Consider the following 849,812-nt stretch of genomic DNA (forward strand, 5'->3'; position numbering starts at 1 on the left):
CTACATCTGTAGAAATGACAACCCTGCATTTGCCAATTTTTTGTATGATTCTGCCACAATTTTTGTTCAGCCGGGTGATATTTTGGTTACCACAACTGATTCTTTACTGTACGCCAATGTTAGCGGTACAAAATTAAATCAGGATAACTCCGAACTCGAATCAGCACTAAGTGAATTATCAAAACAGCAAAGAATCAGTGCAAATAAATTTGATGAATTAACGCCGGAGCAGCAGGCCGATAATAAATTTACAGGCGCCCTGTTAGAAGAAGATAACAGGATATACCATGCGATGGAGCCTATCAAATTTGCCTTTATAAATGCCCATCCCAATTCGTACGTTAGTTTATTAACCTTAGAACGTATGGTGAACCGTTCGCCCCTTAAGTTAGTTGCAGGTGCTTTTGAAAATCTTTCGGCTGAAAATAAAACGAGCCCGTTAGGCAAAGCCATTGGCACTGCAATTAAGGCAGCAAAACGGTCACAAATAGGTGTTACCGCCCCGGCTTTTACGTTGTTAAGCGCTACGGGCAAGCAAGTGAGTTTGTCTGATTTTAAAGGGAAATACGTATTAGTAGATTTTTGGGCATCCTGGTGCGGCCCATGCAGAGATGAAAACCCTAACGTAGTTGCTGCTTATGAAAAGTACAACGCTCAAAACTTTACGGTATTAAGTATTTCTATTGATAATAAAAATGCGAAGGATGCCTGGTTACAGGCTATTAAACAAGATAAATTACCTTGGGCACAGGTAACAGATAACTACAAGCCCGCGGCAATGGTAAAAGATTTGTATGGGATAACCACCATCCCCGCAAACGTATTGATAGGCCCATCCGGAAAAATAGTTGCCAAAAACATCAAGGGTAACGAATTACACACTACCCTGAAAAGGATATTAGATAAATAAATCCCCCCATTTACCGTGCAAATATATCTGCCTGTTTATGCTGGCTGATAATAACTTCCCGGTACTTATTTAACAAGGCCGATTTGGAAATAAAACCTATAAATACACCATCTTTTACAACAGGTAACTGCCATACATCCAAGCCGTCAAACAACTCCATAACGCTGCTTACCGGCTGAGTATAATCAATTACAGCAGGTGGGGCAACCATAATATCAGCAACCGTATCTTCCTTACTTATTGTTTCGAACATATGCTTACGGATCTCATCCATCCAAACCACACCTTCCAGGGCTCCCTGGCTTGTAAGCACCGCAAAAATATTGGCCTGGCTGTTTGCTAATATGCTGTAAAAATCGCTTACAGGCATTTCCTTGCTTATCACCTTAAATTGATGGTTAATAATACTATCTAAAGTTATCTGGTTAAGCATGCCATAATCCTGGCCGGGGTGTATATTTTTTTCGTGGATCAATTCGTGCCAGTACATATTATGCTTGCTAAACATGCGCGATATGATGTATGACATGGCAGATACGATCATCAGCGGGATAAACAGCACATACCCGCCAGTTATCTCGGCTATTAAAAATATAGAAGTTAAAGGCGCGTGCAATACACCGCTTAATGCCCCCGCCATGCCTACCGCTATAAAGTTACTTGTACTTAAATGCACCAGCCCGGTTTGGTTTACCGCAAAGGCTACAAACAGGCCCAAAAACGCCCCTGTAAACATAGTTGGCGCAAAGGTACCACCATTCCCGCCCGAGCCTATGGTGATGCCTGCCGCAATTATCTTCATTAATATTAAGGCAGCAATAAATAGCAGCATAAGCCATGGGTTAGATAACCACTGGCTAAAAATGGTTTCTTCTTTAAGTACTTCCATATTTCCGTTCAGTATTTCCTGCAGGTAATGGTAGCCCTCGCCAAAAAGCGCAGGGAAAATCATCAGGATCAGCCCGAGGATCAAACCACCGCCAACAGCCCTTACATAACGGTTTTGCTTTAAAAATATCCCTTTCTCTAACTTTCCTGCTACTTTGGTAATGTAAACGGCGGTCCAGCCGCATAATACACCTAAAATAACATAAAACGGCAAAGCCGTCATTACCCATCCATCGGTAACCAGGTGAAACAGCTGGCGCGAGTATAAAACCTTAGCAACCACCACACCCGTTGCAGATGCTATAAGCAATGGAATAAAGGTTGGTATCGTTATCTCGCCTATCAATATTTCTAAAGCAAACAACACCCCGGCAATGGGGCTGTTAAATACGGCTGCAATACCTGCCGAAGCCCCTGCGGCTATCAATACCGTTTTTTCGTATGGGCTTAAATTAAAAAGCCTGCCAACATTTGAACCGATGGCTGCCCCCGTACAAACAATAGGTGCTTCCAGCCCCGATGAACCACCAAAACCAACAGTGAGCGAACTGGTTACCAAATGCGAATAAATATTATTAGAGCGGATGTTGGAGCGGTTCTTCTTAATATTGATCAGTATGTTGCCTATCCCCTTTTGTATCTTATCCCGGTTGATAAGATGCTGCCAGGCAACCGTTAACAAAATACCGAATGCGGGTAAAAACACGTAGATAATATGAAATGGCAAATGAGATGATATATTACGGCTCAGATCCTCCATTAAATGCACCAAAAACTTTAACGCTACCGCTGCAAGGCCGCCAATTAAGCCCACAAAAACGCTGCAATAGATCAGGAAATTACGCTGTGTATTTTTTTTTAAGCGCCAGCGCGTAATTTTATAACTGATAGAATTTAACATAGGAAAGAATGAAAAGTGGCAATGTAATAATTTTAACGCTTAAAATATTTGTAAGCAGTATATTTGCCCATGACTTCTCCGCAAAGATATGATCAACGGGGCGTATCTGCATCAAAAGATGATGTACATAATGCCATTAAAAACATTGATAAAGGGATCTTCCCAAAAGCATTCTGTAAAATAGTACCTGATATTTTAACAAACGACCCGGCATATTGCAATATTATGCATGCCGACGGCGCCGGTACAAAATCATCCCTGGCCTACACCTACTGGAAAGAAACCGGAGACATATCGGTATGGCGCGGTATTGCACAGGATGCTATTATCATGAACCTTGACGATCTGCTTTGCGTAGGCGCAACCGATAATATTCTGCTATCATCAACCATTGGCCGGAATAAAAACCTGATACCCGGCGAGGTGATAGCCGCTATTATCAACGGCACAGAAGAAATACTGGCCGAATTACGTGACGCTGGCATTGGCATCTACTCTACAGGTGGCGAAACTGCCGATGTGGGCGACCTGGTGCGCACCATTATTGTAGATTCGACCGTTACCTGCCGCATGAAGCGTGAAGATGTAATATCAAACGACCGCATTAAACCAGGCGATGTGATAGTAGGTTTAGCCTCATACGGCCAGGCCACTTACGAAAAGGAATACAACGGCGGTATGGGCTCAAACGGGCTTACATCTGCCCGCCACGATGTGTTCAATAAAACTATCGCCAATAAATACACCGAAAGCTTTGACCCTGCCGTTCCGCAGGACCTGATTTTTAGCGGCAGTAAAAACCTTACCGATAAAATTGACATTGGCAAAGGCGAAACAATTACCGCAGGCAAACTGGTGTTATCAGCAACACGTACTTATGCCCCTATTATTAAAGCTATATTAGATAAATATCGCAGCCAGATAAACGGCATGGTACATTGCAGCGGCGGTGCACAAACCAAGGTATTGCACTTTGTAGAAGATCTGCATATCATTAAGGATAACCTCTTCCCTATCCCGCCTTTGTTTAAGTTGATTCAGGAAGAATCTAACACCAGCTGGCAGGAAATGTACAAGGTATTCAATATGGGCCATCGTATGGAACTTTATGTAGCGCAGGATATAGCGGAAGATATTATTACCATATCAAAAAGCTTTAATGTAGATGCACAGATCATAGGCCGTGTAGAAGCTGCCGATAAAAAGCAGGTGACGGTAAAATCACCTTACGGCGAATTTGTCTATAATTAAAAAAAATATATTCAATAAAAAGAGGCTGTACGAATAAAATCATACAGCCTCTTCTTATGATACAGTATATACAAAAATGGGGGTGTTTCGAAATCGAAACACCCCCATTTTAATTTATAGTTACTTACTATTAGTTAAAGATATAACGTACACCTATCTGCGCCTGGAAGCGTGAGGCAATATTAATATCATTTCTGTATGATGACTGTAAAGGGACAGCGTTTGTAGCATCCAGGTAAGGGAATGCATAAGTTGGCCTGTTATCCGCATTTACACCCATGTAACGTAAAACCGGTGCAGCACCGTTGTTGAAACCGGTAAATGAAGTTTGGTATGTACCCCAGTTCCTGTTCAGCATGTTGGTGAAGTTAATTACGTCAAAAGTAAGCTGTAGGGTGTTTTTAGTTTTGCCTGCGCTAACATAAAAATCTTGTGCAATGTGCAGATCAAGCCTTTTATAAGTAGGTAAAATAGCACCGTTTCTTTCAGCGTATTTGCCTCTGTTAGCATTCAGATATTTATCCTGGCTAATAAAGTTATTTAACTGATTCCATAACTGGCCTGCAGTACGGGTATCGGTTGATCCGTTAGGAACAAGAACGATATCTGCCTGTGTTTTTGGAATGTACATTAAATCGTTATTAGCACCATCATTATTTAAATCACCGATAGCAGCATTGCTGTTACTTGCAACTGTATAAGATACAGCACCATTATTAGATGCTTCGAATACAAGGCCTATAGTAGTAGCTGCGTTTTTGAAGTATTGTTTACGGTAAGATAAGGTAGCAATAATACGGTTTGGCTGTACGTATGAGCTGTTAGACAAGTTATCGCCGTTAGGGTTACCGGCAACATACCTGGTGCTCCAGATGGTAGCCGCAGTTGATCCGCCGTCATTAACATCTTTTGATTTGGTATAAGTATAAGCTGCACTTGCCGCGAAACCATTTGTAAAGCTTTTTTGTAACTGGCCGGTAATAAAATAAGAGAAGCCTTTGCTGGTATTCCTCATATAGTACAAACCTGTAATATTAGGGTTTGCAGCTGTGGTAGGGTTTGTAGCAGTTGGGGCTGTTGTATTTTTTGAATTATAACGGATCTGACCTTCAGGGCCTGCAAGAGTGGTAAAACCATCAGAAACCACCAGGTTTTGATGATATATCGCCTGCAGATCTTTTGTGTAAGCACCTTCAATAGTACCAATAACACCACCAGGTAATTTTTGGTCGATAGCAAGGTTGGTCCTCCAGATCTTTGGATACCTTAAGTTAGGGTCTGCAACGTTCAATTCATAAGAATTATTAGCTGCGCCTGCTGTTGGGCGGTTTGCGTTAACATCCGGTTTAAATATTAACTGATCATTTTGTGCTGCAGTATTGGTAGCTGCGCCTTTAACAATGGTGTATGATCCAAACAGCAAGCCATTGTTGGATGCCTGGTTAGAGATCCATACAAAAGGAACCTGGCCGGTAAACAAACCGGTACCACCACGTATCTGAGTGGTTTGATCACCTTTAACATCCCAGTTAAACCCTAAACGCGGAGAGATCTGCACACGGTTTTTAGGTAATTTTGATACATCAACCTGTGTACCGCCCTGGAAAGTTAAAGCAGCTGCATTAGCATTTGGTGCCAATGAACTTGGGAATGCCGAATAATCAGCCCTTACACCATAAGTTAATTTAAAGTTATCAGTTACATTATATTTATCCTGTACATAAACGCTGTATAATGATGCCTTAATTTTTGCATAAGGGAAATCGTTACCCACTGCAGAATAGCGCAGTGTGTAAGCAGCAGCAGGCAAATCGTTCAGGAAATCTGAAGCTGAATTATAAGTGTACAAACCGTTATAGTTAGGCGCAAAACCGTTAACATAGCTTTGGATCTGGTTGCTTGTACCTATAGTAATTTCGTGCCTGCCTTTGTATATGGTAAAATCATCAGCAAATTGCCAGATGTTTGTGTTTAACAAGTTACCTGCGGTAAACAACTCCGAGCCGAAGCTGGTAGCCGTTGCTGTAGCACCTGTAGTAACCGCACCTGTTGCAGTAGTAACACCGTTACCAATATCAACCATAGGCACAGAACCATTACCCAAAAAGTTACGGAAATCTCTTAAAGCAGAGTATCCAACTGTTAACTTGTTAGACATGGTATTGCTGATACGGGTGTTTAACTCAACTATACCAATATTAAAGTTATTGTTGATAGTATAACCCGAACCAAGGAATGGCAATGTATTGATGCCCGGCGCACGAGTGGTACCAAAACCAACACCTGCGTTAGTAATACCTGAATTACTTGCCGGCTGGTCTCTGAATGATTTTAAATAAAAGTATTTAGCGCTTAAAGTATTGTTCTTATCAATATTCCAGTCTAATTTTACAGTTACTTTATCACTTGAGGTACGGTATTGATAACCTTCGTAAGCACCCGGGTCATAACCAAGGCCGATAAGTTTATTTTTGATAGCATCAAGCGTAGTAGCCTGCACATTTGAAACGTTAGCACCGCTTACACCTGTTTTGCCGGCAACCCATACAGAACTTGGTGGTTGTGTAACGCGTTCCTGCTCGCCAGATACAAATAAAAACAATTTGTTTTTGATGATCGGGCCGCCTACTGCAACACCGTTAGTATGGTAATTAACCGGGGTTGGGTTTAAGTTGGTTGGGCCAACATGGTAACCTTGTAATTTTGCACCACGTGCAAAATAATAAGCAGTACCCTTTACAGTATTTGTACCTGATTTTACTACAGTGTTAACACCTGCACCTGTAAAGTTACCCTGGCGCACATCATAAGGTGCAATATCAACCTGTATCTGGTCAATCGCATCTAATGATATTGGCTGTGAGTTGGTTTGGCCACCTAATGTACCTGATAAACCGAAAGAGTTGTTAAACAAAGCACCATCAACCGTAATATTGTTGTAAGTGCTGGCGCGGCCGCCAAAAGCCAAACCATTGGCAGACGGCGTTAGCTTTGTAAAATCCTGCAATGAGCGGCTAACTGTAGGTAAATTCTCAATTTGTGAACGGGTGATGGTTTCACGCGCACCAGTGCGCGATGAATTGATAACCTTGCCTTGTGTGCCTGTAACGGTAACCTCGCCTAAACTTGTGGTGTTGTCCAATAGTTTAGTCGAAATACGCTGATCCTGGCCAATAGATAAGGTAATGCCTTCCTGAATGTAATCTTTAAATCCAATAAAGCTTACTTTAAAAATGTACGGGCCACCAACCCTTAAGTTAGGGATGTTGTAACGGCCATCTGTACGTGTAACGGTTGAATACACCGTACCTGTTGGCTGGTGTGTAATCGTTACGGTTGCTCCTGGTATCCCGCCCTGGTTATCGGTAATCACACCGTTAACAGAAGCCGTAGTTACCCCCTGAGCGTTTACATTCCCTGCAAAAAAGAGTGTAAATCCGGTCAGTAATAATAAGAGTAAAAAGTTCCTCATACTTTGTTTTTTTAATTTAACTGTTAAATGATTTATCATTAAGTGAATTATGCAGCAAAGATAAGTAATAGTGTCAATCAGTATATTAAGTTAATGTTAATAATAATTATATACTTTTCAACACTTTACACCTTATTTAAACAATAATGAAATTTTGATGAATTTTGAGTGTAATATTCATATTACAAACTATGTTTTTATGAATAAACAGTGCTTTAACAACCTATGATGATTAGCATTTAAGTTCAATTACTAAATCATTCCGTGGTTTTTCTTTTCCAGTGCTTTTTAATTAGCTTTGGCATTCCAAAATCATAAAAGATACATACTATATGGATTACGATTTAATTGTTATTGGTTCGGGCCCGGGCGGCTATGTTGCCGCTATCCGCGCGTCGCAATTGGGTTTAAAAACCGCCATTGTTGAAAAAGAATCGCTTGGGGGCATTTGCCTTAACTGGGGTTGTATCCCTACAAAAGCCTTATTAAAAAGCGCCCAGGTGTTTGAATATTTAAACCACGCTGCCGATTACGGTATCAAAACCAGCGGCGGCGAAGTTGATTTTGAAGCTGTAATAAAAAGAAGCCGCGGCGTAGCCGATGGCATGAGCAAAGGCGTACAGTTCCTGATGAAGAAGAACAAGATCGAGGTAATTATGGGTTATGGTTCTTTAAAATCAAAAGGGACCGTATCTGTAAAAATCAGCGACGGCTCTACTAAAGATTTTACAGCAAAAAACATCATCCTGGCAACAGGAGGCCGCTCGCGCGAGTTACCGAATCTTAAACAGGATGGCAAGAAAGTTATAGGCTACCGCCAGGCTATGATCCTTCCCCAACAGCCAAAATCAATGGTTGTGGTAGGCTCAGGTGCCATCGGTATAGAGTTTGCTTATTTTTACAATGCTATTGGTACAAAAGTTACCGTAGTTGAGTTTTTAGATAATATTGTGCCATTAGAGGATGAGGAAGTATCAAAGGGTTTACTCCGCATCCTTAAAAAACAAGGTATCAACATCATGACGGGCTCAACCGTTGAATCGGTAGATACTAATGGCGAGGGCTGCCGTGTAAATGTTAAAACAGCATCAGGCAACCAGGTACTGGAAGCCGACGTTGTATTATCTGCTATAGGTATCTCTACCAATATTGAAGGCCTTGGATTAGAAGAGAACGGCGTAAAAACCGATAAAGGCAAAGTATTGGTAGATGATTTTTATAAAACCAATGTTGATGGCGTTTATGCCATCGGTGATATTGTTAAAGGCCAGGCATTGGCACACGTTGCATCTGCCGAAGGTATTATCTGCGTTGAAAAAATTGCAGGCCACCATCCCGAGCCGTTAAACTACAATAACATACCGGGCTGTACGTACTGCTCGCCAGAGGTGGCATCAGTTGGTTATACAGAAAAAGCGGCTAAGGAAGCCGGATACGAGCTTAAAATAGGCAAATTCCCATTCTCGGCATCAGGCAAGGCAAGTGCCGCAGGCGCTAAAGATGGTTTTGTAAAACTGATCTTCGATGCCAAATACGGCGAATTGCTTGGCGCACATATGCTGGGCTTTAACGTTACCGAGATGATAGCCGAAATAGTTACAGCACGTAAGCTGGAAACAACCGGCCACGAGATCATTAAATCGGTACACCCGCACCCTACCATGAGCGAGGCTGTTATGGAAGCTGCTGCCGATGCATACGGAGAAGTTATTCACTTGTAACACAATCCCATTAATAAAAAGAAAACCGCTCTGGATGATTCCAAAGCGGTTTTCTTTTTATAGCTAATTTTAATCAGGTGTTATTTCAGATATTGCTGATCTAAAAATACATACCTGCCCCTTAGCTGAGGGCTTTCCTTTTCAAGCACTGTTTTAACGTTTATATTAATAAAGCTTACAGGGCCGCCCTTCATATTAGCATCCCATTTTGGCAAGGCAGGGCCGTTGGGATTGCCTGTTTTTACAAAGTTGGCAAAATAGCTTTCCATAATGGCAGATACCTTGTAATCTTCGGGCGTCCAAGCATAAACGGTATTTGTTGCCAGGTTGCCCATGGCATATTCAATTTCTGATGCATGTGCTGCACCTGCATAGGGCTGAGGCTGTTTATTAGCTTCGGGTTTAGCATCAGCGTCGCCTTTAATAACACCACCAGCCAAACCTGCTTTGGCGTTACCCATTGCCGCTGTCATGGCCGGGCGTGGTTTAGAGAATAGGTATCTATACACAGGCTTGCCGCCGGTTAAAGCATGTGCATCGGCCCATTTCCACGTACTGTAGGATATAAACCTGTCGCTGGCCAGTTCTGTGGCAGATTTGATCACTTCTACCTCGCTATTACCCGGGTACAATTTTAAAACCTCGTCAGCTTTTTCGCCGTAAAGCATTTTAACCTGGCTTATATAATTTTCCGGGGTTGGCGTTTTACCGTACATCACGGCTTGGTAGGGTATCTCTGCCGAATTCCAACCAACTAAAAGTGGTACTTTAGCCTGTTCGCCGGCTAAAAAAGACGCTACCGGCTTTTTAGTCAAAAAGTAACCATCAATCGTTGCTACCTGCATAGTTGGTGTTCCGGGCTTGGCAGCTTCGTCCAACAACTTATCTGCAGATAGCATTCGTAAATCGGCCAATGTTGCGGCCCCTGCCCTTTCGGCAAACTTCAATCCGTTCTGCTCTCCGTCAACTAATGGTATTGCGGCTAAAGTAGGTTTTATCATAGCCCCGCTCTCGCCTATGGCCCCTGCAATAAGATTTTTTGATAATGGCGATACCATCTGTGCAGACACCGCAATCGACCCTGCCGATTCGCCGGCGATGGTAACCCGCTTCGGGTCGCCGCCAAATGCTGCTATATTTTTTTGCACCCAGCGCAGGGCGGCATTCTGATCCAGCAGCCCATAATTGCCAGAGGAATGGTGTGCCGATTCTTTAGTCAATTCCGGATGGGCCATGAACCCAAAAGCTCCTAAACGGTAATTAACCGTAATAGAAATTATTCCGCGCCTGGCCATGCTTTCCCCGTCATAACGCGGCTCCGATCCATCACCGGCAACAAAGCCGCCGCCATAAAAATAAACCAGCACAGGCAGCCTGGTTTTTGACGGCTTTGCAGGCAGCCAAACATTCAGGTACAGGCAATCTTCGCTCATACCCGGCGAACGAAAATTCATATCGCCAAAAACTTTTTTTTGCATAGGGTTATAGCCAAAAGCATTACACTTGCGTACACCCTTCCAGTTATTAACCGGCTGTGGTTCTTTCCAGCGCAGGGGCCCAATGGGTGGCTGGGCAAAAGGAATGCCTTTAAAACTGTTAACACCCGATTTTTCGGTAACGCTTTCTACCACGCCATTCTCAATTTTAACTTGCTTGCCGTTTTGCGCAAATACTGTTATAAAGGCAAAATTTGCCAACAGTATAAAAAATGTTATTCTTTTCATGAAATATGTTTTATAATTGGTTGATGTTTGGATAACGGAAATTACTAAAAAATATCTGTCAAACAAGTTATTGTGTCAATTAGACATAACAGGCATCTTTACATATCTGCATATAATGAAACCAGCCATCACCATAGAATATTGCCCTAAATGCAACTGGATGCTTAGGGCTGCCTACATGGCGCAAGAACTGTTAAGCACTTTTAACAACGATATTTATGGTGTTACCCTGCAGCCCAGCGAGACCCCGGGCAAGTATAATATCAGGATAAATGATGTGGTGTTGTTTGACCGTAAAGAACAGGGCCGGTTTCCGGAAATAAAGGAACTGAAACAACTGGTAAGGGATGTAGTAAACCCTGATAAAAGCCTGGGCCACGCTGACACGAATGTTACATAAATACTATGCCTGCATATTATGTAGTACAAATTTGTTTGTGTAATTTTGTGTACTATATTTATAGATGCTATCCAAAAAAACTAAATACGCAATAAAGGCGCTGGTTGTCATGGGCAAAAACATGGACAAGCCGCCCATGCAGATCTCCAAGATCGCCGAGCTTGAAAAAATACCCAAAAAATTTTTAGAACAGATCCTGCTCGATCTTAGGAACGCCGGCTATCTGTACAGCAAAAAAGGCGCGGGTGGTGGCTACAGCCTTAATAAGGACCCAAAAGAGATTTTTTTGGTTAGTATTATGCGCATTACCGATGGCCCCATCGCTATGGTGCCCTGCGCCAGTCTTAACTTTTATCACCGGTGCGATGAGTGCCATCAGGAGCATACATGCGGTATCCGCGATGTATTTATTGAGGTGCGGGATGCTTCTTTAAAGATCTTATCAGAAACAAGCATCCATGATATTATAACCCGCGAAACTACCCTTATCAGCAGCGATTAAGGCTGTACAGACCGGGCTGTTTAAGCTAACTCATCTTCTTCATTTAACTTTTCGGATATATTTCTGATAGATTTATCAAGCAATGATGCCGATTTATGCAAATACGGCTCTATCTGTTCGTAATCCTCCATTTTGCTTTCGCTATTTTTTAAAATATCCATTATGCCTAAAATATTGGTAAGGTATTTTCTAACCTCGTGCGAATTGATAAATGCCAATTCCTCCTTTTTAGCTAAATATAAAAGCCTTTCGTAATGCCTCTTTTGTTTTACAGCCCTATATATCAATGTAATGGTTATAATAACAAGGGCTGCTGTAATTACCAGCAGTATCAGCCACAGGCGTTCGCGCTTATAAGCTTCGGCCCGTTGCAGGTAAGAATTTTCGGTTTCATCTATTTTCATCTGCGATGAAATGTTACCTACCTTACTTATCCTTAAATTATTTTCTTTTAATTCCTGTAACGCAAGTTTATAATTAGCAGATGCCAGGCGCACATCACCTTGTTTTTCTGCTATCTGGGCAAGCATATCATACAAATGAAAACGAATTTCGGGGTGGTTATCGCCGTTACTGCTTTTTAATAATTTAGCAACCACAACCTTGGCCGAATCTAACTGCTTGTTCATAAAATAAGCATAGGCAAGTTGCTGGTCATCCAACTCGCTCGGTACATACTTTTTGTCTCTTTTTAAAGCCATTATCTGGCCTATAGCAGTTACATAATCCTGCTTAAGCAGTTTTAAATAATATGCCGTACGCAGCCTGTAGGTTTGTATTTTGTACGATTTATTACCTGCATCCAGTAGCCGCTGATGATATGCAAGTAACGAATCGTAATTTTTCATCCGGAAGTAATTCTCAGATTTATTGTAAAGTATTGTTGTAGATAGCGATGCACGGCTGGCAGCCGACTCGGCAGTTAATAACGATTGGGCCTGATTAAGGTAATTAATAGATTGATTGTAAAAACCTGATTTATAATACAAATCGGAGATATTAACATCCAGCAGCGTTTGCAGATGATTGTCATTTAACTGTAATGCCTCTTTTTGGGCCAGGCGGTAACTGTAAACAGCCCCCGTAAAATCACCTGCATCTGTTTGTATAAAACCAAGATGGCTTAAAAACTGATACAACAGGTAGCTACTGTTATTTTTACGTGCAATCTCTACAGCCTGCAACATGTGCAGTTCTGCATTTTTAAGATCCCGATTTTTATGCAGGCAAATACCTAAAATAAAATGCTGTAAAGCACCCTTATCAGGTAAGTTGTAAGCGGCTAACATCTTTATAAGCGTATCCGCAGTTTCCCTGCCTTTTCCCGGCCTTATATTTTGAACATACTTCTTTACAAATCTTATTAATCTTTTTTGCTGCTCGGGTCTGCCTTTTTGCTCAATAATACTGATAAGCGTATCGCGGTTAATACGAGATGGCTGCGCATGCAAAGCACAGGTTATTAAGATGAGAAAAGCTGTTGCGAAACAAAGCTTTTTGCGCATGCAGATGTTTTTCCTATAAATTTACACCTGGCAAGCGTAAAAACAAACAATTTTTAATAATAATTACATTTTAAACACCTGTTTATGAGCGCTTAACTGTGTAATTAACTATCAAATTTATCCAGCAATTTTAATAATGTTTCAAAGTCTTTAGGGTATGGTGCATGGATGGTCACGTCTTCGCCCGATGGTAGTTTGAAGCTTACCTCATAGGCATGTAAAGCAAAACGTTTCATGATGGGTAACTCTTCCTGATCTTTACCTAAGATATATTTGCGCTTAAGCTTTGATAAAAATACCGGTTGGCCTTTATACATTTCATCACCTGCTATAGAAGCCCGCTGAGTAGCCAGGTGTATGCGGATCTGGTGCATACGGCCGGTTACCGGGCGGCATTCTACCAGCGTATAATGCTTAAAATACTTTAACGACTGAAACCACGTTTCGGCACGTTTACCTTCCTGCCGGCTAATGGTTACGTTACCTTTACCTACATTAAGTATCGGCAGGTCTATCAGCAGGTTGTCAAAAACATGGGTGCCATCAATAACGGCATGATACACCTTTTTAACCCTCCGTTTCTCAAACTGTATAGATACGGTGCGATAAGCTTCGGGATTTTTGGCTATGATAAGCGCCCCCGAAGTTTCTTTATCCAGCCGGTGACAAATCTGCGCATCATCTGTATATTGTTTGGCCAGGCGCAACATATTTACTTCGCCACCTTCACGCTCATCCAGCGAACTGATAAACGGCGGTTTATTCACCACTATTACATCGTCGTCTTCAAATAATATCAGGTCGGCAAACTTAGGGAACTTCATAGCCGGCAAAAATACGGTTAATTATTTAATTGCAATATCGCCTTGTTTAAATCAACTTTTACAGGGATACACTTTAAAAAAGCAGCCCGCTTAGTGCTGTTTTATATAGCTTTTTTTGCATTAAAACAAAATACTATTTACCAATGTTGAATAGCTAATAATAACCAGATACTTAAATAAATACAACTATGAGCACCAAAAAAACACAGCCTGAAGAAAAGGGGTTCTTTGAAAAAATTAAAGAAACCATAGAAGAATTTTGGGATGGCACCAAAGAGACTGCCGAAGACCTGAAAGACAAAGCAGAAGATAAAATTGAAGATATTAAAGAAAATGCAGCGGCTAAAAAGGCTACAGCATCTAAAAAAATAACTACGGCTAAAAAATCAGCGGTTAAAAAGGTTGATACAACCAAAAATGCAGTTGCCAAAAAGATTGCCGATACCACCGATAAGGCAAAAAAAGAAGCGGCTGATGTAAAGGTCAAAGCAACCACAAAAGCAAAGGAAGTAACTGAAAAAGCAAAAGATACTACAGCCGAAGCTAAAAAAACTGCGGCAAATGTAAAGGCCAAAGCAACCACAAAAGCAAAGGAAGTAACTGATGATGCTAAAACTAAAGTAGCCGCAGTTAAAAAAGCTGCTGCGCCAAAAGTTGCTGCTGCTAAAACAACAGCGGCCAAAACAGCTGCTACAGCAAAAAGAAAAGTTACTGCAGCAAAATAAACCAAAAAAATCCCCCGTTAATTAAATACGGGGGATTTTTATAAAAAGGTATAGGATGGTAATACTAAACTTTAGCAGTTTTAACGGTTTTAATAATAACCGCGGCTACTTTGTACGGATCGGCAGCCGAGTTAGGGCGACGATCTTCTAAATAACCACTCCAGTTATGATCTACTGCGTATAAAGGAATACGGATTGAAGCACCACGATCAGATACACCGTAGCTAAAATCGGTAATTGAAGCAGTTTCGTGCTTACCGGTTAAGCGTTGATCGTTATCAGCACCATATACAGCAATACACTCAGCAACTGCCGGGCGGAATGCCTCACAAACTGCTTTAAATTTCTCTTCGCTGTTTGCAGTACGCAATAAAGTGTTAGAGAAGTTGGCGTGCATACCAGAACCATTCCAATCTAACTGGCCTAATGGTTTGCAATGCCAGTTAATGGCAACACCATAGCTTTCACCAATTCTTTCTAATAAATAACGTGCAACCCAAATCTGGTCACCGGCTTCTTTAGCGCCTTTGGCAAAGATCTGAAATTCCCACTGGCCTGCTGCTACCTCTGCGTTGATACCTTCAACATTTAAGCCTGCTTCTAAACAAGCATCCAGGTGCTCTTCAACAATATCGCGGCCATAAGCGTTTTTAGCGCCTACCGAGCAATAATACGGGCCTTGTGGTGCCGGGTAACCACCTTTAGGGAAGCCAAGCGGTTTATCAGTTTCAGGGTCCCAAAGGAAATACTCCTGCTCAAAGCCAAACCAAAAATCATTATCATCATCCTGGATAAGTGCACGGCCATTAGATTCATGTGGCTGGCCTTTAGAATCTAATACTTCGCACATAACAAGGTGTGCATCTTTACGCTGTGGATCCGGGCAAGTAAATACCGGCTTTAAAATACAATCTGATGAACCACCCGGTGCTTGCTCGGTTGATGAACCATCAAAGCTCCAGTTATCCAAATCTTCAACTTTACCGCTAAAAGATTTAACAATTTTTGTTTTACTACGCAGGCTTTGGGTTGGTTTGTAGCCATCAAGCCAGATGTACTCAAGTTTAGTTGCCATTTTAATGATTAATTTGTAATTTTTTAAGTTTAAATATCAGTTATTTATAAGATCAGTACTTAGTTTGCAGTGCGAATTTAAATTATTTTTATAAATTTCATAGTATTGTTAATAAATTTTATAAAAATTAACAATAAACCTCTTAAAAAATTTATAAATCCGTTAATTAAGCCGCACTTTACACAACATTACTATGCTTACATAATAATTTGCTTAAATCATAAATAATGGCATTAATTAAATGGGAACGACATGCTTTTATAGTGAAATTTAAGAAGATTATACACAGTAAATCATGTATGCTTTATTAAATACCACTAAATCTACTTTAAGGAAGCATCGCGGCATGCTAAAGCAGCAGAGCATCAGCATGTTAATTAAATTACAAGCTATAATCAATATATTTTATATAAATTTTACTAAAATTGCCTTCGGTATAATAGTATAAGCGGGCACCTGCAATGTTATTTTACATTGTAATTAGTGTAAACTTTATATCATTTAATTAGTTTAAGGCATATATATCCATCAAATAATTTATTTGAATGTATCTTTAGCATTCAATAATATCATGAATAACGGCAGTAATAGTTCAAACACAACAGTTGATGTAGTTTTAGTTGGCGCAGGCATTATGAGCGCTACACTTGGGGTAATGCTTAAACAGCTGCAGCCCGACCTGACCATAGAAATTTTTGAACGACTGGATACCGTTGCGGCAGAAAGTTCTGATGCCATGAACAATGCCGGTACAGGCCATTCTGCCTTTTGCGAATTAAATTATACCCCGCAACTTAAAGACGGCTCTATAGAAATTACCAAAGCCATTAAAATTGCCGAGCAGTTTGAAATTTCTAAAGAATTTTGGGCCTTTTTAGTTGAAGCAGGATATATAGATACGCCGCAAAGTTTCATCAGCAGAATACCGCATATGAGTTTTGTTTGGGGGGATGATAATGTAGATTACCTTAAAAAACGCCGCGATGCTTTAGTGCAGCACCATTTTTTTAAAGGTATGGAGTATTCTGAAGACCATGCCCAGCTAAAAAAATGGGTACCACTGGTAATGGATGGGCGTGATGAAGGGCATCATGTAGCTGCCACTTACATGGGTATTGGTACAGATGTTAACTTTGGTTCTTTAACGCGTAGCTTAATTAATAAGCTGCAGCAAAAACCGGGTGTTACCTTAAGCCTTAATCATGACGTTAACGATATCAAGCGCAACAAAGATAATACCTGGCAGGTTAAAGTAAGCGACAGGATAAGCGGCAACAAACGCAAATTAAATGCAAAATTCATATTTGTTGGTGCCGGCGGCGGCGCTTTGCCCCTGCTGCAAAAATCGGGCATACCAGAGAGCAAGGGCTTTGGCGGTTTCCCGGTAAGCGGGCAATGGCTGGTTTGTACCAACCCGGATGTGATTAAAAAACACGATGCCAAAGTGTATGGTAAAGCATCTGTTGGCTCGCCGCCAATGTCTGTACCGCATTTGGATACCCGAATGATCGATGGTAAAAGATCATTACTTTTTGGCCCCTATGCAGGTTTTTCAACCCGTTTCCTAAAAAAAGGCTCTTTGCTTGACTTATTTACTTCTATAAAATTCAATAATATACTGCCACTGCTGGCCGTTGGCCGCGATAACATGGCTTTAACTAAATACCTCATCAGCCAGGTATTACAATCACCCGCCGATAGGCTTAAGGCCTTGCAGGAGTATTTCCCGGCAGCTAAAGACCAGGACTGGACGCTGGATGTTGCAGGCCAGCGCGTGCAGATCATCAAAAAAGATGCTCAACGCACCGGCGTTTTAGAATTTGGCACCGAGGTAGTAACCAGTGCCGATGGCAGCATCTCTGCCCTTTTAGGTGCATCACCGGGGGCTTCAACGTCAGTACCTATCATGATCGATCTGATCAGCCGCTGCTTTAAAAACAAAGCCAAATCTCCGGAATGGCAGGCTGTTTTTACAAAGATGATCCCCTCTTACGGGCAATCGCTTGTAAAGGATGAGGCTTTGGCTGATGCTACAAGGGAGAGGACAAGTAAGGTTTTGGGATTAGATTGAAAAAACTTAGTTTAATATTTAGGCCGTAACAAATTGTTGCGGCTTTTTTATTAACATCATTTCTGGTTTAAAGATTGGACTGCAACCCTTCTCTAATTTTTTATATTTTTGCAACAAAGGCGGGCGGCTGATTTGGGCAGCCCAGGCATCTACCCTATTAAATGGATATATCAGTAGTAGTACCACTTTACGACGAGGTTGAATCGTTACCGGAGCTTACCTCGTGGATAAGCCGCGTTATGGCCGATAATAATTACACCTATGAGATTGTTTTGGTTGACGACGGCAGCAAAGATGGCTCCTGGGATATGATCGTTAAATTAAAAGAGAACAATCCTTTTATAAAAGGCTTTAAATTCAGGCGCAATTACGGTAAATCGGCTGCGCTCAATATTGGTTTTGAGGCTGCGAAAGGCGATGTGATCATAACCATGGATGCCGACCTGCAGGACAGCCCGGATGAGATACCCGGCCTATACCGCCGCATAACAGAAGATAAATACGACCTGGTATCGGGCTGGAAAGCAAAACGTTATGACCCCCTAACCAAAACTATACCTACAAAGTTTTTTAATGCGGCAACCCGCAAAATGAGCGGCATCAACAATTTGCATGATTTTAACTGCGGGCTTAAAGCCTATCGCAAAACCGTAGTAAAAAATATTGAGGTTTACGGCGAAATGCACCGCTATATCCCCGTAATAGCCAAATGGGCAGGCTTTACCAATATTGGCGAGCAGGTGGTAGAGCATCGCGCCCGTAAATACGGCAAAACCAAATTCGGGTGGACGCGTTTTATAAATGGCTTTTTAGATTTGCTGTCGATATTTTTTGTGGGGAAATTTGGCAAACGCCCCATGCATTTTTTTGGCGCTATGGGTACGCTTAGTTTTTTTGCAGGTATAGTTATTGCCATTTATCTTATTGCCGAAAAATTATATGATCTGGCACATCACGTTGTGCCAAGGCAACCTACAGATAATCCGTTGTTTTACTTTGCATTAGTAGCCATTTTGCTGGGATCGCAATTGTTTTTAACCGGCTTTGTTGCCGAACTGGTTTCGCGCAACTCGCACGACAGGAATAATTATCAAATAGAAGACACGATTTAGATGTACGGATGAGAAGATTTGCGAATTTGCAGATTCGTGCTCATTTTAACACATTGTATTATTACACTTAACAACTAAACAATTCATCTGCACATCTGCATACCCGCACATCTGCACATTTGAAAATATGTTTTTTTCCATCATCATACCTCTGTATAACCGCCCCCAGGAAATTGCCGAACTGCTGGCTACCTTAACCCTGCAAACCTACAAGCAGTTTGAAGTTTTGGTTATTGAGGATGGCTCTGTAGAACGTGCCGAAGATATTGTAAAGGGCTATGCAGATAAACTCAACATACGCTACTTTGAAAAAGCCAATGAAGGCCAGGGCTTTACGCGCAACTTCGGCTTTGAACGTGCCAAAGGCGATTATTTTGTGATATTTGATTCGGACTGCCTGATCCCTGCAGATTACCTGCAGATCGTACATGATTCGCTCGGTAAGAACTGGCTGGATGCCTATGGCGGGCCAGACGGCGCACATGAATCATTCACCCCTATCCAAAAAGCCATCAGCTACGCCATGACCTCGCCTTTCACTACAGGCGGCATCCGCGGAAATAAAAAAGGTATCGGTCAGTTTCATCCCCGCAGCTTTAATATGGGGGTATCCCGGGCTGTTTGGGAAAAGGCAGGGGGCTTTATCATCACTCGTTTAGGCGAGGATATTGAGTATAGCATCCGCATCCATTCACTGGGTTATAAAATAGGTTTGATACCAGAAGCCATTGTTTACCATAAACGCCGTACAGATTTTGTTAAGTTTTATAAACAGCTTCATTTTTTTGGTCGTGCACGCATCAACATTTACAAATTCTTCCCCTCGCAATTAAAGCTGGTGCATTTTTTCCCGGCATTTGCCACGCTGGGTATAGCATTTACTTTGGTTGCCAATGTTGCCCGGTTGCCTATAGCCATGCTATGTAACATTTTGTTAGGTGTTTACATTTTGTTAATATTTTTTCACGCGCTTATTAAGAATAAATCAGCAAAAATTGCATTTTTGAGCATTATAGCTGCCATAACGCAACTTACTGCCTACGGGTTGGGATTTATGCAGGATTTTTGGAAGCGTGTTGTGTTAAAAAGATCTTAAAAACGTAGTATGTATCACCCGTTCTCTGTTGCAGAAACCGTAAAGGCTGCATGGGATATTTTCAGAAAGAACTTTGTAACGATTATAGTTTACTCTGTTATTTCCTTTTTTTTACTGGGGGTACTTGGTCTTATCATCGGCTTTATTTATTCGCCCGAAGATTTTTGGGGGTCAATGATTGTAACCTTTATTTTGATCTGGTTGCAGGCATATACTACGCTTGGCCTTTATAAACTGATTTTTACTGTAATTGATAGCGAATACTACGACTTTGAATTTATACAGGTGATACCTAAAGCCAAAATGGTTTGGAGTTATCTGGCGGTAGTTTTCATATTTGCTTTTATAGTAACAAACTTAGGCATACTGGTAGATTATTTAGAAGAAAGCCCCAATATACAGTTTGCTATTGAATTGGTTGCCGGTATAGCCGGCCTGTTTCTTGCACTGCGTATTATGTTTTTCAATACTTTTATAGTAGATGACGCATCAGGCCCAATCGAATCATTAAAACAAAGCTTTGAGTTAACCCGCGGCTATCTTTTAAAGGTAGTTTTAATATTAGGTATCATCATATTGCTAATTGCATTACCTGCAAAACTATCACAAAACTATCCGGCGGTATCATTAACCATACTATTTACTTATCCCTTTGTAAATATCATCCTGGCGGTAACCTATCGTAAGCTTATTTACAGTCATCAGGATGTGGATGATGATTTTGCTGAAACTAATTAATTATGGGGTTAAAGGCAGCTTTAAGCAAGGTATTTGCATGGTATGTAAATAAACAGTTAGATACTATCAGGCAAAATGCTGTGGCGCTTCAGCAAAAAGTTTTTACCGATCTGATATTTGATGCCAAAAATACAGCTTTTGGTCTCGACCATAATTTTGCCAAAATAACATCCTACGAAGACTTTAAGAAACAGGTACCCATACGGGATTACGAACAGCTGCGCCCTTATATTGATCGCGTTGTAAACGGCGAGGCCAACGTAATGTGGCCGGGAAAACCTGCCTATCTGGCTAAAACATCCGGTACAACATCTGGTGTAAAATACATCCCCATCTCAAACGAGAGCATGCCCGAGCATATCAAAGCAGCCCGCAATGCCTTATTAAGCTACATTCATGAAACGGGCAAAGCCGATTTTGTAGATGGCAAGATGATATTTTTACAGGGCAGCCCAATTCTAAACGAAAAAAACGGTGTGCAAACCGGTCGCTTATCAGGTATCGTAGCGCATCATGTGCCGGGCTACTTGCAAAAAAACAGGCTTCCATCCTACCCGACTAACTGCATCGAAGACTGGGAAGAAAAGGTTGATGCCATTGTACAGGAAACCGCTCAAGAAGACCTACGCTTAATATCGGGCATACCGCCCTGGTGCCAGATGTATTTCGACAGGCTTTCGGCCGTATCCGGCGGTAAAAAAATTAAAGATATCTTCCCTAACTTCAAATTATACGTACACGGTGGCGTAAATTACGAGCCATACCGCGCCCGGATGGAAGAAAGTATTGGTTTTAAGATAGATAGTATTGAAACTTACCCGGCATCCGAAGGCTTTATTGCTTTTCAGGATTCGCAGAAGGAAAAAGGCTTGTTGCTGATGGTGGATGCCGGGATCTTCTATGAGTTCATCCCGTCAGACGAGTACTTTAATGACAACCCCACCCGCATCAATTTAAAAGATGTGGAACTGGATAAAAACTACGCGCTTATTATGAATACCAGCGCCGGTTTATGGGGATATAGTTTAGGTGACACGATTAAATTTGTATCTAAAAACCCCTATAAAATTATTGTTAGCGGCCGCGTTAAACATTACATCTCTGCCTTCGGCGAACATGTTATTGGCGAAGAAGTTGAGCAGGCATTAATGGGCGTAGCTGCCGAAGAGGGTGTTGAGGTAACAGAGTTTACCGTAGCCCCGCAGGTTGCCCCTGCTGCAGGCGAATTACCCTACCACGAGTGGTTTATAGAATTTGCAAAAGAGCCCAAAAACCTGGCAGCGTTTGCCTTAAAGGTAGATAAAGCACTACAGCAAAAAAATATTTACTATTTTGACTTGATTGAGGGTAACATATTGCAGCCTTTGATCGTCAGAAGTTTAAAAAAGGATACTTTTATAAACTATATGCGCAGCCAGGGTAAACTTGGCGGCCAAAACAAAGTGCCCCGTTTATCTAACGACAGAAAAATAGCGGATGAACTTGTAAATTATATTAATAAATAAACTCAAACGTAATTGCGGGGCACGAAGAAATCTCCGGTAGAAGAACAGGCGATACCAAGGTTTGCTACGCTCGCAATAACGTGTTATTACACATAATTGGATAATATTAAAAACATAGCCATTCTTGGCTCTACAGGCAGCATTGGCACACAAACGCTTGAGGTTATCAGAGATAACAAGCAGTTGTTTAAGGCTTTTTTGCTTACGGCGCACTCAAATGCCTACCTGCTTATAGAGCAGTGCCTGGAATTTGTACCGGCCTACGCCATAATTTGCGACGAAAGCAAACACCAGCAAGTTCAAGAATCGCTTGCCCATTTACCTGTAAAAGTTTTGGCCGGGCATGAAGCCATTAAGGAGATGGTTACCCATACCGATATTGATATTGTACTGACCGCCATGGTTGGTTTTGCCGGCCTGGAGCCTACTATCAATGCCATCAAAGCGGGTAAAGACATCGCGTTAGCCAATAAAGAAACTTTGGTTGTAGCCGGCGAGATCATAACCAGCCTTGCCAAAGCACATAACGTTAAGATATTACCTGTAGATAGCGAGCATTCGGCTATTTTCCAGTGCCTTACGGGCGAGCAGGATAATACTGTAGAAAAAATTATCCTTACAGCATCCGGCGGGCCGTTCCGTGGCAAAGACGCTGCTTACCTGGCCAATGTAACCCGCGAGCATGCCCTTAAGCATCCCAACTGGGTAATGGGTGCTAAGATCACCATTGATTCGGCTTCGCTGATGAATAAGGGCTTAGAAGTTATAGAGGCGAAATGGTTGTTTGATCTGCAGGCCGATCAGATAGATGTGATCGTTCATCCACAGTCTATTATACATTCGCTGGTACAGTTTCAGGATGGGTCGATAAAAGCACAAATGGGTTTGCCGGATATGAAGCTGCCTATACAATATGCGCTTACTTACCCCAACCGGGTTAAAACAAACTTTAAGCGCTTTAATTTTTTAGATTACCCTAACCTGACGTTTGAACAGCCGGATATGGATACCTTCAGGAACCTGAAACTGGCTTTTGAGGCATTGGAGCGTGGCGGTAATATGCCTTGTATAATCAATGCAGCCAACGAAGTAGCTGTAGCGGCGTTTCTAAAAAACGAGACAGGCTTTTTAGAAATGAGTGACGTAATTGAAACCTGCATGCAGAAAATTAGCTACATACCGGCCCCATCATTAAACGACTATTTGAATACTGATAAAGAAACACGCATATTTGCGCAAAATTTAATACAAAAAATGCCGTTAAAGGCAATACGATCTTAATACATAAATATAACGGATGAGCGTTTTGATAATGGCCGGCCAACTGATACTTGGTCTTTCAATTTTGGTGATACTACACGAGTTCGGGCATTTTATAGCCGCCCGCGCTTTCGGAATAAAGGTTGAGAAATTTTACTTGTTTTTTGATGCCTGGGGCGTAAGCCTTTTTAAATTTAACTATAAAGGTGTTGAATACGGTATTGGCTGGTTACCGCTTGGCGGCTATGTTAAAATTGCCGGGATGATAGACGAATCTATGGATACCGACCAGCTGGCAGGCCCTCCTCAGCCCTGGGAATTCAGGGCAAAACCGGCCTGGCAGCGCCTGATTGTGATGCTTGGCGGTATTATCGTAAACATTATAGTTGGTATATTTATATTTTGGGTGCTTACCATCCGCTATGGCGAAACTTACACGCCCAACGCCAATATACAATATGGTATAGTACCGGGTATCATCGGGCAAAAAATGGGGTTAAGGGCCGGCGATAAGATCAATGCGGTAAATGGCAGGCACATAGTACGTTACGAAGACCTGATCAGCTCAAAGGTATTGCTGGATAAAACCGTTTTAAACGTACAGCGCGACAACCAGAACCTGGATATTAAGGTACCTGCTACCATTCTTAATGACCTGTCTGACTATGGTATAGAAGAGTTTATAACCCCCAGGGTAAAATTCGCCATAGATACGGTGGCTGCTAAAAGCGGCGCCCAAAATGCAGGCTTAAAAAAAGGTGACAGTATTATTGCGGTAAACGGTGTTGTTACGCCCTACTTTGACCAGATGCAGGCCCAACTGCGCCAAAACAAAAACAAACAGGTAGAGCTTACGGTTAAGCATGACACTGCTGTACAGTTAGTTAAGGCACAAATTAACAAAGAAGGCGTGCTGGGCTTTAAGCCAAAAGTGGTGCTTCCAAAGCGGGAAACTATCAAATACAGCTTTTTTGCCTCTTTGCCGGTTGGCGCTACAAAGGCCTGGGGCATGTTTACGGATAATGCGAAGGGCATTGGCAAGATCTTTACAGGGCAGGTTAAGGCCCGTAAAGCCATATCAAGCCCTATAGGCATCGCTGTGATGTTTGGCAGCCATGTAGACTGGATCCGCTTTTGGAGCCTTGTGGGCTTCCTTTCGATGGTTTTAGCACTAACTAACCTGTTGCCCATCCCGGGGCTGGATGGTGGCCATACGGTATTTCTGCTTATAGAGATGATAAAGGGCAAACCATTAAGCGATAAGTTTTTAGAACGCGCCCAGATAGTAGGCTTTGTATTACTGATATCATTGATGGTATTTGCCTTTGGCAACGACATTGTAAAACAGGTGATGAAAAAATAATTTCGGAGGCAAGAACAGAAAATAAAAATAAAAAATCAACGGGCCGCTCCAGTTTTGGGGCGACTTTTTCACGACCAAATTTCACTTTTTTTCGCCCTTTTTTCGCCCTCCATTCGCCCTTTACTGGTTATTGTTTCACCCCGTTGCAATGGTGTCAGTATCACGCCACCATTTATCCCATATTTTTACTTTGCAATTTTTGTTTGGATAATTTCAGCCGACAAAAAATCAGGCCAAAAAAAGCCCGGCTGGTAAACAGACGGGCTTGAACTTTTTTATTTTATGAGCAATTAAACCGTTGGATCCGGATAGTCTTCGGCAGCCGCGGAATTTCTTCTTTCGATGTCCTGTAATGTAGGTTCTTTTTTAAGAATGGCAGCACCGATCAGGGCTACGATACAACCAAATATCAGCGTGCTGATGGCCGTAGCTATGGCACCGAAAATGGCACCGTACTTTGTACCCATTTCTAAAGTTTTATCAATCTGGTCCTGAGACATTCCTTTATCTTCCATAGCGGTTTGCTGGGCCTCCATTGCTTTGGTAAGCATTTCGGGGCTTAAAATACCCAGGTATATGTATATAAAGATGGCCAGCAGCAATCCACCAAACAGTGAATATCTAAAACCAGGGTTAAAGGCTTGCCCAAAAGTTATAAAACCACCCAATTGATCTTTATACTCTTTTTGTGCTAAAAAACAAAAGGCAATAAACGGGAGATAACCCACATACTTTGCAGGCGAATTCTGATCGATATTAAGCAACTGGAATGCATACGTTATCACGATAGATACGACTACATAGATCAATGCCCACTTTGTTGCAATGGCTGTAGGGTTTGGTGCTGTTTTTTCCATGATTGACGGGGATAGGTTTGAATTGATTTTATTTAAAGCTAAACAATATTTCTAAAACAGCCATATCAAAGGGCTTATTAATGGCGCTGTCGGCAACGGTGCTTTTTTCAGTATCGCCGGCTTCGGGGTTCTGGAAAAAGCAGATCATCGGGTAAAACAGCTCTTTTACCTCAGAGTCTTCGGGGATGGTTTTGGCCACTTTGGCTACCTCGCTTACCGGGCTTTCTACCAGCACCTGATGCGCTATAACCGGCTCGTAAATACGGTACTCATCCTGAAACTCATCCTCATCTACCAACAAAAATTCTTTCAGGTAATCTTCCAGTTCAGGGTCAATATCTTCGTCCTCGCATTCATTCAGGTATAAAAGCAGGTTCAGCAGTTCGGTACCGCGGTCAAGCGTTTGCTCCTCTATATCCTCCCATTCGGGGGTTTCCAGGTAATCGTCTTCCAGTTTCTTCACATCTTCGCTAAAAAAATTGATCATCAGCAGGTCAAAGAATACCTCGCGCAATTCTTCCAGTTGCGGGTGCTCGTCAAAAGCGGCATCAAGCAGGTCTACCTTGGTTAAAAAGTCACCGTCAGATGCGAATACGGTGTTGAATTGTCCGTTTAATGCAGCAGCATCAAAACTGCCATATTTAGTAAATGCCGTTAAAGCACCTGTAACGGCTAAACTTACTTTTAGGTCGGTCATGTGTATAATTTTTAGTTTTTAAAAATTTGGTTATTGTTACAGGTTAACAATACTTTGCCTTTTAAGTTCTGCCCGATAAACGGCGAGTTGTAACTTTTTGACCTGTTTACGGCCCTGCCATATTCCCAGCCGGCATCCATACCAAATACTACCAGGTTAGCCGGGGCGCCCTCGGCCAAAACAGCGGCATCCACTTTTAAAATTTTGCGCGGGTTTACCGATAGCTTTTCTACAATAAGGGCAGCAGGCAAGCCTAAGCCAACCAGCAAAGATAAAGCAGTTTGCAAGCCGATGATACCGTATTCGGCAACTTCAAACTCTACATCCTTAAACTCTATCTCGTGCGGGGTGTGTTGTGTTACAACGGCATCAATGGTACCATCCTGCAGCCCGGCCAAAAGCGCATCCACATCCTTTTGGGTGCGCAGCGGCGGTTTCACCTTGTAAAGGCTGTCGAAACCCATTAAGGCATCATCGGTAAGTACCAGGTTGTGCACGGCAACATCGCAGGTTACCTTGATGCCCTTGCGTTTAGCATCGCGTATCAGCTCTACCGCGTGTTGGGTAGATATGGTTGTAAAATGAATTTCAGAACCGGTGTCTTCGGCCAGGTAAAGGTCTCGGGCTATCATCAGCTCTTCGGCCAGCGCGGGGATGCCTTTCATGCCCAGCATGGTACTTACAATGCCTTCGTTAACCTTTGCCTTGCCGGCTATAGAGGTATCCTCGGGGTATGATATCACCTTTGCGCCAAAATTTTGCACATAAAGCATGGCGCGCTCCATCAGGCCGGCATCCTGCACCGGGTGGTTACCATCCGTAAAGGCTTTGGCGCCGCTTTTAAACATATCAAACATCTCGGCCATATCCTTACCCTCGCGGTTAGCAGAGATAGCGCCAAGCGGATAAATATCTACCAGGTTGCCTTTAGCGCGGTTAAGCAGGTACTCTACCTCGGCTTTGGAGTGTACCGGCGGCTGGGTGTTGGGCATTAATGCAATGCCCGTATAACCGCCTGCTGCCGCTGCCGCCGTACCGGTTTGCAGGTCCTCCTTAACTTCCAGGCCCAGTTCGCCAATGTTGCAGTTCAGGTCAAAAAAACCGGGGGCAACATACTGGCCGCCGGCATCTACAGATTTTACATCTGCATCTATGGCCTTTGCTATTTTGGTGATGATGCCTTTTTCAATTAAAATATCGGCAACCTTGTTATTAAAGGGCGAAGCGGGGTCTACAACAGTGGCGGATTTGATTAGCAAATTCATTAGCGCTGTTTTATGGTGCGGTTAGCTGATATCTGCCGGTTGCGAAACGCTTTTTTGATGTGTTTTATAAAACCTGATCAGCAGCGTTTCTACAGCCAGAAATATCAGGGCCAAAATTATACAAAGTTTCCATAATTGAAGCCCCGAATTTGCAGGGCCGGTAATACTTTCTGCATTTAATTTATCGCCGTTTAACAAGGTACTGTTTTTAGGGAACAGTTTTTCCAGCTGCGAAGCGGTTAAATAGCTCAGGTCGCTTTCGCTGCGGTTATCATTAAACGCCAGCACGGCTGCGGTGCTATCCTGCTTTTTCAGCTCGTAAATGCCCGTTTCTGCCAGCTGGCGGGGCAGGTAAAGCATGGTGCTCCCCTCCTGCTGCTTTACATCCGGTATAATGGTTTGGTTGCCTTTAACCAGTTTTACCAGCTGCTTTTCTGTAGCCTGCATCGGTACGGTCTCTATGGGCTGGTTATTGCCTGCAGTATAAAACAGCGGCTGGTCGTGCCCGCTCAACATGGCTATCCTTAACATCACGGGCACAAACAAAGCGTGTACCGGCAGGTTGCTAAAATCCTCGTTAAGCGGTACGGCGCAGGTATATACCTTGCCCCGGCCTGCGGTAGTGCCCTGCCATAAGGCATTGCCGTTTTGCAGTTTCATGAGGTATTCGCCGCTGCGCGTGCCGGCAGTAAGGTTATAATATTTTTTAATTACGGGCAGGTCCGGGTTTTGGGGGGATGCCTCAAATATGCTTTTAAAAACCTGGCTTTGCAGGTTAATGGCCGATACCTTGGCTGCTTCGGCTACCAGGCCCTGCGGGTAAGGTGCGCCAAGTGGCTGTAAAAAGGCCCGGTAACTGCTTATATCGGCCTCTGCCGGTAAAAACACCATTACCGTGCCGCCTTTGCCCGCATAGGTTTTTAAGGCCTGCGCCAAACCTGCCGACAGGCTTTTTATATCACTAAGCACCATAATAGGATAAGCGTTTAAACCGGCATAATCTACATTACCATCGGGCACCTGCTTTGGCGCAAAAAAAGCATCTGCGGCAAAAACCGCGCTTAAATATTTATTGGGTGTACCGCCATTGATCAATAACACCGGCAGCTGCCCGGTTACCTTAAAGGTAAAGTAAAACTGGTTATCAAAGGTTACGGGGTTATCCTGCAGCTGGATAACCGCCCGCTGCCAGCCGCCCTGCAGGCCCGAAAAGGATAGCGTATCCGTTTGTGCCGACCGGGCCTTTACCGTAAAGCTGCCTATGGCCTTTTGCCCGCCGTTGATAAGCAATTTTAGCGGCACCTTCTCTGCCGCCTTATCTGCATAGTTACGCAGCCGTACCACCATTCTTTCGTTCTCGCCGGGGCGATGAGTGGCGTTCAGCATCCATACAGAATCTACCGCCACATTGGGCAGCGTACCGGCCTTTAGCTGCACCAGGTTAACCGGGATGCCGGCATCCGGATTGCCCGGCCCGCCCTGTAGGTTCTGCTGAAAATCCGACAGGATATAAATGGCCTTTGATGCGCCCTGCTGCATGTTCAGCAGGCTTTGCTGCCTGGCCAGTATCTGTTTCAGCTCCCTGCTTTGTGCACTTATCTTCACGGCATCAACCGCATCGTTAAATTCGGTACGGTTAAGCAGGCGCTGATGCCTGCCCTCAAAATCCTGCGTAAGCAGCTGGAAACGATCGTTAATATTATAGGCGGCGGCAATTTGTTTGGCTTTTTGTTTGGCCTGGTCAAGCAGGCTGCCCTCGCGGTTTAGGGTTTGCATGGAGTAAGAGTTATCTACAAAAACACTTACCACCTGCTGCCTGCCTGCATTTACCTGGTTTTTACCGGGGATGTAGGGCCTTGCAAAAGCCAGCACCAAAAATAACAGGGCCAGCAGGCGCGCGGCCAGTATCAGCCGTTCTTTTAAATTACGGCGGCTGGCCTGCTGCTCCTGCACTTCTTTCAAAAACTGCACATTGCTGAAATATACCTTTTTATACCGCCTGAAATTAAACAGGTGGATAACCACAGGTATAGCCAGCGTTAATAGTGCAAATAAAAAAGCGGGATACAGAAAGTGCATTAGGCAAATGTGCAAATTATTGGGCAGATGCAACAGGTTTTAACAACACAATTTGCGCTTGTAATAACATTAATGTAGCTTTAGATAAACTTAACTGTAACCACAAAAACAATGAAACATCTTTCTTTAAAACTGGCTTTTGCTGCAGGGATGCTTACCTGTACCGGGGCGCTGGCACAAGATACGGCAGTATTTAACCGCATCCGCCGGGCCGAAATGAGCAGTTCGCAGATCCCGCAGATCGCGCATTACATCACCGATGTAGCCGGCGCAAGGCTTACGGCATCGCCGGGTTATAAGCGTGCTGCCACCTGGGCGGTAGAAACCATGACCAAGTGGGGCCTGGTAAACGCCAGGCTTGAACCTTGGGGAGATTTTGGTAAACAATGGGACCTGCAGGATTTTAGCATCATCATGAAAGCCCCTTACGTGCAAACCGTAATGGCCTACCCCAACCCCTGGAGTGCAAGCACCAACGGTTTACAGCAAGGGCAGGTTACTTTATTAACCCCTGCACAAACCATGGATACGGCCTATATTGCACAGCACCTGGCCGATTTTAAGGGGAAATTTATTTTAGTTGCGGGTGGCGGGGTTAGTAAAGATGTAAACTTTAAAGCACCGGCCAAACGCCTTACCGACGAAGAACTGGCCAATATGAAAGATACTTATATGGTTACGCATCAGCAAATAGAATCGTACGCGGGGTATTTTAAAATATTTGCTAAAGTAGATGCGCTGATCAAACAATCGGGTGCGCTGGCGGTCATCAACGGGTCGACATCTAACAATAACGGGACTGTTTTTGTGCAGGATATGGGCACACATAAACTCACCGCACCATCAGCTGTGCCTAAAATATCTATGGCTTACGAGGATGGGCAAAAGATAAAACGCCTTGTACAAGGCGGCCAGCCCGTTGAACTGGCCATTAACATTAACGCTAAAAGTTATACCGACGATATTAAAGGCTATAACGTGGTGGCCGAAATACCGGGTACCGACCCTAAACTAAAATCGCAGCTGGTAATGCTTGGCGGCCACCTGGATTCGTGGACGGCAGCTACCGGTGCTACTGATAATGGCGCAGGTTGTATTGTGATGCTGGAAGCTGTGCGCCTGCTGGATTCACTGGGCCTTAAACCAAAGCGCACCATTCGTATTGCCTTGTGGGGCGGCGAAGAACAAGGCGTTTACGGCTCTTACAATTATGCCAAAAACCATTTTATGGGCACCGATTATAAACTAAAGCCCGAGCAGGCAAAGGTATCTGCCTATTATAACCTGGATAACGGCACGGGCAAGATCCGCGGGATATTCACCCAAAGCAATACCGCCATTAAACCGATATTTGAAAAATGGTTTGCACCGTTTAATGATCTGGGGGCTAAAACCGTTACCCTGAGCAATACCGGTTCTACAGATCACCTTTCATTCGACTGGGCGGGAATCCCGGGCTTTCAGTTCATTCAGGACCCGATAGATTACGAAACCAAAACACACCACAGCAACCAGGATAATTACGACCACCTGCAGATAGATGACCTGAAACAGGCCGCTATCATTGTAGCATCCTTTGTGTATCAAACCAGCATCGAAAAAGAAATGATGCCGCGCAAACCCCTGGTTAAAGAGATTTTTGCTTTTGACGGATTATAATCTGCCAAAGCCTGAAAATATTAAAACGGCCTTTGCATATTTGCAGGGCCGTTTTAATTGATATGGATACGCCCATGCAAACCGAAATAAAAATACAATCCGAACCGCTTAACATACAAAACTGTATAGACCGGGTAATGGCACCCGACTGCGGAGGGATTGACATTTTTATTGGTACCGTACGCAATGCAACCAAAGGGCGGCCTGTATTAAAACTTGAGTTTGAGGCATACAAACCAATGGCTGTTAGTGAGATAAATAAGATAACCGATCGGGTTTTTGAGCGATGGCCGGTACAAAAGGTACTGGTGCACCACCGTACCGGGATATTGCAGGTGGGCGAAATACCGGTTATTATAGCCGTGGCTGCCGCCCACCGGGATGCCGCTTTCGAGGCCTGCCGCTACATCATCGATACGCTTAAGCAAACCGTACCTATCTGGAAAAAAGAGTTTTTTGAGGATGGTGAAGTTTGGGTGGCGGCGCATCCTTAATGCTGGTTAAGGCCCCACCGGCCCAGGCCGCCTTCTAAAGAGCAGGCCTTTACACCCGGCAATTTTTGCTGTAGCAGCTTCACAGCTTCCGCACTCCTTTTACCCGATGAACAATAAAATACGTACGTTTTATCCGGCTCAAATTCATCCAGGTTATCTGCCACTTCGTCCAGTTCAAAATGCATTCCGCCAATATGATATTCATCCCGCTCCTGGTCGGTGCGTACATCCACCAGGGTTAGGGTATTATTGGCCAGGCCGTTTTTGGTTTCGGCGGCGGTAATGGTAAGGACGGGGGCGGTTTGCTGCAGCGCGGTGATATGGGTTTTGGTTAACCCGCCAATTTTAATAACCCGGCTTTGCATATTTTGGGCATCAAACAACAGCAGCTTACCGGCAAGCAATTCGCCCGTGCCTGTAATATACTTTATTACCTCATTAGCCTGCATACAGCCAATTATCCCGGCCAGGGTGGGTATTACCCCGCCTATAACACAATCAGGCACCTGCGCGGCATCTGCATGCGGGTAAACGTCGCGGTAATTAGGCGATCTGCTGCCGTCATCATGCTTCATATTCCAAACGGCAACCTGGCCTTCATACTGGTAAATGGCGCCATAAATAACCGGCTTGCCTGCTAATACGGCTGCATCATTCAGCAAATAACGGGTTTCAAAATTATCTGTAGCATCAACTATAACATCATAATTATCAATAATTTGCATTACGTTGGCTGAAGTTATTTTAACAATATGCGGCACCGGTTTTATGCCGGGGTTTTGCTGCTGCAAACGCGCACAAGCCACCTCGGCCTTTAGCTTGCCGGCATCATCGCTGTGGTATAAGATCTGCCGGTGCAGGTTGCTGATAGATACGGTATCAAAATCGGCTATGCCCAGCGTGCCTATACCGCTTGCTGCCAGGTACTGGGCAGCGGGGCAGCCCAGCCCGCCTGCACCTGCAATCAGCACCCTGGCATGCTGCAATAGTTTTTGTGCCGCCTCGCCAAAACCGGGCAAGGCCATCTGGCAGCTGTATCGTAGTAGGTCAGGGTGCATGGGTACCGGCTATTTTTTGGTGAAGGATGCGTTTGATCCTGTCCAATTCTTCGGGGGTATTTACGTTGGCCAGGGCATCGGGGTTTGGTGCCTGCAACAGGGCCACATCGCTATTGATAAGCACCTTGCGCGGGCAGGAATACCCCTGAGCCAGATATTGAAGTAACACCGGATAAGCTTTTGGTTCATAAATAGTTATCAAAGGTTCTGGGAAGCCTTGGTCGGTACCCCGGTAAGCCGTGGCCATAGCCGCCGTGTTACGATTATCTGCCAGGTGCTGCAGTACACCGGCATCTGCCAAGGGCAGGTCGCAGGCAATAACCAGCCACGCCGCATCGGGCTGTTCGCGAAACGCCGAAAGGATGGCACCGTAAGGACCAAGCCCGGTAAAAGTATCGTGCAGGCTGCTATAACCGGCATCTACCTCGTTTTGCTGCGCGGCATCCCGGCAGGAAATGTACACCCCGGCGCAATGCTTGTTCAGCAGATCGGCCAGATGATAGCGCTGCTGCTTACCGTACCAGTTTACTGCGGCCTTATCATAACCCATGCGGGTGCTTTTACCACCGGCCAATACCAGCCCGTTCAAAACAGGCCGGGCTTGCTGTAACTGTGCCCGGAAGAAGCTGATGATGCCTGCAGTATCATCGTTTAGTTTTAATATGGGGATCTGCTGCCAGTTGGGCAGGGCTTGCTGTATAAAATCGGGCAAGCCGTCTGCATTGTCAGCTAACAAAAAAAGCTGCACATGGGTTAACTGTGCTACCCTTTTTTGCAGCGACGCCCGTTTATTGGTATCGATGATCACCACCTGCGCCTTTGCCTGCTGATGGTTGCCGTTAACCAGCACCAGATCCATCCCGGCAAAAAGTTCGCGCTGTGTAAACGGGGTAAGGGCCGCCTTAAAATTCAGCTGGGCGTGATTGATCTGATCGGTATATTCTAACGCGGCACCGCCGGCCAGCTTACCCGGCAGGCCTACCATATCGTCGTTATGCGAAGTATCGGCATAGGCACAGCGGTATTGTGCCGACAGGGCGGTAATCACCTGGTCTGCCAGGAATTTGATCACCGTACAGGGCCCGCCTAAAATAGCCCACTCGTTACGGGCAAAGTAGCCCATTGCCGGGCGCGTAATGGCCGGATGCTTTTTATGATCGTTTAAAGTCACGTTTACCTCCTGTTTTTGAGATGAGCCTGGTTTGTTTTATCACAATATCGTGGCTCATGGCCTTGCACATATCGTACACGGTAAGCGCCGCTATTGATGCCCCCACAAGGGCCTCCATTTCGATACCTGTTTTAGCGGTGACACTTGCCGTACATTCAATTACTACTTCATTCTGTGCCGATAAGGCAATGGTTACCTTGCAATTATCCATCCCCAGCGGGTGGCAAAGCGGTATCAGGTCGCCTGTTTTTTTAGCCGCCATAATGCCGGCAACAATAGCCGTTTGAAAAACCGAACCCTTTTTACTTTGCAGTTCGCCGCCTGCCAGGTGCTGCAAAACGGCATCGGGCAAAACCACAATGCTTTGGGCTGTGGCGGTGCGGTAAGTAACCTGCTTTTGAGCTACATCAACCATACCCGGGTTATTGTCCTTATCTAAATGAGTGAGTTGTTCCATCGTTGATCTTACTGCTTTAATATCATTTTACACCGGTTTAAACAGGTGTACCTTAAATACCTCGCCTTGTTTAAACTCATTTTTTGCTAAGGGCAGCTCCATAAAAGCATCGGTATCAGCTAAATTGGCAAAATCACCTGATCCGTTGCCCTCCACAGGCCGGGCCGATAATACGCCCTGGTCTGTAAAGGTAAGCTTAACCTGTAAAAAGTACTGTAACTGCGGCGTAAAGGTAAAGTTACCGGCCAGCTGCGCATATACCGGTGGTTGCGGCGGCAAGCCAAGCGTGGCATTCAGCCACGGCAAAAAATAGCGGTGCAGGCACATAAACGTAGCTACCGGGTTACCGGGGAAGGCAAACACCAGCACGCCATTTTGATGCCTGCCGAACCAAAAGGGCTTGCCCGGCCTTTGCTGCACTTTATGGAACAGCTTTTTCACCTCCAGATCTTCTAATGCCTGGGGGATATAATCAAACTTACCCATGCTGATGCCGCCGCTTAACAGGATCACATCATAATTTTGCAGGCAATGCCCGATCTGTTTTTTGGTAACCGCAGGGTCATCGGGGATATGCAGCATATCTGCAGGTAAGCCATGCCCGGTTAAAACAGCTTTGATAGTATAATTATTAGAGCGGCGGATCTGGTAGCCCGAAGGTTCGTCCGTAACATCCACCAGTTCATCGCCCGATGAGATGATCATCACCCGGGGATGCTTTTTAACCGGCAGCGCGGCTTCGCCAACAGATGCAGCTAAACTTATGATAGCCGGTGTTACTAACTGATCTTTAGCTGCTACGGTATCGCCCTGTTTTTTGTCTTTCCCCTTTGAATGAATATTCTGCCCCTGTTTCACATCAGCTACCAGCAGTTTAGCCACACCATTGTTGATATCAAGATCTTCATACCGGATGATCGTATCGAGCGTTGCAGACAGCGCCGCCCCCGTCATGATCTCGATACATTCACCGGTTGCGCCTATGTTTACAGGCTCCTCTCCCGCTGCCTGGGTTGCCTTTATGTGGTATGATGTAACACCCTGCTGTATTGCCTGGTATGTGATGGCAATACCATCCATGGTAACCCGGTTAAAGGGCGGCAAATCGCGGTCGGCCTTAATATCTGCAGCTAAAACACGGCCCAGGGCCTGTTCAAAAGGCAGGGTTTCGGTGCCGTAATCCTGTAGCCGGGCAAGTATAATCTGTTCGGCTTCTTCTACCGTTGTCATCTTTTTTATTGTTTTAACCACCTATAGTGGCCATAGATTCGTGTACGTTTGGATGCTGCATCCGGTTGCTTTCGGCCTGCCAGCCATCTTTTTGGCGGGTGTTGAAGGCAAGGCGCAGGGTTTGTTCCAGCCCGGTTGCCTGCATGCCCGAACGCATCAGATCTTTAATGTTTAACACGCCGTTATCATACAGGCAATTTTTTAAGGTGCCCTGCGGGGTAATGCGGATGCGGTTACATGTACCGCAAAACGTACGGGAATAGGCCGCAATAATGCCTACACCACCCTGATGACCCGGTATTTGATAATTGTAGGATGTGGAGTACTGCGCATCGGCTATTTTTTGTATTTGAGGGAACGCCTGCCTTATCTCGTCCAAAATCCTTACATAATCCCAAACCATGCCGCTGTAGTTGTGCCCGTCGCCATTAAAGGGCATCTCTTCTATAAAACGCACACTTACCGGTAGCTCCTTTGTCAATTCTACCAGCGGGATAATATCCTGTATGTTTTTGCCTGCCATTACCACGGTGTTTATCTTCACCTCCATATCGTGCTTTAAAAGCTGCTGCATGGTGGCCATTACTGCGGCAAATTCATCGCGGCGGGTAATGGCAAAAAACCGGTTGGCATCTAAAGTATCCAGGCTAAGGTTAACCGACCGTACCCCTATCCGCTTTAATTCGGCTACGTGGGGGGCGGTTAAAATGCCGTTGGTGGTAAGGGTAAGTTCTTTTAAACCATCCAGTTTTGACAGCGCCCTCAGCAGCTTCATCAGATCTTTACGCACAAAGGGCTCGCCGCCGGTTATCCTGATCTTTTCTATCCCCATTTTAACCAGCAGGGCGCAGCATTGCAGCATCTCTTCGTAGGTCATCAGCTCGGTGCGTGCCAGCCAGTTTAAACCCTCTTCGGGCATGCAGTAAAAGCAGCGCAGGTTGCAGCGGTCTGTTACGGCCAGGCGCAGGTAATTGATCTTTCTTCCGTGATTATCTAAAAGCAAAAGCGTTTGGGTTATGTTTAATAACAATGGCCGCTGGCCAAAGTTTGGTAAAGTTAATGATTGTAAAGTTTTAAATTGTAGTTTCACTGTATTAATGAACCGGGTGGACAGGCTTATTTTACGGTAAGCAAGGCCCGGAAATTTTTGGGGCAGCGCCCCGCCCGTAGTACCATCATGAAAAATTCAACAACAGCCATTGTGATACTTGCCGCAGGTGCATCGGCCAGGTTTGGTTCGCCTAAACAAAATTTGATGCATAACGGGCAAACACTTTTACAGCATGCCATAAAAAATGCTTTATGCCTAAGCGATAGTGTTATTGTTGTTTTAGGCGCCAACTACGATGCTATTGCACACACCGTATTAAACCAGCCGGTAACTATATTGCATAACCAAAACTGGCCTTTGGGGATGGCCTCGTCCATCAGCATGGCGGTGAAAGAGGCAGGGGCAGCTTACCCCGGCATTACCGCTATTTTATTTTTACTGTGCGACCAGCCTTTTGCCGATGCCGAATTGCTGGGCCAGCTAACCGATACGGCAAAAAATTCAGATAAAGGCATTGTTGCCTCGGCCTATAATCATACGCTGGGTGTGCCTGCTTTATTTAAACAGGCTTACTTTGCCCATCTGTTACGTTTAAAGGGCGAAGAGGGCGCTAAAAAGCTATTGATGCAACATGCGGATGATGTGGCCCGGGTGGCGTTCCCGCAGGGAAGCACCGATATTGATACCCGCATTGATTGGGAGAAATTCAATCAAAAATAAACATGTTGCTGCCACAAATGCCAGGCATCGCGGCAGCAACGTTTTATTGTGCGACTGTAAATTTATAGATAGACTGTGTTTTATATGTTTCGCCGGGCTTTAATACTGTCGACGGGAATGTAGGCTGGTTGGGTGAATCGGGATAGTGCTGCGTTTCCATGGCGAATGAAGTGCGGAAATCATCTTTTTTGCCGCCTTTCATCACATTTTGCGACTGCATGAAGTTACCGCTGTAAAACTGCATGGCAGGCTCTTCGGTAAATACCTGCATCCTGATACCGCTTTTATCGCCGGTAACCGTAGCAACCGGCGTGGTGATATCATGCTTGCTTAACACATAGTTATGATCATAGCCGTTGCCATCCTTTAACTGTACATTGTCGGCATTGACGCGCTCGCCAATAGTGGCGGGCTTGGTAAAATCAAACGGTGTACCCGCCACTGCTTCTACCTTGCCCGTTGGTATCAGGGTAGCATCTACCGGCGTGTAGTTATCGGCGGCTATCTGCACCAGGTGGTTAAGGATAGTACCGCTGCCTTCGCCATTCAGGTTAAAAAAGGCATGGTTGGTTAGGTTAATAACCGTAGTTTTATCGGTAGTGGCGGTGTAGCTTACCTTCATGGCGTTATCATCCGTTAGCCGGTAGGTTACCTTAACATCCAGGTTACCCGGAAAGCCGCCCTCCAGATCTTTAGCCAGGTAGCTTAATTCTAAGGTAGCGCTATCTGTTTGTTTGGCATCCCAAACTACATCCTCAAACGCCGGGCGGCCACCATGCAGCGTATTAGGCCCGTTATTGGTAACCAGGGTGTACTCCCTGCCATCCAGCGTAAATTTGCCCTTGGCAATGCGGTTGGCAAAACGGCCTATGGTTGCCCCGTAATAACGCTCTTTAGAGTTGATGAAACCATCCACATCATCAAAACCTAAAACAACATCTGTCAGCCTGCCGTTTTTATCCGGCACAAACAAGCTTACAATACGGCCGCCATAGTTGGTTACAGCCGCCTGCACGCCATTTTTATTCTTTAAAATATAAAGGTGCGTTTGCTTGCCGTTAATTGTTTTTTCAAAAGCTGCTGCTTTAGGCAGCTGCGGTGTTTGGGTGGTACTATCTGTCATGGTGGGGATTGTTTTTTTATCGGGCTGGTTACAGGCAGCAACAAATATGCCCGCCGCCAGCATAATCGCCAAATTTGGTTTTTTTAATGTATTTAGCATAATATTTTTGTAATTGGTTTTTTGCGATGCTACGGGCCACAGGCTTACAAAGCCAGGGCATCCGGGCCCAGCACAGCGCTATCACAAATATAGGTAGGCACAATGCCGGTGGCCTCTACACGGTTCTGATAATCTGTTGCCTGGGTATTGCCGGTTAATACCAAAACGGTATCCAGGCCAAATTTATTACCACCCATAATATCTGTTTGCAGGGTATCGCCTACCATCACGATCTGCTTTTTGCTGATGCTGCGATACTCGCGGATAAGATCATAAGCAAACATAAACATCTGCGAATCGGGCTTACCAAAACGGATAAATTTTTTACCCACAATGGTTTCTATCATCTGCGCCAAACCGCCAATAGCTATGCCTACATCGCTTTTTGATACCGGGTAGGCATAATCTGTATTGGCCACTATAGCCGGTATGGTGCGTTTGCGCAGCAGGTTTACGGTTTTGTTCAGGTCCTCAAACCAGTCAAACCCCTCATCGTCCATAAATATCAGGGCGTTCACCTTATCAATGTTATGGCTGTTTACCTCCCGTACAGGCAGCGTTTTAAGGCCGGCACTTTCTATGTAATGGGCAGATTCCTGTGTGCCTAAGTAGGCTACATAACCATCATCCACCTTAAGCTCCAGGTATTCTTTGGTTAGCTGGCCCGATGAGATGATCCTATCGGCCGTAACTGCATACAGCCCCTTATCATGATAGGATTGCGCCAGCTGTACGGGGCTGCGCGATGCATCGTTGGTAACAATATAATACTCTTTATTACAGGCTTTAAGGTACTCAAACGTACGCTCGATACCCGGCACCAGGCCGCTATGGGTTTTAAGTACGCCAAACGCATCAAAAAAAATAATTTCGTAACGGTCTATTATCGATTTAAAATCTTCAATACGTTTCATTGTTGGGTTATGGGGTTAGGTCAGATTAATTGGTTTAACGGCAAATTAATCAACCGCTTATTCTAAATTCAGTGCTTTAATAATTACTTCGGCATCAAAGTCGCGGTCTACCGATGGCAGGTAGATCTCCATCGCTTCGGCCTGCAGCTTTTTGGCATATTGTTCGCTAAAAAAGTACTTGCCATCCTTTATCACGTAATTAAGAATAAAGAAACGGTAAGCCTCTTTCAAAAACCTGATCTCGTCGGCCGTAACGGGGTTCACCTTGTGGTACTCTTTCAGGAAGGTGATAAACCTGTCTTCCATCATCGGCCCTATTACATAACTGAATACGGTGCGGTCGCCGGCATCAGATACCACGCGGCTAAAAAAGTAAAAATCAAGCAGGCGGTAGCTCATCCGGAACCAGTCGTAATCCCAGCGCGAATACAGGTCCAGATCGGGCGTTACCGAAAAGTTACCGATATTCCAGTCGATAAAAACGGGGATGATCTCGAACGAGCTCATGTTATAGCGCGACCGGTTCTTTAAAAACTGCTCGCAATGATACTTCAGCAGATCTACCTGCATGCGCGAGCCAAACTTGCGCTCGTCTTTTTCCAGCTGGCGCTGCAGGTCGTAAATATCGGTGCGCAGGGTTTTGGATGATTTGGGCAGCACATTTTTAATGCGCGAGCATGCTTTATGAAACTTGCCCAGCTGCGAGCCCAGCTTACGGATCATATCATCATCCAGCCGGCGCGGCAGCCTTTCCATCATCCTGGTGGGGTTGTAAAACACCACCCAGGCGTCGTTTTTTCCCTGCTTATACCGGTACACGTAAACCCGGTTATTTTTTAACAATGATTTTGACAGCAGGTTTTCGAACGGGTAAAGCAGGTTGTTAGACAGGGATTGAATAATGCGGTGATCCTCTTTAAAATGCTCGAACTTGCCAAAAAAAGAAAGTTTGGCAATAATGATGTCTTCGTCATCAAATGTAATGCGGTACACGTGATTGGTAGAAACCATCGCGCTGATATCCTCGATATCCCGGATGGTTTTAGATTTATCGTAATCTGCCCAGGCAGATCTTATAATGAGGTGAAAGTCCATGATTTTGTCTGGAACCGGGATTAGTTTATAATTGCATAGTTAACAAATCTTAATGTTTATTTAACCACAGAGCGAGCAGAGTTTTTTCACAGAGCTTACAGAGAATTATCGGTTGGCTAATTGCATAGTTACAAATCGTAATATTTATTTTAACCACAGAGTTAACAGAGTTTTTTCACAGAGCTCACAGAGAATTATCGGTTGGCTGTAATGAGCCGTTAATTATCCGTTTCACTCCATCTTTTACTCTAACAACATTAAAATTTATTAGCAGGCCTAATTTGTAGTTACCAAGTTTTAAATAGGTAAGCGTTTGCGCCATATGAATATCGTTGAGCGCTTCTACGCTTTTAATCTCGACAACAACTTTATTTTCTACCAATAAGTCAATCCTGTAACCGCACTCTAATTTTACTTCTTCAAAAATTAACGGCATTGGTTTTTCCTTTACTACAATCAAACCGTTCTTGATCAATTTATAATACAAACATTCTTTGTAAGCGCTTTCTAATAAACCCGGCCCAAGCGTTTTGTGCACTTCAATAGCAGCCCCAATAATTTGACTTGTTATTTCATTTTCAAACATTCATTCCCGGTGTTTCTCTGTGATTTTTTCTCTAAAAACTCTGTGGTTAAATCCCAAAAAACTATATGCTTTCAAAATAGCGCTTCAGTTCCCAGTCGCTTACGCTTTTGGCGTATTGACGGTGCTCCCACAGGCGGGTTTGGGTAAAGTGCTGCACAAAGCCTTCGCCAAACAACTCTTTGGCTATGGCAGAGTTTTGCATGGCTGTGGCGGCATCATACAGGTTGGCATGCAGGCTACCATTGGCTTTGTTCTGATAGCCATTGCCAACAGTTGGGGCTACATCCAGCTTCATTTTGTTTTTGATACCGTAAAGGCCCGATGCCAAAGCTGCCGCAATAGCCAGATATGGATTGGTATCCGAGCCGGGGATGCGGGTTTCTAACCGGGTATATGCTTTTGATGTATTAATAACACGCAATGCAGTGGTACGGTTATCTACACCCCAGGTAATGGTGGTGGGCGCCCAGGCGCCTTCTACCAGGCGTTTGTAACTGTTAATGGTTGGGGCATACATGGGCAGCAAATGCGGCATACAATAAAGCTGGCCGGCCAGGTACTGCTTATGCAGTTCGCTCATTTTGCTGGCATCGTTGCTATCATAAAACAGGTTATCGGTTTGGTCGCTGGTCCATAGGCTTTGGTGGATATGGCCGCTGCAGCCGGGCAGGTTTTGGTTCCACTTGGCCATAAAGGTGGCGGTTAGCCCATGTTGATAAGCAATCTCTTTAACGGCGGTTTTAAACAGCACGGCCTTATCGGCAGCATCCAGCGTTTCGGAATGGGTGATGGCGGCTTCGTACACACCGGGGCCCGTTTCGGTATGAATGCCCTCTACCGGGATATTAAACTGCGTAAGCAAATTAAACAGATCATAATAAAAGGCGCTGTTTTGCGAGGTGCGCAAGGTAGAATACCCAAACATCCCCGGCGACAAGGGCTCCATGTTGGCGAAGCCCTTTTGCTGTAAACTCTGCGGCGTCTCCTTAAAATTAAACCACTCAAACTCTTGCGCAAATTCGGCATGGTAGCCCATTGCGCTGCATTGTTTAACAATTTGTTTGAGCAGGCTGCGCGGGCATGCCGGCAAAGCATCGCCGTTAGGCCCGGTATAATCTGCTAAAAAAAACGGGATGTTATTTTCCCAGGGCACATTGCGCATGGTGGCCACATCAATATAGCATTGCTTATCCGGATAGCCGCTGTGCCAGCCGGTAAGTTCTACATGGTCATACGTAACATCGTTGCTGTCCCACCCAAAAACAACATCGCAAAACCCGTAACCATCCTGCAAGCCATCAATAAACTTTTTTGTGCTGATGACTTTGCCCCGCAATATGCCGTCGATATCGGCAAATGCGAATTTTACCTTTTGGATGTTATTCTCTTTAATATAGCTGATAACCTGTTCCGTATTCATTGCTGTGGATATAAAAAGCCAATTTAAGCAAGATAAATTATATGTAGCGGATAATATTTACCCTCCCCTGCCTGCATATAAACATACCCGCCAAATTACAGGCTTAATAATATTCGCTACCTTTAAATAATGACGGCTTTGTTATTTATTTACGGCACCCTTTTACAACCCGGCAACCCCTTTGCCAATTATTTAAACAGCAATTGCAGCTACGTATGTGCGGGTAAAATAAAGGGCCTGCTGTATGATATAGGCGAATACCCCGGGCTAATTATTAATACCCATGCGGAGGGCTTTGTGCTTGGCAGCGTGGTGAAGCTTCATCAGCCGGCAGAGGGCCTTAAAGTGATTGACGATTACGAGGGCGTTGGGCCGGAGCAGGACCAGCCGAATTTGTATCTACGCACCATACAAACTATTATAACAGCAAAAGGGCCGGCAGATGCCTGGGTTTATATTTACAACCTGCCTGTAGCCGGCTTGCCTGTTATTGCAAGCGGCAATTATCAAGAATTTGCTGCTCACAAAACAGCCCCCTGATTTTTTGCAGGGGGCTGTTTTTATTTTATGCTTCGAATTTATAACCTACCCCTTTTACGGTAGATACACAATCATCCCCCAGTTTTTCGCGCAGTTTACGCACGTGTACATCAATGGTACGGTTGGTAACTACTACCGAGTCTTCCCAGATGTTTTTCAGGATCACCTCGCGGGTGTAAACCTTGCCGGGCTTTGATGCCAGCAGGTAAAGTAATTCAAATTCTTTTTTGGCTAATACAACCTTAACACCTTTTTTATAAACCAGGTAAGCTTCGCGGTCTATCACCAAATCGCCAATTTCCAGTTTGTTATCGGTAACCTCTTCGGGCGGTGCGTTGCGGCGAAGGATGGCGTTGATACGGCTAACCAGTGCACGGGGCTTAATGGGTTTAGCTATGTAATCATCAGCGCCAACATTAAAGCCGGCAATTTCAGAATACTCTTCGCTGCGGGCGGTAAGGAATACCATAAAGGTATTTTTAAACTCGGGCATGGTACGCATAATGCGGCAGGCCTCTATGCCATCCATTTTTGGCATCATAATATCTAAAACGATCAGATCGGGCTGGGTTCTTTTAGCTTCTGCAACTGCTTCCTGGCCGTTGCGGGCCGAATATACCTGGTAACCTTCTTTCTTCAGATTATACTCTATCAGCTCTAAAATATCAGGTTCGTCGTCAACAATTAGTATCTTTTGTTTGCTGGTGCTCATGTATATTTAATTTTGCATAAATGTATAAGCTTAATTAAAGCTAATAGTTAACGCAATATTAACAAATTGTTAAATAACACCGTAAGTTAACCTATAATTGAGGTTATTTAAATGTTTTCTTTAAAAATTCTTCAAGATCGGCGCCGGTTACGTTTTTGGCAACAATATTTCCCTGCGGATCGATGATAAAATTAGACGGGATAGCCTCTATGTGGTAAAGGCGCTCGGTTGGCCCCTCAAAGCGCTGCAGGTCAGACGCATGCGCCCACGTTAAGCGGTCTTTCTTCACCGCTTCATCCCAATCTTTCTTCTCGGTATCCAACGAAATACCCAGGATGTTAAAGCCCTTATCCTTGTAAAGCGCATACTGTTTAACCACGTTAGGGTTTTCCTGCCGGCAAGGGCCGCACCATGATGCCCAAAAATCAAGCATTACGTATTTGCCTTTATAATCGGCCAGGTTTATCTGTTTACCGTTTATACTGTTAATGGTAAAACCGGGCGCTTTATGCCCAACAGAGATGGGCTTGATAACTGCCATTTGCTTTAAAAAGGTTTGCACGGCAGGATTATCCTTAAACTCATCTTTGATCTCATCGGCATACGCAACCATCTGCTGCTCGTATTTATATTGATCTAAAGATGTGGCGGCATAAAAACCGGCCAGCGATTTTTTATTTTCGTTTACAAATTTTAAAACTTCGGCGCTGTAATCGGCTATATTTTTCTGAAACTGCGGCATGTACACCTTCAGCAGCGAATCAGATTCTTTACCCAGCGCTGCAGACTTTGCAGTGTACTCGTCAGATAACTTACTATTCTTGCCGCCGTAAAGGTTACTTATCTTGTTAAATTCTTTAATCTTTTCGGATGTTTCCGAGCCGCTTACCTCATAATCATGGTTAGTGTTGGCAACATCGGTTTTAAAGGTGATCTCATCGCCGTTTTTGGCTACCAGATCATATATATTACCGGCAATACGTAACTTGTAGAGATTGGCATAAGGCGCCGGGTGTTTAAAGGTAAATTCGTTACTGCCGTTTATTTCGGTAGAATCTACAACGTTTACCTGCGAGCTGTCTGCAACCAGCAGATACACTTTTTTAAGGCTGCCGGGGTTTTCCAGCTTGCCCGATACGGTGAAAGTGGTAGCCTGCTTGCACGATGCAATCATCAAAACTGCCAAAAATGCCAGGCAGGTAACAATACGGTTCTTCATATATCTTATTTAGATTCTAATTCTTTTATTAAAAGCTTATTGGTTTTCTGCGGGTCTATTTTGCCTTTAGATAGCTTCATCACCTCGCCCATAAACAAGCCTAAAACGCCTTTCTTACCTTTTTGGTATTCTGTTACCTTATCGGGATACTTGGCCAGGGCCGCACGGATAAACCCATCCAGTTCGCTGCTATCGTCGCTTATCAGTAAGTTTAAGTCTTTAACCAATTGGTCGGCGGTTTTGCTATTTCCTTTCAACATTTCCGGAAATAATTTTTGCGCCGCCACAGAGTTGTTCACTTTACCCTCATCAACCAGTTTGATTAACCCGGCTAAATTTTGTGGCGATAATGCAAAATCAGTAATGCTGATGCCGTTATCATTAATATACGACCTAACAGCCCCCATCACCCAATTAGCAGCAGATTTATAGTTATCTGTATATTGTATTAACCCTTCAAAATAGTTAGCAAATTCTTTATCAGCTATAATTACACCCGCGTCATAATCAGACAGGCCAAGTTGGGTGGTATATTTTTCGAATAGCTGGTTGGGCAAGGCAGGCATATTACTGCGGATGTGCGCCAGCATCGCTTCTGTGATCTGCACAGGCAACAGGTCGGGCTCGGGGAAATAGCGGTAATCGTTCGCCATTTCTTTGGAGCGCAGCACAGATGTTTCGCCGGTATCGGCATTAAAATTAAGTGTGTTCTGGTCGATATGGCCGCCTGCTTCAATAACTTTTACCTGGCGGGCAAACTCATGCTCGATGGCGCGCTGCACATTGCGGATAGAATTCAGGTTTTTTACCTCGCAGCGGTTGCCGTACTTAGGCGCCCCTTTCAGGCGTACAGAGATATTGGCATCGCAGCGCATACTGCCCTCTTCCATATTACCATCGCAAATATCCAGGTAACGCAGCAACCGGCGAATCTCGGTGAGGAACTGGCCGGCCTCTTCGGCGCTACGCAGGTCGGGCTCGGATACGATCTCTATCAGTGGCACCCCTGCCCTGTTCAGGTCTATCAGCGAATAATGGTCGTGCTGGTCGTGCGAGCTTTTACCGGCATCATCCTCCATATGGATATGGTGAATGGCAATGGTTTTTGATGTACCATCGGCCAGTTTCACAGTTACACCGCCGCCCAGACATATGGGCTGCTGATCCTGCGTGGTTTGAAAACCCTTCGGCAGATCGGCATAAAAGTAGTTTTTACGGGCAAAGGTGTTGTTAAGATTGATCGTGCAATTACAGGCAAGGCCCATTTTAACCGCATACTCTATCATCCTTTTATTGATGCGCGGCAAAGTACCCGGGTGCCCCAATGAAACGGGGCTGACATGGTGATTAGGTGCGGCGCCAAATGCAGCCGAATCTGAAGAGAAAGCCTTACTTAATGTAGATAATTGCGCGTGTACCTCTAATCCAACAACCAACTCGTACTTATCGCCCACGCTGCTTTGTGAAACTGCCATAGATATATTCAGCTGTAATTCAGCATTGATGAAACCTGCCAAATATAGTATTATTAGTTATTTTATAGCACCCGATAACATCATTTTTAAAGCTTTGTTAACCTTTAAGCTTTAAGCTTTGGCAACTCTTTAAGCTTTGTCAACTTTTTAAAAGTTGACAAAGCAGACAAAGCTATTTATTATCGTCTATCATCATCGTGATGCCTGGTTTACCGTTAATTTCGGTAGCCGGTACAATTTTAAAGCTTCTGGAACTCTTTAAGCTTTGTCAACTTTTTAAAAGTTGACAAAGCATGACAAAGCTATTTATTATTATGGTATAAAGGTTTTGGCCTTTGCCAGTGCATTATCTATCCCGCTTAAATCGCTGCCGCCGGCGGTTGCAAAAAATGGCTGACCACCGCCACCGCCTTTAACCTCTTTAGCCAGTTCTTTAACGATGTTGCCTGCATGCAAACCTTTCTCTTTTACCAGGGCCTCATCTATCATCACTGTGATGCTTGGCTTGCCATTAATATCTGCAGCCAATACCAGGAATAAATTCGGCACAATATCTTTTAAATTGTAGGCCAGGTTTTTAATGGCATCAGCATTAGGTAACGCTACCTTTTGGGCGATGAAATTGATGCCGTTAATATTTTCGGCCGTTTTAGCCAATTCATCTTTTAAGCCTGATGATTTTTCCAATACCGATTTCTCGATCTCTTTTTTCAGGCGGTTATTTTCCTCTAATAAAGCCTCAATGCTTTTGGCCACATCTTTAGGGTTTTTAAGCAGATCTTTTACCTGTTGTACCAGTTTGGTTTGTTCGGTAATAAAATCTTCGGCAGCTGTACCGGTTATGGCCTCTATACGGCGCACACCTGCAGCTACTGCACTTTCTGCTATAATTTTAAAGTAACCGATTTGCCCAGTTGCCTTAACGTGCGTACCACCGCAAAGCTCTTTACTAAAGGAATCATCAAAGGTTATTACGCGTACATAGTCGCCATACTTTTCACCAAACAGGGCTGTAACGCCGCTTGAGATAGCTTCCTGGTAGGCAACCATCCGTTCTTCCTTTAGTTGGATATTCTCGCGGATCTTGCCGTTAACAATGGTTTCTATCTGCGCTATTTCTTCCTCGGTAACTTTTGCAAAATGCGAAAAATCGAACCTCAGGTAACCGGCATTCACCAATGATCCTTTTTGGTTTACGTGTGTGCCTAAAACCTGCTTCATGGCGGCATGCAGCAAGTGCGTAGCACTATGGTTGTTTTCTATACTGTTGCGTTTGGTTGCATCAACAATAGCGGTTAAAGCATCATCCGGCGTTGATGGTATCTTATCTGTAAAATGAACGATCAATCCATTCTCTTTTTTAGTATCGGTTACCTCTATGATCTCGCCATTAGGGAAAACCAATTCGCCGGTATCACCCACCTGGCCGCCACTTTCGGCATAAAAAGGTGTTTTATCCAGTACTATTTGGTATTGCTCTTTACCCTTAGCCGTTACCTTACGGTATTTAATGATATGAGCGATGCTTTCCGTTTCATCGTACCCGGTAAACTCTACGTTATCGTCATCTTTTAAAACTACCCAGTCGCCGGTATCAATAGCAGTAGCTGCACGTGAACGGGTCTTTTGTTCTTGGAGTGCTTTTTCAAAACCTTCCATATCGACGTCCCAACCCCGCTCTCTTGCCATCAATTCAGTTAAATCTATTGGAAATCCATATGTATCAGATAAAACAAAAGCAAACCCGCCTGGAATTGTCTTAGCCTTAGTATTTTCAACATGATCATGAACAACGTAAGCCATTGATTTCTCAGGATTTTCTAAATAGTCTTCAAATAAATAAATTCCATTACCTAAAGTTTTTAAAAAACTAACTTCCTCTTCTCTAATCACCTTCTGCACAAAATCCTTTTGATTGTATAATTCATCAAACACACCTTTAAATTGCTCGGCCAGTAAAGGCACCAACTCATTAAAAAATGGTTCTTTAAAATGTAAGGTTTGGTAGCTGTAACGTACCGCGCGGCGCAGTATCCTGCGGATAACGTAACCTGCTTTGTTGCTTGCCGGCAATTGTCCGTCGGCAATGGCAAAACTGATGGCACGGATATGATCTGACAGTACGCGCATGGCTACGGCATCAGCCCAATCGGCATCACCGGGTTTGGCAGCGCTGTTATACTTTTTACCGCTTTTCTCCGCAATAAATTGGATCATCGGCTGGAATACGTCGCTATCGTAGTTAGAACTTTTGCCTTGCAGTACACGCACCAAACGCTCAAAACCCATCCCGGTATCTACGTGCTTGGCAGGCAATGAGTGCAGCGAACCATCTTTGATACGGTTAAACTGCATGAATACGTTGTTCCAGATCTCGATCACCTGGTGGTGGTCGGCGTTGACCCAATCAGCGCCACTTTTTTCGGCACGCTCGTTATCCGGGCGGCTGTCAAAGTGGATCTCCGAACACGGTCCGCAGGGGCCGGTTTCGCCCATTTCCCAAAAGTTATCCTTTTTATTGCCGGGCAATATGTGTGCTTCATCTACATATTGTTTCCACAGATCGTAAGTTTCGGTATCTTTTTCCAAACCTTCCTTTTCGTCACCTTCAAAATAGGTTACGTAAAGGCGGTCCTTGTCCAACTTATACACTTCGGTCAGCAATTCCCAGCTCCAGGCAATGGCGTCTTTTTTAAAGTAGTCGCCAAAGCTCCAGTTACCCAGCATCTCAAACATGGTATGGTGATAGGTATCTATACCCACCTCCTCCAGATCGTTATGTTTACCGCTCACACGCAGACAACGCTGGGTATCGGCCACGCGTGGCGCTTTTGCGGGTGCTTCGCCCAAAAACACATCTTTAAACTGGTTCATCCCGGCGTTGGTAAACATCAGGGTTGGGTCGTTTTTTACAACAATAGGTGCGCTTGGCACAATAATGTGGCCTTTAGCAGCAAAAAAATCAAGAAAAGCCTGGCGTATTTCTTTAGCGGTCATAGTGTGCAAAGGTAAAAAATTGTATGAACCTGAATTAACAGAATTTAGGAATTAACAGAATAGGTTGCTAACAGTACAGGACCTTAAAAAAGGCCCTGTGCTGTTAGAATTATAAGATTGTTAAATCTGATCAATCCCGGTTATTTCTCTAACAATATTTTTTGATTGTTAAAGGCAAAGCCTGCATCTATCAATTCGCTAACCAAGGGCCAGTCGGCAGCTTTTTCAAAATTATTGTTGTAAACGCGGTTAACCGTAATATTTAATACGCTGCCATTTACGGTTGCGGCAGAACTAAACAAACCTGTTTTATTGGCTTTTTTAGTGTTCAACTCTTCTACTCCTTTTACTTTATAGCCCTGCGGAATGGTGATATTTAAGGTATATTTAAAACTACGCGCAGCAGGCATGTAAACGTCAATCGTGCGTTTACGGTCTTTTTCATCAAGCTGCATGAAGCTTCCGGTAAGCTTACCTGCGTCAATAATATAATTGTTGCCTGCTTTTTTAACCAAATTATTTAATACCACTGTTGAGGTATATTCAAACACCGGCTTATTGTTTTCGATAGCCGGATTCAGCACCTTGTAATCGCTGATCTGCAAAGGCTCCTGGTCAAACTGGCCCTTTGCTTCTTCCATAAAGCTTTTGCGAAGCTCTACCGGCGATTTGCCCATACCGCCCAAAAATGCATCGGCAGATTTTTTGGTATCCGGGTTTCTCGATAAGCGTTTGGCCAGTGGGTGGCCGTTCACCAGTTCCATTAAACCGTTATCGATATCCATTGCGCTTAACAGGTTTTTTTGATCGGCGTGGCGCATATACCCGGTTTGTTTAACCAGCCTTTGCACCTTTATCTTCTGCATATCGGCCAGTAATGAAACATTCAGCTGCTCGGTAATATTATTTTTATCGGCGCTTATTACAGGTATGGTTGTATCCATTTCATCAAATATATACTTGGTGCTGCTTTTACGTTTTGGCACCATGCTGATCGCTTTTTCGCCCTGAAACTTGGCCGGTATTTCATTAAAGTGCGTAAGGGCATCATCAAAGCACATATAAAGCGGTTTGCTGCCGTTACTAATGCGTATTAATGCGTCGAGATCAGAAAAATTGTAAACGTTATTTAAAGCACTGTTATCGCGCGAGCTAACCAGCAGCACCTCATGCGCAATATCCATATCCGTTAATATGCGGCTGATGTTAATGGTAGCTATTGTACCCTTTGCCTTGCGGTAATTCAGCATGCTCAGGTCCTCCAGGTCATCTTTACCATAATTGCCAAAAACGTGCAGTTTCCAGGCATCGTACAGTATCTTCATCGAACTATCGAGCGGCGCTGCCTTTAAATTCTTTTTGCTGTCAAAATAGTCTTTCATTCTTTCCTTGGGCGTGTCATCAATGGGATTATCCACCTCACTAAAAAATTTCTGAAAAAGCTCTTTGTTGGCTGTTAGGCCACCGGCCCTTGCTGCCGGGTTGTTATAAGTCATCATTTTTGATTTTGCCGCGCTGCTTATTTCGATATAAGGATACTGGCGGTACACCGAAACCCATTTTTGGCTTTGATACTTCGGCAGGTCCCTGGCACTCATTTTAAACACATGGTCGTTATTTGGCAGGGTGCTTTCTTCCAGCTGCGGGGCGCCGTTGGCAGCGATATAATAAACCGATGTTTTATCATTAAACTGAAAATACAGCGAATAATTAATTATCGGGTATTCGTCGGCCAGGGTATAGATCTGGTCGTTCTTTTTATAAGAATCTTCCATCGAATTTTCAGACAGATCGTTGTTACAGATATAGTAATCCAGGATATCGCCAACCTGCAGCCCCGAAACAGCTAATTTGCCTTTCTGATCTTTACCGGTATTTTTTAACAGCACTTCCTCGCTTGTATTAACGGTAGATTCCTGCCCGTTCGGCTTTATGATCTTAGCGCCGATATAGGTATTGTGCACATCGTTCATCTTCGCTATTAAAAACGACTGGCTTTTATCCAGCTTTTTTTGATACTCCAGGGTTGAGTAACGCTCTAATGCCGATTTATCGTTGATCTTCACTCGCTCGTGTAGGGTCGAGACCTTGGTTACCCTGTTAGCTACACCAGCTGTTATGATCATAAACTTAACCTTAAGGTTTGACGTACGCTGAAAAGTGTATGACTGCGCCAGTATCACCGCGCTTTCGTTAGCATATTTTGCCGGCACATCTTTAATACTAAATTCGGGCCCGGCGGCGCCCCAAACCAGTTTTTGTATCTCGGCGGCTTTTTCGTTGTACGTTTGGGCCCGTAATACGGTAATGGCTGTAATTAAAAAGAATAATAAGAGTAAAGGTTTTTTCATTCGGATATCGGTTTAATGGTAAGGGCGTCGTTATATGTTTTTATCAATTGCTCCATATCTGTATTCCATTGGGCAAATGCGTTTTTTGGCAAATGCGTATTTTTTATCAGGATGCTTTTTTTGTAAGTAACCTTGCCTGCTGCGGTACTGTACTGGATATGGAATTCATAGCCGGCATTTACAATATTTAAGGCTGCGGGCAACGATGCCGCCTTATAGCCCTGCGGCAGGGTAAGCTCAACCGAACGGCTAAGGTTTAAGCGATGGTCAAACCAATAATCGTGCTTCCTTTCGTCTGTTTTTATAACACCATCCATATACTCTTTAGTGTTATCCAGATCGATGTAATACGTTTTGCCGAAAGACGATATGCCGTTTTTGGTTTTAACGTTGTATGATACCGTCAGGTCCTTATCCGGGTTGCTTGTACCGGATAGTACCAGGTTGCTGATGCTGTAATCATTATTATCGCCGGCAAGGTATTTTATCATGGCGTCTTCTGTTCTTTCGCGCTTAATGCTGTTGATGCCTGTTAATATCTCCTCTTTATCTTCCCCTTTCCAGGTGTAGTTTACCGTGCCTGTTATAGCGCCATCTGCAATAGCCAGGTGTGCTGTTTGTATATTGGCATTTTGCCCGGCAAGTGCAACCGGCACCCTGGCCAGGCGGTATTTTTCGCCATCTTCTATCAATACCTGCCGGCCCTGTATGCGTTCGGCGTATTCGTCAAAACCCAGGTAACTTTCGGTAGCATCTAAAAAATAGGTTTTGGCTTTATAATTAAGCGCACAAATCATATGGTTATCTACAGCCAGCGATGGTGTTTGATAATCATAAGCAATATGTTTTGTGCCCAGCCAGCAAAGCCTTGCATCAAAACCTGCTGCGGTTAGCAATGCCTTGGTTAAATTAGCCATCCCTTTACAATCACCGTATTTTTTGCGTAAAACCTCATCAGCATTCTCGGGCCTGAAACCGGCCATACCATCTTCAAAAGCAATGTACCTGATGTTATCCTGCACGTAATAAAATATCGCTTTTACCTTATCAATATCGTTTGTAAGCCCGGCAGTAAGTTCATGTGCTTTTGTGGTAATAGCAGCCTGGTCGGCAACGGTATTTTTAATAAGGCTGTGATACCATTTGTACTGATCATCGAGCGTGTTAAAATAAGTAGCTGTAGTGCCCCCAACCGTGGCCGATTTGCAAAGCACCATCAAATGCGGATACAGATAAGTTGGGCCGGGGCTGTTCCCCTCATGCCTGGTAGCCGGCAGGTTTTTAATGGTGTAGGTAATTATATCGGCATCGTCGGCGCTAACGTATTGGGTATTTTTGGTGATATTAAAGCCGTTAAAATTATACTCTTTAAATTCCACCTTCATCCAGCGGGGCACCTTCAGTATAATTTGCTTTTGATTTACAGCATAAGGTTCAGAGAAGCCAATGCTGGTAAAGTAACGCGGGTCGTCAACCGTTTCATCAAATGAAACCACTGCAAGGCCGCCTTTTTTAGGGATGGTTACCGGGAAATAACAGATCTTTTGATCGGAGTAAAAAATATCATTGCTGCCATAGTAGTTATAAACCGGCTTAAAATCTGCGGGGGTGCGGCCATCTACCTTACACTCCACCTTATTTATGGCAATGTGGTTGTTATAACTTTCGGCAACGGGCACGTTTGCCATAAAATTATTAGCAATGTAAGTAGTGGTAAGCCTTTGCTTAATTTCTATAGCGGCAGTTTTTGCATTTTGTGCAAACTGGTAAGTTTCTACTGCGGAATTGATAGTTACTGCCGAATCGGCTGTATTACTAAAAGCTGTGTGAACACATAGTATGCCTATGGCAAACGTGAAAAGAGGTTTAGTCATCATTAATCAGGACACTAAAATAATATTATTTTTACGCTATCGAAATACAATTTTAAATTCGGATACGGCTTTAAAGTATCCTGATAAAAACTATCTACTAATTTTACATTTTAGACTGCTGCACTTGCACACTTAACCCCTAAAACTTTACATTTGCATATGCCTTACAAAGAACGAGAGATCAGCAAGATGTACTACACCATGGGGGAGGTTACGGCTATGTTTGGTGTTAACCATTCGCTGATACGTTTTTACGAGAAAGAATTTGATGTACTGCAGCCAAAAAAAAATAAAAAGGGCAACAGGTACTTCACCCCCGAAGACCTGGAGAATTTTAAGATCATTTTTCACCTGATAAATGACAAGGGCTACACTCTGCAGGGCGCTAAAGACCACCTGAAGAACAACATGGGCGACACCCGCGATAACCAGCGCGTGATCGACTCTTTAGAAAACCTGAAAAAATTCCTGCTGGAAGTTCGCGACGAGTTGTAATTATTCTATTTTTATTCCGTGGATAACCTTATCACCGGCGCGGATAAACATGATAGCTAAACACAAGGGCGAAATACCCGTTGTTGTGCTCTTACTCCCCTTTTTGGCCGGCATAAGCGGTGCGCTATACTTTTTAAATACTTCAAACAGCTTTGTTTTAGCTGCGCTGCTTATCCTAAGTTTATCATTTATCACCTTTAACCTGGCTTATACGCCCCTGCGCATCTATAAGGTGCGCTGGCTGGGCGGCTTGCTGATCTATCCTACACTCTGCCTGCTGGGATGGTTTATCACCACAGAGCATAACGAATTGAACAACACGGCACACTTTGCTAAACTGCCTGCCCGGCAATTAATAGCTGTGATTAGCTCAGAACCTGTTGTGAAGAACGATATGGTGCGCTTTACGGCCAATATTAAACAAAGTATCAATAACAAACAGATTCAAAACACCAATGGTACCCTGCTTATCACCATTAAGGACGAACTGGCTAAAAACCTGTTTTACGGCGAACAATTGCTGATCCCTGCCAGCTATACGCCTGCAAACCCACCCTTTAACCCCGGTGAATTTAATTATAAACAATACCTGGCCAATAAAAATGTGTATTACCAGGCATCCCTGTATCCTAACCAATACCGGGTAATAGCCGCCTGCAAGGGCAGCCCGGTAATTACTTATGCATTAAAACTAAGGCAAAACCTGGTAGAAAAACTCAAACGCAACCTGCACGATACCACGGCAATTGCCGTTGCATCTACCCTGATACTGGGCTACAAAGCCGACCTGAGCAACGATGTTTTGCAGGCTTATTCCAAAACAGGCACTATCCATATCCTGTCGGTATCGGGCGGGCATGTGGCTATTATTTATCTGCTGCTGGGCTGGGCGCTTACCTTTCTGAATACCTCGCATCGCGGCAGAATAATCAAGGCTGTTGTTATCATCACCCTGATATGGGCTTATGCTTTGCTTACCGGTTTTTCGCCCGCGGTTTGCCGTGCCGCGGTAATGATAAGCCTGCTTATCAGCGGTAAAACGTACAGCAGGTACATCAGCACCCTGAATTTACTGGCCACATCGGCATTTGCCTTGCTTTTATATAACCCGCTGTTACTGGCTGATGTGGGTTTCCAGCTTTCGTACCTTGCAGTTAGCGGCCTGGTTGTTTTCCAGCCGATAATTTATAGATGGTTTAACTTTAAAAATAAACTTGCTGATAAGATCTGGCTGGCCTGCTCGGTATCTGTTGCCGCCCAAGCCATCACTTTTCCGTTAAGCGCTTACTATTTTCACCAGTTCCCGGTTTATTTTTTGGTGAGCAACCTGCTGATAGCCATACCGGTTTTTATTATTATGTATAGCGGGTTATTGTTGCTGTTGCTGCCGCAGATGCCCTGGGTTTCGGCAGCGCTGGGGTACGTTCTGGAAAATACCATCCTGCTGATGAATAAGGCGCTTGGCTTGATAGAGCATTCGCCGTACGCCGCTATAAACAAGATCTGGTTAAGCAAGCCCGAATATTTGCTGCTGTGCGCGCTTATCATGTTGCTATTTTATTTTTTGCACACGCCAAAAAAATGGCTGGTAAAAGCCATGCTGATGTGCCTGCTGTTCTTCGGCATCAGTATCGGCCTTAAAAAGATCCGTGCCGATAACACCTCTTCCGTCACTTTTTTAAACCTGCGGAAACATACCGGCATTGTTTTTAAAAATGGCAGCCACGGCGTGGTATTAACCAACCTGCCCCAAACGGATAAGAATTTCCAATACTCGGTACAGCCCTGTTTGGATAGCAGCCGCATTACCGGTTACCAGGTTTATAATTTAGATAAGGATATTGATTTGCCGTGGTTTAAAAAGGTAAATAACCTGGTGCAATTTCAAAATAAAAAGCTGCTGCTGTTATACGATAAGGCGAAATTCAAGTCGATACCCCGGCAGGCAGGTATTGATTATGTGCTGATTAGTAATAACACCGGTTATGATAAAACGATGCTGCAAGGCAAAACCATTATTATAAATGCGGATAATACGGATAACTACATTCAGGACTTTTTAGCCGAAAACAAAAATGCAGCAGGAAATTATAAGATCTTAAAACGTAACAAATCTATCTGCATCGTATCTAACTGACGTAACTAACTTAAAAAATATATAAATAACTTGCACAAGAGTTAATTACACACTAAATTGTATCCATCAAATTAAAACTATGAAAATTAAATTATTTACTGTTGCCACGGGTTTAGCCCTAACGGCAACAGCTATCAGCGCCAGCGCACAAAAAGCTTATAAAGAAGGTGTTGCTGTGATCTCCATGAACGCAATGGGCCAGACTATCGAAGCAAAAAATTATTTCAGGACAGATTCGTCTGCTATCTCATTTAACTCGGGGCCTGCAGTAATAAAGGTTTTATCAGACACAAAAGGCACTTATATGGCCGTGTTGATTGATGTTGCTGTTGCTTCTATGAAAAAAGCGGCTATTGCCACACCTGCCGAAGTAGAAGAAGAGATGGGCAAGTTACCGGCGCTTACCTTTGCCCCCGGTACAGAAACCAAGGTTATTAATGGCTTTAACTGTAAAAAAGTAGTAGCTACCGACCCTAAAACAAGTAAAACTTATGATATCTGGGTAACTAACGATGTTTCTTTACCGCCAAATGCGGCTTCTAAAGTTTATGCTAAGGCAGGCGGCTTACCAATTCAGTATGTTACCTTCCAAAACGGGCAACCGTCTCAGGTTACCATAAAAAGTATAGCAGAGCAAAAAGTACCTGCAGGCACATTCGCTATCCCGGCTGATTTTGATAAGATCACGATGGATGACCTTAAATCTATGAGCGGCGGCGGTAACTAAGCCAAAGCTGTTATCATTATCTGAACTCCGAATTTTTAGAATTCAAGGAATTAACAGAATGCTGTGATCCTTGAATTCTAAAAATTCTTTGATCCGCTAAATTCGGGTTAAACTACTTCTGAAGACAGGTTGCTTACCCAATTCTTAAACAACCTTGTTTCCATGTCAACCGCTTTTTGGGCATGGCTTTCCCACTCCGGCGAAAATTTTTGCAGCTGATTGATCATCTCTTCCAAATGCCCCTCTTCTTCTAAAATGATAGATTTTACATTCACTTTGCTTTTGGCAGCATCCAGCGCATCCTGGTAAACAGGGTAAAGTTCATCGGCCCTTACTTCTATGGCATAAGTTACCAGCAGGTAAGCTGCAAAACGCAGGCCGGCACCGGTTAGGTTTAACTCCTTTTTAAGGTAGCGGCAAACATCAATATCCAGCTGGTTTAAATAATACTTGCTGTATGCGGGCGCTATTAGGTATTGTGCAGCATAGGTAGGTAACTCGCTGCCTGTTTTTTCTATTTGTTTTTTCAGATAAAAAGCATGGCGGTGTTCTTCGGCGGCATGCTTTAAAATAATGTAGGTAACGGTTGCCGGATCTTCACTTGCCGAGATCTTACGGGCGCCGGTATTCTCCATTAAAGATAGTGTGTTTAACCAGCGTGCATGTAAATGGTTATCGGCAATTATTTGGGGCAGTATAGTATGTAATTCCATGTGTTATAGTTCGTCAAGGGCTTGCCCTATGGTGGCGTAAATGTAGTCGAGTTCGGTATCAGTAATGCAATACGGGGGTAAAATGTAAATAATATTACCCAATGGCCTTAATATAACGCCTTTATCTAAAAAGTAATTATACAGCTTATCGCGCAGGCCGCTAAAATAGGAGGTGTTGTTACCTGTTTCCCATTCCAGCGCCAGGATAGTACCCGTTTGGCGGGTGGACCTTAAAGACCGGTGGCCTTTTACCTTATCGGCAAAGGTGGTATGCCGGGTAGCGATCCTGTTGATGTTTTGTTGGGTTGATGGCTCCAAAAACAGATCAAGGCTGGCCAGCGCGGCGGCACAGGCTACAGGGTTGGCCGTATAAGAATGTCCGTGAAAAAGCGTCTTCATCTTATCGTCGGACAGGAAGGCATCATAGATCTGCTGCGTACAGGTAGTTAACCCGAATGCCATGGTCCCCCCGGTAAGGCCTTTAGAAAAGCACATGATATCGGGCTGCGTTTGCACATGGTTACAGGCAAAGGCCTTGCCTGTGCGCCCGAACCCGGTAAAAACTTCGTCATCTATCAGCAATACGCCTTCAGCACGGCAATGGGCCATCAATTCATCCAGGTATCGGGCCTCATACATGATCATCCCTGCGGAACCCTGCACCAAAGGTTCGAAAATAAAAGAAGAGATTTGAGATTTGAGATTTGAGATCTGAGATTTTAAGGACTCAATATTGTCCGCATTCGGCAGATCAATAAATTCTACCTCAAACAGCAAACTATCAAATGCAGCCGTAAAAGCGCTGCGGCCACTTACCGACATGGCGCCGAAAGTATCGCCATGATATGCGTTTTTAAATGCAATGATCTTAGTACGCTGCTCGCCTTTGTTATGCCAGTACTGCAGGCACATTTTTATGGCCACCTCAATAGCGGTAGATCCGTTATCTGAATAAAAGGCTTTGGCCTGGTTTGCAGGTAAAATGGCCAAAAGCCGTTCGGCCAGTTCAACCGCGCCGGAGTGGGTAAAGCCTGCAAATATTGCGTGCTCTAACTGCAGTAGCTGTTCGGCCACTTTTTTGGCTATGTATGGATGCGCATGCCCGTGAATATTAACCCACCAGGATGATATGGCATCTATATATTTTGTACCATCTTCGGCATAAAGGCAGGCGCCCTCTCCCCTCACAATGGGTATGGGCGGCTGTGCCGTTTTCATCTGGGTATAAGGGTGCCAGATAACCTGCAGATCACGTTCTACTAAATTCATATACTTTTAATTAACAGGTCGGCAACGTACTGGTCTGTCGGGAAGGTAAATTCATCAACCGTCAGGTTGCTCAGTTTAACCCAGCGGAACGATTGTAAAACATCCCCCTCGCCGTCAAAATCAAACAAAACAGTTTTGGTGGTAAACCGCAGATCAGACACGGCCTTTACCAGGTAATAAACACTGATGATCTGCGAATCGTTAAAAGCCGACTTTACAAAAAAATCTGTGGTGTAAAAATGGCTTATTACTTCTACTTCCGTATTGCACTCTTCCACAAATTCGCGTTTAAGGCCCTCAATCAGCCCCTCGCCATACTCCAGCCCCCCGCCGGGGAACTTGGTAAAGCGAAAGCCATACTCCTGCTCGTCGCTTATCAATACCTCGTTACGGGCATTTATCAGCAGGCCATAAACACGTACATTAAAAAACTTTTTACTCATAGTGCTTTTTATTGCGCATTACTTTTTCCAGGGTCCACGGTATATCTTCGGTTTTACCTTCGCTGCGAATGGGGCAATTAGGCATACTGCAATAGTGGCAGCAATCGGGCAGGCATGGGTCTGTATGAATAAAAAACTCGGTTAAGATCCCGGCATTTTTATTCACCAGTTTCTCTACCAGTTTTACCTCTTCGTGCACGCGGTTAAGGTCAAAATAGTTGGGCAGGGTTAAATGGCAATCAATATGCAACTCGTTACCATACTTTTGGGCGCGCAGGTTATGAATATCTATCCACTCTTCGTGGCGATGCTCGCCTAAAACCTTTACTACATCGCTTACAATGCTAAAGTCGGTTTCGTCCATCAAACCCGCAACCGACCGGCGGATAAGCTTATAACCGGTAAATAATATATAACACCCAACTATAACAGACAGGGCGCTATCCAACCACAAGATCCTGGTGAAATAGATGAGCAGCAAGCCAACAACCAGTCCGCAGCTGGTAACGGTATCGGTAAGCAGGTGCCTGCCATCAGCTTCGATGGTGATAGAGGGCAGCGACTTGCCTTTTTTGATCATATAATAACCCAGCAAACCGTTAACCAGGCCGGTAGTACCAATAATAGCGGCACCCACCAACAGATCATGAATCACCTCCGGGTAAAATATACTGTAGGTTGATTTAACAACGATGATCATTCCGGCTATGGCAATAAGCGCCCCTTCTATAAAAACCGAAAAGTACTCCACCTTGCCATGGCCGTAAGGGTGGTTCTCGTCTCGCGGCTGCGATGCCAGGTAGATGCTGAAAAAAGCGAAAGAACTGGCCACCACATTTACAATGCTTTCGGCAGCATCAGTTAACACAAAGTTGGAATTGGTTAAAAAGTAGGCACCGAACTTCATTACCATCAGCGCTATGCCGGTAATAAGCGAGACCAGAATTATCCTTTTTTGTTCCTTCAAAACATCTGTTTTTAGCGAGGCCAAACTTACGGAATTTTAACTTTGCCGTTTAGTTAAAACTGTAACATGTTTGGTTTACAAAGGTTATGCAACACCGTAAAAACCTGTTTAGGCTGACCTGAACGCCTATTATCCGTTTATTGCAACTTTTATACCTTGTTTAATTAGCCATCGGTATAATCACCAGTAAACTAATTTTCTATATTTGCCGCAATAATAAAAACAACAATATGAGCGCATTAAGTAACAGGATAAACAACCTGTCAGAATCCCAAACCATTAAAATGGCAAAAATGGGCCGCGAATTGGCTGCTAAAGGTGTAGATGTAATAAGCCTTAGCTTTGGCGAGCCGGATTTTCATACGCCCGAACATATTAAGGAGGCTGCCAAAACAGCTATGGATAAGAATTTTACTTACTATACCCCTGTTGCCGGTTATCCTGATCTGCGCAAAGCTGTTGTAAAAAAACTGAAGGACGAAAACAACCTTGATTTTACGGATACGCAGATCGTAGTTTCTACAGGCGCCAAACAGGCCCTTGCCAACGCGGTGCTTTGCCTGGTTAACCCCGGCGAAGAGGTAATTATCCCCACCCCTTACTGGGTTTCGTATTCGGAGATTGTTAAACTGGCCGAGGGTGTGAGTGTTTTTATTGATACCACCGTTGAAACCAATTTTAAGATTACTGCCGCGCAGTTAGAGGCAGCCATTACCCCTAAAAGCAAATTATTTATGTTCTCGTCGCCATGTAACCCTACGGGCAGCGTTTACAGCCGGGAGGAACTGGCAAGCCTGGTAAAAGTATTTGAAAAATACCCGGACATTTATATCCTGAGCGATGAGATCTACGAACATATCAACTTTATTGGCGGGCACGAATCTATCGCGCAGTTTGAAAGTGTTAAAGACCGCGTGATCATCGTTAACGGATGGTCTAAAGCCTTTGCGATGACCGGCTGGAGAATTGGCTACACGGCATCAAACAGCGAAATTGCGGCTGCCTGCGATAAGATACAGGGGCAAATTACCTCCGCTACGTGCTCTATCACCCAAAAAGCGGGCGTTGCAGCCTATACAGGCGGTTTAGAATCGGTGCATCAGATGCGCGAGCAGTTCCAGAAACGCCGCGACCTGGTTTATGGCCTGCTGAAAGAAATTCCGGGTGTTACCGTGAACCTGCCCGATGGCGCATTTTACTTTTTCCCTAACGTAACTTCATTCTTTGGTAAAAGCTTTAATGGCAAAACCATTAATGATGCCGATGAATTAAGTATTTATTTGCTTGAAGAAGCACATGTGGCCACGGTTGGCGGCGATTCATTCGGTGATAAAAAATCTATCCGAATTTCTTACGCAGCTGCCGAAGATAAACTGGTAGAAGCCGTAAGCCGGATAAAAACGGCGCTGGCCAAGTTGGTATAGTTGTCTGAACCCGAATTTATTGAATTGATAGAAATAACAGAATAATTAATAAAAATTCCATTAACTCCTTAATTCCACAAATTCGGGTTCAGACTCAATAAAAAATCCCCTTGCCAAATTGGCAAGGGGATTTTTTTATTAAATAGATTCCTGGTAACAATTACAAACCGAAACCGTAGGCTAAACGTAAGCCAACTGCACCAAAGTTATTGCTCTGGCCAGAGTAGTTTTCGTAACGTACGCCAACATCCCAGGATTTGTTAGCCCAGCCAATACCCGGCGATGCTAATAACTTGGTGTTGGTATCAACATCAGGGCCGCCTTTAACTTCGCCAAAACCAGATGTTTCAAATGCAGCACCCACTTCACCGCTTAGATAAATATTTTGGCTTACAAACGCTTTAATACCAGCTTTAACCGGGATCATTCCGTAAGATTTGGTTTTGATGCCAGTGTTATCATACTCCTTACCAAAATAATTTAAGTAACCTGATGTTAAGGTAAGACCGATGTTATCGGCAACGCCAAATTGTAAGCGTGGCGTAATGCCAACACCAACATTAGATATATCATGCAAATTACCTGTAGGCAACAAACCTTCCACACCTATACCAAACCTAACGCCTTTACCGCTTGTAATAGTTTGTGCATTTACGTTGGTCCCGATAAATAAAGCTGCCGCAGTACAAGCAGCAGCTATAATTTTTGTCATTTTTTTCATTGTCGTTATATTTAATAATAAATACTAATTGTGATACAACGGGCTATAATCAAATACTTTGCCAATTGGCCGTTGTATGGTATTCGTCTGTTATCAACCCATGCCTTCATCTGCCGTTAAACCATTTTCAAATATCCTATCCGGCTGATAATCAAAACAATCCTGACTTTAAATACCGAATAGTCAATTTTTAATATTTTATTAATATTTAACATTTGTTAATAAAGGCATCCATTTTAATTATAGCTGTAAAGTGTACTGTTTATTATCATTTTGTAGCCTAATGGAATATTAAGCCATAAAAAAAGCCCCTTTTCAGGGGCTGTATAATGCTATGTTTCGGGGTCTACCTCCGGGTCGGGTTTATAATTCTTCTCCATTTCTGCGAGTTTGGCATCGCCATACGCAAATTTAGTGATGATATAATATAACACCGGCACTATAAATATAGCCAGCGATGTTGCTGCAAGCATCCCGCCAAACACCGTCCAGCCGATGGTTTGCCTTGCCTGGGCACCCGCGCCGGATGCGATCACCAGCGGCAATACGCCTAATATAAATGCCATCGAGGTCATTACGATAGGCCTTAAACGCAGCCTTACGGCCTCTAAGGTGGCTTTTTCCAGGTTCATGCCCCTATCCACACGCTCTTTGGCAAACTCTACGATCAGGATGGCGTTTTTGGCGGCCAAACCAATCAGGGTGATCAAACCAATCTGCGCATAAACGTTATTAGTTAAGCCGGGTTTAAACCACAGAAACAAAATAGCCCCAAAAGCGCCCAAAGGCACCGCCAATAACACCGAGAACGGCACCGACCAGCTCTCGTATAAGGCAGCCAGGAACAAAAACACAAAGCCGATAGACAAGGCAAATATGTAAATGGTTTTTGAGCCCGATAACAACTCCTCGCGGCTTAAGCCCGAAAACTCGTACCCGTATCCTTGCGGCAGCGTTTGCGCGGCCACCTCTTTTAAAGCTGTAATAGCGTCGCCGCTACTATAACCCGGTTTGGTACCTCCATTGATCTCTGCCGAACGGAACAGGTTATAATGCGATATTAATGGTGCATTCTCGATAACCTTGTAACTGGTTAGCGTACTTAGCGGCACCATGGCGCCTGCATCATTACGCACAAAGTACTGCCCAATGTTTTGGATGTTGGTGCGGTAATTGGTATCGGCCTGTGCCACCACCCTAAAATTACGGCCATAAACGGTAAAATCGTTTACGTAGGCACTACCCATATAGGTTTGCAGGGCGTTGTTCACGTCGGATATCTTTACGCCCAGCTTTTTGGCTTTCTCCCTGTCTATAGTTAACTGGTAGGCCGGTGTATGCGCACCAAAAAAGGTAAATGCCTTGGCAATTTCGGGGCGTTTATTAACAGCGGCCACAAAGGTATTTAACACCTTTTCAAAATTCTTGATATCGCCGCCGGCTTCTTTCTCCTGCAGAATGAACGAGAAACCACCCGTATTACCCAAACCCGGAATGGCCGGCGGAGAGATAACCACCACGCTGGCTTCTTTAAAGCGGGCCAGTTTGCCCTGCAGGGTTGCAATAACACCGTTTAGCTGGTCTTGTTTATCCTCGCGTTCATCCCAGGGTTTTAGCTGTACAAATATGGTGGCGCTATTACTTTTTGTAGCAAAGTTAACTGCGTTCAGTCCGCCTAATGCGGCATAGTGGTTAATAGCGGGTACGCTATCCAATACGGTCATCATTTCGTGCAATACCGCTACGGTACGTTCTGTTGAGGAGCCTTCCGGCAGATCGTAGGTAACATAGATACGGCCCTCATCCTCTAAAGGTAAGAAACCCGATGGCTTGGCCCTGAACAGCAGTACCGTACCTAAAATGATACAAACCAGTATAACGATAACGAATTTTGAATGCTTGATGCCTTTATCCACCGCGTTGCGGTAACGGCCGGTCACCCTGTCAAACCATTGGTTAAATTTGTAAAACAGCTTATTTAAACCGGTTGATTTTTCATCGATCTTGTGCGGGCGTAACAATATGGTACACAATGCCGGTGTAAGCGACAGGGCCACAAAAGCTGAGATCAGTACCGAAATAGCGATGGTAATGGCAAACTGCTGGTATAAACGCCCAACAATACCCGGCACAAAGCCTACCGGCACAAACACCGCCGCCAGGATAAGCGCGATGGCAATAACCGGTGCAGAGATATCGCGCATGGCATGCTCGGTAGCCTCCTTGGGCGACATGCCCTTCTCGTCCATATAATGCTGCACGGCCTCTACCACCACAATGGCGTCATCTACCACAATACCGATGGCCAGTACAAAACCAAACAGCGTAAGCGTATTAATAGTAAACCCTAAGGGGATAAAGAAAATAAATGTGCCCACAATAGATACCGGGATAGCCAGCACCGGGATAAGCGTAGTACGCCAGTTTTGCAGGAATAAGAATACCACCACAATTACCAGGAACAAAGCGATAACCAGGGTTTCGATCACCTCGTGCAGGGATACCTTTACCACCGTAACTGATTCAAACGGAACCACAAAATCAATATCCTTGGGGAATGATCTTTTAAGCTCGTTCATGGTGGCAACCACATTGTCGGCAGTTTCGATAGCATTACTGCCCGGCGCCTGGTATATCAGCAGGTAGGATGCCCTTTTACCATCAACAAAAGAGTTACCCGAGTAGTTGAACTTACCAAGTTCTACCCGTGCAATATCTTTTAAATGCACCACGGCACCTGTTTGCGGCATCGTTTTAACCACAATGTTCTCAAACTCCGATTTATCTGTTAAACGGCCTTTTACCAGTACCGAATACTCAAAGGTTTGCCCCTTCATTTGCGGGGTTGCACCAACCGTACCGGCGGCTACCTGCGCATTTTGTTCGGTTAAGGCTGCGGTAACATCCGCCGATGTCATGTTCAGGGCAGCCAGTTTATCGGGTTTCAGCCAAATACGCATACTAAAATCGTCGGCGCGTGTAAATACGTCGCCCACACCTTTGGTACGCAGTAAGGCATCCTTTATAAATACGTTGGTGTAGTTATCGGTAAAGGTAACATCGTGCGTGCCTTTGGGCGAATACATGGCCACCAGCATTAATATGCTTGGGTTACGTTTACGTACGATCATCCCTAAACGCTGCACCTCCTGCGGCAGGGTTGGCAGGGCAATGCCTACCCGGTTTTGAACATCAAGCGCGGCGTTGTTAATATCTGTACCCACTTCAAAGTTTACGGTCATGCTCATGGCGCCGTTACCTGTACTGTTACTTTGCAGGTAGGTCATGCCGGGGGTACCGTTCACCTGCACCTCTACGGGCGTGGCCACGGTTTGCTCAACCGTCAAGGCATCTGCACCGGTGTAGGTACCGGTTACCTGTACGGTAGGCGGTGTAATTTCGGGATATTGCCCAATCGGGAGGCTGGAGATAGCCAGCATCCCAACAATCAGTATAACCAGCGATATTACTATTGCGGTTACCGGGCGTTTTATGAAAGTATCTGCGATCATTATTGATATATCTTTTTGCTTAAATAAATCTGAGGCAAGCCTCATTTATAGCTGTAATAAAACCGGTATTATTTTGCCGGGGCAGCAGCACCACCCTTAGCATCCGGCGAACCTGCACCGGCCGGCGGGCCAAGCGTAATTTTACCGCCATCGCGCAAGCGCTGAAAACCTTCTGTAATCACTTTTTCGCCGGGTTTAATACCTTCCATTATCACCACGTTGCTTTGTATGCGCGGGCCTAATTTTACTTTACGCTGCTGTGCGGTGGTATCTTGCGATACGAATACAAAAAACTCGCCCATTTGCTCGGTTACGGCTTTGTACGGAATCTGCACACGGTCGCCCGAGTCATCGTTCAGCACCTGCAATACACAGCTCATGCCATCCTTCAATTCATCTTTACTGTTAGGGAACTGGATCCTTACCCGGATGGTACCGGTCTGGTCGTTCACGCCGCGGTCAATAGCAAACACCTTTCCGGGTTTGTTATAAGTTGTGCCATCGGCAGTTTGCAGTAAAAAGGTAGTATCGGTGCTTGCTTTCTGCAGCTTATAAAAACGGTTAATATCCTGCTCGTTAATAACCACATCAACGCCAATTGGGTTACCGCTTGATATGGTGTTTAGCAAAGTAGTACCGGGCGATACCTGTGCGCCCAGCTTAACCTGCGAAATACCAATGCGGCCCGTAAACGGCGCCCTGATGGTGGCATAAGAAAGATCTGTAGCGGCAGATGTAACACCTGCCTGTGCAACAGCAACCTGGCTGCGGCTGGTTTCAAAGGCTGCGGTGGCCTGGTCAACCGTTTGGCGGGCAACCGCATCATTTTTCAACAGCATGTTGTAACGGTCGATATCCTTTTGCGCCTTGCTTAAATTTGCCCTGGCACTTAGCAGGTTTGCTTTGGCCTGCTCATAAGCTGCCACATATTTGCGCCTGTCTATCTCATATAAGGGAGTACCTTTGGTAACCACATCCCCTTCCTTAAAAAATATCCCGGTAATAAAGCCGGCCACCTGGCTGCGCAGTTCCACCGAATTTAAAGCAGTAACCGTTCCCTGGTATTTATCATAATACAAAGCATCAGATTTTTTTGCCTCTACAACATTTACAGGGGTTGCCGGCGGGGCTGCATCTTGCTTTTTATCTTTGTTACCGCATGACGTTATGATGAGTAGGGCCATGGCAGCAATGCAGTAGGTATATCTATTTTTCATTATTATAAGTTGTCGTGTTTGTTGTTGCTATATTTTATCGGCTGTTATACTAAGGTTATTCGGGTTGCAGTGTACCTAATGATCTTTGCAGATCTATTTTGCTGGATAACAGCTGAAACAAGGCATTGTAATAGTTCAGTTCGGCGGTACGCAGGTCGGCTTGTGCTACAATTACATCCAGGTAGGTTTTAATCCCCTCGCGGTACTGCAGATCAACCACCTTATATACATCCTTTGCCAGCTGCACATTCTCGTTAAGCGTTTGCCAGTTATAGTAATTGCTTTTATAATTGGCAAGCGCCTGGCTGTATTCGGTATTAATAGCGTTGCGGCTGTTCACCAGGTCAAGGTCATTCCGCTGCACCTGCAAACGCGCCTTGGCCAGGTTTTGCAAACGCTTGCCCCCCGTAAATATCGGGATGGATAAAGACAAGCCCGCAAATGATGTTGGGTAAGAATTATCATACAGCTTAGAAAAATTATCGTTAAAATAAGCCAGGCTGTAACCGCCCACTGCCGATACCGATGGCAAAAAGCTCCATTTATAATAAGATACATTTACATTCAGCAGGTTTTTCTGCGTTTCCAGCAACCGGTATTCAATGCGGTTGGTATAGTTAAGCATCTGGTTGGTATCTATCAGCGCCTCGGTTTGTAAACGGGCAGAATCATATGCCAGCTGTATCCCTTTAGCCGGGTTTAAGCCCATTACCTGTTTTAGATAGGCCGATTTGCTTTTAATGGCTTCCTGCGTTTGCTTTTGCGATGCCAGTGAATTATTGAGGGCGATGGTAGCTTGTTTGTAATCGGTTTTATCAACCACACCTGCCTGGTAACGCGAGTAGGCATCCTTTAAACTGCGGCGCAGCCTTACAATATCCTCCTTTATAATATCCAGCTGGCGTTGCGATAACAATACATCATAAAAAGCTTTGCTTACATCGGTCACCACATCTATCTTGCTGCTTTCGGTATTTTGCCTGTAATATTGCCTTGAATACCTGGAAGCGCGCGATGCCTGCAAAACCTCATTATTATATAAAACCTGGCTTGCCTGCGCACCAATGGTTGATACATTATGCGCAATAGCTAAGTTTTGCTGTGTTGTACCGGTACCGGTGCCTGTACCCGTACCGGTGCCTGTGCCGCCTGTACCGGCAGCAATTTGGGCAGGCCTTTGAAAATAGTGCTGATACTGGCCGGTGGTACCAATTTGCGGCAACCAGGCCGACAGGCTGATCTTGATATCACGCTCGTTGATCTGCTCATCAATATTGGCCTGCCTTAAAAGCGGCTGATTGCGTAAAGCAAAATCAATACTTTGTTTTAAGGTAACTACAACAGCGGCTGTATCCGGGGTGGTTTGGGCAAATAGTACAAGCGGAGAAAAAAAGAGTATATTAGATACAAATAAATAGCGTAATTTTTTCATAAAAGCTGAGATGCGAACTTTAAAAACCAAAATCTGCCAGAAAAGTTCTGTAAATTTTGGGTATAATTAACAGGGAATGCGAATATGAGGGTAATTGATTTTATTAAAAATAAGACAACAGGAATTTTACCTAATTAGGAGATTTAGATGATAAATGGCACACTTTTTCAACATTTTATAACAAAATGTAAAATAGTGATAGCAATTAAATAAAAAATTTAATTAATTTGCCTGATGGAAGTATATTAACATACTATTAATGCGGTGTGTAAAAAAATTACATTCACCATGCAAGTTATAAGCTTATTCATGGTATTTTTACAAAAAATTTAAGCAGTGTTTATAAATGGTTAAAAAGTTACACGAGAAGATTGCTCAGTTCCAGGATGCAAATATGATCAGGGCACAGGGACTGTATCCTTTTTTCAGGCCAATAGAGTCTGGTCAGGATACTGAAGTTATCATAAATGGCAAGCGTGTTTTAATGTTTGGTTCAAACTCTTATTTAGGGCTTACAAACCATCCAAGAATAAAAGAAGCTACAAAAAAGGCGATCGACAAATACGGATCAGGCTGCGCCGGGTCGCGTTTCCTGAACGGCACGCTCGATATTCATATCGAGCTGGAAAACCGTTTGGCACAATATGTTGGTAAAGAGGCTGCTGTACTTTTCAGCACAGGTTTCCAGGTAAACCTGGGCGTTTTATCATGCATTACCGGCCGTAATGACTATTTGATACTGGACGAGTATGACCATGCCTCTATTATAGATGGCACGCGTTTATCTTTTTCTAAAGTTATTAAATATGCCCACAACGATATGGCAGACCTGGAGCGTAAACTGGCCATGCTGCCGGAAGAAGCCGTAAAGGTTATTGTTGTTGACGGGATCTTCAGCATGGAAGGTGACATTGTTAAATTACCTGAAATTGTTGAGCTTGCCGATAAATACGGCGTTAACATCATGGTTGATGATGCACACAGTTTAGGTGTTATCGGCCACAACGGTTCGGGCACTGCATCGCATTTTGGTTTAACCGGCAAGGTTGACCTGATCATGAGTACCTTTAGTAAATCACTGGCATCATTGGGCGGTTTTATTGCCAGCGATGCAGATACGATAGATTATATTAAACACCGCGCACGTTCATTAATGTTTAGCGCCAGTATGACACCGGGCTCTGTTGCCAGCGTAATTGCAGCCCTTGATATTATTGAGGAAGAGCCGGAACGCATCCAAAAACTTTGGGATAATACCAACTATGCTGTTAAATTACTAACAGACGAAGGCTTTGACCTGGGCTCTACAGAAAGCCCTATCCTGCCAATTTACATTCGCGATAACGCAAAAACATTCCAGGTTACCAACTATCTGCAAAATGCGGGTGTGTTTGTAAACCCGGTTGTATCCCCTGCCGTACCATCTGATTCATCTTTGCTTAGGTTCTCTTTAATGGCAACCCATACTTTTGAGCAAATTGACGAAGCTGTTGAAAAACTGATACAGGCCTTTAAGGTTGTTGGTGTAACTACCAATACAACCATTAAAGAAAACATATAAGCCCATAAAAATATAGCGGTACCACACCTGCATGGTACCGCTATTAACCTACCCCCCACAAATGAAAAAAATTTTACCGGTACAGTCAAAAAAAGAACTTGCATCTTTTATCGATTTCCCGCACGACCTGTATAAAAACGACCCCAACTACGTACCCGAATTATTTATTGCACAAAAGGACCTGTTAACTACACACCCTTTTCATAAACATTCGTCGCTGCAAACGTTTTTAGCTTACGACGGCGATAAAATTGTTGGCCGTATTGCTGCCATTTATAATACCAATCACAATACATTCAATAATGCCAATGATGGCTTTTTTGGTTTTTTTGATGTTATAAACGATCAGGAAACGGCTAATCTGCTTATTGATACTGCCACTAAATGGGTTAAGGAAAAAGGCGCAAAAAACATTATCGGCCCGGTAAATCCGTCAACCAATGAAACCTGCGGGCTGCTTGTAAAGGGTTTTGACAAGCCGCCTGTGGTAATGATGACCTACAACCCCGAGTACTACGTTACCCTGCTGGAGACTGCCGGCTTTAAAAAACAAACCGACCTGCTGGCCTGGTACTGGGATGGCGCAAACTATAACGACAAATCTCTTAAAATGCTGGATATGCTGCAGGAGCGTTTAAAACGCAACAGTAATGTAGTTATCCGTAAAATAAACCTGAAGAACTTTAAGCAGGAAGCCGATGCGCTGCGCGATGTATATAACAAGGCCTGGGATAAAAACCTGGGGTTCTTCCCGATGACCAACGAGGAATTTGACTATACCGCCAAAGACCTTAAAATGATACTCGACCCCGATTTTGCCCTGGTAGCAGAGCAGGATGGTAAGATTGTTGGCTTTGGTGTTGCCATACCGGATATTAACCAGATTCTTAAAACTATTAAAAAAGGCCGTTTACTGCCTACAGGCATCTTTAAATTATTACTCAACAAAAAGAAGATCACCGGTATCCGCATTATGCTTTTAGGTGTAATAGACGGCTATCGCAAATTGGGTATCGAGGCATCTTTATATGGCAGTATTATTAAGGAGTACAGGCGCAAAGGCTTAAAATACGCCGAAGCATCATGGACACTGGAAAATAACGACATGGTGAACCGTGCCATCGAAGCCATTGGCGGCGATCAGTATAAAACCTACAGGATCTACGAGAAGGCCATATAAAATCAGCCAATCTTCATTTACCTGTAATCTTTACAGAATTATAAATTTCCAACCAAAAATTTATATTCTTTTGCCACGCCGTTAAAGTATCCCCTATTGCTTTAATGGCACTGTAATATTAGTACACGTGAGCGATCACTACCCTATAAAAAGCAACAATAAACCAATACTATCACTAACCATTATGCGTTGTGGTAGCTGCATTATCCTTAAAAACTACAACTAAATGAAAATTAACATTAAACCTGCAGAAGGTAAATTAGGTATTTTAATACCCGGTTTAGGCGCAGTGGCTACTACACTTATTGCCGGTGTTGAAGCTGTAAAAAAAGGCATCTCTCAGCCTATAGGCTCATTAACACAAATGGGCAGCATCCGTTTAGGTAAACGCACGGAAGCCCGCCACCCCAAAATTAAAGATTTTGTACCCCTGGCCAATCTTAACGATGTTGTTTTTGGCGGCTGGGATGTGTATGAAGATAACGTTTACCAGGCAGCTGTAAATGCAAAAGTGCTGGAGCGCGACCTGTTAGATGCTGTTAAAGATGGTTTGGAAGCAATTGTACCGATGAAGGCAGCATTTGATAAAAACTATGCCAAAAACCTGGATGGTACCCACGTTAAAACCGGCACCCGTTTTGAACTTGCACAGCAGGTGATGGAAGATATTCAAAACTTCCAGAAAGATAACGGGCTCGACCGCGTTGTTTTAGTATGGTGCGGTTCTACCGAGGTTTACTTCGAGGGCTCAGAGATTCACCAAACACTTGCTGCTTTTGAGCAGGCCCTTAAAGATGATGATAAACGTATAGCGCCAAGCATGATCTATGCTTACGCTGCTTTAAAACTGGGCGTGCCATTCGCTAACGGCGCCCCTAACCTAACGGTTGATATCCCGGCCATGATAGAATTGGCTAAGATCACCAAAACCCCAATTGCAGGTAAAGATTTTAAAACAGGGCAAACTTTAATGAAAACCGTACTGGCACCAGGCCTTGCAGCCCGCTCGTTAGGTGTACACGGCTGGTTCTCTACTAATATTTTGGGTAACCGCGATGGCTTGGTATTAGATGATCCGGATAACTTTAAAACTAAAGAAGTTTCAAAACTGGGTGTATTAGAAGATATTTTACGCCCTGAAGATAACCCGGAACTTTATGGTGAGATCTTCCACAAGATCCGCATCAACTATTACCCTCCGCATGGCGATAATAAGGAAAGCTGGGACAACATCGACATTTTTGGCTGGTTAGGCTATAAAATGCAGATCAAGATCAACTTTCTTTGCCGCGACTCTATCCTGGCAGCACCTATCGCCTTAGATTTAGCTTTATTTTGCGATATGGCTAAACGCGCCAACATGAGCGGCATCCAGGAGTGGTTGTCCTTCTACCTTAAATCGCCGCAAACCGCGCCGGGTTTACATGCCGAGAATGACATCTTTAAACAGCTGATCAAACTTGAAAACACCCTACGCTACCTGATGGGCGAAGACCTGATCACCCACCTGGGCCTTGATTATTACGACGATATGTTTGCAGGTAACTAATAACATAAATAATAACTGATAAACCGGTTATTGCCTTATGGCGGTAACCGGTTTATTTATTATAAGGAAATTAGCTTTAAAATAACGATATTCGCGACCAAAACAAAAAGCCCTTCCCCGGGGGTTTATTTTTGTTTTAGTTGAATACTTAGCCGGTATTTTTTACGTAGATAGTAACAAATAATTTTTTATACCGTCTACTTAAAGGTTAAAATATGGCGGTATAAACCCGATCTTACGGCTGGATCAGGAACATTTTAAGCCGGACAAATATTAAAAAACATGAATGGCAACATTTGTTAAGGCGCAGGCATCTTCATTCATAGCATCCTTATTTGACTTTTTGACCACAATAGTCTGTAAGGAATTTTTTTATCTTTGGTACGTTACAGCAAGCTTAATCGGTACCATTGTTGGCGGCCTTACTAACTTTGCATTAGGCAGGGTTTGGGTATTTAAAAAGCGTAAAGAAAAAACCATCCCGGTGCAGGCCATCAAATATATGCTGGTTTGGGGAGGTAATTTGGCGCTAAATACAGGCGGTGTTTTTGTAGTTACCCACTTTTTAAAGCTGGATTACAAAATCTCGAAGGTACTGGTATCATTTATAGTGGGGATCACTTACAATTATTTCCTGCAAAAAAAGTTTGTTTTTGCATAATATCATCAGGTTAATGAATTTTAGATACACGTATAAGTTTTTATTTCTTATACTTTTTTTATTGATAAAGGTTGCTGTATCGGCACAAACCACTGTTGTAAGCGGCAAGGTTACCGATGGTGGTAATAAAAACGGCCTTCCCTTTGTTTCGGTATCTTTTGTGGGCAGTACCATTGGCGCCAGCACCGATAACCAGGGCAATTATACCATTCGCACCACACAGCCTTATAACAAGATCAAGGTAAGCTACCTGGGCTTTAAAGATGCTACTTATAATGTGTTGCCCGGCAAACAGCAGGTAATCAATATCCGGATGATACCCACCGCTACCTCCCTTAACGAGGTGAGCATCAAAACCACAAAAAAAACAAAGTATGTAAACGATAACCCCGCAGTGGCCCTGATACGCAAGGTTATCGAAAACCGGGACAAGAACCGCCCCGAGGCCTACAATTATGTGGAATATAAGGAGTACGATAAGATGCAGTTCTCGCTCAGTAATATATCTGATAAAGTGAAAGAGCGGAGGCTTTTCCGGAAGTACAAATTTATTTTCGAGAATAAGGACAGTACAACCTATGCAGGTAAAACTTTACTGCCCATCTATCTTAAAGAAAAACTTTCGCAGGTTTATTACCGTAAAGATCCGGAAGTTACCCGCAACGTCACCCTCGGAGAAAAATCGGTTGATTTTGGGCCGGGTTTTGATACCGAAGGTGTGGGCGAATATTTCAAACACCTGTATGCCAAAGTTGATATTTATGATAACAGCATATTGCTTTTGGGCCGCCAGTTTTTAAGCCCGATATCCAACAGCGCCCCAACCTTTTATAAATATTTTATTACAGACACCGTTACGCTTGATAACGGCAAAAAACTGGTGCAGTTAAGCTTTACGCCGCGCAATACCAACGATGTACTTTTTGAAGGCGAGATCTTTATCACGCTGGATGGTAACTACGCCGTGCAAAAAGATGCGCTCGATATCAACAAAAACATCAACGTAAACTTTGTGCGCAGCATGCACGTAGATCAGGATTTTGAACTAAACCCTGATGGCCGCTATCATTTAAGCCGCAGCAATACCTTTGCCGATTTTGGGATAACCGCTAAACGCAAAAGCGGCTTGTTTGGCAACAGGACGCTTATACGGCGTAACTATATGGTTAACCAGCCCCACCAGGATACCCTGTACAAAACCAGGCCCGAACTGGAGGATGAAGAGCTGCGCAACCGCCCGGATAGCTTTTGGGCCCAGAACCGCCCGGATACGCTTACCACAGCCGAATCTAAAGTTTATAAAAATATTGACAGCCTGGTACACATGCCATCCTTCAGGCGTACGGCAGATATTATCAATCTGCTTTTTGCCGGTTTTAAAAACTTCGGCAAGTTTGAGATAGGCCCTGCAAGTACCTTTTACAGTTTTAACCCGGTTGAGGGTTTAAGGCTGCGCGTGGGTGGCCGCACCACGGCCGACTTTAGTAAACGCATCTTCTTTGAATCTTATGGCGCATACGGTTTTAAAGACGAGCGCTGGAAGTATTTTTTTGCTACAACCTACTCCTTTAACAATAAAAGTATTTATAGGTTTCCGCAGCATTATATCCGTGCAAGCTTTCAGCGCGATACCAAAATACCCGGGCAGGAACTGGCCTTTATTCAGGAAGATAACTTTTTGTTATCCTTTAAACGTGGCAGAAACGATAAATATCTGTACAACGACTCGTACCGGATAGATTACGTAAGCGAATTTGAAAACCACTTTTCGTATAAACTGGGGCTAAAAAAGTTAACCCAAACGCCGGCCGGCAGCTTGTACCCGTTCATCAATACCGATAACAGCAACATATTTCAGCACTTAACCACTACCGAGGCCAGCGCAGGTGTACGTTACGCACCAAACGAACAGTATTACCAGGGTAAACTGTTCCGCACGCCCATCATCAACCAGTATCCTATCGTATCGTTAGATTTTACGATGGGCATCAAAAATGCACTGGGGGGCGAGTACGGTTATCAAAAACTTGATTTTCGGGGCGATAAACGCTTTTACATCGCGCCGTTCGGTTTCTCTGATGTGGTTATCGAGGCATCAAAAACATTTGGCCAGGTGCCCTATCCTTTATTGAACATACACCGCGCCAACCAAACCTTTGCCTACGTAATAGATTCTTATAACCTGATGAACTTTTTGGAGTTTGTGAGCGATCACTCCGTAAGTATCAATATCGATCAGCACTTCGGCGGTTTCTTTTTCAACAAGATCCCGTTGTTTAAAAAATTAAAATGGCGCGAAACCGCCTCCTTTAAGATGCTTTACGGCGGCTTAAGCGAGCGCAACACGCCATCTATTCACCCCAACCTGTATCAGTTCCCGGTTGATGAGAATGGCGCACCCATTACTTATGCCCTGGGCAAAACACCGTATATGGAAGGAAGTGTGGGTATCGAAAACATTTTTAAATTCATCAGGGTTGATGCGGTTAAAAGGTTTACATATCTGGACCATCCCGGCATTGCCGATTGGGGCATACGTGTAAAGATTAAGTTTGATTTTTAATATTTTTTTTAATTATTTTTATAATAAAATGGAACCACAAACATCAGTACGCACAAGCTTGCAGCTGGGGATATATAAAATTATCGACCCATTTGTTAAACTTCTGATCAAGGTGGGCTTAACGCCTAATGCCGTAACCTCCATCGGCTTCATCTTAAATGTTGGCGTAGCTGCTATATTCATTATTGGCGCAGAAGACGGTAACCGGGGCGACTTTACCTACATAGGCTGGGCGGGCGGATTAATATTGTTTGCCGGCCTGTTTGATATGCTTGACGGGCAGGTGGCCCGCCTGGGTAACATGAAATCTGTTTTTGGCGCCCTGTACGATTCTGTTTTAGACCGTTACAGCGAGCTGATCATGTTTCTGGGCATTTGCTACTACCTGGTTGCGCATCACTACTTTTTAAGTTCGATATTTGCTTTTATAGCCCTTATCGGCTCCATGATGGTAAGTTATGTACGCGCACGTGCCGAAGGCCTTGGCGTAGAGATTAAAGGCGGCCTGATGCAGCGCCCCGAACGTGTGATAACCATTGGCGTATTTGCCATTGCCTGCGGTATAGGCTCATCTTACCTGGGTGGCGATTACAAGCTGTTTATTCCAGGCTTCAGGTTCCATGTGTTCGAAACCATGTCTATCTTCACCTTCCCTATCGCCATACTGGCCGTGTTAACAAACTTAACAGCAGCAAAAAGGCTGATGGATGCCAAAAAAGCATTAGCCGAGAACGAAGAATGATCAAAACCCCGGTAAAGCTGATACTTGTATGTATGGTAATGTGTACCGGCCTTTGGTTTAACGCAGGAGCGCATCATTTAAAAAAGGCAAATACCGATACTACTAAAACACGCACTGATGCAAACGGAAAGATTTACCCCACACCGCCGCCAAATGCCATGCGTTTGTTTTACTTACAGCGGTCGCCCAATGTGAATGCGCTGGTGTATGATATTAATATTGATAAAGATACCGGCAAACCTGATGAAGATACGCCGGTACATGTTTATTGGCTAAGATATGCCGAAGGGCACGGCGAGCCCTCAGAGCTGACTTATATACAGCGCAAGTTTGCCTACGGGGTAAGCTCGGATGCGCTGGGGAATGACAGGTATGATATCAGAATTATGTCATACAAAAAATTTCCGCTTACTTTAATGAAGGCTGCCGACGGAAAATATCATATCTTCGCAACTATATCCAAAAAGCAGATGATCCTTCAGAATATATTTATTCAGATTGAAGGCGGCTCTTTATGGGCACCAAATATTATTTTTGTAGAAATGAAAGGTACAGACACCGTTACAGGTAAAGTAGTTACCGAACGTTTTAAACCTTAAGTGTTATGGCGAAAAATTTTGTTTCCAATTCACAGGAATCTGTGAGAATGTTTAAGAGCAGTTTCTTAGAGAGTTTATCAAAAGTGCACTACTTTGTGCCTATTATAATTTTTGTACCGGTTATTTTAGTTAGCAGTTACTTTGCTTACGAAAGGCAAATTGGCATAGTTAACTATATATGGCTTTTTTTGGCAGGCCTTTTTGTTTGGACGCTTACCGAATATATTATGCACCGCTTTGTATTCCACTTTGTGCCCAAAGCAAAATGGGCACTGCGCCTGCACTTTATCTTCCACGGTGTGCATCATGATTACCCCAGCGATGCCAAACGTTTGGTAATGCCGCCATCGGCAAGCATACCGCTGGCTACCGGCTTTTACTTTTTATTTAATGCCCTGCTGCCTGCAAACTACATTTTCGGCTTTTTCCCGGGCTTTATTTTAGGTTACCTGGTGTATGATATATCGCATTATGCCATCCATCACTTTAATTTTAAAGGCAATTTTTGGAAAAGGATCAAACAACACCATATGCTGCACCACTACCAGGACCCTACCAAAGGGTATGGTGTAAGTTCGCCGCTGTGGGACAAGATATTTAATTCAGATTTCATCAAGAAACAGAATGGCTAATGCTACCGGCGGCCAGGTGCAGGTAAATGTAAAAACAATAAGCATTGTTACTGCCGTATCTGTTGCATACCTCCTTATTTCTTTGTTACTGGTTGGCTTTAAAACAGATCAGCTGGTTTTACTGGGCATATTTAACATCCTGTTTTATGCTTCGGTAATTACGCGCAAATTCATTTTGGGCTTTTCTATCTTTATTATCTACTGGGTTATTTTTGATTATATGAAGGCATTCCCTAATTATAATTATAATGATGTAGCCGTTGGCAGCCTGTACAACGCCGAAAAAAGCCTTTTTGGGATAAATTTTAAAGGCAGCCTGCTTACCCCAAATGAGTACTTGCTGTTGCACAGCACCAACTGGCTGGATGCCATGGCCGGCTTATTTTATCTTTGCTGGATCCCTGTGCCCCTTGCCTTTGCCGCGTATTTATTCTTTAAAAATAAAAGGCAGTTCTTATATTTTTCGTTAACTTTTGTGCTGGTAAATATGCTGGGCTTTATTGTTTACTACGCCTACCCTGCCGCACCACCCTGGTACATTCAGTTCCACGGCTTTAACTTTCATCCTTTAACGCAGGGCAACACTGCGGGTTTGGCACGTTTTGATAAACTGTTTAATATTAACCTGTTCAAATCCATATACGCTAAAGGCTCTAATGTATTTGCGGCAATGCCTTCGCTGCATTCCTCTTACCCTGTTATTGTTTTGTATTATGGCATTAAAAACCGCCTGGGCATTATCAACTGGTTTTTTGGGATTGTAATGCTGGGGATTTGGTTTACAGCTGTTTATGCAAGCCATCATTATATTTTGGATGTACTGGCCGGTATTACCTGCGCATCACTGGGAATATTTTTCTTTAACCGGGTAAAAGCGGCATCAGCCGGGTTTAACCGGTTCATGAACAGTTACGAAAGCGTGATCAATTAAGCGCTGTTGAAGAATCCTTTTAGGGGCTCCCTTACCTTTTACCCGGCAATGAATAGTTAAGATATCTGCAAACGAACCCCATCATTTTAAAACATAACATAAGTGTTATAATGGGGCCATTCTGTATATTATTATATACTATTTTTGGTAGGTTGTAAACGTGGCATCCGTATTATTTTACAACTTAAGTAGTTATAAATCATTCGTTTTACGGTAATAACAATTGATTATTGTATCTTGCCCTCCCCAGGCATTAAAAATAAAAATAACGGGCATCAATTTTGAATAGTTTAACGTATAAATATTCAAGATTTGCAAGCAGATGAAAAAACTTATTATACTCTTCACATTTATATTAGCCGCCACAACATTTGCCGCTCATGCAGATGATATTGACAGGAGTAACATCGATAGCCTGAAACAAAAACTACAGCTTACCACCAACGATACGCTCAAAGGTATTATATACACCCAGATTGCAAGCGAGTACCTTAAATTTGATAGACAGCCCAACCGTAACCTAAAAGCATATTACCAAACAGAAGCTATACATTATACTTTACTGGCCCTGCACAACTACAGTTACTATGAAGATACCACAGGTATCCGGTCGAGTTTTGATGATTTATCGAGGGTTTACATTGCCCAAAGAAAATTCAGCGAAGCTAAATGGTTTACGCTGCAATCAAACAAAATATCCCGCCAGGTAAAGGATGTGCCTAACATCATTAGTTCATTAGTGAAGCTTGCTACCATTAAAATGGAGCTGAAAGACAACAAGTTAGCCATGCGCGATCTGAACGAGGCATTAAAGCTTGCTGTAGATAACCACATGCCTGCATTAGAAGCTATTGTACAGCAAAACTACGCTTATCTTTATAACCGGCTAAAAGATTACGTTAAGGGTGATATAGCCGAGAAAAGAGCCACAGAAATAAACGAAGGTATAGAACGCGACATAGATAAACCGGTGGTTATCACCTTTGATAACAGCACCGTAACACCCAAAAAAGTTACAGCGCCAAAAAAGCCAAAACTATTGGTTGCCGATAAAAAAATAATGAAAATAAGTTCTGCCAAAAAGCTGGCTTCATTATAAAATAATCATATACAGCATAATATAACGCCCTTTTAAGGGCGTTTTTTGTTATTAGATCTTTTGCCGATGCAATTGGGGTAATGGCATCAACATGGTTTAATAAACTATTAAATTTATGGGCTTGTTGATACCGTTTTAAACCATACTACGTTAAGAATGTCATACCTGGCGATATGAAAAAATACATTTTTGGCGGCCTGTTTTACCTTACAATAATCGCATTCAGCTCTTTTGCCTGGCTTAAGCAGGGAGATGATGCATCCTTTAATCAGGAATTTTTAGACCTGATAAACCAAACGCGTACCAAAGGCTGCAAATGCGGCGGTACCTGGTACCCGCCTGCGCCGCCCATTGTTTGGAACAACGACCTGGAAGAGGCAGCCAAAGACCACGCCAAGGATATGGCCCGCAAAAGCTATTTTAGCCACGAGAGTAAAGACGGCCGCACCATGAACACCCGCATTGTTACCGCCGGCTACCAGTTTAAAGGCTGGAAAAGCTTTATGATAGGCGAAAATATTGCCTTTGGGCAAACCAGCATCCCCGAAGTAATGGCCGGCTGGTTTAAAAGCGAAGGACACTGCCGCAACCTGATGAACCCTGGTTTTAAGGAAGTGGGCGTTGCCGAATATAACAAATATTGGGTGCAGGATTTTGGCGGACGTGTGCCGTTTACCGAAGAACAGCAAAAACTGATAAAAAGCGGCAAATACCGCCTGATACAAAAAGACCCCGGATCTTAATTATTCGGGGTTTTCTGTTTTTGGCTTTTCTACTTTGGGGCCGCGCAGGTGCAATACCAGTCCGTTCAAAAAGTTACGCAGCAATTGGTCTTTACAAGGCTGAAAGTTGGGGTGGTCTTCGCTCCGGAAGATGGCACTCAGTTCTGTTTTGGTAGTCCTGAAGTTGGCCAGTTTCAGTATCTCGATGATCTGGTCGTCGCGCAGCTGCAAAGCCACGCGAAGCTTTTTCATGATATCATTATTGCTCATACTGCAAATATAAATATAGTTTATTACTTATCCGCCCAGCCCATTAATTGCATTACGCGTGTAAACTCGTTATGCAAAGGCGCATGTATAACTATTTCTGCGCCCGTAACCGGATGCTTGAACCTCAGTTGCGAGGCATGCAGCAACATGGTTTCCATTTCCCAGGTTTCTTTAAAAAACTTGTTCTGCTTATTGCAGCCATGTGTCCGGTCGCCAATAATCGGGTGAAAAATGTGCGCAAAATGCTTGCGCAACTGGTGCATCCGGCCGGTTTCCGGTGCAGCCTCTACCAAAGAATATCTTGATGTAGGGTGCTGGCCAAAAGGTATATCCAGTTCGGCCCTTTGCAAAGTAACATAGCGGGTTAAAGCATCCTGCAAGGTGCCATTCTCTTTGCGCAAGGGATAATCTATCTCTTCGGCATCGGGCGTGTAGCCACGCAATATGGCCAAATATTTCTTCTTCACACGGTTTTCCATAAAGGCCTGCTGCATGGCAATCTCGGTGGGCTTATCAAAGGCAAAAAGCAACACACCACCTGTTTTACGGTCTATACGATGTGTGGGGTTAACTTTTTTATCTATCTGATCGCGCAGCATTTGTAAAGCAAATTCCGAAGCGTCAGCTGCTATGGATGAGCGGTGCACCAGCAGCCCATGAGGCTTGTTAATGGCAATAAGGTTTTCGTCCTGGTAAAGAATTTCGAGCATGGATAAGAGCTATATCTGATGTTCACACTAAGAATAATATGAACAAAGTTTATTTTTTTGTTAAGCGCTGTAAATCAGTTAATTGATTGATTAAAGTTGCTTATCACATTAAATAATTAAAAAAAACTAAAATTTTAACTAATTGATTATTAAGATGTTCATGGTGTTCACAGCGTTCATGCGGTAAACGTGAACACCTGCATAACCTTAGCTAATGGCAAACTGAAACTGCCCTGTAATTTGATTGCATACATGGCTATCGCCGAGTGCCAAAGGCAATGGGTCTATCACAAAAACGGGGCTTTCTTCATACCGCGAAGCCACACAAATGTGTGTATCGCCGGCGTGTTCGGCAAACATCTTTAGCGCCAGGTCCGGGCAGTTATTATCTTTTGATAAATGCGCCAACAAAACATGGCTCATGTAGTTTGGCTTATGCGCAATAAACATATCAAGTGCCTGTTTATTTGATAAGTGGCCTTTACCACCCCGGATACGCCTTTTTAGAAAATAGGGGTACCTGCCCTGTTCCATCATCTCCTCATCGTAATTTGCTTCCAAAAAAACAGCGTGGCATTGCGCAAAATGGCGGATCAGGTGCTCGCAGGGGGCGCCAATATCTGTAAAAACACCTATACGGGTATCACCGTTGCTTATCATAAAGCTATGCGGCTCTACGGCATCGTGGTGTTTGGGGAAAGGCATCACTTCCAGGCCGCCTATGCTAACCGCTTCGTAAGATCTTAAACTGATGCACAGTTCTTTCGGCACATCACCGCAATGGTGCGCTGTGCCATCGGTAATATAAACCGGCAGGTGATATTTCCTGGCCAGTACGCCCAGGCCGCGAATATGGTCTGAATGTTCATGCGATATAAAAATAGCTTTAACCTTTTGCATAGAAAGCCCCAGGCGGGCCATCCGCTTTTCGGTTTCGCGGCAGGATATGCCGGCATCTACCAAAATAGCTTCGCGCTCGTTACCAATGTAATAACAATTGCCGTTACTCCCCGAATTTAATGACGCTATAAACACCGGCATAAATGCAAAGTAAACCATTTTAACTAAATACTAAAAGATTTAGCGTGGCAATTTTAAAAGATTTGTTTGTTACAAAGCGTAATTACTTACCATACATTAAAATAATGCCCGCAGATATTCCCTATTATTGTATAGAAAAAACTTTTGTACAGATGCTGTCTGAACCCACCTACTTACCGGCCCGTATGGTTGCGCCCGAAATTGAGGCCCATTTTAAAAAGCACCAGTTAGCCGCGCAAAGCATCCCGGATAATAACGTAGCTACCGCGCCCGATAACCATATTATAGAAGCTGTTATCGATATCGCATTCTGGGCAAGCATGCGGCGAGAGGAAGGGCGCTCGCCAAATATTTCACTGGCATTGCTGCAGCCTTCGCAATCAGACAAGCCCCTTATCTTTGGCGAAAAATTACGCTTAACCACTCAAAACCTCATCAAACTGGCACCCGCGGTAGAGCAGCCTGGCATCCATTTGGGCGTTTGGCCTTACGGCGACGATTTGTTTATATGGGGAACCACCCACAGCGTACCCGCTATTTGTTTTGTTTTAGAGGTAGTAGAACCGGGCTTACTGGTTATTAAGCACCGCCGGGTAGATGGCTTTGGTAAGTTTGTTAACGTTGCCGTTTTACAGGGCGACCAGATCAAAGTACTGGACGAGGCTACCATGGGTGTATCAGACTGCCCGCAATTGCTCAGATCGCTTGCCAACATGCCGCTGCCATCTTACATGGGCGAATCTTTTAACGTGCTGGTGCAGCTGGCATCCTCTATACGCTTGCATAAGCGCGGCGGGCTGGTGTTTATTGTGCCTGCGGGTACCGAAAGCTGGCGAAGATCTATCGTACAGCCCATAAAATACCCGGTAGAGCCTGCCTATAACGCCATTGCCGAACTATTAAAACTTACCGATAAAGAGCGCAAAAAGCTGGAGTGGCAGGGATCCCTGTTAGAGGCTATTGACCTGATTGGCGGGTTTACCGCTGTAGACGGGGCCACCGTTATTACAGATAATTATGATTTGCTGGCTTTTGGCGCCAAGGCTGCCCGGGCAGAAAACAGCGGACCTGTTGGCCAGATCATCCTGACGGAGCCCGTGGCAGGCGGTAAAGCAACCAGAATGCACCCGGCCCAAAGCGGTGGAAGCAGGCACCTGGCAGCCGCCCAGTTTGTAAGCGATCAGCACGATGCCGTTGCCCTGGTAGCATCACAGGATGGGCAGTTTACGGTTTTTGCCTGGTCGGTAGACCTGAACATGGTACATGCCCACCGGATAGATGTGCTGCTGCTTTAAAAGATAATAAACAGCGAGCTGCGTTCTTTTGGCTGCAGGTTACTGCTGCGGTGGCCTTTGCCTATAGTATCTTCCATCAGCAAAACCTCTCCGGGTGCAAAAGTACGCTTATCTCCTGTTGAGGTTTCAATTTCTACGCCGCCATCCAGTAAAACAACATACTGGCGTGCAGGTGCATTATGCAGATCGTTATAGCCAGCAGGTACCTTTCTGAAAAGAATTTCCTTTACCTGTACTTTTTCTGACAAGTGTCCTATTGGCCCGCCGTTAGTTAACGGATAATGCAATTCATCAAAGCGGCTCTCCCCCTGCTCGTCGGCATATACCCGGGTTACTTTAAACGTTTCCATTCAAGGCTAAAATTCGTTCCCATTCGGGATGTAGTTTTAAATACCGTTGAACATAAGTGCATAATGGAACCAGTTTTAGCCCTTTTTGCTCGATATAAGCAAATGCCTTTTCAACCATTTCTGCAGCAACACCTTTGCCCTCCAATTCCTGTGGCACTTCGGTGTGCACCAGATATATCTTGTTATCTTTAAGCTTATAATCTATAAACGACCGGTGCCCATCAACCACAAATTCAAAGTTGTGGATGGCTTCATTGTTTACCAGTTCAATGTCTTCGTATTTCATGCTAATAAATTAAAGCCGGCACTTTACGCACCGGCAATAAATAATTTTAAACAAACACATGCTGGTTGGCCAGCACTATCTCGTTATGTGTAATCGTGTGCGGGCGACCTTTGTAAACTTTTAAAGTAACGTCAGCATTCATGCCTTGTAATATTGCCACACTTTCTTCTACCCTGCTTACCGGCACATGCGGGTCCGGGTCGCCGGTAGTTATCAGTACAGGCGTACCTGCAAAGTCACCTTTGTAATTACCCAGGTTTATTTCTTCACCAATCAGCCCGCCTGTAAAAGCTACTGCACCGCCATATTGTTTTGCATTGCGGGTGATATACTCTAAAGTTAAACATGCCCCCTGCGAAAATCCTGCAAAATAGATCTTATCAGCCGTAAAATCGTCTGCCAAAGCTTTTGCTACCACTTCATCAATTAATGCAATGGCAGAGCTTAAGGCCGGCTCATTCTCTTGTACAGGGGCTAAAAAACTATAAGGATACCAACTGCTATTTGTGGCCTGCGGCGCATAAATAGTCATCTCTTTTGTATTAAGCTGGCCGGCAAGCTGCATCATATCTGAAGCCGAAGCACCCCTGCCGTGCAGCATGATCAGGGCACCTTTTGCATTGGCGGCCGGTGCGCCGCCAATGCTGATCTGTTGATGATGTGTGTACATGCTTAATCTAATTTTGGTAATGATTTTTCTAATGCGCTGCGAAACCTTTCGTGCTGTGCAGGCAGCTTTAAATGCGTACCTAATTCTTCTACCGGTTCGTCAACACTAAAGCCAGGGTTATCTGTAGCTATTTCAAACAATACACCACCTGGTTCGCGAAAGTATAAGGAGTAAAAGTAATTACGATCTATCTTATCCGTAATATTTAAACCCAGGGCAGCTATCTTATCACGATATTCCATTAACACCTCTTCATTTTTAACCCTAAAAGCAACGTGGTGAACAGAACCACCGGCTACATGCCCGGCAACTTCGCCCTGTACTTCTACCAGATCTACAATATTAGCGTTATCAACAGCATCGGTTACAAAGCGGTAGCGGTTAACATGCTGTTCCAGTAAACGGTAACCAAATACATTAGTGAGCACATCGGCAGTTGGCTGCATTTTATTGGTTGTGATGGTTACGTTATGGAAACCCTTTGTAGCGTTATCTGCCTTAATGTCTTCCGTTTCCCATGGTAAACGGGTATCCGTAGTTTTTGAAGCTATCAACTCCAGTTTTAAACCGTCGGGGTCTAAAAAGGTAAGGTATTGCTCACCAAACTTTTCGGCTACTTTATTATAGGTAACGTTATGTTTCTCAAAACGGTTCAACCAAAAATCAAAGCTCCCTTCCGGTACCGAGTAGCCAATTTCTGTTGCCTGCCTTGCACCTCTCCTGCCCGTTTGGATGCCCTCCCAGGGGAAAAAGGTAAGGATGGTGCCCGGCGTACCCTGCTTATCACCATAATATAAATGATAAGTTTCCGGGTCGTCAAAATTCACGGTTTTTTTAACCATGCGCTGGCCTAATACTTTTGTATAAAAATCATAATTACGTTTGGCGTTGCCTGCAATTGCTGTAATGTGGTGTATGCCGTTAATTGTATTTTCCATGATATGTATGTTTTTATAGGTTATTATTTTATTCTATTAAAATTTAAGTGTGCCGAATAAACCTTTCTTATAATCTGCTATAGCCTCGTCGGTTTCCTGGGCGGTGTTCATTACAAAATTATCTTTAGCAGCAACCGGCTCATCAATAGGCTCCGCGCTCAGAAACAATATCTGGGCATCTTCATCCGCAGTCAGTACTATCTCTTCGTTATCTTTTTCAAAAACAATAAGGTTATACCTATCTACCGTTTCCTGGTTTACGGTAACGCTGCCTTTGGCAATGTAAAGCAAGGTCCAGTAGCCGGGGGTGGCTGTAAATTGTATCTGCCTGCATTTTTCAACTTCGCCTATAATGCTTATTACCGGAGTAATACTTTTTAAAGGCCCTGTTTGGCCATCATAAGTACCACTTGCTAACCTTAGGTTTACACCATCCTGCTGCATTACATTTGGCTGCTGCACCCGGGTAGCTGATTGATAAGCTGGCTCGTCCCATTTATTTGCTTTGGGTACATTGATCCATAGCTGTATCAACTCTTGCATGCCGCTGCTTTTTAACAATGCGGCAGTTGGGCCTTCGCTGTGTAAAATGCCTTTGCCTGCAAACATCCACTGTACATCACCAGCTTTAATGGTGCCGCTATGGCCTGCGCTGTCTTTATGATAACCCTCGCCCTGCAACTGAAAAGTAACCGGTGAAAAACCACGGTGGGGATGCGGGTGGATCCTTAACTCCTGCCCCGGCGTTATTTCTTTTGGCCCCATGTGGTGCAGCACAATAAAGGGGTTGGCGAATCTGAAATCCATATGTGGCAGGGGCTGCCTTACACTTTCGTGTTTGGTTATTTGCTTTTCGCGCCCTGCAAGTATGTGTTGGATCTTCTTTTTCATATCTCCCTGATTTGATATAACAAAGATAGCCCGTACACAAGCGCGGCCCAATAACATAGGTTAAGAGCAATACTTATGGCAGGTTAAGTAAAAAACTTAATGTAGATTAAGAGAAAGGCGTAAGCGACTGACTATGTAGCTATTAAATAGATGAATCGTTACTTAACGATCTGCGTATTCAGCATCTTACTTAAAAATTCGGGCGTAACACCTATATAAGATGCCACCTGTTTTTGCGGCAGGGTTTTAATAAGGGACGGATACAGCTGGCAGAAATTTGCATACCGCTCCATGGCAGAAAATATGGCATTATCTATTTGCCGGTGCTGAAATGTAGCGATAGCATTTTGCCCTATAATACGGTTAAAACGTTCAAAACCGGGTATTGTAAGGTTTAATTCCTCAAAGTCGGGCTTATTAAAAAACAGGTACTCGCTGTCTTCAATAGCATCAATATTAAGCCGGGCAGGCTCTGCTGTTACGTAGCTGCGCATATCAACTATCCACCAGCCTGCGGGCGCAAACTGCAGTACATGCTCGGTACCGTTTTTATCAACCGCATAACTGCGCAGGCAGCCAGAGGTCACAAAAACTATTCTCGAGCTGATGTCTCCCTCCTCTAATATAAACTGCTTGCGTTTAGCTTTTTTATGTTGTACAACAGATAACAGGTGCGCTTGCTCACTCTCGTCAAGCGTTACGTATTTAGCAATACTGTTAAGCAAAAGGCTGTTATCCATCGGTAACTTAAAATACAAATATGTTATAAAATGCAGTGCAATTATACCCTTTTAAACAGCGCTATACCGTTATGGCCGCCAAAGCCAAAGGTGTTACTTAAAGCCACATCCACTTTTTTGTAGATGGCTTCCTTAATAACAATATGCAAATTGGCAGGCACTTCCGGGTCAATAGTGTGTGTGTTGATAGTAGGCGGAATAATGCCATCTGTGATAGCTTTTACAGCGATGATAGATTCAATAGCGCCTGCTGCACCCAACAAATGCCCTGTCATTGATTTGGTAGCGCTGATGGATAGGTTTTGGTTATTACCAAACACCGCATTAATGGCTTTTGATTCGCTTAGGTCGCCAACCGGGGTTGAAGTAGCATGTGCATTCACATAATTTACATCTTCGGCATTCAGGCCGGCATCATGCAGGGCAAATTTCATCCCTTGTATAGCGCCTTTTCCTTCGGGATGGGTAGCCGTAATATGATAGGCATCAGATGTCATGGCGGCGCCGGCAACTTCGGCATATATTTTTGCGCCGCGGGCCACGGCATGTTCATACTCTTCTAAAACCAAAACACCGGCACCTTCACCCATTACAAAGCCATCACGCTCTACATCAAACGGGCGCGAAGCCTCATGCGGGGCGTGGTTACGGGTTGATAATGCCTTTAAAGCGTTGTAACCGCCTATAGACCCTTCGCTTATCGGCGCATCAGAGCCGCCGGTAATAATAATTTTGGCTTTACCCCAGCGGATATAATTAAGGGCATCCATTAAGGCCGTATTTGCAGATGCACAGGCAGATACCGCCGAAAAATTGATCCCCATAAAACCATATTTGATAGAAACCAGGCCCGATGCCATGTTCACCAGCGTTTTGGGGATAAAGAAGGGATTAAAATGAGGCACAAAGGAATTGGCAGCATAATCCCTTACCTGCTGCTCAAAGGTTTCGAAACCGCCCTGGGCAGATCCTAAGATCACGCCTACATCAAAAGGCGACATTTTATCCAGCTCGAAGCCGGAATCTTCTATAGCTTCTTTAGCAGCAACCATGGCGTACTGGCTATACAGGTCGCTGCGTTTTATTTCATTCCGATCCAGGTGATCGGCCATTTTAAAATCCTTCACCTCGGCGGCAAAATGTGTTTTAAAATGCTCGGCGTTAAAACGGGTTATATTGGCGGCGTTGCTGCGGCCGTTTACAATATTTGTCCAAAAACTTTTCAGATCGTTCCCGGCAGGCGATACAACCCCCATGCCTGTTATAACAACTCTTTTCATGCTTAATATCACTGCTAAAAACCGGCCAATTTTTTAACCATCAGGCGGGTGCAATTGTGGGCGCAAATGTAACTGAATATGGCATTAAAAACGCAATTGATGCGTAAACTTTTGCTTGTATTTAATGCTATGCCTATAAAATTGATAAATTTGCCCTCAATTTATAACAAAACTTAAAATGCAAGACCCATTTGACGTATTGGTGAATGGAATATTTTATTCTGTTTTCCCCGAAGAAGATAACGTTTATACCATATTTAAGGCAGGTAACGAATTTGGCAAGATAGAAAAAGACACCGATAATGTTTGGCTTAAACTAAACCCCGAAACCGAAATACCCATGTTTGATCACGATGCCGAAGTGGATGCCATTGGACAGGCTATTACCAACTATGTACCTGATGAAGAGGATGAGGAAGACGAAGAATTTGAATAGGATAACATCATAATTTATATATTAGCCTACCAATTTAACTATAATGAAAAGACGCTCATTTGTAAAAGGATCATTAATAGGCAGTGTTGCTGCCGCTGCCACCCCTATTGTTACGATGGCAAAGCCCCGTACAGCAAATACCGAATACTATGAATTAAGGGTTTACATCTTTAAGAATGAACAGCAACAAAAAACAACCGAAGATTTTTTTAGGGATATTTTTATACCAACTGTTAAAAAGCAGCTAAACGAACCCGTGGGCGTGTTTAAAGAACTTGCACCTAACGGCCAAACTAAGTTATACGTGCTTCTTCCTTACAGTGCATACGAGCGTTACGCCGGTTTAGCTGATTATTTAGAAAGTGATAAAGAATATTGGGCCAAAGGTGCCGCATTCCTTAACGCACCTGCTAACAACCCTGCATTTGAGCAATTGAACACTTCATTATTGCGCGCCTTTAAGCACATGCCGGTTAAAGCGCTGCCTGCAAAAGAAAAACGCGTGTTTGAATTACGCCAATATAAAAGCGCTACCGAAGCCGCCGGGAAAAAGAAAATTGAAATGTTTAATGATAAAGGAGAGGTAGATATATTTAAACGCCTTGGCTTTAAACCCGTATTTTTTGCCGAAACGATTTTTGGCGACGACAGGCCGAACTTAACCTACATGGTTACCTTTAAGGATATGGACGATAAAGCTGCGCATTGGAAAGCCTTTGGCAGCGACCCGGAATGGAAAAAGATAAGCGCCGTACCAGAGTATGCCGATGCCTTGCTGGTATCTAAAATAACATCAACCATGCTGGTGCCCACCGCTTATTCGGCTATATAATATTGATTTTTATTTAGGGATATTGCATACGTAACCCAGCATTTGCTGATGATTTTTAAAGCCTGCGCGCTCGTACACGCGTATGGCCGAATGGTTGTCTGCAAGCACATGCAGGAATGGGATGTTACCGTCATTCATAATGCGTCTTATCTGTTCGTTCAACAGCGCGGCGGCATAGCCTTTGCCCAGATGATCGGGATGGGTGCACACGGCGCTGATCTCGATATAAGGCGAAGGCTGCATACGCTGCCCTGCCATCGCTACCAGTTTATCATCTGTAAAGATGCCGGTATAATTACCAAACTCGATAGTACGATCTAAAAACGGCCCTGGAACGGTAAGTTGTGTTAACGCAAGCATTTCGGGCACGTGGCTATCATCCAGATCAATAATTTGCTGCCGGGTATCATTTGCCGGTACGGGGCCTTCATATATCATCTGTTTCATCTCAAAGCTCCTAAGAATCTGCCAGGATTGCGGAAACTTAATCTTTTGCGGGCTAAAAAGCACATATACGCCGCTTTCTGCTATCAGCTGTTCAAGCACAGCAAAATCTGCTTCGTCCAAATTTTTCAACCCGGCAAAAGGTGCCACATCCCGGCGGAAATGACTTACGCTGCCCTGCGCTACCGAAAGTTTCTGGCTGCCCGATATAAGGGCGTTATATATAGGGTTATCAAGTACGTGTGGCATATAGATGAATAGCCTGCAAACTTAAAATATAGCCGCAAATTAGCGGCATTTAAAGGTAAATTTTGCCGGATAATATTTGATTTTGCTGTTTTAATTAATCCTATCTTTAGCTAAATTAATTCCTGTCTTCTTTTGTATTTCTGCTGCAGTTACTGTAGTCATAATTTCAATACCGATCTGATCTTAATTAAGCTGATATAATGACTAACATACCACCGCCAGTAGGAAACATCATACAAACTGATACTTTAAAACCGGCAGATGATATTAACGGTAATGCCACAGCATTGAATAACCGGCACCTGCTAAAAATAGCAGAACTTGAAGCAGAACTGGCAAAAACACAAGCAGATCTTAACGCACTATCTGACGAGCAGGAAGCTATTTACCAGGAACTGCAAAGCGCCAACCTGGAACTTTTAGCCAGTAACGATGAAAAGCAGATCATCAACGAGGAACTGGAAACTTCTAAAGAAGAACTGCAAAGCATCAATGAGGAGATCATGTCTATCAACGAGGCTTTAAGTGACCGTAATGACGAATTAACTTACGCCAGAACATTTACCGACGGCATCATCAACACCATTGGCGACCCGCTGATCATCCTTGACGAAAACCTGCGCGTAAAACAGGCTACCAGCGGCTTCTATAAAAAATTTAAAGTTAATGAGGCCGAAACAGAAGGCCGCTATATTTATGACCTGGGTAACCAGCAATGGGATATACCGGCACTGCGTACCATGCTGGAGAGCATACTGCCCCAGCAAAAGGTGGTGCTTAACTACGAAGTAACCCATGTTTTCCCAACCATTGGCCGGAAGATAATGAACCTGAACGCCCGCCAGCTGGAAAAGATGAACGGCGAGCTGCTTATTCTTTTAGCCGTGATTGACATTACCGACAAACGCAAGATTGAAGAAGGGCTGGCAGAAGTAGAGAAGCTTTTTGCAGAAAGTAAGGAGCGTTTAAAACTTGCCGTTGTTGCCGCCGGGTTAGGCACCTGGGATTATAATACACTCACCGGCGAACTGATTTGTGACCTCCGCTGTAAAGAAATGTTTAGCCTTTCGGCAGCGGATAGCATTACCTATACCCAGTTTATTAACCTGATACATGTTGAGGACAGGCAAAAGGTTGACAGAGCGCTTAAACGCGCTTTAAGTGGTTTAGATAAAGGCGAATACGATCAGGAATTTCGTACCGCAGAAACGCAGAGCAAAAAAGTTAAATGGCTTAAATTTAAGGGCAAGGCTTATTTTGATGATTTGGGTGAGGCGTATCGTTTTGTGGGCACATCGCTGGATATTACTGTTCAAAAAATGCTGGATGATGCAACTATAGAACTGCTGAAGCAAAAAGACGATTTTATGAGTATTGCCAGCCATGAATTAAAAACACCCATTACAAGCCTTAACGCTTCGCTACAACTGCTGGATAAGATGAAGGCCGACCATGGCACACCCATGGTGACCAAACTTGTTGCCATGGCCAATAAAAGCATGCAAAGAGTAAGCACACTGATTGAGGACCTGCTGAACGTTAGTAAACTAAACCAAGGGCAATTACATCTCGAAAAAACAATTTTTTCTATCGATGAACTGATCAGCGGATGCTGTAACCATGTACGTGTGCAGGGAAATTATGAAATTAAAACAAGCGGACTCAAAAATCTGCAGGTTTATGCCGATGAAGGCCGGATAGATCAGATACTGGTTAACCTGGTTAATAACGCAGTTAAGTATGCACCGCTCTCTAAACAGATCATCATCCATGTTGAAAAAGCAGATGCAATGGTTAAAATATCGGTTATTGATAAAGGGCCTGGTATTGCGCCGGAGATGATCCCCCATTTGTTTGACAGGTATTACCGGGTTGATAAAAGCGGCACACAGTACTCCGGCCTGGGTTTAGGGCTATACATCTGTGCCGAGATCATCAAAAAACTGGGCGGCCAAATTGGGGTAGACAGCGAATTGGGTAAAGGTAGCAGCTTTTGGTTTACCTTACCATCGGCCAAATAAGCTCGTTACTTAAACAACATCTATTACAGCACGCCGCATCACTGTGTATCATTTTCACCCAATTGTATTTTGGTATTATATGGTTTGATAGCCGCCATCTGCCAATAGTATTTATAAAGCTGTTTTAAGGCTATTAATGCATTAATAAAGGGTAAAAATAGCTTATTGGCCATGTTTAATTACTTGTAATTTAGTAGGGTAAAAACCTAAACCTTATTACAATGCTAAAAGACAATTCAACTAACTTACCTAAGGGCTTTGTACGCTTAGGCGGTTCGGAAACAGAAATAGCCAGCAAACTTGGCCCGCTTGCCGGCCTTGCAGGTACCTGGCGCGGTAACCTGGGCTGGAACATGATAGCCGTACCATCAAACACCGGTACCGTTAAAGGCTTTAAACTGCTGATTCAAAATTATTCTGAAACCATCACCTTTACCCCTATCAGCGCACCTGTGCCAAACCGTGGCGGCGAGCAAATGCAATCTATCACCGGTTTAATGTATGACCTTACCATAACCGATAATGCTACCGAAGGTATTTTACACCTGGAGAATGGCATGTGGTTATATATGGCTGATGTGCAGAAACAACCTGATAAAGGCCAGGACCCTTTTAAGGCGGCAGCCGCCGCACCCGATCATTTTTACACCATTGTACGCCAGGCAAGCATCCCGCACGGCGATGTGGTTGTTGCCCTGGGCGATGCGGCAACATCTAACGGCATGCCGGCAATACCTCCGGTTCAGGGCCATCCGATAGATTTTGGCACCCCGCCTAATCTTGGTTATCTGGACCAATATACACATACCGGCTTCCCTTTAAATCAGTTTAACACGCAAGACCCCAACGCCTCTTTACGCAATGCTATTGCAGGCCAAAACATTGGCAACGTAACGGTAATATCTGTTGATACCCAGGTTACAGGCGGTGCTATCGTAAATATCCCTTTTGTACAGCAAACGGTAGACCCTACAAGGTTTGTATCTACTTACTGGATAGAAGATGTTACCCTGGCCGATGGTACGCAATTTAAACAGCTGCAATACTCGCAGCAGGCCGATCTGAATTTTATACCCAAGTTTCCGCCCCAAAAGTCAGGTACCATCATGTGGCCGCACATTAACGTAAATACCTTAAGGAAGCAATAATAAAGCTTGTAAAAACCAAAAGGGGATGCGTTACGCATCCCCTTTTGGTTTTTAATTCATGGCATCAAGCTGCATTACCACACTGGTGTGGTACGCGCTGATCTGGGGGTTGATGCCTACGTTCATCAAAAAATCGCCCGTGTAAACCAGGTTGTTATCCACCACCGGTTTGCTGCCGGGATAAAGATTGATCTCTTTAACCGAATACTTTTTCTGCGCATCGAGCCCCTTGAAGCGGATGGGAACTTTGGTACCCGCCCCATAACGGTTGTTAACCAAATAATTAAACACCACCGCTTTTGACCGGGCATCATTAACATACATCAGCGATGCTGCATCGTTAGTCCACGGGTTTTGCAGCCGGTACTGGTCGCCATGCCAGATCACATCTTTAACGCCGTCATAATTTGTTAAGGCCTGCCGGCAAAAGGCCAGTTCTTTTTCGCTCAGTTTGCTCACCACAATATCAAACCCTATTTTACCCATCATGGCAACATCCACCCTGAATTTTATAGGCTGCCTGCCCCAGTCTGTAACATGGTTTGAACTTGCAATAGCCGGGAAAAAGTAAGAGTACTCCCACTGTATAAAGATTCTTTCCAGCGGGTCGGTGTTATCGCTCGGCCAGTACTCTGTAAAATACTTCAGCGCGCCATAATCTACCCGGCCCCCACCGCCAGAGCATAGCATCAGCGGCACTTTTGGATATTTGGCACGTACACGATCTAAAACCTTATATAAGCCACGCACATAATCGGTGTACAGGTGCGATTGATCTTTTTTAAGATACTGCGAATGCGCATTATAAATAACGGCGTTACAATCCCATTTTATATAAGCCAGATCCGGGTTTTTAGTGAACAGGTTATCAACCACGCCAAACACAAAATCCTGCACTTTGGGGTTGGTAAGATCAAGCACCAGCTGATTACGGAAATATTTTTCGGGGCGGCCGCTTTCTTTAATTATCCAATCCGGGTGTGTTTTGTACAGATCGCTGGCCGGGTTAACCATCTCGGGTTCTATCCAGATCCCAAACTTAACCCCGTTGGCCTGTGCCTCTTTCACCAACCAACCGATGCCGTTAGGCAGTTTCAGTTTATTCTCCTGCCAGTCGCCCAGGCCTGCGTTATCGGCATTGCGTGGATGGCTGTTGCCAAACCAGCCGTCGTCCAGCAAAAACAAATCTGTACCCAGCTTTTTAGTATCCTTTAGCAGCTGCGCCAGTTTGGTTTCATTAAAATCAAAATAGGTAGCCTCCCAGTTGTTGAGCAGGGTTAACCTTTGCCCTTCGCCGTCAACAAGTTTATACTTACGCGCCCAGCGGTGCATATTGCGGCTGGCATCGCCGGTACCCCGGCTGCTGTAAGTATAAACTAAAGCAGGCGTTACAAACTCCTGCCCCGGCTTTAAATGATACTCGGCAGCCGCATTGTTGATGCCGGCGATAAGCCTGAGGTAGTTTGAAGGCTCGGGGCTCAATTCAAAATCTTCCCTAAAATTACCCGACCATTCCATTGCGCCCAGCAGCACTTTACCCTCGTCCTCGGTAGCAGGTTTATCCATCGATACCGTAAACATAGATGGCTGGTACAGGTTGGCACGCGTACCCAGTTTGCTATCGATAGTTTTAATGCCGTGGGTAAGCTTACTTTCTTCGGGCCGCATTTCTAAAGCCCAGTTGCCATGGTATTGCTTCAGCCAAAAACCATCTGCCTTAAGATTAAGGTTGGCAGATGCGAACTTGTTTAACGTTACCACCCCTTTCTCGTTATGGATAATTACCGACCATTGTTCGGTAACATCTTCCTTAAAAAAGGTTTTGTAGCAAAGTTTTACCTCAAACGGATAAGCGGGATCTTTTAAGATCACGGTAAGCAGGGAAACGTTATCATCAATCTTACTAACGTTGTGGCTGATGTAATGCAGATCGAGCGATTTACTGCCATCGGCATGGGTAACTGTAATGGCGGGCTCGGCCAGGTTAGCGCTGCCCGATGGTGTGTAAGCGTCATCCAGCACCCCCGAATCATCGTTCGGGTTATACATTTTTGCTATCTGTGCATATTCTTGGGCATCATTCAGTTTGGCGCCAAAGTACACCATCTTTAAATTTTTTTGCGCATCTGTTTGCAGCACCAGTGCATTGTGCTGTGTTTCTACCGGGATGGTCACGATCTGTGCCTTAACAAACAGGCCGGCCGCTACCAGGCAAATGGTTAGCAACCTGGTGAGGTATGTTTTTTTCAATTTAGTAGGCTTAAAGGATTATCAGGCTAAACCGCAAGGCGTTTAGTAAATTATTTGCAAAGTAATTATTTCTGTTCAGCATCTGCAACTGTGTTTTATCAATCTGTATACAGAAGCAATTTAATAATACGATATTATATTAATTATTAAATTTTAGAATATTATTGTATTATTTAGATGTCTAACCTATCTTTGAAAACCTTACCTATGATTGACAACCCTTTAACAAAACAGTTTTGAAAGAAAGTGTAATGCTGGTTAATACCGGCGGACAAATAACCGGCACTATGGATAAAATGGCCGTGCATCGCACCGGGGCGCTGCATCTGGCTTTTTCAATTTTTATATTTAATAGCAAAGGGCAACTGCTGCTGCAGCAACGTGCATTTAATAAATATCACTCTGGCGGCTTGTGGACCAACACCTGCTGTAGCCACCCTAAGTTAGGAGAAAACACTACCGCCGCCGCCCATCGCAGGCTGCAGGAAGAAATGGGCATGGCCTGCCAGCTTAAGGAAGTATTTAACTTTACCTATCGCCATGAATTTGAGAACGGCCTTATCGAACATGAATTTGACCGGGTGTTTATGGGTTACAGCGATGAGCAACCTGTGCCCAACCCACAGGAAGTTGCCGCCTGCAGGTATATAGACACGGCTACCCTGGCAAATGATATTGCAGCACAGCCGGAAATTTATACCCCCTGGCTAAGGATCTGCATTGGCAGGGTGCTGGAGCAGTATCAAAAAGAGCGCAAAACATTACAGGAACTATAACAAAGATGATAAAGTTTAACAGCGAAGACATCAGCGCGATGGAAAAATTCTATCGTATCAACGTTATCAATAGCCTGGCAGGTTACAAGGCATTACACTTGGCAGGCACGGCTAACCGGCAGGGTGTATCCAACCTGTGCCTGGTAAGTTCCGTATTCCACCTGGGGGCCAATCCGCCCCTTATAGGCATGGTAATGCGGCCGCAAAGAGCGCATAACGATACACTGCGCAACATTCAGTCTACCGGGCATTATACCCTTAACAATGTTTTGCCGGAATGGTATATGCAGGCACACCAAACCAGTGCAAGCTATGCCGCAGGCGAATCTGAATTTGACCTGTGCGGCTTTGAAAGATCATACACCGACGGCTTTAACGCGCCATTTGTAGCACAATCAACCATCAGGATAGGGCTTGAACTGCAGCAGGCCATCGATATAGAGATAAACGGTACAACCATAGTAATAGGGAAAATTGTTTACATACTGGCCGATGAGGATTTAATTGCCCCGGATGGCTTTGTAGACCCCGTAAAAGCTCAAACGATGACGGTAGCAGGGCTGGACAGTTATTACCTGCCGCAGCCTGTTGGCAGGCTGGCTTACGCAAAACCAGGCGTACCATCCGCGGAATTAACTGTTTAAAATAAATATTGATTGCCCGGCAAATGCTTATTAACAGCCTTAACAGCAAACAAGGTATAATCCGGTAAAAGTATTTAATTTTGAAGAACAGCGGCACAAGCATTAAGCCTTACAGATCATGAAATCATACCAGCTCATCCATCAGTTAATAAGCCTTGTTGAAAAACTTGAGGAAGAGAAAAATGAGAATGAACTATCGCTGAACGATTTTGCCGGTTACCTGCTTACACAGATAACCCAAACCACAGATGCCAACGCTGCAAACGACACCCGCTTCGGCGGGCAGGAAACCCCTTCGCATGATATTGCCTATCAGTTGGATAACAGTATAGGCAGGCTGTTTATTTACATGAGTCGTTACGCCAAATCATACATCAAAAAAGCATTGGAAGGTACCCCGCTGCAAACTGCCGAAGACTTTACCGGCCTTGCTATTTTGCTTACGCATGATAATTTATCAAAAAGCGAACTGATCAATTATAATCTGCAGGAAAAAACATCGGGTACAGAGGTGATCAGGCGTTTGATCGCTGCCGGCCTGGTAAAACAATGGGATAACCAAAAAGATAAGCGCGGCAAACAGATTGCGATTACAGATACAGGCAGGGAATTACTCTACAACGTTTTTACAGATATGAGCCATGTAGGTAAAATGATAACCGGTAATTTAACTGCATCCGAAAAATTTATGCTGCACTACCTGCTTCAAAAGCTGGAAGATTTTCATTATGACGTGCACCGCAATAAAACCATAGAGACCAAGGCCGACCTGCAGGCATTCCATAAAGAACCACAATGATAGCTTACCGCGGCATTTTGATTTGCCCCCCTGCAAACAAATGATTTGTTTAAACCGTTGCCACTACAACCAAACCTGGTGGTAATGAATAAAAATATCCTGCTGCTACCTTTTTTCCTGATCCTTTTATGGCCGGCGCAATTTTGTTTAGCGCAAAAAAACTACACTTTAAGCCAGATACCCGATCCTAAAATAAACGGCAACGGCTATGTAAGCAACCCCGATGAGGTTTTAAGCCTTACAGATGTTGAACTGCTTAACCAAACCATTGCACAGTTGGATGATACAACCAAAGTGCAGATAGCCGTTGTAGTGGTACGCAATTTTGACGAGCATGCCGAAGTGTTTGATTTTGCCCTGCAGCTATTTCGCAAATGGGGTATAGGCAAGGCCAACGCCAATAATGGTTTACTGCTTTTTGTAGCGACCGACCGGCGCGAGTACCGCTTTATAACCGGCTATGGCTTAGAGGGTTTGCTGCCGGATGTTACCTTGCAAAAAATAGGCGACAAGTTTTTGCTGCCTGCATTTAAACAAGCTGCTTACGGCGAAGGCATAACCAATGCGCTAAATACCATTGCCGAATATTTAGCACAAAAAAGCAACAAAAAAGAGCTTAACCAATTGCTGGATAAACGGGCACCCAGTTCAGAATCGGGCGCGGAAATTATCGGGATCTGTGCGCTTATTATTTTTGCCGGCGCAGCTGTGTTTCAAACCAGCAAAAAATACATGAAGCCCAAAGGCGCCAAAAAAACAAAAGTAAAAGCTAATAGCTATGATAAAGTAACCACTGTTGGATGCGTCGCTATTTTTATTATCCTGTTTGGCCTCGCATTTATCATCATTTTTATTGCAGGGCTTGATTGGGTTAAAACAATTTCCGCAGGTGCTATACCCTATATATTGTATAGTATAGTTGCAATACTTGTGCTTTTTAGATATTACAGCGTATTAAGTGATATCCGGGGGTTTTATAAAGATGATGAGAACCTGAGTGACGCCGTACAAAGGTTTAACCGGGTTGCCTGGTTATACACCATCGTATCGCCTTTAATGCTGATAGCGGTACTGATAGAAGTTATCCGCCGAAAAAGCATCATGAAGCGTTTTAAACCACTAACTGATACTAAAGGGCAACCCATGGCCAGGATAAACCGTGATGAAAACAGGGAAGGGAAGCCCTATATTTCTGCAGGGCAGCTTGCCGAAGAAAATGCAGGTGCCTATATGTATGATATCTGGGTGAGCGCCGACGGTAAAGAAACCAAGTTGATAACCAACGAAGGGAGCGCATTTGGCAGTTTTGATGAATGCCCGCGCTGCAAATTCAAAACCTTTTGCAAACCTAAAACAATTACAATATCTGCAGCCACTTATACCAAAGAAGGATCGGGTAAGGAAATACGCCGGTGCGAAAATTGCCAGTACGAAGAACTTATAAAAATGGTAGTATTGCCTATGCGTACCAAAAGTGCAGGATCATCAACCTCCGGCGGTAGCAGCAGTTCTTCTTCCGGTAGCAGTAGCTGGGGAGGCGGCAGCAGCGGTGGCGGCGGCGCCGGCGGCAAATGGTAATTGCCGGTCATCTTGTAAACCATTTTACCTGCCGTGCTTCGTCCAGATGAGCTTATTGGTGTTGTAACCGATAGACCGGGCTTTTGCCAGGTAGGCGCGTTTAATATTATCGGGGATACTTGTTGTTCTGGAAAGGATCCACAGATAATCGAGGTTGTTACCTGCCACCAATGCATACTGGTAATCCCGATCGATAGCAACCACATTATAACCCGCATAGAATGGCCCAAAGAAAGATACCTTTAGCCTGCCGGTGGTATCATCTTTTACAAATTTTGCTTTGCCAACGCTTTCCTTCCATTTGCCGCTTTTGTAATCGCGCCCGCGGTTAACCACCTCTATGGTACCGTCTTGTTTAGCAAAATAGCTGGCGGTAACGTTATCCAGCCCTTTTTCAAATTTAAAATCAAAGCGGGCAAGCTCGTACCACTTTCCCAAATACCGGGTTTTATCAAAAGGGCTTACGGCATTTGCACCTTTTGGGATAGATACGCATGAATTTAAGGCGATAGCAGTAATTGCTACACCCGCACCAACTGCCAGAGCCAATTGCAGGCGGGATAGTTTATAATGGTTATTCATACTTTATCAACAGCAATTACAGCCGCATGGTTTGCCGTTACAGGCTTTTACAAAGCTTTTTTAAGCGTCGGCATCACTTTGGTGCCTATCAATTCTATAGAACTCATTAGCTGAGTGTGCGTTAAGCCGGCATTATCCATCTGGAAGGTAAACCGGTCTACCCCACCTAATGCTTCGCTATGCCTTAACAGCTTTTCGGCAACCTGCTGCGGCCCGCCAACTACCAGTACGCCCTTCGGGGCAATCAGCGAATCGAACTGTGGCCTGGTTACCGGTGGCCAGCCCCGCTCCCGCCCCAGTTTTGTCCATAGTTCGGCATAACCGGGGTAATAATCTGCCACAGCCTGTTCATCAGTTGCAGCTACATAACCGGGCGAATGTAAACCTACTTTTAACTCTTCGGGTGCAAAACCGGCCCTTTTGCCTGCCTCGCGGTAAAGATCTATCAACGGGCGAAAACGATGCGTTTCGCCGCCTATAATGGCAACCATCAATGGTAAACCTAAAGCACCTGCCCTGGCGAACGACTCGGGCGTGCCGCCTACGCCCAACCAAACCGGTAATTTTTTTTGCAACGAACGCGGGTAAACCGGCTGGTTAGATAAAGGCGCCCTGAATTTACCACTCCAGGTTACAAATTCATTATCCCTGATGGTTAGCAGCAGATCGAGCTTCTCTTTAAACAGCGCATCGTAATCATTTAAATCAAACCCAAACAGCGGGTAAGCTTCAATAGACGAGCCGCGGCCCACCACCATCTCTGCCCGGCCTTTAGAAACCAGATCAAGCGTGGCAAAGTTTTGGTATGCCCTAACCGGGTCGGCAGCGCTTAAAACGGTAACTGCACTGGTTAAACGGATGCGGGTAGTTTTAGCAGCGGCAGCGGCCAGGATAACATGCGGCGCCGAATCTAAAAACTCTTTTTTATGATGCTCGCCTATCCCGAATACATCCAGCCCTGCCTTGTCGGCAAATTCAATCCTATCCAGCAATTGTGCCATAGCATCCACGCTGCTCAGGGCATTATTGGTACCATACATTGCCGAAGCAAAGCTGTCTACGCCTATTTCCATTATTAATTTTCCGTTTGGTGTTAACCAAAGTTCTGCATTTTAACCGATTTATCTATCTTAAAACAAAAAAGATGTTTAAACATTTACTTTTGGCAGACAAGATTGTCTTACCAGTAAACTTGTCGTAACCTATTAAAGGCAAAGCTATTTTTTTAATGTATTTAGATAGATGGTTAAGCCGTAGGGTGCAGATTTCCACTTCTTATCCAGTTCGGGCGGTACGGCTTCGGGGCTTTGCGTAAAATTACCGGCTATTATATCCATATCACCATCGCCGTCTATATCTGCTTTTTCAAGGGTCAGGCTTTTTAGCGGGATACCGCCTTTAAGGTTAAAAGGCTTAAAAGTATATTGAGCACTATTGGTGTTTTCTAAATAAACGAAAGACTCGTCTACCAGTGCACCCATATCCGGAAAAAAGGAACTTGCCGCCAGGTCGATGTCCCCGTCCTGGTCAAAGTCTTCGGCCAACACCCTTGTTACACCATATATGGGATAGAAAAATTTTTGAACGTAAGTACCGTTTCCCTGGTTTATATTTAACCTTATGCCGTGGTAGGGTTTTAAAATATCAGAGTAGTCTGCATTATCGCCATGCACGGTTATTATATCGGTCAGCCCATCGTGGTTATAATCGGTCAGTACCATATCTGTAGTACCATAGTTAGGCGGAAAACGTAAAACCTGTTTGCCTTTAAACTTTAGGTTTTCTGTTTGATAAAATATGTAAACACTCTCATCCCCCTGCGAAAACATGGCAATGATGTCTTTTTTACCATCGCCGTTCATATCCTGCACATAACACTTAATGGCCCCTGCCTGCCGAAGCAGCACATCCTTTTTGTATTTTAAGCCAGTTGCTTTTTTAAAGAGCGATAAGGCCCCTGTCTTATTACCAAATTCGCATACCACCATCTCGGGCACGCCATCGTTATTCAAATCATCTATAACGGTGTTTACTGGCCTGTGCAGAGATGCAACAACATTTGCAGCATCGCTTTTTGTTATCGCGCCTGTGCTTAGTTCTGTTGGGTACAACTTTCCTATTTGGGTAAAGTAAGTTTCATTCTTATAAAAACTAAAATTAACAACAGGGCTTTTGGTTGGTATAACATCAATAACGCCAATATGCGGCTGCCAGGTTAAAACCCTGTTATTGTAGTTTCCTATCCATAATTTTTTTGAACGGCTATCGTACTTTAAACCTGTTATTAATGATGGTAACTGTTCATCAACCTGCACATCCATCCTTTCAAACTGGGTTAGTTTACCATTCCTGGTTAAGCGTTTAGTATCTGTTGCAACAGAATCCGGCGCATTTTTTATGATATAGTTTTGTAACAGGTTCCATTGTTTATCTGATAGCAAAGGCTGATCAGGGATGATACCATTGCGTTTAACTATTTCACGCTCATCAGCTGATAAACCTGCTAAAGGGTCGTAATTAGGAAATATGATGCCCATTCTGCTTGCCATTACCGGCAATACATGCATTTTCCAGATGGTTTTTGTTAAGCTTCCCGGGTTAGGCAGCATATGGCAAATGGCACAGTAAGTTGTAAAAAGCGCCTTTCCGTCGTCTTTGATCTTAATACTTTTTTGAACAGTAAAAGAATTAAAGCCAATTAAGGCAACAACTATAAATAGGGATGCAAGTGTTAATTTTTTCAATTTGATCTTCACTTGCATCCCGATGCTTAATTAATTGACAGATTTTGGCCTGCTTGCTACCGATGTACCAAATGCAGTTGGCTTGCCGGCCATGGTAATTACCATTTCGCCGCCGGCGGCTACGCTGCTATGAGGCAAATAATTTAATATATAAGGTTTACCGTTTAAGGTGATACCTGCAATGTATTTATGAGCGCTGCTGTTGTTTTTAACCACTATATGGAATTTTTTGCCTGCGGGTAAGTTAATAGTGGCCTCGTTTATATGCGGGCTACCAAAAACATACATACCGTTTGCCGGGTTTACCGGGTAAAAGCCAAGTGAAGATAGCACATACCAGGCCGACATCTGGCCCACATCTTCGTTACCAATGATACCATCGGGCCTGGTAGTATAAAAGTTATCCATTATAAAACGCACCTTGTCGGCGGTTTTCCACGGCTGGCCTACGTAAGCGTACAGATAAGCGATGTGATGGCTCGGTTCGTTACCATGCGCATACTGGCCTATCAAGCCGGAGATATCCGGTGAATGTTCCTTACCCAGATCGCCCTGAACCACAAATAACGAATCGAGCTTTTTAGTAAAGGGTTGCTCGCCGCCCTGCAGGGCAATTAAGCCCTCTACATCATGCGGCACCAGCCAGGTGTACTGCCAGGCATTGCCCTCGGTAAAGTCATCCTGCTCGTGGCGCGATTCGAACGGGTTAAAAGGTGTCCGCCATTCTGTAGCCGATACCTTACCGCGCATAAAGTGGGTTTGCTTATCAAAATAATTCTGATAATTTTTAGCACGCTTGCTAAAATATTGGTAGTCTGCCGTTTTACCCATTTTTTTAGCCATCTGTGCCACACACCAGTCGTTAATGGAATACTCCAGGCCCATTGCTACGTTCTCCCGTGTGCTATCCGCAGGTATATAGCCCAGTTGTTTTACAAACTTAAGGCCGCGCACATCCTGCATCTGGGTGGTTTTAACCGCCTCGTAAGCCAGGTTGGCATCAAAACCCTTAAAACCCTTTAGGTAAGCATCTGCCACCACGGCAACAGCGCTGTTACCCACCATAGTGTTGGTTTCGTTTGCCATTAAGTGCCATACGGGCAATTTGCCCTGCTCTTTATAAATAGCCAACATGGTGTTGATCATATCCGGCACACGCCCGGGCTGCATAATGGTATATAAGGGGTTAGCCGAGCGGTAGGTATCCCACAAAGAAAAGGTGGTTAAATTATTGAATGCCGCTTTTTTGTGCACCTGCTTATCTGCACCCATATAATCGCCGTTTACATCATTAAAAATAGATGGCGCTATCATGGTATGATACATAGCCGTATAAAACTTTTTTAACTGCGCGGTAGAATCTGCTTTAATGGTAAGCTTATGCAATTCTCGGTTCCACTCGTTGTGTGCGTTAGCTGCAACTTTATCAAAATCCCAGCCGGGGATCTCGGCATTGATATTTAATAAGGCATTTGTAGTGCTCACCGGCGAAATGCCCACTTTTACCAATACCTTTTCGCCGGGTTTGCTGGCGAAGGATAGCACACCTTTTACCTTTTGGCCGGTAAGCGATACCCCTTTTTGCAGGGCGGTACTATCGTAAACCGCAAATTTGCTGATGGGTTTAGAAAATACAGCCGTAAAATAGATCTTTTGATCGCGGGCCCATCCTCTGGAATAACGGTACCCTTCGATAGTGGTGCTGTTAACCTGTTTAATATAGGTTTTAACCGGGATATCTGCTATGCCCTCGGCCAGGTCTATCATAATATTAGCCTGTTGAGCCTGGGGGAAGGTGTACTGGTGAAAGCCCACCCTTTTAGATGCCGTTAGCTGCACCTTGATGTTATACTTTTTTAGTTTTACGCTGTAATAGCCGGGTTTTATCACCTCGTCCTGCCGGCTAAAAAGCGAAAAGTAACCGGCCTGCGGGTTTTTAATATCACCTTTATTTACATTAATGGCACCGGTGGTAGGCATAAACGATACATCACCCAGATCGCCAATGCCGGTACCGCTTAAATGCGTATGCTGAAAGCCGATAATGGTAGAATCGGAAATATGATAGCCCGAGCACCAGTCCCAGCCCTTTGACAGCTGGGTTGGCCCCATTTGTACCGCACCAAAGGGCACATTAGCCCCCACAAACACATGCCCGTGGAAACCGGTGCCTATCAGCTGGTCTACATACTGGGTAAGATCTGTACTGCCTGCCTGCGCTTTTTTTGCCTTTTGTGCAAAAGCCGCCGAGGCTATTAAAACGAATGGTATAAGTAACCTGAATTTTTGCTTCATGGAATATAATTTGGTATCGTATTAACGAATATTTATCATTTTATAATTGTAAAAACTTTTCATATTACATCTTTTGAGGTACAGCTCATCATTAAACAGAATTAGGATAAAGTACCGGGCTGTGCGATTTCCTCCCTGCGGGAGGGTGCAGGGAGGGGTTTAGGCGACTAAGCTCACCTGTAAACCCCTCCCTGCTACTACACAGACCAACGCGCCCCTCCCCAAAGAGGGATTTAAACTGTCAATAGTTTCCTCATACAATAATAGGCTATCCTACTCAAAAGAGAAACCAAGGCGTAAGGGCCTGATGTCATATTATTTTACTTGTGCCCCAACCTCTGCCGCGCTGATGCCAGTACCGCTAATTAGCTTTATAGCCGTTAGCTTAAAATATTTTGCCTTAACGGCAGTTTTAAGCGGTATCAATTGCTCTACCGGGTTTGATCTGATATTAGAAAATTCGCCTTCGGCAACAGTTTGCCAGGTAGTGCCGTCATTGCTTACCGCCCAGCTGTAGCCGCTTATCAGTCCATTGGTTTGTTTATCCTGCCGGGGCAGATAGGTAAACGCTTTAATGGTTTGCGTAGTACCCAGGTCCACCACAAATTCTGACGAGTTTGTTTTATAGGCAAAGGTGCCGGCATCGTCATCTATTGCCTTTTTGGCATCATCGCCGGTTTGGCTGATGATGCTCCATTTACTTTTAACCAGGCCAAAGCTTTGTGTACTTACCTCGCTTGCCTTGTTGCTTCCGTCCAGGCTTATTGCTTTTACTTCGCCGCCATCTGCCAGCATAAATGGGTTGGTGTAGGCCGGTGAAGCAGATGTTGGCTGTGTACCATCCGTAGTATAACGGATGCTGCCAACCGGTGCTTCGGTGGTTAGTTCCACCTCTCCTGCCTTATTCCTTTTAATTACCGGCGCCACCAAATGTACCGGTTCTTTAAATAAGCCAAAATCGCTTATGGCAACTGCCACCGGCGATTTGGTAATTCTTACCCTTACTTTGCTTGTGGTGATATTATAAGGCAAACGCACTAACCTGTTTGCGCCAACGCTTGGCACTTCGGCAACCTCTTTCCAGGCACCATCTATCCAGGCATCAAAGGCGGCGCCTTCTAAACGCTGGCCCAGCTTAATATTTTCGCGCAGGCGGATCACGTTGAATGTTTTGGCCGAATGCAGGTCGGCCTCTAAAGTAGGTTTGGTTACGGCATCATTGGTAGCCCAGTAAGTATAGCGGCTGTTATCTGTTAAAAATGCGGTGCCGTACCTGGCGCTGTTATTGCCACGGATGTTAGATGCTTTGAACGTTGCACCTTTTGCCAGGTTAACGGCAAAGGTTTGTTTTAAGATGCCGCCAAACTGTTTCAGAATGTTTACATCCTCTGTGGTTATTAAACCATCTTTATCTGGCGACAGGCCCAGGTCTAAACAAGCGCCGCGGCCTACGCTTTTATAATAAAGATCTACGAGGTTATAGGCTGATCTTGTTTGCCCATCCTGCGACTGATGGTAGAACCACCCTCTTCTTAACGGCACATCGCATTCGGCAGGCATCCAGAATTTGCCGTTACGGGTACCTTCGGTGCCTTCATAATCTTTTACAAAACCATTGGCAGGCATTTTGCCTTCTTCGGGTGCGTGTGGTGTATAGGTTGCCCAGTAGGTTTCGCCTGCGTGGCCTTCTTCGTTACCTACCCAGCGCACATCAGGGCCAACATCGCCAAATATAGCTGCGCCCGGCTGCATTTTGCGGGTAATGGCCCAGGTAACAGGCCAGCCGTAATAGGTAGACCGGTCAATCTTGCGCACTTCGCGTGTGCCGCCATAGTAACCATCACCACCGTTGGCGCCGTCATGCCAGGACATAAACACCGGCCCGTAGTTGCTGTACAATTCTTTCAGCTGCTGGCGGTAAACTTTTGTAACATACTCCGGCTTACCGTAAAGGGCGTTGTTCCTGTCCCAGGGCGAGCAGTAAACCGCCATTTTCATGCCCAGTTTCTGGCAGGCCAGCTGGTATTCTTTCACAATATCCCCCTTCCCCTTTTTATAAGGACTTTTGCTGATATTATGACCGGTAGTTTTGGTTGGCCAAAGGCAAAACCCATCGTGGTGCTTGGCCACTACCACAATTCCTTTAAAGCCGCCGGCCTTAGCAGCTGCCACAATTTGCATAGCGCTAAAGCTTTTAGGGTTAAATATATCCGGGTTTTCATCTCCAAAGCCCCACTCTTTATCGGTATAAGTAGCCATGCTGAAATGCACAATACAGTACATATCGGTTTCCTGCCAGTTTAGCTGGCGCTGGCTGGGCAGCACGCCATAAGGCTTAAGTGCTGTTTGTGCCATCCCATTCAAAGCGGCGGCGGCAAAGGCAATTGCTATAAAATACTTTCTCATCATCTGTTAATGTTTAAACCAGGCTGCAGGCACCTCTGCCGGTTCACTGCCATTAATGCTGTACCTAAGCTTTAATGTATAACCGCCGCCGCCTTCAATAAAATCAAGCGCGAAGGGCTGCAGTCCTTTGCTTAAAGCTACCTGCCCGTTCTTTTCTATCGGGGCGTGGTTACCATCATTATCAACCACCATGCGGTCGGCTATTTTTACTATTCCGCCGTCATCGCAGTTCAGGTAAAAAGTATAGATGCCGGTAGCCGGTACATCAATATATCCGCGGTAAGTAATGGCAAAAGATGGTGCATTTACAGATGCAGGCACTGCGATGGCACTGGTTGTAAATATGCTATCGGCCTTTGCCTTGCTTATCAGGCTGCTTTGTTTAAAAAACGCTTTGTAATATACAGCAGCTAAACCGGGGGCAGCATTAGCTACTTTTAATGCCGGTGCGTACGCTTGTTTTTTGTAGTTAAGCGTGTAAATATCGCCGCGGGAGCCGATTGGTGTAAAAGCCGCCACTTTGATAGTTTGCGGTTTGGTGATGACCAGCCCCTGGCCCAATGGTTTGGATGTGGCCATCGGCAAGCTGCCATCCGTGGTGTAACGAATCTGCATTTCGGCCATCGGTTTTTTAATGCTTAGGGTATCCCGATCGATAAAAACACTTTCGGTTACCATATTCGGCAGATCGGGCAGGCGGTAACGAATTTTTAACTTATCAAGGCGTTTGTAGTGCGAATTAAGGCGTTTTAGGTACGAATTATAGTCGTCGGGGTTGCTTGTCCATAACCTTTCTGCCAGGGCGGTCATCCTGGGCATAAACATGTAATCAGCCCGGTTCTCTGACGGGATCATCTCCGACCAGATGTTTGCCTGCGCACCAATAATGGCTTTGGCTTCCTGCGCGTTCAGCTTGGCGGGTATTGGGTTAAAGTGATAAACTTTATCTATAGCGTACTGGTCTGGCTGGTAATCAAAATACAGCGGGTTGCCGGGCGTCATGATAACCGTATTGCCGTTCTTAGCTGCCTTAACCGGTGCATCGGGCACCCAGCCGCGCCAGTACATGATAATAGCGGTAGGGCTTATCCCGCCTTCTATCACCTCATCCCATCCTATCAGTTTACGGCCCTTTGAATTAAAGAATTTCTCCATCCGGTTGATGAAATAGCTGTGTAAGGCGGCCATATCCTTAATTTCATGCTGTTTCATAAAGTCTTTCACCGCGGCAGATCTCTCCCAGTCCGTACGGTCAACTTCATCGCCGCCAATGTGGATGTATTTTGAAGGGAAGATGTCCATAACCTCTGTAAATACATTTTCGGCAAACTCGTAGGTGCTTTCGTTAGCCGGGCATATAGGTTTAGAAAATAATTCACCAAACTTATTTTCGCCGTTGCAGGTAAGAAATGGGTACGAATTGATGGCCGCCATCATGTGGCCGGGCATATCAATCTCGGGGATAATATCTATATATTTTGTAGCGGCATAGGCCACCAGGTCTTTCAACTGCTGCTGCGTGTAAAAGCCGCCATACATGGTTTTACCGTTCCTTTTTACAATATGCTTCGGATCGATGATAAAATCGGGGTTGTCCTTAGCCTTTTTCATACAGGCCGAATCCTGGTTATTAAACGTACGCCAGGCACCTTCTGAAGTTAATTTAGGGTACTTTTTGATCTCTATACGCCAGCCCTGGTCATCAGTTAAATGCAGGTGAAATTTATTCATCTTGTAAAGCGCCATCACATCAATAAACTTGCGCAGGTAGCTGATAGAGAAGAAGTGGCGTGATACATCCAAATGCATCCCCCGCCAGGCATAAGCCGGCTGGTCGTTAATAGTTACTGCAGGCAGGGTTAACTGTTTTAACCGCGTACCGTTTCCCTCTATACCTGCAGGCAATAACTGCCTGATGGTTTCTACCGCGCGATAGGCCCCTGTTGGTGTTTTGGCAGCAATTATTAATTGTTTTGGTGTAATAGTTAGTTTATAACCCTCTTCGGCTGCGATGGATGCATCGTATTTTAACGCTATTACAGCAGACGTATTCCCCTGTTTTAATGCTACGCCCAGGCCCTGTTTAATCAGCTGGTTTAACTGTAATGCCTCGTTCGTAAACTTTCCGCTTGCATCGGCTATGCGTGTGGCCGCGGTAATTTTAAATGATCCGGCAGCAGGCGTAAGCGATGTTGGGTACGGGATGATCGGGTACCGTACATCCTGTGCGCCTGCGTTTTGCAGCCCGAAGAGACAGGCAGCCGATAGTACAAATAGCCTTTTTAAATGAGATAAACGCATCGTTAGTTTTTGATCTTTAATAGCTGTGAGTTACTTTTTGCTGTATTCCATCCGTCGATATCTACAGCCAGGTTTTTAAGGCCGGCTGCAGGGTATTCTATGATCACCTTTTTCTGCTCGCCGGGTAGCACAGATATATAATTGTTATCGTAAAATGCAGGTAAGATCCTTTCCTTAGTGCCGGCATCCACTAAGGATATCCTGTTAAAGAATGATACAACACTGTTGGGTTTATTGGTTAAAGTAACCTCGATTTTTCCGGGCTTGATGTACCGGGCTTGAGCAGTCAGGGCATCATCCTTCATTTTTTCTAAGCCCGAGTACTCGCCTTTGCTATCTGCTATCCAGTACAAATTGTCAGACAGTACCTTTTTATCGGTATCTAACAGCTGTAACGACAGAAAAGCGCCCTCTTTGGCAGCCATCTCATCCATCACATTTTTAACCGACAAGATCTTTTTAGTTGACGTGGGTACGATATCGCAAAACACCTGGGTTATCAGCTTTTCTTTACCGGCCATATCATAGGCCTTTATCACCAGCATCATGCTGCGGCTTGGCTTAAAGGTGTTGTTGGCGAGCGATACCATCCCGTTAATTGGGTTATACATTACGTGCAGGGCCTCGCCCCCGTTATGCAGGCCATAAAGGCAGGCGTTAGGGTCCAGGTAATAATCATACATCTGGCCGCGCATGGCGGTCCATGGGTTTTGGGTTTTCCAGATGATGAAACCGGTGTACCAATCCCACATGTGCGATGTAAAACCTTCGGCCAGGCCGCGGTATTGGTCGTAATTAACCAGTTGGGCCTTTCTGGCAAAATCTTCGGCGCCTTTTATCTTGCCATATTTGGCAACGCTGGTATCATACCCAATGTATTTATGATAATCCCAAACGCTGTCGACTTTGCTTTTGCGGGTATTTTCATCATAGTCGGGCGCCACCATGTTTTTTGCAGGGATAAACCTTTTTAAAGATTCATAATCGCTTACACCAACCGAACCTACTTCTGAATTGAACGGGTAAGTTTTAAAGTTCCAGAAAACAGATAGCGGCTGAATACCGTAAGGGCCGTCGCCGTTACCACCCAAAACATTGTTAGACATTTCTTCGGAGTTAGAGTAATCTACAAACCAGCGGGTATTATCCAGCCTCGGGAAGATATCTTCTTTTAATGCGATGAGGATATCCTCGGGCGGTGTGATCTCGTTACCTCCGCACCAGATAGCCAGCGATGCATGGTTACGTACCATTTTTATCTGATCTTCGGCCGAGCGCAGAAACAAGCCATGGTCATCCGGATATTTGCGGCGGGTCCACTGGTCGTCCAATTTCATTGGGTCTACCCAACGGCCGTTACAATCACCGGATCCCCACAGGTCCTGAAAAACCAGCATCCCGTACCTGTCGCAGGCATCATAAAATTCCGGGCGTTCTACCATCGCACCACCCCAGATCCTGATCAGGTTAAGGTTCATATCCCTATGAAAACGCACCTCGGCATCATAACGCAGGTCAGAAAGGCGCAGCATCGCGTCAGACAGGATCCAGTTACCACCTTTTATAAATATCTTTTGGCCGTTTACCGCAATTTGCCTGCTGCCGGTATGCTCGTTCCAACTGCTCTGTATTTCGCGCACGCCCACTTTTAATACTTTATGGTCTGACAGCTGCTTGCCGGCAATGGTAAACTTAACTTTTACATCGTATAAATTTTGCGGGCCATAGCCGTTTGGCCACCACAACTTCGGGTTTTGCAGCGCATGATCAGCCAGTTTTACCGTGGTTGTAGCATATGGCTTTAAGGTAACACTTTTAGATACCGTTGCACCCGCAATATCATAACTTACCACACCGGTTACACTTGCTGCGGTAGGGTTGTTCACTTCGGTTTCCATTTGGATGATGGCAGGCTTTTGCGGCCCTTCGGGCAACCTGGTACCGGGCACTACAGTAATTACATGCGTATCTGTTATACGTACCGCCCCTGTTTTTTGAATGGTAACCTTATCCCAGATCCCGGTATTACGGTCGCGTACGGGCTGGATCCAGTCCCAGCCTGCGGTATATTGCAGCCCTACATTGCGGGCAATAGTACCATCGCCGCCCTGGCCACCGTTGGCATTACCCAAAACATCCGGAGGATATACGATCACCGCCAGTTTATTATTACCTGTTTTGTTGAGGTAAGAAGTGATGTTGTAAGAAAACCTTAAAAACATGCCTTTTTGTGCAGATTTATTTAATTTATGGCCATTCAGGAATACATCACAGCTATAATTAACCCCCCTAAAATTCAGGTAAACCTGGCCGCCGTTTGCAGCCGGTGCCTCCTTAAAATCTTTAACAAACCAGTAGGTATAGTGCTTGGCCCCTGTTTTATAAATATCGGCGATCTTCTCGTTGTTCATCCCATAAAATGGATCGGGCACCTTTTTATTGTTTAACAATGTGGTTAGTACCGTACCGGGCACTGTTGCCGGCATCCATGCAGTACTATTATAGGATGCATCAGAAAGTTTTAAGCCGTCTTCCTTTACATCGGCTATTGCCGCGCATTTCCATCCTGTATTTAATTCGTAACTGCTTTGGGCTTTAGCTTTATTATTAAAGCTGTTTAAAGCCAGTAATACGGCAAGTGCAAATACTATTTTAGGCTTTACTGATGTGTACAAAAATTGCTGGGGCATTTTAATAATATAATAGTATGAAAAAATTAGTATTGAACTTTAAAAACAGCGGCCTGCGTTAAACCACTACCGGTTTGCAGGGCGGCAGGTATGGTGATGTTAACAGTGCCTTTATCAGCTTTCCATTTTACTTTTTTGCCAGAGCCTAATAAAACTACATTTTTTACCTTATTAATATCCTGCAGGTGCAAAGTGATACTTGCAGGCAGGGTTACCTGGTCTTTAGCCGAAGTTACAAACGCATAAATAGTATTGCCCTTATCTGCTTTTGTATAATAGATGTTATCTTCTGAGTAAGGGGCTACAGATGTAGAGTTGTAGATGCCTTCGCCGTTCACTTTTATCCAGCTGCCAATTTGCTGCAGGCGGCTGTAAGCTACCGGGTCCCAGTCGCCATCAGGACCGGGGCCGATATTCATGAGCAGGTTACCCCCACGCGATACGATCTTAATTAATAAGGTTACAATCTCATTTGCCGATTTGTACTTATCGCCCGGCACATAACTCCAGGAATTACCCATGGTGATACAGCTTTCCCAGGGATGATCTAACGGTTTATCAGGCACCTGCTGCTCGGGCGTGGTATAGTTTTCATACGGGCCGGCAACGGTGCGGTCTACCATAATTAAACCGGGTTGCTTTTTGCGGGCCATTTCGGCAATACGCGGCATATCTATATCCTGGTTAAAGGTAATGGCCTTTTGCCAGTCTACCGTAGTATCGATAGTGCTTTTAGGGCGTACCCAGCCACCATCCATCCATAATATATCTACCTTGCCATAATCGGTCATTAACTCCCCTATCTGGTTATAGGTAAAATCTTTAAACTTCTGCCATTGGTCGGGGTGTTTGGCAGGGTCGTAATTTACATTCCTGTCTTTCGGCGGGAAATACGGCCACCAGTAATTTTTAGAGTGCCAATCCGGTTTAGAGAAATAAGCCCCTATCATAAAATTCTCTTTAGAAAAAGCCTTAAAAATCTCTTTGGTAACGTTGGCCTTAGGGTTTGATGAGAATGGCGTTTTGGGGTCGGTAATTTTATAATCTGTTTGCTTGGTATCAAACATGCTAAACCCATCATGATGCTTGGTAGTAAATACCACATATTTCATTCCCGCATCTTTTGCAGCCTTTACCCACTTATCCGGGTCGAACTTTACGGGGTTAAAAGTAGTTTGCAAATTTTCATACGCTTTTACATAAGTATTGTAATCTGCACCGTAGGGGCCTTTGCGCTGTGTCCAGCCTTCATCCTCGGGGCAAATGCTCCAGCTTTCTACCACGCCCCACTCGCTATAAGTTCCCCAGTGCATAAACAGGCCAAATTTTAATTTTTGCCAGTTTTGAAGCTTCGTTTTTACTAATTCATCTGTAGGGGCTACATAATTTGCAGACATATTGTGTTCTTGCGCATAACAAGCCGCTACACACAATAAATTCAGGGTAAGGATGTACAGTTTTTTCATGTATCTATAATATAGTTTAAAAATAGGCCGTTTTAAGCTTAGTTGCTTTAAATAATGTATATTAATTCATTCAACAGGAACAGTTAAAGTGCAATAGCTTCTGTTAAAACATAGGAAAAGCAATTTTAATGCTTTTTACCAATAACTATTTAAAATATTTTAAAATCTTTTTATTTTCAAACATTTATTTTTAAAAGTTAATACAATTTTTTATTTTTATTAACATTATTATTACATTGCGATATAATTGGCCGCCAAACATTTAAATCTTGTTAAATTCAACAAGGAAGCCTTAAAGCCTGATTTAAATTATTTGCCAAACAAGAGATTTTATACAAACCAATTACTGCTTAAGTAATATAATTAATGAAACTACTATTTATTAAACCTTTAATTGATTAGAATGCCTATGGATTAAAAAAGCTTTACACTCCCATTTAAGAACAATACCAAATTAGTTCTTCTCAAAAAAACAAACTATTCTAAATTATACCCTATTCCTTAACAGGAAATTGGTATTTAATTAACGTATCTTAATTAACTCACTTAATTAATAACAGTATGGAAGATTTTAAACATCCTATGGGTGTAAGAGACAGATACAGATTTCCAAAGTCTGGATTGACAGTAAAATTGTCTCTTGTTTTATCATTAGCGGTAGGCATACAATCAGTAGCCGCAGCATATCCGCATAATAACGTATCAATCAATAAAAATAAATTAACTAACCAGGCGGTAATTACCGGTAAAGTAGTTGATGAAACAGGCGCACCGCTTCCCGGCGTTTCTGTTAGTATAAAAGGCACTAATACAGGTACAGTAACCAGCCCTAACGGTACATTTACCGTTAACGCGCCGGATAATGCCGTTTTGGTATTCTCGTTTATCGGTTACGAAAGGCAAGAAGTTGCCGTTGCCGGTAAAACCAGCATTACCGTTAGAATGACCCCATCAAGCAAAGGCTTAAACGAGGTTGTTGTAACTGCCTTGGGTATTAAAAAAGATGAAAAGAAATTAGGCTACTCGGTTACAACTGTAAAAGGCGATGCTTTAAACACTGCCAAAGAAACCAACGTAGCTTACTCATTACAAGGCCGCGTGGCTGGCTTAAGTGTTAGCGGTACCAATGGTGGCCCTGGTTCATCAGCACGTATCTTATTACGTGGTGTTACCAGTACAAGCACTACACAAGGCCCGTTATTTGTTATCAACGGCGTACCAATGGATAACACCCAAAGAGGCCAATCAGGCGAATGGGGTGGTGCTGATTACGGTGATGGTATCAGTAACATTAACCCGGATGATATCGAAACAATGACTGTACTTAAAGGCCAGTCTGCATCGGCGCTTTACGGTACACGTGCAGTTGGCGGTGTTATTTTGATCACAACTAAATCAGGTAAGAAAAACTCGGGCTTTGGTGTTGAATACAATACCAACTACCAGGCAGATCAGGTTATGGATAATACCAATTTCCAAAGCACTTACGGCCAGGGTATAAATGGTAACAAACCAACAACTGTTACAGATGCTTTAAATTCAGGAAATTTAGCATGGGGTGCAAAATTGGATGGTTCGCAGGTTATACAATTTGACGGCAAAAGCTACGCCTACTCAAAAACCAGCGATGATTACACCAAGTTTTACAAAACAGGTAACACTTTCACCAACACCGTTTCATTAACAGGTGGTAATGAAACAGGTTCGTTCCGTTTATCGTTATCAGATCTGAACAACCATGCCGTTACACCAAACAGCGGGTTAAACAGAAAAACCTTTAACTTTAACGGTACACAAACTGTTATCAAAAACCTGGATATCAACCTTACGGCTAACTACGTTTTAGATAACGCTAAAAACCGTTCAGGCTTAAGTGATGGCCCGGGCAACCCTAACAACGTACAATTCCTGGCGCCTAACGAAGCTCAAAGCATCTTAGCACCTGGTACTAAAGCAGATGGCAGCGGTAAAGAGCAAAGCTTTACTAATGACATTTATGTAACCAACCCATATTTTGCCGCCTATAATTTCATGACAAACACTTCAAGAGAGCGTTTGATCTCTTCGATCTCGGCAAAATACAGCATTACGCCATGGGCTTACGCACAAGGCCGTATTGGATATGACAAGATCCATGATAACCGTTTTATAGTAGAACCAACGGGTACAGCATACTATCCGGTTGGAAGTAATGGTAAAGTGGTTACCCAAACTACCCAAATTGGTGAGTTTAACGCAGATGTTTTATTAGGTGCTAAACATGATATTGTTAAAGACTTCTTAAATCTTGATCTGTCTGTCGGCGGTAACATCCGTAAAAGTACTTTCAGCGGTACACAAATCGAAGCAAATAATTTGATCGCACCATACTTTTACGATATTTCTAACGGTTTAACCAGAAACGCTACTAACGTACAACCAGCTAATTTACAGGTAAATTCAGCTTATTATACCGCTGATTTTGCGATTAAAAACTTCCTGGTTTTAAACACCAGCGGCCGTTATGATACTTACAGCAGTATCTCACAGGCTGTCGGCCGCGGTATCTTTACGCCGTCAGTATCTGCCAGCTTTATATTCTCTGACCTTGCACCTATCAGCGGTTTAGATTTTGGAAAACTGCGTGTATCTTATGCAGGTACCAGCAATGGCGCTGCACCATTTAACAACCAGGTTACCTATACTGTAAACAACTCTATAAACGGAGTAAGTGCTGCCGGTTTTGGCGGGCAATTAGCCAACGTATTGTTGAAACCATATACCCTGCGTGAATTAGAGGTAGGTACAACCATGAAGTTTTTCAATGATCGCTTCGGGTTTGACGTTGCTTACTTCCAAAGAAAATCTAAGGATGAGATCATCAACAGCTCTATCGATATCTCCAGCGGATTTACCAATGCGTACGTAGCAACAGCCTCTGTACAAAACAAAGGTATCGAGGTTGAACTACATGGTTCGCCGGTAAGAACAGGTGCATTTAACTGGACTTCATCTTTCAACTTCACATATGTTAATAACAAGGTATTAGCTACAGATGCGGTTAGTGGTAACATAGGTTTAGGTACTTACCGCCCAATGAATGCAACAACTGCATTCGTAATTGGCATGGCAGGCCCACAAATCATGGCAAACGATTACTTGCGTAACGCTCAGGGTCAAATTATTTATGATGCACAAGGTAATGCAAAAGCAGGCCCTCGTGTAGCATCAGGTAGTGTTATTCCTAAGTATTATGGTGGTTTTAATAATGATGTTACTTACAAGAATTTCAACTTTAGCTTCCTCATCGATTATCGCTACGGTAACAAAGTATTGTCAGCAACTAATTACTACAGTATCTTCCGTGGTTTAAACCAAATGACGCTTGCTGGTCGTGAAACTGGGGTTGTTGGTGCCGGTGTTAACGAAGCGGGCCAGCCTAATACTATAAATGTACCTGCACAAAACTACTACCAGAGTTTAGCTCGTAACATCTCTTCACTTAACGTATTAGATGGTAGCTTTATTAAATTGCGCCAAGTTACATTAGGTTACAGCATTCCAAAATCATATTTCACCAATTCACCAATCAATTCAATCACTGTTTCTTTAGTAGCACGTAACTTATGGACTATTATGAAACGCAGCGACAATATTGACCCTGAATCAAACTTTGCGCCGGGAATCAATTACGCAGGTATTGAAGGTACAAGCGTACCAGCCGTGCGTACTTATGGATTAAACGTGAACTTTAAATTTAAAAAATAACAAAGATGAAAAAACAACTCTTATATAGTTGCCTTATTGCAGGTGCTACCTTTATAGCAGGTTGTACTAAAAACTTTGATGCAATCAATACCGACCCTACCAAAGTTAGCGCGGGTGGCCTTAACCCTAATTTTTTAATGGCCCAGGCCCAGATAAAGTTCTCAAACTCTGGTTACGATCAGTTACTTTTTCAAAGTATGTGGCCGCAATCATTAGCCTCTACCTACGATTATTATGGTAACGGTGATAAATACGTTTATGCAGGTAGTGGCCGCGGTTATTTTGAGCGCACCTGGAATACCAGCTACGGCTCATCTACCTTAATTGATGAAATGAAAAGCCTGATAAAAGGTAACGCCAGCTATACTAACCTGGATAACTGCGGCACCATCTTACGCGTGTTAATTATACAGCGTATAACAGATGCTTACGGCGATGTTCCTTATTCGCAGGCAGGCCAGGCGAAAGCAGGGATCTTAAATCCTGTTTTCGATCCGCAGCAAAGCATTTATTCGGCTATGCTTAATGATCTTGACGTGGCAACAGCTGCTTTAGATGTATCTAAAGACAAACCGTCATCTGATCTTTTTTACAGTGGTGATATCAGCCAGTGGAAAAAATTAGGATATAGCCTGATGCTGAAAGTAGCGATGCGTTTAACAAAGGCTGACCCCGCAATGGCTCAAAAATATGCCGAAAAAGCTTTTGCAGCCGGTACCATGGCAAGCATTGCCGACAACGTAAAGGTAAAAGCCGATAACGCTAACGGTAATGGTAACAGTGATGTTGCTGCCTTATTAGTAAAAGACGATTTCAGGGAAGTAAGATGGTCAAATGTTTTGATCAGCTATATGCAATCAAGTGCTGATCCGCGTATCCCTGCCGTTGCCGAGATCTCTGCAGGAACCGGTAAAGCTGCTAATGAAAACCCTGTGGCAGGCATTAACACTGCCAGCTTGCAAATTGGTATGCCAAACGGTTATGACCAGTTAGGCGGTGCTACTGACATTTCAAAGGCACCTAACTACCCGGGCACTTCACCGGCAGATCCTGCTGTAACAGCCGATGCTGCTGCACCGGATGGCAAATACTCACGCCCGCGTGTTACAGTTTATGACGATCGTAGCCGCATTAACATGCTGTACACTTATGGCGAGTGCGAACTTTTGTTAGCTGAAGCCGCTGCAAGAGGCTGGAACACTGGTTCTGCTGCAACGCATTATGCTAATGCACTTGCTGCCGATATGCAGTCTCTTACACAATTTAGTACAGATGCTGCCATTCCGCAATCAAGCGTTACAGCATATGTAGCTGCACATCCTTTGTCTGCAACAACCGCAACTGCATTACAGCAGATCAATATGGAGTACTTTGTGGTAACATCAACAACATTTAACTTTAATGAATCATGGGCTAACTGGAGAAGATCTGGCTACCCTGTTTTAACACCTGTTAAATACATTGGTCAGTTTATAAATGGTTCTATCCCAAGAAGGATCCCATACCCACTTGGCTTACCATCAACCAACGCTGCTAATTATGCCGCTGCCGTATCACGCCAGGGTGCAGATGATTTTGCTACCCGTGTATGGTGGGATAAATAATATCACCTACTCAATAAAAAAGGAGGCTTCGGTCTCCTTTTTTATTGTTGTTTTATGCTAATACATTATCTTTATACTCCTCCTGATTATTTATTCGTAAGTATCAAAAAAACTTATGCAACTATTTGATAGATACTTTTTAAAAACAGCCTGCAAAGCTGTAGCTATATGCATTGCCGAAGCTTTTTTTGCCCCGGCCCTATCTATCGCACAACAACCCCTGTTTAAATTGCTGCCGGCTGCCCAAACCGATATAAAATTCAGTAATGATATTGTAGAGAAGGAATCGCTCAACGTGTTATCTTACGAATATTTTTACAATGGCGGCGGCGTTGCCACCGGCGACATTAATAACGACGGCCTGCCCGACCTGATGTTCACCGCGAACATGAAACCCAACAAGCTTTACCTTAACCTGGGTGGCTTAAAATTTAAAGACATTACAAAAGAGGCCTCCCCATTGATGGAAGGACGCCCCGATAGCTGGAAAACCGGCGTTACCATGGCCGATGTAAACGGCGACGGCCTGCTTGATATCTACGTATGCTACTCGGGCAAAACGGATAACGAAACACGCAGCAACCAGCTGTTCATAAATAAAGGGAATAATAAATTTACCGAAGAAGCAAAAGCTTACGGCCTTGCCGACCCCGGTTACAGCACACAAGCCGCCTTTTTTGATTATGATAATGATGGCGACCTGGATATGTTCCTGCTAAACCATAACATCAAAAAAATTGACAATATGGAACTGGCCCGCTACAAAAGCGAAACCGACCAGCTGGCCAGCAATAAATTATACCGCAACGATAACGGCCACTTTACCGATGTATCTGCCGAAGCGGGCATCATCCAAAACCCCTTAACTTTTGGGCTGGGTATTGCCGTTGCAGATATTAACCAGGATGGATGGCCCGATATATATGTTACCAACGATTATAACGAACCCGATTATATATACATAAATACCCATAACGGCAAATTTGCCGAGCGTTCTAAAGAAATGCTCAGGCATATGTCGCAATTTTCGATGGGTACGGATATCGCCGATTTTAATAATGACGGCCTGCCCGATATCCTGACGCTGGATATGATGCCCGAGGATAACCACAGGCAAAAATCGTTACAGCTGCAGGAAAACTACGAATCGTTTGCGCTGATGCAAAGCCAGGGCCTGTATAACCAGTATATGCGCAATATGCTGCAACTGAATAACGGCGACGGTACCTTTAGCGAGATAGCACAGCTGGCCGGTTTAGCTGATACCGACTGGAGCTGGTGCCCCCTTATTGCCGACCTGGACAACGACGGCTACAAAGACATTTTTATAAGCAACGGTTACCTGCGCGATTATACCAATAAAGATTTTTTACGCTACTGGGGCGATTATAAAATAAAAAAAGCCATGGCCGGCGAACCTTTCCTGCTGATGGATTTGATTGCAGCCATGCCATCAACTGCTTTGCCCAATTATGCCTTTAGCAATAACCACAATTTAACCTTTACCCAAAAACAGGCGGAATGGGGTTTAGATCAGCAAAGTATTTCCAACAGTGCAGTTTATGCGGATCTGGATAATGATGGCGACCTAGACCTGGTGGTGAACAATATTAATCAACCGGCATTTATTTACCAAAATACCGGCCGTGATAATAAGCGCGCATCATACCTTGCCCTAAAACTAAACGGGGCCGGTAAAAACACCAATGCCGTTGGTGCCAAAGTGTATGTTTATACCGCAGCTAATAAGCAATATCAGGAAGTTAACCCTAACCGCGGGTACCTTTCATGCGCGCCGCTCACCTTAAATTTTGGTTTGGGCGATGCCAGGGAAGTTGATTCTGTACGTGTGATCTGGCCCGATCAATCGGCCCAGCTCCTTACCAACATTAAAGCCAACCAACTGCTCAATATAAAATATAAGCCACAGCAAAAACTGTTTAGTTTGGCGGCAAAGCCGGTAAACCCGGTTTTTGAAAGTGCTGAACCTTTTATAGACCATAAAACGGAAGAAATTACGGTTAACGATTTTAAGCGCCAGCTGTTAATGCTGTTGATGTACTCGCGCACGGCGCCGGTAATTACCAAAGCCGATGTTAACGGGGATGGCCTGGAAGACCTTTTTGTAAGCGACGATAAAGATAGCCCGGGCAAAATATATCTGCAGCAGCAGGGCGGCAAGTATCAAACACAAAACATCATCCGTGGTAAAACAGAAAATGCCGGTACAGTTGCTGCCGCAGTATTTTTTGATGCCAACGGCGATGGTAAGCCCGATCTGTACATTGCAAAAGGCGGCTATGCAGATTATGAGCCTAATACGGCCGTGCTGCAGGATGAACTTTACCTGAATGAGGGTAACGGTCGTTTTGTGCTCTCTCCCGCTAATTTGCCGGTGCTGAACGCCAACAGCAAAGCATGCATAAAGCCATGCGACTTTGATGGCGATGGCGACCTGGACCTGTTTGTAGGCGGCAGGGTGATACCGGGCAGATACCCCGTTACGCCGGAAAGCTACCTGCTGGTAAATAATGGCAAAGGCGTGTTCAGCATTGCGCCGGTACCTTTCGGCAAGGCGGGGATGGTTACCGATGCCCAATGGATAGACCTGAACAATGATGGCCGTAAAGACCTGGTGCTGTGCGGTGAATTTATGCCAATAACCGTATGGATAAATACCAAAGAAGGCTTTACTGATAAAACCGCCGATTACTTTAGCACCCAGCCAAAGGGTTTTTGGTTTAAAATAGCTTTTGCAGATGTGAATGGCGATGGCAAACCCGACCTGATAGCGGGTAACCTGGGCCAGAATACCCAACTGCGTGCATCTGAAAAAGAACCGGCAGAAATGTATTTTGCCGATTTTGATAACAATGGCTCTATCGACCCCTTTTTTAATTTTTACACCCAGGGTAAAAACTACCCATTTGTAAGCCGAGATGAACTGAATGAACAGATCTATCCGATGCGCCGCAGGTTTTCATCGTACAAAGCTTATGCCGATGCTTCCATTACAGAAGTTTTTACGCCGCAGGAACTGGCTACAGCCACTAAACTGAGTGTAAACGAAACCCGCACAACACTTTTTATTAACCAAAACGGAAAGTTCACAGCATCTATACTCCCTGTAGAGGCACAGTTTGCCCCGGTTAGCCAGATATTGACGAATGATTTTGACCATGATGGTAAAACAGACCTGCTGCTATTAGGTAACCATGCAGATAACCGCCTTAAAATTGGCAGCATGGATGCCAATTACGGCTGCCTGCTAAAAGGCGACGGCAAAGGTGGTTTTACCTACGTAGATCAATCCGCATCCGGCTTATCTGTTACGGGTGATGTAAAATCTGCTTTAGAGGTACAAATAAACAAGGCAACTTATTTACTGATAGGCACAGCCACCGGGCCTTTAAAATTTTACAAAGAATGAGCATCCCGAAAAAACTGCTGATCATATTTTTGGTGATCGCTTGCCGTTATGGCATGGCACAAACACCCAAAAAGGCCTCGTACCCCGATTATCTGCAGCCCGACCATGCGGTTAATGCCGTAACTATGGTGATGGTGCACGATGTGGTAAGCCCGCCTGTGGCCGCCCGCTATTATGCCTACTGCATGCTTGGCGCATATGATGTAGTTGCAGCAAATAATAAAAAAGTGCCTGCCTTAAACAGCTTTATTAAAAGTTATAAGCCCGGTACAATTGCGGCGGCTAAAACCAAATACGACTATAAAATAGCGGCCTATTACAGCATCCTGGAAACGGCCAAACTGTTGCTGCCATCAGGCTTTATGCTAAAGGATGATGAGGACGCTTTCATCCAGTTATTACAAAAAACGGGGGTAGATCAAAATGTTATCAATAGCTCGGTAAAAGTTGCAGAAGATGCATCGGCAGCCATCGTTTTGTTTTCAAAGCAGGATCATTATAGCCAGTTAAGTGCGCTTAGGCGGTACACACCGCTAAAAGATGAGGGTAAATGGTACCCTACCCCGCCCATGTACATGGAAGCGGTAGAACCTAACTGGAAAACCATCCGCACGCTGGTGATAGATTCGGCCACGCAATATAAGCCGGGCACGCTGATACCTTTTAGTAAGGATACCACATCGGCATTTTATAAGCAGGTAAAAGATGTTTACCAGGCTTCAAAAAAATTAACGCCCGAGCAGATCAACCAGGCGCTTTTTTGGGATTGCAACCCTTTTGCAGTCACTACGTCCGGCCATATGGCTATCGGTTATAAAAAGATCAGTCCGGGTGGCCATTGGATGCACATTGCGGGCCTGGTTGCCAAACAGGCTAACCTTGGTTTTGATGAAACGGTTACAGTAATTACTTTAGAGGGCGTTACCCTGATGGATGCCTTTATCAGCTGCTGGGAAGAAAAATTCACCAGTAACCGCATCCGGCCCGAAACTTTCATCAACAAATACATAGATATAAAATGGCAGCCTATACTACAAACCCCGCCATTCCCGGAATATACCAGCGGCCACGCCGTTGTATCCAACGCATCTGCCGAATTGCTAACCTACCTTTTGGGTGATCATTTTGCTTATACAGACAATACCGAGATCCCCTTCGGCAGCAGCCAGCGCGATTTTAAATCTTTCAGGGAAGCCGCGGCAGAAGCATCCATGTCGCGTTTTTACGGTGGCATCCACTACATGCAAAGCATCGAAAATGGAAACATACAGGGCAAACAGGTTGCCGCCGGCATATTAAAAAAAATAAAAAAGGCAGGCATTGCCCCACTCTATAAAAAATAAACACCCCTTATATATTAAAACCAAGTTCTATTACACAAGCATGAAATACCTCTTCAAGAAAAAAGCATCCCTCCTATTTATCTTAAGTTTGTTATTAAGCAGCGCGGTTATGGCACAGCAAAGCTATAAAAACGAATCGCTGCCGATAGATACGCGCGTTAAAGATTTATTATCGAAGTTAACCCTTGCAGAAAAAGTATCCCTGTTAGGATATCGCAGCCAGGCTGTACCCAGGCTGGGCATACCGGCCTATAACTGGTGGAACGAGGGCTTGCACGGCGTAGCGCGCGCCGGCGAAGCAACCGTTTTTCCGCAGGCGATTGCTTTGGCTGCTACTTTTAACCAGGATTTGATCCGCTCGGTTTCTGATGTAATATCCACAGAGGCAAGGGCAAAATACAACCTGTCTACCGCTAAAGACCGCCATTTGCAATATATGGGCCTCACCTTCTGGACGCCTAACATCAACATCTTTCGCGACCCGAGATGGGGGCGCGGGCAGGAAACTTATGGCGAAGACCCCTACCTTACATCGCAGATAGGCACCGCATTTGTACATGGCCTGCAAGGCAGCGACCCTTTGCACATGAAAACGGCATCGGCAGCCAAACACTTTGTGGCACACAGCGGCCCCGAGGCAACCCGCGATTATTTTGACGCGATTGTAGATGAGAAAGACCTGCGCGAAACCTACATGTATGCTTTTCATAAACTGGTTGACGGTGGTGTGGAATCTATCATGACGGCCTATAACCGGGTAAACGGCATACCAAACTCGGTAAATAAACACCTGATACAGGATGTTTTAAGAAAAGAATGGGGCTTTAAAGGTCACGTAGTAACCGATTGCGGCGCTTTAGATGATGTTTTTTTAACCCATAAAACCATCCCTAATGCCACAGAAACCGCCGCCGCCGCTATAAAGGCAGGTATCGACCTGGATTGCTCATCTGTTTTGCAACGCGATGTGATCAACGCCATTCAGCAAAAACTGCTGACCGAAAAAGAAGTGGATATTGCTCTTGGTCGTTTATTAAAAACACAATTTAAGCTTGGCTTTTTTGATGACATCACCAAAAGCCCGTATTACACCTACCGGGCAGATAGCCTGCATACCCCGCAACACATTGCACTGGCCCGCAAGGCATCACAGCAAAGCATGGTATTGCTCAAAAACAGCAATAACCTTTTACCTTTAAAAGAAGAGAATTACCCGGCTATAATGGTGCTGGGGCCAAATGCTGCAAATTTAGATGCCATGCTGGGCAGCTACCACGGCGTAAGCAGCAAAGTAGTGAATTTTGTAGAAGGCATAACCGGCGCGGTAGACCCTGCTACAAGGGTTGAATACGATATGGGCTGCGATTATCGCGACACCACACACTTCGGCGGGATTTGGGGAGCAGGCAATGCCGACCTAACCATAGCGGTTTTAGGATTATCACCGGTACTGGAAGGTGAAGCGGGTGACGCATTCCTGGCAGAAAATGGCGGCGATAAAAAGAACCTGAGCCTGCCCGCCAGCGAAATTGCCTTTATGAAGGCCTTACGTAAAGGTGTAAAAAAACCTATTATAGCTGTCATCACTGCAGGCAGCGATGTTGATGTATCTGCCATAGCAGATTATGCGGATGCCATTATATATGCCTGGTACCCCGGCGAACAAGGGGGTAATGCCCTGGCCGATATTGTATTTGGCAAGGTAAACCCGTCCGGCCGTTTACCGCTTACTTTTTATAATTCGGTGAATGATTTGCCGCCTTACCAAAGCTACAGCATGAATAACCGCACCTACCGCTACTTTAAAGGGAAGGTGCAATATCCATTCGGTTTTGGCCTTAGCTACACCACCTTTGGTTACGAAGCTGTTACACTGCCACAAAAACAGTATGGCGCTAAAGATACCATTACCATTACCGCAGCTGTTAAAAATATAGGCATAATGGATGGCGACGAAATTGTACAGGCATACATCAAATACCCTACTGTAGACCGCATGCCGCTTAAAGAGCTAAAGGCATTTAAACGGGTATCGGTAGCCAAAGGCGGCTCTGAAACCATTACGCTGAAAGTACCTGTTACCGAGCTGCAAAAATGGGATCTGAAAAATAACCAATGGAAACTTTATCCGGGCACTTATCAATTGGTGCTGGGCAGTTCATCGGCTGATGAAAAAATTACCGCAAGGTTTCAGGTTAAATAAAACAGGTGTATAAATTGATTTTACAGGAAGGGTTTTGCTTGATTGCAAAGCCTTTTCCTGTTTATAATACTTAAGTTTGATAAGCACGCCTCAATTTTATATCAAATTTTACAAACCATAGTTAATATTAGCTGTACCATATAAAAACAATTATACATGAAACCAGTAAAAGCTTACGCAGCCCAGGCTGCCGATAAACCCCTTGCCCCTTTTTCTATAGAACGCCGCGAACCCGGCGCCGATGACGTAGAAATAAAGATATTATTTTGCGGTGTTTGCCACTCTGATATCCATACCGCGCGCGGCGAATGGGGCGGCACCATTTACCCGGTTGTGCCCGGCCACGAAATTGTAGGTAAAGTTACCCGCGTTGGCCAAAATGTAACCAAATTTAAAGAAGGCGACACCGTAGGTGTTGGTTGCTTTGTAGACTCGTGCATGCATTGCGCCAACTGCGAAAACGACCTGGAACAATATTGTAAGAACGGCAATACGCAAACTTATAATTCACAAAGCCAGGATAAGCAAACCATAACCCAGGGCGGTTATTCAAGCCATATTGTGGTAACCCAGCATTTTGTTTTGTCGGTATCTGATAAATTGCCGTTAGAAAAAGTGGCACCGCTGCTTTGTGCCGGTATCACCACCTATTCGCCGCTGCGCCACTGGGGTGTAAAGGCAGGCGATAAAGTGGCCGTTGTTGGTTTAGGCGGACTTGGGCACATGGCAGTTAAACTGGCCGCCTCTATGGGTGCCGAGGTGACCATGTTAAGCCGGTCTAAAAGTAAGGAAAAGGATGCCAGTGAACTGGGTGCGCATCATTTTAGGCTCACCACCGAAAAAGACACCATGACCGAACTGGCCGACAGCTTTAACTTTATCATCGATACGGTTTCTGCCCCGCATGATTATAATGAATACATGAACCTGTTAACTACCGATGGTGTAATGGTTTTACTGGGCGCCCCGCCCGAGCCTACATCTGTTGCAGCGTTTCCATTTATTTTCAATCGCCGCAGTTTGGTAGGGTCGTTAGTGGGCGGCATTAAAGAAACCCAGGAGATGCTGGATTACTGTGCCGAGCATAACATTACATCAGATGTGGAAGTGATCGGTATAGATAAGATCAACGAAGCCTATGAGCGCACGCTTGCCGGTGATGTGCACTACCGCTTTGTAATAGATATGGCTACGCTGTAAGATCCGGGCATCAGGTGGTAACAAAGTCGCGGTACGTATAGCACGTGCTGCGACTTTGTTTGTTTAGAACGGATTATCCGTGTTACCTTTGCACGATGGATTATTTCAAAAGGCTGCAGGATCTGCTTAAAACAGAACTGAATGAAGACCGCAGCCAGTACTTAAAACTAACCGAATCAAGTTCGGCGGCTGATCGCCGTACAAATGGCATTACCTGGTACCCGGTAGCCATCCGTGGTACCGAACTTGGCCGGGGCGATTATCTGACCGTAGAGTTGGAGCGCACCACGCATCAGGATCTTGGCCACCAATTCAGGTTCGGCTCCTCGGCTGCTATCTTCTCCAATCACGATCCAAAGAACGACCGCCTGGAAGGAACCGTAGCTTACCAGGGCGGCAACAAATTAAAATTAAGCCTATTAACAGATGAGTTGCCAGACTGGTGCCGCGACGGCAAATTAGGCGTAGACCTGCTATTTGATAATAACAGCTACGATGAAATGCAGAACGCGCTTAAACAGGCTGTGAGCATACAGGATACGCGTTTGGTACAGATACTCACGGGCGATACCGCTCCCGGTTTTGCTACTGAAGAAGTGCATTTGAATTTGCCGGGGTTGAACCTGTCACAGCAAAATGCGGTAAAGCAAATTGTTGCTGCGCAGGATCTGGCCATTGTGCATGGCCCGCCGGGCACGGGCAAAACCACCACGCTGGTGCAGGCTATTAAAGCCCTCATCCGCAATGGCGAAAAAAAGGTGCTGGTGGTGGCCCCAAGCAATACCGCTGTTGACCTGTTGAGCGAAAAACTGGCAGGCGAAGGTTTAAATGTGCTGCGCATAGGCAACCCGGCAAGGGTATCTGATAAACTGATGGCTTTAACGCTGGATAGTAAAATGGCTGATCATAGCCAAACCAAGGAGATAAAACGCCTCAAAAAAATGGCCTCGGAATTTAAGAACATGGCCCACAAGTATAAGCGCAATTTCGGCAAAGCCGAACGCGACCAGCGCAAGGCCCTGTTTGACGAGGCCCACAAAATAATGAAGGATGTTGACAAAACAGAGCAATTTATTATTGATGATGTGGTGGCCAAGGCGCAGGTAATCTCGGCCACGCTGGTTGGCGCCAATCACTACACCATCCGTAACCTTAAATTTAACACGGTAGTGATAGACGAGGCCGGGCAAGCGCTTGAACCTGCCTGCTGGATCCCGATACTGAAAGCGCAAAAAGTAGTTTTAGCCGGCGACCACTGCCAGCTATCGCCCACCATCAAATCTGCCGAGGCAGCGCGTAACGGCTTAAACACTACCCTGCTCGAAAAATGCATTAAACTGCATCCAGAAGCAGTAACCCTGCTTGATGTGCAGTACCGGATGAATGAGGCCATTATGGGCTATTCATCCAAAGTTTTTTATGATGATAAGTTGCGAGCGGATGCATCGGTAGCAGAGCAGGTTTTGTTTGAAGGTGCTGCGCCCTTTACATTTGTGGATACGGCAGGCTGCGCATTTGATGAAAAACCGGTTGGCACCAGTGTGGCCAACCCCGAGGAAGCCGCATTTTTATTTAAGCATTTAACCAGGCTTGCAGCCGAACTTAACAGCACTTTTACGGCCGGCGCATTCCCGTCTGTAGCGGTTATTTCGCCCTACCAGGAGCAGATCCGTTTATTGCGCGAGCAATTGGACAGCACGCCCCAACTACAGCCCTATGCCGGCAAAATAGCCGTAAATACGATCGATAGTTTTCAGGGGCAGGAGCGCGATGTGGTATATATCAGTATGGTGCGCAGTAACAGCGATGGCGGGATAGGTTTTTTGGCAGACATCCGCCGGATGAACGTAGCCATGACACGTGCGCGTAAAAAGCTGGTCATTATCGGCGATAGTTCTACACTGGCCATATTGCCTTTTTACACCGGCCTGATAAGTTACGCCGAAAAAATAAACGGTTACCAAAGCGCCTGGGAATTAATGGGAAATTAAGTAATGTAGTACTTTGTAATATGGGCGTTATCTAATAGGTTAGTAAGCACAAACCGTACATGCACCTTTATCAAAGGCCTGGCGCCCTTTGTAAAACCTTAAGTATTCTGTAACATTAATTGTGTATAATTTTAAGTATTCGGGATAAGATAATCCCAGCCCTTTAGTAATCCAAAGTATCGGAACAGGATGCTTGATTGTACCGTAATTTTTATTATTTAACTCTTCTTTATTTACCATGCAGGTTAACGCATTTTCTTTTTGATAGTTCAAAAGATTTTGCATCGAGTTGTTATAGCTTTCTATTACAAAATACTTTTTATACCCGGCTGAATAAAATACAGCAAAATCTTTGTACCTGTTTTTACGGAAATTAAGATAATATCGTAAGCGATGAGAGAATTTTGCTTCATCTCCCTTAACTAAATTTTCTGCCCACATTCCACCCTTTAAATAAATCCATTTATCAATAGTTAATGTAATTTCTTTACTATTTCTAACATAGGATTTGATACTATTTTGAGAAGGCGTGCCAGGTGCGAATATGATTAATAAAACAAAAATTATAAACGGAGCTACAAACAAGCCTAAACCAAAAAAATACGGACTTTGCTTTGACATGTTTAAACTTTTGAAGTTGTGCACAGGTAACCATCGCCATACTACCTGGCTACAAGATCAGTTATAAAATTATTGTATCTTTTATATCGTTAGGATTGATGCAATAATCTTAAATTTTTAGCGGCGTCTTCATCTCCCATACTTGCTGCTTCTTTCCAATATTTTTCGGCATCAGCTAACTTTTGTTGGTTTGCGCAACATATACCTAAATTAACAAGCGTATTAATATAAATATCTTTTTCAACCTGATCTTTATATTTTATAACCTCTAAAAAATGATTTTCGGCTCCTGAAAAGTCCTTTTCTTTCATTTTTTGGGTGCCTAAATTGTAATCATACCGGCCAGATTGCAAATCACTTTTAATATCCTGTACATTAGTTGTACTATTTTTATCAAACAACATAAAATAAAACAATCTACCAATAACAATAAGTACTATAACACTGGCAAATATTAAAATTATCCTTTTCATACAAATAGCAGTATTAACGTGATATATAATAAAGTTTTTTGGACATTTTCTAATCCTTTTGAGTTATCTGCTTCTGCAATTTCGCCGTTAACATCCTTTCCCTTTTTCAGGTAACTATATATTGTACTATTAAAAGCCCATAATAAAAAGAAGCCTACATGTATAAAAAGATACTTATTGATAAGGTATGCTAATATGTCAATATATAATCTAATGGTTGTAGCAGGCTCACTATCTGATGTAGCTGCAAAATGCACCCTTTGATCATTTCTTTGTAAAGCATAAAATGTAACTTTTTTATAACTGTTAATATCGCTTTTAGGCACTAACAATCTTGCAAGCGAAAGCCCTGAATATACCCTATCGGTAACTTGATCATTTTTTGTTTTATGCGGCGAATTCTGGTAAGGCTCTATATAATAATGCCTTATTAAACCAAATGCCCCCGCTGCACGCATAGTAATGTTGGTTTCTGTAAAAACTTTTAAATTGTTAGATACACTAATTGTGCTGACGATCAAAAACAAAAAATAAACAAGCCACATTATCACAAAACAGCTCAAAAATGTTTTAAAACTCATACTTGATCTTCGATAACTGTTATACTTTTTCTCGCTTCTCTTTAGATGTTTTTAATTCCTCAAGATAATCTTCCACATCTTTAGAAACTATAAAACGTGTTATGCCTTTGTAAGCATCAACAATAATATCCATTACCAAGCCACCCTTTTCGACTCCCTTTAGCGAAAATTCAGGTTTTGAAAAATAGTCTTTAACGTAGCCGGTTGTAGCCCCCCTTACCATACTCCTATGCTCTGTACTACTCATTGGTCTAAATTCCCGGCCCGTTTTACGGGTCACATTTTCTTCATTCATGTAAGTACCTGAATGATCTGAATAAAAATCGTTGGTATTTGTTGTGGTGATATTCGTGTTTCGTTCCGGAATTGCGCCCGGAGTAGCGTTGGATGTTCTATCAGATCTATACTCTTCTATTCCGCCTGTAGAACTATTTAAAACAGTACGTGATTGACGATCAGTAGTTTCAAATTGCCCCGTTCTGTCTCCAACTGCGTTCACTCCGGATCCTGTAGCTTCACCGGCACGCTTCGAGTTGTCATAGATCGATGAATTATCCGCCTCTTTTGATTGCTCGGTCTCTTTAAGGCGCTCTAAGTCAGTATCTTCACCTTCAACATACTTCTTTACCCCGGCCATTTCATACACTTGGTCCTTACCTTTATCTTTTACATAATCTAATGAAAAGTTAGTAGCAAACCCTATTTAAAATCAACAGCATTAGTAATTGGACATATCGCGTATTTCCATAATAACATTGCGTATGATTACTTAAATCTTGCCTTAAAATCACCTTTAGACATTACATAAGTTAAATACATAAAAGCATTGTATTGATATTGTTCGGGAGGCGTGTCGATATTTACATTACTGCCACCAGGGTTATCATTTGTAGCACGGAGCTCGGTAAGTGGCTTATCTGCGCCGCGCACACTAAATGCTAAAATAGGCTTATCCTTAGTACCATATTTGCTATTCGCAAGGTCATCCTTGTTTACTTTTAAATAAACCACATTATTGTCAATAGCACCAAAAAAGCCATTCGTAAGATCAAACATTGTTATTTGGAAGTATTTTTTGGTGTTACTATCCAATACCAACCTGTAGTATATTCTTGTTTTCTTACTTCCATCCCTGCCCATGTTTTTAGCTTGCATAGAAGTTGTGTAAGATTTTGTTACATAGATATCATCATTGGGCAAACTGCTTTTATCATATGCCGGCACCTGCACTATAACCTCGGTTGAATTTTTTAGGTAACCGTCAATGTATTTCGAAACATTATTCTTGTTTATAAAAAAATAATTATAACCGATTAATAACAAAGGCAATATTACTAAAGCACCAATTATATATCCGATAAATCCCCCCATATTTTTTAACCAGCTCATTGTCTTAGGTTCTTTGTGCTAGAAAATATTCCTTGTACAGTTGCATTGCTTTCTCCGGATTTGGATTTTGTTTGGATGGTAAAAGTAAAGCGATTGTTAAATCACTTAACACAGCATTCCAACTGTTATAATTCTAAATCTTTAAGAGTTTTCAATGCATGTTACAATTGAAAAGAACAATCATTTGTTTAACAGTATTTACCTATCGCTTAAAGTTAACTTATAGCCGCCATCTTTAATCAGTTTTTCAAATTCCTTTAGCTGCAAAAAAAAGCATTTAATTAATTTCCCCCTTTACTGTACATCTTGTGGAAATCAGCTTTACTTTTAACATAAGATAAGTAGTGCCACGCATTATAATGTAGCATGTACTTTTTAAACTCGGCCTCGCTACCATGAAAGGCTGCTTTATCTGTAGCATCACCAGCAACCATGCTGTAAAAGCTATTTGATACAGCAGGTGCATCAAAATAAATTATAGGGATAGGTTTGGCAGCAGTACCATATGAGGCATCTGCTAACTCTTTTTTATTTACAGTTGCAATAATATTTTCACCATCCGTATTTAAATTCCCATCTGCAAAAACTCCATATGCCTGATCGAAATACGGCTTGTTAAAAAAGTAATATATCGTAAAAAATTTTTGGCGCACTTCATCTTTAAAAAAAATAGTAGCCTGATGTATGAATGCAACATTGCCATCCATGAAGTAATTGGTTTTGGCTTTAACTTCAAAATATTTACTCGCGTATTTGAATTTTTTCAGCACTAAGTGAAGCGTATCACTATTTTGAATATAAGAATCTGCAACTTCCTGGCCTCTATTGATACTGGTATCGGGGTTATCCGTTTTATTCATTATCCAACGCCCCAAAAATCGCCCTCCAACTAATCCAACGGCAATTAAACTTACTGCAGATATTAATATCACTTTTTTCATTTTTAAGTTATTTTTGGCTGGCTGATACGCCTAAGCCCGTTTGCCGGTCTTGTTCACGTAATGTTTTCAAAGAGGCGTTAACTTCGTCTATAAGTTTTTTCTTATTTTCTTTAAAGCTTTTGTTAATGTAGTGGTTGGCAACGGAACCCGCCAGGCCAAAACCCAGCCCTACACCTAAGCCAATACCCATATTTTTAAACTCGCCTTTAAACGTGCTTTCCCCAAAAGCCGTAAACCTATCAGCTTGTTCATATGTAGCACCCTGATCCATAAGTTCTCTTATAATGGTGCGGTTTTGCTGTGTCATTGTTTCCACTACGTCTAAAGAACCCTTTCCGGCCCCGGCAACAGTGCCAACCGCATTATCCCTAGATGTATTTTTTACATCAGTTTTATAATCATCCTCTTCACTTCCACTTTCATTAGCTAAGGTTTCTGTATCGTTACCTTCAAAATATTCATAAGTACTAAATCCTACACCTATTGATGTACCCAACGGATCGGCAAGGCCGGTAAAACCACTTATGAACCCGGTTATTCCCTGTTGTTTATAATGTTCTATCAACTCATCGTTATTATTTGCTGCAAATTTTGTTGCAGCCAACTGTGCAATAGCCGAGTTTAAGAATGGCTGTATTAAACCGCCATTAGTGCATTTCAAATATGATTTTTGTACAATGGCTTTATTTTGATCAAAATTTACCTTATTATGCATATTAATCCATTTAGATCCTTTATCTAAAGAGCAATCACATGCATGGCTTTGTTTATACACACCTATCAGGGCAGCAACCGGCGCAGCAATAGCAAGCCCGGCTACTATAACACCTGTTGCAGTGCTTGTAGCCGCTGCTGCCATACCTGCCAATATTACACCAGCAGCGCCACCTGTACCTACTACCGCTGCAACTACTACTACTGCCGCTGCAACTACTAATATACCTATAGCTACGCCCATTAACATGCTGCCAAGGCCACTCCAAAATTTAGCCGGTGATTTACAAACAAAACTTACGCTGATTTTTTTATCGTCGATATTTAGCCAGATCGAAGTCTTTTTTCCGTGTACGGTTTTTAGGGACCGAGACAAACCTAAATTTTGCGGTTTTGAAACCGTCATTAATGTGCAGTTGATCTGTACGCCTGATGGAAGATAAGAACTACTCATAACTCAACCCTCCTTACTTTATAATCCACAATAAGCTCAATGTTATTTTTCACCTCTTCTACGATAGTCATTGTGGCTTCGTCGAGCAAATTTTCATCAAACCTGTAACTAACCCATGTGTTATGGTTATACGAGTAATTAGAAAACTTGTACCCTATCCTTGGTTTGTATCTAAGGTCATACACGCGCTCAAAATCTGCCAGATGTATATTATTTGCGTTTAAACTTGCGGCTTTGTTCACCTGTAATAAAACCGGCGATTCCTCGGTTATCATTTGTTTAACATCAAATTCAACCGGTAAATGATCAAACAATTGCGAATAATAAAGCTTACTGTAATCGTTATAAGAGAGTTGCTCGCTAACTAAATAGCGGTCAAAAAACAGATCAAAAAATGGGCGTACCTTAAAATCCTGTAAGATACTTTCTTCAGTCATTTGCGCCTCTGCATTGCTAATAAAAGTATCTATGTTAGCTTTCATCTCTGGCGACTTTATAAAACTGGTATTAGCATAAACATCTTTTTTAAAAGCAAGCCAATTTGCTTTTATTTCATCAATATTTACAATACTTTTTATCTTACCACTATGATTATCAATTAAAACAAGCGCATTGCTTTTGATGACATCAATCATACTCATTAATTTAAGGCTCTCCTGCAAATATTGTGGTTGTATAGTATTGATCTGATCTTTTAATTCAACCTGAACCAGTAATTGACCGTTGCTGATGATTTTTTTGACGTGATACTCCAGTTTTGTTTCGATGTGACTTTCAATTATACCATCTATCTTAATTACAACCAACTGTTCGCTTCTATACCTGGCTTCGTTTTCTTTAAAAACATTTTGTTCATTTAAGCTACTGGTTTTTTGCACGGTAAAATCATTCTGAGGCGCTTCTGCAACCTGTTTGTCAGAGCTTAGATCACCTTCAAAAAACTTAAATCTGTTCATATAAAATCAGTTATTAATGGTTAGGTAGATTAATTCACATCAACCTGTGGGCTGGTAATCGTTATTTTACTCGGTTCTAACTTAATTGTGCTATTACCGCACTGTAGGGTAATAGATTGCTTGGCAGTAATTAAGATCGACCCGCTATCGTTTTCTATCTCTATACCGTTACCGCCCGTTTCATGTACAATCTTTTTTAAAGCAGTTAAACCAATAAGGCCCTCATCGTTTTGCATTACCACGGCATTATCCCCTGTTTGGTGAACGATAGTTTTGGCAGCGGTTGATTGAATAGAGCCTTGTTTTTCGTGCACGTAAACGGTGTTTGCTGCAGAAGTAGCAAGTGTTAAGGCATGTGCACCATCATCAAAAGTTAAATTGCTCCCCCTGCGCGAATGCATGCCTTTGATATTACTGTTGGTAAAACCGCCGCTGTCTACATTATTGCTGTGATACACACTGCCTAATATTACGGGGCGGGCAATGTTGCCTTCTTCAAAATCTACAATTACCTGGTCGCCTTTTTCGGGCACTACCAAAAAGCCGCGGTTTTTACCCGTGTCGCCGTGGCCTGCATTCGGGCTCATCACCCGCAGCCACTCGGTTGGGTCGTTAGCGGTGCACTGCCATTTAAACTGCACCTTAACACGCCCCTGCTTTTTAGGGTCGTCATTATCAATAACCGTGGCCAGCTGCATATCGGCCATCGGCTTTTGTGCATTCTTTACCAGCAGCTTCTCGCTATCGGCAGATACGCCTTCAAAAGTGTTTTGATAATGGCCTACCCCATCTAACTGGTGGTAAACGGCGGTTACCAAAAACTTGCCAAAATCCTGCACCTCAAAACCTATCTGCCCGCGCATGCTGGTGCTGATGTTGACCACCTTGCCCAGGCTAACTTGCGGGTTATCGCCGTTGCCCATGATGCTCAACAATTCGGATACGATGGCCTTGTGTTCATCGTTCACAAACGTATCTATATCTTTTTGCGAGTTTACCCGCACATCAAGCGGCTCGTTATATTGCTTGCTGTACACCTGTTTAGAGGCCGATATGGCGTGCGACAGATCTGCCGAGCCATTACTGGCGCCTGATGGTTTTGCGCTCAGGAGCTGATCCTGCACCGAATTGTAGGAGAATTTTTGATAGGTAAGCGGCGAGATCTGCATGCCATACTGGATGCTGTGCAGATCGCGGCCGTAGATGAGGGTTATCTCTTCCAGCTTTGCCGGCTTGCCAAAATTCAGTTTGGTACCATCGTAATAAAACCATTCGTGATACTCTGCCGACAGGCGGTTGATAAATTCAAAATCACTTTCGCGGTATTGGATCAGGTAGTCGATCGGCGATGTATATGCCGGGGCTATGTTAAAGCTCAGATCATTTTGCGGGGCATCGGCCGTTGCCTGCTGCAAAATGGTTTTCAGGTCCTTATTCAGGTACGAGCCCAGGTCTGCCCCCCTGTCTATCAGGATACTCGGGCTAAAGCCGCTTATCACTATATCACCCTGAAAACCGTGGCTCTGGGCTATCTCTACCCTGGTGATCTTGCCGGTGAACTGATGATCGGCATCTTCTGTACGGCCAAACTGCACCGTAAGGTTTTTACCTATAAATTCTTTTGATTTCTCCAGTGTCACCTTGTTGGTGTTCTCTATCTGGTCGTGGTTAAAGCGCAGCTGAAAAGTATGGTGTTCGTTAAAACGCTGTTCCAGTGTAAAAGAAGAGAAATGCGCAATCGGCGTACCCTCTATGCTAATATCTACTTTTATCTTGCTATCCATATTGTTGTGGGCTTAGTTGTATTATTTTAACGGCCATGGCCTGTAGTAGCTTATCACTTTATAAGCACCTTTAACCTTGCCAAACACAAAACCGAAAGAAGTTTCTTTACCGTTATCTTCGGTATATTGCTTCTCCAGTTCATATAATATACTGCCTTTATCGGTAACATGCTTTAAGGTTATATAGTAATTTTCGGCAGTGGTTTTGTCAATTTCAGAAAGATCATCCTCGGTACTTGCAGGTATTAACCTTACGGCATCCTTGGTAAAAATATCATTATAATACCCGGTAAACTCGCTCTGGCTAATCAGGCCGCTATTGGCATCAACCGGTGCGCTTTTTAGTTCGTCGTTTGTCCATTGCGGTAATGTTTGCAACGGGAAACTGAACATTTGCGTAAGCTGTGCCTTATTATTAGCTTTTACAGCTGCTTTAAATTTGGCAAAAAACAGCCTGAACTGCTGCTCGTTATTCACTGTATCTGCTGCAACCGGGCTGGCGCTATCATTTGCAGGTTTAGCAGCAGCAGCCGTATCTGCTTTATTAGCACTTGTGGTATTGCCGTTACAGCCATATACTGCCGGCAGCAATAAGGCAATCAGTATCAACCAAATATGTTTTTTTAACTGCTTCATACATTAATTTCTGGGGATACTGATCAGAGCACGCTGCTCCATCCTTTTCAATATAACAGCCGCACCCAACTGGGTTGATACGGCATTCGCATCATACACCCCATCCTTTACGTATTTGCCTTTGGTGTAATGGTTAGAGTAGCTCCACAAGTAAGGCGTATGGATGCCTTTACGGTTATAACCAAAACCGTTATAGCCTTCCAGTTTTAATAATATGTATGACAGGCTCCAGTTGGTCACCTGGTCATACTTCATCAGCTTAAGGGCGTCTACCGCGCTCTCTTCAAAGGTGAACGGCGGCGCATGGCCAACTTTAGGGCGGTTGGCAGGCACATGTACGGTGTAACCGGTTAAAGGGTCGCCGTTATGTAAATGCCGTTTAAAACTAAAACTGCATTCCATATAATGTACGCAGGCAATAAAATACCATGGAATTGCCGAGCCGCCAAAAAAATTGGTCCCGGCAAAAATATCCCGGTTCAATCCAAACGGATCGTTGTTGGCAATATACTTTCCGGTTAACAGATCGTACTTTTGTATCCCATTTATCCCCAACGAAGGTTTGGGTAAACTAAAGGGCGTTAAAGGGGCGTTTAAAGAGCGAAAATCGGTGATTTCTGGCGCTCCGGATCCGGCAGAAGTTGTGTCGGCAGCAGTTCTTACCGTATCGGCAAGTGCAGGGAACCGGTTATAAAATGGTGTATAAGACGATTGAAATAATGGTTGGTTATTTAAAAGCAACGGACTGATGCCCCCCCCTTTAACCAGGTTAGATACCCCCTCATATCTGGACCGGTTCACAACAATTTTTTCGTCAATTACTTTATCTATCTCGGCTAATTTTTCTTTTTTAATCTCGCAGGTGTTAAAAAGCAATATGTATTCCATAGCTGTAGGGGCTACAGACTTAACTTTTTTACGAATGGTGGGTGAACCGTGCTTAACTATTCTTTTCTTTTTTTTCATGGGTAGATTAAAAAAGAAGCTGATCTGACTAAAAAAAACGGAGAAGATACTGTTCTATCTCCTCCGTATCTGATATTGCATTGCCTGGTTTATTTCGGCCAGTCGTTCTCATGCTCGGCGTTGCCGATCTTAAGCTTACGTGCCGATAGCACAAAGCTCAGGGTCATCGGTGCATTACCTACGATAGAGATACCCTCGTTGTATTGGATGATGTAACCGTCTTCAAAAGAAAGCTCCTTCATTTTAGCATCCTCTTCAGATTTTTTGAAGGTAACTGTTCCGCTTAACGGCTTGTATTGGTTATTTACCATTGATTCGATCACCGAGGTGTCTTCTGTTGATTCTACCTCAACCTGGATGGTACCACCGTATACACCTGATGACGGGCGCCCTTTAGCGTCAACATCCCTGCTCAAGGCATAACTGCACTGCAGCACATCAAACTCCTTAGAGCCTATGTTAATTCTTGCTTTAAAAGCCATATTCGTAAATTTTTTAGTGTAACAATCAAAGCTACCTTTTAGCCGTTAAAGCCAAACGCAACCCTGTTAATTAAAATAAGATAAACTTAGTTGGCGCGTCCCGGCCAGTCGTTAACATGTTCTGCGTTACCCAATTTAAGCTTCCGTGCAGATATGGTAAACTTGTAGGTCATTGGTGTATCACCAACAATGTTTAAACCTTCAGAATACTTTACAATGTAACCGTCCTCAAAAGACAGTTCTTTCATTTTAGCATCTTCTTCAGATTTTTTGACCAATAACGTACCTGTAACAGGCTTGTATTGATTGTTAACCATTGATTCAATAATTGATGTGTCTTCGGTTGATTCTATCTCTACATCGATAGTACCACCGTAAACACCTGATGACGGGCGTCCTTTTGAATCAACATCTCTGTTTAAGGCATACGAGCAATTAAGTACATCGTACTCTTTGCCCGAAAAATTTAATCTTGCTTTGAAAGCCATAACGATAAATTTTAAGGTTATTAATTAATAAAACCGACCATCGGTTTCTATTATTTAACTACAGATGAGCTCAAATATTGTTTCGAGAAATAATAAATAACTTATAATTATTTCATATCAGCTTGATACCAAAGCTATAAAGTTTCTTCATCCACTTCTGAGCGTACTGATTATCAAGGGAATATATGTGGCCGATAGCACTGGTGTGCACCGGCTTAATATTACATTTTTCTAATACCGACCTTTTAATAGATAAATAGGTAGCGCGCTGCGTTTGCTGCCAGTCGGCCCATGCTGCCTCGTCCAAAATAGATACGATACGGGCCGAGCGGCCACGAAAATCATTGCTGAACTTAGGCTGATTGGTCACAAAGATCTGATCGGGCATAAAGATCCGGTCAAAAAAACCTTTGATCTTAAAATTGATAGACTCTTTAAAAACAGGGCAAAAAACCACTATATGGCTTGCCCAGGTTAATTTAACTATTGCCGCGGCCAAATCGGGCTCAAGGCCTGTATTATTCCCGGGCAATTGCCTGTTGGGGTTAAATTTAAGATTGGCAATCACGATATCCTTTATAACCGCTTGCCCACCCTCTGCACCATGCCTATAAGCATTTATCAGCGCGTTTGTAGTTTCGCCTTTATTGATATCTGCATTAATAATTACAACCTGCTTCATTTTGCTAATGCAAAAGTAAGCAGTTATTACATTATATTAACAGCATGTGTTAAATTTGTGGTAACATTAAATTAAAAATGCCCCGTTTCACAACTACGGGGCATTTAATGCTATCAGTTATTACTGCTGTTTATATTCTGTATTCCAGGTTGCGCTGGCATCTTCGCCCTTGTGGCCATCTAACTTAACCACAAAGCTTTTTGCCGGGAAGTATGGCGTAATGTTGATATCCAGGTGGATCCTATCCTTCTGTACCTCATCACGCTCAAATTTGATGATCTTGAAACGCTCTATCAAACGATCAGGGCCCTGGATGTTATCCAAAAACTTAACTATTTGCGATCTCAGGTCCTGCTCTGTTTTAGAATTCCAGTTCTCAAATGCACGGCGGTTCAAAAAGTCGAACAATACCTTAGTGATATAGTCAAACACACGCACAACCGAATAGGTTTGTAAACCGATATTATCGCCATTGAAAAGCGTTTTGGCAGAGAATGCCATCACTTTACCATATTCGTTCACCATCGGCACCAGGCCAATGCGTTCCAGATGCGAGATCTCGCTTTTCTTCAGATCAAAACGCACACCGTCAACCTCGTTTACCGCACCATGTTTTTTACCGGCCGTAACCTGCGACATTAAGGTGTAGTACATTTTACCTGCCAATGCTGCCGAACCAGGTACATACAAGTTATCCTCTTCGCCAACCTCGGCAACTTTACCACGGCCAACCATCCAGTTACACGTCATGATAGTGTTTGATTTGAATGCATCACCACCGGTAAGGTTGGCAGATGTAAACAAGTCGATAACATCATCAGGCTGCTCTAAATCGGCAAAATCCGTAACCAGCATCACTTTGTTCTCAAAGGCAATTTTCGACCATTTTTCAATCACTTTGTTTGAACCCAGATAGCCCGGTACAACCAAAATAGAGTAATTCTTGCGCAGGTCTAACCTATCGTAATTCTGTTTAAGTTCGCTACCTACATAATCAATAAAGCGCGGGTTATCCAGTTCCTTTAACTGGTCAAGGCTCGCGTTCATGATCACCACGTTCTTCACCTTGTCAGATTCGGTGTTTTTATAAAAAAGCTGTAACGAGCGGTAGGCCTGCTCCAGCTCACGTGTGCTTTCTAAAGCATCGTGAATATTGGTGTTCAGGTTTTCTTCGGCCAATTGCAGCTTTTCGGTGCTTTTATCAACCATCTCGCTTACAGAGCCTCCTGTTTCCAGGGCTTCTATCCATTGGGTAAGCTTTTGCTTCAGTTCCTCGCGCTCCAGTTTCTTTTCATCATCCGATAAAAAGATCTGTTTACGTGCTTTACGCTCAGGGTTTAAATTCTGTAAGCCGTCTATTGTAGTTTCTAATAGATCAAACCCGCCAACCCTTGATAATTTCTCCAGGCTTTGGCTTAAATTAAGATCTTGCCCGGCGGCTTTTTCTGCTGGTTTAAAACCCTGCGCCGATGACGCTTCGTTGCCGGCTTGCTGGTTTGTTGTTGCCATAATATTTTATAACTGTTAAGTTGGTATCTTCAATTATTGTTCAAGCTCTTTCACAAAGTTTTTAAGTGCGCTGATAAATGCGGCCCTTGTTTCTTCGTTATCAAGTGTTGTTTTTAATGTTTTGTTGGTTTTAAGCTGCTTGATAATGTTCAGGTGCATTTCGCGCTCAATATTCAGCTTGCGCAGGTAATTACTTTGCTGTACAATTTTTTTAACGCTAAAATCGCCCAGGTTCTGAAACTTCAGGTTTTCTGTTAAGGTTGAACCATCCTGCTTCGCCAGCGATATACTTACATTTGGCTTATAATGCTCAAAAACCTCTTCAACCGTTTTTAAGCCTTCTACCTTCTCTGGCCGCAACGGCTCGTTATCAGTTAGCTTTTGAATAAATAATGTTTTATTGGGAGAGATCTCACCAAACGCTTCTGAGGTGTCGACTTTTGTCTCGTTTCCTCCTATTTCGTAATTAAACATAGGTATGGGGATAAGTGTAGATGCTTTAATTTAATACTATAATGTTGTTTTATAACAAATTGTTTTATTAAACAAGTTGTTATTTAATACTTTAACAATTAATTAATTGTCCAATCCAATTCGTCTGTGTCGCCTTTTTTATTGATGCTGATGGTTTGCCCCTTTTTTAATTCTCCGGATATAATATACCGTGATATAGGCCTTCTTAACCTGTTGCGGATAACCCCGGATAACTGCCTTGCACCATATTTGGGTGTAAAACCGCCTTTGGCCAGCATACTTTTTGCCTCATCGCTGATCATAAAGCTGATACCCATTTTTTCTAATGGTTCTATCAGGCTTTTAAGCTGAATATCAAAGATCCGTACCACGTCATCTTCGGATATCGGCTTAAACGGTACGATCTCTGACAAGCGGGCTAAAAATTCGGGCCGGAAATGTTTACCCATCACCTCCATTAATTCATTTGATGTTGGCAGATGGCCCTTGCCCAATTGCTCCTGCAGCCATTCGCTGCCGATATTTGAAGTGAACAGCACCAGCGAGTTAGAAAAATCTCCCTCTTTGCCCAGCCTGTCGTGCAGGTGCCCTTCATCCAGTATCTGTAAAAATATATCAAATACGGATGGGTGTGCTTTTTCTATCTCATCAAACAACAATACCGAATAGGGCTGCTGCCTTATTTTATTCACCAGCAAACCGCCTTCTTCATAACCCACATATCCGGGAGGGGCGCCGTAAAGTAATGCGGCAGAATGCTCTTCTTTAAACTCCGACATATCAAACCTTATCATAGCCTTTTCGTCGTTAAATAAAAAATCGGCTATGGATTTGGCCAGTTCTGTTTTACCGGTACCCGTAGGCCCCAGCAAAAAGAACGAACCAATGGGCTGCCCTTTTTTATTCAATCCGCTGCGAGATTCCAGTATGGCGTCAGAAACAGCTTTCAGCGCCTGGTTTTGGCCTATTACACGTTTGTTTAAAAAGCCTTCCATATTCAAAAGCCTCTCTTTTTCCTGCGCCTGTATCTTGCCCATCGGGATACCCGTTTTGTAAGATATAATGGCGGCAATATCCTGCTTGCTTACTTCACTGGTTTTATCTTTTGCCAAAGTTTCCAGCAACGGAAGGTTATGGTTAAAGTATGTTATGTACTCCTCCGCAGTTTCAAAGGCACTTACCTGTGTTTCATCTTCCAGCTTGCCTAAAAGCACAGCGCTGGTTTTATTTTGCATCAGGCTGTAAAGCCATTTGTACTCACCAACAGTTGTTTCGTCATCTGCTGCTTTTTGCAAATCGTTAAAATTTTCATTAAGCTCCGTAAGCGTCATGTCTGATGTATCGTTCATCAGCCTGATAGCGGCCATAGTGCGGTCCATCAAATCAAAGGCAGAATCGGGCAGTCGGCGGTCTTTCATATAGCGTTTGGCCAGCCTCACACAATCCTTTACGGCGTCGCTGCTTATTTTTAAACCGTGGTGCTCTTCATAATAAGGCACCAGTTTTTCCAGCATTTTTATTGCGGTATCTACATCCGGCTCATTTACCTGCAACACTTCAAACCGGCGGCTGAATGCCTGCTCGGGTTCGATTATTTTGCGGTATTCATCTATTGTTGTAGCGCCGATAACGGTTATTTCCCCTCGGGCCAGTTCAGGCTTCAGCAGGTTACCCACACCGCCGCCTATGGGGCCTTTATTATCTAACAGCGTATGAATTTCATCTATAAATAAAATAGCCTTATCAAACTGTTTAATTTCTTTCAGGATGTTTTTCAGGCGGTCTTCTATCTCGCCCTTGTAAGATGCCCCGGCAATAAGCGAACCAAGGTCAAGCTCAAACAAACTAACATTCAGCAAGGATTGCGGCACCTGGTTATTTACAATATCCAGGGCAAAGCCGTCTATCAGCGCGGTTTTACCTACACCCGCATCACCCGTAATAATTACATTGGGCTTGGTGCGGCGGCTTAATATCTCCATAATCATCCGCGTTTCTTTATCGCGGCCAATAATGGGGTCAATCTTTCCCTGACGGGCCAGATCCGTACGGTCTACACAATATTTAAACAATGCACCGGTAGACTTGCTTCCGCCTCCGTTATCGGCGCTGCCTGCTACGGGCGGGGCAATAGCATTCTGCATCCCCTCATCCTGTATATAAACATCCAGCAGCTCTTTCTCTTTTACCGGGAATGATTTTAGCTGGCCGGCATCAAAACCAACATTAGGTTTTGTTAGTGCAATCAGCACACATATAGGCGTAATGGCATCTAAACCAAGTTTAACGCGCACATTATCGGCCTCCTCAAAGGTTAGCTTAACGGCATCATTGCCCAGCATCTCGTCGGGCACGGTGATAGATTGCGGGTACTCTTCCATCCGCACGTCGGCCCAATCGCTGATGTAAGCCGCATCCTTATCAATAGAAGTAAGAAAATTCCTTAAACCCACCTCCTGGTGCATTAGCCCCTTTAACAGGTGTGCCGGGCCAAATTCTTTGTGATGGTACTCTTTGGCTAAAGACTGTGCAACCCTTACCCCTGTTTTTACCGAATCGCTTAAACTTATTACACTCATGTTGTTGTGTTGATTAGTTATTCCAGTTTGCCTGGGTTACGTAGTAATAAATTTGCCCGTTTGATACAAAATGCTGTTGCAGCAAGGCCTGCTGTTTGATTGTGTTACGGCATTTTATAAGATAATTGATGTATGCCTCAAACTGTGCCTGCGGCATTTTACCATCATCCTTAATATCTTTTACCCTAAACCTGCCTAAGTTTTTATTAGCTGGCACAATAAGGCCTATTGTTTTGGTGATGTAATCGCTTATCAGCATCTCACCGATGGTTGATTTAGGGAGATCTTTTAGCCCCATGTAGCTGCGCACGATATTGATGTAGTTTGAATATAACTTACTGCGGTAGTTACCCGCGTCCTGCTGCAGGTTTTCGCCTATCATCATCGATAAAATATCCTGCATCTGTTTGTACTCGGCATCATTCAGTATCACTAAATATTGCAGCTGATTTGGGTTTTGTGCTACATAATTTGCAGGTAAATTTGCCTGTAAAAAGTATTTGAACGCGTTGTGCGGCATGTCATCGCCCAGGCTATCGGGCACGGGGGCGGTAAACTGCGATGTTACCACCGGCTGCACATAGCGGTGTTCGCGGCCGGTAAGCCTAAAAACACTGTCTAAAGAATGTGTTTGGGTTTTAATATCTAATTGCGTTTCTGCCATCAGGCGCTTTACTGCCGCATCCATTGCCTGGTTGGTTTTTACCACACCTTTTGGCGGGAAGATCACGGCGCCTTGTATGATACTGTTTTTTGGATAATCGAGGTAAAAAGAAACCGTATCTGACAGCGATACATTAAACTGCTGCGTACTGGTAAGGCCTTCGCCAATTACCATCCGTTTCTTTTTATTATCGGCAAGCAACGTGGCCGATTGCGACACCAGCTTACGCGCCTGGATCACAAAATCGTTGTAAATTGGGTTATAATCGCTGTATAACTGTATGGCCAGCAAGCGTGCATCAGAGGCGGCCATCTGGTACGACAGATCTGTAAGATCATCTGCAGATGCATTGCCGGTACTGCCTATCAGCACAATCAGGTTAGTTTCGTTCTTATGATTTTTAAACATGTTTAATGCACTGCGCATACCATCAAACACGGGCTGGCTGTTTGGTGCAGGCGAGCAGGCAGAGGTAACGGAGGCTTGCTTATCCAGGAATTTAACTACCCGGCGGTAATCGGCATTAAAAACTTCGCGCTCTACACCGCCCGTGGTGCAATTGGTTTGGCCGCGGTAAACAACAGCAGCATAACTTAACTGGTTGCCTTTATCATACATATTGAATGTGTTTTCAAACGATTGTATAGTATTGGTTAAACCCGAGAAATAGTTGCGCATCGAGCTGCCGCCGTCTACAACAAAAACGATATTTATTTTATGCGTGTTTCTGCGGATGTTGAGGTAATCCTGATAAGAAAGGTGGCCGCCTTTAATATTGATAATGCTGTTGTGCGATTTGTCATAAACATCGGTTGCAACGCCAACCTGTAATTTACCGCTTTGGCTGTTAGTGCCCAATACCGGCAAGCTACGCAATAAAGGCTGATCCTGATCTATCAGCGGGTCAAAAACAAATGGGGTAGCCACGCCATTATAAGTTATGGCATTGTTGATAACGTTGGCGACAGAATCATCCGACTCGAAATTGCCATTAACTTTTGCCGAACCGATATACAGCCTGTTACCCCAGTTGTGCACGGCATCGGCAGGTAACCAGCCATAAATGCTGTGGGCGGCGCTGTCTGCAATCAGCTGCGCATCAGAACCAACTAAAACGGTTTTACCATCTGCAGATTTTTTATAAATATACAACAGCTGGTGCAGGGCCACCTTGGTTTTTTTATGCTCCAGTTCGGGCGAGTTATATACATACAGTGAATCTGATTTATCAAAATAAATACGCGGCATGGTTAGCGGCCCCTTGCCTGATGCTATGGCGATTGATTTTTCGGCATAACCGGTAGCAGGGCTTACGTAAGCCGATTGCCAGAGCAGCATTTTATCTACACTTATCCAGCCGTAACTCAGGGCGGCTTTTTTATTCGTAAGTTTACGCCCCTGCACTATGCCGGGCTGATATTTGATAAGTTTGATGTAACCGTTTTTTACTTCGCTAACATAAAAAGGCTCCATAAAGGCTATCTTTTTCATCACCAATGAGCCACCCGGTGCGGTGTAGGTATAGTTTTCTGCACGGTCGGAAAACACGATCCAGGGCAGGGATGATTTCTGGCCGTCATCGTGTATATTGGTTTTACTGTTTGGTTTTTCAAACGCTACCGGAAGGGTTTGGACTTTTTTGCCAAATGATACCGGCGACTGTGCACTGGCTGCCAGCGTTGTAAATATGGTTAAAACGTATAGGATGTTTTTCATGATCATAAGGGATAGACGGATTATTTAGTACGTTTAATAGCTGCGCCCGATGTTGAAGAATGCTGTTTAACGGTTAACAGGCTGGAGCAGGTAGATTTTGGCTTAAGCGTAACCTGGGCCTCATCAATACTTATACCGCCGCCAAAAGTAAGGCGCATGCAATACGAGTAAAAATCGGTTTGTTTTCTGTCTCCGTTCGTATCCAGGTTTACGGTTACCTTTTCATCGCCGCAAAAGTATTTATTAACCAGGTAGTAGTAATGGGTGTTAAAATCTGCCCCGTTGGCTATTGCCTGTAAATGCGCCCTGATATCATCTATCACCTTACGCTCCCCTTCGCCGGGGGCTACAATGGCGTTAACAGTAGAATCCGGATTAGTGATCCGGATCTTGTGATAAACCGGGTGGCTGCCATTATCTGCACTTAGCCTTACAAAATAAGTGCCCGGGTTATGATACGTATAAAGCGCGGTAGGGCCTTTAATATCCACCCGCCCCGTTTCGCCGAAAGACCATTCGTAGATGCGGGCATTTCCCTGTGCTTCAAGCCTTACCTCCTCGTTAACAATACCCTGTGTTGGGCCGTTAACGGTAAGCAGGGTATCTTTTAACAACTGTGCTATGGTATCTTTAACGTTAATAGGGAATTGCTGCTGCAGCTTGCCATCTACGGTTAGCCTTACAATGTAGGCCCCTGTTTTTTTGAAACGGTAAGCACCATTCTGCTTATCAGAACGGTCGCCGTTACCAAATTCCCAAAGCCAGCTTTTAGCATTGTCGGTATTGTCTGAATAAACCAGGTCTTCGTTAATGGCAATTTCATCCTTTAGTATCCTGGCGTTTACATTGCGCTTATCAAAAAGCGAGCTTTTGAATAAAAAAATAAGGCCGGCTAATAGCAGGATGCTTACCACTATATAAAGGAAAATATAGTTTTGCCTGTTTGTGTTAACCGGTCGGCCGCTGTTATAATCTTCTTGCATTGGTTTAAGGTGCTTGTTTAACGGATGGAATTTATTTTATCGGCCTGCAGCGCTCATGTTTTGCTGCAGTTGCCTGGTAGAAAGTTTACAATCATCTAAAAGTTTATTAATGCGGCTGATATCGCCGTAGTTCCCCCTAAGTTCGCGTTTATCATAAAACAGGCTTTCGGGCACTTTTGAGGCATATATAAAGCATTTGTAGCGGGTATCATAAGGCCTGCTGTTGTAGTAAGACCGTATGGCCGTAATAGAATTTTTTATATCATTCTCTAAAAACAGCGCCTGCACATCGGGGTTAAACTTTACTATGCGCGCATAGGTGGTATCAATTGCGGGCATTGCCTCGGCAACCATACCTTCAAAACGGTCTTCTTCTGCTATGCGCCTGGCAAACTCCGCCTTAGATATATTGCTGTTATTTTGATAATTATAAAACAGCGCGGTACATAACACCCCTGCCGTGAACAGGAATAATGCCATAAAGAATAAAAATTTTTCTCGTTTTTCTTTTATACTAAATTTCATCATAGCGGTTACCTCCCAAATCGTCCTTTAATTTTATTAACTGCCGAAGTGTTGGTTCTGTTACAGGATGCCAGCTGCGAGCGCAGGCTTTCGATCTGGAAACGGGTTGTGAACAACGAATCTTTAACATTTGCAGCAACAGATATATTATCACTAAGCTTTTTGTACAGTTCAAAGCTTTTTAAACCGGTTGAATTTTCTTGCAGCTTCCCCTGGATCTTAAGGTTTGCTTCCTGGATATCGTTTAACAGCAGGCTTTGATTGTTAAGTTCCTCCGAATTCATTTTTGTGAACTGCGATAACTGCTGCATTCGCTGTAAAATAATATCGAAGTTATTGTTGATATCGTTGCGGATGGCGATCATCCTGTCCGACTCTTTTACCCGCTGGTTAAGCAATACCACCTCGCGGTTAGTTGTTATAAAGAAAAAAAATACGATAAGTATGCTGAAAGCTACAACGAGTATAAAGTAGATAATAAAATTGATATAGGATCGGCGTAGATCGGTATTGTTAACTGGCTTCATTAATATGAATTAATAACGGTTTAGTAATAAATTCAACCCTCCAGCACATAAGGTGTTATTGAGGAAAACAACACCTTAACAGTTATTAATTCTTTGCACAACCAATAACTTTCAACCCACACGAATGTTTATACAACTATTTAAGAAAACTTTTGTTTACAATTAGGTTAAAATAAACTTACAGTTATAAATCATCCTTTAATATGCCGAGCCCGCTCTATAAAAAACCTTTCCGCCTTAACCAGATATTTCAGGGTCAAGATCTTGAAAAACAGGATGTTGGGGCATCAATTTCTCAATATATAGAATTGATCATATTTACCCGTTATGGCGAGCACCGATACAAACCCGACTTTGGCTGCGAGATATGGGACCTTGATTTTGAGCTGATCATCAGCGAAAGTATGTGGGAAGAAAAACTGCGGCAGTCGCTTTTAAGCTCTATTAAACAGCACGAACAGCGTATTTATGATGTACAGCTTGATGTGCGCATTAAAGAAGTTAACAAATTTTATCCGTTAAGAAACGTAAGCGAAATAAAAAAGAGGGTTGAAATTGTTGTGAGCGGCAAAATGCAGCAAACCGGCGAAAACTATACCTTCTCCACATCGTTATACCTAAGCCCTTTATCAGCCTGAGCATTATATGAGCAACATTTTTTTTAACACCAAAGAGGATATCCGTACGCGTATGCTGCGTAACGCAATGGATTATTGGGGTACTACCAATATCAACGATATCGACCCGATGGTGAAGCTGTTGATAGAAGCCCTAAGCACCGAGTTATTTAACGTATCAAACGATGTAAAAAATCTGGAGAACCGGGTTCTCAGCAAAATATCGCGCATATTGGCTTCAGATTATTTAACCTCGGCATTACCGGCACATGCCATATTAAAGGCGCAGCCCATAGAGGCAAAAGAGGTGATTAACCCAAACAATCATTTTATTTACAAAAGGCCAGCAACCAAAGAAAACACCAAAGCCGAAGAATTGCAGGTGTTTTTTTCGCCGGCGGGCGAACTCGAACTTTTCAACACAGCTATTCGCTATACCGCCAGCGGGCGCACTATTTACGAAACGGATGATGCAATGCACAAAAACACCTTGCTAACTGCACCGGCCAACCTTAACACCCAGGCAAACGTGCTTTGGCTGGGTTTAGATTGCGCGCCATCCCTGAATAATTTACAAAACCTCGCCCTGTTTTTTGAATGGCCGGAGTATTCTGCCAACAGCGACCTTTATAATTTATTATCTGTAGTAAAGTGCCACATGGGCAACAACGAGTTGCAAACGCAACCCGGCCTTGTTTATAAAGAAGACGCCGAAGCGGCTAACCGCCCTGTTTTTTACGAGCAAAATGTAATTAACCTGATAACCCGCGATGTTAAAAGTTATTATACCAACCGGTTTATATCCTTAACAGATACCGCATTGCAGGATATAAGCAGCCAAAAACAGCCTTACCCCGATGAATTTGCCGAGCAGTTTAGCAATAATGAGCTATCTGTGCTTAGGCCGTGCCTGTGGCTAAAGCTTACCTTCCCGGCGGCCATATCTGCCGCCGTGATAGATGAGCTGCAGGTATCGGTAAACTGTGTGCCGGTAATAAACAGAAGGCGGCACGAACAAAAATACAGGCTACGGGAGGTAAACAACATCATACCGATAAAGGTAGCGGCAAATGATCATTTTTTATCTGTAAAAGAACTGTTTGATGACCGCAGTATCTATTACAGCGAGATCCCATACACACAGGCAACCCAAAGTTTTGAGGGCAGCTATACCATACGCAACGGCGGGGCCGAACGTTTTGACCCGCGCAACGCACAGCAAATTATAGAATATTTATTTGAGTTGCTGCGCGATGAAAAGGCTGCCTTTGCCAGTTATGGCAGCGATTTTTTGAATAACATACTTAAAACGCTTGAGCAAAACCTGGCGCTTATCGAAAAAAAATCAAAGCTGGCAGAAAATAGCAGTGAACTGAATAATTATCTGATTGTAAAACCGGGTGCAAAGGCAAGCATGCTTTACCTGCAATACTGGACAACCCTTGCTGATAATGCCAACCACATCCGCCGCGGATCGCGCCTGCAACAGTTTGAGGCTATGAAGATAAAGGCAGAAAGTTTACGCCTGATGACCGGCAGCATTGGCGGCCGCAACAGTTTGGGCGCAACAGAACGCATACAAGCCTATAAATATGGCCTTACGACAAAAGACAGGATAGTTACCCAGGCCGACCTGGTGAGCTATTGCTTTTATGAGCTTGGCAATAAAATAACCAATGTAAAAATTGGCAAAGGCCTGATGGTATCTGCCAACCCAAAAGAAGGGTTTACCAAAACAGTGGATATTTTTTTAGAACCGGCCCCCAACCTGCAATTAGCCACCGATGACTGGGATACGTTGCTCACTTTACTAAAATCTAAAATTACAAGCCGTAGCGTTATCAATGCAAATTACAGGCTGTTTATAGGCGCTAATTAAACGCCAAGGTAGGTTGTAAAGCCCAGGCAGGCATTCTCGGCATCAAATCCCAATACCATTTTCTGGTCGTCGGGGCCAACAAGGTAGCTGGTATTAACCGTTGTAGATAAAGGTATAAAGTATGATAACAGCACATCAAGCGCCTCTGCAGAACGCGTGCCCGGTAAAAACGACAGCATTTGGGCGGCGGTAAGCGGCCCTATATTAATAATAAGCTCTTGTTCCTGCTCGTAAACCTGCCCTGCTATAAAGTTTACGCCTAATACGCCGGTACCCAGTTTGGTCTCTAAGGCCTTCATTTCCTGAGGTGGTGCTGTATTTGTGCATAACTGGTATTGCATATCAACATTAACTTTAAACATAATGCTGAGTATATTACTGATGAAAGGCAGATTATTGCGCTGCTCGTGTATCACCGGCAATACATGCATTAATATCAGCATCTGCCCGTTATCAAAGCACTTAAACTCCTGCCACTCTTTTAAAAATATGTTAACCAGCTCGTGATAGGTACTTTTTTTATCCAGCCGGCTTTCATACAGTTCAATAATGGTACGTGTGTGGTAAAGTTCGGCCTCTAAGGGTGCAAAAAAAGCGCGGGCCTGTTTTTCTTCTTCCCGGCGTATGGCAATATCCTTGATCATTGCCTGCTCGGTTATCATAACGCTTGATGCCGGGGGCTGGTGAAACAATCCCTCGGGCAGCATATCATACAAGCCTTCCCTGTTAACGTGTATAGCCAGCATTTGCCGGTTGCGGTATTCGGATGTATAATTACTTACCTCGCTTATATCTTTGGCGTAGGCGCGTTGCTGGGGGCCGGCAGGCAAAATAATAACATCGTCGGCACTTATAAGTCCCTGCTCAATCAATTCGGCGGCAAGTGTTACTGCTTTATAATCGGTATCAAGTTGATTAGGTTGTTTAAGTATCATTTTAGCTTTTTTACGATGCTTTATAAAACAATAACCCCAATTATTGGTAATTGATTAGACAAAGTTCAATTTTATTTTAAGAACTGTTTTTTGATACCGAACCTATAACTTTTATGGACGTTAAATCCTTTTTTATCCGCTACCTCCTCTTCCCGGTAATTTTTATGATTGCAACCGCAGTTATGACAATTATTAATAAGAAGAATAAGCTGCTAAACAACAAAAAACTTATCGTAATAATGCTGCTTACAGCCATTGTACTGGGCATACCCGGCTTACTGGGTTTTTTAGATATGCAGTTTATGCCATGGGGATATATTATTTGCCAGCTGTATTATTTAACAGCGGGTATAGTGTTTGTTTGGATGGCTGGCATTTATTACGAAACAGAATTGCTTGAGCGAAGAGGTTTCTTTTTTGTTTGCACCTTTATTTCGTGCCTACTGGGCATTTTTCTTTTTAAACTTGGGTTCGATTGGCTAAACAATCTGCATTACGGTTTATGGGCATCAACATCGGTATTTGTATTTTTATTGCCTATACTATTCTGGTGGGCTTACATCGCGTTTCTGAATATCCCGCTTGAGATTTATAAGGTGTGGCAATACCCCATGGTACCTGCAGATATCAGCATGGAACACCTTGATTTTAACCGGTTATTGGTATTAGAGGTTAACCTGTACAAAAACACAGAAGATGCCGAGCCTTTAAAGGTAAAGGCCAAAGCCCCGCGCAACATGAATTTTGGCCTTTGGTTCCAAAAATTTATTGATGATTATAATCTTAAATTTCCTGATAGCCCTATCCGGTACCAGCAGGGAAGCAGCCATACTTATAAATGGATCTTTTATATCAAGCCTTCGTTTTTTAAACAAAGGCAATTTATTGACCCCGACCTGGATATCGAACAAAACAATATTACAGAAACCTACGCCATATTTGCAAAACGCGTATCTGAAGTTGTGGCCGAACCCGACCGTATGGGTGATAAAGCAGTTTACTTATAACATCAAACAGGCAATACCATGTATATACCATTAAAATACAGATCTGTTAACTGGGTTGACGGGATGAAAATTTCCAGCGGCCATTTTGTACAAACAGATAATTTTATTCAGGATGTAATACGCGATAGTAATTCTATTATGCTTAACAGCAATAATTTTGGATTACTTGCACCATTCAACGGTGAAAAAAGCTCGCTTGATATACAAATAACCGAACGGGCTTCAAACCATATCCAGGTTAAAATAAGGCAATGCAATGCCATCACATCCGAAGGGTACCGCATCCGGATCTCGCCCGAAATGCTTGGGCAGGAACTGGAGTTTAACCATTATTTTAGCCAGGAACCGCTTACAGACGCTGTAGAAACCTTTTTTATTATTTTAACCGTTAACCCGCACGAGCGTATAGCCGTTGGCAGGCCCGATGCAGATGAAACCCCGGCAAGGTACCCGGAAGTAGATAGCTTTTATGGCATTACTATTTTACCGGCGGCACAAATAAGTGCTAAAAACAACCACTACCTTGAGGTGGGCAAACTAAACCGCAGTTCGGCAGGCATACAGCTGATAACAGATTATATCCCCCCCTGCGCCGCTATTTTGAGTCACCCGGACCTGATACGCTTTTATGAAACATTCAGCAATAATTTAAATGAATTTCAACTGCTGTCGTTCCGCATTATTGATAAGATTACCTCTAAGGACACCATATCGCCAATAGGCCGCAACGTAAAATTACTGTGTGATAAAATGCTTGATTATATAGCCCGCATCTATTTTTCGTACCGTAATGTTGCTTTTCAGCAACAGCCGCTGGTGCTGGTGGGCTATTTTTCTGAAATGGCACATATATTTTTCAGCACGGTTAAAAGCATAGCCGGCGCCGAACGCGAAGAATTATTAAAATACTTTTATGAATGGAAAGATGTAACCCCGGGTAATTTTGAAGAATTACTTGCCCGGCTGATAGAAGTGGTTTATAATCACCACGATATCCGGTCTGCCATGGTTACGGTCGACGAGTTTTTGAGAGTTATTATTGCTTTGTGGAATAAGTTAAGCACATTAGAATACATTGGCCAGCGTAAAGAGAACATTGTAGTGGCCGAGCAGCAAATTGTACAAACCGTGCAGGCCAAACGTACCTGGACCCTGTTGGATTAAGGTAATTTGTTGAATAGGCTCAACATTAATTGCATTAATACCAGCAGATAATTTTTAGCTACAAATTGCCTTATAGCTTTAAGTGATTGTGTAATATGGCTGTTAATGGTGGCTACAGACAGCCCGAAATTGCGGCTTGCTTCTTCATAGCTTTTACCTTCAAGCTTGCAGTAGGTAAAAATAAGCTTGCGCTGCGGCGACAACTGATTAATGGCATTTGTTAAAACCTGCCTGGCTTCTTTAGATTCCAGCAATTCATCTGAATGGAGATAGTACTCTGTAGCATTAATAATTAATTTCGCTGCTAAACGGGAATCTTTAGCAACTTTTCTAAAAAAATCGAACACCATATTATTGGTTATCTTATATAAAAATGCCGTAAAAGAATAATCCGGGTTTAACTCCTCCCGTTTTTGCCACACTTTTAAAAAAAGTTCCTGTATCAGTTCATCGGCAATGGCCTCATCTTTAACCATAGAGAACACTTTGCCATACAGGGGTTTAAAATAAGTATGATACAGGGTATTAAAAGCGCGTTCATCGCCATTGCGCAGCCTGTTTACCAGGGAATATAATTCTGCATCATCAATCAATAACATTAGTTTAAATCTGGAACCTATAAATTTATAAAATAACTCTATAACTGCCATTACTATTTCAAATTAGTAGCTGTTATGTTATAAATTTTCAGATTTCTTTAAAAAATGTATCTTTTTTAAAAAATCAATTCATTGTTTATTGGCTTTACTGCGTATTAGGTATATATAGTAGCTATTATGCCCAGTCAGCAAGAACTTTTTAAGCGTTTTATAGCCGGTAAATGCACCCCTGCAGAAATTCGCCTATTATTAGCGCAATTTTCGGAAGCAGAGAATGAATTGGTTTTAAAACAGATCATATTAAAATATTTAGAAGACACGGCTACAGGCGAGGCATTTGATTCAATTGATCTTGACCATAAGAAAGATGAATTGCTGAAACTCATAAAAGCACAAATAAAAAAACATCAAAAGCCCGTTTTATGGCCACGGATAGCCATTGCCGCTTCTATACTGCTATTCCTCTCTATCGGTACATACACCTTGTTTATGCGCCCGTTTACGGTACAACAGGCCGCACAAAACCAGTTAAATGATATACAGGCCGGCGGCAATAAAGCCCTGCTTACTTTGGCCAACGGGCAAAAAGTTGTTTTAACCGATGCCAGGAACGGCTTACTAAGCAATCAGAATGATGTAAGTATCATTAAAACAGCCGATGGCAGGGTGATGTACAAAAAAGACACGGTTACAGATAACCGGGTTGCCGCCTATAATACCATCACCACGCCAAGGGGCGGCCAATACCAGTTAACCCTTGCAGATGGCACAAAGGTTTGGTTAAATTCAGGGTCATCACTTAAATATCCGGCATATTTCACAGGCAGGGAGCGCTCGGTTGAACTTACAGGCGAAGCTTACTTTGAAGTTGCTCATAACCGGGCCATGCCATTCCGCGTAGCATCGGGTGTGCAAACCGTGCAGGTGCTGGGCACACATTTTAATATTAATGCCTATACAGATGAGCCTGCCTTAAAAACAACTTTATTAGAAGGCAGCGTAAGCATAACCAGTAACCACAGGCAAACCCTTTTAAAGCCCGGCCAGCAGGCAACGCTTGCTCATCAGAAATTTATAGTGAACGAAACAGATATCGATGACGCCGTTGCCTGGAAAAACGGGATGTTTCAGTTTAGTGATGAAAGCCTGGAAAGCATCATGCGCAAAATAGCGCGCTGGTATGATGTTGACATCGAATACACCAACGATGCCATAAAATCATTACCCTTAACCGGCGTAATTACGCATTATAGTAATATTACGAAGGTTTTGGGAATGCTGAAACGCACTAAACAGGTTGATTTTAAAATTGATGGCAGAAAAATAATCGTATCTAAATAACCCTGATAACTATTGATTAACCCCAAATAACAAACTGCTTATGGAAAAATAAAGACTTATCCCCTACTACGGTATCAGGCCAAAAAAATACCGGGGGCGTTTGCTGCACCCCCGGTTAGTTTACCTGTTTTCCTCACAGAAACCGTAATCAAATAGCGCTTTCAACATTATTTTCTTACTAAAACAGATTATCAAATGTATAAAAATTTTACACGATTTTTTTGTACGCCGCCGGGCTGCATCCATAAATTCCTGTTGATCATGAAACTTACAACCGTTTTACTTATTGCAGCCATATTACAGGTAAGCGCAGCAGGATTTGCACAAAAAATAACATTCGTTAAAAGTAACAGCACCCTAAAACAGTTATTTACCCAAATAAACAAGCAAACAGGCTACAGTGTGCTTTTATCGGGCACGGGTGTTAAAGGCAACCAAAATATTAACGCCAATTTTAAAAACACCCCGCTGGAAACAGTGCTAAAAACGGTAATTGGCAATCGGCCGGTAGAATATATTATCGAAGAACAAACTATCGTAATCAGGGATAAAGAACATAATATTGTTGCCGCGCCTGCGCCACGCAAGGCAAAAGATACCGCAATAGTTATTACAGGCCAGGTTTTAAGTACCGGTAATACGGGGCTGGCCGGCGCTACCATTAATGTAACAACAACCAATAAGGTAGCGTTTATTTTAACTACAAGTGCCGATGGTACCTTTAAGTTTTTGGCGGATAAGGGTAGCATATTAAACATTAGCTATATTGGTTTTGAAACTTATACCACCCGCATCAGCACCGGCAAGCTGGGCGGCATCATCCTCGTACCCAAATCAAATGAGTTAAAAGAAGTTAAAATTCAAATAGGTTATGGTACTACCACAAAGGCACTTAATACAGGCAGTGTGGCGGTAGTGAACAGCGTGGATATCGAGAAGCAACCTGTGGCCAATGTACTGCAGGCTTTACAGGGAATGGTGCCGGGCTTAACCGTTAGCCAAACAAGCGGCTTTGCCAGCGCCTCTTTTAATATAAAGCTGCGCGGGCAAAACTCTTTAACTACAAATAGTTATGGTGTAAATAATCTGAGCGAACCACTATACATTCTTGATGGTGTGCCAATTATATCGGCGGGCAACTCTTCAGATCTGAATGTGGGTATTAATAAAAATGGCTTTACCGGCCCTACGGAAGGCCAAAGCCCGCTATATGGCCTTAACCCGACTGATATTGAAAGCATTACCGTACTTAAAGATGCAGATGCCACAGCTATTTACGGCGCCAGGGGCGCAAACGGTGTTATTTTAATAACAACCAAAAAAGGCAAAGCCGGCCCTGCAACCGTTACGGCCAACGTTTACTCGGGTGTTAGTTTACAAACAAAAAAGCTAAAACTGATGAACACCCAACAATACCTTGAAATGCGCAAAAGGGCATTGGCAAATGATAATATCACCCCTGATGACTTTAATGCCTATGATCTTAGGGTATGGGATCAAAACAAATATACCGACTGGCAAAAAGAATTACTGGGTAACGCCAATACAACCGATGCCCAGTTAAGCCTGTCTGGAGGCGATATCCAAACCACTTACCGTGTAAGCGGCGGTTACAACCGCACCACACCACCTTTTAAGGGCGACTACCAGGAGCAACGTGCATCGGGCTCACTGGCACTTAACAACGTATCTTTTAATAACAAATTAACCACAACGGCCACACTTAACTTTTCATCTACCAATAGCAACCTACCGCAGGTAGATCTTACCAAGCTGATCTTTCTGGCGCCGAACGCGCCATCGTTAACAGATAGCCAGGGCAATTTAAACTTTACAGATTACAGCCTTGGCGGTTTACCTTATGAAGCTATAGGCTTAAAAAGGCCATATAGTGCCAGCACTAAAAACTTTATCGGCAACTTATCTTTAAAATACCAGATAATGGCCGGCCTGGCATTTAATACGTCGTTAGGTTACAATTTAAGCAAACAAAATCAGCTGCAAACCGCCCCTGCAGGGTCTTATGATCCGCGTTACAACCAGTTCTCGTTTTCCACATTTGGTAATAACGATAGCCAATCGTGGATCATCGAACCTAACTTAACCTACAATAAAAGCATCGGCAGGCATAACGTTACCGCCCTGCTGGGTTCAACCTTTCAGGATACGCGGATAGAAGGGAACCGCATTGATGCTACCGGTTATACCGATGATACCTTTTTAGAATCACTTGCCGGGGCATCCAACTACCGGGTTGTCACAAATTATACCGATACCCGCTTCCAGTCGGTTTTTGCCAGGATCAATTATAATTTCGACGAGAAGTACATCATTAACCTGAATGGCCGGCGCGACGGCTCTTCGCGATTTGGCAACAACCGTAAATTCGGAAATTTCGGCTCTGTTGGCGCTGCATGGATCTTCTCGAAAGAAGATTTTATGCAAGGCACATCGGGTTTTCTTTCATTCGGTAAAATAAGGGGATCTTACGGTTTGGTTGGCGGCGATAATTTAACCGATTACCAATACCTGTCGAGCTTTGTAAACGGCTCTTATCCTTATCAGGGCACCCCTGCTTATCAGTTAAGCAGGCTGGGCAACGACCTGTTTAGCTGGACCACAAACAAAAAGCTGGAGGCTGCCATCGCATTAGGCTTTTTAAACGGGCGCATCAATACCGAATTTTCGTGGTACCGCAACCGCTCCGGCAATCAACTGGTAAGTTACCCCTTATCATCAGTAACCGGGTTTACCGCCGTTATAGCCAACTTGCCGGCGCTGGTGCAAAACCAGGGATGGGAACTTACGCTGCAAAGCCAGAATTTCCGTACAAAAGATTTTAGCTGGGCTACCAGTTTCAACATTTCGCATAACCGCAATAAACTACTGGCGTTTCCGGGGCTTGCAACATCAAGCTATGCAGGCAAATATGCCATCGGGCGTTCAATCAACAGCGTGGGGATCTCAAAATACACCGGCGTAGATGCGGCCACCGGGCTATACACATTTGCAGATATCAACGGCGATGGATCTGTGGATCTGTATGGCGATACGGACCATGTTTTTGAGGATACCACCCCTGCTTTTTTTGGCGGAATAAACAACACCATCGGTTATCAAGATTTTCAGTTGAGTTTCTTATTTAACTTTACCAAACAAAAAAGCATTTTAAGGCTAAGTAATGTAGCAGCAGGCGGCATAAATGCCGGCCTTGGCAATCAGCTGATCCTGTCTGAACAACTAACGGGCAAGCCTGCTTTAGAAAATCTTACCACCAATATTTACCGTGCAGATCTTTTTGCCTATAATAACTCTGATGCTGTTTTTGTTGATGCATCTTACATCCGCCTGCAAAACTTATCATTTGCCTACAACCTGCCGCAGGGTGTAACTAAAAGGGCCGGGATAAAAAACATGAAGTTATATCTTCAGGGGCAAAATTTATTAACTGTTACCGGTTTTAAGGGTACAGATCCCGAATCGCCCCAGTCGTTTTCGCTCCCCCCAAGAAAAATAATCACCGCCGGTATCCAATTAACTTTTTAACATGAAAAAGATAACATTAATCATAACCGTATTGATGGTGGCAGCAACCATTTTTACCGGGTGCAAAAAATTTGTTGATATTGATACACCCAAAACAGAACTGCTTACCTCTGATGCATTTACCAAAGATAACTCGGCAACATCGGCAGTTTTGGGGATCTACGCCAACATGCTTAACGATCGTAGTTTTGTAAACAGCGGCATTACCATTTATGGCGGCCTTTCTGCCGATGAGCTGCTGCCGCAATCACAGGACCCACTACTAATGCAATTTCAGCAAAACCAATTGTTACCTGCAAACAGTAATGTAAACAGCATGTGGGCCGGCGCCTATCAAAACATGACGCAGATAAACACCTGCATTATCGGCCTGGAAGCCAGCACCAAACTTACGGCATCTATAAAAACACAACTACTGGGCGAGGCAAAATTTGCCCGGGCATTTACTAATTTTTACCTGGTGAATTTTTGGGGGAATGTGCCATTGGTAACCACAACCAGTTACACTAAAAATACCACCATTACCCAAAGCAAACCGGCTGATGTGTATGCTGCCATCATAGCCGATTTAAAGGAAGCACAATCTTTACTGAATGAAACATACCCTACAGATGGCCATGCAAGGCCAAACAAATGGGCTGCTACCGCATTGCTGGCAAGGGTTTATCTTTACACAAATGATTATGCTAATGCCGAAAAAGAAGCATCAGCAGTGATCGCATCCGGCACCTACGGCCCGCTGCCATCTCTAAACGATGCCTTTCTTAAAGATAGTAAAGAAGCTATCTGGCAGCTTTTACAAAATAATAATTATTCGGCTACTAATGAGGGGTACACATTCCAATCATCCGTGCCTTATGGTTATGTTGATTATTCGCTTACCAAAAACCTGATAAATAGCTTTGAAACCGGCGATAACCGTAAAACGGCCTGGATAAACAGCATCAGTTATAACAGCGAAACTTTTTATTACCCCTTTAAGTATAAGGACAGGGGCGATTATGATGCACCCGTTAAAGAAACCTATATTATGCTGCGTTTGGCCGAGCAGTACCTGATACGGGCAGAAGCCAGGGCGCAGTTAGATAAAACAGCTGATGCGCAGGCCGACCTTAACATCATTCGTGAACGTGCAGGCCTTTCAAACTTTACAGGCACCGGCAAAACTATATTACTGGCAGCTATAGCTACCGAGAACAGGCATGAATTTATGACAGAATGGGGGCACCGGTGGCTCGATCTGAAAAGGACCGGACAGGCGGATGCCGTACTTTCTGCCCAAAAAACAACCATGAAACCCTCTTCGGTATTGTACCCGATACCCCAAACAGAGATCAACTTAAATAATAAACTAATCCAGAACCCCGGTTACTAATCAATTACAAAATAATAAACCCACACGCAGTTTTAGGGCTGTGCGCGGGTTTGCTATTGCTAAATTTTTATACTGATGACCCCCATTTTAAAAATAGATAACCTATCGCACAGGTATAGTAAGGCCTGGGCAATCACCAATATCCAGCTGGAAATTAACCAAACAGGCATTTTGGGCTTGCTTGGCTCTAACGGGGCAGGCAAATCCACCACCATGAATATTATGTGCGGGGTATTGAACCAAACCGAAGGACGGGTTTTAATAGAGGGTGTAGATATGCGCACAAACCCCGAAGAAGCCAAAAAAAAGATCGGCTTTTTGCCACAGAACGCGCCACTGTATATGGACCTTACCGTTGATGAATATTTAAACCACTGCGCCTGGCTCAGGCTGATGGATAAAAACACCATCCCATCGGCATTGCAGGAAGTAAAAGAAAGATGCGGTATAAGCCATTTTAGCAACAGGCTTATCGGTAATTTATCGGGCGGTTACCGCCAGCGGGTAGGCATTGCCCAGGCTATTATTCACCGGCCACAGCTGGTAGTACTGGATGAACCGACCAACGGGCTCGATCCGAACCAAATAATTGAGGTTAGGGCGCTGATAAAAGAAATAGCGGTTGACAGGGCCGTTATATTTTCATCGCATATTTTATCAGAAGTGCAGGTGCTATGTAAGGATATTGTGATGATTGAGGGAGGCAAAATTGTTTTTACCGATACCATGGATGCCTTTAACAATTACATAAAACCCCACAGCGCATTGGTAACGATGGAAAACCCGCCTACAACGGCTGATCTGTTAAACATACCGGGCATTACCCAGGCAAACTTTTTAACAGATAACCAGGCCAGGGTATTCTTTAACGATCAGCAGCAGATCACCGAAAAGATCATTGAAATAAGCGTGCAAAAAGGTTGGCGACTCACCGAAATAACCCTCGATAAAACCTCCATCGACGAAATTTTTGCACAGCTTTCAAACAAAATACCCAAACAAAACTAAATGAAAACTACTATAAAAATTGCTAAGTTAGAGCTTAGTTTGCTGTTCTACTCCCCCATTGCCTGGTTTTTATCTGTGGTATTTATATTTCAGTGTGGGTTGCTTTACACCTCGCAGATAGAAACATTCCTTACCTATCAAAACATTGGGGGCGATATGCTCCACAATCTCAGTTTTTTAACCTCAAATGTTTTCGGCATGCGATCCGGCCTTTACGGCGATGTGCTTAACAAGGTTTACCTGTACCTGCCTTTATTAACCATGGGCCTCATCAGCCGTGAAATAAGCAGCGGCACTATCAAACTGCTGTATTCATCCCCGGTTAAGATCAGGCAGATCGTATTAGGCAAGTTTGCATCCTTAATGGTTTATAATTTATTGCTTGTTGCAGTGCTGGCAATATTTGTGCTTACAGCAACTTTCAACATAAAGCATGCAGATACCGGCTTGTTGCTGGCCGGGCTGCTGGCCATATATCTGTTGCTTTGCGCCTATGCCGCCATTGGTTTGTTTATGTCATGCCTCACATCTTACCAGATAGTTGCGGCTATAAGTACGCTGGTTGTTTTTGCTATTTTAGCTTACATCGGTAATGTTGGGCAAAACATGGCAGCATTCCGTAGCCTCAGCTATTTCCTGTCTATGAATGGCCGGGCCGAAAAGATCATTTACGGCTTAATAAATACCAAGGATGTTGCTTACTTTATCATAATAATTTGCTTGTTCCTGGCTTTTAGCATCATTAAACTGCATGCCGCACGCGAAACAAAAGCAGCAAACCGCATTATCGCCGGGCGTTACCTATTAGTTTTATTTTTAGGTATTGTAGCAGGTTATCTAACCTCTTTACCCGGTTTTATAGGTTATTATGACCCTACTGCCCATCAGTCGCAAACACTTACTCCAAGTACGCAAAAGGTTTTAAAAGACATTGGCGACGCCCCGCTGCAGATCACTTCCTACATTAACCTGCTCGATCAGCGGTTTGGAATGGGCGCCCCCTCCTTTCGTAATTACGAAAAAGAGCGCTGGGAGCCATATTTAAGGTTTAAACCCAATATTACTTTTAAATATGTGTATTACTACGATGAGCCAAGCGCCGACCAGCAGCTGCACCGCAATTACCCCGGTAAAACGCTAAAACAAATTGCCGAACAAAGCGCAAAGTCCTGGAAACTTGATATTAACGATTTTAAGTCGCCTCAGGAGATCCGTAAAATAATTGATCTGAAGCCCGAGCTTAACCGCTACGTCATGCAGCTTACTTATAAGGGCCGCAGCACCTTCCTGCGCCTGTTTGACGATCAGCTGCAATTCCCCTCAGAAACCGAAACCAGCGCTGCCTTAAAACGCCTTACCGTAAAACTGCCAAAAGTATTATTTGCACAAGGCGATTTTGAGCGCAGCATAAACAAACTCAGCGACAAGGACTATGGATCCTTTGTAAGCCAGATAGTTAACCGCAACGCTATGGTAAACCAGGGCTTCGATACCGATAGTATCAACCTGTCCAGACAAACCATTCCGCAGGATATTTCGGCCCTGGTAATTGCCGATCCAAAGATTGCCTTTAAACCTGCTGTATTAGCTAAGATCCATCAGTATATCAATAACGGGGGCAATTTACTGGTAGCTACAGAACCGGGTAAACAGGCCATTATCAACCCGCTTATCAATCCATTGGGAATCAGCCTGATGAATGGCATTATCATACAAAAAAGCAAGGATCTTGGCCCTGATGTGGTGATGGCTGCTTTAACCCCCAAGGCAGCAGGGTTATCGCAGTCGCTAAAATATGATTTGGATAAACAGGTAAAAATAAGCATGCCCGGTGCGGCAGGTTTAACCTATAGCAAAAATAGCTTATATAATATTGATAATCTGTTTGTTACGAATGAAAAAACATCGTGGGTGAGGGCAGATAAACTGATTCCCGACTCTGCCGAAATTGTTTTTGATGCCAAAAATGGCGATAAAAGAATACCGGTACCTACGGCGCTGGCGCTGACCAGGCAGATCAATGGTAAACAACAGCGCATTATGGTTGCAGGGGATGCAGACTTCCTGAGTTCGGCACAGATAAGTGGCTGGGAATCAGCTAACCGCGATTTTTATATGCCTTTAATGGGCTGGTTTACCTATGGCCAATTCCCCATTAACACGAACAGGCCGGCCTCTGAAGACAACCGCTTAAACATAACCGACAACGGCCTTATGTTACTGAAAATCATTTATTTAGGTATTTTACCCGGCCTGATTATACTATGCGGGGCAGGCTTTTTGATCAGCCGGAAAAGAAAATAAATTGAAAATCTTCTTCGTTCTTTATATCAGTTAATAGTTAAGCGCCTGCGTAGAAGACAGGTGCTTTTTTTATTAAAAATCAATTTAGGCAGGCTTTTTCAGCACAAAATGACGACCAAAAATCACCAAAAAACGCCCCTGAATCACCCTCGAAGTAACCATAAATTACCTTTCCGGAGCCCCCGGTCGCCGGCCTTAATTTTCGTTTTGTTTTAAACGGTTTATGATCATGTTTGCCACGGCCTGCACCGTTTGATGGATGATGTCTTCGCATGATCCCCCAAACACTTTCCGGAATTTTAGCTGCTCGCTTAAATAGTAAGCATGCACAAACATGGTGCCCACCGGCTTCTGTTCCGTTTCACTGCCGCCGGGGGTGGTAAGGCCGGTAACGGCCACATAAATATCCGCATCGATAATGCTCGGGAGCCGGCGGGCCATCTCGCGGGTCACCTCTTCAGATTCGGGGGTGAACTGTTCGATCAGGCTTTGCGGTACGCCTAATATGCTTTGCTTTAGCGTTGCATCGTAACAAACAATACTGCCCTTGAGGATCTTGCCCGACTCTGGCGCCAGGGCAAATTCAGAACAGAGCCAGCCTGCCGTGGCGCTTTCTGCAAAGGCGATGGTAAGCCCTTGTTTTGCAAGTAGTTTACTGCATTCCAATATACTTTTTTCTGCCATATATGGTTTACTTTCCGGTTTCTGAATGTGGTGCATCTACCGGTTTTGATTCCGGCGAGCCTTTTTGCCGCAGATAAATGGTTAACACAACGATAGACAGCACCGATAAAAACTCACTTTGCCAGTTCTGGAAGGTTTCGAACCAAAACCTTGGCTCTGCCAGATAGGCGCCAAGCCCCTCTGCCGGTTTCCCTTTGATCAGCTGCTCGCTGTTATGATCCAGCCAACTGCCGTAAAGGTGCATCCACCAGCTAAAAAAGAACAAGGCAAAAAATACGATAGCAAGCGAATTGCTGTAAAGCTTAAGCCACAGCCCGCCTTTACGCACCGGCCAGGGGGCATCTTTGGCTGCCCGGGGTTCGCGGTCTACCTCTTCTGCCTCATCCAGGCTTTTGGATTCTGCCGACCCTTGCTGGCGAAGCCCTACCGTAAGCACCACATATAAAGCCATTTGTAAAAATTCGCTCTGAAAGTTCTCGAACGTTGCCGATACAAAATGCCCCGTATGCAGATAGGCCCCAAACCCAATCTGCGGCGTATGCTCGTCTTTCAATTCCGTATTATACTCCTTCCAGCCGGTAAATGCCTGCGCGCAAAGCGCCAGTATAAATAATAGGATAAACACTATGCTTAACCCGTTGCGATAAAAGATGCCTTTCTTCATGATACGATAGCTGCCATGGCAATAACAGCTTGTTATACCTTGGCCAGGTTTTTAGTGGCCGGGCCTGTTAATACGCAGCCATCAATATTGTAACGGGCGCCATGGCAGGGGCAATCCCAGCTTTTTTCTTCGCTGTTCCAGTTTACAATACAGCCGGCGTGGGTGCATACCGGGTTAAGCGCATGCAGGGTGCCGGCATCATCGCGGTAGGCCGCAACCTTTTTGCCATTAACCTCTACCAGTTTACCGGTGCCCTTTGCCAAACTTTTCAGCGAATCGGTTTCCTCGATACCAAACCTGTCGGCCACAAAACGATAGGCCACATCAGCGTTTTCTTTTACAAATTCGGTAAAGCTGTCTACAGGTTTAACCCGGCCGGGACTAAACAATTTTTGGTATTTGCTCCCTTTGCCGCTTATCAGGCCGGCCAGTATCTGCCCGGCAACACTGCCCAGCATCATCCCGTTACCGTTGTAGCCTGTAGCGCAGTAAATGCCATCTGCCGCCAGCGGCATCTGCCCTATATATGGCAAGCCGTCTGCCGGTACATAGTACTGGCTTGACCACCGGTACGCTACTTCGGCCACCTCATAATACTTGCGGGTGTACTCCTCCAGGCCGGCAAAAGCCTTTTCGGCATCCTCATGTCCGGTTTTATGATCCAGGCCGCCAACCAGTAAAAGTTGTTCCCCTGCTATGCGGTGTGTCCTTACATAATGGTAGGGTTCCTGGCTATCGTAGATCAGTGCATCCGGGTAATTAGCATCCTTCAGCTTTACGGCCAGTACATAACTGCGGTAGGGCGCACACTCAAAATTTAAAACGTTAATGTTGGGCGGCAGGTGCGTAGCATAGGCCACGGCCTTCGCTTTGATCTTAATCTCCCCGCTTTCGGCCGTATGCGTATCGCCTGCTGTTGTGATACCGGTAATCAGCGTATCCTGCAAAATCACACCGCCTAAAGCAATAAAAGCCTTTTGTAAACCCTGCAGATAATTTAATGGCTGAAACTGCGCCTGCCCCTCCCAAAGCAGGGCCTTTTTAAACGGCACTGGTGTAGGCACCTCTGCTGTATAAGCAACCGGCACGCCCACCTTGGCGGCGCCCTGGAAAATATCATTCAGCATTTTGGCTTCTTCTTCGGTTTCGGCATACAGGTAACCGTTCTTCACCTCGTAATCGCAATCTATCTTCAGCTCCTCAATGTTTGTTTTGATCAGGTCAAAGCCATCCTGTATGGCTGCTGCAAACAATTGGGCACCTGCTTCGCCAAAGGCGCTTTCCGCCTCGCTGTAAGTGGTATCGGCAAAGGTGTTAATGTGGGCGCTGGTGCCGCCTGTAGTACCAAAACCAGGCGTATGTGCCTCTGCTATCAGGGTTTTCTTCCCTGCTTTTTGTAAAAGCAGCGCAGCGGTAAGGCCGGTTATTCCGCCGCCAACAATTAAAGCATCATAAACCGCGCCGGGGTCAAAAACACCCGCCTCATCCATTAATGTTAAGCCTGTTTGCCATGGGCTGTGCTGCGCACCATCCCTTAATACAGCTTGCTTTTTTGTGTTTGCCATATGTTAATTACAAAATCAGACCCTGATGTGTTTGATAAATTTTAATATTATTAAACAATATATTTTCCTACAAGTTAATATAACATACTAATAATAAAAATAAAGCATGAAAGCAGCCGTATTTCACAAACCAGGCGACATCCGTTATGATACCGTAGCAGACCCGCGCATCGAACAGGATACCGATGTTATTTTAAAAGTTACCTCTACCGCCATTTGCGGTTCAGACCTGCACATCCTTAGCGGCGGCGTGCCGCAAACCCACCCCATGGTAATGGGCCACGAGTTTATGGGGATTGTAGAAGAAGTGGGCAAAGGCGTAAGCAAATTAAAAAAGGGCGACCGCGTGGTGGTACCCTTCCCGATAGCCTGCGGGCATTGCTTTTTTTGCACCCACGGCTCGTCCCCGGCCTGCGAAAACTCCAACTATAAGCATTATGGCCCCAATGGCGATATGGCCGACCAGAAAGGCGCTGCCCTGTTTGGCTATACCGACCTGTATGGCGGTTACTCGGGCGGGCAGGCAGAGTATGTGCGGGTGCCTTATGCAGATATCAGCCCGCGCATCGTGCCCGATAATATGAGCGATGAACAGGTATTGTTCCTAACGGATATCTTCCCCACGGGCTGGTCGGCTATTGATTGGGCGCAGCTTAAGGGCGGCGAGGTGGTTGCCATATTCGGCTCGGGCCCGGTAGGGCTCATGGCGCAAAAAGCCGCCTGGTTAAACGGCGCGGGCCGGGTTATCGCTATCGACCCACTAAACTATCGCCTGGAAAAAGCAAGGGCGGTTAACAAAGTAGAAACACTTAACCCCGACGAAGTAGATGTGGTGGAAGCGATACGATCGATGACGGGCGGGCGGGGTGCCGATGTTTGTGTGGATGCCGTAGGCTTTGAGCCCGAACGCAACCTGGTGGATAAAGCCAAAGCACTGTTTAATTTTGAGGTGGGCAGTATGAAGATACTGGATATGGCCTTTAAGACGGTGCGCCGTATGGGTACCGTATCTATTATGGGTGTATATGGCTCTACCTATGATAATTTCCCGCTGCACCGCCTGTTTGATAAAGGCATTACGCTGAAAATGGGCCAGGCGCCCGTGCTGAATTATATAGACCACCTGATAGGCCTGGTTAAGGAAGAAAAAGTAGTGCTGGATGATATTATTACCCACACCCTGCCACTAAGCGAGGTAACGCACGGATACGACATTTTTGATAAAAAAGAAGAAGACTGCGTAAAGGTGGTGCTTAAGCCCTGGGAACAAACCAAGCCGACCGACAACACCAAACCGGTTGAAATTGAAAACTAAAACAAACTATACGATGGAAAATCAAAGAAAAACAGCACTGATAACAGGCGCCACTAATGGTATTGGCTATGAACTGGCCAGGCTTTTTGCTAAAGATAAGTATAACCTGATAATTGTTGCCCGCACGCAGGCCGAACTGGACAGCAAGGCGGCAGAGTTTAGGCAGATGGGTGTAGAAGTAACCGCCATTGCCAAAGATCTTTCTAAAATGGAAGAGGCACAAGCGCTTTGCAGCGAGGTTGCCCAGCAGGTTGATGTTTTGGTGAACGATGCCGGGCAGGGTGTTTACGGCCTATTTAAAGATACCGACCTGCAGCGCGAACTGGACATTATCCATTTAAATATCTGCGCCACCGTTATTTTAACCAAGCACTTTGTAAAACAAATGGCTGCCCGCGGCGAAGGTAAAATACTCAATTTAGGGTCGATTGCCGGCAAACTGCCCGGCCCTTGGCAGGCGGTGTACCATGCTACCAAAGCCTTTGTACTCTCTTTCACCACCGCAATCCGCGAAGAAATGAAGGATAGCGGTATTACCTTTACCGCCCTGGTACCCGGTGTTACAGATACCGACTTTTTTAACAAGGCCGGGATGAACGACAGCAAAATTGTACAGGATAAGGATGCCATGGCAAACCCTGCCGATGTGGCGCAGGACGGTTACGAGGCATTAATGGCCGGTGATGACCGGGTGATATCGGGCTTTAAGAACAAGGTACAGGTAAGCGCCGCCAACCTGATGCCCGACAGCGCCGTTGCCCATACCATGAATATGCAGCAGCAACCGGTAGATGAGCAGCCGAACAATTAAAGATCAACCCTAAAATAATAGCCGCCACAGCCTTGCGGCGCTTGCAGGCCGGCAACCGTACCGGCCTGCTTTAACAAACAGGCCGCTTATCTTATCCTATGCAGCAAGAAGATCTAAACCGCTTTGTGGAAGCACAAAAGGGCGATTACGAAACAGCCCTGGCAGAAATTAAGGCGGGTAAAAAACGCAGCCACTGGATGTGGTATATCTTTCCGCAGATGGCGGGGCTGGGATTTTCTGCCCTGTCCAAAAAATACGGTATCCGCGATCTGGGCGAGGCAAGGGCTTACCTGGCGCATCCCCTTCTGGGCCCCAGGCTGGTTGCCGTCAGCAGGCAGTTACTGCAGCTACCGGGTAATAACGCTACACAGATCTTCGGCTCGCCCGATGATCTTAAACTCCGCTCGTGCTTAACCTTATTTGCTTTGGCCTCCCCCGCCCATGAGGTTTTTAACCTGGTTTTAAGCAAATTCTTCGATGGTAAGAAAGACCCACACACGCTTGCGTTTTTAAAAGAGGCGGATAAATCCTAAAACCTTACTGCGGAGCAAATATTTAATCAAATAAATAAATTTTTACCTCAAACTATAATTTAACAAGCTTGTTTAGTTGAAGTTGCATCTATCATACACACGCACTTTAAGATCCAAGCAGACCCGCCGCAACATTTTATTAATTGCATTATTGATTACTAAATTCATAACGGATGTACACATTAGGTATCAACGCGGCCTTTCATGATTCGGCCGCCTGTATCGTCAAAAACGGCATTTTGCTTGCCGCCACAGAAGAAGAACGCTTTACACATTTTAAACACGGTAAACGGCCGGTACCCTTCTCTACCTGGGAGCTGCCCTTCCACGCTATTGATTACTGCCTAAAAGTTGCCGGCATCCATATTAACGAGGTAGACCATATTGCTTACTCGTTTGACCCCTACCTGCTTATTGGCGAGCAATATCGGGGTAAAGAAACTATCGAGATCCCCTTTGAGGAAGGCCGCTCGCACCTGAACGATGAATTTGCCAATCCCTGGGAGCCGCTGTTTTTATCATCCATTATAAACGCCCCCGGGCAGTTAAGGGATGGCTGGCCGCACCATTTGCAGCAGCGTTTTGCGGGCTGCAATATCGGCAGGGAAAAATGGCATTTTGTAGAGCACCACGTGGCACACGCGGCAAGCGCATTCAACTGCTCGCCCCATAAAAACGCCGCCGTGATGACGGTAGACGGGCGCGGCGAACTGGCCACTACCACCTACAGCATAGGCCAGGGCCAGCAGCTGCACCGGATAGGCCAGGTAAACATGCCGCATTCCTTAGGTTTATTGTATGAAGAAGTTACCACCCATCTTGGCTTTCTGCATTCCTCAGATGAATATAAGGTGATGGCGCTGGCATCCTACGGCAAACCCGAATTTGTAAATGATTTTAGGGAGATCATACACATTGGCAACAACGGCCAGTACACCATCAACAATCAAAACCTAACCGGGCGCTTTGGCCCCAAACGCCTGCGCCACGAGGAATTTACCAGCCATCATTTTAACATCGCCCACTCCCTGCAGCTGGTACTGGAAGAGGCCTTGCTGGAACTTACCGGCTGGCTGTACCAGGAAACCGGCGAACAAAACCTTTGCCTTGCCGGCGGCGTGGCGCTTAACTGCGTAGCGAATGCCCGCATCCGCGATAAGGGCTTTTTTAAAAACATTTGGGTGCAGCCGGCATCCGGTGATGACGGTACCGCCCTGGGCGCGGCGCTTTGGGTGGATGCGCAGCAACGTAAAAACGATGAAAAAGCCTTTGTGATGGACCATTGCTACTGGGGCCCGCAGTTTAGCGATGCCGAAATAGAGAAACAGCTGAAGCTTTGGAAAGTGCCCTACCGCAAGGCACACAACATTGCCGAAGAAACTGCCGACATACTGGCACAAGATAAGATCATAGGCTGGTACCAGGGCCGTATGGAGTTTGGGCCCCGCGCGCTGGGCAGCCGGTCTATCCTGGCATCGCCCATCAACCCGGCCATGCAGGCCCGCCTGAATGAAGTGAAGGACCGGGAGGACTTTAGGCCGGTTGCGCCCGTGGTGCTGCAGGAGAAAGCGCACGAGTGGTTTAACCAGGCCGAATACTCGCCCTTTATGCTTTTTATTTACGACGTGAAGGAGGATAAGGCCGATCAGATCCCCGCAGTAAGGCATACGGATGGTACCGCGCGCATCCAAACCATTAATGAGCAGCAGCATAAGGATTATTACGATCTGCTAAAGGCCTTTGAACGCAAAACGGGCGTACCTGTGCTGGTAAACACCTCTTTTAATACGCTGGGCAAACCCATAGTTTGTACCCCCAGGGATGCGGTGGAATGCTTTTGGTCATCGCCTTTTGATGCGCTGGTCATCGGTTCGTTTATTATTGAAAAAGAGATACAGAATGATAATCATATCTATAGTAGTGCCAACCTATCGGCGGCCCAAATTGTTAACGAATTGCCTTAACGCGCTGCTGCAACAAAAATTCGACAAATACAGCTATGAGATAATTGTGGTAAGCGATGGCCCCGATGCCGAAACCGAACAGCTGTTAAACAACTGGAAATGCTACGATCATCCGCAGATGCGTTACCTGCCGCTGCCTCAAAAAAAGGGGCCGGCAGCCGCGCGCAACTATGGCTGGCTGAATGCCAAAGGGCCCATAATTGCCTTTACAGATGATGATTGCCTGCCCGATGCGCACTGGCTGCAGCAACTGGTGGTCAATTGCAATATTAACGATGATGTTGCGCTTACCGGCCGGGTAATTGTGCCTATTGCCAAGCGCCCCACCGATTATGAGCAAAACACGGCGCACCTGCAAACGGCGGATTTTATTACCGCTAACTGTGCCTGCACCAAAAATGCCCTGATCAAGGCAGGGGGGTTTGATGAGCAGTTCAGTATGGCCTGGCGCGAAGACAGCGACCTGGAGTTTAAACTGCTGAATAATAATATCCCCATTAAAAAAGTAGCTACTGCTGTGGTTGTGCACCCCGTACGCGCAGCAGCATGGGGGGTAAGCATTAAAGAGCAAAAAAAAACGATGTTTAATGCATTGCTTTACAAAAAGTACCCGCGGCTTTACCGTAAAAAGATAAGCCATACCACACCGGTGCTTTACTATGGCATTATTGCCGGCTTTATAATACTGCTGGCCGGGCTGATTACCGGGCAGCCTGTTTTAAAAATAACCGGCGCTGCAGCCTGGCTGGGCTTAACCGGCTACTTTGTTGTTAAAAGGCTGTACACCACCAGGCTTTCGGTAAACCACGTTTGCGAAATGGTGGTTACTTCTTTTATTATCCCATTCCTGTCGGTGTTTTGGCAATGGTATGGTGCCGTAAAATACCGTGTATTATTTATATGAAGCTACAATGAAATTACCCGCACACCAGATCAAAAAGATAGCCGTATTCCGCGCCTTGCAGTTAGGCGATATGCTTTGCGCCGTACCGGCTTTTAAGGCTTTGCGCCACGCCTGCCCAAACGCACAGATAACCCTGATAGGGCTGCCCTGGGCCAAAACATTTACCGACAGATTCAGCGCTTATTTTGACGGCTTCGTAAGCTTCCCCGGGTACCCCGGGCTGCCCGAGCAGGAATTAGACCCGGCCGCATTCACGGCTTTTTTGGGCAATGTGCAGGCGATGCAGTTTGATCTGGCTATCCAGATGCAGGGTAATGGATCTGTAGTTAACCCGATGGTGGAACTATTTGGTGCCAAATTTACAGCCGGGTATGCTACCGAGGGCCATTATGCACCGGATAACGGGTTATTTATGCCCTACCCCGACTACGGGCACGAGATTGATCGCCATCTGGCCCTGATGGAGTTTCTGGGCATGCCATCACAGGGGAGCGACCTGGAGTATCCCTTAACCACGGCAGATTATGATGCGCTGGATGCCTTAAACCTGGGTATAGCGCCCCAAAGGTATATTTGCATCCACCCCGGATCCAGGGGCGGGTGGCGGCAATGGCCGGTTAAATACTTTGCCGCCCTTGCCGATTACTGTGTGGAGCAGGGGTACAAAGCCGTGCTTACCGGCACCCAGAATGAAGCCGGTATCATTGATGCGGTTATCGGGCATATGCGTTATGAGTGCATCAACGCGGCGGGTAAAACATCTATGGGCGCCGTGGGCGCGCTGATCAAAAATGCCGCCATGCTCATCTCTAACTGTACCGGCGTATCGCATATTGCCTCGGCGTTTAAAACACCCAGCATCGTGATCAGTATGGATGGCGAGCCGCAGCGCTGGGGGCCGCTCGATAAACGGGTGCACCGCACCATCAACTGGCTTCAATCGCCAGATTTTCATTCTGTTTTCCGGGAAACGGTAGAGCTGGTAAGCCTGGCGAGTTAAGCAGTTCATCAACCGCCCTAATAATATCATCGGCTGCAGGCATCAAAGCGGGCACGTTATAATGTGTTTTATTAACATAGGCAATCACCTCATTCTTGCTGCGCAGCTGCACGGGCACCGCAAATTCCAACACCCGGCATGGCACGCCCCAGGGGGTATGCTGGGGGTTGGTTTGGGCATACAAAACAACTACCGGCGTACCAACCGCAGCAGCAATATGTATGCTGCCGGTATTTACCGATAGCATTACCGGCGTATGTTTTACCAGGCAAATGTATTCGTGCAGGCTAAACATGCCGCCCAGTGATACGCTGCCGGCACCTGTTAAACCGGCAAGTTCATCTGTAAGTTGCCGCTCTGCCGGTGACCCGGTTATCAGGATCTGGAAACCCTTTTCTGTGATCAGTTTGCGGGCTGCTTCCGCCCATTGGGTTGTGGGGTAGGCGCGCTTTTTTTCGCTTACGCCGGGGTGCAATATCAACCACGGCCTGGTAACATCTATGCCGGCAGCAGTTAGCTTTTGGGCTACGGGCTGCCATGCGGTATCGCTAACCTGCAGCTGCAAGGCAGGGTTAGTTGTAAAAGCGCCCACTGCTGCAACCAGGTCCAGGTCGCGGCGCACCTGGTGCTTTATAAAACTGTACGGTTCCTGGTCGGGCAGCCAATCGGTTAATAAATGGTAGGGATTTTCGCGGCAATAAGCCAGTATTTTGGGGATGCCTGCCAGGTAGGCCAGCATAGCGGTTGGTAAAGGGTTTTGGCTGTACACGGTAAATATAACCGCGGCATCAAACTGCTTTTTTTTCAGGGCAGCCACCACTTCGTTAAACCCTTCGGCATCAGGCAGGGCGGCAGTTTTAACCCAGGGAAGATCATAAATAATGGCATCGTCAATTTCGGGCATGTGCCGGATAATGCCCTTTGCCATAGATGAGGTTAATACCGTTATCCTGGCGCCAAAGGTAGTTTTAAGCGCACGTATGGCCGGGCCGGTCATGATCAGGTCGCCCATGTTATCCGGCCGGATGCACAGTATGTTTTTACACCCCTGCCAGCTCATGTTTGTTGGTTAACAATAAACCTTCGGCGGCTTCGTCAATGGTTTTACATACCAGTGCTGGCCGGCGGTAAGGCCCGCTAACCCATTCGGTTTCGTTGCCATTATCAATTAATACCGTTTTGCAGCCGGCCCGGTTGCCCGCTTCGGCATCGTTCAGGATGTCGCCTATCATCCACGAATCTTTCAGGCTGATGGCATGGTCGGCGGCGGCCCTTAACAACATGCCCGGCAAGGGCTTGCGGCAATTGCAGGCAATATTATATCGGGGGATGATCCCTTCCGGGTGATGCGGGCAATAATAAAAGCCGTTTAATGTTAAACCGTTCCTCGTAAATAACTCTTCTATCCTGGCTGCAACTGCAAACAGTTCATGCTCGGGGAAATACCCCCTGGCAACACCCGACTGGTTGGAAATAATGATCAGCTTAAAACCTTCATCCTGCAGTTTTTTAAGGCCGGTAACGGTGTTGTTTTCCAGGGTTATTTTTGCGGGGTCGGTATTGTAGGGGATATCGGGTATCAGTGTACCATCCTTATCTAAAAATATTGCCTTGTTCATGATCAGGCTGCTTGCGAGCGGTTAGGGGTTATTTTGGCAACCGGCTGCATCATTTTATAAACCCTATTGATCTGTTGGGCCACCCTGGCCCAGGTAAAGTGCCGGTTAACGCGTTCAATTGCCTGCTTGCCCATTTCGTATAATCTATCGGGCGCATTAAGCAGATCGCTCACTGCATCTGCCAGTTGTGCCGGGTTATGCGGGTTAACCAGCACCCCTGTTTCGCCATCTTTAACGCTGTATTTAATTCCCCCCACGTTTGAGCCTATAACCGGTGTACCACATGCCATAGCTTCCAGCGGGGTAATGCCAAAAGGCTCGTACCAGGGCGTGGTAATAAATATATCTGATGCCGAATAGTAAAATTTTAGCCGGTTACGATCTTTGCGGCCGGCAAAAATTATTTTTTCGGCCACGCCGTGTTTGCGGGCAATATCCATTAAACGCGCATATTCGGGGCATTTATCCTCTTCCAGGTCTTCGCATTCGCCGCCAACAATCACCAGCCTTACCGGCTTGCTTTTTACATTTATTTGGGCCAGGGCCGCTATTACGTTATCAACCCCTTTGCGCGGCACCATGCGGCCAAGCTGCAGTATAATATGCTCATCCTGCGGCAGCCCCAGTACCCGCCTTGCAGCCTCTTTATCTACAGGGCTAAATTCACTGGCGCTAAAACCGCAGGGCACAATGGCTATTTTATCTTCGGGGGCATTGTAATATTCCATCAGGTCCTGCTTATCCTGCGGGCACTCGGCAATAATCATGCTGGCCTGGCGCACGGCAGCTTCCTCAATAGCCAAACGCGCCACCGGGAATTTATCGGCCCCGGCCTGGTGTATGCGCCTTACATGGCCCAACGCATGAAAAGTAACCGCAAACGGCACACCCAATTCCTTTTTAATACCCATAGCTACCAGGGCCGACATAAAGAAGTTGGCATGTACCAGCGTATAATTAATGCTATGCTTACGTATAAATTTAACCATATTATCCTTAAACTCATCCATATATTGCAGCAGGTCTTCTTTAACCACTGCTGCCTGCGGGCCGGCGTTAATATGAATAACCCTTACACCGCTAACCCAGTTTACCATACCGGCCAAAGCGGCGCTATCCCTGCGTGTAAATACATCTACCAGGTAACCCATAGTGGCCAGATGTTTAGCCAGCTGTGCCACATATACATTTTGCCCCCCGGTATCCACCCCGCCCAGGTTTGCCAGTGGCGAGGCATGTTCGCTTATTAACGCTATTTTTTTTGTTTGATATTTCATAATTATATAGTTTAAGCAGCGGCGGCCCTGGTTTTTGCGGTTACCTCATTCAGCAGGTTTTCCCAATCGCGGGTAAAACGTTGTATGCTAAAGCGCTGTAAAGCCACCTCCCTGCCCTTGCTGCCAATTTGCTGTGCCAACTGCGCGTTGCTGATCAAAAGCTTCATCTTATCTATCAGGTAGTCTACATCCGTATGGATAAAACCCGATACCCCGTTTTCAATCACCGCCGAAAGCTCGGTAGTGGCCAGGCCTACCACGGGGATGCCCATCATCATTGCTTCGCAAACGGCCAGGCCAAGGCTGGTATATCTTATCGGGTTAAAAAAGAAACGGTAACGGCTTTGAAATTGCGGCAATTGCGGGTGCAGCACCTCGCCCAGCCCCAGGCTGCCTGTGCCCATGCCTACCAGGTCAAGCGGTACGTGTTTGCGGGCGTACATAAAAATATCGTGGCCCAGCAAACGCCCGCGGGCCGGCAAATTATTGATCACCACAATGCCACGGTCCAGATCGCCGCGGTAATGCACTCCCGCATCCGTAACGCCATGCTCAATAACACGGGTTGGCGTTTGGTTGCTATCCCACATCAGGCGGTTAAAGTGGGTAACATGCACCAGTACTACGTTCTCATCAGCTACCACATGGCGGGTATCTGTAGGATGCTGCCGCGGCGGGTCGTGCTCTATATAAATGCGGGGTAATTCCCGTTGTTCGGCTGTCAGTATCTCATACTGATCGACCAGGTAATTGGTATTGGTTTGAAATATGATGCAATCAAACTCCTGGTATTTTACCTCGCCGGCGGGTATTTCAATCACATTATCACCAAAAGGGAAGGTTTCGCCCCGGCCGTAATAGCCTTCTGTTTTTTCGGGTTTGGTGGGTATATAAATATCGTAATTGCCCTGTGCTAAATAAAAAAGATAACTGCCATGGATATGCCAGGTAAACACCTTAAGTTTTTTTTGCATGTGATGTTGTTGGATTGATACTCTCTTTTTAACCAACAACAAAGCCAAACAACTATTAACTTATAAATAATATAATATCTTTATAAGATTTATAATTTCTTAGCGTTATTTACTGTCTTTTTTAAAAAATTCATAATAATTCCATGAAGTGGCACGGGTTAAACCGTTCGCTTATCACGACAACGGTGTCCACTTCTACTTACACCAATTCAACATAAATTATCCTATTTATTAATTTAATTCGTAATTAGCAAATAAATCAGAAGTAATTTTAACTGATAATATACCTATCCAACAAGCAAGGAGATGGTTATGCTCACCATATTATCCACTCATTCGGACCATACCACATTAATTATTAATTAATTTATTGCAAATCAATACTTTATATCCCGATGGAATTCACCCGGCCTGATCTAAGGCAATTAATGTGCATCAGCCATTTAGGGGCAGGGAGAACCAAAACTCGGCGCCTTTACCGGCATCGCTCTCCACCCCCATTTTACCATGATGTTTTTTAACAATATCCATAGCAATATATAAACCCAGTCCTAAGCCCTGATAGGTGTTTTTGGGCAGGGATTCTGAACGGTAAAAGCGGTCGAAGATCTTTTTCTGCTGTTCTTTCGGGATCCCTATACCATGGTCTTTTACTTTTATTACCACATCGGGGCCTTCGGTTGTTACCTTAACCGCAATATCGGGCCCATCCGGGGCATACTTAATGGCGTTACCGATAAGGTTGGTTAACACCTGGCTAATGCGGTCTTTATCGCCGTTAACAGGCGGTATAGGCTGGGTAACTAAACTGATATGATGCGTGGTGGCTGTTGCCTTAAAGGCATCTACTACATCCCTCACGGTTTCGTTAAGATCAAACAAACCAAAATGATAAAGCAGTTCGCCGGCCCTTATCCTGGTTACATTCAACATTTCGTCTATCAGGTTAAGCAGCCGGTCTGTTTGCTTGTTCATCCTGTCGAGCATTTCGTTATCCTTATCCCTGCCCTCTTTAAGGTGATAGAGCTGCATTAACTGCAAATATCCGCGAAGCGCCGTAATGGGTGTTTTAAGTTCATGCGCGGCCATGTGCACAAAATCCTCCTGCTGCTTGGTTTGGTTTATCCTTTCGGTAACATTGCGGTAGTTAAAAACAATGTGCCTGATGTTGGGATTTTTCAGCATGTTGTTTACACAGCCTTCTATCCACTGCCACTCGCCCTGTTTGTTTTTAAGGCGCTGCAAAAACGACATAGATTGCCCATCTTTTAACAGTATTTTTAAAAACCTGATGTTAAACGCCTTGATCTCATCGGGATGGATAAGGGCTGTAATGGGTGTACCCAGCAGTTCATGCGGCTGGTAACCTAATATTTGCTGCACCGATAAGCATACATAACTCATTACACCATCCTGGTTAGCCATTAAAAAGCCTTCGGCGCTTTTTTCTACTATCCCCCTAAAGGTTTCTTCGCTGGTGCGCGATTGCTTTTGTACCACTTCTATAACAGCGAACAGGGCTGTTATCATTAAAGCCTGGATGAGGAAAAAAACAATTAACAGGCTGAAAATACCACCCCCGTGCAACTGATGTTTGTGCCGGATAAATACCACTACGCACACGGCGGATACAATACTGGCCACTAAGGCCGAGCGGCTGCCGCCATAACACGCACTAAAAAAAATAACCCCGAAGTAGGCCAGGAACGGCGCATACATACTGAAGAAATTAAGCGGCACCATCACCACCCAGGTAGTGATAAGCGCTGCGGCTACCGGGATCACATACCTTAATAAAACGGGGCGCTTGCTTATTTTTTCTCTGTTCCAGGCATAGCGGAGTGCATAGCCCTTCAGCGTATCAAAAAGTAAGAGTTTAGCCATAAGCTACTACATTACGTTTAAAACCGGTGCCGGTGCCTTAGCCATTATATTGTACTTATGCGCTATAATTGCGGTATCATAACGTTTTATTCCTTTATGATCTATACTTGGGCGTGTGGTTATCTTCCCCTCCAGGTAAAGTTCGGTACCATCCTGCAAGCTCGCGGCGTTATCAACAACGCTTTCGGCGATCTGGATGAAATGATTTTCGGCATGCTTGCAAACAGCGCCCTGCCGGTTAATATTTTCTATCGTTATTAATTTAAGGCACAGGCATTTGTTACCGGCTATGGTTTTCCATTCGGGCCTGCCCTCTACCTGGCCTACCAGAATTACTTTGTTAACTCCCTGGTTTTGAAACATGGTATAATAAATAAGTGGATGTTTAAAAATTTTGTTCTGTTAGGGCCGCGCAGGAACCGGCATGCAGTATGGATTTGATGCTGCCTACAAGATCACTCAGATCAAAAGGTTTGGGTATGAATTTATCACAGCCATATTGCCCTAATGATAACAGCACCCTGGGATAAGCCGATAAAATAATTACGGGAAGCTGCCTGGTATCCGGGTTCTTTTTTACCTGGTGGCATATCTCGCCGCCGTTAACCCCTTTCAGGATATAATCTATCAGTAAAATATCGGGCACATAGGTTTGGATCATGCTATCCACCCCATCTGCCGCATCGGCCGTTTTCACTTCAAAACCTTCGTAAATAAGGGCTTCTTCCATTACATTAAGTACCGCCTCGTCATCATCAATCACTAAAACCCTTTTTTTGTCACTCATAGCTGTTAAAGGTTTTTAAGGTCGAAAAATATGCGTGTACGGTCTACCCCGTTGGCCATCTGAAAAGGCTCTTTAAAAATATTAAAGAAGGTATCATAAGCTTTGGGTAACCTTTTGATGCGCGGCGGCATTTTTACCGGTGTAAGCGTTATGCATACGTCGGCGTCGGGAGCATCGATACAGGTTGTTTTGGAATAGCAGTATCTAAATCCTTTTGAAATTACAAATTTCAAAAGGTCGGGCGTAACGGGAATTTTCATAGCTGTACTTATTTATAACAAAAGTACCTGCTATGTTTTTTTACAGTTGCGTATTTGTACAACCGCCCGGAATGTTTAAATACGTTATTTTTAATTATAAGATAATTATGCAGATTTATTGTAATATAACAAGCAACAATTAATTAACAATGCCATTGCTCATGGCAAAACGTACCAGCGCAGCGGTATTGCGCGAGCCTGTTTTATCGATAAGGGTCTGCCGCTGGCTTTCGATGGTCCTTTTACTGGTAAACAGTTTATCGGCAATTTCCTGGTTGGTATAGCCTTCGCTGATGAGGCCCAGCACTTCTACCTCTTTGGCAGAAAATTCGATATCCATGATCTGCTGCAGCGCGGCAGGATCAGGAATGGTTAGCAGGCGTTTTAAAAACTTGGTGGTAAGTTCTGAGCAGATGTAAAGGTTGTTGTGCAACACGTGCTTAACGGCAAAAACAAGTTCGTCGGCGCCTACGCTTTTAAGCAGATAGCCGCTTGCCCCGGCCTGAAACGCCTTGATCACATATTTTTCGTGATCGAGGGCGCTTAGAATAATGATCTTGCAATCCGGGTACTTCTCTTTAATCTGGTCGGTAAGGTCGAGCCCGCCCATTAAGGGCATATTCATATCGGCCAGTATCACATCGGCATGGGTGCCGCTTTCCAGCAGGGTTAAAACCTCGCATCCGTTTATTGCCGCACCTGCCACATTGATGCCGGCCTCTTTTTCTAACAGCGAAATGATACCGTTACGTACGATGTTATGATCTTCTGCCAATACAATATCTATCATGATATTAATTTTTTATTTAAAGTGAAAATCGTATCGGCTATTGATGTTTTTGCAGGAGTTAATGTTATTTTATAAATACCCTTCATCTTCGGGCCCTGTTTTACTGATCGAAATTAATAATTTCTTCAACCTGTCTACATGTACGGCCAGTTCTTCGGCCCTGCGCTGATAATCGCTTACCAGGGCGCTGCCTGCAACACCTTTATCGTTAAACGACATGTTGAGCAAAAGGTTACGGCGCTCTTCCAGCATCCTTACAGAGATCCAGATAGACTCCTCCATCTCTTCGCCCTGTTTTTCGAGCAAACTAAGCGCGGTATAAACGTGGCCGGTGTGGCACCGGTACCTTTTATGCACATCCTTTTCTATCTCCCACAGCCCGCCGCCACAATCCGGGCAGGTAAAGTTACTGTGGGTGCCCAGTTTCTGCATATCTTCTATATTGCTTACCAGGCGTTCGGTAATATCCGCTTCTATCTTTACATCCTCGGGGATATGCAAAGCATGATGCGGCTTGGAAAGCACATCTGCAATAATATACCCCATATCCTGTATCAGCACGCGATGATCTACATCTACATTATGAATAACGTTTAAAGGCATGTCATCGTATTCGGCTTCTGATGGTTCCTGCACAATGCATACGCCGCCGCTGCGCTTAATGGCCGACATGCCCGACGTGCCGTCGTCCAGCAGCCCGCTCAGAACAACCCCCGTTACCCTGGAATCATACGCCGCCGCCGCCGAACGGAAAAGCACATCGATAGACGGCCGCCAGCGGTTTTCATGCGGGCCGTGCAGCAAACGTACTTTGCCGGGTTTTAAAAACAGGTGCTGATCTGCCGGGGCCAGGTAAATGTGGCCGGCCTTTATCGTTTCGTTATTTTCTGCAACCTTGCAGGTATTGGCTGTTAATTTTTGCAGGTGCTGAACTATAACAGCAGCCTGCGAATGTTTTGACATATGTATCACAATAAAAACAGCCGCGGGTAAATCTGCCGGTAAATTACTTACCAGCTGGTTAACAGCCTTCAGGCCCCCTGCGGATGCCCCTATTACAACAATATTTTTCACCTCCATGTTTAACAAACAGTATTTTTATATTTCTTGTTTATGATTGAGCACTATTTTAACCAGGGTGCCTTTGCCCGGCGCCGAATCAACCGATAATTCGCCATTGTATAAACTGATGCGGTTTTTGATGCTGCGCAGCCCAGAGCCGCTTGCAGATTGTTCCTGCTGGGTATAATTAAAGCCATTGCCGTTATCCTGCACGCATATTTCTATGCGTTTACCGCCTTTTACGGTTATCCTTACCAGGCTTGCACCGGCATGTTTCATGCAATTGTTGATCAACTCCTGTATTACGCGGTACATGGTGGTTTCCAGCAGCATGTTTTCGCGGGCGTTAAAGCCTGTAACCTTTGCCTGGATGCGCATCCCCGGCGATGATAACCTTTTAACCAGTTCATCAAGGGTGGCGGGCAGGCCAAAATCAAGCAGGATGGATGGCGCCAGCTCAAAAGATATGTTACGGGTTTCTTCTATCGCCTGGTCTATCAGCGTGTTGATATCCAGATGCGCCTTGCCGTGGCCCAGGTCAAGCGCACTAAGCTTCATCTTGATGCCATACAATAACTGGCTAACGCTATCATGCAGGGCATCGCTGATGCGCCTGCGTTCGTTCTCTTCTGCATTTAATGTGGCCAGGGTTATGGCCCTTTGCTGATCCTGCTTTAAAAGCACCGTTTCTTCTTCTATCCGCTTTTTTTCGGTGATATCTATCATAATACCAACCAGCCGCCTGGTTTGCCCCGGCTCGCCTATTACGTGGCCCCTGATACTGGCATAGTGCAGCTGGCCGTCAGAATTGATCAAACGGCAAACAAAATCTATTTCTTTTTCGGAATTGATAGACTTACGGAAATGCTCGTCAACCATTTCGCGGTCATCAGGATGGATCAGGTTGAGAAAGGTACGGTAGCTGCCGTCAAACCCACCTTTGGGGATGGCGCAGATATCATAGTTAAACTCATCCAGATAAAATTTCATACTATCCAGGTCCAGCTCCCAGGTGCCTGCAGAAGAAGCTTCCAGAGAGAGTTCGAGCCTTTCTTTGGTTTCGGCCAAGTTTTTCTCGGCTGCTATACGTTCGGTAATATCCACAATGGCTATGTAGTATTTGGGCGGTGCGCCGCTAAACGAGTTAATGGCGGTACCCTCTACCTGGGTGTATAATTCGGCCCCGGCCTGTGATGTTATCTTAAGCTGGCAGCTTTGTTTGGCATGCGTGGCCTGCATATCCTTAAAAAAACGGTAAAAAACATCTGTAAACTCCGGGGCTATAAACTGGATCATCCGCTTGCCCAGTAAGCCAGCCTTGCCGCCTTCTATCAAATATGCGCCCGCGTTATTTACCTCTTCGATGATGCCGTAGCTGTTTAATATAAAGTACCCGATGGGTGCAAGGTTATAAATGCTTGCAAACTTAAGCTGCTGCAGTTCCAGTTCCTCATTGGCAACCTTCAGCTCATCATTTTGCATTTCCAGCTCTATCTGGTACACCTGCAATTCCTGAAAAAGAGCCTGCATATCCTGGTCGCCAAACACTTTCTTACGCTGGCCGATATCGGCAAGCATTTTTTCGGCCTTGCTCCTCAGGTCGTCTCCCAGGGCATCGTTTATATTATCCGTATTATTTTTCAAGGCCTTTCGTTTTCATAGCGAGTGTAACCAGTAATACGCTGCCGGCTTCATCATTTTTTAAAGGTATAGCGCTTATTGTACAATGGCCGGGGCTGCTGCCCGCCAAAACAAAGTCGGCACTTTTAACACCTGCCCCGCTCTTTGCTTTATTTAACAGTTTTAAAACGGGTTCTGTTTTAATGAATTGCTCCAGGTAAGGTATAAAGGGCTTACCCTGCAAATCCTCTTCAATTTTTAAAATTTCGCGAAACGTTTCATTAGCCCATAAAATATTATTATTTGCATCAATATGCGCCAGGGCATCCGGATAAAGCCGCGAGATGCTATCAAACTTCTGCTGTAAACCTTCTATCTTGTACTCCAGTTGCTTGTACCCGGTTATGAGTGTAAACGTAAGCACCGCGCCCGAAATAAAGTTATCAAGCGTACGGTAGGGCATTATCCTTACCTTGTACCATTCATCGGTTTTGGTTTTTACCTCTATCTCCTTATTGGCCAGGGTATCTATCACCTTACGTATCTCATTCTCGATGCCCGAGTTATCAAAATTAGAAACCACATGGTTAATAGGGCGCCCAACATCCGTAGGTATCAGGTTAAAAAGTTTGCGCACCTGCGGGGTATAGCGCAAAATATCAAGCTTATTATCTAAAAATATGGTGCCTATCTCGGTAGAATCGAGCAGGTTTTTCATATCGTTGTTGATCCGGGTGAGTTCTTCGGCTTTAGACTGGTACTGCATGTTTATGGTCATCAACTCCTCGTTAAGCGATTGCATCTCTTCTTTGGTCGTTAACGATTCTTCGTTGGTGCTTTGCAGTTCCTCGTTGGTGCTTTGCAATTCCTCGTTGGTAGATTTTAATTCTTCCAGTGATGTTTCCATCTGTTCGATAGTGCTGTTGAGCTGCTGCTTGGTGTAAACCAGTTCCTTCTCCAGTTCTTCAACAGCCACATTCGTTTTATCATCCCCGGCTTTTAGCTTGCCGCCTGCTTTTTTAAAGTACCCCTTATCTTCAAAAATAACAAGCACCAGGCCCTGCAGCCCGGTTTCTTCTAACAATATGGCCTTCAGATCAACTAACCTTATGGCATCCGCATCCTTCAGTTTAATATCGCTGATGGCAACCTCGCCCTTTTGGAGCCGCGCCTGATGGATGATATTACCTACAACATACCGCAGCTCCTCGCGCGCCATTTTATAAATATTCATCACCGCTTCGCCGTTTGGCAGCTCTAAAAACTTGCCGGTTTTGCCATTGCTGTAAAGGATATCCCCTTTTTCGTTCACCAATACGGATGAGGGCGTAAAGTTTTCCAGCAGTATGCGGTTAAACGTATCCGCTACCGATCGCTTGCTGATCTGTTTTTCCATATCATCTATCTTCATGGTGTTTAAAGGGTATTGCTTGGCTACATGAAAAGGAAAATCTATCATCCTGCCCACCTGCGCACTCCCCTCCTTGCGCTCGTAGATCTTCCACTTAGGGTCAACAGATATAAACATTTCTGTAAAACCGCCAATCGTTTCTGCAGGCCCCATAAACATAATACCGCCGGCATTAAGGGAGTAATGAAAAATAGGGATGATCTTTTTTTGCAGCTCGGTGGTCAGGTATATCATCACGTTACGGCAGCAAAGCAGGTCCAGCCGTGTAAAGGGCGCATCCTTGATCAGGTTATGCTGGGCAAAAACAATCATCTCGCGCAACTCCTTTTTAACCTGAAAGGTGTTATCCTTTTTAATAAAAAACTTATCTATACGGGCGGCGGATACATCTGCTACGATATTATCAAAATAAACACCGTTACGGGCATGCTCTATGGCCTCGGCATCCAGGTCGGTAGCAAACAGCTGCAGTTTGGGCCACTCGCCTTTATCCATATCTTCCAGGCACTCTATCAGCAGCATAGCGACAGAATAGGCTTCCTCGCCGGTAGAACAGCCCGCTATCCACACCCGGAATGGCTCGTTACCTGCCTTATTAACCATCAACGCGCAAAGCTTTGGCTTTAATGATTCAAAAGCGGGGGCATCCCTAAAAAATTTGGTTACGCCGATAAGCAATTCATTAAAAAGCACCTCTATCTCCAGCGGGTTCTCCCTTAAAAAATTTACATAGGCGGCATAATCGGGTACCTGATGATAAGCAATGCGCCGGTCTATACGGCGGGTGATGGTGCTTTTTTTATAAAGTGAAAAATCATGCCCGGTTTGCGAGCGCAGCAGCATCAGTATCTTTTGTATGGAATTGGTATTTTGTATGGCTATACGCACCTGCTCAGATGCTTCTTCGGCAAGTACCGGGTGGTTAAGATACTGGATAAGCTTTAGGGGCATTTCTTCGGGCGATAGTACATAATCAACCAGGTTGGTACTAATAGCAGCCATGGGCATGCTGTTATACTGCGCGCTATCCGGATCCTGCGCCATAGCCATACCCAGCTTTTCTTTGATCATCCTGATACCGGTTTCCCCGTCAGATCCCATCCCCGAAAGGATAACGCCCACTGCCTTGTTCCACTGGTCGTCTGCCAGGCTTTGTAAAAAGTAATCTATAGGCTGCCGGTAACCATTCGGCTTTGCCGGGGTAAGCAGCAGAAGCTTGCGGTTATGGATGCCCATATCCTTATTTGGCGGGATGATGTACACATGGTCCGGCTCAACCGGCATGCCATCCTGTGCTTCCATAACCGGCATAGGCGTGTAATTTTGAAACAGCTCGGCTACCTGCCCCTTATGATGCGGATCCAGGTGAAGGATGATGATAAAGGCCATCCCGCTATCTGCGGGCAAATGGTTAAAAAACTTCTCGAACGATGGAAATGAACCCGCCGACCCGCCGATGCCCACAATAGGAAAACCCTTTATCTTACTCTCCCTTGATGTACTTATCTCGTTTTTTTTATTTATATTTTTTAATTCCTTTTTAGGTTTTGACGGTCTTTCTGACATGATTTTTGTTTGCAAAGAAATATAAATGTAGAAAATACTTTCCGCCCAAACGCAAAAAAGCCTCCGGTTAATGTTAACCAAAGGCTCGTTTATTGTTTATCACCCTATAAATACACACATTTGCGGCCAAAAAACATTTTGTAACACAAACAGTTTAAACCTGTTAAAAAAACAGTATCAACATGTTACGCCGCCATAGCCTTATACAATACCGATAATTTTTCTACCACGTAATCTATCTCGTGGGCCGTGTTGAATTTACTGAACGAAAAGCGGATATTGTTACGGGAGGTATCTGCCCCGATGGCCTCTAAAACATGCGATGCCGAACCTGTTGAGCAGGCGCTGCCACCGGATACCGAAATGTGATGCTGATCCAGATAATTAAGCAGGTTGCCTGATGCATAGCTAAAAGGCAGGCTTACATTTAATACCGTATAAAGGCTTTTACCGGCAATGGCCGAATTACCGTTGAAACGCACATCGGCTATTTGCTGCTGTAGTTTGGCGATCATCCTGTTTTTTAAGTTTTGGATGTGTGCCCGGTGCGCATCCAGATCCTGATAAGCAACTTCCAGCGCCCTGGCCAGGCCAATAATGCCGTGGATGTTTTCGGTACCGGCGCGCAGCTTGCGCTCTTGCGAGCCGCCGTGCAGTAAGGGCGTTAATTGCACACCATCCCGGCAGTATATAAAGCCAACACCTTTTGGCCCGTGAAACTTATGTGCCGATGCTGCTATAAAATCTACATTTAGTTTTGCCAGATCGTGCCTGTAGTGGCCCATGGTTTGTACCGTATCTGAATGGAAAAGTGCGCCCCTGCTTTTACAGAGATCCCCAATCAGCTCAATATTGTTAAGATTACCTATCTCGTTATTGGCATGCATCACCGATACTAACGAGGGGCCGTTTTGCCGCAGCAATTCCTCCAGATGGCCGGTATCCAGGTTGCCACGGCTATCGGTATTTATAAAACTCAGCTTTATTTCGCCATTGTTTTGTAATGCCTTTAGCGTATGCAATACGGCATGATGCTCAAACGGTGTGGTGATAACATGCTTAATGTGATGAGCGTAAACGGCAGACAGGATGGCCATGTTATCTGCCTCGGTACCGCCGCTGGTAAAAACAATTTCGTTTGGCGATGCATGCAGCAAACCGGCAATGGTAGCACGCGCGCCCTCTACAGCGTTTTTAACCTCGCGGCCATGCTGGTGATGAGATGACGGGTTGCCATAAAAATCAAGCAGGTAAGGGGTAATGGCTTTAAAAACTTCGTTGTCTAATTGGGTGGTGGCGGCGTTGTCCAGGTAAATCCTCATGATGTCTTAATTTTTAATGTTACAGGTTGTTTTAGTAACTTATCTCAAAAAAAAGAAGACATAAGAGCAAAGCTGTTTCAGCTTTCTGTTTTATAATCATCTTATCTTTCTCCATTTAATCTGGAGCAGGAATTAGCACCTTTTACAAGCTAAAAGCCGGTACAGGTTGCTAAGACGTCGTAGGGCCTTTCCCTCTGTCTTTCTGGATAAGTTATTAAAAGAACTATTTGATGCAAATATATCATAAAATCTATTAATCCCATAGATTTTATATTTTTTATTTGATCTGTGTTCTTTCCGATCATAAAGGCATTGCCGGGCACCAACATTCACACCTGCTGGTGCCCGGTTTTATTTATTTTAACGACCTGATCCAAGTAGCTATTTTGCGGGCATCCTGCACGGGTACCTGCGGCATAGGCGGCATGGGGGTAGCGTAATCCGGCCAATGCTCGGGCTTAGGATTTTTTATCAGTTGCATAATTTCGTTGATGCTGTATTTGCGTTTGGCAATATCCTTAAACGCCGGGCCAACCTGTTTAATATTAGGATTGTGGCAGGCCGAACAAGTGTTTTTTAGCAGTAAGGGCTTAACATCGTCATAAGTTGGCACTTTGGTTAGCAGCGCATTAGCCGCCTTTGCAGCTGCAGCGGGCTTTAAGGCTTTAACGGCTGTTTTTGAATTTTTGATGCTCAGGTCCTTTAAAGCCAGCTTTTTCCCTTCGGGGATATTATTTAAGGTGTAATAGGCTGTTGGGTGCACCAGGTTAAAATAGTTTTCCTGGTCGCGCACACCGTCGAGCGTTATGGTATGAATAAAGTGTTTGCGCAGGTTGCTCACAACTATACGTGCCTTTAAGCCATCATCAGATACCTTTACCCCGGTAACATTACACTTAAGGCTGCCTACCGGCGGGCTGCCGTAAACGCCGTGGTACTTATACGTAAAGCTTTCTACCGAGTAAGATGCCAGATCTTCGGCTACCTTTTTATCAACCGGTTTGGTAAACTCGATCTCGAAGCCATCCGGCATAGCCCGTATAGCCCGCATCTCAAAAGGGATATGGTTATTCCAGATCAAACGCTGCAGGCCCATGGTAGCCTCGCCTGCCGAACCCCAGCCCCGGTTGGTTTCGCCTGCCGCCAGCGAGCCATCCGGCAGCCAGGCCAAACGCACAATACCGGATTGAAAACCGCTTCTGAACGCCCATGCGGCGCCCTGGTACTCGCCGTTGATCTTTTCCAGAAAAATACGGTCGACCATGCTTTGCCCCTGGTCGCAAACCAGCAGCTGCCCGGCAAAGGGCCCAAAAACACCTTCCGGTATCTTCACGATCTCGGAGTTAGAGATACCCAGGATACCATGCGGCAGCCAAACGGCAGGCAGCTGCAATTCGGGGATCTCTTTTTTAGCATCCACTTCTGTACGGTACTTTTCGTTAACTATGTTTTGCGGTTTAAACGGCTGCCCGTCCTTATCAAACTCTATACGCGGGTTGTTGGTGGCAAAAAACTTTTCGGGTGTAAGCTTTAACGGGGAGTTGGGCAGGTTAGTCCAAACCAAGCTGGCCGGGTGGCCCATAAAACCGCCTTTTTTAACAGGCATAATACTGCCAGAGCCTACCCAGTCGCCCTGGTTATCACTGTACCAAAGCTCGCCATCTATCATACTGATGCCGCAGGGCGAACGGAAACCGGCCGCCCAGGGGGTTACTACGCCTTTGTCGGTAATGTTAAGCGCCCAGCCGCGGTAAGGCACAAAGCTTTTTGGGTGCCACCAATCCGGCGGGAAACCTAGATTAAGCGTTACAAAAAACGAACCGTCGGGCGCTATTTTGGGCCCAAAGCTGTACTCGTGGTAATTACCTGATAAAGGCCAGGCATATACGGTTTCAAAAACATCGGCTTTGCCATCCATATTGGTATCAACCAGTTTGGTCAGTTCGCCGCGCTGCACCACGTATAAAGCACCATCCTTGTAGGCAGCGCCCAATACTTCGTGCAGCCCCGATGCAAACTTGCGGAAGAATGGCCGCTGGCTGGTAGGGTTCTCTACCATAAAAATATCGCCACGGCGGGTAGTAACAGCAAGCGTACCGTTAGGAAGTGTACACAAGCCCCCTACTTCCAGAATGGTACCTTCGGGCGCGGGCACCTTCATTATCTTAAAAAAATCGTCTTCCTTAGGCGATTCGGCCTGGGCAAACACCTGGTGGCCTGCACCTATTATTAAAAATATAACGCTTACAAAAAGCAAGGTCCTTTTCATTATCTGTGTATCTAAAATATCCATAACCGCATCTTAAAAAATAATAGAATAGGTTAATTTTTGTTTAACGGGAACAATCAGCTCCTGCATGCCGCCAATACTGCGTATCATCGGTTTGGCTTCAACGCTATCATCCATGCTGATGTAATATTGATCATCTACCAGGTATAACCCGGCTTTCAGCATTTGGATGGTATTGCCCTGTGCCAAGCGTAAAAACAACCCGGTAACGGGCGTTTGCAGGGTTACCTGGCGCTGCAGGCCTTTACCGCCCGGCAGCACGGTGCTTGCATCATTTACCGGTGCACCATACAACAAATACTTAAACGCCGGGCGCCCCTCGCTATCCAGTACATAGCCTTTAGGCTTGTAACCTGTGCCGGTGGTATCTGCAGGCCAGGCGGCGTTATTATCCGGCAGTTTATACAGGGCAGGCGCCGGTTTGCCAAAGTACTGTACAGACCCGGCCGGCCGCGAGGAGCCGTCGCCCCTGTCATGCCACATCGGGGTAGCATCCAGAAAACCGCCGCGCCATAACTGTACGATCATCCCTTGATCCAGATCATAGGTGTAATGCAGCTGCTCGGGGCTGCCAACCCCAACACCATGCGTAACGCGGATACCGCCCGGCAGATCAGTAAAGCTGCGCAGAATGGTATTTTCTGATGCATTGATCAGAATGGGGTCAACCGCGTCGTTTGAGCTTACGTTGGCATCGGTCAGTAAATATTCGCGCACACCGGGCCCGGTAACGGTTAACCCTAAGGCTGTTTTGGCCCAGTCGACATTTTTGGTATAAAAGATCTCGAACGGCAGGTTGCCGGCAGGTAATGTAACCGTACCTGTGCCTGCAAAGCCCTGGGTATTAACCGCCGTTAAGCCGTTTACCTTTAGCGCACCCTTACCACCCGGAACGCTTAATTTAAAAGTGTATTCACCCGGCTGGCCAATATTGATCATCCCGGTGTACCGCAGTGCAAACTCATTATCAAGCTTAACCTCGTTTGATGTTAATATTGGCGGCGTGCCCTGTGCAACTGGTTTTAACTTTGCATAATCAGGTTCGGATGAAAAATTGCCTTTGTAAACCGTATATTTTAGTTGTGATACGGTTGGGTGCGGCTTATCAAAACTGGTATAAAAGATGTTTTTAAAAGCCACGGCACCGTGGTCGCCCTGTAAACGGAGCGGGCCAAGTGCGCTTTCTTTACTATCATAAGCACCGCGCGTAGGGCCGGATAGCTCTGCATTTTCCTGTATCAGGATACCATTCAGCCATAGGTAAAGTATTTTGGCATTGGCCGTTTTAAGGCCTTTATCATCAAACCGGGGCGCCTGAAAAGATATTTTGATGTGCTGCCATAAGCCCGGGGCCCGGCTTACATTTTGGCGGGGCGCCTTGCCTTCATAACCTTTTTGCCCTTCGGGCCTGGTTTCGTCCCAGCGTTCGTAAATGCCGCCGTTATCGCTTGCCCTGGGGTTTACGGTGCCCCAGCTATCCAGCAGCTGCACCTCGTAACGGCCCTGCAGATAAATGCCCGAGTTAGCCCCCTTTGCCATCATATAATCCATCTCTATATCAATATCCCCATGCTGCAGGTTAAAGAACAGATCGCGGCCGGGATTTTTTTCATCGAAACGGTTAAGCAGGATACCGCTGCCCTTAACTGCGGTAAGGCTGTTCACCTTATCCAGATCGGCTTGCGGGTTACCCGTAACTTCCCAGTTTTTGGGTGGCGCTGCAAAAGCCGACAGATCATTTAAAGCAATTTGGCTTTTGAGAGCCTGCGCTTGCAAATCATTTAGGCTTAATACACCTGCAAGGGATAGGGCAAGATAAAGCTTGTTATAAAAAGTATTATTCATCGCTATTAGTTATACAGAAAAAAGCCCCTCCGTTACGGAGAGGGCTTTTGGTAAATATACCTGATAATATTTAGTAACCAGGGTTTTGTGTTAAATTTGGATTCAGCCCTCTTTCGTACTGAGGGATAGGGTACAATTCATGCCCGGTAGGGATATCAATATTGTAAACATCCTTAATAAATGCTGTGGCAACACCTGCCCGGCGCAGATCGTAAAAAGTAGAATACTCGCCGCTAAGTTCGTGCCTGTATTCATGATAGATCATTTGCAAAGGGTCTGTTATCACTTTGCCTTCGCTCATGTACACCGCCGGTGCGCTGCCGCCAAAACCACGGTCTCTAACCGTTTTTAAGGTAGCTAAAGCACCTGCAACATCGCCTGTTCTGGCCTGGCATTCTGCCTTGCTCAACAAAATTTCGCCATAACGCAGCAGGATCTGGTTTTGCGCACCAAAAATGGTAGAGTTACCCGAGTTACCGTTAAGCGTTGGGTCGCGCCACATTTTTTCGCAGTAATAGCCGCTTCTGGGTATCGTGTTGTCAGATCCTACCCAGGGGCGCGCTACCGTGCCGCAGGTATTAATGATCTTACCGTCGGTACCGGTGTATTTAGCCTTAACAGCAGCATCTGTGCTGGCAAAACCTGCAATTACCAGCGGGTACGACTGGATGCCCCCCCTATCAATAATGGCAGGACTTGGATTGATATCGCCGGGGCCGATAATGGTTGCCACCTTGCGAAGATCGCCTGACTGGAAACCATCATACAGGCCTTTATTGCCATAATCATATCCAAAGTTAGATACTTCTTCGGGCATGCCGAAAGATCCTATCCAGGCTACTTCGTTACCTGCACCCCAGCTTTGGGTACCGGCCACAATAAACTGAACCTCGAAAACAGATTCGGCGTTATTCTCGTTGTTATACTCGTGTATATCAATAAATTTTGGCAACAAGCTGTATTTACCGTTAAGCTGGTTAAAGCTTGCTAATGCATCGGCATACTTTTTCTGCCACATTTGTGCAGCACCTAAATAGCCCAGCGCCGCTCCTTTTGAAGCACGGCCAACCTCTTTTGCTTCGTACTCCTCTTTCCACGGTAATAAGTTTACCGCAGTTTTAAGGTCAGATTCTACCTGGGCAAAAACTTCGTCCTGTGTGTTTCTCGGCTTTAAACCGTCATTAGCGCCGTTTGATAATTCTAACGGTACGCCACCAAAGCTGGCGCCCAGATAGTAGTAGGTCATTCCGCGTAAAAAGTACACTTCGCCTGTAAGGCGGTTGGCCAAGGCCTCGTCTAACACGCCCTTTTCGCGCATAGTTTTCAAGATCTCGATAGCAGAGTTTGCACGTGCTATACCAATATAAGCGCGCTGCCAAAACACCTGGATACCGCCAAAAGTGGTTGGGATGGCATAGGTGTTGTAAAACCTGTCGTTACCCCAATTAAAAAAATCATGCGATTGAAAGTTGGCATAATACCAAAGCGATTTTTTTAACAGATCGGCATTTTGATAGGTATCATATATGGCATTTACGATGGCAATACCATCGGCCGGTTTATTAAATAAGGCCTGTGCAGTAGGGTTAGATGAATCTGTTTGATCCAGGAAACCCTTTTTGCAACTGAAAGGAATCAATACTATCAGTCCTACTGTTAGTATGTATAAATATATTTTCTTTTTCATTATTCGTTTCTGTTACTGTAATATCATCTAAAATGTCACATTTAAACCCACTGTGTAAAATCTTGATGACGGATAAGTACCAACATCAACACCTGATGCCGTAGGGCCGCTTCTTTGAACACTGCTGTTGTTAGGATCTGTACCTGTAGGCTGGCCAATTTCCGGATCAAGCCCGGTGTATTTGGTAATCGTGAACAGGTTTTGTGCAGACAGATAAAGCCTTACCCTGCTTAAAGTAAGTTTTTTTGCCATAACGGATGGCAGCGTATAACCCAATGTAACGTTACGCAAACGCAGGTAGCTGCCGTTTTCTACATAGATGCTTGATGCCACGTTATTAGCGCTTACATCATCATTATAGTTAACCCTTGCATAGCGGTTAGACGGGTTTGTTGGCGACCAGTGGTTTTGATAATAATCTACACTTACATTTTGTATCCCTACAAAGCCCGGTGCCTGGAAACTCTCTAAGTTACGCGCCTGATAATTAAATATTTTATTACCGTAGCTGCCGTAAAAGAAAGCATTAAAATCAAATGCCTTGTAAGCCAGATCGAGGTTAATACCGCCGTAGAATTTAGGGATAGGGCTGCCTAAGCTTGTGCGGTCATCGGCAGTTATCTGCCCGTCGCCGGTTATATCCTTAAACTTACGGTCGCCGGGCTGTGTTGGCTGGGCGGCATTACCCTGGTAATGCCCATCCGGTGCTTTAGCATCCAATGCGTTTATCTCGGCTTGTGTTTGGAATATCCCTACACTTTGGTAGCCGTAAAATTCGCCAACCGGCTGGCCTATGTTTGTACGGCTAAACTCCTGCCAGCCATTTGCCGGGGTAGTTAAATTAGCCAGGTTGCTTATAAAATTGGTGTTTTTTGTAATGCTTAAAAGCTTATTATTAACTGTGGTTAAGTTTAAACCCAAGCCATAAGTAAAGCCGTTTGAAGTATGCCTGTAGTTTAGCGCTATTTCTATACCCTGGTTTCTGATGCTACCTGCATTCTGAGCAGACCTTTGCACACCTGATTGTGAAGCTGTTGGAACCTCTAATAAAAAGTCTTTTGAATCTTTCCTGTAATAATCAAGCGTTAGGGTTAAATCGCCATTTAAAAATGCCGCGTCTAAACCAATATCTGTTTGCCTTGAGGTTTCCCAGGTTAGGCCCCGGTTATCCAGGTTAAGATAGGCTAAACCACCCTGATACACCCCACCAAACGGGTAACCCACATTTGTACCTGAAGTAGCCGGGCCGCCAGAACTGTACCTGGCAAGGTATTGAAACGCAGGGATACCCGCCTGGTTACCAACCTCGCCGTAGCCTGCACGGAATTTCAGATCGGAAAGGAAGCTAACATCCTTTAAAAACGGCTCCTGCTTGGCCCGCCAGGCAATTGAACCCGAAGGGAACACCCCATATTGCTTGCCTTCATAAAATTTAGACGAGCCATCGCGCCTTACGGTAGCGGTTAACAGATACTTATCCTTAAATTTATAGTTTAACCGGCCAAATTGCGATGCAAGCGTTGTGATTACCTGCCCGCCATAGGCAACCAGGTTTTTAACCGCACTTAGATCTCTGATCACATCGCTTGGTAAATCATTACCGTTGCCACCTATATTACGAAATGTTGTGCTTTGCTGCGAAACACCGCCAACAAAATCTATGGCGTGATCGCCAAAGGTTTTTGAATACGACAGGGTGTTTTCCCAAAGCCATTCGTACGTATTATTGGCGCTTTGCGAATAGGTATTTAAAATATTGGGGCTTGCCACGCCGTACTGATCTAATGAGCGGGTATCAGATGGTGTAAAGAAATAGCCCGAATAGTCGCTGGCGTTGATACCCAGGTTTGTTTTGATCTTTAAGCCGGCAAGCAAGGTTGCTTCTAAAGATGTGGTGCCTAAAAAGTAGTTTGATAAATTTTTAGCGTCCTGTGTTTCTATGGTATAAAGCGGATTGCCCCAGCTTCTGGTATAAGTATTTACCGGATCATAAAAACCATAATTGCCATTTTCATCCTTGGCTTTATTGGTAAGCTTATTACCGCCAATGGTTGGTATCAGTTCGCTTAAGGTAGCCAGTGCACCTGTACCAAAAGGGTTGTTGCTGTTTTGCCTTGAATATTTGGCGCTTGATGATGACCTAAGCCATTTGGTGGGGTTGTAATCTATATTCATCCCCAGGTTGATCCTTTTGAAATAAGAACCCAGTACAACGCCTTTCTGATCAAAATAGCCTGCAGAAAATGCCGACTGTACTTTTTCGCTTCCGCCGCGGATAGCCAGGTTATAATTTTGCCTTAAACCGGTGCGGTACACCTCGTCCTGCCAGTTTACGTTTTGCAGGGACGATGGGTTTGCCCACTCGGGCAACCTGTCAAATCCGGGGGTTTGGTTTGCAAGCGTGGCCCATTGCTCGGCATTTAATACCTTGTATTTTTTAGGCTCGGTTTGCACAGATGCATAGGCATCAAGCGATACCTCTACGCCATCTTTTCTGCCTTTTTTGGTGGTAATGATAACCACACCATTTGCTGCACGCACACCATATATTGCCGTGGCAGAAGCATCTTTTAAGATATCCATCGATGCAATATCATTTGGGTTGATATTGTTAAGGCCGCCGGTTATAGGGTAACCATCCACCACATACAAAGGGTCGTTATTGCTTAAGCTACCAACGCCACGTATCAATACGGTAACGCCGCTGCCGGGGGCACCGTCATTATTAGTAACCTGCACGCCCGATGAACGGCCCTGCAAGGCCTGATCTAACGCGGTAACAGGTACTTTAGCAACCTGGTCTGCAGTTACAGAACTTACGGCGCCCGTAAGATCTTTACGTTTGGAGGTACCGTAACCTACTACTACAACTTCGTTTAAATTACTTACGTTGGCGGTTAGCTTAATGTTGTAAACACTGCCGGCGCCTACTTCAACCTCCTGGCTGTTGTAGCCTATTATACTTACAACAAGGGTAGCGTTTTGCGGTACTGCTAATTTAAAAGCACCCTTTACATCGGTCATCACACCAATGGTGGTACCTTTTACGGCAACAGTAGCGCCCGGCACAACCCCTTCTGCAGAGGTAACCGTCCCCATGATCTGCCTTGTTTGGGCATAACCGGACAAGCTTATCAAAAGGGATAAGCTCAACCCAATCAGCACCACAAAATGTTTAATTTGTAGTTTTCTCATCATACTTTATATTTAGTTTAATTGGTTTTTGAGTCAATCAGGCTTATGCATTCAGGATCTGCTGATTTATTCGAAATAAAAGTATGTTACTGTAATTATATAGAGTACCACAAATGTTAATGTTTATACCACAAATGTTAACCTATATTAATTAATTGATTATCAATTAATTAACTAATAATTGCGCAGACCAGATAAAAATATTTAGTACCCTGACACAGCAGGCACCGGTAAAAGCGGGTATAATAACCACTGCAAGCTGTTTAGATAAAACAAAAAAGGGGGTGATTTATACGGCAGAACTCAACTGTTCCTTTTTACTTTCGCGGGATTTGTTAACATATTCTGATGGCAGCATACCGTACTCTTCCTTAAAAACCTTCGAAAAATAGGTAGGGTTGTTAAAGCCTACCTCGTAAGCAACGCTGGCAATGCTTAACTGGCTTTTTTGAAGTAATTGCGCAGCCCTTTTTAAACGCACGGTACGGATACAATCTACAGGGGTTTTGCCGGTAAGCGTAAGCAATTTTTTGTATAACGATACCCGGCTCAGGTTAAGCTGCCTGCTCAATTCTTCTACAGAAAAATTTACTTTAGTGATGTTTAATTCTATACATTCAAAAGCATTTTTTAAAAACTTTTCGTCTTCCGATACCACATGAATATCCTCTGCCTTTACCTCTATTTGTTTTTGATAGGTGGTTTTAAGGGTTTGCTGCATTCGCAACGAGTTGTGGATCTTAGAGAGCAGTATCTCGAAATTAAATGGTTTTAAGATATAATCGTTTGCGCCGCTATCTATGCCGGCCAGCTGGTCTTGCTCGGTGGTAAGGGCCGTTAATAAAATAACCGGGATATGAGCGGTGCGCGCATCATTCTTTATTTTTTTACAAAGCTCGATGCCGTTCATTTCGGGCATACTGATATCACTTACAATCAGCCTTGGGTGCATAGACAGCGCCTTTTGCCAGCCGTCCTTCCCGTTAACAGCCTCGATGATATGGAAACTGTTTTTTAGGTTATCCTTTAAATAAAACCGCAGATCGTCATTATCTTCAATCAGCAAAATAGTGGTCTTTTTTTCTGCGCCCGGCAGGCTTTGCAATATATTCTGCGCAACAGGGGCGGGTGCATCAGGCGCTGTACCGGTTACCGGCTCAGGCGCTTGCACCGCGCACTGTAGCTCAACCGGCAGGGTAACTGTAAAACAACTGCCATAATTGGGCTCGCTTTCCAGTTCAATAGCACCGCCCTGCATCTTCACAAATTCCTTGGTGATAGAAAGGCCAATACCGCTACCCTGATTTAAAAGGCTTTCGGGCATGTCATCCTGAAAAAAGCGGTCGAACACCTTACCCTGGTTCTCTACGGCGATACCAATCCCCGTATCTATTACTTTTATAATAAGGCTGTTTACATCCGCATGGTTATGGCTTTGCAATAAACTCAGCATTACACTTATCTGCCCGCCGGATGGTGTAAACTTAAAAGCGTTAGAGAGCAGGTTAAACAAAATCCGCTCAACCTTATCCTGATCGAAATTGGTAACATACGATTGTACATCGCTTTCTATTAAAAACTCTATTTGCTTTTGATGGGCAACATCCATAAACGAGGCCGAAACTTCTTTTATAAACTTAACAATATCCCCTTGTTTTAAACTAAGCTTCAATTCGTTGTACTCCATTTTTCTGAAATCCAGCAACTGGTTCACCAGGTTAAGCAGCCTTTTACCATTCCTTTTAATGGTAACCAGCTGGCTGTGCTGGTCGGGCTTATCAACGGTTTTAATTAAGTTATCAATGGGCGATAAGATCAATGAAAGCGGCGTACGAAACTCGTGGCTTACATTGGTAAAAAACTTGATCTTCATCAAATCAAGCTGGTGCATCCGCTGGGCTTCTTCGCGCTCCCTTGCTATTTTACGCTCAACCTCTGTAGCGGCCTGGGTGGTTTCAAACTCGCGCTTTAATTTTTGAATGCCGCGGTGGCGCATGTAAAACAGCCCGCCAATCAGCAAAACAAAATAGCTGATGTAAGCAAAAGTTGATTTAAAGAAAGGCGGCAACACCGTTATATTTAATGAAATTTGCCCTTCGTTTAGCTCGCCTGCGCCCTGCAAGCGTACCTTAAAGGTGTAATTGCCGCCATCCAAATTAGTATAAGTAGCCTTGCGGTCATTCCCGGCAGTTATCCATCCTTTGTCAAACCCTTCAAGCTTATATTCAAGTTTTGTTTTATCGGGGTTAAAATAGTCGCAGGCTGCAAATTCAATATCAAAAACGTTTTGGTTATGCTGTAAAGTAATATCCTTTGTTTCTGAAAGGGCCCTGGTTAAAATAACCCTGCCGTTTACAGTATCGCCTGCGGTAACGCTTTTATTAAACAATTTAAGATCGGTAAATAACAGGTTGGGCCTGGGTTTGGAGTTGTTTAAAGTTTGAGGATCAAAGATATTGAAGCCATTTATTCCGCCAAATACCAATTCGCCGCTTTTTAAGCGCATTGCGGCATACAAATTAAATGCCCTGCCCTGCAGCCCGTCCAGTTCATTATAGTTATTAACTTCTAATTTGTATTTGCCGCCAGCTTCGGTAAGCTTGATGCTTGCCAGGCCATTGGTTGTGCTTACCCACATCAGCCCGGCATTATCCTCAATAATGTTAGATACATTGTTGGCATGTAAATTCACACCCTCTTCCAGGTTCAGGAATTTATTGGTTTTGGTATTTAATATGCTCAACCCGTCTTTAGTACCTATCCATATCAGCCCTCTCCTGTCTTGCGTAATGGTATTTACATCGTTGCCTACCAGGCTGTTCAGGTTTTTAGGTTCTGATAGATAATTCTTTATTTTTCCCGATGATTTCAGGATAACATCCACCCCCCTGTCTCTGCCTATCCATTTGTTTTGCTGCCTGTCCTCGTAAATAACGGCGGTATAATCAGAAACTCCCGGATTTTTAGGGTGCCGGAAGCTATTTGTTTTGGGGTTAAAAACGTTTAAGCCGCCCGCAAAGGTACCTACCCAAAGCTCGCCGGCGGCATCCTCTATCATGGTGTAAACCCGGTCGTCCGTTAAGCTGCCGGGGTCGTTATTATTATGGCGGTAATGTTTAAATGTTTTGCCGTCGTAGCAATCCAGGCCGCCAAAGTAAGTACCTATCCAAAGCTTTTTTTGTTTATCAATGTACAACCGGATGATGATATCGTTCGACAGGCTATTTGGATCTTTGGGGTTGTGCTTAAACTGCGTGTAGGTATTTGCCGCCCTGTTAAAATACACCAGCCCGCTGCCGTTGGTGCCTATCCATAAATTTTGCTTATCATCCTCCTCAAAACTGTTTATATCGCCGTAAGGCAGGCTTTTAGGATCGTTGGTAAGATGCTTATAAAGCGGGAACTGCATAATATCCCGGTGATAATAGTTTACGCCCTGCTTAAAGGTACCGGCCCAGATGATCCCGGTGTTATCTTTATACAGATACAGGCTGTTACCGCTTAAAGATTTAGCGTCATCGGCACGGCTTAATATGTAATGCACCTGGTTGGTAACCGGGTCAATTACGTTGATGCCGCCATGGTCTGACCCTACCCAGATCTTATCATCATCTGTTTGAATGATGCTGGTGATCATGTTTGAATTAAGCCTGCCCGCCGGCGTATCCTTGCTGTAATGGATAAGCTTACCGGTTTGTGTTTTATAGCAGTAAACGCCGATAGGCCCCGCATCAGAACACACCCACAGGTTTTGCTTGTTATCCATTATCATCACAAAATTCCGGGGTTTGTTGTCAAGCGCGCGGGCAAGGCCGTCAAACCGGGTTAATATTTTGTTGGTTTTGGTATCTAACTGCTCAATAATACCATCGCTGTAAATAAGCCATAAGCAATTAGCCTGCGAAGCTACAACATGGATAATATGGTTTGCATGTAAAACAGCCGGCGACTTTGCCGATGTATTATAAAAAGATGTTTGCTGCTTTTTGGGATCGTAGCGGTAAAGGCCTTTTTTGCTGGTTACAAACCAAAATTCGCCCTGCCTGTCTTTTTCTACCCGGGTAACAGGCCCTGCCGGAATTTTATACTGCGATAGTGCTGCGGCAATGTTATTAGAGAATTGCTCGGTAGATGGATCATAGATACTGATATTGCTGTGTGTAAAGATCCATAATTTTTTACCGGGCCCTTCGGCAATACGCATAACGTGGTTCTCGGCAAGCGAATTAGGGTCCTTAACATCGCGTTTAAATACTTTGATCTTGTTGCCATCGTAACGGTTGAGGCCGGATGTGGTACCAAACCACATAAAGCCTTTATCGTCTTTATAAATACAGTTCACCTGATTATCAGACAGGCCGCCGGTGATATCTAAATGAGAAAACTGGTAACTGTTATTTTGCGCATATAAATATGCCGGCATGGCAAAAAGCCATATACATAAAACATATATTTTAAAACGCATTGCTATAATTGGTGAACAGAAAATTATGAAAAAAAAATTAACTGTTCATTAAAGATAATAATAAATGCCACCAATACCTCAACTGCTCGCAAAATAAACAGAGCGCCCCCTTTGCAGAAAGCGCTATATTTAAGCCGCCAACAACACCTAACAATTTGTTTTAAAGCAATTTAAACCGCGTTAACCTTTACAGCTGCTGCCTGCTTGATTTTTTTTGACCGCATATAGAAATTAAGCCCGGTAAAACCGATGATCAAAATTATGGGGATGACCAGCGTAAGCCGAAGCACTTCGGGCCCGGCCAAACTTTTAGCGGTATTAATAGCCTCGGCTGAAGCCAGTTTACCCGCAGGCAAATGTTTTAGTACCAGGCCATCATAATATTTGCCCATAAAAATACTGTAAACAGATACCGCAAACATCCCGGCGCCGCCCATCAGGTTTAAACCCAGCGCGCCCGACCGTGGAATGTACTCGGCTACAAAGCCTATCATGGTAGGCCAAAAATAGCATACCCCCACACCAAATATAAATGCCGCAAAAAATATGGAATTACCCGTTAAGGTACTTAACAGATACAAGCCCACTGCTGCAACAATGGCAGACATCAGCAGAACGCCCTGCGGCGAAAACCGGTGCACAATTGGCCCTGCAAAACCGCGCCCTATTACCATAACACCGGTTGTAAGGGTAAGTATCAGGATGGGGTTGCCCGTTACGTTCTTTAAAAGCACATCTATCCATTGCCCGGTAAACAGCTCTGTAACGGCTGTACCAAACATGCAGATGAACATAAAAATAAATAATGGGGATAACGTTGCTTTGTACATATCGGCAGTTGAGTAACCCGATGCAACACGTTCTGTAACCGGGAAATCAAGCGTGTAGAACAGGTAACCGTATATCAGTGTTGGTATTATCATTACGGCAACCTGTACCTGCCAGCCTATGTTAATATAATTTAAAGCCAGCACCAGCAAGGTACCAATTACAATACCGCCCGGAAACCACAGGTGAAAGTGGTTAAGTTTGGTTGTTTTATTACCTGTAAATAAGGATGCCACCAGCGGGTTGCAGGCGGCCTCTACGGTGCCGTTTGCAATACCGATAAGCAGGGTAGAGATAAACAGCGTCCAGTAACCGGTTGCAAAAACGGTTAGGCAGATCCCCGCTAAATGAAATACGAATGCCATTACCAGCAGCTTTTTCATGCCGATAATATCTACCACAAAACCACCTATCACAATTGCCAGCGGGAACCCCCAAAATGCGGCGGCCGTAATAACACTCAGTTGCTCGGTTGTTAAACTAAAATCTGTGCCCAGTTTATTCATTATCCCGGCACGTATGCCAAATGATAGTGCAGTTACCAGCAACGCCAGGCAGCTTGCCCAAAAAAGTTTGTTGCGCTCAATCGTGATCATCGTTAATCAGGTTTAAAATGGTTTATAATACGGCAGGCAGCGGCCCGCCCAAATTGGTTGCCTAAAATAGTGTTTATCCTGTAATTTATTGGCTATCAATAACTAATTTATCATCAATTATACCTTATTGCTTTTTATCGCCCAGGTTGATGGTTTCGGGCCTTGTATAAATTTCTTTAACCAGGCTGCGCGGGTTATGTGTCCATAACCATTCGCTCCAAACCATAAACCATACCCATTGCGGCTGGTACTTTAGTATAATGGGCTTGGGCAGCTCCCCAACTTCGGTTAGTGCAATAGGTTTACCCTTGGCCAAGGCCAGCAATTCGTTATAATCCTTTTGCTCATAATCTGCATTATAGATATCCGTACCCAAAATATCCACATACCGGGCGCCGGGATAAAAATATTTATAGGCATAAGCCTCATCCTCGGGCAAGTCGCGCGGGCCGTTTGCTCCCCATACCCATATCAGATTATTCAGTTTATGGTAATTGGTATAACGGTCATACATCATACGCCACAATTTCGAGATACCGTTCTCGCCCCTTTTATTTCCCCACCAAAACCAAACACCGTTCATTTCATGATATGGCCGCCACAACACAGGCACCTTAGCATCCTGCAGCTGCTTTAGCCATACGGCCACCTGGTCTATCTGTTTAAGCCACCTTTTATTCAATTCGGTATGAGGTGTTACCAGCTCATTCCATTGCTCATCGGTAAGCTTGGCCTGCACGCTTTCTTTCCAGCCATAGGGCGGGTTATCTGTAGGCCTGCCCTGGTGCCACATCAGGCAAATTATGCTGCCTTCTTTATACCTTTTTATGGCTTCGTTCACAATTTCCTGGCCTCTGTCGCGGGTGCCGCTCCAAATAAAGTCGCTCCCGAAGAGGGCGGGCTGTTTGCCTGTAATGGCCTTTACGCTATCTAAATGCCTGTTAGGATAATGAGGATAAGTGTGCTGGCCAGATATGATCTGTTTGCCCTTAATACTGTAAATATAAGATAACAGCTGCCTTACTTCGGGCGAGGCATTAGGGTTAACCGGTGCAAACTGCTGCTGTGCATAGCCGCATATACTTAATAATATTAAAATCGGCAGGATGAAATTTTTCATGCTTTTTACTAATTATTTGATTGCTTTTTTATTTAACACATGATCCGCAGCCATCACCAAAAAAAGGTAATCTGTAGTGCCGCCGCCCAGCACATACTCGCCCTGCTGCCATAGATACGGCCAGTTTAACAGCTCCGGAAAATCGGGCCGGATCAACGCTGTGCCCGAAGTGATACCACCGGGGATGTAAGAAAGATCGGCACGGTTAAAGCCGTAGGCGGTAGTCATTGATTTTGCCCCTACACCCGATGCAAAGGATGAAGTATTAGCACCCGGATGGCAGCCCAATATAAAATTGATGGCATGCAGCATATATTCATCCGTAAAAATACCGGGGAAACTGGCATATAAAAAATATTGCCTGTAGCCAAAGTTTTGTATGCCCCAGCCAGCCCCCCAGATGCTTGGCTCATAAGGCACACCATAAGGTGTTTTGCTGCCCTGCTGCTGTATTTTTGCATAAAGCTTTTTAACCGCACCGGTAATCGTATCGCGGTAAGCGGGGTTGTTTACCAGGCCCATGGTACGGCTAACCAGCCAGCCGGTATGCTCTATATTGCTTGCAATACCCGGTGCATTGGCAAGCAAAAAAGCTGCATATATGCTATCTTTTGTGGTGATGAGTAACTCGGTAGCCAGTGCAACTTTTTGCATGGGGTTTACGCCTGCGTTATTTTGCCATATCTGTTTGGCAATTTGCAGGCATTGTACCGAAAGGGTATCGTTATAACCTATCATCACCCGGCTGGCAGCTGCCAATGCGGCTGCGGTTTGTAAGCTGCGCGATGGATTATCCTCGGTAAACACCCAGCGGTCATCTGCCGGGGCTGGCTGGTTTAATACCGGGGTGGTATTAATGGCTCCGGTAATGTATGGTTTGTTATCGGTAATATTTGCGGCATCGCCCAACAGCACGTACTGCCTGATGGAAGGCTCGATAATACCGCGGTAAAACCTGCCCATGGCCTGGTAACCCCCGGTTATAGATAACAAGCCGTGCTCTATCTGCTGCAAGATATCAGGCTTTCCGTCCGGCTGCTGTATCTCTACTACATGATTATTCTGATCGATGGTGGTATTATCGTACCTGATGCCGAAAGCTTCATAAGCCAGCGTAAGGCCGTGCACCGTCTCTGCCTGCGATTCTACCCTCAGATCAAAATCACCGGCATCGTGCCAAGCCCCACGGTTAAGAAAAGGCACGTTATCGCCGGGTTTAAATTTGGTGAGGGTGCTATGGCCAGAGATATACCCGTCGAAATGGTTAGAATCAACCGGCGCCATACGGGCATCATCCATGTGGCATAAGCCATGCCATACCCGGTATTTATCGTTAATGCGCATATGGCACATCTGGGCAGGCATAAAATAAGCTAATGTTGGCTGCCAAACGTCGTTTTTAAAAACAGCCGTACTTATCTGGAACGGCGCTGTTTGGTATGCGCCGTATTTGACCACATACATTCCCGGGCTGGTAATGCGGCTAAAATCAAACTGCAGGTAGTGATACCTTAAAAAATCGCCCCATTCTGCAGGCGCCGCAGTTAATACCGCTTGCATCCCCCCGTTTTCGGCTACACGCATTAAAGATACCGCCGGCCGTTTTTTATCTTTACGGTCAAGTTCTATCACGGCTATTTTTTGCTGGGCCGGGTGGTACCCTACCTGTGATACCTGCACCACCGGGGCAGATTGCCAGCCATCTACAGCGTGCGGTGTTACCAGCCACTCTATGGCATTTTTTGCAGCCCCTTTCGCAATTAAAGAGCGTACCACAAACCAGCCGTTATTATGCTTTGCCCGCCCATCCAGCAGTTGCAGGTTACTGTCCTTTAAATTTTCGATGATCATCCGCTGGTCATCACTTTCCGGCGCAACGGTTAGCTTTTTGCCGGTGGCTAAAGGCATTACTTCGTTTTCGCCATAAGGGCTTTTGTACATCTGCCCGTTAGCCTGCGGCGTAAAAATACCAAACTGCTTATCCATGTAATAGGATCTGCCGTACAGGATACCCGGAAAAAGTTCTATATTAAAGCCTACCCTGCCTACCCACTCATCAGGCAGGGGCTTATCCAGATCAATAATTATTTTAAAGGATTTACCTGCCGGCAACACCCGGATGTGGTATGCAAATTTAAGATCGGGATATATGATGGGGTTAAACCCCTTCCGGTCAATCTCGGGATTCGGATATTCCATCCGCACGCTTACTTCGCCCCTGGCCTTATCTATCACCCGCTTGCCTACCTTAGGGATGGGCGACCACTGCCCCGGCGTCGGCTCCAGCCGCAGATCGCCGTTGGTGGCCACACGCTGCCCGTTCTGGATAATGCCTACCCCTCCCTGATGCCCCTCGGGGTAAAAATCATGCGCAAGCATAACGTTTACACCCTGGTACTCCAGGTATTCCAGCTTATTTAAAACCATTTGCCCGGCAGCCTTTTTACCCTGTGCCTTTACCTGTGTTATCTGCGCAGCCATTACCGCCAAAAAAATAAGGGCGTTGGCCAACAGCTTTTTATTATAAAAATTCATCATAGTTTGTGTTTAAATTTACTACCTGTTAAACCGTACCCTTGCCGACCGGTTACCCTGCAGATCTATGGCTTGCAAGTATAAACCGGCACCCGGTTTAAAGCCCCGGATAGTAATTGCAGTTTTGGTTAGCGGCGTAAAAGCGACCCGTTTATTACCGCTGTAAATATCATAGCCCATCAACGCATTATCATCGGCTGCTTTGTTCCAGCTCAATACAGCCACGCCATTTTTGATGCTTTTTTTAAGCCTTGACGGAGCAGCAGGCGGGGTGCTATCCGGATGAAGCCGGGCCACGCAATTTATTAATGCACGCAGGTTATGATAGGTCCCTTTCCATATCTGCCCTTTTAATGCTGTTTTATACTGCGGCTGTTTATCAATCCCGCCCTGGTACCAGTCGCCATGCTCCTGGTCTATCAGGTAAGTTTTAACATAGGCCCACAATTGTAAAAACTTGCTGTAATACTGATGCCCGTCCTTAGGGTAATAATGGCTCATGATCAGTAGTGTGTTTAAACCCTCTGCCTGCGCCCACCAGTTTTTGGTATCGGCCAAAATGCTGATACCCGGTTTATCCTTAAAGTAAAAGCCCTCGTCATAAAAACCGCCAACCTGGTTATCCCATCCGTTATCCAAAGCATGGTCTACCATTCTTTTACCCAGCTGTAAAATAGCCGCGTTGTTTTTTATCCCCAATACATGCGATGCCTCCAGCATCAGGTAGGCGGTCTCTACATCATGCCCGAAAGAAACATGATCGATACTTTTGTACCTGGCAATGGCCGTTGCTGAAGAATCTTTTAATGATACGGGCGTCCAATTCGGCTGAAAAAAAAGTTGCAGATAGCCTTTGGGGTTAATAATAGTTTGCGTTAGCAGGGTTAGCATCTCCTGCAATCGCGCCCGCAATAATTCATCCGGCCAAACCTGGTACAGCTCGGTAAATGCTTCTAACAAATGGATGGATGTATTTTGGTCTTTATATCCCAGTTCTGCATTGGGGCTGATACCTGCCGGCCTGTTTACAGGCGTACCATCGCGCTCCATATGTTGAAAGTAGCCCTTATGGATAGGGTCGTGACTATGCTGTTCTAACCAGATAAACTCCCGTTTAGCCAGGTTTAAAGCGCTTGTATCGCCAGATTGCTGGTAGTAAGCGGCCAGGGCATACAAGGCAAATGCATTACCATAAGCCTCTTTTTGGGCAAAGTTACTTTGCTTTACCTTACCCTGCCTGTCGGTATAGGTATAAAAACCGCCGTATTGCTTATCCCACAAAACATCGCGCAGAAAAAAATAGCCGTGTTTTGCCCCATAAGCATAATATTTTACATCCGGAAAAAGCTGCGCCGCCTTGGCGTTGCTCCAGATATGCCGGGCCTGGGTAACAATCATTTTGTCCTGATTGCCTACCGGTTTAAAATTATAACTGAACGTGCTTAAAAATCCACCATCCATTGTATCAATAGCGCGAGGGTACCATTGCTTTAAAAGCTTATTCACCATAGAGGCGCGCATTTCTGCAGCAAGTGCATTACGCCCCTGCCCGTAAGCCGTATTAAGGCCGCATAACATTACACTAAAAAGGCTGAAGATGCTTAACCGGCGGCACAACCCAGCGGCACAAAAATAATAACGCCATTTTAGCCGGCCTGTAAAAAAAATATAAGAGTTCGTCATAGGTTAATACCGGCACATTTAAAAATGGGCCTGAAATTTAAAATCAAAAAAGAAATGATCCGGGATCTGTTGGTTTAATAACTTTTGTAAAGCTATTAACCGCCTTGCCAGCCCTATAACACAGATGTTAAAATTTATAGAACAAATGTTAACAAAGCGTATTTGAAGGTTTATCCAACAAAACGCCACCCGCATAATCTTACAAAAAACCCGGAATGCATATGATGCATCCGGGTTAAATAATTGTTAAAAACCTGGAGGAATATAAATTATTACAGAATGTTTGCCCTTACAGTTATACCATACATGCGGGGGTTACCCAGGTGCGATGCGCCAAAATCATAGGCATAATCTATATAACGCTTATCTGCCAGGTTGCTGCCCCATACAAATGCATCAAAACGGGTAGTGCTTAAACCCAACCGCGCATTAAAGGTACTGTAAGCGCCCTGCCCAATGTTATTTGCCAGATCATAGTATTGTTTACCCAGGTAACGCCATTCGCCGCGGGCTATGAGTTTGGTATGTGTGTTATTACCCAACAAATACCCGTACTGTGCAGCCAGCATGGATGTAACATCCGGCGTGTAAACCTGCCGGTTACCGTTAAGATTAAGTATTGACCCCTGGTTGGGTACTTGTAAATTACCATAGCGGGCATGGGTATAACCAAAATTATAAAATAAATTAAGCCCTTTAAACAGGCTGGCGGCCAGCTCTGCCTCGGCGCCGTAACTGTTTAACCTGCCTGCATTTTTGGTAACTACAATGGCAGCCGGCAATATTAAGGTTGGCACCTGCGCATTATTAACCCTAACGTAAAATAAGGATAGGTTAAGCGTTAAACGGTTATTAAATAAGGTATTTTTAGAACCGGCTTCGTAGCTGTTGCTGTATTCGGGCTTGTAGGAAAAGAGAGGTGGCTGCGATGGATCTGAACCCAACTGACTGATGCCCCCCGCCCGGAAACCACGGCTGTAAGTAACATACAAATTATTATTGGGGCTGATATGATAAGCCAAGCTTAGTTTTGGCGTTATAGCCTTAAAATTGGCAGTTGATGAGGTATCTGCCTGCGTAGTTATCGCGTCGGCGCCATCTGGCTGAAATTCGCCTTTTACGGTTGCCTTTTTGTGCTCGTAATCATAACGTAAGCCTGCTGTTATATCCCATTGAGGGGTTATCACATACACTATCTGCCCAAAAACCGCGGCGCCGTAGTTTCGTTCGGTATTGGTGTTGATGCTGGTAAAATCTGTTATCGGCGAGCCAACAGCCGCTGCATCGGCCCCAAAATGAGTACCCACTTTGCTTGGGCTGTATCTGTAAAACCCGTAAACGCCGGCCGTCCATTTCCAGTTAGCCGCAGATGCCGGGGCCGCAAACCTGAATTCCTGCGTGCCTACTTTTACCTGGTTAAACTTGGGGCCATAATTATTGATCACCGATACGGCATCCAGCGGAGAAAAATCGCCGTCGATAGGCGTTGTGTAGTAACGGTAATTTTGCTGATAAGTGCTGCTGGATATAAAGTTAAAATTACGCCCTGTATAGTTTGCAGATAACGAAGCATTAAAAATATTATCTACCATTTTAGTGGTAGCATTCTGGTTTACCTTAAACGGTATGGAAAGCGCATCTGCAGGCGAACCGCTTAATGCAAACGGGCCATAATTACGGTTGGCATAATTTTTTATATTTAAAGTAAGCGCGAATGACTGCGATGCCAGGTACTTTAAATAATAATTACCGGTAAAAGAATGCTGCTTATCCAGCTTACTGTTATTAAATAAGTTGGTGTAAAACCCGTTAAAGCCATCATACAAACCTGCAGCACCTAAAAACAATTTATTTTTTACCAAAGGCACACGAATACCCAGGCTGTACCGCTGCTGGCCATAGCTGCCATAGCTTGCTTCTGCAAAACCGGTAAGGGTGTTTGCAGGTTGTTTGGTTAATACATTGATTACCCCGCCCATAGCATTACGGCCGTAAAGCGTACCTTGCGGCCCACGTAAAACCTCTATACGGTCTACATCAAACAACTGTGGGATATAGGTATCCAGGCCGAACTGGTTCACCCCGTCAATATAGGTGGCAACGGCAGGATCATAAGAAGTGGTTGCTATGCCCCTAATGCCTGTAACATTACGATTATCGCCAGGGTTGGCCGAATAAAGGTTAGGCACAATTGCAGTAATATCTTTAAGGTTACGGATATTATAATCCTGCACCTGTTTAGCTGACAGTACCGTGATGCTAAACGGAACCTGCGCGGCATCTTCCTCGCGTTTTTGCGCGGTAACCACTACTTCGTCCAGCCGTTTATTTGTTTCGGTAAGATAAATGCTAACCGAACCGTTACCCTTAACCGTTATATTTTGATTGACAGCTGCATAACCAAGGCCTGTTACATGCAATACGTAAGTGCCGGCAGGCACATTATAAAAAACAAAATCACCCTGTAAATTGGCAGATGTGGCATAACCGGTATTAAGCAGGCTTGCATTAGCACCCGGCACAGGCTGTTGAGCGGCATTTTTAACCGTACCCGATAACCTGGAGCGCGACTGCGCAAAAACAGATGCAGAGATACACAGCATCAATACCAAACCTAACAGTTTCTTAAACCTTATACGGCTGCACAATATCATAGAAAGTAATTTTTGGGGGATAATTAAATTTGCAAAAATAAGCTATTAACATAAAAACAACCTATACTTTTCGGGCTTATTGTTTGCTGATTATATCATTTGCCTGGGATATGACCATAATATTTTTCACATCAGTTAAACACAACAGTAGTTACCGACCGGGGCTTTAGCACCACGGGCCTGCTTAGTTTAGTTACCGCAGACGGTCTCAGATCCTCGCCCGTCGCAGCTGTGGTGGTGTATGTACGATAGTTTTTAACCGGTTTAAAGTTTTTTAGCTGCGGCACAAAAGCGCGGCTGCTGTTGGTATAATTTATAAGCACCATTACCAGCTTATCTTTACCGCCGGTAAAGGCAGCTATCATCACGTCCTGCAGGGCCTTTAGTTCGTTTATCCCGTCGTTACGGCCGGTAAGCAGTCTTTTCATGCCGGGGCGCACAAACAAACTGTAATTACCCATGGCCCAAAGGTTTTTGGTGATGGTAAACTCGCCATCGGTATGTTTATCATTTGGTTTTAAGGCGATAAGGTAATAACGCGTATCCCATTCGGCATCACCGGGCTCGTAGCTGTTCCATAACTGCCAGGCAGCAGCATTGCCAACGGTAAGGTCCTGGTTTATTATTTTTGCCAAAAACAGGGCGCAGTCCATCCCGCTGCGCTTTTCTTTACTGCCTTCCCTAAAACCATCGCCCAGCATAGAATATTCCGACTGCCAGTACTCAACCCCGTACTTACGCGCGGTATCTGCCAGGTGGCGCCTTACCGCTACCATGCTGCTATCGCCATAATCGGTAAAATAGCTATGGCCTGCAATAACTTTTGGCACTTGTTTAAGTTTATTTAAACTGTATTTGCTGCTATCGGTAAAAAACTGCTGTATTTGTTTAGATGCTACGGATTTACCACCATACAAATAAGTAAGCATCCCGGCTTCGGTTGTCAGTATCCTGGTGGTCAGTTTTTTGTTTTGCAGGGATGCATCAACCGCAGTAACAACCCGGTTGATCTCGGCATTCGTCCACGGGCTGCCCTCCTGGCTGGCCTGGCCCGGTTTGTTATACCAATCCCACTGCGGTTCGTTCACGGGGCTTATATAATCAAAGTGCAGGCCTTGTTTATCAAAGTACGCTACCACATCTGCCAGGAAGCTGGCATAAGCGTTATAAGCATCGGGCTTTAAATTAGCCTTGTAATCTTTAACGGTTTTAAAACCCAGGCCGTTTTGCGTAAACTGCACCGGCGGCGTGTTTGCAAAAGCAATAAGGTTTTCTACACCATAGGCTTTGGCTTTGCGCAAAAACCATTGGTAACCAGCCTGCCTGGCCCAATCGTAAGTACCATCGGGTTTTAAAAAGCATTCCACCCGTTTTCTAAAATCCTTTATCCCGCTGCTGTCGCCCTGCTCGGCTGTGCCGCCGCCAATATTAAACCGCCAGGCCGAAAGGCCTATACCTTTAGGGCTGCCATCGGTATTTCTTTGTTTGCTGAATAACAATTCTGCAATTTTTTCGCGTTTGGCATCCGGCCAGTTCTTGCCGATACCTTCAGAGAACCAGCAGCCGGATGCGCCAATATTATGAATGGTTTGCGCCATACTATGTGCATCAACAGTAATTATAAGCGGTTTTACACGGTTTTGGCTGTATGCTGATAGACTGAGTATCAGTAGTGCTGTAAAAAAAAATGCCGGCCTTGTGCTTATAAAGCATCTGTAATATTGCATAACGCTAAAACTAAAACAAAAAAAGCGGACTGCAAAAGCAGCCCGCCCAAACTTGAATCTATCACATCTTTATTACACATATCGCCTTCACAGTTAACCACGCTGTAAAAACAATTCCTTATTTATTTGGCAGTAAAACTGTACGTTTTGCCCGCATAGCTTTTAAAACTGTAGCTAATATTGTTACTTACTGTAACTGCTTTTACACTTGCAGCAGCAGTTTTAAGCGCATTAGGCACCCTGATCTTACAATCCCCGCCGGATACCGACCTGATGGAAAGCTTTACTATTTTACTATCCTGCCATTCCATATTTGTTATTACAAAATTGCCCCTGGCACATAAACCCTTTACCCGGCCCGTAGCCCATTCTTTTGGCAGGGCGGGGAGCAATTGTATCTCTTCTGTTTGGCTTTGCAGCAGCATTTCGGCCACACCGGCGGTGTAGCCAAAGTTACCATCTATCTGGAATGGCGGGTGGGCGCAAAACAGGTTGGCATAAATACCGCCGCCCTCGTTATAATCAATGCCGGCGCCGCCTACCAGGCTTATAAAATTTTTAAGAATGGTATAAGCATGCCCCCCATCCAGCAGGCGGGCCCAAAAGTTCATCTTCCACGCCATGGACCAGCCGGTTGAGGCATCCCCGCGCGCAAGCAGGCTAACTTTTGCCGCCTGCGCCAGTGCAGGTGTTTTAAGTACGCTTATTTGCTTGCCCGGGTGCAGGGCAAACAGGTGCGATGCATGTCTGTGCGTATCTTTTGGGTCGTCGCGGTCGGTTTCCCACTCCTGCAACTGTCCCCATTTACCAATCTTTGGCTTTAACAAATGTTCTTTTAAGGATGCAACATGCTCCCGATAAGCTTTATCCACACCTAAAACATTAGCAGCAGCTATGTAATTGGTAAACAGATCATAAACAATTTCCTGGTCATAAGTAACCCCATCCTCGGTAGGCCCATGCTCTGGCGACCATCCCTTTGGCGACACTAAAGTGCCATCCGGCCGGCGTTTTAAATGATCGTCCCAAAATTCGGTTATCTCTTTTAAAATGGGGTAAGCAAAGCTTTTTAAGTAGGCTTTATCTTTGGTGAACGCATAATGCTCCCAAATCCCCTGTGCGTACCAGGCGCTGCCGGGCGTGTTCCACAAAAAGCTCGATCCGCCAAAAATATTATTCTCGGTTTTTACCGTCCACCCGCGGGTACCGGGATATTCTTTAGCAGTGCTTTCTGTTTTCACCTTGCGCATGCTGTTTATGTAATCGAGATACGGGATATGGCATTCCGAAAGATTGGTCGGTTCGGCCGGCCAGTAATTCATCTGTATGTTAATGTTGGAGTGATAATCGCTACGCCACGGCGGGTTGTTGCTGTTATTCCATAACCCTTGCAGGTTTGCAGGCAAGCCCCCCTTGCGCGATGAACTGATAAGCAGGTAACGCCCGTATTGAAACAACAAAGCCTCCAGTTGCGGGTCTGTTGTTTTTTTATAGTTAATAACACGCCGATAAGTTGGTACAAGCGTATCAGCTGCATTTGCAGTGCCCAGGCTTAACGATACACGACCAAACAAACCGGTATAATCGGCCACATGCGCTGCCCGTAATTGCGCGTAGGTTTTGGCTGATGCCAGCGCTATTGCTTTCTGCACTTTTAAGGCAGGGTTTTCACCCTTCCAGTTGCGCTCCCGCTTGTTGGTGTAGTCTGTAGCGGCAGCCAGTAAAATGGTAAAGCCGTTTGCCTTGCTTATACTCAGCTGCGAACCGCCTTTACCGTCTGGTTCTGCAGCAACAGAGCCGCCATCCACAAGCACTTTAACAATAGCATTGTAGACCATGCCGTTATCCAGCCTGCCGTTTATTTGCAGCGTTGCCTTATTGCCTGTTATAACCGCCTGGTGCGCATCGCTCAACTGTAGTGTAGCCGAGTAAGCGTCCGCTTTATCCGCTGTATAATGCAGCGCCATCACCTTATCCGGAAAGCTGCAAAAATACTGTCGGCTGTAATGGATATTACCTGCCGTATAGCCGATGTTCATCACCGATGTGCTTAAATCCAGTTCGCGGCGGTAGTTTTTTGTAAGAGTATCCGGATCCTTAAATTTGATGTAAAGATCGCCGAAGGCCTGGTACGCGCCGGTCTCGGTTTCGTTACCTGTCCACAAGCTTATTTCGTTAAACTGGATATGCTCCTGCCCTACACCGCCGAATACCATGCCACCTATGCGCCCATTACCAATGGGGTAGGCATCGGTCATCCAGTTTTTAGCGGGTTTATCGTCCCACAGCTTTAAGGTTTGCGCGGCTGTATTTTGTACCCAAAGCAAGCTTGCAGCACCAATCATACAGATGACTGTATAACGCAACAAAAAACTCTTTTTCATACCGGTTATTGAACAGACCTGTCTAAATGCACATAACCGCCATCAACATAAACAATCTGGCCTGTAGTGTGGCTGGATACCGGCGATAGCAAAAATATTGCCGCGTTAGCAATTTCTTCGGCCGTTGTCATACGTTTGCCCAAGGGGATATTTTTGGTGATGGATGCAAGTTTTTCTTCCGGGTTATCAAGGGTTTGTATCCAGCGCTCGTATAAAGGGGTATAGCATTCTGCCACGGCCACGGCATTAACACGCACGTTATGCGGCAATAACTCAACCGCCCATTCCCTTGTTAAAGCATTGCGGCCACCGTTTGATGCTGCGTAGGCAGATGTGCCGCCCTGCCCTGTATCTGCCACCTTTGAAGTGATATTAAGGATGCTTCCCTGCGATTTGATCAGCTCGGGCAAGGCATAATGTGCTACCAGGTAATAATGCACCAGGTTTTTGTGCAGCGACTGCATAAATTTTTCGTAACTACCATTCTGCAAACCAACGCCATCATTTTCGCCGGCATTGTTCACCAGGCCGTCTATCCTGCCGAATTGCTGTATCACCTTTTCTACTGCCGCACGGCAGGCCTCAGGGTCAGATAGTTCTGCCTGGATATGATACGCCTTACCGCCAAACGCTTCAATCTCTTCTGCCGTTTTTATATTTTCGGCCTCGGTACGGCTTATAATAACCGGGATAGCGCCTTCTTTTGCTAAAAGCACTGTTATACCTTTGCCAATACCACGCGCACCGCCGGTAACAATAATTACTTTATCCTTTATCTGTAGATCCATAAAATTGGTTTTTACGGCTTTGTACCGTTATAATTGGTTTTATATTAGTAAGATGGTTTACAAATTAAGGCTTTGTAAAAAGGTAAATATTTTATCCTTTTATCAAAATATTATGCGATTTTGTATTTAAACAAAAAAATACAAGTCTTTTGTGGCTTTTATATTGAATTTATGTAAATTCAATGACCCAATTAATTTTTTCATGAAGCCCCAATTATTAAAAGTATCAACAGACCTGGTACACTCATTTAGTGCCAGGCGGGATATTAAACCCAATATAAACAATCACTGGCATTATCACCCCGAAGTAGAACTGGTTTTTTTTAAAAAAGGTAATGGCACCCAATTCATCGGCGATTGCATCAGCCAGTTCAATACCGGTGATATTGTGCTTGTAGGATCAAACCTGCCCCATTACTGGCAATTTGACGATAGCTATTTTGATGCCCAAACCGATACCACGGCTGATGTGAGCGTGATACACTTTAACGAGAATTTTTGGGGAGAGCATTTTCTTGAGCTTCCGGAGAACCAGCCGATCAGGAACATGCTGAAGCAATCAAAACGAGGGATCCAGATAACCGGGGATCATCTTAAAGCAGTAGGCAACCTGATAGAAAAAATAATTTTTGCCGAAGGCCCCCGCAAGATCATATTGCTGATGGAGGTATTACTGGCCATTGCTGATAGTGCCGATACCAGGATGCTGGCATCCATGGGCTTTCAGCATAATTTTCAGGAATCGGAGAAAGACCGAATCAACGCCATCTACAACTACTCCATCCTAAACTTTAAGAAGAAGATAACGCTGGAAGAAATTGCGGCTATTGCCAATATCAGCCCCAATTCGTTTTGCAAATTCTTTAAATCGCGCAGTAAAAAAACGTATTCGAGGTTTATTAACGAGATCCGGGTGGGTAACGCCTGCAAGCTGCTTATCAATAACCAGCTGAATGTAAAAGAGGTATGCTATGAAAGCGGCTTTTACAATTTTGCCAGTTTCCATAAATACTTTAGGGAAATAACCGGTAAAAGCCCCCTAAGTTATCAGAAAACTTATATCAAAAAATAGATCAGGGGGTTACCACAAATACAATTAAGCTGCGTGGCCCGTGCGCGCCTAATACCAAAGATTGTTCGATATCCGCCGTTTTAGATGGCCCGGCTATAAAGGCAGCAAAACCATTATCGGTACCCTGGGTACGCAGGTAAGCGGCATGCATATCCGGTACAATATCCGCAGCATTTACAACCAATGCCAGGTGCTGGCAAATAAAAGGCAGTACACGGGTACCCATCTGGGTTTCGGTTACCCATAGGGCGCTGTTCTCGGCTACGCCAAATTCGGCAGGTAATATGGCCAGCTCTACATTTTCCAGTTCGTGAGGCATAGCATCGGTGTAATCTGCAGCATTACCGGCAACATCAAACAAAGCGGGGATGGTTGTAAGTACGCGCGAACCGGGTATAAAATTCAAATGGCCCCTTACCTCATCCAATTTATTGATGATAATTACCTTACCGCCAACATTAGCTGCCACCATTTTAAAAGTATCTATAACATTAGCGTTGGCCTGCCCTTTATTTTCCCATACCTGCATATCGGGTAGGCTGCTTACCGGCGGCTGGCTTTTACGTACGTCTGCTAATATTTTATCTCTGGAGGTCATGTTGATTTCGGATTTCGGATTTATTCAGGCTGCTTTATTCTAACTTCGGATCGGTGTATTTTAAAAAATTGAGATTACTTTTCATCTGCACGTTTGCATATCTGCTCATCCGCACATTTACTTCCTGTGCTCGCTATACCACTCCCCAAAAGATTGCTTTGGCGGCTTGGGCATATCGCGTTGCTTATACCAGGGGTTTAAGCTATTATTAACTGCAAATGGCGCATATTTCATCACTACCCTGCCGGCTTTACCCGCAATACGGTACGCCGACGGATTTGACAGGGTAAAGGCCATAGCCTGCATAGCCAGGGTTTTCTTTTTATCGCCGTAACCTTCCTTAATAATTACCTGCCGCCATTTGTATAACTGATCGTGAATATCAATTTTTACCGGGCAAACATTTGAGCATGATCCGCATAGCGTTGATGCAAAAGGCAGATCGGCATATTGCTTCATATCCAGGTTTGGCGCCAAAATAGACCCGATAGGCCCGGCAACGGCAGTATGATAGCTGTGGCCGCCGCTGCGCCTGTAAACCGGGCAGGTATTCATACAAGCCCCGCAACGGATGCATTTTAAAGAATTCCTGAAATCCTCGCGGCCTAACTGAATGCTGCGGCCGTTATCTACTAAGATCAGGTGCATCTGTTGCCCTGGCCTCGGCTTTTTAAAATGGCTGGAATATGTGGTAATAGGTTGCCCTGTGGCACTGCGTGTAAGCAACCGCAAAAATACACCCAGGTGCTTACGCTGCGGTATCAGCTTTTCGATACCCATGCTGGCAATGTGCACATCGGCCAAGTGGGCGCCCATATCGGCATTGCCTTCATTGGTGCATACCACAAACTCGCCGGTTTCTGCTACGGCAAAGTTTACGCCCGTTAGCGCGGCTTTACGCGTTAAAAAAGTGCTGCGTAAGTGGGTGCGGGCGGTTTCGGTAAGGATCTGGGGGTCGTCTTCGCCTTTTTTACTCCCCAGATGCTCATGAAATATTTCGCCTATTTCTTCCTTTTTTTTATGGATGCAAGGTAATACAATATGGCTTGGCGGCTCGTTGGCCAGCTGTACAATTCGCTCGCCCAGGTCAGAGTCTATCACGCCGATACCCTGCTCTTCCAGGTAATGGTTAAGGTGGCACTCCTCGGTAAGCATCGATTTGCTTTTAACCATTTGGGTGATGCCATGTTCCTGTAAAATGGCATGCACTATTTGGTTATGTTCTTTAGCATCCGCCGCCCAATGTACAGTTACACCGTTAGCGATGGCCTGCTTTTCAAACTGTTCCAGGTAGTTTGCCAGATCAGACAGTACATTTAGCTTTATCTGCGACGCCGTTTCGCGCAGTTCTTCCCAATCGGGGATCTGGTGCGATGCCTTATCCCGCTTCTGCCTAACCCACCAAAGGGTTTCATCGTGCCAGTCTACCCGCTCTTCGTCCTTATTAAAAACTTCGGCAAGATCTGCGTGGTGTTTCATACAACTTCCTCCTTTACACCATTCAATATTTCGGCAATATGAATCACCTTTACGCTGCTATTCTTTCTATGCAGGATGCCTTCCATATGCATCAAACAGGAAAGATCGGCAGCGGTAATATATTCGGCACCATTCTGTTCATGATCGGCCACCCTATCCTTGCCCATTTTTACCGATACGGCTTCTTCGGCCACGCAAAAAGTACCACCGAAGCCGCAGCACTCATCCGGCCTGGTAAGCGGCACAAGCTCCACGCCTTCTACCATCCCCAGCAAAGCAGCCGGTTTTGAAAATGGCGCGGCGGTAAGTTCAGTCATCTGTGCCAGTTTAAGGCCGCGCTGCCCGTGGCAGCTTTGGTGCAGGCCTACCCGGTGCGGAAATTTCGCGTCCAATTTTTTAACCTTTAATACATCCGTTAAAAATTCGGTAAGCTCGTATATTTTTTTGCGCATGCCCAGGGCAACGCCATTATTTTTTTTGGTATGCAAATGCTCTTTTAAATGCAGCGCGCAACTGCCCGATGGGGTAACTATATAATCGTAGCCCGCAAAGTTATCTACAAATAAGCTATTGCAGCCTTCGGTTAAATGTTCGTACCCGGAGTTTGCCATGGGCTGCCCGCAGCACGTTTGCCGCGCGGGGTAACCAACTGCTATACCCTGCTTCTCCAATAACTCTAAAGTGGCTATGGCAGCATTGGGGTAAAACTGGTCTACATAACAGGGGATAAAAAGGCCTACTTTCATATTTTAGTCAGCTAAATAGTTGCTGCAACTGGTTGGCGTAAATTAAAAACTATGCCTCAGTTAACTGTACTTAACTGTATGCTGCAGTTTAAGCTTTTGACCATGCCACTACGTTTTGTTTTGATGTGCCCAGGCCATCTATACCCAGTTCAACCACATCGCCCGGCTTTAAATAAACAGGCGGTTTAAAACCCAGGCCCACACCGGCAGGCGTACCTGTAGAGATCACATCGCCCGGCAGCAGGGTCATAAACTGGCTTACATAAGCTATCAGGTAAGGCACTTTAAAAATAAAGTTCGCGGTTGTACCATCCTGCATTTTTTGGCCGTTAACGGTTAACCAAAGGCGCAGGTTATCTACATCTGCAATTTCATCCGGTGTTGCTAAAAATGGGCCCATTGGTGCAAAGGTGTCGCAGCCTTTGCCTTTATCCCAGGTACCGTTGCGCTCCAGCTGAAACTCGCGCTCAGACACATCATTATGCAATACGTAACCTGCTATATAATCACTGGCGTCTGCCTCTTCTATGTATGATGCTTTTTTACCTATCACCACGGCCAGCTCTACTTCCCAATCCGTTTTCACAGAATTTTTAGGGATGATGATATCGTCATTTGGCCCAACAAGCGATGTGGTGCTTTTCATGAAAATGATAGGCTCGGTTGGTAGCGGCGCATTGGTTTCTTTAGCATGGTCGGCATAGTTAAGGCCGATACATACAATTTTTGAAGGCCTTGCCACAGGGCTGCCCAAACGCGTACCATCCGGTATAACGGTTAATTCGCTGCGGTGCTTTGCTACATAAGCTGCCAGTTCGGCAAGGCCACCGTTCTCAAAAAACTTTTCGTCGTAATCTTTACCGTACGAAGAAGTATCATAATTTACGCCATCAATTTGTACACCTGTGCGTTCTTCGCCTGTATTGCCGTATCGTATAAGTTTCATTTAAGTATTGTTGTGGTTTTTCTTAATTATTTAATGTGATGAAGCCGCCGTCTATCGGGTAATCAATCCCTGTGATAAAACCGGCCTCGTCCGAGCAGAGGTATAATGCCAGATGCGCCACCTCATCGGGTTTACCCATGCGGCCGACAGGCTGGCTTTTAGATAACTTTTCAAATATCTCTGCCTGGTTATCGGGATAGTTTTTAGCAATAAAACCATCTACAAAAGGCGTGTGCACCCTTGCCGGCGAAATACTGTTACAGCGGATGTTGCTGGCCAGGTAATCGCGGGCTACAGATAAGGTCATGGCGTAAATTGCACCTTTGCTCATAGAATAGGCAAACCTATCTGTAATACCTACATGCGCCGCTATTGAGGCCATGTTTAAAATAACGCCTTTACCTGCAGCCTTCATTAAAGGCACGGCAGCAAAAAGGCAATTATAAGCACCTTTTACATTTACGCTGAATACCCTGTCCAGGTCGGCTTCGGATGTATTTTCCAGATTGCCTACATGCGCTATACCTGCGTTATTCACCAATATATCTACCGTACCTATGGTTTTAAAAACCTGCAATATCGCCTGCTGGTCGGTTACGTTAGCCGCATGCACCTGGCCGTTGCCGCCAGCGCTTTTAATTTCGGCAATAACTGCGGTAGCAGCATCGGCATTCAGTTCAATAATATGAATGGTAGCGCCTTGTTTGGCAAAAAGCAATGCAATAGCCTTGCCTATACCGCTGCCGCCGCCGGTTATAACCGCTGTTTTATTTATTAAGCTTAACATCCCTTAGTTTATATTTATAATGAAACCCCTCTTTTCCAGGGGATAAAATCATCCTGCCCCAATTGTACCGCTTTCGGCTTTATATCGCCATTAGCCACATCTATTACATAGTTTAACAAGCGGATGGCTGCCTGCTCAATACTCTCTTCGCCTTCTATGACGGTGCCGCAGTTAAAATCTATAATATCCGGCATCTTGTTAAACAATTTGGTATTGGTTGATAGTTTAACCACCGGGGTAACCGGGTTGCCGGTAGGCGTGCCCAGGCCTGTGGTAAATAAAACGATGTTTGCACCTGCTGCAACTTCGGCCGTGGTGCTTTCCACATCGCTGCCGGGGGTGCATAACAGGTTTAAACCGGGTGCCGTTACTTTTTCGGGATAATCAAGCACGGCTGTAACCGGCGATGTACCGCCTTTTTTTGCAGCACCTGCAGATTTAATGGCATCGGTTATCAAGCCATCCCTGATGTTGCCCGGCGACGGGTTGGCGTAAAAGCCAGATCCATCTGCCTCTGCTTTGGCATTATAAGTGGTCATCAGATCCATAAATTTCAGCGCCGTGCCTTCATCCACACAACGGTCACTCAGTTCCTGCTCTACGCCGCAAAGTTCGGGAAATTCGGCCAGGATCACGCTGCCGCCCATGGCCACCAGCATATCAGACAGGTAACCCAGAACCGGGTTAGCCGATATGCCCGAAAAACCATCAGAGCCGCCACACTCCAAACCTATACAAAGCTTACTGATGGATGCCGGCTGCCTTTGCTGCTTGTTCACTTCTATCAGCCCTGCAAAGGTTTGTTTCAGCGCTTCGTGCAGCAGCCTGCTTTCGGTACCCAGCTTCTGTTGCTCTAATATAATAAGGGGTTTGGTAAACCCCCGGTCGCGCTTTTGGATCTCGTTTTGCAAAATGCTTGCCTGCGCATGCTGGCAGCCCAGGCTCAATATGGTTGCACCTGCTACATTCGGGTGTGTAATATACCCGGCAAGCAAGCCGCAAAGCGCATCAGAATCTGTTTTGGTGCCGCCACAGCCCATATCGTGGGTAAGAAATTTGATACCATCAATATTAGGGAATAACTTACTTGATACACCGGCTTCCGGGGTCATCTGCAGGTCGGCAGAAAGGATCTCCTCTACCGATTTGCCGGTCTGCAGCATATTCACCAATTGGTCAACTTCGTTCTCGTAGCTTCTGGGCTTGGCAAAACCTAGTTTACCTAATAAGGCATCCTTTAATACGTTAATGTTCCGGTTCTCGCAAAAAACCAGTGGTATCACCAGCCAGTAATTTGCCGTACCTACCGATCCATCTGCCCGGTGGTAGCCCATAAAGGTTTTGCCGGCGTAGCCGGTAGTATCCGGCCGGCTCCAGTCGGTTTTACGGTTGCCCAGTTTAAAACCATCGGCGGCGTGTTTAATGTTTTCTGTGGTGATGGCTCCGCCCTGCGGTACAGGCTGGCTGGCTTTGCCTACCAGTACGCCATACATATAGATCTCGTCGCCGGTGTTTAAAGCGTTTATGGTAAATTTATGTTTACCGGCTACATTATCAACCAATACAATATGCTGGCCCTGATGATCTATAACAGTTCCTTTTGGCAGGTCGGTTAGTGCTACCAGCACATTATCAAACCCGTGAATTTGCAAAAAGGTACGCTTAACTTCTTCTACCATATTTTTACTCTGCAGATCGGTATCTGCTAATTTGTTTTATTATATACTAAATTTTGCCCGCATAGTTTTTGTTATAAAACTTAAATGATTGCGGATCATAAACAGGCATGGTTGTTTTTAACAGACTAAGCTTAAACCAAAGGCTTAAATATATTAATCAATTCTTAATAATTATTGAATACTTGCTTTGTACAGACTGCTTATTTAAATTTTATTTATTGGTATTACAAAGGAAACGTACCGCCGCCAACAATACTTTTGCGTTATTGGCTAATTATTATGCGATATTGTAATTAAGAATATATGCTATATCATCTGCAGGCATAAAACACATAATATTATGTTATTATCATCCATAAATTTACGGCAAGGCAACCCTTTTTAATTAATTATAAGCTACAAATACCATCTTAAAAGGCAAGATATGTAGTTGGAATGTTAAAAATTGTAAAATTACCCACACGCCTTTTGCATGGCATTCATTAGTTACTATATTTATCTGATAGACGCTATTGATAGAACTATTTTGGCCTCAAAAGCGTTATCTTATCAAATCACAATTTGAACATGAAATACACCGGTCGGCATTTGTGGTTGAGGGCGATACTTACTGTTTTACTGTTGGGTGGCTATGTTGTGGCAAATGCCCAGCTATCGGCATCTATGCCTTATAAAACCAACTACCGCGATTCTTTACTACATGTATCACCATTAGATAACGGAGAGCATCGTTTAGATTTTGCACTGCCCGTAACCACCGGTATTTTTGATGATGAGAACGATAACTCCCTGCAAAAAACCATTTCGTTAAACCTGGGTAAATCGCAGGAGCGCAAACAGTTAATGAGTTATTTAAAACAGCTGGAACTGGGTAATAATATAGCCGAGAATGAAAAGAACAACAAGGCGTTATACCGTTTTGCCAATTTATTTGCCCGGCTAAAGCTATATCCGCTGGCCATGAAATGTTTTTTTAAAACCATACAGCGCGAGAATCAAAAAGCCCGAAACAACACCGGCCAAACAGACAATAACGACATGGCGATGGATGAACTGGCCATCAGTAATAAAGATGATTCGTTAGTTAATGCGCAGGCCGAGCATATAAAAAAGGGCAAAAGCAAACACACCAACTATAACCGGATCGCCGCTACATTTAACGATCATAAACAAACGGTTGCCTATGCCCTGCTTTTTCATGTAAAGCAGCCGGTATCCGGCAAATCAAAAGTGTTTGTATTTAGCAATACCGGGCATACTTTTATTACGCTGATAAAATATAATGCCGACTCTACCTATGTTTCCTGCTCTTTCGGGTTTTATCCAAAAAAAGAAAAAATTCTGTTTGCCACCCCGTGGGATCCGGCGTCGGAGGGGGAGCTTAAAGATGACGCTACCCACCAGTGGGATGAGGTAGTGGGTAAATTCATATCCAAAAAGAGTTTTGAAAAAATATTGGCCCTTACCAAAAAATATAACGAACTGGATTACCACCTAAGCAATAACAACTGTACAGATTTTTGCCTGCAGGCAGCCAGCATGGCCGGTTTAAACATTAGTAACACCAAAGCAAAATGGCCATTAGGCTATGGCAGTAACCCCGGTACAACAGGCCAAAGCCTTTTAGATGGCACCTATAAAAATACCGATCAGCAACCGGCTGCAAATGTTTTCCGTGGTTTAAATATCCAGCCAGAAACCGTTAAATAATTACCTGCCTGCCGCCCAAAAAATAGCATTGCTAAATAAACGGGTATAAGCCGGATTATTAAAAAGGCCGGGCGAATGCCCCATAAAAATATAAATGTTTCGCGCTTTGTAATGTTGGTTGGTCCAGATCACCGGGTGATCGCCCATTTTTATTTTGCCCTGCGGCTGGTAGCCAGATTCGTTTACACTGGCTAAAACATGCACATTTGGCCGCGGGCTTTTATTGTAGGTGTACCATTCCTCCTGCTTAATAAGGAATGATAAAGGTACGCACTTCATCACCGGGTGGTGCTTATCCTCTACTTGTACCGTGCCTTTGGCAAATGTGGCTATATAATCCTTCCACCTGATGCCGCCCATAAACTCCGAGAACCAGTTCCACATCGGGTAGCCGTCAAACTCGCCCAGTAGCGTTGCGTGGTGAAAGCCTATCCAGCCGCCCCGGCCCTCATTAATATATTTCTCAAACGCGTTTACAGCCTTTTCTTTCCAGGCATAAGGCGCATAATCCAGCTGAATAAACAGCTGGTATTTATTTAGAAATGCATCGTCAATATTATCTGTATTTTGAATATAATCTACAGTAAAACCCTTTTGCCCGGCCAGTTTATTTAACCATGCACAGGCACGTTTGGAATATGCTATATGATGACCGCCATTTTCATAAAGGACCAGTACCCTAAACGGCGGCAACTTTTTTGCAAAAGCGGCAAAGCCAATGCCAAGCATCAATAAAAGCAGTATCACTTTCTTCATCCTAAAAGTTAAAATATCCCCAGGAATTTTTTGCGCTTTTTCCTGATGGGTTTAGCTTTAATGATGGCCGAATCTACCGTGGCCTTTATGGCCCGGTTGGCAGCCGCCTTTTTTGCGGCCATAATTTTCCTGTTAACCCGCATTACGCTATCATAATTATAGGGCCTGGCCATAAATGGCGGCTTAAAATAGTCGGCCTGGTTTACATAAACTGCCTTTACATTACCCGGCTGTTTAACATTAAACCAGGCATACAAAAACAGGCCGGCAAATATTATCCCGGCCAATACAATCACAGTAAGTGCCTTTTTGGGGATAAACACCAGTTTGTTATTGCGCTCATAAATACCTTTAGCTTCGTTAAAATTAGCGCCCGTTTCGTTAGCGTAATGCTTTAAGGCTAATAATTGCTGCTCTTTTTTAAGCTCGTCCTGCTGGTACTGTTTTACCATTCCTGCAAGGCGCTCGTTCTCTGCCTGTATGGCTGCGGTGCTTACCCTGCCATCTGCAGACAGGCTGCCGTTGATAATAGCCTCGTGCAGTTCCATGCCGCTTTTAAAACGGGCATCGGGTGTTTTTTGCAGGCATTTATCAATTACATCCAGCAGCCATTGCGGTACCTGCAGTTCTTGTGTTTGCTTCAGCGTTGTCCAGCTATCCGGTAAACTTTTCTTTCTTGCTTCGCGCAGATCCGGAACGGGCGCTTCCATGTGGGCCAGCATAATGGCATTGCGGCCGGTTTCGCCATTGCCTGTAAGCGGGAAGGGTACCTGCCCGGTTAGTAACTCGTAAAGAATGATGCCATAGCTGTACACATCTGTTTGCAGATACATGGCGCCATCGTGCTGCTCGGGCGCCATAAATTCTATAGCCCCGGCATGGCGAATGCTGCTTCTGCGCTCTTCTTCGCTCATGATGGCCAGGCCAAAATCCAGCAGTACATAATTACCCGTGTGGATATTATATTTTACATTATTACTTTTAATATCCCCATGTTTTACACCCACCTTATGGCAATGCGCCAGGGCGCTTGCCAGCTGATCGGCCACGCGGATGGCCTCTTTCAGCATAAAGATCTTTTCGTGCGGGGGCTGCAATAGTTCGCAAAGATCAGGGCCTTCTATATACTCCATCTCAATGTAGGGAAGCGAACCGCTCTCGGTAATGCCCGAGCTTAAGATCTTTACCACATTGGGGTTAGGCTCTTCGTTTACCTTTTGCAGTTTGGCAACTTCGTTACTAAAGTTGCGGAAGTTTTTATCATCCTCGCTTTCGGAATGGATAGGTGTTGGCAGCAGCTTTACAGCCGTAAGCACAGGCCCCATACGGCGGCCCTTATATACCGACCCCTGCCCGCCGGTGCGCAGCGCACCCAAATTTTCCAAACCCTCCGTTATCGTAAAAACCTTACTCATTTGCTGCCGGTTGATAACTAAATTCTAATACTGCCGATTCGCCCAGGATGATCTGGTCGCCTTCCTGTAACTGGTGGCCTATATGGGTTGATGTCAATTTAATGATCTCCTCGCTTTTTTCCGACCGGATCTTGATCTTATTACGTGGGGGTACACCCCCATCATCTGCATACAGCATAAACCTGCCTGCATCATTATTCCACTCGATACGGGCATGCTGGCGGCTTACATACTTATTGCTTTCATTTTGGCTATCTGTAGGGAATGCAATATGGTTGGTACGGAAAAAACCATCATCGCCCTGTGCCTTTTTATCTCTCCCGATATGGATCTTTTCGCTTTCTGATGACAGCTTATATTCTTTTTGATCGGTTTCGCCGCTTAAAGCCCTGATGTAGGCCGTGGCGCTTTGCTTAATAAAGTTCTTGCTGGTTTTAATAAAAAAGGCCGCATCCAGCTTGTTTGACCGGATCGCTTCCGGCGGAAATTCTTCGTTCAATACCACCTCCATCTGCCAGCTTTCGGGCAGATTTACGGCGTAGTCGTCGGCAATGCGCTGCACTTCATCCTTAAAAACCCCGGGTTCTTCCGTATAAACAGCAGCCTCGTACATCGGGATATCAGATGCAGGGGCGTTTAAATAAAGATTAAGGCCTTTGATATTCCCCCCTTCGCCCCCCTCGGCTTTTTGCAGTTCCTGTTTGATGAATTGCAGCAATTCATAGCGGATGCTTTTTACATCTGCGGGCCGATCTTCCTTATCGCTTTTAAATAAATTGAACATTATATTATACTATGCTATTATTATTCAACCAAAAAAAACATTTTATATTATGCTAAACCCAAGCCTTATTCGCTTGTTTGCCCGTTAATACTTTTAATATATCCCTTCTCTTTCAGGAATGGTATAACATGGCTGGCAGCAAGCCTTACCGCATCTGATGAGCCCTTGGTAGACTCTATCCGCACACAAACCACCATATTTCCGCCCCCATTCGCCTTTGGCGCAAAAAAAACGTACCAGCCATCATTGATTTGCTGTTTTTTCCAGATCCGCTCGGGCGTGCCGGTTTTACCGGCCACTGCAAGGCCCAGTATCCACTCTTTTGGAGCACTTTGTTCTATCATATATTGCCGAAGCAGATCTGCATACTTCGGATCATTGGTTAACCTGATACCCGGTTTAACACTGGTTACCGAATCGGCCAGTTTTAGCACGTACCTGTTTGGCAAAATAGTGCCGCCATTGGCAATACCTGCCGCCATACGTGCCACAGATGCCGGTGTGGCTATCAGTTCGCCCTGCCCCCATGCCATACCCGAGATTCCCTTGGCACGGGTTTTACGGATATTATCGGGGTTATATTTTGGCTTGGTATTAAATTCTGTTTTGCGCCAAAACTCCCGCCATTTTTCTTCCTGTTTGGCGTTCTCTTTATCGCGCCCATAATAATAACCGCCTACGCCATGCAAAAACATACCTGTTTTTAAGTAAACGGTTGCCATATCTTCCTGCAAATGCTGCTGATTGGCCAGTTTAATAAAATACACGTTGTTTGATTTGGCCACGGCACGCTCCAGTGTGATCAGCCCGGTTTCATCAGGCTCCAGCCCTTTGGTGCGAATGCGTTCGTAACTTGCCACGTTGTACTTTACATCTGCAGCCGCCAAACCCAATTTATTAAACGATGCGATAGAAGTAGCCAGCTTTGCCGTTGAACCCGGCTGTGTAGCCAGCGTAAAACCCAGATCCTGCGTGGTCATCCATTGCGAAAGCTGGTTTTGCTCGTAGTAGCTCATGGTTAGTTTTTCCCAATCGTGCACCGGGGGCAGCGGATAAACGGCCGAGGTGAGCACATCCCCTGTATTGGATTCCATTACTACTACCGATACGCGGTTATCCAGCAACGAGGTATCTGCGGCCATAGAATTTTGGATGCTGGTTTGCAGGCCGGCATCCATCGTTAGCTTTACATCGCGGTTACGGTTCTTAAAAGCTTCTACCTCTTTACTGTTAATACCGGCGATAAGCAAGGGGGCTATAGCGCTGTAATCTTTTTTTACCACCGTCATTTCCTTTACGCCACGTGCCAGAAAGCGGTCTTCCTGGTAGCGGTTTGCGGTAACGTTGTACTTTTCTGTAGGCATTTTAAAGCCGCGCAGTTCGGCCGCGTGTTCGTATTCGGCAAAGTAACCGTTGGGGCTGCCGTTAAAAACACCGGTATTGGCGTCGCCCGTCCAAAAAAACATTTGCGCATCAAAGGGGTAATACCTGTCCAGCCGCTTATGCATAGCCGAATCAATATTATAGTCCTGCGCGCCGGCAATTACCAGTTTGCGATGTTGTTTTTTGACGATATCGGGCTTGCTGGTTGCCAGTACCACGCCATCGCGATCGTAGATATTACCGGCTTCTAAACGGTTCATTAATATAGCAATACGCGGGTTATAGCTAAACATACGTGCGCCGCTTTTGTCGGCAACTAAAGCGGGTTGCACCACCCATTTTTTGTTATTGAACAGGTAGCGCGATACGTTTACCGTTAGCAGCGTAACACCTACAAAAGCCGCTATCAAAGCAGGCACCAGGTTTTTATCCTGCTGGCGCGACAAGTAGTTCATTTGCACCGGTGTACCCCTTACCAACGATGCCGACAGCAGGAACCCCGAGGCCAGCAAATTAGCGACCAAAGACGACCCGCCATAACTTTGAAACGGCAGTGAAACGCCCGAAAGCGGCAATGCCCCGGTAGAGCCGCCTGCGATAAGCATAAATTGTACAAATGTTGATACCCCGATGCCGGCGCAGAGATAAAACAGAAATGGTGTGCCTGTTCGCCGGCCTATCAGGATAGAACGGTGCAGGTAAACCAGGAAAAGCAGAAAGATACACACGATCCCCGTCCACCCGAATTCTTCGCCCATGGAGGGCAGGATCATATCCGTATGCGCCTCGGGGATGGTTTTGGCAAAGCCCTCGCCTACGCCCTGGCCGCTTACGCCGCCACTGCTCATGGCCCAAAGGCCGTTGGCTACCTGGTCGCCGCCATATACTTCATTGTTCCAGGCATCCTGCCAGATGGCTTTACGGTCTACCAGCCGTTGTACCGGGCCGGGGAACAGCTTACCTAAATACGGGATCTGATCAATAGTTAAAAAAGCCGCCATAATGATGAGTACCATCATAGCCGACTCGCTGAGTTGCCTGCGCTTGAACAGCATAAAAAGAGCCGCAATAGCCGCAGTTATCAATGCCGATAGCCAAACGTTTTTGACCACCCATGATACGATGACGTAGAGCACCACCGCCCCTGCCATAAACATAAAATCGCCGCGGCAGAAGGAGAACAGCACGATAAACGTGAAACATATTACCATAGCCGGGCCCAGATCGCCCAGCAGCAGAAATAGCAGCAAGGTTACTAAAATGGCTATCAAAGCAAAAGAGAAGAACGACCAGCGTTTACTCCAGCTGGTATATTCGCTGATGAGTTTTTCGTTTGCGGCAAAAAAGCCCGCAAGGAAAAGGATCACCAAGTATTTTACAATTTCGCTGGGTTGAAAGCCGAAAAGGTTCACTTTAACACCGCTGCCTTCGGGGCCGGTGCCAAACTTAATGGTTAGGGCCAGCAGGGTTGCCGCCAATACCACCCAGGGCCAGCCGTTGGCCGCGTTGCGGTTATTTTTAAATACCAGCATGCGGTAGATCCACGAATCGGGCGTAAAGCGGCGCAGCTTTAATTGCAGCATTACCAGCATAGCTACCATACCAATACCCAGGTAAACCAGCATATCTTTAGCTAAAAATCTGTCGCGCAATGGGTCCTGCAAGCTCAACAGCGTTAAAAAAGACAGCCCCGCCAATATCATTACCACCGGTAAGATCAACTGATCTGACGTGCTGAACTTCCACGACAGCAGAATGTGCACCAACAGGAACACGCCGATGAAGCAGCCGGATATCATAAGGAACCATTTGTTAAATTCTGCCGGGGTGCGGATGATGAGTGATCTCTCTTTTTTCAGGATGTTAAAATCCCGGGTAGAAAACAACCTGATGGTATGCGGAGCCTGGCTAAAATTTAAACTTACATCATCATCCAGATTTTGTACCCCCTGCGATGCACCAAACTGATAACCGGGCTGCAGCGGCAATAATTTAAAGGCCTTCCCTTCGGGCAGGTTCTTAAATTCGGCAATACCCTGCTGATTGGTGCGGGCATAGGCCGTAAGTGTTTGCAGGCGTTTATGCCCGGCACTATCCGGCAGGTAAACTTTTTTGAAACCGTTGCCGCTTTCTGTAACGGGTTTCAGTTCGTCCAGTTCCTCGTCTGTAAATATACTATCCTGCGGCAGTATCATATCCATACGTACCAGCACCCCGGCAACCGGTTCCTTTTTATTGGTAACCACGCTACTGATGCTGTATTCGCCCATGGCCAGGTCGGTTATATTAGGCACACTAACCGGGCTGCTGCGCTCGCTTACAAACAAGGTGGAATCCTGGCCGGCATAGCCCAATAATGAGCGCGAGGCACTTACGCGCGCCTTAAAAGATTCGCCGCCTTTTTCAAAGGCTTCATCAGCAGCAATAAAATATTTGCGTTTATTCAGCTCGCCTATGTTATCAATTTTTTCGCCGGTGCCTATGTTTCCGGCAACGGTTTGGGTTATCAGGTTGATATCGCGCTTATCCTCAAAATAGTAGCCTTTGGTGAGCAGGGTTTTCAATTGCCCGGCAGGGTCCTTATCATTCAGGTTGATCATGGTGCCATCCTGCAGGCGCTTATCCACATCGGCAAAACGGATCTGCAGCACCGAGTACAGCCTGAAAAATAAAAACACGAACAGAACGCTGATCAGCAGCAGGAAAACACGTTCCTTCCAGCGGGTTTCAACAGGTATCTTATCTGGCTCCATTTGGCTTGGCGGGGGTTGATATTCTGGTATCTGCATGCAGGCGGGTAGCCAAGAAATCGGCTGTTACCGGCTTGCCTGCAGGCAGGTTATATGCCCTTTGGATAGGCAGCTTACAGTTGATAAATTGCGTATTTTTGAGCAACAAACTGTTATTTTGCAGATCGATAGCCACATCAAAATCTTTAAACGTTATATTATTTAGCCCCACTACCTTGCTATCCGTACCCGGTGATAATGCCGGGCCATGATAGGCGGTATCGCGCTGTAAAACAAGGCTGCCCTTTATGCGGATATACAACGTATCCTGATCGATATGCAGGGTATCTGTTAATATTACAGGGCTTTTAAAGGAGGTATCTGATAAAACAAGCGTATCGCCCTTAAAGGCATCAATGGCATCCTGTAATTTTACCTCATCTGCATTACGCAGTTTTTGGGCTGATGATGAGGCTGATGCAACCGGCTTCCCTCCCGATCGCTTTGACAGATACAGCCAGATGCTGGTGGCCAAAAACACCAGGCATAATATGCCCAATATCGGGGTTAGTAAGTTACTTTTTTGTTGAGCCATCGGTGGTTCATCTTGTGGTGTGCGTTCGGTTTTGGTTTGCGGGCGCACAGGCGTTATCCCGTCGTCGTGTTCATCATTCCTTTTTACCGGGGCTGATGCCGGCATGGTAGCCTGTGGTTTATGCTGCTGCTTATCGTTTTTAACCAATACCACGGTTACATTATCCCGGCCGCCGTTATCATTAGCGGTGTTGATCAGTTGGATGGCCTTTTCGGGCAAGGGAATATCCTGGGTAATAATATCCAGAATGCCGCTTTTATCTACCATATCTGTTAAGCCATCGCTGCAAAGCAGCAGCATATCACCCGGTAAAAATGGCGACTGCCCCGTTTCTATAAAGCTTTCGTCGGTATCTATCTGGCTGGTAAAGCCCAGCGCCTTATTGATCTCGTTACGTTTAGGGTGGTTCATGGCGGCGGTTTCGGTCAGCCTGCCGCTATCCTCTAAAAAGCCCACAAACGAATGGTCTTTAGAAATCTTTACCAGTGTACTATCGCGCAGCAGATACAAACGGGTATCGCCCACATGGGCATAAAAAAACTGGTTATTCTCTATATCCACCAAAGCCATGGTAGCTACACAGGCCATGCTTTCCAGCTCTTTATCGCTTTGCTTTTTAGCAGAGATCTGTTCACTGGCCAGTTTAAAGGCATCTATCATCCCGGGGATGATCTCGCCCTGCAGGCCGCTTAAACGATCAATAAAAACATCTTTGGCTATGGCCGCTGCCACTTCGCCGCCGTTATAGCCGCCCACCCCATCAATTACGGCGGCAAGTACCATGCGGTTACCCATCACCTTTTGGGTAATAAAGGTATCCTCGTTATTGGTACGTACCTTGCCTGTATCGGTTAATCCAACATAGTTTTCAGCCATTGCGTTTACCGGATTTTTTAATATCAATAAAATGAGTTATCAGCAGGCAAAAACCAATCCCTAATAACCCGATAGATAAGATCTGCGACATACCCTTTATGCTTTAAACAGGTTTAAACCAATAATACCATTCAGCAACATGCGCGAGTTTATGGGCAGCTCTACCCATTTTGGTGCGTTAATGTCGCTGCGCTCTATCACCACCTCATTCAGTGTGGTTATTTCGCCGAATGATGCCAGGTAAAACTTACCATCGGCCTTGTTATATTTGATCTGTAAATGCGGTGCGTTCACCCAATCGCTTGGGATGGTGAAGATGTTTGACCCCTCGCGCGTTTCTTCGCTGCCCGATATAATGATCTCTTCATCCTTCATCAGATACTCCACCTTTTTACCCGCAAATTGCTGATCGGGGATGATGGTTTCCAGCCTGGCTATCTGGCTTTGCACTTTGGCAGCCTTTTCTTCCTGCGGCTCCAGTTCCTCTTCGTAAGGGATCTCAAAATACCCTTCGCTATAGTAAGTAAAGCCTTTTAAAGCTTCCTGGCTTACATCAAAGGTTTGGGCGATACCTGTTTGGCGGGGGATGAACGTTACCCGTAAGTTTTGCTCCTTTTGATTATTATCGGGCAGTAGCTTACCTATAAAACCTTTATCGCCGCGGGCATAATCCGGATGCGATACCAAACGGAACACCCATTTAGAACCCGAGGGCTTTACGGTTTTGCCTGCTGCGCGATACTCTTTCAGTATCTCGTAAAACTTGGTAACCGTTTCCTGCACTATCAGCCCGAAGATGCCTTGTTTATCGGCCACAAACTCCCGGTAATCTTCGGCATTAAAGCTGATGATGAACTCGTGGTAAAATACCACCCGGTCGGCAAAGGACAGGTCTTTGATAGAACCGCGAAACTTATCTACAATGTAACTGTAAACCGTATCGGGCGTTAAGGCTTTGGCCTTAGCCTTTTCGGTGCTTTCGTTGGTTAAAAACCAATCCTGTATGCCTATGCGCTGCCAAAAATTTGGTGTAGAAGCCATTTATTTTTAATTCTAAACTCTAAATACGAAATTCTAATCTGTAAATTCTAAATACGAAACTCTAAAACTAAACTCTAAATACGAATCCCTAAGCTTTAATACTGATCTCTAAACTCTAAACACTGATCTCTAACTACTGTGTGGTAGTTATGGTGTCGGGCTCTGTTTTTAGGGTATCGGGGGCCGGTTTGGGTATCACCACCGGCTTTTTAACAACTGTGTCTTTTGTTACCGGGGTGCTATCTGCCGCCGCGTCATCAGCCGGATATTTGGCGCCAAAATTAACGCCGGTATCTGCCTTGTTGCTATTGCTGTTTTGCAACGAATCCTGATTTACAGGTTTTGTCGGCGATTCTTTTTTTAACAATGTGGAGTAAACCGAAAAGCCCATAAACAGCACCAGCAGCGTCATCACCGTATAATAATAAGGTTTTGACAGCGATACGCGCGACCCATCCTCCGCCGGCTGTTCTGCAAATATTTGCTTTGGCGGCAGGCTGCTTTGCTGGTATTGCATCAGTTGGTTGTGCAGGCGTTCGTTCTCGCTGCGCAGGGCGGCATTGCTTAAACCACCGGCAATATCAAAACTATCCGAGGCGGTAATACTGCCCCTTACAATGGCATCATGCAGCTGCGTGCCGTTGCTAAACCTATCCTTAGGTGCCTTTTGCAGGCATTTTTCTATCAGCTTTAACACCCATTGCGGTACCTGCATCTCGTGGCCCTGTTTCTCGGCATCCCAGGCGGCGGGTAAAGCCTTGCGGCGGGCATTCAGCAAATCGGGCACGGGGGTTTCTATATGGGCCAGCATCACCGCGTTACGGCCTGCATCGCCGCCGCCATGCAGCGGGAACGGCACCTCGCCGGTTAACAGTTCATACAAAATGATACCGTAGCTGTAAATATCGGTCTCCATCAATATCTTACCCTCGTGCTGCTCGGGCGCCATAAATTCTATAGCCCCGGCATGGCGGATGCTGGTACGGCGCTGCTCTTCGCTCATGATGGCCAGCCCAAAATCAAGCAGTACATAATTGCCGGTGTGGATATTATATTTTACGTTATTGCTTTTCACATCGCCATGCTTTACGCCAACCTTATGGCAGTGTGCCAGGGCGCTTGCCAGTTGGTCGGCCACGCGGATAACCTCTTTCAGCATAAAGATCTTTTCGTAAGGCGGTTTCAGCAGTTCGCAAAGGTCGGGTCCCTCGATGTATTCCATCTCGATATAAGGGAACGAGCCGCTATCGGTAATACCCGAGCTTAAGATCTTCACCACGTTAGGATTGGGCTGCTCGTTCACCTTTTGAAGCTTGGTTACCTCATTCCTGAAATTGCGGAAATTCCTGTCATCCTCGCTTTCGGTATGTATGGGGGTTGGCAGCAGTTTTATTGCGGTATATACCGGCCCCATACGGCGGCCTTTATATACCGAGCCCTGGCCGCCGGTGCTCATGGCGCCTAAGTTTTGAAGTCCCTCTGTTATTGTAAATACTTTACTCATTTGTAGCTATCGTGCCGAATTATATAAACAGCATTTTACAGACTAAAGTACACTTAATATGCTTGTTTGTTGTAGGTATTTTTTAAGATACGTATAAATTTTCCACAAAAAAGCCCGCTATCCTTGCGGACGCGGGCCTGATGAGCCTGGATCTGTTATACCAAGGGCGCATATGCCGCTGTGCGGATCACATCTGCAAAAACCTTGTACGAATACATTCTTGATTGATGATCGAAAATATGCGAGGTAGCCATGATCTCGTTCACGCCGGTTTGTGCCACAAATGAATTCAGTTCGGTTTTGATCTTATCCGGCCCACCGACGAACGAGTAGGCCAGCATCTGCATTACGGCTTCTTCTTCAAATACGTTCCAAACATTATCCATGGTTTTAACAGGTGGCGGCAGCAACTGCCTTTTACCCGTTACCACACCCATAAAAAACTGTTTTACAGATGTTGCCAGGTATTCGGCCTCGCTATCGGTTTCGGCGGCAACCACATTAACGCAAACCATCACATAGGGCTCTTTTAAATATTCGGACGGTTTAAAATTATCCCGGTAGATCTTAATAGCTTCCATAAAATAAGTGGGCGCAAAATGGCTGGCAAAGGCATAAGGTAAACCCATTGCCGCGGCAACCTTAGCACTATCCGTACTGGAGCCCAGCACCCATATCGGTATCTCCAGCCCTTCGCCGGGGATGGCCCTTACTTTGCTGCCTGCGTTCTCTGCCGAAAAATAAGTTTGCAGCTTTACAATATCCCGTGGGAAGTTGTGTGCTGCGTTAAAATTCTCGCCACGGATAGCCAGGGCGGTTACCTGATCGGTGCCCGGTGCCCGGCCAAGGCCAAGGTCTATCCTGCCGGGGTATAGTGATGCCAGCGTACCAAACTGCTCGGCAACTATCAGCGGGGCATGGTTGGGCAGCATAATACCGCCCGAGCCTACCCGGATCTTTGAAGTGCCACCGGCTATGTAACCAATTAGTACAGCTGTTGCAGAACTGGCAACCCCAGCCATGCTATGATGCTCGGCAAACCAGTAACGGGTGTAACCTACCTTTTCGGCAAGCTGCGCTACATCCATGCTTTTTTTGAAGGTATCGGCGGGTGTGGTGCCCTGCACAACGGTGGCCAGGTCTAATACCGAATATTTCAGATCTGTTAATTTATTATCGCTCATAAGTATCAATGTTAACATCTGTTTTTGGCGGATGTTATTCAAATTTACGGCGAATACAGCGCTGTTGGGTTGATATTGATGTTATATGACGTTGTGGTCACAAAATCAGACAAGGGTGACAAAAGAACATTTACAAAGCGCCGATTTTACTCACCCGGTCATTGCTTCGCCCGACCACCCTCTCTTCGCCTGCGGCGGAAAGAGGGATTAAAAGATTATTTTTTTCTTTACCCTCTTTGCGCTTGCGCAGAGAGGGTCGGCCAGCGAAGCGAAGTCGGGGTGAGTTAACTTATAAACAAGCGCGCTTTTTCCCCTCATTTTAATATCTTAGCGCAACAGAACAAGGATATGCTTGATAGCCCAGAGGGTAAATATATATTAGACAGGTTGCGTAACGAACTCCCTGCAAAGTTCCACTATCATAATATTACTCATACCCTTGATGTTTACCACTCGGCGGCAGCAATTGCGTTACAGGAAAATATAGATGAAGAAGCAACCAAATTACTGTTAGTTGCGGCGCTGTACCACGACAGCGGGTACCTGAAAAGTATTAAAGACCATGAGCCGGCCTCGTGCGATGTTGCGCGGGAAGCCTTGCCCGGGTTTGGATACAGCCAAGCGGATATAACCCAGATCTGCACACTGATAATGGCCACCCAATTACCCCAGCAACCTAAGAGCCTGCTTGAACAGATCATTTGTGATGCCGACCTGGATTACCTGGGCCGCGAAGATTTTATAGCTACCGGCAATAACCTGTTTAAAGAAATGCAAGCGTTGGATACCATACGCACTGTTGAGGAATGGGACAAGATGCAGATTGCTTTTCTGCAAAGCCATCATTATTTTACAGCCACATCGTTGAAAAATAAGGCTCCGAAAAAAGCAGAAAATTTAAGAGATTTACAAACCAAAATTGCTATCGCCGAAATGAATACAGCGCCAACCGCACGATCTATCCTGACAGACACATTTTACACCATTGCGGGCATTCTGTTTTGCGGGTTTGCCCTAAAAAGTTTTCTGATACCCAATGCTTTTTTTGATGGCGGCGTAACGGGTATCTCATTACTGATACACGAGCTTTATCATGTTAACATTGCCTACGTTATTATTTTAGCCAACATACCGTTTATTATTATGGGTGCCCTGCAGGTAAACAAAACCTTCGCCCTGCGGACTATGATGGCCATTATTGGTTTGGCATTATGCCTGCTGTACCTGCCCTATCCGGATAAGATCACCTCAGATAAACTGCTTGTATCTATTTTTGGCGGTGTATTCATGGGTACGGGCATAGGTTTGGCTATACGCGGCGGTTGTGCGCTTGATGGTATAGAGGTACTGGCGCTTTACACCGGTAAACGTATCAGCTTTACCATCAGCGAGATCATTTTGGGTATCAACATCGTGATCTTCCTGATAGCTGCCTTAGAGGTTGGCTTCATCACCTCGCTGTATTCTATCATTACCTACTACACGGCATCGCGCATGATCAATTTTGTGATAGAAGGTTTAGAGGAATACACCGGTGTAACCATTATATCCGGCCAAAACGTGCTAATCAAGGAAATGCTGGTTAAGCAGCTTGGCCGCGGCATAACCGTTTACAAAGGCGAACGTGGCTTTTTAAAAGAGAGCTTTGATGTTAGCCACCCGGTTGATATTGTATTTACCGTAGTTACGCGATTGGAATTAAGACGCCTGCGCAACATGGTGCATGAGATTGACCCCAAAGCCTTCATCTTTACCAGTATTATTAAAGAAGCTGCCGGCGGTGTACTTAAACGCCGGGCAAGGCACTAAGGGAGATATAAATGCGAAACGCTAAATTCTAAATCAGAGCGCTAATTGCAGGCATCCAAAATACCTTTTATTTTATTGTAGAGACGCGATACTTCGCGTCTCCCACATGACGCGATACTTTGCGTCTCTCACATGCAAATCCCGGTATATCAAAAAAAAGACGCGAAGTATCGCGTCTCTACGGTTTAAATCCGAAATCGTTCATCCAAAATCATATTGTAAGTACCTTTTATTTTATCGTAGAGACGCGAAGTATCGCGTCTCCACATGCAAATCCCGGTATATCAAAAAAAGACGCGAAGTATCGCGTCTCTACGGTTTTAATCCGAAATCGTGCATCCGAAATCATATTGTAAGTACCTTTTATTTTTACGTAGGGACGCAATGCTTCGCGTTTCTAAATGCAAATCCCGGTTTATTTAAAAAAGACGCGAAGTATCGCGTCTCTACAATGTTTAAAATCAATTTATGCGATCACTTCGTAGGTAATTACGGGCTTTAGCTTGTTTTTGAGGGTAAACTCACCGTTTTCTTTACACTGGAAGGATTCTTTTGCCTGGTGGTAAACATCTTCGGTGATAATGATCTGGCCGGCGGTGGCTATGCCCTGCAGGCGCTGCGCCAGGTTTACCGAGTCGCCTATTACGGTATAATCCAAACGTTTTAGGGATGCCGAGCCGATATTGCCGGATACCATTTCGCCGCTGTTGATGCCTACCGAGATCTGCGGTTTGAATTTTTTGCCGTTGCCTGCATCAATCTCCGGCTCGTCTGATAAATGTGCTTTAACAGACAATGCCGCATCTATCGCCCTGTCCAGATGAAACTCGCCGCGAAACACCGCCATAATAGCATCGCCCATAAACTTATCTACATGGCCGCCCTGGGCTATAATTTCTTTTACGATCTTATCAAACAAGCCGTTCAGCAGGTTTACTACCGTGTTGGCCGGCACATGCTCTGTAATGGCGGTAAAGCCGCAAACATCTACAAACATCACGGTTGCTTGCAACAGTTCGTTCTTTAACAGGCTGCCTTCAAACTCCTTGTGCGTCATAAAATTCAGCACGTTCTCGTCTACATACATCTTCAGAATGTTGTTCTCTTTGATGGCCTTAAGGGTTTCCTGCAATTGCCTAACGTAGGTAATGGTTTTTTGCATGGTCAGTTCCAGGTCCTCAAAATCAACCGGTTTCATCACAAAATCATAGGCGCCGCGGTTCATGGCGGTACGGATGTTTTGCATATCGCCATAGGCAGATACCACCACGGCCTTAACCATAGGGTTAGCCGCGGGCAGGTGCGTAAGCAGGGTAAGCCCATCCATCACGGGCATGTTAATGTCCGACAGGATAATATCCAGATCGGGGTGCTCCTTAATGCGTTGCAAGGCTTCTTCCCCGTTCTGCGCAAAAACAAACTCGTACTCGTTCTCTCGTATCTTACGGCGGAATTTTTGTTTTACCAGTACTTCCAGGTCCGCTTCATCATCCACTACCAGTATCTTAGCCATTGTATGCTATAAAGTTTTAAGTTTTTCTTTCAGTAAGTTAAAATCAAGCGGCTTGGTCAAAAAATCATCTGCGCCTTTATCCATCGCCTGCTTGTAATTCTCGTCGTCGCCATAGGCGGTTATCATCATCACTACGGGTGGCGGCGGCGTAGGGAAATCCTCGCGGATGTGAGTTAAAAGTTCTATCCCGCTCATCCCCGGCATGTTAATATCCGACAGGATCAGCACCACTTCCGAATGTTTATCCTTAAGATAGTTTAACGCCTCTTCGCCCGATTGTGCAAAATCAAATTCAACCTCGTGGTTTTTAATCTCTTTACGGAAACGCTGTAAAAAAAGCGGCTGAACGTCTGCTTCGTCGTCTACAACTAATATTTTCATGCGAAAATAATTATTGATTTAGTGAATTAATAAATTATTTATTGGTATGCTGTGCATCAGGCTAAAGGCAGCGTAATAATAAATGCGGTGCCCTCGCCCTCCTTACTATCTATATTGATACTGCCTTTATGGGCTTTTACAATAATATCATAACTTAAGGATAAACCCAGCCCCGTACCCTCGCCTGCCGGTTTGGTAGTAAAAAAAGGCTGCATAATTTTATCTTTTATGGCATCGGGGATACCGCTGCCATTATCGCGCACTATAATTTCCACCTGTTTGCCAATTACCCTGGTAGCTACCTCTACCCTCGGTTTAAAATCGGGGCCTAATGTTTTTTGCTTTTGATGCACGGCATAAAAGGCATTGGTAAACATATTGAGCAGCACCCTGCCCACATCCTGCGAAACAATGTTGATGAGCGGCAGGCTTTGATCAAAGTTTGTAACCAGATCGGCATTGAATGATTTATCCTTGGCCCTTAAACCGTGATAGGCCAGGCGAAAATACTCGTCGGCTATGGTATTTAAGTTTGCGGGCTCTTTGATATTGCTGCTGGCGCGGCTATGCTGCAGCATGCCTTTTACAATACCATCGGCGCGTTTGCCGTGATGACGGATCTTTTCGAGGTTTTGTTTAATATCGTTAGCTATGGCGGTGGCTTCTTCCAGATCGCCCTTGGCCATTTCTTCTTCCATTTCCTCTATCAGCTCCATACTTACCTCAGAGAAATTGTTGACAAAGTTAAGCGGATTCTGGATCTCATGGGCAATACCTGCGGTCAGCTCGCCCAAGGATGCAAGTTTTTCCTGTTGAATAAGCTGCGCCTGCGTGGCCTGCAGTTCTTTTACGGTTTCCTGTAATGCGTTGCGCTGTTTGGTGATCTCGGCAGTGCGTTCGGCAACCATTAATTCCAGTTCGTCCTTACGCTCGTTAATACGCTTTAGTTCGGCCTGCTGCTTTTTGGAGGTGGCCAGCCTGATAAAAATGTAACCGAAAGCAACAAAATAGGCGCTTTGGAAAAAATCATCATACTTATCATAAAAGCTTTCGTCTATCAGGGATATCAATTCAACAGTTACGGCAACTGCCACTAACGGATAGTGGGCTTTAAGCAAGATGCCGAATGATTTAAAATCGGGTTGGTTTTGCAGGTAATATAACACACCGGCAAGTGCCAAAGCTGCCGCTATACCGTGGATCTCATCATTTTTTACCGCTTTGGCAAATAACAAAAACATGGCAACAGCCCCCCAGCCTATCAGGTTTAGGGGTAAATTCCATTTTTGATAAAGTGCTGTAAACTTTAACGACCGGCGGAGCCGCATTGCCAGAGCAAAAACTGCGATATAGGTAAAAACAAACATGCTTTTATATTTAATTAAAAACCAAGATACCTTTTAAAATTTAAAGAAAAATGCCACCACCTGCAGTACGATATTAGCATACACACCCGCCAGCACATCATCCATCATTACACCGGTACCGCCCGGGAAAGCCTCCATTTTACGGATACCCAACGGCTTCACAATATCAAAAAAGCGGAACAGCACCAAACCTATCAGCAGGTAATACAAATGCGGCGGGATAAACAACATGGTTACCAGCATGCCGGCAACCTCATCTATCACCACGCGGTAACTATCTTTGCCCCAAAAGGGCTCTACCTTGTCGCCCGCATAAATGCCCAGCAGGGTGATGATAACCGTTACCGCTACCAGGCACCAAGGGTTTTGCAAGGCAGGCTGCTGCCATAACAGCCATACGAACGGGCACGTAACAATGGCAGCAAGTGTGCCGCCGCCCTTTATGTACCCAATACCGAAGATAGATGCGATAAGTTTCACTTTATAATTAGTAATTTGGTGAATTATTGGTTGAGTGATTTCCGGATGCTTTTAATTTACTTAGCTTTTATCCAATACACCTTCGGCATCCTCGGCAACTTCTGGTTTAATAATATTCTTTTTAGGCACATTAAATAAAAGCGAGGTTATTACCGGGATCAAAAACACGGCTACAGTAAATACCGATACGGCAATATCCGCCGTTTCGCTTTCCATAAATTTAGATACGGCAGATTCAGGATCGAAATGTACAAACAGCGAAGCCGTTAATTTGATACCCAGTACACCTATCACCACAAAAGCAACGGTTTCTAAAAAGGTAAATTTCTCCATCAGCTTTACAAAGGCCTGCGCCACAAAACGCATGGCCAGTATCCCGATGAATACCCCTGTATAGATCAAAAACACGTGATCGGTAAAGGCTACGGCTGCAAATACGTTGTCTATAGAAAAGGCAAGGTCCATCAATTCTACCAAAGCCACGGTAGCCCAAAAGTTACCCATTAGCCCAACGGTTGATTTATACAGCCAGTTTTTATTCTTATCTACAGATTCTTCCTCGCCGCCATCTGCATCTTTTTTGGCCAGCTTGCCCTTAAAATAATCAAAAGCCAGGTATAGCAGATATAAACCGCCCAAAGGTTTTAACCACCAGATCTTCACCAGCCAGGCGGCTAAAAATAAACATAAACCACGCAATACATAAGCGCCGATGATACCGTAACGCAAGGCACGGGCACGCTGCTGTTTAGGCAGATCGATAACCATGGTAGCCAGTACGGCGGCATTATCTACCGACAAAAGGCTTTCTATTACGATAAGGTTTAAAATTATCAGCAAACCTGCCTTAATATCCGGGCCAAGTAGGGTGTGTATCAGATCCATTGTGTGCGTTAGTTTAAAGTATATCGGTATTCAACATGGTTTTTAAAATATTAGCCTGAACGTCAAATGCGTTCATGTGGGCTAAAAAGTTTACATCTGCTATTTTTTTATAATCCTCGGCCAGCAGGGCCGTAATATTTTGCGGCAGGGTGGTTTTTGTTAACCCGGCCTTGCCTGTTAGCTGTACGTTCTTGTCGCGCAGTTCGCGTATCATGCGCTCGCGCTTACTTACAGTGTTGTTCAGGTCCAGGTCGCCCAGTTTGGCTATATCGCAAAATAGCAAAACATTATTTAGCGGCGAAAACAGGAAGTACTTATTTACGTCTGCAAAGCGGTAAACTTCCAGCACAATATCGTTAGCCCTTACGCCACAGTAAAACGCTATCTTAAAATCGTACTTGCAAAGGCTGCCCATCAGCTTACGCTGTATGGTAGCATATTCGTTAGAGTACACATCTGCCGGGCTGTAGGTAAGCAATTCGTAAACCAGCTCGGTAGTGATACTATAAAAGTAATCTGCCGAAAAATGCGCACTAAACTTATTGATATTTCCTGCAAACGGATACTCCGAAGAATTATCTGACAGTACCTGGAACAGTTTACGTAACGACTGGCTCATTTTAAGCGCCTGCCGCTGTTTATCGTTCGCGTAGTTTTGCTCGGTATAGGCCGACCCCTCCATCTGTTCTATCAGCTGATTGTTCAGCGCTACCTCATCAAGCAGCAGATCGGCAACAGCCTCATTGTTCTTCTTGATCTTTTTTAGCAGGTCAATCAGGCTTTGTGTAAACTGGAGATGAAACATCTCCAGCTGGTTAATATCAAGATCGGGATTGGTTTGAAAAAGCTGATGCAGCACCTGGGTACGCAGGTAAATCTTATAAATTACGTCGTTATTAAAAAAAACGGAAAGCAGCTGTAACTTGCTGATAACCCTTGTAGACGCATTTAATATATTTAGCCTGTTTTCATCCATACGTTAATTAACGCGTATTGGTCACATTCTTTTTCAACTCCGTTTCTAAAGTTTGCAACTCGGTATTAAGCGTTTTCCTGTTTTGTGTACCCTCGTCATGGATGCGTTTAACCTCGGTTAACGTTTCTATTAACGATTGTGTGGTACGTTTTAAAGTATCCAAAGATACCACAGTTTTCTCATTCTCGCGCGCTACTTCAATACTGTTTTGCTTAAGCAATTCGGCATTTTTTTGCAGGATGGTGTTCGTGGTATCAGAAACTTTCTTCTGCATCTCTACATTAGCCTTCTGCCTGTTCAACGCCACGGCAATGGTTAACTGGTTCTTCCAAACAGGGATAGTGGTAGATACGATAGACTGCGCCTTTTCTGCAATAGTGGTATTGTTATTTTGCACCACGCGGATCTGCGCCAGCGATTGCAGCATAATAAAACGCACCACTTTTAGATCGGCCAGGCGTTTATCCAGGCGGTTCACGTAATCGCGCAGGTCGGCTATCTCATAATCCTGGTAGGCAGACGGGTTGCCATCCATCACTGCCAGTTGCTCGTTAAGTTCTGTATATTTTAACTGGCCGGCAATGATCAGTTCTTCCATCTGGTGGATGTAGGTAACATTGCTATCAAACATGGTTTGTAACGATGCATTATCCTTAATGGAATTAACGCGGCCAGCCTTTATTTTGTTAACGATCTTATCTACGTTGTTTACCACCAGATCATACTTGGCAAACATCTTTTTGGTATCCATTACCAAGGTACGCAGCAAGGGAATACGCGACAAGATCCTTACAAAAGAGTTTTGCTCCAGCTCGTCTACGTCAATATAATTCAATTCGTGCAGCAGATCGGTGATCAGGGTACCCACCTCGCCAGAATCAAACGTACGTACCGACGACAAAAAGGTGTTGCTGTAACGCTCCATCCCCTGCTGCAGATCAGCCCCATAATTGAGGATAGAGTTTACATCAGCCGGATTCAGGTCTTTGCCCTTTTCGCTGAATTTTTTTATTTCTTCGGGCGTAATATTGGTCAGGTCAACATTACCGTCTTTATCTAATTTAACCGGGGTGTTAGTGCTTGCTGCTGCGGGTGCCGGTGTAAAGTCAGGCAGTCCGGCGCCCTCGTTGGTTAGGTTTTCCATATATTTTAATTAAATATAATGTTTTTAACATTGCTATGTAGAGGCGCGATACTTCGCGTCTCCTTTAAAACGGTAACAAAATATCGTTTATCTATTAATAAGACGCGAAGTATCGCGTCATGGATAAAGACGCGAAGTATCGCGTCTCTACGTATTATAAATAATTGCGCATTACGGTGTTTACGGTTTCTTCCAGTTTACGGTCTTTGGTGGGTTCGCCAATAGCATTGAACTTCCATTCACCGTTTTTATGGTAAAAGATGCCCATCACCATAGATACGTGGCCCTTAAAGTCTGATCCGTTTGCGATATCATAAGTAGCAAAGATCTCGTTAACGTGTTTTGGGGTGCCCTCGTAAATACGGATAGATGCGAAAGGAATAGTACCAAAATCCTGGCCTTTAAAACTATTCAGCACAAAGGCTACATGCTTAACTGCCGGGTTAAGGCTGCCAAAATCCAGCGTTATTACTTCGTTATCCAGGCCGTCGTCGCCGCCCATATCACCGGTAAGGTCGTCACCGCTGTGGCGCACGGCCTGGTCTTTAGATTTTAAGTTACCAAAGTAAACCACATCTATCAGTTTCTTATTCTCATCAAACAAGGCGCAGCTGGCGTCAAGGTCAACCGCTTCTTTGCTGCTGCCAAAGCCAAACAAACCTTTCTTTTCTATAGCGCCCCAGTTGATACCTACGCAAACGTTTTGCAGTTTACTGCCGTTGGTTTTTTCGAGGCTGATGCGCTGCCCCTTTTGAAGATTGATTGCCATGATTTAATTTTGTTTATGTTGAGTTGTCCATAGTCGATGGTCAATAGTCCATAGATTGATTTTACTATGAACCATGGACTATTGACCATCGACTGTCTTAGTTATATTTATTTAAATAATCCTGCAGGCCGCCTTTCATGCCTGCGCCTACTGCCTCAAATTTCCATTTATTGTCGCGCTTATAAATGCGGCCAAACTCTACGGCTGTTTCTATCGAGAAATCCTCCTCCAGTTCATATTTCAGGATATCTGTATTGGTGGCAGCATCAAATATGCGCACAAAGGAATTACGCACCTGCCCAAAATTCTGGCGGCGACTCTCGGCCTCGTGTATGGTTACTACTACGCAGATCTCGGTTACGCGCGGGTCAATTTTAGTCAGGTCTATCTTAATTTGCTCGTCATCGCCATCGCCTGCACCGGTAAGGTTATCGCCGGTATGCTCAACCGCTTCATCAGGTGATTTTAAATTGTTGTAAAAAACAAAATGTTCGTCGCTCAGGATCTTTTTGTTATCACCCATAATAAAAATAGATGCATCCAGATCAAAAGCCGCCCCGGTTGATGATGTATTGGTATCCCAGCCTAAGCCTATGGTAAATTTAGGCGCGTCGATAGCTTCGCGCTGCCCTTTTTGAAGATTAATTGCCATTATATTTTAAATTTATAAATGTTAAAAAGTTTAGCCTTTCCCTGCCCTCTCCAAAAAAAGAAGGCTATAAAAGCATCATTAATTTCTCCCTACATTCTCTCTAAAGCTGTAGGTTCAAATAATTGTTTCCTGATAAAATTCAAATTCAGTTCATAAGCCTCAATCGTATGGTACCCGTTACCCAACGCCATGTTATAAAGCAACTCTACAAAATGGGCGGTTTGGTTTTGGATAAATATGCTAAAGCCATCAAAACTATAGTTTAATATGTATTTTACAATGCGGGTATTGATGCAGAAATCGCTGGCTTTAATAATGCTATCCAGATCGAAGATAGATTTTACCCGGTGATAATTCAGGTGGTTCTCTATATTCGGGTGGATGTTTTTATTGATCAGTTCTGCAAAATAAAGCATGTGGATGTCGTTATCCAATCCGTAGGCATCCACCATTTTCATGATCATGCGCTCGTGGCTGCCCGTTATACGGATATCATCTAAAAACAGCAGCGTTTTGCCGGTTAAAAAATCCTTATCAATATGAAACTGGTCGTTCCCTATCAGGTTCATGCGCTGCTCGGCATTCAGTTCGCCGTAATCTTCTTTATAGGTAATGGTGCGGTGTACTTTGGTTTCCTGCACCACCGGTAAGCCTTGTTCTGCCAGCCAATTATTCAGGCGGTAAACAAACCAGGTTTTCATGGCGAAGGTTGCCGTTGGGATGAATGAATATGGGCTGGAAATAACCACTATCTGGTTGGTTACAGGGTTATCTGCCAGATGATCATTTATAAAACCATTGGCCAGGGCAATACCAAAACGCTTGGACACAGTGCCGTTGCCAAACTTAAAACGGCTGTAATCATCCGCATCAAACCCAAAATTATCATCCTGATGAATGTGATGTAAGGAATAAGTGGTAGCTGCCATGGTTAATTTAAAAGGCTTAAAATAGTGTTTTGGTTGGAGTTGATGAGCAGGGAGCTCATACCCAATGCATCGGCGGGTATGATATCGTTCTTAGGGTTATCGCCAATATGGATAATGCTTTTCAGCGGCAAATCCTTCCCTCCGTTACATATATCTATATTGTTTAACATAGCCTTAAAAAATTCGGGATTGGGTTTCGACAGGCCCGCCTCATCAGAGTATAGCTGAAAATCGAAATAGTTATCAAGCCCGTAAATCGCTAATACCTTTCGTAATGTTTTCCCGGTGATGTATCCTGTGTTGCTCAACAAACTAAAAGTTGCTCCGCTTTTTAATTTTAGACGCTGCAGCGCATCAATTGTTACATCACTGTACATCTGCGGCGGGTATTTAAACAGCAACTCTTCCATCTGCAGATGTAACGCCGGGTAATCTACCTCATCAATATCCAGCCGGCTACCATTCATGAGGCTGATCACTATCAGGTACATTTCATCCGCATCAATATTTTTGCCCGTTTTTTCGTTAACGGCGTTGCACATCAGATCCACCTGCCTGAAGATACCGGCAACTTCATCTACTGACTTGCCTGTTTCATTAAAGTTTTGATGAAAGAAATGAGCGCGCTGAACTTTAAATTGCGGGTGCGACCTGATCAGTGTAAGCCACAGGTCAAAAGAATAGTGCTGGTAGTAAGGCATCAAGGGTACAAGTGAGATAGCGGGGACTAAAATCGCCATCCAAACTCAACCAATATAGGCTTTTTATACTGATGCCCTTTAAAAAATAACGTAATATTTATGTTAAGGTTTATTGTGCCATCTGCGCCGCACGGTAGGCCATAATAGCCCGCACAATTGTTTGCACGATCTGCTGCTGGCCTTCTTCAGAATTTAAGTAGATTTCTTCCTCGGGGTTGTTAATAAATCCTGTTTCTATCAATACGGCGGGCATAGCGCTATTCGCCAGTACGTAAAGGCTTTGCTCGCGCACACCGATAGACGGGCGGCCATCTGTTTCGGTAAACTCCTGGTTTAAATATTCGCCGAAATGCACACTTTGCTTGCGGTACTTTTTGGTAAAGGCATCCAGTATAATGGCGTTGGCCGGGTCCGTAGCGTCAAGGGCCTCATACCTGGTCTGGTCTTTCTCTATCAGGATAGAGGCGTTCTCGCGCATGGCTTCCAGTTGTTCGCCTGCCCTTTTTAAACCGTAAACCAGCAGCATTACCCCGCTTTGCTTATGCGCACGGTAGGCGGTGCCTTCGGCAGATGAGTTGCAATGGATAGATATAAACAGGTTACCCTGCGATTTATTGGCAATATCCGACCGCCGCCTTAACTCGATAAAGGTATCATCAGACCGCGTCATGATGGTATTCAGATCCGGGATCTGAGCTTTAATGGCGTCCTGCAGTTTTTGGGCAATGGAAAGTGTAACGTTTTTTTCGAAGGACGACAAGCCGCGTGCACCGGCGTCCTTACCGCCGTGGCCGGCATCAATAATAACGGTTTTTAACTTAAAGCCACTGGCTTTAATGGTATCGGCTGCCGGTGTAAAAGAACACAGCAATCCGTAAAAAACTATGGTTATGGCCGAAAATATCAGCCTTAAATATTTATTGCTCATTTATATCATTAGGGAACGCTAATTTAACTATCCGTGTATTAGCTTACAACAATAATTTTTGCGTTTAATTGTTTTGACGAATTTTACCCGCTAAGGATTAAACACGTAAAAAGCAATTTAATTGCAATCAGTTAACCTTGGCTGCCTGTTTTTTGCTGCATTTTGGGCAAAGCCCCGATGCATATAAGGTGAAGCTTTGCGCCTCGAACCCGGATGGCAAATTTAGCCTGGGCATATTTAATTCGTTAAGGCAATACACATTTTTGCAAGCCGTACAGTTAAAATGCAGGTGTTCATCGTGGTGGTGGTTTTCCTGGCAATTGGAATGGCAAACAGCATAATTGGCCGTGCCGTTTAAATCAAATACCTTATGAATGATCCCTTTTTCCTCAAAAACATTCAGGATGCGGTAAAGCGTAACCCGGTCAATATCATTCATTACGCTCTCCAGGTCGGGCTGCGATGTAGCCGTATTTTTTGAATACATCATAGACAGCACCCTTAACCGCGGCCCTGTTTTTTTAAGATTATGCTTTTGCAGCATATCTTCAAACTGGTAATTATTTTTTATTTGTGCCATTTCAAATCCAGCTAAAATCAACTCAGGTTAAGCAGCTTTTTGGTTTTCATGCGGGTGTGGGTGCGCATGTTTAATATGAAAAAAGCTATCACCGGCTTTACAGGTACCGGCATATTTATAATTTACAAAATGCGCCGAGGCAATGGTAAAACCGCCAAGCGGTACAATAACAGCCTCTGCCCAACCCGTTATAAACAGGTGCCCTATGATAATAGTTAAAAACCCGGCTATTAATAATGCCAGCGGCAAAATGCGGTGATGCTCTTTAAAATACGCGTTACCTATGGCCGAAATACCTACTACAAGGGCAATGATGATCATGACCCATTCTACCCAGGGGTTGGCTAAAAAACCAAGGCCAACCAGGGGCAGGCTGGTAAAAAATACCGGTACAGCCGCACAGTGTATAGCGCACAACGTAGACGCTGTCATCCCTACGTTATCCAGCTTTATTGCTTTTAACCTTGTAAACATGCTGCAAAGATAGTTACAAATGCAACAATATTGTATTTAGAAATGTTTGTGATTTGTAAAGAAGATATTAAGCACATCGGGTGGCCTTAACCCAAAACACTATTTTTTGATCATCAGGTAAGCTTCCTTCGCCTCTACTCTTTCAATCACTTCAAATTTCTTCCCGGCCAGTTCATTGTAATTTTTAAAAAAGCTTTCTAATTGGTCTACAATATCTCCGGGCAGTTGTAGCAACGATCTTACTTCCTTAAAAAGCTCAGAAACTTCGGGCACGGCCAGGTAGCGGTCGTTACGCATGGTGCTGCCGTCGCGTTCGGTTTGGTTGGCCTTCATGGCGCCAATAATCCGGCAATCCATACAGCAGCCTGCAAAAGTTGCTATCTCTGATAGCACGATCACATCCAGCGGGTCGCCGTCGCCGCCTATGGTGCCGGGTATAAATCCAAAATCAAACGGGAACACCATGCCTGCCGGCAACACTTTGTTTAGTTTAAAGCATTTTAGTTTGGGTTCGTAATCATACTTAAGGCCGCTGCCTTTAGGGGTTTCAATTATTACGGTGATCGGTTCCATGTATGTATTGATCAAATGTGTTACGCTATTTTCCCTTTATTATCCCAGTGGTCTTTAACTACTTCGCCATTGGGGCCAAACTTTAACCTGCGTGCAAAATGCTCGCCTCTGATTTTGCCGTTTTCATCCCGTTTGCCCATAAACAACAATATGGGCCGCCCGCCGGCATCTGTTTTAAAGGCAATATCATACCGTTTAAAAGTAGTTTCTATCAAGCGCGACGGCTCATATAACTTGTTTAACACCTTCAATAGCTCTGCTCCTAATACCATGTTGTTTAAACATGGCGGACAACCGCTGGTTTTAATTTTTAATTAAATAAAGTTTTACAAGTTTACATTAACTTCATCAAATCCATTTATAATATGCTCTGTCTACATGATCCCGGCCCGAATCCAAAAAATCTGTCTGCCTGGTTTAAGCACGGTGCAGGAATTATTGTATTTTTAACCGCCAACTAAACAAATTATGAAATACCTGCTGCTGTTAATGCTACTGCCTGTTTTTGCACAGGCGCAAACCCGGCCATCACATCAAAACCTGTTTGATACCATTGCCTTTATTCCGGATCATACTACCGAACGGCTGGAACAGTTTAAAAAGCAGGCCATTACCAAAGGCGGCACCATCTTTTTAGGCAACAGCATCACCGAAATGGGCAACTGGGCAAAATTGCTGAATGATACCACCGTGTTAAACCGCGGCATTGGCGGCGATATTACCTATGGGGTGCTTAACAGACTGGATGATATTATTACCCGGCAACCCAAAAGGCTGTTTATTTTACTGGGGATAAACGATATTGGCAAAGACATCCCCGATTCTGTTATCGCTTACAACTACTTCAGGATCATCCGCCGGATAAAGGCGGGCAGCCCGGGTACGCAGATCTTTGTACAAAGCATCCTGCCCATCAACCCAACCATCAAAAACTTCCCACAACATTATGATAAGGCCGAACACATCCCCCGGGTAAACATTATGCTAAAAGCAAAGGCGGCCAGCCTGGGTTATACTTATATTAATTTGCACCCGTTGTTTCTGGATAAGCAGAACCGCCTGAATGCCAAATACACCTTTGAGGGCCTGCACCTAAAACCCGAAGCTTATGTGGTTTGGATTGCCTACCTTAAAAAAATGAAATACCTGTAATAACATGACTAAAACTAAAATTGCCATACTTGGCGCCGGGTTTATATCTGATATCCACGTAGAATCTTACCAGCGCTTTATCCCCGAGGCCGAGATCGTGGCTGTTTATGCCCGTAATGCCGGTAAAGCCAAAGCCTTTGCAGATAAGCACCACATCCCCGCTTATTTTGATGATGTAGATCAACTGCTGGCCCAAACCGATTGCGAGATAATAGATATTTGCCTGCCCAATTACCTGCACGCGGTAAACACCATTAAAGCAGCCAATGCAGGTAAACATATTATTATCGAAAAACCTCTGGCGGTTACTTTAGAGGAAGCCGACGAGATGATTGCTACCTGCAAAGCAAAAAATGTAAAGCTGATGTATGCCGAAGAACTTTGCTTTGCGCCCAAATACGAGCGCGCCAGGCAGGTGGTAAAAGAAGGCGCCGTTGGCGAAGTGTACATGCTTAAACAGGCCGAAAAACACTCGGGCCCGCATACCGATTGGTTTTATGATATTAACCTTGCCGGTGGCGGCGTACTGATGGATATGGGCTGCCACGCCATGGGCTGGTTTAGGTGGATGCTGGGTAACGCTAAAGTTAAAAGTGTTTACGCCACGATGAACACCGTTTTACATACCGGGCGCACCAAAGGCGAAGACAATGCCGTAGTGATAGTTGAGTTTGAGAATGGCGTTACCTGCGTGGCCGAAGATAGCTGGGCCAAACATGGCGGTATGGACGACCGCTGCGAGATCTACGGTAAAGGCGGCGTGATCTATGCCGATTTGTTTATGGGTAATTCGGCTTTAACATACAGCAGGGAAGGCTATGGCTATGCGATGGAAAAGGCCGACACATCTGCCGGCTGGAGCTTTACCATATTTGAGGAAGTATATAACCAGGGCTACCCGCACGAACTGAAACATTTTGTGGAATGCGTACGCGAAGACAAAACCCCGCTGGTAACCGGCGAGGACGGCCGCGCCGTGCTGGAGATGCTATATGCCGCCTATGCATCTGCCGGGCAGGGTAAAAAGATCAGCCTGCCATTCCACGCCAAAGTAGATAAACCGATTGACCTGTGGCTGAATGCCCAACAAGATTAGATCATGAAAATAGCGATATACGATACTTACGACGACATGTCTAAGGCAGCAGCCGAACTGGTTGCCAAACAACTGGCCGAAAAACCGGCCTCTGTTTTATGTTTCCCCTCCGGCGATTCGCCGACAGGTACTTTAAAGTATCTGGTAGAATGGGCTAACGAAGGGAAAATAGACCTGAGCCAAAGTTTTATTATAGGGTTAGACGAATGGATTGGAATGGACGAGAACGACCAGGGCAGCTGCAAATATTACCTTAAACATACCTTTTTTGATCAGCTGAACACTAAATTAACCCATGTTACCCTGTTTGATGCCAAAGCTGCCGACCTGGATGCCGAATGCGAACGGATGAACAGTTTCATCAGCAGCAAGGGCGGTTTAGACCTGATGATGGTAGGCATCGGTATGAACGGCCACTTAGGGCTGAATGAACCCGGCACACCGTTTGACCTGTACGCCCACCGCTCGGAGTTAGACCCTATTACTGTGCAGGTAGGCCAAAAATATTTTACGCAAGAAACCCCGCTAACCGAGGGTATTACGCTTGGCTTAAAGCATTTGGCAGAGGCCGGCAAGGCCGTACTGATCGCATCGGGCGTAAAAAAGGCCGATATCATCCACGAAAGCTTGCAGGGTACCGTAAGTACAGAAGTACCGGCCTCCATCCTGCAAAGGTTATCCAATGCTTTGGTATTGCTGGATAAAGATGCCGCATCAGAACTGGAGCACGCATCCTGATATGGATAGCAAGTTAACGCAAATACAGCAGGCATTGCAAAATGCCCCAACCTTGCTGGCCCAAAAAAAGGTTGCCGCCGGGTTTGATGGCTTTATAGATTCTATTGTAAAGGTGGTTAACTATAAAACCGATGGTGCAGGTACTGTTTTTTTTAAAACCATTAATGAATTTGGCAGCTACATCAGCAGCAAAGGCGGATCTGGCTTTAGCCTGGAGAGTGAAGAACTGGTACAAAAACTTGGCGGCAATATGCCCATTATGGCAAATGCCCTGGCAGGGATGGGGGTTGGCGTAAATTGCGTGGGCGCTTTTGGTGTGCCTGCCATAGCCCCTGCTTTTACCGGGATGCATGCTAATTGCATGCTGCACAGCTACACTAATCCCGGCTTTACAACGGCTATGGAATTTGCCGATGGCAAGATCATGCTGGCGCAGATGACCGACCTGAACCACGCCGACTGGCATACCATCAGGCAAACCGTTGGCCCGGATAAATTGAAAGCAGTTTTCACTGCTGCCGATCTTATTTGCCTGGTTAACTGGAGCGAGCTTGACCATAGCAACAGCATGTGGCAGGGTTTGCTGGATGATATTTTAAGAGGCCAGGCAGCTACCCCAAAGCAATTCTTTTTTGATCTTTCCGATTGTTCTAAACGCAGCAAAGAAGCTATCACATCAGCCATAAAATTAATTGCGCAATTTGGCGCCCACGGGCAGGTAACTTTAAGCCTTAACCGCAACGAGGCAAACATCCTGTATCAAACTTTGGCAAATGATGAGCCATTGGCAGATATACAGGCCATTGGTAACAAGCTGTTTGCCGGATTAAAGGTGGATACGCTTATCATTCATCACTCCAAAATATCCATTGCCTGGGATAACAGCGGCACCTGCACCGCCTTACCGGCTTACATTGCCCAACCCTTGATAGCTACCGGTGCCGGTGATAATTTTAATGCCGGATATTGCTTAGGCAAATTATTGGGGCTTGATGCAGAAGCCTCGCTCATCATAGCCAATACTACCTCAAATATTTACATGCGTACCGGCCAAAGCCCCAATATACCCGCTTTAGTAGCCCGCTTTGGCAACTAAGCATTCTGGTGCAGAGATCTGGTATGCCGGCGTAGTAAATACCGGATGAGTAAAGCCTGTAATTTACTTTTACCGATAAATTATTGCATCTTTAGAATACCAATTATTATAAACTTCATGTCAGCATATTTTTCTGAGACGCATTCGGGCACCGCCGCCGCGAATACTTTTGATGCTATTGTTATCGGTTCGGGCATCAGCGGCGGCTGGGCTGCCAAAGAGCTTTGCGAGCAGGGGCTTAAAACCCTTGTTTTAGAGCGTGGCCGTGATGTTAAGCACCTTAAAGATTACCCAACAGCCACCACCCCGCCATGGGAATTTCCCTACCGTGGGCGCATGAGCCTGAAACATAATAAAGAGAACCCGCTGATAACCAAAGCCGCAGGCTACGGCGATGATTGCGACCATTTCTTTGTAAAAGATGCCGACCACCCCTATGTGCAGGAAAAACCTTTCGACTGGATCCGCGGGTATCAGGTTGGCGGTAAATCGCTTACCTGGGGCCGCGCCACCCAACGCTGGAGCGAGTTTGAATTTACCGCGCCCGAGCGTTTTGGCTATGGCATCGGCTGGCCCATTGGGTATAAGGATGTTGCCCCCTGGTATTCGCATGTAGAAAAATTTATAGGCATCTGCGGCAGCAAAGATGGCTTAGAGGCCATGCCCGATGGCGAGTTTCTGCCACCCTTTGATATGAACATGCCCCTGCAGCACATCAAACAATCGCTGAAAGATAATTATACCGACCGCCACCTGGTACACGCCCGCTGGGCACACCTTACCGATCCGCAGCAGATCCATCTGGACCAGGGCCGCGGTAAGTGCCAGGCACGTAACATGTGCATGCGCGGCTGCCCCTTTGGCGGGTACTTTAGCTCGGTAAGTTCTACCCTGCCCTGGGCCGCAAAAACCGGCAACCTTACTATCCGCCCCCATTCGGTTGTGCATTCTGTTATTTATGATGAAAAGCTGGGCAAAGCCAGCGGTGTACGCATTATTGATGCCAATACCAAAGAGGTGATCGAGTATTATGCCAAAGTGATTTTTATGAATGCTTCAGCTTTAAATACCAACCTGATACTGCTCAACTCCAAATCTGCCCGTTTCCCTAATGGTTTGGGTAACGATAGCGGCTTGCTGGGTAAATACATCGCATTCCATAATTACCGGGCATCGGTATCGGGCACATTAGATGGTTATCTGGACAAGTACTACTTTGGCCGCAACCCTACCGACCTGATACTGGTGAACTACCGCAACCTGCATCAGCGCGATACCGATTACTTTGGCGGCTACACCACTTTTATGAACGCCTACCGCGATCAGCACCCCAACGATACCGAACAGGGCCAGGTTGGGGCGCAGTATAAAGACGACCTGTGCGAACCCGGCGGCTGGCATGTATTTGCCTACCTGCAGGGCGAAACCGTACCCGTAGAGCGTAACCATGTACGCCTCAGCGAAACCGAAAAAGACCAGTGGGGAATCCCGCTGTTGATTACATCTGTAGAATACCACCCAAATGATGACATGATGACCGAGGATTTTTTGAACGAAACTGCAGCCATGCTGCAAAAAGCTGGTGTAAAAAACATCAGCAAGTACAACAATAAGCAGGCTCCGGGGTTAGATATTCATGAGATGGGTGGCGTGCGCATGGGTAAAGATCCTAAAACATCCTTACTGAATGCCAACAACCAGCTACATGCCTGCAAAAACGTTTTTGTAACGGATGGCGCCTGCATGACCAGCACCGGTAACCAAAGCCCGTCTATATTGTATATGGCGCTTACCGCAAGGGCGGCAACCTTTGCCGTTAAAGAGATAAAAAAAGGAAACTTGTAATTACCTGCATGAAAAAAATTAGTTTAATACTACTGGCAGCTATCGCAATAAGCGCCTGCAAAGGCAAAAGGCCGGCAAACTACCAGGATAGCGCCTCTGCCGCATCGGCAAAAAAAGGCGAGTGGATAAATCTTTTGGCCGATAGCACCATGGCCGGATGGCATACCTACGGTAAAGGCCCGGTAGGTGCTGCATGGCATTTAAAGGATGGCGAACTGCACCTGGATGCATCTAAAAAAGCCGATTGGCAAAGCGCAGGCGGCGGCGATATTGTTACTGATGAAGAATACGAAAACTTCGACCTGAAAGTGGAGTGGAAGATCTCTCGTGCCGGTAACAGCGGTATTATGTTTTACGTGCATGAGGATACCACCCAGTATAAATACCCATGGCAAACCGGCCCCGAAACACAAATTGCAGATAATAAAGAGAACGAGGATGGTAAACTAATTAAACATCGCGCGGGCGATTTGTACGACCTGATGTCGATAGATAAGGAGATCGTTAACAAAGCCGGTTCGTGGAATAAAACCGAAGTGATTGCCAACAAAGGCCAGCTTACGATACTGGTAAACCACGAAGTGGTATTAAAAACCACCCTATGGGACGCTAACTGGAAAAAGCTGATAGCGGGCAGTAAGTTTAAAGAATTCCCCGGTTTTGGTACCTACAAAAAAGGCCGCATTGCCCTGCAAGACCACGGCGCGGATGTATGGTTTAAAAAGGTTGAAATAAAAAAGCTATAGGATGATCGGGCTAATGGTTCGAAAGGCTCACCATGACAAGCTAAAACACTATGTCAGTCTGAGCTTGTCGAAGACTTGTACGCTCGGTTAATGGTTCGACAGGCTCACCAGGACACACTCCTTAATGTCAGTCTGAGCTTTGTCGAAGACTTGTACGCTAGCCTAATGGTTCGACAGGCTCACCATGACATCTGCATTATGTCAGTCTGAACCTGTCGAAGACTTGTACGCTCGGTTAATAGTTAGACAGGCTCACCAGTACACACTCCTGAATGTCAGTCTGAGCTTGTCGAAGACTTAGCAAGCGGGTTAATGGTTCGACAAACTCAACATAACCATGCCTGCCTGTAATGGCATGCTGCAAACCTACATCGTTTCTATGGCATTGGGGTTTTTGGGCTGCCAGATGACATAGTAATAAACAAGGCAAAACACCCCCATCATAAACGGAATAATGGCCAGATGTTTATACGTAACAGGCCCATAAACATGCAAGGTATCGTAGCCCATAAACTCGCTGATCATCCAGTAGGAGTTGGCACTTATCCAAAAGGTAATGGCCAGGTTGTGGCAAAGTTCTGATACCATCTCGCGGGTACGGTAAGCTATCATTACAGAAATTGCCAGTGTAGGGATGATCATTACCAGGCCGAGGGGTTTCCAGAACAGGCACCAGCCAATATCTTTAAAAAGCCAGAAAACGATATGCAGGTTTTCCATCCTGCGGTATTTTATGGGAATACTGTATTGTGACATGGTACTGCTAAAATAATAAAAAAAAGTTAGCTGTACACAAGGGCTATTTCAGCCAATCGTACCAATTTTTTATCCGGTATTCATAAGCTAAAACTTCGGGGATATTTACGCTGCTTATCATCTTCCACTCCTTTAATTCAGGCAAAAATTGTGGTTCCGGCAGCCCGGCTTTGACAGCAGCCAAGGTGTAAAATTCAGCTTTTGGCGGGTGGTGCGGTGTACAAGCGTTTAAGGTATAACCGAATGCATCCTGGTGAAGCACAGCGCGGGTTAGGCTTACACAATCATCCTGGTGAATCATGTTTACAGAGGCCAATCCGTTGGGGATGTCCTTTTTACCGGCAAAAAATCTGCCGGGCTCGCGGCCCGGGCCAATCAATCCGCCAAAACGGATGATGGTTGTTTTAAAGGCGGTTTGCTGCCTGAAAAGTTCTTCGGCCTGTGCCAGTATTATCGCTGATGGCGTATCAGACGCAGTATCATCATTTTCGGTTAACTCTTTATTCCGATCAGCATAAACCCCGGTAGAACTTATGAGCACTACTTTTGTAACGCCGTGCCCTATAATAGCCGTAACCGCGTTTCGTAACTTGGGCACATATTCCGCCCCTGCTCCCGACCGGCTTTTGGGAGGAATAGCAATAACCAACACATCGCAATTGAAAAAAGCGGGGGCGTAATTAGCATTATCCGTTGATAAATCTATTAGGAACGGATTGACACCTTCTGCCTGAAGGGTATCCAGTTTATTTGGTGAGGTGGTAGAACCATTTACTTTTATACCGCCGGCAACCAGCGTTTTTGCCAGCGCCAGTCCAAACCATCCGCAACCTAAAATACTAACCGTCATACAAAGGCGAAGATAAGGAGCACTAACCAAACGCTAAAACAAAAACCAATGTTATATTTGTGCATGGATACGCCTCAAACTTTACCTGTTTTAACGGATACCGAGCTACGTGTGCTGGGTTCGCTGATGGAAAAAAGCAAAACCACACCCGATTATTACCCCATGACGCTTAACGGACTTACTGCCGCCTGCAATCAGAAAACAGCCCGTAAACCCGTGGTAGAATACGATGAGAATACCGTAATGCTGGCTTTGGATACCTTGAAACGTAAAGGGTTAATATCTACCGCTACCGGCGGCAGCAGCAGGGCTACCAAATATAAGCACAACTTTGGCATCGTGTTCCCGGTGGTACCGGCAGAGGTGGCGGTGATATGTTTACTGCTATTACGCGGGCCGCAAACGCCGGGCGAGATCAACACTAACTCGGGCAGGTTGTATGAATTTGACGACCTGGATGAAGTACATGCTATGCTGGAGAAACTGGCTACCGATGAAACACCGTTTGTAACTCAGCTGCCTAAACGCCCCGGCCAAAAAGAAGTACGCTACCGGCACCTGCTGGGCGGCACCATTGTAGAAGACGACACACAGGACGAGCCCACCCGCCGTGCCCATACATCTGAGCTGGAAGAGCGACTGAGCAAAGTAGAAACCGAACTGGCCGAACTGAAAGAAGCCTTTGATAAGCTGATGAAAGAACTTAGCTAAGGTGCCGGCCCTCGCTGCCCTCCCCTAATATACGTTCTATGCGCTTATCGGGCACAAGCCACATCAAGGCTACAACGGCATACAGGGCAAAAGCCACCCATGAATACACAAAGGCAACGGCAATGGCCGCAGCATAAATACCGGTAGATATTTTACCCTTGGTATCACTACCCACGGCCCTTGCTAATACAGAATGCTCGCCGTGGTGCTTAATAAGCGTTTGCGCCAGGATCCAGTAAGCTATCGAACTCATAATCAGTATCACCCCGTAACAAATTACCGGGAGCCGGGCAAAGTGGTTCTCGCCCATCCATGCGGTAACAAAAGGCACCAATGATAACCAAAACAGCAGGAATAAATTAGCCCATAAAATGGCGCCGTTTACAGATTTGGCCGCATGCATCATATGGTGATGATTGTTCCAGTAGATCCCTACATAAATAAAACTAAGCACATAGCTTAAAAACACCGGCCCCAGGTGGCGCAGGGCCTCCCAGCCGGCATCATGCGGCACCTTAAGTTCCAGCACCATTATGGTGATGATGATTGCCAAAACCCCGTCGCTAAAAGCTTCTAAACGTCCTTTACCCATTGTGTATGTTAATTATTTTTAATGGCCGGCTCCTTATTTGCCTGCAATGCCTTATAGCGTTTCATGGCTTCTACAAAATAGTAGTCGGCATAGGTAAGCGGTACGTCTACCTCTGTACCTGCCGGGAAATGCCCCACGCTGTGCTTTAACAAAAACCCGCCGTTTGTACCGGGGGCCGATTTATATTGCGGCGATGACAGCGTTTTTAAAATGCTTGCTGCCGTATTAAAATAAGTTTGTGCTTGAGCCTTATCTGCATACGTGCAAAGTTCTAACAATGCCGAGGCTATAATAGCCGCTGCGGATGCATCACGAGGCGCATCCGGAATATTGGGTGCATTAAAATCCCAGTAGGGTATTTTATCGGCGGGCAGGTTAGGGTTGTTCAATATAAATCCGGCAATGTTATTGGCCTGGTTTAAATACTTTTTATCCCCCGTTTCGCGGTACATTACCGTAAAGCCATAAAGCCCCCAGGCCTGCCCCCTTGCCCATGCCGATGAATCTGCAAAGCCCTGTGCGGTTTTCTGCTGCTGCACAGCGCCGGTTTCGGGGTTGTAATTCACCACGTGGTATGAACTGTGATCCGGGCGGTAATGGTTTTTGATCGTATTATCGGCATGTGTAACTGCAATTTTATAATAGCTGAAGTCGCCGGTTGCTTTGGTAGCCCAAAAAAGCAATTCCAGGTTCATCATATTATCGATGATCACCAGATAATCTGACGGTTTGGAATCCCATGACCTGATGGTACCGGTTGTTGGGTTAAAACGCGTAGCCAGCGATTTGGCGCTGTTTAGCAACACCGCCCTGTATGCTGCCAATGGCGCCAACCGGTTAGCCGTGCCAAAGCTGCAATACATCATAAAGCCCAAATCATGCGTATGGGTGTTATACTGCTCTTTAGCCAGTAGCTTAAGCATGCGTGCGGCCTCCTGCATCAATGCCTTATCGCGGGTTTCCTGGTAAATATTTAATAAGGTGCCCGGGTAAAAACCGCTGCACCACCATCCAGAGTTACTGGTTTCGAGCTTACCCGTTGCCGGATAAAATGTTTTGGGGAACTCATCAGCCTTTAATTCACCTGCAAACATTTTGTACTGTGCACCGGCATCTGCCATGTTTTTATTGATAATGGCCAGCAAGGCAGGCTGTAGCTTAAATTTATTTTTTTGCTGCGCGATGCCGGGCAAGGCTATTGTTATCAGCAATAAAGCAGCACAGATAAGAGGCTTCAGGTTCATTCAGATCAAATTTACCGGGGTTAACTCAGGCTATCCACCGAAATATTAAAAATATCTTTCAAAGCTTTTTTTGCCGCATAATAACCGCACATCCCATGCACACCGCCCCCCGGCGGCGTTGACGACGAACAAATATACAAACCCTTATGCGATGTTTGATAAGGCGAATAGCGCAGCACCGGCCGGGTAAATAACTGCCCGATATCGATCACCCCGCCGTTAATATCGCCGCCGATGTAGTTGGGGTTATATTCTTCCATCTGCCCGGTATCCATGGTATGCTTCGCTAAAATCACATCCTTAAAACCCGGTGCATAACGCTCAATCTGTTTCTCGATATTCTCGGTCATGTTCTTTTTAGAGCCGTTGGGCACATGGCAATAAGCCCAGGCAGTGTGTTTCCCTTCCGGGGCGCGGGTAGGGTCGTACAGGCTTTGCTGGGCAAGCAATACATAAGGTTTATCGGGATGCCTGCCATTCCAGGTTTGCTGCTCGGCATCACGGATCTCGTTGAGCGTGTTACCCAAATGCACGGTCCCTGCTTTTCGGCAGGCCGCATCTGTAAAGGGGATCTGTTCGCTTAAGGCCCAGTCTACTTTGTAAACGCCCATGCCATAACGATAACGTTCCAGCTGCCATTTATAAACCGATGAGAATTTATGCCCCGCAATCTGTAATAATTGTTTGGGTGTCACATCAAATAAAACTGCATGTGCCGATGGTAGCTGCGCTAACGATGTGATATAATTATCTGTTTGGATCTTGCCGCCTAAGTGCCGGAAATACCCCGCCAGGGCATGAGCGATCTGATCAGAGCCGCCCCTGGGTATAGGCCAGCCCTGCAAATGCCCGGCGGCCATCAGCACCAGCGCTATGGCCGATGTAGCTACATTGGTTATGGGCTGCATGGCATGCGCCGCCATACCGGCTATTAAGGCCTTTGCCTGCTTGGTTTTAAACCGGCCGGCCAGCATGGTTGCCGGTTTTATGGCATCCAATCCAAAGCTTGCCAATGCCAGCGGATGCCTTGGAAAATGCAGCGGGCCCAATACATCGGCAGCTATCAAAGGCCAGTTTTTAGTAACCGACTGCATCAGGCTGCGGTAGGCTTGCTCATCGGCACCCAGGTATTGGGCTGTTTCATCAATACTGCGGCACAACATAGCTGTGTGGGCATGCTCTAAGGGGTGCGCGGCATCAACATCTGGGTAAATATATTTCAGGCCATGATCGGCCAGCGGCAGGGTTTTCAAAAACGGCGAAGCCGCGGCCAAAGGATGAATAGCCGAGCAGATATCGTGTTTAAAACCTGGCAACGTTAATTCGGCCGAGCGCAGGCCGCCGCCAATTTCGCCTTTACCTTCTATGATTAGTACATCGAGGCCATTTTGCTGCATTAATATGGCCGCAGCCAGCCCGTTTGGGCCCGAGCCTACAATTATTGCATCAAAATCGCGCTTATCAAGAGCCATAATATGTATTAGAAATCCGAATAATCTGTAGGATATAAAAATATAATATCCCCTTTGGATACATTATGCTGAAACTCCTTACGGCCAGATAAGTCTTTCCATTGTGCATCATTACCAAAAGCATCCCAATGTTTATCCCTGTCTGCCTTATCGTTAAATGTGGTCAGGTACATCAGGTTGGGCATCCTGTCACCAGCAATAACGCTGCCATAAAATACCGGGTTAAAGCCCAGCCTGTCAAACAGGTCGGTTTCGCCGCTGTTAAACATGCGCACTTTATTGTAGTGCAGCTGTTCGGTGGCACTTTCATAACTGCGCAATTCATATACACGTTTTGCCCTGTCGCCGCTTAGTTTAGGTAAAACAGGTTTTAGCCGGGTTACAAAAGCCTTAAGCAAGGTACTTTCTACCCGGGTGTAAGGCGCATCGTTATAAGCCGCATTTACATAATCTGCGCTGCTTTTTGCAGTATTGTTTAGCTTTTTAACCCGCTCATCTATTATTTGCACGTCATCCCATTTCTTATAGGCCGTAAATACGTAGATCTTTCTGTCGGCGGTATCTGCAGTAACAGGCTTAAATACCCCTATGTTAAAAATATTATTTTGATGTAAAAAAGGCAGATACGTTTTTTTAAGATAATCGTCTATCAAGCCCTCCTGCTTTTGGGTTTTATAATGATAGACCTTAATTTGATAGTAATAACTATCTGCAGATTGTGCTTTTGTTACTAAGCCAAAGCACCAGATAGCAAGCGTTAATGTTATGCTGTAAATAAACTTTTTATAGAATGGCATACCCAACTAATTTATCGAAAAAAAAAAAATTTAAATAACTGTAATAATTTGCTTTAACAAAACTACAAACAAAAAAAGCCTGCCACCCGGGCAGACTTTTAGTACACGTATTTTATATTATTTCAATTCCCTAACCCAAATGTTACGGAAACTGATCGGTTCGCTTTTATCGCCATGCGCCTGCAGTTTAATAGGTGCAGGGCCATGCGCCATGCGGTAAGCCGCTGTGCCGATATACTGGGTAGGGCCTAACAGTTCTACGTTATTCTCTACCAGTACGCCGTTAAACAAAACGGTTACACGCGCCGGGGTTTTTACTTTATCGCCGTCAAACGTTGGGGCTGTCCAGATCACGTCATAAACATTCCATGTGCCCGGTGGCCTGGTTGGGTTAGCCAAGGGGATAAATTGTTTGTAGATACTGCCCGCCATACCGTTAACGTAGGTTTTATTATTGTATGAATCTAAAACCTGCAATTCGTAACCCAGATCACCTTTACCTATAGATGCCAGGAAAATGCCGCTGTTGCCGCGCGCCTGGCCGGTACCTGTAATGTTTGCCGGCACTTTCCATTCAATATGCAACTGGTAGCTGCCAAAAGATTTTTTAGTTTCGATATTACCCGATGCTTTGTTCACCGTAAATGCATCGCCCTTTACGGTCCATTTTGCATCGCCGCCGCTGGTTACATCCTTCCATTCGCTCAGGCCGGTTTTGCCGTCAAACAAAACCACCGCATCAGACGGGGCATCGCCTGCCGTTTTTGCTGCCGTTACCACTGCCGGTACAGGCTCCCACTTTTCGGTATCTTCCGGTTTGCCGGTTTGCTGTGCATTTGCCATATAAAAGCCTCCGGATAGCAAAGCGGTTAAAATTAATTTATGTTTCATTTTTGGTTTAATTGGTTGGCTTAATTATAAGTACAGTTTGGTTTTAAGGTAGGCGCTGCTTTTGGCAATGCTTTTATAAGGATCTATATTGGTAAAGTTCTCCTGCTCTACAATGTAGTGCTTAATGCCTGCCAGCCTGGCCTGGCCCAGTATGTTTTTAAAGTCGATAGCGCCGGTACCTATCTCGGTATTCAGATCATGGTTTAACTTATCCATATCCTTAATATGCACCATCGCAAAACGGCCGGGGTGTTTTTTAAAGATCTCTACCGGGTTTTTACCGGCACGCAATACCCAGTACAGGTCCATTTCCATGGCTACCAGTTTAGGGTCGGTATATTTAAGAATGGTATCGTAAAAGGTGGTGCCTTCTACCTCGTGCCATTCAAAATTGTGGTTGTGGTAACCCAGCTTTAAGCCATGCGTTTTGCAGATGGCGGCAGCTTTATTCAGTTTATCGGCAATGGATCTAAAATCGGCTGCGGTTTTGATCAGGTCGTGGTTTAAAGATGGTACCACAATGTAAGTTTGGCCAATAATTTTTGCAGCCTCGATATAGCTGTTAAAGGCATCCATACTGCCGCTGGTAAAGTACTCGTCCATACCGTAATGGCCGCTGGGGGTTTTTAAGCCGTTTGCCTTTAGCAGGGCGCTAAACTCTTTTGCACTTAAGCCCCAAAAACCGTTTTGTTTAGAGTAGCCGTAGGTTTCTACCTCTTTGTAACCGGCTTTGGCCACTTTTGCTATAACGCCTTTAACATCCTTAGGCAGTTCATCGCGTAAGCTGTATAATTGTAACCCTATGCCGTTTACACTTTTTGCCGAAAGCAATTGCGGTGCCAGCATCATACCTGCGGATACCAGGCCCGCCTGTGTTAAAAATGTTCTTCTGCTTGTCATTTATTTTTTATTGGTTGATGTATGTATTGGTATAGACCCATTGCCGGGCCAATAGTTTAAACATCGCAAATATGTACCGCTTTGCGCAGCGATGCCAGCTTATCTTTTTGCTTCGGGATAAACTCCTGCGCTACAAAGCCTTTATGCCCTACTTCTATCACGGCGCGCATAATGGCCGGGTAGTAAAGCTCCTGGGTTTCGTCTATCTCGTTGCGGCCCGGTACGCCACCGGTGTGGTAATGCGCAATATAAGGGTGAAACTCGCGGATAGTGCGGATCACGTCGCCTTCATCTATCTGCATGTGGTAGATATCGTAAAGCAGCTTAAAATTTTCTGATCCCAGCCTTTTGCAAAGCTCGGCGCCCCATGCAGTGTGGTCGCACTGGTAATCTTTATGGTCTATTTTGCTGTTTAGTAATTCCATCACCAAAACAACATTGTGCTGCTCGGCCAGTTTTACCATTGGCTTTAAACCCTCCACGCAGTTTTTCCATCCCTCTTCATCGGTTTTACCGCGGCGGCTCCCGCTAAAGCAAATGAGGTTTTTATAACCTGCCTTAGCCACTTTAGGGATCATATCCGCGTACTGCTTATGCAGCTGCTCATGAAAGCGGGTATCGCCGAAACCATCTGTAAGGTTTATTTCGGCGCCGTTGCACATAGATGAGGTAAGCCCGTATTTTTTAAGGGTAGGCCAATCCTGCGGGCCAACCAGGTCTATCCCCGTAATCCCTATCTCTTTGGCAGCCCTGCACAGGTTCTCTACCGATATATCGCCGTAGCACCAGCGGCATACCGCGTGGTTGATGTTCCCTTTGAGTTTATCGCTCATTTGTTCTTTTTCTTCGGATTTGAAGGAGGACAGCATCCCCGATGCGCCAATTGCCGCAGAACCTGCAAGCAAACTTTTAATAGCCGATCTTCTGTTTGTGTTTGCCATGTAATTAAACTTCTACCCTCCCTGTTCCCGGTTCTTCAATATCCAGGCCCGGTTTGGTTTGAATTTGATTGGTATCTTTAAAAAATATGATAAATACTAAAAACACAAATGCTGCTATGGCTGCAGGTATTAACCAAACACTTGTCCAGTTGTGGGATGTTTCTGACACCTTAAACTTATCTACAATAGGGCCTGATATGTACGAGCCGATAAGCATCCCTACACCATATGTTGCTAAAGTGATAAAGCCCTGTGCCGCGCTTTTAAATTTTTCACCGGCAAGGTTATCGGTATAGATCTGGCCGGTTACAAAGAAGAAATCGTAACAAATACCATGCATCACAATACCGGCTATCAGCATCCAGTAGTTTGCACCGGTATCGCCGTAGGCAAAAAAGATGTACCTTAATACCCAGGCAAGCATGCCTACTGCCAGCATTTTTTTAACGCCCAGGCGCACAAAAAACAACGGCATCAGCGCCATAAACAAAAATTCGGATACCTGGCCTAACGACTGAACACCCGCTGCAGCCTTCATACCAACCTCGTTTAAAAACGGATTAGTAAAGTTATAATAAAATGCAAGGGGAATACAGATAGCAACAGACGCCAGAAAAAAGGTAAGGTATGATCTGTTTTTTAATAGGCCTAATGAATCTAAACCTAATATATCGCCCAGATTTGTTTTCTGTCCTTTTTTTGCTGGAGGGGTAGCCGGTAGAGTAAAGCTTAATAAACCCAAAATTAACGATGCAATTGCCGCCATTTTAAAGGTTAATACCAACGAATTACTTTGCTCCCAGCCTAACCAGCCGATTACCAAACCCGCAATGATCCATCCTAAAGTACCAAATACCCTGATTGGCGGAAACTCTTTACTTGGGTTTGCCATTTGTTTAAATGAAACCGAGTTTACCAACGCAAGTGTAGGCATATACACAATCATGTAAGCAAATATGATAGGGAAAAATCCCTCGAAATTAGGTACCGTTGTAATATAGTACAGCAACGCCGCGCCGGTTAAATGTAAAATACCTAATACTTTTTGTGCCGAAAAAAACCTGTCGGCAATTAGCCCGATAATGAACGGTGCAATAATAGCCCCCCAGGATTGTGTTGCGTAAGCGTTACCGTTTTGTACGCCGGTTGCGCTTAGTGTTTTGGTAAGATACGTCCCCATGGTTACAAACCATGCCCCCCAGATAAAAAACTCCAGGAACATCATGGTAGATAACTTAACGCGTGTTGTTACGGTCATATTTATAAATAATTGGTTTTGGTTAATTGGTTGGCTTGGTTGTTATTTTACGGTTAAAATATATTTTACCATTTCTTTTGCATCAGCAACGGGCAGGTCGGGGTGTGCGGTCATACCTACGGTGCCCCAGTTGCCGCTGCCGCCTTTAATTACTTTTTCGGCCAGCATATCAATGTCCGATTCTTTGTATTTTTTAGCAATATCAACCAGCGCAGGGCCAATTACCTTGCTTTGTGCGTTATGGCAGGTATTGCAATCGCTGGCAGCCATCAGGGCTTCGCCTTTGTTATCTGGTGTGCCGGCAGCTTTGGTGGTACCAATGTTATTTACGGCAGTATCCTGCGCTGCATCTGAATTATGAGCAACGGCATTCTGATCTGCCGACTTTGCGCTGTCGGCTTCGCTGCCGCCGGCCGGTTGTGATTTATCGGCGCCGCCGCAGGCTGCCATTGCTAAACTTATAGCTAATATTACGAATATCTTTTTCATGAGCGTTGTGTTTTAGAGCGTTTTATTATTGTTGTTATTTATAGTCCTATTAGTGATCTGTTGAAGGCATCATCGCTGCCCGATGCTGCAAAATCATCAAAGGCACGGCCTGTAACCCTGATGATATGGTCTTTAATGAATTGTGCACCTTCGCGGGCGCCATCTTCTGAATTTTTTAAAGCACACTCCCATTCCAGCACTGCCCAGCCCTTAAAATCGTATTGGGTAAGTTTGCTAAAGATGGCTTTAAAATCTACCTGCCCGTCGCCCAGCGAGCGGAAACGGCCTGCGCGATCGATCCAGTCGGCATAGCCGCCGTAAACCCCCTGCCTGCCGGTAGGGTTAAACTCGGCATCCTTTACGTGGAACATTTTAATGCGTTCGTGGTAAATATCGATGTATTCCAGGTAATCCATCGCCTGTAATACAAAGTGCGACGGATCATATAACAGGTTGGCGCGCTTATGGTTGTTAACTTTGCTTAAAAACCGCTCGTAGCTAACCCCGTCGTGCAGGTCTTCGCCGGGATGGATCTCGTAACAAAGGTCGATGCCGTGCTCGTCAAATACGTTCAAAATAGGTTTCCAGCGCTTGGCCAGTTCGTCAAAGGCAGCATCAACCAGGCCCGCGGGGCGCTGCGGCCATGGGTAAACCATGCCCCATATCAGCGCACCGCTAAAAGTAACGTGCGCATTTAGCCCCAGGTTTTGCGATGCTTTGGCAGCTGCGTTTAACTGCGATACCGCCCATTTTTGCCTTTCGGCGGGGTTGTTTTTAACCTGTACGGGTGCAAAGGCATCAAACAGGCTATCATAAGCGGGGTTTACGGCTACCAGCTGCCCCTGCAAGTGGGTAGATAGTTCGGTAATTTCTAAACCGGCCTCGTTCACAATCCCTTTTATCTCGTCGGCATAGGTTTTGCTATCGGCTGCCTTTTGCAGGTCGATAAAGCGCAGATCATTGGTTGGCAGCTGCACACCCTTATAACCCAGGCCTGCCGCCCATTGGCAAATAGACCTCAGATCGTTGAATGGCGCTTCGTCACCAATAAACTGGGCTAAAAATATGGCCGGTCCTTTAATGGTATTCATGTTTAGATGGTATATTTTGTCCATTTTTCGTTGCTGGCGTTTGATGCCACAACATTATTTATAAAAGCCATGCCCCGGATGCCATCATCGATCGACGGAAAATCAAGCCATTCGGGTTTTGCTTCCTTGCCTTCTATTTTAGCGCTAAGTGCCAGTGCAAAATTGCGGTACAGGTTGCCAAAGGCTTCCAGGTAACCCTCGGGGTGCCCTCCCGGTGTGCGGCAGTTATGGGTAGCGTAGCTGGACAATCTATCGGTGTAGTTACTGCCTGCCCTCAGGGTTTCGGCCGGTTTATCCAGCCATTTTATGGTTAGGGTATTTGGCTCCATCTGCTGCCATTCCAGGCTGCCGTTCTCGCCATAAACACGAATTTTGAGTGCGTTCTCTTCGCCGGCTGCAATCTGCGATGCCATCAGCGTACCGGTAGCGCCTTCTTCAAAGCGTAACAGCACGGCGCCGTCATCATCCAGCATGCGGCCGTCAACCACGATGTTGAGCGATGCGTTAAGCTCGGTAATTTTTAAGCCCGATACATATTCGGCCAGGTGCGCAGCGTGTGTGCCGATATCGCCCATACAACCGCTTTTGCCCGATTTTTTAGGATCCGTACGCCAGGATGCCTGTGCATTGCCCTCCCGCTCGGACAGGCGGCTTAACCAGCCCTGTATATATTCTACATAGATCTTTCTGACCTTACCCAGTTTGCCGCTTTTTACCAGCTGCCTGGCCTCCTTTATCATGGGGTAACCCGCATAAGTATGGGTAAGCAGCAGCATCAGGCCGGTTTCTTCTACCTTGGCTTTTAGCTGCTGTGCTTCTTCAAGCGTAAAGGTTACGGGTTTTTCTACCACTACGTTAAAACCATTCTCTAAGGCCTGCATTGCCGGGGCAAAGTGGGCAAAGTTTGGCGTAACAATGGTTACAAAGTCCATACGTTCATCAGCCAGCTTTTGGGCCTCGGCTTTAAACATTTCATCGTAGGTGTTGTAAATCCTGTCTTCAGGAAGGTAAAGCATGCGTCCGCTTTCCTGTGCTACATCCGGGTGCATACTTAAGGCACCGCAAACCAGCTCTATCTGGCCGTCCATGTTGGCCGCAATACGGTGGATGGCACCTATAAATGCATCCTTGCCGCCGCCAATCATGCCCATGCGCAATTTTCTGTTACTCATAATATGTAGATAAACTTTTAAAATCCGGTAACTACCGGATCCCCGCGCACTAAGCGCAGAGGTTTTAAAAGTATAAAATTTAGATTTAAAAGTAAAGCCCTTCCGCGGGTTGCGGAAAGGGCTTATTTATAATGTTCTATGAAAGTGCCCAGGCCCTGTCGCCTTTTTTGTAAGGGTAGTTACCATCATATTTACCCGGTACAGGTAAATAGCGCAGCGCTTTTGTAGCGCCAACTTCTGATGTAAAGAAACCCAGCAGGGTTAATTGTTTGATCATCGTGAAGTAATGGTTAGGGTCCTCGGGTTTCTTTGTTTTAGAATACTCTTTTGCTTCCTTATCCAGATCTGTCAGGATCTCGGTACGCTGTTTGGCGTCGGCTTCCATAAAGTTCTTTTTAAACTTTTTGTTGGTTGCCTCATCTAACTGGCCCACACCCTTTTTAAAGATCTTCTGGTCATCGGCGGTGTAGCAATCGCGCACCATGATGGCCATAAAGCCGCCAACGTTTGCTGCCTTAGCGCCGGGGGTTTTGGTTTCCGGTAAGATGGTTTCGCCCACTTCGTTTAAAAAGGCGGTGGTTTCTTTAGCAAACAGGTCATCGGTATTTACCGAGCTGCCAGATTTACAGCCTGATATAAAGAACTCGGCTCCTATTACCGTTCCTCCCAGTATCAAACCTACCCTGCTTATTGCGTCTCTTCTATTCATTTTATTTTGAATTATGATGGAATGAATTAGTGATTAATATTTTCTGTATTCGCGTTTAACAAACTGGTTCACCTCGTCAAAGTTGGTCACCTTCATGGCGTTGTTATCCCAAAGCAGTTTAACGCCTTCGGGGCCTTTACGCTCAATATCATGGCCGCGCACGGCAAGGTTTGCCATTAATAAAGCCTCGGTTAACGGGCCTGCGGTTTCAAACGGAGAGCTTACTTCCATTTTACCGTAACCCGCCAGGCAGGCTTCTACCCACTGTTTGTAGTGGCCGTTGGCCTGGTCCTTAACCCGCGCCAGGGTCTTTTTAACATTAACTTCTTTGGTTCGTGATGTTGGCAGCAATAACGGCGATTCGCTGTAAGTGCTGGCCATCATTTTACCTTTTGTACCGATGAAGAGGGTACCGTTGCCATCGTCGCCGAATTTCTCGTCGGGGCCCAGCTCCTCGGGGCGCTCGGGCTGTATGCCGCCGTCCATCCAGTGTACAGTAATATCGCCTTTGGTTTTGCCGGTTTTAGGGAAGGTAAGCGTAATATGGCTTGATGGCGGGCAGCTTTCGGGGAAACGGCCGCGTTTAAATTCATCTACATATACGGTGCCCACACTTGCCTGCACATCTTTAACATACTGTAAGCCCAGCACACGGAAGGGCGCCTCTACCAGGTGGCAGCCCATATCGCCTAAAGCGCCGGTACCGTAATCCCACCATCCGCGCCAGTTAAACGGCACCAGTTTATTTACATAATCTTTAAAGGGCGCAGTACCCAGCCAAAGGTTCCAGTCCAGTTCTTTAGGGATCTCGGCCTTGGTAGCTGGCCATTGAATACCCTGCGGCCAAACGGGGCGGTTTGTCCAGGCGTAAACGGTATGCACATCGCCAATAAGGCCGGCGTTATACCATTCGGCCAACTGGCGGGTACCATCGTTAGATGCACCCTGGTTGCCCATTTGTGTTACTACTTTGTATTTTTTTGCTGCGGCAGTAAGCTCGCGCGCTTCCCAGATATCGTGCGTTAAGGGCTTTTGCACATAAACGTGCTTGCCCATTTGCATGGCTGCCATGGTGGCAACAAAGTGGGTATGGTCCGGCGTGGAAACAGAAACCGCATCAATGCTTTTTCCTTCCTTATCCAGCATCTCGCGCCAGTCTTTATAAAACTTCGCCTTCGGGAAAGCTTTTACCGAGTTTGCCGCGCGGCGGTCGTCAACATCACACAGAAAGGCAATGTTGGCCTTGCCGCTTTTGGCAAAGTTTGCAATATCGCTTTGCCCTTTGCCGCCGGCGCCTATGCCTGCAACATTAAGCATATCGCTTGGTGCTATAAAGCCTTTGCCGCCCAGTACATGCCGCGGTAAGATCATAAAGCCTGCGGCAGCCAAAGCGCCCGACTTGATAAAATTACGCCTTGAGGGGCTGGTGTTCGAGGTTTCTTGTTCTTCAGTCATTGTAATTACAATTTCAATACTGTTAAATATTACCTTTTTTCAATTCCTGTACCGCAAAGTTAGCCGCACGTGCTGTAAGCGCCATGTAGGTAAGCGATGGGTTTTGGCAGGCAGCCGATGTCATGGCTGCACCATCTGTAACAAATACGTTTTTGGCATCCCAAACCTGGTTGTTGCCGTTCAGTACAGATGTTTTTGGATCGCGGCCCATACGCGCCGTACCCATTTCGTGGATACCACGGCCCAATACCGGCTCTGAGGTGTAGGTTTGTACATCCTTAACGCCTGCGTTCTCCAGCATTTCTTTGGCATCGTTCATCATATCGATACGCATCTTGCGCTCGTTATCCTTACACTCTGCATCAATGGCCAGGATGGGTAATCCCCACTTATCCTTTTTATTTTTATCCAGGCTGATCTTGTTCTCGTGGTAAGGCAATGTTTCGCCGAAACCGCCCATACCAAAACCCCATGATCCTGGTTCTGTTAAAGCATCTTTAAAATCACCGCCTATGTTCAGCTCGGCAATATCGCGGCTCCAGCCTGCGCGGCTGCCGCCACCCTGGTATCCAAACCCACGGATGTAATCGCGTTTTTCGCCGTTTAAGTTACGGTAACGCGGTATGTAAATACCGTTTGCCCTGCGGCCAAAGGTGTATTTATCTTCAAAGCCTTCTATACGGCCGCCGGCGCCAACACCTAAGTGGTGGTCCATCAGGTTGTGGCCAAGCTCGCCGCTGCTGCTGCCCAGGCCGCCTTCCCATACATCGGTGGCCGAATTCATTAACACCCAGGCGCTGTTTAAGGCCGATGCATTAACAAAAACTATTTTAGCATAATACTCATAGGTTTTGTTGGTTTCGGCATCCAAAACCTCTACCCCTTTTGCCTTTTTGGTGTTTTTATCGTAAAGGATCTTGGTAACGATAGACCACGGGCGAAGCGTTAGGTTGCCGGTTTTCATGGCGGCAGGCAACGTGGCCGACTGCGTACTGAAATAGGCACCAAACGGACAGCCTAACCAGCACTTGTTACGGTACTGGCAATTGGTACGGTTGTTATGCGGCACGGTAATATTGGCGGTACGGCCAATAATAAAATGCCTGGCATCCTTATAAAATTCTTTATAACGTTTTTGTACATCTTTTTCTACCACGTTCATCTCCATTGGCGGCATAAAATCGCCATCCGGCAGGATAGGTACCCCATCGCGGTTACCAGAGATACCGGCAAACTTTTCTGCATAACCATACCAGTCGTGCAGATCCTTATACCGGATAGGCCAGTCTACAGCTATGCCATCTTTAGCATTGGCTTCAAAATCGGTATCGTGCCAGCGGTAAGATTGCCTGCCCCACATTAACGAACGGCCACCTACGTGGTAACCCCTAAACCAGTCGAAACGTTTAATTTCGGTGTAAGGGCTTTCCTTTTCGTTGGTCCAGTAATCAAGGTTGGTTTCATTTAAAGGGTAATCGCGTTTTAAAACCGGGTAATCGTCGATCATTTTTTGCGTGCGGCCGCCCCTGTGTTCAAATTCCCACGGGCCCTTATTGGCGTTCACATAATCTTTGATGTGCTCGATATTTTTACCGCGCTCCAACATAATGGTTTTTAAGCCCTTCTCGGTCAGTTCTTTAGCAGCCCAGCCGCCCGAAATCCCTGAACCAATGACTATAGCGTCATAAGTGTTTGTAGACATAAAAGTATAGCGTTAAGTATTATTACGTAATTGGTTGTTCCGTCTAATGTATGAATAAAAATTATTTTACAAATCTTTTCATTGTGTTTTTTTTACACAATCACCCCTGTTACCCCCTGAAGAAGGAATAGAAGCTTAAAACTCCCTTTAAGGGGCTACCCCTTTTTCTTCTCGCTTAAGTAATGGTCTACCGCGCGGGCGGTAAAGGCCATGTAGGTAAGCGATGGGTTTTGGCAGCTGGTAGATGTCATGCTCGCCCCGTCGGTAACGTAAACGTTTTTGCAGGCGTGCAGGCGGTGCCATTTATCCAGCATAGATGTTTTGGGATCTTTCCCCATACGCACGCCGCCCATTTCGTGAATATCAAGCCCGGGCGCCCTGTGGTCGCTGGATACTTTGATATTGGTAAAACCTGCAGACGTGAACATTTCGGTCATCTGTTCGATGTAGTCCTGCTTCATCTTCGCATCGTTATCGTCATAATCAACCGAGATCCTGAGCTGAGGGATGCCCCAGGGGTCTTTAAGTGATTTATCCAGGGCAACGTAGCTTTCTTTTTTAGGGATGGTTTCGCCCATCATGTGCGAGCCCACCTGCCAGCCGCCCAGATCTTTCTTAACCAGGTTATCTTTTAATTGCTGCCCGATACCGTCGCTGCTGCGCTGCCCCGAACGGTATGCACTAAAGCCTGCTGCGTATCCGCGTAAAAAGTTGGTTTCCTGTTTATAAACGTTGCGGAAACGCGGGATATACCCCCCGCCTGCCGGGTTGCGTCCATCGGTTGTCCATTCCTTTGCGCCGTCATAATCGGCATTGATATGGGCCGAATAATTATGAAAGGCCACATATTTACCCAGCGTACCGCTATCATTACCCAACCCATCCGGGAAACGGTTTGATTTTGAGTTAAGCAATATCAGATTGCTGTTTAGGGCCGCTGCATTCACAAAAATAACGTCGGCATAGTATTCTATCGCCTCTTTGGTGTTGGCATCTATCACCCTTACGCCGGTTGCCCTGCCTTTTTTATCATCATAGATGATAGATTCGACAACCGAGTGCGGCCTTAACGTGCAATGGCCCGAGCGCAGCGCCCAGGGTATGGTAGATGAGTTGGCGCTGAAGTAGCCGCCAAAGGGGCAGCCGCGCTGGCAAAGCGTACGCTCCTGGCACTGGCCCCTGCCCTGGTCTAAATGGATCTGGTTGGGTTTGGACAGGTGCGCACAACGCGCGCTGATAACATGCCTGTTTTTATAGGTTTTTTTAACGTGATTGCTAAAATAGGTTTCTACCGCATTTAAGGGGAAGGCCGGTAAAAATTCACCGTCGGGCAGTTCGGCAATACCATCCCGGTTGCCGGAGATGCCTGCAAATTTTTCTACATAACTGTACCAGGGTGCAATATCTGCATACCGGATGGGCCAGTCTACCGCGAAACCATCCCGGGCAGGTCCTTCAAAGTCAAAATCGCTCCAGCGCTGGGTTTGGCGCGCCCATAACAGGGATTTGCCCCCCGTTTGGTACCCGCGGATCCAATCGAAAGGTTTTTCCTGCACGTAGGGGTGCTCGGCATCCTTCACAAAAAAGTGCGCGGCATCTTCGCCAAAGGCATAGCAGCGGTTCACAATGGGGTTTGCCTTCTGCACCGCATCGGGTATTACGCCATGATGCGGAAACTCCCAGGGGTATAAATTGGTAGTTGGGTAATCTTTTAAGTGCTTTACATCGCGCCCGCGCTCTAAAACCAGGGTTTTAAGGCCTTTATCGGTAAACTCCTTTGCAGCCCAGCCGCCACTCATGCCAGATCCTATCACAATGGCATCAAACGTACGGTCCTTTACACTATCGATATTTAAATTTGCCATTATACTGCTGCAGTTTTTTTAACAGGGAAGTATGCATTATACCGCCCGGGCACCAATTCATACACTACCTGCTTCGTCATAAAATATTTGGATGTGGTGTAGCCAAACACGGTTTGGTCTTTCACCATTTTATAAAAAGCGGTAAGCTTGGTATCGTCCTTATACTTGTCGTTCATACTGTTCTGATCTACCGTGGCTACAAAGGCAGCACGTTCTTTGGCGCTGCCATCGTTAAATGATTTACCCAGGGCTTTTTTAGCGGCATCGGCAAAATCACCTAAACCTGTTATAAAATCCTGCTGTGCTTCCTGGCCGTAGCAGTCGTCTATCATTTTAAAAACAAACAGGTTGATCCCTAATTCTGCCGCGCCGGGGGTATCTGTTTTGGGCAAAATGGTTTCTGTAAGGTTGTTCACCAGGGTTTCCTGTGCGGCATCTATCTTAAGCTTTTTTAGCTGTACAACTGGTTTCCCTTTATCATTTAGGCAAGATGGCAAAACTGCCGCGCTGCCTAAAATAAGGGCCATGTTGCGGATAGCCGCACGCCGGTTGATATTTAAGTTCAATATATTATTGGTTATAGTGTATAAAATACATTATGAGGACGTAAGGTAGGGTTTACCTGTTAATATCCCCATTTTTTCATGGTTTGTAAATCAATTTTTACACAATCTATCGGGTCCAGCCCCTGGTATGATTCCTGCTCGATGATAAGATACACCGTGCCGCCGGTTTTTTTAGCTGCCTTTAACACCTCTTTAACCGGCAAAACGCCGCGGCCCAGTATGGTGCTTTCGTAACCGGTACCTTCGGTTTTATCAGCGCTTTTTATCTCGTCCTTTACGTGCATGGATACAAAGCGGCCGGGGTATTTATTAATGATGGATATAGCATCGTTCTCGCGCCCGTACATGTTACCAATATCCAGCTGCTGCGATACCTTGTTAGGGTCGGTGTTTTGCATAATGTAATCAAACAGGCGCATATCACCTACCATGGTGGTAAATTCAAAATCGTGGTTGTGGTAGCCAAATTTCATATCAAATTTCTGGCAAAGCTCGCCGCTTTTATTAAACTGGTCCATGGTACGTTTCAGCAGGTCGGTATCGTGGCGCACCTTATCATCCAGCCAGGGGCTGATCACAAATTTTTGCCCCATGTAGGCGGCATCTTCCACGGTATGTTTCCAAACATCGGTAAAATCATTGGTGGCAGCATCCCAGTGCGCGGGTGTCATCACGGTGTGACCGCTTGGCATCTGCAGGCCCAGATCGTCCAGGCGTTTTTTAAATTCTTTGGCCGTCCAGCCGTAAAATTTACGGTCTATGTAGTTGGCGTGCTCTACATGCTTGTAACCCATATCGGCCAGTTTTTTAAGCGTGCCGGCGGGGTCGGTTTTCATGGCATCGCGTACAGAGTATAACTGGATACCTACCCGCTGGATGCGGGCGGGCGATGCAAAAATATCATTTGGCATAAAGGCCGCTGCTGTTGCTGCAATGGCGCTGTTTTTAAGGAAGCTTCTGCGGGATGATGTCATCTTTTTTTGAGATTTAGTTGAGATTAATTTTTACTTATCGGGAATGCCGGAAACAACAAACCGGTGTTGCTTACCAGGGCAATGTGCTTACTATCCGGCGACCACGACGGCGTATTGATGGTACCCTGACCGCCGTACAGATAGGCCACCACTTTTACAGGGCCGCCACCTACCGGCATTACCCGGATATAAACATGCTTATAAAAGGGATGATCGCCGGGGGCAACCTCGCTTTTTAAAAAGGTAATGAATACGATCCATTTGCCATCGGGCGATACATGCGGAAACCAGTTGTTGTTATCATCATCGGTAACCTGGGTTTGGTGGCTGCCATCGGCATCCATCCGCCAGATCTGCATCAGGCCGCTGCGTACCGAATTAAAGTAGATATGTTTGCCATCGGGGGTGTATTCGGGGCCATCGTCCAGCCCGGGGGTACTGGTTAAACGCTCTTCTGCCCCGCCTGCAACGGGCACGCGGTAAACATCATACTCCTGATTACGCTCGCCGCAAAACACCAGGTATTTACCATCCGGCGACCAGCCATGCATGTACGATGCTCCTTTACCCGTTTGGGTAACCCTGCGCGGTTCGCCACCGGTAACGGGCAGCACATAGCCAATTGATGGGCCGCCATTTTTATTATCGCTGATGGTTAGCCACCTGCCGTCGAAAGAGATCACATGATCGTTATTGTTGCCTGTGGCCGACCCGGTGTTTAATACGGATGGTGTGCTGGTTGCCAAATTAAACTTATATAGCAGGCCCTCGCTGTTGTAAATAAGCGATTTGTTGTCGGTTGTCCAGTTGGGGGCTTGTAAAGATTTGGGCGACTGGTAAACAATGCGGCTGTTTTGGGTTGCCATGTCCAGCACCTCTATATTGCTGCCGATGTATTTTTTGTAGGCAACCAGGCCGGCGGGGGCAGGCACCACAATACGCACGTTGCTGAATACTGCCTTTTCTACCACATCCGGGTTGTGCGAGCATACAAATATGCCCACATAAACTTCGTCGCCCAGGTTAAGGTCTATCTTTTCTTCGGGCCCGAAAACATCACCCTTGCGGGCAACAGCCATGGTATAGGATGTGCCCTTTCGTTCTAAGCGGATCACCTCTGCGGCGGTTATGGCGGCTCTTTTTTCGCGGGTGCTGTCGCCATCCGCTACGCGGTACTGCAGCGATGTTAACCCATCGCCATGCACCACCGCACTTATATGTGCCGAATTTGCGTTTAATGTTTTACGCACCATTAAGCCCAACTTACGGTGCGCCTCGGTACCTTTACCTATAAAGGCCGCATGGGTAAGCAGTATAAAATCGCCTTTTATCTTTTTCCACACCAGGTGAAACTCATCCTGCCCAAACCACATATTGGTGCCCGCGCCTGCCACCGTGTACTGCTGCAGCTTTGCATCATACCCCACACTGCCCCGGTGCTTTAACAGCCCAATATCGTTGTTGCCATCAAAAATACCGGCCGGCCCTGTTTGGGCAAAACCGGCAGCGGCAAGTACAGCACTTGCCAGCAAGCCAATAAACAGGCAGATAATTTTTTTATACATTAAAGTATAGTTAATTACAATTGGTTGTTAAAGTTAGATAATCATTTGTAAAAATCACAGTTTAAAAACCGCTTTTCACCAAAAAAGGGATGCTTTCGCATCCCTTTTTTGGTGGCCATAGTTTACTATGTTAAAATAGTATCATGGTTTGTTAAATAATATCTGTGGCAAATATCTGCTTGCCAGTTGTAGGGCAAAATACAGGTTCGGCCACTGCCTTAACCGGTACAGGCTTAATATAATCCTTATAAAATTGCTTTTTAGAATCGTGGTAATGGCTTACGGCGCCTATCATGTGCATAAACTTGATATAGTACCAGGCGCTGTCTACCTGGTGCGGCTTAAAGCCCGACCGTGCGCTTTTTGGGTACAGGTGGTGGTTGTTATGCCATTCGCCTGCTACAATACCCGGCCAAAGCTGGTTGATAGACATATCCTTAAAGTTATGATCTACCCCTTCGCGGCGCTTGTCTTCGCCTTTACCGTGGCCTTCGTAGTTAAAGGTACGCACACCTACCGCCCAAAAACCGGCAGCGCCAAATAAGGCACAGGCCACGCCAATACCGCCAAGCAAATAAAACACGGTAAACCAGAATGCCCAGTTGGCTACAACGCCCAATATCATGTGGAAAGGGTTGGCTATTGAACCCCATTTTTTATACTGCGCGTAAGTGTTACAGGTAACACCGGTATGTTTCATTAAAGTGATGCAGCGGTTAAAGCCTTTTTCATCCAAATTACGGTTTACCGGCTGATGATTGGCATCTGCCAAAAAACAGTACAGAAAACCACCCTGCGCGTTGTATGGGTCGCCGGGGGTATCAGATAAGGCGTGATGCACGTGGTGCGATATGGCATAGATCTCTTCGGGGATGATCTTGAGGGTAAGGTTCTGGGTTACAAAACGCCAGAAATTGTTGCGGAATTTGAAAGCCCCGTGGGTGCAGTACCGGTGATACCAGATGGTACCGTGGGTGCCCATCACCATCATGCTGTAAACAAAGGCGATAACCAGGCCGGTAACAGAAAAATACTTAAATAAAAACAGGAATAAAAAAGGTGCCAGGAACAATACCATTGCCCAGCTCATAAAAGACAGCCAGTTTTTTTTATCCTTAAATACGTTTAGCCTCGAAAAAAATTCAGCGAAGATCTGCTTTGGGGTTGGCTTGGAGAGTTCGCCGTTAGCATCCTTCCACCCGTAAGATGGTTCTTGCAGCACAGTGTGTATAAATGCCATTCGTATCTTTTTTAGTTTAAATTAATTGGGGGTTTAACGGAAATTTACGGAATAAAGATACACATCAGTTTTTAAATTTCACTAAATAACTTAAAGTATAATTAAAAGCTACCCTTAAATACGTTTAGCAATTGCAGCGTTAGCCCGGCAATTGCTGCGCTCTGTGCAAGTGTAAAAAAGCAGTTTTTCTGTTCGCAAATAGCGATTTTTTAAAACCCATGGCTATTAAAAGCTGTTTCAGATCTTAAAAGCAGGATTATACCGGCAACAGGTGTAGCAGTTTATAATTATAGGTTTTTACCTATCTTTATATTATGGTCAACATCAATAAGGATTACCCCTCCAAACGAGGTTTTATTGTATATGTGCTGCTTGCCGTTTTAATTGTTATCGAGATCAGCTACTTTTTTAACGGCCTTTATCTATCCGGCATACTTTGCCTGGGCCTAACCGGCGTTATCGTATTCCCGATAGTTTTTAACACGCATTATACTATTTATACCGATGGCACACTGAGCATAAAATGCGGCTTTTTTGTTAACCTGGCCATACCTGTAGCAGATATTAAAAAGATTGCCCCAACCAACAGCATCCTGAGCGCGCCAGCCTTATCTTTAGACCGGCTGGAACTGTTTTACGGCCAACACGATTCGGTAGTGATATCACCCGTAAATAAGGATGATTTTATTGCCGAACTTCAAAACATAAACCCGGCAATCGGGTATATTCCTAAAGCCGTTTAATATATTCATCTACCAAAATGTTAAAACGTTATCTACTTTTTTTTGCCGGGCTGCTTTTTTTAAACCATGCCTTTGCACAAGAAACCGTTAAGAAAAAATATAAGCTGCTGGCATCGGTAAAAGAAATTTACAGCGTACTTAAAAGCGATGGCATTACCCGGCAGGGGCCCTACCAGGCTTTATACAATGGCAAAACCGTTGTTGCCACCGGCGAATTTAATAACGACAGGCAGGTTGGCCTTTGGCAGTTTTATAACGAGAAGGGCGTAGTGGTGCAAACCTATAATTACACGCTTAAAAAATTATATTTTGAGGCCAGAGAAGATACTACATCGCATTTAAGGTATTTTATTGACCAGGTGATAGATACGGCCGCAATTACCAAACCCGTTAAAATTGGCGGTATTTATTATGGCTACCTGCCCTATTTAAAACTGTTTAAGATACCCAACGACCTGGCGCAGATTGACAGGCGGTTTATAACGGCTATTGTAGAATTACTGGTAAGCCCCGGTGGCAGGCTGGCTGATTATAAGGTAACCCTACTTAGCAACCCGATGGGCGCAACTATCAGGGTGGTGAACATGAACCTAAAGCTGCCCAACCCGGACGACCTGATGTTTACCCCCGCAACCCTTAACGGCCAGCCGATAGCCTGCCGTATTATGATGAGATGCTATGTAAGCGACGACGGGCACCTGGATTTTGATTAGAAAAAAAGCATGTCATTTCGATAAACACGGGGTGGATAATGCAATAGTGTGAGGAGAAATCTGTTACGCTTGGTAAGCATGATGTACAAGATTTCTCTTTCGCGCCACTGCACATGCCCCGGCATGCGTTATCGAAATGACATTCTTTTAAGTATTTATATTATTTAAAGATTAGTGATCGTGATGACCATCCGGGCCGTGTGCGTGGCCGTGCGATAATTCTTCGGGGGTTGCAGGGCGCACGTTCAGGATCTCGCCTTTAAAGTGCAATTCCTGGCCGGCCATCGGGTGGTTCAGGTCAACAATAACCGAATCCTCTGTTAATGATACCACCTGGCCCTGAAAACGGTTGCCATTGTTATCCTGCAAAGGTAAAACCTCGCCTATCTGCGGCAGATCCTGCCCCTGGAACATTTCTTTAGGCAGGTTAGCTACCGCTTCTTCATCAAACTCGCCGTAACCTTCTGCAGCAGAGATCCTGAAATCGTAGGTATCGCCTGTTGACAGGGTGCTTAATTCTTCTTCAAATTTTGGTATCATCTGGCCTGCACCAAACAAAAAGGTTAGTGGCTGCTCTTGCGTGGCGCTTTCCTGTAAGCCTTCTGTTCCGTCTTCTTTGTTAACATACAGATCGTATGTTAACGATACTACGTGCTGTGGTTGAATTTTCATCAGTATAATTTGTTTTTTTAAGGAGATGAAGCTATCATGAGCCGTTTTACAAATTCCGGTTTGCGAGCCTTAGCTCATGATGGTTTCATCTAATGTTGTTTTTAAGGCTTGGAACTCCGTCCTGGTTTTTAAACCGGGTTATCTCAATACCTGTTTATTTGTATAAGGAATTAATTATTTATTTGTTTTAATGCATCTGCTATATTGTAAGCCGGCAAACCACAGGTTTTATCCCGGCATACAAATATGCGCGTTTGGTTGTTAAACCTTTGTGCCAGCAAAGGTAAACTTCCATCTTTACCGCCCAATATTATTTTATTGGGAATATAATGTAGTTCCATTTCCATCCGCTTTGCTTCGGCATCGTTACCTGTAATAGCTACCTCGTAAGTGCCAAAAACTTCATCAAGCAGTAAAACACACCAATTGGAGTAGGCTGTGGCATATTTGGCCAGGTGCGGCAGCAGGTTACGCAGCAATTGCCCCGATACCTCCAGGTAGCCCTCATTATCAAAAAACAGGCCCAGTTTTTTTAAATTACGTGCCATTACCGAGTTTGACGCCGGGATCACCCCATCCATAATTTCACATTTACGGGCGATCAGCATCTCATCGTTATCTGCAGTGTAAAAAAAGATCCCCCCCTCCTGATCATAATAGTGGGCCAGGGTATAATCGGCCAGCTTTTGGGCCTGTATCAGCCACACTTCATCAAAAGTCACTTCGTAAAGGGCTATAAAAGCCTCAATAATATTGGCATAATCATCCAGGAAGGAGGCCTCTCCCCAGCCCTCTCCGAAGGAGAGGGAGGTGTTGGTTTTATAAACACGGCTTATCCTGGCACCAGAGATAAGGTTATTGTTTATAAATTCAGCATTCTTCAAAGCAAGTTCTAAATATTGGGGATCATTAAAAGTGCGGTAGGCTTCGCACAGGCCTTTTAGCATCAGGCCGTTCCATGATGCCAGGATCTTATTATCCAGGCCGGGGCGTACGCGGTTGCTGCGGGCATTTAAAACCTTTTGGCGGGATGCGTTTATGCGGCTCACCAGTTCCTCCACGGTTAGCCCTAATTTTTCTGCCAGTTCGGCATCCTCTTCGCGGCGATAGAAAACGTTGGAATGCTCCTCTTCCCAGTTGCCATCTTCGGTAACGTGGTAGTAAATATTAAATATATCGGCTTCATCGCCCAGTATCTCCTCAATTTCGGCTTTGGTAAAGATATAGAATTTACCCTCCTTACCCTCGCTGTCGGCATCCAACGCCGAGTAAAAACCGTAACCCGGCGATGTTAATTCGCGGCTAACAAAGGTGATGATCTCGTCAACTACAGTTTTATAAAGCGGGTTGGGGTTCCAGGTGTAAGCCTCGGCATACAGGCTCACCAGTTGGCCGTTATCATAAAGCATTTTCTCGAAGTGCGGCACATGCCAAACACCATCAACCGCGTAACGGGCAAAGCCGCCACCAATATGATCATAAATACCACCGAAAGCCATTTTTTTGAGGGTAAGCTTTACATTCTTTGCAACCTCTTCATCCTTCATCAGGTGGGCATAACGCATTAAAAACAAGGAGTTAGTTGGCATCGGGAATTTTGGTGCACCGCCAAAGCCCCCCTCTACCGGGTCGATATACTTGCGCCAGGTAGTCAGGATGGTTTGCAGATCCGCTTTGGTGTAAGCAGGCTGCTCTTTTACAAAAGCAACTGATTCATATTGTTTGATGCCCTCGGTTAAGCGTACGGCATAATCCTCGGCTTCATCGGGTTTGGTTTTATAAAAATCGGCCAGGTTAAGCAGCAGCGATGCCCAATCGTTCTTGCGGAAATAGGTACCGCCGTAAATAGGCCGCTGATCGGGCAGGCAAATGCAGTTGAGCGGCCAGCCGCCGCGGCCACTCATCAGTTGAATGGCACTCATATAGATCTGGTCTACGTCCGGGCGCTCTTCCCTATCCACCTTAATGCACACAAAGTACTCGTTCATTACCCCGGCTACGGCCTCGTCCTCAAAGCTCTCGTGCTCCATTACGTGGCACCAGTGGCAAGCAGAGTAACCTATACTCACCAGTATCAGTTTATTCTCGTCCTTAGCTTTTTGCAGCGCTTCGGGCCCCCAGGGGAACCAGTTAACCGGGTTGTTGGCATGCTGTAATAAATAGGGCGAGGTAGAGTTGGCCAGTTTGTTCATGTTGGTGGTAGATGTATTATAACAACACTTAATTAGGTGTTTGTTTTTGACAAAACAAATATAGCAGCCTCATGTAAACATATCGCTTGGCAAAATTTGATTTTGAAGCAATTCCGTTATATTTGACCAGCAACATAAACATCACAGTGAGTTTTTTTAAAAATATCTTTAAACAAAAAGAGGCACCTATAACTTCTTACGAAACCTTTTGGGACTGGTTTAGACAACACGAAAACACATTTTATAAAGTTGTAAAAGAGCAGGGTAATATCGAAAAAGTTTTTTTTGATAAATTATCTGTTAAACTTAAGGAACTTAAGGATGGCTATTTTTATTTAACAGGTATGTTGAATGACGAAACCGTTGAATTGGTTTTTACTGCTGACGGAGCCATTGAGAATATTGTTTTTGTAGAAGAATTAGTATCCTCCGCACCAAAAATTGATAATTGGGTGTTCACGGCTTTAAAACCTGCCCTCTCGATAGATAATGTTAGTATTAAAATGAACAATTACATGTTCACTAAAAACAATATTAATTTTTATGCTGAAGAAAATGAGAACTTTCCGGATGAAATAAATATCAATATTGTACATGATGATTTGGATGAAGCCAATAGAGAAGCAATCGTCCATGGCTCGTATATATTTTTAGATAACTTTTTGGGGGAGTTGAACTTTGCAACCACTATTGATAATATAAGTTTTGTTGACAAAAACAAAGCCTCAGCTGACCTAATTCCTATAGAAAAATTAAAAGATTTCTTGATTTGGCGGCAGAAAGAGTTCGTTGAAAAATATGATTCATCAAATCGCAATACTCAGGAGGATAATTATTCTCTATTAGAAGGCACACTAGTTAATGGAAATAAATTGCTTGCTGCAATAAATACAGGCCTCTTAAAATGGGATAGTAAGGCTTCTCATCCCTGGATAGCAACTATTGAAATAAAGTATAACGGTTTATCAACAAACGGCATGCCTGATAATAAAACTTCTGTTTTACTTAATGGCATTGAAGATGAAATACTTAATGATTTAGAGGATATTAAAGGTTATTTAAATATTGGCCGACAAACATCTGAAGGCGTTCGGGAAATACATTTTGCCTGTAAAGACTTTAGGCTTCCATCAAAAACATTCCATAAAATCAAACAAAAGTATTCATCTCAGTCACCTATAAGTTATCGAATATATAAAGACAAATATTGGCGATCATTTAATCAGTTCATTAATTGAGTCCATACAATAACACCAAACTCAGGGCTGCCAAAACCATTATGCTGCTGGCGGCCATTTACAATATTTTTTGGGGGATAGTGATCTCGGCCTGGCCGCAAATTATTTTGTTCGGCAACCCGCCTTTAAATATCCTAATTATCATTTAGGCAAGCTGTAAGTAACCTTACCGTCTTTATCTAAAAAGTTAAGTTTTGCTACACCGTTAGAATCTACAAGGAGTTGTAACCTCGGCTTGCCCATGCGGTCGGCTAATGTTACCATTGCCGTTTTCTCCTCATTTTTCCCCACAAAAACACGTTGTGCAACAGCTTTTATGCCCGGTTGCGGTTCCATCAGTTTCTTTAACAAAGCATCTTTTTGGGCACTTGCCGGCAGCGCCTGTGCTTTTTTATACCCTGCCCGCCATTCCCAAAAAGGCGGGGACGTTTGCCAGTCGTCGATATGCAAACCGGTGGTTTGTTCCCCGTTATCATCGGCATACTGCATGTAAAGTACCTGGTTTTGATTATACTGATCGAACGATAGATGACCAGTGGCCGAATAACGCCCGGTAGAATCCTTATGGCCCATAAATACCAAGCCACCGTTTTCGGTACCCTCGTCATTAAAAAAGATCAGTCCGGGGCGCGTACCTCCGGGAATTGGCGGGGTTAAGCCCTTGCCATAGGCCAATACCTCGGGCGAGCGGCTTTTATTAGAAATAACCATTCTTAAGGCCCCGGTTTTCTCCACTATGTTGATGCGTTCGGCAGAGATTTCTTCAAAACGGGCTACCTTACTTTTTTGGGTGAAAGCAAATGATACCGCTGCAACTAAAAGCGTTGTTAAAATACCCGCGTACCATTTTAGGAATGACAGGTCCTTCTGCATTTTTACTATTTGTTGTTCCATCATTACGATCTCCTTTTTCAGGCCTCAATAAGGCTGTTATTAATTGTAAACTTGGCCTAAGGTAGATAATAATCTATCGCATCAACGCCATTCGATCTCAAAAACCTATTTTTACCGGTACCTATGAACACCAAACTCCGGGCCGCCAAAACCATTATGTTGCTGGCGGCCATTTACAATATTTTTTGGGGGATAGTGATCTCTGCCTGGCCGCAAATTATTTTGTTCGGCAATCCTCCTACCGATTTCCTGCTCATCATTTTGCGTTGCGTGGGGATGCTGGTTGGGGTTTATGGCATCGCTTATTATTTTGCCTCGAAAGATCCGGTTGCCTACTGGCCGCTGATACTGGTTGGCTTTATCGGCAAGGTGTTGGGGCCGATCGGTTCGGTATATTACATTTGGCTGGGCAAGCTGGCCCCAGCCTTCTTTTGGGTAAACGTTTGGAACGATATGATCTGGCTGCTGCCCTTCGGGTGGATAATTTATCAGGCCTTAAAAAACGGTTGTAAGATCGTTTTTTTTGATCATTTCATCTTTTTGTAAAAGTAGGTCAAAAACCAACAAAATCAGATACATACAGGGCGTTTCGGGGGCGTTTTAATCCGTTTAAAAGTCGTTTTTTGGCGCTCAGATCCGGTCCAAAATTTGCTTTTTAAGCAATACAGGATTTCATCAGATTTGCCTTGTAGTTAACAAGATTGGATGGTGGAAAATTTCAGTTACCAATTTATTTAGCTTTCCGGTGCAAAACACTAATTTCGCGGTACAAGAAAAGAGGAACAGGATTTGGATTATTTAGAGGGGTTAAATCCCGAGCAAAAGGCAGCCGTATTACAAACCAAGGGGCCGGTAATGATCATTGCCGGTGCGGGATCCGGTAAAACACGTGTGATCACCTTTAGGGTGGCACACCTTATTCGCAGTGGTGTGGATAGCTTTAATATACTGGTACTTACCTTTACCAACAAGGCCGCCCGCGAGATGCGCGAACGGATCAACCATATTTGCGGCCCCGAAGCCAAAAACATCTGGATGGGTACCTTCCACTCGGTGTTTGCCAAGCTTTTACGGGTGGAGGCCAACCGCATCGGCTACCCCAGCAATTTTACTATTTACGATACCGACGACAGTAAAAGCGTACTGCGCGCCATCCTCAAAGAAATGCAGCTGGATGATAAGCTTTATAGCGTAAATTTTGTGCTAAACCGCATATCTGCAGCCAAAAACAACCTGGTTGGCTGGCAGGAATATCAAAATAACGAACAGATACAAGCCGATGATTTTAGCAGCGGCCGCGGCATGCTGGGCAAGATCTATGAAACCTACGCACAGCGCTGTTACCGCGCCGGCGCTATGGATTTTGATGATTTGCTATTCAAAACCAACGAGTTATTAAAACTCCATGCCGATGTATTGAACAAGTATCAGCAGAAGTTTAAATACCTGATGGTGGATGAGTATCAGGATACCAACTTTTCGCAGTACCTGATCGTGAAACGCCTTGCCGCCGTTAACGAGAACATTTGTGTGGTGGGCGATGATGCACAAAGTATCTACGCCTTCCGCGGGGCCAATATCCAGAACATCCTCAACTTTGAGAAGGACTACCCCGACCTGCACATATTTAAGCTGGAGCAGAACTATCGCTCCACCCAAAACATTGTAAATGTGGCCAATAGCATTATTGCCAACAACAAAGAACAGCTTAAAAAGAACGTTTTTTCTGAAAAAGAGACAGGCGATAAAATAAAGGTAATGCGCGCTTTCAGCGATAATGAGGAAGGCAAGCTGGTGGCTGATGCCATTATGTTCCAGCGCAGTTCAAACGGCCTTAAGTGGCACGATTTCGCGATATTATACCGTACCAATGCCCAGTCCCGCTCGATGGAGGAGGCCTTGCGCAAGAACGGTATCCCTTATAAAATATATGGCGGCTTGTCCTTTTATCAGCGTAAAGAGATCAAGGACTTGATAGCCTACTTCCGCCTTACCTTTAACCCTAATGATGAGGAAGCGCTTAAACGGGTTATTAATTACCCAAAACGCGGCATTGGCGATACTACGGTTGACCGGATCATTGTGGCTGCAGACAAAAACAACATTACGCCTTTTGAGGTGATATTAGAGGCAAACCGCTATGTAGACAAAACCCCGGCATCCTTAAATGCCTTTGCTGCCATGATCCAGAGCTTCCAGGTGATCACTAAAAACCAGAGCGCTTACGAGGCTGCCCTGCATATTGCACAGCACTCGGGCCTGCTTAAGGATCTTTACGAGGATAAATCTGTAGAAGGGCTTAACCGGTATGAAAACATCCAGGAACTGTTGAACGGGATCAAAGAGTTTTCTGAACGGGAGGATATTGAGGAAAAAGGACTGGATATTTTTATGCAGGATGTGGCCCTTTTAACCAATGATGATAAGGATAAAAACAAGGATGCCGATACGGTATCGTTAATGACCATTCACTCCTCTAAAGGGCTGGAATTTCCCCAAGTGCATATTGTGGGGCTGGAAGAGAACCTGTTCCCTTCGCAAATGTCGCTTAACTCGCGCAGCGACCTGGAAGAAGAGCGCCGCTTGTTCTACGTAGCCATTACCCGCGCCGAGTATAAATTAACCATCAGCTACGCTACATCGCGCTTTAAATTCGGCACGCTCATCAACTGCGAGCCAAGCCGTTTTTTAGATGAGATAGACGCCAAGTACCTGGAGCTTGATTTTACGGCCAAACCGGCGCCGTCTGCGGGCTCGTCCTTTGATGATGAACGCAGTGCCTGGACCCGTAAAAACGATACTTATTCTAAACCAAAAGCAGCTACTGCGCCACCGGTTAAAACCACATCTATACTGGCTAAAGCGCACGTACCATCTGCCGGTTTTAAACCTTCGGATACCGCTAACCTGCAGGTTGGCATGCAGGTTGAACACGAACGTTTTGGTTTTGGCAAGGTGCTTACCTTAGAAGGTAGCAAGCCCGATATTAAGGCGACCATATTTTTTAAGGAGATAGGGCAAAAACAACTGCTGCTTAAATTTGCCAAACTGAGTATAATCAGTGGGGTAGAATGACGCACTATTCCCGATTTATGTAGAGTAAATTCCACATAATTATATATATAAGCATTAACTATGCGTTAAATACGCACAATAAGCATATATTTAATATATGGCACAAGGTTTGGACAATAGTTAATACCCTTTTCCCCTAATTAACTATTATGTACATGATGAGCGATACCATCAAAAAGAAAACAAACAAATCTGCAGGCAAAAACATACGTACTTTACGCCATGAGCGTGGCTGGAGCCAGGAAGACGTTGCCAACCGGTTGGGTATATCTATCCCGGCCTTTTCAAAGATCGAAACAGGCGTTACAGATATAAATTTATCCAGACTGGAGCAAATTGCCAATATCTTTGAAGTAAGCGTTGTTAATCTTTTATCGCTTGAATATACCGAAGAGCCAAGCACACAAGATGTAAGCCTGAGCATCATCCAGAAAAAACTGGTTGACAGGGAAGTTGAGATCAGCAACTTACAGCGCAAGGTTATTTTATTGTATGAAGAACTGTTAAGCAAAAGCGGCGTTGCCATGTAAGTTTGGCTGTACACTGTTCATTATACGCAACACATCACATTTTTTTTAAAGATCGGTAATTATAAAGATCAATTGATTTTAGTGCAATTAAATTAAACCTTGATTAATTAATTGCATCAAATGACAAAAAATCTTATTAATTACCATTTTTTTGTTTAAAATTTTGATGGCATGTGTTTTACATCGCGTTTGGTTTTAAAATTGTACAGCATTTGTACAACTAAAAACTATCTATGTCTAACTACATGATATCTATTTCAAATGCCGACCAACTAAAAGTTGGGACCATACATGACAGGCGCAGCAAGTTAAAAGTAAAAGCATTTGATTTATTCAGGTCGCGGGTAAAACAACGCGAGGGGGAAGTAAGGTTTTTTGTTACCGCCGGTAATGAGACCCTGGCATTTGAAACCGAGGGCTACAAAAGGCACAGGCAGCTGTTAATTCTGCAAATGATATCAAGATATTGTATGTATTTAGGGTTGATGGAAGCGCAGATACACAGCACGTATCCGGGCTTATAAGTATTATTTAAAATACGTTTTTGCCCGAGTCGTTCAGCATATCGCTCATTTCGATGATCTTTTGATCAATATCAGATACGCATTTATCCATCATATTAATACATTCTTTTTCATCTACAAGGCCTTCCTTTTCCAGGTTCATTAACCCGCGTAAGGTAGCAATTGGTCCGCGGATCTGGTGCGACAGGTAGGATGAGTATTCAGAAAGCTTTTTATTCTTGATCTGCAGATCTTTAGTGCGTTCATCAATGATCTCTTCCAGATGATGATTAACCCTGTCCAGGTTATCCTTCTGCCGTGATACCTCCTCGTTCAGTTCAGTAAGTTTGGTATTGGTTATTGTTTTACGCTTTACATTACTTACCAGTAAAACTATAACAACCGATAAAAGGCCAGCTACAACGGTAACGGCCCAAAACTTTATCCGGTCGTTCTGCTGCCGCTGGATGGTCAGTTCGTTCTCACGCTGCCTGGCCTGCTGCTTAAACTGCTCCTGCATCATATTGATCTGGGTAGACTCATTTGAAGTGTAAATGGTACTATCCTGCCTAAAGATCGTCTGCAGATAATATAATGCCCGTTCGTAATTTTTGCGCTTAGATTCTAACTGGTAAATGGTATAATTATAATCCGATTCCAGCTTTTCATCCTTCACCGCTTTAGAGTAAGCCTGCCCTTCCCGTACAATTCTTTCGGCCTCGTCAAAACGCCTTTGCGCTATATATAATGATGCCAGCGTAAGGTTTGTGCTGGCAACCGGTTTATTAAGATCCATTTCTTTAGCTGCCTTATTTGCCGCCAGCAAAAGGTTTTCGGCCTTATCAAACTGGTTCAGGTTAAAATATATTACCCCCCTGTTTTGCAGTGCCTGGATCAGGTTAACCGTATCCTTGATAGACATAAAGATGCTATTCCCTTTATCGTAATAGGTAAGTGCCTGGTAAAAGCTTTTTTTGCGATAGTAAACGTTGCCGATATTAAGATACGACGAGCCTATCAGCTGTTTATCATTCAGCTTTTGCGCAATAGCCAATGATTTTTTAAGGTACTCTAACGAACTTGCATAATTATTATCCAGATACAGGTTACCAATATTATTATAAACCTTAGCCTCGTTCCTCAGATCCTTAATTTTTGAAAATACTGATAAGGCCTGCAAATAATCATGTATGGCAGCACTGGCCATATTTAAATAATAGTTTCCTATACCCCTTACGCGGTAAGCTTCGCCCACACCTTTTTCATAGCCTGCTTTTTCTGCAATAGCCAGGGCCTTATTGGCAAAGGCGATGGTTTGATCGGGGCTTGTTAAACGGTTATCATAGGCTTGCTTATTTAGCTTTACCACCTCATTGCTATCTTGTTGGCCAACCTGGGCATTGGCCTTGATGCAAATAGCATTGGTAAATAAAAATAAAATAAAAAGCGTAAAAATTTTATTCATCAATGCTTCATACGTTATAATAAAGTGAAAGTTATGAAATAATTGTAACATTACTTCAATAGAATAAATTTAATGTAAGCAGCATCCTGAAATTTTTTTTTCAACATTGCCTGATAATTAAAAAACATAATTATATTTGTGATGTTAAATTATTGACTGTTAATAAGTTATAGAGTTAAAAATATATTATTGATAAAAACAATAATCGGAAAAATATGATTATACTATTAACCAATAGTTACAGTAAATGCACTAAACTATTATTAATAGTCGAATAATTAAAATTTACTTATAGTATAAATAAAAAATGAGTTATTGATTGTGAAAATATGAGAAAAAACATAATAGCATACCTGGTTTTGTTAGGCGGATTACTGCTTACATCGTGTGTTAAACAGCAAAGCGCACGCATTACGCTGGATGTATTTTTAAAAGCAACAACCGGTGCCCGAAAAGACATCGGAACAGCAGATTAATTGATCAATAAACCTTAAAACAGAATACTTAAAACGCATAATATGAAAAAGTTAATTATAGCAGCAGCATTGATCTTAGCAACAGGTGTGTTACCATCTTACACTAAACAGATCACCGTAAAGCCAACCGAAATAACCATTGCCCAAAGCCCGGTATCTATCAGAAAAGATGTAGGCACAGCCGATTAGTTAATTAACAATTAAAATACGTTGGATATATAAAATAAATTTTATGAAAAAGATAGTTTTCGCAGTAGCCGTCATCTTAACAACCGCAGCTTTACCATCCTATACCAAACAAGCTAACGTTAAGCCCATCGCCATTAATTCTGTTGACCCAAGCCTGGCACTTGTAAAAAAAGATATAGGTACCGCCGACTAATTATTCTGAAGCATAATTCCAATTAAAAAAACCCCTGACTAAAATACTAACACATGAAAAAATCAATTGTAGCAGCAGCCATATTAATAGCAAGCACAGGCATTTTAAGTACATCGTGTACCAAAGAAAAAACACTTGCCCCAACAGCAACTTTTGAAAAAAGCACTACCGCCAACAAAAAAGATGTAGGCACAGCTGATTAAGAACAACCAGATAACAACTATCAATAAAATACACCAACACAAATAATACACCCTAAAATATAACCATCATGAAAAAATTCATCATAGCAGCAGTATTAATTTTAAGCACAGGCGCATTATCTACAACTAACGCTTCTGCTTTATCTAACAAAAAAGATGTGGGCACTGCCGATGCTAAGAACAAAAAGGATGTAGGTACTGCCGACAATAAAAAAGATGTAGGCACCGCTGATAACAAAAAAGATGTAGGTACCGCAGACAACAAAAAGGACGTAGGCACTGCCGACTAATCAATCTCAGGAATAAGTAAGAACAAAACATATAAATACACAATATAATCCCACACCCTCAACATATAACGATCATGAAAAAATTCATCATAGCAGCAGCATTAATTTTAAGCACAGGCGCATTATCTACAGCTAACGCTTCTGTTTTATCTAACAAAAAAGATGTAGGCACTGCCGATGCTAAAAACAAAAAGGATGTAGGTACTGCCGACAATAAAAAAGACGTAGGCACCGCTGATAACAAAAAAGATGTAGGTACCGCAGACAACAAAAAAGACGTAGGCACTGCCGACTAATCAATCTCAGGAATAAGTAAGAACAAAACATATAAATACACAATATAATCTCACACCCTCAACATATAACGATCATGAAAAAATTCATCATAGCAGCAGCATTAATTTTAAGCACAGGCGCATTATCTACAGCTAACGCTTCTGTTTTATCTAACAAAAAAGATGTAGGCACTGCCGATGCTAGAAACAAAAAGGATGTAGGTACTGCCGACAATAAAAAAGACGTAGGTACTGCTGATAACAAAAAAGATGTAGGTACCGCAGACAACAAAAAAGACGTAGGCACTGCCGACTAATTAATACACAACCTGCATATCAAATTAATTACAGCAAAAAAAATGAAAAAAGTAATCATAGCAGCAGCCTTAATATTAACATCAGCAGTAGCAGCATTTTCGCTAACTACCAAAGCAGGCAACAAAACCGAGCAAAACAAGTTGCAGGAAGACAGCATAACCGTTTCTGTTAAAAATGCAAACGCTCCAAAATCTGATATTGCCACCGCCGATTAATTGTTGATCAGCCTAAAAATCATATAGAAAAAATGCCCCGTTAATATCAACGAGGCATTTATGGCCGGGAATGCCGGATTTAAAGTTTTATAATGCCGGTTTTACTGCCGTTTTAAATTTGGTACAATTATCAAGTTTATACATTAAGGTATAACCGGCGGCAGTATCAGTTTGCTGGCGACCATCCTTAACTACTTTAAATGGTTTTTGCGCAAGTTGCTGGGCCGATAGCTGGAATACAACACCAAGCGTATCTGTTGTACCTTCCTGCATAAATTTCCATACGGCTTTAATATCATTACCATTCAACACCCCCTCTAAAGTCCCCTTACGTGCATCTTTTTCTTTGGGGATCCATTGCATTTCGCCGCTTACCTTACCAGCTTTAATTACTAAATGCACTGCTGGTTACTGGTGCCTTCAGTGTGTATAAAGCAATACTCCATGTTTTGTGCCGGTGCATTCCATGTAGCTGATGCTTCTGCAGAGGTATCGCCTGCTGTAGTTTTTGTAGTGTCGGCACCCTTGTTTCCACTGCCGGCGCATGATGCCAGGGCAAGCGTACAGATACTTAATATGGTATATGGTTTCATAATGATATTTATTGTTTATGACACATAAACGTTCCAGTTGCTAAAAAGTTCGGATACCGGTTACAGGCATCCGGCCACAAGGATAAATTATGTAACGATACTGATACATTTAAAAGCCGGATAAGGTGATCCCGAGAATATAATTTTCAAAAACATGTAGCTGCACGTAGCTGATTGCGTTGATAAAAGATCAAAACAATAAACCTTAAAACAAATTGTATAATGCGGTTTTGATACTATAAACTGCATTTAGCTGAAATAAACATGGTTACTGCCTTACAGCCATCATTTAACTTGCTTTAACTGGTTTACATTCTCTAATTAGCCAGCTATTAAAAACCACCTCATTAAAGGCTTAAGGTACATTTCATCCGGCTGTGTGAAGTGGCCACGTGCAAAAAATCAGCCTTGGCACAATTTGTTAGTTAAGTATAAATACATATATTGCCAGCGTATTTAAAATCCCCTGTTCTGTCAGCAACGGCTCATCTAACAGGGAATGAAACAAAACATTATTAATACAGTTACAATTAAAACTTAAAACAACTAAACATGGCAGCTTCAGGAATCACCGCGTATTCAGTAAAAACAAAAACTAAAAATGTTCCAATGATCGATCCTGTTATCGACATTAAATCTGGCAGATACATTGCTACAGGCAAAGATGCAGAAGGTAATAAAATGGCTGCTATCATGGGCAAAGCTACTGCAGAAGAGCATATCAAAGCTGGTAATGCTAAAAAAGGATCTGGCTGGTAATTTATATTTCATCCAATAAAAAAACCTGCTTTAACAAGGCAGGTTTTTTTATGCGCCAACATTTAGTCCGGCTTATTTTTTCCAATCTTTATAGGGATATACAGATAAGCTGGCGTTAGTGTAGCGGCCATCGTGGCTTACCTCAAGGGTAACCCAATCCGGTTTTTCAAATGCTTCGTCTTCCTTATCTAATTCTATTTCGGCCACAATAAGCCCGGTATTATCCCCCGTAAAAACATCTACTTCCCACAAATGCCCGGCATGGTTAATATGATAACGCAGCTTCTCGACAACCGCATCCGCAAAGTTTTTTAGTATCTCTTCCCCTTCTGCTACCGGTATGGCATATTCATATTCGCTGCGGCTTATACCTGTTGCTGCACCCTTAAGGGTAAGGTATGCAGCAGTACCGGTAACCCGTATGCGTACAGTTCGCTGCTCTTCGCTTAAAATATAACCTTGCTTATAGGGTTTACCCGGCGGCTTGTTCAGCTGGCCCCATTTAGCATCATCCACTAAAAATTTTCTTTCTATCTCGGTTGGCATACAGGCTTGTTTGTAGCGGGTAAATTACAATAATAGTTTTTATAAAAACACGTTTATACGGTACATTTAAACCGTATTTTGATTTTGGCGTAAACGTTAACAAATGTTAAAACAAAATCCTGCCAACATGCAGTAAAGCTAAATGTTTATATTAGCCACGCTACTTTAATTATTTCAATGAGCCTTAAAAAAATCGCGCTGTCGCTGCTAATGGTTACCTGCTTTGTTGCGCCTGCACTGGCACAAAGAGACACGGTTAGCCTGAATACCATCATCACCAAAACAAGCAAGTTTGCTTACAGCTACCCGATAGAAAAAGTTTACCTGCATTTAGATAAGCCCTATTACAGTGCCGGCGATACCATTTGGTTTAAAGCATATATAACTGCCGATAGGCACCAGCCCAGCACACTAAGCAATATTGTGTATGTTGATATAGCCACCAATCAGGATTCGATGGTAAAGGTTGTAAAGCTGCCTGTTACCAATGGTGTAGCAAACGGCAACATTATTCTTACCCCGGATGTGTATAAGCAGGGCAATTACCATTTAAGGGGCTACACCGCCTACATGCGCAACTTTGATAACGATTACTTTTATCATAAAAATATAGCCATAGGCAACGCTATACAAAGTGTGGTTAACACAAACATTGCCTTTAAAACAGCCGATGCCGCCGGTAAGCAAAAAATAACTGCTACCATTAGCTACAAACAACCCGGCGAACCCGCGCTGGCCAATAAGCGTGTTAATTGGAGCATTACAACGCCCGCCGGGGACGAAATAAGCAAAGGAAAAAGCACAACCGACCAAAACGGATTGATAAATGTTGTTTTGAATGAAAATGCATCCGCTTCTTTAAAAAATGCAACGCTAACAACATCTATTGAGTTGGGTAACCGCCGGGAATCGTTAAATAAATTTGCGCTTAATGCAGCAGTTGCCGAACGCGATGTGCAGTTTTTCCCCGAAGGTGGCGAACTTACACTGGGTGTACGTTCAAAGGTTGCCTTTAAGGCAGTAAATAATAACGGGCTTGGCATTAATGTAAAAGGCACTATAACAGATAATACCGGCACTGTTGTGGCCACGCTGGAATCGCAGCACCTGGGTATGGGTATATTTGCCTTGATGCCGCAGGATGGCAAAACTTACAAAGCTATCATTACCTTTGCCGATGGTATTAATGCCACTTATGATATGCCACGCATAAAACCGGCAGGCATTACTATGGCTGTATATAATAGCGCTGCAGATAGTATCAGCATTAAACTATCTGCAAACGAACCTTACTTTAAAGCCAACCAGGGTAAGGCCTATTATATAGTTGTGCAAAACGGCGGTGCTATATATTTTGCGGCGCAAACCGTTTTACAAACGCCCGTTTACAGCGCGGCTATCCCTAAAAGCAAATTCCCGACCGGTATTATGCAGCTAACGCTTTTTAGCGAACGCGGCATCGCCTTAAGCGAGCGTATTATATTTATCAAGCATAACGATATGCTGAACCTCACCCTCACACCCGATCGTAAAATATATAACACCAGGCAAAAGGTAAAACTATCTGTACTGGCCAAAAACAAAACACTGCCTGTTACCGGCGAATTTTCAGTATCGGTTGTTGATGAAGATAAGGTACCCTCTGATGAAAATGCCGAAAACACCATTTTTTCGAACCTTTTACTTACATCAGAGATTAAGGGCTATATAGAGAAAGCCAATTACTATTTTACAGGTAAAGATCAAAACGCTGATGCTAACCTTGATATTTTGATGCTTACGCAAGGTTATCGCCGCATTTCCTACCGTAATATTTTAACAGGTAAATTCCCGCAAATACAATTATTCCCAGAGCAATCCGGCCTGGAGGTAACGGGTATGCTGCGCAATAATACAGGTATGCCTGTTGCAAAAGGCAATCTGAGGATGCAGATAGCAGGTAAAAACCAGCTATTTGAAACCGTAACAGATATGACCGGCAATTTCAAATTCTCTAAACTTAACTTCCCGGATTCGGCGCAGATCGTTTTAAATGCACGCAATAACGTAAACAGCAGAAACCTGATGATATCTGTAGAAGGCGATAGCTACCAGCCGCCTACTAAAAACCCATACGTAACAGACGAAGTTACCGATATTGACAGCACCATTAAACCATTGCTGCTTAACACCAAAAGGCAATATGATAATCTGCATATCTTAAAAGAGGTAGTGATCAAAGCCACATCATTAGTAAGAAAGCCAAGTCATAGCGACTATGGTTCATTATCCGGCTTACCCATGATGGCCGACCAGGCAGTGCCGGGCGAAAGGTTTAAGGATTGCCCTAATCTATATACCTGCCTTCCATCTATGCTATTAGGTATAAGTGCTGAAAATAACACACTCTTTTTTTCAAAGAATGTATCCAATCCTAACCGAAAGCCGATACAAATTTTTATAAATGGCAGGCCAATGGATTACTCTTACCTAAACACCTTTAGGGGTGCCGATGTAGAGAATATTGAGGTATTTAGAAATGACGGGCTTAGTAGCATTAATAAAAACTACGATTCGGACGGGATTATATCCATCATCACCAAAAAAATAGAAGGTACAAAAATATCATTAGCCCAACTGCAGGAAATGCTGCCTAAAGGTAACCTGCTTACTTATAATGCCCAGGGATACGGTGTTACACGCGAGTTTTATTCCCCACGCTACGATCCGCTAAAACAAGGTGCTTTTGGCGGCGACCTGCGCAGTACAATTTACTGGAGCCCCAAGGTTAAAACGGATAAAACCACCGGTGCAACTTTTATGGAATATTTTAACGCGGATGGTAAGGGCACCTATCGTGCAACTATCGAGGGTATGGATGCCGACGGTAACCTGGGCCGTTATATTATACGTTATACTGTAAAATAATGGGCATTTGCATATACCATTATTAATTGCCACATTTAGGTAACCTAAAAAACCTAAACGTATGGATGCATCATTAATTAACTGGCCCGCTGTATTGGTAGCGGCCTTATCCGGCTTTGCTGTTGGTGGCATTTGGTATTCAAACAGCCTGTTTGGAAAAGCCTGGATGGCAGATAGCAAGCTTACTGCAGCAGAAATAAAAAAAGGTAACAAAGCCAAAATTTTTGGTTTTACCTTTTTATTTGCCTTGATTATGGCAGCCAATCTGGCTGCTTTTTTAGCAGAACCTAAAACCGACCTTGCCTGGGGAGCCACTGCGGGTTTCCTTGCGGGGATATGGGCGTTTGGTGCAATAGCAACACATAGTTTGTTTGAGCTGAAAGGCTGGCGTTATATTTTCATTAACGGCGGATACAGCGTAGTAGCGCTAACCATTATGGGCGCCATATTAGGTGCCTGGCGATAATATATCCCTCTTGCTTATATCTGCATCCGATTTGAAATTGTTATTACGCAGTTAGCCTATATGACATTGGAATGAACCATTGTACCGAACAATACAGTTTACTTAGCGTTACTTTAATTCATATCATCAGAAAAGGTAATTATGAGCAACGAAACAAAAACATTTCAAAAAACATTTAGCATAGGCGGCGACCTGGAAGTAAACCGTTTAGGTTACGGCGCCATGCGCATTACGGGCAAAGGTATTTGGGGCCCGCCAAAAGATCACGATGAAGCCATCCGTGTATTAAAACGCGCGGTTGAACTGGGTGTTAATTTTATTGACACAGCCGACAGTTATGGCCCCTACATTTCTGAAGAACTGATAGCTGAAGCGCTTTACCCCTATCCTGCCGACCTGATCATAGGTACAAAGGGCGGCCTGCTGCGTACCGGGCCAGATCAATGGCCTGTTAATGCAAGTGCGGCGCACTTAAAAGAAGCCCTGGAAGGCAGCCTTAAACGTTTAAAGCAAGACCAGATAGACCTGTATCAATTACACCGTATTGACCCCAACATACCGGCCAAACAAACATTTGAATTTTTAAAGCAAGCCCAGGCCGATGGTAAAATAAGGCACATCGGCTTATCAGAAGTTGATATGGACGATATTAAAAAAGCACAGGATTATTTTGAGGTGGTATCTGTACAAAATATGTACAGCGTGGATAACCGTAAATGGGAAGGCGTTTTAAACTACTGCGAGGATAACGACATTGCATTCATTCCCTGGTATCCGCTAAATGCAGGCAATGTGGCCGCGCAGGAAAAGCTGAAACATATTGCCGAAAAACATAGCGCAACTGTTCATCAGGTAGCATTAAGCTGGTTGCTTAATCACTCAAAAAACATATTGCTGATACCGGGCACATCAAGCGTAGCCCACCTGGAAGAAAATATAAAAACCGCCGGCATTACGCTGGATGACGTGGATATGAACGAACTGGATGGCATATCGCCGCCGGTTGGTTAGCCTAAACAAAAAGGATGCTGTTTAAATTCAGCATCCTTTTTTGCTAATATGTATTTTTGCCCTGATGAAAAGTAAAGAAGAGATCCTGAACAGTTATTATGCGCATGGTGCAGACGGCATGCCCGAAATTAACGCCGATAGTTTGCTTAAAGCGATGGAAGAATACCGCCGGCAGGCAGAAGAAGCTGCTTTTAATGCCGCCCGCTTACAAAATAATAATCAGCCTGCCTTTGTAACCTTTGCAGATTACCAGGCAAGCCTGCAAGCCCAAATTAAGCAATTCCCTAAAAAGGATACCGTACAATTAGTTGCCGACAGCATTGTAGAACAGTTTTTGCCGGATGACCCAACCCAGCATACGTTTGAATTTAGCTTTAAAATAGATGGCACCAACCATACCGCACGCTACAAAAGAAACCCGCAAGGCCAATGGGAGTATGCCGGTAAAAATTAAGTTAAAAATCAAAAGTAAAAAACTATTCACCTGGCTTTGTTATGGTCAAAAAATCGCATAGCGATTTTTAAATTTTAACTTAAACTTGTGCTACTTTAAAAGGCTTTACATCAACTGTTTCCCATATTTTTTGGGTAATGTAGGGTTCGCCCTGTTTCCAGGCTTCCAGGGCTTCTTCGCTTTCAAACTGAAGCACCATAACAGATCCGATCATCTTACCCTCGTCATTCAGTACGGCACCACCTAAAATATAGTTACCGCTCTCCTTTAGTACTTTAGCGCCATCCAGATGATGCTGGCGCACATTCATACGGCGTTCAAAGGCTCCTTCGTCGGTATAATCATAACCGGTTACAATATATTGGTTCATTTATGTAGTTGTTTATATTGCTAATTAACAAATAACAGCAAGTTCTGTTTAACGTACATATTATTAAAACAAAATACACTTGCAGTAGCGTAATAAGTGTATAATTTACAATATTTGTTTCCCCAAACAAAACCAATTATGAAGGCACATCTGCAACAGGAATATATAAAGCATTACGGTAAAGAAGCATCGGCAACCTATTTTTCTCCCGGCCGTGTAAATTTAATTGGCGAGCATATTGATTATAATGGCGGCCTGGTAATGCCATGTGCTATTACTTTTGGTTCATATCTGCTGGTATCGCCAAATAACGATCAGGTTTTCCGTTTTAAAAGTCTTAATTTTTCTGAACAGGCCGAAGTACCTTTGCAGGCCGAACACAAAAAAATAGGCGAAGTTTGGTACAATTATCCTGTCGGTGTGATCACTCATTTCATTAACGATGGCAAAAACCTGCAAGGGCTTGATATGCTTTTTTATGGCGATATCCCCATCGGATCGGGCTTATCTTCCTCAGCATCTATAGAAGTGGTTACCGCCTTTGCTTTAAATGATCTGTTTAACGCAGGTTACAGTAAGCTTGACCTGGTTAAGCTATCGCAATCGGTAGAAAACAAATTTATAGGTGTTAATTGTGGCATTATGGACCAGTTTGCCGTTGCGTTCGGCGAAAAAGATAAGGCCCTGATGCTGAATTGCGATACGCTGGATTACCAGGCGGTTGACAGCAACCTGGGCAATTACCTGTTAGCAATTATCAACACCAACAAACCCCGCAAACTGGCCGAATCTAAATACAATGAACGTGTACAGGAATGCCAGACTGCCCTTGCCGCCTTAAAGCAGCAACTGGATATTAATTACCTGTGCGATATTGACACCGAAACTTTTGAGCAACACAAGCATCTGATAACAGACGCTACAGTACAAGCCCGCGCTGCCCATGTGGTAGCAGAGAACGACCGTGTAAAACTGGCTGCCAAAGCATTAAGCAATAATAACCTGGCCGAGTTTGGCCGCCTGATGTATGCCTCGCACCAATCCTTACGCGAATTGTATGAGGTAAGCGGCGTGGAACTGGATACCGTGGTAGATTATAGCAAAACCAACCCTAACGTTGCCGGAGCACGTATGACAGGCGCAGGCTTTGGCGGATGCGCCATCGCTTTGGTTAAAAAAGAAGCTTTTGATACATTCAGCGAAGAGGTTACAGCCTATTATAGCAACAAAATTGGCTACGCGCCATCTGTGTATGCATCGCTCATTGGCGATGGCGTAGGCATGCTGAATGAAGTAATGAGTGGGGAATAGCAATAGCGAGTGGTTAAAACAATAACCATTGATATATTTACTGCCTAATGATCACCAAATGCGCAAACTGAAACTTGACGAACTGAACCGTGCCACTGTAGCTGAATTTAAGGCACAGGATAAATTGCCTGTGGCTGTAGTGTTAGATAATGTGCGCAGTATGCATAACATCGGTTCTATCTTCCGCACGGCAGATGGGTTTGCGGTAGAGCAGGTATGCCTTTGCGGTATTACAGCACAGCCCCCGCACCGCGAGATAGAGAAAACTGCATTGGGGGCAACGCAATCCGTTAACTGGCTATATTACAAAACCCCCCTGCAGGCAGTAGAGGCCCTGCGCACTGATGGCTACAAAATAATTGCCATTGAACAAGCCGAGAACAGCACCATGCTCAATACCTTCGCCCCTGCCCATAACGAAAAATATGCATTGATATTCGGCAATGAGGTAAACGGCGTAAGCGACGACGTAATGCAAGCTATTGATCTCTGTATAGAGATTCCCCAATTTGGCACCAAGCATTCATTCAATATTGTGGTATCAGCGGGAATTGTTCTGTGGGATTTTTTCTCTAAGATAGTTAACGGGGAATAGTCCATAGTCCATAGTCCATAGTCCATAGTCCGAATTTTATGGATTATGAAAAGTTTGCTATTTTGCAGCTACCATCAACTATTATGTACAAACTATGAACCAGCCCAGCCCACTTGCCAAAAAACTGCTTATGAAGCCCGGCCAGCACTGGCTGATCAGCAACGCCCCGGAGGATTACCTGGCAACCCTGGAACCATTACCTGAACGTACAAGCTTATCTTACAGCCCGCAAGGTACCTTTAACGGGATACAGGTGTTTGTAAAAAACAGTGCAGAACTGGCCGCAGCGCTGGTGCTGTTAAAACCTGTTTTAGCAGATGAAACCGTGTTATGGGTAATTTATCCTAAGAAAAGCTCGGGCATCAATACCGACCTGGAAATGATGAGCGGCTGGGATGTGGCCAAGCCTTACGGCCTTCGCCCCGTGGCCTCTGCTGCGATCAATAATATCTGGACCACCCTGCGCTTCCGTCCACAGCACCTTGTTAAACATTCTGACGCCGGTAAGGAAGCCATCCGAAAAGAAAACGATTATTCCGCTTATATCAACGTAGATAAAAAACAAATTACCCTGCCTGCTTATTTGCATAAAGCACTGATGCAGCAACCCGTTGCTATGGCTAATTATGATAAATTGGCCTGGTCTCACCGTAAGGAATACGTGGTTTGGATATTAAGCGCCAAACAGGAGCAAACCCGCGCCAACCGCATTGCCAAAATGGTAGTAATGCTGTTAGCAGGCAAAAAGAACCCGTCGGATAAATAGCTATTTAAAACTTTTTAATCTATTGCTCCACACTTACTACAAAATCAAAGTATCCCTGGTTGTTAGTATAGTCAACATCATTTACAGCAAATTGTAAAACGCCATCGGCAGGCATTACAAAGGCACGGCTATCTTAAAAATCGCTCAATAGCTCCACCTTTTTGTGGTTGTATTCTTCCTGCGAGATCAGGCCGCTTTCGAATAATGTTTTAAGCCTTTTTAGTTTTTCGGTAAGCTCATCCTTTTTAGGTTCTTCTACCGGGGCAACAGGCGCAACGGGCGGCGGTGCCGATGCAGCAACAGGTTGTTGTGGTGCGGCAACAGGCTGATATGCTACCTGCGCAGCATGGTCGATGTTTAAGGCACCCGATTCGGCACGCTTTTCTTCCAATTCGCGCAGGCGGCGGGCTTCGCGTTCGGCCTCTTTACGCTCCTGTGCATATTGGTAAAGCTTACGGGCCTGTACCTTTGGCAGGTAATCTACCCCCATTTCGGTACCTATGGTAGTTTTAGCGCTAAATACGGCACCAATGATCTCTTCCTTGGTAAAAACATCTACAATATCCTTCCATACAAAATCAACAAATTTTATGGACAGGCCCAAGTTTGCCGGCGTAAAAAACAGAATGCGTTTGTTGGTTAGCGCAATACAATCCGGAAAAAGGTTTACGATGGGCTTTTTTTGTACCGCTATGTATAAAATCTCCTCGCCGGTTGTAAGCAGGTCAACCAAACGGCTGTACACTTTTTCAACTGCTTTCGGGTCTTGCTCGTCGCGTAAGAATTTGTCTATCATGATATTGATGTGTTCTTGAACAGGCAAAAATAATAATATTTATTTAGCCTCAACTAAATCTATCTTTTTAAGCTTTGGGATGAGGCCTAAGCAATAAGTAAATTACAACCCCTGATATCCGAATTATCAAAGCGGCCAATCACCTCAAAAGAGTTATCTGCAAAAACCTTACCCAGATCTTGCGTGGCGATGAACGAGCAGGAATTGATATTGGCCAGATCGATAATATTAATCCCGCCGGTTTTGCCTGTATCTACCAAAGTAAACGGATCATTGGTATCGCGGGTAATGATCTTCATCCAGGGCGGGCAGTTAAAAATGCCCTCTCCTTTAGAGTATGCCTGCGATAAAAGCTCGGTCATCCCGTATTCGGAGTGGATAGCGCTTACACCAAAGCCGCTGCAAAGTACAGCATGCAATTCCTCGCGAATCATTTCTTTACGGCGGCCCTTCATCCCTCCTGTTTCCATCACGATCAATCCAGGAAAATCTATCTGGTAAGTATCCACAAAATCTAACAGGGCAAAGGTTACCCCAATGAGTAAAGTGGGCTTGCCGGCCTGCTTTTGCTGCTGCAGTTTGGCGTAAAGTTCCTGATGGTTGTACAGGTAAAAACCGCTTTCCTCATCGCCCGATTTGAGGATCAGATCCTGCGCCATATAGATCAAAGATGACCCCTCGCGCTCCAAGTAGGCAGGCAGCAAGGCCAGCACCGTATAATCCTTTATATCGCCGTAAAATAAACCAAATGCTCTACGAAAACTTTCTTCGTACCAGATTACATCAGTTACATGATGACGGCTGGTAATCATTCCCGTGGTGCCCGAACTGGTAAAAACCGTTTCATCGGCACCGGCAGAACTCACTACTTTGTGATTTTTAAAGAATTCCACCGGCAAAAAGGGGATCTGACCAACCTGCCTTACTTCGTCCGGGTCGAGTTTTAATCCGCCGATAAAAGTTTTATAAACCCCGCAGTTTTGCGCCTGATAATGAAATACCTGTAAGGCAATCTCATCAAAATCATCCTGGCTGGTTATGGCGAATACCTGCTGTTTATCCGGCTTTATCATACTGCAGCAAAGATAATGCGAATTTGCAGATGTGCACAGGTGTGAATATGCAGATGAATGTAATAATTGCAGACCCCGCCTGATGCATGTTAGTTTTCTACAACAAATAATAAGAAACGGAGTTATACAATCAATAATTTACAACATACATCAACTATGAAAACATTAAAATTTTTAAGTCTCCCGCTGTTACTGAGCGCTTTTTTTATACTGGCATCTGCCAAACCTGCCGATGATAAAGGCACTGCTAAAATTAACGATGCAACCAAGGTGATCAAAGCGTTTAGCCAGATGAAGGAAAGCATCCCGCACGAATTGATTGCCGAATACGAGGGGATAGTTATCATCCCCAAACTGATCAACGCAGGCTTTGGCATTGGCGGCAAACGCGGCCAGGGCGTTGCTATGGTTAAACTGGCTAACGGCAAATGGAGCGACCCGGTTTTTATTACGCTTACCGGCGGCAGCATTGGTTTCCAGATCGGTGTACAATCGGTTGATATGGTATTGGTGTTTCGCAATAAGGGCGTTTTAGCCAAGGTAGAAAGCGGCGACTTTACCATAGGCGGCGATGTATCGGCAGCAGCAGGCCCGGTTGGCCGCAGCAGTACCGCCAGCACCGATTATAAATTACAGGCCGAGGTTTACTCTTACTCGCGCAGCAAAGGTTTATTTGCCGGTATCAGCATTAATGGCTCTAACCTGGCTATCAACAAAAGCGCTAACGAAGCCTACTACGGCGAAGCTACCGCATCTGCAGATATCTTTGCCAGATCATCAGACAAAACTGCAGCCGTTACTGCTTTAAAAGCTACTTTGAACGCTTTATAATTATAGGATAAAAAATTTATAAAATGGCCCAACCAGATAATGGTTGGGCCATTTTTGTTATTAAACAGAACGCTTAATGTATTTGGGGTAGAAGTTATAAACTTCGACGACTGGAGAATATATGCTGCCGCGAGATTAGCGCAGCGTATCTCGTGGCATAGCACAAGGCAAGCTTTCAGCTTGCGTCAGCATGACTATATTACCTCATCCCTTCTCAAACGCCCTTTTTACTAACCAGCCCGACAATGCCGACATCCCGCCTGCTAAACCGCCTATTAACGCGGTTACGGCCAGCAGCGAACCCCAGTTGGGTAAATGGAAAACATGCGCCACGCGGATAGCCAGGATATGCTCATTAGGGAAACTTTTTAATAACGCCAACGCTATCCATGCTAAAGAGATGCCGCAGAAACCCGACCAAAATGCCCAGCTTGATCTTTTGCCGAAGATGAGTGCGGCACCAAAGGCCATGATGCAGCCTACCCACCAGGGGAACAGGTAACCGCAAATAAACGAGAGTAGTAATATAACCGGGAATAACATAGATTTATTTGCTTAAGGTTAATGTTCTTTTTATTCGGGTGGAGTTTTGGGTTGCCGATTGCAGGAACAGCAATTCTTTCAGCTTACCATCTTGCCAGGTTTTAAGCATGTCATCATAAAAGAAGCTGCCGGGGTTGCCAGATTGCCCGCCCGGGATAATGCCATACCCTTTAACCTGCGGCCCCAATTGCACCACCATTCGCCAGGATGGGCCATGCCCGTCAATCAATGCATTTACGGTTGAGCCGCTGCCGCCGCTGGCAAAATTACCTGAGCCTAAGCCAGGCACATTGCCCAGGTGCTTTACCTCAAAAGGTTTTACATTGCCCCATCGCCATGCCTTGCCCATATTGCCTTGCTCTTTTATCAACTCATTAATAGCAGCAGTAAACGAAGCCAGGATAATATCTGAAGCAGCTTCTTTAACAGGTGTATTTTTGTTATCAAACCAAACGGAGTTTGGCTCCTTCATAAGCAGGGCTTCGGTCCTGTCTGCAGTTGGGTAGTACAATAATTTATCCTTATCCTCAAAACTATCGCGCCAGGTAAAGTTGTAAAACTTATCCCACCATGTACTAAAAATGCTTGCCCCTAAAGATTTTACGCCATAAAACCTATCCCATTTCTTAAGCGTATCTAATGCAGCCAGTTGCGCATCATCCAGTTTACTGGCATCCAGATACTTCAGCATCGTTGGCAAAATATCCTGCGCACGGATGCTGTAATAATCCATTTGTAAAACGCGCATGCTATCTGCGGTTGCCTTGCTCATGGCGGCAAGGCGGTCATTTATCCGTTTGCCCCGTTCATAGCCGGCAAATTTCCAGTTAATATAGTAGGGATAGGTTTGATCTGTTGAAGATTGATTAGCCGAGCTTACAAAACCACGCGGCGGGTTTTTAACTGTAGGGTTTTGTTCGTAAGGGATCCAGCCCTGCCAGTCGTTCGCAGGGTTGCTTCCATCCATTATAAATTTACCCTGATCCTTATATTTTAGCGGAAGCTTACCGTTTGGTGTGATGGCAATATCGTTATCTGCAGATGCAAAAATAAAGTTTTGGGCAGGTGCGGTGTAGTACCTTAATGCCTGGCGATAATCGGTGTAGTTTTTTGCCCGGTTAAGCAGGTAAAAGGTTTTAAACTCGTCGCTCTCATCATGCGCTATCCATCGCAGTGCATTGCCTACCGGCACGTTTATACGGCCTTTTTTTGCCATAGCGGCATTGTCATAAACAACAGGGCCATGGTGGGTGTATAATACGGTATCTGTAACCGCCTCTTGGCCTAATATCTTAATGGTTTCTATCTTACGCTCAACCTTGTTCCATTTGTTGTTATACCAATACTCGTTACGGTTGGCATCTTTAAATTTTATCTGGTACCAATCTAAAATATCGGCATCTACATTGGTTACGCCCCAGCTTACTTTTTGGTTGTAGCCAATAACAATACATGGCGCGCCGGGCAGGGTAACGCCATATACATTTACACCCGGGGCTGTCATCTGCATTTGGTACCAGATAGATGGCAGCGTAAGGTTCAGGTGCGGGTCGTTTGCTAAAATAGGGTAGCCGGATGCTGTTTTAGTGCCACTTACCGCCCAGTTGTTACTACCTATCCCTTCTACCCTATCTTTATTTTTCATGCCTGCTAACATCTGTGCTTTAAATGCTGCAGGTGGTTGTGGCACAGGCAAGGGTTTAAAATCCCATTTTGTTCCTGCCGGGATGATAGGGTCCTCGTGCATCGGGTAATCCGGAAACAGTTCATTCGTAACCTTTGCACCAAACTTATCCAATACATTGGTCATGGCTAATTCATTGCTTCCCCCTGCCAGGGTTTCGCTCATCAGCTTTAACAGATACGCCGAATTAATAGGCTTCCATTCCTCGGGGGCATAATTAAGCAGCTTAAATTCTATTGGGTAGCCACCCGGCTTTAATTGCTTAATGTAGGCATTAACTCCGTCACTATAAGCAGTAATTACCTTGCTCATTACCGGGTCCTTTATTATTCCCTGTAGGGTATGCTGTGCCCCCAAGGTCATCCCCATGCGGCGATGATAACGATCTACCTCTAAAGCTTTTGGCCCAACCACTTCAGATAGGCGACCTGCTGCACTGCGTGTTTGAATATCCATTTGCCACAGGCGGGCCTTAGCAGTTAAGTACCCCTGTACATAATACAGGTCGTGGTCGTTATCTGCAAAAATGTGGGGCACCATATTCTCATCAAACTTAACAGTTACCTTGCCTTGCAGGCCCTGCAGCTTAAAGTCTTCCTCGGGAATAATGTTCTTACTTTCGGCATTTTGCCAGAAACCGGTTGATGGGTTCAGAAATTCGCCCAACGGGGGGATATCGCCAAACTTGGTTTGCAGCGCCCAGATAAGGGCCAGGGTAATTACAGCAGATAGAACGGCCTTAAATACTTTCATGTAAACATTTAGTGATTAATGAATTAGTGATTGGGTAATTTGCCTTAAATCAGGCTTATCATCGTACTAATAATATTTTAGCAAGTTACATAAAACCCAACTTAAAGATTTGACAACTTTTAAAAAGTTGTCAAACCAAACTGCTTCTATAAGCTTAAAAGTTGCCTGATCTACACTCAAAGATTTGACAACTTTTTAAAAGTTGTCAAATTAAACTACTTCTATAAGTTTAAAAGTTGCCAGAGCTACACTCAAAGATTTGACAACTTTTAAAAAGTTGTCAAATTAAACTGCTTCAATAAGTTTAAAAGTTGCCAGAGCTACACCCAAAGATTTGACAACTTTTAAAAAGTTGTCAAATCTAAAAACGCTTAAATTTTCCAATCTAAACGCTTCTAAAACGCCACCGTATCGCGCTTTTTACGGACCCTGCGCTTTTTATAATGCCGCTTGGGTTTGAGCGCCTTTTTTTCTACCCTGTTGGTTTTTGCTTCTTTCCTGAAATTCCATGGCGGGGTTGGGTTAGCCTCCTGCCACAGGCCCAGCCGGCTTTGCCGGGCGTGCTGCTCCAGCATAGCCAGTTCCATACTTTTAGAGTAGGCGCGGTATTGCCAGGCATAACCTTGTTTTACCAGTTCGTGGTTTACAATGGTGCCGTTCTCTAATTCCACTTCGCCTACGGTACGGCCATAACGATCGTGCTGATTACCTGTTAGCTTCACTTTTTTGCCAAAGCACAGGTTTGAGGTGAACTGTTTTGCCGCCTGCCCAAATGCCTGGCTTTTCTCAGGCGCATCTACCTCGGCAAGGCGCACCGTGATACTTTGGTTATCGGGCGATAGCAGCACCAGTGTATCTCCGTCTTTTACACCTACAACTTTATAAAGGGTTTCGCTTCTGTTACAACCAATAGAAGATGCCAGCAGGATTAAATAAAACAGAAAGGACTTTTTGAGCATAGCGCTAAGATATCAATTTGCCGTTTTACCACACATTGCAAAAAAGGAAACTGCATAGAAATACATGATCAACTGATCTGTCACCACGACTTGAAAACTCGCGACAGCGTTAATCTGATCTCGGGGGTTTGCAACCTGCACCATTACCAGGTGAGCCTGCACAGGCTTATGAAATAACCGCGCATCTCAAAAATAAAGCTGATATTTGTGAGTTGATATTATAAAGAAATAAAAATGGGGAAATTTACCGTACCGGATAAAGTGCTGTTTGTATGTACAGGTAGCAAATGCGCAAAAAGAGGCGGCAAAGATTTATATAAAACAGCTAAAAAATACGCCAAATTTGGCAAGGAGGAAATAGAAGTGATCCGTATAGAATGTACAGACCGATGCGATTGGGCACCGGTCTGTACAATGTCTCCGGGGAATACCTGGTTAAAAGAGTATTCGGAGAAGGATGTTTTAAAGCTTTTATTAGCTAAGGACTAAGCTTCGCTGTCGTATTTTATTTTACCAACGTGCTTGTCAATTTCCCAGCGGCCGGTACCTTCTTCGCCAATAACTTCAAACAATTCCAGCGCGCGGCGTGCTTTATATTCTTCTTCACGCTGCTCTTTCAGGAACCAGTTTAAAAACTCGTTGGTTACGTAATCCTGCTCTTTTAAGCATTGCGCGTAAATATTTTTTATAGATTGGGTTACACTTACTTCCTGGTCAAGCGCATCTTCAAACACCTCGCGAAACGAGTTGTACTCTTGTTTGATGCCGCTAACGTCCGGAGAAATGGCGTTACCGCCCATATCTAAAATGTATTTGTAAAACTTTAGCTGATGCTCTCTCTCTTCTTCCGCTTGTTTAAAAAAGTAATCTGATGAAAAGTCAAAGCCATTACGGTTACACCATGATGCCATTGCTAAATATACAGATGATGAATAAGCTTCTTTTTTAACTTGCTGATTTAAAAGTGTCTCTACTTGTGCAGAGATCAGGCTTCTGATACGGATAAGATCTTTCATGATAATATTATTTTAGAACTATTTAAACAGGGCAACAAGCGTGCCGACTTAAATAATTATACAATAATACTGCTATAAATGGCTTACAGTTAAAATATTAACAATATGAATTCAGTCTAAATTACTATACTGCAATACGATACAGCCTGTCCTGCAAAATCTGGTTTAGTTGCAGCATAACAAAGGTGCCTTCCAGTATCTCTTTCAGGGCGATGATCTGTAAAAGGGTAAGGATATAAGTATGGTCGCAGGCGCAGATAAAGATGATCTCTACGTCGGGATCTTTAGTGGTTTCTAACAGTTTGGCTTCGATATCCACATTGTAAACCGCTTTTTTAAGCTTTAACAAACAACGATAATCAAACCTGGCAACTTTGCCGGCAAAATCAACATACCAGCAACGCTCGGCATCGCTTTGATATACAGCACCTTTTTTGGTAGCAAATACATCTACCCAGGTATTAGTTTGTGGAGTTGTTAGTGTTGTAACCATATCAATATCACAAAGAAACGCACTATTTGTAATTAATCCAAATAATGTTAATAATTTATTTATAATGATTATTGACAAGGCAAAATATACCTTTACAATATGAATATTAAAGCCTGCATATTTGATCTGGACGGTGTTATTGTAGATACAGCTGTTTACCATTATAAGGCCTGGAAGCGCCTGGCTAATGAAATGGGTTTTGATTTTACCGAGCACCAAAACGAACAGCTGAAAGGCGTTAGCCGCATGGCATCGCTTAACCTGATACTGGGATGGGGTAACATCAATAATAAAACTACCGAAGAGAAGGAGTTACTGGCCACACAAAAGAACGAATGGTACACCGAAATGATCGGTAAAATGACACCTGCCGAGATCTTGCCCGGCGCGCGTGAATTTGTGCAGGCCTGCCGCAATGCCGGGTTAAAAACCGCTATAGGGTCTGCCAGTAAGAACACCCCTACCATATTAGAAAAATTGCAGCTGGTAAATTTATTTGATGCCGTTGTAGATGGCAACAGCGTAAGCATTCCAAAACCCAACCCTGAAGTATTTTTAAAAGGCGCAGAAGCCGTAGGCGCCAAACCGGCTGCCTGTGTGGTATTTGAAGATGCCATTGCCGGAATAGAAGCTGCTGTAAACGGTGGCATGAAAGCTATAGGTATCGGTTCGGCAGATACTTTAACCCAGGCAAACTTTGTGGTAAGCGGTTTGGATAAAATGACATTAGCGATGCTGGAAGAATTATAAAATGAGATTGCGCGCCCTGCTCCTTTGCCTGCTATCTTCGGCAGCGGCCTTTGCCCAAAAGCCGGTGAAAAATATTGAGTTAAGGCATCTCACCAAAAGCTATTATGTATGCGTATCCTATGGTTATCCGCCGGATAGCGATGAGCCTTTTCCGGCAAATAGCTTAGTGGTGGTGACTAATAAGGGAATTATTTTAGTAAATACGCCCTGGGGCGAGGAGCAAACCCAACAATTGGTAGATAGCGTTAAGCACCGCTTTAACAAAAAAATAATTTTTTGTGTAGCCACCCACTTTCATGACGACTGCGTGGCCGGGTTTAATGTATTAAAAAAGCAGGGCGCCAAAACTTATAGCAGCAAACACACCTATGCCCTGGCTAAAAAAGAAAATAACGAGTTGCCGCAGTACACCTTTGCACACGATACCACATTTAATATTGCCGGCGTAAGCCTGCAAACCTATTACCCCGGCGCAGGCCATACGCGGGATAACATTGTGGTTTGGCTGCCGCAGGCACATGTGCTTTTTGGCGGCTGCCTGGTTAAAAGTTTAGATGCCAGTACCAAAGGCTTTACCGGCGATGCCGACCTGAAACACTGGCCCCTGGCTATCCAGAATGTTGCACGTAAATTCCCAGCTGCGCAATACGTTATCCCCGGGCATCAGGGCTGGCAGGGGGGTATAAATCAACTCGGCCATACCCGGCAGTTAATTCTCAAAGTCGATTGATCATTACAGTTTAGCTTTAGTTTTAACAATTTGCTTTATCGCTGTGGCAACAAAAGCCTGTTGCTCATTACTTAGGGTAGTTATTTTACTATCGCCGTTAAACGCGTAAGTAATGTGGCCCTTTTTATCCTCTTCGGCTTTAAACTCGCGGCCATTTTGTTCAAACTCCAGATACCCGCCATCTGAGATGTGCTCGATGCCGGCTCCATCTTTTGTAAACACTATCTGGCCAGAGTATTTGATCTTTTGCGATTCGCTGTCTGTTCTGTTTACAATGGTGGTTGTTTTGCCTCCTTTGCAGCCAAATGTCCCCATAAGCATTACTAATGCTATGGTAAATAAACCTACTTTTTTATTGCGCTGTTTCATATCTTTTTAAATTGAAAACAAAGTTAAACAATACATAGTACAATGCAATGCATAGTAGTATATTTTTTACAATATATTTTACAAGCACTTAGTTTAAACTCATTCAAAACAAAAAAGGCATATTAGGCAGTAATTTGGCTAATATTTGCTATACTTAGGTTTATAAACCAATAAGCGCTATGTGTAAACGGAAGTTGCTGCTGTTACCACTTTTTCTGTTCCCGCTGGTGATTATCTTAACGCAGTGCTTAAGTACTAAAAAAGAAATTACCGACCCACGCGGCGCGGCTTACGCGGGGGCTAAAACTTGTATCAGCTGCCACAGCAGTATTGCCGGCTCCTACCTGCATACAGCGCATAATATCGCCTCTTCACCTGCATCAGCACAAAGTATCCACGGCAGCTTTTCGCCGGGGTTTAACAGTGTAATTTATAACAACCACACCAAATTGTTAATGACCACTGCCGATAGCGGTTATTACCAAACCAATTTTGTGAACGGCCAAAAGGTAGAAAGTGCCCGGATAGATATTGCCATGGGTGGCGTTAAAGGCGAAACTTATTTGTATTGGAAACAGAACGAACTATTTCAGCTCCCTGTATCTTTTGATAACACCAATAACCGCTGGATAGTAAGCCCGGGTTACGATACCACCATTGCCAGTTTCGACAGGATGATCAACATCCGCTGCATGGAATGCCACGCTTCGTACGCCAAGACAGAACAGGGACTAGTACCTAGCTTTGGCGGTAACGCTATTGGCTTTGACAAGGCATCGGTAATACTGGGTATTGATTGCGAACGCTGCCACGGGAGCGCTAAACAGCATGCAGATTTCCAAACGGCTAACCCCACAGTTAAAACCGCAAAATACATTATCCGGATAAGTAAATTAACCCGCGGGCAAAAAACAGATCTTTGCGGCACCTGCCATTCGGGCACGCAAACTATTAATTCAAAATCGATTTTTGGTTTTACGCCGGGCGATAAACTTACCGATTACAAAAAACACGAACCCAACGCCGGGCCCTTAGACCTTGCCCATATGGATGTACACGGCGACCAACTGGACATGCTTAAAACCAGCAAATGCTACATCAGCAGCAAAATGGATTGCAATACCTGCCATAATACCCACCGGAATGAACGCGGCAGTGCACAGTTATTTGCCCGGCGCTGTCAAAGCTGCCATAGCAGTACCGGCCATAATATTGTTTGTAAAATGGCTAATCAGCTTGATGCCAAAATATTGCAGGCCAAATGCATATCCTGCCACATGCCAGCCTTACCATCCAAAGCAATTGTAAATCAGCAAAAACCGGTGATGATACATACCCACCATATTGGCATATACCCTGATGAGATCGCCAGGTTAACCGAATATCTGAAAAAGAAATAAACTTTAACCTGCTATTTTTTGATGTGATTCTCTAACACAATAAACGGCTGATGCTCATCCCAGGCCGGTGCAAAATTTGGCTGGAATAAAAAGCCGCTTGCATAGTTGCCCAGTATAATATCCGGCTTGCCATCTTTATTCACATCGTTTACATCCATATTCATCCAGCGGCCGTATTGGCTAACCGGTACCGCGTGCGGTTTAAATTGCATGGGTTTATCCTGCTCAAAATATATAAACTCCTCGGCGGGGTTATTCTTCATATCGGCAAAAAAGGCAATGGCAGCAATATCCGGGTCGCCATCCTGATCAAAATCAGCAGCGATGGCTTTGGTTGCGCCGTTTATAGGGTAAAACCAGGTTTGTTTAAAATGATAGTTGCCTGTGTTTTTATAAATATACAACCCATGATAAGGCTTCAGGATGCGCGAATCCCTAAAATTATAGCCGCAGGTATAGATCAGTTCGGCGTTACCGTCATGATCCAGATCAGCCAGCTGGAAACTTGTAGAACCATACACCGGCGGGAAACGCAGCAACTGCCGGCTGGTAAAGTCTCCCTTTTTGTTGTTTAAAAACAGCACCAGGCCTTCATCAATGGCGCCAAACAGCACCATCAGGTCCGGGTAACCGTCCTTATTAAAATCCTGCGATACGGCCTGCACCGCCCCCGGCCTGTCTGTTATGGTAAACTGCTTTGCGGCTTTACCGCCGGCATCTAACTTAATTAAATAAACACCCCCCTTTTTATATCCCTGGCCCAAAACAATCAAATCCTTTTGCCCATCCTTATCCATATCAACACTAAGGGTTTGTACCGGCCGGGGCAGGTCAATAGCCACTTCGCCGGTTGTAAGTTTGGCCTGGCCTAGGTTGGCACCATATATTTTACCGTTCGCAAAATCAACAGGATCTATCCGGCCGATGCAGGATAACAGCACGTTGGGCTTACCGCCTGCATCCGTACCAAAGTTTGCATTTACTGCCGCCGATGGCAAGCCGGTAACCTTGCTTACATTAAGCTGCTTATCCCACTCGGTAAGGGTGTTGGCTACCAGGTCGCTGGTGTAAATATTCCCGGTTGCCGGGTTAGCGGCTACCAGTGTGGTAAAGGCAATATCTATTGTTTGGGCAGATTTTTTAAGCGTGAACCCTGCCCAGTCTGCCTGTAGTTCAACAGGGTGCCTGGCCGGTAGCAGGGTATCGGGCGCAATTTTGTTGTAGTAATCAACTATGGCCTGCCAGTGTACAATAGAGATACCGGCTGTATCTTTGGGCTCTTTATAAAATGATGGGCCGTAGGTACCGATGCCCAGGTAAGCTGCCATATCCGGCAGGATATGCATGCGCCATACATTTTTAGTTAGCGCACCGGCAGGCACAAGCGAATGGCATTTGGTACAATGCAATTTTACCAGGTGTTCGCCATCGGCTATCACGTTACCGGTTAGCTGGTAATTTGCCGCGCTTTTACTTTTACAGCCATCCAATGCCGTGCTTAATGATAATAAGGCAACTCCCGATAATAAAAAAGAAGAAAATATAAAGGTGCGCTTTAGTTTCATAACCTATAGATAACTCCGGATATTAGTTTTGCAGTTTTAGCGTATTCCAGATAAATTCACCAATCCGGCGGCCTTGTTTAGCGCCCTGGTCTACACTGTTTTTGTAATGAATGCCCCCGTAAAACCTGCTGATGGAGGTTTCGTCTGCCGCTTTAAGGAATGATTTAAAATGGCGCTGCATGCCAATATAGCGCAGATCGCTGGTATCGTCGTACTCAAAATCATCGCCAAAAAGATGAGTTAGTATCACCGCCGAGGCGCCGCTGATATCGCTGTGGCCGCTTGGGTACTCGGGGAATGGCGGTGTTTGCAAATAGGGCAGCCAGGTATGGTCTATCTTATCATTTATCACCGTAACGGGGCGAATGTATTCTGTAGTGTATTTAACCTGCCAGCCGCATATAAAGGCATCATACAGGGCAATAGATGTTAAGGCGTAGGCCTGCGCTGTTTTTACCGCATCGGCCTTGGTTTTTTTGCAGGCAATGGCCGTAATGCCAATCCAATGGCCGCCGGGGGTTATCTTTTTATTTACAAACATCATGTGCCCGTTATGCTGGATCACAAAGGGGTTATCATCCCAAAATTTGGCAATGGTTATCTGCTCGGGTGTTAGCTTTTTACTTTGCTCGTACACCTCCAGGTTTTGCTTAAAATATTCGCTGTTTTTATCTTCGCTGTAGGCGGGCGGCGGCGGCAATGCAAAATCCGACGACGATTTAACAACAAAGGTTTCCATCGTACCCCAGCAAAACTCCACACCATCTAAATAATCTGGGGCGGTTGGGTGCCATTTGCCGTTATCGCTGCTCCCCAAAAAACGGGGCTTACCCCTTGTTTTGGCATAATTATCAAACTTTGCACGGGCCAGTACGCCCTTCCCTACCTGCTCTCCAAAAGCTACAGAACGCGCAAAGGTAGAATCGTCCAGGTTATCCTTATACATGGCAAATACTTTGTCCTCATACCTTTTTAAGGTATCTACAGAAAAAGTAACTTTATGTGCAACTGTAAAAAATGCCTTGGTAGCCGCCAGCGCATAATTATACATTAACCCTTTTTTAGGTACGGGCATCGTTTTAAAACCATTTAGCTGGCTAACTATCGATCTGTATCTCGGGTCCTGAAAACGCATAGCCTCATAGGCAGCAAGCGAAGTGTACCCATAAATACGGCTTGCCACCGGGGGGCTAAATACATCGTAAATTATTACCTGGGTTAACTGGTCTACATTTTGATGCAATACATCGGCATCACTTTTAAGCGCTGCCTTTTGCTTTTGCTTACAGCTTATGGCCAGCAAACAAAATATAAGTGCAGTTAAAACCTTAAAGTTTCTCATGGTTATCGGCTAATAAAAATCAGTTTAAAGGTATATTCCTGGTGTGGCCGGTATTATCTGTAACGGTAACCGATGCCATTGTAGCATCAATATTAAAAAATCTGCCCGATTGCGACAAAAAAGATTCACCATTATAAAATTCCTTTTTACCGGTTTTGCCGGTTTTATATTTGATAGTTGCAAACATATCCAGCGGTTGCAGGGCTACGGTACGCACCTGTTTTTTAAGTTCAAAAACCTTCATGGCGCCTTTAAACTGTGTGGCAGCCACCAGGTAGCTACCCCCGGCGCCGCGCAGCTTCACCAGCGCCTTGCCGTTGCCCGGGATGTAAATACCGCTTTGCATAATGGTAAGCGGTTTAAAGCCGCCCTTACCATCGCCTTTTAGTAACAGCCCGTTAAAGGCATCATAACGGCCGGTGGTAACCTCGGTGCCGTAGTCGTTGCCATTCAGTGCTACATCCAGGTTGCCATCGGCATTAAAATCATCTATCAGAATACCCGATAACTGCGAGATCTGCGCCTGTACGGGTAAGGGCATCAGCGTAAATTTACCTTTGCCATCGTTACGTAAATAGCAGGACCGAAGCTCGTTTGCTTTAAGCCGGAGGGCGCCCTTGCGCATTTCGGGCGTTATCACGCTATCCATTGTTGCTACTGCGTATGATTTATAATTCTGAAACTTAACGCGCAGGCTGATGATCTGCTTCACCATATCGTCGCGTGTGTTTGCCGGGTATTCCCGCATAGCCCCTTTCTGGTCTTTTAAAAACACCGACGGGATAGCATCATAGCTGTCATTCGTATCAAAATCCTTTGCGGTAATGTACACCGGGTATTCATCTGTAGCTTTGTAAAAAGTATTCAGGCCGGTGTTGCCAACAATATAATCTATATCGCCGTCGTGGTCAAAATCGCCGCCTGCAATGGTGTTCCACCAGCCCAGTTTATCGGCTATGCCGGTATTGGCGGTAGCGTTTTTAAATACACCGTGGTCGTTCTTCATAAAAGTTACCGGCATCCATTCGCCGGTAATAACCAGGTCGGGCCAGCCATCGTTATCATAATCTGTAAAGGATGCATCGCAAACCAGCCCCAGGTTATGCAACCCTTTGGCTACGGTTGGTGTAACATCTGTAAACTTAAGCAGCCCTTTTTTACTGTCATTCCTTAATATAAAGCTCGATACGGGTTTGGGGTAGTTCCAGGGGTCTACCCTGCCGGATACAAACAGATCCAGCGTGCCATCCTTATTATAATCAACCGCTTTTACACATAATTTACTGGTAAAGTTTGCAGGCAGGGCGTTAGGCTGCAGTGTAAAGTTACCCTTGCCATCATTAACGTAAACCCTGTCCTGGTAGGATGCGGAGCCCGATGCGTCTTCGTAACCGCCGCTGGCTGCATACAGGTCAAGGTCGCCATCGCCGTCGGCATCAAACAATAAAAGGCCTTCATCTTTAAATTTACCGGTTAAGCTTGCGGCTGCAGGTAACAGGCTGCGTTGTGTAAACTTGCCGTTTGCCTGCTGCAATAATAGTTGCGCAGGGTATTTAGCGGTACCGCCTACCACCATATCATCAAACCCGTTACCGTCAACATCACCCACGGCAACAGCCGGTGCGTATTCTGATAATTTATGCGGGATAAGCTTTTGGATGTTAAAATCGGCAAAATCAATATCATTATGCTTATAGGTGATGCCTTTGGCTGCGGTAACTTCGCTAAACATAGCCGCGTTATTTACAGTCGGGGTACCGAATGTGTAATTATCCACGGCATGGGCTATATCAACCTTCAGCACCTGGTCGGCCTTTACGTGGTTAAGCTTTTGCTGCCTGCCGTTTTGCCACCTGATGATAACAGAATCTACAAGCGTAATTTTGCCCAGCCCAAAATGGGCAATGTTTTGTATGGTAGAAAGATACCCGCGAAAGGGCGTATTTTCATAAACCTGGTGCTGGCCATGGTTATAATAAATATCGGCCCAGGCGCCAATGCCATCTTTATTTTGCGGGCCGCCCTTAAACTGTATCTGTAAAAAATGGTTATTTTGTTCATCGTGGCGGCGGGCGGTATTTTTATATAAAAAAGGTTCGTCGTCAATGTTATTGATCACCATATCCATAGCGCCGTCGTTATCCAGATCCGCGTAGGCCGCCCCGTTAGAAAATGATGCCACATCCATCCCCCAGCTTTTGGTAACATCCTCAAACTGCAGGTTACCGCCGTTATGGAAGGCATAGTTAGGGATCTTTACGATAGGGATCTGCTGCAGGATCTGCTGCTTGGTGGCAATAGAATAGGCATCGTTACGAAAGGCGATAAAATCATGATCGGTAACATCGCGCGGATAGCCGTTGGTAACCACAATATCCCGGTAACCATCGTTATCAAAATCTGTTATCATAGGCCCCCAGCTCCAGTCTGTTTGGGCTACACCGCTTAAAAAAGCGGTTTCACTGTATATAGGCACCCCTACCGAATCGTTTTGCCCTAAACGCGGGCCCTGGTTTATCTGTAAAGTGTTATGATTGTATTGGTACTGATAGCCATAAGTATCAAAATTTAGGTATAGCTGATAGGCGTTGGCCGGCATAAACATCTTTTTACGATAGTTATCCTCCGGGTCCATATCCAGCTCAAAAACATCGGCAAGGCCGTCATTATTAATATCCTGCACATCCTGCCCCATGGCGCTGGTAGCGGTATGCTTAAAGTACTCCTGCGACCGGTCGGTAAATGTGCCGTCGTGGTTATTGATGTAAAGGATATTGCTGGGTAAAAAATCGTTGGTTACGTAAATGTCTTTCCAGCCATCCCGGTTAAAATCGGCGATGCTTGCTGCGTGGCCGTAACCTTCTATCGTTATACCGGCTTGTTTGGATACGTTTTGGTAAACGCCGTGCTTTAAAGCGGGATTATAATCGTTACGGTACAGCCTGCCGGTATTGCGCGCGGTACCATCTTTTATAAGCGGCCTGAAAGCGCTTGTATTATCTGTTGACTGCGCCTCGTTAACAGTGAGGTACATATCCAGGTCGCCATCGTTATCATAATCAAAAAACGAGGCCATGGTAGAGTGCACATTTATATCGAGGCCGTATGCTTTGGAAGCTTCCTTAAATACAGGCACGCCATCTTTTACTCCCTGGTTTATATAAAGCAGGTTTAAGCGCTTAACCGAATCATTAAGCAAAGTGTTACACACGTAAATATCCTTTAAACCATCGTTATTGATATCTACAACGGCAACGCCACGCCCCCAGCCGCCTTTACCGCCAACACCGGCCTTTTGGGTAACATCCGCAAATTTAAAATCGCCTTTATTGAGGTATAAACGATTAGGTACCGCATTCCCTATAAAATAAATATCCTGCAGGCCATCGTTATTAAAATCGCCTATGCCTACACCGCCGCCGTTATAAATATTCAGTTTATCAAGCGGGTTGATGCTATCGTTCTCTACAATCTCGTTATTAAACTTGATACCCGAGTGTGATGATGGAACCAGCTGAAAAAGGGTAGCTTTTTTACATGAAAATACAAGCGGGAACAGAACAAAAAACAACAGGTATTTAAAGGGCTTCATGCAACGATATTAAGAAATATATTCATAAAAAAAGAGGGGAAGACAGCTCACCTCCCCCTCTTTTAACAGTACAATGCGGATTAATAACCGGGGTTTTGTTTCAGCGCCCCTTTGGTTAGATCTATCTGGATCTGCGGTATTGGATAAAACTCGTTGCGGCCGCTGGTAAACTTGGCAGCTTTAATTACCGCCGAAGTAAATTTATCGCCTACGTCACGAGTGTTTTTAAGGTACTTTTCAATCTCGGTACCCATAAAGCCATTCCCGGCAGGCCCGCCGTTGATACCATCCCAGCGAGATAGGTCAAAATAGCGGTGGCCTTCCATACCCAATTCAAGCTTGCGCTCAAAATAAACGGCTTTACGTGCATAGGCCTGGCCATTGGCTGCAAACTGCCCGTTATATGGGCTAATTTTATAATTAGCCGCAAACTGGTTGTTATCTACAATCGGCTTGGTTGCATCGTTACCTGTGTAACCGGTTAATTTACCCTTTACCCAGCCGCTTTGGTTTGCTGCACGGTTGCGTATCTGGTTCACATAACCTTCGGCTGCGCCCAGGTCATTTGCTTCAACAGCACATTCGGCAGCCCATAAAAGCACATCGGCGTACCTGATGGCATTATAGCTGTTTGCTGTTGACTGGTTGGCAGCCCAGCCGCCGTAAGCATCTGAAGTGGTTGATTGCGCCGCCTTGTAATAAACATTTTTAATAGGCAGATAAGGGCCTCCGTTGGGCTGATCGCGCGCCCAGGCAGCACCGGGGCAAATACCCCAGTCTAAATAAGGGATACCACGGCGGCCAACAGACCAATCTAACCGCGGGTCAACCGTTTCATCGCCCGGCAGATAGGTAGCATCATCAGCCTTAACCCCCTGGTCGTTTTTGATGTAATCGTTCTGGTAGGTATCCATTAACGGTAAGCCGTTGGCATCTACTTTAAACGAGTTTACAAAATCAAACGTAGGCTGGAAGAAACCGCAGCAGCCTGCAGGCCCGCCAGACGGGAAATTCAATACGTTACCTGCGTTACCATTCAAGCCGTTTGCACCATCTTTTACTGATGTTTGCACTACAAACACCCCCTCAGATCCGTTTTTGGTTGACGGGTTAAAGTTGTTGGCATAGTTTACCAGCTGGTATTTAGCGCCCGAGCTTGTTTTACCATTCGCGATGATATCCTTTAAAATGGTATAAGCATCCGCATATTTATGATCGTACATTAATGTTTTTGACAAAAATGATAATGCAGCCCATTTATTTGCACGGCCAATCTGCGGCTGGGTTTCTGGCAGCGCATCAGCGGCAGCCTTAAAATCAGCTTCTATTTTATCCCAGATGGGGCCGGGATTGGCTAAATTGTAGTTATTGGCCAGATAGGTTACGGTTTCATCGGCATAAGGGACGTTCTTCCATAACTTTGCAGCCTCAAAATGGAAAAACCCACGCAAAAAACGCGCTTCTGCAACAAACTGCTTTTGCTGATCATCGGTGATAGAGCCATCTTTAACTGTTGGTAAAATACGCAGTACATCGTTTGCGCGCTGCACACCCGCATAGCAAACCCGCCACTTAGAATCCAGGTACTCGTTGCTGCCGGTAGAGTTAAAGGCCTCTAATGTAGCGGCATCGGGCTGATCGCCGGGGTTTGACCCTTTAAAGGCATCGCCGCCTACTACACTGCCGTAGATCCAGTTGTCTGTACCGGAGCGCCATGGGTCGCCTTTTTGGCCGTCGTAAACACCGTCTACAACCGAGTAGGCACCTATCAATACCGCATCAACACCAGTCCTGGTGGCAACGGCTTCGGGTGATAACGCGCCAACAGGCGGCTGATCAAGATAATTCTTACAAGAGTATGAGGAGGCTAACAGCACTACTGCAGCCGGTATAATTATTTTTAATTTGAGATTTTTCATAACTATTATTCTTTTTACGTAGTTAGTTATCGTTAAAATGATAAGTTAACACCCAAAATAAACCTGCGTTCGTTATTTGGATAGTTACCTAAATCAACACCCACACTGTTCTGGTCTATTGATTGTAACTCAGGGTCTGCACCGGTATATTTAGTTATTGTAAATAAGTTGGTACCCTGTACATACACGTGTAGTTTATCAACCCCAACGCTTTTTAACATAGATGGAGCGAAAGTATAACCAACCTGCACCGAACGAAGCTTAAGGAACGATCCGTTCTCTACGTAATAAGAGTTGATGGCATCTGTTGTACTAAAGTTGTTTGCGTTTTCGGCAATGGGTGTTTTAGCCCTGGCATTCTGCGCAGGTGTTTTTGCGGGGTCCCAGGCGTTGTATAACAGATCGCGGCTTTTGTTACCGGTTTGCGAACCGTAAAAGTTTGTCCAGTATTTAATAGAGTTATAAACATCGTTACCCTGCGAGCCGTAAAATACAGCCGCAATATCAAACCCTTTGTATGCGGCATTTAAGTTTACACCGTAAGTAAAATCGGGGTTGGGGTTGCCGATAAAGGTACGGTCGGCATCGGTTATGCGCCCGTCGCCATTAATATCGGCATAACGGAAACGGCCCGGTGCTGCTGCTGTTTGATACTCGATAGCACCAAAAGGCCCGGCCGGTACCGATGCATTCAGCGCATCTATCTCTGCCTGGGTATTCCAGTAACCCTGCACTTTATACCCATAGAACTGGCCTATGCTGCCGCCAACATCGTTTTTAACCACCTGGCCGTTACGCACACCTACTGCAGTAAAGCTTGCACCCAGGTTATTGATGCGGTTTCTAACCGTAGTGATATTTGCGCCAATGTTATAGGTTAACCCGCCTGATTTACCACGATAGGTAGCGCTGATATCAAACCCCTTGTTTTCTACCGCACCTACGTTAATGGTTGGCGGCGTAGAGGGCGAACCACCCACGGTTGCTGCCAACGGAACCTGCACCAGTAAGCCATCCACATTTTTCTTGTAGTACTCCACCGTCAGATCGATGTGGTTAAACAAGGATGCATCAAAGCCTACGTTAAATACTTTATCCCGCTCCCAGGTGGTAACCAGGTTAGCGGTTGAGTTGTTGAAGAAACCGGCAATAACTGAATTGATAGAACCATCAATTGGGTAAGATGCGCCGCCGGCACTGGTGCCGAAGGTAGAATAAGCCGTATTACGCCTTACGTTGCCGTTAAAGCCCGAAGTACCGTAACTGCCGCGGATCTTCAGATCGTTTATCCAGGTAACATCCTTCAGGAAATCTTCCTGCGATGCACGCCAGGCCAGTGATATGGATGGAAACGTGCCCCATTTTTGGCCGGTATAAAATACCGAACTACCATCGCGGCGGATGGTGGCGCCTAAAATGTATTTATCGTTAAATACATAATCTAAGCGACCGAAAAATGATAATACTTTGTTAAGGTTACCATAGCCACTGTTAGAGGTGGTTGTACTTGGCTTACCCTGCGAAATGCTGGCAAAGAAAGGATCCAGCGAGAAAAGGTTGTTGGTAGATGCGTTTATAGAACGCTGGCTATAGCTTCTTGCCTCAAAACCGCCCAGCAAATTGATACTGTGCTTACCAAAAACCTGTTTGTAATTTACCGTGTTGCTCCAGTTATAGTTGGTTTCGTATAACGAACCTTCGTTGTACTGGTTATTACCGCCGTGTGCTTCGCCGCTGTCATACTGGCGGTAGCCGATGTTGTAATAGTACCTGTTTGCGATATCTGCACTGAAAGCGGTACGCGCGGTTAAATGTTTTAAGAAATCAACCTCGCCAAATGCTGTGCCCTGTAAACCCCAAAGGTTGGTGTTGTTGGTTTTTTGGCGCTCTTGTATGCCTACCGGGTTAAGTGCGTTACCCAGATCGGCAGTACCGGCATAAGTGCCGCCTAAATTGCCGGCTACGTCACGCACGGGGATGATAGGAAGCGTACGGTAGGTTTCTGAGATCGGGTTACCTTCGTTTTGGTTACCGCCATTACCCAAGCCACCGCCGCCATTTGGCGACTGCACATAGAAAAAGCTGAAATTTTCGCCAACGCGTACGTGGTCCTTCACACTAAATGAGGTGTTAACACGCGCCTGGTACCGCTTAAAATAGGTATTGATCAAAGTACCCTGCTGGTTGGTATAACCCAACGACATGAAGTAGGAATTTTTATCGCTTGCGCCGCTTGCGCTTATTGTGTGCTGCTGTATCGGTGCCGATTTAAACACCTCGTGATACCAATCGGTACCCTGCCCTTTTACAAACTTCTGGATCAGGTAATCCAAGGCGGGGTCGTTATCTAAATGGTAGTTTGGTAAAAAGTTAGCGGCATCTGCCTGGTTAAAATAACCTTTTGCACCCGCGCCGTTTTGATAACCATAATCATATATCTTACCGTTATTGCCTTTTATTAAAGGGTTGTCCGGCGCAACTTTGTTAAGCAACTGCTCATACTCATCTGCATTTAAGGTATTAAATACATTGCCCTGCAGCGGCTGGGTGGTACCATAAAAGGCATCATAAGAAATTTGCGTTTTGCCCTGCTTGCCTTTTTTGGTGGTTACCACAACCACACCGTTACCACCGCTTACACCATAAATGGCTGCGGCGCCGGCATCCTTCAATACCGAGATCGACTCGATATCGTTGGGGTTTACGTTTGACATGTTGGTAGATTGCAAACCATCTATTACATACAAAGGCTGCGAGTTGCCAAAGTTGCTGGTACCACGAATAAATACCTGTGCAGCTGCACCCGGCGCACCCTGTGTTACTACATTAACACCAGCTGCCTGGCCCTGCAATAAACTTTCTGAACTTACCGATGGCACGGATTTGGCAGCTGCAATATTTACAGTTGCAACCGAACCGGAAATATCCTTTTTACGCTGAGTGGTGTAGCCGGTAACCACTACTTCGTTCAGCGCATTGCTGCCGGCCTGTAAAACCACGCTGATGGTTTCGGCGGTACCCACTGTAACTTCCTGTGATTTGTAACCCAGGTAAGAAATTACCAGCACATCGCCGGCGCTTAAGTTAAGGGTAAATTGCCCGTTAACATCTGTTTGCGTACCAATAGTAGAGCCTTTTACACGCACGGTGGCCCCTACTACGGGCAGCTTGTCGTCGCTGCCGGTAACCCGGCCGGTGTGTTTTGTTTGGGCCGTAACTACCAATGAAGATACCATGCAGCATAGTAGCAGGCACAGCACTCTTCCTTTAAGGAGTAAACTTTTAAACATGAGATTTGAGATTTAGTTGATTAATATATTTGATTTTAAGATCGTATATATTGAGGATGGCCGTAATGCTGGTGAGATAACATGGGCAACCACCTCAAAAAAAAGATTTTGTGTTATGGCGCCCCCCTGGCCGGGCTGTACATATCGGTATGCAGTAATTGTAAAAGTTTTATCATATAGTTACACTATGCTGTTAAAATTTTCCATTCTGTTAACGCCGCAACGTGCCTGCTAAAGGCTCATTAGGGGTAGTTGTCCGTTAAGTTTGGTTTGCCTTTTGTTTAGAAAAAAGGTTTATAATTGGTATGCCCTAATATAAATAGAGTGTACAGGTTACACAAGGCGTATAAAAGAATTAGGAATTATTTATTTTTCAGGAATAAATCGCATACAAAACATGCCATTTATCTATATTTATTAAATTAATGTTAATAGTTTAACATTAACGATAAGAAATTAGCAATCTTAAATCTTTTAAGCAACCTGCTTTTTTTGAGGAAATGATGTAGTAATTTCGCAATTATGATAAAGTTTTACCGCTGATTTAAAAATCGCCCTGGCAGATAGCCCTGGATCTGAACCCTTGATTTTTTAACTACAGTTTTTAAATACGGCTGGCAATCCGCAGCAAATTTTTGTTCCTTAAAATGCGTGTATTTACACCAACCTGTTAATGGTTTGTATGCTGTTTGTATAAACTAATGTGCCTTAGTACAGCTACTAAAGCACATTAGTTTAAGTTTTGTATAAAATAAATTTAAGTTTTTTTGCGGGTTAGGGCTTTCAATTTATTTTGCCCACTGCACTTTAGCTGCCTTTACATCGGCGGAGCTTGTGCCTACCTGGATAATAAATTCGCCCGGCTCCCAATCGTATTTTAGCTGGCTGTTATAAAATTTAAGCTTATCCGGTGTGATCGAAAAAACAACATCTTTCTGCTCGCCTTTTTGCAGGCTGATCTTACTAAAACCTTTTAACTCCTTAACCGGGCGGCTGATGCTTGCGGCAGGATCTGTCAGGTATAATTGTACCACCTCTTCGCCTGCATAAGGCCCGTTATTGGTAACGGTAACGGTTGCCGTTAACGTTTCGTTACCCTTAAGGCTTGTTTTATTTAACTTAAGGTTACTATAACTGAATTTAGTATAGCTTAAACCATAGCCAAAAGGATATAAAGGATCGTTGCTGATATCTAAATAGTTGGATTTGAACTTGGTTGGGCCGCCGGTGTAAGGGCGGCCGGTATTTAAGTGATTATAATATAAAGGGATCTGCCCAACACTACGCGGGAAGGTGGTGGTTAATTTACCCGATGGATTGTAGTTACCAAACAACACCTCGGCAATGGCGTTACCTGCCTCGGTACCCGGCGCCCATACATCTAATATAGCGGCGGCGTGCGTATCTTCCCAGGTTAGGGTAAGCGGGCGGCCGTTAAACAATACAATTATAATGGGTTTGCCCAATTTGGCCAACGCTTTCAACATCAGTTGCTGGCTTTCGGGGATGCTAATATCTGCCCGGCTTGATGATTCACCGCTCATGCTTTGCGATTCGCCCACCACGGCTACAATAATATCTGATTTTTTTGCCGCCTTAACTGCATCCTCTATCATATCATCAGGCGATTGTTTATCTAACGATACCATGCCGGGGCCAAAGTTAAGGCGTTTCATAAAGGTGGTATCATCCGTAATATTACTGCCTTTGGCATAATTTATTTTTACATTATCGCCAACAATGTGTTTAATACCCTCGGCCACGCTTACTGATTTTTCCCACTCGCCGCCAATTACCCAGGTACCCAGCATATCCCTTTTATTATCGGCCAGCGGGCCAACCAGGGCTATGCTTCCGCCCGATTTTTTAAGCGGCAGTATCTGGTTGGCATTTTTCAGCAGCACAAAAGAATGCTCGGCAGTAACGCGGGCGGCCTTGCGGTTTGCCTCGGTCATGATCTCGGTCTTCTCGCGCTGCGGATCCAGGGATTTATAAGGGTTATCAAACAGCCCCAGTTTATATTTTGCCTCCAGTATGCGGCGGCAGGCCTGGTCAATATCTGCCTGGGTTATCTTGCCTTGCTGTAACGATCTTTTTAAGGTGGTTAAAAAACCTTCGCCAACCATATCCATATCCAAACCGGCTTTTAACGCCAGGGCAGATACCGTTTGCAGGTTGCCCATACCATGCTCGGTAGTTTCATTCAGCGCGGTGTAATCAGATACCACAAAGCCCTTAAAGCCCCATTGCTTGCGCAGCAGATCGGTAAGCAGCCATTTATTGGTAGTGGCCGGCACACCATCTACCACGTTGAACGAACTCATAAAACTGCCTGCGCCGGCATCCAGCGCGGCCTTGTAGGGCGGCAGGTAATAGTTATACATGGCAACTTTACTCATATCAACCGTGTTGTATTCGCGGCCTGCTTCGGCAGCGCCGTAAAGTGCAAAGTGTTTTACACAGGCCATAACTGCGTCGGCATTTTTCATATTGCTACCCTGGTAGCCCCTCACCATGGCTGCAGCCACTTTGCCGCCCAGGTAGGGATCTTCCCCGCTGCCTTCAGATATACGGCCCCAGCGGGCATCGCGCGCAATATCAACCATAGGCGAAAACACCCAGTTTAAACCTTCGGCGGTAGCTTCTTTAGCCGCAATGTGTGCGGCATGCTCCACAATGGCCATATCCCACGTTGCCGACATGCCCAAAGGGATAGGGAAAATAGTGCGGTGCCCGTGTATCACATCCAGCCCAAATATCAGCGGGATGTGCAAACGGCTGCCTTTTACAGCAGCTTCCTGCATTTTGCGTACGTTATCTGTACCGTATAAACCAAATATACCGCCTATCGTTCCTTTTTTAACCCCATCGCTGATGCCGTTATTGGTTACCGAACCGGTGATGGCCATACCGCCTGTTACCAGGTTTAATTGGCCTATTTTTTCGTCAACGGTCATTTTTTTCATCAAGCCGCTAACAAAGGCATTCATTTTTGCAGTTTCGGCCGTTTGCTGGGCTAATGCCCTGTTAACCGGCAGGCAGAGCATAAGCGCTGCGCCGAATATCACGATAGGCCTGCCCGGGAAGTATTTTTTCATTTTAAACAGAGATTTTTAGATTGAAAAATATATAAACACACAGTTAAGGTTAATTTTAGCAATATTAAATTACTGTAAAACTTATTAGCTATAATTGGTTTTTAAAAACGCTTACTGCATGGTGTAATTGGTACACAATTGTAAATATTAAATTCAAACAATCAAAGTAATTTTATCAATAGCATAATGTTAACAAAGCAGCAACTGGAACAATACTGTGTAGAGGCAACCCAAACCTACCTTAATCATATCTCTATAGATTGTGTGGTGTTTGGTTTTCATGAAGGGCAAATGAAAGTTTTGATGCTTAAGGCCAATATGGAAGAGGCCTGGTACCTGCCCGGCGGCTTTGTACTTAAACAGGAGCCTATTGATAACGCGGCAGACCGCATCCTGAAGGAACGTACCGGCATAGACGAGATATTTTTACAGCAATTCCACGTTTTTGGCCACCCGGACCGCTCCAAGATCCATAACGAGATGTACAAGGGCATGCTGCCGGACGAGCTGAACTTTTTTAATAAGCGATTTATATCTATAGGTTATTATGCTTTAGTTGATTTTTTTAACGTTAACCCGGCGCCGGATGATTTTTCGGAAATTTGTACCTGGCGCGATCTTAACGACCTGCCGGAATTTGAGCTGGACCATGAACTGATCTTTAAAACCGCCTTAGATACCCTGCGCCTGCAACTTAACTACCAGCCTATTGGTTATAACCTGATGCCGAAGGAATTTACCATGCCCGAGCTGCAGAAACTTTATGAAACCATACTGGATAAAAAGCTGGACCGCCGCAACTTTCAGCGCCGTATGCTGGGCTTTGGCATTTTAAACAAGCTGGAAACCACCCGAAAAGGCGGTGCCCACAAAGCCCCCTACCTCTACTCGTTCGACCTGGAGAATTACCAGGCAGCGTTAAAACAGGGGTTAAAAAGCGGCTGGTAAACTGCTTTAGTTGTATTTATGTTAACTTTTAACCTAAAATGGCGTGGGCGGGCAAAATTTGCTATCTTATGCCCTTATCTATCTATTATCGCATAAAGCAGTATGAAATACAGGGGCACCATTGTTGATTCGTTATTGATTATTTTAGGGATCCTGTCTGCCGGGATGGGTTTAAAGGGTTTTTTACTGCCCAGCCATTTTATTGACGGCGGCGTAACCGGTATCTCCATTTTAGTTGCCGATGCTACCAAGCTGCCCCTATCGGTGCTGATTTTTGTGATAAACGTACCTTTCCTGATACTGGGCTACCGCAAGCTGGGCGGGGTGTTTGCCTTTAAAAGTGCGGCAGCCATTGCAGGTTTATCTTTAGTGCTTGCCTTTATGCATTTCCCGGATGTTACGCCGGACAAACTGCTAACCGCGGTATTTGGCGGCGTATTTATAGGCGCAGGGATAGGCATGGCCATCCGTGGCGGCGCCGTGCTTGACGGTACCGAGATAGCAGCCCTGCTGGTAAGCAAAAAAACACAGGTAGTAAGGGTAAGCGATGTAATACTGATACTTAACGTGGTGATATTTGGCGCTGCGGTGTTTCAGTTAGGTGTCGAGAAGGCTTTATACTCTATCCTTACCTACCTGTCGGCATCAAAAATGATAGATTTTATTTTGAACGGGCTGGAACAATATACCGGCATGACGGTGGTATCTACCAAAGGCGAACAGATAAGGATTGCCATTACGCAAAAACTTGGGCGCGGCGTTACTGTTTACCAGGGCAAAAGCGGTTACGGTAAAGACGGCCATATCAACGCCCCGCGAGAGATCATATTTACAGTTGCCACCCGCCTGGAAGTACCCCTGTTAAAGAAAGAGATCTTACGGATAGACCCCGCAGCATTTATTGTACAGCAAAGTGTTGATGACACTACCGGCGGCTTGCTAAAGCGGAAGAAAAGCCACTAACCCCCAGCTTATTTTTTAACGTGGCTATGTACCCATGCCGCATTTTTACCAAGCAGCGTTTTAGTGTACACGGCCAGGTAATCAAAGGTTTGCCCGTCTTTTTCAAGCGTTACAAAAACATCAACGCTTTTGCCGGTATCGTAATCGTTAAGTTCATATAACAGCTCTACCGTTTTATCGGCTGCTTTAAATACCTGTTCATCTGTATGCATTTGATAAAGGTATCGTATTAATACTGTAAATAGCAGTAAATCAGTTTATTTAATATTTGTGGTATGGGCATAAAAATAAACCGGACAAACCGGCTTAATCAAACAGCCCCTTCTCCTTGCCGATGAATTGCGGGCGGCGGATGTGCATGTTTAATTTCTGGTTCAGCTTATCAACAACGTAATCACACAACTCGGGCGAGTAGCGCTCATCGTGCTGGTGCATAAAAAACCATACGGATTGCAGGCCCTGCGCCTGCCAATCGGCAATGCGGTCTATCCATTCATCGCAGCGGGCATAATCGGTGGGGTGCAGCCCGTTGCCTACAAAGCGGATAAAGGCATGCGGTGTAGGCAGCATCATGTGCAGGCAATCCCGGCGGCCGGTAGCATCCGTAAGCACCGCCCCTATATTCAGCCGCTTAAACAGGTTAAAAACCGCTTCCCGGTTTTCGGGCACGGCAAACCAGTCTTTATGGCGCAGCTCTACATAAACAGGTACATCTGTTGGCAGCTGTTCCAGGTAAGCGGTAAGTTCGGGCAGGCTTTTGGGCGTAAAATTATCACTCAGCTGCAAAAACAAGGGCCCCAGCTTATCGCCGAAGGCCATGATACCCTCATAATAAGTGGTAGTTATCTCCTCTGCATTTTTTAACCTGCGGATATGGCTGATACTTTGCGAAAACTTTGGGCAGAATTTAAAATCGGGGTTGCTATCGGCCTTTTGTTTCCACTTGGCAATGGTATCCGGGCCGTAAACCTGGTAAAAGGTGGCGTTTAGCTCTATACAATCGAAATGCTTAACATACTCATCTAAAAAGTTGGCATCCTTGGTTTTTGGCGGATAGATCTGCCCTATCCACTCCTTTCGCCCCCATTTGGCGCAGCCCACATGCACCTGCAAAGTTTTACTTTTATCAGCAGCGGCAAGGGTGGCTTTGGTAAAGGCAGGATCGGGCGGCAGGGTAAAATCTACCAGGGGCAATTCATGTTCGGTTACGCGGCCAAATTCCATATCAACAAATTAGGGCAGCAAGATAAGATGTATTGCCGGCATATAAAACCAAAAACAGTATCCGGAATTAAATTTAGAGTAACAAAACTGCCGGTATTAGCCCAACACATCAGCCCTGAACTTTGGTGCTACCCTTTTTTTGGAGGCCTGCTCATAAGCATAAGCTAACTTTATCAATTCTCCCTCGCCCCATGCCGGGCCAAAAAACGACAAGCCCATCGGCAGGTCGTGCCAGGCGCCCATAGGCACCGTAATATGCGGGTAACCCGCCATTGCCGCCGGCGACGAAAACGAAAAACCATTATCATAATCGCCGTTGATCAGATCTATGCATCCGGCAAAGCCGTTGGTTGGGCCGGCAATGGCATCCAGCCGGTTATCTTTTAAGATACGGTTGATAGCCTGGCGTGTTATGCCGGTAGTTTTACTCAGGGCATCCAGGTATTCTTGGCTGTTCAGGTTGCCTTTGGCCTGGGCCAGTTCCAGTATCTCCTGTTTAAAAAAGGGCATGGCCCGGTCTTCCTGCTGTTGGTTAAAGGCAATCACATCGGCCAGGGTTTTCATTTTTGAATTGGCTTTGCCCAGGTACCGGTTTACGCCATCCTTAAACTCGTACAGCAAAACCGTAAACTCGGCGCCGCCAATATCCTTTAGCTGCTTAAACAGTTCTATCTCTACTATTTCGGCGCCCTGCTTTTTCAACACGGCTATGGCATCATCCAATAGTTTTTTTGTAGCGGCTTTGGGGTTATCCATTTTTTCGATGCCGATGCGTTTGCCTTTAAGGCCGTTGGCATCCAGGTATCGGGTATAATCTTTTTGGGGTTTGCTGCCAATAGTATCCATATCGGCGGCATCGGCGCCGGCTAACAGGCCCAGCATAATGGCGGCATCCTTTACGGTACGCGCCATGGGCCCGGCGGTATCCTGTGTTTTTGAGATAGGGATAATGCCCGACCGGCTCCAGAGGCCTACCGTGGGTTTAATGCCCACCAAACCATTTACCGATGCCGGCGATACAATAGAGCCGTCTGTTTCGGTACCGATGGCTATGGCGCATAAATTGGCTGCCGCCGCGCTGCCCGATCCCGCGCTGGATCCGCTTGGGTTTCTGTTGAGCACGTAGGGGCATCTGGTTTGCAGGCCGCGGCTGCTCCAGGCGCTGGTAGCATGCGTAGAACGAAAGTTTGCCCATTCGCTCAGGTTGGTTTTGCCTAATATTACCGCGCCGGCCTGGCGCAGTTGATGCACAATAAAGGCATCCTGTTTGGCAAAATTATCGGCAATGGCCAAAGCCCCGGCGGTGGTATGCATATTGTCGCCGGTATCGATATTATCTTTTATCAGCACGGGGATGCCGTGCAGCGGCCCGCGAAGCTTTTTTGCCTTGCGTTCCTTATCCATATTATCGGCCATATCCAATGCACTCTTATTCAGTTCTATAACCGAGTTAAGCCTGGGGCCATTCTTATCGATGGCATCTATCCGTTTTAAATACAACTCGGTGATGGAGCGCGAGGTATGGCTGCCATCCTGCATCATTTTTTGCAGGCTATCTATAGTAGCCTCATTCAGTTCAAAATCATCCACAAAGGCATCTGTACCGTTGCTGCCTTGTGCTGCAGGCGGTTGTTTACAGGATGCGCCCACCAGGGCAGAAAACGTTAGCCCGGCTATCGAACCCGTTTTTAAAAAGTTTCTTCTTTCCATAATTAGGAATGGTGCTGTTGATCATCACAATTAACAAAATAAATAGCTGATTTGAAAGCTAATCGGTAAAGAACATGGGCTTGCCGGGTGTAGGGATCACCAGGTTGTCGTTATAATCGGGCAGTAATTTGTACAAAACCTCCGGCGGCATTTTGCCTACATCCATAAATGCCCAGCTTTTGCCCATATCGTTACTAATGGCCAGCAGGTAAGACCGGCTCACATAATGCCCGTTAAACATTTTAAGGATGATGGTTTCGGGCAGCAGGCAATGGATCTGGGTCCCTGCCTTGTAAAACTTTCCCGGCGAACCTACCGAACCGCTAAACTGAATGATGCCTTGCTTTTTCAGCCCTTCGATCCGTTCGCTTATCAGTTTCTGCATTTCATCGCGCCCGCCCGATAGGGCTACCAGCTTTGGATAGGTAAGATCTGTAACCGTTTTAAAATCTCCGTTAAAAGATGCCGAGGCAAAGCGCTGGGCCTGTTTTTTAACCAGCGCGGTATCTTGCGCACAGGTAATACAGGGTAATGTTAAAAGTAATAATGCCAGGCAGGTTAGCCTTATTGCAACAGGTAAATTCATTTTTCACATTCAAATTGCGGCGCCCCGGCCGGCTATGCCAAGGTGGGTAAGCAAATAGCACCCCACCGGCAATTATTTTATACTACCCCGTTTTACAAGGTTACCGGCGGTGTGGGCCGGGGTATTATTAAACTATTATTAAAGTTAGGGAATATGGTTTTAATATAGCTGATGGTTTGCTGGTTAAGATCAAGAAACGTCCAGCTTTTGCCTTTATCCTTACTTACAGCCAGCAAGTTACTTTTGGCGGCTATACGGCCTTTTCCTGTTTTCATGATAATTGTTTCGGGCAGCAGGCAATGGATCTCGGTGCCTGCTTTGTAAAATTTGCCCGGCGACCCTATCGTTACCTTTTCAAACGCAAAGCCCTGTGCTTTCATCTGCCCTATGCCGGTGGTCATCATTTGCAGCAGTTTTTCTTTACCGCCGCCTATTTCAACAGCTTTGGGGTAGGTATGGGCAATTACGGTTTTAAAATCGCTGTTCATCAAAGCCTTTGCAATTACACTGGCCTGGCGTTTTACGGCAGCGGTATCCTGCGCAAAAAGCGATGCGGGCAATACAAGCAGCAATACTATTTTAAAAAGTTTGGTCATCATGGTTTTCCGTTTCTTTTATTTTTTAAGTATCAGGTTGGGCAACTTGTTGTTGCCGTCAACCTTTTGGGTGTGTTTAATGCCCAATATACTGCTTACCAGGTTAAATACCGAAACATTTTCAAAAGCGGGGATGGTAAGGCCCTGTTTAAATGCCGGCCCCCAGGCATAAAAGCTGGCGTGCATATCTTTCACCACGCTTGGGTCGTACCCGTGCCAGCCGGGGTTAATTTTTTTACTGTTCCACAGGTTAAATACTTTAGGGGGGCGCGGTATCAGTAATATATCGCCAATGCGGTTGTGCCAATCGTCGGTTACGCCGTAATGCAGGTGTGCCGGTACGTTCGTTTTCAGGTACACATCGTAGCCGTCGGCTTCTTTTTTAAGCGCCTGGTAGGTACCGGCAATATCCTGCTTGTTCTTGGCATAAAGCTCTACCAGTATCCCGTCGCCGGATATGACAAACTTAGCCGTATCAATTGCCGCGGGGATGCCTATCGGGTTTTTATTGTCAACGCGGGTCATCCCATGGTCTGATACAAAAATAAAGTTAACATTCTTAAGCCCGGTGGCTTTAACCGCCTGCTGCAATTCGTTCACCGCCGAATCTACAAAATGCACTTCGCGCTCCACCTCCGGCGACTCGGGCCCGTTCAGATGAGCGGCGTGGTCTACCTGCGGGAAGTAAAAGGTAATAAGGTGCGGGCGTTCTGCAGGGGGCAGGTTCAGCCAGTCTGTCACGGCTTTTATCCGGCTGCCGATAGCTATCTTCTCGTTATATACATAATAATAGGTGGGGCGGATGCCTTTTATTTCGGCCTCTGATGCCACCCAGTAAAAACTTGCCGAAAGCATTTTTTGCTGCTCGGCCAGCACCCAAAGCGGCGAACCGCCGTACCAGCTTCCGTCGGCCACCTTAAGCTTGTTACTCATCGAGTACTTATCCTTCCGGCCACGGTCATAAAAGGTGTTGTTTACCAGGCCCGAATGCGATGGGTACAAGCCGCTTGTAATGGCATAATGATTAGGGAAGGTAACCGAAGGGTAAGACGGGATCATGGATGATGCACTAACCCCCTGGCTGCCCAGGCTTAAAAGATGGCCGGCATTGTACCTTTTAGCAAAATCATACCTAAAACCATCGGCAGATATCAGGATGACATAGGGCTTTTTTTGCTGTTGCGGGCTATTGCGCCGGCCAGGAATTATTTTTTGAACGGTATCCTGGCAAAAGCTGTTTAATACTACGGCAAAAAGCAGCAGCAGGGCTATATTATATTTTTTCATGTAATGAGTTGGCGGCTAAATGTAAGTATTTAACATGAAGTTAAGGTTATGATATTAGGTAGGGGTTGCGCATACCCAACGGATTAATAAGATTGAATATTGTTGTTTTTTAACATTGTTTGATGCTTTTTTTACATAATTGCGCAATACTGCCGCCAGATGCTTACACTTGTTTTGTATGAGGAGGATGATGGCTTTATTATTGCTGCTTGGGTTTGTACTGAACACCGCAGCATTTGCGCAAACGGCTGTAGATAAAAATGGCGCGTTAACCATAGCAGGCGGCAAAATTGTAAACAAGAACGGCGTACCGCCACAGCTTAGGGGCATTAGTTTATCGTGGAGCTTGTGGGCCGGGCAAAAGTATTACAACCCTGCCGTAGTAAACTGGCTGGCTACAGATTTTAAGGCAACCATCATCCGTGCATCGATGGGCGTGCAGCCTTATGGTGGCTACCTGCAGCAGCCTGATCTGCAAAAGCAACTGATAGTAAGTGTGGTTGATGAAGCCATTAAACAGGGTATTTATGTGCTGATAGACTGGCACGACCATAACGGGCACCTGCATATACCGCAATCAAAAGCGTTTTTTGCCGAAATGGCCAAAAAGTATAAAGGAGTACCAAACGTGATCTACGAGATCTGGAACGAGCCCGAGCGCATTAGCTGGGATACCGTAAAGAACTACGCCATGCAGATCATCCCCGAGATACGCAAATACGACCCGGATAACCTGATCATTGTGGGCAGCCCCAAATGGGACCAGGATGTGGATGTGGCGGCGGCCAGCCCCATAAAGGGATTTAAAAATATTGCCTACTCTTTTCATTTTTACGCTACCGAACCCAGCCACCAGGATGGTTTACGGGCCAAAGCCGACAAAGCCATTAAAATGGGGCTGCCGCTGATGGTAACCGAATGGGGCGTTGGCGAAGCCAGCGGCGACGGCTACTTTGATATGGAAAAGAATAAAAAGTGGATGGCCTGGGTAGAGCAAAATAAACTGAGCTGGGTAAACTGGAATGTTACCGATAAGCGCGAAACTACTGCTTTACTGCAAGCCGGCGCCCCTGCTGCCGGCGGCTGGCTTATTAACCAGCTTACACCGGCAGGCTTTTACATACGCGAACAACTGCGCCTGTTAAACAAGTAAAATTATAGTTATATGATTGGCCCTGTGTGTAAAACACCTATATTTAGGGATGTTAGCATGCCGTATATTTACTTTGCTTATACTTACACTTGCCCTGCAAGCCTGTAATACCCCAAAAAGAAAAATTTATACCAGCGAATGCGCAGCCGGCATCCGGTTTAAAAAGGTAAGTTTTGCCAACCTTGCAGATAGCATTAAATACTACGATAAGCAGTATGTAGAAGTATCTGGCAAGTACCTGGAGGGTAAAAATCAATCGGCCCTGGTAAACGACAGCACCTACACGGGCCGCAGCAACCAATCGTTATGGGTTAATTTTACGCAGGATTGCCCTTTATACCTGCTGGGCAAACGTACCGGCCTTTTTGAAACCGAAGACGGTGAATATAATAAAATAAGCGACCGGCACATGACCCTTCGCGGCCGTATCAACCTGGAAAAAAAAGGCCACAACCAGGCTTACATGGCCACCATTAACGAGGTAAGCTACCTGGAGCTGGATTAATATGCCAATCCTAAAAACATTAGCAATACTGCGCGGTTTATTATAAAAAACCAATGCTATGGCTAACGTAAATAATGATAACGAACTTTTTGATGATACGAACAAGGCATCATCTGCTGATACGAACGACGGCCTTAAAGGCTCTAACACCATCAAAGACCCTGACGAATGGACAACCGGCGACGAGCCGATGACCGGCGCGCAGCAATCTTATCTTAAAACCCTGTCTGATGAAGCCGGCGAGGCGTTTGATGATTCGCTTACCAAGGCCGATGCCTCAAAAAAAATAGACGAATTGCAGCATAAAACCGGCCGCGGATTAGATAACGGGCTTAACCGTTAAAGCGCGGCGGTGCTACCGGCAGTTAAATTTGCAGCTTTAAACCATCGTAAGCCAGTTCGATACCGGCGGGCAGCTCTTTGCTGATATCGGCATGTTTGCCCAGGCGGTGGCTGATATGGGTAAGATAGGTTTTTTGGGCGCCTGTTTCGCGGGCGAACGCAATGGCTTCATCAAGGGTAAAGTGCGAAATGTGCTTTTCTTTTTGCAGCGCGTTGATCACCAGGATTTTTGTCCCGCGGATCTTGTCTATCTCTGCACCGGCTACCGTTTTGGCATCGGTGATGTAGGTAAAATCGTTGATGCGATAGCCTTTTACCGGCAATTTGTAATGCATCACCTCGATAGGTATAAATGGCACATCGCCAATAGCAAACGGCTGGTTACCCACGGTGTGCAACGTTATCTGCGGGATGCCGGGGTAGCCCTCGCGTGCAAAGATGTATGGAAACTCGCGGCGCAGGGCCAGTTGTACGCGTTCGTCGGCATACACATCTACAGGACCCTGCTGCTTATAATTAAACGCGCGGATATCGTCCATCCCGGCCACATGGTCTTTATGTTCGTGGGTAAAAGCAATGGCATCCAGGTGCATTACTTTTTCGCGCAGCATCTGGTACCTAAAATCGGGCCCGGCATCAATGGCAATAACCTTGCCGCCGCCCTCAACCAAAACAGACGTGCGCAGGCGCTTGTCGTGCCCATCTGCCGATTGGCAAACCGGGCAGGTACACGCTATTACAGGCACACCCTGCGAAGTTCCGGTTCCTAAAAAAGTAATGGTCACAGCTGCAGTGTTGTTTGTTTTAGCTGGTGCAAAAATGCAGCCTGTTTATCGTCCAATAAGTTATAATCTATTTCAAGCGTTCGTGCCAGTTCGGCTATGGCCGCAATTTTACTTTCCAGGTTGGCAAACTTGTTCACTACAATTATGCGGCTGTTCAGCAGCATACAGGCCCCGGTTTTAAAGTTCCCCTTCTCATACCGCACCCGGTAGCCGCTTGTTTTCAGCAGCATTTCCAGTTTTTCTAAAGTATGATTGGTAATGGTAAGCATGTTTTCAAAAATAGTAACATTTACCATTATGGCGGTTAAATACTTGTAAATAGATGCACGGCTCAACTTCTTAAAATTGTTTACAAAGTTTATTACGGCATGCTGCAACATTTAATAATTTACTATCTTGGTTGCAGTAAATCTCCTTAATAAATTAACCTGTTATACCCATTATGAGCCAAAAAGCCGAACGGTTCCTGTCGCTGGATGTTTTCCGCGGGCTAACCATTTGTTTTATGATCATTGTAAACACGCCCGGCAGCGGCGCCACCCCCTTTGCCCCGCTTGAACATGCCGCCTGGTTTGGCTTTACCCCTACCGACCTGGTGTTCCCGTCGTTTTTATTTGCGGTGGGCAATGCCATGAGCTTTACCATGCAAAAGTTTGCCGATGCCGGCACCGGCACCTTTATATACAAGGTGTTAAAACGCGGCTTGCTGATCTGTTTGATCGGTTACCTGATGTCGTGGTTCCCGTTTTTTAACCATACGGATGCCGGTTGGGTATTCAGGCCTGTAGAAAATACACGCATTTTGGGTGTGCTGCAGCGCATAGGCCTGTGCTATATATTTGCTTCATTCATCGTATATTTTGTACGCTCCAAAACAGCGGTGATCATAATAAGCACACTGCTTTTAATAGGCTACCAGGTGTTGCTGCTGCTATTTGGCGACCCTGCCGCGCCTTACGGTATGCTCACCAATGCGGGCACCTATCTGGATAAATTTGTAATGGGCGACAGCCACCTGTACCACGGTGAGGGCGTTGCCTTTGACCCCGAGGGGATCCTGAGCACCCTGCCTGCCATCGTAAATGTTATAGTGGGGTACTACGCCGGTAAATTCATTCAGCAAAAAGGTAAAGGGTACGAAACCATTGCCCGCCTGGCGCTGATGGGTTGTGTATTCATCTTCATCGCCCTTACCTGGAACATAAGTTTCCCGATAGGTAAAAAGCTATGGAGCAGCCCCTTCACCTTATTAACTACAGGTATTGATATGGTGATGATAGCCGCCCTTATTTACGCCGTAGAAGTGCGCGCCTGGAACAAATACAACTGGACATCCTTTTTCACCACCGTTGGTAAAAACCCGCTGGCCATCTACATCCTGTCGGAAGTGCTGATCATCACGTGCTGGATGATCAGGATCGGCGACAAAAACCTGGCTGGCTGGATAAACGATGTATTTTATCAAAAAATAGCGCCGGGGGCGCTGGGTTCGCTGCTGTTTGCGGTAAGCTATATGCTGCTTTGCTGGTGCGTAGGCAAGGTGCTGGATAACCGGAAAATTTATATCAGGGTATAAGCATTGGCTTGATATTTGAACCCTTTGTGCAAAACCGGTTAACCATGCCTGAAGGGCCCAGCATAGTCATTTTAAAAGAAAAAGTACAGCAGTTTACAGGCAAAAAGGTAATAGCTGCCGGCTGCAACAACGGCGCGCTGGATGCAGGGCTGCTGATCAATAAAACCATTACCGGCTTTAAAAGCTGGGGCAAGCATTTTTTGATCTGTTTCCCAAAGTTCACCATCCGCATTCATTTGATGATGTTTGGCACCTATCGCATTAATACCCATACCGAAAAACCGCCCCGCCTGCACCTGCAATTTGCCGATGGCGAACTAAACTTTTATGCCTGCCAGCTACAACTGATAACAGAGCCGCTGAACAAGGTGTACGACTGGAAAGCAGATATTATGAGCGATAAATGGGACACTAAGCATGCCATTAAAAAGATGAAGGCCGAGCCCGCTTTACTGGCCTGCGATGCGCTCATGAACCAGCAGATCTTTTCGGGAGTGGGGAATATCATTAAAAACGAGGTGCTGTTCCGCACGTGCATCCACCCGGAAAGTTTGGTTGCGGCCATCCCTCCAAAAAAGATGAAAGAACTGATAGCCAAAGCCATTAACTATAGTTTTGAATTTTTAGAACAGAAAAAGAAGGGCACCCTGAAAAAACACTGGCAGGCTTACCATAAAAAAGAATGCCCCCGCAACCACGTGCCTTTTATGGTGGAAGATACCGGCAGATCTCGCCGGGCAAGCTTTTACTGCGAATTATGCCAGATAAAGTACTGAGGTGGCGGCAATGCGCTTTGCGCTTGCTGTAAACTTATTCTGTTTTGCATTGTTGAATAAGCATAAATATCAAAACCATGAAAACGATAACTATAGCAGGTAACCCCGAATCGCTGACCGCCATTATGGTACCCCGCGAAACAGACTACCACGACCACGAAACCATCCGCATCGAATCATCAGACGGCAGCCCCACGGTAGAGAAAACCATCTTCCGCGTGGTAGACGGCGGCGAAGATAAATGGGAATTGCAGTTTGAATAAGCCACTTATCGGCAGGAGCTTGCCGAAGACTTATACGTCTAACTAATGGTTCGACAGGCTGATCACTACCCCAGTATCTCTGCGATCTCGTCAAAACCTTTTTCGCGGGCCAGGTCTGCGGGGAGTTTGCCCCCTTCCATGCGGATATCTACCTGCGCACCTTTTTCCAGCAACAGGATCAACAACTCCAGGTTACCATTCTGTGCGGCAGAATGCAGTGGCGTGGTACCGGCAGATTGCTTTACATTTACATCGGCGCCGTTCTCTATCAGCATGGTAGCCGTGCTGGTAAAATTGCCTGCAGCTGCCGAATGCAGCGGGTAAACGTTGTAGCCGTTATCGCTGGGGCGGTTTACATCGGCGCCCTTTAAAACCAGGTAACGGGCAATATCATACCGGCCAAAATAACAGGCCAGGCCCAGTGCCGTAAAGCCGTCTTCGGTGTAAAAATCTATCCTTTCGGGGTGGGTGGTAATCAGGTAGGCAATATCATCAAAGCGCCCTGCGGCGGCAGCCTCAAATAAGTTTAGCTGGCCGGCATATTTAAGTATAACAGCGGTTGCCGCAGGCTTATTATAATAGCAGGAAAGCATCAGCGGCGATACATTGAGGCTTGTTTTTGCTTTGGCCAGCCCGGGCTCGCGGGCAAGTAAAGCTTCTAAAGCTGCCGTATCAGCATTGGCAATAAATTGTTCCAGGTTCTCCAAGCTCATTTACTCCAATATTACTAAAAAATTAAAAAATATCTGTTTAATCTAATAACTTTATATTTGCAATCAAACGCTCAATTTACAGGATGCCGATTAAAGGAAACCAGTTCAGATCAAATAGCTTTAAAGAAGAGAACGAGCCGCGCAAACCGGGTTCAAAAAACAATGCGGGTGGCGAAAGGCCGGGAAGGGAAAGAATATCAAAGCCGATTGCAGAACGCCTGCCCGTGTTTGACCTGCGCGACGGCCGCGCCATCAAGATCATCGGCCTGTTTTTTTTGGTGCTATCCGTATTTTTCCTCATCGCCTTTACCTCCTATATTTTTACCTGGCAGCAAGATCAGAGCTACGTATCTAAGGCAAACGGCGGCTGGGGCAACCTGTTTAAAACCAGTAAAGAACTTTTAGAGAACGGTGTTAACAGCCCCATGGTTGATAACTGGCTGGGCAAGTTTGGCGCGCTGCTATCCAATCAGTTTATATTTGAGTGGTTTGGTGTGGCATCTTTTCTGTTTGTATTTGTATTTTTCATCATCGGGTACCGGCTGCTGTTTAAGATCAGGCTTTTTTCGGTAAGTAAAATGCTGGCCTATACTTTTTTTGCCATCATATTCACCTCAGTTACCATTGGTTTTTTTCATGCCTTTATTATTGATTATCCCCATTTTTTAGAAGGCAACTTCGGCTTTTGGACCAACCGCTTGTTAGCGGCACAGGTGGGCCAGTCGGGCACCGGTTTTATCCTGATATTTTTGGCCTTAACGGTACTCATCATCGCTTATAACATCGATTTTAAATTACCGCAGCGCAAAGATAAAGCCACCCCGCTAACCCCGGCAGATGGCGAGGCATCGCCAGAACCGGTAGAACTGGTGGACGAAGAGATTTCTTTACCGGTAGAGTGGCCCCGTAACGGCGGCAACCGGGTTAAAGATATGCTGGCAGCACAGGGCGCAGCCGCCGAGCCCCTGAAGCAGGAACCTTTGCAGCAAATGCCGCTGCAACAGCAACCGCTGCAGCAAACCCCGGTTTATCATGAACCGGTGGTTTTAAAACCCGAGGTAAGCCACGAGCCGCAGGAGGAAACAGAGATCCCGCTGACCATTGATGTAGAGCGCCCGATGCCTATCCTCAACATCGAAAAAAGTGACGACGACAAGGCCAAAAGCCTGGTAGAGCAGTTTGGCATGTATGACCATAAGCTGGACCTCGCATCCTACAAATACCCCGGCATAGATCTTTTAGAGAACTACGGCGCGGCCAAAATAGCCGTAAATTCAGAAGAGCTGGAAGCCAACAAAAACAAAATTGTTGAAACGCTTAACCACTACAACATCGAGATAGATAAGATAAAAGCCACCATAGGCCCAACGGTTACCCTGTACGAGATCATCCCGGCGCCGGGCGTGCGCATCTCCAAGATCAAAAACCTGGAGGACGACATCGCCCTGAGCCTTGCCGCTTTGGGCATCCGTATTATTGCGCCGATGCCGGGCAAGGGCACCATCGGTATAGAGGTACCCAACCAAAATCCCGAAATGGTTTCCATGCGCTCTATCCTGGCTACCGAAAAATGGCAGAACAATACCATGGACCTGCCCATCGCCCTGGGCAAAACCATATCTAACGAGGTATTTATTGCCGATTTGGCCAAGATGCCCCACTTACTGGTGGCGGGTGCTACCGGCCAGGGTAAATCTGTCGGTATCAACTCCATACTGGTATCCCTGTTGTATAAAAAACACCCTGCCGAGCTTAAGTTTGTACTGGTTGACCCTAAAAAGGTGGAGCTTACCCTCTTCCGCAAGATAGAAAGGCACTTTTTGGCCAAACTGCCCGATGAGGCGGACGCCATTATCACCGATACCAAAAAAGTGGTGAACACGCTTAATTCGCTTTGTATAGAGATGGACCAGCGCTACGACCTGCTGAAGGATGCCCAGGTGCGTAACTTAAAAGAATACAACACCAAGTTTGTAAACCGCAAAATAAGCGACCCCGAAAAACACCGCTACCTGCCATTCATCGTACTGGTGATTGATGAGTTTGCCGATTTGATGATGACCGCCGGTAAAGAGGTGGAGCAGCCCATTGCGCGTATTGCCCAGCTGGCCCGTGCGGTAGGCATCCACCTGGTTATTGCAACGCAAAGGCCATCGGTTAATGTAATTACGGGTACCATCAAGGCCAATTTCCCGGCCCGTTTGGCTTTCCGGGTGTTATCCAAGATCGATTCGCGCACCATTCTGGATGCCGGCGGCGCCGATCAGCTAATTGGGCGCGGCGATATGCTGCTCTCTACCGGCAGCGACCTCATCCGTTTACAGTGTGCCTTTGTAGATACCCCCGAAGTAGAGCGTATATCTGATTTTATTGGCAACCAGCGCGGTTACCCATCGGCCATGTTCCTGCCCGAATATGTGGGCGAAGGCGAAGCAGGCAGCAGCGCTAAAGAATACGACCCGGACGACCGCGACCCGATGTTTGAGGATGCCGCGCGGCTCATCGTGCTGCATCAGCAAGGCTCTACCTCGCTCATCCAGCGTAAAATGAAGCTGGGTTACAACCGTGCAGGCCGCATCATCGACCAGCTGGAAGCGGCAGGTATTGTAGGCCCGTTTGAAGGCAGCAAGGCCCGCGATGTGCTTTACCCGGATGAATACAGCCTGGAGCGCTACCTGGAAGAACTGCAAAAACCACGCGATTAAACCAATTTAGTTTGCATCACTCTAAACCATTACAAGCCGTAATGGTTAAATGCCTGTAAGCTTTAAAATGTACAACCACCCATGAAAAGATTTTTTTTATACCTGATAATATCTGCCATAGCCGCCACCCCGGCCTTTGCCCAAAAGGATGCGGATGCAAAGCTTATTTTAAATAAATTAAGCAAGCAGTACCGCACCTATGATGCGGTTAAAACCGATTTTACGCTAACCATTGATAACCAGCAGGCCAACATCAAAGAAACCCAAACCGGCACGCTGCTATCGCGCTCAAAAAGCAACAAATACAAGGTTACACTGTATGCGCCCGGCAAAAAAACGGTAACGCAGGATATCATCAGCGATGGTAAAAACCAATGGACCTACCTTAAGGATGCCAACGAGGTGCAGTTGAGCGCGGCAGATAACAGCGAGGAAGCATTTAACCCCGCAAAGATATTTACCATGTACGAAACCGGCTATAAGTATATTTATACCGGCCAGCAAAAATTAGCAGGTAAAACCTACCAGGTGATAGACCTGACGCCCGAAGACGGCAAAAAAACTTTTTTTAAGGTACGCCTGATGATAGATAAAACTAAAAATCAACTGTATAGCGCGCAGATATTTGATAAAAATGGCAGTAAATATACCTACGCCCTGCGCAGTTTTACGCCTAATTACAAAGTAACCGATGCGGCCTTTACTTTTGATAAAAAAGCATACCCGGGTGTAGAGGTGGTAGACTTGAGATAAAAACTTAAGTTTTGTGATCCGGATAAATTACATATCGGCAGCGCGTGTACGGCTGCGTTTGATGTAGTTACGAAAATCGAGCACGATACCGGCAAAAAAGTAAAAGATAAGCGGGAAACCAACCGCCAGGAACGAGGAGTAGATAAAAAACAGCCTGATCTTGGCGATAGAGATATTAAAACGCTCGCCAAGGTAAGTGCATACCCCAAAAGAGTAGCGCTCAAAAAAGGTGATTATCCGTTGTAACATATCAATTGGGTTTTAGTATTTTAATTCCAACGCTGCATTGCAGGCATTTTTTATGGTTACAGTAACTATTTTTCAGTTCGAGCAGGGCCTGAGATTCAAACGCTGTTTTAGTATTTACCCCTAAGTTAGCAAAATCTGTGATAATATTATTCTGCTCTGCCGGAATATTTTCCAGCAATTTTAATGCCCGGCTTACAAAGTGCTGCAATTTAAGGTGCCTGCCATAGCTAAACAGAAACAGCGCTACCGTATTAAGCAGTATGGTATCTACAGAAGCAGGCCCCAAACTTTTGGCTGCCGGTTTAGATTGTGTATCAAAACGGTAATGTGTTTCCCAATAATTGCACACCTTAATATTGCTGAACAGGCTGCGCAGCTCCTTCACTTCGGGCACTTCCAGTATTTTAGAGAACAGGTGGTTAGCCTGCACTATCAGCGCCGCAAACTGTGCCAGCCTGATAGTTGGGAAGTTTTGGGGCCGCATCCGCAGAAATTTCCATAAGTGGTTCTCTATGGGCTGCAGGCTGTATTTTTTAGCCAGGTAATCGTATTCCTTTTTTAAGCTGCGCGGATAATCATCCTGCAGGTTATCGGTTAAAAAGCCCGCCTGCCCAAATATCAGCGCCTCTATCTGCATGGCGTTATTTTTGTTTTTGGCCAGGATGCTTTGCGGTAACGATCTGGCCATTAGCTCAAACGGCAGCGCGTTGGTTTTAAAGCCGAAGTTGGCTGCCAGGAACTGGTAAAAGGTTTCCTCCCAGTCGCCCCGGTTTACATGAAGGGCAGCAATTACCGCTTCCGATCGTTTTTCCAATCGCTCTACCAGGATCCTTGTCAGCCAGTTTTGCATGGTCAGCCCGTCAACGGTGGCAATAGATGCTTCGCAGGGGATAATGGTTTGGTTGCCGAATACCAGATTATGGTAGCGGTTATATAGCTCTGCCGAGATGCGGTCATGCAGTTCCAGCGTGGGTACACGTTTACCATCGGTGCGCATCAGCGGCTCATCATCGCGGTAAACCACATGCAGTATCACATTGTCGTAAGCATTATCGGTAGTGTGGCCGTGTTTGTACCAGTCGGACGAGGAGATATGCAACTCGGCACTGCCTGCCCAGGTAGTTTCGCCGATACGGATGCGTGCATTTTGGAAATCGGCGCCGGCATGGCTGTTATGCAACCCGGCAGACAGCACCTCCAGCTCCTCACCTTCGGTGGTACGCAGGTTTATCCGGTTAAACAGGCGAAACTTCCAGATGTAGTGCAAAAAGTCTTCGGTGAAAAGCATCAGGCAAGATAATTAAATCAGAACCGGGATGAAACAGTTTTTTTTGACGGAATGATTTTGTGCCTTTAGCCTATCCGCTATTAATGGTAGAAGTTTTCAACTTCTACCTAAAACCGGGGCTGATGTCAGTCTTGTCGAGGACTTAGCAAAGCTCTTCACTGGTCGAAGTTTTCAACTTCGTCCTAAAACCAGGCAAGCATTCTGCTTGCGTAAGTTGAAAGCCTTCACTGGTCGAAGTTTTCAACTTCGTCCTAAAACCAGGCAAGCATTCTGCTTGCGTAAGCTGAAAGCTTACAGAATTTTAGGTCCAGGTTACGCTACGCTAAACCTGTACCAGTGCAAGAGGGGCATGCAAGAAATTAACGAAGAAGGATTCCTTATATCTCTATATCTGCAGACGAAATATTTTTTATCCTTATCTTGCGCCAAAACCCCAGATCTGATGAACACAACTGCCATTCCCGAACCGCAAACCAACCAAAGCCGTGTATGGTCGATCGTCGGTGGCTCGTTGGGCAACCTGGTAGAGTGGTACGACTGGTATGTATATTCGGCCTTCTCGCTTTACTTTGCGGGCTCTTTTTTCCCTAAGGGCAACCTTACCGCGCAATTGCTGAATACGGCAGGCATCTTTGCCATCGGCTTTTTAATGCGCCCCATAGGCGGCTGGCTGATGGGTACCTTTGCCGATAAGCACGGGCGTAAAAAGGCGCTCACTTTTTCGGTTTTGCTGATGAGTGCCGGGTCGTTATTGATAGCCATTACGCCGGGTTACAAGCAAATTGGCATTGCGGCGCCTATCCTGCTGGTGCTGGCAAGGGTTATCCAGGGCATCAGCGTTGGCGGCGAGTACGGCACCAGCGCCACCTACCTGAGTGAAATGGCCACCAAAAAAGATCGCGGCTTTTATTCCAGCTTTCAATACGTTACCCTTATTATGGGGCAGCTGCTTGCACTGGGCGTGCTGATATTGCTGCAACGCATCTTCCTGACCGAGGCGCAGCTGCATTCCTGGGGCTGGCGCATCCCTTTCGGCATCGGCGCCATGCTGGCGGTTATTGTAATGTATTTAAGGCGCAGTTTGCAGGAATCTGTAACCATTGATAAGAAACATATCAGCGCACGCGGCTCTCTCAAAGCACTGGCCGAACACCCTAAGGCCATATTTACCGTGATAGGCCTTACCATTGGCGGCACCGTGGCATTTTATACTTTTACTACCTACATGCAAAAGTTTTTGGTAAACACCAACGGTTTTACCAAAAACGAGGCGACGCTGATATCCAGTTTAACGCTGATTATTTTTATGCTGATACAGCCGCTTTATGGCTGGGTATCTGACCGTGTGGGCCGTAAGCCCATGCTGAAAACTTTTGGCATACTGGGTACGCTTACCACCATCCCTATCCTTACTTACCTGAGCCAAACCCACAACTTTTGGGTAGCTTTCGGGCTGATCATGCTTGCCTTACTGATTGTGAGCAACTATACCGCCATCAACGCCGTAGTAAAGGCCGAACTGTTCCCGGCGCATATCCGTGCTTTGGGGGTTGGGTTTCCGTATGCCATTGCGGTATCTATCTTCGGGGGCTCGGCCGAGTATATTGCCCTGATGTTTAAAGGCTACGGCCACGAAGAATGGTTTTACTGGTACGTTACCGGCTGCATCGTGGTATCGCTGGTGGTTTATACCAGCATGATAGATACGAAGAAACATTCAAAAATAGAACACGATTAAAAGATTTTAAGATGGGCAGGATTCAGGATTTGCAGTGGTGTCAAATTTGAAGTCGTGTACATCAATAGGAGAATAACGGGAAACATTCAAAAATAGAACACGATTAAAAGATTGTAAGATGGGCAGGATTTAGGATTTGCAGTGGTATTTTAGGGATTTTTATCGGCTTTTTATTTTGTGATTTTTCGGGGACGTTTTTTGGTGATTTAAGGGCGTTTTTTGGTCGTTTCAGGGTCGCTGAAAGTGGCGTTTTTTGCGGTAAAAAGCGCATCTATTTTGATACTAACCCGGATATGACATTGATGCTTAAAGCCACTATTGCAGTGTTAAATGCAAAGGCGATAAGCCCGTGCCCCCAGGCCAAACGGCGGATCTGTTTGGAGGAGATCTCCACATCAGATACCTGAAAAGTCATGCCGATAACGAAAGAAAAATACACAAAGTCCAGATAATCAGGGTCTTTTTCATCCCCCGGGAATTCAAGGCCGCCAACGGATGTTTTTTTATCGCCTACCGTGTTATAATACAGATGGGCATACCGCATGGTGAACACGGAATGTACTAACCACCAGGATATTACCACCGCCGACATAGCCAGTACAACCGCCCCTGCAACCGCATCTTCCGACTGGTTTTTGGTTGATTTTAACAGCAGAAATATGGCCAGCAAGCTTACCAGCGATGCCACCATTACAAACAAAAATATAGTGAACCGGCTGCTATCCTGCAAGCTGGCAATCTTACGGATCTCTTTTGGATGTGCCCACAAAATGGTAATCCAATCGAGCACAATAATACTGGATGCAATTGATATCCAGGTAATTAACGTAACTGCCGGCACCGATGGATTGTGCCGGGCAAAAAAGAAAGTTACCGCCCCTATCAGCAACGATATGTAGAGCCTGTAGTGGGCATCCAGCCGGAGCAGCAGGTTCTTTCTGGGTTCGGTTACGTTTTTCAATGGGTTGACAGATAATGATTTATAAAAATAAAGGTAAGCTATCAAATATACATTTGGCCTGCGGAATGTTATGCATCAACCAAAAACTATATTTAATCTTCTTCTACAATTTCGGCTACGCGGCCTACCTGCCCGTCTTCCAGCCGCACTTTTATGCCGCGGGAATGATAGGAAGCGCTGGTTAACAGATCTTTAACTATGCCCCGGGTTAATTTGCCGCTGCGCTGATCTTTTTTTAGGATAATGTCTACTTCCAGTCCGGGGTATATTTCTGCTCTGTTACGTCCGTGCATGATCTATTTGGATTATACCGATTTGAATAAACTATTTTACCAGCCAGCTGATGGCATCCTCAACCTTCTTAAAATCAAAGCTTTGGATAATCTTATCCATCGCATTGGTTATTTGCTCATTCTGCAGGTTACCTATACTGCCTTCGTGTGTATGGCTAACCGTTTTTTCGGGGTTAAAGTTACCTGCCTCAATATCCAATCCTATTTGTTTATAGGCATCACGAAAAGGCGTGCCATTCAATACAGCTTTGTTAACTTCCTCTACACTAAACAGATAAGTATATTTAGGGTCATCCAGTATGTTTTTGTTTACGCTGATGTTTTGCAGCATAAAGGTTGCCATTTGCAGGCAGTCTATCAGATCGGTAAACGCCGGGAAAAGTAATTCCTTCAACAATTGCAGCTCGCGGTGATAGCCCGATGGCAGGTTGGTGGTCATCAGTGCCACATCATTTGGCAAGGCCTGCAGGCGGTTGCATTTACCGCGCATAATTTCCCAAACATCGGGGTTTTTTTTGTGCGGCATAATGCTGCTGCCGGTGGTCAGGTTTTCTGGGTAGCTTACAAAGGCAAAGTTCTGGCTTAGGTAAAGGCACTGATCCATAGCCATTTTGGCTAAAGTTGCCGCTATGGATGACAGCGCCTGGGCAATAATACGCTCGGTTTTACCGCGGCCCATTTGGGCATAAACCACATTATGATTAAGGCTCTCAAAACCAAGCAGTTCGGTAGTCATGGTACGATTTAGCGGGAACGAAGAGCCATACCCGGCAGCCGAGCCTAATGGGTTTTTATTAGTAATCTTCCAGGCGGCTAAAACCATTTCCAGGTCGTCTGCCAACCCTTCAGCGTAGGCGCCAAACCATAAACCGAATGACGACGGCATCGCTACCTGCAAGTGCGTATAGCCGGGCAAAAGCACCTCTTTATGCTCTTCACTTAGCTGTATCAGCTGCCTAAAAAGCGTATCTGTTTCGGTAACTACCTGCTGTAACTGGTGGCGAAAAAATAATTTCAAGTCGACCAGAACCTGGTCATTGCGTGATCTGCCGCTATGAATTTTTTTACCGGCCTCGCCTATGCGCCGGGTAAGCAGCATCTCTACCTGCGAGTGCACATCTTCCACATCAGGTTCTATCTCAAAGTTATCATGCTCTATTTCAAGGTACAAGGCTTTCAATTCCTGCTGCACAAGCATCAGGTCGGCAGCATCCATCAGGCCTATAGATTCCAGCATCCGGGTGTGGGCAAGCGACCCCAGCACATCAAAAGCCGCCATTTGCCTGTCCAGTTCGCGGTCGCGGCCAACGGTAAAATTTTCTACCAGCTTATCAACGTTAGTGGTTTTCTGCCATAATTTTGCCATGCACAAATATAGAATTAAATGCGTTTTGTCTTGAACCGTGATTTAAAAACAGGCCTTGTAGTTTTTTTCAATTCCCTCCTTGAGGAGGGGCGCGAAGAATAGTGCGTTGGCCGGGAGGGGTTTTTCCGCTTAAGATGCAGCAGAAACACTCCCTAACCCTCCCGAGGGAGGGAATTATTTAATTTTTCCTAAACTATCTTACTCAGCATTTGAATATACAGCTCTATCCCTTCGCCTATTTCATCTACGTAAATAAACTCATCGGCCATGTGTGAGCGGGCCGAATCGCCGGGGCCAATTTTAATGCTGGAGATATCCAGCAGGGACTGATCTGATGTGGTAGGCGACCCATACGTTTTACGGCCAAGCGATATACCCGCCTGTACAAAGGGGTGATTTTTATCTATGGATGATGGTTTTAAGCGGATGCTACGTGGTTTTACATCGCAGCTTACATGCCTGCGAATGATCTCCAGCACCTCTTCATTCCTGTAGGCATCGGTTACCCTTACATCAACCGTAAAGGTGCAGGTTGCCGGTACTACATTATGCTGCGAACCGGCGTTGATAATGGTTACCGACATTTTTATCGGCCCAAAAACTTCCGATTCTTTAGGGAATTGGTAACTGCGGAACCATTCTATATCTGCCAGCGCCTTATAAATAGCGTTATCGCCTTCTTCGCGGGCGGCGTGGCCTGCGCGGCCGTGTGCGGTGCAATCCAGTACCATCAGGCCGCGCTCTGCTATGGCAAGGTCCATCAGGGTAGGTTCGCCAACGATGCCAAAATCCAGCCGGCCAAGTTCGGGGATAATTAGTTCCAGGCCATTTACGCCCGAGATCTCCTCTTCAGCCGTAGCGGCCAGGCAAAAATTATATTTCAGGTTTTCCTGGTCGTGATAATATAAAAATACCGCTATCAGTGATACCAGGCAGCCGCCTGCATCGTTACTGCCCAGGCCGTATAGCTTGCCGTCTTCTATTTTGGCATCGTATGGGTCGCGGGTGTAGCCGCTGTTGGGTTTAACGGTATCGTGGTGCGAGTTGAGCAGGATAGTTGGCTTTGCGGCATCAAAATGCCTGTTCCACGCCCAGATATTGTTGAGTTTGCGGTTGATTTGAACACCATGCTGCTGCAAAAACTGCGCAATCAGGTCGGCAGTACGGTCTTCTTCTTTACTGAAAGATTGTATTGAGATAAGCTGCTGCAAAAGCTGTAAAGCCAGTTGCGGCAATGCGGTTATATCGGCCATGTATGATCAGAATTTGTTCACCAAGTAGTGAACGGCAAAAGTAATGCTTTTGGTTTAAGGTAACAATTACCTTACAAAAACTATCCATACTACCGCATAAACAACACCGGATGCCCCCAGCCGAATGAATTATATGATATACTTAAATCTTTCTATAACCGGTATTTTAAATAACAATTATCCCCATTATTCCAGCATCAATGGTTCATCGTCATCATCCAAACTCAGCTGTATCACATCGTTACCTGCAATACCTTCTATATTTCCCTTAATACCGGCGGCATTTAATAACACCTTATCCAGTTGTTTCTCGCGAGATTTCCATAACCGCTCCATCGCATCACGTTCTTTAACAATAGACAGGCGCATACTCATATACCCCTCGCGGATAGCCTTCCACTGTTCAGAAAACTCGCTGCTGGTTAAATAATCATACAGCAGGTGCATTTTATCGCCCTTATTATCCTGGGCCTTTGCCATATTGGCCAGCTTGATAACACCATCGCGCAGGATGTACGATACTGCCTTTAATTCATCAAAGTTACAGATCCAAACACCATCCTTTTCGCCGAAGCAATCCATCCCTTTAGGATAGCACTGGGTTACAATAACGGCCACATCTACCCCCTGGGCACGCATATCTTTTTTAAGCTTATCTATCCAGTCGCCGCCAAAAGCGGTGGTGCGCTTACTTTCATAAATAATACGGCCACACTCCTGGCCAAACTGGTTGCGCACGGTTTGCACACAATCTGCCCCGCGCACGCCCTTGCCTACCTCGCTGATCACATCAAACGGGAAATAGCTGCGCAGCTGTTCTTCCAGTATTAGCTCCTGCACTTCGCCCTGCAGCTGCATAGAGCCCTGTTCGGCCTTGCGCTTCATTTCTTCTGCAAGCTTTTTCTGGTCATCCAGCTGCTTTTCAAGCTCTTTAACCTTTAGCTGGTACTCGGTATCTTTAATGCTGTGCTTCTCGGTTTCCTGTTTGCGGATCTGTTCACTCAGCTCGGCGCGCTGCTCCTGTAGCTTGCGCTGCAGGGCAACCTCCATTTCCTCTTCCTTTTGTTTTAAGGCTTGCTCGCGCTGCATGTACTCCAGTTCTTTCTGGCGCGATTCCTTCAGTTTTTCGGCGCTGGCGTTTACCGAATTTTGCAGCATCAGCAGCTGGTTCTCAAAGTCTGACGAGATGGATTTACGCAGGTTCTCTTCCAGCGTTTGCTGCAGGGCCTTCTTTTCGCCGGCCAGGCGCTGCTCAAACGCGGCCTGCTGCTGCTTTTCGCGGCTGGTAAACTCTGCCTCTTTTTTCTGAAACTCTTCTTCTTTCTGGCGGGTATAATCCTGCATCTTCAGCCTCAGCTGCTTTTTATATTCCTCGGCCATTACTTCCTCAATAGGGAAGCCATGTCCGCAGCTGGGGCATTTAACTTCTGTAGCCATAATTTAAAATGAACATCAAAGATAGGGGGAATTTTATTTGATCGGCAATTTAACCACACACAACCTTGGGCAGATCTAAATTTATTGCAGCCATAATTACCGTAATTAATTACAAACTACTCTTTTTTTAAAAAGCCGTTTAATGCAGCCTGGGTAAATGCTGATAATACCAGTTCCCCGCTGATGGCTGCGCGCTGTGTAAGCAGCTCATCCCAATCGCCGGTGCCTTCCCATAGTATTTGTTTAAGGCCTGTAAGGGCCTGGGGATGGTAAGAGGCAAGCTTTTGGGTTAGGGCCAACAAACCCTCATCAAGTGCCTTAATATCCGTGTAAACCTCGTTATACAAGCCTTTATCCATTGCCCATTGCGCTGTTTGAAAATCTACCGCGCGTATAGTAAGCTGCGAAAAGGCAGGCAAGCCTATTTTACGGATAACGGCGGGCGATATGACAAACGGGCCTATGCCTATTGCCAGTTCGCTTAATTTGATGGATGCCGCCTGCGTAGCTAAAACATAATCGGCCCCGGCGGCAAGGCCCACACCACCACCAACAGCTTTGCCCTGCACCCGCGCTATAATAATTTTGGTTGATTTGCGGCAGGCATTGATAACGTTGGCAAAACCCGAAAAGAACTTTGCGCCGGCCTGCTTATCTTTTATTTGCAGCAATTCATCAAAGCTGGCGCCGGCACAAAAAGTACGTTCGCCGGCACTTTGCAGTACAATAACTTTGGTTTGGGGGTTGCTGCCTGCCTGGTTAATATTATCGGTAAGGGCCTGCAGCAAATGTGCCGGGAGTGAATTTTGGGCCGGGTGATAAAAACTTATGGTTGCAACACCATCTGCGGTATTGCATGTTACGTTTCCGTTGGTGCTATCGGTTATCATGTAATGGGTATGTGTGCGATGGCAATATCCGCAAATTTACCGGGTATGCAAATTTACGGCACCGCAAAAATACAAACGAATTTAAGCTACCGGCAATTCAAAGTAAAAGGTGGATCCCTTGCCCGGCTCGCTTTCTACCCCTATAGATCCGTTATGTTTTTTAATGATCTCGTGCGAGATATAGAGGCCCATACCCAGCCCGCTGGTCATGTTCTTTTTGTCCTCTACCCGGTAAAAGCGCTCAAAAATACGGCTTTGCTGGTCTTTAGACAGGCCTATACCATAATCTATAACAGATACCCTTACCCGGTTATCGTGCTGTGCGGCCTTTATAACCACGTTTTTATTGGTTTGCGAATATTTTACGGCATTGTTTATCAGGTTCATTAAAACCTGTTCCAGCCGCTCGGCATTGCCTTTTACGGTAAAATCGCCCAAAATCTCTTTTTCGAACGTGTAGGATGCGTAAATGTGCTCGGCATTCTCTACACATTGGTGTACCAGGTAAGTAACGCTTACATTTTCCAGGTTATACTCCAGCTTACCGGCCTTTATTTTGCTTACATCCAAAAGATCGTTGATCAGCCCCTGCAGTTTATTAATAGATATACCTGCCTTGGCAATGTATTGTTTAATAACGGGCGGCAACTCTTCTTTTTTGTATCCATCAATCAGCTGCAGATAACCTTTAAGGCTGGTGAGCGGGGTTTTAAGTTCGTGGCTGGCAATGCCTATAAACTCATCCTTGCGGTCTATTTCGCGCTTCTGGTCTTCAATATCGGTGGCGGTGCCTACCCAAAAAATAATTTCGCCGTCATCGTTTCTCAGGGGCCTTGAACGGTTAAGGTGCCAGCGGTAAACACCATCGTGCCTGCGGTAACGGTTCTCTACCTCAAACATCTCCCCGGTTTTTAACGATTGGTAGAACTTTTCGGCAGTTAGCTGCATATCGTCCGGATGCACTAATTTTTTCCAGTCAAACTCCTGGGTGGCACCAAAATCAAGGCCGGTATAATCATACCAGCGCTGGTTATGCGAGTTTACCCTGCCATCGGGCAAATTGGTCCAGGTCATCTGCACAATATTGTTATTAAGCAGTTTAAAATGCTCGCGGCTGATAGTAAGGTCATGCGTACGCTCCTTTACGGTAGCTTCTAAAGAATCATTCAGTTTTTCGGTAGTGCTGCGCGCCTCTTCCAGCTGTTCGTTCTTAACCTGCAATTGCCTTTCGGTTTCTTTTAACACGCTCAGGTCGGTAATAATGATGCTTAACGCTGTGCCGCTATCCAGCTCGATAGCGTTGCAGGAGAACAGGCAGTGCATATCTTTCCCTTCCCCATCTTTCAGTATTATTTCCTGGCGGCAATCGTTGCTCCAGCTGCTGTTAACAATATGGGCCAACAGATCCTGCGATACATCGGGCACAAAGCTGCTTAAGGGTTTGCCTATCGCTTTCTCCAGGGGCACATCGGCCATGGTTGCAAAGCGGGTATTGCAGTACAATATAATACCATCCCGGTTTATGGTAACGGCCCCTTCGCTCATCCGTTCAATAAAAACGCGGTAGGTTTGGTCGGCTGTTTTAAGGGTATAAAGCTGGTGTCCTTCGGTATCTTTCACCACCAATGCATCAACCTGGCCGGTGCGGATGGCGTTGATAGTGTCCTGCGCTTCTTCCAGTTGAAGGCGCAGTTCCAGAATTTCGTCCGAAAGTTTATCGTTCTGCTCCATAAATTAACTGTTTGCTGCCAGGCCAAGCCCCTTTAAAACTCTTTGGGTATCGCTCATATCGCCTATTAGCCTGCGTTGCGGATAGGGCGATTTCTTTATCATCAAAGGTACTGCAATTACATCCTCGCCTTCGGCAAGTTTTGGCTGCTGATGTATATCTATGATCTCGAGCTCGTAGTTGCCGGCTAAAAAATTCTCACAAATTGCTTTAATATTCTCTACCGCACGAATGGAGTTTGGGGATGCCCCCGTAATAAAAAGGCGTAAGATATAAGGCCCAGCCGAATTATTACCCTCATCTACATTAAAATCCTCCTGCTCGTAGGCCATAACTTATCTATTACAATTAAGCAGGGCGAATGTTTAAGCCTACTAATACCTTTTCTTCGTTAGACAGATCGCCAATTATTTTACGGATCGGCTCGGGCACTTTACGCACCAAAGTAGGTATGGCCAGTATCTGGTCGCCTTCGGCCAGCTGCGGCTGCTCCAGCAGGTCAATAACTTCTATGCGGTACTGGCCCTTTAAGTGTTCTTCGCAATATCTTTTAAGGTTACTTAGTGCTGTAACGCTTTTGGGTGTTTTACCTGCTATGTATAACCTCAGTTCCCATTTTTTATCAACTTTTACCATTATTTTTTGCGGGATGTTTTAGGTGCTTCTTTAGTTTCGCCTCTCCTCATCCTCGTCACTTCTGCACGGTTTTTTTCTAATATTTGCTTTTTAAGCTCTTCTTCCAGGTAAACCTTGTTCAACTCTTCTTCTACTGATTCGAATTCGCTGTTCAGGCTGGCAATTTTAGCCTCCAGTACCTGGCGTTTGCGCAGTATTTCCCTGTCTTTACGCACAAATGCGCTGCTGCGGATGGCTTCGCCGGTTTTTTCCAGCAGCAACTGCTGTTCGCGGGCAGATCCTGTTAAAATACCGTCGGGGCCAAGGTAAACGTCTATCAGGTTAAGCCCGTTATCGGTTATCACAAATTCGCGCACCTGGTTAGAGTGTTTCATCCCTCGGGATTTCATCACATACAGGCCACGGTTACGCTCGCCGTTAAATTCAATATCGCGCACCAGGATCCAGGCATCTACCAGGGATGATACACCTTCGTCTGTTTGCTCGCTTACAATGGTGTTTAATGATAATGCAGTAAACATTACCGAGATCTGCTCCTCCTGCAAAAAGTCTATCATCCGCACCAGCATGTTCTTTACCTCGCTAACCGAACCGATGTTGATAAAGTTGGTTATAGGGTCAACAATAACTACGCTGGGCTTATATTTTTTGATGCATTTGTGCATAGCCACCAGGTGCATTTCCAGCCCGTAAAGGTTTGGCCTTGATGCATTAAAGTACAACAGGCCGCTATCTACATGCTTTTGCAGGTTGATGCCGATAGATGACATGTTGCGGATGATCTGGCTGGGCGATTCTTCCATCGCAAAATAAACGCACATTTCTTTACGGTTACAGGCTTCGTTAGCAAATGATGCCGCTAAACTGGTTTTACCCGTACCTGCCGTGCCTGATACCAGCACACTACCGCCCTGAAACAGCCCTTGCCCGCCAAGCATTCCATCCAAAGCCTTTACCCCTGTTGATATACGCTTGTTAGATACCTTATTGGCCATTTTGAGCGAGGTTACCGGTAAAACTGAGATCCCGTCCTGATCGATAAGAAAAGGATATTCGTTAGTGCCATGTACCGTGCCCCGGTATTTAACAACGCGTAACCTGCGGGTAGTTATCTGGTTTACAACGCGGTTATCTAAAAGTATCACACAATCTGATACGTATTCTTCCAGCCCCTGGCGGGTTAACGAGCCATCGCCGCGTTCGCCGGTTATAATGGCTGTTACGCCTTTTTCTTTCAGCCAGCTAAACAGCCGGCGTAATTCGGTACGCAAAACGGCCAGGTTATCCAGGCCCGAAAAAAGATTCTCCAGCGTATCCAGCACTACACGTTTGGCGCCAATACTGTCAATAGCGTATCCCAGGCGTATAAACAAACCTTCCAGGTCGTACTCGCCGGTTTCTTCTATCTCGCTGCGGTCTATATGAATATGGTCTATCCTTAGTTTTTTCTCATCCTGCAGCTTTTTAAGATCAAAGCCCAGGGATGCTACATTCATGGCCAGTTCATCAGATTTTTCTTCGAATGCCACAAATACGCCGGGTTCATTGTATTGTATAGCGCCGCGTACAATAAATTCTATCGACATTAAGGTTTTGCCGGATCCGGCTTCGCCACATATTAATGTAGGCCTGCCTTTTGGCAAACCGCCTTCTGTAATTTCATCAAGCCCCGTAATACCTGTTAAAACTTTGGCTAAAGTACTGTAAGATTTAGGCCCAATTTTTTTTTGAGATTTACTCATGCATCAACGTTTTTCAATTAGTTTCATAAAAGTATAAAATATACCTTAACAAGCAACATAATTACTTATTACCAAAGTAATTATTCCAATAAGTTGTATATTTATCTTGTCTTTTGGTTAACTTTTCAGCACTATAATTGTTTGATTTATAATAACTTCTTTACAAAAGAACCGGCAAATACCGGCATTATTATAAAGGATAAATTAACATTGTTATGATTTATACGTATAAAACATCAGGATTAGTTTTAATCTCGGGCAGATAAATTAATATTGCAGAATAATAATGCAGGTAAATACTATCAGGCTATTTATTAACGGTTTTTTTATAGATGATTTTGCTTAAAAATGGAAAGCGGCAGTCTCCTGGATTCACAAACTGAAAATATTTTCAAAACCATCATTGAACAGTCGCCATCGCCGGTTGGCCTGTATGTTGGGCGCAATATGGTGATTGCCCTGGCAAATGATGCCGTTTTAAAGGTGTGGGACAGGGACAGATCTGTTATTGGCAAAACATTTCGCGAGGCCCTGCCCGAACTGGAAGGGCAGCCCTTTTTTGATATTTTAGATGAGGTGTATGTAACAGGCATTGCCTATAAAGCCTACGCCGAACGTGTGGCCCTACTGGTAGGCGGCCGCATACAAACCTTTTACTTTAACTTTATTTACCAGCCCATAAAAAACAATAAGGGCGAAGTATGGGCGATATTAAATACCGCAGAGGATGTTACCGAACTGGTGCTTACCCGGCAAAAACTGGCCGAAGCTGAAGAACGATCGCGCTTTGCGCTTGATTCGGCACAGCTTGGGGCCTGGGATATGGACCCTACAAACGAAAAAGTGAGCTGGGACGAACGCTGTAACCGCCTGCATGGCTTTAAAGAAGGGCAGGTTACCAGTTTCAGCGATGCGTTAAAAAATATTCACCCGGACGACCTGGATAATGTTACGCAAAAGGTGCAAATTGCTTTAAACCCCGATGGCGATGGTTATTACGATGAGGTTTTTAGGATCATAAACCCTGCCACACATGAAATTAGCTGGTTGCACAGTAAAGGGAAAGCCTACTTTAATGAAGCCGGCAAATGCATACGCTTTGCAGGCACCACCCAGGATATAACCGGGGAAGTACATAACAAGGAAGAGCAACGCAAACTGATAACCCTGATCGATAATACATCCGATTTTATTGGCCTGAGCGACCTGAATGGCAACCTTACCTACGTAAACACCGTTGGCCGTAAAATGATAGGCCTTGATGATGATGCCCCCCTATTACACAGCCTGGATTTTATAATGCCCCAGGAAGCCGGGAGGCTCGAAATTGTTAAAAAAGCATTGATTGAAACCGGCCACTGGAGCGGCGAGTTTTTATATAAGAATTTTAAAACCGGGCAGGCTATACCGGTTTATGCCAAATCTATGGTAACCTATGGCCCGGGCGGCAAGCCGCAGGGCAGGGCTACCATAGCCCGCGATCTGCGCAGCGAGATAGCAAGCAGGCAGGCACTCATCAACAGCGAGCACCTGCTGCAAAATATTACCAGCGCATCCCCAACGGCTTTGTGGATGGCTGACGAACAGGGCTTGCTGACCTATGCCAACAAAACCTGGACCGACTGGACCGGCCAGCCCAACGATCAGATCTTGGGTACAGGGTGGCTGAAATGCATCCTGGATGAAGACCGCGACCGCGCCGCCGCCAAGTTTTTAGCAGACCTGAAGGCGCAGCAGCCCTACAAGGTTGATTTCAGGATCCGCCGTAAGGATGGAGAGGTACGCTGGTGTATTGCTACCGGTAACCCGCAGTATAACCAGCAGGGTAAGTTTATGGGCTACATTGGCGCCTGCACAGATGTTACCGAAAAAACCATTACCGATATTGAGCTTCAACTAAAAAACAGCGAGCTTAACGACCAGATAAAGCAATTTGAATTTGTTACCGATTTTATGCCGGTACAGCTATGGACGGCCAAACCAACCGGCGAACTGGATTATGTAAACCAGCAAACGCTTGATTTTTTTGGCTTACCGATGGAAGAGATCATTGGGGAGGTATGGCCCAACAACCTGCACCCCGATGACAGGCCCGGCTGCATTGCCGCATGGACAGAAGCCCTGGCAACAGGCAGCCTGTATCAGTATGAATTTAGGCTGAAAGATAAAACAGGGGCATATAAATGGCACCTTACACGCGCCATGCCCTTCACTTTAGATGGCGGTATCGTACGCTGGTTTGGCACCAATACCGATATTGACGAGCAAAAACAAATGCAGCGCCAAAAAGATGAGTTTTTGGGTATTGCCAGCCACGAATTAAAAACCCCCGTTACCAGTATAAAAGCCTATGCACAGGTACTTGGCGCCATGTTAAGTAAAGAGGGCGAAGATAAAAAGGCAGCCATGGTGATGAAAATGGATGCCCAGCTTAACCGCCTTACCAATTTAATAGGCGATTTACTTGATGTAACCAAAATAAATTCCGGGCGCATACTTTTTAATAAGGTTTGGTTTGATTTTAACCAGGCCATTATGGATAATGTGCAAGATCTGCAGCACACCACCAACAAACATATTTTGGTGATGGATTTTAAAGAAACCGGTAAGATCTACTCGGATAAAGAACGGATTGGCCAGGTAATAACCAACCTGATCACCAACGCTATCAAGTATTCGCCGCATGCCAACCGCATCGTCATCAGTACCGAAAAAGAAGATGATATGGTTACCGTTTGTGTAGAAGATTTTGGGATAGGTATTGCCGAAGATAAAAAGGATAAAGTATTTGAACAGTTTTACCGCGTTAGTGGCAACAAGCAACATACATTCCCCGGTTTGGGGCTTGGGTTGTACATCTCTAACGAGATCATCAGGCGCGAAGGCGGTAAAATGTGGGTAAACAGCATTGAGGGAAAAGGGTCTACTTTTTGCTTTTCGTTACCTGTTAAATCAGGCGAATAAACGTAAACAGACAAAATTCAGATCAGTTTAAACCAATGCCCGGTTTTGCATTCAAAATTACATAGCAGAGATGAACGAGAAAGCAAAAAAAATTATGATAGCTGATGACGACCCCGGGATTGTAGATGCCGTGGAGATGCTGCTTGAATTTGAAGGGTACCATGTAACCAGCACTGTAGACGGATCTACCGTGCTGGATATGAAGGACGAACTGCCCGACCTGCTGCTGCTTGATATCTGGATGAGCGGAGAAGACGGCCGGGATATTTGCCGCCAGTTAAAAGCTACCCCATCCACGCAAAACATCCCTATTATCATGATATCTGCCAGCCGCGATATCCGCGCATCAGCCATGGCAGCAGGTGCAGATGATTTTTTGGCCAAACCTTTTGAAATGGATGCGCTTATAGAAAAAATTGAAAAGCTTACCCATTAATAAGCACGGAGTTTTAAGATTAAATTCTTATTGCTCAACATAATTAAACCGTATCAATCAGGCTTTTCTCCAGCTTTCCCGTCGCCGGGCAGGGGCGCCTTATCCTCTGCTCTCCAGGGCTCGTAATTTAGGCCTGGGGTAAGCCAGTACAATAACGCCACCCGCGAATAGCGGTAGTTAAACGGCGACAGCAAAAACACTACAGCCATTAATACACCCACATAAAGCCAGGGCGAGTTAGACCCGGTTAAAATGTGTGTGCCTACAGCAAAAGTTACCATTTCGGCTACGTTAAAGGTATAGCTTACAAACATGGCTACATACCAGTATCCCGGTTCGCGTTCATAGTGCAGGTTGCAGTGCGAGCATCGTTCATGCATTCTTTGCGCACTAAAGCCGTAGGTTGGGGTGCTGTATATATCGCCACGGCGGCAACGCGGGCATTTGGCTTTTATAAACGCCTCTAAAACAGGTACTTTTTTGGCGGATTTGTTATTTGCTGGTGTCATTAGGCTACTGGGTTTTTGCGGAAATCCTCGGGGGTAAGTCCGGTATATTTTTTAAAAAATTTGGTAAAATAAGAGTTGTCGGCAAAGTTTAGCTTACCGGCAATCTCACTGATATTCATATCCAGGTTTATCAGCAGGCGTTTGGCCTCTAATATTACCCGGTTACGAATCACCTCCCCTGCCGGTATGCCCAGCATATCATTACACAAGGCATTTAAATGATTGGGCGTAATGTATAGCAGCGCGGCATAATCTTTTGGCAGCTTAAGCGTAGCAAAGTTTTTATCGGTAAGCTTCCTGAAACTTTGCAGCAGCGTGTAGTTGTAAGCAGGCGCTACGGTTTGGTTTGCCTGCTTGCCTTGCCTGGCTACCAGTATAAATAGCTGCAGCATCAGCGTACGGATCATATCTATACCCATGCGCCCGGGTAGCAGGCTTTCGGTAAGCAGTTGTTCAAAAAGCTGTGTTATCTGTCCGTGCGCAACTGCGGGCAGGTTTATCACTTCATCATCTGCATTACCGCTAAAAAAGGGCAGGCTTTCCAGGTAATCTGGCCGCAGCAAGAACGACTGGAACAGCTCTGCAGAAAAATTAATAATGTAACCATCTACCGGGCCTTCAAACTCCCAGCGGTGTACCTGCCCCGGTATCATAAAGTAAATTTGATAGGGCTTTACCGCGAAGGATTTAAAATCGATAGCGTGCTTGCCGGCACCTTGCGTAAATAGTACCACATGGTAAAAGGTATGCTTATGCGGCAGGCTCAGGTTTTGATGCTTTTGCAAATAGGGCGCAAAACGGCTAATGAGCAGATCATCGTGCTGATGGCCAGCCAATGAACAGATATCATAAACCGGAAACGCTTTTTTCATGCCTCAAAGATACTTAACAAATAAGCCATACAATGGTGTGGAATATGGGTGTTATGGTACTTTTTACTGATTGACAAAAACATTAATACCTGCAAAGGAAATTTTTTGTGCGCTTTGCGGTTAAAAAACTAAAAGGTAATTTCACCCCCATGCAAAAGCCCGATAGCCTTATTTTTGATATGGACGGTACCCTTTGGGATGCCGTTGACACCTATGCACACTCCTGGAATGTTGTATTTGCCGAACTTGGGATAGATAAAACCATCACCCGCGATGTTTTGGCTGACATGGTAGGTATGGAAGGCAAAAAAGTGATCGAAATTTTGATGCCTGAATTTGACCACGACAAGCGCGTAGAGATCTACGCCCTGGTAAACGGGCGCAGGCATAACCTCATTAGCGAAAAGGGCGGCATTTTATACGACGGTGTAAAAGAGGGATTAAAAATACTGGCAGATAAATACCCGCTTTTTATATTAAGCAACTGCGCAAAAGGCATCATTCGCCAGTTTATAGACTGGGCCGGCATTGATGACCTGATTAAGGACGAACTGGCGCATGGCGTAAACTTTATGCCCAAAAACCACAATATTAAACTGCTGATGGATAAGCACGGACTAAAGAACCCGGTTTATGTGGGCGACACTGCAGGCGATGGCGAACAAAGCCGCTTGGCAGGCATTCCTTTTGTTTTTATAAGCTACGGCTTTGGCACCACAACAGATTACGACCTGAAATTTGATGATTTTACATCGCTTGTTAACTATTTTGCAAACTTATAGCATACAAATACGTTAGCCTTACATAAAAAATTACCATCATGAGAAGAGGCCGTGTTTTAACAATTGTTTTTTTGGTTTTAGCCGTTGCAATTATAGGTATTGTTTACTACCGTTATTACTTTGTTTTTGGGGAAGGCACAAAGGCCGGCACCATGAACTATTTTGTTAAAAAGGGTTACATGTTTAAAACCTACGAGGGCCGCTTGATACAAAGCGGTATTCGCAGCCAAACGCAGGGTAATATTTCATCAAACGAATTTATGTTTTCTGTAACGGATGAAAAGGTGGCCGATAAACTTAATCGCAGCGCGGGCGCCATGCTGGAGTTACACTATAAAGAATACCTGCATACCCTGCCCTGGCGCGGGGTTAGCAATTTTGTGGTTGACAGCGTAATGACTACCACACCGGTTACCCCTACCGCACCATAAGCAGCCAAATACTTAACATTAACACAACGCTATATTTAAACTAATTTAACAATAAGCCACACAAAGTAAACTTATTGTTAAATTAGTTATTACTAACTGCTTATTTGGCCAATATTGTACATTTTAGCATCAGAATTACCTGATCCTGCACATGCTACGATACGCTAAACACCAACGCACTCTTAAACAAAACCTCGGCCTGGCATCATCAACCGCTTTTGCGGCCGGGATTATTAATGTTGCCGGGCTGGTATCCTTTTTCGCCTTTACATCAAGCATCAGCGGGCACATGGCCAACCTGGCCAAAAACCTGGTAAGCCAGAATTTTTATGAAATAACCGTATTCGCCATCTGGATGCTGCTGTTTTTTTTAGGCGCCTTTGTTTCCAGCTTTACCGTAAAATCTTTCGCTAAAAAAAACCAATATAAGGCGCATGCGTTCCCGGTTGTGCTGGAGATGATCATACTGCTGTGTGTGGCCATATACGGGCATAATTTTTACAAAGAGACCAAGCTGGAACGCGAGGTTGTAATAAGCCTTACCATTTTTGCTATGGGCCTGCAAACCGGCCTGGTATCTATTGTATCTGGCGGGTTAATCAAATCTACCAGCTTGGCCAGCCTGTTTACAGATCTGGGCAGCGAAGTTGCAGAGTATTATTACCTGGGCACCAAAAAAGATAAGATGATCCGCAACCGTATCTACGTGCGAATGACGGTACTGGCCTTCTATTTTATAGGCGGCCTGGCTGGGGGATTCTTTTTTAATAAGTACGAGTTCGGCGTATTTTATTTTGTACCCGTAATACTGCTCATGGTGCTGTTGTGAAGTGATTGATGCCCCCCTGTTGTATGCTATAACTTAAAACAAGGGATCTGCCTTACCGGAATTTTGTACCAGTATCTTACTTAAATTATATTGTCTTTCGGTTTCATCGTCGCCTTTGATCAGGCCTTTTTTAAATAAGCCTTCCAACACCTGCCTAACCTCCTGCAAAAGTATTGCATGGTCTGTTTTAGGCTCCAGCGAATCCAGCTTTTCGGCAACCTGCGGCGCAGTGGCATATTCCAGGTAAGCAAGTGCAAAAATCACGTTGTCCTGCAAGGAAGCCCCCGCATCATACTTGTGCGGTACATGCAGGGGCTTATAGTTTTTAAAAAAATCCTGATCCGGGCTATCCATATTATGCTACCTGTTTAGATGAGTCGCGCAGGGCCTTAATGGCATCGTGTGCTATTTTTAATCCGCTTAAGTGGTTGTTAAGCAGTGTTACCACCTTTTCATCCTCCCATATCAATTCCTTATCATCCAGTGCCTTGCGGTAAGATCCTTTAGCTACATCTTCGCCATATTCGCAATCTGCCAGTACCGAATGGTTATCTTTTTTGGCAAAGGCCGATTTTACATCCATCCAGGCATGGTAAACCTTGCCAGAAAGCGTTGTACCATCGGCAGGTGAGCCGCCCAGTACATGTATATAATCGTTCAGTTGGTTTATATAGCCTTTGCTTTGGTCAATATAACCGTCAAATACGGTTTTTAACGCGGCGTCTTCCGTACCTTCAACCGCTTTTTGGTAGCCTGCAATACGGTCGTTATTTATTTTTATCAAATCGTTCAGTGCCGAGATCTGGTGCTGTATATGTTGTAATGTTCCCATGTTGGTAGATATTTGTTGATAGCTAAACAGGGTGCCGGAGTTAAATGTTTTAAGTTTATAGAAAATACAACCCAGCTGAGTAGGTTGCGCCAAATTGTTATTAACTATATAACTCCTGTTCTTCGGTATAATACGTTTTACGCGATTTTTCATCAATGAGGATAGGCGCACCGTTTGGGCTCTGCTTTTTACCGGCATTATGTATCAGCATAAAATCGCGGATCTCGCCGGCAATAATATCGGGGTTAGCTTTGATGATCTCTTTTTCGGCATTTTTTAAAACATCGTGTATGGATCTTACCAGGTCTTTTACTTTATCCGCAGGGATCTTGTTGCCGGCAGAGAACGGAGAGATCCGGGCATCCCAAAGTATCTCATCTGCGTAAGCATTGCCAATACCACGGATGATCTTCTGATCTAACAATACCGCTTTAATACTGGTTTTCTTTTTAGCCAGGATACTTTTTAAATATGCCTCACCTGCATCTTTTGATAAAGCATCAGGGGCGTCTTTAACCTCCGGGTTAAGCATAGGAGCGGCAATCCCCTGAAAATCGGTTAGCACCAGGCCGGTATCATCCGTAAATAAAATTTCGATAATGGGATATTTCTGCTCGCTTTTGCCTTCAAACAAAAACAGCTTGCCATGCAGCATCAGGTGCAAACCAAGTACATCGCCCTTGCCAAATTTAAAAAACAACTCCTTGCCATCGCGGTAAACCAAACTTAGCTTTTGCCCTTGCAGCGTATCTTGCAACTGCTGATGGCTAACATTCAGTTTCGGGGCTTTGTGCACGGTTATTTGTTTAACGGTTTTACCGCTTAGTTTTTTATCCAGGTTATGGCTAAATACTTGCAGATCGGGCAATTCGGGCATGGTTTTATTTTTAGGTTTGCTAATTTAAGCTACACGGTAAATAAAACAATAAGCTTTGTTAAAAGTTGTCAACCAAAGCAGGTTTTATAACGTATTGTTATAAAGGGTCTATTTAATCAATACCAAATGCCACATATAGCAGCCGTAACTAAAATAAACCTGCCGGATAAAACCGGCCAGCAAGCCGTAAAAGAGCAGGCTTATGCTATGTTCTCTAAAAATTTTGCGCAGGCCGGCAGGCTGATGCCCGCCTTTGATAATACCGGTATTGTTACCCGTAATTTTGTAAAGCCCTTAAGTTATTATGCCCAGGCCACAACTTTTAAACAACGAAACGACGAGTATATTAAACTATCGCTGCAACACGCGGTAACGGCTGTTGAAGCGGTTATTGCAAAAGCCGATATTAATAAAAATGATATTACCGATCTGATATTCATCTCTACCACAGGCCTGGCAACACCCAGTATAGATGCCCTGATCATTAACCAGATGGAGCTGAACCCGCACATTAACCGGATGCCGGTTTGGGGCCTGGGATGCGCAGGCGGTGTATCAGGCATGGCCAAGGCAAATATGGCAGCACAGGCAAACCCCAATGCTGTGGTGCTGCTGGTTGCAGTTGAACTTTGCTCGCTCACGCTGATCAAAAGCGATTACAGTAAAAGCAATTTCATCGGTTCCAGCTTATTTTCGGATGGTGTGGCAGCGTGTATAGTTAAGGGAGATCAGCATCAATTACCCAAACAGCAGATCAACATCAAAGCAACAAGCAGTAAACTTTACTATAACTCGCTGGATGTAATGGGCTGGGATTTTAAGGAAGATGGTTTTAAAGTGGTGTTCTCTAAAGATATCCCTGCATTTATTCATCAGCATATTGGTAAGGATATAGAAGCTTTTTTGGGGAAACAGGGTTTGAAGTTGGGCGATATCAAAAATTTTATTTTTCACCCCGGTGGTAAAAAGGTACTAGATGCCTACGCCGATGCCCTGAATATAGCGGGCGACTTTTTACAAAACACCCGCGAGGTGATGAACGATAACGGTAACATGAGCAGCGTTACGGTGTTGTATGTTTTGGAGCGGTTTATGGAAACAGGCTTTACCGACGGCTACGGCCTGATGCTGGCTATGGGCCCCGGCTTTAGCAGCGAAATGGTTTTACTTGATCTAAAAAACTAACCGATGATATTTATTGTATTTATCCTTTTTTTGATATTTCAGCGCCTGGCCGAGTTGTATGTATCATCCAAAAACGAAAAATGGCTGCTTAAGAACGCCGCAGTTGAATACGGCAAAGCGCATTATCCCTTTATGGTAGCGATGCATACGCTCTTTATCATCGCTGTTATTGCCGAATACATCTGCAGAGATGGCAGTGTTATAAATTATGCGCTTATCATCCTCTTTTTTTTATTGATCGTGCTCAAAGTAATCGTAATAGCTACCTTAGGGCATTACTGGAACACCAAAATTTACAAAGTGCCCGGCACCCGTCCCGTTGCAGCGGGGATCTACAAATACATTAAACACCCCAATTATATCATCGTGATCTGCGAGATAGCGATCATTCCGCTGGCTTTTGGTTTATACTATACCGCTATAGTATTCAGTTTGCTAAACGCCTGGATGCTATACGTACGGATCAAGAAAGAGAATGAGGTTTTGGCGCTGTAATGATGTTTTAAATATTTTGTATATTTGAACATGGTAAGGACAATTGTTAAACCTGGTAATCAAAGCATTTTAATACAGGTGCCTAAAGATTTTATTGGCAAGCAGGTAGAAATTATTGCCTTTACTATTGATGAGGCAGAAGCCAAAACGATTAACAACGTAAACATACAAACTCATTTTGCAAGCGAGGCTATTTTAGCTAAAGACTGGCTAAATGAAGAGGAAGATATTGCATGGCAAAATTTGTAAAAGGCGACGTTGTTGTAATTCCCTTTCCATTTTCAGATCTATCAGGTTCTAAAAGAAGGCCTGCTTTAGTTTTGGCTGATTTGCCCGGCGATGATATCATACTCTGCCAGATCACAAGTCAACAATATTCTGATACATTTTCTGTACCGCTTACTTCTTCAGATTTCGATACGGGTAGCTTACCTGTAAAATCCAATATTCGGCCAGCCAGAATATTTACTGCTGATAAAAACATCATCATAAAAAAAAGCGGGGCTATCAAAAAATCTGTTGCCTTAAACGTCACTCAAATACTTATTAAACTTATTTCTTAATGGGGGATATTATAATCTGTACTCTTTTTCAATATTAACCCTTAAATTAACCAGTAAGCAAAAAATTCGATATGTTTGTGTAACAAAGCAACCCGGGTGCTATCCAAAACAAACAAACTAAACAGAATGAAACTAAAATTAATTACAGCAGTGGCAGCAACCGTAGTGTTATCTGCTTTTACAATTGCGTCTACAACAGAGAAAGATGTGGTAGGCTCATGGAAAATTGACAGCACTTCTATCGATAAAACTGTTAAAAAGATTATTGCCAAGGCTGTTGAAGCCAACCCGGATTCGGAAGATGCTATAAACGGCCAAAAAGACATGATCGTATCTATAGTGCAGGGCATCAGGCTTAACATCAATGCCGACCATACCTATGCATCGGTTACCCCACAGGGCAGCAAACCCGGTAAATGGGCTTTAACCAACAACGGCCACACGCTTCAGTTTACCAAAGAGGATGGCACCATCCGTAAAGATAGTGTGCTGGAGTCATCTGCAACCCGCCTTAAATTGATTAACCGCGACCTGGCAGATACCATACTGTATGTGCATCCGTAGTTAAATAATTAAATAAAAATGTACTAAAAAGCCCTGCAGTTCAGTATCGCTCTGCAGGGCTTTTTAGTACATTTTGTTATTGCTGCCCCAGTAACGGTGCAAACTTGGCAAGGTAATCTTTTACCTGTGCCTGCAGTTTGTTGGCCAGGGTTGTTTGGCTGGCTGTTTTGGAATAGTCGGCCATGGTATTTAATACCTGCATGCCTATTTGCACGTCGCGGGTGTTTACCCGGCTGGGGTTATCTTTAAGCAGGTAATAGTTATAATCCAGCTGATCTACCAAAAACTTATCAATGTTCTCTATAAACTTATTGCCCAGTTTGTTATCGCTTAACTGGTAAGCTATTTGCGCCAGGTACATCTTACGCGCGGCAACATCAATGTACGGGTACAGGTCTTCGGGCAGTTCATCATCAAATTTGTGCAGCACCTTTAAGGCCATATCCGGGTGTCCTTCTTTAACCAGGCTTTCGGCCAGGTCTAAAAATGTGGTGGTAAGCACCGGGTAAAACATATTGGTCGATTCATGATCCAGGAATTTAGCGGTTTTGAATTTACCGTATTTAAACTTGTTCATCATGTTATTGTACATCACCAGGCTATTAGTTTTACTTAGCTGATCGTGGTTAGCGGTATCGGGCTTTAACGGCAGCAGGCGGTAAGTAAAACCTTCTTTATATAAATAAGGCTGTAAACCTATCAGGTTGCTGTTGCCAATAGTGGTGGTAAAGCAAATGGGCCTTTTCCAGTTGTTATGCGCCAGAATATCCAGCAGGGCAAGGTTATCCTTGGTTACATAGTTTGAAGTGTATTTCCACTCCACCGTATTAGCCAACTGCCCCTTTTGTGCCGGTGTGATCACGTTATTCTTCATCACGTCATCGGCATTAACCGTTATTTTAAAGTTTTTGGTAGGTAAATAGTTTACACTTTCGCCGCTTTGGTTTTGCCCCTGTATGTTTTTATCGTCCGAGGTTAAAAAATCAAAAACATCCTTTAATTCAACGGGCCCCTCAATTTTCGAATCGTTAAAATAGATCACATCCCTCACCCCATCCTTATACTTATCATAAGGCATGGTAATGGGTAACGGGGCCGATTGGTTCATCTTCTTCTGCATCTGCCGGATGTACCAGTCGCCGCTAAACAGGCTCAGGTTTACAATGCGCACATCCGGACGAATGCCCTCCACTTCCTGATCATACCATAACGAGTAAGTATCATTATCGCCATAGGTAAATAAAATAGCATTTTGCGGGCAGGATATCAGGTAATTATAAGCCATATCGTGCGGCGTCATTTTAGTAGACCGATCATGACCCGGCCATTCTTTAAAGGCCATTAGCACCGGGGCCGCCAGCAGGCATATACCGGTAGCTATATAAGCTGACGTACGGGCATTAACCTTTTTGCTGATGCCGTCGGCAATAGCTATCACGGCCAAACCTATCCAGATGGCAAAGGCATAAAACGACCCCACGTAAGAGTAATCCCTCTCCCGTGGCTGCACTGATGGCTGGTTAACGTATAATACAACAGCCAGCCCGGTAAAAAACCATAGCAGCGCAATAATCAGCGCGTCGCGTTTTTTGTTTTGGAAATGATAGATCATGCCTATCATCCCTAAAATAAACGGCAGCGCATAAAGCGGGGTGTAAGTTGGGCTGTTCACTACAGCTTTTGGCAGGTGCCTGCCGCCATCCAGGATGCCGCTGGTCCAGTTGCCATCTACACCCTCGGTGCTTTGCTGCCCGTCCTGATCATTATACCGGCCTACAAAATTCCATAAAAAATAACGGAAATACATCTGGTAGATCTGCCAGCTGGCCATCCACTTTATATTATCGGCAAAGGTTGGTGCCTGCCCTTCGGGTATTTGCAGCCAGCCCCGGTAAAAACCCACGTCGCTGCCATCGGTACTGTACATACGCGGCAAAATGGTGGTATGATCGTACTGATAGGTTGACCGCTGGCCGGCAACCTCATATTTTTTTTCGCCTTTGCGGTAAATGGTGCTGCCCTCTGTTTGGCCGGTTATCTGCGCATCAAAGTACGGGCCGGTAAGCAGGGGGTTTTCGCCATATTGAATGCGGTTTAAGTAACCATAAAGGATAAAGGCATTATCCGGGTGCGAGTTATTTAAATTGGTGTTTGCCGTTGCCCTGATAGGGATATACGCAAACGAACCATACCCAAAGTAAATGAAAGCTATACACAAAAATACCAGGTTTAACGCAGGCTTTTTAGCACGGATGCTGTAAATAATACCGCCCACAATGCAGCATATCAATATTAAAAAGAATACTAACGCACCGCTGCCAAAGCCCAGGCCAAGCGTATTTACAAAAAACAGATCAAAAAATGCAGCAAATTTTATGGTATAACCCCTGATGCCGTACTGCACAAACCCCAGTATCACGATACTGATAAGGAAAGCAACCAGGGCGCTTTTAGTGGTAATATTTTTATACCTGCGAAAGTAATATACCAGCGCTATGGCCGGTATGGTAAGCAAGTTTAACAGGTGGATGCCGATAGAAAGCCCCATTACATAGGCAATAAATACTATCCATTTATCTGCGCCCGGCTCATCTGCATGGGCATCCCATTTAAGTATGGCCCAAAATACCACAGCAATACACAGCTGCGATAAGGCAAACACAATGGTTTCTACAGCCGAGAACCAAAAGGTATCGGTATAGGTAAAGGCAAGTGCGCCAACCAGGCCGGCACCCATTATTACCATGGTTTGGGCATTGCCAAAAGTTTTTTCGCGGCCGGCAAGCAGTTTTTTGGCTATGGCCGTTATCGTCCAAAACAGGAACATCACGGCGGCGGCACTGGCAATTGCCGCCATAGAATTGGTATAATAAGGCACCTTGGTATTATCGCCCAACGAGAGCAGCGAAAACACCTTGCCCAGCATAGCAAACAGCGGATAACCCGGCTGGTGCGATACCTGCAGCCGGTAGGCGCAGGAAATAAATTCGCCGCAATCCCAAAAACTTACAGATGGCTCTAAGGTTAAAATATAGGTTGCTGACGCGATTAAAAAGCAAAGCCAGCCAAAAAGATTATTAATTTTATTGTATTGCATCCCCATAAGGTGTAAGTAAACCCGGCAAATATCACTATTTTTTGCAGTATGGCGATACAGTACCTTACAGGTTTAGCTAAATTTTAACAGATTTTAACCGTTAAGCTTTTATGCAGCAATATTTTAATAGTTGCTTAAATTTTAATGTTACAATAAATTACGCTTATTTTGCTGCGTATGCAAAAAATCTTTACAAAGCCTGCAGGTAAATTTATTTTATTACTGTGTATAATAACGCTAACTGTTAAGGTTGGTAAAGCACAATCTGTTTATTTACCGCATTCATACCAGTTCTATCAAAAATTCAATGCCGATGTTTATTCAAAAAGCACCCGCATGCATACTTCGCTGCGCCCTTTTTTGATAGATAGCACGCTAAATAAGCGTTATAATCAATTGATGAACGTGGGTGTTGACAGTACCCGCAAAAACTGGTTTTTACGCAAATTATTTAACGAGCACCTGATAGATGTTAAAACTAAAGAATATACCTTTTACGGCGACCTGCTTTTAGAAAATACCTTTGGGCACGATTTTGAGGATAAAACAGACCAAAAAGAAAAATTTAAACCCATCGGTTTCGGGCCCAGCTCTAAAATAGGCTTAAATACGCGTGGCTTTCAGTTTGGGGGCACGGTGGGTACCAAATTTTCTTTCTACACCAGCGGTTATGAAAACCAGGCGGCTTTCCCTGATTATTATACTGACTATGTTAACCAGATTGCCTTTGTACCCGGCCAGGCTTATGACAGGGCACCGGGCAAAAGCTACCGCGACTACTCTTATGCCACGGCCATTTTATCATACACGCCAACAAATTATTTAAATGTTACCTTAGGGCAGGACAAAACTTTTATCGGCGATGGTTACCGGTCTTTACTATTGTCAGATTTTTCGGCACCGGCGCCACTGCTAAGGGTAACAGCCAACCTGGGCAACGTGCAGTATATGGCCATGTGGACTTACATGCAAGATATTAACCAGCCCAAATTTGATAGTTTTGGCAGCAACCGCCGCAAGTGGGCCCTGTTCCACTATTTAGATTGGAATGTAACCAACAGCCTGTCGTTAGGATTTTTTAACGCCTACATTGTCCCCGAGGCTGATGCGCAGGGCAACCGCCGCGGTTTTGACGTTAATTTTATTAACCCTGTGCTTTTTGTAAGCAGCTTTGGCCCTTCATCGCAGCCGGGCAACGCTTTGGTTGGTTTTACCGGCAAGTATAAAATATTTAACAAAACCGCCCTTTACGGCCAGTTACTGATTGACCGATTTAAAGCAAGTAACTTTTTTGAAAGCAATAACACCGATAATACCAATGGCTACCAGTTGGGGATAAGGGGGGCAGATATATTTGGTGTAAAGAATTTTAACTATTTATTAGAGTATAATACCGTTAAGCCCTACACTTACAGCAACCCCGCCTCTATCAGCGCCTACACCTATTACAGCCAGCCGCTTGGCGACCCATTCGGCGCTAATTTTAGGGAACTGAATGGTATTTTAAACTATACCACCGGCCGGTTTGATTTTCAGGGCCAGTTAATGTACGCCAAATACGGGTTGGATGTTGCCGGCGAAAACAACGGTAAAGATGTAACCAAACCATTTGTACCTACGCAAAACAGCACTAAGGTAGGTCAGGGTATTAATACCAATCTGTACTATGCAGAAGGTACGGTATCCTTCCTGATCAACCCCCAATATAATATGCGTTTAGAATTGAGCGGCCTTTACCGCCAGGAAAAAAATGCCCTCAGCGATAAAAAAACTGCGCTGATAAGCTTTGGTCTGCGCAGCAGCTTCAGAAACCTGTATCACGATTTTTAATAACCGGAAAATATTACCTGCAGCGCAGTTTTGTTGTTTACACCTACATCTGCCCTAAAACACACAAAGCCCTCCGGTTACGAAGGGCTTTGTGTTATACTGATATTTAATAATTACCACCTGCCGTGGCCTCTGCCATGCCCGTGGCCCCATCCGCGGCCTCTGCCCCAGCCGCGTTCCCTGTAAACCACCTGGCGATAAACCGGGCGCTCGTAATAGCGTTCCCTGTAAACCGGGCGGGCATACACCCTGCGTACTACAACCGGCCTGTCGTAATAAACTACACGGTTGTAATCATCATCATAATATGGCCTTTCCACATATCTTACCGGGGTGCCAATATGTACACCTATCCCTACTCTAACTTGTGCCTTTGCAAACTGTGCACCCAGTGTTAATACTAATGCTATAATGGCAATTTTAATCGTTTTCATGGTAATGAATTTTAGATACAATTATTGTTTCATTTGTATCTATGACCGTACCGGCCTGCCATGGTTTAATTAAAGTTTACTCTTTTTTGGAATATCAGCTTTCATATAGCCGCAATCTGCTACGTAAAACATTCATTTCCTGCTGCATATCTTCCAGCCTTTGCAGTAAATTATTTATGGTGGCCACGCCCGGTTCGTTTATTTCCAGGTCGTTGTGCAGGCGCACCAGCCGCTCCAGCTTTTGTATCTCATCTACAGGTATGCAGCTGGTTTTATTAACCTGGGTTACTTTTACCAGGCCTGCTTCGGCCAGGTAATCAACAAAATGGTATGCCACGTTGTGGTACACGCAAAAATCGTTTACGGTTATTAAATTTTCGGTTCTCATAGGTTTTATGATTTAGCCAGTTCTTCAAATAACTCTTTTTGTTTAGGGGTAAGGCTGGCAGGCAGCTGTATATTATAGGTAAGATACAGATCGCCAAACTGCCCGTCTTTTTTATACAAAGGCGCCCCCTTACCCTTTAGCTTTACCTTGGTACCCGGTTGCGTACCGGCAGCCACTTTTAGTTTTACCTTACCTGTTAGGGTATCTGCCGTGATCTCGCCGCCCAGCACAGCTGTATATAAGTTTACATCAATTGTACGGTACAGGTCGCTCCCCACCCGTTTAAAATCCGGGTTTTCGGGGATATTGAAGGTAATGTACAGATCGCCCGCCGGTGCCCCGTTACTGCCCGCACCGCCATGCCCGGTAATTTTAATGGTTTGGCCGTTCTCTATCCCCGCGGGGATGGTAAGGCGAATATTTTTACCGTTAACGGTAATGGTTTGTTTCTTTGATTCGAGCGTATCGCGCAGTTCTAACTGCAGCGTAGCGTTCAAATCCTGCCCGCGGTACCTGGCCGACTGCCGGCCGCTATTACCCCCTGCAGGGCCGCCGCCAAACATGGAGTTAAAAAAGTCGGAAAAATCGCCCCCCATGCCGCCAAAATCAAACCCACTTTGGCTTTGCCCGCCGCCGTAGCTGCGTTGCTGGCCCTGCTGCCTTGTTTGCTGCTCGTAAGCCTCGCCATGCTGCCAGTTTTCGCCATACTTATCGTATTTTTTGCGCTTATCGGGGTCGCTTAAAACTTCGTTAGCCTCGTTAACCTGTTTAAACTGTTTTTCGGCTTCCGGGTCGTTGGGGTTTACATCGGGGTGGTACTTGCGGGCCTGCTTTCTGTAAGCGCTTTTAATTTCTTTATCAGTAGCGGTTTTACTTATGCCCAATATCTTATAATAATCAATAAATGCCATAGCTTAAATAGATGTATAGTTAAAACCACTTAACAGTGGCTAAGTTTTAGGTAATGCCAGGTTTGTAAAAAACAGGTGTAATGTATGGTAAATATCAGCATCGGGCACTGTTGCCTGCTTGTTTTTACAACTTATGCCCTGCATGCACATTGGTGATGCGTGTGCAGATAGGCAATAGTGGCCCTGCAAAGCTCCTGAAGTGTTGCCACATCAATATCCGACAGTTTTTTGATGTAGATGCAGGCTTTGTTCATTTTAAATTTGCCCAGGTTGTTTAACAGATGTTGATGCTCTTGAGCAGGCGAATAAACATAAAGCGAGAATGCCGCTTTGCGGGGCGAAAAACCGATCAGCGGGGCATCGCCTTCGTGCCCGCTTGCATATTTATAGTGATAACTTCCAAAGCCAACAATAGTTGGCCCCCACATTCTGGGCTCAAAACCCGACCATTCCGTCATCAACTCAATTAAACGAAAACTATCCGCCTTTTTTTGCGCGTTGTCTGCATAAGCATCAATAAAATCAGATACGTTAATTACGGTTTCGGTTGTTTTATTTTTTGCCATCAATTGCTACGCCTGCTTATACACTTATTAAAGATAGGCAAAGCTAAAGATACTGCCAAGCCCCTGTAAAAAACATCAATTTTTTAACGGACAGCACCACCAAATTTTTATACAACCCTGTAATTTACGGCAGATTTACATAAATTAGGCAATCAATCAATTAAACCATGCCTGCAACTACCCAAACGGATCTCGCTTTTAAAAGCAGCCCCACCGCATATTTAAATGTACTGCGGATTTTTGCCTGCCTGATGGTACTTACCGTACACTCGGGCGAGTTTTTTTATATTGGCGATAAAGGGCAGATCATTCGCGAGCATCATACCTGGGTAAATAATTACGGCAGCTTTATGCGGGCCTGTGTGCCATTGTTCGTCATGATCTCGGGCTATTTGCTGCTACCTGTAAAAGAGGCGGGGAGTGTTTTTTATAAGCGCAGGTTTACCCGGCTGCTCATCCCGTTTTTATTCTGGAGCGCCATGTACGCCGTTGTACCCTACCTGCTGGGCACAACCAACGCCGCGCAGATGTGGCACGATCTGTATATCATCCCCATTAACTTTGCGCCAAGCGCCGGGCACCTTTGGTTTGTGTACATGCTGATAGGTGTTTACCTGTTCATCCCTATATTTTCGCCCTGGGTGCAAACGGCATCTAAACAGTTTAAACAATTTTTTTTACTGCTTTGGGTTGTTACGCTGTGCTTTCCCTACATCAAAACTATCTACCCCGAACTTTTAGGCGAAGCTTTCTGGAACAAGTACCATAGCGGTTATTATTTTTCGGGCTATATTGGTTACCTGCTGCTGGGCCATTATATTAAACAGTATGTTACCATTGCTAAAACGCGGGGCTTTGTTTTTGGGTTGCTGTTAGTTTTGGTTGGATATGCCATTACCAACCTGGTATTTGCCCACCAGCTGCCTTTTGCCAAAGATCTGCCCGAACTGGAACTCTCCTGGGCGTTCCCTACCCTTAATGTAGCCATGATGGCAACCGGGCTGTTTCTGATGTTCAGGGTTATCACCTTTAAAAGCGCCGCTGCAGAAAGCTTTGCGGCTAAACTTTCGGCACTTACTTACGGCATGTACCTGGCGCATATTTTAATATTGGTACAGCTTTTCCCTATTATCAATAAATGGCTGCAGCAGCCTGTGCTGGTGATACCGGTTTTGGCAATAAGCACTTTTGCGGTAACTTACATCCTTATCAAAATATTATCGTACCTGCCGGGCAGCAAGTATATTGTAGGCTGATACACAATTAAGGGATTTAAGGATTGACAGGATTATCTGAAACGGATTAAGATTAGTGATTAATTGATTGGGATAGATAGAGAAAACGAGACTGACGAAGCTTATGCCATTCCCAACGAAGAACCAATTCCCAATTTACCCTAAAGAGCGTTTTTTGACGCTTGATTCTAACAGTATTGCTGCTTTTTATGATAGCCACTTGCCAAATTCGTAGTACTTTTTAATGCTGATACCTATTTTGCTGCCCACGGGATGTTTACGGCGGGCGTAGTTGATAACGCGCAGGGTCACCTCGTCGCGCTCGATGATGAGTTCTTCAAAAAAGCCTTTAAAAAGTATTTGTTTAACCACCCACCTGGCCCCCATCCCTAAAGATGAAATGGTGATATGCTCGGCATAAATTACCACCGTACCCCGTTTTGTGCTGATGCCGCAAACTTTAGCCTGCGTGGCCGTAAGCTCGCTGCAATTTACCAGTATTTGGGCGGTATAAAGTAATTTAGGGGCGTTATAAAGTGTTTCGGGGGCGCCATATTCCACTATTTCTCCCTCCTTTATCACGATAAGTTCGTCGGCCATCGAAAGCAGTTCGGCAGGGTCATGCGATACCAGTACCACCGTTACCCCCCACTCCTTTACAATCTGCCGGATATCATGCTGCAAGCTTTCGCGGTAGTTGGCATCCACCTGGTTAAAGGGCTCGTCCAGCATCAGTACTTCTGGCCGGTTGATCAGGGCTTTGGCAATGGTAACACGCTGTTTTTCACCACCGCTCAGTTTGCCGAAGGGCTGGTCGCGCAGTTCATATATGCCCAGCAGGTTTAATGCCTGGGTGGTTTTTTGTATTTTATAGTTGGCATCTTCGGTTGGCAGGGCTTTGCCTACATTGTCCCATACATTGGCTGCCATATCCATATCGGTATTATCCTGGCTAACCATGGTAATAACTGTGTGTGCTGCAGTAATATGTGCCGCACGTACCGGCAAGGGGTTTCCATGGAAAAACACATCGCCCGAATCTGGCTTCATGGTGCCCGACAGCAGCTTAAGCAGCGTGGTTTTACCGCTTCCGCTTTCGCCAACAATGGCTGTAATTTTACCTTTGGGTATAAAAACAGTGATATTATTTACGCCGGAAGACTTATCGCCAAAAAAATTTTTGGTCACCGATATGGTTTCCAGTATCAGATCATCTTTCATTATTAAAGCCCGGGCGTGTTTAGTTTAACTTATTTCAAACCTAATCTATAAAAGCTTATCGGCCAAAAAAAATTAAAAAAGCAGCTTAACCAGCCTTAATATAATGTTTAACTGGTCGATAATTATCTTATTTGCAAACAATTATCGTCTAACTGCATTCCATATTAAAACTTATCATCATGAACAAAACCATTGGTATAGTACTTATTGTAATAGGCGCAGCAATGCTGATATGGACCGGCTTTACCTACACCAAAAAAGAAAAAATTGTAGATGCAGGCCCTATCCAAATCTCTGCCGACAGGCAAAAAACAGTAAACTGGCCGCCATACCTGGGTGGTATTTTACTTACAGGAGGTATTGTTGTTGTAGCTACATCTAAAAAAGCATAACCTGCCATATATTAGCGGTAATGGAACCTGTTTTTTTTGAAACCCCGGCCAGTTTTAGGGCCTGGCTGCAAAAGCATGCCGATAAAGAAACAGAGTTACTGGTTGGCTTTTACAAAACCGGCTCCGGTAAGCCAGGCATTACCTGGCCGCAAGCTGTAGATGAGGCTTTATGTTTTGGCTGGATAGATGGTGTACGCAGATCATTGGGCGAAGAGAGTTATTGTATCCGTTTTACCCCGCGCAAGCCCGGCAGTATCTGGAGTGCTGTAAACATTAAAAAAGTAGCCCTGCTAACCGAAAAAGGCCTGATGCAGCCGGCCGGGCTTGCCGCCTATGCCAAACGCAGGGAAGAAAGATCGGCCGTGTACAGCTTTGAGGTTGAGGCCATAGCGCTAAAACACGAATACGAACTGCAGTTTAAAAACAACAAAAAGGCGTGGGATTTTTTCCAGAAGCAGGCTCCCTGGTATAAAAAGTTAAGCATACACCGGGTAATGACAGCCAAGCAGGAAAAAACGCAATTAAGCAGGCTTGCAGCTATCATTGCAGCAAGCGAAAACGGCCAGATCATCCGGTAATGATAGTGATGTTAAAAAACTGTCATCCCGGTTTGTTAGCTACCAAACCAGGCCCCACATCGTAAATAATAACCTGTCAGGATCCGTTTTTAGTGTGAGATGCCGCCCCCGGCCGGCGGACAGGCACGACAGTTATCTTAAATATTATAGCAACTTACCGTTTTGCAATGCATCTTGCAAAACGGCTATTTTAAACTTAGGTTTATAACAATAGCCGGCCAGTTTTTTCACCCATGGCCGTTGATAGCCAAATATTGCCTTCAGCATCCGCACCCTTGCCGAGCCTTTTGGATAACCATACTTATACCAGCTAAATTTGGAATTATCTACTTTAAAGTGCTCGGCAAATTCAGCCAAAAAAAGGTCTATCTCTATATCATAAATATCCAGGTCAAGATCTATGCTGGTATTGGGGTGCAACTGCGCGGCATCTACCCGGTAAACTTTATACCGGTTACAGTAATCAATTATAAAATCTTTTAACTGCGGCTGTAGCTGATCCATAAATCTCTTAACAATTTAATTAAAAGACACCGATTTGTACCCGGCGTTGCAGCTTAAAATTAACAAAAGTAGATTTTACTTAAAAGAATTTTAACTATTTTAACGGTATAGCCACCACCGCCTTCTTAAAACATGTGCTGATTTGTAAGCTTACCTTTGTGAAACTAAATAAGTTTTTTCTCCAGCTTATACATCTCCAGCGGCTGCTTTAATATACCGTTCCTTTCGGTTATATTCAGCGGCAACACCTGGCCGGTTTTGGTGTAACCACGCCTTTGATACCAGGCTAAAAGTTCGGTACGCGTGGTGATAACAGTCATCACAATCGTGTTGAGGCCGTTACTGCGGGCATAATCTTCGGCTGCTGTTAATAGCTGCCTGCCCAAGCCATTGGCTTGTAATAATGGCGATACGGTAAGCATACCCAAATAAAGTTTATCGCTTTGTTTTTGCAGGTAAACACAACCGGTTATGCAGCCTTCTTCATTAGTATTTTTAAGGATAACCGCGTTAGGGTCGCTCATTTGCTCGATGATTCCTTCGCTGTCTATCCGCTGCCCATCTATCATGTTAGCCTCGGTTGTCCATCCTTTTTTAGAGATCTCGCCACGATAACCGGAGTTAACCAATGCTACAAGCTCGGGCACATCTGTAACGGTAGCAGGTATAATAGCCATGCAGTAAATGTATTAAATTGGCAATGGATCACTAAATATACATTACCTATAAATTACGGTAATCTTCGCGCACGGGGCTAAATACATCTATCAGTTTACAATCGGTAATAGCCATACCGCTGTGGCGTACATTTGGTGGGATCACCGCAAATAAGCCGGTATCCAGCATCTGTACTTCGCCATCCACTGTCAGTTCAAACTCCCCCTCTATCACAAAAGATAACTGCTCCTGTATGTGCTGATGATCGGGCACGCTGTTACCTGCTTTTACTTCAATAAAGTTAATGGTATTGTTGGCTGTGTGTATCAGTTTAGAGAAAAAGCCCGGAGCAATTTCCTTTACCGGAATATCTGAGAATTGACGAAAAATAGCAGTATTCATATCTTTTGATTTAGGCAATAGCCTTCTTTTTTTTGAGGGTGATCACCGTTATTTCCGGCCAGATGCCCAACCTGCCAGAAAACGCCAGGAAGCCGAAGCCGCGGTTTACATAAAGATAACGATTATTACGGTTTATTAAACCGGCCCAATCCAGGTAACGGTATTTTACCGGGCTCCATTTTAAACCTGCCGCTTCTATCCCAAACTGTGCACCATGCGTATGGCCGGATAGGGTTAAATGAACATCAACCGGGTGGTGGCGTACCTTTTTTTCCCAATGGGTTGGATCATGCGAGAGCAGTATCTTAAATGCACTCAAATCGGCGCCTTTTAAAGCACGGTCAAGGTCGCCTTTTTGTACAAAGCCCTCTCCCCAGTTCTCTACCCCTATCAAAGCTATTTTTTGCCCGCCCTTTTCAAGCACAACATTCTCATCAAGCAGCAGGCGGTAACCCAGTTCGGCATGGTGGCGCTTAAGTTTGGCCAGGTTATCGCGCTTTTCCTGCTCGCTATCCCATTTGATATAGTCGCCATAATCATGATTGCCCAGTACAGAGAACTGCCCGAAAGGTGCTTTGATCTGCCCGAAACGATCTATATACTGTTCAATTTCCCATGCCGCGTTGTTTACCAGGTCTCCGGTAAAAACAAACAGGTCAGACTGTTGGGCTTTTGCCAGATCAATGCCGCGCTGCATAGCCCTTACATTATCAAAGCTGCCGGAATGAATATCAGACAGCTGGGTTATGGTAAAACCGTCAAAAGCATCAGGCAACTCATCATAGTAAATGGTTTTGCGATGTACCTTGTAATCATATTTACCCCTTACCATTGCATAAAAAAATGATGTAAAAGGGATAGCGGCTAAAAGGATGGCAATTTCGCTGATAAACTTACGCCGCGACGGGAAGTACGTTTCGCCGGTATTACCGTTGGTAGTTACGGCATGCACAATACCATATATAAAACGCCCCAGATCGCCCAGCGAAAGTACAATTACAAAAACCAGCTTGGTTACAAAAAAAGTCAGGAATAAACTCAGCATCCACTCGTGGAAAGGTGTCATCCCCTTGGCAGTTCCAAAGCTGCCAAACCCGATCAGGAAAACTGCTGTAACGCCAACAGAGATGAGCAAAAAACCCCAGGTAACCATTAAACGCGCAGGCCGCGATTGCCAGTCGGCCGTTAGGGTACGTAAACCATTGAATACATACCAGTCCATCAGCAGGGTAATTGCCGAAATGATCAGGAAAACCTTAAAAAAACCGCCTCTTTGCATTTATATTTAACCTTTAGGCCGCAATATAAAAAAGTAAAGGTAATTGGTTTGTAAAATCAGCCGGTGCGCAATATTATCCGGATTGCTTAAAATAAGTAACGGGCAAAAAAAAGCCCCTGCCTGTTTAGCAGGGGCCTATTATTAATAATGCCTTACTACAACGTGCCTGCGATGCGGGCGATAATAAGCCCGCCTCACCACCACTGCATTGTGGCGATAACGGGGCCGGTAATGGCGCCTGTTCACCACAACCACACGGCGTTCTACCGGGCGTTCCACAACCACGGTACGCGGGGCGGGGGTGCCAATATGGGCCCTTACTACTACTTGTGCTTTTGCACCTTCAACGCCCAAAAGGGCAACAACCGCTATGGCTAAAATTTTTAAATATTTCATAATGCTTAAATTATATTGTTAAAGGATGATTTGGTTTAATGATTAATAGCGCCCATCATGATCGTGGTTATCATAACGGTGGTCATGCCGGTAGCGGTCGTTATAATACCTGCCCCTATGGCCTCTGTTTTCTATCGAACAACCGGTTAATACCGCAGCGCCAAAAAGTAGTAACGCCATCATTTTTACAATTTCTTTTTTCATGGCTTTATGTTTTAATTATGTTTATTTAAATATTAAACTGTGCCATCAGTGCAAAGTTTAATCCGCCCGGGCAAGTATCACCAAGTTGTTACATAGTGACGTATAAGTAAATGAAACATGCAAGGTTGGTGTATATAGCCAGCTACATTTTTAAATCGGCAGTATCAATAAGTTATTCAAAGGATCATCGTATTAATTACACCAATCCTGGTGTGTTTGTATGCAATTACCTGAATTTACACTGCAATACCTGCGATAATTATTTGCAATGTGTATCTTTAAAACAAGTTTATAATTGTAAAATATGTTATCATTAAATATTTTGAAAAACGGCTTTTGTAAAATTGCTTTTGTACTATTAATTTGCTTGCCGGTTGCAAGCCAGGCGCAGGCGGTATTTAACCATGCAGCACTTTGCTCAAAAAACCTTAAAAAAAGCAACGAATTTTATACTTCGGTTTTAAACCTTAAAATAATACCAAACCCTTTTAAAGATACTGTACATACCTGGTACAATATTGCACCAAACGTTGCTATGCATGTTATACAAGGCAACTGCTCGCCTGCCCTAAAACTTATAGGCGACCATATTTGCTTCAGCGTGCCATCCATCACTAAATTTACAGCCCTTTTAAATGATAAAAAAATTGTTTACCGTAACTGGAAAGGCATTGCAGGCCAGGTTGAACACAGGGTTGATGGCGTATCGCAGGTTTATATTCAAGACCCCGACGGATACTGGATAGAAATTAATGATGCGAAATAATTTTTACCGGTTTAATTTTTTTCGCTTACTTCACAACCGGAAGGAATAAAAATCCGTATATCATGCTATGAAGGGCTATGTTACCATACCTAAATCCATTTATTGCAAAATCTGTAAACAGTGTGGTTCGAGGCCTATTATTGCGCTTACAGATAGTGCTGGCTATGTGGTAAAATGCCCTAAGGATAACGCACACTACCAAACCCAGGCGGGCTTAATTGATATTGAGGACTGGAATATCCATAATACCATTTTATATGAAAATTATAAAGTTGGATAATTGATTGCACCAGCTTATTAAACCTTTTACATGCTTCATGGTCACATAAACAAGAAATCACACTAACATTGTTTACCATGAAGAACGCAATTAAAACCATATTAACCGATCTTAACCACGTATTTGTTAAAGGCGAATCAAATAAAGTAGAACAGGCAAGGGTATTTTTATTGCTCATTATTCCTGTAATGTCTGTAATTTATAGCCTGGGCGAGTTTCCGCGTTATTAATATACCAGGCAAACTATCTGCTAAAAATAATCTGCTATTTTTGCGGCAGAATACCGCATCATGGAGAGCTTAAAAAATAAATTCGATAGCATCATATTTGATTTGGATGGTACCCTTTGGGATAGCACCGCAACGGTTGCTAATGCCTGGCAAGCCGCCCTCAAATTATCGCCGCATACAACAGATGAAGTGATGACACAAGAACGCGTGCGCTCTATTACCGGTATGGCGTATGATAAGATATTTGAAAAACTGTTTCCCTATTTAAACCACCAGCAACGCCAGGAGGTTATGCAGCTATGCTCGGTAAGCGAGCTAAACATATTGCATAAACAAGGTGGTACGCTATACCCAAATCTGGCCGGCACTTTAGCCAAACTTAGTCAGCATTACAAGCTATATATTGTAAGTAACTGCCAAAAAGGATACATCGAACTGTTTCTTGACCAGCATAACATGCACCCCTATTTTTTGGCGCACCAATGCTACGGCACAAAGGGCAAACCAAAAGCAGATAATATATGTGATATCGTGACCGATAACAACCTTAAAAAACCAGTTTATGTAGGTGATACGATGGGCGATTACGATGCAGCTACCCAGGCAGGTGTCCCTTTTATTTTTGCAGCCTACGGGTTTGGCACAGTAAAAAACGGGCAGGTGGCAACCATCCATAATTTTGATGAACTAACAGCCATTTTATAACATCAAACCTTTTTAAAAGCGGTAAGTTATAATTACACACCGCTTGTTATGAAGATCACCAAATACCTGCATTCCTGCCTTGTTTTTGAATTAAACGGCTTTAAATTACTGTTTGACCCAGGTAAGTTCAGCTTTGCCGAAGGCGAGGTTTCGCCGCAGATGTTTGCCGATGTACAGGGTATAGTTATCACCCACATCCACCCCGACCATCTGGATATAGAAAATCTGAAAAAAATTATTGCCTTAAGCAATGCGACGGTGTACACCAATACCGAGGTTGGCAATGCTATTACTAAAGCAGGCATCACTTTTAATTTAATAGAAGAAGGCGTTTACCCTATTGGCCCTTTTAAATTGCAGGCGTTCCCGGTACAGCACGAACCTTTGCTGGATAACCCCATCCCGCAGATGACGGGTTTTATCATTAACGATAAAGTATTGCACCCGGTTGATTCTATGGAGGCTAAATTAACAGCGTACCAGGGCATAGAATTACTTTTAATGGTAACCATGGCCCCCTTTACCAACGAACTGCGCATAGCCGCATTTGCTGATATCGTAAAGCCAAAACAAATACTGCCTGTACATGATGGCTACGCTAAAGCATTTTTTATTGAACAACGCTATCAAAATTACAAAAAGCACTTTAGCCGTTCCGGCATTAAATTCAACGAAATATACCAGGTTGGCGATAGCATAACCATCTGATAATCAATTTTCAAAACTTATATGAATGCTTTTTATTTTCTCACAGAGAAAATAATTAAACCTTTGGTATGTTTTTGGGTGGATCAATGAAAAAAAACCATCTATGAAAACGATCCTATTTATTCATGGTATGTTTCAAAACCCAAAAAGTTGGGATAACTGGGTAGATTACTTTACCCGTATAGGCTATAATTGTATTGCACCGGCCTGGCCAAGGCATGAAGGGGAGCCTGAAGACCTGCGCAAATATCCGCCAGAGAAGCTGGGCGATCTGCACTTAAAAAAGGTTATTAAAAATATTGAAGCATTAATAACAGTACAAGATGAGCCACCTATATTAATAGGCCATTCTGTTGGCGGCCTGATAGTGCAGCTGATGGTTGCCAAAGGCATGGCAGATTCAGGAGTAGCTATCAGTTCGGTTGCGCCAAATGGCATGCTGGCGTTTGACTGGGGTTTTATGAAAAACAGCGCACTTATTGCCAATCCGTTTAAAGGTAATGAACCGTTTTTTACTGATCTGGAGACTTTTCATGCTGCCTTTTGCAACACGATGAGTTTAGAGGAAGCCAAATTGGCCTTTGAAGAAACAGCCACGCACGATAGCCGCAATATTTTGCGCGATTGCATGGGAGAAGAGGGACAGATTGATACCGCATTACCGCATGCGCCACTGTTATTTATTGGCGCCGAAAAGGATGAGATCATCCCGGCTGAACTTTGCGAACGTAATGCCAAAGCCTACACGGATGATAAAAGTATAGCTGATTATAAGGAGTTTGCCGGCCGCACACACTGGATCTGCGGGCAGGATGGCTGGCAGAAAGTTGCCGCTTATATTTCCAAATGGCTTGAAATACATGAAAGTGCTAAATACCCTACCGAAAGTATTGGCTATAACTAAGATCTTTTAGCAGAATGGTTAGCCCCCCATGAGGCCTGTTGTGTGGCGCATGGGGGTTTTTTGTTTTTAAGTATTCTGCTGATTAGTTTAGCCCCCTAAATAATGTAGGGAAGTGAAAAATTCAATGGAATCACTACTAATAATCACTAATAGCACGCAAAAAACTACTTACCCTGTTCTTCTTTGTCAAAGTGTTCCATCACCAACACAGCCGCACCAATAAGTTCGGCATCGAAACCTAAAGATGATATCAGTAATTCGGTACCTGATGCCAGGCGCGGGATACTATATTTATGCAGTGCCTGCTGTATGGGGGCCATTAAAATACGGCCAACCTTTGCCCCGCGGCCACTTAATACAATATTTGCCGGGTTCATGATATGGATAAGGATGGCCAGCGCCTTGCCTATTTTATAACCGGCATCTGTTAAAAGTTCAATAGCAAACTGGTCGCCCTGGTTGGCAGCTTCCATCAGGGCATCGCCCATTAATTTTGATTGCCCGTTATGTGGCTTAAGGCTGGTTACGCGGCCTTTTTTTATGCCCTCTTCGGCCTTTTCGGCTACAACCAGCATAGATGCTTCTGCTTCTAAACAGCCGCGTTTACCGCAAAGGCATAGCGCGCCATTATCTGATAGCGGGATGTGGCTCAACTCGCCTGCAAAACCGTTGTATCCGCGAAAGATCTTGCCATCTATGATCATCCCCAACCCTATACCCCAGCCCAGGTTTATCACCATCACTTCCTGCTGTGAGCGGGCAATGCCAAACTTTTGTTCGGCAAGCGCTATCAGGCTGCTATCATTATCTATATAAGTGGTTATACCTGTTTCCCTGCTGATATATTTGCTCAGGCTTTCACCACCGGCGTCCATATAAGTATAGTTGATCCCTTCTACTGCATTGATAAAGCCGGGCATGCCTATACCAATACCCGCAATCTTCTTTTTAGGGATCCCGCTTTCTTCTATGTAATTGTTCAGGTGGCTTATCAGTTCGGCAAGGGCATTATCGTTGTTATGCAGTTTAAGTTCTACAGTGGCCATTTCGGCAACCGGGTTATTATTCAGATCGATGAGCTGTATGCGGGAAGATAGCTGATCCATAGCCACTGCCAATATAAACATGGCATTGGTATTAATGGCATACATTAACGGCCTGCGGCCACCGCTTGACGGGGCATACCCCTGCTCTATTACAAAACCTTCTTTTATCAGTTCGTTTATAGCTTTCGCTATTGATGGGATGCTTTTATCAAAAAGCTGGCTTAATGCTGCACAAGACATCGCCTTATCAAAATATAATCGTTTAATGATCATATTTTTTAGCCAGCCGCTTTTTACCCCGGTACCCTTTATCTCCATTAAGTATCTGTTACCTTTAAATAGTTCAGGTTAATTTCTTGCTATAAATCTATAAAAAATGCTGCAAACTACAATAAGTTGATGAACTTTTTAAAATTGTAATTTAATTAATCAGCCGTTTAGGATAATCCCATTCTCATTTTTATCATGTGTCTATTGAAACCTGCTTTTTCATAAGCTTTAATAGCAGAGGTGTTTTGATAATACACCTGCAGGCTGAATTCGGTAACACCCTGCTTAACCGACCATTCTTTCAACGCATCAATAATCATTTTATTTACCCCTTTACCACGGTGCTGCGGCAACACATACATAAAGCCCAGGTAGGCGTGCTGCTGATGTTTTAAATAGATCTTAGAAGTTTCGATACGCGAATAGCCACTGCCAATTAACCCGCCGTTCAGTTCGGCCACTAATAAGTAAATATGCGGGGCGGTGATAAACTCGTTCAGGTCGTAATAGTTAATATGCCCATCCTTTAGGGTTGGGTCAAACGGCCTTTCTGCGCTGATAACGCCCTGCTCAAATTGGCGCAATGTATCTATATCGGCTATTGTTGCCGGGCGGATTGTGATATTTTCCATATGATCTTGATATGCTGAGGGAACCCAGTCGAAACGTTTTGGCATCAGTTATTTGTTAAAAAAAATTTGAACATTAATTGCTTATGGATATTAAATTCTACTCTACCGTAAACCCTTTCTTCAACTTGATATCTTCTGATGATGCGCCAATCCACACCTGGAAGGTACCGGGTTCAACGGTCCAGTTCATATTTTTATCCAGCAGGGCCAGGTCATCCGGGTGCAGGGTAAAGGTTACGGTTTTCTTTTCGCCTGGGTTTAAGCTTACGCGTTCAAAGCCGCGCAGGTCGTACTCATAAGTGGTTACCGTGCTGATATCATCTTTTAAATACAACTGTACCACATCATCCCCTTTACGCTGGCCGGTATTGGTTACATCAACGGTAACAGTAACGTCACCCTGCGACTGACCTTTTTGGGGAGACACCTGCAGGGTGCTGTATTCAAATTTGGTATAGCTTAAGCCGTAACCAAACGGGTACAACGCGCCGTTAACACTGGTTTTACCCCAGCTGTTTGCCCCACCCTGCCCTGCCTGCGAGTTGGGTTTAAACGGAAAGTTAAACTCTATCTGCCCGGTTGTTTTAGGGAAGGTAATGGGCAGCTTACCGCCGGGATTATTATCGCCAAAAAGTGTTTCGGCAATTACCTGCCCGCTTTGTACGCTCGGGAACCAGGCCTCTAAAATGGCAGGCACATATTTATTTTCCCAGTTGATAGTTAGCGGCTGCCCGTTTATCATCACCATAACTACCGGCTTGCCCGTTGCCTGCAAAGCCTGTATCAGCTTTAACTGGCGGCCCGGGAGGTTTAAACCCGTGCGCGACAGACTTTCGCCCACCCTATCCACATCTTCGCCTACAACGGCTATAACAACGTCTGATAGCCTGGCCTGCGCTACTGCCGAATCTATGCCTGCCTGCTCCTGCGCGGTTAATGGTGTTTCAATGATCTCGCTCTCCGGCCAGGTGGCATCCACCATATCACATCCTTTGGTATAGCTTACCTTACTGTTAGTGCCTACGTAATTTTTAATCCCATCCAGCGCGCTGATAATCGGGTTATGAGACGGGCCATAACGGCTTATAGCATAATTACTTTCTACCGCCAGCGGGCCGGTTACCAATATGTTTTTGTATTTGCTTTTATCTAAGGGCAGCAGGTTATTTTCATTCTTTAAAAGCACCATGCTTTCGCGGTTCATCTGCAGGCTCATCTGTGCATCAGTTTTAGTGTGTACTATTTTATCAGCAGCTTTAGGATCTTTAACATAGGGGTTATCAAATAACCCTAACCGGAACTTTACCCGCAATACATCTGCTACGCGCGAGTCAATTGTTTTCATGGAGATCTTATTTTCTTTGATCAGTTCGCGCAGGGGCAGTACAAAGGTTTGCGGCATGGTAAAGTTGGTACGCACGTTTAGCCCGGCCTCTACCGCCTGGCGTACGGCTTCCTTATAATCAATAGCTACTTTGTGTTTAGAGTATAGATATTCCACCGCCTCGCTATCGCTTACCACATATCCCTGGAAACCAAATTTCTGGCGAAGCAATTCGGTTAAAAAATAATAGCTGCCGGTAACGGGCACACCATCCCAATCGTTATAACTGCTCATTACCCCCATCGGGTGCGCCTCCTGTATCACACGTCGAAACGGGTACAGGTAGATCTGGTGCATCTCGCGCGGGGCCACATGCGGGTCTGTACGGGCACTGCCATCACGGCCACCCTTGGGCACACTGTAAACGGCATAATGTTTAAGCGTTGATGCCACGCCCTCCTCCTGGATGCCCAGCACCATTTGCTTACCCATTTCTGCTATCAGGAAAGGGTTTTCGCCATAACACTCTACCACACGGCCCCAGCGCTGGTCGCGGGCAGGGTCCAGTATCGGGGCATAAATATTGGTATAGCCTAATGCTTTGGCTTCGCGGCCAACGGTTTGCCCGGCGCGGCGTACCAGTTGCTTATCCCAGGTACTGCCAATGCCAATGGGGGCCGGTAAAGGCGTTGCGCGGTCATGATTAAGGCCGTGGATGCCCTCGTTGGTAAAATCAACCGGGATGCCCATACGGGTTTCTTCTACAAACCACTTTTGTATCGTATTGATAGCCGATGCATGTTTGCTGAAAGGGTACGAGTATTGTGTAGGCGCATCATCTGTATGCGAAGTAAGATTATTGAGTTCCTCATCAATATTGGCAATACCGTCCTTCCAGATCTCATTCTTCCAACCGGCTACGGGCATCTCGTCTTTAAGCACACGCTTATAGCCGTAAAGCGTTGCCATCTGGCAGGTTTTCTCCTCAACGGTCATCTGGCCAAGCAGATCGCCAATGCGCTTTTCGATATTTTGTGACGGATCCTCAAAAACATCCATACGGCCGTTCTTGTTAAAATCCACCCAGTTTTTATGATATATATTTTTTTGTTGTGCCGATGCAGACAGGGCAAACCCCAGCAAAGGCAGCAGCAATGGCAGTTTTTTCATACAGGTGAGGTGTATTGGTTGGTTTACATCTCAAATATATAAACTGTGTAGCAGATACACTACTACCTGTTAAACAATTAACGATAACGTTTTCGGTGGAATTATTTGATGATGTATTCGTAAGTATATGTATAACTTAAATTGTTAGCCTTATCTGTAAATACTGCACTTACAGGGAAACCATCCGCATTATAAACATAATCGGTTTTAACATCGCCCTGGGTAGTGCTTACTACGTTATTTATATTGGTGTATGGCGCCCCTACCCGTTCTAAATAAAAAACATGCAAATTAGGTGCACCTATCATAGATAAGGGTCCGTTTTTATCATCGTAAACATAGTTCCAAGTATCAGCATCTACCACATTAGTGATAAATATTGTGGTAACATTCCCTTTTGCATCGTATGAATAAGTCAAAGTTTCGTTATATCCCGGGTTAAAAAATTTGCTCACCCTGCCACCGGTTAATTCAAACTTTTTGGTACCTGTACTGCCATCATAATAACTTTCGGTAATATTTACGGCATCGGATGCGTAAGTGTAATTTTGGGTGGAGTAAAGGCTATTGGCGCTGTAATTCTCTACTTTTGCCAGCCTGTTCTGATCGTCATACGTATAAATGTACTTAACAACGCCCGAATTAATGCTGGTTGCAATAAGTCTGTTCTTAGCATCATAAGAGTATTCGTCTATAGCCTGATCGTTGCCTGTACCGCGGGTTAGCTTTTTTAAAAGATAAACCTTACCGATGTTTTTTTTGGGTGCATCTTTTTTGCATGCGTTAAAAGCGAATGTTACAAAAATGATAACTAAAAGGGTATAAAAAAATTTCATTGAAGCTAAGGCGGTTAATTGGTGTTAAACAAATTTAATAATTTTGTAAACAATATCTATATCTGCATTATTGTATGATCTTTACTTTGTATTAAACATCATATCTATGCGTTACCTGTGTTTTTGTGTATTATTTGTATTTAGCTTTTTTAAAAATACTGGGCCGGCTGATACCCCCGCAAACCGTATCTGCGGCAAGTGGGAATCGGCAGAAAAAAACCTTACCGTAGAAGTATATCCCTACAATAATACCTTTAAAGCAAAAATAATACGTTTTACCGGTGGCGTAAGCAAAACAAAGCCAATGGAAACCATTACCGATATTAAAAACCCGGACAAGGCCCTGCGCGACCGCAAAGTGCTTGGCTTAAACGTTGTGGAAGGCCTTACCTACAACAGCGGATCTGACACGTGGGAGAACGGTAAGATATATGAAGTACAAAGCGGCAAATACTGGAATGTCGCTGCATCTTTAACCAAGGATGGCCTGTTAAAAGTAAAAGGTTACTGGCATATAAAGCTGCTTGGAAAAACCATGACCTTTAAACGGGTACAATAATTCCACTTAAAAAAATTTCTTTTTAGTTATCTATAAAACTGGCATTGCAATTGTTTATATTTAAAGATAATTGCAATAGTATGACAAAACGGTTTTTTTGCAGCTTTTTGGTGATAATGCTATACAGTGCAGCAAATTATGGCACGGCAGGTTTAAACATGTCTAACCAGGTTTGCGGTAAATGGAAATTGGAAGAAGGCAACCTGATTGTACAGGTGTACCGCGAAGGCCAGGAATATAAAGCTAAAATTGTTTGGTTTGATGACCACGATGATTCTAAAGACCTTGATTACTGGACGGATGACCAAAACCCCGACCCAACTTTACGGAGCCGCAAAATACTGGGCATGAATGTGCTGGAAAAACTTACCTACAACCCTACTACCAACACTTGGGAAGACGGCATTATATATGATGCCAAACATGGCAAACATTGGAATTCATCCGCATACGTAACTAAAGAAGGCCTGCTTAAGGTAAAAGGATACTGGCATTTTAAGTTTATGGGTAAAACTCTAACTTTTAAGCGGATAGAAGGATAACTATCTGTTAATAATAAAAAAAGGGGCTCCTGATGATCAGGAGCCCCTTTTTTATTGGATTATGAAAAAATTATTGTTTCAAGAATTCGCCGCTTGCAGTAAGTTCAACTTCATCGCTTAACATTGGTGAGCCATATTTGCTGCCGAAGTTAAAATCTGTACGCTTGATGGTACCTGTAATTTTAAAACCAGCATCAGGGCCTTTTGTCATCGGGTTAGTTACCGTACCACGGTACGTAGCATCTAAAACAACCGGTTTGGTAACACCGTTTAAAGTTAAGTTACCGCTAACTTTATATTTATTTGTACCGGCTGGCTTAACGCTTGTGCTCACAAAAGTTAAGGTTGGGTATTTAGCTACGTCAAAAAACTCAGGAGATTTCAGGTGACCGTCGCGGCGTTCGTTATCTGTGCTTACCGATGCAGTATTTGCACTAAAAGTATATTTTGCATCGCTAAAATCTGGTTTTGCAGCAACGATGGTCGCATCAAAATCTTTAAAGTTACCATCCACATCAGATACTGCTAAGTGAGTGATAGAGAATTTTACCTGTGAGTGGGCTTTGTCAACTTTCCAGGTGCTTTGTGCAAAAGCAGTTTGCATAAATAATGCCGCTGCAGCTAAGGTTAAGATCTTTTTCATTGTGTTTTTTGTCTGTTTAATTATTTTATATGGCCAAATATAGATAAAGGTTTTAAATGCCGTTCATAAAAAGATGTTTAAACATCTTTTTATGAACAATTTATGACAATCCTAATTTTCATTAAAAAAGGCGTCTACACGTTTATTAAACTCGGCGGCGTGTTCTATCAGCGTACCATGGCCGGAATTTTTGAGAATCCATAATTTAGAACCGGGTATGTTTGCCTGTATCAGGCGGGTGTGCTTATCAGCAATCACATCATGATCGCCTGCTATGATATAGGCAGGGCATTTAATTTTATGCAGATCGATAAGTTTGATGTTTGGCTGTTCATAATCCAGCATAAACATTTTCCAGGCATTTTTTTCGGCAGCGGTGCGCCGTATCTTGTTCTTATTATCGTTGTAATACTTTTGCGATCCGGCCCAGCCATCGTTGCCAAAAGCAGCTGCATCAGCCGTAATGTTGGCACCGGTAGATGCAAATTTAATTACTTTATCAGGATGGCGTATAGCCATCAATATAGCATTGATGCCACCATCGCTCCAACCCAAAACATAAGCTTTAGGGATGTGCAAAGCATTCAGCAGCACTGCAAAATCATCCGCCATCTGCTCAAAGGTAATATAAGTGCGAGGGTCTTTTGACTTCCCCTGCGAACGGCTATCCACCAGTATCACCCGGTATTTTTTTGCAAAGTACGGCACATTTTCACTAAAGGCACTCATATCACCGCCGTTGCCGTGTATCATTAACAAAGGCGGGCCGCTGCCATATTCTTCTACATAAAGCTTTATACCGCGCACCTCATAATATTTACCAACTGCTGCATTTTTACCGTAAGGTATTTTTTGCGCAAAGCTAAATGCGGCTATTAATTGAGGTATCAGCGCCATTAGTATTATCCGTTTAAACTGCATAGATTTTAATAAGATGCGAAGACAGTAATCCCGCCGCTTTCATCCAGGCAATTAAACAGGCTGTAAATCGCATGAAGTAAATTCCCTGGCAGGTTACACATTATAGGATTCTTAACGAGGGCGTTCTCAATCACTTATATTATTCTCCAATTATCTTAGCTTATATCTCAGCTATTAACAATGTTAGATACTTTCCCATCTGCCGCTATTTAAACTACGGTATATAGCATCTACTACCTTCATATCTTTCAGCCCTTCTTCGCCGGGTACGCGGCTTTGCTTTTTAAGGTTAACGCAGGTTGCAAAATCATCCATTTGTGCGGCTTGCTGTGCATTATTGGGTATTTGCATAGGCTTGCCGTTTATTTTTCCATCTAAACCGCCGTAGCCGTAGGCAGGCTCTAATTCAAAGCTGCCTTTTTCTGTTTTGGCGCGCAAGTAACCCCAATCGTGGTTGTAACTGCTTTTGCCCGTAACTTTTTGCCCACCCGGAAACTTTAATTCCCAAAAAACGGTTTCGTCCACATCCTTAAACAGTTCGGGGCGGGTTTTTTCTTGCGTTGCTTTTACAGCAATGGGTTCCTGGCCCAGTGTGTAACGGGCGCCTTGTATGGCGTAGATACCCATATCCATTAAACCACCACCGCCTGCCAAAGCTTTTTTGATGCGCCAGGCGTTTGGGTCGCCATTGTAGGTAAAGCCGTTAGCGGTTTCTAATTGCGTTACTTTACCTAATATTTGCTTCTGGCCAAGGCGCATAACTTCTTGTGTATGCGGTTCGAAATGCAGGCGATAACCTATAGATAGCAGGCGATTGGCCTTTTTACAGGCTGCTATCATTTCGCGGCATTCTGCCGCATTAAGCGCCATTGGTTTTTCGCAAATAACATGTTTACCCGCTTGCGCCGCACGAATGGTGTACTCTTTATGCATAAATACAGGCAGTACGATGTACACAATATCAATATCCGGGTTTTTAGCTATATCATCAAAGTTTTGATAATTATATATGTTTTTTTGAGGGATGTTATATTTTTTAGACCATTCAACCGCTTTAGACGGCGTGCCTGTAACAATACCTGCCAGGTAGCAGTTACTTGTTTTTTGCAGGGCCGGGGCAAGCTGCCCGCTGCTATAACCACCCAACCCCACCAGTGCTATCCCCAGCCGTTTTGCCGGGGTTGCAGCAGCCAGCCCGGAAAGCGCCGGGCCAAGCAGCAATGCGCCTGCACTTATGGAACTATTACGTATAAATTTTCTGCGCGATGAGTCGACCGGATTTTCCATAGATGATTGTGTTAAATTAACAATAATTCTGCGCAAATTTCATACCCTTATTAATTGGGTGCGGATCTAACCAAATAAAAAAATCACTCAAAGCTATCTTTATACTTTTTAATAGCTACCAGTACCGCCTGTACGATGCTTGCCTGCCCTTCGTCAGAGTTAAGGTACTTTTCATCAGCCGGGTTATTGATAAAACCAGTTTCTATCAGCATACCGGGCATACCACTTTGCTGTAATACCAGCACCCCCTGCTCGCGTACGCCCAGGCTTTTACGGCCATGGTTCACTTTTAATTCATGATTGAGCAGGTTACCAAATTGTACACTTTGCTTGCGGTACCGCTGCTGAAAAGCGGCCAGCACAATGGCATTCAAAGCAGCGTCGTCTCCGTAACCGTTATATTTTTTCTGGTAATCTTTTTCTATAAAGATAGAGGCATTCTCGCGCAGGGCTTCCATTTGCTCCCCTTTACGGTGAAACCCATATACCAGCAATAAGGTGCCCCGTCTGCTCCCAACCTTTTCGGGCGATGAATTGCAGTGGATAGAGATAAACAGGTTCGCCTTATTATCATTAGCTATATCGGCACGTTTATGTAATTCAATAAACTTATCAGTACTGCGGGTAAGTATCACATCCACACCGCTTACCTCGCTGTTAATAGCCGCTTTTAGCTTTTTAGCGATGCTTAATGCAACGGTTTTCTCGTTAGAGTACGTGCCGTGCGCGCCGGGGTCTTTACCGCCGTGGCCGGCATCAATAACAATGGTTTTAAATTTAAATGATGCAGCCGCGGGGCCACCTTCAGCTTGTTTTATTTTACGTTTTTGCGATAGTGCAACCAAACTGCTACTAAACAGTATAAAAAAAAGTGCGAATTTAAAAGCAGATGACAAGTAGCCCGATAACATGCGGCAAAGGTAAATGCTTTGTTTTAAAAACATAACATGCTGATAATGTTTATATCTGATTTTTTTATGCAAGCCAGTCCTGATAACCCTCTGCAGATTTTTCAACATTTTATAAAAATATGCAACCTATACAGCGCCGGCTGCGTAATAAACTGTACTAAATACGCTTATCACTGCAATTATTTTAACGTGAAAGATAATTTATATGGACGAACTTATTTCTACATCTACAGCTAACTTCTTCTACTTCCTGATGGCGGGGTCGGTAATTGTGTACCTGATACTTAAGTTTGATGCCCAAAACCGTAAAAGGATCAACAACATAATGAAACAGGCTAAGAATGTAGAGCCTATGTTAATGAAAAAATCGGCACAGCGTAAACTACAGGAAATAAAAGTGGCTTGTAAAGATCAGAAGCCCGAAAGCAGTGTTGTTGAACAACAACTGGATGAATTGGTTAAAGCATATGATAAAGGACAGATAAGCCTGCCCGATTACTGCAACAAGCTTAACAGCCTGCTGGCAATGAGCGCTTAGTTGCGAAATTAAAAACGGATTTTTTTAGCGTGTATATTTTTTGAGATTAAACTGTTAACCCCTCCTTCGCACAGCGAAGAGGGGTTTTCTATTTAGATGCCGGGTTATGTACCGGGCGGGTTAATCAGCCAATTTGTGTAATTTGCCGCCAGATGAACGAAACTAACCAACAGCCATCCCATTTAGCAATTGTTAGCACTGCCGATGGCTCTAACACTATTTATAATGCACAGGTTGGCGAAAATTATCACTCGCGGCACGGCGCACTGCAAGAGAGCCTGCATGTTTTTGTAAGATCGGGCCTGGAGTATTTTCTGGAACATTCCGGCACAAATAACGATGAGGTATCTATATTGGAAGTGGGTTTTGGTACTGGCCTGAATTTTTTGCTTACGGCAGATTTTTGTACCCAACAAAATATCAACCTGGAATATACCGGCATAGAAGCTTACCCGCTTGCTACTGAACTAATTAGCCGCACCGGTTATAATAATTACGTATCTGCATCTGTTTGGGATAGTTTTTTAATAAATTACAAAGCAGTATCATCGGCACATGCCCCTTTAAATAATAAAGTAAAACTGGATATTGCAGTTACCCCCCTGGCCGATTTTACATCGGCTAACAAATACGATGTAATTTACTTTGATGCCTTTGCAGCCATACATCAGCCCGAAATGTGGAATGACGAGACTATTGCGCACACCCTTAGTTTTTTAAAACCCGGCGGCGTATTTGTAACCTATGCTATAACAGGCAACCTTAAACGCAGCATAAAAGCTTTGGGCTTAAAGGTGCAAAAAGCACCCGGCGCGCCCGGTAAAAGGGAAATGCTGAGAGCGGTAGCTGATCTATAGATGTAAGTATATGCGGATGAACCTTTTAGATGCAAACTCTCACAACTCAGATTTGTTAACTGCTAACCGGCAACTTACAACTGCCAATTGAATATCCTATCTTTGTTTATATAACATCATGCTATGCCAATAACTGCACCCATTGCCGCACACACCCCATCCGGCGCGTTCGAACGCCTGCTAACTATTATGGACGACCTGCGGATAAACTGCCCCTGGGATAAAAAACAAACCCTGGAAAGCTTAAGGCATCTTACCATAGAAGAAACCTACGAACTATCTGACGCCATATTAAGCGGCGAAATGGAAGAAATAAAGAAAGAACTGGGCGATTTAATGTTGCACCTGGTTTTTTATGCGCGTATAGCATCAGAAACTGATAGCTTTAACATCACCGGTGTGCTTAATGGCATTTGTGATAAACTGATTAACCGCCACCCGCATATTTACAGCGATACCCATGTTAATAACGAAGACGATGTTAAACGCAATTGGGAACAGATCAAACTAAAAGAAGGTAACAAGTCTGTTTTAGGCGGCGTACCTGCATCACTCCCGGCCCTGGTAAAGGCATCACGCATTCAGGAAAAAGCACGTGGTGTTGGGTTCGACTGGGATAATAAGGAACAGGTTTGGGCCAAGGTAGAAGAAGAGCTGCAGGAATTTAAAGAGGAATATAATGTTACCGGTGATAACACCATTGACCATGACAAGGCTGAAGGTGAATTTGGCGATCTGTTATTCTCGCTGATAAATTATGCCCGTTTCATAGGCATCAACCCCGAAGATGCGCTTGAAAAAACGAACCGTAAATTCATCAAACGCTTTCAATATTTAGAAAGCAAGGCAAAAGAGCAAGGCAAAAATCTGCATGATATGAACCTGGCCGAAATGGATGTTTTTTGGGAAGAGGCAAAAAAAGTTTAAATACACAGCATAATTGTAGCATTTATAATTTACCTGCGTAATGTTATTGTAATTACAAACGGATATGAAAAAATTAGTTTATGTTTTACCACTCCTGCTTACACTTGCAGCGGGTTGTTTGGGCAACAATAATGGCGACCCTATCCCCGATCCTGCAGGTACTTTTTCGGGCGAGTTCAGGCGCATCACCCGCAACTCCAACTCAACTATCGATACCTTAAAAGCAAACATCAAGGTGATCATAGAACCGGGCATAGGCTACCATGTATTGGGTGATACCAGCACAATACATGCAGGCAGCAAGGGGCATTACGGTATTGCAGGCAACGGAATTAAGTTTGTAGACGATACTTATCCCCAAACGGGCACACCTCAAAAAACCCATCTGGAAGGCGAATATCTTTTTGTTTACAACGGCAGTGTTTTTCAGATGACCAGGACCAGCGAAAACCTTGCCCTGCAATATGACCTGAAAAAAACCAATTAATTGTTGTTATGAATATCTGCCCTAACATGTTTAAGGCAAGTTTTTGTAATATTTTTCTTCGGTTGTAACGTTTAGGAAATTGGCGCGTAATGTAATAATCAACTTGAGCGGTATTAACAATAATTGATGCATTTACTTCACCGCATTACTGAGGAAGAGATAGTCAGTAGATGTAAATCAGGCAGCCTAAAGCACCAGGAACTACTATATAAACAGTTTTATGGCTATGCTATGGGTGTAAGCATGCGTTACAGCCACAATCAGGATGATGCCTTAGAGGTTGTAAATGATGCTTTTATAAAAATATTTAACAACATAAACACTTATAATACAGATAAACCATTTAGGGCCTGGCTGCGTACAATTGTTGTGAATACCGCTATTGACCGCCGCCGTAAAGAGTTAAAGCACCAAAGTAACACAGATATAGAGCATGCATACAGTGTTGGCAGCGATGCAAGCGCCATAGATAATTTAAACGCACAGGATATTTTAAAGCTAATGAAGCAGCTGCCTCAAATACAGCTTACAATTTTTAACATGTACGAAATAGACGGCTATAACCACGATGAAATAGGCAAAATATTGAACCTGCCGGCAAGTTCATCAAGGGTTTACCTAAGCAGGGCCAAAGAGAAACTAAGGCACCTGTTAACAACCGAAACACGACACCATGAATGAGCAGTTTGATAAAAAACTAAGCAACCGTATCAGGCAGGTGTTTGATCATTACGAACATCCGGGCGCTGATGCCGGCTGGGCGCAATTAAAAAAGCAACTCCCGGCTAAAGAAAGGCGCAATAAAGTTGCCTGGCTTTGGTGGAGCAGCGCTGCGGCCATTGCAGTTGTGTTTTTGGGTTTAGGCATTTGGTATAACAACGCGGGTACGGCTATAAATAATATGGCAGTAAAGCATGCTGCAAAACAAAAGCAACAACCTTTAACAGATCACGCTAAAACAAATACCGGCAGCAGTATAAAAGGTGCACCGCTGCATGCGGATAGCAACCAACCTGTTATTGCCCAAAACACTACCCCGGCATTCAACAGAACAATTGTTATACCGGCCTATACTAAACCAACTTATATGTCATCATCTGCAGCAAATGGTTCCAACAGTAAGCCGTATGCTCAACACGCAAACCCGATAGGTCATCCACAGCCTGTGTTTAACAATACACAGCAAACTGTAATAGCACAAACAAAACCGGGCATAACTACCATTGCCGACAGCCCTAAAATAGCTGTTAATATTGCCGCCCAACAGCAAATTGCCCATAACAGCCAACCCGACTCAATCGGTGTAAAATCATTTAGTAAAAACACCGCTACGCCTAACAATATAGTAAAACAAAAATCTGTAAAAAACATAAATGATATGCTTGCAGAAAACAATTTACACCTATCAAAAAACACCACTACAGCTGATAAACAGGCGGCAAAGAAGGTAAACTTTAGTATTTATGCGGCCACTTACTTTAATTATGCCGAGGGCAGCAGCAGCCAGATAAATGCAGGCGCGGGTATTACATCTGATTTTAGGTTGAGCAAAAATTTAAAGCTATCAACAGGTGTGGCGCTGGCACAAAACTCTTTAAGCTACACATCAAATGCACCGGCCACAAGTGCTGCAAAAAATATGGTAGCCGCAGCCCCAGCGCTAAAACAGGAAGCTTTGTTTGCAACATCGGCCGTGCTGCCCATATTTAAAAACTATAATGCCAGCCTGGTTGGGCTTGATATCCCTATTAATATTAAATATGAATTTAACCCGCAAAAAAATGACACCTATGTATCAGCAGGGCTCAGTTCGGGGACTTTTATTAACGAAAATTATACTTACAACTATACCTACGGCAATGGTGCTTCACCCAATTCAAACGGCGAGGACCAGCAAACAACCCGCAACAGTTTCAACAGCTTTTATTTTGGTAAAACGCTCAACTTATCATTTGGAGTGGGTTACCCTGTAGGCGGCAACAGGCTTATTGTAGAGCCATTTGTTAAGTATCCGCTGGGTGGCCTGGGCGCGCAGGATATCCGCTTTGGCGCCGGTGGCGTAAACCTTAAATTCAGCTTTAAAACGCAAAAAAAATAGTTGCTTAGATCTTACATCTTGTTTGATGATTAATTTTTGCATTATTGCAGATCTAAACCATTATCAAACAATTAATGAGAAAACCTTTACTCACTATTGCACTGCTATTTTTTGTCACATTGCTATTTGCTCAAAAAACCGAATTTTCATTCGGCGGATATACTACGCTGATGCATTTTTCGGGGCCATCTGCCACAGCGACAACAATTCTTAACCGGGGCCAGGTCGATTACACTAATAATCCGTATGGCAGCAAAAATGGTAACAGCTTCGGTATATTCGTGCAAGGCCAATACATTCAAAAAAACAACTTTATTATAGGCCTGCAAACAGGTACAGATGTTTTAAGGAGTAAAGTAAACATTACAGAAACCACTCCCTCGTCTACCCCATACCCGGCCTACGCAACCGGAACAACTACAGTTAGCAACCAGTACATAAATCTTAATCCGTTTATTGGGTTCAGGCTGGAAGCATCAAAAATACAACTCGACCTCTCTGCAGGTGTAGAAACAGCTTTTGTAACCCGCTCTTATGAAGAAGGGATGATCTATTCAAAAAATGGCGCAGTTTACAGAACTAACAACAATATCCGGAATTTAAAAACAGACAATCGGATAAAATTAGGATTAGCTGCTTATTATGAAAGAGTTAGCATAAATGCAAGTTACGCTCATGGATTTTCTGATTATGCAAAAGGTATGATTGGGGCGCAAAACAGCGGTGCTTACACAAACGTACTAAGATTTGGTATTGGCTTCAAAATTTTTTAAAACCGTTATTTAAATCTGATAGCTTTTACCGGCGATATGCGCGTAACCAGCATAGATGGAATGATGAGCACCAGCAGGCATACGATAAGCGTACCCAGGTTAAGCAGTAAAACATCCATCCAAACAATTTTAATGGGGACGAAAGTCATGTAGTAAGATGCGCGGTCCAGCTTAAAAAAATGCGTTTGCTGCTGAAAGAAGCCCAGCCCAAGCCCAAGCGCATTACCTAATACCAGCCCAAGCCCTATAAGGTAAGTAGCATTGTATAAAAATATTTTTTGGATAGCCCAGTTACCTGCGCCCATAGCTTTAAGCATCCCTATCATAGCCGTACGTTCCAGTATCATAATCAGCAGGGCAGATATCATATTAATAACCGCTACGGCTATCATCAGTACCAGCATTACTACGGTATTTACATCCAGCATCCCCAGCCATTCAAATATAGTAGGATAGTTCTCCAGCACGGTGTATGATTTTAGCTTGATGGGGATTCTATCATTAATGGCATCAGCAGTGGCATTCAGTTCATTAAAATCGCTGATGCGTACTTCGTAACCGCCAATTTCGCCTTTGGTCCAGTTATTCAGTCGTTTTACCAGGGCCAGGTCGCCAATAACAAAAGTTTTGTCAACCTCATCTACACCTATGCTAAACACGCCAACAATTTTAAGTTTACGCTTGCGCAGAGGTTCCTGCACAAAATACATCATCAGGTCGTCGCCTGTTTTTAATTTTAACCGGTTAGCCGTAAGCTGCGATATCATGATCTGATTTTGTACTTCGGCAGTATCGCTGTACTGGATAACCGTACCCGTAACCATCGCTTTTTTAATATAGTCCCAATTGTAAGTTTTGTCTACCCCCTTAAGCACCACACCTTCAATCTCGTTATTGGCCTTGATAATGCCGGGTTTTGCCGCATACGGGTAAACCCCGGTAACCTGCCCTACCAACCTGATTGCTTTTACTATAGCCGCACTATCTGTAAAAGCAGAGCGTTCATAAGATGCATTATTATCCAGCTTAACAATCTGTATGTCGCCGGCAAATCCCCTCACCTTTTCGCGTATCTCCTGTTTAAAGCCTTTAATAACAGCTATAGACAGTATCATTACGCCAAGGCCAAGCATTATGCCAATAATGGCTATGCGCACAATCAGTTTAGAGAATGTGCGCTTGCTTTTAAATGTAATACGACTTGATATAAACCCTGCGAAATTCAATGCTGAAATGATTTTTTGTACCTTCGCAAAGATGCGTTTTTACACGTAAACATAATACGTTAAAATTTGCTTTAACATCAAAACTTATGACCGGCATCAAATTATACACTCCCATATTAGCATTGAGCCTGCTTTTTTTTAAATGCGATAATTTTGCGCAGGCCCCAAACGGCGCCCAAAAAACGCCAAATAACGCCCAAAAAAAGCAACTAATCGCCCCTGTTTTACCCGCTGCCGATCGGCTGGATACCTATTTGGGTTATCTTAAGGGCCGCAAGATCGGGATGCTCATCAACCAGACATCCATCATCGGCAGCAACAAAAAACCTTTGGTAGACAGTTTGCTGAAACTTGGCGTAAACATCAAAAAGATCTACGGGCCCGAGCATGGCTTTAGGGGTAATGCCAGCGATGGCGCCAAAATAGATAATACGGTTGATGCGGTTACCGGCCTGCCTGCCCTATCGCTTTACGGCAAACACTTTAAACCCACGCCCGACGACCTGAAAGGCATCAACCTGATGCTATTTGATGTGCAGGATGTAGGCACCAGGTTTTATACCTACATATCTACCCTGCATTATGTAATGGAGGCCTGCGCCGAAAATAACATAGAACTGATGATACTGGACAGGCCCAACCCCAACGGCGTTTATGTGGATGGCCCCATTTTAGATACGGCCTTCCGTTCGTTTGTAGGCATGCACCCCATCCCCGTTTTACACGGGATGACCATTGCCGAATACGCCCAAATGATAAACGGCGAAGGATGGTTAAAAAACAAGGTAAAGTGTAAACTAAAAATTATTAAGGTTGCCAATTATCAGCATGATATGGATTATACACTGCCGGTTAACCCCTCGCCTAATTTAAACACGGCACAATCTGTTTTACTATACCCGCATATCTGTTTTTTTGAGGGTACCAAGTTAAGCCTGGGCCGCGGTACGCTGTTCCCGTTCCAGGTGATAGGCAGCCCTTTGTTAAAGGATAAATACACCTTTAACTTTAAGCCGGTAAGCATCCCCGGCATGAGCGATAAACCGCCGCTTAAAGATACCATTTGCTATGGCATCGACCTTAAAAATTACAATATGCAAACCATTCGCAGCAGCGGAAAGCTTAATTTGGCATGGTTAATTGATATATACAACATTTACCCGGATAAAGCCCACTTTTTTACACCATACTTTAAAAAACTGGCCGGCAACGACGAACTAAGGCAACAGATTATTGCCGGCAAAACCGAGGCAGAAGTACGCCGGAGCTGGGAACCCGGCCTAAGCAAATTTAAAGCTATCCGGGCTAAATATTTGCTATACAAATAATACTATCTATCTGTAAAACATATTTGAGCGCGCAAAAATGAGAATTATATTTATGGGTACACCGCAATTTGCCGTAGCATCTTTAGATGCTTTGATAAAGGCAGGCTGCGATATTGTTGCCGTAGTAACCGCACCTGATAAACCCGCAGGCAGGGGCCAAAAGGTAAATCAATCTGCCGTAAAACAATATGCTGATGCGAACGGCATAAAAGTATTACAGCCCGAGAAGCTAAAGAACCCGGAATTTATACAGCAGCTACAGGCCTTAAAGGCCGATCTGCAGGTAGTAGTGGCCTTCCGGATGCTGCCCGAGGCCGTTTGGAATATGCCGCCGAAAGGTACCATTAACCTGCATGCATCCTTATTACCGCAATACCGCGGTGCGGCACCTATCAACTGGGCCATCATCAACGGCGAAAAAGAAAGCGGCGTAACCACCTTTTTTTTAAAGCATGACATTGATACCGGCGACATCCTTTTTACCGAAAAAGTGACCCTAAACGGCACAGAAACCGCCGGCGACCTGCACGACCGCCTGATGAATAAAGGCGCCGGCCTGCTGGTAAAAACCGTAAAAGGGATAGAAAGCGGCCGCTACCACGAGCACCCCCAGGAAGAACTGGCCGAGGGGATGGAACTAAAACATGCCCCTAAAATTTTCAAAGCAGATTGTTTGATCGATTTTAATCAGCCGGTAGAGCGGGTTTATAACCTGATCCGTGGGTTGAGCCCTTCTCCTGTTGCATATACCTTGTTAAATGATAAAGTATTAAAAATATACAACGCCACTTATGAAGCCTGCGAGCCGGGCATTGCTGCGGGTGGTTTTATTACCAACCACAAAACCAGTTTAAAATTTGCGGCGAAGGATGGTTTCATCTGCCTAACAGATATACAACTGGAAGGCAAAAAGCGCATGGGCATAGAAGAATTTTTAAGAGGGATAAAATTATAATGATGACGAATACCGACAGAATAGCCAGGCTGCAAACAGAAATTGAGCCATTACGCGCGCAATTAATAAAACATCCCTTATATCAAAACATTAACAGCATGGATAGCCTGCATACCTTTATGCAGCATCACCTATTTGCTGTATGGGATTTCATGTCGCTATTGAAGGCATTGCAGCAAAACCTTACCTGCACCACCCTGCCGTGGATGCCGGTTGGCAATGCCAATACCCGCTACCTCATCAACGAGATTGTTACCGGCGAAGAAAGCGATGTAGACCATACCGGCACCCGCACCAGTCATTTTGAATTATACCTAAAAGCAATGGAGCAGGCCAGTGCCGATACCTCGGCCATATTATCCTTATTTAAGCAACTCAGCACACAAAAAGAGGTAAACACTGCCTTAGCCAATGCCGATATGCCTGCAGCAGCACGTGACTTTGTAACACACACCTTTGAGGTGATTGCCACCAACCAAAGCTTTTTGCAGGCAGCCGTGTTCACCTTTGGCCGCGAGGACCTGATACCGGGCATGTTCATAGAAATGGTAAAAGAACTGAACGGGCAACTGCCCGGTAAGGTTGACATATTACTCTACTACCTGGAGCGCCATATTGAAGTTGACGGCGATCACCATTCCCAGTTAGCCTACCAAATGACCGCCGAACTTTGCGGAGAAGATGAAACCAAGTGGACGGTAGCAACCACGGCTGTTAAACAGGCATTGCAGGCACGCGTTGCTTTATGGGATGGGATCCTGGCAGAGATAAAGGCGGAAGTTATTGAGGGGTAAATAATCATTCAACAAGGCCACAGCATATGGCACTCATAAACGCTCAGATAAAAGAATCCGCCTGTCATTTCGAACGAGCATAGCGAGGAGAAATCTTATACAAGCAGTAAGTAGCCAACATGTGGAATTACAATTATTATGTTTATATCACTACCAATCACGATAAAACCGTTTTATATATTGGTGTTACTAATGATTTAAACCGAAGATTGTATGAACACAGAGAACATAAAGGCACGGGAAAATCGTTTACTGCAAAATACTATTGTTATAACCTGGTGTATTATGAACATTTTTCTAAAATTGAATATGCCATTGAGCGTGAAAAAGAAATAAAAAAATGGCGACGAGAGAAAAAAAACGCCTTAATTAAAGCAACAAATCCCGATTGGAAGTTTTTAAACAATGAAATTGATAAATAACGTCATCCCGAACGATAGAGATAAATCTTCGGCACGAAGTAAGTAGCTATCCTGCAAGCGTTGCATCAGGGCGTAGAAGATTTCTCCTCGTACCTCGTTCGAAATGACATAATGGTAATATCCATTTTCTTACAACTTATTCAACTCGTCTATCAACGTTTTGCTGATGCGGTTAAAATATCGTTTTACGCCGTATCCCATCACCCATTGAATGCCTTTGGTGGCGTTGGTTAAAAATACTTCGTCGGCCTGGTTCAATATTTCGGGGTTTATCTGCGCCTCGGTAACGGGGATGTTATTATCAAGGGCAAGCTGTATCACTACCCGGCGCATTACACCCTCTACGCAACCTTCGCTAAGGGCAGGTGTGTATAAATGGTTTTGGTACCACACAAACAGGTTAGAGCTGTTGGCTTCGCATAAAAACCGGTTCTGGTTCAGCAAAAACACATCATCCAGCTTATTTTGCTGTTTATAGATCCCCGCCATTACATAGATGAGCGAATTACAGGTTTTAATGTTCGATAGCCAGTTGAGCGGTTTCGGCAGTTCGGTATAAACATCCATGATCAGGCCGCGCTCATTCAAAAAATAACGGGGCTCATCAATCGGTTGGATCTCCAGGCTGTAGGCCATTTTATTTTGGGTAGGCGTGTATAAACCCTCGGCATCGCGGTAAACGGTAAGGCGCAGGCGGCCGTGTTTTATTTTGTTACGGCGCGCCAGCTCTTCTACCTTTTCTTTCAAAAACCAGCTGTCGGCCTGCGAGTAGCCATCTATCTTCAGGGCTTTCATACCCTTCTGCAGGCGCTCGGCATGCAGCTCGGGGAACTTAAGCTTCCCCTTCATTACCCTCATACTTTCAAACAAGCCATCGCCATACCTGAATGCCCTGTTGGCAATGGTAAGCAATACGCTATCTTCAGGTATTATCTCTCCGTTAAAATTGATATAAAGAGGCATTCGTAGCTATGAGATTTGAAATGTTAAATGTAAGATTAACGCTTTTGCAAACGTAGATAAAACGATAATCACTACCTACAACATTTAATAACCGAAAAAATTTTACTTACTATAATTTATTTTTTGATGAAACTTTGATAATGGCTGTTTTGCTCTTCTGCCTGATTGCTAAGATCTCAACTCTCTTTTCCCACATCTGTTTTAACATATTTGCGCCATTTTTCTAAAACGCCTTCAAAATCAGCAGGTAAGGGAGCTTCAAAATAAATATCCTTTTTGAGTGAAGGATGCAAAAACCCAAGCGATTGTGCATGCAGTGCCTGGCGCGGCATTATTTCAAAACAATTATCTACAAACTGGCGATATTTGCTAAACACGGTGCCCTTTAATATTTTATCGCCGCCGTACATCGCATCGCTGAACAGCGGGTGGCCAATATGTTTCATATGTGCACGGATCTGGTGGGTGCGGCCGGTTTCCAGTTTACATTCTATCAGCGTAACATAACCCATACGCTCCAGCACTTTATAATGCGTTACGGCCCACTTACCCTTCTCCGGGTCGTCGTATATGGACATTACCCGGCGGTCGTTCACGCTGCGGCCAATATAACCGCTAACGGTACCGTCTTCAGCAATATCGCCCCATGCCAGCGCTATATATTTGCGGTTGATGGTATGATCGTAAAACTGCTTGGCCAGGTAATTCATGCTCCGCTCGTTCTTGCTGATGAGCAGCAGGCCGCTGGTATCCTTATCAATACGGTGCACCAGCCCCGGGCGCCCATCATTCCCCGGCAGGGTTGGGAGCTGGTTAAAATGATAAACCAAGGCGTTTACCAAAGTACCTGTGTAGTTATTATACCCCGGATGCACCACCATACCGGCGGTTTTATTAACAATCAGTACGTCATTGTCTTCATAAACGATATTGATAGGCAGGTCCTCGGGGTAAACCTCGGTATCACGCGGCGGGTGCGGCAACACTACCGATATTACATCCTGTGGTTTTACCTTGTAGCTTGATTTTGCCGGCTTATCATTTACCAGCACATTACCCGCCTCAATAGCATTTTGGATGCGGTTACGTGAAGCATTCTCTACCCGGTGCATCAAAAATTTATCTATCCGCAACAGCGACTGCCCCTTATCAACAACCACGCGCAGGTGTTCAAATAAATCCTGTTCATCGCTGTCAATTATGGCGGTATCATCAATCATAGGGCAAAAGTAATATTATTCGGCCTAACTATATATTGGCATTAATCATAAGTTTGCAAGGTGCATATCAGTCTTGACATATACAGCCCGGTGCAGCAGATCCAAAACGATCTGTTTACCTTCAAAGGGATTCAGCTATACATTAAACGCGATGATCTGATCCATCCTGTTATATCGGGCAATAAATGGCGCAAGCTCAAATATGTATTACAACAGGCGCAGGCAAAAAACAAAAACCACCTGGTAACCTTTGGCGGGGCCTATTCCAATCATTTACTGGCAACTGCGGCAGCGGCAGCAAAATTTGGTTTTAAAGCAACGGGCATTATACGTGGCGAAAAGGTAGAGAATGATACGCTGTTCCTGTGCAAATTGCACGGCATGGAGCTGATATTTACCGATAGGGAGATCTATCGCGATAAGCCGGCGTTATTTAATAAGCTTTTTGCTGATGATGAACAGGCATTTTTTATTGATGAAGGCGGCGCATCCCCAGAGGGCGCCAAAGGCTGCAGCGAGTTGGTAAACGAACTTACAGATACGTATCACCATATCTTTTGTGCCTGCGGCACCGGCACTACCGCAGCGGGTATCATTAACGGCATAACAAAAAACAACCTGCCCACGCAGTTTAACGCTATACCGGTTTTTAAGAACGGCGGTTTTATAAAAGATGAGATCGACCGCTTTTTAACCGCAACTGCCAATTACGCACTGCACCTGGATTACCACTTTGGCGGTTATGCCAAAACAACGCCGCAACTCATCAGTTTTGTTAAGCAATTTACAGTCGAAACCGGTATCCTGATAGAACCAATTTATACCGGCAAAATGCTCTACGCAATTTATGATCTTGCAGCAAAAGATCACTTCGCACCCGGCACCAAAATACTGGCCATCCACAGCGGCGGCATCTGGGGTTTGCTGGGGATGAAGGATAAGTTTATTTGAGGTGCAGATTGCGATGTGCCAATGAAAATGAGCTTGTAGATGTAGTGATTTTAGAAACCAGGTAGATGTTCAATCTGCATATTTGCACATCTGAAATCTACACATCAACTCATATTTGCACATCCATTTTCATCTGCACATCTGCATATTTGCACATCCGCACATCTATTCCCGGCTCATACTGAAACGCCATTTAGTCCAAAAAACAGGTTTAGTTCATTTAAAGTTACTTTTTTGCCAATTGGTATAAAAACCTTTAAATTATTGTTATTTAAGGCATTTTATTAGATTTGTTTAAACAATTATAACCTATATGTACGAATTAAATGTAAATCCGCAGAACGTTCAGGCTGCGTTAAGCAAGCATATTTTAGCTGATGGTTTCGACCTTACCTTCGATATGGAAAAAAGCCGGGGCGTTCATATTTATGATGCTAAAAACAACCGCACCCTGCTTGATTTTTTTACCTGCTTTGCATCCGTGCCGTTAGGTTATAATCACCCCAAAATGCTTAACGATGAAGGTTTTAAAAAAAACCTGCTGCTGGCAGCATTAACCAATCCGTCAAACTCTGATATCTATACCGAACAATACGCACAATTTGTAGAAACATTTGGCCGGGTAGGTATCCCCGATTACCTGCCCCATGCTTTTTTCATAGCCGGCGGATCTTTAGCGATAGAGAATGCGCTTAAAGTGGCGATGGATTGGAAGGTACAAAAAAACTTTGCCAAAGGCCACACCACCGAAAAGGGCTTTAAAGTGATCCACTTTGAAAACGCATTCCATGGCAGATCTGGTTACACTTTAAGCTTAACCAATACCCAGCCGGTTAAAACCAAATGGTTTGCCAAATTTGACTGGCCAAGGGTATCCTTGCCCGAAGTGCACTTCCCGCTTACGGCTGATAAACTTGATGACCTGCTGGCCCGCGAAGCCGCATCCATCGCCCAGATAAAACAAGCCTTTGCTGATAACAAGGATGATATTTGCGCGATCATCATCGAGCCCGTACTATCTGAGGGCGGCGATAAGCATGTACGCCAGGAGTTTTTAGAGCAACTGCGCACACTGGCCGATGACAACGAGGCAATGCTGGTTTATGATGAAGTGCAAACCGGCGTTGGCCTTAGCGGTAAATTTTGGCTGCACCAGCACTTCGGCGAAAAAGCCCGCCCGGATATTCTGGCCTTCGGTAAAAAAATGCAGGTGTGCGGCATACTGGCCGGCAAAAAAGTAGACGAGGTGGAAAACAACGTTTTTAAAGTGTCATCCCGCATCAACTCTACCTGGGGTGGCAGTTTGGTAGATATGGTGCGTTCCTCCAAAATAATGGAGATCATAGAAGAAGACGGCCTTTGCGACAAAGCCGCCCAAACCGGCCAATACCTGCAAAATTGTTTAAAAGATATTGCCGCAAAAAACAGCATGGTAAGCAATGTGCGCGGCAAAGGCCTGCTAACCGCCTTTGATTTCCCGGATGCACATACGCGTAATACCTTTATAGATATAGGCCTGCAAAATAATATCATGTATTTAGGTTGTGGCGAGCGCAGCATCCGTTTCAGGCCGGCGCTTATTATGGAGAAAGAGCATATTGACGAAGGAATGCAAATGCTTCAAAATATATTGCCTAAGCTATAAGTACACTGTAATAATATTGCTACAAGTGCCTGTTTCAACATAAACAGGCACTTTTTTTATTTATGATATACTATAATTGCACAGCGGCGTTAATAATATATGCATATAATAATTGCAGATGCATGTTATTTATAACTATTTAATTACGTACATATTATAACAGATTTATAAAACATAGAGCTTTAAAAAGAGGATGAACAGACAAATTGAAAAATTAAAGAAACAACTTACAGAGATTGCTGAGGTTGTTAATTCTTTCCAGTCTGAAGCTGTGCAGGTGAGGGTTGTTGACAGGCTTTTAGACGAGATTATGGAAACGGAGAAGGGGGATACGGAAGGAGCTGATATTTTCAATAAAAGGGGCCGCAGGCCATCCAGGGAGAATGAAGTGACCGAGCTTACCCAGGGCCGTAAAAAGCTGGGGGCTACCAAGGTGCTTAATCAATTGCTATCCAGCGATTACTTTAAAACACCGCATTCCATATCGTCCATTGCAGATTATTGCAAAGAAAAATTCGACTCGGATTTTAAAACATCAGAGCTATCGGGCATACTGTTAAAGCTTGCCAAAGAGAACAGGCTTAAACGCGAAAGAAGCAACGAGAACAACCGCTTCGAGTACGTAGGCGTTTAACAAAACAAGGCCGCTCAAATTGAGCGGCTTTCTTTTTTGGTTGAATTATTGAGTATGGAGTTTGTGCAATTTCCTCCCTCGGTAAGATGCAGGAAGGATTTCATGAATAATGTATAAACCCCTCCCTCCCTATGCGCAGCCCTACTCGCCCCTCCCAAGGGCGAGAATAGAATTATCTATTTCGATCTCTAATCTCCAAACACTAATCTCTAATAACTACCGCAGATCAAACAAATTATCTACTCCAAGTATTTTTCGTGAGGTAAAACCTTCACCGTATTTGGTGTTGATGCTTTTGCCAAACTCGCGGCCGCGGCCATTGATCTGTTCAATAAAATCAGGAGAAGAAATGTAGGTTTGGGGCTCATCCTCACTATAATCCGGGCTGTGGAATTGCGAACTATAGGCGTAAACACTTTCGATCTTCTTGTCCCAAAACTCAGTTACATCCACAATAATATCGGGTTTAATATACCTGTCTTGTATAAAATGCAGCACCTGCGTTGGGCGCCATGGCTCCTGCGATTGCCCGTCCTCAAAAGTTTCTATCCGCCGCAAGCCCGATAAAAAGGCTGCTGCCTCTACCAGTTCGTTAGCCCGCCCATGATCCGGGTGGCGGTCATGATAAGCGTTGGTGATCACAATTTCCGGCTGATACTTGCGTATAGCGGCAATAACCTTTAGCTGATACGCTTGGGTGTTGGTAAAAAAACCATCGGGCAGGGCCAGGTTCTCCCTAACGGCAAGGCCCAAAATACGGGCGGCCTTTGCGGCTTCCTTATCACGGATCTCTGCCGAGCCACGGGTGCCGAGTTCGCCGCGGGTAAGGTCGGCAATGCCCACCTTGTGGCCAAGCTTTATATGTTTTAACAGGGTGCCTGCGCAACCCAGTTCGGCGTCATCCGGGTGTACGGGTAAAACCAGAATATCTAATTTAAGCATAAAATATTATTTTTCGGGTTCAGCAGTTAACAGGCGCTGTATCCTCTTCCTGATCTTGGCTGATGTGGGTTTGGTGAACGGATAAAAAAAGTCGGCCAGGTGCCCGTTCCTGTCAATAAGGTATTTGTGAAAATTCCAGCGGGGTTTAGAATTGATCCTGCCGTTCTCGTTCTTATCCGCTAAAAACTTATAAAGGGGTATGGCATACTGCCCCCTCACCCTTGCTTTTTCAAATATGGTGATGTTACTGCCATAATTGCTGCAAAAGGTTGCAATAGCGTCGCCTTCAAGCGGCTCCTGGCCGCCAAAATCATTTGAGGGGAAAGCCAGTATCTCCAGGTCTTTGTCGCCAAATTCTTTTTTAAGATCGGTAAGTTCCTGCAGTTGGGGGGTAAAGCCGCATTGTGATGCAATGTTTACAATAAGGATCACCTTGTTGCTGTAACTGGCAAGGCTAACCTGTTCGCCGTTCAGCTTTTCTACTGTAAACTGGTAAATGCTATCTTTATCCATTTAATTAGAGCTGGAAACATAACCGGCGCTATTTAAAATAGCCTCGATGTCGTGCTCTTCGGTAGCATCATATGTTTCTTTTAAATTATGCCCGAAAAGGCGGGCAACAGATTGGAAAAGGAAAGCGTTAAACCCGCCTTTAAGTTCTTTAGCTAAGGCAAAGCTGGTATTACCTGTTTCGCGGCTAACCAGTTTTATCAGTACCTCGCCCTGGCTTATCGTTAAATTTTTAATATCCTTGTTAAACAGTGTTTTTATCTCGCTTTCGCAGGCTTTCATCAGTTCCTTCTGCTTTTTTTTATCACCGGTAAGGGCAAGGTCGCGCTGCAGCTGGCGGTAGCGTTGCCCCGCAAAACGCGCATAAGGCAATACCTTAAGCACATTGTAGCGCAGGCGCAGGTAGTTTAGCCTATCCTGCTCGCTGGCAAAAATACGTGTGTCAACAATACGCACCTCGGGCGCTACGATCCAGGGCACCAGTTCACCGTCAAGTTTGGTCATGTAAACTTTGGTGGTATCATTTTTGCCAAGTATTACAGGCTTTGCAGGTTGATCATCCTGGGCTTTTAAAGTGCCCAGTGCGCAACAAAACATCAAAAGCAAAACAATAAATTTCATATTTTTACCTGATACAAAATTAACGCATTTTATTTTGTTATTTTATAATTACCCGCAATAATAATTATTGTTTACGGGTTTATGATATATAATACGCAAACTGTTACATGAAAGATTTAGTGATTGACCTGGAAGCCGAAAAAAAAGAGATCCTGAAAAGGTACCGGGCATTGCTGCGTGCAAGTAAATCTACCCTGCAAAAGGGCGATAAACGCATGATACGCAAGGCTTTTGAAATGGCCCTGGAAAGCCACAAGGATATGCGCCGTAAAAGCGGCGAGCCCTATATATACCACCCTATTGCGGTAGCCCAGATAGCTGCCGAAGAGATAGGCCTGGGTACCACATCCATTGTGTGTGCGCTGCTGCATGATGTGGTAGAAGATACCGATGTTACGCTGGAAGATATTGAACTGGAATTTGGCAAAAAGGTAGCCAAGATCATTGATGGGCTTACCAAAATATCGGGAGTATTTGATACCAACAGCTCGCTGCAGGCCGAAAACTTTCGGAAGATGCTGCTTACCCTGGCAGATGATGTGCGGGTGATCCTGATAAAACTGGCCGACAGGTTACACAACATGCGTACGATGGAGTTTATGCCGCGGGATAAGCAGCTGAAGCTGTCATCAGAAACGGTGTACCTGTATGCCCCCCTTGCCCACCGGCTGGGTTTATACGCCATAAAATCTGAGTTGGAAGACCTGTCCATGAAATACATGGAGCGCGAAACTTACCAGTTCATCAAAAACAAACTGAACGAGAAAAAAACCGAGCGCGAAAAATTCATTCGTGATTTTATTGACCCCGTAAGCAAGGTATTGGCCAGCCAGGATGTACACGGCGAACTTTTCGGCCGCCCAAAATCCATCCACTCCATCTGGAACAAGATGAAGAAAAAGGCCATCCCGTTTGAGGAAGTGTATGACCTTTTTGCCATCCGGATCATACTGGACAGCACGCCCGAGAATGAAAAGGCCGATTGCTGGAAGGCCTACTCGATAGTGACCGACCTGTACCGCCCTAACCCCGACAGGCTGCGCGACTGGATCTCATCGCCCAAAGCAAACGGGTACGAATCCCTGCATACCACTGTTATGGGCCCGCGCGGGCAATGGGTAGAAGTACAGATCCGTACCAAACGGATGAACGAGATTGCCGAAAAAGGTTTTGCCGCCCATTGGAAGTACAAGGAATCATCTACCGATAGCGGGCTTGACCTATGGGTGCAAAAGGTGAGGGATATGCTGAAAAATCCCGACTCTAACGCCCTCGACTTTCTGGATGATTTTAAGATGAACCTGTTTAGCGACGAGATCTTCATCTTTACCCCAAAAGGCGCGCTGATACAATTGCCGCTGAATGCAACCGCCCTGGATTTTGCCTTCGAGATCCACACCGATGTGGGCGCCAGCTGTATAGGCGCCAAAGTAAACCATAAACTGGTGCCGTTAAGCTATAAGCTGCAAAACGGCGATCAGGTAGAGATCATCACATCGGGCAAGCAAACGCCCAAAGAGGACTGGCTGAACTTTGTGGTTACGGCCAAAGCCAAAGCCAAAATAAAATCGGCCCTTAAGGAGGAACGCCGCAAAATTGCCGACGACGGTAAAGAGATACTGGAGCGTAAGATGAAATCTATCAAGCTTACCTACAACTCCGAAAACCTGCACAAACTGAGTTACTACTTTAAGTTAACTTCTACGCAGGACCTGTTTTACAATGTGGCCAAAGGCCTGATTGATATGAAGGACCTGAAAGAGTATCAGGCGTCGGAAAAGATCATTGAGAACAAACCGCAGGATAAAATTGAGCATGAGCAGCTGCAGAGTATCGTACGTAATATTAAAACAAAAGATAGCGATGTTTTACTTTTTGGCGAGGACCTGCAAAAGATAGATTACAAGCTGGCCAACTGCTGTAACCCTATTCCCGGCGATGATGTATTTGGCTTTGTAACTGTAAGTGATGGTATCAAGATACACCGCACCAACTGCCCTAACGCTGCCAAACTGATGGCTAACTACGGTTACCGTATTGTAAAAGCTAAATGGACCAAACAGCTGGAACTGGCCTTTTTAACCGGCCTGCGTATTACGGGTATTGATGATGTTGGTTTAATAAATAAGCTTACTACCGTTATATCTAACGATTTTAAGGTGAACATCCGCTCGATCACAGTTGATAGCGATAACGGCATCTTTGAAGGATCTATCATGGTTTACGTGAACGATACCGAGCACCTGGATAACCTGATCAAAAAACTGAACCAGGTGAAAGGCATCACCTCCGTTATCCGTTTTGATTCTGTTGTTGAGAAAGCATCTTAAGTATTATATAACTACTGAGTTATTGGGCAGGAAATTACTTATTAACATCCGATAGCTACGCCTGCAACTTAATCAACAGAATCAGCTAAAAACTAAAATAATTAATACCTTTGCTTTTTGTTAATTTAACATTATGCCTGTACAGGAAACCATTGCGCTGGTAAAAAAGATTTTTGAGGCCTATCTTGAAAATAAAAGCCTGAGGAAAACCCCGGAGCGTTTTGCCATATTGGAAGAAATATACTCAAGGACAGACCATTTTGATGTGGAATCGTTATACATCCACATGAAAAATAAAAAATACCGCGTAAGCCGCGCTACGGTTTACAACACCCTTGAGTTACTGGTATCATGTGATTTGGTTACCAAGCACCAGTTTGGTAAAAACATGGCCCAGTTCGAAAAATCATACGGCTACAAGCAGCACGACCATATTATTTGCATTGATTGCGGCAAGGTAGTTGAGTTTTGCGATCCGCGTATCCAGCAGATCCAGAGCATGATGGGCGATATTTTAAAATTCGAAATAAAACATCACTCTTTAAACTTATACGGTAACTGCACCAAACTGCGCGAAGGCTTTTGCGATAGAAAGGTATCGTAATAATGAATAAACCTATTTTAAGTAAACAAGCATTTTGGGATGTTGATATGGATAGTATCGACTTTGAAAAGCATGCTGTACATGTAGTTGAAAAAGTTATAGAAAGAGGCAAAGCCGAGGATTTTGATAACTTGCTAAAATTCTACGGGTTCAAAAAAGTTGGAGAGTTAGCTCAACAAGCACATTGGTTATCTGACATTAGCATAAATTTTTGCTGTACTTTATTTAAGATTAAACCTACCGATTTTAGATGTTACGAAAAGAAACAGTTGAACCAGCAACACTGGAACTTCTAAACAAACTTGTTTCGATAAAAGAGTTACAGCAATTTAGATTGGTAGGCGGCACCGCACTCTCACTTTTCTACGGACACAGAAAATCGATTGATTTAGACTTGTTTACCGACTCCCAATTCGAAAAAGATCTATTAGTAGAAACATTAAATGATAATTTTGACAGGATTATCACCACAAATGATAGATCTAAATTAATTTATCAATGCATTATAAACAATGTGAAAGTTGATTTTGTAGCGGTAAAGGACCCTTTTCTTTATCCGGCACAAATTGTTGATAATATACCGTTTGCCGATATTAAAGATTTAATAGCTTTGAAGCTTAATGCTGTAAAAGGCCGGGGGGTAAAAAAAGACTTTTGGGATATAGCAAAACTTTTGCAATTCTTTTCGTTTGATGATCAATTTCAATATTATCATGATAGATATCCATATGATGATACCTTTGCAGTTATCCGGTCTGTAGTTTATTTTACCGATGCAGAAAACACTATTGACCCGGAATGTTTAGATGGTATGACTTGGGATAAAGTTAAAATCACAATTACAAAAGCTTTAGACGAATATTATAAAAAGAAAAATTAATGGCTGTTGACGTATTATTAGGCCTCCAGTGGGGCGACGAAGGTAAAGGTAAAATTGTTGACGTACTAAGCGCAGGTTATGACCTGATAGCTCGTTTCCAGGGCGGGCCCAATGCCGGCCACACTTTAGAATTTGAAGGTAAAAAGTTTGTACTGAACACCATCCCTTCGGGCATTTTCTTTGATAACACCATGAACCTGATTGGTAACGGTGTGGTTATTGATCCTATCACCCTTAAAAAAGAACTTGATAAATTAAAGGATGCAGGGCACGACCTGCTGGCTAAAAAGAATTTGATGATCGCTAAAAAAGCACATCTTATTTTGCCAACCCACCAACTGCTGGATGCCGCATCTGAAAAGAAAATGGGCGACGGTAAAATTGGTTCTACCTTAAAAGGTATCGGCCCAACTTATATGGATAAAACCGGCCGTAATGGCTTACGCATCGGCGATATTACCCTAACGGATTTTAAAGAAAAATATCAGAAACTGGTTGATAAACATACCTCGATGCTGCAAGCCATGTATGGCGAAGTAGCTGATTTCAGCGAGCGCGAAGCAGCATTTTTTGAGGCTATTGAACTGATCAAGCAGTTTCCGCTGGTTGATAGCGAGCATTTGGTTAACCAATATATTAAAGACGGTAAAAAAGTACTGGCAGAAGGTGCACAAGGCGCTATGCTGGATATTGATTTTGGATCTTATCCGTTTGTTACGTCATCAAACACAACTGCTGCAGGCGCTTGTACCGGTTTAGGCATTGCCCCAAAACAAATTGGTGATGTAATTGGCATTTTTAAAGCTTATTGTACCCGCGTGGGTGGCGGCCCCTTCCCTACCGAATTAAATGATGAAACCGGCGAAGAACTACGCCGCATTGGCCACGAGTTTGGCGCTACCACCGGCAGGCCACGCCGTACCGGTTGGATTGATTTACCTGCATTAAAATATGCTATTATGCTTAACGGTGTTACCCAAATGGTAATGACCAAAGCGGATGTGCTAAGCGGTTTTGACAAGATTTACGCCTGCACACATTACAACTATTTAGGCGAACAAATTGATTACATGCCGTATGATATTTGCTCGGTGGATGCCGTGCCCGTATTAAAGGAAATTGATGGCTGGCACGAAGATATTACCGGCATCAACGAACTGAACGAAATTCCCGCAAAACTGCAATCATACATTGAGTTTTTAGAAGCCGAACTGCAAGTGCCTATCAAATGGTTATCTGTAGGCCCGGATAGAAAACAAACCTTGGTATTGCACTAAGAAAAGAAAAGTGCGGCGGCATTGCGCAATTCCTTCCCTCGGGAAGGAGGAGGAAGGGGTTTCGTCGCTTTATTAACCCTCCCTGCCCTCCCAGGGGAGGGAATTAAAAATTTAAAAACATATAAAAGGCCTCGATTTATCGGGGCCTTTTATATTTAGTTATCTATTTTTGCCCTGTGATAACCCAGGTAACCGACGTAGCTGTATTTAAACAAAAGGCACTTGCCTGGGCCGCTACATTTGATACTGCCTGCTACCTGGACAGCAACAGCTTTAACGACCCTTACGGCAAGTTTGATACAATTATAGCTGTTGGTGCCAAAGCAGAACTAACGGCCACTGCAGGCGATGCCTTTGCACAGCTATCGGAATTTAAAAAAAGTAACCCTGGCTTTATTACCGGTTTTTTTGGTTACGACCTGAAAAACGAAACAGAGCAGCTCCAGTCAAACAATCCGGACCACCTTAACTTCCCCGACCTGTACTTTTTTGCACCTGAGATCCTGATCAGCGCACGAGAAAACACGGTCGAGATAATTGGGGAAAATGAAGAAGAAATTTGGATGGCCATAGAGCGTTTGAGTTTCTCTTCGGGCACACAAAAAGCCGCTGTTAACTTACAAGCGCGTTTCAGCAGGGATGAGTATATCAAAACGGTAGAAAAGATCAAAAACCACATTATCCGCGGGGATATTTATGTAACTAATTTTTGTCAAGAGCTTTATGCGGAAGATACGGAGATCGACCCGTTGTCTATCTTTAAAAATCTTAATAGCTTGTCGCCCACCCCATTTTCTACTTTTTTTAAGTGGAACGGCAACTACATGATGTGCGCCTCGCCGGAGCGGTTTTTGGCGAAACGGGGCAATAAATTGATCTCGCAACCCATAAAAGGTACGGCAAGGCGCGATGCAGACGACACCGTTGATAAAACCATTATTGAAGAACTGCGCAACCACCCCAAAGAACTGCAGGAAAACGTGATGATAGTAGACCTGGTGCGTAACGACCTTACCCACTCGGCCAAACCCGGAACAGTAAAAACCGAGGGGCTTTACGGCATCCAAAGTTTTAAACAGGTACATCAAATGGTATCTACCATAGTATGCGAATTGCGGGATGAGGTATCGGCTATAGACGCTATTAAAAACACCTTCCCGATGGGCAGCATGACAGGTGCACCAAAAATAAGCGCCATGCAACTGATGGAGCAGTATGAACGCAGCAAACGCGGCGTATATTCCGGCGCAATAGGTTATTTCAGTGCCGATGGAGATTTTGATTTTAACGTAGTGATCCGCACCCTGCTATATAATAGCGCCAAAAAGTATTTATCGTTTCAGGTAGGCAGTGCTATCACCTATCACGCCAATGCCGCACAGGAGTATGAAGAATGTTTGCTAAAAGCCAAAGCTATTTTAGAAGTGCTGGGGGGTAAAAGATAAGCACTAATTGTTCGTTCAATTTAAAATTGTTATTTTTACTTAAATCATAAAGCAATGTCATTACAATATATTTCTGATGATTCAGGTAACCACACTGCTGTAATTATCCCAATTAACGAATGGAATGAGATAACTGCAAAGCATGAGGATATAAAAACATTACTACAAGAATCTGTTGTTAAATCCGGGCCTAAGAAAAAACCGTCTGAATTCGCCGGGATACTTAATAAAGAACTTGCAAAGCAAATGATTGTGGATATTGAAAAAGATCGTGGAGAGTGGGAAAGACGTTTTTAATTGATACCAATATTATCTTAGAATATACAGGCGGAGTTTTGCCTGAAAATATCGTCCGGTACCTAAATACAATTATTGATAACAACGGATTTTATATATCGGTAATTAATCAAATTGAAATTCTTGGCCACCCTTCTGCAACTGATGAATTAGCTGACTTTTTAGATACAGCTATTATTCATCAATTAACAACTGATGTTATTAAACAAACTATAGCACTTCGGAAAATTAAAAGTTCAAAACTCCCAGACGTAATTATTGCTGCCACAGCTATGGTACACGGCCATGGTTTAATTACGCGCAACACCCGTGATTTTAAAAACATTCCGGATTTGGTGGTTATGAACCCATATCTACTCTAACTTACCCCGGCAGCACCGGGTCAAGCAACAGTTTATCCGCAATCCTGACAGCGATCTCAGACCCATTTGCCCAAAAGGCAGATACAGGCTTTTTATCCAGGTAAGGCACAAAGGCATCGCCGTATAACTCTTTTATATCAGCCTCAAATACAAAATCTGTCACCTCGGCAATGTGCCAGGCAATATGTTCTACCTGGTACTGCATAGTTTTGTAATCGGTAAGGCGGTTATAGCCCCAGTAATGCTCAAAAATAAATTCCTCGGCGCTGCCGGCTTTTATAGGTGTAAGGCTGTTGCGTACGGTAGCGCCCAGTTTGTTCCACTTGCCTTTCAGCTTCCATTCATACAAAAACTGTGTGTGGTTTGGCCCTTGTTTGGTGATAGAATGCCGCATCGGCAGCGTGCGGTAATGCTCTCTGTACAGATTATTGGCTATGAATACAATTACACTTTTAGGCACTATCTCGCTTACAAATACCGCCCCGCGTTTCCATTCCTTGCCATCGAAATGGCGTACGTAAAAACGCAGGTTAACTTCCTCAAAATTTACATGGAACGGCCATTTGATACCCAATACACGTGTATCCTGAAACATAAAACCTACCATACTTACCAGGGCCTTGCCTTCCCAAAGGTCAATTTCTGTAGCTGCGGGCAGGTAAGGTTTCAGTATCTCCGGGTCAACTTCATAGTTTAGCATCACCAGGTTACGCCATTGGGCGGTAAGAAAACGCGATTTAGAGGTAGCCATATGGATGTAGAAGTACAAATTACAGCATTTGTTTTACGTTATTCCTGGAATTGTAAGTTTGAGGTTGTCGAAGCCCTATCAAAGCGGCAAATGGTTCGACAGGCTCACGATGACATTGAGTATAAACAAAAAAGCCATCAGGAATCATCCTAATGGCTTAATAAATAGCTGTAATATCTTATTTCCCTTTGTAGTATTTCATCGCTTCGGGTATCAGCCTTTGTATATTGGCTATACGGGTAGCGTCGCTTGGGTGGGTACTTAAAAACTCTGGTGGCGCACCCTGGTTTTGCGCAGCCATACGCTGCCAAAAACTAACTGCCTGGCGCGGGTCATAACCAGCCATGGCCATAAAGGTAAGGCCCAGCCTGTCGGCCTCATTCTCTTTATCTCTCGAATATTTTAGGGTTGCCAGCTGCCCGCCCACGCCGTACAAGGTACCGATAAGGGCTTGCGTAGTTTGCGATTTGTTGCCGGTTGCAGCACCAACCGCCGCGCCGCCTGCCTGTACTGCCATTTGCTGTGAAAGTGCTTCGGCAGAATGATGGGCAATGGCGTGGCCAATTTCGTGGCCCATAACCGTTGCCAGGCCTGCATCTGTTTGGGTAACCGGCAAAATACCGCTGTAAACGGCAACTTTGCCACCCGGCATACACCAGGCGTTTACTTCTTTACTTTGTATCAGATTAAACTCCCATTGATAGTTATACTGGCTGCCGTAACCGTTATTTTTTAAATAACTATCTATAGCTACAGCTAACTGATTGCCTATACGTTTAACACGCTGGGCATCGGTACCTGTATTAACAACTTTTGTGCTGGGGTCTGATAAAAGGGTGCGGTAGCTTTGCGCAGCTGCCGGGTTTATCTGGTCGTCGCTAACTAAACTTAGTTGCGAGCGGCCGGTTAATGGCACTGTAGAACATGCGTAAGCGGCCATGGCTATCACAGCCAGTGCCATCAAAGGTTTAATTCTCTTCATGGTAAGTCAGGTGGTTTTCTTTTTAAATAAATTAACTTTCGACTCCTTACCCTTCAATAAACGTTCGATGTTTTTTTGATGCGTTACCAATACCAGTATAAATATACACATCCCATAAATTATGACCGATTTAACACTCACATGAAAAACAAATGTGATGCCGATTGGGTAGATAAACCCGGCCAATATTGATGAAAGCGATACATAACGTGTTATAAGCAACGTTGTAATAAAAACAGCAACGCATAGTAAGGCAGCCGGTAGGTTTATAGCTAATATCATTCCAAAAAGTGTGGCAATACCTTTGCCGCCCCTAAAACCCGCAAATACCGGGAACAAATGGCCCATAACGGCGGCTACACCCAATGCAAGCTGCAAATTTACAAACGCTACCGAATTAAATGGGCCGGTGGTAGCTGTACCTACCATGTAGGCCAGGTTAGTGGCTGTCCAGCCCTTTAAAATATCCAGCAGCATCACCGGGATCCCTGCCTTTTTGCCCAATACCCTAAAAGTGTTGGTAGCACCGGCATTGCCGCTGCCGTATTCGCGCACATCGATATTGTAAAAGGCCTGCCCTATCCATACTGCAGTAGGAATAGAGCCGAACAGGTAAGCAAGAATTAGCGCCGAGATCGAGTACACTGATAGCATCTGCCTGCAATATTATTAAATTGATGTTATATACCGCAATATATCATTATAATTTTTACCATTAGGCCTCTCCCTGCCTTCTCTAAACGGGAGGGTTCTGATACCCCTCTTTTTAAATTCTTATCATTATAATAAAGCACTCTCCTTCAGAGAGGGTTTGGGTGAGGCTTAGGCCGCTAAACCGCTTTTAAACTAAGGTCTAAACTTTTTACAGAATGCGTTAGCGCACCTACCGAAATATAATCAACCCCGCAATCGGCATATTCCCTTATATTATCTATCGTTATCCCGCCGGATGCCTCGGTAATATACTGCCCCTTTATCATGCTTACAGCTTGCCGCAGGTCTTCAAAATTAAAGTTATCTATCAAAATACGGTTTACCTTACCTGTTTGCAAAACCTGCTCCAATTCTTCCAGGTTGCGTACCTCTATTTCAATAGCCAGCTTTTTACCGGTATCTGCCAGATATTTGTTGGCATTTTCTATAGCCTGCCGTATCCCGCCCGAGTAATCGACATGATTATCTTTGATCAGGATCATATCATACAAACCAATACGATGGTTTACACCGCCGCCAATGCGTACGGCCCATTTTTCCAGGTAGCGCAAGCCGGGGGTTGTTTTACGGGTATCTAAAACTTTAGCAGTAGTACCTTCTAAAAGCGTTACAATATCGTGGGTTTTGGTGGCAATACCGCTCATACGCTGCATACAGTTAAGTACCAGGCGTTCGGCCTTTAAAATGGCCTGTGCATCGCCTTCCACTTCAAAAGCAACGTCTTTAGGTTTTACCCCGGCTCCATCATTTAAAAAAACGGTAACTTTAAGTTCAGGGTCAACCGTACGGAAAATTTCCTGCGCGAGTTCAACACCTGCCAGTATGCCGGTATCCTTTACTAATAATTTTGCTTTGCCTTGTGTGCCTGCCGCTATGGTTGCCAGCGAGGTGTGGTCGCCATCGCCAACGTCTTCCTTTAGGGCATTAACAATAAACTGGTGTATAATTTCTTTGTCCAAACCTTTGTTTTTTAGCATTTCAAAAGTAAGAACAATTGCGCATTAATTAGGTTTTTTCAGTTTCTACCCGCAACTCAATAATTTCCATCACTTTGTTAACTTCTTTAAGCGTGCAGGCTATCCTGAATTTACCCTTATCGGTAGTTAAAATGTAAACCGCAAAATTATAGCTGGGGTTAGAACTTACACGGTGCAGCAGTTTTACACCGTGGGGCTTATTCTCTTTAAAAAACTTGTCCAGTATCATCTGTGCCTGCGTTTTAGAGTAAACGCTGCTTTCGTTAGCTATGCTTACATCTACGCTGTTGGCAAAAAGCTGGGACAATTCTGTAGAGCTGCCTTTTTTGAGGTATTCGGCAATTTTTTCAATAGCATCCGCTTTTACGGCCAGGGGCAGCATAAACAGCAGAGCCAGCATCGGCATATATCTTAATCGCATCATCATATATATGACCAGTAAACTTAAGAATTATTGCACATTAAAAAAATAACGGGGCATTAACTACAATGTTTAAACGTTGCTTTTATATTTGCATTGTGGAAAACGTAAAAAAAGTTGCTTTAATTATATTGGATGGCTGGGGTTACGGCCGTAACGACAGATCAAACGCTATTGTAGCGGCAAATACGCCGTTTTTTGATGAAATGATCGCACAGTATCCAAACTCAAAGCTGGAAGCATCCGGCCTGGCAGTGGGCTTGCCCGAAGGGCAGATGGGAAACTCGGAAGTAGGGCACATGAACCTGGGCGCCGGCCGCGTGGTTTACCAGGAACTTGGCCGTATTAACAAGGCTGTTACCGATAACGAATTTGTACAGAACGAAACGATCCTTGCGGCATTTAATTATGCTAAAGAAAACGATAAAGACCTGCACCTGATTGGCCTGGTGAGCGATGGCGGCGTACATGCCCATATTAACCACCTTAAAGGGCTTACCACTGCTACCAATGCTTTAGGGTTAGAGAAAGTATTTATACACGCCTTTTTAGATGGACGCGATACCGACCCAAATTCGGGCTTAAAATTTATTACAGATTTAGAGCACCATATTGCCGATACACCGGTAAGGCTGGCATCTGCCATTGGCAGGTATTACGCTATGGACCGTGATAACCGCTGGGAGCGGGTGAAACTGGCTTATGATCTGATGGTTAAAGGCGAAGGCACCGCTACCGATAACATCCTTACTTCGATAGAAAAATCGTACGCGGATGGTGTTACCGATGAATTTATAAAACCCATTGTAAAGGTTGATGAAGACGGCCAGCCTGTTGCTGTTATTAAAGATGGCGATGTGGTGATCTGCTTTAACTTCCGTACAGACAGGGGCCGCGAGATCTCCCAGGCGCTTACCCAAAAGGAGTTCCCGGAGTATGATATGAAGCCATTGAACATCGAGTATGTGACCATGACATCATACGACGAGACCTTTAAAAATGTAAAGGTGGTTTTCCGTAAGGATGACCTGAGCAAAACATTGGGCGAGGTTTTAGAAAGCGCGGGTAAAAAACAGATCCGGATTGCCGAAACAGAAAAATATCCGCACGTAACCTTCTTCTTCTCGGGTGGCCGCGAAACCGAATTTAAGGATGAAAAACGCCTGTTAGTACCATCGCCAAAAGTGGCTACCTATGATCTGCAGCCCGAAATGAGCGCTGAAGGGATCCGCGATGCCATCATCCCCGAACTGGAAGCCGGCTGGCCTGATTTTGTTTGCCTTAACTTTGCCAATACCGATATGGTAGGCCACACCGGCGTATTCAGCGCTGTAATGAAGGCCGCCGAAACTGCCGATGCCTGCACCAAAGCAGTTGTGGAAGCCGGCTTAAAAAACGGCTATTCGTTCATCATCATTGCAGACCATGGTAATGCCGATTACATGATCAACGAAGACGGATCGCCAAATACGGCACACACTACCAACCTGGTGCCTTGTATCCTCATTGATAATGATGTTAAAGCGGTAAAGGATGGCAAACTGGGCGATATTGCCCCTACTGTGCTACAAATTTTAGGCGTACCCATCCCTGCAGAAATGACCGGTAATGTATTGGTATAACCCATTCAAAAAATATACGATTTATGCAAGCGTGCTGCTGCTTTTGGGCAGCAGCTACGCCTGTAACAAGCCCGAAATAAAAGAAACCGGCGCCGAGCTGAAATATTTTGACCTGAAAGGCTATTTTGAAAAAGAGGCTACCCGCCTTACTGCGCTAAACCCGCAGGTTGATAAAAGCGTTGCCCACAACGCCGAAACCGAAAGCAAAAATGTACGCATTGGCAGTTGGAAAAAAGAACTGAACCTTTTTACAGAAAGCGATATCAACAAACCCGCCTGGAAACTAAGTTACGATGTACAAACCAATGCCGACAGCACTGTTTATGCAGCCAAATACCCCGAACTTAAAACCCGCCGCATCGTGATCCGCAAAAAAGCCGGGCAGGTAAGCGAGATAGCTATCGTTAACAACACCCACAATATATTGTATAACACTACCGAAAAATTACAATACGCGCCTGGTAATTATTACCGGATAGAGAAAACGCAGAAGGTAAAAGTAATGGGAGGCAACAGCTATATGATTAAAGGTAAATTTTAGTGCCTTAATGATGCCCGTTGGCAGTAGCCAGTTTTTCTTTGGATATTTCTATGAGTGATGAAATATCAGACCGCCCCGGGTTATCGGCCAGCACTTTTTCCAGATCTGCAATAGATGCCTTTAATGAATTAATACCCCGTATCTTATCATAAGTATGCAGGCTTTTTGCATCCAGCTTAAATATGCCATACTCGCGGTAGGCAATGCCACGGGTTTGGTAACTCTTGCCATGGTCGTTAGGATCAATCGCTATCGCTTTAGTAAGGTCAAATATGGCGCCCAGTAAGTGCTTTTCGCGCTCTTGCGGCGATAAATAGGTATCTTTACCCAAATAGCCTTTTGCACGTGCACGGTAGTAATATGCCGATGCATCAACCGGGTTTATAAAAATCACTTTAGTGTAGGCGGCTATTGATTTGCGATAATTTTCGCTGTGATAGTAAGAATAACCCAGCATCCAGTAAGCGTTGGCGTTGGTAGAATCAACCATGCATGCTTTTTCCAGCTGTTTAACGGCAGCTTTAAAGTTGCCGTCCATAAAAGCCTGCTGCCCCAGCTTAACATAAGCGCTTTGCGCCGTTGCACTTTCCAGGGAACTTAAGATGAAAAAAGAAATTATAGCAGATAGCCTCATACTAATAAGCTGGTTTACCCATTAACAATACATTAACTAACAATGCAGCTAATTATTATATCGGGATTGCAATTTGTTAATAATTTTAGAATTGCGGGTAAAAATTTAATAAAACAGACGTAATATTATAATCCGACAGCTTAAGTACTTTACAAAGATTTGCATAATCCATTTTTGTTGAGTTAATTGCATAAGCACCCTAAATGCTGCAATACAACCAATTATAAACTTATGGATTTTTTAAAGGCTATCGTTAACGATTTTAAAGGCTTTTGGGGCCTGGGCGGCTTTTTAGATATTGTCAAATCTGGCAACTATGGTAAATTCCTTACTTATGAGGGCATTGTATCATTGCTGGTGCCGTTAACGCCCCTGTTGCTGCTGCTGGAGATCATTCGCGCGGCTTTTTACAAAAAGTTCAGGGTAATTAATTATAAGGTATCCTTTTTTACCTATGTTTTAAATTCATTTGTGGGCCGGGTGATCTCTTTTGCCATGGTTGGCTTGTGTATAAAATGGTTTTTACCCATAGCTATATTTAAAACTACTTTTACCTGGTACTGGTTTATATACGGCTACATCATCTGGGAGTTTGCACATTTCATCTATCATTATCTGGCACATAAGGTACGCATCTTGTGGTGCCTGCACTCCACCCACCACGCGCCCGAAACCATGAACCTATCGGTAACCTACGCCCACTTCTTTTTAGAGGGGCCTTATGCCGATCTTATCCGTACCAGTATCTGCATTTTGCTGGGTGTAAACCCGGCCATGCTGTTTGTAATTATGTTTGTTGATGGTTTTTGGGGGGCTATGATCCACGTGGGCGAAAACATTATTGAAGACGGCCGGCTGGGCTTTTTAAATAACATCATTCTTACCCCGTCGCATCACCGGGTGCACCATGCCCGCAACGTAGTGTATATGGATACCAACTTTTGCAACCTGCTAAATATATGGGACAAAGCCTTTGGCACCTATTATCCCGAAGACCGCAGCATCCCTATTGAATATGGTATTAGCAGGCCGATGATCAAAAACAGCTTTCTGGATGCCTACTTTGGCGAGATCGTAGCCCTGGCCAAGGATGTTTACCGGGCGCCCGGCATCAAAAACAAAGTACTTTACATTTTTATGCCCCCCGGCTGGAGCCATACCGGCGACCATAAGATGACCAGCGTAGTGCGCAAAAAATACTTTGAGGAATTAAAGGCGCAAAAATAATTAAGATACCGCCGGTGCCGAAAAGATAAAGTGGGTAACCAGCCTGTCTATCAATACCAGCGAGGCGATGATAAGGGCAATGCCGGCAATTTCGTTTAAACGGTGCACAAATTTAGGCGATATTTTTTCGCGGAGTTTGTTGGCGTAAAATGCTTTGACCGTATCCAGCCCAAACTGGATGATGAGGATGGTTAAAAACATTACCGCAATTTTTAGCGTACGGTTATGGATGCCTGCATGGAACTGGGTGCTCGCTACGCCGATAACTACCGTCCAGTGCAGTAGCACGGTGGGGTTAAAAATGCACATTACAAAGCCTTTAAAAAAGTAGCCTGCATGGTTTATTTTGGTGGGTATGGTATTATTGTAATTAACATCGGCTTTTTTAAAGATGTAATAAATACCGATAGTAAAAAGGATGATGCTGCCTACAATGCCTGCTATGGTTTTATCGTGTGCGGTTACATCAAAATACTGCGAACCGAAAAGGATGGCACCCACAAAAACCATGTCGCTGGTTACTACGCCAAGGGCGAGTGATAAGCCTGCATGGAAACCTTTTTCGATACTGGTTTTTATCAGCGCGAAAAAAACCGGGCCTGTTATAAACGTAAGTACTAATCCAAATCCGATCCCCGAAATAATGGCTTCTATCATTATATAGGCTTAAATATCCTGTATTATCAACAGTTAAAAAATCAGGACACTAATATGCAACTTTTATCTGTTAAACAACAAAAGTTAAATGTTGTGCTTTATATTTTGAAAAAATTATAGCCATAATTATAAAATTTGGTTTATGTTTATTGTTTCAAATACACCAATAGTATTAACCTAATTAAGTAATGGAACAAAACAATACCAAAAGCTATGGATCGGCATTATATACGCTGGCTACAGCTTTCTTTTTCTGGGGATTTTTAGCGGCCTCTAACGGTATATTCATACCGTTTTGCAAGGCGCATTTTGATTTAACCCAATTTGAATCTCAACTGATCGACTTCACTTTTTACGGAGGATATTTTATTGGCTCGTTAATACTTTATTTTGCTTCGGTAGCTTCTAAAATTGATATACTTAATAAAATAGGTTACAAAAATGGTATCATATACGGTTTACTGATATCTGCCGTAGGCGCATTAATTATGATACCTGCTATCAACTCGGGGTCGTTTGCGTTTATACTGGCTACCTTTTTTGTTATCGCACTTGGTTTTTCTTTACAGCAAACGGCTGCAAACCCATTTGTTATTGCACTTGGCAGCCCCGAAACCGGTTCTAACCGCTTAAACTTTACCGGTGGGGTAAATAATTTTGGTAGTATTATGGGCCCGGTGGTGGTAAGTATCGTGCTGTTTGGGTCGGCAAGTAAACTGATCGAACCGAAAGACGTCCAGATCTCTTCGGTAAACAATCTTTACTATATACTGGCAGGCTTATTTTTAGCTGTGGCTTTGTTTTTCTGGGTATCAAAATTACCTGTTGTAACTACTGATGAGAAGATAGAACCCAGCACCAAGGCCAATAAGCCTTTAGCCATCATCTTTGTAGCCTTTTTATTGATACTGGTGGCAGGGCCGGTAAGTACACATTTTGGTGTGGTTAATGCCAAAAGCCACGGTATTGTATTAGATAGCAAAGCGATTGAAAAATATAGCAGTACAACGCTTGAGCAAATAGCAAACCTTAAAGTTGATGATAAGCTAAAAGCCGACCTAAGCTTTTTTTTACAGCGTGTTAACCTGTACAAATCCTTTATGGTTTATGCATCGCTGGCCATCATTTTATTAACGTTAGTATCAACCGTATTTAAAAGCGGTAAAAGTAAAGAAGGCTGGGGCGCTATGCAATATCCGCAGCTGATATACGGCATGCTGGCCATTTTTACCTATGTAGGTGTTGAAGTAACCATACAAAGCAACATGGGCGCGCTGTTAGAGACCAAAGAATTTGGCGGGTATAACTCATCAACCATTGCACCATTCATTTCTTTATACTGGGGTAGCCTGATGATTGGCAGATGGACAGGGGCTATCGGCGCCTTCAAGCTGTCAAAAACTGTTAAAATATTATTAACGGTAATCGTGCCTTTTGTTGCTTTTGGCGTTGTGTTGGGCGTAAACCACTTAAGCGGTACCAACGTTAGCAATTTATATCCTTATGCCATTTGCGTGGCTGTGCTAATTGTAGGCTTTTTATACGGGCAGCAAAAACCTATCCGCACACTTGCCGTATTTGGCATTTTAGGCGTAATATTTATGCTGATAGGCCTGGCCACAACAGGTATGGTTGCCGTGTTTGCATTTACAAGCGGCGGCTTATGCTGCTCCATCATGTGGCCGTCAATCTTCTCATTATCAGTAACGGGTTTAGGTAAATATACCAGCCAGGGCTCGGCGTTGTTAATTATGATGATATTGGGCGGTTCGATCATCCCGCCGGTACAAGGGATACTTGCAGATACCAGCGGCATACACATGTCGTACTTTGTGCCGGTTATCGGTTTTGCATACCTGGCATTCTTTGCCTTTAAAGCAGGCGCGATACTAAAAAAACAAGGTATCAATATGGACCATGTAGAAGTATCCGGAGGACACTAATTAGTGAATAGCGGTTGGTGAGTAGAGATTTGTTATCTCCTAACCTCTATTCTCCAATCTCTAACTAACTACTATGAAACCCAGTTTCGAACATATTTTTATGAATCTGGCAACCGACCTGGCCAAACGCTCGCACTGCGTTAAGGCCCAGGTCGGTGCCGTTTTAGCTAAAGATACGCGCATTATCTCCATCGGTTATAACGGCCCGCCTGCAGGCACCCATAATTGCGATGTGGAATGGCCGGAAACAGGCTGCGCGCGTGATTCTAAAGGCAGTTGCTCGCTTGCCCTGCACGCCGAAGAGAACGCCATTCTGTACGCCGTAAAAAATGGCGCCAACCTGGAAGGCGCTACACTTTATACTACACTATCGCCATGCCTGCCCTGCGCCAGGCTTATTTTTTCGGCCGGGATTAAACATGTTTACTTTGATAAATCCTACGCCAGGTACAAAGGCCTGGCCAGCGATGAGGGCGTTGATTTCCTGAACAGGTTTGGCGTAAATGCCGAACAATTTACTGGGGAATAGGTTTACCACCATGTCATTTCGAACGAGGTACGAGGAGAAATCTTCTACAAGCAACAGGTATCCGCCATGTGGAATTATAATTATTACGTATATATCACTACAAATCACGATAAAACGGTGTTATACATAGGTGTTACCAATGATTTAAATAGAAGATTATTTGAGCATCGTGAGAATAAAGGCACAGGTAAATCATTCACTGCAAAATACTATTGCTATAATTTAGTGCATTACGAACATTTTTTTAATATAGAACATGCCATTGAACGAGAAAAAGAAATAAAGAAATGGCGACGAGAGAAAAAAGATGCATTAATTAATTCAACCAATCCTGATTGGAGATTTTTAAACAACGAAGTAATAGGTTGATAGTAAAGTTAAGCCTTGCAACCGTTAAAGCTTGGCGGAGAAGATTTCTCCTCGTACATCGTTCGAAATGACATCTTGTTAATTGTCTTAAAGAATTGCTTAGTACTCGCACTGTCTTTTTGCGGCACTCGACTTAGACTTCATACTAAAGACTTTACCCTTTTAACTTCTCCACTTTATCCAGCGCAAAGTGCAGCTGTTCATCAGGCGTAAGGTTGGTGTTATCTAATATCAGGGCATCCTTGGCGCGTATCAGCGGGCTCTCCTCGCGGGTGGTGTCCTGGTAATCGCGGTGGGCTATGTTCTCAAAAATATCCTCTAAGGTAAGGTCGGGGTTTTTATGATGGATCTCGTCGTAACGGCGCTGGGCACGCACGGCCGGGTCGGCGGTCATAAATATCTTGATGGGGGCATCCGGAAAAACAGCGGTACCTATATCGCGGCCATCCATCACAATATTTTTAGATTCGCCCATGCGCTGCTGCTGTTTCACCATCTCGCGCCTAACCTCTTTCAGGGCAGATACCTCGCTTACCTTTTCAGAAACGGGCATCATCCGGATCTCTTCAGATACCTCTTCGCCGTTCAGGGTAATATGGGTTTCATAATCGCGTGAGTGGAAATTAAGATGGATATTTTTTAACGCATCTTCAATCTGCGCATGATCGTGCGTATCTATATTATTCCTTAAAAAATAGAGCGCTACCGCACGGTACATAGCGCCGCTATCCACATAAATATAATGCAGTTTTTTGGCTAATGCCTTGGCCAGCGTGCTTTTACCACATGATGAATAACCGTCTATAGCTACAATAATATTTTTGTCCATCGGGGAACGAAGGTACGGTTTTTAGTGAATAGTTGAATAGTGAGAGGTTGATTGTTGAATGATGAGTGGTTGATTATAGCGTATTTATATGAACTGTTTTATATACAAAAAATAACTATTCACTACTCACTTGATCAACCACTCACTATATTTACCCCATGAACCTGAATAAAGCCGACCTGCAAAAGGAGGTTTACTATAAAACATCGCGCAGCGGCGGCAAAGGCGGCCAAAACGTAAACAAGGTATCTACCAAGGTAGAGCTGCTATTTGATGTGAACGCCTCGCAGCAATTTACCGACGAAGAAAAACTTGTACTGAACCAGAAACTACAAAACCGCTTTAATAAAGACGGCCTGGTACAGATTATATGTGATGAAGAGCGCAGCCAGTACCTCAATAAGGAGATCGCGATGGAGCGGCTGATTGTTTTACTTACCCATGCTTTGCATAAACCCAAAGTACGCAAACCATCTAAAGTAAGCAGGGCAGCCAAACTGGCCAGGCTGGGCAATAAAAAACAGCAGGCCAACAAAAAGGCCGACCGTAAAAGAAATTTTGATTATTAAAGCCTTATCCCAATATTTCTACTTTGGAGCATGGTTTTATAAATACAATCCCTCCCTTGGGATGAGTTTGTGGTTGGTGTAGTGGCAGGGAGGGGTTATAGGCATTTTACCTGTCGGCATCCCCCCTCCTCCTCCCTGCCGGTGGGAGGGAATCGCGCGGTTTCCTGGCTCGATTTGGAGTAGTTTTATTTAAACCTGTAAAGCATCGTAACAGATCCCCATTGCTGCGAACGCAGCATCTCTTTAACTTCCTTGCTTTTAAATATCACCGATACATCAAACACAAAACGGTTAATTACTAAACTGCCACCTATCTGGTTGGTTAACACAAAAGGTTTTTTGGTAAGGGTTATTTCTTCGGTGCCGGGTTCGGGGTGGTCTTTAAACAGGCTGCCCTGTATGGTGGCATCGTAAGCTATATAATTAGCCTGTGGTTTGTAGTAAAAGAAAAGTTCGTGCTTGTGCAGCGGGGCAGCAACATCTGATCCGGATACGGTACTTTGTGTACTTACCGAGTGGAATAGCTGGTTAAACGAGCCTAAACGGAACAGCGGGCCAACGCCTGCACCTGTAAAGCCATTGCCCAGGTTGGCATAACCGCTTGCCGAAACGTCTATTCCCTTAGTGCGTGCCAGTAACTTATTATAATCGGCAGACAGGTTAAACTGTACCTCGTTCCTTACCTGGTATTGCCAACCCTGGGGCGGATAAAAGCCAAATGTTTTGTGAATGAATTTTTGAATACCTTCTGCGCCTGCTGCAGGGCCTATTACGCCAACTTTAGCGCTAAGTTTTAAATTGCTTTCGTTTTTATAAAGCAGGTTTAATGATGAGCCTACATACAAATATCCGGCAAAGGGCCTGTCTACATATTGCGCAGCAGGTATATAGCCAGACCTGGGGTTAAATATTTTTTGCCCGGCCTCAAAACCCAGTACCTTGTTGGCCATTTTATCATTTTTGCCTGCATTTAAGGCATGGCGAAAATAGGCGTAAATACCATTTGTATAATACCTGTCAGATCCCTGCGCCAAAAAAGAATCATTATCTGATTGTAAACCCGCTTCGTTAGTGTGCGTTTGGGCGTATGTATTAATGACGGCAAATAAAAAAACGGCTAACAGTAAAAGTTTAGTTTTCATCAAAAAGAATTAAGATTGCTAATGTAAAAAAAGCAACCTGTTATTACTTTGCTTTTGTGCTTTTCTTAAAAGAATAACCAAAACTCATGTAAGGCCAAAGCAAATATTGTTTCCTGGTTGTGGCTATAGGGCCGCCGCCAATCCTAAAAGTAAAACCACCTTTAAGGGGTTGGTATCTGTAGCCAACGGTTAAACTGCCAATGGCACCGGTTTCGCCATGAGGCTTGGGCTGGTAATCTGCCGGGTGCGGGTTAGATTCGCTATTGTCGGTATAAAAAAACAAATCTTCTGTACTGTGATAATAAAATAAGGTAACACCGGCACCAAACTCTGCATAATGCCCCCTTTTCCCTGCTAAATAATTCATCATAACCGGCACGGTTAGCAAAGGCGCGTTCTTTTTAGGGAAATAACTTACACCTACGCGTATTCCCAATCCGTTTTGGCGTTTTTTAAACCGTACGTCATAATTAATTGAATAAAGCAAACCGGGCCCGCCTGCTTCAAAAAATATAACTTTACCAACGTGGTTAAACAAAGTGTTGGATACTGAATCTTTTTTTAAAGAATCCTGCGTAGTTAGTAGCGGTGCGGTTTGCGCAAATGCACATCTGCCAGATGTTAGTAGCGTAATAAGCAGAACAGTGCGCAGTAAAAGTAGCCTCATAGAAATTAATTAGTGGCTATTAAGCTATTATTTGAGCCATAACCGTCGCGATGTTTTTATTTAGAATGCGTAGCCAAAGCTTAAATATGGCCAATAAGGAATAACCTTATGAGTAGAAAATACCGGGCTTACACCGGCCCTAAAACTAAAACCACCGTCTATAGGCTGATAGCGATATCCAAAATTAAATGTGCCCAGTAATCCGTATTCCCGTTTTGCACTTCGATAATAGCTAACGTCACCTAACTGGTAGCTGTCGGAGCCGCCGTTATCAAAAAAACCATCATAACTATCAGATTTGAAGGTATAAAGGGTAACACCTGCGCCTACTTCAAAGTATTTGCCACGCTTGCCTAATAAGTAGTTAACAACAAGAGGTACTGTAAAAAAAGATGTTTCACTATCAGCATAAAAAGATATACCGGCGCGGCCGCCTAAACCATCTTGCTTGTTTTTAAAACGGGTATCATAATTTAATGAGTACACCGACCCGGGGCCAAATAACTCAAAAAAGAACGTTTTAGCTCTTTTGTTTAAATAGGAATTTTGAACAGAATCTGCTTGCGGTAACTTTTGCGCACTTACAGCAACACAACTGATGCACAGTGCAACCAGTAAAAAGGATTGTAAAGATTTGATCATATAAGGTTTAATGGCTGTGAAGATATTGCTTTTGACCAAACAAACCACAAAAGGTTTAAATAAAAAGCAGGGATGATTGTCCCTGCTTTTTACTTGTAATATTGTAGCTTTTTTACTGTTGTTTATAAAAGTTTGCATATCGTGAACCTGCCGAAACCATTAGCCAATTTGCTAAGTCTTCGAAAATCTCAGACTGACAAGCGATATGTCATTTCCCCTTTACAGCCTTGCCTTATTTTAAAATCCAGACTAATTTACTGGCTTCGCTTCCTTTTCCTTCACTGTCAGGTCAAGCGGTTCGCTTACCAGTTCGGTTAACAGGGCCAGGTTTATTACCTCGCGCATATCGGTAACGTAATGGAATTTTAAGTCGGTAATATAATCTTCCTTAATCTCCAAGATATCCTTTTGGTTTGATTTACAAAGGATGATCTCTTTGATATTGGCGCGTTTGGCAGCCAGTATCTTTTCTTTAATACCACCTACAGGCAACACGCGTCCGCGCAGGGTGATCTCGCCTGTCATGGCCAGGTGCGGTTTTATTTTACGCTGGGTAAACGCCGACACCAGTGCGGTAAGCATGGTTACCCCTGCTGATGGGCCATCCTTAGGTGTAGCGCCTGCAGGTACGTGTACGTGGATATCCCACTGCTCAAACAATTTGGGGTTGATGTTAAAGTAACCGGCATGCGCACGCAGGTAGGCTAACGCAATAGTTACCGATTCTTTCATCACATCGCCCAGGCTGCCCGTTAAGGTAAGTTTGCCGTTACCGGGGCTTAAGCTGGCTTCAATAAACAAGATATCGCCGCCAACAGATGTCCAGGCCAGGCCGGTTACTACGCCGGCTGTATCATTATTTTCGTACAGATCCTTATCATAGAAGGGTGCGCCCAGGATCTTTTCCACTTCTTTTTTGCTTACAAGGGTATTGTAGGGCTCTTCCATGGCAATGTTTTTGGCAACACCGCGTATCACCGACCCGATCCTCTTTTCCAGCGATCGCACGCCAGATTCGCGGGTGTAGTCTTCTATCAGTTTTTCCAGCACATCGCTTTTTACAACCACATCCTTAACGGTTAGGCCGTGGGCTTCGCGCTGTTTGGGCACCAGGTGGCGTTTAGCTATCTCCACCTTTTCTTCGATGGTGTAGCCATTCACCTCAATGATCTCCATCCTATCCAGCAAAGCCGGCTGGATGCTGCTTAAAGAGTTTGCAGTAGCAATAAACATAATGTTCGACAGGTCGAAATCCATCTCTACATAGTTGTCATAAAAAGTACTGTTCTGCTCTGGATCCAATACCTCTAACAGCGCCGATGAAGGATCGCCTCTAAAATCGGTGCTTACCTTATCAATCTCATCCAGTATAAATACCGGGTTTGCAGCACCCGCCTTTTTAACCGATTGAATGATACGGCCCGGCATTGCGCCGATATAAGTTTTACGGTGGCCGCGAATTTCGGCCTCGTCCCTTACACCACCCAATGCCATCCGCACGTATTTACGCCCCAAAGCTTTGGCGATAGATTTACCCAGCGATGTTTTACCAACCCCCGGAGGGCCAACCAAACAAAGGATAGGCGCTTTCATATTATGTTTCAGTTTCAAAACAGCCAGATATTCAATAATTCGCTGTTTTACCTTATCCAGGCCGAAATGGTCCTTATCAAGTACCTTTTGTGCCCTTTTAAGGTCGAAATTATCCTTTGTAAATTCATTCCAAGGCAGGTCGAGCAAAAGCTCCAGATAATTTATCTGCACCGAATAATCTGCCGCGGCTGGGTTAGTGCGGGTAAGCTTTTCCAGCTCTTTGGCAAAATGTGCCTTAACCTCTTTATCCCATTTCTTTTTAAGAGCGCGTTTGCGCAGATTTTCAATTTCCAGGTCAGGCGAAGTGCCTCCCAATTCTTCCTGAATAGTTTTTAGCTGCTGATTCAGGAAATAATCGCGTTGCTGCTTATCCAGGTCAACCCGTACCTTGGTCTGGATCTGGTTTTTCAGTTCCAGCATCTGCAGGTCGAGCGTAAGGTGCTCCAGCACCATATTTATCCTATCGCGCAGGCTGGCGGTTTGCAATAAAGTCTGTTTAGCAGCCATATCCGCATTCATATTTGATGATATGAAATTGATGAGGAACGATGTGCTTTCGATGTTACGGATAGCTATCCCTGCTTCGCTGGGGATATTTGGCGATAGCTGTATAATGTTCATAGCCATATCTTTAACAGACGATACCATGGCTTTAAATTCCTTATCCTCTTTAGCCTTTATCTCTTTAAAAGGATCAATAGTTGCCTTAATGTAGGGCTCGCTTTGTACCTCTTCTTTCAGCATAAAGCGTTTTTTACCCTGTAATATTACGGTGGTATTACCATCGGGCATCTGCAGCATTTTTATGATGAGGGCAATGGTACCAACCTTATTTAACTGGGTAAAGGTGGGGTCTTCAATACTTACATCCTGCTGTGCTACCACGCCTATCAGGCGGCTGCCTTTATTGGCATCCCGAATCAATTTAATAGATTTATCGCGACCAACCGTAATAGGAATCACAACGCCCGGAAACAGCACCGTGTTACGCAGCGGGAGGATAGATATAATTTCGGGCACCTCCTCATTATTCATTTCTTCTTCATCCTCTGATGACATCAGCGGGAAAAATTCAGAATCTTCATTAATCGAGGGCATAGTATTCTTAAAATCAAACGGATCAAAACTCATCAATCACCTTTTATTTATGCCTAAACGCCATATTGGCAGGTACGGAAACTCCGCCCATGCAAATACGGGTTAACAGGCATTAGTTATATATTCAAATATACAGTTTCAAGAGCTATGCCAATATCAATTTATTGTTCATTGCAATTATTGTAATTTTACAACCCACTGTATTACTGATGTTTGCAAGAAATAAATATATCTGGCCTTGTTTTACAGTAATTTAAAAAAAGTGGAAAAATCGTCAGTCTATAAAAGTTCAGATATGATAAGTTTTGGCCTATCATCCGGGATTTAAGCAGGCACTGAAGCATAAAACTAAAAAGAGCGATAGAAAACCTATCGCCCTGATATATAAGTAGTAATTACCTAATAATATTACATGTAAGCCCTTTGGTTGTTACCTTCCATCCAGTTAACAAAGGCGCGGTTTACCACTTTGTTACCGCCAGGTGTTGGATAATCACCACTAAAATACCAATCGCCGATGTGGTCAGGGCAGGCAATGTGCAGGTTATCTAAAGTCTGGTATAGCACTTCAACCTTGGCTGTGATGTTTGGCGGGGTGATGATCTTAGCAATACGATCAGATATTTCCTGATCGGTAAACGGCGCGTAAATAGCCTTTACATAGTTTTCCACATCTTCTTTAGCCAGTTTAGAGCTATCCTTACATTTCTGGTAAACTTCAACTATAATGTTTTCTTTACCCTGCTCTTTTAACAGGCTGATAGCGGCTTCAAAGGCAACAAATTCGCCCATGCGCGACATATCGATACCATAACAATCCGGGTAACGGATCTGCGGCGCAGATGATACCACAACCACTTTTTTAGGGCCCAGGCGGTCAAGTATCTTCAGGATGCTTTGCTTCAGGGTAGTACCACGTACAATAGAATCATCCAATACCACTAATGTATCGGTGCCTTTTTTAATAAGGCCGTAAGTGGTATCGTAAACGTGGGCCACCATTTCGCTGCGGTCTGCATCCTGTGTAATAAAGGTACGCAGCTTAACATCTTTAATGGCAATTTTCTCTACTCGTGGTGCAAGCGCCAGTACTTCGGTCAATTCTTCCTCGCTGATCTTGTCATCACGGTTAAGCAGCCTGTCGCGCTGGTATTTTTTGATGTATTTGTGCACCCCTTCTACCATGCCGTAAAAGGCAACCTCGGCAGTGTTGGGGATATAGGAGAATACCGTATTTTGCACATCATTATTTACAGCGCCTAATATTTGCGGGCAAAGTAACCTACCCAATTGCTTACGCTCTTTATAAATAGCAGCATCGCTGCCACGAGAAAAATAGATACGCTCGAACGAGCATGCCTTTTTCTCTAAAGGCTCGCTAAACATGGTTTCGCTTATTTTACCGTTCTTTTTAACGATAAGGGCATGGCCGGGCTTTATCTCGCGGATGTCTTCGATAGGGATGTTAAAGGCCGTCATGATGGCGGGGCGCTCCGAAGCAGCAACCACTATTTCATCATTATAATAATAAAATGCCGGGCGGATGCCTACCGGGTCGCGCATTACAAATGCATCACCATGGCCTAATATGCCTGCAATGGTGTAGCCACCATCCCAGTTTTTAGCGCTCTTTTTCAAGATCTTGGCAACATCCATATCATTGGCAATCAACTTGCTGATCTCGGCGTTATCATCAAGCCCTTCGCGTTTATACTGGTCAAACAAACCCTGAACTTCGGTATCGATAAAATGACCTATTTTTTCTAATACGGTAACCGTATCCGCTTTTTCTTTAGGGTGCTGGCCAAGTTCATACAGTTGTTGCAGCAGTTCGTCAACATTAGTCATGTTAAAGTTACCGGCAATAACCAGGTTACGGGTCATCCAGTTGTTTTGGCGCAGAAAAGGGTGGCAGTTCTCGATGCTGTTTTTACCATGCGTACCATAACGCAAATGGCCCAGTAACACTTCGCCGGTAAAGCTTACGTGTTCTTTGAGCCATTCGGTATCCGCCATTTTTTCAGGCGTCTCCTTTTGTATTTCAGCAAATTTTTTCTGGATATACTCAAAAATATCAGCAACCGCATTAGATGCCATTGAGCGGTGCCGGCTGATATACCGTTTACCAGGCTCAATATCCAATTTAATGGTGGCAACACCCGCGCCATCTTGCCCGCGGTTATGCTGTTTTTCCATTAAAAGGTAAAGCTTGTTTAGTCCGTACAGCGCAGTGCCGTACTTTTTCTGATAATAAGAGAGTGGCTTTAGTAAGCGGATAAATGCCACACCGCATTCATGTTTAATCTGATCGCTCATGATTGGGAATGAGCCTGCAAAGGTAAAATTTTATCTTATATAGTGTTTAAACATATTGTCATTAGTTAGTATTTTTTGCGATGTGGGAAAAGCTATGCTTCTGCACCTTGCTAACAAGCGTTTGCAAGCATCAATTTGCAAGTTCTCCCCTTCATGGAGCATTTAGGTAAAGCTACCCCGTAGAGGACCCCATATTGAATAATATTTCATAAACTTATGCTGATAATCCCTAAATTTACCTAATGATCATAGCAGTCGCCTCGCCCTTATTCCCAACTTCTATACCGAATGCTTTAACCCAGGTTGATACCCTTTCTGAAGATGCCGCACAACAGGGAGCCAAGATAATTTGCTTCCCGGAATCATTTATTCCCGGCTATCCCCTTGCCGATCATCAGCTCGAAAAAGCAACGCCAGAACAGTTACAAGCGGCACTAAACAGCGTATGCGAAATAGCCGCAAAAAACGCCATCGCCATCATTACCCCTATGGATTGGTATGAAAATAAACTATTTTTGAATGTAGCACAGGTAATATCTGCCAAAGGAGAAGTATTGGGTTACCAAACCAAAAACCAGTTAGACCCAAGCGAAGACCGATTTTGGGCACCCGGAACTGAACGCCGACTATTTGAAATTGAAGGATTAAAATTTGGCATCACCATTTGCCATGAGGGTTTCCGCTATCCCGAATCAGTAAGATGGGCCGCACGCGAAGGCGCACAGGTGGTTTTTCACCCGCACCTTACCGGCAGCGATATCAGCGGCAAACAAATTACCGAATGGGGCCACAACCGAAGCCCCTACTACGAAAAGGCCATGATGATGCGCGCTATGGAAAACACGATTTACTTTGCCAGCGTTGGCTACGCTATGAAATACCAGGAGGCTACCAGCTCTATCATTGCGCCGGATGGCGTTTGCATTGCGCATCAGCCATATGGCGAAACGGGGGTTACTGTTGCAGAGATCGATACCCAAAAAGCAACAGGATTTTTAGCGAAAAGGTTTAAACCGGAGTTGTATGGCTAAAACTTTGGTGAGTCTGTCGAACCAGTAGCCGTTTTGTTAAGTCTTCGATATGCTCAGACTGACATAAAGAGTTTCATTTCAAATGAGTTATGAGGAGAAATCTTCTAAAATATATTTGTCAGCTACATACAAAGCGTAAAATACTTATTCTCGCTGTCGTTTGTTTGAAAGGGCATGATGGTGAAAGCGCTTATTTTTATCTATTTCTGCATAAAAGGATTGGATAACAATTATCTCACCAATAATATTTTAATTAAACTCTCCCAATTCTTTTGCCAGTATCCAAAGTTAGTCATGAACTGGCCCTCCGACATTTTGTACCTGAAACTTTCTAAGATAGCTGGAAGACAATTCAAATTTGGTCACAAACCCAGAACCTGATGCCGGCACATCCAATCGCGCGCTATTTGTATTGCATACACCTCGTTCCTTACCGGATAAAAAATGGGTTATTCCATTAACCTTAATTAAAGCTTATTGCGTTGCACCAGGCAATTAATTTTTTATCTTTTAATATACTTATGCACCATATCCGGGCATACGTTACTCGCCAATAGGGCAATCAAACCACAATTAGCGAAACAGTTAGGGGCATCATCAAAAAACCACTACCAAAACAGTCAACTATCCTTAGCATTTATTAAGTTTGCAGCCAAAGCAAACATCCTTGAATTTTTACCTCACATATTTTATTGTAGCGGCAGGTTTATTTGCTTTTGTTGGCCTGTTTACCATGTTTGGCGTTTATGCCGAGCGTAAAGTGAGCGCCTTTATACAAAACCGCCTTGGCCCAACAGAAACGGGGAAATACGGCACCCTGCAGGTACTGGCCGATATGATGAAAATGGCCCAAAAAGAACTGATCATCCCGGCGGCGGCGGATAAGATCTTGTTCCTGGCGGCACCTGCCATTATATTTATTGGCGTTTACCTGGGCTTTGCTGCCCTGCCCTGGGGGCCGGGGCTCATACCCGCTAATATCAACATCGGGTTGTACTATATCTTCGCGATCATATCCATCGAAACACTGGGCATCCTGATGGCCGGTTGGGGATCAAACAATAAATATTCTATACTGGGGGCTATGCGTTCTGCAGCGCAGATCATCTCTTACGAGATACCGGCTGGCTTTGCGCTCATATCCGTTGTAATGGTGGCGCAAACCTTAAATCTGCAGGATATAGCCATGCTGCAAGGCATCCTATCGCCTGATAAGGCAAAGTTTTTGGGTTTTTGGGATGTATCGGCCATTGGCGGTTTCCTGTCATGGAACGTTTTCCAGGCGCCGCATTTGCTGATAGCTTTTGTCATCTATTTTATTGCCTCGCTGGCAGAAAGTAACCGCGCCCCCTTTGATATTCCCGAGGCGGAATCTGAACTGGTGGCGGGTTTCCATACCGAGTTTACCGGATTGCAATTCGCGCTGGTTTTTTTGGCCGAATATTCCATGATGTTTTTGGTATCGATGGTGGGCGTAATTTTATTTTTAGGCGCATGGAATACCCCGCTGCCTAATATAGGTTCGTTACATTTAGCAAGTTGGACAACCAATGCTGCCTGGGGAATACTATGGATCTTGCTAAAAACGTTGCTGTTAGTAGGTGTGCAGATCTGGATACGATGGACACTGCCACGCCTGCGGGTAGACCAGCTCATGAACCTGTGCTGGAAGGTACTAACCCCCCTGGCATTTTTATGTATGCTGATATCGGGCGTATGGCGGCTGTGGGTGATGTAGGTGGGAGAGAGATTAGTGGTGTGTGATTAGAGATCAGAAGTAATATGGAATGTCGAATCTTCAATAACGAATGATGATTTGGGATTGAGAAGAAATAGTGGTGAACATCGAAATCGTTATTCGAAATTCAAAATTTGATGTTCGATATTTAGTTTTTAGAATTTAGTAATTAGCATTTAGACTTTGATAAAAAGGGCAATAAACGGTTTTACAACGGCATGGAAAGGGCTATCCCTTACCCTGAAGGCGATGTTTACATCAAACGCCCAACGCCGGGTGATGCCCATAACCGACGATAATTACTTCCATCAGCTTAATAATACCAATACTATCCAATACCCTAAACAGGAATTACCCGTGCCCGAAGTGGGCCGCTACCAGCTGGATGTAGAGATTGACGATTGTATTGTGTGTGACCTGTGCGCCAAGGTTTGCCCGGTTAACTGCATTACTATCGAATCGATAAAATCCACCGAAGGCAGTATCGGCGAAACATCCGATGGATCGAAAAAACTGCTTTACGCCGCCCAGTTTGATATTGATATGGCTAAATGTATGTACTGCGGCCTGTGTACTATTGTATGCCCAACCGAGTGCATTGTAATGACCAACGAGTACGACCGCACGGTATTCGACCTGAGTAACCTTACCTATGAGTTTTCGGATATGTCGCCAGAGATAGCAGCCGAAAAACGGGCGCTGCTGGAAAAGCAAAACGCCGAAAAACAAGCTGCCAAACAAGCCGCAATGAAAGCAAAGGGAGGCGCCGCATGAATTTAGTACAGATCATGTTCTACGTGATGGCGTTGGTAACGCTGGGCTCGGCACTGGTAGTAGCCGCCGGGAAAAACCTGGTACGCAGCATTTTTATGTTTTTTGTGACCCTGTTTGGTTTAGCTGGTTTGTATGTTTTGGCCCTGGCTGATTTTGTGGCCGTTACCCAGATTGTGATATACGTAGGCGGTATTTTAGTGCTGATACTATTTGCTTTTATGCTTTCCGGCAAGGAGGCTTTAGTTAAAGCAGAACAGCAAAGCAATAAATTCATCAGCCTGAATAATTTCCCCGCCTTTTTACTGGCCGCCCTGTTTTTAGTGGTAATGCTGAATGTGGTGTTTAAAGCCGATGTAAATAACCTGCCCTGGGTAAAGGCTTCTGTTTTAAATAAGAATGTGGTACCGGTTAATGGCACAGGCATTAATGATATAGGCGTTAATTTAATGACACGTTATTTGCTGCCTTTCGAGGTGATTTCGGTGTTGCTGATGGTGGCTTTGGTGGGTTCGGCGCACTTATCCAGAAAGGAGGCTAAAGTATGATAGGCCTTAACGATTTTATGCTGGTAAGTGTAGGCCTGTTTTGCACCGGCCTGTTCATCATCGTATCTAAAAAGAACGCTATCCAGATTTTGATAGGGATAGAACTAATGCTGAATGCCGCCATTTTAAACCTGGTAGCCTTTGGCAAGTATGACCGTATGAACAACGGCGGCCAGATGTTTGCACTTTTCGCTATTGTACTGGCGGCGGCAACAACGGCGGTGGCACTGGCCATTATTTTAAATGTGTATCGTAAATATAAAACGATTAATCCTGATAAAGTTAACCAGTTAAAAGATTGATGAAGCGCATATTGATCATATTGCTTGTACTGTTATCCGTTAATGCATCTGCACAACGGAAGAAAAGCCGTGCAAAAAAACGCGCCAAACATACCGCCAGGCACCGGGCGTCTGTGCGCGAGGAAGAGCCAGAGCCGGAACCTGTGCGCGAATTTCAATACGTAAGTATGGGTGCCGATAAAAGAATTGTACTGACCGACCCGCCCGAGGGACAGGAGAAACCATTTATAATAATTAACGATACGGTTTACAATGGCAGGCTGGCAGATTTGAAGGTAGATAACATTACAGATGTATCGGTAATTAAGCGAAAAGGCGCGCGTATTATGTACGGGCCAAAGGCTGCTGCGGGTGCCATCATCATTAAAACAAAACAGCATTTGCCGGCAAATTTAGCCTATGATGCTTTACCGTTGCCAAAAACAGGGCCGCAGCAAAAGCCATTTATGTTTAACGAGGAAGTTACCTACGGCAAGGTAGAAGATCTGGATCAATCCAAAATACTAAGTATAGATACGCTGATACAGCCCAAATTTGCAGGCTCGAAAGATAACGACACTACCGTAAATGTAACCACTAAAGTTTATGGCAAAAAGCTGTACCAGTGGAAATTTGGCACATTATCCAAAGCCTATAAAAGCTATATTCGGAGCCGCCGCGGCAAGGACGACGGCATGCAATATGTACTCAGCGACGGCACCACCTTAACCGGCGGTAACGAAGATGATCTGATCAAATTATTGCAGGTGTATCATGCAGATCCTTTATCAGCAACATTTGCACCTGCGAAAGGTACGCGTAAAAACCGTACTCCGGCAACCTTAACCATTGAATTAAACCAGCCCGCCAATTGATGATGAAAAAGCTGGTTGGGATATTATTTATTTTTATATCGGTTAGTGCATTTGCGCAGGCAGAGAAACGGGCTGCGGATTCGATTAGAGTTATCAGATGGAATTGTGGTCCAATGTTTAATAATTCTGCTCCGCTATATGTAGTTGACGGGATAGGTTTTCAAGAGCAGCCAAAATGGCTAAATCCTAAAAATATAATCGATATTAAAGTAATGCAATCTTCAGATGCCATTAAAGCGTATGGGGATAAAGCAAAAACAGGTGCTATTATAATTACTACTAAAAGAAAAAATAATAATTGAACCCAAATCTACCATATAACAATGCGCAAACCGTAACCCTTGCTATTATAGCAGTGGTGTTGCCCTTCGCTGCCTTTGTGGTAAACTTTTTACTGCTGGGCAAAAGCAAGGCGGCCGGCTGGGTATCTACATTGGCTATTGTGGCAAGCACTGTGCTGGCGGCAAATGTGTTTTTTAAAGTTTGGGGCAGCCACACTATACACCTGCAACAGGTTTGGTTTACCATAGGGGCTACCAAAGTACAGGCGGGCATCTTGCTGAATAACCTTTCGGTGATGTTATTGCTGCTGGTGCCTGTTATTGCGCTGCCGGTACATATTTACTCTACCGCCTACATGAAAGATGACGAGGGCTACAGCCGTTATTTTAGCTATTTAAGTCTGTTTTGTTTTAGTATGCTGGCTTTGGTGGTGGCCGATAACCTGATCATGCTGTATGCCTTTTGGGAACTGGTAGGTTTTTCATCATACCTATTAATAGGTTTTTGGTTCACCCGCCAAAGCGCCGTCATCGCCAACAAAAAAGCATTTATCATGAACAGGATAGGCGATATCGGTTTACTAAGCGCCATCATCATCCTATTCACCCAATTTGGCACTTTTGATCTGGAAGCGCTGTTTGGCCCTAAAGGCCTGATTGCCTTATCCAATATCACCAACGGGCAATGGGTTTCTGCCTCGGGCAGCATCCCGGCTGTTTGGCAATATGTAGCTTTCGGCGGCATCTTTTTGGCTGTTGCGGCAAAATCGGCACAATTTCCTTTGCATACCTGGTTGCCGGACGCCATGGAGGGTCCAACTTCGGTTTCGGCATTGATACATGCAGCTACTATGGTGGCTGCGGGCGTTTTTTTATTAGGCAGGGTTTACCCCATGTTTAACGATGCCGAGCTTACCGTGCTGGCTGTGGTAGGTTGCTTTACCGCATTTATGGCGGCAACCATCGCCCTTACACAAAACGATCTGAAACGCATTTTGGCCTACTCTACCATATCGCAATTAGGTTTTATGGTTATGGCGATGGGCGTTGGGGCATATTCCTCATCATTGTTCCATTTGGCTACACATGCCTTTTTTAAATGTTTGCTGTTTTTGGTGGCCGGTATTGTTATCCACCAAATGAAACACATTAAGGATGATAACCATCTTGACATCGACCCGCAAAACATCCTGCACATGGGCGGCTTGCGTAAAAAACTGCCGGTTACCTTTATAGCTGCCTTAATTGGCGGTTTGGCACTGGTGGGTTTCCCGCTTACATCGGGTTACCTGTCTAAAGATGGCATCCTCATCCAGGCGTTTGATTGGAGTGACAACCGGGCGGGCATCTTAAAGCTTATCCCATATGTGGCACTCTTCACCAGTTGGTTAACTGCATTTTATGTAGCCAGGCTGATCGTAAAGGTATTCTTTGGCGAGTTCCGCCTGCAAAAAATGAACCCGCATATCCACATCCACCTGGGCGATGGTGGCTGGCAATATAAAGTACCGTTGGTTTTTCTGGCACTTTGCTGTTTGTTTCCGCTGTTTTCATACAGCCCGGTGTTTTATGAAGATGCCTGGTTGTACAAAGGTTTTCTGCAAGCTAATTTCTTTGCGCGAGAGAACCTGTATCATGTGCTTATCCCGGTAACGGTAGTGATATTAAGCGTGGTGGTGATATATGGCGCCTATGTAGTTTATGTAAAACGTAATAGCTGGTCGTTCCCGCAAACTGGCTTTTTATACCGTTTATCATACCATGAATGGTATATCGATAAATTTTATAACCGGGTTATTGTGGCCTTTATCCTATGGCTGAGTAAAGCCCTTTATTGGTTTGATAAAAATATTATAGACCGCTTTGTGAACGAACTGGAGCAGGTTAGCCGTAACATAGCCGGCCTTGCCGCCTGGTGCGATAAATACATCGTAGATGGCTTTTTGCACCTGATAGCTAACTTAGTAGCAGCCATTGGTAATTTTGCCCGCCGGTTTCAAAGCGGTAAAATTCAATATTATTTATTCAGTATGCTGCTGGTGCTTATTGCTGTGTTTATCTTTAAACTGATCTGGACCTGATGAATTTATTAACCCTGCTTATTTTTACGCCTGTATTGTTTGGCCTGGTAATATTGTTGCTGCCATCATCGCTGCGTGCAAGTTTCAAATACATTACGTTGTTTGCTACCCTACTGCAGTTATGTTTCAGCATCTACATTTACCTGCATTTTCAAACAGGAGCGGCACACGCAGGCATCAGCAACGAAGGGCAGTACCAGTTTATGCAAAAACTGCCCTGGATAAGCCTGGACCTGGGCACCGTGGGCAAAATGCAGATAGAATATTTTGTAGGGATTGATGGCATATCAGTAACGCTATTGGTAATGGCCGCCTTAGTAATGGTGGTAGCAGCCATAGCATCTTGGGAGATCACCAGTAACCTAAAAGGATTTTTCGCACTGTTCTTATTGCTGGATATGGCCGTAATGGGTGTTTTTTGTGCGCTGGATTTCTTCCTGTTCTATACCTTTTACGAGCTGATGCTGTTGCCATTATATTTTCTGATAGGGATGTGGGGCGGTGCACGGCGCGAGTATGCGGCCATCAAATTTTTCCTGTACACATTATTTGGTTCGGTATTTATGTTGCTGGTGATGGTGGGTTTATACCTGTCGGTAAAAGACCCTGTTACAGGCAGCCATACTTTTAACATGATCCACATGATGAACCCGGCCAATTATATAGATGGTTCGGTGTTCTCGGTATTAAACCACGCTACCATACTGGGAATGCCTGCACGTACGGTTGGCTTTGTGATATTATTTATTGCCTTTGCCATTAAGGTACCGGTTGTGCCTTTGCATACCTGGCTGCCCGATGCACACGTAGAAGCACCCACACCGGTATCTATTATACTGGCAGGTGTGCTGCTTAAGATTGGCGGTTACGGCATTATCCGGATCTGTATGGGCATCTTCCCGGAAGTAGCTTTATCCGGCGCGTTCTGGTTAGGATTATTAGGAGTTATCTCCATTCTATATGGGGCATTCAACGCCCTTGCCCAGCGTGACTTGAAACGGATGATCGCTTATTCATCCGTATCGCACATGGGTTTTGTGCTGTTGGGAATAGCCTCTAATACGGCCGAAGGTATCAGCGGTGCAGTGCTGCAAATGGTAAGCCATGGCTTTTTATCAACCATGCTATTCTTTTTGGTGGGGGTTATTTATGGCAGGGTGCATGACCGGGATATTTATAATTTCCGCGGGTTGGGTACGTTGATGCCGCGTTACACGGTTTATGTAATGGTAGCGTTTTTTGCATCCTTGGGTTTGCCGGGCTTCTCTGCTTTTGTGGCCGAGGCGTTCACGCTGGCGGGTGCGTTTAAATCGCACTCGGTAAATGGCTTGTTACCTTACTGGATGGCTATTTGCGGTACGGTAGGGATCTTACTAAGTGCTGCCTATTTTTTATGGACATTGCAACGCATGTTCTTCGGCACTATATCCCTAAAAGGCGGCGAGATCTGGAAAACAGCCTTAACCGATCTGAACCTGCGCGAAACCGTAACCCTGCTGCCGCTGGCATTGATTGCCCTGGCATTGGGTATTATGCCTGCACTGGTGCTGGGTAAAATAAATGATTCTGTATTAGCGCTGGTAGCCTTTACGCAAAACGCCTTAGGTAAATAACATACATGAAGGACTTGCTACCATATATTACCGGCCAGATAAATGATGTAATAAGCAGCATAGGCCTTTTTATGCCCGAGGTTTATTTAACCGTATTGTTTATTATCGTATTAGTCACGGATCTATTGTTCGGTAAAAAATCTGCCAAACTTTGCCGCATAGTGGCAAGCGCGGGTATTTTACTGGTGATATTTAAAGATTTGCAGCAGGTAGCCCTAACAGGTGCTTATGCATTGCCCATATTTAACGGTATGCTGGTATTGCACCGCACGGCCATAGCCTTTAAATTTATTGTTGACATACTGGCCTTTGCCTTACTGCTTTATTTTGCATGGGATAAAAAACTGCAGGAACACAAAAAAGGGCTGTCGGATCTGTATAGCATTGTAATAGGCTCGGTATTAGGGCTGCACCTAATGACTATGGCTATTAACCTGCTTTCGGTTTATCTGGCTATCGAATTTGTGTCTATTGCATCATACCTGCTGGCATCCTATCGTACCGAAAATGCAAAAACTACCGAGGCAGGTTTAAAATATGTGCTGTTTGGTGCAGCGGCATCTGCAGTAATGCTGTATGGCATCTCGCTCATCTATGCCTACAGCGGCTCGCTGGATGTGTACAGCAAAGAAATGGCCGCCGGGCTGATGCAAACCAATACCTTCAGTGTGTCGTTCGCGTTATCGCTGGTGTTTATTGGTATTGGCTTTAAGCTATCATTTGTACCGGTGCATTTTTATGTGCCCGATGTTTATGAAGGTGCTGCCACCCCGGTTACGGCCTATCTATCTACCTTACCCAAAATTGCCGCATTTGCTTTGGTGGTAAATTTTGTGGCCCCATTTGTGGCGCAGCAAGGGTTTTACACCAACTGGAAGGGTTTTGATTTTAGGCTGACCCTGTCTGCCATTGGCATCCTGACGATGGTGGTGGGTAACTTTGCCGCCGTTTTACAAAATAACGTAAAACGAATGCTGGCATACTCGGGTATAGCGCATACCGGTTTTGCTTTGATGGCGCTGGTAACCTTTACCCCGCAGGGCCTAACCGCTTTAACCTATTACCTGCTGATGTATGGCCTGGCCAATATCGCCGCCCTGGCATTAGCTAACTACTTTGAAAATAACGAGAGCATTACCAACATGAGCGATTATAAAGGCCTCGGCTTTAAATACCCTTTGGCCTCCGTTTGTTTTGTGGTGGTGCTCATCTCCCTTACTGGAATCCCGGTCAGTGCGGGTTTTACGGGTAAGGTATTTGTGTTTTCGGCAGTTTACGGGGTTTACCAGCAAACGCATAATGTATGGCTGCTGGCCCTGCTCATCACCGGGGCGGTAACAACCGTTGTTGGACTTTTTTATTATTTAAAAGTGCCACTTAACTTATTTTTGAAAAGAAGTGAATTTACCCCGAATGAAATTTCGTATTCTACTAATTTAGTAGTTTTTTCTTCTGTGATTGCATTATTGTTAATAATATTTGGCATTTTGCCAGATTTGTTAATTAAATTCCTGTAATTGTTTCCATTATTTTAATTTTTTGTAATTATTGTTATAAAAAAAGTATAAATTGAGGCCGTTTAAACTAAATGGTTTTAATTTGATATGAAACGTTACTTCCCTTTTTTTGTAATCCTGGTCATTTTAGCGCTTACTTTTATTTTTCCGTCGGTTGAATATGATAAATCGGTAAAATCTAATTTTAATACCGGTGATATTGCCTGGATGCTGATGTCGACCGCCCTGGTTTTGATCATGACACCCGGCCTTGCCTTTTTTTACGGCGGTATGGTAAATAAAAAGAATGTAATATCCACGATGCTGCAAAGTATAGTGTGTATGGTTATCATTACGGTAATGTGGGGCATATTTGGTTTCAGTTTGGCCTTTGGGGATAGCATTGGCGGTGTAATTGGTAACCCATCTACCTTTTTTATGATGAAAGGCATGTTGGGCAATGCCAGCTGGAAGGCTGCACCAACTATTCCCCTATTATTGTTTGCCATGTACCAGTTAAAATTTGCCATTATTACCCCGGCGCTGATAACCGGCGCCTTTGCCGAGCGCATCCGTTTCAATTCATACATTATATTTTTAGTGCTGTTCAGCATTTTTATATTCTCGCCATTGGCACATGCTACCTGGCACCCTGATGGTGTTTTAGCTAAATTAGGGGTGCTGGATTTTGCCGGCGGTACCGTTGTACACATGTCTGCAGGTTGGGCAGCTTTAGCATCGGCCCTGTTCTTAAAAAGCCGTAACGAAGCCAATCACTCACCTGCCCGCATTACCTATGTAATGATAGGTACCGGCCTTTTATGGTTCGGTTGGTTTGGTTTTAACGCAGGCTCGGCGTTTGGTGCCAACCACCTGGCGGTAACGGCGCTGGCTACCAGCACCACGGCATCTGCTGCGGCAGGTGTTACCTGGATATTTTTTGATATGCTGCGCGGCCGCAAACCCTCTGCTATGGGTACCTGTATCGGCGCGGTGGTAGGTTTGGTAGCGATAACCCCTGCAGCAGGCTTTGTAAGCGTACCGCATTCACTGGCTATTGGTATTATTTCTGCCGTGGTGAGTAACCTGGTGGTGGAATGGCGCACACGCACCACTATTGATGATACGCTGGATGTTTTCCCGTGCCATGGTGTAGGCGGCATGGTGGGTATGTTATTAACCGGCGTATTTGCCAGCCAAAGCGTTAATCCTGCCAATACAACCGGCGAGGGGCTTTTCTTCGGCCACACCCACCTGTTTCTGATCCAGTTGATGGCTTTGGTAGCCACCTCTATATTCTCATTCTTTGGCTCGGTGATATTATTAAAGGTTACCGATATGATCTCGCCGCTGCGTGTGTCTAAGGAAGACGAGGTGTTGGGATTGGATATTAGCCAGCACGGAGAAAAACTTTAGATCGGCTTCAATTGACTACAATTAAAAGCAGAACTTGAGAAGGAAATGTAATAAATATAAATGGGTTGCACAAAGCACGGATTGATACTTTAATAGCTGCTTATTTATAATCAGCACCCTTCCTTAACATCTACATAGCTGCTTTTTACCTCGTCTGCAAAAAACTGCGAGGCGTGATGATCGAACTCGGGCGTATCATCAATGGTCGTATAAAATATGCGGCTTCCGTTTTCGCTGATATTTTGTTTTATTTCCGGATGACGATGGAGGTAGCCGGCCAGGCTGGCAGCTACAATATCACCCTGGGCCACTACATTGATATTTGCAGGCAAGTGTGCTTTGATCTTATCCTGCAGCAAGGGATAATGGGTACATGCCAGCAGGATGGTATCAATATCTACCGATTGCTGCATTAATTTGTCCAGGTAAAGCTGCACATAATAATCAGCACCGGGTTTATCATACTCGCCATTTTCTATCAGGGGCACCCAAAGCGGGCAGGCTTGCTGGTAAACCGCAAGTTCCGGGAAAAAGTGTTCTATCTCTAATAAGTAGGAGCATGATTGAACAGTGCCTTTAGTGCCCAGCACACCTATATTCTTACTTTTGGTATAACTGCCTATAACCTCAGCTGTAGGGCGTATAACGCCTAATACGCGCCTATCGGCATAAATGCTTTGGGGCAGGTCCTGTTGCTGTATGGTGCGCAGGGCTTTGGCAGATGCCGTATTACAGGCCAGTATTACCAGCGGGCAGCCTTGCTTAAACATCCATTGTACACACTCCCAGGTGTACTGATGTATGGTATTGAATGAGCGGTTGCCATAAGGTGCACGGCCATTATCGCCCAAATAGATGTAATCGTAACCAGGCAATTGCGCCACGATAGAACGAAACACCGTAAGGCCACCTATACCCGAATCAAATACACCAATAGGGCTGCCTGATAACATCATACCATCAAAAATAAAAAAGCGCCTCGTAAAACGGGGCGCTTTTGTTTAGAATTTTTTTTTAAGATTTATTTTAATCCTAATTTAAGCTTTACAGCTGCCATCAGGTCATCAGCAGCAGGTGATACCACCAGGTACTCGCTGGTTGTATCTAATACATAACCGTAACCTTTTTCTTTTGCTACTGCTTCAACAGCACCGCGTGCTTTATCAATTAAAGGTTTACCCAACTCGCGTTGTTTTGCTTCTACCTGTTGTTGTGATGATTGCTGATAATCCTGCAAGCGTTTAGCCAGATCCTGTAATTCGGTTTCTGCTGCACCACGCGCGGCATCTGTCATGGTAGCTCTTTTGGTTTGGTATGCCTGGCCCTTAGTTTGGTATTCGCCATTCATCGATGTTAATTGATCGATAAACTGTTTTTGGTAAATTTCGAGCTGAGATTTTACTGTTTTAGTTTCGGGCATTAAGTCAATTAACTGCTGAAAATTAATGTGGCCAATTTTTGATTGTGCCTGGGCAAAGTTGCCTGCAAATAACATTCCTGCTGCAACTAAAGCAACTTTAAATAGTTTTTTCATTTGTGTTCTTCTGTGTTTAATAATAGTTCTGATTGTAAATATAAAAATAATTATTTGGCAAGTACACCCGGTTTTAAGCCTAAACGTGTAATTACATCGTCACTTTTGTTGTAACGCGGGTTTGAATATAACATGATAACCTCGCTGTTTTTATCAAATATCATATCCAGGTTTTCGCTTTCGGCAACGGCTTGTATGGCTTTAGACACCCTATCCTGAATTGGTTTAATCAGCGAAGTGCTTTTTTTAGATAGTTCGCCATCCGGACCGAAGATCTGGCGCTGGTAATCTTTAGCGGCCTTCTCTTTATCCACTATCTCTGCCTCGCGGCGTTTGCGCATATCAGGCGTCATTAAAACCTGGTCGGCCTGGTAAGCTTTATAAAGCCTGTCTATTTCCTGAAAACGTGCGTCAACATCTTTTTGCCAACTTTCTGACACAGACGCCAGCTGCTTTTGAGACGAAGCATATTCTGGCATGTGCTTTAATATATAATCAGAATCAACATAAGCAAAACGTTGCGCCAGCGCTGCCGTGCAGGTTGTAAACGTTACAAAAAGTATTAAAATTATTTTTTTCATAATCTGCTGTGCAAATTTAATTAAATCCTCCGCTTAAACTTTGTGAAATTGTAAAATGGAAGTGACCTTTGTTGGCGTCAGACTGGCCGGGGATCTTGTCGAAACCGTAACCGTAATCTAAACCTAACAAACCAAATATCGGTAAAAATATCCTGGCACCAACACCTGCCGACCGCCTAACATTAAACGGATTAAACTGGCTAAAATTATCCCAAACGTTACCGCCTTCTGCAAATGCCAGCAAGAAAATAGTTGCCGACTGACTCGCAATTACCGGGTGCCTTAACTCCATGGTGTATTTGTTATAAATAGCACTACCCTGGTTGGTGTTGGCATTAAGATTTGAACCTACCGGTACAATAGAGAAGTTTTCGTAACCACGCAAGCCTATGATATCTGTACCTTGCAAAAACTGATAGCTTTGCATACCATCACCACCCAGCTTAAAGCGCTCGAACGGTGACGGACCAACCAGTTTATTATACTGGCCCAGGTAACCGAAACGCACCTGCGACATTAATACCAGCTTACCGGTTATACGCTGAAACCACTGCGCATCAAACTTCCATTTATAGTACTCAACAAAATGGTACCTTTCTTCGGGTGTGGCAACCTTGTAATTAACATTATTAAATAATGAATATGGCGGTGTTGCCTGTATGGTTAACTTAATATTTGAACCTGATGTTGGATAAATAGGCACATCGACCGAGTTACGGCTAAGTTCCTGAGTTAATTTGATGTTGTATGACGTACCGTTCTGGAACAGATAACCACCATAGTTATCCAGATCGTAATGGTCAAAATTCAACGAGTAGTTCAACTGAAAATAATTATCAGGCCAGTTTAAACGCTTACCCAAAGTTACACCAACACCATTAATACGTAGTTTATTGTATCTGCTATCTGTTTTGGCATAATACTGGCCTGTAGAGCTTCCTTGCGTATAGGCAGATACGGCAAAATAAATTGGTTTTTTACCCCCCAACCACGGCTCGGAAAAGGTGAATGAAAAGTTTTGGTACGTACGCCCGCTCGATTGCCCCCTTAAGCTCAGTTTCTGCCCGTCGCCTTTTGGCAATGGCTTGTAGGCTTTTAGGTTAAACAAGTTGCGTAATGCGAAGTTATTGAAAGTTAAACCTAAGGTACCCACCAACTGGCCGCCACCAAAACCACCCGACAGCTCTATCTGGTCGCTTGGTTTTTCTACCACGTTGTAAACCAAATCAACCGTACCATCGGCAGGATTGATGTTTGTTGGCCTTGGCTCGGTTTTTTGCTCATCAAAGTTACCCAACTGGCCAATTTCGCGCGCACTGCGTATCAATAATTCTTTATTGAACTTTTGGCCGGGTTTGGTACGAATCTCGCGCATTACCACCTTATCATTAGTAACATCATTACCCTTTAATATTACGCGGTTAATAGTGTATTGCGGGCCCTCGTAGATGCGGATATCCAGATCAACCGTATCATTGTGGATCCTGGTTTGTACAGGGTCGGCATTAAAGGTTAAGTAACCATCATTTAAATATAAAGATGATACGTCATCATTATTTGGCGTTGGGCCTGTTAAACGCTTGTTTAATTCTTCCTCGCTAAATACCTGCCCTTTTTCTATTTGCAATACACGCGTAAGTATATCTGTTGCGTAACGTGCGTTGCCAGAAAAATTGATCTTACCAAAGTAATATTTAGGGCCTTCGTAAACCTTAATTTTTACATCTACGGTTTTCTCATCATGTTTGGTAACGGTATCGCTTACTACTTCGGCATCGCGATAACCCTTTGCCTGCATTTTTTCTATCAGGGTTTGCTTATCCTCTTCGTACTTATCCTGCTTAAACTTTTTAGAGCCGAATATATTATAGAACTTTTTAACCCGGGTATTTTTAAGGAATTTACGCAGCTTACTATCACTAAAGGCCTTATTACCTTCAAACGTTACGCTGTTAATCTTCACCTTAGATTTTTTGTCGACAGCCACATCCAATATCACGCTGTTCTCGTCGCCAGGGTCTTTAGTTTGTTTAATGGTAACGGTAGTATTAAGGTAACCCTTTTCGTTAAAATGTTTTTTAATGATGGCCTTTGTGGTGCTTAACAGGTTTTCGTTAACAATTTTGCCTGTTTTATCACTCAGTTTTTTGTTTACATCCTCAATTTCGCCTTTGCGGATCCCGGTGATATGCAGCCGGGATAATCGAGGGCGCTCAACAACCGCAATTTCCAGGTAAATGGTATCCATGTTGATGCGGGTAACATTCAGTTGCACGTCATCAAAAAGGCCTTGTTTATAAAGATCCTTTATTACGTTGGCATTTTGTTCGCCGGGCAGATTGATCTTATCGCCCTTATTTAATTTGGATATTGTAAGCAAAACATCCTTATTCAAATATTTTGCACCGGATACGGTAATATCACCAATGATATAATCTTTGGGGTTAAGGTAGCTTAAACTATCGGCAGGTATAGAGCCGCCGGATAAGGCAGATTGCTTTTGGCCACCAATCTGCGCCAGGGCTGCAGTACTTATAAAAGTGAAGAGAAGAGCAAAAAAAACTTTATTCATTCGAATATTTTAGTGGGCTAAAAATAATTTATACAGTTGTTAAAAAGTGTTAAAAGTAAAAATTTAGTTTACCTGCTCGCTGGTCATCCCAAAACGGCGCTCGCGTTTCTGGTAATCCAATATGGCTTCATACAGGTCTTCCCGCCTAAAGTCGGGCCAGAGTTTTGCAGTGAAGTACAGCTCGGCATAGGCAATTTGCCATAATAAATAGTTACTTATGCGGTATTCGCCACTCGTCCTAATCAATAGTTCGGGGTTGGGCATACCGCCGGTATATAAATTATTTTCAAACAATTTTTCATCAATATCAGCAGGTTGTATTTCCCCGCTTTGCACTTTTACGGCCAAGGCCCTGGCTGCATTTACAATCTCGCCGCGCGAGCTGTAGCTTAACGCAAGTGTAAGTACCAGGCCGGTATTGCCGGCTGTTTTATCAATTGCATGTTGTAATTCCTGGTGGCATTTACCGGGCAGCATCTGCAGATCGCCAATGGCATTAAGGCGCACATTATTTTTTTGCAGTTTGGCAATTTCTTTATTCAATGTGCTTATCAGTAACTCCATTATGGCGGTTACCTCAAACTTGGGCCGGCTCCAGTTTTCGGCGCTAAAAGTGTATAAGGTTAAATACTCTATCCCCAGTTCGCCTGCGCTTTCTACAATATCCCTTACTGATAACACCCCGTTATGATGGCCAAACACACGTAATTTGCCTTTACCCTTTGCCCATCTGCCGTTACCATCCATAATAACTGCTATATGGCGGGGTAATTTCTGAAGATCTATCTGGTCCTTATAACTCATTTCCCGAACGGTGTTAACAATTGCTTTTGCAACTGTAGCGCCTATTGCTTTGTTAAAATTAAAACGTTTTCAGCAAAGCTTTCAATAACTTATGCTATTTTTTTCAGGTGACAAAGGTAAAACTTAATTGTATTTATTTTAGTATGCGCAGAAAAAGAAATAAACAAGAATTTTTGGGGATAAAGCGTAATAAGGTGTGCTGCAATTGAAATATGATGCAGTAATATACCTACAGATAACATATCCTATAAGCATGGTGGAGTGTAGTTAACAACACGGGCAAGGGAAGCAAAATTATAACCCATTTTTTATCAACATAAATAAAAAAGCACCGTAATTAATAAAATCACGATGCTTAAAATTCAACAAACATTTATTAATAAGCCTGCTTATCCTTCAGCAAGCTAATATCCTTAGGCGCAATATCGGCAATAGCAAATTGCTGTACATCGGTTATTTTCATTTCGTCAAGCGTATTCACCAGATTTTCGTAGACAGAGGTTTGGGCGGGCTTGATCACTACTATTATGCTTTTGCCTGTAGTTTGCTTTACATAACTGCGGGTTGCAACAATAGCTTTGCGCAGGCCCCTGTTGCTGTAATTGGTAATTTTTGCTTCAAGTACCGGCTTTTCTGCCTGGCCAAGATAATACATGGCCTGATTGTTACTGCCCAGGCAAATGGTCATGGTTCTGGATGCGGGTACGGGCTCGCTACTTTTACCTACTGGCATGTTCAATTCCATAGCTTTAGGTTTGCTAAGGGTTGTGGTCAGTATAAAAAAAGTGATCAGTAAAAATGCCAGATCTACCATTGCGGTAAGATCTACCCTTAAGTTTGTTTTTTTTGCGCGGGGATTTTTACCCTGTTTTTCGGGTGTTGAATTTAATTCGGCCATTGTTGTACATTTTAGGTGAAATAATCGATTATTTATTATCAACATATAAATGTACAACAAAAAGCATTTAAACAGAATTTAATTCTGTTTAATATTAAATATCAATATTAAATATTTAAAAGTAACATTTGTCTGTCACAAAAGTGTAGGATACAGTGAAGCCAACAAACATGTAAAAATCACGAGGGCGGTAATCGCCACGCTGCACACCCTGGGCGCCAATATAAACACCCGTTACTTCGCCAGAACGGTCTGAGAGTGCCCTTGCTACATTTTTAGAACCAAACTGGTTTTTATTAGCATAAGAACCACTCACATCATCCAGATAATCGGTATTGGTATAGCGATAACCCAGATCAGCAGCTACCGTCCACTTACCCGAAAAATTATACTTAATGCCTGCCCCAAATGGTATTACAATCGCATTCTTTGCATACTCGGCAGCCTGCCCCTCGGTACGCAGCGGGCGCAAACCAACCACATCGCCGTTATAAATTGTACGCGGGGCAAAAGCGGTTAAACCAGCCCCTGCATATATATAAGGTGTGTACAGGTTTTTACCGGCATCGGGTATGTAACTCATAAAATTAAACTCGGCCATCAGGCTAAGTTCTTTTAAGGGGGTGGTAAAATTCAAATTACGATCGCGAAACTGCTGGCTGTTTGATTTTGCGTCATCGCCGCTTATCTGGCCGTAAGTGTAATTAAGTTTAAGGGCTATATACCTGTCGAAATTGCGTTTAATAAAAAAACCGGCCTGCCCGCCGCTTGGTTTAACAGGGTTATTAACATTTAAATCGCCAATGTAGCCTGCAGCCCCTACCTCACCCCCTATTTCCCAGGTTTGGGCTTTAGCGCTGATAGATAGTAAAACAAACAGTACAGCTGTTAAATACTTGGGCATTAAGGGCAAATTTAATAATTACGGGCATCTAAACCCCATAATAGCTTTTTCCTTAACGTAGATAAGTAACTTTCATTATTAAGGCGGATCAAATTCAGCTTAAAGCCGGCCTTATAAACTTTAAATTGGATGGGTTTATCCATAATAACGGTGCGGCTATCGCACGATACGATATAGTTATTGCCACGGTAATCAATATCAACCGTTAATGTACTGGTATCTGGCAGTACCACCGGCCTAACATTTAAGTTATGCGGTGCAACCGGGGTTAGCGCAATACTGTTTGACTGCGGGAACATAATAGGCCCGTTACAACTTAACGAATAAGCTGTTGAACCTGTTGGCGTGGATATAATGATACCATCGCCCCAATAGGAGTTTAAAAATTCACCATCCAATGATACGTGGGTGGTTATCATGGCGCTATCATCCCGTTTGTGGATAGTTACATCATTCAGGGCAAAATTATCATCGCCAAAAACCTTCTCTTCAGAATCTATCACCAACAGTTCGCGGCTATCCAGCGTGAATTCCTTATTTACCACGGCGTGTATAGCTGCGGCTATATCGCTTTTATTGATACTGGCCAAAAAACCAAGGCGGCCAAAATTTATACCGATAACGGGTATGCCCGAATCACGGATCTGGGTAACCATATCCAGCAGCGTACCATCGCCCCCAAGGGTTAGAAATACGTCAATATCTTTTTTGACAGATTGGCTGCAGTTTAACAGCTTGTAAGCAGATGTATCGATATTCCCTTGCAAATATTCTTTAAGCTGGGGATGCACACAAATCTCTACATTATGCTGGGTAAGGCTATCAAAAACCTGGCGAACGTATGGAAACACCGATGGATCATTAAACTGCCTGCCGTAAACTGCTATTTTCATATTGTGCGTTACAAATTCAGGTAATTCATGAACGAATCAAACCTGTCCATCGAGTTATCGTTATGGTCGGTAAAGTTAAAGGTTGCCTTTACGTCGTAATTATAGCGTAAAAATGTGGCCAGTATATTGGAGATATCCTGCTTGTTCACTTTAAGGGTAACTTCAATTTTGGTGCTGTCCGGGAAAGTACGCGTGTATGAGCTCAGGATCTGGGCATTGTCAGATTCTACCACTTGCGACATGTGCGCCAACGAGTTGTTTTTGTTATCCACTTCCAGCACAATGATGCCGCCCGGCTCGGATACCGAGGTAAGCTTGGCAAAGTACTCGTTCATGGTGTTGATAGAGATCATACCCTGGTAGTCCTTTTTAGTGTTTAAAACCGGCACCACACTTAGCTGTCGCTCGTAAAAAAGGCGGATAACATCATAAATATGCTGCTCCTCTAACACATAGGGGTTTACCAGCGATAAAGCCAACGACCCTACCGGCGCATTATAATCCGTTTCTTCTATCAGGTCATCCTCACTCAGCAGGCCCAGAAACTGCTCCTCGTTTACAATTGGCAAATGGCAAACACGAAATTCTGCCATACGGTCAAACACCTTCTGTATCGTATCAGAAGTATGTACCGGTGGTATCGCGTCAGATATCAGCTCAATTGCAAGCATAGTTTGTTTTATTTAAAAGAGGCCCCCTCTAAATCTCTCCCGATGGGGAAACTTTTAATTTCTTAAAGCCCCCTCCTTTGGGGAGGGTTTGGGTGAGGCTCCTTATTTTTTTATTTTATCTAAAAACAGTTTCAGGTATTTATTAAATTCTGCGGGCTGCTCCATCATCGGGGCATGGCCGCATTTATCCACCCAGTGCAATTCGGAGTTTGGCAATAGCTCGTTAAATTCTATTGCTACCTCTGGCGGGGTAATTTTATCATCTTTACCCCATATTAATGATACGGGCATCGTTATTTTGCGCAACTCGTTTTTCATATTATGCCTGATGGCCGATTTAGCCATAGCCAGTATCCTGATCACCTTGTGCCTGTCGTTTATGGTGTGAAAAATTTCCTCTACCATGTCTTCTGTGGCCGTTTTAGGGTCGTAAAAAGTGTATTGCACTTTTTCGCGCACAAAATCTATACTCTCCCTCCTGGGGAAAGAACCGCCGAAAGCATTTTCATATAAACCCGAACTGCCTGTTAAAACAAGCGCCTTAACATAGCCCGGATGCGCCAAAACATAAACCAAACCAACATGGCCACCCAAGGAGTTGCCTAAAAGTACAACATTGTTAAGCTGCTTAAATTTAATGAACTTATGTACAAATTTTGATAACGCACGTACCCCCGTTGTGAGCAAAGGCAGATCATATATAGGTAAAACAGGAATTATAACCCGGTAATTGGGGCTAAATTCGCGAATAACATCATCCCAATTGCTTAAAGCGCCCATTAAGCCGTGAAGTAGCAGTAGTGGTTCGCCCTGCCCCTCCTCGATGTAACTGAAACCCTTTTCTTCTTTAAGCACAAAATCCATAGTGTAGCCGGTGTAAGTATTGTTGTAAATATATCAAGCCTGTGTTTAATAACAGCCCGAATTGTTGTAAAATTATAATTATTAAAATAGTTTGCCAGCCTTTGTGCTAATAATTATTACCGTGTAATTAACCTAACAGTTGTTTAACCACCTCAGAAACCGTTTTGCCATCGGCACGGCCTGCAAGCTCTTTATTGGCAACGCCCATTACGCGGCCCATATCTTTTACAGATGTAACGCCAAGCCTTTCAATAACCTCTTGTATAAAACCTTCTATCTCAAAACGGCTCATTTGCTGCGGCAGGTAGGGCTCTATCACATACATTTCGGCCATTTCAATCTCGTACAGATCTTCGCGGCCCTGGGTTTTGTAAATATCGGCAGATTCTTTACGCTGTTTGATCAGCTTTTGCAATACTTTTATTTCGGCGTCCGCGGTAAGCTCTTCAGCAGCGCCTTTTTCTGTTTTAGCTAACAGTAATGCCGATTTGATGGCACGAAGCCCCCTAAGGCGATCCGGCTGTTTTGCCAGCATAGCTTGTTTTATATCCTGGTCTATTTGGGTAATTAGTGACATGGTTTTGATTTTAGTCCGGAAGTCCGATAAGTCAGAAAGTCCGGGTGTGTAATGTATAATAAATGAATCATATGTCTTTTATTTTTTCGGACTTATCGGACTTCACCGACTTTCCGACTTAACTATGCTTCCTGAAAATATTGGTTGCACTTGCCTGTGCGGTTGGCATAATAACCAGATCGTTGATGTTGATATGGGCCGCGCGCGATGCCACAAACCAAATTGTTTCGGCAACATCCACAGCAACTAATGGCTCAAAACCTTCATATACTTTTTTAGCACGGTCTTTATCACCTTTAAAGCGCACTTCAGAAAACTCGGTTTCTACAGCACCGGGATGGATGGCCGACACGCGGATGCCTTTATCATTCAGGTCCAGGCGCATACCTTTATTTAAGGCATCAACCGCGTGCTTGGTAGCGCAATATACATTACCGTTAGGGTAAACCTCTTTACCGGCTATCGACCCTAAATTAATGATGTGGCCGCTACCGTTCGTTATCATCCAGTTTGATACTACGCGGCTTACATAAAGCAAGCCTTTTATATTGGTATCTATCATGGTGTCCCAATCGTCGTAACTGCCGTTCTGTATCGGGTCCAGTCCCTGGCTAAGGCCGGCATTATTCACCAGTATATCAACCTTTTTCCAACGCGCGGGTAAGCCCTCCAGATGTTGCACAACCTGCTCGCGGTTACGGATATCAAAGGATGATACCGCCACCTCTGCGTTATATTTATCGTTTAAATGCTGCGCAAGTTGTTCCAGCCTGTCCATACGGCGGCCGGTAAGTATCAGGTTGTATCCTTCGCGTGCAAATGTGTGGGCACAGGCCTCGCCTATCCCTGCGGTAGCGCCTGTTATTAATGCAATTTTTGCCATAGATAATATTAACTATCGGCAACGAAATTATGTTTTTTATGTTGAATATTTGTCTTTTTACCGTAAGGATAGCTTGGGAGGATACTTCTTTCGTCTCAACCCGAATTTTTATAATTTATGAATTTCAGAATGACTTTACGTATTTAAAGCTGCTTTGTATAAACAAGAAAGAAAACAAAAGAAGAATCATGTAAATCCTATAATCCCATAATCACGGTTCAGACAAAGAGCACTACCAAAGGTGCTTCTACCCTAAGCACAGTTTACCACAATTTCAAAAAAATCCTTTTATGTTATTAGCATGATATAAACCTTAAAACTATCTGCGAAATTTGAAACTACAAAACATCAAACCACAAAACATATACGTATGGAATACAGAAAATTAGGCGGATCGGGCTTAAACGTACCGGTACTAAGTTTTGGAACAGCTACTTTTGGCGGCGAAGGAGATTTTTTCAAAGCCTGGGGCAACACCCAGTTAGATGATGCCAAAAAACTAATTCACCTTTGCCTTGATGCGGGTGTTAATTTTTTTGATACAGCCAACGTTTACTCCGGCGGGGTATCTGAAGAGATTTTGGGCAAAGCGCTGGAAGGCCTGCGCAACCGCGTACTGATATCCACCAAAGCTACCTTTAAAATGGGCGATGGCGAGAATGATTACGGTTCGTCCCGCTTTCATTTACTAAATTCGGTAGAGGATAGCCTGCGCCGTTTAAATACGGATCATATTGATATTTTTCATCTGCATGGCTTTGATGGCAACACCCCGGTTGAAGAAACCCTGCGTACATTAGATAACCTGATCAGCAGCGGTAAGATCCGCTACATTGCATGCTCTAATTTTTCGGGTTGGCATTTAATGAAATCGCTTTCGGTATCTGAACGTTATGGCTGGGCCAAATATATTGCGCACCAGGCCTACTACTCGTTATTAGACCGCGAGTTTGAATGGGAGTTGATGCCGCTGGGTATTGATCAGCATGTAAGCACCATCGTATGGAGCCCGCTCGCATCCGGCCAGTTGGGTGGGAAATTTCGCCACGGGCAGCCTATCCCGCAGGATAACCGCCGCGCACAAGGCGGCAGCCACGGCCCGGAAACGGATATGGAACGCCTTTATACTATTGTAGATGCCTTGGATGAAGTTGCAGAAGAAACGGGCAAATCTGTTGCGCAGGTATCCATCAACTGGTTATTACAGCGCCCAACAGTTGCCAACATTATTATTGGCGCCCGCAACGGGGAGCAGTTAAAACAAAATCTGGATGCTGTTGGCTGGAACCTTACTACCGACCAGGTTAAGAAATTGGACACCGCCAGCGACCGCGACCCGATATACCCCTACTGGCACCAACGCCAGGATACCCGGTTAAACCCGCTGCCAAAATTTTATTAATTTTAATACATAATAGCTTTAACTGCTTTTTTCAGGCGGTTAAAGCTATTATGTTTACTTATTTAAAGCATTATCCAATTGTGCAAACAATACTTTCTGGTCGCTTGGCCTTGCAGCAGCCGGAATATCTACTTCCCCCTGTTTGTTGATAATTAAATAGTGGGGCATTAATACCATAGCCGTATCGTTACCTATTGCATTACGGTAAAGGTTGTTATACTCTTTCTCTTCTAAAAACAGGTGAAAACCCGTTACCCGAAACTTAGCTATTTGTTTTTTCCAGATATATCTGTTGCCACCAGATATGTACAGATAAGCCAAATCACTCCGGTTTTTATAATGCTCTTTTACCGGATGTGTAAAATCATCAAACTCCATTAAACATGGGCCGCAGGTGGTACCCCAAAAATCTACATATACTACTTTGCCTTTAAAATTTTTGCTGATGATACTTTTAAAAGATGTTTCGCCGGCATCAACTGTAATAAAATTTGCCCCGGCCTGAGTATTTACCGTCATTGCAATCAATATCTTCGATGCCATAAACACCGCTATCAGGCCTGCAATGGTTAAAGCAGGATTTAAAAATGATGGTTTTTCTTTTTTAGCAAAAATCATCAGCAGGTAAACACCGATAAATAAAAACAGCAGGCTTAAACCGCCTTTTATTGCCGAAATTTGTACAAGGCTTTGGTTCCTTTCAAATACCCTATCCAATATTCCGGCTTTTTGAGCTTTACTGATATCAGTATGAATTTGTACAATATCTATAATGGGTTCCCGCACCTCTTTTTGCCAGGCCACATAATACTCGCTTATATCTAAAAGCAACATAGGGATAATAGCCAGCAGTATAGCACCTATCCGAAAATGTCTCGATCTGATCATCACATTAAATCCATGTTTGGGCTATATTCATCACTTGCATTTTACTTCGCAACTTTCATTTTTTCCGGGTCCCAAAACATGGGGGTGTTTTTGTAATAGCTATCATTACACAGCAATGCCGGTGCTGCTGCGCGGTATCCAAAAACAGCATCCTCGGTAACTTTACCATTGGTGCGGATAGCGGTGATCCAGTTGTTCATATGGTCGTATGGGCCGCCCAGGTAACCTTTCTCTGCATTAAAGGTAATTTCTTCAGGGGGTAAAATATGCTTGCGGCCAGAGTCGGTTTGCCCCGCCTTGCGCATCTTTTCCAGATAAAAAGGATCATCAGAAGCTATCACCTTATTACGTTTCAGGGTAACGCTATCCCAGGTAATATCCATAGAGCCTTCGCTGCCTACCAGTTTAAGATAGGTAGTGCCGCTGGTACCATCCACAAAGTTGCAGCGTAACGACAGGTTAAAGGCCGGGTGCGAAACCGTTTTGCCGTAATCAAACGTGCCTAATAAAACATCAGGCACTTCGCGGCCATCATTCCAGTAACGCAAGCCGCCCGATGCATAAATTTTATTCGGGCCCATAGAGCCTGTAATAAAATGCAGGCTGCTAAACAGGTGCACAAATAAGTCGCCCGCCATACCTGTACCGTAATCGGTATAATTCCGCCAGCGGAAAAACCGTTTGGAATCATAAGGGCGTTTTTGGGTATTGCTTACGTAGGTTTCCCAATCTACCGTTTGTGCCGATGCATCATCAGGAATGGGGTATTGCCAAACCTCAACAGGTGCCCTGCGCGCCCAAAAGCCCTCGGCATAATTCAGTTCGCCAATGGCACCGCTTTTTAACAATTCGTGGGCTTTCTCGTTCCCTAAAGACGATACCCCCTGGCTCCCCACCTGGAAGATCTTGCCGGTTTCTTTTTGCGCCTTGATCACTGCAGGCCCTTCGGCTACCGAATGTACCATTGGTTTTTCGCAATAAACATGTTTGCCTGCATGCATGGCATCTACAGAAATTTGCTGGTGCCAATGATCGGGCGTGGCTATAATCACGGCATCAATATCCTTTCGGTTTAAGATCTCTTTATAAATTTTAGTGGTATAAATATCTGCTCCCCAACGGGTTTTTGCTTCTTTCAGGCGGCCGTCATAAAGGTCGCACACGGCAACCAACTTTACGCCGGGCACCTGTAAAGCAACAATAGCATCCTGCGTACCCATACCGCCGGCACCTATCAGGGCAATATTTACCTGGTTGTTAGGCCCGTATTGATTATACTTTTGTTTAAGATAATGAAAGCTATGCTTATCTGCTGCCAATAAACCACTGCCTGCAGTTACAGCGGCGGCGGTAGTAGCCAGTTTCTTTATAAAGCCCCTGCGGGATGCTTCAGAATTTTCTTTCATAGTTGGTGCGTTAGGTGTTATTATTGTTAAGTTTAACAGGGCAAGGATGCCGAAAAGTGAAGATATAAATTTTTTAATAATATCTCCAATCATCAGTAGCCAATAAATTTAGCCCATTAAAGCTAATATCAATAAAATTAGCTTTTTAATGCTAATAATTATTATATTAGCCTTATAATGCTAATGCAAAAAATTATAGGCTACTGTTATGAATGCAATATTTACTGCTGATATCGTTAATTCATCATCACTTAACCAACAAGGATTTGATAAACTGATAGGCGATCTTAAAAATCTTTTTAAAACTGATAATAAAGACTTTTACAACGGTGATAGTTTCAGGGTGCTTATAAAACAACCCGGCGACGCGTTGATGCAATGTATAAAAAGCAGATTATTGGCCATCCAATGTTCTGGCCGGTTACGGGTAGACATAAGGGTGAGCATCAATATTGGCAACCTGCAATCAAAGCAAATTGACCTGAGATCAAGTATGGATGAACTTTTAGTACAATCGGGCAGAAGCTTTACGCGGCTGCAAAACACTACACAGCGTTTGTATATTACCGCAGGTGACAAGGATGCCGATTTTACCTATGATATTATTGCTGAATATACCGACACCTTGCTGGAACAAGTAACCGCCAAACAAGCACAAATACTTTTTCTTTTACTATCAGGTAAAACCCAGGTAGAAACAGCCCATCAACTGGCCTTATCAACCGCAACAATAAGCAAGCAGGTAAAGGCCGCGCGATATGATAAAATTAAAAGCGTACTTCATAAATTTGAAGTATTAACCAACCAACTACAGCATGGAAAATAGTGTAATATGGCTGATGAAATTATTACTCGCTCATCTGATAAGCGACTTTTGGTGGCAACCTGCCAAATGGGTTAAGGATAAAGAACAGCGAAAAATAAGATCGAAATATTTGTACCTGCACATTTTGGTTAGCGGTGTTACAGCAATAATGCTTGTAGGCTTTAATTATTGGGTGATTGTGCTGATCATCACCATTATAAACGGCCTGATAGACGTGGCAAAAACTTACGCTAAACCAAGCTTTATTAATTTTATTATAAGCCAGGCACTGCACATTTTAGTTATCGTTATCAGCTGGCTGTTTGTATTTGATGCCAATAGGCCGGCGATGCAAGAGGTGATTGATTTTTATAAAAACAGTAATTTTTGGGCATTTACCTTGGCCGCATTCTTCTTAACCCTGCCCTCATCCATCATTATAGGCCAGGCTACCAAACATTGGGCAGTGCCTGCAGGCTTAAAAAATGCCGGAAAATACATTGGGATAATTGAACGTATTTTAATATGCCTGCTGGTGTACCAAAACCATTATGAAGCTATAGGCTTATTAATAACGGGCAAAAGCATTTTACGCTACAACAGCACTAATGAAGAGGTTAAAACAGAATACCTGCTGATTGGTACATTGCTGAGTTTATTTATAGCCTTTGCCGTTGGGCTGGCGCTTAAACTCATAGTCCATAGTCCATAGTCCATAGTCCATAGTCCATAGTCCATAGTCCATAGTCCATAGTCCATAGTGAGAATACCTTGTTATTACTGATGTTTTAATGAAGGCAAAGTAAATACATTATCATAATTTCACTATCAGCCATCAACTATGTACTATCAACCACAAAAACTTATCTTTGCGCCATACTCATGAGCAAAACCGTAATACCATACCAAAACCAGCAGGGCACCAAAAAAGAGCAGGTAGCCGATATGTTTAACAACATTTCAAAAACTTACGATTTTTTGAACCATTTTATGTCGCTGGGGATAGATATCATCTGGCGTAAGAAGGCTATTAATGAATTAAAAAACGATAAGCCACAATTAATACTGGATGTAGCTACCGGAACAGGTGATTTTGCCTTTGAGGCCCTTAAGATCTTAAAACCCAAAAAAATTGTGGGTGTGGATATTTCTCGCGGGATGCTGGATATTGCCGATCAGAAGATCGCTAAACGCAACCTGGCCGACAAGTTTGAGGTAAAACTTGGCGATTCTGAAAAATTACCTTTTGGAGCCGATGAATTTGATGCCGTTACCGTAGCCTATGGTGTACGCAATTTTGAAAACCTGGAGAAAGGCCTGGCAGATATAAACAGGGTATTAAAACCAGGTGGCAAAGCTGTAGTGCTGGAGTTTTCTAAGCCGAAAAAGTTCCCTGTAAAACAGCTTTATGCGTTTTATTTTAATTACATAACGCCGGGCATAGGCAAGCTTTTTTCTAAAGATGCCAGGGCATATACCTATCTGCCGGAGTCTGTGGCGGCTTTTCCGGATGGCGCAACGTTTACCGGTCTGATGCAAAAAGCCGGCTTTAAAGATACCAAATGCCGCCCTTTAGCGTTTGGTATCTGTTCTATTTACACAGGTATTAAATGATAAAAAGAAGCCTTTTACTACTTATTGTTTTGTTGGGCTGCAGCAACTTTTTGTTTGCCCAGGCATGGGGTGGCGGCGCCGACCAAACAGACCTGAGTTTTGGTTTTTCATTCTCCTACGTACAAAGCAGCTTTAAAATAATTAAACAACCCAACTGGCGCCAGCCTTTTGTAGACCCGGAAACTAATACCAATGTTAGCAGCCCGTTAAACAGTATCAGTTCAAAAAATACACCTGGTTTTGCCGTTGGCTTTTTAACCCGCTACCGCCTAACCGAACATTTAGAGGCCAGAATTACCCCTTCGCTTGTGTTTTCTGACAGAACGGTGAGTTACGCCTACGTTTTGCCAGAGCAGGACGTGATTAAATCGGTACAGGCTACAACAGTTGATTTCCCCTTGCAACTTAAATTAAAATCAGATCGTGTGGGGAATATGCGGGCATACCTGGTGGGCGGCCTGAAATACTCAGGCGCAATCGGCTCTAAGAAAGATGCAGCCAACACCGCCCCTACAGAACGTTTATTGCAGAACGTAAAAGGTTATGCATCTTACGAAGCAGGTTTTGGTTTTGATATCTATTTTGAATATTTTAAATTATCGCCCGAAATTAAATTGACCAATAGCTTCGGCAATATGCTGGTAGCAGAGAATACCCCCTATGCAGTGCCTATTAATAAGCTTACGTTGCATACTTTTATGTTTAGCTTATTTTTTGAATAATACATTGTTAATCCAGCCGTTTTTCAAAACATACAAATTTTAACCCCGGCCTAAATTGCAGCGTGATCTCTCCTTTTAAACTGTAGCCCAATTTTGGGAAAAGCTGCTGCGTGGCATGGTTATGCGAATTGGTATCTATACGCAATGTGTGAATGCCGCGCTGCAGGGCTACCACTTCGGCTTGTTGGAGCAGGTCTGCCGCCAGCCCCCTGCCTCTAAAACGCGGACTAACCGCCAAACGGTGCGTAACAATAGCTTCTTCGCTGATATCTAAACCCACCTGTGCATATTCGGGATATTGCTCGGTAGTGATGGCCGTTACCCCGGCAATCTGGCCGTCAACTTCGGCTACCCAAAGCTGCCCTGCTATAATATCTTCTTCAAAAACCTGTGGGTTGGGGTAGGTATCGTCCCACTGCAAATTACCGGCGGCACGCATAATAGGTACCACATCAGTTATGATCTGCATAATGGCGGGAATATCAGATAAGGTGGCAATACGAATACTCATGATTATTTATTAATTAGGCTAATTTTCTCCTTTACAATATCCTATATAAAATCTTTTTAATCCTTTTTCTTTTGCTATTACTTCCTTATCATGTGGTACTAAATAGCCGCTATCAATCAATAAATTATTGCCTAAAACAGCAGTTGCTTTACTATTATAATTAAGCGTTAATTTATTCCCCTCAAGCTCCCATTTACCGGTAGTCCAATCATTGTAAAAGAAAACACCAGTCCAATGTAGTTCAAACGTTTTGTCTTTTCTAAATTTAATAGAAGCCTGGTTTTGTGTCCCCTCATAACAAGCGCGAAACTTCACATCACTTTCAAAACGTTCTGATGAACCCAATGGCAATAAAACAACAAATAAATAGACCAATAAAGGCAAAAACATCATTGCAATTAACGACTTACGCTGTTTAATAATAGCAACTATTTGTTTAATGCAATTGATAGCTATTGTGATGAATAACCCCGCGATCATTATCTGTGTTATGATCAAAAACCACAAGGGCATTAATTTATCAATATGGTAGTAAAAAAAAGTCAGCAGGGTAAACGCTATCCCAATAATTGCGGCCTTTACAATTGAGCTTTTCAAATCCACTTGTTTGGTACTATCCTGTTTCACTAATGGTTATGCTTTTTATGAATATCCTTCACCAGGCATAACTTTTTAATTTCATCTATGCGGATGGGGAAAGGCGAATATTTTAAGCGGCCGCCAACCATTTCTGTTACATTATCTGAGTGGGCAATCACCTCTTCGGGATTATCGCTGGCCAGCAGGCGTTTGTACATACGGTAATCACCCCACTCTATATAATACACTTCACCGGGTAATATTTTTTTATCGTTGATGATCTTGAGGGCAACCCAGCAACCGTTCTCCAGATATGGGTACATCGAGTGCCCCCACACCGGCAGTGCAAAGTCGCACTCCTCAATCCCCGGGAAATTCATGCGGCCAACCGGATGCGCATCATTAATATCATTATAAACCTCTACACCAGATGCAGTTGCTGTAATTTCGTACATCGGTATTCCTTCCTCTTTTCTGACTACTGCCGGTTTATCAGCACTTTTTTTATTGCCTAAATATTCAGCATACTTTTCCTTAAAAGTCTTCAATTTTTCGGGGTCGATATTCTGCCGGCTCTTAATAATTTCGGTAATAGAACTGGCCGAATTAAAGCTTAATGCCTCGGCTAACTCGCTGTTGTTGTTAAAAGCCCGCCCTCTTAACTGGTTATAAAGTATAATAAACTCCAGAGTTTCAGGCCTTACGGTTTTTATTTTACTTGGTTTTAAAAGCTCGTCCATTTCAATAAAAATAAATTACAGATTTTTCTTTATTTTATTAAAGATATTTCTTTATATTTGTTCATTCGATAATTGCTAATTTAAAACTAATAATCAACAATACAAATAAAGCAGTTACAGAATTTAAAGAATATCCTTTAAGCCTTTCAACGGGCATAAAGAGTTAATAACCCGAATAAAACAGTATTAATAACATTTATATGCACTTAGCCCATTCTGCCCTGCGTACCAAACAAAAAAATGGCAAAAGCCAATTAGCCAACAAAGAACTGGATGAGCGTTATCGGGCCTATTTAACCGCCTGCAATAAATATCAGGCAGAAATTGCAGCCATACAAAAGTATATGCCTGGCTGGCTGCCACCATTTAAGTTAAAAGCTTAAAACTTCTGCTCTCTTTTTACCATGAACCATAAAATAAAAACAGCTATGATAAAAATTACACAAAAACTAAAGGACCAATTATGGTGGCTTATTATTACGGTAGATTACAACTACAGCCGCATTAGTATTGCAGACCACGATCTGACCGAAGACACCCTTACCCTTTGGCTGGAAGATAAGCAAGACTTTAAGAACTCGCTGGAAGAATGCCTGCAGCTTGATATTCCTCTAAAGAACTTTGCCAAGATCATTAAGGCCGAAAACTTAAACAGTTACGAAGGCCAGCGCCTGCATCCCAACAAACAGTTTGTTTATAAAACCCGTGTACAGATCAACGAGGCCATTACCTGGTATCAACAAGACGCTACACTTGCAGAGCAGCAGTGGGCGCGGGAAGCGCTGTTAAAGGCCATTCTTACCCAACTGGTAGAAACAGAAGTTACAGATAAAAACTGGTAGCAATTATGCCAAACAGCATTATAAGCATGATTTTAATTGTAGCATTTATTTGAATCATAAGTGACCCAACCCGCTATGTTAATGAACAAACAATAAAAAATTGGTGATTTTGCTACTTTGTTTTAACCAGTTTTTCCTGTTGCTGATCTGCTTCTGCCAGCTCTTCTACCTCACTTACCGCTTCTGCAGGAGCGGTTGCATAATTAAGCTTACGAAAACGCCAAATGGCGAAGGCAGGTTCCTGGAAACGATTGATCAGTTTGAAAAATTTAGGGAAATTATGCACTTCATCAAGCAGTACACCGGTTACAATGCCGTTATTGTCTAATATTTCGCGGATAGTATATTCTTTATCTTTAGTGATCCAGATCTCAAAGTCACGCCTTATCTCCTCGTTCTTATCAGGATCTATCTTATCATTAATGCAAATCACTTTATCGCCGGGCCTCATAGTAAGTCAAAAGTAAAAAATTCAAAAGTAAAAAGCTGTAATTACTCGATAATAAACTATCCGGATTAAACATAATGTTCTTTCACCTTAACTCCCCGCCGGCATAGAAACAAAGAAAGCAGTACCTTCATCAACGCTGCTCTCTACCCAAATACGGCCGCCTTGCAATTCGGTAAACTCCTTGCAAAGCAACAGACCCAGGCCTACCCCCTTTTCGTTATCGGTACCAAAGGTAGATTGTGCCTGCAGCGAAAAAAGATCTGCCTGTTTCTCGGCACTTATGCCTACACCGTTATCACGGATAATAAGCCAGCACTCGCCACCAATTTGTTTAGCCTTGAAACTGATTTTGCCGTTTGGAGGGGTGAATTTTATCGCATTGCTTATTAAATTCCGGGTTACCAACTGCAACATATCGCTATCAGCTACAATCCGCATATCCCAGTCCAGTTCGGGCACCAGGGTAATTCCCTTCTTCAGTGCTATAGATTTTTCCAGTTCAATGGTATTAAACAAGGCATCACGCAAATTAACATAGCCAAGTTTAACATTTACGCCATCCATTTGTGCTTTTGACCATATCAACAATTTGCCCAGCATATCTATAGTACGGCGGGTAACCTTAAGCAGGTCGCCTTCCACCATCAGTCGTTCGGTAGTTTCCAGTTCATATTCGGTAACCAGTTCCAGATAATTCTGAATATTACTCAACGGTGAGCGCAGGTCATGCGCTATGATAGACATGAGTTTGTTCTTTTCAGAATTGATCCGTTCAAGTTCCTGATTTTGCCGGGTAATATGCCCATTCTGGATAACAATGGCATTTGCCTTGTCTGCCGCCGAACGTTTTTCGTGATCGTAATTACGCCTGAGGTAGGTAATAGTATAATATATTACAATAACTACTACGATATAAGCAGATGTAAGGTCCAGATAACGGCTTTCTCGGCTGTTATAGTTATTAGGTATCCATAAAGGCCTGTAGTACTCAATCAGGTGCATCACCATAATAATAGCCAGGTTTACACCTATCCAAAATTTTTGTTGCTTTTGCGGCACCACGCATATCACTAAAAAAACACAAAGCCCCATCAACAGATCTGTAGGGCCATAAGTACCGGAATTATAGATAAAATTAGTGGCAAATAACAGGTTGCCTATGGTAATGAATACGGTAATGGTTGATTTAGCCTTACGCTTATAGCGCGACAAGTAATAAAGCCCGGAAAATATAATAAGCGTTACCAGGCTTATTAAAGCAATAAAGGGCAAACCAATTATATAGTTAAACGGAACGTTATATGCCAGGGCGATAATAGCCAAAAGGCAAAGAGAATGAAAGATCCTAAATTCCAACGGGAACTCGCTGGTGGAGCCTGTGAGCTTTAACCATAGCCTGTTTATATTTCCAAATAGGCGCAATTTGTTAATAGTTTAGGATTTGACAAGGATACAAATAATTTTTAAGAGCAACGCCGGTAGGCTAAAAAACTTTCTTAAAAAAATAAATATTATCATACTTAAAAACACAGGCACAAAAAAAGCCGGGCAAACCCAGCTTTTATATCCAATTTAAAGAAATATCATAAGGCTTAATTACGGCTAAAACCGCCTTTGCCACCACCACCGTTAAAACCAGGGCCTTTATCCTCTGCGATGTTAACTGTTATGCGTTTGCCATAATAGCTTTGTCCGTTCATGCAACGAATGGCTTCTTTGGCCTCATCTTCGTTTACCATTTCTACAAAACCAAAACCCCTGCTCTCTTTTGTCTCACGGTCCTTAACAATTCTTAGGGACTTAACCGGCCCAAAATCACCAAAAACCGCATTTAGTTCGGCCTCGCTTACTTCTAACGGAAGGCCTCCAATAAATACTTTCATTAATCTCCTTTTGTTTTTTGTAAAGGTATGCAAAAAAGCCCGATTTTTAGCTTTATAATGGTGATTGGCTTAAGCAGAATACGTTTTTTACACTAAGGTGTCATTACGACACAGCAGTGGCAATTACTGCTTTTTGAGCTTTAGATCAAAGGTACCCTCCACCCGGTACAAGGATGAATTGGGTTCATCATCTTTAGACAGAAAAGTGAAAAAGTTGCCTTTAGCGAGCATATCCTTTTGGCGGTACTGAACCAGGTTTATCTTTCCTGCGTCGCCCGGTTCGGCGTATTGTGTTAGGGTGAATTGTTTGGTATGCATTACATCGGCCATCATTAACAACTGGCCGCCGGCAACAGGTTTAGTAAGGCTATCGGTAGCGGTACCCTTTGAGCTTACCCCAAAGCTTAAAGTATGCGCCTTGTTAATGGCGGTTATGCCAAAATAACGGTTACCGCCAACACTCATGTTCACAAACGCAACCGAGTCTTTTGAAGCATCAAACGTGTAGGTAGAATCTTGCATGGTAATGGTAAGCGTACCTGCTGTAGCCAGGAAATTATCCGGTGAGGATGTGCTGATAACGCTGTCGGCGCTCAGGGCTATTTTCTTTTGATCTATTGCCTGTTCGCCGGTATCTTTCTGGCATGCGGTTGCCAGCACCGAAAGGAGCAGCACAAGCGAAACATACCAGGGAGTAAACCGTTTTGAATGCATAGGTAAATGGATGCTATAAATCTACAAAATAATTATTTTTAATTATGCACTGCGCAACCTTTTAACCTAATTATTTAACACTTTTTAACAATACTAATTATACGTACAAAAAAGTGCAAAGGTTTGCCTGCTTTGTTAAAAAAGGCCATATTATTTTCACACAGGTTTACTGCCCGGCTTAAACTTAAAATATTTCGCCAACGGTTACAAAAACACCTTTAGAATGCTGGTTACCCATACCATAATCTACTGCGATATTGGTTTTTGATACCTTGTTTAATTTGATACGCATCCCTGCGCCATAACCCGGCTGTATGCCCTGCAGATCAGTGCCCGGTGCGCCCGAAAACGATTCGGCATTTACAAAGGCCACACCGCCCAGCAGGCCGTTGTGCGTGATCCGGTAACGGTATTCGCTTTCCAGATAAACCATCTGCGCCCCCCTAAACCTGCCCTGTATATAGCCCCTGCCGGTGCCATTGTACTGGTCCCAGGTGTTGGCGGGCAAGTCCAGGTAAGGTGGTTTTCCGTTCAGCACCAGCCAGTTATAACTCCAAAAGGCAATAACATTATTTGATGAGGCCGGGAAATGGTAATACTTACGCACATCGATCACTAATGATGTCCAGGGCGAAGTGCTCCCCAAAAAGGATTTATTATCCCTGAATTGCACCCCGGCATAAAAGCCCTTGCCCGGGCTGATAGAATTATCGCGCAGATCTATCAAAGCGTTTAATGTGATGCCAGATGATACCGTGCTTGCACTTTCGCCATACCGCGCATAGTCGGATACGCTGCCATCGGGATTCCCCTTTTCGCTTACGTTATAATGCTTATCAAAAATAAAACCTGCGCCGGCATACAGGTTACCCACAATGCGGGTAAGCACGGTTTCATAAAAGCGTACCAGGGTGTAATCCATCGGGTTTTCGTTGGCTGTTTTTGAATCCGACCCTAAACCGAACGTGCTCTGCGGATATTTATAATATTTAAAATCGCCTATAAAATTATATTTGTCGCCCGCTGTCCAGATATTAGATTGTACCGGGATGATGATCTGCTTGTTTTGCGTATAGGCCGAATTGGAAGATATGGTAGAGATGCGGGAGTTACCCGCTACACGGAATGCAACATTACCGGATAATGTTACTGCCAGTTTGGTTTGCAGGGTATAACCCACAGCAGGCAAAACAGAAAAAACGGGCTTAGTGCCTATTACCGTGGTGCCTTTATTGGTAACCGTTCCCTTTTTGTTAAATACCGCCCTTATTACATCATAAAGATCCTTTTGCGCCAGCGTATCCTGGTGGGTAACTACCAGCGTATCATTCAAACGGCTTTGGGTTAGTTTTAAAGTACTGGGCTTATCCTGCGCATGCAATAGGGCAACCGGCAGCAATATAAGGGCTACCAGCAATGTAGCTAATTTCATTTTAGGGGTATTTTTGGGTAACGGCAACAACGCTGTAAAGGTAAAAAGTTTTATAAGCAGTAGACTTTAACCTATGCCCGCCTGTTACAAAACCACGAATTATAAATTTGAAATGATAATTGTAAAGAAATTTCTTTAAATAACTTGTGTAATTAAAGAAATAGTCGTATATTTGTATATACAAAATGCCAACCGGCATAAAATACATTAAGCGCCATTTTCATGAAACAACTTAAAACCATTAAAGCATTCAGAGCGCGAATTGCCCGCTATTTTAGCGCTATACAAGGGGAGTATCATATAGAAAAAGTACCGGCCAGGAATGCGAAAGACAAAACCGACCTTATTGACCAGAAAGTTTGGGACCGCGAGCCGGAGCCTGCTACCCTATCCGGGTTAGCATTAGCCCTGGGATTTACCAGCATAAGCGAACTGGAAGCTTATGAACGCGACGGTAAGTTTGCAAAACTTGCCAAAAAGGCCCGGTTAAAAGTAGAAGCCGAATACGAAAAAAAGCTTCATTATCAATCATCAACCGGGGCCATATTTTTTTTGAAGAACCTGGGCTGGAATGAAAAAGCCGATGACTTTTTAAAAGAACTGCCTAAAACAGTAACGATAGAAATTATTGATTCGGGCCCGGGGCTGGCTTCTAATGAAAAAGATGTACGGATAGATTAACCGGCCTTTTTTACCCGAATTTGCCCCCCAAACTGCCCGGCAGCAGTGGCTACCCGCTCAAGCCACATCCGGAAGAAACTTACATAGCTTATCTTATATATCAGGCTGTATGCATCCTAAAACTACTATCTTATTTAAACATAATTATATGGCTACGGCTAATGTGGTTATCAACCAGGGCGGCACCAGTTCTGGCAAAACCTACGCTATTGAGCAGGTATTGTTTTGCCTGGCCGCAGCTAATCCAAAGCAGGTAATTACCGTGGTGGGGCAGGATATGCCTAACCTTAAATCGGGCGCCTTGCGCGATGCGCACCACATTTATGATGCATCTGCCCTGCTGCAGCGCCTGGTAAAAAATTATCATATCAGCAACCGGATCTATGAATTTTATAACGGCAGTATCATTGAATTTAAAAGTTACGAAAACGCGCAGGATGCCAAAAGCGGTAAGCGCGATTACCTTTTTGTGAACGAAGCCAATGGTATTGCCTGGGATGTGTACACCGAACTGGCCCTGCGTACCAAAAAACGGATCTATATAGATTATAACCCCAACACCGGCTTTTGGGTGCACGAAAAACTGATAGGCAAACCCGGTGTACAGCTTTTAATATCCGACCATCGGCACAACCCTTTTGCAGATGCCCCGCTAAGGGCTAAAATAGAAGCCCTGAAAAACGAAGACCTGGAACTTTGGAAAGTTTATGCCCGCGGCCTTACCGGTAAAATAAGCGGCCTGGTATTCAATAACTGGCATGTTTGCGAACAAATACCGCCGGATGCCGGGCTGATAGCCGCCGGCCTTGATTTTGGCTTCACTATTGATGAAACCGGCTGCCTGCTGGTGTATAAGCAAAACGGCGAATTGTGGATAGAGGAACTGTTTTATGAAACCGGCCTTACCAATACGGATATAGCCGCCAGGTTACGGCAGCATCGCATCGGCAAAGCTACCGAGATCATAGCCGATAGCGCCGAACCTAAATCGATAGAAGAACTGAAACGGCAGGGCTGGTTTGTTACGGGCGCCAAAAAGGGTGCAGACAGCGTTGCCCATTCCATAGATATCCTGAAAAGATATAAGCTGAACGTTACCCGCAACAGCGTAAACCTGCGCAAAGAACTGGGCAAGTACAGGTGGAAAACCGACCAAAACGGCAAAACCATTAACCAACCGATAGATAGCTGCAACCACCTGATAGACCCGCTGCGGTATGTAGCGCTCAACAAGCTAAACACCAAAAGCGGTATGGGCATCAAAAGCAGGCTGCCGGCCCCCCCGCCCCCTGAAGGGGGAGTTTTAGAAGAACTGCTGGGTTACCCCATAATCCCCTGAAGCGGGTACGGAATTTTACCAACTTATCCCTGTATTAATATTTCAATCAAAAGCTCCCCCTTCAGGGGGTTGGGGGGCTCCGGCTAATAAAATATGATAGAAAGAACATTGATAACCACACGCGGCAAACTGCGGGTAAGTATTCCCTCGCAATTAAACGAAGTAACGCTTGTACAAATGATAAACATAGCTGTTAATAAAAGCGACAAAAGACAGGCAATAATTAATTACAATTAAATTGCAATTTATAATAATTCTCAATAAAGGCATTAAAGCTTATTTAAAGACTTTTAAGGCATAACTTTATTATTACATATAGTTACATTATAAATGCAACAGAACTGTTTAAAACGTTTATAATTGCTTCTATTGGCAAGTGTAAAGGTCCATGCTTATTATTTGAAAACACATTTGCAATAATCAATATATGTAGATGCATTACAAGCTGTTACATTATATGAAACATTTAGTTATGTTTGCAAGTATTAGTACTATTAATAGCATTAGCACTAACAACAACAACAATAAAAACTCTGACACATGGGTGGGTTTATCAATAAATCTTACGTACAAATACTTCATGATTATAAGCATAGCACCACAGCATATAATGGCGGTAAGTTATCTTTAGTTAAAAAGTCAAATTTGGTTCGTATCACACTCGAAGAAATTAATTCTATTAGACCTTCTGTTTACAAATATCTGCTCCCATAAGTGTTTGATAAACCTTACCGTTTTTGTAAAGTAGGTTCAGATAAAGCACATAACAAAAAACATCTTAAAGAAGTTATTACTTATAGTTTCAGATCTGGAATCTATTACCTTGTAGAGGTAGAAGTTTATACTGATGATATTTATATTATAAAATATTATCTAAAAAAACACAAAAACAACCCCCTAAAGTATAATTTACTTACCGGCGAAAACAAGTGTTCAAGGATTATATCAACCTGTATTAGAATAATGCTCTCTATCTACACCCAAAATAAACAAGCTAGCTTTGGTTTTTTAGGAGCTACTATTATAAAAGGTGATTTCGAAGAGGCTAAACAGGAAACAAAAAGATTTACAGTCTATAAAAGCGCTGTTATACGCTTATTCGGAGTAGAAACATTTACGCACCATCGAGATTCTGAACATAGTACCTATCTAATGGTAAACAACAGAAATAAGGATATCGATGCTATAAAAGACAAAGCTAAAAAAATGTTTGAGGAGATATTCCCTTCTTTGGATAGCTAACCCATTTGTCCCAACTGGTATATAGTTACCCTCCCTAAAGGTTAACAGAATTTATATTCAACTTATCCCTGTATTAATATTTCAATCAAAAGCTCCCCCTTCAGGGGGTTGGGGGGCTCCGGCTAATAAAATATGATAGAAAGAACATTGATAACCACACGCGGCAAACTGCGGGTAAGTATTCCCTCGCAATTAAACGAAGTAACATTGGGCCAGATGATGGCCCTGCAGGATAAACCCGACCTGGGCGACCTGGATGCGATCAGCATCCTGTCGGGCGTACCGGTAACCGATCTGCAATCGGTAAAGGATGCAGGCGAATTTATGGTTTTTGCCGATGCCGTGCTTGCCTTATCGCAACAGATAAAGTACCTGTACAACAGCGATGACATTCCAAAAAAAGTAAGTTTTGCTATTGATGGCAAAGGCATTACGGTAAAAGTGATCAATAATCTGTCTGTAGAACCTGCAGGCGCCTTTATGGCCGCGCGGGATGTGATTGCAGATGAAATTGCCGAACACATTAAAATTTATGGTGAAGATAACTGGCAGGATTACTTTAACCCCTCGCTAACGGCCTGCTGCAAGGTTTTGGCTCATTATTTTTACTGCCTGGTAACCGGCAAACAATATGATGAATACGCGGCGGCTGCATTTACAGAAACCGTTAAAAAACTAAGGGTAACGGAGGCGCTGCCCATAGCCAAACATTTTTTTATGAGCTATCCAAACTTATCGAAACCGAAAACAGGCTTTTGGCATCTGCTGCTACAGCTTTGGAGAAACGTGCGGGCGTACATGCGTTTGAAAAGTTCAGGTACATCAACACCGTAAATGCCCTTGCCGGCGGCGATATCACTAAATGGAACCAAATACTGGCCATGCCGTACGAACGCATCCTTACCAAACTGCTTCTAAACAAAACCGAAGCCGAGTATCAGAAAAGGTATGGCGAATTAGCCCCCTAACCCCCTGAAGGGGGAACAAAATTTACGATAAACTTATCCCTGTAAGTAATTTCAATTCAAAAAGCTCCCCCTTCAGGGGGTTGGGGGCTTCACCTATATGCGCAATCAAATAGAAGCTATCACCCAAACCCTTAACGCCGCCCCTGCTTTTTTATACGGCACCGAAAAAGAATTGAACACCCTTGCAGATAATGCAAACTTCCCCTGCGTGTTTATGTACCCTATGCAGCCCATTGTGGTATCGCCGCAGGTAAACGGCTCGGTAAATAACGTTTTTACTTTATACCTGGAGTTTTTGTATAAAACTGAGTTTGGGCAATTCACTGCCGAAAACGAAACCTATGTGCAGCAGGCCCTGCGCATGGCCAACCAGTTTATAGTAAAAGCCGGTAAATACCGCGATGGCGAAGGCCGCTATTTCCGCATTAAAGCAGGCGAGAAAGCCAAATGTGTACCCGTTTATAACAAGTTTGATGTAAATACAACAGGCGTAGGCTTAACGGTAACATTAAATACTATGTATTACGATGTGTATTAAACATAGTTCATAGCTTTCTTGTAAATTATATCCTGTAAAAAATCCTCGTAGACGAGTAACCAGCTTGCCAAGATCAATGAGAAATTGATTCCTTTTAATGGATATTTAAACATGACTTTCGTACATGAAAATAAATCTATAAGTTTGCACACATTTTTCAATAATTTTTTGTTTATAATTGTAAACAGCAAAAAGTCGAAATTGCCAACAACGCCATGAGTACCGTAACAGCCTCCGCCACCTCACCGAGCACTAACACTGACGGGTTTGTTCACTTTGTGCTTGACCAAATAAAAAGCACAGCTGAACATTCAAAAGAACTGCTATCCTCTGGCGCTAAAACGGGGCTTGCTCAACTTATTGAGCAATTGGCCATAGATCCATTAACATTTAACATTGATGCCTTAAAAAGATATCACGCTGAGTTATTAAAATATGTTGACATCTATGTTGTAGCTTACATGCGAACAAAGCAAACTTTTATTAATAAGCTGTACAAATATTCTACAACCACAGGCATTAATTATTTTATGGTCTTAAATGAAGACAATACGGAAAACAGAGAAGTATTTTTTCAGTTATTAGATCATTATGAAAACTTAAAAATAAATGCTGTACTTCCTATAAACGTTTCCTTTCTTCCAAAAGAAGCTGTAGGTCAAATTGATGTTGAAGAGATTGCTTTAGTTTAATGAACGAATATCATCAGCAAGCTATACACAATAAAAATTTCTTAGAGTGTATTAAGTCCAACTATCCTTCTAAATTTTACGACTGGAAAATAACAGTTATATTTTATATAGCTATTCATTTGCTAAAAGCGCTTGGTAAGAAAAGGAACACTCTCATAGGTGAAAGCCATTATGATATTTTTAATAATTTTGACCCTGGCCGTACTGCAAAACCTGTAACAACAATTCCACCTGAAATTTGGACAACATATAAAAGGCTGTATAAATACTCAAAAAGTTCAAGATATGATGGAATTGCGAATCAGTCAATACGTGATTTGGCATTAAAAGCTGATTACGATGAGGTGGTTAAACTGAAAGCTGAGTATTGCCAATATATGGATAGCCAGCATCTGAGATTGGTATAATTAATTTCTTCTTTTGATGATAATATTACGCTCAGTAATATTATATCTTTCCAAAACATTCTCAAGCATCATAGCTTCTGCGTTATTTTGTTTTGATATTTTTCTTAGTAACATGATGATGTAGCTTTTTTTTTAGTCCGGATACATCTAAATCAATCTTCATACGCCTTTATTTCTTCCGAATAATAACATCTCCTCTTTTTGGAAGGGTGCGTTAGCCTGTGTAGTAGCAGGGAGGGGTTTAGGCGACTATCCCCTTTCCTACTGCAACCCTCCTGCTAAGATGGATCGCACTACCCAACGCTCTTAATTAATTGTGCCATAATGTATTATTCCAATCGGAATATACCGCATTGTTAACCAAACGCCAAGCCGCACATCAAATTTCTTTTGAGGCTTTACCCATATACATAAAACAACTATCACATAAAAAATGAATTTAGTAGCCTATATCAACACCTACCACCTGCACGCTGTTACGCTGGATACGTATGGCAGCCAATCGCAGCAGGCACGGGTATCCATAGAAATTTTTGATACCGCAACCGGGCAGCCCACCAATGGTAACAACTGCAGGGTAACCTACAGGGTTACCGACGAATACGGCAATACCAGTGTAAACACCGTAACCGTACCGGGCATGAAACTGGTTATTTATGAAGGCGAAATTGGCCGGGTAAATTTTAACAGCAGCCGCGAGGTACTGTCATCTACCTTAAAAAGTTTTGATTTTGTATCGGTAACAGAGGGCGACGGAGGTGCTATAGCCAATCCCTTACCGCTATTTAGCGAAATACGGATAAACAGTGTTACGGTAGCCCGCCCGGAATCTGCACCCGGTGCGGCCAACGGTGAAATTACGGTTGACGCTTATTCCAACTATCTGCCGCTTGCCTATCAGCTAAATGGCAGCCTTACCCAGTCATCGCCCGTATTTACCGGGCTGGCCGGCGGCAATTACACAATAACGGTTATTGATTCTGCCGATTATGCGCTTAACCGGTCGGTTTTTGTCCCTACTGTAAACAGCCTATTACAGGCCGATCCGACGGTTACCCTGCCCGGCGGCAATGTATCGCGCTGGAATGCCGCCTTTAACCCTGTTGTGTTTACCTATCAGCGTAAGGATTTTGCGGTTACCAGCCTGCAGCTGCATACCGAAACCGGCACTACCCGGGTATCTGTAGATGCTGATATAGCTGCCGTGCAGCCGGGCGATAGGATCTACATCGAAACCCCGGTATGTACAGGCACATACAGCGTAACAAGTATTTATTCACCTGCTGCGTACTTACCGGCCGTATTGGTTATTGATGCGCCGTTTACAGCAAACAGTACGGGCTTCATCAACATTAACCGCTTGCGGCCCTATTACAAAATGCTTACCCGCATCAGCTTTTTTGATAAGATAACGGGCCGCCAAAGCAACATTACATCTACCAACCGCCCCAATAACCGCGGCATCATCCGGGCAGATCTGTCTAATTTTTTGCAAAGCCTGCTGCGCGCCAAAGACGAAAGCGATTACACGCAAACCAACCACCGCGACCTTAACCTGAGCGCCAGCTACCAGGTATCGTACGCCGAACATTGGGATGATGACACGCCCGAAGGCCATACCACAACTTATAGCAGCATAGATCACCCTTTTTATGTGGTTTACGCGGCCAAACAATTGGGCGAGCTTTATGGCGGCAACCTGGCGGCTTATGTGCCGTTTGCAAGCACCCCTAACGGTGCCGGTAAAGCCCGGTGGATAACCGATTTTGCAGAGCCGGCATACAGCAACGGCTACCCCTTTGATATCAGCTTTATTTACAGTGACGATTTGGTGGGCAGGGAATTATATGCCGAACTTACCCTGCTGGATATTAACCGCAGCCCATTACCAGGCGGCACACAAAGCAGCTATTTATTAAATGAAGATGGATCGTGGTTACTGAACAGTGATGGCAGCAGGCTGGTAATTGCCAGGCAAAGCCAGTCGGTATTGCCGGTACCGGGGCAATTGGGATTAAACCGGTTACTTGTAAAAGGCCCCTTTAGCGATGAGGTTTATTATATCAGCCTCATCCTTAAATATAACGATGAGGATGGTATAGCCCACGCGATTACCCAAACCCAAACCATCCGGATGGATGATGCAGTGGACGACCAGAGTATCTATCTGCGCTGGATAGGCTTAAGCGGCAGCTGGAACTACTACCGCTTTGTGTACAACCAGGAAGTAAGCCTGGATGTGCAGAACGCCGTCATCATCAAAAACTACGTAAGCGACTGGGCAAATCAGGACAGTATCGAAGAGGTGATCAGCAAAACGGCGGGCCAAAAAGTAAAAGTCATGGCCGAGGATCTCTCCGTAGCAGACATTAAGGGCCTGCAATCCATCAAATATTCGCCCAAGGTGCAAATGCTGGTGAACAAAAACCCGGTAAAATGGCAAACCATCGTTATCAACACCGCCACTTACAGCGAATACGAAACCCGCAACGGCCAGGCGCCGTTCAGCCTAACCTTTAATCTGCCGGCTATAAATATACAGGCGCAGTAATTTTAGGCCATAGTCCATGGTCGATAGTCAATAGCAATACATTTTACTAACCGATATTTAATGCTCCAAAGCCATGGACTATCGACCATGGACTATGGACCTTTTCAAACCCCATGACCCAACTCCAACTATATATCAACGACGAACTGGTTGACCTGAGCGACGACAGCCCTATTGCGCTTACCTTCCAGATCAACAACCTGGCCGAGGTTAAAAACCAGCAGGGCAACACCAGCAACCAGTTTAAGCTGCCGTTAACCCAGCGCAACCGGCAGATCCTGGGCTTTCCGGATGAGGTGGCTTTTACCACCAATCTGCCTTATGATAATTATCAGGCTAAAATTATTCAGGATGGGCTGGAGATTGTGCCTGCAGGTATAGCTGTGTTAAATAACATCGAAAACGATACCGCAGCCATTACCATACTTAGCGGCAACGTTGATTTTTTTGACGCTATCGATTATAAAATATATGACATGGGCGATAGCACAACCACCGTGGGCTTGCAAAAAATATTTCAATCCTATGAACACAGCTGGACCATTGATAACGTATTGGCATCACAAACCCGTACCGAAGGCTGGATCTGGCCGGTGGTAGATTATGGCCGGCTATTGTACCCTACAGACCCGGTGATGATGGACGTAAGGGATATGCGCCCCGGCTTTTTTGTAAAAACCGCTATCGAACTGATGGCCAAACAAGCCGGTTATAAAATAAACCCCAACTCGTTTTTATTAAAACAGCCTTTGTATGATAAATTGATTGTACAATTTGCCAACGATAATTTTGAACACGGCAGCGATATTCAAAACCAGCCAGATTATTACGGGGCCACGGCTTACATTAAGCCAACGCTGAATGTAAACCATTTAACCGTACGTGATAATGCGGGTATTATACCCTTCAGCAACATCGGGGCCGATCAGTTGCAGCAATACAACGGCACCAGGTTTACGGCCCGCAACGTAAGTACAGTAAACGTCAGCGTAAAGATCCCAAAATTCAGGCTGCAGGGGCGTGTTACCGGATACCCCGCATCTGTCAACATAATTATTTATAAACATAGCAGCCTGGGCGATGAGCAGCTATCGGTACTTAACTACGATTTTTCTGAATGGAATAATAACGACCGTATATCCGGAAACGGCGGTAATATCTATGGCTGGCACGAATTTGAACAGCGAATACTTTCTGCTGATGCCGAACTAACTGTTGGTGATGAGATCAGCATCCGGTATGAATTTTTTGGTAATACCCATGCCTCTTTTACCTTATACGAAGGCGCATCGCTTATTATTAAGACCCTAAACCTGAATGTATTGTATAAGCAGCCGGTGCAATGCGAGCGCATCTTCCCGGATATTGGCCAAAAGGATTTTTTGAAGGACATCCTGCAGCGTTTCGGCATCATTTGCCAAACAGACAATACCAATCGCACCATCACCTTCGCATCGTTCAGGGATATTGTGGAGCGCATCCCCGCTGCCAAAAACTGGACGGCCAAATGCCTGGACCAGGGCAAAAACATATCCTTCCAACTGGGTGGGTACGCGCAGGTTAACTACCTTAAAAATAAGGAGGACGATAACATTCTGCCCAAAAAGTACGGCGATGCACAGATAGAGGTAAAAGATAAAACCCTGCCTGCCACTACCACCCTTTTCGAAAGCCAGTTCGCCCCCACCTTAAACCGCTCGTTTATCAACGGTACCATAGCCCTGATAGATAAGGTAGACCATACCGACGCTGCCAATACCGAATACAACGTTAGTACAGCACCCCGGCTGCTGATAGATAAAAAGGTGAATTTGTTAAATTTGAGTAAAGCCATAACTTTTACAGACGGCACCACAACCCGCGTTTACAACGATACTATATCTACCCCGTATTTTTACAAACCCGACGGCGACTTTAACCTGTGCTTTAGCGATATGCCCGGCACAGCAGGCTCGTTAAAAGGACTGAAAAACAATTACTACCCCGAACTGGAGAAGATACTGCAGCAAACCAAAAAGGTAGACCGCTTTTTTATGCTCTCGCCACGCGACATTCTGGAGCTGGACCTGCTGATACCTATTTACCTGGAGCAGGACAGCGCCTATTATTACATCAATAAAATAGATAGTTGGCGTAAAGACCAACCCGTAAAGGTAGAGTTGGTGAAGCTGGGGTAACTTAAACTATAAAGCCAGGGAAGTTTTGGTTAAAACTTTATTTGCATTTGCCAAATCTCATTTTTATATTTACCAATAAAATTAGCAAAACCTAAATTATGCCTTTAAATCAATTATCTGCAGTAAATCAATCAAAAAAACGCAAACTTCTTATGAGAAGCGGATATGCGGCTATTATTTTTTTAGCAGCAGGGCTACTTATTTTTTTTAATTTCAATAAGCTATATGCAGCTTATATTTACACATTTAAAACTGAAAAATTTGAACGGGGGGATAAGGTGTATGCCTCAAATGCCTTGATCGATACAAAAAGTAAAGAAACTGTAGTTGCAGCTTTACGAATGATAAGGCCGATGACGGAAAAAGAAATTAAAGATATTATTATGATGTCCAGAGATCAACGCATGCGCTTTTTAAAGGTTGCCCGAAACCCCAATTCAAAGCCGTATGTAACTTATTTGATGTCATATTTTGATACAAAAGAAATATACAAAACCAAAATTACAGTTATTGGAGAGTATGAAACTAAATCGTTCACACGCTTAAGACCCCTCAACCAGAATAAAATAATATACGGCACTTTTTATGCGCTTAAACCTAACAAAAAAACCTATCGCTTTCAATTTAGCGATGCCGAATTACCGGAGGGTTATACTTTAGCCGATAGTCTGGTTTATGTAGACCCTTTTTTTGCAACTAATAAAATAACATCTATTAAATAAAAAGCATAAGCTTTTTATTTAATAGATTATGCCAAATAGAATATAAATCATAAAATATGTCAGATCAAAATATAATGTTGATATTAGTATCAATACCTATAGTTTGAATCAAATCCCTCAATATAAAGCTGCTTTTGACAGTTTGTGCTCCTCAGTAAATATTTTAATCGTTTAAGAAACTTATAAACGAATTATCTCTAAAACCGTCCCACCACCCATACCAATAGGCGTAGGATGAATATATAGGCTTAACTATTCTTCTGTATAATAATATAATTGTAAATAACCACTTCTTTGATCACGAAATATCTTTAAAATATCGTTTTGGCTAATATTATTATTATGATAAAGTCGACAAACTCTTTCTCCAACGACCACCCACTAAAAATTTTATAATTCAGTTTCCTCATAAATAAAAATATACTTAATAATTACATGACTAACGATAACAAAATATCTATTGACGTAACTGTCAATTCAAATGCTGAACAGCAAATTAACAACTACGTTAAATCGTTTGATAGCTTACGTACTCAATAAATAGCTTGTCACAACCTTTTAACTCGTTTTCAAATAATCTAAATAATTTAGATAAAAATCTATCTAAATATACAGAATCTTTAAGTCAAATTAATGCCAAAACAGGGAATTTATAGCAAGTAGCGACAGTACAGCAAGTAAAGTTTCAGGCATATCATCATCATTTTTTGCATGGACTGAAGTTATAAGCCATTTGCGTACAGCAACATTAGGTTGGACAGCAGTCTTAACAGGTGGTTTAACACTTATTACAACATTTCTTCCCGAAATAATAAACATTGCAAAAGCGTTTTTTAATGGTAAAGATGCTGTAAACGCAATGGTAAATAATCTTAGAAACTTGAATGAGGTAATGAAGGTTTCTAACAAAGACGCCGCTTCAGAAGTTACCAGGCTTCAGGTTTTATACAAATCGGCAACTGATGTGAATAATGCACACCAAAACAGGATAAAAAGTGTAAAGGAATTACAAAAAGAATTCCCCGCCTATTTTAAAGGGATCAAAGACGAAGATGTACTGAATGATAATGCAAAGAAGAATTTCGAAGAGCTTACCAAATCAATTTTCGAGAACGCTAAAGCCAAGGCAGCCCTAATTAAAACCTTTATTTGTTTTTCTTAAACCACACCCGTATATTTACCAATAAAATTAGCAAAAACCTAAATATGGATTCACAAAAATCAAGTAGTTATAGTACTACTAAATCGCGCAGAGGTAAATTTAAAATTTCGATTATCACTGTTTGCATTACCTGTGTGATATTATTAGGATATTTCAACCTCAATTATTTGGTTATAGGGTACTACTATGTAGTTAAGTTTGATCATTTCAATGAGGGTGACAAGGTTTACATAGCAGAAACTTATTTCAAAAACCAAAACATAGATGCACTTGGTACAATGGAATTAATCCGTCCTTTAAAAAAAGAAGACTTGGATACTTTGGGGTATACATTTGGAGAAAAACTCAAAATATCGCCTCAGCTTAATGATACTTTAAAACCATATTTAAAGTATCTGGGCCCTTCGTTTGATATTTATAAAATGAGGCAATTCAAATCAGGATTGATAGGAACTTTTAAAGGATACAAAATAAGATACGTGAAAGATATTAGTGGTAAATATTATGTAAGGGCTGTTTACGCACTTATAAATCCCGATAAAAGGATTTTCAATAAAGATTACTTAGCTGTTTACCCCCCGCCGGCAAATTACATATTGGCCGATAGTGATATTTACGTAATGCCGTTAGATATAAGTAAAAACGAATTATCAAATTTCAAAAAGAAGTAAGTAAAATCAATTTTCTGTTATAAAAAACAATTTTTTTATTATCAATATATGCCAGATTGCATAAAAAACACAAATATGTGTAAAAAACTTTCCGTCGATGTCACGGTAAAAGGCTATGGGCAAAAGCAAATAAATTGACTACATTAACTCATTTAACAGCTTACATATTTTTATAAATGGGCTATTACACCTTTATGCATAATACCATAAAGTCGGCCCTCCCCCAGGTTCGGTAATAATAAAAATATCTTCTCTTTGAATGCCAAATTCTTTAACAAATTTGGTAAGATCTTCCCTTGTCCAAAATGATTTCGCTTTTAATTCTTTCATAATTCCCCTTTAAAACTTAATAAATTAATATGGCCAATGATAACAAAATTTCCATCGATGTCGAAGTAACAGGCGATGGGTTACAACAAATAGATAAATATGCTCAATCGTTCGATAGTTTACGAAAATCGCTGAATGGATTATCTCAGCCTTTAAATTCATTTTCAGGTAACATAAACGCTTTAAATAAGAATTTGTCAAGCTATACAAATGAATTAAGTAAATTAAATGATCAGCAAAAAGAAACTGCTTCCACCGGTGACCAAGTACACAATAAAGTTTCAGAAATGTCGACAACCTTTTCAACAGGGTTAGGAGTGATAAAAATTTTTACAAATGAAGTAAAAGCTTTGTATGTAGGTTTAACAGGTGGTCTCTCTGTTATTATTGCCTTCCTTCCAGAGATCATAAACTTTGCCAAAGCATTATTTAACGGAAAAGATGCTGTAAACGCGATGGCTTTAAACTTTAAAAATTTGAATGATGTAATGAAGGACTCAAACAAAGAGGCATCTTCAGAAATCACCAGGTTACAATTCTTATACAGATCGGCCACTGATATAAATAACAGTTATGGTGATAGGATTAAAAGTGTACAAGAATTAAAAAGAGAATTCCCCGATCATCTGAAAAATTTAAGTGATGAAGATATATTAAATGGTAAAGCCAAAAAAAATTATGAAGAGCTCAGTAAAGCTATTTTTGAGAATGCCCGTGCAAGAGCTGCACTGTCTAAAATTGAGAATCTTGCTGCCCAACAATTAGATATCGACTTTTTAAAACAAAAAATTATAAACGTCAAAAATGCGGAATATAAAAAAATTGAACCTGAAAAAGTAACCACTAGGAGCGAGATGGGTGAAAGAGTAACGGAGATGTTAACCCCCCAGGCACAACAAAAATCTTTAAAAGATCAGCAACAAACTAACAGGGATTTACTTAGAGATGAGCTAAAGGGACAAGACTTAAGAAAACGTTTACTACAAAATCAAATAGATTTTTTAATAAGTTTTGCCGGTGGCAATAATAAAATTGCTCAGGCAATTAATAATACCCAAACAACCCCTATTATAACACCTACTAAAAAGAAACCTAAACCAGCCCCCAAGCCCCATATTCTGCGCAGCGAAGATCTAATTGCCGCACAATCTATCACCATCGCCCAACACTTCGAAAACGAGAAAAAGGCGTATGACAGTGAACTTGCATTATTAAACGACCAGCTAAATAAAAAGCTGATCAGCCAGGCCGATTATAACAATCAGAGCCAGGGATTGCAGGATAAATACCACCAGGGCATAAGCAGCAGTGTAAAAGATTTTGCAGAAAAGAGCATGCCCAATACCATGCAGCATTTTAAAAGTATTGCCGAAGCCAACAGGTTGCAAAATGAGATTAACAAGGATGAAAAGAATATTGAAAAAGCCATACTGCCCTGGCAACAATTTGATGCTGAAAAAAAATTAATACAGGATAAATATGCTTATGAAATAACCCAGGCCGAGGGTAACGAAGAGAAAATTAAAGAGTTAAAAGAAAAAAGCCAGCAAGCCCAAACCGATTTAACCCAAAAGTACGAACAGCAACGTAGAGAGTTTGCTTTAAACACCGCCCAGCAGGTGGCAGATAAGGCCTTCTCCATCATCGGCAATAATATTAAAGCAGGTAGCGATGCCAAAATAAAAGGATTTGAAAAAGACAAGGCGAACGAACTTAGCAACAAAAGCCTCACCGAAACCCAACGCAAGGCCATTGAAGACAAATACCAGAAAAAAGAGAACCAGGAAAAGGTAAAGGCCTTCAAAGCCGAGCAGCGGATGTCGGTACTGCAGGCGGTAGTTAATGGGGCTTTAGCCGTTACTAAGGCCACGGCCCAAAGCGGCATACTTGCACCCTTTGTTATCCCCGGTATTATCGCATCTACCGCCTTGCAGATAGCTACCATTGTCGCTCAAAAACCACCGGCATTTGCCAAAGGCGGCAGGTTCGTATCCGATGGGCGCGGCGCCCTGCTCCCCGGCTATAGCCGTACAGATAATACCAATGCCTACCTGCGCAGCGGCGAGGCCGTGGTGGTATCCGAAGCGATGCGCAACCCCTGGGCGCGTAACCTGGTAAGTGCCATCAACGTGGCCCATGGCGGCAGGGATTTCTCGATGCCCAACACCGGCAGCGGCTATGCCATAGGCGGCATATTTACCGATGGCGGCAATGCCAACCGCTACTACAACCAACCAGTTAATGATATAAAGGACATGGCCAACACCCTGGCCTACCAGATGATGAACAACTTCCCCCCTATTTATGTGGATGTGAAGGACGTAAACAACCAGCAAAATATACTGGCCCAAACGGTGAATAGGGTGAATCTGTAGCCCCCTAACCCCCTGAAGGGGGAACCGAATTTCAAACAACAAAATATTTAATTTATAAAAGCATCCCCTTTAGGGACGGGAGGGGCACCATGAATATCCAAACAGCAAACACACTATTCGACGAAGGCATTTTCTCGGCTATGTACAAGGCCGGGTTTATCACCAGCAAAGTTTTCACCTACCGCGAAATTTACCTGTGGGTAAACGCCCAGGTACAAACCCGCGGCATCACCAAAAACCAGGCAGTATTAGAGGCCGAAGTGAAATTTAAGAAAGACGAACGCACCATATGGCGGGCATTGAATTGTTTTACGGAGTAGTTGTCTGAACTCGAATTTGTGGAATTAAAGAATTATCAGAATATATGATCAATTCCAAAAATTCAACTATTCGTTTAATTCGAGTTCAGACACCCCTACTGACAAACCTGTGTCACCACTATATTCAATAATAGTCCCGATATTTGTAGTGTTCGATTATCATCTGAACCGGAATTCTTAGAATTAATCACTATCATTCTGAAAATTCTAAAATCCGGAAAATTCTGATCTACTGACAAACTACTGTCACCAAAAACAAAACAAATTATCCCGACCTTTGATACATGCCAGCAGGCACCCATCGCAAAGTCATGCTGAACTTGTTTCGGCATCCCACAACCAAGTAACTACCAAGCAGAACAGCAAAATCCTGAGAGATCCCGAAACAAGTGGGGATAAAAATAGGAGTTAATTATGCCAATCAGCATTCAAAACCAATAATCGAACAATAGTTCCCTTACGGACTTTCGGATATCCCGACTAAACTAAAAACAAATGAAAATATACCTCTACGATACCGAAACGGATTGCATTGGCTCGGGGAGCCTATCGTCCGCCTATGTAAAATCACAATTAGATGCAGCTGCCGGCGCCGATGTAGCGGTACACATCAGTTCGGTAGGTGGTTCGGCCTTTGATGCCATAGCCATTTATGATCTGCTGAAAAAGTACCCCGGCAACGTAACCACCCACATTGATGCCCTGGCGGCGTCGGCAGCGTCGGTAGTAGCCATGGCAGGCAGCAAAATAGTAATGAGCAAATACGCCCTGCTCATGATCCATAAACCAATGGTAGGCAGCGGTGGCAATGCAGATGAGCTTTTAAAAGATGTGCAGATGTTGAATGTAGTGCAATCGCGCCTGGCGCAGATCTACATAGACAAATCCGGGTTAGACGGGGTTACGGTTAATAGTTTGATCAACTCCGTTACCTGGATGACTGCCGACCAGGCCCTAAATCTGGGTTTTATAGATGCGATTGAGGATTACACCGAAACCATCATCAACAGCGCACTCATCAAAAAATACACAGATACCGCACCCGCCGTTTACCAGCGCTGCATCAATAAGATCTTAACCCAAAAAACAACTATGAACACAGACAACCAAGAACTCATCGAACGAACCACCTCGGTTTTAGACAAGATCATGAACTTTTTTAAGCGTGTGGTAAACAAACAAACCATTACAGACAAAGGCACCCTGCATCATAGCGGCGACCTAAGCGAAGGCGCAGATGTTTACCAGGACGAGGACCTGACCACCCCTGCCGTTACCGATACCTACACCACCGCCGATGGCGAACAATTAGCCGTAAAGCAGGGCAAGGTAGCAAAGCTAACGCCGGTGGCTATGGATGAGGAAGGCGAAGAAAATATGCCGGCAGCCAGGTTTAAATTGCCCGTAAAGCCCGGCGAAGTGCAAAACCGCCTGCAGGAAGTAAAAGCCCGCCTGCATGCCCAAAACGCTTTATTGAATGAAGCAAAAACAGCACTGGAAGAAGCGCAAAGCCGCCTGGCCAAAACCCGCGAAGAAGTGAAGAACGAAATAAAAAGCGACTTTACCCCCGAGGGATCTAAACGCAGCAGCAAGGCCAAAACCGAAACCCAGCCTTTTTTTGCACCTCAAAGCCCGCTGGCCCAAAACGCGGTGAAAAGAGCGGTGGCTCCCTAACCCACTGAAGGGGAACCAAATTTAAATACTCACTGATCATATAACCTTCCCTAAGGCAAACCTTAAAATCAAAAAGCTCCCCCTTTAGGGGGCTGGGGGGCAAACTTTTTTATGGCTCAATTCACATTTACAAACAACACCTATGCCGGCGAAGCGCTGGCAGGATTTATGGCAAGCACCTTACTGGAGGCCGACTCTGTTAAGCGTGGCCTGCTCACTGTTATCAACGACGTAAAACAACGCAAGATCATCCTGGATGTGGATGACGATGTGGTACTGCAAAACCCATCGGGCATATTTGCAGACCAAGGCACCACAGCCCAACAAACAGAAAGCTACTTAGACCCGGTAGTTTATGAATTCATGAAACAGGAGCAGTGGGACAAACTGGTACAATCATGGGAAAGCCAGCAACTTAAACCCGGCGCTTTCCTGGATTATGAAGGCGTAGTTGACCTGAGCGACTTTATGGTACAGCGCTACCTTACCAAAATACAAATAGCTAACGAGCGTTTGTACTGGCTGGGTAAAGGTTCTACCAAAGAAGCAGCTTTTACCGCACCATTCACGGGTTTACTGCCATCCATCGCGGCAGCAAGCGGGGTTTACAAAGTGGGCTTGGGTAAATCTGATACCTCTATGGCGGCAACAGCCATCAGCACATCGGGTGTGGTTACCGTAAGCAGCACCGCAACCTTAAGGGATGGCGATGTGGTTACCATCAACGGCGTAACAGGCGGCATTAAAGATACCACCAACGGCGGCGCAGGTATAGATGTTTCAGGCCAATCGTACTTTATCCAGGTAGGCAGCGCAAGCACCTTCAAGCTGGTACGCAACTATAACGAGATCAACACCCGCAAGGCGGCAAGCTTTAGCGGCACGGCAACAGCAGCAACCGTTAGCTACATTAACGCAAGCAACGTATTAGGCGTATTAACAGGCATCTATGCCCAGTTAGACCCAGCCGACCGCAGTCAGGAAGATTTTAACCTGCAAATTCCGCTGCATGTAGGCTATGCCTACGCACAGGCACAGGCAGATAAAGCCGTAAATGTGCTGAACGCCTTTACAGACCCTAAAAAGATGGACTACCTGGGTGTACCGTTACAATTGATGAACCACTGGCAGGCCAACACCATCCTGGGCGCACGCTCTTCAAACCTGTTCCTGGGGGTAGATCTTTTAGGCGATGCTTCCGAACTATCCACCGTTTACATGAAGCCTTACACCAATGATAACGTGGTACGCATGAAGGCCCGTATGAAAGCCGCCGTAAACTTCAAATTCGCCAACGAGCTATTTTACCTGGGGGCGTAAAAGCCCCCCAACCCCCTGAAGGGAGGGCTGAATTACAAAATACAAACTTTTAACCTTGCCTCTCACAATCCCCCCTTCAGGGGGTTAGGGGGCTTAATCAACTAACAATGTCAATTTACAATAAAATAAACGCGGGCTTTAGCCTGGGCACAGCAGGGCCAATTACTTCGGGTATCGAAGATGTAGTATATATTTTTAATCAGGACGATTTTGTGCTTACTTACGATACAGTAAACCCGCTGATCATTAAAGATATTACCGCAGTAGGCACGGCCAAGGTTTACAAATTTGAGGGAACCAATAACAGCTTTAACACGATGAGCAAGCTGGCCAAAACCCAGGTTGGCCCGCGTTACACCGAAGAGATAGATTTTAACATCGCCGGTTTATCTACCGATGTTAAAGCACAGTTAATGGCCATGGGCTACGGCCGCATACGTGCTATAGCGATAAACAACTATAAGGACAGCGATTCAGCTATCGAATTGTTCGGTGCAGTGAACGGCCTGATCGTAACCGAAGCTGAACGCAACGCCGCCGATGAAACATTAGACGGTGGTTACAAGATCAAGCTAACCAACCCGGATAAGCTGAAAGAGCCATACCCGCCACGTGCTGTATCTATTGCCCCACAGAGCGGCACAGCTACCTACGCCAGCACCATTGCAGCACTGGAAGAGTTGGTGGCTTAAATTTCATGGCAAATGGTTCATAGTTCATGGTAATGAGCTATGAACCTTAGCAAACAAAAGACTATGAGCTATAAACCATGAACCAACTACTATGAAAAAATATATTTTAAAACCAGGCCTACATCAGTTCGCTCCTAACTCGGCAGCGGTGCATAGCAATGATACCATTACAGATAAAGAAGCCGAATGGTACTTGCAGCGATACCCGCACATAGCGGGCCTATTTGTCCAAAGTCCGCAAGACGAGCAGTCGGAAATTACGGAAGACGAAAAACCCGATGCGAAGATCAAAAGAAAACGAATACCGAAAAAATCGATGGAATCATCTCAATTCAGTGTAATCCAATAATTATGAAAACCTACTTACCACAAATAGAACGGCGCATCCTGGTAAGGCCCAACCAAACCTTCGGCATCCTCAATTATGATATGGATAACGCTTACCCGCAACGCATGCTGGAGCTGGTGGGCCAATCCCCCACGGCTAAAGATTGCTGGAACAAGCGGGCCAAATTTATTGCCGGTAATGGTTTTGAAGATACCTCGCTTGGCAAACAGATCATCAACAGTAAGGGCTTAACCATAGCTAAATTATTAAAGGCGATAGCGTCCGACAAAGCGTTGTTCCGCGGATTTGGTATTCATGTAAACTATAACGCCAACTTTAAAATAGCATCGGTAAACTATGTAAAGTTTGAGGACATCCGCATGGGTGATACCGATAATGCAGATACTGCTGGTAAGTTTGCCATTTACAACGATTGGGGCCGCAAAACCTGGAAAAACATCATGCGCAGCAAGATTATTTTTATGGATGAATATAATCCCAACGAGCCGATCATTAAACAGCAGGTTAAAGCAGCAGGCGGCTGGGATAAATACAAAGGGCAGCTATTTTATTTTAACCCCGAAGTATGCGATTATCCGCTGATAGAAGCCGATTCTGTTTGGGAGGATTTTGAGACTGAAGCAGGGATCAAGATCTTTAATAACCGCGAGGTTACTACCGGCTTTCTGCCATCCACCATGCTATTTATGCAATCCCGGCGCGAGGAGGCTGATAACAGCTCCATCAACGGAAACGCTAACGAGCCCTCGCAACTGGAAAAAGATCTGGGCACTTTCCAGGGAGCTAAAAGCGCACAAAAGATCATCGTGATAGAATACGAAGACGAAAGCGCCAAGCCGGAGTTCATGCCTTATGCTATCCAAAATAACGATAAGCTTTTTGAAAGCACCGAGCGATCTGTAGAGGCGCGCATTATCAAGGGCTTCTCGGTACCCAAAGAACTGATCAATGCCGAAAAGTCATCCGGCTTAAGCAACGGAGGCGAAAAGAAAGAAGCCATCCGCGAGTTTAACGATAATACATCTGCCGACAGGTTGGAACTAAGCGAAACTTTTGAAGAATTGTTCAGTCATTTTTGCACCAGCATTAACCCTTCGGCAAACTGGAATATTATACCCGTGCCGGCAACCGTTGCCGATGATGCGGTTGGCATTAAAGCCGGGGCAGCTATTAACCAGCTACTGCAATCAAACATCACTACCGAAACCAAAATTGCCACGCTAATATACGCCTATAGATTTAAACAAGCCGAGGCCGAAGCGATGTGTACCCCCTAACCCCTGAAGGGGGAACTATTTACCATTTTACCTATACATTTATGGACAATAACAATTCAACAACTCCCCCTTCCGGGGCCCGGTTGGCTACTTTAATTACCCCAACTATCCTGCAACGATACGAGGATATTGCAGCAAACATAAAGCCCGAACGCATCAAAGTGTTCATCCAGAAAGCCCAGGAACTGGACTTAAAACCCTTTTTAGGCTATATATTATATTACGATCTGATTAAACAATTAGATGAAGATGGTAATTTAAAGGATGATGCCTCACAGCATTACAAAGATTTGCTGAACGGCTGTGAATATTTAGACGAAGCCGGCCACATTGTACTATACCAGGGTTTGCAACCGGTATTAGCCTACTTTACCTTTGCCCGCTTTATAGAAACCGACTCAGTACATTATACCGCCACAGGGCCGGTTACCAAACGTTATGATAACGCAGATGCCTTGCCTGCAAAAGATATTGTAAAGCTGGTACAGCAGCAACGCAGTACTGCTAATGCTTATGCTAACGAAACTGAGCGTTTTTTAATAGACCATCAGGATAGTTTCCCGGTTTGGCATTACAATCATAAAAATAAAACAAGCAGGCAGGCAGGTCCCCGGATCCGCGCGGTTGATAAAACAGATTTCAACTTTCCGGCAGATACCCTTAGCACTAACCATTTTTTCATAACCGACTTTTTAAACTAATGGCAACAGACAAAAAAATAAGTGAATTACCGGTTACACAGGCTGTATCTGCTGCCGATGTTTCGGTACTGGTGCGTAATGGTGTCGATTATCAATATAGCTTTACCAGCCTGCTGGAGTTTGTTAATTCGGGTGTCAATAGTGGAGTAGCCATTTCCTTCGGTACAATAATGCCACAAAATAACAGCGGTAAAAACGGCGATCTTTTTATCAATACTTTATCTGGCACTTTCTGCCAAAAAATATCAGGTAGCTGGGTTATTAAGTACACACTCCCCTCTCCGGGCGATCAAAAAGATGGAACCGTGCTGTACGGATCTGGCATCCCCGGCACAGTAACCGGCGGCAATAACGACACCTATATTAACATAGATACCGGCATTTTCTATAAAAAATCCAACAACGCATGGTTGCAGGTATTTTCTATGCAAACCGGCCCGCAAGGCCCTAAAGGAGATAAAGGAGATACCGGTTTAACGGGCGCAAATGGCAAAACAATTTTAAGCGGAACCGCTAACCCGTCCAACTCAACCGGCACAGATGGCGATTTTTATCTTAACACCAATAGTCTGCTATTATTTGGCCCTAAAACGGCAGGTATTTGGGGCAACGGGGTACCAATAGTAGGGATACAAGGCGAGCAAGGTGAACCCGGATTGCAAGGACCAGCAGGACCTACCGGCGCAATAGGAGCAAAAGGTGACAAGGGAGATGCGGGGGCAAAAGGTCCGGATGGAAATAATGGTGCAATTGGGTTAACAGGCCCAAAAGGTGATGCCGGGCCAGGCATTAAAAACGGCGGAATCACCGGGCAAGTTTTAGCCAAAATTAGTGACGATGATTATGATACAGGTTGGGTGGATGCGGGAAGTGGCGGAGGGGGTGGAGAAATATTGACTGCTACAGAAGCAACTGCAGGTATCGTTGCCTTAGCCACATTAACTCAGGCCCTTGCACGCACAGAGGATACCAAAGCGATGACATCACTAAAAACCATTGCATTAATCCTCGACGAAAAAAAGAAGGTAAGCTATCAGATCAATCCCGTTAGTTTAACCGAAGTTTCGTTGCTAATGGAATTTGCCGGGCAGATAAATAGTGTTTTATTAAGCGGCGCAACCAATGTAAAGTTAAAAATCGGCATAGCCGGCAGCTATGCCTCGACAACACAATCTTACCCTTTCCACTATGCTGCAGGCGACCGCGTTTTTATAACCTATACATACACAGATCAATTTAACGCCAGCTGTAACATCAAACTTAAATGTCAAGATAATTAATCATGAGTGCAACATATAATTGGGCATATCGCCCCGGAGTAGCGAATAAATACGGAATAGAAATAAGCCCATCTGCAGATGATGTAAGACCACCAGATGCTTGTTATGTCGCCTTGTATGGCAATGATGATACAGGGAATGGTAGCAGGCAAAAACCTTTTAGAACAATAGTTTATGCAAATAGAATAGTATCAGGTAGTAATATTATTATAGTTGGTGGCGGTGTTTACCGTGAAAGTGGTTTAGTCTTAGGTAACTCTATCAAACTAGTTGGAGATGGTGATGTTACCTTTGACGTGTCTTTTACGGGTTCTACCATACTAGGCTCTACAAGGAATTGGGTTTACAATATTAGTTTTACAGGGTCGGGAAGTTCTCGTATAGGAAATAACGGAGATACGGCTGCCACTTTTACTGATTGCAACTTTAATGGTTGCGCCCCAGTACAAACTGACGGAGGAGATACAGTTGCTGGCCAAAATTTGATAAACTGCATATTATCAAATTTTTTTGGAGAATTAACTATTGCTAATAATAAACTTTGTAAAAGCTGCACATTCTATAAGTGCGGTAACCTCACTATAAAAAACACTGCTGAAACATCACCGCCGACGTCATATAATAACATTTTTTCACATTGTAATATATCAACTAATAGCGCAACCATAAATACTCAATATGCCCTGTTTTTCAAATGCAATTTTAAATTTCCTGCATTAGGAACCGGCGGCGGCGTATATCCAACTGTTCCAATAGGTTATAATAATTATGCAACAATTGAGTTGCTTCAAGCAGCTTTCACATCCGCGTATCCGTCAGCTGTCAATCCATTTTCAAAGTGTGTAATAGCCGATCCAGTCTTTAATAATTCTGCAATTGGAGATTTCACCTTAAATTTTAGTAGTCCAGCTAAAAATCTATCCTATTTCGGCACTTATTTGGGCGCTCGTTCAATAGCTTACGGTTTAAAAATAAGAGCCTTAGAAGCAAATGGGGACTTTGATTTTTCTACAGCGGTTAATTGTACTATAGCGGATGATAGCATTACGCTTACTAACCCCAATATTGATGCAGTTATAGAAACCAAAGTAATTGAGAATACTTTAGGCAGGGAGTTAAAATCTATTCCTAATATTTGCTTTAATGCAGATAGAAATGGGCAATATATCGATAGTATAGCCGACCTCTCGGCAACAACTATATTAGCCGGTGATATATTAACTATACCTGCCACCTACCTTGTTGAATACGGTGGGGTAAATTATAATTCGGCTATTTATACAGCGGGACAAAGATTTACAACCGTAACCGGACAAAATATTTTCACAACGACAACTGGTGGTGTATTGCGCGAAATTTTAGAAGCTCCCCAACGCCACACCGTTGAAATGAGATTAAGTGATGTACAGCCGTTTACGACAGAAGCCTTTAATCACTTTGAATTTGGCCTACCCCCCAAAACTAATAATGCTAACAATAGCCGTAATGGCGAGATCATAAGAGGGAATGGCGATCCAGGCTATATTAGAAATTCTAATAATGAGTTTCCAATAAATGCTAAATTTATAAAATTAAGATTTACAATACGTGCTAACAACTTAAGACCTTAACCATGGCTTATAATGTTCTAACCGGCGAAATTACTTACGGTTTACTTTATTATGTTACCGGGGACCAGTCTGTTGTTTATAATGAGGCTATTTATGATCAGGGGGAATATTTCAGGGGGAATAATATTAAAACCTTTACTTATTCAGGGGCCGGTTTGCAAGAGCTAAATGAGGTGACCGAATTAAAATGTGCAGGAATTGAATTTTTCGAAGTAAGTAATGATCTTCCGACATTCAACGAAACGACACGATTAGTAGGATTTGCTATTGAATTTGAGCCGAATGACAAAGAAAAAATCGTTAACGAGCTGACAATAATAAAGGGATTTGCTTTGGAATTGATTGACTATCCTTTTTACAGCTTTGAGATTATAGAAAAGCGTTTGTAAGCATCGCTATAATCACAAGTTGTTTACGAAAAGTGCGTCGCCTTGTATAATTTCACCATCTAGGTTTGTCCAGATAGGCGTAGTGCTAACAAGTCTAAAATTGCTTTCGATTAATATTTTATACAAGTCAAAGAATGTTGATGAACCCTCATACATTGGTTTGTAAGAAAATTCTGTGTAAACCAAACGCGTGTTTTTTAAGGATTTGGGGGCTGAATTTAAAACCAAGTGTTCAGCACCTTGAACATCAATTTTCAACAAATCAACGTCATCAAGATTTGCTTTAGTTAAAACATTGTCAAGTGTATCTGATTGAACCCTAACCTTAATAGGTTCTGCTAAATTGGGGTCAAAAAAACCATCTTTTACTTTAAGCATAGAACTTAAAACATTAGCATCTTTTGCAAAGTGGTAAAAATCAACATGGCCAGTTGTTTCTGAAATAGCAACATTTTCAACATAAAATCGTGACCGATCAGGAAACTTACTCTCTAATATAGGTTTAAGCTCGGCAATAGGCTCTACTAAAACCGCCCTGTTTATTTTATAATATTCATTTATTATACCGGTAAACTTGCCATTAGATGCCCCAATGTCAACTAAATTAATAGGCTTATTATTCGGCAGAAATTTGATAATTTCAACAGGCACACCAGCACGGTTATAAGGCATTTTCAACAATTTATAAAGCAAGTATTTACCTTCTTGTTTAACTTTATTTGGTATAATTTTTTTAATATTCATATACTGCTTTGCTGTACTTTATAATCCAAAAATAACAAATAATAACAACCTCTTGCATCTAGAGGATAATTAAATCTGCGTCCATCTTACTCCTTTAACATTTACAATCCTTTACCTCCTCTACTATGACATCCATCGAACACCGACAGCTTAAAGGCATCACTATCAAAAATATCATTGTCACAATTTTTAGTACGGCAAGCATTGTGGCATCGGTTATGGCAACATATTTCGAACTAAAGGGCGATGTACACGAGATTCGCTCCAATCAGGAATCACAGAATAGGATCAATGATATTCGCCTTAAAGTTTTAGAGAACGAGGTTACGGTCCTGCAACATAATGTAGAGCAACTGAACAGATCTATCCGCCAGGAAAAATAATCCTTCCCCTTTGTCGATCCGACAAATAAACCACCGGCAACAACAAAACTGTTTGCTTGCCTTAAACTAATATTTCATGAATAAAACTTTGACTGAGGCTCAGATATTTGAGTTGGCAACAAGCCATGGCTATAATTATAAGGCTTTAAAAGCTATTATTCAGATAGAGAGTGGGCAACATGGCTTTTCTCCGGTTACAGGTAAACTTATCATACAATTTGAACCGGCATGGTTTAAACGCTTAAAAAAGGATTGGCAGAATGATACCAAACATGTTATTTGGCAATCCAATACAGTTGGTGATCAAACGGCAGAATGGAAAGCTTTTAATAATGCTTTTGCAAGTGATGCTGATGCTGCTATGAAAAGCACATCTATTGGCATGATGCAACTAATGGGCTTCCATTATGCTGCCCTTGGTTTTAATACCGTAGGCCAAATGTGGGATTTTGCTAAAGCAGATGAATATAACCAGGTATTACTTGCTATAAAATGGATAAAGACAGTCCCCGCTTTAGATAAGGCCTTAAAAGCAAAGAACTGGCAAAAAGTAGCTTATTATTATAATGGCGAAAATTACAGGCAATACCGATACGATAGCAGATTAGCCGCTGCTTACAATACTATGGATGAATTTAAAAAAGTAAATATATGAGCAGCATTACAAAATTTGGCGCCATTAATGCCCCAAAACCAATATGGGCAACATGGCTATTCCGGTCTGTTGCTATACTTACCACAGTTGCATCTTTCTGGGTAGAATCCACTACCATTATAACAAATGAAATAAAGGTAGAGGTGATCCTTGCTTTAAAATCGGTTGATATACTGGTACTTGGCTTTAGTAACTTATTTGGAGTAATTGTAACCGAAGAGCAAGAAACATAATTATATGTCCCTATTTATTTAAACAAACGTAAATAAACAGTTAATACTTTGTGCCCGAGACGAGATTCGAACTCGTACATCCTTACGAATGCCACCCCCTCAAGATGGTGCGTCTACCAATTTCGCCACCCGGGCTTTATTAAAAATAAAGTCTTAAGTCAGCAGTTTCGGTCTTTACAACTTTAACTGCAGGCTTAAGACTTAATGGATGTGCCCGAAGAGAGACTCGAACTCTCAAGAGACAATTCTCAACGGCTTCTGAGACCGCAACGTTTACCAATTTCGCCATCCGGGCTTTTACAAGGATGCAAATATAATGGTTTTAAGCAATGTGGCTAAAAATAAATAGAAAAATAAGTGCCGGTTTTGTAAAGCTGATTTCAAAGGGTAACTTCGGACACCCATATAACAAGGCATAACCAAACGGTATGAAACAAAAAACATTATTTATAGCATTGTTGATATTCTTTTCTACAGGTTTAAAAGCACAAAACATCTATAATTTACAACAAGGCAGGGCAACCAGTATTCGTGGCTTGTCTGTTGTTAATAATAACGTAGCATGGGTAAGTGGCAGCAAAGGTACAATAGCTATAACTACCGATGGCGGTACCAATTGGGCATGGCAGCAAATTAAGGGATACGAGCAATCTGAATTCAGGGATATCGAAGCTTTTTCTGATAAAGAAGCGGTCATAATTAGCTCCGGTTCGCCCGCGTACATTTTAAAAACAGTTGATGGCGGAATAACCTGGTCTGTTAAATTCAAAAAAACAGACGTTGCTTATTTTTTAGATGCAACCGATTTTATTGATAAAAAGCATGGTTTTGTATTAGGCGACCCAATTGATGGCAAATTTTTGCTATTAGAAACTATTGATGGCGGAAACACCTGGCATTCTGCTATAAACCCTCCTGCTGCATTAAAAGACGAAGGTGCTTTCGCTGCAAGCGGAACCTGTTTGAGAGTAAACGGCCTTATAACTATAGTTACCGGTGGAAGCTATAGCCGCTTATTAATATCACCGGTTAAAAATAATAGTTGGGTTGATAAACCTTTGCCGCTTACTAACGGCGCTGCAAGTCGCGGCGCATTTTCTATAGCTTATGGCCGCCATCAAACTGTGATTACAGGCGGAGATTATACAAAAGATAAGCAAACGGATTCTGTAGCATATATAGTTCCGCAACAAAAAAGCAAATTTAAAAACAACACACCTGTTATTGGCCCGGCAGGTTTTCAGTCTTGTGTGGAATATATTTCTGGTGATACCTTCTTGTCTACAGGCACACCCGGCAGTAATATAACTAATGATGGTGGCAAAACATGGCGCAAAATTGATGGCGTTAGTTATAACGTTTGCCGCAAGGCGAAGAAAGGCAATCTTGTTTTATTGGCAGGAGATGGCGGCAAAATAGGAATTCTTAAATTTTAGTTACTGACAATGAAGCTCTTATTTTATACTTCAAAATAAATTTAAAATAGACTTGCAGCATATATCTATTAATCCTATATTTGCACCACTTTAAACGGAAACGATATATTATCGAAAAAGTTAAAAGTTGATTCCGTAGCTCAGCTGGTAGAGCATAACACTTTTAATGTTGGGGTCCTGGGTTCGAGTCCCAGCGGGATCACTTAAAAAGCCTCTCTAAGAAATTAGAGAGGCTTTTTTATTATATGAATTTGTGATTGTTTAAACAATCTTCTACAGTTTTAAGTATCAATACCCGCAACAAGCAACACTAATTGTCTTCACACATATTTATATCTAAAATTAAAGGCTATGTATAATTAGCTTTTAGTGCCGCAACTCATCACGTGTAAATCAGTTATCATCTTTTCGTTACAAAAGCAGGCGCAACCTTAAATTACAAAGGTTATTTAAATATCAATTATCTAAATAACCGACGCCTTGTTACGCATAAACTAAATGCATAAAACAACGTTTAGCTACTGGCTATATATGAAGAAAAATTAATTTGGTATTCATCCGCAGCTTATCAGGTGCTTATACTTTTGAGGTATAAATTATTAAAATCATGAAAAATCAAATGAATAAAATCTGGTTAACAACATTATTACTAACCGGCGCCTATGCAGCAAATGCACAAGAAATAACCCCACCGCCAGCACCGGCACCCGGTAAACCCGAGCTTTTGGCAAGTGGCCAGCAAAAGCTACCCCGCCCGCCAAAGCATGGTCAGAGGCCGGGTGACGATAAAGGGCCACAGGCAGAAGAAGCGTTAAAACTAACTACAGTAAAAGGTATAGTAGCAGGCTCAATAGCTAATGATCGTTTTGAATACAACGGTCTGTCTGTTAAAACCAATAGTGGTACAATTGCCGTGATGTTTCCGCCACATTTGGGCGAACAGATATTCGCCAGGGCAAAAAACGGAACGGCTGTAACAATAACCGGTTTTGAACGCACCAATCCCGAAAGTAAAAAAGAATTTCGCTTGGTTAGTTTGGATGCCAATGGCAGCACTATTGCAGATGCACCGCCATTATCACCGCATGTGCCCACAGCGCAGCAACAAAAAAACATTACTGCTACTGTAAAAGAATTAAACTATTCGCCAAATAAAGATGTTAATGGCTTTACCCTTTCATCCGGCGAAAGAATAGGGATACCGCCTCATATTGCCAGGCAACTAAACAGCCAGCTTAAAGCGGGCGAAAAGGTAACTGTAAACGGATTTTTAGAACCTAAACGGCCAGGCGTTGTTTACAGCCAAAGCATTACCATGATTAGGGCGCAAACCTTAACCATTAAAGGACAGGCATATTTAGTTAGATAACCCCTTTGTTATTGCTGTACAGAAAACATTTCTGTGCAGCAATAATTTATATCCGATACCGAGTTTGTAAATGAAGATATTACTGATAGAAGATGAAGTTAAACTGGCCGGCTTTATAAAAATGGCATTAGAGCAGGCCGGATATGTTACTGACCACGAAACGGACGGAACAGCGGGACTACAAAGTGCAATGATAAATAACTACGACCTCATTCTACTGGACTTGATGCTACCTTCGCAAAATGGTTTTGATATCTTAAAAAACCTGCGTGCATTTGACAACCATGTGCCGGTAATTATGATTAGTGCTTTAGGCACTACAGACCAGATCATTAAAGGGCTGGATGCAGGCGCTAATGATTACTTGAAAAAACCGTTTGAAATGCAGGAACTGCTGGCCCGCGTAAGGGTTTTGCAGCGCCAGCAAACGCCAAAAAGCACCGCAAGAGTAAGAGTAAACGACCTGGAGATTGATTTACATACCCGCCAGGTAAAACGCGATGAAAAACAGATAAGCCTGAGCAATCGGGAGTTTTTGTTGTTGGAATACCTGATGTTGAACCCGGATAAAGTGATAACCAAAACACAGATATTAGATAAAGTGTGGAACATGAGTTTTGACCCCGGCAGTAATGTGATTGAAGTTCATCTGTATCAATTGCGTAAAAAAATCAACGAGGGGTTTGAGCACCATCATATACAAACGGTTATTAATCGTGGCTATACTTTAAAAACAATCAGCTAAATATTATGCGCCGATATTTTTATAAAGGGCTTAAGTTTAAGATAGCATTGGTATTTAGTGTAGTATTCATTGTTATTAATGTAATTTTCAGCAATGTAGTTTACCGCTACTTTAAGGAAGCCTATATAGGCAACTATAATAAGTACCTGTATAATAGGGCTAAAACTATTATTAATCGCACAGAGATCAACCCTGATCTGATTGCTTTGCCTGATTCTGGCGAATCAATACGGGTGTTTTATCATGATAATAATAATCTTCCGGTAGTTGTTTTCCAATCGCCCGGAATTATTGCTCAATTATCCGTTCCTTACCAATCCGGCTTAACAGATAGCCTGGGGCAACATGGCGTTTATTTAAAGAATGAATACGCTGATGGCCGCCCCGTAGAATTATTTTTAACCGTATCCAATACACAGTTGGTTAAAAAGTTAAATCATCTTTCTTTTTTAATGATAGCAGCAACACTTGCCAGTGTGCTCATAAGTGCTGTTACAGCTTATCTGGCAGCAGGTTGGTTACTTAAACCAATACGTTTAATAGCTAACGAAGCTGCCGAAATAAACACCAGCCGCTTAAGCACAAGGTTAAAGGTATCACAAACGCATGACGAATTGCAGCAACTTACCGAAACTATTAATTCCATGATAGCACGCATTGCCGATGAGCAGCAATTGCAAAATAATTTCTTTGCAGCGGCATCTCATGAATTACGTACCCCGTTAGCCAACCTGCAGGCAGAAACAGAGCTTTACCTGAGCAAAAGCACCCATACCGACAACCGAAACCTCTTTATCAGTCACCTGGAAGAAATTAACCGTTTGCAGGAGATCGTTGAACAGTTTTTACTCATCAGCCAGTTTAAACATCAGGGGCTGGCTATCAACAAAAAACCTGCAGACCTATCAGACCAACTGCTTAGGGTATTTACGCGTAACCGGTTTTTAGCCCAACGGCTGCAAATAAAAACCACCCTGCACTTTGCCACAGATATAAAAAGTTTTGAAGTGCATAGTGACAATGATATGCTGGAAGTAGTTTGGCAAAATTTGCTGCAAAATGCTTTAAAATATGCAGAAAGTGGTTCGGAGGTGATTTGTGAAGTAAAGCAGGAATCATCAAACTTAAATATAACTTTTAAAAACAAAACTAAGGAGAAGCAACTCACAGCGCAAAGCTTAACAGATGCATTCACTACCAACCGCTCCTTAAATTCAGGTGCCGGTTTAGGGCTATGGCTCTGTAAGCAAATTATTGATGCGCATAGTGGCTATTTAAACATTACAGCTTACGATAATTCTTTTTTAGTTTCCATCACTTTGCCTGACAGTATAACATATTACCCGCAAACACCAGCAGTTTAAAATATTCGCAAGCATTGCTGTTTTTGCCGTTATATAAATACCAATGATAAAATAAAACCTGCAAGTGTGTATGCAGGTTTTATAATAATTCAGCCCTAATTAATGCTAACGGTTAATAGCTTATTCTGGGCCGTATAACTGCCACTCGCAAACCACCGGCTCCATTGCTTGGTTTTCTATCAGCAAGCGGAAGTACTGCCCCGTTACAGGCTTAAAATTAACTACAGAGCCACTACCGCCGGTAACCGTTTTAAGAATGCTTACCCAGGTGTCGCCTTGCTTGTATTGCAATTCCAGTTGCTGTTTCTTATTTTCCCAGGGATGCCACGGCTCATCTAATATCATGGTTGATATCAGCGCAGGTTTTTCAAGGTTTACGTCAAGCTTGCCTTTATGGTCGCCTTTTGCAGCTTGCCAGCGTGTAAGCCGGTTGGCATCTACAGCATTCCTGCCTGCATTTGCAGCATCTTTTTGCGAAGATACAACCACTTGCTTACCAATAACGGGCGACAATGCAGCCTGTGGCTCACCGGTAAATTGCAAAACTACAACCGTATTGTTTTTATCAGGAGCTGTAGCAGGCAAGTTAATTATGCTGCGGCCAGCAGATGACATCACCTTTAAAGGCTTTTTGCGTACATCGGCAAGTAAGTAAGCACCGTTAACCTTGTTACCCATCGGTACAATCAGCTGCCTGTTTGCCGGATAATCAAACACATGTAAATAAAGCTTTTGCCCTTTACGTGTAACCCGCCCCCATGATAAATATGGAAACGGACTTGCGGTAGTACCATAAATAGCTTCCTTATTTACTTTTAGCCAGTTACCAACTTCGGCCAGCCGATCTATACTTGGATGAGGGATCTGACCATGCGAATCCGGACCAACATTCAGTAAAAAATTACCGCCTTTGCTTACAACATCCGCTAAATTACGAATAAGCGTTTGCGTAGTTTTCCAATTTTCGTCATAAGATTTGTATCCCCAGGTATCATTCATGGTCATGTTAGATTCCCAGTTACGGCCGGGGAAACCGGTAGCAGGTACAAATTGTTCGGGGGTTTCGGTATCGCCGTCAAACCCGCCGCCCAGGCGGTTGTTCGTAATCAGTTTAGGATACTTCTTTACAATATCCACAAACTTTTGTGCCCGCTCCCGCGTCATATCCTGCGGGGTATCCCACCATAAAATGTCTATATCACCATAGTTTGATAAGATCTCTTTTACCTGCGGCACCGCTATGTTATCCAGATAAGCATCAAAGCTACCGTCCTGCGCTTTATCCCAATGCCCACCACTGGCCGCACCGCCCGGGTTGGTCCAGTCCTGTGCCTGCGAATAATAAAATCCGATTTTTAATCCTGCTTTATGGCAGGCATCCACCAGCGGGCGCAGCAGATCTTTGCCATAAGGTGATGCCCCTGCAATATCCCAATCCGTTACCTTAGAATCAAACAAGGCGAAGCCATCGTGATGCTTGGAGGTAATGATAATGTATTTCATCCCGGCATCTTTGGCCATCTGTACCCATGCCTCGGGGTCGTATTTGTCGGGGTTAAATTGTTTTGCATACTGCCGGTACTCAGCCACAGGTATTTTTGCTTTATTCATTATCCACTCGCCAATATCCGGTATTTGTTTGCCTTTGTAAACGCCTGCAGGCACAGCATACACCCCCCAGTGTATAAACATACCAAACTTATCGTTCTTCCACCATTCCATCTTTGGATCAGAAGCATTAGGGCTTTGTGCCTTTAAATTGCTAAGGCAGGCCAATCCGGCCACAAACAGTATTAAAATCCTTTTCATATTATTATATTATTATATTATTATATTATTTATTCTTTTTTAAACTAACCGGGCCTATCAAGCCAGACGAAATAAGAGGTGAGTTTTTGGTGAAATAATTCCAGGTAGTAAAACAATACCTGCCTTTTGATGGGCGGGGACTACCTTTTAAAAACCAATCAGGAAATTGCTTCAGGAAAGCGCCGCCCCATTCTCCGGGTGTCCATTCGCAATCAGCAGGCTCCTGCTCATCGCCTATAAGGCGGTTAGCCCATACGTTGGTCACCTCGATTATAAGCTGATTGTTTTGCGCTTTAAGTATCCCTGCCGGGATACTTATGCCCCATGGCGCAGTCCACACAACGCCTAAATCGTTATTATTGATCTTTACCCGGGCCAGATGCTTTACCTCTCCCAGATCCAGGTAATAGGTTATGGCTTTGCCATTAACATCGCTTTCATTGATATTAAAATTTTTAGTGTACACCGCTGTACCGCTAAAGTATTTGATCCCGGCTTCGGTACGTTTTGTCCAGTCTTCTAACGCCGTAAAAACAACGGGCCGGGCCGGGCCGCCCCATTTGGCATCAAAGCCAACAGACCATGGGCCATTTATGGATTGAACTATGCTTTTAGACGGGAAATTTTCATTTACAGTAAGCGATGTCCCTGCCTTTTTGCGAAATACAATAAAAAAACTTTGTGCGTCATCAAAATCAATGGTAATAGTTGTGCGGTTTAGGTTACTTTCAAACCGGGGTAAATCGCGCATGGTTTTAATTACCGGGTCCCACAGTTCGGGCTGCATGCCTGCAATTTTAAAATTACAGGTTACCGTTATGGGCTGATGAGCCGTGTTGGCAACAAAATACACATCTGCTTTACCATCTGTACGGTGAATGTATTTTAATGCGCTACCGGCCTGCGTACCGGCAAAAAGTAAATCGTCTTTATCTGTTTTGGCTATTTTGCCCCATTGCAATAAAGCCTGGCAGCGCTGCCAGTAATCAACCATGGCCTTACCGGGTTTCCACCAGGTTTGCGTGCGATCAAAGTGTGTACCCCATTGCCCCATTGTTGCCCCCGGCTGGTACTTATCATCCCAGGGCTGCTGTACAAAGCGGTGCAATATAAGGCGGTTAACACCGGCACAAAAAGCAGCATCACCCATTGGCTTTATCCACGCCGGTGTTTCATCCCATTTACTATCTCTTGGGTCGCCGGTAAAGGCTTCGGCCTCAACAATATTTTGCCCTGCTCCTCTTAAAGCCGCTACAGTTTCATCCAGCTCATACGGCGAATATTTGCCACCGTGCGTCCAAAATTCCGTCATCACTTTACCAACCATCGGCATAATCTCGTTTTGGCGCCATGGGCCGCCATAAGGCTCACATAAAAAAGTTAAGTGGGCCGCTTTTACTTTTTTTGATATGGTATTGAAGTAGATATCGCGATAAAGATCCTTAACCGTTGCATCAAAATCCCGGATAAATTTCAGGGTATCTGATTTATCGTCGCAAACAACCCGTCCTGCAAAGGTGGCCAGGTAAGGTGTAACACTGTAGCCCCTTCTTTTTAAAAATTCCCGGGGCATTTGGGGTGTCCAGGTTGGGGTACCTGCCTCATAGCTATCAAAGTGCAAATGGGTAAAGCCTGTGCCAATTAAATCGCCTAAATGTTTTTTGATTTCGCCAAGTACATGGTTAAGATGAAAATCAACCGCCTGCTGGCTCATCTTATCACACTCCAGGCCCGTTGCTTTCCATTGTGCAGGTTGTATCAACGTACCCGATGTGGTATGCCCAAACCTGTAAATGATCCAGTTGCCTGCAGGTGCATCCCAGTTAAGGCTGCCATCGGGCTGCATATTTTTAGTTAGATCGATCACCTGGCTGGTTAGTACCGTTCCCTTTTCGGGCATAGCTAAAACGGCAATATCCTTGTAATAAGTTTGCCTGGAGGCAACGTCCGGTATTTCGGCTACGCCTGTAATTGGGTTATGAATTGGCCACGGGGTATGCCCGCGCAATTTTACAGTTGGGCGGCTTAGTTTTACAGATATGCGGCTATTACCGGTTGCCGGTGTTTTAGACCAGCATACCTCCTGCATAGAAAGTTCGGGCGTTATCCAGGGGCCGCCGCTGGATTCATAGCCGGGCCCGTTGTACATACCAAAATCCATCCCTAACCGCTTAGACTCCTGCGCGGCATAGCGTACCATCTTCCACCAGGGCTCCGTCCATGATATTAATCCGGGCGTGGGGCTGTTTGCTATAGAGCCGGCCCAGGGCGTAGTAACATCGGCCAGGCTAAACATCGTTGTACGGTTAAAGCCCTCCTGCTTCAAGGCCTCCAGATCTTTTCGGATACCCGCTTTGCTTAAATTCGAGCCCATCCACATCCATAGTACACCCGGCCGGGCAGCCGGGGGCGGGTTAAGAAAATATTTTGCAGCATCCTGATAAACTATTCTACTTGTTTTAGCTGTTTGCGCCTTTGCATTACAAAATAAAAGCAGGCAAAGCAACTGCAAAACCCATGTGTAATTTTTCATTTAAGCTGGTGTTGATTTTTTATAAATGATTGACTTTTTTCCAACCTCATTACAAATCCCCCGTTTTTATTCATCATTATCTTTAGTGGTTTATTTGCAGTTATCCTGGCAGCGCCTATCACTACATCAGCCTGCTTGTTCGGGTTATCTTGCAGTTGTGTAAGTTGATAGCTTCCCTTTTTCAAAAAAGGGAAGTTGATACTTATTGCCTTACTATCACTTGTACCGTTCAGCCCTGCTATAAACCAGGTACTGCCTTTACGGCGGGCGTATAAAGCCAATTCGCCAATTTTGCTTTGCGGTAAAACAATGGTTTCATCCCAGGTTGGCGGGATGCTTTTTATCATTGCCTTGCAGGGATTATCTAAAATACTTTGAGGGTCGGCCCCTACACACATAAATGGGGACGTGAACACCACCATTGTAGCTACGTGATGCGCCCAGCTAACCTCGCCCATGCGGTTGCCAAAGTGTACGGGGGTAAAATCTGCCGGGCCTGCTAAAAAGCGTGTAAAGGGCAGCGTTACGTTTCCGGGCGCCCAGGGTGCGTTGTTCTCCAGCCCCCTTATTGCTTCCCGGCTTAATTCATTCGGCCAGGTGCGGTTCTCTCCGGTGGGTTTGTTAGCACCATGAAAATTCATCATCAACTGGTAATTTGCGGCTTCCTTTAAACCATCCTGATAAAAATCAACGATCTCCTGCGCTTCCGAATCAAAAAAATCAACCTTTAAACCGGCAATGCCCAGGTCTTTACATTTTTTAAAAAACTCACGCCTTTTAGCGGTAGTATTAATTCCGGCTATGCCATTCCTGTCGGGATAAGCCTTCCATACCCATATTTTAACCCCTTTTTTCGCAGAGTAATCTACCAGCTCCTTCATCATGTCCCAATTATTACGGGTACCATCTTTCCAGTCGCCCCAACCCTCGTCAATCAGGTTATATTCAAACCCCAACTCCGCGGCCAGGTCGCTAAAATGTTTCATATTCTCCAGCGTAATTGCCTGCTTTTCGGCCAGCCATGACCACACGCTGCGCCCAGGCTTAACCCACTTGGTAAGGTTGCCATTAGGAAATACTTTTGCATTGGCAGGAGGTGAAACATTGGTTACAATATCACAGTTAACCAGTGTATTTAAATCAGCGCCCACTTCAATGACCCTCCACGGAGTATCAAAATCACCGGTTTTTTTGGTGCTGCCGCTTAGGTTCGCTACAAAGCTGTTATTGCCTGCTGCTATTAAAGACATACCTGCAAAATCTACCAGGCCACCTTCGGTTATTGCAGCGTAACCCTTTCCATCAGGCAGCTGTAATGTAACCGGCGGGCCTGCCGTATCGCCTGCTTTAAAGTCGGCAATATCTTTTTTACTGTACTTACCCTCGTAATATTTTATGTTAGATTGATACCAAACCCCGGTACCTGCGGGTATTTTAAATTGGGTATTGTCTTTAGTGATCTCCCCTGCGCCATTATTACTAATAATATATTTAAAGGCAACTCCCGTGTTATAAGCCCTTACATCCAGCATAAATGGTGCATTATCAGCTAACAGGCTAATCCTGGCGCCATTGCAATGATCAACAGCGGTACTGTGTACGCCGTTAATACCGTAAGTATTATTAATGGTATATTTTTTAGGCACACCCATTTGCCTGCAACCACCAAATTCCTTCCCGTTAACTACCATACCTAATGCCGACGGCAAAATAACCGGGATATTTTTATAGGTAACCGTATAGGTTAATGCGTTATTTACGATCTGCAGGTTGATACGCACCCTCCCATCCGGGCTGGATAACACAGCTGACTGGATCGGTAAGGCCTGTACCCTACTGCAAGTTAAAACGAGCAGCAGCATCATACAACTGCTGATGACCAACTTAAAAAAGCCGGGTTGAGTGATTTTAAGATACATTTTATTCATAGGAGTAAGATAAAAGGTGCCGTTTCAAATTTCAATGGCACCTGGTGCTACTGTACAATTTTTAAAAGATCAGGAAAAGCGGCCTCGCCATCAAGGCCGGTTATTTTAAGGTTAATTACGCCCTGGCTTTCTAAAGCGTGCGCAAAATAGGCGGGCCGTTTTGCACCCCATTTTATCGAGCTGTTACGAATCAGCACATCTGTTGCCTTATCCAGATAAAAGCCTGATGTACGGCCTTTGATGAGCCCTTCTACATTGGCGGGGCGGCGGTCATAAACGCCGCCGGGCTGTTCGGTTGTTTTATCCAGGCGCAGGTCTACATTGTCAAAATAAATGTTGGCTACTTTGTCTGCAGTTTCTGCGCTGATGTAAACGCCGTTCTCGCTTTGGCATTTGATGTTGCTAAACCAGATATTTTTCACCACGCCTACCCTGCCCTCTGTTTGGCCCGGCGGCAGGCGCCATCCGGCATCTTTATTATTTGTGTTAGCCCGGCGGTAGGCTGTAACATAAATGGGTTCGGCCTTGCCCCACCATACATCCGAAAAAAGATGAGCATCAACAATAATATTTGAAAAAACAACATCGTTTACCGTGCCCTCGTCCCGGTTTTGTATGCCCAGGCCACGGTTACTGTTTTTAATGATGCAATTATTGATAAGTACGTGGCTTATCCTGTCCATATTCTCAGATCCTATTTTAATGGCGCAGGAGCTTGATGTCATGGTGCAGTTAGTTACCACAATATTTTCGCAGGCACCATATTCCTGATATTCCCGCCTGTTTTTAAGGCAGATACAATCATCGCCAGATTCGATATAGCAATCGCTTATCCGCACATTTTTGCTATGGTCCAGGTCAATCCCGTCACTATTGCGGATCTTGATACTGTTTAAAAGTGTTATCCCGCTAATCACCACATCGTTACACCCAACTAAATGGATGGTCCAGTAGGCCGAATTACGAATGGTGAGATCACGGATGCGCAACTGCCTGCAATTGATCAGCGTTAAAACATGCGGACGCGGATCTATTACATTAAACGGCTTCAACTCATAAGAATCATCCAGTTCTTTACCCATAAACGAGATGCCGTTGCCATCAATAATACCACCACCGCAAATAGTTACATCTTCCAGGTTCTTCCCGCCTATCCAAATCGTCCCTTCGCCTTTATTGGCACGGAAAGCGCTTTCGGTATATAACTTTTCATCGGGGCTCGCCAGTAGCTTTGCGCCCGGCTCAACATAAAATTCTACATGCGATGTAAGATCAAACGGCCCGCTTAGGTATGTGCCGCCGGCTGGTATCAACACCCGCCCGCCGCCTGCACGTGAGCAGGCCGCAATTGCCTTTTTTAATGCAGCAGCGTTGTTGGTTTTACCATCCGCTTTAGCGCCATAATCAATTATGTTATATACCCTTGGTACCTGCCCGCCAAAGCTGTTATGATGCGTTGCAAGCAGGATAAACGCAATTAGGGTTATAATCTGGATGGCCTTTTTATTCATCATGATAAATTATACTATTTAATGGCAGCCAAACCCTTCGGCTGATTGGCGGGGCTATTCCCCAAGGATTTTGCCGGGGTATCCTGCAGATAGATCTCCAGTATGCCGCCATTCATGATATGGTTGTAGGTTATGTAGTTTTTAGGATAAAGCTTACCATCCCGTTTTACCTGATATATATACAGCGACTTACCGGATTGCTTATGGCAGATAATTTTAAGCTTTTTACCCCTGGCCAAATTAACGGTGATGCTATTAAACACAGGCGAACACAGCAAATAATCGCCGGATACTGGATTGAGCGGATAAAAGCCCATTGCAGCGAACATATACCAGGCCGACATTTGCCCCGCATCATCATTACCACCCAACCCGCCGGGCCCATCGCTATACTCATTCTGCAAAATAGCGTGTACCTGCTGCTGTGTTTTCCAGCTGCTGCCGGTATAGTTATACATAAAGGGGATCTGATGGCCGGGTTCGTTACCATGCCAGTACTCGTTCTTTATAAAAATGCTGTCCAGGGCTTGTTCCAATTTTGCACGGCCACCCATCAGGCGGGCTAAACCCGGCACATCCTGCGGTACATAAAAAGTGTACTGCCTGGGTGTACCTTCGGTTATGTAGGTTTGCTTTTTATCAGCATCAAATGCTTTTAACCACGTGCCGTCTTTCATGCGCGCCCTAACGGAATTTACTGAGAGGTCGAAAACATTTTTATAATTCAATGCCCGTTTTTGCAGAATGGTATAATCGGATGTAAAGCCCATTTTTTTCGACAGAAGTGATAAGGCATAATCATCGTAAGCATACTCCAACGTACGGCTCACCTGCTCCATTTTATGGAATGCATCCTTTACGCTATCCTCCTGGGGGATGTATCCATACTGCAGATAACTGTGTAACGCACGGCGGCCCTTACCTTCAATATAATCGCTTTTGTTTGCGGGTAATTCGAATGCGTTACGCCTCATTAACCGATAAGCATGTGGCAGGTTGACCCTGCTAATTCCTTTTAAATAAGCAGATGTAATAACAGAAGTAGTATGATCGCCGATCATTTCTGATGTATAGCTGTTCCAGCAGGGAAAGATGGGGAGCCAGCCGCCCTGTACACCCTTTAAAATAAGCGACTGCACCAGGTTATCTACCAGTTTTGGCTGTAATATTTCCAGCAGTGGTATTTGTGCCCGGTAAATATCCCAAAGCGAAAAATCATCGTAATAATTACCCGAGGCCAGCTTACCTAACTGATGATCTGATGAAAACATGGGGTAGGTACCATCTATATCGTTATACAACCGTGGATGCTGCAGCGCATGATAAAAAGATGTATAAAAAATACGCTTATCAGCTTCGTTTGGGGTTGCAACCTGTATTTGTTTTAAGGCCTGCTGCCATACGGCTTTGCACTGTAAAACGGTATGCTCAAAATCCCAGCCGGGTATTTCTGCAGCCAGATTTTTGCGGGCGCCTGCAATGCTGCTAAAGGAGGTACCTACGCGCACATTCACCTTTTCGCCTTTGGCTACCTTAAGCCCGATGTAAACGCCAAGATCTTTTTTGGATATGATACTATCGCCGGCAATAAGCTTGTTACCGGCAAACATGCCGTAGCGGCTTAAAGCCCTGTCTATTTTAATTACAAAATAACCATTGAAACCGGCAGGCTTACCCCAACCCTGATATATGCGGTGCACAGGGTTATAGCCATAGATCTCGCCACGCTTTTCATCAACCTTTATAAAACCCTCTCCAAAATCGCTATTGGGTGTAATAAGCAGGTAAAGGCTATCGGCGGCGGCGGCTGTAAACTGCATGATACCGCACCGGGGCGTAGCTGTTACAGCCGCTGTTAGTTTTGATCCGGGCAAATTCAGGCGATACAGGTATGGTGTGGCCAATTCATCCGAATGATTAAACTCAGATGCGTTATCTGTAACCTTAAGCCTGCCTGTAACCGGCATAATGGTTAAACTGCCATAATCCTGCATGCAGGATCCGCTGATCCAGTGCGTACCGCGGAAACCATAAAATACATTGTCTTTATAGTAGTAAGGCGGAATGCATTTCTTTTCGGTTAACTGCGTTTGCGCCGTCCACTGCGTCATGGCAAGCGGGGTACAAACCGATGGTATAGTGTTGGCAAAATTGGCCTCTACCGAACCATGCTTTAAAGCCGACGGCGTAGTGCTGGTAGCGGTACCCGCCAGCGGGTTCACATATTTTACCAGGTCAGCCTGCTGTGCATTAACTCCGTTATAGGCAAAAACCAAAAAAACAATTAAACAAAAGAACCTGGTTAGCATTAAGGCGCCTTACAATTTAACGGTTGCAGGTAAATACTTTGCTATCAGGTCCTCATAAAAAGGTCTCAGTTCTGACACCACCGGTGGTTTCGGGCTTTTAGAATACAGATCATACGGGTTGAATTTATCTACCCATTTAAACATGTCATGATCATGAGCATTCAGCAAATGATCATAAGCCTTTTCGCGATGCTGTGAGTAGAATGAATGATAACGGATCATGTATAAAGCAGGCTCGGGCAAATAATCTTTTGTAATGTGATACAAATATTCATCGTGCCCCCATGACATGTGCACCTTATCTAAACCGCAATGCTGGCTGTAAACACCAAGTTTAGTATTATAGCGTTCGTCGTAAGTATCGGGGTTATCCGCAAAAAATTCGGGGAAAACTATCTTATCAGAGAATTTGCAGCCCACCGGGAAGGTATCGCCCACAACATTCCACTGGGGTTCGCCAAAAAGGCAAAGCACCTTACCCAGATCATGAATAAAACCGGTAAGTATGAACCAGTCCGGATGCCCATCTGCACGGATCGCTTCGGCAGTTTGCAATAAATGCTGTAATTGATCCAACGACGTATCCGGGTCAGAATCGTCTACCAAAGTGTTTAGATACTCCATTGCCGCCCACCAGGGCATTTCCTTTTTATCAAACTGCAGGAAGTTGGCCTTTTTAGCCAGCACATTATTATAGGTTTGATATTTATGATTAAGCCGGTAAAATTCGCGTACGGCAACTTGTTTGGGGTCGTTGTAATTCCTGAATTCTTCCTTAGTTTTAGCCGGGCCGGGCTCGGGATAACGATCCAGCACATCATCTTCCCACTCATCAACACTTGTTAACGGCGAAATTTCTTTCTGATTTAACTCTTCCATCTTAGTAAGTTTATTATCGGTTAATAACTGGTTTCTGTACAGGATGAATATGGAGGTCATTACAATCCGGTATCTTTTTAAAATTGGTTAAAAAACCGCATAATGCCATCAATTATTACTTAAATATTTACGTAAACGTTTACTTAGCAATTGTGTATGCGAATGCCGGGTTGGGTTTACTGCACTTTTACCATCACCTTTACATCACCCGGGATCTGCGTATCTTTCAGCGTATATGCATTTACCTTGTTTAAAATAACAGCCGGTGTTTGGTTAACAGTGGGGATGGCTACCTTTTGTAAGTTTATAGTATTTGCATCATCAAAAACTATAGCAGGCCTAAAATCTGCATTTGCTACCGTAAGTTTCACATTTTTAAGGGTGATGCCTTTTGCATGGCGTACATATAAACCCCAGGCGGGCAGTTCGCCAAACATGGTAAACTCCGGGTAACCTGCTGTATTTTCTGTAACCGAACTTAGGTTATCGGCTGTTACTTCTGCAATTTCCCTGCTTGCACCGCCGGCATAACTTATTTCAATATTCTCCAGCACCACGTCTTCTACCGGGTGGCCGGGCAAACCTGTTATAGATGATGGCACCACATTATGCGCCGGTACTTTAGGCGGCGGGCCTTCTACGGGGTAACCAATATCGGGCTTACCTGCCGGTATGGCGGCTTTTACATTGGCAATATAAACACGCTTAAGCGTGCTATACCTGCTGTTGGTATTGCGGTGGCCCAGGCGTAAAAAAATAGCATTGCCTACATTGGTTGCGGTTACATTACGGATGTCAATATCCTCCAGCACAGCACCATCCACCGTTTCCAGCGCTATAGCCGATCGGTAAGTGTTATAAACCGTAAGGTTATTTACCTTTATGCGCTTAAAACCACCTACAGAGCCGGTACCCAATTTAAATCCGCTTGCGCTCGACCGCAGTATGCAGTTCTCTACAACCACATCTTCACACGCACCCTCAGGATATTCAGATTTAAGGCAGATAGCATCATCCGCCGCATTGAAGGTGCTGTTAGTGATCTTTACATTTTTGGTATCGGTAATATCAATGCCATCATTATTCCAGTACGCGGTGCTTTGCACAATCATACTGTCTATCAAAACATTTTTACAACGGTTATAGTTTTGCACCCAACCTGCCGCATCTTTCAGGGTGATGCCTTTTACCTTGATATCTGTACAGTTATCAAATAAAATAATCACCGGGCGGTTCTTTTCCGTTGGACGTTTAACCTTCCATTGCGGGTCGGTAATGATGCCTTTGCTTAACAGGTCGAGCACATTCTCTACCAGTTCGCGGCCCTGCCCGTTGATCACGCCTGTGCCGGTAATAGCAATATTTTGCTGATTATTAGCATAAATTAAGGCAAGCGAACCGTTGCGGGGATAATCGAGCCGGTTTACAGAACCTAACAACACAGCATTATCGGCCAGGTGCAAATCTACATTTGATCTTAGCACAAAGGGGCCGGTAACAAAATTCCCGTCGGGGATAAGCACGCGGCCGCCACCGCCCTTGTTTGCAGCATCTATTGCCTGCTGAATGGCCAGGGTATTTTTAAAGTTTTTATTGGCCTTAGCGCCGTAAGTAAGTATGTTGTAATCTTTTTTTTGGGCGGATACCTGTATGGTTAAGAGCCCGGATATCATGATCAGCAGATATTTATTCATGCTATTTATTAATCAGTTTTATAAAATAAACGTCGTTTTGTCTCATATCAAAGTCGTCCTGCCAGGTGCCGTTTTTTATCACAATATCTTTTTGCAGTACCGGGCTGCCATCAGCCACCTTTTTTAGTTGTTGCTCCTGTGATAAAGAAATATTACCGGGAGCACCCATTTCCAGGTAAGCCGTATAGGGGTCGTTTTGATGATAACCCACACGATAAACCTGTAAAAGGTACCTGCCGTTGGGCATCGACCCAATGCTAAGTTTAATTTTACCTATTGATTTAGAAGGTAAAATCTTACTGTAAAAACGCTGGTTGTAACTGCTATCGGGCGATAAAAGCTTATAATCCCATAGCAGGGCCTGCAAATTACCCGCACCGTCTTTACAAACCCACGATGATGCATCAGCGTTAACCAGTTCTTTATCCCCAAGTTCATTTAAAAACTTGTAGGCATAGAATGACGGTTTCAGGATCCCCTGTAAATTAATTAAGCCAAAACCACCATGAAAAGAAGTTACCGGCGGGCCGGCTTCCTCAAATATGTCGGTAAACGTCCAATACGACATGGAGTTGACCAATCCTTCGGTTTTTTTTAAGGTATTGAGCAGAAAAGTAGCATTCTGATAAGTATCATGCAGCGGGTCTTTGGGGTTGGGGGATGAATTCCATTCGGTGATATGGATCTCGGTATTTTTAAAAGCAGAGCTGCGCACATCGCTATTCAGCTTTCTGATAGCGATGGGGATGCCATCCGGCTCGCGCATTTGGGTGGTTCTTTTACCATACTCGTCAAATACCGATTTGGTGCCGTATGCATGGGTAGAAATAAAATCTACCAGCTGGGGGTATTTTTCAAAACGCTCCAGGGCTTCTTTTATCCAGGTACTGCCGGATGTAGCCGGGCCGCCCACGCGATAGCTGGCCGATACAGCCTTTACAGCCTTTGCCGTAACCTGGTACAGCTTAAAATAATCATCAATACTGCCCGAAAAGAACTGTTTAAGATTGGGCTCGTTCCAAACTTCAAAGTACCATTGCTGTACTTCCTGCCTGCCATAACGTTCTTCAAAATGCTTAACCAATGCGGTGATCAGCGCTGCCCATTTTTCATAAGATTTTGGGGTGCTAATACTGCCTTTCCACCAAAAAACGGTTTTATCATTTTCGGCTAAGGCAGGCGGCATAAAACCAAGCTCTACAAATGGCCTTACCTTTATACTTAGTAAAAAATCATATAAATGATCTACATACTGCCAGTTATAGACCGGGTTACCCTGGCTGTCTTCGGTATAAACATGCATATCATCACTTAGCAAGCCATGAAACCGGATATATTTAAAACAAATGGCCTTTTTAGCAATTGCCAGTTGCTGCTGCCACTGCGCACGCAAACCTTCTGCTGCCCGGCCTGCGCCCACACACTCCTGGTAAGCTTTGTTACGCCCGCCCTTAACTTTATTAAAATCAGCACGGATGATACGCAGGCTGTCTGTAGCGGTTACAGCGCCATACAAGTTTGCTGTGCAGCACCACAATAAAAAAATTAAGCTATAAACTTTTATGCGTTTCATAAATATAAATAAAAATGCCCCGGCCATTGCCGAAGCATTTTGTTAATACAATACTAATAACCGGGGTTTTGTGGAAATGCACCCCTGTTGAGATCAATCATAGATTGTGGTATTGGCCGCAGTAAAAATTTGGCATCTAAAGTAGTTGCCCCTGCTGATGCTGCTTTTAACTCATCATTATACTTAATAGCCCTGGTAAGCAACTTGTTAGTACTTACATTCCCGGGGGTTTCATAAACGCGTTTAAGCTCATACCATCTAAACTCCTCACCTGCCAGTTCGCGGGCGCGTTCATCCAGTATTGCATCAAGGGTTAAGGTACCGGTGTAAAGCAGATCGGCAGAATAAGCCGCACCTGTTGCCGGGTTAGTACCTTGTTTGGCCGCACGGGTACGGATAGCGTTAAACCTTGCCAGCGCCAGGCCCTGATTACCTAATTTTACATAAGCTTCGGCTGCAATAAGATATGTTTCGGACAAGCGGAAAACATACGTATCCCTTGCGCCGGCGTTTTCTGCATAGGTAGTTACAAACGGATCGCGGAATTTTTTAAACTGCGGGTAATTCCGTGCACCAGCCAAAAATGGCGAATTGCGGTACTCGTCCGGGTTGATCACAAGGTACTTGCGTTGCGCCTTTTGCCCGGGCGTAAATGCAACTGCCGGGTAATAAATAAGCGTATCGCCAACGGCAAAATTTTTATCGCCTATTTTACCGGCTACCTGGGTAATAACCCCGTCAAACGCAGTGGCGGCAAAGCGGCTGTCGCTTGTACGGTTAAACAGGCTAAAAAAGTATGGATCGGGCGATACGGCATTCAGTGTTTTACCGTAATAAGTACTGCGGCCTACCAATGGAGTGTTTTGGGTATCCCATAAAAACCATTGATGCAAACTGTTACCCGCGCCGTTTGTTAAGGCATTTGTGCTGTACTGAACCGAAAATATCACCTCGTTATTCACCTGAAAACCGGCTATCGAGGGATCGAACAGATCTGAATAATTGGGTTTAAGCTGGTAGGTGCCTGAATTGATAACTGCATCTGCCAGGGTTGCTGCCTGCTGAAAATCATCTGCAGCAGCGTAGCTTTTATACCCACGGGTTAAATAAACCTTAGCCAGCAAATGTTGTGCAAAACCTTTGGTAACACGGCCAAAATCTGGTGTTGTTGCAGGTAATGCGCTTATGGCTTCGTTTAAATCCTGTACAATTTGTGTATAAACATCTTTCTCTGGCGTACGGGTATAGGTTAAGGTAATACCGGTAGTACGGGTTGTAACCAAAGGTACATCACCATACATTTCTACCAACAGATAATAATACCAGGCGCGCAGTGCCTTAGCTTCGCCCACGCGTGCATTGATGATTGCGGGATCGCCGTCGGTCACCTGTGTAGCCCAGTAAATAGTATTGTTAGCTATATTGATATCAGCATATAACTGTCTGAAAAAATTATCCAGATCCGGCTGGGTAGAATTGAGCTGGCTGTTATATAAATTAAAACCATTATTATCGTTTATGCCTGCTGTGCTATATACATCTGTACCAATATTTAACAATCCCGGAAAGCTGATCAGGCTCCTTAAAGTAGCATAGTTTGATTTTGCCAGATCCTGAAAGCCCGAATTTGTGTTATAATACGTTTCGGCAGTGCGGTTGCCGGGGTTATATTCTTCGGTGTACTTTTTACAACCCGTAATACCGGCCATTAGCATGGCAAGGCCGATGATTATATGTGTTTTATTAAAATATTTCATGTTTGATAATCGTAAATAATTGATTACAAGGTTAAATTAACACCCAACATAAACGTACGGGTGCGGAAATCCTGGTTATTGAACGAACTGCCATCGGGATTTTCCGGATCCCAGCCAATAAACTTGGTAAATATGAAAGGATTAAAGGCATTGGCATATACCCTAAGCCCCTGTATCTTTACCTTATTCAGCAAACTTTTTGGTATAGTATAGCCCAATGTAATATTGCTTATTTTAGTATAAGAGGTATTTTGAAACTGCGCGGCCGTCCTGGCGTCGCCGTCTGTTTCGCGGGCGGTATTTGCCCAGGTATTGCTTGGGTTGGTCGGGGTCCAATAGCTTCTGTCAAACGCACCGAAACGTGCCCGGCCCTGGTCGCCATTCATTACCTGCTCTAAAAAAACACTGTTTTGGAAAGTGCCCTGGCGGGTGTAAACGGTAAAGCTAAAATCAAGATTGGCAAAATTAATGGTGTTGGTTAAACCACCAAACCAATTAGGAATGTCGCTTCCTAAGATTTGCCTGTCGTAAGAATCAATTTTACCATCTGGTACGCCTGCAGGCCCGCTAAAATCCTGGATTTTGTACTGACCGGGGATACGGTTAAATGTTTTAGCCTGGTCGGCTTCATCATTTTGCCAAACCCCAATGATCTTATAACGATATACCACCCTGGTTTTCTGGCCAATAAAACGGGCATTACCAATATCATCCTTCCCGTCGCCGTAAAGCTCAAGAATTTTATTTTTGTTTACAGCGAAGTTAATATTGGTCGTCCAGCTGAATTTTGAACTGCGTACGTTAACCGTATTTAAGCCTACCTCGATACCTTTATTACCTACAGAACCCAAATTGGTAGTAGTACCGGGATAACCGTTTGGCGGCGGCACATTCTGATAAATAATACTCCCTTTTGATTTTTTACTGTAAAGATCCAATTGAAGGCCTATACGGTTTTCAAACAACTGCATGTCTAAACCCAGATTATATTCATCCGTTTTTTCCCAGGTTAAATTTTTGTTTCCGAAGGCTGGTGTAAAACCGCTTGCGCCAACACCATTAAAATCATACGGTACCGAATTAAGCAAAGATTGTGTAACATATGGGTACAAAAACTGGCTTAATGCCGCGTTGCCAGATTTACCGTAGCTTAACCTTAATTTTAGCAGGTTAATGGCCCTGATATTTTTAACAAAGTCCTCTTCGCTCAATATCCACGAAGCTGCGGCAGAAGGGAACCAGCCCCTTTGATGGCCCGGTGCAAATATTGAATTTTGATCTGTACGCAACGTTGCAGTAAACAGATAGCGGTTATTAAAAGTATAGTTAGCCCGGCCATAATATGATGCAATGGTTTGCTTACTGTAACCGCTGCTTACACTGATGATAGGTGCAATACCATTAACCGTTGTAACCGATTGCACATTGTACCAAAGCGACCGGAATGGTAACCCTTGCACCGAACTGGAACTGAAATCTTGCTGATGGTATTCAAAAGTGTTACCCAATGTGATATCAAACTTATGCTTGCCAAATTCATTGGTATAAGATAGCAGGTTATCCCAGGTATAATTAACCCATTGGTTTGAACTGTTGGATGCACTGTTTGGGCGTGTACCCAGCTGTTGTTTAGAAAACATATCATTATACTGCCCCTGGCGCTGGAAGGTAAGATCGGGGCTGAATGAGCTGCGCAGCTTAAGGCCCCTTATGATATTGGCTTCGGCATAAACGTTTGGCAGCACATGTACATATTGCTGTTGCCTTATCTCGTTATCCGCCTCAAAAAGTGGGTTGGTGATCTGTGTTTCGCCTTCGTAGGTAAAAAAACGCTTGTTGCCGGCCGCATCATATGCGCTGCCTGTTGGCCTTAAGCGATAGGTGCTTCTAAACACCTCGGCACTACCCGGATGAATATCGGCAAAGGTGGAGTATATAGAACCGCCAACCTTAAATGTGTTGTTGATATTTTTATCAAGCCCGGCCTTTAAAGTATATTTTTTTGTGCTTACGCCCTGCGTGGTGCCTTCATATAACTGGTAGCCGGCGCCTACAAAATAGGTTGTTTTTTCGTCGCCGCCTGATATAGAAAGATTGTGATTGGCCGAAACACCGTTCTTTGTGATCAGATCTACCCAATTGGTATATTTACCGGCAGCAATATTTGTTAACTCGGTAGCAGAAAATATTTTATCATCGGCAACCGGTGTTGTTGGCAAAGGCGTACCATTACGCAGTGCGGTTGCCTGCGCCAGTTCGTTGTAATAATCGCGGGCGTAGTTTACAAAGGTTGGCCCGTTCATAACCGGCGGCAGGTTGTAGGGGTTTACAATACCGCTATAACCATCGTAAGTGATTTTTACACTGCCTTTGCTACCGCGCTTGGTTGTTACCAGCACTACGCCGTTTGCACCGCGAGAACCGTATATGGCGGTAGATGAAGCATCTTTAAGTACATCTATCCTTTCGATATCGGCGGGGTTTAAATCATTTACAGGGTTAGTTGCCGACCCATTCTGGGCTACCGGGATGCCATCTATAACATATAAAGGCTGCGTACTGCCGGTAATGGAGTTTGCACCACGTATCTCAATAGAAAAATCAGAACCCGGCTTGCCCGACGAGCGCCTGATATCTACACCCGGCAACCGGCCCTGCATGGCTTCCTGCGTACCGGTTGCCCTGGCTTTTACAATCTCATCGGCCTGGAGCGAGTTCACCGTTCCGGTTAAATCAATCTTCTTTTTGGTGCCATAACCGATAACCACAACCTCTTGCAGGCCTTTGTTACTTTCTTTTAAAACAATGCTGATCTGCTGCTGATTGCCAACGGTTACTTCCTGCGCATCAAAGCCTACCATGCTAAATCGTAACACGGCAGTAGGCCCGGCCGTGATAGAAAATTTACCGTCGTAATTGGTTGATACTGCTGTTGCGGTGCCCTTAACTGCTACGGTTACACCGGGGATTGGGGCGCCTTTTAAATCTTTTACCACTCCCCCGATAATGCCTTGTGCCCTAACATTGGTAAAGCAGCAGAGTGTTAACAACGAGAGAATAGCGCAAAGCAATTTCCCCCTCAGATGGATAAGTCTAAGTTTACTCATAAATTGGTTTTAATTAATTGGTTTATCTTAAATAGCCGCCGGTATTAATTAATGTCATTGCGACATTTAAATAAGTTGGCGTAATAATTGGTTTATTTACTTTTGTAAATTTTTGTAAAATATCACAGCATTTTATTAAATGCTGGTTATTTATTTACTTAAACGTTTAAGTAATAAATTAGATGTTAATTATATCTGTTGATCTTCTTTTAATCAGTTCAGCGTTCAAAATTTTGCTATCGGCTTTGTAGTTGCTATTTTTTAGTACTTTAAAAAGTATGGTGGCAGCTTCTTTGCCCATTTCAAAGGCCTGCTGGGTAATGGTGGTTAAGGGCGGGTTAAGCAGGGATGCACTATCCAGATTTGAATAGCTCACGATCTTTACATCACCGGGGATATTAATTTCCAGCTCATTACATACATAATAACACTGTTTGGCTAATTTTTCTATCGATGAAACAATGCCATCGGGCTTAATTTCTGTCATCAGTTCCCTTATCCTGGTGTAACTGTCGTTCTTATTGTTATTACAATGTACAATCAGTTCATCCTTAAATGGCAGGCCACAATGCTTTAGGGCACTTAAATATCCTTTAAAGCGCTGATCGCCGGTTTTGAGGGTTTGAAAAGCCGAAAGAAAAGCAATGTTACGGCAACCGCATTCATATAAATGCCTTGTAGCGTCGAAAGCGCTTTCAAAATCATTATTGGTTACATGCAACAGGCTTCCTTCGTAAGTACGGTCAAAAAAAACGGTTGGCAGTTTTTGCTGTATAGCATCCAGATGTGTAAAATCAGATGCATCGAACGAGATGGACATCAGCAGCCCGTCTACCCGCCTGCTTAAAAGATCATTCAAAAAAAAGGCTTCTCTTTCTGACGAATCATGGCTTAGATAGATCAGCAAATGGTACCCTTTTTCGCGGGCAACCTCATCTATGCCGTTTACTGCCTGTGCAAAAAAGTTGTTGGCTATCTCTGGCAATATTACCGCAATGGTATTACTTTTATGCCTGCGCAGGCCACTTGCAAAAGGATTGGGGCTGTAGTTAAGTGATTTTGCCAGATCCTGAACACGCTTTTTTGTAGCAGCGCCAATTTCATGACTATCCCTAAGCGCTTTAGAAACCGTAGCTGTAGAAACCTTAAGTATTTGTGCAAGTTGCTTAATTGTTATTTCACCCATCGCATTAATGTTTGCATAAATAACAGCCCCGGTGTTGCCATACAGCCACACCCAACCCCAAAGGGCTCAATAACGTTGTATCATTTAAGCAATTTAGGCACTATTATCTTGAAAGCATAATTGGTTTACAATACCAAAACTATGTAGCAGGCAATGGTTTAAATTATCCTTTTTGATATTTTAAATATACTTTTTGACATATGGTAACCCTAAGCAACATTGATCGGTGTTCGTAATAATTTATAAAGCATTTTTACAACTAATTGCTTATAGTAAATCAATTAAAATATATAAAGCGGCTTTATTTATAAAAGCATTTGTGCAGGCCGGTTTATCGCTTATTTTTGCGCGGCAATTCCCTTACTTAAATGTCCGAAGAACTTATCCTACAGATACAGAAAAAAGCAGGCCTTACAGAGGTTGTTTCTAAATATATCCTTTTAAACAATAGCCGTAAGGTACTTAAAGGCCGGTGCCCTTTCCATAAAGACGATACAACATCATTAATGATAATGCCCGAAAGCAACATATTTAAATGTTTTGGATGCGGTGCCGAAGGCGGGCCTGTAGATTTTGTTGCCAGGATAGAATCGGTAAGCCGCGAAGAAGTGGCCGGCAGAATGGCTAAAGAACTTGGCTTTACGCTTAATAAATTTGCACAGTAACGATTAAGATATGGGCCTGCGCGGGCGTTTTGGCCGGCCGGCTGGTTCGTTTACAGCAGGTTTAGTGTAGCTTTTTCTGGGTGCCATTACGGGTTTTGCCGGGGCTTCTTCGGTAATATTAAGTGTAAGTTCGCGCCCCAGCAGCATGGTTCCGTTTAATGCCAAAACAGCGTTTTCGGCACCGGCCCTATCTGTCATCTCTACAAATGCATAGCCCTTGCAGATCCGAGTTTTTTTATCGCGCACAATTTTTATTGTGCTTACGGTACCGTGCCAGCTCAACATCTGCACCAGTTCAAGTTCGGTAATATCAAGCGGAAATCCGCCTACAAAAATTTTTGTCATAACCATAAATGCAACGCAATTATACACATTCTATTGCTTTTGTAAAAACATGCTCATGTCAACAGGTTTTGTTTTATCCACATGGCTTGTAATGCGCACTGCATTTATATACTTTCGCCCCTACTGTTTATGAAAGTTATTATTGCCGAAAAGCCTTCTGTTGGGCGCGAGATTGCAAAAGTTTTTGGGGCCAGCACCAAAAAGGATGGCTATATAGAAGGAAAGGGCTACACGTTTACCTGGGCATTCGGGCATTTATTGCAATTGGCTGCACCGCAAGAGTACGGCTATTATGGCTGGAACGTGCAAAACCTGCCCATGCTGCCGCAAAAGTTTAAACTTGCCATCCGTAAGGTAAAAACAAAGGATGGCATGGTAGATGACCCGGGCGTTCGTAAACAGCTTGAGATTATAAAGGCCTTGTTTGACGAAGCTACCGAGATCATTGTAGCAACGGATGCCGGGCGGGAAGGCGAGCTGATCTTCAGATACATTTACTACTATCTTAAATGTAAAAAGCCATTCAAACGCCTCTGGATCTCTTCACAAACAGATGCGGCAATTAAAGATGGTTTCCGGAACCTGAAACCGGGGACGGATTATGATACTTTGTTTAACTCCGCCCATTGCCGCTCGCAATCGGATTGGTTGGTGGGCATGAATGCCACGCAGGCTTTAAGTTTATCATCGGGTACACGGTCTGTACTGTCATTAGGAAGGGTACAAACGCCTACCCTGGCTATGATCTGCACACGTTACTTGGAGAACAAGAACTTTGTACCGCAAACCTATTACCAGGTAAGCATCCAGCCGGATAAGAACGGGCAGGTGTTTAAGGCGATATCTGAAAAGAATTTTAAAACCCGCGAAGAAGCCCAGGCTGTATTAGACCGCGTGGAAGCAACCGGCCTTATTGAAAGCGTAGAAGCCAAGCCTCGTAAAGAGCCGCCGCCCTTATTACATGACCTAAGCAGCCTGCAGCAGGAAGCCAATAAACGCAAAGGCTTTACTGCCGACCAAACCCTCACCCTATTGCAAAACCTGTACGAAAGCAAACTGGTAACCTACCCGCGTACAGGTAGCCGTTATATTGGCGATGATGTATTTGCACAGGTGCCCGGCCTGATCGAAAAATTTACCAGCCATGATGATTTTGGGAAACAGGCTACGATACTTACAGGTGCCAAGCTGAATAGGCGAAGTGTGAATGCCAAAAAAGTAACCGACCACCATGCCATATTACCAACCGGCGAAAGACCTTACCAGCTATCTGCAGACCATCAGGCAATTTATGATATGATAGCCGGCCGTATGCTGGAAGCCTTTCACCAGGATTGTATTAAAGAGATAACGAAGATAATCATGTTATCAGGATCGAGGTTTGTGGCCAGCGGTACCGTGATACAAACCGCTGGCTGGCGCGCTGTTTTTAATGATAAGGACGACGAAAAAAAAGATGAAGAAAATGCCACCCTGCCTAAAGTAGTACAGGGTGAAAACCTGCCGATAACCGATAAGGCTTTATTAGAGAAGCAAACTAAACCTAAGCCCCTTTACAACGAGGCTACTTTGCTAAAGGCACTGGAAACTGCCGGTAAAGAGATTGACGATGAGGAATTGCGACAGGCCATGAAAGATAGTGGACTAGGTACCCCGGCCACCAGGGCAGCTATGATAGAAACATTATTAAAACGTAACTACATAGCCCGCGAAAAAAAGAACCTGGTACCTACGGAAACGGGGCTATCTGTTTACCATGTGGTTAAAGATCACCGCATTGCGCAGGCCGAACTTACAGGCGCCTGGGAGAAACGACTGGAAGAGATCCGCAGCGGTGCATCCGTAAATCAGTTTCAGGAAGAAATTAAAACCTACACTCGCGATATCACCCGCGAGTTACTTACCGCAGGTAAGGGCATGGTAATTAAATAATGATACTTACTCCTGCTCATTGCCGGTTAAAGTAATCAGATAATAATTATCATATATACAAGGCAAACAGCCTCATATATGGGGCAATTTCAGCTGCGGTTATATAAATTATGTGAGAAGCCCGTTACAATTGGTATGTTTAACCAACTAATTATTTATGGAACCAGGTAACGCTTATATTATCACCGGTGGTATAGAAGGCAAAAAACGGCTGGATATACTGGCTAACGTATTACACAACTATACCAAACCATTGCTGCAACTTAACGGACTCGCAACCGGTAGTTCGTTTTTAGATGTTGGCTGCGGGGGCGGCAACGTTACTTTAATGGCGGCCGGCTTAGTTGGTAAAACGGGCGCTGTAACCGGGATAGATTTTGATGAAGAAATTATAAAGCTTGATGAAGTTGATACATCCGGCAAAGGCTTTAATCATATCAATTATTTTGCTCAAAGTGCCTATAATTTAACTTACAAAAACGAATTTGATGTGGTTTACTCGCGGTTTCTGCTCTCGCATTTAACCCGGCCCGGTGTAGTTTTAAATAACATGTTGCAAGCTGCTAAAACGGGCGGAAAAATAATTGTAGAAGACATTGATTTTAGCGGCCATTTTTGCTTTCCTGCCTCTGCAGCGTTTGAGCAATATGTAAACCTGTTTACCGCAACGGCACAAAAGCGTGGGCATAATGCCAATATTGGCCCAAGCCTTTTTAATCTGTTTAAAGATGCGGGCATAAAATCAATCAATTTTGATATCATACAACCTGCCTTCAATCAGGGCGATGGTAAGCGCATGGCTATCATAACCATGGATAAAATAAAACAAGCCGTTATAACCGAAGGCCTGGCAACAACAGAAACGGTAGATAGGATTATAAGTGAACTGGAAATTTTCACCAACAATATGCAAAGCGTCATCAGCCTGCCAAGGATCTTCAGGGTGTGGGGTGTAAAGGGGTCATAATAACCTTAAGCCTGCATTTTAGCAAACTATATTTGTTAGGTAGCAACCTGTACTTTCGTTGTACTACAGACATTTTCCTGCCACATTAAGTAAATAAACCATAATGTTTTAAAGCGCAATTATCTCTTTTGAATGTAGCAGCAATAGCTATATTTACAATATCGGCCAGCCGAAAACGTTTTTTTTATTTACCAAACCCCCACCGCATGAATTTTTTAAAGAAAATTTACCTACCGTTAATTATTGTATTTGCTACAGCTGTGCTACCTGCTTGCAAGGCAAAAAAGCCTGTTGTACAGCCACCGCCGCCAGTTGTTGAGAACAAACCCACACCAGCCCCGGCAGTTGTTGCACCTGCGCCCGAACCGGCACCTGCGCCGGCACCTGTTGTAGAAAAACCCGACTATAATTTTAGAAACATAAAATTCGAGTTTAACTCGGGAATTTTAAAAACAGATGCTTACCCTATTTTAGATAAAGCAGCTGCCGAAATCAAGAAGGACCCATCTGTAAGGTTTGTGCTAAACGGCAACTCATCTGCAGAAGGCAGTACCGAGCACAATATGGCCTTATCTATCGAGCGTGCAAACGCTGTAAAAACATATCTGGTAAATACAGGTGTTAATGCCGGCTTGTTAGATGTTAAGGGTTACGGCGAAAGCATGCCGGTATCACCTAACACGGATGAAGCAAGCCGCGCCCTAAATCGCCGTGTAGAGATCAAAAAGCTTTAATTTATAAATTTTTAAAAAAAAGGGACTAAGCATCTAAAGTATGCTTAGTCCCTTTTTTCGTTGCCCCCTAAATATACTTTGCTATCTTTATAAAGCATTTAACCTTTTATTACACTACTATTGGAACCGGATATTTATAGCAAACTGCATACAGAAGGCTATCTCAGCGATGCATCTTTTGAAAAGATCAGGCAAAAGCAAAGCAACCATTTATTCTCGGTACACTGGGAACTAAAAACGCTGCTTTCTTTAGGTGTGATGCTGCTATCCGGTGGCTTAGGTATATTAGTATATAAAAATATTGATACCATTGGGCACCAGGTGATATTGGCGTTTATAGCGCTGATATGCATAGGCTGTTTTACTTACTGTTTTAAAAACAAACTACCCTTTAGCCGGGCTAAAGTAAAAGCCCCAAATACCGGGTTCGATTATATTTTGCTGCTGGGCAGTATCAGTATGGTAACTTTTATAGGTTATCTGCAATACCAATATACTGTATTTGGCCTCAACTACGGGCTGGCAACATTCATCCCCATGCTCTTCCTGTTCTATATAGCCTATTACTTTGATCACTTAGGCATCCTGAGCATGGCCATTGCCGCACTTGCTTTATGGATGGGTATATCCATCACCCCAAAAACATTGCTTGCATACGGCACATTCAATAGCCGGGATATCATTTTAACTTATGTACTTTTTGGGGCGATGCTTTTGGCAGCAGCCTATCTCACCAAACGGTTTGATATTAAAAAACACTTTAAATTCAGCTATCACCATTACGGGGTACATGTTACATTCATTGCTTTACTTGCGGGTTATTTTGAGTTTTATAATGAAGCCTTGAGTGTGTTATGGATAGTAATACTTTTGGCTTTGGCCGCTTATATTTTATGGGATGCCTATCAGGAGAAATCATTCTATTTTATACTTCTTGCCATTTTATACAGCTATTTTGCTTTGGCCTGCCTGTTAACCCGCATGCTATTTGCCACCATGCGCGAAGATTCTATTTACTTCTTATTTATGTGTTTCATAGGCTCGGCAATTGGTTTAATATTTTTATTAATAAATATCAACAAAAACTTAAAGCGGGATGATCATCTACAATAAACTTTGGCTAAATAATAAAACCGTAGTTGACCACCTTAAAGCTGACCCTATAGCAGGGCATATCACCAAAGAGGAATTCACTAAAATAAGAGCCGCTTACCCTGTAGGATTTTACATACCGGGCTTATTGGTAAGTGCCGGATTATTTATTCTTACCTGTATTATAGCTATGGTAGCTATAGGGCTGTTAAGCCTGATGACAGCTGCCACACATATAATAGAAAGCCCAGGATGGCCTATATTTTTAGGGGTAATATGCTATGTGATCTTAGAACTTTTAACCAAGGACAAACACTACTTCCATTCCGGGGTTGATAACGCATTGCTTTATTACTCAGCAGGTTTACTCGGCGGCGGTTTGTTGTGGATCATCTCTAAATCAAATATAACTACGGGTGATAACCTACTATCGGCCATTGTAATTTGCCTGTTATGTATTTACCTAACCCTGCGCTTTGCAGATGTAGTTACTGCCGCTGTGGCCGCTGTATCGGCATTTGCAAGTGTATATTTCTTCTGGGCAATGATGGGTACTATAGGGCTGGCAACCATGCCCTTTGTGATGATGATAGCCGCGGCTGCGATGTATTATACTTTTAACAAACTAAACCATCTATACTACATAAATTGCATCAGCATTATTAAAATTCTGAGCCTGATAACCTTATACGCCGCAGGTAATTATTACGTGGTTAACAGCCTCAACAATATACTTAACCATCTGGATGACAGCCACATTTATGTACCATACGGCTTTATCTTTTGGATCTGGACCATGCTTCTGCCGGTTGCATATGTTGTGTTGGGACTAAAAAAGAAGAACACAATGCTGCTGCGTACCGGGTTAATTTTAGCAGGTGCATCGGTGGTTACCTTCCGCAATTATTACCACTTGCTGCCGATAGAGGTGATGCTTACCCTGTCGGGATTGATATTATTGGCAGCGTCATATATCACCATTAAACGCCTAAAAACGCCCCTGAATGGGATCACTTTCGCCCCGCCGGAACAAGCCGGCACACCCGAAAGCCTCAATCTGGAAGGCCTTATCATAGGCCAGGCGGCATCGCATTTAGCACCTGCTGCCCCCGGCCCATCTTCGCCCTTTGGCGGGGGTAGCGGCGGAGGCAGCGGATCAAGCGATAGCTTTTAAGGCTGCTTACTTCTTCACCAGATCTGCCGGGTCAACGGGGTTGCTTAATAGCTGGCCAAACAGTTCCCAGCGTTTGGCCGGGTCTTTAGCCGTGCCGCCATTGTGTTCCATATACCCTTTAATCAAGTCCATCCCGTAATTGTAATTGATAACGTAGCTCCGGTTCTTTTTAATAAAGCTGATAGATTTATCGGCCGTTTCATCATTCATCAGGCAGTACTTTTTAAGGTAGCTGCGGGCCTTGCTTTCGCTCATGGTTTCGTTGATCAGGCCGCGCGCAGCTTCGTTACGTGCATAATTTAAACGGCCTTTTATGGCTAATGCTTTAAAATACAGATCTATCCCGGCTGTATCTAACCCGGCCAGCGGCAGCAACACATTTTTAGCAAACGTAACCTTATCGTTGCCCGGGAAGGCCAGTTCTACCCCGTAATTGGCGCTGCCCTCGGCAATTAAAGATTGCGGACTAAACAGCGGGTATAACGAGATCTCTACCCACCCCCTGTCGTGATACAGGTTTTTCTCCAGCATCATGTTATACACATGGTGGCCGGGGTAGCTTTCGTGGCTGCCCACGTCAATGGCGCGGTCAATAAATATCTTCAGATCAGTATTTATCTGGATAACACTTTGATATTTACCCTTATACCAGTTGTAGCCGTTCCAGGGTTTATTATTTACAAATTCCAGTGTAAAGTTTTCGCCGGCGGGTAGCTTGTAGTGTGCAAGGGTACGTTTGCGTGCTTCGGCAATGGCAGCCTTCATCACTGCATCCAGTTTATCTTTGGGGATGATGAACTTATTGGCCAGTTTCTGAAACCTGTCGTTCACGTTGCCCTTGCCGGGCAGCAGGGTATCCAGTTTATCAATATCAGCCTTAAAAAATTCTTCGGCGTATGATGGCGCCGCAACACCAAATAACTCGCGCGATTCTTCATCGAACGAGCGGTTCTCGCCTGCATCTATCCTCACGCGCCTGTTAAAGGCCAGCAGCTGGTTATAGATCCAGTTAGCGCGGATCTTGTTAGAGTCGGCAGATGCATCGGCTACCAGCTTCACATCGTTCATCAGGCTGTTAATGTTGGCCAGCAGGCTATCCCGCGGAAAAGTTTTATCCGTAATTTCTTTAGGTTTAAGCGAATCGGGGCCGTAGTAAGCATCTACAAAATCGCTATCGTATTGGCCAATGGTAAGGCCAAGCGTTACGTATTCCTGTGCAAGTTTATTCAGCTTTTTACCCTCGGCCGTATCTGATGCTTTTTGCTTGCACGACAGCATAAACAACACAGGTATTATAAGCAGCAATTTTTTCATGGGGGCAGATGTAAATGTGCTGCGAAGTTAAGAAATCCTTTTAAAAGGATGGCCGAAGCCTAAAACAGGAAACTGAAAAAGCTAAAATAAAAGATCTGCCCCACCCTCGTTATTGTAATATCAACCTAAACTTTACACCTATATAACCCATTGCCTTTGGTTTTTTAGGCGCAGATACCTATCATTGCGAAATATTACTTTTTTTAGTTATCATGACCAAACAAAAAGGATTCACAACCACCCTTTTACACGCCGACCGCCTGCGCAAGCCGGAATTTGGCGCTTTGCACCAGCCCATACACACCGCAGTAACCTGGGGCTTTGATGATGTGCAAGGGCTTGTGGATGTGTTTCAGAATAAAGCCAAAGGATTTGCTTATTCAAGACAAGGTAACCCCACTACGGCAGCTTTAGAAAGTAAGGTAACTATGATGGAGGGCGGCCTGGCATCGGTAAGTTTTGCTACCGGCATGGCGGCAATTATGGCCACCGTATTTGCTTTGGTGAAAGAGGGCAGCCACATCATCGCCAGCTCGTACCTTTTTGGCAATACCCGCAGCATTTTGCAAACCTTTACCGAAATTGGATTGGATATCAGCTTTGTGGATGCTACATCGGTAGATAATATCAAAGCGGCCTACCGGGATAATACCTGCATGGTGATGGTAGAAACCATTGCCAACCCTGCCACCCAGATTGCCGACCTGGAAAACATTGGTGAATTTTGCGCCGAAAAAGGGATGATCTACGTGGTGGATAATACCATGACCTCGCCCTACATCTTTCAACCTGTTACGGTTAAGGCATCATTGGTTATCAATTCCTTAACTAAATATATTGGCGGCCATGGCAACGCGCTTGGCGGCAGTGTAACCGATACCGGTTTGTACGATTGGGCCAATTACCCGGGCATCGCCCCTATCATCCGCGAGCAAATAAAACCGGAGATGCAGGGCATCACGCAGATCCGTAAACGCGGCCTGCGCGATGGTGGCGGCACCCTGGCGCCCGAGGCGGCACACAGCCTTTCTGTAGGTGCCGAAACATTGGCTTTAAGGCTGGAACGCGCCTGCGGTAACGCCGGTGCGCTGGCAGCCTATCTTAACGGCCACCCCCTGGTAGATAAGGTTTATTACCCCGGCCTAACCAGCCATCCGCAACATGAACGTGCAAAAAAGCTGTTCCGTTTTAACGGCGGGCTAATGAGTTTTGCGTTAAAAGATGGTGTGGATGTATTTGCATTTTTAAACCACCTGCAGGTAGTGATTAAAAGCAGTAACCTGGGCGATACCCGTACGCTGGCAATCCCGGTGGCACAAACTATATTTTTTGAACTTGGGCCGGATAAACGTGCAGAAATGGGCATCCCCGAAGGGATGATCCGCCTGTCGGTAGGTATTGAAGACCGCGAAGACCTGCTGGAAGATTTTAAGCAGGCGTTTGATGCAGTAAGCCAATAAACTGCCTGTGCGGCTGCAATTACGCGCCGGGGCAGCATAACCTGGCCATGGCGCGTAATTGCTTAATCCTATTATCTTACCGCCTGCACATGTGCCTTAACAGGCAGCGCTGCGGCGCGCGCAGGCTCGTTATTGCACTTGCCCAGCAGTACATAGATCACGATAAATATCACGATAGTTGAAAGGCAGCCCCCGCCTAATTTTTTAGCGCCCCAGGCCGCTATAATTCCTCTAAAAAAGTTGTTCATAATCTGCTAACATTAATTTGTGGCGAATGGTTTTTTATTACCGGTAAAATCAAATTCTTAAAACCTAAATAAATACCAATGGTTTATATTTTAAATTAATAAGAAATATAATGATAAACGAAGAGCATAAAATGAGCAGGCGCACCGTAATTACCGGGCTGGGTGCAGGCCTTGCGGCAGCGGCTGTTTCGCCGGTATTAGGCGCTGCATTACCCACAAACGACCACGTACCGCAAGGGCTGGAAGACCCGCTGAACAAATATCCCAAACCACCTTTTAAAGGGCAATTACAGCCCTGGCCCGGCCTGGCCGGGAAGATGGACCCCATACCGGACCATGGCGAAAAGAGCTACAAGGGATCTGGCCGCCTGGCAGGAAGAAGAGCTTTAATAACAGGTGGCGACTCGGGCATGGGCCGTGCAGCGGCTATTGCTTATGCCCGTGAGGGTGCAGATGTTGCCATTAACTACCTGCCTGCCGAAGAGGCTGATGCAAGAGAAGTTATAGCCCTTATCAAAGCTGCAGGCCGTAAAGGTGTTGCTATACCGGGCGACTTGCGCGATGAAGCTTTTTGCAAAAAAATGGTAGAAGAAACTGTGCGCCAGTTAGGCGGATTGGATATACTGGTGAACAACGCCGGCCGCCAGCAGGCCAAACCATCAATATTAGATATTACCAGTGAGGATTTTGACGCCACGATGAAAACCAATATCTATGCCCCTTTCTGGACAACCAAAGCGGCATTGCCGCACCTGCAGCCCGGTTCGTGCATCATAGGCACCACATCAGAGCAGGCTTATGACCCCTCGGCTGATCTATATGATTATGCCCAAACCAAAGCAGCTACCATGAACTATGTAAAATCGCTGGCCAAGCAGCTGGGGCCAAAAGGCATTCGTGTTAACGGCGTTGCACCCGGCCCCATCTGGACGCCATTACAGGTAAGCGGCGGCGCCACTCAGGAAAAACTGAAACAGTTTGGCGGCCAAACAGCACTGGGCAGGCCCGGCCAGCCTGCCGAACTGGCATCGATATACGTACAGCTTGCTGCTAACGACGGCAGCTTTGCCACCGGGCAGATCTATGGATCGTCCGGCGGTGGCGGCCAGCCGTAAATAAAAATTAAGCCGGTTATGATAACCGGCTTTTTTGTTGGATTGCATCCCGGTGTATCAAACACAAATATTATATTTGGGCATAACCCAGTAAACCTATGCCCGCATTTGAATCTTTTATACACCTGGTTTTTATCGGGATAATTGCATTGTTCCCGGTAGTTAATCCGGTTGGTTCTGCACTTATTGTAAGCCCGTATTTTGAGAACCTGTCGCGCGCAGAAAAACGTAGTGCCGTTATCCGTATTACCTTTTACGCTTTTTGTATTTGCACCGTAGCCTTATTTGCCGGCCATTTTATACTGGAACTTTTTGGCATCTCTATACCGGTGGTGCAACTGGCGGGCGGTATCATGATCTGTAAAATTGGCTGGGAATTTTTATCATCTGATGAAAGCACGGACAACCCCGAAGATAAAGTAGACCTGAATACTAACGTTTCTGCCTACAGCCACCTGGTTAAAAAACTTTTTTACCCTATAACGTTCCCCATGACCACAGGTGCCGGTACTATATCTGTACTGTTTACCCTTAGCGCACGCGGCGATGCATTTGGCAGCCGCGAATATTATATTAACAGCCTTGCTGTGCTGGTAGCTGTAATTGCTATTTGTGTACTGATCTATATCTTTTACCTGAATACCAAAACCATTATCCATTACCTGGGCAGTAACGGCGAAAATATTGTGAACAGGATCTCCGCATTCCTGATATTTTGTGTAGGGTTGCAAATAGCCATATCAGGCCTTAAAGCAATTTTTAAGTTTTGATCTGCAGATTTCTGTTATTAGGGCTACTTGATAGCATGCGCTTGTGCTAAAAGGTATTTTGTCAGATCGGCCATGGCCTTATCATTATCAAAACCTGCAGGCAGTCGCCCGTTAACATATTCGTTGTAAAGCCAGGGGTCGCCCACGGCAAACACCGTACCTTTGCCGTATTTTACAACAGCTGCAATAACAGCCCCGTTAGCAGCTTTTAAAACAGGCTTTGCCCGGCCCTTTAAGCCTATACTGCAAACATCCTTCATAAACGCTTTTTGCGCGGTTTTAAAAACCGGGTTATTGTTTATGGCCACCGCACCATCATCAAAATGGGCATCATCGGTAACATGGTTTTGCATATCGTTGTTAAAATGCAAACCAAAAGGCGCTGCCAGCAGGTTAAGGCCATTTAGCTCCACATTGGCGCTGTCGTTCGCCATCAGCACCAATACGCCGCCTGCCTTTACCCATTTGGCCACCTGGCAGGCATCCCCTGGTTGAAGATAGTTTGGGGATGGGTTTTCCTTCCTGGTATCCGGGTCGACAATAATATATATCGATGTATTTTTAAGATTGAACACCGTTGGCCTTGCCTCCAAAACATGCAGCCTGGCGCCCTGCGCGGTAAAGGTATCGCCCCATTCAGAAAAACCGGTATCGGCGGTATCATCCCACAGGTAATGGAAGCGTTTGCTTTGCCCATCCTTTGTAACGTGGGTTTCCCGGTTAAAATAACCATCCAGCGTAACGTTTTGCGCCACCGCCCCGGCAGTAAAGCAAACAAAAAATACAATTGCAAAAAACTTACCTTTCATTTTGTAATGGATACAACCTGTTATTCAATCAAACTTTTGGCCACGCATTTTTTGGCGCGGTAGAATCACGGGTGGTTAACTGCGTTGGCAGCACCAGGGTTTCAAACTTATCAACCGGCATTTTGGCTAAAATAAGTTCTAAAAGCTTTTGTGTGGCCTTTTGGCCCATCTCAAAACCGGGCTGCGATACGGCACTGAGCGAGGGGTTCAATACACCGGCAAGGGTAGTATTGGTGTAACCGACCAGGGCAATTTGCCGGGGTATGTTAAGCTTCAGCTGATGCAGCAGGGATAGCGTGAGGGTGGTTATCCTGTCGGACGTGGTGAAGATGGCATCGGGCTTATCCTGTAGCGCCAGCAATTCGTTCAGGGCGTTTTCTATTTCGGCCACATCCCGGCCGCCATGTGCGCAATACTTGATCAGGCTTTTATCTACCGGTACACCCGCCTGTTTAAGGGCTTTGGCATATCCCTCAAAACGTTCTTTAGCGATAGAAATATTTAGCGGGCCGGTAATATGTGCAATACGTTTATAACCGGCGTTCAGCAGGTGCAGGGTGGCATTATAGCCGCCGTTAAAATTATCGGCAATTACTTTGTGGGTCTCTATTTCGTCGCTTACCCTGTCAAAAAACACAATGGGCAGGCCCTGGCGGTGCAATTCCTTCAGGTGTTCAACATCTTGGGTTTCGGTAGACAGCGAGATCAGCAAGCCATCAACCGAATGATGCGCCAGGTGCTTTACGCTGTTCACCTCCAGGCTGTACGATTCGTGGGTTTGGGTAATGATCACGTTAAAGCCGGCCTCGTAAGCAACCGACTCGATGCCGTTGATCACCTGCGAGAAAAACTGGTTATCGATGGTAGAAACCACAATGCCGATTGACTGGCTGCGCCCCTGCTTTAAGCTTTGGGCAGTGGGGTTGGGGCGATAGTTATGTTGTGCCGCATAATCGTTCACCAGCTTTTTGGTGCCCTCGCTTATCTCATAACTATCCCGCAGGGCCTTTGAAACCGTTGAAACAGATAGGTTAAGCGCTGCGGCAATATCCTTTATGGTGATGGAACTGAAATTCATAGCGGGTTAGCTGCAAGCACAAATAAATAGGCTTAACCATTAGCCCTACAATGTAATAAAACTTAGCTATACGGGCAAAGGGTAGTGTATCAGTTTAAATTTAAAGTGAGCATATTAAAATTATCTAATACTACATTTGCTATTTAGCTTTTTGCAGTATCGCATTAGCAAATATTTCCTTTTTCCCATCATCGTCACTGGTCATTAACCATTTCCAGGATTTTTGGCTTGGGTTGTAGGTAAAGGTAGTATGAAAATAAAAGTGTTGGTTAAACTTAAATAGCAGCGCTAATTGATTAGGCTCCCTTTTTGCATGCGCTATAATGCCATTAGATAGCCCGGCGTTACTGGTATTGTCCAGCCACAAACAATCGTACTGATGATTAGCTTTGTTGAATGTAATATAAACAACAGCCTCATAATCCGGGCGACCTTTAGCGTCCTGTTCCCGCGATGTTTCTTTGATCTGAAAATATTCATGCCCTAAAACCCAACCAGCATTAATATCGTGCTTAACTTGCTTGCCTGCCATAAAGCCGGTGAGCAGCCATTTTCCGGTTAGATGGTCAAGTAATGCATCGGCCGGTAAATTGTGCTGTGCATGAAGCTTAAATGACAAGCCTGTTACGGCCAAAAAGATGAGCAGCCTTTTGATGATCATAATTGCCATATCTTATCGGTGAAATAAAATAGTTCAAGCGAAAGTATTAAAAATTAACATTAATAGCTTTCCTAACTTATTGTCATTCGTTTATTGATGGTTTTATTAATAACATTCAAACAGATACCTGAAACGAAGACACTACCGGGCAAAGCATAGCGCATTAAAGCTTTACAACCTTCATCCGGGGGGATAAAAAATGCATTATTAGCCAGGCCAGCAAATAGGCTAAACCGCAAATAGTGAAAATAATATTATACCCTGCGGTGATGTTGCCTGCCTCCTTATAATTTTCCAGCACCCAGCCCACTAAAAACGGGAACAGGATGCCCCCTACCGAACCGGCCATCCCGCCGATACCCACCACCGAGCTTACCGCCCGTTTAGGGAACATATCTGATGCTGTGGTGAGTACATTGGCGCTCCAGGCCTGGTGTGCCGCGGCTGCCAGGCTGATCAAAGCTACCGCCTGCCAGATGTTGGTGGCAAAACGCGCCCCCATAATAGGCACCACGCAAATAGCCACAATAAACATGGTTGTTTTACGGGCCCGGAAAACCGTCCACCCGCGTTTGATAAAGTACGACGACAGGTAGCCGCCGCCAACGCTGCCAATAGTGGTTGCCGTGTAAACAATTACCAGCGGCAGGCTGGGCTTGGTCAGGTCGAGCTTAAAGGTGCTGGCAAAGTACGAGGGAAGCCAGTACAGGAAAAACCACCAGATCGGGTCGGTTAAGAACTTACCGAAAAAGAATGCCCAGGTTTGCCTGATACTAAAAAGCTTAAGCCATTTTACCTTGTCCTGCGGAATGGTATCGGCAACGATGATCTCGTCGGTATCGCTGTTGATGTGTTCCAGTTCGGCAGCGTTTATTTTTTGGTGGCGGGATGGTATTTCGTAAAAGATCCACCAAAATATCAGCCATATAAAACCGATGGCGCCGGTAAGTATAAACGCCATTTGCCAGCCGTAAATACCTAATATCCAGGGCACCATTACAGGCGCCACCACGGCCCCTATATTTGCCCCCGAGTTGAAAACCCCCGTAGCCAAAGCCCGCTCTTTTTTAGGGAACCACTCGGCAACCACTTTTATAGCCGCAGGGAAATTGCCCGATTCGCCCAGGCCCAGGGTGGCCCTTACCACGCCAAAACCCAGGGTTGACCGTACAATGCCATGCAGCATAGCGCCTATGCTCCACACAATAAGCGATATGGTATAACCAAGCTTGGTGCCCAGCTTATCTATTAAACGGCCAAAGCCCAGCAGCCCAACCGCATAAGCCGCCTGAAAGATCATCACCATATGGCTGTAATCCTCCTCCGTCCACTTAAAATCCTTCTCCAGCGTGGGCTTCAGAAAACCTATCACCTGCCTGTCCAGGTAATTGATGGTGGTGGCAAAAAACAGCAGGGTTACTACTGTCCAGCGGTAATTGGTTCTTTTTGCGGTCATTTATTGGTTATAACATGGCCGGGGCACAATGCCCCGGCTCAATCACATACATCATTAACTTTAATACAAGTACGTTATCGGCAAAGCCGCAAAATATGTTTTGCAGGGCACTTATTATACCCCGCCGAATATCGAGAAACCGCCATCAACACATAGCATAGAACCGGTTACAAATGCCGATGCATCGCTTAACAGCCAAACCAGTGCACCTATCAGTTCATCGGGGTTACCAAAGCGTTTAAAAGGTGTTTGCCTGATGGCCAGTTCGCCTCTTTGCGTGTAGCCGCCGTCCGGCGTGGTAAGCAAGTTACGGTTTTGCTCGGTCAGGAAAAAGCCGGGGGCAAGGGCATTCATCCGGATGGCGTCGCCATAGCGGTTGGCCAGTTCAACAGCAAACCACTGGTTATAGCAATCAACCGCGGCTTTGCCCATATTGTAACCCAGCACCTTGGTAATAGCGCGTTTAGAATTCATGGAAGAGATATTTACAATACTGCCCCTGCCTGTTTTGGCAATGGCCTCGCCAAAAACCTGCGTGGGTAACAAGGTGCCCCAAAGGTTTACTTCCATCACCTTTTTCATCCCATCCAAATTCATGGCAAATATATCTTCATCGGGTTGCAGCACCCCCTGCGGCATATTACCGCCGGCGCCGTTCACCAGGCCATCCAGCCGCCCAAAGCGGTTAAGCAGGGCTTGTTTGGCAGCCTGCAGTTCGGCCTCGTTCAATACATCGGCAACCAGGGCAATGGCCTGCCCGCCATTTTTATTGATGGCATCGGCGCGCTCTTCGGCTATTTGCCTGTTGCGGCCTAAAATACCTACGGCGCCACCCGCCTCTACAATACCGTTTACAAACGAGTTGCCCAATATGCCGGTGCCGCCTGTTACGATGATCACTTTACCTTTTAACGAAAAATTATTATCCATATCTATTTTTACTTACCTGATGTTTTCAATTTTTATTGCGTCCATATCTGTATAATCCAGGTTTTCGCCACCCATGCCCCATATAAAGCTGTAGTTGCCTGTGCCCGCGCCGGAGTGCATGCTCCAGGGTGGCGATACTACCGCTTCGTAGTTATCTATTAACAGATGCCTGGTTTGGCTTTCTTCGCCCATTAAATGAAATACCCTTTGCCCTGCGGGGATATCAAAGTAAAAATAGGCTTCCATGCGGCGGCCGTGCACGTGGGGCGGCATGGTATTCCAAACGCTGCCCGGGTGTAAAATGGTAAGGCCCATTACCAGCTGGCAGCTTGGGATGCCTGCCGCATGAATGTATTTATTAATGGTGCGCTTGTTGGCTGTTTCGGCAGCCCCGGCTTCTACCTTTTCTGCCTGCTCAATGGTCATCAGTACCGTTGGGTAGGTTTGATGCGCAGGTGCCGACAGCAGGTAAAAAACCGGCGCGGCAGCGGCATCTGCGGCAGCAAAAGTTATTTGCTTGGCGCCTTTACCAATGTACAGGCAATCCAGTTTTTTTAAGTTATACGCCTGCCCGTCAACCGTAATTGTACCATCGCCTGCAACGTTAATGATGCCCATCTCGCGCCGCTCTAAAAAGTAAGCGGCTTTCAGGTTATCATAAGTATCCAGCGTTAACGTTTGGCTCACCGGGTGCGCAACGCCCGCAACAATGCGGTCATAATGGGTATAAACACAATTTACCGCATCGGGCTGTACCAGTTTATCCAATAAAAACCGCTCGCGGATCTGTTCTGTATGATAGTTTTTAAGATCATCAGGGTGCACACTGTGTATTACTCTCAAAACAAGAAATTTTTTGGTTAAACTATAATTGTCAACAAGTCTACAATTATGCTGCATCAATCAAAAGTAAACAGCAGCTTATTTTTACGCAAACGTTATCGAAGCGGGCAGTATCCGCCTGTAACGATAACGTTTGCGTAGAAATACCGGTTACAGAAAGCCATTTTAAACATATTAACTTGTAATATTGAGTAGTTATATACCTTCGGATCTCGTTCCCGGCAACATGGCCGTTAAATTAACCGATCAATTACAATGAAGACTAAACGCTTATTGCAGTTAACGATAGCTGTTATTACTTTTATAGCGATGAAAAATACAGCAATAGCACAAAACACACCCGAGGGCAGCCACAGCGCGCAAACCGTACAAAACTGGTTTAATAGCGATGAATGGAAAAATGGCCTTAAACTGAATGCCGATCCATCTGTAAACACAGCCGAATTTTATAAACAATACCATAACAATAAGCAGGTTTGGGATAAGGCCTTTTTATTTTTGAAGGATACCAACCTGGAAACCATAGGCACCGGCAAGCACCCCATTGATGGCGACAATGCCTACGCTATTGTGACCGAGGCCCCCTCAAAAGCATTGGAACAGGCCGGATGGGAATCGCACCGGAAATACATCGACCTGCAATATGTAATAAAAGGCCGGGAGCGGATAGATGTGGTTAACCTGATCGATGCTACGGTTACCAAACCTTATGACGAGGAACACGACTATGCCAATTACCAGGCAGAAGGTACTGCGCACATTGCCCAACCAGGCACTTTTTACCTTTTCTTTCCGCAGGATGTGCACCGCCCTAACATTAAAGTAACAGGGTACGATACCGTTAAAAAAATAGTAGTTAAAATTAAAGTGGCCAACTAACAGCCCGATAATTAAAATACATGAGTTTAGAACAAACATGGCGCTGGTACGGCCCTAATGACCCGGTGAGTTTAGCCGATGCCAAACAGGCCGGCGCTACCGGCATTGTAACCGCCCTGCACCACATCCCCAACGGCGAAGTTTGGCCGGTAAACGAGATATTGAAAAGAAAACAGCTGATTGAGGATGCCGGGTTAACATGGGCGGTAATTGAAAGTGTGCCGGTACACGAGGATATTAAAAAACGCAGCGGCAACTATCAGCAATACCTGGCCAATTACCGCCAAAGCTTACTTAATATTGGCCAATGCGGTTTAAGTATTGTGTGCTACAACTTTATGCCCATACTGGACTGGACCCGCACCGACCTGGATTACCCCATGCCCGATGGATCTACTGCGTTAAGGTTTGATACCGCCGCTTTCGCCGCTTTCGACTTGTTTATTTTAAACCGGCCGGGTGCAGCAGGTGATTATGCCGAGCCGCTAAAACAACGCGCAAAGGCTTACTATGATAACCTGAACGAGATAGACCAGCAGCAACTGGTTAAAAACATTATAGCCGGGCTGCCGGGATCTGAAGAGGGCTACACCACAGCGCAATTTTTACAGATGCTGGCCTCTTATGTTGATATTGATACCAAAACGCTCAAAAGCAACCTCACCTACTTTTTACAACAGGTGATCCCTGCGGCAGAAGAGGCAGGTGTACTGATGTGCATCCACCCGGATGACCCGCCCTACCCCATCCTGGGGCTGCCCCGTGTGGTAAGCAACGAGCAGGATATACAGGATATTTACAACGCCGTAAACAGCCACAGCAACGGGCTTACCTTTTGTACAGGATCATTTGGGGTGATAGCCGGTAACGACTTGCCCGGCATGGTAAAGCGCCTGGGCAACCGCATCCACTTCATCCACCTGCGCAGCACTAAACGGGATGAGGACGGCAATTTTTACGAAGCCGACCATCTTACAGGAGACGTAGATATGTATGCCGTTGTAAAAGCCTTACTGGAAGAGCAGCAAAAAAGAACTGCCAATGGCCGCAAAGACATCAGCATGCCTTTCCGCCCGGACCATGGGCATAAAATGCTGGACGACCTGCATAAAAAAACAAACCCGGGCTATTCTGCCATTGGCCGCTTACGTGGCCTGGCCGAACTGCGCGGATTGGAGCTGGGCATTAAAAGATCATTCAATTATTAGTACGGATACACTATTGCACAATTTTGGCTGGTTGCATGGCCAGGCTATTTTACCGATAAATAGTGCAATAGTGCTGATGAATGTCAACACGATGCACCAATTTTCGCAAAGCTTAGAAGTATCGTTAATATTTACGTTTACACCTGAATGTGAACCTGTTACACAACTTATTGTGCATTTTATGAGAAGATAAAACGTGGCTTTAATATGTAAGTTTGATATTAACCAATAGGCAATAAATGCCATCAAACTTAAATATTACTAAATAATAAAGCCATGAGAACAAAATTTTTACCCTTTTGTGCAGTTGTAACACTTACTGTGCTTTTCTCCTGCAAAAAAAACGAAACCAAAGAAATAGCCCGCGTTTCGGTAGCCGACCAGGAACAGGATACCATCCCCGCTTCGCAGCTTAATATGAACGACATTAATTTTTTGCAGTTAGCCGCAGCCGGTAGCTATAAAGTAATTGCAGGTAAATATAATGCAAGCGCACAGGTAGACGGGAATGGCAGTAATGCCAGGTTTTTAGAATCCAGCGGCATTTTTGTTAACACCGACGGATCATTATTAGTTGCAGATTTAAGCGGTGATATACGTAAGATACAGCACGATACCGTAGTTACAAGTATCCATTTCCCCGAAGACCCGGACGGCTTTTCTTATTTTGGCGGGAGTGATATAGCGGCAACAACGGATGGATCCATAATGGTTGTTGGCGAACATGAATACTGGCTTTACACCAACGGTGTGCCACACTATCATGGTGTTGATAGCCATGACGAAATAGGCCTTGGAGTTGACAGGGACCCAAGCGGTAAATTCTTTTGGTATTCGGATTTTACGTCCCTGCGCGCAGTAAAGCCAAATGGCGAGGATGTACCAACCAAACCTTTATATACCGAGATAGGCGGCTTTAACGCATTAAGCGCCAGTAACAACGGCGTTAAGTATTTTGCATCAAACAGCCAGGTTTATAAATACACTAAGTCGGGTGTATCTGCACAGATCTTCAAAAATTTCACCTTTAGCAACATTGGGAGTTTAGCAAGCACAAGGGATGGCTTTAAAGTGTACATTGTGGATGCCGGCGAAATAAAAATGATCAGTAACAATTCTAAATATCCGCAAACTATAAAAACCATATTATCTGGCGCGCAAGTTGGCTCCATCGCTTTATCAAACAGCGAAAAGTACTTGTATTTTACTACACATAATACGGTGAACAAGTTAAAACTTTAAACCCGGTATAACCGGCTACTTTTAAGATCTGCCATTTAACAAAGCCCTTACCGTACATCCGGCAAGGGCTTTGTTAATTAATTTCACGTTGGTTACCAACCTCAAAAATTAAAAAGGGGGCAAACGAGAATCTTTCTCACTTGCCCCTTAAAGGTTTTCCTGAATGGATTCGAACCACTACTAACAGAGTCAGAGTCTGGTGTGCTACCGTTACACTACAGGAAAAAATATCGGTATCAATATGCTGCAAAAGTAAAACTTTGATGGATTACTGCAAGGATAGATTTTTTAATTTTACAGTAAAAAGGCTTAGTGCATCAGCCAAAGTGTTAGCAATATCAACAGCTTTTTATAAAAGCCAAACGTTAAGAAGAAAAATATCTGTGCTATAAAATAGGTTTTAACCAAGGTAACCGCTTTTATTTCTTCCGGAAATAACCGCCTGAAGGCTATGAAAAGATATGGGATCCATAGCAGCATATTCACAAACAAAAAAGGATCTGAAAACAGGAACTGACTTACAGGCGCTATAGGTGTTTCAAAAAACAAGTAGGTAAATGGCCGCCAAATTGGTATTTTAAATTTATAAATAAATAAGGATGATACCGAGTACGTAATTAATTGATAAGCTAAAAAATGGGCGGCAAAAATAAGCGAAAAAGAAAAATATTTAAATTTGCGAACATTAAATAAGTACACAATCCCGCCAAAAAGCGGCACAAGCAGCAATAAAAACGATTTTGAATAGATCCGGCTGTTTATCAAAAAATGATCTTCTAATTCTTGCGGAGATAAATGAGTTTTCTCAAATTTTTCGTCGGTTACTTTTCCAATATATTGTACTACAGCAGTATCTACCGGGGCAAGTTTTTTTAATAAGGGATAATCGCTCAAGTGGTTGTAATGCTCGTCGCCAAGTCCGGGGGTGTAATCGGTAGTTGGGGCAAAATGCAAAATTATAAAGAACAAAACGTTGGCCAGTAAAAACAACTGCACCGGCTTGGCATATTTCACCCTTGCGCCGCGCATATTCTCATGAGTTAAAAAACCGGGTTTGGCAAACAGGTATTTTAACGACCGCAAAAACTTACCGTCCAAGTGGGTAAACATATCCAGCGTATGCGCCAGGAATTTTTTAATGGTGAAGTCGGATTCGTGAAAGGCCTTTTCGCCGCAATTGAAACAATATCTGCCGTTAAAAGCCGTATTGCACGACGGGCAATGATGCTCCGTTTTTGTAACAGGATGTTGGGGTTTGGTGTGGTGCTTCTGCATCTACAACAAATATAAATTTTAGCCGCTGAATTTATTACCCGGAATGCAGGTTTACACAAAAATAATATTGAGCCGTAATTGGATAGTTTTTTCAGATTGGTTAAGTACTATATATTCCACCAATACGTCCACTTGATGGTTAGCTGGCGGTTTTTAACCGTGAATGGCGATGGGATTGAGTTATCGCCATAAACAATGAACAGATCTGACGCGGGCTTGTAACGCCATTGAAACCTGCTGTTGATATTCATGTTTTTAGCCTGCTCGTTATACTGCACAAATGTGGTAAAGTAAAGGGTATTGGTAAAGGTAACATCTGCCCGCGGGCCAATCAGCCAAAACTTATTATGGCCGTAAGGTGCAGGCAGGTGCAGATCATTAAAAGAGGTATTCAGTATCAAATTCACATAGGGCTGAAAGCGATAGCCCACCTGCCCTATCAGCGTGGTTTTGGCGCCGTTATCATAGTATCCGCCCCGGGCAGCCTCTACCAGGTAAGTAAATACGCTTTGCGGTTTGGATGCATATTGTATGTCGATAGTGTTCCAATGATTAGTGAACCCGGTTGCCAGCATGGGCTTACCGGTGTTGGTAGGATCGAACGGGCGCAGCAATTTTACATAATCATCCAGTCCTGATACGGTAAACGTACTGCGGTTACGAAAGGTGATGAGGTAACTCAGGATCGTTTCATTATCGGTAGAGCGGAAACTTTCATCAAAGAAATAGATCCCGCTGGCCTGCACGCCGTGCGATAATATCGCGCCGCTTTTAGGGAAAAAATTGTGTTGTATCAGCGGGTTCAACTTGTTGTAGCCGGTACGCGGCACATATCCTGCTTCGGCGTTGTAATTTTGCCCTACGTATTGCTGCTGCAGGCTAAAGGTCCAGTATTTACTCAGGTATTGCAGGTTGGCGGCAGTCACAAAATCGCGCCCCTTTACGCCGGGTGTAAATGATTTTAGCCCAAGCAGTTTACCCGTCCACAGGTTGTTTGATGTGGCCAGGTTAAACTCGGCGCCTACGTTTCGGTTATAATCGTTAGCTGTGCTGCCAGGCATAGGCGCGCCACCCGTGCCATCTTTATTCACAAAGATAAAACCAATGTTGGAGCGCGATAACACCCGCCTTTGCAGGGTAACTATGCCAAAGTTTTGCCCGGGTAAGTTTGCAGATGTGGATTGCCCCGTTTGAATATCCATAACGCCTACGCGCCAGTTCCTGTCTATTTTGCCGGTAAGCCTTGCCCCTGCACGGATAGGTGCATTTAACCCAATTCTGCGCGAAAAGAACGGGCGTACATCAGCATAACCAAAATTACCAAACAGGTCGCCGTTCTCTAAAAAGAACTGCCTTTTTTCGGGGAAGAATAACTCGTACCTGTTCAGGTTGATCACCTGCTGATCTACATCCACCTGCGAAAAATCCGGGTTAACGGTCAGGTCCAGGTTTAATGACGAGGTTAAACCCACTTTAACATCACCACCAATTTCCTTACGGTAAACGGCATCTTTTTTATGCTCAAAATCTTTAGTGATGCCACCCAGCACATACGGAATGATAGAAATATTGCGCGTTGCTACAGGAGGCGCTTCATCCCATATAATAGTACCTGTATAAGCTAATGCCGCTGTAGGGAACTGCCTGGGTACCGGCGCCCAGCTGGATTTTTCGGTTGTTTTAAGGTCGTTACGGCTAAAATTAATACCCCACTCCTTGATACCTTTTTTATAGCGGATACTTTTAAAGGGGATAGCCGCCTCAAATACCCACTTATCATTATAATTTTTTACTGCCGAATACCATTTGTTGTCCCAGCTCAGGTCAACTTTGCCGCCCTCGTACATGGTGCCATCCCATTGTGCGCCTGCCGCATTGGCGCCAAAGCTAAAGCCATCTGTACGCGCATCAAACGGATCCATAAAAAAGATAAAGTTATCGTTCTTCTGGAACCCAAAATCCCGTTTAAGCGACTCTACCATGTAGCCCGGCGTAGGCATATAACATTCTGCCGAGATGTAAAAGTTATCGTTATCATACGCCATCCGCACCACGGTGCGCAGCTTGGCAAAGCTGGTATCCATCGGTAAAACCATAAAGAATTTACCTGCGGTATCGGCGCTTTGCCAATCGGCCTCATCCAGCAATCCGTCAATTTTTAAGGGAGATGCCGCTCGCCTGATGTGGTACTGGTAACCGGCATTCTTTTTTTGGGCAGATACAACATTACTAAGCATGCAACAGCAAAGCAGCAGTAAAATGACGTTTAATTAGGCAATTGGTACGGTACTTAGATTTGTGAGATAATACCATCACTAATGTGTTAGTGATACACAATAATAAAAATATTATGCGATAAACTAATCAGGATACGATTGATTATACACGTACTTATATAATTGTTACATTGCATAAAAAGCCTCTGTACGTCCCTCTCCAAAGGAGTAGAGAAAAGTTTTTAAAGTCCTCTCTTTTAGAGCGGACTTAGGTGGGGCTTTGGTGAGTAAAATAAACAACGCATAAAAATTAAACCGTGAACAATTTACAGCAGCAATTTGGCAACATAGATATTTACCTTTTCGACCAGCTGTTGAAAGGCCGCTTTGATGCTTGTAAAAAAGTACTTGATGCAGGCTGTGGCGGTGGGCGCAACCTGGTATATTTTCTGCAAAATGGCTTTGACGTTTATGCTGCCGACCCTAACCCGGAGGCTATAGCTTACGTAAAGGAAGTGGCCGCAGCACTCGCGCCAAAGCTTCCTCTTAAAAACTTTGTGGCAGCCCCTGCAGAAGCTATGCCCTTTGCAGATAATTATTTCGACCTGGTGATTTGTAACGCCGTTTTACATTTTGCAAACGATAGTAACCATTTCGACGCTATGCTGCGCGGTATGTGGGCCAAACTAAAGCCCGGAGGTTACTTTTTTGCCCGCCTGGCATCAGATACAGGTATGGAGGATAAAGTTGTACCTTTAGGTAACAGCCGCTACGCCTTACCCGACGGCTCTGAACGCTTTTTAGTAAATGAGCAAATATTGCTGGAATATACACATCAATTAGGAGGCGAGCTTTTTGAGCCTGTTAAAACAACCAATGTGCAGGGCTTACGGTGTATGACCACCTGGTGTGTACAGAAATTAGCGGCGCACAAAACGCCACCAACAGAGCCCGGCTTTTCTTTATGATATTTATAAGATCAATATTCCTCTACTACAAGGTTACCAAAAATATCTTTTTTATATGTGGCAATGGTCCTTCCTGATTCATCCTCTACAACTGTATTGCCAAAAATATCTTTTTTGTAAACCCGCTTTTTTCCCTGGGCGTCGGTTTCTGTGTAATTCCCAAAAATGTCTTTCTTAATGGTCAATACAGTTGTTCCATGTTCATCCTTTACGTTTGTATCGCCAAAAATATTTTTTTCAAAAACCCTTTTTCTACCGTCGCCATATTCTTCCACATCGTTTCCAAAAATATCCTTGGTACGAGTAGCTATCGTTCTTCCATTTTCATCTTCCACTACAAAACGGCCAAAAATGTCTTTTTTGTACACCTTTTTTCTTCCTGGGGCATCTGTTACAATATCACTCCCAAAAATGTCCTTTTTAATTGTAGCTACGGTAGATCCATGCTCATCCTTTATAATGGTATCGCCAAAATTATCTTTTTCATAGATCCTTTTTTTTCCGTCGCCGTATTCTTCAACATCGTTTCCAAAAATATCTTTGGTAAGGGTCATGATATATCTACCACTTTCATCCTCTACCACCATGTTACCCCAAACATCCTTTCTATAGATCTTTATAGATCCGCGGCTATCTTCCTGAATTAAATTACCGGAGCTGTCTTTTGAATAAGTTACGTTTTGTGCGTGAGCTAAATAAGTCGCAGACATTATTATAGCCACAAGTAAGGTTTTTTTAGAGAATAGGTTTAGCAGTCGCATTTTTTAAGGCTGGTTTTTGCCTTTTTGACATCCACACCTCCTTATGGTTTACTGCCCCTTAAATTATTTATTAAAAGTATAAGATTTTAATGTGTTTAACTTTAAATGCAACTCCTTAATTCTTCAAACCTTGCAAGTCACACTTCAGATTTTTATCCCAATCGGCGGTGTTGGCAGCGGCATCATAAGTGCTTTGTAAGAACTGGCCTAACATTTCTTCGGGGTTGGCGGCTTGCTGTACTACTTCATACATCAGGAAAAATTCGCCCATCTCGTTGCTGTAAAAAGCTTCGGGCGGGCTAACCTGCTGCTTGCCGTAAGCATCCGGGGTTGGATAGCAATAAGCGTAAAAAGCAGGCTGCGGGAATGCCTCGCTGCCCAGCCAAAACCCGCATGAACTTACCTCGTGCGAATAGGCTTCCTGCATTACATCATCGGGCATGTTGGGTGCGCCGCCGGGGTGCAGGGGGGCAGTACGGCCGCTAAAACGGGTAACCGCCAGATCAAACGCGCCCCAGAAGAAGTGTACAGGGCTGCTTTTACCCAAAAACCCCGACCGGAAGCCGGTAAATACATTATGAATTTTAACAAGTGCCTGCCAGATAGCATGCATGGCTTCGCCATTATAAATACAAGGCGCAGTATTCTTGGCAAAAGGTATGGCTACTTCCAATTCGTTGGGTACGGCGTAAATCTCTACCGCTACACCGGCTTGTTGCAGGTTAGCCATTAACTCGTTATAAAATTCGGCTATGGTTTCGGCACCTAAGCCGGATGTTATTTTTTGCCCTGTACTGGTAGTAATGTGCAACTGGTGGTTTATAAAATCCAGATCTATCTGAAAAACGCCGCCATCATATGGGATGCTGCCTGTTGTTAAACCGGTGGCGCTCACATATAGCGTAACCTGCCAGGAGTGGTTTATCCAGGGCATTTTTTTTAGGCGCACCTTGCCGATCATCTGTGTCCATTGATGGACGGTGGCAATGGTATCTTTTAGGTAATGGAAATCAAGTTTGGGCCAGTTGTGGGTAGTGTTGCTCATATATCGTAAATATATAAGTGAGAAATGAGATTGTTGAGGCACTGATCATATCTCTCTCTGATTTTACTCACCCCGACTACGCTCGTTAGTCGATCTGCTTCGCAAAGATGGTGGGAAAAACCTCAATTATCCATCTCCTCCGGAAAGGCCTGATATGCTACCTTCTTTCCGCTTGTGGAGAAAGGGTGGTCTTGCGTAGCGATGACCGGGTGAGTCATACAAAAAGGCGATGGGCTCCTCAGCCCACCGCCATCAGTTATTAGTCAGTCAGTATAGTTAGGACGTCGCGGGTAGATTCGAACTACCGTTTAAGGTTTTGCAGACCCTCACCTATCCTCTCGGCCACGCGACTCTGTAATTCAGCCCCCTATTTATTGGGCTGTGGCGTTGTTCTTAAATAAGGCTTAACCTCTGTAAACCCTTTGGGGAACTTAGCCGGGATATCCTCTGTTTTGATGGATGGCAGCACTACCACATCTTCACCATCTTTCCAATCGGCCGGGGTGGCTACGCTGTGGTAGGCCGTAAGTTGTAAGCTATCTATCACCCTTAAAATCTCCTGGAAGTTTCTGCCTGTTGATGCCGGGTAGCTAATGATCAGTTTTATCTTTTTATCTGGCCCGATGATAAACAGCGACCGCACGGTTGCCGTTAATGATGCATTGGGGTGGATCATATCATAAGCCTGAGAGATCTCGCGGCTCTCGTCGCCGATGATAGGGAAAGTAACTTCCACATGCTGTGTTTCGTTGATATCGCTGATCCAACCTTTGTGCGATTCTGCGCTATCCGTACTTAAAGCTATAACCTTAACGTTACGCTTCTCAAACTCATCTTTCAGGGAAGCGGTTTTGCCCAGCTCGGTGGTGCAAACCGGCGTATAATCTGCCGGGTGAGAGAATAATACCCCCCAGCTATCGCCCAGGTATTCGTAAAGATCAATTTCGCCCTGTGATGTCTGGGCCTTAAAATTCGGGGCATCGTCGCCAAGTCGTAAGCTCATATTTTTATATATTTATAAATCTGCTGTTAATTCCATAGCATTAGCCACGGTTTACAAAATTATTTTTATAATAACATCCATAAAGCTGAGGGATATAAGCAGAAATATGCAGGGTGCTGTTTTAGCAGCATACATTTAAATCAGCTTATCTGTCTTTGCCTAATTGCAAAGCAGGAATTAGCACCTTTTACCAAAGCGGTACAGGTTGCTAAGACATCATAGGGCCCTTCCCTCTGTCTTTCTGGATAAGTATCTTTAAAGAACAATTAACATTACAAATATAGGCATTAATACTATAATTCCTATAGACTATATAAACTATTTCAGTAAAATAACTTAAATGCCTGAAATACAGTTATAAAATAATATCCGGGGTAACAGATCAGTGCGATCAATGAATTTAAAATCCGCTAAACACTAATCCCTCCCTGCAACCCGGGTTACTATAATATATTTAAAAAGCTTACAGCCTGCATGCCCTTACTTAGTCTTTTCATTCAATTTCTTAATCAGCTCCACTTCTTCGGGTTTATAAGGTGTACCATCCTTCCGGAAAATATCATGGAACCATTCTTTAGGTTCGCTGCCATCGGGCATGGGGTTATCCCAGGCATATACGGTGTTAGTTTTGCCCATTACCAGCCCCCAGTTTATTGCACCAACATGTTGTTTTTTAAGCATCGGCATAATATTACCAAATTTGCTACCACGGGTGCGGGCCATGTATTCGGTACAAATTAAAGGCTTGCCGTGCGTTTTTAGGAGTTGTATGGTTTTTAAGTGCGATGCCTCGTCGGTATAATCATGATAGGTAACAATATCTGAATTCAGGGCCTGATAAGTATTCAACGTTTCAAAGCTCCAGTCCCACAGCCCGGCAGATACCGGCTGATCCGGATTTACAAGGCGCGCCCAGGCAAATACCTTGCGCAGCAAACCCATCGATGCCTCTTTTTTATTAGAGTTGCCGGGCTCGTTATACAGATCCCAAAGCAGGATGCGTTTATCGTGCTTAAAGCTGGCCATTACATCGGTTACGTAAGCCTGCAGCATGGCGGTTTGGCCGGGGTTGTTTAAGCGGTTGCCGGGGTCTTGCAGCCAGCCCGAATTATGCACCCCCACTTTTGGCGCAGGCTGTTTACCGGTATTGGCACCGGCATTCCAGCAATCATCAAAAAATACAAATATGGTTTTAATGCCGTGTTTGCCGGCAATGGCCAGATACTGGTTCACCCGATTTTTAAACCCGGCTTTATCCTGCTGCCAGGCCAGGCTGTACAAAAAAACGCGCATGGTGTTAAACCCAATGCTTTCGGCGTAGCCCAGTTCGCGGTTGATGGTTGTAGGGTCAAACGTGCCGGCCTGCCACATCTCTAACTGGTTTATGGCGCTGCTGGGGATAAAATCGGCACCGCTCATCCATTGATGTTGTGCATACCAGGCGTTTGCCTTGGCTGCAGGCCATACTTTACCGGCAGGCGCTTTTTGTGCAGATGCATTTACTGCCAGCAAAATAAACAGGGCTGCCAGCAAATTTAAGCCATACTTTTTCATAAAAATTTAAAATTGGTATAGCTAAGGTAGTAATTTGGGGCATGTTGCATTGTAACAAATTACCTGTTGGTATCAATTGCATATTGTAAAGTTTTAATTAAATAGCCGTGGATGAGTGCAATACCGGCCATATATGGTATATGCTTATTAAAATATCTGGAATATATAGGGATCTTTTATAAAAACAGCTATGCAAAACAAATATTATAAAAGAATTTTATCCGCCACATATTATCTGGAAGGATAATTCGTTATCTGCAAGTGTAATTGATACAATAACACTGGTGTTTTTGCAAATTAGTTTCGTTTAGCTTTATATACAACACGTAAGTATGATCATATATTCATTTGATTGATTTTCAATAACCTCTGCTGTAAAATTAACGTATAAGCCTGTGTAGATGCTTAAAAGTGTTAGTTTTCATAACTATATAGCTTAATAAAAACAGACCTAAAGTTATTGCATCCTTTACATATAAAATAAGCATAATATTGCTTATCAATATTTGCTACAACAAAGGGTTGTAAATAAACAAAAAGTGCATGTTTGGCATGTATTTTATAATACCCAGTGATTAATTGAATAGATAGTGATTAAAGTGCAATATGAGTTTTTCTGAGAGTAACACGTTTTCTGCCGAAAGCATGGCTCATATTGCGCGTATTATCAATGATATTAACGCAGGCGTATGGGAGTATAATACCGATACCAAACAGGTAAAATGGTCGGTAGGGTTATACGCTGCTTTAGGCTACGCCCCCGGCGAGATAGAATGCTCTTACAATTACTTTTTTGACCACCTGCTTTACTATCATGATAAGCCGGCCTTTTTAAAAACCACCTACCACCCGCGGCATGGCGGCTCGCCGGTTGCACACATCAGGCTGCTTACCAAACAAAATGGCTACCAGTGGTTTGAAAACACCACCAAACGGCACGAAACCAGCGACGGCCCCATCATACATGGTGTGCTGACCAATATCAACGCATTAAAAATGCTTGAAGTGGAGCTTGCCGAAAGCAACTTTAACCTGGCAGAAACAGGCCGTATTGCAAAATTGGGCAGCTGGGAAATTGATATTGCTACCATGGGCCTCAAGTGCTCTAAAGAAATGATGGAGATTTTTGAGCTGACCGAGGATGTAAAAATGACCATGGAAGATTCTATCAGTTATTTTGAGCCCCAGTACCGCCTGCTGCTAACCAATATTGTAAACGATGCTATCCGGTATTGCAAGCCATACGATGTTGAAGTGCAGTTTAAAACAGCCAAAAACAACGTAATATGGGTGCGCTGCAAAGGGATGCCGGTATTAAACGATTATGGTAAGTGCGTAAAGCTGAGAGGAATTTTTCAGGATATAGACAGCATTAAAAAAAAGGGCATCAACATGCAATCGTCTATCAACTTGTTAGACGACCAGAACAAGCGGCTGCAAAACTTTGCTTACATCGTATCGCATAACCTGCGGTCGCACAGCGGTAATTTAAAGTTTATGGTTAATTTGTTCGAAGAATCAAGGCAGGAGGAAGATCGGGCAGAGATATTTTCGCATATTAAAACCATCAGCGAAAGCTTAAGCGCTACCATGGGCCACCTGGACGAGATCGTAAAGATACAATCAGAAATTACCCGCGAGCGTAAGGCAGTTGATTTTGAAACCATGTTCAACAACGTGGCATCGGCCCTGCAAACAAATATTACAGCTACCAATGCTCATATCAGCACTAATTTTACTGATTGCAGGCAGATTGACTACATACCGGCTTACATGGAAAGCATTTTTCAGAACCTGCTTACCAATGCTTTAAAATATAAACACCCAGACAGGGAACCGGTTATTAATATCACTACCCAAAAAACTGGGACAGACGTTTACCTGCTGTTTGAAGATAACGGCGTAGGTATTGATATGGCCCGCTACGGCGACCAGCTTTTTGGCATGTATAAAACTTTTCACCGAAACTCCGACTCGAAAGGGATTGGCCTGTTTATTACCCGTAACCAGGTAGAAGCACTGGGCGGAAACATACAAGTGGAGAGCGCCGTAAATGTTGGCACAAAATTTACTATTAAATTGGTGTAAACCAATACCATAAATGAATACCGAAAAAAAAATTGTGACCGCAGGGATTGTTGATGATGATGAAATTTTTACTTACGGTTTTAAAAAATTAATCATAAATAAAGCCCTGTTTGACGAAATACTAACTTTTGCAAACGGCAAAGAAGCCATCGACTTTTTAAAGGCGCCCGAAAACGTACATCATTTACCCGATGTTTTGTTTGTTGATATTAACATGCCCGTTATGGACGGATGGGAATTTAATAAGGCTTTTGAGGAAATTAAATCTCAACTGGGCAAAAATATCATCTTGTACAACATCAGTTCGTCAATTGATCTGGATGATATTAAACGTGCCAAAGGTAACCCCCTTATTGCCGATTATATTTTAAAACCCATTGACGAGGCTTATCTTGCCGGGATAGCACAAAGCCTGCAAAACCCAACGGATTTAAAGCGATACAATTAACCGCTGGCTATTAACTATTACCAAAATATTAATTAAAAAACACCGGCTTGCTAAACAGGCCGGTGTTTTTTAATATTGATGATTGCTAAAATCAAGCGATCAAATTACCCGCTATGCTATATAACTTTCCAGGATCTTGAAGCCGACGGTTGTTTTCAGTTCCACCTTGTCTATCGTTTTTGGCAGCAGGATACACTCGCCCATTTTAACCGGGTATGCCAAATCGTTATGCTTAATGGTGAATTCGCCTTCAATACATACATATATCACAAACGAATCGAGGTTAGCATAATCCTTATCCACACCGTGGGTATAATCTAACACGTTGGTGGTAAAGTACGGGCAGGTTACCAGGTGTACATCTTCATTCTTTTTGGGGGTGTACAAAGTTTTATATTCCGGGTAATGCTTATAATCTATAGCGGCTAAGGCCTCCTGGGTGTGCAGCTCGCGTTTTTGGCCTTTATCATCTACACGGTCAAAATCGTAAATGCGGTAGGTTATATCTGATGTTTGCTGAATTTCTGCGATCAACAGGCCTTTACCAATGGTATGCACACGGCCTGCGGGTAAAAAGAACACGTCGCCCGCCTTTACATCCTCCCTGTTCAGGATATCCATAATGTGGCCGCTATTTAAAGCATCCACATACTCCTGCTCGGTCATCTCGCGGTTAAACCCGGCTATCAGGCTACTGCCCGGGTCGGCCTCTATCACATACCACATCTCGGTTTTACCGAAAGAATTATGGCGTTTTTTAGCCAGTTCATCATTAGGGTGTACCTGTACGCTCAGGTCGTCATTCGCATCAATAAACTTTACCAGCAGCGGGAAAATGTTGCCAAAGTGTTGGTAAACCTTCTCTCCTACCAGCTCTCCTTTAAATTGCTCCAGCAGATCAGCTAACGACTGCCCCTGCAACTCGCCGCCCGCTACAACAGATACATCAGATTTTACGCCCGAGATCTCCCAAGTTTCGCCGCAATTTGGCAGATCGCCGATGGGCTTGTGCAAATAGGTTTCAATTTTATGGCCTCCCCATATTTTATCTTTAAATATGGTTTTAAATTTTAATGGATATAATGATGACATGGTAGTATGTTCTTGTTTGAGGGGCTAAGTTAGGGATTTTGAATAAGCTTAGAAGCGCTTAATTAATTATAGTATCATAAATTAGCTCTTAAAAGGTTAGTATAAAGGTTAAATAAGATGTGTTAACGCCCTTCAATTAGCATCACTAATATTTTCTACTTAACGTCGTATATCAACAATGTTATTGTATAATTTTTTTTTGCCTTCTCATCGTAGTCATGATCTGTCGGAGCTTCCGGAGTTGAAAAGTATCCAGGCCCTTTAAAAGCTAACGTAACGTACTCATTTGTAACCTTAGCAACGGTGTACATGCCATTGTCACGAGACAACGGGATAACTATGGGCGATGATATAAATTTTGGTAAATTATCCCCATCAATTGTCTTCAAATTCTTAAAAGAAAATTTATCTAATTTGTCCATATTTGTTTGGACAGTTAACTTATCAACTATATAAAATTCCTTTATAACAATATTTTTAGACTGCAAATCTTTAATTTTTTGATTTAATAAATCTAAATCGCTTTGGCTGCGTTTTAATTTCCCAATATCTGTTTTAAACTCGGTAATCCTTTCATTCGTTGTAGACACTTTTTTGTTCAGTGCATTTGCTGATATTTCTGTGCCACTAATATTTTTAGATACTGAATCTACTCTGCTTTTAACCGAATCTACTTGCGCACTTAAGGTTAGTTTTAAATTTGCTTTAACATCATTTAAGGTACTGTACCCAATAAATGCTACTACCGCAACGACAATGCTACCAACCGCCACAAGAAATTCATATTTGTATTTTAACTCCCAATATTTAGCATCATTTAAGGACATCTCGATACGCAGGGGATATTGTCTGATTTTCCATGTCTGATAAGCATTCCAAATAAATGCAACCACAAGTATTGTTATAATTATATAAAGAAGTGTGACATGGTTCATGTATGTAAATATAATTAATTTACCTGCATGTACAAAAAAAGCCCGCTCTAATAGAGCGGGCTTTTAAATATTTTACCAGGTTAATTACTTACCCAATTTTGCTTTTAAATTTTCGTTGATCGCTTCTAAAAACTCTTCGGTGTACAGGTAATCGGTACCATGCTCTACCTTTGGTTTGATGGTGATGGCCAAATCTTTGGTCATTTTGCCGCTTTCAACCGTTTCGATACAAACCTGCTCTAAGGTTTTGCAAAAATCTACCAGCTCCTGGTTATTATCTAAAATACCACGGAACTCTAAACCACGGGTCCATGCAAAAATAGATGCAATGGGGTTGGTAGATGTAGGGCGGCCGGCCTGATGCTCGCGGTAGTGGCGGGTTACGGTACCGTGGGCAGCTTCTGCTTCCATCACCGTACCATCAGGGGTAACCAAAGTAGAGGTCATTAAACCTAAAGATCCAAAACCTTGTGCAACAGTATCGCTTTGTACGTCGCCATCGTAGTTTTTACAAGCCCAAACAAAGTTACCGTTCCATTTAAGGGCCGATGCAACCATGTCGTCAATTAAACGGTGCTCGTAAGTAATACCCGCTTCGGTAAACTTAGCTTTATAATCTGCCTGATAGATCTCTTCAAAAATATCTTTAAAACGGCCATCGTATTTTTTAAGGATGGTGTTTTTGGTAGACAGGTATAAAGGCCAGCCTTTCATCAGCGCCTGGTTAAAGCACGCATGCGCAAAACCTTTGATAGATTCATCAGTATTGTACATGGTTAAAGCCACGCCATCGCCTTTAAAGTTATACACTTCAAATGATTGCTCGGCGCCGCCGTCTTCCGGGGTAAAGGTTACGGTTAGTTTACCTTTGCCTTTGGTAACAAAATCTGTAGCGCGGTACTGGTCGCCAAATGCGTGGCGGCCAATGCAGATAGGGGCTGTCCAGTTGGGTACTAAACGCGGTACATTGCTCATTACAATCGGCTCGCGGAAAACCGTACCATCTAATATATTACGGATGGTGCCGTTTGGCGACCTCCACATTTGTTTCAATCCAAATTCTTCAACACGCTGCTCGTCAGGGGTGATGGTAGCACATTTAATACCTACACCATATTTTAAAATAGCGTTAGCGGCATCAACCGTAACCTGGTCATCAGTTTCATCACGATACTCTATACCTAAGTCATAATATTTTATATCCAGGTCAAGATAAGGGATGATCAGTTTATCTTTAATAAACTTCCAGATGATGCGGGTCATTTCATCACCGTCCAGTTCAACTACCGGGTTTTCTACTTTAATTTTTGACATACCTGATTTTTATTGTTTTTTATATTTAAATGGCTCCAAACTTACGTAAATTTTTTTTTCAAAATTTTACGCCGGCAACATTAGCAAAAATAATTTGCTAATGCATTAAATACCTGTTTAATAACCTGCAATTAACCCTGCTTGTTTAGCGTTATATACAATATAATTTACCCATTGCATTGCTTTTTAAAACTTAGGTGCTACTTTTATAAAAATTACACATTGCCCATTTAAGGCAACACTGCTTTTACATATGATTAAACTGCTTACTAAAACTGCTTTTTTCACGCTCTTACTATCAGTAACTACCTTAATATCAAAAGCACAGATAGGGTATGATTTTGCGCAGTATGATGCCGGTGTGGGCACTACCTTTAACCAGCTGTACGGCGATGCCGAAACGGTTAACACCAAGGCCGGTTTTTTTATAAATTTTACCCATAACCAAACGCCATTTGTAAACTATGTGGCCGAATTGCAAACCGGCACCCTGCAAGGCGGCGAAAAAACCTCCTTATCGGGCAGGTATTTTAAAAATAAATATACCGCATTGGTATTAAGGGGCCAGCTGCAGGCCGGCGAAATTGTTGATTATGAAAACAGTGGCCTGATGAATGTTTTAAAAAACCTGTACATATCTGCCGGTTTGGGGTATATCCTCAACAGCATTAAAGCGCCTGATGATATCAACAGATTATCAAATACCGACCCGCAGTTTATTACCGGCGGCTTAGATAAAAGCAACGAACTGTACATCCCGGCCCGCATCGGGTACGAGATCAAATTTTTTAACCAGTACAACCAGCCATCGTTTAAAATAGACCTGGCCTATAATTTTAATATGGACCTGAGCGATAATATGGATGGTTTTACAGCCGGTAAAAGCAAGGACAAAATGGTACAGTACTCTATAGGCCTTAAGTTTGCCCTGGGCGATATTATTTCTTACCGGAAATCTATCCAGTAATTATTGGTTACCTGTTGTTTTTTGGCAGGGTTTTTAATGTATGATAGCAAAACGATAACTATGATACCTGATAACCAAAACGAGGATTTTGTTACTGATCCGGAAGACAGGAACGCTCCGCTAAATGACGACAGCAACGAAACTGCCGACAGCGAAAATTTAAATTACGACGAGAACATCAATAGCTATGAGTATGATGTAAAGGGCGATAACCCGGATTATGACCACCCGGACCCTTACGACACTACCGTTAAAAACGGCGAAGATTTTAACTCTACCTATGACGAGGCTAACCCTTACGATACCAATGGCGAGTACGACGCCAACCGCTCGTTAGAAACGGATGCAGAAACTTTAGGAATGCATATAGACAGCGGTAAGATAGTTGAACTTAACCCGCGCGACGCCGCTTTGGCCCACACACCCGAAGACGACCGAGACGACCTGGATGAAGAAGGTTATCCTAAAAACGATACACCCTAAACAACGTAAATTATAAAAAAGGGGCTGTACCGTACAAGCGTGCAGCCCCTTTTTGTTTTTATCAGCCGGGTTTGAGTAAATAACAATTGATGTAATAAATATTTTACAATACCCGAACATATTTGCAGCCATAACGTAATAATACTGCCTATCAATATTACGTGCATGCCCGACAAAAAGTTCATCTTCATCTGTTTTCTGAATATCATTTTATGGTGGCTGCCCAATAATTGTTTTGCGCAACAAACAGAAACAGATAGCCTGAAGAGATTAATTACTCAGCGAAAATTAAACGACACTACCAAGGTTGACCTATATAATACGCTCGCTTACAGTTATTATGGCAGCAGCATTAAAGATCTGAACCTGTATGCCAAAAAAGCTTTTCTGCTTTCCCGCCAGTTAAAATATAAACGCGGCGAAGCTTATGCCTATAAAAACATTGGCTTAGGCTGCATGCTGGTAAACGGCGACCCGATGGCATTAAAATATTTCGAAACCTCACTTAAGCTGTTTCATCAACTGAATGACAAGGCAAACGAAGGCAGAGTTTTAAATAACATTGGCTACTATTACAACACTTTAAAAGATTATAACCAGTCTATCCTATATTATCAGCAGGCGCTCGAAAAAATTGCCGGCTTAGGTAAAACACATTTCGAATCTATTTTACAAGGCAACATCGGTAATAATTATGTAGGCTTAAAAAACTTTAAAAAAGCGCAGCAATATTACCTGGAAGAATTGCGGCTGGCCAAGATAACTATCGATGAAGATGTGCTGATTTTAAGTTACGCCAATCTTGCTTCGTTAGCGGTAATGCAGCAAAGCTATCAACAGGCAATAGCGTATATCAATAAATTGCAGGCCTATCAAAACAGCCCCGATTTTAATCAGCGCGAAAAAACCGAGCTATTGCTGCTGATGGGCCAGATACAATACGGGCTTAAAAACTATGATAAAGCCAGAAAGTTATACACCGCCGGATACGATTTAGCCAAAAAAACAGCCAGTATAGATCAGCTGTTAGATTATCGCTACAGCTTTTACCTGTTAGATTCGGCAATGGGCAATTACCGCGCGGCCTTGCAAAGCAGCGCTATTTATCATAAAATCAGCGATAGTATCACTAATGTAAACAGAAACCAGCTCATCGCCCTATTCCAAACCAGGTTTGAACTGGAAAAACGCAAACAAGAGAACCAGCACCTGCAGGACGCCGCCGCAATTGATAAGGCTACGATAAGCCGCCAGCGTACCAAACAATTGATACTGCTGGCCATCCTGATTATTATTGTGGCAGGCCTGTTCTACTTTAAAAAAACATACGATTACATCAACAAAAAAAACAAGATCATTAACCAGCAGAACATCGAACTGGAAAATGCCGGCCATGTAAAAGATAAGATCTTCTCGGTAGTATCGCATGATCTGAGGAGCCCCATCACTCAAATGGTAAATTTACTTGGCCTGTGGCAGCAGCAGGAGATGGACGAGCGCGAAATGAAGGCCCTTACCCCGGTAGTGATAAACAACATTCATAACACGCTGGAATTGCTGGATAATTTATTGATCTGGTCTAAAAACCAGCTGCAGGGCTTTCATTATGATCCTGTCCCTTTTCAGCTGGACCGGCTGGTGGAAGAAAATATCAGGAGCCTTTATGAAATGGCCAACAACAAAGGTTTAACCATCCAAAACAATGTAGCCAACGATGTAATGGTTAAGGCCGATGAGGACATGATCAAAATTGTATTACGCAACCTTATTTCAAACGCTATTAAGTTTACGCCACAGGGCGGCAACATTTATATAGACAGCTACATCCACGCAAACGAGCGCATTATATCTGTAGAGGATACCGGCATCGGCATTCAGGAAAAAGATCTGGGCAAGATATTTGCCTTTGCCTCGCATACCACCCTGGGCACCAATAAAGAACCGGGCACAGGTATCGGCCTAAAAATTTGTTACGATTTTATCCAGATGAACCACGGGCGCATGTGGGTAGATAGCAAGGCAAACGAAGGCAGCACCTTCTATATCAGTTTTGATGTTTAATCAAAATCAAGGTTAAATTTATTCTTCAGTTCGATAAGCTGCGGGTTTTTGGCCGCCAGGTACTGGAATTTTTCGAGCGCGGTATAGGGTTTGCGTATAGTGGTTTGTTCGTCTACCCGGGCAGTAACCTCGATGCCAAAATTTTTGAGGCTGCTGCGCAAATAATTATGCAGATGCGGGCGCTGGTCTCTAAACGCGGCTTCCTGCACCCTGGTTGATAATATTACCTCAAAAGATTCGGGGCCTAAAACCTTTGGGGTAACCCCTGTAAAAATGGTGTATAACCCGGCCGGTTTGCCTGCTGCCTTAAGCTGCCCGCCATAATTGGTCCACAGCTCTAAAAACCGATCTATGGTAAAAGCTTCCTTGTCGTTACCTTTTAAATAAGGGTCTTCTTCTTCCAGTGCGGACTCTTCTAATTTTTTGCCCAGATCTTTTAAGGATGGTATTTTTACCGATGTAGCTGCTGCATGCGCATTCGGGATAAACGGCTTCGGCTTTTCGGCAGGCTCGGCCTTTGGCACGGGGGCAGGCATCGCCATTGATGGCGTAGCCGATTGCGCACCAACCGGCGGCAGTTTGTTATAAGTTACCGGGTTATCCCTGGCTACGCTCATTTCATCTGCCTGTTTAACAGATGTATGGGCCTCCGTTACTGAGGTATCAGGTTTTTTTTTTACCTCTCCGTTAGGAGTGGTTACATTTTCGCTTACCGGCATACTCGCCATATTGAATACCGAGAGCAGGTTGCTCATTTTAAGCAGGGCGAGTTCTACCTGTAAACGCTGGTTTTTACTCAGCTTATAACTAATATCGCACTGGTTGGCAATATTCATGGCCGATAGCAGGAACGATACTGATGCCGCCTGCGATTGTTGCAGGTACCTGGCCTTAATGGTTTCGCTAACTTCCAGCAGTTTAATGGTTGCGGTATCCTTGCCTACCAGCAGGTTACGTAAATGTTCGGACAGGCCCGAGATAAAGTGAGCGCCGTCAAAACCCTTACCCAATATCTCGTCAAAAAGCAGCAGCGATTGTGCGCTGTCTTCGGCAAGCAGTTTATCGGTTATATTAAAATAATAGTCGTAATCAAGTATGTTCAGGTTATCAATAACCGAGCGGTAGGTAACATTCCCCCCGCTAAAGCTCACGATCTGGTCAAACATCGAAAGCGCATCGCGCAGGCCGCCATCAGCCTTTTGGGCGATGATATGCAGGCCGTCGTTCTCGTAAGTAATGCTTTCCTTTTGGGCGATGCTGACCAGGTGGCCGGCCATATCCTCTACCCGGATGCGGTTAAAATCAAAGATCTGGCAGCGCGACAGGATGGTAGGCAGTATCTTATGCTTCTCGGTAGTGGCCAGTATAAATATGGCGTAGTTAGGCGGTTCTTCCAGCGTTTTCAGGAAGGCGTTAAAGGCCGCCTGCGATAGCATGTGCACCTCATCAATAATATAAACCTTGTAACGGGCGGCCTGCGGCGGTATGCGCACCTGCTCTATCAGGCTGCGGATATCATCCACCGAGTTGTTTGATGCCGCATCCAGCTCGTGCACATTAAATGAATTACCGTTCATAAAAGCACGGCAGCTGTCGCACTCGCCGCAGGCTTCGCCATTTGGCTGTAAATTGGTGCAGTTGATGGTTTTTGCCAGGATACGCGCACAGGTGGTTTTACCCACCCCCCTGGGCCCGCAGAATAAAAATGCCTGCGCCAGCTGATTATTCTTAATAGCGTTTTTTAGCGTATTAGTGATATGCTGCTGGCCCACAACGGTTTCGAAGGTTGCCGGGCGGTATTTACGTGCCGAAACAATGAAATTATCCACAGGCACTAAGTTAGCAAGATTTTAAACAATGTTAAACAGCAGCTTTGCTAAAATTGTTAACATGCTCACAAGCAACAATTAATTAAATTTGTATTTTTGGTATAATGCAGCTGTCAGATATTGATCTTACTAAAGAATACACATATGCCGATTACGCTAATTGGGCAATTGAGGAGCGTTTGGAAATCATAAAAGGCAAGATTTTTATAATGAGCCCTGCCCCCGGCTCATTACACCAGCGCATTTCACAGCGGATAAGTAACCAACGGCAGCTTTGTACCCTCAAAATTACTTACCATAGGCGACGATGTAACCACGCCCGTGCTGCCCGGCTTTTTATTAAGCCTTGATGAACTATTTGCCGACAGGGTTTAGTTCAATACTTTTTTAATATTACTTAACTACTGCAGCTCTTCATCGGGCAAATGGTCGTCATCTTCCGGGTCGGGCTCGCCCAGGTCATCACCCGTACGGATCTCGCGCAGGTCTTCTTCAAACTCCATTTGGTCGTCAAAGTCTTCATCGTCCTCGTCGTTCCAATCGCCTTCCACGGGTTTTTCTTCGGCAGGCGGGGTCAAATTCAAATCGTCGGCAAAATCTTCGGCGTTATCCTGGTCGGGCTGGTGGCTGGCAAACTGCATAGTGTTATTGTTTTTATTAAACACAATTTAGCGGGTGCTTATGTTTTACAAAACATCTATTGCTGTAATTTCTTTAACCTTATAATACCCTTTGGCCGCAGGCAGGTAAACCTCTATCTCCTGCCAGGTAACTTTAAGCTTTTTATTCAACAAAGCTGTTGTTACACCCGCAAACTTATCAGAGCCTTTAAACTCCTGTAACCATAAAAAACTTTTCTGGCTGCCGGCGTTATCCGCAATCACTATATAATTAAAGCCTTTGTTGTCTATCCGTTTAAAAGTACCGGTGGTGCTTTCTGTTGCTACCCCCGCGTCCTCGCCTTTATCAGCCATTTTGAGGGCAAGCTGTATAAAGCCGTCGCACTTTTGCTTCATCAGGTTAGCGCCGATGTCTGATCCTATTTTATCCATAGCGGCATCGTCGGTCATCTCCACCCCGCGTTCGGCAGCTACATCGGGCAGGTACTCGGCTTGCCTGGTAAAGCAATCCATAAAGGCCTTGTTGGCTTCTTTTGAACTGGTAAGTTTTGCTTTATCCAGCTTGCTGATGCAATCGCATAAAGCACCGGTAAACTTCTGTTCGGCAGGGCCGGGTTTGGTTTGCGCACCGGCAACGTTAAAGCCGGCTGTAATCATCAGTAACAGTAAAAATTTTTTCATGCTTGTTTAGCTGTGGTTAATGCCCTCAAAATACAACTAATAACGCTTTGATTATAAATTATTTCTTTCTACATTTGCAGCCCCGATATACAGGGATAAATAATTAAAAATCAAAATAATAATGCAACAGTACGAAATCGTGATCGTTCTAACCCCGTTGTTATCTGATGAAACTGCTAAAGAGGCAATTGCCAAATACAGCAAAACATTAACAGATAACGGAGCCGAAATTGTCCAGGAGGATAATTGGGGTTTGAGAAAATTAGCGTACCCTATCCAAAAGAAAACTACAGGGTACTATCACTTAACTGAATTCAAGGCTCCGGGTGAATTAATTAACAAACTGGAAGTTGAATTAAGACGTGATGAGCGCGTTCTGCGTTTCTTAACTATTGCTTTGGATAAACATGCCATTGCTTACAACGACAAAAAACGCAGCGGTGCTTTTAACAAAAAGCCTGCAGCTAAAGTGGAGGAAAACAACTAATGGCAAACGACCAAATTAAATACGTTACCGCTCCTAAGGTGGAGGATAACCGTAAAAAATACTGCCGTTTTAAAAAGAATGGTATTAAGTATATCGATTACAAAGACGCTAACTTTTTATTAAAGTTTATTAACGACCAGGGTAAAGTATTACCACGCCGTTTAACAGGTACTTCATTGAAGTTTCAGCGTAAAGTGGCACAAGCTGTTAAGCGTGCACGCCACATCGGTTTATTACCTTATGTTACAGACTCATTAAAATAATCAGGAGGTAAAAAGCAATGGAAGTTATTTTAAAACAAGACGTAAAAAACCTCGGCGATAAAGACGATGTAGTGAATGTAAAGCCAGGTTATGGCCGCAACTTTCTTATCCCAAAAGGTTACGCAATATTAGCAACTGTAAGCGCACGCAAAGTTTTAGCAGAAAACTTAAAGCAAGCACAGTTTAAACAAGAAAAAATACGCAAAGATGCAGACGCTATTGCAGCTAAATTAGAAGGTGTTAAACTTACTATCGGCGCAAAAGCAGGCGAAAGCGGCAAGATCTTCGGTGCTATCAATACCATACAGGTAGCTGATGCCTTGAAAAAAGAAGGTTTTGAAGTTGACCGTCGCCGCATTACTTTTGATCAGGAGCCTAAATTTGTTGGTGATTACACCGCAATTGTGAACCTGCATAAAGAAGTTAAAGTTCAGGTTCCTTTCTCAGTTGTTGCTGAGTAATTGGAATTACGATTTTAGATCGCCGATTTCGGATCTTGAAACTTAGTTTAGATTTTCGGAATTAGAATTTAAAGTTTATGAAAAAAGGTGTTTAGTTTAGGCTAAACACCTTTTTTGCGTTTAATACAAAGATTATCCCGAAATTTGGGGTACTTAAGATATAATGGCCACAAAAGCACAAACCCGTAAAAGCAACAGCAAAACAAAAGGATTTTTTAATAACGGCATTGTACGGCTTGTACTGCGTATAATAAAGCTGATAGCTATTGTATTTGTTGCCGCCAGTTTATTTGGCGTGCTGCTTTTTAAGTTTGTAAACCCACCTTTTACCTGGCTAATGATACAGCGCGGCTTTGAACGCAAAGCCGACGGCAAGGACTGGAAGATTGATAAGCAATGGGTAGATTTTGATAACATTGCCGATAACATGAAACGCGCCGCCGTGGCCGCCGAAGACCAAACCTTTTTAGAGAACCACGGCTTTGATTTTAAAGCCATAGAACGCGCCATCCAAAAAAACGCTAAAAGTAAAAAACTGATAGGCGGCAGCACCATTAGCCAGCAAACGGCCAAAAATGTTTTTTTATACCCCGGCCGCTCTTTTGTGCGCAAAGGGTTCGAGGCGTGGTTTACGATACTGATAGAGGCCTTTTGGAGCAAGAAACGTATTATGGAGGTATATCTAAACGTGATAGAGATGGGCGATGGCATATACGGCATCGAGGCGGCATCTCGGGCCTATTTCCATAAGCCGGCAGCGCAGCTAACCCGGCGCCAGGCAGCCGCCATTGCGGTGATCTTCCCAAGTCCGTTAAGATGGAGCGCCACCAAGCCAACCCGCTACCTAAGGCACCGGCAATACCTCATCATGAAAAACATGCGCAGGCTGGGCCCTTTAGAGTTTTAATAAGGGTTAAAACGTTAAAGTAAAAGAATTACTTAAACGCAAACCCTGCAACATAAAACGTCCCCGTATATCTTTTAAGATGCTGCGGGGACGTTTTATTAAAATATCCTGTTATCCAGGCGTAGCTCCTATTAGTTGTTTACAGAGATGATACCATCTGAACAAATGTTTACACTGCTAAATGTAGCATTTGGGCCGGTAATACTGCCGGAGGTTGCACAAATTTGATAGGCAAACCTGTAATTTTGGCCGGGGCCACGCATGTATATCGTATAAAGGCCGGCTACCAGGCTAACCGTTTGTGATGAAGTAAAATTGAAAGAAGCATTGGTACCACCAGAAAATTGTGGCACAATTTGTATTTGATAGGTACAACAACCGGTATTATTTTGCACCGTTATATTATACATAACCGGTTTAACAGCATCTGCACCGGCGGTGGTTGCCTTAGCTTCAATACTTGCGGTTGCATCATTTTTAGTTAGTCCGTTTGGTACAACGGTTTGTGCTTTAACTACAACGCAATACATTAACATTACACTGCATAATAAAATTAATTTTTTCATAAATGATTGTTTTTTAAGTGGTTTAATTAAGCCCAATTTATTATTATTTTGTCAAAGTATAATATCTTTTTAATAAATTTTAATATGAAGATGTAATTAAAACTATTTGCTATAATTTAAAACTTGCAATAAGCCTAACTCAGGATTAAACAACAGCTCATTGATTTTCAACTCATTAAATCAGGCCCTTAATTGTGCTTAATTAAAAAAACAATTCAAGGCTATTAATTTATTACAAAAGTTAATTCAGTTAAACCAGCATTAAATATTTAATTTATTATATTGCGTTTATAAAAACTATATCTATTATGAACGAGTTAAAAAACTATCAAAAAAATGCCCTGAGCAGGGAAGAAGCCAAAAAGGTTTTAGGTGGCCTGCGCGATGTGAATGCAGATTGCCCCGGCGGAACACATGAGTTTATTTGTGTTACATCTGCACCAGGGGAAAGCGGCGTTGGAAGCGGCCAACTGATTCGTACACGCTATTGCGTGCCTGATACAGAACCAAACCCACCATGCTCTGGCCCTTCATAGCCATCAACAAAAAATCCCGGCCTAACTAACCGGGATTTTTTTGTTTACAGCATTTCTATCTTATTACCTCCTTTAGCGCCGGATGCGATTGCGAGGCTAAAAATTCGGTAATTTCAAACCGGGCAAGTTTGTGTTTATGAAAGGGATCTTCGGCGATAATCTTTTCGAGTATTTCTTTCGCATCCGCCTGGGCAATAATTACACCACCCGTGCGCGGCACCTTGCGCCCGCTCATGATAAATACTTCTGCCGCATAATACTTTTTCAGATACGCTACATGGGCATCCATGTGTTTATCCAGTTCCTCTAATGGCACAATATAAGTTAGGCTGATAATGAACATGGGATTGGTAATTAGTTTTTGGTTAACATAAGTTTAGTAAGACAGCTATCAGTTAACCACCAAATCCCTAAACAACTGGATGTGCCAGCTATCTTTAAAGGGCACTTCCCATTTGGTTTGCAGCTCGGTTATAGTTTGGGCCAAATTGTTAAATACAATGGTTTCGGTATTAATTTTACCGGCTTTAAGTAATTCCTCAAACTGTTGGCGGGGTACGGATACTACTTCCTCCCCATCGCGGTAAGCCAGGTTAAACCTGTCGAACAGATTGATGCCGAAATGCTGCTCCAACTGCTTCATAAAGTTAACAGATTTATCGATAGAGCAGCCGCTTGCGCCGGCCTGGCTTTCGTCTACAAACAAAATCAAAAACCGATTGTACCTAATTTCGGCCCTGGCTAACAGTTGATGATTGTGGGCTGTCCACCCGGTGGTAAAATTGTCCAGCAAAACCTGTGCTTGCAAAGTTTCGGCATCGGTTAATTTACGGTCACTCTGATATACCCAAACTCTTGAATGTGAAGAAAATTCCATACCGCAAATTTATCAAATTATTAAATTAGGTTTATTATTAGTTGTCATGCAAACATCACTTCTGCCAGGAAAACATAGGGCTTTAATTATGATCCTGATATCCTTTTTGGGGGCGTTTTTTGGTAGTTTCCGGCCGTTTTCTGCCGAGCAGGAATGGATAAGCTGGGGCAACCGTTTCCTGAACGAGAGCTACGACCCTACCGTTGAACCCCAACTGAAAAAATACGAGATCAACCTGACGGCCGATCATTTTATCCGTTTGCGTAAAACTTATCAACAGGGTAAACAGGAATATTACTCATTCAATTTAAAGCGCTTTGCCGAACTGGGATACCTGCCCGGCAACACCTTAACCGATACCCTGAAGATCAAAACCCAGGCAGACGACATCATCTACCAAACCTTTGAAGACCCGCATGGCGATATCGATTCTATGGCCACCCAATGGGCTATCCCGGTTAAAAAGCTCTCGCCGCAACGGCTGGATAGTTTGAAGGAAGCGTTTAGCTTTTTAAAGGGATTGTAGTTAAATCTAAAATCCTGATGTTTAGCTACAACCCATTCGCCCTAACGGTTATCTCGGCAATATCCAGCACTTTAATATCCTGCTCTTTTTCCATGTGTTTTACGCCATCGGTCAGCATGGTCATGCAGAAAGGGCAGCCGGATGCTATTACACTTGCCCCGGTTTCAATCACATCCAGCATGCGCTCGTCGTTAATTTCTTTGTTGCCCTTCTCGGGCTCTTTAAACATCTGGGCGCCGCCTGCGCCACAGCACAGACCATTGCTTTTGCAGCGTTTCATTTCTACCAGTTCGGTATCCAGTATCTCTAAGGCTGCGCGTGGCGCTTCATAAACGTTGTTGGCACGGCCCAGGTAACAGGGGTCGTGAAAGGTTATTTTGCGGCCCTTAAAGCTTTCGCCGCCTTCGGCCTTTAGCTTGCCTTCATCAATCAGCGACTGGATCAGTTGGGTATGGTGGATCACCTCGTAAGTACCGCCAAGGCCGGGATACTCATTACGGATAGTGTTGAAACAGTGTGGGCAACCCGTTACAATTTTTTTGATGTTGTAGCCGTTCAGCACCTCTATATTCGTCATGGCCTGCATCTGGAACAGGAATTCATTCCCCGCACGCTTGGCCGGGTCGCCGGTGCAGCTTTCTTCCGTACCCAGCACGGCATAGCTGATGCCTACATGCTGCAGGATCTTGCAGATATCGCGGGTTATTTTTTGGGCGCGCTCATCAAAACTACCGGCACAGCCTACCCAAAACAATATTTCGGGCTCTTTGCCTTCGGCAGCCATTTCGGCCATGGTTGGTATCTGCTCCATTATTCTTCTTCGCTTATCTCGGTTATAAACTCGTTTATGCTGCTGTAGCCGGTAAAAGTAATGGCCGAATTGATCTCGGCCAGCCTGTTTAAAATATCCAAAGCCACTACTAATGCATCGGCTTCGGTGCCAAACATCCTGGCATCCCAGTTAATCCCTGCTAAAACTTCATTCCCGGCCATATCTATACACAAGTCCTCTAAAAAAATAGCCAAAGGTATCTCTGTGGGTGTGTATGTTTTCCAGTCGTCGCGGGCGCAGATCTTAGCCAGCGACCTGTCTGACCAGAACGGGATCACCGCAACATCATTATTTTCGGCCGCTTCGGCGTTGGCCCAGCCCGTTTTACTTTTTAAGCCCCAAACCTGCTTGCTTGCGGCTACCTTTTCTACAAAGGCAATATATTTTGCTTCTAATTCTTCTGCCATGCTGTATTATGCTTTTTCGGCCCAGTTAAGCCTGTCGGCCTGGCTGTATTTCCAGGGGGCGCCATTGTTTTCCATATTACCGAACATGTTGTTAAGGCTGGCCGGCGCCTGCGATTCTTCCATCACCAAATAGCGGCGCATTTCGGTAATGATCTCTAACGGGTTGATATTAACCGGGCAGGCCTCTACACAGGCATTACAGGTGGTACAGGCCCATAATTCCTCGCGGGTAATGTAGTTATCCAGCAAAGTTTTATCGTCGGTGTAATCCTTGCCATGCTTATCAATATTGTTGCCTACCTCTGTCAGCCTGTCGCGGGTATCCATCATTATTTTACGGGGCGATAAAAGCTTACCGGTGATATTGGCCGGGCAAACAGATGTGCACCTGCCGCACTCGGTACAGGTATAGGCTTCCATCAGGTTCTTCCAGGTAAGATCGGTTACATCTTTCACCCCAAAACGCGTTATTTCGGTTGTTTCGGGCACAAAAGAGGGATCAAGCATGGCCTTCACCTCGTTGGTAACCGATGCCATGTTACTAAACTCGCCTTTAGGCTTCAGGTTAGAATAATACACATTAGGGAAGGCCAGTAAGATGTGGAAGTGCTTGGAGTATGGCAGATAATTTAAAAATGCCAGGATGCCGATGATGTGGAACCACCAGCAGCCCCGTTCGATAGCTACCAGCGCACCCGCGCCTGATGGCAGCAGCGGGGCTATCAGATTGCTTACCGGGAAACTGCCTGCAGTAACATAATGGCCAAAATGTAAAAGCTGTAATTTATAATCGGCGGCATTCATGGTGAGGAAAGCCGACATCAATAATATTTCTATAGCGAGGATGTAATTAGCGTCTGACTTTGGCCAGGCGGTCATCTCTGTACCACTAAAGCGTTTTAGTTTAAGAATGTTGCGACGGGCCAGGAATACCACGCATGAAACCAGCACCAGCAGCGCCAGTATCTCAAAGCCACCTATCAGTAAGCCATACAGGCTGCCCAGGGGTTTAGAGAACACCCTATGCGAACCAAAGATGCCATCTATCATGATCTCCAGCACCTCCAGGTTGATGATGACAAACCCTACATAAATAAAAAAGTGCATTACCGCAGCAACCGGGCGTTTCACCATTTTGGTTTGGCCCAGGGCAACTTTAGCCATTATAGCCCATCGGTCGGCAGGGCGGTCGCTCCGGTTGGTATCGCGGCCCAAAAGTATGTTGCGCCTAACCCTGGCCACGTTTTTACCAAAAAGGTAAGCAGCCCCCAATAAAATAATGATAAAGATAACCTGTCCGATCATAGATATATTATGCGTGCATAGTAATTTAAAGCTAATGTAGGAATTTGATTTAAAGTAAAGATAGTTATTGCCGAAATGTTTTGAACTTAGAATTTGTTTAAATAAGCTCTTTCGTCAATTGCATTCAAATAAATCTAAAAAATATTTTACTCCTAATTACCTGAAATTCAATAAGCCGGGGCAGCAATAAGGCAAATTCTAAACTTATTTTAAAAAAAGAGTTTATAGAATTAAAAAAAAGGCTACATTTGCAAACCTTAAACGGAGCGGTATCATAGCTCAGTCGGTAGAGCAAAGGACTGAAAATCCTTGTGTCGCTGGTTCGATCCCAGCTGATACCACAAAACAAAAGCCTTTTAGAGAAATCTGAAAGGCTTTTTTTATGCAGTAACACTTTTCTACAAGCTTTAAATGCAGGTATAAATACAATTTGTTAACTAAGTGTCTTTACAATAAGTTACGTGCTTTTCTGCACATTTAGGCTTAGACTGCCATGCTTTTGGCGCACTCTTGGCGCATTTCTCGCTGTTTATTCCAACGGCTTTATTTAGTAAACCAATCTATCCATGTACGCCACGTATGAATTTCGCATTGCGCCTACCTCTAAAATTTTTGTGAACTTAACCCAACTATTTATCCCATCTAATTACCAAAATTCATTTTTCTCATCCGCGGAATTGTTTGGTCACTTGAATCCACCCAATGAGCAAACACTTATCCTCTACCAAAAATGCCTATCAATCCGAATGAAGTGCTAACAAGGGATTCGCTTTCAGGATGTTAACTATCGTTCTTAGTTATTTAACTTTTGGCAATTCATTAAGTTTAGGTAAACTATAAGGCAGCAGATTAAGAAATAAGGTTAATGAACAAATAGAGCGATACAAATATTTTATTTACCTAGCTTCCAACTTGTGCCGTCATTGAAAGAAACCTCAATTGGCCACGCAAGCTTAAGTTTTTTCGCATCTCTGCTTAACACGTTCCATGTTGCTCCTGTACTCCGTCCAGATCTCAAAGAATCATCCGTGAAACCACCACCAAAACCAGCAGCATAACTATTGCCTAAATCAGCAGGATCATTAAAAGCATTGGTACCATACCACTCAAATTTTATTGCGCTTATGGTCTTTTTTGAAATGTTTTTGTATTTCAGATATACTGAACGATAATTGGAATACTCCTCTTTAACAATCTTAGCCTGAAGAACCTTAACAGGCGCTCTTGATAGTCCTACAGTGTCAAACATCGCCTTTGCGATAGATTGATCAACCATCTTTTTTACATGGTCATCGGCGCTTTCTCCATATTTTGCACGTGAGAAACTATCTAACTCAGCTGCTTTTTGCTCTTTTGTTTTTTGTATTGGTTGTTGGCACCCTGTCGCAATCAAAGCAGCCAGAGTCATGCATGTAATTATTTTCATATGTATTAATTTGTTGGATTTAAATCGTTTAAATACCAACTCTTAGTAAAGTCACTAAATTGATCCATTTGTGCTTTTAATACGCCAAAGAGCCCACCTGTAACAGAGCCAAATGCTTTTGTTTCGTCAAGGTTCATAACGTTTTCCGGAAATGTTCTAAGTGTATACATTGGATTTTGTTGCTTATATTCAATTCCGAGTTTATGAAAGTACTTTCCAGGCAATTTAAATTTTGGTTTCCCTTTATACTCAAGTATCACGATATTAAATTCTCATCCTTTAAAGAACTGCTAGTTTGCAATAGCGCTCTGAAGACATCAACTGGAGCTTTGTCTATATCTATTTTTGTAAGATTTAAAACAATAACTGATGGGTTGACATAATATTGATAGTGGGCATTAAAATTAATACCATCGTTTCGAGGATCTTTTGACATTCGCTCATCAACAGTATTACTAAGAATAACGTGATTTAATATGGCAATTGCACTACTAACAATAAATAAGAGTAGTATTGCTACTAAGATATTTCTTTTCATTACAATAAGGTTTATTGAAAATACAAATGATTTTCTACTTTCTAATAATATTATTTGAAAAAGCCTTTTAGGGCTTTAACTTTATGTGCACCACGAGTTGAAAACTCGCGGGAGCGAATACGCTAATTCAAACCTTATTACTCTTTAACAAAAGGCGAATTATCTATCTTTAAATTGGTTACCTTATCGGTTCGCAGCTGTTTGATGCCTTTTACATCGGGGATTTTAAAATGGTCTATTTCCAGCCCGTCAACATCACTTGCAACAATGGCCGGGCGGTTATCGGGTTTTAGGGTGCTAAACGTGATATGATCTAAAGCTACATCTTTTGCATGCCTGATGAATAAGCCGTAGGCAGGGTTTACGCCAAGTAAAAAAGGTTCGGGGTAGCCTCTTTCCAGTTCGGGGAATTGCTTTTCGCCCTGCTCTTTGGTACCGCCGCCTTTATACTGCACACTTATATTTTGGATCTTTATATTCCTTACAGGGTAACCGGGTGTGCCCGTGATCTGAATACCACTCATAGCATCTGCGCCGGTTACCAGGATATTACTGATCAGGATATTATTTACATGCCCCATTCGGGTAGTACTTTTTGGCCCCCTGTTGCGCCTGCCCAGGGTTACGTAAATTGGGTAATGGTTAATATCCATCATGGTGATGTTGGATACGATGATGTTTTCCATAATGCCGCCGTCCACGTCTTCCAGCGCCAGCCCGTTGCAGCTGCGGAAGGTACAGTTAGATACCACACAATTCCGGAACCCGCCATTAGATTCGGTACCGAACTTAATGCGCCCGTTAGACCAGCCCGCCTTAGCCGGCACCATGGTACCATCAAGCAAAGTACCTTCCTTAAAACCGGATACCTGGCAGTTAACAATCGACAAATTTTCGGTGATAAAAGGCCTGTTTAACGCATAAGAACTTTTGGGGCATATCGCGTCATCATTAGGTGAGTTTACCCGGCAGTTGGAAACAACGGTATTGATACAACAGTCGATATCTATCCCATCGCGGTTGGTGTCTATCGTCAGGTTATCCAGCGTAACCATGTTGCAGCCCGTCAGCAAAATGGCAAAATGCCCGCCGTGAAAAATGGTTACATCCCTGATGAGTATATTTTTGGATAGCTTAATGGCAATCGCCTTATCGCCCGTACCGATAGAGCCACCTGTAGGGTCGCCCATGTGCTCTTTATCCTTACTGGTTAGCCCTCCCCCGTCAATCCTGCCGCGGCCGGTGATCGAAACATTCTCCAGGTGCTCGCCCCATATTAAACTGTTATGGAAGTAAGTATGCCCCCCGTCCTGGTATGCAGTATCGGTAAAGGGTTCAGCCTGGTCATAAGCGTTAAGCGCGGCCGGTGCGCCCGTAATGGTAGCCCCTGCATCAATAAATAAATTGATGTTACTTTTAAGATGGATACTGCCGCATAAATAATTACCGGCAGGTAAGTAAACCGTGCCGCCGCCGCTTTTGGCGCAAGCCGTTATGGCCCGGTCAATCGCCTGGTTATCTAAAACTTTGCCATTGCCCTTTGCGCCATAAGCTTTAACATTAAAAAAGCCCGCAGCCCCTGTTTGTGCAGATGCCCGGGTAAACAATAATGCTAAAACAAAACAAAGCAGAAACTGGCAAGGCGCTTTCATAACAAAGGATATTTTAACGCTAAGTATTTGATATTATTCCTTTTCGGCCGTCCACCGGCCGGGGTTTTCAACCGTACCATCGCTGGATCCCGTCCACGTGCCTGCCATACTTTTGCTGTTGGCCGCTACGGTTACCGTATAAGTAACACTTTCTATGTTACCGCTTATCACTACAGATTTCATGGTAAGCACACTTGTGGTTGAATTATAAGTACCGGTGATACTATCTGTACCTGACGACTTACCATCAACAGATTCCCATAAGAATAACCCGATGTAACCATCGCCGGCCTGGTCAAGGGTAAACGAGCCCGTCCAGTGGCGGCCATCGTTGCCAAGGGCGCTGGTTATGTTCCATTTACCTGCTAAAGTAGGGGCAGGTGTAGATTTAGACTGGCATGATATCATTAATAAGATGATAAAACCGGCCATTATATTTTTTGCTATACGCATAATGTAATAAGTTTAGTTCAAACGATAAAGGTAGTAAAACTATGGCTCTTTTCACACGGCCTATCGGTGTATTTGGCGGTTTGCAATACCGAATTAACATGAGTTCGGTTTAAGCGTGCTAAAACCTCATCCCAACCCTTCTGCTTTGGAGAAGGTTTTAAGAAAAGAAAAAATAAGACGATTGTTGCCAGGCAAGTCCTCTCCTTTGGAGAGGATTGTAGGTGAGGCTTTTATACCAACCCAAGATCCAGGTATGATCCTCCGGCAGCAATTACCCGGTATACAGCACTTATCTTTTTTATTGCAGATATAGTTTGTAGATTTAACCTCTCAATTAAACCATTATGAAGATCTCACCTTTTTTAAACATTAAAACTATTTACCGTATTACCGGCGTACAACTTTTATTGGCGCTGATGATTTTTTGCGGCTTCAAAGCATCGGCACAAACCCATGCAGTAGCTAAAAACCCCGATGTTATAGGCCGGTGGGATATCACGATGGAAAAAGACGGTAAAAGTATCCCATCATGGTTAGAGGTTCAAAAATCGGGCACGCATACGCTTATCGGTCGTTTTACTTATGCCTTTGGCAGCGCAAGGCCTATCTCAGAAGTTAAGCCCGACGGCGGCAAATACAGCTTCTCTATCCCACCGCAATGGGAAGAAGGCACGCGGAATATGGATTTTGATTTTGACGTAAGCGGCAACACTTTAAAAGGTACCATGGTTTATACCGATGGCAAAACATACAGTTTTAAAGGTGTGCGCGCACCCTTACTTATCCGTACCAAAGCGCCTGTTTGGGGCAAACCCATCCGGTTGTTTAATGGCAAGGACACCAAGGGGTTCCATACTGATGGCAAGAACCAGTGGATAGTAGAGAATGGGGTGCTAAGAAGCCTTAAATCTGGCGCCAACCTTATCAGCGACAAAAAATTTAACGATTTTAAACTGCATATAGAATTCAGGTACAAGCAAGGCAGCAACAGCGGCGTTTACCTGCGCGGCCGTTATGAAGTGCAGGTTATTGATACCAAAAGCGGCGAACCCGAGCCTATCAACAATCAGTTTAGCTCGGTTTACGGCTTTTTGCCGCCAAATAAAATGATGGCTAAAAATGCGGGTGAATGGCAATCTTATGATATTACACTGGTAGGCCGCCTGGTTACCATTGTGGCTAATGGTACCGAGGTAATATGCAGGCAGGAGATACCGGGTTTAACCGGCGGCGCTATAGATAGCAATGAAGGTGAACCGGGGCCATTATTTATACAAGGCGACCACGGCCCTATTGATTACCGCAATATTGTGATCACCCCGGCAAAATAAAAAATTCATCATCAGGTAACCCGCAGGCCATTCCGCGGGCTACCTGATGATTTTCACCTGCTTAGGCCCGCTTATCACGGTGTTTATTTTACCATTGGCTAATTTGGTATGTTTTATTTTGACGATGCCATAAGGCGTAGGGAATGTACCCTCTGCAAAGCGCAGATCACCTAAGTGGGGTTCTACTTTAATCATGCGGCAACCCGGCGCAAGCACTTTTACACCAAGCACATGTTCTGTTAACCAGGGAGTTGGGCCCGATGCCCATCCATGTGCCAGGCTATGCCTGTAGCCTTTATAACTAAAAGCACCGTATTTTGCATGGATATCTGTTTTACCGGCAGGCACCAATTCATCTATCCTTGCAGCATTTGGTATCCAGTCGGTATTAAAATCTTCCCAAAAGGTGGTGGCACCCAGCTTTAGCATCGGCCCCCAAAAGCTGCGGATAGCATTAATACCGCCCTGGTAATCGCCTGCTTTGGCCTTGGCCTGCAGCATGTAGTAACCAAAAAAGGTAGAATAATTTTTTACGCCGCCCGCAGATATGGTTGCATTAGCAAGCGCTGGCGATGCTAAACCCGATAAGGCCAGCATAGCGGCAGCCTGCTTTGAACCACCTGCCGCCGGTACATTTTTTTTTAAATGGGCCACAGCATCGATGCACAGTTTAGCTGTTGCAGGCTCTTTTAATACGGTGCAAAGTTCTGCACCGGCGCTTAGTGTCATAGCAAGCATCCCTTGTAAACCTGCGTGGATAGCCGCCGGATTATTACTTGATGGCCAATCCAGAAAACGCCAGCCGTTTGCCAGTTTTTCACTGTTATCGGCATTTACCTGGGCTGCATAATTTTGCAGCAGCTTGATCAGGTAGGTTTTTTGTTTTTGCAGATAAGGCAGGTCGCCGTTATGCATATACCAATCCCGCTGGATGATGATCCACCACATGGAGTAGGATATGATGCCGTTCATATATCCCGGAAGCGGCGTTATATCCCTCACCATATCCAAACTTTTTGGCACTACCTCATTATTACCAAAAACGGCGGCAATGGTTGATGTCTCCGGGTGCATATCCCCTATCCAAACTAACCTGTCGCGCTTAATGCCATCCCACAGGTAATCCTGCATGTTCAGATGAACAGTATAGGCGCCGGTTTGCCAGATCTTGTTCAGCAGCGTATCGCTGCAATTAAACGACCCCAGGTAAGGGATATCCCGGTAAATGAAGATAGCGCTGGCTTCTTTTATTTTTAGTTCCCTGTCCGGCTCTACGAGGTCTATCCGTACAAAACGGAAACCTGTATTGCCTGTTTCCAGTTTACCCAGCCAAGGCAGGCTAACCACAAGATCGCGCATGGCGTGGTCATTGGTGGCATTTTTAACCGTATCAATGTCAGACATGGCTTCCGCTGCCGATTCGCCGAACCTTAGCCTTACTTTAATGGGTTTGTTATCGCCTTTATACCTGTCTGTTACTAACTGAATGCCGCCATGTAGTTCCTTACCAAAATCAAGCAAAAGGCCAGCTTGGGTAGTATCGCTATTGGTTAACGTGCATATTTTCTTATCAGAGATCTCTGCCTGGCCTGTGCCCGGCTGTAGTAAAGTTTCGGCATTGGTTACGTTACCCTTCTGCCACATCACCCTTACAGGGCTAATGAAACGCCTTACTGTAGCCTCTTTACGTACCAGCTGGTTAGTTGCAAATACCGGCGACTGCTGGGCACTGGCCTGTAAACTTAAAATAGTACAAATCGCTGCTAATACTGCGCCTCTAAAATTTGCCATTACTTAATTATAAACTCGTATCTACCGGCTGTAACGTGGTAATCGGCAGTTACCGGTTTACCACTCAAATACGCCTTTTTACCGCCGCTAAGCGGGAAACGAATATCCGCCGATGTATTAGCAGGTAACACAACCGTATAAGTTACCGCATCGCCGTTACGTTTCCAATTGGATGCCACATCGCCATACGGGCTTTTGTGCGTAGCCCCATATTGGTTAAGGTTGGGTACAAAGTTGGGCTGCAGCAATACGTTTTTAAAGCCCGGTTGCCGCTCATCCGGCTTAATACCACCAATGCCGCTGTATAACCAGGCGCCAATGTTACCAAACATAATGTGGTTAAGCGATATATCTGATTTTGCATCTATCTTCCAGTTCTCATATAAAGTGGTAGCACCATTCACCATCCACCAGCCCCAGGAAGGATAAGTTTCCTGCGATGCTATTTTGTAGGCAACATCCGGGTAACCATTATCACTTAAAGCACCCAAAATGGCTTTTCCACCCAGTATGCCCACATCCAAATGGAAGTTATCTGCTGCTACACGTGCCGCCAAACGGGCGGCTATCTTGGCTTTAAAGGCATCGGGTACCAGGCCCCAGTAAAGCGGCACGGCCAGTTCTGTTTGCAGGCCTTTATTATAGTTCCCGGTTTGCTCATTCAAATATTTGGCGTTGAATGCATTTTTAATTTTTGTGGCCAATGCGGTGTATTTAGCTGCATCATCTGCCTTACCTAAAATTTTGGCGGCTTTAGCCGCTATAGTTACATCGGCAAAGTAATAAGCGGTAGAGGTAACCTCTACCGGCGAAACCGATTTTACCGGCACCCAATCGCCCAACCCCCAGGTGGTAAGCCCGGTTGGGTATAAATCATTAATGTGGTTTACGTAGCGGGTGATGTTTTCATAATTATCAGCCAGTATTTTGGTATCGCCGTAAAACAGGTAAACATTCCAGGGGATGAGCGCGATAGTACTGGTCCAATCGGGGCCGTTGCCCCACTCATAACCCCAGCCCGCCGTTGGGATGATGGATGGCAGCGTACCGTTTGGCTGCTGCTCATCACGATGGTCGGCCATCCACTTTTCGTAAACGGTGATGCCGTCAAAGTTGTATAAACCGGTTTCGGCGGCAATGTGCGCATCGCCTGTCCAACCATTCTTTTCGCGCTGCGGGCAATCGGTAGGGTAACCAAAAAGGTTGCTCAGGTACGAATTATTGGTAGCGTACCATATTTTGTTGATGATTGGGTTTGATGTATTTATATTACCAACCGGCGGCACATCGCTGTGCATAAAGTAACCGGTAAGGCTCTCTTTAGTAAGTTTAACCGGCTCGCTGCTGGTTACCTCTACATATTGAAAGCCCTTGTAATTAAATTTAGGCATAAAGGTTTCCTGCCCTTTGCCGCTCAGGGTAAATATATCTACCTGGAATGGGTCTTTATCATCCGTTGGGCGGTAATGCAGGTCGATATTCGACAGGTCTACATGTCCATCTTTATACAGCCTTTCGCCATGTTTAAGGCGGATGACCGTGCCTTCCTTACCACTAACCGTTATCTTACTCACGCCGGATATATTCCTCCCCAGATCAAACACATAGGTTTTATCATCAAATTTATTTACCGTTTTAGCCGGGATGGTTTCTACATCGAGGATAGGATGCAAAGCCTGCGCCACGATATTTTGTGATGGTACGGGGCGGTTAAAGGCCGGTTTCCACTTTTTATCATCAAAGTTGATGGTATTCCAGCCCGGTTGTTCCAGGCGGGCGTCGTAATGCTCGGCGGTGTAAATACTGTTGAGGGTAACCGGGCTAAAATCTGTTTTCCAATGGTCGTTGGTGCTGATGGTTTCCACCGATCCGTCGTCATAGGTTATCCGCAGATCCATACAAAAGGCCGGGCGGTTACGCCAGGATGCTAAGTGAAAATTCCATACCGCGGTAGACTGATGGTTGTACCAGCCGTTGCCCAGTAAAACGCCTATGGCATTTTTGCCGGCGGCTATGCTGCTGGTAACATCATAGGTAACGTAAAGTGTGCGCCTGTCAAACCGGGTGTACATAGGGTCCAGCCGGTGGTTACCAATTTTTTGGCCGTTGATGTAAAGTTCGTACAAACCCGCTGCCGCAATATACGCCCGTGCCGATATTACCCTTTTGCCCGTGCCAAACGTGGTACGGAAATACGGGGCTGGTTTTACGTTGTAATTCTCGTCATCGCTTATCCATGATCCCTTCCAGTTGGTCATTTTCATCAACCCGGTCTCAAAGCTGTTTACGGCAGATGGCGCTGCTTTTTTACCATCTTTATCCCAAACAGTAACCCGCCAAAAATATTTAGTATAAGGCTGCAGGGCTTTACCCTGGTAAACGGCTAAGATGTTTGACGAAACTGTTTTAACTGTTGTCCAATTGTTGCCGGTGCCCTTACTTACCGCTGCCGAATCTGTACCCACAAAAATTTGGTAAGCAGTTTGTTTGGCGCCCTGCCGCTCATCTGCCAGCATCCAGGTAAGGCGCGGGTGCATGGCATCTAAGCCTATGGGGTTTATTAAATATTCGGTACGCAGGTTAACGGGGTTTACCGCTGTTGCCGCATAACTACTCACAAACGACGCGATGGCGCAAAACAGGGCTAAGGCAAATTCTTTATTACGGATCATAAACAGGTATAACAGCGGCACGATGCACCGGATATGCAGGACTATTTGGGTTTAAATTTATAAATAATCCCTTAGGTTTATAATGGGTAACAGGTAATTTACCATGCCATGCTTCCTGGCAAAAAGCCGAAGTAAATCGTCTGAGAAGCATTCATCAACAGCAGAGGTAAAAGGCTGCCTACAGCTGCTTCACAAACGAAAAACCAACCGTTCCGTTACCAAATGCCGGCATAAATGTGGTGGTTTTGTTGGAGTTTTTTTCGTGGAAGAGCCGGTTACGTAACAATGGGTAAAGCAGGTATGCGGCCTTGGTAGACAGGATGCCGAACCCTGCACCGGCAATAATATCGCTAAACCAGTGATCCTGGTTGTAAACGCGTAATATAGCGGTTGCCGTGGCAAATGAGTAACCGGCCACGCCATACCAAACAGATTTTTCGCTGTACTCCTGCGCCATAAACTCAGCGGCGGCAAAGGCATTGCCGGTATGGCCGGAAGGGAAAGAATAACGGTTTGAGCCATCGGGCCTTAAACGGTTAGTTACTTTTTTTAGGCTAAAGGTTGTTAAAGCCATAATCCCTTCAGACATTGCGTAAAGCATTGTGCGGTCTATAAACGTGTTTTTACCATGTATCCCGGCAAAGTTTAACCCATAAACCATTACCGCCGGCGCATATTGAAAATAATTTTCGGGGTGAAAGTTAAAATTGGGGTGATCTTCTACCAGATCGTCATAAACGCTGTAATCCAAATTACGGATGGGCTTTACCGCCAGCGATAAAACACCATAAGTAACAAACACCGCAGGCGGGATGTATGACGGCCATTTACTTTCCAGGTGCCGTACCGTATCCGGCAGGGCCAGCAGATCCGCAGAATCAATTTTTGCGGTATCTGCCTTAACAGTGTCTATGGTTTGGGCATGGGCACCAAGTGTTGCCACGCAAAGGAGCAGGATCAGTAACTTTTTCAATAACGTAAACTAACAATAACTATATTATTAACCTCAATAATAGTAAATATTGGGATAATTTTTTTGATAACAGGAATGTTATGAACGTAATAACAGCCACATTAGTTTGCGTTTAAATAAACATACTGCATTTTTAATACATATTTGCAAGTATGATACGCCCTGCCCAACCCGCCGATGCACCGGCAATTGCCCAATTGATACTATTAGCCATGGGCGATGCACTTGCCGCCAAACTTGCCAACAGCCCCGATCGTGAAGTGGCGCTGCAATTGTTTGAGCGTTTTGCCGCCCAAACCGGCAACCAGTACAGCTACAGCAATATTTTAGTTTGGGCCCAACAGGCTGAAGTTTGCGGGATGATCATGGCTTACAATGGCGCACAATTAGATGAATTGCGCAAACCCTTTTTGCACTACACCCGCAGCCGGCTTGGCTTTACCGGCCAGCCCGAAGACGAAACACAGCCCGGCGAATATTATATAGACTGCCTGGCCGTAAGCCCCGCCCACCAGGGTAAAGGCATAGCCAAAAAGCTGATCACAGCCCTGCTTGAACGGGCCGCCGCCATAGGCCACCATACCGTAGGGCTGCTGGTAAACAAGGGCAACCCAAAGGCTAAAAAGCTTTACATCCACCTGGGTTTTAAGGTGATGGGCGATCAGGCTTTACTGGGGGGTGTTCATGAACATCTGCAATATCATTTAGAAGCGTAATATATATTGATGAGTGCTTAAAAATAAGCGCTGTTAATTTTTACAGATTGATAATTAACTTATTGTAAATAAAACTCAGAATCAGACAATCCGCCTACAAACAACACACAATATCGGCCCGTTTAATACGTCTGTATAGTACATTGCTTTACAACTACCGGCTATGAAACACAAGATCAAATTACCCGACGGGACCGCCCACCTCATCGAAATTACCAGCGCCTATTTTAAAACCTGGCATGTATGGAACGTGAAGTTTGCCGACGGCAAAGCCGCCATGCTTTTTAAAATGGGCAGCGAATGGATGCAGCGCAACGAAGACTTTTTAGATCAGCACGTCATCAATGCCATCGGTAAGCGCATAGATGGTATTATGGTTAGGCGAAAAATGGCGTTTTAGGGGCGAAAAAAGGTAGCGAGATTTTATCCGCCGAAGCCCTTGCCTGCACCAAAACTCTAATCCAATTCTAATGCCCTGTGGCATAACTTATTTGCACTTGTATTGTCATACATGCAAATAAAACATCATGAAAAAAGTAATTAAAAGTTTTGCTTTGCTGGCGCTGATAGTTGTGTCATCATCAAAGTTGTTTGCACAGGTAATCGTAGGCATCTCTATTAATGTAGCGCCACCGCAATTACCCGTTTATACGCAACCCGCCTGCCCGGTGGACGGATACTTATGGGTACCCGGTTATTGGGCCTATGATAATAATGCCGGCGATTATTATTGGGTGCCCGGTGTTTGGGTAAGCCCGCCACGCCCCCACTATTTATGGACACCCGGTTACTGGGGATATGATGGCAGTATCTACAGCTTCCATGCCGGTTACTGGGGCCGCCATATTGGTTTTTATGGCGGGGTAAACTATGGCTACGGCTACGGCGGCACCGGTTTTGGCGGCGGCCAATGGGTGGGTAACTTGTTTAGGTACAATACTGCGGTGGTTAATGTTGATAAAACCATAGTTAAGAATACCTATATCGATAAAACGGTTATTGTAAATAATACCACCATTAATAACCGCAGCAGCTTTAATGGCCGCGGCGGCGTAAACGCAGCGCCTAAGCCCGAAGAACTTGCCGCCATGAAAGAAAAGCATGCGCAGCCCACTCCGGATCAGCTTAACCACCAGCAAACTGCCATGGCCGACCGTAGCCAGCATGCCTCAGCAAACCGCGGCAAGCCTGCTGTAACTGCCTACAATAAGGTAAACGGCGAAAGCTTTGGGCATAAGGGAAAAGCCGCCAGGGTTACCGATAGCCAGAATAACCCCAAACCGGCAAATGATGACCCCGCCAAAACCGGCGCAACAGCGGCCGAACAAAAACATGCCCTGCGTAAACAACGCCAAAGCCAAGCCGAAAATAATGCAGCAATGCCCAAAATGGAAAAGGCACAAAAGCCGGCCAAACCGGTAAAACAACATGCCGAACACATCAGAAATGCCCCGGCAAAAGACCACCACGAGGCCAGGCCCCGCCGGTAGCTCACTTAAATTTATATAATCAACAAGGCCTTTAATTAATGTTAAAGGCTTTGTTGTATGTGGTGTTTACTGTGATCCTTAATTTATTTCGGTATGCATGCGCAAATAACCAGGCTATTCTCACCCGCAACGCACTATTGTCATTTCGAACAAGGCACGAGGAGAAATCTTTTAAAAAGTTTAACCATGCCCTACGGTCAATGTTTTATGAAGACACAATTTCCCCTAAATTGTGTAAGCTTCCAACTTACGTAAACAGAATGCTTGCATTTTTAGGACGAAGTTGTAAGGTTTTTCAAATTATTTTTTTAACTTATCCAAACTGATTTTACGGACACGCGTTTCCATTTTCCATCGGGTTGCTTTTCAAAAATTGTTATATATCCTGCTCCACAATCTATTCCGCAATGCATTTCAGTATATATTAATACTACTTTTTTATTAATTGAAAATAAGGGAATTCCTAATTTTAATACGTTATATTTCAATCTTGTAATGCTTGTTGCTGATAGAGATTCTGAAAGCAGATTATTACCATAAATGCCTAAATATTTAACATTTAACCGATGATCATTTTTCCAATAATTGATTTGCTTTTTCATATATATAATGTCATCTCTATTAAGTAGTGTATCAAAACTTATCTGTGGGCCAATCATTTCATTGAAATCTTTTTTATCCAGAATAATGTTAATATCAGCATAATCGTTATTGTAATCTAAGAATTCAGGATCAAGTTTATCAGTCTCTTCCTGTGTTTTTAAATAAAAATTAATAAAGGTATATACTTCATCAGATTTTACTAAACCCCGATTCTTATTAACAGTACAAGCTGAAAATAAAATGCTTGTAAAAAATATAAATTTCCGAAAAATAAATTTTAACTGCATATTTTTATTATTTAACATCCGGAAGATTTGCCTTTAGGGGTAGCATAATCCCCATTGCTGTCCGTTCCGGATTGCTCTCCCATAATTGTGTTTATTATCCTATCCTTATCTGTTTGTGATAGCTTTTTAAAAGTGCTTGTTTCCTGCAATCCTCCCCAAGCTAAATCATTATAAAACTGGTCGGTTAATTTATATCCTTGGCTTATTCCATAAGCTTTTAAAGAAGCCCCTATATTACTCATAAAACTTCTCACTATTTCATCATGATGAGCGACATTAGCATCTTTCGCGTTAAGCCATTCATTATATAATTGAGGATAGGTTTTCGTTGCCGCATTCTGGTCACTCCCAAAATATGCAATTAAATATGAATGAACTGATTCATGCAAAATAGTTTTAGCAATTGCCAAGTCACTTCCCGAACTAACTTGTGTAGCATCAAATGTTGTGGTAACAGTACCCGTTAATCGATTATAAGTAGAATTTGTAATTGCTGCTGCACTTCCTGTGCTTCCACTCTTCATAACCCAATTGTAACCCGGAGTTGTACCTGCAAATTTTTGAATAATATCTGCAACATTATTCCCCGAAAGATTTTTTAAGCGAGCGAGAACAGATTGCATACATGGTTTTAATTTTGAATCGTCTATTTGATTTAAAAACTCCTGATTGTTAACCGGCGTAACCCGTGGCGGTGTCGTGGGGCAAGGCACAGGCGTAGGTGTGGGCGTGGTGCCGCCTCCGGTGCCGGGTGCCGGCATGCTTTGTATCACCAGTTTACCGTTCTTTACCACCTCCGTCATGTCAACCGTATTTGGTTTTGCCGGGATACAGGGTTTCGGGTCTGCCGGTACACCGCCGCCGCTGCCGTCGCCACCATAGCCCCCGCTGCCGCCGTCTCCGTCGCCATGGCAGTTGCCAGATTCAACACTGCCCAAATAATGATAAACGCAGTCTATCAGTTCGCCGCTCGGCAGTTTCTGGCAATTGTAACTGTAAAAATCGGTAATGGTACATGGCGCAACTACATTGTTAACGCCTTTGCTGTTTACTTTTATCCCGCTTGCTGTTTCTTTAAAACTTACGCTGCCCGTTCGCACACCGTTCACATAGCGCTCTCCGTTCACAAACTGCCTGTCCAGCGTGTAGTAAAATATCATCCCGTTAAATAAGCCCGGTATGTTCCTGTAATGCAGCTCATCCATAACCGTCTCACTGCCGGGGATGCTCAGGTCTTCTATCACCTTGGCAAAAAAGCTTAAACGGCTGCCATCTTTTTTTTCTATAAATACTACCGTTGTTTTGTTACGGTATTTTCCGTCGAGCTGTTTTAAAGTGTAAAGCCCGCTATCGTTCTTCATCTCAAATTCGGCCACAATACTGCTGTCGTTTCTTTTTTGCAGCGTGTAGCTGTCCCAGTCAACCTCAATTGAATTGATCAGGTCATTATACCATTTACCGGTACTTTGGGTGGCTTTACTATGGGCTTTTACCCCGTTGGCATATAGCTCTTTCAGCTGCGGGATATGGGCATCGATAGTAGTTAAGGCCTGCGGGTTGGCTGTTTGGTTAACATGGTCCTTTCGGCAGCTGTAAAGTACAGATACAAAAGCAATTAGAAAAGCAATACAGAATTTAAAAGCATTTTTATTGCTTTTGAGGAAGGGGTTATGCATTGTGACAGGTAAATGTTTCGCTAAAGATAATAATCATAGCTAAAAAAGCACATATTTTTATGGAACAGGTAATAACCGGGCATCACTGCATCAATAAGTCTGTTTACAAAAGCGCCCCGCTTGTGCTGAATCTCTTATGATCAACCCCCATCACCGCAAAATTTCAACAACAATAAACGTATGGCATCTATAATCCTATCAAACCCAACAATCGCTAATTTTTATTAACTCATTAATTGACAGAAGTTCGTTAACATCAACAACATTAAGCATCTCATTATCAATAAATAGCAAAAAACAGCCGGTGTTCACGAGCGTGAACGTGAACACTATAATATCTGTATATGCCGGTATCTACTACTCAAAAATTACCATTATACTTGTACAACATTACCACCTGCTGCATGAATACCGTAACTTTAAACGAATTGAAGGCCATACCCGCGCTGGAGAACGTGCCGGATGATCAACTGGAATGGCTGATTGCCGTTGGCGAAACCGTTGATTTTGAGGAAGGCACCCGTATCTTCGATAAAGGCAATCCGCTTGATAAAACCTATGTGATACTGGAGGGCCGCATGCGTATCTGCGCCGAGCAAAACGGCAAAATGCGCGAGGTGACAGTACTTAAGCAACAAACCATTACCGGTTATCTGCCCTTTAGCCGCGCTGTAAACACTTTTGCTTATGGCGAAGCTATCGAAAAATGCCGCGCACATCTGGTACTTAAGGATAAGATTGACGAAGGCATTAAACTGCACTATGAGCTTACCGCCGCCCTGGTACACACCATGACCAGCCGCGTGCGCGATTTTACCTCACAACAGCAGCAAAACGAAAAAATGTTTGCCCTGGGCAAGCTGTCGGCGGGGCTGGCGCATGAGTTGAATAACCCGGCATCGGCTATCAGCCGCGGGGCATCGGCCCTGCAGGACCAGATCAAAAACCTGCCCGAAATATTTAAGGAAGTAGCTGCACTCAGCATCGCACCAGAAAAAATTGACACCATTAACCATATCCTGGTTAATAAAACCAAGCAAACCAACCGCCCGGTATTAACCATGATGCAGCGTGCCGATCTGGAAGATAACCTGAGCGACTGGCTGGCCGACCACGACATCAAAGATTTTAATATAGCCGAAAACCTGGCCGAATTTGGCTTTACCACAGAGGATCTGGAACACATGAACAGCTGCACCCCCCAGCCTAAATTGGTTTCGGTGCTGGATTGGATGAGCAATTACCTGCTGCAGGAAAAAATGGTATCGGATATTAAAGAATCTTCTGCCCGCATCTCCGAGCTGGTAAATTCGGTAAAAACCTTTACCCACATGGATAGGGATACCGATAAACAATTGCTGGATATCCATGCAGGCATTCGCAACACGCTTACCATGCTCAACTATAAGCTGCGCAAAGGCAACATACAGGTGCAGGAAGATTTTGACCTGAACCTGCCCCAGGTAAAGGCCCTTGCCGGCGAACTAAACCAGGTTTGGACTAACATGATAGATAATGCCATTGATGCCATGGAAGCAAATGGCAGCGGCATCCTTACCATCCGCACCCAGCTGGACAGGGAGTTTGTTTGCGTTTACATTAAGGATAACGGCGTGGGCATCCCGCCGGAAACCCAATCGAAGATCTTCGACCCGTTTTTTACCACCAAGGATATGGGTAAAGGCACCGGCCTGGGGCTGGATGTGGTTACCCGTATCATTCGCCAGCACAGCGGCACTGTAAAAGTGGCCTCGGTGCCCGGCAATACCGAATTTACCGTTTGTTTCCCCCTGATTGATAACTAAAAGCACAATGGACCAACAACCCATCATATTTGTAATTGACGATGACCAGCAGGTGCTGCGCGCCATAAGCCGCGACCTGAAGAACCATTACCGGCAGGATTACCGCATCCTGAGCACCGCATCGGTAAAAGAAGCGCTGGATAGCCTGCTGGAACTGAAAAATAAAGGCGAAGTGGTTGCCCTGTTTTTGAGCGACCAGCGCATGCCGGAAATGGAGGGCGTTGACTTTTTGTGCCGCACTACCACGTTTTTCCCTAATGCCAAGCGCGTATTGCTTACTGCCTACGCAGATACCGATGCCGCCATTAAAGCCATTAATGAAGTTAAGCTGGATTACTACCTCACCAAACCCTGGGACCCGCCCGAGGAGAAACTTTACCCCATCTTAACCGACCTGCTGGAGGACTGGCAGGGCCATTACCGGCCGGATTTTAGGGGGATAAAAGTGATAGGCTACCAGTACTCGCCCAAATCGCACGATATTAAGGAGTTCCTGTCGGGATACCTGGTGCCTTACCTTTGGATGGATGCCAACACCGAAGATGCCCAGAAAGCCATCAAACTAAACAAGCTGGATACCAAAGAATTGCCGGCTATTATTTTTGCAGACGGCACCTTGCTAAAAAACCCGCCTGTAAAAGATATTGCCGCCAAAATAGGCCTTAATCAGGAAGCCAAAAGCGATATGTACGATGTAGTGATCATCGGTGCAGGGCCGGCCGGCCTGGCGGCTTCTGTTTACGGCTCATCCGAAGGGTTAAAAACCCTGCTGATAGAAAAGAAAGCGCCCGGCGGGCAGGCAGGTACCAGTTCGCGGATAGAGAATTACCTCGGTTTCCCGGCGGGCCTTAGCGGCGCCGATCTTACCCGCAGGGCCATCACCCAGTCGGCCCGTTTCGGTACTGATTTTTTGTCGCCCCAGGCCGTAAAAGAAATTAAACTGAAAGATAATTATAAAACCCTGATACTGGATGACGGCAAAGAAGTAACAACTAAATCGGTAGTGATAACCACCGGTGTAGATTACCGCCAGCTTAACACACCCGGCATCGATAAATTTACCGGCGCGGGCATTTACTACGGCGCCGCCATGACGGAGGCCGCATCCTGCAAGGATAAGCATGTGTATGTGGTAGGCGGCGGCAATTCTGCCGGGCAGGCGGCCATGTACTTGTCTAAATTTGCCAAAGAGGTTTTTATCCTGATCAGAAAAGATAGCCTGGCGGCAACGATGTCGTCATACCTGATAGATCAGATAGGCAATGAAAGCAACATCACCCTGATGCCTTACAGCGAAATTACAGAAGCCATAGGCGATAGCAATTTACAGCAGCTTAAGATCCAGAACCTGCAAACTAAGGCGGAGAAAACACTTGAAGCGGATGCATTATACATTTTCATCGGCGCCAAACCTTATACCGACTGGCTTTGCAAAGATATCATCACCAACAACAAGGGCTTTATTGAAACCGGGCGAGACCTTAACCTTTGCCCCGATTTTGAAAAGGTTTGGAAAGGCAACCGCGACCCTTATTTATTAGAAACCAGCTGCCCCGGTATTTTTGCCGCAGGTGATGTACGCGCAGGCGCCATGAACCGTGTAGCGTCTGCCGTAGGCGAAGGCTCTATGGCCATCAGCTTTGTGCATAAATACCTGAACGAGGTATAACTATAACCCGGCAACCCGATAAAAAAAGACCGGCAGCATAACGCTGACCGGCCTTCACAGTTAAAACAAACTTAAACTTAATTACAGAATATAGAACACTTTTGATTGATTGTAAGAAGCACCTTGTGCAGGTTCTTCCTGCTTATAATTTTCGTTCAGCATTTGTTTGATATCCCGCTCGATATTGCGCGATATGGTGGTAGTTGGCGTATCTGTAGGCTTATTCTCAAACGGATCCTGCAGATGGATGGCCATGTTCTCTATCAAAAAGAACGATGAGGCAATGGCAATAACCAGCGGCACTTCTACCACACCAAAAAACTCTATCAGCCCAAAAGGCAGCAGCAACACAAACAACAGTACCGACAGATGGATGTAAACGCTGTATGTAGCCGGGAAAACCGTGTTTTTGATTCGTTCGCAGCCGCCCATCTCGTTACTAAAACGGGTAAGGGTTTCATCTATAGCCACCTGCTGATACTCATTTATCCAGCCCAGTTTATAGGCGCTGCGTAAATCGGCCCCCTGTAGTTCCAGCAAGCCTACGGGTACATTATCGTAGCGTTTTACGTGCTCCAGGTCTTCGGCACTTATCAGGCGCTCTAGCCCCTGTAAAGGGTTTTCTCTGCGTAAATGTCGGCTCAGGCTATAACACCAGGCTACCTGGCGCTTGGCCAGTTTTTCGCAAAAGGCTTTGCGCTCTTCATCGGCATAAGGGGTATCTACAAAAGTGAGTAGCTGGCGGGTTAAACTGCGGGTATCGTTTACAATTGCCCCCCAAAGGGTGCGCGCTTCCCACCACCTGTCGTAAGCCTGGTTTGATTTAAAGGCCAGCAGCAGTGATATTACCGTACCCAAAATAGTAGGCACTGCTATGGGGATAGAAATACGGGTGAAATGAAACGTGTTGTACATAATAGCAATAAGTACCGAGTACACCGTTACCAGTAACACCTCTTTTTTTATTTTCCCGAAGATATAGGTTACCGGGATATTCTCTTTTAATAACATAATGGCAGATGTTTAAAGGTTTATACTTCTGTTAACATTTCTTCGTGCTGATATACAGGGGCGGCAACTTTTTGCTGCTGCATCATGCTGGCATAATTGCCTTTTGGCGCTTTAATAACCGGCAGGCCTGCGCGCTGTATCAACAGGGCCGGGTCTACACTGTAGGCATGTATGGGGTTAAACTGGTAGCCTTCGTTATCCAGCACCATATCTACCTCGTTGGCTTCAATAAAGTTTTTGAACATGCCCAGGGTGCTGCCATACAAAAACTCTATCTTAACATTTTGGATCTGCGGGTACTGTGCACGTAAAACATTGCAGTAGCGGTAAAAATCATCGCCTACCTTTTCGTACTCGCGGCTGCGGCGGCTCAGGGTGATCACGTCGCTAAAAGAGTCGGACAGTTTAAAAACGTGTACAAATATCAGGTTAAGTTCTTCACCTTTAAATTTACGGCAAACGGCATGGATACAATCTATTGATGCCGCCTGGTAGTCGGTTGGGATGAGTATGTTTTTCATGGGTAGCTATTTAATAAGTTAAACTTTAGTTAGTTGCTTATTACAATACTACCTTACACTCATTAAAATGGATTAAGAGCCTTATTAGAATTTATTAATTTTTTAAAATATATTATAGTTTATAAATTTCTGATAATCAGTAAATAAACCTTTAAAGAATAGCTATATTTAATAAACAGCCCCAACTTATTAGAAAGTTATGAGAAACCGTTTGCCCGAAACGGATAAAAAGAAGCAATTAAACTGCCGGCAGCAGGATCTGGATCTCGGTACCCACCTGCTCTTCCGACCGGATGCCGATGCTGCCCTTATGCAGGCGAATGATGTTGAGCGTAAGCGGCAGGCCTATGCCGTGCCCCTTAAAATCGCCGGTATTTGAGGCACGGAAGAAGGGCTCAAAAATGTACTGCTGCTCTTGCTGCGGTATGCCTATGCCTTTATCAGAAACCTTGATAATTACCCGGCCATCCTGCGCCGTAACCTGCACGGTAACCGGGCGGTTGCTGGAGTATTTGCAGGCGTTTAACAAAATATTGCTTATTGCCAGCTGCAGCAGGTTGATGTTACCCTCGGTATATAATAAACTTTCATCATCCGGCAGGGTCGAAAAATCAATATCGATAACACTTTCGCGGTCTATCTTCCGCACCGAATCGGCAACGCCCATTACCAGTTCATCTACACGTATTTTTTGCCAGTTTTGCTTCTTACCGTCAAACCCGGTTTGCGCCAGGCCCAGCAGGCTTGCCAGGATATGGCCCAGCTTTTCTACCTCGGTTAAAATGGTTTGTACCGATTCCTTCCCTGCATCGGTAACCTTGTTGCCTTTTAGCAGCAGCTGCGTTTCGCCGCTGATAATGGTAAGCGGGGTGCGCAGCTCGTGCGAGGCGTTGCTTACAAAATTGTTCTGCGTTTCAAAGGCGGTTTCCAGCCGGGTAAGCATGTTGTTAAAGGTAAGCACCAGTTCGGCAATCTCATCTTTGCCCTTTACCTCGTCAAGCCGCATATGCAGGTTATTGGCGCTTATATTTTTTACCCGCTTAATAATGCCGCGCACCGGCTGCAGCGTATAGTATGAAAATATTTTGCCCGCGATATAAGTGAGCAGTATAAATATAAAAAAGATGATGATGAGCACCCGCTTCAGCTGCGCCAGTTCTTTAAACCCGTACGGATCATTTGCGGTAACAATTACAATATACTGTTCGCCCTGGATGTTGAACAGCCTGCCGGCATAAAAATGGTTTTGCTGCGTAAAGCGTGCCTTTTTGTTGGTTAAAATATTCTGATAAAATTCATCGGGCAGGTTTACTGCCTTACTGTATGATGGTTTTTTGGCAGTATCCAGCTTAATAATAAACTCCTGCTCGTTGGCCAGCTTCTCCAGGTAGCGCAACCGTACCTGTTTGTAGGCGGCCGACTCTTTATCGGGGTGGATATTAGTTTCGGCGGTGAGGTTAACACGCGCTTCTAAACGCTTAAAAAAATCTTCAAAGTTAAAGTCGGATACAAAATAAAAGATGGAAGCGTTAAGCAGTACCAACCCAATGGTAGAGATCACAACAAACAGTAAGGTTATTTTAGTTTGGAGTTTCATCGCCGTTTTCCTTAAACATGTAACCCATGCCAAAAACCGTATGTATCAGCTTAACATCGTAACCGTTATCTACTTTTTTGCGCAGATAATTAACATATACATCCACTACGTTAGTGCCCATGTTAAAATCAATATCCCATACGTTCTCCAGGATCTGGATGCGCGACAGCACCATGTTGCGGTTGCGGGCAAAGTACTCCAGCAAATGATACTCGGTAGCGGTAAGAGAAATTCCCTTGCCGCCGCGCCTGGCCGTTTTAGATACGGTATCTATTTCCAGATCGGCAATGGTTATGACATTTTTGGGGGCGCTGCCTGCCTTGCTGCGGCGCACCAGGGTACGTATCCTGGCTTCCAGCTCGGCAAATTTAAAGGGCTTGGCCAGGTAATCGTCGGCACCGCTGTTAAGGCCGGTCACCACATTTTCGGTACTGTTAAGCGCCGTCAGCATCAGTATGGCAACGCTGTCGTCCTGCTTACGTACTTCTTTGCAAACCTGTATCCCATTCATGCCCGGCAGCATAATATCCAGCAAAATAATATCAAATTTATGGGCACGGGCCATATCCAGCCCCATAATGCCATCGGCGGCAACACTTACCTCCATGCCGGCATCATTAAGGCCACGCACAATTACCGATACCAGGCCCGGTTCATCTTCAACAAGCAATACTTTCATTCAGACGGATTTACGCAAAACAGAACCACAAGCCCAAATTAAATGTTTTAACTTATTTACCCGCGTTAAATTTAAATAAACAGTTATTATTATTTAAACAAGCCAATATCCGGCTAAACTTTGCTTTTGGATAATAACCCCCTGCTCTAAAAAATACGGTTAGGAATTATTTGCCGGCTACCTTTTAGTAAGGGCTACCTTTACGCCCATCAGTATAAAAACAGCACCCGAAAACTTGTTTAGCCACATCCCGATAGCCGGGGTTGATTGCAGCTTATGAGAAAAAGACCCGGCAAATAAGGTGAGTATGGTAAACCACAACAAGCCTATCAGCGCGTAAGTTGCACCTAAAATAATAAACGGCAACGCATTGTGCATATAAACCGGCTGAATAAACTGCGGAAAAAAAGCCAGAAAAAAAATAGCTACCTTGGGGTTTAACGTATTAGTGATCACCGCAGATAAATAGGTTTTTTTAACCGATACCGGCTGGGGCCGGCTTTCTGCTGTAACCATATTTTCACTGGTAAACAGCTTGCTAAACCCAAGATAAATAAGATAAGCAGCGCCAAGATATTTTACGATACTAAAGGCAGTAGCCGACTGCGCCAAGATAAGCGAAAGGCCAAACGCAGCAAAAGTGGTATGCACCAGCACCCCGGTTGTAATACCCAATGTTGAATACAAACCCCATTTTTTACCCTGGGCAATTAATTTATTCAGGATAAAGATCGTATCGATACCCGGAGAAAGAATGAAAAGTAATGATGTTATACAAAAGGTTGTGAAGTTAATAATGCCCATTTACAAAGATAGCTAATTACAGAAAACCAATTACTGTGTACTGCCTTCCCTTTAAGTTCGGTGGCTTAAACTTTAACTTCCCCTTAAAACTAATAAAGTGCAAAGCACTGCTGCTTTGCACTTTACATCCCCCCAAAATTGATCAGGTGATATCCGAAAAACTTTGTAATAACAGGATAAGGTTTAGGTTGTAATTAAAACATTACTAATATACATCCATCTGTAACATTCTTTAAGGTTGTAAAGAGCCTTTTTATAGGGTGATTTCACCCTTGCCGATTATACACTTTTAGAAAGCGTTATGATATCCTTCCCTGCTATAACCTGTTTATTATAGCCTTGCAAGGTAACCTGCACCATGGCTGCGGCAAGTTCCTGCAATGTTATAAAGCCGGCGGGGAAAAGCTTACGCCCAACCGGGAAAAGCCAGTTGATATATTTGTAAAAATTATGCGTTTTGGTTAAGCCCTTTATTGGTTTAATAAAACCCGGCCTGAATGCAAATACCTGTTTAAAAGGCAGCTTCATCAGGTCGTTTTCGGTTTTGCCTTTTACAGCCGCCCAGCCGGTGCCTTTTTCTTTGCTATCGGTACCCGCGCCGGATACATAACAAAAGGTCATATCCGGGTTTAGCGCTGCCAGTGTTTGGGCAACAACCATGGTAAGCAAATAAGTGGTTTTGTAATAATCATCCTTACTTACCCCTACCGATGAAATGCCCAGGCAAAAGTAGCAGGCATTATAACCAACCAGTTCATCTTCAACCGGCAGCAAATTATAAAAATCGGCATGCACTATCTCTTTAAGTTTTGGGTGGCTGTAGCCCGATGATTTGCGGTTAATGATCAGTACGGCCTCTACAGCGGGGTTTTGCAGGCATTGATGCATCACACCCTCGCCTACCATGCCGGTAGTGCCTGTTATTATTACCCTGATAGGTTTGCTCATTATACTACTAATACAAATGCCACACCTTAAAGTTTTAATGCGGTTTAAGGCAGTAAGGTTACAATAACCATAAGGCCTTGCCGGTGCAGCATTGCAGGCATGTTATGCGCAAGTACAGCATGCTTTTGATAAAAAAGCAACTGTATAGCAGTAATTAAGCCGCTACTATGATTTTTTCATGGTTTGTTTGCGCAGCAGGTTAAGCACCACGCCAGCCCCTATCAACGCCGGGAAAAACAACAGGAACGAGCGCTGCAGCAAAGTAAAAATAGGTACCAATGCTTTAGGAACGATCTTACCGAACAGCGATGCTATAAATACTTCGGCAAAGCCGCTGCCGCCGGGGCTTGGTGCAAAGTAGATCATAAACTGGATCAGTACCTGGATAGAGATCACCTGCACCAGATTGGCATTTACGCCCAGGCCCATTAATATTACCCACTGCATGCAATACTTATTAAGGTACAATAAAGTAGTAATAACCAAACTGAGCGGGAACAGGAACGGATGCTTGCGGATAATAACACTACAGGTTTGCTGGTACTTGCTGATGCTTTGGAAAGAGTTGTCGGCCCATTTGGTGAGGGCGGCTTTCTTTTTCGGGAAGATCTTAGATAACCCGGCAGCTATTTTTTTAATGATGGTGCCCACCAGAAGCGGTTTCCAGAAAGCCAGCAAAAAGGCCATTAAAAACAGCAGAAAAAAGCTAAAGCCATATTTAAGCATGGCCGGTACTATGCTGCCCACTTCGGTAGTATCCATTAACATAATGGCTACAAAACCGGCCAGCGGCATAAAAATAAGTGTTGCCCCCAGGTTTATCAGCGTAACCGCAAACGAATCAATAAAGGTTACCCCGTTACTGGTATAAACAAATATTTGCGCCGGGCCTGCGCCGCCATGTGCCGGGGTTACCGCCCCCATAAACATGTTGGCCACATTGGCCTTAAAACTAACCCAATGCGATACACCGGGCGCCATTTTACGGATGTAGATATGGTTACGCCAGCTGCCCAGCATCAAATCAACAAAAAGCATTACCAGGCAAATAGCAATGTATTTATAGGATATGCTTGATAAAGCCTTAAGGGTATCGCCTGTGTTGGTGTAAAAAAACACCGCTGCAATAGTACCCACCGTTATCAGCGCGAACCAGAAAGTCCCTTTGATGATAACCTTTTTATTGAATACTGCTTTAGCTTCCTGCTTTTCGGGCTCGTTGGTTTGCCGGGTAGTTGGTGTCATTTACGCTTTAACGGTATATAATTAAAATAAGGGCTCGCCCTCTGATGCTTTTGGGGTGATCCCTTTCCATTTCAGGATACTATCAAACAGATCTGCAGTGCGCATAGGTTTTTCGTCCCAGCCTTTTTGGTTGTATATCATAGGCACGTGTATATGATACCTATGTAACGAACCATGCGAACCTTTATGTTCCGGGTACTCCCAAAAATCGCGCAGATCATAACCCAAACTCGCGCTGATCACGATATCCCCCGCCCTGCGGCTCCGGAATAGCTGATAGATCTGGAAAATGGCATCCGGATAATCGGTATCAAAAGTTTTAGCCAATATTTCGCGATGCCCTATGGCTTGTATCTTACCGCCGTATTTTAATACATCAGCTGTAACCGGCTCGTAAGTAAATTCATCACCCGTAACAGATATACTGGCCTTGCCAGTTTTATTATGCAAAATAAAGGTTTGCTCATCATTGCCACGGTATATGGCAAAATCAACTGCAGGCTCATTCAGCAAAAGTGTTAATCTATCCGCCCCCATCGCTTCCATAATACCCTGCTCGCGCAAAACATGATCGCCGGGGTGGTTCAAAAAATGGATACTGCCGAATGAATTACCGGATATCATTACCGCACATTTCGGGTTGCTCTTCCATATCACCGGGTAATATACCGATTTTAATCCGTGGTTGGTCATCCAGTCGGCCAGGTCAAGGTGTTGGGTGGTTGGGGTAAGGCCGTGGTCGGATGTCATGATAAAAAGGGTGTCTTTCCATTTGCCCTGTTCCTCCAGCTTTGCCCTAACTTCGCCCAGGCTGTTATCAGCAATTTTATAAGCCTCAATGGTACGTGCATCACGTATGTGGTGGTAATGCGAATCCCAGTCTACACTAGGGAATACCGCAAACAAAAAATCAAAATCCTTACCGGAATTGATCATCTCCATAATACGCTGATGGCCCTGTATATCTACGGGATGATGGCGCAGTTTAAAATGTGCACGGGTATATAATAAACCTTTACCTTTTTTACCCAGATCGTATTCATCGGGCACGCTGCGGGTTATCATGTTATACAGGTTGTACGATTCGCCCATTAGTTCAAACAGCGTGGGTTTATCGGCGGGCATATCGGTATTAAACCAGGCCGCTTCGGGGCCGCAATAGCTGCGCATAGCCATCTTGTTGAGGCGGCTGCGCTTAAACTCTTTTTTATCAAACCAGCGGATGCCGGTGATACCCATAGTGCCGGGGAAATGACCGGTTAAAAACGGCAGGTACGCCGGCCCCGTGGTAGACGGGAAACAGGTAGTAGCCTTGCGGTAAGTGCCTTCGTCAATTATTCGTTTAATATTTGGCAGATGGCCTTGTTCAATCAGTTCTGGTAAAACTTCGCTGTGGGCGCCGTCAACTAAGTAAAATAGCACACGCTTTTTGCTTTGCATCAATAGTAGATATTATAAAACGGCGTTTCAGCTTATGCCAAGGCCTTAATTAAGTATTGTTTGTAACCGTAAAATAAGCAAATAAATATTAATTTTTAAGCTTGTAGTTTAACTTTTACATCAACTTTTAAAATGCAGCAGTAGTATATGTTATTAATTTTTTATTTAAAATTGCAACAGCACGCCCACCACTTTGAAACGACTGTTCGCCATATTTTTGCTTGTGATCCACTTTTTTAACTGGGGTGGATACATGCTGCTGCAAAATTACATGGTTGAACGAGCCGACAGGCACATGAACGACCTGATAAGCCACAACCTTTATAACCCGAATGCGCTTATAGAACTAAAGGTAAAACAAAACCTGCCGGGCATCAGCGAATGGGCCGATTACAAAAACGTAAGCGGGTCTATCCAGCTAAAAAATGCCTGTTACAACTACGTTAAGCTAAAATTTACCCGGGATACGCTTTACGTAATGTGTGTGCCCAATTACGAAAAAACAAAACTGATAGACAACAACGTTATCTACGCCAAACAGATAAACGATATCCCCACAAATAAAAAGGCAAACGATACCACTGCTAAAAAAGGCGGTGCCGATAGTAAGTACGATCATCCGCAGCTGGTTATTAGCTTTTTATGGTTTGAGAGTTTCCCGCCGCAGGGTGCGGCTAAAGTTTATACGCTTAATGCCCCGCCATTTATCCCGGTACCGGGCCAGCCGCCGCAAGTTATAGGTTAAGCCTTCATTTTACAGCATCGTATTTTAAAACCCGCCAAAGCATAATACTGCTTTTGTGCGGATGCTGTTTTATTTAACCGTTAATTTTCTATTTTTTTACAGTATTATTCATGAAACATCTACACAAAACCCTGTTAACAACGGTTATTACTATCTGCGTTTACCAGGCCCAAGCCCAAACTACAAGCAAAGACACCCTGAAACTGGATAGCGTTATCGTTAAAGAATCGCGCAGCAAAAACCTGCCCGATGTATCCGGCGCCTATATCTTCTCGGGCAAAAAAACCAATATTATTTACGTCGACCCGGGCAAGGCAAACCTGGCCGGTAATAATGCCCGCACCCTGTTTTCGCAGGTACCGGGCATCAACGTTTGGGAAATGGATGGAGCGGGCCTGCAGCTAAACATTGGCACCCGCGGTACCGATATGCATCGTTCTATAGAAACCAACATCCGCCAGAATGGCTACAACACCAACTCGGATGTTGTGGGTTATCCCGAAAACCATTACAACATGCCATTCCAGGCCATTGGCGAGGTGCAGTATGTACGTGGCGCATCATCTTTGCAATTTGGCAGCCAGTTTGGCGGCATGGTAAACTTTAAAATTAAACAGCCCGATACCACCAAAACCTTCGGTTTAGAGAGCGAGCAAACCACAGGCAGCAACCGTTTTTTCAATTCATACAACGCCATTGGCGGTAAAATAGGCAAGGTAAGCTATTACGCCTATTTTGATGCCCGCAGCGGCGACGGCTGGCGGCCGGATGCTGCGTTTAATTATCATGCTTATTATACCAACATCAAGTACCAGTTCAATACCAAAGGCAGCCTGTCGTTCCAGTTCTCGCGGTCAGATTATGTGCAGCAAATTGCAGGCGGCTTAACCGATGATATGTATAATGCCACCAGCAGGCAATCTAACCGTTTCCGTAACTTTTTTAAACCGGCCATCAACATCCCGGCAATATTGTTTAACTATAATTTTAGCAACAATACCCGCTTAGAGGTTACATCGCATACGCTTTTTGGCGAGCGCAGCAGTGTGCAGTTCATCGCGCCATCAAACGTGGCAGATGTGGTGAACCCTGCCCTGGGCACCTACAACCCGCGCCAGGTAGACCGCGACCATTACAAAAGCTTTACCACCGAAGCACGCTTATTGCATAGCTATAAATTGGGCAGCCTTTACAGCACGCTTGCCACCGGTTTAAGATATGCCGACGGATCTACCCATCGCCAGCAAAAAGGCGTGGGTACCACAGCCGGCGATTTTGATTTAAGCCTGACCAAAGATTACGGTATAGACCTGGACCTGAATGCCATTAACTACGCCGTATTTGCCGAAAACCTTTTCCGCATCACCAACAAATTTTCGGTTACGCCGGGTGTGCGCTACGAGGTTATCAAAACAACTATTGATGGTGTGGTAAACAACCGCAGCACCCATGTAGCTTACAACCGTAACCGCAGTTTCCCGTTGTTTGGCACCGGCCTGCAGTATCAGGTAAGCAGCACTACTCAGCTTTACGGAAACTTTTCGCAGGCATACCGACCCTACATTTACGCAGCCGTTACCCCTGCCGACCAGCTTACCCTGGTTGATCCGAATATGAAAGATAGCAAGGGCTATAATGCCGACCTGGGCTATCGCGGTAAGATAGGCCAGGCACTTACGTTTGATGTAAACGGCTTTTTTGTGCACTATGGTAACCGCGCAGGTACCTTAACCGTACAGGATGCCGGCGGGGTAAATCATTTATATTTAACAACTATTGGTAATGCCAATGCAAAAGGTATCGAGGCTTATACCGAACTATCGCTGATCCGTGGTTTTAACCCGCAATCGGGCACAGACTTGCGTTTGTTTAACACCCTGGCCTATACCCATGCCAGGTACACCACCGGCAGCATCAATAATAACGGCACAAACGTTAGCCTGGCGGGCCATAAAATTGAAGGCACACCGGATTGGACCAACCGCACCGGCCTTACCTATTTAACCGGCCACATAACCGGCACGGTTTTATTGAGCTATGTAAGCAAACAGTTTAGCGACGCCAATAACACCACCTTTAACCCAACAGGTGCAACAGGTATTGTACCGGCCTACAAACTGGTAGACCTGGCGTTTAACTATCGCTTCCTTAAAAACTATCATGTTAACCTGAACATCAATAACCTAACCGACCAAAAATACTTTACACGCCGTATCAACATGTACCCCGGCCCCGGTATTTTACCCGGCAACGGCATCACTTTTAACATTGGCCTGGGCGTAAAATTGTAACCCTCCGTGCAGATGTGCAGATGTGCAGATGTGCAGATGTGCAGATGTGCAGATGTGCAGATGTGCAGATGTGCAGATGTGCAGATGTGCAGATGTGCAGATGTGCAGATGTGCAGATAAATAACAAAGCCCAACTTTAAAAAAGTTGGGCTTTGTTATTTATCTGCTTTTAAAATCACTCTTCAGGAGGTCGTGGGGCTTTCGGTATGTTTTTTTACGATGGCAAACAAGGTTTCCAGATCGAAAGGTTTTTTAAGATATCCGTCTGATAAACCTTCTTTGGCTATTTCGGCAACATTGCTTACTGCCGATACAATAATAACCGGGATATGGCTTGTTTCGGGGTTGGTTTTTAACTCCTTGCTTAATTGCTGCCCATTGGCATCACTCATCCATTCGGTAAGCCAGTTATCAAGCAGTATCAGGTCGGGCTTATGGTAGTCTAACAATTTTAATATTCTTGAATGTTCTGATGATATCACTTCGTAACCTTCACTTTGTAACGCATAAGTAACCGTATCTCTTATATCTTTATCATCTTCAATAATCAAAATTTTCTTAGCCATAGTTTGTGTAAGTATTAATTCCTTATTAACCCGATATGTAAAAACCAATGTAAAATTGCCTTTTAGTTATAACAGTAAATTATAAATATTGTTTATGCAGGCGCAGGCAAAACCTGCGTTATATCAGCCGTGTGAGTATTTTTACATCTGCGGGGGTTTCCAGCAAAGCAGGCGATATATGCACAAAGTACTTATAATGCGCCGTTTCCATATGCCTGCTTAAAGCATCTTCATCGGCCCATTCTTCTTCAATCACATACTTGGTGGGTTCATCTTTATACTGGTATAACTCGTAGGCTATACAGCCCTGTTCTTTCAGCGATGTTTCAATCAGTTTCTTCAATTCGGTATCAAACGCTCCCTCTGCATCTTTTTTGCAGTGTATGGAGGAAAGTAAGCTAATGCTCATGGCGGATCTTTTAATAAACTAACCTTAAAAGGCCGTTTATTGTTTATATATCGATTGTAAATTTTACCGCAAAGTTTACCTACTATGGAAAGAGGGTTGAAAAATAATTCCTAACCCTCTTTGCGCAGCAGAGAGGGTCGACCACCGCAGCGTGGTCGGGGTGAGTTAACTAACCAAGCAGGCGATTACCCAAGCGGCGATTTCACTCACCCCGCGGAACTCCGTGCGCGACCCTCTCTTCGCCTGCGGCGGAAAGAGAGTAAAAAAAATAATTCCTAACCCTCTTTGCGCAGCAGAGAGGGTCGACCAGCGCAGCGTGGTCGGCGTGAGTTAACTAACAAAGCAGGTGATCTTGCCAGGCGGCGATTTACTCACCCCGCGGCACTCCGTGCGCGACCCTCTCTTCGCCTGCGGCGTAAAGAGGGTAAAAAAAATAATTACTAACCCTCTTTGCGCAGCAGAGAGGGTCGACCAGCGTAGCGTAGTCGGGGTGAGTTAACTAACAAAGCAGGCGATTACCCAAGGCGGCGATTGTACTCACCCCGGGCAGGTTATATCTGCCCGTCCAGGTTAAAGCAATTACGGCAGCGGGCTTCGTAACTTTCTTTTTCGCCTAAAAGTATCTGACTTTCGTTGGGTACCAGGCGATAAGAGTACATGGCCTGCTGGCCGCATTTTACGCACACGGCGTGCAGTTTGGTAACCGAGTCGGCTATGGCCATCAATTGCGGCATGGCGCCAAAAGGGCGGCCTTTAAAATCCATATCCAGGCCGGCTATTATTACACGTACACCACTATTGGCCAGGGTTTGGCAAACCTGCGGCAGGCCGTCGTCAAAAAACTGGGCTTCGTCAATACCCACCACCTGAATGTGGCCCGCCAGCGGCAAAATTTCTGCCGATGCAGCCACCGTTTTAGAAGGGATAGAATTAAGATTATGCGATACCAGGGCGCTTTTATCATAGCGGGTATCGGCTACGGGGCTAAAAATTTCAACATTTACTTTAGCGATCCGCGCGCGGTTAACCCGCCTGATCAGCTCTTCGGTTTTGCCCGAAAACATTGACCCACAGACCACTTCAATACTCCCTCCAATCTCATTCCTCCTTTTAAAAACTTCCTCGGTGTACAAATCTCAAAACTTTAGTGAAGGGCTAATATCAGAATTTTATGCTATTTTTGGTAAGCAATTTCCTAACATTAAAGCCATGAAGCAGCAGGAGGTATTTAGAAAGACCGGCGAAATACTAAAAGAACTTAGCGACCAATATCAGGATCTGAAAAACACTGCAGACAACCTGAACGACCTGGAACTTGAACTGTTTATTGCCAATGCCCACTTTTTAATAGACCATGCCGAAATTTTAAGAAAACTGAACCTGCAGCGTGCGCAGCTGCAACACACCCTGCCCCCGCACGTTGAAGAGAAAAAGCTTGAGTTACCAAAACCGGCAGAGCCAAGGCCCGAACCTGCCAGACTTGTGGCGGAAGAGAAAAAATTTGATTTGCTAAAACCGGCAGAACTAAGGCCGCAAAACCTGAAACCCTTAACTGAAGAAGTAAAAAAGCCCAATAATACCGGCGAGCCTAAATATTTTGAGCCACTTGTGCAGCAGGCAAAGCCTGTAATAGAGCGCACACCATTTAAACCGGCACCGCCCAAGCCCATAAAAATTGATATTACCCCGGTTGCCGATGAGCAGCCTTCCCCGCAGATAGACCTGAGCACGGGTACCGGCAGCGATAGCTATTCGTTTGAGCGGCAGGAGCCCGAGATCATTAAACATAAATTGATTTTGGATGAAGCCGATGACTGGGGGGACGAAGAAGATGCACCGGAAGCACGTGCTGCCGCGCCCGAAAACAAGGCCGGCAACAACCCCGTAGTTACGATGGAAAACATCCTCGACGGAGAGATCATTAACACGGATGATGAAACGCAGGAGCCAAACATTGTACCTGCCAACCCCGAGCCGGTGATTGATAACACCCCGAAAGTGAAGGCCGATGAACCGGTAAAAGAAGAAAAAGTACTTACGCTAAATCAGCGGATGTCTGCACAGTTGAGGGGGAGCCTCAACACCCATACAGAGCCTGCCGAAGCGCCCATAAAAGATATGAAAGCGGCCATCAGCCTGAATGATAAAATGCTTTTTGTGAAAGACCTGTTTAACGGCTACAGCCTGGCCTACAGCGAAGCTATTGAGATAGTGAATCGCTTTACCAACTTTGAAGAAGCCGACCGTTTCCTGAAAACCAACTACGTTACCAAAAATAATTGGGAAGGCAAAAAAGCCACCATGGATAAGTTTTACGCTTTGCTAAAAAGGCGTTATGCGTAGCATCAGGCATAACTCGTTACTGCAATAATAATACAGCATTAAAAAGGCCATTAGGCGTGATTGATGCCCATGCGGTTAGAGTCCAGCTTAAGCAGGATGAACAGCAGGATGGTAAAACTCCATAACGAACTACCGCCATAACTAATGAACGGCAGCGGGATCCCGATAACCGGCATATAACCAATAGCCATTGCTATATTGATAATAACGTGGCAAAAGATGATAGAAGCCACCCCATAACCGTAAATACGCGAGAATGGCGCACGCTGCCGCTCGGCTATCAGAATAATGCGCAGCAGCAAAAAAAGATATAAGCCCAGCACCGTTACCGAGCCTGCAAAGCCCCACTCCTCGCCTATGGTACAAAAAATAAAATCGGTACTTTGCGCAGGTACGAATGCATATTTGGTTTGTGTGCCCTGTAAATAACCTTTGCCCCAAACCCGGCCCGAGCCAATGGCAATGATGGATTGGTTTTGATTATACCCCACATGTTTTTTATCCTGCGACAGGCCAAGCACCACATCTATCCTGTCGCGCTGGTGTTTTTTAAGGCCTTTGTTGTAAAGCGGCTTGGCAGCAAATATAAAGCCTATGCTGATGACAGCCCCAACAATAACTTTAAACAACAATGGCCTGTTGCGCTTAATAGATATTGCCGCCAATACGGTAACAATTATCACCGCAATTACCACATACCATTCGTTAAATATCAACGAGGTGATAAACAAGGTAATGAGTATGCCGCCAATAACAAGAAAATAGGTAGACAGGCCCTCGCGGTACAGCACAAATATAAGCGAGCAAAATACCAGGGTAGAGCCATCATCCGGCTGCATTTTGATGAGCACCATGGGCAGTAAAATAATACCGCCGGCTATCAGGAACGATTTAGGGTCGGTAACCTTTACGTTGGTAGCGCTCAGATACCTTGCCAGTAACAAACAGGTGGCAAACTTGGCAAATTCTGATGGCTGCAGCTTAAAACCGCCGCCCAGATCTATCCATGCCTGGTTGCCGCCAACCCCACGGCCCACGGCCAATACCAGTATCAGCATCAGCACCGTAACCACGTAAAGCGCAGGCGAAACTGCCGAAAGGAACCGGCTTTCTAACAACAATATCACCGTACCCAGCACCAGGCCAGTTAGTATAAAAATAAATTGCCTGCCGTAACTGGTTTCCAGATCTAAAATGCTGGGGTGGTTCTCATCAAACACCGCGGCATGAATATTGAACCAGCCAATGGTACACAGCGCCAGATAGATGAGCACCGTTATCCAGTCTACATTAAAAAAGAAACCGCGCTGGTTATTCATCGTCCCTCCTTTTTGGCAACATGGCGGTTTGTGCCGATCTTAAGGCGGCCTTTTTTACCGAATCCTGCTTTTGCTTCCTGATGGAATCTAAACTTACCTTTTTAAGGCTGTCGGCTTTTATTCTTGCTTTATCGGCAGGTTTTAAAATAATGGCGGGCAACAGGTTTTTTTCGATATAATATTCAGGGAAAATATGCGATGGCCGCTGGCTGATGCTTCCGCGTAAATATTGCTCTACAATAAAGCTGGCTATGGGTGCCGCCCAGGTACCGCCGTCGCCAGAGTTTTCTACCACCACCGCTATGGCTATCTTAGGGTTATCGCGCGGGGCGAAGGCCACAAATAACGAGTGGTTTTTACCATGCGGGTTTTGCGCCGTACCGGTTTTACCGCACATCACAATCCCCGGAATTTTTGAACCCTGCCCCGTACCGTAATCTACCACGCTTTGCATCCCGTTTATAACAGGTTCAAAATACTGAGCATCTATACCTACATAGTTTTTAACCGTGTATTCGTGTTTTATTACCTGCTTATCGCCAATGGCTTTTATCAGGTGGGGTTTATAGTAAAAACCGCGGTTGGCAATGGTAGCTTCTATATTGGCCAACTGTAAGGGCGTGGCCAGCAATTCGCCCTGGCCAATGGCCAGCGATGCTACCGTTGTAGAACGCCACCCACCCTTGTGATACATTTTATCATAATATTTGGCGGTAGGTACAAGCCCCTTGCCTTCGCTCGGGATATCTACGCCTAAGCGCTCGCCAAAGCCAAACTTATTTACGTTGGCTTTCCAGCTGGTGTAGCTGTCGTCGGTATTTTTACCGCCCTTTGCGTTAAGCACTTTGGCAAATACCATATTAAAATACCCGTTGCATGAACCGGCAATGGCACCTGCCAAATTAACGGTGCCGTGTACGTGCGTACATTTAACCCTATGGTTACCCGCCATGTAATACCCGATACAGTTATACGTATCAGATGGTTTGATGAGCCCTTCCTGCAGGCCTATCAAAGCGCTTAAGGGCTTAAACGAGGAGCCCGGCGGGTAGTATGCCTGCACCGGCCTGGTGAAAAAGGGTTTGTATGGATCTTTATAAAGTTTGGCAGCGTTGTTACCCCGCTCGCGGCCTACCAGCAGGTTGGGGTTGTAGGTGGGGCTGCTTACAAAGCATAAAATCTCGCCGGTTGATGGCTCAATGGCTACAATACTCCCCACTTTGTTGGTCATCAGCTTTTCGCCCAGTTTTTGGATCTTCATATCCAGCGACGAGATGAGGCGCTGGCCGGCTACAGCAGCAGTATCGTAAACGCCGTTGGCATAATGTCCTTTGGGGGCGTTATGCGAATCGTATATCAAATTTTGCACGCCCCGCTGCCCGCGCAATACCGTTTCGTATGATTTTTCTACGCCGGTTATCCCAACATAATCACCCGGACTATAATAACCGCCCGAGCGCTTGATGATCGCTTCTGTTGCCTCGCCTATATAACCCAGAAATTGCGCCGCGGCCGAATCCGGATAATCACGCAAACTGCGGGGCTGCGTATCAAAGCCCGGAAACTCTGACAGCCGTTCCTGGAAAGAGGCATATAACTGCGGGGCAATCTGTTTCTCGAAAACCGAAGTACGATAAGGCGAATATTTACGCGCCTTTTCCATCCGCTTATCAAAACCTGCGCGGTCTATCCCCAGTAATTTACAAAACTCAACGGTATCAAAAGCCTTTACCTGCTTGGGTACTACGGTAATGTCATAAACGGGTTCGTTCTGTACCATTATTTTACCGGTACGGTCAAGTATAGGGCCGCGCGCCGGGTACTGAATATACCGGCGGATCACATTGTTTTTGGCAAAAAGGTAATAGCGGTCATCAACTACCTGTATATAAAAAAGGCGCGCAAGTAACACCAGTATCAACACGATAAAGATGCCTGCAATAATGTACCTGCGTTCAAAAAAACTATTCATTATTTACGCTCTTTCTTTCTGAAAAATAATAAGCCAGAAACCAGCATCAAAAACACAGTAAATACCGAACTCAGTAAAAAGCGTGTTAAAGTATAGCCTATTTCATCTATCCTGAAAACCTCCAGGTTAAACAAAAAGAAATGATGGAACAGGGTTAACACAAGCGCATAGGTAAAAAACCACCTGAAACCCATAATGCTGAGGGTGGGCTCGGGCTCGTTGTCAAAACCATCTTTTTGTACCGTTATACTGATAAAAAACACCCTTACCAATGCCAGCAGTGTACATGCCGCAGCATGCAGGCCGGGGGTATCGTAAAAAGCATCTATGGTTAAGCCCAATACAAATGCCAGCGCAAAAAGCACCAGGTTAGGCGTTTCGAACGGCAGCAGCAGTATAAACAGGATGTACAGGTACGGGGTAGACAGGTTGTAAAGCGTGATGTTTTTTAACAGGAAAACCTGTAACAGCACCAGCACTACAAAGCGCACCAGGTTTATGATCAGGATCCTACTCATCGGCTTTTTTCTCCTGTGCTTCTAACGTATTTTGCTCTTGCGCAAATTTATTTATCACTACGTAAACGTACTCCAGCTTGCTAAAGTCGGTAGCCAGGGCTACTTCCATGTTCAGGAAAAAGCCGCCGCCTTTTTTGGCGTTAAGCTTACTTACCTTGCCCAAAGGTACCCCCGCCGGGAATAACGAAAGATCTGACGTAACCACCGCCTCGCCAATTTTTGGCTGCGCGTTGTTAGATACATCTATCAGCAAGCCTTTGTGCGGGTCCATATCTTCGCCCCATTCCAGGTAACCAATTTCTTTATTGGTAGCCAGCATTGCGCTAAAGCGCGAATCCTTGTGCAATAACGATTGTACAATAGCTAAATGCTCGCCCACAAAAACCACTTTGCCCACCACGCCCGCATCAGATATTACACCCATGCCTTTGGCAATACCATCTTTAGTACCCCGGCTAATGGTAAGGTAATTATTACGTTTATTTATGGAGTTATTGATCACCTTAGCCTCTACAGTTACATATTGCTGTTTGTATATGGTATCGTTAACGGTGCGCTTTGCCAGCGTATCTGCGTACTTATATGAGCGTAACTGGTTGCGCAGGGCAGCATTTTCTTTAGCCAGCCCGTCGTTCACCTCCTTTAAGCTCAGGTAACCTTTAAACTCATCGGCCCTAGCATACAGGCTGCTGCTAACCCGGTTGGTACTGTTGATAAAAGACGCCTTCTGGAAAGAATTGTACTTGATGTAGATGATAAGCGAAGCGATCTCGAAAATAAGGAACAGGAAGAATGCGTTGTACTTGGTGATAAATATCAGGAGGTTGCGCATCTTTCAGAGATTAGAGGTTTGAGATTAGAGATTAGGACCATTGAGTATAAACTAATCTCTGGTTCCTAATCTCTAATCTCTAAACAACTATTGCATTAAAAATTTAAAGTTACCTATATTTTTAAGCGCGGTGCCTGTGCCGCGTACTACGGCGCGCAGCGGGTCTTCGGCTACGTGCACGGGTAGTTTGGTTTTGGCAGCCACACGTTTATCCAGCCCGCGTAATAATGCGCCGCCGCCGGTTAAGTAAATACCTGTCTGGTAAATATCGGCAGAAAGCTCCGGCGGGGTTATCTCCAAAGCCTTCAATATCGCTTCCTCTATCTTTGAGATAGATTTATCCAGGCAATGCGCAATCTCGGTGTACGATACGGTGATCTGTTTGGGTACGCCGGTCATCAGGTCGCGGCCTTGTACGGCAAAATCTGCAGGCGGTTCAGAAAGTTCCGGAAGCGCTGCCCCTACCTCTATCTTGATTTTCTCGGCAGTACGGTCGCCGATCATGATATTGTGCTGGCGGCGGATGTATTGTACAATGTCTGAGTCGAAGTTATCCCCTGCAACGCGGATAGACTGGTCGCACACGATACCCGAAAGGGCAATAACCGCAATTTCGGTAGTACCACCACCAATATCAATGATCATGTTACCCATAGGCTCCTCTACATCGATACCAATACCTACGGCAGCAGCCATTGGTTCGTAAATAAGGTAAACCTCTTTAGCGCCTGCAATTTCGGCACTGTCACGTACGGCACGCTTCTCCACCTCGGTAATACCCGATGGGATACAGATAACCATACGCAACGATGGGAAGAACCACCCTTTACCCTGGTTTATCATTTTGATCATCCCGCGTATCATTAGCTCGGCGGCGTTAAAATCGGCAATTACACCATCCTTAAGCGGGCGCACCGTGCGGATGTTATCGTGGGTTTTACCCTCCATCTGCATCGCCTGGCGGCCAATGGCAATCACTTTATTGGTGGTGCGGTCAAACGCCACGATGGATGGCTCGTCAACAACAACTTTATCATTATGGATGATAAGGGTATTTGCCGTACCCAGATCGATAGCTATCTCTTGCGTAAAAAAATTGAATAAACCCATTTGGCGTTATTTCTATTTAGCTGGAATTTAATATTAAAACTTTTTTTGGGTGCCAAATAACACGGGCGCCGTATTCGTGTAAATTAGTAATTAATAACTCTAATTTTTAATAATTCGTATTTGTTGTTAGAGATTAGTTAACCGGAGATGAGCGATCAGTTACTAACGATTGCAAATAAACTGTACTATTTAATTTGCTGCTACTCATTTCTGATTAACTAATCTTCAAGCTCTAAATTAGTGTTTAAAATGCCTTACCCCTGTAGTAACCATGGCAATGCCTTTTTGGTTACACATATTGATAGAATCCTGATCTTTTATAGAACCGCCGGGCTGTAAAACGGCTGTGATGCCGGCATCTGCAGCAATCTCCACACAATCCGGGAAGGGGAAAAACGCATCAGATGCCATTACGGCGCCTTTCAGATCAAACCCAAAACTTTTTGCCTTGATGATGGCTTGCTTCAAGGAATCAACCCTGGAAGTTTGGCCAACGCCGCTTGCCATTAACTGGTTGTTTTTAGCAAATACAATGGTGTTTGATTTGGTATGCTTTACCACCTTGTTGGCAAAGTAAAGGTCTTTAAGCTCAGGCTCGGTTGGCTTTTTATCCGTAACCGGGTTCATTTTAGCCGGGCCTTCAACGGTGTTGTCCTTATCCTGCTCTATCACGCCGTTCAGTAAGGTTTTAAATTGCTTTAGCGGCAATTCTACCCGGTTGCGGATCAATACGATCCGGTTTTTTTTGGCCGACAGGATCTGCACGGCCTCGTCTGTAAAGGCAGGTGCGATCAGCACTTCATAAAAAATCTTGTCTATCTCTGTGGCGGTAGCCGCATCTATCTCATCATTGGCGATGATAACGCCGCCAAAGGCCGAAACCGGGTCACAGGCCAGGGCATCTATCCAGGCTTCTTTAATGAACGACCGTGTGGCAATACCGCAGGCGTTGGTATGTTTTAGTATAGCGATGGTTGGATCTGTAAACTCATCAATTAATGCAACCGCGGCATCTACATCAACCAGGTTATTGTAGGATAATTCTTTACCGTTTAGCTTGGTGAACATGGCATCCAGGTTACCATAAAAAGTGCCTTTTTGATGCGGGTTTTCGCCATAGCGCAACACCTGGCTGGTTTGAATGCTTTGTTTAAAAACAGGCATCGGCTCACTTTGGTCAAAGTACTGAAAAATGTGGGTATCGTAGTTGGATGATATATTGAATGCCTTTTGCGCAAAACGGCGGCGCTGATCAATAGTGGTGGCGCCTTGCTGCGCTTTCAGGATCTCTTCCAGTTCGCTGTAATCGTTTTTTGAAGCCAGTATCACTACATCTTTATAGTTTTTAGCGGCTGCGCGGATCAATGAGATGCCGCCGATATCGATCTTTTCGATAATATCTTCCTGGCTGGCGCCCGAGTTTACCGTTTCTTCGAAGGGATAAAGGTCAACAATCACCAGGTCAATTTCGGGTATTTCATACTGGGCAAGCTGCTGCTCGTCGCTGTCAAAACTCCTGCGGGCCAATATACCGCCAAACACCTTTGGATGCAGCGTTTTTACACGGCCGCCCAGTATAGACGGGTATGAGGTAAGATCCTCAACAGCAATAACATCAACACTAAGATCGCGGATAAAAGTTTCGGTACCACCGGTAGAATAGATCTTAACACCAAGGCGGTTCAACTCATGAATTATAGGCTCAAGGTTGTCTTTGTAATAAACAGAAATCAGCGCGTTTTTTATTTGAACAGAATGACTCATTACGACAGGGAATTTTTGAGCCGCAAAGGTACGTATTACTGATTAGAGATTAGAGGATTGTGGTTAGTTTTTTTTGGTTTGCTTTCGGCGCTTTTTAATTAGTTGTAAAAAAGGTTCATAAATGTATGTTACCTTGGTATCAGCGTATTAATTTTATTAATTCAGGGATATAACAACGGTAATCATTCAATCAAATTCGCATAGCCATCAATATTTTTGTAGCACATTTGCAGTTGCCTGCGTAATACCGTAAACTATCTTTTATGATCACTTCCTTTAAAACCTTATCACTTACTTTGTTGGTATTAGTGGGTATAAATGCCTGTCAAAAAAACAACGCCGGTAAAACGGCTGCCTTAGTTGGCAACTGGAAACTGGTGCGCACCAAAACAGGTATTGGCCCCGCCCCGGCCGGTTGGGTACCTGCAAGCGGCAACGCTACCTTTCAACCATCCGGCGTAATTGGCGGCTCGGTGTTTAACGGTTACAGTAAATACACCCTAACTGATAGCTTCAGTATAACTGTTACCGGCAACGGCGTGCAGGAACAGAAGTATTTTTACCAGCTAAAAGGCGACTCGCTAAATATGGGCAACCGGGCCTGTATCGAAGGCTGCAGCATGCAGTTTGTAAGGGTGAAGTAAAACAGTTATCTGTTGGCAGCGTTGTAGTAGCGTTACTTAATTTTCAGCAATGGATACCGAAGCAAACTATGCTATTGAAATATCTTTAAGCAAAATAAAAATGATTGCGCTGCTAACAGGTGCTTTGCTGTTTGTAGCCGCAGGGATCTGGTTTGTTAAACACCCCGAAATGTTTAGCAAAAGCCCCCTGCTAATTACAATTATAGGTTATGCATCAATTGTATTTTTTGGTGTTTGCGCCCTGTTTGTGGTTAGTAAACTTTTTGATACCAGCCCGGGTTTTGTTATTGATAGTAATGGCATTGTAGATAATTCCAGTATGTTTTCGGTAGGTTTTATTCCCTGGGTAGATATTGCCGGTTTATCAACTTTGCAGATAGGCAGGCAAAAAATGATAATGATAAAGGTGCAAGATCCCAACGGATATATTAACAGACAACCAAATGCACTTAGCCGCAGAGCAGCATCCATCAATTACAGGATGTATGGATCGCCCATAATTGTAAGTACTGCCGCCTTAAGGCATTCTTTTGAGGGTTTGTACGATAAAATAAACGAGGGCTGGCAAAAAAGCGGGGTTACAGATAGAGATTAGCGGGTAACCCTGCAACCTGATCTCTAACTTCCGGCCGCTGATCTTCCACTACGAACGCATCTTCTTCAGCAGGCTTTCTATCACCTTCGGGAAATGCTGATGCTCTAACTGCTGGCCTTTAAATTTAACCATCTCCAGGTTGTCGCCGGGCTCTATCTTAAAGCGCGACTGGTGGATCACCTCACCTTCATCAAACTCGGCATTTACAAAGTGGATGGTAATGCCCGATTCTTCCTCGCCGGCTTCCAGCACGGCTTTGTGCACATTATCGCCATACATCCCCTTGCCGCCAAATTTTGGCAACAGCGCAGGGTGCAGGTTAATGATCTTATTGGGGAATGCCGCCAGTAAGCTTTTGGGCACCAGCCATAAAAAACCGGCCAGTACAATAATATCTACCTGCAGGTTTTTCAGCAGGCTGATCACATCATCGGTATCATAAAATTCGTGGCGGGTAAATATGTGCGATGGGATCTCGAAGTTATCTGCACGCTGCAAAACGTAGGCCTGCGGGTTGTTGGTAAGTATCAACACAACTTCGGCATCGGCATTGCGCTTAAAATGCTCCATTATTTTTTGAGCATTTGACCCTGACCCTGAAGCAAAAATTGCAATTCTCTTTTTCAAAATGGCTGGTAGCTTTTGTATCGCAAAATATAAAAATTATATTAAATAATCAGCACCTAAGGCTTAATACGCACAAAACCATACCTGCGGATGGTACGCTTGTCTGTTGCGGTATAATAAGTTTGTATGTCGCCGGCTTCCAGCACTAAAGAATACTCGCCTATATTGATGATGTGCGCATTTAAAAACGGCTTGGATGTGCCCGCCATGGTGGTATCCTTAACGGTGATATCGGCGTTTAGATACAACCGGGTATCAGATAGTTGCCAGGTACCGGCTGCTGTTTGCGGCACACAATCAAAATTGGTGTAGGTACAGGTCATATCAGTTTTATTAAAAGTAAAAAACTGATCTGTATCGCATTGCAGGGTATCCAGGTCAAGCCGCGCATCGCCCAGGTAGCGCGATTCCAGTATCGAACTTAACTGCCACGTGCCTGTTGCAAACAAAGTTGGGATACTGTTTTGCTTTTCCTTTTTACAAGAGTTGGTAACAAGGGCCGTTATCAGCAAGCCGAAAAGAAAAAAGTATAATTTTTTATGCTTCATTTACGCTACAAAGATAGTTTACTTAAGCAAATTCAAAAGCCGCATTCTTATAACTGATTATATTGGCAAATATTTTGAGAGGTGTATAACAATTACATCTATCATCTAAAGCTAAAGATATGCGCATACCCTACCAGCAGCTCCGTACCGAATTTAAACGGGTACTTACCCAACTCCATATAAATGATGAAACTGCCGAGGCCTGCGCCGCCACCTTTGCCGATAACAGCCGTGATGGGGTGTACAGCCATGGCCTTAACCGTTTCCCCACCTTTGTGGCATATATTAAAGAAGGCTTGATAATGCCCCATGCTGTGCCCACGCAGGTAAGCGCATTGGGCGCTATAGAGCAATGGGACGGGCACCTGGCCCCCGGCATGCTCAATGCAAAATTTTGCATGAACCGGGCTATTGATCTGGCTAAAGATAACGGCATTGGCTGCGTGGCCATCAAAAACACCAACCACTGGATGCGCGGCGGCACCTATGGCCTGCAGGCCGCCGAAGCCGGTTACATAGGCCTTTGTTTTACCAATACCATTGCCAACCTGCCCCCCTGGGGCGGCACCGAACCGCGCCTGGGCAACAACCCGCTGGTAATTGCCGTGCCGCGTAAAGGCGGGCACGTAGTGCTGGATATGGCCATATCGCAATATGCTTTTGGTAAATTATGGCAGTACGAGGCAGAGGGGAAGCCGCTGCCCGTTCCCGGCGGGTATGACAGTGCGGGCAACCTCAGCACAGATGCAGCCGCTATTGCAGCAAGCAAGCGCGCCCTGCCTATTGGTTTCTGGAAAGGATCGGGCCTTTCGTTGGTGCTCGATATGCTGGCTACCCTGTTAAGCGGGGGCGATTCAACGGCGGTTATTACCCAGGCCGGCAGAAAGGAAAGCGGGGTATCGCAGGTATTTATAGCTATTAAAACAGATCCGGAGAAAAACGAAGCCATGATAAACGAGATCATCAGCTACACCAAAAGCAGCGAAGCCGAAAAAGAGATCCTTTTCCCCGGCGAGAACATGCTGCGCACCCGCAGGCAAAGTATGAATGAAGGGGTTTGGGTAGATGAGGAAGTTTGGGAAAAGGTGAAGGGTTTGTAAAATATCCCAACCCATGCAGAATACGATAAGATTGATGCTACAAAAATTTAATTATGACCATCAAACCAATTAAAGACGAAAAAGATTATCAACAGGCCTTACAGCGGTTAGAACTGATATTTGATGCCGCCTATGGCTCGGAACACGGAGATGAGCTGGAGATATTAGGTATCCTGATTGAAAAATACGAAAACGAACATTTCCCGATATCGTTTCCCGACCCGATAGAAGCTATCAAATTCCGAATGGAACAAATGGGCTATAACCAAAGTGACCTGGCCAAAGTTATAGGCTTAAAAAGCCGGGCAAGCGAAATTTTGAATAAAAAAAGAAAGTTATCATTAGAAATGATCAGGCTACTGCACGATAACATGAAAATACCCACCGATGTATTAGTGCAGGCGTATTAAAAATAACAGCTATTATGCCGGGCTGTTATAACAGCTGTTTTAAACCCTGATTTGTTTTTATCCTAAAATAGATGGAAATTGCTTTACAAGATCACGCTTATTAAATCAATTACACTTACATCATTATGAAAAAAGTAACCGGCCTGGGCGGCGTTTTTTTTAAATGCGATGACCCGCAGCGCATGAACGATTGGTACACCAAAAACCTGGGGCTGGCCGCCGGCGAATACGGCGCCACATTTGAATGGCGGCAGGCTGATGACCCATCGAAAACCGGGTCTACCTCCTGGTGTACGTTTCCGCAGGATACGGGTTATTTTAACCCCTCGCCCAAGCCTTTTATGATCAACTACCGGGTAGAAAACCTGGTTATGCTGGTAGATGAACTAAAAAAAGATAACGTAACCGTTGTGGATGAGATCGCAGAATACGATTACGGCAAATTTGTACACGTGCTTGACCCTGAAGGCAACATCATTGAACTTTGGGAACCCAAATAACACGGCAGATGAATGGCGTTGGTATTATTAGCTTATGCTTAAAAATACTATGCTATCAGCCCCTCAAACTTCTCCCAAAAACCATCTTTGGGCAGCGGCGCCACAATCAGTATAGGTTCGTTTTTTACAGGGTGCATAAACTGCAGCCGGCGGGCATGCAGGCAAATACTTTTGCGCAGGCTGCCGCGCGGGTAGCCGTATTTATTATCGCCAACAATGGGGCAACCCAGGGTAGATAGCTGCACCCTTATCTGGTGGGGCCGGCCGGTTATCGGGTCAACTTCTATCACATAATAGCCATCCTGCTCGCCTGCAAGCTTATAATTCAGTTCAGACCGCTGGCTGCCGGCCACTTCCTTATCGTGCGCTTTGGTAACGTTTTTTTGCGGGTTTTTTATCAGGTAATGCACCAGTGTACCGGCTTCGGGCTGGGGGCGCTTGCGCACAATGGCATAATAGGTTTTATGCATATCGCGCGCCTTAAACATTTTATTGATCCGCTCTAACGCCTTGCTGGTTTTAGCAAACAAAATAACCCCGCTAACGGGCCTGTCCAGCCGGTGCACAACACCTAAAAATGCACCGTTGGGTTTGTTATATTTTTGGGCGATATACCGCTTCACCTTCTCATCTAACGATTCATCGCCCGTATCATCTACCTGCACAATATCGCCCGCGCGCTTATTTACTGCTATCAGGTGGTTATCCTCATACAATATGTCAGCATCGGTAATATCCTTGCTTATATAATTAAATTCCGGTCGCGCCATTCTTTTAGTCGATGGTCCATAGTCAATGGCCCATAGTTGTATGATGTTATATATTGCTATGGTCCATTAACTATAGACCATGTACTTCATTAATATTCTTCCTTCCTGTTCGGGAAGTTTTTTGCCTTTACATCGCCCACATAATTGCTGATGGCATCGTTCATTACATCAAACAGGCCGGCATACTGGCGCAAAAAACGGGGCTTAAAGCCTTTGTTTATCCCCAGCATATCATGTATCACCAAAACCTGGCCATCGCAATGCTGGCCTGCGCCAATACCAATGGTTGGGATGTTAAGCGATTGGCTTACCTCGGCAGCCAGTTTAGCCGGAATTTTTTCTAACACCACCCCAAAACAGCCCAGTTCCTGCAGTTTTAAGGCATCCTCTTTTAGCTTGGCCGCCTCGGCTTCTTCTTTAGCGCGTACGGTATAAGTGCCAAATTTATAGATAGATTGCGGGGTTAGGCCCAGGTGGCCCATTACAGGGATGCCTGCGGTAAGGATCCGGGTTACCGATTCTGCGATCTCTACCCCACCCTCTAACTTAACGCCATGCGCACCGGCTTCTTTCATGATCCGGATAGCCGAGGCCAACGCTTCTTTTGAATTACCCTGATACGAGCCGAAGGGCAGATCGACAATTACCAGCGCCCTTTTTGCGGCACGCACTACCGACGAGGCATGATAGATCATCTGATCGAGCGTGATGGGCAGCGTGGTTTCGTGCCCGGCCATTACATTACTGGCCGAATCGCCCACCAGGATAATATCCATACCTGCATTATCTACAATGGCAGCCATCGAAAAATCGTAGGCTGTAAGCATGGCTATCTTCTCGCCACGGTTCTTCATTTCCTGCAGTATATGCGTGGTTATGCGTTTAACTTCCTTGTTTACCGACATGGTATCTGTTTAGTGTTATACTGCAAAGGTAGGTTTTGATTTTAGAATTACGATTGTAGAATTACGATTTGCTTGTGGCTGCCAAAGCACATTACAAGCTTGTAATGTTTCATAAACGCATCAGGGTGCGGGCTATTTAAACAAATCTAAAATCGTATATCTAAAATCGTAAATATTTTTCTATTTTTGCGGCGTGAATAAAGAGGTATCTTACTTCAGCCTTCCGGTTTGTTTTCACGGAGCTTCGTGCCAGAAAATCCGAATCAATAACCCTTTCAATTTTTTTGCTACATGAATCATTTCACCAAATTGCCTGCTGTTTTATTATTAGCCGACGGAACCGTATTTTATGGTAAGGCCGCCGGGAAAATTGGTACCACCACAGGCGAAATTTGCTTTAACACCGGCATGACCGGCTACCAGGAAATATTTACCGACCCATCTTACTTTGGGCAAATTATGGTGGCTACCAATGCACACATCGGTAATTATGGCATCAACACCGAAGAAGTGGAATCGGGACAGATCCAGATAGCGGGTTTGGTTTGCAAAAACTATAACATTGCCTACAGCCGTAAACAGGCTAATGAATCTATCCAGGATTATTTTCAGGAGCAGAACATCGTGGGCATTTCTGATGTGGATACCCGCCAGTTGGTTCGCCATATACGCGATAAAGGCGCCATGAACGCCATCATCTCTTCAGAGATTTTAGACTTGGATGAACTGAAAGCTAAACTGGCCCAAGCGCCCGATATGGACGGCCTGGAGCTTTCTTCGCAGGTATCAACCAAAGCAACCTACACCTTTGGTGATGAAAATGCTGCCTACCGCGTAGCCGTGCTGGATCTTGGGGTTAAGAAAAACATCCTGCGTAATTTTGACGACCGCGACGTTTACGCCAAAGTTTACCCGGCAAAAACCACCTTTGAGGAGATGGAGCAGGATTTTGCCCCATCAGGATACTTCATCTCTAACGGCCCCGGCGATCCATCGGCCATGCCATACGCTATCGATACTGTTAAAAAGATCCTGGAAACAGATAAACCGCTGTTTGGTATTTGCCTTGGCCACCAATTGCTGGCCCTGGCTAACGATATCCCAACCAAAAAAATGTTTAACGGCCACCGCGGCTTAAACCACCCGGTTAAAAACGTAATCATCAACCACTGCGAGGTAACTTCACAAAACCATGGCTTTGGTGTAGTGCAGGAAGCCGTGCGCGCATCTGATAAAGTAGAGATCACCCACGTAAACCTTAACGACCAGTCGATAGAAGGTATCCGTGTAAAAAATAAGAATGCATTTTCGGTACAATATCACCCGGAATCATCCCCGGGCCCGCATGACAGCCGTTACCTGTTTGATGATTTTATCGGCATGATGAAGAAATAATATCTGCTGTACAGATACGTAGATCAAAATAAACGCCTTTCGAGTTTAGCTTGAAAGGCGTTTATTTTTTGGTCTGAACCGGAGTTTGTGGAATTTAAGAATCGTCAGAACACTTATACTTCGGGGACTTGTTTTAACATGAAAGTAGCTTTTTTCAGAATGATAGGCTTAGGCCAAACTTTAAAAAGTTTTACTGTATTCATAAAATAAGATTTTAATACATTAGCAGCTGAACCTTATGCTTGTTTCATGAAAAAAATCTGGCTGCTGCCCTTTTTACTCATCTTATTTTCGGCATGCGCACAATCGCAGGATTGCCCGGCAGATATCAATAAATTACCGATGTATGGTGGCGTAAAAAAATGCAAAGAGCAAATTGAATACGACAAAGAGTTTCTTGCTGCAGTAGACAAGGCATACAGCCGCCGCGAAGATGCAGCCAAGCACATGGTACAGCGTGGCTGGCAATATCTTTCTGCCCAAAAGTTAGATACTGCAATGATGCGCTTTAACCAGGCCTGGCTATTGGATAGTTTAAACTACCAAATCTACTGGGGATTTGGCAACCTGTTGGGTATGCAAAAAAAGTTTAAGGAATCGTTACCTTTTTTTACCAGATCGATAAAACTTAATCCAAAATATACCCGGCTTTTAAACGATGCATCTGTTAGCTATGGCAATACTTACTTAGCAACAAAAAAGCAGGTGTATTTAGATACAGCAATTATCTTATTGAAAAAAGCTGTTGTAATTGAACCTAAAAATGCAGGCTTATACGCGCAGATAGCCGCGGCCTACTCCTATACACCAAAACAGGATAGTACCCGTAAGTATGCAAAACTCACCTACCGGCTGGACCCAAACGCCGTACCACAACACTTAAAAAGTATTGCCAACAATAAGTAGGTTCGTCTGAAATTGAATTTAAGAACTTGCCGCACATCCTAATATCTATTCTTCATCTGCACATTTAATCACTTTATTTCAAATAGTAAGCGGGCACTTTTAGGGTTGGCTTTTCTACGTCCCAAATGATGCTGCTTACCTTCCAGCCCCGGGGTGTTTTAATCAGCTGGAAACTGTTCACACCACGTTCGGCAATGGTATCCATGGTATTCAGGTAGGTTTTGTAAGTACTGATGCGGTGGGCAATTTTGCCAAACTGCTCGTTTTTGCCATATAGCTCTTCTTCGTAAAAAAGCCGGATATGGTTGGTATTTACAAATTGCTTGTACAGATTTACAAATGCCGGCAAATTGGTAAACCCGGCGGTATCTGCACGAAAGTTGATCATCTGGGTTTGCGGGATAAAGTAGTTTTTTATTTCATCAAAGCGGGGCTGCTCTCCTTTTTTAAAGCTGATGGCGGTGTAGGCGTCATGCACGGCCTGGGTAATGGCTGCATCATCAGGCACGGTGTATGGCGTTGCGGTTTTGGTTTCGGCAGCAACTTTATTTTCGCCGCTTTGGCAGGCCGATAGGGTAAGCAGGCAGCCTAAAGCAATTACTAAATTTTTCATGATCGGGTTGGTTTGTGTTAGGTTAAAGATATTAAATAAGCATAAATCTTATACATTAGCGGCAATGAAATTAAAAGGCACCTACCGTATCGTCATCATCCTGCTTATTGTAATGTTAAACGTGGGCTGCGACCAGGTAACTAAATCAATGATGCGCGCGCACATCAACTTTTATAATCAATACCATTTTTTTAACGACCATGTTACGCTTTTACACGTAGAAAATACCGGCGCTTTTTTAAGCCTGGGCGATAAACTGGTGCAGCCGTTCCGCTTTATTTTACTCACGCTGCTGCCAGTGCTGGCCCTGCTTGGCGCCCTGGCCTATGTAGTATTAAAAAACAATATGAGCAATATGCTTACCATGGGCATCCTGTTTTGCATTGGCGGCGGTATAGGCAACCTGTACGACAGGATAGCCCACGGCTCGGTAACCGATTTTATACACCTTAAATTCGGCGCCCTGCAAACCGGGGTTTTTAACGCTGCCGACGTATCTATCATGACAGGCTTCGGTTTGATACTGCTGGATGGCTGGTTGAGCAGGAAGGCAGATCGGAAAAATGCTGAAACCAGAATAACGAAGGAATAAAACATGAACATTCCTCGTAGAAACGCGATACTTCGCGCCTCCAGCCACATCATTTAACATTCATCATAAAGGCTCGATACTTCCCGTCTCCAGCCACATCATTTAACATTCCTCGTAGAGGCGCGATACTTCGCGCCTCCCCGCCAAAGCATTAACATTCCTCGTAGAGGCGCGATACTTCGCGCCTCCAGCCACATCATTAAACATTCATCATAAAGGCTCGATACTTCCCGCCTCCCGGCCATGCTACACTGCCTAACCAATCATCCCTAAAAAATGCGAAGTATCGTGCCTCTATATACCTCGCCCCATGCCACCGGCCTGTCACTATTTTATCACTTTATAACCCACCCCCATACTTCATTATAAAAAACGTATCTTTGCAGCAATTACCCGTTGATTACGGTTTTGATTTATTAGACACTCTTCAGACCCGCTTAATGCTTCGCGTTAGCACATACATTACAAACATTACATGTCATTCGAAAATTTAAATTTAATTGAGCCTATTTTAAGGGCTTTAAAAACCGAGGGTTATACCAACCCTACCCCCATACAAGAACAAGCAATACCTTACATACTCCAACACCGCGACCTGCTTGGCTGCGCCCAAACCGGTACCGGTAAAACGGCTGCTTTCGCTATCCCTATTTTACAGTTATTGTTTTTAGATAAGCAAAAACATAAAGAGCAGAAACAGATAAAGGCCCTGATACTTACCCCCACCCGCGAACTGGCTATCCAGATCAGCGAAAGCTTTACGGCTTACGGCAAGCACACCGGCCTTAAAAACCTGGTTATATTTGGTGGGGTATCGCAAAACCCGCAGGTGGATGCCCTGCGCCGCGGCGTAGATATCCTGATAGCTACCCCGGGCCGTTTGTTAGACCTGATGAACCAGCGTTACGTACACATCGATCAGATAAAGATGCTGATACTGGACGAGGCCGACCGCATGCTGGATATGGGTTTTGTAAACGATGTTAAAAAGATCATAGCCAAGGTACCGGCCAACAGGCAAACGCTTTTTTTTAGCGCTACCATGCCCAACGAGATCCAGAGCCTGGCCGATTCTATTTTGCAAAAACCGGCACGCGTAGAGGTTGCCCCGGTATCATCTACTGCAGATACCATTCAGCAGGCCCTGTTTTATGTAAGTAAAAATGATAAGCGCCTGTTGCTTAACCACATCTTAAAAGATAAGGATATTAAAACCGCACTGGTATTTACCCGCACCAAGCACGGAGCAGATAAAGTGGTGAAAGACCTGATAAAGGCGGGCATCACCGCCGAGGCCATCCACGGCAATAAATCGCAAAATGCACGCCAGCGGGCCTTAACTAATTTTAAGAACCGTACCACACGTGTACTGATAGCTACCGATATTGCCGCCCGCGGTATTGATATTGATGAGCTTACCCACGTTATTAACTACGAGATCCCTAACATTCCCGAAACCTATGTACACCGTATTGGCCGTACCGGCCGTGCAGGTGCAAGCGGCATAGCCCTTACGTTTTGCGATGGCGAGGAGGAGATAGATTACCTGAAAGATATTCATAAACTAATAGCCAAAGAGATCCCGGTTGAGCTGGGCCATCCCTACCCCCTCAGCTACGAAGCCATGACGGCAAAGATGATGAGCAAAGCCAAAAACGGTACGCCTAAAAGTGCAACGCCGGCAGGCGGCAGGCATGGGGGCGGCAACAAAAGGGCTGGCGCAGGCGGCCGCCCGGCGGGCCATCGTGGTGGCAGCGGCGGCGCAGGCAACAGCCGCGGCGGTGCCAGCGGTATGAGCGGCGCCAGCAGATCATCATCCGGCAGAAGATAGTTTTTTAGTAAAAAAGGCCGGGAATAGCAATGAGGTAAAAACCTGGCTATTCCCGGCCTTTTTTTGGGCGTTTTGGGGTCGAAAAAAAGTGGTTTTGGATCGCTTATTTACCCTGTATTTTTAAGTTTTTTCAAAATCTGCGGCCACTAAATTATATTTGCATCCTTCAAAGAAATTAAATAACTTTAAAGTGAAATTATAACCAGCACAAATGAAACGCCTTATTGATCTTATCAAGAACAAATTCTTCCTGGTTACCCTGGCTTTTGTGATCTGGATGATATTTTTCGATAAGAACGATCTTTTCTCTCAATACGAATACCATCAGCAGCTGAACAAGTTAAAGCAAGAACAGGCCTTTTACCAAACAGAAACGGCCAAAGTGAACAAAGATCTGGAAGAACTCACCTCAGACAAAGCCAAACTGGAAAAGTTTGCCCGCGAAAAGTACCTCATGAAAAAGGATAACGAAGACGTTTTTGTGATTGTACACGAAAAAAAGAAATAAACCGGTATTAAACCGGCTTATTTAGCTTAAATATCGCTTTCATACCCTTATTTCTGCCCCTGAAACTACCTTAATTCTTCGTATCTATCTTAGGTATGCTAAACATGGCCTCTTTAATGAATTTTACCGGGGCGCTGCCATAGCTCAAAAATTTTTCGTTAAATTGTTTTAGCTTATAGTTATTGGCCTGCTTTTTCTTCCACTCATCATGCAGTGAATTTATCTCTTTATAGCCTGTATAATAGCTGGTTAACTGCACGCTGCTTACACTTACACGTTTCCATTTACCATCGGCTTCGGCTTGTTGCTGAAAGGCTTCTTTGGTAAGCATTTTTACGGCTTGTTCCTGGGTCATAGCGCCGGTGTGCACGCTGTAGTCCAGTATGGTATTATACACCGAGCGGAGGTGCCATTTATACCACATCAGGCGCATTTCGGGGGCGTTATCGCCAAAACCTGCATCAATCATTTCCTGTTCGCTAAATACGGCCCAGCCCTCTATCATAGCACCATTGCTTAGTACAGATTTTATTAAACTTGGCGATTGATTGGCATACACCAGTTGCGTGTAATGCCCCGGTATAGCCTCGTGGATGCAAAGGATCTGCAAAATATAGTCGTTATACTCGCGCAGGTAGCTTTCTGCCTTGCTGGCCGGCCAGCCGGCTAAACTCCCTACGTTATAATAGGTATTGCCACCCTTGTCATAAGGCCCCGGCGAACTGACAGAAGCACCGGCAACACCCGCCATATAAGCAGGCTCTTTACGCACTATCAGCGGCTTGGTTGGGTCTAAAGTAACCAGGTCTTTTGCTTTGATAAACGCAGTAAGCTTAGGGATCTCCCGTTCAATAGCCGACTGGAAATCATCAGGCGCAACATGCTTGGCCGATAAGGTATCTATCACCCTGGCAATAAACTCCAGCGAATCTTTAGGTATAGGCTGCGTACCAAAATATTTTGGCCACAGTTTACGGCTAAGTTTTGCCATTTCGCGGTGCAGGTACTTTTTACGTTCAACGGCCGAGTTAAAGGTTTGCTGCGCTGTACCTTCGGCCTGTATATCGTATTTAAACTTGGTTTCGTAAAGCTGCTTGCCCAGCCTAAAACTGCGGGGTTTATCATTCTTCAGCGCTTTTAAATAAGCAGCATATTCCTTAATGGCTGCCGCAGATACCTTGGCCCTGTCCAACATCAGTTTTTGTTCGGCGGCCGGGATATTTGTTTTCTTTAACGAATCGGCAAAATCGCTTTCGATAACGCTTACACCGCCCAGATGCTGCTCGATAGCCAGGCTGGTTAATTCGGCAACCGGGTTTTTAAGTTGCTTTTCGGCCTCTTTATAATATGCCGGTATGTTCTCCATTTTTTGGTAAAAGCTGCGCAGGCGTTTACTTAGCGGTGCATAAGACTCATTTAGTATGGTGGCAAAAGTGCCTATTACGTTATAGGAAGATGGGTCCCACTGGTATTGTTTCAATTGCTCGGTGTTCCATTGCAGGCTTTCCATTTGGTTTTGCATCAAATGATGGTCTATCTTGTTCGCATCGTTCATGGTATTTACCTCGTAACGGTTCAGCGAATCTAATTGCACTTTAGCAAATTTGACGAGTTGCGCCCTGGTCTTATCATTCGGGACAAGCAGCACACTATCGTATTTATGGTAGCCTACGCTGGTAGCCCAGTCGGGATTATTTTTCCACAACTCTTCTAAAAAATGGTCTTCGTACCTGATAAAAGCTGCATCATCTCTCAACGAAACATCCTGCATAGATTGCCCGTCCTTTTTACAAGCGGTAAATGCGCCCACATACAGGGCCATTAATAGTATCTTTTTGATCACTGCGTTAAATTTTGCTTTGGTGCATAAACTTAAAACTTTTGAAGCAAATAAATCAAACCCGGGCCTAATTTGTTAATTACAAAACAGATTAGTTATGGATCATCAACACGATATACTGATAAACGAATTAATAAAGCTGCTGGAAGGCGGCGGTGCGCACGCCACTTTAAAGGATGCACTCAGCGGTTTATCCGCCAACCTGCGCGGCAGTAAGCCCCACAACTTGCCTTACAGCATCTGGCAACTGGCAGAGCATATCCGGATAGCACAGTGGGATATGCTGGAGTTTAGCAAGAACGGCAGCCATCAATCACTAAAATGGCCTGATGATTACTGGCCAAAAGAGGCCGAACCTGCAGATGACGACGCATGGAACAACACTATCGCCCAAATCGATGCCGACAGAAATGAGTTTATCGCCCTTTTAAAAAGTGGTAATATTTATGCCAAAATACCTCACGGCGACGGGCAAAGCATCCTGCGCGAGGCCTTACAGATAGCCGATCATAATGCATATCATATAGCAGAGATCATCCTACTGAGGCGTTTACTGGGCGCGTGGAAAAGTTAGCAGATGTAGCCTCACCTAAATCCTTTTCAAAGCAGAGAACTTGAAAAAAACCTTCAACTATTAGAGCCCTCTCCTTTGGGAGAGGGCAGGGTGAGGCTTTTCTACTTCAGCCCCTTCACAAAATTAGTTATTGCCGTTACCAGTTCGGGTTTCAGCGGCAGATCCGGATCGCTGTAGGTAGCCCGGTTCTTGTCTTTATCAGCCGGGGCTTCCTTTAGTATGTGGTTCATGTTGGGTATAATTACCAGGGTAGCGTCTGATTTTGCTTTTTTCAGCATATCGGCGTCCGTAGTGGGTACCTGTATGTCTGTTGTGCCCTGCAAGATCAATACCGGCACTTTAGCCTTTTTCAGCTCTCTTACCGGCATGTATCTAAACCACGATAATAAATAGGGCTGAATATCAGGCCGGGCTATAGGATAAAGTTTTGGGTCGATATTATCTGTGAATTTGCCTTTTTTCAGGCTGTCCAGCATGGTTTTAAAGTTATCCTGAATATACTTTGGATAAGCCTTCATTTGCTCGGTAACAACAATATCTGCCGAGCGGCCTGCACCGGCAACGGATATAAAAGCATTTGCAGGCTGATCGCGGATGGCTAACATGCCTACCAGCGAGCCCTCGCTGTGGCCCAGTACGATCACCTTCGAAAAACGCTGATCCTCGCTTAATAAATTGATCAGGCCCACAGCGTCATCTACATAATCTTCAAAACGCAATTCTTTCTCTTTGGTAGTAGTTGTGCTTTGGCCCACCATACGCTTATCGTAACGCAGGGTTGCAATGCCGTTTTTGCCCAGTTCGTTAGCCAGCATTTTATAGGTATTGCCGTTTAGGCCCAGTTTGGCGCTGTTACCATTCCTGTCTGTAGGGCCAGACCCGGGGATGATCAATACTACAGGGATCTTACCCGAAGCGTTAACCGGCATGGCTAAAGTGCCCGATATGGTGCCCGAAAATGTTTTGAGCAACACAGGCGATTCCTTTAAGGAAGCATCAAGGGCAATGGTTTTAGCTTCTTCTGCATACGGGCTCAATAATAAGCCGGTAAGCTTATTTTGGTTGTTTAATGATATATTTAACAAAAACACGGCATTATCAAAGGTTGCCTTATAAACTGCCAGCGGTTGGTTATACTTCAAAAAGTCTGCTTTTTTTAATGTGCCCAACTGAGATCGTAGCTGTACGGTTGTCGATTTGAATTTATCCAGCGGCAGGCTGGTTTTCATTTCGGGGCTAAACATATTAAATATGCTATCGGGCTGGTTACCGTTATAAAACCGTACAAACTTGCTTGCTGTAAGTGCGTAATTAGCAGGCAAATCCTGTGCTTTTAACTGTGCGGTAAAAAACAGGGCAAGTATTATAAAATATATCTTCTTCATGTTATAATGATGGCTTTCTTCTTTGGCGAAATTAATAAAATTGCAAGTATTACCTTTAATAAATAGCCGCCGGCAACAATTTTAATATAAATTCGTAAAAGCTATAATAGGATGCAAGCATTTGTTATATTTAAAATCTAAAACTAAAATAACTATAAAGCAAATTTCTACGAGGTAAATTAATGAGGGTTAAATTTGGTTGCTTTTTTACGGTTATCCTGGCAGGCTTATTTAATTTTTGTTACGCCCAAACAGGTTCATCGGTAATTAGCGGGAGTGTTTGGATACAAAATAACCAGGCTGCCGATGCGGCCACCGTTGTTTTATTAAAACTGCCCGATTCTGCCGCGGTTGCATCTGCATTGGTTAACCCTAAAGGCAATTACCGGTTTACAGCTGTATCTGCAGGCGCATACCTTATTCTGGCTACCCGGCTTGGCTATAAAAAAGCCTATTCTGCAGTATATACTCTAAAACCCGGGCAAACGGTTTCGGCCGGTATCATTTTGCTATCCCCTGCCAGTAGCCAGCTTAAAGAAGTAGCCATTGTTGGCAGAAAACCTTATGTGGAAGTGCGGCCGGGCAAAACCATAATCAATCCATCAGCCAGCATCATTGCCGACGGGCAATCGGCACTGGATATTTTAAGGCAATCGCCGGGTGTGCGTGTGGATAATAACGAGAATGTAAGTATCAGCGGGCGGCAGGATGCCCTGATACTGATAGACGGGAAAGCCACTAATTTAAGCGGCGCCGACCTTACCGCGCTCTTAAAAAGCACCCAGGGCAGTAATATAGACCGCATGGAACTGATAACCGGCGGATCGGCAAAGTACGATGCTGCGGCGGGTGGTATCATCAACATCATTTATAAAAAAGGGAAAAACCTGGGTACCAACGGCACTTTAAATACATCGGCAGGGTATGGTACCTATTACAAAGCCAACGCCGGTTTATCTTTAAATCATCGCACCGCAGGCTACAATATTTTTGGTAATTATAATTTTACTGCCAACAAAACCTTCAGGGAGATCCTTACCGACAGGGGCATCAATTATGCCGGTGTACAAAGCGATTATAACACCATGTATAACAACATCCAGCAAAACCGTAATCACGCCTTTGCGCTGGGTACAGATTTCTTTTTGTCGCCGGGCCAAAGCATCGGCTTTTTAGTTAACGGGTTTGTAAGCGATAATGTATTCCATAAAAACAATGATCTGCACATAACTAACCAGGGCGTGTTAGATTCTGTTATTAAGGCAACATCCGGCATAAACAGGGATATTACCAACATCAACTATAACCTAAATTATAACGGTACGCTTGATAAAACAGGCAGAAGTATATCGGCCAATATTACCTATAACCATACTTCGCGCAAATCTGCAGAGTATATTACCAACGAATTTTTTGATGCAGCCGGCGCCGCTTACCGCAACCCATTGTTATTACAAAATATCTCTCCAACAAAAATCAATAACTGGACCGGTACCATAGCCTACACCAATCCGCTGCCAAAAGATGCCAAACTGGAAGCAGGCTTAAAATACAGTTATACCAATACCGATAATAACCTTGTTTTTGGCCCGCAGGTTAATGGTATTTATACCATTGATAATAACTACAGCAATTACTTTATTTTTAAAGAAAGCATTGGCGCCGGTTATGTTAACTACAACGGCAAGTTTGGCAAGTTTGATCTGGAAAGCGGCCTGCGCGGCGAGTACACCTATAATAATGGCACATCGGTTACAAATAAGCATACCACCATCCGCAAATACTTTAACCTGTTCCCCACTGTTTTATTAAATTACCGGTATAACGATAATAACGAATACGCCCTATCATTCACCAGAGGCATCACCAGGCCCGGTTACGATAAGCTAAACCCCTTTTTATACTTTGTAGATCTGTATAATTACCAGGCGGGCAACCCCTACCTAATGCCCGAGTACAATAGTTCGGTAAGGTTAACACATACTTACAAGCAGCAAACAGTTACCGCTTTATACGCCACTTTGCTTACAGGTGCGTCGTTCCCGTTCTATAACCAAAATGATACCACCAAAATAAGCACCACTACCAATGTTAATCTGGGCCGGCTTTATACTTATGGCATCAACATCAATACACCTGTTACTTTTACCACATGGTGGCGCAGCACTTATGATATTGATGCATCTTACCAGCGGTACGTAGCTTACAGCCAATATGGCAACCTAAACAAAGGCACCGGCGATGTTATTATTAATACCACCCAGTATTTTCAATTAAACAGCACTATAACGGCACAATTAAGCGGTAAATACGAAACCGCCACCTTTTACGGCATTAACCAGTTTAGGCCAAACTATTTTATGAATGCGGGCATCAGTAAACAAATATTAAACAAACTTGGCCGCCTTAGCCTTGTTGCCGAAGATATTTTCAGAACGAACAGAGACCGTGCCTACACCAATTACCAAAACCTTAACCGTAGCATGGTAGACAGGAGAGAATACCGCAAAGTTACTTTAAGCTTTAGCTACCGCTTTGGTAAAGCAACCGTAAAAAGCGCTGCAAAACACGTTATCGGTAACGAGGATATCCAAAACCGTATCCGGTTGAACAATTAAAGGTACTTCACCTTTTCTTCGGGATACTTACCCTTTATTTTGGTTACAAAAAAGTGCCCGAGCGATTGGCTGCTGATGAATTTTTTATAGGCCGGGGGTTTAAAATTAAAGTACTGCCACACACCGCCGTTTTCTTTAAACTCCAGTTCGAGGATGTGTTTATCTGCATCGTAACCAATGCTTTGTAAGGCCGATGATTGTACCGGATGCCTGCGCATAATATGATAGCAGGGCAAAGCCAAAAAAGTTTTTACAAAATGTTAACCGGCATGGCCGCTAAAGGCACTGATAACAATAACAAGCAACACAATAAAAGTAATAAAGGTGTACAGGTAATCTTTTTCGAGGATAAAACCAATTGCGCTGAATATTACACGTACCACAGGTGTGGCTATCAATAAAACAATACCGGCCTGTATAATGGCCCTGCCCCTTAAAGTAAGTATGCCGTTGATGATGCCTGCCGGGCTATGGATAAAATCGGGCACGCCTTTAAACACATGATAGTTGGTTATTACATGGCCGTGGCGGTACAGGTAAATAACGCCGCCGGTAAAAACAACCAGCATAGATACAAATACCCCGGCACGCAGTACCCAGCCTATTACCGCCTGCATATCTTTATCCTTAAACCGCTGTGTCATTGCGGTCGAAAATAAGGGATAAAAAACGGCTTACCAAGTTTAATGTTAACCTATATATTATATAGACTTTATTGAAACTCACTGGCAAACGCTGATGTTAAAGCAGTTTTTACTATTTTCGCAACCTTATACGGTAAAAGCAAATGGACTATCAATTTCAAAAAATAGAGAAGGACTGGCAGAAATTCTGGGCCGAAAACAAAACTTTCAGGGCCGATAATCAATCTGGTAAACCCAAGTATTATGTGCTGGATATGTTTCCCTACCCATCGGGCGCGGGGCTGCATGTTGGCCATCCGCTGGGCTACATCGCTTCTGATATTTTTGCACGTTACAAGCGCCTAAAAGGCTTTAACGTATTGCACCCCATGGGATACGATAGCTTTGGCCTGCCTGCCGAGCAATATGCCATACAAACCGGGCAGCATCCATCGGTTACTACCGAGGATAATATAGCCACTTACCGCCGTCAACTGGACCAGATCGGTTTCTCGTTCGACTGGGACCGCGAGGTACGCACCAGTTCGCCCGATTATTATAAGTGGACACAGTGGATATTTATGCAGCTGTTTAACAGCTATTACGATAAAGATGCTGATAAGGCGCAAAGCATTGCCAAACTGGTAGCGCATTTTGAAAGTAATGGTTCTGCCGGTGTAAATGCCGTTTGCGATGAAGAAGTTTTAAGCTTTACCGCCGATGAATGGAAAGCATTTAGCGCGCAGCAACAGCAAGCCGAATTGCTAAAATATCGCCTTACCTACCTGCGCGAAAGTACCGTTAACTGGTGTGCCGCATTAGGTACCGTACTGGCTAACGACGAGGTGAAAGATGGCTTTAGCGAGCGCGGCGGCTACCCTGTAGAACAAAAGAAAATGATGCAGTGGAGCATGCGCATTACCGCCTATGCCCAGCGCCTGTTACAAGGCCTTGACCATATTGACTGGCCCGAGCCGCTAAAAGAAATGCAACGCAACTGGATAGGTAAAAGCGTTGGCGCAAGCGTAAGGTTTCCGTTGGAAGCCTCACCTAAATCCTCTCCAAAGGAGAGGACTTCAGAAGAAGGTTCTAACTCCCTCTCCTTTGGAGAGGGCCGGGGTGAGGCTGCTTCCTACATTGAAGTTTTCACTACCCGTGTAGATACTGTTTTTGGGGTAAGTTTTTTGGTGATAGCGCCCGAGCATGAGCTGGTGGCTGAATTAACCACGCCCGGGCAAAAGGCCGACATTGAGACCTACATTGCCCAAACCAAAAAGAAAAGCGAGCTTGACCGTATGGCCGATACTAAAACGGTATCAGGCGCATTTACGGGCAGCTATGTAACTAACCCGCTTAATGGCGAGAAAGTGCCGGTGTGGATAGCTGATTATGTTTTGGCCGGCTATGGTACCGGTGCCGTGATGGCCGTACCATCTGGCGACCAGCGCGACTTTTTGTTTGCCAAACATTTTAACCTGCCCATCATCCCGATCATCGATATCCAGAATATTGAAATAGAAGCCGACCCGACCAAGGAAGGTAAATACATTAACAGTGATTTTATAAACGGACTGGGCTACAAAGAGGCCACAGCCGCAGTAGTTGCCAGGCTGGAAGAACTTGGCTTAGGCAAAGCCAAAGTAAACTTCAGGATGCGGGATGCTATTTTTGGCCGCCAGCGCTACTGGGGGGAGCCGGTGCCGGTTTACTTTAAAGACGGCCTGCCCTATTTGATAGAAGAGCAGCACCTGCCATTGTTATTGCCCGAAATTGATAAATACCTGCCAACCGAAAGCGGCGAACCGCCACTGGGCCGCGCTACGGATTGGAGCTACAAAGCAGAAGGTAAAGTATCCCCTATCGGGGAAGATTTAGAGGGGGCCGAGGCCTTCTACGCTTACGAACTAAGCACCATGCCGGGTTGGGCAGGCAGCAGCTGGTACTGGTACCGTTATATGGATGCCCATAACGACCAGGAATTTGCATCGCGCGAGGCTATTGAATATTGGAAAGATGTGGATTTGTACATCGGCGGCAGCGAACATGCTACCGGCCACCTTTTGTATAGCCGTTTCTGGAACAAGTTTTTAAAGGATATTGGTAAAGTGGTTGAGGAAGAGCCTTTCAAAAAACTGATTAACCAGGGAATGATACAGGGTAGAAGTAATTTCGTGTATCGGTTGATAGATGAAGAAGGAAAAGGCACTAATACATTTGTTTCGCACGGCTTGATCAAAGAATACAAAACATCGCCGCTACATGTTGATGTAAACATTGTAGAGAACGAAGTTTTGAATGTGAACAAGTTTAAAGCATGGAGAGAAGACTTTGCTGATGCTGAATTTATTTTAGAGAACGGCAAATACATCTGCGGTGTTGAAGTCGAAAAAATGTCCAAATCCAAGTTTAACGTGGTAAACCCGGATGATCTGATTGCCCGTTACGGAGCAGATACCCTGCGCATGTACGAGATGTTTTTAGGTCCGCTGGAGCAGAGTAAGCCATGGAATACTAACGGTATCGAGGGTGTATTCAAATTCCTGCGTAAATTCTGGAAGCTTTTTCATGATGCCGATTTTAACTTTAACGTAAGTGACGAAGCGCCTACCAAAGCCGAGCTGAAATCGTTACATAAGATCATCCAGAAAGTGGAGCAGGATATCGAACGTTTTTCGTTCAATACATCCGTATCCAGCTTTATGATAGCGGTTAACGAACTTACCGACCTTAAATGCAGCAAACGTGCTATTTTGCAGGAATTGGTGATTACACTTGCCCCTTACGCACCGCACATCTGCGAGGAGCTTTGGACACTGCTGGGTAACCCTGCCGGCACAATATCTACCGCGGCTTACCCTATATTTAACCCGGCTTACCTGGTAGAAGATGAATTTAGCTACCCGGTATCTTTCAACGGTAAGATGAAAACCAATGTCAGCCTGTCGTTAACTATGGAAACCGCTGATATTGAGGCTGCTGTTTTAGCCAATGCCGATGTACAAAAATACCTGGATGGCAAAACCCCTAAAAAGGTGATTGTGGTAAAAGGCCGCATTGTAAATATCGTAATATAAATATTCAACTATTTAAGCCTCTGTGCATTTATGGCCCTGTTACAGGGGATTGTAAATGCACAGGGGCTTTTTGCTGCGCCTTAGTGTAACATGTACATTACATTGCTACATAATCGGGGTAAAATTTAACCTGCCTGTAACATTTTAGGCATTTTTGCCTCCAATTACCAAAACGCCTAAAAACGCTCAAATTTATGAAACGTATATTTTTACTTTTAATAGTTATCTGTACTGCTGTATTAGCCAAAGCCCAGATTCCGGGCGGTGGCGGGGGTTCCAGCATTGTGGGGAAAATCTCTGGTACGGTGATAGATTCACTTACCAAAAAACCGGTTGACTATGCAACCATCAGCCTGTTCAAAAGCGGCGCAAAATCGCCCGTAAACGGTGTTTTAACGGACGAAAAAGGGAACTTTAAGATCGATAACGTGCGTGCCGGTAAATATAAGATCACCATATCATTTATCGGGTACCCAACCAAAACTTTCGACCCGGTTGAAACCACCGCGGCAAAGCCGGACAATAATATGGGTACCCTTGTTTTGGCCCCAAGTGCAAAAGCGCTTAAAGAGGTACAGATTGTTGGTCAGCAGGCGCTGGTAGAAAACAGGATCGACAAGATCGTTTACAACGCCGAAAAAGATCTTACCGCAGCAGGTGGCAATGCTACAGATGTACTGCAGAAAGTGCCCCTGGTATCTGTTGACATGAACGGTAACGTAGCCATCCGCGGCGATCAGAACGTTCGCGTGTTGATAAATGGTAAACCATCCGGCGCAACATCAGCAAGCTTAAGCGATGTATTAAAAACCATCCCTGCCGATCAGATCAAAAACATTGAGGTGATAACCTCGCCATCAGCTAAATATGATGCGGAGGGATCTGGCGGTATCATTAATATCATCACTAAAACAAAAAATGCATCAGGTATAAGCGGTTCTGTTAGCGGTGGTGTGGGTACACGCCAAAATAACGGTAACGTGAATTTAAACTACAATAAAAACCGCTTTAACTTCTCTGCCAACCTAGGCGGCAACCTTACTTGGCCACAAACATCAACTACCCTGTTTGACCAAACGATCCAAACAGGCGCTGTTAACCAGCGCAACGTAAACAACACCAGCAATGAAATTAAACGCCACGGTGCAAGAGGTACGTTAACCGCTGGTTACGAGTTTAATGGCTTTAACAGCATTAACAGTACGCTGGCCTTAAATGATGGTGGCTTTAACGCTAATGGCGGTGGTACATACAGTATCAAAGATTTAATTGATTCTACAAAAAACCTTAACTATATTGGTAAAACCGGTTCTAAAAATAAGTTTAGCGGGTTTGACTGGAATGTAGATTACACGCACAAATTTAAAAAGGAGGGCCATGAGATCACGGTATCGGGCCAGTGGAGCCACAGTATTATCAAAACAGATTATACCAGCTTATTCAGCGCAAGGCAACCCAGCCAAAAGGGCGATAACAACGGCAAAAACAATGAATATACCGCCCAGGCAGACTACACCCTGCCTATCAGCAAAACTTTAAAGCTTGAGGCAGGTGGTAAAACTATACAAAGGCGTATAAACAGCGTTTACAATATTTATTCGGTAGATTATCCTAACGGCGATAACCCAATTTTAGATACAGAGAACTCTAACCTGTATAATTACAATCAAAATGTTTATGCCGGTTATAGTGTGTTTACCATTACATTACCAAAAAGTTATTCGTTATTAGCCGGTTTCCGTTATGAGAACACCCGTATAAAAGGTGACCCCGAAACGCCTTTTGCAAGCGGCGAGAACCAGCAAGTATTAAGCCCGTTTTCGGCAAGCTATAATACTTATGTACCAAGCTTAACCTTACAAAAAGTATTTGGTGCCAATACATTAAAACTATCCTACAGCAAGCGTATCCAAAGGCCATCTTTGCAGGTATTAAATCCGTTTATCAACAGAAGCAGCATTCAGGCACAATCAGTTGGTAACCCTAATCTGGCGCCGGAGGTATCTCAAACTGTTGAATTAAATTATAACACCTACATCAAATCTTCCGTAATAAACTTCTCGGTTTATTATAAAAGAACTAATGACCTGATAGAAGGTATAGCAAGGCCAATAACCGAAATAGTTGGAGACAGCACTGTAAACGGTACCCGTACAGAGCAAAATAACGTGGCCAGAAATAACTCGGTAGGTGCAAGCTTCTTCGGTTCGATAACGCCTTTCAAAGCACTAACCATACGTGCTAACATTAACCTGTTTACTTATAACCCAACAGTTTATGCGCAATACGCTGGCTTTGTAAACCAGGATGCTTTAAAAACAAGGCTGATGTCTACCATGTTTGGCAGTGCACAGCTTACCTTGCCTAAAAACTTTATTGTAGAGGCCTTTGGTTTTACCAACTCTGCCCGCAGAACCATACAGGGTACCAGCCCGGCGTTTGGTATCTATGCCTTTGGTATTAAAAAACAGTTTATGGATAAAAAGGCTTCTATTGGCTTTAACACCGTGCAGCCTTTTGCAGTTAATAAATCATTTAACCAAAATATATCAAGCCCTGGTTTTACCCAGGTTAGCAGTACACAGTTTCCTTTTCAATCTTTTGGTATAACATTTAGCTACAGCTTCGGTAAAATAAGCTTTAGCAACCCGCAGCAAAAGAAAAAGAAAGGCGTTAATAACGACGACCAGATACAGGGCGGCGACCAAACCGGCGGCGGCGCACCGGCCGGCGGCAGATAATCAGCCAAAATCAACAATTAATATATCATAGCAAACGCCCCTTCGGAAAACTGAAGGGGCGTTGCTTTTTAATGATTATTATAGCTTATATACTTACTGGCAAGTATAATCAGGCATGTTCAAAAGAAGCATCTTGTTTACCATCTATAGCAGTAGCAATTTCCTTTTTATGATCGAGCGTATAGGAAAGTGCTACCTTAACAAATTCGTTAAGTGTAATATTATGAATAGCCGCATACAATGCAGCTTCTTTGTGCAAATTGGCAGGAACACGAACATTGAAAGTCCCTTTATACGTCTTATCCGGTTCTTTACCAATCTCTATACACGTTTCTAAATAATCTTCTACTGCTTCTTCGAAAGAAATTTTAAGTTCTGCAACTGATGAGCCCTCAAAGCTTACCAAATCATTTATACCTAAGACTTTTCCAAAGAAAACTTCATCAGTAGCGCTAAACTGCACCGATGCGTAATAGTTTTTATATTGTAGGATGTCATTCATCTTGTATGTGACCCTTTTCTTTTAAATGAGCAATAACTTGTTTTAAAGCATATGCTTTAACAATGTTACCGGGGTGAGGTTTATGAAGCGTGATAACTTCTTTTTTGCTATCAACAAATCTTCTTCTTGATCCACCTGTTTTGCCACCGGTTAATTCTTCGTAGCCAAAAAAAGCTACAATTTTACATAATTCATCCCAGGTAAAGTCCTTGGGAACAGATAACAACCGACTGATTAATTTGTCTTGTATGGACATGCGTTAATGACTTGAAATTTTTCATTTGTTTTCCCTCAAACTTTTACTTTTTAACTATCTTACTTTTTACTTCTATTTCGGGACGATACAATATAATTATACTGTATTATCAAAAATAAAAATTTTAATTAATATTTGCAACTAATTTTCAGTTGCAAACTGAAAATATGACAAAAAAAGCCGGTCAATCACTTAACCGGCTTTTCGTATTTTATTGCCCTTCAAGAGGTTGGGGGATTATTTCTTTGGCAGATATTTAAAGTTTTTGCCGATGAAACGGGCAGCTTCGCCCAGTTCTTCTTCTATACGCAATAACTGGTTGTATTTAGCTATCCTGTCTGATCGTGATGCCGAACCGGTTTTGATCTGGCCACAGTTAAGGGCAACAGCTAAGTCGGCAATGGTAACATCTTCCGTTTCGCCGCTACGGTGGCTCATTACTGATGTGTAACCGTTAGTTTGTGCTAAGGTAACCGCGTTTATGGTTTCTGTTAACGAACCTATCTGGTTAACTTTTACCAGTATAGAGTTTGCGGTATCATTATCGATACCTTGTTGTAAACGTTTTACATTGGTTACAAACAAATCATCACCTACTAACTGTACTTTATCACCAATCTTCTCGGTTAATAATTTCCAGCCGGCCCAGTCGTCCTCGGCCATACCATCTTCAATAGAAATGATTGGGTATTTGGCAGCTAATTCGGCCAGGTAATCTGCCTGTTGCTCGCTGGTGCGGATAGCACCTTTTTCGCCTTCAAATTTGGTGTAATCGTATTTACCATCTTTGTAAAACTCAGAGGCGGCACAATCAAACGCCAAAAATATATCAACACCAGGTTTGTAACCTGCTTTTTCAATCGCTTTTAAAATGGTTTCAACGCCATCTTCGGTACCCTCAAAAGTTGGTGCAAAACCACCTTCATCACCAACAGCGGTAGAAAGGCCCCTGTCATGCAGGATCTTTTTAAGGTTGTGGAATACTTCGGTACCCCAACGCAATGCTTCAGAGAATGATGAAGCGCCCGCAGGCATGATCATAAACTCCTGGAACGCGATAGGCGCATCAGAGTGAGAACCACCGTTAACGATGTTCATCATCGGGATAGGCAAGGTATTGGCATTAACACCGCCAATGTAACGGTATAAAGGCTGGCGGCTTTCTTGCGCGGCAGCTTTAGCAACTGCTAAAGAAACGCCCAGGATAGCGTTAGCACCCAGTTTACCTTTATTTTCGGTACCGTCAAGGGCTATCATGATCGCGTCGATCGCATTTTGTTCAAATACATCAACACCCTTAAGTTCGTCTGCTATAATGTTGTTTACGTTGTCAACGGCTTTTAAAACACCTTTGCCCATGTAAACGGCTTTATCATCATCGCGAAGCTCAACGGCTTCATGCACACCGGTAGAGGCACCAGATGGTACTGCGGCACGGCCAACTACACCGTTCTCTGTAATTACATCTACTTCTATTGTAGGGTTTCCACGCGAATCAAGTATCTGGCGTGCATGAACATCAATTATTAAGCTCATAGTTTCTTATTATCGGATTTTGAGTGTTTACTATACTAATTTAGTGGGCTAAGTTAAGTGCAAAAACAGGAAATACCAACGCAAATTTTGTATTTGTAATGATTATTAATCGTTTGTGGTAGGGATATGCTCTTTAGGCTTACCATTCTTGCGGTTAATACGGTACATAACCGTTATGGCCAGATTATTTTTTGCCCCGGCAGATGTAAGGCTGTAATTATACTGATCCAGATAGCCTGCCTGCACACTCAAAGATTTATCGAACTGGTAACCCAGAGCTGCCGAAAAACGGTTACGCTCGAAATGCGGGGCCTTGTTGTTAAAAAAAACTTCGTCGAATATGGATACGAAAAAGGTTTTGGGCGAGATCTTTTTATGGTTTATCGGGATAACCGCATTTAAACGATAACGGAACCTATTGCGATAGATGCCATTTAGCCAGCGCTGTTCGGCCCGATAGCGGTGCTCCAGTTTTATCCTGTCTAAAAAAGAGTTGATGGTAAGCTGCTCCCACATCCTGAATTCCTGCACGGTGGGCGGTGCATCCAGGTTAGTAAAATCTTTGGTTACGTATCTGCCGGTACCAAATAATGCCGTGTAGTTATTCGCAATATCGTAGCTTACGCCACCTTTTGTTTCGTAATAAAAAAATTGGTTAAACAATTCGTTAGCACGCGATTGCAATTCGATGTATCCACCCCATTTATGTGTACTATCGCCGGGTAATACAACGGTAGCGATGGCCCAGGTACCGGTTTTATAATTTTGCGCGTTAACTTTTAATGAACAAACCGTTAACATAAACAACACCAGGGTTAAATAACCAGTATTTTTTAACATTCTATTAATCTAATTTTAATACAAAAGTATTTCCCTATTGTTAGCTAAGTGTTAACATAGCAAGTGTTAATATTATTAATGTGTTAAGCATTTGACCTAATGTTAATTTAACATTAACAAAAAAGGCGCCACGTAGCGCCTCCAAGTCTTTATTGCTTATTCTAAATCCTGAGTCTATTATCTTTTTACTCCCATTTAAACGTTTTAACCGCTACTGCATAGATCCCTATCCCCCAAAGCAGCAGTATAAATAACTGGTGGGTAACATCGCCCAGGCCGGCACCCTCAAAGGCTACCTTACGCATCGCATTATTTAAATGGGTAAGCGGTAGCACATTGCTTAAATGCTGCAACCAAACCGGGAAGGCCGTTACCGAAAAAAACGTACCCGACAGCAGAAACTGAGGCATGGTAATAATATTAGAAATAGGCGGCACCGAACTTTCGTTTTTAGCTATGCCGGATATGGTAAAGCCAAACCCCATAAAAATGATGAGCCCGATGGTACAAAGCACCAGCATATTTAATACCGTAACCACACCATGTATCAGTGTAAAACCAAAAACAAAGTGCCCCACCATAATAATAAACAAAGCGCCCAATAACGAGAATACGATCCGCGCCAATGCCTCGCCCAATACAATGCTGTAGCGTTTAACCGGGGTGGCAAAAAAGCGTTTAATAACCAGCGTAAGGCGTAAGCTTAAAAATACAAAGGCTGTACCAAACACCCCGCTGCTTAACAACGAAAAGCCCAACTGCCCGGGCAAAATAAAATCGATGTATTTATATTCACGGCCGGTTACCACGGTTTCTTTCAGATCTACCGCATTTGGAATAGGGATACCCGAAAATTGCTGGATCTTTTTAAACTGTTCTGACTGGATCCTGTAAAAAATATTATTCAGTACCGATTTTAACACAGAACCTTTATCGCCCGATGCATGGCTGTATTGTACACTCATGCCAATGGGTTTCATAGCCACAAATGGCTTCATATCTATAATGGCGTCAATACTACCCTTGGCCAGGTTCTTGCGCATCTCATCTGCCGTTTGATTTTTAATAAGGTGGATGATCTTATTCTGGGCAAGCGCTTTGTAAACGGGATTAAGCGTATCGGCACCTTTGGCTACACCTACATCTACAGACATGCCTCCGCCGCCAATATTGGCAAATACCACAATAAATATCAGCGGGAAAGCCAAACTAAACACTACCGCAGATGGACTGCGGAGTATAGAACGGAAACTGGCCCTGGCAATGGCAAGGGTTGCGCGGGTATTGTTATATTTTTGGTTCATTGGCTTAATAGTTCATTGGTGTAATTTGAAATTTGCGAAATGCTCACTAACATCTGTAAACTTCTACTCCCCCTTCAGGTGCTAAGGGCTAACTCTCCCTCCACTCCTTACCGGTAAGGTTAATAAATACATCCTCCAGGTTGGCGCCTTTGGTTTGTTTAGCACGTTCAAACCCGGTAGCCACCAGTTGGTCAATAAAACGATCAGGGGTATCTATACCTATGATATGGCCGCCGTCTACAAAGGCTACACGGTCGCACAGTACTTCGGCTTCATCCATGTAATGAGTGGTAATAACCACGGTGGTACCGGCATCACGAATCTCGCGGATCAGGTCCCACAGGTTACGGCGTGCCTGCGGATCAAGCCCGGTTGTAGGCTCATCCAAAAATATAATACGTGGATTGTTAATGAGTGTGGTAGCTATTGAAAAACGTTGCTTTTGCCCGCCGGATAATTCCTTGAATTTAGCTTTTGCCTTATCATTCAACGCAACCTTACCCAACATTTCGGCCGGTGTTTTAGTAATCCCGTAGAGGCCCGAGAACAGATCAATCAGTTCCGAAAGGTTAAGATTGGGATAATAACCTGCTGCTTGCAATTGTACCCCAATGCGCTTTTTAATGCTGTCTGCGTCGGTTTCTATATCAAAGCCATCAACAGTTACTTCGCCCGATGTTTTTTCGCGTAAGGTTTCAATAATTTCCAGCGTGGTGGTTTTGCCGGCACCATTTGGCCCAAGCAGGCCAAAGATCTCGCCTTCGTAAACTTCAAAGCTGATGCCTTTTACCGCTTCAAAATCGCCATAGTTTTTTACCAGGTTTTTAACCGTAATAATAGGTTTATTTGCCATAGCGTAAATATGCGTTGTATTTGTGTAATTATTACCATACAAACATTAAAACCGCATTAAATTTAAACAAACGCCAATGCAAATAACCCTCAACGGATGGCTTACTTCCCACCCTTTTTAAGCTCGCTTTCTGATTTGATAACTTGCTTGCCTTTATCCATCTTTATTTCGTAAGCAGGCTCATCTTTACTGGCATTGCGTTTTACACTTGTGCCTTTTATTGATTTTTTAACCGGCTCGGTATGTTTCTTTTCAATCTTGCCTTCGGCTTCGCCTTTGCCCCAGTTCCAGTGTACGGTATCTCCCTTTTTCATAACCTGTAATTTTGGTTAACTGCAGCAATAGACCTGCCAAAATCTGCCCGGATACTTAAAAAATAAACCTGCCTAATAAGCCTATCAATACAATAGCATTGGCCAAAATAGCAAGTATAGCGCTAAATGTTGGGATAGTTAAAAGTGTGATCATCGTGATGTTTTTTTGTTGTTTTACACCACAAAATTGTATCAAACCAAGGTTATTTAACAGCTTTTTTAGGTGAACGGGAACAAAATGTCGGTAAGTGTATTCCAAAAAGGAATAAGCAGCGGCATTTTAGCGGTTACTGTTTTACTGGTTACTCTTCACCCACATTAATGCCTATTTGTTTAAGCAGTAAGGATGCATTGAAGGTTTTGCACTCGCCGTGCTTCATCTTGTAATCAAATAGCATTTCGCCATCTATCACCTGTATATCAAAGTAGTAGTTGCGTACATAATCAGGATATTTATCTTCTAACCGGGCAATCTGCAGATCGTGCGTGGCAACCATGCCTACGCCTTTTTTGGCAATAAGCTGCTCTATCACCGCTTTGCTGCCCAGATACTTATCCATAGAGTTGGTGCCGCGCAGCATCTCATCAATCAAAAAGAAAACGCGGTGCTGATGCTCTACCGCGGCCAGCAGCATCTGCAGGCGGTCCAGTTCGGCCTTAAAGGTAGATGTACTTTCGTTTAATGAATCTTTGATCCGCATGTAGCTTACAATGGTAATAACAGATACTTCCATAGCAGCGGCGCATACTGTTGAGCCGGCCAGGGCCAGCACGGTATTGATACCAACGGTACGCAAAAAGGTACTTTTACCTGCCATGTTGCTGCCGGTGATGATGTCTATCTTAAAGGCATCTTGCAGATCATAATCATTATCTACCCTTTTGCCAGGGATAAGCGGATGTGCAATATTTTTTGCCTTAACGGTGTAACCTTCGGTATCGGCAATAACGGGGTAAACCCAATCCGGGTAATTGATGGCAGGCACAGCAAGGCTGATGAGTGCTTCGAATTCGGCTATTACATCAAAGGCCTCTTCAAAATTATGATGATTGCTGCGCTTCCATTTTTCTATCTGCAGAATTTGTTTCAGCGCCCATAAAAAAAACACATTTAACAAAAATCCAACTATCATAATAAGGCTATAACCAAGCTTATTAATTAGTTTTGATAACTCGCGGATGTTTTTTGAAGTTTGGTTTGTCCTCAGCTTTTCATTCAGATCAACACACCTTTGCGACTGCCATTGATGGCTCTCAATCGCATTAAATACAATAGCATAGTTGGCCAGCACGCTGCCTATTTTATCGGCAATTGCCCCTCCTCTTAAAATATAGCTTCCCTTTGAAATTAAAATAAGCAAGTTAAAAATAACTATCGCGATAACTACAAGTTTAAAAACCGGGTATAAAAATATACCAGCCAATAAGGCAAACGATAACAGATATGGGGATATTTTGATGTAGGATGTTAACCATTTTTCGCCGGGTAATTTTAAAGGCGTGCTTAGATAAACAAACAAACGTTTCATTTGATCGGTATCCTCTTTAATGGCAAATAGCAGTTTGGTTTGGGTGTTTACCTTCCACTCGTTATTAGCGGCAATCTCTTTAACGGCTTGCTGGCGCGATAAAATAACGGGCTTGTCTGCCGGGGCGTTTAGCCAGTCGGCCAGTTTATCATTACCTGTTGATGTTGCTGCACGATTAATGAGATGGAATAGCGAAGCATTACCAAAGATATCCAGATCTGAACTGTAAATGTGCTTTTCGTTACTGTAGTGCTGCCCGTTATTATACAGGTTGGCGTTGTTTTGCAGACTATCAATTTCATTAAGGTTGATGCGTTGTAGATCCAGATAGTAATCGCGTTGGCGTTCGTAGCTGCCCTGGCGGGCTACCAGCCAGGCAAAAGCGGCCAGCAACAGCGCAAAACTAACAGCCATAATAGTAAAGTTATCCTGCGCAATGGTTAGGTAAATGGCAAACACCATCAGCCCGAAAATGCCCAGCCGGAGCAGTGAATAAGTATTGGCCAACTTTTTATATTTAACGGCCTGTTGGTTTGCCTGCGCGGCGGCTTGCTTATAGTTATCAATTATAGTTTGTTGCACAGATATTATAGATATTTTTGTACTTCAATGTTACAACAATAAGATAACATTTTAAGCCTAATAGTTACAGCTGTAAATGAAGATAACGTTTATAACCGTTGGTAAAACCGAAGATGCCTACTTAAAAGAAGGTATAGAGAAATATGTAAAACGCCTGAAGCACTACACCAAGCTGGAACTGGTTGACATCCCCGAACTAAAAAACACCAAAGCACTAACCGAGGAACAGCAAAAAGCTAAAGAAGCCGAATTGATCCTCAAAAAAATAACCGTGCAGGACCATGTGATCCTGCTGGATGAGAACGGATTGGAATTCACCTCTGTACAGTTTGCCAATTATATCAACAAGCGTTCGGTTTCCTCATCGGCCAATCTCATCTTTATCGTGGGCGGCCCCTACGGGTTCGATCAGTTGGTTTACCAGCGCGCCAATGATAAGCTATCCCTCAGCCGTATGACCTTCTCGCACCAAATGGTACGCCTGTTTTTTGTGGAGCAGCTTTACCGGGCCTATACTATTATTAAGGGGGAGCCGTATCATCATCAATAACTGACACGGTTACAGGATTTTTAGATTGACAGGATTATTGAGCACATAGATAGAAACAGAAACAAACATCGCCTAACTCATTTCCAATAAGGCAATTTATTTGCACATTTGTATATCTGCATATTTGCACATCCATATATCATGCACAGTCACGACCACTCCCACCATCATCACGACCACGCTCCAAAAATAGACCATCTGAATGCGGCATTTATATGGGGCATTATCCTCAACTCCGCATTTGTAGTTATCGAGGCTGTTTACGGTTTTATCAGCGGCTCATTATCCTTACTAACGGATGCCGGCCATAACCTAAGCGATGTGGCATCGCTTGCGCTGGCCCTGCTTGCCTTTAAGCTGGCCAAAGCTAAATCAAACAAGGATTATACTTACGGCTATAAACGCTCCACCATCATCGTATCGTTTTTTAATGCCATGATACTCATCGTAGCTGTTGGTTTTATTGTGTATGAAGCCGTTATACGTTTTATTCATCCCGAGCCTGTTGCAGGCGGCACGGTTGCCTGGGTAGCCTTTGTAGGGATAGCCATAAACGGTTTTACCGCATGGCTTTTTGTAAAAGATAAAGATACCGACCTGAACGTAAAAGGCGCCTACCTGCATATGGCGGTTGATGCCATCGTATCTTTAGGCGTAGTGATATCGGGTATTATTATTTACTTTACGCACCTGGAATGGATCGATAGCGTGGTTAGTATCATTATCGGTGTAATCATCTTAACCGGCACCTGGAACCTGCTTAAAGACAGCCTGCGCCTGGAAATGGACGGTGTGCCTAAAGACATCGACCTGAAAAAAATAAAGGCAGAACTGATGGGCGCCAATGGTGTGGTAGATATCCATCACATGCATGTTTGGGCCTTAAGCACTACCGAAAATGCGCTTACCGCCCACCTGGTAGTTAGCCCCGATAACATGGTAAAATTCGATGAGATCAAACACGATCTGCGCCACCGGCTGGAACACCTGTCTATCAGCCATAGCACGTTTGAGCCGGAGTTTAGCAATGAGAAATGCGAGCAGCCGGATTGTTAATTTTTACATAAATTACCATTATACCAAATGAACACCACTAACCGACGTAAATTTATAGCAACCGCAGCTACTGTTGCTGCAGGCACACTGGTTGCCTCGGCCATGCCTGATATTATAAAACCTACCACTATGATAAATAAATATCCCATCGTTCACCACGCATTATTCTGGTTAAAAAACCCAAGTTCAAAAGAAGATCGCGATAAACTGGTGGCCGGCGTAAAATCGCTCGGTAAAATAGAGAGCATTAAAGAATTGCATGTGGGTGTTGTTGCCAGCACCGAAAAACGCGATGTAGTTGATAACAGCTGGGGCGTATCTGAAGTGATGTTTTTTGCCGATCTGGCGGGGCAGGCAGCTTACCAAACCCACCCTATTCATCAGCAATTTATAAAAGACCATAGCCACCTTTGGGAAAAGGTTGTGGTTTATGATGCAGTAGACGCGTAATTGTCTGAACAGTTGTCATGGTGAGCCTGTCGAACCATTAGCTAATTTATCAAGTCTTCGACAAGCTCAGACTGACAAATTTAATTATCCATATCATCCTGAACTTGTTCAGGATCCCACAGGACAAGTTGGATATTTAGCAAGTGGGATACCGAAATTAATTCGACATGACGAACCGTTTAACCCTACACGCTATCGCTCGCAATAGACGTAGTAGGATTAAAACAAAGCCCCGATAGACATTCTACCGGGGCCTGATTATTTATAAGCAAAATTTGCTTAAGCTTTTTTAGCAGCTGCTTTCTTAGCTTTGGCTTTTGGCGCTTCGGCAACCGGGGCCTCTTCCTCTACAGGTTCTGCAATTGGTGTTTCTTCGGCAACAGGCGCTGCGGCAGCGGCAGGTGCTTCGTTAAATAAAGGCAGATCTTTTAAGATCAAAAACCAGCTGATGATCTTTTTAATATCAGATGAATAAACTTTTTCTTCGTCGTGGTCGGCAGCAACTTCGTAAAAAAACTCGCGTAGTTTTTTGCCATCCTCTTTAGGGGCAGGTACACTGGCCGCGGCTTTCATGCGCTCAAACACATCAATAAGCTTTATATCATCTTCTAAACCAAAAATAGTAATCTCATTCAAAGCCGCCAATTTAGCGGTAGATAAGTTTACCACCAGCTTAGTTTTTTGCGCATCGAGGCTTTCTAAAACGTAGCCGGTTTTGTTTTGTGCAAGCGCCCTCCATAAACCCGGTTTACCCGATACTGCAACAATTCCCTGTAAATTCATTTTTTATGTTGTTGATGGAGCTGATTGAGTAAATAGGTGATTATTAACTAATCACTACTCTCCAATCACCACTCACTATACTATTCCTCTATTACTTCTATGCTTAAAATTTTATCGCCCTGGCGAATGTCGTCAACCACGTCAACGTTTTCTACAACCTTACCAAATACGGTGTGGTTACGGTCTAAATGCGCGGTGTTATCGCGGCTGTGGCAGATAAAAAATTGAGAGCTACCGGTGTTACGGCCTGCATGTGCCATTGAAAGCACACCACGATCGTGATACTGGTTATCGCCTGTTAATTCACAGTCGATACGTTTGCCAGAACCACCTGCACCGGTACCGGTTGGGTCGCCGCCTTGTACCACAAAATTAGGGATAACACGATGAAAAGTTACGTTATCGTAAAAACCTGTTTTAGCCAATCCTAAAAAGTTAGCTACGGTGTTTGGCGCATCTTTGTCAAAAAATTGAACGGTCATGTCGCCTTTTTCGGTTTTAATTATTGCTTTGCTCATTTGTTTTTTAATTTAAACAGGTGGCAAAGGTAAGGAATTGAGGTGAAAGGTAAAAGGGTATTAGTTATTAGAGGTTGGCGATAAGAGATTAGATAAAAAACTTAATTATTGAAAATTTGGCATTCGGGCATTCGAGGTCTTAGTCACAGGACTAACAACTATTGTTGGAACTGTCCTCCCTAACGCATTTTTTGCTTCAAAAGAATTGGGTTTAGTATTTCGAGTATTATACCCGTTCCAATAACATTCGGGCCTTCGCCAAATTCAAAATGCATACCCGGCTCAAGTAAGCCGGTAAATATATCGGTAGCAATAATGCTGATTTCAGCTTTGATATTTTCGCCCGGATATACCCGTTCTCTTCCTATAAAAATTTGTTGACCGCTGGTTAGATAATCGTTAATTGGAAATTTTAAATGTGGACGATAGCCAGAAATCGCAAGCGATTTCCTCCCCCCCCTCTTGCGTGGTTAAATATTTCAATTCTGCAATAAAATCAGGTTGCTTATTCATATCACTAATATAGTCCGTCCTATAATACCATTTCCAATTAATCGTTACATTTGGTAACGGCCATGAATTATTTAAAGAAACGCTTTTCGCCTTTTACCTATTACCTTTTACCTAAAGGCTTTCTGCTTTTAGCTTTATGCCTTCTACCTCTCCTTACAAGGGCTGCCTCTATCCTTATCCCGATGGATGAGGAACAGAAAGACCATCTAAAATCGTACGGTATTGCTTTCTGGACGCTGAAGAATGGCGAAACAGTTGACTGGCTGCTCAACTATCGCGGCGGTAGCTTTATGATGAAGTATGACAAGCGCCTGGAGGATGAGTGTAAGATCCGCGGGGTAAGCTATGAGGTACTGGCTGATGCCAAAGCCGGCCAGATAATTACCGAGGTAAGCGATCCATCAGTTAATATGGATTTAGTAAAGTTGGAGAAAGCGCCTAAAATGGCGGTTTATTCGCCCAAAAATAAGTTACCCTGGGATGATGCCGTAACCCTGGTTTTAAAATATGCCGAGATCCCCTATGATGTTATTTACGATGAAGAGGTGATTCGTGGCGACCTGCCCAAGTACGACTGGCTGCACATGCACCACGAGGATTTTACCGGGCAATTCAGCAAGTTTTACGGCGCTTACCGTTATGCACAATGGTATATGGATGATGTAAAAGGACAGCAGGCCATGGCCGCCAAGCTGGGTTTTAAAAAGGTATCGCAAATGAAACTGGCCGTGGTGCAGCGCATCCGCGATTTTTGCGCAGGCGGGGGCTTTTTGTTTGCCATGTGCAGCGGTACGGATACCTTCGACATTGCCTTGGCGGCAGCTAATACCGATATGGTGGAAAGTATGTTTGACGGTGACCCTGCCGACCCCGATGCGCAATCGAAACTGGATTTTACCCAAACCTTTGCATTCCAGAACTTTATTATCGACCAAAACCCTACATCGCATCAGTTTAGCAACATTGATGTTACCCCTATCAGGCAAGTAGAGCGCAGCCGCGACTTTTTTACGCTGTTTGATTTTTCGGCCAAGTGGGATGTAGTGCCCAGCATGCTCACGCAAGATCATGATAAGGTAATAAAAGGCTTTATGGGCTTAACCACCGCCTACAGTAAAAGTAAACTAAAGCCCGGCGTTACCGTTATGGGCGAAATGAAAACTGCCAACGAGGCCCGCTACATTCATGGCGAATTTGGCAAGGGCCAGTGGACATTTTACAGCGGCCACGACCCCGAAGATTATCAGCACGCCGTGGGCGACCCGCCAACAGATCTGAAGCTGCATCCCAATTCGCCCGGTTACAGGTTAATTTTAAATAACGTGCTGTTCCCTGCGGCTAAAAAGAAAAAACAGAAAACGTGATCTACCCCCAGAGCCCCTGAAGGGAATTTTTTGAAAACATAAAAAATCTTTAATGTCAAATTATGAATGTTAAATATCAAATGCTAAAGTTTCTTTGGTCTTAGTCATTCGATATTCAGTATTGGGCGTTCAAATTTATTCTACTCCCCTTCAGGGGACTGGGAGCCTAATTATAAAACGTCCACGCTATACCAAATTTAAGCACCTTATCCATTTGCGGGTAGCGGTTTACAGTATAAAAACCATTACTAAAAAGCCCCTGGTTTACATAATCATACTGAATGAAAAGGTTGGTTTTTTGCAGGGTAGCTTTAAAAAAAAGGCTGGCTATTGGGTATGAAGTAAAAGTAACATCGGGGCCATTATAAAACTGGCCTAAACCAACGGCGTACGATGGCGCCAGATATGCGGTGTTGTAGCGCACAGTTGCCCCAAACTGCGAGTTGAGTACATCAAATAGTTTGGCGCCATAATACAGGCTGCTGTAGGTATAAACTTCTGGCGTACGCAGAAGGGCGGCATTATCTGTTTTTTGGTAAACTACGTAATTATCAAAGTGCAGCTTACGCCACTCCAGGTTTTTACCCAGGCTGATCTTGAGCAGGTTTACAGCCGGGCCGTATTGCCTGGGCGTAGCATCGTTACCGCCGGGTTGTGCCGCAAAATACAGATAATCGGTTATCAAAAAATATTCGGCTTTCAAATCTACCTGCAATGCGTCGTTTACGTAATTAAAAGACAGATTGGTGGTTTTTTGATTATTAAAACTATTGTTGAAAATGTAGTGGTTAGAGATCCAGTTGGTGTACACCAAACCCGGCGAACTGCTTTGCAGATAAGCACCTAATACAATACGCCCGGCTTTTTGCCCGCCGGCAAGGGTAAGTTTGGCATCGTACAATAAATCGCCAAAGTTGCGGCCCTGTACAATCTGGCGCAGGTCGCCCTCCAGGTTTATACGATCGCTGAATTTGTAGCCCAGCCTTGCCTTTAAGGTAATGTTCTGGAAGCTTTCGCCCTGCACTTTTGCCGGGCGTACTACCTTATTACCAAACTCATTTAAAACCGTATCGGCTACAAACTGGCTTATCTTGTAAAAATCCTGTACCAGGCCAACATCCAGCTTAAGCTCATTCTTCACCATTTTAAGGGATCTGCCCCTTAAGTAAAAACTATACGAAAAATCATTCTGCACGTGCAGCACGTTCAACGAATCGCGCGATCTGGCTGCGCTAAAATAATAATCCGGAAAAACGCGGTACTGGTCCAATCCGTTTTGCAGGTAATTGTATTTACGCTGATTATAGTAAAAAGTATAGGCCACTCGCTGGGTAGGCAATACATTCTTATTACCTGCTTTGCCATTGTTAAGGCTATCTACACGGCCTATATAATAAAATTGCTTAACATATAATCCGTTACTTTTCCACTGGCTAAAACTGCCGGGCAGGCGTACCGGTTCGCCGGTTTTATCAAATGATGATTGGGTACTTTTAAATATCGTGTCTTTTAATATCGAACCGGTTTCGGGCGCTTTAAGGTTATTAAATAACAGGTTAGCCAACAGGTTATAGCGTTTGTTTTTACTGTGATACCAGGTAAACACACCGGCGGTAAAATCGCTTACGTTTTGCGCAAGGATGTTGTTGGTGCTGTAATACCCGCGCGATCCGTTAAAGTTCATCAAAAAACCTATATTCCAGTTGGGCTTAACATTTTGGGTGTGTACCACTTTAAACAATTGCTCTTTAGTGCCGCCTATCGTACTGAATAAGGATAACAAAGTGTAAGGCGCCCGTGCATTAAAATAATTAATATCCTGCGGGTTTACCATGTAGGCATCCAGCGCATGCAGCCCCTCGTCAAAACCAATGGTTTTACGCGGGTTAAACAACAGATCGCGTTGTGCAAGGCCTACAAAGCCTAAACTTATCTTTGGGTTACGCGGCTGGTTTAACGGGCTGTAGTTCTCAAAATTCACCAGGCCTGTATCCAGTGGAAACAGCTGGATACTATCCATCAGCAAGCGCTCGCTGGTAACCTTAATAAATTTGGAGGTAAATACGATAGAATCGTGCTTGTTTTCTTCCCGCTTGCGGATGGAATCTATATTTTGCGAATCGCTGTTACGCCGGGCATTACGTGAAGTATCGCGCGAGTAAACCGGGTCTGTTTGCTGGCCGGGATAAGTATTGGTACGTACCTGCGCAAAAACGCCCTGCACCGATGCACAGATCAATAAAACAAGTAAATATTTTAGCCTGTTCGCCATTAAAGCCCCGCTATTAATTCTTTTAAAATTACCGTAAGTTTTGGTTCTGCAGCCCTTGCAACTGCCAGTATCTCATCAAGCGATACGGGCGACAGTACTTCAGGGAAACCCTCATCCGTAATTACCGATATGGCAAAAACCGGCAGGCCCATGTGGTTGGCCACAATCACCTCGGGCACGGTGCTCATGCCCACAATATCGCCGCCAATTATGCGCAGATATTTATATTCGGCACGGGTTTCCAGATTAGGGCCGGTAACCGCAACATAAACTCCTTTATGGCACGTAATATTGTTTGCTTTGGCAATGGCAAGCCCCTTTTCTATCAGGTGATGTTTATAAGGCTCGCTCATATCCGGAAAACGCGGGCCCAGGTCACTATCATTACGGCCTGTAAGCGGGTTTAATGGCTGCAGGTTAATATGATCTTCAATGATCATCAGGTCGCCCTTTTTAAATTCCGGATTAAGCGATCCGCTGGCATTGGATACAAACAGCGTTTTAATCCCCAGCATTTTCATCACCCTAACCGGGAAAGTGATCTGCTGCATGGTATAACCTTCGTAATAATGCAGGCGGCCCTGCATGGCAACAACTTTTTTACCACCCAGCATACCAAAAATTAACTTACCCGAATGAAATTCCAAAGTCGACATTGGGAAATCAGGTATATTGGAGTACATCAGCTGCTTTTCTATCTCAATCTCGTTCACCAGGGCGCCCAGGCCGGTACCTAAAATAATACCTGCTTCGGGTTCAAAATCGCCTATACGTTTCTTGATATATTCAGTTGTGTTGCGGATGCTCTCTAACATAGTTTTTTATTAATTGATCAAATGCCGGCTGCCCGTTGTTTAAAAACTGCACACCAATTGGCTGTACCCATACAGGCAATTGCGCAAGGGCAGGTAACAGTTCATGTACCCCTAAACGCTGCGCATCCTTTTCTGTTGTGATGATAATTTTTTTTGTTGATTTACAGGCAGCAAATTCATCAGCAAGTTTAGCGATATTTTTTAAGCTAAACTGATGATGATCCGGATAATTATGATGGATGATGCCTGCCGAATATTTACTAATGTGCTGCATCAAAGGCTTAGGATTAGCTATACCTGTTAAAAGAAATACTGTGGCATCTGCATCAATAAGCTTATTAATTCTATTACCCTGCAGGTCCTGCAAAGGCTGGTAAGCTATTGCGCTAAAAAACAAAGGCTGCAAGTTTAAAGGCGAAATTTGTTGATAACAGCGCATCATTTGTTCTTCTGATAATTCTGTAGGGCATTTGGTTATTACCATCACATCTGCCCGCCAGCGGCTACTGAAAGGCTCGCGCAGGTTACCCGCCGGCAATAACATTTTTGGCTTTTGTAAATGCTGATAATCAAACAACAAAATGCTTAAGCCCGGCTTAACAGCGCGGTGCTGAAAGGCATCATCCAATAAAATAAGGTTGTGGTTTATCTTAAGCTGATTGATACCCGCCACCCTATCCTCGCAAACCGCTACGGTAACATCCGGAAATTTATGATAGAATTGGGATGGTTCATCGCCAATTTCTGTTGCAGTGGCTGTAGCGTTAGCAGTTAAAAATCCTTTTGTTTTGCGGCCATAGCCACGGCTTAATGTGGCTAATTCACGGTCGTTTTTTAACAAGCGCACCAGGTACTCTGTCATGGGGCTTTTGCCTGCGCCGCCAACTTCCAGGTTACCTACACAGATCACCGGCAAATCAAATTCGCGGCTTTTAAATAAACCTGCATCGTAAAACCAGTTGCGGATGATAATAACCAGCCCATATAGCAACGAAAACGGAAACAAAAGCCAGCGCAGGTATTGCATAGATGCGGTAAAGATAGGAAAAGGGAGATTAGTTATCACGACACCTTTTGCAAACATTACTTCATGCCAATTGATCTAAAAAGTTTTTAACTTAGTCATTAATCCACTCTATTTATGAAATACATTTCATCATTCCTGCTACTCTTCACAACCCTCACCACTTTTGCCCAAACCGACCAAAAGCTAACGGCTCAATTGCTGGCAGCTACAAAAGGGTTTCATGGCGATGTGGGCATTTATGTACAAAACCTTAAAACCGGCAAAACTGCTGCCATTAATGCCGATACGCTTTTCCCTACGGCCAGCATGATAAAAGTGAGCATTTTAAGCGGATTGATGGATAAGATAGACAAAGGTGAATTGCAGTACAATCAAAAACTGGTTTATTACGATTCGCTGCTTTATGCAGGCGAAGATATTTTAGGTTCTTTTAAAGATAAAGACACCATACAACTGAGTAAGGTTGCTATGCTGATGATCACCATGAGCGATAATACCGCCAGCCTTTGGCTGCAGAAGCTGGTGGGCGGCGACTACATCAACAACTGGCTTGATGCCAATGGTTTTAAAGCGATGCGGGTAAATTCGCGCATCCCGGCACGGCGAGCGGTATGGGAAAAATATGGATGGGGCGTTACCACGCCGCGGGAAATGTGCCGCCTGTTTACTATGATAAGAGAAGGCAAAGCAGTTAGTCCGGCAGCCAGCGAACGCATGAGCCGTACACTCAACCGTATTTTTTGGGATGAAACGGCTCTGTCGCAGATACCGCCTTATGTACAAACAATGTCTAAACAGGGCGCCGTTGATGCATCCAGATCAGAAACGGTACTGGTAAATGCACCGCATGGCGATTATGTATTTTCTGTGATCACCAAAAACAATAAGGACCAGCGCTGGACAAGCGATAATGAAGCAGATGTGCTTATCAAAAAAGTATCAGCCTTGCTATGGCATTACTTCGAGCCCGGCAGCAAATGGCAGCCAGCCCCAGGTGTAGAAAAGTATATGCTTAATGAATAATTACTTTAACAACCCTAACAATCCCGGCATATCGAGCTGGCGGGTGTACATGGTAAGATTGCCATGCTCATCTGCAGGCCATTGGCCTTTGGGCCTGTCCCAATAAAGCTCAACACCGTTCTGGTCTGGGTCATTTAAGTATATAGCTTCAGATACGCCGTGATCTGCGGCGCCTGTAATGCTATATTGAGCATTGATAAGGCGCTGTAATATGGCGGCAAGATCTTTACGCTCGGGGTATAAAATGGCAGTATGGTACAAACCCGGTGCATACTCGGGCGCTGGTGATGCGCCTTTGCTATGCCAGGTATTTAAACCGATATGGTGGTGGTACCCACCTGCGGATATAAACGCAGCCTGGTCGCCATACATCATTACTAACTCAAACCCCAGCAGGTCGCAATAAAATGCCAATGATTTTTGAATATCGCTTACTTTTAAATGTACGTGGCCAATGCGGGTATGTGCCGGTATTTTGTATTCGCTCATGATGAGATTTTGTATGTTGTAAAGTTACAATGTTGTAAATTTGGTTTTGTTGCTTAATTGCAATAAATGTTTAAACATTAAATGTTACGCAGATAACATTCAACTTTACAACCTTCAAACATTTCAAGATAAAATAAACCTTACCTTTGCATTATGATCATCAAATCTGCCGACTTTATATGCAGCAATACCCAGGTATCTAAATTACCCCCGCCTTTAAAGCCCGAATATGCTTTTATAGGCCGCAGTAACGTGGGGAAATCATCCCTGATCAATATGCTGGTACAGAAAAAAGGGCTGGCAAAAACATCACAAACACCGGGTAAAACACAGCTTATTAACCATTTTTTGGTAAACGACAACTGGTATATTGTTGATTTGCCTGGCTATGGTTATGCCCGTGCATCTAAAAGCAAAAAAGCCGACTGGAACAAATTCATCCAAACCTACCTGGATAAGCGCGAAAGCCTGCAATGTGTAATGGTTTTAGTAGATAGCCGGCTGGAACCCCAAAAAATTGACCTGGAGTTTTGCAGCTGGCTGGGCGAAAAGGGCCTTCCTTTTGTGCTGGTGTTTACCAAGGCCGATAAACAAAGCAATATTAAAACCGATCAGAACATTGCAAAATTCAGAAAAGCCATGCTGGCATTTTTTGAAGAAGCCCCGCAGCATTTCGTCACCTCATCTGAGTTACATACCGGCCGCGATGAGGTATTGGGTTTTGTAAGCAGCATTAACCAGAACTTTGAGGTACCCGATTTTGATGAGGAACATTATAAGTAATAATTTCGAACATCGAACCGGGAATAAGGAATATCGAAGTAACCTTCATCATTCTTTATTCGACATTCGTCATTCTAAATAAAATGAAAAAATATTTATCATTAGTAACCTTTACGCATACCATATTCGCGATGCCCTTTGCCTTTATCGGCTTTTTTTTGGCGGTTACTACTACCAACCACAAATTTGAATGGCAAAAACTGGCGATGATGCTGTTGTGTATGGTGTTTGCCCGCAATTCGGCCATGGCGTTTAACCGCTATCTGGACAGGAACATTGATGCCAAAAACCCCCGCACCAAGCAGCGCGACATCCCGGCCGGGCGAATTTCGCCGGCTGCGGCTTTAACGTTTACCTTAACCAACTGCGCGCTCTTTATATTAACCACCTGGTTTATTAACCCACTGTGTTTTTACCTTTCGCCCATTGCTTTGTTGGTAGTATTAGGTTACAGCGCAACCAAAAGATTTACCGCATTATGCCACATGGTTTTAGGTTTGGGCTTATCGCTTGCCCCTATCGGCGCTTATTTAGTGGTTACCGGTGCGTTTGCACTAACACCCATTTTCTTTTCGCTATCCGTACTTTGCTGGGTAAGCGGGTTTGACATCATCTACGCCCTGCAGGATGAGGACTTTGACCGCGACCAGAAACTACATTCCATCCCGGCATGGCTGGGCAAGGTTAATGCATTAAGGCTTTCATCTGTATTGCATGTATTTTCGGCATTTTTTGTGCTGATGCCTGTATTTTATACTCATGTAGGTGTTTTATATTATATCGGTATTGTATTCTTCTGCGCTATGCTCATCTATCAGCACACTCTGGTAAAACCAAACGATCTGAGCCGCGTAACTTTTGCATTCATGACCACCAATGGTATTGCCAGCGTGGTGTTTGCAGCCTTTTTTTTGATGGATAGGGTTTGGATGCGGTAATATCGTTATAAGAAAAAGAGTCTGCATAAGTCCGAAAGAAAAAGCCGCTTTCGGGCTTTTCATTTTTATAACATCTTTTTCATCTTCCCGACTTGCGGTCTTCTCATCTTCCCAAATAATCTGCACATTTGCATATAAGCACATCTGCACATCAATTATATGATCCATAAAAAAACAAGAACCTATATCCCGGCCGACCTTGAAATTAAATGGGAAACCCTGGAGCCGATATACAAAGAACTACTTAACCGCCCCCTACATTCGGTAGAAGAACTGGAGCAATGGCTAAAAGACGGCAGCGAGCTACAGGCCGCCCTAGAGGAGGATTTTGCCTGGCGATATATTCGTATGACATGTGATACCAACAGCGAAGAGTTGTTGGCTAATTTTCAATACTTTGCTACTGAGATAGAGCCAAAAACCGCGCCTTACAACAACGAATTAAATAAGAAACTGGTTGAGAGCGAGTTTGTAGATCAGTTGAATGAAGAGAAATTCTATATTATGCTGCGCAGTGTGCGTAAATCGTTAGAGTTGTTTCGCGAGGAGAATATTCCGCTGCAAACAGAGATCCAGGTAGAGCAGCAGAAGTATCAGTCGATAACCGGATCTATGAGTGTACACATCGGCGATAAAGAATATACGTTAGAGCAGGCATCCGTTTTTCTGAAAGATACCGACCGCAGCAAAAGGCAGCAGGTTTGGGAAAAAATAACCGAACGCCGCCTGCAGGATAAAGGCGTTTTAGATACCCTGTTTGACCACCTACGTGCCCTGCGCCACAAAGTGGCTTTGAATGCCGGTTTTGAAAACTTCCGCGATTACATGTTCCAGGCATTGGGCCGTTTTGATTATACCCCTCAGGATTGTTACGCTTTCCACGCCGCTATCGAGACTGAGGTAGTGCCTATCCTAAGAGAATTTGCCGAAAAACGCCGCGGGGCATTAGGTGTTGATACCCTTAAACCCTGGGACCTGGATGTGGATATAACCGGCAAGCCCGCCTTAAAACCGTTTAACAGCGGCAGCGAACTGATCGAAAAATCTATCCAGTGCTTTAGCAACATCAACCGTTACCTGGGCGAACGTTTAGAGATCATGAAGGATAACAACCTGTTTGATGTGGAAAGCCGCAAAGGCAAAGCGCCGGGCGGTTATAACTATCCGCTATCTGAAACGGGGGCACCTTTCATTTTCATGAACTCGGCCAATACCTTTCGCGACCTGACCACTATGGTACACGAGGGCGGCCATGCGGTACATACCTTTTTAACCGCCGACCTGGAACTGAACGATTTTAAACATTGCCCAAGCGAAGTGGCAGAATTGGCATCCATGTCTATGGAATTAATCTCTATGGATAACTGGAATGTTTACTTTGATAATGAAGAAGACTTGAAACGCGCCAAACATGATCAGTTGTTTGACGTATTGAAAACACTGCCCTGGGTAGCCGTGGTTGACCAGTTTCAGCACTGGATCTATACTAACCCCGAGCATACTGATGCCGAGCGTACTGAAGCATGGTTAAAGATCTACGAGCCATTTGGCGCGGGCTTTGCCGATTGGAGCGAACACCCGCAGGCCGAACAAAACCTTTGGCAAAAACAGCTGCATATTTTTGAAGTGCCCTTTTATTATATAGAATATGGTATGGCCCAGCTTGGCGCCATTGCCGTTTGGAAAAACTACAAAGAAAACCCTGAGAAAGGCCTGCAACAATACCTGGACGCCCTAAAACTGGGTTACACCAAAACCATTAAAGAAATTTACGAAACCGCCGGTATCAGGTTTGATTTTAGCGCGGGCTATGTTAAAGAACTGGCCGAATTTGTAAAAGCCGAAATGGATAAAATATAGCATTCTTAGCTCCTTCATAAAATCGAAGGGGCTTTTTTTTGCCTCTGTTTTTACCAGATTATTAGTTATAACATTTTACCCTTATTTACCGTTTTTTGATGCTTTAAGGCGGTTTTTAGCAATTTTAAATGAATGTTAAGCATGGCTGTTAAGCATTCGTTTTTAGGTATGCTATAAAACTTATATGTGTTTTATAGGTTAAACTATCTATGAAAAAGATACTTGTAATACTGAGCCTTGTGCTGTCAGCTACAGCGGGCTTTGCACAAATTTTGAAACCGATTAAAATAGATAGCCTGGTTACCATATCCCTGCCAGAAAAATTCACTAAAAAAGATACGCTCGGCCAATCCATTTATTCGAGTAATGGCACTTATGGTTACATGGTTGTGATTCGTGCGCCCAATGCCGAAAACAATGCCCCTTTGAAAAAAGAACGTGACCTGAACAAGGTATTGCAGGATTATATTAAAGGCATCAAGGGCCAGTCTGAAGGTAATACCTTAAACGTACGCGATACTACCGTTGGCCACCTTAAAGCCAAAACCTTCGAGCTGGAAACCGACCAGGGGGCAGGTAAACAAGTGCGTAACTTCATTATCATTTATACCCAGGATATTACCTACACTTTTGAGTATTACTACGAATCGTTAAGGAAAGACCTGGCACAAGAAGAATACAAAACCTACGCAGGCTCCCTAAAGGTATCGCCCGAACTAAAACGTACCGACCAGTACCTGTCAATGGCTAAAGGTTTATCGCCAACGGCAAAAATTGCTATTTACGGTGGTGGCGCTTTACTGGTTATTTTAATACTGATATTAGTTATCCGCAAAAAAAAGCGGCAAGAATTAACAGAGGCATAATTTTCATGCCCTTTTCAGCAGTCCCCGGTTCCACCGGGGGCTATTTATAACCTGTTTACGGTCAATATAACTCAGCCAGGCAACAGTTATTATTACCCCAATTACCGACCCCGCCATTACATCCTCAAAAAAATGCTGGCTAAGATACATACGCGAGTAACCAACCGTTAACGCAACTAACAGCATAACTATACCCCAGCTTTTATTTTTCAGCAGATAGGTTATTACCACCGCAGCAGAAAATGCGGTAACCGTATGCCCCGAAGGGAAGCTATGCACGGTTAAAATGTACAGGCCTTTTACAAAATGGATCTTATCCAGCTGATCGCTGAAATAGGCTTTTGGCCGGGGCATGTCAAAGCAATACTTTAACATCTGTGCGGTAAGGGATGTTAAGGCATAGCCGGTTATCAGCAGGAAGGCTGCCCTGTAACTAAACAGCAGCAATATTGCCGCTAATACAATCACGGTAAGCCCATCGCCAATATCGGTTAGGTATGGTTGTATGCTATCTAAAAAATTGGTATGGAAACCATTTACTGCAAAGTAAATTTCTGCACGGGTATAAAGCAATTTGAGGATAAGGCAGGCACAGAGGATAAAAACATACGGTATAAAAAAGTAACGTATTTTATACAAAACATCTTTTGCGCCTGCATTCATCGGCACAAAATAAGCATATACTTTTTCAATGCAAAAAAATGGTTATGTTTGGTTTGAAAAAGACCAACTGATCCAAACTACATGTCTAAAAGTATATTTCGTAGAAAATCAGTCTCTAAAATTTTAGCTGATGTTGCCAGCGGTTTTAGTGACAGTGAGCACCCGGGCAGCGCATCCCAGCTGGAAAAAGCCTTAAATGTAAAAGATCTTACCCTGATGGGTATAGCCGCCGTTGTTGGCGCGGGCATCTTCTCCACCATCGGCGAGGCCTCGTTTCAGGGTGGGCCGGGTGTAAGTATCCTGTTTGTTATTACAGCTATTACCTGTGGTTTTTCGGCTTTGTGCTATGCAGAGTTTGCATCGCGCATACCGGTTGCAGGCAGCGCCTATACCTATGCGTATGCCTCCTTTGGCGAACTGATCGCCTGGATAATTGGTTGGGATTTGCTGATGGAATATGCGATAGGCAATATTGCGGTAGCCATATCCTGGAGCGAATACTTTGTAAACCTGCTGGAAGGATTTAAGATCCACCTGCCGGCCTGGGTTACGATGGATTACTTCTCGGCCTTTACCGCACACGAAAAGGTACAGGAATTAACCGCCAGCGGCCATCTTACAGATATTACCGACCGTATGCGCATTGCAGCATCAGCCTGGGCCACGGCACCGGGCAGCGGCAATATCAAGTTTATTGCCAACCTGCCCGCATTGGCTATTGTTATTGTAATTACCTATCTGGTTTATATCGGCATCCGCGAAACTAAAAAAGCTACCAATGCCATGGTTTATCTTAAAATAGCCATCGTAATAGCAGTTATTGTGATCGGCTTTTTTTACGTTACACCTGCCAACTGGCACCCGTTTTTACCTAATGGCTTTGGTGGGGTGATGAAGGGCGTTTCGGGGGTGTTTTTTGCCTATATTGGGTTTGATGCCATATCTACCACGGCCGAGGAATGCCAGAACCCACAAAAAGATTTACCGCGCGGCATGATCTATTCGCTGGTTATCTGTACGGTTTTATACATTCTTATTGCTTTAGTTCTTACCGGTATGGTGAGTTATAAAGACCTTAGGGTTGGCGATCCGCTGGCTTATGTATTTGCCAAGGTTGGTTTAAAAAACATCAGTTATGTGATATCTATCAGTGCGGTTATTGCTACAGCAAGCGTGTTATTGATCTTCCAGTTAGGGCAGCCACGCATCTGGATGAGCATGAGCCGCGACGGTTTATTACCTAAAGCATTTTCGCGCATCCACCCTAAATTTCATACGCCATCATTTGCTACCATAGTTACCGGTTTTGTGGTAGCCATACCGGCCTTATTTTTAAACCTTACCGAGGTTACCAATTTAACCAGCATAGGTACCCTTTTTGCCTTTGTACTGGTTTGTGGCGGTGTACTTTTACTACCGCGCGAAGCCGCTGTTAAGGGCAAGTTCCATCTGCCTTATATCAACTCGCAATTTATAGTACCCGCTTTATTTATCGTGGGTGTTTTCTTTTTCCGCAGCAACATTATAAATTTAGTAAGCGGCGAAGCTTTACACCATAAATTCCCTTACTTTTTGTTCATCATCCTTTCGGCAACTTTGGCCGTGTTATCCTTTGTAAAAAAACTCTCGCTAATCCCTGTCTTAGGCCTGGTGAGCTGTTTTTACCTGATGGCCGAGTTAGAATACGAAAGCTGGATCCGTTTCCTGGCATGGCTTATTATAGGCCTGGTAATATATTTTAGCTATGGCTACAAACACAGCGTAATGGGCAAAGGCGATAATGCTAAATTAGAACGATAGTGAATACAGAGGTTAGGCCGACATTAAATAAGAATAGACAACCTTTTAACAGTTGTCTATTCTAAAAAATCGGTTATAATGCCCGCTTACTCCTCTATCCCGTCTTCCTTAAACCTGGCTAAAAGTTCGTCCAGGTCAACCTCGGCAAAAGATGTTGATGAATCTGAAATGCCGTAAGGGATGATCAGTTTATTGTTGTGTACGATAGACCCGCAGGAGTATAGTACGTTTGGCACATATCCTTCGCGCTCATCGCTGTTAGGTACCAACAGGGGCTCTTTCAGGCGCCCTATCTCAATAGTAGGGTCATCCAGTTTCAATAAACTTGCGCCGAGTACATAACGGCGCATCGGGCCAACACCATGGGTTATCACAATCCAGCCATCCTTGGTTTCAATTGGCGAACCGCAGTTACCTATCTGTACAAACTCCCAGGTAAATTTGGGTTTTTGCAACAGATCGGGTTTCTCCCATATATTGATCTTATCAGAATACATGATGTAGTTGTTGCAACCGTCGATACGTGATATCATGGCGTAACGCCCGTTTATTTTACGCGGAAAGAGCGCCAGATTTTTGTTCTGTGCACCGGCGCCATATAATGGCATTATTTTAAAATTATAAAAATCGGTGGTTTGCAGCAACTTGGGCATAATCAACGACCCATCGTAGGCCGTGTAAGTGGCGTAGTAAACATAAGTACCATCCTCATTAAAAAACTTAACAAAGCGAGCATCTTCTATACCCTTGCGCTCATATTCAGAGATAGGGAAAATTACCCTGTCAGAGATATCCGTATCCAGCGAAAAAACAATTTCATAGTAGGAATCGGCCAGCCACAATACTTTATCATACTCCAGGCGCATCATATCATCTTCCTGCAGTTTTTGCGAATCAAGAATAATGCGGCGCAGGTTAGAATACTCAAAATGGTGGTCGAGTTTGTCTTCCAGTTCCTTCAACACGCTGATGTTGATCTGGGTGATGGCCGCTTTTTCTAAAAAAAGTTTTTTATTATAAACTGCGTTACGTACAATTTCGGCTTCATCAATATAGCTACCGGCCGGCAAAACGGTTATCTGGTTATGCTTATCTATCATCGCCCTGCGAAATGTGATAGAAGAGATATGCCCCTCGCCCACTGCCCTAAAGCTGATGATAACACGCCTTTGGCCGTCTTCCATTTCGGTTTGGTCAGGGTCTTCTATGATCGAAGGGTTAAAGAATGCCGCCGATTCAATTGAATACTCATGCGTAAAATACGAGCCGATAAGCAGTTTGCGGTAAACAGTAAGGGTATCAAAATCAATACCCAGTTCGGCTATCAGAGGTTTTAATTTGCTGCAATGGCGGTTAAGCACACGTGTAATATTACGGTGCCGTTTAGAATACTCCTGCAGCAGGGGTGATACAATACCAAAGGCGGTTTCCTCGCTTATGCCCATTACACGCTGTAATACTTCTTTGGCACGATCATTACCATTGAAAAAAAATCGCGCTATTACACGTTTCGGATCGGGATTTACTCTTATTGGTTTTCGTTCTACAGAAAGTCTCATACTTAAAATATGCGTTTATTCAATAACACCATGCCTGCAAAATTGATTTGAGCAATTTCACAAACCTTGCTAAATGCTGTAAATATTACAGTTATAGTATAACATTGGACTGTTAATTCACAGCCTGCCCTACCCGTTAGACCCTTTTAGGACTAAAAGTTTAAATCATGCTGTTCCTTTTGATCAGGTAGGTTTTTAAGATCTCGTTATAACCCTGCTCAATATCGGCATCTATTAGTTGTATGTGATGCTGGGCGCATTTTAGTTCCAGTTGATGGCGGTAATTTTTCAGGGCCGATTGATAACTGTCGCGAATTTTGTTGGGATGTACACGTACCTCGGTACCGGTTTCTATATCTACAAAATGATGAGGGCGATTATCAAAATTAAAATCAAGTTCGTGCTGTTTGCTGGTCACATTAAATATTATTACCTCGTGCTTTTTATATTTAAGGTGCTGTATGGCGGCAAAAAGCTGCTGCGTTTTTTCGGGGTCAAGGCTATTCTCCAGCATATCACTAAAAATGATAACCATACTGCGCTGATGGATCTCGCCGGCTATATGGTGCAGTACCTTCGTAATATGGGTAGCTGTATTTTGTTTAGGATGCTCATAAGCCTTTTCCAGTTCGGCATATAACCTAAAAAGGTGCGTAGATGTAGACCGGGCCGGGCTCATCCAGTCCATCTGATCCGCAAACAGGCATAACCCAAAAGCATCCCGCTGCTTTTTAAACAGGTACATTAACGATGCTATGGCATAAATGGAAAACTGCAGCTTATTTATACCCTCTGCGGGGAAATTCATGCTGGATGAGGTATCCAGCAGCAAAAAACAACGCAGGTTGGTTTCTTCTTCAAACTGTTTTACAAAAAGTTTATCGGTACGGGCCAGCAGTTTCCAATCGATATTTTTTACAGATTCGCCGTTATTATATAGCCTGTGCTCGGCAAATTCTACCGAAAACCCATGAAACGGGCTTTGGTGCAGCCCGGTTATAAAGCCTTCTACCACCTGCCGGGCAAGCAATTCCAGGTTGGCCAGCTGGCGTATATGTTGATCGTTACTAAGCGTGGGCATGTTGCAAGTTAGTTAACTAAACGCTTATTTTGCAGTCGATATTTTAAGTGGGCCACTAAAACCTGGTATAGATAGCCGCCTGCAATACGTGGTTAAAATAAGTGCTTGATGTTTGCTGCACAAACTGATTAAGGTAACCAAACTCCAGGTCTAATTCCTTTTGTAAGCGGTAGCCAAATGATACGTAAGCACGGTTCTGATCGAAAAAGTGCTTATTTACTTTATGGTTATTTTGCACATTGGCAAAAACCTCGTTTTGCAAACCGATAAAGGCGCCTTTACTAAATACATCCGTTTTTTTGAGTGGTACAACAGCCCTGGCAAAATACCGCAGGCGCTGCGAAAAATAATGATCCTGTTTAGCGGTAGTGTTCCCTAAAAAACGCTGCTCTAACCTAAAACGGTGCTGCAGGGTGGCAGCCTTACCAATTTTAGTATTAATGATCAGCTGCTGCCAGATGCGGCTCTCTGGCCTGAAGGTTTCTGCACCGCCTGCCGCGCGGCCATTGGTAGCAATATAGGCATAACCCAGGGCTGCCATTTTATTTTTATCGAAATAATAGTTTAACGATGGCCGCAAAAGTATGTTCTGCAGATAATCATAATGATTGGCAGACCGGAACTGCGCATCAAATGACATACCCCATTTTGGCGAAAATTTTTGGGTATGGAACAATGCGGCCCAGCCAGCAAAACGGTTCTCCTGAGCGAAAACCCTTGGAGCAAGCAGGATGATCAATAGCAGTAGTATTAAACTCTTTTTCATAACATAGATAATTACAATACTAACAAAAACACATGTAATTTTTGCCGGGCTTCGGCAAATTTAAAAAAATCGCCTTAAAGATAACCAGGCCTGGCACAACCTTGCTTGCATTAAAACCGGGTATAAATGGCTGCCTGTATTACGTGGTTAAAATAGGTGCTTGTTTTTTGCTGCACAAACTGGTTAAGGTATCCAAATTCCAGATCAGCCCTTTTTTTCATACGAAAACCCAGGGATACGTAAGCACGGTTCTGATCAAAAAGGTGATAATTTACATTGTGATTGTTTTGCACATTGGCAAATACCTCGTTCTGTAAACCTACAAATACGCCATTAGTAAATACAGCAGTTTTTTTTAACGGTATAACAGCCCTGGCAAAATAACGCAGGCGTTGCGAAAAATAAGGAGTTTGTTTGGCGGTGGTATTGGCTAAAAAACGCTGTTCTAACCTAAAACGCTGCTGCAGGATGGCCGCTTTGCCAATTTTAGTATTAATGCTAAATTGCTCCCAACTGCGGCTTTCGGGGTTAAAAGTCTTTGCACTATCTGTAGCCCAGGAGTTTGTAGCAATATATACATACCCCACCGAAATCATTTTATTAGCAAAATAGTAATTTAACGATGGGCGCAATAATAGCGTAGTAACATAATCGTAGTTAACCGTACCGGGATTTGACTTATAAGCGTGATCCCACATGGCGTAATTATTAGCCGAACGGGATTGCGCGTCAACAGATACGCCCCATTTCTTCGTGAATTTTTGGGTGTAAAACAATGCTACCCAACCAGAAAGACTATACTCTTGTGCTAAAAGTTTAGGAGCTGAAATTGTGATAAGCAAACTGAAAATCAGTAAGTTTTTCTTCATTAGGCGGTAACCCTGCGAAGATAGCAAAACACGTGATATTTAAAGCGAACTGTCTGAATAAATGTTTATTATACATTTTAGCCGCGTTTATTTAACCGGGGGCTAGCGGCTCATCCAAGCTAATATTGTAAAAAACACGTCAAGCGAATTGCCTTTCACCATTTAATTCCAGGTGCTAATCTTTAAACTTTACTATCCTTTTCCTGCCAATATCATACGTTAAACGGAAAGCCTCCTGATTACTGAAATATCCGGGGGTATTGTGCAGGCTTAATACAAATTGCCCACGCAGGCCGTTAGCTATAAACGGGGTGTAAATAATATCTAAACGATTGTATGTTTTGTACTGGTAATAAGCATCGCCAAAGGCAATATGATGGCCATCGCCTTTATAAAATTCATCATAAAGGGCAAAACGTTTATAACCCGCATAAACGCTTGCTACAAAACCGGTTGGCTTTTGCCAGCCGTCTATTCCGCGGGTGCGTTCTAAAGATAGCATGCCGCCAGCTTCAACATTCAAAGAATCCAGAAACGTTTTGTGGCTAAAGTTAGCTCCTATCCTGATCTGTGCCGCGCCATTGTCTCTGATATGGTCATCAGGAATAGCTATTGCCGGGCCGGCATCATGCAGTAAAAAAAAATAGTGCGATACGTAAAACGGCCCATCTAACGATGGCTGATATTTACCCGAAAAGCCAAACAGGAACTGTTCCCTATCTACATTGGTTTGGCGGCTCACCCAATCTATCCAAACGGTTTCGGTAACATGGCTGTTTTTAAATCGCGTTAGCAAACCCTCTACATTAGGGCGAAAATAGCGCAGGGTATCATTCAGCATGGCGCGCGGGTAATCGGTCAACAAACCTTCGCGGTTAAAGGCACCTGCGTTAAACAGCCAGTTTTTACCGGTGTAGCTGTAATAGGCTACCGGGTTAACCCGCACAAAAAACGGATTCCCCCCAAACTCGTGCAGGGCATTAGCGCCAAAAATAAAATGGTTGCTGCTATCGATATTAAAGCCTGCATCGGCCGTAATACGCACGCCCGAGTAAGTGCGCGAGCGCTGTACAAATTCCTTATACTCGCGGTTATCAAAAAAGCTCATTCCATTTACATGAAAATCAACGTTCTGTGCGCTTGCCACCCGGGCTGTAAGTATAGTAACTAATAATACTAAGTATATTTTTTTGATCATGCTTTCGCGATTTATTCAACTGTAAAATTTATAATGCGGCTGTTTTTACTACCCGCAAACGGCTCTGTGCGCAAAGAAAAAAACAAATCAAACGTGCCTTTTTGCATGGGCGCAGTTACTGCCATCCTGTAATGTTTGCTTGCTCCTTTTGGCAAGGCAATATTATTAAACATACTATCTGCCGGTTGTACGCTAATGGGCGTAACATGCACAAAAAAACAGGCCTCTAACGTTACCGGGTGCTTATAGCCGGCGTTGGTAAAATTAACAGCAAAAGGATAGGGATTGGTTATCGTAAGGTCAAATTCAAACTTTTGGCCGGGTTTGGCTTTAATGAGCGTTTCTTTGGTGTTTATAGCTATTTTTTGATAGGTACGTGCATCACCTACCCAGCCGCCATACCACGTGCCGGCATTACATTTAATGCTATCGGTTGTAATGCCGGGCATATTATTTTTTACTAAAAAATAAATGCGCTGATGCTGCAGGCTGTCTTCCATCGGCCAGATATCAAACATTGTGCGCCCGTAATACCGCGAGTCGTACGCAAAACCTTTAAGGCTGCGGGTGTAATAACTGTATTTAGATGGATTTTGAAAACCCTCGTCCATCACTATAAAAGCATTCCCCGCCTTTTGATGTACCAGGCCTGCCCATTCATGAAAACCAAAATAACTTTTTAAAGCTTCCACCTTTTTTATATAAGGGAAGCCGCCTATCAGCGAAATCCTCAACAAAAGTATCAGCACAATATTTGCAATTGCCAGCCTGTAAAACCATTTGCCATTAAAATTTTGACGGGCAAAACTGATAAGGGCAAGGCATAACAACGGGATGAAAGCAATTAACGTATAATGCGGCTGCACATTCACTTTTAGGGTATTCAACAAAAAAAAGCCGAATGTGCCGATGGCATTAAATATGAGTGCACGCGTAAATACATCTGTTACTTTAGTGCCTAAACCTTTATAAAACAAAAACCAGCTGATAAAGGCGCCGCCCAGTAAAAGCTGCCCTACTACATAAGTGATACTGATAGATACATCATACCCAAAAGCCGATGAACGCTCAAATAACTGGTAATTAATCGCCGGGAACCCCCTATGCATCTGCCACAAAATATGCGGCGTATAAACTGCAAGCCCGGTTAGTATAGCCAGATAAAAGGTTTTACGGTTAAACAGCTTAAGGTTTGATAGCAGCGTAAAACCAACCAATAGCACCCCGTGATATTTGCTGTAAAGCAGGCAGGCCACGATAATACCGATGGCAAAAGCTGTTAGCCAGCTATCCTGATCCAGGTATTTTTGGTAGCAATAATAAAACAGCACCGCAAAGAAAAACAACGGTGCATCGGGCGTGCTGGTAAAGCCGTACACATGAAATATCAATATGCCCGACACGAGTAACATAAACCATTTGGGGCTTACCTGGTATCGTTTTAAGATTAACCATAGCAGATAAATAGCCAGGCTGTTACTTAATACGGTAAGCAGGCGTAAACCAAGTTCGTTAGGTATAAGGGCATCGCCTATCTTGATGAACAGGGCCACCATAGGCGGATGATAAAAATAGCCCCAATCCAGCTTTTGGGCAAACATCCAATAGTAGGCCTCATCGGCATGCAGTTCTAAAGTGTATGCCTGTATGGCGTTAAGCAGCATCCAGCATAGTATAAAATACCATATAGGTTTATCATACTGTACAGAATTGCTTGCCGTGTTTGCCATTTATCAGATTATGCTGCAAATGTAAAATAAAAGCCGCATGCACAGTATGCTTAATCAGCCGGATTATTTTAGATTTGAGCGTTGATAATAAAGACTTACAGCTATGCTTGATAAACAATTAGATATTATGCTGCAACCGCGCATAAAAATATTAGAAACATTACAGGGCTTTACAGTAGCGCAGTTAAACACCATACCGGCGGGTTTTAACAACAACATTATCTGGAACCTGGGCCACATGGTAGCCGCCCAGCAAGGTGTGTGCTACAAACGTGCCGGGTTAAATACCTGGGTTGATGATGCTTTCTTTCAGCGATATAAACCGGAAAGCAAACCAGAAGCACCAGTTGATGAGGAGGAGTTTGAGAACATTAAACAACTACTGGTAAGCAGTTTAGATCAGTTAAAAAAAGATTATGCCGACAGCGTTTTTACCAATTACCCGGCATGGACAACCCGTTACGGCGTAAAGATAGCTAATATTGAAGATGCCCTTGCCTTCTTACCCTTCCACGAAGGCTTACATATTGGTTATATTATGGCCATGAGGAAACTGGTATAGACAGGTTTTTACAGGCCCAGGATCTGCTGATATAGTTTAAAATAGTCCCCTGCCATTTTCTCTTTTGAAAATTGGGAACTGGCCCAATCGCGGCAATCTTTACGGTTGATAGCGCCCAGTTGCCCTATTACATCCACCACTTCATCTACAGTATTTACCAAAAAACCCGTTTTTCCGTGCCGGATCAGCTCTGGCATCGATCCTTTGTTGAACGCGATCACCGGGGTGCCGCACAGCATAGCTTCGGCCACGCTCATTCCAAAGGGTTCGGCAAAATTTATAGGGTGCAGCAGGGCCAGGGCATTGCCTAAAAGCTCGTTCCGCTTGTCGGGGCCGGCCGGGCCAATGTATTGGATCTGGTCGTTCAACTGGGGCTCTACCCGTTCTTTAAAGTAGTTTTCGTCCTGGATGATACCGGCAATTATTAGCCTTTTTTTCGCCTTTTTTGACACTTCAATCGCCTCTAAAGGACCTTTATCATGATGGATACGGCCAAAGTAGAGCAGGTAGTCCTGCGGGTGTTCGGTAAACTTAAAATCTTCGGTATTTAAGCCGTTATAAACCGTTGCGATGTAATCCAGCTCGGTGCTGCGATCGGCATTGCTGATAGATACATAATGCCCGCGCGAATTGTACTTTTTATAAACCGGGATGATCCGCGGCGATGAAAAGCCATGTATGGTAGTGATCACCGGGGTATTGATCAGCCCGGTATAACTTAATGGCAAAAAATCAAAATTATTATGGATGATGTCAAAATCACCGGCTTGCTCCATCAGGTTGCTGATGTGCAGGCACTCCAGTACTTTGGCATCCTGGGTACGGTCTTCCTCGTAGCCTTGCGCGCATACGGATTGCAATTTACCTTCGGTAACAGAGTCACCTGTGGCAAAAAGCGTAACATCTACGCCATGGTTTATCAAGCCTTCGGCAATGTTAGAGGCAACCTGTTCCCACGGGCCGTAATGCCTGGGCGGTGTGCGCCAGGCAACGGGGGCTAAAATAGCTGCTTTCATTTTAGCACATCTTTACCTGCTCATCCAACTTATTATACTCGTACTCCAGTTCAAACGCCTTTAGCACGGTAAGGTGCGATATCAGGTACGCTAATGTACTTTCGGCACCCTGGTTACGGTTGATGCCTGTTGGCAATAAACCATCGCAGCAGCCCTTGGTTTCATGGTCGTAAAGCGGTGCGCGTAACGTATTTTCGCCCAGGAACCACTTATAGCTCAAAAACATTTTTTCGATATACTGCGGCTTGCGGAAGATCTGGTAGGCCTGGAAATGCATCAGTACCATGGCCATCGTTTCGATAGCCTGCTGGTCAAACGTAGGGAATTTACCGCCACGGTAATACCAGCCGTCGTTACCAACAGGGCTTAAGTACCCGTTAGACAGGGTTAATTTATCTAAAAATGCCATCGTTTTAAGGGCGATGTCTTTCGCTTTCTGGTTACCTGTTATCTCGCACGAGTGCAACAGGGCCAGCGGAAGAATGGCGTTATCATAGGTCATGCTTTCTTCAAACCACTCCCAATCATCAGACCGGGTGTTTTCGTAAGCATCAATTAACGGCTGGGTTAAGCGCACCAGTTCGGCAACTATACCTTCATCCGTTGGGAATGCCTGCAGGTACAAAGCTATCCCGATAATGGTATTTGCCTGCCCGCGGATATGTTTTAAAGCCTTAAAATGCGGGTAAGATTTATGGAAGATCTCCATCGCAAACTCGCGGTAAGAATTACTTGCCGCGCAATTTATTAAGTGGCCTAAAGCCCAGATGGTGCGGCCAAATGAATCTTCGGATCCTACTTCATCCAGGTACTGGCGGCTAAAACTTAAAAAATTACGGAAGTTACCATCCTCTGTTTGCATGTAGTGGATATAACTTAAATAAATAGGCAGCAGTTTAAAGGCATCATTACTTTTGCTGCGCTGGTAGGCCATCAAAGCCATAATAAGGGCGCGGGAGTTATCGTCCAGGCAATAACCTTCCTTTAAGTTGGGGATCCCGTATTTAGCGTGTTGTACAATACCGGTATCATCGGTTAGGCGCAAAACGTGCGTAAGGCTGAATTTTGGCAATATCTCCGGGTCAACAATACTGTTTTTTAAGATCTTATCGCTAAAATCGTGTTTGGCTGCAGCTATCTGTGCTACACGGATAAACTCTGCGCCGGTTGCAGGCCAGCGTAAATGCAGCCCATATTCGTATGCATTTGTTTTTAGTTCATCTAAAACCTCTTTGTTATCTAACAATTCGTTAACCGTTTCGGCAAGGGCATCTGCATTTTTAAATTCAAATAAACGCCCGCGGCCATCAGCCAGCAACTCGGTAGCATGCCAGTAAGGTGTTGATACCACAGCAGCCCCTGCCCCAACTGCATAAGATAGCGTACCGCTGGTTATCTGTGCTTCGTTAAGATATGGGGTAACATAAACTTCGGCAGCGGTTAAGTAATCTATCAGTTCATCTTCGGCCACAAATTTATTGATGAATGACAGATGCTTGGAAACATTTAGCTGCGCAGCCAGGCTTTTCAGGTGGTCGCGGTATTCCTCGCCCGAGTTTTTGATAACGCCCGGATGGGTATTACCCAATACCACATACATTACATCGGGATGTTTGGCAACTATTTTTGGTAATGCTTTTACTACAGTTTCTAAACCTTTATTACGGCTTAATAAACCAAATGTAAGCATCACCCGGTGGTTTTTAAACTGACTTAAGTTTTTAACCGGGTTTACCTCCGGGGCTTCCAGATCAGGCACACCGTGCTCTATGATCTGAATTTTATCTTCGGGGATATCATATATGGTGGTCAGGAATTCAACCGCACGTTTGCTCATCACGATGATCTTTGACGATTGCTCGGCAATTTCGCGGATGATGATGCGCTGTACGTAGCTGGGGTCTTTTAATATGGTGTGCAGGATAGATATCAGCGGTTTTTCTAACCGGTTTATCAGCGGTAAAATATAAATGCCGCTTTCGCCGCCATAGATGCCAAATTCATGCTCTAATATCACGGCATCAACAGAACTGGTGTTGATATAATTTGCTGCGCGGATGTAATCTTTTTGATGGTTTTGGCGAACAACGTATTTAACATGTGCAGGATATTCATATTCCTGAATATTCTCCGAATCGTTTAAAGCAACAACGTATCCCCCGTCAAGCGGCGACTTCCTTTCGGGGAAATTGGCGTTGATAGCATTCATTAAATTATGGTTAAATGTGGCAATACCACATTCGCGCGGCGGGTAAGTTGATATGTATGCGATTTTCATTTTTTATACAGCAGATGTTATTATAATTTTAATATCCGGATGATTTTATTTGATAACTCAAAAATCATTCTGACCCAAAAAGTATGCATCTAAAGCTACTTAAAACAGCAATACAGGCTAAAAATGCACTATTTATCCGGATAGCTACTACCCTGCATAAATTGTACCAATTAGCTTAAAAACTATCCAAAAACTTATTTTTCAGTTAATTTTTTAATTATAATTAAACACAATTTGATCTGATCTATTTTACGCAAGTTGCATCTGCATGAAAATCAATTGCCTCGGTAATAATGTTGCAGGCGTTGATAAGCTGGGGAGCGGTAATAATAAGCGGAGGGGCCAAACGCATAGAATTGCTGCAATGCAGAAACCAATCGGTAATTATACCGTTTTCTATACACCGGTCGATTATTTTTTTATTCAGTTCAAAACTCTTAAATTCTACAGCCAGCATTAAGCCTTTGCCGCGAATTTGCTTAATGGCAGGATGGGTAAGATAATTACGGATGATGGCCTCTTTTTCGGCAACCTGTTGCACCAGGCCTTCCTCCAGCAATACCTCAAGCGCTGCCAGGCCGGCGGCGCAGCAAACCGGGTGGCCGCCAAAGGTGGTAATATGCCCCAGGATAGGATTTTCTTTTAAAGCCGCCATCACATCAACGCCTGCTATAAACGCGCCAACCGGCATGCCGCCGCCCAGTGCTTTGGCCAGCAGCAATATATCGGGTATAATATCAAAGTGCTCAAAGGCAAACAGCTTGCCTGTACGGCCAAATGCTGCCTGTATCTCGTCCAGTATCAGCAAGGCGCCAACCTGTGTACAGCGGTTGCGCAAGGCCTGCATATAGGCCGCATCCGGCACACGCACACCAGCCTCGCCCTGTATGGTTTCCAGTATAACGCAGGCGGTTTGGCTGGTTATCAGATCCAAGCCGGGCAAACTATTCAGATTAATGAAACTGATGCCCGGTAATAAAGGGCGGTACGCTTGTTTAAATTCTTCGTTACCCATAACACTTAAGGCGCCATGCGTGCTGCCATGATACGAGTTATTAAATGCCACTATCTGCTGCCTGCCGGTAAAGCGTTTGGCCAGTTTCAGGGCCCCCTCTACAGCTTCGCCGCCAGAATTGGTGAAGTAAACAGAATTTAGTGATTTGGGCAGGATGCTCACCAGCTTTTCGGCAAAGCGCACCTGCGGGGTTTGCACGTATTCGCCATACACCATCAGGTGCATGTATTTATCAACCTGGTTTTTCACAGCCTGCACCACCCTTGGGTTGCTGTGGCCCAGGTTACTTACCCCAATGCCCGATATCAGATCTGTATGGGCCTTGCCTGTTTTATCGTAAATATAAACGCCTTCTGCACGCTCAAATTCCAGCAACAGCGGAAAATGCGTTGTTTGGGCGTTGTTATTTAAGAAGAGTTGGCGAAGGGTTAACATTACTTAATTAGTAATTTTGACAAACTTATTCATTCATGCAAAAATCAGCAATCTAAGCGATACTTCAATCACTAAATCGCTAATTCATTAAATCACTAACTAATTAATTACCCGCGCGGATGCTGCGTTCGCTGAATTGTTTGATCAGTTCGTTGGTAAATTCAACTTCACTTTTATAAAGTGCGCTCACTTTTTCGGGGGGGAGTACTTTCAGAAATTCGTCGCGGTAGCGCTTGCGGATAACCACCATCTGGTTATCATATTCAAGTTCCTTATCTATCTGGTCCATACCGTTGGCGGTAGAACTGGAGTTGTTGAGGCGTTTTAATATTTTTACGGCCGTAAGTTCCTGCTGGTACTGGCGGTATAAAGGCCAAAACCGGCGCGATTCTTCGTCAGTAAGTGCAAGTTGCTGGCCAATAAATTTGTCGCGTGCGGCCTGTAGCTTAGGGTTACGCACGATCCTGTTTTTTACAGACGGCACAGGGCGTCGCAAATTATTTATCTGCGCAAAAACATCATTGTCACTTATTGCAAATACCAGTAAAAAGAAAATATATCTAAACAGCCTGTTCATTAAAAGTATTATTAATTAATATCAATATATTCCTGCAGATCGGCATCCAGGGCATCAGTATTAATTTGCTTATCGTTATCCATTAGGCCACGTGTATCGTTGGCATCTATATTCAGTTCAAGGTAGTCTTTTATTTCGTCTACCGGTATGTTTGATACCTGCTTATGTAAAAAAGTTTGCGTGTGTGTAACCGGTTGCTGCACATCCCTTAAAAAGGCGCCCGCACCAATTATTAAAGCCAAACAAGCCGCGGTAGCATACTTAAAGGTGTTTGATGCCCAAAGCTTGCGTACAATAGTTTTACGTATTACCGCTTCCTGGTTTACAGTTTTATTTAAAATTGCGGTATTAAGCTTTTCAAAATAGCCATCGGGTACAGTAAACCCGGGTTGTTTATCTGCTATTTCTTCAACAGCAATACGCGCAGTTATCTGCTGCTGCAAGTTGTCAAAATATCCTGCAGGCACGCTAAATGCTTCGGCATTGCTGCCTGCAGCGCTTTCTATGTTAATGCGGCTTTGTATTGTATTTGTAAGCTGGTTAAAATACCCTTCGGGTACTGTAAAACCATCTTCATCGGTATTGGCAACTGCCTCAATGTTTATCCTGCTTTGGATATTGGCGCTTAATTCTTCAAAATAATCTGCAGGCACGGTAAACCCCTGTGCCGCATCATCATGCTTAAACTCATCTAATTTTAGAAGGGACAATATGCGCTGACCGGCCTCCTCAAAATAGCCGGATGGCACCGTAAACGGGTTTTCTTTAGAAAACCGTTCAAGTGACATTTCTTTGTCCGCCCATTCGTTATGCTCCATATCGCTTTTCATACTCTCTTATAGATGAACAATCTTTCAAAAGGTTTAATGCTAAATTAAATATTCTACTAAATTAATCGGAATTAGTTATGAATGCTTCTATCTTTTTAACCGCAAGGTGGTAGGATGCCTTTAAAGCGCCTACGCTGGTGCCTAAAACATCGCTTATTTCTTCATATTTCATATCATCAAAATACTTCATATTAAAAACAAGGCGCTGTTTATCGGGCAGGGTTAATATAGCTTCCTGCAGTTTTCGCTGGATCTGGTCGCCGCTGAACTGATCCGAGCCCGAAAGCGTATCGGCCAGTTCATAATCCACATCATCCAACGAGATGTTGTTCTTCGCTTTTTTCTTGTTCAAAAAGGTAATGCATTCGTTGGTGGCAATCCGGTACATCCAGGTGTATAGCTGCGCATCATTACGAAAGCCCGGCAGGTTTTTCCAGATCTTGATAAACACATCCTGCACAATATCGTCGGCATCGTCATGATCGATAACCATGCGGCGCACATGCCAGTATATTTTTTGCTGATACTTTTTCAGCAAAAGGTTAAATGCTTCGTTACGGGTCTTTTCGTCCCTAAACTTGCTGAGTATCTCTTCGTCTTCTGCCTGAATGGCCATCTATTAAAATTTATCTTTTAAATAAATATAACGCTTTTTTGTTTGAATATGCGTTAAAGATACATTTATCCAACCAGGTCAAGCACCTGCTGCGATGAATTTTTGGTATCAACCTTGGCTATCACCTGCTCAATAATACCATCGCCGTTGATAATAAAAGTGGTGCGGGCGGTACCCATATATTTTTTGCCGTACATGTTTTTTTCTACCCAAACGCCGTAGGCTTCTACAATACTGTGGTCGGTATCGGCTATCAGGGTAAAGGGCAGCTGATATTTGCTCTCGAACTTTTTGTGCGATTTTTCGTCGTCTACACTCACCCCGATCACATCAAAGCCTTTGCCTAATAACGATTGGTAGTTATCCCTGAAACTGCAGCTTTCTGCCGTGCAGCCGGGGGTATCGTCTTTTGGGTAAAAATACAGAATAACGTTTTTGCCTTTATAATCTGCCAGCGAAACCGGGTTGCCATTCTGGTCGTTTGCTGTAAAGTTTGGCGCTTTATCGCCTGCTTGTGGGGTTGCCATATTTTTACCTGTTAAATTCTGCTGTAAATGTAGTTGCGTTATTTTTTATATCGGTTACCGTAAACTCAAACTTGTGCCTGCCGGCTGCAATACTATCATCAAAGGTATAACTTAAAACTTTTGTTTTATAGTCCCACTCTACCAGTACCCATTTACCGTCAATTTTGCCTGCATAACTTTTTATACCGCTCAGGTTATCGCTCATGCGCAGTTTAATGGCGCGCAGGGCTTTCATATTGCTGCCGTTACGAATGTTGATGGGGATAATAACCGGTGCAACGGTATCCAGCTTAATATAATAATCGCCAAAGGCGCGTGCTTTTGCCTTTACATAGCCACCATCATAAGTACCGCCAATGCTGCCGGTTGCGGCATTCACTATAACTGCTTTATCGGCATAGGCGCCGGGGCTTACATCCGGTTTTATCCAAATTTCATAGTCGTCGTGTATCGGCGTTAGTTTGTTGTGGATGCGGTGGGTTAACGATAGCGCCCCCGGCTTTGCAGGCATAGCCGAATACATAAAATCCAGATCGTCATACAAGTTACCGGGCTGTATAATTACCTTCACTTTGTCGTTAATAAATTCGCTCTTGCGGTCGTAACGCATCAGGGTACCCAGCGGTTTATCGGCAATGGCGCTGCCCGCAGAGGTATTGGATTGTACCTTGAGCGTTAAGGTGGAGGTATTACCGGCAATATCCTTTACAATATATTGTACCTCGTGCAGTTTATCGTCATTAAAAGCCATAATACCGCGGTTGATGGATTGCGGATACAGCGAGATGCGGCTACCGGGCAATATAAAGCATTTTTGTACCCAGCGGCGGGCGGTAATAAACACCGGATAATCGATATAAGCATTGATGGCATGTGTTTGATCGAACGCGAAACGCTCTACCGCAAAAGTGTACATGGTGATGCCATCCAGCTTAAGCTCTAACGAGTAAATGCCGTTGCGGTTAAAAGAAGCACTGTTTTGATCGATAACGGAAATACCAAAGCCCACATTACCGCTCAGGTTTAGCACCTGTGGCCTGGTTAAGTGGTAATTTCCGTTGGTGCCTGTTACGGCTAAAAACTCTTTCGGCGTTTTTTCGCTAAAGGCGTTGCCGTTTAAGTGGTAAATGCCAATAGCAGATATAGCAGGTGGTATTTTATCCGGAATGGTTAGGCCAAACAGCTGCGGATTGATGGTTTCCTGTGTCAGCGTATCTCTGATCTCGAAATGCACATGCGGCCCGGCAGATGCCCCCCGGTTACCAGATGTAGCTACCACATCGCCTTTGCTTACCTTAAACAGGCCAACCGGCAGGGCAATATCAGCCTCGAATGTTTGGTTTTTGTATTGATAATCGCGGATGTACTTGGCTATCTCAGGTGTAAAAGCTTCGATGTGGCCGTAAACGGTGGTAAAACCATTTGGGTGGGTGATATATAAAGCCTGCCCGAAACCGCCAAACTGGATGCGCACACGCGAGATATATCCGTCGTAAGCAGCATGTACCGGGAAGCCTATGCGCTGGTTGGTCTTAAAATCCAATCCGGAGTGAAAGTGGTTTGCCCTAAGCTCGCCAAAAGAACCTGCCGTACTTGGCGGCAGATCAAGCGGGTAGCGAAACTGGTTTTGAGGGTATTGCCTGCTTTGGATCACATCCTGGGCGTGGGTGGATGCAGCCGTGATCAGTACTGCAATACTTAATAATATTTTCCGGCTCACCGTTCGAATCAACATATTTGATATTTAATTGCGCAAAAGGCGCCGTTTTTAGGTTGTCAGTCAGCCTGTCGAATACTTAAACGCTTTGCATAATGGTTAATGGTTCGACAAGCCCACCATGACAGTATAATTTTAAGGTTATCGTTTATCTGTATGTAATACCTTATTTAACATAAAAATCTAAAAGCTTCTCCCCCTCCAAAAACCCTTCCAGCCGGTCGCCAACGGCAACTTTGCCTACACCCTGGGGGGTACCGGTAAATATCAGGTCGCCTTTTTTAAGGGTGATATACCGGGACACAAAGACAATGATACGTTCAAACGAAAACAACAGATCTTTGGTATTACCCTGCTGGCGGGTTTCGCCGTTAATATCCAGCTTAAAGTTTATATTGTAGATATCTGTAAACCGGGCCTTTGGTAAAAAGTTGCTCACCGGGGCCGAATGATCAAAGGCTTTGGCCAGCTCCCAGGGCAGGCCCTTTTCTTTATGTTTAGATTGGATATCCCTTGCGGTAAAATCTACGCCAAGCGCAATTTCATCGTAGTAACCGGCGGCAAATTTTTCGTTAATATGCTTACCCTCTTTGCTTACTTTAAGCACGAGCTCGATCTCGTGATGGATATCCTGCGAAAACTCAGGATGATAAAAAGGTTTATTATCCTTCAGCAGGGCGGTATCCGGCTTCATAAAAATCACCGGAGTGGTTGGTACAGGGTTATTTAATTCTTTAGCGTGTTCGGCGTAGTTACGGCCAATAGCAATAATTTTCATAAGCAAATGTGAATAACGCCGAAATTATAAACTATACCTGCTAAAACCTAAATGTTACAGAAGTAAATTGAAAAAAAGAAGATCAATAACGGGGGAATTAATATCAAACAGTGAATGTTGAATATCGAATGTTGAAGGAGAAAGAAATTCGATACTATCGCAATACTACAGCACTATCGGGATCCTTTTGTTTACAGATTCGTTACCAACGGTTATCCGTAAAAAATAAAAGCCGCGTGCTAATTTGTTGGTTACAGTGTAACTAATGCTTTGGTCGCCAAATTCTACACGCTGCGATAAAAGGGTAAGCACCTCATTACCCAAAAAATCCATCAACTTAACATTTACATAAGCATTGCGCGACAGCGTATATTTTACGTTGATAACATCGGTAACCGGGATAGGGAAAACCTGCACATTGGTTAACAGTTTATCATCGGGGCGGGCAAGGTTGATCTTGGCGCTGGATACGGCTGCCGGTTTTAATGGCGGCAAGGCCAGGTGCAGGCCATTTTTAAGGTAAGATGTTTTACTTGTTTTGCCTTTAGCGCTGCGCAGGTACGAAGTATCACTTTTTTGTGCATTAACTCCCTTTGCAAGCGCAAAATTCACCGCGATTGCGATTGCAATTACAGTGAACCAGGAATTAAGATAAGTAGATTTTCGAACCATATTATTTTATTCTTTGCAAAAATATAAATAAAGCGCTCATCAATTGATAATGTTATGAATAAATAAATAGTTTTAACAAATTTTAACAAAATGCGCTTTTGTTAGTTGATATGTACGATAGACTTATACGATTGATTATAGTTTAAGTTGTAATGGTTTTTTTTAATAGTTTTGTATCTTTTTAAAGCATAGTGTCAAACCATAAAGATCTGCAGAAACTATCAGCCGCTGGGCTGCTAATTAGCTTAGGAATTATCTACGGTGATATAGGTACATCACCTTTATACGTGTTTAAAGCCATTATTGGCTCAGAACATTCCAGCAATTCACAACCTATTTCGCAAGCTTTGGTATTGGGAGGTGTATCCCTTATTTTTTGGACGCTAACCCTGCAAACCACGCTTAAATATGTTATTATCACCCTGCGGGCAGATAATAAGGGCGAGGGCGGCATATTTTCCTTATTCTCTCTGGTGCGCCGCAAGGCAAAGTGGCTTATTGTACCTGCCGTTATAGGCGGCTGCGCGCTGCTTGCCGATGGGATAATTACACCGCCTATCACCATATCGTCGGCCATTGAGGGTTTGCAAACCTATTACCCGCATTTACCTACGGTACAAATTGTAATAGCTATTATAGCCGGCTTATTTATTATTCAGCAGTTTGGTACATCACTGGTGGGCAAAGCTTTTGGGCCAATTATGTTCATTTGGTTTACCATGATGGGCGTTTTAGGCTTCTCGTACATTATACAGATGCCATCTATTGTAAAGGCTTTAAACCCTTATTATGCTTACCAGCTGCTTACATCAGATTATAATGCCTTTATTATATTAGGGGCTGTTTTTTTGTGTACTACAGGTGCCGAGGCTTTATATTCCGATCTGGGCCACTGCGGCAGGGATAACATCCGCATCAGCTGGATCTATGTTAAGGCTTGTTTGGTATTGAATTACCTGGGCCAGGCAGCATGGCTTTTACAGCGCGAAGGCCAGGTGATCAACCTGAATATGAATAACCCCTTCTACAAAATTATGCCCGATTGGTTCCTGATATTTGGGATAGGTATAGCCACCATTGCGGCGGTTATTGCCAGCCAGGCCTTAATATCAGGCTCGTTTACGCTGATAGCAGAAGCGGTTAGGCTTAACTTGTGGCCCAAGGTGCGTATCAATTACCCGTCCGAGCAGAAAGGGCAGCTGTATGTGCCAAGCGTAAACTGGCTGCTTTGCGCTGGCTGTATTGGTGTGGTGGTGTTGTTTAAGCACTCGGCAAAGATGGAGGCAGCCTATGGCTTAAGCATTACCGTAGCCATGTTAATGACCACTATACTGGTATCTAAATTCCTGCAGCGTAAAAAGGTACCGGCCTATATTATCGGTACATTCCTATTGGTTTATCTGGTTATCGAGGGTACCTTTTTATTGGGTAACCTGGTTAAATTTATACATGGCGGCTGGTTTACGCTATCTATAGGCTTGGTGCTGTTCATCATCATGTGGACCTGGCACAACGCCCGCAAGATCAAAAACCGGTATGTTAAATTTATCGAGATAGACGATTATTTCAGCATCATTAAAGAAATGAGCGAGGATGAAAGCGTACCCAAATATGCTTCGCAACTGGTGTATCTAACCAGCGCTAATTTTAATTCAGAGGTCGAATCGAAGATCATATATTCTATATTGCAAAAGCAACCCAAACGTGCCGATGTTTATTGGCTGGTACATGTGGATGTGGTGGATGAGCCTTACAAAAGCGAGTATGAGGTTGATTTTTTGGTACCGGGTAAACTCATCCGTATCGACTTTAAGCTTGGTTTTAGGGTAGAGCAGCAGATAAACCTGCTTTTTCGAAAGGTGGTTGAAGATCTGGTAAAGAATGGAGAAGTAGATATCACCAGTACCTATAAATCATTAAACAAGCACAAAATTGTGGGCGACTTTAGGTTTGTGGTGATAGAAAAGGTATTATCCCGCTCGCACAATCTTTCATTCTACGAGAAGGTGATCATGTTCTTTTATACCCAGCTGAAAAAAATAAGCCTTTCGGAAGAGCGCAACTTTGGCCTCGACCTGAGCTTTGTAACAGTAGAGAAAGTACCGTTGATGCTTACCTCGCCAGAGAGTGTAAAGCTGGAGCGTATCATGCCTTAAGCACACTGCTTTTGATAGCAAAGGGGTGCCCGGTTCAGCCGGGCACCCCTTTTTTTGTTTTGATGAAAGCAGCAAATTGCGTCAACAAAAAAACCCGGCATAACCGGGTTTCCTTTGATCTTTAAAAATCTTTTTATTATACGCCTAACAGTAATCTTGTTGGGTCTTCCAGCAGTTGTTTAACACGCACCAGGAAGCTTACCGATTCGCGGCCGTCAATGATACGGTGATCATATGACAGGGCCAGGTACATCATCGGGCGGATAACCACTTGCCCGTTTACGGCTACAGGGCGCTCAATAATATTGTGCATACCCAATATAGCCGATTGCGGCGAGTTGATGATGGGGGTAGACATCATAGAACCAAACACACCACCGTTGGTGATGGTAAACGTGCCGCCGGTCATTTCGTTAATTGTTAATTTATTTTCGCGCGCTTTACCGGCTAACACTACAATAGCTTTTTCAATTTCGGCAAGGCTCATGCTTTCCGCATTGCGGATAACCGGAACCACCAAACCTTTTGGAGCAGATACTGCGATAGAGATATCAGCAAAATTGCTGTAAACCACCTCTTCGCCTTCTATGCGTGCGCCAACTGCCGGCCACTCTTTCAGTGCCTCGGTAACTGCTTTGGTAAAAAACGACATAAAGCCTAAGCCAACGCCGTGTTTCTCTTTAAACTTGTCTTTGTACTTGCTGCGCACTTCCATTATCGGCGCCATATCCACCTCGTTAAAGGTGGTTAACATGGCCGTTTCATTTTTAACAGCTACCAAACGTTTGGCAACCGTTTTACGTAACGACGACATTTTTTCCCTGCGGTCGCTTCTTGCCCCCGTTTCTGATTGAGGGGTTTGCGGTGCAGCAGGTTTTTGGCTTTCTGCTTGTGGCTTTTGGCTTTCTGCCTGCGCGTTAAGGGCATCGCCTTTGGTAATGCGGCCATCAACACCTGTACCGCTAACGGCTGTAGCAGCAACACCTTTTTCGGCCAATATTTTTGCAGCAGCAGGTGATGGTGTGCCCGATGCATAAGTTGTACCTTTTGACGGAGCGGCTTGTGGTGATTCGTTCACTATATCTGCAACTGCAGGGGTAACCGGCGTTGCAGCGGCAGGAGCAGCGGCGCCGCCACCTTCAATGGTACAAACTACTGCGCCAATGGCAAGGGTATCGCCTTCCCGGGCTATCGTTTTAAGTACGCCTGCTTTTTCGGCAGTAAGTTCAAAGGTTGCCTTGTCTGATTCCAGCTCGGCAATAGCCTCATCCATTTCAACCGCATCGCCATCCTTCTTCATCCAACGCGATAAAGTAACCTCGGTGATAGATTCGCCCACAGGTGGTACTTTAATTTCTAAAGATGATGAACCGCTCTGATCCGGGGCAGGTGCGTAACCATTAGCAGGTACTTCCGGGCTAACAGCAGTGCCGGGCTCTTCTGTTTTGGCAGTAGCCGGTGCAGCGGCAGGCGCGCTTTCGGCTTTGGCCGCAGGTGCGCCACCTTCTTCAATGGTAGCTACAATAGCGCCAATGGCTAATACATCGCCTTCGGCAGCGGCAGTTTTTAAAGTTCCGGCCTTTTCGGCAGTAAGCTCAAAAGTCGCCTTGTCTGATTCCAGTTCGGCTATCACTTCGTCCATTTCTACCTGGTCGCCATCCTTTTTTTTCCAGGCTGATAAGGTTACTTCGGTAATGGATTCGCCTACCGGCGGAACTTTTATTTCTAAACTCATATTTTAGTAGTTGTAAGTTTTTATTAGTTGAAAGTATAAAGTTAAAGGTTGAAAGTAGATAAAGTGATCGGCAAACCCTTTTAACTTTCTACTTTAAACTCTTAACTCTTATCAATCCGCACCCGCGTTAGCCATTTTTTCTGTTGTTTTTTTGATGGTTTCCTTAACTGCTTTACCTGCAGGTGCTTCAAACGCTTTAGATACGATGTGCAATTGCTGCGCGGCATGCTGCTTGGCAAAACCTGTAGCTGTGCTGCTACCCTCTAAACGCGATATAACATTCAGGTTCAACACCCTGTCGTTATGGAATTTACGGCAAATGTATGGCCATGCACCCATATTCTCGGGCTCTTCCTGTACCCAGAAAAACTCGGTAGCTTTTTCATATTTGGCCTTAAGCTTTAAAATTTGCTGTATTGGCGTTGGGTACAATTGCTCTACACGGATAATGGCAACATCCTTGCGCTTATCTGCCTGCTGCTTTTCGTACAGGTCGTAATAAACTTTACCGGTACAAAGCAGTACACGTTTAACCTTTTTAGGGTCGGCGTAGTTATCGTCAATCGTTTCGTGGAATTTACCGTTGGTAAAATCTGCCAGTGGCGATACGCAGTTAGGGCTGCGCAGTAAACTTTTTGGTGTAAAAATAATGAGCGGCTTGCGGAAACTGCGGTGCATTTGCCTTCTTAAGATATGAAAGAAGTTTGCCGGCGTAGTACAGTTGGCCACCTGGATATTATCATCCGCGCAAAGCTCTAAAAAGCGCTCTACACGTGCCGATGAATGCTCGGGGCCCTGCCCTTCGTAACCGTGCGGCAACAACATCACCAAACCGTTACCACGCTGCCATTTTGTTTCGGCGCTGGCAATATACTGGTCTACAATGATCTGTGCACCGTTAAAGAAATCGCCAAACTGGGCTTCCCAAATGGTTAAGGCATTGGGGTTGGCCAGGGCGTAACCATATTCAAAACCTAAAACACCGTACTCTGAAAGCAGGGAGTTGAATATGCTTAATTTGGCTTGTGTATCGATGGTTTCCAACGGTGTAAACTCGTCTTCAGAATCAACCAGCGTTAATACCGCATGGCGGTGAGAGAAGGTACCGCGTTTAACATCCTCACCGCTTAACCTTACCGGGAAACCGTCTTTTAACAGTGTACCGTAGGCAAGTAATTCGCCCATTGCCCAATCAAACATTTGTGTTTTGTTAACCATGGCGTTACGGTCTTCAAACAGCTTTTCTATCTTTTTAAAGAATGCTTTATCTTTTGGAAGCGTAGTAATGGCATTGCCTATCTCGCTGATGGTCTCTTCGCTTACAGAGGTATCCGGCGTACTAATAAATTCTTTATGATTTGCCAGGTGCAGGCCTTTCCAGGCGCCTTCAAACATCGGGATGGTATCTGTAAACCTGTCGGCAGCCTTTGCTTCATCAAGCATGCCCTGCAATTCGGCACGGAAACTTTTTTCCAGCTCCTTTACAAATTTATCGTCAACCGTACCTTCGGTGATTAGTTTTTTGCTGTAGATCTGTAAAGGGTTGGCATGTGCCTCAATGGCCTTGTATAATACCGGCTGGGTAAATTTAGGCTCATCCGCCTCGTTGTGGCCATAGCGGCGGTAACAAAGTATATCAATAAACACATCCTCGTTAAACACCTGGCGATATTCCATAGCCAGGTTAATTACATAAACCAATGCCTCAACATCGTCGCCATTTACGTGGAAAACCGGCGAAAGCACCGTTTTGGCCACATCTGTACAATAAGTACTTGAACGGGCATCTTTATAATTGGTGGTGAAACCGATTTGATTGTTGATAACCAGGTGGATGGTACCGCCGGTGCTGTAACCGTCCAGTTTTTCCATCTGCAATACCTCGTAAACAATGCCCTGGCCTGCTACGGATGCATCGCCATGAATTAATATCGGGGCGATCTTAGAATGATCGCTGCTGTATTTAAAATCAATTTTTGCGCGGGTGATACCTTCTACAACCGGGTCAACCGCTTCCAGGTGCGAAGGGTTAGGACAAAGGCTTAAGTGTACCTTTTTGCCTTGTTTGGTTTGGATATCTGTTGAATAGCCCAGGTGATACTTTACATCGCCGCCAAATGGAGATGATGCATCGAAGTTTTTACCTTCAAATTCAGAGAACACTTCTTTGTAAGTTTTCTCCATGATGTTGGTAAGCACGTTTAAACGGCCACGGTGCGCCATACCGATGATAAACTCTTCGATACCCAGTTCCGAACCCTTTTTGATAACCGAATCAAGGGCCGGGATCAATGCTTCGGCACCTTCTAACGAAAACCGCTTTTGGCCCAGAAATTTAGTACCCAAAAAATTCTCAAAAGTAACGGCTTCGTTCAGTTTCCCCAGGATCTGCTTTTTTTCATCGGCTGTAAAAGATGGGGTGTTGCGCTTTTTCTCCATCCTGTCCTCAAACCATTTTAGTTTGATAGGATTACGGATGTAGGTATATTCTGCACCAATAGACTGGCAATAGGTTTGCTCAAGCAACTGGCGGATATCTTTTAGTTTGGCGGGGCCTAAACCAACTTCAACACCTGCATTGAATACGGTTTCCATATCTGCCTCGGTAAGGCCAAAGGTTTCCAGCTCTTTACCCGGAAAATACTTGCGGCGCTCGCGTACAGGATTGGTTTTGGTGAATAAATGGCCGCGCGAACGGTAACCATTTATCATATTCAGCACATTGATCTCTTTAATGAAATGCTCGGATGTTTCGGCAGGCGCAGTACCTGCAGCCGCCTGGTTATCCTGGCCAAACAGAAATCCTTCAAAAAATTTCTGCCAGCCATAATCAACAGACTCTGGGTCTTGCTGATAAGCTTCGTATAAAGAGTTGATGTAGTCAGCGTTTGCGCTGTTTATATAATTTAGGCGATCCATGAGAAACCATTGTTGTAAACGCAACAAAATTAAGCATAATACATTCAAATGCTGAAATAATATGCAATTACTTTTCTATAATTTTTATAAAAGAAACCATACGGTATGTTTTAAGTACGAATAGAAAAATATAGCATCATGTTTATCCCTTTATACAGCATTGCTTGCCATAGCGCAGCTTGCTATAAATTAAGTGAAAATAAAAACAGGCCTTGCTAAATTTGTAAGCAGGCCTGTTTAAATGTGATATAAATTAAGATGATTATCAGTTAAGCTGTGTTAAAGTAAACTGTTGATTGGTTGAACTTAAGCTGCAGGTATATTGGTTTAAGGCAGCCCCGTTTGCTGTAGACGCGGCATTTACATCGAGGCATTTGCCACTAAGGGCCGATTTGATATTGTAGCTGCTGCCGTTGGCTACTATTTGCCATTTTTGGTTACTGTTACCCCCATAGGCCCATTGAACTATAGCTGCACCGTTAGCCGTTGATGCACCGCTTACATCAAATGCCTTTGCAGAGGCACTTGCCGGCGAAATACGATAATATCCGCCGCCAACATCAGTTATAATAAATTGCTGATTGGTTGCCCCGCCATACTGCCATTGCTGCACAACTGCCCCATCGGCCGTAGAAGAGCCGGAAACATCAAGCGATTTGCCGCTATGCACCGGCGTAATACGATACGTTTTACCCGAAACAATACCGGTGCTGCTGCTGCCCGCATACCCGCGTAATTTACCCCGAATGTAGTTCCCGGTTTCGGTAAGCTGTGCAGAGCTCCAGCCGCCGTTTACCGGTGCACCAGGCACCAGGATAGAACAAAGTTCGCCGGATTTATCAGAAACCGACCAGTTGATCCAGCTGATCTTGTTGGTTTCTAAAAAGCTGAACCAGGCTTCCCATTGTGTATAATCAAGATGCCCGCTGCCAGATGCTTCTGAGCCGTTACTTTCCGTTACAAATATCGGGATGTTTTTACTGATAGCATAAGCGCAATCATCACGCAGCCACTGGCCGTGGGTAGCTGCATAATAGTGCACGGTGTACATAATGTTTGAGTAACCGGTTAAAGGAGAATCGGCCACATCACGTATCTTTTGGTCCCAGTTTGGGCAACCCACAATAATGATGTTATCCGGATCATATTGCCTGATGCCTGCAATAACGGCTTGCGCATATGATTTTACCTGGGGCCAGGTTTGGGTGTTGTTAGGTTCGTTCAGTATCTCATATATTACATGTGGGTTGTTACCATACTGCTGCGCCATCGATTTAAAAAAGGCAACCGCTTCTGTTTGATGAAAGGCTTCGCAATGCCAGTCGATAATTACATAGGTACCTTTGGCAATGGCTGCATTTACAACCGCTTTTAATAAATTCAACTGATTGGTTTGGTCGTTTAAATAACCGGGCGTTACATCCACACCCATTGATGCCCTTACTACATCTATCTTAAAATCATCTGTTAGCCAGTTTACTACATTAGCGTTCCAGTATTGCGGCCACCAGCTGCTCCAGCCCATACTTTGCCCTCTTAAGCTGATGGTATTGTTAGCCGCGTTTTTAAGATACCTGCCTGATACCGAGAGTTGCCCGTAACGCGCCACTGGTGAGCCGCTTGGTGCCGCATTCACTTTCAGGCGCAAAGGTGCAACTGCGGTACCGTTTTCATTGTTTACCGGTGTAGTTGCCTGCTCGGTTTTTTTACACGAAATAATAGCAAAGCAGCAAAACGCTGCCATAAAAAGTAGCCTTAAATTTTTCATGATAATATGTATATGTTTATAATTGGTTAGTTCAATCAACTATATAAGATATACAATATAATTATCAGCCTGGCGCCCAACCAATTACTTCTGCATCTTTTAAAATAGTATTACCATTTAAACAGGTTAAAAATTCACCTGCATACAGTAAAGCATTCTATGCTAAAAGTTAATCCCATTAAAGCAGGCAAATATTAATCGGCTGTTAAGATGTATATCTTTAGGTTTATATTTCAAATATAACTACACTATAGGTTAATATATAATAGTATTTTAACTATACATAATATTCTTGTAGCAGTAGTTAACTTTCAAGCAAAACCCAATAAATACAGGGAGGTAAATACCAATATAAGGAAAAATCCCCGTTGATGGATGTGTAGATATTTTTTTTACCTGTTTACAAAGTAACAGCAGGCTCGCCATCCCTGTTTTTTGCGGCAGGCAGCCACGTGGCTATAAAATCGCTTTTGGTATCTAATTGATCGGTAGGTTTAGCAGCGCTGAAAAAGCGGTTGCTTTTAGTATCGTTACCCACGCCTGCCACAAAGGCCCAGTTACCCCAGTTACTTGCCGGCGAGTAATCTATCAGCTTTTCTTCAAAATACAGGGCGCCTTTGGTCCAGTCTACTTGCAGGTCTTTAGTAAGATAGGTGGCAACTGCCTGCCGGCTATAATTGGTAATGTAGCCGGTTGCGTTAAGCTGGTGCATAGCCGCATCTATGTAAGGCACACCTGTTTCGCCGTTCTTCCATTGGTCAAAAAGTTCATCCTGATTGGCGGCCATATCAGGCGCATCACCGAACCCTTCGGACCGGAAGAACTTTTGCCCGTGTTTTTTAAACATAAACCGGAAATAATCGCGCCAAAGCAATTCCAGCATTATCGGGTCGGTATTGGCCAAATGATTATCCTTAAGGTAATTTACAACCTCCCAGTAAACCTGCCTCGGCGATATACAGCCTACTGCCAGCCAGGGGCTTAAACCAGATGCGCTGCATAATGCACCACGCACATTTTTACCCTGGTTGTTTGGCAAGCAGTTTTCCAGGTACAGGTGCAATTGTTTTAATGCTGTAGTTTCGCCGCCAACAAATTTTTCGGTTGCGCGTACGTCATCTACCGGCTGGGGGATGCCCAAATCTGCAAGTGTGGGCAGTTCGCCGGCATCGGTAATATCAGGGGTAATAATGTGATCGGGGCCGGCAACGCCAGGCCTAACTGTACTGTCGCGTTCAACCTTCTTTTTAAACGTTACAAAGCTGTCGGGGATATCCTTTATCGGGAATGGCAGGTCCTCCTTGTGGTACATGGTATGCCCGATGAAGTGTTTCAGGTTAAGCTTCATTTTCCAGAGCGCGGCCTCCACTCTTTCAGATGCATCAGTTTCATCAGGCGCTACCTCGCGATGGTGGTAAACTTCGCTTACATGGTATTCATCGGCCAATTGGGTAAGCACTTCGGCTGGGTCGCCGGTGCGCAGCAGCAGTTCGGCGCCAAAGGCCTGCAGGTTTTTACGCAGGTCGGCAACAGCTTCTAACAGGAACCTGGCGCGGAAACTACCAGTTTTTAAGGCACCGCCGGCACTGGTTTTAAAGTAAAACGGATCAAAGATATATACGGGTAATATTTTATCAGCCCTGCGCACAGCCTCAGATAATATTTCATTATCGTGTATGCGCAAGTCGTTCCTAAACCAAACCAATATAACTTTTTCACTCATATGAACACCTAATCTAAACTTATTTAGACCAATTACAAAAATGGTAATTATTTATTTTTTTTGCACCGTTCGCTGCAATATTTGACATCGTCCCAACATTTGGCCCATTTTTTACGCCAGGTAAAAGGCCGCTTGCATACCGGGCAAATCTTATAAGAAAGATTTTGTTTATTGCCTTTATGCATGGCAATTTCCTGTTAAATGAATAAGTAACGGATAACCGCGAACAGGGCAAATATAATCAAATCATATTCTTTAAACTTACGGCGCAAAATTCCGAGGGCTTTGCCCACGTGCTTTTCTACCGTGTTTACAGAAATATTCATTTTTTGGGCAATAGATTTATAGGATAAATTATCAACCCTGCTTAGTTTAAAGGCTTCTCTGCACTGGGGCGGCAGTTCGGCTACTATCAATTCAAATTGCTGTTCAATCTGGCGGCTGTGCATTAATTCAGCCATATCTGTAGCATAGATGGTGGTTTCCTGTGCAATTATCCGGGAATGCCGGGCAACAACCATACAAGCCCTTAACTCGTGCAGCACCTTATTTTTAAGAGTAGCAAACAAATAAGCTTTTACATTCCCCAAGGTATCCAGTTCTGCTGCCTTTATCCACAGATTTAAAAAAACATCCTGCACCAGCTCTTCAACAACGGTTTCATTCTGCAGGCGTTTGTAGGCACAGCGGGCCAGCGTTTCATAATAACGGAAGTATAAAGTGGCAAATGCCGCCTCATCCTCTTGCGCTATAAGGCATAAAAGAGCATTATCAGTATATGTATTGAGCTTGCTAATAGTAAAAAAATAAGTTGGCGCAAACTTAGAGATACGCCGTTAAGTAATTGGTTGCACTAAGTTATATATATATTAAGTTAATATTAACATAAATATATTTCATTTTTTAATGGCGGTAATATGCCTGTTGTGCAATACAGCTTGTAAAACCGCAGATAAATGCACAACGATAAGTGGGAGATATTAATTGAGAAATACCTGCAGGGCAAATGTACCCCCGAAGAAGCAGCACTTGTTGAGCAATATTACAACTCGATGGAACGCAGCTTGCCCGAATTTTACCACGGCGATGCCGACAAGATCAGCCAGTCGGCAGGGCGGTCCCTGCAGGTCATTCAAAACAATATTGCTTTAGCCAGGCAACAGGCCAATACAAAAACCACCAGAAGTTTATATAAAAGGCTGGCTACGCCTATGCGTATTGCTGCTACCCTGCTAATATTTATTACAGCCGCTGTAATGCTTTACCGGCAGTTGAATGCCCCGCAAAAAATAGTTTACAAACAAATAACCGCCGGCACAGGCCACACTCTGCAGATCATTCTTGCCGATAGTTCTGTTGTTTTACTAAACGCCGGCAGTACTTTAAAATACCCTGAAAACGCATCTGCCGCCACCAGGGATGTTTACCTTAACGGGGAGGGCTTTTTTGATGTAAAGCACGATGCTGCCCGGCCTTTTATTGTACATACCAACAAGCTTACAACAACCGTGTTGGGCACGGCTTTCTCGGTTTCGTCTTACCCCAATGCTGACGATAATACGGTAACTGTGGTGCGGGGTAAAGTACAGGTTGCGCACGAAAAAACAGTACTGGGCTTAATTACACCGGGCAAACAGATTAGTTATAACACAACTACCGGCCACAGCCGCTTATACAGCGTTAATGCAGATGCGCTTACCGCCTGGACCACGGGTAAATTACAGTTCACCGATCAGTCATTAACAGATATAACCCGCCGGCTAACGCGCTGGTATGGTTACCGGTTTATTTTTGCTAACAGCAAGCTAACTACCTGCCGCTACACTGCCAGTTTTAATAATAAGATACAGCTTAACCAATTGCTGGGCATATTAACAACACTGGGCAATATTAAGTACAATATAAATGATCATAACAAAACAGTTACACTTTCCGGAAATGCGTGCAATCAATAAACCCCGGTTAATAAATGAGCAAATGATAAACTGAAACCAAAAAATTAATTTTTAAAGCCAGGCTTTAAAAAAACAAAACCGCTTTGTGGTCGAGACAAAACGGTTTTAGAGTGACTTTAACTATTAGCGATTAAACATTTAAAATCAATCAAATTTATGAAATTTCTTTTACAAAGAAATGCAAAGGTATTGTATTGCAATAACCTGAATGAAGCTTCCCCTACTCATATCCTTAAACCCCTGCTCCAAATAATGAAAATTTCATTAATTGTTATGATAACGGTGTGCTTAAGCACCTTAACATTATTAGCCCATAACAGCGATGCACAAACATTAAAAGAGGTAAAAATCAGCATCGATGCTAAAAACGAACCGCTTACCAGCGTACTCAACAGAATAGAAAAATTAACAACTTTTCATTTCGTTTATCCCAGCAGCCATGTAAAAGCGCAACTGGTAAAAAAGCTATCGGTAAAAGAACGCCCGGTTGAACAGGTACTGAAAGAATTATTATTGCCCAACAATTTAACGTTTAAACAACTGGGAGATAATATTTTGATAAATAGGCTGCCCGAGCCAAAACCCGTAGAAAAGGCAGCACCTGTAAATATCAGCGGTAAAATTATTGATGATAAAGGCCTGCCGCTACCGGGTGTTACCATTAGTGTAAAGGAGGATAACAGTAAAGCAACTATAGCCGACGCCGAAGGCCGGTACCGTATTACAACAGATGCCAACAATACCCTGGTATTTTATTTTGTAGGTTTTGAAAGGCTGGAAAAAGCCATTAACGGGCAAACTACCTTAAATATAACTCTGCTGCCCTCAACCAATCAGTTAAAAGATGTGGTGGTGGTTGGCTATGGTACACAAAATAAAAAAGACCTTACCACTTCTGTAGCATCGCTTAATGCCGGGCAAATCAACAACTTCCCTTCTACCGGCCTTGATAAAGCGCTAACCGGTAAACTGGCGGGTGTGCAGGTTTTACAACCGGCAGGTGCGCCCGGTGCAGGTATAGCCATTGCCATAAGGGGCCGCGGCAGCGTAACATCCGGCAGCGACCCGCTCTACGTAATTGATGGCGTGCCTTTATCTGATAACGATGTAAACGGGCCGGGCTTTAAAGTAAACCCGCTAAATGCCATTAACGTTAACGATATAGAAAGCATTGATGTATTGAAAGATGCATCGGCAGCTGCCATATATGGCTCGCGCGGCTCTAACGGTGTAGTGATCATCACTACAAAAAAGGGCACTAAAGAAAAACCGGTGATCAGCTTAAACAGTTATTACGGTATCCAGTCGGTAACCAAAAAACTGCCCCGGCTGGATGCTTACGGGTATGCCGATTTGATTTATAATGCCCACAACAATACTTATTTTGATTTTTTGGCAAGCAAAGGCCTTACGGGCAACGCAACGGATGATAATGCCACACGCTTAAGCAAACTGGGCGCAGCTGCAACCAACACCAGCCTGGCTTACCTGATCCCGCCAGAGATCTTTCCTTATCTGAACAAGCAGCCTGGCTTAACTAATATCGACTGGCAGGACCAGATCTTTCGTAAGGCACCCATGCAAAGCCACACGTTTTCGGTAGGTGGCGGCGGTGATAAAATGAATTATTACATATCCGGTAATTACCTTAATCAGGATGGCGTGGTCATCAACTCCGGTTATAAAAAATATACCGGCCGCGTTAATCTTGATGCACATTACAACCATTTGCGCTTAGGTACCCGCATCAATTATGCGTACGGCATTTATGATTATCTGCCTACAGAAGGGCGGTTTAACGACAATTCCGAAAACATCATATCGGCGGCGTTGGTAGCATCGCCGTTCTTCCCGGTTTATAACAGCGATGGCTCTTATAACTACGATCAGTACAAATGGCAGTACTCTCAACCCGGCGTATTGAACCCCGTTGCACTTGCCCAATCAAAAGTAGACCGTACCTACGAAAAAAAGCTTTTAGCCAATGTTTTTGCAGAGTATGAGATACTAAAGGACCTGAAGTACAAAATATCCTTCGGTACTGATATCAGCGATTACAATCGCAGCACCTACAGGCCGTCTACCCTGCCCAACCCGGTAACCAGGTTAACCCCTTCTACCCCGGTAGGCAGCTACATCACATCCGGAATAACCAACTGGCTGGCAGAAAATACGCTGTCGTACAGCAAAACCTTTGGCAACAACAACATAAAAGCCCTGTTGGGCTATACCGCCCAAAAAGAGCGCAGCACATCAAGCAATATCTCGGCAACGGGGTATCCTACAGATATTGTGCAAACGCTTAATGGCGCAACTACAATCACCGGGTTTACCTCTGCTATACAAGAATGGTCGTTACTATCGGCTTTAAGCCGTGTGCAGTACAGCTACAAGGGCCGTTATTTACTTTCGGGCGCTATTCGCCGTGATGGTTCTTCCAGGTTTGGGGCCAGTAATAAATATGGTTATTTCCCATCGGCATCTGCCGGCTGGATCATCAGCGACGAGGATTTCATGAAAAGCAGCAAGGTTATCAGTTCATTTAAATTAAGGGCAAGCTACGGTGTCACCGGTAATTTCCAGATCGGTAACTACTCTTACCTGGCTGCCTATTCGCCTGCCAATTACGTGTTTGGACCGGTAGGCAGCACCGGTTTGGCTACAGGCTTGTACCAATCTACCGCCAGCAACCCCAACCTGGGCTGGGAAAAAACAGCCGCCGTTAATATAGGTACCGATATAGGCCTGTTTAATGATGCTATTACAGCTACCATTGATATTTACAATAATAACACCACCAATTTGCTGCTCAATGTGCCTGTACCGCAAAGTACCGGTTACAGCACAAACCTTATCAATGTTGGCAAGGTAAATAATAAGGGTTTTGAAGTAACCCTGAGCAGCAGCAACCAGATAGGTAAGTTAAAAATCTCTAACAGCGCTAACATTTCTAAAAACATCAACAAGGTGATTGATCTGGGTGGGGTAAACTCCATTATTACCCAGGCAGAAAACACGATTTATTTTATTACGCAGGTAGGCAAGCCAATTGGCAATTATTTTACGCTGGTTACCGATGGTGTTTTTAAAGACCAGGCTGATATTGATGCCACCAAGGCCAAAGTGCCGGGGGCAAAACCCGGAGATTTTAAATATAAGGATATTAACGGCGATAATATTATTGACGGGAACGATAAAACCATCACCGGGAATTACATGCCTGAGTTTACTTATGGTTTTTCTACCCAGCTACAATACGGCGCTATAGACCTGGGCGTAGCCGCACAGGGTTTATACGGTAACAAGGTGGCCAACATCGGCCAAAGGCACTACAGTTCTGTAGAAGGTTACGGCAATTCATCGCCCGATATTTATAATAACCGGTATATTTCGCCTGCACAGCCGGGTAACGGTAACGTACCGCGCGCCAATCGCAGCCAAACCGGTTTAAATGCCCAAATCTCTACTTACCACTTATCAGATGGATCTTACCTCAGGATCAGGGATATCACCTTAGGTGTAACCCTGCCGCAGCAAATGGTTAAAAAAGCAGGCATCAGTAGTTTAAGGTTATATGTTACCGGCCAAAACCTTTTCACTTTTACCAAATATAACGGCTACAACCCCGAGGTAAGCAACGATACGGGTAATAACCCCATCAGCGCCAACAACAGCCCTCTAACCCCCGGTGTTGATTACGGATCGTACCCCTTGTCGAAAACGTTTTTACTGGGCATCAATCTTAAGTTTTAACCCTTACAGCTACAAAAAAAATGAAAAAGATATTTTTTACACTTTCCATAAGCAGCATCCTGCTCCTGTCGTGTACCAAAGAATTTATAAACCTTACACCGCAATCGCAGGTTACCGATGCCAGCTTTTTTAAAACATCACAGGATGTAACCAACGCAGTTACCTCCTGCTATGCCACGCTACAAAGCTCCAACATGTACCAGGACCGCTTTATCACCATGATGGAAACACGCGGTGATAACGTAGAAGATCAAAACCCGGGCGGTAACGTTGGCCGCGAATTTAACATCGATCGTTTTTTGGCCAAGGCCGATAATACCGCAATAAATGATGCATACTTAGCTTTATATAATGCTGTAGCACGCTGCAATAACGTATTAGAGCATACCGGCCTGGTTACCGATGCAGGCCTTAAAAACCAGTACGAAGGCGAAGTACGGTTTTTACGTGCGCTACATTACTTTAATATAGTACGCCTTTGGGGCGCCGCGCCGCTGGTTTTAAAAACCATTACGGCAGACGAAGCCAAAAAACTCAGCAGAACACCGGTGCAGGAGATCTATACAGCTATAGAGGCCGACCTTAACCAGGCCATTGCCCAGCTACCTGCAGGTTATACCGCTAAAACAGATATTGGCCGCGCTACTGCAGGGGCTGCTAAAGCATTGTTAGGCAAGGTTTATCTTACCGAAAAAAAATATCCGCAGGTGGTAAGCACCTTGGCATCCCTGGTGCCGCCGGCAACAAATATTTACAAGTATAGCTTATTGCCTAACGTGGCCGACGTGTTTAGCGTAACCAATAAAATGAACGCCGAAATTATTTTTGCGGTACGATATGATAAAACATTAGTTGGGCAGGGCCATGCCTTGGCAGGCTATTTTAACCAGCCGGCTATAGATCCGCTTTTACTGGGTGCATACGGTTCTACAGATGCCCGCCGCGATCTGTTAAATACGGTAACACTTAATGCCAATAGCAAACCCGTTAAGAAGTATTATGACACTTTTGATCCGTCGAACAACACACTGGGTAACGATTATATTATTTTAAGGTATGCCGATGTTTTACTGATGTATGCCGAAGCGCTTAACGAAGTTGCCTACAGCAGCGATATAACTAAAGATGCCTTTATTTACCTGAATGCCGTACGTTTAAGAGCCGGGGCAATACCTTATACAGCTGTTAGCCTGCCCGATCAGGTAAGTTTCAGAACAGCCGTACTGCAGGAGCGCCGGCTGGAAATGCCGCTGGAACTGCAACGATGGTTTGACCTGGTGCGTACCAACACCGCCATAGCCGCTTTACAAAACTCCGGTTTAACAAAACTTACCATACAGCCCTACCAGTACCTGTACCCTATACCACAACCGGAATTAAATACCATGAACAACCCGGCCACTTTTCCGCAAAACCCCGGCTATTAATAATAATTGGTTAGCACAAAAAGGCCGGCGCACAAGGGCCGGCCTTTAAAATTAACTTTACAAGCAATGCAAAAACAACTTACAACCACACTTATAGCCGGCTTGCTGTTAACTACAGCAGTAGCTTTTGGCCAGCAAAATTCACCTTTTAGCCGCCTGATTAAACAGCTGCATAACCCTAACGATAAAAACATTATGGTTGCAGCCCATCGCGGCGATTGGCGCGACGCGCCCGAAAATTCGCTGCTGGCCTACCAGTACGCTATTGATATGGGTGTTGATGTGATAGAGATAGACCTGAACATGACCAGCGATAACGTAGTAGTGGTTATGCACGATCAAACTATAGACAGAACCACGAACGGCAAAGGCCGGCCGGCTGATTACACGCTTGAAGAACTTAAAAAGATCCGCCTGAAGAATGCGCTCGGCAGGGTAACCAATCATACTATTCCAACCCTGCGCGAGGTAATGCTGCTGGCTAAAGGTAAAGTATTGGTAAACCTTGATAAAAGCTACGATTATTATAATGAAGCCTACAAAGTGCTGAAAGAAACCGGCACCCTTAACCAAGCCATTTTTAAAACAGAAACTACCTACAGAGAAGTTAGAAAGCGATACCCCACCTTGCTGGATAGTATTGTTTTTATGCCGGTAGTATCCTTAGATAAACCCGAAGCCAAAGCTGTTATTAACGAATACCAAAAACAAATAAAGCCGGTTGCCTTTGAACTGATCTTTAAAAAAGATTCGTCGGCAGTATTAAGCCATAACGGGTTCATCAACAAAAACGGATCAAAGATCTGGATCAACTCCTTGTGGGCCAGCCTAAATGGCGGGCATGATGACGATACCGCTGTTGATGAACATAACATAAACGATAGCTGGGACTGGATCATAGCACACGGCGCTACCATGATACAAACCGACAGGCCCCGGGAAATGCTTGCCTATTTGCGTAAACTGCACCGCCATCAATAATAAATAAGCCAAATACAGCCAATTTATTTATAAAGCCACAACACATAATATGTTTTATACTGTTGTGGCTTTATCATATGAGCTTAAAAGATAAAAACATACTTATAGCAGGCGGTAGCAGCGGCATTGGCCTTGCGCTGATCAAACACCTTGCCATACAGGGGGCAAACATATTCAATATATCCCGTAATACATCAACCGACTGGCCCGAGGGTGTTACCCACATACAAGCCGACATTCTGGGCGACCTAAGCTTAATTGAAGACCGTTTGCCGCAAATTTTACACGGCCTGGTGTACTCGGTAGGCAGTATCAACCTAAAGCCCTTTCAGCGCTTAACAAAAGATGATTTTTTAAATGATTACCAATTAAATGTAGTTGGCGCGGCAGAGCTTATCCGGCTTAACCTTAAGGCATTAAAAAATGCCGGTAGTGCAAGTATCGTGCTCTACAGTTCGGTAGCGGCTAAGGCCGGGATGCCTTTTCATGCCAGTATAGCGGCTGCAAAAGGCGCAGTAGAAGGCCTTACGCTGTCGCTCGCGGCAGAGCTTTCGGCCAGCAGGATAAGGGTGAACGCCATTGCCCCATCGCTAACCGATACACCGCTTGCCAAAAACCTGTTAAGTACCGATGAAAAACGCGAGGCATCGGCCAAAAGGCATCCTTTGGGCAAAATAGGCACACCCGATGATATTGCTTTGGCTACTCAATTCTTACTAAGCGACCACAGCGCCTGGCTTACCGGGCAAATTATTGGTATTGACGGCGGCCTGGGCAACTTACGGCCCTTATAAAATAAGGTTGTAAACAAGCCGTTTAATTATAGATAGCGATGACATTTTAAATGTTCGTTATCCGTATTTTTATTGTGTAAAACAAAACATGATGGCAACTACCGAAAGTATCCAGAAAGCTTATATAGATTATGTACTGACCGAAGGGCAGCAGCCAAAGTCGGTATATTTATTTGCTAAAAAGAACAAAATGGCCGAGGAGGAATTTTACCGCTTCTTTGGATCATTTGATGCTGTTGAACAAAGCGTATGGGCCGATCTTAGCCGCAAAACCCTGAGTGAGATCCGCGCTCAGGAGGTCTGGGCGCAGTATTCATCGCGTGAAAAGGCCCTGTCGTTCTTCTACAGCTTTTTTGAATTGCTAAAAAGCAACCGCAGTTTTGCTGTTTACAGTATTAAAAAGCACCGCAGCCTAGGCACACCAAAAGTACTGGAACCTACCAAAGAGATATTTGGCAACTTTGCAGACACTGTTTTGAACGAAGGCATTGAAAGCCAGGAACTAAGCGATCGCAAATTTTTCAGCAAACGTTATAAAGATGCCCTTTGGGTGCAATTTGGCTTTGTGCTAAACTTCTGGATCAATGATGATTCGGCGGGTTTTGAAAAAACGGATGAGGCGATAGAAAAAGGCGTTAATGTAACCTTCGACCTGTTTCAGCGCTCACCTATCGACAACCTGTTTGAATATGGTAAATTTCTGGCCAAAAACGGCGGTTTAAAAGAAAAAATGGGCTTTTAAAGCCTCTCCACACCATTTATTAAAGGATGGGCTTTTAGATATAAATGAGCGATAAACACATCGGGCTGCAGGGAACAGCCGCCATATTTGATATGGATGGCACACTGATAGATAACACACCCTACCATTACCAGGCCTGGCAGCAGCTTTTTAAAAAAAGGGGGATGCCCGGTCTGAGCAAAGAAACTTACCTTACCGGCATTAGCGGTGTACCTATTTTAAATACCCTGAAAACGTATTTTGGCGAAGATACCGGCGAGGCAGAACTACAAGCCCTGATTAATGAAAAAAAACAACTTTACGAGGCCGCTTTCACGCCCTTTTTACGCCCCGTAAACGGCCTTGAAACGTACCTGAAAGACCTTAAAAATGCAGGCGTTAAAATTGCCCTGGCCACATCATCAAACATGGATGATGTAGATTTTATTTTTAACACCATACCCATCCGCCGGTACTTTGATGCCATCATCACCGGCGGTATGGTAAGCGAGCCTAAACCCTCACCGCAAATATTTTTAAAGGCTGCCCAAACGTTAAACACCCGCCCCCAGCAATGTGTGGTGTTTGAGGATTCCCTATCGGGATTAAAGGCAGGCAATAACGCAGGGATGAAGGTTGTGGGCATTACCACCGCGCACCCTGCGCAAACAGTACGCAAATTAGCCGATCTGGCCATTAAGGATTATACAGGCATCAGCCTGCATACCATGGCCCAATTATTTGAGCAACATGAACGATAACACGCCCAACAGTAACGAACAAAACAGTATCCCTACCAGCAAGGTTGAACGCAGCGCCAAGTTTGTAAAAACCGGTTTTAAAATTGGTGGTAACTATATAAAGCACTACTCTAAAAAGCTGTTTAACCCCGATATGGATAAATCGCAGCTGAATGAGGATAATGCTACGGATATCTATCAATCCTTAAGTGAGCTTAAGGGCAGCGCGCTTAAAGTGGCACAGATGTTAAGCATGGATAAAAACCTGCTGCCGCAGCCTTATGTGGATAAATTTACGCAGTCGCAATATAATGCGCCTCCGCTTTCGGGGCCGCTTATTGTGCAAACATTTAAAAAGTATTTTGGTAAAAACCCCGATCAGATCTACGATAAGTTCAACATCCGGTCTACCAATGCGGCATCGATAGGCCAGGTGCACCAGGCCGAACTCAACGGCAAAAAACTGGCCGTTAAGATCCAGTATCCCGGCGTGGGCGACTCGATCTCGTCCGACCTGAAGCTGGTAAAACCCTTTGCCTTCCGGATGCTGGGCATGAGCGAAAAGGAATTGGATGTGTACATGCGCGAGGTGGAAGAGCGCCTGCTGGAAGAAACCGATTACGAACTGGAGGTGCGCCGCTCGATAGAGTTTTCTATCGCCTGTAAAAACCTCAACAACGTGGTATTCCCGGATTATTACCCCGACCTATCCAGCAAGCGCATTATCACCATGGGCTGGCTGGAAGGGAAACACCTAAAAGAATTTTTGGCCACCAACCCCTCGCAGCAACTGCGCGACCAGATAGGCCAGGCGCTTTGGGATTTTTACAACTACCAGCAGCACGAACTGCGCGCCGTGCATGCCGACCCGCACCCCGGCAACTTCCTGATCACGCCGGAGGGCAAGCTGGGCTGTATCGACTTTGGCTGTATCAAGGTAATGCCCGATGATTTTTACTACCCCTTCTTCTCGCTTACCTCTACCAACCTGTTTGATGATAAGGAAGAAACCATTAGGGCGTTTCGCAAGCTGGAGATGATTTTGCCCAAAGATACCCCGGCGCAAATAGAGTTTTACTACACCATGTACAAGCAAATGATAAGCTTATTTGCCAAGCCCTACATTACCAGTGAATTTGATTTTGGTAAAAAAGCCTTTTTTGACGACCTGTTTGGTTTTGGCGAAAAGGTAGCTAAGATGCCCGAATTTAAACAGGCCCGCGGGGTTAAGCACTTTATTTATGTAAACCGCACCAACTTTGGCCTTTATAATATACTGCACGAACTGCAGGCCAGGGTTAAAACCAATACCTTTAAACCCCACGTGGAAGCGGAAGCCCTGTAAAGCACTAAAAAATTATATAAACCTGATAACTAAGGCTAAAGACAGGCATGCGGTAGAAACCCATGCAATATTTGCGCGCAGGTACCAGGCCTCGATATCATTTACGCGGCCGGTGCCTATGTACGCGTTTGAGCGCTGGCGGCAATACATCCCTGCAGCTATCAGCAAAATAAATACACTGCAGATAAAGAAGATAATTAATTGTTGAAAATCTTGTGTTAACATTTCTTTTGCAATAGAAAGTGTTAGGTTAACTAATTGTATTATTTGTTAAACAATAATTTTGCCACGCCTGCAATTATTAACTTAAACACCGTATTATGCCTATATACGGTATCTATCGGATAAAAGTTTCGGGTATGGTAAACGGATAAATGGGGAAAAGCCGAACATTTTGGGGAAATATGGTCACTGTTAACTTAAAATACCTTCTGCCAAATCATTCTAAAACCAAAAAAACATCCGCCCAAGGGCAACAGTAGCCATATTGTTACTTTAATAGTTTACGTTAAATTTAATTTCTCCGCTTAAATGGGTTCATTAAAAACACCCTTGGTTATTTATTGTTGCTGATAGCATGAAAGTGTTACTTGCCGGTGCTAATGGATATATCGGGACCCGCCTCATCCCCGTTTTGCTGGATAAAGGCCATACCGTGGTTTGCCTGGTGCGCGATAAGCGCCGCTTTCATGAACAGAACGACTACAGCGACCGGGTAACCCTGCTTACTGGCGACTTGCTGAAGGAAGATAGTATAGAAACCCTGCCCGATGATGTTGACGCCGCATATTACCTGGTGCATTCTATGGCGCAATCTGATGATTTTGCCCAGTTAGAGGCCCTGTCGGCCCATAACTTTGTGCAGGCCATCAATAAAACAAATTGCAAGCAGGTAATCTACTTAAGCGGCATCACTAACGATAGCGAACTATCCAACCACCTGCTCTCGCGCAGGCATGTAGAAGATGTATTGCGAAAAAGCAAGGCCGTATTAACCGTTTTGCGTGCTGCCATTATCATAGGCTCGGGCAGTTCCTCTTTCGAGATCATCCGCGACCTGACCGAGAAACTCCCCGTGATGACCGTGCCGCGGTGGGTAAATACCAAATGCCAGCCTATTGCCATCCGCGATGTGCTGGGCTACCTGGAGGGCGTGTTGCTAAACGATGCCGCTTATCATAAAACATTTGATATTGGCGGGCCGGATATCCTCACCTTTAAACAAATGATGCTTACCTATGCCGGGGTGCGTAAGCTAAAGCGGTATATCATCACTATCCCGTTCCTGTCGCCCAAAATATCATCGTACTGGCTGTACTTTGTTACCTCTACCAGCTATTCGCTTGCACAAAGCCTGGTAGATAGTATGAAGAACGAAACCATCATGAAAAACCACGATATTGATACCGTGGTAAAACGCCACTGCCTTAGGTATGAAGAAGCCCTGAAGCTGGCGTTTGAAAAGATAGAACAAAACTCCATCGTAAGCAGCTGGAAGGATGCCCTGAATAACGGCTATCTTACCTCGGGCTTTATGGACCAGATAAAGGTGCCGCAAAACGGCACGCTGGAATACAAAGTTAAACAGCCCTTTAAGCGCGATAGCGACGAGGTGCTGAAAAACATTATGGCTATTGGCGGCAACCGCGGTTGGTATTACTGGGACTGGATCTGGAGCATCCGCGGGTTTTTAGATAAGCTTTTTGGCGGCGTAGGCTCCAGGCGGGGGCGCACCAGCAACATCAGCGTATCGCCGGGCGATGTAATTGATTTTTGGCGGGTGCTGCTTGCCGATAAAATTAACAACCGCCTGCTGCTGTATGCCGAAATGAAACTGCCCGGCGAAGCCTGGCTGGAATTTAAAATTATTGAACGCCACAACCAAACCTTCCTTAGCCAAATTGCTACATTTAGGCCGCGCGGTTTATGGGGCAGGCTATACTGGTACATTATGTGGCCTTTCCATCTTTTTATATTTAAAGGAATGGCCAAACGAATAACAGATTTTAAAGAAAGTTAATGGTGGATGGCAAATGCTTGCCGAACTTGTCAATCTGAGCCTGTCGAAGACTTAGCAAAGCGGCTAATGGTTCGACAGACTCACCAGGACATAGTAAAAAAATGTCAGTCTGAGCCTGTCGCAGACTTAGCAAAGCGGCTAATGGTTCGACAGGCTCACCAGGACATGGTAAAAAATGTCAGTCCGAGCCTGTCGCAGACCTGGCAAAGCGGCTAATGGTTCGACAAGCTCACCATGACATGGTAAAAAAATGTCAGTCTGAGCCTGTCGAAGACTTAGCAAAGCGACTAATGGTTCGACAGGCTCATCAGGACATGGTAAAAAAATGCCAGTCTGAGCCTGTCGAAGACTTGGCGAAGCGGCTAATGGTTCGACAGGCTCACCATGACATGGTAAAAAAATGTCAGTCTGAGCCTGTCGAAGACCTGGCAAAGCGGCTAATGGTTCGACAGGCTCACCAGGACATGGTAAAAAAGCCATTGCAATGATGGGAGAGTTATAAATTCAACTTATTGATTATAAAATATTAAAAACATCCATGGGTAATCAAAATATCCTCATCACCGGTGGTTCGGGCTTACTGGGCAGGCAGCTAACCAAAGCGCTTTTAGATGCCGGGCACAACGTTAGCCATTTAAGCCGCAGCCCGGGTAAAAACCCAAAGGTTAAAACCTTTTTATGGGATGTGCCCAACAACAAAATAGATGAGCATTGCATTGATGGTGTAGATGCCATCATCCACCTGGCAGGCGCCGGTATTGCCGATAAACGGTGGACGGACACGCGCAAGAAAGAGATCATTGAAAGCCGCACCCGATCCATAGGGCTTATTTATGGCTTAATGCGCCAAAAGGCCCACAAAGTAAATACGGTTATTTCGGCATCGGGCATTGGTTACTACAGCGACCGGGGCGACGAGGTGCTTACAGAAACCGCACCGCCCGCGCATGATTTTATGGGCGAGTGCTGCATAGCGTGGGAAGAAGCGGTTGACGCCGGCAAGGAATTCGACCTGCGGATCTTAAAGTTCCGTACCGGTGTGGTGCTTACTACCGAAGGCGGCGCTTTGCCGCAGCTGGCCTTGCCTGTAAAGCTGGCAGTAGGCTCACCCCTGGGCAGCGGCAAACAATGGGTATCGTGGATCCATCACCGGGATGTAATAGATATATACCTGTTTGGCCTCGGTAACAAAGCCCTAAGCGGGGTATATAACATGGCAGCCCCCATACCGGTAACCAACCAACAGCTTACACAGGCCGTAGCCAAACAGTTGCGCAGGCCGTTATGGGCGCCAAAAGTGCCGGCGTTTTTAATAAAAATACTGTTTGGCGAATTAAGCACGCTGGTTTTGGGCAGCACACGCACATCGGCGCAAAAAATAGAAGATGCCGGCTATCAATTTAAATACAATGATGTAGCATCGGCATTAAAAGAAATTTATGGATAAAAATACCCCTGTAAGCGTTTTTTGGTTTCGCCGCGATTTGCGGACAGAAGATAACGCCGGGCTTTACCATGCCCTTAAAAGCGGCAACCCCGTGCTTACATTATTTATTTTTGACCGGGAGATATTAGATAAGCTGGAGGATAAGGACGACGCCCGCGTAAGCTTTATTTACAAAGCCATTGATGAGATCAATAAAGAATGCCAGAAGCACCATAGCAGCTTACTGGTAGTTTATGATAAACCGGAGCATGCCTGGGCAAAGCTGATCAAAGAATACAACGTAGCGGCAGTGTACACCAACCATGATTATGAGCCCGATTATGCCAAAAACCGCGACGGCGAGATAAAACAACTGCTGGCCAAACACAATATTGAGTTTAAAACCTATAAAGACCAGGTAATTTTTGAAAAAAGCGAGGTAACCAAAGATGATGGCAAGCCCTATACCGTTTATACGCCCTACAAAAATAAATGGTACCAAAAGTTAAAGCCGTTTTACCTGAAGGCCTACCCCAGCGAAAAATATTTAAAAAACCTGCTGCAGTTTAAAGCGCCGGCAATACCCACCTTAAAAGAGATGGGCTTTGTAAAAAGCGAGATTGATTACCCGGAGAAAGAGTACGACAGGGTAATTGCCGATTATGCCAAAAACCGCGATTTCCCGGCCATTACGGGCACTTCGCATGTGGGGGTGCACCTGCGTTTCGGTACGGTAAGCATCAGGCGCTGCGCAAGGGATGCTTACAAAGCTGATGAAAAAACCTGGCTGAACGAATTGATATGGCGGGAATTTTATATGATGATACTCTACCATTTTCCGCAAACGATGGACCACGCCTTCCGCCCGGAATATGACCGCATTAAATGGGTGAACGATGAGCAGCAATTTGAGGCCTGGTGCAAGGGCGAAACCGGTTTCCCGATGGTGGATGCCGGCATGCGCGAGCTGAATGCCACCGGCTACATGCATAACCGGGTGCGCATGGTGGTTGCCAGCTTTTTAAGTAAGGATCTGCTGATAGACTGGCGCTGGGGCGAACGCTACTTTGCCCGCAAACTGCTGGATTATGAAATGGCCAGCAACGTAGGCGGCTGGCAGTGGGCGGCCGGCAGCGGTACGGATGCGGCGCCTTATTTCAGGATATTTAACCCGGATAGCCAGTTGAAAAAGTTTGATCCGAAACTGGAATACGTAAAAAAATGGGTCCCGGAATATGCCGACTTCAGCAAGTATCCAAAACCCATTGTAGACCACGCTTTCGCGCGGGACAGGTGCCTTAAAGTATTTAAAGAGGCTTTAAGTAAATAACTTATTACGGCTGTGTAACGCCGGTTACGTTAAAATCAAATTTAAGTATAGAAGCTGGAGGCACGCCTGATGACGGTAAACCATAGCCTAAAGAGGATGGTATCAGCAGTGTAATATTAGTGCCTGTAGCAACGTGTTTAAGCATGGCATCCTTAACCCCATCAACCAAAGAGAAAGGGACTAAAGTAGCGGCAGATGTTACACTGTTTATATCAAAGGCTACATCGTTTAATAAATATCCCTGGTAAGTAGCGGTAACGTTACTAAAATCTTTGATCTCGCCAATGGTGCCGGTAGGCTGTGTATTGATCTTGTAATAATAGCCCAGCGGATCTTTAACAAAGCCGGTTAAGTTTTTAGCTGCTATGTAATTTTTGATCACCTGGTCGTCGTAAGCATTCTGGTCTTTGATCACATTTACATAATAATCAAGGCTTTGGTTACCGCCAATGCGTGTATTGGTATTGGTAACACTGCCTGTACCAAAACCATTTACCCCGTAAGCCAGGTTAGATGGGATAAGCAAGCGCATACTGCCTTTATATCTAAGCAGATCGTGTATGGCCAATTGCAGGCCTATAGGATACCCAAAGCCTGTTGTAGCATTTTTAAAGGATAACTGACCCAGATAACTGTAAAAGTGGTTAGCTATGGTATCAGAAGAAACGTACTTGCCATCTAAGGTTTTAACCGTGTAAACGATCAATACCTCGTCGGAATATTTGATGCTATCGGCGCCCGATGTGGTTTGTGACAACACCTTGTAGTAAATGCCCGAATTTTCATCTTTGGTAAGCCCGGCAATGCTGTTGGCAGCTACATAACTTTGTATCTGCTGATCATCAAACACCTTTATAGTGGGCTGCTCTTCGAGTTTTTTACAAGCGCTTAAACCGGCTGCTGCTATCAATAAAAAAGTAAAAATCTTTTGTTTCATCTAAAATCAGTTCGTTACATCTAAAAGTTCAATCTCAAAATCAACCACGCTGTTGGCGGGTAAATTTATATCGGGCTGCTCATAGGGCCCGTAGGCATACCGCGATGCCGACAGGATCCTGATCTTTCCGCCCTTTTTTATTTTGGGTACGGCCAGTTGCCAGGCCCTTAAAACATCTCCCAGCGCAAACGACGGATGGAAGTTATTGCTTTGGGCAAACACTTCGCCGGTGGCCAGTTTTTTGGCGGTATAATCTATCGTTATGCGGGTAGAGTTTGTAAACAGCGTATTGCCGCTCCCCTCATCAAGCACAATATAGTAAACGCCGGTTTGGATGCCTGCGCTATCTACACGCTGCACACCCGTTAAATTTTGGGCGCTGATATAATCCTGTATAATTTTATCGTCTTTTTCTGCCTGCACCCGTTCTTCGGCAACCTCGTCGAACCCCTTTTTACAGGATGTGAAGCCGGCGGCACACAATAATAATATCAACAGTATCCTGTTCATTCAATTTATAAAGGGCAAATTTATTGTTTTAAATCGCAAAACCAGCAGGTTAACACTTTTTAACAAATAGCTTTAGCTAAATGCTAACGTTCAGGGTTTATAATTAAGTGTAAGCTGATTGATTTTTTTAAGCATTTCTGTTAAATACTGCTTATCAGCATCGCTGATGTGGGCGTTAAGATAGTTATTAAATTGTTTTACAACGTTTTTGGCAAGCTGGCGCTTCTCTTTGCCCAGGTCTGTCAGGTATATTTTTACCGAGCGTTTGTCGCCTTTGTTAGATTCGCGGTAAATCAGGCCGGTTTGCTCCAGTTGGTTGAGCATCCGCGATAAACTGGTTGATTTAAGGCCAAGCAACGCAGCAGCCTGCGATACGGTTGTGCCCTCTTCATCGATATTAATGAGCAAATAACCGATGGATTGTGTGATACCAAACTCGGTAACCAACTGGTTATACCGGTTGGCAACGGTTTGCCAAACGATCTTTAAAAAGTAATCAATTGTTTCCTGGTGTTTTACACTGCTTCGCATAACGCAACAAACATAACGTTTTTTTAGTGAGTGGTGCGTAGAGATTAGTGAGTAGTTAAGCATACGTTACAAAACGCGTCACCAAACACCAATCTCTATTCTCTTCTTTAATCAACTATCAATTTATCACCACCCCTCCGCCGTATCATCCCCGCGTGGGTCGGCACCGCCCCGGTAACCGTTTGGGGTTATCAATATTCCGTCTACCCGGCCTATCGCTCCTCTGGGGGTTATTTTATAGCCTTTTTTAGTGAGTTTTTCTTTCACGGTATCATTTATGGCATCAGCCTCGGTATATACCTCATCCGGCAGCCATTGATGATGGAACCGCTTTGCCGCAACAGCCTGCTGCATATCCATATCAAATTCTATTACGTTTAGTATGGTTTGGAATACCGAGGTTATGATGGTTGAGCCGCCGGGGGTGCCCACCACCATAAAAAGTTTACCATTTTTTTGCACGATGGTGGGTGTCATGCACGATAGCATGCGCTTACCCGGCTGGATGCTGTTGGCCTTGCCCCCCACCAGGCCATACATATTGGGCACACCCGGTTTCGCGCTAAAGTCATCCATCTCGTTGTTGAGTAAAAAGCCGGCGCCTTTCACAAAAATCTTCGATCCAAAGCTATCGTTAAGCGTAGTGGTGATGGATACCGCGTTACCCTCCCCGTCAACTATAGAAAAATGGGTGGTTTGGTCGCTTTCATAACCTGCAAAGGTACCGGGCCGGATGCTGGCACTTGGCGTGGCGGCATCCCAGTTAAAGGTTTGCATTCGGGCGGCAATGTAGCCGGGCCTCAGCAGGCTGTCTGCAGGTACTTTATAAAAATCGGGGTCGCCCAGGTATTTAGAACGATCTGCATACACCCGGCGCTCGGCCTCTACCATCAGCTGCACGGTACTGTCGCTGTTAAATCCATACCGGTGCAGCGGGTACTTTTGTACCGATTGCAGCAGCTGCAGCAAGGCTATCCCCCCGCTGGAGGGCGGCGGCATGGTAATGATCTGATAGCTTTTGTATTGCCCAACAACCGGCTTACGCCATACCGAGTGGTACTGCTGCAGATCTTTTAAGGTAAAAATACCTTTACCGGCCTGCATTTCGGCTATCAGGAGGCGGGCTACCTTACCATCATAAAAGCCGGCGCGGCCCCTATCACGAATGAGGGCCAGGGTTTCGCCCAGGTCTTGCTGTATCAGGGTATCGCCCTGTTGCCAGGGGGTATCTTTCATCAGGTACCTTTTGCCGGGGTTAAGGCTTTTAAAAACAGAATCGTTACGGTTAATATCTGTCGCCAGGCGTTTGGTCATCTTAAAACCTTTAAGGGCCAGGTTAACCGCAGGCTGCACAAGCGCTGCCCATTTTAGCCTGCCATACTTTTGATGCGCCTGCACCATCCCGTCAACAGAGCCGGGGATACCCGATGCCTGGTGCGTATATAAACTTTTATTGGGTATCACATTGCCTTTAGCATCCAGGTACATACCGGCACTGGCGGCAGCGGGCGCCTTCTCCCTAAAATCGAGCGTGTTGGGCCTGCCCTTTGCCGGGCGATACACCATAAAACCGCCGCCGCCAATATTACCGGCCTGCGGGTGAGTAACCGCTAATGCAAACTGCACGGCCACTGCGGCATCTACCGCATTACCGCCCTTTTTTAAAATATCCAAACCGGCCTTTGCAGCATCCGGATAGGCGCAAACTACCATTCCCTTGCGGTATGCCGGGCTGCTGTTGGCTGGCACCTGTGCACAGGTTAATGCACTGTAAAAAACAAATGCGGCGGTTATGGTAAAGGCTGCTTTGGGGTTCAAATTCATGTTTAACAAATGTTATTAACGGCAATTAATGCATTTTGCACTACAAATACAATGTGGTAATGTTGATTTTTTTTTACGGTAAGCGGGCAGTTTACCCTATTATTGCGCAATTGCTAATTTATAAAGCATAAAAAGTACTTTTTGCCGTTACTTAGCTTTATTAATTTATTTACTGTGGATGGCAGCGCCATTCACCAAACAAAAACTACCCGTAATGAAAAAATTTACCTTTACCGCCTTACTGCTTACCGCTTTTTTATTCGCAGCAAACCGGTTGCAGGCGCAGGATTACAAAACGGCCGTCGGCTTAAAATTTGGTGCTTATGAAAACGGCCCGTCTGTTAAATACTTTATGAACAGCACCACCGCCCTGGAAGGTATTTTGGGCATCCGCAGCCACGGCGTTGTGATAACCGGCTTGTACGAATTGCACCAAACTGCATTTAATACACCCCTGCTTAAGTTTTATTATGGCTTCGGCGCCCACTTAGGGTCGGTTGGTAAAGGTGTTTACAAGCGCTTTGGCAGCGATGATAACGTTTATAACGACAGCCACATTTTACTTGGCGCCGATGGCGTTTTAGGCCTGGAATATAAATTGCCCGATGCCCCCTTCGCTTTTAGCCTTGACCTTAACCCCCGCCTTGAACTGGCCACCGGCCCTTTCTTTGACCTTGCCCCCGGCCTGGGTTTGAAGTACACCTTTTAACTTTGTTTGAGATAAGTAAGTAAGCTGTATGTAATGCAGCTTGTTTACTTATTACTAAACATCATAAAGCTGATTATATTAATTAAAATTTTTAGCATTTACTTACGGTACAAAGGTTTTAATTGAACTTTACACTAATTAGCTAATTTCTTCAAAATATCTGCAAATGTAGCTTCTGATGGCCTTAAATTATTGAGTTCAACTTTTTGGCCTTGCTTATCATAAAGCAGGTAAAAAGGTAAAGAGGATATTTGATAAAATTTTGCAAAATCTGATGTGAAATAGTTTGTTAGCAAGTAGTTGTTTAAATCCATATTTAATTCTTTTGATTTACCCTCCCACGCGCCTTTGTTTTTGTCGAAGGAAAGATAAATAAAATCAACTTTACCTTTGAATTGTTCCTGGAGCTTTTTTTCAAACGGCATTTCCCTGATGCATGGGCCACACCAGCTTGCCCAGCAAATAATAAGCACCGGCCTTGATTTGAAAACAGTTTTTACGGTTATAGCACTACCATTTATATCTTTCATCCGGGATGACATCGCTTCCTCCAGAGTGTATTTTTTAAATATCTGGCTCTTTTTTACAGTAAATGATGAGTCTAAGAAACGGATGTACAGGTTGTTTTTACATACGGCTTTAAAATCGGTTAAAAGAGAATCGAAAGAAGGGTATATCAAATTGGGGTTTCCCAAAAAAGTAGAAAGATGTACGGTTAATAAATGGTTTTTTATCGTGTCCGGGTAGCTTTTTTTGATCAGGTCATAAATGGAAATTAAATCATGATCATCAAAAGGTTTTGCCCCGGTGTTTTGCCGCGAAATGGAAGACGTATGCAAATATGCAGTTTGTCCGTACACACTTGTTTTAAAATATAGAGATGGATCTGCAAACCTGGACGTTAACAAAATTCCCTGATAGGGGGAAGGATAACTATGTAAATCGATACCTCTTGTAAATAACGGCCTCAGCAAATTATTTATAAAAGAGGCATAAATTTCGGCTTTAGCAAGGTTTACATAAGTGTTTGCTATATGATGCTCGCTGCTATACTTTTCTAAAAACAACAGCCTTACCTTATACCTGTCGTTTACAAGTTTGCAAAAACCCGGCAAATCTTTGGCCTGGCTGTATGCCACATCCCCACTCCAGCCCAGTACGCCACCAACATTGGCCAACGAATCAAAAAGGGCATAAGTAAACCTGTTTTTACCTTCTATGCTTATGTCGTGAAACCAGGGGCGGGCGTATTTCCCCTGTATTTTAACTGCCGGTTTGTCATTGCTGTTAATATTTACCATCAACGTATCGCCCGATATAATAAAAGTTTTGTAACCAAACCCAGTACTTAAATATGCACAAGTAGTATCTGTTACGTTATATTGGCAAATCGTTTCAGTATAATTTTTATGGTGGCTTACCGAAACAACTTTTTCCGGATAGTCATGGTACTGGCCAAAAGATTGAAGATCGAATGGCCTTTTAAGAGATAAATAAAAGGAATCTTTTTTGAGTGAATCGGGATTGTACCTGAAAACAACGGTAACGGGTTTTTGTGCAAATGCCAGTATCGTAAAACAGAACACAAGTAAAAACAGCGTGATTTTAAATTTTGTCATCATAAATAATGAGAATTACAGGCTACATAGCTTTAGACGGATTTAATCAAAAATGAGTTTGGTAATAATCGACTAATAAGATAGCTGTAATAAAGATTAAAGCAATTACAAAAGACGACCATTGCCAAACTCACTATACTTATTAACGGCAGTCTACATCCTTGCAACAATCATTATTATTACAGTTGTTATCTGCACCGGTTTGACAGCTCTCGGCCGAACCAGGACAACTTTGAGTTGTTGTTCCTGATGCACAATTAGGCCCTCCAGCCCAAGTCCATTTACAAGTAGCTCCCGGCAGTGGCATATTACCACCTAACACATTCTTCATTTCTCCTCTGCTTAATTTCTCAAACTTTTTCGTAGCAAAAAATATTTATTAATTATTTAGTTTTGCCGATACCACGCCCCGGCAATTTGGCGGCATGTAGTGTTAAAGTGCATGCTCCTTTACTTTGGCCAAAAGTTTCTTAATTGCCGATTTCGCGGCATGTCATCAGTATTTTATTGGTTGTTACCTTATAAACAATAAGTGCTACAGGCAGGGAGGGCGTGGTTTTTTATTGCCGGTACTCTTATCCCGTTGTGCATTGCTATTGCAGAAAGCGCGATCACTTTTAAGCGCGAATTAATATTTTTCATAGATGGTTGCGTACTGCAATAAACTTACAAACCAATAAGCAACAAAGCAACAACTATTTTAAAATCAGGTAATTCCCGCAATTTTTAAAGTAAGTATTTATACATGATTTAAAATATAGTTAATTATTATTCCTACAAAGAACAATACCTATTCAGCTTAGATAATAAAATAAATCCAAAACGCGAAGTATCTCGGCTGTAAGGGTACCAATGCCAGGTTAAGAAATAAAAATTAAAATAGTAACCAGCCCTTGCCCCCGGCCTGGGTTTAAAGTACACCTTTTAATATACAGCTAAATACGTAAAAGGGCCGCATCGTGTACATGATGCGGCCCTTTTAGGTTTATTTAAAATCCCTTTACTTAAAATCAAACCAAAGGGTGCCGTTTACGGGCCGGCCGGATGCATGGTTTTTCTGGCTTTGGGGGCCCAGCACCTCTGCCGGCTGAAACTTGGTGCCTATGGGCGCAATAGCGTTCAAAAAACCGATGCTGCCCCCCGGAAATGGCGGCTCTACGTTGTTATTGGCAAGCGCATCCTTTTCCCGTGCGGGTTTAAGCATCTGCAGGTACATATTCTTATCTTCCGTATAAACCGTAAAGGGCGCTTCTTTATTTTCTATTACCGCCCAGTTCACTTCGGCATGGTAGCCTTTAAACTCCGGGTATCCCCAGGTTTCGCCGGTAATGGTATTGTTGTATGCCTTATGCCAAACGCCAAGTGCCTGGCCTTTAAGCCTGTTTTTCCAAACGCGGTAAGGCCCGCGGCCCAGCCATTTCATGCCCGTAATTTTTTCTTCGGGGTAATTAAAGGTGATGCCCATAAAATCAGCGTCGCCTTGCCGGGTGTACCGGTATTCCAGCTTAACCGGGCGCCCGGTTTCAAAGGTCCATTTAATATGTAGTGGTGCATCGCCCTGGTAATCGGCTTCAACATAATATTTGTTGCCGGCCGCCTGGTGCTTAAACTCCTTTAGCTGCGTATTAACACCTGCCAAAACAGGCCCGCCCGATAACGATACTGTGCCCAGTGGCTTAACCACCTTTTGAATATACCCGGTGGTTGTATCAAAATAATAGCTTATACCATCGCATGTAACAATAACCGAGCTGCCGTTTTGGGTTGCAGAAACGGCAGCTTTACCCGCAACCATAACTGCTTTTGCCGCTATAGCTGCCGGTGCGGCGATGGCCCAGCTCCAGGTAAATATTTCCTTTTTATCCGGGCCGGTTGCGGTAAGATACAAGGCATCGTTATTTTGCCAGGCGGCCGGTAAGTTTAAAAGCAGCATGCCTTTTTCGCCAGCCTTAATATCGGGCGCTGCAATTGTACCTGCAGCCACTACAGCAGCTACGGTAGTTTTAGCTTTTGCCTGTGGGAATTTAACCAGTTGCCATTTAAAGGTACACTGGTTAAGGTTGGTAAAGGCATACCGGTTCTCAACAGGGATCTTCCCGTTAAATTCATTGCTGATGGCCTGCTGCCCGATATACACCGGCGACCAGATCTCTTTGATGGTATAAAAGCTGGCTTCCTTTTCGCGGTGCGGGCCAACAATACCGTCGGGCGCGTGGTTACCGTCAGCATCATAAGCGCCGTCCTTATCGGTACGGATGATCGCCTCATCTAAAAAAGCCCAGATAAAACCGCCGCCTAAATGCGGGTGTTTCATCATCAGGTTCCAGAAATCATCAAGCCCGGCCCCGGCCCCGCCGTCATAAAGCGCGTGCATAAATTCGGTAGGGAAAAACACTTCCTGCCCTGTGGCAACCACATTGCTTACATATTTATAATCGGGATAATGTTTGGTATCGGTGCCGTTAAATTTTTCCCAGGGGTGTATCACCGTACGCTTTTGCGGGTCGTACAGGTCGTAATCGTTATCCAGGCCCCTGTTCCAGCCGCCCTCGTTGCCGTTATCCCAAAACACGATGGATGGGTGGTTTACATCGCGCACCACCAGTTCTTTCACCAGTTTGCGGCCCACAATTGTATCGTACTTTGCCTGCCAGCCGGTAAGCTCATCCAGCACATACAACCCTACCGAATCGCATACATCCAGAAAATCCTGGTCGGGCGGGTAGTGCGACATGCGCACGGCATTCATATTCATTTCCTTCATCAGGCCGGCATCAGTTAAATGCACCTGATGGCTCAGGGTGCGGCCGGTTTCCGGCCAAAAGCTGTGGCGGTTGCTGCCTTTTAAGATCACCTTTGCACCATTTACATAAAAAGCATCGTTAGCCCGCAGCTCCACCGTACGGAAACCAAACTTTTGTGTAACCCGGTGAACAACCGCGTTGCCTTTTTTTAAAGTAACCACTACCTGGTAAAGATTAGGAAACTCGGCACTCCATAATAAAGGCCGGGTAAAGTTGCCCTTTAACTGCGTAAATTCTGCTGCGCCACCGGCTTTAACTACCATAGGTTTACCTACGCTTTGGCCGTTGCGCTTTTTTACCTGCGCCTGGATAGTTTCGCCGCCCTTTAAATTACCGGGATATACATCCAGTTGGAAAGAGCCGTCGGCTTTGGCATTTACGGCCACCCTGTCTATAAAGGTTTGGGGCACTATCTCCAGATACACCGGACGGAAGATACCGCCCAGCACCCAAAAATCGCTGTTACGGCGTTCGGCATCGTTTACAGATGAATTGGCGGAGTTTTTATCAACGGTAACCTCCAGCAGGTTTTTACCATTGGGTTTAAGCAAAGCGGTAATATCATACTTAAACCGGTAATAGCCCCCCTGGTGTACCGGGCCTGCCAGCTTGCCGTTGATGAGTACCCGCGTATCGATCATCGATCCCTCAAAAACAATAAATATTTTTTTGCCCCCGAACCCGGCAGACGAAAATTCGTATTTATACAAGCCCTGCTCGTTACTCTTCACTTTATCGTGCCCGTAGTTGTAGGTGCCAAAACCCTGCTGCTCCCAATTAGAGGGGACCGCAATTTTTGACCATTGGCCGCTTTTTCTGCCGCCGGTACAGTAAAAATCCCACTGTACGGTATGGTCCTTATCACGGCCCGAAAGGTATTTAACAATTGTTTGCTGTGCAGATGCGCCAACGCAAATCAAAGCCAGCAGCAGTTGCAGTAAAATATTTTTCATAATAGGTGTAAAAATTTAAAGCTACACATTAGCGGGTGTTAAAAACAAATAGAAAACCAGCAAAAGATGATTTGATTATAGCTTGAGTTAGCTTCTTTATAAATAAACTTTATCGTTATAAAACAATTACAGCACTTTTTAATTAAACATATCATATTCACACTTAGATGCCCGACATGTTTAAAGATAGAAAGCGGATAGCCATACTTGGCGGCGGCCCAAGTGGTTTATTTATGTTTAAAAGACTGGTGGATGCCAACTGCACCCATTTTGAGATCGACATTTTTGAAAAAAAGAAACAGTTGGGCGCAGGGATGCCCTATAGCCACGAGGGCGCTAACGACGAGCATGTAACCAATGTATCCGGCAACGAGATACCTGAGCTGGTTACCCCCCTGGCAGACTGGATAAAAACCGTCCATCGCGATACGCTGCATAAATTCCATATTGACCCGGCAAAATTTAATGATTACAAAGTGCTGCCGCGCCTGTTGTTTGGCCAGTACCTCGAAACGCAATTCACCCTGTTACAACAAAAGGCAAAAGAGGCGGGCATCAGCTTTAACATCCGTTACAACAGTAACATAAGCGATGTAACAGACGATGCTGAAAAAGGCACGGTTGGCGTTAAAATTGCAAGCGGCGAAACATTTGTGTACGACCAGGTAATTATTTGCACCGGGCATAACTGGCCGCTAAAACACGAGCGCACCATCCCCGGATATTTCGATTCGCCCTATCCGCCGCAAAAAATAGCTTTAAAGGTAAACCATGCGGTTGCCATCAGGGGGGCATCGCTTACCGCGGTAGATGCCATCCGTACGCTTGCCCGCCACAACGGCGCCTATTCAAAAAACACCGCGGGTAAACTAACCTATCAGTTAGCTGCAGGCAGCGCAGGTTTTAAACTGGTGCTGCATTCCCGCAATGGCTTGTTGCCTGCAGTAAGGTTTCACCTGGAAGATTCGCACCTGCAAAATAATGCGTTACTGACCAAACCGGAGATTGATGCGCATATACAGGCAAACGACGGCTTTTTATCGCTCGATTTTATTTTTGAGCAGGATTTTAAATTGATCTTTAAAGAAAAGGATCCTGAATTTTATGAATCCATCAAAGAGATGCGCATGGAAGAGTTTGTAGAGGCGATGATGGCCTTGCGTGAAAGCGCCGACCCTTTTGAGCTGATGAAAGCCGAATATGCAGAAGCTGAAAGATCTATCAAAGAAAAAAGATCTGTTTACTGGAAAGAAATGCTGGGCGTTTTAAGCTTTGCCATGAACTACCCTGCCAAACATTTTTCGGCCGAGGATATGCAACGCCTGCAAAAAACACTGATGCCGCTGATATCTATTGTGATTGCGTATATCCCCCAAAGCTCGTGCGAAGAAATCTTTGCCCTGCATGATGCGGGACTGCTTGAACTGGTAACCGTAGGTGAAGACAGCTATATAGAACCTGTAGAAAAAGGCGGCGCCATTTACCATTATACCAATGATGGCGGCAAACCGCTATCAACCTATTATAATATATACATTGATTGTACCGGCCAGCCACATCTTGATTATCAGGATTTCCCCTATCCGGGGCTTATGCAAAACCACACGATCAGTTCTGCAAAAATTACATTTAAAGATGCAGCTAAAGGGCAGGCAGAAATAGACAAAGGCAATGATGATGTAAACGCAGACAGTAACGGCAATTACTATTTAAACGTACCGGGTATCACTATAAATGATTGCTTCCAGCCGGTAGATAGTTACGGCGCCTTAAACGAACGCTTGTATATGATGGCAGTGCCTTACATGGTTGGTTATAACCCCGACTACTCGGGGCTTGATTTTTGCGAAAAGGCATCAGAAACCATTATAAACAGTATGCTAAAAATTGAAGTTGAATGAACGAGCAGCAAACAGTAGTAATACAACCGAAATTATATATGCTGCTTTTAGGCTCTAAAGCGCCCGGCAGGCATGTAGAGCAGCACGATTTTTTCTTTGGGATTGCCCATTCCCTAAAAGAGCTGGTACCGCAGATAAAAGCCTTTTGGCGCAACACCGGCACCAGCCTGCATATTGACGGCTGGCGCGAAGTAAACGCGGTAGATGGCTACCGCATAAACGTAGTACCCAAACAGGATACAGAAGGATCACCTGCAGATAAGCTGTTTTTTATAAACCTGGGCGGTTACCAGCCCAATAAGTTAGAAGAACAGCATTATGTAGTACTTACCGTGCAGCCAGACCGTGCGCTGGCTATCCAGCAGTCGAAAAAATCGGTGTTTTTTCGTACCAATACCATTGCCGGCATGAAGGGGGCAAACGCGCATATTGATGATAAGTATGGTATTGATGTGGATGATATTTACCGGATAGAAGAAATGCTATCGCCGGAATTAAAAGATCTGTACCAGATACAGATAACACCGGCAGATAACCTGACCGAAGACGAGGTGCACCTGGGCTATTTCAGGCTGGATAAACTTACCTGAAAAAATGATTACCCGCCGCAACATTAATGCAAGCCACATTAGTTACTTTAGCCCGCAAATGATAAAAGCTTATAAATTATATACCGGCCATGACGGGCACTCGCATATCCAAACCGGCACCGTAAGCCAGGGCATTGTTAACCAGGCCACATCCATCAGGTTTCAGGAGTCGCCGCCGCATTCTTTTTACGACTGGCATAACGCCCCTACCGAGCAATATGTGATAACCCTTAGCGGCACACTGGAATTTGAAACCCGCACCGGCAAAACCTTTATTGTTAAACCCGGCGACCTGCTGATTGCCCTGGATACTACAGGCACCGCCCACAAGTGGAAATTAATAGACGACCAGCCCTGGAAAAGGATCTACGTGGCGTTTGACCCATCGCAGATGAATTTTATACCCGACGAACAGCCGCAGGTTTAGTTACAGGCTGTCTATTTTACTATCCGCTTCCTGATGTTTCAGGGAGCTTTTTTGTTTCAGGGGGATTTGCAGGCTCTTTAAACAGAACAACCCATTGTTCAAAAACGGACAGCTATGTACGCGCAACGTTACCAGCTGACTATTTCTAACAACAGCCTGTACTGATTTTTCATACACATTTAGTATGAACCGTTTTTAAAAACGGTATAAAACAACCCTTTTTGCAAGTTTTTGGTTTGAATGTAAAAATATATCGCGCCGGATGTCATTTTTTTTATTCAACTGCAAAAGTTTGGCATTGAATTGGAATACTATTTATCAAACGGAGATAAAATGGTGATCGACGATATAACTGAAAAGCCGGATGGAGAGAAAGAGTGGGACAACCCCAAAGCTCCTGAAAACACATCTGACGAAAGGGATAAAGAGCAAATAGCCAGGCAATACAAAGAGGCAAAACGCCGACATGACAACCTGAGCGAAAACCAGGAAAACGATAAGAACAACGAAGAAAACAAACAACAACAAAACTAAAAAATTTAAAATATTTGAACTATGAAAACTTACCAAAAACCAGCTACCAGCAAATTAGTTAATCGTTTCGATAAAGAATTGATGAATATTTTGATGAGCGACCTGAAAGCCATTAAAGCAAAAAATACAAGCAGCCTAAAGGCTGCATAGTTTAACCTGTTAAATCCCCTAAAACAACAACAAAACATTTACCTATGAAAGCTTTTAACAAACCTGCAACAAGTAAATTAGTTACCCGTTTTGATAACGAACTGAGAAATTTATTAATGGAAGACCTGAAAGCTTTCAGAGAAAAAAATCAGTTTACTAACCGCAACAAACAGGAGGCTGTACAGCAACAATTGTCTGCCGCCTGATCATCATATAATCTACTTCTATTTAAAACATCTTTTTGAGACGATAAAGCCCGGCTATTTTAGCAGGGCTTTGTTGTTTTGGGTATAGCTTACTATCAGTTGAGCGGTTTTGGCAGATGCGCCCGGTGTGCCCATCCTGTTATCCAGTTCATCATAACCAGCCAGCATTTGCTGCCTGTAATGCGTATTGTGCAGCAGATTATTCAGTTCTTCGGTAATTTTTATAGCTGTGCAATCCGCCTGGATCAGCTCTTTCACCACCGCCTTATCCATAATAAGGTTAACCAGCGAAATGAATTTTATTTTGATCAGCATCCGTGCAATGCCAATGGTAACGGCATTACCTTTATATACCACCACCTGTGGCACATTAAACAAAGCGGTTTCCAGCGTGGCCGTACCCGATGCTACAACAGCAGCTTCGGCATTGGCCAAAATATCATAAGTGGCATTAAATATTACCGGCACCTGTGCCCCGCCTAAATATTGCGTGTAATACTCCTTATTAAAAGATGGCGCACCTGCTATTACAAACTGATGATGCGGAAACTGATGCATAGCGCCCAGCATTTGGGGCAGCAGCCGGCTTATTTCCTGCTTACGGCTGCCGGGTAACAGGGCCACTATATTTTTGCCGGTAAGGTTATTATCGGTAAAAAAGTTAGCCTGTGGTTTAAAGGCATCCACGGCATCCAGCAAGGGGTTGCCTACATAATCGATATCCATCCCCCAGGTTTTATAAAAATCAACCTCGAATGGTAATATGCAAAACAGGTGGTCTACAACCTTTTTTATTTTGAGTACCCGTTTTTGGTTCCAGGCCCAAACTTTTGGGGAAATGTAATAGCAAACCAACAAGCCCTGCGCTTTGGCAAACTCGGCTATTTTTAAATTAAACCCGGGAAAATCTATCAGCACTAATACATCCGGCTGGTAAGCCACAATATCCTGTTTGCACTTTTTCAGGTTTTTAAGGATGGTGCTCAGGTTAAGCGCCACCTCCACAAAACCCATAAAGGCCATATCGGCGTAGTGCTTTACCAGTGTACCACCTTCGGCCTGCATCAGGTCGCCGCCAAAAAAACGGAAGTCGGCCTGCCGGTCCAGCTCTTTTAAGGCTTTCATCAGGTTTGCCCCATGCAAATCGCCGGATGCCTCGCCGGCTACCAGGTAGTACTTCATTATCTGTATATTTTTAATATAAATATTAACAGCGTACATGCAAAGGTAGCTATCATAATGCCGTTAGATGTTTTATCAAGGTAAGCCCTTGCCGAAAACCGGAGCAATACTAAATTTATCCCAATGGCTATCAGATATGGCATAGCAGGTTTATCCATCATCATCCCATCATTTTTTAACCAAACGGCAAATATAAGCCAGGCTAAAACCGGCGGTATAAGGCCATATACCATGCCCAACAAAAGGTTGTTACTTTTAAACATTAAACAACCAGGTATTGAGTACGGGTATGGCGTGGTGGGCCGTCATATCAAACTGAACAGGCACAATGGATGCGTAGTTATGCTCCAGTGCCCAAACATCGGTATCCTGCCCCTGATCGTTATTCTGGAACACACCGGTAAGCCAATAATACGGCCGCTTGTAAGGATCCATGCGCATATCAAATTCTTCGGCCCATTTGGCGTTGGCCTGGCGGCAGATCTTTACGCCCTTTATCTTATTGCCCGCCGGGAAATTTACGTTTAGCACCGTACCGGCAGGCAAGCCATGCGCTAAAACCTGCTGGGCTATTTCTTTTACAAATTTTTGGCAAGGCTCAAAATCAGCCTGCATGGAATAGTCATCCAGCGAAAACCCAATAGAAGGGATACTTTCTATGGCCCCCTCTACCGCTGCAGACATGGTGCCTGAGTACAATACATTAATAGAGTTGTTTAACCCATGATTGATGCCCGACACGCACAGATCGGGCTTTACACCGTTGAACACTTTGGTTACGGCCAGCTTTACACAATCTACCGGGGTGCCGCTGCAACGGTACATTTCTATCCCCTCGTAAATATCTACCTCATCTAAACGCAATGGTTTACCAATGGTAATGGCATGCCCCATGCCCGACTGCGGACTATCCGGCGCTACCACCACAACACGGCCAATCTCTTTCATGGTATGCATCAGGGCTTTGATGCCCGGTGCGGTTATACCGTCATCATTCACTACCAGTATGGTGGGTTGTTTAGCTTTTGTCATGGCAGCAAAAATAACTATAATTGAATTAAGCTTTTTGCTCAAAGGCATTAAATAATCTTATTGATGCCGGGAATTTTAACCAGTACCATCCCCAGTAAAAAGCTGCCAGCTACAGCCAGCGGCGCAACCAGTAAAAACTTTAAAGCGGGGTCAACAGCCCACCCACTCAGGGCCACCGTTAATGATACAATAAGCAAGGGATGAAAAATATACACCGCAAAGGCACTGCGCGATAGTTTGCTTAAAAAAGCCGATGAGCTGTTCCAGCGGTATTTACCAATACAAAGCAAAGCAGTGATAATACTAAAACCAACCAACTGTTCCCAAATGGCGTACTCTGCCTGCTGCCAGTGTAAACCACCAGAATACCATTCTACCGGAAAATTTAATATTTTGCGTATGATAAAAAGTAACGGGAAGCCAAAAACAATAAGGCAAATAGTCACAGTACGCATGGTTGTACCTGTTTTAAGCTTTACATCATTAAGCCACTGATTGCGTGCGGCTACCAATCCGCCAATAAACAAAGCAATGTATTGGGCAAAGTGCCCCAACTGAAAGCCCAGCGGTTTAAGTACCCAACCTACCGGGAAGATGATACGCGCGGCAAAACTTATTAAACCTATACCTATGGCAAATATTAATATACGCGTAACAACAGGTAAAGCAAGCAAAAATTCTGTACGCCCTGCTATCAGCCGGTAAAAAACATAAAACAGGTTAAACAGCAGCAGGGCTGCCACAAACCATAACACGCCAAAATCTATCCAGCTATCAAATCCGCTTAAATATTGTGCATAGGTAACATCGTGCCCTTCTGCCCATTTGTAGGATATAAAGCTGAGGAATGGCGACAATACAAAAGAGTAAAACACCAATGGGATGCCCAATCGCAGCAACCTATCGGTAACAAATTTTAGCGGGCCTTTTTTATCGTAAGATGAAGGCACAAACAATGCCGACAGAAAGAAAAAGAACCCCATAAAAAACGCCTGGTTAACAGATACAAAAACCGTCATAGGGATAATAGCGCCCATCAATGTTGATTTTTGTGTGTAGTACCAGCCGCCCGGCGCACCATAAGCTATAACGGTATGGTGCAAAATAACCAGTACGGTAAGCACTACTTTAATATGGTCGATATAATTTATTTGGGCTTTGGGCTGAAGGAGTGCAGGTTGTGGTTGGGTTGACAATGCTGTTTAGATTAGACTATAAAAATATAATATTGTTCACCATCCATCAATAAAAAAGCCCCAATTAAATTGAGGCTTCTTCAGAGTGACAGGAACATATCCCCTTATCACTAATTTTTGATCATTATAAACTTTTCAACCAGTCTATCAACCCTTCGCGGGTTTTGCCTGTTTTTTGCTGCAGGCGGCCCAGCGTTTCGTCGTCTTTACCTTCTTCGTGCTTCAAGTCGTCATCGGTTAAATCGCCGTAGGCTTGTTTTATTTTACCCTTTAACTCGTTCCAGCCGCCTTTTAATTCTAATTTGTCCATGGTAATGTTCTCCTTATTTAGATGTAATGAAACAACAGGTTATTTACAAATTGGTTTGAATTTTTTATGGATGAAAGCCGCTGTTATCCAACTTAAGATTACGCATTTCCCGGCCAAACTGAGCTTTATATTGCGCTGCTATGGCGTTGCTAAAGGCTTTTGAAGTACCTTTTTTATTAGCAGCCTGCCAACCTGAATGCAGTATCACACTTAATACTTTTAACTCTTCGCCCAGCATAGCCCGGTTGCCCGCATCAGCATAGATAGCCCTGTTTTGAGATAAACTTGCCGCAGCCGCGTTACGTACAGCCAGTACGGCAGTTTTTGAGGATTAGCAGCCTGATTGGCGATCATCCAGTTAACCACCTCATATGCCGCAACAATATCGGCGGCATCATCATAGCTTAATCCATACGGCGAAGCGATGCTGTTAAAAGCTTTATTCATATCGGCTTGCTTCAACTTAACCGTGGCTGCCGCATTCAACTTAAATTTTGCCGATAAATTATCAATAACCCGGCTCCTTATCCGGGGCGATGGGTTGTAGGTGAGATCCCGCCCTGATTTACTGCTGCTTGCTGCACCGGCAGCATCTTTCAGCGCAAGTTCTGCTATTTGAGATGTTGTATAATATACTGTGTTACAGCAGCATTATCAATGATGGTTTGCCCTACATCCTGCGCACTGAGGGCCAACGCCGGCAACACAAGAATGCAAACTAAAAATGATTTTATTTTTGATATCATGCTAACTAACAACCAACCGAGTTAATTAGTTTAGACTATTTAAGGGAACAATTTATAAACGTCTTTTCGAGGTAATACTCTTACTAATTCTATCGTATGATTTTCCAGGTAAAAACAAATTCTATAATCACCAATTCGCATACGGTAAGCATTGTGTGCGCTCTTTCCTCCTTTTAGCGGCTTTACATTAGAAATATCTGTTAAACCTTGTGAATTTATCATCATCAAAATCGCACTTTCAATTTTTCCTTTCAAGTCGTCCGACAACTTCTTTACATCCTTCGTAAAAGATGACCGGATTTCTATTTGCATTATTTTGCTTTCAGGGAAGAAATAAAGTCTAACTTTTCCTGCTCACTTAGCATGGCTGTATTCCTGCCCTCCTGCATAGCTTTTAAATAATAATTGTCATCTTCAACCGGTTCAGATAATTCAATTTTTAATGTTTTAGCTAATTCTGAGATAAGCGGCAGGTGTTTTTTCTGTACATTTTTTAATACGAGTTCCATATATCAAATTTAAGCTATTAATTCAATAATTTAAAAAGCACATCAAATGTTATTTATCTTCCTGCCTTCCTTATAAAGCCCCTTCCTTTATCTCTTCAACTACAGCAGGGTCAAGCAAGGTAGAGGTATCACCTAAGTTGGCGGTATCGCCTTCGGCTATTTTGCGCAAAATGCGGCGCATTATTTTACCCGAGCGTGTTTTGGGTAATCCGCTCACAAACTGGATCTTATCCGGCCTGGCTATGGCGCCAATGATGCGCGAAACGGTCATCATGATATCCTTACGGGTAAGTTCCTCGTTACCGTGTTTACCCGGGCTAACCACAAAAGCATAAACACCCTGGCCCTTAATATCATGCGGGTAGCCAACCACTGCGCTTTCTACCACGCTGCTGTGCATATTAATGGCGTTCTCTACTTCGGCGGTACCAATGCGGTGGCCGGATACATTCAATACATCATCTACACGGCCGGTAATACGGTAATAACCGTCGGCATCGCGCAGGCAACCGTCGCCTGTAAAATATAAATTATCGTAGGTGGCAAAATAAGTGGTCCGGCAACGCTCATGGTCGCCATAGGTGGTACGCAGCATACCCGGCCACGGGAATTTGATGCAAAGGTTACCGCTTACGCCGTTGCCTTCAATCTCTTTACCATTCTCGTCAACCAATATAGGTTGCACACCTGGCAGCGGCAAGGTAGCATAACCCGGTTTTAATGGCGTAACGTTAGCAATAGGCGAGATCATGAAACCGCCGGTTTCAGTTTGCCACCAGGTATCTACAATGGGGCATTTGCCTTTACCTATCTTTTCGTCGAACCAGTGCCAGGCTTCCTCATTAATGGGCTCCCCTACAGATCCCAGCTTGGTAAGTGAACTAAAATCTTTACCATTCAGTACATCATCGCCAAAACTCATCAGCGAGCGGATGGCCGTTGGGGCCGTATATAATATATTAACCTTAAATTTTTCTACAATATCCCAAAGCCTGCCCGCATCCGGCCAGGTGGGTATCCCCTCGAATAACACGCTGGTAGCGCCCTGCGTAAGCGGCCCGTATGCGATATAAGAGTGCCCCGTGATCCAGCCGATATCTGCCGTGCAAAAATAAACTTCGCCTGGCTGGTACTGGAAGGCATTGGTAAAGGTATAGCCTGTATAAACCATATAACCGCCGCAAGTATGCACCACACCCTTTGGTTTACCGGTAGAGCCTGAGGTGTACAAAATGAACAGCATATCCTCGGCATCCATTTCTTCTGCAGGGCAATCCGGGTTGCCTTGTGTTTCTACCTTCTTAACTTCATCTTCCCACCATACATCGCGGCCTTTGATCATCGATACCGGCGTGTGGCTGCGGGTAAGTACAATTACCTTTTGGATAGACGGGCACTGCACCAGCGCATCATCAATAATTGATTTAAGCGGCACTTCTTTAGTACCACGGTGGCTGCCATCTGCTGTTATAATGATATTACATTCCGCATCCTTGATCCTATCTGCAATAGATTGCGCCGAGAACCCCCCAAACACTACGGAATGCACGGCACCGATACGCGCGCAGGCCAAAACAGCAATAGCCAGTTCCGGCACCATAGGCATATAGATACAGATCCGGTCACCTTTTTTGGCGCCGTTATTTTTAAGCACATTGGCAAACTGGCAAACTTTATCGTGCAGTTGTTTATAAGTTAACACGCGGTGATCTTCGGCCGGGTCGTTTGGTTCCCAGATGATGGCGGGGGTATCACCGTTATGTTCCAGGTGGCGGTCAAGGCAGTTTTCGGTAATGTTTAGTTTGGCACCCTTAAACCATTCTATTTTAGGCTCTTTAAAGTTCCAGTCTAAAACCTTGTCCCACTTTTTTTTCCATAAAAAATTGTTGGCTATATCTTCCCAAAATTGTTCAGGCTGTTCAACGCTTTTGCGGTACACCTGCTGGTATTCTTCAAATGATTTTACTTGCATGGCAGTATATAAATGGTGGCGTAAAATACTGATTTTTGTGTTAGAAGTATATTAAAAGAATGGCTTTTTAAAATATTTTAAGAAGCCGTTTGCAACATTTAACAAATCATCTTATTTATTATAAACCATAATTTTAGGTACTAAAAATCTTTTTTGAAATATTTTAAAAACACTGTTGCCTATTTCACTTAAAAAGCTGATATTTGCAAACTCTTTTTAGGAGAAGAACGAGAATTTAAAAATATTTGTCATGTCAAGAATTTGTGATTTAACAGGAAAAGGCTACATGAACGGCTTTAACGTTTCTAATTCAAACGTTAAAACTAAGCGTAAGTTTTATCCTAACTTAAAGCTTAAAAGGTTTTATATCCCTGAGGAAGATAAATGGATCACTCTAAAAGTATCTACTTCAGCATTAAAAACCATCAGCAAAAATGGTATAACAGCTTGTATCAACAAGTTTGTAAAAAAAGGCTCTATTTAATATCAATAGATTGTTGGGGCTACGGTAAAGATGTGATATCTTAACGATTGGCAGGCAACTCAAAACATAAAATAAAATGGCTAAGAAAGGCAACAGAGTTCAGGTAATTTTAGAATGCACAGAGCATAAAACAAGCGGCATGCCGGGTATGTCTCGTTATATTACCACCAAAAACAAAAAAAATACAACTGAAAGACTGGAAATGAAAAAATTTAACCCGGTTTTAAGAAAAGTAACTGTACACAAAGAGATTAAATAATTTAAGCTTGTTTGCTGCAGCTTATTTATTGTTTAATTATGATGAATAAACATAAGCACAACTTATAAAAATACAAAAACATGGCAAAGAAAGTAGTTGCAACCCTGAAAGTAGCGGGTAAAGGTAAAGAGTTTTCAAAAGTGATAACTATGAATAAATCACCTCGTACAGGTGCTTACTCATTCAAAGAGCAGATCGTTCCTAACGATAACATCAAAGATGCTATTGAAGGTAAAGCATAATTACTTTTGATTATAATATAAAAGCCGTCTTGTTGATAACGAGAGGGCTTTTTTTGTTATATTTAGTCTGAATCAGAATTTATAGAATTTAAGGATTTACAGAATAGCCTTTCTTCTTGTCTTCTGAACACGTCTATAAATTTCGAAAATTCTTAAATTCTGTAAATTCTGATCACCTATGGGATTATTTGATTTTTTCAAGAAAAAGGAAACCACGCAGCAGGAACAGCAGGCGCTTGACACCGGGCTGGAAAAAACCAAGGACAACTTCTTCTCCAAGATAACCAAAGTAATTGCCGGTAAAAGCACCGTTGATGATGATGTGCTGGATGACCTGGAAGAAGTGCTGGTAACATCAGACGTTGGTGTTACTACCACCCTTAAAATAATTGAGCGGATACAGGCACGTGTGGCTAAAGACAAGTACGTTAGCACATCCGAACTGAACAACCTGCTGAAAGACGAGATCCAAAAACTGCTTGCCGAAAATAACAGTAACGATTTCCAGAGTTTTGAATACGGCACGCATAAGCCTTACGTAATTATGGTGGTTGGTGTAAATGGCGTTGGCAAAACCACTACCATTGGCAAGCTGGCCCATAAGCTAAAGCAAGCCGGTAACCAGGTAGTTTTGGGTGCTGCAGATACCTTCCGTGCGGCGGCAGTTGACCAGATAAAACTTTGGGGCGACCGCGTTGGGGTAAAGGTTGTGGCACAAGCCATGGGCAGCGACCCGGCATCTGTTGCCTATGATACTCTCCGATCTGCAGTATCTAACGGCGACGATGTAGCCATAATTGATACCGCAGGCCGTTTACATAATAAGGTAGGGTTGATGAACGAGCTTACCAAAATCAAAAACGTAATGCAAAAGGTAGTGCCCGGTGCACCACACGAGATTTTGCTGGTACTGGATGCATCAACCGGGCAAAACGCCATTGAGCAATGCAAACAATTTACCGAGGCTACCGCCGTAAACGCCCTGGCCCTAACCAAGCTGGATGGCACGGCCAAAGGTGGTGTAGTAATAGGCATATCAGACCAGTTCAAGATCCCAGTAAAATATATAGGTGTAGGGGAAGGTGTAGAACACCTGCAGCTTTTTGACAGGCAGGCATTTGTTGATAGCTTGTTTAAATAATTATTTTTTTCACCGATTAATTAAGATTAAGATGATTTCACTGATTTGAAATGGCGGAGTTTGAAAAAGATCTATTAACAGAAAAAATAATTGGTTGCTGTTTTGAAGTTCATAAAGGATTAGGGCCGGGTTTTTTAGAGAAAGTTTATTCTAAAGCACTACAGCATCAGCTTCAATTAGAAGGATTGAACTTTGAAGTAGAAAAAGAGTTTAACCTATATTTTAAAGATAAACTCGTTGGACACTTTCGCTGTGATTTTTTTATAGAGAACAAGGTTATTGTCGAAATTAAATCTTTTACAGGAATTTATACCCCTGTATTATTTCAAAAACAAGTGCTGTCATATTTAAAGGCAGCGAAAGTAAAAACCGGACTGCTTATAAACTTTGGTAATATAAGCTGTTCCATAAAGCGATTGTCTGTTTAGTTTGATTATCAGTCCAAATAGGTGAAATCAAAATAATCATTCAATCGGTGAAAAAAATATAATGAGAACAAAAGAAATTACAAAGCCGATACTAATAAAGAAGCCCCGTGTAAACGTGGTTACTTTAGGCTGTTCAAAAAACATATACGATAGTGAAGTACTGATGGGCCAGCTTAAGGGCAGCGCCTTTGATGTAGTACACGAATCTGATAAAATGCGCAGCGATGACATCATTGTCATCAATACCTGCGGTTTTATTGATAATGCCAAGCAGGAATCCATCGATACCATTTTGCAATACAGCGAATTGAAGGATCAGGGTAAGGTGGGTAAGGTTATTGTAACCGGCTGCCTGAGCGAACGTTACAAACCCGAGCTGGAAGCCGAAATTACCAATGTGGATGCCTACTTTGGCACCAACGATCTGCAAAACATCCTGCACAGCATAGGTGCTGATTACCGCCACGAATTGATCGGCGAACGATTGCTAACCACCCCATCGCACTTTGCATACTTTAAAATTGCCGAGGGCTGCAATCGCCCCTGCTCTTTCTGTGCTATCCCGCTGATGCGCGGTAAACACGTAAGTACGCCTATTGACCAATTGGTTAAGAACGCCGAAAGCCTGGTGAAGAACGGAACGAAGGAATTGATCCTGATTGCACAGGACCTTACCTATTATGGCCTCGACCTGTATGGCAAGCGTAATCTGGACGAGCTGCTGCGCCGACTGAGTGATGTGAACGGTGTGGAATGGATCAGGATGCAGTACGCCTACCCTTCGGGCTTCCCGATGGAAGTTTTGGATGTGATGAACGAGCGCGATAATATTTGCAAGTACCTGGATATGCCCTTACAGCACATTACAGATAACATGCTAAAATCTATGCGTCGAGGCTTAACCAAGCAAAAAACCATTGATGTAGTGAACGAGATCCGCGACCGTGTACCTAATATAGCTATGCGTACTACGCTGATAACCGGTTACCCCGGCGAAACACAACAGGATTTTGAAGAAATGGCACAATGGGTTGAGGATACCAAATTTGACCGCCTGGGTTGCTTCACCTACTCGCACGAAGAGAAAACACACGCCCATACTTTGGTGGATGACGTACCTGAAGAAGTTAAGCAAGAACGAGCCGATGCCATTATGGAAATCCAACAGGGCATATCTTTCGATAAAAACCAGGAGAAGATAGGCAATACCTACAAAGTGCTGATTGATAAGAAAGACGGCGGTTACTTTGTTGGCCGTACAGAATATGATTCGCCCGAGGTGGACAACGAGGTTTTGATCGATGCAGCTATTGACTATGCAGCAGTAGGTACCTTTGTTAACGTTAAAATTAACACCGCCGAGGACTTTGACCTTTATGGACAAATTGTAAAATAAAACCGATTTTACCGGCCGTGTGTTGCTATTAAGATATTAAAATCTAATTTCGACATCAGTTATAAATGCTGGTATAATATACCCGGCAATTAACTCACCCCGACTACGCTACGCTTGTCGGCCCTCTCTGCTTCGGAAAGAGGGTAAGAAGAAGAGCAAAACCCCCTTTCCGCGCAGCGAAGAGAGGGTGGTCGAGCAAAGCAATGACCGGGTGAGTAAATATACGCCAAGCATCTATATCCGAAATTCACAAACAATGGACGCAGCCTGTATTGACTATAAAGACACCGGGTATTTTTCCCAAACGGTTATTGATTACCTGGAGAATGCTCCCGAATTAAAGTCGTTTTACGGCGAGCGCCCCACCCTGCAAGGTTTTGCTGATTTTTTTGATCATAAAAAAGTTACTGCAGATCGCAACTTGTTAGCAGAAGTTTTGCTGGAACAGTATTTTGGCAACTCTCAAAAAGGCGAGCCAGAGCTGGAATCGGCAGATTTTATTCGCAAACGCATCGAACTGTTAAAAGATAACGATACGTACACCGTTACCACAGGCCACCAGCTTAATATATTCACCGGTCCGCTTTACTTTATTTACAAAATAGTTACTGCTATAAAATTGTGCAGACAGCTTAAAGAAGCCCATCCTGATAAGAATTTTGTACCGGTTTACTGGATGGCATCTGAGGACCATGATTTTGCCGAAATAAACTACACTAACATCGGCGGCAAAAAGGTACACTGGTGGTACGAAGCCTCGGGTGCAACAGGGCGTATCAACCCGGATACCATGCGCCAGGCGCTTAACCAATACAAGGGCGTTTTAGGCATAGACGGCCATTCATCAGAACTGGGCGAAATGGTAGAGACCGCCTACACCAAATTTGATCATCTTGCCGATGCTACCCGTTATTTAGTGAATGCCCTTTTTGGCAGATATGGTTTGGTAATTATCGATGCCGATGATCATCGCCTTAAACAATCTTTTGCGCCGATTATGGAGCGGGATATTATTGAACAGAATAGCTTTAAAAATATTACCGCAGCTAACTTGCAATTACAAAAGTTGGGGGTGCATATACAGGTAAACCCACGCGAGATCAACTTTTTTTATCTGAAGGATAACTTACGCGAGCGCCTTGTTTTTGAGAACGACCGCTACAACGTGATGAATACCGACATCAGCTTTACCGAAGCTGAATTAAAAGAGGAGTTAAAAACCGCTCCGGAAAGGTTTAGCCCTAATGTAGTGATGCGGCCGCTGTACCAGGAGTGCATTTTACCTAACATTGCCTATGTAGGTGGGGGTGCCGAAGTGGTTTACTGGCTGGAATTAAAATCGAACTTTGATTTTTATAAGGTAGATTTCCCTATACTGATTTTGCGTAACTCCGGGTTGGTGATCCGTAAGGAAACGGCTGCCAAGATCAAAGGCATGGAGCTTGCCCCTGCCGAGATCTTTAAAAGCGCCGACGAGATCAAAAACAGCTGGGTAAAAAAACACAGCAACCATGATTTGACCCTGGCCGATGAATGGCGCGAGTTAGAACGCATTTTCGAAAAAATAAAATTGCACTCACACAAAATAGACCGCACGCTGGAACCATCTGCAGCGGCAATACAGGCACGCCTTAAACACGCCATAGATAACCTGCAACGGAAGATGGTAAAAGCCGAAAAGCGCAATTATCAAACCCGTTTAGAACAGATAGAACATATTAAGGCAGATATATTCCCTGGCAACAGTTTGCAGGAACGGCAGGAAAATTTTGGATTAAGCTACGTAAAATGGGGCCAGCTTTTTATAGATGAGCTCATCCGCAATTTTGAACCGCTGGATTTTAAGTTTACCGTACTAACGGAGTAAAGTGATCCACACGTCATTGCGAGGTACGAAGCAATCTACCGACTTTGCATGTGAAGAGACTGCTTCGTACCTCGCAATGACGGCGTAACAAAGGTTTACGGGCAAATTTTACTTAATTCATAATAAGTGGCGGTACTTTTGTTTGGATTTGGTACAATTGGCCCGGATGGATTTAGCGCATTATCGGCGCCGGTGTGAACCTCACTAACCTTTATTTTATCACCGTTATTACTATATGTAAAGTCCGTATAATCTTCACTTAACGCGCCTGAACTTTTATAGGTGTTTGTGATTTTAGAAACGGCGTTAAGAGAAAGCTTTCCTAAATTCTTCTGCGGAATAAAATCATTCAGGATAACGTATATCACATCTGTTTGATCTGTAAGCAGCGCATTTTTGGTGTCAGACAGGTATTTGATAATGTATTGTTCCTGTATTCCGTTACTTTCTATCTTTCTTGTAATAGCAGTTAAATTACCATTTTGATAAGTGAGGCTGTAAGAAATCACATCTGTATAGAAATGATCTTTAATAACACTGATGCGGCCGTCGCTATCATAAATTATTTCTTTGTAGTTATTCTCGTCATGGGCTATTTTAGTTGCCAGCCCTGCCGATAATGTAATTTGATAATCGATCGCGACGCCTTTTACAGTTATCAGGTTATCCGTGTATGATAACACATCGCCATTGCGTTCTACAATATTACCATTCTTATCATAAACGGTTTTAGCGGTATAAAAGTCCCCGGTAAAATTAGCGTTGTTATAATAATCCTGATGATCTTCGCAGGTACGCTCTGCCACCGTCTCAGGTACAGGTTTAGGCGCCGGGTTGTTTTTCTTTGTACAACTAAATAGCAAAGCTGATAGTAATAGCAACGCAAAAGGCAGGTAGATTTTTTTCATGTTTGGGTAACATTCAATAAATCCATTTGTTCTTTCCAGGGTTTGAAAGTTCTCCGGATGTATAAAACAAGAAAGCCGGCGTATGCCGGCTTTCTTGTTTTATGGTTGGTTTAACTTACTTGCTTATAATAGCAACTTTAAATTTACCGTTGGTAAACGTTTTAGTTTTAACAGCCCCGTTGCCCAACGCACCGGTGCTAACTTTTCCCGAAAATGTACCCTCAACTTTATTGGCAGATGCAGCAGTTACGGTAATGGTTTGGATGCTGGCTTCATCATTAAAATAAATATCATCGCCATTGGCGTTAGAAAACGATATGGTTGGCTTATCTTCAAATTCAGATGAAGTAGAAACATAAGTTTTCCCGGCTTTTAAAGTTCCGTAAACCGACATAGAGATGGTGTTACCATCCTTATCTGTACCTTGAATGCTGGTAAATTCTGCACCGTTTAATTCCCCTTTAACGGCAAGCGCATTAGTTGTATAAACGGTGGCAGTACCATCAACATCGGCAGATATGGTACTGGTAGATAATAAATCATCTGTACTATCCTTTTTGCAGGAACTGAATGCAATAATGGTAAATGCCGTAACTAAAAGCATTAGCGCTTTAAATGATCTCATGAATTTTTATTTAATTGTTTATTTATAATTGATTGATTTACTTGAAGTTACTACTGCACGAAAACACACAAATAGTGCGTACATTCTTGTGCAGGCATGCAAAGTAACATCAAAGTTTTATGATACAAAGCCCTGGAGAATAAAGTTGATTACTTCGCGCCGTGTGTTTTACATCATACTTATTTCGCATTCAACTCAACAACTACCGGTTTTAAACCTGCTGTTGTTGCGGTAACGGTAACACGGCCGGGCGTTTCCCTCCCCCTTATAACGGCAAGCGCCAGGCCATGAAATGCCTTCATGTTATCGGCCCTAAAACTATCATGACTAACCGGGTCGCCGTTATCAACAGCGGCAAGGCTGCCGCCTGTTACGGTGAATTTTATCCGGTTATCGGCATTTGGTACCAGCGTACCATCTTTATCTAAAACCTTAACCGTAATAAATGATAAGTCTTTGCCATCCGCAGTAATGGTTTTACGATCAGCTGTTAATTCAATTTTAGCAGTTGCACCGGCAGTTTTAATTTCTTTTATTAAAACCACTTTACCATTTTTGCGGGATACAGCCTTAAGCGTACCCGGTTCAAAAGGTAAACGCCACATTACATGCAAATCGTCGCCGGTTTTCTTTTTGATACCTACCGATTTGCCGTTGAGGTATAACTCTACCTCGTCGGCATTGTTGTAGTAAGCCCATAGGTCAACCATTTGGCCAGGCGCCCAGTTCCAATGCGGGAAAAGGTGCAGCACCGGCTTATCGGTCCACTCGCTTTGGTACATATAGTAAACATCCTTAGGGAAACCCGCCAAGTCCACAATACCGAAGTACGAGCTGCGCGATGGCCAGCTATAAGGTGTAGGCTCGCCCAGGTAATCAAAACCTGTCCAGATATACATGCCAGATAAGTAGTCATGCTTTTTCATTACCTTCCAGGTGGCTTCGTGGGTAGATCCCCATGGTGGTCGCACATTGTCAAAGGCAGATACGCGGTTGCCTTCCCTTACATTCGGCTTATCCCAGGTGCGCGGCCATACCCTGATACTGTCTGACGGGAATTCATAATACCCGCGGGTTTCCAGTCCCGAAGTGGTTTCTGTAGCGATAAACTTTTTACCGGGGAACCTTTCATGGAATTTGGCATAATCAAACTCGTGGTAATTATAGCCAATCAAGTCAAGCGCGCCGGAGGCGATAATGTTGCTGGTTCTGCTGGGGTCGTTATTGGCCGATGTAATGGGCCTGTTATCCATCGCGCGTACGATGCCTGCCAGTTCGCGGGCGATGTTCCTGCCGGATGTATCCGTTTTACTGTACTGCTCCCCTATCTCGTTACCAATGCTCCAAATAAATACCGATGGGTGGTTACGGTCGCGCAGTAGCTGGTCCTGCAGATCGCGCTTATGCCATTCGTCCCAAAATAAATGATAATCATATTTGGTTTTCTCCAGCTTCCACATATCAAAGGCCTCATCCATTACAATAAAACCCATGCGGTCGCACAGGTCCAGCAATTCCGGCGCAGGTGGGTTATGCGAGGTGCGGATACCGTTACAGCCCATGGCTTTCAAGATCTGCAATTGCCTTTCTAACGCGCGGGTATTGATGGCCGAGCCCAGGCTGCCCAGGTCATGATGGTTACAAACGCCCAGGATTTTCATCGCTTTACCGTTTAACGAAAAGCCTTTATCGGCATCAAAATTAAAATAACGGATCCCTAAATTGGCAGTGTAAGCATCAACCTCTTTATTACCGCTAAAAACCTTACTAACCACCCTGTACAGATACGGATCATCTACCGACCACAAACGCGGGTTCTTTACTATCAGCTTGGTTTTCAAGGCAGTCAACGTGTCCGCGGTATTACCTGCCGGGATGCTCCCGCCGCCGGCAATAAGTTTACCTGCTGCATCATAAACATAAACATGCGTACTGATGTTGGCATTGGCCATACCCGCATTCTTTACTTTTAACTCAACAGCTATTTCAGCCTGCTCTTTGCTTACCTGCGGAGTAGTAACATACGTTCCCCAGTGGTCTATAGCTATTTTGGCGGTAGTAACCAGCCATACATTCCGGTAAATACCCGAGCCGGAATACCAGCGCGAGTTTGGCTGCTCGGCATTGTTTACCTTAACAGCAATGGTATTGCTGCCGCCAAAGTTTAAATATGGGGTAAGATCATACCTGAAAGAGATATAACCATTGGACCTGAAACCCAGATGCTGCCCGTTTATCCAAACATCGCTATGCTGGTAAACGCCGTCGAAATCAATATAAATTTGTTTACCTTTTGATGCTGCCGGTACAGTGAATGTTTTGCGGTACCAGCCTATGCCGCCCGGCAAAGCGCCGCCTTCGGGAGTGGCGGGGTTATCTTTACTAAAGGTGCCTTCAATGCTCCAATCATGTGGCAAATTTAAAATGCGCCAGCTTTTATCGGCGGCAGCCGGCTGCTCTGCATGGCTTACATCCCCTAAATGGAAACGCCAGCCTTTATCAAAATCGGCCACTGTACGGGTTTGTTGCGCAAAACAAATTGTGCTGCAAAAAGCCACAGCAACTACAAATGCTATGCTTTTAAAAATGACTGGTAAAGATGACATGGTAAATAGTTATTTAATGTCAAATATACAATTACCGGTTATATAGCAAAGTTTGCCGGCTAAAAACTAAAGCTCGTATCCGCATCCGGCGCATCCAGTTTGGTGCTTTTGCGCTGGCCGCCTACGGTTACATGCAGCATATTGATCTGCTCGGCATGCATGGCGTTCAATAACTCGTCGTGGATGTCTATCTTTTTTACAGTTGATACACCTTTCACTTCAAAATATACCCAGGCGCCGTCCTCTTGTATTTCGTAGCCAACATAGTTTAAGTTTAATACTTTGCCATCAGCCTTAATGCTCAGGTGTTTTTTAACATACTCGCTAATAAAGCGGTTAAGCTGGGCCTTATCGGCAGGTTTTACAATATCCAGCGGGGTTTTATTATCTTTTTCAAGCGCATGCTCCAGGTCATCATAAAACATGCGGCAGCTTACCTCTACGGCTTGCGTTTTAGGGTTGTGTTTAATTTCGGTGACACTCACATAAAACGGGTGGAACAATCCTAACCAAATAATAAATAAAGCCTGCATATTGCCTGTAAAATATATCTTTACGCAAAAAACGCTATTTTTATTGTCAATCGCTAATTAATATCCATGCAGGATTTTGGCTTATACTTTCAGCTTGGCTGGCAACACATCTGCGATTGGCAGGGCTACGACCACATCTTATTTGTTACCGTGCTTTGCGGCACCTACCTACTGGCCGACTGGCGCAAGGTGCTGATACTGGTTACCGCATTCACCATAGGGCATTCCATTACCCTGGCCTTAAGCGTGCTGAACGTGGTAAAGGTAAACACCTCGCTTATCGAGTTTTTGATCCCGGTAACCATAGTGCTGACCAGTTTGGTAAACATCCTCAACAAAGAGCGGTCTGCCATCACTGTACGTTTCAGTTATTTTTTGGCGCTGATATTCGGGCTGATCCATGGGCTGGGCTTTTCTAACTACTTAAAAAGCCTGCTGGGTACCAGCACCAATATTACGGCCGAACTGTTTGCCTTTAACATTGGGTTGGAGTTTGGCCAGGTACTCATTGTGCTTGCCGTGCTTATTATGGCCTATGTAATCATAAAATTACTAAAAACGCCCCGCCGCGATTGGGTGTTATTCCTTTCATCTGCTATATTTGGGATAGCATTCATCATGTGCATCGAGCGCTTTGTATTAATCAAATTCAAATGAAGAAATTTTACGCCTATCTTTCACTTTGCATGTTTGCTTCTACAGCAGCCATAGCGCAAAACGAAAACAACCCCGGATCTAACCACGGCAATAAGTTTGAGCAACTGGGTACCATGTTAAGCACTCCTAACGAATACCGTTCGGCATCGGGCGCACCCGGGCCAAAATACTGGCAGCAAAAGGCCGATTACGAGATAAGTGCCACCCTTAACGATGACAAGCAACGCCTGGACGGTATAGAAACCATTATCTATACCAATAACTCGCCTGATCCGCTTACCTACCTTTGGTTGCAGTTGGATGAGAACGAGCATAAAAAAGATGCCGAAAACCTAAAGTTTGATGAAAGCAAAATGCAAAGCAGGATGAGCATGCGCCAGCTGCAGGGCATTATGGGCCACAACCTTGACCTGGGCAACCACATTGTAAGCATTATGGATGCTAACGGCAACGCACTTAAATACACCATTAACCAGACCATGATGCGTGTGGAATTACCTGCTACCCTACAGCCGGGACAAAAGTTCCGTTTTAAGGTAAGCTGGTGGTACAACATCAGCGACAGGCTAACTATAGGTGGCCGCGGTGGGTACGAGTTTTTCCCTGAGGATAGTAATTACTTGTACACCATGGCGCAATGGTACCCACGGATGGCTGTTTACAGCGATTTCCAGGGATGGCAAAATAAACAATTTACCGGCCGCGGTGAGTTTGCCTTAGCCTTTGGCGATTTTAAAGTGAACCTTAACGTACCCGCCGACCACGTAGTTGGCGGAACAGGCCAGTGTAGTAATTACGCACAAAACTTGAGCACTGCCCAATTAAGACGCTGGAACGAGGCACAAAATGCCACTCAACCTGTTGAGGTAGTTAACCTTAACGAGGTTAAACAATTAATGAAAGGCCACGCCACCGCACGCAAAACATGGAGTTTCCATGCAGAGAATGTGCGCGATTTTGCCTGGGTAAGCTCGCGCCGTTTGGTGTGGGATGCCATGAGCACCCGTGTAGATGGCGGTAAAAAAGTGATGGCAATGTCATACTACGGCCCCGAGGCTTATGGCTTGTATCGCCGTTACTCAACCAAAGTTGTGGCACATACCCTGCGCAGCTACTCAAAAACTACCTTCCCTTACCCATACCCGGTTGCCATATCTGTAGAGGCATCAAACGGTATGGAATACCCGATGATATGCTTTAACTATGGCCGTACCGAAAAAGACGGCACTTACAGCGAGGCTACCAAAAACGGTATGATAGGCGTGATCATCCACGAGGTTGGCCACAACTTTTTCCCGATGATCGTAAACTCTGATGAGCGCCAGTGGACCTGGATGGACGAAGGGTTGAACACTTTTTGCCAATACCTTGCCGAGCAGTCATGGGATGCTAATTACCCATCGCAGCGCGGCCCGGCCTACAAGATAGTTGATTATATGAAGCTGCCAAAGAACGAGTTGGAGCCCATCATGACCAACTCAGAGAACATCACCCGTTTTGGCCCCAATGCTTATGCTAAACCGGCAACGGCTTTAAACATCCTGCGCGAAACCGTAATGGGCCGCGAGCTGTTTGATTATGCCTTTAAAACCTACGCACACCGCTGGGCCTTTAAACACCCTACCCCTGCCGACCTGTTCCGCACCATGGAAGATGCATCGGCTGTGGATCTGGATTGGTTTTGGCGCGGATGGTTCTTTAGCACAGACCCGGTTGATATTTCTTTGGACAGCGTTAAATACTACCGCCTGAATACCAAAAACCCGGCAACAGAGGCATCTTTTGACCGTGCAACTTTTGACCGCAACCTGGAGAACATCAGTACCAAACGCAACAAAGCCGCAGGCGAAAAATTTGAAGTAGAGGCAGATACCGCCCTGCAGGATTTTTACAGCAAATGGGACCGCTTTGCAGCTACCCCCATGACCACCCAAAGCTACCAGACCATGTATAACGGCCTTAGCCCGGAAGAGAAGAAGATGTACGATAGCAAAAATTTCTTTTACGAGTTAAGCTTTGCCAACCGTGGCGGTTGTGTATCGCCATTGATAATTGAGTGGACCTACACCGACGGCACTAAAGAAACCGAGAAGATCTCGGCCTATATTTGGCGCCATAACGAGCAAAAGGTAACCAAAGTATTTGCTAAAGCCAAAGAGGTACGCTCCATTAAACTTGACCCGGAACGCGAAACTGCCGACATTGACGAGAGTAACAACAGCTGGCCACGAGAAACGGCACCAACCAGGTTTGAGCTGTTTAAACAGCAAAGCTTACCAAGAGGCGCTACCAGCGGTAGCAACCCCATGCAAGAATCAAGAAAAACCACACCATAACATAACAAAAAATGCCCCGGTAATACGGGGCATTTTTGTTATGGATGAACAGAGAGATATTGTCAAAAAGTAATCAAACTGCCATAAAGAGTACATCGTGGTTTAATTGTAAACCAAAGTAAGCTTACATTCGTTTATCCAGATGATGAACATACAGAAAATAACATTAGGCAACGGTTGCTTTTGGTGTACCGAAGCCATCTTTCAATCCGTTAAAGGGGTAATGTCAGTAACATCAGGCTACACAGGCGGCCATACCCAAAACCCTACTTACATGGAAATTTGCAACGGCGATACCGGCCATGCAGAAGCATTGGAGGTAGAGTTTGATGCCGACGTTTTGTCTTTAGATGAGTTGCTGTTGGTTTTCTTTAAAACCCACAATCCTACTACACTTAACCGCCAGGGCAATGATGTTGGCACACAATACCGTTCGGCCATATTTTATCATAATGATGAACAAAGGCAGCAGGCAGAAGCCTTAATCAAAAAACTGACTGAAGAAAAGGTTTTTGATAAGCCAATTGTAACCGAAATTAGCCCTGCAAGCGAATTTTACAAAGCGGAAGATTATCACCAGAATTACTACAATGATAACCCGCTGAAGCCATACTGTGCCTTTGTGATACAACCTAAATTAAATAAGTTTGTTAAAGAATTTACCGACAAGGTAAAGCCCGAACTTTTATAATAACTGCATAGCCCACCGAGATGAAAAAACAATTTGCTGCATTGCTGGCAGGAACCATATTATTTGCAGCCTGCTCCACCCCAAAGAAAACCCAAAGCGCTTCTATAGCCAACAATGGCAAAGTTTGGGCTTCGCTTTGGCAGCAGCGGTCGGCAGAGTACAAGGCTTTGTGCTACCAGGCCTACAATACGGCCAGGTGGCGTTTAGATGAAGCCTTGAAAAATCCCGGAAGCAAACCGCCTGCCATAATTACTGATATTGACGAAACGGTTTTAGATAACAGCCCGTATGATGCCATGCGTGCTGCCAACAATCAGGAATTTAGCCCCGCTACCTGGAAAGCATGGACCGCCAAGGCCGTAGCCGATACCGTGCCCGGCGCACCGGCATTTCTTAAATATGCAGCATCAAAGGGGGTAACCATATTCTATATCACTAACCGCGATGAGGATGAACGCGCGGCTACCATTAAAAACCTGCAGTTATACAACCTGCCCAATGCAGATAACGCGCATTTGCAGCTAAAACAAACCACCTCCAGTAAAGAAACGCGCCGCCAGCAGGTATTAAAAAAATTTAACGTAGTACTGTTATGCGGCGATAACCTGCCGGATTTTGATTTACTGTATGATAATCAACCCACCGAAGCTAACAGGGAAGCCACTACCAAACAATTAATGAAGGAATTTGGCAACAAATATATTGTGCTTCCTAACCCATCCTACGGGGATTTTGAAGGTGCATTGTTCAATTACAATTATAAGTTATCCGGCGCACAAAAAGACTCTGTTATCAGGGCGAAGGTTAAGGTAGATAAGCAGTAAACTATATTAAGCTTTTGTTAAGCCCTGCGCATTTGGCAAGGTATTACGTACTTTTGGGTACACTGCCTTTTTATGAAACAAAAATTATTTCTCAGCATCCTTGTATTTGCTTTAACGGCTGCTGCATTTGCCCAAAACAAACCGGGTAAACTACTCAATGGCCAGTTGCTTTTACCCAATGGATGGAAACTAAGCCCCGCCGGGCGCTCCCTGCCATTGGGCGACCTGCCGCTTAATATGCAATTATCACCTTCGGGCAAATTGCTTGCAATTACCAATAACGGCCAAAGCACCCAATCGTTACAATTGATAGATCCGCGAAACGAAAAGCAGCTGGACCAGCGGGAACTAAAAAAATCGTGGTATGGTATAGCCTTCAGCAGCGATGAAAAAAAGCTATACGCATCCGGCGGTAATGATAATTGCATCCTTACCTTCCATATCAACAACAATAAATTGGGAATGCCGGATACCATTAAACTTGGCGCCCCCTGGCCTGCAACTAAAATATGCCCAACCGGTATAGCTGTAAATAAGGCTAATACACGCCTGTACACCGTTACTAAAGAAGATAGTGCCTTATATGTTATTGACCCCGCCGCCGGTTCCGTAATCAATAAAATAAAACTACCTGCCGAGGCTTACAGCTGCATCTTATCGCCCGACGGCAAAACGCTGTACATATCGTTATGGGGAGGTGATAAAGTTGCCTTTTACAACACCATTAGCCAAAAGCTTAGTTTTTTAAACACCGGCAGCCATCCAAACGAATTATTGCTGAATAAAAAAGGCACTTTACTTTTTGTCGCCAATGCTAACGACAACTCTGTTTCGGTTATCAGTACAGCTAATCATCATGTTTTAGAAACGGTTGCAACATCCTTATACCCAACGCACTTAACCGGCTCAACCACCAACGGGTTTGCCTTATCTGCCAACGAAAAAACAATTTATATAGCCAATGCCGATAACAATTGCCTGGCCGTGTTTGATGTATCTAACCCCGGCAACAGTAAAAGCCTGGGCTTTGTCCCGGTGGGCTGGTATCCAACTAATGTAAAGGTTTTAAATAAAAAGATCCTGGTATCCAACGGAAAAGGCTTTACCTCTATGGCCAACCCGCAGGGGCCGCAGCCGGTAAAAAAGGCTGATAACAGCGGCTACCAAACCGGGGCCAAAAACACCCGCGACCAGTACATTGGCGGGTTATTTAAAGGCACCTTATCTTTTATTGATGCACCTAACGAAACGCAGCTAAAAGCATATACCAAACAGGTTTACGCCAATACACCTTTTAACAATAAAATTGCTGCAAAGGCAAACGGCGAAACCGGCAACCCAATACCACGCCGAAAAGGCGAAAAATCGCCCATAAAACACGTTTTTTATATCATCAAAGAAAACCGAACCTATGACCAGGTTATGGGTGATGTTACCGCAGGGAACGGCGATACCTCGCTTTGTATTTTTGGCAGGCAGGTAACCCCAAATCACCATGCCATTGCAAATGATTTTGTACTGATGGATAATTTTTACGTTGATGCCGAGGTAAGCGCCGACGGCCACAACTGGAGCACCGCTGCCTATGCAACCGACTATACTGAAAAGACATGGCCAACCAGCTATGGCGGCCGTGGCGGCACTTACGATTACGAGGGCACGCGCAAAATAGCCTACCCACGCGATGGCTACATTTGGGATTATTGTAAACGCGCCGGGGTAAGCTACCGCACCTATGGTGAATTTGTAAAGGATGGCGAACATGGCGGAGCAAGTTTAAAATCACTGCAGGGGCATTATTGCAAACAATCGCCGGGGTTTGATATGGATGTGAAAGATGTAACCCGCGTAGCCATCTGGAAGCACGATTTTGACTCCTTGTTTACTGTTAACGCCGTTCCGCAGTTCAACAGTATCCGTATCTCTAACGACCATACCAGCGGGCAAAAAAAAGGCGCTTATACGCCTGTTGCCTGTGTTGCTGATAATGACCTTGCTATAGGTCAATTTTTAGAACACCTTTCAAAAAGCAGCATCTGGAAAGAATCTGTAGTATTTATACTGGAAGATGACGCCCAAAACGGGCCCGACCATGTGGATGCGCATCGCTCGCCTGTGTTTGTTGCAGGGCCGTATGTAAAACGTAACGCCATTAATCATAACATGTACTCTACATCGGGCGTATTGCGTACTATCGAACTGATATTGGGCCTGCCGTCAATGAGCCAATACGATGCTGCAGCAGTGCCTTTGTTTGATTGTTTTACAGCTACCCCCAACCTGCAACCCTACATAGCTAAACCGGCAGAGGTTGACCTGGAGAAGCGTAATGTGGCTACTAATAAAAGTAGTGTAAGATCAGAAGCATTTAACTTAAAAGAAGCCGATGCCGCGCCGGACCTTGACCTGAATGAAGTGGTTTGGAAATCAGTTAGGGGCGAAGATGCTATAATGCCCGCACCTAAACGCAGCGCCTTTGTTATTTTAGAGAAAAAGAAACACGACGACGATTAAATTGTTAAGTTAGCCATAACCAAACCCATTAGGTAATGACTATCCTTGAAAATGATTTTTTAAAAGTTGCCATTGATAGCAAAGGCGCACAGCTAACATCCATATTTAATAAAGAAACGGGCTTAGAACAACTTTGGCAGGCTAACCCGGATGTATGGGGCTACCACGCGCCAAACCTGTTCCCGATAGTTGGCGGTTTGCTAAATAACGAATTGCATGCCGATGGCCAAACCTACTCCATGAGCAGGCATGGCTTTGCGCGCCAGTCGGAATTTATTTTGCTGGATAGCGATGAAGTGCATGCCGGTTTTTCGCTGCCAAATTCAGAGAAAACGCTGGCGGTATTCCCTTATAAATTTGATTTTCAGGTATTATATACCTTAATAGACAACGCCCTGCGGATAACTTACAAAGTTATTAACAGGGATAATAAACCCGTTTATTTTTCGGTAGGCGGGCACCCGGCGTTTAATGTGCCTTTTAATGCCGGCGAAAGCTATGAGGATTACTACCTTGAATTTGAAACACAGGAAAACCTGGAAACACATCTGTTAAATAAAGACGGCCTGTTTAGCGGTGAAACGCACCCGGTGCCAACGCCCGGTAAAAAGCTTGGTTTAACGCGGGAATTGTTTGCAGAAGATGCGCTGGTATTTAAAAACCTGCAATCGCGCATGGTGACTATTAAAAGTACCAAACATCACCAAACCCTCTCTGTTGAATTCCCTCATTTTAACTATCTGGGGCTGTGGGCCAAGCCGGGCGCAGATTTTGTTTGCATTGAGCCCTGGCTGGGATGTGCAGACAGCGCTGGCGAACCCAAAGATATTAAGGCGAAAGAAAACATACAGAAAGTGATTACAGGCCATGTTTTTGAAGCCTCTTATTACATCAGTATTTAAAGAATGTTAAATTTTAAAATTTTTTAAAACATTTAATTTGTTTTAATCCTTATCTGTAAAAACAATATAACTTACAACATTACCACTATGAAAAAGAAAATTTATCTAATTGCCATGACAATGCTACTTACAGTAGCTGCCTTTAACAGTAATGCTGCAACTTTTACTGACAACAAAGACGCTTACAAAGAAGCTGCTGCCAACATGACCAAAGAGCAGAAAGAAGCCCGTGTTGAAGAAATTAAACTGCGTGTGAACGAGATTAAAGCAATGGACAAATCTCAATTAAACAAAGCAGAGAAAAAAGAATTAAAAAGCGAACTGAAAAACCTTAAACAAGAAGCACAGGCCATGGGTGGCGGTGGTGTTTATCTTTCAGTTGGTGCGATCATCATCATCATCCTGGTTTTGATCCTGATCCTGTAATCAGCGTAATCAAAATGTTTTATAACCACAAAGGGCGCCAAAATGGTGCCCTTTGTGGTTTAAGCCATTATGGTTTTTATTCTTTCACTACTTCGTTCAGCACGGGGTGATCAAGTGTAGATATCTCGGTATGGCCGCTCTTCAGTTCATCAAAGATCACAATTTCGTTGGTACCTTTTTTTAACCAGGCAGCCGGCACATATAGGGTTTGCTGCGGGCCAATGTTCCAGTACTTACCCAGGTTGTGGCCGTTCAAAAATACAAATCCCTTCCCAAAGCTTTTCATATCCAGGTAAGTATCAACCGTTCCGCGCAGCGAAAAGGTACCGCGATATAGTGCGGGCTGCAGTTCGGCCGCGTTTTGTACCGGGGCATATTTAAACCCGGCAATTGCGGCAAACGGAAATTTATACATTTTCCAGTTCAGTAGTTCCTGTCCGTTAAGGGTTACCTTGTCGGTAATTCCCTGTCGGTTATCTATCAAATATGGGCCATAATTAATGCGGCCATTATTTTCTACCAGTATATCTAAAACGCTGTTGGCCGTTGGGCTGTTCAATTGCAACGAATCCTGCTTTAAACGGCGGTCTAATACGCTGATGCGTTTACCGTTCAAATACACCGTAGCATAATCACGCATTTCTTTAATTTTAAGCAAGCCGTTTGCTGCGTTTGCCAGTGTTGTGCGGTATAATACAAAGCCATAACCCTGGTCTATATCCTCAAAGCTTAATGGCTTTTCAGATTCTACCGGGGTGCCTAAATTTTTAAACAAATTGGCAACACCGCTAACTTTTATCACCTCTAAACCAAATGTACGTCGCTTTTTTTCAGGCACATCCGGCAGCGTTTGCCCGGCTGGCAGGTGTTTTTTAATAACCTCTCTAAACTGATAAAACTTTGGCGTAGGGTTACCTGCTTCATCCAAAGGTGCATCATAATCATAGCTGGATGTTTGTGGGGCATAGGCTTCGGTGCGGCTCATGTTGGCGCCATTCATAAAATCGCGCGTGGTACCGCCATGAAACATGTACATATTGATAGAGATACCGGCAGATAAGATCCCATCCAGCTTTTTAGCATCTTCATCGGCATTGCTTTTATTATGTGGTTTTCCCCAGCTATCAAACCAGCCCGGATACCATTCTGCTACGTAATACGGGCCTTTGCCGTTATGGTGTTTATTGATCAGCTCTTTTACCTTAGCGGGGTTATCTTCGCCGTTCACTGCAGGTAAATAGCCCGGCAGATAGCCGGCAGGCATCTGGGTAGCGCCGTCACAGGTAAACAGCAAACCATCAAACCCTACCTCACGGAAGATCTTAGCGTTCATTTCCAGGTATTCCTTATCGTTACTAAAAGAACCGTATTCGTTCTCTATCTGCACCATCAGGATGTTACCGCCTTGGTTTACCTGTAAAGGGGCCAATTGCTTACCCACCTCTACCATATAGTTACGGTAGGCATTAATAAAGGCCGGCTCTTTACTACGCACCTTCATGTTTTTATCTTTAAGCAGCCACCAGGGGTAACCGCCAAATTCCCATTCGGCACAGGCATAAGGGCTTGGGCGCATTACTACCCACATCCCCTCTTCTTTACAAATACGCACAAATTCGGCCACATCATTATTCCCTGTAAAATCATACGTGCCCTGCACAGGCTCGTGCGCGTTCCAAAAAACGTAAGTACCAATGGTATTTAAACCCATAGCCTTCGCCATTTTGATACGCTCTCGCCAGTATTCGCGCGGAATGCGCTGGTAATGCATTTCGCCCGAGATCATTTGCAGGGGCTTGCCATCCAGTAAAAAGTCAATATCGCCCAGGGCAAATGTATGGGTTGTAGTTTGTGCGTTTGTTACCGTTAAGCTGCTAAACAACAGCGTGCAGTATATGAGTATTTTTTTTAGCATGTTCTTAAAATTTAAATAGCCCTAATTGCCCGTTATCATCTTTCCCGGCATCTTTAGGCTTGTTTTTTTCATCAGCATTTGGCTTCCTGAACTCAATATCATCAGGATTAGTTATCTCCATATCAATTTTTTTCTTTGGTGATTGTACGGCTTCCTCTTTAGAAGCTTCCGGTTGGTTTACCGGTAATTCTATAGATTGCTGCGGCGGTACCGTAGTTTTATCCGGCTCTGCAACCGGGCTTGGTAAATCAGGAGGCAGGGCGGTAATAGCTGATTGCGGGGCGGTATCTTTTACTTCCTTATCTTCCGGGGTTATCACGATCCCGGTATCTTCTACAGAATCCGGCGCCGGGTCAGGCACATCCTCTTCGTCATCATGCTCGGCCAATAAGGCTACAGTTTTAACCTGGTGTACAGATAAGCGGTTACCCATAGCTTTCATGCCCTTTACATCAATCAGGTCGGTAAGGTTCAGGTCGGCCTCTTCAGCCATCAGCGCTTTACCCTTCAACTGCTCTATTTTTACAATGGGCTGTGCAGCGCCGGATATGATCACAAGTTTTGAACCACTCTCATCGCTAATGATACTGGTTTGCTTGCCTATAACCGTATTCTCGAACACAAAACGTTTTACCATATAATTTTTTGATTTTCCATCGAAATGTATCACCGCAAATATTTTGGCAGGGTCATACTTTTCAATCACAATCATTTTATCATCAAAATGGTTATTCAGGTCGAAACTGGTTAATTCGTAAGTACCATTGGCCATTACGGTCAGGATGCGGTCGTCGCCATCAAACTCGCCCAGATATTTACCACGACTGTCGGCGTTCAGGCGTTTCAGGATATCATCATACCAGATCTTGCGGCCGGCCAGGGTAGATACGCCTTTGCTTTTCAGTACCACCTTTTTAACCGGATACTTGGTAACCATATTGCCTATTGAGTTGCGGCCTTTAATGGCAAGGGCAGCAAAATCCTCATCAAAGTTTAACTTCTTGAGTTTGGCATGCGGTTTTAACTGTACGGTAACCACCTCGGCCTCGCCGTTGGGGTTGGCGGTAAAATACAGCATTTTTGATCCTTTGCTGCCTTTGGTCAAATCGTACTCTTTATCGCGGGTTACACCTGTTACCGAAAAACGCTTAATATAGCTTACACCGCTTTGCCCGTCCTTATAGATCATATTGTAAACGGTCCGCTCGTCGTTCTTTTTAAATACGGCAACGTGTTCAATATCCTTGCCCACAAAAACCTTATCCTGCACCTTGGTTACCACAAACCTGCCATCGCCACGGAAAACGATGATCTCGTCGATATCCGAACAATCGCACACAAACTCGTCCTTTTTTAAGCCCGAGCCAATAAAGCCATCAACCTTGTTTACATAAAGTTTAACATTAGCTAATGCTACCTGTGCAGCCTCTACCCTGTCAAATGTGCGCAGTTCGGTTTTACGGCCGCGGTCTTTACCGTACTTTTCTTTCAGTTTTTCAAACCAGGCAATAGTATAATCGGTAAGGTGTTTTAAATGGTGCTTAACCGTTTTAATTTCGGCTTCAAGTCCTTTGATCTGTTCATCCGTTTTCTTCACATCAAAACGGGTGATGCTGCTCATCGGTTTATCGATCAGTTTTTTATAATCTTCCGGCAGTATGGTGCGATAAAATTGCGAAAAGAAAGGCTCAAACAACCTGTTCAACACCACCAATACGCCTTCAAAATCTGTTGACTGCTCATAACCGGGGTGTTTATACATCCCTTCCTGGATAAAAATTTTCAGCAGCGAGCTAAAGAAGATCTTCTCCATCAGCTCCTTCAGTTTTATCTCCAGTTCCTGTTTCAACAAGTCTTTGGTGAAAAAAGTGCTTTCAGTAAGCATATCGTTCACGCTCATAAAGCGCGGCTTATCATCCTGTATCACACAGGTATTGGGCGATATCGATACCTCGCAATCTGTAAAGGCGTAAAGTGCATCAATGGTAACATCCGGAGAAATCCCCGGTGCCAGGTGAACTATGATCTCTACTTCATTTGATGTATGATCATCGATCTTTTTAATCTTAATCTTTCCTTTATCGTTCGCAGCAATAATGCTTTCAATCAAACTAACAGTAGTAGTAGAAAAAGGAACCTCTTTAATGACAAGCGTTTTTTTATCTCTTTCTTCTATCTTGGCCCTTACACGTACCTTACCACCTCTTTGCCCTTCGTTATAAGCCGAAACATCAGCCATACCCCCGGTAGGAAAATCGGGTACAATATTTGGTTTGTCGCCCTTAAGAACGGCAACAGATGCATCAATTAATTCAACAAAATTATGTGGTAATACTTTGGTCGCCAAACCTACGGCAATACCCTCCGCGCCTTGCGCCAGCAATAAGGGGAACTTCACCGGAAGTGTTATTGGTTCGCGGTTACGGCCATCATAACTGGCTTGCCAAACGGTGGTATCAGGATTAAAAACTACATCTAAAGCAAATTTAGAGAGCCTCGCTTCTATATAACGGGGGGCGGCGGCTGAGTCGCCGGTTACAGGCCTTCCCCAGTTGCCTTGTGTATCAATTAATAACTCCTTTTGGCCTAATTGAACCATGGCATCACCAATAGAAGCATCACCATGCGGGTGGTATTTCATGGTGTTACCAATAACATTGGCTCCTTTGTTAAAGCGCCCGTCATCCAACTCCTTAAGCGAGTGCAGAATACGGCGCTGCACGGGTTTTAACCCATCGTTTAAATGCGGAACGGCACGGTCGAGTATTACATAAGAGGCATAATCCAGGAACCAGTTTTCGTACAGTCCATCAAGTGTAGTGATCTTTTGAAGTTTGTTATCTTCTATATTTTCAGGAGTATCAGGATTGTTCAGATCTTCGCTCATTCGTTAGCTCAAAAATTATGGATGGGTAAAGATAGATAAATGTGCAGAAATGCGGAGGGGTTAAATGGTAGTTTTTGGCTATGAAAGCTGCATTTTTATTAACATTGCCTGAGTATTACACCGTTGATGTTTTAGCAAAAAATGAGTAAATTTGATTTATGACAACGTTAATCGTACAGATAAATAAAGAAAAAGATTTATCCGCTTTGCAAGAAGTGCTTAATGGCTTGGGGTTAGAGTACAAATTACAGGAAGACGAGTGGGCTGGATTGTCATCAACTGAAATAGAAGGCATTAAAGCCGGACTTGCTGATATTGAGGCGGGCAGGATATTTACCCATAAGGAAGCAATGGATAGAATTGCTAATAAACTTAAACAGTTAGGTATAGATAAATGATCTTAATTAAGTTGATCTGGTCGGCAAGGGCACTGGATGAATACGAACGATTATTAGATTACCTAATGCCAGAATGGGGCATTGCTATCACCAAAAGAGTTGTTGATAGCATTACTCATCAAATAAACAGAATTCAACATTCGCCTGAGCAATTTCCAATATTCATAAAAAGCAAAAATATACATCGTTGTATAATATCCCCTCAAACCTCATTATTTTTTAAAGCAAGTGATAATACCATTGAAATCCTGTCAATATTTGACAATAGGCAAGACCCTAAAAAGCACGGCTTTTAAACCTGATTTAAACAAGTAATTCACTCCCTTAACTTCTTTTGTTCGCGCAACATGGCGCCATAATCCATTCGCCTTGTAGCGGCACTAATGGTTTTGGCGATACGGCCGGCCCGTGTTTCAACCGTTTTGGCATCGTTTATCCATTTTATAAAATAGCCTTGGTGCGATTTAGTCAGACCCGTGAAATAGGCTAACGCATCGGGCTGTTCGTAGCCGAAGCAGTCGTGCAGGTCATCGGGCATTTCCAGCTTAAAATCCTTATCATGCTCCAACTGAACGCGCAGCATGGCGCCGCTTTCTTTACGGATACTTTTCCGGATCTCTTTTTTAAGCGCCATGATGAAATTGCCGTTACCCGCAGGCATAGCAGATATGCCGGCAATGGGCAAATCATCCAGCTTGCCCTTTACCCTGAATGAGCGTTTATTACCCGGAAGTATTTGTTGGGCTACGTCTGCAGGTACCTCAATATAAGTCCACCCGGTTTTGTCTGCGTTCTCTCCGTATTGGAGTATGATGGTATTAAAGCGAACCATTAACAAATATATAACATTAAGGCCCTGATGTTAAAAGATTGTTAAATAACACAATTCGCTGTAACTATTTACAATCTGGCAGCATCTTATAGATATAAAAACAACAACAATAATAAATAACCTTAAAAAATTATATCATGAAAACTTTAAAATCACTAACCCTTGCCATCGCATTATTAGCAACTACCACCTTTGTAAAAGCCAATGATGTACCCGAAAATTATTTAACAAAAACCCATGCCATAAACACCTATATAGATGCCATGACACGCGGCCGGTCTAATAACTTAAACCAGGTGGTTGATCAATCGGCAAAGTTTAACATTCTGCGCGGAAAAAGTATTTTAAGCTTTACCAAAAAAGAAATGACCGATTTTTTAAAGAATCAAAAAAACGTTGAGCAGGCTTGCACCACCAGCACCGAAGTTGTAGAAAACAATGTGGATATGGCGGTAGTACGGGTAGATATGAAATTTGAAGGCTTTACCCGCAGCAATTATGTAACCATAGCCAATACCGGCAGCGGCTGGAAAATCACAAACGTTTACAGTGTATTTAAATAGTTAAATTTTAGTGTTTGAGTATGATCGGCTCTCCTGCAAAGGAGGGCCTTTCTATTTTTAGGCCTCACCCGGCTTCCTTCAAAACAAAGGAAGAATTACTTTACATAGGGTTGTAATACCGCCTGCCACTTATCATAACCTTTACTGTTTAAATGCAGCATGTCGCTTTCAAATAATGCCGTATCGGGCTTTAGGGTAGCCGGGGTTAATATGGCCGATGCTATATCAATATAGTGTGTTTTGCGCCTGGCTTTAATAAAATCCTTTATCATGCTGTTGGCCATTCGCACTTCGGGCAAAAACTTAGCACGGCTTGGGCTTGGTTTTATTGATAGATAATAGATCTCGGCATCGGGCAGATTTTGTTTGATCATGGCCCACAGCTTATAAAATTCGCGGGCAGTAAACTTACCGGTTTTGCCTGCGGCGATATCATTTTCGCCGGCGTAGATAAAGATCTTGCGCGGATGATAGGGATACATGATATATGGCGTATAATAATCAACCAGCTGCTCTATTGTGCAACCGCCTACCCCGCGCCTGATGATGGGCTTACCACTAAAGCGTTGCTCCAGATCGGTCCACTTACGGATAGATGAACTGCCGATAAACAGGATGCCGTTTTTTGCGGGCATCTGCACGCTATCCTGATGTTTAAAATCGCGGATCTCGTTATCAAACGGAAATCCTTGTTGTGCGCGGGCAGCTACATTCCATGTGGCTAAAACAAAAAACAGTATTATCCTGATCTTCATACTGGTTGTACTAAGCGTTCTTCAAAAAACATAAAAGGCATCATGCTTTTTACATCATCAATAACCCATACCGGGCCATCAATACAATACAACAATACCCGCAGCGGCATGTTTTGCCTTTTTTCGCACTCGGCCATTACCTGCAGGCAAGATCCGCAGGAGGTGATTGGTTTCAATAACGGGAAATCATCCGTATGCGCCGTTACGGCCATGCTTACAATCGGGTCATTAGCATGGCTGGCACCCCAATGGAACAAAGCCACCCGCTCGGCGCAAAGGCCTGATGGATAAGCCACATTCTCCTGATTACTGGCATGGATAATTTTACCGCTTTGCAATTGCAGTGCCGCCCCCACCCTAAATTTAGAATATGGTGAATGAGATGTTGCCATTGCCTTAACCGCTTCTGCACATAACGCCTGGTCGGCTGTGTTCAACTCTGTTACCGTATCGTATTCTTTAAAAGATATTTTGATGTCGTGTTCTGTCATGATATCGGCCTTCTGAAAAAGAAGGGGATACAAGATAGGTTTTATTAATATAAAAAACAACCAAGTAAAACAGAGACGCGAAGTATCGCGCCTCTACAATAAATATTACGTAGAAACGCGATACCTTGCGTATTATATAATCAGGGTTTTAAACTATACTGCTACCGGCAACTCTACCGCATCCAAATTCTCAGCTATTAGCGGGTTTACCGATTCATCATCTTTCTCCACCCGCAGGTTGTTTACAATGTGCTGCTGGCGCGTTGGAGTGTTTTTTCCCATAAAATATTCCAGCAGGGCTTTGATGTTGGCATCTTTAAGGAACACCGGGTCCAGTCTGATATCCTTACCGATGAATAATCCAAATTCATCGGGCGAAATCTCTCCTAATCCTTTAAAGCGGGTTATCTCTGGTTTAACACCCAGGCTGGCAATTGCATTCCGGCGCTCTTCGTCGCTGTAGCAATAAATGGTTTGCTTTTTATTGCGTACCCTAAATAAGGGTGTCTGCAGAATAGATACGTGCCCGGCCTTCACCAGATCCGGAAAAAATTGCAAGAAGAAGGTCATCAGCAATAAGCGGATGTGCATTCCATCCACATCGGCATCTGTAGCTATTACAATATTGTTATAGCGCAGGCCGTCTATACCATCCTCTATATTCAATGCATGTTGCAGCAGGTTAAATTCTTCGTTTTCATAAACCACTTTTTTGGTAAGCCCGAAACAGTTTAACGGCTTACCTTTTAAGCTGAACACCGCCTGGGTTTGCACATCGCGCGATTTGGTAATAGATCCGCTAGCCGAGTCACCCTCGGTGATGAACAGGGTTGTTTCCTGCTTACGCTCGTGGTTATCATCAAAATGCAGTTTACAATCGCGCAGTTTACGGTTATGCAGCGATGCTTTTTTGGCGCGGTCGTTAGCCAGTTTTTTAATACCGGCAATATCTTTGCGCTCACGCTCTGATTGCAGGATGCGTTTAAGCAGGGCATCGGCCGTTGCCGGGTTTTTATGCAAATAATTATCCAGTTCCTTTTTCAGGAAATCGTTGATAAACCCACGCACAGACGGCCCATCGGGACCAATATTTTGCGAACCAAGCTTGGTTTTAGTTTGCGACTCAAAAACCGGCTCCTGTACCTTTATGGCAATTGCCGCCACAATAGATGCACGGATATCCGAGGCATCAAACTCCTTTTTATAAAACTCGCGGATGGTTTTTACCACCGCCTCGCGAAAGGCCGCCTGGTGCGTACCGCCTTGTGTGGTGTGCTGCCCGTTCACAAAGGAGTAGTACTCTTCACCGTAAGATTGCCCGTGCGTCATGGCTATTTCTATATCTTCGCCTTTAAGGTGGATGATAGGGTAGCGCAGGTTTTCGGCATCGGCATTGCGCACCAGCAGATCATACAGGCCGCGTTCTGATAAGTACTTTTGCCCGTTAAAGTTAAGTGTAAGCCCGGCATTCAGGAACACGTAGTTCCATATCATATTCTCTACAAACTCGGGTATAAAGCGGTAATGCCTGAAGATGGTATCATCAGGTATAAAATTAATAGCCGTGCCGTTACGCTGGGTTGTTTCTTTTTCAGGCTCGTCACGTATCAGTTCGCCTTTTTCAAATTCAGCTATCTTGGTCCGGCCATCGCGGTAAGATTGCACCGTGAACGAGTTGGATAAGGCGTTAACCGCTTTGGTACCCACACCATTCAACCCTACCGATTTCTGGAAGGCCTTACTATCGTATTTACCACCTGTATTTATTTTAGATACGCAATCTATCACTTTACCCAGCGGGATGCCGCGGCCATAATCGCGCACGGCAACTTTATGGTCGCTCATGTTCACCTCTATGGTTTTGCCAGATCCCATCACAAACTCATCTATCGAGTTATCAATGATCTCTTTAAGCAACACATACACGCCATCGTCATAAGCAGAACCATCGCCCAGCTTACCAATATACATACCCGGCCTTAAACGAATGTGTTCCTTCCAATCAAGCGACCGGATGCTGTCGTCATCATAATTTACAGTTTCTGCCATAATAGATCAAATAGTTTGGGGTGATGAAAAGCCCCGTATGCAAAAATAAAGTTACGCCACTTAAATTAGTATTTAAATGTGCCAACTTATTAACATTTACAGCGCTTAAGGCTTAAACTTGATACAGCTGCTGGCCTTATCGATATTTTTAAAAAATTCCGGCCCTCTTTCGTTGGCCAGGCAAACGGCCAGTATAGTGCCAATATGGTCTTTTTGAAGCGTTATCAGCAAGGCATATTTGTAGTGCTTGGTAACTGCCAGGTTCTGCAGGTTTAATAAATAGGTTTTACCGGCATCGGCATTGTAACGCTCCAGGTATTTTGGCGGGATGCTGCGGGTAAAAAAATCATCTTCGCCTGTAAAGGCCATAGCGCTTGCCCGCCCCATATCAATATATAACGAATCGGGATTGGCCTGCCGGGTGTTTTTGTTACCCAAGGATTTTAAATAGCTGGCATAATTTTCTTTTTGCGATTTTACCTGAAACCAGATCTCAAATTCCTTACCCGGCACCTCCATGGCATAATCAAAAAAAAGGTCTTCGTTATCGGGGGCTTTAATTTCCTTAAATCCTTTAGGGGCAGTAAAACTAACATTCGCAGCATCGGCTGCGTGCAAAAAGTTTTTTAGCTGGGGGCTTATATATGCCGGTTTGGCAACCGGTTTTAATGCACCGCTTTTTTTACGTATTACCTGGTGGCTTTTTACCTGTGCAAAAATTGCAGGTGCAATACAAAACAACAATATCCCCGTAAGTAATAATTGTTTAAATTGCTTCAAAATAAAAACCATTCAATTAGGGTAATCAAAAAAATTAACAAACGAATTTAAGTGATTTGCAACGTTAAATAAAATTAAATTATAATATAAATTTAAAAAATAAACGCAAAAGTAAATATGAGCATACAACCCCGGCTTAACCGCTTTGATCTAAGCATGATAGTTATCAGTTTGGTAATAGGCATGGGCATATTTGGCAGCCCCAGCGATGTTGCCGTAAAAGCCGGCAGCGCGCCGGTGTTTTTTGGCGCATGGATCTTTGGCGGGATAGTTACCCTATGCGGCGCCCTCACTTTTGCCGAAATAGGCGCACGTTACCCAACCACCGGCGGCTTTTATAAAGTGTTTTCTTATTGTTACCACCCTGCCTTCGCTTTTATGATCAACTGGGTGCTGGTTATCAGTAACGCATCTTCGGTTGCAGCGGTAGCTTTATTGGGTGCCGAATACATTAACCCTATTTTATTACCGCCAAGCCTGCAAAACTCCACGGGTAGTAAGCTCACTACCATATTAACAGTACTGCTGTTATATGTAATAAACTTTTTAGGCATCAAGCTAAGTGCACGTGCCCAAAACGTGCTTACAATATTTAAAGTGGTGGCTATAGTTGTGTTATGTACCGCCATATTTAAAAGCGATGCCGAGCCTAAAACCCTGATTGCCGTTGTACCGCATACCGGCAGCGTTATCACCGCTTTTGGCTTAAGTTTAGTGGCCGTGTTTTTTACTTATGGTGGTTACCAGCAAACCATCAACTTTGGCGGGGATATCATCAATGCTAAAAAAAATATTCCCAAGGCTATCTTTTTTGGTATTGGTACCGTAATCGCTTTATACCTGGCTATTAACTATGTATATTATTCGGTATTGGGCATTGGCGGCTTACAGCAAACGCATACACTGGCAGCAAAGCTGGCCGGGGTAATATTTGGCGCTACCGGGTATAAGATCACCTCTATCCTGATGTTTGTATCGGTACTGGCTTATGTAAATGTAAATATATTAGCTAACCCAAGGGTGTATTATGCCATGGCCGAAGACGGTATGCTGCCGCCGATATTTAAAAAGGTTAACCCCAAAACACAGGTGCAGGAATTTGGGATGACAGTTTTTGTAGCCGCCGCGCTCATCATCCTGTTCTTTGTAGGCTCGTTTAGTGCTATGCTTAAATATGTCATGTTTTTTGATACCATAGGCCTGTCGCTTTGTGCACTCACTATTTTCATCCTGCGTAAAAAAACAAAACACCTGGATACCAAAGATATCTATGTTATTAAATGGTTCCCGCTCATTCCGGCCATCTTTATACTGGCTTACTGGTTTGTTACCATTAACATTTTCATCACTTTTAAAGAGGATCCGTTTGCCGCATTCTGGTGCCTGGCTGCTTATGCTTTGGGGCTGGCCATATACTACATTGGTAAACGCAAACAATCCCCCGCACTTCCCTAAAATTTGAGCTATGGACCTATCCTACATCCTGAATGAACTGGGCGAAGAGCGCGACAGTTACTTTAATGCTGTATCGCCGCCTATTGTGCAAACCAGCAATTTTACTTTTAAAACCGTTGCCGATTTCCGCAGGGCTTTAAACAACGAATATGATGCCATGCTGTACTCGCGCGGGCAAAACCCTACACTAACTATTCTGCGCCAAAAACTAGCCGCTTTAGACGGCGCCGAAGATGCCCTGGTTTTTAGCAGCGGTATGGCCGCCATTAGCGTACCTATACTTGCCTTGCTTAAACAGGGCGACCATGTGATTGCCGTTGATAACCCTTACAGCTGGACCATCAAACTATTTAATAACCTGCTGGCTAAATTTGGTATCAGCACCACATTTGTAGATGGCACCCGGGTAGAAAACATCCAAAACGCCCTGCGCTCCAACACCAAACTTATTTACCTGGAAAGCCCTAATACCTTTAGTTACGAATTACAGGACCTGAAAGCGATTGCCGCCATTGCCAAACAGCGCGGCATTATCACCATGGCCGATAACAGCTATTGCACCCCGCTTTACCAGCAGCCAATTGCATTGGGTGTAGATCTGGTGGCACAATCGGCAACCAAATACATCGGCGGGCATTCAGATGTGGTGGCAGGTGTGCTCACCGGCAGCAAAGCTTTGATACAACAGATCTTCAATCACGAGTTTATGAATATCGGCCCGGCCCTGTCACCACATTCGGCATGGCTGCTTATCCGTGGGTTGCGCACTTTGCCCCTGCGTTTACAGCGCAGTTTTGAGAGTACAAAAACTATCATCGCCTGGCTAAAACAGCAACCGCAGATAAACGAGGTACTTTGGCCCTTTGATGAAAATTTTAAACAAACAGAACTGGCACACCGGCAAATGCAGGGCTGCGGCGGTTTATTTAGCTTCACGCTTAAAAATTCATCGCTCCAAAAAATAGAAACCTTTTGTAACAACCTTAAACACATCCTGATGGCCGTATCATGGGGCGGGCACGAAAGCCTGGTTACACCTTCATTAGCCGGAATTAAAGCTGCTGATTATGGAATAAATAACCCCAGGCATCAATTAATTCGCATGTATATCGGGCTGGAAGACCCTGATTATTTAATCAAAGATCTCGAGCAGTCGTTGAAATTATTCCCTTTTTAAATTTTTTTAAAAAGTGTTTGATTATTTAAATTAACTTTATTAAGTTTGTATTGATGATGAAAGATAAGTCATTAAAATACGCATACTTTTTAGCCCTCCTGGGGATTAAAATTTATAGTTAATTGGTTGGTAAATCCTCGTTTCGGCGGGGATTTTTTTTGTGCCGGTTTTTAAGACAAGAAATAGATAAAAATATATAACCTGATCATGGCAAGATTAAATTTATTAGAAGAAACGCGTTACGAAAAGCTGCCGGTAACGGTGTATCCCGATCAGCAAACTGCATCGCTGGCAGTGGCTGCAAGGATAGCCGGTTTGATCCGCAAAAAACAAGCGGCGGGCCAGCCTGCAGTGCTGGGCCTGGCAACAGGGGTTACCCCCATTAAGGTTTACGCCGAACTCATCAGGCTGCACCAGGAAGAAGGCTTATCTTTTAAAGATGTGATCACCTTTAACCTGGATGAATACTTCCCGATGAAGCCGGACGCTACACAAAGCTACGTTACGTTCATGAACGAGAACTTATTTGACCATGTAGATATTGATAAAGCTAACGTGCATATCCCCGATGGTACACTGCCACAGGATGCAGTAGCGGCATTTTGTTTAGAATACGAGAGGCAGATAGAAGAATTAGGCGGCTTAGACCTGCAGATATTAGGTATTGGCCGTACCGGCCACATTGGTTTTAACGAGCCGGGGTCGGCACCTAACTCGGGCACGCGCCTGGTTACTTTGGATGACCTGACCCGTAACGATGCTTCGCGCGATTTTGGCGGAAAAGAGAATGTGCCCACCAAAGCCATTACTATGGGTGTTGGTACCATATTTAAGGCCCGCGAAATTATCCTGATGGCCTGGAGCGCCAAAAAAGCGCCTATTGTACGTAAAGCCGTAGAGGGCGAGATCTCGGGCGAGGTACCCGCTACCTTCCTGCAATTATCTGATAATGTAGAATTTGTATTGGATGTAGATGCCGCATCCGGTTTAACGCGCTTTGATACCCCCTGGCTGGTATCCGACTGTATTTGGGACAATAACCTGAAGAAGAAAGCGGTGATCTGGCTGTCAAACGAGGTAGGTAAACCTATCCTTAAATTAACGGAAGAAGATTATAATAGCCACGGCATGGCGCAGCTTGCCGTAGAGCAGGGCCCTGTTTACGAAATAAACATTGATATTTTTAACCAGGTACAGCACACTATTACCGGCTGGCCGGGCGGTAAGCCGGGTGCTGATGACAGCCAGCGCCCGGAACGTGCCGAACCGTCAAAAAAACGCGCTATCGTGTTTTCACCACATCCGGACGATGATGTGATCTCGATGGGCGGTACGTTCATCCGTTTAGTAGATCAGGGGCATGATGTACATGTAGCTTATCAAACATCTGGCAATACTGCCGTTTGGGATGATGATGTGCTTAGGTACATGGAGTTTGCCATTGATTTTAAACAGAGTGTTGGTGAAGACATAACCAGGCTACAGGGTATTTATGATGATATGCGCAAGTTTATCAATACCAAGCTGCCCAACCAGATAGATACCCAGGAAATTCGGGATGTAAAAGGGTTTATCCGCAAAACCGAGGCTATATCCGGCGCAAGGTATGCCGGCCTGCCGGATAGTAATATCCATTTCCAGGCATTGCCATTTTACGAAACCGGCAAAACTAAAAAGAACTCGGTTGGCGAAGAAGATATTAAACTGACCATGGAATTACTGCAGCAGGTAAAACCACACCAGGTATTTACCGCCGGTGATTTTGCCGACCCGCACGGTACACATATTGTATGTTTTAATGTTGTGATAGAATCTTTACGCAGGCTGCGCCAAACCGAAGCATGGGTTAACGATTGCTGGGTTTGGATGTATCGCGGTGCATGGCATGAATTTGCCACTCATGAAATTGAGATGGCTGTGCCTTTATCACCTGCCGAAGTACTGCGCAAGCGTAATGCCATATTCAAGCATCAATCTCAAAAAGACCATCCGGTGTTCCCCGGTGATGATGCCCGCGAGTTTTGGGTACGCGCAGAGGACCGCAACCGCGAAACCGCCCAGAATTACGACAAGCTGGGTATGGCCGAATATGCGGCCATGGAAGCCTTTGTACGGTATCATTTCTAAGCCCTATCTTTTCCTATATATCAAACAAAACAGGCCGCAATTTGCGGTCTGTTTTGTTTGATATCATTGCTGATAGCAGGGTAGTATTACTTTTTATTTTTAACTGTAGTAGCGGCTTGTTCTGCCATTTGCAGGTGGTGTTGTAATATGGGCACATGTTTGCCTGCAAAAGCCTTTAATTCCGCGTCCTTGCCATCTTTTGCCTCCTTTTTAAATTCCTCTATGTCGGCTTTATGGTCTTTAACCATATATTCAATGTAGGCTTTATCAAAATCCTCTCGTTTCATTTTCGAAAAATCATCATAATCTTTTTGCTTGTCGTTACTTAAAATTGCCGGTAACGTAATAAACTTTGAAGCTGCAATAGCTTTTAATTCGGTGTTTGCCTTAGCATGATCGGCAACCATCATGTTGGCAAACTTCATTACCTGCGGCGATATGGCTTTGTTTTGGGCAAGCTTACCTAATTCCACCTCCAGCATACCGCCATTGGCGGCCTTAACAGCATACTCATAATCAGCTTTAACCGCTGTAGAATCTTTGGCCTTTAACTCCTTTTTATTGCTATCCATAGCAGCATCTGTGCTGTTGCTATTTAAACTTGTGGTGCTATCGGTATCAGTAGCGCCACCTTTGCCATTTCCACTGCAGGATGCGGCAGTAATAATTACGGCACCTAATAATAATTTGACTATACTTTTCATACAAAGTTAATTTTTGTTTAAAAAAATTAACCAACAATTATGCCATGCTATTAATTTTTTTGTTAACTGTATTCATAATTTCTGTTTCGGCGTTTATTACCTGCTTTTGTATTTCTTCGCCGCGCTGTAAAATATCATCTACAAAAGCCTTATCCTTATAGCCTGCTGCATTGATCTTTACATTCATAAAGGCCCCTATTACTGCACTACGGGCACAAAGCGCTGCTACACCGGCATCCGTAACTGAATTGGGGTTACCTGTTTCTACCATAGCTTTTATCAGCGTTAAACTTTCGTAAGCCGTTTGCATTACCTTAAAAGGTACCTCTATAGCGTGCCTGGTGGCATTTTGTATAGCCTGGGTACGAGTTGCTTTTCCCTGCTCGCTTGATTTGGGCAGGCTGAATGCTTCCATTATTTTATTGAAGGCTGCGGTATCCAGATCTACTAATCGCAATAGTTCATCTTTAAAATTTTGTCCTTGTTCTGCCCAATTGCTAAACTCCTCCCAGCGGCTATCCCACCCTTTTTTATGAGCGGATAAATTAGCCACCATAACGCCTAAAGACGCCCCTAAAACGCCTAAATAAGCAGCTATAGAACCCCCACCCGGCGCCGGGCTTTCGCTTGCCGTTTCATCGGCAAAATCGGCAAGGGTCATGCTTACTAATTTGCTTGAAGTAGCATCTTTCAGTAAATATTCAATGATCCGCTCTTCCGGGTTAAACGGACCAAGCTCATCCAAACCCATAGATTTGATAGCGATCTTAATCAACTCTTTTTCGCTCACCCCAACAGACCGTTGCTGCTTACGCAGGAAATACTTACCGGCATCCAGCATGGCTTTCAGCGGTATCAGCCCAACCAGTTCACTGCCCGTTACCCGGATGCCACGGTCTGCGGCTTTTTGGCACACCTCATCAAAGGCTATGTGTATTGGTGTTACCTCAATATTGGTCAGGTTCATCGAGATCTGGGCAACACCGTACTCCTCTATGTACCAGCCTATGGCCTTTACACTTTTCAGCGTGCCGGGGATAGATTTGGGCTTGCCGTTTTCGTCTGTTACAATTTTGCCTGTTACCGGGTCGCCTTCGCGCATTACGCGGCCGGCCTCGCGCACATCAAAGGCAATAGCATTGGCCCTGCGGGTTGATGTGGTGTTCAAGTTGATATTATAGGCGATCAGAAAATCTCTTGCACCAATTACGGTAGCACCACGTTTGGCATCCATTTCTGCCGGGCCAAAATCGGGTTTCCATTTAGGCTCTTTTATCTTTTTAAAAAAGCCCTCGTATTCACCCGCCCTGATCACTGATAGGTTATCGCGGCTTTTATCCGCCTGTGCATGCTGGTATAAATAAGCCGGGATGCCCAACTCTTCACCAACACGTTTGGCTAATTCACGGGCATACTCCGCCGTTTCTTCCATGGTGATATTGGCAATCGGTATCAGCGGGCAAACATCTGTCGCGCCCATCCTGGGGTGTTCGCCTTTGTGTTTGCTCATATCAATCAGCTCCCCTGCTTTTTTTATGGCCAAAAAGGCCGCTTGTATTACTTGTTTAGGTTCGCCTACAAATGTTACCACGGTGCGGTTGGTGGCCTTTCCGGGGTCTACATTCAGCAACCTTACACCTTCTACAGATTCAACCTCATCTGTAATTTGGTTGATGATACTTAGGTTTACCCCTTCGCTAAAATTGGGCACACATTCTATTAGTTGGTTCATTGGTTTATTAGTTCAATGGTTCATTAGTCTTTTTCAATTCCCTCCTTTGGGAGGGATGTGCGGGGCTATGTTGTGGCAGGGAGGAGTTTATACGCTATCATCGCTTTCATAAACCCCTCCCTGCACCCTCCCGCAGGGAGGGAATCGCACATTTCCCTGCTTTATATATCGCCAGCGGTCCATACCTGGCCCGGCTTTAACTTTCCCTGGTAATATAATATTTCGCGGTGATCGGCGCATGGGTAGGCCTGCATATCTGCGGGCATACCGGGGGCTAATATACCACCTTGTATGTTTAATGCTGCAGCCGCGCGCGAGGTTAACCCTGCAAAAACTTCGGCCGCCGATAACTTCTCTGATGCGCTCATTACAGCGGCCTGCATCAGCAGATCGCCCATGGGTGCCGAGCCGGGGTTCCAGTCGCTGGCAACGGCCAGGCATGCACCAGCATCAAGCAGCTTGCGGGCGGGTGCATAAGGCATACCCAAGCCTAAAGATGCACCCGGTAAAGTTACCGCAACCGTATTTGATGTAGCCAAAAGGCCGATTTCTTTTTCGCCGCTTGCCTCTAAATGATCGGCAGATGCAGCGCCAACCTCTACAGCAACAGCGCTGCCGCCGGTAGTAAACTGATCGGCATGCACCGTAATATCAAAGCCCATTTCTTTGGCCTTGTTCAAATAGGTCAAAGCGTTTTGGGTATCCATCGCGCTTTGTTCAATAAATATATCTATGCGGTTAGTAAGGTTTTCCTGTTTGATGATGGGCAGCAGATCGTCTATCACATGTTGCAGATATTCCTCCTGCGAACCGGCAAAATCCCTGGGCACCATGTGCGCGGCCAGGCAGGTGGGTATTAGTTTTGCCTTTGTTTGGGCAGATGCCGCTTGGATAGCGCGCAGTTGTTTTAACTCTTCATCCAAACTTAAACCGTAACCGCTTTTTACTTCTATAGTAGTTACGCCCTCGGCTAAATGGCGGTTGGCGCGTTGTACTAACAGACCGGTCAATGTTGCCTCATCAGCCGCGCGGGTTTGCGTAACGGTATCCCAAATACCGCCGCCTGCCTTAGCAATTTCCAAATATGTTTTACCTGCAATGCGCATGGCATAATCTTTAGCACGGTTGCCGGCAAAGCAAATGTGTGTATGGCAATCTATAAAGCCGGGAAGCAATACCTGCTGCCTTTCCATTTCTTCTATTTGGGTGGCCGGGTTAGCTTTTCTAAGTTCTTCAAAATTGCCAATGGCTAATACTAATCCGCCCTCAATCAGCACACCTCCACTGGGGATAACGTGCAATTGCTCATCCTTTAGCGCACCTTTTAAAGGCAACCCTGTAAGTGGCAATATCTGCGTAAACGGACCTATTAGTTTTTTCATTGTAATTACTTTTCTAAAGCCAATTTTACTCACCCGGTCATTGCTTCGCTCGACCACCCTCTCTTCGCTGCGCGGAAAGAGGGTTATAATAAATACATCCAAACCTTATTTAATCAGCGCAAAGAGGGTTAAGTATTAAAAAACTTCTCACCCTCTTTGCGTAGAAGAGAGGGTCGACCAGCGTAGCGGAGTCGGGGTGAGTCAAATCGCCATTCTTTTCATTCGTTACCTGCGGCCCGGGCTTTACGCTCATACGCCTGCAGGCATTACGCACGGGCCGGTATCCGCTTCAATCCCTAACGCTAAGACGCAAAGTATTGCGTCTCTACATTCTTCTTTCGGACTTCCAACTTAACAACCTACCACACCTTTAATCCAAACCTATCGGCCCACTCTTGTGCTTTATCATAGCCGGCATCCGCATGGCGGAAGATCCCCATGGCAGGGTCGTTATGCAGCACGCGTTTAAGGCAGGCGGCGGCACGTTCGGTACCATCGGCAACTACTACCATACCGGCATGTTGCGAGTAGCCCATGCCCACTCCACCGCCATGGTGGAACGATACCCAAGTGGCACCTCCGGACGTATTGGCCATCAGGTTGAGCAATGGCCAGTCGGACACCGCATCCGAGCCATCCTTCATAGATTCGGTTTCGCGGTTGGGTGATGCTACCGAGCCGCAGTCCAAATGGTCGCGACCGATCACTATTGGCGCTTTTACTTTTCCGCTGGCCACCAGTTCGTTAAATATTTGCCCGGCTTTTTCGCGCTCGCCCATGCCCAGCCAGCAGATACGTGCGGGCAGGCCCTGAAAGGCAATTTGTTTTTGTGCTTTTTCTAACCAGTTGATCAATGGTTTATTCTCCGGGAAGGCTTCCATCAACGCACGGTCGGTAATATAAATATCTTCGGGGTCGCCTGATAAAGCTACCCACCTGAACGGGCCTTTCCCCTCGCAAAACAGCGGACGGATAAACGCCGGGGTAAAGCCCGGGAAATCGTAAGCATTTGGCTCGCCGCCCTGTTTGGCAAATTCGCGCAGGTTGTTACCATAATCAAACGCTACCGAACCACGCTTCTGTAATTCTAACATTAAACCTACATGGCGGGCCATGCTGGCTAAGGACAGGCGCTTGTACTGTTCAGCATCGGCCCTGCGCAGGCCGAGCGCTTCATCCTGCCGTAAGCCGTTGGGTACGTAACCATTTAATGGGTCGTGTGCCGAAGTTTGGTCGGTCACCATATCGGGCACAATGCCATCAGCAATTAGCCTTTGCAGCATGTCACCGGCATCGCTTACCAGGCCAACAGATAAGGTTTCGCCTTTAGCCATCGCATCCTGCACCCATGCAATTGCCTCCTCGTAAGAGTGTGTTAATTTATCTATGTATTTACTGTCAATTCGTTTTTGGATGCGGGTAACATCCACATCAGCACCTAAAAACACAGCGCCTGCCATGGTAGCGGCCAATGGTTGTGCACCACCCATGCCGCCTATACCTGCACTAACGATCAATTTCCCCGTCAGTTCATTATTAAAATGCTGGCGGCCTGCCTCCACAAAGGTTTCGTAAGTACCCTGCAATATACCCTGGGTACCGATATAGATCCAGCTACCGGCCGTCATCTGGCCGTACATCATCAGTCCATCGGCACGGAGTTTATTAAAATGCTCCCAGTTGGCCCAGGCAGGCACCAGGTTGCTGTTGGCTATCAAAACCCTCGGCGCCTGCGGATGGCTGCGGATGATCCCCACAGGTTTGCCGGACTGCACCAGTAACGAATGGTCATCATCCAGTTCCAGCAAAAGCTCTATGATCTTCCTGAGCGATTCGGGGTTACGCGCTGCCTGACCGATGCCGCCATATACCACCAACTCATCGGGGTTTTCGGCAACCTGCCCGTTAAGGTTATTTAACAGCATGCGCAAAGGCGCTTCTGTTTGCCAGCTTTTAGCGTGCAGTTTATTCCCAACCGGGGCGTAATACACCGGGTGTTTGGCGTAGGTATCAATAAATTCCGAATTCGTCATCTGCTGTGATGTTTTTGTGATGTTTTTGTGCAGTTTGGTTAGCCATAGCCTCAAATTCGCCGCTTATAATTAGCTGATGCAGGGCATTAATATCCTCTGCAAAAATCCTGTCTTCTTTGATGAATGGCACCTGCTGCCTTACCAATTGATGTAACTCTTCTATCACCGGGGTGCTTTGCAAGGGCCTGCGAAACTCCAGCGCCTGCGAGGCATACAATAGTTCGATAGCCTGGATGTATTCCAGATTATCCAGCACCATGTGCAGCTTGCGCCCGCTGATGGACCCCATAGAAACATGGTCTTCCTGCCCCAGCGAGGTGGGTACGCTATCGGCACTGGCCGGGAAACAAAACGTTTTATTTTCGGTAACCAGGGCGGCCGTGGTGTACTGCGGGATCATCAGTCCCGAATTTAAGCCTGCATCATCTGTTAATAATTTGGGTAAGCCGTATCGGCCTTCGCTCATGAGGTAACAGCGGCGGTCGGCAATATTGCCCAGTTCTGCAGCGGCTACGGTAGCATAATCTAAAGGCAAAGCCAGCGGTTGCCCGTGGAAATTGCCCCCGCTTATAGTATCATCAGCATTAAAAATTACGGGGTTATCGGTAACGGAGTTTAATTCTATCTCCGTTAATTCTTTTAAATGCAGCCAGGCATTGCGCGATGCACCGTGCACCTGCGGCATACAGCGCAGAGAATACGGATCCTGCACCCTATCACAATCCACATGCGAACTGCCAATGGCCGAGCCTTCTAATAATACAGCCAACCGCTTTGCAACCAACTTGGTGCCCTTATAGGGGCGAATGGCATGCAGACGTTCATCAAACGGGCGGGAAGATCCCATCAGGCCTTCTAAGGACATGGCACCTATCAGGTCAGCCACATTAAGGGCATTGTTCAGGCGATCCACTGCTTTTATGGCGAAGGCTAATATAAACTGCGTTCCGTTAATTAATGCCAGCCCCTCTTTTGGGCCTAATACTAAGGGCTGAAGATCATGTTGTTTTAAGATCTCTGCTGCGGGATATTTTCCCTCCCCAACGTTCACAAACCCCAGCCCTATCAACGGCAGGAATAAGTGCGAGAGTGGCGCCAGATCTCCCGATGCACCAACCGAGCCTTTCTCGGGCACAACGGGTATCACATCATGATCTATATGCCAGATGATGCGCTGCAAAGTTGCAGGGGCAATGCCCGAGTAGCCTTGTGCCAAAGCTTGTACTTTGGTGATCAGCATCAATTTGGCTATCTCTTGCGGGATGGGTTTGCCCACACCCACACTATGGCTTTTTAAAATATTGCTTTGCAGCAGGCTGGTGTCCTTTTCAGAAATACGGGTATCGCAAAGCGGGCCAAAGCCTGTGTTAATGCCATACACCGGCAAATGTGCCTGCACTATTTTTTCTACCTCGTTCCGGGAAGTTTGGATGCGTGATGCCGCCTCTTCATTGATGACACCTTTTACCCTACCGGCCGCAATATCCAAGCTAATGCCTATACTGAGGTGCTCGATACCGTAATTAAAGTTTTTCATGAGGTATGGTTTTTAGTTTATCACCAACCTTGCCAGATAAGTTGTAGGCACGGAATGAATTTTCTAAGGCAGATATCGCCGGTAGTATCCCTGCTATTTTGCTATCTGATGCTTCCAGTTCGTTCATGCCGGCGCTGATGGCATCCCAAATAGGTAAGATCTGTTTTAACAAGTCGCGGCCTTTATCCGTAAACTGTACCATTTGCCTGCGGCCGTCATCGGCACTTACCGTGGTTTCTACCAGTTTACGGTTCTTCAGGTTAGTGATCAGCTGGCTTGCTGCCGGGTGTGATACCTCGGTTTGCCCGCTCAGTTCTTTGATAGAAAGAGAATCATTTTTGGATAATAAATAAAACACCGGGAACCAGCTGGCATCAAAGTCAATGCCCTCGTTTTGATAAATACGGTTTATTTCGGACAGAAAAGTTTCGCTCATGCGCCTTAGGCGGCTGCCTAAAACCAGGTATCCTAAACTTTGGTACAAATTCATGATGCAATTTATATAAGTACTTATATAAATGCAAGTTTATTTTATTAACAATTTATAATCAATTGCCAAGGCTAATTTTCTGTGGGTTTAGAATTACAATAGGAATAGATCTTGAATATTTTTCCATCGGCATCAAATTCATACACATCACAGGAATGCACCACATTTACTGTTTTTTCTTCGCGGATAAATTCGGCCCGGCCATATATGGCAACCTTATCCCCATCGGCAACCAAGCCAAACGTTTCAAATTTGGTAGCGAGGGTTTTAAAATACTCGGCTACCGATCTGCAAAACTTTAAAACCTCGGTTTTACCATTGATGGTCATATTCTCTTCGTAAATAATCCACTCCACATTTTCTGCCAGGTAATCTTCTACTTCATCAAACTTACCGCCCGAGAATAGTTGTACAACTTGTGTATTGGTTTTCATATTCCGATTAATTTTCAATGCGATCTACTGCTTATAACTAAGGTTAATTTACATACAATATTAATACTTAACAAACAACAAATTGCTCTACCTCCCTGTAACAGCCTGATGTTTACAGGCAAATTCTATATTTACTGCTACTGCTTAAACGGCAAACAAGCATTTATTTATTAAAAATAAAGCCGCTATATTTAAGCGCTAAACCCTGGTTAATGAATACTAAAGCAAAATATTTTTTATACGGCTGTATCTGCCTATGCCTCATCACTATTACCATTACTTTATTCAGCATATCGCAAGCTGTAGACTGGGACCCCGGCACCGTAATTAAAATGGCCGACAATGCCCATAAAGGCATCCCGTTTAATCATTATGCACATCCCAACCCTAAAAATTTAAGCACTGATGAATTTGAAGTTGTTACCTGGTGGTCGCCAGGGCAATTTACCTTTCCCATGCTTATTCAAAAAGCCATTGGGGTAAAAATAACCGTGGCCATTAAGGTGCTTACTGCAATATGTTTGCTTTTAAGCGCATTGGGGATCTTTAAGCTTTTCGGTTTGCTATTAAAACGGAATGATGGTACAAACAAAGCTTCAACAGCTGCCGTAGTTTTATTGCTGTTTACCCTTTTACAGCCATTTTTTTGGGGGAATATATTTATTTACAATGGCGGCGGCATTTTGTTATTAGCTTATTGCCCCTGGTTTATTTACTGGCTTATACAAGTAAAACGCATTACGTTTTACAACCTGCTGCTGCTTTTAGTAGCCGGCTTTTTTGGATTTTTTCTCAAATCTGCCTTTACCAGCATATTTGCCGGGGGGCTTTTATATCTCTTTTTAACAAAGGCTATAACTACCGGCACCCCCTTAAAACAACAAAACATAAAAAATATCCTTGTAAACGCGCTTATTTTAGGCGGTTTATTCATCGCTTATGTCGTCATTATTAAGGCTTTGTATTTAAGCCATAATACCGGCATCAGCGAATCATCCACAGGCATACGTGTGCAGCCCCGTGTATTGCTTTATCCTGTTGTTGCACCGGTATTAGGTATATTCTGGTTAAACTTTATCAATAAAACTATTTACTGGGTAATCGCATTGATTATAGTTATACCTGTTTACTACATGATGTTAAAAAGCGACAGGATAGGCTTAACATACAAATATGTATTAATAAGTTTTGTTACTACAACCATCGCATTTTACGGTTTAATATACTTTATTAATGTAGATGTTTCTTATGAGTTACGCCACTTTATTATCATATCCATACTGCTTACGCCGGGCTTGCTTATCGGTTTATATCATTTAAAATGGGGCAGGTATTTTATTTATGGCGCTGCCTTTTTATATACGGCTATTAATATTTATCATTTTGCACAATACACGGCAACAAGCCCTAAAAGCAGCAACAACCTATTGTATAGCGGGTTAAATAGTGCATATCCACCAGAAATCATTGAAAGGATACATGCGCTCGACAATTTAAAGGGCCATAAAAAGGATATATTTTATTTTAAAAGTTTTGAGCTTACCATCGCTTTAGAAGTGAGAAACAACCGTGTGTTGCTGGAAGACAATTTTATCAACTTCCACTTTAACAATAAAGCTCGTTATGACAGTACATTGTATTTCGGCCGTAACACGGGCGATGTGTACGTGGTTTACCCGCTCCAAAAATTCAAAAAGGATTCTGTTACATTTTTAACCCGGTTCGAAAAATATAAGCAATTCCAAAAAATATACCAGGCTAAGGGATACGCTATTTTTAAAGCGCATTAATTAAACAAGCAAGGCTTTCCAAATTGGAAAGCCTTGCTTGTTTATATTGTCAGTAATAAAATTTATTAACCGCCTAAAGCTGCAGCACCGCTCACAATCTCGGTAAGCTCGGTAGTGATGGCTGCCTGGCGGGCCTGATTGTAGGAAAGTTTAAGGGCTTTCAGCAGGTCGCCGGCGTTTTCGGTTGCTTTATCCATAGCGGTCATACGTGCGCCATGCTCAGATGCGTTTGAATCTAATACGGCACGGTATAACTGAATCTTGATATTTTTAGGGATCAGCTGCTCTACGATCTCTTCCTGTGATGGCTCCAGGATGTAATCAACCTGAGATTCTATTGTAGCAGCCTTTGTTTTATCTTTTGGTTTCTGCTCCGGCATAGGTACAGGCAATAATTGCTCTGCAACCTGGTATTGTACTGCAGCATTCCGAAAATGGTTATAAACAAGCTCTACGCGGTCGTAATCGCCATTGATAAAGCCCTGCATGATCGCTTCGGTGATCTTTGATGCATTGGTGAAGTTTAGGTCAAGATACAGATCGTTATTGTTACCAATTACGTTGTACTTACGGCGCTGAAAAAACTCCTGGCTTTTTTTACCAATAGCAACAATAGATACATTACCGGCCCTTAGCTGCTCGCTGTATTTTTCGGCAATCAGGTTGTTAGCTGTTTTTATTACGTTGGTGTTAAATGCACCTGCCAAACCACGGTTTGATGATACAACAACAACCAATACACGCACCGGCTCGCGCTGTTGCAGGTATGGCGATGCGCCATCCTCCAGGCTTGCCGATAAGTTTGCTAACAGATCGTTTAACTTATTAGCGTAAGGGCGTAATTGTACAATAGCATTGGTAGCCCTTTTCAGCTTTGCCGCCGAAACCATTTTCATGGCCTTGGTGATCTGCTGGGTTGAGGTAACCGATGTGATCCTGTTTCTTACTTCTTTTAAATTAGCCATTCTTTATTTGAGATGTGAGAAGTGAGATTTGAGTATAGAGATAAAATTCCAACCCTTTTCCCGTCACTTTATCTAATTTAATCTGTTAGATATAAGATTTGAAAAAAACTCAAATCTCATATCTAACATCTCATATCTAATTAATTATATCTACCTGACAGTTCTTTAGCTACTGTTTCCAGTACGCCTGTTAACTGGTCATCAAATTTACCTGCTTTAAGGGCGGCCAGCACTTCGGGGTGGCGCAGCTCTAACTGGCTGGTATATTCTGCTTCAAACTCACGGATCTTGTTAACCGGTACGTTACGCATCAGATTTTTAGTACCTAAGTAGATGATAGCTACCTGTTTCTCAACCGTTACCGGCGAGTACTGGCCTTGCTTCAAGATCTCTACGTTACGCGCACCTTTATCAATTACGTTTTTGGTTGATGCATCCAGATCCGAACCAAATTTAGAGAAAGCCTCTAACTCGCGGTATTGTGCCTGGTCAAGCTTAAGTGTACCGGCAACTTTTTTCATCGATTTGATCTGCGCGTTACCACCCACACGTGATACCGAGATACCTACGTTGATGGCCGGGCGGATACCTGCCAGGAATAAGTTCGACTCCAGGAATATCTGGCCATCGGTAATTGAAATTACGTTGGTTGGGATATAAGCCGATACGTCACCCGCCTGAGTTTCGATAATAGGCAATGCGGTTAACGAGCCACCACCTTTAACGATGTGTTTAATAGACTCCGGCAGATCGTTCATCTGCTGGGCAATGTTATCGTTAGCATTTACCTTAGCGGCACGCTCCAATAAACGGCTGTGCAGGTAAAATACGTCACCAGGGTAAGCCTCGCGGCCCGGTGGGCGGCGTAATAACAAGGATACTTCGCGGTAAGCAACGGCCTGTTTAGAAAGATCATCATAAACGATCAAAGCAGGGCGGCCTGTATCGCGGAAATACTCGCCAATTGCAGCGCCTGCAAATGGCGCAAAGAATTGCATGGTAGCAGAGTCTGATGCATTAGCCGCAACAACTATAGAGTAAGGCATAGCACCGTTCTCTTCTAATGTGCGTACAATGTTTGCCACGGTAGAAGCCTTTTGGCCACACGCTACATATATACAATATACCGGGTTACCGGCATCGTAAAATTCTTTTTGGTTGATTATGGTATCGATACAAACGGCAGTTTTACCGGTTTGGCGGTCACCAATAACCAACTCACGCTGGCCGCGGCCAATCGGGATCATTGCATCAATCGCTTTGATACCTGTTTGCAAAGGCTCGGTTACCGGCTGGCGGTAAATAACACCCGGCGCTTTACGCTCCAAAGGCATTTCGTAAGTTTGGCCAGTGATAGGGCCTTTACCGTCAATCGGGGTACCCAAGGTATCCACAACACGGCCAAGCATGCCTTCGCCTACGTTGATAGATGCGATACGATTGGTACGTTTAACAGTATCACCTTCCTTAATATCGTCAGATTTACCTAACAATACCACACCCACGTTATCTTCTTCAAGGTTAAGTACAATACCCTGTAAACCGTTATCAAACTCAACCAGCTCACCTGATTGTACTTTGGTTAAACCGTAAACACGTGCAATACCATCACCCACCTGGAGTACGGTACCTACTTCTTCTAATTCAGATTCTGACTTAAAGCCGGCTAATTGCTGACGCAAAATTGCTGATACTTCGTCTGGTTTTACCTCTACCATTTTTGAGATTATTTTAGAGTTTTAATGTTATTATATTGTTGCAATACTTGCAAAGTCTTTTTTAATTTTCTTTAAGCTGGCTGCAACGCTGGTATCTACCTGCCTGTCGCCCACCGTAAGTACAAAACCACCAATTAAAGAGGGGTCTACCTGGGTATTTAATTTGATGGTACCGCCAATAGCCTTTTGCACATCATCCAGCAGCTTTTTCTTATTAGCTTCAGAAAGCTCTGCAGCCGATATTACTTTTGCGTAGGTGATGTTGTGCTTAATATCGTAAAGGGCAATAAACTCATGAGAAGTTGTGTATAAAACCTCGCCACGGCCTTTATCTATCATGATATTGAACATAGCCATACTCACCTTGCTTACCTTATCCGCAAAAATTTCGGCCAGGATAGCTTTCTTTTTACTGTGAGATACAATAGGGTTAGCCAAAACAGCACCCAGCTCAGGGCTGCTTCTTACCGTTTTATAAAAAAGCACCATATCATCCTTAACCGCCTCAACGGCCTTTTGCTCTTCAGCAAGGTCTATCAATGCTTTAGCGTACCTTATTGCTACTGTTACTTCTGACATCTTTTCTTGAGATTTGAGATGTGAGATTTAAGATGTGAGACTATTTACTGTCTCCTATCTCTAATCTAATATCTCATGTCTATATATTATAATTTCACTTCTTTAAGCAGGTCGGCTACTAATGCATCCTGTTTGCCCTGGTCTTCAAACTGCTTACGAAGGATCTTCTCTGCAATTTCTATCGATAATGCCGATACCTGATTTTTAACATCAGCCATCGCAATATTTTTCTGGTTGTTGATCTCAATGCGGGCCAACTCTATCTGGCGTGCGCCTTCTTTTTGTGCCGCTTCTTTAGCTTCGCTTACAATATGGTCTTTCAGCTTTCTGGCTTCCAGCAGTATCAGGTCGCGCTCGGCACGGGCATCTTTCAGCAAAGATTCGTTCTCGTTAGTTAAACGGGCCATTTCGTCTTTAGCTGCAGCTGCTTTAAGCAAAGCATCTTCTATCGAACGCTCTCTGTCGTCAATAGCGCCCATAATAGGTTTCCAGGCAAACTTGGCAAGCAGGAAAAACAGTATTAAAAACGATACCGTGGTCCAAAATACCAAGCCAATTTCAGGAGTAACTAATTCCATTGTTTTATGTAAAGTTAAATGTCAATTTAATATAACCGTATCTGCCGCCAACCGCTGCAGATACGGTTATGAATTTTCCTTTCGGGGTAAGATTATCTTAAGCCCAGGAATGATACAACCACACCGAACAAAGCAGCACCCTCGATAAGAGCGGCAGCGATGATCATGGCAGTTTGGATTTTTGAAGCGGCATCCGGCTGACGTGCAATACCTTCCATTGCTTTACCACCAACCTGACCGATACCGATACCGGCACCGATTACTGCTAAACCTGCACCTAATGCAGCGATACTTCCAATCATTGTTTTAAAATTAAAGTGAATATATATTATATAGTTATTTACAAATTATTAGTGGTGGTGCTCTTCAATCGCCGTGCCTATAAACAAGGCCGTAAGCAAGGTAAATATAAACGCCTGCAGTGCCGCCACCAGCAATTCAAGCACATCCATAAACACTACGAAGGGTACAGATACTACCGATACGTAAGCGCTTTTGAATACAAAGATCAAAGATATTAAACTTAATACGATAATGTGCCCGGCCGTAATGTTGGCAAACAAACGTATCATTAACGCAAACGGTTTTGATATGATACCCACCAGCTCTACAGGCCACATAATAGGGTATAACCATACCGGTACATCAGGCGCAAAAATGTGTTTCCAGTAGTATTTGTTACCGTTAACGTTTACGATGATCAGGGTAATAAAAGCCAGTACAAAAGTTACCGCTATGTTACCTGTTAAGTTGGCACCTCCCGGGAAGAAAGGGACTAAGCCGATCAGGTTATTGATCCATATAAAAAAGAAGATGGTTAACAGCAACGGCATAAAGCGCTGGTATTTGTAACCGATGTTTGGGCGGGCAATATCATCCCTTACAAACATAATAATAGGCTCCATAAAAGACTGTAATCCCTTTGGCGCTTTACCTTCGCGTTTTTTATACGCTGCAGATACGCTCAGGAAAATGATCAGCAATAAGATCATCGACATCCACATACTTACCACATTACGGGTGATAGAAAGGTCGATCAGTTTTTTATTCAGCTTTAATACCGTAGCGGCAGATAACAGGGTATCGTTCTCTGCAACAATATGTACTTTATCTTTCACCAGCCTGTAGGTATAATACTTGCCGGCATGGTCTGCGTGGCCATGTTCAAACTTATCTGCCGAAAATGTCTCTAAACCTTTATCGGTATATAATATAACTGGCAGCGCAACCGAAGTATGGCCCCAAAGGTGCCACATGTGCGAATCTGCAATATGTTCCAGGATAACCTCGCTCGGGTTAAATTCTTTTTCTGTTTCAGTTTTGGCGGCCTCATTATGGCCCTCCTCATGCTGTATAGCAAAAGTTTTACAAGTGCAAAAAGTTAAAAAAACGCCTAAAACAAGGCTGAGAGCTATTTTTTTTGATTTCAAAATGTGGCTAAAATACATTGAATGAGTGTTTTTTACTTTCGATTTTGGTTGCGCAAGTTACGCAACAAAACGTAAACTTCAAAGCCTGTATTTAAGAAATATAAATAAGAAAAGTTGAGCAGAAAAACGCCATTATCAATGTGTAATTTTAACACAAAAAGCAGGGCAAAAGCCATGCAGCCAAGCATCTTTACAATAGTGGTTGCCAGAAAGGCCTGGGCGTATAATGCCGGGTTAATATGCTGTACAACCAATACAGAGGCAATTACGATAAAAGTAAACCCGGTTATAAACACAAAAAGCACCCAGAATTTTGCCAGCAGCAGGTTACCGTGCCCGGTATAATTAAGCATTGCGGGTATAGCGGCCAGCAGCGTTACAAACAGGGCAAAGGCTGCAAATATCTTTAACGGCCTCAATTTTTTACAGATCTGATGACCAGGTATAGTGATGCAAATACGCCAATAAGCGATAGCGCCGCAGTAACCCATTTGGTTTGGTGATGGCTTGCCTCATCAATTTTATACCCCGCAAATGCAAATATGCCTATAACGGCGAACATCTGCACCGCCATGCCTGTATACTTAGCATAAGCGTTTACTGCTTTACCCTCCTGTTTGGGCTGGTTTTGTTCATTTTGTGCCATGTGGCAAATTTATTAAACCTATTGAATACTATTTAGTAAATTAGCGATACTTTTTATAACCTATATAATCAATGTAATATCCTTGTGATGGAAAAGGTGGTTAATATTGTTAAACAACACGAACAGGAAATGCTTTATATAAATTACTGGCTTAAACAGCCTGTTATTGAGCATTTAAGAGAAGTGACCCGCCTTAGATACAATTACTATAAATGGCTTAATATGTCATTCCCCGGTGCGATTTTGGGTTTGGTTCGGTAGGTTTAAAAAAATAAGATTTTTTAAGAGATCATTATGTTACACAATTGGGTTATCCTCCATTAAGAATAGATATTTTAAACAGCATTCAGCCTCCTCAAAAACCAAAGGCAGCTAAATAACCATATAACAACCTATAACATTGAGCCGCTTTTTTACCACTTCTGTATCCAAGTATATCTTGTTAGCAATAATCATAATTATTGCCGGCTGCTCGCTCGAAAAAAAGAGCGCTTTAAACCGTGGTTTGCAAAACCTTACTGCTAAATATAACATCCTTTTTAATGCCAACGAATTGCTGCGCCTGAAACAGGAAGGCTATGAAGCCGCCTACGTAGATGATTACAGCGAGATCTTAAGCGTTTACCGCGATACCGTGGCCAAAAGCGACGAGCCTGATAAAGAGCTTGACCTGGTTAAGCAAAAAGCCAACAATATCATCAGCGTTAAAGAGCAAAGCCACTACCTGGGTAATGCCTACCTGTTGCTGAGTAAAGCCAATTATCTCGACGGAAATTATTTTGATGCGATAGAATATGCCAACTATGTCATCCGCTCGTTTGGCAATCAGGAAGATCTGAAACAGGAAGCTTTGGTGTATAAGGGACGTTCCCTGCTTTACATTAACCAGCCTAACGATGCTAAAATTACGTTAGACAGCGCCCTGCAAAACGTTAATCCTAAAAAAAGGATAACCGCTGATGTTTACGCCAGCAAATTACAATATGACATCAACGCACAGGATTATGCCGATGCCGAAGCTATGGCTAAACTTGCCGTAGCCTATAGCCATAGCAGCACACAGCGCCTTCGGTGGACATTTATCCTTGCCCAACTGCAGGAATTAAACAACAAACCTGCCGATGCCATTGCCAATTACACCAAAATAAGCAAAAGCAACGCCGTATTTGATATGGCCTTTAATGCCAATCTTAACCGTATCCGGATAGAGGATATGCAAAACGGTGTAAAGATAAGCCGCCTGGCACGCTTACAAGCCTTGCTTAAAAACCAAAACAACCTTGATTTTACCGACCAGATCTATTTCCAGATAGGGCAGTTGCAATTCAATGCAGGCGAGATAGATCATGCACTGAAAAGCTACCGCCAGTCGATAAATAGCACTACAAAAAATCAAAATCAAAAAGGCCTCTCCTACCTGCGCATGGCCGATGTGTATTTTAAAAACAAAGCCGACTACAGTAACGCCAAAAAGTATTACGATAGTTCGCTGGTGAGTTTATCGCCCAATTATCCAAATTATAAGGCCATTCAAAAGAAAAGCGACAACCTGCAGGTACTGGCCGACAGGCTGCAGATCATATCCCGCGAGGATACCCTGCAAATGCTGGCCCGCCTTGATGAACCTGCCCGCGTGGCGCGTATAGATAAAATGGTAGAAGCCCGCATCCTGCAATCGCGGCAGGTTACAGCCGTTACCGTAGCACAAGCTAAAGGCGCCATCAACATTAACGAGCCGCCACAAGAGAGCACCCCTAATGGCAGTAATTTTTATTTCAGCAACAACAATGCTGTAAGCCAGGGTTTTACCAGCTTTAAGCGGGTTTGGGGCAAACGTAAGCTGGAGGACAACTGGCGCCGCGCCAACCGGGCAGGCAGCGATATTACCCAGAACAATTCTGTAGCCATTAAAAATATCGACCCTGATGCCCCGGCCAATGATGTGATAAATAATACCCCGGGCAACACCAGCGCAGCCAATTACCGGCAGGACCTGGTACAAAACCTGCCGCTTACACCAGCCTTACTGGCACAATCAAATAAACGAATTTTTGATGCTTATTTTGATATAGCCAATTTTTACCGCGATGTGCTGGAAGATAAAAAAGAGGCCATTGCCGAGTATGAATTGATATTGACCCGTTTCCCTAACAATGACAATACGGCGGCTATCTACTACAACTTGTACCGTTTATACAGCGATATTGATGCGGCATCATCTGATAAATATAAAAACCTGCTGGTAAAAAACTACCCGCAAACGCCATTTGCCCGGATCATCCTCGATCCCGAGTACAGCAAGCACATCAATGATGAGGATACCGGCTTCAGCATCCTGTATAATAATGTATATGACTTGTATGCTGCCAAGCAATACGCCAAAGTTATCAGTGCTGCCGATGCATTGCTTGTACAATACCCCAACAACCGGTTTGCTGCGCAGATCTACTACCTGCGCGCATTTGCTGCCGGCCATCAGGAGCCGCTGGCACCATTCAATAACGATTTGCAAAGCATTATCAGCAAATACCCTGATGATAAGCTGATAACGCCGCTCATCAACCAGCACCTGGCCTACATTGCGGCCAACCAGGCAGAACTGGCCGCCCGCCGTATTGTCATATCAGACAGGGAACTAAACGACCCGCAATTTACTTTGCCCATAGTTTACCAGCAAAAAACAGAGTACAGAACAAAAGCCGAAAAATATGAGGTAGTGGCAGATGTGCGCAAGCCCGAGCCTAAACCTGCAGAACCGGTAAAAGAAGTAAAGGCAACATCTATCACGGCTATAACCCCGCCGCCTGCCCCAAAACCAACCCCGGTAGTTACGCAGCCGGTTACACAACCCCAGCTGCAGCCGGTAAAAAAGGCACCGTTTATATTTAATATGCGCGATAGTACCAACTATTACTTTGTGGTAAATGTAAACAGCGGCACAACTAATTTATCCTCATCGCGTTTTGGTATAGGGCAGTTTAACCGGGTTAATTTTCAAAACAATACGGTTAAACATCAGTTAAAAAACGTGGGCGACGATCACCAGCTGATCTACATCGGCCGTTTTTATAACCTGAACAATGTTAAAGATTACGCCCGTGCCATTATCCCGCTGATGCCCGATATTATGAAGGTGCCTAAGGATAAATACAGCTTTTTTATCATAACACAAGAAAATCTGGATAAATTAGCCGATCAAAAAACACTGGATAGTTATATAGACTATTACCAACAAAACTACTAAGAACAGATGATCAATAAAGTTTCGCAACAGGATATAAAACGTTACAACTGGTACTTTTGGCGTTTCTTTATCGGCTGTTTTGCCTTTTTCGTAATCATGATACTGCTGATCGCCTTCCAGGTATTTGGCCCGCTACCGTCCTTCCGCGAACTGGAAAACCCCAAAAGCGACCAGGCTTCAGAGATCATGTCATCAGATAAGCAGGTAATTGGTAAATATTACATCAAAAACCGTACAAGCGTTACCTATAAACAAATTTCGCCCAATATCATTAACGCATTGATAGCCACCGAGGATACCCGCTTTTATCAGCACTCGGGCATCGATTTTCAGCGTACATTCAGCATTGTGCTGTATAACCTGGTTGGCAAGAAACAGGGCGGCAGTACCATTACCCAGCAATTGGCGCTCAACCTGTTTTCAGAGCGCTCACGCAACCCTTTTAAACGGGTGATACAAAAGCTACAGGAATGGATAACCGCCGTTAAAATAGAGCGTAATTACACTAAAGAAGAGATCTTGACGCTATACCTGAACACGGTTGATTTTGGCGCCTACAACACCTACGGTATCAGTTCGGCAGCGCGTACCTACTTTAACAGCACGCCCGATAAGCTTACGCCGGACCAGGCTGCATTATTGATCGGGATGATCAACGGGCCGGGGATTTACTCGCCCATAAACCACCCCGAAAACGCCAAAAATCGCCGCAATTTCGTCCTGCGACGTATGGATGAAGAAGGTTTTTTGAGTGCCGGGCAGGCCGAGGAATATAAAGCCAAACCACTCGGCCTTACCTTTAGCCCGATCGACCATAACGACGGGATTGCCACCTATTTTAGAGCGGTGCTCAAAAAGGAGATACAAAAAATATTGGTTGATAAATCTATCTTTAAACCGGACGGCACCACCCCTTACGACCTGGACCGCGACGGCCTGAAAATATACACCACTATTGATGCCACCATGCAGCAGTATGCCGAAGAGGCACAAAAAGAATACATGCGCAAACTGCAGGCACAATTTAACGCCCACTGGAAGGGTATCAGCCTTTGGAAAAGCATCCCAACCTTTAAATCGCTGCTGGATAAGGGCATGCACCGGTCTGACCGGTATATCGCCCTGAAATCACAGGGAGCATCTGACGAGGAGATCCGCGAGGACTTTAACAAGCCCGCCAAGATGAACCTGTTTACCTGGCGCGGCGATATCGATACGCTGATGAAGCCTATCGACTCGATTGTGTATTGTAAAATGATGCTGCGTAATGCCCTGATGAGTATGGACCCTACCACAGGCTATATCAAGGCCTGGGTTGGCGGCACCAACTTTGAGCATTTTAAGTACGACCAGGTAAAAATGGGTACCCGCCAGGTGGGTTCAACTGCTAAACCTTTCACCTATGCAGTAGCTATAGATGATGGCATCTCACCCTGCCAGCAGGTGGCCAATGAGCCGATAACCATTACCGGTTACGGTGCCGACTGGTCGCCGCGCTCGTCGCCGAGCGAGACTGTGCCGGGGGTAATAACTTTACGCACAGCTTTGGCCCGGTCGCAAAACTGGGTAACAGCCTATGTAATGAATGAGGTTAAACCACAACCCGTGGCAGATCTGATCAAAAAGATGGGTATCACCAGCAATGTACCGCCCTACCCTTCCATTTGCCTGGGCACCTTTGATGCCTCTGTATTTGATATGACGGGTGCTTACTCGGCATTTGCCAACGAAGGTGTGTGGACAGAGCCCACCTACCTTTTGCGTATAGAGGATAAAAATGGCAACGTTTTATACAACAACACCCCGCGTGTGGTGCAGGCCATGAATGCACAAACCGCCTACGTAATGACCTATATGCTAAAAGGCGTAATTGATGAAGGTACGGGCTGGCGTTTGCGCGGTACATACGGTTTAAAGAACCCTATCGGTGGCAAAACCGGTACCACTAATGATAATTCCGACGGTTGGTTCATCGGCATCACCCCGCAACTGGTTACCGGCATCTGGACGGGCTGCGAAGACCGCGATATCCATTTCCGCTCAACCCGTTTGGGCGAGGGTGCCAACACGGCCCTGCCTATTTTTGCAGGATATATGAAACGCGTATATGCCAACCAGGCGCTCGGCATCAAAAAGAATGTAGACTTTGTACCGCCAAAATCCGGCCTGTCAATTACGCTTGATTGCGGGGCTTACAGTCAGCAGCAAAAAGGCACTAATGAGGTAGAGAAAAAACTGGATTTTTAGCCCCCTAACCCCCTAAAGGGGGAACAAGCAGGGCGATAGATAACAATTAGTAAAGCAATTCCCTCTTTAGGGGGTTAGGGGGTATGGAGAAATTCGATTACAGGGAAGCATTAAAAAATATACCGCATAAACCGGGTGTTTACCAGTATTGGGATAGCGAGAAGGAGCTGATCTATATTGGTAAGGCAAAAGACCTGCGCAATCGCGTGGGGTCGTACTTTAATAAGGATACGCAGATCAATGCTAAAACGCGGGTTTTGGTATCTAAGATCCGTAATATTACGTTTACCATTGTGGATACCGAGGTGGATGCCTGGCTGCTGGAGAACAGCATGATCAAGAAGCATCAGCCACGCTATAATGTGATGCTGAAGGATGATAAAACCTACCCCTGGATCATCATCAAGAACGAAAATTACCCCCGCATTTACTGGACACGCCGCATTATTAAAGATGGCTCTAAATACCTTGGCCCCTACGCATCTGTCAGTATGATGCACACTATTTTAGGGCTTATTAAAGAAACCTATGCCCTGCGTACCTGCAACCTTAACCTTACCCGCGAAAACATCGAAAAAGGTAAATTTAAGGTTTGCCTGGAATATCAGTTGGGGAACTGCAAGGGCCCTTGTCAGGATTTCCAGTCGGAGGCGGATTACAACCAAAACATCAGCGAGATAACGGATGTGCTTAACGGCAAAATAGGCAACGTGGTGCGTGGCCTCAAAGCCGATCTGGATAAGGCCGTTGGTGATTTAAATTTTGAACAGGCCCACCGCCTGAAAAGGAAGCAAGACCTGCTGGAGAATTATCAGAGCAAATCAACCGTAGTAAATTCATCTATTACCGATGTGGATGTTTTCAGCATAGCATCTGAAGAGAAATATGCCTTTGTCAACTTCCTGAAGGTGATGAACGGAACGATTACCCAAACCCAAACCATCGAGCTAAAAAAACGATTGGACGAGACCGACGAGGAACTGTTAACGCTTGCCATTACCGAATTCCGCACCCGGTACAACAGCACGTCTAAAGAGATCATTGTACCTTTTGAGATCGACCTGGAAGACGCCAAATTAAAATTTACGGTACCTAAACTGGGCGAGAAGCGTAAACTGCTTGATCTGTCGCAAAAGAATGTGATGTTCTTTAAAAAAGAAAAGATAGACCAATACGAGAAGCTAAATCCCGAGGTACGTACCGAGCGGTTGCTTACCCTGATGATGAAGGACCTGCGCATGAATACGCTGCCGCGCCATATAGAGTGTTTTGATAACTCCAACTTCCAGGGTGCGTACCCGGTATCGGCCATTGTGGTGTTTAAGGATGCCAAACCATCTAAAAAAGATTACCGCTTTTTTAATGTAAAAACTGTTGTAGGGCCGGATGACTTTGCCACGATGGAAGAGGCCGTACACCGCCGTTACCGCCGCATGCTGGATGAAGGTACCGAGCTGCCGCAACTGATCATTATCGATGGTGGTAAGGGGCAGTTATCATCAGCCATGAAGAGTTTGAGGCTTTTGGGGATCGATAAACAGGTAACCATTATCGGTATTGCCAAGCGTTTGGAAGAACTCTATTACCCCGGCGACCAGTACCCGCTTTACCTCGACAAACGGTCTGAAACGCTTAAAGTGATCCAGCAGCTGCGTGATGAAGCCCACCGTTTCGGCATTACCGCTCACCGTAAAAAACGTGATAAAGGCACCTTAGCTACCGAATTAGAATTGATACCCGGCATCGGCAAAACCACTGCCGACAAGCTATTGAAATACTTTAAATCTGTTAAAAAGATCCGCGAAGCAACCGAAACCGAACTGCAGGAAGTGGTAAATTTAAAACAGGCCAAAGCCATCAGCCAGTATTTTAACCCATCGGTAAGTGATGTAACCGGGTTGGAGTAGTGTTGAATGTACAAACATCAATGCATTGCAACAGGCATAACCACAGGTGCAAGCAAAACGCAATTAATCAATTCTAATTTTTTGCCATCAATAAAGTTGGTGATATTTTCTATTAAACTTTGTAGTTGATCGTAATTTCCTTGTCTCTACTCATACATCAACTTTTCTTTTTCACTTACATTATTAAAGCTATCACTTTCCCAGCCTAATTTAAATCCGCAACCCTCATTATTTGTGATTACAAATGGTTGGATATAGATTTTATGACTATCCGTCTGTTTTAGTGAGGGGCTGTTTATTCTACCCTTTTGATTAATTATACTGATTGCCCGGCTAACTGCATTCACTATAAAAACAGGCCTATTAGTAGTATAGCTAATATTAGTAAGCTGATGTTTACGGATGTTAAAACGGATAAACACACAGCCTTTCCAACAACTATTATTAACCGAATCTACATTGGGTTTATAATTATTTACCAATGCCCATTTAATATCTGCAAGATCCTTTATCACAATGTCTTTTTGATCGTTCTGCGAAAAAGATTGAAAAGATATTAGTTGGAGTATTAGTAAAATAAGTATTCGGTATGGTTTAAGATAAACGCAAGGCACAAAATTTTGCTTTATATAAAAGGTTAAATAATTACAAAGAAACTTAGTGCACCCTTATCTATGTAGTAAAAAGAAACAATTTTATCTTGTTTAAATTCGAGATAAGTAACCGGCTTATTTTTAATGATTAATATAACAATATCGCCATAATCATCCGTATTGAATTTCTTTTTATTGCCTTTAAAACTATTGTAAGTGCAAATTTTGTAATCCGAAGAAGCAAAGGCTTCACCGGATGTTTTTACTAAATCTTCAACCATTGCGGATACGATTTTTTCCTTCTTCGCCTCTCGAATGGTATCATTCGCAGCGATATACATGTAGTTATCCATAATAAACCGGGAGTCTTTTCTATCCTTAAAAACAGCAGATATAAAACCCCTAATAGTTGAACTCCGCTTGGCAAACAGATCTTGCGCCTTGCATGGATTGCTAATCAAAAAAATAAAAGCAAACAATATTATGATTAATTTTTTCATGGGCATGTTCCTGATTTATTGGCGGGCTTAATATTGAAGCAATATCATATATAATCTTTATAGTAATCGCACCGTATAAGTTTGTAAGTATTCCTGCTCACTTTTGTAAGCCTTTATATATTATTAAATCATTCCATCGAACCGGAACCAACTTGTATCGGGCTTAAAACAACTCCGTCGAAAAACATCAAAGTCCCTTCTTTAAAATTAAATAAATTAAAAATAGATTTGTGAAGGTGATCCATTCGTGTATAAAACATAAAATATGATTGATAATATTCGCCTTTATCTTCAGTGCCTTTAAAAGAGCTTACTTTTGGAAAATTACATCCTGCCTGATAATTATATATAAAAGGCTGAATTATTCACGCTTGGATATTTTCAAAAAAGCAATTAACTCTCTGTCTTGCGTTATGCTATTTACAGCACTCACCAATTCATCAGTAATGAATTTTGTAGAATCTGTATCTCCGCTGAAAGATAGGTTGATTATTTTTCCTTGCGCAGAAACCTTGAACTTTACAAAAACGCACCCAATTCCGCAATACTTTGCTAAAGCAGACGAATCAGGATGATAATTTTTAAATATATAACCGCTAACCTTATTATAGTTTAACACTTGTTTCTTCTGTGCTGATAAAACTAATGGGCTACTCAAGATAATTATTAATATTATTAAATTATTTTTCATTGGGATAGGTAGGTATTATTTCTCATAAAGATAATATACGCTCATTACAAAAGCAATTATTTACCTTTAACAAAAAATGCTATAATCATTGTGATATATTACACATATCGGCATAATGCTTAACAATTGCCACATAAACAAAAAAGTCAAAATCCATTTGAATTTTGACTTTAATTTTTTGAATTTATCGTGTTACTCGCCGTATTTCCATAGGTTGAGCTCGTAATCCAACAATGATTTTTTGATCCTGTCAGATTCGTACAGCTTATCTATTCCCTGTGCGTAATCGCGGATGCGTTCGTCCTTATCGTTAGATTGTTTTACAATGTAGCTGGTAAAGATGCGTTTTACAAAGCAATCGTCAAAACTAAGGCCGGTTGCATCGTTGTTACGGCTTACGGCCTCTTTAACTGCCAGTATCGGCCTTGCCTCGGGGAAGTAGATCCAGAAAGCGGGCTGGTAATCCAGTTCTACCCCTGCTGCCTTTGGTTTGATCAGTGGTGCAATGCCGATGATGCGCGGCTCAAAAATAGAGCGCTGGCGGTCAAACACCCAATCTTCTTTGATACGGAATTTAATAACGCTATCCGGGTTAAATTCGCCGGCGCGCACTTCAGATCCTATTTTATTACCATCCTTATCAAACTTATCCACTACCGAGCTATCGGCCATACGGCTGCGGGCCTGCCCGGACGTTAAGCGTTTTGAAAAGCTATCGCCGTTAGGATCGTCCTTTGATCCGCCGGTTGGGTCATAAGCGGTTAGTTCGCCTGCATCAATAGCAGCCATCAGCACATCTATTAACCTGCCCTTGGGCGATAAAAGATACTGGTTCATTTTCTCGCGCAGGTCAATTTCACGCCATACACGTTTGGCAAACATCACGTCGGCCTCGCGCAGGTTGGCATAAGGGGTTACTTTAGCGCTTAAAATATTATTCTTTTTGTAATAACCGTCCATAGGGCGGTCAAAAGGTTTTAAGGTTTTTTTAGCAGTATCCCGCATGCCAAGCTCTACATTGCCGCCGCTGGTTGTGTTTTTCAACACAGATTGCGGTGCCGCAGCCGCTTTACGGGGCGCCGCCTTTTTGGTTGTTCTTTTGCGGTTTTGCGCAAAGGATGCGCTACAAACCAGGCAAAGTACTATGATCAAAAATCTTTTTTTCATAACCTTATTAATTAGCCGATAACACTATAGCATCAAGCCCGCGTTGTGCACCATCGGGGCCAACAGCAACAATTTCTTTAAATACCACGGTAGAACCCGGCGTTACACCCGCCATTGCCGACCGCATGGCGCCGGTAAGTTCTGCACCGCTGGCAGAATTGATCACCGCATCCTGGCGTGGTTTTATTACGATCAGGGTAAACCTGGTTACGTTAAATTTAGCATCAAAATCAAAGTTATCCAGCTTGGCAAATAACTTATCCTGCGCGCGCAGGTTGGCCGCGCTGGTATTACCACCGCTTTTGCCTGCAAACATCGGTTTAGGATCCGGGATACGTTTCACCCTAAACTCTGACGCGCCCAATACCATTCCCTTATCGCCGGTTACCGTAATTTTAGCGGTGCCTATTGCGTTTACGGTGGCGGTATAATGGCCTGCCGAACCGGTGATGGTACCACCGGTCATGCTAACTTTCATACTCTCTTTGGCAACACCCGGCGCCGAAACCGATAGCGGGTTTGGTACGCCGATATACAATACGTTCATCTTATCCGGAGAAACAACTGCCGATGGTTTTGCCACCATATAGCTGCCCGTAACCGGGTAAGCCTTTGGCGGCCCGTCTACCTGTTTAACCAGTAACTGACCTGTCCAGGTGCGCAAACCTTCGCCGCTTGCAGTGGTAGTGTAGGTACCTACACCGTTAGCTGTTGGTACAGATGACCCGCCTACCGTAATGGTAGGGTTAGAATTTTGATCATAAGCAGTTAAAAATATCTCGGCTTTGTATTGCTGGCCGGATAATACATAACTGGTGGGTGCCACGGCAACTGCCTTAAATTGGTTAAGAGTTACCTGTGCCTGGTCTACCTTGCCCAAAATCCTTTTCACCACTTCGTTCTCGGCATTTTTATTATCAGCCTGTATCTTAGCTAAGGTAGTTAAAACCGCACCTAACGGTATTCCCTCACCAAAATAACCCGTCTGGAAGGTTTTTGCCGGGTAACCGGGGCGCTTTGGCGGATCGTTAGCGTTTAATGAAAAGTTCACGTCTGCGCCGTCTTTACCTAAAAGCGATACCAGTTTAGCCTTGGTTTCTTCAATTTTTTGCTTTAATACATCGGCCTTTTTACCGTTTATCATCACTTCTGATGAAATATCAAGGCTTTCGCGGGCGTTTACATCATTTATTTCGGGGTTGATACCGCCGCCTTTTTCAACTAATTCTTTTTTTAGTTCTTCTATATATGCGTTAAGCTCGCCGGCAGTTTTACTTGCCTCTTTGGCATTTGCCAGTAATTTAGCTGCCTTTTCGGGCTGCTCTTTTAGTTTGGTTGCCTCGAATGCCGAATAGGTATTATCTAAACCGGTAGTAACATTTACGCGCGACTGATCTAAGCTGTTTGTGATATTTTTGAATGAATCCAGTAAACTATCCGGTACGTTTAGCGCTATAAGCCCTAATAATACCAGGTACAGGATACCTATCATTCGCTGTCTTGGGGTTTCTTTACCTCCGGCCATGCTCTATATTATTCTTTATGCCTTGTTAAAATAATTATTAATTAACGCGAGGTTGATTCATAGCTGTAAGCATGTTACCATACACCGAATTTAACGATGCCAGGTTTTTAGCTAAACGGCCAACTTCTTCTTTAAACTGTTTAGAATCATCTAACGATTCGTTAAAGTTATTCATCGTTAACGACAGGTTTTTGTAGAAGCTGTTCATTGCTTTTAAATGCGCGCTTGAATCCTGCAGTTCCAGTTCGTACACGGCGTTTAACGACGACAGGTTTTTAGCCAGGTTCGTCACCTGGTCATGATATGCTTTTGAATCTACATTGGTGTTAGCCATCTCGTTTAAGTTGGCAGATGCTTTTTCAAATGCAACGCTTAAGCCATCGTAGCTTGCGGTTGCCTGTTTTACCTTGTTGGTAAATGCAATGGTAGCATCGCCGGCATCGGTAACGCGCGATATGGCGTTAACCTTATCGCCAAATGTACGCAGGCCTTCGCCCAGGCTGCCGATAAGTTCGGGCCCTATTTTGGCATCTTCCAGCATTTTATCTAAAGCTGCAGTGTTAGAAAAGCCTGTTGTTACAGCGGCAGCTGCCGGCCTTGCTGATGCTTTAGGCAATTCGCCATTAAAATCTTCGTTAAGTTCAGGATAAGCACGGGTCCAATCCACATCCTTCTCTTCTCTTTGTAAACCCAGGATAAAAAATAATACCGCTTCGGCGCCTAATCCAAGTGTGATAAATTCTGAAGCGAATTTCCAGTGTTGAATTTTAAACAGAAGCCCGATGATCACAACGGTTGCACCAAGTGATATAATATTACCAATTCCAAAAGGTTTCTTTTTTCCAGTTCCAGCCATAAACTTTAGTAAGTGTGTTTTATTAGTATAATTTGTTTTGTTGTTTCTTTTTGAGATTAACGTCTGTCGTGAAGATCGCGACCCAGGAACGGTGTTACACAACGGAACCCAATGTATGATTTTGAGGTGTCCTGATACTCGAATGTACGTGTAGAATTTTGCAGAAAATAGCCGATATCTTTCCATGAACCACCGCGTACCACTTTACGTTTCAGCACTTCGGGGTCGCTGGCTTTGGCTTCGTAATTAAAGGTTGGCGCCAGATCATGCACAAAGGTAGATGCCGACTCGTCATAAGCAGATAAGGTCCACTCGGATACGTTACCCGCCATATTATACAACCCAAAATCATTAGGGAAGTATGACCGTACGTTAACCGTGTAAGCACCACCGTCATCTGTATAATTACCGCGGCCGGGTTTAAAGTTGGCCATTAAGCAGCCTTTTGCATTTTTAATATAAGGGCCGCCCCAGGGGTAATCTGTACCTACCCTGCCACCGCGCGCAGCGTATTCAAACTCGGCCTCGTTAGGCAAAGTAAAAGGCTGATTGGGCGGTAGTTTGCGTTTAAATTTCGCAGCCTCGTTTAAGCGGGTGCGCCATGCGGTGAACGCCCTTGCCTGGCGCCAGGTAACCCCCACTACCGGGTAATTACGATATGCCGGGTGAGAGAAGTAGCCTTCTACCATCGGCTCGTTGGCCGCGTACGAAAAATCGTTGAGCCAAACCAGGGTATCCGGGTAAACGGCCACGGTATCGCGCAGGATGAAATCCGAGCGCCTTTTAGTTTTATCATTACGATAGTTTGATGCATCGCGCAGGGTAAACATGGCATAGTTATATTTCAACATGCGCACATCTATCTCGTTACGGTCAAAAACCCGATCATCGCCCTGGTAATACATGCCCTGCAATTTTTGCTGATTTGCCGAAGCGCCTTTACCACGGGTGCTGAACACGCCGTTTTTGGCCACATACTCCCAGTTGATATACTTACGGCCGTTTGCATCGGCAGCTGCGCCTTTTTTAGGCTGGTAGTAGTATTTAGGGTCGTTTAAATAGTTGCTGATGGCAATAGAATCGCGCACCCAGAATACAAACTGTTTGTATTTAGAGTTTGAGATCTCTGTTTCGTCCATAAAGAACGGGGCTACGGTAACCTGTTTGGTTTGGGCGGTTTGGGCAAAGGTTACATCCTGGTCTGTCTGGCCCATTAAAAAAGTACCTCCTTTAATGTAAACCATGTTTAACGGAGTGGTTGCCCTGAAAGAACGCTGCCTCACTCCTACCACCTCGCCACTATTGTTACCGCCGCCTATACCGCATCCGGTTAAAATAGTACCACTCAAAATTATTATCAGAAAGTAAACTTGTTTCATTTTTTATTCAAAATCAATAATAATGCTATCAATTTACGCAACAGAACGCACCTTCGAATATATCACTTTTACACTTACTAAACCCAAAAAATGTTTTTTTTAATCTAACAATCAGTGTTATCTGTTTAAAAAAGCACTTATTTAAGGATCATGTAACTAAGCCAGCACGACAAAAGTATTCTGCTATTAAAATAAATACTTTCACCGTTATACGCGTATAACTTAAGAATGTTGCAATAGAGCAACAGTTAAAGTGAATTATTTATTAACCTGCTTTACGTACTGGTCTATAGCCATGGTCATGGAGGGGGCGCCGGGCGTTGGGGCGGGTATATCCAGTATCAAACCGGCATCTAAAACGGCCTTATGGGTTGTAGCCCCAAATGCGGCGATACGGGTGTTGTTCTGCTTAAAATCAGGAAAGTTTTTGTATAACGACTGGATACTGGACGGGCTGAAGAAGGCGATAACATCGTAAAAAACCTCGGCCAGGTCGCTCAGGTCGCTGCATACGGTACGAAATAATACTGCGGGGGTAAAGTTATAGCCATTATCCAGCAAAAACTTCTGCGTTTCTTCGGCAGCTACGTCAGAGCATGGGTAAAGAAACTTCTCGGCAGAGTGTTTTTTCAATACCTCGGCCAGGTCGGCAGCGGTTTGTTTACCAAAAAATATTTTACGCTTACGGTACTGAATATATTTTTGCAGGTACAGGGCAATGGTTTCAGACAGGCAGAAGTACTTCATTTCTACAGGTACCTCGAAACGCATCTCTTCGCAAATGCGGAAAAAATGGTCGGCAGAGTTACGGCTGGTGAAGATCACAGCAGTAAAATCGCCCAGGTTTATTTTTTCTTTACGAAAATCCTTGGCGGGCACCCCTTCAACATGAATAAACGACCTGAAATCAATTTTTAAATTTAGCTTTTTAGCTAACTCAGCATAAGGATTTTTATCATTCTCAGGTTTTGGCAGCGTAACTAAAATACTCTTAACCTTTTTCTTTCTATCTTCCAATGCCATATATAATCTTACCTAAATCCTATATTAAGTGCCTTAATCAATATTAATATGGGGCAAATTTCAAGGGCACAAAGATAGATAAATAAATAAAATTTATGAAATCGAAAATTTGAAATAATACTTACGCTGCTGCGCAGATATTGCCATATAAATATAACAACAACTAAAAGTAAAGTTATTGCCAGTAAAAAAGGGATAAACTGATCGGCTATCAGGCTAAAACACAGCGCTATGGGTAAAAAAACAAAGGTGATATTAAAATAGGTAAGCGATAGGGCCGAGATGTATTCGCTTACCAGTTTATTGATATCAAACACAAAACCTAAAAACTTAAGCACCAGAAATTTGCTTGCAAAAAGCGTGATAATAACAAACGATAGGGTAATAAAAAGCTGGAAACCCGCAATAGTATAATATACTTTGTAATAACCGGTGGTAAGCAAGTATAAAAACAAGCCGCAGGTAAACCCAAACAGCAGGAACAAGCCGGCAAACGTCCAGAAGTTGATGGGGCTATCCTCCTTACCGGCCTGGCTTACGGTTTTACGGTTGTAAAAGGATTGAAAAACGTTGCTCATATCCTTACTGGAGAATATGTTTAACCCCGATGCAAAAAGCATTAGGGCAATAATAATGGCTATTACCCAAACATCGCGCGAGGGCCTGGCGTGGCCGTATCCCTGCATGCTTTTAGTTTTTGATGACAGGCCGAGATACAGGTCGCCTTTGTATGTATTTGCCTTTAATATGCTATCAACAAAAATATTGGGGCGGTTGGGGTTTGGGGCAACTATATAAACTTTGCCCAATGAATCTGACACGAACTGCTCACGGCTGGCCGCAGCATGCGCTACCGAATCTAAAAAAGGCATTGGCCCTTTGTAGCGGGGGCGCAGCGGCATGCTGTCTGCAGCGGTTTGCACGGTATCTGCCTGTGCATAAGCAGTAGTATAGCCTGTGGCAAGCATCCATAAAAAGCAAATAAACCAGCGCATGTATCAAAACCGTATAAGCCGCAAATTTACCTTATTTATGGCACTTATAATAAGCGTTAACTTATTTATACTGGTTTAATTGAATTAATATCCTGATTTTTGCCCTATGGCCGGTATCTACATCCACATCCCGTTTTGCAAGCAAGCCTGCCATTATTGCGATTTCCATTTCAGTACATCTGCAAAATATAAAGATGAGATGGTTGATGCACTGGTTAAAGAGGTTAGCCTGCAAAAAGGCTATCTGGGTAATGAAACGGTGGAGACCATTTATTTTGGTGGGGGCACACCTTCGGTACTTTCTGCCGACGAGATCATCCGTATCATCAATACCATAACCGAGTTGCACACCGTTACCGCAGATGCCGAAATTACCCTGGAAGCTAACCCGGATGACCTGGACCGGCAAAAGATAAACGCTTTAAGGCATACGCCGGTTAACCGCTTCAGCATCGGCATCCAGTCATTTTTTGATGAGGACCTGCAATGGATGAACCGCGTGCACCGGGCAAAAGAGGCGGAGGCATCGATAAAACGCGCACAGGATGCCGGGTTTGAAAACATTACTGCCGACCTGATTTATGGCTACCCGCTGCTTACCGATACCAAATGGAAGCAAAACCTGTACAAAATTTTTGAACTGGGCATCCCCCACATATCCGCCTATAGCATGACGGTTGAGCCGCAAACGGCGCTGGCAGCCTTTATCAGCAAAAAAAAGCAGGCGCCCATGAACGAGGGCCAGAGCGCCAACCAGTTTAACCTGATGCTGGATGCCATGCAAAGCAACGGGTTTGAACAGTACGAGATCTCTAACTTTTGCCGGCCCGGCCATTACTCGCGCCATAACTCCAACTACTGGCGTGGCGTTAAGTACCTGGGTATCGGCCCATCGGCACACTCTTTTAACGGCGATAACCGGCAATGGAATATAGCCAACAATGCTAAATACATCAGCAGTGTAAATCTTAACACCATACCCGCCGAAATTGAAATACTGACAGAAACCAACCGCCTGAACGAATACATCATGACCGCGTTGCGCACCATCTGGGGGCTTGATCTGGATAAGCTTAACAGCATAGCACCCGGCGCCTCAAACGAGGTTTTAAAAGCCGCCAAGCCTTATTTTGAGGACGGCAGCCTTTTGCAAAACGATCATATTTTAACACTCAGCCCTAAGGGTAAGTTATATGCCGATATAATAACTTCTAATATTTTCTTTTAACGAATATTAATTGCAATTTGCATTTAACAAACTAACCAATTATATGAAAAATCTAAATTTAAAGAAAAATCAACTAACCAGAAGTGAACTTAAAACAGTTTTAGGTGGCAAAGAACAATTACCTAATTATAATTGGGTTTGCGCTTGTAATAACAACCAAGCTTACACAGTGGATGGCGTTTCTGCAACTTATGCTTTAGCAACTATCGACACTTATTGCGGTGACGGCGGTGGTTATTGCAGACCCTATTAATATTGCTGTTATTTTAATTTAGGGATTATAAATCCCTAAATTAATTTTTTAAATGCATTATCCGTATTAAATTACGGCTCTCATTTATTATCACTCCTGCCCAGATTTAATATACTTCTTAAATTCCTATAAGAAGATCAACTATAGCGTTTGGTTGTTTGAAATATGGCATCCGGCAAAACCGCCTGCGGCGTAAAGGCGTATCTGCTATAACAAATAAAACATACCTAAGAAACATGAAAAAATTAATTATCGCGGCGTTTGCTTTAGCAGCTATTGCAATAGCCCCTAACACTTACGCCCAAACTAAAATGGTTGGCGGTGCAGCAATGTATCCAACAAAAAACATTGTAGAAAACGCCGTAAATTCAAAAGACCATACCATACTGGTAGAGGCAGTTAAAGCTGCAGGTTTGGTAGAAACCCTGCAATCTGCAGGCCCGTTCACTGTGTTTGCACCAACTAACGAGGCATTTAACAAATTGCCAAAAGGCACTGTAGAAACTTTGGTAAAACCAGAGAACAAAGCAACCTTAACTAAAATTTTAACTTACCATGTTGTAGCAGGTAAAGTTAGCGCTGCAGATTTAATGGCAAAAATTAAAGCCGGTAAAGGTACTGCCGAATTAACTACCGTTAGCGGTGGCGTTTTAAAAGCCATGGCAAAAGGCGGCAAAATTTATTTAGTTGACGAAAAAGGCGGCAAAAGCTGGGTAACCATTGCCGATGTTAACCAAAGCAACGGCGTAATACACGTAGTAAATACTGTATTAATGCCAAATTAGTCGGTTAATAGTTGGCAGTAGCAAAATGTGAGTGAGTGTGATGAGTACTGCACTGCCAACTAAAAACTGAAAACTTTTATACTACCTGTTAAACCCGGTTGCAAAAGCGCCGGGTTTGTTTTTTTGTCAAAAAAATAGCACAAATAGATTTTTAAATGTTATGCCTGTGTTAAAAAATTAATTTTGCACAGAATAGGAATATATACCATGAGCTTGTCCCTTACCCAGATAGACAGAGTTGATAACATCAGCAAAAAAGATTTCATCAACAATTATTTAAAACCACGCAAACCGCTGGTGATACGCAAGGCCACACAAAGCTGGCCCGCGCTGCAAAAATGGACCTTTGATTATTTAAAGGAAACCGTGGGCGACCAGCTTGTGCCGTTGTACGACAGCTCAAAAGCCGATCCATCAAAACCTATTAATGCATCGGCTGCCGAAATGAAGTTTGGCGATTACATCAACCTGATACAAAAAGAGCCAACCGACCTGCGCATCTTTTTATTCGACCCGATAAAGCATGCCCCGGCATTACTGGATGATTACCGCTCCCCTACCGGTTTGATGGGCGGCTTTTTAGATAAATACCCCAATATGTTTTTCGGCGGCAAAGGCTCGGTTACCTTTTTACATTACGATATCGATCTGGCACACATCTTCCACACTCATTTTAACGGCCGCAAACATGTTATTTTGTTTGATAATAAGTGGAGCGAACGCCTGTACAAGATCCCCTTTGCTACTTATGCCCTGGAAGATTATGATATTGAAAACCCCGACTTTGAAAAATTCCCGGCACTAAACGGCATACAAGGCCAGGAAACTATTTTAGAGCATGGCGACACTTTGTTTATGCCAACCGGTTACTGGCACTGGATGAAATACCTGGACGGGTCGTTCTCCATATCGCTGCGCGCCTGGGACAGCTCCTGGGCTATCAAGGCAAAAAGCCTGTACAACCTTACCATACAACGCAAGTTTGATGATCTGATGAAAAAGAACTTCCGGATAGGGTATATGGATTGGAAAGAAAAGCTGGCCATAAAACGTGCCGGTAAAGCATTGGCGGCAGGCAAGCCGTAAATGATTATTGTAGAGACGCGAAACTTCGCGTCTTTTTTATTACGTGTATCCCCATAACACAACCTTAACATCTCTATCCGGTTTTTATTTTGTTCTTTTGATAACTTTTCGGAGATAATTACGTCCAATACGTAGCTTTTACAATCCGATACACTATAGATATGAGTTTTATATTAAACCCGATTGATACTGTTGAGAACATCAGCGCGGAGGATTTTAAGAAAAATTATCTTGATCCGCGCCGCCCCCTGGTTATTAAAGGCATGACCAAAGCCTGGCCCGCCCGTGATAAGTGGACACCAGAATACCTGAAACAGGTGGTAGGTAAAAAGGTGGTGCCGCTGTATGATAACTCTAAGGCCGATCCTTCAAAACCCATTAATTCATCGGCTGCAGAAATGCCCTTTGATGATTATATCGACCTCATCAAATCACAACCAACCGAGCTGCGCATCTTTTTCTTTAATATATTTAAACAAGCGCCCCAATTGCTGGATGACATCGTTTTCCCGAAAGACCTGATGGGTGGTTTTCTGGAAAGCATGCCCTCAATGTTCTTCGGTGGCTCCAACTCGGTTACTTTTTTACATTACGATATCGATCTGCCGCACATCTTCCATACCCATTTTGGGGGCCGCAAGCATGTAATATTGTTCGAGAATAAATGGAAACGCCGTTTATACTGCATCCCCAACGCTACCTATGCTTTAGAGGATTATGATGTACTAAACCCGGATACCAAAAAGTTCCCCGCGCTGAACGGTGTGCAAGGCACAGAAGTTTTCCTGGAACATGGCGACACCTTGTTTATGCCAACCGGTTACTGGCATTGGATGAAATATATTGATGGCTCTTATTCCCTTAGCCTGCGCGCCTGGGATGCATCCATTAGCCGTAAGGCAGCCAGCGTGTACAACCTGGCGGTAAAAGGCGGTTTAGATAGCCTCCTAAAAATGGCATTCAAAGAAAAGTACGCCAAATACCGCGAACACATTGCCATTAAATGGGCAGAGCAGGAATTGGCCGCCGGCAAACCGTATTAGTTTAGATTTGAGGTATATATTATTAGCTCCGTTTAAGAATAATATTTAAGCGTTTGGCATAACGCTATTAAAACAAAAGAGGTCTGCTGCAAATTGCAGCAGACCTCTTTTGTTTGTCGTCAATCCTGATATTTACATCACCAATTCGCCAAGCGCTTGCGGGGTAAAACCTTTTAATTCATCGGTTTCGCCATTACGGATCTTTTGGGCCCAGGCCGGGTCAGATAATAATGGCCTGCCTACGCCTACCAAGTCAAAATCGCCACGATCAAATCTCCTTAATAATTCATCTAATGAGCTTGGCTGAGAGCTTTCGCCGGCAAATGCGCCAAAAAAATCACCGCTTAACCCTACCGAACCAACGGTAATGGTTGCTTTGCCGGTTAATTTTTTAGCCCAGCCTGCAAAGTTAAGGTCGCTGCCTTCAAACTCCGGCTCCCAGAAACGGCGTTGCGAGCAATGCAGGATATCCACACCGGCATCAACCAATGGCGTTAACCAAGCTTCCATTTCCTGCGGATCTTTAGCCAGTTTAAAATCATAAGCCGACGGTTTAAACTGTGATAGCCTGATGATCAGGGCAAAATCTTCGCCTACGCGCTTGCGCACTTCTTTAATTACCTCTACACCAAAACGGGTGCGTTCGGCCAGGGTTTTACCACCGTAAACATCGGTACGCTGGTTGGTGCCATCCCAAAAAAACTGGTCTATCAGGTAACCATGTGCGCCGTGGATCTCTACGGTATCAAAACCTAAGGCTTTGGCATCTGCCGCGGCCTGGCCAAAGGCAGCAATGGTATCGGCAATATCGGCATCCGTCATGGTGTTACCGTTTGTGTTACCCGGCCTGTTCAGGCCAGACGGGCCTTCAAACGGCTGCGAAGGTACCCAGCCCGATGCGTGGTTATCCATCACCCCCATGTGCCATATTTGCGGCCCCATGGCGCCGCCTGCAGTGTGCACTTCATTAATCACCTGTTGCCAGCCGGCCAAAGCATCAGCGCCATAAAAATGCGGCACGTTAGCATCGTTTGATGAGGATACGCGGTTAATAACCGTTCCTTCTGACAGGATCAGCCCCGCTTCACCTTCGGCGCGTTTTTTATAATACGCGGCAACATCGTCAGTTGGTACACCATTGGGCGAGAAGGAACGCGTCATGGGTGCCATTACGATGCGGTTTTTAATATTTAGGGTTTTCAGGCTGAACGGCTTGAATAAACTATCTGTATTCATGATATATGCTTGTTTAATTATATTTCTTTTTGAATGAGTTCGCTCAACGCGGCAAAGGCTTCTTCGTTGCGTTTGTAGTAGGTCCACTGCCCGGCGCGGGTAGAAGTTACCAGGCCCGCACGCTGCAGGCTGGTTAAATATTCGGACACGGTAGATTGGGTAAGCCCCGATTTTTGGTGGATCTGCCCTACGCAAACGCCATGCTCAAAGCCATTTTCTTTTTGCTCGGGGAAATGATATTCAGGGTCCTTCAACCAGTGAAGTATTTGTAACCTGGCCTTGTTAGAAAGTGCTTTAAAAATCTCTACCTGATCCATAGCGCAAAGATATATCGGCTTTTTCCGATATTCCAATTAATATTGGCGATATGACAGTGAGTTGATAAAAGGGAAAACTTAAAGAAAGGTAAATATCGGAAGAGGCGATAACCCGATAAAAGCTAACTCGTGTGATCGCAAACGATCTTCCATTCGCCGTTCACCTTCCTAAACCAGAGGGTAAAATAGCCACCGGGGGTGTCTTTTTCGCGGGCAAGGCTCCAGGCCCCCATCACAAAAGCATCGGTTTTGCTTAATAGCTGCACCTTATCCAGCCTAAAGGTTAGTTTGCCCATAGCTGCTTTATCCGGGTAGCTTTTTTTATAATTATCAAGCGTTTGCTGCCAGCCGTAAGTTGGGCCGCGCTTACCGATGAACATCAGCGAATCTGATTTCCAATAGCCTTGCATAAACGCATTTACATCGCCGTTGCTCCAGGCAGTTTGCTGGTTATGCATTACTTTGATGATGGCCTCCCTATCCTGAGAGAAGCAGCAAAACGATGCAAGGATCAAAAGGGAACAAAGGATAAGCTTTTTCATAGCCTAAATATAACCGGGATTTATCAGATTTAAAACATTAAACAATTTTAAGTTGGGGCAAACCGCAACTACTTGTTAAACAATTGTTAACAAATTGGGCGGCTTGTTATTCAAAATTTAACATGGTTTACCATAAATCCTTTTTAGATTTACGGCTTATTGTTCCGATATATCATATGAAAAACAAGGTACTTTGTTTTGGAGAAGTTTTATGGGATGCCTTTGGCGATGAAAAAAAAGCAGGCGGCGCCCCGATGAATGTTGCAAGGCACCTGGTGCAGCAGCATGTTAACGTAAAATTTGCCAGTCGTGTAGGCAGCGATGCCCCGGGTGATGAACTGGTGGCATTCCTGAAAAACAACGGGCTGCATTCGCCTATGATACAAAGGGACAGCAATTTGCCTACCTGCGAGGTTACGGTAGAGCTTGATGATAAACACCAGGCTACCTACATTATTCCCCAGCCGGTTTCATGGGATAATATCCAACTGGATAATAATCTGAAAGATGGCGTACAGGATGCATCTATTATTGTTTTTGGCAGCCTGGCCTGCCGCGAAAAAGCCACGCACGACACACTAATAAACCTGCTCGACGAAACCGACGCCATTAAAATATTCGACGTAAACCTGCGCCACCCGCATTATACGCTGGCCACCATAGAAACACTTGCCGCCCGTGCCAACGTTATTAAGATGAACGAAGAAGAGGCCGATTTGCTTATCGGCGGCAGCAACGGCGACCTAAAAGGTAAGATCACCGAGTTTCAGAAAAAATATCATACCAAAACCATCTGCGTAACCCGCGGCGATAAAGGCGCCATTGTATGGCACGATTATGAGTTTTTTGAACACCCGGGATTTTCTGTTGATGTAGCCGATACCGTTGGTGCCGGCGATGCCTTTTTAGCTACTTTTATCACAGGCTTAATAGAGAATAAACCCATCCCTAAAATACTGATCAATGCCTGCGCTATTGGTGCTTTTGTAACCAGCCAGCGTGGTGCCAACCCGGTTTACAACCAGGACGAGATAAGCCGCATTAAAAAAAGTTAAGCATGGCATTTTAATGGGAACAAGAAAAAACAAATATGAAAAATTCATAGATGAGCTTTTTTCTAGAATAATTGAAGTTAATGGTTTGGAAAAAACAACAATTGGTACCTTCTGTACTAACTTCAATAATGACCCAAATTCAAAGCCATTATCTAATGTAGAATTGAATGATATTTGGTCTTTAGAAATAGCAGATTCTATGGTAATTAGGTCTATCAATATTAGACGTATGAATGATAAATACTGAAAAGATTTAAATATTGTCATGCTTAGCTAACAATTGCGCTTAAATGGCGGTGGTTTCAAACTTTTCAAGCAAATAATCCGTTACTTTATATTCATACGAAAGGGTAACATATGCGTGGTTTTGGATTTTCACAGTTTAAGCCAAACCAGATCCCAAAAGGCGGATTTGAAGAATTACTAAAACTATTCCTGGAATTATTAAACTATACCGCAGGTGATGCCGGCGAGGCTTTATCATGGCTTAACGAGCTGGATAAACAGTACAACATCACCAACGATGAGTATGGTATGGGCGATTTTATTGACGAGCTAAAACAAAAAGGTTACCTGAACGAGGATAACGAAAGCGGCGAATTCAACATCACGGCCAAAACAGAGCAAAGCATCCGCCAGTCGGCTTTAGAAGAGATCTTTGGCAAGCTAAAAAAATCGGGTAAGGGCAACCACCGTTCGCCGCAAAGCGGGCAGGGCGATGAAAAAAATGCCGAACGCCGCGAGTTTGAGTTTGGCGATAGCCTGGACCAGATAGACATGACGCAATCCATCCAGAATGCGCAGGTTAACCACGGGATAGGCGGCGATTTTATGATGACCGAGCGCGATCTGGAAGTAGAGGAAATGGACTACAAAACCCTAACTTCTACCGTGCTGATGATCGATATATCGCACTCCATGATCCTTTACGGCGAAGACAGGATAACCCCTGCCAAAAAAGTAGCTATGGCACTGGCCGAGCTGATCCGCACTAAATACCCTAAGGACACTTTAGATATTGTGGTTTTTGGTAATGATGCCTGGCCTATTACCTTGCAGGATTTGCCTTATTTGCAGGTTGGCCCCTACCATACCAACACCTACGCCGGGCTGGAACTGGCTACCGATCTGCTTCGCCGGCGCAAAACGCACAACAAGCAAATTTTTATGATCACCGATGGTAAGCCCACCTGCTTAAAAGAAGGTACCAAGTATTATAAAAACAGCATCGGGCTGGACAGGAAAGTGGTTAACAAAACATTGAACATGGCGGCACAGTGCAAAAGGCTTAAAATCCCTATCACTACGTTTATGATCGCGAAAGACCCCTACCTGCAGCAGTTTGTGCGCCAGTTTACCGAAACCAACGGCGGCAAGGCGTTCTACAGCTCATTAAACAACCTGGGCGAATACATTTTTGAGGATTACGCCAAGAATAGAAGAAAGAACGTAAGGTAGTCTGAAAGTCTGGAAGACCGAAAGTCAGAAAGACAGAAAGACAAAATAATTAACAATTAAAAAGTTTCTTCCGGACTTTCGGTCTTACGGACTTCCGGACAAAAAATAAAAAATGAGCATAAAGAACATAAATACCCTGGGCGAACTTAAAAAAAGCGGGTATGTAAGTCGTTCTGTTAAGGACGAATTAAGGGCTAACCTAATTAAGCAGTTACAACAAAAAGAAGGCGGCTTTGAAGGCATCATCGGATTTGAGGATACCGTAATACCCGATCTGCAAACCGCTATCTTATCCCGCCACAACATTTTATTGCTGGGCTTACGCGGCCAGGCAAAAACACGTATCGCCCGTTTGCTGGTAAACCTGCTGGACGAGTATGTACCTTACATAGAAGGATCTGAATTATTTGATGACCCTTTGGCCCCTATCAGCTGGTATGGCCACACTACGGTAGAAAGCAAGGGAGATGAAACCCCTATCGGCTGGATCCACCGCAGCGAGCGTTATACCGAAAAACTGGCTACCCCTGATGTTACCGTTGCCGATCTGATAGGTGATGTTGACCCCATCAAGGCAGCCACCATGAAACTGACCTACTCGGATGAGCGTGTGATCCACTTTGGTTTGATCCCGCGTGCGCACAGGGGCATTTTTGTGATCAACGAATTGCCCGATCTGCAGGCCCGTATCCAGGTATCGTTATTTAACATACTGCAGGAGCGCGATATCCAGATCCGCGGGTTTAAACTTCGCTTACCCTTAGATATTCAATTTGTATTTACGGCCAACCCGGAGGATTATACCAACCGTGGCTCCATCGTAACGCCGTTGAAAGACCGGATAGAGAGCCAGATACTGACCCACTATCCACGCACGGTAGAGATCTCGCGGAAGATCACCCAGCAGGAAGCCCTGCTTACGCCGGAACAACGCAGCACCATTGAGGCCGACGGCCTGGTGAAAGATATGGTAGAGCAGATTGCCTTTGAAGCGCGTAACTCCGAGTATATCGATAAAAAATCGGGGGTATCTGCGCGTTTAACCATCTCCTCCTACGAAAACCTGATCAGTAATGCCGAGCGCCGCATGATCATCAACGGTGAAAAAAGCACCTTTGTGCGTATCTCCGATTTCCTGGGCGTGATCCCTGCCATCACCGGCAAAATCGAGCTGGTTTACGAAGGCGAACTGGAGGGCCAGGGCAAGGTGGCTAACATCCTGATCGGAAAAGCGGTTAAAACGCTGCTGCTGCAATTTTTCCCCGATCCGGAGAAGGCCAAAAAAGCAAAAACACCAAACCCATATACCGAGATCATTAACTGGTTTAGCGATGGCAACACCTTATCTTTAGTGGACGACCTGCCATTAGCCGAATATAAAAAGGCCTTAAATGCAGTGCCGGGATTAAAGGAAGTGGTAAAAAAATTCCACCCGAAACTGAGCGAGAACCAAACGCTGCTGCTAATGGAGTTTATTTTACACGGCCTGGCCGAATTTTCGCAGCTGAATAAAGGTTTTTTAGATAATGGGTTTGCTTTTTCGGATATGTTTAACAGCCTGTTTAACTTAGAGCCCGACGATGACGACCTGGATATCGACGACCGTTATTAATAATTTTATTCATCAGCTTAATACATAATGCAGGGCAATACCTTTTACATCATCCTGATACCTCTTATCCTTTTAGCCCTTGATTATTACTTATTAAGGGGCTTATACACCGCGTTTAAGTTTACGCGTAAAAAGTGGTTTTTAGGCTTGTATTGGTTTGCTGCCTTGTTTATAGTAGCCGTTTTATTGCTGGGTGTTTACAGTAAAATGTCGGTTGGTGTGCGGGGGGCATTCCTGTTCCTGTTTTTTATTACGTTTATATTTAAGCTTTTTTACGCGCTGTTTATCTTAATTGATGATCTGCGCCGGTTTATCACTTACCGTATCCGTAAAAACAAATCAACAGAAACAGCTCCGGCTCCAGAATCTTTCAGATCCATCCCACGGTCGGAGTTTTTGATGAAGGCCGGGATACTGGCGGGGGCCGTGCCGCTTTACCTGATAAAGCACAACATGTCTAAAGGGATATATGACTACAGGGTACAAAATGTAGACCTGTACCTGCCTAACCTGCCCAAAGCATTTAACGGCATGCGCATCGGGCAGATCTCTGATATCCATTCGGGCAGTTTCCATAGTGTGCATAATATGCAGGGCGGTGTACAAATGCTGCTGAACCAAAAAACAGATGTGATATTTTTTACCGGCGACCTGGTGAACGGCCAGACAGCGGAAGTGAACCGTGTGATAGATGTTTTTAAGAAGGTGCGCGCACCTTTAGGCGTATATTCTATTTTGGGCAACCACGATTACGGCGACTACGGCAAATGGGCCACCGCTGCCGATAAAGCTAAAAATCTGCAGGATATGCACCAGGCCCATAAAACCCTGGGCTGGGACCTGCTGACAGACGAACATCGCCGCCTGAAGATAGACGGCCAGGAATTAGGCATTTTAGGCATCGGCAACTGGGGCGAAATGAGCCGTTTCCCGAAATACGGCAAAATGGAAGAGGCCGTTAAGGGTACGGACGATCTGCCGGTTAAACTATTATTATCGCACGACCCATCGCACTGGCGGGCCGAGGTTATCCCCAAATATCCGCAGATAGACGTGATGTTTAGCGGGCATACCCACGGCATGCAGTTTGGCGTACGCACACCCGATTTTCAGTGGAGCCCTATCGAGTATGTGTACTCTGAATGGGCCGGCCTATACCGCGAAAAGCACCAGCAGATCTACGTAAACGTAGGTTACGGCTTTTTAGGCTACCCCGGCAGGATAGGCATACTACCGGAGATAACGGTATTTACCTTAAAAGCCGGCGAAGATCCTGCTTTAAAGGCGTAAAAGCAGTGGAAATATGCGATTCCTTCCCCCGGGAAGGTGCAGTAAGGGGTTATCAAAATATAGCTTCGCCTGCAACAAATAATTATTCCATTTTTACTGCCATTGCTGTACTTTAGCCAAACCGATGAAAAAAGCCTTAAAAAGTGCGTTTGATTTTTTGCTTTTCAGTAATATCTTCATGTCGTTATGCGCGGTGGCGCAGGCTTTGGTTACCTTTCATCTTATAGATTCTAAGCCGGTTTATACGGTGGCAGGGTTACTTTTCACCTCAACCCTCAGCATCTACAATTTTAGCATCTTACTTAGCAAACCCAAGCACCCCGAGCGGTCGCCATACAAGCGGGTACGCTGGTTTTTTGCACATTACCGGCTCATGGTCACCTTCACGCTTATCGGCCTGCTATCGCTTATTCCCCTGTTTTTTTTACTGTCGATGGAATCGCGCATTTTGCTGGTGTTTCTGTCTGTACTTTCATTTTGTTACAGCTTACCGCTATTTAGTGTAGGCGAACAAAAGTTTGGGCTGCGTAACATCCCCGGCCTAAAAACCTTTTTAATTACCCTGGTGTGGACACTAAGCTGCGTGTTGCTGCCCATATTAGAAGCGCAGGACCTGCACCTGGCCGAGGTATCCGCGCGGGATATTACCCTATCGGTTGCCAAACGCTTCCTGCTGATATTTGCGCTGGCGATCCCCTTTGATATCCGCGACCTGTTCAGCGACCGCCAGGCGGGCTTAAAAACCATCCCGGTAGCCTGGGGCGAAAAGAACGCCTACCTGTTTTGCCAGGTATTGCTGGCAGGGTATATCCTGCTGCTTTTCCTGTTCAGAAACAATGGCTTTAGTATTGATTTTTTTGCACTGACCACAACCGCCGTACTGATGGGCTGGCTGATCTTTAAATCAAAATGGGAAAAGAACGAGTACTATTACTTTTTTTATATGGATGGCGTGTTGATACTGCAGTATGCGGTGATCATCGGTTTCAGCCTGATCTTTACCGGTAGCTATGCCGGCTAACTACGATAACTCGGCAAGTTTTTATGACAGGCTCTCGCGGCTGGTATATGGCAAGGCCTTGATCAATGCACAGGTTTATTCGCTGCCCTATATCCCGCAAAACTCAGGCATCCTCATTGTTGGCGGCGGCACCGGCTGGCTGCTGGAAGAAATAACCAGGCTTTATCCATCCGGCTTAAACATCACTTACGTCGAGATCTCGGCCAACATGATGGCTTTATCCCGTAAAAGAAACACCGGCGGCAACAAGGTAACTTACATTCATTCGGCAATTGAAAAAGCCGCTGTGCGGCAGGGTTTTGATGTAGTGATCACCCCTTTTTTGTTTGATAATTTTACCGAAGCAAATTTACCCACGCTATTTGGCCACATCCATCAATGCTTAAAACCCGGTGGCCTTTGGTTAAATACTGATTTCCGGCTGACCGGCAAATGGTGGCAGTATGTGCTGTTAAAAAGCATGCTGCTGTTTTTTAAAGTATTATGCGGGGTAGAATCCTGGCGCCTGCCCGATGTGGAAAAACAATTTGCCCTGCATAAATATCAAATACTGGAAGAGAAAAGTTTTTTTGGAGATTTTGTGATGAGTAAAGTTTACAAAAAGCCCTTTTAATTATTGTTATTACGATTTTACTTTTTATTATATTTGAGTATGGAAAGATTAACAATACAAATTCCTGAAAAAAAATCGAAGCTGATTAAATTTTACTTAAGGAATTAGGTGTAACGATAGAAAATGACACTTATAGATTAACAAAAGAATTAGATTCAATGATGAAAGCAGGTAAAAAGCCATCAATGGATGAAATAGTAGAAGAGGTTCGTGCTGTAAGAGCATCCAGGTTATAAATGGTTGTCGTTATTGATTGCAACATCTGGATTACGCTTGCATTAAACAGACAAGCAAACTTAATCGCTACCTTTCAGGAAAATGATATAACTGTAGCAACCTGCCAGCAGTTGCTGCGTGAATTATTGGACGTAATAACACGGCCAAAATTTGAAAGATACTTCTCTAAAGCTTATATCGATAAATTTTTTCAAGTATATAATTTAAATACTGTTACGTTTTCGCTTAAACAAATTGATGATGTAGTTGCTGATAAAAAGGATAATTATCTTTTTGCATTATCTAAAGCAGACTATTTTGTAAAAGGCGACAAGTTGTTATTACAGGTTAACAAATATGAAAACACATCAGTCATTTCATTTGCTGAATTTAAAATGTTGATTGCCTAATACACAAACTTATACCCTATCCCCCTAACTGTTTGCAGGTAGGTTGGCGAATCGGGGTTGTTCTCAATCTTTTTGCGCAGGCGTACAATATGCATATCCAGCGTGCGGGTATTTACATCGGCATTATAGCCCCATACTTCCATCATCAGTTCTTCGCGGTTTATTACCTTGTTCTTGTTTTTCAGGAAGTACAGCAGTATGCGATTCTCCAGTATCGTCAACTCGGTTTTGCGTCCGTCGCGTATCAGCAGGTGGGTGTTGGGCAGGTGCTCCATGTTCCCAAACTTGTGCGATTCGGGCTTCTCGTTATTTAACGAAAATTTGATCTTGCTGTCGATCATTGCCACCAGCACATCCATATTAAACGGCTTGGTGATGTAATCGCTCACCCCAAAGTTATAAGCGCCGATCTTATCGATATCCTGTGCTTTGGCGGTCATCATAATAACCAGCTTATCAAAACCTTTTTCGCGCAGGCTGGCGCAAACCTCGCTGCCCTGTTTGCCGGGCAGCATCCAGTCCAGCAATACAATATGGGGTTGTTCGGCCAGTATAATGCGTTCGGCTTCTTCGCCGTTACCGCTTTCCAAAACCTTGTATCCCTCGCTTTGCAGGCGTTCGGCCACCAAAAATCTCAGGTTCTCATCATCCTCTACCAGTGCTATTTTAATTTCTTTGTTCATTTGTCGTAATCCATATGTTTTGCACCTACGGCGCAATAAATTGTGTTTTTGTTTTATCTACAAAGCGTTAGCTCCTACGGAGCATCCATTAATCAATATCAGATCCTTCTGCCTGTAGGCTATCGGGCTTTCTACAAAGCGTTAGCTCCTACGGAGCCATTCCATTTATCAATATCAAATTCTTCTGTCTGTAGGCTATCCGGGCTTTCTACAAAGCGTTAGCTCCTGCGGAGCCATCCATTTATCCATATCAGATCCTTCTGCCTGTAGGCTATCCGGGGCTTTAATGCCCTAACGGTAATGTAACTATAAACGTTGAACCTATATTAAGTTTGCTGTCAACCGTAATTTCGCCGTCCATAAAGTTAACCAGTTCTTTGCAAAAAGCAAGGCCCAGGCCTACGCTGCCGTTTTGATTGTACTGATTCTCTATCCGGTAAAATTTTTTAAAAACGTCGCCCTGTTCATACCGGGCCATGCCTATCCCCTTATCAGTAAACGAAAATACGATATTGCGCTTATCGGGCCGGATGTTGATAAACAATTCCTTTTTGCCCGGGTGCGAATACTTATAGGCGTTTTCCATCAGGTTTTGAAAAATGCTGCCAAGCAATACCGGGTCGCTATAAAACCGGGTAACCTCATCAATAGTGTACTCCAGTTTAAAATCCGGATACTTTATTTTAAAGGTATTGATGTAGCCGTTCACAAACTCCCTAATGTCTATCTCCTCGCGCTTAACGGTTATCGACCGGTTCTCCAGCTGCGTAAACGAGAGCAGCTTATTCATCAGTTCGTTTAGTTTGTCAGCCTCTTCATCCAGTATTTTACCGTAATGGCGGCGCTGGCGTTCGCTCAGTTCGGCATCGCCCTTAAGGTTAGATCCGGCAATCTTAATAACGCTTACCGGTGTTTTAAACTCATGGGTAAAATTGTTTATAAAATCGTATTGCAGCTTAAACACCTTTAGGTTTACATTCAGGTTGCGGTAAATAAGCCAGCTTATAAGCACCAAAAAAATATAAATAAGCAATACAATGGCCCCTATGGGCAAAAACCGGCGGTCTATCTCGCGTTTCAGGTGCTCGTTGGTAGCGGTAAAATACAGTTTAAAGTTAGAGAATGCGCCGGGCAGCGTCACCTCCGTTATTTTGCGGGCGCCCTCTACATCCAGCGGGTCGTAAACAACGGGTTGTATGGTTACCTGCTGGTACAGTTCCGGGTGGGTGTTCTTTACTTTCAGCCCGTGGGCATCCAGTAAAAAGGTCATCATGTTTTGCTTATAAAATGCCTTGGTGTTTTCGTGTTTTAATAAGGATTGATAGATCCTGATATCCTCGCGGCGGGGGATATTCAGGTAGCTGATCTTATCGGGCGTAACATTATAAAACGTATGGAAGATCTCGTCCTGTGTGGGCAGCCTGGAGGTATCGGCTACGCTGATAAAGTTGCTTAACTTTAAGGCCATCTCCCTAAAATCTTCGGCGTTTGACCAGGCCATATCTTTAAGCCCTTTCACCTTGTTATGTTTGGGCTTAAACTGATAAATGGCCTTTACAGATATACCCGCATTGTTGCTGAACCTGGCTGTTGCCGATGGGTTGCCTATCTGGATATCATAAAACAAAACACGGCGCACAAACGGATAGTTTTTAAATACCGTAGCCGAGTAATTGGCCGCCGAGGCCGAATCCAGGAAACCCTGGTAAGAGGTGATCTCGGGAATTTTTATCTGGAAAAAATCGGTATAGGGCTTAATAGTTTGCTCCTGCACCTCAATCTTTTTAGACGAAAATTCGTTCTCTACATACTTGGCCGTCAGATTATAGGATATTATTACGGCGACAACCAGGCTAACGGTTATCAGCACCAAAAAAGCGGTTATCAGCGAAAAACTTTTGCGGTATAGATTTTTCTGCGCTTTCATAACAGGTTACGGTTTAACCTGCATGTTGGTGTTCAAAAAGGTTTCTATCTCGGCATACATTTCCATACGGTTATTTTCGCTTTTAAAATAGGCGCGTTCGTTCTCTTTAAGGCGATAAATTACCGGCACGTTGCGCTTTTTAAGTTCGCGCACAAACTGGTTAAGCTCGCTGATGTTGGCGCGCGGGTCTTTAGCCCCCTGGAATATCAGTAACGGGCTTTTGATCTTATCCGTATGAAAAACCGGCGATATGGCCCTTAGCTGGTCGGCATCCGTTTCGGGGTTACCAACCATCTCGTAAGTCATTTTAAGATAGGGTTTAAAAAACGGCGGTGCATCTTTCAGATAAGTAAAAAAGTTAATGAGGCCGTATTTAACAATGGCGCAGTTATAAATTTCGGGATGAAACGATACGCCGTACAGGGCCGAAAACCCACCAAAGCTACCACCAAATATGGCTATTTTTTTAGGGTTGGCAATTTTATTGGCTATCAGCCATTTTACGCCATCGGTAATATCCTGCTGTATCTTACCGCCCACCTGTTTAAAGCCGGCACTGCGAAAAGCCTTGCCATACCCTGCCGACCCCCTGTAATTTACCTGGAACACGGCATACCCGCGGTTAGCTAAAAACTGCACCTCGGCATCATAATCCCACGAGTTGCGGCCCCAGATATTATCGTGCGGCATCACCACTACGGGCAGGTTTTTTTTGTCTTTGCCCTTAGGGATGGTTAAATAACCGTTTATCAGCATCCCGTCGCTCGCTTTAAAAGATACCGGCTGCATATCGCAAAGCTCTTCGGGTACTATTTCGGGGTTAACATCGGCCAGCTTGGTCAGCTTGTCGGCGCTGCGTTCATACAGGTAGTATGATCCCGGGTTTTTATCGGTAGAACTTACAATAATAAATTTATTCTCGGTGCTGTCGCGGTCAACAATATCTATCTGGTTGCCCTTTATCTTAGCCGATAAATTATTGTACATCGCCTCTATCCCCTTATCCAGAAAATGCTTTTGCGGTTTAGCCTCTTCCCAGGATACCAGCTCGGGCCGGTGTTTGTTTTTGGAGTAGGCTACATCCAGTATATCTGCCTTATTGCTGGCGTAAACTACTTTCTCTTCCTTACCGTTCTCTGCATTTATCTCTATCAATGCCGTTTTATCGCGGTTAACATTTGATAAGGCATAAAAATTTGTTTTTATCCCCGTAAAGGCAACCGGCTCCACTCTATCCGTAAAGTTATTTTTTATGATGGGCTTAAACGCCGCTTTATCATTAGCACGAAACAGGATGGTCTCGTCTACCCCGTCAGATACCTTTACCAGCCTGATGCCGCCATCCGCATCGGGATACCATTTGGTGATATTGCCGGGGTTTAGCAGGTAGGGTTTCAGTTCGCCGGTTTTAACGTTAAGGCGGTAAACATCAAAGTTAACCGGGTCGCGCTTGTTCATGGCCACGGTGATCACGTCGGGCTGCAGGCGGTTGCGGTTAAGAATGCGGATGCGCGCCTTATCTAAATTAAGCAGGCGTTTTACTTTAAGGGATGCAACATCAAAAGTATAGATCCTGAATTCGTCTATCGCAATAATATCCTGTGTAAACACAATCTGGTTGCTGAAAGTCCAGGTGTAATCGCGCACGGGGTAATCGGTAAAGCTGGTTGCCATGTGCTCGTCGCCGGTCTCTAAAGATCGGATGTAGATATTTTGCTTATCTTTATAAGGCTTTAAATAAGAGATGTACTTACCATCGGGCGAGATTTTAAAAAAGCTCTTCTCGGGTGTCTTAAAAAAGTCACTTACAGGTATTTGCCTTACATCGTTTTGTTTGCAAGCACAAATAAAAACGATAACGGTAATCAATAAAAATGATCTTAAACGACCGGGCATCTGCTTTATCTTAATTGTTAATACGTGGTTAAAATAGTACTTTTAGTTAATGTTTATGTTAATGTCACTACAATTTTACCCGCTTATAACGTTACATATTCCTGTACCTGTAAAGGGCTAAAATTATAAAAAAAGAATGAAGCGACTGTATATACTTGCACTGGTATGTTTTATTTTCGGCACATGCGCTTTTGCCCAGAACAACGATCTGCAACTGGCCCGGCAATATGCGGCAAACGGCGAGCAGCAAAAGGCGCTGGATATGTACCAAAAATTGTTTAAACAGGATAACGAGGTGTATTTTCAGGCGTACCTGAATGTGCTGGTAACCTTTAAAAAGTTTGACGATGCCGAAACCATTACTAAAAAAATGCTGCGCAAATATCCGGGCAGCAACTCATATATAATTGCACTTGGCAATATATATACCCAGCAGGGCAATACCGATAAAGCCGATGCCATTTATAATGATCTGATCAAAAACCTGCCTGCCGATCAAAACGCCATACAGGGCATAGCATCGCAGTTTTACCAAAATGCCAATGCCGATTATGCCATTAAAATTTTTATCCAGGGCCGCAAAATACTGCATAATGATGCCGCTTTTTCTTTTGAGCTCATCAGCCTTTACCGCTACAAACGCGATAAGGAAGGCCTTACCGAAGAGTACCTTAATTTTTTACCCGGCAACCCGGCATTCATTAGCCAGGCCGAAAATACGCTGGCCGGCGTTTATGAGGGGCCCGAAGATTACGACATGCTGAAAACGGCCCTACTGAAACGCATTCAGAAAGACCCGCAGCAGGTTGTGTATCCCAACCTGCTTACCTGGCAATACCTGCAGCAAAAACAGTTTAACATGGCCCTTAACCAATCGCTTGCGTTAAGCCGCAGGCTAAATGATGATGGCACCGATGTATTTGAACTATGCCGCACGCTGGTAGCCAACGAGGCTTATGATGATGCCATACGCGGTTACGAATACATCATCACCAAAGGCAGCACTAACCCCAATTACATTCAGGCCAAAACAGAACTGATCAATACCAAAAACTTAAAGGTAACCTCGGGCAGGTATATTCAGGCCGACCTGTTAAGCCTGGAGCAGGATTATATTGGCTTACTGAATGAATTTGGCCGCAACCGCAGCACCGTGTTTGCCATGCAAAAGCTGGCCAGTTTGCAGGCGTTTAAACTGCACAAATTAAAAGATGCCCAAACCCTGCTGGAAACAGCCATTACCCTGCAAGGTGTAAGGCCCGCCCTGATGGCCGCCTGCAAGCTTGACCTGGGCGACGTTTACCTGCTGAACAACCAGCCCTGGGATGCCACCTTATTATACAGCCAGGTAGAAAAAGACAACCCTAACACCGCTATTGCGCAGGATGCTATACTGCGCAATGCAAAAATGGCCTATTACACCGGCGATTTTAACTGGGCCCGCCGCCAGCTGGATATTTTAAAAGCTGCCACCACCCAACTGATCGCCAACGATGCTTTAAACCTGTCGTTACTGATAAGTGATAACCTGAGCGCAGATAGCAGCGGCAATGCTTTAAAAATCTATGCACGGGCAGATTTGCTGATATTTGCCGGGCAAACCGATAAGGCCCTGGTTACTTTAGATAGCATTGATAAAAAATACCCCGGCAATGCGCTGGAAGCCGATATACTGATGGCCAAAGCCCGCATCCTGATCCAGCAGAAGGCCTTTGCCGACGCCGTGGTGATCCTGAAAAAAATAGCCGAACAGCACGCGTTCGATCTTTGGGCCGATGATGCCGTATTTATGCTGGGCGATATTTACGAAACCAGGCTGAACGATGCCCCCCTGGCCAAAACCTATTACCAAAAAATTATAACAGCTTACCCCGGCAGCCTTTGGATAAACGATGCACGTAAACGTTTCCGGCTGCTAAGGGGCGATAAGAATGATGCTTCGTAACTCTGGTTTGTTAGTTGAGTATCATTCACTAACTAATTACTTTGACAACTTTTAAAAAGCATTGACAACTTTTAAAAAGTTGTCAATGCTAAAATTAACAGGTGATGTGTTTTAATCGGCGAATGATTCATTAACTAATAGCATTGACAACTTTTAAAAAGTTGTCAATGCTAAAATCAACAGGTGCTGCGTTTAATCGGCGAATCAATCACTAACTAATAGCTTTGACAACTTTTTAAAAGTTGTCAAAGCTAAAAAATAGTACTTTTACCGCATGATTGTTTACAACGACACCGTAATTTTAGATGACACCGTTGAGCAGGAATGGCTCGACTGGATGAAGAACGTACACATCCCGGCGATTATGGCTACCGGCTGCTTCAGCTCGTACCGGTTGCTTACCATCATCGATTCGCCTAACGAGGGCATTACTTACTGCGTACAGTTTAATGCTGATACGATAGAGCAGTTTCAGGAGTATTACAAAAAACATCTTTTTAAATTTCAGGATTTGCACCAGCAACAATTTAACGAGCGCTTTGTATTATTCAATACTTTAATGAAAACTGTTGAATAATGAAAGTTACCGAAACACTTATACCCGGCGTACTGCTTTTTGAACCCAAAGTTTTTACCGACGACCGCGGCTACTTTTTTGAAAGTTACAGCAAAAAGGCCTTTACCGATGCCGGTATCACTGCCGATTTTGTGCAGGATAATCAATCCCTATCGCAAAAAAACACTATCAGGGGCTTACATGCGCAGGCGCCGCCCCATGCGCAGGGCAAACTGGTAAGGGTGATACAGGGCGCTGTATTGGATGTAGCGGTTGATATCCGCAAAGGCTCGCCTACCTACGGCAGGCACGTGGCTTATGAATTATCGGCACACAATAAACTGCAGCTATGGGTACCGCCGGGCTGCGCACACGGCTTTTTAACCCTGCAGGATGATACTATCTTTGTTTACAAGGTAAGCGGAGGCCTATATAACAAAGCATCAGAGATTGGCCTGGCCTGGAACGACCCCGAAATAGCCATTGGCTGGGGCGTGGCCGAGCAAGACGCCATTTTATCTGCAAAAGACCAGGTACTGCCTGGCATAAAAAACTTTAATAGCCCCTTTACCTATTAAAAAGGGCCTTTAAAGCAAATAAAGCCTTTTTTTACAGATTAACACTACAGTTAAAAAAATTACAAGTCCTGTTGTTTTACAGGGCTTTTTTTATGCTATACCAATAAAACGCACAACTATTATGTTTATTTTGATTAAATTGTTAATTATTTGTTAAAAAACACCGCAACTTTTTATAACTTGTATTCGTAAACAAAATATAGCTGGCCAGCTAATACATCTTATAAACAAACTTATCGAACAACTAAACAACTTTCAAACACATGAAAAAATCATCATTTTTTAAAACCGGCATTGTTGCCGTGTTAGGTGCAACCGTTTTATTTGCCTGCTCAAAAAACAACAGCAGTACTACTGTAACACCGGTTAAGAACGGCGTTTCTGAAGCAGCTTTAAAAAATATTCAGGACCTGGGCTTCAGTACAGACCAGGTAAGAAAAGTAGGTGATAACTACCTGGTAGAAGGCGATATTATGCTAACCCCGGAAAACCTGACCGAGGCAAGCACCAGCCCTAATGTAAGGATTGCTGAAACTGAGCAATACCGAACCACCAACCTGGTAAAAAACCTGCCGCGTACCGTAACGGTATCCATCTCTAACCTGCCAACTGTGTATGCTACGGCCACCCAAAACGCAATTGCACGTTATAATGCGCTTAACTTAACCCTTAAATTTCAGTTTGTGAGCAGTGGCGGCCAAATAAAAATTGTCGGCTTTAACGAAGGCCCAAGCGGCGGTTACATCACTTTAGGCTCATCGGGCTTCCCAACAAGGCAGGGTAACCCATACAGCGAGGTACAAATGAATACCAATGCTGCTGCCTATGGCACTAACCCGGATGTTAATTATTTAACATCAGTGTTACAGCACGAAATTGGCCATTGCATTGGTTTCCGCCATACCGATTACTTTAACCGTGCTTACAGCTGCGGCGGTACTGCAACAAACGAAGGTGCATCAAACGTAGGTGCGGTACTTATCCCGGGCACGCCATCAACTGCTGATGCTGCTTCATGGATGCTGGCCTGCTCTAACGGCGGCGACCGTACTTTTAACGCAAATGATAAAATTGCGCTTAATTACTTATACTAAGCAAACAGTATTTTGTATTTAACTATTTAACAAAGTAGTTTTACCTTTAAAGGGGAGTTTAAACAGCTCCCCTTTACTTTTGCATGCCCCTTATGATCAAAAACATCTGCTGTTTTATCCTGCTCATTTTTTGTTATAATATGGGTTATGCCCAAAAAACAGCCGACGAAGGTTTACTTAAACAAATGTATGCCGCCCCTGCAAGCGGTTTTAAAACAGATAGCCTGCGCTATTACCTGGTAAAGGTTAAACAGCCTATGGCAACCGGCAGCAACATACAGGTTGTAAAAAGGGTATCTTATCACTACTATATTATAGCATCGGCCAAAACGGTTAATGTTGCAGGTAATACCTTAAGTATAAGCCCTGCCAATGCCCTGTGGAAGGCGGATGATAACCTGGCCCGCCTCAACCAAAGCCATCCCAATGCCTCCCGGGTCATCAGCATCGTTTTAAAAAAGCAAAACGGCAGCACTTTAGCCGATCTTAAAAAATACGGCGACCTGCTGGCTGTAAACGGTAATACCGTAAAGCTTAAAACCCGGCTTAACCAGTTACCGGCATTACTGCAGCGTAACGATGTAGCCTTTGCCAGCCTTGACCGTAAGCCCTACCCCGAACTGGCCATTAACGACCTGGACCTGGGCGCAAACAGCCTGGCAGCCGTGGCAGATAACTTCCCCGGCATCAATGGCGCAAATATCAACGTAAGCGTAAAAGAAGAACAATATGACCAGGACGACCTCGACCTGCTTGGCCGCTCGTTCGCCTCGGGAACACCGGCTTCTAATAATTCCAGCCATGCCACCACTATGGCAACACTGATAGGCGGCAACGGTAATTCCTTTATAAAAGGCCGCGGCGGCGCACCTGCGGTAAAATTCACCTCGTCGGATTTTGCGCGGCTGCTACCCGATACCGCAACCGCGTTTACAACCTATGGCATCAGCGTACAAAACCATTCGTATGGTACCGGTATCGAAAACTATTATGGCATAGAAGCCGAAGCTTACGACAAACAGGTGTATGAAAACCCAACCCTGGTGCACGTTTTTTCGTCGGGCAATATTGGCACCACCTCACCGCAAACCGGTATTTACAGCGGCCTTGCCGGCACGGCCAATTTATCCGGCACGTTTAAACAGGCTAAAAATGTTTTGGTGGTGGGCGGTACCGGCCGTACAGACGTACCCGAGGGCCAAAGCTCGGCAGGCCCTGCTTATGATGGGCGCATCAAACCAGAAATTGTTGCCGATGGCGAAGACGGCACATCAGGCGCGGCAGCCTTAACTACCGGTGCAGTTGCCTTGCTGCAGCAAACCTATAAGCAAAAGCATAACACGCTCCCCGCTGCAGCGCTGATAAAAGCTGTGCTCATCAATGCTGCCGATGATATTGGCACGGCCCATGTAGATTATAAAACAGGCTACGGAAAGCTAAACGCCCTGGAAGCTGTACGCACCCTGAATGATGAAAGATTTGTAAGCGGCAGCGTTGCAGATAAGGCACAAACAAGTTACCAGGTAACCGTACCGGCCAATTGCAGGCAGTTAAAAGTATCGCTTGCCTGGATAGACCCACCCGCGCAGCTGAATACCCCCGCCGCCTTAATTAACGATCTGGATCTTTACATCACCACCCCCACCGGCACCACCCTTTTACCCTGGGCATTAAGCGCCTATCCCGCTACCGATTCGTTACTCACCCCGGCCAGGATGCAGCGCGATAGCCTCAATAATACCGAACAGGTTACCCTGCAAAACCCCGCTGCGGGCATTTATACCGTTTATGTACAAGGCCGTAAAATAACGCAGGGCCCGCAGGCGTTCAGCATAGCCTGGCAAACCAGCCTGGTAAACCAGTTCGAGTGGATCCCCCCGTTAAGCGGCAGCATCATCCCGGCCAATGAGGATGCTTATCTGCGCTGGCAAAATACCTTCGGCACGGCACAGGGCAGTTTAAGCGTAAGTTATAACAAAGGTACAACCTGGCAGGTAATTGATGCCAATGTTAACCTGGCAGCCGGCAATTACAAATGGGCCGTACCCAATGTTTTTACCCCCGCCCTGTTAAAAATGCACATCGGCAACCAGGATTTTATCAGCAAAGAATTTGTATTGGCTGCCCCGCTTACCCTGGGCGTAGGCTATACCTGCACCACAGGCACCCTGCTGCATTGGAATGCGCAAGCCGGCGCCACGGGTTATACCATTTATAGCATTAAAGATAACCTGCTGCAAAAGCTAACCACAGCTGCAGATACCAGCATTATGATCCCTGCGGATGCGCAAACATCAAATTACTATGCCGTAAGCGCTATGGGTAACGGCTTTGAAGGGATAAAAAGCTATACCCTTGATGCAACCACCCAGGGCGTAGGGTGTTACATCCGTACATTACTGGCCACAGTAATTGATAACAAAAGCATTCAACTGGCTTTACAGGTAGGCAGCGTGTTAAATTTAAAAACCATTACCTGGGAAAAACTTACCGGCAATAACCAATATACCACCTTAGGTACCACCAATACCACCGCCGGGCTGCTTGATTATACCTTTACAGATGTTAACCCCAAAAAAGGCATTAATTATTACCGGGCCACCCTTACCACAACGGATGGTTTGGTAACCCGCTCTGATCTGGCCGGCGCCGTTTTATTACAGCCTAACCAGTTTACGCTGTTCCCCAACCCGGTTGGCGCACAGCTTACCATTTTAGCCGGCGAGCTGAATGATTATGAATTGAAACTTTATGATGCCCTGGGGAAACTAAGCTTAACCACAACCTTTAACGGGCTGCAAAATACCGTTTCCCTTAACCTGGTGCCGGGCACTTATGTGGGTGTAATAACGCTTAAAGGCAAAATAGTTTACAGCGGCAAAATTTTTAAAGCCGAGTAACAATTACGTGACTTGCCGGGTCTTACAGATATTTAACACTTTTTAACAAACATGCAATTTCTATTACTAAGATTTTAGTTATATCTTGCCTGTAATTAAACCTCACGCATGAAACTAACTCTACCTGTCCTGGTATTACTTTGCCTGTTATCTTTTTCTGCACTTGCTCAAACCTCCTATTCAGTTAAGGGTACCGCGGTTGATAGTGTTGCCAATGTAAAGCTGGTTAACACATCGGTAAGCGTACTTAACGCAAAAGATTCTACCCTGCGCAAGTTTACCCGCGCTGCGGCAAACGGTTCTTTCAGCCTGGGCAATCTTAATAAAGGCAAATTCATCTTACTGGTAACTTACCCCGGCTATGCCGATTATGTAGAGCATTTTACCTTAGATTCGGCTAAAACTACCATCAATTTTGGCAATATCAACATGAACCTTAAATCGAGGTTACTGAACGAGGTAATTGTAAAGGGCACCGTAGCAGCCATCAAAATAAAGGGCGATACCACCGAATTTAACGCCAAAGCTTATACCATACAGCCCAATTCAAAGGTAGAGGACCTGCTTAAACAATTACCCGGCATACAGGTAGATAAGGATGGCAAGATAACGGCCCAGGGCCAAACCGTGCAAAAGGTACTGGTAGACGGGGAAGAATTTTTTGGCGACGACCCTACCCTGGTTACCAAAAATATTCGTGGCGATATGGTTGATAAGGTGCAGCTGTACGATAAAAAAAGCGACCAGGCAGCCTTTACGGGTATTGATGACGGGCAAAAAACAAAAACCATCAACATTAAACTTAAGGAGGATAAAAAGAACGGCTACTTTGGTAAAGTTGATGCCGGTATCGGTACCGACGGATATTACCAGGGCCAGGGCCTGTTCAATAAATTCAAGGGGAAAAAGAAATTCAGCGTTTACGGTACATTTGGCAACACCGGCAAAGTAGGCCTGGGCTGGAGCGATAATAACAAACTGGGCACCAGCGACGGGCTGCAGTTTGGCGATGACGGCAATGCGTATTTTGACGGCGGCAGCAACGATGGCGGCCTGGATTCATTTAACGGCAGATACGATAAGCAAGGCATACCGGTGGCCAACACCGGCGGTGTGCACTTTGATGATAAATGGAAGAACGATAAATACGCCCTGAATACCAACTACAAGGTAGGTACCTTAGAGGTTGACGGTACGCGTAACAACAAACAGCAGCAAAACCTGCCGCCAGACCCAACAGACCCGAATGCCAACAGCATCATCAACACCACAAGCGACGAAAATTTTAACAATTACATGTTTAGGCAAAAGCTGGATGCCACCTACACCGTTAAGCTGGATAGCACCACAACGCTAAAGGTAGCTGTTGACGGCACACTAAAAAACAGCAACAATTACAGCGCTTACAACGCCGAAAGCAGAAGGCTTGATAATACCCTGCTAAACACCAACGACCGTACGTTAACTAATAACGTAGATCAGCAATTGTACAACGCATCGGCTTTTTTAACAAAAAAATTAAAGAAAAAGGGCCGTACCCTTTCTTTAAACGTTACCGGGGGTACTACACAAAACAAAGCGCACGGCTTTTTATACTCGGAGCTTAATACCTATGGCTTGCAAAACCAGCCAACCAGCAGCCAGGTAACCGACCAGATGAAAACCGATGATAGCAAAACCAGCAGGCTGAGTACCAATTTAACTTATACCGAGCCGCTTACCAAAGCATTATCATTGGTTTTAAATTACGGCTTTAACCTTAACAACAGCGATGCCGACAGGCGATCATATAATAACTCCAGCGGCAGCGGTGTACAAAACTACAACCTGCTTGACAGTACTTTTAGCAACCACTACGTTTTTAACCAAACATCCAACCAGGGTGGCGTAAACTTTAACTATAAAAAAGGCAAAAGCACCATCCGCTTTGGTACCCGGGTATCTAATGTAGATTATAAGCAGGTAGATGAGATAAGCGGCAACTCGGCAAGGCGCAGCTTTACCAACTGGAACCCGCAGGCTAACTACTCTTACAAATTCTCAAACTACAGCTCGTTCAACATCAGCTATTATGGTAACCCAACGCAGCCTACGATAGATCAGCTGCAGCCCATCCGCGTAAATACCGACCCGGCCAACGTTACCATTGGTAACCCAAACCTTAAACCATCCTTTACTAACGGGTTTTATGGCTACTACAACATGTATAAGGTCATCAGCGATCAATCGGTATGGTTAAACGGTGGATACAGCTTTACCACCAACCCCATCGTAAGCAATGTAGTTACCAATGACCAGGGGAAAAGCACCATACAATCTGTAAACCTGGCCGGTAAGCAGCAATCAAACTATAACCTGGGGGTAGACGGAAGCCGTAAACTGGGTTTCGCCGGCTTAAATGTTAACGCACGTTTTAATACCGACGGAAACATTTATTACAGCCTGGTAAACGGCCAGCTTAATAAAACAAAATCAAACAGCTACAGCGGTAAGATAGGCCTGTCTAAATACAAAGAGAAAAAATATTCGGTATTTTTAAGCGCAGGGCCCGATTATACCATTGGCCAGGCATCCCTGCAGCCCGACAGGAATAACAATGGCCGCGGCTTTAGCGCCGATTACTACATCAGCGTTTACCTGCCGTTTAAGATCGAGTTTAGCAGCGACGGCCAGTATCAATACACCGCGGCAACGCAATCTTTTAATAACGATTTCAGGCAGACCATCATCAACGCCCGCCTCAGTAAAGCCTTCTTTAAATCAGATGCGGTAAAACTGGCCCTAAGCGGTAACGACTTGCTGAACCAGAACCAGGGCTTTACCCGCAGCGCATCCAGCAACCTGATCACCGAGAACAGGTACACCACCATCCGCAGGTATTTTATGCTGTCGCTGGTGTGGGATTTTAGCGGGATGGGCGGCGGTACGCCTGCAAAAAAATAAGTGATCAATAAAAATTAAGATATCAAGCCATGAAAAAACATATACTAATATTACTAACCTGCCTGTTTAGCGGCAGCGTAGTATTTGCACAGAACGCGCATTTCACCACTTCGGGTACTATTGAGTTTGAGAAAAAGGTGAATATGTACGCCGTTATTCAAAAGCTGATCACCAAGAACAACGAAAGCTGGTACGCCCCGGCCTTTGAATCGTACAAAAAAAACAATCCGCAGTTTAAAACCATGAAAAGCACGCTAACCTTTGGCGGCAACAAAACCCTGTATGCACCTGTGGAGGACGATTCGCCGCCATCAAACAGCTGGTTTAGCGATATGCCCCTGGCGCAGCAAATAAACACCGCCTATACCGATTTTAACACCGGCCTGAGCACTACCAACAAAAAAGTGTTTGAAGAAACCTTTTTGGTGAAAGATACCGCCCGCCGCATCAACTGGAAAATAACCAACGAAACCCGCGAGATTGCCGGTTATACCTGCCGCCGTGCCAATGCCCTTGTTATGGATTCTATTTATGTGGTGGCCTTTTACAGCGACGAGATCCCGGTATCGGGCGGGCCGGAATCTTTTACCGGTTTACCCGGTATGATACTGGGCCTTGCCCTGCCGCACGAAAATGTTACCTGGTTTGCCACCAAAGTAACCGATACACCGGTGCCTGAAGCTACTCTGAAGATCCCGGCCAAAGGCAAGGTAACCACCTACAGCGGCCTTAAAACCACCCTAACCAAAGCCATGGAAGGCTGGGGCGAATACGGCAAACGCTTTTTCAAGATATACCTGTTGTAAGAGCGACAGGAATTTTTAGATTCAGGAATCAAGACAAAAGAAAAAGCCTGTGTAGTTTGCAAACTATACAGGCTTTCTTCTTACCTTTTACCTTATCCCTTTCACCTTACCCCTTTCACCTTAATCCCTTCAAATACATCGCATTCTTCCTGGCGCTTTGCAGGGGTGTTTCGTGGTGAAAACGGCTTTGCTCTACAAAAAAATACCGCATCCCGGTATCCTGCCCCGCGGTGATGAATTTTTTAAAATCAATAATACCCTCGCCCATATCGCAGGCCGATTCTTCCTTGCTGCCTGCGGGCAGGCGTTTCCTGAGCACATCGCGCAGGTGGGCCAGCTTAAAGCGGCCTTTGTGGTTGCGCAGGTAGGCGTATGGATCGGCCCCCTCGGTTACGGTGTAGTAGATATCCATCTCAAAATCTACCAGGTGTTTGTCTGTACCGGCCAGCAGCACATCTATGGGCAGCTGTCCGTTTAAAGGTTTGTACGGGTAATCGTGCGGGTGGTAACCAAACTTTAGGCCGTGTTTTTTGCAGATGGCGCCGCGCTTGTTAAAATCGGCTGCAAAGGTTTTAAAATCCTCTATCGATTTTTGGGGGCCAAGCCAGGGGCATATCAGGTATTGCATTTCAATGGCTGCGGCTTGCGTCGCCAGCCTGTCAAATTCGGCTAAGGTGCAGGGGTTATAGTGGGTGCTTACCAGGTTAAGGCCATAGCCATTAGCCAGCTTTTTAAATTCGGTGTTGGTTTTGCCCCAAAATATGCCCTTATCGCTGCCGTAACTTTCTATTTGGGTGTAGCCCATTGCGCCCAACTGCTTAAGCGTGCCGGCAGGGTCGCGCTCCATATCCTCTTTTACCATGTAAAGCTGGATACCACGGGCGGGTTTTATGCCACCGCTTACAGCTGCCGACAGTACGGCCGGCGCGGCCGACAAGGCCGCCAGCATCCCGCTGCTGTATATAAATTTTCTTCTGTTCATTTATTTGGTTTGTTGGTTCATTAGTTCATTGGGTCATTGGGTCATTGGGGCATTGGGTCATTGGGTCATTTTGGCATTGGGGCTTGTGCTGTGTTCAGTTTTGCCGATGTGGATCCTGCCAATCTCAAAAAATCCCGTGAATCCCGGTTAACACTTCGTACTTGCGTTAGGGATTGCAGCGGATACCGGCCCTGCGCCTAAGGCCTGCAGGCGTATGAGCGTAAAGCCCGGCCCGTTGGCTAACGGGAACGCCATAGCTAAGTAAAAAGTCAAAAACCTGCCTGCTGCATACCTAATAAAGCGATTGGCATTTTAACTTGCTAAATATCCCTTACCACAACCTCCCCTGTCGTCTTATCTTTTAAGATTAGCTTACGCTCGCCGTGGGGCAGTATCTCTTCTTTGATGAGGTAATAGTGCTCATCGTAGCTGGCAAATTCGGTAGCTACCTGCGTGCTGGTGCTGCCGCGCCAGTCGGTAATGTTAACGGGTTCCCAGGCGCCGCTTTGGGCAGATGCATAGGCGGCGTCGATAATGGCGTTCACTACGTAGCCGTCGTAAAACGTTTCGGCGGGCGGGCGGTTCTGCTCAATGGCCTCAAACATATCGGTAAACATGTGGTTGTAGCCCAATTCGTTCACCTCATCCCCCACCGGGAAAAGCCAGCCCTGGCTGCTCTCGGCCTTCTCTGCCACGTAACCGCCGCCTTTGCCGGTGCTGAACATATCAAAACCGGTACGCAAAAAATTGTTGATCCAGATGGTGCCTTCGGTGCCCATCACCTCGTCGCGCAGGTCCATACCGCCGCGAAAGCACCAGCTTACCTCAAACTGCCCGATGGCGCCGTTGGCATATTTAACCATGCCTATGGCGTTATCTTCGGCATCAATGGGGTGCACCTGCGTGGCCGCCCAGCACATCACCGCTACCGGGCGCACCTCCTTGCCTATATAGCTGCGGGCAATTTCGATGCAGTGGCAGCCCAGATCTACAATGCAGCCGCCGCCGCTTTGCTGCTTATCCCAAAACCAGTTGCTGTGGGGGCCGGGGTGCGCCTCGCGGCTTTTGGCCCACAATACGCGGCCGAGCGCCCCCGCCTTTACGCTGGCCAGGCTTTTGCCGAATTTGGGGGTGTAACACAGATCTTCGAGGTAGCCGCCCATTACACCGGCCTGCTCTACCATATCCAGCATCTGTTTGGCCTCGTGGGCGGTGCGGCCCAGGGGTTTGGTGCACAACACGTGCTTGCCGGCTTTAGCGCAAGCTTCCACAGCGGCCAGGTGCAAATTGTTTGGTAAGGCTATCACCACCACATCCACTTCGGGGTGGTTCACCACCTGGTGCATATCGTCGCTAAAAAGGGGGAGTTTATAATCATGGGCAAACTGTTTGGCCTTCGCCGCATCCCTACTGTACACAGCATGCAGCACATCCAGCCTGCGGTGCCCGATCAGCGAATCGGCATAGAAACGCGCAATAAAGCCCGAGCCAAGCATAGCAATTTTCATAAGCAGTAAATTTATAATGGTTTATGAGTGGTTAAGATAGGGATTTTTTGGATGTGCGGATATGCGGATGTGCAAATATGCAGATGATTTGCCCCCGTGCGTGGGTGCCTTACCACCAGCATGTCATTTAGAAAGTTTAGGCAGCCCCCCCTTCCCGTGGGGAGGGAATTAACCCTAACCCTATCGAAGAGCGCGGGGCCGACAAAAAACCGGGGCCGATGGGCAAATGCCTGTGCGTGGCAGGATTTTTTTGTCTTGATCTTTTGCTTCTTTTCTATCAAGAGAAAAGAAGGAGCCTCCGCGGCGACGAGCGGGCTAACGTTCATCAAAGCACTGACCTTCGATAGAGCCCTGTTAGGTGCGGCAATGCTTTATGAATAGCCAGTGGTTGTCACTTTCTTTTCTCTCAAAAGAAAGTAACCAAAGAAAAGTCGCGGCTGCGTCGTGTCGCTATTAAAGGCTGTGCTGCGGCAGGGATTGTGCTATCCGCAACACGCCAATGCCGCATCAGGTAGCTAACGTTCTGTTCGTGGGGGGTTGGGGTTGTGGCGGTTATTTGGCTGGTTGAAACCCCTCCCTGCCTTTGCGCTTTAGGCAGCCACACCCCTCCCGTAGGGAGGGAATTGAACGCCAACCTTATCGAAGAGCGCGGGGCCGACAAAAAACCGGGCCGATGGGTAAAGGCTTGTGCGGGGAAGGATTTTTTTGTCTTGATCTATTCACTTATTATTTTCTTTTGGTGTTCATGAGCTCCCTACGGTCGGTTTTTGCTTCTTTTTATCAAGAGAAAACGGCGAAGCCCCCTTGAGCACCTTAAAAAAATAAAACAACAGCGAAAAACAAGGAGCCTCCGCGGCGACGAGCGGGCTAACGTTCATTAAAAGCACTGAGCTTCGATAGAGCCCTGTTAGGTGCCGCAGCGTTTTATGAATAGCCTGTGGTTGTTACTTTCTTTTCTCCGAAAAGAAAGTAACCAAAGGAAAGTCGCGGCTGCGTCGTGTCGCTATTAAAGGCTGTGCTGCAGCAGGGATTGTACTATTCGCAACACGCCAATGCCGCATCAGGTAGCTAACGTTCCGTTTGTGGGGGCTTGGGGTGGGTGGTGAAGTTGGGCGGTTAAACCCCTCCCTGCCTTTGCGCTTTAGGCAGCCACACCCCTTCCGTAGGGAGGGAATTGAACGCCAACCCTATCGAAGAGCGCGGGGCCGACAAAAAACCGGGGCCGATGGGCAAATGCCTGTGCGGGGAAGGGTTTTTTTTGTCTTGATTTATTCACCTATTATTTTCTTTTGGTGTTCATGAGCTCCCTACGGTCGGTTTTTGCTTCTTTTCTATCAAGAGAAAAGAAGGAGCCTCCGCGGCGACGAGCGGGCTAACGTTCGTTAAAAGCACTGACCAATCCTACAGCCCCACGCCAAACAATGAACCAATGAACCACCAAGTAAAGGTGCTGTAGCAACAATCGGTTATGGTAGCCCCGCTATCCGCTCATACTGCACAGTCCTTAGCCACAAAGACGGCCGGTATCCGCTGCTATCGGGCTTAAGGGTGGCGGGGCTTTCACCACCTTGTCATTTCGAACAAGGTACGAGGAGAAATCTTAAAAAAAAGTCAAGTGATGACCTTTGATTATAAAGGGATTTTAAAACAATATCGTTTCACTTGGATTGGCAATCGCTGATAAAATATTCTCAGCAACCTTCTCTATAAGCTTTTCTCCCCAAAAAGGATCGTACATATCGTAATAAATTACTCTAATATGTTTTAAGTCAAATGGGACATCTTGTTCATTTGAACAGACTAATACAACAGGCTTTTTTAATGCATGAGCTAAACCTAATTCATAATAAACATTTGGATTTCTTGATGTCAATTCAGCTATTAAAACTTTCGCAGAAGTTATTCCAGCCCAAATTTGATCTATAATTTTACCAGTACCAAATAAATCATCGTCTGCTCGAACTGCCTTCAAACCTGCTTTTTCAATAGCTGGTTCAAAGATTTTTCGATAATATTGACCTAATGGAGCGGCAAACGGCATCATAACAAAACATGTATCACTGGCAGAAACCGAAGCAGCCTTGCTTAACTTTTTAAACTCTAAAGAAGTATCAACCTTTGGCGAATTGCGCTCAGACGAGATATCTAATATTCTTTGTTTATCACCAATATTTTCTATTAATCGTGCTTTATTTAACGACTCAGTAAAAATGTCAATAAATTCGGTAAGCTTTTCGTTAGGAATTTTAAATGTATCGACTAAAGTGTTTTCAAAAAATTTTCTATCCGGAAGGTTCTCACCTCTATAATGTTTATAAACATCGCTAATTACAGGTGCATTAAGTATGGCCTCACGCAGCCCTTTTAATTCATCTTCGTCAGATTGAGGCCTAATTATTCTTTTGGCTAAATCTGTCGGTTTGACCTGTCCTGGAGCTGGTTTTTCAAGAAAGCCAAACTTTAAGCTCGAACTCAATTCAACCGAAAAAGGGCCTTTAATGTTCGTTATCCCTAAAAATTTGGCAGCCTCAATATCTGTTGATTCTTTTCCAGCATTTTGTTCCAAAATGGCTTTTGGTATTCTAAGAGCCTTCTCAAGTGAATGTCTGGGATAATTAGATTGACTACTTTGTTTGACAGGCATCGTTTTCGATACCGAAACATTTTCCGAAGGATTGTCCTTTAATTTTTCTTTGTTTTTTTTGGAACCAACTGCTTTTGCACGAGCCACCCTTTTTGGGTTGCTTTTTGATTCTCCGTCTAATTGATCTTGCGCCATATAAGATTTAGATTATAATTTGCAAGATAATAATTTATGATCAGAAAATACTTGTAAACACTTTACAATCAAGCTCTCCCCGTCCATCTGTCCCCAACCCTTCGGCCCCTGTCAGACACTATTTCCAAGATTTAATAATTAGATAATTATATAAAGCTTTATAATAATCGTATATTGTTCTAAATAACCTAACAACCTTTATTACAACAAACATGGACTTTAAAGACCAAATCACACAGTTAGCATCTCGTGTTGAAAAAATTCTACCCCAGCTTAAAACAGAGGAAGCTACAAAAAACGCATTGATAATGCCATTCATTCAAGTTTTAGGCTATGATGTTTTTAATCCTTTCGAAGTTAACCCCGAATTTATTGCCGACATTGGAATTAAAAAAGGTGAGAAAGTTGACTATGCTATCATGCAGGATGGTGAACCTACAATTTTAATAGAATGTAAACATCACCTGGAGAAACTTGATCCTCACAATTCGCAGCTGTTTCGCTACTTCCATACGACAAAAGCAAAATTTGGGCTTTTAACCAATGGGTTAAACTATCGTTTCTATACCGACTTAGAGGAAAAGAACAAAATGGATAGCACCCCATTTCTTGAATTTAACATCACCGAGATCAAAGAAACTGAGTTAGTGGAGCTTAAAAAGTTCCATAAGTCTTATTTCGATGTAGAGAGTATCACCAATACAGCAAGTGAGTTAAAGTATCTTAACGAGTTAAAAACACTGTTAAATAAAGAGATGATCCTGCCATCAGAAAACTTTGTCTCGTTTTTTACAAAGCAGATATATTCGGGTGTCTTAACTGCTAAGGTTAAAGAACAATTCGGCCCGATAATCAAACGTTCATTTAATCTTTTAATTAGCGACGCGATAAATGAGCGCTTAAAGTCGGCACTCAACCAGGAAAAACAAATTGAAGTTGCAGAGGCTGTAAAATTAGAGGCAACCGCAGAACCAGCATCACTTATCGTTACTACAGAAGAAGAACTGGAAGGATTTTATATCGTCAAATCTTTGTTGAGGCAGAATATAGATTCCAAAAGAATTACTTACAGGGATGCACAGTCGTATTTTGCAATTCTTTTAGACGACAACAACCGTAAAACCATATGTCGCTTATATTTAGATGGGGCTAAAAAGTACTTGGTTGTATTAGATGAGGCTAAGAAAGAAGTTAAGTACGAGATCAATTCCTTAGATGAGATTTATAAATATTCGGAAACGCTATTAACCGCGGTAGCCCGATTAGAGAATAAATAATGCTATAAAGAAGCCTTACTTCACAGTAGGGCTCCTTTACATGGTATCGTTCTATCCAACGGGTCAGTTCACTTCGGCATCAACTTATTAACCAACCCCACAGAGATACCCAATTCATTGCTTATCTGTCGCTGGCTGTAACCCAGGGCAGCCAGTTGGACTACTTTGGGGCTTAATAATTCCCTGTTTATTGTGTGGCGGGTGCGCAGGTGCAGGCGTTCGTAGCTGTGGCCTTCAAACTGCATCTGCAAAAAATCATGAGGCTTGGTGATGCGGCAAAGGCATACGTTATCTTCACCATAGATCTGCGCGGTGCTGCGCTGCTTTATTTGTTTAAGGTAACGCAGGTGCGGGTCGGCGGCGCTTGTACCAATGGAGAAAGCGCTATCGGCAAAGTTCATGATCAGTTTACTGCCATGCAGGTCATCCGCCGAGAGCGCAGAGCCGGGGTTACGCCGTTTGGGGGTATGCGCCAGCACCAGAATAGATAGGTGATGGTCGGTTTTAAGCACTTTTAGTTTCTTCATCAGGCGGAGTGCCACCGGGGCGCTTTCAGTACCGCCGCGCAGGCAGCTGATGTTATCAATGATCAATACCGTAGCATTTACCTGTTCAATTCTGTATTCGATGCCGGCGATGATGTGGTCATCGTAATTGCCGGTGCCGCTGCTTATCGCGTGATCCGGCTTAAACTCGGCGCGCAAAAAGTTATTCGTAAAGCCGTAATGCCCACGGGCATGCGTATAGCGCTGATAAAACTGGTTAGTGGTAAGTTCAAAATCAATATAAAGCACTTTGGCCGGTTGGGCATGCAGGGCAAAGGGGGCGATGGGTTTGCCCTGGGCGATGCTGTTACCGATCTGCACGGCTAATACGCTTTTGCCCACATTGGTATCGGCAAAAAGGATACAAAGTTCGTTTTGGTGCCAAAGTTCACCAAACAGCATTTTAGGGGTGGGCTCGCGTTCGCCAAGTTCCATCCAGCGGCTGCCGGTAGCCACGGTGAACAGGTAGCGGCAGGCATCAGGGTTGGCCGGTGGCGGCGCGGTGGCCGTTTTCAATCTATTGGCCGGCCGAAATTTGTAGCCTTTAATTTCGGCACGGATCTCTTCGATAAAATCCGGCCGCGCGAACGAGTGGTTTTGAGTCATTTCAGGTTAAATAAATGTTATCGAAACGTGGGGAAAGCAAGCACAGGTATGATGCCCCACCAATAAAGGATACAGGATGTACCCCACATACAAATATAACACCCGCAAACATCAATCATGGTGACAGTGGATTGTCAGTAAGAAATGGAATAGAAAACCGGGTCGTTTCCAGGCCGTTTCGAGGTGTTTGTAAGGCGTTTAGCGTAGTGGAGGGGGCGGATTTACGAACGGTCTGATCCGCAGGTATTTACGTTCTGTTCACGGTGTTCACGCCGCGTGAACGTGAACGGCGGGGTAGATGTGCAGGTGTGCGAATCTGCGGATGTAGA

The 849,812-nt window shown here is 44.3% G+C and carries 776 protein-coding genes, 6 tRNA genes and 2 riboswitches (1 of these 784 only partly in view); of the genes, 337 read left to right on the forward strand and 445 right to left on the reverse strand.

From position 1 onward, the window contains the following. Positions 1-910 carry the 3' portion of a TlpA disulfide reductase family protein gene (locus E2R65_RS01070; RefSeq protein ID WP_134334628.1) on the forward strand. Its footprint begins 215 nt before the window's first position, so the window shows 910 of its 1,125 coding nt (coding positions 216-1,125); its start codon lies beyond the left edge, outside the window; its stop codon occupies positions 908-910. Positions 911-920: 10 nt separating this feature from the next. Here E2R65_RS01070 and E2R65_RS01075 read toward each other — a convergent pair whose 3' ends face one another. Beyond that, a complete protein-coding gene (locus E2R65_RS01075; protein ID WP_134334629.1) occupies positions 921-2,699 on the reverse strand; it encodes a chloride channel protein in 1,779 nt (592 codons plus the stop codon). 69 nt (positions 2,700-2,768) lie between these two features. On the opposite strand from E2R65_RS01075, the gene E2R65_RS01080 reads away from it, so the two are divergent. Next, positions 2,769-3,950, forward strand: a complete 1,182-nt coding sequence (locus tag E2R65_RS01080) for an AIR synthase related protein (RefSeq protein WP_134334630.1) — start codon at positions 2,769-2,771, stop codon at positions 3,948-3,950. 130 nt (positions 3,951-4,080) lie between these two features. Here E2R65_RS01080 and E2R65_RS01085 read toward each other — a convergent pair whose 3' ends face one another. Continuing rightward, positions 4,081-7,422 carry a TonB-dependent receptor gene (locus E2R65_RS01085; protein ID WP_134334631.1) on the reverse strand — a complete coding sequence of 1,114 codons (3,342 nt, stop codon included), beginning with the start codon at positions 7,420-7,422 and terminating at the stop codon, positions 4,081-4,083. 332 nt (positions 7,423-7,754) lie between these two features. Here E2R65_RS01085 and lpdA point away from each other — a divergent pair, with 332 nt between their 5' ends. Further along, the gene (gene lpdA / locus E2R65_RS01090) at positions 7,755-9,143 is read left to right on the forward strand and encodes a dihydrolipoyl dehydrogenase (RefSeq protein ID WP_134334632.1); all 1,389 of its coding nucleotides are present in this window, start codon (positions 7,755-7,757) and stop codon (positions 9,141-9,143) included. Positions 9,144-9,223: 80 nt separating this feature from the next. Here lpdA and E2R65_RS01095 read toward each other — a convergent pair whose 3' ends face one another. Beyond that, positions 9,224-10,867 carry a carboxylesterase/lipase family protein gene (locus E2R65_RS01095; protein WP_134334633.1) on the reverse strand — a complete coding sequence of 548 codons (1,644 nt, stop codon included), beginning with the start codon at positions 10,865-10,867 and terminating at the stop codon, positions 9,224-9,226. A 115-nt stretch (positions 10,868-10,982) separates the two neighbouring features. On the opposite strand from E2R65_RS01095, the gene E2R65_RS01100 reads away from it, so the two are divergent. Both E2R65_RS01100 and E2R65_RS01105 read left to right on the forward strand, forming a co-directional pair. Next, positions 10,983-11,267 (forward strand): SelT/SelW/SelH family protein, encoded by a 285-nt coding sequence (locus tag E2R65_RS01100; protein WP_134334634.1) that lies wholly within the window; start codon positions 10,983-10,985, stop codon positions 11,265-11,267. Positions 11,268-11,331: 64 nt separating this feature from the next. Then, on the forward strand, positions 11,332-11,769 hold the full coding sequence (locus tag E2R65_RS01105; RefSeq protein ID WP_134334635.1) for an RrF2 family transcriptional regulator: 438 nt from the start codon (positions 11,332-11,334) through the stop codon (positions 11,767-11,769). Between the two features lie 20 nt (positions 11,770-11,789). Here E2R65_RS01105 and E2R65_RS01110 read toward each other — a convergent pair whose 3' ends face one another. Next, positions 11,790-13,058, reverse strand: coding sequence for a hypothetical protein (locus E2R65_RS01110; protein ID WP_134334636.1), 1,269 nt, complete (start codon positions 13,056-13,058; stop codon positions 11,790-11,792). Between the two features lie 320 nt (positions 13,059-13,378). Then, positions 13,379-14,098, reverse strand: a complete 720-nt coding sequence (locus tag E2R65_RS01115; RefSeq protein WP_134334637.1) for an RluA family pseudouridine synthase — start codon at positions 14,096-14,098, stop codon at positions 13,379-13,381. Positions 14,099-14,286: 188 nt separating this feature from the next. On the opposite strand from E2R65_RS01115, the gene E2R65_RS01120 reads away from it, so the two are divergent. Beyond that, complete coding sequence (locus E2R65_RS01120) at positions 14,287-14,823, forward strand: hypothetical protein (protein WP_134334638.1); 537 nt, start codon at positions 14,287-14,289, stop codon at positions 14,821-14,823. A 64-nt stretch (positions 14,824-14,887) separates the two neighbouring features. Here E2R65_RS01120 and E2R65_RS01125 read toward each other — a convergent pair whose 3' ends face one another. Then, a complete protein-coding gene (locus E2R65_RS01125) occupies positions 14,888-15,898 on the reverse strand; it encodes a glutamine synthetase beta-grasp domain-containing protein (protein ID WP_134334639.1) in 1,011 nt (336 codons plus the stop codon). 568 nt (positions 15,899-16,466) lie between these two features. Here E2R65_RS01125 and E2R65_RS01130 point away from each other — a divergent pair. The 7 genes from E2R65_RS01130 to rseP all read left to right on the forward strand — a co-directional run bounded on the left by E2R65_RS01130 (position 16,467) and on the right by rseP (position 25,043). Next, positions 16,467-17,969, forward strand: a complete 1,503-nt coding sequence (locus E2R65_RS01130) for a malate:quinone oxidoreductase (RefSeq protein WP_262712252.1) — start codon at positions 16,467-16,469, stop codon at positions 17,967-17,969. 161 nt (positions 17,970-18,130) lie between these two features. Continuing rightward, positions 18,131-19,081, forward strand: a complete 951-nt coding sequence (locus E2R65_RS01135) for a glycosyltransferase family 2 protein (protein ID WP_134334641.1) — start codon at positions 18,131-18,133, stop codon at positions 19,079-19,081. A 127-nt stretch (positions 19,082-19,208) separates the two neighbouring features. Beyond that, the gene (locus E2R65_RS01140; protein ID WP_134334642.1) at positions 19,209-20,177 is read left to right on the forward strand and encodes a glycosyltransferase; all 969 of its coding nucleotides are present in this window, start codon (positions 19,209-19,211) and stop codon (positions 20,175-20,177) included. Positions 20,178-20,186: 9 nt separating this feature from the next. After that, a complete protein-coding gene (locus tag E2R65_RS01145) occupies positions 20,187-20,915 on the forward strand; it encodes a hypothetical protein (RefSeq protein ID WP_134334643.1) in 729 nt (242 codons plus the stop codon). Positions 20,916-20,917: 2 nt separating this feature from the next. Continuing rightward, complete coding sequence (locus E2R65_RS01150; protein WP_134334644.1) at positions 20,918-22,420, forward strand: GH3 auxin-responsive promoter family protein; 1,503 nt, start codon at positions 20,918-20,920, stop codon at positions 22,418-22,420. Between the two features lie 105 nt (positions 22,421-22,525). Then, a complete protein-coding gene (locus E2R65_RS01155) occupies positions 22,526-23,701 on the forward strand; it encodes a 1-deoxy-D-xylulose-5-phosphate reductoisomerase (protein ID WP_134335351.1) in 1,176 nt (391 codons plus the stop codon). Between the two features lie 16 nt (positions 23,702-23,717). Beyond that, entirely contained in the window at positions 23,718-25,043 is a 1,326-nt protein-coding gene (rseP, locus tag E2R65_RS01160) for an RIP metalloprotease RseP (protein WP_134334645.1), read from the forward strand. 290 nt (positions 25,044-25,333) lie between these two features. On the opposite strand, the gene E2R65_RS01165 is transcribed toward rseP, so the two are convergent. Genes E2R65_RS01165 through E2R65_RS01180 form a run of 4 tightly spaced genes read right to left on the reverse strand, consistent with a single transcriptional unit; the run spans position 25,334 to position 29,941 of the window. After that, the gene (locus E2R65_RS01165) at positions 25,334-25,900 is read right to left on the reverse strand and encodes a DUF4199 domain-containing protein (RefSeq protein ID WP_134334646.1); all 567 of its coding nucleotides are present in this window, start codon (positions 25,898-25,900) and stop codon (positions 25,334-25,336) included. A 28-nt stretch (positions 25,901-25,928) separates the two neighbouring features. Further along, positions 25,929-26,597, reverse strand: coding sequence for a hypothetical protein (locus E2R65_RS01170; protein ID WP_134334647.1), 669 nt, complete (start codon positions 26,595-26,597; stop codon positions 25,929-25,931). A gap of 11 nt (positions 26,598-26,608) precedes the next feature. Beyond that, a complete protein-coding gene (locus E2R65_RS01175) occupies positions 26,609-27,862 on the reverse strand; it encodes a dihydroorotase (protein WP_134334648.1) in 1,254 nt (417 codons plus the stop codon). 21 nt (positions 27,863-27,883) lie between these two features. After that, entirely contained in the window at positions 27,884-29,941 is a 2,058-nt protein-coding gene (locus E2R65_RS01180; protein WP_134334649.1) for a BatA domain-containing protein, read from the reverse strand. A 111-nt stretch (positions 29,942-30,052) separates the two neighbouring features. Between E2R65_RS01180 and E2R65_RS01185 the strand changes: the two genes are divergently transcribed. Together E2R65_RS01185 and E2R65_RS01190 are read left to right on the forward strand one after the other, a co-directional pair. Beyond that, positions 30,053-31,600 carry a M20/M25/M40 family metallo-hydrolase gene (locus tag E2R65_RS01185; protein ID WP_134334650.1) on the forward strand — a complete coding sequence of 516 codons (1,548 nt, stop codon included), beginning with the start codon at positions 30,053-30,055 and terminating at the stop codon, positions 31,598-31,600. Positions 31,601-31,662: 62 nt separating this feature from the next. Then, positions 31,663-32,094, forward strand: a complete 432-nt coding sequence (locus E2R65_RS01190; protein ID WP_204986259.1) for a molybdenum cofactor biosynthesis protein MoaE — start codon at positions 31,663-31,665, stop codon at positions 32,092-32,094. Here E2R65_RS01190 and E2R65_RS01195 read toward each other — a convergent pair. From E2R65_RS01195 to moaA, 5 genes are read right to left on the reverse strand one after another with little or no spacing between them, the layout of a single operon-like run. Further along, a complete protein-coding gene (locus E2R65_RS01195; protein ID WP_134334651.1) occupies positions 32,091-33,152 on the reverse strand; it encodes a HesA/MoeB/ThiF family protein in 1,062 nt (353 codons plus the stop codon). The two genes, E2R65_RS01190 and E2R65_RS01195, sit on opposite strands and share 4 nt — an antisense overlap. Next, a complete protein-coding gene (locus E2R65_RS01200; RefSeq protein ID WP_204986260.1) occupies positions 33,142-34,323 on the reverse strand; it encodes an NTP transferase domain-containing protein in 1,182 nt (393 codons plus the stop codon). The genes E2R65_RS01195 and E2R65_RS01200 overlap by 11 nt, the downstream gene beginning before the upstream one ends. Continuing rightward, on the reverse strand, positions 34,304-34,780 hold the full coding sequence (gene moaC, locus E2R65_RS01205) for a cyclic pyranopterin monophosphate synthase MoaC (protein ID WP_134334652.1): 477 nt from the start codon (positions 34,778-34,780) through the stop codon (positions 34,304-34,306). The genes E2R65_RS01200 and moaC overlap by 20 nt, the downstream gene beginning before the upstream one ends. 27 nt (positions 34,781-34,807) lie before the next feature. Next, positions 34,808-36,010 carry a molybdopterin molybdotransferase MoeA gene (locus E2R65_RS01210; protein ID WP_134334653.1) on the reverse strand — a complete coding sequence of 401 codons (1,203 nt, stop codon included), beginning with the start codon at positions 36,008-36,010 and terminating at the stop codon, positions 34,808-34,810. Positions 36,011-36,023: 13 nt separating this feature from the next. Beyond that, entirely contained in the window at positions 36,024-37,100 is a 1,077-nt protein-coding gene (moaA, locus tag E2R65_RS01215) for a GTP 3',8-cyclase MoaA (RefSeq protein ID WP_204986261.1), read from the reverse strand. A gap of 87 nt (positions 37,101-37,187) precedes the next feature. Between moaA and E2R65_RS01220 the strand changes: the two genes are divergently transcribed. Continuing rightward, positions 37,188-37,781, forward strand: a complete 594-nt coding sequence (locus E2R65_RS01220) for a nucleotidyltransferase family protein (RefSeq protein WP_134334654.1) — start codon at positions 37,188-37,190, stop codon at positions 37,779-37,781. Between the two features lie 43 nt (positions 37,782-37,824). On the opposite strand, the gene E2R65_RS01225 is transcribed toward E2R65_RS01220, so the two are convergent. The 5 genes from E2R65_RS01225 to E2R65_RS01245 all read right to left on the reverse strand — a co-directional run bounded on the left by E2R65_RS01225 (position 37,825) and on the right by E2R65_RS01245 (position 43,018). Beyond that, a complete protein-coding gene (locus E2R65_RS01225; RefSeq protein ID WP_229704587.1) occupies positions 37,825-39,003 on the reverse strand; it encodes an aldose epimerase family protein in 1,179 nt (392 codons plus the stop codon). Between the two features lie 44 nt (positions 39,004-39,047). Beyond that, positions 39,048-39,917, reverse strand: a complete 870-nt coding sequence (locus E2R65_RS01230; protein ID WP_134334655.1) for an HAD-IIA family hydrolase — start codon at positions 39,915-39,917, stop codon at positions 39,048-39,050. A 57-nt stretch (positions 39,918-39,974) separates the two neighbouring features. After that, a complete protein-coding gene (locus tag E2R65_RS01235; protein ID WP_134334656.1) occupies positions 39,975-41,012 on the reverse strand; it encodes a hypothetical protein in 1,038 nt (345 codons plus the stop codon). Positions 41,013-41,196: 184 nt separating this feature from the next. Next, a complete protein-coding gene (locus tag E2R65_RS01240; protein WP_134334657.1) occupies positions 41,197-41,598 on the reverse strand; it encodes a GxxExxY protein in 402 nt (133 codons plus the stop codon). A 61-nt stretch (positions 41,599-41,659) separates the two neighbouring features. After that, positions 41,660-43,018: a glutamine synthetase family protein gene (locus E2R65_RS01245; protein WP_134334658.1), complete on the reverse strand. Its 1,359-nt coding sequence runs from the start codon at positions 43,016-43,018 to the stop codon at positions 41,660-41,662. A 129-nt stretch (positions 43,019-43,147) separates the two neighbouring features. Between E2R65_RS01245 and E2R65_RS01250 the strand changes: the two genes are divergently transcribed. Beyond that, the gene (locus tag E2R65_RS01250; protein ID WP_134334659.1) at positions 43,148-43,558 is read left to right on the forward strand and encodes a gamma-glutamylcyclotransferase family protein; all 411 of its coding nucleotides are present in this window, start codon (positions 43,148-43,150) and stop codon (positions 43,556-43,558) included. A gap of 25 nt (positions 43,559-43,583) precedes the next feature. On the opposite strand, the gene E2R65_RS01255 is transcribed toward E2R65_RS01250, so the two are convergent. The 6 genes from E2R65_RS01255 to E2R65_RS01280 form a co-directional block, all read right to left on the reverse strand. Next, positions 43,584-44,270, reverse strand: coding sequence for a response regulator transcription factor (locus E2R65_RS01255; RefSeq protein ID WP_067063161.1), 687 nt, complete (start codon positions 44,268-44,270; stop codon positions 43,584-43,586). Between the two features lie 103 nt (positions 44,271-44,373). Beyond that, positions 44,374-45,489, reverse strand: a complete 1,116-nt coding sequence (locus tag E2R65_RS01260; protein WP_134334660.1) for a TlpA disulfide reductase family protein — start codon at positions 45,487-45,489, stop codon at positions 44,374-44,376. 5 nt (positions 45,490-45,494) lie between these two features. Further along, positions 45,495-46,964, reverse strand: a complete 1,470-nt coding sequence (gatB, locus tag E2R65_RS01265; RefSeq protein ID WP_134334661.1) for an Asp-tRNA(Asn)/Glu-tRNA(Gln) amidotransferase subunit GatB — start codon at positions 46,962-46,964, stop codon at positions 45,495-45,497. A gap of 312 nt (positions 46,965-47,276) precedes the next feature. Next, complete coding sequence (gene alaS / locus E2R65_RS01270; RefSeq protein WP_134334662.1) at positions 47,277-49,961, reverse strand: alanine--tRNA ligase; 2,685 nt, start codon at positions 49,959-49,961, stop codon at positions 47,277-47,279. 140 nt (positions 49,962-50,101) lie between these two features. After that, complete coding sequence (locus E2R65_RS01275) at positions 50,102-52,312, reverse strand: DUF3857 domain-containing protein (RefSeq protein ID WP_134334663.1); 2,211 nt, start codon at positions 52,310-52,312, stop codon at positions 50,102-50,104. Beyond that, positions 52,309-54,189, reverse strand: a complete 1,881-nt coding sequence (locus tag E2R65_RS01280; protein ID WP_134334664.1) for a transglutaminase-like domain-containing protein — start codon at positions 54,187-54,189, stop codon at positions 52,309-52,311. The genes E2R65_RS01275 and E2R65_RS01280 overlap by 4 nt, the downstream gene beginning before the upstream one ends. Before the next feature lie 156 nt (positions 54,190-54,345). Between E2R65_RS01280 and E2R65_RS01285 the strand changes: the two genes are divergently transcribed. The 3 genes from E2R65_RS01285 to E2R65_RS01295 all read left to right on the forward strand — a co-directional run bounded on the left by E2R65_RS01285 (position 54,346) and on the right by E2R65_RS01295 (position 57,545). Continuing rightward, the gene (locus E2R65_RS01285) at positions 54,346-54,681 is read left to right on the forward strand and encodes a MerR family transcriptional regulator (protein WP_134334665.1); all 336 of its coding nucleotides are present in this window, start codon (positions 54,346-54,348) and stop codon (positions 54,679-54,681) included. A gap of 49 nt (positions 54,682-54,730) precedes the next feature. Continuing rightward, positions 54,731-56,818: a ComEC/Rec2 family competence protein gene (locus E2R65_RS01290; protein ID WP_134334666.1), complete on the forward strand. Its 2,088-nt coding sequence runs from the start codon at positions 54,731-54,733 to the stop codon at positions 56,816-56,818. 79 nt (positions 56,819-56,897) lie between these two features. Next, positions 56,898-57,545, forward strand: coding sequence for a DUF4412 domain-containing protein (locus tag E2R65_RS01295; protein ID WP_134334667.1), 648 nt, complete (start codon positions 56,898-56,900; stop codon positions 57,543-57,545). 107 nt (positions 57,546-57,652) lie between these two features. On the opposite strand, the gene E2R65_RS01300 is transcribed toward E2R65_RS01295, so the two are convergent. The 4 genes from E2R65_RS01300 to E2R65_RS01315 are packed head-to-tail and all read right to left on the reverse strand — an operon-like array spanning position 57,653 to position 60,937. Next, entirely contained in the window at positions 57,653-58,258 is a 606-nt protein-coding gene (locus E2R65_RS01300) for a hypothetical protein (protein ID WP_134334668.1), read from the reverse strand. Positions 58,259-58,261: 3 nt separating this feature from the next. Then, positions 58,262-59,527: an adenosylmethionine--8-amino-7-oxononanoate transaminase gene (gene bioA, locus E2R65_RS01305; protein WP_134334669.1), complete on the reverse strand. Its 1,266-nt coding sequence runs from the start codon at positions 59,525-59,527 to the stop codon at positions 58,262-58,264. Further along, positions 59,524-59,970 (reverse strand): NUDIX domain-containing protein, encoded by a 447-nt coding sequence (locus tag E2R65_RS01310; RefSeq protein ID WP_134334670.1) that lies wholly within the window; start codon positions 59,968-59,970, stop codon positions 59,524-59,526. The genes bioA and E2R65_RS01310 overlap by 4 nt, the downstream gene beginning before the upstream one ends. After that, complete coding sequence (locus tag E2R65_RS01315; RefSeq protein ID WP_134334671.1) at positions 59,963-60,937, reverse strand: cation diffusion facilitator family transporter; 975 nt, start codon at positions 60,935-60,937, stop codon at positions 59,963-59,965. Before E2R65_RS01315 ends, E2R65_RS01310 begins: the two co-directional genes overlap by 8 nt. 230 nt (positions 60,938-61,167) lie before the next feature. Here E2R65_RS01315 and E2R65_RS01320 point away from each other — a divergent pair, with 230 nt between their 5' ends. Next, a complete protein-coding gene (locus E2R65_RS01320) occupies positions 61,168-62,361 on the forward strand; it encodes a pyridoxal phosphate-dependent aminotransferase (RefSeq protein ID WP_183500305.1) in 1,194 nt (397 codons plus the stop codon). A 160-nt stretch (positions 62,362-62,521) separates the two neighbouring features. Here the strand turns inward: E2R65_RS01320 and E2R65_RS01325 are convergent, their stop codons facing one another. From E2R65_RS01325 to E2R65_RS01340, 4 genes are all read right to left on the reverse strand, one after another. Continuing rightward, positions 62,522-63,082 (reverse strand): hypothetical protein, encoded by a 561-nt coding sequence (locus E2R65_RS01325; protein WP_134334672.1) that lies wholly within the window; start codon positions 63,080-63,082, stop codon positions 62,522-62,524. 332 nt (positions 63,083-63,414) lie between these two features. After that, positions 63,415-66,594 carry an efflux RND transporter permease subunit gene (locus E2R65_RS01330; protein ID WP_134334673.1) on the reverse strand — a complete coding sequence of 1,060 codons (3,180 nt, stop codon included), beginning with the start codon at positions 66,592-66,594 and terminating at the stop codon, positions 63,415-63,417. A 68-nt stretch (positions 66,595-66,662) separates the two neighbouring features. Then, the gene (locus tag E2R65_RS01335) at positions 66,663-67,811 is read right to left on the reverse strand and encodes an efflux RND transporter periplasmic adaptor subunit (RefSeq protein ID WP_134334674.1); all 1,149 of its coding nucleotides are present in this window, start codon (positions 67,809-67,811) and stop codon (positions 66,663-66,665) included. A gap of 55 nt (positions 67,812-67,866) precedes the next feature. Next, on the reverse strand, positions 67,867-69,243 hold the full coding sequence (locus tag E2R65_RS01340) for a TolC family protein (protein WP_134334675.1): 1,377 nt from the start codon (positions 69,241-69,243) through the stop codon (positions 67,867-67,869). Between the two features lie 346 nt (positions 69,244-69,589). Between E2R65_RS01340 and spt the strand changes: the two genes are divergently transcribed. The 11 genes from spt to E2R65_RS01395 all read left to right on the forward strand — a co-directional run bounded on the left by spt (position 69,590) and on the right by E2R65_RS01395 (position 81,503). Beyond that, on the forward strand, positions 69,590-70,804 hold the full coding sequence (spt, locus tag E2R65_RS01345; protein WP_134334676.1) for a serine palmitoyltransferase: 1,215 nt from the start codon (positions 69,590-69,592) through the stop codon (positions 70,802-70,804). Between the two features lie 61 nt (positions 70,805-70,865). Next, complete coding sequence (locus tag E2R65_RS01350; RefSeq protein WP_134334677.1) at positions 70,866-71,984, forward strand: hypothetical protein; 1,119 nt, start codon at positions 70,866-70,868, stop codon at positions 71,982-71,984. Positions 71,985-72,210: 226 nt separating this feature from the next. Further along, positions 72,211-73,533 (forward strand): inositol-3-phosphate synthase, encoded by a 1,323-nt coding sequence (locus E2R65_RS01355; RefSeq protein WP_134334678.1) that lies wholly within the window; start codon positions 72,211-72,213, stop codon positions 73,531-73,533. Between the two features lie 286 nt (positions 73,534-73,819). After that, positions 73,820-74,194 (forward strand): GtrA family protein, encoded by a 375-nt coding sequence (locus E2R65_RS01360; RefSeq protein ID WP_134334679.1) that lies wholly within the window; start codon positions 73,820-73,822, stop codon positions 74,192-74,194. Positions 74,195-74,255: 61 nt separating this feature from the next. Then, positions 74,256-76,757 carry a DUF5686 and carboxypeptidase-like regulatory domain-containing protein gene (locus tag E2R65_RS01365; protein WP_308472289.1) on the forward strand — a complete coding sequence of 834 codons (2,502 nt, stop codon included), beginning with the start codon at positions 74,256-74,258 and terminating at the stop codon, positions 76,755-76,757. A gap of 28 nt (positions 76,758-76,785) precedes the next feature. Continuing rightward, entirely contained in the window at positions 76,786-77,499 is a 714-nt protein-coding gene (locus E2R65_RS01370) for a CDP-alcohol phosphatidyltransferase family protein (protein ID WP_134334681.1), read from the forward strand. After that, positions 77,496-78,098, forward strand: a complete 603-nt coding sequence (locus E2R65_RS01375) for a DUF4833 domain-containing protein (RefSeq protein ID WP_134334682.1) — start codon at positions 77,496-77,498, stop codon at positions 78,096-78,098. The genes E2R65_RS01370 and E2R65_RS01375 overlap by 4 nt, the downstream gene beginning before the upstream one ends. Positions 78,099-78,103: 5 nt before the next feature. Further along, positions 78,104-78,730, forward strand: a complete 627-nt coding sequence (locus tag E2R65_RS01380) for a sterol desaturase family protein (protein WP_134334683.1) — start codon at positions 78,104-78,106, stop codon at positions 78,728-78,730. Next, positions 78,723-79,661 carry a phosphatase PAP2 family protein gene (locus E2R65_RS01385; protein ID WP_134334684.1) on the forward strand — a complete coding sequence of 313 codons (939 nt, stop codon included), beginning with the start codon at positions 78,723-78,725 and terminating at the stop codon, positions 79,659-79,661. Before E2R65_RS01380 ends, E2R65_RS01385 begins: the two co-directional genes overlap by 8 nt. Positions 79,662-79,983: 322 nt before the next feature. Then, positions 79,984-80,760 (forward strand): hypothetical protein, encoded by a 777-nt coding sequence (locus E2R65_RS01390; RefSeq protein WP_134334685.1) that lies wholly within the window; start codon positions 79,984-79,986, stop codon positions 80,758-80,760. A 173-nt stretch (positions 80,761-80,933) separates the two neighbouring features. Next, positions 80,934-81,503, forward strand: coding sequence for a CAP domain-containing protein (locus E2R65_RS01395; RefSeq protein WP_134334686.1), 570 nt, complete (start codon positions 80,934-80,936; stop codon positions 81,501-81,503). Here the strand turns inward: E2R65_RS01395 and E2R65_RS01400 are convergent, their stop codons facing one another. From E2R65_RS01400 to E2R65_RS01410, 3 genes are all read right to left on the reverse strand, one after another. Beyond that, complete coding sequence (locus E2R65_RS01400) at positions 81,504-81,752, reverse strand: DUF1456 family protein (protein ID WP_134334687.1); 249 nt, start codon at positions 81,750-81,752, stop codon at positions 81,504-81,506. It lies immediately after the preceding gene. A 23-nt stretch (positions 81,753-81,775) separates the two neighbouring features. Beyond that, on the reverse strand, positions 81,776-82,462 hold the full coding sequence (locus tag E2R65_RS01405) for a pseudouridine synthase (protein ID WP_134334688.1): 687 nt from the start codon (positions 82,460-82,462) through the stop codon (positions 81,776-81,778). Between the two features lie 207 nt (positions 82,463-82,669). After that, positions 82,670-83,521 (reverse strand): MBL fold metallo-hydrolase, encoded by an 852-nt coding sequence (locus E2R65_RS01410; protein ID WP_229704589.1) that lies wholly within the window; start codon positions 83,519-83,521, stop codon positions 82,670-82,672. A gap of 86 nt (positions 83,522-83,607) precedes the next feature. Between E2R65_RS01410 and E2R65_RS01415 the strand changes: the two genes are divergently transcribed. Continuing rightward, the gene (locus tag E2R65_RS01415; RefSeq protein ID WP_229704590.1) at positions 83,608-84,798 is read left to right on the forward strand and encodes a putative sensor domain DACNV-containing protein; all 1,191 of its coding nucleotides are present in this window, start codon (positions 83,608-83,610) and stop codon (positions 84,796-84,798) included. Here E2R65_RS01415 and E2R65_RS01420 read toward each other — a convergent pair. The 7 genes from E2R65_RS01420 to fabF all read right to left on the reverse strand — a co-directional run bounded on the left by E2R65_RS01420 (position 84,795) and on the right by fabF (position 89,953). Then, the gene (locus tag E2R65_RS01420; RefSeq protein WP_134334689.1) at positions 84,795-85,148 is read right to left on the reverse strand and encodes a cupin domain-containing protein; all 354 of its coding nucleotides are present in this window, start codon (positions 85,146-85,148) and stop codon (positions 84,795-84,797) included. The two genes, E2R65_RS01415 and E2R65_RS01420, sit on opposite strands and share 4 nt — an antisense overlap. Continuing rightward, positions 85,135-85,434 (reverse strand): GNAT family N-acetyltransferase, encoded by a 300-nt coding sequence (locus tag E2R65_RS01425; RefSeq protein ID WP_134334690.1) that lies wholly within the window; start codon positions 85,432-85,434, stop codon positions 85,135-85,137. Before E2R65_RS01425 ends, E2R65_RS01420 begins: the two co-directional genes overlap by 14 nt. A gap of 46 nt (positions 85,435-85,480) precedes the next feature. Next, the gene (locus tag E2R65_RS01430) at positions 85,481-86,104 is read right to left on the reverse strand and encodes an alpha/beta hydrolase (protein ID WP_134334691.1); all 624 of its coding nucleotides are present in this window, start codon (positions 86,102-86,104) and stop codon (positions 85,481-85,483) included. A gap of 2 nt (positions 86,105-86,106) precedes the next feature. After that, positions 86,107-87,042, reverse strand: a complete 936-nt coding sequence (locus E2R65_RS01435) for a ring-cleaving dioxygenase (RefSeq protein ID WP_134334692.1) — start codon at positions 87,040-87,042, stop codon at positions 86,107-86,109. Positions 87,043-87,078: 36 nt separating this feature from the next. Next, positions 87,079-87,933 carry a pirin family protein gene (locus E2R65_RS01440; protein WP_134334693.1) on the reverse strand — a complete coding sequence of 285 codons (855 nt, stop codon included), beginning with the start codon at positions 87,931-87,933 and terminating at the stop codon, positions 87,079-87,081. A 158-nt stretch (positions 87,934-88,091) separates the two neighbouring features. Beyond that, entirely contained in the window at positions 88,092-88,673 is a 582-nt protein-coding gene (locus E2R65_RS01445) for a Crp/Fnr family transcriptional regulator (protein ID WP_134334694.1), read from the reverse strand. A gap of 41 nt (positions 88,674-88,714) precedes the next feature. Continuing rightward, the gene (gene fabF, locus E2R65_RS01450) at positions 88,715-89,953 is read right to left on the reverse strand and encodes a beta-ketoacyl-ACP synthase II (protein ID WP_134334695.1); all 1,239 of its coding nucleotides are present in this window, start codon (positions 89,951-89,953) and stop codon (positions 88,715-88,717) included. A 178-nt stretch (positions 89,954-90,131) separates the two neighbouring features. Here fabF and E2R65_RS01455 point away from each other — a divergent pair, with 178 nt between their 5' ends. Next, positions 90,132-90,389, forward strand: coding sequence for a hypothetical protein (locus E2R65_RS01455; RefSeq protein WP_134334696.1), 258 nt, complete (start codon positions 90,132-90,134; stop codon positions 90,387-90,389). Positions 90,390-90,432: 43 nt separating this feature from the next. Next, on the forward strand, positions 90,433-91,221 hold the full coding sequence (locus E2R65_RS01460) for an NIPSNAP family protein (protein ID WP_134334697.1): 789 nt from the start codon (positions 90,433-90,435) through the stop codon (positions 91,219-91,221). Positions 91,222-91,230: 9 nt separating this feature from the next. On the opposite strand, the gene E2R65_RS01465 is transcribed toward E2R65_RS01460, so the two are convergent. Then, positions 91,231-91,914 (reverse strand): GNAT family N-acetyltransferase, encoded by a 684-nt coding sequence (locus E2R65_RS01465; protein ID WP_134334698.1) that lies wholly within the window; start codon positions 91,912-91,914, stop codon positions 91,231-91,233. A 200-nt stretch (positions 91,915-92,114) separates the two neighbouring features. Between E2R65_RS01465 and E2R65_RS01470 the strand changes: the two genes are divergently transcribed. Both E2R65_RS01470 and E2R65_RS01475 read left to right on the forward strand, forming a co-directional pair. Then, positions 92,115-93,935: a sensor histidine kinase gene (locus E2R65_RS01470; RefSeq protein ID WP_134334699.1), complete on the forward strand. Its 1,821-nt coding sequence runs from the start codon at positions 92,115-92,117 to the stop codon at positions 93,933-93,935. Between the two features lie 221 nt (positions 93,936-94,156). Next, the gene (locus E2R65_RS01475) at positions 94,157-95,083 is read left to right on the forward strand and encodes a heme-binding protein (RefSeq protein ID WP_134334700.1); all 927 of its coding nucleotides are present in this window, start codon (positions 94,157-94,159) and stop codon (positions 95,081-95,083) included. Between the two features lie 51 nt (positions 95,084-95,134). Here the strand turns inward: E2R65_RS01475 and E2R65_RS01480 are convergent, their stop codons facing one another. Then, positions 95,135-97,333: an alpha-galactosidase gene (locus E2R65_RS01480; protein WP_229704591.1), complete on the reverse strand. Its 2,199-nt coding sequence runs from the start codon at positions 97,331-97,333 to the stop codon at positions 95,135-95,137. Between the two features lie 236 nt (positions 97,334-97,569). Between E2R65_RS01480 and idi the strand changes: the two genes are divergently transcribed. The 4 genes from idi to E2R65_RS01500 all read left to right on the forward strand — a co-directional run bounded on the left by idi (position 97,570) and on the right by E2R65_RS01500 (position 101,130). After that, a complete protein-coding gene (gene idi / locus E2R65_RS01485; RefSeq protein ID WP_229704592.1) occupies positions 97,570-98,109 on the forward strand; it encodes an isopentenyl-diphosphate Delta-isomerase in 540 nt (179 codons plus the stop codon). A gap of 5 nt (positions 98,110-98,114) precedes the next feature. Then, on the forward strand, positions 98,115-98,753 hold the full coding sequence (locus E2R65_RS01490) for a flavin reductase family protein (RefSeq protein ID WP_134334701.1): 639 nt from the start codon (positions 98,115-98,117) through the stop codon (positions 98,751-98,753). Between the two features lie 118 nt (positions 98,754-98,871). Beyond that, positions 98,872-99,552: a MarR family winged helix-turn-helix transcriptional regulator gene (locus tag E2R65_RS01495; protein WP_134334702.1), complete on the forward strand. Its 681-nt coding sequence runs from the start codon at positions 98,872-98,874 to the stop codon at positions 99,550-99,552. A gap of 84 nt (positions 99,553-99,636) precedes the next feature. Further along, complete coding sequence (locus E2R65_RS01500; protein ID WP_134334703.1) at positions 99,637-101,130, forward strand: TPM domain-containing protein; 1,494 nt, start codon at positions 99,637-99,639, stop codon at positions 101,128-101,130. Between the two features lie 24 nt (positions 101,131-101,154). Here the strand turns inward: E2R65_RS01500 and E2R65_RS01505 are convergent, their stop codons facing one another. The 8 genes from E2R65_RS01505 to E2R65_RS01540 all read right to left on the reverse strand — a co-directional run bounded on the left by E2R65_RS01505 (position 101,155) and on the right by E2R65_RS01540 (position 115,614). Continuing rightward, positions 101,155-101,712: a lipocalin family protein gene (locus tag E2R65_RS01505; RefSeq protein WP_134334704.1), complete on the reverse strand. Its 558-nt coding sequence runs from the start codon at positions 101,710-101,712 to the stop codon at positions 101,155-101,157. Positions 101,713-101,759: 47 nt separating this feature from the next. Continuing rightward, complete coding sequence (locus tag E2R65_RS01510; RefSeq protein ID WP_134334705.1) at positions 101,760-102,785, reverse strand: LLM class flavin-dependent oxidoreductase; 1,026 nt, start codon at positions 102,783-102,785, stop codon at positions 101,760-101,762. A gap of 144 nt (positions 102,786-102,929) precedes the next feature. Next, entirely contained in the window at positions 102,930-104,474 is a 1,545-nt protein-coding gene (locus E2R65_RS01515) for an FG-GAP repeat domain-containing protein (protein WP_134334706.1), read from the reverse strand. 12 nt (positions 104,475-104,486) lie between these two features. After that, complete coding sequence (locus E2R65_RS01520) at positions 104,487-106,751, reverse strand: GH92 family glycosyl hydrolase (protein ID WP_134334707.1); 2,265 nt, start codon at positions 106,749-106,751, stop codon at positions 104,487-104,489. Positions 106,752-107,066: 315 nt separating this feature from the next. Further along, a complete protein-coding gene (locus E2R65_RS01525; protein WP_229704593.1) occupies positions 107,067-109,160 on the reverse strand; it encodes an alpha-L-fucosidase in 2,094 nt (697 codons plus the stop codon). 3 nt (positions 109,161-109,163) lie between these two features. Continuing rightward, positions 109,164-111,458, reverse strand: coding sequence for a family 20 glycosylhydrolase (locus tag E2R65_RS01530; RefSeq protein ID WP_134334708.1), 2,295 nt, complete (start codon positions 111,456-111,458; stop codon positions 109,164-109,166). 2 nt (positions 111,459-111,460) lie between these two features. After that, on the reverse strand, positions 111,461-114,148 hold the full coding sequence (locus tag E2R65_RS01535) for a glycoside hydrolase family 2 protein (RefSeq protein ID WP_134334709.1): 2,688 nt from the start codon (positions 114,146-114,148) through the stop codon (positions 111,461-111,463). Between the two features lie 26 nt (positions 114,149-114,174). Next, positions 114,175-115,614, reverse strand: coding sequence for an alpha-L-fucosidase (locus E2R65_RS01540; RefSeq protein ID WP_134334710.1), 1,440 nt, complete (start codon positions 115,612-115,614; stop codon positions 114,175-114,177). 561 nt (positions 115,615-116,175) lie between these two features. Between E2R65_RS01540 and E2R65_RS01545 the strand changes: the two genes are divergently transcribed. The 7 genes from E2R65_RS01545 to E2R65_RS01575 all read left to right on the forward strand — a co-directional run bounded on the left by E2R65_RS01545 (position 116,176) and on the right by E2R65_RS01575 (position 131,132). Continuing rightward, positions 116,176-119,361, forward strand: coding sequence for a SusC/RagA family TonB-linked outer membrane protein (locus E2R65_RS01545; protein ID WP_204986262.1), 3,186 nt, complete (start codon positions 116,176-116,178; stop codon positions 119,359-119,361). Between the two features lie 5 nt (positions 119,362-119,366). Further along, entirely contained in the window at positions 119,367-120,965 is a 1,599-nt protein-coding gene (locus E2R65_RS01550) for a SusD/RagB family nutrient-binding outer membrane lipoprotein (RefSeq protein ID WP_134334711.1), read from the forward strand. A 115-nt stretch (positions 120,966-121,080) separates the two neighbouring features. After that, entirely contained in the window at positions 121,081-124,395 is a 3,315-nt protein-coding gene (locus E2R65_RS01555; protein WP_134334712.1) for a VCBS repeat-containing protein, read from the forward strand. Beyond that, entirely contained in the window at positions 124,392-125,738 is a 1,347-nt protein-coding gene (locus tag E2R65_RS01560; protein WP_134334713.1) for a vanadium-dependent haloperoxidase, read from the forward strand. Before E2R65_RS01555 ends, E2R65_RS01560 begins: the two co-directional genes overlap by 4 nt. 40 nt (positions 125,739-125,778) lie before the next feature. Next, complete coding sequence (locus E2R65_RS01565) at positions 125,779-127,941, forward strand: glycoside hydrolase family 3 N-terminal domain-containing protein (RefSeq protein ID WP_134334714.1); 2,163 nt, start codon at positions 125,779-125,781, stop codon at positions 127,939-127,941. Positions 127,942-128,097: 156 nt separating this feature from the next. Continuing rightward, positions 128,098-129,141 carry an NAD(P)-dependent alcohol dehydrogenase gene (locus E2R65_RS01570; protein ID WP_134334715.1) on the forward strand — a complete coding sequence of 348 codons (1,044 nt, stop codon included), beginning with the start codon at positions 128,098-128,100 and terminating at the stop codon, positions 129,139-129,141. Between the two features lie 95 nt (positions 129,142-129,236). Continuing rightward, entirely contained in the window at positions 129,237-131,132 is a 1,896-nt protein-coding gene (locus E2R65_RS01575; protein WP_134334716.1) for an AAA domain-containing protein, read from the forward strand. Between the two features lie 39 nt (positions 131,133-131,171). Here the strand turns inward: E2R65_RS01575 and E2R65_RS01580 are convergent, their stop codons facing one another. The 21 genes from E2R65_RS01580 to E2R65_RS01680 form a co-directional block, all read right to left on the reverse strand. Beyond that, complete coding sequence (locus E2R65_RS01580) at positions 131,172-131,753, reverse strand: hypothetical protein (protein WP_134334717.1); 582 nt, start codon at positions 131,751-131,753, stop codon at positions 131,172-131,174. Between the two features lie 89 nt (positions 131,754-131,842). After that, positions 131,843-132,226: a hypothetical protein gene (locus tag E2R65_RS01585; protein WP_134334718.1), complete on the reverse strand. Its 384-nt coding sequence runs from the start codon at positions 132,224-132,226 to the stop codon at positions 131,843-131,845. Then, positions 132,223-132,807, reverse strand: a complete 585-nt coding sequence (locus E2R65_RS01590; RefSeq protein ID WP_134334719.1) for a hypothetical protein — start codon at positions 132,805-132,807, stop codon at positions 132,223-132,225. The genes E2R65_RS01585 and E2R65_RS01590 overlap by 4 nt, the downstream gene beginning before the upstream one ends. A 19-nt stretch (positions 132,808-132,826) precedes the next feature. Beyond that, entirely contained in the window at positions 132,827-133,444 is a 618-nt protein-coding gene (locus tag E2R65_RS01595) for a hypothetical protein (RefSeq protein ID WP_134334720.1), read from the reverse strand. Between the two features lie 128 nt (positions 133,445-133,572). Next, complete coding sequence (locus tag E2R65_RS01600; protein ID WP_134334721.1) at positions 133,573-134,196, reverse strand: hypothetical protein; 624 nt, start codon at positions 134,194-134,196, stop codon at positions 133,573-133,575. Positions 134,197-134,477: 281 nt separating this feature from the next. Continuing rightward, positions 134,478-135,137 (reverse strand): hypothetical protein, encoded by a 660-nt coding sequence (locus tag E2R65_RS01605; protein WP_134334722.1) that lies wholly within the window; start codon positions 135,135-135,137, stop codon positions 134,478-134,480. Positions 135,138-135,144: 7 nt separating this feature from the next. Then, positions 135,145-136,257, reverse strand: a complete 1,113-nt coding sequence (locus E2R65_RS01610) for a hypothetical protein (RefSeq protein ID WP_134334723.1) — start codon at positions 136,255-136,257, stop codon at positions 135,145-135,147. A gap of 44 nt (positions 136,258-136,301) precedes the next feature. Further along, positions 136,302-137,261, reverse strand: a complete 960-nt coding sequence (locus E2R65_RS01615) for a hypothetical protein (protein WP_134334724.1) — start codon at positions 137,259-137,261, stop codon at positions 136,302-136,304. Between the two features lie 29 nt (positions 137,262-137,290). After that, positions 137,291-139,045, reverse strand: coding sequence for a type VI secretion system Vgr family protein (locus E2R65_RS01620; RefSeq protein ID WP_134334725.1), 1,755 nt, complete (start codon positions 139,043-139,045; stop codon positions 137,291-137,293). Positions 139,046-139,066: 21 nt separating this feature from the next. Beyond that, positions 139,067-139,681, reverse strand: coding sequence for a hypothetical protein (locus tag E2R65_RS01625; protein WP_134334726.1), 615 nt, complete (start codon positions 139,679-139,681; stop codon positions 139,067-139,069). 3 nt (positions 139,682-139,684) lie between these two features. Next, positions 139,685-140,647, reverse strand: coding sequence for a hypothetical protein (locus tag E2R65_RS01630; protein WP_134334727.1), 963 nt, complete (start codon positions 140,645-140,647; stop codon positions 139,685-139,687). A gap of 89 nt (positions 140,648-140,736) precedes the next feature. After that, positions 140,737-141,129 carry a type VI secretion system tube protein TssD gene (gene tssD, locus E2R65_RS01635; RefSeq protein WP_134334728.1) on the reverse strand — a complete coding sequence of 131 codons (393 nt, stop codon included), beginning with the start codon at positions 141,127-141,129 and terminating at the stop codon, positions 140,737-140,739. 86 nt (positions 141,130-141,215) lie between these two features. After that, positions 141,216-141,617, reverse strand: coding sequence for a type VI secretion system tube protein TssD (gene tssD / locus E2R65_RS01640; protein WP_134334729.1), 402 nt, complete (start codon positions 141,615-141,617; stop codon positions 141,216-141,218). 112 nt (positions 141,618-141,729) lie between these two features. Further along, positions 141,730-142,299: an NAD(P)H-dependent oxidoreductase gene (locus tag E2R65_RS01645; RefSeq protein WP_134334730.1), complete on the reverse strand. Its 570-nt coding sequence runs from the start codon at positions 142,297-142,299 to the stop codon at positions 141,730-141,732. Positions 142,300-142,419: 120 nt separating this feature from the next. After that, positions 142,420-143,808 (reverse strand): DUF5458 family protein, encoded by a 1,389-nt coding sequence (locus E2R65_RS01650; protein WP_134334731.1) that lies wholly within the window; start codon positions 143,806-143,808, stop codon positions 142,420-142,422. Positions 143,809-143,841: 33 nt separating this feature from the next. Next, positions 143,842-144,282, reverse strand: a complete 441-nt coding sequence (locus E2R65_RS01655; protein ID WP_134334732.1) for a type VI secretion system contractile sheath small subunit — start codon at positions 144,280-144,282, stop codon at positions 143,842-143,844. Between the two features lie 98 nt (positions 144,283-144,380). Next, entirely contained in the window at positions 144,381-146,861 is a 2,481-nt protein-coding gene (locus E2R65_RS01660) for an ATP-dependent Clp protease ATP-binding subunit (RefSeq protein WP_134334733.1), read from the reverse strand. Positions 146,862-146,874: 13 nt separating this feature from the next. After that, on the reverse strand, positions 146,875-149,241 hold the full coding sequence (gene tssR, locus E2R65_RS01665) for a type VI secretion system protein TssR domain-containing protein (protein ID WP_134334734.1): 2,367 nt from the start codon (positions 149,239-149,241) through the stop codon (positions 146,875-146,877). A 20-nt stretch (positions 149,242-149,261) separates the two neighbouring features. Next, the gene (locus tag E2R65_RS01670; protein WP_134334735.1) at positions 149,262-150,224 is read right to left on the reverse strand and encodes a PKD domain-containing protein; all 963 of its coding nucleotides are present in this window, start codon (positions 150,222-150,224) and stop codon (positions 149,262-149,264) included. 36 nt (positions 150,225-150,260) lie between these two features. Further along, a complete protein-coding gene (gene tssO, locus E2R65_RS01675; RefSeq protein WP_134334736.1) occupies positions 150,261-150,752 on the reverse strand; it encodes a type VI secretion system TssO in 492 nt (163 codons plus the stop codon). A gap of 5 nt (positions 150,753-150,757) precedes the next feature. After that, on the reverse strand, positions 150,758-151,276 hold the full coding sequence (locus E2R65_RS01680) for a type VI secretion system TssO (RefSeq protein WP_134334737.1): 519 nt from the start codon (positions 151,274-151,276) through the stop codon (positions 150,758-150,760). Positions 151,277-151,479: 203 nt separating this feature from the next. On the opposite strand from E2R65_RS01680, the gene E2R65_RS01685 reads away from it, so the two are divergent. Next, positions 151,480-151,914: a GPW/gp25 family protein gene (locus E2R65_RS01685; RefSeq protein ID WP_134334738.1), complete on the forward strand. Its 435-nt coding sequence runs from the start codon at positions 151,480-151,482 to the stop codon at positions 151,912-151,914. A 7-nt stretch (positions 151,915-151,921) separates the two neighbouring features. Then, positions 151,922-153,772: a type VI secretion system baseplate subunit TssF gene (locus tag E2R65_RS01690; RefSeq protein WP_134334739.1), complete on the forward strand. Its 1,851-nt coding sequence runs from the start codon at positions 151,922-151,924 to the stop codon at positions 153,770-153,772. Here E2R65_RS01690 and E2R65_RS01695 read toward each other — a convergent pair. Next, on the reverse strand, positions 153,769-154,707 hold the full coding sequence (locus E2R65_RS01695; protein WP_134334740.1) for a type VI secretion system baseplate subunit TssG: 939 nt from the start codon (positions 154,705-154,707) through the stop codon (positions 153,769-153,771). The two genes, E2R65_RS01690 and E2R65_RS01695, sit on opposite strands and share 4 nt — an antisense overlap. Before the next feature lie 113 nt (positions 154,708-154,820). Between E2R65_RS01695 and E2R65_RS01700 the strand changes: the two genes are divergently transcribed. After that, on the forward strand, positions 154,821-155,714 hold the full coding sequence (locus tag E2R65_RS01700; protein ID WP_134334741.1) for a TssN family type VI secretion system protein: 894 nt from the start codon (positions 154,821-154,823) through the stop codon (positions 155,712-155,714). 18 nt (positions 155,715-155,732) lie between these two features. Then, a complete protein-coding gene (locus tag E2R65_RS01705; protein ID WP_134334742.1) occupies positions 155,733-156,878 on the forward strand; it encodes a hypothetical protein in 1,146 nt (381 codons plus the stop codon). Here the strand turns inward: E2R65_RS01705 and E2R65_RS01710 are convergent. Further along, positions 156,875-157,477: an RNA polymerase sigma factor gene (locus E2R65_RS01710; protein WP_158285190.1), complete on the reverse strand. Its 603-nt coding sequence runs from the start codon at positions 157,475-157,477 to the stop codon at positions 156,875-156,877. The two genes, E2R65_RS01705 and E2R65_RS01710, sit on opposite strands and share 4 nt — an antisense overlap. A gap of 177 nt (positions 157,478-157,654) precedes the next feature. Here E2R65_RS01710 and E2R65_RS01715 point away from each other — a divergent pair, with 177 nt between their 5' ends. The 5 genes from E2R65_RS01715 (at position 157,655) to E2R65_RS01735 (ending at position 167,051) form a co-directional block, all read left to right on the forward strand. Further along, complete coding sequence (locus E2R65_RS01715) at positions 157,655-158,818, forward strand: FecR family protein (RefSeq protein ID WP_134334744.1); 1,164 nt, start codon at positions 157,655-157,657, stop codon at positions 158,816-158,818. A gap of 195 nt (positions 158,819-159,013) precedes the next feature. Continuing rightward, positions 159,014-162,364, forward strand: coding sequence for a SusC/RagA family TonB-linked outer membrane protein (locus E2R65_RS01720; protein ID WP_134334745.1), 3,351 nt, complete (start codon positions 159,014-159,016; stop codon positions 162,362-162,364). Position 162,365: 1 nt separating this feature from the next. Continuing rightward, positions 162,366-163,739: a RagB/SusD family nutrient uptake outer membrane protein gene (locus E2R65_RS01725; RefSeq protein WP_134334746.1), complete on the forward strand. Its 1,374-nt coding sequence runs from the start codon at positions 162,366-162,368 to the stop codon at positions 163,737-163,739. 72 nt (positions 163,740-163,811) lie between these two features. Next, on the forward strand, positions 163,812-164,747 hold the full coding sequence (locus E2R65_RS01730; protein WP_134334747.1) for an ABC transporter ATP-binding protein: 936 nt from the start codon (positions 163,812-163,814) through the stop codon (positions 164,745-164,747). Beyond that, positions 164,748-167,051 carry a Gldg family protein gene (locus tag E2R65_RS01735; protein WP_134334748.1) on the forward strand — a complete coding sequence of 768 codons (2,304 nt, stop codon included), beginning with the start codon at positions 164,748-164,750 and terminating at the stop codon, positions 167,049-167,051. 195 nt (positions 167,052-167,246) lie between these two features. Here E2R65_RS01735 and E2R65_RS01740 read toward each other — a convergent pair whose 3' ends face one another. From E2R65_RS01740 to E2R65_RS01750, 3 genes are read right to left on the reverse strand one after another with little or no spacing between them, the layout of a single operon-like run. After that, entirely contained in the window at positions 167,247-167,735 is a 489-nt protein-coding gene (locus tag E2R65_RS01740; RefSeq protein WP_134334749.1) for a CinA family protein, read from the reverse strand. A 7-nt stretch (positions 167,736-167,742) separates the two neighbouring features. Further along, positions 167,743-168,399 (reverse strand): DUF6766 family protein, encoded by a 657-nt coding sequence (locus E2R65_RS01745; RefSeq protein WP_134334750.1) that lies wholly within the window; start codon positions 168,397-168,399, stop codon positions 167,743-167,745. 32 nt (positions 168,400-168,431) lie between these two features. Further along, on the reverse strand, positions 168,432-169,964 hold the full coding sequence (locus E2R65_RS01750) for an FAD-dependent oxidoreductase (protein ID WP_134334751.1): 1,533 nt from the start codon (positions 169,962-169,964) through the stop codon (positions 168,432-168,434). A 106-nt stretch (positions 169,965-170,070) separates the two neighbouring features. Between E2R65_RS01750 and E2R65_RS01755 the strand changes: the two genes are divergently transcribed. The 6 genes from E2R65_RS01755 to E2R65_RS01780 all read left to right on the forward strand — a co-directional run bounded on the left by E2R65_RS01755 (position 170,071) and on the right by E2R65_RS01780 (position 176,491). Beyond that, a complete protein-coding gene (locus E2R65_RS01755) occupies positions 170,071-171,279 on the forward strand; it encodes a zinc-dependent alcohol dehydrogenase (RefSeq protein ID WP_134334752.1) in 1,209 nt (402 codons plus the stop codon). A gap of 13 nt (positions 171,280-171,292) precedes the next feature. Next, complete coding sequence (locus E2R65_RS01760) at positions 171,293-172,090, forward strand: SDR family NAD(P)-dependent oxidoreductase (protein ID WP_134334753.1); 798 nt, start codon at positions 171,293-171,295, stop codon at positions 172,088-172,090. Positions 172,091-172,188: 98 nt separating this feature from the next. After that, a complete protein-coding gene (locus E2R65_RS01765) occupies positions 172,189-172,623 on the forward strand; it encodes a DUF1810 domain-containing protein (RefSeq protein ID WP_134334754.1) in 435 nt (144 codons plus the stop codon). Positions 172,624-172,796: 173 nt separating this feature from the next. Next, the gene (locus E2R65_RS01770; RefSeq protein WP_134334755.1) at positions 172,797-174,587 is read left to right on the forward strand and encodes a carbamoyltransferase family protein; all 1,791 of its coding nucleotides are present in this window, start codon (positions 172,797-172,799) and stop codon (positions 174,585-174,587) included. Then, complete coding sequence (locus tag E2R65_RS01775; RefSeq protein ID WP_134334756.1) at positions 174,523-175,491, forward strand: glycosyltransferase family 2 protein; 969 nt, start codon at positions 174,523-174,525, stop codon at positions 175,489-175,491. The genes E2R65_RS01770 and E2R65_RS01775 overlap by 65 nt, the downstream gene beginning before the upstream one ends. 7 nt (positions 175,492-175,498) lie before the next feature. Continuing rightward, entirely contained in the window at positions 175,499-176,491 is a 993-nt protein-coding gene (locus tag E2R65_RS01780) for a glycosyltransferase family 9 protein (protein WP_134334757.1), read from the forward strand. Here E2R65_RS01780 and E2R65_RS01785 read toward each other — a convergent pair. The 26 genes from E2R65_RS01785 to E2R65_RS01910 form a co-directional block, all read right to left on the reverse strand. Then, the gene (locus E2R65_RS01785; protein WP_134334758.1) at positions 176,418-177,551 is read right to left on the reverse strand and encodes a glycosyltransferase family 9 protein; all 1,134 of its coding nucleotides are present in this window, start codon (positions 177,549-177,551) and stop codon (positions 176,418-176,420) included. The genes E2R65_RS01780 and E2R65_RS01785 overlap by 74 nt on opposite strands. Continuing rightward, a complete protein-coding gene (locus E2R65_RS01790; protein WP_183500303.1) occupies positions 177,532-178,110 on the reverse strand; it encodes a D-glycero-alpha-D-manno-heptose-1,7-bisphosphate 7-phosphatase in 579 nt (192 codons plus the stop codon). The genes E2R65_RS01785 and E2R65_RS01790 overlap by 20 nt, the downstream gene beginning before the upstream one ends. Before the next feature lie 2 nt (positions 178,111-178,112). Beyond that, positions 178,113-179,387 carry a glycosyltransferase family 4 protein gene (locus E2R65_RS01795; RefSeq protein WP_134334760.1) on the reverse strand — a complete coding sequence of 425 codons (1,275 nt, stop codon included), beginning with the start codon at positions 179,385-179,387 and terminating at the stop codon, positions 178,113-178,115. Between the two features lie 11 nt (positions 179,388-179,398). Next, the gene (locus E2R65_RS01800) at positions 179,399-180,361 is read right to left on the reverse strand and encodes a glycosyltransferase family 4 protein (protein ID WP_134334761.1); all 963 of its coding nucleotides are present in this window, start codon (positions 180,359-180,361) and stop codon (positions 179,399-179,401) included. 435 nt (positions 180,362-180,796) lie between these two features. Beyond that, positions 180,797-182,245: a sensor histidine kinase gene (locus tag E2R65_RS01805; protein WP_134334762.1), complete on the reverse strand. Its 1,449-nt coding sequence runs from the start codon at positions 182,243-182,245 to the stop codon at positions 180,797-180,799. Between the two features lie 6 nt (positions 182,246-182,251). Continuing rightward, on the reverse strand, positions 182,252-182,608 hold the full coding sequence (locus tag E2R65_RS01810) for a single-stranded DNA-binding protein (RefSeq protein WP_134334763.1): 357 nt from the start codon (positions 182,606-182,608) through the stop codon (positions 182,252-182,254). 22 nt (positions 182,609-182,630) lie between these two features. After that, a complete protein-coding gene (locus tag E2R65_RS01815) occupies positions 182,631-183,032 on the reverse strand; it encodes a response regulator (protein ID WP_134334764.1) in 402 nt (133 codons plus the stop codon). 5 nt (positions 183,033-183,037) lie between these two features. Beyond that, a complete protein-coding gene (locus tag E2R65_RS01820) occupies positions 183,038-183,292 on the reverse strand; it encodes a hypothetical protein (RefSeq protein WP_134334765.1) in 255 nt (84 codons plus the stop codon). Between the two features lie 139 nt (positions 183,293-183,431). Continuing rightward, positions 183,432-184,082 carry a response regulator transcription factor gene (locus E2R65_RS01825; RefSeq protein ID WP_134334766.1) on the reverse strand — a complete coding sequence of 217 codons (651 nt, stop codon included), beginning with the start codon at positions 184,080-184,082 and terminating at the stop codon, positions 183,432-183,434. Positions 184,083-184,151: 69 nt separating this feature from the next. Next, positions 184,152-185,162, reverse strand: coding sequence for a chemotaxis protein CheB (locus E2R65_RS01830; protein WP_134334767.1), 1,011 nt, complete (start codon positions 185,160-185,162; stop codon positions 184,152-184,154). Positions 185,163-185,180: 18 nt separating this feature from the next. Beyond that, positions 185,181-186,788 carry a PAS domain-containing sensor histidine kinase gene (locus tag E2R65_RS01835; protein WP_134334768.1) on the reverse strand — a complete coding sequence of 536 codons (1,608 nt, stop codon included), beginning with the start codon at positions 186,786-186,788 and terminating at the stop codon, positions 185,181-185,183. Then, positions 186,778-189,741 carry a chemotaxis protein CheB gene (locus E2R65_RS01840; RefSeq protein WP_134334769.1) on the reverse strand — a complete coding sequence of 988 codons (2,964 nt, stop codon included), beginning with the start codon at positions 189,739-189,741 and terminating at the stop codon, positions 186,778-186,780. Before E2R65_RS01840 ends, E2R65_RS01835 begins: the two co-directional genes overlap by 11 nt. A gap of 185 nt (positions 189,742-189,926) precedes the next feature. Beyond that, the gene (locus tag E2R65_RS01845; protein ID WP_134334770.1) at positions 189,927-191,063 is read right to left on the reverse strand and encodes a cysteine desulfurase family protein; all 1,137 of its coding nucleotides are present in this window, start codon (positions 191,061-191,063) and stop codon (positions 189,927-189,929) included. A 98-nt stretch (positions 191,064-191,161) separates the two neighbouring features. Next, positions 191,162-191,276, reverse strand: a riboswitch (SAM riboswitch). A 142-nt stretch (positions 191,277-191,418) separates the two neighbouring features. Next, complete coding sequence (locus E2R65_RS01850; protein ID WP_134334771.1) at positions 191,419-193,332, reverse strand: c-type cytochrome; 1,914 nt, start codon at positions 193,330-193,332, stop codon at positions 191,419-191,421. Between the two features lie 33 nt (positions 193,333-193,365). Beyond that, the gene (locus tag E2R65_RS01855; protein WP_134334772.1) at positions 193,366-195,198 is read right to left on the reverse strand and encodes a family 16 glycoside hydrolase; all 1,833 of its coding nucleotides are present in this window, start codon (positions 195,196-195,198) and stop codon (positions 193,366-193,368) included. A gap of 70 nt (positions 195,199-195,268) precedes the next feature. Continuing rightward, on the reverse strand, positions 195,269-196,885 hold the full coding sequence (locus tag E2R65_RS01860; protein ID WP_134334773.1) for a RagB/SusD family nutrient uptake outer membrane protein: 1,617 nt from the start codon (positions 196,883-196,885) through the stop codon (positions 195,269-195,271). A 27-nt stretch (positions 196,886-196,912) separates the two neighbouring features. After that, the gene (locus E2R65_RS01865; RefSeq protein WP_134334774.1) at positions 196,913-200,083 is read right to left on the reverse strand and encodes a SusC/RagA family TonB-linked outer membrane protein; all 3,171 of its coding nucleotides are present in this window, start codon (positions 200,081-200,083) and stop codon (positions 196,913-196,915) included. Positions 200,084-200,369: 286 nt separating this feature from the next. Then, positions 200,370-204,503, reverse strand: coding sequence for a hybrid sensor histidine kinase/response regulator transcription factor (locus E2R65_RS01870; protein WP_229704595.1), 4,134 nt, complete (start codon positions 204,501-204,503; stop codon positions 200,370-200,372). Positions 204,504-204,715: 212 nt separating this feature from the next. Continuing rightward, positions 204,716-205,969: an MFS transporter gene (locus E2R65_RS01875; RefSeq protein WP_134334776.1), complete on the reverse strand. Its 1,254-nt coding sequence runs from the start codon at positions 205,967-205,969 to the stop codon at positions 204,716-204,718. Between the two features lie 124 nt (positions 205,970-206,093). Continuing rightward, positions 206,094-207,089: a glycosyl hydrolase gene (locus E2R65_RS01880; RefSeq protein ID WP_134334777.1), complete on the reverse strand. Its 996-nt coding sequence runs from the start codon at positions 207,087-207,089 to the stop codon at positions 206,094-206,096. Positions 207,090-207,101: 12 nt separating this feature from the next. Next, entirely contained in the window at positions 207,102-209,627 is a 2,526-nt protein-coding gene (locus E2R65_RS01885; RefSeq protein WP_204986263.1) for a glycoside hydrolase family 9 protein, read from the reverse strand. Between the two features lie 18 nt (positions 209,628-209,645). Continuing rightward, complete coding sequence (locus tag E2R65_RS01890) at positions 209,646-211,307, reverse strand: AGE family epimerase/isomerase (protein ID WP_204986264.1); 1,662 nt, start codon at positions 211,305-211,307, stop codon at positions 209,646-209,648. Positions 211,308-211,579: 272 nt separating this feature from the next. Continuing rightward, a complete protein-coding gene (locus E2R65_RS01895; RefSeq protein WP_134334779.1) occupies positions 211,580-213,961 on the reverse strand; it encodes a TonB-dependent receptor in 2,382 nt (793 codons plus the stop codon). 131 nt (positions 213,962-214,092) lie between these two features. Next, a complete protein-coding gene (locus E2R65_RS01900) occupies positions 214,093-215,688 on the reverse strand; it encodes a glycoside hydrolase (RefSeq protein ID WP_134334780.1) in 1,596 nt (531 codons plus the stop codon). Between the two features lie 122 nt (positions 215,689-215,810). Next, positions 215,811-218,072, reverse strand: coding sequence for a glycoside hydrolase family 95 protein (locus E2R65_RS01905; RefSeq protein WP_134334781.1), 2,262 nt, complete (start codon positions 218,070-218,072; stop codon positions 215,811-215,813). A 5-nt stretch (positions 218,073-218,077) separates the two neighbouring features. Further along, on the reverse strand, positions 218,078-218,860 hold the full coding sequence (locus E2R65_RS01910) for an SDR family oxidoreductase (protein ID WP_134334782.1): 783 nt from the start codon (positions 218,858-218,860) through the stop codon (positions 218,078-218,080). A 202-nt stretch (positions 218,861-219,062) separates the two neighbouring features. On the opposite strand from E2R65_RS01910, the gene E2R65_RS01915 reads away from it, so the two are divergent. Next, positions 219,063-219,932, forward strand: coding sequence for an AraC family transcriptional regulator (locus E2R65_RS01915; RefSeq protein WP_134334783.1), 870 nt, complete (start codon positions 219,063-219,065; stop codon positions 219,930-219,932). Position 219,933: 1 nt separating this feature from the next. Here E2R65_RS01915 and E2R65_RS01920 read toward each other — a convergent pair whose 3' ends face one another. The 6 genes from E2R65_RS01920 to E2R65_RS01945 form a co-directional block, all read right to left on the reverse strand. After that, on the reverse strand, positions 219,934-220,530 hold the full coding sequence (locus E2R65_RS01920; protein WP_134334784.1) for a LutC/YkgG family protein: 597 nt from the start codon (positions 220,528-220,530) through the stop codon (positions 219,934-219,936). A 117-nt stretch (positions 220,531-220,647) separates the two neighbouring features. Next, entirely contained in the window at positions 220,648-222,009 is a 1,362-nt protein-coding gene (locus tag E2R65_RS01925) for a lactate utilization protein B (protein WP_134334785.1), read from the reverse strand. Then, complete coding sequence (locus tag E2R65_RS01930) at positions 222,006-222,755, reverse strand: (Fe-S)-binding protein (RefSeq protein WP_134334786.1); 750 nt, start codon at positions 222,753-222,755, stop codon at positions 222,006-222,008. The genes E2R65_RS01925 and E2R65_RS01930 overlap by 4 nt, the downstream gene beginning before the upstream one ends. 88 nt (positions 222,756-222,843) lie before the next feature. After that, a complete protein-coding gene (locus E2R65_RS01935; protein ID WP_134334787.1) occupies positions 222,844-223,701 on the reverse strand; it encodes a fumarylacetoacetate hydrolase family protein in 858 nt (285 codons plus the stop codon). A 22-nt stretch (positions 223,702-223,723) separates the two neighbouring features. Further along, positions 223,724-224,488: an SDR family NAD(P)-dependent oxidoreductase gene (locus E2R65_RS01940; RefSeq protein ID WP_134334788.1), complete on the reverse strand. Its 765-nt coding sequence runs from the start codon at positions 224,486-224,488 to the stop codon at positions 223,724-223,726. Between the two features lie 14 nt (positions 224,489-224,502). Continuing rightward, positions 224,503-226,167, reverse strand: a complete 1,665-nt coding sequence (locus E2R65_RS01945) for a UxaA family hydrolase (RefSeq protein WP_134334789.1) — start codon at positions 226,165-226,167, stop codon at positions 224,503-224,505. A 567-nt stretch (positions 226,168-226,734) separates the two neighbouring features. Here E2R65_RS01945 and E2R65_RS01950 point away from each other — a divergent pair. Continuing rightward, positions 226,735-227,877, forward strand: coding sequence for a hypothetical protein (locus tag E2R65_RS01950; RefSeq protein WP_134334790.1), 1,143 nt, complete (start codon positions 226,735-226,737; stop codon positions 227,875-227,877). On the opposite strand, the gene E2R65_RS01955 is transcribed toward E2R65_RS01950, so the two are convergent. The 8 genes from E2R65_RS01955 to E2R65_RS01990 form a co-directional block, all read right to left on the reverse strand. Then, positions 227,878-228,633 (reverse strand): ThuA domain-containing protein, encoded by a 756-nt coding sequence (locus tag E2R65_RS01955; RefSeq protein ID WP_134334791.1) that lies wholly within the window; start codon positions 228,631-228,633, stop codon positions 227,878-227,880. It lies immediately after the preceding gene. Positions 228,634-228,641: 8 nt separating this feature from the next. Continuing rightward, positions 228,642-230,048 (reverse strand): serine/threonine protein kinase, encoded by a 1,407-nt coding sequence (locus tag E2R65_RS01960; protein WP_134334792.1) that lies wholly within the window; start codon positions 230,046-230,048, stop codon positions 228,642-228,644. Next, entirely contained in the window at positions 230,041-230,832 is a 792-nt protein-coding gene (locus E2R65_RS01965) for an FHA domain-containing protein (RefSeq protein ID WP_134334793.1), read from the reverse strand. The genes E2R65_RS01960 and E2R65_RS01965 overlap by 8 nt, the downstream gene beginning before the upstream one ends. A 65-nt stretch (positions 230,833-230,897) precedes the next feature. Continuing rightward, positions 230,898-235,004 (reverse strand): FtsW/RodA/SpoVE family cell cycle protein, encoded by a 4,107-nt coding sequence (locus tag E2R65_RS01970; protein WP_240043108.1) that lies wholly within the window; start codon positions 235,002-235,004, stop codon positions 230,898-230,900. Then, a complete protein-coding gene (locus E2R65_RS01975; protein WP_134334795.1) occupies positions 234,955-236,415 on the reverse strand; it encodes a protein phosphatase 2C domain-containing protein in 1,461 nt (486 codons plus the stop codon). Before E2R65_RS01975 ends, E2R65_RS01970 begins: the two co-directional genes overlap by 50 nt. A gap of 96 nt (positions 236,416-236,511) precedes the next feature. Then, complete coding sequence (locus tag E2R65_RS01980; RefSeq protein ID WP_134334796.1) at positions 236,512-237,456, reverse strand: hypothetical protein; 945 nt, start codon at positions 237,454-237,456, stop codon at positions 236,512-236,514. A gap of 133 nt (positions 237,457-237,589) precedes the next feature. After that, positions 237,590-238,960: a serine/threonine protein kinase gene (locus E2R65_RS01985; RefSeq protein WP_134334797.1), complete on the reverse strand. Its 1,371-nt coding sequence runs from the start codon at positions 238,958-238,960 to the stop codon at positions 237,590-237,592. A 155-nt stretch (positions 238,961-239,115) separates the two neighbouring features. Beyond that, complete coding sequence (locus tag E2R65_RS01990) at positions 239,116-240,144, reverse strand: LLM class flavin-dependent oxidoreductase (RefSeq protein WP_134334798.1); 1,029 nt, start codon at positions 240,142-240,144, stop codon at positions 239,116-239,118. 348 nt (positions 240,145-240,492) lie between these two features. Here E2R65_RS01990 and E2R65_RS01995 point away from each other — a divergent pair, with 348 nt between their 5' ends. Beyond that, the gene (locus tag E2R65_RS01995) at positions 240,493-241,953 is read left to right on the forward strand and encodes a YitT family protein (RefSeq protein WP_134334799.1); all 1,461 of its coding nucleotides are present in this window, start codon (positions 240,493-240,495) and stop codon (positions 241,951-241,953) included. A 466-nt stretch (positions 241,954-242,419) separates the two neighbouring features. Here E2R65_RS01995 and E2R65_RS02000 read toward each other — a convergent pair whose 3' ends face one another. The 16 genes from E2R65_RS02000 to E2R65_RS02075 form a co-directional block, all read right to left on the reverse strand. Next, entirely contained in the window at positions 242,420-243,466 is a 1,047-nt protein-coding gene (locus E2R65_RS02000) for an adenylate/guanylate cyclase domain-containing protein (RefSeq protein ID WP_134334800.1), read from the reverse strand. Between the two features lie 6 nt (positions 243,467-243,472). Next, the gene (locus E2R65_RS02005; RefSeq protein ID WP_121249315.1) at positions 243,473-243,847 is read right to left on the reverse strand and encodes a response regulator; all 375 of its coding nucleotides are present in this window, start codon (positions 243,845-243,847) and stop codon (positions 243,473-243,475) included. A gap of 56 nt (positions 243,848-243,903) precedes the next feature. Next, positions 243,904-245,214: a sensor histidine kinase gene (locus E2R65_RS02010; RefSeq protein WP_134334801.1), complete on the reverse strand. Its 1,311-nt coding sequence runs from the start codon at positions 245,212-245,214 to the stop codon at positions 243,904-243,906. Between the two features lie 33 nt (positions 245,215-245,247). Then, the gene (locus tag E2R65_RS02015; RefSeq protein WP_229704597.1) at positions 245,248-245,694 is read right to left on the reverse strand and encodes a phosphatidylglycerophosphatase A family protein; all 447 of its coding nucleotides are present in this window, start codon (positions 245,692-245,694) and stop codon (positions 245,248-245,250) included. A 60-nt stretch (positions 245,695-245,754) separates the two neighbouring features. Next, the gene (locus tag E2R65_RS02020) at positions 245,755-246,579 is read right to left on the reverse strand and encodes a TerC family protein (protein ID WP_134334803.1); all 825 of its coding nucleotides are present in this window, start codon (positions 246,577-246,579) and stop codon (positions 245,755-245,757) included. Positions 246,580-246,592: 13 nt separating this feature from the next. After that, positions 246,593-247,555, reverse strand: a complete 963-nt coding sequence (locus tag E2R65_RS02025; RefSeq protein ID WP_134334804.1) for a hypothetical protein — start codon at positions 247,553-247,555, stop codon at positions 246,593-246,595. Positions 247,556-247,562: 7 nt separating this feature from the next. After that, positions 247,563-248,699, reverse strand: a complete 1,137-nt coding sequence (locus E2R65_RS02030; RefSeq protein ID WP_134334805.1) for a toxic anion resistance protein — start codon at positions 248,697-248,699, stop codon at positions 247,563-247,565. Positions 248,700-248,853: 154 nt separating this feature from the next. Then, on the reverse strand, positions 248,854-249,468 hold the full coding sequence (locus E2R65_RS02035) for a TerD family protein (protein WP_134334806.1): 615 nt from the start codon (positions 249,466-249,468) through the stop codon (positions 248,854-248,856). A 97-nt stretch (positions 249,469-249,565) separates the two neighbouring features. Beyond that, complete coding sequence (locus E2R65_RS02040; RefSeq protein WP_121249301.1) at positions 249,566-250,120, reverse strand: TerD family protein; 555 nt, start codon at positions 250,118-250,120, stop codon at positions 249,566-249,568. An 89-nt stretch (positions 250,121-250,209) separates the two neighbouring features. After that, positions 250,210-251,049: a phosphoribosyltransferase family protein gene (locus E2R65_RS02045; protein ID WP_134334807.1), complete on the reverse strand. Its 840-nt coding sequence runs from the start codon at positions 251,047-251,049 to the stop codon at positions 250,210-250,212. 2 nt (positions 251,050-251,051) lie between these two features. Then, positions 251,052-251,750: an HAD family hydrolase gene (locus E2R65_RS02050; protein WP_134334808.1), complete on the reverse strand. Its 699-nt coding sequence runs from the start codon at positions 251,748-251,750 to the stop codon at positions 251,052-251,054. Positions 251,751-251,859: 109 nt separating this feature from the next. Further along, positions 251,860-252,678 carry an N-acetylmuramoyl-L-alanine amidase family protein gene (locus E2R65_RS02055; protein ID WP_134334809.1) on the reverse strand — a complete coding sequence of 273 codons (819 nt, stop codon included), beginning with the start codon at positions 252,676-252,678 and terminating at the stop codon, positions 251,860-251,862. 127 nt (positions 252,679-252,805) lie between these two features. After that, the gene (locus E2R65_RS02060; protein WP_134334810.1) at positions 252,806-253,258 is read right to left on the reverse strand and encodes a Fur family transcriptional regulator; all 453 of its coding nucleotides are present in this window, start codon (positions 253,256-253,258) and stop codon (positions 252,806-252,808) included. Positions 253,259-253,285: 27 nt separating this feature from the next. Next, on the reverse strand, positions 253,286-253,732 hold the full coding sequence (locus E2R65_RS02065) for a MerC domain-containing protein (protein WP_134334811.1): 447 nt from the start codon (positions 253,730-253,732) through the stop codon (positions 253,286-253,288). Positions 253,733-253,831: 99 nt separating this feature from the next. Then, positions 253,832-254,305 carry an inorganic diphosphatase gene (locus tag E2R65_RS02070; RefSeq protein ID WP_134334812.1) on the reverse strand — a complete coding sequence of 158 codons (474 nt, stop codon included), beginning with the start codon at positions 254,303-254,305 and terminating at the stop codon, positions 253,832-253,834. Between the two features lie 20 nt (positions 254,306-254,325). Further along, positions 254,326-254,577: a hypothetical protein gene (locus E2R65_RS02075; protein ID WP_134334813.1), complete on the reverse strand. Its 252-nt coding sequence runs from the start codon at positions 254,575-254,577 to the stop codon at positions 254,326-254,328. A gap of 196 nt (positions 254,578-254,773) precedes the next feature. On the opposite strand from E2R65_RS02075, the gene E2R65_RS02080 reads away from it, so the two are divergent. The 6 genes from E2R65_RS02080 to E2R65_RS02105 all read left to right on the forward strand — a co-directional run bounded on the left by E2R65_RS02080 (position 254,774) and on the right by E2R65_RS02105 (position 260,978). Continuing rightward, a complete protein-coding gene (locus E2R65_RS02080; RefSeq protein WP_134334814.1) occupies positions 254,774-255,457 on the forward strand; it encodes a GDSL-type esterase/lipase family protein in 684 nt (227 codons plus the stop codon). Between the two features lie 4 nt (positions 255,458-255,461). Beyond that, on the forward strand, positions 255,462-256,553 hold the full coding sequence (locus tag E2R65_RS02085; protein ID WP_134334815.1) for a Gfo/Idh/MocA family protein: 1,092 nt from the start codon (positions 255,462-255,464) through the stop codon (positions 256,551-256,553). A gap of 3 nt (positions 256,554-256,556) precedes the next feature. Beyond that, positions 256,557-257,291, forward strand: a complete 735-nt coding sequence (locus tag E2R65_RS02090; protein WP_134334816.1) for a 6-phosphogluconolactonase — start codon at positions 256,557-256,559, stop codon at positions 257,289-257,291. Further along, positions 257,260-258,387, forward strand: coding sequence for a PfkB family carbohydrate kinase (locus E2R65_RS02095; RefSeq protein ID WP_158285191.1), 1,128 nt, complete (start codon positions 257,260-257,262; stop codon positions 258,385-258,387). The genes E2R65_RS02090 and E2R65_RS02095 overlap by 32 nt, the downstream gene beginning before the upstream one ends. Positions 258,388-258,504: 117 nt before the next feature. Further along, complete coding sequence (locus tag E2R65_RS02100; protein ID WP_134334818.1) at positions 258,505-260,232, forward strand: GMC oxidoreductase; 1,728 nt, start codon at positions 258,505-258,507, stop codon at positions 260,230-260,232. Between the two features lie 8 nt (positions 260,233-260,240). Continuing rightward, positions 260,241-260,978: a 3-keto-disaccharide hydrolase gene (locus E2R65_RS02105; RefSeq protein ID WP_134334819.1), complete on the forward strand. Its 738-nt coding sequence runs from the start codon at positions 260,241-260,243 to the stop codon at positions 260,976-260,978. Positions 260,979-261,344: 366 nt separating this feature from the next. Here the strand turns inward: E2R65_RS02105 and E2R65_RS02110 are convergent, their stop codons facing one another. Together E2R65_RS02110 and E2R65_RS02115 are read right to left on the reverse strand one after the other, a co-directional pair. Then, a complete protein-coding gene (locus E2R65_RS02110) occupies positions 261,345-261,734 on the reverse strand; it encodes a hypothetical protein (protein WP_204986265.1) in 390 nt (129 codons plus the stop codon). 43 nt (positions 261,735-261,777) lie between these two features. After that, positions 261,778-262,584 (reverse strand): SDR family oxidoreductase, encoded by an 807-nt coding sequence (locus E2R65_RS02115; RefSeq protein WP_134334820.1) that lies wholly within the window; start codon positions 262,582-262,584, stop codon positions 261,778-261,780. Positions 262,585-262,647: 63 nt separating this feature from the next. Here E2R65_RS02115 and E2R65_RS02120 point away from each other — a divergent pair, with 63 nt between their 5' ends. Beyond that, positions 262,648-263,295 carry a YceH family protein gene (locus E2R65_RS02120; protein WP_134334821.1) on the forward strand — a complete coding sequence of 216 codons (648 nt, stop codon included), beginning with the start codon at positions 262,648-262,650 and terminating at the stop codon, positions 263,293-263,295. On the opposite strand, the gene E2R65_RS02125 is transcribed toward E2R65_RS02120, so the two are convergent. The 19 genes from E2R65_RS02125 to E2R65_RS02215 form a co-directional block, all read right to left on the reverse strand. Beyond that, on the reverse strand, positions 263,288-263,887 hold the full coding sequence (locus E2R65_RS02125) for a TMEM175 family protein (protein ID WP_134334822.1): 600 nt from the start codon (positions 263,885-263,887) through the stop codon (positions 263,288-263,290). The two genes, E2R65_RS02120 and E2R65_RS02125, sit on opposite strands and share 8 nt — an antisense overlap. A gap of 8 nt (positions 263,888-263,895) precedes the next feature. Next, positions 263,896-265,131 carry a glycoside hydrolase family 88 protein gene (locus tag E2R65_RS02130; RefSeq protein ID WP_134334823.1) on the reverse strand — a complete coding sequence of 412 codons (1,236 nt, stop codon included), beginning with the start codon at positions 265,129-265,131 and terminating at the stop codon, positions 263,896-263,898. Positions 265,132-265,151: 20 nt separating this feature from the next. Next, a complete protein-coding gene (locus tag E2R65_RS02135) occupies positions 265,152-266,603 on the reverse strand; it encodes a phytoene desaturase family protein (protein ID WP_134334824.1) in 1,452 nt (483 codons plus the stop codon). 8 nt (positions 266,604-266,611) lie between these two features. Continuing rightward, a complete protein-coding gene (locus E2R65_RS02140; protein ID WP_134334825.1) occupies positions 266,612-267,400 on the reverse strand; it encodes an NIPSNAP family protein in 789 nt (262 codons plus the stop codon). Positions 267,401-267,517: 117 nt separating this feature from the next. Beyond that, positions 267,518-268,291, reverse strand: a complete 774-nt coding sequence (locus E2R65_RS02145; RefSeq protein WP_134334826.1) for a 3-keto-disaccharide hydrolase — start codon at positions 268,289-268,291, stop codon at positions 267,518-267,520. Between the two features lie 24 nt (positions 268,292-268,315). Next, entirely contained in the window at positions 268,316-269,191 is an 876-nt protein-coding gene (locus E2R65_RS02150) for a sugar phosphate isomerase/epimerase family protein (RefSeq protein ID WP_134334827.1), read from the reverse strand. 56 nt (positions 269,192-269,247) lie between these two features. After that, positions 269,248-270,132: a hydroxypyruvate isomerase family protein gene (locus tag E2R65_RS02155; RefSeq protein WP_134334828.1), complete on the reverse strand. Its 885-nt coding sequence runs from the start codon at positions 270,130-270,132 to the stop codon at positions 269,248-269,250. Positions 270,133-270,136: 4 nt separating this feature from the next. Further along, entirely contained in the window at positions 270,137-271,390 is a 1,254-nt protein-coding gene (locus E2R65_RS02160) for a nucleoside permease (RefSeq protein WP_134334829.1), read from the reverse strand. A gap of 42 nt (positions 271,391-271,432) precedes the next feature. Further along, positions 271,433-271,879: a c-type cytochrome gene (locus E2R65_RS19800; RefSeq protein WP_134334830.1), complete on the reverse strand. Its 447-nt coding sequence runs from the start codon at positions 271,877-271,879 to the stop codon at positions 271,433-271,435. Between the two features lie 38 nt (positions 271,880-271,917). Further along, a complete protein-coding gene (locus E2R65_RS02170; protein WP_134334831.1) occupies positions 271,918-272,970 on the reverse strand; it encodes a sugar phosphate isomerase/epimerase family protein in 1,053 nt (350 codons plus the stop codon). 2 nt (positions 272,971-272,972) lie between these two features. Next, positions 272,973-274,142: a Gfo/Idh/MocA family protein gene (locus E2R65_RS02175; RefSeq protein ID WP_204986266.1), complete on the reverse strand. Its 1,170-nt coding sequence runs from the start codon at positions 274,140-274,142 to the stop codon at positions 272,973-272,975. A gap of 136 nt (positions 274,143-274,278) precedes the next feature. Further along, entirely contained in the window at positions 274,279-274,851 is a 573-nt protein-coding gene (locus E2R65_RS02180) for a gluconate 2-dehydrogenase subunit 3 family protein (RefSeq protein ID WP_134334832.1), read from the reverse strand. Positions 274,852-274,884: 33 nt separating this feature from the next. Further along, positions 274,885-276,306: a Gfo/Idh/MocA family protein gene (locus E2R65_RS02185; RefSeq protein ID WP_134334833.1), complete on the reverse strand. Its 1,422-nt coding sequence runs from the start codon at positions 276,304-276,306 to the stop codon at positions 274,885-274,887. Between the two features lie 22 nt (positions 276,307-276,328). After that, a complete protein-coding gene (locus E2R65_RS02190; RefSeq protein WP_134334834.1) occupies positions 276,329-278,008 on the reverse strand; it encodes a GMC oxidoreductase in 1,680 nt (559 codons plus the stop codon). Positions 278,009-278,163: 155 nt separating this feature from the next. Further along, on the reverse strand, positions 278,164-279,873 hold the full coding sequence (locus E2R65_RS02195; RefSeq protein WP_134334835.1) for a GMC oxidoreductase: 1,710 nt from the start codon (positions 279,871-279,873) through the stop codon (positions 278,164-278,166). Further along, complete coding sequence (locus E2R65_RS02200; RefSeq protein ID WP_134334836.1) at positions 279,873-280,439, reverse strand: gluconate 2-dehydrogenase subunit 3 family protein; 567 nt, start codon at positions 280,437-280,439, stop codon at positions 279,873-279,875. Before E2R65_RS02200 ends, E2R65_RS02195 begins: the two co-directional genes overlap by 1 nt. Positions 280,440-280,498: 59 nt before the next feature. Continuing rightward, positions 280,499-281,413, reverse strand: coding sequence for a sugar phosphate isomerase/epimerase family protein (locus tag E2R65_RS02205; protein ID WP_134334837.1), 915 nt, complete (start codon positions 281,411-281,413; stop codon positions 280,499-280,501). Between the two features lie 23 nt (positions 281,414-281,436). Further along, positions 281,437-282,978, reverse strand: a complete 1,542-nt coding sequence (locus E2R65_RS02210) for a TolB family protein (RefSeq protein WP_134334838.1) — start codon at positions 282,976-282,978, stop codon at positions 281,437-281,439. Between the two features lie 151 nt (positions 282,979-283,129). Beyond that, a complete protein-coding gene (locus tag E2R65_RS02215) occupies positions 283,130-284,218 on the reverse strand; it encodes a fatty acid desaturase (protein WP_134334839.1) in 1,089 nt (362 codons plus the stop codon). Positions 284,219-284,532: 314 nt separating this feature from the next. Here E2R65_RS02215 and E2R65_RS02220 point away from each other — a divergent pair, with 314 nt between their 5' ends. After that, positions 284,533-284,961 (forward strand): PH domain-containing protein, encoded by a 429-nt coding sequence (locus E2R65_RS02220; protein ID WP_134334840.1) that lies wholly within the window; start codon positions 284,533-284,535, stop codon positions 284,959-284,961. Positions 284,962-284,978: 17 nt separating this feature from the next. Next, complete coding sequence (locus E2R65_RS02225) at positions 284,979-285,674, forward strand: toxin-antitoxin system YwqK family antitoxin (RefSeq protein ID WP_134334841.1); 696 nt, start codon at positions 284,979-284,981, stop codon at positions 285,672-285,674. Positions 285,675-285,845: 171 nt separating this feature from the next. Here E2R65_RS02225 and E2R65_RS02230 read toward each other — a convergent pair whose 3' ends face one another. Both E2R65_RS02230 and E2R65_RS02235 read right to left on the reverse strand, forming a co-directional pair. Next, positions 285,846-286,346 (reverse strand): FKBP-type peptidyl-prolyl cis-trans isomerase, encoded by a 501-nt coding sequence (locus E2R65_RS02230; protein ID WP_134334842.1) that lies wholly within the window; start codon positions 286,344-286,346, stop codon positions 285,846-285,848. A gap of 170 nt (positions 286,347-286,516) precedes the next feature. Beyond that, a complete protein-coding gene (locus E2R65_RS02235) occupies positions 286,517-288,538 on the reverse strand; it encodes a thioredoxin domain-containing protein (protein WP_134334843.1) in 2,022 nt (673 codons plus the stop codon). Between the two features lie 86 nt (positions 288,539-288,624). On the opposite strand from E2R65_RS02235, the gene E2R65_RS02240 reads away from it, so the two are divergent. After that, positions 288,625-289,776, forward strand: a complete 1,152-nt coding sequence (locus E2R65_RS02240; RefSeq protein WP_229704598.1) for a DUF695 domain-containing protein — start codon at positions 288,625-288,627, stop codon at positions 289,774-289,776. Then, positions 289,773-289,925, forward strand: coding sequence for a hypothetical protein (locus E2R65_RS19525; protein ID WP_158285192.1), 153 nt, complete (start codon positions 289,773-289,775; stop codon positions 289,923-289,925). Before E2R65_RS02240 ends, E2R65_RS19525 begins: the two co-directional genes overlap by 4 nt. On the opposite strand, the gene E2R65_RS02245 is transcribed toward E2R65_RS19525, so the two are convergent. Next, entirely contained in the window at positions 289,918-290,673 is a 756-nt protein-coding gene (locus tag E2R65_RS02245; protein ID WP_204986267.1) for a hypothetical protein, read from the reverse strand. The genes E2R65_RS19525 and E2R65_RS02245 overlap by 8 nt on opposite strands. 120 nt (positions 290,674-290,793) lie before the next feature. On the opposite strand from E2R65_RS02245, the gene E2R65_RS02250 reads away from it, so the two are divergent. The 4 genes from E2R65_RS02250 (at position 290,794) to E2R65_RS02265 (ending at position 294,799) form a co-directional block, all read left to right on the forward strand. Then, positions 290,794-291,216, forward strand: coding sequence for a hypothetical protein (locus tag E2R65_RS02250; protein WP_204986268.1), 423 nt, complete (start codon positions 290,794-290,796; stop codon positions 291,214-291,216). Between the two features lie 243 nt (positions 291,217-291,459). Then, the gene (locus E2R65_RS02255) at positions 291,460-293,745 is read left to right on the forward strand and encodes an ATP-dependent helicase (RefSeq protein WP_134334844.1); all 2,286 of its coding nucleotides are present in this window, start codon (positions 291,460-291,462) and stop codon (positions 293,743-293,745) included. Positions 293,746-293,900: 155 nt separating this feature from the next. Beyond that, a complete protein-coding gene (locus E2R65_RS02260; RefSeq protein WP_229704599.1) occupies positions 293,901-294,275 on the forward strand; it encodes a helix-turn-helix domain-containing protein in 375 nt (124 codons plus the stop codon). Between the two features lie 233 nt (positions 294,276-294,508). Further along, entirely contained in the window at positions 294,509-294,799 is a 291-nt protein-coding gene (locus tag E2R65_RS02265; RefSeq protein WP_134334845.1) for a hypothetical protein, read from the forward strand. 7 nt (positions 294,800-294,806) lie between these two features. Here E2R65_RS02265 and E2R65_RS02270 read toward each other — a convergent pair whose 3' ends face one another. Then, complete coding sequence (locus E2R65_RS02270; RefSeq protein WP_158285193.1) at positions 294,807-296,243, reverse strand: tetratricopeptide repeat protein; 1,437 nt, start codon at positions 296,241-296,243, stop codon at positions 294,807-294,809. 329 nt (positions 296,244-296,572) lie between these two features. Between E2R65_RS02270 and E2R65_RS19530 the strand changes: the two genes are divergently transcribed. From E2R65_RS19530 to E2R65_RS19545, 8 genes are all read left to right on the forward strand, one after another. Continuing rightward, entirely contained in the window at positions 296,573-296,719 is a 147-nt protein-coding gene (locus E2R65_RS19530) for a hypothetical protein (protein ID WP_158285194.1), read from the forward strand. Between the two features lie 42 nt (positions 296,720-296,761). After that, on the forward strand, positions 296,762-296,908 hold the full coding sequence (locus tag E2R65_RS19700; RefSeq protein ID WP_183500299.1) for a hypothetical protein: 147 nt from the start codon (positions 296,762-296,764) through the stop codon (positions 296,906-296,908). Positions 296,909-296,951: 43 nt separating this feature from the next. Continuing rightward, positions 296,952-297,101, forward strand: a complete 150-nt coding sequence (locus E2R65_RS19535) for a hypothetical protein (RefSeq protein ID WP_158285195.1) — start codon at positions 296,952-296,954, stop codon at positions 297,099-297,101. A gap of 53 nt (positions 297,102-297,154) precedes the next feature. Then, positions 297,155-297,304, forward strand: a complete 150-nt coding sequence (locus E2R65_RS19540; RefSeq protein WP_158285196.1) for a hypothetical protein — start codon at positions 297,155-297,157, stop codon at positions 297,302-297,304. A gap of 68 nt (positions 297,305-297,372) precedes the next feature. Next, positions 297,373-297,594 carry a hypothetical protein gene (locus E2R65_RS02275; RefSeq protein ID WP_134334847.1) on the forward strand — a complete coding sequence of 74 codons (222 nt, stop codon included), beginning with the start codon at positions 297,373-297,375 and terminating at the stop codon, positions 297,592-297,594. A gap of 74 nt (positions 297,595-297,668) precedes the next feature. Next, entirely contained in the window at positions 297,669-297,890 is a 222-nt protein-coding gene (locus E2R65_RS02280; RefSeq protein ID WP_134334848.1) for a hypothetical protein, read from the forward strand. 74 nt (positions 297,891-297,964) lie between these two features. Beyond that, positions 297,965-298,186 carry a hypothetical protein gene (locus E2R65_RS02285; protein ID WP_134334849.1) on the forward strand — a complete coding sequence of 74 codons (222 nt, stop codon included), beginning with the start codon at positions 297,965-297,967 and terminating at the stop codon, positions 298,184-298,186. A gap of 42 nt (positions 298,187-298,228) precedes the next feature. Next, entirely contained in the window at positions 298,229-298,402 is a 174-nt protein-coding gene (locus E2R65_RS19545) for a hypothetical protein (protein ID WP_158285197.1), read from the forward strand. 87 nt (positions 298,403-298,489) lie between these two features. On the opposite strand, the gene E2R65_RS02290 is transcribed toward E2R65_RS19545, so the two are convergent. Continuing rightward, complete coding sequence (locus E2R65_RS02290; RefSeq protein WP_134334850.1) at positions 298,490-298,804, reverse strand: hypothetical protein; 315 nt, start codon at positions 298,802-298,804, stop codon at positions 298,490-298,492. After that, positions 298,795-298,995 (reverse strand): hypothetical protein, encoded by a 201-nt coding sequence (locus tag E2R65_RS02295; RefSeq protein ID WP_134334851.1) that lies wholly within the window; start codon positions 298,993-298,995, stop codon positions 298,795-298,797. The genes E2R65_RS02290 and E2R65_RS02295 overlap by 10 nt, the downstream gene beginning before the upstream one ends. 552 nt (positions 298,996-299,547) lie before the next feature. Here E2R65_RS02295 and E2R65_RS02300 point away from each other — a divergent pair. Further along, complete coding sequence (locus E2R65_RS02300; protein WP_067062306.1) at positions 299,548-299,754, forward strand: hypothetical protein; 207 nt, start codon at positions 299,548-299,550, stop codon at positions 299,752-299,754. Between the two features lie 72 nt (positions 299,755-299,826). Here E2R65_RS02300 and E2R65_RS02305 read toward each other — a convergent pair whose 3' ends face one another. Next, entirely contained in the window at positions 299,827-300,300 is a 474-nt protein-coding gene (locus tag E2R65_RS02305) for a CYTH domain-containing protein (RefSeq protein WP_134334852.1), read from the reverse strand. A 177-nt stretch (positions 300,301-300,477) separates the two neighbouring features. Here E2R65_RS02305 and E2R65_RS02310 point away from each other — a divergent pair, with 177 nt between their 5' ends. From E2R65_RS02310 to E2R65_RS02325, 4 genes are all read left to right on the forward strand, one after another. Then, complete coding sequence (locus tag E2R65_RS02310; RefSeq protein WP_134334853.1) at positions 300,478-303,207, forward strand: carboxypeptidase regulatory-like domain-containing protein; 2,730 nt, start codon at positions 300,478-300,480, stop codon at positions 303,205-303,207. A gap of 61 nt (positions 303,208-303,268) precedes the next feature. Next, positions 303,269-303,673 carry a DUF1761 domain-containing protein gene (locus E2R65_RS02315; protein ID WP_134334854.1) on the forward strand — a complete coding sequence of 135 codons (405 nt, stop codon included), beginning with the start codon at positions 303,269-303,271 and terminating at the stop codon, positions 303,671-303,673. Between the two features lie 141 nt (positions 303,674-303,814). After that, positions 303,815-304,684 (forward strand): aldo/keto reductase, encoded by an 870-nt coding sequence (locus tag E2R65_RS02320; RefSeq protein ID WP_134334855.1) that lies wholly within the window; start codon positions 303,815-303,817, stop codon positions 304,682-304,684. A gap of 64 nt (positions 304,685-304,748) precedes the next feature. After that, positions 304,749-305,138 carry a hypothetical protein gene (locus tag E2R65_RS02325; protein ID WP_134334856.1) on the forward strand — a complete coding sequence of 130 codons (390 nt, stop codon included), beginning with the start codon at positions 304,749-304,751 and terminating at the stop codon, positions 305,136-305,138. 79 nt (positions 305,139-305,217) lie between these two features. Here the strand turns inward: E2R65_RS02325 and E2R65_RS02330 are convergent, their stop codons facing one another. Beyond that, positions 305,218-305,508 (reverse strand): YciI family protein, encoded by a 291-nt coding sequence (locus E2R65_RS02330; protein ID WP_134334857.1) that lies wholly within the window; start codon positions 305,506-305,508, stop codon positions 305,218-305,220. A 138-nt stretch (positions 305,509-305,646) separates the two neighbouring features. Between E2R65_RS02330 and E2R65_RS02335 the strand changes: the two genes are divergently transcribed. The 3 genes from E2R65_RS02335 to E2R65_RS02345 all read left to right on the forward strand — a co-directional run bounded on the left by E2R65_RS02335 (position 305,647) and on the right by E2R65_RS02345 (position 308,180). Next, positions 305,647-306,819 (forward strand): galactokinase, encoded by a 1,173-nt coding sequence (locus E2R65_RS02335; protein WP_134334858.1) that lies wholly within the window; start codon positions 305,647-305,649, stop codon positions 306,817-306,819. 58 nt (positions 306,820-306,877) lie between these two features. Beyond that, positions 306,878-307,414 (forward strand): RNA methyltransferase, encoded by a 537-nt coding sequence (locus E2R65_RS02340; RefSeq protein ID WP_134334859.1) that lies wholly within the window; start codon positions 306,878-306,880, stop codon positions 307,412-307,414. A gap of 94 nt (positions 307,415-307,508) precedes the next feature. Then, positions 307,509-308,180 (forward strand): YdeI/OmpD-associated family protein, encoded by a 672-nt coding sequence (locus E2R65_RS02345; RefSeq protein WP_134334860.1) that lies wholly within the window; start codon positions 307,509-307,511, stop codon positions 308,178-308,180. A 133-nt stretch (positions 308,181-308,313) separates the two neighbouring features. On the opposite strand, the gene E2R65_RS02350 is transcribed toward E2R65_RS02345, so the two are convergent. Both E2R65_RS02350 and E2R65_RS02355 read right to left on the reverse strand, forming a co-directional pair. After that, positions 308,314-308,976, reverse strand: coding sequence for a PH domain-containing protein (locus E2R65_RS02350; RefSeq protein ID WP_134334861.1), 663 nt, complete (start codon positions 308,974-308,976; stop codon positions 308,314-308,316). A gap of 86 nt (positions 308,977-309,062) precedes the next feature. Beyond that, positions 309,063-310,049, reverse strand: coding sequence for a long-chain-fatty-acid--protein ligase (locus E2R65_RS02355; protein ID WP_134334862.1), 987 nt, complete (start codon positions 310,047-310,049; stop codon positions 309,063-309,065). Between the two features lie 156 nt (positions 310,050-310,205). On the opposite strand from E2R65_RS02355, the gene E2R65_RS02360 reads away from it, so the two are divergent. Beyond that, positions 310,206-310,880 carry a lipid-binding SYLF domain-containing protein gene (locus tag E2R65_RS02360; protein WP_134334863.1) on the forward strand — a complete coding sequence of 225 codons (675 nt, stop codon included), beginning with the start codon at positions 310,206-310,208 and terminating at the stop codon, positions 310,878-310,880. A 204-nt stretch (positions 310,881-311,084) separates the two neighbouring features. Here E2R65_RS02360 and E2R65_RS02365 read toward each other — a convergent pair whose 3' ends face one another. From E2R65_RS02365 to E2R65_RS02375, 3 genes are all read right to left on the reverse strand, one after another. Beyond that, positions 311,085-311,423: a hypothetical protein gene (locus E2R65_RS02365; RefSeq protein ID WP_134334864.1), complete on the reverse strand. Its 339-nt coding sequence runs from the start codon at positions 311,421-311,423 to the stop codon at positions 311,085-311,087. A 4-nt stretch (positions 311,424-311,427) separates the two neighbouring features. Beyond that, a complete protein-coding gene (locus E2R65_RS02370) occupies positions 311,428-313,860 on the reverse strand; it encodes a penicillin acylase family protein (protein ID WP_134334865.1) in 2,433 nt (810 codons plus the stop codon). A gap of 395 nt (positions 313,861-314,255) precedes the next feature. Continuing rightward, entirely contained in the window at positions 314,256-314,819 is a 564-nt protein-coding gene (locus tag E2R65_RS02375) for a thermonuclease family protein (protein ID WP_134334866.1), read from the reverse strand. A gap of 234 nt (positions 314,820-315,053) precedes the next feature. Here E2R65_RS02375 and E2R65_RS02380 point away from each other — a divergent pair, with 234 nt between their 5' ends. Then, complete coding sequence (locus E2R65_RS02380; RefSeq protein ID WP_134334867.1) at positions 315,054-315,308, forward strand: (2Fe-2S) ferredoxin domain-containing protein; 255 nt, start codon at positions 315,054-315,056, stop codon at positions 315,306-315,308. Here E2R65_RS02380 and E2R65_RS02385 read toward each other — a convergent pair. Both E2R65_RS02385 and E2R65_RS02390 read right to left on the reverse strand, forming a co-directional pair. Then, complete coding sequence (locus E2R65_RS02385) at positions 315,305-315,835, reverse strand: ferritin (RefSeq protein ID WP_134334868.1); 531 nt, start codon at positions 315,833-315,835, stop codon at positions 315,305-315,307. The genes E2R65_RS02380 and E2R65_RS02385 overlap by 4 nt on opposite strands. A 124-nt stretch (positions 315,836-315,959) precedes the next feature. Further along, complete coding sequence (locus E2R65_RS02390) at positions 315,960-316,328, reverse strand: hypothetical protein (RefSeq protein WP_134334869.1); 369 nt, start codon at positions 316,326-316,328, stop codon at positions 315,960-315,962. A gap of 99 nt (positions 316,329-316,427) precedes the next feature. Between E2R65_RS02390 and pgmB the strand changes: the two genes are divergently transcribed. Together pgmB and bla are read left to right on the forward strand one after the other, a co-directional pair. Further along, positions 316,428-317,078, forward strand: coding sequence for a beta-phosphoglucomutase (pgmB, locus tag E2R65_RS02395; protein ID WP_134334870.1), 651 nt, complete (start codon positions 316,428-316,430; stop codon positions 317,076-317,078). A gap of 1 nt (position 317,079) precedes the next feature. After that, complete coding sequence (gene bla / locus E2R65_RS02400) at positions 317,080-317,808, forward strand: subclass B1 metallo-beta-lactamase (protein WP_134334871.1); 729 nt, start codon at positions 317,080-317,082, stop codon at positions 317,806-317,808. A 3-nt stretch (positions 317,809-317,811) separates the two neighbouring features. Here the strand turns inward: bla and E2R65_RS02405 are convergent, their stop codons facing one another. Then, positions 317,812-318,177, reverse strand: a complete 366-nt coding sequence (locus E2R65_RS02405) for a hypothetical protein (protein WP_134334872.1) — start codon at positions 318,175-318,177, stop codon at positions 317,812-317,814. Between the two features lie 179 nt (positions 318,178-318,356). On the opposite strand from E2R65_RS02405, the gene E2R65_RS02410 reads away from it, so the two are divergent. Next, positions 318,357-319,577, forward strand: coding sequence for a multiheme c-type cytochrome (locus tag E2R65_RS02410; RefSeq protein ID WP_134334873.1), 1,221 nt, complete (start codon positions 318,357-318,359; stop codon positions 319,575-319,577). Between the two features lie 11 nt (positions 319,578-319,588). Here the strand turns inward: E2R65_RS02410 and E2R65_RS02415 are convergent, their stop codons facing one another. From E2R65_RS02415 to bglX, 6 genes are all read right to left on the reverse strand, one after another. After that, a complete protein-coding gene (locus E2R65_RS02415; protein WP_134334874.1) occupies positions 319,589-321,142 on the reverse strand; it encodes an FG-GAP repeat domain-containing protein in 1,554 nt (517 codons plus the stop codon). Between the two features lie 22 nt (positions 321,143-321,164). Then, on the reverse strand, positions 321,165-322,484 hold the full coding sequence (locus tag E2R65_RS02420; RefSeq protein ID WP_134334875.1) for a vanadium-dependent haloperoxidase: 1,320 nt from the start codon (positions 322,482-322,484) through the stop codon (positions 321,165-321,167). A gap of 19 nt (positions 322,485-322,503) precedes the next feature. Next, the gene (locus E2R65_RS02425; protein WP_134334876.1) at positions 322,504-326,076 is read right to left on the reverse strand and encodes a VCBS repeat-containing protein; all 3,573 of its coding nucleotides are present in this window, start codon (positions 326,074-326,076) and stop codon (positions 322,504-322,506) included. 80 nt (positions 326,077-326,156) lie between these two features. Next, the gene (locus E2R65_RS02430; RefSeq protein ID WP_134334877.1) at positions 326,157-327,995 is read right to left on the reverse strand and encodes a RagB/SusD family nutrient uptake outer membrane protein; all 1,839 of its coding nucleotides are present in this window, start codon (positions 327,993-327,995) and stop codon (positions 326,157-326,159) included. A gap of 32 nt (positions 327,996-328,027) precedes the next feature. Then, a complete protein-coding gene (locus E2R65_RS02435) occupies positions 328,028-331,285 on the reverse strand; it encodes a SusC/RagA family TonB-linked outer membrane protein (RefSeq protein ID WP_134334878.1) in 3,258 nt (1,085 codons plus the stop codon). A gap of 788 nt (positions 331,286-332,073) precedes the next feature. Next, entirely contained in the window at positions 332,074-334,383 is a 2,310-nt protein-coding gene (gene bglX, locus E2R65_RS02440) for a beta-glucosidase BglX (protein ID WP_183500297.1), read from the reverse strand. Positions 334,384-334,569: 186 nt separating this feature from the next. Between bglX and E2R65_RS02445 the strand changes: the two genes are divergently transcribed. Both E2R65_RS02445 and E2R65_RS02450 read left to right on the forward strand, forming a co-directional pair. Next, complete coding sequence (locus tag E2R65_RS02445; RefSeq protein ID WP_134334879.1) at positions 334,570-335,331, forward strand: NUDIX hydrolase; 762 nt, start codon at positions 334,570-334,572, stop codon at positions 335,329-335,331. Between the two features lie 102 nt (positions 335,332-335,433). After that, positions 335,434-336,294: a YitT family protein gene (locus E2R65_RS02450; RefSeq protein ID WP_134334880.1), complete on the forward strand. Its 861-nt coding sequence runs from the start codon at positions 335,434-335,436 to the stop codon at positions 336,292-336,294. 8 nt (positions 336,295-336,302) lie between these two features. Here the strand turns inward: E2R65_RS02450 and E2R65_RS02455 are convergent, their stop codons facing one another. The 6 genes from E2R65_RS02455 to E2R65_RS02480 all read right to left on the reverse strand — a co-directional run bounded on the left by E2R65_RS02455 (position 336,303) and on the right by E2R65_RS02480 (position 341,697). Then, entirely contained in the window at positions 336,303-336,506 is a 204-nt protein-coding gene (locus E2R65_RS02455; protein ID WP_134334881.1) for a hypothetical protein, read from the reverse strand. Between the two features lie 94 nt (positions 336,507-336,600). Beyond that, complete coding sequence (locus E2R65_RS02460) at positions 336,601-337,518, reverse strand: DUF72 domain-containing protein (RefSeq protein ID WP_134334882.1); 918 nt, start codon at positions 337,516-337,518, stop codon at positions 336,601-336,603. A 96-nt stretch (positions 337,519-337,614) separates the two neighbouring features. Then, the gene (locus E2R65_RS02465) at positions 337,615-339,228 is read right to left on the reverse strand and encodes an amidase (protein ID WP_134334883.1); all 1,614 of its coding nucleotides are present in this window, start codon (positions 339,226-339,228) and stop codon (positions 337,615-337,617) included. A 58-nt stretch (positions 339,229-339,286) separates the two neighbouring features. Then, positions 339,287-339,814 carry a hypothetical protein gene (locus tag E2R65_RS02470; protein ID WP_134334884.1) on the reverse strand — a complete coding sequence of 176 codons (528 nt, stop codon included), beginning with the start codon at positions 339,812-339,814 and terminating at the stop codon, positions 339,287-339,289. Positions 339,815-339,906: 92 nt separating this feature from the next. After that, positions 339,907-340,413, reverse strand: a complete 507-nt coding sequence (locus E2R65_RS02475; RefSeq protein ID WP_134334885.1) for a hypothetical protein — start codon at positions 340,411-340,413, stop codon at positions 339,907-339,909. 15 nt (positions 340,414-340,428) lie between these two features. Then, entirely contained in the window at positions 340,429-341,697 is a 1,269-nt protein-coding gene (locus E2R65_RS02480) for an alkaline phosphatase family protein (protein ID WP_134334886.1), read from the reverse strand. A 178-nt stretch (positions 341,698-341,875) separates the two neighbouring features. Between E2R65_RS02480 and E2R65_RS02485 the strand changes: the two genes are divergently transcribed. The 3 genes from E2R65_RS02485 (at position 341,876) to E2R65_RS02495 (ending at position 343,698) form a co-directional block, all read left to right on the forward strand. Then, complete coding sequence (locus E2R65_RS02485) at positions 341,876-342,850, forward strand: glycoside hydrolase family 5 protein (protein ID WP_134334887.1); 975 nt, start codon at positions 341,876-341,878, stop codon at positions 342,848-342,850. Between the two features lie 73 nt (positions 342,851-342,923). Then, complete coding sequence (locus E2R65_RS02490) at positions 342,924-343,355, forward strand: hypothetical protein (protein WP_134334888.1); 432 nt, start codon at positions 342,924-342,926, stop codon at positions 343,353-343,355. Positions 343,356-343,413: 58 nt separating this feature from the next. Then, a complete protein-coding gene (locus E2R65_RS02495; protein ID WP_134334889.1) occupies positions 343,414-343,698 on the forward strand; it encodes a DUF3072 domain-containing protein in 285 nt (94 codons plus the stop codon). Between the two features lie 22 nt (positions 343,699-343,720). On the opposite strand, the gene E2R65_RS02500 is transcribed toward E2R65_RS02495, so the two are convergent. Both E2R65_RS02500 and E2R65_RS02505 read right to left on the reverse strand, forming a co-directional pair. Further along, complete coding sequence (locus E2R65_RS02500; RefSeq protein WP_134334890.1) at positions 343,721-344,482, reverse strand: MBL fold metallo-hydrolase; 762 nt, start codon at positions 344,480-344,482, stop codon at positions 343,721-343,723. Then, positions 344,479-344,862: a hypothetical protein gene (locus E2R65_RS02505; protein WP_308472290.1), complete on the reverse strand. Its 384-nt coding sequence runs from the start codon at positions 344,860-344,862 to the stop codon at positions 344,479-344,481. The genes E2R65_RS02500 and E2R65_RS02505 overlap by 4 nt, the downstream gene beginning before the upstream one ends. A 62-nt stretch (positions 344,863-344,924) precedes the next feature. Here E2R65_RS02505 and E2R65_RS02510 point away from each other — a divergent pair, with 62 nt between their 5' ends. From E2R65_RS02510 to E2R65_RS02520, 3 genes are all read left to right on the forward strand, one after another. Beyond that, the gene (locus E2R65_RS02510; RefSeq protein ID WP_134334891.1) at positions 344,925-346,058 is read left to right on the forward strand and encodes an acyltransferase family protein; all 1,134 of its coding nucleotides are present in this window, start codon (positions 344,925-344,927) and stop codon (positions 346,056-346,058) included. A 44-nt stretch (positions 346,059-346,102) separates the two neighbouring features. Next, the gene (locus E2R65_RS02515) at positions 346,103-346,834 is read left to right on the forward strand and encodes a DNA-formamidopyrimidine glycosylase family protein (protein WP_134334892.1); all 732 of its coding nucleotides are present in this window, start codon (positions 346,103-346,105) and stop codon (positions 346,832-346,834) included. Positions 346,835-346,911: 77 nt separating this feature from the next. After that, complete coding sequence (locus E2R65_RS02520) at positions 346,912-347,097, forward strand: hypothetical protein (protein WP_134334893.1); 186 nt, start codon at positions 346,912-346,914, stop codon at positions 347,095-347,097. A 65-nt stretch (positions 347,098-347,162) separates the two neighbouring features. Here E2R65_RS02520 and E2R65_RS02525 read toward each other — a convergent pair whose 3' ends face one another. Beyond that, positions 347,163-347,810, reverse strand: coding sequence for an ankyrin repeat domain-containing protein (locus E2R65_RS02525; RefSeq protein WP_134334894.1), 648 nt, complete (start codon positions 347,808-347,810; stop codon positions 347,163-347,165). An 83-nt stretch (positions 347,811-347,893) separates the two neighbouring features. Between E2R65_RS02525 and E2R65_RS02530 the strand changes: the two genes are divergently transcribed. Continuing rightward, positions 347,894-350,515 carry an FtsK/SpoIIIE family DNA translocase gene (locus tag E2R65_RS02530; protein WP_134334895.1) on the forward strand — a complete coding sequence of 874 codons (2,622 nt, stop codon included), beginning with the start codon at positions 347,894-347,896 and terminating at the stop codon, positions 350,513-350,515. A gap of 81 nt (positions 350,516-350,596) precedes the next feature. After that, on the forward strand, positions 350,597-351,268 hold the full coding sequence (locus E2R65_RS02535; protein WP_134334896.1) for a LolA family protein: 672 nt from the start codon (positions 350,597-350,599) through the stop codon (positions 351,266-351,268). 27 nt (positions 351,269-351,295) lie between these two features. On the opposite strand, the gene E2R65_RS02540 is transcribed toward E2R65_RS02535, so the two are convergent. Next, a complete protein-coding gene (locus E2R65_RS02540) occupies positions 351,296-351,517 on the reverse strand; it encodes a PspC domain-containing protein (RefSeq protein WP_134334897.1) in 222 nt (73 codons plus the stop codon). Position 351,518: 1 nt separating this feature from the next. Beyond that, entirely contained in the window at positions 351,519-352,805 is a 1,287-nt protein-coding gene (locus E2R65_RS02545; protein WP_134334898.1) for a DUF2851 family protein, read from the reverse strand. Positions 352,806-353,247: 442 nt separating this feature from the next. Between E2R65_RS02545 and E2R65_RS02550 the strand changes: the two genes are divergently transcribed. Further along, entirely contained in the window at positions 353,248-354,543 is a 1,296-nt protein-coding gene (locus E2R65_RS02550; protein ID WP_134334899.1) for an MFS transporter, read from the forward strand. 271 nt (positions 354,544-354,814) lie between these two features. Here the strand turns inward: E2R65_RS02550 and E2R65_RS02555 are convergent, their stop codons facing one another. From E2R65_RS02555 to kaiC, 10 genes are all read right to left on the reverse strand, one after another. Then, positions 354,815-355,504 carry a DUF1345 domain-containing protein gene (locus tag E2R65_RS02555; protein WP_134334900.1) on the reverse strand — a complete coding sequence of 230 codons (690 nt, stop codon included), beginning with the start codon at positions 355,502-355,504 and terminating at the stop codon, positions 354,815-354,817. A 92-nt stretch (positions 355,505-355,596) separates the two neighbouring features. Beyond that, the gene (locus E2R65_RS02560; protein ID WP_134334901.1) at positions 355,597-355,797 is read right to left on the reverse strand and encodes a YwbE family protein; all 201 of its coding nucleotides are present in this window, start codon (positions 355,795-355,797) and stop codon (positions 355,597-355,599) included. A 31-nt stretch (positions 355,798-355,828) separates the two neighbouring features. Further along, positions 355,829-357,163 carry an argininosuccinate lyase gene (gene argH, locus E2R65_RS02565; protein WP_134334902.1) on the reverse strand — a complete coding sequence of 445 codons (1,335 nt, stop codon included), beginning with the start codon at positions 357,161-357,163 and terminating at the stop codon, positions 355,829-355,831. A gap of 188 nt (positions 357,164-357,351) precedes the next feature. Next, positions 357,352-358,416, reverse strand: a complete 1,065-nt coding sequence (locus E2R65_RS02570; protein ID WP_134334903.1) for a M20 family metallo-hydrolase — start codon at positions 358,414-358,416, stop codon at positions 357,352-357,354. A gap of 186 nt (positions 358,417-358,602) precedes the next feature. Then, complete coding sequence (locus tag E2R65_RS02575) at positions 358,603-359,853, reverse strand: DUF2130 domain-containing protein (protein ID WP_183500293.1); 1,251 nt, start codon at positions 359,851-359,853, stop codon at positions 358,603-358,605. A gap of 116 nt (positions 359,854-359,969) precedes the next feature. Beyond that, entirely contained in the window at positions 359,970-360,743 is a 774-nt protein-coding gene (locus tag E2R65_RS02580; protein WP_134334904.1) for an enoyl-CoA hydratase/isomerase family protein, read from the reverse strand. Between the two features lie 81 nt (positions 360,744-360,824). Continuing rightward, on the reverse strand, positions 360,825-362,474 hold the full coding sequence (locus E2R65_RS02585) for a PAS domain-containing sensor histidine kinase (RefSeq protein WP_134334905.1): 1,650 nt from the start codon (positions 362,472-362,474) through the stop codon (positions 360,825-360,827). A gap of 3 nt (positions 362,475-362,477) precedes the next feature. Continuing rightward, positions 362,478-362,804 carry a circadian clock KaiB family protein gene (locus E2R65_RS02590; protein ID WP_134334906.1) on the reverse strand — a complete coding sequence of 109 codons (327 nt, stop codon included), beginning with the start codon at positions 362,802-362,804 and terminating at the stop codon, positions 362,478-362,480. 16 nt (positions 362,805-362,820) lie between these two features. Next, positions 362,821-363,108, reverse strand: coding sequence for a circadian clock KaiB family protein (locus E2R65_RS02595; RefSeq protein ID WP_134334907.1), 288 nt, complete (start codon positions 363,106-363,108; stop codon positions 362,821-362,823). Next, positions 363,108-364,850, reverse strand: a complete 1,743-nt coding sequence (gene kaiC / locus E2R65_RS02600; protein WP_134334908.1) for a circadian clock protein KaiC — start codon at positions 364,848-364,850, stop codon at positions 363,108-363,110. Before kaiC ends, E2R65_RS02595 begins: the two co-directional genes overlap by 1 nt. A 348-nt stretch (positions 364,851-365,198) precedes the next feature. On the opposite strand from kaiC, the gene E2R65_RS02605 reads away from it, so the two are divergent. After that, positions 365,199-367,814, forward strand: a complete 2,616-nt coding sequence (locus E2R65_RS02605) for a PAS domain-containing protein (RefSeq protein ID WP_134334909.1) — start codon at positions 365,199-365,201, stop codon at positions 367,812-367,814. A gap of 70 nt (positions 367,815-367,884) precedes the next feature. Further along, positions 367,885-368,250 carry a response regulator transcription factor gene (locus E2R65_RS02610; RefSeq protein WP_134334910.1) on the forward strand — a complete coding sequence of 122 codons (366 nt, stop codon included), beginning with the start codon at positions 367,885-367,887 and terminating at the stop codon, positions 368,248-368,250. Between the two features lie 53 nt (positions 368,251-368,303). On the opposite strand, the gene E2R65_RS02615 is transcribed toward E2R65_RS02610, so the two are convergent. After that, on the reverse strand, positions 368,304-368,759 hold the full coding sequence (locus E2R65_RS02615; RefSeq protein WP_134334911.1) for a DUF983 domain-containing protein: 456 nt from the start codon (positions 368,757-368,759) through the stop codon (positions 368,304-368,306). Continuing rightward, on the reverse strand, positions 368,759-369,631 hold the full coding sequence (locus tag E2R65_RS02620) for an AraC family transcriptional regulator (RefSeq protein ID WP_134334912.1): 873 nt from the start codon (positions 369,629-369,631) through the stop codon (positions 368,759-368,761). The genes E2R65_RS02615 and E2R65_RS02620 overlap by 1 nt, the downstream gene beginning before the upstream one ends. A gap of 149 nt (positions 369,632-369,780) precedes the next feature. On the opposite strand from E2R65_RS02620, the gene E2R65_RS02625 reads away from it, so the two are divergent. The 3 genes from E2R65_RS02625 (at position 369,781) to E2R65_RS02635 (ending at position 371,673) form a co-directional block, all read left to right on the forward strand. Then, entirely contained in the window at positions 369,781-370,413 is a 633-nt protein-coding gene (locus E2R65_RS02625; protein ID WP_134334913.1) for an HAD family hydrolase, read from the forward strand. Positions 370,414-370,451: 38 nt separating this feature from the next. After that, positions 370,452-370,844 (forward strand): hypothetical protein, encoded by a 393-nt coding sequence (locus E2R65_RS02630; RefSeq protein ID WP_134334914.1) that lies wholly within the window; start codon positions 370,452-370,454, stop codon positions 370,842-370,844. Between the two features lie 151 nt (positions 370,845-370,995). Continuing rightward, positions 370,996-371,673, forward strand: a complete 678-nt coding sequence (locus E2R65_RS02635) for a YoaK family protein (protein WP_134334915.1) — start codon at positions 370,996-370,998, stop codon at positions 371,671-371,673. A gap of 33 nt (positions 371,674-371,706) precedes the next feature. On the opposite strand, the gene E2R65_RS02640 is transcribed toward E2R65_RS02635, so the two are convergent. From E2R65_RS02640 to E2R65_RS02650, 3 genes are all read right to left on the reverse strand, one after another. Next, complete coding sequence (locus tag E2R65_RS02640) at positions 371,707-372,027, reverse strand: hypothetical protein (RefSeq protein WP_134334916.1); 321 nt, start codon at positions 372,025-372,027, stop codon at positions 371,707-371,709. A gap of 1 nt (position 372,028) precedes the next feature. Continuing rightward, positions 372,029-372,505 carry a ferritin-like domain-containing protein gene (locus E2R65_RS02645; RefSeq protein WP_158285198.1) on the reverse strand — a complete coding sequence of 159 codons (477 nt, stop codon included), beginning with the start codon at positions 372,503-372,505 and terminating at the stop codon, positions 372,029-372,031. Between the two features lie 100 nt (positions 372,506-372,605). After that, positions 372,606-373,382 (reverse strand): DNA-formamidopyrimidine glycosylase family protein, encoded by a 777-nt coding sequence (locus E2R65_RS02650; protein ID WP_134334918.1) that lies wholly within the window; start codon positions 373,380-373,382, stop codon positions 372,606-372,608. A 126-nt stretch (positions 373,383-373,508) separates the two neighbouring features. On the opposite strand from E2R65_RS02650, the gene E2R65_RS02655 reads away from it, so the two are divergent. The 5 genes from E2R65_RS02655 to E2R65_RS02675 all read left to right on the forward strand — a co-directional run bounded on the left by E2R65_RS02655 (position 373,509) and on the right by E2R65_RS02675 (position 376,189). Further along, positions 373,509-374,567: a type III polyketide synthase gene (locus E2R65_RS02655; RefSeq protein WP_134334919.1), complete on the forward strand. Its 1,059-nt coding sequence runs from the start codon at positions 373,509-373,511 to the stop codon at positions 374,565-374,567. A 3-nt stretch (positions 374,568-374,570) separates the two neighbouring features. Then, entirely contained in the window at positions 374,571-375,062 is a 492-nt protein-coding gene (locus tag E2R65_RS02660) for an isoprenylcysteine carboxyl methyltransferase family protein (RefSeq protein ID WP_134334920.1), read from the forward strand. A 30-nt stretch (positions 375,063-375,092) separates the two neighbouring features. Continuing rightward, entirely contained in the window at positions 375,093-375,311 is a 219-nt protein-coding gene (locus E2R65_RS02665; protein ID WP_134334921.1) for a hypothetical protein, read from the forward strand. Further along, positions 375,296-375,625 carry a type II toxin-antitoxin system PemK/MazF family toxin gene (locus tag E2R65_RS02670; protein WP_134334922.1) on the forward strand — a complete coding sequence of 110 codons (330 nt, stop codon included), beginning with the start codon at positions 375,296-375,298 and terminating at the stop codon, positions 375,623-375,625. The genes E2R65_RS02665 and E2R65_RS02670 overlap by 16 nt, the downstream gene beginning before the upstream one ends. 126 nt (positions 375,626-375,751) lie before the next feature. After that, positions 375,752-376,189: a hypothetical protein gene (locus E2R65_RS02675; protein WP_134334923.1), complete on the forward strand. Its 438-nt coding sequence runs from the start codon at positions 375,752-375,754 to the stop codon at positions 376,187-376,189. Between the two features lie 76 nt (positions 376,190-376,265). Here the strand turns inward: E2R65_RS02675 and E2R65_RS02680 are convergent, their stop codons facing one another. Further along, positions 376,266-379,286 (reverse strand): glycosyltransferase family 117 protein, encoded by a 3,021-nt coding sequence (locus E2R65_RS02680; protein ID WP_134334924.1) that lies wholly within the window; start codon positions 379,284-379,286, stop codon positions 376,266-376,268. 177 nt (positions 379,287-379,463) lie between these two features. Between E2R65_RS02680 and E2R65_RS02685 the strand changes: the two genes are divergently transcribed. Further along, entirely contained in the window at positions 379,464-381,116 is a 1,653-nt protein-coding gene (locus E2R65_RS02685; protein ID WP_134334925.1) for a gliding motility protein RemB, read from the forward strand. Between the two features lie 113 nt (positions 381,117-381,229). Here the strand turns inward: E2R65_RS02685 and E2R65_RS02690 are convergent, their stop codons facing one another. The 4 genes from E2R65_RS02690 to E2R65_RS02705 all read right to left on the reverse strand — a co-directional run bounded on the left by E2R65_RS02690 (position 381,230) and on the right by E2R65_RS02705 (position 383,415). Further along, positions 381,230-381,550: a hypothetical protein gene (locus tag E2R65_RS02690; protein WP_134334926.1), complete on the reverse strand. Its 321-nt coding sequence runs from the start codon at positions 381,548-381,550 to the stop codon at positions 381,230-381,232. Between the two features lie 94 nt (positions 381,551-381,644). After that, positions 381,645-381,938: a chaperone modulator CbpM gene (locus E2R65_RS02695; protein ID WP_134334927.1), complete on the reverse strand. Its 294-nt coding sequence runs from the start codon at positions 381,936-381,938 to the stop codon at positions 381,645-381,647. A 5-nt stretch (positions 381,939-381,943) separates the two neighbouring features. Continuing rightward, positions 381,944-382,849: a DnaJ C-terminal domain-containing protein gene (locus E2R65_RS02700; protein ID WP_134334928.1), complete on the reverse strand. Its 906-nt coding sequence runs from the start codon at positions 382,847-382,849 to the stop codon at positions 381,944-381,946. Between the two features lie 131 nt (positions 382,850-382,980). Then, positions 382,981-383,415 carry a DUF1801 domain-containing protein gene (locus E2R65_RS02705; protein WP_134334929.1) on the reverse strand — a complete coding sequence of 145 codons (435 nt, stop codon included), beginning with the start codon at positions 383,413-383,415 and terminating at the stop codon, positions 382,981-382,983. Positions 383,416-383,582: 167 nt separating this feature from the next. Between E2R65_RS02705 and E2R65_RS02710 the strand changes: the two genes are divergently transcribed. Continuing rightward, positions 383,583-384,671 carry an acyltransferase gene (locus tag E2R65_RS02710; protein WP_134334930.1) on the forward strand — a complete coding sequence of 363 codons (1,089 nt, stop codon included), beginning with the start codon at positions 383,583-383,585 and terminating at the stop codon, positions 384,669-384,671. A 186-nt stretch (positions 384,672-384,857) separates the two neighbouring features. Here E2R65_RS02710 and E2R65_RS02715 read toward each other — a convergent pair whose 3' ends face one another. Beyond that, the gene (locus E2R65_RS02715) at positions 384,858-385,871 is read right to left on the reverse strand and encodes an ABC transporter ATP-binding protein (RefSeq protein ID WP_134334931.1); all 1,014 of its coding nucleotides are present in this window, start codon (positions 385,869-385,871) and stop codon (positions 384,858-384,860) included. A 179-nt stretch (positions 385,872-386,050) separates the two neighbouring features. On the opposite strand from E2R65_RS02715, the gene E2R65_RS02720 reads away from it, so the two are divergent. Both E2R65_RS02720 and E2R65_RS02725 read left to right on the forward strand, forming a co-directional pair. Continuing rightward, entirely contained in the window at positions 386,051-386,263 is a 213-nt protein-coding gene (locus E2R65_RS02720; protein ID WP_134334932.1) for a hypothetical protein, read from the forward strand. A 20-nt stretch (positions 386,264-386,283) separates the two neighbouring features. Beyond that, positions 386,284-386,841, forward strand: a complete 558-nt coding sequence (locus tag E2R65_RS02725; protein ID WP_134334933.1) for a YdeI/OmpD-associated family protein — start codon at positions 386,284-386,286, stop codon at positions 386,839-386,841. Positions 386,842-386,985: 144 nt separating this feature from the next. On the opposite strand, the gene E2R65_RS02730 is transcribed toward E2R65_RS02725, so the two are convergent. The 6 genes from E2R65_RS02730 to E2R65_RS19550 all read right to left on the reverse strand — a co-directional run bounded on the left by E2R65_RS02730 (position 386,986) and on the right by E2R65_RS19550 (position 390,283). Beyond that, positions 386,986-387,345 carry a DUF1493 family protein gene (locus E2R65_RS02730; protein WP_134334934.1) on the reverse strand — a complete coding sequence of 120 codons (360 nt, stop codon included), beginning with the start codon at positions 387,343-387,345 and terminating at the stop codon, positions 386,986-386,988. Positions 387,346-387,509: 164 nt separating this feature from the next. Further along, positions 387,510-388,022 (reverse strand): GNAT family N-acetyltransferase, encoded by a 513-nt coding sequence (locus E2R65_RS02735; protein ID WP_134334935.1) that lies wholly within the window; start codon positions 388,020-388,022, stop codon positions 387,510-387,512. Positions 388,023-388,068: 46 nt separating this feature from the next. Next, positions 388,069-388,404, reverse strand: coding sequence for a cupin domain-containing protein (locus E2R65_RS02740; protein WP_134334936.1), 336 nt, complete (start codon positions 388,402-388,404; stop codon positions 388,069-388,071). Positions 388,405-388,414: 10 nt separating this feature from the next. Continuing rightward, positions 388,415-389,683 (reverse strand): metallophosphoesterase, encoded by a 1,269-nt coding sequence (locus E2R65_RS02745; RefSeq protein WP_134334937.1) that lies wholly within the window; start codon positions 389,681-389,683, stop codon positions 388,415-388,417. A 141-nt stretch (positions 389,684-389,824) separates the two neighbouring features. Further along, positions 389,825-390,079: a hypothetical protein gene (locus tag E2R65_RS02750; RefSeq protein WP_134334938.1), complete on the reverse strand. Its 255-nt coding sequence runs from the start codon at positions 390,077-390,079 to the stop codon at positions 389,825-389,827. A gap of 42 nt (positions 390,080-390,121) precedes the next feature. After that, entirely contained in the window at positions 390,122-390,283 is a 162-nt protein-coding gene (locus E2R65_RS19550) for a hypothetical protein (protein ID WP_158285199.1), read from the reverse strand. A 304-nt stretch (positions 390,284-390,587) separates the two neighbouring features. On the opposite strand from E2R65_RS19550, the gene E2R65_RS02755 reads away from it, so the two are divergent. The 5 genes from E2R65_RS02755 to E2R65_RS02770 all read left to right on the forward strand — a co-directional run bounded on the left by E2R65_RS02755 (position 390,588) and on the right by E2R65_RS02770 (position 393,876). After that, positions 390,588-391,049, forward strand: a complete 462-nt coding sequence (locus E2R65_RS02755; RefSeq protein ID WP_134334939.1) for a VOC family protein — start codon at positions 390,588-390,590, stop codon at positions 391,047-391,049. Positions 391,050-391,406: 357 nt separating this feature from the next. Next, positions 391,407-391,559: a hypothetical protein gene (locus tag E2R65_RS19555; RefSeq protein WP_158285200.1), complete on the forward strand. Its 153-nt coding sequence runs from the start codon at positions 391,407-391,409 to the stop codon at positions 391,557-391,559. Between the two features lie 60 nt (positions 391,560-391,619). Further along, entirely contained in the window at positions 391,620-392,264 is a 645-nt protein-coding gene (locus E2R65_RS02760) for an HAD family hydrolase (RefSeq protein ID WP_134334940.1), read from the forward strand. A 48-nt stretch (positions 392,265-392,312) separates the two neighbouring features. Next, positions 392,313-392,972, forward strand: coding sequence for an MBL fold metallo-hydrolase (locus E2R65_RS02765; RefSeq protein ID WP_134334941.1), 660 nt, complete (start codon positions 392,313-392,315; stop codon positions 392,970-392,972). A 103-nt stretch (positions 392,973-393,075) separates the two neighbouring features. Continuing rightward, on the forward strand, positions 393,076-393,876 hold the full coding sequence (locus E2R65_RS02770; RefSeq protein WP_134334942.1) for an alpha/beta hydrolase: 801 nt from the start codon (positions 393,076-393,078) through the stop codon (positions 393,874-393,876). Positions 393,877-394,040: 164 nt separating this feature from the next. Here E2R65_RS02770 and E2R65_RS02775 read toward each other — a convergent pair whose 3' ends face one another. From E2R65_RS02775 to E2R65_RS02790, 4 genes are all read right to left on the reverse strand, one after another. Then, the gene (locus E2R65_RS02775) at positions 394,041-395,240 is read right to left on the reverse strand and encodes an ROK family protein (RefSeq protein ID WP_134334943.1); all 1,200 of its coding nucleotides are present in this window, start codon (positions 395,238-395,240) and stop codon (positions 394,041-394,043) included. 119 nt (positions 395,241-395,359) lie between these two features. After that, on the reverse strand, positions 395,360-395,824 hold the full coding sequence (locus E2R65_RS02780) for a GNAT family N-acetyltransferase (RefSeq protein ID WP_134334944.1): 465 nt from the start codon (positions 395,822-395,824) through the stop codon (positions 395,360-395,362). A gap of 97 nt (positions 395,825-395,921) precedes the next feature. Further along, a complete protein-coding gene (locus E2R65_RS02785; protein ID WP_134334945.1) occupies positions 395,922-398,318 on the reverse strand; it encodes a glycoside hydrolase family 3 N-terminal domain-containing protein in 2,397 nt (798 codons plus the stop codon). Positions 398,319-398,419: 101 nt separating this feature from the next. Further along, positions 398,420-399,154: a hypothetical protein gene (locus E2R65_RS02790; RefSeq protein ID WP_134334946.1), complete on the reverse strand. Its 735-nt coding sequence runs from the start codon at positions 399,152-399,154 to the stop codon at positions 398,420-398,422. 70 nt (positions 399,155-399,224) lie between these two features. Here E2R65_RS02790 and E2R65_RS02795 point away from each other — a divergent pair, with 70 nt between their 5' ends. Together E2R65_RS02795 and E2R65_RS02800 are read left to right on the forward strand one after the other, a co-directional pair. Beyond that, entirely contained in the window at positions 399,225-399,713 is a 489-nt protein-coding gene (locus E2R65_RS02795; protein WP_158285201.1) for a DUF2147 domain-containing protein, read from the forward strand. 80 nt (positions 399,714-399,793) lie between these two features. Then, positions 399,794-400,255, forward strand: coding sequence for a DUF2147 domain-containing protein (locus E2R65_RS02800; RefSeq protein WP_134334948.1), 462 nt, complete (start codon positions 399,794-399,796; stop codon positions 400,253-400,255). A 70-nt stretch (positions 400,256-400,325) separates the two neighbouring features. Here the strand turns inward: E2R65_RS02800 and E2R65_RS02805 are convergent, their stop codons facing one another. The 4 genes from E2R65_RS02805 to E2R65_RS02820 all read right to left on the reverse strand — a co-directional run bounded on the left by E2R65_RS02805 (position 400,326) and on the right by E2R65_RS02820 (position 404,050). Beyond that, positions 400,326-400,898, reverse strand: coding sequence for a YceI family protein (locus tag E2R65_RS02805; RefSeq protein ID WP_134334949.1), 573 nt, complete (start codon positions 400,896-400,898; stop codon positions 400,326-400,328). A gap of 111 nt (positions 400,899-401,009) precedes the next feature. Continuing rightward, positions 401,010-401,795, reverse strand: coding sequence for an alpha/beta fold hydrolase (locus E2R65_RS02810; RefSeq protein ID WP_134334950.1), 786 nt, complete (start codon positions 401,793-401,795; stop codon positions 401,010-401,012). Positions 401,796-402,002: 207 nt separating this feature from the next. Then, positions 402,003-403,106, reverse strand: coding sequence for a Gfo/Idh/MocA family protein (locus E2R65_RS02815; protein ID WP_134334951.1), 1,104 nt, complete (start codon positions 403,104-403,106; stop codon positions 402,003-402,005). Positions 403,107-403,189: 83 nt separating this feature from the next. Beyond that, a complete protein-coding gene (locus E2R65_RS02820; RefSeq protein WP_158285202.1) occupies positions 403,190-404,050 on the reverse strand; it encodes an N-acetylmuramoyl-L-alanine amidase family protein in 861 nt (286 codons plus the stop codon). Between the two features lie 172 nt (positions 404,051-404,222). On the opposite strand from E2R65_RS02820, the gene E2R65_RS02825 reads away from it, so the two are divergent. The 7 genes from E2R65_RS02825 (at position 404,223) to E2R65_RS02855 (ending at position 409,697) form a co-directional block, all read left to right on the forward strand. Next, entirely contained in the window at positions 404,223-404,555 is a 333-nt protein-coding gene (locus E2R65_RS02825; RefSeq protein ID WP_134334953.1) for a hypothetical protein, read from the forward strand. A gap of 152 nt (positions 404,556-404,707) precedes the next feature. Continuing rightward, the gene (gene mnmD, locus E2R65_RS02830; protein ID WP_134334954.1) at positions 404,708-405,412 is read left to right on the forward strand and encodes a tRNA (5-methylaminomethyl-2-thiouridine)(34)-methyltransferase MnmD; all 705 of its coding nucleotides are present in this window, start codon (positions 404,708-404,710) and stop codon (positions 405,410-405,412) included. Positions 405,413-405,535: 123 nt separating this feature from the next. After that, positions 405,536-406,339: a nucleoside triphosphate pyrophosphohydrolase gene (gene mazG / locus E2R65_RS02835; protein ID WP_134334955.1), complete on the forward strand. Its 804-nt coding sequence runs from the start codon at positions 405,536-405,538 to the stop codon at positions 406,337-406,339. 64 nt (positions 406,340-406,403) lie between these two features. Next, complete coding sequence (locus tag E2R65_RS02840) at positions 406,404-406,826, forward strand: hypothetical protein (RefSeq protein WP_134334956.1); 423 nt, start codon at positions 406,404-406,406, stop codon at positions 406,824-406,826. 126 nt (positions 406,827-406,952) lie between these two features. Further along, the gene (locus tag E2R65_RS02845; RefSeq protein WP_134334957.1) at positions 406,953-407,507 is read left to right on the forward strand and encodes an RNA polymerase sigma factor; all 555 of its coding nucleotides are present in this window, start codon (positions 406,953-406,955) and stop codon (positions 407,505-407,507) included. Continuing rightward, positions 407,500-408,924 (forward strand): porin family protein, encoded by a 1,425-nt coding sequence (locus E2R65_RS02850; RefSeq protein WP_134334958.1) that lies wholly within the window; start codon positions 407,500-407,502, stop codon positions 408,922-408,924. Before E2R65_RS02845 ends, E2R65_RS02850 begins: the two co-directional genes overlap by 8 nt. 74 nt (positions 408,925-408,998) lie before the next feature. Continuing rightward, entirely contained in the window at positions 408,999-409,697 is a 699-nt protein-coding gene (locus E2R65_RS02855) for a hypothetical protein (protein ID WP_134334959.1), read from the forward strand. A 5-nt stretch (positions 409,698-409,702) separates the two neighbouring features. Here the strand turns inward: E2R65_RS02855 and E2R65_RS02860 are convergent, their stop codons facing one another. After that, entirely contained in the window at positions 409,703-410,923 is a 1,221-nt protein-coding gene (locus tag E2R65_RS02860; protein WP_134334960.1) for an ABC transporter permease, read from the reverse strand. Positions 410,924-411,009: 86 nt separating this feature from the next. On the opposite strand from E2R65_RS02860, the gene E2R65_RS02865 reads away from it, so the two are divergent. From E2R65_RS02865 to E2R65_RS02880, 4 genes are all read left to right on the forward strand, one after another. Continuing rightward, the gene (locus tag E2R65_RS02865) at positions 411,010-412,251 is read left to right on the forward strand and encodes an exo-beta-N-acetylmuramidase NamZ family protein (protein WP_134334961.1); all 1,242 of its coding nucleotides are present in this window, start codon (positions 411,010-411,012) and stop codon (positions 412,249-412,251) included. Between the two features lie 37 nt (positions 412,252-412,288). After that, entirely contained in the window at positions 412,289-413,206 is a 918-nt protein-coding gene (gene fmt / locus E2R65_RS02870; protein WP_183500289.1) for a methionyl-tRNA formyltransferase, read from the forward strand. Next, entirely contained in the window at positions 413,206-414,000 is a 795-nt protein-coding gene (locus tag E2R65_RS02875) for a DUF3050 domain-containing protein (RefSeq protein WP_134334962.1), read from the forward strand. The genes fmt and E2R65_RS02875 overlap by 1 nt, the downstream gene beginning before the upstream one ends. 119 nt (positions 414,001-414,119) lie before the next feature. Further along, positions 414,120-414,422 (forward strand): GIY-YIG nuclease family protein, encoded by a 303-nt coding sequence (locus E2R65_RS02880; protein ID WP_134334963.1) that lies wholly within the window; start codon positions 414,120-414,122, stop codon positions 414,420-414,422. A 129-nt stretch (positions 414,423-414,551) separates the two neighbouring features. On the opposite strand, the gene E2R65_RS02885 is transcribed toward E2R65_RS02880, so the two are convergent. Both E2R65_RS02885 and E2R65_RS02890 read right to left on the reverse strand, forming a co-directional pair. After that, positions 414,552-415,385, reverse strand: a complete 834-nt coding sequence (locus E2R65_RS02885; protein WP_134334964.1) for an aminotransferase class IV — start codon at positions 415,383-415,385, stop codon at positions 414,552-414,554. Positions 415,386-415,561: 176 nt separating this feature from the next. Then, positions 415,562-416,605 (reverse strand): RluA family pseudouridine synthase, encoded by a 1,044-nt coding sequence (locus tag E2R65_RS02890; RefSeq protein ID WP_134334965.1) that lies wholly within the window; start codon positions 416,603-416,605, stop codon positions 415,562-415,564. Positions 416,606-416,665: 60 nt separating this feature from the next. Between E2R65_RS02890 and E2R65_RS02895 the strand changes: the two genes are divergently transcribed. The 3 genes from E2R65_RS02895 (at position 416,666) to E2R65_RS02905 (ending at position 419,835) form a co-directional block, all read left to right on the forward strand. Then, the gene (locus E2R65_RS02895; RefSeq protein WP_134334966.1) at positions 416,666-417,556 is read left to right on the forward strand and encodes a 1-aminocyclopropane-1-carboxylate deaminase/D-cysteine desulfhydrase; all 891 of its coding nucleotides are present in this window, start codon (positions 416,666-416,668) and stop codon (positions 417,554-417,556) included. 313 nt (positions 417,557-417,869) lie between these two features. Further along, positions 417,870-419,201: an L-lysine 6-transaminase gene (lat, locus tag E2R65_RS02900; protein ID WP_134334967.1), complete on the forward strand. Its 1,332-nt coding sequence runs from the start codon at positions 417,870-417,872 to the stop codon at positions 419,199-419,201. A gap of 193 nt (positions 419,202-419,394) precedes the next feature. Continuing rightward, positions 419,395-419,835, forward strand: a complete 441-nt coding sequence (locus tag E2R65_RS02905) for a hypothetical protein (RefSeq protein ID WP_134334968.1) — start codon at positions 419,395-419,397, stop codon at positions 419,833-419,835. 216 nt (positions 419,836-420,051) lie between these two features. Here the strand turns inward: E2R65_RS02905 and bshB1 are convergent, their stop codons facing one another. From bshB1 to E2R65_RS02920, 3 genes are read right to left on the reverse strand one after another with little or no spacing between them, the layout of a single operon-like run. Next, a complete protein-coding gene (gene bshB1, locus E2R65_RS02910) occupies positions 420,052-420,777 on the reverse strand; it encodes a bacillithiol biosynthesis deacetylase BshB1 (protein WP_134334969.1) in 726 nt (241 codons plus the stop codon). 6 nt (positions 420,778-420,783) lie between these two features. Further along, entirely contained in the window at positions 420,784-421,290 is a 507-nt protein-coding gene (locus E2R65_RS02915) for a glutathione peroxidase (RefSeq protein WP_134334970.1), read from the reverse strand. Beyond that, a complete protein-coding gene (locus tag E2R65_RS02920; protein ID WP_134334971.1) occupies positions 421,291-421,908 on the reverse strand; it encodes a DUF4294 domain-containing protein in 618 nt (205 codons plus the stop codon). It lies immediately after the preceding gene. Between the two features lie 107 nt (positions 421,909-422,015). Here E2R65_RS02920 and E2R65_RS02925 point away from each other — a divergent pair, with 107 nt between their 5' ends. From E2R65_RS02925 to E2R65_RS02960, 8 genes are all read left to right on the forward strand, one after another. Further along, positions 422,016-424,238, forward strand: a complete 2,223-nt coding sequence (locus E2R65_RS02925) for a RelA/SpoT family protein (RefSeq protein WP_134334972.1) — start codon at positions 422,016-422,018, stop codon at positions 424,236-424,238. 133 nt (positions 424,239-424,371) lie between these two features. Then, the gene (locus E2R65_RS02930; protein WP_134334973.1) at positions 424,372-424,842 is read left to right on the forward strand and encodes a Fur family transcriptional regulator; all 471 of its coding nucleotides are present in this window, start codon (positions 424,372-424,374) and stop codon (positions 424,840-424,842) included. 2 nt (positions 424,843-424,844) lie between these two features. Further along, on the forward strand, positions 424,845-425,138 hold the full coding sequence (locus E2R65_RS02935) for a DUF6922 domain-containing protein (RefSeq protein ID WP_121246966.1): 294 nt from the start codon (positions 424,845-424,847) through the stop codon (positions 425,136-425,138). Further along, positions 425,093-425,722, forward strand: coding sequence for a nucleotidyl transferase AbiEii/AbiGii toxin family protein (locus E2R65_RS02940; protein WP_134334974.1), 630 nt, complete (start codon positions 425,093-425,095; stop codon positions 425,720-425,722). The genes E2R65_RS02935 and E2R65_RS02940 overlap by 46 nt, the downstream gene beginning before the upstream one ends. Then, the gene (locus E2R65_RS02945; protein WP_134334975.1) at positions 425,722-426,999 is read left to right on the forward strand and encodes an adenylosuccinate synthase; all 1,278 of its coding nucleotides are present in this window, start codon (positions 425,722-425,724) and stop codon (positions 426,997-426,999) included. Before E2R65_RS02940 ends, E2R65_RS02945 begins: the two co-directional genes overlap by 1 nt. Positions 427,000-427,175: 176 nt before the next feature. Continuing rightward, positions 427,176-428,444: an anthranilate synthase component I family protein gene (locus tag E2R65_RS02950; protein ID WP_134334976.1), complete on the forward strand. Its 1,269-nt coding sequence runs from the start codon at positions 427,176-427,178 to the stop codon at positions 428,442-428,444. Between the two features lie 54 nt (positions 428,445-428,498). Then, positions 428,499-428,741, forward strand: a complete 243-nt coding sequence (locus E2R65_RS02955; protein ID WP_134334977.1) for a hypothetical protein — start codon at positions 428,499-428,501, stop codon at positions 428,739-428,741. Then, positions 428,723-429,103, forward strand: a complete 381-nt coding sequence (locus E2R65_RS02960) for a type II toxin-antitoxin system VapC family toxin (RefSeq protein ID WP_134334978.1) — start codon at positions 428,723-428,725, stop codon at positions 429,101-429,103. Before E2R65_RS02955 ends, E2R65_RS02960 begins: the two co-directional genes overlap by 19 nt. A gap of 1 nt (position 429,104) precedes the next feature. Here E2R65_RS02960 and E2R65_RS02965 read toward each other — a convergent pair whose 3' ends face one another. From E2R65_RS02965 to E2R65_RS02985, 5 genes are all read right to left on the reverse strand, one after another. Continuing rightward, positions 429,105-429,854, reverse strand: a complete 750-nt coding sequence (locus E2R65_RS02965; RefSeq protein WP_134334979.1) for a YqjF family protein — start codon at positions 429,852-429,854, stop codon at positions 429,105-429,107. A 178-nt stretch (positions 429,855-430,032) separates the two neighbouring features. Continuing rightward, the gene (locus tag E2R65_RS02970) at positions 430,033-430,836 is read right to left on the reverse strand and encodes a M48 family metallopeptidase (protein WP_134334980.1); all 804 of its coding nucleotides are present in this window, start codon (positions 430,834-430,836) and stop codon (positions 430,033-430,035) included. 6 nt (positions 430,837-430,842) lie between these two features. Next, positions 430,843-431,490 carry a glycerol-3-phosphate 1-O-acyltransferase PlsY gene (plsY, locus tag E2R65_RS02975; protein WP_134334981.1) on the reverse strand — a complete coding sequence of 216 codons (648 nt, stop codon included), beginning with the start codon at positions 431,488-431,490 and terminating at the stop codon, positions 430,843-430,845. A gap of 176 nt (positions 431,491-431,666) precedes the next feature. Next, complete coding sequence (nadC, locus tag E2R65_RS02980; RefSeq protein WP_204986269.1) at positions 431,667-432,527, reverse strand: carboxylating nicotinate-nucleotide diphosphorylase; 861 nt, start codon at positions 432,525-432,527, stop codon at positions 431,667-431,669. 28 nt (positions 432,528-432,555) lie between these two features. After that, positions 432,556-432,933: a DUF4783 domain-containing protein gene (locus E2R65_RS02985; protein WP_158285203.1), complete on the reverse strand. Its 378-nt coding sequence runs from the start codon at positions 432,931-432,933 to the stop codon at positions 432,556-432,558. 83 nt (positions 432,934-433,016) lie between these two features. On the opposite strand from E2R65_RS02985, the gene gpmI reads away from it, so the two are divergent. Then, positions 433,017-434,570, forward strand: a complete 1,554-nt coding sequence (gene gpmI, locus E2R65_RS02990) for a 2,3-bisphosphoglycerate-independent phosphoglycerate mutase (RefSeq protein WP_134334984.1) — start codon at positions 433,017-433,019, stop codon at positions 434,568-434,570. Then, positions 434,557-435,111, forward strand: coding sequence for a hypothetical protein (locus E2R65_RS02995; protein WP_134334985.1), 555 nt, complete (start codon positions 434,557-434,559; stop codon positions 435,109-435,111). The genes gpmI and E2R65_RS02995 overlap by 14 nt, the downstream gene beginning before the upstream one ends. Positions 435,112-435,115: 4 nt before the next feature. Here E2R65_RS02995 and E2R65_RS03000 read toward each other — a convergent pair whose 3' ends face one another. Continuing rightward, positions 435,116-435,745: a tetratricopeptide repeat protein gene (locus E2R65_RS03000; protein WP_134334986.1), complete on the reverse strand. Its 630-nt coding sequence runs from the start codon at positions 435,743-435,745 to the stop codon at positions 435,116-435,118. A gap of 231 nt (positions 435,746-435,976) precedes the next feature. On the opposite strand from E2R65_RS03000, the gene E2R65_RS03005 reads away from it, so the two are divergent. Next, the gene (locus tag E2R65_RS03005; protein ID WP_134334987.1) at positions 435,977-436,972 is read left to right on the forward strand and encodes a sterol desaturase family protein; all 996 of its coding nucleotides are present in this window, start codon (positions 435,977-435,979) and stop codon (positions 436,970-436,972) included. On the opposite strand, the gene E2R65_RS03010 is transcribed toward E2R65_RS03005, so the two are convergent. Beyond that, a complete protein-coding gene (locus E2R65_RS03010; protein WP_134334988.1) occupies positions 436,973-437,629 on the reverse strand; it encodes a LysE family translocator in 657 nt (218 codons plus the stop codon). It lies immediately after the preceding gene. Between the two features lie 188 nt (positions 437,630-437,817). Here E2R65_RS03010 and E2R65_RS03015 point away from each other — a divergent pair, with 188 nt between their 5' ends. The 3 genes from E2R65_RS03015 (at position 437,818) to E2R65_RS03025 (ending at position 440,470) form a co-directional block, all read left to right on the forward strand. Further along, positions 437,818-439,572, forward strand: a complete 1,755-nt coding sequence (locus E2R65_RS03015) for an MFS transporter (protein ID WP_134334989.1) — start codon at positions 437,818-437,820, stop codon at positions 439,570-439,572. A 73-nt stretch (positions 439,573-439,645) separates the two neighbouring features. Continuing rightward, positions 439,646-440,101 (forward strand): deoxycytidylate deaminase, encoded by a 456-nt coding sequence (locus E2R65_RS03020; protein WP_134334990.1) that lies wholly within the window; start codon positions 439,646-439,648, stop codon positions 440,099-440,101. Positions 440,102-440,167: 66 nt separating this feature from the next. Then, positions 440,168-440,470, forward strand: a complete 303-nt coding sequence (locus E2R65_RS03025) for a GIY-YIG nuclease family protein (protein ID WP_134334991.1) — start codon at positions 440,168-440,170, stop codon at positions 440,468-440,470. Between the two features lie 154 nt (positions 440,471-440,624). Here E2R65_RS03025 and cmk read toward each other — a convergent pair whose 3' ends face one another. Further along, positions 440,625-441,299 (reverse strand): (d)CMP kinase, encoded by a 675-nt coding sequence (gene cmk, locus E2R65_RS03030; protein WP_134334992.1) that lies wholly within the window; start codon positions 441,297-441,299, stop codon positions 440,625-440,627. Between the two features lie 158 nt (positions 441,300-441,457). On the opposite strand from cmk, the gene arfB reads away from it, so the two are divergent. Further along, positions 441,458-441,868 carry an alternative ribosome rescue aminoacyl-tRNA hydrolase ArfB gene (arfB, locus tag E2R65_RS03035; RefSeq protein ID WP_134334993.1) on the forward strand — a complete coding sequence of 137 codons (411 nt, stop codon included), beginning with the start codon at positions 441,458-441,460 and terminating at the stop codon, positions 441,866-441,868. A 185-nt stretch (positions 441,869-442,053) separates the two neighbouring features. Here the strand turns inward: arfB and E2R65_RS03040 are convergent, their stop codons facing one another. The 5 genes from E2R65_RS03040 to E2R65_RS03060 all read right to left on the reverse strand — a co-directional run bounded on the left by E2R65_RS03040 (position 442,054) and on the right by E2R65_RS03060 (position 449,326). Further along, positions 442,054-443,010, reverse strand: coding sequence for a lipid A deacylase LpxR family protein (locus E2R65_RS03040; RefSeq protein ID WP_134334994.1), 957 nt, complete (start codon positions 443,008-443,010; stop codon positions 442,054-442,056). 43 nt (positions 443,011-443,053) lie between these two features. Beyond that, entirely contained in the window at positions 443,054-443,677 is a 624-nt protein-coding gene (locus E2R65_RS03045; protein WP_134334995.1) for a hypothetical protein, read from the reverse strand. 60 nt (positions 443,678-443,737) lie between these two features. Further along, complete coding sequence (locus tag E2R65_RS03050; protein WP_134334996.1) at positions 443,738-444,319, reverse strand: hypothetical protein; 582 nt, start codon at positions 444,317-444,319, stop codon at positions 443,738-443,740. Positions 444,320-444,568: 249 nt separating this feature from the next. Next, positions 444,569-447,010: an endopeptidase La gene (gene lon, locus E2R65_RS03055; protein ID WP_229704601.1), complete on the reverse strand. Its 2,442-nt coding sequence runs from the start codon at positions 447,008-447,010 to the stop codon at positions 444,569-444,571. A 408-nt stretch (positions 447,011-447,418) separates the two neighbouring features. Next, positions 447,419-449,326 (reverse strand): class II glutamine amidotransferase, encoded by a 1,908-nt coding sequence (locus tag E2R65_RS03060; protein WP_134334998.1) that lies wholly within the window; start codon positions 449,324-449,326, stop codon positions 447,419-447,421. Between the two features lie 242 nt (positions 449,327-449,568). Between E2R65_RS03060 and E2R65_RS03065 the strand changes: the two genes are divergently transcribed. From E2R65_RS03065 to E2R65_RS03120, 11 genes are all read left to right on the forward strand, one after another. Then, entirely contained in the window at positions 449,569-450,357 is a 789-nt protein-coding gene (locus E2R65_RS03065) for a carbon-nitrogen hydrolase family protein (protein ID WP_134334999.1), read from the forward strand. 667 nt (positions 450,358-451,024) lie between these two features. Continuing rightward, entirely contained in the window at positions 451,025-452,095 is a 1,071-nt protein-coding gene (locus E2R65_RS03075; RefSeq protein ID WP_134335000.1) for a complex I subunit 1/NuoH family protein, read from the forward strand. A 183-nt stretch (positions 452,096-452,278) separates the two neighbouring features. Further along, positions 452,279-452,869 (forward strand): NuoI/complex I 23 kDa subunit family protein, encoded by a 591-nt coding sequence (locus E2R65_RS03080; RefSeq protein ID WP_229704602.1) that lies wholly within the window; start codon positions 452,279-452,281, stop codon positions 452,867-452,869. After that, complete coding sequence (locus E2R65_RS03085) at positions 452,866-453,414, forward strand: NADH-quinone oxidoreductase subunit J family protein (protein ID WP_134335001.1); 549 nt, start codon at positions 452,866-452,868, stop codon at positions 453,412-453,414. The genes E2R65_RS03080 and E2R65_RS03085 overlap by 4 nt, the downstream gene beginning before the upstream one ends. After that, positions 453,411-453,716: an NADH-quinone oxidoreductase subunit NuoK gene (gene nuoK / locus E2R65_RS03090; RefSeq protein ID WP_134335002.1), complete on the forward strand. Its 306-nt coding sequence runs from the start codon at positions 453,411-453,413 to the stop codon at positions 453,714-453,716. The genes E2R65_RS03085 and nuoK overlap by 4 nt, the downstream gene beginning before the upstream one ends. Beyond that, positions 453,716-454,570, forward strand: a complete 855-nt coding sequence (locus E2R65_RS03095; RefSeq protein WP_134335003.1) for a hypothetical protein — start codon at positions 453,716-453,718, stop codon at positions 454,568-454,570. Before nuoK ends, E2R65_RS03095 begins: the two co-directional genes overlap by 1 nt. Next, a complete protein-coding gene (locus E2R65_RS03100) occupies positions 454,570-454,872 on the forward strand; it encodes a hypothetical protein (protein WP_134335004.1) in 303 nt (100 codons plus the stop codon). Before E2R65_RS03095 ends, E2R65_RS03100 begins: the two co-directional genes overlap by 1 nt. Continuing rightward, positions 454,869-456,932, forward strand: coding sequence for an NADH-quinone oxidoreductase subunit L (gene nuoL, locus E2R65_RS03105; protein WP_134335005.1), 2,064 nt, complete (start codon positions 454,869-454,871; stop codon positions 456,930-456,932). Before E2R65_RS03100 ends, nuoL begins: the two co-directional genes overlap by 4 nt. Then, on the forward strand, positions 456,932-458,545 hold the full coding sequence (locus tag E2R65_RS03110; RefSeq protein WP_134335006.1) for a complex I subunit 4 family protein: 1,614 nt from the start codon (positions 456,932-456,934) through the stop codon (positions 458,543-458,545). Before nuoL ends, E2R65_RS03110 begins: the two co-directional genes overlap by 1 nt. Positions 458,546-458,550: 5 nt before the next feature. Continuing rightward, positions 458,551-460,062 (forward strand): NADH-quinone oxidoreductase subunit N, encoded by a 1,512-nt coding sequence (locus E2R65_RS03115; protein ID WP_134335007.1) that lies wholly within the window; start codon positions 458,551-458,553, stop codon positions 460,060-460,062. An 87-nt stretch (positions 460,063-460,149) separates the two neighbouring features. Next, a complete protein-coding gene (locus tag E2R65_RS03120; protein ID WP_134335008.1) occupies positions 460,150-461,457 on the forward strand; it encodes an ammonium transporter in 1,308 nt (435 codons plus the stop codon). A gap of 110 nt (positions 461,458-461,567) precedes the next feature. On the opposite strand, the gene murI is transcribed toward E2R65_RS03120, so the two are convergent. From murI to E2R65_RS03180, 12 genes are all read right to left on the reverse strand, one after another. Continuing rightward, on the reverse strand, positions 461,568-462,413 hold the full coding sequence (gene murI, locus E2R65_RS03125) for a glutamate racemase (RefSeq protein ID WP_444980205.1): 846 nt from the start codon (positions 462,411-462,413) through the stop codon (positions 461,568-461,570). Between the two features lie 65 nt (positions 462,414-462,478). After that, positions 462,479-462,991: an OmpH family outer membrane protein gene (locus tag E2R65_RS03130; protein WP_134335009.1), complete on the reverse strand. Its 513-nt coding sequence runs from the start codon at positions 462,989-462,991 to the stop codon at positions 462,479-462,481. A 50-nt stretch (positions 462,992-463,041) separates the two neighbouring features. Continuing rightward, positions 463,042-463,572, reverse strand: coding sequence for an OmpH family outer membrane protein (locus E2R65_RS03135; RefSeq protein WP_134335010.1), 531 nt, complete (start codon positions 463,570-463,572; stop codon positions 463,042-463,044). A gap of 16 nt (positions 463,573-463,588) precedes the next feature. After that, on the reverse strand, positions 463,589-466,144 hold the full coding sequence (bamA, locus tag E2R65_RS03140) for an outer membrane protein assembly factor BamA (RefSeq protein ID WP_134335011.1): 2,556 nt from the start codon (positions 466,142-466,144) through the stop codon (positions 463,589-463,591). A gap of 63 nt (positions 466,145-466,207) precedes the next feature. Further along, positions 466,208-466,948, reverse strand: a complete 741-nt coding sequence (locus tag E2R65_RS03145) for an isoprenyl transferase (RefSeq protein WP_134335012.1) — start codon at positions 466,946-466,948, stop codon at positions 466,208-466,210. 376 nt (positions 466,949-467,324) lie between these two features. Then, positions 467,325-467,846, reverse strand: a complete 522-nt coding sequence (locus tag E2R65_RS03150) for an ExbD/TolR family protein (protein WP_134335013.1) — start codon at positions 467,844-467,846, stop codon at positions 467,325-467,327. Between the two features lie 115 nt (positions 467,847-467,961). Further along, positions 467,962-468,750, reverse strand: a complete 789-nt coding sequence (gene porG, locus E2R65_RS03155) for a type IX secretion system protein PorG (protein ID WP_134335014.1) — start codon at positions 468,748-468,750, stop codon at positions 467,962-467,964. Between the two features lie 11 nt (positions 468,751-468,761). Then, complete coding sequence (locus E2R65_RS03160) at positions 468,762-469,643, reverse strand: NAD kinase (RefSeq protein WP_134335015.1); 882 nt, start codon at positions 469,641-469,643, stop codon at positions 468,762-468,764. A gap of 8 nt (positions 469,644-469,651) precedes the next feature. Then, positions 469,652-470,314, reverse strand: a complete 663-nt coding sequence (locus E2R65_RS03165; RefSeq protein WP_134335016.1) for a CBS domain-containing protein — start codon at positions 470,312-470,314, stop codon at positions 469,652-469,654. A gap of 102 nt (positions 470,315-470,416) precedes the next feature. Then, positions 470,417-471,178 (reverse strand): alpha/beta fold hydrolase, encoded by a 762-nt coding sequence (locus tag E2R65_RS03170; RefSeq protein WP_134335017.1) that lies wholly within the window; start codon positions 471,176-471,178, stop codon positions 470,417-470,419. Positions 471,179-471,305: 127 nt separating this feature from the next. After that, complete coding sequence (locus E2R65_RS03175; protein WP_134335018.1) at positions 471,306-471,755, reverse strand: GatB/YqeY domain-containing protein; 450 nt, start codon at positions 471,753-471,755, stop codon at positions 471,306-471,308. A 118-nt stretch (positions 471,756-471,873) separates the two neighbouring features. Then, positions 471,874-472,638: an SDR family oxidoreductase gene (locus E2R65_RS03180; protein ID WP_134335019.1), complete on the reverse strand. Its 765-nt coding sequence runs from the start codon at positions 472,636-472,638 to the stop codon at positions 471,874-471,876. Between the two features lie 370 nt (positions 472,639-473,008). On the opposite strand from E2R65_RS03180, the gene E2R65_RS03185 reads away from it, so the two are divergent. Then, a complete protein-coding gene (locus E2R65_RS03185; RefSeq protein ID WP_134335020.1) occupies positions 473,009-474,040 on the forward strand; it encodes an aldo/keto reductase in 1,032 nt (343 codons plus the stop codon). A gap of 54 nt (positions 474,041-474,094) precedes the next feature. On the opposite strand, the gene E2R65_RS03190 is transcribed toward E2R65_RS03185, so the two are convergent. Together E2R65_RS03190 and E2R65_RS03195 are read right to left on the reverse strand one after the other, a co-directional pair. Beyond that, positions 474,095-474,928: a TlpA family protein disulfide reductase gene (locus tag E2R65_RS03190; protein ID WP_134335021.1), complete on the reverse strand. Its 834-nt coding sequence runs from the start codon at positions 474,926-474,928 to the stop codon at positions 474,095-474,097. 41 nt (positions 474,929-474,969) lie between these two features. Continuing rightward, a complete protein-coding gene (locus E2R65_RS03195; protein WP_134335022.1) occupies positions 474,970-476,334 on the reverse strand; it encodes a Gfo/Idh/MocA family protein in 1,365 nt (454 codons plus the stop codon). 208 nt (positions 476,335-476,542) lie between these two features. On the opposite strand from E2R65_RS03195, the gene E2R65_RS03200 reads away from it, so the two are divergent. From E2R65_RS03200 to porT, 4 genes are all read left to right on the forward strand, one after another. Next, entirely contained in the window at positions 476,543-477,160 is a 618-nt protein-coding gene (locus E2R65_RS03200) for a helix-turn-helix transcriptional regulator (protein WP_134335023.1), read from the forward strand. Beyond that, positions 477,150-477,851, forward strand: a complete 702-nt coding sequence (locus E2R65_RS03205) for a DUF3307 domain-containing protein (protein ID WP_134335024.1) — start codon at positions 477,150-477,152, stop codon at positions 477,849-477,851. The genes E2R65_RS03200 and E2R65_RS03205 overlap by 11 nt, the downstream gene beginning before the upstream one ends. Positions 477,852-478,021: 170 nt before the next feature. After that, positions 478,022-478,753: a bifunctional demethylmenaquinone methyltransferase/2-methoxy-6-polyprenyl-1,4-benzoquinol methylase UbiE gene (gene ubiE / locus E2R65_RS03210; RefSeq protein WP_134335025.1), complete on the forward strand. Its 732-nt coding sequence runs from the start codon at positions 478,022-478,024 to the stop codon at positions 478,751-478,753. Then, the gene (porT, locus tag E2R65_RS03215; protein ID WP_134335026.1) at positions 478,750-479,475 is read left to right on the forward strand and encodes a type IX secretion/gliding motility protein PorT/SprT; all 726 of its coding nucleotides are present in this window, start codon (positions 478,750-478,752) and stop codon (positions 479,473-479,475) included. Before ubiE ends, porT begins: the two co-directional genes overlap by 4 nt. A gap of 7 nt (positions 479,476-479,482) precedes the next feature. Here the strand turns inward: porT and E2R65_RS03220 are convergent, their stop codons facing one another. The 3 genes from E2R65_RS03220 to E2R65_RS03230 are packed head-to-tail and all read right to left on the reverse strand — an operon-like array spanning position 479,483 to position 481,305. Further along, a complete protein-coding gene (locus E2R65_RS03220; RefSeq protein WP_134335027.1) occupies positions 479,483-479,986 on the reverse strand; it encodes a GNAT family N-acetyltransferase in 504 nt (167 codons plus the stop codon). A gap of 18 nt (positions 479,987-480,004) precedes the next feature. Beyond that, complete coding sequence (locus tag E2R65_RS03225; RefSeq protein WP_134335028.1) at positions 480,005-480,613, reverse strand: hypothetical protein; 609 nt, start codon at positions 480,611-480,613, stop codon at positions 480,005-480,007. Next, complete coding sequence (locus E2R65_RS03230; RefSeq protein ID WP_134335029.1) at positions 480,613-481,305, reverse strand: S24 family peptidase; 693 nt, start codon at positions 481,303-481,305, stop codon at positions 480,613-480,615. The genes E2R65_RS03225 and E2R65_RS03230 overlap by 1 nt, the downstream gene beginning before the upstream one ends. Positions 481,306-481,505: 200 nt before the next feature. Here E2R65_RS03230 and E2R65_RS03235 point away from each other — a divergent pair, with 200 nt between their 5' ends. After that, on the forward strand, positions 481,506-481,688 hold the full coding sequence (locus E2R65_RS03235; RefSeq protein ID WP_134335030.1) for a hypothetical protein: 183 nt from the start codon (positions 481,506-481,508) through the stop codon (positions 481,686-481,688). Positions 481,689-481,733: 45 nt separating this feature from the next. Then, complete coding sequence (locus tag E2R65_RS03240; protein ID WP_134335031.1) at positions 481,734-482,147, forward strand: hypothetical protein; 414 nt, start codon at positions 481,734-481,736, stop codon at positions 482,145-482,147. A 112-nt stretch (positions 482,148-482,259) separates the two neighbouring features. Here E2R65_RS03240 and E2R65_RS03245 read toward each other — a convergent pair whose 3' ends face one another. The 5 genes from E2R65_RS03245 to E2R65_RS03265 form a co-directional block, all read right to left on the reverse strand. Further along, a complete protein-coding gene (locus E2R65_RS03245; protein ID WP_134335032.1) occupies positions 482,260-482,598 on the reverse strand; it encodes a hypothetical protein in 339 nt (112 codons plus the stop codon). 87 nt (positions 482,599-482,685) lie between these two features. Next, positions 482,686-483,921, reverse strand: coding sequence for a sensor histidine kinase (locus tag E2R65_RS03250; RefSeq protein ID WP_229704603.1), 1,236 nt, complete (start codon positions 483,919-483,921; stop codon positions 482,686-482,688). Positions 483,922-484,190: 269 nt separating this feature from the next. Then, positions 484,191-484,481 (reverse strand): RNA recognition motif domain-containing protein, encoded by a 291-nt coding sequence (locus E2R65_RS03255; RefSeq protein ID WP_134335034.1) that lies wholly within the window; start codon positions 484,479-484,481, stop codon positions 484,191-484,193. Positions 484,482-484,604: 123 nt separating this feature from the next. Next, positions 484,605-485,195, reverse strand: a complete 591-nt coding sequence (locus E2R65_RS03260) for a hypothetical protein (protein ID WP_134335035.1) — start codon at positions 485,193-485,195, stop codon at positions 484,605-484,607. Between the two features lie 184 nt (positions 485,196-485,379). Next, the gene (locus tag E2R65_RS03265) at positions 485,380-486,627 is read right to left on the reverse strand and encodes a BamA/TamA family outer membrane protein (protein WP_134335036.1); all 1,248 of its coding nucleotides are present in this window, start codon (positions 486,625-486,627) and stop codon (positions 485,380-485,382) included. Positions 486,628-486,849: 222 nt separating this feature from the next. Here E2R65_RS03265 and E2R65_RS03270 point away from each other — a divergent pair, with 222 nt between their 5' ends. The 14 genes from E2R65_RS03270 (at position 486,850) to E2R65_RS03335 (ending at position 499,777) form a co-directional block, all read left to right on the forward strand. Beyond that, positions 486,850-487,308, forward strand: a complete 459-nt coding sequence (locus E2R65_RS03270; RefSeq protein WP_134335037.1) for a terminase small subunit — start codon at positions 486,850-486,852, stop codon at positions 487,306-487,308. 148 nt (positions 487,309-487,456) lie between these two features. Further along, complete coding sequence (locus E2R65_RS03275) at positions 487,457-488,647, forward strand: PBSX family phage terminase large subunit (RefSeq protein WP_158285204.1); 1,191 nt, start codon at positions 487,457-487,459, stop codon at positions 488,645-488,647. Positions 488,648-488,740: 93 nt separating this feature from the next. Beyond that, a complete protein-coding gene (locus E2R65_RS19560) occupies positions 488,741-488,884 on the forward strand; it encodes a hypothetical protein (RefSeq protein WP_158285205.1) in 144 nt (47 codons plus the stop codon). A gap of 477 nt (positions 488,885-489,361) precedes the next feature. Continuing rightward, positions 489,362-489,889 carry a hypothetical protein gene (locus E2R65_RS03280; protein WP_134335039.1) on the forward strand — a complete coding sequence of 176 codons (528 nt, stop codon included), beginning with the start codon at positions 489,362-489,364 and terminating at the stop codon, positions 489,887-489,889. 132 nt (positions 489,890-490,021) lie between these two features. After that, on the forward strand, positions 490,022-490,723 hold the full coding sequence (locus E2R65_RS03285; RefSeq protein WP_134335040.1) for a hypothetical protein: 702 nt from the start codon (positions 490,022-490,024) through the stop codon (positions 490,721-490,723). Continuing rightward, complete coding sequence (locus tag E2R65_RS03290; RefSeq protein ID WP_134335041.1) at positions 490,666-490,857, forward strand: hypothetical protein; 192 nt, start codon at positions 490,666-490,668, stop codon at positions 490,855-490,857. Before E2R65_RS03285 ends, E2R65_RS03290 begins: the two co-directional genes overlap by 58 nt. 97 nt (positions 490,858-490,954) lie before the next feature. After that, a complete protein-coding gene (locus tag E2R65_RS03295; protein ID WP_134335042.1) occupies positions 490,955-491,395 on the forward strand; it encodes a hypothetical protein in 441 nt (146 codons plus the stop codon). A 215-nt stretch (positions 491,396-491,610) separates the two neighbouring features. Then, a complete protein-coding gene (locus E2R65_RS03300) occupies positions 491,611-492,087 on the forward strand; it encodes a hypothetical protein (protein ID WP_134335043.1) in 477 nt (158 codons plus the stop codon). Continuing rightward, positions 492,087-492,494, forward strand: coding sequence for a hypothetical protein (locus E2R65_RS03305; RefSeq protein WP_134335044.1), 408 nt, complete (start codon positions 492,087-492,089; stop codon positions 492,492-492,494). The genes E2R65_RS03300 and E2R65_RS03305 overlap by 1 nt, the downstream gene beginning before the upstream one ends. A 433-nt stretch (positions 492,495-492,927) precedes the next feature. Beyond that, positions 492,928-495,045: a hypothetical protein gene (locus E2R65_RS03310; protein WP_134335045.1), complete on the forward strand. Its 2,118-nt coding sequence runs from the start codon at positions 492,928-492,930 to the stop codon at positions 495,043-495,045. 113 nt (positions 495,046-495,158) lie between these two features. After that, on the forward strand, positions 495,159-497,222 hold the full coding sequence (locus tag E2R65_RS03315) for a hypothetical protein (protein WP_134335046.1): 2,064 nt from the start codon (positions 495,159-495,161) through the stop codon (positions 497,220-497,222). A gap of 98 nt (positions 497,223-497,320) precedes the next feature. Then, entirely contained in the window at positions 497,321-497,944 is a 624-nt protein-coding gene (locus E2R65_RS03320; protein ID WP_134335047.1) for a hypothetical protein, read from the forward strand. Positions 497,945-498,677: 733 nt separating this feature from the next. Beyond that, positions 498,678-499,106, forward strand: coding sequence for a hypothetical protein (locus E2R65_RS19565; RefSeq protein WP_158285206.1), 429 nt, complete (start codon positions 498,678-498,680; stop codon positions 499,104-499,106). A gap of 44 nt (positions 499,107-499,150) precedes the next feature. Next, positions 499,151-499,777, forward strand: a complete 627-nt coding sequence (locus tag E2R65_RS03335) for a hypothetical protein (RefSeq protein ID WP_134335050.1) — start codon at positions 499,151-499,153, stop codon at positions 499,775-499,777. A gap of 192 nt (positions 499,778-499,969) precedes the next feature. On the opposite strand, the gene E2R65_RS19570 is transcribed toward E2R65_RS03335, so the two are convergent. After that, positions 499,970-500,107, reverse strand: a complete 138-nt coding sequence (locus tag E2R65_RS19570) for a hypothetical protein (RefSeq protein WP_158285207.1) — start codon at positions 500,105-500,107, stop codon at positions 499,970-499,972. 287 nt (positions 500,108-500,394) lie between these two features. Between E2R65_RS19570 and E2R65_RS03340 the strand changes: the two genes are divergently transcribed. The 11 genes from E2R65_RS03340 to E2R65_RS03390 all read left to right on the forward strand — a co-directional run bounded on the left by E2R65_RS03340 (position 500,395) and on the right by E2R65_RS03390 (position 512,094). Next, positions 500,395-502,482, forward strand: a complete 2,088-nt coding sequence (locus E2R65_RS03340) for a hypothetical protein (protein ID WP_134335051.1) — start codon at positions 500,395-500,397, stop codon at positions 502,480-502,482. Positions 502,483-502,571: 89 nt separating this feature from the next. Beyond that, positions 502,572-502,802 carry a hypothetical protein gene (locus tag E2R65_RS03345; protein WP_134335052.1) on the forward strand — a complete coding sequence of 77 codons (231 nt, stop codon included), beginning with the start codon at positions 502,572-502,574 and terminating at the stop codon, positions 502,800-502,802. A gap of 495 nt (positions 502,803-503,297) precedes the next feature. After that, complete coding sequence (locus E2R65_RS03350; RefSeq protein ID WP_134335053.1) at positions 503,298-504,476, forward strand: head maturation protease, ClpP-related; 1,179 nt, start codon at positions 503,298-503,300, stop codon at positions 504,474-504,476. A gap of 111 nt (positions 504,477-504,587) precedes the next feature. Continuing rightward, positions 504,588-505,796: a hypothetical protein gene (locus E2R65_RS03355; RefSeq protein WP_134335054.1), complete on the forward strand. Its 1,209-nt coding sequence runs from the start codon at positions 504,588-504,590 to the stop codon at positions 505,794-505,796. Positions 505,797-505,903: 107 nt separating this feature from the next. After that, positions 505,904-506,488, forward strand: a complete 585-nt coding sequence (locus E2R65_RS03360; protein WP_134335055.1) for a hypothetical protein — start codon at positions 505,904-505,906, stop codon at positions 506,486-506,488. Between the two features lie 91 nt (positions 506,489-506,579). Continuing rightward, positions 506,580-506,837, forward strand: a complete 258-nt coding sequence (locus E2R65_RS03365; RefSeq protein ID WP_134335056.1) for a hypothetical protein — start codon at positions 506,580-506,582, stop codon at positions 506,835-506,837. A 2-nt stretch (positions 506,838-506,839) separates the two neighbouring features. Beyond that, on the forward strand, positions 506,840-508,114 hold the full coding sequence (locus E2R65_RS03370) for a hypothetical protein (RefSeq protein WP_134335057.1): 1,275 nt from the start codon (positions 506,840-506,842) through the stop codon (positions 508,112-508,114). A gap of 41 nt (positions 508,115-508,155) precedes the next feature. Then, a complete protein-coding gene (locus E2R65_RS03375; protein WP_134335058.1) occupies positions 508,156-508,815 on the forward strand; it encodes a DUF6712 family protein in 660 nt (219 codons plus the stop codon). Continuing rightward, positions 508,815-510,095, forward strand: a complete 1,281-nt coding sequence (locus E2R65_RS03380; RefSeq protein ID WP_134335059.1) for a collagen-like domain-containing protein — start codon at positions 508,815-508,817, stop codon at positions 510,093-510,095. The genes E2R65_RS03375 and E2R65_RS03380 overlap by 1 nt, the downstream gene beginning before the upstream one ends. A 2-nt stretch (positions 510,096-510,097) precedes the next feature. After that, the gene (locus E2R65_RS03385; RefSeq protein WP_134335060.1) at positions 510,098-511,705 is read left to right on the forward strand and encodes a hypothetical protein; all 1,608 of its coding nucleotides are present in this window, start codon (positions 510,098-510,100) and stop codon (positions 511,703-511,705) included. A 2-nt stretch (positions 511,706-511,707) separates the two neighbouring features. Continuing rightward, positions 511,708-512,094, forward strand: a complete 387-nt coding sequence (locus E2R65_RS03390; protein WP_134335061.1) for a hypothetical protein — start codon at positions 511,708-511,710, stop codon at positions 512,092-512,094. 12 nt (positions 512,095-512,106) lie between these two features. Here E2R65_RS03390 and E2R65_RS03395 read toward each other — a convergent pair whose 3' ends face one another. Next, positions 512,107-512,838: an FkbM family methyltransferase gene (locus tag E2R65_RS03395; RefSeq protein ID WP_134335062.1), complete on the reverse strand. Its 732-nt coding sequence runs from the start codon at positions 512,836-512,838 to the stop codon at positions 512,107-512,109. A 125-nt stretch (positions 512,839-512,963) separates the two neighbouring features. Between E2R65_RS03395 and E2R65_RS03400 the strand changes: the two genes are divergently transcribed. The 3 genes from E2R65_RS03400 to E2R65_RS03410 all read left to right on the forward strand — a co-directional run bounded on the left by E2R65_RS03400 (position 512,964) and on the right by E2R65_RS03410 (position 514,109). After that, complete coding sequence (locus tag E2R65_RS03400) at positions 512,964-513,221, forward strand: hypothetical protein (protein ID WP_134335063.1); 258 nt, start codon at positions 512,964-512,966, stop codon at positions 513,219-513,221. A gap of 76 nt (positions 513,222-513,297) precedes the next feature. Beyond that, positions 513,298-513,876: an N-acetylmuramidase family protein gene (locus E2R65_RS03405; RefSeq protein ID WP_134335064.1), complete on the forward strand. Its 579-nt coding sequence runs from the start codon at positions 513,298-513,300 to the stop codon at positions 513,874-513,876. Beyond that, positions 513,873-514,109, forward strand: coding sequence for a hypothetical protein (locus E2R65_RS03410; protein WP_134335065.1), 237 nt, complete (start codon positions 513,873-513,875; stop codon positions 514,107-514,109). The genes E2R65_RS03405 and E2R65_RS03410 overlap by 4 nt, the downstream gene beginning before the upstream one ends. 51 nt (positions 514,110-514,160) lie before the next feature. Here E2R65_RS03410 and E2R65_RS03415 read toward each other — a convergent pair. Then, positions 514,161-514,244 (reverse strand) — tRNA-Leu (locus tag E2R65_RS03415). 76 nt (positions 514,245-514,320) lie between these two features. Beyond that, a tRNA-Leu gene (locus E2R65_RS03420) sits at positions 514,321-514,404 on the reverse strand. Between the two features lie 133 nt (positions 514,405-514,537). Here E2R65_RS03420 and E2R65_RS03425 point away from each other — a divergent pair. The 5 genes from E2R65_RS03425 to E2R65_RS03445 all read left to right on the forward strand — a co-directional run bounded on the left by E2R65_RS03425 (position 514,538) and on the right by E2R65_RS03445 (position 519,023). Beyond that, complete coding sequence (locus tag E2R65_RS03425) at positions 514,538-515,545, forward strand: WD40/YVTN/BNR-like repeat-containing protein (RefSeq protein WP_134335066.1); 1,008 nt, start codon at positions 514,538-514,540, stop codon at positions 515,543-515,545. A gap of 129 nt (positions 515,546-515,674) precedes the next feature. After that, positions 515,675-515,747, forward strand: a tRNA-Lys gene (locus E2R65_RS03430). 405 nt (positions 515,748-516,152) lie between these two features. Then, positions 516,153-516,914, forward strand: coding sequence for a hypothetical protein (locus E2R65_RS03435; protein WP_158285208.1), 762 nt, complete (start codon positions 516,153-516,155; stop codon positions 516,912-516,914). Between the two features lie 70 nt (positions 516,915-516,984). Further along, positions 516,985-517,659 (forward strand): response regulator transcription factor, encoded by a 675-nt coding sequence (locus E2R65_RS03440; protein ID WP_134335068.1) that lies wholly within the window; start codon positions 516,985-516,987, stop codon positions 517,657-517,659. A gap of 5 nt (positions 517,660-517,664) precedes the next feature. Beyond that, positions 517,665-519,023, forward strand: a complete 1,359-nt coding sequence (locus E2R65_RS03445) for a HAMP domain-containing sensor histidine kinase (RefSeq protein WP_134335069.1) — start codon at positions 517,665-517,667, stop codon at positions 519,021-519,023. A gap of 120 nt (positions 519,024-519,143) precedes the next feature. Here the strand turns inward: E2R65_RS03445 and E2R65_RS03450 are convergent, their stop codons facing one another. The 11 genes from E2R65_RS03450 to E2R65_RS03500 all read right to left on the reverse strand — a co-directional run bounded on the left by E2R65_RS03450 (position 519,144) and on the right by E2R65_RS03500 (position 539,309). Next, a complete protein-coding gene (locus E2R65_RS03450) occupies positions 519,144-520,832 on the reverse strand; it encodes an alpha-L-fucosidase (protein ID WP_134335070.1) in 1,689 nt (562 codons plus the stop codon). A gap of 25 nt (positions 520,833-520,857) precedes the next feature. Next, the gene (locus E2R65_RS03455; protein WP_134335071.1) at positions 520,858-523,365 is read right to left on the reverse strand and encodes a glycosyl hydrolase; all 2,508 of its coding nucleotides are present in this window, start codon (positions 523,363-523,365) and stop codon (positions 520,858-520,860) included. Beyond that, on the reverse strand, positions 523,362-525,293 hold the full coding sequence (locus tag E2R65_RS03460; RefSeq protein WP_134335072.1) for a glycoside hydrolase family 97 protein: 1,932 nt from the start codon (positions 525,291-525,293) through the stop codon (positions 523,362-523,364). The genes E2R65_RS03455 and E2R65_RS03460 overlap by 4 nt, the downstream gene beginning before the upstream one ends. 47 nt (positions 525,294-525,340) lie before the next feature. Then, positions 525,341-526,807, reverse strand: a complete 1,467-nt coding sequence (locus E2R65_RS03465) for a glycoside hydrolase family 28 protein (RefSeq protein WP_229704604.1) — start codon at positions 526,805-526,807, stop codon at positions 525,341-525,343. A gap of 11 nt (positions 526,808-526,818) precedes the next feature. After that, on the reverse strand, positions 526,819-529,113 hold the full coding sequence (locus E2R65_RS03470; RefSeq protein WP_134335073.1) for a GH92 family glycosyl hydrolase: 2,295 nt from the start codon (positions 529,111-529,113) through the stop codon (positions 526,819-526,821). A 9-nt stretch (positions 529,114-529,122) separates the two neighbouring features. After that, positions 529,123-529,992 carry an inositol oxygenase family protein gene (locus E2R65_RS03475; protein WP_134335074.1) on the reverse strand — a complete coding sequence of 290 codons (870 nt, stop codon included), beginning with the start codon at positions 529,990-529,992 and terminating at the stop codon, positions 529,123-529,125. Between the two features lie 176 nt (positions 529,993-530,168). Next, on the reverse strand, positions 530,169-531,686 hold the full coding sequence (locus tag E2R65_RS03480) for a glycoside hydrolase family 28 protein (RefSeq protein ID WP_134335075.1): 1,518 nt from the start codon (positions 531,684-531,686) through the stop codon (positions 530,169-530,171). Position 531,687: 1 nt separating this feature from the next. Further along, positions 531,688-533,259, reverse strand: coding sequence for a GH39 family glycosyl hydrolase (locus tag E2R65_RS03485; protein ID WP_204986270.1), 1,572 nt, complete (start codon positions 533,257-533,259; stop codon positions 531,688-531,690). A 53-nt stretch (positions 533,260-533,312) separates the two neighbouring features. Next, complete coding sequence (locus E2R65_RS03490; protein WP_134335076.1) at positions 533,313-535,016, reverse strand: RagB/SusD family nutrient uptake outer membrane protein; 1,704 nt, start codon at positions 535,014-535,016, stop codon at positions 533,313-533,315. A 23-nt stretch (positions 535,017-535,039) separates the two neighbouring features. Beyond that, positions 535,040-538,123: a SusC/RagA family TonB-linked outer membrane protein gene (locus E2R65_RS03495; RefSeq protein ID WP_134335077.1), complete on the reverse strand. Its 3,084-nt coding sequence runs from the start codon at positions 538,121-538,123 to the stop codon at positions 535,040-535,042. A gap of 178 nt (positions 538,124-538,301) precedes the next feature. Further along, on the reverse strand, positions 538,302-539,309 hold the full coding sequence (locus E2R65_RS03500; protein ID WP_134335078.1) for a LacI family DNA-binding transcriptional regulator: 1,008 nt from the start codon (positions 539,307-539,309) through the stop codon (positions 538,302-538,304). 368 nt (positions 539,310-539,677) lie between these two features. Here E2R65_RS03500 and E2R65_RS03505 point away from each other — a divergent pair, with 368 nt between their 5' ends. After that, on the forward strand, positions 539,678-539,974 hold the full coding sequence (locus E2R65_RS03505; RefSeq protein ID WP_134335079.1) for a CHC2 zinc finger domain-containing protein: 297 nt from the start codon (positions 539,678-539,680) through the stop codon (positions 539,972-539,974). A 3-nt stretch (positions 539,975-539,977) separates the two neighbouring features. Here E2R65_RS03505 and E2R65_RS03510 read toward each other — a convergent pair whose 3' ends face one another. Next, complete coding sequence (locus E2R65_RS03510) at positions 539,978-540,319, reverse strand: RNA recognition motif domain-containing protein (protein ID WP_158285209.1); 342 nt, start codon at positions 540,317-540,319, stop codon at positions 539,978-539,980. A gap of 129 nt (positions 540,320-540,448) precedes the next feature. Here E2R65_RS03510 and E2R65_RS03515 point away from each other — a divergent pair, with 129 nt between their 5' ends. From E2R65_RS03515 to E2R65_RS03535, 5 genes are all read left to right on the forward strand, one after another. Next, positions 540,449-542,251: a DNA topoisomerase 3 gene (locus tag E2R65_RS03515; protein WP_134335081.1), complete on the forward strand. Its 1,803-nt coding sequence runs from the start codon at positions 540,449-540,451 to the stop codon at positions 542,249-542,251. A 157-nt stretch (positions 542,252-542,408) separates the two neighbouring features. Further along, positions 542,409-543,218, forward strand: coding sequence for a class I SAM-dependent methyltransferase (locus E2R65_RS03520; RefSeq protein WP_134335082.1), 810 nt, complete (start codon positions 542,409-542,411; stop codon positions 543,216-543,218). Positions 543,219-543,424: 206 nt separating this feature from the next. Beyond that, a complete protein-coding gene (locus E2R65_RS03525) occupies positions 543,425-543,952 on the forward strand; it encodes an OmpA family protein (RefSeq protein ID WP_134335083.1) in 528 nt (175 codons plus the stop codon). Positions 543,953-544,072: 120 nt separating this feature from the next. Then, positions 544,073-545,065 carry a DUF2157 domain-containing protein gene (locus tag E2R65_RS03530; RefSeq protein WP_134335084.1) on the forward strand — a complete coding sequence of 331 codons (993 nt, stop codon included), beginning with the start codon at positions 544,073-544,075 and terminating at the stop codon, positions 545,063-545,065. Continuing rightward, a complete protein-coding gene (locus tag E2R65_RS03535) occupies positions 545,049-546,218 on the forward strand; it encodes a hypothetical protein (protein WP_134335085.1) in 1,170 nt (389 codons plus the stop codon). Before E2R65_RS03530 ends, E2R65_RS03535 begins: the two co-directional genes overlap by 17 nt. A gap of 6 nt (positions 546,219-546,224) precedes the next feature. On the opposite strand, the gene E2R65_RS03540 is transcribed toward E2R65_RS03535, so the two are convergent. Further along, positions 546,225-547,532, reverse strand: a complete 1,308-nt coding sequence (locus tag E2R65_RS03540) for a hypothetical protein (RefSeq protein WP_134335086.1) — start codon at positions 547,530-547,532, stop codon at positions 546,225-546,227. 212 nt (positions 547,533-547,744) lie between these two features. Here E2R65_RS03540 and E2R65_RS03545 point away from each other — a divergent pair, with 212 nt between their 5' ends. Then, the gene (locus E2R65_RS03545) at positions 547,745-548,992 is read left to right on the forward strand and encodes a cystathionine gamma-synthase family protein (RefSeq protein WP_134335087.1); all 1,248 of its coding nucleotides are present in this window, start codon (positions 547,745-547,747) and stop codon (positions 548,990-548,992) included. 71 nt (positions 548,993-549,063) lie between these two features. On the opposite strand, the gene E2R65_RS19705 is transcribed toward E2R65_RS03545, so the two are convergent. Beyond that, positions 549,064-549,240 (reverse strand): hypothetical protein, encoded by a 177-nt coding sequence (locus E2R65_RS19705; RefSeq protein ID WP_183500286.1) that lies wholly within the window; start codon positions 549,238-549,240, stop codon positions 549,064-549,066. 110 nt (positions 549,241-549,350) lie between these two features. On the opposite strand from E2R65_RS19705, the gene E2R65_RS03550 reads away from it, so the two are divergent. Together E2R65_RS03550 and E2R65_RS03555 are read left to right on the forward strand one after the other, a co-directional pair. Then, positions 549,351-550,355: an SDR family oxidoreductase gene (locus E2R65_RS03550; protein ID WP_134335088.1), complete on the forward strand. Its 1,005-nt coding sequence runs from the start codon at positions 549,351-549,353 to the stop codon at positions 550,353-550,355. Positions 550,356-550,453: 98 nt separating this feature from the next. After that, positions 550,454-551,125: a MarC family protein gene (locus tag E2R65_RS03555; RefSeq protein ID WP_134335089.1), complete on the forward strand. Its 672-nt coding sequence runs from the start codon at positions 550,454-550,456 to the stop codon at positions 551,123-551,125. A gap of 23 nt (positions 551,126-551,148) precedes the next feature. On the opposite strand, the gene E2R65_RS03560 is transcribed toward E2R65_RS03555, so the two are convergent. The 6 genes from E2R65_RS03560 to kduI form a co-directional block, all read right to left on the reverse strand. Then, positions 551,149-551,934, reverse strand: a complete 786-nt coding sequence (locus E2R65_RS03560) for a DUF4350 domain-containing protein (RefSeq protein WP_134335090.1) — start codon at positions 551,932-551,934, stop codon at positions 551,149-551,151. 28 nt (positions 551,935-551,962) lie between these two features. Further along, complete coding sequence (locus E2R65_RS03565; protein WP_134335091.1) at positions 551,963-553,012, reverse strand: LacI family DNA-binding transcriptional regulator; 1,050 nt, start codon at positions 553,010-553,012, stop codon at positions 551,963-551,965. Positions 553,013-553,151: 139 nt separating this feature from the next. Continuing rightward, positions 553,152-553,682, reverse strand: coding sequence for a hypothetical protein (locus tag E2R65_RS03570; RefSeq protein ID WP_134335092.1), 531 nt, complete (start codon positions 553,680-553,682; stop codon positions 553,152-553,154). Between the two features lie 154 nt (positions 553,683-553,836). Then, positions 553,837-555,129 carry an MFS transporter gene (locus tag E2R65_RS03575; protein ID WP_134335093.1) on the reverse strand — a complete coding sequence of 431 codons (1,293 nt, stop codon included), beginning with the start codon at positions 555,127-555,129 and terminating at the stop codon, positions 553,837-553,839. A 114-nt stretch (positions 555,130-555,243) separates the two neighbouring features. Next, positions 555,244-556,059, reverse strand: a complete 816-nt coding sequence (locus E2R65_RS03580; RefSeq protein WP_134335094.1) for an SDR family oxidoreductase — start codon at positions 556,057-556,059, stop codon at positions 555,244-555,246. Between the two features lie 12 nt (positions 556,060-556,071). Then, a complete protein-coding gene (gene kduI, locus E2R65_RS03585; RefSeq protein WP_229704605.1) occupies positions 556,072-556,902 on the reverse strand; it encodes a 5-dehydro-4-deoxy-D-glucuronate isomerase in 831 nt (276 codons plus the stop codon). 255 nt (positions 556,903-557,157) lie between these two features. Here kduI and E2R65_RS03590 point away from each other — a divergent pair, with 255 nt between their 5' ends. The 3 genes from E2R65_RS03590 (at position 557,158) to E2R65_RS03600 (ending at position 560,231) form a co-directional block, all read left to right on the forward strand. Continuing rightward, the gene (locus tag E2R65_RS03590) at positions 557,158-557,781 is read left to right on the forward strand and encodes a YhcH/YjgK/YiaL family protein (protein WP_134335096.1); all 624 of its coding nucleotides are present in this window, start codon (positions 557,158-557,160) and stop codon (positions 557,779-557,781) included. Between the two features lie 20 nt (positions 557,782-557,801). Then, positions 557,802-558,989 carry a mannonate dehydratase gene (gene uxuA / locus E2R65_RS03595; RefSeq protein ID WP_134335097.1) on the forward strand — a complete coding sequence of 396 codons (1,188 nt, stop codon included), beginning with the start codon at positions 557,802-557,804 and terminating at the stop codon, positions 558,987-558,989. 276 nt (positions 558,990-559,265) lie between these two features. Next, positions 559,266-560,231 carry a hypothetical protein gene (locus E2R65_RS03600; protein WP_134335098.1) on the forward strand — a complete coding sequence of 322 codons (966 nt, stop codon included), beginning with the start codon at positions 559,266-559,268 and terminating at the stop codon, positions 560,229-560,231. 154 nt (positions 560,232-560,385) lie between these two features. Here E2R65_RS03600 and E2R65_RS03605 read toward each other — a convergent pair. The 3 genes from E2R65_RS03605 to E2R65_RS03615 form a co-directional block, all read right to left on the reverse strand. Continuing rightward, positions 560,386-560,456 (reverse strand) — tRNA-Gln (locus E2R65_RS03605). Positions 560,457-560,540: 84 nt separating this feature from the next. After that, entirely contained in the window at positions 560,541-561,506 is a 966-nt protein-coding gene (locus E2R65_RS03610; protein ID WP_134335099.1) for a DUF3667 domain-containing protein, read from the reverse strand. 107 nt (positions 561,507-561,613) lie between these two features. Beyond that, positions 561,614-563,743 (reverse strand): DUF5916 domain-containing protein, encoded by a 2,130-nt coding sequence (locus tag E2R65_RS03615; protein ID WP_134335100.1) that lies wholly within the window; start codon positions 563,741-563,743, stop codon positions 561,614-561,616. Positions 563,744-564,039: 296 nt separating this feature from the next. On the opposite strand from E2R65_RS03615, the gene E2R65_RS03620 reads away from it, so the two are divergent. Next, entirely contained in the window at positions 564,040-564,690 is a 651-nt protein-coding gene (locus tag E2R65_RS03620) for a class I SAM-dependent methyltransferase (RefSeq protein WP_134335101.1), read from the forward strand. A gap of 11 nt (positions 564,691-564,701) precedes the next feature. Here the strand turns inward: E2R65_RS03620 and E2R65_RS03625 are convergent, their stop codons facing one another. From E2R65_RS03625 to E2R65_RS03640, 5 genes are all read right to left on the reverse strand, one after another. After that, complete coding sequence (locus E2R65_RS03625; protein WP_134335102.1) at positions 564,702-565,400, reverse strand: hypothetical protein; 699 nt, start codon at positions 565,398-565,400, stop codon at positions 564,702-564,704. A 166-nt stretch (positions 565,401-565,566) separates the two neighbouring features. Continuing rightward, positions 565,567-566,496 carry a DUF5996 family protein gene (locus tag E2R65_RS03630; RefSeq protein ID WP_134335103.1) on the reverse strand — a complete coding sequence of 310 codons (930 nt, stop codon included), beginning with the start codon at positions 566,494-566,496 and terminating at the stop codon, positions 565,567-565,569. Positions 566,497-566,777: 281 nt separating this feature from the next. Next, positions 566,778-566,848, reverse strand: a tRNA-Cys gene (locus E2R65_RS19575). A gap of 15 nt (positions 566,849-566,863) precedes the next feature. Then, positions 566,864-567,499: a peroxiredoxin gene (locus E2R65_RS03635; protein ID WP_134335104.1), complete on the reverse strand. Its 636-nt coding sequence runs from the start codon at positions 567,497-567,499 to the stop codon at positions 566,864-566,866. A 142-nt stretch (positions 567,500-567,641) separates the two neighbouring features. Continuing rightward, positions 567,642-567,751, reverse strand: a riboswitch (SAM riboswitch). Between the two features lie 228 nt (positions 567,752-567,979). Beyond that, positions 567,980-569,053, reverse strand: coding sequence for a cellulase family glycosylhydrolase (locus E2R65_RS03640; protein ID WP_134335105.1), 1,074 nt, complete (start codon positions 569,051-569,053; stop codon positions 567,980-567,982). A 606-nt stretch (positions 569,054-569,659) separates the two neighbouring features. On the opposite strand from E2R65_RS03640, the gene E2R65_RS03645 reads away from it, so the two are divergent. Further along, positions 569,660-571,141: a PAS domain-containing sensor histidine kinase gene (locus E2R65_RS03645; protein ID WP_134335106.1), complete on the forward strand. Its 1,482-nt coding sequence runs from the start codon at positions 569,660-569,662 to the stop codon at positions 571,139-571,141. Between the two features lie 13 nt (positions 571,142-571,154). After that, a complete protein-coding gene (locus E2R65_RS03650; protein ID WP_134335107.1) occupies positions 571,155-571,589 on the forward strand; it encodes a response regulator transcription factor in 435 nt (144 codons plus the stop codon). A gap of 111 nt (positions 571,590-571,700) precedes the next feature. Here the strand turns inward: E2R65_RS03650 and E2R65_RS03655 are convergent, their stop codons facing one another. The 3 genes from E2R65_RS03655 to E2R65_RS03665 all read right to left on the reverse strand — a co-directional run bounded on the left by E2R65_RS03655 (position 571,701) and on the right by E2R65_RS03665 (position 574,930). Next, positions 571,701-572,681: a type I phosphomannose isomerase catalytic subunit gene (locus tag E2R65_RS03655; RefSeq protein ID WP_134335108.1), complete on the reverse strand. Its 981-nt coding sequence runs from the start codon at positions 572,679-572,681 to the stop codon at positions 571,701-571,703. Between the two features lie 155 nt (positions 572,682-572,836). Then, positions 572,837-573,616: a hypothetical protein gene (locus tag E2R65_RS03660; protein WP_134335109.1), complete on the reverse strand. Its 780-nt coding sequence runs from the start codon at positions 573,614-573,616 to the stop codon at positions 572,837-572,839. A gap of 84 nt (positions 573,617-573,700) precedes the next feature. Beyond that, complete coding sequence (locus tag E2R65_RS03665; RefSeq protein ID WP_134335110.1) at positions 573,701-574,930, reverse strand: NADP-dependent isocitrate dehydrogenase; 1,230 nt, start codon at positions 574,928-574,930, stop codon at positions 573,701-573,703. Positions 574,931-575,183: 253 nt separating this feature from the next. Between E2R65_RS03665 and E2R65_RS03670 the strand changes: the two genes are divergently transcribed. From E2R65_RS03670 to E2R65_RS03680, 3 genes are all read left to right on the forward strand, one after another. Further along, positions 575,184-575,897, forward strand: coding sequence for a hypothetical protein (locus E2R65_RS03670; protein WP_134335111.1), 714 nt, complete (start codon positions 575,184-575,186; stop codon positions 575,895-575,897). A 60-nt stretch (positions 575,898-575,957) separates the two neighbouring features. After that, complete coding sequence (locus tag E2R65_RS03675; protein WP_134335112.1) at positions 575,958-576,380, forward strand: hypothetical protein; 423 nt, start codon at positions 575,958-575,960, stop codon at positions 576,378-576,380. 165 nt (positions 576,381-576,545) lie between these two features. Continuing rightward, positions 576,546-578,441 (forward strand): tetratricopeptide repeat-containing sensor histidine kinase, encoded by a 1,896-nt coding sequence (locus E2R65_RS03680; RefSeq protein ID WP_134335113.1) that lies wholly within the window; start codon positions 576,546-576,548, stop codon positions 578,439-578,441. On the opposite strand, the gene E2R65_RS03685 is transcribed toward E2R65_RS03680, so the two are convergent. From E2R65_RS03685 to E2R65_RS03700, 3 genes are all read right to left on the reverse strand, one after another. Then, entirely contained in the window at positions 578,438-580,270 is a 1,833-nt protein-coding gene (locus E2R65_RS03685) for a DNA polymerase III subunit gamma/tau (RefSeq protein ID WP_134335114.1), read from the reverse strand. The two genes, E2R65_RS03680 and E2R65_RS03685, sit on opposite strands and share 4 nt — an antisense overlap. 401 nt (positions 580,271-580,671) lie before the next feature. Next, complete coding sequence (locus E2R65_RS03695; RefSeq protein ID WP_134335116.1) at positions 580,672-580,911, reverse strand: hypothetical protein; 240 nt, start codon at positions 580,909-580,911, stop codon at positions 580,672-580,674. Between the two features lie 45 nt (positions 580,912-580,956). Beyond that, positions 580,957-581,571: a hypothetical protein gene (locus E2R65_RS03700; RefSeq protein ID WP_134335117.1), complete on the reverse strand. Its 615-nt coding sequence runs from the start codon at positions 581,569-581,571 to the stop codon at positions 580,957-580,959. A 121-nt stretch (positions 581,572-581,692) separates the two neighbouring features. Here E2R65_RS03700 and rpsF point away from each other — a divergent pair, with 121 nt between their 5' ends. The 4 genes from rpsF (at position 581,693) to mtgA (ending at position 583,689) form a co-directional block, all read left to right on the forward strand. After that, positions 581,693-582,058, forward strand: coding sequence for a 30S ribosomal protein S6 (gene rpsF, locus E2R65_RS03705; RefSeq protein ID WP_134335118.1), 366 nt, complete (start codon positions 581,693-581,695; stop codon positions 582,056-582,058). Further along, positions 582,058-582,321 (forward strand): 30S ribosomal protein S18, encoded by a 264-nt coding sequence (rpsR, locus tag E2R65_RS03710; RefSeq protein ID WP_067054791.1) that lies wholly within the window; start codon positions 582,058-582,060, stop codon positions 582,319-582,321. The genes rpsF and rpsR overlap by 1 nt, the downstream gene beginning before the upstream one ends. A 17-nt stretch (positions 582,322-582,338) precedes the next feature. Further along, entirely contained in the window at positions 582,339-582,782 is a 444-nt protein-coding gene (gene rplI / locus E2R65_RS03715; protein WP_134335119.1) for a 50S ribosomal protein L9, read from the forward strand. Positions 582,783-582,945: 163 nt separating this feature from the next. Next, positions 582,946-583,689 carry a monofunctional biosynthetic peptidoglycan transglycosylase gene (gene mtgA, locus E2R65_RS03720; protein ID WP_134335120.1) on the forward strand — a complete coding sequence of 248 codons (744 nt, stop codon included), beginning with the start codon at positions 582,946-582,948 and terminating at the stop codon, positions 583,687-583,689. A gap of 131 nt (positions 583,690-583,820) precedes the next feature. Here the strand turns inward: mtgA and E2R65_RS03725 are convergent, their stop codons facing one another. Next, positions 583,821-584,255, reverse strand: a complete 435-nt coding sequence (locus E2R65_RS03725) for a hypothetical protein (RefSeq protein WP_134335121.1) — start codon at positions 584,253-584,255, stop codon at positions 583,821-583,823. Positions 584,256-584,563: 308 nt separating this feature from the next. Here E2R65_RS03725 and E2R65_RS03730 point away from each other — a divergent pair, with 308 nt between their 5' ends. Continuing rightward, a complete protein-coding gene (locus E2R65_RS03730; protein ID WP_134335122.1) occupies positions 584,564-584,791 on the forward strand; it encodes a hypothetical protein in 228 nt (75 codons plus the stop codon). A gap of 55 nt (positions 584,792-584,846) precedes the next feature. Here E2R65_RS03730 and E2R65_RS03735 read toward each other — a convergent pair whose 3' ends face one another. Both E2R65_RS03735 and E2R65_RS03740 read right to left on the reverse strand, forming a co-directional pair. Continuing rightward, the gene (locus tag E2R65_RS03735) at positions 584,847-585,134 is read right to left on the reverse strand and encodes a YciI family protein (protein ID WP_134335123.1); all 288 of its coding nucleotides are present in this window, start codon (positions 585,132-585,134) and stop codon (positions 584,847-584,849) included. Between the two features lie 48 nt (positions 585,135-585,182). After that, positions 585,183-585,668: an ABC transporter ATPase gene (locus E2R65_RS03740; protein WP_134335124.1), complete on the reverse strand. Its 486-nt coding sequence runs from the start codon at positions 585,666-585,668 to the stop codon at positions 585,183-585,185. A 46-nt stretch (positions 585,669-585,714) separates the two neighbouring features. On the opposite strand from E2R65_RS03740, the gene E2R65_RS03745 reads away from it, so the two are divergent. After that, positions 585,715-586,194: a hypothetical protein gene (locus E2R65_RS03745; protein WP_158285210.1), complete on the forward strand. Its 480-nt coding sequence runs from the start codon at positions 585,715-585,717 to the stop codon at positions 586,192-586,194. A gap of 25 nt (positions 586,195-586,219) precedes the next feature. On the opposite strand, the gene E2R65_RS03750 is transcribed toward E2R65_RS03745, so the two are convergent. From E2R65_RS03750 to E2R65_RS03760, 3 genes are read right to left on the reverse strand one after another with little or no spacing between them, the layout of a single operon-like run. Then, on the reverse strand, positions 586,220-587,005 hold the full coding sequence (locus tag E2R65_RS03750) for a (Fe-S)-binding protein (protein ID WP_134335126.1): 786 nt from the start codon (positions 587,003-587,005) through the stop codon (positions 586,220-586,222). Next, positions 587,005-587,433: a DUF2750 domain-containing protein gene (locus tag E2R65_RS03755; protein ID WP_134335127.1), complete on the reverse strand. Its 429-nt coding sequence runs from the start codon at positions 587,431-587,433 to the stop codon at positions 587,005-587,007. Before E2R65_RS03755 ends, E2R65_RS03750 begins: the two co-directional genes overlap by 1 nt. A 6-nt stretch (positions 587,434-587,439) precedes the next feature. Then, entirely contained in the window at positions 587,440-588,738 is a 1,299-nt protein-coding gene (locus E2R65_RS03760) for a (Fe-S)-binding protein (RefSeq protein WP_134335128.1), read from the reverse strand. Positions 588,739-589,006: 268 nt separating this feature from the next. On the opposite strand from E2R65_RS03760, the gene E2R65_RS03765 reads away from it, so the two are divergent. Beyond that, a tRNA-Phe gene (locus E2R65_RS03765) sits at positions 589,007-589,079 on the forward strand. 551 nt (positions 589,080-589,630) lie between these two features. Here E2R65_RS03765 and E2R65_RS03770 read toward each other — a convergent pair. The 5 genes from E2R65_RS03770 to E2R65_RS03785 all read right to left on the reverse strand — a co-directional run bounded on the left by E2R65_RS03770 (position 589,631) and on the right by E2R65_RS03785 (position 592,807). Further along, complete coding sequence (locus E2R65_RS03770) at positions 589,631-590,164, reverse strand: hypothetical protein (protein WP_134335129.1); 534 nt, start codon at positions 590,162-590,164, stop codon at positions 589,631-589,633. Between the two features lie 5 nt (positions 590,165-590,169). Further along, the gene (locus E2R65_RS19580) at positions 590,170-590,424 is read right to left on the reverse strand and encodes a hypothetical protein (RefSeq protein ID WP_158285211.1); all 255 of its coding nucleotides are present in this window, start codon (positions 590,422-590,424) and stop codon (positions 590,170-590,172) included. Then, positions 590,421-590,702: a hypothetical protein gene (locus tag E2R65_RS03775; protein WP_134335130.1), complete on the reverse strand. Its 282-nt coding sequence runs from the start codon at positions 590,700-590,702 to the stop codon at positions 590,421-590,423. Before E2R65_RS03775 ends, E2R65_RS19580 begins: the two co-directional genes overlap by 4 nt. Before the next feature lie 137 nt (positions 590,703-590,839). Continuing rightward, positions 590,840-592,354: a rhamnogalacturonidase gene (locus E2R65_RS03780; protein WP_134335131.1), complete on the reverse strand. Its 1,515-nt coding sequence runs from the start codon at positions 592,352-592,354 to the stop codon at positions 590,840-590,842. Between the two features lie 33 nt (positions 592,355-592,387). Continuing rightward, entirely contained in the window at positions 592,388-592,807 is a 420-nt protein-coding gene (locus E2R65_RS03785; RefSeq protein WP_134335132.1) for a hypothetical protein, read from the reverse strand. 344 nt (positions 592,808-593,151) lie between these two features. On the opposite strand from E2R65_RS03785, the gene E2R65_RS03790 reads away from it, so the two are divergent. Then, positions 593,152-594,138, forward strand: coding sequence for a 3-keto-disaccharide hydrolase (locus E2R65_RS03790; protein ID WP_134335133.1), 987 nt, complete (start codon positions 593,152-593,154; stop codon positions 594,136-594,138). A 39-nt stretch (positions 594,139-594,177) separates the two neighbouring features. Here the strand turns inward: E2R65_RS03790 and E2R65_RS03795 are convergent, their stop codons facing one another. The 3 genes from E2R65_RS03795 to E2R65_RS03805 all read right to left on the reverse strand — a co-directional run bounded on the left by E2R65_RS03795 (position 594,178) and on the right by E2R65_RS03805 (position 599,574). Continuing rightward, a complete protein-coding gene (locus E2R65_RS03795; RefSeq protein WP_134335134.1) occupies positions 594,178-595,929 on the reverse strand; it encodes an alpha-L-rhamnosidase-related protein in 1,752 nt (583 codons plus the stop codon). Beyond that, on the reverse strand, positions 595,929-598,601 hold the full coding sequence (locus tag E2R65_RS03800) for an alpha-L-rhamnosidase (protein WP_134335135.1): 2,673 nt from the start codon (positions 598,599-598,601) through the stop codon (positions 595,929-595,931). Before E2R65_RS03800 ends, E2R65_RS03795 begins: the two co-directional genes overlap by 1 nt. Before the next feature lie 178 nt (positions 598,602-598,779). Continuing rightward, the gene (locus E2R65_RS03805) at positions 598,780-599,574 is read right to left on the reverse strand and encodes a phosphatase PAP2 family protein (RefSeq protein ID WP_134335136.1); all 795 of its coding nucleotides are present in this window, start codon (positions 599,572-599,574) and stop codon (positions 598,780-598,782) included. A gap of 152 nt (positions 599,575-599,726) precedes the next feature. Between E2R65_RS03805 and E2R65_RS03810 the strand changes: the two genes are divergently transcribed. The 3 genes from E2R65_RS03810 (at position 599,727) to E2R65_RS03820 (ending at position 601,780) form a co-directional block, all read left to right on the forward strand. Next, complete coding sequence (locus E2R65_RS03810; protein WP_134335137.1) at positions 599,727-600,290, forward strand: GNAT family N-acetyltransferase; 564 nt, start codon at positions 599,727-599,729, stop codon at positions 600,288-600,290. A gap of 163 nt (positions 600,291-600,453) precedes the next feature. Further along, positions 600,454-600,690: a hypothetical protein gene (locus tag E2R65_RS03815; protein ID WP_134335138.1), complete on the forward strand. Its 237-nt coding sequence runs from the start codon at positions 600,454-600,456 to the stop codon at positions 600,688-600,690. A gap of 127 nt (positions 600,691-600,817) precedes the next feature. Then, a complete protein-coding gene (locus tag E2R65_RS03820) occupies positions 600,818-601,780 on the forward strand; it encodes a YXWGXW repeat-containing protein (RefSeq protein ID WP_134335139.1) in 963 nt (320 codons plus the stop codon). Positions 601,781-602,088: 308 nt separating this feature from the next. Here the strand turns inward: E2R65_RS03820 and E2R65_RS03825 are convergent, their stop codons facing one another. Both E2R65_RS03825 and E2R65_RS03830 read right to left on the reverse strand, forming a co-directional pair. Further along, a complete protein-coding gene (locus tag E2R65_RS03825; protein ID WP_134335140.1) occupies positions 602,089-602,670 on the reverse strand; it encodes a hypothetical protein in 582 nt (193 codons plus the stop codon). A gap of 11 nt (positions 602,671-602,681) precedes the next feature. After that, positions 602,682-604,346, reverse strand: a complete 1,665-nt coding sequence (locus tag E2R65_RS03830) for a hypothetical protein (protein ID WP_134335141.1) — start codon at positions 604,344-604,346, stop codon at positions 602,682-602,684. A gap of 404 nt (positions 604,347-604,750) precedes the next feature. On the opposite strand from E2R65_RS03830, the gene E2R65_RS03835 reads away from it, so the two are divergent. Both E2R65_RS03835 and E2R65_RS03840 read left to right on the forward strand, forming a co-directional pair. Next, positions 604,751-606,151, forward strand: a complete 1,401-nt coding sequence (locus tag E2R65_RS03835) for an ATP-binding protein (RefSeq protein ID WP_134335142.1) — start codon at positions 604,751-604,753, stop codon at positions 606,149-606,151. Positions 606,152-606,158: 7 nt separating this feature from the next. After that, positions 606,159-607,820: an FAD-dependent oxidoreductase gene (locus tag E2R65_RS03840; RefSeq protein WP_134335143.1), complete on the forward strand. Its 1,662-nt coding sequence runs from the start codon at positions 606,159-606,161 to the stop codon at positions 607,818-607,820. Positions 607,821-607,901: 81 nt separating this feature from the next. Here the strand turns inward: E2R65_RS03840 and E2R65_RS03845 are convergent, their stop codons facing one another. From E2R65_RS03845 to E2R65_RS03880, 8 genes are all read right to left on the reverse strand, one after another. Continuing rightward, the gene (locus E2R65_RS03845) at positions 607,902-608,831 is read right to left on the reverse strand and encodes a bestrophin family protein (RefSeq protein WP_134335144.1); all 930 of its coding nucleotides are present in this window, start codon (positions 608,829-608,831) and stop codon (positions 607,902-607,904) included. 20 nt (positions 608,832-608,851) lie between these two features. Further along, on the reverse strand, positions 608,852-609,352 hold the full coding sequence (locus tag E2R65_RS03850; RefSeq protein ID WP_134335145.1) for a hypothetical protein: 501 nt from the start codon (positions 609,350-609,352) through the stop codon (positions 608,852-608,854). Positions 609,353-609,590: 238 nt separating this feature from the next. Further along, entirely contained in the window at positions 609,591-610,949 is a 1,359-nt protein-coding gene (locus E2R65_RS03855) for a HAMP domain-containing sensor histidine kinase (RefSeq protein ID WP_134335146.1), read from the reverse strand. Next, positions 610,933-611,628: a response regulator transcription factor gene (locus E2R65_RS03860; protein ID WP_134335147.1), complete on the reverse strand. Its 696-nt coding sequence runs from the start codon at positions 611,626-611,628 to the stop codon at positions 610,933-610,935. Before E2R65_RS03860 ends, E2R65_RS03855 begins: the two co-directional genes overlap by 17 nt. 177 nt (positions 611,629-611,805) lie before the next feature. Next, complete coding sequence (locus tag E2R65_RS03865) at positions 611,806-612,432, reverse strand: LysE family translocator (protein ID WP_134335148.1); 627 nt, start codon at positions 612,430-612,432, stop codon at positions 611,806-611,808. Between the two features lie 279 nt (positions 612,433-612,711). Then, complete coding sequence (locus tag E2R65_RS03870) at positions 612,712-613,380, reverse strand: NAD-dependent epimerase/dehydratase family protein (protein ID WP_134335149.1); 669 nt, start codon at positions 613,378-613,380, stop codon at positions 612,712-612,714. Between the two features lie 165 nt (positions 613,381-613,545). Beyond that, complete coding sequence (locus E2R65_RS03875) at positions 613,546-614,625, reverse strand: lysylphosphatidylglycerol synthase transmembrane domain-containing protein (protein ID WP_134335150.1); 1,080 nt, start codon at positions 614,623-614,625, stop codon at positions 613,546-613,548. Between the two features lie 21 nt (positions 614,626-614,646). After that, on the reverse strand, positions 614,647-616,065 hold the full coding sequence (locus E2R65_RS03880) for an alkaline phosphatase family protein (RefSeq protein ID WP_134335151.1): 1,419 nt from the start codon (positions 616,063-616,065) through the stop codon (positions 614,647-614,649). Positions 616,066-616,258: 193 nt separating this feature from the next. On the opposite strand from E2R65_RS03880, the gene E2R65_RS03885 reads away from it, so the two are divergent. After that, a complete protein-coding gene (locus tag E2R65_RS03885; RefSeq protein ID WP_134335152.1) occupies positions 616,259-616,810 on the forward strand; it encodes a hypothetical protein in 552 nt (183 codons plus the stop codon). Positions 616,811-616,920: 110 nt separating this feature from the next. Continuing rightward, a complete protein-coding gene (locus E2R65_RS03890; RefSeq protein WP_134335153.1) occupies positions 616,921-619,101 on the forward strand; it encodes a TonB-dependent receptor family protein in 2,181 nt (726 codons plus the stop codon). 182 nt (positions 619,102-619,283) lie between these two features. On the opposite strand, the gene E2R65_RS03895 is transcribed toward E2R65_RS03890, so the two are convergent. From E2R65_RS03895 to E2R65_RS03905, 3 genes are all read right to left on the reverse strand, one after another. Then, entirely contained in the window at positions 619,284-619,667 is a 384-nt protein-coding gene (locus E2R65_RS03895; protein ID WP_134335154.1) for a response regulator, read from the reverse strand. Positions 619,668-619,785: 118 nt separating this feature from the next. Beyond that, on the reverse strand, positions 619,786-620,076 hold the full coding sequence (locus E2R65_RS03900; RefSeq protein ID WP_134335155.1) for a putative quinol monooxygenase: 291 nt from the start codon (positions 620,074-620,076) through the stop codon (positions 619,786-619,788). 551 nt (positions 620,077-620,627) lie between these two features. Further along, entirely contained in the window at positions 620,628-621,209 is a 582-nt protein-coding gene (locus E2R65_RS03905) for a thymidine kinase (RefSeq protein WP_134335156.1), read from the reverse strand. Between the two features lie 76 nt (positions 621,210-621,285). On the opposite strand from E2R65_RS03905, the gene E2R65_RS03910 reads away from it, so the two are divergent. Continuing rightward, entirely contained in the window at positions 621,286-622,419 is a 1,134-nt protein-coding gene (locus tag E2R65_RS03910; protein ID WP_134335157.1) for a hypothetical protein, read from the forward strand. Between the two features lie 50 nt (positions 622,420-622,469). Here E2R65_RS03910 and rodA read toward each other — a convergent pair whose 3' ends face one another. The 6 genes from rodA to purH all read right to left on the reverse strand — a co-directional run bounded on the left by rodA (position 622,470) and on the right by purH (position 629,934). Continuing rightward, positions 622,470-623,738 carry a rod shape-determining protein RodA gene (gene rodA / locus E2R65_RS03915; RefSeq protein ID WP_134335158.1) on the reverse strand — a complete coding sequence of 423 codons (1,269 nt, stop codon included), beginning with the start codon at positions 623,736-623,738 and terminating at the stop codon, positions 622,470-622,472. Next, complete coding sequence (mrdA, locus tag E2R65_RS03920) at positions 623,731-625,710, reverse strand: penicillin-binding protein 2 (protein WP_134335159.1); 1,980 nt, start codon at positions 625,708-625,710, stop codon at positions 623,731-623,733. Before mrdA ends, rodA begins: the two co-directional genes overlap by 8 nt. Beyond that, positions 625,710-626,228 (reverse strand): rod shape-determining protein MreD, encoded by a 519-nt coding sequence (gene mreD, locus E2R65_RS03925; RefSeq protein WP_134335160.1) that lies wholly within the window; start codon positions 626,226-626,228, stop codon positions 625,710-625,712. Before mreD ends, mrdA begins: the two co-directional genes overlap by 1 nt. Continuing rightward, complete coding sequence (gene mreC, locus E2R65_RS03930) at positions 626,221-627,060, reverse strand: rod shape-determining protein MreC (protein ID WP_134335161.1); 840 nt, start codon at positions 627,058-627,060, stop codon at positions 626,221-626,223. Before mreC ends, mreD begins: the two co-directional genes overlap by 8 nt. A gap of 87 nt (positions 627,061-627,147) precedes the next feature. Further along, entirely contained in the window at positions 627,148-628,170 is a 1,023-nt protein-coding gene (locus E2R65_RS03935) for a rod shape-determining protein (RefSeq protein ID WP_067054626.1), read from the reverse strand. Between the two features lie 237 nt (positions 628,171-628,407). Continuing rightward, positions 628,408-629,934 (reverse strand): bifunctional phosphoribosylaminoimidazolecarboxamide formyltransferase/IMP cyclohydrolase, encoded by a 1,527-nt coding sequence (purH, locus tag E2R65_RS03940; protein ID WP_134335162.1) that lies wholly within the window; start codon positions 629,932-629,934, stop codon positions 628,408-628,410. A 263-nt stretch (positions 629,935-630,197) separates the two neighbouring features. Here purH and E2R65_RS03945 point away from each other — a divergent pair, with 263 nt between their 5' ends. Continuing rightward, positions 630,198-630,578 (forward strand): hypothetical protein, encoded by a 381-nt coding sequence (locus E2R65_RS03945; protein WP_134335163.1) that lies wholly within the window; start codon positions 630,198-630,200, stop codon positions 630,576-630,578. Between the two features lie 49 nt (positions 630,579-630,627). Next, positions 630,628-631,173, forward strand: a complete 546-nt coding sequence (locus E2R65_RS03950; protein ID WP_134335164.1) for an STM3941 family protein — start codon at positions 630,628-630,630, stop codon at positions 631,171-631,173. Positions 631,174-631,221: 48 nt separating this feature from the next. Here E2R65_RS03950 and purN read toward each other — a convergent pair whose 3' ends face one another. Together purN and E2R65_RS03960 are read right to left on the reverse strand one after the other, a co-directional pair. Next, entirely contained in the window at positions 631,222-631,800 is a 579-nt protein-coding gene (gene purN, locus E2R65_RS03955; RefSeq protein WP_134335165.1) for a phosphoribosylglycinamide formyltransferase, read from the reverse strand. 56 nt (positions 631,801-631,856) lie between these two features. Next, a complete protein-coding gene (locus E2R65_RS03960) occupies positions 631,857-632,348 on the reverse strand; it encodes a lipocalin family protein (RefSeq protein ID WP_134335166.1) in 492 nt (163 codons plus the stop codon). Between the two features lie 119 nt (positions 632,349-632,467). Here E2R65_RS03960 and yiaK point away from each other — a divergent pair, with 119 nt between their 5' ends. From yiaK to E2R65_RS03975, 3 genes are all read left to right on the forward strand, one after another. Further along, complete coding sequence (gene yiaK, locus E2R65_RS03965) at positions 632,468-633,448, forward strand: 3-dehydro-L-gulonate 2-dehydrogenase (RefSeq protein ID WP_134335167.1); 981 nt, start codon at positions 632,468-632,470, stop codon at positions 633,446-633,448. 53 nt (positions 633,449-633,501) lie between these two features. After that, the gene (locus E2R65_RS03970; protein WP_134335168.1) at positions 633,502-633,858 is read left to right on the forward strand and encodes a helix-turn-helix domain-containing protein; all 357 of its coding nucleotides are present in this window, start codon (positions 633,502-633,504) and stop codon (positions 633,856-633,858) included. A 125-nt stretch (positions 633,859-633,983) separates the two neighbouring features. Then, a complete protein-coding gene (locus E2R65_RS03975) occupies positions 633,984-634,358 on the forward strand; it encodes a VOC family protein (RefSeq protein ID WP_134335169.1) in 375 nt (124 codons plus the stop codon). Positions 634,359-634,405: 47 nt separating this feature from the next. Here the strand turns inward: E2R65_RS03975 and E2R65_RS03980 are convergent, their stop codons facing one another. Next, the gene (locus E2R65_RS03980; RefSeq protein WP_134335170.1) at positions 634,406-635,128 is read right to left on the reverse strand and encodes an RluA family pseudouridine synthase; all 723 of its coding nucleotides are present in this window, start codon (positions 635,126-635,128) and stop codon (positions 634,406-634,408) included. 89 nt (positions 635,129-635,217) lie between these two features. Next, positions 635,218-636,033 (reverse strand): 3-methyl-2-oxobutanoate hydroxymethyltransferase, encoded by an 816-nt coding sequence (panB, locus tag E2R65_RS03985; RefSeq protein ID WP_134335171.1) that lies wholly within the window; start codon positions 636,031-636,033, stop codon positions 635,218-635,220. Positions 636,034-636,324: 291 nt separating this feature from the next. On the opposite strand from panB, the gene carA reads away from it, so the two are divergent. Together carA and E2R65_RS03995 are read left to right on the forward strand one after the other, a co-directional pair. Continuing rightward, on the forward strand, positions 636,325-637,428 hold the full coding sequence (gene carA / locus E2R65_RS03990) for a glutamine-hydrolyzing carbamoyl-phosphate synthase small subunit (protein WP_134335172.1): 1,104 nt from the start codon (positions 636,325-636,327) through the stop codon (positions 637,426-637,428). A 249-nt stretch (positions 637,429-637,677) separates the two neighbouring features. Next, on the forward strand, positions 637,678-638,334 hold the full coding sequence (locus E2R65_RS03995; RefSeq protein WP_134335173.1) for a tetratricopeptide repeat protein: 657 nt from the start codon (positions 637,678-637,680) through the stop codon (positions 638,332-638,334). Positions 638,335-638,407: 73 nt separating this feature from the next. Here the strand turns inward: E2R65_RS03995 and E2R65_RS04000 are convergent, their stop codons facing one another. Continuing rightward, positions 638,408-638,947 carry a hypothetical protein gene (locus E2R65_RS04000; RefSeq protein ID WP_134335174.1) on the reverse strand — a complete coding sequence of 180 codons (540 nt, stop codon included), beginning with the start codon at positions 638,945-638,947 and terminating at the stop codon, positions 638,408-638,410. 64 nt (positions 638,948-639,011) lie between these two features. Between E2R65_RS04000 and lspA the strand changes: the two genes are divergently transcribed. The 3 genes from lspA (at position 639,012) to E2R65_RS04015 (ending at position 641,878) form a co-directional block, all read left to right on the forward strand. Then, positions 639,012-639,539, forward strand: coding sequence for a signal peptidase II (gene lspA, locus E2R65_RS04005; protein WP_134335175.1), 528 nt, complete (start codon positions 639,012-639,014; stop codon positions 639,537-639,539). A gap of 475 nt (positions 639,540-640,014) precedes the next feature. Then, positions 640,015-641,370 carry a DEAD/DEAH box helicase gene (locus E2R65_RS04010; protein ID WP_134335176.1) on the forward strand — a complete coding sequence of 452 codons (1,356 nt, stop codon included), beginning with the start codon at positions 640,015-640,017 and terminating at the stop codon, positions 641,368-641,370. Positions 641,371-641,581: 211 nt separating this feature from the next. Continuing rightward, positions 641,582-641,878: an FtsB family cell division protein gene (locus E2R65_RS04015; protein ID WP_134335177.1), complete on the forward strand. Its 297-nt coding sequence runs from the start codon at positions 641,582-641,584 to the stop codon at positions 641,876-641,878. 70 nt (positions 641,879-641,948) lie between these two features. Here E2R65_RS04015 and E2R65_RS04020 read toward each other — a convergent pair whose 3' ends face one another. Continuing rightward, positions 641,949-643,721, reverse strand: a complete 1,773-nt coding sequence (locus E2R65_RS04020) for a DUF885 domain-containing protein (RefSeq protein ID WP_229704694.1) — start codon at positions 643,719-643,721, stop codon at positions 641,949-641,951. A gap of 94 nt (positions 643,722-643,815) precedes the next feature. On the opposite strand from E2R65_RS04020, the gene E2R65_RS04025 reads away from it, so the two are divergent. Next, complete coding sequence (locus E2R65_RS04025) at positions 643,816-644,292, forward strand: DinB family protein (protein WP_134335178.1); 477 nt, start codon at positions 643,816-643,818, stop codon at positions 644,290-644,292. 101 nt (positions 644,293-644,393) lie between these two features. Here the strand turns inward: E2R65_RS04025 and E2R65_RS04030 are convergent, their stop codons facing one another. Next, positions 644,394-645,677 carry an alpha/beta fold hydrolase gene (locus E2R65_RS04030; protein ID WP_134335179.1) on the reverse strand — a complete coding sequence of 428 codons (1,284 nt, stop codon included), beginning with the start codon at positions 645,675-645,677 and terminating at the stop codon, positions 644,394-644,396. Between the two features lie 182 nt (positions 645,678-645,859). Between E2R65_RS04030 and E2R65_RS04035 the strand changes: the two genes are divergently transcribed. Then, positions 645,860-648,295, forward strand: coding sequence for an outer membrane beta-barrel protein (locus E2R65_RS04035; RefSeq protein ID WP_134335180.1), 2,436 nt, complete (start codon positions 645,860-645,862; stop codon positions 648,293-648,295). Here E2R65_RS04035 and E2R65_RS04040 read toward each other — a convergent pair. Continuing rightward, complete coding sequence (locus E2R65_RS04040; RefSeq protein WP_134335181.1) at positions 648,292-648,513, reverse strand: KTSC domain-containing protein; 222 nt, start codon at positions 648,511-648,513, stop codon at positions 648,292-648,294. The two genes, E2R65_RS04035 and E2R65_RS04040, sit on opposite strands and share 4 nt — an antisense overlap. 42 nt (positions 648,514-648,555) lie before the next feature. Beyond that, positions 648,556-648,939: a DUF1634 domain-containing protein gene (locus E2R65_RS04045; RefSeq protein WP_134335182.1), complete on the reverse strand. Its 384-nt coding sequence runs from the start codon at positions 648,937-648,939 to the stop codon at positions 648,556-648,558. Between the two features lie 143 nt (positions 648,940-649,082). Here E2R65_RS04045 and leuS point away from each other — a divergent pair, with 143 nt between their 5' ends. Beyond that, positions 649,083-651,992, forward strand: a complete 2,910-nt coding sequence (gene leuS, locus E2R65_RS04050) for a leucine--tRNA ligase (RefSeq protein ID WP_134335183.1) — start codon at positions 649,083-649,085, stop codon at positions 651,990-651,992. 194 nt (positions 651,993-652,186) lie between these two features. After that, positions 652,187-654,733 (forward strand): outer membrane beta-barrel family protein, encoded by a 2,547-nt coding sequence (locus tag E2R65_RS04055; RefSeq protein ID WP_134335184.1) that lies wholly within the window; start codon positions 652,187-652,189, stop codon positions 654,731-654,733. 109 nt (positions 654,734-654,842) lie between these two features. Here the strand turns inward: E2R65_RS04055 and E2R65_RS04060 are convergent, their stop codons facing one another. The 8 genes from E2R65_RS04060 to E2R65_RS04095 form a co-directional block, all read right to left on the reverse strand. Then, positions 654,843-655,235 carry a type II toxin-antitoxin system HicB family antitoxin gene (locus tag E2R65_RS04060; protein ID WP_134335185.1) on the reverse strand — a complete coding sequence of 131 codons (393 nt, stop codon included), beginning with the start codon at positions 655,233-655,235 and terminating at the stop codon, positions 654,843-654,845. Continuing rightward, positions 655,228-655,491 (reverse strand): type II toxin-antitoxin system HicA family toxin, encoded by a 264-nt coding sequence (locus E2R65_RS04065; RefSeq protein ID WP_134335186.1) that lies wholly within the window; start codon positions 655,489-655,491, stop codon positions 655,228-655,230. Before E2R65_RS04065 ends, E2R65_RS04060 begins: the two co-directional genes overlap by 8 nt. Positions 655,492-655,728: 237 nt before the next feature. Beyond that, positions 655,729-657,027 (reverse strand): phosphopyruvate hydratase, encoded by a 1,299-nt coding sequence (gene eno / locus E2R65_RS04070; RefSeq protein ID WP_134335187.1) that lies wholly within the window; start codon positions 657,025-657,027, stop codon positions 655,729-655,731. A 105-nt stretch (positions 657,028-657,132) separates the two neighbouring features. Beyond that, positions 657,133-657,867 carry a DUF2490 domain-containing protein gene (locus E2R65_RS04075; protein WP_134335188.1) on the reverse strand — a complete coding sequence of 245 codons (735 nt, stop codon included), beginning with the start codon at positions 657,865-657,867 and terminating at the stop codon, positions 657,133-657,135. 185 nt (positions 657,868-658,052) lie between these two features. Then, complete coding sequence (locus E2R65_RS04080) at positions 658,053-659,171, reverse strand: ABC transporter permease (protein ID WP_134335189.1); 1,119 nt, start codon at positions 659,169-659,171, stop codon at positions 658,053-658,055. A gap of 88 nt (positions 659,172-659,259) precedes the next feature. Beyond that, positions 659,260-660,024 carry an ABC transporter ATP-binding protein gene (locus E2R65_RS04085; protein WP_134335190.1) on the reverse strand — a complete coding sequence of 255 codons (765 nt, stop codon included), beginning with the start codon at positions 660,022-660,024 and terminating at the stop codon, positions 659,260-659,262. Positions 660,025-660,125: 101 nt separating this feature from the next. Further along, a complete protein-coding gene (locus E2R65_RS04090; RefSeq protein ID WP_134335191.1) occupies positions 660,126-660,338 on the reverse strand; it encodes a hypervirulence associated TUDOR domain-containing protein in 213 nt (70 codons plus the stop codon). Between the two features lie 302 nt (positions 660,339-660,640). Continuing rightward, on the reverse strand, positions 660,641-662,449 hold the full coding sequence (locus E2R65_RS04095; protein ID WP_134335192.1) for a MutS-related protein: 1,809 nt from the start codon (positions 662,447-662,449) through the stop codon (positions 660,641-660,643). Positions 662,450-662,525: 76 nt separating this feature from the next. On the opposite strand from E2R65_RS04095, the gene rlmH reads away from it, so the two are divergent. From rlmH to E2R65_RS04110, 3 genes are all read left to right on the forward strand, one after another. Next, a complete protein-coding gene (gene rlmH / locus E2R65_RS04100) occupies positions 662,526-662,999 on the forward strand; it encodes a 23S rRNA (pseudouridine(1915)-N(3))-methyltransferase RlmH (protein ID WP_134335193.1) in 474 nt (157 codons plus the stop codon). Positions 663,000-663,140: 141 nt separating this feature from the next. Next, the gene (locus E2R65_RS04105; protein ID WP_134335194.1) at positions 663,141-664,055 is read left to right on the forward strand and encodes a cation diffusion facilitator family transporter; all 915 of its coding nucleotides are present in this window, start codon (positions 663,141-663,143) and stop codon (positions 664,053-664,055) included. A gap of 27 nt (positions 664,056-664,082) precedes the next feature. Beyond that, a complete protein-coding gene (locus tag E2R65_RS04110) occupies positions 664,083-664,505 on the forward strand; it encodes a Dabb family protein (RefSeq protein WP_134335195.1) in 423 nt (140 codons plus the stop codon). A gap of 279 nt (positions 664,506-664,784) precedes the next feature. Here the strand turns inward: E2R65_RS04110 and E2R65_RS04115 are convergent, their stop codons facing one another. After that, positions 664,785-665,288 (reverse strand): DUF5606 family protein, encoded by a 504-nt coding sequence (locus tag E2R65_RS04115; protein WP_134335196.1) that lies wholly within the window; start codon positions 665,286-665,288, stop codon positions 664,785-664,787. An 80-nt stretch (positions 665,289-665,368) separates the two neighbouring features. Then, positions 665,369-665,806, reverse strand: coding sequence for a peptidylprolyl isomerase (locus E2R65_RS04120; protein ID WP_134335197.1), 438 nt, complete (start codon positions 665,804-665,806; stop codon positions 665,369-665,371). Between the two features lie 575 nt (positions 665,807-666,381). Between E2R65_RS04120 and E2R65_RS04125 the strand changes: the two genes are divergently transcribed. Continuing rightward, on the forward strand, positions 666,382-667,683 hold the full coding sequence (locus tag E2R65_RS04125; protein ID WP_373867803.1) for an asparagine synthetase B: 1,302 nt from the start codon (positions 666,382-666,384) through the stop codon (positions 667,681-667,683). A gap of 166 nt (positions 667,684-667,849) precedes the next feature. On the opposite strand, the gene E2R65_RS04130 is transcribed toward E2R65_RS04125, so the two are convergent. Genes E2R65_RS04130 through lpxK form a run of 3 tightly spaced genes read right to left on the reverse strand, consistent with a single transcriptional unit; the run spans position 667,850 to position 671,797 of the window. Beyond that, positions 667,850-669,955: a putative porin gene (locus E2R65_RS04130; protein WP_134335198.1), complete on the reverse strand. Its 2,106-nt coding sequence runs from the start codon at positions 669,953-669,955 to the stop codon at positions 667,850-667,852. Then, a complete protein-coding gene (locus E2R65_RS04135) occupies positions 669,955-670,770 on the reverse strand; it encodes a purine-nucleoside phosphorylase (RefSeq protein WP_134335199.1) in 816 nt (271 codons plus the stop codon). The genes E2R65_RS04130 and E2R65_RS04135 overlap by 1 nt, the downstream gene beginning before the upstream one ends. After that, entirely contained in the window at positions 670,742-671,797 is a 1,056-nt protein-coding gene (lpxK, locus tag E2R65_RS04140; protein WP_134335380.1) for a tetraacyldisaccharide 4'-kinase, read from the reverse strand. The genes E2R65_RS04135 and lpxK overlap by 29 nt, the downstream gene beginning before the upstream one ends. Positions 671,798-671,911: 114 nt before the next feature. On the opposite strand from lpxK, the gene E2R65_RS04145 reads away from it, so the two are divergent. After that, positions 671,912-672,820, forward strand: coding sequence for a serine hydrolase (locus E2R65_RS04145; RefSeq protein WP_134335200.1), 909 nt, complete (start codon positions 671,912-671,914; stop codon positions 672,818-672,820). Here the strand turns inward: E2R65_RS04145 and E2R65_RS04150 are convergent, their stop codons facing one another. After that, entirely contained in the window at positions 672,821-673,309 is a 489-nt protein-coding gene (locus E2R65_RS04150; RefSeq protein WP_134335201.1) for a VOC family protein, read from the reverse strand. Positions 673,310-673,462: 153 nt separating this feature from the next. Here E2R65_RS04150 and yihA point away from each other — a divergent pair, with 153 nt between their 5' ends. The 4 genes from yihA to E2R65_RS04170 all read left to right on the forward strand — a co-directional run bounded on the left by yihA (position 673,463) and on the right by E2R65_RS04170 (position 677,756). Then, on the forward strand, positions 673,463-674,092 hold the full coding sequence (yihA, locus tag E2R65_RS04155; protein ID WP_134335202.1) for a ribosome biogenesis GTP-binding protein YihA/YsxC: 630 nt from the start codon (positions 673,463-673,465) through the stop codon (positions 674,090-674,092). 83 nt (positions 674,093-674,175) lie between these two features. Next, positions 674,176-675,030 carry a UbiA-like polyprenyltransferase gene (locus E2R65_RS04160; RefSeq protein WP_134335203.1) on the forward strand — a complete coding sequence of 285 codons (855 nt, stop codon included), beginning with the start codon at positions 674,176-674,178 and terminating at the stop codon, positions 675,028-675,030. A 159-nt stretch (positions 675,031-675,189) separates the two neighbouring features. After that, positions 675,190-676,890, forward strand: a complete 1,701-nt coding sequence (locus E2R65_RS04165; RefSeq protein WP_134335204.1) for a M3 family oligoendopeptidase — start codon at positions 675,190-675,192, stop codon at positions 676,888-676,890. A gap of 209 nt (positions 676,891-677,099) precedes the next feature. Beyond that, positions 677,100-677,756, forward strand: coding sequence for a hypothetical protein (locus tag E2R65_RS04170; RefSeq protein ID WP_134335205.1), 657 nt, complete (start codon positions 677,100-677,102; stop codon positions 677,754-677,756). Positions 677,757-677,759: 3 nt separating this feature from the next. Here E2R65_RS04170 and E2R65_RS04175 read toward each other — a convergent pair whose 3' ends face one another. Then, on the reverse strand, positions 677,760-678,419 hold the full coding sequence (locus tag E2R65_RS04175; RefSeq protein WP_134335206.1) for a phosphatase PAP2 family protein: 660 nt from the start codon (positions 678,417-678,419) through the stop codon (positions 677,760-677,762). Between the two features lie 81 nt (positions 678,420-678,500). Here E2R65_RS04175 and E2R65_RS04180 point away from each other — a divergent pair, with 81 nt between their 5' ends. Beyond that, positions 678,501-680,219: an amino acid permease gene (locus E2R65_RS04180; protein ID WP_134335207.1), complete on the forward strand. Its 1,719-nt coding sequence runs from the start codon at positions 678,501-678,503 to the stop codon at positions 680,217-680,219. A gap of 86 nt (positions 680,220-680,305) precedes the next feature. Here E2R65_RS04180 and E2R65_RS04185 read toward each other — a convergent pair whose 3' ends face one another. The 6 genes from E2R65_RS04185 to E2R65_RS04210 form a co-directional block, all read right to left on the reverse strand. Next, positions 680,306-681,778, reverse strand: coding sequence for a glycoside hydrolase family 130 protein (locus E2R65_RS04185; protein ID WP_134335208.1), 1,473 nt, complete (start codon positions 681,776-681,778; stop codon positions 680,306-680,308). 160 nt (positions 681,779-681,938) lie between these two features. Continuing rightward, complete coding sequence (locus E2R65_RS04190) at positions 681,939-682,859, reverse strand: DUF58 domain-containing protein (RefSeq protein ID WP_134335209.1); 921 nt, start codon at positions 682,857-682,859, stop codon at positions 681,939-681,941. 55 nt (positions 682,860-682,914) lie between these two features. After that, entirely contained in the window at positions 682,915-683,625 is a 711-nt protein-coding gene (locus tag E2R65_RS04195; RefSeq protein ID WP_134335210.1) for a DUF2490 domain-containing protein, read from the reverse strand. A gap of 110 nt (positions 683,626-683,735) precedes the next feature. Then, positions 683,736-684,494, reverse strand: coding sequence for a DUF2490 domain-containing protein (locus E2R65_RS04200; protein WP_134335211.1), 759 nt, complete (start codon positions 684,492-684,494; stop codon positions 683,736-683,738). Positions 684,495-684,669: 175 nt separating this feature from the next. Further along, positions 684,670-685,692, reverse strand: a complete 1,023-nt coding sequence (locus tag E2R65_RS04205) for a hypothetical protein (RefSeq protein WP_134335212.1) — start codon at positions 685,690-685,692, stop codon at positions 684,670-684,672. An 11-nt stretch (positions 685,693-685,703) separates the two neighbouring features. Next, entirely contained in the window at positions 685,704-687,422 is a 1,719-nt protein-coding gene (locus E2R65_RS04210) for an ArnT family glycosyltransferase (protein WP_134335213.1), read from the reverse strand. Between the two features lie 103 nt (positions 687,423-687,525). Between E2R65_RS04210 and E2R65_RS04215 the strand changes: the two genes are divergently transcribed. Next, positions 687,526-687,984 carry a DinB family protein gene (locus E2R65_RS04215; protein WP_134335214.1) on the forward strand — a complete coding sequence of 153 codons (459 nt, stop codon included), beginning with the start codon at positions 687,526-687,528 and terminating at the stop codon, positions 687,982-687,984. 8 nt (positions 687,985-687,992) lie between these two features. Here E2R65_RS04215 and E2R65_RS04220 read toward each other — a convergent pair whose 3' ends face one another. From E2R65_RS04220 to E2R65_RS04265, 10 genes are all read right to left on the reverse strand, one after another. Continuing rightward, complete coding sequence (locus E2R65_RS04220; RefSeq protein ID WP_134335215.1) at positions 687,993-689,000, reverse strand: glycosyltransferase family 4 protein; 1,008 nt, start codon at positions 688,998-689,000, stop codon at positions 687,993-687,995. A gap of 1 nt (position 689,001) precedes the next feature. Further along, positions 689,002-691,278, reverse strand: coding sequence for a glycosyltransferase family 4 protein (locus E2R65_RS04225; RefSeq protein ID WP_134335216.1), 2,277 nt, complete (start codon positions 691,276-691,278; stop codon positions 689,002-689,004). Between the two features lie 244 nt (positions 691,279-691,522). Beyond that, a complete protein-coding gene (locus E2R65_RS04230) occupies positions 691,523-692,728 on the reverse strand; it encodes an aspartate aminotransferase family protein (protein ID WP_134335217.1) in 1,206 nt (401 codons plus the stop codon). A gap of 103 nt (positions 692,729-692,831) precedes the next feature. Next, positions 692,832-693,305 (reverse strand): hypothetical protein, encoded by a 474-nt coding sequence (locus E2R65_RS04235; protein WP_134335218.1) that lies wholly within the window; start codon positions 693,303-693,305, stop codon positions 692,832-692,834. Between the two features lie 11 nt (positions 693,306-693,316). Next, on the reverse strand, positions 693,317-694,135 hold the full coding sequence (locus E2R65_RS04240) for a hypothetical protein (RefSeq protein WP_134335219.1): 819 nt from the start codon (positions 694,133-694,135) through the stop codon (positions 693,317-693,319). A 61-nt stretch (positions 694,136-694,196) separates the two neighbouring features. Next, a complete protein-coding gene (locus E2R65_RS04245; protein ID WP_134335220.1) occupies positions 694,197-694,751 on the reverse strand; it encodes an RNA polymerase sigma factor in 555 nt (184 codons plus the stop codon). Between the two features lie 65 nt (positions 694,752-694,816). Continuing rightward, positions 694,817-695,278, reverse strand: a complete 462-nt coding sequence (bcp, locus tag E2R65_RS04250) for a thioredoxin-dependent thiol peroxidase (RefSeq protein ID WP_134335221.1) — start codon at positions 695,276-695,278, stop codon at positions 694,817-694,819. Positions 695,279-695,282: 4 nt separating this feature from the next. Beyond that, positions 695,283-697,013 carry a M23 family metallopeptidase gene (locus E2R65_RS04255; protein ID WP_134335222.1) on the reverse strand — a complete coding sequence of 577 codons (1,731 nt, stop codon included), beginning with the start codon at positions 697,011-697,013 and terminating at the stop codon, positions 695,283-695,285. Between the two features lie 148 nt (positions 697,014-697,161). Then, entirely contained in the window at positions 697,162-697,773 is a 612-nt protein-coding gene (locus E2R65_RS04260; RefSeq protein WP_134335223.1) for a fumarylacetoacetate hydrolase family protein, read from the reverse strand. Positions 697,774-697,938: 165 nt separating this feature from the next. Beyond that, positions 697,939-698,445 carry a T9SS type A sorting domain-containing protein gene (locus E2R65_RS04265; RefSeq protein ID WP_134335224.1) on the reverse strand — a complete coding sequence of 169 codons (507 nt, stop codon included), beginning with the start codon at positions 698,443-698,445 and terminating at the stop codon, positions 697,939-697,941. A 191-nt stretch (positions 698,446-698,636) separates the two neighbouring features. Between E2R65_RS04265 and E2R65_RS04270 the strand changes: the two genes are divergently transcribed. Beyond that, positions 698,637-700,601, forward strand: coding sequence for a KUP/HAK/KT family potassium transporter (locus E2R65_RS04270; protein ID WP_134335225.1), 1,965 nt, complete (start codon positions 698,637-698,639; stop codon positions 700,599-700,601). A gap of 136 nt (positions 700,602-700,737) precedes the next feature. On the opposite strand, the gene odhB is transcribed toward E2R65_RS04270, so the two are convergent. The 6 genes from odhB to E2R65_RS04300 form a co-directional block, all read right to left on the reverse strand. Then, a complete protein-coding gene (gene odhB, locus E2R65_RS04275; RefSeq protein WP_134335226.1) occupies positions 700,738-702,336 on the reverse strand; it encodes a 2-oxoglutarate dehydrogenase complex dihydrolipoyllysine-residue succinyltransferase in 1,599 nt (532 codons plus the stop codon). 111 nt (positions 702,337-702,447) lie between these two features. Continuing rightward, positions 702,448-705,255, reverse strand: a complete 2,808-nt coding sequence (locus E2R65_RS04280; protein ID WP_134335227.1) for a 2-oxoglutarate dehydrogenase E1 component — start codon at positions 705,253-705,255, stop codon at positions 702,448-702,450. A 265-nt stretch (positions 705,256-705,520) separates the two neighbouring features. Then, a complete protein-coding gene (locus E2R65_RS04285; RefSeq protein WP_134335228.1) occupies positions 705,521-707,023 on the reverse strand; it encodes a cellulase family glycosylhydrolase in 1,503 nt (500 codons plus the stop codon). Between the two features lie 400 nt (positions 707,024-707,423). After that, the gene (locus E2R65_RS04290) at positions 707,424-708,746 is read right to left on the reverse strand and encodes a DASH family cryptochrome (protein WP_134335229.1); all 1,323 of its coding nucleotides are present in this window, start codon (positions 708,744-708,746) and stop codon (positions 707,424-707,426) included. 47 nt (positions 708,747-708,793) lie between these two features. Further along, a complete protein-coding gene (locus tag E2R65_RS04295) occupies positions 708,794-708,931 on the reverse strand; it encodes a DUF2256 domain-containing protein (RefSeq protein ID WP_134335230.1) in 138 nt (45 codons plus the stop codon). A gap of 12 nt (positions 708,932-708,943) precedes the next feature. Beyond that, complete coding sequence (locus E2R65_RS04300) at positions 708,944-709,576, reverse strand: RNA polymerase sigma factor (RefSeq protein ID WP_134335231.1); 633 nt, start codon at positions 709,574-709,576, stop codon at positions 708,944-708,946. Between the two features lie 126 nt (positions 709,577-709,702). On the opposite strand from E2R65_RS04300, the gene E2R65_RS04305 reads away from it, so the two are divergent. The 8 genes from E2R65_RS04305 (at position 709,703) to E2R65_RS04340 (ending at position 720,462) form a co-directional block, all read left to right on the forward strand. After that, positions 709,703-710,701, forward strand: a complete 999-nt coding sequence (locus E2R65_RS04305; protein ID WP_134335232.1) for a FecR family protein — start codon at positions 709,703-709,705, stop codon at positions 710,699-710,701. Between the two features lie 252 nt (positions 710,702-710,953). After that, positions 710,954-714,454: a SusC/RagA family TonB-linked outer membrane protein gene (locus E2R65_RS04310; protein ID WP_204986271.1), complete on the forward strand. Its 3,501-nt coding sequence runs from the start codon at positions 710,954-710,956 to the stop codon at positions 714,452-714,454. A 20-nt stretch (positions 714,455-714,474) separates the two neighbouring features. After that, positions 714,475-715,881 (forward strand): RagB/SusD family nutrient uptake outer membrane protein, encoded by a 1,407-nt coding sequence (locus tag E2R65_RS04315; protein WP_134335233.1) that lies wholly within the window; start codon positions 714,475-714,477, stop codon positions 715,879-715,881. Between the two features lie 66 nt (positions 715,882-715,947). After that, positions 715,948-716,862 carry a glycerophosphodiester phosphodiesterase family protein gene (locus tag E2R65_RS04320; RefSeq protein ID WP_134335234.1) on the forward strand — a complete coding sequence of 305 codons (915 nt, stop codon included), beginning with the start codon at positions 715,948-715,950 and terminating at the stop codon, positions 716,860-716,862. Between the two features lie 77 nt (positions 716,863-716,939). Next, entirely contained in the window at positions 716,940-717,656 is a 717-nt protein-coding gene (locus tag E2R65_RS04325) for an SDR family NAD(P)-dependent oxidoreductase (RefSeq protein WP_134335235.1), read from the forward strand. An 88-nt stretch (positions 717,657-717,744) separates the two neighbouring features. Then, positions 717,745-718,398 carry a TetR family transcriptional regulator C-terminal domain-containing protein gene (locus E2R65_RS04330; RefSeq protein WP_308472306.1) on the forward strand — a complete coding sequence of 218 codons (654 nt, stop codon included), beginning with the start codon at positions 717,745-717,747 and terminating at the stop codon, positions 718,396-718,398. 44 nt (positions 718,399-718,442) lie between these two features. Continuing rightward, entirely contained in the window at positions 718,443-719,138 is a 696-nt protein-coding gene (locus E2R65_RS04335) for an HAD family hydrolase (RefSeq protein WP_134335236.1), read from the forward strand. Further along, entirely contained in the window at positions 719,128-720,462 is a 1,335-nt protein-coding gene (locus E2R65_RS04340; protein ID WP_134335237.1) for an ABC1 kinase family protein, read from the forward strand. The genes E2R65_RS04335 and E2R65_RS04340 overlap by 11 nt, the downstream gene beginning before the upstream one ends. A 12-nt stretch (positions 720,463-720,474) precedes the next feature. Here E2R65_RS04340 and E2R65_RS04345 read toward each other — a convergent pair whose 3' ends face one another. Beyond that, positions 720,475-720,687, reverse strand: a complete 213-nt coding sequence (locus E2R65_RS04345; RefSeq protein ID WP_134335238.1) for a hypothetical protein — start codon at positions 720,685-720,687, stop codon at positions 720,475-720,477. 352 nt (positions 720,688-721,039) lie between these two features. On the opposite strand from E2R65_RS04345, the gene E2R65_RS04350 reads away from it, so the two are divergent. The 3 genes from E2R65_RS04350 (at position 721,040) to E2R65_RS04360 (ending at position 725,238) form a co-directional block, all read left to right on the forward strand. Then, the gene (locus E2R65_RS04350; protein WP_134335239.1) at positions 721,040-722,482 is read left to right on the forward strand and encodes an SDR family oxidoreductase; all 1,443 of its coding nucleotides are present in this window, start codon (positions 721,040-721,042) and stop codon (positions 722,480-722,482) included. 538 nt (positions 722,483-723,020) lie between these two features. Then, positions 723,021-723,929, forward strand: coding sequence for a TIGR01777 family oxidoreductase (locus E2R65_RS04355; protein ID WP_134335240.1), 909 nt, complete (start codon positions 723,021-723,023; stop codon positions 723,927-723,929). Beyond that, entirely contained in the window at positions 723,922-725,238 is a 1,317-nt protein-coding gene (locus tag E2R65_RS04360) for a cryptochrome/photolyase family protein (RefSeq protein WP_134335241.1), read from the forward strand. Before E2R65_RS04355 ends, E2R65_RS04360 begins: the two co-directional genes overlap by 8 nt. A 4-nt stretch (positions 725,239-725,242) precedes the next feature. Here the strand turns inward: E2R65_RS04360 and E2R65_RS04365 are convergent, their stop codons facing one another. From E2R65_RS04365 to ggt, 4 genes are all read right to left on the reverse strand, one after another. After that, entirely contained in the window at positions 725,243-726,175 is a 933-nt protein-coding gene (locus E2R65_RS04365; protein ID WP_134335242.1) for an FKBP-type peptidyl-prolyl cis-trans isomerase, read from the reverse strand. A 6-nt stretch (positions 726,176-726,181) separates the two neighbouring features. Further along, entirely contained in the window at positions 726,182-726,685 is a 504-nt protein-coding gene (locus tag E2R65_RS04370; protein WP_134335243.1) for an FKBP-type peptidyl-prolyl cis-trans isomerase, read from the reverse strand. 90 nt (positions 726,686-726,775) lie between these two features. Then, the gene (locus E2R65_RS04375; protein ID WP_067059510.1) at positions 726,776-727,216 is read right to left on the reverse strand and encodes a MarR family winged helix-turn-helix transcriptional regulator; all 441 of its coding nucleotides are present in this window, start codon (positions 727,214-727,216) and stop codon (positions 726,776-726,778) included. Positions 727,217-727,342: 126 nt separating this feature from the next. Continuing rightward, a complete protein-coding gene (ggt, locus tag E2R65_RS04380; protein WP_204986272.1) occupies positions 727,343-729,040 on the reverse strand; it encodes a gamma-glutamyltransferase in 1,698 nt (565 codons plus the stop codon). A gap of 214 nt (positions 729,041-729,254) precedes the next feature. Here ggt and E2R65_RS04385 point away from each other — a divergent pair, with 214 nt between their 5' ends. Further along, positions 729,255-729,749 carry a hypothetical protein gene (locus E2R65_RS04385; protein ID WP_134335244.1) on the forward strand — a complete coding sequence of 165 codons (495 nt, stop codon included), beginning with the start codon at positions 729,255-729,257 and terminating at the stop codon, positions 729,747-729,749. Positions 729,750-729,883: 134 nt separating this feature from the next. Here E2R65_RS04385 and E2R65_RS04390 read toward each other — a convergent pair whose 3' ends face one another. Continuing rightward, positions 729,884-731,371: a TlpA family protein disulfide reductase gene (locus E2R65_RS04390; RefSeq protein WP_134335245.1), complete on the reverse strand. Its 1,488-nt coding sequence runs from the start codon at positions 731,369-731,371 to the stop codon at positions 729,884-729,886. Positions 731,372-732,368: 997 nt separating this feature from the next. Further along, complete coding sequence (locus tag E2R65_RS04395; RefSeq protein WP_134335246.1) at positions 732,369-735,125, reverse strand: glycoside hydrolase family 2 protein; 2,757 nt, start codon at positions 735,123-735,125, stop codon at positions 732,369-732,371. Positions 735,126-735,301: 176 nt separating this feature from the next. Here E2R65_RS04395 and E2R65_RS04400 point away from each other — a divergent pair, with 176 nt between their 5' ends. The 6 genes from E2R65_RS04400 to E2R65_RS19585 all read left to right on the forward strand — a co-directional run bounded on the left by E2R65_RS04400 (position 735,302) and on the right by E2R65_RS19585 (position 738,933). After that, the gene (locus tag E2R65_RS04400) at positions 735,302-737,026 is read left to right on the forward strand and encodes an FAD/NAD(P)-binding protein (RefSeq protein WP_134335247.1); all 1,725 of its coding nucleotides are present in this window, start codon (positions 735,302-735,304) and stop codon (positions 737,024-737,026) included. Beyond that, the gene (locus E2R65_RS04405) at positions 737,023-737,616 is read left to right on the forward strand and encodes a DUF1543 domain-containing protein (protein ID WP_134335248.1); all 594 of its coding nucleotides are present in this window, start codon (positions 737,023-737,025) and stop codon (positions 737,614-737,616) included. The genes E2R65_RS04400 and E2R65_RS04405 overlap by 4 nt, the downstream gene beginning before the upstream one ends. Positions 737,617-737,674: 58 nt before the next feature. After that, positions 737,675-738,043, forward strand: coding sequence for an AraC family ligand binding domain-containing protein (locus E2R65_RS04410; RefSeq protein WP_134335384.1), 369 nt, complete (start codon positions 737,675-737,677; stop codon positions 738,041-738,043). Positions 738,044-738,376: 333 nt separating this feature from the next. Next, positions 738,377-738,577, forward strand: a complete 201-nt coding sequence (locus E2R65_RS04415; protein WP_158285212.1) for a hypothetical protein — start codon at positions 738,377-738,379, stop codon at positions 738,575-738,577. Between the two features lie 21 nt (positions 738,578-738,598). Further along, positions 738,599-738,727, forward strand: a complete 129-nt coding sequence (locus E2R65_RS19890; protein ID WP_260171808.1) for a hypothetical protein — start codon at positions 738,599-738,601, stop codon at positions 738,725-738,727. 44 nt (positions 738,728-738,771) lie between these two features. Continuing rightward, positions 738,772-738,933, forward strand: a complete 162-nt coding sequence (locus E2R65_RS19585) for a hypothetical protein (RefSeq protein WP_158285213.1) — start codon at positions 738,772-738,774, stop codon at positions 738,931-738,933. Between the two features lie 54 nt (positions 738,934-738,987). Here the strand turns inward: E2R65_RS19585 and lpxB are convergent, their stop codons facing one another. From lpxB to acs, 10 genes are all read right to left on the reverse strand, one after another. Continuing rightward, a complete protein-coding gene (gene lpxB / locus E2R65_RS04420) occupies positions 738,988-740,115 on the reverse strand; it encodes a lipid-A-disaccharide synthase (protein ID WP_134335250.1) in 1,128 nt (375 codons plus the stop codon). Then, positions 740,115-740,378: a hypothetical protein gene (locus E2R65_RS04425; RefSeq protein ID WP_134335251.1), complete on the reverse strand. Its 264-nt coding sequence runs from the start codon at positions 740,376-740,378 to the stop codon at positions 740,115-740,117. The genes lpxB and E2R65_RS04425 overlap by 1 nt, the downstream gene beginning before the upstream one ends. Then, the gene (gene surE, locus E2R65_RS04430; RefSeq protein ID WP_134335252.1) at positions 740,371-741,147 is read right to left on the reverse strand and encodes a 5'/3'-nucleotidase SurE; all 777 of its coding nucleotides are present in this window, start codon (positions 741,145-741,147) and stop codon (positions 740,371-740,373) included. Before surE ends, E2R65_RS04425 begins: the two co-directional genes overlap by 8 nt. A gap of 47 nt (positions 741,148-741,194) precedes the next feature. Continuing rightward, positions 741,195-742,343, reverse strand: coding sequence for an acyltransferase family protein (locus E2R65_RS04435; protein WP_134335253.1), 1,149 nt, complete (start codon positions 742,341-742,343; stop codon positions 741,195-741,197). A gap of 124 nt (positions 742,344-742,467) precedes the next feature. Then, a complete protein-coding gene (locus E2R65_RS04440; RefSeq protein ID WP_134335254.1) occupies positions 742,468-742,653 on the reverse strand; it encodes a CsbD family protein in 186 nt (61 codons plus the stop codon). Positions 742,654-742,717: 64 nt separating this feature from the next. Then, positions 742,718-742,861 (reverse strand): hypothetical protein, encoded by a 144-nt coding sequence (locus E2R65_RS19590; protein ID WP_158285214.1) that lies wholly within the window; start codon positions 742,859-742,861, stop codon positions 742,718-742,720. Positions 742,862-742,872: 11 nt separating this feature from the next. After that, complete coding sequence (locus E2R65_RS04445) at positions 742,873-743,100, reverse strand: hypothetical protein (protein WP_134335255.1); 228 nt, start codon at positions 743,098-743,100, stop codon at positions 742,873-742,875. Between the two features lie 338 nt (positions 743,101-743,438). After that, a complete protein-coding gene (locus tag E2R65_RS04450; RefSeq protein WP_134335256.1) occupies positions 743,439-743,711 on the reverse strand; it encodes a type II toxin-antitoxin system RelE family toxin in 273 nt (90 codons plus the stop codon). Further along, complete coding sequence (locus E2R65_RS04455; RefSeq protein WP_134335257.1) at positions 743,711-743,908, reverse strand: hypothetical protein; 198 nt, start codon at positions 743,906-743,908, stop codon at positions 743,711-743,713. The genes E2R65_RS04450 and E2R65_RS04455 overlap by 1 nt, the downstream gene beginning before the upstream one ends. Positions 743,909-743,978: 70 nt before the next feature. Further along, positions 743,979-745,880, reverse strand: a complete 1,902-nt coding sequence (gene acs, locus E2R65_RS04460; RefSeq protein ID WP_134335258.1) for an acetate--CoA ligase — start codon at positions 745,878-745,880, stop codon at positions 743,979-743,981. A gap of 250 nt (positions 745,881-746,130) precedes the next feature. Between acs and rpmB the strand changes: the two genes are divergently transcribed. From rpmB to bshC, 7 genes are all read left to right on the forward strand, one after another. After that, positions 746,131-746,364: a 50S ribosomal protein L28 gene (gene rpmB, locus E2R65_RS04465; RefSeq protein WP_121246453.1), complete on the forward strand. Its 234-nt coding sequence runs from the start codon at positions 746,131-746,133 to the stop codon at positions 746,362-746,364. 76 nt (positions 746,365-746,440) lie between these two features. Next, positions 746,441-746,623, forward strand: coding sequence for a 50S ribosomal protein L33 (rpmG, locus tag E2R65_RS04470; RefSeq protein WP_067063463.1), 183 nt, complete (start codon positions 746,441-746,443; stop codon positions 746,621-746,623). A gap of 80 nt (positions 746,624-746,703) precedes the next feature. After that, the gene (locus E2R65_RS04475; protein WP_134335259.1) at positions 746,704-746,865 is read left to right on the forward strand and encodes a DUF4295 domain-containing protein; all 162 of its coding nucleotides are present in this window, start codon (positions 746,704-746,706) and stop codon (positions 746,863-746,865) included. A 178-nt stretch (positions 746,866-747,043) separates the two neighbouring features. Beyond that, positions 747,044-748,006 (forward strand): signal recognition particle-docking protein FtsY, encoded by a 963-nt coding sequence (gene ftsY / locus E2R65_RS04480; protein WP_134335260.1) that lies wholly within the window; start codon positions 747,044-747,046, stop codon positions 748,004-748,006. Between the two features lie 50 nt (positions 748,007-748,056). Continuing rightward, entirely contained in the window at positions 748,057-748,434 is a 378-nt protein-coding gene (locus E2R65_RS04485; protein ID WP_134335261.1) for a GxxExxY protein, read from the forward strand. Between the two features lie 61 nt (positions 748,435-748,495). Then, complete coding sequence (gene rimO, locus E2R65_RS04490; RefSeq protein WP_134335262.1) at positions 748,496-749,830, forward strand: 30S ribosomal protein S12 methylthiotransferase RimO; 1,335 nt, start codon at positions 748,496-748,498, stop codon at positions 749,828-749,830. A gap of 256 nt (positions 749,831-750,086) precedes the next feature. Beyond that, a complete protein-coding gene (gene bshC / locus E2R65_RS04495; protein WP_134335263.1) occupies positions 750,087-751,697 on the forward strand; it encodes a bacillithiol biosynthesis cysteine-adding enzyme BshC in 1,611 nt (536 codons plus the stop codon). A 95-nt stretch (positions 751,698-751,792) separates the two neighbouring features. Here bshC and E2R65_RS04500 read toward each other — a convergent pair whose 3' ends face one another. The 4 genes from E2R65_RS04500 to E2R65_RS04515 form a co-directional block, all read right to left on the reverse strand. Further along, a complete protein-coding gene (locus E2R65_RS04500; protein ID WP_134335264.1) occupies positions 751,793-752,605 on the reverse strand; it encodes a hypothetical protein in 813 nt (270 codons plus the stop codon). Between the two features lie 115 nt (positions 752,606-752,720). Continuing rightward, positions 752,721-753,230: a hypothetical protein gene (locus tag E2R65_RS04505; protein WP_134335265.1), complete on the reverse strand. Its 510-nt coding sequence runs from the start codon at positions 753,228-753,230 to the stop codon at positions 752,721-752,723. Positions 753,231-753,409: 179 nt separating this feature from the next. Beyond that, the gene (gene galB, locus E2R65_RS04510; protein ID WP_134335266.1) at positions 753,410-755,836 is read right to left on the reverse strand and encodes a beta-galactosidase GalB; all 2,427 of its coding nucleotides are present in this window, start codon (positions 755,834-755,836) and stop codon (positions 753,410-753,412) included. A gap of 59 nt (positions 755,837-755,895) precedes the next feature. Then, positions 755,896-756,369 (reverse strand): DUF6702 family protein, encoded by a 474-nt coding sequence (locus tag E2R65_RS04515; RefSeq protein WP_240043109.1) that lies wholly within the window; start codon positions 756,367-756,369, stop codon positions 755,896-755,898. A gap of 66 nt (positions 756,370-756,435) precedes the next feature. On the opposite strand from E2R65_RS04515, the gene E2R65_RS04520 reads away from it, so the two are divergent. From E2R65_RS04520 to E2R65_RS04550, 7 genes are all read left to right on the forward strand, one after another. After that, complete coding sequence (locus E2R65_RS04520) at positions 756,436-757,026, forward strand: HupE/UreJ family protein (protein ID WP_134335267.1); 591 nt, start codon at positions 756,436-756,438, stop codon at positions 757,024-757,026. Beyond that, positions 757,023-759,362, forward strand: a complete 2,340-nt coding sequence (locus E2R65_RS04525; RefSeq protein ID WP_134335268.1) for a M1 family metallopeptidase — start codon at positions 757,023-757,025, stop codon at positions 759,360-759,362. Before E2R65_RS04520 ends, E2R65_RS04525 begins: the two co-directional genes overlap by 4 nt. A gap of 142 nt (positions 759,363-759,504) precedes the next feature. Then, positions 759,505-760,053, forward strand: a complete 549-nt coding sequence (gene msrA, locus E2R65_RS04530; RefSeq protein ID WP_308472305.1) for a peptide-methionine (S)-S-oxide reductase MsrA — start codon at positions 759,505-759,507, stop codon at positions 760,051-760,053. Positions 760,054-760,073: 20 nt separating this feature from the next. Further along, positions 760,074-760,877: a 5'-nucleotidase, lipoprotein e(P4) family gene (locus tag E2R65_RS04535; RefSeq protein ID WP_134335269.1), complete on the forward strand. Its 804-nt coding sequence runs from the start codon at positions 760,074-760,076 to the stop codon at positions 760,875-760,877. Between the two features lie 72 nt (positions 760,878-760,949). Beyond that, the gene (locus tag E2R65_RS04540) at positions 760,950-763,391 is read left to right on the forward strand and encodes a bifunctional YncE family protein/alkaline phosphatase family protein (RefSeq protein ID WP_134335270.1); all 2,442 of its coding nucleotides are present in this window, start codon (positions 760,950-760,952) and stop codon (positions 763,389-763,391) included. Positions 763,392-763,426: 35 nt separating this feature from the next. Continuing rightward, a complete protein-coding gene (locus tag E2R65_RS04545; protein ID WP_134335271.1) occupies positions 763,427-764,293 on the forward strand; it encodes an aldose 1-epimerase family protein in 867 nt (288 codons plus the stop codon). Between the two features lie 87 nt (positions 764,294-764,380). Then, on the forward strand, positions 764,381-764,719 hold the full coding sequence (locus tag E2R65_RS04550; protein WP_134335272.1) for a hypothetical protein: 339 nt from the start codon (positions 764,381-764,383) through the stop codon (positions 764,717-764,719). A 76-nt stretch (positions 764,720-764,795) separates the two neighbouring features. On the opposite strand, the gene E2R65_RS04555 is transcribed toward E2R65_RS04550, so the two are convergent. Together E2R65_RS04555 and E2R65_RS04560 are read right to left on the reverse strand one after the other, a co-directional pair. Beyond that, positions 764,796-766,634 (reverse strand): glycoside hydrolase family 35 protein, encoded by a 1,839-nt coding sequence (locus E2R65_RS04555; protein WP_134335273.1) that lies wholly within the window; start codon positions 766,632-766,634, stop codon positions 764,796-764,798. 4 nt (positions 766,635-766,638) lie between these two features. After that, on the reverse strand, positions 766,639-769,521 hold the full coding sequence (locus E2R65_RS04560; RefSeq protein WP_134335274.1) for a DNA gyrase/topoisomerase IV subunit A: 2,883 nt from the start codon (positions 769,519-769,521) through the stop codon (positions 766,639-766,641). 158 nt (positions 769,522-769,679) lie between these two features. Here E2R65_RS04560 and E2R65_RS04565 point away from each other — a divergent pair, with 158 nt between their 5' ends. Together E2R65_RS04565 and E2R65_RS19980 are read left to right on the forward strand one after the other, a co-directional pair. Next, complete coding sequence (locus tag E2R65_RS04565) at positions 769,680-769,919, forward strand: hypothetical protein (RefSeq protein ID WP_134335275.1); 240 nt, start codon at positions 769,680-769,682, stop codon at positions 769,917-769,919. Continuing rightward, complete coding sequence (locus E2R65_RS19980) at positions 769,916-770,215, forward strand: type II toxin-antitoxin system RelE/ParE family toxin (protein ID WP_134335276.1); 300 nt, start codon at positions 769,916-769,918, stop codon at positions 770,213-770,215. The genes E2R65_RS04565 and E2R65_RS19980 overlap by 4 nt, the downstream gene beginning before the upstream one ends. A gap of 20 nt (positions 770,216-770,235) precedes the next feature. Here E2R65_RS19980 and E2R65_RS04575 read toward each other — a convergent pair whose 3' ends face one another. Further along, complete coding sequence (locus E2R65_RS04575; protein ID WP_134335277.1) at positions 770,236-770,751, reverse strand: YdeI/OmpD-associated family protein; 516 nt, start codon at positions 770,749-770,751, stop codon at positions 770,236-770,238. A gap of 137 nt (positions 770,752-770,888) precedes the next feature. On the opposite strand from E2R65_RS04575, the gene E2R65_RS04580 reads away from it, so the two are divergent. After that, positions 770,889-771,314, forward strand: coding sequence for a nuclear transport factor 2 family protein (locus E2R65_RS04580; RefSeq protein WP_134335278.1), 426 nt, complete (start codon positions 770,889-770,891; stop codon positions 771,312-771,314). Between the two features lie 95 nt (positions 771,315-771,409). Here the strand turns inward: E2R65_RS04580 and E2R65_RS04585 are convergent, their stop codons facing one another. The 4 genes from E2R65_RS04585 to E2R65_RS04600 form a co-directional block, all read right to left on the reverse strand. Continuing rightward, positions 771,410-772,069: a GDSL-type esterase/lipase family protein gene (locus E2R65_RS04585; protein WP_134335279.1), complete on the reverse strand. Its 660-nt coding sequence runs from the start codon at positions 772,067-772,069 to the stop codon at positions 771,410-771,412. Further along, positions 772,066-772,560 (reverse strand): cytidine deaminase, encoded by a 495-nt coding sequence (locus E2R65_RS04590; protein ID WP_134335280.1) that lies wholly within the window; start codon positions 772,558-772,560, stop codon positions 772,066-772,068. The genes E2R65_RS04585 and E2R65_RS04590 overlap by 4 nt, the downstream gene beginning before the upstream one ends. Positions 772,561-772,713: 153 nt before the next feature. Beyond that, positions 772,714-774,609, reverse strand: a complete 1,896-nt coding sequence (locus E2R65_RS04595; RefSeq protein ID WP_134335281.1) for a DNA topoisomerase IV subunit B — start codon at positions 774,607-774,609, stop codon at positions 772,714-772,716. Positions 774,610-774,714: 105 nt separating this feature from the next. Continuing rightward, positions 774,715-775,389, reverse strand: coding sequence for a hypothetical protein (locus E2R65_RS04600; RefSeq protein WP_134335282.1), 675 nt, complete (start codon positions 775,387-775,389; stop codon positions 774,715-774,717). Positions 775,390-775,506: 117 nt separating this feature from the next. On the opposite strand from E2R65_RS04600, the gene E2R65_RS04605 reads away from it, so the two are divergent. The 3 genes from E2R65_RS04605 (at position 775,507) to nagB (ending at position 780,148) form a co-directional block, all read left to right on the forward strand. Beyond that, positions 775,507-776,844, forward strand: coding sequence for an APC family permease (locus E2R65_RS04605; RefSeq protein ID WP_134335283.1), 1,338 nt, complete (start codon positions 775,507-775,509; stop codon positions 776,842-776,844). A 10-nt stretch (positions 776,845-776,854) separates the two neighbouring features. Then, on the forward strand, positions 776,855-778,021 hold the full coding sequence (locus E2R65_RS04610; protein ID WP_134335284.1) for a trans-sulfuration enzyme family protein: 1,167 nt from the start codon (positions 776,855-776,857) through the stop codon (positions 778,019-778,021). Positions 778,022-778,228: 207 nt separating this feature from the next. Then, entirely contained in the window at positions 778,229-780,148 is a 1,920-nt protein-coding gene (gene nagB / locus E2R65_RS04615) for a glucosamine-6-phosphate deaminase (RefSeq protein WP_134335285.1), read from the forward strand. An 86-nt stretch (positions 780,149-780,234) separates the two neighbouring features. Here nagB and E2R65_RS04620 read toward each other — a convergent pair whose 3' ends face one another. The 7 genes from E2R65_RS04620 to E2R65_RS04650 form a co-directional block, all read right to left on the reverse strand. Then, positions 780,235-780,852, reverse strand: coding sequence for a DUF4142 domain-containing protein (locus E2R65_RS04620; RefSeq protein ID WP_134335286.1), 618 nt, complete (start codon positions 780,850-780,852; stop codon positions 780,235-780,237). Positions 780,853-780,889: 37 nt separating this feature from the next. Next, positions 780,890-782,584 carry a glutamate formimidoyltransferase gene (gene ftcD, locus E2R65_RS04625; RefSeq protein WP_134335287.1) on the reverse strand — a complete coding sequence of 565 codons (1,695 nt, stop codon included), beginning with the start codon at positions 782,582-782,584 and terminating at the stop codon, positions 780,890-780,892. A 161-nt stretch (positions 782,585-782,745) separates the two neighbouring features. Continuing rightward, positions 782,746-783,966 carry an imidazolonepropionase gene (hutI, locus tag E2R65_RS04630; RefSeq protein ID WP_134335288.1) on the reverse strand — a complete coding sequence of 407 codons (1,221 nt, stop codon included), beginning with the start codon at positions 783,964-783,966 and terminating at the stop codon, positions 782,746-782,748. Positions 783,967-784,325: 359 nt separating this feature from the next. Beyond that, on the reverse strand, positions 784,326-785,999 hold the full coding sequence (hutU, locus tag E2R65_RS04635; protein ID WP_134335289.1) for a urocanate hydratase: 1,674 nt from the start codon (positions 785,997-785,999) through the stop codon (positions 784,326-784,328). Further along, the gene (hutH, locus tag E2R65_RS04640) at positions 785,977-787,536 is read right to left on the reverse strand and encodes a histidine ammonia-lyase (RefSeq protein WP_134335290.1); all 1,560 of its coding nucleotides are present in this window, start codon (positions 787,534-787,536) and stop codon (positions 785,977-785,979) included. The genes hutU and hutH overlap by 23 nt, the downstream gene beginning before the upstream one ends. Continuing rightward, positions 787,523-788,026: a MarR family winged helix-turn-helix transcriptional regulator gene (locus E2R65_RS04645; RefSeq protein WP_134335291.1), complete on the reverse strand. Its 504-nt coding sequence runs from the start codon at positions 788,024-788,026 to the stop codon at positions 787,523-787,525. Before E2R65_RS04645 ends, hutH begins: the two co-directional genes overlap by 14 nt. 71 nt (positions 788,027-788,097) lie before the next feature. Further along, on the reverse strand, positions 788,098-788,460 hold the full coding sequence (locus E2R65_RS04650) for a nuclear transport factor 2 family protein (RefSeq protein WP_134335292.1): 363 nt from the start codon (positions 788,458-788,460) through the stop codon (positions 788,098-788,100). A 212-nt stretch (positions 788,461-788,672) separates the two neighbouring features. Here E2R65_RS04650 and E2R65_RS04655 point away from each other — a divergent pair, with 212 nt between their 5' ends. Beyond that, positions 788,673-790,250 carry a hypothetical protein gene (locus tag E2R65_RS04655; protein WP_134335293.1) on the forward strand — a complete coding sequence of 526 codons (1,578 nt, stop codon included), beginning with the start codon at positions 788,673-788,675 and terminating at the stop codon, positions 790,248-790,250. Between the two features lie 65 nt (positions 790,251-790,315). Here E2R65_RS04655 and atpG read toward each other — a convergent pair whose 3' ends face one another. The 8 genes from atpG to E2R65_RS04695 all read right to left on the reverse strand — a co-directional run bounded on the left by atpG (position 790,316) and on the right by E2R65_RS04695 (position 796,166). Then, entirely contained in the window at positions 790,316-791,215 is a 900-nt protein-coding gene (atpG, locus tag E2R65_RS04660) for an ATP synthase F1 subunit gamma (protein WP_134335294.1), read from the reverse strand. A 140-nt stretch (positions 791,216-791,355) separates the two neighbouring features. Continuing rightward, positions 791,356-792,933 carry a F0F1 ATP synthase subunit alpha gene (atpA, locus tag E2R65_RS04665; protein ID WP_134335295.1) on the reverse strand — a complete coding sequence of 526 codons (1,578 nt, stop codon included), beginning with the start codon at positions 792,931-792,933 and terminating at the stop codon, positions 791,356-791,358. 30 nt (positions 792,934-792,963) lie between these two features. Further along, on the reverse strand, positions 792,964-793,512 hold the full coding sequence (gene atpH, locus E2R65_RS04670) for an ATP synthase F1 subunit delta (protein ID WP_134335296.1): 549 nt from the start codon (positions 793,510-793,512) through the stop codon (positions 792,964-792,966). Between the two features lie 86 nt (positions 793,513-793,598). Continuing rightward, on the reverse strand, positions 793,599-794,090 hold the full coding sequence (atpF, locus tag E2R65_RS04675; RefSeq protein ID WP_134335297.1) for a F0F1 ATP synthase subunit B: 492 nt from the start codon (positions 794,088-794,090) through the stop codon (positions 793,599-793,601). Between the two features lie 92 nt (positions 794,091-794,182). Next, positions 794,183-794,392, reverse strand: a complete 210-nt coding sequence (gene atpE / locus E2R65_RS04680) for an ATP synthase F0 subunit C (RefSeq protein ID WP_121246414.1) — start codon at positions 794,390-794,392, stop codon at positions 794,183-794,185. A gap of 48 nt (positions 794,393-794,440) precedes the next feature. Next, on the reverse strand, positions 794,441-795,520 hold the full coding sequence (atpB, locus tag E2R65_RS04685) for a F0F1 ATP synthase subunit A (protein WP_308472304.1): 1,080 nt from the start codon (positions 795,518-795,520) through the stop codon (positions 794,441-794,443). A gap of 32 nt (positions 795,521-795,552) precedes the next feature. After that, the gene (locus tag E2R65_RS04690) at positions 795,553-795,939 is read right to left on the reverse strand and encodes a hypothetical protein (RefSeq protein WP_134335299.1); all 387 of its coding nucleotides are present in this window, start codon (positions 795,937-795,939) and stop codon (positions 795,553-795,555) included. Further along, the gene (locus tag E2R65_RS04695) at positions 795,936-796,166 is read right to left on the reverse strand and encodes an AtpZ/AtpI family protein (RefSeq protein ID WP_134335300.1); all 231 of its coding nucleotides are present in this window, start codon (positions 796,164-796,166) and stop codon (positions 795,936-795,938) included. The genes E2R65_RS04690 and E2R65_RS04695 overlap by 4 nt, the downstream gene beginning before the upstream one ends. Before the next feature lie 439 nt (positions 796,167-796,605). Between E2R65_RS04695 and porW the strand changes: the two genes are divergently transcribed. The 3 genes from porW (at position 796,606) to uvrC (ending at position 803,564) form a co-directional block, all read left to right on the forward strand. Then, positions 796,606-799,410, forward strand: a complete 2,805-nt coding sequence (gene porW, locus E2R65_RS04700; RefSeq protein ID WP_134335301.1) for a type IX secretion system periplasmic lipoprotein PorW/SprE — start codon at positions 796,606-796,608, stop codon at positions 799,408-799,410. A gap of 6 nt (positions 799,411-799,416) precedes the next feature. Beyond that, a complete protein-coding gene (locus tag E2R65_RS04705; RefSeq protein ID WP_134335302.1) occupies positions 799,417-801,657 on the forward strand; it encodes a penicillin-binding protein 1A in 2,241 nt (746 codons plus the stop codon). Positions 801,658-801,740: 83 nt separating this feature from the next. Continuing rightward, positions 801,741-803,564 carry an excinuclease ABC subunit UvrC gene (uvrC, locus tag E2R65_RS04710; RefSeq protein WP_134335303.1) on the forward strand — a complete coding sequence of 608 codons (1,824 nt, stop codon included), beginning with the start codon at positions 801,741-801,743 and terminating at the stop codon, positions 803,562-803,564. A 146-nt stretch (positions 803,565-803,710) separates the two neighbouring features. Here uvrC and E2R65_RS04715 read toward each other — a convergent pair whose 3' ends face one another. The 9 genes from E2R65_RS04715 to E2R65_RS04755 all read right to left on the reverse strand — a co-directional run bounded on the left by E2R65_RS04715 (position 803,711) and on the right by E2R65_RS04755 (position 812,293). Next, positions 803,711-804,079 carry a hypothetical protein gene (locus E2R65_RS04715; protein ID WP_134335304.1) on the reverse strand — a complete coding sequence of 123 codons (369 nt, stop codon included), beginning with the start codon at positions 804,077-804,079 and terminating at the stop codon, positions 803,711-803,713. Between the two features lie 122 nt (positions 804,080-804,201). Next, a complete protein-coding gene (locus tag E2R65_RS04720) occupies positions 804,202-804,657 on the reverse strand; it encodes a hypothetical protein (RefSeq protein WP_134335305.1) in 456 nt (151 codons plus the stop codon). Positions 804,658-805,018: 361 nt separating this feature from the next. Continuing rightward, positions 805,019-805,348, reverse strand: coding sequence for a hypothetical protein (locus E2R65_RS04725; protein ID WP_134335306.1), 330 nt, complete (start codon positions 805,346-805,348; stop codon positions 805,019-805,021). Positions 805,349-805,540: 192 nt separating this feature from the next. Then, positions 805,541-806,515: a type IX secretion system ring subunit PorN/GldN gene (porN, locus tag E2R65_RS04730; RefSeq protein WP_134335307.1), complete on the reverse strand. Its 975-nt coding sequence runs from the start codon at positions 806,513-806,515 to the stop codon at positions 805,541-805,543. 7 nt (positions 806,516-806,522) lie between these two features. Continuing rightward, entirely contained in the window at positions 806,523-808,040 is a 1,518-nt protein-coding gene (gene porM, locus E2R65_RS04735) for a type IX secretion system motor protein PorM/GldM (RefSeq protein ID WP_134335308.1), read from the reverse strand. A 37-nt stretch (positions 808,041-808,077) separates the two neighbouring features. Continuing rightward, positions 808,078-808,896, reverse strand: coding sequence for a type IX secretion system motor protein PorL/GldL (gene porL / locus E2R65_RS04740; protein WP_134335309.1), 819 nt, complete (start codon positions 808,894-808,896; stop codon positions 808,078-808,080). 56 nt (positions 808,897-808,952) lie between these two features. Next, the gene (gene porK / locus E2R65_RS04745; protein WP_134335310.1) at positions 808,953-810,275 is read right to left on the reverse strand and encodes a T9SS ring complex lipoprotein PorK/GldK; all 1,323 of its coding nucleotides are present in this window, start codon (positions 810,273-810,275) and stop codon (positions 808,953-808,955) included. Positions 810,276-810,533: 258 nt separating this feature from the next. Then, positions 810,534-811,298, reverse strand: a complete 765-nt coding sequence (locus tag E2R65_RS04750; RefSeq protein WP_134335311.1) for a uroporphyrinogen-III synthase — start codon at positions 811,296-811,298, stop codon at positions 810,534-810,536. Between the two features lie 8 nt (positions 811,299-811,306). Beyond that, the gene (locus tag E2R65_RS04755) at positions 811,307-812,293 is read right to left on the reverse strand and encodes a DUF4271 domain-containing protein (protein WP_134335312.1); all 987 of its coding nucleotides are present in this window, start codon (positions 812,291-812,293) and stop codon (positions 811,307-811,309) included. Between the two features lie 106 nt (positions 812,294-812,399). On the opposite strand from E2R65_RS04755, the gene hemW reads away from it, so the two are divergent. The 5 genes from hemW (at position 812,400) to E2R65_RS04780 (ending at position 816,688) form a co-directional block, all read left to right on the forward strand. Beyond that, positions 812,400-813,521 carry a radical SAM family heme chaperone HemW gene (gene hemW / locus E2R65_RS04760; protein WP_134335313.1) on the forward strand — a complete coding sequence of 374 codons (1,122 nt, stop codon included), beginning with the start codon at positions 812,400-812,402 and terminating at the stop codon, positions 813,519-813,521. A 43-nt stretch (positions 813,522-813,564) separates the two neighbouring features. Beyond that, on the forward strand, positions 813,565-813,774 hold the full coding sequence (locus E2R65_RS04765) for a hypothetical protein (RefSeq protein WP_134335314.1): 210 nt from the start codon (positions 813,565-813,567) through the stop codon (positions 813,772-813,774). A 236-nt stretch (positions 813,775-814,010) separates the two neighbouring features. Beyond that, positions 814,011-814,559, forward strand: a complete 549-nt coding sequence (locus tag E2R65_RS04770; protein ID WP_134335315.1) for a fasciclin domain-containing protein — start codon at positions 814,011-814,013, stop codon at positions 814,557-814,559. A 207-nt stretch (positions 814,560-814,766) separates the two neighbouring features. Next, entirely contained in the window at positions 814,767-815,645 is an 879-nt protein-coding gene (locus E2R65_RS04775) for a cupin-like domain-containing protein (RefSeq protein ID WP_134335316.1), read from the forward strand. Between the two features lie 161 nt (positions 815,646-815,806). Continuing rightward, a complete protein-coding gene (locus E2R65_RS04780) occupies positions 815,807-816,688 on the forward strand; it encodes a cupin-like domain-containing protein (protein WP_134335317.1) in 882 nt (293 codons plus the stop codon). Between the two features lie 132 nt (positions 816,689-816,820). Here E2R65_RS04780 and E2R65_RS04785 read toward each other — a convergent pair whose 3' ends face one another. The 3 genes from E2R65_RS04785 to E2R65_RS04795 form a co-directional block, all read right to left on the reverse strand. Further along, positions 816,821-817,924: an NADH:flavin oxidoreductase gene (locus E2R65_RS04785; protein WP_134335318.1), complete on the reverse strand. Its 1,104-nt coding sequence runs from the start codon at positions 817,922-817,924 to the stop codon at positions 816,821-816,823. Between the two features lie 17 nt (positions 817,925-817,941). Beyond that, positions 817,942-818,241, reverse strand: coding sequence for an ArsR/SmtB family transcription factor (locus tag E2R65_RS04790; RefSeq protein WP_134335319.1), 300 nt, complete (start codon positions 818,239-818,241; stop codon positions 817,942-817,944). 122 nt (positions 818,242-818,363) lie between these two features. Then, entirely contained in the window at positions 818,364-818,783 is a 420-nt protein-coding gene (locus E2R65_RS04795) for a YybH family protein (protein ID WP_134335320.1), read from the reverse strand. A gap of 176 nt (positions 818,784-818,959) precedes the next feature. Here E2R65_RS04795 and E2R65_RS04800 point away from each other — a divergent pair, with 176 nt between their 5' ends. From E2R65_RS04800 to E2R65_RS04835, 8 genes are all read left to right on the forward strand, one after another. Then, positions 818,960-819,838, forward strand: a complete 879-nt coding sequence (locus E2R65_RS04800; RefSeq protein ID WP_158285215.1) for a carbohydrate kinase family protein — start codon at positions 818,960-818,962, stop codon at positions 819,836-819,838. A gap of 13 nt (positions 819,839-819,851) precedes the next feature. Continuing rightward, the gene (locus E2R65_RS04805) at positions 819,852-820,085 is read left to right on the forward strand and encodes a hypothetical protein (protein WP_134335322.1); all 234 of its coding nucleotides are present in this window, start codon (positions 819,852-819,854) and stop codon (positions 820,083-820,085) included. 110 nt (positions 820,086-820,195) lie between these two features. Beyond that, positions 820,196-821,296 (forward strand): vWA domain-containing protein, encoded by a 1,101-nt coding sequence (locus tag E2R65_RS04810; RefSeq protein ID WP_134335323.1) that lies wholly within the window; start codon positions 820,196-820,198, stop codon positions 821,294-821,296. A 112-nt stretch (positions 821,297-821,408) separates the two neighbouring features. Further along, entirely contained in the window at positions 821,409-822,908 is a 1,500-nt protein-coding gene (locus tag E2R65_RS04815; protein ID WP_134335324.1) for a sigma 54-interacting transcriptional regulator, read from the forward strand. 27 nt (positions 822,909-822,935) lie between these two features. After that, the gene (locus tag E2R65_RS04820; protein WP_134335325.1) at positions 822,936-824,198 is read left to right on the forward strand and encodes a metallophosphoesterase; all 1,263 of its coding nucleotides are present in this window, start codon (positions 822,936-822,938) and stop codon (positions 824,196-824,198) included. A gap of 124 nt (positions 824,199-824,322) precedes the next feature. Continuing rightward, positions 824,323-825,219 (forward strand): UbiA family prenyltransferase, encoded by an 897-nt coding sequence (locus tag E2R65_RS04825; protein ID WP_229704689.1) that lies wholly within the window; start codon positions 824,323-824,325, stop codon positions 825,217-825,219. Beyond that, positions 825,209-825,832, forward strand: coding sequence for a class I SAM-dependent methyltransferase (locus E2R65_RS04830; RefSeq protein ID WP_134335326.1), 624 nt, complete (start codon positions 825,209-825,211; stop codon positions 825,830-825,832). Before E2R65_RS04825 ends, E2R65_RS04830 begins: the two co-directional genes overlap by 11 nt. Positions 825,833-826,068: 236 nt before the next feature. Then, positions 826,069-826,458: a putative toxin-antitoxin system toxin component, PIN family gene (locus E2R65_RS04835; protein ID WP_134335327.1), complete on the forward strand. Its 390-nt coding sequence runs from the start codon at positions 826,069-826,071 to the stop codon at positions 826,456-826,458. Here the strand turns inward: E2R65_RS04835 and E2R65_RS04840 are convergent. The 3 genes from E2R65_RS04840 to E2R65_RS04850 form a co-directional block, all read right to left on the reverse strand. Further along, positions 826,455-827,141: a response regulator transcription factor gene (locus tag E2R65_RS04840; RefSeq protein ID WP_134335328.1), complete on the reverse strand. Its 687-nt coding sequence runs from the start codon at positions 827,139-827,141 to the stop codon at positions 826,455-826,457. The two genes, E2R65_RS04835 and E2R65_RS04840, sit on opposite strands and share 4 nt — an antisense overlap. Positions 827,142-827,424: 283 nt before the next feature. Continuing rightward, on the reverse strand, positions 827,425-829,068 hold the full coding sequence (locus E2R65_RS04845; protein WP_134335329.1) for a sensor histidine kinase: 1,644 nt from the start codon (positions 829,066-829,068) through the stop codon (positions 827,425-827,427). A gap of 6 nt (positions 829,069-829,074) precedes the next feature. Further along, positions 829,075-830,964 carry an alpha/beta hydrolase family protein gene (locus E2R65_RS04850; RefSeq protein WP_134335330.1) on the reverse strand — a complete coding sequence of 630 codons (1,890 nt, stop codon included), beginning with the start codon at positions 830,962-830,964 and terminating at the stop codon, positions 829,075-829,077. Between the two features lie 136 nt (positions 830,965-831,100). On the opposite strand from E2R65_RS04850, the gene E2R65_RS04855 reads away from it, so the two are divergent. From E2R65_RS04855 to E2R65_RS04885, 7 genes are all read left to right on the forward strand, one after another. Continuing rightward, on the forward strand, positions 831,101-832,909 hold the full coding sequence (locus E2R65_RS04855; protein ID WP_134335331.1) for a tetratricopeptide repeat protein: 1,809 nt from the start codon (positions 831,101-831,103) through the stop codon (positions 832,907-832,909). Positions 832,910-833,183: 274 nt separating this feature from the next. Beyond that, positions 833,184-833,486 (forward strand): DUF4286 family protein, encoded by a 303-nt coding sequence (locus E2R65_RS04860; RefSeq protein WP_134335332.1) that lies wholly within the window; start codon positions 833,184-833,186, stop codon positions 833,484-833,486. Continuing rightward, entirely contained in the window at positions 833,486-834,043 is a 558-nt protein-coding gene (gene rfbC, locus E2R65_RS04865; RefSeq protein WP_134335333.1) for a dTDP-4-dehydrorhamnose 3,5-epimerase, read from the forward strand. The genes E2R65_RS04860 and rfbC overlap by 1 nt, the downstream gene beginning before the upstream one ends. Positions 834,044-834,306: 263 nt before the next feature. Continuing rightward, positions 834,307-835,137 carry a M57 family metalloprotease gene (locus E2R65_RS04870; RefSeq protein ID WP_134335334.1) on the forward strand — a complete coding sequence of 277 codons (831 nt, stop codon included), beginning with the start codon at positions 834,307-834,309 and terminating at the stop codon, positions 835,135-835,137. A gap of 92 nt (positions 835,138-835,229) precedes the next feature. Beyond that, positions 835,230-838,037 carry a S8 family peptidase gene (locus tag E2R65_RS04875; RefSeq protein ID WP_158285216.1) on the forward strand — a complete coding sequence of 936 codons (2,808 nt, stop codon included), beginning with the start codon at positions 835,230-835,232 and terminating at the stop codon, positions 838,035-838,037. 108 nt (positions 838,038-838,145) lie between these two features. Beyond that, entirely contained in the window at positions 838,146-840,980 is a 2,835-nt protein-coding gene (locus tag E2R65_RS04880) for an outer membrane beta-barrel protein (RefSeq protein ID WP_134335336.1), read from the forward strand. A gap of 29 nt (positions 840,981-841,009) precedes the next feature. Beyond that, positions 841,010-841,786 (forward strand): GLPGLI family protein, encoded by a 777-nt coding sequence (locus E2R65_RS04885; RefSeq protein WP_134335337.1) that lies wholly within the window; start codon positions 841,010-841,012, stop codon positions 841,784-841,786. Positions 841,787-841,901: 115 nt separating this feature from the next. On the opposite strand, the gene E2R65_RS04890 is transcribed toward E2R65_RS04885, so the two are convergent. The 3 genes from E2R65_RS04890 to E2R65_RS04900 all read right to left on the reverse strand — a co-directional run bounded on the left by E2R65_RS04890 (position 841,902) and on the right by E2R65_RS04900 (position 847,055). Then, positions 841,902-842,768, reverse strand: coding sequence for a sugar phosphate isomerase/epimerase family protein (locus E2R65_RS04890; protein ID WP_134335338.1), 867 nt, complete (start codon positions 842,766-842,768; stop codon positions 841,902-841,904). A 320-nt stretch (positions 842,769-843,088) separates the two neighbouring features. After that, positions 843,089-844,276, reverse strand: a complete 1,188-nt coding sequence (locus E2R65_RS04895) for a Gfo/Idh/MocA family protein (protein ID WP_134335339.1) — start codon at positions 844,274-844,276, stop codon at positions 843,089-843,091. Between the two features lie 1,642 nt (positions 844,277-845,918). Then, on the reverse strand, positions 845,919-847,055 hold the full coding sequence (locus E2R65_RS04900; RefSeq protein ID WP_204986274.1) for a TIR domain-containing protein: 1,137 nt from the start codon (positions 847,053-847,055) through the stop codon (positions 845,919-845,921). A 212-nt stretch (positions 847,056-847,267) separates the two neighbouring features. On the opposite strand from E2R65_RS04900, the gene E2R65_RS04905 reads away from it, so the two are divergent. Beyond that, positions 847,268-848,332, forward strand: a complete 1,065-nt coding sequence (locus E2R65_RS04905) for a type I restriction endonuclease (protein WP_134335340.1) — start codon at positions 847,268-847,270, stop codon at positions 848,330-848,332. 68 nt (positions 848,333-848,400) lie between these two features. Here the strand turns inward: E2R65_RS04905 and E2R65_RS04910 are convergent, their stop codons facing one another. After that, the gene (locus tag E2R65_RS04910; protein ID WP_134335341.1) at positions 848,401-849,483 is read right to left on the reverse strand and encodes an AAA family ATPase; all 1,083 of its coding nucleotides are present in this window, start codon (positions 849,481-849,483) and stop codon (positions 848,401-848,403) included. Between the last annotated feature and the right edge of the window lie 329 nt (positions 849,484-849,812).

Source organism: Mucilaginibacter phyllosphaerae, assembly GCF_004378255.1.
GTDB lineage: Bacteria > Bacteroidota > Bacteroidia > Sphingobacteriales > Sphingobacteriaceae > Mucilaginibacter > Mucilaginibacter phyllosphaerae.

What these genes read in the sequence shown, in the direction of transcription:
- E2R65_RS03635 (WP_134335104.1), bottom strand. Translation starts at nt 567,499, where the DNA reads ATGAGCTTACGACTTGGCGACGATGCCCCGAATTTTAAGGCCCAGACA.
- E2R65_RS02850 (WP_134334958.1), top strand. Translation starts at nt 407,500, where the DNA reads ATGAATGAGCAGTTTGATAAAAAACTAAGCAACCGTATCAGGCAGGTG.
- E2R65_RS03195 (WP_134335022.1), bottom strand. Translation starts at nt 476,334, where the DNA reads ATGAAAGAAAATTCTGAAGCATCCCGCAGGGGCTTTATAAAGAAACTG.
- E2R65_RS01075 (WP_134334629.1), bottom strand. Translation starts at nt 2,699, where the DNA reads ATGTTAAATTCTATCAGTTATAAAATTACGCGCTGGCGCTTAAAAAAA.
- E2R65_RS01850 (WP_134334771.1), bottom strand. Translation starts at nt 193,332, where the DNA reads ATGAAAAGGACCTTGCTTTTTGTAAGCGTTATATTTTTAATAATAGGT.
- gpmI (WP_134334984.1), top strand. Translation starts at nt 433,017, where the DNA reads ATGTTTAAACGTTGCTTTTATATTTGCATTGTGGAAAACGTAAAAAAA.
- E2R65_RS01855 (WP_134334772.1), bottom strand. Translation starts at nt 195,198, where the DNA reads ATGAATAATACTTTTTATAACAAGCTTTATCTTGCCCTATCCCTTGCA.
- E2R65_RS04175 (WP_134335206.1), bottom strand. Translation starts at nt 678,419, where the DNA reads ATGAATGCAGGCGCAAAAGATGTTTTGTATAAAATACGTTACTTTTTT.
- ggt (WP_204986272.1), bottom strand. Translation starts at nt 729,040, where the DNA reads ATGAATTTGAACCCCAAAGCAGCCTTTACCATAACCGCCGCATTTGTT.
- E2R65_RS04000 (WP_134335174.1), bottom strand. Translation starts at nt 638,947, where the DNA reads ATGAAAAATTTAGTAATTGCTTTAGGCTGCCTGCTTACCCTATCGGCC.
- E2R65_RS03110 (WP_134335006.1), top strand. Translation starts at nt 456,932, where the DNA reads ATGAATTTATTAACCCTGCTTATTTTTACGCCTGTATTGTTTGGCCTG.
- E2R65_RS03950 (WP_134335164.1), top strand. Translation starts at nt 630,628, where the DNA reads ATGGATACCGAAGCAAACTATGCTATTGAAATATCTTTAAGCAAAATA.
- E2R65_RS02640 (WP_134334916.1), bottom strand. Translation starts at nt 372,027, where the DNA reads ATGGATAGCCCGGATCAGGATTTTTTTAAAAACTATAAGCCCCTGCAT.
- E2R65_RS03455 (WP_134335071.1), bottom strand. Translation starts at nt 523,365, where the DNA reads ATGAAAAATTACACATGGGTTTTGCAGTTGCTTTGCCTGCTTTTATTT.
- E2R65_RS01250 (WP_134334659.1), top strand. Translation starts at nt 43,148, where the DNA reads ATGACGGCTTTGTTATTTATTTACGGCACCCTTTTACAACCCGGCAAC.
- E2R65_RS03340 (WP_134335051.1), top strand. Translation starts at nt 500,395, where the DNA reads ATGTCGACAACCTTTTCAACAGGGTTAGGAGTGATAAAAATTTTTACA.
- E2R65_RS03945 (WP_134335163.1), top strand. Translation starts at nt 630,198, where the DNA reads ATGATCACTTCCTTTAAAACCTTATCACTTACTTTGTTGGTATTAGTG.
- E2R65_RS03840 (WP_134335143.1), top strand. Translation starts at nt 606,159, where the DNA reads ATGGACCAACAACCCATCATATTTGTAATTGACGATGACCAGCAGGTG.
- E2R65_RS02180 (WP_134334832.1), bottom strand. Translation starts at nt 274,851, where the DNA reads ATGAATAGAAGAGACGCAATAAGCAGGGTAGGTTTGATACTGGGAGGA.
- E2R65_RS03640 (WP_134335105.1), bottom strand. Translation starts at nt 569,053, where the DNA reads ATGAAAAAGTATGGCTTAAATTTGCTGGCAGCCCTGTTTATTTTGCTG.
- atpG (WP_134335294.1), bottom strand. Translation starts at nt 791,215, where the DNA reads ATGGCTAATTTAAAAGAAGTAAGAAACAGGATCACATCGGTTACCTCA.
- E2R65_RS03305 (WP_134335044.1), top strand. Translation starts at nt 492,087, where the DNA reads ATGAACGAATATCATCAGCAAGCTATACACAATAAAAATTTCTTAGAG.
- E2R65_RS02805 (WP_134334949.1), bottom strand. Translation starts at nt 400,898, where the DNA reads ATGAAAAAGATCTTAACCTTAGCTGCAGCGGCATTATTTATGCAAACT.
- E2R65_RS04160 (WP_134335203.1), top strand. Translation starts at nt 674,176, where the DNA reads ATGAAAAAATATTTATCATTAGTAACCTTTACGCATACCATATTCGCG.
- bshB1 (WP_134334969.1), bottom strand. Translation starts at nt 420,777, where the DNA reads ATGCTTAAATTAGATATTCTGGTTTTACCCGTACACCCGGATGACGCC.
- E2R65_RS04125 (WP_373867803.1), top strand. Translation starts at nt 666,382, where the DNA reads ATGAATTATTTAAAGAAACGCTTTTCGCCTTTTACCTATTACCTTTTA.
- E2R65_RS01575 (WP_134334716.1), top strand. Translation starts at nt 129,237, where the DNA reads ATGGATTATTTCAAAAGGCTGCAGGATCTGCTTAAAACAGAACTGAAT.
- E2R65_RS01750 (WP_134334751.1), bottom strand. Translation starts at nt 169,964, where the DNA reads ATGGCAAACACAAAAAAGCAAGCTGTATTAAGGGATGGTGCGCAGCAC.
- E2R65_RS02590 (WP_134334906.1), bottom strand. Translation starts at nt 362,804, where the DNA reads ATGGCCTACGAGCAGGAGGATTTTAATGTAGATGAGGGTAATAATTCG.
- E2R65_RS01355 (WP_134334678.1), top strand. Translation starts at nt 72,211, where the DNA reads ATGAAAATTAACATTAAACCTGCAGAAGGTAAATTAGGTATTTTAATA.
- E2R65_RS01930 (WP_134334786.1), bottom strand. Translation starts at nt 222,755, where the DNA reads ATGAAAGTAGGCCTTTTTATCCCCTGTTATGTAGACCAGTTTTACCCC.
- E2R65_RS19555 (WP_158285200.1), top strand. Translation starts at nt 391,407, where the DNA reads ATGAAGAACGCAATTAAAACCATATTAACCGATCTTAACCACGTATTT.
- E2R65_RS01495 (WP_134334702.1), top strand. Translation starts at nt 98,872, where the DNA reads ATGAAATCATACCAGCTCATCCATCAGTTAATAAGCCTTGTTGAAAAA.
- E2R65_RS02940 (WP_134334974.1), top strand. Translation starts at nt 425,093, where the DNA reads ATGTTACGAAAAGAAACAGTTGAACCAGCAACACTGGAACTTCTAAAC.
- rpsR (WP_067054791.1), top strand. Translation starts at nt 582,058, where the DNA reads ATGGCAAACGACCAAATTAAATACGTTACCGCTCCTAAGGTGGAGGAT.
- E2R65_RS03655 (WP_134335108.1), bottom strand. Translation starts at nt 572,681, where the DNA reads ATGTCATCATTATATCCATTAAAATTTAAAACCATATTTAAAGATAAA.
- E2R65_RS04440 (WP_134335254.1), bottom strand. Translation starts at nt 742,653, where the DNA reads ATGGACAAATTAGAATTAAAAGGCGGCTGGAACGAGTTAAAGGGTAAA.
- E2R65_RS04655 (WP_134335293.1), top strand. Translation starts at nt 788,673, where the DNA reads ATGAATACTAAAGCAAAATATTTTTTATACGGCTGTATCTGCCTATGC.
- E2R65_RS04650 (WP_134335292.1), bottom strand. Translation starts at nt 788,460, where the DNA reads ATGAAAACCAATACACAAGTTGTACAACTATTCTCGGGCGGTAAGTTT.
- E2R65_RS02425 (WP_134334876.1), bottom strand. Translation starts at nt 326,076, where the DNA reads ATGAAGCCCTTTAAATACCTGTTGTTTTTTGTTCTGTTCCCGCTTGTA.
- E2R65_RS04330 (WP_308472306.1), top strand. Translation starts at nt 717,745, where the DNA reads ATGATGGCAACTACCGAAAGTATCCAGAAAGCTTATATAGATTATGTA.
- E2R65_RS02005 (WP_121249315.1), bottom strand. Translation starts at nt 243,847, where the DNA reads ATGAAAATATTAGTTGTAGACGACGAAGCAGACGTTCAGCCGCTTTTT.
- E2R65_RS03270 (WP_134335037.1), top strand. Translation starts at nt 486,850, where the DNA reads ATGAAACAACTTAAAACCATTAAAGCATTCAGAGCGCGAATTGCCCGC.
- rpsF (WP_134335118.1), top strand. Translation starts at nt 581,693, where the DNA reads ATGCAACAGTACGAAATCGTGATCGTTCTAACCCCGTTGTTATCTGAT.
- E2R65_RS02825 (WP_134334953.1), top strand. Translation starts at nt 404,223, where the DNA reads ATGGACGAACTTATTTCTACATCTACAGCTAACTTCTTCTACTTCCTG.
- E2R65_RS03800 (WP_134335135.1), bottom strand. Translation starts at nt 598,601, where the DNA reads ATGATCCGTAATAAAGAATTTGCCTTAGCCCTGTTTTGCGCCATCGCG.
- E2R65_RS01910 (WP_134334782.1), bottom strand. Translation starts at nt 218,860, where the DNA reads ATGGATCTACAGATAAAGGATAAAGTAATTATTGTTACCGGCGGTGCG.
- porL (WP_134335309.1), bottom strand. Translation starts at nt 808,896, where the DNA reads ATGGCTGGAACTGGAAAAAAGAAACCTTTTGGAATTGGTAATATTATA.
- porT (WP_134335026.1), top strand. Translation starts at nt 478,750, where the DNA reads ATGATAAAAAGAAGCCTTTTACTACTTATTGTTTTGTTGGGCTGCAGC.
- E2R65_RS02460 (WP_134334882.1), bottom strand. Translation starts at nt 337,518, where the DNA reads ATGGAATTTGGCCGCGTAACCGAACATGAATTGCCCCTGGTAGATTTT.
- E2R65_RS02595 (WP_134334907.1), bottom strand. Translation starts at nt 363,108, where the DNA reads ATGGTAAAAGTTGATAAAAAATGGGAACTGAGGTTATACATAGCAGGT.
- gatB (WP_134334661.1), bottom strand. Translation starts at nt 46,964, where the DNA reads ATGGCAGTTTCACAAAGCAGCGTGGGCGATAAGTACGAGTTGGTTGTT.
- E2R65_RS01300 (WP_134334668.1), bottom strand. Translation starts at nt 58,258, where the DNA reads ATGGAATTACATACTATACTGCCCCAAATAATTGCCGATAACCATTTA.
- E2R65_RS01410 (WP_229704589.1), bottom strand. Translation starts at nt 83,521, where the DNA reads ATGGTTTACTTTGCATTTATGCCGGTGTTTATAGCGTCATTAAATTCG.
- E2R65_RS02945 (WP_134334975.1), top strand. Translation starts at nt 425,722, where the DNA reads ATGGCTGTTGACGTATTATTAGGCCTCCAGTGGGGCGACGAAGGTAAA.
- E2R65_RS03495 (WP_134335077.1), bottom strand. Translation starts at nt 538,123, where the DNA reads ATGAGTAAACTTAGACTTATCCATCTGAGGGGGAAATTGCTTTGCGCT.
- E2R65_RS01645 (WP_134334730.1), bottom strand. Translation starts at nt 142,299, where the DNA reads ATGAAGCAGGTTGTAATTATTAATGCAGATATCAATAAAGGCGAAACT.
- E2R65_RS02025 (WP_134334804.1), bottom strand. Translation starts at nt 247,555, where the DNA reads ATGGATGAAAACAGGCTAAATATATTAAATGCGTCTACAAGGGTTATC.
- E2R65_RS01100 (WP_134334634.1), top strand. Translation starts at nt 10,983, where the DNA reads ATGAAACCAGCCATCACCATAGAATATTGCCCTAAATGCAACTGGATG.
- E2R65_RS04860 (WP_134335332.1), top strand. Translation starts at nt 833,184, where the DNA reads ATGATTGTTTACAACGACACCGTAATTTTAGATGACACCGTTGAGCAG.
- E2R65_RS03010 (WP_134334988.1), bottom strand. Translation starts at nt 437,629, where the DNA reads ATGATAGAAGCCATTATTTCGGGGATCGGATTTGGATTAGTACTTACG.
- E2R65_RS04215 (WP_134335214.1), top strand. Translation starts at nt 687,526, where the DNA reads ATGCTTGATAAACAATTAGATATTATGCTGCAACCGCGCATAAAAATA.
- E2R65_RS02585 (WP_134334905.1), bottom strand. Translation starts at nt 362,474, where the DNA reads ATGGAGCAGAACGATAAACTTTCGGACGAAATTCTGGAACTGCGCCTT.
- lat (WP_134334967.1), top strand. Translation starts at nt 417,870, where the DNA reads ATGTACGAATTAAATGTAAATCCGCAGAACGTTCAGGCTGCGTTAAGC.
- E2R65_RS03480 (WP_134335075.1), bottom strand. Translation starts at nt 531,686, where the DNA reads ATGAATAAATATCTGCTGATCATGATATCCGGGCTCTTAACCATACAG.
- E2R65_RS03465 (WP_229704604.1), bottom strand. Translation starts at nt 526,807, where the DNA reads ATGATGAATAAAAAGGCCATCCAGATTATAACCCTAATTGCGTTTATC.
- E2R65_RS02295 (WP_134334851.1), bottom strand. Translation starts at nt 298,995, where the DNA reads ATGAAACCATATACCATATTAAGTATCTGTACGCTTGCCCTGGCATCA.
- E2R65_RS01195 (WP_134334651.1), bottom strand. Translation starts at nt 33,152, where the DNA reads ATGCACCCTGACCTACTACGATACAGCTGCCAGATGGCCTTGCCCGGT.
- E2R65_RS02170 (WP_134334831.1), bottom strand. Translation starts at nt 272,970, where the DNA reads ATGAATACCATTAAAGGACCGGCCATATTTTTAGCCCAGTTTATTGGT.
- E2R65_RS03100 (WP_134335004.1), top strand. Translation starts at nt 454,570, where the DNA reads ATGATGAAAAAGCTGGTTGGGATATTATTTATTTTTATATCGGTTAGT.
- E2R65_RS03335 (WP_134335050.1), top strand. Translation starts at nt 499,151, where the DNA reads ATGGATTCACAAAAATCAAGTAGTTATAGTACTACTAAATCGCGCAGA.
- E2R65_RS01865 (WP_134334774.1), bottom strand. Translation starts at nt 200,083, where the DNA reads ATGATGAGAAAACTACAAATTAAACATTTTGTGGTGCTGATTGGGTTG.
- E2R65_RS04845 (WP_134335329.1), bottom strand. Translation starts at nt 829,068, where the DNA reads ATGAAAGCGCAGAAAAATCTATACCGCAAAAGTTTTTCGCTGATAACC.
- E2R65_RS01565 (WP_134334714.1), top strand. Translation starts at nt 125,779, where the DNA reads ATGAAATACCTCTTCAAGAAAAAAGCATCCCTCCTATTTATCTTAAGT.
- E2R65_RS01820 (WP_134334765.1), bottom strand. Translation starts at nt 183,292, where the DNA reads ATGAAAATTCCCGTTACGCCCGACCTTTTGAAATTTGTAATTTCAAAA.
- E2R65_RS01610 (WP_134334723.1), bottom strand. Translation starts at nt 136,257, where the DNA reads ATGACGGTTTCAAAACCGCAAAATTTAGGTTTGTCTCGGTCCCTAAAA.
- bcp (WP_134335221.1), bottom strand. Translation starts at nt 695,278, where the DNA reads ATGGCAACCCCACAAGCAGGCGATAAAGCGCCAAACTTTACAGCAAAC.
- E2R65_RS04195 (WP_134335210.1), bottom strand. Translation starts at nt 683,625, where the DNA reads ATGAAAAAGAGTTTAATACTACTGCTATTGATCATCCTGCTTGCTCCA.
- E2R65_RS04825 (WP_229704689.1), top strand. Translation starts at nt 824,323, where the DNA reads ATGAAAAAAGCCTTAAAAAGTGCGTTTGATTTTTTGCTTTTCAGTAAT.
- bglX (WP_183500297.1), bottom strand. Translation starts at nt 334,383, where the DNA reads ATGAAAAAATACTTCCCGGGCAGGCCTATCGTGATATTCGGCGCAGCG.
- E2R65_RS02780 (WP_134334944.1), bottom strand. Translation starts at nt 395,824, where the DNA reads ATGGAAAATATCACAATCCGCCCGGCAACAATAGCCGATATAGATACA.
- nagB (WP_134335285.1), top strand. Translation starts at nt 778,229, where the DNA reads ATGGCAAGATTAAATTTATTAGAAGAAACGCGTTACGAAAAGCTGCCG.
- E2R65_RS04310 (WP_204986271.1), top strand. Translation starts at nt 710,954, where the DNA reads ATGAAAATTTCATTAATTGTTATGATAACGGTGTGCTTAAGCACCTTA.
- E2R65_RS03175 (WP_134335018.1), bottom strand. Translation starts at nt 471,755, where the DNA reads ATGTCACTAATTACCCAAATAGACCAGGATATAAAACAAGCTATGCTG.
- E2R65_RS04765 (WP_134335314.1), top strand. Translation starts at nt 813,565, where the DNA reads ATGAAAAATCTAAATTTAAAGAAAAATCAACTAACCAGAAGTGAACTT.
- E2R65_RS03355 (WP_134335054.1), top strand. Translation starts at nt 504,588, where the DNA reads ATGGCTCAATTCACATTTACAAACAACACCTATGCCGGCGAAGCGCTG.
- E2R65_RS03300 (WP_134335043.1), top strand. Translation starts at nt 491,611, where the DNA reads ATGAGTACCGTAACAGCCTCCGCCACCTCACCGAGCACTAACACTGAC.
- E2R65_RS01310 (WP_134334670.1), bottom strand. Translation starts at nt 59,970, where the DNA reads ATGAGTAAAAAGTTTTTTAATGTACGTGTTTATGGCCTGCTGATAAAT.
- E2R65_RS02665 (WP_134334921.1), top strand. Translation starts at nt 375,093, where the DNA reads ATGGTAAGGACAATTGTTAAACCTGGTAATCAAAGCATTTTAATACAG.
- galB (WP_134335266.1), bottom strand. Translation starts at nt 755,836, where the DNA reads ATGTCATCTTTACCAGTCATTTTTAAAAGCATAGCATTTGTAGTTGCT.
- E2R65_RS04295 (WP_134335230.1), bottom strand. Translation starts at nt 708,931, where the DNA reads ATGCATAAAGGCAATAAACAAAATCTTTCTTATAAGATTTGCCCGGTA.
- E2R65_RS01225 (WP_229704587.1), bottom strand. Translation starts at nt 39,003, where the DNA reads ATGCTAAATACATTAAAAAAACCAAATTTGGCGATTATGCTGGCGGCG.
- E2R65_RS01790 (WP_183500303.1), bottom strand. Translation starts at nt 178,110, where the DNA reads ATGAACAAGGCAATATTTTTAGATAAGGATGGTACACTGATACCCGAT.
- E2R65_RS03505 (WP_134335079.1), top strand. Translation starts at nt 539,678, where the DNA reads ATGTCCGAAGAACTTATCCTACAGATACAGAAAAAAGCAGGCCTTACA.
- E2R65_RS01110 (WP_134334636.1), bottom strand. Translation starts at nt 13,058, where the DNA reads ATGTTAGCCGCTTACAACTTACCTGATAAGGGTGCTTTACAGCATTTT.
- E2R65_RS02245 (WP_204986267.1), bottom strand. Translation starts at nt 290,673, where the DNA reads ATGATGGAACAACAAATAGTAAAAATGCAGAAGGACCTGTCATTCCTA.
- E2R65_RS02920 (WP_134334971.1), bottom strand. Translation starts at nt 421,908, where the DNA reads ATGAAATTTATTGTTTTGCTTTTGATGTTTTGTTGCGCACTGGGCACT.
- E2R65_RS04210 (WP_134335213.1), bottom strand. Translation starts at nt 687,422, where the DNA reads ATGGCAAACACGGCAAGCAATTCTGTACAGTATGATAAACCTATATGG.
- E2R65_RS03115 (WP_134335007.1), top strand. Translation starts at nt 458,551, where the DNA reads ATGAAGGACTTGCTACCATATATTACCGGCCAGATAAATGATGTAATA.
- E2R65_RS01670 (WP_134334735.1), bottom strand. Translation starts at nt 150,224, where the DNA reads ATGCAAGAAGATTATAACAGCGGCCGACCGGTTAACACAAACAGGCAA.
- E2R65_RS02685 (WP_134334925.1), top strand. Translation starts at nt 379,464, where the DNA reads ATGCAAAAAATCTTTACAAAGCCTGCAGGTAAATTTATTTTATTACTG.
- E2R65_RS01920 (WP_134334784.1), bottom strand. Translation starts at nt 220,530, where the DNA reads ATGACCTCCAGAGATAAAATATTAGCAGACGTACGTAAAAGCCAGCCG.
- pgmB (WP_134334870.1), top strand. Translation starts at nt 316,428, where the DNA reads ATGAATATTAAAGCCTGCATATTTGATCTGGACGGTGTTATTGTAGAT.
- E2R65_RS03190 (WP_134335021.1), bottom strand. Translation starts at nt 474,928, where the DNA reads ATGATCAGATCGAGACATTTTCGGATAGGTGCTATACTGCTGGCTATT.
- E2R65_RS02160 (WP_134334829.1), bottom strand. Translation starts at nt 271,390, where the DNA reads ATGACCGTAACAACACGCGTTAAGTTATCTACCATGATGTTCCTGGAG.
- E2R65_RS03730 (WP_134335122.1), top strand. Translation starts at nt 584,564, where the DNA reads ATGAACGAGTTAAAAAACTATCAAAAAAATGCCCTGAGCAGGGAAGAA.
- E2R65_RS19530 (WP_158285194.1), top strand. Translation starts at nt 296,573, where the DNA reads ATGAGAAAAAACATAATAGCATACCTGGTTTTGTTAGGCGGATTACTG.
- E2R65_RS01255 (WP_067063161.1), bottom strand. Translation starts at nt 44,270, where the DNA reads ATGAGCACCAGCAAACAAAAGATACTAATTGTTGACGACGAACCTGAT.
- E2R65_RS04335 (WP_134335236.1), top strand. Translation starts at nt 718,443, where the DNA reads ATGAGCGATAAACACATCGGGCTGCAGGGAACAGCCGCCATATTTGAT.
- mreD (WP_134335160.1), bottom strand. Translation starts at nt 626,228, where the DNA reads ATGAGTAGGATCCTGATCATAAACCTGGTGCGCTTTGTAGTGCTGGTG.
- E2R65_RS04165 (WP_134335204.1), top strand. Translation starts at nt 675,190, where the DNA reads ATGATCCATAAAAAAACAAGAACCTATATCCCGGCCGACCTTGAAATT.
- E2R65_RS03760 (WP_134335128.1), bottom strand. Translation starts at nt 588,738, where the DNA reads ATGATCGGACAGGTTATCTTTATCATTATTTTATTGGGGGCTGCTTAC.
- E2R65_RS03875 (WP_134335150.1), bottom strand. Translation starts at nt 614,625, where the DNA reads ATGACACCAACTACCCGGCAAACCAACGAGCCCGAAAAGCAGGAAGCT.
- E2R65_RS02695 (WP_134334927.1), bottom strand. Translation starts at nt 381,938, where the DNA reads ATGAGAACCGAAAATTTAATAACCGTAAACGATTTTTGCGTGTACCAC.
- E2R65_RS01295 (WP_134334667.1), top strand. Translation starts at nt 56,898, where the DNA reads ATGAAAATTAAATTATTTACTGTTGCCACGGGTTTAGCCCTAACGGCA.
- E2R65_RS04605 (WP_134335283.1), top strand. Translation starts at nt 775,507, where the DNA reads ATGAGCATACAACCCCGGCTTAACCGCTTTGATCTAAGCATGATAGTT.
- E2R65_RS04370 (WP_134335243.1), bottom strand. Translation starts at nt 726,685, where the DNA reads ATGAACAGGATACTGTTGATATTATTATTGTGTGCCGCCGGCTTCACA.
- E2R65_RS04120 (WP_134335197.1), bottom strand. Translation starts at nt 665,806, where the DNA reads ATGAGCAAAGCAATAATTAAAACCGAAAAAGGCGACATGACCGTTCAA.
- E2R65_RS01125 (WP_134334639.1), bottom strand. Translation starts at nt 15,898, where the DNA reads ATGGCAACTAAACTTGAGTACATCTGGCTTGATGGCTACAAACCAACC.
- E2R65_RS04850 (WP_134335330.1), bottom strand. Translation starts at nt 830,964, where the DNA reads ATGCCCGGTCGTTTAAGATCATTTTTATTGATTACCGTTATCGTTTTT.
- moaC (WP_134334652.1), bottom strand. Translation starts at nt 34,780, where the DNA reads ATGGAACAACTCACTCATTTAGATAAGGACAATAACCCGGGTATGGTT.
- E2R65_RS04590 (WP_134335280.1), bottom strand. Translation starts at nt 772,560, where the DNA reads ATGACAGAACACGACATCAAAATATCTTTTAAAGAATACGATACGGTA.
- E2R65_RS04185 (WP_134335208.1), bottom strand. Translation starts at nt 681,778, where the DNA reads ATGAGACTTTCTGTAGAACGAAAACCAATAAGAGTAAATCCCGATCCG.
- E2R65_RS04855 (WP_134335331.1), top strand. Translation starts at nt 831,101, where the DNA reads ATGAAGCGACTGTATATACTTGCACTGGTATGTTTTATTTTCGGCACA.
- E2R65_RS04350 (WP_134335239.1), top strand. Translation starts at nt 721,040, where the DNA reads ATGAAAGTGTTACTTGCCGGTGCTAATGGATATATCGGGACCCGCCTC.
- E2R65_RS04080 (WP_134335189.1), bottom strand. Translation starts at nt 659,171, where the DNA reads ATGAACCAAAAATATAACAATACCCGCGCAACCCTTGCCATTGCCAGG.
- E2R65_RS03845 (WP_134335144.1), bottom strand. Translation starts at nt 608,831, where the DNA reads ATGTTATTAAAAGAGAATATCCCGGTAACCTATATCTTCGGGAAAATA.
- E2R65_RS03265 (WP_134335036.1), bottom strand. Translation starts at nt 486,627, where the DNA reads ATGAAATTAGCTACATTGCTGGTAGCCCTTATATTGCTGCCGGTTGCC.
- E2R65_RS04835 (WP_134335327.1), top strand. Translation starts at nt 826,069, where the DNA reads ATGGTTGTCGTTATTGATTGCAACATCTGGATTACGCTTGCATTAAAC.
- E2R65_RS02320 (WP_134334855.1), top strand. Translation starts at nt 303,815, where the DNA reads ATGAGCAACGAAACAAAAACATTTCAAAAAACATTTAGCATAGGCGGC.
- E2R65_RS02655 (WP_134334919.1), top strand. Translation starts at nt 373,509, where the DNA reads ATGCCACATATAGCAGCCGTAACTAAAATAAACCTGCCGGATAAAACC.
- E2R65_RS03095 (WP_134335003.1), top strand. Translation starts at nt 453,716, where the DNA reads ATGAAGCGCATATTGATCATATTGCTTGTACTGTTATCCGTTAATGCA.
- E2R65_RS02715 (WP_134334931.1), bottom strand. Translation starts at nt 385,871, where the DNA reads ATGAAAGATGATCTGATACTGGAAACCATATCGGTGACCAAAAATTTT.
- E2R65_RS03060 (WP_134334998.1), bottom strand. Translation starts at nt 449,326, where the DNA reads ATGAGCGATCAGATTAAACATGAATGCGGTGTGGCATTTATCCGCTTA.
- E2R65_RS02765 (WP_134334941.1), top strand. Translation starts at nt 392,313, where the DNA reads ATGAAGATCACCAAATACCTGCATTCCTGCCTTGTTTTTGAATTAAAC.
- E2R65_RS02265 (WP_134334845.1), top strand. Translation starts at nt 294,509, where the DNA reads ATGTCTAACTACATGATATCTATTTCAAATGCCGACCAACTAAAAGTT.
- E2R65_RS02040 (WP_121249301.1), bottom strand. Translation starts at nt 250,120, where the DNA reads ATGGCAATTAATCTTCAAAAAGGGCAGCGCGAAGCTATCGACGCGCCT.
- E2R65_RS01180 (WP_134334649.1), bottom strand. Translation starts at nt 29,941, where the DNA reads ATGCACTTTCTGTATCCCGCTTTTTTATTTGCACTATTAACGCTGGCT.
- kaiC (WP_134334908.1), bottom strand. Translation starts at nt 364,850, where the DNA reads ATGAGTAAATCTCAAAAAAAAATTGGGCCTAAATCTTACAGTACTTTA.
- tssO (WP_134334736.1), bottom strand. Translation starts at nt 150,752, where the DNA reads ATGATGAAATTTAGTATAAAAGAAAAACGAGAAAAATTTTTATTCTTT.
- E2R65_RS02495 (WP_134334889.1), top strand. Translation starts at nt 343,414, where the DNA reads ATGGCTAACGTAAATAATGATAACGAACTTTTTGATGATACGAACAAG.
- E2R65_RS01190 (WP_204986259.1), top strand. Translation starts at nt 31,663, where the DNA reads ATGGATACGCCCATGCAAACCGAAATAAAAATACAATCCGAACCGCTT.
- E2R65_RS01830 (WP_134334767.1), bottom strand. Translation starts at nt 185,162, where the DNA reads ATGGAGGTGAAAAATATTGTTGTAATAGGGGCATCCGCAGGGGGCCTG.
- E2R65_RS04065 (WP_134335186.1), bottom strand. Translation starts at nt 655,491, where the DNA reads ATGTCCATACAAGACAAATTAATCAGTCGGTTGTTATCTGTTCCCAAG.
- E2R65_RS02550 (WP_134334899.1), top strand. Translation starts at nt 353,248, where the DNA reads ATGAACACAACTGCCATTCCCGAACCGCAAACCAACCAAAGCCGTGTA.
- E2R65_RS04220 (WP_134335215.1), bottom strand. Translation starts at nt 689,000, where the DNA reads ATGAAAGCAGCTATTTTAGCCCCCGTTGCCTGGCGCACACCGCCCAGG.
- E2R65_RS03790 (WP_134335133.1), top strand. Translation starts at nt 593,152, where the DNA reads ATGAAGATCTCACCTTTTTTAAACATTAAAACTATTTACCGTATTACC.
- E2R65_RS01340 (WP_134334675.1), bottom strand. Translation starts at nt 69,243, where the DNA reads ATGAAAAAATTACGCTATTTATTTGTATCTAATATACTCTTTTTTTCT.
- E2R65_RS19550 (WP_158285199.1), bottom strand. Translation starts at nt 390,283, where the DNA reads ATGAAAAAAGAAATTGTAAAAATGATGGCGTTACTACTTTTTGGCGCT.
- E2R65_RS03975 (WP_134335169.1), top strand. Translation starts at nt 633,984, where the DNA reads ATGAAAAAAGTAACCGGCCTGGGCGGCGTTTTTTTTAAATGCGATGAC.
- hemW (WP_134335313.1), top strand. Translation starts at nt 812,400, where the DNA reads ATGGCCGGTATCTACATCCACATCCCGTTTTGCAAGCAAGCCTGCCAT.
- E2R65_RS04075 (WP_134335188.1), bottom strand. Translation starts at nt 657,867, where the DNA reads ATGTTAAAAAATACTGGTTATTTAACCCTGGTGTTGTTTATGTTAACG.
- E2R65_RS03395 (WP_134335062.1), bottom strand. Translation starts at nt 512,838, where the DNA reads ATGAATATTAAAAAAATTATACCAAATAAAGTTAAACAAGAAGGTAAA.
- E2R65_RS02380 (WP_134334867.1), top strand. Translation starts at nt 315,054, where the DNA reads ATGGGGAAATTTACCGTACCGGATAAAGTGCTGTTTGTATGTACAGGT.
- E2R65_RS02195 (WP_134334835.1), bottom strand. Translation starts at nt 279,873, where the DNA reads ATGGCAAATTTAAATATCGATAGTGTAAAGGACCGTACGTTTGATGCC.
- E2R65_RS04280 (WP_134335227.1), bottom strand. Translation starts at nt 705,255, where the DNA reads ATGGATCGCCTAAATTATATAAACAGCGCAAACGCTGACTACATCAAC.
- E2R65_RS03675 (WP_134335112.1), top strand. Translation starts at nt 575,958, where the DNA reads ATGATACCTGATAACCAAAACGAGGATTTTGTTACTGATCCGGAAGAC.
- E2R65_RS02970 (WP_134334980.1), bottom strand. Translation starts at nt 430,836, where the DNA reads ATGAAGAGAATTAAACCTTTGATGGCACTGGCTGTGATAGCCATGGCC.
- E2R65_RS02110 (WP_204986265.1), bottom strand. Translation starts at nt 261,734, where the DNA reads ATGTCACAATACAGTATTCCCATAAAATACCGCAGGATGGAAAACCTG.
- E2R65_RS01700 (WP_134334741.1), top strand. Translation starts at nt 154,821, where the DNA reads ATGGACGTTAAATCCTTTTTTATCCGCTACCTCCTCTTCCCGGTAATT.
- E2R65_RS01405 (WP_134334688.1), bottom strand. Translation starts at nt 82,462, where the DNA reads ATGCTCGAAATTCTTTACCAGGACGAAAACCTTATTGCCATTAACAAG.
- E2R65_RS01535 (WP_134334709.1), bottom strand. Translation starts at nt 114,148, where the DNA reads ATGCCCCAGCAATTTTTGTACACATCAGTAAAGCCTAAAATAGTATTT.
- E2R65_RS03310 (WP_134335045.1), top strand. Translation starts at nt 492,928, where the DNA reads ATGAATTTAGTAGCCTATATCAACACCTACCACCTGCACGCTGTTACG.
- E2R65_RS02570 (WP_134334903.1), bottom strand. Translation starts at nt 358,416, where the DNA reads ATGGCCGATATAACCGCATTGCCGCAACTGGCTTTACAGCTTTTGCAG.
- E2R65_RS02745 (WP_134334937.1), bottom strand. Translation starts at nt 389,683, where the DNA reads ATGCAAAGAGGCGGTTTTTTTAAGGTTTTCCTGATCATTTCGGCAATT.
- E2R65_RS04560 (WP_134335274.1), bottom strand. Translation starts at nt 769,521, where the DNA reads ATGAGCGAAGATCTGAACAATCCTGATACTCCTGAAAATATAGAAGAT.
- hutI (WP_134335288.1), bottom strand. Translation starts at nt 783,966, where the DNA reads ATGAAAAAACTAATAGGTCCGTTTACGCAGATATTGCCACTTACAGGG.
- E2R65_RS03165 (WP_134335016.1), bottom strand. Translation starts at nt 470,314, where the DNA reads ATGCTTGCAATTGAGCTGATATCTGACGCGATACCACCGGTACATACT.
- E2R65_RS04540 (WP_134335270.1), top strand. Translation starts at nt 760,950, where the DNA reads ATGAAACAAAAATTATTTCTCAGCATCCTTGTATTTGCTTTAACGGCT.
- E2R65_RS01615 (WP_134334724.1), bottom strand. Translation starts at nt 137,261, where the DNA reads ATGAACAGATTTAAGTTTTTTGAAGGTGATCTAAGCTCTGACAAACAG.
- E2R65_RS02355 (WP_134334862.1), bottom strand. Translation starts at nt 310,049, where the DNA reads ATGATAAAGCCGGATAAACAGCAGGTATTCGCCATAACCAGCCAGGAT.
- E2R65_RS04325 (WP_134335235.1), top strand. Translation starts at nt 716,940, where the DNA reads ATGAGCTTAAAAGATAAAAACATACTTATAGCAGGCGGTAGCAGCGGC.
- E2R65_RS03440 (WP_134335068.1), top strand. Translation starts at nt 516,985, where the DNA reads ATGAAGATATTACTGATAGAAGATGAAGTTAAACTGGCCGGCTTTATA.
- E2R65_RS01335 (WP_134334674.1), bottom strand. Translation starts at nt 67,811, where the DNA reads ATGAAAAATAGATATACCTACTGCATTGCTGCCATGGCCCTACTCATC.
- E2R65_RS02515 (WP_134334892.1), top strand. Translation starts at nt 346,103, where the DNA reads ATGCCTGAAGGGCCCAGCATAGTCATTTTAAAAGAAAAAGTACAGCAG.
- msrA (WP_308472305.1), top strand. Translation starts at nt 759,505, where the DNA reads ATGATGAACATACAGAAAATAACATTAGGCAACGGTTGCTTTTGGTGT.
- purH (WP_134335162.1), bottom strand. Translation starts at nt 629,934, where the DNA reads ATGAGTCATTCTGTTCAAATAAAAAACGCGCTGATTTCTGTTTATTAC.
- E2R65_RS02445 (WP_134334879.1), top strand. Translation starts at nt 334,570, where the DNA reads ATGTTAACAAAGCAGCAACTGGAACAATACTGTGTAGAGGCAACCCAA.
- acs (WP_134335258.1), bottom strand. Translation starts at nt 745,880, where the DNA reads ATGCAAGTAAAATCATTTGAAGAATACCAGCAGGTGTACCGCAAAAGC.
- E2R65_RS02275 (WP_134334847.1), top strand. Translation starts at nt 297,373, where the DNA reads ATGAAAAAATTCATCATAGCAGCAGTATTAATTTTAAGCACAGGCGCA.
- E2R65_RS19980 (WP_134335276.1), top strand. Translation starts at nt 769,916, where the DNA reads ATGATCTTAATTAAGTTGATCTGGTCGGCAAGGGCACTGGATGAATAC.
- E2R65_RS04205 (WP_134335212.1), bottom strand. Translation starts at nt 685,692, where the DNA reads ATGATCAAAAAAATATACTTAGTATTATTAGTTACTATACTTACAGCC.
- E2R65_RS02455 (WP_134334881.1), bottom strand. Translation starts at nt 336,506, where the DNA reads ATGCATACAGATGAACAGGTATTTAAAGCAGCCGATAAAACGGTAGAG.
- E2R65_RS04040 (WP_134335181.1), bottom strand. Translation starts at nt 648,513, where the DNA reads ATGCGCAGGCATCCGGTACAATCATCGGCCTTACAAAGCATTGGTTAC.
- E2R65_RS04795 (WP_134335320.1), bottom strand. Translation starts at nt 818,783, where the DNA reads ATGAAAAAGCTTATCCTTTGTTCCCTTTTGATCCTTGCATCGTTTTGC.
- rfbC (WP_134335333.1), top strand. Translation starts at nt 833,486, where the DNA reads ATGAAAGTTACCGAAACACTTATACCCGGCGTACTGCTTTTTGAACCC.
- E2R65_RS04705 (WP_134335302.1), top strand. Translation starts at nt 799,417, where the DNA reads ATGATCAATAAAGTTTCGCAACAGGATATAAAACGTTACAACTGGTAC.
- E2R65_RS03550 (WP_134335088.1), top strand. Translation starts at nt 549,351, where the DNA reads ATGATAAACGAAGAGCATAAAATGAGCAGGCGCACCGTAATTACCGGG.
- E2R65_RS02865 (WP_134334961.1), top strand. Translation starts at nt 411,010, where the DNA reads ATGACCGGCATCAAATTATACACTCCCATATTAGCATTGAGCCTGCTT.
- E2R65_RS02885 (WP_134334964.1), bottom strand. Translation starts at nt 415,385, where the DNA reads ATGCCTCTTTATATCAATTTTAACGGAGAGATAATACCTGAAGATAGC.
- E2R65_RS04890 (WP_134335338.1), bottom strand. Translation starts at nt 842,768, where the DNA reads ATGAACAGAAGAAAATTTATATACAGCAGCGGGATGCTGGCGGCCTTG.
- E2R65_RS01605 (WP_134334722.1), bottom strand. Translation starts at nt 135,137, where the DNA reads ATGAAAAAAGTGATATTAATATCTGCAGTAAGTTTAATTGCCGTTGGA.
- E2R65_RS02670 (WP_134334922.1), top strand. Translation starts at nt 375,296, where the DNA reads ATGGCAAAATTTGTAAAAGGCGACGTTGTTGTAATTCCCTTTCCATTT.
- E2R65_RS01415 (WP_229704590.1), top strand. Translation starts at nt 83,608, where the DNA reads ATGCCCGCAGATATTCCCTATTATTGTATAGAAAAAACTTTTGTACAG.
- E2R65_RS01810 (WP_134334763.1), bottom strand. Translation starts at nt 182,608, where the DNA reads ATGTTTCAAAACCAGGGAGTTAACAAAGTAATTCTGGTAGGCCAGGTA.
- E2R65_RS02070 (WP_134334812.1), bottom strand. Translation starts at nt 254,305, where the DNA reads ATGGAACCGATCACCGTAATAATTGAAACCCCTAAAGGCAGCGGCCTT.
- E2R65_RS03150 (WP_134335013.1), bottom strand. Translation starts at nt 467,846, where the DNA reads ATGGCCGAATTAAATTCAACACCCGAAAAACAGGGTAAAAATCCCCGC.
- E2R65_RS02530 (WP_134334895.1), top strand. Translation starts at nt 347,894, where the DNA reads ATGCCGATTAAAGGAAACCAGTTCAGATCAAATAGCTTTAAAGAAGAG.
- E2R65_RS01560 (WP_134334713.1), top strand. Translation starts at nt 124,392, where the DNA reads ATGAGCATCCCGAAAAAACTGCTGATCATATTTTTGGTGATCGCTTGC.
- tssR (WP_134334734.1), bottom strand. Translation starts at nt 149,241, where the DNA reads ATGAAAAACATCCTATACGTTTTAACCATATTTACAACGCTGGCAGCC.
- E2R65_RS04815 (WP_134335324.1), top strand. Translation starts at nt 821,409, where the DNA reads ATGAGCATAAAGAACATAAATACCCTGGGCGAACTTAAAAAAAGCGGG.
- E2R65_RS03285 (WP_134335040.1), top strand. Translation starts at nt 490,022, where the DNA reads ATGATAGAAAGAACATTGATAACCACACGCGGCAAACTGCGGGTAAGT.
- E2R65_RS02615 (WP_134334911.1), bottom strand. Translation starts at nt 368,759, where the DNA reads ATGACACCAGCAAATAACAAATCCGCCAAAAAAGTACCTGTTTTAGAG.
- E2R65_RS04405 (WP_134335248.1), top strand. Translation starts at nt 737,023, where the DNA reads ATGAACGAGCAGCAAACAGTAGTAATACAACCGAAATTATATATGCTG.
- E2R65_RS01145 (WP_134334643.1), top strand. Translation starts at nt 20,187, where the DNA reads ATGTATCACCCGTTCTCTGTTGCAGAAACCGTAAAGGCTGCATGGGAT.
- E2R65_RS19800 (WP_134334830.1), bottom strand. Translation starts at nt 271,879, where the DNA reads ATGAAAAAGATATTCGTAATATTAGCTATAAGTTTAGCAATGGCAGCC.
- E2R65_RS03230 (WP_134335029.1), bottom strand. Translation starts at nt 481,305, where the DNA reads ATGGACGAGCTTTTAAAACCAAGTAAAATAAAAACCGTAAGGCCTGAA.
- E2R65_RS01905 (WP_134334781.1), bottom strand. Translation starts at nt 218,072, where the DNA reads ATGAAAAAGAGTTTTTTGTTGCGTTATACAGTCATCTGTATGATTGGT.
- bshC (WP_134335263.1), top strand. Translation starts at nt 750,087, where the DNA reads ATGGACGCAGCCTGTATTGACTATAAAGACACCGGGTATTTTTCCCAA.
- E2R65_RS02750 (WP_134334938.1), bottom strand. Translation starts at nt 390,079, where the DNA reads ATGAAATATTTAAAAATTTTAGCCATAGCGGTTGTTGCCCTTTTGGGC.
- E2R65_RS03830 (WP_134335141.1), bottom strand. Translation starts at nt 604,346, where the DNA reads ATGCATAACCCCTTCCTCAAAAGCAATAAAAATGCTTTTAAATTCTGT.
- E2R65_RS02535 (WP_134334896.1), top strand. Translation starts at nt 350,597, where the DNA reads ATGAAAAGATTTTTTTTATACCTGATAATATCTGCCATAGCCGCCACC.
- E2R65_RS04585 (WP_134335279.1), bottom strand. Translation starts at nt 772,069, where the DNA reads ATGAAGATCAGGATAATACTGTTTTTTGTTTTAGCCACATGGAATGTA.
- E2R65_RS03565 (WP_134335091.1), bottom strand. Translation starts at nt 553,012, where the DNA reads ATGAATTTCAGTTCCATCACCATAAAGGATATTGCCGCAGCGCTTAAC.
- E2R65_RS04620 (WP_134335286.1), bottom strand. Translation starts at nt 780,852, where the DNA reads ATGAAAAGTATAGTCAAATTATTATTAGGTGCCGTAATTATTACTGCC.
- surE (WP_134335252.1), bottom strand. Translation starts at nt 741,147, where the DNA reads ATGACAAAAGCTAAACAACCCACCATACTGGTAGTGAATGATGACGGT.
- E2R65_RS02430 (WP_134334877.1), bottom strand. Translation starts at nt 327,995, where the DNA reads ATGAAAAATCTCAAATTAAAAATAATTATACCGGCTGCAGTAGTGCTG.
- E2R65_RS03240 (WP_134335031.1), top strand. Translation starts at nt 481,734, where the DNA reads ATGATAAAAATTACACAAAAACTAAAGGACCAATTATGGTGGCTTATT.
- E2R65_RS02065 (WP_134334811.1), bottom strand. Translation starts at nt 253,732, where the DNA reads ATGTTTACAAGGTTAAAAGCAATAAAGCTGGATAACGTAGGGATGACA.
- E2R65_RS04395 (WP_134335246.1), bottom strand. Translation starts at nt 735,125, where the DNA reads ATGAAAAATATTTTACTGCAACTGCTGCTGGCTTTGATTTGCGTTGGC.
- bioA (WP_134334669.1), bottom strand. Translation starts at nt 59,527, where the DNA reads ATGAATTTAGTAGAACGTGATCTGCAGGTTATCTGGCACCCTTATACC.
- E2R65_RS02480 (WP_134334886.1), bottom strand. Translation starts at nt 341,697, where the DNA reads ATGAAAAAATATAATATAGCCCTGCTGCTGCTTTTTGCCGTAGTATTA.
- E2R65_RS19890 (WP_260171808.1), top strand. Translation starts at nt 738,599, where the DNA reads ATGAAAACTTACCAAAAACCAGCTACCAGCAAATTAGTTAATCGTTTC.
- nuoK (WP_134335002.1), top strand. Translation starts at nt 453,411, where the DNA reads ATGATAGGCCTTAACGATTTTATGCTGGTAAGTGTAGGCCTGTTTTGC.
- E2R65_RS03170 (WP_134335017.1), bottom strand. Translation starts at nt 471,178, where the DNA reads ATGGATTTTGTGCTTAAAGAAGAAAAGGGTTTCAGTTACATCGAGGAG.
- E2R65_RS02450 (WP_134334880.1), top strand. Translation starts at nt 335,434, where the DNA reads ATGAAATACAGGGGCACCATTGTTGATTCGTTATTGATTATTTTAGGG.
- E2R65_RS01150 (WP_134334644.1), top strand. Translation starts at nt 20,918, where the DNA reads ATGGGGTTAAAGGCAGCTTTAAGCAAGGTATTTGCATGGTATGTAAAT.
- E2R65_RS01490 (WP_134334701.1), top strand. Translation starts at nt 98,115, where the DNA reads ATGATAAAGTTTAACAGCGAAGACATCAGCGCGATGGAAAAATTCTAT.
- E2R65_RS01375 (WP_134334682.1), top strand. Translation starts at nt 77,496, where the DNA reads ATGATCAAAACCCCGGTAAAGCTGATACTTGTATGTATGGTAATGTGT.
- E2R65_RS04145 (WP_134335200.1), top strand. Translation starts at nt 671,912, where the DNA reads ATGAAATACATTTCATCATTCCTGCTACTCTTCACAACCCTCACCACT.
- E2R65_RS04475 (WP_134335259.1), top strand. Translation starts at nt 746,704, where the DNA reads ATGGCAAAGAAAGTAGTTGCAACCCTGAAAGTAGCGGGTAAAGGTAAA.
- E2R65_RS02345 (WP_134334860.1), top strand. Translation starts at nt 307,509, where the DNA reads ATGAACCAGCCCAGCCCACTTGCCAAAAAACTGCTTATGAAGCCCGGC.
- E2R65_RS01210 (WP_134334653.1), bottom strand. Translation starts at nt 36,010, where the DNA reads ATGACAACGGTAGAAGAAGCCGAACAGATTATACTTGCCCGGCTACAG.
- E2R65_RS04895 (WP_134335339.1), bottom strand. Translation starts at nt 844,276, where the DNA reads ATGAAAATTGCTATGCTTGGCTCGGGCTTTATTGCGCGTTTCTATGCC.
- E2R65_RS03235 (WP_134335030.1), top strand. Translation starts at nt 481,506, where the DNA reads ATGCACTTAGCCCATTCTGCCCTGCGTACCAAACAAAAAAATGGCAAA.
- porK (WP_134335310.1), bottom strand. Translation starts at nt 810,275, where the DNA reads ATGAAACAAGTTTACTTTCTGATAATAATTTTGAGTGGTACTATTTTA.
- E2R65_RS01370 (WP_134334681.1), top strand. Translation starts at nt 76,786, where the DNA reads ATGGAACCACAAACATCAGTACGCACAAGCTTGCAGCTGGGGATATAT.
- E2R65_RS04870 (WP_134335334.1), top strand. Translation starts at nt 834,307, where the DNA reads ATGAAAAAATCATCATTTTTTAAAACCGGCATTGTTGCCGTGTTAGGT.
- E2R65_RS02810 (WP_134334950.1), bottom strand. Translation starts at nt 401,795, where the DNA reads ATGGCGCTGATACCTCAATTAATAGCCGCATTTAGCTTTGCGCAAAAA.
- E2R65_RS02930 (WP_134334973.1), top strand. Translation starts at nt 424,372, where the DNA reads ATGCCTGTACAGGAAACCATTGCGCTGGTAAAAAAGATTTTTGAGGCC.
- E2R65_RS03650 (WP_134335107.1), top strand. Translation starts at nt 571,155, where the DNA reads ATGAATACCGAAAAAAAAATTGTGACCGCAGGGATTGTTGATGATGAT.
- E2R65_RS02000 (WP_134334800.1), bottom strand. Translation starts at nt 243,466, where the DNA reads ATGGCTAAGATACTGGTAGTGGATGATGAAGCGGACCTGGAAGTACTG.
- E2R65_RS19585 (WP_158285213.1), top strand. Translation starts at nt 738,772, where the DNA reads ATGAAAGCTTTTAACAAACCTGCAACAAGTAAATTAGTTACCCGTTTT.
- E2R65_RS01870 (WP_229704595.1), bottom strand. Translation starts at nt 204,503, where the DNA reads ATGCCGGCATATTTATATGCGCAAAATAACAGTTACCAGTTTTCTCAT.
- mrdA (WP_134335159.1), bottom strand. Translation starts at nt 625,710, where the DNA reads ATGAATAGTTTTTTTGAACGCAGGTACATTATTGCAGGCATCTTTATC.
- E2R65_RS02465 (WP_134334883.1), bottom strand. Translation starts at nt 339,228, where the DNA reads ATGGAAAGAAGAAACTTTTTAAAAACGGGTTCGATAGCCGGGCTAACG.
- lpxK (WP_134335380.1), bottom strand. Translation starts at nt 671,797, where the DNA reads ATGCAATACCTGCGCTGGCTTTTGTTTCCGTTTTCGTTGCTATATGGG.
- E2R65_RS04400 (WP_134335247.1), top strand. Translation starts at nt 735,302, where the DNA reads ATGTTTAAAGATAGAAAGCGGATAGCCATACTTGGCGGCGGCCCAAGT.
- panB (WP_134335171.1), bottom strand. Translation starts at nt 636,033, where the DNA reads ATGTCGGTAAACAAGGAAGTTAAACGCATAACCACGCATATACTGCAG.
- E2R65_RS03820 (WP_134335139.1), top strand. Translation starts at nt 600,818, where the DNA reads ATGAAAAAAGTAATTAAAAGTTTTGCTTTGCTGGCGCTGATAGTTGTG.
- E2R65_RS03515 (WP_134335081.1), top strand. Translation starts at nt 540,449, where the DNA reads ATGAAAGTTATTATTGCCGAAAAGCCTTCTGTTGGGCGCGAGATTGCA.
- E2R65_RS01890 (WP_204986264.1), bottom strand. Translation starts at nt 211,307, where the DNA reads ATGACGAACTCTTATATTTTTTTTACAGGCCGGCTAAAATGGCGTTAT.
- E2R65_RS04180 (WP_134335207.1), top strand. Translation starts at nt 678,501, where the DNA reads ATGTCTAAAAGTATATTTCGTAGAAAATCAGTCTCTAAAATTTTAGCT.
- E2R65_RS02525 (WP_134334894.1), bottom strand. Translation starts at nt 347,810, where the DNA reads ATGAGCTTGGAGAACCTGGAACAATTTATTGCCAATGCTGATACGGCA.
- E2R65_RS03315 (WP_134335046.1), top strand. Translation starts at nt 495,159, where the DNA reads ATGACCCAACTCCAACTATATATCAACGACGAACTGGTTGACCTGAGC.
- porM (WP_134335308.1), bottom strand. Translation starts at nt 808,040, where the DNA reads ATGGCCGGAGGTAAAGAAACCCCAAGACAGCGAATGATAGGTATCCTG.
- E2R65_RS03370 (WP_134335057.1), top strand. Translation starts at nt 506,840, where the DNA reads ATGAAAACCTACTTACCACAAATAGAACGGCGCATCCTGGTAAGGCCC.
- E2R65_RS01785 (WP_134334758.1), bottom strand. Translation starts at nt 177,551, where the DNA reads ATGAGCTGGCAGGGGTGTAAAAACATACTGTGCATCCGGCCGGATAAC.
- E2R65_RS02815 (WP_134334951.1), bottom strand. Translation starts at nt 403,106, where the DNA reads ATGGAAAATCCGGTCGACTCATCGCGCAGAAAATTTATACGTAATAGT.
- E2R65_RS01460 (WP_134334697.1), top strand. Translation starts at nt 90,433, where the DNA reads ATGAAAAGACGCTCATTTGTAAAAGGATCATTAATAGGCAGTGTTGCT.
- E2R65_RS02420 (WP_134334875.1), bottom strand. Translation starts at nt 322,484, where the DNA reads ATGAGAAACTTTAAGGTTTTAACTGCACTTATATTTTGTTTGCTGGCC.
- E2R65_RS03475 (WP_134335074.1), bottom strand. Translation starts at nt 529,992, where the DNA reads ATGGAAGAGTTAAATCAGAAAGAAATTTCGCCGTTAACAAGTGTTGAT.
- E2R65_RS04025 (WP_134335178.1), top strand. Translation starts at nt 643,816, where the DNA reads ATGGATCATCAACACGATATACTGATAAACGAATTAATAAAGCTGCTG.
- E2R65_RS01735 (WP_134334748.1), top strand. Translation starts at nt 164,748, where the DNA reads ATGAAAACTACTATAAAAATTGCTAAGTTAGAGCTTAGTTTGCTGTTC.
- E2R65_RS01330 (WP_134334673.1), bottom strand. Translation starts at nt 66,594, where the DNA reads ATGATCGCAGATACTTTCATAAAACGCCCGGTAACCGCAATAGTAATA.
- E2R65_RS01475 (WP_134334700.1), top strand. Translation starts at nt 94,157, where the DNA reads ATGCTAAAAGACAATTCAACTAACTTACCTAAGGGCTTTGTACGCTTA.
- E2R65_RS01590 (WP_134334719.1), bottom strand. Translation starts at nt 132,807, where the DNA reads ATGAGTTTTAAAACATTTTTGAGCTGTTTTGTGATAATGTGGCTTGTT.
- E2R65_RS01430 (WP_134334691.1), bottom strand. Translation starts at nt 86,104, where the DNA reads ATGTACACACATCATCAACAGATCAGCATTGGCGGCGCACCGGCCGCC.
- E2R65_RS02635 (WP_134334915.1), top strand. Translation starts at nt 370,996, where the DNA reads ATGCTACGATACGCTAAACACCAACGCACTCTTAAACAAAACCTCGGC.
- E2R65_RS01280 (WP_134334664.1), bottom strand. Translation starts at nt 54,189, where the DNA reads ATGATGACTAAACCTCTTTTCACGTTTGCCATAGGCATACTATGTGTT.
- E2R65_RS04230 (WP_134335217.1), bottom strand. Translation starts at nt 692,728, where the DNA reads ATGTTAACCCTTCGCCAACTCTTCTTAAATAACAACGCCCAAACAACG.
- rseP (WP_134334645.1), top strand. Translation starts at nt 23,718, where the DNA reads ATGAGCGTTTTGATAATGGCCGGCCAACTGATACTTGGTCTTTCAATT.
- E2R65_RS04345 (WP_134335238.1), bottom strand. Translation starts at nt 720,687, where the DNA reads ATGTTAACACAAGATTTTCAACAATTAATTATCTTCTTTATCTGCAGT.
- E2R65_RS01960 (WP_134334792.1), bottom strand. Translation starts at nt 230,048, where the DNA reads ATGAGTAAGGTTTTTACGATAACGGAGGGTTTGGAAAATTTGGGTGCG.
- E2R65_RS03365 (WP_134335056.1), top strand. Translation starts at nt 506,580, where the DNA reads ATGAAAAAATATATTTTAAAACCAGGCCTACATCAGTTCGCTCCTAAC.
- E2R65_RS02270 (WP_158285193.1), bottom strand. Translation starts at nt 296,243, where the DNA reads ATGAATAAAATTTTTACGCTTTTTATTTTATTTTTATTTACCAATGCT.
- E2R65_RS02890 (WP_134334965.1), bottom strand. Translation starts at nt 416,605, where the DNA reads ATGATTGATGATACCGCCATAATTGACAGCGATGAACAGGATTTATTT.
- E2R65_RS03450 (WP_134335070.1), bottom strand. Translation starts at nt 520,832, where the DNA reads ATGAAAAGGATTTTAATACTGTTTGTGGCCGGATTGGCCTGCCTTAGC.
- mtgA (WP_134335120.1), top strand. Translation starts at nt 582,946, where the DNA reads ATGGCCACAAAAGCACAAACCCGTAAAAGCAACAGCAAAACAAAAGGA.
- E2R65_RS02650 (WP_134334918.1), bottom strand. Translation starts at nt 373,382, where the DNA reads ATGCCCGAATTGCCCGATCTGCAAGTATTTAGCCATAACCTGGATAAA.
- E2R65_RS01555 (WP_134334712.1), top strand. Translation starts at nt 121,081, where the DNA reads ATGCAACTATTTGATAGATACTTTTTAAAAACAGCCTGCAAAGCTGTA.
- E2R65_RS03590 (WP_134335096.1), top strand. Translation starts at nt 557,158, where the DNA reads ATGAAGACTAAACGCTTATTGCAGTTAACGATAGCTGTTATTACTTTT.
- E2R65_RS03960 (WP_134335166.1), bottom strand. Translation starts at nt 632,348, where the DNA reads ATGAAGCATAAAAAATTATACTTTTTTCTTTTCGGCTTGCTGATAACG.
- E2R65_RS01220 (WP_134334654.1), top strand. Translation starts at nt 37,188, where the DNA reads ATGAAAAATTCAACAACAGCCATTGTGATACTTGCCGCAGGTGCATCG.
- E2R65_RS01140 (WP_134334642.1), top strand. Translation starts at nt 19,209, where the DNA reads ATGTTTTTTTCCATCATCATACCTCTGTATAACCGCCCCCAGGAAATT.
- E2R65_RS03065 (WP_134334999.1), top strand. Translation starts at nt 449,569, where the DNA reads ATGATCATAGCAGTCGCCTCGCCCTTATTCCCAACTTCTATACCGAAT.
- E2R65_RS03535 (WP_134335085.1), top strand. Translation starts at nt 545,049, where the DNA reads ATGATCATCTACAATAAACTTTGGCTAAATAATAAAACCGTAGTTGAC.
- E2R65_RS04110 (WP_134335195.1), top strand. Translation starts at nt 664,083, where the DNA reads ATGAACACCACTAACCGACGTAAATTTATAGCAACCGCAGCTACTGTT.
- nadC (WP_204986269.1), bottom strand. Translation starts at nt 432,527, where the DNA reads ATGCTAAAAAACAAAGGTTTGGACAAAGAAATTATACACCAGTTTATT.
- E2R65_RS03295 (WP_134335042.1), top strand. Translation starts at nt 490,955, where the DNA reads ATGCGCAATCAAATAGAAGCTATCACCCAAACCCTTAACGCCGCCCCT.
- E2R65_RS04315 (WP_134335233.1), top strand. Translation starts at nt 714,475, where the DNA reads ATGAAAAAGATATTTTTTACACTTTCCATAAGCAGCATCCTGCTCCTG.
- E2R65_RS02875 (WP_134334962.1), top strand. Translation starts at nt 413,206, where the DNA reads ATGATGACGAATACCGACAGAATAGCCAGGCTGCAAACAGAAATTGAG.
- E2R65_RS04190 (WP_134335209.1), bottom strand. Translation starts at nt 682,859, where the DNA reads ATGCCCACGCTTAGTAACGATCAACATATACGCCAGCTGGCCAACCTG.
- E2R65_RS01285 (WP_134334665.1), top strand. Translation starts at nt 54,346, where the DNA reads ATGCCTTACAAAGAACGAGAGATCAGCAAGATGTACTACACCATGGGG.
- E2R65_RS04750 (WP_134335311.1), bottom strand. Translation starts at nt 811,298, where the DNA reads ATGGCATTGGAAGATAGAAAGAAAAAGGTTAAGAGTATTTTAGTTACG.
- E2R65_RS02700 (WP_134334928.1), bottom strand. Translation starts at nt 382,849, where the DNA reads ATGGCATTTATTGATTATTATAAGATATTGGGCATAAGTAAAACCGCT.
- E2R65_RS04770 (WP_134335315.1), top strand. Translation starts at nt 814,011, where the DNA reads ATGAAAAAATTAATTATCGCGGCGTTTGCTTTAGCAGCTATTGCAATA.
- E2R65_RS02035 (WP_134334806.1), bottom strand. Translation starts at nt 249,468, where the DNA reads ATGGCAATCAATCTTCAAAAGGGGCAGCGCATCAGCCTCGAAAAAACC.
- E2R65_RS03045 (WP_134334995.1), bottom strand. Translation starts at nt 443,677, where the DNA reads ATGAGGCTACTTTTACTGCGCACTGTTCTGCTTATTACGCTACTAACA.
- E2R65_RS03860 (WP_134335147.1), bottom strand. Translation starts at nt 611,628, where the DNA reads ATGAAAGTATTGCTTGTTGAAGATGAACCGGGCCTGGTATCGGTAATT.
- E2R65_RS01705 (WP_134334742.1), top strand. Translation starts at nt 155,733, where the DNA reads ATGTATATACCATTAAAATACAGATCTGTTAACTGGGTTGACGGGATG.
- E2R65_RS04505 (WP_134335265.1), bottom strand. Translation starts at nt 753,230, where the DNA reads ATGAGATCATTTAAAGCGCTAATGCTTTTAGTTACGGCATTTACCATT.
- E2R65_RS01950 (WP_134334790.1), top strand. Translation starts at nt 226,735, where the DNA reads ATGAAATACACCGGTCGGCATTTGTGGTTGAGGGCGATACTTACTGTT.
- E2R65_RS01795 (WP_134334760.1), bottom strand. Translation starts at nt 179,387, where the DNA reads ATGAAATATCAAACAAAAAAAATAGCGTTAATAAGCGAACATGCCTCG.
- E2R65_RS01765 (WP_134334754.1), top strand. Translation starts at nt 172,189, where the DNA reads ATGCAGCAAGAAGATCTAAACCGCTTTGTGGAAGCACAAAAGGGCGAT.
- E2R65_RS02620 (WP_134334912.1), bottom strand. Translation starts at nt 369,631, where the DNA reads ATGAAAAAAGCGTTTCCGGTTTATGATATCTGTTCATTGGCTGGCCAT.
- ftsY (WP_134335260.1), top strand. Translation starts at nt 747,044, where the DNA reads ATGGGATTATTTGATTTTTTCAAGAAAAAGGAAACCACGCAGCAGGAA.
- E2R65_RS01390 (WP_134334685.1), top strand. Translation starts at nt 79,984, where the DNA reads ATGAAAAAACTTATTATACTCTTCACATTTATATTAGCCGCCACAACA.
- E2R65_RS01915 (WP_134334783.1), top strand. Translation starts at nt 219,063, where the DNA reads ATGAAGCCCCAATTATTAAAAGTATCAACAGACCTGGTACACTCATTT.
- E2R65_RS02580 (WP_134334904.1), bottom strand. Translation starts at nt 360,743, where the DNA reads ATGATAACCGATAGCACCAACGGAAACGTAACATGCAATACCGCAGAT.
- E2R65_RS03020 (WP_134334990.1), top strand. Translation starts at nt 439,646, where the DNA reads ATGAAACCCAGTTTCGAACATATTTTTATGAATCTGGCAACCGACCTG.
- E2R65_RS01230 (WP_134334655.1), bottom strand. Translation starts at nt 39,917, where the DNA reads ATGAAACGTATTGAAGATTTTAAATCGATAATAGACCGTTACGAAATT.
- E2R65_RS04830 (WP_134335326.1), top strand. Translation starts at nt 825,209, where the DNA reads ATGCCGGCTAACTACGATAACTCGGCAAGTTTTTATGACAGGCTCTCG.
- uvrC (WP_134335303.1), top strand. Translation starts at nt 801,741, where the DNA reads ATGGAGAAATTCGATTACAGGGAAGCATTAAAAAATATACCGCATAAA.
- E2R65_RS02225 (WP_134334841.1), top strand. Translation starts at nt 284,979, where the DNA reads ATGTTAAAACGTTATCTACTTTTTTTTGCCGGGCTGCTTTTTTTAAAC.
- E2R65_RS02215 (WP_134334839.1), bottom strand. Translation starts at nt 284,218, where the DNA reads ATGGCATTTATACACACTGTGCTGCAAGAACCATCTTACGGGTGGAAG.
- arfB (WP_134334993.1), top strand. Translation starts at nt 441,458, where the DNA reads ATGAACCTGAATAAAGCCGACCTGCAAAAGGAGGTTTACTATAAAACA.
- lon (WP_229704601.1), bottom strand. Translation starts at nt 447,010, where the DNA reads ATGCCCTCGATTAATGAAGATTCTGAATTTTTCCCGCTGATGTCATCA.
- E2R65_RS01755 (WP_134334752.1), top strand. Translation starts at nt 170,071, where the DNA reads ATGAAAGCAGCCGTATTTCACAAACCAGGCGACATCCGTTATGATACC.
- E2R65_RS01620 (WP_134334725.1), bottom strand. Translation starts at nt 139,045, where the DNA reads ATGGATAGCAAGATAAAAGTAGATATTAGCATAGAGGGTACGCCGATT.
- E2R65_RS03750 (WP_134335126.1), bottom strand. Translation starts at nt 587,005, where the DNA reads ATGGAGCAGATACCAACCATGGCCGAAATGGCTGCCGAAGGCAAAGAG.
- E2R65_RS02880 (WP_134334963.1), top strand. Translation starts at nt 414,120, where the DNA reads ATGTGGAATTACAATTATTATGTTTATATCACTACCAATCACGATAAA.
- E2R65_RS03400 (WP_134335063.1), top strand. Translation starts at nt 512,964, where the DNA reads ATGACATCCATCGAACACCGACAGCTTAAAGGCATCACTATCAAAAAT.
- E2R65_RS02095 (WP_158285191.1), top strand. Translation starts at nt 257,260, where the DNA reads ATGCCGCATCAGAACTGGAGCACGCATCCTGATATGGATAGCAAGTTA.
- E2R65_RS01805 (WP_134334762.1), bottom strand. Translation starts at nt 182,245, where the DNA reads ATGGCTAAACTCTTACTTTTTGATACGCTGAAGGGCTATGCACTCCGC.
- E2R65_RS02155 (WP_134334828.1), bottom strand. Translation starts at nt 270,132, where the DNA reads ATGGCAAACACAAACAGAAGATCGGCTATTAAAAGTTTGCTTGCAGGT.
- E2R65_RS04260 (WP_134335223.1), bottom strand. Translation starts at nt 697,773, where the DNA reads ATGAAAATTATTGCTATTGGCCGTAACTACGCCGAACACGCTAAAGAA.
- E2R65_RS03350 (WP_134335053.1), top strand. Translation starts at nt 503,298, where the DNA reads ATGAAAATATACCTCTACGATACCGAAACGGATTGCATTGGCTCGGGG.
- E2R65_RS03770 (WP_134335129.1), bottom strand. Translation starts at nt 590,164, where the DNA reads ATGAAAATAATTACATGCATGACTCTGGCTGCTTTGATTGCGACAGGG.
- E2R65_RS03520 (WP_134335082.1), top strand. Translation starts at nt 542,409, where the DNA reads ATGGAACCAGGTAACGCTTATATTATCACCGGTGGTATAGAAGGCAAA.
- E2R65_RS03735 (WP_134335123.1), bottom strand. Translation starts at nt 585,134, where the DNA reads ATGTTCATTATCAGCCTAACTTATATTGTGCCATTAGAGGAACTGGAT.
- E2R65_RS04455 (WP_134335257.1), bottom strand. Translation starts at nt 743,908, where the DNA reads ATGGAACTCGTATTAAAAAATGTACAGAAAAAACACCTGCCGCTTATC.
- E2R65_RS02905 (WP_134334968.1), top strand. Translation starts at nt 419,395, where the DNA reads ATGAACAGACAAATTGAAAAATTAAAGAAACAACTTACAGAGATTGCT.
- E2R65_RS03600 (WP_134335098.1), top strand. Translation starts at nt 559,266, where the DNA reads ATGAGAACAAAATTTTTACCCTTTTGTGCAGTTGTAACACTTACTGTG.
- atpE (WP_121246414.1), bottom strand. Translation starts at nt 794,392, where the DNA reads ATGATTGGAAGTATCGCTGCATTAGGTGCAGGTTTAGCAGTAATCGGT.
- rodA (WP_134335158.1), bottom strand. Translation starts at nt 623,738, where the DNA reads ATGAATAACCAGCGCGGTTTCTTTTTTAATGTAGACTGGATAACGGTG.
- E2R65_RS01095 (WP_134334633.1), bottom strand. Translation starts at nt 10,867, where the DNA reads ATGAAAAGAATAACATTTTTTATACTGTTGGCAAATTTTGCCTTTATA.
- E2R65_RS04775 (WP_134335316.1), top strand. Translation starts at nt 814,767, where the DNA reads ATGAGCTTGTCCCTTACCCAGATAGACAGAGTTGATAACATCAGCAAA.
- alaS (WP_134334662.1), bottom strand. Translation starts at nt 49,961, where the DNA reads ATGACCGCTAAAGAAATACGCCAGGCTTTTCTTGATTTTTTTGCTGCT.
- E2R65_RS02965 (WP_134334979.1), bottom strand. Translation starts at nt 429,854, where the DNA reads ATGGCTACCTCTAAATCGCGTTTTCTTACCGCCCAATGGCGTAACCTG.
- E2R65_RS04255 (WP_134335222.1), bottom strand. Translation starts at nt 697,013, where the DNA reads ATGTTGATTCGAACGGTGAGCCGGAAAATATTATTAAGTATTGCAGTA.
- E2R65_RS03810 (WP_134335137.1), top strand. Translation starts at nt 599,727, where the DNA reads ATGATACGCCCTGCCCAACCCGCCGATGCACCGGCAATTGCCCAATTG.
- E2R65_RS03375 (WP_134335058.1), top strand. Translation starts at nt 508,156, where the DNA reads ATGGACAATAACAATTCAACAACTCCCCCTTCCGGGGCCCGGTTGGCT.
- E2R65_RS04385 (WP_134335244.1), top strand. Translation starts at nt 729,255, where the DNA reads ATGAAAAAATTTACCTTTACCGCCTTACTGCTTACCGCTTTTTTATTC.
- tssD (WP_134334728.1), bottom strand. Translation starts at nt 141,129, where the DNA reads ATGGCTTTTAAAGCAAGAATTAACATAGGCTCTAAGGAGTTTGATGTG.
- E2R65_RS02315 (WP_134334854.1), top strand. Translation starts at nt 303,269, where the DNA reads ATGGATGCATCATTAATTAACTGGCCCGCTGTATTGGTAGCGGCCTTA.
- E2R65_RS04090 (WP_134335191.1), bottom strand. Translation starts at nt 660,338, where the DNA reads ATGAAAAAGGGAGATACCGTACACTGGAACTGGGGCAAAGGCGAAGCC.
- E2R65_RS02250 (WP_204986268.1), top strand. Translation starts at nt 290,794, where the DNA reads ATGAACACCAAACTCCGGGCCGCCAAAACCATTATGTTGCTGGCGGCC.
- E2R65_RS02610 (WP_134334910.1), top strand. Translation starts at nt 367,885, where the DNA reads ATGAACGAGAAAGCAAAAAAAATTATGATAGCTGATGACGACCCCGGG.
- E2R65_RS04565 (WP_134335275.1), top strand. Translation starts at nt 769,680, where the DNA reads ATGACAACGTTAATCGTACAGATAAATAAAGAAAAAGATTTATCCGCT.
- E2R65_RS03160 (WP_134335015.1), bottom strand. Translation starts at nt 469,643, where the DNA reads ATGAAAATAGCAGTTTACGGCAGGCAGTTTAATGATCCATCGGTGTTT.
- E2R65_RS04135 (WP_134335199.1), bottom strand. Translation starts at nt 670,770, where the DNA reads ATGTTAGAGAGCATCCGCAACACAACTGAATATATCAAGAAACGTATA.
- E2R65_RS02130 (WP_134334823.1), bottom strand. Translation starts at nt 265,131, where the DNA reads ATGAACCTGAAGCCTCTTATCTGTGCTGCTTTATTGCTGATAACAATA.
- E2R65_RS01425 (WP_134334690.1), bottom strand. Translation starts at nt 85,434, where the DNA reads ATGAAATACGAAGACATTGAACTGGTAAACAATGAAGCCATCCACAAC.
- E2R65_RS03910 (WP_134335157.1), top strand. Translation starts at nt 621,286, where the DNA reads ATGAAGCAGCAGGAGGTATTTAGAAAGACCGGCGAAATACTAAAAGAA.
- E2R65_RS02150 (WP_134334827.1), bottom strand. Translation starts at nt 269,191, where the DNA reads ATGACAAGCAGAAGAACATTTTTAACACAGGCGGGCCTGGTATCCGCA.
- E2R65_RS03895 (WP_134335154.1), bottom strand. Translation starts at nt 619,667, where the DNA reads ATGGCTAAGAAAATTTTGATTATTGAAGATGATAAAGATATAAGAGAT.
- E2R65_RS04015 (WP_134335177.1), top strand. Translation starts at nt 641,582, where the DNA reads ATGAAACGCCTTATTGATCTTATCAAGAACAAATTCTTCCTGGTTACC.
- E2R65_RS01900 (WP_134334780.1), bottom strand. Translation starts at nt 215,688, where the DNA reads ATGCAATATTACAGATGCTTTATAAGCACAAGGCCGGCATTTTTTTTT.
- E2R65_RS02100 (WP_134334818.1), top strand. Translation starts at nt 258,505, where the DNA reads ATGTCAGCATATTTTTCTGAGACGCATTCGGGCACCGCCGCCGCGAAT.
- atpA (WP_134335295.1), bottom strand. Translation starts at nt 792,933, where the DNA reads ATGGTAGAGGTAAAACCAGACGAAGTATCAGCAATTTTGCGTCAGCAA.
- E2R65_RS04790 (WP_134335319.1), bottom strand. Translation starts at nt 818,241, where the DNA reads ATGGATCAGGTAGAGATTTTTAAAGCACTTTCTAACAAGGCCAGGTTA.
- E2R65_RS03435 (WP_158285208.1), top strand. Translation starts at nt 516,153, where the DNA reads ATGAAAAATCAAATGAATAAAATCTGGTTAACAACATTATTACTAACC.
- rplI (WP_134335119.1), top strand. Translation starts at nt 582,339, where the DNA reads ATGGAAGTTATTTTAAAACAAGACGTAAAAAACCTCGGCGATAAAGAC.
- E2R65_RS04695 (WP_134335300.1), bottom strand. Translation starts at nt 796,166, where the DNA reads ATGGCACAAAATGAACAAAACCAGCCCAAACAGGAGGGTAAAGCAGTA.
- E2R65_RS01240 (WP_134334657.1), bottom strand. Translation starts at nt 41,598, where the DNA reads ATGTTTGAAAATGAAATAACAAGTCAAATTATTGGGGCTGCTATTGAA.
- E2R65_RS02405 (WP_134334872.1), bottom strand. Translation starts at nt 318,177, where the DNA reads ATGAAACAGCGCAATAAAAAAGTAGGTTTATTTACCATAGCATTAGTA.
- E2R65_RS03135 (WP_134335010.1), bottom strand. Translation starts at nt 463,572, where the DNA reads ATGAAAAAAATAATTTTAATACTTTTTGTAACGTTTACAACCTGCACG.
- eno (WP_134335187.1), bottom strand. Translation starts at nt 657,027, where the DNA reads ATGAGCTTAATAATTGATGTTCATGCACGCCAGATACTTGATTCGCGT.
- E2R65_RS01860 (WP_134334773.1), bottom strand. Translation starts at nt 196,885, where the DNA reads ATGAAAAAGAAAATATATTTATACATACTAACAGTAGGACTGATAGTA.
- E2R65_RS04785 (WP_134335318.1), bottom strand. Translation starts at nt 817,924, where the DNA reads ATGAATACAGATAGTTTATTCAAGCCGTTCAGCCTGAAAACCCTAAAT.
- E2R65_RS03510 (WP_158285209.1), bottom strand. Translation starts at nt 540,319, where the DNA reads ATGACAAAAATTTTTGTAGGCGGATTTCCGCTTGATATTACCGAACTT.
- E2R65_RS04545 (WP_134335271.1), top strand. Translation starts at nt 763,427, where the DNA reads ATGACTATCCTTGAAAATGATTTTTTAAAAGTTGCCATTGATAGCAAA.
- E2R65_RS02085 (WP_134334815.1), top strand. Translation starts at nt 255,462, where the DNA reads ATGACTAAAACTAAAATTGCCATACTTGGCGCCGGGTTTATATCTGAT.
- fabF (WP_134334695.1), bottom strand. Translation starts at nt 89,953, where the DNA reads ATGAAAAGAGTTGTTATAACAGGCATGGGGGTTGTATCGCCTGCCGGG.
- E2R65_RS02305 (WP_134334852.1), bottom strand. Translation starts at nt 300,300, where the DNA reads ATGCCAACCGAGATAGAAAGAAAATTTTTAGTGGATGATGCTAAATGG.
- bamA (WP_134335011.1), bottom strand. Translation starts at nt 466,144, where the DNA reads ATGAATAAAGTTTTTTTTGCTCTTCTCTTCACTTTTATAAGTACTGCA.
- E2R65_RS03580 (WP_134335094.1), bottom strand. Translation starts at nt 556,059, where the DNA reads ATGGATAATAATTTTTCGTTAAAAGGTAAAGTGATCATCGTAACAGGC.
- E2R65_RS04580 (WP_134335278.1), top strand. Translation starts at nt 770,889, where the DNA reads ATGAAAACTTTAAAATCACTAACCCTTGCCATCGCATTATTAGCAACT.
- E2R65_RS02675 (WP_134334923.1), top strand. Translation starts at nt 375,752, where the DNA reads ATGAAACTAAAATTAATTACAGCAGTGGCAGCAACCGTAGTGTTATCT.
- E2R65_RS02855 (WP_134334959.1), top strand. Translation starts at nt 408,999, where the DNA reads ATGAGAAAACCTTTACTCACTATTGCACTGCTATTTTTTGTCACATTG.
- E2R65_RS03660 (WP_134335109.1), bottom strand. Translation starts at nt 573,616, where the DNA reads ATGAACCATGTCACACTTCTTTATATAATTATAACAATACTTGTGGTT.
- E2R65_RS03275 (WP_158285204.1), top strand. Translation starts at nt 487,457, where the DNA reads ATGGCTACGGCTAATGTGGTTATCAACCAGGGCGGCACCAGTTCTGGC.
- E2R65_RS03680 (WP_134335113.1), top strand. Translation starts at nt 576,546, where the DNA reads ATGCCCGACAAAAAGTTCATCTTCATCTGTTTTCTGAATATCATTTTA.
- E2R65_RS01085 (WP_134334631.1), bottom strand. Translation starts at nt 7,422, where the DNA reads ATGAGGAACTTTTTACTCTTATTATTACTGACCGGATTTACACTCTTT.
- E2R65_RS02055 (WP_134334809.1), bottom strand. Translation starts at nt 252,678, where the DNA reads ATGAGCAATAAATATTTAAGGCTGATATTTTCGGCCATAACCATAGTT.
- rpmG (WP_067063463.1), top strand. Translation starts at nt 746,441, where the DNA reads ATGGCTAAGAAAGGCAACAGAGTTCAGGTAATTTTAGAATGCACAGAG.
- E2R65_RS01695 (WP_134334740.1), bottom strand. Translation starts at nt 154,707, where the DNA reads ATGATACTTAAACAACCTAATCAACTTGATACCGATTATAAAGCAGTA.
- E2R65_RS01420 (WP_134334689.1), bottom strand. Translation starts at nt 85,148, where the DNA reads ATGGAAACGTTTAAAGTAACCCGGGTATATGCCGACGAGCAGGGGGAG.
- E2R65_RS01235 (WP_134334656.1), bottom strand. Translation starts at nt 41,012, where the DNA reads ATGGACTTTCACCTCATTATAAGATCTGCCTGGGCAGATTACGATAAA.
- E2R65_RS03425 (WP_134335066.1), top strand. Translation starts at nt 514,538, where the DNA reads ATGAAACAAAAAACATTATTTATAGCATTGTTGATATTCTTTTCTACA.
- E2R65_RS03245 (WP_134335032.1), bottom strand. Translation starts at nt 482,598, where the DNA reads ATGAGGCCCGGCGATAAAGTGATTTGCATTAATGATAAGATAGATCCT.
- E2R65_RS04515 (WP_240043109.1), bottom strand. Translation starts at nt 756,369, where the DNA reads ATGCAGGCTTTATTTATTATTTGGTTAGGATTGTTCCACCCGTTTTAT.
- E2R65_RS02820 (WP_158285202.1), bottom strand. Translation starts at nt 404,050, where the DNA reads ATGTTTTTAAAACAAAGCATTTACCTTTGCCGCATGTTATCGGGCTAC.
- E2R65_RS02775 (WP_134334943.1), bottom strand. Translation starts at nt 395,240, where the DNA reads ATGGAGATAAAGGGTACCGGGGTAAAAAGCGGCTGGCTAAAAAATATG.
- E2R65_RS01925 (WP_134334785.1), bottom strand. Translation starts at nt 222,009, where the DNA reads ATGAAACACCACGCAGATCTTGCCGAAGTTTTTAATAAGGACGAAGAG.
- E2R65_RS03185 (WP_134335020.1), top strand. Translation starts at nt 473,009, where the DNA reads ATGGAATACAGAAAATTAGGCGGATCGGGCTTAAACGTACCGGTACTA.
- E2R65_RS03255 (WP_134335034.1), bottom strand. Translation starts at nt 484,481, where the DNA reads ATGAAAGTATTTATTGGAGGCCTTCCGTTAGAAGTAAGCGAGGCCGAA.
- E2R65_RS02985 (WP_158285203.1), bottom strand. Translation starts at nt 432,933, where the DNA reads ATGCCGATGCTGGCTCTGCTGTTTATGCTGCCCCTGGCCGTAAAAGCG.
- leuS (WP_134335183.1), top strand. Translation starts at nt 649,083, where the DNA reads ATGGACTATCAATTTCAAAAAATAGAGAAGGACTGGCAGAAATTCTGG.
- E2R65_RS03500 (WP_134335078.1), bottom strand. Translation starts at nt 539,309, where the DNA reads ATGGGTGAAATAACAATTAAGCAACTTGCACAAATACTTAAGGTTTCT.
- E2R65_RS19700 (WP_183500299.1), top strand. Translation starts at nt 296,762, where the DNA reads ATGAAAAAGTTAATTATAGCAGCAGCATTGATCTTAGCAACAGGTGTG.
- E2R65_RS04410 (WP_134335384.1), top strand. Translation starts at nt 737,675, where the DNA reads ATGATAAAAGCTTATAAATTATATACCGGCCATGACGGGCACTCGCAT.
- E2R65_RS02140 (WP_134334825.1), bottom strand. Translation starts at nt 267,400, where the DNA reads ATGCCATTCTATAAAAAGTTTATTTACAGCATAACATTAACGCTTGCT.
- porN (WP_134335307.1), bottom strand. Translation starts at nt 806,515, where the DNA reads ATGAAAAAAAGATTTTTGATCATAGTACTTTGCCTGGTTTGTAGCGCA.
- E2R65_RS03795 (WP_134335134.1), bottom strand. Translation starts at nt 595,929, where the DNA reads ATGGCAAATTTTAGAGGCGCAGTATTAGCAGCGATTTGTACTATTTTA.
- E2R65_RS03865 (WP_134335148.1), bottom strand. Translation starts at nt 612,432, where the DNA reads ATGGGCATTATTAACTTCACAACCTTTTGTATAACATCATTACTTTTC.
- E2R65_RS01440 (WP_134334693.1), bottom strand. Translation starts at nt 87,933, where the DNA reads ATGAAAAAGAAGATCCAACACATACTTGCAGGGCGCGAAAAGCAAATA.
- E2R65_RS01395 (WP_134334686.1), top strand. Translation starts at nt 80,934, where the DNA reads ATGAAAAAATACATTTTTGGCGGCCTGTTTTACCTTACAATAATCGCA.
- E2R65_RS01895 (WP_134334779.1), bottom strand. Translation starts at nt 213,961, where the DNA reads ATGATATTGTGCAGCCGTATAAGGTTTAAGAAACTGTTAGGTTTGGTA.
- E2R65_RS19570 (WP_158285207.1), bottom strand. Translation starts at nt 500,107, where the DNA reads ATGAAAGAATTAAAAGCGAAATCATTTTGGACAAGGGAAGATCTTACC.
- E2R65_RS03970 (WP_134335168.1), top strand. Translation starts at nt 633,502, where the DNA reads ATGACCATCAAACCAATTAAAGACGAAAAAGATTATCAACAGGCCTTA.
- E2R65_RS03815 (WP_134335138.1), top strand. Translation starts at nt 600,454, where the DNA reads ATGAAACACAAGATCAAATTACCCGACGGGACCGCCCACCTCATCGAA.
- E2R65_RS02050 (WP_134334808.1), bottom strand. Translation starts at nt 251,750, where the DNA reads ATGCCTTACTACCAGCACTATTCTTTTGACCTGTGGCTTACACTGATC.
- E2R65_RS01510 (WP_134334705.1), bottom strand. Translation starts at nt 102,785, where the DNA reads ATGGAAATAGGCGTAGACAGCTTTGCTTCGGCAATGTATGGTACCAAT.
- E2R65_RS19540 (WP_158285196.1), top strand. Translation starts at nt 297,155, where the DNA reads ATGAAAAAATCAATTGTAGCAGCAGCCATATTAATAGCAAGCACAGGC.
- E2R65_RS02925 (WP_134334972.1), top strand. Translation starts at nt 422,016, where the DNA reads ATGAAAGATTTAGTGATTGACCTGGAAGCCGAAAAAAAAGAGATCCTG.
- E2R65_RS03695 (WP_134335116.1), bottom strand. Translation starts at nt 580,911, where the DNA reads ATGCAGTTTGCCAGCCACCAGCCCGACCAGGATAACGCCGAAGATTTT.
- E2R65_RS04595 (WP_134335281.1), bottom strand. Translation starts at nt 774,609, where the DNA reads ATGGCAGAAACTGTAAATTATGATGACGACAGCATCCGGTCGCTTGAT.
- E2R65_RS01500 (WP_134334703.1), top strand. Translation starts at nt 99,637, where the DNA reads ATGAATAAAAATATCCTGCTGCTACCTTTTTTCCTGATCCTTTTATGG.
- E2R65_RS01945 (WP_134334789.1), bottom strand. Translation starts at nt 226,167, where the DNA reads ATGGTAGAAGAAGTTAAGCGTACCTTTTTGCAAATTCACGGGTTTGAT.
- E2R65_RS02760 (WP_134334940.1), top strand. Translation starts at nt 391,620, where the DNA reads ATGGAGAGCTTAAAAAATAAATTCGATAGCATCATATTTGATTTGGAT.
- E2R65_RS01400 (WP_134334687.1), bottom strand. Translation starts at nt 81,752, where the DNA reads ATGAGCAATAATGATATCATGAAAAAGCTTCGCGTGGCTTTGCAGCTG.
- E2R65_RS01260 (WP_134334660.1), bottom strand. Translation starts at nt 45,489, where the DNA reads ATGAAGAACCGTATTGTTACCTGCCTGGCATTTTTGGCAGTTTTGATG.
- E2R65_RS02310 (WP_134334853.1), top strand. Translation starts at nt 300,478, where the DNA reads ATGAGCCTTAAAAAAATCGCGCTGTCGCTGCTAATGGTTACCTGCTTT.
- E2R65_RS03460 (WP_134335072.1), bottom strand. Translation starts at nt 525,293, where the DNA reads ATGAATAAAATGTATCTTAAAATCACTCAACCCGGCTTTTTTAAGTTG.
- E2R65_RS03775 (WP_134335130.1), bottom strand. Translation starts at nt 590,702, where the DNA reads ATGAAAAGAAATATCTTAGTAGCAATACTACTCTTATTTATTGTTAGT.
- E2R65_RS04755 (WP_134335312.1), bottom strand. Translation starts at nt 812,293, where the DNA reads ATGCGCTGGTTTATTTGCTTTTTATGGATGCTTGCCACAGGCTATACT.
- E2R65_RS02645 (WP_158285198.1), bottom strand. Translation starts at nt 372,505, where the DNA reads ATGGGAACATTACAACATATACAGCACCAGATCTCGGCACTGAACGAT.
- E2R65_RS01465 (WP_134334698.1), bottom strand. Translation starts at nt 91,914, where the DNA reads ATGCCACACGTACTTGATAACCCTATATATAACGCCCTTATATCGGGC.
- E2R65_RS04820 (WP_134335325.1), top strand. Translation starts at nt 822,936, where the DNA reads ATGCAGGGCAATACCTTTTACATCATCCTGATACCTCTTATCCTTTTA.
- E2R65_RS03900 (WP_134335155.1), bottom strand. Translation starts at nt 620,076, where the DNA reads ATGAGCATTAGCTTACTTTCCTCCATACACTGCAAAAAAGATGCAGAG.
- E2R65_RS02030 (WP_134334805.1), bottom strand. Translation starts at nt 248,699, where the DNA reads ATGGAAAACCTAACCAACGAGGGCGCCGGACTGCCTGACTTTACACCG.
- hutU (WP_134335289.1), bottom strand. Translation starts at nt 785,999, where the DNA reads ATGACGAATTCGGAATTTATTGATACCTACGCCAAACACCCGGTGTAT.
- E2R65_RS01515 (WP_134334706.1), bottom strand. Translation starts at nt 104,474, where the DNA reads ATGCAAGTGAAGATCAAATTGAAAAAATTAACACTTGCATCCCTATTT.
- E2R65_RS03015 (WP_134334989.1), top strand. Translation starts at nt 437,818, where the DNA reads ATGGAACAAAACAATACCAAAAGCTATGGATCGGCATTATATACGCTG.
- E2R65_RS04285 (WP_134335228.1), bottom strand. Translation starts at nt 707,023, where the DNA reads ATGAAAAATTTAAGGCTACTTTTTATGGCAGCGTTTTGCTGCTTTGCT.
- E2R65_RS02505 (WP_308472290.1), bottom strand. Translation starts at nt 344,862, where the DNA reads ATGTTGCAGCATGCCGTAATAAACTTTGTAAACAATTTTAAGAAGTTG.
- E2R65_RS04445 (WP_134335255.1), bottom strand. Translation starts at nt 743,100, where the DNA reads ATGAATAAAGCTTTTAACAGCATCGCTTCGCCGTATGGATTAAGCTAT.
- E2R65_RS03345 (WP_134335052.1), top strand. Translation starts at nt 502,572, where the DNA reads ATGAATATCCAAACAGCAAACACACTATTCGACGAAGGCATTTTCTCG.
- bla (WP_134334871.1), top strand. Translation starts at nt 317,080, where the DNA reads ATGAGATTGCGCGCCCTGCTCCTTTGCCTGCTATCTTCGGCAGCGGCC.
- E2R65_RS03665 (WP_134335110.1), bottom strand. Translation starts at nt 574,930, where the DNA reads ATGTCAAAAATTAAAGTAGAAAACCCGGTAGTTGAACTGGACGGTGAT.
- E2R65_RS01875 (WP_134334776.1), bottom strand. Translation starts at nt 205,969, where the DNA reads ATGATCACGATTGAGCGCAACAAACTTTTTTGGGCAAGCTGCCTGGCG.
- E2R65_RS02175 (WP_204986266.1), bottom strand. Translation starts at nt 274,142, where the DNA reads ATGAGTAACAGAAAATTGCGCATGGGCATGATTGGCGGCGGCAAGGAT.
- E2R65_RS01995 (WP_134334799.1), top strand. Translation starts at nt 240,493, where the DNA reads ATGCTTGATAGCCCAGAGGGTAAATATATATTAGACAGGTTGCGTAAC.
- E2R65_RS03855 (WP_134335146.1), bottom strand. Translation starts at nt 610,949, where the DNA reads ATGAAACTCCAAACTAAAATAACCTTACTGTTTGTTGTGATCTCTACC.
- E2R65_RS03025 (WP_134334991.1), top strand. Translation starts at nt 440,168, where the DNA reads ATGTGGAATTATAATTATTACGTATATATCACTACAAATCACGATAAA.
- mreC (WP_134335161.1), bottom strand. Translation starts at nt 627,060, where the DNA reads ATGCGCAACCTCCTGATATTTATCACCAAGTACAACGCATTCTTCCTG.
- rimO (WP_134335262.1), top strand. Translation starts at nt 748,496, where the DNA reads ATGAGAACAAAAGAAATTACAAAGCCGATACTAATAAAGAAGCCCCGT.
- lpxB (WP_134335250.1), bottom strand. Translation starts at nt 740,115, where the DNA reads ATGAAGTACTACCTGGTAGCCGGCGAGGCATCCGGCGATTTGCATGGG.
- E2R65_RS01770 (WP_134334755.1), top strand. Translation starts at nt 172,797, where the DNA reads ATGTACACATTAGGTATCAACGCGGCCTTTCATGATTCGGCCGCCTGT.
- E2R65_RS03085 (WP_134335001.1), top strand. Translation starts at nt 452,866, where the DNA reads ATGAATTTAGTACAGATCATGTTCTACGTGATGGCGTTGGTAACGCTG.
- tssD (WP_134334729.1), bottom strand. Translation starts at nt 141,617, where the DNA reads ATGGCTTTCAAAGCAAGATTAAATTTTTCGGGCAAAGAGTACGATGTA.
- E2R65_RS04320 (WP_134335234.1), top strand. Translation starts at nt 715,948, where the DNA reads ATGCAAAAACAACTTACAACCACACTTATAGCCGGCTTGCTGTTAACT.
- E2R65_RS04525 (WP_134335268.1), top strand. Translation starts at nt 757,023, where the DNA reads ATGAAGAAATTTTACGCCTATCTTTCACTTTGCATGTTTGCTTCTACA.
- E2R65_RS02385 (WP_134334868.1), bottom strand. Translation starts at nt 315,835, where the DNA reads ATGAAAGATCTTATCCGTATCAGAAGCCTGATCTCTGCACAAGTAGAG.
- E2R65_RS03490 (WP_134335076.1), bottom strand. Translation starts at nt 535,016, where the DNA reads ATGAAATATTTTAATAAAACACATATAATCATCGGCCTTGCCATGCTA.
- E2R65_RS02010 (WP_134334801.1), bottom strand. Translation starts at nt 245,214, where the DNA reads ATGTTTGTTTTTACCTATATCGCAGTTTTTGCTCTGGCAATGCGGCTC.
- E2R65_RS02260 (WP_229704599.1), top strand. Translation starts at nt 293,901, where the DNA reads ATGATGAGCGATACCATCAAAAAGAAAACAAACAAATCTGCAGGCAAA.
- E2R65_RS03670 (WP_134335111.1), top strand. Translation starts at nt 575,184, where the DNA reads ATGATTAAACTGCTTACTAAAACTGCTTTTTTCACGCTCTTACTATCA.
- E2R65_RS03935 (WP_067054626.1), bottom strand. Translation starts at nt 628,170, where the DNA reads ATGGGTTTATTCAATTTTTTTACGCAAGAGATAGCTATCGATCTGGGT.
- E2R65_RS04290 (WP_134335229.1), bottom strand. Translation starts at nt 708,746, where the DNA reads ATGAGTGAAAAAGTTATATTGGTTTGGTTTAGGAACGACTTGCGCATA.
- argH (WP_134334902.1), bottom strand. Translation starts at nt 357,163, where the DNA reads ATGGCAAAATTATGGCAGAAAACCACTAACGTTGATAAGCTGGTAGAA.
- E2R65_RS03745 (WP_158285210.1), top strand. Translation starts at nt 585,715, where the DNA reads ATGCAAACATCACTTCTGCCAGGAAAACATAGGGCTTTAATTATGATC.
- E2R65_RS03740 (WP_134335124.1), bottom strand. Translation starts at nt 585,668, where the DNA reads ATGGAATTTTCTTCACATTCAAGAGTTTGGGTATATCAGAGTGACCGT.
- E2R65_RS01380 (WP_134334683.1), top strand. Translation starts at nt 78,104, where the DNA reads ATGGCGAAAAATTTTGTTTCCAATTCACAGGAATCTGTGAGAATGTTT.
- E2R65_RS04170 (WP_134335205.1), top strand. Translation starts at nt 677,100, where the DNA reads ATGAAAAAGATACTTGTAATACTGAGCCTTGTGCTGTCAGCTACAGCG.
- E2R65_RS01570 (WP_134334715.1), top strand. Translation starts at nt 128,098, where the DNA reads ATGAAACCAGTAAAAGCTTACGCAGCCCAGGCTGCCGATAAACCCCTT.
- E2R65_RS04390 (WP_134335245.1), bottom strand. Translation starts at nt 731,371, where the DNA reads ATGATGACAAAATTTAAAATCACGCTGTTTTTACTTGTGTTCTGTTTT.
- E2R65_RS03825 (WP_134335140.1), bottom strand. Translation starts at nt 602,670, where the DNA reads ATGCAGTTAAAATTTATTTTTCGGAAATTTATATTTTTTACAAGCATT.
- E2R65_RS02415 (WP_134334874.1), bottom strand. Translation starts at nt 321,142, where the DNA reads ATGAAACTAAAGCGCACCTTTATATTTTCTTCTTTTTTATTATCGGGA.
- atpH (WP_134335296.1), bottom strand. Translation starts at nt 793,512, where the DNA reads ATGTCAGAAGTAACAGTAGCAATAAGGTACGCTAAAGCATTGATAGAC.
- E2R65_RS01745 (WP_134334750.1), bottom strand. Translation starts at nt 168,399, where the DNA reads ATGAAGAAAGGCATCTTTTATCGCAACGGGTTAAGCATAGTGTTTATC.
- E2R65_RS04305 (WP_134335232.1), top strand. Translation starts at nt 709,703, where the DNA reads ATGCACAACGATAAGTGGGAGATATTAATTGAGAAATACCTGCAGGGC.
- E2R65_RS01600 (WP_134334721.1), bottom strand. Translation starts at nt 134,196, where the DNA reads ATGAGCTGGTTAAAAAATATGGGGGGATTTATCGGATATATAATTGGT.
- E2R65_RS02075 (WP_134334813.1), bottom strand. Translation starts at nt 254,577, where the DNA reads ATGGTATTAGGAGCAGAGCTATTGAAGGTGTTAAACAAGTTATATGAG.
- E2R65_RS03145 (WP_134335012.1), bottom strand. Translation starts at nt 466,948, where the DNA reads ATGAGTTATAAGGACCAGATAGATCTTCAGAAATTACCCCGCCATATA.
- E2R65_RS01585 (WP_134334718.1), bottom strand. Translation starts at nt 132,226, where the DNA reads ATGAAAAGGATAATTTTAATATTTGCCAGTGTTATAGTACTTATTGTT.
- E2R65_RS04610 (WP_134335284.1), top strand. Translation starts at nt 776,855, where the DNA reads ATGGACCTATCCTACATCCTGAATGAACTGGGCGAAGAGCGCGACAGT.
- E2R65_RS04010 (WP_134335176.1), top strand. Translation starts at nt 640,015, where the DNA reads ATGTCATTCGAAAATTTAAATTTAATTGAGCCTATTTTAAGGGCTTTA.
- E2R65_RS03880 (WP_134335151.1), bottom strand. Translation starts at nt 616,065, where the DNA reads ATGCAAAGCAAAAAGCGTGTGCTATTTTACTTAGTTGACGGCGCCCAC.
- E2R65_RS04360 (WP_134335241.1), top strand. Translation starts at nt 723,922, where the DNA reads ATGGATAAAAATACCCCTGTAAGCGTTTTTTGGTTTCGCCGCGATTTG.
- E2R65_RS04485 (WP_134335261.1), top strand. Translation starts at nt 748,057, where the DNA reads ATGGCGGAGTTTGAAAAAGATCTATTAACAGAAAAAATAATTGGTTGC.
- E2R65_RS04800 (WP_158285215.1), top strand. Translation starts at nt 818,960, where the DNA reads ATGAAAAACAAGGTACTTTGTTTTGGAGAAGTTTTATGGGATGCCTTT.
- E2R65_RS02720 (WP_134334932.1), top strand. Translation starts at nt 386,051, where the DNA reads ATGAACAAAACCATTGGTATAGTACTTATTGTAATAGGCGCAGCAATG.
- E2R65_RS04880 (WP_134335336.1), top strand. Translation starts at nt 838,146, where the DNA reads ATGAAACTAACTCTACCTGTCCTGGTATTACTTTGCCTGTTATCTTTT.
- E2R65_RS02540 (WP_134334897.1), bottom strand. Translation starts at nt 351,517, where the DNA reads ATGTTACAACGGATAATCACCTTTTTTGAGCGCTACTCTTTTGGGGTA.
- E2R65_RS01800 (WP_134334761.1), bottom strand. Translation starts at nt 180,361, where the DNA reads ATGCAAAAAAAACTTAAGGTGTTTACCTGGCATATCCATGGCAGTTAT.
- E2R65_RS01690 (WP_134334739.1), top strand. Translation starts at nt 151,922, where the DNA reads ATGAGCAACATTTTTTTTAACACCAAAGAGGATATCCGTACGCGTATG.
- E2R65_RS01470 (WP_134334699.1), top strand. Translation starts at nt 92,115, where the DNA reads ATGACTAACATACCACCGCCAGTAGGAAACATCATACAAACTGATACT.
- plsY (WP_134334981.1), bottom strand. Translation starts at nt 431,490, where the DNA reads ATGCTATCAGTGTACTCGATCTCGGCGCTAATTCTTGCTTACCTGTTC.
- lpdA (WP_134334632.1), top strand. Translation starts at nt 7,755, where the DNA reads ATGGATTACGATTTAATTGTTATTGGTTCGGGCCCGGGCGGCTATGTT.
- E2R65_RS03725 (WP_134335121.1), bottom strand. Translation starts at nt 584,255, where the DNA reads ATGAAAAAATTAATTTTATTATGCAGTGTAATGTTAATGTATTGCGTT.
- E2R65_RS04245 (WP_134335220.1), bottom strand. Translation starts at nt 694,751, where the DNA reads ATGGCCATTCAGGCAGAAGACGAAGAGATACTCAGCAAGTTTAGGGAC.
- E2R65_RS01580 (WP_134334717.1), bottom strand. Translation starts at nt 131,753, where the DNA reads ATGTCAAAGCAAAGTCCGTATTTTTTTGGTTTAGGCTTGTTTGTAGCT.
- E2R65_RS01290 (WP_134334666.1), top strand. Translation starts at nt 54,731, where the DNA reads ATGATAGCTAAACACAAGGGCGAAATACCCGTTGTTGTGCTCTTACTC.
- E2R65_RS02735 (WP_134334935.1), bottom strand. Translation starts at nt 388,022, where the DNA reads ATGGCTATTATACCTGCTACCGTTACAGATGTGCCCGAGCTTGTAGCA.
- E2R65_RS02845 (WP_134334957.1), top strand. Translation starts at nt 406,953, where the DNA reads ATGCATTTACTTCACCGCATTACTGAGGAAGAGATAGTCAGTAGATGT.
- E2R65_RS02710 (WP_134334930.1), top strand. Translation starts at nt 383,583, where the DNA reads ATGCCTGCAACTACCCAAACGGATCTCGCTTTTAAAAGCAGCCCCACC.
- E2R65_RS03785 (WP_134335132.1), bottom strand. Translation starts at nt 592,807, where the DNA reads ATGCGTATAGCAAAAAATATAATGGCCGGTTTTATCATCTTATTAATG.
- E2R65_RS01630 (WP_134334727.1), bottom strand. Translation starts at nt 140,647, where the DNA reads ATGAAAAAAAAGAAAAGAATAGTTAAGCACGGTTCACCCACCATTCGT.
- E2R65_RS02690 (WP_134334926.1), bottom strand. Translation starts at nt 381,550, where the DNA reads ATGAAAACGATTAAAATTGCCATTATAGCATTAGTATTAACACTGGGT.
- E2R65_RS02660 (WP_134334920.1), top strand. Translation starts at nt 374,571, where the DNA reads ATGATATTTATTGTATTTATCCTTTTTTTGATATTTCAGCGCCTGGCC.
- E2R65_RS03380 (WP_134335059.1), top strand. Translation starts at nt 508,815, where the DNA reads ATGGCAACAGACAAAAAAATAAGTGAATTACCGGTTACACAGGCTGTA.
- E2R65_RS03120 (WP_134335008.1), top strand. Translation starts at nt 460,150, where the DNA reads ATGAAACGTTACTTCCCTTTTTTTGTAATCCTGGTCATTTTAGCGCTT.
- E2R65_RS01660 (WP_134334733.1), bottom strand. Translation starts at nt 146,861, where the DNA reads ATGAGTGTAATAAGTTTAAGCGATTCGGTAAAAACAGGGGTAAGGGTT.
- E2R65_RS03615 (WP_134335100.1), bottom strand. Translation starts at nt 563,743, where the DNA reads ATGCTTAGTAATGTTGTATCTGCCCAAAAAAAGAATGCCGGTTACCAG.
- E2R65_RS02205 (WP_134334837.1), bottom strand. Translation starts at nt 281,413, where the DNA reads ATGACATCATCCCGCAGAAGCTTCCTTAAAAACAGCGCCATTGCAGCA.
- E2R65_RS02840 (WP_134334956.1), top strand. Translation starts at nt 406,404, where the DNA reads ATGAAAAAATTAGTTTATGTTTTACCACTCCTGCTTACACTTGCAGCG.
- E2R65_RS03780 (WP_134335131.1), bottom strand. Translation starts at nt 592,354, where the DNA reads ATGAAAGCGCCTTGCCAGTTTCTGCTTTGTTTTGTTTTAGCATTATTG.
- E2R65_RS02135 (WP_134334824.1), bottom strand. Translation starts at nt 266,603, where the DNA reads ATGGCTCTTGATAAGCGCGATTTTGATGCAATAATTGTAGGCTCGGGC.
- E2R65_RS01885 (WP_204986263.1), bottom strand. Translation starts at nt 209,627, where the DNA reads ATGATGAATTTTTATAATAAAAAGCTGTTGGCCAACGCCCTTATTTTT.
- E2R65_RS04550 (WP_134335272.1), top strand. Translation starts at nt 764,381, where the DNA reads ATGAAAAAGAAAATTTATCTAATTGCCATGACAATGCTACTTACAGTA.
- E2R65_RS02470 (WP_134334884.1), bottom strand. Translation starts at nt 339,814, where the DNA reads ATGAATTTACCTGTTGCAATAAGGCTAACCTGCCTGGCATTATTACTT.
- E2R65_RS02365 (WP_134334864.1), bottom strand. Translation starts at nt 311,423, where the DNA reads ATGTTATTCCCGGTTATATTACTACTCTCGTTTATTTGCGGTTACCTG.
- E2R65_RS01165 (WP_134334646.1), bottom strand. Translation starts at nt 25,900, where the DNA reads ATGGAAAAAACAGCACCAAACCCTACAGCCATTGCAACAAAGTGGGCA.
- E2R65_RS02300 (WP_067062306.1), top strand. Translation starts at nt 299,548, where the DNA reads ATGGCAGCTTCAGGAATCACCGCGTATTCAGTAAAAACAAAAACTAAA.
- E2R65_RS02955 (WP_134334977.1), top strand. Translation starts at nt 428,499, where the DNA reads ATGTCATTACAATATATTTCTGATGATTCAGGTAACCACACTGCTGTA.
- E2R65_RS02770 (WP_134334942.1), top strand. Translation starts at nt 393,076, where the DNA reads ATGAAAACGATCCTATTTATTCATGGTATGTTTCAAAACCCAAAAAGT.
- E2R65_RS01780 (WP_134334757.1), top strand. Translation starts at nt 175,499, where the DNA reads ATGAAATTACCCGCACACCAGATCAAAAAGATAGCCGTATTCCGCGCC.
- E2R65_RS01350 (WP_134334677.1), top strand. Translation starts at nt 70,866, where the DNA reads ATGAAAAAAATTTTACCGGTACAGTCAAAAAAAGAACTTGCATCTTTT.
- E2R65_RS03130 (WP_134335009.1), bottom strand. Translation starts at nt 462,991, where the DNA reads ATGAAAAAACTATTTAAAGTTGCTTTAGTTGCAGCAGGAATGTTATTT.
- cmk (WP_134334992.1), bottom strand. Translation starts at nt 441,299, where the DNA reads ATGGACAAAAATATTATTGTAGCTATAGACGGTTATTCATCATGTGGT.
- E2R65_RS01710 (WP_158285190.1), bottom strand. Translation starts at nt 157,477, where the DNA reads ATGTTATTGATTGATGATGCAGAATTATATTCCCTGGTAAACAGGCTG.
- E2R65_RS19705 (WP_183500286.1), bottom strand. Translation starts at nt 549,240, where the DNA reads ATGAACAACTTTTTTAGAGGAATTATAGCGGCCTGGGGCGCTAAAAAA.
- E2R65_RS01325 (WP_134334672.1), bottom strand. Translation starts at nt 63,082, where the DNA reads ATGAAAAAAATGACAAAAATTATAGCTGCTGCTTGTACTGCGGCAGCT.
- E2R65_RS03385 (WP_134335060.1), top strand. Translation starts at nt 510,098, where the DNA reads ATGAGTGCAACATATAATTGGGCATATCGCCCCGGAGTAGCGAATAAA.
- E2R65_RS04840 (WP_134335328.1), bottom strand. Translation starts at nt 827,141, where the DNA reads ATGAACAAAGAAATTAAAATAGCACTGGTAGAGGATGATGAGAACCTG.
- E2R65_RS02115 (WP_134334820.1), bottom strand. Translation starts at nt 262,584, where the DNA reads ATGACGGTTAGTATTTTAGGTTGCGGATGGTTTGGACTGGCGCTGGCA.
- E2R65_RS02790 (WP_134334946.1), bottom strand. Translation starts at nt 399,154, where the DNA reads ATGAAATTTTTTTATACCCTTTTAGTTATCATTTTTGTAACATTCGCT.
- E2R65_RS02475 (WP_134334885.1), bottom strand. Translation starts at nt 340,413, where the DNA reads ATGATGACCAAACTTTTTAAAATAGTATTGCTGCTTGTATTGCCCGCA.
- hutH (WP_134335290.1), bottom strand. Translation starts at nt 787,536, where the DNA reads ATGAAAAACTTTAATTACGGTATCGAGCACCTCAGTATAGGCATTAGC.
- E2R65_RS04085 (WP_134335190.1), bottom strand. Translation starts at nt 660,024, where the DNA reads ATGGCAAATAAACCTATTATTACGGTTAAAAACCTGGTAAAAAACTAT.
- E2R65_RS01550 (WP_134334711.1), top strand. Translation starts at nt 119,367, where the DNA reads ATGAAAAAACAACTCTTATATAGTTGCCTTATTGCAGGTGCTACCTTT.
- E2R65_RS02125 (WP_134334822.1), bottom strand. Translation starts at nt 263,887, where the DNA reads ATGGGTAAAGGACGTTTAGAAGCTTTTAGCGACGGGGTTTTGGCAATC.
- E2R65_RS01815 (WP_134334764.1), bottom strand. Translation starts at nt 183,032, where the DNA reads ATGAGTGACAAAAAAAGGGTTTTAGTGATTGATGATGACGAGGCGGTA.
- E2R65_RS02630 (WP_134334914.1), top strand. Translation starts at nt 370,452, where the DNA reads ATGAGAAGAGGCCGTGTTTTAACAATTGTTTTTTTGGTTTTAGCCGTT.
- E2R65_RS04910 (WP_134335341.1), bottom strand. Translation starts at nt 849,483, where the DNA reads ATGACTCAAAACCACTCGTTCGCGCGGCCGGATTTTATCGAAGAGATC.
- E2R65_RS04200 (WP_134335211.1), bottom strand. Translation starts at nt 684,494, where the DNA reads ATGAAGAAAAACTTACTGATTTTCAGTTTGCTTATCACAATTTCAGCT.
- porG (WP_134335014.1), bottom strand. Translation starts at nt 468,750, where the DNA reads ATGCCCAAGTATTTAACAGCTGTACTGTTTGTTTTACTATCTATCAGC.
- lspA (WP_134335175.1), top strand. Translation starts at nt 639,012, where the DNA reads ATGAAATTAAAAGGCACCTACCGTATCGTCATCATCCTGCTTATTGTA.
- E2R65_RS01760 (WP_134334753.1), top strand. Translation starts at nt 171,293, where the DNA reads ATGGAAAATCAAAGAAAAACAGCACTGATAACAGGCGCCACTAATGGT.
- E2R65_RS02680 (WP_134334924.1), bottom strand. Translation starts at nt 379,286, where the DNA reads ATGCAATACAATAAAATTAATAATCTTTTTGGCTGGCTTTGCTTTTTA.
- uxuA (WP_134335097.1), top strand. Translation starts at nt 557,802, where the DNA reads ATGAGTTTAGAACAAACATGGCGCTGGTACGGCCCTAATGACCCGGTG.
- E2R65_RS01530 (WP_134334708.1), bottom strand. Translation starts at nt 111,458, where the DNA reads ATGCGTTTATCTCATTTAAAAAGGCTATTTGTACTATCGGCTGCCTGT.
- E2R65_RS02280 (WP_134334848.1), top strand. Translation starts at nt 297,669, where the DNA reads ATGAAAAAATTCATCATAGCAGCAGCATTAATTTTAAGCACAGGCGCA.
- E2R65_RS02935 (WP_121246966.1), top strand. Translation starts at nt 424,845, where the DNA reads ATGAATAAACCTATTTTAAGTAAACAAGCATTTTGGGATGTTGATATG.
- E2R65_RS03220 (WP_134335027.1), bottom strand. Translation starts at nt 479,986, where the DNA reads ATGAGTATTCGTATTGCCACCTTATCTGATATTCCCGCCATTATGCAG.
- E2R65_RS01680 (WP_134334737.1), bottom strand. Translation starts at nt 151,276, where the DNA reads ATGAAGCCAGTTAACAATACCGATCTACGCCGATCCTATATCAATTTT.
- E2R65_RS01975 (WP_134334795.1), bottom strand. Translation starts at nt 236,415, where the DNA reads ATGGCTGAAAACTATGTTGGATTAACCGATACAGGCAAGGTACGTACC.
- E2R65_RS01080 (WP_134334630.1), top strand. Translation starts at nt 2,769, where the DNA reads ATGACTTCTCCGCAAAGATATGATCAACGGGGCGTATCTGCATCAAAA.
- E2R65_RS03560 (WP_134335090.1), bottom strand. Translation starts at nt 551,934, where the DNA reads ATGAAAGGTAAGTTTTTTGCAATTGTATTTTTTGTTTGCTTTACTGCC.
- E2R65_RS03005 (WP_134334987.1), top strand. Translation starts at nt 435,977, where the DNA reads ATGGATTTTTTAAAGGCTATCGTTAACGATTTTAAAGGCTTTTGGGGC.
- E2R65_RS01720 (WP_134334745.1), top strand. Translation starts at nt 159,014, where the DNA reads ATGTATAAAAATTTTACACGATTTTTTTGTACGCCGCCGGGCTGCATC.
- E2R65_RS02575 (WP_183500293.1), bottom strand. Translation starts at nt 359,853, where the DNA reads ATGGCTACAGAAGTTAAATGCCCCAGCTGCGGACATGGCTTCCCTATT.
- E2R65_RS04225 (WP_134335216.1), bottom strand. Translation starts at nt 691,278, where the DNA reads ATGAAAATCGCATACATATCAACTTACCCGCCGCGCGAATGTGGTATT.
- E2R65_RS04575 (WP_134335277.1), bottom strand. Translation starts at nt 770,751, where the DNA reads ATGGTTCGCTTTAATACCATCATACTCCAATACGGAGAGAACGCAGAC.
- E2R65_RS02390 (WP_134334869.1), bottom strand. Translation starts at nt 316,328, where the DNA reads ATGGTTACAACACTAACAACTCCACAAACTAATACCTGGGTAGATGTA.
- E2R65_RS02545 (WP_134334898.1), bottom strand. Translation starts at nt 352,805, where the DNA reads ATGCTTTTCACCGAAGACTTTTTGCACTACATCTGGAAGTTTCGCCTG.
- E2R65_RS01120 (WP_134334638.1), top strand. Translation starts at nt 14,287, where the DNA reads ATGAGCACCAAAAAAACACAGCCTGAAGAAAAGGGGTTCTTTGAAAAA.
- E2R65_RS02185 (WP_134334833.1), bottom strand. Translation starts at nt 276,306, where the DNA reads ATGACTGAAGAACAAGAAACCTCGAACACCAGCCCCTCAAGGCGTAAT.
- E2R65_RS01525 (WP_229704593.1), bottom strand. Translation starts at nt 109,160, where the DNA reads ATGATGAGAAAGTATTTTATAGCAATTGCCTTTGCCGCCGCCGCTTTG.
- spt (WP_134334676.1), top strand. Translation starts at nt 69,590, where the DNA reads ATGGTTAAAAAGTTACACGAGAAGATTGCTCAGTTCCAGGATGCAAAT.
- E2R65_RS03980 (WP_134335170.1), bottom strand. Translation starts at nt 635,128, where the DNA reads ATGGCGCGACCGGAATTTAATTATATAAGCAAGGATATTACCGATGCT.
- E2R65_RS04720 (WP_134335305.1), bottom strand. Translation starts at nt 804,657, where the DNA reads ATGAAAAAATTAATCATAATATTGTTTGCTTTTATTTTTTTGATTAGC.
- E2R65_RS01595 (WP_134334720.1), bottom strand. Translation starts at nt 133,444, where the DNA reads ATGGCCGGGGTAAAGAAGTATGTTGAAGGTGAAGATACTGACTTAGAG.
- E2R65_RS02190 (WP_134334834.1), bottom strand. Translation starts at nt 278,008, where the DNA reads ATGTCTACAAACACTTATGACGCTATAGTCATTGGTTCAGGGATTTCG.
- E2R65_RS04060 (WP_134335185.1), bottom strand. Translation starts at nt 655,235, where the DNA reads ATGAATGACATCCTACAATATAAAAACTATTACGCATCGGTGCAGTTT.
- E2R65_RS04130 (WP_134335198.1), bottom strand. Translation starts at nt 669,955, where the DNA reads ATGGCGAACAGGCTAAAATATTTACTTGTTTTATTGATCTGTGCATCG.
- E2R65_RS01985 (WP_134334797.1), bottom strand. Translation starts at nt 238,960, where the DNA reads ATGAGTAAAGTATTTACAATAACAGAGGGACTTCAAAACTTAGGCGCC.
- E2R65_RS02350 (WP_134334861.1), bottom strand. Translation starts at nt 308,976, where the DNA reads ATGATAGACAAATTCTTACGCGACGAGCAAGACCCGAAAGCAGTTGAA.
- E2R65_RS04520 (WP_134335267.1), top strand. Translation starts at nt 756,436, where the DNA reads ATGCAGGATTTTGGCTTATACTTTCAGCTTGGCTGGCAACACATCTGC.
- E2R65_RS03320 (WP_134335047.1), top strand. Translation starts at nt 497,321, where the DNA reads ATGCCTTTAAATCAATTATCTGCAGTAAATCAATCAAAAAAACGCAAA.
- E2R65_RS03040 (WP_134334994.1), bottom strand. Translation starts at nt 443,010, where the DNA reads ATGAAAACTAAACTTTTACTGTTAGCCGTTTTTTTATTTGCCGTCATT.
- mazG (WP_134334955.1), top strand. Translation starts at nt 405,536, where the DNA reads ATGCCAATAACTGCACCCATTGCCGCACACACCCCATCCGGCGCGTTC.
- E2R65_RS04805 (WP_134335322.1), top strand. Translation starts at nt 819,852, where the DNA reads ATGGGAACAAGAAAAAACAAATATGAAAAATTCATAGATGAGCTTTTT.
- E2R65_RS01990 (WP_134334798.1), bottom strand. Translation starts at nt 240,144, where the DNA reads ATGAGCGATAATAAATTAACAGATCTGAAATATTCGGTATTAGACCTG.
- E2R65_RS02210 (WP_134334838.1), bottom strand. Translation starts at nt 282,978, where the DNA reads ATGTATAAAAAAATTATCTGCCTGTTTATTGGCTTGCTGGCAAGTGCT.
- E2R65_RS04875 (WP_158285216.1), top strand. Translation starts at nt 835,230, where the DNA reads ATGATCAAAAACATCTGCTGTTTTATCCTGCTCATTTTTTGTTATAAT.
- E2R65_RS04150 (WP_134335201.1), bottom strand. Translation starts at nt 673,309, where the DNA reads ATGAGCGAATACAAAATACCGGCACATACCCGCATTGGCCACGTACAT.
- E2R65_RS04240 (WP_134335219.1), bottom strand. Translation starts at nt 694,135, where the DNA reads ATGAAAAGCGATATGGAGCATAACGAATGGGCGGACAAAGAAATGTCA.
- E2R65_RS02730 (WP_134334934.1), bottom strand. Translation starts at nt 387,345, where the DNA reads ATGGATCAGCTACAGCCGCAGTTAAAAGATTTTATAATTGATTACTGT.
- rlmH (WP_134335193.1), top strand. Translation starts at nt 662,526, where the DNA reads ATGAAGATAACGTTTATAACCGTTGGTAAAACCGAAGATGCCTACTTA.
- E2R65_RS19560 (WP_158285205.1), top strand. Translation starts at nt 488,741, where the DNA reads ATGATAGAAAGAACATTGATAACCACACGCGGCAAACTGCGGGTAAGT.
- E2R65_RS01880 (WP_134334777.1), bottom strand. Translation starts at nt 207,089, where the DNA reads ATGAAAAATTTCATCCTGCCGATTTTAATATTATTAAGTATATGCGGC.
- E2R65_RS04055 (WP_134335184.1), top strand. Translation starts at nt 652,187, where the DNA reads ATGAAACGTATATTTTTACTTTTAATAGTTATCTGTACTGCTGTATTA.
- E2R65_RS02235 (WP_134334843.1), bottom strand. Translation starts at nt 288,538, where the DNA reads ATGAACAAACTGGCCAACTCTACCTCGCCCTATTTATTACAGCATGCC.
- E2R65_RS01685 (WP_134334738.1), top strand. Translation starts at nt 151,480, where the DNA reads ATGCCGAGCCCGCTCTATAAAAAACCTTTCCGCCTTAACCAGATATTT.
- E2R65_RS03630 (WP_134335103.1), bottom strand. Translation starts at nt 566,496, where the DNA reads ATGAGCAACACTACCCACAACTGGCCCAAACTTGATTTCCATTACCTA.
- E2R65_RS02520 (WP_134334893.1), top strand. Translation starts at nt 346,912, where the DNA reads ATGAAAACGATAACTATAGCAGGTAACCCCGAATCGCTGACCGCCATT.
- E2R65_RS01650 (WP_134334731.1), bottom strand. Translation starts at nt 143,808, where the DNA reads ATGGCAACAACAAACCAGCAAGCCGGCAACGAAGCGTCATCGGCGCAG.
- E2R65_RS03850 (WP_134335145.1), bottom strand. Translation starts at nt 609,352, where the DNA reads ATGAAAAACATACTCATCCCAACCGACTACCAGGCGGCATCAATAGAT.
- E2R65_RS01845 (WP_134334770.1), bottom strand. Translation starts at nt 191,063, where the DNA reads ATGAGGATTTACCTGGACAACGCCGCCACCACCCAATTAGACAACGAA.
- carA (WP_134335172.1), top strand. Translation starts at nt 636,325, where the DNA reads ATGAATCATTTCACCAAATTGCCTGCTGTTTTATTATTAGCCGACGGA.
- E2R65_RS03050 (WP_134334996.1), bottom strand. Translation starts at nt 444,319, where the DNA reads ATGATCAAATCTTTACAATCCTTTTTACTGGTTGCACTGTGCATCAGT.
- E2R65_RS02560 (WP_134334901.1), bottom strand. Translation starts at nt 355,797, where the DNA reads ATGCACGGACGTAACAGAGCAGAAATATACCCCGGACTGGAAGTAGAC.
- E2R65_RS03200 (WP_134335023.1), top strand. Translation starts at nt 476,543, where the DNA reads ATGAATGCAATATTTACTGCTGATATCGTTAATTCATCATCACTTAAC.
- E2R65_RS04905 (WP_134335340.1), top strand. Translation starts at nt 847,268, where the DNA reads ATGGACTTTAAAGACCAAATCACACAGTTAGCATCTCGTGTTGAAAAA.
- E2R65_RS01775 (WP_134334756.1), top strand. Translation starts at nt 174,523, where the DNA reads ATGATAATCATATCTATAGTAGTGCCAACCTATCGGCGGCCCAAATTG.
- rpmB (WP_121246453.1), top strand. Translation starts at nt 746,131, where the DNA reads ATGTCAAGAATTTGTGATTTAACAGGAAAAGGCTACATGAACGGCTTT.
- E2R65_RS01955 (WP_134334791.1), bottom strand. Translation starts at nt 228,633, where the DNA reads ATGAAGAAAGTGATACTGCTTTTATTGATGCTTGGCATTGGCTTTGCC.
- E2R65_RS02705 (WP_134334929.1), bottom strand. Translation starts at nt 383,415, where the DNA reads ATGGCAAAAAATAAAACAACCGAAACCGTAATTAACGTATCTGATTTT.
- E2R65_RS03445 (WP_134335069.1), top strand. Translation starts at nt 517,665, where the DNA reads ATGCGCCGATATTTTTATAAAGGGCTTAAGTTTAAGATAGCATTGGTA.
- E2R65_RS01385 (WP_134334684.1), top strand. Translation starts at nt 78,723, where the DNA reads ATGGCTAATGCTACCGGCGGCCAGGTGCAGGTAAATGTAAAAACAATA.
- E2R65_RS03525 (WP_134335083.1), top strand. Translation starts at nt 543,425, where the DNA reads ATGAATTTTTTAAAGAAAATTTACCTACCGTTAATTATTGTATTTGCT.
- E2R65_RS04645 (WP_134335291.1), bottom strand. Translation starts at nt 788,026, where the DNA reads ATGAATTTGTACCAAAGTTTAGGATACCTGGTTTTAGGCAGCCGCCTA.
- E2R65_RS02120 (WP_134334821.1), top strand. Translation starts at nt 262,648, where the DNA reads ATGGATACGCCTCAAACTTTACCTGTTTTAACGGATACCGAGCTACGT.
- E2R65_RS04885 (WP_134335337.1), top strand. Translation starts at nt 841,010, where the DNA reads ATGAAAAAACATATACTAATATTACTAACCTGCCTGTTTAGCGGCAGC.
- E2R65_RS04375 (WP_067059510.1), bottom strand. Translation starts at nt 727,216, where the DNA reads ATGCGAAGCAGTGTAAAACACCAGGAAACAATTGATTACTTTTTAAAG.
- E2R65_RS01840 (WP_134334769.1), bottom strand. Translation starts at nt 189,741, where the DNA reads ATGTCAGAAAGACCGTCAAAACCTAAAAAGGAATTAAAAAATATAAAT.
- E2R65_RS01170 (WP_134334647.1), bottom strand. Translation starts at nt 26,597, where the DNA reads ATGACCGACCTAAAAGTAAGTTTAGCCGTTACAGGTGCTTTAACGGCA.
- E2R65_RS02375 (WP_134334866.1), bottom strand. Translation starts at nt 314,819, where the DNA reads ATGCTCAAAAAGTCCTTTCTGTTTTATTTAATCCTGCTGGCATCTTCT.
- E2R65_RS03545 (WP_134335087.1), top strand. Translation starts at nt 547,745, where the DNA reads ATGACCAAACAAAAAGGATTCACAACCACCCTTTTACACGCCGACCGC.
- E2R65_RS19545 (WP_158285197.1), top strand. Translation starts at nt 298,229, where the DNA reads ATGAAAAAAGTAATCATAGCAGCAGCCTTAATATTAACATCAGCAGTA.
- E2R65_RS03995 (WP_134335173.1), top strand. Translation starts at nt 637,678, where the DNA reads ATGAAAAAAATCTGGCTGCTGCCCTTTTTACTCATCTTATTTTCGGCA.
- E2R65_RS03410 (WP_134335065.1), top strand. Translation starts at nt 513,873, where the DNA reads ATGAGCAGCATTACAAAATTTGGCGCCATTAATGCCCCAAAACCAATA.
- E2R65_RS02410 (WP_134334873.1), top strand. Translation starts at nt 318,357, where the DNA reads ATGTGTAAACGGAAGTTGCTGCTGTTACCACTTTTTCTGTTCCCGCTG.
- E2R65_RS01185 (WP_134334650.1), top strand. Translation starts at nt 30,053, where the DNA reads ATGAAACATCTTTCTTTAAAACTGGCTTTTGCTGCAGGGATGCTTACC.
- E2R65_RS04535 (WP_134335269.1), top strand. Translation starts at nt 760,074, where the DNA reads ATGAAAAAACAATTTGCTGCATTGCTGGCAGGAACCATATTATTTGCA.
- E2R65_RS01965 (WP_134334793.1), bottom strand. Translation starts at nt 230,832, where the DNA reads ATGTTCAATTTATTTAAAAGCGATAAGGAAGATCGGCCCGCAGATGTA.
- E2R65_RS04045 (WP_134335182.1), bottom strand. Translation starts at nt 648,939, where the DNA reads ATGACACAGCGGTTTAAGGATAAAGATATGCAGGCGGTAATAGGCTGG.
- E2R65_RS01715 (WP_134334744.1), top strand. Translation starts at nt 157,655, where the DNA reads ATGCCCAGTCAGCAAGAACTTTTTAAGCGTTTTATAGCCGGTAAATGC.
- E2R65_RS01175 (WP_134334648.1), bottom strand. Translation starts at nt 27,862, where the DNA reads ATGAATTTGCTAATCAAATCCGCCACTGTTGTAGACCCCGCTTCGCCC.
- E2R65_RS03555 (WP_134335089.1), top strand. Translation starts at nt 550,454, where the DNA reads ATGCCCGCATTTGAATCTTTTATACACCTGGTTTTTATCGGGATAATT.
- E2R65_RS04105 (WP_134335194.1), top strand. Translation starts at nt 663,141, where the DNA reads ATGCACAGTCACGACCACTCCCACCATCATCACGACCACGCTCCAAAA.
- E2R65_RS02800 (WP_134334948.1), top strand. Translation starts at nt 399,794, where the DNA reads ATGACAAAACGGTTTTTTTGCAGCTTTTTGGTGATAATGCTATACAGT.
- E2R65_RS02725 (WP_134334933.1), top strand. Translation starts at nt 386,284, where the DNA reads ATGGAACCTGTTTTTTTTGAAACCCCGGCCAGTTTTAGGGCCTGGCTG.
- E2R65_RS04450 (WP_134335256.1), bottom strand. Translation starts at nt 743,711, where the DNA reads ATGCAAATAGAAATCCGGTCATCTTTTACGAAGGATGTAAAGAAGTTG.
- E2R65_RS04340 (WP_134335237.1), top strand. Translation starts at nt 719,128, where the DNA reads ATGAACGATAACACGCCCAACAGTAACGAACAAAACAGTATCCCTACC.
- E2R65_RS01540 (WP_134334710.1), bottom strand. Translation starts at nt 115,614, where the DNA reads ATGAAAAAACTGTACATCCTTACCCTGAATTTATTGTGTGTAGCGGCT.
- E2R65_RS01980 (WP_134334796.1), bottom strand. Translation starts at nt 237,456, where the DNA reads ATGGCTTCTACACCAAATTTTTGGCAGCGCATAGGCATACAGGATTGG.
- E2R65_RS03755 (WP_134335127.1), bottom strand. Translation starts at nt 587,433, where the DNA reads ATGGCAGAAGAATTAGAAGCAAAATATATTGCCTTTGTAGAAAAGGTA.
- E2R65_RS02105 (WP_134334819.1), top strand. Translation starts at nt 260,241, where the DNA reads ATGAAAAAAATTAGTTTAATACTACTGGCAGCTATCGCAATAAGCGCC.
- E2R65_RS02330 (WP_134334857.1), bottom strand. Translation starts at nt 305,508, where the DNA reads ATGAACCAATATATTGTAACCGGTTATGATTATACCGACGAAGGAGCC.
- E2R65_RS04425 (WP_134335251.1), bottom strand. Translation starts at nt 740,378, where the DNA reads ATGTTTAAAAGTAACAACCTTTTGTTGGGCATGGTATATGGCCTTATA.
- E2R65_RS02060 (WP_134334810.1), bottom strand. Translation starts at nt 253,258, where the DNA reads ATGGCACAAATAAAAAATAATTACCAGTTTGAAGATATGCTGCAAAAG.
- E2R65_RS02360 (WP_134334863.1), top strand. Translation starts at nt 310,206, where the DNA reads ATGAAAACATTAAAATTTTTAAGTCTCCCGCTGTTACTGAGCGCTTTT.
- E2R65_RS03870 (WP_134335149.1), bottom strand. Translation starts at nt 613,380, where the DNA reads ATGAGCAAACCTATCAGGGTAATAATAACAGGCACTACCGGCATGGTA.
- E2R65_RS03205 (WP_134335024.1), top strand. Translation starts at nt 477,150, where the DNA reads ATGGAAAATAGTGTAATATGGCTGATGAAATTATTACTCGCTCATCTG.
- E2R65_RS04355 (WP_134335240.1), top strand. Translation starts at nt 723,021, where the DNA reads ATGGGTAATCAAAATATCCTCATCACCGGTGGTTCGGGCTTACTGGGC.
- E2R65_RS02740 (WP_134334936.1), bottom strand. Translation starts at nt 388,404, where the DNA reads ATGAATACTGCTATTTTTCGTCAATTCTCAGATATTCCGGTAAAGGAA.
- E2R65_RS19535 (WP_158285195.1), top strand. Translation starts at nt 296,952, where the DNA reads ATGAAAAAGATAGTTTTCGCAGTAGCCGTCATCTTAACAACCGCAGCT.
- E2R65_RS02335 (WP_134334858.1), top strand. Translation starts at nt 305,647, where the DNA reads ATGAAGGCACATCTGCAACAGGAATATATAAAGCATTACGGTAAAGAA.
- E2R65_RS04235 (WP_134335218.1), bottom strand. Translation starts at nt 693,305, where the DNA reads ATGAACAGGCTGTTTAGATATATTTTCTTTTTACTGGTATTTGCAATA.
- E2R65_RS02755 (WP_134334939.1), top strand. Translation starts at nt 390,588, where the DNA reads ATGTTATCATTAAATATTTTGAAAAACGGCTTTTGTAAAATTGCTTTT.
- E2R65_RS04035 (WP_134335180.1), top strand. Translation starts at nt 645,860, where the DNA reads ATGAGGGTTAAATTTGGTTGCTTTTTTACGGTTATCCTGGCAGGCTTA.
- ftcD (WP_134335287.1), bottom strand. Translation starts at nt 782,584, where the DNA reads ATGAACCAACTAATAGAATGTGTGCCCAATTTTAGCGAAGGGGTAAAC.
- E2R65_RS02045 (WP_134334807.1), bottom strand. Translation starts at nt 251,049, where the DNA reads ATGGCAGCTACCACTTATTCCTTACATCACATTCATCAGGATGATAAT.
- E2R65_RS02605 (WP_134334909.1), top strand. Translation starts at nt 365,199, where the DNA reads ATGGAAAGCGGCAGTCTCCTGGATTCACAAACTGAAAATATTTTCAAA.
- fmt (WP_183500289.1), top strand. Translation starts at nt 412,289, where the DNA reads ATGAGAATTATATTTATGGGTACACCGCAATTTGCCGTAGCATCTTTA.
- E2R65_RS04725 (WP_134335306.1), bottom strand. Translation starts at nt 805,348, where the DNA reads ATGAAAAATAATTTAATAATATTAATAATTATCTTGAGTAGCCCATTA.
- E2R65_RS01115 (WP_134334637.1), bottom strand. Translation starts at nt 14,098, where the DNA reads ATGAAGTTCCCTAAGTTTGCCGACCTGATATTATTTGAAGACGACGAT.
- yiaK (WP_134335167.1), top strand. Translation starts at nt 632,468, where the DNA reads ATGCGCATACCCTACCAGCAGCTCCGTACCGAATTTAAACGGGTACTT.
- E2R65_RS03835 (WP_134335142.1), top strand. Translation starts at nt 604,751, where the DNA reads ATGAATACCGTAACTTTAAACGAATTGAAGGCCATACCCGCGCTGGAG.
- E2R65_RS03645 (WP_134335106.1), top strand. Translation starts at nt 569,660, where the DNA reads ATGAGTTTTTCTGAGAGTAACACGTTTTCTGCCGAAAGCATGGCTCAT.
- E2R65_RS01725 (WP_134334746.1), top strand. Translation starts at nt 162,366, where the DNA reads ATGAAAAAGATAACATTAATCATAACCGTATTGATGGTGGCAGCAACC.
- E2R65_RS02785 (WP_134334945.1), bottom strand. Translation starts at nt 398,318, where the DNA reads ATGAAAAAACTGCCATTGCTGCTGCCTTTGCTGGGGTTTGCCCTGTCT.
- E2R65_RS01320 (WP_183500305.1), top strand. Translation starts at nt 61,168, where the DNA reads ATGAGCGCATTAAGTAACAGGATAAACAACCTGTCAGAATCCCAAACC.
- E2R65_RS03360 (WP_134335055.1), top strand. Translation starts at nt 505,904, where the DNA reads ATGTCAATTTACAATAAAATAAACGCGGGCTTTAGCCTGGGCACAGCA.
- E2R65_RS02020 (WP_134334803.1), bottom strand. Translation starts at nt 246,579, where the DNA reads ATGGATCTGATACACACCCTACTTGGCCCGGATATTAAGGCAGGTTTG.
- E2R65_RS03890 (WP_134335153.1), top strand. Translation starts at nt 616,921, where the DNA reads ATGAAACATCTACACAAAACCCTGTTAACAACGGTTATTACTATCTGC.
- E2R65_RS01455 (WP_134334696.1), top strand. Translation starts at nt 90,132, where the DNA reads ATGCAAGACCCATTTGACGTATTGGTGAATGGAATATTTTATTCTGTT.
- E2R65_RS04500 (WP_134335264.1), bottom strand. Translation starts at nt 752,605, where the DNA reads ATGAAAAAAATCTACCTGCCTTTTGCGTTGCTATTACTATCAGCTTTG.
- E2R65_RS02435 (WP_134334878.1), bottom strand. Translation starts at nt 331,285, where the DNA reads ATGTTTAAAAGTTTACTCCTTAAAGGAAGAGTGCTGTGCCTGCTACTA.
- E2R65_RS01545 (WP_204986262.1), top strand. Translation starts at nt 116,176, where the DNA reads ATGGAAGATTTTAAACATCCTATGGGTGTAAGAGACAGATACAGATTT.
- E2R65_RS02230 (WP_134334842.1), bottom strand. Translation starts at nt 286,346, where the DNA reads ATGAAAATTCAACCACAGCACGTAGTATCGTTAACATACGATCTGTAT.
- E2R65_RS02625 (WP_134334913.1), top strand. Translation starts at nt 369,781, where the DNA reads ATGCAAAAGCCCGATAGCCTTATTTTTGATATGGACGGTACCCTTTGG.
- E2R65_RS02325 (WP_134334856.1), top strand. Translation starts at nt 304,749, where the DNA reads ATGAAAAGTAAAGAAGAGATCCTGAACAGTTATTATGCGCATGGTGCA.
- E2R65_RS02340 (WP_134334859.1), top strand. Translation starts at nt 306,878, where the DNA reads ATGCGCAAACTGAAACTTGACGAACTGAACCGTGCCACTGTAGCTGAA.
- E2R65_RS03700 (WP_134335117.1), bottom strand. Translation starts at nt 581,571, where the DNA reads ATGAAAAAATTTTTACTGTTACTGATGATTACAGCCGGCTTTAACGTT.
- E2R65_RS02220 (WP_134334840.1), top strand. Translation starts at nt 284,533, where the DNA reads ATGGTCAACATCAATAAGGATTACCCCTCCAAACGAGGTTTTATTGTA.
- E2R65_RS04115 (WP_134335196.1), bottom strand. Translation starts at nt 665,288, where the DNA reads ATGAATTTACAGGGAATTGTTGCAGTATCGGGTAAACCGGGTTTATGG.
- E2R65_RS01740 (WP_134334749.1), bottom strand. Translation starts at nt 167,735, where the DNA reads ATGGCAGAAAAAAGTATATTGGAATGCAGTAAACTACTTGCAAAACAA.
- murI (WP_444980205.1), bottom strand. Translation starts at nt 462,413, where the DNA reads ATGATGTTATCAGGCAGCCCTATTGGTGTATTTGATTCGGGTATAGGT.
- E2R65_RS03470 (WP_134335073.1), bottom strand. Translation starts at nt 529,113, where the DNA reads ATGCTAACCAGGTTCTTTTGTTTAATTGTTTTTTTGGTTTTTGCCTAT.
- E2R65_RS03570 (WP_134335092.1), bottom strand. Translation starts at nt 553,682, where the DNA reads ATGGCAATTATGATCATCAAAAGGCTGCTCATCTTTTTGGCCGTAACA.
- odhB (WP_134335226.1), bottom strand. Translation starts at nt 702,336, where the DNA reads ATGAGTTTAGAAATAAAAGTTCCGCCGGTAGGCGAATCCATTACCGAA.
- E2R65_RS04415 (WP_158285212.1), top strand. Translation starts at nt 738,377, where the DNA reads ATGGTGATCGACGATATAACTGAAAAGCCGGATGGAGAGAAAGAGTGG.
- E2R65_RS03180 (WP_134335019.1), bottom strand. Translation starts at nt 472,638, where the DNA reads ATGGCAAAAATTGCATTAATAACAGGCGCTACCGCAGGGATAGGCGAG.
- ubiE (WP_134335025.1), top strand. Translation starts at nt 478,022, where the DNA reads ATGAGCAAAACCGTAATACCATACCAAAACCAGCAGGGCACCAAAAAA.
- E2R65_RS02510 (WP_134334891.1), top strand. Translation starts at nt 344,925, where the DNA reads ATGAGCCAAAAAGCCGAACGGTTCCTGTCGCTGGATGTTTTCCGCGGG.
- E2R65_RS02370 (WP_134334865.1), bottom strand. Translation starts at nt 313,860, where the DNA reads ATGAAAGTATTTAAGGCCGTTCTATCTGCTGTAATTACCCTGGCCCTT.
- E2R65_RS01105 (WP_134334635.1), top strand. Translation starts at nt 11,332, where the DNA reads ATGCTATCCAAAAAAACTAAATACGCAATAAAGGCGCTGGTTGTCATG.
- E2R65_RS02285 (WP_134334849.1), top strand. Translation starts at nt 297,965, where the DNA reads ATGAAAAAATTCATCATAGCAGCAGCATTAATTTTAAGCACAGGCGCA.
- E2R65_RS02995 (WP_134334985.1), top strand. Translation starts at nt 434,557, where the DNA reads ATGTATTGGTATAACCCATTCAAAAAATATACGATTTATGCAAGCGTG.
- E2R65_RS03485 (WP_204986270.1), bottom strand. Translation starts at nt 533,259, where the DNA reads ATGAAACGCATAAAAGTTTATAGCTTAATTTTTTTATTGTGGTGCTGC.
- E2R65_RS03540 (WP_134335086.1), bottom strand. Translation starts at nt 547,532, where the DNA reads ATGAAAAAATTGCTGCTTATAATACCTGTGTTGTTTATGCTGTCGTGC.
- E2R65_RS03405 (WP_134335064.1), top strand. Translation starts at nt 513,298, where the DNA reads ATGAATAAAACTTTGACTGAGGCTCAGATATTTGAGTTGGCAACAAGC.
- E2R65_RS03000 (WP_134334986.1), bottom strand. Translation starts at nt 435,745, where the DNA reads ATGAGGCTATCTGCTATAATTTCTTTTTTCATCTTAAGTTCCCTGGAA.
- E2R65_RS03625 (WP_134335102.1), bottom strand. Translation starts at nt 565,400, where the DNA reads ATGTCTGCGACTTATTTAGCTCACGCACAAAACGTAACTTATTCAAAA.
- E2R65_RS01970 (WP_240043108.1), bottom strand. Translation starts at nt 235,004, where the DNA reads ATGCAGATACCAGAATATCAACCCCCGCCAAGCCAAATGGAGCCAGAT.
- E2R65_RS04810 (WP_134335323.1), top strand. Translation starts at nt 820,196, where the DNA reads ATGCGTGGTTTTGGATTTTCACAGTTTAAGCCAAACCAGATCCCAAAA.
- E2R65_RS03390 (WP_134335061.1), top strand. Translation starts at nt 511,708, where the DNA reads ATGGCTTATAATGTTCTAACCGGCGAAATTACTTACGGTTTACTTTAT.
- E2R65_RS04365 (WP_134335242.1), bottom strand. Translation starts at nt 726,175, where the DNA reads ATGAAACAAAAGATTTTTACTTTTTTATTGATAGCAGCAGCCGGTTTA.
- E2R65_RS04900 (WP_204986274.1), bottom strand. Translation starts at nt 847,055, where the DNA reads ATGGCGCAAGATCAATTAGACGGAGAATCAAAAAGCAACCCAAAAAGG.
- E2R65_RS04555 (WP_134335273.1), bottom strand. Translation starts at nt 766,634, where the DNA reads ATGCTAAAAAAAATACTCATATACTGCACGCTGTTGTTTAGCAGCTTA.
- E2R65_RS01935 (WP_134334787.1), bottom strand. Translation starts at nt 223,701, where the DNA reads ATGAAACTTATACGATACGGCAATACAGGCGAAGAACGCACAGGTGTA.
- E2R65_RS01135 (WP_134334641.1), top strand. Translation starts at nt 18,131, where the DNA reads ATGGATATATCAGTAGTAGTACCACTTTACGACGAGGTTGAATCGTTA.
- E2R65_RS02915 (WP_134334970.1), bottom strand. Translation starts at nt 421,290, where the DNA reads ATGGATAAAGATAGCATTTACCAGTTTACAGTAGAAAAGCTGAACGGC.
- mnmD (WP_134334954.1), top strand. Translation starts at nt 404,708, where the DNA reads ATGAACGAAACTAACCAACAGCCATCCCATTTAGCAATTGTTAGCACT.
- E2R65_RS03575 (WP_134335093.1), bottom strand. Translation starts at nt 555,129, where the DNA reads ATGACCGCAAAAAGAACCAATTACCGCTGGACAGTAGTAACCCTGCTG.
- E2R65_RS01435 (WP_134334692.1), bottom strand. Translation starts at nt 87,042, where the DNA reads ATGGAAAATACAATTAACGGCATACACCACATTACAGCAATTGCAGGC.
- E2R65_RS02485 (WP_134334887.1), top strand. Translation starts at nt 341,876, where the DNA reads ATGAGGAGGATGATGGCTTTATTATTGCTGCTTGGGTTTGTACTGAAC.
- E2R65_RS01940 (WP_134334788.1), bottom strand. Translation starts at nt 224,488, where the DNA reads ATGTTAAGCTTAATAAATAAAACAGCGGTTATAACCGGCGGCGGCAGC.
- E2R65_RS01825 (WP_134334766.1), bottom strand. Translation starts at nt 184,082, where the DNA reads ATGATAGATATTGTATTGGCAGAAGATCATAACATCGTACGTAACGGT.
- E2R65_RS02145 (WP_134334826.1), bottom strand. Translation starts at nt 268,291, where the DNA reads ATGAAACATAAATTAATTTTAACCGCTTTGCTATCCGGAGGCTTTTAT.
- E2R65_RS02090 (WP_134334816.1), top strand. Translation starts at nt 256,557, where the DNA reads ATGAAAATAGCGATATACGATACTTACGACGACATGTCTAAGGCAGCA.
- E2R65_RS04265 (WP_134335224.1), bottom strand. Translation starts at nt 698,445, where the DNA reads ATGGTTCGAAAATCTACTTATCTTAATTCCTGGTTCACTGTAATTGCA.
- E2R65_RS01520 (WP_134334707.1), bottom strand. Translation starts at nt 106,751, where the DNA reads ATGAAGCAAAAATTCAGGTTACTTATACCATTCGTTTTAATAGCCTCG.
- E2R65_RS01245 (WP_134334658.1), bottom strand. Translation starts at nt 43,018, where the DNA reads ATGAATACGGAACAGGTTATCAGCTATATTAAAGAGAATAACATCCAA.
- E2R65_RS01360 (WP_134334679.1), top strand. Translation starts at nt 73,820, where the DNA reads ATGGCAACATTTGTTAAGGCGCAGGCATCTTCATTCATAGCATCCTTA.
- E2R65_RS01655 (WP_134334732.1), bottom strand. Translation starts at nt 144,282, where the DNA reads ATGTTTAATTACGAAATAGGAGGAAACGAGACAAAAGTCGACACCTCA.
- E2R65_RS01275 (WP_134334663.1), bottom strand. Translation starts at nt 52,312, where the DNA reads ATGAAAAAACCTTTACTCTTATTATTCTTTTTAATTACAGCCATTACC.
- E2R65_RS01505 (WP_134334704.1), bottom strand. Translation starts at nt 101,712, where the DNA reads ATGAATAACCATTATAAACTATCCCGCCTGCAATTGGCTCTGGCAGTT.
- E2R65_RS02080 (WP_134334814.1), top strand. Translation starts at nt 254,774, where the DNA reads ATGAAATACCTGCTGCTGTTAATGCTACTGCCTGTTTTTGCACAGGCG.
- E2R65_RS03610 (WP_134335099.1), bottom strand. Translation starts at nt 561,506, where the DNA reads ATGCAGAAGCACCACACCAAACCCCAACATCCTGTTACAAAAACGGAG.
- E2R65_RS01625 (WP_134334726.1), bottom strand. Translation starts at nt 139,681, where the DNA reads ATGAAGCAGTTAAAAAAACATATTTGGTTGATACTGATTGCCTTATTG.
- E2R65_RS04030 (WP_134335179.1), bottom strand. Translation starts at nt 645,677, where the DNA reads ATGAAGAAGATATATTTTATAATACTTGCCCTGTTTTTTACCGCACAG.
- yihA (WP_134335202.1), top strand. Translation starts at nt 673,463, where the DNA reads ATGATCATCAAATCTGCCGACTTTATATGCAGCAATACCCAGGTATCT.
- atpF (WP_134335297.1), bottom strand. Translation starts at nt 794,090, where the DNA reads ATGGAATTAGTTACTCCTGAAATTGGCTTGGTATTTTGGACCACGGTA.
- E2R65_RS03260 (WP_134335035.1), bottom strand. Translation starts at nt 485,195, where the DNA reads ATGCATTCAAAACGGTTTACTCCCTGGTATGTTTCGCTTGTGCTGCTC.
- E2R65_RS04780 (WP_134335317.1), top strand. Translation starts at nt 815,807, where the DNA reads ATGAGTTTTATATTAAACCCGATTGATACTGTTGAGAACATCAGCGCG.
- E2R65_RS01445 (WP_134334694.1), bottom strand. Translation starts at nt 88,673, where the DNA reads ATGGATAACAGCCTTTTGCTTAACAGTATTGCTAAATACGTAACGCTT.